The sequence below is a fragment of the Paenibacillus sp. B46(2026) genome, assembly GCF_056786355.1.
Genome location: NZ_CM165907.1, coordinates 2306860 through 3229605 on the forward strand (window position 1 = coordinate 2306860; position 922746 = coordinate 3229605).

The 922746-nt window shown below is 45.7% G+C and carries 795 protein-coding genes, 10 pseudogenes, 2 riboswitches and 1 other annotated feature (2 of these 808 cut by a window edge); of the genes and pseudogenes, 670 read left to right on the forward strand and 135 right to left on the reverse strand.

The features are described 5' to 3' along the window. The 4 genes from AC1S8V_RS10615 to AC1S8V_RS10630 all read left to right on the forward strand — a co-directional run. Window positions 1-750, forward strand: the 3' portion of a protein-coding gene (locus tag AC1S8V_RS10615; RefSeq protein WP_413775777.1) for a carbohydrate ABC transporter permease. The gene continues 126 nt to the left of window position 1, outside the view; only the last 750 of its 876 coding nucleotides appear in the window; its start codon lies off the left edge, out of view; its stop codon occupies window positions 748-750. Window positions 751-780: 30 nt separating this feature from the next. Continuing rightward, on the forward strand, window positions 781-2559 hold the full coding sequence (locus AC1S8V_RS10620) for a cache domain-containing sensor histidine kinase (RefSeq protein WP_482073569.1): 1779 nt from the start codon (window positions 781-783) through the stop codon (window positions 2557-2559). After that, on the forward strand, window positions 2556-4142 hold the full coding sequence (locus AC1S8V_RS10625) for a helix-turn-helix domain-containing protein (protein ID WP_482073570.1): 1587 nt from the start codon (window positions 2556-2558) through the stop codon (window positions 4140-4142). The genes AC1S8V_RS10620 and AC1S8V_RS10625 overlap by 4 nt, the downstream gene beginning before the upstream one ends. A gap of 90 nt (window positions 4143-4232) precedes the next feature. Beyond that, entirely contained in the window at window positions 4233-6809 is a 2577-nt protein-coding gene (locus AC1S8V_RS10630; RefSeq protein ID WP_482073571.1) for a beta-mannosidase, read from the forward strand. Between the two features lie 377 nt (window positions 6810-7186). Here the strand turns inward: AC1S8V_RS10630 and AC1S8V_RS10635 are convergent, their stop codons facing one another. Further along, the gene (locus AC1S8V_RS10635) at window positions 7187-8302 is read right to left on the reverse strand and encodes an FAD-dependent monooxygenase (protein ID WP_482073572.1); all 1116 of its coding nucleotides are present in this window, start codon (window positions 8300-8302) and stop codon (window positions 7187-7189) included. A 270-nt stretch (window positions 8303-8572) separates the two neighbouring features. On the opposite strand from AC1S8V_RS10635, the gene AC1S8V_RS10640 reads away from it, so the two are divergent. Beyond that, window positions 8573-9055 (forward strand): MarR family winged helix-turn-helix transcriptional regulator, encoded by a 483-nt coding sequence (locus AC1S8V_RS10640; RefSeq protein ID WP_482073573.1) that lies wholly within the window; start codon window positions 8573-8575, stop codon window positions 9053-9055. A gap of 97 nt (window positions 9056-9152) precedes the next feature. On the opposite strand, the gene AC1S8V_RS10645 is transcribed toward AC1S8V_RS10640, so the two are convergent. After that, the gene (locus AC1S8V_RS10645; protein ID WP_482073574.1) at window positions 9153-9452 is read right to left on the reverse strand and encodes a hypothetical protein; all 300 of its coding nucleotides are present in this window, start codon (window positions 9450-9452) and stop codon (window positions 9153-9155) included. 178 nt (window positions 9453-9630) lie between these two features. Here AC1S8V_RS10645 and AC1S8V_RS10650 point away from each other — a divergent pair, with 178 nt between their 5' ends. From AC1S8V_RS10650 to AC1S8V_RS10670, 5 genes and pseudogenes are all read left to right on the forward strand, one after another. Continuing rightward, window positions 9631-11655: a Na+/H+ antiporter gene (locus AC1S8V_RS10650; RefSeq protein ID WP_482073575.1), complete on the forward strand. Its 2025-nt coding sequence runs from the start codon at window positions 9631-9633 to the stop codon at window positions 11653-11655. Continuing rightward, window positions 11656-12365: pseudogene (locus AC1S8V_RS10655) on the forward strand (aldo/keto reductase); the annotation flags it as partial. A 66-nt stretch (window positions 12366-12431) separates the two neighbouring features. Further along, window positions 12432-13220 carry a polysaccharide deacetylase family protein gene (locus AC1S8V_RS10660; protein ID WP_482073576.1) on the forward strand — a complete coding sequence of 263 codons (789 nt, stop codon included), beginning with the start codon at window positions 12432-12434 and terminating at the stop codon, window positions 13218-13220. 214 nt (window positions 13221-13434) lie between these two features. After that, window positions 13435-13641, forward strand: coding sequence for a YwbE family protein (locus AC1S8V_RS10665; protein ID WP_482073577.1), 207 nt, complete (start codon window positions 13435-13437; stop codon window positions 13639-13641). Window positions 13642-13661: 20 nt separating this feature from the next. Further along, on the forward strand, window positions 13662-14243 hold the full coding sequence (locus tag AC1S8V_RS10670; protein WP_482073578.1) for a DUF4269 domain-containing protein: 582 nt from the start codon (window positions 13662-13664) through the stop codon (window positions 14241-14243). Window positions 14244-14264: 21 nt separating this feature from the next. Here the strand turns inward: AC1S8V_RS10670 and AC1S8V_RS10675 are convergent. Further along, window positions 14265-15492, reverse strand: a pseudogene (locus AC1S8V_RS10675) (hypothetical protein). Window positions 15493-15841: 349 nt separating this feature from the next. On the opposite strand from AC1S8V_RS10675, the gene AC1S8V_RS10680 reads away from it, so the two are divergent. From AC1S8V_RS10680 to AC1S8V_RS10775, 20 genes are all read left to right on the forward strand, one after another. Beyond that, a complete protein-coding gene (locus AC1S8V_RS10680) occupies window positions 15842-17641 on the forward strand; it encodes a sensor histidine kinase (RefSeq protein WP_482073579.1) in 1800 nt (599 codons plus the stop codon). Next, window positions 17616-19229, forward strand: a complete 1614-nt coding sequence (locus AC1S8V_RS10685; RefSeq protein ID WP_482073580.1) for a response regulator transcription factor — start codon at window positions 17616-17618, stop codon at window positions 19227-19229. The genes AC1S8V_RS10680 and AC1S8V_RS10685 overlap by 26 nt, the downstream gene beginning before the upstream one ends. Before the next feature lie 192 nt (window positions 19230-19421). Then, entirely contained in the window at window positions 19422-20408 is a 987-nt protein-coding gene (locus AC1S8V_RS10690) for an ABC transporter permease (RefSeq protein ID WP_482073581.1), read from the forward strand. 17 nt (window positions 20409-20425) lie between these two features. Beyond that, window positions 20426-21334, forward strand: a complete 909-nt coding sequence (locus AC1S8V_RS10695) for a carbohydrate ABC transporter permease (protein WP_076330510.1) — start codon at window positions 20426-20428, stop codon at window positions 21332-21334. Between the two features lie 133 nt (window positions 21335-21467). Further along, the gene (locus AC1S8V_RS10700; RefSeq protein ID WP_482073582.1) at window positions 21468-22997 is read left to right on the forward strand and encodes an ABC transporter substrate-binding protein; all 1530 of its coding nucleotides are present in this window, start codon (window positions 21468-21470) and stop codon (window positions 22995-22997) included. Window positions 22998-23179: 182 nt separating this feature from the next. Next, window positions 23180-23878, forward strand: coding sequence for a hypothetical protein (locus AC1S8V_RS10705; RefSeq protein ID WP_076208979.1), 699 nt, complete (start codon window positions 23180-23182; stop codon window positions 23876-23878). 297 nt (window positions 23879-24175) lie between these two features. Beyond that, window positions 24176-25930 (forward strand): sensor histidine kinase, encoded by a 1755-nt coding sequence (locus AC1S8V_RS10710; RefSeq protein ID WP_482073583.1) that lies wholly within the window; start codon window positions 24176-24178, stop codon window positions 25928-25930. Between the two features lie 73 nt (window positions 25931-26003). Continuing rightward, window positions 26004-27632 carry a response regulator gene (locus AC1S8V_RS10715; protein ID WP_482073584.1) on the forward strand — a complete coding sequence of 543 codons (1629 nt, stop codon included), beginning with the start codon at window positions 26004-26006 and terminating at the stop codon, window positions 27630-27632. A gap of 123 nt (window positions 27633-27755) precedes the next feature. Next, entirely contained in the window at window positions 27756-29441 is a 1686-nt protein-coding gene (locus AC1S8V_RS10720) for a type 2 periplasmic-binding domain-containing protein (protein WP_482073585.1), read from the forward strand. A gap of 190 nt (window positions 29442-29631) precedes the next feature. Beyond that, window positions 29632-30522 (forward strand): ABC transporter permease, encoded by an 891-nt coding sequence (locus AC1S8V_RS10725; protein WP_017689297.1) that lies wholly within the window; start codon window positions 29632-29634, stop codon window positions 30520-30522. 29 nt (window positions 30523-30551) lie between these two features. Further along, on the forward strand, window positions 30552-31430 hold the full coding sequence (locus tag AC1S8V_RS10730) for a carbohydrate ABC transporter permease (protein ID WP_036670224.1): 879 nt from the start codon (window positions 30552-30554) through the stop codon (window positions 31428-31430). 32 nt (window positions 31431-31462) lie between these two features. Then, on the forward strand, window positions 31463-32548 hold the full coding sequence (locus AC1S8V_RS10735; protein ID WP_482073586.1) for a glycoside hydrolase family 53 protein: 1086 nt from the start codon (window positions 31463-31465) through the stop codon (window positions 32546-32548). Between the two features lie 130 nt (window positions 32549-32678). Next, the gene (locus AC1S8V_RS10740) at window positions 32679-34751 is read left to right on the forward strand and encodes a beta-galactosidase (protein WP_482073587.1); all 2073 of its coding nucleotides are present in this window, start codon (window positions 32679-32681) and stop codon (window positions 34749-34751) included. Between the two features lie 209 nt (window positions 34752-34960). After that, window positions 34961-36400: an NAD-dependent malic enzyme gene (locus AC1S8V_RS10745; protein ID WP_482073588.1), complete on the forward strand. Its 1440-nt coding sequence runs from the start codon at window positions 34961-34963 to the stop codon at window positions 36398-36400. Between the two features lies 1 nt (window position 36401). Next, window positions 36402-37127 carry an HD domain-containing protein gene (locus tag AC1S8V_RS10750; RefSeq protein WP_482073589.1) on the forward strand — a complete coding sequence of 242 codons (726 nt, stop codon included), beginning with the start codon at window positions 36402-36404 and terminating at the stop codon, window positions 37125-37127. A 300-nt stretch (window positions 37128-37427) separates the two neighbouring features. Then, complete coding sequence (locus AC1S8V_RS10755) at window positions 37428-38495, forward strand: FUSC family protein (protein ID WP_017689291.1); 1068 nt, start codon at window positions 37428-37430, stop codon at window positions 38493-38495. A gap of 142 nt (window positions 38496-38637) precedes the next feature. Beyond that, window positions 38638-39099, forward strand: a complete 462-nt coding sequence (locus AC1S8V_RS10760; protein WP_482073590.1) for a pyridoxamine 5'-phosphate oxidase family protein — start codon at window positions 38638-38640, stop codon at window positions 39097-39099. 244 nt (window positions 39100-39343) lie between these two features. Beyond that, complete coding sequence (gene helD, locus AC1S8V_RS10765) at window positions 39344-41719, forward strand: RNA polymerase recycling motor HelD (RefSeq protein WP_482073591.1); 2376 nt, start codon at window positions 39344-39346, stop codon at window positions 41717-41719. 309 nt (window positions 41720-42028) lie between these two features. Then, window positions 42029-43888 carry an adenine deaminase gene (locus tag AC1S8V_RS10770; RefSeq protein ID WP_482073592.1) on the forward strand — a complete coding sequence of 620 codons (1860 nt, stop codon included), beginning with the start codon at window positions 42029-42031 and terminating at the stop codon, window positions 43886-43888. A 386-nt stretch (window positions 43889-44274) separates the two neighbouring features. Further along, window positions 44275-45195, forward strand: a complete 921-nt coding sequence (locus tag AC1S8V_RS10775) for a hypothetical protein (RefSeq protein WP_482073593.1) — start codon at window positions 44275-44277, stop codon at window positions 45193-45195. A 238-nt stretch (window positions 45196-45433) separates the two neighbouring features. Here AC1S8V_RS10775 and AC1S8V_RS10780 read toward each other — a convergent pair whose 3' ends face one another. Continuing rightward, complete coding sequence (locus tag AC1S8V_RS10780) at window positions 45434-46348, reverse strand: AraC family transcriptional regulator (protein ID WP_482073594.1); 915 nt, start codon at window positions 46346-46348, stop codon at window positions 45434-45436. A gap of 170 nt (window positions 46349-46518) precedes the next feature. On the opposite strand from AC1S8V_RS10780, the gene yicI reads away from it, so the two are divergent. From yicI to bcbE, 3 genes are all read left to right on the forward strand, one after another. Continuing rightward, on the forward strand, window positions 46519-48837 hold the full coding sequence (gene yicI / locus AC1S8V_RS10785) for an alpha-xylosidase (protein WP_482073595.1): 2319 nt from the start codon (window positions 46519-46521) through the stop codon (window positions 48835-48837). Window positions 48838-48911: 74 nt separating this feature from the next. Beyond that, window positions 48912-49922 carry a phosphotransferase family protein gene (locus AC1S8V_RS10790; RefSeq protein ID WP_482073596.1) on the forward strand — a complete coding sequence of 337 codons (1011 nt, stop codon included), beginning with the start codon at window positions 48912-48914 and terminating at the stop codon, window positions 49920-49922. Between the two features lie 257 nt (window positions 49923-50179). Beyond that, window positions 50180-51481 (forward strand): bacillibactin exporter BcbE, encoded by a 1302-nt coding sequence (gene bcbE, locus AC1S8V_RS10795; protein ID WP_482073597.1) that lies wholly within the window; start codon window positions 50180-50182, stop codon window positions 51479-51481. A 159-nt stretch (window positions 51482-51640) separates the two neighbouring features. Here the strand turns inward: bcbE and AC1S8V_RS10800 are convergent, their stop codons facing one another. Further along, entirely contained in the window at window positions 51641-52954 is a 1314-nt protein-coding gene (locus tag AC1S8V_RS10800) for an MFS transporter (RefSeq protein ID WP_482073598.1), read from the reverse strand. A gap of 30 nt (window positions 52955-52984) precedes the next feature. After that, the gene (locus AC1S8V_RS10805) at window positions 52985-53434 is read right to left on the reverse strand and encodes a MarR family winged helix-turn-helix transcriptional regulator (RefSeq protein WP_482073599.1); all 450 of its coding nucleotides are present in this window, start codon (window positions 53432-53434) and stop codon (window positions 52985-52987) included. A gap of 233 nt (window positions 53435-53667) precedes the next feature. Here AC1S8V_RS10805 and AC1S8V_RS10810 point away from each other — a divergent pair, with 233 nt between their 5' ends. From AC1S8V_RS10810 to AC1S8V_RS10820, 3 genes are all read left to right on the forward strand, one after another. Continuing rightward, window positions 53668-54141: an RbsD/FucU family protein gene (locus AC1S8V_RS10810; RefSeq protein WP_482073600.1), complete on the forward strand. Its 474-nt coding sequence runs from the start codon at window positions 53668-53670 to the stop codon at window positions 54139-54141. A 172-nt stretch (window positions 54142-54313) separates the two neighbouring features. Then, window positions 54314-54844, forward strand: coding sequence for a GNAT family N-acetyltransferase (locus AC1S8V_RS10815; protein WP_482074451.1), 531 nt, complete (start codon window positions 54314-54316; stop codon window positions 54842-54844). A gap of 48 nt (window positions 54845-54892) precedes the next feature. Continuing rightward, a complete protein-coding gene (locus AC1S8V_RS10820) occupies window positions 54893-55513 on the forward strand; it encodes a TraX family protein (protein WP_482073601.1) in 621 nt (206 codons plus the stop codon). A 115-nt stretch (window positions 55514-55628) separates the two neighbouring features. On the opposite strand, the gene AC1S8V_RS10825 is transcribed toward AC1S8V_RS10820, so the two are convergent. Further along, a complete protein-coding gene (locus AC1S8V_RS10825) occupies window positions 55629-59303 on the reverse strand; it encodes a non-ribosomal peptide synthetase family protein (RefSeq protein ID WP_482074452.1) in 3675 nt (1224 codons plus the stop codon). A 79-nt stretch (window positions 59304-59382) separates the two neighbouring features. Continuing rightward, a complete protein-coding gene (locus AC1S8V_RS10830) occupies window positions 59383-61125 on the reverse strand; it encodes a methyl-accepting chemotaxis protein (RefSeq protein WP_482074453.1) in 1743 nt (580 codons plus the stop codon). A 506-nt stretch (window positions 61126-61631) separates the two neighbouring features. On the opposite strand from AC1S8V_RS10830, the gene rpiA reads away from it, so the two are divergent. The 12 genes from rpiA to AC1S8V_RS10890 all read left to right on the forward strand — a co-directional run bounded on the left by rpiA (window position 61632) and on the right by AC1S8V_RS10890 (window position 73209). Next, window positions 61632-62303: a ribose-5-phosphate isomerase RpiA gene (gene rpiA, locus AC1S8V_RS10835; protein ID WP_482073602.1), complete on the forward strand. Its 672-nt coding sequence runs from the start codon at window positions 61632-61634 to the stop codon at window positions 62301-62303. 44 nt (window positions 62304-62347) lie between these two features. Further along, a complete protein-coding gene (locus tag AC1S8V_RS10840) occupies window positions 62348-62929 on the forward strand; it encodes a GNAT family N-acetyltransferase (protein WP_482073603.1) in 582 nt (193 codons plus the stop codon). 15 nt (window positions 62930-62944) lie between these two features. Further along, window positions 62945-63406 carry a MarR family winged helix-turn-helix transcriptional regulator gene (locus AC1S8V_RS10845; protein ID WP_336761151.1) on the forward strand — a complete coding sequence of 154 codons (462 nt, stop codon included), beginning with the start codon at window positions 62945-62947 and terminating at the stop codon, window positions 63404-63406. 139 nt (window positions 63407-63545) lie between these two features. Next, complete coding sequence (locus AC1S8V_RS10850) at window positions 63546-64064, forward strand: Hpt domain-containing protein (RefSeq protein ID WP_482073604.1); 519 nt, start codon at window positions 63546-63548, stop codon at window positions 64062-64064. A gap of 35 nt (window positions 64065-64099) precedes the next feature. After that, entirely contained in the window at window positions 64100-65053 is a 954-nt protein-coding gene (locus tag AC1S8V_RS10855; protein WP_482073605.1) for an alpha/beta hydrolase, read from the forward strand. Window positions 65054-65121: 68 nt separating this feature from the next. Further along, on the forward strand, window positions 65122-65835 hold the full coding sequence (locus AC1S8V_RS10860; RefSeq protein WP_482073606.1) for a class I SAM-dependent methyltransferase: 714 nt from the start codon (window positions 65122-65124) through the stop codon (window positions 65833-65835). Window positions 65836-65903: 68 nt separating this feature from the next. After that, window positions 65904-66890 (forward strand): N-acetylglucosamine kinase, encoded by a 987-nt coding sequence (locus tag AC1S8V_RS10865; RefSeq protein WP_482073607.1) that lies wholly within the window; start codon window positions 65904-65906, stop codon window positions 66888-66890. 63 nt (window positions 66891-66953) lie between these two features. Next, the gene (locus tag AC1S8V_RS10870; RefSeq protein ID WP_482073608.1) at window positions 66954-67391 is read left to right on the forward strand and encodes a GNAT family N-acetyltransferase; all 438 of its coding nucleotides are present in this window, start codon (window positions 66954-66956) and stop codon (window positions 67389-67391) included. A gap of 217 nt (window positions 67392-67608) precedes the next feature. Next, the gene (locus AC1S8V_RS10875) at window positions 67609-68067 is read left to right on the forward strand and encodes a MarR family winged helix-turn-helix transcriptional regulator (RefSeq protein WP_482073609.1); all 459 of its coding nucleotides are present in this window, start codon (window positions 67609-67611) and stop codon (window positions 68065-68067) included. Further along, window positions 68064-71231, forward strand: a complete 3168-nt coding sequence (locus AC1S8V_RS10880; RefSeq protein WP_482073610.1) for an MMPL family transporter — start codon at window positions 68064-68066, stop codon at window positions 71229-71231. The genes AC1S8V_RS10875 and AC1S8V_RS10880 overlap by 4 nt, the downstream gene beginning before the upstream one ends. Before the next feature lie 200 nt (window positions 71232-71431). Beyond that, entirely contained in the window at window positions 71432-72058 is a 627-nt protein-coding gene (locus AC1S8V_RS10885; RefSeq protein ID WP_482073611.1) for a GDSL-type esterase/lipase family protein, read from the forward strand. Between the two features lie 92 nt (window positions 72059-72150). Next, window positions 72151-73209, forward strand: a complete 1059-nt coding sequence (locus tag AC1S8V_RS10890) for a phosphotransferase (RefSeq protein ID WP_482073612.1) — start codon at window positions 72151-72153, stop codon at window positions 73207-73209. A gap of 113 nt (window positions 73210-73322) precedes the next feature. Here the strand turns inward: AC1S8V_RS10890 and AC1S8V_RS10895 are convergent, their stop codons facing one another. The 3 genes from AC1S8V_RS10895 to AC1S8V_RS10905 form a co-directional block, all read right to left on the reverse strand. Further along, window positions 73323-74000 carry a tetratricopeptide repeat protein gene (locus tag AC1S8V_RS10895; protein ID WP_482073613.1) on the reverse strand — a complete coding sequence of 226 codons (678 nt, stop codon included), beginning with the start codon at window positions 73998-74000 and terminating at the stop codon, window positions 73323-73325. Between the two features lie 14 nt (window positions 74001-74014). Further along, on the reverse strand, window positions 74015-76003 hold the full coding sequence (locus AC1S8V_RS10900; protein ID WP_482073614.1) for a GTP-binding protein: 1989 nt from the start codon (window positions 76001-76003) through the stop codon (window positions 74015-74017). Between the two features lie 202 nt (window positions 76004-76205). Then, window positions 76206-77132, reverse strand: a complete 927-nt coding sequence (locus tag AC1S8V_RS10905; RefSeq protein WP_482073615.1) for a helix-turn-helix domain-containing protein — start codon at window positions 77130-77132, stop codon at window positions 76206-76208. A 141-nt stretch (window positions 77133-77273) separates the two neighbouring features. On the opposite strand from AC1S8V_RS10905, the gene AC1S8V_RS10910 reads away from it, so the two are divergent. Both AC1S8V_RS10910 and AC1S8V_RS10915 read left to right on the forward strand, forming a co-directional pair. After that, window positions 77274-78791, forward strand: coding sequence for a tagaturonate reductase (locus AC1S8V_RS10910; RefSeq protein ID WP_482073616.1), 1518 nt, complete (start codon window positions 77274-77276; stop codon window positions 78789-78791). Further along, window positions 78788-80302, forward strand: a complete 1515-nt coding sequence (locus tag AC1S8V_RS10915) for a UxaA family hydrolase (protein ID WP_482073617.1) — start codon at window positions 78788-78790, stop codon at window positions 80300-80302. The genes AC1S8V_RS10910 and AC1S8V_RS10915 overlap by 4 nt, the downstream gene beginning before the upstream one ends. 97 nt (window positions 80303-80399) lie before the next feature. Here AC1S8V_RS10915 and AC1S8V_RS10920 read toward each other — a convergent pair whose 3' ends face one another. The 3 genes from AC1S8V_RS10920 to AC1S8V_RS10930 all read right to left on the reverse strand — a co-directional run bounded on the left by AC1S8V_RS10920 (window position 80400) and on the right by AC1S8V_RS10930 (window position 84545). After that, the gene (locus AC1S8V_RS10920; RefSeq protein ID WP_482073618.1) at window positions 80400-81086 is read right to left on the reverse strand and encodes an AlkZ-related protein; all 687 of its coding nucleotides are present in this window, start codon (window positions 81084-81086) and stop codon (window positions 80400-80402) included. A 34-nt stretch (window positions 81087-81120) separates the two neighbouring features. Further along, entirely contained in the window at window positions 81121-82077 is a 957-nt protein-coding gene (locus AC1S8V_RS10925; protein ID WP_482073619.1) for a helix-turn-helix transcriptional regulator, read from the reverse strand. 440 nt (window positions 82078-82517) lie between these two features. Further along, window positions 82518-84545: a beta-galactosidase gene (locus AC1S8V_RS10930; protein WP_482074454.1), complete on the reverse strand. Its 2028-nt coding sequence runs from the start codon at window positions 84543-84545 to the stop codon at window positions 82518-82520. Window positions 84546-84673: 128 nt separating this feature from the next. Between AC1S8V_RS10930 and AC1S8V_RS10935 the strand changes: the two genes are divergently transcribed. The 15 genes from AC1S8V_RS10935 to coaD all read left to right on the forward strand — a co-directional run bounded on the left by AC1S8V_RS10935 (window position 84674) and on the right by coaD (window position 104126). Then, on the forward strand, window positions 84674-85507 hold the full coding sequence (locus tag AC1S8V_RS10935) for an AraC family ligand binding domain-containing protein (protein WP_482073620.1): 834 nt from the start codon (window positions 84674-84676) through the stop codon (window positions 85505-85507). A gap of 143 nt (window positions 85508-85650) precedes the next feature. Further along, window positions 85651-86439 carry an alpha/beta hydrolase gene (locus AC1S8V_RS10940; protein WP_482073621.1) on the forward strand — a complete coding sequence of 263 codons (789 nt, stop codon included), beginning with the start codon at window positions 85651-85653 and terminating at the stop codon, window positions 86437-86439. Between the two features lie 84 nt (window positions 86440-86523). After that, window positions 86524-87189 carry an SGNH/GDSL hydrolase family protein gene (locus tag AC1S8V_RS10945; protein WP_482073622.1) on the forward strand — a complete coding sequence of 222 codons (666 nt, stop codon included), beginning with the start codon at window positions 86524-86526 and terminating at the stop codon, window positions 87187-87189. Window positions 87190-87201: 12 nt separating this feature from the next. Beyond that, window positions 87202-88083 (forward strand): SMP-30/gluconolactonase/LRE family protein, encoded by an 882-nt coding sequence (locus AC1S8V_RS10950; protein WP_482073623.1) that lies wholly within the window; start codon window positions 87202-87204, stop codon window positions 88081-88083. Window positions 88084-88474: 391 nt separating this feature from the next. Continuing rightward, window positions 88475-91558, forward strand: coding sequence for a cellulose binding domain-containing protein (locus AC1S8V_RS10955; protein WP_482073624.1), 3084 nt, complete (start codon window positions 88475-88477; stop codon window positions 91556-91558). 273 nt (window positions 91559-91831) lie between these two features. Further along, complete coding sequence (locus tag AC1S8V_RS10960) at window positions 91832-93379, forward strand: response regulator transcription factor (protein WP_482073625.1); 1548 nt, start codon at window positions 91832-91834, stop codon at window positions 93377-93379. Between the two features lie 18 nt (window positions 93380-93397). Then, window positions 93398-95167: a cache domain-containing sensor histidine kinase gene (locus AC1S8V_RS10965; protein WP_482073626.1), complete on the forward strand. Its 1770-nt coding sequence runs from the start codon at window positions 93398-93400 to the stop codon at window positions 95165-95167. A gap of 352 nt (window positions 95168-95519) precedes the next feature. Beyond that, the gene (locus tag AC1S8V_RS10970) at window positions 95520-96803 is read left to right on the forward strand and encodes an extracellular solute-binding protein (protein WP_482074455.1); all 1284 of its coding nucleotides are present in this window, start codon (window positions 95520-95522) and stop codon (window positions 96801-96803) included. Window positions 96804-96934: 131 nt separating this feature from the next. Next, window positions 96935-97834, forward strand: a complete 900-nt coding sequence (locus AC1S8V_RS10975; RefSeq protein WP_278295763.1) for a carbohydrate ABC transporter permease — start codon at window positions 96935-96937, stop codon at window positions 97832-97834. Beyond that, window positions 97827-98657 (forward strand): carbohydrate ABC transporter permease, encoded by an 831-nt coding sequence (locus tag AC1S8V_RS10980; RefSeq protein ID WP_482073627.1) that lies wholly within the window; start codon window positions 97827-97829, stop codon window positions 98655-98657. Before AC1S8V_RS10975 ends, AC1S8V_RS10980 begins: the two co-directional genes overlap by 8 nt. Window positions 98658-98814: 157 nt before the next feature. After that, window positions 98815-101862, forward strand: coding sequence for a beta-galactosidase, LacZ type (gene lacZ, locus AC1S8V_RS10985; RefSeq protein WP_482073628.1), 3048 nt, complete (start codon window positions 98815-98817; stop codon window positions 101860-101862). A gap of 153 nt (window positions 101863-102015) precedes the next feature. Then, the gene (locus AC1S8V_RS10990) at window positions 102016-102321 is read left to right on the forward strand and encodes a hypothetical protein (RefSeq protein ID WP_458126343.1); all 306 of its coding nucleotides are present in this window, start codon (window positions 102016-102018) and stop codon (window positions 102319-102321) included. A gap of 140 nt (window positions 102322-102461) precedes the next feature. Then, the gene (locus AC1S8V_RS10995) at window positions 102462-102710 is read left to right on the forward strand and encodes a hypothetical protein (RefSeq protein ID WP_482073629.1); all 249 of its coding nucleotides are present in this window, start codon (window positions 102462-102464) and stop codon (window positions 102708-102710) included. A gap of 299 nt (window positions 102711-103009) precedes the next feature. Then, window positions 103010-103618, forward strand: a complete 609-nt coding sequence (gene rsmD, locus AC1S8V_RS11000; protein WP_482073630.1) for a 16S rRNA (guanine(966)-N(2))-methyltransferase RsmD — start codon at window positions 103010-103012, stop codon at window positions 103616-103618. Window position 103619: 1 nt separating this feature from the next. Continuing rightward, the gene (gene coaD, locus AC1S8V_RS11005) at window positions 103620-104126 is read left to right on the forward strand and encodes a pantetheine-phosphate adenylyltransferase (protein ID WP_169479115.1); all 507 of its coding nucleotides are present in this window, start codon (window positions 103620-103622) and stop codon (window positions 104124-104126) included. Here the strand turns inward: coaD and AC1S8V_RS11010 are convergent. After that, window positions 104104-105444, reverse strand: a complete 1341-nt coding sequence (locus AC1S8V_RS11010; RefSeq protein ID WP_482073631.1) for a nucleoside recognition domain-containing protein — start codon at window positions 105442-105444, stop codon at window positions 104104-104106. The two genes, coaD and AC1S8V_RS11010, sit on opposite strands and share 23 nt — an antisense overlap. 319 nt (window positions 105445-105763) lie before the next feature. Here AC1S8V_RS11010 and AC1S8V_RS11015 point away from each other — a divergent pair, with 319 nt between their 5' ends. After that, window positions 105764-106804 carry a SepM family pheromone-processing serine protease gene (locus AC1S8V_RS11015; RefSeq protein WP_482073632.1) on the forward strand — a complete coding sequence of 347 codons (1041 nt, stop codon included), beginning with the start codon at window positions 105764-105766 and terminating at the stop codon, window positions 106802-106804. 335 nt (window positions 106805-107139) lie between these two features. On the opposite strand, the gene AC1S8V_RS11020 is transcribed toward AC1S8V_RS11015, so the two are convergent. Both AC1S8V_RS11020 and hmpA read right to left on the reverse strand, forming a co-directional pair. Beyond that, window positions 107140-108372, reverse strand: coding sequence for a nucleotidyltransferase (locus AC1S8V_RS11020; RefSeq protein ID WP_482073633.1), 1233 nt, complete (start codon window positions 108370-108372; stop codon window positions 107140-107142). Window positions 108373-108590: 218 nt separating this feature from the next. After that, window positions 108591-109826, reverse strand: a complete 1236-nt coding sequence (gene hmpA, locus AC1S8V_RS11025) for an NO-inducible flavohemoprotein (protein ID WP_482073634.1) — start codon at window positions 109824-109826, stop codon at window positions 108591-108593. A gap of 467 nt (window positions 109827-110293) precedes the next feature. Here hmpA and AC1S8V_RS11030 point away from each other — a divergent pair, with 467 nt between their 5' ends. From AC1S8V_RS11030 to AC1S8V_RS11130, 21 genes are all read left to right on the forward strand, one after another. Further along, window positions 110294-110800, forward strand: a complete 507-nt coding sequence (locus AC1S8V_RS11030; protein WP_482073635.1) for a YceD family protein — start codon at window positions 110294-110296, stop codon at window positions 110798-110800. Window positions 110801-110867: 67 nt separating this feature from the next. Then, window positions 110868-111041, forward strand: a complete 174-nt coding sequence (rpmF, locus tag AC1S8V_RS11035; RefSeq protein ID WP_017689233.1) for a 50S ribosomal protein L32 — start codon at window positions 110868-110870, stop codon at window positions 111039-111041. Window positions 111042-111412: 371 nt separating this feature from the next. Beyond that, window positions 111413-111961 (forward strand): transcription factor FapR, encoded by a 549-nt coding sequence (gene fapR / locus AC1S8V_RS11040; protein ID WP_482074456.1) that lies wholly within the window; start codon window positions 111413-111415, stop codon window positions 111959-111961. Continuing rightward, entirely contained in the window at window positions 111958-112953 is a 996-nt protein-coding gene (plsX, locus tag AC1S8V_RS11045; protein WP_482073636.1) for a phosphate acyltransferase PlsX, read from the forward strand. Before fapR ends, plsX begins: the two co-directional genes overlap by 4 nt. 8 nt (window positions 112954-112961) lie before the next feature. Further along, on the forward strand, window positions 112962-113951 hold the full coding sequence (locus AC1S8V_RS11050) for a beta-ketoacyl-ACP synthase III (protein ID WP_482073637.1): 990 nt from the start codon (window positions 112962-112964) through the stop codon (window positions 113949-113951). Window positions 113952-113976: 25 nt separating this feature from the next. Beyond that, the gene (gene fabD, locus AC1S8V_RS11055) at window positions 113977-114918 is read left to right on the forward strand and encodes an ACP S-malonyltransferase (protein ID WP_482073638.1); all 942 of its coding nucleotides are present in this window, start codon (window positions 113977-113979) and stop codon (window positions 114916-114918) included. 209 nt (window positions 114919-115127) lie between these two features. Beyond that, window positions 115128-115877, forward strand: a complete 750-nt coding sequence (gene fabG / locus AC1S8V_RS11060; protein ID WP_210107774.1) for a 3-oxoacyl-[acyl-carrier-protein] reductase — start codon at window positions 115128-115130, stop codon at window positions 115875-115877. A 152-nt stretch (window positions 115878-116029) separates the two neighbouring features. Beyond that, window positions 116030-116263, forward strand: coding sequence for an acyl carrier protein (gene acpP / locus AC1S8V_RS11065; protein WP_024630176.1), 234 nt, complete (start codon window positions 116030-116032; stop codon window positions 116261-116263). A 177-nt stretch (window positions 116264-116440) separates the two neighbouring features. Beyond that, window positions 116441-117679, forward strand: a complete 1239-nt coding sequence (gene fabF, locus AC1S8V_RS11070) for a beta-ketoacyl-ACP synthase II (protein WP_062833763.1) — start codon at window positions 116441-116443, stop codon at window positions 117677-117679. Window positions 117680-117692: 13 nt separating this feature from the next. Continuing rightward, window positions 117693-118397 carry a ribonuclease III gene (rnc, locus tag AC1S8V_RS11075; protein WP_091031948.1) on the forward strand — a complete coding sequence of 235 codons (705 nt, stop codon included), beginning with the start codon at window positions 117693-117695 and terminating at the stop codon, window positions 118395-118397. Between the two features lie 221 nt (window positions 118398-118618). Then, window positions 118619-122188 (forward strand): chromosome segregation protein SMC, encoded by a 3570-nt coding sequence (gene smc, locus AC1S8V_RS11080; protein ID WP_482073639.1) that lies wholly within the window; start codon window positions 118619-118621, stop codon window positions 122186-122188. Window positions 122189-122296: 108 nt separating this feature from the next. Beyond that, window positions 122297-123310: a signal recognition particle-docking protein FtsY gene (gene ftsY, locus AC1S8V_RS11085; protein WP_482073640.1), complete on the forward strand. Its 1014-nt coding sequence runs from the start codon at window positions 122297-122299 to the stop codon at window positions 123308-123310. Window positions 123311-123456: 146 nt separating this feature from the next. Further along, window positions 123457-124104 carry a PAQR family membrane homeostasis protein TrhA gene (gene trhA / locus AC1S8V_RS11090; RefSeq protein ID WP_017689222.1) on the forward strand — a complete coding sequence of 216 codons (648 nt, stop codon included), beginning with the start codon at window positions 123457-123459 and terminating at the stop codon, window positions 124102-124104. 261 nt (window positions 124105-124365) lie between these two features. Continuing rightward, window positions 124366-124716 carry a YlxM family DNA-binding protein gene (ylxM, locus tag AC1S8V_RS11095; RefSeq protein ID WP_482073641.1) on the forward strand — a complete coding sequence of 117 codons (351 nt, stop codon included), beginning with the start codon at window positions 124366-124368 and terminating at the stop codon, window positions 124714-124716. 69 nt (window positions 124717-124785) lie between these two features. Continuing rightward, entirely contained in the window at window positions 124786-126162 is a 1377-nt protein-coding gene (ffh, locus tag AC1S8V_RS11100) for a signal recognition particle protein (RefSeq protein ID WP_482073642.1), read from the forward strand. Between the two features lie 53 nt (window positions 126163-126215). Beyond that, the gene (rpsP, locus tag AC1S8V_RS11105; protein WP_017689219.1) at window positions 126216-126488 is read left to right on the forward strand and encodes a 30S ribosomal protein S16; all 273 of its coding nucleotides are present in this window, start codon (window positions 126216-126218) and stop codon (window positions 126486-126488) included. A 23-nt stretch (window positions 126489-126511) separates the two neighbouring features. Then, complete coding sequence (locus tag AC1S8V_RS11110; protein WP_017689218.1) at window positions 126512-126742, forward strand: KH domain-containing protein; 231 nt, start codon at window positions 126512-126514, stop codon at window positions 126740-126742. A 301-nt stretch (window positions 126743-127043) separates the two neighbouring features. Then, window positions 127044-127556 (forward strand): ribosome maturation factor RimM, encoded by a 513-nt coding sequence (rimM, locus tag AC1S8V_RS11115; RefSeq protein ID WP_482073643.1) that lies wholly within the window; start codon window positions 127044-127046, stop codon window positions 127554-127556. 1 nt (window position 127557) lies between these two features. Next, the gene (gene trmD / locus AC1S8V_RS11120) at window positions 127558-128325 is read left to right on the forward strand and encodes a tRNA (guanosine(37)-N1)-methyltransferase TrmD (protein ID WP_482073644.1); all 768 of its coding nucleotides are present in this window, start codon (window positions 127558-127560) and stop codon (window positions 128323-128325) included. Window positions 128326-128513: 188 nt separating this feature from the next. Next, window positions 128514-128888, forward strand: coding sequence for a VOC family protein (locus AC1S8V_RS11125; RefSeq protein ID WP_482073645.1), 375 nt, complete (start codon window positions 128514-128516; stop codon window positions 128886-128888). Window positions 128889-129044: 156 nt separating this feature from the next. Further along, window positions 129045-130286, forward strand: a complete 1242-nt coding sequence (locus AC1S8V_RS11130; RefSeq protein ID WP_482074457.1) for a hypothetical protein — start codon at window positions 129045-129047, stop codon at window positions 130284-130286. Between the two features lie 10 nt (window positions 130287-130296). Here AC1S8V_RS11130 and AC1S8V_RS11135 read toward each other — a convergent pair whose 3' ends face one another. After that, a complete protein-coding gene (locus AC1S8V_RS11135; protein WP_482073646.1) occupies window positions 130297-131262 on the reverse strand; it encodes a polysaccharide deacetylase family protein in 966 nt (321 codons plus the stop codon). A gap of 349 nt (window positions 131263-131611) precedes the next feature. On the opposite strand from AC1S8V_RS11135, the gene rplS reads away from it, so the two are divergent. From rplS to AC1S8V_RS11180, 9 genes are all read left to right on the forward strand, one after another. Beyond that, complete coding sequence (gene rplS / locus AC1S8V_RS11140; protein ID WP_024630190.1) at window positions 131612-131953, forward strand: 50S ribosomal protein L19; 342 nt, start codon at window positions 131612-131614, stop codon at window positions 131951-131953. A gap of 486 nt (window positions 131954-132439) precedes the next feature. Continuing rightward, the gene (gene lepB, locus AC1S8V_RS11145; RefSeq protein WP_336765000.1) at window positions 132440-133060 is read left to right on the forward strand and encodes a signal peptidase I; all 621 of its coding nucleotides are present in this window, start codon (window positions 132440-132442) and stop codon (window positions 133058-133060) included. A gap of 30 nt (window positions 133061-133090) precedes the next feature. Further along, complete coding sequence (gene ylqF / locus AC1S8V_RS11150; RefSeq protein WP_036670353.1) at window positions 133091-133954, forward strand: ribosome biogenesis GTPase YlqF; 864 nt, start codon at window positions 133091-133093, stop codon at window positions 133952-133954. 463 nt (window positions 133955-134417) lie between these two features. After that, a complete protein-coding gene (rnhB, locus tag AC1S8V_RS11155) occupies window positions 134418-135119 on the forward strand; it encodes a ribonuclease HII (RefSeq protein ID WP_482073647.1) in 702 nt (233 codons plus the stop codon). A gap of 60 nt (window positions 135120-135179) precedes the next feature. After that, window positions 135180-137177: a DNA ligase gene (locus AC1S8V_RS11160; RefSeq protein WP_482073648.1), complete on the forward strand. Its 1998-nt coding sequence runs from the start codon at window positions 135180-135182 to the stop codon at window positions 137175-137177. After that, entirely contained in the window at window positions 137174-137485 is a 312-nt protein-coding gene (locus tag AC1S8V_RS11165) for an EscU/YscU/HrcU family type III secretion system export apparatus switch protein (RefSeq protein ID WP_336764998.1), read from the forward strand. The genes AC1S8V_RS11160 and AC1S8V_RS11165 overlap by 4 nt, the downstream gene beginning before the upstream one ends. Then, window positions 137479-137877, forward strand: a complete 399-nt coding sequence (locus AC1S8V_RS11170) for a YraN family protein (protein ID WP_482073649.1) — start codon at window positions 137479-137481, stop codon at window positions 137875-137877. The genes AC1S8V_RS11165 and AC1S8V_RS11170 overlap by 7 nt, the downstream gene beginning before the upstream one ends. A 567-nt stretch (window positions 137878-138444) precedes the next feature. Next, entirely contained in the window at window positions 138445-138651 is a 207-nt protein-coding gene (locus AC1S8V_RS11175; RefSeq protein WP_482074458.1) for a carboxypeptidase-like regulatory domain-containing protein, read from the forward strand. Between the two features lie 384 nt (window positions 138652-139035). After that, window positions 139036-139587: a nitroreductase family protein gene (locus AC1S8V_RS11180; protein WP_482073650.1), complete on the forward strand. Its 552-nt coding sequence runs from the start codon at window positions 139036-139038 to the stop codon at window positions 139585-139587. 235 nt (window positions 139588-139822) lie between these two features. Here AC1S8V_RS11180 and AC1S8V_RS11185 read toward each other — a convergent pair whose 3' ends face one another. Next, window positions 139823-141436 carry a YifB family Mg chelatase-like AAA ATPase gene (locus AC1S8V_RS11185; protein ID WP_482073651.1) on the reverse strand — a complete coding sequence of 538 codons (1614 nt, stop codon included), beginning with the start codon at window positions 141434-141436 and terminating at the stop codon, window positions 139823-139825. Between the two features lie 478 nt (window positions 141437-141914). Between AC1S8V_RS11185 and AC1S8V_RS11190 the strand changes: the two genes are divergently transcribed. The 104 genes from AC1S8V_RS11190 (at window position 141915) to AC1S8V_RS11705 (ending at window position 249473) form a co-directional block, all read left to right on the forward strand. Continuing rightward, entirely contained in the window at window positions 141915-142370 is a 456-nt protein-coding gene (locus tag AC1S8V_RS11190) for a MarR family winged helix-turn-helix transcriptional regulator (RefSeq protein ID WP_482073652.1), read from the forward strand. A 243-nt stretch (window positions 142371-142613) separates the two neighbouring features. After that, window positions 142614-143774: an ADP-forming succinate--CoA ligase subunit beta gene (sucC, locus tag AC1S8V_RS11195; protein WP_036609384.1), complete on the forward strand. Its 1161-nt coding sequence runs from the start codon at window positions 142614-142616 to the stop codon at window positions 143772-143774. Window positions 143775-143837: 63 nt separating this feature from the next. After that, window positions 143838-144767 (forward strand): succinate--CoA ligase subunit alpha, encoded by a 930-nt coding sequence (sucD, locus tag AC1S8V_RS11200; protein WP_074094556.1) that lies wholly within the window; start codon window positions 143838-143840, stop codon window positions 144765-144767. A gap of 244 nt (window positions 144768-145011) precedes the next feature. Next, window positions 145012-146142 carry a DNA-processing protein DprA gene (gene dprA / locus AC1S8V_RS11205; RefSeq protein ID WP_482073653.1) on the forward strand — a complete coding sequence of 377 codons (1131 nt, stop codon included), beginning with the start codon at window positions 145012-145014 and terminating at the stop codon, window positions 146140-146142. Between the two features lie 105 nt (window positions 146143-146247). Then, window positions 146248-148347 carry a type I DNA topoisomerase gene (gene topA, locus AC1S8V_RS11210; RefSeq protein ID WP_482073654.1) on the forward strand — a complete coding sequence of 700 codons (2100 nt, stop codon included), beginning with the start codon at window positions 146248-146250 and terminating at the stop codon, window positions 148345-148347. A 51-nt stretch (window positions 148348-148398) separates the two neighbouring features. Next, on the forward strand, window positions 148399-149742 hold the full coding sequence (gene trmFO / locus AC1S8V_RS11215) for an FADH(2)-oxidizing methylenetetrahydrofolate--tRNA-(uracil(54)-C(5))-methyltransferase TrmFO (protein WP_373428235.1): 1344 nt from the start codon (window positions 148399-148401) through the stop codon (window positions 149740-149742). 26 nt (window positions 149743-149768) lie between these two features. Further along, window positions 149769-150311, forward strand: a complete 543-nt coding sequence (hslV, locus tag AC1S8V_RS11220) for an ATP-dependent protease subunit HslV (RefSeq protein WP_062833786.1) — start codon at window positions 149769-149771, stop codon at window positions 150309-150311. A gap of 116 nt (window positions 150312-150427) precedes the next feature. Continuing rightward, window positions 150428-151828 carry an ATP-dependent protease ATPase subunit HslU gene (gene hslU, locus AC1S8V_RS11225; protein WP_062833787.1) on the forward strand — a complete coding sequence of 467 codons (1401 nt, stop codon included), beginning with the start codon at window positions 150428-150430 and terminating at the stop codon, window positions 151826-151828. Window positions 151829-152816: 988 nt separating this feature from the next. Then, window positions 152817-153224 (forward strand): flagellar basal body rod protein FlgB, encoded by a 408-nt coding sequence (flgB, locus tag AC1S8V_RS11230; protein ID WP_482073655.1) that lies wholly within the window; start codon window positions 152817-152819, stop codon window positions 153222-153224. Window positions 153225-153230: 6 nt separating this feature from the next. Continuing rightward, window positions 153231-153680, forward strand: coding sequence for a flagellar basal body rod protein FlgC (gene flgC, locus AC1S8V_RS11235; RefSeq protein ID WP_482073656.1), 450 nt, complete (start codon window positions 153231-153233; stop codon window positions 153678-153680). A gap of 58 nt (window positions 153681-153738) precedes the next feature. Next, window positions 153739-154050 carry a flagellar hook-basal body complex protein FliE gene (gene fliE, locus AC1S8V_RS11240; RefSeq protein ID WP_482073657.1) on the forward strand — a complete coding sequence of 104 codons (312 nt, stop codon included), beginning with the start codon at window positions 153739-153741 and terminating at the stop codon, window positions 154048-154050. A 135-nt stretch (window positions 154051-154185) separates the two neighbouring features. Further along, the gene (gene fliF, locus AC1S8V_RS11245; RefSeq protein ID WP_482073658.1) at window positions 154186-155769 is read left to right on the forward strand and encodes a flagellar basal-body MS-ring/collar protein FliF; all 1584 of its coding nucleotides are present in this window, start codon (window positions 154186-154188) and stop codon (window positions 155767-155769) included. 11 nt (window positions 155770-155780) lie between these two features. Further along, window positions 155781-156797 carry a flagellar motor switch protein FliG gene (fliG, locus tag AC1S8V_RS11250; protein WP_482073659.1) on the forward strand — a complete coding sequence of 339 codons (1017 nt, stop codon included), beginning with the start codon at window positions 155781-155783 and terminating at the stop codon, window positions 156795-156797. Next, complete coding sequence (locus tag AC1S8V_RS11255) at window positions 156790-157653, forward strand: FliH/SctL family protein (RefSeq protein ID WP_482073660.1); 864 nt, start codon at window positions 156790-156792, stop codon at window positions 157651-157653. The genes fliG and AC1S8V_RS11255 overlap by 8 nt, the downstream gene beginning before the upstream one ends. Next, complete coding sequence (gene fliI, locus AC1S8V_RS11260) at window positions 157640-158959, forward strand: flagellar protein export ATPase FliI (protein ID WP_482073661.1); 1320 nt, start codon at window positions 157640-157642, stop codon at window positions 158957-158959. The genes AC1S8V_RS11255 and fliI overlap by 14 nt, the downstream gene beginning before the upstream one ends. 11 nt (window positions 158960-158970) lie before the next feature. Continuing rightward, window positions 158971-159423 carry a flagellar export protein FliJ gene (gene fliJ / locus AC1S8V_RS11265; protein WP_482073662.1) on the forward strand — a complete coding sequence of 151 codons (453 nt, stop codon included), beginning with the start codon at window positions 158971-158973 and terminating at the stop codon, window positions 159421-159423. A 43-nt stretch (window positions 159424-159466) separates the two neighbouring features. Further along, window positions 159467-160408, forward strand: coding sequence for a MotE family protein (locus AC1S8V_RS11270; protein ID WP_482073663.1), 942 nt, complete (start codon window positions 159467-159469; stop codon window positions 160406-160408). Between the two features lie 38 nt (window positions 160409-160446). Next, window positions 160447-161835 carry a flagellar hook-length control protein FliK gene (locus AC1S8V_RS11275; protein ID WP_482073664.1) on the forward strand — a complete coding sequence of 463 codons (1389 nt, stop codon included), beginning with the start codon at window positions 160447-160449 and terminating at the stop codon, window positions 161833-161835. Window positions 161836-161854: 19 nt separating this feature from the next. Then, the gene (locus AC1S8V_RS11280) at window positions 161855-162412 is read left to right on the forward strand and encodes a flagellar hook capping FlgD N-terminal domain-containing protein (RefSeq protein WP_482073665.1); all 558 of its coding nucleotides are present in this window, start codon (window positions 161855-161857) and stop codon (window positions 162410-162412) included. 50 nt (window positions 162413-162462) lie between these two features. Then, entirely contained in the window at window positions 162463-162792 is a 330-nt protein-coding gene (locus tag AC1S8V_RS11285) for a TIGR02530 family flagellar biosynthesis protein (RefSeq protein ID WP_440131260.1), read from the forward strand. An 81-nt stretch (window positions 162793-162873) separates the two neighbouring features. Further along, window positions 162874-163689, forward strand: coding sequence for a flagellar basal body rod protein FlgG (gene flgG / locus AC1S8V_RS11290; RefSeq protein WP_482073666.1), 816 nt, complete (start codon window positions 162874-162876; stop codon window positions 163687-163689). A 66-nt stretch (window positions 163690-163755) separates the two neighbouring features. Further along, on the forward strand, window positions 163756-163977 hold the full coding sequence (locus AC1S8V_RS11295) for a flagellar FlbD family protein (protein WP_024630220.1): 222 nt from the start codon (window positions 163756-163758) through the stop codon (window positions 163975-163977). Next, complete coding sequence (locus AC1S8V_RS11300; protein ID WP_482073667.1) at window positions 163977-164435, forward strand: flagellar basal body-associated FliL family protein; 459 nt, start codon at window positions 163977-163979, stop codon at window positions 164433-164435. Before AC1S8V_RS11295 ends, AC1S8V_RS11300 begins: the two co-directional genes overlap by 1 nt. Before the next feature lie 40 nt (window positions 164436-164475). Next, on the forward strand, window positions 164476-165474 hold the full coding sequence (gene fliM / locus AC1S8V_RS11305; RefSeq protein WP_145318898.1) for a flagellar motor switch protein FliM: 999 nt from the start codon (window positions 164476-164478) through the stop codon (window positions 165472-165474). Then, window positions 165464-166726, forward strand: coding sequence for a flagellar motor switch phosphatase FliY (gene fliY / locus AC1S8V_RS11310; RefSeq protein ID WP_482073668.1), 1263 nt, complete (start codon window positions 165464-165466; stop codon window positions 166724-166726). The genes fliM and fliY overlap by 11 nt, the downstream gene beginning before the upstream one ends. A gap of 28 nt (window positions 166727-166754) precedes the next feature. Continuing rightward, window positions 166755-167120: a response regulator gene (locus AC1S8V_RS11315; RefSeq protein ID WP_482073669.1), complete on the forward strand. Its 366-nt coding sequence runs from the start codon at window positions 166755-166757 to the stop codon at window positions 167118-167120. Between the two features lie 11 nt (window positions 167121-167131). Continuing rightward, a complete protein-coding gene (locus AC1S8V_RS11320; protein WP_482074459.1) occupies window positions 167132-167668 on the forward strand; it encodes a flagellar biosynthetic protein FliO in 537 nt (178 codons plus the stop codon). Then, window positions 167665-168420, forward strand: a complete 756-nt coding sequence (fliP, locus tag AC1S8V_RS11325; protein ID WP_482073670.1) for a flagellar type III secretion system pore protein FliP — start codon at window positions 167665-167667, stop codon at window positions 168418-168420. The genes AC1S8V_RS11320 and fliP overlap by 4 nt, the downstream gene beginning before the upstream one ends. Before the next feature lie 25 nt (window positions 168421-168445). Continuing rightward, on the forward strand, window positions 168446-168715 hold the full coding sequence (fliQ, locus tag AC1S8V_RS11330) for a flagellar biosynthesis protein FliQ (RefSeq protein ID WP_047842485.1): 270 nt from the start codon (window positions 168446-168448) through the stop codon (window positions 168713-168715). Between the two features lie 10 nt (window positions 168716-168725). After that, entirely contained in the window at window positions 168726-169514 is a 789-nt protein-coding gene (gene fliR / locus AC1S8V_RS11335; protein ID WP_017689171.1) for a flagellar biosynthetic protein FliR, read from the forward strand. 23 nt (window positions 169515-169537) lie between these two features. After that, on the forward strand, window positions 169538-170620 hold the full coding sequence (gene flhB, locus AC1S8V_RS11340) for a flagellar biosynthesis protein FlhB (protein WP_482073671.1): 1083 nt from the start codon (window positions 169538-169540) through the stop codon (window positions 170618-170620). A 25-nt stretch (window positions 170621-170645) separates the two neighbouring features. Then, window positions 170646-172679 carry a flagellar biosynthesis protein FlhA gene (flhA, locus tag AC1S8V_RS11345; protein ID WP_482073672.1) on the forward strand — a complete coding sequence of 678 codons (2034 nt, stop codon included), beginning with the start codon at window positions 170646-170648 and terminating at the stop codon, window positions 172677-172679. After that, window positions 172676-174028 (forward strand): flagellar biosynthesis GTPase FlhF, encoded by a 1353-nt coding sequence (gene flhF, locus AC1S8V_RS11350; RefSeq protein WP_482073673.1) that lies wholly within the window; start codon window positions 172676-172678, stop codon window positions 174026-174028. The genes flhA and flhF overlap by 4 nt, the downstream gene beginning before the upstream one ends. Next, window positions 174025-174912 carry a MinD/ParA family protein gene (locus tag AC1S8V_RS11355; protein ID WP_482074460.1) on the forward strand — a complete coding sequence of 296 codons (888 nt, stop codon included), beginning with the start codon at window positions 174025-174027 and terminating at the stop codon, window positions 174910-174912. The genes flhF and AC1S8V_RS11355 overlap by 4 nt, the downstream gene beginning before the upstream one ends. 32 nt (window positions 174913-174944) lie before the next feature. Beyond that, on the forward strand, window positions 174945-176387 hold the full coding sequence (locus AC1S8V_RS11360) for a chemotaxis protein CheB (protein WP_482073674.1): 1443 nt from the start codon (window positions 174945-174947) through the stop codon (window positions 176385-176387). A 32-nt stretch (window positions 176388-176419) separates the two neighbouring features. Then, a complete protein-coding gene (locus AC1S8V_RS11365; protein WP_482073675.1) occupies window positions 176420-178492 on the forward strand; it encodes a chemotaxis protein CheW in 2073 nt (690 codons plus the stop codon). 41 nt (window positions 178493-178533) lie between these two features. After that, window positions 178534-178995 (forward strand): chemotaxis protein CheW, encoded by a 462-nt coding sequence (locus tag AC1S8V_RS11370; protein ID WP_145318865.1) that lies wholly within the window; start codon window positions 178534-178536, stop codon window positions 178993-178995. A gap of 10 nt (window positions 178996-179005) precedes the next feature. Further along, window positions 179006-179626: a chemotaxis protein CheC gene (locus AC1S8V_RS11375; protein WP_482073676.1), complete on the forward strand. Its 621-nt coding sequence runs from the start codon at window positions 179006-179008 to the stop codon at window positions 179624-179626. After that, the gene (locus AC1S8V_RS11380; protein ID WP_482073677.1) at window positions 179619-180116 is read left to right on the forward strand and encodes a chemotaxis protein CheD; all 498 of its coding nucleotides are present in this window, start codon (window positions 179619-179621) and stop codon (window positions 180114-180116) included. The genes AC1S8V_RS11375 and AC1S8V_RS11380 overlap by 8 nt, the downstream gene beginning before the upstream one ends. 4 nt (window positions 180117-180120) lie before the next feature. Then, on the forward strand, window positions 180121-180564 hold the full coding sequence (locus tag AC1S8V_RS11385) for a hypothetical protein (protein ID WP_482073678.1): 444 nt from the start codon (window positions 180121-180123) through the stop codon (window positions 180562-180564). 15 nt (window positions 180565-180579) lie between these two features. Then, window positions 180580-181368 (forward strand): FliA/WhiG family RNA polymerase sigma factor, encoded by a 789-nt coding sequence (locus AC1S8V_RS11390; RefSeq protein WP_145318858.1) that lies wholly within the window; start codon window positions 180580-180582, stop codon window positions 181366-181368. Window positions 181369-181429: 61 nt separating this feature from the next. Then, window positions 181430-182839 (forward strand): DUF342 domain-containing protein, encoded by a 1410-nt coding sequence (locus AC1S8V_RS11395; RefSeq protein ID WP_482073679.1) that lies wholly within the window; start codon window positions 181430-181432, stop codon window positions 182837-182839. Window positions 182840-182891: 52 nt separating this feature from the next. Continuing rightward, complete coding sequence (locus AC1S8V_RS11400) at window positions 182892-183206, forward strand: hypothetical protein (RefSeq protein ID WP_482073680.1); 315 nt, start codon at window positions 182892-182894, stop codon at window positions 183204-183206. Between the two features lie 63 nt (window positions 183207-183269). Beyond that, window positions 183270-183854, forward strand: coding sequence for a hypothetical protein (locus AC1S8V_RS11405; RefSeq protein ID WP_482073681.1), 585 nt, complete (start codon window positions 183270-183272; stop codon window positions 183852-183854). A gap of 3 nt (window positions 183855-183857) precedes the next feature. After that, window positions 183858-184484 carry a hypothetical protein gene (locus AC1S8V_RS11410; RefSeq protein WP_482073682.1) on the forward strand — a complete coding sequence of 209 codons (627 nt, stop codon included), beginning with the start codon at window positions 183858-183860 and terminating at the stop codon, window positions 184482-184484. A gap of 297 nt (window positions 184485-184781) precedes the next feature. Further along, entirely contained in the window at window positions 184782-185480 is a 699-nt protein-coding gene (gene rpsB / locus AC1S8V_RS11415) for a 30S ribosomal protein S2 (RefSeq protein ID WP_017689155.1), read from the forward strand. A 115-nt stretch (window positions 185481-185595) separates the two neighbouring features. Then, window positions 185596-186246 (forward strand): translation elongation factor Ts, encoded by a 651-nt coding sequence (gene tsf / locus AC1S8V_RS11420; RefSeq protein WP_062833819.1) that lies wholly within the window; start codon window positions 185596-185598, stop codon window positions 186244-186246. A gap of 230 nt (window positions 186247-186476) precedes the next feature. Next, window positions 186477-187205, forward strand: a complete 729-nt coding sequence (gene pyrH / locus AC1S8V_RS11425) for a UMP kinase (protein WP_482073683.1) — start codon at window positions 186477-186479, stop codon at window positions 187203-187205. Next, window positions 187205-187759, forward strand: coding sequence for a ribosome recycling factor (gene frr, locus AC1S8V_RS11430; RefSeq protein WP_017689152.1), 555 nt, complete (start codon window positions 187205-187207; stop codon window positions 187757-187759). The genes pyrH and frr overlap by 1 nt, the downstream gene beginning before the upstream one ends. Window positions 187760-187848: 89 nt before the next feature. Next, window positions 187849-188616 carry an undecaprenyl pyrophosphate synthase gene (uppS, locus tag AC1S8V_RS11435; protein ID WP_482073684.1) on the forward strand — a complete coding sequence of 256 codons (768 nt, stop codon included), beginning with the start codon at window positions 187849-187851 and terminating at the stop codon, window positions 188614-188616. 16 nt (window positions 188617-188632) lie between these two features. Next, window positions 188633-189427: a phosphatidate cytidylyltransferase gene (locus tag AC1S8V_RS11440; RefSeq protein WP_482073685.1), complete on the forward strand. Its 795-nt coding sequence runs from the start codon at window positions 188633-188635 to the stop codon at window positions 189425-189427. A 70-nt stretch (window positions 189428-189497) separates the two neighbouring features. Continuing rightward, window positions 189498-190637 (forward strand): 1-deoxy-D-xylulose-5-phosphate reductoisomerase, encoded by a 1140-nt coding sequence (locus AC1S8V_RS11445; RefSeq protein ID WP_482073686.1) that lies wholly within the window; start codon window positions 189498-189500, stop codon window positions 190635-190637. 113 nt (window positions 190638-190750) lie between these two features. Beyond that, complete coding sequence (gene rseP / locus AC1S8V_RS11450; protein ID WP_482073687.1) at window positions 190751-192022, forward strand: RIP metalloprotease RseP; 1272 nt, start codon at window positions 190751-190753, stop codon at window positions 192020-192022. 62 nt (window positions 192023-192084) lie between these two features. After that, window positions 192085-193539, forward strand: coding sequence for a proline--tRNA ligase (proS, locus tag AC1S8V_RS11455; RefSeq protein WP_458126397.1), 1455 nt, complete (start codon window positions 192085-192087; stop codon window positions 193537-193539). A gap of 383 nt (window positions 193540-193922) precedes the next feature. Beyond that, window positions 193923-198242: a PolC-type DNA polymerase III gene (locus AC1S8V_RS11460; RefSeq protein ID WP_482073688.1), complete on the forward strand. Its 4320-nt coding sequence runs from the start codon at window positions 193923-193925 to the stop codon at window positions 198240-198242. Window positions 198243-198499: 257 nt separating this feature from the next. Continuing rightward, the gene (gene rimP / locus AC1S8V_RS11465) at window positions 198500-198961 is read left to right on the forward strand and encodes a ribosome maturation factor RimP (RefSeq protein WP_062833826.1); all 462 of its coding nucleotides are present in this window, start codon (window positions 198500-198502) and stop codon (window positions 198959-198961) included. A 123-nt stretch (window positions 198962-199084) separates the two neighbouring features. Continuing rightward, window positions 199085-200182, forward strand: coding sequence for a transcription termination factor NusA (nusA, locus tag AC1S8V_RS11470; RefSeq protein WP_062833827.1), 1098 nt, complete (start codon window positions 199085-199087; stop codon window positions 200180-200182). 25 nt (window positions 200183-200207) lie between these two features. Continuing rightward, a complete protein-coding gene (rnpM, locus tag AC1S8V_RS11475; protein ID WP_017689143.1) occupies window positions 200208-200513 on the forward strand; it encodes an RNase P modulator RnpM in 306 nt (101 codons plus the stop codon). Further along, window positions 200506-200835, forward strand: a complete 330-nt coding sequence (locus AC1S8V_RS11480) for a L7Ae/L30e/S12e/Gadd45 family ribosomal protein (protein WP_017689142.1) — start codon at window positions 200506-200508, stop codon at window positions 200833-200835. The genes rnpM and AC1S8V_RS11480 overlap by 8 nt, the downstream gene beginning before the upstream one ends. Further along, window positions 200828-203413, forward strand: a complete 2586-nt coding sequence (infB, locus tag AC1S8V_RS11485) for a translation initiation factor IF-2 (RefSeq protein ID WP_482073689.1) — start codon at window positions 200828-200830, stop codon at window positions 203411-203413. Before AC1S8V_RS11480 ends, infB begins: the two co-directional genes overlap by 8 nt. 25 nt (window positions 203414-203438) lie before the next feature. Continuing rightward, the gene (gene rbfA, locus AC1S8V_RS11490) at window positions 203439-203798 is read left to right on the forward strand and encodes a 30S ribosome-binding factor RbfA (RefSeq protein ID WP_017689140.1); all 360 of its coding nucleotides are present in this window, start codon (window positions 203439-203441) and stop codon (window positions 203796-203798) included. 19 nt (window positions 203799-203817) lie between these two features. Further along, window positions 203818-204795: a DHH family phosphoesterase gene (locus AC1S8V_RS11495; protein ID WP_482073690.1), complete on the forward strand. Its 978-nt coding sequence runs from the start codon at window positions 203818-203820 to the stop codon at window positions 204793-204795. Beyond that, window positions 204789-205712, forward strand: coding sequence for a tRNA pseudouridine(55) synthase TruB (gene truB / locus AC1S8V_RS11500; RefSeq protein WP_482073691.1), 924 nt, complete (start codon window positions 204789-204791; stop codon window positions 205710-205712). Before AC1S8V_RS11495 ends, truB begins: the two co-directional genes overlap by 7 nt. 70 nt (window positions 205713-205782) lie before the next feature. Next, complete coding sequence (locus AC1S8V_RS11505; RefSeq protein WP_482073692.1) at window positions 205783-206721, forward strand: bifunctional riboflavin kinase/FAD synthetase; 939 nt, start codon at window positions 205783-205785, stop codon at window positions 206719-206721. Window positions 206722-206879: 158 nt separating this feature from the next. Then, the gene (rpsO, locus tag AC1S8V_RS11510) at window positions 206880-207149 is read left to right on the forward strand and encodes a 30S ribosomal protein S15 (protein ID WP_056700672.1); all 270 of its coding nucleotides are present in this window, start codon (window positions 206880-206882) and stop codon (window positions 207147-207149) included. 257 nt (window positions 207150-207406) lie between these two features. Further along, window positions 207407-209509, forward strand: a complete 2103-nt coding sequence (gene pnp, locus AC1S8V_RS11515) for a polyribonucleotide nucleotidyltransferase (protein ID WP_307537653.1) — start codon at window positions 207407-207409, stop codon at window positions 209507-209509. Window positions 209510-209684: 175 nt separating this feature from the next. Continuing rightward, window positions 209685-210680 (forward strand): polysaccharide deacetylase family protein, encoded by a 996-nt coding sequence (locus AC1S8V_RS11520; protein ID WP_047842504.1) that lies wholly within the window; start codon window positions 209685-209687, stop codon window positions 210678-210680. Window positions 210681-210779: 99 nt separating this feature from the next. Next, window positions 210780-212063 carry a M16 family metallopeptidase gene (locus AC1S8V_RS11525; protein WP_482073693.1) on the forward strand — a complete coding sequence of 428 codons (1284 nt, stop codon included), beginning with the start codon at window positions 210780-210782 and terminating at the stop codon, window positions 212061-212063. Next, window positions 212023-212469, forward strand: a complete 447-nt coding sequence (gene dut / locus AC1S8V_RS11530; RefSeq protein ID WP_017689132.1) for a dUTP diphosphatase — start codon at window positions 212023-212025, stop codon at window positions 212467-212469. Before AC1S8V_RS11525 ends, dut begins: the two co-directional genes overlap by 41 nt. Window positions 212470-212625: 156 nt before the next feature. Then, window positions 212626-213525: a dipicolinate synthase subunit DpsA gene (gene dpsA / locus AC1S8V_RS11535; RefSeq protein WP_076208873.1), complete on the forward strand. Its 900-nt coding sequence runs from the start codon at window positions 212626-212628 to the stop codon at window positions 213523-213525. Continuing rightward, window positions 213522-214118 (forward strand): dipicolinate synthase subunit B, encoded by a 597-nt coding sequence (locus AC1S8V_RS11540; RefSeq protein ID WP_482073694.1) that lies wholly within the window; start codon window positions 213522-213524, stop codon window positions 214116-214118. The genes dpsA and AC1S8V_RS11540 overlap by 4 nt, the downstream gene beginning before the upstream one ends. 379 nt (window positions 214119-214497) lie before the next feature. Continuing rightward, window positions 214498-215715 (forward strand): aspartate kinase, encoded by a 1218-nt coding sequence (gene dapG, locus AC1S8V_RS11545; protein WP_482073695.1) that lies wholly within the window; start codon window positions 214498-214500, stop codon window positions 215713-215715. A gap of 47 nt (window positions 215716-215762) precedes the next feature. Beyond that, on the forward strand, window positions 215763-216641 hold the full coding sequence (gene dapA, locus AC1S8V_RS11550) for a 4-hydroxy-tetrahydrodipicolinate synthase (RefSeq protein WP_482073696.1): 879 nt from the start codon (window positions 215763-215765) through the stop codon (window positions 216639-216641). Window positions 216642-217116: 475 nt separating this feature from the next. Further along, on the forward strand, window positions 217117-218796 hold the full coding sequence (locus AC1S8V_RS11555; protein WP_076208870.1) for a ribonuclease J: 1680 nt from the start codon (window positions 217117-217119) through the stop codon (window positions 218794-218796). Between the two features lie 283 nt (window positions 218797-219079). Further along, window positions 219080-219787 carry a ClpP family protease gene (locus tag AC1S8V_RS11560; protein ID WP_482074461.1) on the forward strand — a complete coding sequence of 236 codons (708 nt, stop codon included), beginning with the start codon at window positions 219080-219082 and terminating at the stop codon, window positions 219785-219787. Continuing rightward, the gene (locus tag AC1S8V_RS11565; RefSeq protein WP_482073697.1) at window positions 219784-220014 is read left to right on the forward strand and encodes a YlzJ-like family protein; all 231 of its coding nucleotides are present in this window, start codon (window positions 219784-219786) and stop codon (window positions 220012-220014) included. Before AC1S8V_RS11560 ends, AC1S8V_RS11565 begins: the two co-directional genes overlap by 4 nt. A 90-nt stretch (window positions 220015-220104) precedes the next feature. Next, the gene (locus AC1S8V_RS11570; protein ID WP_482073698.1) at window positions 220105-222843 is read left to right on the forward strand and encodes an FtsK/SpoIIIE family DNA translocase; all 2739 of its coding nucleotides are present in this window, start codon (window positions 220105-220107) and stop codon (window positions 222841-222843) included. 191 nt (window positions 222844-223034) lie between these two features. Next, a complete protein-coding gene (gene sleB / locus AC1S8V_RS11575; RefSeq protein WP_482073699.1) occupies window positions 223035-223862 on the forward strand; it encodes a spore cortex-lytic enzyme in 828 nt (275 codons plus the stop codon). 125 nt (window positions 223863-223987) lie between these two features. Then, window positions 223988-225268 (forward strand): EF-P 5-aminopentanol modification-associated protein YfmF, encoded by a 1281-nt coding sequence (gene yfmF, locus AC1S8V_RS11580; RefSeq protein ID WP_482073700.1) that lies wholly within the window; start codon window positions 223988-223990, stop codon window positions 225266-225268. A gap of 3 nt (window positions 225269-225271) precedes the next feature. Next, window positions 225272-226552: an EF-P 5-aminopentanol modification-associated protein YfmH gene (gene yfmH, locus AC1S8V_RS11585; RefSeq protein ID WP_482073701.1), complete on the forward strand. Its 1281-nt coding sequence runs from the start codon at window positions 225272-225274 to the stop codon at window positions 226550-226552. 1 nt (window position 226553) lies between these two features. Continuing rightward, entirely contained in the window at window positions 226554-227324 is a 771-nt protein-coding gene (gene ymfI / locus AC1S8V_RS11590; protein WP_482073702.1) for an elongation factor P 5-aminopentanone reductase, read from the forward strand. 162 nt (window positions 227325-227486) lie between these two features. Further along, on the forward strand, window positions 227487-227750 hold the full coding sequence (locus tag AC1S8V_RS11595; RefSeq protein ID WP_482073703.1) for a DUF3243 domain-containing protein: 264 nt from the start codon (window positions 227487-227489) through the stop codon (window positions 227748-227750). 197 nt (window positions 227751-227947) lie between these two features. Beyond that, window positions 227948-228715: a DUF3388 domain-containing protein gene (locus AC1S8V_RS11600; protein ID WP_062833847.1), complete on the forward strand. Its 768-nt coding sequence runs from the start codon at window positions 227948-227950 to the stop codon at window positions 228713-228715. A 66-nt stretch (window positions 228716-228781) separates the two neighbouring features. Continuing rightward, window positions 228782-229846 (forward strand): RodZ domain-containing protein, encoded by a 1065-nt coding sequence (locus AC1S8V_RS11605; RefSeq protein WP_482073704.1) that lies wholly within the window; start codon window positions 228782-228784, stop codon window positions 229844-229846. A gap of 73 nt (window positions 229847-229919) precedes the next feature. After that, entirely contained in the window at window positions 229920-230084 is a 165-nt protein-coding gene (locus AC1S8V_RS11610; RefSeq protein ID WP_167350848.1) for a hypothetical protein, read from the forward strand. A gap of 154 nt (window positions 230085-230238) precedes the next feature. Continuing rightward, window positions 230239-230730, forward strand: coding sequence for a YajQ family cyclic di-GMP-binding protein (locus AC1S8V_RS11615; RefSeq protein WP_017689115.1), 492 nt, complete (start codon window positions 230239-230241; stop codon window positions 230728-230730). 320 nt (window positions 230731-231050) lie between these two features. Then, on the forward strand, window positions 231051-231638 hold the full coding sequence (pgsA, locus tag AC1S8V_RS11620; protein ID WP_482073705.1) for a CDP-diacylglycerol--glycerol-3-phosphate 3-phosphatidyltransferase: 588 nt from the start codon (window positions 231051-231053) through the stop codon (window positions 231636-231638). Window positions 231639-231746: 108 nt separating this feature from the next. Next, on the forward strand, window positions 231747-233003 hold the full coding sequence (locus tag AC1S8V_RS11625; protein WP_482073706.1) for a competence/damage-inducible protein A: 1257 nt from the start codon (window positions 231747-231749) through the stop codon (window positions 233001-233003). Between the two features lie 242 nt (window positions 233004-233245). Further along, window positions 233246-234310 (forward strand): recombinase RecA, encoded by a 1065-nt coding sequence (recA, locus tag AC1S8V_RS11630; protein WP_062833851.1) that lies wholly within the window; start codon window positions 233246-233248, stop codon window positions 234308-234310. Window positions 234311-234591: 281 nt separating this feature from the next. Then, window positions 234592-235329, forward strand: coding sequence for a regulatory protein RecX (locus tag AC1S8V_RS11635; protein WP_482073707.1), 738 nt, complete (start codon window positions 234592-234594; stop codon window positions 235327-235329). Window positions 235330-235639: 310 nt separating this feature from the next. Next, window positions 235640-237181 (forward strand): ribonuclease Y, encoded by a 1542-nt coding sequence (gene rny, locus AC1S8V_RS11640; protein WP_482073708.1) that lies wholly within the window; start codon window positions 235640-235642, stop codon window positions 237179-237181. Between the two features lie 164 nt (window positions 237182-237345). After that, entirely contained in the window at window positions 237346-238140 is a 795-nt protein-coding gene (locus tag AC1S8V_RS11645; RefSeq protein ID WP_145146946.1) for a TIGR00282 family metallophosphoesterase, read from the forward strand. Between the two features lie 117 nt (window positions 238141-238257). Continuing rightward, window positions 238258-238518 (forward strand): stage V sporulation protein S, encoded by a 261-nt coding sequence (locus AC1S8V_RS11650; RefSeq protein ID WP_007430104.1) that lies wholly within the window; start codon window positions 238258-238260, stop codon window positions 238516-238518. Between the two features lie 85 nt (window positions 238519-238603). Continuing rightward, window positions 238604-239581: a dipeptidase gene (locus tag AC1S8V_RS11655; protein ID WP_482073709.1), complete on the forward strand. Its 978-nt coding sequence runs from the start codon at window positions 238604-238606 to the stop codon at window positions 239579-239581. A gap of 212 nt (window positions 239582-239793) precedes the next feature. Further along, entirely contained in the window at window positions 239794-240366 is a 573-nt protein-coding gene (gene pduL / locus AC1S8V_RS11660) for a phosphate propanoyltransferase (protein WP_053783855.1), read from the forward strand. Window positions 240367-240678: 312 nt separating this feature from the next. Further along, complete coding sequence (gene miaB, locus AC1S8V_RS11665) at window positions 240679-242235, forward strand: tRNA (N6-isopentenyl adenosine(37)-C2)-methylthiotransferase MiaB (protein ID WP_482073710.1); 1557 nt, start codon at window positions 240679-240681, stop codon at window positions 242233-242235. Window positions 242236-242545: 310 nt separating this feature from the next. Beyond that, window positions 242546-242959 carry a YlbF/YmcA family competence regulator gene (locus tag AC1S8V_RS11670; protein ID WP_197997748.1) on the forward strand — a complete coding sequence of 138 codons (414 nt, stop codon included), beginning with the start codon at window positions 242546-242548 and terminating at the stop codon, window positions 242957-242959. 207 nt (window positions 242960-243166) lie between these two features. Next, window positions 243167-243571, forward strand: a complete 405-nt coding sequence (locus AC1S8V_RS11675; RefSeq protein ID WP_339300737.1) for a PaaI family thioesterase — start codon at window positions 243167-243169, stop codon at window positions 243569-243571. 78 nt (window positions 243572-243649) lie between these two features. After that, window positions 243650-244453 (forward strand): NUDIX hydrolase, encoded by an 804-nt coding sequence (locus tag AC1S8V_RS11680; protein WP_062833857.1) that lies wholly within the window; start codon window positions 243650-243652, stop codon window positions 244451-244453. Window positions 244454-244521: 68 nt separating this feature from the next. After that, on the forward strand, window positions 244522-245079 hold the full coding sequence (locus AC1S8V_RS11685) for a cysteine hydrolase family protein (RefSeq protein ID WP_482073711.1): 558 nt from the start codon (window positions 244522-244524) through the stop codon (window positions 245077-245079). A 197-nt stretch (window positions 245080-245276) separates the two neighbouring features. Then, on the forward strand, window positions 245277-246731 hold the full coding sequence (locus tag AC1S8V_RS11690; protein WP_482073712.1) for a nicotinate phosphoribosyltransferase: 1455 nt from the start codon (window positions 245277-245279) through the stop codon (window positions 246729-246731). Between the two features lie 331 nt (window positions 246732-247062). Next, window positions 247063-247716, forward strand: coding sequence for a hypothetical protein (locus tag AC1S8V_RS11695; protein WP_482073713.1), 654 nt, complete (start codon window positions 247063-247065; stop codon window positions 247714-247716). A gap of 108 nt (window positions 247717-247824) precedes the next feature. Continuing rightward, a complete protein-coding gene (locus AC1S8V_RS11700; RefSeq protein WP_482073714.1) occupies window positions 247825-248844 on the forward strand; it encodes an oxidoreductase in 1020 nt (339 codons plus the stop codon). A 74-nt stretch (window positions 248845-248918) separates the two neighbouring features. Beyond that, the gene (locus AC1S8V_RS11705; protein WP_482073715.1) at window positions 248919-249473 is read left to right on the forward strand and encodes a hypothetical protein; all 555 of its coding nucleotides are present in this window, start codon (window positions 248919-248921) and stop codon (window positions 249471-249473) included. Window positions 249474-249541: 68 nt separating this feature from the next. Here AC1S8V_RS11705 and AC1S8V_RS11710 read toward each other — a convergent pair whose 3' ends face one another. Continuing rightward, window positions 249542-250060 carry a MogA/MoaB family molybdenum cofactor biosynthesis protein gene (locus AC1S8V_RS11710; RefSeq protein ID WP_482073716.1) on the reverse strand — a complete coding sequence of 173 codons (519 nt, stop codon included), beginning with the start codon at window positions 250058-250060 and terminating at the stop codon, window positions 249542-249544. 171 nt (window positions 250061-250231) lie between these two features. Between AC1S8V_RS11710 and AC1S8V_RS11715 the strand changes: the two genes are divergently transcribed. From AC1S8V_RS11715 to AC1S8V_RS11750, 8 genes are all read left to right on the forward strand, one after another. Next, entirely contained in the window at window positions 250232-251350 is a 1119-nt protein-coding gene (locus AC1S8V_RS11715) for a CobW family GTP-binding protein (RefSeq protein WP_482073717.1), read from the forward strand. Between the two features lie 73 nt (window positions 251351-251423). Further along, on the forward strand, window positions 251424-251759 hold the full coding sequence (locus AC1S8V_RS11720; RefSeq protein ID WP_482073718.1) for a four-helix bundle copper-binding protein: 336 nt from the start codon (window positions 251424-251426) through the stop codon (window positions 251757-251759). A gap of 122 nt (window positions 251760-251881) precedes the next feature. After that, window positions 251882-252016, forward strand: coding sequence for a hypothetical protein (locus tag AC1S8V_RS11725; RefSeq protein ID WP_482073719.1), 135 nt, complete (start codon window positions 251882-251884; stop codon window positions 252014-252016). A 277-nt stretch (window positions 252017-252293) separates the two neighbouring features. Beyond that, entirely contained in the window at window positions 252294-254024 is a 1731-nt protein-coding gene (gene argS / locus AC1S8V_RS11730) for an arginine--tRNA ligase (RefSeq protein WP_482073720.1), read from the forward strand. 6 nt (window positions 254025-254030) lie between these two features. After that, complete coding sequence (locus tag AC1S8V_RS11735; RefSeq protein ID WP_482073721.1) at window positions 254031-255047, forward strand: ATP-binding cassette domain-containing protein; 1017 nt, start codon at window positions 254031-254033, stop codon at window positions 255045-255047. 34 nt (window positions 255048-255081) lie between these two features. Further along, entirely contained in the window at window positions 255082-255792 is a 711-nt protein-coding gene (locus AC1S8V_RS11740; RefSeq protein ID WP_482073722.1) for a hypothetical protein, read from the forward strand. A 98-nt stretch (window positions 255793-255890) separates the two neighbouring features. After that, window positions 255891-256436 (forward strand): hypothetical protein, encoded by a 546-nt coding sequence (locus AC1S8V_RS11745; RefSeq protein ID WP_482073723.1) that lies wholly within the window; start codon window positions 255891-255893, stop codon window positions 256434-256436. After that, complete coding sequence (locus AC1S8V_RS11750) at window positions 256433-257059, forward strand: YdcF family protein (RefSeq protein ID WP_482073724.1); 627 nt, start codon at window positions 256433-256435, stop codon at window positions 257057-257059. Before AC1S8V_RS11745 ends, AC1S8V_RS11750 begins: the two co-directional genes overlap by 4 nt. Before the next feature lie 172 nt (window positions 257060-257231). On the opposite strand, the gene AC1S8V_RS11755 is transcribed toward AC1S8V_RS11750, so the two are convergent. Then, window positions 257232-259322, reverse strand: a complete 2091-nt coding sequence (locus tag AC1S8V_RS11755) for an ABC transporter ATP-binding protein (protein WP_482073725.1) — start codon at window positions 259320-259322, stop codon at window positions 257232-257234. Between the two features lie 12 nt (window positions 259323-259334). Continuing rightward, on the reverse strand, window positions 259335-261080 hold the full coding sequence (locus tag AC1S8V_RS11760; protein ID WP_482073726.1) for an ABC transporter ATP-binding protein: 1746 nt from the start codon (window positions 261078-261080) through the stop codon (window positions 259335-259337). A gap of 485 nt (window positions 261081-261565) precedes the next feature. Between AC1S8V_RS11760 and AC1S8V_RS11765 the strand changes: the two genes are divergently transcribed. Both AC1S8V_RS11765 and AC1S8V_RS11770 read left to right on the forward strand, forming a co-directional pair. Continuing rightward, window positions 261566-261862, forward strand: a complete 297-nt coding sequence (locus AC1S8V_RS11765; protein ID WP_036609218.1) for a HesB/YadR/YfhF family protein — start codon at window positions 261566-261568, stop codon at window positions 261860-261862. Between the two features lie 76 nt (window positions 261863-261938). Then, window positions 261939-262388, forward strand: a complete 450-nt coding sequence (locus AC1S8V_RS11770; protein ID WP_482073727.1) for an NUDIX domain-containing protein — start codon at window positions 261939-261941, stop codon at window positions 262386-262388. A gap of 96 nt (window positions 262389-262484) precedes the next feature. On the opposite strand, the gene AC1S8V_RS11775 is transcribed toward AC1S8V_RS11770, so the two are convergent. The 4 genes from AC1S8V_RS11775 to AC1S8V_RS11790 all read right to left on the reverse strand — a co-directional run bounded on the left by AC1S8V_RS11775 (window position 262485) and on the right by AC1S8V_RS11790 (window position 266533). After that, a complete protein-coding gene (locus AC1S8V_RS11775; RefSeq protein ID WP_036609214.1) occupies window positions 262485-262997 on the reverse strand; it encodes a hypothetical protein in 513 nt (170 codons plus the stop codon). Window positions 262998-263374: 377 nt separating this feature from the next. Beyond that, the gene (locus AC1S8V_RS11780; protein ID WP_036609212.1) at window positions 263375-263818 is read right to left on the reverse strand and encodes a DUF441 domain-containing protein; all 444 of its coding nucleotides are present in this window, start codon (window positions 263816-263818) and stop codon (window positions 263375-263377) included. Between the two features lie 5 nt (window positions 263819-263823). Continuing rightward, a complete protein-coding gene (locus AC1S8V_RS11785; RefSeq protein WP_482073728.1) occupies window positions 263824-264822 on the reverse strand; it encodes a YpdA family putative bacillithiol disulfide reductase in 999 nt (332 codons plus the stop codon). Window positions 264823-265234: 412 nt separating this feature from the next. After that, entirely contained in the window at window positions 265235-266533 is a 1299-nt protein-coding gene (locus AC1S8V_RS11790) for an IS110 family RNA-guided transposase (protein WP_482069891.1), read from the reverse strand. A 280-nt stretch (window positions 266534-266813) separates the two neighbouring features. Between AC1S8V_RS11790 and AC1S8V_RS11795 the strand changes: the two genes are divergently transcribed. The 6 genes from AC1S8V_RS11795 to AC1S8V_RS11820 all read left to right on the forward strand — a co-directional run bounded on the left by AC1S8V_RS11795 (window position 266814) and on the right by AC1S8V_RS11820 (window position 270997). Further along, window positions 266814-267407 carry a DUF2087 domain-containing protein gene (locus AC1S8V_RS11795; protein WP_145321353.1) on the forward strand — a complete coding sequence of 198 codons (594 nt, stop codon included), beginning with the start codon at window positions 266814-266816 and terminating at the stop codon, window positions 267405-267407. A 450-nt stretch (window positions 267408-267857) separates the two neighbouring features. Beyond that, complete coding sequence (rsgA, locus tag AC1S8V_RS11800; RefSeq protein WP_482073729.1) at window positions 267858-268967, forward strand: ribosome small subunit-dependent GTPase A; 1110 nt, start codon at window positions 267858-267860, stop codon at window positions 268965-268967. A gap of 56 nt (window positions 268968-269023) precedes the next feature. Further along, window positions 269024-269362: a L,D-transpeptidase gene (locus AC1S8V_RS11805; RefSeq protein ID WP_482073730.1), complete on the forward strand. Its 339-nt coding sequence runs from the start codon at window positions 269024-269026 to the stop codon at window positions 269360-269362. Window positions 269363-269659: 297 nt separating this feature from the next. Beyond that, window positions 269660-270202, forward strand: a complete 543-nt coding sequence (locus AC1S8V_RS11810) for an N-acetyltransferase family protein (RefSeq protein WP_482073731.1) — start codon at window positions 269660-269662, stop codon at window positions 270200-270202. A 166-nt stretch (window positions 270203-270368) separates the two neighbouring features. After that, complete coding sequence (locus tag AC1S8V_RS11815) at window positions 270369-270530, forward strand: hypothetical protein (protein WP_482073732.1); 162 nt, start codon at window positions 270369-270371, stop codon at window positions 270528-270530. 314 nt (window positions 270531-270844) lie between these two features. Continuing rightward, window positions 270845-270997 carry a hypothetical protein gene (locus tag AC1S8V_RS11820; protein WP_482073733.1) on the forward strand — a complete coding sequence of 51 codons (153 nt, stop codon included), beginning with the start codon at window positions 270845-270847 and terminating at the stop codon, window positions 270995-270997. Window positions 270998-271110: 113 nt separating this feature from the next. Here the strand turns inward: AC1S8V_RS11820 and AC1S8V_RS11825 are convergent, their stop codons facing one another. After that, window positions 271111-271350 carry a hypothetical protein gene (locus tag AC1S8V_RS11825; RefSeq protein ID WP_074094612.1) on the reverse strand — a complete coding sequence of 80 codons (240 nt, stop codon included), beginning with the start codon at window positions 271348-271350 and terminating at the stop codon, window positions 271111-271113. A gap of 420 nt (window positions 271351-271770) precedes the next feature. Here AC1S8V_RS11825 and AC1S8V_RS11830 point away from each other — a divergent pair, with 420 nt between their 5' ends. The 11 genes from AC1S8V_RS11830 to AC1S8V_RS11880 all read left to right on the forward strand — a co-directional run bounded on the left by AC1S8V_RS11830 (window position 271771) and on the right by AC1S8V_RS11880 (window position 286258). After that, complete coding sequence (locus AC1S8V_RS11830) at window positions 271771-272091, forward strand: hypothetical protein (protein WP_482073734.1); 321 nt, start codon at window positions 271771-271773, stop codon at window positions 272089-272091. Window positions 272092-272143: 52 nt separating this feature from the next. Beyond that, entirely contained in the window at window positions 272144-276148 is a 4005-nt protein-coding gene (gene essC / locus AC1S8V_RS11835; RefSeq protein WP_482073735.1) for a type VII secretion protein EssC, read from the forward strand. 16 nt (window positions 276149-276164) lie between these two features. Then, a complete protein-coding gene (locus AC1S8V_RS11840; RefSeq protein ID WP_482073736.1) occupies window positions 276165-276995 on the forward strand; it encodes a hypothetical protein in 831 nt (276 codons plus the stop codon). A gap of 6 nt (window positions 276996-277001) precedes the next feature. After that, a complete protein-coding gene (locus AC1S8V_RS11845; RefSeq protein ID WP_482073737.1) occupies window positions 277002-277547 on the forward strand; it encodes a WXG100 family type VII secretion target in 546 nt (181 codons plus the stop codon). A gap of 184 nt (window positions 277548-277731) precedes the next feature. Further along, on the forward strand, window positions 277732-278007 hold the full coding sequence (locus AC1S8V_RS11850) for a WXG100 family type VII secretion target (RefSeq protein WP_017689071.1): 276 nt from the start codon (window positions 277732-277734) through the stop codon (window positions 278005-278007). 158 nt (window positions 278008-278165) lie between these two features. Beyond that, entirely contained in the window at window positions 278166-280244 is a 2079-nt protein-coding gene (locus AC1S8V_RS11855; protein ID WP_482073738.1) for a protein kinase family protein, read from the forward strand. Window positions 280245-280277: 33 nt separating this feature from the next. After that, window positions 280278-281030, forward strand: coding sequence for a vWA domain-containing protein (locus tag AC1S8V_RS11860; RefSeq protein ID WP_145318689.1), 753 nt, complete (start codon window positions 280278-280280; stop codon window positions 281028-281030). Between the two features lie 10 nt (window positions 281031-281040). Beyond that, window positions 281041-281883 carry a hypothetical protein gene (locus AC1S8V_RS11865; RefSeq protein WP_482073739.1) on the forward strand — a complete coding sequence of 281 codons (843 nt, stop codon included), beginning with the start codon at window positions 281041-281043 and terminating at the stop codon, window positions 281881-281883. A 188-nt stretch (window positions 281884-282071) separates the two neighbouring features. Next, window positions 282072-282878: an SDR family oxidoreductase gene (locus AC1S8V_RS11870; RefSeq protein WP_482073740.1), complete on the forward strand. Its 807-nt coding sequence runs from the start codon at window positions 282072-282074 to the stop codon at window positions 282876-282878. A 145-nt stretch (window positions 282879-283023) separates the two neighbouring features. After that, window positions 283024-285543, forward strand: a complete 2520-nt coding sequence (hrpB, locus tag AC1S8V_RS11875) for an ATP-dependent helicase HrpB (RefSeq protein ID WP_482073741.1) — start codon at window positions 283024-283026, stop codon at window positions 285541-285543. A gap of 109 nt (window positions 285544-285652) precedes the next feature. Further along, window positions 285653-286258: a general stress protein gene (locus tag AC1S8V_RS11880; RefSeq protein ID WP_145318680.1), complete on the forward strand. Its 606-nt coding sequence runs from the start codon at window positions 285653-285655 to the stop codon at window positions 286256-286258. Between the two features lie 117 nt (window positions 286259-286375). Here AC1S8V_RS11880 and AC1S8V_RS11885 read toward each other — a convergent pair whose 3' ends face one another. Beyond that, window positions 286376-286777: a YidH family protein gene (locus tag AC1S8V_RS11885; RefSeq protein WP_482073742.1), complete on the reverse strand. Its 402-nt coding sequence runs from the start codon at window positions 286775-286777 to the stop codon at window positions 286376-286378. A gap of 62 nt (window positions 286778-286839) precedes the next feature. Here AC1S8V_RS11885 and AC1S8V_RS11890 point away from each other — a divergent pair, with 62 nt between their 5' ends. From AC1S8V_RS11890 to AC1S8V_RS11920, 7 genes are all read left to right on the forward strand, one after another. After that, window positions 286840-287988, forward strand: a complete 1149-nt coding sequence (locus tag AC1S8V_RS11890; RefSeq protein ID WP_482073743.1) for an acyltransferase — start codon at window positions 286840-286842, stop codon at window positions 287986-287988. Window positions 287989-288366: 378 nt separating this feature from the next. Next, window positions 288367-288741 carry a replication termination protein gene (locus tag AC1S8V_RS11895; protein ID WP_036609188.1) on the forward strand — a complete coding sequence of 125 codons (375 nt, stop codon included), beginning with the start codon at window positions 288367-288369 and terminating at the stop codon, window positions 288739-288741. Between the two features lie 2 nt (window positions 288742-288743). Next, window positions 288744-289751 carry a Gfo/Idh/MocA family protein gene (locus AC1S8V_RS11900; protein WP_482073744.1) on the forward strand — a complete coding sequence of 336 codons (1008 nt, stop codon included), beginning with the start codon at window positions 288744-288746 and terminating at the stop codon, window positions 289749-289751. A gap of 259 nt (window positions 289752-290010) precedes the next feature. Continuing rightward, on the forward strand, window positions 290011-290451 hold the full coding sequence (locus AC1S8V_RS11905) for a ribonuclease (protein WP_482073745.1): 441 nt from the start codon (window positions 290011-290013) through the stop codon (window positions 290449-290451). Window positions 290452-290465: 14 nt separating this feature from the next. After that, the gene (locus AC1S8V_RS11910; protein ID WP_482073746.1) at window positions 290466-290741 is read left to right on the forward strand and encodes a barstar family protein; all 276 of its coding nucleotides are present in this window, start codon (window positions 290466-290468) and stop codon (window positions 290739-290741) included. Between the two features lie 248 nt (window positions 290742-290989). Next, the gene (locus AC1S8V_RS11915; protein WP_482073747.1) at window positions 290990-292279 is read left to right on the forward strand and encodes an MFS transporter; all 1290 of its coding nucleotides are present in this window, start codon (window positions 290990-290992) and stop codon (window positions 292277-292279) included. A gap of 133 nt (window positions 292280-292412) precedes the next feature. Next, a complete protein-coding gene (locus AC1S8V_RS11920; RefSeq protein ID WP_482073748.1) occupies window positions 292413-293105 on the forward strand; it encodes an ArsR/SmtB family transcription factor in 693 nt (230 codons plus the stop codon). A 191-nt stretch (window positions 293106-293296) separates the two neighbouring features. On the opposite strand, the gene AC1S8V_RS11925 is transcribed toward AC1S8V_RS11920, so the two are convergent. Next, the gene (locus tag AC1S8V_RS11925; RefSeq protein ID WP_482073749.1) at window positions 293297-293863 is read right to left on the reverse strand and encodes a TraR/DksA C4-type zinc finger protein; all 567 of its coding nucleotides are present in this window, start codon (window positions 293861-293863) and stop codon (window positions 293297-293299) included. 200 nt (window positions 293864-294063) lie between these two features. On the opposite strand from AC1S8V_RS11925, the gene AC1S8V_RS11930 reads away from it, so the two are divergent. From AC1S8V_RS11930 to AC1S8V_RS11975, 10 genes are all read left to right on the forward strand, one after another. Continuing rightward, window positions 294064-294441 (forward strand): DivIVA domain-containing protein, encoded by a 378-nt coding sequence (locus AC1S8V_RS11930; RefSeq protein ID WP_017689054.1) that lies wholly within the window; start codon window positions 294064-294066, stop codon window positions 294439-294441. A gap of 164 nt (window positions 294442-294605) precedes the next feature. Continuing rightward, window positions 294606-295040: an Rrf2 family transcriptional regulator gene (locus AC1S8V_RS11935; protein ID WP_482073750.1), complete on the forward strand. Its 435-nt coding sequence runs from the start codon at window positions 294606-294608 to the stop codon at window positions 295038-295040. A 36-nt stretch (window positions 295041-295076) separates the two neighbouring features. Next, window positions 295077-295574 (forward strand): metallophosphoesterase family protein, encoded by a 498-nt coding sequence (locus tag AC1S8V_RS11940; protein ID WP_482073751.1) that lies wholly within the window; start codon window positions 295077-295079, stop codon window positions 295572-295574. 341 nt (window positions 295575-295915) lie between these two features. After that, on the forward strand, window positions 295916-296830 hold the full coding sequence (locus AC1S8V_RS11945) for a sugar phosphate isomerase/epimerase family protein (protein ID WP_482074462.1): 915 nt from the start codon (window positions 295916-295918) through the stop codon (window positions 296828-296830). Then, window positions 296827-297999 carry a Gfo/Idh/MocA family protein gene (locus tag AC1S8V_RS11950; RefSeq protein ID WP_482073752.1) on the forward strand — a complete coding sequence of 391 codons (1173 nt, stop codon included), beginning with the start codon at window positions 296827-296829 and terminating at the stop codon, window positions 297997-297999. The genes AC1S8V_RS11945 and AC1S8V_RS11950 overlap by 4 nt, the downstream gene beginning before the upstream one ends. Window positions 298000-298062: 63 nt before the next feature. After that, a complete protein-coding gene (locus AC1S8V_RS11955) occupies window positions 298063-299160 on the forward strand; it encodes a Gfo/Idh/MocA family protein (RefSeq protein ID WP_482073753.1) in 1098 nt (365 codons plus the stop codon). A 452-nt stretch (window positions 299161-299612) separates the two neighbouring features. Beyond that, on the forward strand, window positions 299613-300707 hold the full coding sequence (locus tag AC1S8V_RS11960; RefSeq protein WP_482073754.1) for an ATP-binding protein: 1095 nt from the start codon (window positions 299613-299615) through the stop codon (window positions 300705-300707). A 50-nt stretch (window positions 300708-300757) separates the two neighbouring features. Further along, entirely contained in the window at window positions 300758-301135 is a 378-nt protein-coding gene (locus AC1S8V_RS11965) for a hypothetical protein (protein ID WP_482073755.1), read from the forward strand. A gap of 230 nt (window positions 301136-301365) precedes the next feature. After that, window positions 301366-302103: an HNH endonuclease gene (locus tag AC1S8V_RS11970; RefSeq protein WP_482073756.1), complete on the forward strand. Its 738-nt coding sequence runs from the start codon at window positions 301366-301368 to the stop codon at window positions 302101-302103. A 140-nt stretch (window positions 302104-302243) separates the two neighbouring features. Further along, window positions 302244-303479 carry a HEPN/Toprim-associated domain-containing protein gene (locus AC1S8V_RS11975; protein ID WP_482073757.1) on the forward strand — a complete coding sequence of 412 codons (1236 nt, stop codon included), beginning with the start codon at window positions 302244-302246 and terminating at the stop codon, window positions 303477-303479. Window positions 303480-303697: 218 nt separating this feature from the next. Here AC1S8V_RS11975 and AC1S8V_RS11980 read toward each other — a convergent pair whose 3' ends face one another. Further along, window positions 303698-303985, reverse strand: a complete 288-nt coding sequence (locus tag AC1S8V_RS11980) for a hypothetical protein (RefSeq protein WP_482073758.1) — start codon at window positions 303983-303985, stop codon at window positions 303698-303700. Window positions 303986-304137: 152 nt separating this feature from the next. On the opposite strand from AC1S8V_RS11980, the gene AC1S8V_RS11985 reads away from it, so the two are divergent. From AC1S8V_RS11985 to AC1S8V_RS12055, 15 genes and pseudogenes are all read left to right on the forward strand, one after another. Continuing rightward, complete coding sequence (locus AC1S8V_RS11985; protein ID WP_018883096.1) at window positions 304138-304362, forward strand: helix-turn-helix domain-containing protein; 225 nt, start codon at window positions 304138-304140, stop codon at window positions 304360-304362. 211 nt (window positions 304363-304573) lie between these two features. Next, window positions 304574-305227, forward strand: coding sequence for an HAD hydrolase-like protein (locus tag AC1S8V_RS11990; RefSeq protein ID WP_482073759.1), 654 nt, complete (start codon window positions 304574-304576; stop codon window positions 305225-305227). Between the two features lie 227 nt (window positions 305228-305454). After that, complete coding sequence (locus AC1S8V_RS11995) at window positions 305455-306081, forward strand: Type 1 glutamine amidotransferase-like domain-containing protein (protein ID WP_482073760.1); 627 nt, start codon at window positions 305455-305457, stop codon at window positions 306079-306081. A gap of 57 nt (window positions 306082-306138) precedes the next feature. Further along, window positions 306139-306897: a nucleotidyltransferase domain-containing protein gene (locus tag AC1S8V_RS12000; protein ID WP_482073761.1), complete on the forward strand. Its 759-nt coding sequence runs from the start codon at window positions 306139-306141 to the stop codon at window positions 306895-306897. A gap of 272 nt (window positions 306898-307169) precedes the next feature. Continuing rightward, window positions 307170-307493 (forward strand): hypothetical protein, encoded by a 324-nt coding sequence (locus tag AC1S8V_RS12005; RefSeq protein ID WP_482073762.1) that lies wholly within the window; start codon window positions 307170-307172, stop codon window positions 307491-307493. A 323-nt stretch (window positions 307494-307816) separates the two neighbouring features. Beyond that, window positions 307817-308188, forward strand: a complete 372-nt coding sequence (locus AC1S8V_RS12010; RefSeq protein ID WP_482073763.1) for a DUF7674 family protein — start codon at window positions 307817-307819, stop codon at window positions 308186-308188. Between the two features lie 79 nt (window positions 308189-308267). Next, window positions 308268-308669, forward strand: coding sequence for a GNAT family N-acetyltransferase (locus tag AC1S8V_RS12015; RefSeq protein WP_076330751.1), 402 nt, complete (start codon window positions 308268-308270; stop codon window positions 308667-308669). A 112-nt stretch (window positions 308670-308781) separates the two neighbouring features. Then, entirely contained in the window at window positions 308782-309183 is a 402-nt protein-coding gene (locus AC1S8V_RS12020; protein ID WP_482073764.1) for an NUDIX hydrolase, read from the forward strand. Window positions 309184-309482: 299 nt separating this feature from the next. After that, a complete protein-coding gene (locus tag AC1S8V_RS12025; protein WP_482073765.1) occupies window positions 309483-310010 on the forward strand; it encodes a YfiT family bacillithiol transferase in 528 nt (175 codons plus the stop codon). A gap of 187 nt (window positions 310011-310197) precedes the next feature. Beyond that, entirely contained in the window at window positions 310198-310752 is a 555-nt protein-coding gene (locus AC1S8V_RS12030) for a helicase (RefSeq protein ID WP_482073766.1), read from the forward strand. Between the two features lie 40 nt (window positions 310753-310792). Beyond that, entirely contained in the window at window positions 310793-311446 is a 654-nt protein-coding gene (locus tag AC1S8V_RS12035) for a DUF4367 domain-containing protein (RefSeq protein WP_482073767.1), read from the forward strand. Window positions 311447-311498: 52 nt separating this feature from the next. After that, window positions 311499-312101, forward strand: a pseudogene (locus AC1S8V_RS12040) (metallophosphoesterase); the annotation flags it as partial. A 9-nt stretch (window positions 312102-312110) separates the two neighbouring features. Continuing rightward, window positions 312111-312593 (forward strand): DinB family protein, encoded by a 483-nt coding sequence (locus AC1S8V_RS12045; RefSeq protein ID WP_482073768.1) that lies wholly within the window; start codon window positions 312111-312113, stop codon window positions 312591-312593. A 54-nt stretch (window positions 312594-312647) separates the two neighbouring features. Continuing rightward, complete coding sequence (locus tag AC1S8V_RS12050; RefSeq protein WP_482073769.1) at window positions 312648-312767, forward strand: phosphotransferase-like protein; 120 nt, start codon at window positions 312648-312650, stop codon at window positions 312765-312767. A gap of 31 nt (window positions 312768-312798) precedes the next feature. Next, window positions 312799-313344, forward strand: a complete 546-nt coding sequence (locus tag AC1S8V_RS12055) for an AAC(3) family N-acetyltransferase (RefSeq protein ID WP_482073770.1) — start codon at window positions 312799-312801, stop codon at window positions 313342-313344. Here AC1S8V_RS12055 and AC1S8V_RS12060 read toward each other — a convergent pair. From AC1S8V_RS12060 to AC1S8V_RS12070, 3 genes are all read right to left on the reverse strand, one after another. Continuing rightward, on the reverse strand, window positions 313305-314837 hold the full coding sequence (locus AC1S8V_RS12060) for a glycine betaine uptake BCCT transporter (protein ID WP_482073771.1): 1533 nt from the start codon (window positions 314835-314837) through the stop codon (window positions 313305-313307). The genes AC1S8V_RS12055 and AC1S8V_RS12060 overlap by 40 nt on opposite strands. A 471-nt stretch (window positions 314838-315308) precedes the next feature. After that, complete coding sequence (locus AC1S8V_RS12065; protein WP_482073772.1) at window positions 315309-315746, reverse strand: DUF1569 domain-containing protein; 438 nt, start codon at window positions 315744-315746, stop codon at window positions 315309-315311. 51 nt (window positions 315747-315797) lie between these two features. Then, entirely contained in the window at window positions 315798-316181 is a 384-nt protein-coding gene (locus AC1S8V_RS12070; protein ID WP_482073773.1) for a MarR family winged helix-turn-helix transcriptional regulator, read from the reverse strand. Window positions 316182-316386: 205 nt separating this feature from the next. Here AC1S8V_RS12070 and AC1S8V_RS12075 point away from each other — a divergent pair, with 205 nt between their 5' ends. Both AC1S8V_RS12075 and AC1S8V_RS12080 read left to right on the forward strand, forming a co-directional pair. Next, the gene (locus AC1S8V_RS12075) at window positions 316387-316821 is read left to right on the forward strand and encodes a GNAT family N-acetyltransferase (protein ID WP_482073774.1); all 435 of its coding nucleotides are present in this window, start codon (window positions 316387-316389) and stop codon (window positions 316819-316821) included. Between the two features lie 94 nt (window positions 316822-316915). After that, window positions 316916-317440, forward strand: a complete 525-nt coding sequence (locus AC1S8V_RS12080) for a GNAT family N-acetyltransferase (RefSeq protein ID WP_482073775.1) — start codon at window positions 316916-316918, stop codon at window positions 317438-317440. A gap of 455 nt (window positions 317441-317895) precedes the next feature. Here AC1S8V_RS12080 and AC1S8V_RS12085 read toward each other — a convergent pair whose 3' ends face one another. From AC1S8V_RS12085 to AC1S8V_RS12095, 3 genes are read right to left on the reverse strand one after another with little or no spacing between them, the layout of a single operon-like run. Continuing rightward, window positions 317896-318861: a sugar ABC transporter substrate-binding protein gene (locus AC1S8V_RS12085; RefSeq protein ID WP_482073776.1), complete on the reverse strand. Its 966-nt coding sequence runs from the start codon at window positions 318859-318861 to the stop codon at window positions 317896-317898. Beyond that, a complete protein-coding gene (locus tag AC1S8V_RS12090; protein WP_482074463.1) occupies window positions 318854-320443 on the reverse strand; it encodes a response regulator in 1590 nt (529 codons plus the stop codon). The genes AC1S8V_RS12085 and AC1S8V_RS12090 overlap by 8 nt, the downstream gene beginning before the upstream one ends. Window positions 320444-320448: 5 nt before the next feature. Next, window positions 320449-322260 (reverse strand): cache domain-containing sensor histidine kinase, encoded by a 1812-nt coding sequence (locus tag AC1S8V_RS12095; protein WP_482073777.1) that lies wholly within the window; start codon window positions 322258-322260, stop codon window positions 320449-320451. Between the two features lie 243 nt (window positions 322261-322503). On the opposite strand from AC1S8V_RS12095, the gene AC1S8V_RS12100 reads away from it, so the two are divergent. The 26 genes from AC1S8V_RS12100 (at window position 322504) to AC1S8V_RS12225 (ending at window position 343180) form a co-directional block, all read left to right on the forward strand. After that, window positions 322504-323526: an ABC transporter substrate-binding protein gene (locus AC1S8V_RS12100; RefSeq protein ID WP_076216274.1), complete on the forward strand. Its 1023-nt coding sequence runs from the start codon at window positions 322504-322506 to the stop codon at window positions 323524-323526. Between the two features lie 85 nt (window positions 323527-323611). Next, the gene (locus tag AC1S8V_RS12105; RefSeq protein ID WP_482073778.1) at window positions 323612-325123 is read left to right on the forward strand and encodes a sugar ABC transporter ATP-binding protein; all 1512 of its coding nucleotides are present in this window, start codon (window positions 323612-323614) and stop codon (window positions 325121-325123) included. Between the two features lie 4 nt (window positions 325124-325127). Continuing rightward, entirely contained in the window at window positions 325128-326171 is a 1044-nt protein-coding gene (locus AC1S8V_RS12110) for an ABC transporter permease (protein ID WP_482073779.1), read from the forward strand. Then, window positions 326161-327135 (forward strand): galactofuranose ABC transporter, permease protein YjfF, encoded by a 975-nt coding sequence (yjfF, locus tag AC1S8V_RS12115; RefSeq protein WP_482073780.1) that lies wholly within the window; start codon window positions 326161-326163, stop codon window positions 327133-327135. Before AC1S8V_RS12110 ends, yjfF begins: the two co-directional genes overlap by 11 nt. Before the next feature lie 42 nt (window positions 327136-327177). Continuing rightward, complete coding sequence (locus AC1S8V_RS12120; protein WP_482073781.1) at window positions 327178-328230, forward strand: ABC transporter substrate-binding protein; 1053 nt, start codon at window positions 327178-327180, stop codon at window positions 328228-328230. A 274-nt stretch (window positions 328231-328504) separates the two neighbouring features. After that, window positions 328505-329569 carry a polysaccharide deacetylase family protein gene (locus tag AC1S8V_RS12125; RefSeq protein ID WP_482073782.1) on the forward strand — a complete coding sequence of 355 codons (1065 nt, stop codon included), beginning with the start codon at window positions 328505-328507 and terminating at the stop codon, window positions 329567-329569. A gap of 202 nt (window positions 329570-329771) precedes the next feature. Further along, window positions 329772-330287, forward strand: a complete 516-nt coding sequence (locus AC1S8V_RS12130; protein WP_482073783.1) for an AAA family ATPase — start codon at window positions 329772-329774, stop codon at window positions 330285-330287. Window positions 330288-330312: 25 nt separating this feature from the next. Then, on the forward strand, window positions 330313-330798 hold the full coding sequence (locus AC1S8V_RS12135; RefSeq protein WP_482074464.1) for an N-acetyltransferase family protein: 486 nt from the start codon (window positions 330313-330315) through the stop codon (window positions 330796-330798). 12 nt (window positions 330799-330810) lie between these two features. Next, a complete protein-coding gene (locus AC1S8V_RS12140; protein WP_482073784.1) occupies window positions 330811-331341 on the forward strand; it encodes an AAA family ATPase in 531 nt (176 codons plus the stop codon). Between the two features lie 129 nt (window positions 331342-331470). Beyond that, a complete protein-coding gene (locus AC1S8V_RS12145; protein WP_482073785.1) occupies window positions 331471-332013 on the forward strand; it encodes a GNAT family N-acetyltransferase in 543 nt (180 codons plus the stop codon). 150 nt (window positions 332014-332163) lie between these two features. Beyond that, window positions 332164-332652: a DUF2691 family protein gene (locus AC1S8V_RS12150; protein WP_482073786.1), complete on the forward strand. Its 489-nt coding sequence runs from the start codon at window positions 332164-332166 to the stop codon at window positions 332650-332652. A gap of 470 nt (window positions 332653-333122) precedes the next feature. Continuing rightward, entirely contained in the window at window positions 333123-334001 is an 879-nt protein-coding gene (locus tag AC1S8V_RS12155) for a class I SAM-dependent methyltransferase (protein ID WP_482073787.1), read from the forward strand. Between the two features lie 37 nt (window positions 334002-334038). Next, complete coding sequence (locus AC1S8V_RS12160; RefSeq protein ID WP_482074465.1) at window positions 334039-334395, forward strand: NIPSNAP family protein; 357 nt, start codon at window positions 334039-334041, stop codon at window positions 334393-334395. Window position 334396: 1 nt separating this feature from the next. Continuing rightward, the gene (locus tag AC1S8V_RS12165) at window positions 334397-334921 is read left to right on the forward strand and encodes a GNAT family N-acetyltransferase (RefSeq protein WP_482073788.1); all 525 of its coding nucleotides are present in this window, start codon (window positions 334397-334399) and stop codon (window positions 334919-334921) included. Window positions 334922-334923: 2 nt separating this feature from the next. Continuing rightward, window positions 334924-335466 (forward strand): GNAT family N-acetyltransferase, encoded by a 543-nt coding sequence (locus AC1S8V_RS12170; RefSeq protein WP_482073789.1) that lies wholly within the window; start codon window positions 334924-334926, stop codon window positions 335464-335466. Further along, a complete protein-coding gene (locus AC1S8V_RS12175) occupies window positions 335463-335999 on the forward strand; it encodes a P-loop NTPase family protein (RefSeq protein ID WP_482073790.1) in 537 nt (178 codons plus the stop codon). Before AC1S8V_RS12170 ends, AC1S8V_RS12175 begins: the two co-directional genes overlap by 4 nt. A 27-nt stretch (window positions 336000-336026) precedes the next feature. Further along, window positions 336027-336488, forward strand: coding sequence for a GNAT family N-acetyltransferase (locus AC1S8V_RS12180; RefSeq protein WP_482073791.1), 462 nt, complete (start codon window positions 336027-336029; stop codon window positions 336486-336488). A 184-nt stretch (window positions 336489-336672) separates the two neighbouring features. Next, the gene (locus AC1S8V_RS12185; RefSeq protein WP_482073792.1) at window positions 336673-337188 is read left to right on the forward strand and encodes a GNAT family N-acetyltransferase; all 516 of its coding nucleotides are present in this window, start codon (window positions 336673-336675) and stop codon (window positions 337186-337188) included. Next, window positions 337185-337820, forward strand: a complete 636-nt coding sequence (locus AC1S8V_RS12190) for a hypothetical protein (protein ID WP_482073793.1) — start codon at window positions 337185-337187, stop codon at window positions 337818-337820. Before AC1S8V_RS12185 ends, AC1S8V_RS12190 begins: the two co-directional genes overlap by 4 nt. 50 nt (window positions 337821-337870) lie before the next feature. Continuing rightward, window positions 337871-338899, forward strand: a complete 1029-nt coding sequence (locus tag AC1S8V_RS12195) for an alpha/beta fold hydrolase (RefSeq protein ID WP_482073794.1) — start codon at window positions 337871-337873, stop codon at window positions 338897-338899. A 26-nt stretch (window positions 338900-338925) separates the two neighbouring features. Further along, window positions 338926-339342, forward strand: coding sequence for a hypothetical protein (locus tag AC1S8V_RS12200; RefSeq protein ID WP_482073795.1), 417 nt, complete (start codon window positions 338926-338928; stop codon window positions 339340-339342). A gap of 207 nt (window positions 339343-339549) precedes the next feature. Further along, the gene (locus AC1S8V_RS12205) at window positions 339550-340737 is read left to right on the forward strand and encodes a glycoside hydrolase family 5 protein (RefSeq protein WP_482073796.1); all 1188 of its coding nucleotides are present in this window, start codon (window positions 339550-339552) and stop codon (window positions 340735-340737) included. Window positions 340738-340941: 204 nt separating this feature from the next. Continuing rightward, on the forward strand, window positions 340942-341481 hold the full coding sequence (locus tag AC1S8V_RS12210; RefSeq protein ID WP_482073797.1) for a GNAT family N-acetyltransferase: 540 nt from the start codon (window positions 340942-340944) through the stop codon (window positions 341479-341481). 170 nt (window positions 341482-341651) lie between these two features. Next, window positions 341652-341927: a hypothetical protein gene (locus AC1S8V_RS12215; RefSeq protein WP_482073798.1), complete on the forward strand. Its 276-nt coding sequence runs from the start codon at window positions 341652-341654 to the stop codon at window positions 341925-341927. 17 nt (window positions 341928-341944) lie between these two features. Continuing rightward, on the forward strand, window positions 341945-342739 hold the full coding sequence (locus AC1S8V_RS12220) for a phosphotransferase (protein ID WP_482073799.1): 795 nt from the start codon (window positions 341945-341947) through the stop codon (window positions 342737-342739). Window positions 342740-342757: 18 nt separating this feature from the next. Next, on the forward strand, window positions 342758-343180 hold the full coding sequence (locus AC1S8V_RS12225; RefSeq protein ID WP_482073800.1) for a DUF1801 domain-containing protein: 423 nt from the start codon (window positions 342758-342760) through the stop codon (window positions 343178-343180). 257 nt (window positions 343181-343437) lie between these two features. Here the strand turns inward: AC1S8V_RS12225 and AC1S8V_RS12230 are convergent, their stop codons facing one another. Next, window positions 343438-345702, reverse strand: coding sequence for an FAD-dependent oxidoreductase (locus AC1S8V_RS12230; RefSeq protein ID WP_482073801.1), 2265 nt, complete (start codon window positions 345700-345702; stop codon window positions 343438-343440). A gap of 154 nt (window positions 345703-345856) precedes the next feature. Between AC1S8V_RS12230 and AC1S8V_RS12235 the strand changes: the two genes are divergently transcribed. The 12 genes from AC1S8V_RS12235 (at window position 345857) to AC1S8V_RS12290 (ending at window position 358876) form a co-directional block, all read left to right on the forward strand. Further along, window positions 345857-346624, forward strand: coding sequence for a helix-turn-helix domain-containing protein (locus AC1S8V_RS12235; protein WP_482073802.1), 768 nt, complete (start codon window positions 345857-345859; stop codon window positions 346622-346624). 177 nt (window positions 346625-346801) lie between these two features. After that, entirely contained in the window at window positions 346802-348622 is a 1821-nt protein-coding gene (locus tag AC1S8V_RS12240) for a sensor histidine kinase (protein ID WP_482073803.1), read from the forward strand. A gap of 22 nt (window positions 348623-348644) precedes the next feature. Then, on the forward strand, window positions 348645-349496 hold the full coding sequence (locus AC1S8V_RS12245; RefSeq protein WP_482073804.1) for a response regulator transcription factor: 852 nt from the start codon (window positions 348645-348647) through the stop codon (window positions 349494-349496). A gap of 172 nt (window positions 349497-349668) precedes the next feature. Beyond that, complete coding sequence (locus AC1S8V_RS12250; protein WP_482073805.1) at window positions 349669-350985, forward strand: ABC transporter substrate-binding protein; 1317 nt, start codon at window positions 349669-349671, stop codon at window positions 350983-350985. A gap of 264 nt (window positions 350986-351249) precedes the next feature. Then, complete coding sequence (locus AC1S8V_RS12255; RefSeq protein WP_482073806.1) at window positions 351250-352131, forward strand: carbohydrate ABC transporter permease; 882 nt, start codon at window positions 351250-351252, stop codon at window positions 352129-352131. A 17-nt stretch (window positions 352132-352148) separates the two neighbouring features. Then, entirely contained in the window at window positions 352149-353045 is an 897-nt protein-coding gene (locus AC1S8V_RS12260; protein WP_482073807.1) for a carbohydrate ABC transporter permease, read from the forward strand. Window positions 353046-353232: 187 nt separating this feature from the next. Beyond that, on the forward strand, window positions 353233-353781 hold the full coding sequence (locus AC1S8V_RS12265) for a glutathione peroxidase (RefSeq protein ID WP_482073808.1): 549 nt from the start codon (window positions 353233-353235) through the stop codon (window positions 353779-353781). Window positions 353782-353861: 80 nt separating this feature from the next. Further along, window positions 353862-354707: an AraC family transcriptional regulator gene (locus AC1S8V_RS12270; protein WP_482074466.1), complete on the forward strand. Its 846-nt coding sequence runs from the start codon at window positions 353862-353864 to the stop codon at window positions 354705-354707. Between the two features lie 135 nt (window positions 354708-354842). Continuing rightward, window positions 354843-355097, forward strand: coding sequence for a hypothetical protein (locus AC1S8V_RS12275; protein WP_482073809.1), 255 nt, complete (start codon window positions 354843-354845; stop codon window positions 355095-355097). 149 nt (window positions 355098-355246) lie between these two features. Next, window positions 355247-355846, forward strand: coding sequence for a nitroreductase family protein (locus AC1S8V_RS12280; RefSeq protein WP_076330783.1), 600 nt, complete (start codon window positions 355247-355249; stop codon window positions 355844-355846). Between the two features lie 94 nt (window positions 355847-355940). Then, on the forward strand, window positions 355941-357569 hold the full coding sequence (locus tag AC1S8V_RS12285) for an S-layer homology domain-containing protein (RefSeq protein ID WP_482073810.1): 1629 nt from the start codon (window positions 355941-355943) through the stop codon (window positions 357567-357569). 389 nt (window positions 357570-357958) lie between these two features. Beyond that, complete coding sequence (locus tag AC1S8V_RS12290; protein WP_482073811.1) at window positions 357959-358876, forward strand: NAD(P)/FAD-dependent oxidoreductase; 918 nt, start codon at window positions 357959-357961, stop codon at window positions 358874-358876. Window positions 358877-358997: 121 nt separating this feature from the next. On the opposite strand, the gene AC1S8V_RS12295 is transcribed toward AC1S8V_RS12290, so the two are convergent. Further along, complete coding sequence (locus AC1S8V_RS12295; RefSeq protein WP_482073812.1) at window positions 358998-359207, reverse strand: hypothetical protein; 210 nt, start codon at window positions 359205-359207, stop codon at window positions 358998-359000. A 240-nt stretch (window positions 359208-359447) separates the two neighbouring features. Here AC1S8V_RS12295 and AC1S8V_RS12300 point away from each other — a divergent pair, with 240 nt between their 5' ends. The 5 genes from AC1S8V_RS12300 to AC1S8V_RS12320 all read left to right on the forward strand — a co-directional run bounded on the left by AC1S8V_RS12300 (window position 359448) and on the right by AC1S8V_RS12320 (window position 362758). Then, the gene (locus AC1S8V_RS12300) at window positions 359448-359801 is read left to right on the forward strand and encodes a DUF3243 family protein (protein WP_482073813.1); all 354 of its coding nucleotides are present in this window, start codon (window positions 359448-359450) and stop codon (window positions 359799-359801) included. A gap of 287 nt (window positions 359802-360088) precedes the next feature. Next, window positions 360089-360655, forward strand: a complete 567-nt coding sequence (locus AC1S8V_RS12305) for a hypothetical protein (protein WP_482073814.1) — start codon at window positions 360089-360091, stop codon at window positions 360653-360655. A 157-nt stretch (window positions 360656-360812) separates the two neighbouring features. Continuing rightward, window positions 360813-361670 (forward strand): heme o synthase, encoded by an 858-nt coding sequence (gene cyoE, locus AC1S8V_RS12310; protein WP_482073815.1) that lies wholly within the window; start codon window positions 360813-360815, stop codon window positions 361668-361670. A 377-nt stretch (window positions 361671-362047) separates the two neighbouring features. After that, the gene (locus tag AC1S8V_RS12315) at window positions 362048-362530 is read left to right on the forward strand and encodes a tetratricopeptide repeat protein (protein ID WP_482073816.1); all 483 of its coding nucleotides are present in this window, start codon (window positions 362048-362050) and stop codon (window positions 362528-362530) included. Between the two features lie 30 nt (window positions 362531-362560). After that, entirely contained in the window at window positions 362561-362758 is a 198-nt protein-coding gene (locus tag AC1S8V_RS12320; RefSeq protein ID WP_482073817.1) for a hypothetical protein, read from the forward strand. 45 nt (window positions 362759-362803) lie between these two features. Here AC1S8V_RS12320 and AC1S8V_RS12325 read toward each other — a convergent pair whose 3' ends face one another. Continuing rightward, a complete protein-coding gene (locus tag AC1S8V_RS12325) occupies window positions 362804-363679 on the reverse strand; it encodes a LysR family transcriptional regulator (protein ID WP_482073818.1) in 876 nt (291 codons plus the stop codon). 165 nt (window positions 363680-363844) lie between these two features. Between AC1S8V_RS12325 and AC1S8V_RS12330 the strand changes: the two genes are divergently transcribed. The 10 genes from AC1S8V_RS12330 (at window position 363845) to AC1S8V_RS12375 (ending at window position 376048) form a co-directional block, all read left to right on the forward strand. Next, window positions 363845-364792, forward strand: a complete 948-nt coding sequence (locus tag AC1S8V_RS12330; protein ID WP_482073819.1) for a DMT family transporter — start codon at window positions 363845-363847, stop codon at window positions 364790-364792. 187 nt (window positions 364793-364979) lie between these two features. Continuing rightward, window positions 364980-366011, forward strand: coding sequence for a LacI family DNA-binding transcriptional regulator (locus AC1S8V_RS12335; protein WP_482073820.1), 1032 nt, complete (start codon window positions 364980-364982; stop codon window positions 366009-366011). Between the two features lie 247 nt (window positions 366012-366258). Then, a complete protein-coding gene (locus AC1S8V_RS12340; protein ID WP_482073821.1) occupies window positions 366259-368808 on the forward strand; it encodes a beta-mannosidase in 2550 nt (849 codons plus the stop codon). A 166-nt stretch (window positions 368809-368974) separates the two neighbouring features. After that, a complete protein-coding gene (locus AC1S8V_RS12345; RefSeq protein WP_482073822.1) occupies window positions 368975-369562 on the forward strand; it encodes a hypothetical protein in 588 nt (195 codons plus the stop codon). 76 nt (window positions 369563-369638) lie between these two features. Beyond that, window positions 369639-370343: a response regulator transcription factor gene (locus tag AC1S8V_RS12350; protein ID WP_482073823.1), complete on the forward strand. Its 705-nt coding sequence runs from the start codon at window positions 369639-369641 to the stop codon at window positions 370341-370343. Beyond that, a complete protein-coding gene (locus AC1S8V_RS12355) occupies window positions 370340-371380 on the forward strand; it encodes a sensor histidine kinase (protein ID WP_482073824.1) in 1041 nt (346 codons plus the stop codon). The genes AC1S8V_RS12350 and AC1S8V_RS12355 overlap by 4 nt, the downstream gene beginning before the upstream one ends. Before the next feature lie 34 nt (window positions 371381-371414). Next, a complete protein-coding gene (locus AC1S8V_RS12360) occupies window positions 371415-372140 on the forward strand; it encodes a cytochrome c biogenesis CcdA family protein (protein WP_482073825.1) in 726 nt (241 codons plus the stop codon). 18 nt (window positions 372141-372158) lie between these two features. Further along, on the forward strand, window positions 372159-372740 hold the full coding sequence (locus AC1S8V_RS12365) for a redoxin family protein (protein WP_482073826.1): 582 nt from the start codon (window positions 372159-372161) through the stop codon (window positions 372738-372740). Between the two features lie 16 nt (window positions 372741-372756). Next, entirely contained in the window at window positions 372757-373851 is a 1095-nt protein-coding gene (gene msrB / locus AC1S8V_RS12370; protein ID WP_482073827.1) for a peptide-methionine (R)-S-oxide reductase MsrB, read from the forward strand. Window positions 373852-374137: 286 nt separating this feature from the next. Further along, entirely contained in the window at window positions 374138-376048 is a 1911-nt protein-coding gene (locus tag AC1S8V_RS12375; protein ID WP_482073828.1) for an AraC family transcriptional regulator, read from the forward strand. A 109-nt stretch (window positions 376049-376157) separates the two neighbouring features. Here AC1S8V_RS12375 and AC1S8V_RS12380 read toward each other — a convergent pair whose 3' ends face one another. After that, a complete protein-coding gene (locus AC1S8V_RS12380; protein WP_482073829.1) occupies window positions 376158-378152 on the reverse strand; it encodes a beta-galactosidase in 1995 nt (664 codons plus the stop codon). Window positions 378153-378322: 170 nt separating this feature from the next. On the opposite strand from AC1S8V_RS12380, the gene AC1S8V_RS12385 reads away from it, so the two are divergent. Beyond that, window positions 378323-379189, forward strand: a complete 867-nt coding sequence (locus tag AC1S8V_RS12385) for a helix-turn-helix transcriptional regulator (protein ID WP_482073830.1) — start codon at window positions 378323-378325, stop codon at window positions 379187-379189. Window positions 379190-379326: 137 nt separating this feature from the next. On the opposite strand, the gene AC1S8V_RS12390 is transcribed toward AC1S8V_RS12385, so the two are convergent. Next, window positions 379327-379998 (reverse strand): hypothetical protein, encoded by a 672-nt coding sequence (locus AC1S8V_RS12390; protein ID WP_482073831.1) that lies wholly within the window; start codon window positions 379996-379998, stop codon window positions 379327-379329. Window positions 379999-380040: 42 nt separating this feature from the next. Then, on the reverse strand, window positions 380041-380562 hold the full coding sequence (locus tag AC1S8V_RS12395) for a zinc metalloprotease (RefSeq protein ID WP_482073832.1): 522 nt from the start codon (window positions 380560-380562) through the stop codon (window positions 380041-380043). Between the two features lie 228 nt (window positions 380563-380790). Between AC1S8V_RS12395 and AC1S8V_RS12400 the strand changes: the two genes are divergently transcribed. The 5 genes from AC1S8V_RS12400 to AC1S8V_RS12420 all read left to right on the forward strand — a co-directional run bounded on the left by AC1S8V_RS12400 (window position 380791) and on the right by AC1S8V_RS12420 (window position 384819). After that, complete coding sequence (locus tag AC1S8V_RS12400) at window positions 380791-381468, forward strand: SOS response-associated peptidase (protein WP_036608866.1); 678 nt, start codon at window positions 380791-380793, stop codon at window positions 381466-381468. 187 nt (window positions 381469-381655) lie between these two features. Next, window positions 381656-382786 carry an NADH-dependent flavin oxidoreductase gene (locus AC1S8V_RS12405; RefSeq protein WP_482073833.1) on the forward strand — a complete coding sequence of 377 codons (1131 nt, stop codon included), beginning with the start codon at window positions 381656-381658 and terminating at the stop codon, window positions 382784-382786. Between the two features lie 137 nt (window positions 382787-382923). Next, window positions 382924-383691 carry a DeoR/GlpR family DNA-binding transcription regulator gene (locus AC1S8V_RS12410; protein ID WP_338594103.1) on the forward strand — a complete coding sequence of 256 codons (768 nt, stop codon included), beginning with the start codon at window positions 382924-382926 and terminating at the stop codon, window positions 383689-383691. A gap of 20 nt (window positions 383692-383711) precedes the next feature. Continuing rightward, window positions 383712-384170, forward strand: coding sequence for an OsmC family protein (locus tag AC1S8V_RS12415; RefSeq protein ID WP_482073834.1), 459 nt, complete (start codon window positions 383712-383714; stop codon window positions 384168-384170). 58 nt (window positions 384171-384228) lie between these two features. After that, window positions 384229-384819: a DUF2062 domain-containing protein gene (locus AC1S8V_RS12420; RefSeq protein WP_017688937.1), complete on the forward strand. Its 591-nt coding sequence runs from the start codon at window positions 384229-384231 to the stop codon at window positions 384817-384819. On the opposite strand, the gene AC1S8V_RS12425 is transcribed toward AC1S8V_RS12420, so the two are convergent. Continuing rightward, window positions 384797-385726 carry an AEC family transporter gene (locus AC1S8V_RS12425; RefSeq protein ID WP_482073835.1) on the reverse strand — a complete coding sequence of 310 codons (930 nt, stop codon included), beginning with the start codon at window positions 385724-385726 and terminating at the stop codon, window positions 384797-384799. The genes AC1S8V_RS12420 and AC1S8V_RS12425 overlap by 23 nt on opposite strands. Window positions 385727-385940: 214 nt before the next feature. On the opposite strand from AC1S8V_RS12425, the gene AC1S8V_RS12430 reads away from it, so the two are divergent. The 13 genes from AC1S8V_RS12430 to AC1S8V_RS12490 all read left to right on the forward strand — a co-directional run bounded on the left by AC1S8V_RS12430 (window position 385941) and on the right by AC1S8V_RS12490 (window position 402082). Beyond that, a complete protein-coding gene (locus tag AC1S8V_RS12430) occupies window positions 385941-387023 on the forward strand; it encodes a lactonase family protein (RefSeq protein ID WP_338708592.1) in 1083 nt (360 codons plus the stop codon). 376 nt (window positions 387024-387399) lie between these two features. Then, window positions 387400-388032, forward strand: a complete 633-nt coding sequence (hxlA, locus tag AC1S8V_RS12435; protein ID WP_036670570.1) for a 3-hexulose-6-phosphate synthase — start codon at window positions 387400-387402, stop codon at window positions 388030-388032. 4 nt (window positions 388033-388036) lie between these two features. Then, window positions 388037-388600 (forward strand): 6-phospho-3-hexuloisomerase, encoded by a 564-nt coding sequence (gene hxlB, locus AC1S8V_RS12440; RefSeq protein WP_047842632.1) that lies wholly within the window; start codon window positions 388037-388039, stop codon window positions 388598-388600. A 267-nt stretch (window positions 388601-388867) separates the two neighbouring features. Next, a complete protein-coding gene (locus tag AC1S8V_RS12445) occupies window positions 388868-389227 on the forward strand; it encodes a winged helix-turn-helix transcriptional regulator (RefSeq protein WP_062833989.1) in 360 nt (119 codons plus the stop codon). 491 nt (window positions 389228-389718) lie between these two features. Then, window positions 389719-391521 carry an oligoendopeptidase F gene (gene pepF, locus AC1S8V_RS12450; RefSeq protein ID WP_482073836.1) on the forward strand — a complete coding sequence of 601 codons (1803 nt, stop codon included), beginning with the start codon at window positions 389719-389721 and terminating at the stop codon, window positions 391519-391521. A 137-nt stretch (window positions 391522-391658) separates the two neighbouring features. Further along, window positions 391659-392147 (forward strand): DUF2500 domain-containing protein, encoded by a 489-nt coding sequence (locus tag AC1S8V_RS12455; RefSeq protein ID WP_482073837.1) that lies wholly within the window; start codon window positions 391659-391661, stop codon window positions 392145-392147. Window positions 392148-392382: 235 nt separating this feature from the next. After that, entirely contained in the window at window positions 392383-393876 is a 1494-nt protein-coding gene (locus AC1S8V_RS12460; protein ID WP_482073838.1) for a rhamnulokinase, read from the forward strand. Window position 393877: 1 nt separating this feature from the next. After that, entirely contained in the window at window positions 393878-394639 is a 762-nt protein-coding gene (locus AC1S8V_RS12465) for a DeoR/GlpR family DNA-binding transcription regulator (protein WP_482073839.1), read from the forward strand. Window positions 394640-394871: 232 nt separating this feature from the next. Beyond that, entirely contained in the window at window positions 394872-395600 is a 729-nt protein-coding gene (locus tag AC1S8V_RS12470; protein ID WP_017688927.1) for a (Fe-S)-binding protein, read from the forward strand. Further along, window positions 395597-397114, forward strand: coding sequence for a LutB/LldF family L-lactate oxidation iron-sulfur protein (locus AC1S8V_RS12475; protein WP_482073840.1), 1518 nt, complete (start codon window positions 395597-395599; stop codon window positions 397112-397114). The genes AC1S8V_RS12470 and AC1S8V_RS12475 overlap by 4 nt, the downstream gene beginning before the upstream one ends. Then, window positions 397104-397829 (forward strand): LutC/YkgG family protein, encoded by a 726-nt coding sequence (locus AC1S8V_RS12480; protein WP_482073841.1) that lies wholly within the window; start codon window positions 397104-397106, stop codon window positions 397827-397829. The genes AC1S8V_RS12475 and AC1S8V_RS12480 overlap by 11 nt, the downstream gene beginning before the upstream one ends. 215 nt (window positions 397830-398044) lie before the next feature. After that, a complete protein-coding gene (locus AC1S8V_RS12485) occupies window positions 398045-398599 on the forward strand; it encodes a glutathione peroxidase (RefSeq protein WP_482073842.1) in 555 nt (184 codons plus the stop codon). Between the two features lie 309 nt (window positions 398600-398908). Then, window positions 398909-402082: a bifunctional cytochrome P450/NADPH--P450 reductase gene (locus tag AC1S8V_RS12490; protein WP_482073843.1), complete on the forward strand. Its 3174-nt coding sequence runs from the start codon at window positions 398909-398911 to the stop codon at window positions 402080-402082. A gap of 199 nt (window positions 402083-402281) precedes the next feature. Here AC1S8V_RS12490 and AC1S8V_RS12495 read toward each other — a convergent pair whose 3' ends face one another. Then, the gene (locus AC1S8V_RS12495; RefSeq protein ID WP_482073844.1) at window positions 402282-402701 is read right to left on the reverse strand and encodes a hypothetical protein; all 420 of its coding nucleotides are present in this window, start codon (window positions 402699-402701) and stop codon (window positions 402282-402284) included. 124 nt (window positions 402702-402825) lie between these two features. On the opposite strand from AC1S8V_RS12495, the gene AC1S8V_RS12500 reads away from it, so the two are divergent. Continuing rightward, the gene (locus AC1S8V_RS12500) at window positions 402826-403170 is read left to right on the forward strand and encodes a hypothetical protein (RefSeq protein WP_482073845.1); all 345 of its coding nucleotides are present in this window, start codon (window positions 402826-402828) and stop codon (window positions 403168-403170) included. Window positions 403171-403341: 171 nt separating this feature from the next. On the opposite strand, the gene AC1S8V_RS12505 is transcribed toward AC1S8V_RS12500, so the two are convergent. After that, window positions 403342-404631, reverse strand: coding sequence for a Gfo/Idh/MocA family oxidoreductase (locus AC1S8V_RS12505; RefSeq protein ID WP_482073846.1), 1290 nt, complete (start codon window positions 404629-404631; stop codon window positions 403342-403344). Between the two features lie 127 nt (window positions 404632-404758). Here AC1S8V_RS12505 and AC1S8V_RS12510 point away from each other — a divergent pair, with 127 nt between their 5' ends. From AC1S8V_RS12510 to infC, 19 genes are all read left to right on the forward strand, one after another. Continuing rightward, window positions 404759-405643, forward strand: a complete 885-nt coding sequence (locus AC1S8V_RS12510; RefSeq protein WP_482073847.1) for a helix-turn-helix domain-containing protein — start codon at window positions 404759-404761, stop codon at window positions 405641-405643. Window positions 405644-405657: 14 nt separating this feature from the next. Further along, the gene (locus tag AC1S8V_RS12515) at window positions 405658-406104 is read left to right on the forward strand and encodes a RidA family protein (RefSeq protein ID WP_482073848.1); all 447 of its coding nucleotides are present in this window, start codon (window positions 405658-405660) and stop codon (window positions 406102-406104) included. A gap of 8 nt (window positions 406105-406112) precedes the next feature. Then, on the forward strand, window positions 406113-406703 hold the full coding sequence (locus AC1S8V_RS12520; protein ID WP_482073849.1) for a GNAT family N-acetyltransferase: 591 nt from the start codon (window positions 406113-406115) through the stop codon (window positions 406701-406703). 179 nt (window positions 406704-406882) lie between these two features. After that, window positions 406883-406945, forward strand: coding sequence for a hypothetical protein (locus tag AC1S8V_RS12525; RefSeq protein WP_482074467.1), 63 nt, complete (start codon window positions 406883-406885; stop codon window positions 406943-406945). 148 nt (window positions 406946-407093) lie between these two features. After that, on the forward strand, window positions 407094-409289 hold the full coding sequence (locus AC1S8V_RS12530) for a class I SAM-dependent methyltransferase (RefSeq protein WP_482073850.1): 2196 nt from the start codon (window positions 407094-407096) through the stop codon (window positions 409287-409289). After that, window positions 409286-409861, forward strand: coding sequence for a histidine phosphatase family protein (locus AC1S8V_RS12535; protein ID WP_482073851.1), 576 nt, complete (start codon window positions 409286-409288; stop codon window positions 409859-409861). The genes AC1S8V_RS12530 and AC1S8V_RS12535 overlap by 4 nt, the downstream gene beginning before the upstream one ends. Window positions 409862-409993: 132 nt before the next feature. Beyond that, on the forward strand, window positions 409994-410437 hold the full coding sequence (locus AC1S8V_RS12540) for a 3'-5' exonuclease (protein WP_482073852.1): 444 nt from the start codon (window positions 409994-409996) through the stop codon (window positions 410435-410437). A 22-nt stretch (window positions 410438-410459) separates the two neighbouring features. Beyond that, window positions 410460-410759, forward strand: a complete 300-nt coding sequence (locus AC1S8V_RS12545; RefSeq protein WP_482073853.1) for a hypothetical protein — start codon at window positions 410460-410462, stop codon at window positions 410757-410759. A gap of 178 nt (window positions 410760-410937) precedes the next feature. Further along, on the forward strand, window positions 410938-411936 hold the full coding sequence (locus tag AC1S8V_RS12550; RefSeq protein WP_482073854.1) for an ABC transporter substrate-binding protein: 999 nt from the start codon (window positions 410938-410940) through the stop codon (window positions 411934-411936). A gap of 209 nt (window positions 411937-412145) precedes the next feature. Next, window positions 412146-412706 carry a hypothetical protein gene (locus AC1S8V_RS12555; protein ID WP_482073855.1) on the forward strand — a complete coding sequence of 187 codons (561 nt, stop codon included), beginning with the start codon at window positions 412146-412148 and terminating at the stop codon, window positions 412704-412706. Beyond that, window positions 412684-413658: an ABC transporter substrate-binding protein gene (locus tag AC1S8V_RS12560; RefSeq protein WP_482073856.1), complete on the forward strand. Its 975-nt coding sequence runs from the start codon at window positions 412684-412686 to the stop codon at window positions 413656-413658. Before AC1S8V_RS12555 ends, AC1S8V_RS12560 begins: the two co-directional genes overlap by 23 nt. Before the next feature lie 69 nt (window positions 413659-413727). Further along, entirely contained in the window at window positions 413728-414045 is a 318-nt protein-coding gene (locus AC1S8V_RS12565; protein WP_482073857.1) for a hypothetical protein, read from the forward strand. 642 nt (window positions 414046-414687) lie between these two features. Continuing rightward, window positions 414688-417063, forward strand: coding sequence for a putative PEP-binding protein (locus AC1S8V_RS12570; protein WP_482073858.1), 2376 nt, complete (start codon window positions 414688-414690; stop codon window positions 417061-417063). Window positions 417064-417178: 115 nt separating this feature from the next. After that, a complete protein-coding gene (locus AC1S8V_RS12575; RefSeq protein WP_482073859.1) occupies window positions 417179-419116 on the forward strand; it encodes an LTA synthase family protein in 1938 nt (645 codons plus the stop codon). Between the two features lie 340 nt (window positions 419117-419456). Next, window positions 419457-420464 carry an LLM class flavin-dependent oxidoreductase gene (locus AC1S8V_RS12580; RefSeq protein ID WP_482073860.1) on the forward strand — a complete coding sequence of 336 codons (1008 nt, stop codon included), beginning with the start codon at window positions 419457-419459 and terminating at the stop codon, window positions 420462-420464. Window positions 420465-420563: 99 nt separating this feature from the next. Continuing rightward, entirely contained in the window at window positions 420564-421310 is a 747-nt protein-coding gene (locus AC1S8V_RS12585; protein ID WP_482073861.1) for a metallophosphoesterase family protein, read from the forward strand. A 101-nt stretch (window positions 421311-421411) separates the two neighbouring features. Beyond that, the gene (locus AC1S8V_RS12590; protein WP_145318263.1) at window positions 421412-421735 is read left to right on the forward strand and encodes a (2Fe-2S) ferredoxin domain-containing protein; all 324 of its coding nucleotides are present in this window, start codon (window positions 421412-421414) and stop codon (window positions 421733-421735) included. Between the two features lie 168 nt (window positions 421736-421903). Continuing rightward, the gene (locus AC1S8V_RS12595; protein WP_482073862.1) at window positions 421904-422836 is read left to right on the forward strand and encodes a manganese-dependent inorganic pyrophosphatase; all 933 of its coding nucleotides are present in this window, start codon (window positions 421904-421906) and stop codon (window positions 422834-422836) included. A gap of 119 nt (window positions 422837-422955) precedes the next feature. Next, window positions 422956-423447: a translation initiation factor IF-3 gene (gene infC, locus AC1S8V_RS12600; RefSeq protein ID WP_482073863.1), complete on the forward strand. Its 492-nt coding sequence runs from the start codon at window positions 422956-422958 to the stop codon at window positions 423445-423447. A gap of 181 nt (window positions 423448-423628) precedes the next feature. On the opposite strand, the gene AC1S8V_RS12605 is transcribed toward infC, so the two are convergent. Then, complete coding sequence (locus tag AC1S8V_RS12605; protein WP_482073864.1) at window positions 423629-424453, reverse strand: protein-glutamine gamma-glutamyltransferase; 825 nt, start codon at window positions 424451-424453, stop codon at window positions 423629-423631. Between the two features lie 273 nt (window positions 424454-424726). Between AC1S8V_RS12605 and AC1S8V_RS12610 the strand changes: the two genes are divergently transcribed. Further along, window positions 424727-427474 (forward strand): PAS domain-containing hybrid sensor histidine kinase/response regulator, encoded by a 2748-nt coding sequence (locus AC1S8V_RS12610; RefSeq protein ID WP_482073865.1) that lies wholly within the window; start codon window positions 424727-424729, stop codon window positions 427472-427474. A gap of 82 nt (window positions 427475-427556) precedes the next feature. Here the strand turns inward: AC1S8V_RS12610 and AC1S8V_RS12615 are convergent, their stop codons facing one another. Beyond that, window positions 427557-427769 (reverse strand): cation:proton antiporter regulatory subunit, encoded by a 213-nt coding sequence (locus AC1S8V_RS12615; protein WP_336759747.1) that lies wholly within the window; start codon window positions 427767-427769, stop codon window positions 427557-427559. Between the two features lie 118 nt (window positions 427770-427887). Continuing rightward, complete coding sequence (locus AC1S8V_RS12620; protein WP_482073866.1) at window positions 427888-428643, reverse strand: hypothetical protein; 756 nt, start codon at window positions 428641-428643, stop codon at window positions 427888-427890. A gap of 603 nt (window positions 428644-429246) precedes the next feature. On the opposite strand from AC1S8V_RS12620, the gene AC1S8V_RS12625 reads away from it, so the two are divergent. The 4 genes from AC1S8V_RS12625 (at window position 429247) to AC1S8V_RS12640 (ending at window position 434554) form a co-directional block, all read left to right on the forward strand. Next, the gene (locus tag AC1S8V_RS12625; RefSeq protein WP_482073867.1) at window positions 429247-430941 is read left to right on the forward strand and encodes a M3 family oligoendopeptidase; all 1695 of its coding nucleotides are present in this window, start codon (window positions 429247-429249) and stop codon (window positions 430939-430941) included. A 246-nt stretch (window positions 430942-431187) separates the two neighbouring features. After that, window positions 431188-432339: an iron-containing alcohol dehydrogenase gene (locus AC1S8V_RS12630; RefSeq protein WP_482073868.1), complete on the forward strand. Its 1152-nt coding sequence runs from the start codon at window positions 431188-431190 to the stop codon at window positions 432337-432339. 159 nt (window positions 432340-432498) lie between these two features. Beyond that, window positions 432499-433437 (forward strand): tyrosine-type recombinase/integrase, encoded by a 939-nt coding sequence (locus AC1S8V_RS12635; protein WP_482073869.1) that lies wholly within the window; start codon window positions 432499-432501, stop codon window positions 433435-433437. 43 nt (window positions 433438-433480) lie between these two features. Further along, entirely contained in the window at window positions 433481-434554 is a 1074-nt protein-coding gene (locus AC1S8V_RS12640) for an ATP-grasp domain-containing protein (RefSeq protein ID WP_482073870.1), read from the forward strand. Here the strand turns inward: AC1S8V_RS12640 and AC1S8V_RS12645 are convergent. Continuing rightward, the gene (locus AC1S8V_RS12645; RefSeq protein ID WP_482073871.1) at window positions 434516-436906 is read right to left on the reverse strand and encodes a hypothetical protein; all 2391 of its coding nucleotides are present in this window, start codon (window positions 436904-436906) and stop codon (window positions 434516-434518) included. The two genes, AC1S8V_RS12640 and AC1S8V_RS12645, sit on opposite strands and share 39 nt — an antisense overlap. Window positions 436907-437536: 630 nt before the next feature. Between AC1S8V_RS12645 and AC1S8V_RS12650 the strand changes: the two genes are divergently transcribed. From AC1S8V_RS12650 to AC1S8V_RS12710, 13 genes are all read left to right on the forward strand, one after another. Continuing rightward, entirely contained in the window at window positions 437537-438706 is a 1170-nt protein-coding gene (locus AC1S8V_RS12650; RefSeq protein WP_482074468.1) for a glucose-1-phosphate adenylyltransferase, read from the forward strand. Between the two features lie 26 nt (window positions 438707-438732). Then, window positions 438733-439836: a glucose-1-phosphate adenylyltransferase subunit GlgD gene (glgD, locus tag AC1S8V_RS12655; protein WP_482073872.1), complete on the forward strand. Its 1104-nt coding sequence runs from the start codon at window positions 438733-438735 to the stop codon at window positions 439834-439836. Window positions 439837-440397: 561 nt separating this feature from the next. Next, complete coding sequence (locus AC1S8V_RS12660) at window positions 440398-442830, forward strand: glycogen/starch/alpha-glucan phosphorylase (protein WP_482073873.1); 2433 nt, start codon at window positions 440398-440400, stop codon at window positions 442828-442830. A gap of 260 nt (window positions 442831-443090) precedes the next feature. After that, the gene (locus tag AC1S8V_RS12665) at window positions 443091-443960 is read left to right on the forward strand and encodes a GyrI-like domain-containing protein (protein WP_482073874.1); all 870 of its coding nucleotides are present in this window, start codon (window positions 443091-443093) and stop codon (window positions 443958-443960) included. 42 nt (window positions 443961-444002) lie between these two features. After that, the gene (locus AC1S8V_RS12670; RefSeq protein ID WP_482073875.1) at window positions 444003-444461 is read left to right on the forward strand and encodes a VanZ family protein; all 459 of its coding nucleotides are present in this window, start codon (window positions 444003-444005) and stop codon (window positions 444459-444461) included. A gap of 330 nt (window positions 444462-444791) precedes the next feature. Then, window positions 444792-446483, forward strand: coding sequence for a glycoside hydrolase family 13 protein (locus tag AC1S8V_RS12675; protein ID WP_482073876.1), 1692 nt, complete (start codon window positions 444792-444794; stop codon window positions 446481-446483). A 101-nt stretch (window positions 446484-446584) separates the two neighbouring features. Further along, a complete protein-coding gene (locus tag AC1S8V_RS12680) occupies window positions 446585-447277 on the forward strand; it encodes a metal-dependent hydrolase (protein WP_482073877.1) in 693 nt (230 codons plus the stop codon). A 238-nt stretch (window positions 447278-447515) separates the two neighbouring features. Beyond that, the gene (gene dctA / locus AC1S8V_RS12685) at window positions 447516-448871 is read left to right on the forward strand and encodes a C4-dicarboxylate transporter DctA (RefSeq protein ID WP_482073878.1); all 1356 of its coding nucleotides are present in this window, start codon (window positions 447516-447518) and stop codon (window positions 448869-448871) included. A 374-nt stretch (window positions 448872-449245) separates the two neighbouring features. Continuing rightward, window positions 449246-450967: an alpha,alpha-phosphotrehalase gene (gene treC, locus AC1S8V_RS12690; protein ID WP_482073879.1), complete on the forward strand. Its 1722-nt coding sequence runs from the start codon at window positions 449246-449248 to the stop codon at window positions 450965-450967. Between the two features lie 28 nt (window positions 450968-450995). Then, a complete protein-coding gene (gene treP / locus AC1S8V_RS12695; RefSeq protein ID WP_482073880.1) occupies window positions 450996-453014 on the forward strand; it encodes a PTS system trehalose-specific EIIBC component in 2019 nt (672 codons plus the stop codon). A 278-nt stretch (window positions 453015-453292) separates the two neighbouring features. Next, window positions 453293-454141, forward strand: a complete 849-nt coding sequence (locus AC1S8V_RS12700) for a chemotaxis protein (RefSeq protein ID WP_482073881.1) — start codon at window positions 453293-453295, stop codon at window positions 454139-454141. A gap of 103 nt (window positions 454142-454244) precedes the next feature. Further along, complete coding sequence (locus AC1S8V_RS12705) at window positions 454245-454508, forward strand: YkgJ family cysteine cluster protein (RefSeq protein WP_017688873.1); 264 nt, start codon at window positions 454245-454247, stop codon at window positions 454506-454508. 81 nt (window positions 454509-454589) lie between these two features. After that, window positions 454590-454793, forward strand: a complete 204-nt coding sequence (locus tag AC1S8V_RS12710) for a hypothetical protein (protein ID WP_482073882.1) — start codon at window positions 454590-454592, stop codon at window positions 454791-454793. A 234-nt stretch (window positions 454794-455027) separates the two neighbouring features. Here AC1S8V_RS12710 and AC1S8V_RS12715 read toward each other — a convergent pair whose 3' ends face one another. Both AC1S8V_RS12715 and AC1S8V_RS12720 read right to left on the reverse strand, forming a co-directional pair. Further along, a complete protein-coding gene (locus AC1S8V_RS12715; protein WP_482073883.1) occupies window positions 455028-456347 on the reverse strand; it encodes an MFS transporter in 1320 nt (439 codons plus the stop codon). 77 nt (window positions 456348-456424) lie between these two features. Further along, window positions 456425-457129: an O-methyltransferase gene (locus AC1S8V_RS12720; RefSeq protein WP_482073884.1), complete on the reverse strand. Its 705-nt coding sequence runs from the start codon at window positions 457127-457129 to the stop codon at window positions 456425-456427. Between the two features lie 139 nt (window positions 457130-457268). Between AC1S8V_RS12720 and AC1S8V_RS12725 the strand changes: the two genes are divergently transcribed. Continuing rightward, window positions 457269-458165 carry a LysR family transcriptional regulator gene (locus tag AC1S8V_RS12725; protein ID WP_482073885.1) on the forward strand — a complete coding sequence of 299 codons (897 nt, stop codon included), beginning with the start codon at window positions 457269-457271 and terminating at the stop codon, window positions 458163-458165. A gap of 44 nt (window positions 458166-458209) precedes the next feature. Here the strand turns inward: AC1S8V_RS12725 and AC1S8V_RS12730 are convergent, their stop codons facing one another. Next, on the reverse strand, window positions 458210-458929 hold the full coding sequence (locus AC1S8V_RS12730) for a YoaK family protein (RefSeq protein WP_482073886.1): 720 nt from the start codon (window positions 458927-458929) through the stop codon (window positions 458210-458212). Window positions 458930-459011: 82 nt separating this feature from the next. Next, window positions 459012-459890, reverse strand: coding sequence for an alpha/beta hydrolase family protein (locus AC1S8V_RS12735; RefSeq protein WP_482073887.1), 879 nt, complete (start codon window positions 459888-459890; stop codon window positions 459012-459014). Between the two features lie 244 nt (window positions 459891-460134). Between AC1S8V_RS12735 and AC1S8V_RS12740 the strand changes: the two genes are divergently transcribed. After that, window positions 460135-460878 (forward strand): GTP pyrophosphokinase, encoded by a 744-nt coding sequence (locus AC1S8V_RS12740; RefSeq protein WP_482073888.1) that lies wholly within the window; start codon window positions 460135-460137, stop codon window positions 460876-460878. 6 nt (window positions 460879-460884) lie between these two features. Further along, entirely contained in the window at window positions 460885-462120 is a 1236-nt protein-coding gene (locus AC1S8V_RS12745; RefSeq protein ID WP_482073889.1) for a multidrug effflux MFS transporter, read from the forward strand. Between the two features lie 101 nt (window positions 462121-462221). Here the strand turns inward: AC1S8V_RS12745 and AC1S8V_RS12750 are convergent, their stop codons facing one another. Then, window positions 462222-462830 carry a hypothetical protein gene (locus AC1S8V_RS12750; RefSeq protein WP_482073890.1) on the reverse strand — a complete coding sequence of 203 codons (609 nt, stop codon included), beginning with the start codon at window positions 462828-462830 and terminating at the stop codon, window positions 462222-462224. Window positions 462831-463104: 274 nt separating this feature from the next. Here AC1S8V_RS12750 and AC1S8V_RS12755 point away from each other — a divergent pair, with 274 nt between their 5' ends. The 6 genes from AC1S8V_RS12755 to AC1S8V_RS12780 all read left to right on the forward strand — a co-directional run bounded on the left by AC1S8V_RS12755 (window position 463105) and on the right by AC1S8V_RS12780 (window position 471221). Further along, on the forward strand, window positions 463105-464097 hold the full coding sequence (locus AC1S8V_RS12755; protein ID WP_482073891.1) for an iron-hydroxamate ABC transporter substrate-binding protein: 993 nt from the start codon (window positions 463105-463107) through the stop codon (window positions 464095-464097). A gap of 159 nt (window positions 464098-464256) precedes the next feature. Continuing rightward, window positions 464257-464877 carry a flavin reductase family protein gene (locus AC1S8V_RS12760; protein ID WP_482073892.1) on the forward strand — a complete coding sequence of 207 codons (621 nt, stop codon included), beginning with the start codon at window positions 464257-464259 and terminating at the stop codon, window positions 464875-464877. A 229-nt stretch (window positions 464878-465106) separates the two neighbouring features. Further along, complete coding sequence (locus AC1S8V_RS12765; RefSeq protein WP_482073893.1) at window positions 465107-466261, forward strand: type III polyketide synthase; 1155 nt, start codon at window positions 465107-465109, stop codon at window positions 466259-466261. Window positions 466262-466312: 51 nt separating this feature from the next. Further along, window positions 466313-468565 carry an MMPL family transporter gene (locus AC1S8V_RS12770; protein ID WP_482073894.1) on the forward strand — a complete coding sequence of 751 codons (2253 nt, stop codon included), beginning with the start codon at window positions 466313-466315 and terminating at the stop codon, window positions 468563-468565. Window positions 468566-468759: 194 nt separating this feature from the next. Further along, on the forward strand, window positions 468760-469779 hold the full coding sequence (locus AC1S8V_RS12775) for an alpha/beta hydrolase family protein (protein ID WP_482073895.1): 1020 nt from the start codon (window positions 468760-468762) through the stop codon (window positions 469777-469779). Window positions 469780-470048: 269 nt separating this feature from the next. After that, window positions 470049-471221 carry a rhamnogalacturonan acetylesterase gene (locus tag AC1S8V_RS12780; RefSeq protein ID WP_482073896.1) on the forward strand — a complete coding sequence of 391 codons (1173 nt, stop codon included), beginning with the start codon at window positions 470049-470051 and terminating at the stop codon, window positions 471219-471221. A 131-nt stretch (window positions 471222-471352) separates the two neighbouring features. Here the strand turns inward: AC1S8V_RS12780 and mnhG are convergent, their stop codons facing one another. From mnhG to AC1S8V_RS12810, 6 genes are read right to left on the reverse strand one after another with little or no spacing between them, the layout of a single operon-like run. Next, window positions 471353-471745, reverse strand: a complete 393-nt coding sequence (gene mnhG, locus AC1S8V_RS12785) for a monovalent cation/H(+) antiporter subunit G (protein WP_169481694.1) — start codon at window positions 471743-471745, stop codon at window positions 471353-471355. Then, window positions 471729-472013: a Na(+)/H(+) antiporter subunit F1 gene (locus tag AC1S8V_RS12790; protein WP_017688855.1), complete on the reverse strand. Its 285-nt coding sequence runs from the start codon at window positions 472011-472013 to the stop codon at window positions 471729-471731. The genes mnhG and AC1S8V_RS12790 overlap by 17 nt, the downstream gene beginning before the upstream one ends. Then, complete coding sequence (locus tag AC1S8V_RS12795) at window positions 472013-472489, reverse strand: Na+/H+ antiporter subunit E (protein WP_482073897.1); 477 nt, start codon at window positions 472487-472489, stop codon at window positions 472013-472015. Before AC1S8V_RS12795 ends, AC1S8V_RS12790 begins: the two co-directional genes overlap by 1 nt. A gap of 6 nt (window positions 472490-472495) precedes the next feature. Further along, window positions 472496-473974, reverse strand: a complete 1479-nt coding sequence (locus tag AC1S8V_RS12800; protein ID WP_482073898.1) for a Na+/H+ antiporter subunit D — start codon at window positions 473972-473974, stop codon at window positions 472496-472498. After that, the gene (locus AC1S8V_RS12805; RefSeq protein ID WP_062834059.1) at window positions 473967-474305 is read right to left on the reverse strand and encodes a Na(+)/H(+) antiporter subunit C; all 339 of its coding nucleotides are present in this window, start codon (window positions 474303-474305) and stop codon (window positions 473967-473969) included. Before AC1S8V_RS12805 ends, AC1S8V_RS12800 begins: the two co-directional genes overlap by 8 nt. A 1-nt stretch (window position 474306) precedes the next feature. Then, the gene (locus AC1S8V_RS12810; protein WP_482074469.1) at window positions 474307-477261 is read right to left on the reverse strand and encodes a Na+/H+ antiporter subunit A; all 2955 of its coding nucleotides are present in this window, start codon (window positions 477259-477261) and stop codon (window positions 474307-474309) included. Window positions 477262-477560: 299 nt separating this feature from the next. On the opposite strand from AC1S8V_RS12810, the gene AC1S8V_RS12815 reads away from it, so the two are divergent. Beyond that, window positions 477561-479201 (forward strand): PDC sensor domain-containing protein, encoded by a 1641-nt coding sequence (locus AC1S8V_RS12815; protein ID WP_482073899.1) that lies wholly within the window; start codon window positions 477561-477563, stop codon window positions 479199-479201. Between the two features lie 71 nt (window positions 479202-479272). After that, window positions 479273-479794 carry a hypothetical protein gene (locus tag AC1S8V_RS12820; RefSeq protein ID WP_482073900.1) on the forward strand — a complete coding sequence of 174 codons (522 nt, stop codon included), beginning with the start codon at window positions 479273-479275 and terminating at the stop codon, window positions 479792-479794. A 102-nt stretch (window positions 479795-479896) separates the two neighbouring features. Here the strand turns inward: AC1S8V_RS12820 and AC1S8V_RS12825 are convergent, their stop codons facing one another. Continuing rightward, window positions 479897-481036 (reverse strand): GGDEF domain-containing protein, encoded by a 1140-nt coding sequence (locus tag AC1S8V_RS12825; RefSeq protein ID WP_482073901.1) that lies wholly within the window; start codon window positions 481034-481036, stop codon window positions 479897-479899. A gap of 358 nt (window positions 481037-481394) precedes the next feature. On the opposite strand from AC1S8V_RS12825, the gene AC1S8V_RS12830 reads away from it, so the two are divergent. The 5 genes from AC1S8V_RS12830 (at window position 481395) to AC1S8V_RS12850 (ending at window position 484679) form a co-directional block, all read left to right on the forward strand. Then, a complete protein-coding gene (locus AC1S8V_RS12830; protein ID WP_482073902.1) occupies window positions 481395-481652 on the forward strand; it encodes a YolD-like family protein in 258 nt (85 codons plus the stop codon). A 99-nt stretch (window positions 481653-481751) separates the two neighbouring features. Beyond that, window positions 481752-481871, forward strand: coding sequence for a hypothetical protein (locus AC1S8V_RS12835; protein ID WP_017688846.1), 120 nt, complete (start codon window positions 481752-481754; stop codon window positions 481869-481871). A gap of 156 nt (window positions 481872-482027) precedes the next feature. Further along, window positions 482028-482531, forward strand: coding sequence for a ferritin (locus AC1S8V_RS12840; protein WP_145318150.1), 504 nt, complete (start codon window positions 482028-482030; stop codon window positions 482529-482531). Between the two features lie 415 nt (window positions 482532-482946). Continuing rightward, complete coding sequence (locus tag AC1S8V_RS12845; protein WP_482073903.1) at window positions 482947-483687, forward strand: polysaccharide deacetylase family protein; 741 nt, start codon at window positions 482947-482949, stop codon at window positions 483685-483687. A gap of 80 nt (window positions 483688-483767) precedes the next feature. Next, window positions 483768-484679: a hypothetical protein gene (locus tag AC1S8V_RS12850; RefSeq protein WP_482073904.1), complete on the forward strand. Its 912-nt coding sequence runs from the start codon at window positions 483768-483770 to the stop codon at window positions 484677-484679. Window positions 484680-484855: 176 nt separating this feature from the next. On the opposite strand, the gene AC1S8V_RS12855 is transcribed toward AC1S8V_RS12850, so the two are convergent. The 3 genes from AC1S8V_RS12855 to desA form a co-directional block, all read right to left on the reverse strand. Continuing rightward, the gene (locus AC1S8V_RS12855) at window positions 484856-485455 is read right to left on the reverse strand and encodes a response regulator (RefSeq protein WP_482073905.1); all 600 of its coding nucleotides are present in this window, start codon (window positions 485453-485455) and stop codon (window positions 484856-484858) included. Then, window positions 485452-486600 carry a histidine kinase gene (locus AC1S8V_RS12860; protein ID WP_482074470.1) on the reverse strand — a complete coding sequence of 383 codons (1149 nt, stop codon included), beginning with the start codon at window positions 486598-486600 and terminating at the stop codon, window positions 485452-485454. The genes AC1S8V_RS12855 and AC1S8V_RS12860 overlap by 4 nt, the downstream gene beginning before the upstream one ends. Before the next feature lie 92 nt (window positions 486601-486692). Then, window positions 486693-487751, reverse strand: coding sequence for a Delta(5) desaturase DesA (gene desA, locus AC1S8V_RS12865; RefSeq protein ID WP_482073906.1), 1059 nt, complete (start codon window positions 487749-487751; stop codon window positions 486693-486695). A 372-nt stretch (window positions 487752-488123) separates the two neighbouring features. Between desA and AC1S8V_RS12870 the strand changes: the two genes are divergently transcribed. The 10 genes from AC1S8V_RS12870 (at window position 488124) to AC1S8V_RS12915 (ending at window position 502453) form a co-directional block, all read left to right on the forward strand. Continuing rightward, complete coding sequence (locus tag AC1S8V_RS12870) at window positions 488124-488963, forward strand: YitT family protein (RefSeq protein ID WP_339242091.1); 840 nt, start codon at window positions 488124-488126, stop codon at window positions 488961-488963. Between the two features lie 535 nt (window positions 488964-489498). After that, a complete protein-coding gene (locus tag AC1S8V_RS12875) occupies window positions 489499-490719 on the forward strand; it encodes an ROK family transcriptional regulator (RefSeq protein ID WP_482073907.1) in 1221 nt (406 codons plus the stop codon). Between the two features lie 34 nt (window positions 490720-490753). Then, on the forward strand, window positions 490754-491812 hold the full coding sequence (locus AC1S8V_RS12880) for an ROK family protein (protein WP_482073908.1): 1059 nt from the start codon (window positions 490754-490756) through the stop codon (window positions 491810-491812). A 58-nt stretch (window positions 491813-491870) separates the two neighbouring features. Next, entirely contained in the window at window positions 491871-493079 is a 1209-nt protein-coding gene (locus tag AC1S8V_RS12885; RefSeq protein WP_482073909.1) for an MFS transporter, read from the forward strand. 21 nt (window positions 493080-493100) lie between these two features. Beyond that, on the forward strand, window positions 493101-495341 hold the full coding sequence (locus tag AC1S8V_RS12890; RefSeq protein WP_482073910.1) for a helix-turn-helix domain-containing protein: 2241 nt from the start codon (window positions 493101-493103) through the stop codon (window positions 495339-495341). Between the two features lie 587 nt (window positions 495342-495928). Next, window positions 495929-497530 carry an extracellular solute-binding protein gene (locus tag AC1S8V_RS12895; protein WP_482073911.1) on the forward strand — a complete coding sequence of 534 codons (1602 nt, stop codon included), beginning with the start codon at window positions 495929-495931 and terminating at the stop codon, window positions 497528-497530. Window positions 497531-497644: 114 nt separating this feature from the next. Then, window positions 497645-498547 carry an ABC transporter permease gene (locus AC1S8V_RS12900; RefSeq protein WP_062834078.1) on the forward strand — a complete coding sequence of 301 codons (903 nt, stop codon included), beginning with the start codon at window positions 497645-497647 and terminating at the stop codon, window positions 498545-498547. Window positions 498548-498585: 38 nt separating this feature from the next. Continuing rightward, window positions 498586-499458 (forward strand): carbohydrate ABC transporter permease, encoded by an 873-nt coding sequence (locus tag AC1S8V_RS12905; protein WP_062834079.1) that lies wholly within the window; start codon window positions 498586-498588, stop codon window positions 499456-499458. A gap of 21 nt (window positions 499459-499479) precedes the next feature. Next, entirely contained in the window at window positions 499480-501198 is a 1719-nt protein-coding gene (locus AC1S8V_RS12910) for a DUF8769 domain-containing protein (protein WP_482073912.1), read from the forward strand. A 289-nt stretch (window positions 501199-501487) separates the two neighbouring features. Continuing rightward, window positions 501488-502453, forward strand: a complete 966-nt coding sequence (locus AC1S8V_RS12915) for a sugar phosphate isomerase/epimerase family protein (protein ID WP_482073913.1) — start codon at window positions 501488-501490, stop codon at window positions 502451-502453. 417 nt (window positions 502454-502870) lie between these two features. On the opposite strand, the gene AC1S8V_RS12920 is transcribed toward AC1S8V_RS12915, so the two are convergent. Continuing rightward, complete coding sequence (locus tag AC1S8V_RS12920; RefSeq protein ID WP_482073914.1) at window positions 502871-503455, reverse strand: P-loop nucleotide/nucleoside kinase family protein; 585 nt, start codon at window positions 503453-503455, stop codon at window positions 502871-502873. 278 nt (window positions 503456-503733) lie between these two features. Between AC1S8V_RS12920 and AC1S8V_RS12925 the strand changes: the two genes are divergently transcribed. Together AC1S8V_RS12925 and AC1S8V_RS12930 are read left to right on the forward strand one after the other, a co-directional pair. Further along, window positions 503734-504069, forward strand: coding sequence for a PadR family transcriptional regulator (locus AC1S8V_RS12925; protein WP_253507921.1), 336 nt, complete (start codon window positions 503734-503736; stop codon window positions 504067-504069). Beyond that, window positions 504066-505409 carry an FtsW/RodA/SpoVE family cell cycle protein gene (locus AC1S8V_RS12930; RefSeq protein ID WP_482073915.1) on the forward strand — a complete coding sequence of 448 codons (1344 nt, stop codon included), beginning with the start codon at window positions 504066-504068 and terminating at the stop codon, window positions 505407-505409. Before AC1S8V_RS12925 ends, AC1S8V_RS12930 begins: the two co-directional genes overlap by 4 nt. 63 nt (window positions 505410-505472) lie before the next feature. Here the strand turns inward: AC1S8V_RS12930 and AC1S8V_RS12935 are convergent, their stop codons facing one another. Then, window positions 505473-507266, reverse strand: coding sequence for an ABC transporter substrate-binding protein (locus tag AC1S8V_RS12935; protein ID WP_482073916.1), 1794 nt, complete (start codon window positions 507264-507266; stop codon window positions 505473-505475). A gap of 135 nt (window positions 507267-507401) precedes the next feature. Between AC1S8V_RS12935 and AC1S8V_RS12940 the strand changes: the two genes are divergently transcribed. Both AC1S8V_RS12940 and yidC read left to right on the forward strand, forming a co-directional pair. Continuing rightward, a complete protein-coding gene (locus AC1S8V_RS12940) occupies window positions 507402-509021 on the forward strand; it encodes a DUF4153 domain-containing protein (RefSeq protein WP_482073917.1) in 1620 nt (539 codons plus the stop codon). A gap of 379 nt (window positions 509022-509400) precedes the next feature. After that, window positions 509401-510288 (forward strand): membrane protein insertase YidC, encoded by an 888-nt coding sequence (gene yidC, locus AC1S8V_RS12945; RefSeq protein ID WP_482073918.1) that lies wholly within the window; start codon window positions 509401-509403, stop codon window positions 510286-510288. A 181-nt stretch (window positions 510289-510469) separates the two neighbouring features. Here yidC and AC1S8V_RS12950 read toward each other — a convergent pair whose 3' ends face one another. Beyond that, entirely contained in the window at window positions 510470-511579 is a 1110-nt protein-coding gene (locus AC1S8V_RS12950; protein ID WP_482073919.1) for a helix-turn-helix transcriptional regulator, read from the reverse strand. Between the two features lie 129 nt (window positions 511580-511708). Here AC1S8V_RS12950 and AC1S8V_RS12955 point away from each other — a divergent pair, with 129 nt between their 5' ends. From AC1S8V_RS12955 to AC1S8V_RS13005, 11 genes are all read left to right on the forward strand, one after another. Then, entirely contained in the window at window positions 511709-512416 is a 708-nt protein-coding gene (locus AC1S8V_RS12955; RefSeq protein ID WP_482073920.1) for a class I SAM-dependent methyltransferase, read from the forward strand. Next, window positions 512400-513497 carry a saccharopine dehydrogenase family protein gene (locus AC1S8V_RS12960; protein ID WP_482073921.1) on the forward strand — a complete coding sequence of 366 codons (1098 nt, stop codon included), beginning with the start codon at window positions 512400-512402 and terminating at the stop codon, window positions 513495-513497. The genes AC1S8V_RS12955 and AC1S8V_RS12960 overlap by 17 nt, the downstream gene beginning before the upstream one ends. Window positions 513498-513571: 74 nt before the next feature. Beyond that, a complete protein-coding gene (locus AC1S8V_RS12965; RefSeq protein WP_482073922.1) occupies window positions 513572-513865 on the forward strand; it encodes a hypothetical protein in 294 nt (97 codons plus the stop codon). 78 nt (window positions 513866-513943) lie between these two features. Next, complete coding sequence (locus tag AC1S8V_RS12970; RefSeq protein ID WP_482073923.1) at window positions 513944-515236, forward strand: amidohydrolase; 1293 nt, start codon at window positions 513944-513946, stop codon at window positions 515234-515236. 267 nt (window positions 515237-515503) lie between these two features. Then, a complete protein-coding gene (locus AC1S8V_RS12975; protein WP_482073924.1) occupies window positions 515504-517468 on the forward strand; it encodes an ABC transporter ATP-binding protein/permease in 1965 nt (654 codons plus the stop codon). Window positions 517469-517496: 28 nt separating this feature from the next. After that, window positions 517497-518165 carry a response regulator transcription factor gene (locus AC1S8V_RS12980; RefSeq protein ID WP_482073925.1) on the forward strand — a complete coding sequence of 223 codons (669 nt, stop codon included), beginning with the start codon at window positions 517497-517499 and terminating at the stop codon, window positions 518163-518165. Window positions 518166-518245: 80 nt separating this feature from the next. Next, a complete protein-coding gene (locus AC1S8V_RS12985) occupies window positions 518246-519499 on the forward strand; it encodes a sensor histidine kinase (RefSeq protein ID WP_482073926.1) in 1254 nt (417 codons plus the stop codon). Window positions 519500-519713: 214 nt separating this feature from the next. Continuing rightward, window positions 519714-521549: a UbiD family decarboxylase gene (locus AC1S8V_RS12990; RefSeq protein ID WP_482073927.1), complete on the forward strand. Its 1836-nt coding sequence runs from the start codon at window positions 519714-519716 to the stop codon at window positions 521547-521549. 283 nt (window positions 521550-521832) lie between these two features. Further along, the gene (locus AC1S8V_RS12995; RefSeq protein ID WP_482073928.1) at window positions 521833-522918 is read left to right on the forward strand and encodes an HD-GYP domain-containing protein; all 1086 of its coding nucleotides are present in this window, start codon (window positions 521833-521835) and stop codon (window positions 522916-522918) included. A gap of 161 nt (window positions 522919-523079) precedes the next feature. Next, a complete protein-coding gene (locus tag AC1S8V_RS13000; protein ID WP_482073929.1) occupies window positions 523080-523526 on the forward strand; it encodes an SRPBCC family protein in 447 nt (148 codons plus the stop codon). A gap of 25 nt (window positions 523527-523551) precedes the next feature. Continuing rightward, the gene (locus AC1S8V_RS13005) at window positions 523552-523710 is read left to right on the forward strand and encodes a hypothetical protein (RefSeq protein WP_482073930.1); all 159 of its coding nucleotides are present in this window, start codon (window positions 523552-523554) and stop codon (window positions 523708-523710) included. A gap of 7 nt (window positions 523711-523717) precedes the next feature. Here AC1S8V_RS13005 and AC1S8V_RS13010 read toward each other — a convergent pair whose 3' ends face one another. Further along, on the reverse strand, window positions 523718-524932 hold the full coding sequence (locus tag AC1S8V_RS13010; RefSeq protein WP_482073931.1) for an MFS transporter: 1215 nt from the start codon (window positions 524930-524932) through the stop codon (window positions 523718-523720). Between the two features lie 228 nt (window positions 524933-525160). On the opposite strand from AC1S8V_RS13010, the gene AC1S8V_RS13015 reads away from it, so the two are divergent. Both AC1S8V_RS13015 and AC1S8V_RS13020 read left to right on the forward strand, forming a co-directional pair. Further along, window positions 525161-525742 (forward strand): TetR/AcrR family transcriptional regulator, encoded by a 582-nt coding sequence (locus AC1S8V_RS13015; RefSeq protein ID WP_482073932.1) that lies wholly within the window; start codon window positions 525161-525163, stop codon window positions 525740-525742. A gap of 309 nt (window positions 525743-526051) precedes the next feature. Then, a complete protein-coding gene (locus tag AC1S8V_RS13020) occupies window positions 526052-527020 on the forward strand; it encodes a D-2-hydroxyacid dehydrogenase family protein (RefSeq protein ID WP_482073933.1) in 969 nt (322 codons plus the stop codon). Window positions 527021-527199: 179 nt separating this feature from the next. Here AC1S8V_RS13020 and AC1S8V_RS13025 read toward each other — a convergent pair whose 3' ends face one another. Next, complete coding sequence (locus tag AC1S8V_RS13025; RefSeq protein WP_482073934.1) at window positions 527200-528237, reverse strand: LacI family DNA-binding transcriptional regulator; 1038 nt, start codon at window positions 528235-528237, stop codon at window positions 527200-527202. 385 nt (window positions 528238-528622) lie between these two features. Between AC1S8V_RS13025 and AC1S8V_RS13030 the strand changes: the two genes are divergently transcribed. The 12 genes from AC1S8V_RS13030 (at window position 528623) to AC1S8V_RS13085 (ending at window position 542941) form a co-directional block, all read left to right on the forward strand. Further along, entirely contained in the window at window positions 528623-529672 is a 1050-nt protein-coding gene (locus AC1S8V_RS13030) for a 2,3-butanediol dehydrogenase (RefSeq protein WP_482073935.1), read from the forward strand. A 181-nt stretch (window positions 529673-529853) separates the two neighbouring features. Beyond that, window positions 529854-531167 (forward strand): hypothetical protein, encoded by a 1314-nt coding sequence (locus AC1S8V_RS13035; protein ID WP_482073936.1) that lies wholly within the window; start codon window positions 529854-529856, stop codon window positions 531165-531167. Window positions 531168-531498: 331 nt separating this feature from the next. After that, complete coding sequence (locus AC1S8V_RS13040) at window positions 531499-532602, forward strand: NADH:flavin oxidoreductase (protein ID WP_482073937.1); 1104 nt, start codon at window positions 531499-531501, stop codon at window positions 532600-532602. A 398-nt stretch (window positions 532603-533000) separates the two neighbouring features. Next, entirely contained in the window at window positions 533001-534317 is a 1317-nt protein-coding gene (gene nagZ, locus AC1S8V_RS13045; protein ID WP_482073938.1) for a beta-N-acetylhexosaminidase, read from the forward strand. 41 nt (window positions 534318-534358) lie between these two features. Further along, on the forward strand, window positions 534359-535063 hold the full coding sequence (locus tag AC1S8V_RS13050) for a response regulator transcription factor (RefSeq protein ID WP_091031246.1): 705 nt from the start codon (window positions 534359-534361) through the stop codon (window positions 535061-535063). Then, complete coding sequence (locus tag AC1S8V_RS13055; protein WP_482073939.1) at window positions 535060-536043, forward strand: sensor histidine kinase; 984 nt, start codon at window positions 535060-535062, stop codon at window positions 536041-536043. Before AC1S8V_RS13050 ends, AC1S8V_RS13055 begins: the two co-directional genes overlap by 4 nt. Before the next feature lie 306 nt (window positions 536044-536349). After that, complete coding sequence (locus AC1S8V_RS13060) at window positions 536350-537120, forward strand: ABC transporter ATP-binding protein (RefSeq protein WP_036608600.1); 771 nt, start codon at window positions 536350-536352, stop codon at window positions 537118-537120. Continuing rightward, entirely contained in the window at window positions 537095-539053 is a 1959-nt protein-coding gene (locus tag AC1S8V_RS13065) for an ABC transporter permease (RefSeq protein WP_482073940.1), read from the forward strand. Before AC1S8V_RS13060 ends, AC1S8V_RS13065 begins: the two co-directional genes overlap by 26 nt. Before the next feature lie 199 nt (window positions 539054-539252). Next, window positions 539253-539960, forward strand: a complete 708-nt coding sequence (locus AC1S8V_RS13070) for a response regulator transcription factor (protein WP_482073941.1) — start codon at window positions 539253-539255, stop codon at window positions 539958-539960. After that, window positions 539938-541395, forward strand: coding sequence for a sensor histidine kinase (locus AC1S8V_RS13075; protein WP_482073942.1), 1458 nt, complete (start codon window positions 539938-539940; stop codon window positions 541393-541395). Before AC1S8V_RS13070 ends, AC1S8V_RS13075 begins: the two co-directional genes overlap by 23 nt. Before the next feature lie 35 nt (window positions 541396-541430). Then, on the forward strand, window positions 541431-542510 hold the full coding sequence (locus tag AC1S8V_RS13080; RefSeq protein WP_482073943.1) for an AI-2E family transporter: 1080 nt from the start codon (window positions 541431-541433) through the stop codon (window positions 542508-542510). 32 nt (window positions 542511-542542) lie between these two features. Further along, window positions 542543-542941 carry an Asp23/Gls24 family envelope stress response protein gene (locus AC1S8V_RS13085; protein WP_482073944.1) on the forward strand — a complete coding sequence of 133 codons (399 nt, stop codon included), beginning with the start codon at window positions 542543-542545 and terminating at the stop codon, window positions 542939-542941. 60 nt (window positions 542942-543001) lie between these two features. On the opposite strand, the gene AC1S8V_RS13090 is transcribed toward AC1S8V_RS13085, so the two are convergent. Then, the gene (locus AC1S8V_RS13090; RefSeq protein ID WP_482073945.1) at window positions 543002-543847 is read right to left on the reverse strand and encodes an AraC family transcriptional regulator; all 846 of its coding nucleotides are present in this window, start codon (window positions 543845-543847) and stop codon (window positions 543002-543004) included. Window positions 543848-544048: 201 nt separating this feature from the next. Here AC1S8V_RS13090 and AC1S8V_RS13095 point away from each other — a divergent pair, with 201 nt between their 5' ends. The 5 genes from AC1S8V_RS13095 to AC1S8V_RS13115 all read left to right on the forward strand — a co-directional run bounded on the left by AC1S8V_RS13095 (window position 544049) and on the right by AC1S8V_RS13115 (window position 550066). Continuing rightward, a complete protein-coding gene (locus AC1S8V_RS13095) occupies window positions 544049-545053 on the forward strand; it encodes an aldo/keto reductase (RefSeq protein WP_482073946.1) in 1005 nt (334 codons plus the stop codon). Between the two features lie 274 nt (window positions 545054-545327). Continuing rightward, on the forward strand, window positions 545328-545825 hold the full coding sequence (locus tag AC1S8V_RS13100; RefSeq protein WP_482073947.1) for a matrixin family metalloprotease: 498 nt from the start codon (window positions 545328-545330) through the stop codon (window positions 545823-545825). Between the two features lie 24 nt (window positions 545826-545849). Beyond that, window positions 545850-546488, forward strand: coding sequence for a hypothetical protein (locus AC1S8V_RS13105; protein ID WP_482073948.1), 639 nt, complete (start codon window positions 545850-545852; stop codon window positions 546486-546488). 498 nt (window positions 546489-546986) lie between these two features. Next, entirely contained in the window at window positions 546987-548579 is a 1593-nt protein-coding gene (mbcS, locus tag AC1S8V_RS13110) for an acyl-CoA synthetase MbcS (RefSeq protein WP_482073949.1), read from the forward strand. A gap of 242 nt (window positions 548580-548821) precedes the next feature. Continuing rightward, a complete protein-coding gene (locus AC1S8V_RS13115; RefSeq protein ID WP_076214754.1) occupies window positions 548822-550066 on the forward strand; it encodes an aminopeptidase in 1245 nt (414 codons plus the stop codon). A gap of 106 nt (window positions 550067-550172) precedes the next feature. Here the strand turns inward: AC1S8V_RS13115 and AC1S8V_RS13120 are convergent, their stop codons facing one another. Beyond that, window positions 550173-550634 (reverse strand): AraC family transcriptional regulator, encoded by a 462-nt coding sequence (locus tag AC1S8V_RS13120; RefSeq protein ID WP_482073950.1) that lies wholly within the window; start codon window positions 550632-550634, stop codon window positions 550173-550175. Between the two features lie 165 nt (window positions 550635-550799). Between AC1S8V_RS13120 and AC1S8V_RS13125 the strand changes: the two genes are divergently transcribed. Continuing rightward, the gene (locus tag AC1S8V_RS13125) at window positions 550800-551957 is read left to right on the forward strand and encodes a leucine-rich repeat domain-containing protein (protein ID WP_482073951.1); all 1158 of its coding nucleotides are present in this window, start codon (window positions 550800-550802) and stop codon (window positions 551955-551957) included. Window positions 551958-552008: 51 nt separating this feature from the next. On the opposite strand, the gene AC1S8V_RS13130 is transcribed toward AC1S8V_RS13125, so the two are convergent. Next, window positions 552009-552641, reverse strand: a complete 633-nt coding sequence (locus AC1S8V_RS13130) for a nitroreductase family protein (protein WP_482073952.1) — start codon at window positions 552639-552641, stop codon at window positions 552009-552011. A gap of 130 nt (window positions 552642-552771) precedes the next feature. Between AC1S8V_RS13130 and AC1S8V_RS13135 the strand changes: the two genes are divergently transcribed. Next, window positions 552772-553011 carry a hypothetical protein gene (locus tag AC1S8V_RS13135; RefSeq protein WP_482073953.1) on the forward strand — a complete coding sequence of 80 codons (240 nt, stop codon included), beginning with the start codon at window positions 552772-552774 and terminating at the stop codon, window positions 553009-553011. A gap of 134 nt (window positions 553012-553145) precedes the next feature. Here the strand turns inward: AC1S8V_RS13135 and AC1S8V_RS13140 are convergent, their stop codons facing one another. Together AC1S8V_RS13140 and AC1S8V_RS13145 are read right to left on the reverse strand one after the other, a co-directional pair. Beyond that, entirely contained in the window at window positions 553146-553919 is a 774-nt protein-coding gene (locus tag AC1S8V_RS13140) for a M15 family metallopeptidase (RefSeq protein ID WP_482073954.1), read from the reverse strand. A 426-nt stretch (window positions 553920-554345) separates the two neighbouring features. After that, window positions 554346-554708, reverse strand: coding sequence for an iron-sulfur cluster biosynthesis family protein (locus AC1S8V_RS13145; RefSeq protein WP_482073955.1), 363 nt, complete (start codon window positions 554706-554708; stop codon window positions 554346-554348). A gap of 167 nt (window positions 554709-554875) precedes the next feature. On the opposite strand from AC1S8V_RS13145, the gene AC1S8V_RS13150 reads away from it, so the two are divergent. The 7 genes from AC1S8V_RS13150 to AC1S8V_RS13180 all read left to right on the forward strand — a co-directional run bounded on the left by AC1S8V_RS13150 (window position 554876) and on the right by AC1S8V_RS13180 (window position 561647). Continuing rightward, the gene (locus AC1S8V_RS13150; RefSeq protein ID WP_482073956.1) at window positions 554876-555460 is read left to right on the forward strand and encodes a TetR/AcrR family transcriptional regulator; all 585 of its coding nucleotides are present in this window, start codon (window positions 554876-554878) and stop codon (window positions 555458-555460) included. A gap of 132 nt (window positions 555461-555592) precedes the next feature. After that, a complete protein-coding gene (locus AC1S8V_RS13155) occupies window positions 555593-556042 on the forward strand; it encodes a nuclear transport factor 2 family protein (protein ID WP_482073957.1) in 450 nt (149 codons plus the stop codon). After that, on the forward strand, window positions 556029-556889 hold the full coding sequence (locus AC1S8V_RS13160) for an ergot alkaloid biosynthesis protein (protein ID WP_482073958.1): 861 nt from the start codon (window positions 556029-556031) through the stop codon (window positions 556887-556889). The genes AC1S8V_RS13155 and AC1S8V_RS13160 overlap by 14 nt, the downstream gene beginning before the upstream one ends. A gap of 221 nt (window positions 556890-557110) precedes the next feature. Then, window positions 557111-558085 carry an ABC transporter ATP-binding protein gene (locus AC1S8V_RS13165; RefSeq protein WP_482073959.1) on the forward strand — a complete coding sequence of 325 codons (975 nt, stop codon included), beginning with the start codon at window positions 557111-557113 and terminating at the stop codon, window positions 558083-558085. Further along, a complete protein-coding gene (opuFB, locus tag AC1S8V_RS13170; RefSeq protein WP_482073960.1) occupies window positions 558078-559592 on the forward strand; it encodes an osmoprotectant update ABC transporter permease/substrate-binding subunit OpuFB in 1515 nt (504 codons plus the stop codon). Before AC1S8V_RS13165 ends, opuFB begins: the two co-directional genes overlap by 8 nt. A gap of 50 nt (window positions 559593-559642) precedes the next feature. After that, window positions 559643-560989 (forward strand): dihydrolipoyl dehydrogenase family protein, encoded by a 1347-nt coding sequence (locus AC1S8V_RS13175; RefSeq protein ID WP_482074471.1) that lies wholly within the window; start codon window positions 559643-559645, stop codon window positions 560987-560989. Window positions 560990-561026: 37 nt separating this feature from the next. Continuing rightward, a complete protein-coding gene (locus AC1S8V_RS13180) occupies window positions 561027-561647 on the forward strand; it encodes a DUF1349 domain-containing protein (RefSeq protein WP_482073961.1) in 621 nt (206 codons plus the stop codon). A 284-nt stretch (window positions 561648-561931) separates the two neighbouring features. On the opposite strand, the gene AC1S8V_RS13185 is transcribed toward AC1S8V_RS13180, so the two are convergent. After that, the gene (locus AC1S8V_RS13185) at window positions 561932-562405 is read right to left on the reverse strand and encodes an SET domain-containing protein (protein WP_482073962.1); all 474 of its coding nucleotides are present in this window, start codon (window positions 562403-562405) and stop codon (window positions 561932-561934) included. Between the two features lie 319 nt (window positions 562406-562724). Between AC1S8V_RS13185 and AC1S8V_RS13190 the strand changes: the two genes are divergently transcribed. Both AC1S8V_RS13190 and AC1S8V_RS13195 read left to right on the forward strand, forming a co-directional pair. Next, the gene (locus AC1S8V_RS13190; RefSeq protein WP_482073963.1) at window positions 562725-564281 is read left to right on the forward strand and encodes an ABC-F family ATP-binding cassette domain-containing protein; all 1557 of its coding nucleotides are present in this window, start codon (window positions 562725-562727) and stop codon (window positions 564279-564281) included. 603 nt (window positions 564282-564884) lie between these two features. Then, window positions 564885-570098 carry an S-layer homology domain-containing protein gene (locus AC1S8V_RS13195; protein ID WP_482073964.1) on the forward strand — a complete coding sequence of 1738 codons (5214 nt, stop codon included), beginning with the start codon at window positions 564885-564887 and terminating at the stop codon, window positions 570096-570098. 169 nt (window positions 570099-570267) lie between these two features. On the opposite strand, the gene AC1S8V_RS13200 is transcribed toward AC1S8V_RS13195, so the two are convergent. Then, window positions 570268-570828, reverse strand: a complete 561-nt coding sequence (locus AC1S8V_RS13200; RefSeq protein WP_482073965.1) for an NAD(P)H oxidoreductase — start codon at window positions 570826-570828, stop codon at window positions 570268-570270. A 187-nt stretch (window positions 570829-571015) separates the two neighbouring features. On the opposite strand from AC1S8V_RS13200, the gene AC1S8V_RS13205 reads away from it, so the two are divergent. From AC1S8V_RS13205 to AC1S8V_RS13220, 4 genes are all read left to right on the forward strand, one after another. Continuing rightward, window positions 571016-571393: a winged helix-turn-helix transcriptional regulator gene (locus tag AC1S8V_RS13205; RefSeq protein ID WP_340020501.1), complete on the forward strand. Its 378-nt coding sequence runs from the start codon at window positions 571016-571018 to the stop codon at window positions 571391-571393. Between the two features lie 218 nt (window positions 571394-571611). Beyond that, complete coding sequence (locus tag AC1S8V_RS13210; RefSeq protein WP_482073966.1) at window positions 571612-573447, forward strand: assimilatory sulfite reductase (NADPH) flavoprotein subunit; 1836 nt, start codon at window positions 571612-571614, stop codon at window positions 573445-573447. 53 nt (window positions 573448-573500) lie between these two features. Further along, complete coding sequence (cysI, locus tag AC1S8V_RS13215; RefSeq protein WP_237175613.1) at window positions 573501-575222, forward strand: assimilatory sulfite reductase (NADPH) hemoprotein subunit; 1722 nt, start codon at window positions 573501-573503, stop codon at window positions 575220-575222. A gap of 279 nt (window positions 575223-575501) precedes the next feature. Then, window positions 575502-576218, forward strand: a complete 717-nt coding sequence (locus tag AC1S8V_RS13220; protein ID WP_036608916.1) for a YebC/PmpR family DNA-binding transcriptional regulator — start codon at window positions 575502-575504, stop codon at window positions 576216-576218. 86 nt (window positions 576219-576304) lie between these two features. Here the strand turns inward: AC1S8V_RS13220 and AC1S8V_RS13225 are convergent, their stop codons facing one another. From AC1S8V_RS13225 to AC1S8V_RS13240, 4 genes are all read right to left on the reverse strand, one after another. Beyond that, on the reverse strand, window positions 576305-576793 hold the full coding sequence (locus AC1S8V_RS13225; protein WP_482073967.1) for a DMT family transporter: 489 nt from the start codon (window positions 576791-576793) through the stop codon (window positions 576305-576307). A 14-nt stretch (window positions 576794-576807) separates the two neighbouring features. Further along, on the reverse strand, window positions 576808-577506 hold the full coding sequence (locus AC1S8V_RS13230) for a Crp/Fnr family transcriptional regulator (protein ID WP_482074472.1): 699 nt from the start codon (window positions 577504-577506) through the stop codon (window positions 576808-576810). Window positions 577507-577551: 45 nt separating this feature from the next. Beyond that, a complete protein-coding gene (locus AC1S8V_RS13235) occupies window positions 577552-577977 on the reverse strand; it encodes a DMT family transporter (protein ID WP_482073968.1) in 426 nt (141 codons plus the stop codon). Between the two features lie 200 nt (window positions 577978-578177). Next, complete coding sequence (locus tag AC1S8V_RS13240; protein WP_482073969.1) at window positions 578178-578975, reverse strand: Nif3-like dinuclear metal center hexameric protein; 798 nt, start codon at window positions 578973-578975, stop codon at window positions 578178-578180. Between the two features lie 237 nt (window positions 578976-579212). Between AC1S8V_RS13240 and AC1S8V_RS13245 the strand changes: the two genes are divergently transcribed. The 19 genes from AC1S8V_RS13245 (at window position 579213) to AC1S8V_RS13335 (ending at window position 614534) form a co-directional block, all read left to right on the forward strand. Next, window positions 579213-579809 carry a biliverdin-producing heme oxygenase gene (locus AC1S8V_RS13245; RefSeq protein WP_482073970.1) on the forward strand — a complete coding sequence of 199 codons (597 nt, stop codon included), beginning with the start codon at window positions 579213-579215 and terminating at the stop codon, window positions 579807-579809. 162 nt (window positions 579810-579971) lie between these two features. Then, on the forward strand, window positions 579972-581603 hold the full coding sequence (locus AC1S8V_RS13250; RefSeq protein WP_482073971.1) for a TerB N-terminal domain-containing protein: 1632 nt from the start codon (window positions 579972-579974) through the stop codon (window positions 581601-581603). Between the two features lie 6 nt (window positions 581604-581609). Beyond that, window positions 581610-582950, forward strand: coding sequence for an ATP-binding protein (locus AC1S8V_RS13255; RefSeq protein ID WP_482073972.1), 1341 nt, complete (start codon window positions 581610-581612; stop codon window positions 582948-582950). Then, window positions 582947-585166, forward strand: a complete 2220-nt coding sequence (locus tag AC1S8V_RS13260) for a DEAD/DEAH box helicase (protein ID WP_482073973.1) — start codon at window positions 582947-582949, stop codon at window positions 585164-585166. The genes AC1S8V_RS13255 and AC1S8V_RS13260 overlap by 4 nt, the downstream gene beginning before the upstream one ends. A gap of 147 nt (window positions 585167-585313) precedes the next feature. Next, window positions 585314-585424, forward strand: a riboswitch (purine riboswitch). Between the two features lie 108 nt (window positions 585425-585532). Continuing rightward, window positions 585533-586492: an EamA family transporter gene (locus AC1S8V_RS13265; RefSeq protein ID WP_336759865.1), complete on the forward strand. Its 960-nt coding sequence runs from the start codon at window positions 585533-585535 to the stop codon at window positions 586490-586492. A 432-nt stretch (window positions 586493-586924) separates the two neighbouring features. After that, a complete protein-coding gene (locus AC1S8V_RS13270) occupies window positions 586925-587350 on the forward strand; it encodes a cupredoxin domain-containing protein (protein WP_482073974.1) in 426 nt (141 codons plus the stop codon). 97 nt (window positions 587351-587447) lie between these two features. Further along, window positions 587448-588470, forward strand: a complete 1023-nt coding sequence (locus tag AC1S8V_RS13275) for an SDR family oxidoreductase (RefSeq protein WP_482073975.1) — start codon at window positions 587448-587450, stop codon at window positions 588468-588470. Window positions 588471-588625: 155 nt separating this feature from the next. After that, window positions 588626-596080: a fibronectin type III domain-containing protein gene (locus tag AC1S8V_RS13280; RefSeq protein ID WP_482073976.1), complete on the forward strand. Its 7455-nt coding sequence runs from the start codon at window positions 588626-588628 to the stop codon at window positions 596078-596080. 68 nt (window positions 596081-596148) lie between these two features. Continuing rightward, window positions 596149-596859, forward strand: a complete 711-nt coding sequence (gene treR / locus AC1S8V_RS13285; RefSeq protein ID WP_482073977.1) for a trehalose operon repressor — start codon at window positions 596149-596151, stop codon at window positions 596857-596859. 173 nt (window positions 596860-597032) lie between these two features. Then, on the forward strand, window positions 597033-600371 hold the full coding sequence (locus AC1S8V_RS13290) for a tetratricopeptide repeat protein (RefSeq protein WP_482073978.1): 3339 nt from the start codon (window positions 597033-597035) through the stop codon (window positions 600369-600371). Window positions 600372-600426: 55 nt separating this feature from the next. Then, entirely contained in the window at window positions 600427-601548 is a 1122-nt protein-coding gene (locus AC1S8V_RS13295; RefSeq protein ID WP_482073979.1) for a beta-galactosidase, read from the forward strand. 3 nt (window positions 601549-601551) lie between these two features. Continuing rightward, entirely contained in the window at window positions 601552-602748 is a 1197-nt protein-coding gene (locus AC1S8V_RS13300; RefSeq protein ID WP_482073980.1) for a hypothetical protein, read from the forward strand. Between the two features lie 371 nt (window positions 602749-603119). After that, window positions 603120-604052 carry a glycoside hydrolase family 5 protein gene (locus AC1S8V_RS13305; protein ID WP_482074473.1) on the forward strand — a complete coding sequence of 311 codons (933 nt, stop codon included), beginning with the start codon at window positions 603120-603122 and terminating at the stop codon, window positions 604050-604052. A gap of 179 nt (window positions 604053-604231) precedes the next feature. After that, window positions 604232-606301: a bifunctional aldolase/short-chain dehydrogenase gene (locus tag AC1S8V_RS13310; protein ID WP_482073981.1), complete on the forward strand. Its 2070-nt coding sequence runs from the start codon at window positions 604232-604234 to the stop codon at window positions 606299-606301. A gap of 17 nt (window positions 606302-606318) precedes the next feature. Beyond that, window positions 606319-607590, forward strand: a complete 1272-nt coding sequence (rhaA, locus tag AC1S8V_RS13315) for an L-rhamnose isomerase (protein WP_482073982.1) — start codon at window positions 606319-606321, stop codon at window positions 607588-607590. Window positions 607591-607752: 162 nt separating this feature from the next. Beyond that, on the forward strand, window positions 607753-609474 hold the full coding sequence (locus AC1S8V_RS13320) for a ribonuclease J (RefSeq protein ID WP_482073983.1): 1722 nt from the start codon (window positions 607753-607755) through the stop codon (window positions 609472-609474). 244 nt (window positions 609475-609718) lie between these two features. After that, the gene (locus tag AC1S8V_RS13325) at window positions 609719-610702 is read left to right on the forward strand and encodes a LacI family DNA-binding transcriptional regulator (RefSeq protein WP_482073984.1); all 984 of its coding nucleotides are present in this window, start codon (window positions 609719-609721) and stop codon (window positions 610700-610702) included. A 347-nt stretch (window positions 610703-611049) separates the two neighbouring features. Beyond that, complete coding sequence (locus tag AC1S8V_RS13330; protein WP_482073985.1) at window positions 611050-612525, forward strand: glycoside hydrolase family 32 protein; 1476 nt, start codon at window positions 611050-611052, stop codon at window positions 612523-612525. Between the two features lie 26 nt (window positions 612526-612551). Next, window positions 612552-614534, forward strand: coding sequence for a sucrose-specific PTS transporter subunit IIBC (locus AC1S8V_RS13335; protein ID WP_482073986.1), 1983 nt, complete (start codon window positions 612552-612554; stop codon window positions 614532-614534). 106 nt (window positions 614535-614640) lie between these two features. On the opposite strand, the pseudogene AC1S8V_RS13340 reads toward AC1S8V_RS13335, so the two are convergent. Further along, window positions 614641-615539 (reverse strand): annotated as a pseudogene (locus tag AC1S8V_RS13340) (manganese catalase family protein). Window positions 615540-615668: 129 nt separating this feature from the next. Further along, on the reverse strand, window positions 615669-617396 hold the full coding sequence (locus tag AC1S8V_RS13345; RefSeq protein ID WP_482073987.1) for a cellulase family glycosylhydrolase: 1728 nt from the start codon (window positions 617394-617396) through the stop codon (window positions 615669-615671). 322 nt (window positions 617397-617718) lie between these two features. Between AC1S8V_RS13345 and AC1S8V_RS13350 the strand changes: the two genes are divergently transcribed. From AC1S8V_RS13350 to AC1S8V_RS13370, 5 genes and pseudogenes are all read left to right on the forward strand, one after another. Further along, window positions 617719-618549: an amidohydrolase family protein gene (locus tag AC1S8V_RS13350; protein WP_482073988.1), complete on the forward strand. Its 831-nt coding sequence runs from the start codon at window positions 617719-617721 to the stop codon at window positions 618547-618549. A 431-nt stretch (window positions 618550-618980) separates the two neighbouring features. Beyond that, complete coding sequence (locus AC1S8V_RS13355; protein ID WP_482074474.1) at window positions 618981-620423, forward strand: 6-phospho-beta-glucosidase; 1443 nt, start codon at window positions 618981-618983, stop codon at window positions 620421-620423. A 385-nt stretch (window positions 620424-620808) separates the two neighbouring features. Next, window positions 620809-621639, forward strand: a complete 831-nt coding sequence (gene licT / locus AC1S8V_RS13360) for a BglG family transcription antiterminator LicT (RefSeq protein ID WP_482073989.1) — start codon at window positions 620809-620811, stop codon at window positions 621637-621639. Between the two features lie 210 nt (window positions 621640-621849). Beyond that, window positions 621850-623733, forward strand: coding sequence for a beta-glucoside-specific PTS transporter subunit IIABC (locus AC1S8V_RS13365; protein WP_482073990.1), 1884 nt, complete (start codon window positions 621850-621852; stop codon window positions 623731-623733). 492 nt (window positions 623734-624225) lie between these two features. After that, a pseudogene (locus AC1S8V_RS13370) lies at window positions 624226-625695 on the forward strand (Msr family ABC-F type ribosomal protection protein). Between the two features lie 143 nt (window positions 625696-625838). Here the strand turns inward: AC1S8V_RS13370 and AC1S8V_RS13375 are convergent. Continuing rightward, window positions 625839-626429: a biotin transporter BioY gene (locus AC1S8V_RS13375; protein ID WP_482073991.1), complete on the reverse strand. Its 591-nt coding sequence runs from the start codon at window positions 626427-626429 to the stop codon at window positions 625839-625841. A 112-nt stretch (window positions 626430-626541) separates the two neighbouring features. Between AC1S8V_RS13375 and AC1S8V_RS13380 the strand changes: the two genes are divergently transcribed. From AC1S8V_RS13380 to AC1S8V_RS13405, 6 genes are all read left to right on the forward strand, one after another. Further along, window positions 626542-627396 carry an ATP-binding cassette domain-containing protein gene (locus tag AC1S8V_RS13380; RefSeq protein WP_482073992.1) on the forward strand — a complete coding sequence of 285 codons (855 nt, stop codon included), beginning with the start codon at window positions 626542-626544 and terminating at the stop codon, window positions 627394-627396. Beyond that, window positions 627381-629120, forward strand: coding sequence for an ATP-binding cassette domain-containing protein (locus AC1S8V_RS13385; RefSeq protein ID WP_482073993.1), 1740 nt, complete (start codon window positions 627381-627383; stop codon window positions 629118-629120). Before AC1S8V_RS13380 ends, AC1S8V_RS13385 begins: the two co-directional genes overlap by 16 nt. 153 nt (window positions 629121-629273) lie before the next feature. Next, window positions 629274-629573, forward strand: a complete 300-nt coding sequence (locus tag AC1S8V_RS13390) for a hypothetical protein (protein WP_017688728.1) — start codon at window positions 629274-629276, stop codon at window positions 629571-629573. 165 nt (window positions 629574-629738) lie between these two features. After that, entirely contained in the window at window positions 629739-630314 is a 576-nt protein-coding gene (locus tag AC1S8V_RS13395) for a GNAT family N-acetyltransferase (protein ID WP_482073994.1), read from the forward strand. Window positions 630315-630438: 124 nt separating this feature from the next. After that, window positions 630439-631896 (forward strand): S8 family serine peptidase, encoded by a 1458-nt coding sequence (locus tag AC1S8V_RS13400; RefSeq protein WP_482073995.1) that lies wholly within the window; start codon window positions 630439-630441, stop codon window positions 631894-631896. Between the two features lie 33 nt (window positions 631897-631929). Next, window positions 631930-632511 carry a GNAT family N-acetyltransferase gene (locus AC1S8V_RS13405; RefSeq protein WP_482073996.1) on the forward strand — a complete coding sequence of 194 codons (582 nt, stop codon included), beginning with the start codon at window positions 631930-631932 and terminating at the stop codon, window positions 632509-632511. 116 nt (window positions 632512-632627) lie between these two features. Here the strand turns inward: AC1S8V_RS13405 and AC1S8V_RS13410 are convergent, their stop codons facing one another. Next, window positions 632628-632987: a MerR family transcriptional regulator gene (locus AC1S8V_RS13410; RefSeq protein ID WP_482073997.1), complete on the reverse strand. Its 360-nt coding sequence runs from the start codon at window positions 632985-632987 to the stop codon at window positions 632628-632630. A 102-nt stretch (window positions 632988-633089) separates the two neighbouring features. On the opposite strand from AC1S8V_RS13410, the gene AC1S8V_RS13415 reads away from it, so the two are divergent. Next, entirely contained in the window at window positions 633090-633800 is a 711-nt protein-coding gene (locus tag AC1S8V_RS13415; protein ID WP_482073998.1) for an SDR family NAD(P)-dependent oxidoreductase, read from the forward strand. 244 nt (window positions 633801-634044) lie between these two features. Here AC1S8V_RS13415 and AC1S8V_RS13420 read toward each other — a convergent pair whose 3' ends face one another. Together AC1S8V_RS13420 and AC1S8V_RS13425 are read right to left on the reverse strand one after the other, a co-directional pair. Next, the gene (locus tag AC1S8V_RS13420; RefSeq protein WP_482073999.1) at window positions 634045-635562 is read right to left on the reverse strand and encodes a sensor histidine kinase; all 1518 of its coding nucleotides are present in this window, start codon (window positions 635560-635562) and stop codon (window positions 634045-634047) included. Continuing rightward, complete coding sequence (locus AC1S8V_RS13425) at window positions 635562-636245, reverse strand: response regulator transcription factor (RefSeq protein WP_482074475.1); 684 nt, start codon at window positions 636243-636245, stop codon at window positions 635562-635564. Before AC1S8V_RS13425 ends, AC1S8V_RS13420 begins: the two co-directional genes overlap by 1 nt. A 226-nt stretch (window positions 636246-636471) precedes the next feature. On the opposite strand from AC1S8V_RS13425, the gene AC1S8V_RS13430 reads away from it, so the two are divergent. The 7 genes from AC1S8V_RS13430 (at window position 636472) to AC1S8V_RS13460 (ending at window position 644459) form a co-directional block, all read left to right on the forward strand. After that, window positions 636472-638643 (forward strand): ArnT family glycosyltransferase, encoded by a 2172-nt coding sequence (locus tag AC1S8V_RS13430; protein ID WP_482074476.1) that lies wholly within the window; start codon window positions 636472-636474, stop codon window positions 638641-638643. 279 nt (window positions 638644-638922) lie between these two features. Beyond that, window positions 638923-639909, forward strand: a complete 987-nt coding sequence (locus AC1S8V_RS13435; RefSeq protein WP_482074000.1) for a glycosyltransferase family 2 protein — start codon at window positions 638923-638925, stop codon at window positions 639907-639909. Then, complete coding sequence (locus AC1S8V_RS13440; RefSeq protein WP_482074001.1) at window positions 639902-640297, forward strand: GtrA family protein; 396 nt, start codon at window positions 639902-639904, stop codon at window positions 640295-640297. Before AC1S8V_RS13435 ends, AC1S8V_RS13440 begins: the two co-directional genes overlap by 8 nt. 17 nt (window positions 640298-640314) lie before the next feature. Next, entirely contained in the window at window positions 640315-641187 is an 873-nt protein-coding gene (gene galU, locus AC1S8V_RS13445) for a UTP--glucose-1-phosphate uridylyltransferase GalU (RefSeq protein WP_482074002.1), read from the forward strand. Between the two features lie 149 nt (window positions 641188-641336). After that, the gene (locus AC1S8V_RS13450; protein WP_482074003.1) at window positions 641337-642182 is read left to right on the forward strand and encodes a class I SAM-dependent methyltransferase; all 846 of its coding nucleotides are present in this window, start codon (window positions 641337-641339) and stop codon (window positions 642180-642182) included. Between the two features lie 191 nt (window positions 642183-642373). Next, window positions 642374-642650, forward strand: a binding site (T-box leader). Window positions 642651-642820: 170 nt separating this feature from the next. Beyond that, window positions 642821-643906 carry an aspartate-semialdehyde dehydrogenase gene (asd, locus tag AC1S8V_RS13455; protein WP_482074004.1) on the forward strand — a complete coding sequence of 362 codons (1086 nt, stop codon included), beginning with the start codon at window positions 642821-642823 and terminating at the stop codon, window positions 643904-643906. 292 nt (window positions 643907-644198) lie between these two features. Then, a complete protein-coding gene (locus AC1S8V_RS13460) occupies window positions 644199-644459 on the forward strand; it encodes a hypothetical protein (RefSeq protein ID WP_482074005.1) in 261 nt (86 codons plus the stop codon). 100 nt (window positions 644460-644559) lie between these two features. On the opposite strand, the gene AC1S8V_RS13465 is transcribed toward AC1S8V_RS13460, so the two are convergent. Continuing rightward, the gene (locus AC1S8V_RS13465; protein WP_047842786.1) at window positions 644560-645528 is read right to left on the reverse strand and encodes a bile acid:sodium symporter family protein; all 969 of its coding nucleotides are present in this window, start codon (window positions 645526-645528) and stop codon (window positions 644560-644562) included. Between the two features lie 141 nt (window positions 645529-645669). On the opposite strand from AC1S8V_RS13465, the gene AC1S8V_RS13470 reads away from it, so the two are divergent. The 5 genes from AC1S8V_RS13470 to AC1S8V_RS13490 all read left to right on the forward strand — a co-directional run bounded on the left by AC1S8V_RS13470 (window position 645670) and on the right by AC1S8V_RS13490 (window position 653943). Continuing rightward, window positions 645670-646140, forward strand: a complete 471-nt coding sequence (locus AC1S8V_RS13470) for a DUF6376 family protein (protein WP_482074006.1) — start codon at window positions 645670-645672, stop codon at window positions 646138-646140. Window positions 646141-646433: 293 nt separating this feature from the next. Then, window positions 646434-647189: an SDR family NAD(P)-dependent oxidoreductase gene (locus AC1S8V_RS13475; protein WP_482074007.1), complete on the forward strand. Its 756-nt coding sequence runs from the start codon at window positions 646434-646436 to the stop codon at window positions 647187-647189. A gap of 486 nt (window positions 647190-647675) precedes the next feature. Then, window positions 647676-648473, forward strand: coding sequence for a sulfite exporter TauE/SafE family protein (locus AC1S8V_RS13480; RefSeq protein WP_482074008.1), 798 nt, complete (start codon window positions 647676-647678; stop codon window positions 648471-648473). 189 nt (window positions 648474-648662) lie between these two features. Continuing rightward, window positions 648663-651044 carry a polyprenyl synthetase family protein gene (locus AC1S8V_RS13485; protein WP_482074009.1) on the forward strand — a complete coding sequence of 794 codons (2382 nt, stop codon included), beginning with the start codon at window positions 648663-648665 and terminating at the stop codon, window positions 651042-651044. 271 nt (window positions 651045-651315) lie between these two features. Next, the gene (locus tag AC1S8V_RS13490; RefSeq protein WP_482074010.1) at window positions 651316-653943 is read left to right on the forward strand and encodes a PAS domain S-box protein; all 2628 of its coding nucleotides are present in this window, start codon (window positions 651316-651318) and stop codon (window positions 653941-653943) included. Window positions 653944-654034: 91 nt separating this feature from the next. Here the strand turns inward: AC1S8V_RS13490 and AC1S8V_RS13495 are convergent, their stop codons facing one another. Then, the gene (locus AC1S8V_RS13495) at window positions 654035-655801 is read right to left on the reverse strand and encodes an ABC transporter substrate-binding protein (protein ID WP_482074011.1); all 1767 of its coding nucleotides are present in this window, start codon (window positions 655799-655801) and stop codon (window positions 654035-654037) included. Between the two features lie 195 nt (window positions 655802-655996). Here AC1S8V_RS13495 and AC1S8V_RS13500 point away from each other — a divergent pair, with 195 nt between their 5' ends. From AC1S8V_RS13500 to AC1S8V_RS13510, 3 genes are all read left to right on the forward strand, one after another. Further along, on the forward strand, window positions 655997-657232 hold the full coding sequence (locus AC1S8V_RS13500; protein ID WP_482074012.1) for an MDR family MFS transporter: 1236 nt from the start codon (window positions 655997-655999) through the stop codon (window positions 657230-657232). 616 nt (window positions 657233-657848) lie between these two features. Continuing rightward, complete coding sequence (locus AC1S8V_RS13505) at window positions 657849-659594, forward strand: ABC transporter ATP-binding protein (protein WP_482074013.1); 1746 nt, start codon at window positions 657849-657851, stop codon at window positions 659592-659594. Further along, on the forward strand, window positions 659591-661360 hold the full coding sequence (locus tag AC1S8V_RS13510) for an ABC transporter ATP-binding protein (protein WP_482074014.1): 1770 nt from the start codon (window positions 659591-659593) through the stop codon (window positions 661358-661360). The genes AC1S8V_RS13505 and AC1S8V_RS13510 overlap by 4 nt, the downstream gene beginning before the upstream one ends. Window positions 661361-661484: 124 nt before the next feature. Here the strand turns inward: AC1S8V_RS13510 and cyoE (AC1S8V_RS13515) are convergent, their stop codons facing one another. Next, window positions 661485-662414 carry a heme o synthase gene (gene cyoE, locus AC1S8V_RS13515; RefSeq protein WP_036608378.1) on the reverse strand — a complete coding sequence of 310 codons (930 nt, stop codon included), beginning with the start codon at window positions 662412-662414 and terminating at the stop codon, window positions 661485-661487. Window positions 662415-662799: 385 nt separating this feature from the next. Between cyoE (AC1S8V_RS13515) and AC1S8V_RS13520 the strand changes: the two genes are divergently transcribed. The 5 genes from AC1S8V_RS13520 to AC1S8V_RS13540 all read left to right on the forward strand — a co-directional run bounded on the left by AC1S8V_RS13520 (window position 662800) and on the right by AC1S8V_RS13540 (window position 670626). Next, complete coding sequence (locus tag AC1S8V_RS13520; protein WP_482074015.1) at window positions 662800-663708, forward strand: NAD(P)/FAD-dependent oxidoreductase; 909 nt, start codon at window positions 662800-662802, stop codon at window positions 663706-663708. Window positions 663709-664018: 310 nt separating this feature from the next. After that, window positions 664019-667270 (forward strand): bifunctional cytochrome P450/NADPH--P450 reductase, encoded by a 3252-nt coding sequence (locus AC1S8V_RS13525; protein WP_482074016.1) that lies wholly within the window; start codon window positions 664019-664021, stop codon window positions 667268-667270. A 266-nt stretch (window positions 667271-667536) separates the two neighbouring features. Further along, window positions 667537-668124, forward strand: coding sequence for a TetR/AcrR family transcriptional regulator (locus AC1S8V_RS13530; RefSeq protein ID WP_482074017.1), 588 nt, complete (start codon window positions 667537-667539; stop codon window positions 668122-668124). Between the two features lie 67 nt (window positions 668125-668191). Beyond that, window positions 668192-669673: a DHA2 family efflux MFS transporter permease subunit gene (locus AC1S8V_RS13535; protein ID WP_482074477.1), complete on the forward strand. Its 1482-nt coding sequence runs from the start codon at window positions 668192-668194 to the stop codon at window positions 669671-669673. A 305-nt stretch (window positions 669674-669978) separates the two neighbouring features. After that, on the forward strand, window positions 669979-670626 hold the full coding sequence (locus AC1S8V_RS13540; protein WP_482074018.1) for a hypothetical protein: 648 nt from the start codon (window positions 669979-669981) through the stop codon (window positions 670624-670626). Between the two features lie 86 nt (window positions 670627-670712). Here AC1S8V_RS13540 and AC1S8V_RS13545 read toward each other — a convergent pair whose 3' ends face one another. Further along, complete coding sequence (locus tag AC1S8V_RS13545; protein WP_482074019.1) at window positions 670713-671690, reverse strand: alpha/beta fold hydrolase; 978 nt, start codon at window positions 671688-671690, stop codon at window positions 670713-670715. 237 nt (window positions 671691-671927) lie between these two features. Between AC1S8V_RS13545 and AC1S8V_RS13550 the strand changes: the two genes are divergently transcribed. After that, on the forward strand, window positions 671928-672905 hold the full coding sequence (locus AC1S8V_RS13550; protein WP_482074020.1) for an MBL fold metallo-hydrolase: 978 nt from the start codon (window positions 671928-671930) through the stop codon (window positions 672903-672905). A gap of 51 nt (window positions 672906-672956) precedes the next feature. Here the strand turns inward: AC1S8V_RS13550 and AC1S8V_RS13555 are convergent, their stop codons facing one another. Then, entirely contained in the window at window positions 672957-673538 is a 582-nt protein-coding gene (locus AC1S8V_RS13555) for a LysE family transporter (RefSeq protein WP_482074021.1), read from the reverse strand. Window positions 673539-673667: 129 nt separating this feature from the next. Here AC1S8V_RS13555 and AC1S8V_RS13560 point away from each other — a divergent pair, with 129 nt between their 5' ends. Further along, window positions 673668-674222, forward strand: a complete 555-nt coding sequence (locus AC1S8V_RS13560) for a helix-turn-helix domain-containing protein (protein WP_482074022.1) — start codon at window positions 673668-673670, stop codon at window positions 674220-674222. 174 nt (window positions 674223-674396) lie between these two features. On the opposite strand, the gene abnB is transcribed toward AC1S8V_RS13560, so the two are convergent. Continuing rightward, window positions 674397-676814 carry an arabinan endo-1,5-alpha-L-arabinosidase AbnB gene (abnB, locus tag AC1S8V_RS13565; protein WP_482074023.1) on the reverse strand — a complete coding sequence of 806 codons (2418 nt, stop codon included), beginning with the start codon at window positions 676812-676814 and terminating at the stop codon, window positions 674397-674399. Between the two features lie 384 nt (window positions 676815-677198). Between abnB and AC1S8V_RS13570 the strand changes: the two genes are divergently transcribed. Continuing rightward, entirely contained in the window at window positions 677199-680936 is a 3738-nt protein-coding gene (locus AC1S8V_RS13570; RefSeq protein WP_482074024.1) for an alpha-L-arabinofuranosidase C-terminal domain-containing protein, read from the forward strand. A 135-nt stretch (window positions 680937-681071) separates the two neighbouring features. Here the strand turns inward: AC1S8V_RS13570 and AC1S8V_RS13575 are convergent, their stop codons facing one another. Beyond that, on the reverse strand, window positions 681072-682469 hold the full coding sequence (locus AC1S8V_RS13575; protein WP_482074025.1) for a TrkH family potassium uptake protein: 1398 nt from the start codon (window positions 682467-682469) through the stop codon (window positions 681072-681074). Next, window positions 682453-683118 carry a potassium channel family protein gene (locus AC1S8V_RS13580; protein WP_482074026.1) on the reverse strand — a complete coding sequence of 222 codons (666 nt, stop codon included), beginning with the start codon at window positions 683116-683118 and terminating at the stop codon, window positions 682453-682455. The genes AC1S8V_RS13575 and AC1S8V_RS13580 overlap by 17 nt, the downstream gene beginning before the upstream one ends. A 326-nt stretch (window positions 683119-683444) precedes the next feature. Between AC1S8V_RS13580 and AC1S8V_RS13585 the strand changes: the two genes are divergently transcribed. The 5 genes from AC1S8V_RS13585 to AC1S8V_RS13605 all read left to right on the forward strand — a co-directional run bounded on the left by AC1S8V_RS13585 (window position 683445) and on the right by AC1S8V_RS13605 (window position 690538). Further along, window positions 683445-684350 (forward strand): ABC transporter permease, encoded by a 906-nt coding sequence (locus AC1S8V_RS13585; RefSeq protein WP_405172676.1) that lies wholly within the window; start codon window positions 683445-683447, stop codon window positions 684348-684350. Window positions 684351-684365: 15 nt separating this feature from the next. Further along, window positions 684366-685256, forward strand: coding sequence for a carbohydrate ABC transporter permease (locus AC1S8V_RS13590; RefSeq protein ID WP_482074027.1), 891 nt, complete (start codon window positions 684366-684368; stop codon window positions 685254-685256). A gap of 82 nt (window positions 685257-685338) precedes the next feature. Beyond that, the gene (locus AC1S8V_RS13595; RefSeq protein WP_482074028.1) at window positions 685339-687087 is read left to right on the forward strand and encodes a sensor histidine kinase; all 1749 of its coding nucleotides are present in this window, start codon (window positions 685339-685341) and stop codon (window positions 687085-687087) included. A 4-nt stretch (window positions 687088-687091) separates the two neighbouring features. Beyond that, window positions 687092-688768, forward strand: a complete 1677-nt coding sequence (locus AC1S8V_RS13600; RefSeq protein ID WP_482074029.1) for a response regulator — start codon at window positions 687092-687094, stop codon at window positions 688766-688768. A 126-nt stretch (window positions 688769-688894) separates the two neighbouring features. After that, on the forward strand, window positions 688895-690538 hold the full coding sequence (locus AC1S8V_RS13605; RefSeq protein WP_482074030.1) for an extracellular solute-binding protein: 1644 nt from the start codon (window positions 688895-688897) through the stop codon (window positions 690536-690538). Window positions 690539-690623: 85 nt separating this feature from the next. Here the strand turns inward: AC1S8V_RS13605 and AC1S8V_RS13610 are convergent, their stop codons facing one another. Then, a complete protein-coding gene (locus AC1S8V_RS13610; protein WP_145317749.1) occupies window positions 690624-690884 on the reverse strand; it encodes a hypothetical protein in 261 nt (86 codons plus the stop codon). A gap of 152 nt (window positions 690885-691036) precedes the next feature. After that, window positions 691037-691165: a DUF4023 family protein gene (locus AC1S8V_RS13615; protein ID WP_047842809.1), complete on the reverse strand. Its 129-nt coding sequence runs from the start codon at window positions 691163-691165 to the stop codon at window positions 691037-691039. A 206-nt stretch (window positions 691166-691371) separates the two neighbouring features. Here AC1S8V_RS13615 and AC1S8V_RS13620 point away from each other — a divergent pair, with 206 nt between their 5' ends. The 3 genes and pseudogenes from AC1S8V_RS13620 to AC1S8V_RS13630 all read left to right on the forward strand — a co-directional run. After that, the gene (locus tag AC1S8V_RS13620; protein WP_482074031.1) at window positions 691372-692124 is read left to right on the forward strand and encodes a TrmB family transcriptional regulator; all 753 of its coding nucleotides are present in this window, start codon (window positions 691372-691374) and stop codon (window positions 692122-692124) included. A 126-nt stretch (window positions 692125-692250) separates the two neighbouring features. Next, a complete protein-coding gene (locus tag AC1S8V_RS13625) occupies window positions 692251-693414 on the forward strand; it encodes an MFS transporter (RefSeq protein ID WP_482074032.1) in 1164 nt (387 codons plus the stop codon). A 248-nt stretch (window positions 693415-693662) separates the two neighbouring features. Continuing rightward, window positions 693663-693932: pseudogene (locus AC1S8V_RS13630) on the forward strand (DapH/DapD/GlmU-related protein); the annotation flags it as partial. Window positions 693933-694042: 110 nt separating this feature from the next. Here the strand turns inward: AC1S8V_RS13630 and AC1S8V_RS13635 are convergent. Then, window positions 694043-695476 carry a glycoside hydrolase family 1 protein gene (locus AC1S8V_RS13635; RefSeq protein WP_482074033.1) on the reverse strand — a complete coding sequence of 478 codons (1434 nt, stop codon included), beginning with the start codon at window positions 695474-695476 and terminating at the stop codon, window positions 694043-694045. Between the two features lie 343 nt (window positions 695477-695819). On the opposite strand from AC1S8V_RS13635, the gene AC1S8V_RS13640 reads away from it, so the two are divergent. Next, complete coding sequence (locus AC1S8V_RS13640) at window positions 695820-696788, forward strand: LacI family DNA-binding transcriptional regulator (protein WP_482074034.1); 969 nt, start codon at window positions 695820-695822, stop codon at window positions 696786-696788. Between the two features lie 205 nt (window positions 696789-696993). Further along, entirely contained in the window at window positions 696994-697287 is a 294-nt protein-coding gene (locus AC1S8V_RS13645) for a DUF3817 domain-containing protein (RefSeq protein ID WP_482074035.1), read from the forward strand. A gap of 83 nt (window positions 697288-697370) precedes the next feature. Here the strand turns inward: AC1S8V_RS13645 and AC1S8V_RS13650 are convergent, their stop codons facing one another. Beyond that, window positions 697371-697508 (reverse strand): hypothetical protein, encoded by a 138-nt coding sequence (locus AC1S8V_RS13650; RefSeq protein WP_482074036.1) that lies wholly within the window; start codon window positions 697506-697508, stop codon window positions 697371-697373. A gap of 118 nt (window positions 697509-697626) precedes the next feature. Here AC1S8V_RS13650 and AC1S8V_RS13655 point away from each other — a divergent pair, with 118 nt between their 5' ends. From AC1S8V_RS13655 to AC1S8V_RS13680, 6 genes are all read left to right on the forward strand, one after another. Continuing rightward, window positions 697627-697971 carry a thioredoxin family protein gene (locus tag AC1S8V_RS13655; RefSeq protein WP_482074037.1) on the forward strand — a complete coding sequence of 115 codons (345 nt, stop codon included), beginning with the start codon at window positions 697627-697629 and terminating at the stop codon, window positions 697969-697971. 180 nt (window positions 697972-698151) lie between these two features. Next, window positions 698152-699165, forward strand: a complete 1014-nt coding sequence (locus tag AC1S8V_RS13660) for a LacI family DNA-binding transcriptional regulator (protein ID WP_482074038.1) — start codon at window positions 698152-698154, stop codon at window positions 699163-699165. A 311-nt stretch (window positions 699166-699476) separates the two neighbouring features. Then, entirely contained in the window at window positions 699477-700481 is a 1005-nt protein-coding gene (locus AC1S8V_RS13665) for an ABC transporter permease (protein WP_482074039.1), read from the forward strand. Between the two features lie 15 nt (window positions 700482-700496). Further along, window positions 700497-701384: a carbohydrate ABC transporter permease gene (locus AC1S8V_RS13670; protein ID WP_482074040.1), complete on the forward strand. Its 888-nt coding sequence runs from the start codon at window positions 700497-700499 to the stop codon at window positions 701382-701384. A 37-nt stretch (window positions 701385-701421) separates the two neighbouring features. Next, complete coding sequence (locus AC1S8V_RS13675) at window positions 701422-703065, forward strand: type 2 periplasmic-binding domain-containing protein (RefSeq protein WP_482074041.1); 1644 nt, start codon at window positions 701422-701424, stop codon at window positions 703063-703065. A gap of 22 nt (window positions 703066-703087) precedes the next feature. Further along, entirely contained in the window at window positions 703088-704440 is a 1353-nt protein-coding gene (locus AC1S8V_RS13680; protein WP_482074042.1) for a glycoside hydrolase family 30 protein, read from the forward strand. Between the two features lie 25 nt (window positions 704441-704465). Here the strand turns inward: AC1S8V_RS13680 and AC1S8V_RS13685 are convergent, their stop codons facing one another. Further along, window positions 704466-705299, reverse strand: coding sequence for an AraC family transcriptional regulator (locus AC1S8V_RS13685; RefSeq protein ID WP_482074043.1), 834 nt, complete (start codon window positions 705297-705299; stop codon window positions 704466-704468). A 122-nt stretch (window positions 705300-705421) separates the two neighbouring features. On the opposite strand from AC1S8V_RS13685, the gene AC1S8V_RS13690 reads away from it, so the two are divergent. After that, window positions 705422-706879 (forward strand): alpha-L-fucosidase, encoded by a 1458-nt coding sequence (locus tag AC1S8V_RS13690; RefSeq protein ID WP_482074044.1) that lies wholly within the window; start codon window positions 705422-705424, stop codon window positions 706877-706879. A 146-nt stretch (window positions 706880-707025) separates the two neighbouring features. Here the strand turns inward: AC1S8V_RS13690 and AC1S8V_RS13695 are convergent, their stop codons facing one another. Beyond that, window positions 707026-708015 carry a helveticin J family class III bacteriocin gene (locus AC1S8V_RS13695; protein ID WP_482074045.1) on the reverse strand — a complete coding sequence of 330 codons (990 nt, stop codon included), beginning with the start codon at window positions 708013-708015 and terminating at the stop codon, window positions 707026-707028. Window positions 708016-708762: 747 nt separating this feature from the next. On the opposite strand from AC1S8V_RS13695, the gene AC1S8V_RS13700 reads away from it, so the two are divergent. From AC1S8V_RS13700 to AC1S8V_RS13850, 31 genes are all read left to right on the forward strand, one after another. Continuing rightward, on the forward strand, window positions 708763-714009 hold the full coding sequence (locus AC1S8V_RS13700; protein WP_482074046.1) for a S8 family serine peptidase: 5247 nt from the start codon (window positions 708763-708765) through the stop codon (window positions 714007-714009). Window positions 714010-714234: 225 nt separating this feature from the next. Then, entirely contained in the window at window positions 714235-715407 is a 1173-nt protein-coding gene (locus tag AC1S8V_RS13705) for a GntR family transcriptional regulator (RefSeq protein ID WP_482074478.1), read from the forward strand. A gap of 222 nt (window positions 715408-715629) precedes the next feature. After that, the gene (locus AC1S8V_RS13710) at window positions 715630-716931 is read left to right on the forward strand and encodes a glycoside hydrolase family 125 protein (protein ID WP_482074047.1); all 1302 of its coding nucleotides are present in this window, start codon (window positions 715630-715632) and stop codon (window positions 716929-716931) included. Between the two features lie 95 nt (window positions 716932-717026). Next, the gene (locus AC1S8V_RS13715) at window positions 717027-718409 is read left to right on the forward strand and encodes an extracellular solute-binding protein (RefSeq protein ID WP_482074048.1); all 1383 of its coding nucleotides are present in this window, start codon (window positions 717027-717029) and stop codon (window positions 718407-718409) included. Window positions 718410-718476: 67 nt separating this feature from the next. Then, complete coding sequence (locus AC1S8V_RS13720) at window positions 718477-719343, forward strand: carbohydrate ABC transporter permease (RefSeq protein ID WP_215075037.1); 867 nt, start codon at window positions 718477-718479, stop codon at window positions 719341-719343. Between the two features lie 22 nt (window positions 719344-719365). Beyond that, complete coding sequence (locus tag AC1S8V_RS13725) at window positions 719366-720190, forward strand: carbohydrate ABC transporter permease (protein WP_482074049.1); 825 nt, start codon at window positions 719366-719368, stop codon at window positions 720188-720190. Window positions 720191-720208: 18 nt separating this feature from the next. Next, window positions 720209-723010, forward strand: a complete 2802-nt coding sequence (locus tag AC1S8V_RS13730; RefSeq protein ID WP_482074050.1) for an alpha-mannosidase — start codon at window positions 720209-720211, stop codon at window positions 723008-723010. Window positions 723011-723303: 293 nt separating this feature from the next. Beyond that, window positions 723304-723894, forward strand: a complete 591-nt coding sequence (locus tag AC1S8V_RS13735) for a TetR/AcrR family transcriptional regulator (RefSeq protein WP_482074051.1) — start codon at window positions 723304-723306, stop codon at window positions 723892-723894. 83 nt (window positions 723895-723977) lie between these two features. Further along, complete coding sequence (locus AC1S8V_RS13740; protein ID WP_482074052.1) at window positions 723978-725348, forward strand: MFS transporter; 1371 nt, start codon at window positions 723978-723980, stop codon at window positions 725346-725348. Between the two features lie 254 nt (window positions 725349-725602). Then, window positions 725603-726607 carry a Gfo/Idh/MocA family protein gene (locus AC1S8V_RS13745; protein ID WP_482074053.1) on the forward strand — a complete coding sequence of 335 codons (1005 nt, stop codon included), beginning with the start codon at window positions 725603-725605 and terminating at the stop codon, window positions 726605-726607. A gap of 232 nt (window positions 726608-726839) precedes the next feature. Continuing rightward, entirely contained in the window at window positions 726840-727763 is a 924-nt protein-coding gene (locus AC1S8V_RS13750) for an AraC family transcriptional regulator (protein WP_482074054.1), read from the forward strand. 12 nt (window positions 727764-727775) lie between these two features. Further along, window positions 727776-728873, forward strand: a complete 1098-nt coding sequence (locus AC1S8V_RS13755; protein ID WP_253435118.1) for a Gfo/Idh/MocA family protein — start codon at window positions 727776-727778, stop codon at window positions 728871-728873. Between the two features lie 183 nt (window positions 728874-729056). Further along, window positions 729057-730484 carry a VanZ family protein gene (locus tag AC1S8V_RS13760; protein WP_482074055.1) on the forward strand — a complete coding sequence of 476 codons (1428 nt, stop codon included), beginning with the start codon at window positions 729057-729059 and terminating at the stop codon, window positions 730482-730484. Window positions 730485-730768: 284 nt separating this feature from the next. Then, window positions 730769-731521 carry a FadR/GntR family transcriptional regulator gene (locus AC1S8V_RS13765; RefSeq protein ID WP_482074056.1) on the forward strand — a complete coding sequence of 251 codons (753 nt, stop codon included), beginning with the start codon at window positions 730769-730771 and terminating at the stop codon, window positions 731519-731521. Further along, window positions 731518-732729: a M20 metallopeptidase family protein gene (locus AC1S8V_RS13770; protein WP_482074057.1), complete on the forward strand. Its 1212-nt coding sequence runs from the start codon at window positions 731518-731520 to the stop codon at window positions 732727-732729. The genes AC1S8V_RS13765 and AC1S8V_RS13770 overlap by 4 nt, the downstream gene beginning before the upstream one ends. Then, entirely contained in the window at window positions 732726-734291 is a 1566-nt protein-coding gene (locus tag AC1S8V_RS13775; protein ID WP_482074058.1) for an ABC transporter substrate-binding protein, read from the forward strand. The genes AC1S8V_RS13770 and AC1S8V_RS13775 overlap by 4 nt, the downstream gene beginning before the upstream one ends. A 104-nt stretch (window positions 734292-734395) precedes the next feature. Then, window positions 734396-735313 carry an ABC transporter permease gene (locus AC1S8V_RS13780; RefSeq protein WP_482074059.1) on the forward strand — a complete coding sequence of 306 codons (918 nt, stop codon included), beginning with the start codon at window positions 734396-734398 and terminating at the stop codon, window positions 735311-735313. A gap of 16 nt (window positions 735314-735329) precedes the next feature. Further along, the gene (locus tag AC1S8V_RS13785; protein WP_482074060.1) at window positions 735330-736259 is read left to right on the forward strand and encodes an ABC transporter permease; all 930 of its coding nucleotides are present in this window, start codon (window positions 735330-735332) and stop codon (window positions 736257-736259) included. A 21-nt stretch (window positions 736260-736280) separates the two neighbouring features. Beyond that, entirely contained in the window at window positions 736281-738299 is a 2019-nt protein-coding gene (locus AC1S8V_RS13790; RefSeq protein ID WP_482074061.1) for a S9 family peptidase, read from the forward strand. Further along, on the forward strand, window positions 738296-738772 hold the full coding sequence (locus AC1S8V_RS13795; protein WP_482074062.1) for a hypothetical protein: 477 nt from the start codon (window positions 738296-738298) through the stop codon (window positions 738770-738772). The genes AC1S8V_RS13790 and AC1S8V_RS13795 overlap by 4 nt, the downstream gene beginning before the upstream one ends. A gap of 172 nt (window positions 738773-738944) precedes the next feature. Beyond that, entirely contained in the window at window positions 738945-739307 is a 363-nt protein-coding gene (locus AC1S8V_RS13800; protein WP_482074063.1) for an Asp23/Gls24 family envelope stress response protein, read from the forward strand. Between the two features lie 32 nt (window positions 739308-739339). After that, complete coding sequence (locus AC1S8V_RS13805) at window positions 739340-739948, forward strand: GNAT family N-acetyltransferase (RefSeq protein WP_482074064.1); 609 nt, start codon at window positions 739340-739342, stop codon at window positions 739946-739948. A gap of 252 nt (window positions 739949-740200) precedes the next feature. Next, a complete protein-coding gene (locus AC1S8V_RS13810) occupies window positions 740201-740806 on the forward strand; it encodes a pentapeptide repeat-containing protein (protein WP_482074065.1) in 606 nt (201 codons plus the stop codon). 135 nt (window positions 740807-740941) lie between these two features. Further along, the gene (locus tag AC1S8V_RS13815; RefSeq protein ID WP_482074066.1) at window positions 740942-741325 is read left to right on the forward strand and encodes a hypothetical protein; all 384 of its coding nucleotides are present in this window, start codon (window positions 740942-740944) and stop codon (window positions 741323-741325) included. Window positions 741326-741634: 309 nt separating this feature from the next. Then, window positions 741635-742201 (forward strand): TetR/AcrR family transcriptional regulator, encoded by a 567-nt coding sequence (locus tag AC1S8V_RS13820; RefSeq protein ID WP_482074067.1) that lies wholly within the window; start codon window positions 741635-741637, stop codon window positions 742199-742201. 352 nt (window positions 742202-742553) lie between these two features. Then, window positions 742554-743708, forward strand: a complete 1155-nt coding sequence (locus AC1S8V_RS13825) for a glycosyltransferase family 2 protein (protein WP_482074068.1) — start codon at window positions 742554-742556, stop codon at window positions 743706-743708. Window positions 743709-743745: 37 nt separating this feature from the next. Next, complete coding sequence (locus AC1S8V_RS13830) at window positions 743746-745053, forward strand: aminotransferase class III-fold pyridoxal phosphate-dependent enzyme (RefSeq protein ID WP_482074069.1); 1308 nt, start codon at window positions 743746-743748, stop codon at window positions 745051-745053. A gap of 42 nt (window positions 745054-745095) precedes the next feature. After that, window positions 745096-746127 carry a zinc-dependent alcohol dehydrogenase gene (locus AC1S8V_RS13835; RefSeq protein ID WP_482074070.1) on the forward strand — a complete coding sequence of 344 codons (1032 nt, stop codon included), beginning with the start codon at window positions 745096-745098 and terminating at the stop codon, window positions 746125-746127. 80 nt (window positions 746128-746207) lie between these two features. Further along, entirely contained in the window at window positions 746208-747452 is a 1245-nt protein-coding gene (locus AC1S8V_RS13840; protein WP_133384656.1) for an MFS transporter, read from the forward strand. A gap of 131 nt (window positions 747453-747583) precedes the next feature. Next, a complete protein-coding gene (locus tag AC1S8V_RS13845; protein ID WP_482074071.1) occupies window positions 747584-748177 on the forward strand; it encodes a DUF1349 domain-containing protein in 594 nt (197 codons plus the stop codon). A 39-nt stretch (window positions 748178-748216) separates the two neighbouring features. Next, a complete protein-coding gene (locus tag AC1S8V_RS13850; RefSeq protein ID WP_482074072.1) occupies window positions 748217-748858 on the forward strand; it encodes an HAD family hydrolase in 642 nt (213 codons plus the stop codon). Here the strand turns inward: AC1S8V_RS13850 and AC1S8V_RS13855 are convergent. Further along, a complete protein-coding gene (locus AC1S8V_RS13855; RefSeq protein ID WP_482074073.1) occupies window positions 748855-749670 on the reverse strand; it encodes an AraC family transcriptional regulator in 816 nt (271 codons plus the stop codon). The genes AC1S8V_RS13850 and AC1S8V_RS13855 overlap by 4 nt on opposite strands. A gap of 294 nt (window positions 749671-749964) precedes the next feature. Here AC1S8V_RS13855 and AC1S8V_RS13860 point away from each other — a divergent pair, with 294 nt between their 5' ends. The 3 genes from AC1S8V_RS13860 (at window position 749965) to AC1S8V_RS13870 (ending at window position 752846) form a co-directional block, all read left to right on the forward strand. Continuing rightward, the gene (locus AC1S8V_RS13860; protein ID WP_482074074.1) at window positions 749965-751107 is read left to right on the forward strand and encodes an NAD(P)/FAD-dependent oxidoreductase; all 1143 of its coding nucleotides are present in this window, start codon (window positions 749965-749967) and stop codon (window positions 751105-751107) included. After that, window positions 751104-751391, forward strand: coding sequence for a hypothetical protein (locus tag AC1S8V_RS13865; RefSeq protein WP_482074075.1), 288 nt, complete (start codon window positions 751104-751106; stop codon window positions 751389-751391). Before AC1S8V_RS13860 ends, AC1S8V_RS13865 begins: the two co-directional genes overlap by 4 nt. Before the next feature lie 222 nt (window positions 751392-751613). Then, window positions 751614-752846 (forward strand): cytochrome P450, encoded by a 1233-nt coding sequence (locus AC1S8V_RS13870; RefSeq protein ID WP_482074076.1) that lies wholly within the window; start codon window positions 751614-751616, stop codon window positions 752844-752846. Between the two features lie 102 nt (window positions 752847-752948). On the opposite strand, the gene AC1S8V_RS13875 is transcribed toward AC1S8V_RS13870, so the two are convergent. Continuing rightward, window positions 752949-754388 carry a DHA2 family efflux MFS transporter permease subunit gene (locus tag AC1S8V_RS13875; protein ID WP_482074479.1) on the reverse strand — a complete coding sequence of 480 codons (1440 nt, stop codon included), beginning with the start codon at window positions 754386-754388 and terminating at the stop codon, window positions 752949-752951. A 281-nt stretch (window positions 754389-754669) separates the two neighbouring features. Between AC1S8V_RS13875 and AC1S8V_RS13880 the strand changes: the two genes are divergently transcribed. The 6 genes and pseudogenes from AC1S8V_RS13880 (at window position 754670) to AC1S8V_RS13905 (ending at window position 760884) form a co-directional block, all read left to right on the forward strand. Continuing rightward, a complete protein-coding gene (locus AC1S8V_RS13880) occupies window positions 754670-755275 on the forward strand; it encodes a TetR/AcrR family transcriptional regulator (protein ID WP_062834267.1) in 606 nt (201 codons plus the stop codon). A gap of 45 nt (window positions 755276-755320) precedes the next feature. Beyond that, entirely contained in the window at window positions 755321-755854 is a 534-nt protein-coding gene (locus AC1S8V_RS13885; RefSeq protein WP_482074077.1) for a GNAT family N-acetyltransferase, read from the forward strand. Between the two features lie 73 nt (window positions 755855-755927). After that, on the forward strand, window positions 755928-756602 hold the full coding sequence (locus AC1S8V_RS13890) for a response regulator transcription factor (RefSeq protein WP_339187595.1): 675 nt from the start codon (window positions 755928-755930) through the stop codon (window positions 756600-756602). Beyond that, a complete protein-coding gene (locus tag AC1S8V_RS13895) occupies window positions 756599-757969 on the forward strand; it encodes a sensor histidine kinase (protein WP_482074078.1) in 1371 nt (456 codons plus the stop codon). Before AC1S8V_RS13890 ends, AC1S8V_RS13895 begins: the two co-directional genes overlap by 4 nt. Window positions 757970-758495: 526 nt before the next feature. Continuing rightward, window positions 758496-759433: pseudogene (locus tag AC1S8V_RS13900) on the forward strand (alpha/beta hydrolase). Next, window positions 759430-760884, forward strand: coding sequence for an alpha/beta hydrolase family protein (locus AC1S8V_RS13905; RefSeq protein ID WP_482074079.1), 1455 nt, complete (start codon window positions 759430-759432; stop codon window positions 760882-760884). The pseudogene AC1S8V_RS13900 and the gene AC1S8V_RS13905 overlap by 4 nt, the downstream one beginning before the upstream one ends. 20 nt (window positions 760885-760904) lie before the next feature. On the opposite strand, the gene AC1S8V_RS13910 is transcribed toward AC1S8V_RS13905, so the two are convergent. Beyond that, complete coding sequence (locus AC1S8V_RS13910) at window positions 760905-761093, reverse strand: hypothetical protein (RefSeq protein ID WP_482074080.1); 189 nt, start codon at window positions 761091-761093, stop codon at window positions 760905-760907. Between the two features lie 297 nt (window positions 761094-761390). Here AC1S8V_RS13910 and AC1S8V_RS13915 point away from each other — a divergent pair, with 297 nt between their 5' ends. From AC1S8V_RS13915 to AC1S8V_RS13930, 4 genes are all read left to right on the forward strand, one after another. Further along, on the forward strand, window positions 761391-761765 hold the full coding sequence (locus AC1S8V_RS13915; RefSeq protein WP_482074081.1) for a hypothetical protein: 375 nt from the start codon (window positions 761391-761393) through the stop codon (window positions 761763-761765). A 2-nt stretch (window positions 761766-761767) separates the two neighbouring features. Then, complete coding sequence (locus AC1S8V_RS13920) at window positions 761768-763486, forward strand: ABC transporter ATP-binding protein (RefSeq protein WP_482074082.1); 1719 nt, start codon at window positions 761768-761770, stop codon at window positions 763484-763486. 401 nt (window positions 763487-763887) lie between these two features. Beyond that, window positions 763888-764310 (forward strand): MarR family winged helix-turn-helix transcriptional regulator, encoded by a 423-nt coding sequence (locus tag AC1S8V_RS13925; RefSeq protein WP_482074083.1) that lies wholly within the window; start codon window positions 763888-763890, stop codon window positions 764308-764310. After that, entirely contained in the window at window positions 764307-765386 is a 1080-nt protein-coding gene (locus tag AC1S8V_RS13930; protein ID WP_482074084.1) for a threonine aldolase family protein, read from the forward strand. The genes AC1S8V_RS13925 and AC1S8V_RS13930 overlap by 4 nt, the downstream gene beginning before the upstream one ends. Window positions 765387-765478: 92 nt before the next feature. On the opposite strand, the pseudogene AC1S8V_RS13935 reads toward AC1S8V_RS13930, so the two are convergent. Both AC1S8V_RS13935 and AC1S8V_RS13940 read right to left on the reverse strand, forming a co-directional pair. Continuing rightward, window positions 765479-765775: pseudogene (locus tag AC1S8V_RS13935) on the reverse strand (helix-turn-helix domain-containing protein); the annotation flags it as partial. Then, window positions 765733-765978 (reverse strand): hypothetical protein, encoded by a 246-nt coding sequence (locus tag AC1S8V_RS13940; RefSeq protein WP_482074085.1) that lies wholly within the window; start codon window positions 765976-765978, stop codon window positions 765733-765735. The gene AC1S8V_RS13940 and the pseudogene AC1S8V_RS13935, both read right to left, overlap by 43 nt. A 281-nt stretch (window positions 765979-766259) precedes the next feature. Between AC1S8V_RS13940 and AC1S8V_RS13945 the strand changes: the two genes are divergently transcribed. The 6 genes from AC1S8V_RS13945 to AC1S8V_RS13970 all read left to right on the forward strand — a co-directional run bounded on the left by AC1S8V_RS13945 (window position 766260) and on the right by AC1S8V_RS13970 (window position 770568). Beyond that, on the forward strand, window positions 766260-767024 hold the full coding sequence (locus tag AC1S8V_RS13945; RefSeq protein ID WP_482074086.1) for a class I SAM-dependent methyltransferase: 765 nt from the start codon (window positions 766260-766262) through the stop codon (window positions 767022-767024). Between the two features lie 11 nt (window positions 767025-767035). Then, a complete protein-coding gene (locus tag AC1S8V_RS13950) occupies window positions 767036-767665 on the forward strand; it encodes a pentapeptide repeat-containing protein (RefSeq protein WP_482074087.1) in 630 nt (209 codons plus the stop codon). Window positions 767666-767734: 69 nt separating this feature from the next. Then, window positions 767735-767835: riboswitch (guanidine-I (ykkC/yxkD leader) on the forward strand. Window positions 767836-767903: 68 nt separating this feature from the next. Next, window positions 767904-768242 (forward strand): DMT family transporter, encoded by a 339-nt coding sequence (locus AC1S8V_RS13955; protein ID WP_482074088.1) that lies wholly within the window; start codon window positions 767904-767906, stop codon window positions 768240-768242. Beyond that, a complete protein-coding gene (locus AC1S8V_RS13960) occupies window positions 768242-768556 on the forward strand; it encodes a DMT family transporter (RefSeq protein WP_482074089.1) in 315 nt (104 codons plus the stop codon). The genes AC1S8V_RS13955 and AC1S8V_RS13960 overlap by 1 nt, the downstream gene beginning before the upstream one ends. Window positions 768557-768672: 116 nt before the next feature. Then, window positions 768673-770073: a DEAD/DEAH box helicase gene (locus AC1S8V_RS13965; protein WP_482074090.1), complete on the forward strand. Its 1401-nt coding sequence runs from the start codon at window positions 768673-768675 to the stop codon at window positions 770071-770073. 138 nt (window positions 770074-770211) lie between these two features. Beyond that, entirely contained in the window at window positions 770212-770568 is a 357-nt protein-coding gene (locus AC1S8V_RS13970; RefSeq protein ID WP_482074091.1) for an MmcQ/YjbR family DNA-binding protein, read from the forward strand. Window positions 770569-770807: 239 nt separating this feature from the next. Here AC1S8V_RS13970 and AC1S8V_RS13975 read toward each other — a convergent pair whose 3' ends face one another. Continuing rightward, window positions 770808-771827 carry a zinc-dependent alcohol dehydrogenase gene (locus tag AC1S8V_RS13975; protein ID WP_482074092.1) on the reverse strand — a complete coding sequence of 340 codons (1020 nt, stop codon included), beginning with the start codon at window positions 771825-771827 and terminating at the stop codon, window positions 770808-770810. 193 nt (window positions 771828-772020) lie between these two features. Between AC1S8V_RS13975 and AC1S8V_RS13980 the strand changes: the two genes are divergently transcribed. From AC1S8V_RS13980 to AC1S8V_RS14025, 10 genes are all read left to right on the forward strand, one after another. After that, window positions 772021-772692 carry a response regulator transcription factor gene (locus tag AC1S8V_RS13980; RefSeq protein WP_482074093.1) on the forward strand — a complete coding sequence of 224 codons (672 nt, stop codon included), beginning with the start codon at window positions 772021-772023 and terminating at the stop codon, window positions 772690-772692. Continuing rightward, window positions 772689-773762 (forward strand): HAMP domain-containing sensor histidine kinase, encoded by a 1074-nt coding sequence (locus tag AC1S8V_RS13985; RefSeq protein ID WP_482074094.1) that lies wholly within the window; start codon window positions 772689-772691, stop codon window positions 773760-773762. The genes AC1S8V_RS13980 and AC1S8V_RS13985 overlap by 4 nt, the downstream gene beginning before the upstream one ends. A gap of 168 nt (window positions 773763-773930) precedes the next feature. After that, on the forward strand, window positions 773931-774464 hold the full coding sequence (locus AC1S8V_RS13990; RefSeq protein ID WP_482074095.1) for a hypothetical protein: 534 nt from the start codon (window positions 773931-773933) through the stop codon (window positions 774462-774464). A 12-nt stretch (window positions 774465-774476) separates the two neighbouring features. Continuing rightward, complete coding sequence (locus AC1S8V_RS13995; protein ID WP_482074096.1) at window positions 774477-775166, forward strand: hypothetical protein; 690 nt, start codon at window positions 774477-774479, stop codon at window positions 775164-775166. Between the two features lie 114 nt (window positions 775167-775280). Then, a complete protein-coding gene (locus AC1S8V_RS14000) occupies window positions 775281-776747 on the forward strand; it encodes a methyl-accepting chemotaxis protein (protein ID WP_482074097.1) in 1467 nt (488 codons plus the stop codon). 5 nt (window positions 776748-776752) lie between these two features. Beyond that, window positions 776753-777637, forward strand: coding sequence for an alpha/beta hydrolase (locus AC1S8V_RS14005; protein WP_482074098.1), 885 nt, complete (start codon window positions 776753-776755; stop codon window positions 777635-777637). A 268-nt stretch (window positions 777638-777905) separates the two neighbouring features. Continuing rightward, complete coding sequence (locus AC1S8V_RS14010; RefSeq protein WP_482074099.1) at window positions 777906-779063, forward strand: type III polyketide synthase; 1158 nt, start codon at window positions 777906-777908, stop codon at window positions 779061-779063. After that, window positions 779050-779769, forward strand: coding sequence for a methyltransferase domain-containing protein (locus AC1S8V_RS14015; protein ID WP_482074100.1), 720 nt, complete (start codon window positions 779050-779052; stop codon window positions 779767-779769). Before AC1S8V_RS14010 ends, AC1S8V_RS14015 begins: the two co-directional genes overlap by 14 nt. 6 nt (window positions 779770-779775) lie before the next feature. Next, on the forward strand, window positions 779776-780924 hold the full coding sequence (locus AC1S8V_RS14020) for an NAD(P)/FAD-dependent oxidoreductase (RefSeq protein WP_482074101.1): 1149 nt from the start codon (window positions 779776-779778) through the stop codon (window positions 780922-780924). A gap of 180 nt (window positions 780925-781104) precedes the next feature. Beyond that, window positions 781105-782295: an aminotransferase-like domain-containing protein gene (locus tag AC1S8V_RS14025; protein ID WP_482074102.1), complete on the forward strand. Its 1191-nt coding sequence runs from the start codon at window positions 781105-781107 to the stop codon at window positions 782293-782295. A 70-nt stretch (window positions 782296-782365) separates the two neighbouring features. Here AC1S8V_RS14025 and AC1S8V_RS14030 read toward each other — a convergent pair whose 3' ends face one another. Beyond that, complete coding sequence (locus tag AC1S8V_RS14030; RefSeq protein ID WP_482074103.1) at window positions 782366-782791, reverse strand: MaoC family dehydratase; 426 nt, start codon at window positions 782789-782791, stop codon at window positions 782366-782368. A 157-nt stretch (window positions 782792-782948) separates the two neighbouring features. On the opposite strand from AC1S8V_RS14030, the gene AC1S8V_RS14035 reads away from it, so the two are divergent. From AC1S8V_RS14035 to AC1S8V_RS14125, 19 genes are all read left to right on the forward strand, one after another. Next, on the forward strand, window positions 782949-783944 hold the full coding sequence (locus AC1S8V_RS14035; RefSeq protein WP_482074104.1) for a LacI family DNA-binding transcriptional regulator: 996 nt from the start codon (window positions 782949-782951) through the stop codon (window positions 783942-783944). A 116-nt stretch (window positions 783945-784060) separates the two neighbouring features. Beyond that, window positions 784061-784942, forward strand: a complete 882-nt coding sequence (locus AC1S8V_RS14040; protein ID WP_482074105.1) for an AraC family transcriptional regulator — start codon at window positions 784061-784063, stop codon at window positions 784940-784942. A gap of 85 nt (window positions 784943-785027) precedes the next feature. After that, window positions 785028-786293, forward strand: a complete 1266-nt coding sequence (locus AC1S8V_RS14045; RefSeq protein WP_482074106.1) for an ABC transporter substrate-binding protein — start codon at window positions 785028-785030, stop codon at window positions 786291-786293. A 54-nt stretch (window positions 786294-786347) separates the two neighbouring features. Further along, on the forward strand, window positions 786348-787238 hold the full coding sequence (locus AC1S8V_RS14050; protein WP_482074107.1) for a carbohydrate ABC transporter permease: 891 nt from the start codon (window positions 786348-786350) through the stop codon (window positions 787236-787238). Between the two features lie 14 nt (window positions 787239-787252). Continuing rightward, on the forward strand, window positions 787253-788134 hold the full coding sequence (locus tag AC1S8V_RS14055) for a carbohydrate ABC transporter permease (RefSeq protein ID WP_482074108.1): 882 nt from the start codon (window positions 787253-787255) through the stop codon (window positions 788132-788134). A 71-nt stretch (window positions 788135-788205) separates the two neighbouring features. Beyond that, the gene (locus AC1S8V_RS14060) at window positions 788206-788592 is read left to right on the forward strand and encodes a spore germination protein (protein ID WP_482074109.1); all 387 of its coding nucleotides are present in this window, start codon (window positions 788206-788208) and stop codon (window positions 788590-788592) included. A 150-nt stretch (window positions 788593-788742) separates the two neighbouring features. Further along, window positions 788743-789051 carry a hypothetical protein gene (locus AC1S8V_RS14065; RefSeq protein ID WP_482074110.1) on the forward strand — a complete coding sequence of 103 codons (309 nt, stop codon included), beginning with the start codon at window positions 788743-788745 and terminating at the stop codon, window positions 789049-789051. A 149-nt stretch (window positions 789052-789200) separates the two neighbouring features. Continuing rightward, window positions 789201-789812: an esterase/lipase family protein gene (locus AC1S8V_RS14070; RefSeq protein WP_482074480.1), complete on the forward strand. Its 612-nt coding sequence runs from the start codon at window positions 789201-789203 to the stop codon at window positions 789810-789812. A 102-nt stretch (window positions 789813-789914) separates the two neighbouring features. Continuing rightward, window positions 789915-790913 (forward strand): helix-turn-helix transcriptional regulator, encoded by a 999-nt coding sequence (locus AC1S8V_RS14075; RefSeq protein WP_482074111.1) that lies wholly within the window; start codon window positions 789915-789917, stop codon window positions 790911-790913. Window positions 790914-791043: 130 nt separating this feature from the next. Then, complete coding sequence (locus AC1S8V_RS14080) at window positions 791044-791835, forward strand: SDR family NAD(P)-dependent oxidoreductase (protein ID WP_482074112.1); 792 nt, start codon at window positions 791044-791046, stop codon at window positions 791833-791835. A gap of 187 nt (window positions 791836-792022) precedes the next feature. Continuing rightward, on the forward strand, window positions 792023-794848 hold the full coding sequence (locus AC1S8V_RS14085; protein WP_482074113.1) for a DUF8487 domain-containing protein: 2826 nt from the start codon (window positions 792023-792025) through the stop codon (window positions 794846-794848). Window positions 794849-795099: 251 nt separating this feature from the next. After that, window positions 795100-795840, forward strand: a complete 741-nt coding sequence (locus AC1S8V_RS14090) for a LytR/AlgR family response regulator transcription factor (protein WP_482074114.1) — start codon at window positions 795100-795102, stop codon at window positions 795838-795840. Window position 795841: 1 nt separating this feature from the next. After that, window positions 795842-797140, forward strand: a complete 1299-nt coding sequence (locus AC1S8V_RS14095; protein WP_482074115.1) for a GHKL domain-containing protein — start codon at window positions 795842-795844, stop codon at window positions 797138-797140. 111 nt (window positions 797141-797251) lie between these two features. Further along, window positions 797252-799303 (forward strand): serine hydrolase domain-containing protein, encoded by a 2052-nt coding sequence (locus AC1S8V_RS14100; protein WP_482074116.1) that lies wholly within the window; start codon window positions 797252-797254, stop codon window positions 799301-799303. 195 nt (window positions 799304-799498) lie between these two features. After that, the gene (locus AC1S8V_RS14105) at window positions 799499-800902 is read left to right on the forward strand and encodes a PQQ-binding-like beta-propeller repeat protein (protein ID WP_482074117.1); all 1404 of its coding nucleotides are present in this window, start codon (window positions 799499-799501) and stop codon (window positions 800900-800902) included. 94 nt (window positions 800903-800996) lie between these two features. Then, window positions 800997-801638: a hypothetical protein gene (locus AC1S8V_RS14110; RefSeq protein ID WP_482074118.1), complete on the forward strand. Its 642-nt coding sequence runs from the start codon at window positions 800997-800999 to the stop codon at window positions 801636-801638. A 170-nt stretch (window positions 801639-801808) separates the two neighbouring features. After that, on the forward strand, window positions 801809-802789 hold the full coding sequence (locus AC1S8V_RS14115; RefSeq protein WP_482074119.1) for an SDR family NAD(P)-dependent oxidoreductase: 981 nt from the start codon (window positions 801809-801811) through the stop codon (window positions 802787-802789). A gap of 332 nt (window positions 802790-803121) precedes the next feature. After that, on the forward strand, window positions 803122-804012 hold the full coding sequence (gene murB, locus AC1S8V_RS14120; RefSeq protein ID WP_482074120.1) for a UDP-N-acetylmuramate dehydrogenase: 891 nt from the start codon (window positions 803122-803124) through the stop codon (window positions 804010-804012). A gap of 148 nt (window positions 804013-804160) precedes the next feature. After that, complete coding sequence (locus tag AC1S8V_RS14125; RefSeq protein WP_482074121.1) at window positions 804161-804862, forward strand: hypothetical protein; 702 nt, start codon at window positions 804161-804163, stop codon at window positions 804860-804862. A gap of 93 nt (window positions 804863-804955) precedes the next feature. Here AC1S8V_RS14125 and AC1S8V_RS14130 read toward each other — a convergent pair whose 3' ends face one another. Beyond that, entirely contained in the window at window positions 804956-805741 is a 786-nt protein-coding gene (locus AC1S8V_RS14130) for a DUF817 domain-containing protein (RefSeq protein ID WP_482074122.1), read from the reverse strand. Between the two features lie 273 nt (window positions 805742-806014). Here AC1S8V_RS14130 and AC1S8V_RS14135 point away from each other — a divergent pair, with 273 nt between their 5' ends. From AC1S8V_RS14135 to bshB2, 3 genes are all read left to right on the forward strand, one after another. Beyond that, window positions 806015-806353 carry an antibiotic biosynthesis monooxygenase gene (locus AC1S8V_RS14135; RefSeq protein WP_482074123.1) on the forward strand — a complete coding sequence of 113 codons (339 nt, stop codon included), beginning with the start codon at window positions 806015-806017 and terminating at the stop codon, window positions 806351-806353. 132 nt (window positions 806354-806485) lie between these two features. Continuing rightward, window positions 806486-806830: a YojF family protein gene (locus AC1S8V_RS14140; protein ID WP_482074124.1), complete on the forward strand. Its 345-nt coding sequence runs from the start codon at window positions 806486-806488 to the stop codon at window positions 806828-806830. 23 nt (window positions 806831-806853) lie between these two features. Next, on the forward strand, window positions 806854-807528 hold the full coding sequence (gene bshB2 / locus AC1S8V_RS14145; RefSeq protein WP_482074125.1) for a bacillithiol biosynthesis deacetylase BshB2: 675 nt from the start codon (window positions 806854-806856) through the stop codon (window positions 807526-807528). Window positions 807529-807723: 195 nt separating this feature from the next. On the opposite strand, the gene AC1S8V_RS14150 is transcribed toward bshB2, so the two are convergent. Both AC1S8V_RS14150 and AC1S8V_RS14155 read right to left on the reverse strand, forming a co-directional pair. Continuing rightward, the gene (locus AC1S8V_RS14150; RefSeq protein WP_482074126.1) at window positions 807724-808521 is read right to left on the reverse strand and encodes a hypothetical protein; all 798 of its coding nucleotides are present in this window, start codon (window positions 808519-808521) and stop codon (window positions 807724-807726) included. Window position 808522: 1 nt separating this feature from the next. Beyond that, window positions 808523-809404, reverse strand: coding sequence for an ABC transporter ATP-binding protein (locus AC1S8V_RS14155; RefSeq protein WP_482074127.1), 882 nt, complete (start codon window positions 809402-809404; stop codon window positions 808523-808525). A 140-nt stretch (window positions 809405-809544) separates the two neighbouring features. On the opposite strand from AC1S8V_RS14155, the gene AC1S8V_RS14160 reads away from it, so the two are divergent. After that, window positions 809545-810141, forward strand: coding sequence for a TetR/AcrR family transcriptional regulator (locus tag AC1S8V_RS14160; RefSeq protein WP_482074128.1), 597 nt, complete (start codon window positions 809545-809547; stop codon window positions 810139-810141). Window positions 810142-810737: 596 nt separating this feature from the next. Here AC1S8V_RS14160 and metE read toward each other — a convergent pair. Further along, window positions 810738-813032, reverse strand: a complete 2295-nt coding sequence (gene metE / locus AC1S8V_RS14165; protein ID WP_482074129.1) for a 5-methyltetrahydropteroyltriglutamate--homocysteine S-methyltransferase — start codon at window positions 813030-813032, stop codon at window positions 810738-810740. Between the two features lie 194 nt (window positions 813033-813226). On the opposite strand from metE, the gene AC1S8V_RS14170 reads away from it, so the two are divergent. Continuing rightward, the gene (locus AC1S8V_RS14170) at window positions 813227-813850 is read left to right on the forward strand and encodes a hypothetical protein (RefSeq protein ID WP_482074130.1); all 624 of its coding nucleotides are present in this window, start codon (window positions 813227-813229) and stop codon (window positions 813848-813850) included. Between the two features lie 73 nt (window positions 813851-813923). Here AC1S8V_RS14170 and AC1S8V_RS14175 read toward each other — a convergent pair whose 3' ends face one another. Then, window positions 813924-814589: an MBL fold metallo-hydrolase gene (locus AC1S8V_RS14175; protein WP_482074131.1), complete on the reverse strand. Its 666-nt coding sequence runs from the start codon at window positions 814587-814589 to the stop codon at window positions 813924-813926. Window positions 814590-814792: 203 nt separating this feature from the next. Between AC1S8V_RS14175 and AC1S8V_RS14180 the strand changes: the two genes are divergently transcribed. Further along, window positions 814793-815263 carry a GNAT family N-acetyltransferase gene (locus tag AC1S8V_RS14180; protein ID WP_482074132.1) on the forward strand — a complete coding sequence of 157 codons (471 nt, stop codon included), beginning with the start codon at window positions 814793-814795 and terminating at the stop codon, window positions 815261-815263. A 132-nt stretch (window positions 815264-815395) separates the two neighbouring features. On the opposite strand, the gene AC1S8V_RS14185 is transcribed toward AC1S8V_RS14180, so the two are convergent. Then, window positions 815396-815761, reverse strand: coding sequence for a winged helix-turn-helix transcriptional regulator (locus AC1S8V_RS14185; protein WP_482074481.1), 366 nt, complete (start codon window positions 815759-815761; stop codon window positions 815396-815398). Window positions 815762-815866: 105 nt separating this feature from the next. On the opposite strand from AC1S8V_RS14185, the gene AC1S8V_RS14190 reads away from it, so the two are divergent. Together AC1S8V_RS14190 and AC1S8V_RS14195 are read left to right on the forward strand one after the other, a co-directional pair. Next, a complete protein-coding gene (locus tag AC1S8V_RS14190; protein ID WP_482074133.1) occupies window positions 815867-816724 on the forward strand; it encodes an arginase family protein in 858 nt (285 codons plus the stop codon). A 222-nt stretch (window positions 816725-816946) separates the two neighbouring features. Continuing rightward, window positions 816947-818125: an MFS transporter gene (locus AC1S8V_RS14195; RefSeq protein ID WP_482074134.1), complete on the forward strand. Its 1179-nt coding sequence runs from the start codon at window positions 816947-816949 to the stop codon at window positions 818123-818125. Between the two features lie 87 nt (window positions 818126-818212). Here the strand turns inward: AC1S8V_RS14195 and AC1S8V_RS14200 are convergent, their stop codons facing one another. Next, window positions 818213-819025, reverse strand: coding sequence for an undecaprenyl-diphosphate phosphatase (locus tag AC1S8V_RS14200; protein ID WP_482074135.1), 813 nt, complete (start codon window positions 819023-819025; stop codon window positions 818213-818215). A gap of 209 nt (window positions 819026-819234) precedes the next feature. Between AC1S8V_RS14200 and AC1S8V_RS14205 the strand changes: the two genes are divergently transcribed. The 5 genes from AC1S8V_RS14205 (at window position 819235) to AC1S8V_RS14225 (ending at window position 823194) form a co-directional block, all read left to right on the forward strand. Then, window positions 819235-820263 carry an ABC transporter substrate-binding protein gene (locus tag AC1S8V_RS14205; RefSeq protein WP_482074136.1) on the forward strand — a complete coding sequence of 343 codons (1029 nt, stop codon included), beginning with the start codon at window positions 819235-819237 and terminating at the stop codon, window positions 820261-820263. Window positions 820264-820450: 187 nt separating this feature from the next. Further along, window positions 820451-820876 (forward strand): MarR family winged helix-turn-helix transcriptional regulator, encoded by a 426-nt coding sequence (locus AC1S8V_RS14210; RefSeq protein ID WP_482074137.1) that lies wholly within the window; start codon window positions 820451-820453, stop codon window positions 820874-820876. A 137-nt stretch (window positions 820877-821013) separates the two neighbouring features. Next, window positions 821014-821658: an SDR family oxidoreductase gene (locus AC1S8V_RS14215; protein ID WP_482074138.1), complete on the forward strand. Its 645-nt coding sequence runs from the start codon at window positions 821014-821016 to the stop codon at window positions 821656-821658. Between the two features lie 51 nt (window positions 821659-821709). After that, complete coding sequence (locus AC1S8V_RS14220; protein ID WP_482074139.1) at window positions 821710-822054, forward strand: rhodanese-like domain-containing protein; 345 nt, start codon at window positions 821710-821712, stop codon at window positions 822052-822054. A gap of 117 nt (window positions 822055-822171) precedes the next feature. Beyond that, a complete protein-coding gene (locus AC1S8V_RS14225; protein WP_482074140.1) occupies window positions 822172-823194 on the forward strand; it encodes an NADH:flavin oxidoreductase/NADH oxidase in 1023 nt (340 codons plus the stop codon). A gap of 109 nt (window positions 823195-823303) precedes the next feature. Here the strand turns inward: AC1S8V_RS14225 and AC1S8V_RS14230 are convergent, their stop codons facing one another. Continuing rightward, window positions 823304-824227: an AraC family transcriptional regulator gene (locus tag AC1S8V_RS14230; RefSeq protein ID WP_482074141.1), complete on the reverse strand. Its 924-nt coding sequence runs from the start codon at window positions 824225-824227 to the stop codon at window positions 823304-823306. A 202-nt stretch (window positions 824228-824429) separates the two neighbouring features. Between AC1S8V_RS14230 and AC1S8V_RS14235 the strand changes: the two genes are divergently transcribed. Continuing rightward, window positions 824430-825008, forward strand: coding sequence for a TetR/AcrR family transcriptional regulator (locus AC1S8V_RS14235; protein WP_482074142.1), 579 nt, complete (start codon window positions 824430-824432; stop codon window positions 825006-825008). Between the two features lie 76 nt (window positions 825009-825084). On the opposite strand, the gene AC1S8V_RS14240 is transcribed toward AC1S8V_RS14235, so the two are convergent. Next, window positions 825085-825498 (reverse strand): MerR family transcriptional regulator, encoded by a 414-nt coding sequence (locus AC1S8V_RS14240; RefSeq protein ID WP_482074143.1) that lies wholly within the window; start codon window positions 825496-825498, stop codon window positions 825085-825087. Between the two features lie 189 nt (window positions 825499-825687). Between AC1S8V_RS14240 and AC1S8V_RS14245 the strand changes: the two genes are divergently transcribed. From AC1S8V_RS14245 to AC1S8V_RS14255, 3 genes are all read left to right on the forward strand, one after another. Then, entirely contained in the window at window positions 825688-826728 is a 1041-nt protein-coding gene (locus AC1S8V_RS14245; protein WP_482074144.1) for an NAD(P)-dependent alcohol dehydrogenase, read from the forward strand. Between the two features lie 186 nt (window positions 826729-826914). Further along, on the forward strand, window positions 826915-827388 hold the full coding sequence (locus AC1S8V_RS14250) for an HIT family protein (RefSeq protein WP_482074145.1): 474 nt from the start codon (window positions 826915-826917) through the stop codon (window positions 827386-827388). Between the two features lie 129 nt (window positions 827389-827517). Then, a complete protein-coding gene (locus AC1S8V_RS14255; RefSeq protein WP_482074146.1) occupies window positions 827518-827889 on the forward strand; it encodes an iron chaperone in 372 nt (123 codons plus the stop codon). A 75-nt stretch (window positions 827890-827964) separates the two neighbouring features. Here the strand turns inward: AC1S8V_RS14255 and AC1S8V_RS14260 are convergent, their stop codons facing one another. Next, complete coding sequence (locus tag AC1S8V_RS14260) at window positions 827965-828945, reverse strand: aldo/keto reductase (RefSeq protein ID WP_482074147.1); 981 nt, start codon at window positions 828943-828945, stop codon at window positions 827965-827967. Window positions 828946-829353: 408 nt separating this feature from the next. Between AC1S8V_RS14260 and helD (AC1S8V_RS14265) the strand changes: the two genes are divergently transcribed. Further along, window positions 829354-831768 carry an RNA polymerase recycling motor HelD gene (gene helD / locus AC1S8V_RS14265; protein WP_482074148.1) on the forward strand — a complete coding sequence of 805 codons (2415 nt, stop codon included), beginning with the start codon at window positions 829354-829356 and terminating at the stop codon, window positions 831766-831768. A 223-nt stretch (window positions 831769-831991) separates the two neighbouring features. Next, the gene (locus tag AC1S8V_RS14270; protein ID WP_482074149.1) at window positions 831992-832696 is read left to right on the forward strand and encodes an SDR family oxidoreductase; all 705 of its coding nucleotides are present in this window, start codon (window positions 831992-831994) and stop codon (window positions 832694-832696) included. A gap of 118 nt (window positions 832697-832814) precedes the next feature. Here AC1S8V_RS14270 and AC1S8V_RS14275 read toward each other — a convergent pair whose 3' ends face one another. The 3 genes from AC1S8V_RS14275 to AC1S8V_RS14285 form a co-directional block, all read right to left on the reverse strand. Next, entirely contained in the window at window positions 832815-833645 is an 831-nt protein-coding gene (locus AC1S8V_RS14275; RefSeq protein ID WP_017688542.1) for a carbohydrate ABC transporter permease, read from the reverse strand. 1 nt (window position 833646) lies between these two features. After that, window positions 833647-834519 carry a carbohydrate ABC transporter permease gene (locus AC1S8V_RS14280; RefSeq protein WP_482074150.1) on the reverse strand — a complete coding sequence of 291 codons (873 nt, stop codon included), beginning with the start codon at window positions 834517-834519 and terminating at the stop codon, window positions 833647-833649. Between the two features lie 68 nt (window positions 834520-834587). Next, entirely contained in the window at window positions 834588-835901 is a 1314-nt protein-coding gene (locus tag AC1S8V_RS14285) for an ABC transporter substrate-binding protein (RefSeq protein WP_482074151.1), read from the reverse strand. Between the two features lie 206 nt (window positions 835902-836107). Between AC1S8V_RS14285 and AC1S8V_RS14290 the strand changes: the two genes are divergently transcribed. Then, the gene (locus AC1S8V_RS14290) at window positions 836108-837871 is read left to right on the forward strand and encodes a cache domain-containing sensor histidine kinase (protein ID WP_482074152.1); all 1764 of its coding nucleotides are present in this window, start codon (window positions 836108-836110) and stop codon (window positions 837869-837871) included. A gap of 178 nt (window positions 837872-838049) precedes the next feature. Further along, entirely contained in the window at window positions 838050-839561 is a 1512-nt protein-coding gene (locus tag AC1S8V_RS14295; protein WP_482074153.1) for a response regulator, read from the forward strand. A gap of 161 nt (window positions 839562-839722) precedes the next feature. Here the strand turns inward: AC1S8V_RS14295 and AC1S8V_RS14300 are convergent, their stop codons facing one another. Beyond that, the gene (locus AC1S8V_RS14300; protein WP_482074154.1) at window positions 839723-840595 is read right to left on the reverse strand and encodes a helix-turn-helix transcriptional regulator; all 873 of its coding nucleotides are present in this window, start codon (window positions 840593-840595) and stop codon (window positions 839723-839725) included. Between the two features lie 244 nt (window positions 840596-840839). Between AC1S8V_RS14300 and AC1S8V_RS14305 the strand changes: the two genes are divergently transcribed. After that, on the forward strand, window positions 840840-842039 hold the full coding sequence (locus AC1S8V_RS14305) for an MFS transporter (RefSeq protein WP_482074155.1): 1200 nt from the start codon (window positions 840840-840842) through the stop codon (window positions 842037-842039). Between the two features lie 209 nt (window positions 842040-842248). After that, window positions 842249-843004, forward strand: coding sequence for a gamma-glutamyl-gamma-aminobutyrate hydrolase family protein (locus tag AC1S8V_RS14310; protein ID WP_482074156.1), 756 nt, complete (start codon window positions 842249-842251; stop codon window positions 843002-843004). Between the two features lie 102 nt (window positions 843005-843106). On the opposite strand, the gene AC1S8V_RS14315 is transcribed toward AC1S8V_RS14310, so the two are convergent. Further along, window positions 843107-845431 (reverse strand): MMPL family transporter, encoded by a 2325-nt coding sequence (locus tag AC1S8V_RS14315; protein ID WP_482074157.1) that lies wholly within the window; start codon window positions 845429-845431, stop codon window positions 843107-843109. A gap of 19 nt (window positions 845432-845450) precedes the next feature. Then, window positions 845451-846074, reverse strand: a complete 624-nt coding sequence (locus AC1S8V_RS14320; RefSeq protein ID WP_482074158.1) for a TetR/AcrR family transcriptional regulator — start codon at window positions 846072-846074, stop codon at window positions 845451-845453. A gap of 260 nt (window positions 846075-846334) precedes the next feature. Here AC1S8V_RS14320 and AC1S8V_RS14325 point away from each other — a divergent pair, with 260 nt between their 5' ends. The 5 genes and pseudogenes from AC1S8V_RS14325 to nspC all read left to right on the forward strand — a co-directional run bounded on the left by AC1S8V_RS14325 (window position 846335) and on the right by nspC (window position 851925). Further along, a complete protein-coding gene (locus tag AC1S8V_RS14325; RefSeq protein ID WP_482074159.1) occupies window positions 846335-847228 on the forward strand; it encodes a TetR/AcrR family transcriptional regulator in 894 nt (297 codons plus the stop codon). Window positions 847229-847434: 206 nt separating this feature from the next. Beyond that, complete coding sequence (locus tag AC1S8V_RS14330; protein ID WP_482074160.1) at window positions 847435-848688, forward strand: cytochrome P450 family protein; 1254 nt, start codon at window positions 847435-847437, stop codon at window positions 848686-848688. Window positions 848689-848853: 165 nt separating this feature from the next. Then, window positions 848854-848958, forward strand: a pseudogene (locus AC1S8V_RS14335) (nucleoside deaminase); the annotation flags it as partial. Window positions 848959-849557: 599 nt separating this feature from the next. Then, complete coding sequence (locus AC1S8V_RS14340; RefSeq protein ID WP_482074161.1) at window positions 849558-850796, forward strand: saccharopine dehydrogenase family protein; 1239 nt, start codon at window positions 849558-849560, stop codon at window positions 850794-850796. Window position 850797: 1 nt separating this feature from the next. Continuing rightward, window positions 850798-851925 carry a carboxynorspermidine decarboxylase gene (gene nspC, locus AC1S8V_RS14345; RefSeq protein WP_482074162.1) on the forward strand — a complete coding sequence of 376 codons (1128 nt, stop codon included), beginning with the start codon at window positions 850798-850800 and terminating at the stop codon, window positions 851923-851925. Window positions 851926-852089: 164 nt separating this feature from the next. On the opposite strand, the gene AC1S8V_RS14350 is transcribed toward nspC, so the two are convergent. After that, window positions 852090-852863 (reverse strand): SDR family NAD(P)-dependent oxidoreductase, encoded by a 774-nt coding sequence (locus AC1S8V_RS14350; RefSeq protein ID WP_482074163.1) that lies wholly within the window; start codon window positions 852861-852863, stop codon window positions 852090-852092. 110 nt (window positions 852864-852973) lie between these two features. On the opposite strand from AC1S8V_RS14350, the gene AC1S8V_RS14355 reads away from it, so the two are divergent. Together AC1S8V_RS14355 and AC1S8V_RS14360 are read left to right on the forward strand one after the other, a co-directional pair. Then, window positions 852974-853330: a MerR family transcriptional regulator gene (locus AC1S8V_RS14355; RefSeq protein ID WP_482074164.1), complete on the forward strand. Its 357-nt coding sequence runs from the start codon at window positions 852974-852976 to the stop codon at window positions 853328-853330. A 90-nt stretch (window positions 853331-853420) separates the two neighbouring features. Further along, the gene (locus AC1S8V_RS14360) at window positions 853421-854293 is read left to right on the forward strand and encodes a YitT family protein (RefSeq protein WP_482074165.1); all 873 of its coding nucleotides are present in this window, start codon (window positions 853421-853423) and stop codon (window positions 854291-854293) included. 118 nt (window positions 854294-854411) lie between these two features. On the opposite strand, the gene AC1S8V_RS14365 is transcribed toward AC1S8V_RS14360, so the two are convergent. Then, the gene (locus AC1S8V_RS14365; RefSeq protein WP_482074166.1) at window positions 854412-855086 is read right to left on the reverse strand and encodes a cyclase family protein; all 675 of its coding nucleotides are present in this window, start codon (window positions 855084-855086) and stop codon (window positions 854412-854414) included. Window positions 855087-855340: 254 nt separating this feature from the next. Between AC1S8V_RS14365 and tlp the strand changes: the two genes are divergently transcribed. The 4 genes from tlp to AC1S8V_RS14385 all read left to right on the forward strand — a co-directional run bounded on the left by tlp (window position 855341) and on the right by AC1S8V_RS14385 (window position 858655). Beyond that, window positions 855341-855562: a small acid-soluble spore protein Tlp gene (gene tlp / locus AC1S8V_RS14370; protein ID WP_482074167.1), complete on the forward strand. Its 222-nt coding sequence runs from the start codon at window positions 855341-855343 to the stop codon at window positions 855560-855562. A 38-nt stretch (window positions 855563-855600) separates the two neighbouring features. Beyond that, complete coding sequence (locus AC1S8V_RS14375) at window positions 855601-855789, forward strand: hypothetical protein (RefSeq protein WP_482074168.1); 189 nt, start codon at window positions 855601-855603, stop codon at window positions 855787-855789. Window positions 855790-856077: 288 nt separating this feature from the next. Continuing rightward, window positions 856078-857211, forward strand: coding sequence for a serine hydrolase domain-containing protein (locus AC1S8V_RS14380; protein WP_482074169.1), 1134 nt, complete (start codon window positions 856078-856080; stop codon window positions 857209-857211). Between the two features lie 301 nt (window positions 857212-857512). Next, window positions 857513-858655: a DUF4309 domain-containing protein gene (locus tag AC1S8V_RS14385; protein ID WP_482074170.1), complete on the forward strand. Its 1143-nt coding sequence runs from the start codon at window positions 857513-857515 to the stop codon at window positions 858653-858655. A 99-nt stretch (window positions 858656-858754) separates the two neighbouring features. Here the strand turns inward: AC1S8V_RS14385 and AC1S8V_RS14390 are convergent, their stop codons facing one another. Further along, a complete protein-coding gene (locus tag AC1S8V_RS14390) occupies window positions 858755-859723 on the reverse strand; it encodes a DMT family transporter (RefSeq protein WP_482074171.1) in 969 nt (322 codons plus the stop codon). A 705-nt stretch (window positions 859724-860428) separates the two neighbouring features. On the opposite strand from AC1S8V_RS14390, the gene AC1S8V_RS14395 reads away from it, so the two are divergent. The 9 genes from AC1S8V_RS14395 to AC1S8V_RS14435 all read left to right on the forward strand — a co-directional run bounded on the left by AC1S8V_RS14395 (window position 860429) and on the right by AC1S8V_RS14435 (window position 869581). Then, window positions 860429-861418, forward strand: coding sequence for a LacI family DNA-binding transcriptional regulator (locus AC1S8V_RS14395; protein WP_482074172.1), 990 nt, complete (start codon window positions 860429-860431; stop codon window positions 861416-861418). Continuing rightward, the gene (rbsK, locus tag AC1S8V_RS14400) at window positions 861411-862289 is read left to right on the forward strand and encodes a ribokinase (RefSeq protein ID WP_482074173.1); all 879 of its coding nucleotides are present in this window, start codon (window positions 861411-861413) and stop codon (window positions 862287-862289) included. The genes AC1S8V_RS14395 and rbsK overlap by 8 nt, the downstream gene beginning before the upstream one ends. Next, window positions 862289-862690: a D-ribose pyranase gene (rbsD, locus tag AC1S8V_RS14405; protein WP_482074174.1), complete on the forward strand. Its 402-nt coding sequence runs from the start codon at window positions 862289-862291 to the stop codon at window positions 862688-862690. The genes rbsK and rbsD overlap by 1 nt, the downstream gene beginning before the upstream one ends. A 14-nt stretch (window positions 862691-862704) precedes the next feature. Then, window positions 862705-864186 carry a sugar ABC transporter ATP-binding protein gene (locus tag AC1S8V_RS14410; protein ID WP_482074175.1) on the forward strand — a complete coding sequence of 494 codons (1482 nt, stop codon included), beginning with the start codon at window positions 862705-862707 and terminating at the stop codon, window positions 864184-864186. Between the two features lie 10 nt (window positions 864187-864196). After that, window positions 864197-865159 (forward strand): ABC transporter permease subunit, encoded by a 963-nt coding sequence (locus AC1S8V_RS14415; RefSeq protein WP_370511443.1) that lies wholly within the window; start codon window positions 864197-864199, stop codon window positions 865157-865159. 14 nt (window positions 865160-865173) lie between these two features. After that, complete coding sequence (rbsB, locus tag AC1S8V_RS14420; RefSeq protein ID WP_482074176.1) at window positions 865174-866106, forward strand: ribose ABC transporter substrate-binding protein RbsB; 933 nt, start codon at window positions 865174-865176, stop codon at window positions 866104-866106. Window positions 866107-866341: 235 nt separating this feature from the next. Next, complete coding sequence (locus tag AC1S8V_RS14425; protein WP_482074177.1) at window positions 866342-867085, forward strand: YggS family pyridoxal phosphate-dependent enzyme; 744 nt, start codon at window positions 866342-866344, stop codon at window positions 867083-867085. Between the two features lie 20 nt (window positions 867086-867105). Then, entirely contained in the window at window positions 867106-868311 is a 1206-nt protein-coding gene (locus AC1S8V_RS14430) for a benzoate/H(+) symporter BenE family transporter (protein ID WP_482074178.1), read from the forward strand. A gap of 25 nt (window positions 868312-868336) precedes the next feature. Beyond that, a complete protein-coding gene (locus AC1S8V_RS14435; protein ID WP_482074179.1) occupies window positions 868337-869581 on the forward strand; it encodes a serine hydroxymethyltransferase in 1245 nt (414 codons plus the stop codon). 136 nt (window positions 869582-869717) lie between these two features. Here the strand turns inward: AC1S8V_RS14435 and AC1S8V_RS14440 are convergent, their stop codons facing one another. After that, window positions 869718-870338 carry an NAD(P)-dependent oxidoreductase gene (locus AC1S8V_RS14440; RefSeq protein ID WP_482074180.1) on the reverse strand — a complete coding sequence of 207 codons (621 nt, stop codon included), beginning with the start codon at window positions 870336-870338 and terminating at the stop codon, window positions 869718-869720. 45 nt (window positions 870339-870383) lie between these two features. Next, on the reverse strand, window positions 870384-871814 hold the full coding sequence (gene pdxR / locus AC1S8V_RS14445) for a MocR-like pyridoxine biosynthesis transcription factor PdxR (protein WP_482074181.1): 1431 nt from the start codon (window positions 871812-871814) through the stop codon (window positions 870384-870386). Window positions 871815-871950: 136 nt separating this feature from the next. On the opposite strand from pdxR, the gene AC1S8V_RS14450 reads away from it, so the two are divergent. The 7 genes from AC1S8V_RS14450 to AC1S8V_RS14480 all read left to right on the forward strand — a co-directional run bounded on the left by AC1S8V_RS14450 (window position 871951) and on the right by AC1S8V_RS14480 (window position 880273). Beyond that, window positions 871951-872349 carry a hypothetical protein gene (locus AC1S8V_RS14450; protein WP_482074182.1) on the forward strand — a complete coding sequence of 133 codons (399 nt, stop codon included), beginning with the start codon at window positions 871951-871953 and terminating at the stop codon, window positions 872347-872349. Between the two features lie 347 nt (window positions 872350-872696). Then, window positions 872697-874145 carry an amino acid ABC transporter substrate-binding protein/permease gene (locus tag AC1S8V_RS14455; RefSeq protein WP_482074183.1) on the forward strand — a complete coding sequence of 483 codons (1449 nt, stop codon included), beginning with the start codon at window positions 872697-872699 and terminating at the stop codon, window positions 874143-874145. Continuing rightward, on the forward strand, window positions 874138-874866 hold the full coding sequence (locus AC1S8V_RS14460; protein ID WP_482074184.1) for an amino acid ABC transporter ATP-binding protein: 729 nt from the start codon (window positions 874138-874140) through the stop codon (window positions 874864-874866). Before AC1S8V_RS14455 ends, AC1S8V_RS14460 begins: the two co-directional genes overlap by 8 nt. Before the next feature lie 307 nt (window positions 874867-875173). Continuing rightward, window positions 875174-876772, forward strand: a complete 1599-nt coding sequence (locus tag AC1S8V_RS14465) for a spore germination protein (RefSeq protein ID WP_482074185.1) — start codon at window positions 875174-875176, stop codon at window positions 876770-876772. Between the two features lie 19 nt (window positions 876773-876791). After that, window positions 876792-878003 (forward strand): Ger(x)C family spore germination protein, encoded by a 1212-nt coding sequence (locus AC1S8V_RS14470; protein ID WP_482074186.1) that lies wholly within the window; start codon window positions 876792-876794, stop codon window positions 878001-878003. Between the two features lie 18 nt (window positions 878004-878021). Further along, window positions 878022-879122, forward strand: a complete 1101-nt coding sequence (locus AC1S8V_RS14475; protein WP_482074187.1) for a GerAB/ArcD/ProY family transporter — start codon at window positions 878022-878024, stop codon at window positions 879120-879122. A gap of 53 nt (window positions 879123-879175) precedes the next feature. Beyond that, complete coding sequence (locus tag AC1S8V_RS14480) at window positions 879176-880273, forward strand: GerAB/ArcD/ProY family transporter (protein ID WP_482074188.1); 1098 nt, start codon at window positions 879176-879178, stop codon at window positions 880271-880273. 13 nt (window positions 880274-880286) lie between these two features. On the opposite strand, the gene AC1S8V_RS14485 is transcribed toward AC1S8V_RS14480, so the two are convergent. The 4 genes from AC1S8V_RS14485 to AC1S8V_RS14500 all read right to left on the reverse strand — a co-directional run bounded on the left by AC1S8V_RS14485 (window position 880287) and on the right by AC1S8V_RS14500 (window position 884240). Beyond that, window positions 880287-880520 (reverse strand): YczF family membrane protein, encoded by a 234-nt coding sequence (locus tag AC1S8V_RS14485; protein WP_482074189.1) that lies wholly within the window; start codon window positions 880518-880520, stop codon window positions 880287-880289. 810 nt (window positions 880521-881330) lie between these two features. Continuing rightward, entirely contained in the window at window positions 881331-882611 is a 1281-nt protein-coding gene (locus tag AC1S8V_RS14490) for a glycoside hydrolase family 27 protein (protein ID WP_482074190.1), read from the reverse strand. A gap of 108 nt (window positions 882612-882719) precedes the next feature. Continuing rightward, window positions 882720-883601, reverse strand: a complete 882-nt coding sequence (locus AC1S8V_RS14495; RefSeq protein ID WP_482074191.1) for a helix-turn-helix domain-containing protein — start codon at window positions 883599-883601, stop codon at window positions 882720-882722. Between the two features lie 27 nt (window positions 883602-883628). Beyond that, entirely contained in the window at window positions 883629-884240 is a 612-nt protein-coding gene (locus tag AC1S8V_RS14500) for a TetR/AcrR family transcriptional regulator (RefSeq protein WP_482074192.1), read from the reverse strand. Window positions 884241-884378: 138 nt separating this feature from the next. Between AC1S8V_RS14500 and AC1S8V_RS14505 the strand changes: the two genes are divergently transcribed. The 4 genes from AC1S8V_RS14505 to AC1S8V_RS14520 all read left to right on the forward strand — a co-directional run bounded on the left by AC1S8V_RS14505 (window position 884379) and on the right by AC1S8V_RS14520 (window position 888021). Then, window positions 884379-885131: an alpha/beta fold hydrolase gene (locus AC1S8V_RS14505; RefSeq protein WP_482074193.1), complete on the forward strand. Its 753-nt coding sequence runs from the start codon at window positions 884379-884381 to the stop codon at window positions 885129-885131. A gap of 197 nt (window positions 885132-885328) precedes the next feature. Further along, window positions 885329-885775 carry a ribonuclease domain-containing protein gene (locus AC1S8V_RS14510; RefSeq protein ID WP_482074194.1) on the forward strand — a complete coding sequence of 149 codons (447 nt, stop codon included), beginning with the start codon at window positions 885329-885331 and terminating at the stop codon, window positions 885773-885775. 1 nt (window position 885776) lies between these two features. Next, window positions 885777-886052, forward strand: coding sequence for a barstar family protein (locus AC1S8V_RS14515; RefSeq protein WP_482074195.1), 276 nt, complete (start codon window positions 885777-885779; stop codon window positions 886050-886052). Between the two features lie 274 nt (window positions 886053-886326). After that, a complete protein-coding gene (locus AC1S8V_RS14520; RefSeq protein ID WP_482074196.1) occupies window positions 886327-888021 on the forward strand; it encodes an ABC transporter substrate-binding protein in 1695 nt (564 codons plus the stop codon). A gap of 121 nt (window positions 888022-888142) precedes the next feature. Here the strand turns inward: AC1S8V_RS14520 and AC1S8V_RS14525 are convergent, their stop codons facing one another. After that, window positions 888143-889009 carry a helix-turn-helix domain-containing protein gene (locus AC1S8V_RS14525; RefSeq protein ID WP_482074197.1) on the reverse strand — a complete coding sequence of 289 codons (867 nt, stop codon included), beginning with the start codon at window positions 889007-889009 and terminating at the stop codon, window positions 888143-888145. 162 nt (window positions 889010-889171) lie between these two features. Between AC1S8V_RS14525 and AC1S8V_RS14530 the strand changes: the two genes are divergently transcribed. From AC1S8V_RS14530 to AC1S8V_RS14550, 5 genes are all read left to right on the forward strand, one after another. Next, window positions 889172-890701, forward strand: a complete 1530-nt coding sequence (locus AC1S8V_RS14530; protein ID WP_482074198.1) for a glycoside hydrolase family 43 protein — start codon at window positions 889172-889174, stop codon at window positions 890699-890701. Window positions 890702-890708: 7 nt separating this feature from the next. Then, window positions 890709-892268, forward strand: a complete 1560-nt coding sequence (locus AC1S8V_RS14535; RefSeq protein WP_482074199.1) for a glycoside hydrolase family 43 protein — start codon at window positions 890709-890711, stop codon at window positions 892266-892268. Between the two features lie 115 nt (window positions 892269-892383). Beyond that, window positions 892384-894063 (forward strand): extracellular solute-binding protein, encoded by a 1680-nt coding sequence (locus AC1S8V_RS14540; protein ID WP_482074200.1) that lies wholly within the window; start codon window positions 892384-892386, stop codon window positions 894061-894063. A 57-nt stretch (window positions 894064-894120) separates the two neighbouring features. Continuing rightward, the gene (locus AC1S8V_RS14545; RefSeq protein ID WP_482074482.1) at window positions 894121-895887 is read left to right on the forward strand and encodes a sensor histidine kinase; all 1767 of its coding nucleotides are present in this window, start codon (window positions 894121-894123) and stop codon (window positions 895885-895887) included. Continuing rightward, window positions 895872-897494, forward strand: coding sequence for a helix-turn-helix domain-containing protein (locus AC1S8V_RS14550; protein ID WP_482074201.1), 1623 nt, complete (start codon window positions 895872-895874; stop codon window positions 897492-897494). Before AC1S8V_RS14545 ends, AC1S8V_RS14550 begins: the two co-directional genes overlap by 16 nt. A gap of 124 nt (window positions 897495-897618) precedes the next feature. Here the strand turns inward: AC1S8V_RS14550 and AC1S8V_RS14555 are convergent, their stop codons facing one another. Beyond that, window positions 897619-898386: a helix-turn-helix domain-containing protein gene (locus AC1S8V_RS14555; protein ID WP_047842955.1), complete on the reverse strand. Its 768-nt coding sequence runs from the start codon at window positions 898384-898386 to the stop codon at window positions 897619-897621. Between the two features lie 274 nt (window positions 898387-898660). Between AC1S8V_RS14555 and AC1S8V_RS14560 the strand changes: the two genes are divergently transcribed. The 14 genes from AC1S8V_RS14560 to AC1S8V_RS14625 all read left to right on the forward strand — a co-directional run bounded on the left by AC1S8V_RS14560 (window position 898661) and on the right by AC1S8V_RS14625 (window position 919819). Then, entirely contained in the window at window positions 898661-900016 is a 1356-nt protein-coding gene (locus AC1S8V_RS14560; protein ID WP_482074202.1) for an extracellular solute-binding protein, read from the forward strand. A gap of 105 nt (window positions 900017-900121) precedes the next feature. Further along, complete coding sequence (locus AC1S8V_RS14565) at window positions 900122-903019, forward strand: extracellular solute-binding protein (RefSeq protein ID WP_482074203.1); 2898 nt, start codon at window positions 900122-900124, stop codon at window positions 903017-903019. Window positions 903020-903038: 19 nt separating this feature from the next. Then, a complete protein-coding gene (locus AC1S8V_RS14570) occupies window positions 903039-903995 on the forward strand; it encodes a carbohydrate ABC transporter permease (RefSeq protein WP_482074204.1) in 957 nt (318 codons plus the stop codon). Between the two features lie 2 nt (window positions 903996-903997). Then, complete coding sequence (locus AC1S8V_RS14575) at window positions 903998-904873, forward strand: carbohydrate ABC transporter permease (protein ID WP_026081082.1); 876 nt, start codon at window positions 903998-904000, stop codon at window positions 904871-904873. Window positions 904874-904888: 15 nt separating this feature from the next. Continuing rightward, on the forward strand, window positions 904889-906352 hold the full coding sequence (locus tag AC1S8V_RS14580) for a hypothetical protein (RefSeq protein ID WP_449004747.1): 1464 nt from the start codon (window positions 904889-904891) through the stop codon (window positions 906350-906352). Continuing rightward, the gene (locus AC1S8V_RS14585) at window positions 906336-906971 is read left to right on the forward strand and encodes a YIP1 family protein (RefSeq protein ID WP_017688482.1); all 636 of its coding nucleotides are present in this window, start codon (window positions 906336-906338) and stop codon (window positions 906969-906971) included. Before AC1S8V_RS14580 ends, AC1S8V_RS14585 begins: the two co-directional genes overlap by 17 nt. Before the next feature lie 17 nt (window positions 906972-906988). Further along, window positions 906989-909565, forward strand: coding sequence for a DUF5696 domain-containing protein (locus AC1S8V_RS14590; RefSeq protein WP_482074205.1), 2577 nt, complete (start codon window positions 906989-906991; stop codon window positions 909563-909565). Between the two features lie 53 nt (window positions 909566-909618). After that, window positions 909619-910464 carry a carbohydrate ABC transporter permease gene (locus tag AC1S8V_RS14595; protein WP_082219083.1) on the forward strand — a complete coding sequence of 282 codons (846 nt, stop codon included), beginning with the start codon at window positions 909619-909621 and terminating at the stop codon, window positions 910462-910464. A 17-nt stretch (window positions 910465-910481) separates the two neighbouring features. Further along, window positions 910482-911429, forward strand: coding sequence for a carbohydrate ABC transporter permease (locus AC1S8V_RS14600; protein WP_105598719.1), 948 nt, complete (start codon window positions 910482-910484; stop codon window positions 911427-911429). 274 nt (window positions 911430-911703) lie between these two features. Continuing rightward, window positions 911704-913407 (forward strand): RICIN domain-containing protein, encoded by a 1704-nt coding sequence (locus AC1S8V_RS14605; protein ID WP_482074206.1) that lies wholly within the window; start codon window positions 911704-911706, stop codon window positions 913405-913407. 294 nt (window positions 913408-913701) lie between these two features. Then, window positions 913702-916053: a helix-turn-helix domain-containing protein gene (locus tag AC1S8V_RS14610; RefSeq protein WP_482074207.1), complete on the forward strand. Its 2352-nt coding sequence runs from the start codon at window positions 913702-913704 to the stop codon at window positions 916051-916053. Between the two features lie 275 nt (window positions 916054-916328). Then, entirely contained in the window at window positions 916329-917183 is an 855-nt protein-coding gene (locus tag AC1S8V_RS14615) for an ABC transporter permease (protein WP_482074483.1), read from the forward strand. Between the two features lie 27 nt (window positions 917184-917210). Continuing rightward, window positions 917211-918140 (forward strand): carbohydrate ABC transporter permease, encoded by a 930-nt coding sequence (locus tag AC1S8V_RS14620; RefSeq protein ID WP_482074208.1) that lies wholly within the window; start codon window positions 917211-917213, stop codon window positions 918138-918140. A gap of 20 nt (window positions 918141-918160) precedes the next feature. Beyond that, window positions 918161-919819: an ABC transporter substrate-binding protein gene (locus AC1S8V_RS14625; RefSeq protein ID WP_482074209.1), complete on the forward strand. Its 1659-nt coding sequence runs from the start codon at window positions 918161-918163 to the stop codon at window positions 919817-919819. Between the two features lie 224 nt (window positions 919820-920043). On the opposite strand, the pseudogene AC1S8V_RS14630 reads toward AC1S8V_RS14625, so the two are convergent. Then, window positions 920044-921185 (reverse strand): annotated as a pseudogene (locus AC1S8V_RS14630) (family 8 glycosyl hydrolase). A 287-nt stretch (window positions 921186-921472) separates the two neighbouring features. Between AC1S8V_RS14630 and AC1S8V_RS14635 the strand changes: the two are divergent. Continuing rightward, on the forward strand, window positions 921473-922746 hold the 5' portion of the coding sequence (locus AC1S8V_RS14635; protein WP_482074210.1) for an SGNH/GDSL hydrolase family protein. It continues 10 nt past the right edge of the window; 1274 of the gene's 1284 nt are visible here — the first part of the coding sequence; it begins with the start codon at window positions 921473-921475; its stop codon lies off the right edge, out of view.

Consider the following 922746-nt stretch of genomic DNA (forward strand, 5'->3'; position numbering starts at 1 on the left):
TACTGGCTCGTGATTAGTGCGTTCAAAACGAATGAAGATTTCTATAGCAGGCCTTTCGGTCTGCCTGAAAACTGGAACGTAGCCAATTTCAGCAATGCATGGGAAAGCTCCAAGCTGGGGACCGCTTTTGGCAATTCACTAATTGTATCCGTCGGATCATTAATTCTGACGCTGTTTATTGCAGCGTTGGCTTCATTCATCCTTGCCCGCTTCCAGTTTCGCTGGAAAGGGTTAATCATGACCTTCTTTGTCGTAGGCATGCTCATTCCGATTCATAGTACACTTGTTCCTTTATTTATTCTGATGAAACAGATGTCATTGCTGAATACGTACTGGGCATTAATCTTACCGTATACGGCCTTTGCATTACCTACGGCTATTTTCGTGCTTACAGCTTATCTGACAAGTGTTCCACGTGACATTGAAGAGGCGGCTTTTATTGATGGAACAGGGCTGTGGGGGCTGTTTACCCGAATTATGCTGCCGATGTCTGTCCCTGCGTTGTCAACGGTTACGATCCTGAGTTTCCTGCATGCGTGGAATGACTTTTCATTTGCGCTTGTGTTCATCAACAAAACCGGATTGAAAACGTTACCGCTGGCGATTGCGAACTTTGCGGATGGATATCAGACGGATTACGGATTAACGCTTGCTGCCATGACCCTGTCGGTCATTCCAACCATTATTCTGTATCTGATATTCCAGGAACAGGTTATGAAAGGCATGACAGCAGGAGCTGTCAAAGGGTAAGCGAAAGCGCATCCAGAGGAGGAGAAACGTTTGGCACGCTGGCTCACATCTTCGTTACAAAGGAAGCTATCCGTCGTTGTGACGGCTTCAATGATTGTGCCTTTGCTGGCCTTGGGCCTGTTCGCCTTTCTGATCTCTTCCCGCATCACAGAGCAAAAAACAAAGCTGTCCGGCATGGATACGCTGAAACAGGTAGAAGCAAATCTTCGTTATATGTTGCAGGATGCCGAGAACCTGTCCATTTTCCTGATTGGAGAACGGGACATCCAGCAGTATCTTAGCCACAATGAAGACCATGAGCTAGATCGGGTGGATATCCTGGGCAGGATGACCAATCTAGCTGCTTCCAAGAAATATATCGCCAATATCGCCATATATCCAGGCCGCTTCGATGCCACATTGTCTACCGCTACCTGGTATGAATCCAATAATTCAAGCTTATCTTATCCACCTGTACCGAGCGGAGAAGCGGTGAAAAAATGGACGGGGGTATACCCGGTTCAGAATTATGCGGGGATACAAAATGTGATCACATTGGTTCGACCGATCCGCAGTATCCATGATTATCGACCCATCGGCTGGCTGGCGATCAGTCTGGATGAGAAGGCCATATCCAAAGGATGGGCTGCTCTGGGATTAGGCAGAGGGCAAGGCAGACTTGAACTCATCGGTAGTTCGGGAGAGATCTTGTCTTCCATGGACAAATCCCGGCTTGGACTTAAGCTGGAGCAGGTCGAACCAGGAGTCACAACGTTAATTCAGGGTGGCGGTAGCGGAACAACCACATATGGCAGTGGCGAGGATAAACGGACGTTGCTCTATTATCCGGAAGAACTGACGGGTTGGACGTTGGTTGGAACGGTTCCTTATGACCAGTACAAGTCTGAGAATCGGTATATCCTTATTCTAACCGGGTGTGCCGTTGCGATGTCTGCTGTGATTAGTGCTGGACTGGTCTGGTTTACGGTGCAGCGTGTGACGAGGCCGCTTCGTGTACTTACCCGGCATCTGTCTCGAATTGATCCGGAACGCCCGCTTCCTTTGTTTCGGTCCGAAAGTGATGACGAGATCGGCAGGCTTGGGGAGAGTTACAATCTGCTCGGTGCACATATTCAGTTGTTGAAGGAAGAGGTTATTCGTGGTGAAGCCCGCAAAAAAGAAGCGGATCTTCGAGTGCTTCAGGCGCAGATTAACCCGCACTTTCTGTATAACACGCTCTCTTCGATTCACTGGATTGCCTTAATGTCTGAAGAGAAGAGGATCGCGGATATGGTGGAGGGATTGAGTGATTTCCTGCGTATCAGCTTGAACAATGGTCAGGATTACTGCCCTGTGGAACAGGAGATTGCTCATATTCGTCATTATGTGCGTGTGCAGTCGATTCGTTTCCCGGATCAATTTGTCTTGCATTATATAATAGATCCGGCATTAGAGCAGCTTATGATGCTGAAGTTGCTCCTGCAACCGCTCGTCGAGAATGCCATGATTCACGGCATTCAGCCCAAATCCACTGTGGGAACCATCACCATTATGATTCGCAAGGATCCAGAGAATGAACAGATGAATGTGCTGGTGCTGGATGATGGTGTCGGCATGGAGCCGAGCAAGCTGGAGCAATTAAGGATAAGCATTGTTCAGACGGGAAAACAGACGGAAAAGCAACTAACCCAAGGCGGTTATGGGCTCTGTAATGTGAACGAGAGACTGCTGCTTCATTATGGACCGGAAGCACAGCTCGAAGTGGATAGCAGGGTCGGTGGCGGTACCCGCATTTCGTTTTCCATTCCAATCTTGGAGGGAGCGCCATGAGACTATTAATTGTAGATGATGAAGTCATTATTCGTACAGGTCTTGCCAGCGTAATCGCTTGGCATGAACTCGGAATTGAACTTCTTCAACCTGCTGCATCGGCAGAGGAGGCGTTAAGGCGCATGGCGGAGGAGCGCCCACATATCCTGATGACGGATATCCGGATGACAGGCAGATCGGGTCTGGAACTGGCAGAAGAGGGACTACGATTGCTACCTGAGCTGGAGGTTATTATTTTATCCGGATACGATGACTTTTCTTATGCCCAGCAGGCGATTCGCCAAGGTGTTACCGATTATTTGCTCAAAACAAGCAAGCCGGAAGAGATTATCAAGACCGTGTTACAAGCCAAACAGCGAATAACAGAACGTTGGGCAGAGAAGTCCAGAGAAGGACAGCTCATGCGGGAGAATCGGGAGCGGTTGTTTGCCGGATGGATTATTGATGGTGATATCTCTTCGGGTCATTTCCCTTCATTTTTGCGATCTGATGCTGGAAAAGAGGCAGGGGTTGGCGGCCTTGATGATGAACAGATTCTCAGACAAGTCATTATTCTTCGAGCAGAGGGTTGGGATCGATCCTCGGATGCGCTATTACGATTTGCGGTGCAGAATACTCTGGAGGATATGCTACCTGGTACCATTGCTCATGTAGAGAAACAGCAAATTATTTGTGTAGTTTCATGGCCGCCTGTGGAACATGAATATACGTTCAGGCTGGAGAGTGCATTACGTCGGGTGGAGCAATTATTGAAGTGCACCTTGCGTGCAGCAATAGGTCTGCCAGTTCATAGATCTGCAGATCTGCACGAGAGCTATAAAACCGCTTCAGTGGCATTTCGATATCGGAGTTTGATTGATTATAAAATATGGCATTATGAGCACATTCAGGATCGTCAAGGTGGCAAAACCGTACTTACGCAAGAAGAGGAGACCGTACTCGGCACATTGCTGCTGGATAATGATTCAGTCACGTTAACGACATGGACACGAGAACTTGTGGCCAATCTTATAGCAGAACCGGAAGTCACACCAGAATCGTTCGGTGCCTGTCTGCATTCTGCCGTTATTGCAGGTCATCGCTGGCTGACTCGTACGATGCGAGCCATAGGGCGTGAAGAATCCGCAAGGCTCGAACCCTGGTTGCCGGAACCGGATGCAGACGCTGTGGAACTCGGGGATATGCTGTTCCATCATCTGTATGGTCTGATGCATGCCTATCATAGTCGCATGGGTCAGGGACAGGCTGCACATGTGCAAAAGGCGATAGGCTATATTGAGTCTTCATTGGCTCAGGATATTAATCTGCAGCAGGTAGCCGGACATGTTCATTTGCATCCAGGACATCTCAGTGAGCTTTTTAAAAAAGAAATGGGTGTGACTTTCGGCGATTTTGTCACCGACACGCGTATACGAAGAGCAATGGACATGCTCGCGGTGTCTCCAGCGAAGGTCAGTGAAGTCGCTGCCATCAGCGGCTACGAGGACGTGAAATATTTTAGCAGGCTGTTCAAAAAACATACCGGCAAGACCCCGAGTGAATATCGCGAAGAGGCAATGTCGTTCAAGCCTTCGGGAAGGTAGAAATGAGCAGATTAGGAAACATGTCTTGCCTTTCTGCAAACGTTTTCGAAATGGTATTACTCAGGGTTATTGGAGAGTGAGGGCGTACTGATGAAGACCCATAGTTCAAGTCAGGATTTATCGGGACAATGGAAGATACAGCATTTTGAAGTTGGAGAGAAGCGGGCAATGGATGTGGCAGCTGCTGCGCTGGATGACCGTTTCTGGATCGGGGCTGAAGTGCCTGGCGATGTACACGCTGCACTGGTTGAGCGCAGTATCATTGATCCACCCTATTACGGACATAATGATGCGAAAAGTCGCTGGATTGAGCAAAAGGAATGGTGGTACCGTACAACCTTTAATCTCGTGAGAGATGCAGAGACGGAGGAGTACTTTGAATTGGTGTTCGAAGGATTGGATACGTTTGCAACGGTATATGTGAACGGCCATGAAGTCGGGAAAACGGCCAATATGCTCATGTCACATACGTTTAATGTAACGTCTCTGGTACGCAGCGGCTGGAATGCGATTGCTGTCAAGTTCGACCCGCTTCACCTGCATCACCGGGACAAAGAAACTTTCGACTGGTCCTCGTATACGAAGGAACGGCCGTGGTTGCGCAAGGCGGCGATGAACTTTGGCTGGGATTGGGGTCCACGCATGGTTACGGTAGGCATCTGGGGTGCGGTGCGGCTGGAAAAACGAACAATCGCCAAGCTGGAAAGTGTGTATGCTCGAACAGAATCAGTCAGTACAGAGCTGGCTGTCTTACGCCTCACGGCGGATGTGAAGTCCGTCTTGTCTTTCCGTAACAGACAGAAACGGGAGCAGGCTGTGGTTCCGTCATGTAATGTTCGTCTGCTGGATCGAAGCGGAAACGAGGTGGCAGGTGCCACTGAACTGCCTGTAGAAGGTGGTAAGGCAGATATCACATTGAACGTTACGTCACCTCAGTTATGGTGGACTCATGATCTGGGTGAACCTTATCTGTATACACTGGAGGTTACATTGTACGCAGATGGCGTTGAGGTGGATCGTTATAGCAAACCTTATGGGATACGAACGATTGAACTGGCTCTTCACGATGAACGGGGGGAAGATGCATTTGCTTTTATCCTGAATGGAGTCAAGATCTACGCCAAGGGAGCCAACTGGATTCCCGCTGATCATCTGATTGGCGCTATCCCGAATTCCCGATATCGTGAGCTTATCGAGCTGTCGGTGGAAGGGCATATGAATATGCTGCGCGTCTGGGCCGGTGGTATATATGAGAAGGATGTCTTCTACGATGAGTGTGATCGGCAAGGGGTGTTGGTGTGGCAGGACTTTGCTTTTGCGAATGCACTCTTCCCAGATTTCAATCGTGATTTCATGGACAACGTACGGCAAGAGGTAGAAAACAATGTACTGCGCCTACGCAATCGTGCCTCGCTTGCCCTCTGGTGTGGGAATAATGAAATAGATTGGCTCTATGATATGAAGTCTGCAAGTGGAGATATTACCAGCCCGTTCTACGGCGAACTTATCTATCATGAACTGATCCCTGAAGTGTTGGAGCGCTTGGATCTGTCCCGTCCGTACTGGCCTTCTTCGCCGTTCGGGGACAGCAACGGTCAGGATGCGAATGACCCGGATGTGGGGGATCGCCACAACTGGCAGGTATGGCACGGCTCTGTCTATCCAAGGAAACAAGGAGAGCCACCGCTGCTGGACTACAGTATTGAAGGTGTAACGTTCAAAAATTATAAAAAGGATCATGCGCTGTTCAGCAGTGAATTCGGTATGCACGCCTCAGCCAATCGTTACACGCTGGAGAAAAATATGCCCGCAGGTCAGTTTTATTGGGGCAGTCCGGAGATGGCCTACCGTAACAAGGATACCAATCATCAAAAAGGTATTCTGCTAATGGAGGGTTATACAGGCATTCCGCAAGATATAGAAGAGTATATGAACTACTCCATGCTCACTCAAGCAGAAGGGCTGCGATATGGAATTGAACATTTCCGGCGCATCAATCACCGTAACAGCGGAGCGCTTGTGTGGCAATTGAACGATAGCTGGCCCGGAACAAGCTGGTCCATGATCGACTATGAGCTGCTGCCGAAGGCATCCTTTTATTACGGGAAAATATTCTTTCATCCTGTCCTGTTGTCACTGGAGCATGAACCGGGTGAGCCGCTTGCGTTGTGGGTCGTGAACGATACGCAGGACGTCTTGAAAGGTGAGCTTCGACTCAATGTCTATGCATTGAATGGAGAGAAGATCTACTCCAGCTCACATGCTGTTGAAGCAACATCCCAATCCTCACTGTGTATTGCCGAATTAACTGAAGTAGAGGTGCTACAAGGTAGACGTGCGGAGGAAGTAATGGTTGAGTTGGTTTCTGAAGGGTTTGCGGCACCGAGCAATCGATACTTCTTGCGTGATCCGAAGGATGTGACATTGCCGGAGTCTCAATTGAGCGTGCATGTGAACGAAGAGGAGCAGTCTGTAACGGTTACGGTCAGTGGTGCGATTGCACGATTGGTGAAGCTGGAGCTTCCCCTTGGACGTGTCCGATTCAGTGACAACTATTTCGATCTGCTCCCTGGTGAGAGTCGGACAGTGAGACTTCGTCATCCAGAGCAAACGTCTCTGCCTCTGACGGAACTTCGGGTCAGTGCCATGAACGGCAGAGAAGGGTGAGGTAATAATAATAATAGACTTCGATTATTATTCGAGGTTCAAGGTGGTAATCCTGATCAGGGATGCCACCTTTTTTTGCTTTTGGAGCAGGTGAGATAATATCGTCGTTGAAGGTGATCTTTTCCTTATTCGAAAAGCGTAACTTCCAATTGGGTTCACATCTTGGGACATTAAGGTTAGAATGATAGAAAGAAATCGTTTTCAAAAGGAGGTGGATTCATGTCATTTGTCAGAAGACACATTTGCTCCGCGTAAACGAAAATGAGGAAGGATACGGATTACATAAAAAATAATCAACAAGCCAAACAGCCGATTCTTCTTCAAGAGGAAGGGATCGGCTGTTTGGATATTTCGGCAGGCATTCGTATTAACGGGTTTTAGAGAAAGGATTCATAACGCTGCTGGAAAGAAGATTCCATCTCCACTTGCCGTGCAAGTTGCTGCTGTACCTTTGCTCCGCGAATCGTCTGGAGTTCCTGAAGTTGAGTGGTGGATTGGAATTGATCTGCCGCCATCCTGATAAGAAGCTCCGAGAGTGCGTCCGCATCTTCCAGCGCCGCATTAAGTCCAAACGCACCGGTTGGGGTCATGGTATGAGCGGCATCACCGATGAGTACAACATTGTCCTTTGTCCACGATTGACAATAGCTGCTTTCGACAGATAACAGAACAAAATCACTCCAGCTCTGAATGTGGGCAGCCACAGAATCAGCCAGACAAGGAAAGGCAGTTACAAGTTTATCTACAAATGGAGCAATCGGTTGCTCACGCAACTTGGCGTATGCCCCCTCAGGGATGTTCCAGCCAATCTGAACATAACCGCCGAATTGTGAGAACAATGCGAGCTGTTGCCCATCCATGCTGGCCATCCGAACAGCCGGTTCCCATCCTGAAGGTGCCGGAATACGTGCCCATAACAGGTCATATCCGTGCTTGCGGATCTCGGGGGTCAAGCCGGAGTGTTTGCGTACAGCAGAGTATCTGCCATCTGCACCGACAATAACAGATGCTTCGATGGAAGCAGGAACTCCGTTCTGGCGAATGTTAATACCAACGGTCTGGCCGTTTTTGTCTCGTAGCAAGCCAGTCATAATGGTATTAAACAGCACTTGTTCATTAGAATTGTGCTGCCGAGCATGCGATACGATGGCTTCCAGGAGGTGATCTTGAGGTACATGAATACCAACATGAGATTCTCCATTGCCTGGCGAAACGGTGTGAATAATCTGCCCATTTTCCCAATATTGAATCTGTTCCAAGAGCAGGGCTCCCCGTTCCTGAATGAGCGAATAGAGGCCATGTTTATTCAAAATCGCTTCGCCGTCCACATTGAGCAGCTCTCCGCGAAACGACTTGTGCAGGTGGGGCTGCCGCTCGATGAGCATCGTGGAAATTCCTTTTTGATTCAGTAAATAAGAAAGCAAAGCACCGCCAGGACCTGCGCCGACGATGCAAACATCTGTTTTAGGTTGAGATTGTATATTCTGATTCATGTGCATAAGTCCCTTGCAATATAATGATGACGCTTTATTTACTTTATAACAACAAATTTATTAAAATCATTAAGTAACTAAAAGTAACTTAATGATATAGATTATTATAAACAAACCCATTGCAAGAAAGCAATAGGTGTATGCCATAATAAAACACAGGTCTTTCGGTCAAATAAAGGGTGTCCAATACAAGCGTTTTTTTCACAAACAAAATAGTGTAAATATGTTACAATAAAAGGCAGGTTATGATGAAAGGCAGGAGGAACGTTTATGAGCCCGGATACGGAGCGAAACTCTCAATTGGCAAATGTAGATCAATTGTTGGAGGCCTTCTTCAGATATAAAAATAAAGTATTGGATCAGCAGCAGAAGAGCGAAACCAACTGCAAACTGAATCCGACAAAAAGTCATATATTGGGCATGATTTTACGCGAAAAACGCTGCATGGCGGTTGATGTGGCCAGACAACTCAGTTTGTCTTCCGGTGCAACCACCATTGTACTGAATCAACTGGAAACAGAAGGGTTGATCCAGCGTGTGCGTAGTGAAGAAGATCGGAGAATTGTGTGGCTGTCCTTAACGGATGAGGGAATACAGCTTGCCAAGACACTTAATGCGAATCGCGGCCGAATGACGTGGGAATTGTTGCAAGCACTTTCCGAGGAAGAGCAACAGCAGATGTTCGGTATGCTGAAGAAAATTGAGTTGAAACTGCTGGAGAACATGAAGTCATTTGAGCAGATTCATCGGTAGTCCATATATGACTTGATCACTTAAAGACGTCAGTCCTCATGAGTTCGTCCCTAGTTGCGGGGGATGAACCTTGAAGACTGGCGTTTTTGAGTTGGTTTTACATATGAAAGCGAACCACATGATCTGTCATGTCTTCCTGGATCAAAATCTCCTTTTGCTTGCTGCCCATCAGGTCGAAGTGGGGAAATGGCTGCCGCCGATGAATGTATCGCGGGTCCAGTCCATGATCGTTACACCAGCGCTCCAGACGTTCCAGATCTGCGCAGCCGACTTTGGTGACGCTGGTGATGCCGGGAAATCGATTGTCGATCCAGAAATGAGTAAGGTAGGCAATCTCACCACGAGCCACTTGTTCCTTCCACGCAGCAAGCTCCTGTCGTTTAATTCCAAATGCCATAGATGCAAGTTCCTTTCCAAACGGGTATTGTCCTGAGCATATTGTAACATCTTATATACAGCATCCATCAGAATTCTTTCATTTAGACTGGTCTGAGGCGAGTTGAATGGGTATATGAATATGACAACATTTTTATAACAAAGGTTCACCACTTCTATAGCGGAAAGGGATTGTCATCATGGAGATATTTATTACCGTACTTGTGTTACTGGTCCTGATCGGTTTATCGAACATCCTGAACCGGTTTGTACCCTTTATTCCCGTTCCGCTTATTCAAATCGTGCTTGGTGTAGCCATAGCTTTGCTTCCCGCAGGTGTTCACCTGCCCTTGAATCCGGAATTGTTTTTTGTACTCTTCATCGCACCTTTGTTATACAACGATGGTAAGCGAACACCAAGGAATGAATTATGGAATCTGCGTGCACCGATACTTCTGCTTGCACTAGGGCTTGTATTCGTGACAGTAGTCGTGGCAGGGTATGCCATTCACTGGCTGATTCCTTCGATTCCGTTACCTGCTGCTTTTGCTCTTGCAGCCATATTGTCCCCGACAGATGCGGTGGCCGTTGGTGCCATGGCAGGCCGGGTACATCTGCCCAAAGGCATACATAGGCTTCTTGAAGGTGAAGCATTAATGAATGATGCATCTGGCCTGGTGGCCTTCAAATTCGCGATTGCAGCCACAGTTACAGGTGTATTTTCCCTGGCTCAGGCAACCTTCAGTTTTATTCTGATTGCGATTGGCGGACTTCTCATCGGGGCCTTGTTATCTTTTCTGTTAATCAGGCTTGGGGTGTGGATTCGCAGGCTGGGCATGGAAGATGTGACGATTCATATGTTGCTGCAAATCCTGACTCCATTTGTCATCTATTTGGTGAGTGAAGAGATTGGGGTGTCGGGCATTTTGGCGGTCGTGGCAGGTGGGATCATTCACGCTATTGAGCGTGACCGCGCAGAATCGGTTCAGTTGAAGATGCAGGTGGTATCTGCGAGCACATGGTCAGTCATTTTATTTATACTAAATGGTCTGGTGTTTGTTATTCTGGGTGTACAGGTTCCGGATGTGCTGAGTACCATTTTTGAAAATGTTTCGTTTAATAATCTGCAGGTGTTGGGATATGTGGGCTTGATCTCGGTGCTACTGCTGGTTCTGCGCTTTCTCTGGATCTATTTGTTCTGGCAAGGGAATGAATTGCTGCGTACCCAATCCTCTATTGGCAGGCCCAGGTTCAAGGATATTACGATCATTTCCCTCTCAGGCGTACGGGGGGCTGTGACATTGGCAGGTGCTTTCTCCATTCCTTACGTGCTTCAGGATGGGTCGGCTTTCCCTGAAAGGGATCTGATCATTTTCCTGGCGGCAGGAGTGATTCTCTTCTCCCTGATTGCCGCGAGCGTATTTCTTCCGGTTCTGGCCAAGGATGATGGTAAATCCACAGAAGAAACACCGCAGAAGTCAGAACGGAAAGCACATGACATTATGCTGAATGCGGCAATACGAGCCGTCAAATCCGAAATGAACGATGAGAACAAAGCCGCGGCACTGGCGGTCGTCTCGGATCTGTCCAAATACATCAGGCAGGCCGCAGGTCAGCTTACCGCCGGTAAACGCAAAGACATTCAAAAACAAGAAACGGCCATCAATCTGATTGCCACCCGTGCGGAGCGCAAAGAAATTGAAGCGATGCTGGACGAAAATGCAATTGCGTCCGATGCTGCATTCAAATGTGACAGCTGGCTCGATCGCAAGGAAATGATGCTGGCGAATCGCACAAACACTCAGTTCATGACCTCGATCAGCGAGATCGGACGTGTGTTGGGACATCTGTTCACCAACCGGTCCCAGAAGCCGATTCAACCCTTCATGCTTGAAAATGCAGAACTGTTCCGTCAGGTGAAGCTGCGCACCTCTGAAGCAGCAATTAAGGCCATTCGTGCTCATATGAATGATGGGAATCGAGTCGTCGCACTGTCGGTCATTGCCAAGTATGAGCGAGTTATTGCCAAGTTGCGCACCTGGAACCAAGGTGAAACGGAAGATCCGTTTAATCAGGAGAAACTTGAGTTGCAGATGGTGGCCATTCAGGAACAGCGCAATACGGTTCAGCAATTGTATGAAAACGGCGAAATCACCCGTGATGTGGCTGCCAAGCTGCGCCGGTTTATCAACGACGTGGAAGCGACTGCGTTGAAAAATACCTAAATCTATGGACCTGAGCATTCCGAACGATTGATTGGTGAAGTATTGAAGGAAACCGGTCAGCGTCAGAATACGATTATTGCGACCAAAGCAGCCCATACATTTGTAGATGGCAAGATCGTCATGGATAATTCACCTGCTTTCCTGAAAACAGCATCCACTTTCCGGATGAACATACCCCGAAGGATGAAGCGGTAGATACGTTAAAACGATTGAAAGACGCTGGCAAAATCCGTGCCATTGGCGTATCCGATTTTTCCATCGATCAGTTACGTGAAGCCAATATAGACGGTCATGTAGACGTACTGCAATCTGAATATAATCTGTTCAAAAGAGAAGCGGAGAAAGAGCTGTTGCCGTATACGGCTAAGCATGAAATTTCTTTTGTTCCTTACTTCCCTCTGGCAGCGGGACTGCTGGGCGGTAAATATAATCGCGACACAACATTCCAGGATGGACGGGCGAAGAACCCACTGTTTACAGGTGAGGCATTCATTCAAAATTTGGATAAAGTGGAGCAGCTGCGCAGCATCGCACAATCCAAAGATGTTGAGGTCGCTCATCTGGTTCTGGCCTGGTACCTCACTCAGCCTTCCATTGATGCATTGATTCCGGCCGCCAAAAAACCGGAGCAGGTTATCAATAATCTGAAAACATTGAATGTAGAGCTTACCGCTGAGGAAATTGCCGTTGTGGATCAGATCTTTCGTTAATTAGTTCGGCTGAATCGGGAAATGCTAACAGGGATTTTACGTATGAAGACAAAGTGAGGACACAACATGAACCTGAAGGCAGCCCGATTCCTCGGATTGTTCACGCTAATTATCTTGCTGGGTAGCAGTTCTGCCTATGCGAAGCCTGTACAGAAGAACCGTCAGTATTATGAGGAACGAGGAGAGATCGTATGGGAGGTTCCCACACAGGATAAACTCATCGCCCTGACCTTCGATGATGGACCTGATCCGATTCAGACCCCGCAGATTTTGGCGTTGCTTCAGCAATATCAAGCCAAAGGAACCTTTTTTGTACTTGGCAAATGGGCAGAGAAATTTCCTGAACTGATTAGGCAGGAGCAGCTCGAAGGGCATGAAATCGCCAATCATACGTATGCGCATACGTATGCAGTTCGATCAACAGCTGCGGACAAGTACATGAAAGATATGAACGCAGCGGAAAGTTCCATTATTGAAGCTGGTGCGGAGCGTCCCTTGTTGTTCAGACCACCAGGCGGCTATTACAATGACATGGTCATTCAGGCTGCCAAACAAAAAGGGTATACCATTGTCCTCTGGTCCTGGCATCAGGATACACGGGACTGGGCTTCTCCAGGCGTATCGGCCATCGTTAACAAGGTGCTGAACAACGTACGTAATGGGGATATTGTACTTTTTCACGATAAGGTGGAAGGCAAGTCCCATACGGTAGCAGCACTCAAAACGATCCTGCCGAAGTTGCAGCAGCAGGGATATCGGTTCGTAACAGTGTCCGAGCTTCTTGCTGTGAAGGCACGCGAAGCTGCGAAGAACGGAACTTCGCCTTCGTCTATTTTGAAGCATGTGCAGCCCTGAACATGGCAATCCAATTAGAAACCGTAGGTCTCAGATGAAGAGACCTGCGGTTTCTTTATCTTGATCTTCATATCAACCATGGAACCAGCCTTAGGAGGTTATTGCCGCGTCCCTTTTGTTTTGAAACCAAAACGTCTACAATAGATGGAGCTTTGTGTTTAAGGGTTATATAGTATACATGGTATGAATCACGACATAGAGGAGAGTGAACATAATGAATGGACAACAACGTGTAAATATTAAGCCAGGTCTGGAAGTGGACATTGTGCTGAAGCAGGATCAATCTACAGGTAAGCTGACACGTGGCATTGTGAAGGATCTGTTAACCAAGTCACCTACGCATCCACATGGAATCAAAGTACGACTGACGAGCGGTCAAGTGGGACGTGTGAAACAGGTCATTACAGGAGGCTCGAACTAACTGTGGCCCAAGGCGGGGAGATGAGTACTACCGCAGAAGTAATGGCACATCTGGCTACGGGAAATGAACGTCAGCAGGACGCATATCATGTGTTACAGAGCAGTGGATTGCTCGATATATTAGCTGACTATCACCCATATCCAGCAGGAACGGTACCCATTGATATTGATGTTCCGGGCAGTGATCTGGATCTGCTGTGTTATGCAGAGGATCTGGATGTTTTTGAAGCCGACATACACAATCGAATCGGAGTCGTTGCTGAGTTTCAATGTGTACGTGGTGGGGATCTTCCGGACCAACGTCCTTATGTGACTTTTAATTTGCAAGTGGGACATTGGCCAGTGGAGATTTTTGCCCAATCCGTGCCGATCAACAGGCAGAATGCATACCTGCATATGATCGTGGAGTGGAGATTATTACAACTGTGGGGAGACGCCGGACATCGTGAGATTCGCAGACTGAAACGGGCAGGGTGGAAGACGGAGCCTGCTTTCGCTTCTGTACTTGGGTTACAGGGAGATCCATATGTGGACATGCTGCAATTGGCAGAGATGAAGCGTGAAGATCTCTGGAACTGGGCACGTTCACGCACGTCTTTTTAAACGGTTTAGCATAACCTTTGGTCAGATCAGAAAGATGGCTACAATCGTCGTTACCGCGAGTCCCAGCAGTACAGGCTTCAGGTTGCGTCTTGCCAGTTCAAAAGGACTGACTCCGCAGATTGCAGCAGCAGGGATCAATGCCCATGGAATCAAGGTTCCGCCACCTACCCATATGGCTGCAACCTGACCGAGTGCTGTCAGCACAGGGGCTGAATCTGCCGACCCTGCGAACATGGACGCAATCGAGCCAACCAGGGAAATCCCTGAGAATCCCGAACCATCCATCCCCGTGACCGCTCCGGTCACCGTCATCGTAATGGCTCCCACCGTATCATTCAGTGGCACCAGTCCAGCAAGTGCAACCCCGAGATCATTCACAATCCCGTGTGAACCTTCAGGTAGAGGATTGTGGAACAACTCCGTAATCGCAGCATCCCCCAGATAAAAGAACGCGGCTATCGGAATAACCGGGCCGAATACCTTGAAACCGAACTGAAATCCCTCTATTAAATAGTTGGTCGTTTCCTCCGGTCCGGCATGACAATGTGCGGCAAGGGTAACAGCGATCAGGATGACCACAGCAGTCCCGCCAATCAGAGCTGTTGCGTCACCACCTTGCAGTTTCAATACAAACATCAGAATCACATCAACTGCAAATAACAGAGGGATAAGCAGAGCGGAGGATGAAGGTTCCGTGCCCACTGTACCTGATTTCATCTCAGAAGGCCGTAAGTTTGGGAGCCCCCTGAATGATATAATCTCCCGACAGTGCAATTCCATGTCCGAACAGGTTCATGGCAATGGCAGCTCCAATCGGAGGAAGACCTACACGCACGGCTACAGGAAGCAGTACTGCACCAACGAGTGCTACGGCCGGGGATGGCCAGAAAAATAGTGATACGACCATCATGATCAATCCGATACCCCAATACGCGACCTGAGGAGAACGGATAAACCGGGTGACAGGTGTTACCATGACCTCATTAATGCCTGTTCTGATCAGAACACGGCTCATCGCCACAATAATCGAGATGATGAAGATCGTGCTGAGCAATTCTTTTGTGGCATAGATAAAACTGTTGAAGATTCCAGCGACTGACCCGCTCAAGGTTTCCGTTGCCAGAAGTCCAATGGTCATAATACCCGCGACACAGATGATAGTGGTGTCCCTGCGCCGGATCATTACGGCGATGATCAAGATAATAAATGCCAGATAGACATAGTGTAACGCAGTGAGTTGAATATTCATCGAACAGGCCTCCCTACATCCTGGTGACTAACCCGAGGAGTGATATATCGTATGCATGTCAAGATCGGGCGTTCGTGGAGTCCGGGGCTTGCCGCAGCATTTATTTAAGGGAGAGGCTTCTGAACTATAATTGAAGGATTTTTTTTACAACTGGAGAATGTATTACAACAGAAGTATATTATCCGAATTTGGAGCGGATGGAAGTCACCAGAAGTGATGGATGCAGGTCACGAGACCGCATAGACAATGGCAAGCAGGGGTGACTACAATAAACTAAACATGCCATCATAAGGAAGAAATCAGAAAAAAGTACTCTATGTTAAATGAAAAGGGCGGGAATCCTTAATCCATGAATGTGATCCGTTCACTTCGTTTTAAATTTATTGTGGGTCTTACATTGATCATGCTGCCATTATTCATGCTGCTCTATTACAACAACGTTTACGCCATGAAAGTCGTACGTGACAAGGTATCTCTCACCAATATGAATCATCTCGCCAAGAGTGTGGAGCAGAATGAACGTGTATTGCAGGAGACGAATCGGTATCTATACAGTCTGGGGGAGCGGGACCCGGATATTATCTCTCTGTTTTTTCTGGAATACGGCAGTGGCGATTATATCATTGCAAAGCAACGGATTATGAACAAATTCATGACAGATATCGGTTTTTATAATCTAATCGATTCTTTTTTTCTATATGATGCCGTGAATGATGATCTGCTGCTCGCCACTTCAGGCAATTATGATGTCAAAAAGTCGGTTGTGCAGGAGAGTATGCCAGTCCAGATGCAGCAATTGGAAGGAGATATCCAGAAGCCGGAATGGAGCATTGTGCGGGGCGGGACGTGGAATGCGCTGGTGAAAACGGTGCGAATCAACCAGCAGTTCTATGCAGGTGCACTTGTTGATATGAATGAACTGAATCATACACAACAATTCACTGAATCCGGAGATCGGGGAGGCGCGGTCATTGTTGGGACAGACGGCGGGGCACTATCGGATTCTACATTAAATACTGCACAGATTCAGCTGGCTGCAGCGCATCTTCCCGGCCTGAAGAATCCGTATCAGGTTATCTCTGAAGTTGTGAACAAGGGAGAAGCACGTCAATATTTGATGTTGGGTATTGCCTCGGCCATGTCCGAGATGAATTATATCGTGCTGCTGCCTGAGGAAGACATGATGCGTAACCTTCCGTTTTTCCAGCAGATCATTCGTCTGCTTCCCATTGGTGCGGCAGTAATTCTGGTTACGGCACTGATCTTTCTGCGTCATCTGTTATTCCGCCCGATGAACTCATTGATCCGAGGCATGAGAAGGGTGAGCCGTGGAGATCTCGATGTGAAGCTGGAGCCACCCTCTTCCTCGGAACTTGAATTTATGACACGAAGTTTCAATCAGATGACCAGCGAGATCCGGCATCTGAAGATTGACGTGTATGAGGAACAATTGCGGACGCGAGAGGCGGAGTTCAAACAACTGCAGATGCAAATCAATCCTCACTTTTACCTGAATTCACTCAATATCATTCATAGTCTGGCTTCCTTGCAAAAGCATGAGCTGGTGCAACAGATGGCTGGCCATCTGGCAGATTATTTCAGATTCAGCCTGCGTGCAGGCAAACGTGTTATTCGTCTGGATGAAGAGCTGGAACACATTCGTCATTATTTGGAAATTCAGAAGCTAAGGTTTCCAAGCCGATTGGATTTTGAACTGGACATCGAACCGGATCTGGGACAGTATGTGATTCCGCCATTAACCATTCAGCCCTTTGTGGAGAATGCCATTATTCATGGATTTCAGCGCCGAACGAAATCATTTGTCATTCGCATCGTGGCGTGCCATGGGAAGAAGTTATCGGGTCAAGTCGATGAGAAGGTGCTTCAGCTTATGATTGTGGATAATGGTATCGGATTTGATGAGGAACTGCTGGAGCGTCTGCAGCAGGGACAATACGCTGAAGATCCGGGTGGACAGCATATCGGTATATGGAACGTAGCTCACCGGCTGTTAGTGAAATATGGTGATCAAGCCAGTTTGCAGTTCAGAAATGAGGCGGATAACGGCGCCGCAGTCATCATTGATTTACCCGCTCAGACCGAAGAGGAAGAAGGGGGAGCCCATGCGGAACCTGTTGATCGTGGATGATGAAGTATATGCATTACAAGCGATGGTGGAAGGCGTTGACTGGCGGGCAGCTGGCATTGATCAGGTATTCAGTGCTTGTGATGCTGAAGAAGCAAGAAAGGTCCTGAAGGCAAGTGCTATCGATATCATCATCTGTGATATTGAGATGCCTGGTGAAACAGGGCTTGACCTGCAGAGCTGGGTATTGAAGCATGATCCAGGCATGTTGACCATTTTCCTGACAGGCCATGCTTTGTTTGATTATGCTCAGACCGCAATTAAGTTAAACAGCTTTGATTATGTATTAAAGCCGGCTCCGGCGGATCAATTGATCAAGGTGGTAACCCAAGCGGTAGAGAAGATCAAGGATGGAGAGCAGCGTACCCGTACCAACGAAGTTTATGAGACCGTATACAAACGGTGGAAAACCCACAAACCACTACTGACAGAACGTTTCTGGAAAGATGCCATCTCTCAACGTATCACGTTAACCAAGCAACGACTGCAGGAGCTCGCAGAATTGTATGGTGCCGAGATTGATCCGCAGGCTCGTGTGCTACCTGTTGTGATTTCGGTAGAGGAATGGGTGCGAGAATTTGATTTGCGTGACGAAGAGGTATTGGAGTATGCCCTTCGTAATGCAGCGAGAGAAATGTTGCTAGGCGACAAGCCGGGTGAGGTGTTTCAGGATCATAGTGGATTGAACATTGTGCTTGCTTACGAGCAAGACGGCATCGTACCGAGTGCGAGCGAAGTGGCACAACGTTGTCAGGGGTATATTCGGGAATGTGGTACGTATTTTTACTGCCGGTTGTCCTGTTATGTCGGGGTCCCGGTTGCTGTAACGGAGCTGCAAGGCATGTTAAATGAACTCATGGATATGGAGCGGCGCAATATTAAGGAGCTTGAAGAAGTCTTTGTCTATGATGAGCAGGGAAGAGATCAGGAAGATCGCTTTTTGCCTATTCCTTGGTTTTCAGAATTATCTATACTGTTTGAGACGGGTAAAGTTGGGGATTTGCGCGAACGTGTGGATGAGATTTTCGAGTTACTCGCTGCTCAGGAGGGATTGTCTCCTGAAATGCTGCGTCTCTACTATCATGCGATGCTGCATGTGGTCTATCCGTTGCTTCATCAGAAAAATGTGTCCATACGCACTCTGTATCCAGGTGAACGGGAGCCGGAAGAAAGTGTGGTGACAAGGTCGTTGCCGCAGTTGAAGCAGTGGACGTCTGATCTCATTGATCGTGTTATCCCGGTGTTGTACCCGGACGATCACAGCCCCATGACCATTGTGGATCAGTTGTGCGTTTATATTGAAACTCATATTGGCGAAGAACTCATGCGAGAGGAGCTTGCAGCTTTTGCCGGATTCAATCCTGCCTACCTGTCCCGTTTGTTTCGGAAGGAGAAGGGGATGTCCTTGTCCGAGTTTATCCTGCAAGGCAGAGTAGCCAAAGCGAAGACTTTGCTGTCCCAGTCCACTGTCAAGGTGACGGATATCGCTGGCAAAGTGGGGTACTACAATTACTCGCATTTCACCAAAATGTTCAAAAAGTGCACAGGTATTACGCCACAGGAGTTCCGCAAACAGTCACGTACCGTATAACTTAGGGCGCAGCAATGCTGCGTCTTTTGTTTTTTTGGTACTAGGACGTGTCTTAAAGTCATAATTTGATAAGTCAACAGGTCACCACAGCAGATAGAGGTCTCACTCGCCCCGCCGTATACTTGAACCACAGGAGCCGCAACGGAGCTTCATCCTGAGGAAGAATTCAAGAGGAGTGAGGGAGAACAAGTTATGAAGACACAACCCCAGGCGGGTAAGGGAGTACGGATATCGGAAATAACGGGAGGAACAGTTCCAAAACGCAAGTCTGTGTGGCACAATTTTGGCAAATTCAAGGTGCTGTATCTCATGTTCTTGCCAGGGGTCCTGTTTCTGCTGGTGAATAACTATATGCCGATGTTCGGCGTTCTGATCGCATTCAAAAATGTAAACTATGCTGATGGTATTTGGGGTAGTCCATGGAGTGGATGGGACAATTTTAAATATTTGTTCTCCACCAGTGATGCATGGGAAATTACCCGGAATACACTTGCGTACAACACCGTGTTTATTGCACTCAATCTCTTTGTAGGTGTCGGGCTTGCTATTCTGCTTAATGAAGTGAAGAACAAGGCGATGTCCAAGCTGTATCAATCGCTCATGCTATTGCCGTATTTCCTGTCCATGATTGTGGTCAGTTACCTGGTACTGGCTTTCCTGGGCAAGGACTCAGGCTTCATGAACTCAACGATCCTGCCGATGTTCGGCGGTCAGCCGATCGACTGGTATTCCGAGCCGAAGTATTGGCCGTATATTTTGCCACTGGTAAACACATGGAAGAATATCGGTTATTATGCCGTCATCTATCTGGCAGCTGTCGTGGGTATCGATGAAGAATATTATGAAGCTGCTGTGCTCGATGGAGCAACCAAATGGCACCAGATACGCTTCATCACGGTTCCGTTTCTCGTTCCGTTGATCGTCATTATGACGTTATTGCAAATAGGCCGTATATTCTATGCAGACTTCAGTCTGTTCTACCAGGTTCCACTGGAATCGGGAGCACTGTTCCCTGTAACGAATGTACTGGATACCTATGTATATCGAACGTTCCTTATCGGTGGAGATATCGGGATGTCATCCGCAGCGGGTCTATACCAAGCGGTCGTCGGATTCGTACTGGTTCTTGTATCCAATACCATCGTTAGGCGGATGGATAAAGATAATGCATTATTTTGAGAGGAGGCAAGTCAGCTGTGAAATCACGTGATCCACTAGCCGTATCCAAGCGTTCCGCATCCGTTATTCATGCGATGTTTTTATTCTACGCCATTGCCTGTATCGTGCCGATCCTGCTTGTCTTCGCCATCTCATTCTCGGACGAGACAACAGTTATTGCGAATGGGTATAAGCTTATTCCAGAGAAGTTCAGCCTAACGGCTTATGAGTTCCTCTTCAGAGATATGGATCAGATTCTTCATTCGTACGGTATATCCTTTATCGTTACCGTGGTAGGTACCATTACAAGTGTGGCGTTGACTGCACTGTATGCGTATCCACTCTCGAGGAGAGATTTGCCTTACCGAGGCTGGTTCGCCTTTTTCATCTTCTTCACGATGTTGTTCAATGGGGGTCTGGTACCTTGGTATCTGGTCTATGTGAACGTATTGGATCTGAAGAATTCCATACTGGCACTCATCATGCCGCTACTGCTATCTCCATTCTTCGTACTGGTCATGCGTACATTCTTCGCGAATTCCATACCCGTATCCATTCTGGAATCGGCTCGGATTGATGGTGCAGGGGAATTGAGAACGTTTACACGTATCGTGCTTCCGCTCTCCCTTCCGGTAATGGCAACCGTCGCGTTGTTCAGTACACTGAATTACTGGAATGACTGGTACCTTAGCATGATTTTTATATCAGATAACCGGACGATCAGCCTTCAGTATCTTATGTACCGGACGCTGCTCGATATTCAATATTTAACAACCAACTCCAACGTCTCTTCACAGATTTCGTCGCAGGGTGGATTGCTGAATCTGCCTAACAAAACTCTGCAAATGGCGATGGCTGTGGTCGGTATTGGTCCAATTGTACTGGCATATCCGTTCTTCCAGCGTTATTTCATCAAAGGTCTTACGGTTGGCGCTGTGAAGGGATAACTCTGAACCGGTTAGCGGAGTGGGCAAGGTAAATGAAGATGGACTGAAAGGGCATATACAGAAGTAGTTATCGGTTTAATTGTGAATTGGGGAATTCGGTTGTATGGTTCAACACATGACAGGAGGGGTTCAATTGGTTAGATCATTAAAGGTATGGTCACGCATGATGGCAACGGTTATGGCGCTGAGCCTGGTGCTGGCAGCTTGCTCATCAGACAAAGGTGGAACAACAACACCTGGAGCCGAAGGCGGAGGAGCAAGTGAGGGTGGGGGCAAGCCCTATGAAGTGACGCTGTTCTACCCAGGGACACCACAGAAGGATGTCGCTCTGGTGGAAGCTGAGATCAACAAGAAGATGGAACCGAAGATTGGGGCCACACTCAAGATCAATGCCATTGACTGGGGACAGTGGGATAACAAGCTGAATCTGATGATCTCTTCGGGTGAAAAATCGGACATTATCTTCACAGCAGCTTGGCAGAACTACACGGTGAATGTAGCCAAAGGCGCTTTCTTGCCACTGAATGATCTGCTTGATGCACATGGTCAAGATATCAAGAAAAACCTGGACCCTGCCTTTCTGGAAGGTTCCCAGGTGGACGGCGTGAACTATGGTGTTCCTACGAATAAAGAACTTGCTGCCACACGTGGCGTGCTGGTACGCAAAGATCTGGCTGACAAGTATAAACTGGACCTGACAGCTGTTAAGACATGGGCTGATCTGGAGCCCCTGCTCAAAACAATCAAGGAAAACGAGCCAGGCATTACACCGTTCTATATGTCCAACACCAATGGTAACGGGTTGCTGGAGAATCTGGATTGGGATTATCTTGGTGATGCTTCCGTACCTGGAGTAATCTCCAAAACAGCAGGCGGAACAACGGTTCTGAATGAAGTGGAGACTCCTGAATTCAAGGAAGCGGCTGAACTCGCTCGCAAGTGGTATCAAGCGGGATATATCAACAGTGATGCTGCTACATCGAATGTGTTCCCGAAAGACCAGGCGAAGGCTGGAAAAGCGTTTCTCTGGACGGATGGCATGAAACCAGGCAAGGATAAAGAAGAAGAAGGGTATGTGGGTTTCCCACTGACTCAGATTGAGATGACACAGCCGACAATTACGACGGGTGATGCATCTGGAGCAATGCTCGCGATCTCCCGTTCTTCGGAGCAACCGGAAAAAGCGATGCAGGTCATTAACTTGCTGCATTCCGACAAGGAAATTAACAATCTGCTGAACTTCGGAATTGAAGGTACACATTATGTGAAAAAAGACGGACAGGATAATATCATTGCTCTCCCTGAAGGCGTTGATGCCAACAGTCGTACCTACAATCCAGGTGCACAATGGCAACTGGGTAACCAATTCCTGAACTTCCTCTGGGATAATGAAGATCCACAGAAATGGGAGAAGTTCAAAGAGTTTAACGCCAAAGGTGTGAAGTCTCCAGCACTGGGCTTTACATTCAACAGTCAATCTGTCAAAAATGAAATTGCGGCGGTCAACAACGTGAACAAACAGTTCAAGCCGGGTATGACATCGGGCGCCGTTGATCCAAATGAGATGATTCCGAAATATCTGGAGAAATTGAAAGCAGCGGGAATTGATAAAATTATTGCAGCCAAACAGGAACAACTCGATGCATTCTTGTCTAAGCAATAAATGATCGTCATCCATGACAGAGAGACCTGTGTTATTACAAGCTCTTGTCAGCGGTGAAAATGGAGGACGTTTTCGGTGAACAACCGAAGACGTTCTTTTTATTGTTGTTTTTTGGATTTGGATTGTTAATCATAAATAGGAAAAATATGATACAATAAGGTGGTTGATTAGGGGGTGTTCGTGTGTCGAGAATCAGACTTGTGTTCTCAGGGGCTTTATTGCTATTTGCTATCATCTTTACATTTAACCATCATCTTGGTTTTTCTGTTGGAGATACCATGCTGTCAGCAATAGGTATATCACCGTATACTACATCATATTTAAGTGGTGTACATATCACACTTTTCCTGGGGATGGGGATCTTCGCTTGCGGCTTTTACCTTACACGCAAAGAAATCGGGAAATCATTCCCCGGTCTTGCAAAAGGGTTATGGATCGTAGTTATCGCTATCATTCTCAGTTATTCGTACATGACGGATAAATTCATGTATATAGCCAAGTGGGGAGCTACAGGCATTAATGCGGTATCCTATGTACAGAATGCAAGCTCTTGTACCTTTAACGTGCTGAAAACGGGTGAGACCCGAGCCACCTGTGACCTGACACTCAAAAATTACGGCAGAGATTCCGTATCCGCCGTGTTAATGCCTGATCTCGCACGAAGTTATAAGTTTAAGGACGATCCACTGTTGGAAGCCTTGCAGTCTGTTCAGTTAAGGCCGGTACATGTTGAGATTGAACCCCATGGAACGTTTACAGGCAAGTTGGAGTTTTACGGGAAAGCGGAATCCCCTCTGTTCGTCAATGGAAAACTTATGGATATTGTGCTGGATGTAGGCGTGGATGGAGCGAATACGGTATTTGATTATGATATTCCATAGTTGATATTTTTATAGTAAAAAAGAATAATTACATAAACAGAAGTGGAATAAGGTTTGAGTAGAATAAAAAGATCAAAGGCATATACTGAAATTAGAGAGAGCTGGCTAATCGCTGGCTCTTTTTGTGCGTGGAAGTTGCAATTAGTGCAGAAATATTGGTTTTATCTCCTTCCCCCTTGAATTGGTAACGCTTACGCTAGATAATGAATCGGTTTGTCTCAAAAAAATAGTTTGTCTTTAGCGCTTACATCATTACAATTAATGTCACGACAAATTTAGACAAGGTGAGATGAAAAGATGTCATATCGAACAAACCTGTTTTCCAAAATGGTCATTCTTATTCTGATTATGCTGATTCCTGTAGTGCTTCTGTACTGGTACTCCAATCACAAAACAACAGCTGTTCTCAGAGACGAGTTGAATCGATCAAATAGTAACCAGCTTGAATTTTTCCAAAATCAAGTGAACACACACATCGAACTGTTATCCTCATGGCCGAATCTGCTCATACATGATCCTGATATTGGCAGCTTCCGGCGAATCTATGCGGACAGTAACTACTTTGATCTGGATGCGATCAACCTGGTCAAACGTATTCAGAATAAGCTGAGTATTCAGGAAAGTTCATCCAATTGGGCTACAAAGTTATATCTGTATTCTCCTTCGCTGGGAAGGGTGGTTTCCGAAAGGGACGCACGTTCTTACGATAAAGAAGCGCTAAGGGAAAATATCATTTCCGGCTGGGATGTACGCAAAATTCAGGATGGGGAAGATGATCGGTTCATGTTTAGCTGGATTACGGTATCTCCATACGGTATTAAAGACCCAGCTAATAATGCGGAAACGATTATTAAACTGGAGTTTGATAGTGATAACATTCGGGATATGCTGGACAAATTCAAGGACGATGGCAGGCATGACCCCTTCTATTTCCGTGAAGAATCGGGGGTTATCTATAATCGGACTTCAGATCGTTCATTAACGAATCAGTTGATGGAAGAACTGTCCGCCCACAAACTTCAGGACGTTGATAATCGTACAGTAGTGATCGGGAACGAGCCTTACATGGTCAACACTGTGAAATCCAGTACAACAGGCTGGTATTTGGTGGACTACATGCCCCTGTCAGATATTCTGAAGCCCATTCATCAATCCAATATGTTGTTCTATTCTTCCATGATTTGTTTGTTGTTAATGAGTTTTGGTGTGGCGTATTTGTTCTATGTTCAGGTGCAGGTACCAGTGAAACAACTCATTCGCGGGTTCCAGCGGTTGAAGCAGGAGGATTATTCCGTGAGGATTAAGCCGAAGGGCCGCAATGAATTCAGTTTCCTGTCCGAACGTTTCAACTTGATGGTGGAGCAGATCCAGCAGTTATTTGAACACGTTTATCTGGAACAGATTCATGTGCGTGAAGCCCGGTTGAAGCAGCTGCAATCGCAGATTAACCCGCACTTCTTCTATAATTGTTTCTCCTTCATTACGAGTATGGCGAAGCTCAAGCGTATGGACGCTGTTGTAGCGATGTCGCATAATCTCTCGCGATATTATCGGTATACGACAAGACAGGAGCGGGACGTGGTACCGTTGACAGAAGAGATTGAATTTGTCAGCTGTTATCTGGAGATCCAACGGATGCGTATGGACCGAATTCATTACAAGCTTGATCTGTCCGATGAGATGTTAAGACAGGAGGTACCGCCACTCATCGTGCAACCACTAGTGGAGAATGCGGTGATTCACGGTATCGAAGCGGACGCGGAGGCCGGAGAAATAAGAGTATCCGGGGAAAAACAGGGCGGTGTCATGGTTCTTGTGGTAGAAGATGATGGGCAAGGCATGACGCAGGAGGCACGTGAGGCGCTTCTGAGTAAGCTCAGGGGAACGATGGATCAGGAGATGGGCTGTGGCCTGTGGAATGTGAATCAGAGACTCCAGCTTCGATATGGGGAGCAGGCTGGGCTGGATATAACGGAATCGGAACTTGGTGGATTACGCGTTACGCTGTCATGGCCTGCCGAGCAGGAGTTTCTTCTGGAGAATGAAGGATAAGCACCTGGAATGTGTAGCGCATAATGAACGATGGAATCCATTGGCAGAATGAACAAAATAGGGAGTGAATCACTTGATTGATATATTACTGGTAGATGATGAGACATACGTAACAGAAAGTCTGGAACTTACGATCCCTTGGGGAGAGCTTGGAGTAACGACCGTGCTCCGTGCCGCATCCGCTAAGGAAGCGTTGGAAATTATGGAGGAAAATGCAGTAGATATCGTAGTTACCGATATTCGAATGCCTGGCATGTCGGGACTGGATCTCATTGCAGAGGTAAGCAAACGCTGGTCTCATATCCGCTGTATCTTGCTGACCGGTCACAGTGATTTTACTTATGCGAAGAAAGCTATTCAATTGCAGGCAGCGGATTATATCCTGAAACCCGTAAACGATGATGAATTTATGAGTTCCGTATCGGCAGCCATCACGTCTCTTCGCGATGAATGGGATGAATTCGATAAATATCACCGGCTTTTATACAGCCGGAAGTCTGACTATAAAATTTTACGGGAAAATCTCATGCATGATCTGCTGCTGGGACGTGAGATCACTGCGCGGGCACTTCGGGAACAACTGCAACAATATGAGATTCATATTGATCCGGAACAATCGGCTGTGATGATGCTGATTCGCCTTACAGGACGTTTCTCATCAATGGACCAGCAGTCTCTGGATCTGATGGATTTTGCGGTAGGTAATATTGCAGAGGAAGTACTCGGAGAACAATTTAACGTGTGGTTTGGTCGCGGACCCCATGAGTGTCTGGTTATGTTCTTGCAGAATCAAGATCAGATCGAAGCTCCGCAGATGGACTTGGAGACGTTGAGAATCTCAGCTGAAACTTTCCGTGAGCATGTCATTCGATATTTACAGGGAGATCTGTCCATGGTAGTTACACCGTCATTTCCCTTTAATGAGTTGACAGCAGCTTATCGAAAAAGTCTGGGTTCGCTTGTCCTTTCTGGACCGGAAGAACACAAGATTATATATATGGACATGGATCAGGCACTCAGCAAAAGACCGGAGAATGATGCGACGCAGGCGCTCGAAGAGCTGTACAAACCGCCTGTACTTCCACAATTGCTTGAGACCAAGCAATGGGAAGCGGCAGCGCGTAAGCTGAACACGGTCTTTGACGCGGCAGAACAGGTACGATTGTCCAGAGAACATGTGTATGAGATGTATCTGTCGGTAACCAATGCATTTATGTATATCGCCCATAAACAGGGGCATCTGGTGCATGAGATTGATCATGCGGGATTCGACTTGCTCCTTGCTCATCAGTTGATCCAATCCCCCGAGAAGCTGCGGCGCTGGGCAACCGAGATGCTGGCGAAGCTTCAGGAAGAGTTGTCCGATCAGGAAGGTGTGCAGAGCCGCAGACATGTGATCAAGCAGGTTCAGGAGCTGGTGACAAGAGATACAGGACAGGATCTGTCGGTGAAGATGATCGCGGACAAAGTATATTTACACCCCGTATATCTATCGAAAATTTACAAGGCAGAGACTGGGGAAGGTCTTGGGGACTACATGATTCGTATGCGCATGGAGCGTGCTCTGTATCTGCTTAAGAATAGCAACAAAAAAATATATGAGATTACGAGTGAGCTTGGTTATCAAAATCCGCAATATTTCAGCAAAATGTTCAAAAAGCATTATGGTATGACACCAAATGAATTTCGGGATCAGGCATAATTACAACAACATTCCAGAATATAGGTTGGCAAAGGTGCAGAAATCTTGATTTCGTATCATAGGCTCAAAGGCCTGGTCAGCCTATAATGAAAGGGTAACCAAAACGATTTAAGGGGGAACAACATGAGAGCGCAATCAACGAAAAAGAGATTCTTGTCGCTTCTCGCTACAACGCTGTGTCTGACTGTCGTTCTTGCAGGATGTTCAGGAGGCAGTGGAGGCGGAGATAATGCAGCTTCAAACACAACAGGAACTGAAAACGAATACAAAGAGAAATACGATCCGCCAGTTACGATTACAACAGCCTGGGGAATCGATCCTGAGCTGAAATTCAAAAATGGCGAATCCATGGAAAATAACGTGGCAACCAAGTGGGCCAAAGATCAATTCGGTATTGAAATCAAATCGTTGTGGTCAGTAACAGACACAAACGGAGCATTTGCAACCAAGCTTCGTCTTGCGATGTCATCAGGACAGGAAATGCCTGATATTGTAAACGTGGGTGATAATCTGCTTGCTCAGGATCTGATTGATTCTGGAATGTATCAAGAAGTAGGGCCATTGTTCGATAAGTATGCTTCGGATACATGGAAAAAAGCAATGGAACAAGATCCAAACGTATGGAACCAATATAGTCGTGATGGCAAAAGAATGGGTATCCCTGTTCTGGACTATGCCTACAACAATGATTATCTATTGTGGATTCGTCAGGATTGGCTGGATAAGCTAAACCTGAAAGCGCCAAAAACAATCGATGAACTAGAAGTTGTTATGGAAGCATTCAAAAACAATAACCCTGACGGCTTGGCTCCTGATAAAGTCACTCCGCTCAGCATTGGTTTCAAAACTTCCATGAATACATGGATGGGAGACCCATCTTGGATCTTCGGAGCATATGGAACATTGCCGTTCCAATGGAATCTGGGGGAAGACGGCAAGCTGGAGTATGGCTCCATCAATCCAGGTATGAAGCAAGGTTTGACCAAATTGAGCGAATGGCTCAAAAAAGGATATATCCCGCAGGAAGCAGCTCTATGGGATGAGAACAAAACAGCAGAGCCAGCAGTTGCAGGAACTGCCGGTATTATTCCAGGACCTTACTGGATGAGTGGATGGCCACTTCTAGATACAGTGAAAAATGTACCGAGTGCCGTGTGGAAACCGATTGAAATTCCGTCTGGTCCTGAAGGCAAAGCGATGCGTCACGGGACACAGTTCGTTAATGGTGTTACGTTGATCAAAAAAGATATGGCGCACCCAGAAGCATTCTTTACGTACCAGAACTACCTGTTCGACAATTATGCAGACCCGGCACCAGGTAGCCCTTATGATAACGGTCTGTTTGCAGGCTATGATTATCAATTAGATGCAAATGGAAAACAAATGCCGATTGACGAGATCGAAGGCGGATATGTGAACGTTGTACGTTATTTGCTTGTTCGTGACGGTGCTCGTATTCCAGATGCACAGATGAAAGCTCTGATGAATTTGGCCAATGGCAAAGAGCCTGAAACCAAGCTTGAAAAAGATGTTGCTGTCAACTACGGTAAAGAGACTCCAGCAGCAGCGAAAGTCTTGCTTAGCCAAGAAGAAATTTCCTTCAAAAACATGTTCACAGGTCCGACAACAAAGACGATGAAATCCAAGCTTGACTATCTGAACAAAATCGAGAATCAAGCATTTAACGAAATTATCTATGGCAAAAATCCGGTTGATGCGTTTGATACGTTTGTACAAACGTGGAAATCCGGTGGCGGTGACCAAATTACGCAAGAGGTTAACGAATGGTATGACAGTGTGAAAAAATAGTTACATGCAGCGCTCAGACGACTAACGTCTGGGCGCTTTTTTTTGTTTATTCAAGCTAAGGCAAAGTGGTTGAATTTGTGCCATTTATATTGCTTTTATGTGCTGTTTGGACCCCGTAAAAGGTTGATATAATCGCATTATAAGCCACTCAGGGAGTACTTGAGTAGGAAGAAATACAGGGGGAGCAATCATGAGAACTTTGAAACGCACTTGGCCATTCCACGTTATGCTGTTGCCAGCCATTATCTTTCTGATTATCTTCAGTTATGTGCCTATGGGCGGAATCATTATGGCGTTCCAGAACTACAAGCCATGGCTTGGGATTAGCGGATCTGAATGGGTTGGGCTGGACAACTTTAGATATTTGTTTGAACGTGAAGACAGCTTACAGGTCATCTGGAACACATTGATTATTGCTGTACTTAAACTGATTTTTAATTTATTTGTTCCATTTGTTTTTGCCATTCTTTTGAATGAGGTTCGCAAGATGGCTGTACAGCGAACGATTCAAACACTCGTATATTTACCTCACTTCTTGTCCTGGGTCATTCTGGGCGGGATTTTGATAGATCTGTTGTCAACAGGCGGCTTGGTTAACCGGGTTCTGGGGACCTTCGGACTCGGGCCATATTTCTTCCTAGGAGACAACAGTTGGTTCCGATCTACGGTCATTCTGACAGATGTGTGGAAAGAATTTGGCTATAACATGATTGTCTTTCTGGCTGCCCTTGCCGGAATTAATCCAGCATTGTACGAAGCAGCGGAGATTGACGGAGCAGGACGCTGGAAACAGACGCTGCACATTACAATCCCTTCGCTTGTGCCGATGCTGATGGTTGTAGGAACACTGGCGCTTGGTAACGTACTGAATGCCGGATTTGACCAGATATTCAACTTGTATAACCCGCTCGTATATCAAACGGGTGACATCATTGATACATTTGTATATCGTTCCGCAATGCAAAATGGTGAGATGGGCTTTGCAACCGCGATCGGATTGTTCAAATCGGTTATTAGTATGATCTTGATCCTTGTATCGTACAGCTTAGCCAAAAAATACGCTGGATATCGCATATTCTAAACGAATGAACAGAGAAAGAAGGGACCACGATGTATCATAAATCATTGCCTTATCGCGTGTTTAATATAGTCAATACCTGCTTTCTGATTTTGGTCGCCATTATGTGTATCGTACCGATGATTCATGTACTGGCAGTATCCTTTAGTACAAAGGCTGCTGCCGATGCAAATCTGGTCAATCTCTGGCCCGTAGGCTTTTCACTTGAGGCCTACAAAAAGACGATGAACAATCCAATTTTCTTGAACTCGCTCTGGATCTCACTGCTACGTACAGTGATCGGTACAGCTATTACCTTGCTGATTACGTTCCTGGCGGCGTATCCGTTGTCCAAAGAGAATAGTGAATTCAAAGGCAGAACGATCTACTCCTGGATTTTTGTATTCAGTATGATTTTCAACGGGGGACTGGTGCCGTTCTACATGGTTATCCAGAAGATCGGGTTGATGGATTCCTTCTGGGTACTGGTACTCCCAGGAGCAGTTAACACATTCCTTGTCATTCTGATGCTGAACTTCTTCCGCGGTATTCCAAAAGAGCTGGAGGAAGCGGCGCTGATGGATGGAGCTAACCATTTCAGAACATTGTTTAGGATCTTCCTTCCCATTTCGATGCCGTCCATTGCAACAATTGCATTGTTCAGTATGGTGTTCCACTGGAATTCCTGGTTTGATGGATTGCTCTACATGAATAACGCCAAGGATTATCCACTTGCTACATTTATGCAAACGGTCATTATTGGACGTGATATGAGTAGTATGAGCATGAATCCAAAAGAAATGGAAGCTCTCTCTCAAACGACGGTAAGGGCAGCTCAGATCTTCATCGGAAGTGCACCGATCTTGATTGTGTATCCTTTCCTGCAACGTTTCTTTGTCAAAGGTATGACGTTGGGCTCAGTTAAAGGCTGAGCCTGTACCCCAAATTAATGGAGGTTGATACAGTGAGCAACTTGACGGAAAAGACATTCATTCTGGGAATGGATGTGTCTTTTATGGATGAAATCGAACAGCATGGCGGGAGTTATAGTGATGTGGATGGCAAGGAACAAGACTTGCTGTCCATCCTGAAGTTCAATGACGCTAACGCGATACGACTTCGAATCTGGAATGATCCTGTTGGTGGATTCTGCAATCTGGAGCGGACGGTGGAGATAGCCAAACGGATCAAGGAACAGGGCTTGAAATTTTTGCTTGATTTCCATTATTCTGACCGCTGGGCTGACCCAGCCAATCAATGGAAGCCGAAAGCATGGGAGAATCTGTCCTATGAAGAGCTTCAACGTGCGGTATGCATGTATACGGCTGACGTTCTGAGAACGTTGCAGGAACACGATGCGCTTCCAGACATGGTGCAGGTGGGCAACGAAATTACGCCAGGCATGTTATGGAATGAGGGACGTGTCGGTGGGGAAGAGCATGATACGGATGAACAGTGGGAGCGTTTTGCAGGCCTTGTGAAGTACGGAATTGCTGCGGTCAAATCCGTTGACGCGGATATTCAGATTATGATACATATTGATCGTGGTGGAGATAACGCGGAGAGCCGCAAGTTTTACGATCGCTTTGAAGCACTGGGTGTGGAGTTCGATATCATTGGTCTCTCGTATTATCCTTGGTGGCATGGCACACTCGATGCGTTACGTGACAATCTGCATGATCTGGCTGAGCGTTATGGCAAACCTATCAACGTAGTTGAAACTGCTTATCCATGGACGCTGGAGCAGCCGGAAGGTATGGAATGGATTTTGAATCAGGAAGATTTGTTGTTGCCAGGATACCCTGCAAGTGTAGAGGGACAGACCAAATATCTGAAGGACCTGTTGCAGATTATCCGTGAAGTTCCTGGTGGTTTGGGGCACGGATTCTATTATTGGGAACCTGCCTGGATACCAAGTAAAGAAGAATGGTCCGTCGGACATCCGAATAACTGGGGCAACCTCACCATGTTTGATTTTAAAGGTCGCAAGTTGGAATCGTTTACAGCGCTCGCTACTGCAGAAGAATCAGCTACCGTGACATACGTGTAATACCATACAGGATCGCAAGTTGTATCTGATAAAAAACATGAAGTCATGCCAGATGATGCCAGGTAATATAAGCCGTGAATATCGTTGTATTAAATAAAAATTGTAATTCAAAAGCAAGGGAGTTGTCCTTATGACATACAAATATCCACCTGTAAGTTCCAAAGCCCCGCACATGTTGCATGGCGCTGACTATAACCCGGAGCAGTGGCTCCGTTATCCTGAAGTTCTGGAAGAAGATATTCGCTTGATGAAGCTTGCCAAGTGTAACGTGATGTCCATTGGTATCTTCTCTTGGGTATCTCTTGAGCCGGAAGAGGGCGTATATACGTTTGAATGGCTGGATCAGGTGTTGGATCGTTTTGCAGCTAATGGCATCTATGCATTCCTGGCTACACCAAGTGGTGCGAGACCAGCGTGGATGTCCGCCAAGTACCCGGAAGTACTCCGTGTCTCTGAGAAACGTGTCCGTAATCTCCACGGTTTCCGTCACAACCATTGTTATACTTCCCCGGTATACCGTGAGAAGGTTACTGCGATCAACACAAGACTGGCAGAACGTTATTCGGATCATCCGGCTGTAATCGGCTGGCATATCTCGAACGAGTTCGGCGGAGACTGTCATTGTGATTATTGTCAGGAAGCGTTCCGTGGTTGGGTTCAGAAGAAGTATAAAACACTCGATGAACTGAATCATTCGTGGTGGACCACATTCTGGAGCCACACGGTTACAGACTGGAGTCAAGTGGAATCCCCGGCTCCACACGGTGAGACACAGGTACACGCGATGAATCTGGATTGGCGCCGTTTCGTTACGGATCAGACAGCTGATTTTATCGTGCATGAAACGAAACCATTGAAAGCTCAGAATCCCGATCTGCCAGTCACAACCAACCTGATGGAATTCTATGGCGGTCTGAACTATTGGAAGTTCGCCGATATTCTGGATTTCCTCTCTTGGGACAGTTATCCGACTTGGCATGATGCAGATGACGACGCGAAACAGGCATCCCGGATCGCAATGATGCATGACATTGTTCGTTCGATCAAAGGTGGGCAGCCGTTTCTGCTGATGGAAAGCACTCCAAGTTCAACCAACTGGCAAGATGTTAGCAAGCTGAAAAAACCTGGCATGCATCTGCTCTCTTCTCTCCAGGCTGTGGCACACGGTTCCGATAGTGTGCAGTACTTCCAGTGGAGAAAGAGCCGGGGGTCCAGTGAGAAGCTTCATGGTGCGGTGGTAGACCATGTTGGAACGGAACACACACGAGTGTTCCAGGATGTCACCGACGTAGGAACGGCTCTTGAAGGCATGGAAGCCATTGTAGGAACAGCGGTTCCGGCAGAAGTTGCGATCATATTTGATTGGGAAAATCGCTGGGCCGTTAATGATTCACAGGGTCCACGCAATATCGGTGTGAAGTATGAACAGACGGTGGAAGAGCACTACGAAGCGTTTTGGAAAAAAGGAGTCGCTGTGGACGTTATCGATATGGATGCAGATCTGTCCAAGTACAAGCTGCTGATTGCTCCAATGCTCTATCTGGTACGTGAAGGTGTCGGGGAACGCATCGAGAAGTTTGTAGAACAAGGTGGTACGTTTGTAGCAACTTACTGGTCTGGTATTGTTAACGAAAACGATCTGTGTTTCCTGGGTGGATTCCCAGGCCCACTGCGCAAGACACTTGGCATCTGGTCCGAGGAAATTGACGGATTACATGATCGTGATCTGAATGGAATCATTCCTGAAAAGGGCAATGAGCTTCAGCTCCATACAGCGTATGACGCAATTGAACTGTGTGATCTGATCCATCTCGAAGGCGCGAAGTCCCTAGCTACGTACCGTTCTGACTTCTATGCCGGACGTCCGGCATTGACGGTTAATCAGTTGGGTTCAGGAAAAGCATATTACGTGGCGACACGTCTGAAAGTGCCATTCTATGATGATTTCTATGCTCAGCTAATCACTGACCTGAACATTGAACGTGGACTTGAAACGGAACTGCCTGCCGGAACTACGGCACATACGCGTACAGATGGTACGGCTGATTATGTGTTTGTACAGAACTACACACCAGATGAGAAGCTGGTTGAATTAGATGGACAGTCCTATACGGATCTGCTCAGTGGTGATGCTGTGGGAGCCAGTCTCAGCTTGCAACCATATGACATTCGTGTCTTGCGTAGAGCGGTTGAACGGGAATAATATCCATTCTATACGTTACGAATAAACGGAGTTAGGATTAACAAAAGATTGCCCTGAGCGCCTGTTAAAGGTGTTCGGGGTGTCTTTTTTATTTTATGTAATTGCTGTTGAACGACTTTTTCTGGACAAGATAAAGGATAAACGTGTCCGCGCAGCGAAGACAAACAGGTAACTTGTAACTCAAGACTTTCAGTCTGGGAGGAATGGAAATGAATCAGAGAAATCTGGACGGCAACAGCATTATTATTCGGCTGGAAATGACAACAAAAGATATCAAGTTTGGCGAAGTGGCTTCGGCCATCTCGGAAGCTGGTGGAGACATCATTGCCATTGACGTCATTTCGACCAATCAGGATGTCAGTGTGCGCGACTTGACCGTCGCGGTAACAGATGCACAGGATAACAGCAAAATTATAGAAGGGGTGCGCCAACTCAAAGGTGTATCCATCATTAACGTATCGGATCGCACGTTCTTGCTGCATTTGGGCGGCAAGATCGAAGTGACACCAAAGACCCCGATTCAGAATCGGGAAGATCTGTCGCGTGTGTACACTCCGGATGTGGCTCGGGTATGTTCAGCGATTGCGGAAGAACCGGGGAAAGCATTCTCGCTGACAATCAAGCGGAACACGGTAGCCGTGGTTTCCGATGGCAGTGCGGTGCTTGGACTGGGCAACATTGGTCCCCGTGCAGCGATGCCGGTCATGGAAGGTAAAGCGATGTTATTCAAACAGTTTGCAGGCGTGGATGCCTTCCCCATCTGTCTGGACACACAGGATACCGAGGAAATCATTCGTACTGTGAAAGCGATATCACCTGGTTTTGGTGGTATTAATCTGGAGGATATTTCGTCACCACGTTGTTTCGAGATTGAACGTCGTCTGAACGAGGAACTGGATATTCCGGTATTTCATGATGACCAGCATGGTACAGCGGTTGTGTTGTATGCCGGTCTGATCAATGCGCTCAAACTGGTAGGCAAGTCGATTAATGATGTGAAGATCGTGGTCTGTGGCATTGGTGCAGCAGGTGTAGCTTGCAGTAATATTTTGCTGTCTGCAGGAGCCAGTCGACTTATTGGTGTCGATCGTGAAGGTGCGATTGTACGGACACAAACCTATGAGAATGAAGTCTGGAGTGATTATGCAGCCCGTACCAACCCGGAACTGGAAACCGGTTCACTGCGTGATGTTATCCGTGGAGCCGATGTGTTCATTGGTTTGTCGCGCGGCAATCTGTTAACTCGTGAAGACGTGCAGACCATGGCAGAAGATCCAATCGTGTTTGCGATGGCCAACCCGGTACCTGAGATTATGCCTGCCTTGGTGGAAGACATTGTAGCTGTTATGGCAACAGGACGATCCGATTATCCGAATCAGATTAACAACGTGTTATGTTTTCCGGGCATCTTCAGAGCAGTTCTGGATTGCCGGGCTACTGAAATTAATGAAGAAATGAAGCTGGCGGCTGCCCAAGCCATTGCTTCGGCCATTACAGACGAAGAGCGTACGCGCTACTACATTATTCCGAGTGTGTTCAATGATAAAGTGGTCAAATCGATGCGTAATCGCGTGATTGAAGCAGCTGTTAAGACGGGTGTAGCGCGACGTATCCCACGTGAGCAGGCCCGTGAAGGTGGGGAATCGTAAGATGCAAGAGAACCCTCTTCAACCTTCTAGCGAGAGCGTTCAGGGATCAGGAAACATGCATAATGTACATGGAACAACCGTAGGAGAGACTGTTTTGCGTGCCGCCCGATCTTTTGTACAAGGGGACTCATCCAAACATACGGATGGTCATGACTGGCCGCACATTGAACGGGTAACTGCACTTGCGGTCGAACTCGCTCATCGCATGGGTGCAGACCCATTTGTCTGTGAACTGGCTGCATTATTACATGACGTTCCGGATGAGAAGCTGAATGAGAGCTTGGAAGCCGGGATGGCCAAACTGAATGACTGGCTGGATACCCAGCCTCTTGACCCGGATATACGTGCAGCGGTTGTGGGTATTATTAGCACTATCTCATATGCGGGAGGGCAGCGCCCTGCAGTCAGTTCGCTTGAAGCACAAGTTGTACAGGATGCAGATCGACTGGATGCACTGGGTGCGATTGGGATCGCGCGAACCTTTGCCTTTTCAGGAGCCAGAGGGCGCGAGATGTACGATCCATCCCTTCCCCCACGGGAGCAGATGACCCGTGAGGAATATCGCAATGGGCGCAGCACAACGATAAATCACTTTTACGAGAAGTTGTTCAAGCTCAAGGATCTGATGAATACCTCCTATGGCAGGGAGCTGGCGGAACAGCGTCATGATTATATGGTGCAGTTCGTGGACCAGTTCAAAAGGGAATGGGAGGGCACGGACCGTTAGGCAGGCATAATAAGCATGAGTATTCCACAGAGGTATAATTAGTAACAGAGGCGAATCTTTGAAGTGGCGAAAATCCATTTTGAAGATTTGCTTCTTTTTGGGTTAATAATGTGTATTAACATACATAAAGAAATCAATTTCACAATGCCTCTGACTTATGACATGGCAACGGAAGACCTTACATGGTACAATAAATCGTTCTCCTGAATGAATTCAGGCAAAAAAAGAAATATGGGGTAATAATGAACATGATTATCAAATGTAAAATTTCAGGTTCGGTAAAGAGGAGGGGTCACCACCATGTCGTTTGGTGCACGTGTACTTAAGACGGGGATCGCGGTCACGCTTGCCTTGTACCTAAGCAGCCTGTTCTTGAACCCGCAATCTCCCGTGCCTGCCGCAATCGCGGCTATATTCGCCATGCAGCCTTCCATCTATCGTTCCTGGAAATACTTTCTGGATCAATTGCAAACGACCACGCTGGGAGCTATTGTGGCCCTGGTGGGGGGCATGGTGTTGTCCAATGAGCCAATCGCTGTTGGATTAATTATTGTACTTGTCATCATGATCTGTCTTAAATTAAATATGGGTGAGACGGTTGGCCTGACACTGGTCACGGTTGTATCCATTATGGAAGCATCGGGTGACTGGCATTTTGCACTCAATCGTTTTCTGTTGACACTGGTTGGTATTGTATCGGCGTTTCTCATCAACATTACGGTATTTCCTCCGAAACCGAAGGTTCAGTTCGTGAAGCAGATCCATAGTGTATTCAGCGGTATGTCGTTGCTTCTGCGAACCTCGATCTCGGATGAGATCAAGGAAGTTGTATTCCGGGAGGAGAAAAGCAACCTGGGCGGTTCCATTAAGTCTCTGTCCGACAAGTATAACTTGTTCGAAGAGGAACAGAAAAAGATGAAACGTTCGAAATTCAGCGAAACTCGTCAGATGGTGGTCTACAAACAAATGCTGCTGAGTCTGCAAAAAGGGTACGAGGTGCTGGATTCGGTGGAACGCCACTATTTCCAGGCACCGCGGACAACGGCCATGGATCAGTTTTTTGACTCACATCTTGAACTGGTTATCAAATTCCATGAGCATGCACTGCTCAAGTTCGAGGATAAGCTGAAACCTAATGGGGAAGAGGCCGCACAGTTTGTATTGGATAATGACCGTTTCATGGAGCAGGCGATCACCCAGTTTGATATCGACAAGGAAGGGATGTTACGATTGTCCATCGTGGCTGCTGCGATTTATGATTACGGGTATCAGCTGGAACGTCTAAATCGACTTGCCGAACATGTGCATAGCGCCAGTGAAGACAAAGAATCACAGGACAAAATTTTGAATTGGCTTAAGTGGCCTTGATAACGAATTGCGCACCTGCTTCGCGATCATATACAATGGAACTACAACATAGCCCGGACAACCGTGTCCGGGTTGTTTTGTCATACATACGGCTGAATGGCCTGAAGGTTGAATGAAATTTAACGAACTGAGGGATAGAGACATGATCATAGAGCAATTGGATGCTGAATTAATGGAATGGTTGAATGGGGCAAATCTGGAGCATAAACAGCATGAAGCCATGCAACTGCTGACCGTATCCGAGGATCAGTGGCCGCATCAGGCGATGATCAGTATGGGGGAAGTGATTGCGATAAATCCGCATCAGCTTAGACTGGCATTATGGCCAGGTACACAGACCAGTATGAACATGAGCAAAACAGGCAAGGCTACCTTGATTGCGGTTCAAGGACATCGATTGCTGCATATCCGTATAGAAGTAGAACGGCTGCCTGAGATTAAGGGAGCTGTTCATCCGAGGGATCGTTTTGAAGCACAAGTGCTCCATGTACGTGTGGATCACGCGCCATATGCGGAGATCACTTCAGGAATAACCTTTCAATTAAAAGATGAACTTGGAGCAATTACACGTTGGAAAGAGACGATTGAAGAATTACGAAAATAGGCAGAAGTAGCTAAGTCAGATGAGGTCCCGGTGATTGGGTAATAATGAAGAGGAAAACAACAAAAAACGCCTCCGCTTGCATCGGGACGTTGTCACTGGTACAATAAAAAATGGTTTTCAGAAAATTAGAACTAATTAACATATAATTAAAATGTTTACTTTCTAATAATTATACCATTGCCTTTTCGGGCTTGTCAAATGGGATTTTGAGGACACAATCCGGGGAAAGAGGGGCTATTAACATATGAGTACAGAGCAGCAGTGGAGTGAAGAACAACAACGGGTCAACACGGTGACCGATCAGATTGAGCGCAAGATCACAACGCTGGAAGATGAAGTAGGTTCCTTCCGGGACGAAGTGGTTGGCATGAGAAAAGATTTCTGGGACGAAGTCACAATGAACTTTAGTGAAGCGGATGATGTCGGGGAAACTTCAACCAGTATGCGGCAGCAGTCACAGGTACTGTCCGATCGGGAGCGCAGTCATCTCAATACAGCGGCTGCGTTGGACAAAATGAAACGACTGCATCATTCACCGTATTTTGGCCGCATTGATTTTAAGGAAGACGGGTATCCAAATGCAGAACGCATTTATCTGGGCATTGCCTCGTTACTGGATGAGAAGGAAGAATCCTTTCTGGTCTACGACTGGCGTGCGCCAATCTCTAACCTGTATTATGACGGAGCGCCGGGTCCAATTACGTACCAGACTCCAAGCGGGGAGATCAGCGGTGATATAGAGATGAAGCGGCAGTTTGTCATTCGGGACGGACGTATCCGTTTTATGTTTGACACGGGGGTTACGATTGGTGATGAGTTGTTGCAGGCCGTGCTCAGTCGAACTTCGGATGCACAGATGAAGAGTATTGTAGCGACCATTCAGAAGGAGCAAAACCGGATTATCCGTAATGACCGGACACGTATGCTCATTGTGCAAGGCGCAGCCGGCAGTGGCAAAACATCCGCGGCGCTCCAGCGTGTGGCATATCTTCTCTATAAATACCGCGAGCATCTGCAAGCGGATCAGATGGTTCTTTTTTCACCAAATCCGATGTTCAACAGTTATGTCTCCACGGTACTGCCTGAGCTTGGGGAGGAAAACATGTTGCAAACGACCTTCCAGGAGTATCTGGAGCGCCGTTTGGGTCGTGAATATCAACTGGAAGATCCGTTTATTCAACTCGAATATGTACTTACGGGGACGGAAGATCCCGATTACGATGTGCGCATGTCCAGCATTCGCTTCAAGTCATCCGAAACTTTCCTCAAGGTTATTACACGTTATAAGGAAAGTATGTTGTCAGGTGGCATGAAATTCAAGCCGGTTCGCTTCCAGGGCCGAGCGATTGTCACGTCAGAGGCTATGGCTGAGAAATTCTACAGTTTTGAGTCGTCTGTTAAGCTGGTGAGTCGACTGGAGATGTTGCGGGACTGGATGCTGAAAGAACTGTCTGCCTTTGGTAAAGGTGAACTGGATGCGCCTTGGGTGGATCAGCAGCTTGATCTGATGGAGCCGGAGGATCTGCAACGTGCCTATCAGCGCTTGAAGCGCAAGCAAAAAGGAAAGACCCATACATTTAATGACTTCGAGCAGGAAAGAGAAATTCTGGCACGTATGGTGGTCAGTGATCGACTCAAACCGCTGCGGAAATGGATCAAGTCATTGCGATTCGTCGATATACGACAATTATATGCGCATCTGTTCAACGATCAGGCTCAGATGGTGCGACTGCTGGGTGATGAAGCCTTGCCTGCCCAATGGGAAGAAATATGCAAGATGACTTTACGCAGATTGAAGCTTCAGGAGTTGGCATATGAAGATATTACGCCATACTTGTATCTGCGTGAGCTTATGCTTGGATTCCATATTAACTCCAATATTCGTCATGTCATTATTGATGAGGCCCAGGACTATTCTGCGTTTCAGCTGGCGTTTATGAAGAGATTGTTCCCACGGGCGAAGATCACAGCACTCGGTGACTTTAACCAGGCAATCTATGCCCACTCTTCAGTGCTTAGTGGAACAGGACCATTAACTAACCTGTACGGACCAGACAATACGGAAGTCATTGAGTTGACCAGAAGCTATCGATCTACCCGGGAGATCGTAGAGTTTACCCGCGGCATGGTACCTGGTGGGGAAGAGATCATTCCATTTAATCGTAGTGGCGAGAAGCCAAAGGTTATCGTTTCTTCTGATTCAGAGCGTCATATGAATGTCATTACGACCGACCTCAAGCATTTGATTAAAGAGGGGTATGAATCGGTTGCAGTCATCTGCAAGACCGCCGAAGAGAGCAGAGATGTCCATGCTGCATTGAGTAAGCAACTGCCAACAGCACCGAAGTTAATCAAGAAAACGACGCTGGCTTTTGAGCAGGGTGTTCATGTCATTCCGGCTTATCTAGCCAAAGGCGTAGAATTTGACGCTGTTCTAATCTATGACGGTTCTGCGGAGCAGTATGCCCAGGAGCATGAACGCAAGTTGTTCTATACGGCTTGCACGCGAGCGATGCATTTGTTGCATGTTTACTGCGTGGGTACACCAAGTCCGTTCATTACCTCCCAGTCAGAAGAATGGTATGATCTTGGCAAGGTGTCTGCTGCGCAAGTAGACTGACCTAATACTCACTCTTTATAGGCAGTAAGAAGACTTCCCTTCATTGGAACGGAAGTCTTTCTGTGTATGATACATATAACAGGAAATAATCGGCATACCAAGGGGAAGGATAGTTGTAGGCCCATACAGGGGGAACATATTGAATAATACCTAACGTGAATTCGTAAGGATTGGGTCCCGTGAATAAATACGACTGCATAATTTGTATTAAAGCACAATGGATGTGATTTTTCTTTACACATGAGGTCCGGACTCTTATAATCGTAACAATATATTTTTTTTGGATCGTTTATTAAAGGAGGCAACAAAATGAACAAACCATCATTTGAACGGCCACTTATGGCCGATTGTGTACCGGATCTGGTCGCTACAGCCCGGGGAGATTTACCAGCGACTATGGTCATTCGGGGAGGTACGCTGGTGAATGTGATATCGGGTGAGATACTGCCTGAGATGTCCATAGCTGTACAGGGAGCTCGAATCGCTTATGTCGGCAAAGATGTAAGCCACACCATCGGAGAACATACCCGGATTATTGAAGCGAACGGTAAGTATATCGCTCCTGGTTTGCTGGATGGACACTGCCATATCGAAAGTACACAAATGAAAGTAACCGAATTTGCGAGAGCGGTGTTGCCTTCAGGCACGACCGGAGGTTTCTTTGACCCACATGAGATCTCTAACGTGCTTGGTCTCAAAGGTCTGAGACTGATGCTGGAAGAAGCAAGGACCACACCGATGGCTGCTTATATGCAGGTAGCTTCCTGCGTGCCTTCCACCCATCCTGGACTGGAGACAACAGGTGCTTATATAGGGCCTGAAGAGGTGGCTGAGGCTCTTTCCTGGGGTCCTGACATGATTGGTCTTGGGGAAGTGATGAACTTCCCTGGGGTCGTCTACGGGGACGAGACGATGATTGGTGAGATACAGGCGACCCTCCGGGCAGGTAAAGTGGCAGACGGTCACTTTACCTGGGCAGCAGATGACTGGCGTCTGCCAGCCTACGCAGCGAGTGGCGTTACAGGGGATCATGAATGTGTGACCAAGGAAGATGTGGTTGAACGTCTGCGCCTCGGGATGTACGCAAAGATGCGGCAAGGTTCGGCATGGCATGATGTAGCAGAGACGATCAAAGCTTGTACCGAGCTTGGACTGGATACACGCCGAATGATGCTGGTAACCGATGACCGAAGCTCTGAATCCCTGCTCAAAGAAGGACATATGGACTTTGTTGTTCGTCTCGCAATCTCCCAAGGTGTGAAGCCGGTCACTGCCTTCCAGATGGCTACCATTAACACGGCTGAGCGCTTCGGGGTTGCGCGCGACATTGGTGCGGTTATTCCGGGCAATATAGCCGATATTATTCTGCTAGACGGCCGGTTGGCGGATGTACGTGTGGGCATGACGATTGCTGCCGGGCAAGTTGTGGCCGAGAATGGGAAAATGACGGCGGTCTGGGACAGCTTCACGTACCCGGAGGAAGCGCTGAACACGGTGAAGTTGGAAGCTAATATTCAGCCAGCAGATCTGGAACTGGCGGCACCAATTACAGAGGGTACGATTGGTGCCAAAATCATTCATGTGACAGAGAATCATGTGGATACGAAGGAGAAACACCTGCCTGTCACGGTGCAGAACGGCAAGGTTATGGTTTCAACTTCAGGGGAAGTATGCAAAATTGCGGTATTGGAACGTCACAAACAAACCGGGAATCGGGCGGTCGCGCTTGTTGGAGGCATTGGCTTCACGTCGCCTGCAGCGATTGCGATGACGGTTGCTCATGATAGTCACAACCTGTTGATTATTGGTAATGATGATGCCCTGATGGCTGAAGCCGGTAACCGTGTCATTCGTATGCAAGGCGGGGTCGCCGTGGTCACGTCTGCTGGTGTAACTGAATTCCCGCTGCGGATTGCAGGTTTGATGTCAACCGAATCTTTCGAAGTGGTTGCAGCCCAATCGGCAGCAGTCAGTGAAGCTTTACAGTCCGCAGGCTGTACGTTGAATAATGCGTTCATGACCCTTTCGTTGCTCGCGCTGGTTGTGATTCCAGAATTACGTTTGTCCGATAAGGGGCTTGTGCGAATCTCGGCAGAAGGTATTGAACTGGTGTCCCTTTTCGATGAAGTGGTTGACAGTACACGGGTAGCTCCAGTCGGTAATGAATAAACGGAAATTTTGAGTAGAGCATTATTAACCTACGTTAATTGCAAAACCGCCTTAGGGCGGTTTTTTTGTACTTTTCTGGAGAAAACGCTTTCTAGGTCTTCTGGTTCTTGGTGTACATATGGCAATAATGACTGAAGTCGTGAAGAAAGTAGGGTTAATTTAGAAAATAGTGAATAATTGTGACTTTTGAACTATACATACAGAACTATGAATTCCCGAAATATAGTTATATGATTCTTTCGTCGTAAGTCTTAGAGATGTTATTGCATATAGAAGCAATCCAAATTCGTCGTACCTAATAAGTATCCATAAATTGAATATGAAACGACACAATTTCATCCAGATTTGCACGTCAGAGCTGATAACTTCAGAGGGAGTGTACAAATATGAAAAGCAAAAGGGGTTACCATTTTATCTTATTGATCAGTTGTTTGATCCTGTGTGCGAGTACAGCCTGTTCTTCCAAAGCTATTGCGGATGGTTCAGTCGACAGTTATGCAACGATTCATGGAAAACTTGATGTGCCGGTGAGAGCGACATGGGTGTGGGATACCACCCAGATCCGAAGTAATCCTCAAGAGGTGCTGAATTACGCTACAGCGAACAAGATCAATACGATCTATCTGCAGATGAACCGGGATATAAAGATTCCTGATTATAAAAGCTTTATCCGCCAGGCGAGAGCCAAGAACATTGCGGTGGACGTCATGGATGGAAGATCAGCCTGGGGATTGACGGAAAGTCGGGAGCAGATTGCATCTTTCCTGGACTGGATCGAGGCATATCAGGCGCAGGCGTTGTCCAATGAGAAGTTTGCTGGTATTCATCTGGATATTGAGCCACATGTGCACCCCCAGTGGAAAATCAATCAGGCCAGTGTGATTACCCAGTGGCAAGGAAATGTGGAGTACATTGTTGAACGAGCATCACGGATGAAGATACCGGTAGCGGCTGATCTGCCTTTCTGGCTCGATAACTACAAAATTCCGGGTTCAACGATGGCCGTAAGCAGCTGGATGATTCGCAAGTTTGATTCCATCACCATTATGGCTTACCGCGATACAGCTGCTGCAATCTATAGTGTAGCGAAAGATGAACTTGCAGAAGCAGCTCTTCTCGGCAAAACGATTTCTATAGCCGTGGAGACGAAGCAAAGTAAAGAAGGCGACTTCATTACTTTTTATGAAGAGGGATCTGCTTATATGGAAGCACAATTGAAGTTGGTCGAAAAAATGGCTGCAGCACATGCGTCCTTTAACGGTTTCTCCGTACATGAGTACACTTCATGGAAGACGCTGAAAAAGTGAGACACCAATAAGCTCCTTAGTGCATGGCTGATAGCAGCGAAGGTAATGAGGTTTTAACTGAGACGACAAGTCTCATTAGATAATTTCGTTTGTTCTTTCGAGGGAAGTAGATAAAGAAGGTGCTTGCAGCCTGTTAGCTGCGAGCACCTTCTTTAGTTTTGCTGTTGAGTTGTAGCGATACAGGGCGATTTCATGCTCAAGCTCTCTATCTAACCGCTCTCCCGGAGCGTGGTCTTTCCTAGACCAGGGCGGACGCTGTGGCCACGTTCTCATAGAACATTTTGCGATACTGTGAAGGTGTGGTGGCTTTATGCTTTTTAAATGTAGTGATGAAGTAGCTTAGATGCTCAAAACCCACATCCATGGCGATATCAACAATTTTGTGATCCGTGTTCTCAAGCTGAACGCAGGCCTGTTGAACACGGTAATAGTTAATGTAATCAACGGGGGTTTTCTGCACCATTTGTTTGAAGAAACGGCAGAAGTGTCCTTCACTCATATTGGCCTCATCGGCCAGTTCTTTCAGCTTTAACGGTTCGGGATAACGTTTATGGATATACCCGAGCACGGATTTCAGGCGCTCGATCTTGTCGTGACTCCCTGTAGTCACGGTGCCTTTGAGCGGAGCAGATCTCATATGTTCGAACATTCGGGCAAATATGAGATAGAGATACGCTTTTGTTGACATTTCGCACGTTTCTGTTCGGGTAGCATGGTCCGCAAATATACGTTTCAGGTGATCCAGAATTTCTTGCCCCCAATCCTCATCTGCCTTGATATGACAAGGGGGAATCAACGTTTTTCGTACCAGTGGACCGATGAATTTCTCCTGTACCGTATCGAAGGTGCGACTGCCGAGCAGCTCCGGATTAAACACAATGGAAGAGAATACGCAAGGAACTTCACCCTTCAGGTAGCCCGCATGAATTTCGCCTCGATTGATAAAGATTGCCTCGCCTGCCTTCACCTCAACAGTATTCATATCAATCTGAAAAACGGCGCAACCCTCAGTCACCATGGTGAACTCCATCTCATCATGCCAGTGGCAATCCAGAATGCTATCCCCATTTAGTTGCTGAATATCCGGGTACACACTAACGGGATACATGGCATTGCCGTGAATCCGGTCTTCCCGTAATCGTTCACGTTCCATATCAACGACTCCTTTTTTCATTATTAATGTAATCGTTTCCATAGATTGGTGTTGATGTTCAAGAATCGGATGGTTATTATCAAAATTGTGATATATTTGGTCAAAATAAGAGAAGAAATTCATTATTAATATCAATATTATTATAATATAACCAAAGGGGGAAAGAAAACATGAAATTTACTGATGGATTCTGGATGACTCGTGAAGGGTACCACATTCAAAACCCGACTGACATTCGTGATATTGTGCAAAAAGGGGATTCTTTGACCGTATATGCGGCAACTAAATATATTCGCACCAAAGGCGACACATTGAACGGAACTTTGCTTAAAGCAACGTACAGCTCACCTATGCCTAACGTTATTCGTGTAACCTTGAATCACCATAAGGGTGGAGTGAAAAAAGGGCCTGTATTTGAGCTTAACACGCAAGATGCGAACGTGGACATCTCGAAAAATGAACAAGGTGCTGTTTTGAAAAGCGGCAACCTGGAAGTTCAAATCGACAAAACGAACGGATGGGACGTCAGCTTCCTGTATGGAGGAAAACGGATTACAGGTAGCGGTCAAAGAGCGGCTGGTTACATTACAGGTCCGAGCAAGGAAGCGTACTTCCGCGAGCAGCTTGATCTCGGTATTGGTGAATACGTTTACGGACTCGGTGAGCGCTTCACACCATTTGTTAAGAATGGCCAAATCGTAGATACCTGGAATGAGGATGGCGGTACAAGCAGTGAGCAGTCCTATAAAAACATTCCGTTCTATTTGTCCAATAAAGGATATGGCGTATTTGTAAATCATCCTGAACGTGTATCGTATGAGATTGCATCCGAGAACGTATCTAAAGTGCAGTTCAGCGTAGAAGGAGAGACGTTGGAATACTTCATTATCGGCGGTGACAATCCAAAGGATGTACTTGATAATTATACGAAATTAACAGGTAAACCAGCGCTTCCACCGGCATGGACATTTGGTCTGTGGCTGACAACATCATTCACAACGGATTATGATGAAGCAACGGTTAACCATTTCGTAGATGGTATGGCTGAACGTGATCTTCCGCTTTCTGTATTCCATTTTGACTGCTTCTGGATGAAGGAATACCAATGGTCTGATTTCGTATGGGATGAAGCGATGTTCCCGGATCCGGAAGGCATGCTTGCACGTCTGAAAGAAAAGGGTCTTAAAATCTGTGCTTGGATCAATCCATATATTGCAGAAAAATCCTACTTGTTCGATGAAGGTATGGAGAACGGTTATCTGGTGAAAACAGCGGATGGCAGTGTATGGCAATGGGATATGTGGCAAGCAGGTATGGCTCTGGTTGATTTCACGAATCCGGATGCTGTGAATTGGTATAAGAGTAAACTGGAAGTCCTGCTTGATCAAGGTGTGGATTCCTTCAAGACCGACTTCGGTGAAAGAATTCCGACAGATGTCGTGTACTTCGATGGCTCTGATCCGGTTAAAATGCACAACTACTATACACAGCTCTATAACAAAGCTGTATTTGAATTGCTCGAAGAGAAGATTGGCAAAAACGAAGCTGCCCTGTTTGCACGCTCTGCAACAGCAGGGGGTCAACAGTTCCCGGTTCACTGGGGCGGAGACTGCTCTTCGACGTATGAATCCATGGCTGAATCACTTCGCGGCGGCCTCTCACTTGGACTTTCCGGTTTCGGATTCTGGAGCCATGATATCAGTGGTTTTGAAAGCACAGCGAGCCCTGACGTATACAAACGCTGGGTACAATTCGGACTTTTATCTTCCCACAGCCGCCTGCACGGAAGCACTTCGTATCGTGTGCCTTGGTTGTTTGACGAGGAATCCGTGGACGTTGTTCGTGACTTTACCAAACTCAAAATCAGCCTGATGCCATATCTGTACAATTCTGCGGTGGAGTCGACGGTAAGAGGTATTCCGATGATGCGCGCTATGCTGCTGGATTTCCCAGAGGACCCAACAACGTATAGCCTGGATACTCAATATATGTTTGGTGATTCAATCCTGGTGGCTCCAATCTTCAACAAGGAGGGAGATGTTCGTTACTACCTGCCTGAAGGAACTTGGACGAACTATCTGACTGGAGCTAAAGTACAAGGTGGACGCTGGATCAGTGAAAACCATGACTTCAAAACACTGCCAATGATGGTTAAGCCAAACAGCCTGATCGCTGTCGGTGCTGTGGATAGCAAACCGGATTATGACTTTGCGAATGATGTGTCCCTGCACTTGTTTGAACTGGCTGATGGCGAAACGGCTCAAGCTGTCGTTGTGAACCAAGGTGCTGAGAAGGAACTGACAGTTAACGTTACACGTAAGGGATCGGTGCTGGACGTTCGCGCTGAAGGCGCAGGCAAACCATGGAACATCGTGCTTCGCGGCATTGAGAGTGTATCTAGCGTTGAAGGTGGTTCCCAGGTGTCTGGTGCCAATGGTGTTGTCATTACGGCAGCAACAGGCGCAACTGCACTTACAATTCAACTGTAACATGATATAGTAGACGAGAGGACGGTACCGAAAGGTGCCGTCTGTTTGTCTACGATGATAGGAGATCGAATGAAATGAGTACAACGAATTCGGGTTTACACCGCACGATATCATCAGAGATGCTGCATCATCTGGTGGAGAAAAGTTTTGGAACCGCTACCAAAGTGAAGGGGTTTGGTCTCCTGCAAGGGGGTCTGTTTAATACAACCTATCGGCTTCAACTCGAGCATGCATCATTTACGGATGTAATTTTACGTTTGGCCCCGGAGCGGGCTGAGCATTCGGATACTTCTGTCCGTGATCCCCTTTTTTCGTTCGAACGTACCATGATGGCTGCTGAACCGGTCGTGTATGAATATTATCGTAAGGCAGGCATTGCTGCCCCAAACATTATTGCCTGTGATGACAGTGGATCTATTATTCCGAGAACGTACATGTTTATGGAATTTATCCCTAGCAAGCAGCTGGATCATTCATCGATTTCGGAAACAGATAAAGAACGATTGTACCAACAGCTTGGCGCTTATACCGCCATCATGCATCAGATCGAAGGTACATCGTTTGGCTGGCCGCAGGGGGATGGGACGATTAAAGGCTCGGATCATTGGTCCGAGGTACTATACTCTTTTGCAGAAGAAACGGCACTTAAAGCGGCACAAGCCGAGTATATGCCAGGTGTGGGGGAAGAGATCACAGCTATATTCATGAAAAATAAAGACATATTCGATCAGGTGACCCGTCCGGTACTCGTTCATAATGACCTGTGGGAAGCGAATGTACTTGTGCATGAGAAACAAGGTGAGCTAAACATTGCGGCAATCATTGACGGGGACCGATCCATGTTTGCTGACAGAGAGTTTGAAGCCATATTGTCGACAGAGTCGGTGGCTTTCCATGAAGGATATGATCTTCCTCTGGACTCATCCGCTGAAGGAGAGGCACGCAGGCTTGCCTACCGAATACTTTCTACCTATTTTAATGCGTATGTCCATGAACATCAGGTCAATCAACCCGAAGATGGTCAAAAGTATCGCCAGCGTACCCTGGATTTACTGGAGCAATGGAAGCAGCTTGCACCCAATTAATTCGCAGGAGGAATGAAGGATGAAGGAGTATCATCAGTACGCGGTGTGGGATGCGGCATGTTCACTTGAAGAACGATTGGATGACTGAGGGTAAACTCCTGGCTTTGTGTGAAGTTCTGGGACCAGGTGGGATTGTGAATGGGAAGGATATCCGGTGGACTACTATCCAGTGATACATTCCATATGTCTGAATAATCACGCTCAAAAACAACCACAATAATGCTGTTGTGTGTAGAATCTGTAAAGGTGGTTGTGGTATGAATGATAAAAAGTGGGACCTCGTCGCACTTGCTTCCATCCCTTTAATTATGACCTTGGGTAACTCCATGCTTATACCGATCCTGCCACAGATTGAACGTGAATTGAAGGTATCTGCATTCAAGGTCAGCATGCTCATTACAGTCTACGCTGTAGTTGCCATCCTGCTTATTCCACTCGCAGGATATTTGTCTGATCGTTTTGGCAGAAAAGCAATTATTATTCCCAGCCTCATCATTGCAGCCGTCGGAGGTGCTGTAGCTGGTGTGGCTGCATGGTTGCTGAACGGAAATATAGCCTACTGGACCATTTTAGGTGGCAGGTTATTACAGGGGGTTGGAGCAGCCGGCGCATTCCCTATTGTCATTCCTTTGGTTGGGGACATGTTCAATGATGAAGATCAGGTAAGCAAAAGTCTGGGAATCATTGAAACCTCGAATACGTTTGGTAAAGTGTTAAGTCCGATTCTGGGTGCAGCACTGGCTGTTTGGTTATGGTATTTACCCTTTATGGCTATTCCTATATTATGTGTTCTTTCGCTGATTCTGGTTATTTTTCTGGTGAAAACACCCAAGAAAAAAGAAAAGCCGCCCACCTTTACGGAATTTGTAGCTTCCATTCGGGACGTACTAAAAGAAAAAGGACGATGGTTGTACGCCTTGTTTGCAATCGGTGGAATTTGCATGTTTATTCTTTTTGGTGTGCTTTATTATCTATCCGAGACGTTAGAGAGCGAGTTCGCCATGAAAGGGATCGTAAAAGGTCTTGTGCTTGCGATTCCATTAGCAGCCCTGTGTCTTTTTTCCTTTTTCGCAGGAAAATGGATTGGAAAGAGTAAGCCTCGCATGAAATGGCTCGGATTCGCAGGACTTGTTCTTGTAACCGTTTCGCTGGGTGTTATTGGGATTTTTGATAATATCTACGTTGTGGTGGGACTGTTCACATTAGGAAGTGCTGGAATAGGAGCAACCTTGCCGTGTCTGGATGCCCTTATTACTGAAGGTGTAGATAAGAAACAGCGTGGTACGATTACGGGTTTGTTCAGCAGCATGCGATTCATAGGTGTGTCGCTCGGTCCTCCTATTGTGTCTCTGCTGATTGGCACACAACATTTTTGGCTTTTTGGAGTGCTCGCCGCATCTGGAGCCGTGGGGGGATTGCTCACATTATTTGCGGTCAAACCGGATAAGGGAGACCAACCTGCTTCAGGAAGCGGACAGAAACAGGATGAACGGCACAACGATCGGATGGAGACGAGTAGAGGTTATGCTCCTGTACGGCGCAAGAAAAATCCACTCTAGATGGATGGTGCCAGCCGACAAACTCATTCTCATTTTAATTGAACACCATGAACACATAAAAAACGCGTTTACGCCTGAGAAAGCATGTGCTTCCTCGGTGTAAACGCGTTTTCTTGAACATAGGAATGAAACACGTAATCGCCATTCAAATTGACGGGTTTATTCCTTATTTCTGGTATCTTGCGTATTATGTTCCGAATCCTTGAGCTGATCTGTATTTGTTGCAGTTATATGCGTATGAACAAGCAGAGGATGAGCTTCTATGGAGAAGCTTCCACTTCGTTTTCCCTGAATCAGATAGATAAGCAGGAAAAGAATCATGAACATGACGGAATAACGATACATATCGGTATAACTGGTTATCGATGCAATCGCACCAAGTAGCAGTGCACCTGTCGCAATACCCAGATCCAACGAGTTCAGAAACATGCCGTTCGCCATTCCACGTTGAGAAGGAGATACCACCTGAATCATCCAGGTCTGCAGAGATGATTGCATGGACCCATACCCAATCCCGTAGATAAAGGCTGCAATGAACAGCATGGACATTGAAGTTGCGCAGGAGAGGAGAATGAGTCCTCCAGCAATGAATATGGCTCCTGGGATGAGCAATGCTTTTGGACCTTTGCTGTCATAGATCCGCCCCGCAAATGGTCTGACCAACAACACAGCAAGTGCGTTGAACAAAAAGAAAAGTGCTGGATTAGCCAGATTGGCTTCCTTGCCATACAAAACGATGAATCCGACAAGCCCGCCATACGTGATGGATAACAGGCAATTCAGCACACTAGGCAGGATCAGCTTGCGGTTGAAAGGCGTTTTCTGTTTCGTGCTCGATACCGAAGCGGTTGTTGTTGCCTGGGCATTGAGGCCATTAATGTTATCGGTTCTTACTGCTTTTTTGCGTGTCAGCGTATAACTCAGTGGATAGATGACTGCGATAACACCCGCAGTACATAACATGAGGGTTACAAATCCTGCGCCCTGGAGTAATGTAACACCGATGATAGGTCCCATGGACATAGCCAAGCTCGTAGATAGCCCAAAGTAACCCATTCCTTCACCCATTCGTTTGACGGGTACAATGTCCGAAGCCATTGTAGGAAAAGCAGTGCTACTCATACCAAACCCGATACCAAACAACATTCTCAGCAATAACAGCACAGCTATACCTGCAGCAAAATAATAACCAAGCGTTGCGAGCAGGGCTATCGACAGTCCAATGTAGATCATGGCATTACGAAGACCCTTCTCCAGTGCTTTCGCAGAATAGAGTCGGGCTGCAATGGCGCTGAGCGCAAACAGACAGGTAAACAAGCTCACTTCAAACGCATTGGCGTGAAATCGTTCCTGGACATAGGACGGAAGCGGAGAGACGATCATGTGCAATTGCAAGAATAACAAAAAGTTGCATAGCATTAGCAAAATAAAATCGGTAGTCCATAGCCTAACTTGTGTAGATTGTTCTTTCATGATGACGTATTCCCCCTGAGTTGTAATACATTACAGATTGCGATTTATGAGGGAAAGAGTATGTTTAAATGCTTCCATCTGGTCTTCGGGTATACCTTCAGCAAGTTCTTTATTCATTTCTCTTTCAATTGGAACAAGAATATCGATTAATGCTTTGCCTTCCTTGGTGAGATATAACAGGTAGGCTCTGCGATCTTGTTCGCTGGTCCGGCGTTCTACCCAGCCCTTTTTCTCCACCAGATCAATAATCCGGGCAGTGGTTGGTTGGTCTTTGAAGACACGCGCGGCCAATTCTTTCTGATTGACACCTTCACCTCGGTCAACATTAAATAAGACAGAGAATTGCTCTGTTGTAATATCATAAGGTTTGAACCGCGTTGCAAGTAAGGCTACTGCTCTGCGATGCGTGAAACCAAGCATGAATCCGACAGATTGCTCCAGTGTATAGTCCATGTATTGTGCAACCTCGCTTTCCATCATTAAAAGTTCCAAATCAATTAGTTGTTATAACAACTATATGGCAAACAAGTAATTTTGTCAAAATTGAATATTCACATACAAGCCAAAGCCCATGCATGCTATGCAAACATCAAATAATCCTGATAGAATGAAAATGAAACCGCTTCTATGTAAATGAATGTCCAGAGTATTTCAAGATTGGTGAATTTCAATTCACTCTAACCGATGTTGGAGATGACCAAGGAGAGCTGTATATGCTGAAGAACATTCCCGCCATAATCCCTCCGGAGTTACTCAAAATCATGTCTGAAATGGGGCATGGAGATGAGCTGGTTCTGGCAGATGGAAATTTCCCGGCAGCCAGTCACGCCAAGCGCCTGGTACGTTGTGATGCACTGGGAGTCGTCGAACTGCTGGAAGCCATCCTGCAATTATATCCACTGGATACCTATGCCGAACGTCCAGCTGCTGTCATGCAGGTTGTAAAAGGGGATCCGGTGATCCCGATCGTATGGGAAGAGTACCGCCGATTAATTGAAGAATACGAAGGCATCACGGATGCTTTCGATCATGAAGAACGATTTGAATTTTATGAACGTGCTTCGCGTGCCTATGTCATTGTTGCAACTGGTGAGCGTGCGCAATATGCCAATCTGATTCTGAAGAAAGGCGTCATTTTCCCTGATGCTGATCCTGGTCAGCAACAGCAGAATGCTGAATCGAACTGAAGAATTATGGCGACGGAGCAGCGAATGCTTTAGTCGTCTTTTTATTTTTGCCAATACGAAGTCAACGAATAGTCAGCTCAATGCCCAAGATACTACAAACTTTGGTGCAGATGATGAATGGGGAAAAGGAAAGGACTGTTTTACAATTGAAAGATATACAACCGATGAGACCATGGTCTCCATCCCAGAGGAGTTGAGTGAAGTGCAGCACCGAATCAGACAAGCGGTTCTTCCTGATTGTAATGAAGTGGGACGATTGTTCAATGAGTACAGGATGTTCTACAACCAAAATGCTGACATTGAGGCAGCACGTCAGTATATTAAAGAACGAATGGAACGCCATGAATCGATGATTTTGGTAGCAGAAACAGATGTGGAAAGTGATCATGGGACAGATGAAAGTAACGGTAAGCCAATCTCGAATGGCCTGAATTGTACAGGATTCGTTCAGCTGTATCCCAGTTTCAGCTCGGTATCGATGGGGCCGATCTGGGTGCTTAATGATCTATTTGTACATCCTGATTATCGTCAGCAAGGCATTGCAAGGAAGCTGCTGCAAGCAGCCAAGCGATTGGCATCTGAACGTGGAGTTCTTCGTATATCACTCTCTACTGAGTCAGGTAACACGCAAGCGCAAGCTTTATATGAATCTGAAGGATATGCACAGGATACCAAATTCATGTATTATGAACTTAATGTATAAAAATGAATGGCAGACCCGTAGTAGGGAACGAGGGAGGGGAGTCGCAACATGATGCAGTGGATTGCCATGATCACGATGTTAATTGATCATATAGGGGCTGTCTTTTTTCCACATATTATAGAACTGAGGATCATAGGTCGTATCGCTTTTCCAATCTATGCTTTTGCAGTGTATATCGGTTATAAACATACACGAGACGTACAAAAATACATATGGCGGCTGTTCTGGATCGCGATAATATCACAGGTGCCGTTCATGGCTGCGTTTAATCATTACTCATTGAATGTGGTATGGACGTTGTGGTCAGCTCTTTTGGTACTATTCGTTATCGATAAACTGCCATCCCGCCTACTGGGTATTCTGATTGTAATTGGAGCAGGTTGGTTTATGGAAATTAGCCAGATGGATTACGGAATGTATGGATTGTTATTGGTCCTCTTATTCCGTTATTTCCAGGGTCCTGTACTTGTAGTGGCCCATGTCGTGTTAAATGCACTGTATCTTCTGCTGCATAACAGCTCTGTGCAAATGTATAGTGTAATGGCAACTGCCGGTATTGCCATTGCTCAATATTATCAAGCAGGTTTCCGCATGAAGGGGCCACGTTGGGTTTGGCGCTATTTCTATCCAGCTCATCTCGCCATCATTGCAATTATCCGATGGGTGTAAACGAATGATCCAGTAATGCGAAGTGAAGCAAAGAAGCCACATTCTCTTCAGTGAATGTGGCTTCTTTGTGTTCCAATATTATTTTAAATGTTGATGATAGATTGAACTTACTCATCTACTCCATTGCTGTAGAAGTGCCATTATGGCGCCGAATTGCGGCGGGGAAATACCCAATCTGAACAGCGTAGTCTAACATGGCGGAGATGAATCGATCATCTGTTTTCGCACATGAGATTCCGGCAGGTTCCACATAAGCTGTTGTGACAGGGCAGGCATAGACATAAGCTGAATCCTTTGCACCGTCGCCTTCAAGCTGAGCAATGGCCAACTGTAGAGCTTCAGGCTCCTTGCTGATGCTGGCATCGAACAACCAACGTGTGTAATCCGCAAAAGGTAGCGTGTCGACTTCATAACCAGCCCGATTTACAGAACGGATCAGCTCATCATAGCTGATGGGCTCCGGATTACAGATATGGAATACTCGACCGGCTGTATCCTGACGTAAGGCGAGATGAGCAATGGCTTCACTTGCATAGTTGATGGGTGTAAAATCTACCATCCAGTCAGCTGCAGGAGCCTTGCCGAGCAATAACATCGCTTTGATCATACGATAGAAGGCGTTGCTATCAATATTGGACTGGAAGCGTCCAGTTTCGGAGTGGCAAGTGAGATTACCTGCACGATAGATACTGACAGGTACACCCTCCTCGGCGGCAATCATGAGCACTTTCTCGGCTTCAAGCTTGCTGTCCGAATACAGGTTGTCCACATGCAGATCAGCCGGGAACCGATCATATTGCAGGGAGGACTCCCATTGTCCGCTGAGTGCGAGATCTTCCGGAATACCCATCGTGGATACATGGTGGAAGGAGGCTCCAGGCTTGCTGCGAATCAAGTCTAGCAATGCGACCGTTCCTTCCACGTTCGTTTTGGCGAACTGATCTGCATCTCCAAAATGACGTACGTCTGCAGCGCAGTGGATAACACGGTCAATTCGATCCTGAACATAAGCTGTTTGTTCAGCTGACAGACCGAGATTAGGTTGTTCGAGATCTCCTTCAATAATCTCCACGCGAGATGTGAGTTGATCAGTCAGTTGTTTGCCGAAATATCCTTCCAGCACTTTAGTCAAACGATCCATTGCAGTTATACCACTGGTCGGGCGACGAACTAGCGTGTAGATTCGTGTACTTGAATTCAGAATTAACTGTTGCAGCACATGAGAGCCCAGATATCCAGTTGCTCCGGTCAGTAACACATGCTCAGGTTCACGAATGACCGGATATCCCAACTGGGATGCCAGTTCTACAGGATGTTCGGATAATTGTGTGATCATGCCATCGGTCACCACTGAATCCGTAACTTCTGCTGCACTGAGAGACAGTACTTCCACACGACGAGCAAGAGCGCGGATGGTTTTCTCGGCAAAGAAATCGGCAATTTTCAGCTGCGGATAATGCGGCTTCAGAATGACCAGCACATGGATAACCCGGAGTGAATCACCGCCGATATTGAAGAAGCTGTCTTCGACACCAAAGTCATCGTGCTGAAGGATTTCTTTCCATGCATCCAGGATAATGGATTCCGTCTCCGTCTCAGGCATGACCCGGTCAGGGCGATCTTCATGTCGTTCCACATGAGGTAGGGATACCATCGCTTTGCGATTGATTTTCCCAGTCGGTGCAATCGGCATTTCATCCAGCTGACAGATCCACTTCGGTACAAAATAAGAAGGGAGTTTCTCTGTCAGTTCTGCCTTGATTTCCGAAACAGAGAGGGTACTGCCATCTTTCGATGTAAAATACCCAACCAGCATATTTTGTCCATCCGATTCTTTCTTCGGAATGACCGCAACGTTCTGGATCTGATTAAGCCGTGCAAAGTGATCTTCAATCTCCCCGATCTCAATGCGGTGACCACGAATTTTTAGCTGTGAGTCACTGCGACCGACATATTCCAGCAATCCGGTATCCAGCAATTTGGCAATATCGCCAGACTTGTAGATTTTCTCACCTATCGCAAACGGGTTCTCAATGAATGCTTGCTCTGTACGTTCTGGCTGATTCAGATATCCTTTGGCCAGTGCAGGGGTAGCAATATATACCTCACCAGGCACGCCTACCGGACAGAGCTGTTGTTCTTCATTCACAATGTATACTTTGTAGTTATGAATCGGTTTACCGATAGGGATGTTCACCACATGTTCGGGAACCTGCTCACTGATGCGGTGAGTGGCTGTGGCTACTGTACATTCGGTAGGTCCATACACATTAACAATATCAATCTGGTTTCCAAATTTGCGCTGGAAGGCACGAACCTGTTCACCATAGAGCGCTTCTCCGGCTACGGTAATGATTCTGACTTTGGCCAGCTTGTGGAAACCTTCTTCGGATAAATAGGATGCAAGCTGATTGAAGAAGATCGTAGGCAGTATCGTTATAATGGTTGTTCCTGTACGTTCAATTGCACTTGCAAATTCTTCAACAGATACACGTTCTTCCGCAGACAACAGATATAATTCTGCTCCATAGAACAAGGCACCAATCGTATCCCACACGGATGCATCGAAGCTGTATGTAGCAAACTGGGTTAATACATCACCTGGTTGAATGTCACAATCACGCTGCACCACACTACCAAGATTAGTGACTCCCCGATGAGCAATCAGTGCGCCTTTGGGCTTACCGGTCGACCCTGAAGTGTAGATAATATACGCAAGATCATCTGGCTGAATATCCAGATTGGGGTTGCTTGCTGCAAATCCGGCTAGACGACCATCCACAGCGAGAATCTGACGGACGGTAGCTATACTGGAGAACAAGCTGGAAGCTTGGGCAAACGAGGCTTCCGTTGTCAGCACAAATGAGGACGCTGTATCTTCTACAATATAACTGTTACGTTCCTGTGGATGCTCAGGGTCGATCGGGACATATGCACCACCTGCCTTTAGAATACCGAGCAGGGAGATGATGGTCTCCAGACTTCGATCCATAAAGATACTGACGAAGTCACCTTTCTGCAATCCATTGGATAACAGAACACGTGCAACCTGATTAGCACGTTCGTTCAATTCTCTATACGTATAACGTGCAGATGGTGATGTAATCGCTGGTGAATCCGGATATGCTGCTGCCGTTGCTTCGAACCAGCCGTGAACCGTCTGATTCGCTGGTTCGAGAACGGAATTATCATTCATTTCACGGTACAGCAATCGATCAGAGGCGGAAAGAATATCCACCGCACCGATTGCTTTGTCACCGTCACGCACGAGGGCAAGTAGAAGAGTCTGATAGTATTCTGCATATCTCAGCACGGTAGACTCTTTCAACAGTGAAGTGTCATAGAACAGATCGAGAATGAGCATGTTCTGATCATCTCGAACGTTCCAATTCAATATTTGAGGAGCTTGAGGCAACTGTACGCTATTCAGCATAAACAACGTTTCAGGGTATCCACCGGTTTGCAGGGTGTAGTCAATCTTGAGCTGCTCTGAAACCTGATGACATAGTTGGCTGAATGTCAATTTTCCCTCAATCTGTAATGAAAGATAGGAAGCTGCCTGATCGGGAGCAAGTATACCTATGGCAAGTTCCTGTTCAGCTGACAATCGGAATAACAAGGCTGCATAAGCTGAGAGGAGCACCGGGTACACCATCTGTTCTCCAAACTTCTGTTTAAGTTCACGACTCAGAGAAGCATGTAATGTAATTTGAGCAGACTGATAAGAGAATGATTGTTGACGTCGCCCAAAATCCAGTGGAATCTGCAGAACCGGCAGGCCAGATTCCATGGAATGGGAAGATGATGATTGGTTTTCAATCACTTCAGTTATTCCTCCTTGGTTCAAACCGAATGTTTGTGGATTTGAATTATTGTTTGCTTACATTGAAATGAGAGATCAGTTCTTGTAGTTCCTCAGACATGCTGTTAAGGCGTGTGGAGGAGTCTACCAGTGTAATCAAAGATGCTTTTTGCTCATCAACAGATGAGGAAATTTGTTCACTGCTGTTTGCTGCCTTACTTACGCTTGAAGACAAGTCATCTGCTGTAGCGGTCATTTCCTCCGTACTCGCAGAGATTTCTTCCGTCGCGCTTGATACTTCCTGAATCTGATTAGACACTTTTTTCGCTGCTTCTAAAATATCTTCAAACAATTGTCCTGTTTGATCCGCTACGCTGAGTCCTGTGTCTACTTCTGACGTACCTTGTTCCATGGCACGAACAGCTTGTTTAATTCCAGCCTGAATCTCCTGGATCAATACGCCAACCTGGCTGGTCGCTTGTTCAGACTGCTCGGCAAGTTTGCGAACTTCACCTGCAACAACTGCAAATCCTCTTCCTTCTTCACCGACACGTGCTGCTTCAATGGATGCATTGAGGGCAAGCAAGTTCGTTTGGCTGGAGATTCCCGAGATAATATTGAGAATATCGCCGATTTCCTGTGAACGACTCTCCAGAACCTCAATGGCGGAAGCGGTATTCTTAACCGATTCGGTAATCAGATTCATCTGTTCGGACACTTGACGGACAACGCTGTTCCCTTGTTGTGAGCGACGTTCCATTTCATACGCTTCATCCGCTACACTTGCGGAGCTGCTGGCAATCGTCTGAATCACGGTAGCCATCTCGGACATGGCACGTGCACTATCCCGGGTTGCCTGCTCCTGTGAACGAATGTTGGAAGTGATTTGTGTAACATTGTTATTAATGGAATCCGCATTCTCGCTGTTTCTTTCGGAAACTTCATATAGTTCTTTGGCGGACTGATTCACTTCTTGTGACGTGATTTGCACTTTAACGATCGTATCGTTGATTTTGCGAACCATGGTGTTGAACTTCTCATTAACGAGTCCCAGATCGTCTTTGCCTGTCGGAATATTGACATTCAAATTACCCCGACTTACGTCATCAATTCCTTTGATCAAGTGACGGATAGGGGAAAGTGTATTTTTAACGACAAGGTATTGGATAATCAGGAATAACAGCAAGAAGGCAACCAGGATAATAATTCCGTTCTTAAGCAATGAGTTCAGTCCTGCGGGTACGGCGGATGCATCTGCATCAACGGCAAAATAAGAGAAAATTTTTCCGTTGCTGTCTTTGATTGGATAAGCAATCGTAGTCCATGTGCCGAAATCATCGGAATAGAACGTGGTGAACGTTGGTCGATCCGTATTGAGCATTTCTTTCAGTGCATTGGCTACGACAACCGGCTGCTCATACATGTCACCAATATTTACTTTTTCACTTTGAAAAGCCTCTCTTAGGTTGGTCGGCATCGCTACAAGGGAAGTTAACCTCTTGTTATCGCCACCGAGCTCCACACCGAAGATGTAGGCTTGTGCAATGTTAGGATAATATTCTTGCATTTCATCGAAATAGGCTCGTAATTTCGTTTGTGTTGTTCCGTCATAACTGCCTTCCGCAATAGCAGCTTGTACATCGGCGGGGTTGATATCTTCAGCCCACTTCTTGGTGATTTGTGCAACCTGTCCATGCAATTGATCGACTAGAACCGTTTTCTGAAAATAGTAACTACTCGCGATCAGTGCTACCCCGATAATGATGATATTGGTAAATGAGAGCAACAAATTTTTGGAGAAAAACGACATGCTTTTCCAACTTAATGATTTCACTAAATTCCACTCCTGATCTTCTTTAAATTAAGGAACTTTAGGGTTGCTTTGTACAGTGAACTAGGTCATTCTGAATCCCCTCCAAAGGAAATTTATGCGACAATGGTCTTGGTTTGTCAGTCGATTTCTAGAGACTTATGTACCGTGTGAACCATAGGTGTCTAATTATTAAAACACATCTATAATTAATATGTCGTATAAAATGTCGTTAAATTGAATAGTTTCGTTAAAATTTTTTTAATATTTTACGTATTTATGGACATATCAGATGAAATATAGGTATTTAGAACTGTTTATTTTAAAATTTCCCATTTTTTAGTTTCATTCTGTATTCTATAACATGGTGGGTAAAAATACATCCATAAACATGGAAAAAAGATTGGTAAAGATGCAACAGAAGGCACGGATATACATCGGAAGCGGTTTTATCTATAATAACTACATATGCATTTCTCAAATTATGAGCAGGCGGGGGTTTATAGATGAATCTTAAACAGATAGCAGCAGAGCGTGCGGCAGAATATGTTGAAGATGGGATGAAGGTTGGATTAGGGACAGGTTCAACAGCTTATTATGCCATCTGCCGAATCGGTGAGCGGGTACGTGACGGATTGAATATTCAAGCTGTGGCCACTTCGGAAGCTTCGGACAAGCTCGCCCGGGAATGGGGTATCCCCATCGTTCCATTTGACCAGATTGGACGTCTGGATCTGACCATTGATGGCGCAGATGAAGTAGATCCCGAATTTAACCTGATCAAAGGTGGCGGAGGGGCTCTTTTGCGTGAGAAAATCGTGGCTGCCAATAGTGACAAATTGATTATTGTAGCAGATGGTAGCAAAGCCGTGCAAAAGTTGGGGAAATTCCCGCTACCGGTTGAGGTGGTTCCATTTGCTTCAGAGTGGACCTTCCAGGCTCTCGAAAAACTGGGGTGTCACCCACAATGGCGGATGGATGGACAGGAGCGTTATCTGACAGACAACGGAAATCTGATCGCGGATTGCCACATGGAAGTGATCGATCATGCTGCGGACCTTAATGTTCAATTGAATATGTTACCAGGTGTTGTTGATAACGGACTATTCGTGGATATGGCGAGTACAGTCATTCTTGCCCATGCGGACGGCAGTATTGAAGAGCTTCATCGTTCTTAATTTGAAAGAGGGTGCTTCATATAGGTATAAAAGAACTACCCCTAGTGGATGGTGAACTTGTTCTCCGGTGTGTGGAGAAGAAGGATCTAAGTGAACTTTATGAATTGATCTATAGTGATGACGTCCCGGAATGGAAGCAGTGGGATGCACCCTATTATCCTCTCGAACACGAAAGCTATGAAAGCTTTGAACAAGGTATGCTCAAACGTATGAACGTTGATCATAGCCATTCCAAACCTGTGTCGATCCGTATCATAGAATTTGACAGACAAATTGTGGGTACGATCAGCTATTATATAGAAGATGAGTTATCCATGTGGCTGGAAATGGGAATTGTGATATACAGATCTGCCCGATGGGGAAGCGGAATTGGTACGCGGTCACTTGTGATGTGGTCACGTCATTTGTTTGAACATCGACCTCTGGTTCGGGTTGGATTGACCACATGGTCCGGGAATGAACGAATGATGCGTGCGGCTGCAAAAGCCGGGTTGCAGGTGGAGGGGCGGATGCGGAAGTGTCGTATCGTTCGCGGGGAATTCTATGATTCAATTCGTATGGGAATGCTTCGCGAGGAGTGGGAGCAGAAGGTTTCGTCTAATGCGAGCGGAAATGTAAACAACTGATGGAGGATTATTGAAATGCTGAACACGGAGGACAACCGGGAACTATCTTTACAATTATTTGTGGTTCTTGTTCGGGCCTACAATTCTGTGACCTCACGTTCCAATCGGGACATCCAGAGTCACGGACTGAATACGACAGAATTTGGCGTGCTTGACTTGTTATATCATAAGGGACCACAGGCATTGCAAAAGATCGGTGAAAAGGTACTGATGTCCAGTGGTAATATTACGTATGTTGTAGATAAATTACAAAATAAAAATCTGTTGTTTCGTCGGCCATCCAAGGAAGATCGGCGTGTCATTTACGCTGAATTAACCGAGGAAGGAAGACAATTGTTCACAGAGATATTTCCTCAACATCACCAGGTTATCATTGATGCTTTGGAAGGACTGGACCCTTCAGAGAAAGTGGATGCGATACGGATGTTGAAGAAGCTGGGATTGGCTGCAGAAGGGAAAACTGACTTGCGTTCATAACGCAGGTCAGTTTTTTTGTGGAGCTCGGAAAGTACAGGCATATACTGACTGACTTGCAAGGCCCTCCATAATATAGGAAGATTGTTCTATACATTCATGATCAAGTAGAAGAACCTATCCCGATTGGAAGTTAGCTAACATGGATGAAATGCGTCATGCGACCCCAATCATTGCGATGACAGGCAATGTTATGCAAGGGGAGAAAGACAAGTGTAGGGAAGCCGGGATGAATGACTTCATCGGCAAACCGTTCACGTTGGAGATCCTGAGTACGATGATCCAGAAGTGGCAGCAATCTTCTGAATCGACAGAGGTACTGAATATGAGCATCGTACATGAGATTGCGGAATTAAATACCGATGGCGATCGCACACTTCTGGGTATGTTATTGGACATGTATCGTACCGAAACACCTGGCAAGATCGACGTGCTGCGCAGACATATTGTTTCGGGAGACCATGCAGCTGCAACAGGGGTAGCCCATGATCTGAAATCAGGGAGTCTGAGTCTGGGGATTCGTTATTTATCAACTTTGTTTGCCCGGATAGAGCAGTTCGCGAAGGAAGGCCAATCACGTAAAGCAGAACCTTTGCTGGATGCTTTGTTACCCGCCTATCAAGCAGCGTGTGGATCACTGCAACGAGTAAGTAAAGATTGAACATATCTAATAAGGAAAGAGGGTAGGACTCGTTCATGTTATTCTACGTACTTGCAGCACTGGTACTGATCGTTCTTGCTCTTCTGTGGGCAGGAGGGCTTTATTTTTTCAAAACCGCCATTCGACGTACGCCCAAAACGTTTTTGGTGGATAATCCGAATCTGATGCCTGAACCCGACAATGAGATCATCAGCAGCGCTTCCGATCTGAAGTGGCTTGATGCTCAGCCTACAGAAGAGATATCTATTCAATCGCATGATGGATTAAAACTGCACGGTACATGGCTGGGTTCCAATAGCGGGTCTGATCAGACGGTTATTCTGGCACATGGTTATTCGGGGAGAGGCAGAGAGATGGCTGGTTTTGCCCGGTTTTATGCGGAAAAGCACGGTTATAACGTACTCATGCCGGATGATCGAGGTCATGGACAGAGTGAAGGTGATATCATCGGTTTTGGCTGGTTAGATCGGAAGGATTATGTCCAGTGGACCAACTGGGTTCTGGAAAAGGGGGGTACACAAGGGGAAATCATATTGCACGGCATATCCATGGGAGGAGCAACCGTACTGATGACTGGTGGTGAAGCTCTGCCAAGCCAAGTTAAAGCGATTGTCTCTGATTGTGCGTACACATCCGTAGAAGAAGAACTGACGTTCCAGTTGAAGCAATTATACAAACTTCCTTCATTTCCGTTCATACCTGTCACAAGTCTGATCTCCCGGTGGAAAGCAGGGTATTCCTTTAGAGAGGCTTCGGCGCTTAAGCAGCTTGCCAAAGTTAACGTTCCCGTGCTGTTCATCCACGGTGAGGCTGATACATTTGTACCAACGGAAATGGTGTACAGGTTGTATGAAGCTTGCCCAACCAAAAAGGAATTGCTGACCGTCCCCCGTGCGGGTCATGGCACAGCGTTTCAAGTCGATCGCACCGGATATGAGGCGGCACTGGAATCCTTTATGAAAAAGAATCTGTCGCCTGCTTTTAATTGATTTTTTTGTGGCAATCTGGGTATTAAGTAGAAGATGCAAATCATTTTCTAATTGATGGGGGTATCTTGATGGGAAACGAACAATTTGAGGCTGCGCGAAAAGCAGAGGCAGGTTATCATTCCAATTTCTATCAGAATAATGAATTATTCGCCTCTGGTACCTGGATGTCGAGGCCCATGCCTATGGTTATGGATATGCTGGAACGTCTACTTGCACACAAGGAGGAACTGCGTGTTCTTGATCTTGGATGCGGAGTCGGGAGACATACGATACCGATTGCACAGCGTCTTGCCCAGACCAACAGTGAAGTCATCGGTGTGGATTTACTGGATGAGGCAGTAGATGGACTACGCAAGTATGCGAAAGAATATCAGGTTGATCATCTCGTGCAGGCAGTGAAAGCAGATGTTGAACATTTTAAGATTGAGAAGGATTATTTTGACTATGTGGCTGCTTGTTCTTGTCTGGAACATGTCTCAAATAAGCAAGCCTTCATGGAAGCGATAGACCGATTACAAGCGGGAACTCGTACAGGGGGCATTCATTGTATTACGATAAGCACCAATGTGGAGGAAAAAGAAATGAATACAGGCCGGGAGATTGAACCATTAATTGAACTGAACTTGTCGACAGTTGAAGCGATCGCTTTGCTGGAGGATGCCTACAAAGGCTGGAATATTCTGCTTCAGGAACATGTCACACAGACGATTGAAGAGGAAAAGTATGATGAACCAACACAGTTTCGCTGTGAACTGCTTCGTTTCGCTGTACAAAAGCAATAAACTCTCTGCCGGGACCTGACAATGGAACCGGCACTCTTAATGTGTAGTCTGAAGGGAGATAGTCAAGGATGAATACATATGTAATAGGGATGGATGGAGGAGGCAGCCATACGCGTGTGGCTGTCGCAGATCAGAACGGGGAGCTTTTATCCTATGTGCAAAAGAGTGGTTGCAACCGTTATCACGATACCAATGCTGAGCAAAATGTGCTGGAGGGTATCGCTGAAGCCATAACTCAGGCTGGGCTCAAGCCGAGTCAGATCGCCTCCATTCAGGCAGGGATGGCAGGCTTGAATCAGCCTGAAGATACGGTTTGGGCTGAGGGATTACTCGCTCGTACGGGGATTACAGGCAGGATCAGTGCAGTAAACGATACGCACATCGCACATACAGCGGCCTTCAACGGTGAGCCAGGTATTGTCGCTATTGGAGGGACGGGATCTTTAATCCTTGGCAGAACGGAACAGGGAGCTTGGCTCCGCAATGATCAGTTCGGTCATTATGCGCCGACAGCAGCACGTTTTTTGGCTTACGACACGGTGCATTCCATTCTGGCAGGACGTTATGAGTCGCAGGACCAAGCTTGGATGGAGCAGGTGTTGCAATATTGGAATGTTACCTCAATTCGAGAGCTCGCTGCGCTGGGGGTAGCCGGTTTTGCCGAAAATAAACAGGCGACCAACCGGAAATTTGGTCAGATGGCGTCTATGGTGACTGAAGCTGCTTCCCGAAATATTCCCCTCGCAGTTAGGGTATGTGACTCGGCTGCTGACACGGCCGTTGTGGGCATTTTGATGCTTGCATCCTGTTTTGATTATCCAACAGTGTCCTTGAATCTTACCGGAAGTTGTCTGAGTTCACCATATATGGTGGAGGCTGTTCAGAAAGGGCTGGATGCTGCCTATCAACCCAATGGAAAAACAATTCAATACATGACTAGCCATCTGCCAGCAGTTGGAGGTGCATTGTTGGATGCATATCATATGGCGGTGATCAAGGTACCAGACGACATCTCAACTGTGCTTCAATGCGAGCTGAATCGGCACACGACTTGAACTTTTAGAGGCTAACGACTACAATACGATAACGGAAACAAGCAAGGTATAGGAGGAATCAAGGTGTTAATTAATCTGAAATCACGCATACAGGAGCCGGAAGTGCAGGAACTGTTGTCTTACTCGGTCTTTCCTGATCCGGATCACTTGAATCGTGCGTTGCAACAATATGTAGAGAAAGACGAACTGCAAATGGCCGGTTACGAAGATGAGGGACAATTGGTCGGTCTGATTGGATATGAGAAGACAGGAACAAGTGAGGTTACCATTCATCATATCTCGGTTTTGCCTGAAAACCGCTTTAAAAATTATGGACGTGGTATGATCTCACAACTGTTGGCAACATACAATCCCGATAGACTGATCGCTGAGACCGATCTGGAAGCCGTCGAGTTTTATCGGAATACGGGGTTCGTCGTATATAGTCTGGGTGAATTGTACCCAGGGGTGGAGCGGTTCCGTTGTGTGCTTGAAAAAGAGGAAGATACAGACGCAGAGTAACGCAGCGTCATTTTACTACTTTATGAAATATATGGAGCATAAACATTACAGGATGTTGGATTTGGCAATGAGCTGAGTCGGACGTCCTGTTTTTTTCGTTTTCATCATAAAAGCAGGAAAAAAGTATTGCTTTGTAAAGTTGTTTCATTATAGAATAGTTTCACAGAAGAATAGTTCGTTAAGTGAACTATATGGATTCGGGAAAGGAGAATGAAGAATGAACACACCCGATGCAAAAAGTTTGGTAAACCGCTATTTGGATGCTTCGTTTCTGGTAAACAAGCGGTTCGATACGCGGATACGCGAACAAGTGGGGCAGACCATAACAACCGATCAGTTCTGCGCACTTCGTCTGATTGAAGAGAAACCTTCCTGCACACCCTCTGATCTGGCAGAGCTTCTGTGCATAGGTAAGAGCAGCATTACCGCTTTGGTCAATAAGCTGGTAGATCGCGATTTGGTCCATCGGGCAGGGGATGAACGCGACCGCCGCGTTGTATATCTGACACTGACGGATACCGGACGACAGGTATACAGGGAAACAGAACAGGAAATACAGCAGATTCTGGAGCCGTATCTGGTTCATTTTAAACCGGAAGAGGTTCGTAATTTCATTGAATCTTTTGAGAAGCTTGCAGCTTTGCTAACGCATGAAGGAGGACAGGAGAACGAATGAGAGCAATATTGAAAGCACGATGGTGGTTAATGGGGCTCTGGGTTGCTGTAGCTGCCGTATTGATGTTTACTGCCCCTAACATGAGTGAACTGATTCGGGAGAAGGGGCAGTTTTCGGTTCCGGAAGGGTACTCTTCCACCCAGGCAGCAGCGATTTTGAATGAAGCTGCAGCACAAAAAGGAGAGCAACAAGGTAGCCAGATCGCTCTTGTGTTTTATAACCCGGATGGTCTGGGTACCACGGGTACACAAGAGGCAGAGCAGGCCATTAAGAACTTGGAGGCCGATAAGGAGAAGCTGGGCATTCTGTCCATTCTGGAACCCTTCTCTCAGCCTGAATTGTCCGAGAAGATGATCTCAGCTGACGGCAAAACCATTCTAACGTCGCTATCCATTGATCAGGGAGATCGTACGGTCAAGGAAATGCGGGAAGACCTGAATAAAGCATTGAAGTCCGTCAATGTGGAGCACTACATAACCGGTAAAGGTCTGATTGACGAGGATACCATTGAAAGTTCCCAAGAGGGGCTCAAGAAATCGGAATATATTACAGTTGTCTTTATTTTACTCATTCTGTTCCTGGTCTTCCGTTCGTTTGTAGCTCCGTTTGTACCGCTGCTGACGGTGGGGATCAGTTACATTGTATCGCAACAGATTGTTGCATTCCTCGTGGATGGAGTCGACTTCCCGATATCCACGTTTACACAGATCTTTATGGTCGCAGTCATGTTCGGGATTGGTACGGATTACTGTATCCTGTTAATCAGTCGGTTCAAGGAAGAACTGGCTCATCATGAGAATACGTGGGATGCCATCATTGCCACCTATCGTACTGCGGGTAAAACGGTACTCTTCTCGGCTCTTGCCGTGCTGGTTGGATTCATTGCCATCGGCTTTGCCCAGTTTATGTTGTACCGTTCTGCGGTTGCCGTAGCTGTAGGTATTGCTGTGATGATGCTCGCCTTGGTGACCATCGTACCATTCTTCATGGCGGTGCTGGGCAAGAAGCTGTTCTGGCCGTCGAAGGGTTCACTTGAACATGCCGAGAGCAAGATCTATGGTGCAGCTGGTCGCTTTTCACTAAAACGTCCATGGGCTGCGCTGCTCATCGTTGCAGCAGTCTGTGTGCCTCTTCTGGCAACCTACGATGGTAAATTGTCGTTCAACAGTCTCGATGAGATTGGTGAGAAATATGATTCCGTAAAAGCATTCAACATTATCTCTGACAGCTTCGGTCCGGGTGAATCGCTGCCGGGTCAGATCGTTATTCAGAATGATGAAGCGATGGATAATGCGAAGTATATGGCCGTTGCCGAGAAAATTAGCCGGGAAGTAGAGAAAGTAGCCGGAGTCTCTGGTGTCCGCAGTATGACACGACCTACGGGTGATGAGATTAAAGATTTTGAAGTTACACAGCAAGTGGGAACATTATCGGATGGACTGGGTGAAGGCAAGACGGGCCTGGACAAAATCCGTGATGGCCTGAGTGAAGCCAGCAGTCAGCTAAGTAAAAATGAACCACAATTAAAAGAAGCTGCTGATGGAGCAGGTGAACTTACCAAAGGGACCACCCAGTTGCAATCGGGTATCACGCAGCTAAGTCAGGGACTTGGGCAGATTGAAAAGGGCATTCGAGATGGTTCTGCAGGTGCAGGGGATCTGAAAGCAGGGCTCCAGCAAGCCAAAACAAGTGCAGATCAACTTGCGAAGGCGAACAATCAGTTGCTTGAAGCCTATCGTCAGGCGGGAGCAGGGGTCGCTGCACTAGGGGATGGAACCCGCGAACTGGAACAACAGCTGAACGGGGTTTCAACGGCTTTGACCAGTCTCTCCGAATCCTTCACAGCACTTGAAGAGCGTTATCCTGAATTGCAGCAAGATGCTGATTACCAGCGTATCAAAGGTACGATTGGTGAAACAGGTTCTGGTACAGCGCAGCTAGCTCAAGGTTTGGGTCAAATTAAGACCAAACTCGGGGAAGCCGCTGCTGGAATTAATCAGGCCAATGAAGGATTTGCCTCCGCAGCAGCCGGACAAAAGGCGCTTGCCGATGGCCTGGGTCAAATTGTAACGGGAATTGTTCAGTTGCAATTCGGTCTCAAACAGGCTGCGGATGGTCAGGGTAAAGTGATTAGCGAAATTCCTTCCATCCAGGATGGACTTGGTCAGCTTCAGGGTGGACAGGAGAAAATTCAGCAAGGCTTCTCGGATCTGAGTGGTCAACTGACACAACTGACAGATGGACTGAACCAGAGTGTCGATGGCATCAAGCAAGTTTCGGGAGGATTGGATTCGGCACAGGATTATCTGACACAACTGCAGAATTCACCTGATTCGGATCTGGCAGGCTGGTACGTTCCTGAAGAAGCACTGAACAACAAAGACTTCACACAGGTATTTGATACGTATCTGTCCGAAGATCGGAAAACGATGACGATTGATGTTATTTTCGCCGAAAATCCATACGGAACAGAAGCCATTGATCGTGTTCCTGACATTGAGGCGGCAGTACATCGCGCGGTACAAGGCAGTACGCTTGAAAAAGCAGACATCGCCATAGGCGGAGTTACCAGTACGTTTGCAGATCTGCAGGAGATCTCGAATAACGACTATACACGTACTGTAATGCTGATGCTAGCGGGCACATTTATTATTCTGGTCGTGCTGCTTCGCTCGGTCATTATGCCATTATATCTGATCGTTTCCTTATTACTGGCTTATTTCACATCGATGGCGTTAACCGAAGTGATCTTTGTTAATATCCTCGGATTCGCGGGCATCAGCTGGGTTACTCCGTTCTTCGGATTTGTCATGCTGATTGCACTCGGTGTGGATTATAGCATCTTCCTGATGGACCGTTTCAATGAGAACAAAGGCATGAAAGTACAGGATGCTATGTTGTACGCAATGAAGAACATGGGGACCGTTATCCTCTCTGCAGCGGTCATCCTGAGCGGTACATTTGCTGCCATGTATCCATCCGGTGTTCTCTCGATGATGCAGATTGCCACAGTAGTCCTTAGCGGACTGATCTTGTACTCTCTGCTGTTCCTGCCATTCTTCGTACCAGTGATGGTGAAGATCTTTGGCCGTGCTAACTGGTGGCCGTTCCCTAACAAGGAACAGACAGATTCCGCTGATTCGGATCGGACCATAGGCATGTGATGCATTGCAATGGATTAGGCTCTGCCGCGTTATGCGGCAGGGCTTTTCTTTTTTTTACCTCAACAGAAGAACCACGGTCTTGTGCAAAAGAAAGGTGCATGCCTAAGGACACCATCCCGCGCCTTGTCTTCCCGCTCATCATAAGATATAGAGCAGTTCATAATTGTTCAGAGAAATCACAGCAGAGAGGAGCGGGCGGGATGGTATATCGATATGTGGCTATAGGCGATTCATTAACGGTAGGTACAGGAGCGTTGCTGGGCACCGGCTTTGTTCCTTTATATCGGCGAATGGCAGAAATGAATGTTCGTACGTTTGTATCCATGGAAAACATGGGCGTCAATGGACTGACGTCGGGGGAAATGTTACAGATGATCTCTTCGCATCCCCGAGTGCGGAAATCGCTCCGTGAAGCGGATATCATTACCATATCCATTGGCGGGAATGATCTGATTCGGACGTTTAAAGCAAGTAATGGCATTCCAAATGCCAGCAAAATGACACAGGTGCTCGGAGAAACCCGCAGTAATGTATCCCAGATCATGCGGCACATTCGGCAGTTAAAGGGTAACAGTGAGTATATGGTCCGATCCATCGGATTGTACAACCCATATCCACAAGCGACGGAAGCTGCGTACTGGGTGCACCAATATAATTCGTTTTTGAATGGAGCCGGATCGGGCAACTATGCATGTGCTCAGGTCTATGACAGGTTTGAAGGTCGTGAGCGTGAACTGTTGTTCTGGGACAGAGTACATCCCAATGCAAGAGGATATCGTGTCATTGCAGAGCAGCTTAATCGAACCGGATACTACCCATTCTCTTGATCACTTTGGAACAGAACTAGACCATGCGATGGAGTTCCTTTAAGATAAATAGATGACAGTTCCATTTTGTGAGATAAAGGGGTTAATATTTGGTGCAAAACATCGATTCCGGTTCCCTCCATTATTCAGAGCAGCAACGTATATCCGAAGTGTTGGCCTTATATGGTTTCACATCGGACTGGAAAGGTGAGCGTGGAAAGGGTGGGATGAATAATTCTACCTACATGCTCCATGTAGACGGGACTAGTTACGTACTGAGACAATATGAAACACATAATGATCCGATGAAAATCGCCTTTGAACATGAGGTGCTGGCAGCCCTCCAACGTTCGAACTTTAAGCTTGATACGCCTTCACCTGTAAGACGGTTATCTGGTGAGGGAGGTACATTCCTTGCTGTAAAAGATACCCTCACAGGTCATACCAAAATTGCGACTCTGTTTCATTATCGGGAAGGTGTCAATCCGATCTGGCATACGCCAGATCAATTGTTTGGGCTAGGCAAAGCGGCAGGGGCCCTGTCTTCTGTTATGGCTACGCTGGATATACCATTTGAACCTGTGTATCCACCGTACTATCGAATTCAGGATGCGTATCCGCTCTGTTCACCAGAACGATTATTACAGCTATGCACATCGCCGCCGGAGCAATTGGCCGCATGTGCGAATGAGCTGAAGCAACTGAGAGATGCGCTGCCAGATCTGTTTGAAGCCCTGCGGGGAATGGAACATCTGCCGCATCAATTGGTTCATGGGGACGTGAATGCCTCGAATGTATTGGCAGATCAGCAGGGTGAAATCTGTGCCATATTGGATTTTGAATTTGCCACAAGGGATCTGCGGGTAATGGAATTGGCTGTTCCGATGTCTGATCTTCTGACTATGGACAAGAGTGAAGATTGGATGTGGCAGGCACAAGAGGGCTTGATTGAGGGATTTCGGGAACACGTCAGCCTGGAACCAGAAGAGCTGTTAGCGATACCGCGATTGATTCTGCTACGTAGTCTGGATGTGGTCATGCATTTCATCAGTCGGATGTTCGAGGGGACAGATGAGCCGGAAGTGGCTGTGGAGCAGATTGTGAAGCTCAAACAGCAGATCGACTGGATGCGTCTTCATGAAGAACGACTGCGTGAGATATTAGTGTATTAATATCGTTGTTAAGAATAAAGTGCACTGGTTCTGCTCATACGAGGGCAGAGATCAGTGCACTTTTATTGGTTATAAGAGTGATATATGAAGATTACAGCGTATAGCGGATGATATTATAATCCACGCTTGCGGAACCAACTGCGGACAGCCCAGCGGCGCTCCTGACGTTTTTTGTATTTGGGCAACGAACGATAAACGTTCAACGATTGCTCGTAAGCCTGTTTCGCATCAGCATTGCGCCCAAGGGAACGGTGAACCGAGCCGAGCAGATAATAAGCTTCACTGGAAGAGGAATGAATCTCCTGAAACTGATGCACATAATCCAGCGCTTTGTCCTCATGAGTATCTTTGAAGGCTCCAGCAAGGGTTAGGTACGGGCGTCCGTACTTGACTCTGGGGTTGATCTCGAGGGCTTGCAAAATATGACGTTCGCCTTTTTCGATGTTGCCCAAATGAAGCTCAGTCGTCCCTAATGCCTCCCAGTACTCAGCCGATTGTTCGTATGGGCGCTCCAGTTCAAGCAATAAGGCATGTGCCTCATTGTAACGCTTGCGCTCAATTAACAGGCGAGCGAGTTCCAGCTTGGATGAAACTTCATTGGGACTCATGACAAGCTGTTGCCGAAGCCGGGAGATGTTACGCATACGCTTGAGAGGTTTCGTGAAGCTTGGGAACACCCCAACGTAACGACGATCTAAGAAATACAATATAACGAGTAAAATGAGGATGGCAATGAACGGATTACCTACAATCCGCCATAAAAGGCCAAAGATAAGAAATTTAATAAGCACAAGGTCAACTCCATTTATGATGTAATCGCGTTTCGTACACTTAAAATATACTTCGATTGATCCAGCGGATTAACCCCTCTCCGTTTGCGAGTATGAGTCACATTCGCAGGACAATCCTGGTATCCGGCAAACGAAGTCGTGAGTACCCCGCGGCCGCCAGTCTCTGAACGCAGCTTCACCGGATAATCCATTGAGGTTGCCAGGGGCATGAGCCCTTCAATAATACAACGTCCACCACCGATGACGGGAGCTTCGAAGGTTGCCCGCATATGTACCAGATCGCTGAGGGCCTTGCCACCGTATTCCTCCGGGACCGTCAGCCTGAACTGAAGAAGGGGTTCCAGCAACATGGTACCAGTTCTTGCCAATCCATCCATGATTCCCATCGGTGTGGCTACGACAAAATCAAGCGGGTGGGTATGCCAGACATGATGTTCCCCTTCCACCAGCGTGATACGCAGATCGGTGACTTCCCAACCGAGCATGCCTTGAGACAAGGCTTCGGGAATTCGTCGTTCAACTTCATTCTGATAACGTACCAGCAGGTGATCGGCCCTTACGGTCGAGGTATAGATCAGACCGCTTCCACGTGGCAAAGGTTCGATCCTGAAACGGAGGATGGCCCAGCAGGGCTTTGGCATCGTATAGGCAATGTAACCTTCTCCTGCTGCACGTGGGGTCTCCTTGTAGATGACGGATGGCGAATCGAAAACGACATCCAGTCCGAAACGACTCAGTAACAAGCTGGATAAAATCTCAAGCTGGATGGCTCCCATGACCTTGAGATGCAATTCGCGTTCCTCTGGCAACCATTGCAGGTCGAGCAAGGGATCTTCATCCGTCAACTCCTGCAATGCTGCCACAAGATCAGGGTAACGTGCCGGGTCTTTGCCATGTACTTGCACCGTCAACAATGGCACAGCCATCTGTGGCAGAGGAGGGACACCCTCGGGACTACCAATAATGTCACCCACATGCGTGTCGCTCAGTCCGTAGAGTGCAGCAATCTGCCCTGCGTAAACGGAACCGGTATCCGACCATTTCCGTCCGTCCATGCGGCGGATCTGAGTGACTTTTTCTTCAAGCTCCCGCGTCGAATTATGAATGGTATCCCGATTGTGCAGGCTACCACCGTACATGCGGACATAGGCTGTGCGTCCCATCGTGCGGTCGCGTTCAATTTTGAACACAACACCGGATACGGGAGAGTCCACAGGCTGTGCAGGGGGAGGCAGAAAGGCAAGGACCGCATCCAGCAATGCCGTGACGCCGATTCCTTTGCCGGAAGCACCATAACACACAGGGAACATCTCACCCTGATGCACATGTCGCAGAAATGCTTCATATAGATCCATTTGGGATAACGGAGTCTCCTGAATGTAGGCTTCCATGACCTCTTCGTCCAGCTCGGCTAGTATCTCGACCAGACCCGGAATGGATGGTGTGCCATCTGACAGAGAATCTGGATTCGGATTCCATAGGGAGTCGATGCCAAGAAATGAATCTTCATGGATATGGCATGTTTGGATTTCGCATGCGAAAGGGGACAGGCTGGAACGAATCTGCTCCATGACCACTGAGGCAGATGCGCCAATCCGATCCATTTTATTAATATAGATAACGGTAGGGATGCGAAGTGATCGAAGGGCATGCCAGATGGCTTCGCTCTGCGACTGAATTCCCTCCACTGCTGACAGAATCAGGATAGCGCCATCCATCACGCGCAGCGTTCGCTCTACTTCGGAGCTGAAGTCAATATGCCCAGGCGTATCAATGAGGTCAATGATGGTATTCTTCCAGATCAGAGAGGTCATAGCTGCTTGAACGGATATGCCACGTTCTTTCTCAATGTCCAGCGAGTCTGTGGCTGTTGTTCCGTCATCCACGCGTCCGGGACTGCGGACGACACCACTTTCGTATAACATATGCTCGGTAGTGGTTGTTTTCCCCGCATCTACATGGGCGAAGATGCCGATATTCCTGCGATTTAATTCGTTTAACATGAAATGTTAAGCTCCTCTGACAACGGAATGCAATGTTTCCGACAAGTAATAATCCAGATTATCATACCACATCTGCCATATGGAAGAATATGTGGATATATATGATTAGGGCGTGCCTCAAAACTCGCTGAAGTGCATCTTTTACCGCCTTTTCGCCCCCTGCTGCGTCACTTTCCCTTGACGTGCCCAGACGGTTTCTATTTTAACGAGAACTGTTCATGGTTCTGCGGTAGGCTGCAGGTGTAGTGCCGGTTAATTTTTTGAATTGACGATAAAAATGGGGCAGACTGTCAAACCCGCAAGCATCAGCTACGGCGGCCATCGTCTCATCCCCTTGCACCAGATGCTCTTTTGCCATAATGACCCTTCGCGCTAATGCGTAATCTGTCAGAGTCATGCCCGTGTATCGTTTGAAGGCACGACTGAAATGGGCAGGGGATACCGCGGCATACTGAGCCAGTTCATGCAGGGAAAGGCCATTCCGAAGGTTATCTTCAATATGAGAGATCGTAGAAGAGAGCCATGAGGGACCCGGAGCGGTTTTACCCGGATTCGCAGGTCCCGCAGCTTCCAGACGTTCCAGAAAAATGAGCAACAGTTGCAGCCTTAACAGGGCCGCATGTGCGCTTAGGTGATGACCGAGCTGAAATTCGGCCTGAATGTCATCAATAAGGGCGGCCACCTGAGATTGCTCCTCTGTGTTCAGATGTCTCTTATACACGCGTTGTCTACGACAACGTTCAAACAGACTCAGCAAGGAAGAAGCAGCGCCTCCGGCGGTGGATGCCAGCAATCCCGGGCTGAAGAACAATGCGGAAGATGTGACAGGATTGCCTGCATCCGGCAAGGCTCGGTGAACCGTGCTGCCCGGAATGATAAACAGATCTCCTTCCTGCATATTCTCAAGACCCGTATCAATAAAAATGCTTCCCTGACCTCGATATACATAGATAATTTCATGCCAGTCGTGAAGGTGATCCGGCAATTCGTTCTGGGGGGATTTTGTGTCACTATACACCAAGCGAAAGGGGATACCTGATTCTGCTTGAATGGTCGTACGAACAGGTGAACGTTCCATAAAGACTCCTTTCCATACGATCGTCTTCAACGAGATGGTATACCTGGTCATGAGAGAGTATATTTACCGCAAAATAAGCAATTTAATTTCCTTTTATTGATGATACAATGAATTTAAAGCGTTTACAATAAAAGGGTGCAGAGCCTCTGCGCTGCATTCCGACAGTACAAATAATCGATGAGGTGAGTGTCCATGTCGGCAAGCACGAAACGGCCAAGGTTAAAGCTGAATTTACTGGGGAGCGATGGTCAGCGCAAGTGCAAGGAGATTATGGAGCGTCCCGTGAAGGTTTTGCAGATCGGAGAAGGTAATTTCTTACGGGGATTTGCAGACTGGATGCTTCATGAGAGTGCCAGACAAGGCAAATTTCATGGAAGTGTAGCTGTTACCCAACCACGGCCAGGAGGCAAGGCCAAGCTGGAGCAGATTCGCGATCAGGATGGCTTATATACGATGATTACACGTGGACTGTCTCAAGGGAAGCCGGTTGAGCGGACAGAGTTGATCTCCATCTTCTCACAGTGTATCAATCCATATGAAGAATGGGAGGCTTTTCTGAATTTGGCGGAACTGCCTTCACTTGAGTTTGTCATCTCCAATACAACCGAATCAGGATTGAAATATACGTATGCAGACTATATCGAGGGTGAACCCGTTCAATCATTTCCGGGGAAATTAACGGTTTTCCTGCATCAGCGGTACTTGAAATTTGATGGTGACCCATCCAGAGGTTTGATTCATCTGCCATGCGAGCTGCTTGAAGGCAATGGTGATGTGCTGCGCAGTTGTGTCCTCCGGCACAGTGAGGATTATGGGTATTCAGACGGCTTCCGCTCATGGATCGAGAACCATAATGACTTCTTGAACAATCTGGTAGATCGAATTGTCACAGGTGCGCCGACCCAGGACGAAGCCGACTCCCTGACGAATCGCTGGGGTTATGAGGACCAGTTGATTAATACGGCAGAGCCGTATCATTTCTGGGCCATTCAGGGTGATGAATCATTGGACAAAAAACTTCCTCTCAAGCAGGCAGGTCTCAATGTACATTGGGTGAAAGATCTGAAGCCTTTTCAGGTACGCAAAGTTCGTATTTTGAATGGGGCACATACCTTGATGTCATCCCTCGGCATTCTGCAAGGCAAGCAGCATGTGAGAGAAACGATGGAAGATCCACATTTTGGCACATGGATCAGGGAAGCTGTGCATCAGGAGATCGTCCCTGCTCTGGATATGCCCGATCATCAACTGGACCAGTATGCGGAAGAAGTATTCGAACGTTTTCTTAACCCGTATATTGATCACAAATTGCAGGATATTGCATTAAATACGATCGGAAAATTCAAAGTTCGTGTGCTGCCTACACTTCTGGCCTACGAGCAAAATCAGGGAAGCTGGCCAGAACGTTTAATCCAGGGATTTGCCGGATTATTGTGTCTCTATCGTCCTGTAAACACACCTGAAGGCTACAAGGGACAACGACTGAATAGGGAATCCGTACTGCTGCGGGATGACCCGGATGTTCTGGCTGCTTTGGCTACTCTTTGGGACGGTTATGACACGCTTAACAGGGATCAGAAGCAACTGGATAACCGGGTAGCGGCTGTGTTGTCGGATACCCTGATCTGGGGCGAAAATCTGGATGCAAGAGAAGGGCTGCGTGCAGCAGTTGTTCGTGAAATCGGTTTGTTGGAAGGTGAAGGGAAATGAACACAACAAGTACAATCAATGACTGGATTGCCATTCAACCACAGGATGATGTCATTATAGCTCTGCGGGATTTTACCAAAGGAGAACGTATTACACTGCCGGACGGTGTTTCCTTTACACTGCTGGATGACGTGCCAAAGGGGCATAAGATTGCTGCGCATACCCTGGCACAGGGTGATGATGTGTTGAAGTATGGTTTCTCCATCGGGATTGCCAAGGAGCAGATTGAGCAGGGAAGCTGGATTCATAGTCACAACCTGAAGACGGGTCTGCACGGATTGCTTGAATATGAATATCAACCGGGAGCCCAGATACAGACGGACATGCCGCCGGAACATCTGCGTTCATTTGATGGATATTTGCGTCCCAATGGTGAAGCAGGTATCCGTAATGAGATCTGGATTGTGAATACGGTTGGATGTATCAATAAAGTGTGTGAAGCTTTGGCACGTATGGGTCAATCCCAGTTTGGAAGCCGGGTAGATGGTGTGTTTCACTTTCCACATCCATTCGGGTGTTCACAGCTTGGCGATGATCTGAAGTATACACAACAGCTGCTAGCCTCCTTGGTGGAACATCCGAATGCAGGGGGCGTTCTCGTTATCGGTCTGGGCTGTGAGAACAATCAGGTAGACGAGTTCCGTGAATGTATTGCTCCGGAATATCGAGGCAAAGTACGGTTTCTCAAAGCACAGGAAACGGATGACGAGCTTGAGGAAGGGCTTCGACTGATGGAAGAACTTGTGGAGATCGCTGAACATGAACAACGTCAGCCGCTTCCGCTTAGCAAACTCAAAATTGGTTTGAAATGTGGCGGCTCCGATGGGTTATCCGGCATTACAGCCAATCCGCTGGTTGGTTCGGTTGCGGATATGCTGGTTGCTGCCGGGGGAACGGCCATTCTGACCGAAGTCCCTGAGATGTTTGGTGCAGAGACGATCTTAATGAATCGGGCTGCCAATGAGCAGGTATTTCAAGATTTGGTGGACTTGGTGAATGGCTTCAAACAATATTTTGTGAACCATGGCCAGAACATTTATGAGAATCCTTCACCTGGTAACAAGGCTGGAGGCATCACAACGCTGGAGGAAAAGTCACTTGGATGTACGCAAAAGGGAGGACGTTCTTCGGTAGTCGACGTTCTGCGTTATGGCAAACGGGTGACTCAAACCGGTCTCAACATTGTGGAAGCACCCGGTAATGATCTGGTGTCTGTTACAGCCTTATCTGCGGCTGGTGCACATATAGTACTCTTCACAACAGGACGTGGAACTCCATTTGGAGGCCCGGTGCCTACCGTTAAGATCGCGACCCAATCCGATCTTGCGAATCGCAAAAAACACTGGATTGACTTCAATGCTGGCCAGTTGTTGGAGGGGCGGACGATGGATGAGGTAAAAGTACAGATGTTCAGCCAGCTGATTGATATTGCTTCAGGACGGTCACATACACTCAGTGAGCAGCATGGATTCCGGGAGATTGCCATATTCAAGGATGGTGTGATTCTCTAAAGCCAGTATGGGTGGATGTCGTTATCGTCATGGATACATCATATCGTGGAACACAGCCAATCCCGGTTGCATCTGTGGCAACCGGGATTGGCTTTTTTTAGATTCCAGGGATGCCAAGTGCTTTCGCGATGCTTGATAATGCGACTGGCGAAGCATGTTGCTGCAGCTGGGCAACCAGCAGTTCACGCGCTTCTGCGACGCTGCCTTCAAATGGCTCAATGCCATGACGTTTCATCCATTGACCAGCAGTCTCATATGCAGAGCTGTTCCAAGCGACTTTACCTTCTGCGAGACCTTCTTTTTCTTTGGTTCCACTAATCACAATGGCTGCGCAGCCCTGAAGGTCCAGAAGACCGCGGTCAAATGTCTTCTTGTCCTCTTTTGCTCCATAACCGGCCTGTGATCGCAAGGCGCGTCCATCGATGCCTTCCTGTTCTTCAATCAAAGAATATAGTTTGGATGCTTCTCGTGATAGTAGACCCGCTTCATACTGTTCCTCAATGGTTCTGGAGTCGGCAAGTAGTCGGTGTACCCAAGGGAAGTATTCGCGCGAGACGAGAAGCGCTTTCTTTTTGACGAACTTTCCATATGCAGCAATGCCCTCTTCAGCCAGGCGTGAACGCCATAACCAGGGATCCAATTCATCATCCTTGTGCCAATGTTCTTTGGGTGTTAATGATGACAGTGAAGGATATTCGGCAAATAGAGGGGCCAGTGGGAGCAGTCCAATAGACTGGATTCGCTGTACTGCTTCTTCGTACGTTACAACAGGTTCATATGTCATGATATCAGCAGGCTCCTTTTCGTGTGTAGTCAGGCTACGACTTGGTTGAAGCAAGGTATTTCCGGCTCACTTCCTCGGCATGCAGACGAATCTCGTTGCGAAGTTTGAGGGGTTCGATCACTTCGGCTTCACGTCCCAATCGGTAAAAGAATCGTACGGCCCAGTCCCATTCCCCTGGTGGACAAAGGAATGATAATTCCCAGAGATCCGGGGCAATTTCAGTCATCTTTTCACCAATATGCTCGTCCTGTTCAGCTTCAATCATTCCCCGATAACTTAGTTGCACCTTAACCAGGGTGGACGGCTGTTCTGGAGGTTGCGGCTTGCTCCGTTGTTGCTGTGCCTGTTCGTTCAGTTCCTGTGCTTCCTGTGGCTCGATCGCCTTGACATCGATAATTCGGTCGACCCGGAACAGACGTGGTTCACCGTGTTCCACAGAATACGCTTCACAGTACCAGAAGCCGGAGGAAGCATAGACCCGTGTAGGACAGATATGTAGCCATCTCTCACGAGATGCGGAGCGATACAGCACACTAAGCCATCCTTGTTCAGGTATGCAGGCTAGCAGCGGGTCGAGATGATGCAGGATGTAATTGCGGTCTGGGATGTGATGATTCAGTTGTTTGAGCATGGGATCCATTCGGGCCATGATATCATCTGGAATGATAGCCTTAACTTTGTTCATTAGTGTCCAGCGTTTCTCGTGAAAGGGCGTATCCGCGTAACGGCCCAAGCCTTCAAGAGCAAATATGAGCGTCGCTGCCTCTACCGGGTCCAACTGTAATGGGGGCAATACGTACCCCTCCATAAGTCTGAAGCCGCCCCCCGGCCCGGAAATGGCAATAATGGGTACATTCATCTCGGAGAGGGACTGGATATCCCGGAGAATGGTGCGACGGGAAACTTCAAATTTCTCGCCCAATGAGTGTGCCGTTTCGTGACCATGTTGTAATGCCATAACGATGGCGGCAAGCCGATTTGTTCTGTTCATGTCAGCCACTCCGTTTCGATCTTTGCGCCGCCGGAAAGTGATGTCGTAGTTATATTTCTATTGTAACAGCCTATAAGTGACATCATGAGTGTCACCAATATTTCAGCTGTATCCTTATTCTGCAATTGATCAGCTGCATGGTTCACACAAGCAAGTTCCGGCGGGCTTCGTTAAAATGTGTTTCTCGTCCAATTCGCTTTGCATACTGATATTTCCTTCTATCAAAAACACTACAGATAATGCCAAAAACCCGTATCCGATGTAGACAGATACGGGAAGTAGCAGCTTTTGGCAGAAAGAAGACGATAAAGGTCTGAAATCTATACCAATGTCCTCAATGCAGACAATAACAAGTATATAAGAAAAGAATATGTGACACTTTGTATCACGGTATTTTCATTGCAGGAGTGCTTCCAATGATTCCAACATACCAAATTAGCTTATTTCATTTCGAGCAATTGCACTCCGCGGGCTTCAATCTCAATACTTCCCGAGAGCTCGCGATTAGTGAGCAGATCATGTGCCTTAGCTGTACCCAGATCATAGGATTGAGTGGAAGCGTTATGGTTCATGACGAACAGGTAGGGTTTGCCGTCTTTGGTTCGTGCGCTTACTTCAACACCTTCTGGTGTCTCCAGCAGGGACTCTACATTCTTGGTTGCTGCAAGCTGTCCTAGCAAACCATCCAGGAAACGTTCATCCGGGTCGGATGCAACGTACCAGGCTTCACCTTGACCAAAGGTGTTACGTGTCACAACAGGCATGCCTTTATAAAAGTCGTCTCCATATTCGGCGATGACTTCGGCTCCTTCACTGTGCAGCAGGTCACACAGCATGCCACAGCCATATTCTCCCTGAAGATCACCGTAGGCTTCTTTGAGGACAATACTGTTCTTTTGCTCAGGCAGCAGGGCATCAATCTCTTCCACCCAGATTCCGAGCAACTTACGGAGTTCTCCCGGATAACCACCAGTTGTCACGAGATCGTTCTCATTGACAATACCGCTGAAGAAGGTCGTCAGGAATGTTCCACCTGCTGCAACATACTTCTCCAGTTTGGCGGCAAATCCTGGTTTGACCATGTAGAGGACAGGGGCAAGAACGATGTCGTATTTGCTAATATCCGTATCCACACTGACGATATCCACCTGGATGTTACGGCGGAAGAACGCTGCATAGTATTTATGGATCTGATCCACATAGTTGAGGGCAACCGTAGGTCCGCTAGATTTTTCGATGGCCCACCAGTTATCCCAATCGAACACAATCGCTACTTTGGATTCAACAGTAGCATCCAGCGTAGTGTCGCCAAGGATCTGTAACTCCTTGCCCAGCTCAGCAACTTCGCGGAATACACGTGTATTCTCGTGACCGGCATGCTCAATAACTGCACCATGATACTTCTCACAGGCACCGATGGAGCGGCGGAGTTGGAAGAACATGATGGTGTCGGCTCCATGTGCAACAGACTGATAACTCCATAGACGCATGACGCCAGGACGTTTCAATGAATTATACGGCTGCCAGTTCTGCTGACTTGGTGTCTGTTCCATAAGCATGAAGGGTTGACCATCCTTCAGTCCCCGCATGAGATCATGGGCCATTGCTGTGAAACTGACGGGTGTTGCGAGACCGGGATAGCTGTCCCAGGAGACAATATCCATGTATTTTGCCCATTTGAAATAGTCCAGTTGCTTGAAGAATCCCATCAAATTGGTTGTAACGACGGAGTCCGGAATGTGTTTTTTGATCGCATCATATTCCAAGCGATAACAATCCAACATGCTGTCGGAGTTGAATCGGGAGTAGTCCAGCGAGATTCCCTGGAATGTTGAATTATTGTTACCCCAGTGTTCGCTCAAGTTGCTTGGTAATACAATCTCGTCCCAATCGTAGAAGGTATGTCCCCAGAAATTAGTGTTCCATGCTTTGTTGACCTGTTCCAGAGTCTGATAGCGTTCTTTCAAATACACACGGAACGCTTTCTCACAGTTGTCACAGTAACAGTCACCGCCATATTCATTGGAGATGTGCCATACGAGAACTGCAGGGTGATCCTTGTATCGTTCGGCCAGTTTATCCGCAATCTTCTCGGAGTATTTACGATAGGTCGGGCTGTTGGGACAGGAATTATGCCGTCCACCGAATTTGCGTTTGCGTCCATCGGCATCCACACGAAGCACATCCGGATATTTCTTCGCCATCCAAGCCGGGTGAGCAGCGGTGCTCGTTGCAAGGCATATATAGACGCCACTCTCATAAAGACGATTAATCAGCTGGTCGAGTTCTTCAAATTGATAAGTAACCTCATCAGGCTGAATCAGTGCCCATGAAAATACGTTAATTGTCGCGATATCAATGCCTGCCAATTGGAACATGCGCAGGTCTTCAAGGTGGGTTTCGTGATCCCACTGTTCCGGGTTATAATCGCCCCCGTAGAACATTTTGGGTAGTTTGCTGCTAATCAATGTGTTCACCTCTTGTATAAGAATAATCCTATATTATATGATACATATGACTTTTAAAATATAATAAAAGTAATGGCCTATATAAGAATATGGAAGTATATTATGACTTGTATTCAAGGAGGTATCTCATGTTTATCTCACCCCGACATCAACGATATTTCATGACATCACGTGATCAGCCGCTGCCCCTTTATATTGAGAGCCTTGGTTATAACGGCAATCAGGAGAAGGTGTCCAGACCTGTAGGGTATCCGTGTTACCACTGGCTTCAGACTGTGAAAGGAGCCGGAGAATTCAGGTTTGCAGGTTCCACGGTAGTACTGGGGGAAGCATCCGGTATTTTGCTGCCACCTAATGAGCCACATGAATATGTGCGGTCGCAGGGGGAGTGGGAGACATTTTACATTACATTTGGGGGTTCGCAGTGTCCGGCAATCATGGAGTCACTTGGATTGGGTGAAGCGGCGTTCCATCAGTGGGAGCCGGGCAGCACGTTCAACAATTACGGTCAGGAAGTGCTGGATTCGATCAGCAGTGATCAGGATTTGTCGGGACTCGAAGCATCAGCGGATATATACCGATTTCTGATTTTACTCAAAAAACATGGCATGACGGGCAATCGTTCTTCGATCTCACATGCCGTGGAGAGGCTCGCTCCGCTCATTGCATTCATGGAACAGCATTATGCGAATCCCGAGATTGGTCTCCAACATATGGCTGACCTCACGGGGATCTCATCCAGACATTTGAACACCTTGTTTAAACAATCCTTTGGTATGACCGCTTATAGTTATTTCATTCTGCTACGTATTCGCAAAGCCAAGGAAATCATGACCGCAGACCACAGACCCACGATCAGGGAAACAGCAGTAAGGGTAGGGTTTCGAGATGCTAGCCATTTTGTAGCAACCTTTCGCAGGATAGAGGGAGTCACTCCTGAACAATTTCGGAATTTATACTAACCTGTACGCAATTGAATAAAAAGTGATGCCAGGAAGGTATTGATGCGTTAGGGTCATTGCCGTTATGATGGTATCGATTCCTGAGATTCGAAAACGATTAAACGGATCTGTGTATCCGTTATACTTAGAGAGGATGATTGAAGATGACAACAACTATACCCTTATGGGATCATGCTGCACCTTATGCAGCCCAGGGACATGAAGACGAGATGCCACATTTGATTCCATTTATTCAGCCCGGTTCCGAGAGCGCTGTCATTGTATGTCCAGGTGGTGGCTATGGATTTTTGGCGGATCATGAAGGTGCTCCAATAGCCGAACTGTTGAATCGCGCGGGAATAAGCGCATTTGTCCTGAAATATCGCGTAGCACCTCATCAGCATCCTGCACCAATAACAGATGGTCAGCGTGCCATACGTTATGTTCGTGCTCATGCCGAGCAGTATGGCATCAATCCTTCCAAGATTGCGGTACTTGGTTTCTCCGCAGGCGGACATCTTACAGCAACACTGGGAACACTGTACGACGAGGGGCAGCCGGATCATGAGGATTGGATTGAACGCCAAAGTTCACGCCCGGACCGGGTTATTCTATGTTATCCGGTCATTACGATGGAGTCTTATGGACATGCCGGTTCCCGTGAAAATTTGCTTGGGTCGAATGCGTCTGCCGAGCAGATCAAGGCATTCAGTGCGGAACAACAGGTGAGAGCAGATGCTCCAGAAGCATTCATCTGGCATACCAGCGATGACCAGGCAGTGCCTGTGGAGAATAGCTTGCGTTATGCACTTGCATTGGGCGAGCATGAGATTCCCTATGACTTGCACGTTTTTGAGAAAGGTTCACATGGTCTTGGATTGGCTGAGGATAACCACACGATTCGGGTATGGTCGGATCTGTGTCTCACATGGCTCAAGAATCAAGGCTGGTAATTTTTTTGGCTAGTATCAAGTGAACAGTCCTGACTAATCGAGTATTCCGTATATTAGCGCTTTGAAGCGAAGGAGAAAATAACGATGAAATTGCAAAAAAACGACAAGCTTTTGTTTATCGGAGATTCGATTACGGATTGTGGTCGGGAACATCCTGTAGGGGAAGGCAGTTCAGGTCTGGGTCATGGTTATGTTTCACAAGTCTATGCACTATTGAGGTCTATCTATCCTGAATTGATGTTGCGTGTCCAAAATGTGGGTAATGGTGGAAATACGATCCGTGATCTGAAACAGCGCTGGGATCGTGATGTGCTGGACCTTAAACCGGACTGGCTGACGATCATGATCGGCATTAATGATGTATGGCGTCAGTTCGACAACCCATTGTCAACAGAATCACATGTGTTTCTTGAAGAATACGAATCCACATTGCGTGAACTGGTGGCTTCGGTTCGTCCCAACCTGAAAGGTCTGGTACTGATGACGCCTTATTATCTTGAGGCCAATCCGGAAGACCCCATGCGGGCAACGATGGATATCTACGGAGAAGCGGTACGCAGGGTAGCGAGTGAGTATGATGCGGTGTATGTGGATACACAGGCTGCATTTGCTCCATTTTGGGATCATTTCTATACGTCTGTGCTGACTTATGACCGGGTACATCCGGATGCAACAGGTCATATGGTACTGTCCAAAGCATTCTTGGATGCCATCGGATTCGAATGGTCAGGCGGCGTCAAATCTGAATAAGGACGTGATGGCATGAGCAACGTAACTGTAGCAGTACAAACCCCGGCATTACTGGGGGAAGGTCCAAGCTGGGATGAGGAGAACAATCGATTATTGTGGGTAGATATTGAAAGCTTCAAGGTGCATGTGTATGATCCGGCTACAAGGCAGGATCAGGCTTATGATGTCGGTGAACATGTCGGGGCTGTTGTTCCGTATCGTGGTGACGAAGTTGTGGTTGCTTTGCGCAGTGGATTCCATACGTATCACTTGCTTACGGGTGAGCTGAAGGCCATTGAGGACCCTGAACAAAATAAGGATACCAATCGTTTTAATGATGGCAAATGTGATGCGCAAGGTCGCTTCTGGGCAGGCACGATGAGCATGAATAATGAAAGCAAAGCCGGATCTCTGTATTGTTTGGAGCAAGGGCAACCCGTTCGCACAGTGGTGCAAGGCGTATCCACATCCAATGGCCTGGGCTGGAGTCCAGATCGGCAGACCATGTATTACATTGACACCCCGACACGTTCTATTGACCGGTTTGATTTTGATCTCGTAGCAGGTACGATACAGAATCGGACAAGCGTCATTAACGTACCGGAGGAATTTGGTTTTCCGGACGGGATGACAGTTGATCGCGAGGGTATGCTGTGGGTTGCCCACTGGGGCGGAGGAAGAGTCACACGCTGGAACCCGGATACGTCTGAGCTGTTGCAACAGATCGAGGTGCCTGCAGATCAGGTAACATCCTGCTGTTTTGGTGGACCGGATCTCGAAGAGTTATACATTACAACGGCACGTACAGGGATTAAGGAAGAACGTCTGAAAGAGACACCGGATGCGGGCTCCCTTTTTGTCATCAGACCGGGAGTTAAAGGGCAGGAGACTCACGCTTATGGTAGCCAGCAATAAACAGGTGCCAGCCATGTAGTGAACCTCTGCCTGGTTTGCCAGGTAAGAAACGATTCCGTTTTTTTATCTTATATAAAATGTCGAAAGGTGCTGTTCTAACAGCATCTTTTTTTTGTATAAACGAGTTTAAACACTGAAAATATTTTACAAAAATCGGAATTTCGACAGAGGGGTTTGGGGATTGCTAGCGAATGTTATTTATTGAAAGTATTATCCAGATAACTGCGAATCAAGAACAAATATGTAAGCGCTTAACAATATAACTGGAAGGGGGTGAGGCTTCTTGTATAAAGGGATGCATTGATTCGTCTGGCACGCCATCATCAGCATGATGAGACAGCGGGGATAGACCAAAATGCAGTAACGAAGTTGAAGAGGAGGATAAGTTGATATGAGAACATTTATGGGGAAATTGCGAATAATGAGCCTGACGGTTGCCGTGGTAACGGCTTCGCTGGGAGGACTTGCTGGGACTACAGCAGCGGCACCGAGTGAAGCCTATGAGTGGAAAAATGTGGTGACTGGTGCAGGAGGCGGGTTTGTACCGGGTATTATTTTCAACGAGTCGGAAAAGGATCTGATCTATGCCCGTACGGATATCGGGGGAGCCTATCGCTGGAATGCGGCTGACGAGAGGTGGATACCCTTAACGGATTTTGTCGGCTGGGATGACTGGAACAAGAATGGTGTGGACGCACTGGCTACGGACCCGGTTGATCCCGATCGGGTGTATATGGCGGTCGGGACGTATACGAATTCGTGGGACAAAAATAATGGCTCCATCTTGCGCTCTACGGACCGGGGAGATACATGGCAGACCACAACGCTTCCGTTCAAAGTGGGCGGCAACATGCCGGGACGTTCAATGGGAGAACGTCTGACCGTGGACCCGAATGATAACAGCATCCTGTATTTTGGCGCACGAAGCGGCCATGGACTATGGAGAAGTACCGATTATGGTGTGACCTGGAACGAAGTCACAAGCTTCCCGAATCCGGGGAACTACGTGCAAGACCCTTCGAATGAATACACAAGTGACATCGTAGGTCTGGCCTGGATTACGTTTGACAAAACAACGGGTTCTGCAGGGCAGGCAACCCAGACGATCTATGTGGGAGTTGCTGATAAAGCGCAAAGCGTATATCGCAGCACGAATGGTGGCCTGACTTGGTCAGCTGTCGCTGGTCAACCTACAGGATACATTCCACATCATGGTGTGCTGGATGCTGATGGCAGTCTTTATATTACGTACAGCGATGGTGTTGGACCCTATGACGGGGAAAAAGGTGACGTTTGGAAACTGAACACGTCAACAGGTGTCTGGACCAACATCAGCCCTGTTCCAAGCAGCAGCACGGATAATTATTTTGGATATGGCGGATTGGCTGTTGATGCACAGAATCCCGGTACATTGATGGTTGCGACATTGAATTCCTGGTGGCCGGATGCCACCTTGTTCCGCAGTACAGATGGCGGAGCGACGTGGACACGCATATGGGAATTTGAAGGGTATCCGAACCGGAAGTTACGTTATACACAGGATATTTCGGCAGCGCCATGGCTCACATTTGGCACCAATCCTGCCCCACCCGAAACAACCCCAAAACTGGGCTGGATGATCGGTGATCTGGAGATTGATCCGTTTGATTCGGATCGCATGATGTATGGAACGGGTGCTACGATATATGGAACGAAGAACCTGACAGACTGGGATGATGACGAAAAAATCAATATTTCAGTGATGGCGAAGGGTGTGGAGGAGATTGCCGTACTGGATCTGATCAGCCCGCCAAGTGGTGCACATTTGATAAGCGGAGTGGGTGATGTCTCCGGATTCCGTCATAACAATCTGGACCAGGCTCCAGCTACCATATTTACGAGCCCGAACTATTCTTCTACAGAAAGCCTGGATTTTGCTGAGTTAAGTCCAAATACGATGGTTCGTGTAGGTAAAGCAGATTATACTGCTGATCCAAATGCGAAATCCATGGGTTTATCCAGTGATGGAGGCACAACGTGGTACAAAGCCAATGCAGAGCCTGCCGGCACAGCCGGAGGCGGCACTGTAGCCATCTCTGCGAATGGTAACCGACTGGTGTGGAGCACATCAGACAAAGGTGTACATTATTCAACGGGTGGCAATTTCTGGACGGCAAGTACGGGGATACCTGCACAGGCGCAAGTGATTTCTGATCGTGTTAACTCAAACAAATTCTATGGATTTGCAGCGGGTAAAATCTATGTGAGTGTGAATGGTGGTGCTACCTTCACGGCATCGCCGGCGACTGGACTTCCGGTTGAAGGAAATGCCGATCTGGATGCCGTTCCAGGTGTTGAAGGCGAACTCTGGTTTGCAGGTGGCAGTGAGGAAGAAGGCCCTTACGGATTATGGCATTCCATGGATTCAGGAGCGACATTCACGAAGCTTGCCAATGTAGAGGAAGCAGACAGTATTGGATTTGGTAAGGCTGCCCCTGGACAGAGCGTTGTTGCGTTATACACGGTTGCACAGATCGATGGAACACGTGGATTTTTCCGGTCCGATGATGGTGGGGCCAATTGGGTTCGGATCAACGATGATCAGCATCAGTATGCTCGTGTAACAACAATTACGGGTGATCCGCGTCTGTATGGAAGAGTATATCTTGGAACGAATGGTCGCGGAATTCTGTATGCTGACCGTGTGGGAGGTAACAATGGCGGAGGAGATGGCGGGGGTACAACCCCAGTGACCAACTCGGTAATTACACCGGTAACAGCCGAATTTGATCGCAAAGTTGGTAATCAGGCTGATATTCCGGTCACGTTAACATTGAACGGGAATACACTTGTATCCATTCGCAACGGGAATGCAACACTGGTTTCAGGCACAGACTACACGTTAACAGGTAATGAGGTCGTATTGAGTAAAAACTACCTGGCTTCACTGCCGAATGGCGCAGCGACACTCACCTTTCAATTTAGCGCAGGCAATCCTGCGACCTTGAATCTGTTCATTAAAGACACGACAGCTGCACCTGCTGGAACGATACGCATTGAGATGTTTAATGGCAGCACTTCAGCGACGGGTAGTTCCATTAATCCCAAATTCAAACTGACAAATACGGGAACTACAGCACTAAATCTGTCCGATGTGAAAATGAGATACTATTACACCATTAATGGCGATCAGCCTCAGAACTTCTTCTCTGACTGGGCGACTGTCGGAAGTGATAATGTAACAGGCACATTCAGTACACTCAGTCCGGTACGGACGGGTGCTGACCACGTGCTTGAGATCGGATTCAAATCTTCCGCTGGAACATTGAGTGCAGGGCAAAGTACAGAGATCCAGACTCGGTTCTCCAAGAACAACTGGACCAACTATACGCAAACGGATGATTACTCTTTTGCAGGTAGCCAGACTTCCTATGCCGAATGGTCCAAAGTGACTGGGTATATAGCCGGAAGTCTTCAATGGGGAATCGAACCTTAGGCCTCTGATCAAACATAATAAATGTATGAAAAAGGGAGTTCTGAGTCGCCAAATCATCAAAAAGGCGATTCAGGGCTTCTTATTTTGTCGAAATATAGTGTAAACTATAGATAGTTACCATTGCTTAAAGGATCGTTTTAGGATATAAAAAGATGTACAATCAATTTAAAATTAATGTAACCGCTAACACTGGAAAGTGTTTATAACCGATATATAATAGTTGGTATAGCCTGTACAGATATAGAGGAAAGATTAGACAAGGGGGTCGCGATCATGAACCGGTTGTGCAAGGTGCTGATTGTTGACGATGAATTTCTGGTAAGGCAGGGCATAAAGCACCATATGAACTGGGAAGCCGAAGGGTTTATCATTGTGGGTGAAGCTTCCAACGGTGAAGAAGGATTACAGCAGGTAGACCTGTTGAAACCGGATATTGTGATTACCGACATTGTCATGCCTGTCATGGATGGCGAAACGTTTGTCCGTACACTAAAAGCCAGTAATCCGCAGATTGAAGTGATTGTACTTAGCAGTTTCAGTGAATTTGAGTATGTACGTTCGACGCTTCAGCACGGGGCAGCAGATTACATTCTGAAACCCAAGCTGGATACGAATGAATTATTGCAGGTCCTTCAACGCACAGCAGGTAAAATTCCGGAGTTACAGTTTGAGCCGTCGCACGATGGCTGGAGACTCGGTCAACTGATGGAGAAGATGCTGTCCGGATTTACACTGGACGAAGATAGCGAAATGCCGATGATTCGAGATACTTTTCCGCATGAATCCTTTCGCTTGCTTGTGTACAAACCCATGAATGCTGAGGGAAATCCACTGAAGCTGGATCAGGAACAGCTCGAAAACAGGCTCTGCAGTGATTTGCCTGAAGTGGAATATTCAATGGTTCCGGCAGAGGGCACACTTCCCATCATGCTTCTTAATGTCGACCCTGCGAGAGATGAATGGATGGTTGAACGCATTAGACAACTGGCTAATGAAAATGCAGCGGGACACGGCAACCCTGGTTGGGTGCTTAGTGACAGTTTTACTTCATTTGAAAAGATGGGTATCGTATACCGTGAACGCTTGATCAAGCTAATGGAATATCGCTTCTATTATAAGGATCGACCAATTCTGGTGTATGGTGAACTTCCGCCGATGCATCCGGCAGGTTACCAGTTTAATGTGAATATGTTTTTGCAGCATGTAAAGCGTAATCGGGTCGAAGCGGCAAGAGAGTATTTACAGGATCATGCGAAAACACTTGGACGGGATTATATTGCCGATGTGTTTGAGATCAAATCATTTCTCGGTAACTTGATCTTTAACGTGACCATTACCCTCGCGGATATGGATGTTCAGTCTGCCGGGCTGGAAGAGAGCAAATATACGTATTTTAAAAATGTGGACGGGGCTTCAAGTCTGGACGAAGTTATGACTGTGCTCGACCATTTCATGACGGAAGTTCAGGAGTGCACCGCTGGTGCGGGTGGAAAACGCAGTGATCCCAATATGAAGATGCTGCTGGATTACATGCATGAGCACTTTGATCAGCCGCTCGGGCTTGCTGAAGTAGCCAAGCACTTTCATTTTAATCCATCGTATTTATCCAGTTATTTCTCATCTCACAAAAAAGAAGGATTTAATGAATATTTGAATAAAATTCGGATTGAAAAAGCCGAGGAACTGCTCCGATCCGATGATGTAACAATTTCTGAGATTAGCAGTATGGTTGGCTATTCCGATCATAGTTACTTTTGCAAAGTGTTCAAAAAATTCACCGGACTATCACCAAGCCGATACCGGCGCAAATTCTGGGCATAAAGTCAGAAGGATAAAATCATGAAGAAATGGATGAACAGATTATCTCGTCTCGGATTATTTCCCAAGTTGTTTCTGGTTATGGTCATCAGTATTGTTCTCGTCTCTGTACTCATCTTATGGACGACCATTCACATGTCAACCAATCTCTTTACCGAGACGTTTAGCATCACCAACTCTAAGGTACTAAATCAGATTAAGACAAATTTTGAATCCTTTAATGAATCGATCGCTGCGGTTACCAATAATGTAGCTCAAAGTGGTTCCATTCGGGGATTTCTGTCTGAGGGGGATGCAGACTCAGTCTCAACGGCCAAATCTTTCTATAATATGCGTGAAACCATGAATCGGGTTCAAACCATTATTGAGTCTTATGAAGTAGGTATTACCATTGTGGGAGTAAACGGACGAAGTTTTTCCACCAATCCGGCTTACATTAAGAAGACAGGGGATGAATTGAAGCAGGAGCCTATTACTAAAGCAGCAGCCCAATCGCCGAGCAGGCTGATTTTTGACTATTACCGCAGTGATACCAGCGAAGGCGAACTGCAGATGATTTCTGCAACAAAGGCATTGACGGATCGAACAAGAAGTCACATATACGGGACACTCTACGTTACTATGAGAGAAGTGGAGTTCCAACAGTTCTATTCCAGTTTCACGAGTCGAGGTAATGATGTTGTCATTATGAACGAAAAGGGCGAAATCATATCTTCAAACCGTCTGGACTGGATCGGTACAATTCAGCCGGAGCTGCTCACATATGCTAAGGATTTGAGTGTGGACGTTTCGAAAAGTATTAATGCCCGTGTCATGGGGCAGGAGAGCATTATTCTATCCGAGTATTTGCCCTTTTATCGGTTTTACCTGATTAATGTAGTGGATAAAGATATGGCGATGGGACAGCTCATTGACATGAAGACGGTTGCGCTGATCTGTACAGCGATCGTTATTGGTGCGCTTGTTCTGGTGTTTCTGATTACCAGCCAAATCACCAAATCACTGCGAAGACTGGTGAAGCAGATGTCTAATATCACGAAAAGTGATCTGGATAACTATATACCGGTGAGTGGCAGTTACGAGAGTCGTCAACTGGGCCATGCGTACAACTATATGCTTGATGAACTGCATGATTATGTGGATCAATTAGTACAGACGCAGCATGAACAACGTAACGCAGAGCTTGCGGCATTACAGAGTCAGATTAATCCTCATTTCTTGTACAATACTCTTGCATCTGTCAAAGTTCTGGTGCAACAAGGCAACAAGGACAGGGCTGCGGAGACCATTAATGCGCTGATTGGATTGCTGCAAAATACGATCAGTGATGTGAGTCAGACGGTTACAGTGGAGCAAGAAGTCGAGAATTTGAAAAATTATGTCTTCATTAATCACGTCAGATATGGTGGCCGGATTAAAGCAGCTTTTTACGTCGCTCCGGATTGTACACACTATCATGTACCCAAACTGGTGATCCAGCCGTTTATCGAAAATGCATTTTTCCATGGATTTATCAAGAAAGAGACGGGCACGATTCATGTCATGGTTTCCAGAGCGGGAGAATCACTCATCTGTGAGATTATGGACAACGGGGATGGAATTGAAGGGCTTGTCATGGGAGAAACGTTACCTAATCCGAAGAATAATCGTCAACTATTCAGCGGCATCGGTATTCGCAACGTGCATGACCGTATCGAGTTATTATATGGTTCACCCTATGGTGTCACCATTATGAGTACCGTGGGGGAAGGAACAAGAGTCACCGTTACACTGCCTTTAATCACGAGTTGAATGGTAGCCTATTTCAATTGAATACAATCAAAATTTGAGATCCCTCGTAGCTGTATTTCTACAGAAACGGGGGATTTTTATGTGTCAGAGTTGAAGTAAACACACATATTTGTACGATTTCAAGATCAAAATAATACAAAATCAAAAGAAATTACAAAAAACCAAATTTAATGCAAGCGGTTTCTGTAAAGGTTTTCATTGTGGCAATAAGATGACAAATCCGTACAAAATTATTACTAACGAATGGAGATATGGGAATGATAAGATGAATACATCGAAAGCAACCGCTTTCAGAAAACGCAAACAAATTACACACAAAGAGGTCGAAGGGGAGTTGAATGTTTTGAAAAAAATGTGGGTATTGATACTCGTTACAGTACTGCTGTTGTCCGCATGTTCATCCGGTGGTGGAGGTAAGTCTGCCAGTGGTGGGGATGAAAAAACAAACGAAATTACGATTTGGGCTTGGGACAAAGCATTTAACGTCGCTGCTCTTGAACAAGCAAAAGAAATTTATCAAAAAGAAAATCCTGATTTGAAGATCAACATCATTGAGAATGCTCAAGATGCGATTATCCAGAAGCTGAACACAGGATTGAACTCTGGAACAAGCAGCGGTCTTCCAAACGTTGTTTTGATTGAAGACTATCGTGCACAAAGCTTCCTGAGTGCGTATCCGGATGCGTTCAAAGATTTGTCTTCTACGATTAAAGCTTCCGATTTTGCAGATTACAAAATTGGACCAACATCCTATGAGGGCAAACAATATGGAGTTCCATTTGACTCCGGCGTAGCAGGTTTGTACTACAGAACGGATTTGCTGGAACAAGCGGGCTACAAGGCTGCTGACTTGCAAGACATCACTTGGGATGATTACATCCAAATCGGTAAAGACGTAAAAGCAAAAACAGGTAAAGAGCTGCTGTCTCTTGACCCGAATGATCTTGGAATCATTCGCATGATGATCCAGACTGCAGGCAAATGGTACACTGCAGAAGATGGCAAGACACCTGACATTAGCAGTAACCCTGCATTGAAAGAAGCTTTCGAAACGTACAAAAAAATGATGGATGCCAACATTGTTAAATTGCACTCTGACTGGAGTCAATTCGTTGCCAACGCCAATAACGGTAGCGTAGCAACAATTCCTACAGGTAACTGGTTCTCACCATCTGTACGTCAAGAAGCTTCCCAATCCGGTAAATGGGCTGTAGCTCCAATGCCGAAAATGGCTGGTCAATCTAACTCTGTACATGCATCCAACTTGGGTGGCAGCTCCTGGTATGTTATGAACAATGTTCCTGGTGCAGATCAAGCAACTGACTTCATGGCAAAAACATTTGGTTCTGACAAACAATTGTACCAAGACTTGTTGACAAATATTGGTGCAATCGGTACGTACAAACCGGCTACAGATGGTGATGCGTACAACAAGGCAGATGAATTCTTCAGCGGTCAAAAAATCTTCAGTGATTTCGCAAATTGGACCAAAGAAATTCCAAACGTAAACTATGGTAGCAACACATATGCAATTGAAGACATTCTGGTTGTTGAAATGCAAGCGTACCTGAATGGTAAATCAATTGACGAAGTTTTGGCCGAAGCACAAAAACAAGCTGAAGCACAATTAAACTAGGACACCCAAGGTAACTTATAGAACTCTAGGTAACTCGGAGCCGTCTCCCTTGTCTGGCGCAAGTCAAACCGGATAAGGCGAGAGGCTCTGTGGGTTCTATCCATGTTCCGTGGAGAGAGAGGAGCCATACTGTGAAAGCCATAAATACAGGAGACAGTCTCCAAAAGAAAAATAATTTGACTGGATGGGCTTTTGTTTTGCTGGCTGTTATCGGAATTGTAGCATTTTACTTCTATCCGATGATTCAAGCGCTGCTCTTATCATTCAAGTCTGGCAAAGGTGCCAATCTTGAATTTTCAGGCCTTGCGAACTACAAAAGATTGTTAGTTGATACAACGTTCCGCACAGCATTATCAAACACATTCATCTACTTGATCATTCAAGTGCCTGTAATGATTATTCTCGGCTTGTTTATTTCCGTATTGCTGAATGACAGCACACTGCGCTTCCGGAGCTTCTTCCGCACAGCCATTTTCTTGCCTTGTGTAACTTCATTGGTAGCCTATTCTGTTGTATTCAAATATTTGTTTGCACCGGATGGAATGGTAAATCAATTCTTGATGGGCTTGCACATTATTGGCGATCCAATTCAATGGATCACAGACCCGTTCTGGGCTAAAATTACGATCATAATCGCCGTTACTTGGCGTTGGACCGGATATAACATGATTTTCTATCTGTCATCTCTGCAAAACATCGATCAATCGATCTATGAAGCAGCAAGAATTGACGGAGCGAATGCTTTTACACAATTCTTCAAAATCACAGTACCTTTGCTTAAACCGATTATCCTCTTCACGTCCATCACATCAACGATTGGTACATTGCAAATCTTCGATGAGATCATGAATATTACCAAAGGTGGTCCAGGTAATGCGACCATGTCGATTTCACAATACATCTACAACCTTTCGTTCAAATATTCACCGGACTTCGGTTATGCAGCAACAGTGTCATATTCCATCGTAATCTTGATTATTGTATTGTCCATCATCCAGTTTAAAGTGGCAGGTGATAATAAAAATGGCTAAATTTAAAGCAAAACGAATTTTCACTTATGTATTCCTGTCCATCGTCGCTTTTGTATCCATTTTTCCATTCTTCTGGATGTTGGTCAGTTCAACAAATGCATCAGTCGATGTAACCAAGGGTAGACTGATGCCGGGTTCAGCTTTCATTGATAACTTTAACAAACTGCTTGATTCGACAAATCTCGTGCAGGCACTCGGGAACTCGGCTATTATCTCGGTGGTCTCGACTGCTCTGGCGCTGTTGATTGGTTCCATGGCAGGTTATGGCTTCGAGGTATTCCGTACGAAGTCTCGTGATATCGTGTTTAATATCCTGTTGTTATCCATGATGATCCCGTTTGCAGCAATCATGGTACCACTGTATCGCATGTTTGCAACAATCTCGGGAGTTACACCGGTTATCGGAATCAACACGATGGCAGCAGTTATCTTGCCAACCATTGCAACAGCGTTCCTGATCTTTTTCTTCCGTCAGAACACCAAAATGTTCCCGAAAGACTTGCTGGAAGCTGGACGTATTGATGGTTTGAGTGAACTCGGCATCTTCCTGAAGATCTATATGCCAACCATGAAAACAACATATGCAGCGGCAGCAATCATTACATTCATGAGTAGCTGGAACAACTATCTGTGGCCACTCATTGTATTGCAAACGCCTGACCAACAAACGATTCCGCTATTGATCTCAAATCTTGGTGCTGGTTATGCTCCGGATTATGGAGTGATCATGACAGCAATCGTTATTGCAACACTGCCTACAGCAATCGTATTCTTCATCATGCAGAAACATTTTGTTGCAGGTATGGTAGGTTCCGTGAAGTAATGAAAACAGCATAATCCGTGTAAATGACGGGTGCAGGAAAGAAGAGAGGGCGCTGTTATGGCGTACCTCTGTCTTTTTTGTTTATGTAAAGCAAAAAGGAAATCCAGAGTAAACCTTGAATAAGTCAACTATAATGTTCTAAAGGGAGAGAGAGCCGATGAGAGCAACAAAGGCAGATATCAACTGGTTGGGAGACGTAAGTGTATTTGAGGTGAACCGTCTTCATGCCTATTCCGATCACCGTTATTACCAAACAATGGACGAGGCTATTGGTTCCGGCGCGATGTCCATGCGTTATGATCTGAATGGTACGTGGAAATTCAACTATGCAATTCGTCCAGACAGCCGTTCTGAGTTTTTCTATACATCCGATTTCTCCAGTGAAGGCTGGGATGACATTGAAGTTCCGGGGCATATCCAACTTCAAGGATACGGACAGATTCAATATGTAAATACACAATATCCTTGGGATGGCCTGAACGAAATTCGTCCGCCGGCATTGCCGCAGGATAAAAACCCTGTTGGAAGTTACATTCGCACATTCCATCTGCCGACAGGTTGGGAGTCGAATCCGGTATATATTTCTTTCCAAGGTGTAGAGTCTGCATTCTATGTATGGCTTAACGGACAATTTGTAGGATACGGGGAAGACAGCTTCACGCCATCTGACTTTGACCTGACGCCATTCCTTCAGGATGGAGAGAACAAGCTTGCAGTTGAGGTGTATCAACGCAGCACAGGCAGCTGGCTGGAAGATCAGGATTTCTGGCGTTTCTCCGGTATTTTCAGAGATGTGTATCTGTATACGGTCCCTGCTGCACACGTACGTGATGTTCATGTTCGCACAGATCTGGACAAGTCCTATACGAACGGTACATTGCAACTAGATTTGAAACTGGAAGGAAATGCGGTTGCTGGAGCACGTGTAGAGGCTGAACTTCGTGATCGTGAAGGCAATACCGTTAAAACGTTTGAATCCAAGGTTAACGATGGACAAGTAAGTCTTCGTGAAGATATCGGTACAGTGAACCTGTGGAGCGCAGAAATTCCATATTTGTACCGTCTCTATATTCGTGTATATGATGCTGCGGGTACACTGGTTGAGGTTGTTCCTCAAGCCGTTGGTTTCCGTACATTCGAAATGATCGACAAAGTGATGCACATCAACGGTAAACGTATCGTATTCAAAGGTGTGAATCGTCATGAGTTCAACCCGCGTCGTGGACGCGCGGTTACGAAGGAAGATATGCTGTGGGATGTTCGTACCATCAAACAGAATAATATGAATGCGGTACGTACGTCACACTATCCAAACCAAAGTCTCTGGTATGAGCTGTGTGATGAATATGGATTGTATGTTATTGATGAGATGAACCTGGAGACACACGGATCTTGGCAGAAACTTGGTGCCGTTGAGCCTTCATGGGTTATTCCAGGTGACAAACCGGAATGGCATGATATCGTTATGGACCGCGCTGTATCCATGGTGGAGCGTGACAAAAACCATCCATCCATTCTGATCTGGTCTTGTGGTAATGAATCACACGGTGGTGAAGTCATCTACAAAGTATCCCAATACTTCAAATCAGCTGATCCAACACGTCTGGTGCATTACGAAGGTGTATTCCATGATCGTCGTTTTGATGAGACAAGTGATATGGAGACCCGCATGTATGCCAAACCGGCAGACATTGAAGAATTCCTGAATGCAAACCCGACCAAACCTTATATTAGCTGTGAGTACATGCACGCCATGGGTAACTCTATTGGTGGGATGCACAAATATACGGAGTTGGAAGACAAATACCCGATGTATCAAGGTGGATTCATCTGGGATTACATCGACCAATCCATTTACAAAAAAGATCGTTACGGCAAAGAATTCCTCGCTTATGGCGGAGATTTTGGTGATCGTCCATCAGACTATTCGTTCTGTGGTAACGGGATCGTTCATGCTGATCGTAAAGTAACTGCGAAAATGCAGGAGGTCAAATTCCTGTACCAGAACATTAAGCTGTTCCCGGATCGTGAAGGCGTTAAAATCGTGAACGGTAATCTGTTCGCAGATACATCTGCGCTGGAACTGGTTTACAGCCTGGATCGTGAGGGACATGAAGTGCTGCGTGGAACATTGGAAGTGAACGTGGATGCGCAAAGCGAGATGGTAGTGAAACTTCCGCTGGGTGCAGAAGCTCTGGCGGGCGGCGAGTACGCTGTGAACACTGCATTTGTGTTAAAAGAAGCTACACTGTGGGCTGACAAAGGCGAAGAAGTGGCATTTGGACAGTTTATTTTCACACAAGATCAGGTGAATGAAACGGCCCAAACAGACCTGAACCTTGTAAGTGATGTACAGGTGGTTGAAGGTGACGTTAATATCGGTGTTCGTGCCGGCAAGACACATGCGCTGTTCTCCAAACAGTTTGGGACACTGGTTTCCCTGAAATTGTCCGGTCGTGAGACTATTGCTGTACCACCTGCACCGCTCTTCTGGCGTGCAATGACGGATAATGACAAAGGTATGGCGATGGGCTTCGAACTTGGCGCCTGGTATGCAGCGAGCCTGACGCCACGTTGTATAGAGTGGAAAGCAGAACAAAAACCGGATCAATACCGGATCGAGTTCACCTACAAGCTCAACATTTCGGCAGATGTGCAAGTGAAAGTTGTATATACCGTTCATGCAGATGGAAGTGTTCATGTGCATAATACGTACAAAGGAACAGCTGGATTGCCGAACTTGCCAATTCATGCACTTTCCTTCAGAACGTCACCGGACTTCGAGAACGTGGAATGGCTGGCGATGGGACCTGAAGAAAACTATGCGGACCGTGCATTTGGCGCTCGTCTGGGTATCCATGGCAGCAAAGTAGCTGATACGATGGCACCATATCTGGTACCACAGGAGTCTGGCAACCGCACGGGCGTACGTTGGGCGAAATTGACGGACAATGCAGGACGTGGCTTCAAAATTGAAGCTTCTGGAGCTCCGGTTGAGCTGAATGTATCACCATATACGGCATTTGAGCTGGAGAACGCACAGCATGCGTACGAATTGCTTCCAGTGCACTATACGGTCGTTACTGTAGCGGGTAAACAAATGGGTGTCGGCGGTGATGACAGCTGGGGTGCTCCAGTTCATCCGGAATACCTGATCCCTTCGGACGGCGAACTGACATTTGAATTTGTCATTCGTGAACTATAATTAAAAGAATATTTGGATTAAGAACAGAGGTCTTCGCTTGTCGGAGGCCTCTTTTTCTTTACGTCAATGAACAGCTTGGGATGCACTGTATGAAACCGTTCTCGTTCTGCTCTCGTAATGTACGAGATAGGAATCATAAGAGGGGGGTTCAAGATGAGTAGAAAAGCAAAGACAGGTATATGGGTGACGGTGTTGGTCTTTCTGGGCATCATTGTTGGATGTTTCATATGGTATTTCAATACGGCTTCGGGTGAACGTGCACTGAAAACGATGAGATCCAATAACTCGGGCGGCCTGGAGCGGGTCGTTAAAGTGTACAGTGATTCCGGTGAATTAATTCAGACCTACGATGGTAAAATTGACGTTGAAGATACGGAATACGGGAATAAAGTATTATTCGATCTCAATGGAAAACGTGTTGTGATCTATAATGCCACGATTGTTGTTGAAGAGAAATAAAGCATAAATGCCAGTTCTGAAGAATCGTTAGTTCGGAATTTGAAATGACACCCTATTTCTTATATGGTAAAATTAAGGAAATGACATAAGGGTCGGGTGAGATTTTTATGGTGGATATGTACCTAATAATCACTGTTGCAATGTTGGGAATGATTCTGTTCTATAGCTTGATCGCCTATTTCTTAATTCGTTTCATTTCGAGAAAAGCATTCAAGCTTTCGTTAACCAAATATGAAATGACTGAGATTATAACCTGGCTCGCCGTGCTGTTTATTACCTTCATGATGATGAAGACACGTTCAATGAATCTTCTCTTGCCGGTTGTTTTACTTATCATTCCATTGATCAATTTGCGTCTGTCCAATCGGAAACATAGAGAGATGAACTAGTCAGGAATAAATAGGAGACAACAAAAAGAAGCCCTCTTTCGAGAGCTTCTTTTTCATGGGAGAGGAGAAACCGGACGAAGAGCTTATGGGGAAACGTAAGTCTTCTCCGCGGTTGTCTACGACACTTGTGATGTCGATAATTATAGAATCGCCCGATGGGTTACTTTTTATACATATGCGTCAACAATTACTTCAACAATTTTCTAGGCCAAATGAAGGCGGATCATTTTTCAAACTGAACCCGAGTGTGGTACGATAGCTGTATTATTAAACTTACATAGAGAAAAGGTGACTCGTCAGTGAGAGTGGTATCTGGGAGTGCGAAAGGCAGGCCGCTGAAGGCTGTTCCTGGCACAGGTACGCGGCCGACCACCGACAAGGTGAAGGAAGCGTTATTTAGCATGGTTGGTCCCTATTTTGAGGGCGGCACAGCATTGGATCTGTTTGCAGGCAGTGGGGGTCTCGGTATTGAGGCGCTGAGCCGCGGCATGGACAAGGCTGTTTTTGTTGATTTGGAAGCGAAAAGTATTGAAGTCATCCGCATGAATCTGAAGGCGACCAAGCTGGAAGACCAGGCGGCTGTATACCGCAATGATGCAGGTCGTGCATTGAAGGCACTCGCCAAGCGAGGCACAACGTTTGATCTGGTATTTCTCGACCCGCCATATCGCATGAAGAATGGGCACGAGTTGATGCTGACCATGCACGAACTGGAACTTCTGGAACCCGAAGCAACCATCGTGCTTGAATATGAATCCAAACATGATTACCCTGAGCAATTCGGCCCGTTTGAACAAACGCGCAAGGCTTTGTATGGGGAGACGGCAGTATCCATCTATTATTATGCGCCTGGAGCAGTTGAAGATGGAGAATCCATTACACCGGAAGAGGAGGCTCCTCATGACTGAAATGATACATCGACAGGAACGGATCGCCGTATATCCTGGAAGTTTTGATCCCGTAACGATGGGGCATCTGGATATTATTGCTAGAGCGTCGAAGCAATTCGATCGCGTCATTGTGGCTGTGTTAAACAATATGAGCAAAAATCCGCTGTTTACGGTAGAGGAACGCAAGGAATTAATCACAGAAGTAACCCGCCATCTGCCGAATGTGGAGGTGGACAGTTTCCGCGACCTGACGGCCAATTATGTCCGGCAAAAGGAAGCTCAGGTCATCGTCCGTGGTATACGCTCGGTAACTGATTTTGAATATGAGCTGCAGTTGGCATCGACCAACAGCAAGTTGAACCCGGATGCGGAAACGATATTTATGATGACAAATCCGAAATATTCGTATCTAAGTTCCAGCATCGTGAAAGAAATCGCTCATTATCATGGAGATGTAACAGATCTTGTCTCCCCTGAAGTGGAAGTTGCGCTTCGTCAGAAAATCAGCGAGAAAACCGGCGGTTAAACCAGAAGGTAAAACCCGATAGACCAATCATGACTGCAAGAAGCAGCGCAAGACCTATGCATGCAGCAGGTAAGGTGCTCCATATGGTGTTGAACGTGAATGTGGTGCCCGGACTATGTGTGAATAACCAGCTGAATGGTGTCGACAGGTCCTGCTCTGCATTCGTCTGTAATGTGGTCCAGACTTCTGTGCTATATCGACTAAACGGCATCCATAGGAACAGACTCATGAAAAAGGCGATGATCCCATGAGTCAGACGTACTCCGGCAAAGTACAACATGGATTTGCTGTCCGGACCAGTTGTTTTCAGGACAGCGGAGACTTGCAGATGGGAGGATAAACCACCCCATCCCAGAACAGCTGCAAGTAGAGATATGAGCAGGGCAGGTGTGAGTGAAGTCTGGCTCAGATGGTAGGTGCCCAGGTGAAGCTCAAAGAAAGCTGACCACAGCGCAGCAGAGGACCCGGGGGTCAGATAGAGGGAGACCAACCGGATAAACACGGCAAAACCGATCATGTATCCTCCAGTCATCATCAAGGTCTGCACAGCTTGGGATACAGTATCACCGAGCAGTTTGCCAAACCCCCTTCCATCACGACCATGGGCTTCCCTGGCTGCAATCATCATATCAGACCATATATTGCGTCGTTTGTACGTAGAGTGGTGGGAGACAGTGGAGCGTCTTGTAGAACTTGCAGGGCTTGCAGGCTGAGAACCAAGAGAGTTGCTATCCGCTTGGACGGCTGCTGAGTGGGCTCTATCTTTCTGGTTATTCGGTCCTGGCAGAAGATGCACGGCAAAAATGGCAGCAATCCAGCCGCTGATCCAGTGAACCACAAGGAGAAAATATCCGGCCGCTGGCTGGTGGAGAAAAGCAGCACCGACGACCAGGATGATCATCATTGGATTGGCAAAATGAGCTGCCGCCGCAAGGACAACCGCCTGCTTGGCGGTAATTTGTCTATCCTGAAATAAGCGGGATGCTGCATCCGCCCCTGCGGGGAATCCTCCACACATGCCAACAGCAATAGCCAGACCTGCGTTGCCTGGAAGTTTGAACCAGCGTTGCATCAGTGGTCCAAGCAAGGCGCCGATCGCGTGGGTGAAGCCAAACGCAGTGAGCATCTGGGATAACATGAGGAACGGGAGCATTGCAGGGAAGATGATTTTCCACCAGATATCGAGACCTTGAATAGAGGCATCAAACGCTTCTTTGGGGGAAGCAACTACTGCTATGACCAGTGCTAAAGCGCCAGTACTGAGTAGTATCGTTCGTAACGGGCCAGAATCTCTAACTTCGCTCTGTATTGTCATCATTTCACCTCATATCAAATAACGCCGATTCGGCATCTGAATCGTTATGGACGGCCGAATGACGCCCGAAGGACGGTTCGGCCTTGACCGGACAGGCTTGGTGTACAGCGGCCTATCCGGCCTGTACCATTGTATGCACAGGGACCAGAGTGTTAGACTTGGAAATAAACTATTAAATCAGATGAGCTGAGTATTTGCATTATCAAAGAGGTGAAACTTAACCGGAGAATGGAAGTATTCAAAAGGTGGTATTGCGATCGCTGAATTAATGTAGAATTCAGGTTCATCTTGTATAGAGATACAAAGAACGGAGGCTCATGCGATGAATGGGATTCGGAAATCTGGGGGCTTCAGAGCTTCGATCTTTGTGATCGTGGTGGCTCTGGTCGTCTATGTTGCCGTGTACATGCCAACGCCGTATATCATATATATGCCTGGCAGTGCAGATGAAGTAAAACCAATGGTAACCGTTAAGGGTGGAGACCAGGAAGAACGCGGTGTGTTCATGATGACGACCGTATCGGCAACCTATGCCAATGTGTTTTTGCTAGGAACCTCTCTGTTCAATCGGAATGCTCAAGTGGATAAAAAGGAAGACCGGCTGCGCGGAAAAAGCGAAGCGGAATACTCTGCCGAACAAGTGTGGTTCATGAGTGACTCGCAATCCTCCGCAATGGAGGCTGCATATGAACAGGCTGGCGTAGCGTATTCTATTGTACCTGAACATATCTTTGTGTTTGGACTGTCGGAAGACCCCAAACCGGAGGGAGACATTGCTCCAGGAGATATTATTCTGGGAGTGAACGGAACAGCTACGCCGGATAATACGGTGTTGTCCGCCCAGTTAAAAAATAAAAAGGTCGGGGATGCAGTTGAAATGCAATTGGAGCGCGGCGGTGAGACGATTAGCCGGGATGTGAAGTTAATTCAAGTGAAAGACAGTAAAACGGGTGAAACCCGCCCGGGACTTGGTGTGATGATTGGTTCGGTTCAGAAGGTGAAAGCGGAAGATCCGGACAAACAGATCTCTTTCACAGACACCAAGGTTGGTGGGCCGTCTGCAGGTTTGATGTTTACTTTGGAGATCTATAACCAGTTAACGCCCGGAGACCTGACCAAAGGTCATCGAATTGCGGGTACAGGTACCATTACCAAGGACGGTGTGGTGGGTGCCATTGGTGGTGTCGTGCACAAGATTGTAGCCGCTGATCGAAAAGAAGCGGAGATCTTCTTTGTACCGAAGGATAACTATAAGGAAGCAGCAGCCAAGGCTGAACAGATCGGCACCAAAATGAAACTTGTGCCTGTGAGCACGGTGGATGATGCACTCGCTTATCTGAAAACATTGTCCGTGAAATCATAGGTTATAATCGAGCGGGAAGAGATAGAGTTGAGTTGAAACGGATCGTTGAGAAGAACGGTTGAAATCGAAAGAATTGATTGCAAATGAAATGTGATCAAGTGATTTGAGGAGATCAACAGACTCAAAAGACTAAAAGGGTATAAGATAACCAAAAGAATTAAGAGAATGAGAGAAGTTAATAAGGAAATCCCCTTGTTGTGATGTGCCTGAGCGGGGCGCAGCAAGGGGATTTTTTTACTTGTATAGTTGAGTGTCGAATATTTTTGATATCAATGATGCGTTTGATGATGGAACAAAAGCTTCATAGGAGATGAAGCCTTATGGTCAAAAGCGGATTACAGTCTCACAGGCGACTCATAGTAGTCACTGAACATCCTGCGTGTGTCCCTATGCTCGCAAGCGAGTCCATACGCAACCTGAGCTTGTATATCCAGTTCAAGTTGATTGTGTGTGAACGTCGAAGGTTTCAGCACAACAGGCAGTGACGCGGTTTTCTTCATTTGTTTAAGCAGGCTCTGCCCTTGAGTATTAAATCCGAGGACTCGGAGATATCCGGGTCCGGCAGCCAATTGCTCTGGTGAACACTCAGCTTTGGTGTGATTCAGGAGCAGGTGGGCGAGCATACGCTGGAGCTTTGTGCGTGTGTAACGTTTGGTCTTCAGTGCATTCAGGAGTGCTTCGACTGAAGGCTCCGGGAGCTGAGCGAGTGTACGGCTCAGCCGGTGTTCCAGGCCTTCCGTGACTTCGGCGATGCGTTCCAGCTCGGAGGCACGGCGGGTGGCCGCAAGGTGCAACAGCGGCTGTGCAAAGCGCTCCCAGTGTATGGGAGCGCGCCCTTCCTGCCATTCGCGATGCAGAATGGCAAGGGTTGCCGCCGGCACGTATGGCGCGGCGGCGTTGGGCCCGTCCGCCATCAGCAGGCGGCGGACGGCTGTTGCACTGGCGATCGGCCCCGGCCCGGGCGTCGCCTCATGATACGCGGCACCGGTACGCGCCGCCGTAAAGGGCTGGATCGCGCTGCCAAGTCGTTGCAGCGCGATCAGGTAGTGCAGCCCAAGCGAATTGTTGGGCTGCTCCAGCAGTGCAGCGGCGTCGTGAGCATCGACGCCGCCGGGCGCCAGCGCCGCCGCCGCGCCTGCGTACGCGGCGGGATAGCTGGCGCCTTCCCGCAGGCGGCGCGCGATGTCCTCGCGCATCCCTGCGGGCTCCACAGCCAGCACGCGCGCAATGCGCTGCAGGCTGTCCAGGTCGCCGGACTCGCTGCCAAAGCAGAGCGAGTCCACAATGCCGGTGCGGTGCAGCAGCGATACCGCACCGAAGGCAAACCACTCGGCCGGTTGTACCGCGTATGCAACCGGCAGTTCAAGCACGAGATCCGCGCCTGCGTGCAGCGCCATCTCGGTGCGTGCCCTTTTACCCACGATGGCGGGTTCGCCACGCTGGAGAAAAGGGCCGCTCATAACCGCAACAACGGCATCTGCGCCGCTTAGCCGCCGAGCTTCTTGCAAATGATAGACATGCCCATTGTGCAAGGGGTTATATTCAACAATGACGCCTACGGCTTTCATGATTGGACGTACTCCTTTCGATTGAATAACCGAGTATGTATAACATCCATTCCATCATAGGGGATGTCATGTATTAGATCAAATCATGCACCAATTCAGACAAGAAAAAGGCACAAATCCGACATCAACGGATGTCAAACAGTGCCTGCAAATCTATTGTATATTACACATTTTCGATAATCGGAGAACGACCTCTTCAACTTAATAAATCAGCACGCTTAGACACTTTCCGGCGCGAGAGATAAACTTGCTTTGGGCCCAAAAAATTCATAATGAATGTTGTCCGCTGCAACACCTAGCGCCTGAAGTTCCGTATACACTGCCCGCATGAACGAAACCGGTCCGCAAAGATAATAAGTGGAATCCAGTTCATCGATCACTTGACGAAGCCAGACCGCATCCATATAACCTGCCTTATGAAAATACTCATTTTCACGATCAGCATCCTCAGGTTGAGTATAACAATAATAAGCTTTAACGCCCTGATTACGTTTGGCCACACTGTTCACATGATCACGGAACGCGTGCGATTGACCATTGGGACTTGCATGCAAAAATGTAATTGAACGCTTTTCTTTCAATTGAACCAGCGTATTCAACATACTGATCATTGGAGTTAATCCAACACCGCCACTAAGCAGCACAACAGGACGTTTATCCTCTGCATTCAGTGTGAAGTCGCCAGCAGGAGCGGATAGTTCCACCTGACTGCCTTCCTCAATGTGATCGTGTAGATACGTTGAGATAACTCCGTCAGGGCGCTCTAACACACCTCGCTCACGCTTGACGGAAATGCGATAGTATGGTTTACCCGGGGCCTCTGAAAGGCTATACTGACGAATCTGGGTATATGACTGTGCCTCTGGCTGAATTTTGATGCTGATGTATTGTCCTGGTTCATAGCTGGCAATAGGCTTACCATCGTCTGGAACGAGATAAAAGGACGTGATGACTTCGCTTTCCTGCACTTTCTTGGCAACGTTGAAGGTCCGAAATCCTTCCCAGCCACCTGTCTGGTTTTCCGCTTCTGTATACATGTCCTGTTCGATCCCGATAAAGGCGTTTGCAATGACATTGTAGGCTTCGCCCCACGCCGTGATGATCTCATCGGTAGCTGCGTCTCCAAGTACATCTTTGATAGCTTGTAACAGATAGGTGCCGACAATCGCATATTGCTCGGGAACGATACCCAGGCTGCGATGTTTATGTGCAACTTGCCGGACAGCAGGGAGGATGGAGGACAGATTATCGATATGAAGGGCAGCGGTGTACACCATATTGGCGAGGGTGGCTTGCTGCCGTCCCTGTTTCTGGTTTGCATGATTGAAAATATTTAGCAGTTCCGGATGAGCTGTGAACATCGTTTCGTAGAAGTGGCGTGTGATCGCTTCGCCGTGGACTTCAAGTACGGGGACTGTAGATTTAATGACGGTAATTGTGTGTTCGCTTAACATGCATAATTCCCTCCCAATATGATAATGAAATAGTTGAATAATAAATCGGTCATGGAGCTGATCGTGCCTCGGTTTATAGCAAGTATAGATAGGGGGCAAGCGGGTCTGTGTGATATAGATCACACTAAACGTTAACGAAATGTGACCGGTGTTTGCAAGAAACTGCAACAAAATGAGAACTTGTAGTTTGTCTTGAAGTGAGTCTATAATAGACCAGATGGAGTAAACGGTCTTGGGCCATTGGTTTTAAAAAAGGGTGTAAAGTTAAAAGTGTTGACAAACGTCTTGAAAAATCGGTATAATGATTTTTGTTTGTTAAGTCAATTTCATAATACTTTTAACGATGAAACGTCAGAATACATACAGTCAGGATAATATTGCTTTACAAAAGCAGGCTTGATCTGTATAACTGTCGTAATGCGTTGGACATGGATTTATGAAATTGGTTTCGTTTGGAGTGATGGGAAATGTTAATGCCATTTCGCAAAGTGGCTACCAGTGATGGTCCCCTTAAGTTTAACGAACAGTGGGATATCAAGGAACTGGTTTCTAACCGACAAGATATCACAGCCGTTACCCCGCTGACTGCGGACTTATCTGCAGAATTCAGAGAAGGTGACGTTGTGGATGTTCATGGCAAGCTGACGGTAGGAGTGGACATGTTGTGCTCCCGTTGTCTTAAGCCGATCAATGAACATTTTCATATTGATTTTCATGAGCAATTCAAGCAGGGAAAACAGCCAGAGGAATTACACGAAGACGATGATACGCTCTATGTGGATGGAGATAGCGTTGATCTGAAGGGTTATGCCGAGGAAGCTTTTCTGCTGGATCTTCCGTTTATACCGCTATGCAGCGATACATGCAAAGGGTTATGCCCCAAGTGTGGCCATGAGCTGAACGAAGGTGACTGCGGTTGTGGTAACCAGGTTATCGATCCGCGGCTTGCAGGGCTCAAGGATTTTTTTAAATGAGCATGATTGAAAATCGAACATTTTAAGACTACCTGCAAAGGTTGATTTTGATAAGGAGGTGGGAATAATGGCAGTACCTCAACGGAGAACGTCCAAGACGCGTCGCGACAAACGTCGCACTCACTTTAAATTGGCTGTACCGGGCATGGTGAAATGTGAACAATGTGGCGAACTTAAACTTAGTCACCACGTGTGCAAAGTGTGCGGAACGTACAAAGCAAGAGAGATCATCTCTCAATAATAGTTGGACATTAAGTAGCACTTCATTTCGATGAGGTGCTACTTTTTTGGATTATAGAGCCTCAGAAGAGTGTTGGCACAGCTTGAAATCCAGGCTACACAACGGTCAACTGTTTTTGTTCGGCCAGCCTTTCTTTTTGACACGGGATGGGATATACTATAGTTTAGTACCAGGTTCTAAGATTTGACGTTACATATAGATGAACCATAATCCGTTTGAGAACGACCCTGGTGACCAGGGATGCGACTATAGAAGTAACAGGGAATGAATGGTTGAACTGGCCGGATGGGACGGTTCCGTAAACGATACAGCGGGGGGTGTCAGGCATCGAACGTGTACCGAAGAGACAGAGGCAACAGCAGTTAACCAAAATGATTGAAGAGAACCCGTTTGTGACGGATCAGGAGCTTACGCGCCAACTGAAGGTGAGTATTCAGACGATTCGTCTTGACAGGCTGGAACTTGGAATTCCCGAACTTCGGGAGCGGATGAAACTGATGGCAGAGCGTTCGTATGATCAGGTACGCTCGCTGCCCCTGCATGAGATTATCGGTGATATTGTGGACTTGCAGCTGGACAAGAGTGGGATTTCCTTGTTTGAGATTAAGGAAGAACACGTGTTTTCAAGAACAGGTATTGCACGTGGACACTATGTCTTTGCACAGGCCAACTCCTTGGCTGTGGCGATTATTAATGACGAGATCGCGTTGACTGCTTCAGCAGACATTCGTTTTGTACGTTCAGTCCATTTGGGAGAGAAATGTATTGCAAAGGCCTATGTGAGATCGATTCCGGGTCAAAAGGGCAAAGCTAAAGTGGAAGTGTTCACTTATGTTGGTGAAGAAATGGTGTTTCAAGGCAATTTTGTAATCTACCATTCAGGTGGAGAAGACAGCGGAGAAGGAGGGCATTTGGGATGAAAATCGTCATTGATGCCATGGGAGGCGACAATGCACCTGCGTCAACCGTAGAGGGTGCGATTGCAGCAGCCACGGAATGGGCGGATACACAGATCGTCCTGATCGGCGACGAAGCCAAGCTGGAACCTCTTTTGAGTCAGTCAGGTGTGAGACCTTCCAATCTGACGGTCCGGCATGCTTCCGAAGTTATTGGTTCGGATGACGAACCGGTAAGAGCAGTGCGTCGCAAGAAGGATGCCTCCATGGTGGTAGCAGGCCGCATGCTGAAAGAGGGCGAAGCGGACGCGATGATCTCGGCAGGCAATACCGGAGCGCTGATGACAGCGGGTTTGCTTGTTGTAGGTCGCATGGAAGGAATTGAACGTCCGGCGCTTGCGCCCATGATTCCTACGATTGATGATGTGGGTGTACTTGCATTAGATCTCGGAGCGAACATGGACGCCAAGCCAGAGCACCTTGCACAATATGGCCTGATGGGAAGTTTGTATCGGCAGAAAGTACAAGGTATAGAGTCCCCTAGAGTAGGATTGCTTAATGTGGGAACAGAGCCAGGCAAGGGAAATGAGTTGACCAAACATGCGTATCCTTTACTGGATCAACTCCCAATTCGGTTTGTCGGTAATGTAGAGGCTCGTGATGTGCTGACGGGTGCTTGTGATGTGCTTGTATGTGACGGTTTTGCAGGGAATATACTGCTGAAGTCGCTGGAAGGCACAGCAGGTGCCATTTTCGCCTTGCTTAAGGAACAATTCTCATCTTCTCTCAAAAGTAAACTGGCTGCGGCTGTACTGATGCCTGAGCTACGTGGGTTGAAACGGAAGCTGGATTATACGGAGCATGGCGGAGCGCCGCTCCTCGGTTTGAGCAGACTGGTTGTGAAAAGTCATGGATCTGCTGATGGCAATGCCATCAAAAATGCTGTGCGCCAAGCTCGGATTGCAGTGCAGAATCAGCTGGTAGAGAGCATATCTAAGGAAATTAGCGGGAAGTGAGTGACGACATGAATAATTTGCGCCCAGTAGGGATTATTGGTACAGGGAAATATGTGCCTGAGAAAATTTTGACGAATAGTGACCTGGAGAAAATGGTCGATACCAATGACGAGTGGATCGTCAGTCGTACAGGAATCAAAGAGCGTCATATCGCTGCGCCCGATCAGGCAACTTCTGATCTGGCATATGAAGCGGCTATTAAAGCCCTTGAATCTGCAGGCATGACAGGCAGTGACCTTGATCTGATTATTGTTGCAACCATTACCCCGGATTCTTCATTCCCATCGACAGCCTGCATCTTGCAGGACAAATTGGGTGCAAAAGGTGCGGCGGCATTTGATCTGTCGGCTGCTTGTTCCGGATTTGTATACGGTTTGGCAAGTGCTACGAGCTTCATCCAAAGCGGCATGTACAACAATGCACTTGTTATTGGTGCGGACTGCTTGTCTCGTATTACGGATTATACAGATCGTAACACATGTGTCCTCTTTGGTGATGGAGCAGGCGCGGTAGTCGTTGGTGAAGTTCCGGAAGGTCGTGGCTTCAAAGCATTCGATCTCGGTGCCGAAGGTTCTGGCGGTAGTCTTCTTCAGATGGAAGGCGGCGGTTCCCGTCTGCCTGCTTCCGCAGAGACCGTTGAAAATAAAAAGCATTACATCTACATGAACGGTCGTGAAGTGTTCAAGTTTGCGGTACGTGTTATGGGGACGGCTACCATTGAGGTATTACGCAAGGCTGGTATGGAGCGTACGGATGTGGATCTGTTTGTTCCTCACCAAGCGAATATTCGGATTATCCAATCTGCGATGCAACGACTTGAACTTCCTGAAGAAAAGGTTGTAGTCAACGTGGATAAGTATGCAAACACATCTGCTGCTTCCATTCCGCTTGCTCTGGTAGAAGCTGCAGAGGAAGGTCGCATGAAAGCCGGAGATACCGTCCTGATGGTTGGATTCGGTGGCGGTTTGACATGGGGTGCATCGGTACTCGTTTGGTAAAATAGACATCTGGGAGATGAATGAGATGGGTAAAATAGCATTTGTATTTCCCGGACAGGGATCACAGGCTGTAGGCATGGCCAAGGACGCGTATGAGTCCGTGCCTGCGGCAACCGAGATTTTTCGAACAGCAGATGAAACATTGGGTTTCTCGCTGAGCAACCTTGTATTTGAAGGACCGGAGACCGAGTTGAAACAGACATCAAATACACAACCGGCTCTGTTGACAGCAAGTATTGCCTTGCTTGAAGCTTTCAAAGAAAAAGGAATTCAGCCTGACTATACGGCTGGACACAGTCTGGGAGAATACAGTGCACTGGTGGCAGCGGGCGTTCTTTCGTTTGCTGACGCAGTGAGCACTGTGCGGGCACGTGGTCAGTATATGGAACAGGCAGTACCGGGTGGACAAGGAGCGATGGCTGCTGTGTTGGGTGCGGATCGGGAAGCGCTGGGGGTGCTTTGCCGTGACGTATCTGAAAGTGGTCATGCGGTTGAACTTGCCAACATTAATTGTCCGGGACAAATCGTCATCTCTGGTGTGAAAGAAGGAGTAGCTGCTGTCGCAGAACGAGTGAAAGAAGCGGGCGGCAAACGCGCCATTCTACTTGAAGTAAGTGGTCCGTTCCATTCTTCATTGATGAAGGGTGCAGCTGAGAAGCTGGAAGAGAAACTGAAAACCGTTACGTTCTCACCGGCAGCGGTTCCTGTAGTCGCTAATGTGACTGCAAGACCTGCAGAGGATGGACAGGTTCAGGATTTGTTGACAGCTCAGGTCTATTCTCCTGTATTATGGGAAGACAGTGTGACATGGCTTATTGAGCAAGGCGTGGATACGTTCATCGAGATTGGATCTGGCAGTGTATTGACCGGTTTGATTAAAAAAACAGATAAAACCGTAAAATTGTACAATGTGAACAGTCTTGAAACGCTCGAAGCAACGGCAAGTGAATTAGAAGGAGTTATATGAGTTAAACTAAACTTTTTACACGAGAACGGAGAGGACAGAAAAAACCTGAAGAAGCGGAGCGTTCGCCTTTATCACCGGATTTTCCCTTTAGTAAAGGAATCAAAAAATCTGGGGATAACAGCGATCGGAAGGTTATTCTGTCATCGGAGTGGCGAGTGTAAACATTCTTTGGTTGAACTGATATAGATTTGGGGAAAGGAGGAATGATTATGTCTAAACCATTAGAAGGTAAAAATGCACTCGTTACCGGGGCATCCCGGGGCATTGGGCGCAGTATTGCACTGGCACTTGCAGAAGCTGGAGCGAACGTAGCCGTGAATTATGCGGGTAGTCAAGCAGCAGCAGAGGAAGTGGCGGAAGCGATTCGTGCCAAAGGAGTCAAGGCAATTACACTTCAAGCCAATGTTGGCCTGATGGATGAAGCTGAACAAATGGTCAAAGCTACACTCGAAGCATGGGGCAACATTGATATTCTGGTGAACAATGCCGGTATTACCCGTGATAATCTGATCATGCGTATGAAAGAGGAAGAATTCGATCAGGTTATTGAAACCAATCTCAAAGGTGTGTTTAACTGCCTTAAGGCGGTTACACGTCCAATGATGAAACAACGGTCGGGAAGAATTATCAATATCTCCTCGGTTGTAGGTGTGCTTGGTAATGCTGGACAAGCGAACTATGTTGCTGCCAAGGCAGGAGTCATTGGTCTGACAAAGGCATCTGCTCGTGAATTGGCTTCTCGTGGAATCACAGTTAACTGTGTTGCACCAGGTTTCATTGAGACAGATATGACAAAAGAGTTGTCCCAGGAGCTGGTGGACGGTATGCTAAGTGGTATTCCGTTGTCCCGTTTGGGTCAGCCGGATGAAATCGCCGGTGTAGTCACTTTCCTGGCTTCACAGGCTTCATCTTATATGACAGGGCAGACGCTGCATGTCGATGGTGGCATGTACATGTAATTCTTCCCGGACTTGAACAATAGTCGGGGAACAGGCGCTGGACGATCCGAAATGCCGGAAAAAGGCCGGGTTCCCCGGCCGGGAGCCGCATATGTCTTCTATGGCATTTTGCCTGCGATTCTCGTATAATACCAAAGAAGGAGGTGAACCGGATGTCCGATGTATTGGAGCGTGTAAAACGCATCGTCGTCGACCGCTTGGGCGCAGACGAAGCTGAAGTTACACTTGAAGCATCTTTCAAAGAAGATTTGGGTGCTGATTCTTTGGATGTAGTGGAATTGGTCATGGAATTGGAAGATGAATTTGATTTGGAAATCTCTGATGAAGATGCAGAAAAAATCACGACCGTAGGTGAAGTTGTAAACTACATACAATCTCATACCTAAAGTCATTTTTAGTCCCGCACATGTTTTCGAACAGGCGGGACTTCTCATCATTCATTGGTTTTTCTCATTCCGCAAGCAGCTCTACTCAAACAGGCCTATCTTGGTTGAATAGATGTCTGTTTGCGGATATTCCCACAAAATACTTGCGTAATGCAGTCGATATAGAGGTGACTCGGTTTGAAACAAAGAGTAGTAATTACCGGAATGGGCGTAATGACATCGCTCGGAAAAGATTTGGAAACGTTCTGGGGCAGTTTAATGGCAGGAAAGTCCGGAATTTCTCAGATTGAGGCGTTTGATGTTAGTGAATACACGACACAGATTGCAGCCGAGATCAAGGATTTCAACCCGGAAGAATATATGGATCGCAAGGATGCTCGCAAAATGGACCGTTTTGTACAGTTCGCTGTGGCAGCCGGCTTCAAAGCCGTTGAAGACAGTGGTCTGAAAATTAACGAAAATATTGATGCAGAGCGTTTCGGTGTATCCATCGGATCAGGTATTGGTGGATTGGGTACGTGGGAGGACCAACATAATGCATTGCTGCAAAAAGGTCCAAAACGGGTAAGCCCGTTCTTCATTCCCATGATGATCTCCAACATGGCTTCAGGCCAAATGTCCATTTCTCTTGGTGCCAAAGGTCCTAACATTAACGTTGTTACCGCTTGTGCAACAGGTACACACTCCATCGGGGATTCCTTCAAACTGATTGCTAATGGTGATGCCGATGCCATGATTTGTGGTGGTGCGGAAGCAACAATCAGACCAACGGGTCTTGCAGGGTTCTGTGCCATGCGCGCAATGTCTACACGTAATGATGATCCTGCCAAGTCAAGCCGTCCTTTTGATACGGAACGTGATGGTTTTGTTATGGGCGAAGGTGCTGGTGTTCTGATTCTGGAATCCCTGGAGCATGCTCAAAAACGTGGTGCACGCATTTATGGTGAAGTGATCGGTTACGGTCTGACTGGCGATGCACATCACATGACAGAACCAGATCCGGACGGAGCGGCACGTTGCATGAAGATGGCACTTCGTAATGCGGGTATTGAGCCTGAAGAAGTGGACTACATTAATGCACACGGCACTTCGACGCCTGTAGGCGACAGATCCGAAACGCTTGCGATCAAAAAGGCGTTTGGTGATCATGCGTACAAGCTCGCAGTGAGTTCCACTAAATCCATGACGGGCCACATGCTTGGCGCTGCTGGTGGTGTAGAAGCGGTCATCTGCGGATTGTCACTGACACATCAGACACTGGCTCCAACGATCAACCTGGAAAATCAGGATCCGGAATGTGATCTGGATTATGTGCCAAATGTTCCACGTCAAACCAAAGTCAATATTGCCATGTCCAATTCATTTGGATTCGGCGGTCACAATGCCACCATTATTCTCAAAAAATTTGAAGCATAAGGGGCTAGTTCGTTTGAGTGAAGATCTGAAGCAGTTACAACACAAACTTCAAATCAAATTTGACAACAGGCAGCTTTTAAAACAAGCGTTTACCCATGCTTCTTATGTAAACGAACACCGGTTCAGTCAGCATCAGGACAATGAGCGTCTGGAGTTTCTGGGCGATGCCGTGCTGGAACTGACTGTATCGGAATACTTGTATCATTTGTATCCTAACCGTCCGGAAGGTGAATTAACTAAGCTGCGGGCATCCATTGTCTGTGAGCCTTCCCTCGTCAAATTTGCTGAAGCGTTGGGTTTTGGGCAGTATGTACTTCTTGGTAAAGGTGAGGAACTAACTGGAGGACGGACACGGCCGGCTCTGCTGGCGGATGTGTTTGAATCTTTCATTGGTGCATTGTATCTGGATCAGGGGCTTGCGCCTGTCCGGGCATTTCTCGACCAGCATGTCTTCCCATTAATCGTATTGGGCAGCAAGCTGCAAATGAGTGATTACAAAACGGAACTGCAGGAACTTACTCAGCATCACAATATGGGAGCTTTGGAATACCGTATCGTTGAGGAACGGGGACCTGCCCATGAACGTGAGTTTGTCTCGGAGGTCCATATGGGTCAAGAACGGCTTGGCAGAGGTACAGGGCGTTCCAAAAAAGAAGCCGAACAACAGGCTGCATCTGCAGCACTTGATCGACTGAAGCTTCCGGAAGCCGGAGCTTAACCGATAGCGCATAGACAAACGAAGAGCAAAGAGCAGCCCGCGGGTCCGCCCCGGCGGAAGTAATCGGCCGGACTGCTTTTTGCTCTTTTTTTTGTAAAGAGGTTCAGGGGGGAGTCTGCCTGATCGTTAACTAAAATAAGTTGAATCTTATTTTAGTTCAATTTATTTAGGCGCTTGAATGTAATACTTGAAATTTGCAAGAGGAGGTGACGAGAAACCCTATGTTTTTAAAACGGATTGAATTGGGTGGATTCAAGTCATTCGCCGACAAAACGGAGATGGAGTTCGTTCGTGGCATTACGGCTGTTGTAGGTCCGAACGGAAGTGGAAAGAGTAATATATCGGACGGAATTCGCTGGGTTCTGGGGGAACAAAGTGCCAAGTCGCTGCGTGGTGGCAAGATGGAAGATATCATCTTTGCAGGCAGTGACGCACGGAAGGCCGTCAATTTCGGTGAAGTTTCGTTAACGCTTGATAACGAAGATCATGCACTTGCATTGGATTTTGGTGAAGTGACGGTGACTCGTCGGGTACATCGCAGCGGAGATAGTGAATATTTTATCAACAAACAATCTTGTCGTTTGAAGGATATAACGGAGTTGTTTATGGATACCGGCATCGGTAAAGAAGCCTACTCAATTATTGGACAGGGGCGAATCGAAGAGATTCTGAGTACCCGTTCAGAGGATCGCAGGGGTATCTTTGAAGAAGCTTCAGGTATCGTTAAATATAAATCCCGCAAGCGGGACGCTACGCGCAAACTGGATGAGACAGAGCAGAATTTGCTGCGTATTCATGATCTGGTGACCGAACTGGAAGATCAGATTGGACCGCTAAAGGAACAATCGGAGAAAGCGATCCACTATAAGGAACTTCGTTCTCAGCTCAAATCGCAGGAAATTTCCATGTATGTGTACCAGATCGAACAGATTCATGCGTCTTGGAGTAAAGCCAATGAAAGGTTGCAATCGCTAAAACAGGAAGAGGTTGGACTGGCGGCGATTGTATCTACGCATGATGCCAAGCTGGAAAATGATCGGAATGCGCTGCGTATCCTGGAAACAGAGACAGAGCAACTGCAATCCGCCTTATTGCAATTCAGTGAAGCGACGGAGAAAAGTGAAGGGCTTGGAGAACTGCTCAAAGAGCGCTCGCACCATCTGCAAACGAATCAGGAGCAGCTCAAAGTAACGTTTGCGGCCAGTGAAGAGAGACATCGCGAACGGGAAACCGAGCTGCTTGCACTGCGTGAGAAGTTTGGCAAGCTTGAGCATGAACTGAGTGAAGTTAGAAATCAGTTGTCCCAGGAAGAAGCCAAACTCATTGGTGTCACAGGTGGCATTAGTCAACAGCAAGAGGAAAGCCTCAAAGGAAACTTGCTGGAACTGATGAATCAGATGGCTCAGACACGCAATGAAATTCGTTATGTGGATCAGCAGAAGGAAACGCTGGAGCGCAGAATGAATCGCGCGGCAGAGGAATCGGGCAAATGGGAAGATCAAAAAGAGACACTGGAAAGTCGCAAAGCGGACATTGAGAAAAAAGTTGTTCGTTTGGGCAAAGAAATCAGTGATCTGCGTGGTGGTTACATTACGGAAAGTGAACGACTCCAGTCGCTGCAGAAGCTGTTGGAAGAAAGTCGGGGCACAGTCCGTAAATGGGAACAGAAGCGTGAAGCTCAGGTCTCACGCCGCGATACGATGAAAGAGATGCAGGATGATTTTGACGGATTCATGCTGGGTGTCAAGGAGGTCCTTAAGGCTTCACGTAAAGGCACGCTTAACGGTGTTCATGGAGCTGTGGCTGAACTCGTTAAAGTTCCCGAGAAGATCGAACTTGCGGTAGAAACAGCGATGGGAGCATCCTTGCAGCATGTGGTCATGGAAAATGAATCGGTTTCCAGACAGGCAATCGCTTTCCTGAAGCAACGCCAGTTGGGGCGTGCAACGTTCCTGCCTCTGGATGTCATTCGTCCTCGTGCCATTGGAGCGGCTGAACGTTCCATGATCGAAGGTATGGAAGGCTTTGTGGGGATTGGTGCTGATCTCGTACAATTCGAATCCAAGTATGCTGCGATCATTGGCAGTCTGTTAGGTAATGTTATTATTGCCGAAACGCTGGAGGTTGCCAATAAAATTGCGGCTCGTTGCCAGTATCGTTTCCGGGTCGTGACGCTTGAAGGTGACGTGGTCAATGCGGGTGGTTCCATGACGGGTGGTAGCCAGCACAAGAAAAATGTGAGTCTGCTCAGCCGGAAACGGCAGCTGGACCAGCTCGACCAGGATATTTTGGATACGGAAAATCAGATCGTGAAACTGCATCGCAGTGTGGATGATGTAAAAGTTCAACTGGAGCAGTGTCAGGACAAACTGGATGAACTCCGTCAGTCCGGTGATGATACCCGAAATGCAGAACAGCAGGCTTCGATGGAAATGAAGCAGGTAGAGCATGAGCTTCGCCACGTGCTTGAACAGGTGGCCGTTGCCGGGCAGGAGAAGAGCGGGTTCACCGAAGAGATCAAAGAGCTGGATACGGCTCGCATCGTCGCTGTGAAGAAGCTGGAGCAGCTTGAAGAGGAAGAAAAAGCGACTCATCGTGCCATTCATGCAGCTGAGTTTGCTCGGAAAGCCAATGAATCCGCGAAGGAAGAATTGCAGAGCCAACTCACCGAATTGAAAGTGCGCGAAGGTAAGCTCGATCAGGAGCGATTCTCCAATGGAGAACAATTGCGACGTCTGGAGCGGGAAGTGGAGTCGCTGGTGAAAGATCTTCGTCAGAATCGCACGTTGCTGGCTTCGATGGAAGCAGATCTCAAGAAAACACAGACCGAGAGTGTCAAGCAGATTGAAGATCTGAACCAGTACAAGCTGAAAAAAGCGGAAGCTTCCCAGGAGCTGGACTTCAAACGCGCTGCCCGAACTGAGTTATCGAAGAAGCTTGAACTGGCCGAGAGCGAAACGAAGGAACAACGCACGCAATTAAAAGCTGTGGAAGAGCAGATGCGGCAAACAGAAATTTCCGTAAATCGCCTGGATGTTGAGCTGGAAAATATACTGCGAAAGCTGACGGATGAATACGAACTGGGCTATGAACTGGCCAAAGAGCGTTATCCTGTGCCGGAAGATGTAGAGCATACACAATCAGAGGTACAGAAGCTGAAGCGCAGCATATCGGCTCTGGGTGATGTTAACCTGGGAGCGATTGAGGAGTTCCAGCGGGTCAATGAGCGATATGAATTCCTGAGTGAACAGAAGAATGACCTGGTAGAAGCTAAAACAACGTTGTATCAGGTTATTCGGGAAATGGAAGACGAGATGGCGAAGCGATTCAAGATCACGTTTGATGCAATCCGCCGTGAGTTCGGTACCGTGTTTACCAAGCTGTTTGGCGGGGGGCGTGCTGACCTTGTTCTGATGGACCCGGAGCGCTTGCTTGAAACGGGAATAGATATTGTGGCTCAGCCACCAGGCAAGAAACTGCAAAACCTGCAACTGTTATCCGGTGGGGAGCGGGCTTTGACGGCGATGGCTTTGTTATTTGCTATTCTGCATGTCAAACCTGTACCATTCTGCGTGCTGGATGAAGTTGAGGCAGCGCTGGACGAAGCTAACGTGGTACGTTTTGCCCAGTACTTGCGTGAATTCTCCGAACAGACACAGTTCATCGTCGTTACCCATCGTAAAGGTACGATGGAGGAGGCGGATGTGCTGTACGGTGTTACGATGGAAGAGGGCGGAGTATCCAAGCTCGTTTCGGTTAAACTGGAAGATGAGGAAGCAGTAATTGCCTGATCTGATCCAAACTTGCGAGACACTTGAACTCATTGTAATCATTCAATATCATTCAGGTTGAGCATTTTTGCAAAAGCGATTAGATTATGTACACGATGGAGGGGCTTTATGAGTTTTTTTAAAAAGCTGAGAGACAGCATTGCAAGCAAAACGGAGTCGGTCACCAAACAGTTCAAGGATGGATTGGAAAAGACACGTAAAGGGCTAGTGGAAAAAGTGTCGGATCTCGTTATCCGCCGCAAAAAAATCGATGAAGAGTTCTATGAAGAACTGGAAGAGATTTTGATTGGAGCAGACGTTGGCGTGAATACGGTCATGAATCTGATCGAAGACCTGCGCGTTGAGGTGAAAAAACGTAAAATTGAGGACGCAGCTGAGCTGCAGCCTGTATTGTCTGAGAAATTGACGGATCTTCTTCGTGGTGAACAGAACAATGAATTGAAAATGAATCCGGATGGAATTACCGTTATTTTGTTCGTTGGCGTTAACGGTGTTGGTAAAACAACAACGATTGGCAAGCTGGCGCATCGGTTCAAACAGGAAGGTAAAAAGGTTATTATGGCAGCAGGAGACACGTTCCGTGCCGGAGCCATCGAACAGCTGGAGGTATGGGGACAACGTGCGGGTGTTGATGTTATCAAACAGCAATCCGGTTCTGATCCAGCAGCTGTTATGTATGATGCGGTGCAGGCAGCGAAACAACGAGGCGCAGATGTTCTGATCTGTGATACAGCAGGTCGTCTGCAAAATAAATCCAACCTGATGGACGAGCTTAACAAGATCTATCGTGTCATTCAGCGTGAGATTCCGGAAGCTCCGCATGAAGTACTGATGGTACTGGATGCAACAACAGGTCAAAATGCCTTAAATCAGGCTAAACTTTTCGGTGAGAAAAGTGGCGTAACTGGTCTCGTACTGACGAAACTGGATGGAACAGCCAAAGGGGGGATCGTGGTTGCGATCCGTCAGGAGCTGGACTTGCCAGTGAAACTCGTGGGACTAGGTGAGAAAATTGATGATCTGCAGCCGTTCGATTCGGAGCAATTCGTGCATGCTTTGTTCGCCGGATTGATCCAGGAACAGCCAGCTGAAAGTGCTGAAGAAGAGGAAGCTAATTCCTAGAACCATTAATAAATAGGATGAATGAATAGCGTTGACCGGAATTGCCAGTGATAGACGTGATAAGTGTCACGTGTAATGTCACTGGCAATACGTGTATAATGGGAATAAAGCAGGCAATGCTAAAGGGTTAGAAAGGACGGTTGAAAATGGCCAATACGTATACCTATTCTCGCCGTGAAGAAGTCGCCAATGCGGTGACACATGGCATCGGCGCTGCACTCAGTGTAGCTGCACTGGTGATATTGATTGTATTTTCAAGTATGAAAGGCACGGCCTGGCATGTGGTCAGTTTCACGATCTACGGAATCACCATGCTGCTGCTCTACACGAGCTCTACACTCGTGCATGCATGGAAAGATGGAAAAGTGAAAGATTTATTTGAGATTTTTGACCATTCTTCCATTTATTTGTTTATTGCGGGATCGTACACTCCGCTTTTGTTTATTGCTGTTCGCGGTACACTTGGATGGACCCTGTTCGGTATAATCTGGGGAATCGCATTATTCGGCGTGATCTTTAAGGCATTTTTTACGAAAAAGTTTCTATTCATGTCCACGATTTTCTATATTGCGATGGGCTGGCTCATCGTTATTGCCTGGCAACCGCTTATGGCTGCCATTCCTACAGGCGGCATTGTGCTGCTGGTTGCTGGAGGCCTGATGTATACACTGGGTACGCTGTTTTATGTATGGCGTGGATTTCCGTACCACCATGCGATTTGGCATCTCTTTGTGCTAGCAGGCAGTATTCTTCATTTCTTTATGGTACTGCTGTACCTGACACCACTTCGCTAGAACACCATAAACGGATGCATCTCCACGGACTGAGACGCATTCGTTTTTCTTCTACATAGAGGTGGATCGCAGAGATACAGATAAGATTTGCATGTTGTGAAAAAGGGCATAAACCACCTGTTAAGCATCGAAATAACATATGAGCAGAGCTGTTTTTATTGTGACAAGTATTTTTGCTTGACAACCTGATTTGTTTTAGGTATTATTAGGAACGTTGCAAGAGTGTAAAGTGTTTTTCCTTGACGAAGGGAGTGCCCCGATGTGAGTCAAGAAAATCGGCTTGAGAAGACAAACCGGATTAACTTGCTGTTTGCTTTTTATGAATTGTTACTTACCGAGAAACAGCAGACTTTTCTAAAGTATTACTTTCATGACGATTTTTCACTTGGTGAAATTGCAGCCGAGTTTGAGATCAGCCGCCAGGCGGTATACGAGCATATCAAGCGTGCCGAACAAGTGCTGGAAAATTACGAAAGCAAGCTGGGCTTGCTGGAAAAGCATGAACGGCGTAATCGCAATCTTGAAGATTTGCAAAATGAATTGGAACGCGCAGGCGTCTCCATTGATAACAACAAACAAATACACGATATCGTTGCTCAGCTCAGCGAATGAGAAGATCATAACGGCTGGGCGGAACGTATCGGTCTTGAAAACAGTATTAAAGCTTAAGGAGGTGGGATCATGGCATTTGAAGGATTAACGACCCGATTACAGAATGTGTTCAGCAAGCTGCGCGGCAAAGGCAAGGTGTCTGATGAAGATGTAGCCGAGGCTATGCGCGAGGTACGTCTGGCATTGCTCGAAGCGGATGTAAACTTCAAAGTGGTCAAGGAATTCATCGCCAAGGTGAAAGAGAAGGCTGTTGGCAAAGAAGTGATGGAGAGCTTCACGCCAGGAATGGTCATCATCGACATCGTTAACAAGGAACTAACGGATTTGATGGGTGGAAGCCAGGCGAAACTGGCTAAAGCGAACAAACCGCCTACGGTGCTGATGATGGTTGGTTTGCAGGGTGCTGGTAAAACAACTACATCGGGTAAACTGGCTAAAATGCTGCAAAAGCAAAACAGCAGACCATTGCTTGTTGCAGGCGATATTTATCGTCCGGCAGCGATCAAACAGTTGCAAGTACTTGGCGAGCAGATTAAAGCGCCGGTATTCACACTGGGAGATCAGACAAGCCCTGTGGAGATCGCACGTCAAGGTCTTCAACATGCCAAAGATAACGGTCATGACTATGTCATTATCGATACGGCTGGACGTCTGCATGTCGATGAAGAGCTGATGGAAGAGCTTCGCCAGATTCACAGCGTAGTGAATCCGGATGAAGTACTGCTTGTCGTAGACAGCATGACAGGTCAGGATGCGGTTAACGTAGCAGAACACTTTAACCAGCAGCTTAATCTGACCGGTGTTGTCCTGACTAAGCTGGATGGCGACACACGTGGTGGTGCTGCACTTTCCGTTAAAGCAGTTACGGGTTGTCCAATCAAGTTTGCTTCTCTTGGAGAGAAACTTGACGCTTTGGAGCCATTCCATCCGGAACGTATGGCTTCACGGATTCTCGGTATGGGTGATATGTTATCTCTGATTGAGAAAGCTCAATTAAACATTGATACCGATAAAGCCAAGGAAATGGAACGGAAGATGCGTAATGCAGAATTCACGTTTGAAGATTTCCTGGAGCAGATGGATCAAGTCAAAAAGCTGGGACCAATCGACCAGATCATGGATATGATCCCCGGCATGGGCAAGATGAAACAAGCTAAGGACCTGAAGGTTGATGATAAACAGATGGGCCGGATCGAAGCGATCGTCTACTCTATGACGACGGAAGAGAAACGTAACCCTGACATGATCAACCATAGTCGCCGGAAGCGTATTGCTACCGGAAGTGGAACATCTCTGGCTGAAGTGAATCGTCTGATCAAGCAATTTGATGAGATGCGCCGCATGATGAAACAGTTCTCGGATATGATGGGACCTAAAGGCGGCAAAAATAAAGCGATGAAGCAGCTTAAAGGTATGGGCAAAGGAATGAAGTTTCCTTTCCGTTGATTTAAGCGAAGCTGGATCATATACAGATTTCATTGAAGGAGGTGAATTTTCAAATGGCAGTTCGTATTCGTCTGAAACGTATGGGTGCTCACAAAGCTCCTTTCTACCGCGTAGTGGTATCGGATTCCCGTTCCCCACGTGACGGTCGTTTTATCGAGGAGATCGGTTACTACAACCCGGTTGAACAACCGGCTGTTGTTAAGATCGATGAAGATAAAGCATTGGCATGGCTTCAAAACGGTGCACAAGCATCTGACACTGTCCGCAACTTGCTTAGCAAAGCGGGCGTGATGAAGAAGTTCCACGAGTCTAAATTATCTAAATAAAGTGCTGATTCGGAGGGTCATCTATGGAAGAATTAGTAAGCATAATTGCTAAGGCTTTAGTCGATCATCCGGAAGATGTGACGGTTCGGACGGTTGAGAAAGACCGGCTTGTCGTTTATGAGTTAACTGTTCATCCTGACGATGTCGGGAAGGTAATTGGTAAACAGGGACGAATCGCAAAATCTCTTCGCACGGTCGTCACATCAGCAGCAGTTAAGATGGATAAACGGGTTACCGTTGATATCATATCTTAAAGATATACGAAAGGGGGTTAGGATGCATGTCCTAGCCCCTTTTCGTGCATGCTGAACTTAATAGGTTGGATTAGATATTGAATTAAAATATTTTTGGGTATGAGTGACTTCGGAGCAGTGTAGGGGACGGGATCGATTCTGGAGAAGCGTTAGCGTTCGCCTTTATCACCTCATTTTCACCTTTTAAATTAAGTTCGAAAAATGAGGGGGTAACAGCGATCGAAAGAACGAACCGTCGCCGGAACGACCGTACGAGAGTCGAGTAGCTGTTTAGTTTGATTTAATTTCGTAGGAGGAACGTATGGCAGAGTTTATGAATGTAGGTAAAATCGTTAATACGCATGGAATTCGCGGCGAGGTGAGAATCATGCCTTTGACCGATTTCCCGGAAGTGCGTTTTGCGAAAAATGCAGAGTTGTTTTTCTTTACACCCGATAATCATCCAGTCATGGTTAACGTAGAATCTGCACGTTTGCATAAGAATATGTATATTCTTCGTCTCAAAGAGTATGGCAATATTAATGAAGTAGAGAAGTTTAAAGGCGGCATGGCCAAAGTGTTAAAAGAGAACCTGGCTGAGCTGGAGGAAGGTGAATACTACTTCCATCAAATCGTTGGGTGTTCGGTCATCACCGAAGAGGGTGAAACGCTCGGAACCATCTCTGAAATTTTGACTCCTGGTGCCAATGATGTGTGGGTTGTTAAAACGCCAGCAGGCAAAGAAGTACTGATTCCCGTTATTGATGATGTAGTTCTTGATGTGGACATTGAACAGCAGCAAGTGAAGATTTACCTGATGGAAGGGCTGCTGTAACATGAAAGTGGATGTATTAACGTTATTCCCGGAGATGTTTGATGGTGTGTTTGGAGCAAGCATTCTGGGCAAAGCCCAAACAAAGGGTCTGGTATCCCTCGGTGCAACCAACTTCCGTAATTATGCGACCAATAAACACAACACGGTCGATGATGCCCCTTACGGTGGGGGTGGAGGCATGGTGTTAAAACCAGATCCGATCTTTGCTGCTGTTGAAGATGTGCTGGAGCAACGCGGAGAAGCCGCGGCAACCATGAAAGCTCCACGTATCATTTTAATGTGTCCGCAAGGTGAGACGTTTACACAGAAAAAAGCAGAAGAACTTGTACAGGAAGATCATCTGATTTTTATATGCGGACATTATGAAGGTTACGATGAGCGAATTCGAGAATTTCTCGTGACGGATGAACTATCTATTGGTGATTACGTACTCACTGGTGGGGAGTTGCCTGCTATGGTTGCGATCGACAGCATCGTGCGTCTTATCCCCGGAGTGCTCGGCAATGAGACAAGTGCCGTGACGGATTCCTTCAGCACTGGACTTCTCGAATATCCACACTATACACGTCCACCCGAGTTTAGGGGGATGAAAGTACCGGACATGCTGTTGTCAGGACATCACCTGAACATTGAGGCGTGGCGCAGAGAGCAGTCTTTGCTTCGTACGTTAGAGCGCAGACCAGAGATGTTGGAAACGGCAGACTTGACGGACAAAGAGCGTATTTGGTTGAAAAAGATACGCTCAAACCGTGAAAATAGCACAGAGTAAATATATGCATCGTATAAACACGTAAATATATCTTTTTAGAGAGTTCGAAAAAGCCAAACCTTTTTACTAAAGGGTTGGCTTTTTTGTGTATATTGTAAAGAAAGCTGGATATCCATTGGTTTATTCTATAAAATGGAATTATATTTTAAAACTAAGTTTCATTTAGTGAAACTAAAGGCGGTGTTTGAATGACTTACAATATTTTAGGTCTTGATCATATTCAGCTCGCAGCACCAGAAGGTTGTGAAGCGGAAGCGCGTCATTTTTTCAATAACGTGTTGGGCTGGACGGAGATTCCTAAACCAGAAGCCCTAAGAAAGCGGGGTGGTGTATGGTTTGAGTGTGGCAGACACCAAGTTCATATTGGAGTGCAAAAAGATTTTATTCCCGCTACAAAAGCTCATCCGGCATTTCATGTACAACACTTGGATCATTTGCGTGATCATCTAAAACATAACCATATTCATATTGTTGAGGACGAAGCAAGGATAGATGAAGGTGTAAGGCGCTTTTATATAAATGACCCGTTTGGCAATCGCCTTGAATTTATGGAGTGGCTATAAGTCATAGATTAAAATTGTATTTTTTTGACATGGACACTTTTTTGCAGCTTTGAACATTTTTGCATGAATTCTGAATAGGGTTGTAAAAAGCAGGGGTTTTCTTTATGGTGAACTCAGCTGTAATGGAATGTTAACGATACGCTGAGGAGGAAGATGATGAGCAATCAGCCTTATGAAATCGCCAGAGTCGACATTAAAGAAGCCGGAGAACGGTGTAAAATGCTTTTGGGAGATCTGAATGGGGACGGCAGACTTGAGATGTTGCTGGTGCAAGCAGATGGGGGCATAGACGATCGGTATGTCCCGCATCAGGTATGCTGTTTGACTGCGTTTGATCTGGAAGGGACATTACTATGGCAGGTGGGAACTCCTGATCCGAACGCAGGAGGTCCAGGCTCAGACTATCCCGCTCAGATCGCAGATTGGGATGGTGACGGCCATAATGAAGTATTGTGTGTCATGGACAAACAATTTCTCGTGTTGGATGGCGGGACCGGTGAGATTAAAGAAACACGTGATCTGCCAGGTGATGAAGCACATGACTGCATTATACTCGCCAACCTGACTGGTAATCACGAGAAAATGGACATTATACTGAAAGACCGCTATAAGACGTTATGGGCATTGGACCATGATTTCAATTTATTATGGAAGCATGAAGGGAATCCGGGACATTTCCCATGGGTATATGATATCGATGGAGATGGGAAGGATGAAGTGATGGCTGGATATGACATGCTGGATCATGATGGGACGCTGTTATGGTCTTGTCAGAATCTTGATGATCATGCCGACTGTATATGGTTTGGCGACGTTGACGGTGATGGGGAAGTCGAGGTTGTGATCGGTGGCAGTGTCACGGTCATGATGGACCGCTACGGTAATGAGAAATGGCGGTATGAAGATTCGATTGAATCACAGCATATTGCGCTGGGCTATTTTTGTACTGGGATGGAAGGTTTACAGATTGCAGGGTTGGACCGAATTATTCGAGGTGACGAGAATGGTAAGGATGGAATGTTCATGCTGAATAGCGCAGGGCAAGAAATATGGAAAGAAAATCGCACGACTCGTGGATGGTTAACGATTATAGAGCCTGTAAGTAACTGGGATGAGAGTGAGCTCGATTATATTTTGGCCTATCGCCGAGGTGGAGATGTATTACCTTCTTTGGTAGATGGAGATATGAAAACGGTTACTGAATTCCCGAAAGAGGGATATGCAGTGCATGCAGACCTGGTTCAGACTGGGCAAGAACAGATCATCATCTATGACGGACAGGAAGCAGTGATTTATTCCAGTTCTCCGATGACATTATCACTAACCGATGCAAAAAGAGCCAAGCCACAGCTCAAAAGGCTGTATAGCTCGACTCTCTATCCGGGCGGGGAAGTTTAAAGTCCAGTATTCACTGGTTATTCTCCGATGCAGGCGGCCCGTTCTGCGGACTGGATTCGGACTGAAGCAAGGCCGCCAGCTCAGTACCTGTTGTAACCGTCAAGCGAGGTAGCTTCATGGGATGATCTCCTGGATGCACAAATCCGGACTTTACGGTAAAGGCCATGCGATATCCGTGTTGCTGTAACTTGTAGATCATCTGTGTACTGGTATAACCAAAAGGATAGGCCAGATAAGGTGTGTCTATTCCGCTTTCCTTCATTTGCTGGATATCATTATCCAGAAGACTGGTGTCCAGACCGACAGGCACACTGTTACCACAACGCATAAATCCCTTGTGATGCAGATTATAGGTATGGCTGTTGAATTCAAATACGTCGGTAGCCGCCTGCATCTCTGGCTTAGAGATGAAACTGTTAATGGGTGTGTCAAATACCGAAGGCTGATCCTGAATTTTACTGCCTATAACAAACAGCGATGCGTGAAAATTATATTTCTGAAGCACGGGGTAAGCTAATGTGTAATTGTTCTGGTATCCGTCATCAAAGGTAATTACAATAGACTTCTGTGGTAGGGATATCTTCCCGTTAACATATTGTTCAAGCTGATCCAGTGTAATCGTCGTGTAACCTGCATCATGCAGGTATTTCATATTTTGCTCGAAATCCTCCAGATTAATGATGGATTTATTACCTGTTTCGTGATTGTTAAGCTTGGGCTCTATGTAATGATACATCAGTACAGGAACTTCTGTAGCAGTACCTTGTTCAATCTTGAAGGTAGAACGATCCAGCGCAGATTGGCTGGAGAAATCAGGATGTGAGAGCTGGAACGCTTTGCGTTTGACTATTTCCCAGGATGTACAGGCTTTGTGTGACATGGCATTCGTTGGATGAGTTACTGCATATGCATATAGTGTAATGGAGCATGTGAGCATGACGAGTACGGCAAGTGTGATCTTTTTCCAATATTTCATGAGTCTTATGGTTCTCCTTTAAAGTGGTCAATAAGTTATATCATAGACGATATTTCTTAACGGGAGGTTACAGTATTTTTTCCTGTATCAGGTTGACTTGCAGATGAGAGCGTTGGTTAACGGTCCATATGGGAGAATGTATTTTAAAATGAAGTCAACATGGGATGGATGAGTTTCGGAGCTGTTGATTGAACAATAGGCATTTTATATAATTTCTCTTGTGTTTTGATATGCTGCGTGATACAATAATTCTGTTATGTGGAATACGGCGGTCCTCTATGGATAATGAAGGAGACAAGGTGATCTCTGGAAGAAGTATGAACGCCTGTACGGAAGGAGGGAGTCATAGATGAATATCGTTCAAGCGATTACACAAGAACAACTTCGTAAGGATATTCCGAGTTTTCGTCCTGGTGACACTTTGAAAGTGCACGTTAAGGTAATCGAGGGAACTCGTGAGCGTATCCAATTGTTCGAAGGTGTTGTGATTAAACGCCGTGGTGGTGGAATCAGTGAGACTTTTACAGTTCGTAAAATTTCTTACGGTGTAGGTGTGGAAAGAGCTTTCCCGCTTCATTCCCCAAAAATCGATAGAATCGAAGTGGCTCGCCGTGGTAAAGTGCGTCGTGCGAAGCTTTATTATCTTCGTGAACTACGCGGTAAAGCAGCGAGAATTAAAGAAATTCGTTAATATAACGGATACCGGGAAGGGCTTGGAGACAAGCCCTTTTCGTTTTTGTCCGGGAAAAGTTGAACCGGAGGTACACTTCCGAGTAAAATGGTATGGCAACACATGCGGCGAATAGTCCGGGAGGCTTGTGAAATCAGTTATTGAAGTGCGTGTTCAAAAAGACCGGTTTTCAGTACCGAGGAGATGGGATGAAGCTAGAAATGGAGTAGCGGAGCGTAGGGAACTACGTGAGCAACGGACATTTCGGCTGAATTCCATATACGATGCTGATGATGCCACTAGGCATCCTTCGTAATCAAAAGCGGACTTTTTGAACAACCTCTTGAAGGCATTTGAATTGTGGATTAAATGTACTGTAATGCTTGGTGTAAGATTACATAACTGATGTGAATATTTTGTATCTATCCAATGAGTATGTGGAACGATGCAGAATGCTGGATGTGTGTACTGCTATAAACATGTACTGTGAAGAGAGGAAGATCTTGAATGGAACAAGAAGTTCAACAGGACCGGGGCAATCCTGCCGAAGAGAAAGACAGTCGATCCAAAAAAGCTAAAAATGAGATTGTTGAATGGCTTAAAGCCATCGTTATCGCATTAGTTCTCGTCATTCTGATTCGGTGGTTGCTCTTCAAACCATTTGTTGTGGACGGACCGTCCATGCAGCCGAACTTTGAAACGGGTGAACGTGTGATCGTCAACGAAATCCTATATGATATCAGAGAACCGAAGCGCGGTGAAGTTATCGTCTTCCACGTACCATCCGAAGGTCGGGATTTCATCAAACGTGTTATCGCTGTAGAAGGTGATACGGTTGAGGTGCAGGATGATACGGTGATGGTTAACGGCAAGAAAGTCGATGAAACGTATATCCAAGGAGCCATTGATGCAGCGGAAGCGAATGGTGGAACATATAACGTGAAGGATTTCCCGAATGAGCAGTTCCCTGATGGCAAAGTGCCGGCAGGTCATGTGTTTGTCATGGGAGACAATCGTCCAAATAGTACAGACAGCCGTATGATCGGTTATGTTTCGTTAAAAGATATTATTGGTCGTGCAGATGTTATTTTCTGGCCGATCGGTGAGATTAAGTGGATCAACCACTGAAATTGAAGTAAATAATGAGGTGAAGACAAGGTGACGATACAATGGTTTCCAGGTCATATGACTCGAGCCAGACGCCAGATTCAGGATAAGTTAAAGCTCATCGACGTGGTCATCGAACTATTGGATGCCCGTCTGCCTGTCTCCAGCCGTAATCCGATGATTGACGAAATATTGCTGGATAAACCCCGGATGATTTTGTTGAACAAATCGGATTTGGCAGATGCTAAAGTGACGCAAGAATGGATTGAATATTTCAAAAAAGAAGGAATTACCGCTTTTCCTGTAGATGCTTCGACGGGAACCAATGTTAAAGATATTCCCGTGCAGGCCAAGCTTCTTCTTAAAGAAAAAATTGACCGTCAAATTGCTAAAGGGATTAATCCTCGTGCGGTTCGCGGGTTGATCGTAGGGATTCCCAATGTAGGTAAATCAACACTGATTAACCGACTGGCTGGACGGAGTATTGCGTTAACAGGAGATCGTCCTGGTGTGACGAAGGGGCAACAGTGGATTAAGGTAGGCAAAGAAATGGAGCTATTGGATACTCCGGGTATCCTTTGGCCCAAGTTCGAAGATCAAAATGTAGGTTATCGTCTTGCCGTAACTGGTGCAATCAAAGAGGAAATTCTGAATGCAGAGGATATCGCCTTTTTTGGAATCAGTTACCTGATGCGTTATTACTGGGACGCTCTGGAAGAGAGGTACGGACTTCAGGAGTTCTCCAAGGATGCAGATGATTCAGACAGTGTTATTGCGATTATGGAACAAGTCGGCCGTATCCGTGGTTGTGTGGTAAGCGGTGGACGCATTGATCTGGAAAAGGCATCACGAGCATTTTTGCGTGAACTGCGAGCGGGTAAAATGGGACGTTTTTCTATGGAAGCTCCCTATTAAAAAAATGGACTCTACACGATGAAGATCATTATCTTTATCTGTTCATTTCATATATACAAGTGCCGAAAGAAGCGGCCGTTACCGGATTACCGGGAGCGGTCGTTTTTTTGTGTATACAAACGCGGAAGTAGAGCTGGAATATGCGTCGAAAACGATAAAATGGAAGAGGATTGAAGAACAGTACGCTTTATGGAATTGGCTGACCTATATATCAGGTGCATCTAAATCGTGCTATGATAAATGGTGGTGCAATTTAAATTAGACGAGGTCTGATATATTCAATTTAAACCATCAAATACCGATAAATGAAGACATCACTATCTTTATATTGTAAACCTCAAGGAAAAGTTTTGCTGAGAGAGACAGGTTGTACAGAACAAAAGACAGAGGATCTACGTCTATATTATAAAAAGTTGTAAGTGATACGCATGCTGAAAAAGCGTGGGTAGAGGAGATGAGTGTTATGGTTGAAAATAATGAAGAGATCGGGTTTAATCTACTGGATACCCCGATTGGAACAAAGAAGAAAAAAGAAGCCAGTGAACCTCGAGATCTGTTGCTCTATGAGCGGGAGTATTGGGAAAGTGGATTTGAACGTATTGCTGGTATTGATGAGGTAGGACGGGGCTGTTTGTTTGGGGATGTTGTCGCAGCGGCGGTTATTTTACCGAAGGATCTCATCCTGGAAGGTGTGAATGACTCCAAGAAATTAACGGAGAAAAAACGTGATGCACTATATGACGTCATTATGGAAAAAGCTCTGGCGGTAGGTATCGGGTACGCGGATGCAGAGACAATTGATCGGCTTAACATCAAGCAGGCTGCGAGACTCGCGATGAAACGAGCTGTTGAAGCATTGGGAGAAACTCCTGATTATATGCTGGTGGATGCTGAGAAGGTGGATGTGAATGTACCTCAACTGTCCATCATTAAAGGTGACGCTAATAGTCAATCAATCGCAGCGGCATCTATTATTGCCAAGGTAACGCGAGATCGACTCTGTAAGGAAGAATGGGATACGTTATATCCGGAATATGGTCTGTCGATACATAAAGGATATGCAACAAAAGTTCATCGGGAGCAAATTATGGCATTGGGGGCAACCCCGATGCATCGACGCAGTTTTCTGGGCAACCTGCTTGGAGAGCAGCAATCTTTGTTTTAACACAGGTTTGAAGGAAGGAGGGGGAGAGATTTGAATATCGGTTCCATGATAAAGGGGTTAATGGGAGATAGTAAGCCCGGCAATGCCAAACCGCTTGAATTAAAGGAAGGTCAGGTGGTTCGTGGCTCCGTCGTTAGTGTATCCGATGATGGGGGAGAAGCAGTTCTGCAGATTCAAGGTGTGCAGGTGCGCGCCAAGTTGGAGACTCCACTCCGTCCAGGTGAGACCACGTTGCTTCAAGTGCAACCTCCAGGTGAAAATGGCATAACGGTAATGAAACCTATGTCGGGAACACTTGCTGAGCTGCCACAAGCTTCGCTGAACAACCTGCTTAAGGATGTAGGACTGCCGGATACAAAAGGGAACCGGGAACTGTTACTTGCCATGCAGCGTAGCGGTTTGCCGCTCACGAAGGATAATGTGGCTATGGTCCAGAATATGATGACTGCCAAACCTGCACAGGTCCCTGTGGAAGAATGGGTGCAGGCGACAGGGATTGCTTTTCAGCGTGGTCTTCCGGTTACGGCGGAAACAGTAAAAGGATTACACCAGACGGTGTTTGGCCCCCCTCTGCACCAGTTGTTAAGCGGGTTGGCTGATCAGTTGGAAACGATGCTTACTCAAACAACAGGTAAACCGGTATTGTCTGGAGAACAATCTGCTACGTTGAAACCAGCAGTCATGGCTGGTGCACCTGTAGTACCGAATGCATCACAGACGGAAGAAGGATTGGCTGCATCAGGTAATGGTCGTCAGGTGACTGGAACCGGAACACCTGCTTTGTCAACGCAACAAGGACAAGCGGCATTGGCAGGATCTATATCCATGACGGATGGCGGGGCAGAGCATGCAGGTACTACTGTGAAAGGAAACCTGCAGACCGACGGAGGCACAGTAAATGCTGAAGCCGGGACCAAGGCAGTTGCCAGCAACGTTGAAACGGCTGGCAAAGGGGGCGCGGGTATTCCGTCCGGAACGGGAATACCTGGAGAGAGCCCACGCGGAACTGACGCGGGGCAAGCCGGGAGCCGCCCGGGTACATCAGGGGCGGCTGCAGAATCTGTGGCTGGCCGTGTAAATGCAGGCCAGCCTGAAGCAGGCGCGGCCGGGCGGACTGATGGCCGCGCTGAAACGCCTGCTGCTGCGGGGACTCCGTCCGCAGCAGGCCAGGCGGCGCCAGCAGCGCCTACGGCAGCGCAGCTGGCGCCCAAGCTGCTGGCGCTGCTGGACGCCCTGCGCAGCGCGTCCACTGCCGCACCGGCACAGCCTGGTGCGGCAGCACAGACCGCCCCTGCCGGAGGCGTGCCGCAGCCGTTGCCAGCCGGCGCTGATGCGCCGCCGGCTGGTGGTAGTGCCGCAGCACCTGCGGGAGCTGCGGCAGTGCCCGCGCCTGTCACCCACGAGGGAGACCCGTGGGTGGGGCGCGTGCTGAAGCTGCTCGGTGCGGAGCACGAGCAGCAGGCCGTTCACGGCGCGGCTGCGCAGCCGCGCGTGGGAGATGTGGCGAGTCCGGCGAATGCGGACACGCTGAAGGGTTTGCTGCTGCAACTTGCCAGCAGCGAAGGTGCACCGGCGGCACTGAAGGATGCCGCCGGACAAGCGGTGCAATATCTGACAGGTCAGCAGTTATTGTTAACGACCGATCGCAGTGCTACGTTTGCACAGATGCACTGGTTTATTCCAATCACCGGACCGGACGGGGAAGAAACAGCTTCCGTTCAGATTCAGTCACGCCGGGGTCAACGCGGGGAGCTGGATGCATCCAATTGCCGTCTGTGGTTTGATCTCGACATGAAAAGTCTCGGACCTACGCTGGTTGATGTACATGTGGTTAACAACATTGTCAGTCTGCGTGTCTTGAATGATCGCGAAGGGATGGGGCCGCTCCTGGAGAGCGGACGAGAGGTCATCCATCAGGCATTGGACAAGCTGGGTTATCAACTGCTGACCTTCAAGGCGGAACCGTGGCCTGTGGGGCAGGAAGCGGGCGCGGAACGAAAAACGAGGGCCTCGGACTATAGTCCTGAACGATACAAAGGGGTGGACTTGAAGGTATGAAAGACGAGTCGTCACAACCGGACCTGCTTTCCAAAAAGGCGGTTGCCCTAAAATATGTCCCTGGAGAGAGCGAAGCACCCGTTGTTGTAGCCAAAGGCCGTGGCAAAGTGGCAGAAGCCATTCTGGATAAAGCCAAGGAGAACGGAGTAGCTGTTCAGGAGGATGCAGCTCTTGTGGAAGTGCTCTCCAAGTTGGATCTGGATGAACAGATTCCGGCAGAACTGTATCAACTGGTAGCAGAGGTTCTAACGTATGTCTACCGTGCAGATCGACTGGCTTCGGGACGTGGGGAAGATGAGTCATGGTAGAACGTAGAGTTGGCCAGGAACCTGGAATGAAGCTCACACGACAGCAGAAAGGTCGATTAGGTGAAGAGGCTGCCTGTCGTTGGCTACGAGAGAATGATTATCGGATCATTAGACAGAACTGGCGTTGCCGTAGCGGTGAGATTGACATCATTGCTTCCCGTGAGGGCCTGATTGTCTTTGTAGAAGTAAGAAGCCGAAGTGGAGCCGCTCAGTACGGTACACCTCAGGAATCGGTCGATATGCGTAAAATGCAGCAGGTACGTTCAACCTCATCCGTGTATTTGCAAATGACGGGAGAGACGGATCTTCAGATCCGTTTTGATGTAATCGCCGTGATGCTTAATCAAACAGGTGATGTTGTCTCAGTGAATCACATTGTCAATGCTTTTTAAGATTTGCACTAAAATTTATTGCGCTAATAAAAGTTACGAAATGTATCTTTTATAAGTTCCTGATATATTCTATAGTTTTTCTCAAAGTACAAGTTTATTATGTCTTATCATAGACCCATTTTTGTTTGGTAAACAGTCAATATCTAAAGCCATAGTTCCTCTCTAGACAGGAACTGTGGCTTTTTTTCACTTTAAAGAAATGACCAAACTATGGAAAGAGCGACATAATAAAATCGTTTTATTTCAGAAATTATAAGGTGTAAATTGTATCATCAGTAATAAAATAAGAACGTTGAAAATTAAAATATATTCCGGAATTTCTTATGCAGCCGATCTGTCTACCCCGGCGGTTTCCTGTCCAGGATGCAACAATCAAGTATTCCCTTAGATATCCAGGGGAAGAGACTGAAAAAAGTGTGAAGACAGATGGCTATATGACACATAGGTACCGTAATACCTACTATTTGTCAGGGGAACAGATACTTGTTAATTTCAATCTATATGAACCTTCTGCAATTGTAGGGAGAGACCTTAAAAGTGGATGTTGTTTTGACAGAAGCGGCACACGTGCGGGAGAAAGTTGTAGATGAGGCGGGCAATCCAGTAAGTGGAGCTAAAGTTACTGTCGGAGATTCGACAACAACAGATGCTCAGGGCAATTATTTTATCAAGCGTGTATCTACGAAGAACAGAACTCTCAGCGCTGAATCAACGGGGGAGAATGGAAGAACTATGAAGGGCCCGTCAAGTTTTATGCCCCTGATGTCAAGTTAGTTGAATACTTTAGTACAGATGTTGCAGGTAACCAGGAGAAGTACAATAAAATGGACTTTGTTAAAGGTACATCTGAAGGAGCAGGTTCATATTGATTCATTATTGATGTGATATCCTGTATTTTATAAGATAATAATTTAATTAGACGGCTCCGACTGGATGATCGCCCTTGGTGAATCAGGATTAGGAGTCGTTTTTTCCTATATGCATACGACTGAAGTGGTATCAGCAATTACCCTGTCTTTGAATCTTCTGAACAGAAGAGTGTATAATCAAGAATGTAATCTTATCGTTGTGTCTTTTGATTTATTACCAACACATTGTACTAGGCCGCGAATCACTGTTGCGGTTGCAAATGATTTTATAACCAGGGAGGTACGGCCGATGAGTAAAGCTACGAAAACAACGAATGAAGTCAGAAATGCGATTCAAAATCGTCGCACGGTGAAAAAATTCAAAAAAGAAGCTGTTCCTACACAGCAGATTATAGAGTTGCTGGATACGGCAGTCTGGGCTCCTAACCATAAATTGCGCCAACCTTGGAGATTTTTGTTGTTTACCGGGAATGGGCGGAAGAAACTGACTGAGGCTATTGATGCAGAAATGGGAGAAGACAACAAATTCTCAGCCAATATTTTGCAAGTTCCATCCGTTATGCTTGTTGTTCTGGAGGAAGATCCAAGACAGAATATATGGGACGAAGACTTCGCTGCGGTAAGTGCGTTGGTTCAGAACTTTATGCTTGCAGCCTGGAGTGAAGACATTGGTACGTTCTGGGTGACCAAGCCATTCTTGTACGCTCCCAAATTCCGCAAACCTCTTGGAATAGAGGCGGGTGAGAAGATTGTAGGCATGATTTATATGGGATACCCTGATGTTATTCCTTCAGCCAAAGAACGTACACCAGCGAAGGACAAACTCACTCTTTTCGAATAATATAATATGGTAAAACGCAGCTACACACGAGCTCTATATATTTCAGGAAAATCTACGTACAAGTACCTTTCTTCACAGAAGAGAGGGGCTTGTACGTTTTTTTGCCATGTGGGCTCTGTATTGTAGAATCTGCATGAGATATCCTTACATCCTTCTCGATTTTCCTCTGATGTCTACAGGTTCGAGAGTATTTCACTGCCTTTCGGCAAGCTGGGCTGTTCTTCCTCTACAAGCTTCAAAATAAATTAAGATCCAGTTGACGATACTGAATGGCTTCAGCCACATGAGCTGTCACAATTTCACCATCATGATCCAGATCGGCAATCGTCTGTGCCATCTTGATAATGCGATCATGTGCACGCATGCTCAGGTTTAACGTTTGCAGTGTTTGCTGTAACAGCTGCTCTGCCTCTTGAGGGAGTTGGATTGTACGTCGCAAAAGCGTGCCCGAAAGCTGGCTATTCCAACGGACCGGACTTTGAGCATAACGTGCAGCCTGAATTTGATGAGCGTGGATGACTTTTGTTTGCATTTCCGCAGAGGAAGGGGAAGCAGCTGACTTGCGCCACTCCCCTGGCGGAGGAACCTCAACCTGAAGGTCGATACGGTCCAGCAATGGTCCTGAAATTTTGGCTCGATACGCTGCAACACGAGCGGGACTGCATATGCAGCGCTGCTCCTCTGAATGAGCAGAAAGATACCCGCAGGGACAGGGATTCATGGAACATGCCAGCATGAACTGGGCGGGGAAGGTGAATGCGGCCCGCGCCCGGCTAATCGTCACTGTGCGATCCTCTAATGGCTGTCTTAATACCTCCAGCACTTGGCGCTGGAACTCAGGTAATTCATCCAGAAAGAGTATGCCTCGGTGAGCAAGACTCACTTCACCCGGTTTCGGGATACCGCCGCCTCCAATCAGACCAGAGGTGGATATCGTGTGGTGAGGGGAGCGAAAAGGTCTGTCTGCAATCAGGCCTTGAGGCGCTTCTTTTAACTTGCCTGCAGCACTTAATACTTTGGTTACTTCCAGTGCTTCATCTTCTGACAAAGGCGGAAGGATGGTAGGCAGACGTTTGATTAACATCGTTTTGCCCGTGCCTGGCGGTCCAACGAGCAATATATTATGCATGCCTGCTGCAGCAATCATAAGCGCGCGTTTTACATGGTGCTGCCCGAGAACATCACTATAGTCATCCGTAAATAATGGAGTCTGTCTCGCCCTTTTATCCTGCATACTCTGTGTCTTATCTATTGTAGGAGCAGCGAGGTGAGCATAATTTTTTAATACAACCGGCCCGGCATTGGCTGTATTTTTTGGTATTCCAACCGAACTTGTAGATTGATCTGAATTTTCCGGCGCGAGATCCTGTAAATGACGAACACCAAATACCTGAATACCTCGAATCAGAGACGCTTCCTCCACGTTAACCAAAGGAAGGAGCACGGACGTAAAGCCTTGTTTCTTGGCCAGATCCACCATGGATAAAATACCTGGCACTGACCTGATCGAACCGTCCAATGCCAGCTCGCCAACCACTAATGTCCGTTCGTGGGGAGGAAGTACAAGTTGGCCGCTTGTCATAAGTAATCCAATAGCAATGGCGAGATCAAAGGAAGAGCCTTCCTTGCGCAGATCAGCGGGGGCCAGGTTGATTGTAATCCGCTGTAAAGGATACTGATATCCACAGTTTTTAATAGCAGCACGAACACGTTCTACAGCCTCACGAATGGCTGAATCCGGTAACCCGATGATAGACGTCTGTGGCAGGCCATTGGATAGATCAGTTTCCACCTCGATTAGAACGCCATCAATTCCATACAAACACGCACTGTGCAATTTCCCGTACATAACAAAGAAACACCTCACTCGATTCTTGACTCCGCATAATACGGGCCAGTCTACGAATTAAGGTGCTTCCTCAGCTTCTACTAAGCATTTTATATAAAAGGAATCATGCAGTCAACCTGTCATTATCGCTGTAGTAATTATGTATGATCCCTGAATTTTTATTTTAAAAAGAAATCAGTTAAGTAACTTTTGTGAGAATGGCATCGTATAAACTTGCATTATGGTTAAGAGATTTTGACATGTGAAACCGTAAATCTATTCGATGGATCTTTTGATTATTGCTATTGCATCCTAAGTAAGTGGTAATGTCCATCCGCACCAAAATGAATTGTATACAATCTAATTTAACACAATTAGATGGAAAGGTAAAATCATTTGTGCTCAATTATTCTGTTTTTTTTCTATTTTGTGATAATATAGATCTATAGTTCCTGTGTTATAAGGAATAGAATGCACAATAGGCAGGTGAGAAAGACATATGCAGACTGACAGTTTGAAGCTGGATAACCAATTATGCTTTGCCATATATGCTTGTTCACGTGAGATTACGAAGATGTACCAGCCCTATCTGGAGGTGCTCGGCGTAACGTATTCACAGTATCTGGTTCTTATGGTGTTGTGGGAACGTGAAGAATGCACGGTTAAGGAGATCGGGGAGGCACTATACCTCGATTCGGGAACATTGACACCACTTCTCAAACGTTTGCAGTCAGCAGGACATATTAATCGCGAACGCTCGGCTCAGGATGAACGAAAAGTATTAATTACACTAACCGATTCCGGTCGTGAGCTGCGAAATAAGGCATTGTCCATACCTGCATCCATCCAGGGAGACGCGTGTTTGAATAGCACCGAGTTTGAAGCTTTGCTGGGTCAGTTCAAGGGATTACTGAAAAAAGTCCACGAAACTAACACTAACGCAGCCAAAAAATAATAATGTAGTTTTGCATCGTGGAAACCTTGGCTTTTAGCTGAGGTTTTTCCATATATACCCAAACATTCACAATATGGGATCATACTCATATCAAAATACTGTCTATTAACCATTAATTTTTTAAGGAAAGCGTTTTAAAAACGTGTTACAATGAATTGGGTTTAAGTGAAAATAGTCAACATTTGTCTTTTGTTAGTCTACCAACCCGCCTTGTTGCAGTCATGTTGATAGGAGGATTCGAGAATGAATATCCATGAATATCAAGGAAAAGAAGTACTGAAACAGTATGGAGTTACCGTTCCCAATGGAAAGGTTGCTTATACAGTCGATGAAGCGGTTGCGGCCGCAGAGGCACTGGGCAGTCCGGTGACTGTAGTTAAAGCGCAAATTCACGCAGGTGGCCGGGGTAAAGCCGGCGGCGTAAAAGTGGCGAAGAGCACAGATGAAGTTCGTGCCTATGCTTCCGAAATTCTCGGTAAAGTATTGGTGACACACCAGACTGGACCAGAAGGTAAAGAAGTGAAACGTCTTCTGATTGAAGAAGGATGCGATATCCGCAAAGAGTATTATGTGGGTGTTGTTGTGGACCGTGCCACAGGTCGTGTCGTTATGATGGCTTCCGAAGAAGGTGGTACTGAGATTGAAGAAGTAGCTGAAGCTACACCTGAGAAAATTTTCAAAGAAATCATTGACCCTGCTATTGGGTTGCAAGTGTTCCAGGCGCGTAAACTGGCTTACAGCATTAAGATTCCTAATGAACTTGTGAACAAAGCTGTTAAGTTCATGCTCGCGTTGTACACAGCTTTTGTCGAAAAAGATTGCTCCATTGCCGAGATCAATCCTCTCGTTGTTACCGGAGATGGAAACGTTATCGCATTGGACGCGAAGTTGAACTTTGACTCCAACGCCCTGTTCCGTCACAAAGACATTTTGGAACTGCGTGACCTGGATGAAGAGGATGAAAAAGAAATCGAAGCTTCCAAATACGACCTCAGCTACATAGCACTTGATGGCAACATCGGCTGTATGGTCAATGGTGCGGGACTTGCGATGGCAACGATGGACATTATCAAATACTACGGTGGAGACCCCGCCAACTTCCTTGACGTTGGGGGCGGTGCAACAACAGAGAAGGTGACTGAAGCATTTAAGATCATTTTGTCTGATGCTAAAGTAGCCGGGATCTTTGTTAACATTTTCGGTGGCATTATGCGCTGTGATGTTATCGCCAACGGTGTTGTTGAAGCAGCGAAGCAGCTTGGTCTGACCAAACCACTGGTTGTTCGTCTTGAAGGAACTAACGTGGAACTTGGTAAACGTATTTTGGGTGAATCTGGCCTGAATATCGTTCCTGCCGATTCCATGGCCGATGGTGCACAGAAAATTGTTGCCCTCGTAAAATAAGTTCATTCCTTGGTACCGGAGCTGTCCGGGAACTGAAAAATAACCGTAAGGATGTGAAGCAACGTGAGTATTTTGATTGATAAAAATACAAAAGTCATTACGCAAGGCATTACGGGTTCAACGGGAATGTTCCACACGAAGGGCGCATTGGACTACGGAACCCAGATGGTAGGCGGAGTTACACCGGGTAAAGGCGGAACCAATGTGGATATTACGCTGGAAGACGGTACAGTAGCCAGTCTGCCAGTGTTCAACACTGTGCAGGAAGCGAAGGAAGCTACAGGCGCAACAGCGAGCGTCATTTACGTTCCTCCGGCATTTGCAGCAGATTCCATTATGGAAGCTGTTGACGCAGAGCTGGACCTCGTAATCTGTATTACAGAAGGTATTCCGGTTCTTGACATGATCAAGGTTGACCGCTTCATGGAAGGTAAAGATACCGTCCTGATCGGACCGAACTGTCCAGGTGTCATTACACCAGGCGAATGTAAAATCGGTATTATGCCTGGTTATATCCATATGGCAGGGCATGTGGGCGTTGTTTCCCGTAGTGGAACACTTACCTATGAAGCCGTTCATCAACTGACGACGCGTGGCATTGGACAATCTTCTGCAGTTGGAATCGGGGGAGACCCTGTAAAAGGCTCCGAATTCATTGATATCCTGAAACGGTTCAATGAAGACCCACAGACTCATGCGGTCATTATGATTGGTGAGATCGGTGGTACTGCTGAAGAGGATGCTGCAGATTGGGTACGTGAGAACATGACCAAACCGGTTGTTGGCTTTATCGGTGGCGTTACAGCACCTCCAGGCAAACGGATGGGCCATGCTGGCGCTATTATCTCTGGCGGTAAAGGTACAGCCAAAGAGAAAATTGCGAAGCTGGAATCATGTGGGATCAAAGTAGCACCAACGCCTGCTGAGATGGGCTCGACTTTGGTGAGTGTACTTGAAGAGCGTGGTATTTTGAATTTGTGCACGACACATTAATTCTTTTTCGTTATAATAGAAGAAACGGCTCGGAAATGATTTATTTCTGGTAGACCGACTATTATGGTTACGGAAAAGGTAAGCAACCTTTTGTCCTTGAACAGGGCGAAGGGTTGCTTTTTTGCGTTTTTTTAACGTGAAAAGGGAGAGAAATTGCTTCTCATCTGCGCAAACGCTTGCATTCCGTGATCACATAACACACAATATGAGGGAAGATCTCTTCCCGCTCTGGGAGGCATATGGTATGGAAGAAAGATGGATCTTGTTTGGGTTGCATGAGATGGAGGGCATTGGCAAGAAAACAATCTCGAAACTGATTCTGGGACAACATGAATTACCCGATCTCTTGAATTATGGGGAAAGCGACTGGGTCGCAGCAGGCTTGCGCAAAGATCAAGCTGCACGTTTGACTAGTCAATTTACTATCGACTGGATAGAGAGTAAAAGAGAACACGTTTACAATCAGGGGATAGAGGTTATTACTTATCTGGATCAGAATTATCCCATATTAATGAAGGAAACCGTTCAGCCTCCCTGGGTAATGTATGCTCGCGGGGATGTTAGTTTGTTACACAACTCGTCTATTGCAATGGTGGGAACTCGTATGCCGACCGTGTATGGGCGCAAAGTTGGAGAGAAGCTGGCAGAGCAATTATGCAGTGCAGGACTGACGATCGTAAGTGGGCTTGCCCGAGGTATTGATAGCGTATGTCATGAGGCAGTATTACGTGCCAAAGGAAAAACCATTGCTGTATTCGGAACAGGGATCGATAATATATATCCACCCGAAAATACTAGCCTTGCCGAGCGAATCGCTGAGACGGGTTTGCTTTTATCGGAATATCCACCCGGTACGCGTGCCCGTCAAGGACTATTTCCGGAACGGAATCGAATTATTGCCGGCCTAACGTTGGGAACATTGGTCGTAGAAGCTGACATTCGCAGTGGTTCACTCATTACAGCAGATGCTGCGCTTGAAGCAGGAAGGGATGTATTTGCAGTCCCTGGACCTATTACATCGCCGAAGAGTCGGGGAGCACACAACCTTATCCGTCAAGGTGCCAAATTGGTGACTTGTGTAGCAGACATTTTGGAAGAGTATCGTTTGGGCTTGCCAAATGCAGAACAACTTCCTTACAATAGAGGACGTTCGACAGAAACACCTGAACCTTCCGGGCGAGGGATATTCGCTGAGGTGAAGCTCTCTCCAGATGAACAACACGTGATTTATCTGTTGGAACAGGGAGAGCAGTCATTGGATCAACTGGTTGAGCTGCTTGGTTGGGATTTTGGACATTTGCATTCAGTTCTGTTATCTTTAATCATAAAAAAGCAGATTAGCCAATTACCAGGCACTAAATACGCGAGGGTATGACGATGCTGCAACCTACGCAGTGTGTGGAAATATATAATTAGCAGAAGTTATTAACTATGCATAAGCTTACAGAAACAGTTTCATGACTGAGAGGAGGATGAACCTATGGCGGATGCACTCGTAATCGTGGAGTCGCCCTCAAAGGCGAAGACGATAGGCAAATATTTAGGCAGCAAGTTCATCGTGAAAGCTTCGATGGGACATGTTCGCGATTTGCCAAAGAGTCAGATCGGCGTTGAGGTGGAGAATGATTTTAATCCGAAATATATTACGATCCGCGGCAAAGGTTCAATTTTGAAAGAACTGAAGGATGCACGAAAGAAAGTGAAAAAAGTGTATCTCGCAGCTGACCCGGATCGCGAAGGCGAGGCTATCGCATGGCATTTGGCCCATGCCCTTGAATTGGACGAGACGGCAGATTGCCGGGTGGTATTTAATGAAATTACAAAACAGGCGGTCAAAGATGCGTTCAAAACGCCGCGGAAAATCAATATGGATTTGGTCAACGCGCAGCAGGCAAGACGTATTCTGGATCGGCTCGTTGGATATAAGATTAGTCCATTATTATGGAAAAAAGTTAAAAAAGGCTTGTCCGCTGGTCGTGTTCAGTCCGTGGCTGTCAAAATCATTTTAGATCGTGAAAATGAAATTGATGATTTTGAGCCGGAAGAATACTGGAGCATTACCGCCAAACTGACAGCAGACGGCAATCCGTTTGAAGCCAAGTTTCATAAATTGAACGGTGCCAAAACAGAGCTGGGCAGTGAAGCGGAAGTGCAAGCGATCCTGAAACAGATCGAAGGTGCAGACTTTACGATCAAGGAAGTCAAAGAGAAGGAACGGAGTCGGAACCCTTCCGCCCCGTTTACGACGAGTTCTTTGCAACAGGAAGCAGCACGTAAATTGAATTTTAGAGCTTCCAAGACGATGTCGGTCGCACAACAGCTGTATGAAGGCGTAGACCTTGGAAAAGAAGGCACAGTAGGTCTCATCACGTATATGCGTACAGACTCCACACGAATTGCGGCATCTGCACAAGAAGAAGCCAAAGAATATATTGTAGGCAAGTACGGGGAAACATTTGCACCTGAGACACCGCGAAACTATTCCAAAAAAGCAGCTAATGCTCAGGATGCGCATGAAGCAATTCGTCCAACATCAATCCTGCGTGATCCTGATTCAATCAAATCATTCATGAGTCGCGATCAGTTCCGGTTGTATAAACTGGTTTGGGAACGTTTTATAGCGAGCCAGATGTCTTCGGCTATCCTCGATACGCTCTCTGTAGATATTGCTGCGGGGGACACGATTTTCCGTGCAGCAGGTTCGAAGGTGCGGTTTCAAGGTTTCATGAAGGTGTACGTTGAAGGAAACGACGATGGTACAACCGAAGAAGATCGTCTGCTGCCTCCGCTGAAAAGTGGAGATGTGCTTGAGAAGCAGGAGATTGAGCCGAAACAACATTTTACCCAACCGCCACCACGATATACGGAGGCTAGGCTGGTTAAGACACTTGAGGAACTGGGTATAGGGCGTCCGAGTACATATGCGCCAACGCTGGAGACTATTCAGAAGCGCGGATATGTTGCAATTGAGGAAAAGAAATTCATGCCGACCGAGCTGGGTGAACTGGTCATCGAACAGATGGAAGAGTTTTTCCCGGAAATCCTGAATGTGGAGTTTACCGCGAACATGGAAGGTGATCTTGACCATGTGGAGGAAGGTTCCGAGGATTGGGTAAAAGTACTCGCAGAATTCTACGAATCTTTTGAGAAACGGCTTGAGTTTGCGGAAGAAGAAATGAAAGAAATCGAGATTGAAGACGAAGTATCAGATGAGATCTGTGAGAAGTGCGGCAAACCGCTTGTTTATAAACTCGGACGTTTTGGCAAGTTTCTTGCGTGCTCTGGCTTCCCTGATTGCCGGAATACCAAACCGATTATCAAGGATATCGGCGTAACTTGTCCGAAGTGTAAGGAAGGTCATGTTGTTGAACGTCGCAGCAAAAAAGGACGTGTTTTCTACGGGTGTGACAAATATCCTGAATGTGATTTTGTCTCATGGGACAGACCTTCAGCCAAACCATGTCCAAGTTGCGGATCTTTAATGATTGAAAAACGGAACAAAAAGGGAACACGATTGCAGTGTACATCGTGTGATCATCAGGAGCCGGTGGATGAACCGGATGACGAATCAGCGGATTAGTATATATGTGAATCAATTTTAGTGAGTTATGAAATTGTTTTATGGAGGTAAATGATTTTGACGAATGAACAACAAGTAACCGTTATTGGTGCCGGGCTCGCTGGAACAGAAGCTGCTTGGCAGATCGCAAGTCGCGGCGTACGCGTGAAATTATACGAGATGAGACCTGTAGTGAAAACGCCAGCTCATCATACAGATAAATTTGCAGAACTGGTATGTAGCAACTCATTGCGTGCGAATGGGTTGACGAATGCAGTAGGTGTGTTAAAAGAAGAAATGAGAATGCTCAATTCTCTCGTACTATCTGCAGCAGACAAGCATGCAGTTCCAGCAGGTGGAGCACTTGCTGTGGACCGGGATGGCTTCTCGGGTGAGATTACGTCTACGTTGCACCAGCATCCACTCATCGAAGTGGTGAATGAAGAACTCACTTCCCTGCCGGAAGATGGCATCGTTGTTGTTGCAACGGGGCCTTTGACTTCACCGGCATTGTCTGAGCAAATCAAGGCATTAATGGGTGAAGAATATTTCTACTTCTATGATGCAGCAGCACCTATTATTGAAAAAGATTCAATTGATATGAATAAGGTGTATCTGGCATCTCGCTATGATAAGGGCGAAGCAGCATATCTGAACTGTCCGATGACAGAAGAAGAGTTTGATGTTTTTTATGAAGCTCTCATTACTGCTGAAGTCGCTCAATTGAAAGAGTTTGAGAAAGAAATTTACTTTGAAGGCTGTATGCCAATTGAAGTGATGATGAAACGCGGAAAACAGACGGCTCTGTTTGGTCCTATGAAACCGGTAGGTCTGGTTAATCCGCATACAGGAGAGTTGCCACATGCCGTTGTTCAGCTTAGACAGGACAATGCAGCGGGAACCTTGTATAACCTGGTTGGCTTCCAGACGCATCTGAAGTGGGGAGAACAAAAACGTGTCTTTTCCCTTATTCCTGGACTTGAAAATGCGGAATTCGTCCGTTATGGCGTAATGCACCGTAATACTTTTATTAATTCTCCTAAACTGCTTCGTCCGACGTATCAGTTTAAAGAGCGTCCAAACCTGTTTTTTGCAGGTCAGATGACGGGTGTAGAAGGTTATGTTGAATCTGCTGCATCGGGGCTTATTGCTGGGATGAATGCAGCCAAAGCAGCTCTTGGACAGGAACTGGTGGTATTGCCGGTTGAAACAACACTGGGCAGTATGGCTCAGTATATTACAACGGCTGACTTCAAGCACTTCCAGCCAATGAACGCAAACTTTGGTTTGTTGCCAAAGCTGGAAACGAAAATCCGTAACAAAAAGGAAAAAAATGAAGCTCTTGCACAGCGTGCCCTGGATGGTATCACCAGTTTTGCTGCGGCAGAAGGTCTAACTGTTCCGGAACGCGTATAAATTATTCATGGGAGGAGGCTGATATCATGGATATGTCATTTCATGCTACAACGATCTGTGCTGTTCGTCATAATGGTAAGGCAGCAATCGCCGGTGATGGTCAGGTGACCATGGGCCAAAGTGTTGTGATGAAAAATACAGCCAAGAAGGTAAGACGTTTGTACCGCGGACAGGTTGTGGCCGGCTTTGCTGGTTCTGTGGCTGATGCGATCACCTTGTTTGAGAAATTCGAAGGCAAGCTGGAGGAGCACCATGGTAACCTGCAGCGTGCTGCTGTAGAGCTTGCCAAGGATTGGCGTCAAGATCGAATTTTGCGCAAGCTTGAGGCGCTGTTGATTGTGATGGACAAAACAGGCATGCTGCTCATCTCAGGTGGCGGCGAAATTATTGAGCCTGATGATGACGTTATCGCTATCGGATCAGGTGGGAACTTTGCCTTATCTGCTGCACGTGCATTGAAACGTCATGCTGTGAACCTGGAAGCGAAGGACATTGCGCGCGAATCGCTTCAGATTGCCTCGGAGCTTTGTGTGTATACCAACAGCAATATTATTGTAGAAGAGTTATAGGCCGAGGAAATCTCCCGTAGTGGAGCATGATTTTGTAATCTGCTCCAGGACGTCTAGGGGATTCTTTGTCCTTGTAAGGTAAAATAACTTCAGCATACTGGTAGGAGGGAAGCAATATGAATACTCAAGCGTTAACACCGAGACAGATTGTTGCAGAGCTTGACAAGTATATTGTAGGTCAAAAGAAAGCCAAAAAATCGGTAGCGGTAGCCCTTCGTAATCGTTATCGACGTAGTCTTTTGCCTGAGCATACGCAGGACGACATTGTACCTAAAAATATCCTGATGATTGGACCTACCGGTGTGGGTAAAACGGAAATTGCCCGTCGCCTTGCTAAACTGGTAGGAGCGCCATTTGTAAAAGTGGAGGCAACCAAATTCACTGAAGTAGGCTATGTTGGCCGTGACGTTGAATCGATGGTGCGTGATCTGATTGAAACATCACTGCGGATGGTAAAGCTGGAGCGGACTGAAAAAGTGAAGGACAAAGCTGAAGAAGCTGCCAATGAACGAATTGTACATATTCTGGCTCCCTCACAGTCCAAGTCCAAGAATCAGCGGAATCCCTTTGAGATGATCTTTGGTAATAATGGCAACAACGTTCAGGAACAGGATGAGCCAGAACCGGATACTGGGGTTGCCGAGCGCCGTCGTAAGATCAAGTTTGATCTGTTGTCCGGCAAGTTGGAGGATGACATCATTGAAATTGATGTGGAGGACACTGCGCCTAACATGATGGACATGTTTGCTGGTCAAGGTAATGATCAGATGGGCATGAACATGCAGGAGATGTTTGGCAGCCTCTTACCTCGTCGTACGAAAAAGCGTAAGCTTGCCATCAAAGAAGCGCGCAAAGTGTTGATCCAGGAAGAAGCAGGAAAATTGATCGATATGGATGATGTTACACAAGAGTCCATTCGTCGAGCAGAGCAGACAGGTATCATTTTCATAGATGAAATTGACAAAGTTGCCAGTCAAGGGCGCGGTAGTGGCCCTGATGTATCCCGTGAGGGTGTGCAACGTGACATTCTGCCTATTGTAGAAGGCTCTACAGTAATGACGAAGTATGGTCCTGTCAAAACGGATTATATTCTGTTTATGGCAGCTGGCGCATTCCACGTCGCCAAACCCTCTGATCTAATTCCTGAGCTTCAGGGGCGCTTCCCAATTCGTGTGGAACTAAGCAGTCTTACACTGGAAGAGTTTGTATCCATTCTGACTGAACCACAAAATGCACTGACCAAGCAGTATGTCGATCTGCTGCGTACCGAAAATATTGAAATCGAGTTCTCGGATGATGCCATTCGTGAAATTGCCAAATTGGCTGAATCCGTCAATCAGAATACAGAAAATATAGGCGCACGTCGATTGCATACGATTCTTGAAAAGCTTTTGGAGGATTTATCTTTTGAGGCACCTGAGCTTACATTGGAACGTATGGTGATTACTCCAGAGTATGTCCGTGAGAAATTGAATGATATTGCACTTGATCGTGATTTGAGTCAGTATATCCTGTAAGATAGGGCTTGCAATGTAATTGCTAAAAGGTCGTATGAATGAACGATATGCACTGGACTGTAGAGAACACTTACGAGATCGACGAAGGATAGTCATTCCTTAAACGAATCGTAAAAGGTTCTCTCCGACGACCGGTAACATATCGTTTATTTTTGTTTCAATCTAAAGGATTTAGATGAGATCACCGATAAAAGATGTGTGGTTGTTATCTGGATCGACAAAACCTAGGACTTGTGCCGCATGTAAAGTGTGTTAAAACCTATCGGAGTGGTAGTTATTTCTAATTTTTATATCCAGCCATTCCCATTAAAAGGATGTTTCTTATTCCAAGTCTGGGCATCGGTTTAGTTGACAGATTGGTAAATTTTGCGTAAATGCGCAAAAACAGAATTTGTAAAAAAGTGTGAAGTTACCAATTGTTTTCTGGGGATTGGAATACGTAAAGCCTATTCAATTGTTAAGAAAGTGTTGTGTAGAAATAGTGAGAAATCTTAATTCGTGAAAGATAACTTGTCAATTGAATAATACACAGCTTTGTATGTATACCTATCATATAGCCACTAAACCCTTAGTATAACGGCAAAAAATTCTAACATTATCAACGTTGGATATTTCGGAAATATACATAATTACGGGCATTATACAGTCCTGTCGAGACGAGAAAGTTATTTTTTATTTTAAGAATGTTTAAGAACAATCAGGGAGAGTATTAACATACTTTTGTTTTGGGCCTGAACATTTACGAAAAAATTCATAATTTGCAGAAAATACACAAAAAGCCCTGTCTTTCAGAAAAGATAGGGCTTTTTTCTTATTGTAATATATCCCAAACTCGAAGAAACTTATGTTATACGACAACATCAGAGTTAATTCTACTTAAGTCCTAGAAAACCGTGTAAAGACGAATGTTTTTGTCGAAAAAACATAAGAATTTTCAAGGGAAAAGATTCAATCTTTTTCCATAACTTCTAAAGAGAGGAGGGGGATTGTGAATCTTTTAAACGATATTAGCTTTAAAAGATTGCAAGGTGCACTCGATGCGTCCAACATCAGACAACGAACGATTGCAGACAACATCGCAAATGCCGATACCCCGTATTTCAAGCGCTCCAACGTTTCTTTTGAAGAGATGTTGCAGGGGCAAATGAATGGAGATATGCCTGTTCTTAAAGGTAAAGTAACTGATGCAAGGCATTTTGTCATAGGTCCTTCCTCTTCCATACCAACGCCAGTAGTTAATATGGACCAGTCAACGTCCATGAATAACAACCAGAATAATGTCGATATCGACAGAGAAATGAGTCTTCTGGCGGAGAATCAGTTGCGTTACAACGCTTATATCCAGCAAGTGAACGAACAAATTAAAATCATGCGTGTTGGCGTGGAAGGGAGATAACCTAAATTGAACATTAGTAATAGCTTTAGTATCAGTGCGTCAGCGCTGACGGCTCAACGTTTGCGGATGGACGTTATATCTTCCAACATAGCGAATGCAGAGACGACGCGCGCGAGCGTATCCAATGGTGAGGCGGTTCCTTACAAACGCAAAATGGTGGTGCTTGAACCGAATAAAACGTCTTTTGGTACCATGCTACAAAATCAGATGCGAGGCAGCGGTTCGGGAGATGGCGTCAGAGTAACTGAGATTCGCGAGGATCAGTCACCATTGAAGCCTGTCTACGATCCTTCTCATCCGGATGCCAACGCAGAAGGATATGTATTTATGCCTAACGTGGACATTGCGAAAGAAATGGTCGACATGATCTCTGCTTCGCGTTCCTATGAGGCAAACGTAACAGCATTGAATTCAACCAAAGCAATGATCTCCAAAGCTTTGGAGATTGGAAGATAATTTGCTTTGAAATAAGAACAAGAAATACACACATGAGAGAAGAAGGGGAGGGACATTAATGATTCAGAACAACATGTTTAGCACACAGGGGATACAACCGCTACAGATGAAGAGCGCAACCGAAAGCAAGCCTTCTACACCAGCCGAAACCATTCAGAGCTTCGGTACATATTTACAAAATGCATTAGGGTCCGTAGCGGCACAGGAGACTCAAGCGCATGAAATGTCAAATCAATTTTTGGTAGGCAAAGCGAATGTGGATCAGGTGTTGATCGCTTCAGAACAAGCCTTGTTAAGCCTACAGCTCACAACTCAAGTCCGAAACAAAGTGGTCGAAGCATACCAGGAAGTTATGCGAACGCAGTTATAAAGTAAACTAATTGCGCTCAGGTAGTAGCGCTGATCATTACAACAAGCAGCTGCGATGCTGCTCCTGACGTTGACCTATGGAACGGTTAGGGTTGCGTAAGGACAGACTAAGCAAAGTTTCGGATGGGGTGACAGAGTGAATGAGAGAATTGCCCAGTACAGGGATAAGGGATCCCAGTATTGGAATAGTTTCAGCAAAAAGCAAAAAGTATTATTTAGTTCCACCTTCCTGTTTCTGATTTTGGCTGCAGTTGTACTCACGATGCAATTGTCCAAGACTGAATATGAGGTTGCGTTCACAGATTTGAATGCAAGTGATTCAGCAGGCGTAATCAGTTATCTCGATTCATCTAGTATTCCATACAAATTAAGCTCAGATGGCAAGACGATATCCGTACCAAGCACGAGTGTTGCCATTGCAAAAGTGAATGTTGGATCACAAGGGATTATTCAGAATGGCTCACTGGGATATAAGTCATTCGAGGAATCATCATCCCCGATCGGGATGACGGATAAAGAGTTTGATGTAAAGTACAACAATGCTTTAAACGGAGAAGTTGAACAGTTGCTTCAGCGGATGCAAGGGATACAGGACGCTAAAGTGCTGGTCAATATGCCGAAGGATAATATCTTTGCTGGCTTAGAAGAACAGGATAAAGCATCTGCCTCAGTAGCACTCCAGTTTAAACCGGGTTATCACCCAAATCAGGCAGCTGTAGATGGATACTTTAATTTGGTTAAGACTGCAATTCCTAATCTGCCTGTTGAGAACATCACAATAACAAACACTGATGAAGCAGAACTGATACCGACTGCCCGAGGTGGTAGTGGTGGGTTGTCTTCAGAAGTTCAAGAGAACATGGCATTACAGAAAAAGTTTGAAAACGATGTCCGCAATAACGTGAAGCAATTTCTTTCTCAGATTGTAGGCGAAGACAAAGTCAATGTTTTGGTGGCCTCCAAGCTTAATTTCGACAAAGAAACACGTAAAGAAAATCTGGTTACACCCGTTGATGTAGAGAACATGAAAGGTATCGAGATTAGCGTGCAGGAGATTCAGAAGAGTTACACCGGCGCAAGCAACCCAACAGGTGGTGTTGCAGGTACGGGGCAAGAGGAAGTTCCAGGTTATCCATCAGCTGATGGAGCAGGGAATTCCACTTCGGAAGAATCATCAAGTACGGTGAACTACGATGTTAATCGAATCGCCAAGGATATCATTTCCAGTCCGTATACTGTAAAAGATTTAACCATTAACGTGGCAGTTGAACCACCGAATGGAGAAACAGAATTACAGGGACCGGTTCAGGACGCAATTGAGAACATTTTGGTTAACATTGTTCGTGCTTCACTGGCAGACTCAGGCACTATAGTAAGTGACGCCGATCTGACAAAGAAAGTTTCAGTCATGTCACAAGGATTCCAGACTGCCTCTGCAGACAATACGGGTTTCCAGCTTTCCTCAACGATGATGTGGGGCGGAGGAGCACTCATAGCAGCATTGATCGCAGCGGTTGTTATTTTGTTAGTACGCCGTCGCCGCAAACAAAACGAAGTAGAAGAAGAAGAGATTCCTCTTCCAATAGCAACAGAGTTCCCGTCCATTACGCTGGACAGTGTAACGAACGAAAGTCAGGTGCGCAAACAATTGGAGAGTTTGGCCAAGAAAAAGCCAGACGAATTCGTCAATCTGCTGCGTACATGGCTGGCTGACGAATAGAGGTGAGCGCATTGGCAAAGGCAAGCAGTCAAGGTTTGACTGGCAGACAAAAAGCAGCAATATTGTTGATTACATTAGGTCCGGAAGTATCGGCTCAGATTTTCAAACATCTGCGTGACGAGGAGATTGAGCAACTTACGTTGGAGATTGCCAACGTTCGCAAAGTTGATTCTTCTGAAAAGGACATGATCATGGCCGAGTTTCACCAGATCTGTCTGGCGCAGGAATATATCTCTCAGGGCGGTATCAATTATGCCAGAGAAATTCTGGAGAAAGCTCTGGGTTCATCAAAAGCACTTGAAGTCATTAATCGTTTGACAGCTACGCTGCAAGTTAGACCATTTGACTTTGCGCGCAAAGCGGATCCGAATCAAATTTTGAACTTTATTCAGAATGAAAGCCCGCAAACGATTGCCCTGGTTCTGTCTTACCTGCAATTCGAACAGGCAGCAGCGATTCTATCATCCTTGCCACAGGACAAACAGGCGGATGTCGCTCGAAGAGTGGCTGTTATGGACAGTACTTCGCCGGAGGTCATCTCTCAAGTAGAGCGGGTACTGGAACAGAAGCTATCTTCTACGGTGACGCAGGATTACACGAATGCGGGTGGTATTGAATCGATCGTGCAGATTCTGAACGGGGTCGATCGTGGTACAGAACGTACCATTTTGGACTCTCTCGAAATTCAGGATCCGGAACTTGCAGAGGAAATCAAAAAACGCATGTTTGTATTCGAAGATATCGTCAATGTGGATGATCGTTCAATTCAGCGTATTATACGGGATATCGATAACGCAGACCTTCAGCTCGCACTCAAAGTGGCAAGCGAAGAAGTGCGGGATGCCGTGTTCCGGAACATGTCGAAACGGATGTCCGAGACATTCAAAGAAGAGATGGAGTTCATGGGACCTGTGCGGTTGCGTGATGTTGAGGAAGCTCAGACACGCATTGTAGGAACGATCCGCAGATTGGAAGAAGCCGGTGAGATCATTATCGCACGCGGTGGAGGAGATGATATCATTGTCTAATTTGATTAAATCTTTCCAGTATGTACCTGTTGATGACCGTAAAAGACTCGAAAATCATCATCATTATGGTGGGACTGAGGAGTCTGAAACGGAATTCAATGGTGAACGTGCTGAAGGTTCTGAAGCAGAAGTGCTTCAAGCCCGTGTAGACGAAGAAACACAACGTCTTACCGCAGAGATGCTGGAAGATGCCAAGGAGTTTGCAGAAAAGCAAGTACGTGAAGCTTCAGAAGAAGCAGAGCGCATGCTTCAAGAAGCCCGTGAACAGATCGATAGCTGGTGGCAGGAACAACGACAACAGGATGAACATCTGACCGAAGCACTTCGTTCACAAGGTTTCCAACAGGGTTTTGAAGAAGGCAAAGTACAAGCTGAGCTGGATCTCCAGGGGCAGATCGAAGAGATGATGAAGGAAGCCCAAGAAGTGCTTCAGGAGGCTTACGTAGCAAAGGATCAGATTATTCAGGAAGCCGAACCGTTCCTTGTTGATCTTGCTTGCGGAATCGCTGAGAAAGTCATTGATAAACAACTTACCATTGAACCTGAACAGACCTTGGAACTGATTCGACAGAGTTTATCACGTAAACGGGAGCAAGGCTTGATCACACTCTGTGTGGCTCCTGATCAGTTTACATTTGTGCAGGCAGCTCGCGAGGAACTCTCCCTATCTATTGACTCTCAGGCAGAATTGCAGATTTTGCCTGATTCTACGGTCAAAGATAAAGGATGTGTTATTCGTTCGTCGTTCGGAAGCGTAGATGCGAGAATTGATACACAGCTTGCAGAGATTAAAAAAGAACTGGTCCGCATAGCACTTGAGGATGAGGAGCGGAGAAATCAACATGAAGGTTCTTAGTTCACAGCGATATATGGAACATTTGCGGCAATTTGATCCCGTTCGCATTAACGGCAAAGTTACTCAGGTCATTGGTCTTATGGTTGAGTCAGAAGGGCCGGATGCAAGTATCGGTGACGTATGTTACATCTACCCTGGTAAATCGGCCAAGCCTCTACAGGCCGAAGTCGTTGGGTTTCGAGATAACAAAGTGCTGCTTATGCCACTGGGTGAACTTCAATCCATCGGTCCTGGTTGCGATGTAGTAGGTACAGGTAAACCACTCGGGGTCCAGGTAGGCTCCGAATTGCTCGGTAAAGTGCTGGACGGACTTGGACAACCGCTCGATGGTTCTCTCCTGCCTTCCAGAATGCCGACGTACTCCACATCCAATACACCCGTCAATCCAATGGATCGTCCGCGTGTACTTGAAACCATGAGTGTTGGTGTAAGAGCTATCGACGGATTGTTGACTGTAGGTAAGGGGCAGCGTGTAGGTATATTTGCCGGTTCAGGTGTTGGTAAGAGTACATTGATGGGCATGATTGCCCGGAATACAGCGGCGGATGTTAATGTAATCGCGCTTGTAGGTGAGCGTGGACGTGAGGTTCGCGACTTTATTGAACGGGATCTTGGTCCGGAAGGACTGGAACGGTCGGTAGTCATTGTTGCGACATCAGATCAGCCTGCCCTGATTCGGATTAAGGGAGCGGTTATTGCAACGACCATTGCAGAGTATTTCCGTGACCGTGGAATGAACGTGATGCTGATGATGGACTCAGTTACTCGATATGCGATGGCTCAGAGGGAAGTTGGTCTGGCTGTTGGTGAACCTCCAGCAATGAGAGGATATACGCCTTCGGTATTTGCAAGTTTGCCCAAACTGCTTGAACGGGCGGGGACAGGGCCAACGGGCTCGATTACTGCCTTTTACACCGTTTTGGTTGATGGGGATGACATGAACGAACCGATCGCGGATGCGGTGAGGGGAATACTGGATGGCCACATTGTGTTAAACCGATCCATTGCCAATAAAGGTCACTTTCCGGCGATCGATGTGCTAGCCAGTATAAGTCGTGTCATGAAGGATATTGCTCCGGAAGAGCAACTGGAAGCTGTTAATAACATGAAACGTTTGATGTCTGTCTACAAAGAGTCGGAAGATTTGATCAACATTGGAGCTTATCAGCGAGGCTCAAATGCAGCGATTGATGAATCAATAGACCAGATTGATAGTATATGGAACTTTACAAAGCAGAAAGTCGACGAGAAAGTCACCTTAAGTGAAGTGCAGGAACGTTTGATTCTTGAATTTGCAAGGAGATGAATGGTTAAGCGATGAAATTTCGATATCATTTCGAGAAAGTTGTTGACCTGAAGAGTAATGAAAAAACACAGGCAGAGTGGATGTTATCCACAGCGATCGGAAAGCTTCAGACGGAGGAAGATCACCTGATACAACTTCTGAACGATAGAAATAATCTGGTCGGGATTATCCAATCTGCTACGGAAAATACAGCGTCTGTAAACAGTCTGCAGGAGATGCAGCGTTATGTACATCACCTTGACGAGTGCATTTCACGTAAAAACAATGATGTTAAACATGCTCAGGTCAATGTGCAACGGAATCAGACGTTTCTAAACGGTAAGATGATTGATGAAAAAGTATGGCTTGGAGCGAGAGACAAGGCCAAGATCAAATTTCAGCATGAGATGCTCCTCCGGGAACAGAACGATCTGGACGAGATGGCTACTATACGCTTCGCTGCCAAAGCCGGACGCGCGAATTGATGTGAGCCGGACGCGAAGTTGTCTCGTGAAGGAGGAATGAACGATGGCTGTTAAAGACGATAGCGACATGGAAAAAGAATCGGGAGGCGGCTGGGAAAAATTTCTCATGATTTCCATCCCGATTGTATTCACCGTAGTATTGCTGGGCGTATTGCTTACGCTTTTTAATGTAGATATTCGTAATAATTTGTTTGAATTTGCTAACAAGATTCCAGTAGTTAAGGAATGGGTACCTGATCCTGTGCTGGATCCTGAGAAAGAGAAGCTGGAGAAGAGTGAGCAGCAGGTTGAAAGTGCTGAAGCGACAATCGAAAAGCTGAAGTCCCAAGTTACGGCAAAAGAAACAGAACTTAAGGCAGCACAGGAAGCGACAACAACCGAAGCGAAGAAAGCCACGGACCTTCAGAAGAAGTTGGATGATGCGGAAAAAGCGGCTGAAACGGCTACAGCGGCAACGCCGGAAACGGCATCCGATTATCAAAAGCAAATAAAAGATTTGGCTAAAATGTATGCTGACATGAGCCCGAGCAAAGCTGCGCCGATTTTGCAAAATATGACGAATGAGGAAATGGTATTGTTGTTGAATGCCATGCAATCATCTGCTCGGACCAAGGTACTTGAAAAGATGGACCCGAAAACAGCAGCCGATGTCACCATGATGATGAAGGATGCCAAACCGTCCGGAGATCTGGCGCTGGATGCACTGCAATCCAGATTGAAGAAAGAAACCGAAGCAACATCAACTGCAGCAACAACCACGAGCAAAAACCTGGATAAAAACCAGCTTAGCCAAACGTTTGCTTCGATGTCTGCTTCGAGTGGTGCCAAGCTATTATTGGAAACATACAAGTTGAGTCCTGACAAAACTTTGACCATCCTGAATTCGGTAGATGATGCGACACGCTCTCAATTGCTTGAAAATATGTCTTCAGAGAATTCGGTTGAAACTGCAAAAATTTTGAACAAATTAATGGGCAACAAGTAGATCTGATTCATGTGATATCTGAGAGGAGGTGAAAATAAATGTCGATCGTATATCAAATGACATCCACAGCATCTGCAAAGACCACAGGGACAGGACAGACAACTGGAGCGCAATCGAAAGGTTTAGCTACAGGAGCTAGTGGTGAATTTCTGCAAACTCTTGCACAATCGTTATCTGGAGGGAACGCAGAAGGTGATGGTTCAAGCGCTACTGGAGGTTTGACTGCTAATCCGCTGGTGTTTTCCTTTGCTCCTAGTGAAGACGGGGAAGCGACCTCCATCACGGACATTCTGAATTCATTGTTTTCGGACATGGATTCGCTTGACGAGGCATTGGAAAATGATCCATCTTTACTCGCAAGTCTGCAGACCCTGATTCAACAGATGTATGCACAATTAAATGATACTTCAGGTACTAATGCAGAAGGTTCTGACGAGTCTTCGGATGGAGCGGTAAGCGCAAGTGTAGTACCTGCGATTGAATTGTCGCAGCATCCAGCAGCAGTACGTTTTGTTTTGCAGGATATGCTTACACAGTTAGTAGCTGCGATGAATGAACCAGAGAGTACTGTTGCGAAGAACGCTCCCGAATTCAAGCATTTGCTGCAATCTCTACAGAGTCAGCTTCAAGAGGCTGGAATGGATACCACGAGTAACAAGGGATGGACTGAACTGAAATCCATATTGGATACATTGACTGCTGTTAAGGATCAGGCTGTACAAGTCGCTCCAACTACTTCACTTCAATCTTCCAAACAGGATTTGGTCGCACCTCAAGTTCTTGTTGCATCAGCTACAAATTCTGGAATTCAGGTAAAAGGCGACACAGATACCACATCTGCTTCAAACGCAGGTGGAGAACTGGATCACTCAACCATCATTACGGCGGGGGAACTGTCTTTGCGTACATCAGGTACGACAGCAGGAAAACCGGCTGAACCTGTAATGCAAACATCACAATTTGCCAAAGAAATGACACAGTTTGTTGTTAGCAAGCTGGATATTGTACAACAAAAAGGTTTTTCCGAGGCAACCATCTCACTTCGTCCGGAGCATTTAGGTAAATTGGATGTACAAATCACCTTGCAGAACGGGCAATTGGTTGCACGGTTTATGACAGAGCATACGATGGCCAAAGACATGCTTGAACAACAAATGATGCAGCTGCGTTCTTCACTTCAAGCTCAGGGGATTCAAGTGGAACGACTTGAGGTTACGCAGAACAGTTCAATCGGATCACAGATGTATCAAGATGGAGGCCGTCAATCGGGAAGTAACTCTCAGCAACAGCGTCGTTCACGTGAACGTGAGGAACAATCGGATGATGCTATAGCTACCGCAGGCATTCAAGAAGAATTGCGTAATTGGCATAGCGAGCAAGTAGAAGGAAACGAATTACAGAGAGATACATTTAGTGCAGAGGCTTAAACAGAAATGAGGTGAGCAAATGGCTACTGAAATTGTTTCAACGAATAATACTTGGCCGAACTATTCCGCAGCTAATAAAGCTACAACAAATGCTGCAACAAAAGAATTAGGCAAAGATCAGTTTCTAAAAATCCTGATTACCCAGTTGCAGAACCAAGATCCGATGCAGCCGATGGAGGACAAAGAATTTATCGCCCAGATGGCACAGTTCAGCTCAGTGGAACAACTGGTCAATATTTCTACACAACTTAAAACGTTGAATCAGTCACTTGGTGCTGTATCTGGCATGATTGGCATGGAGGTAAGCTGGCTTTCTTCTAATAAAGAGGACAACGGAACTCTTCGTCAGGGTATTGTGGATTCCATCATTGTAAGAGATAGCGTTCAATACGCGAAAGTGGGCAATGACGAGATTAAGCTGGATGAGATTATTCAGGTGAATTATCCAAAACAGGCAGAAGAGAATCAAACTCCGGTACAGAACGTTCAGGATGTAACCTCTGAATCGAACGAAAGCCAGGAAGCTGAATCAGCTGCTGAAACGGGTGATACGGAAGATAGCGGGAAAACGATATGAGTGATCGCATAACGGTTGGACAATTATATGCAGGCTCGATTACACCGAATATGCTTCAAAGACCCAAAACGGGAGAAGCCTCAGCTGCACCCGAAAAACCTTTTGCAAAGGTGCTGGAAGATAATCTTCTGAAATTGAGCAATCATGCTGCCAAACGTTTGGAACAGCGTGGTATTGAACTCAAAACTGAGCAAATGGAACAGATTGGTTCTGCTTTAGACAAAGCTGCTGCCAAAGGAGCCAAAGAGTCTCTGATTTTGATGCAGGATATGGCTTTTATCGTCAATGTCAAAAATCGTACAGTGGTTACAGCTATGGATAGTGAAAGCATGAAGGATAATGTGTTCACTCAGATTGATAGTGCCGTAATCATTTCTTGACCGGTTGGCCCTTCTCGGGAGCCGGAATGCCGCTGACCGACTGATGCGGTAACCAAATGAAGACTGGGAGGATTTTTAAAAATGTTGAAATCAATGTACTCAGGCGTTTCCGGGATGCGGGGTTTTCAAACCAAACTCGACGTAATTGGTAACAATATTGCGAATGTAAACACGGTTGGCTTCAAAGGCAGTCGGGTTATGTTCAAAGATATTATGAGCCAAACTACCGCAGGTGTTACTGCCCCTGGAGATGAAAACGGTGGTGTGAATGCGAAGCAGATCGGACTCGGTGTTTCTGTAGGTTCGATCGATACATTGCATTTAGCAGGTAGTCCAATGACGACTAACAATCCGACCGACCTGCGTCTTAATGGTGATGGATTTTTCCTCGTAACACTTGGTGGTGAGCAGGAAGTACCCTTTTTGACTCGTGCAGGAGATTTTCATGTGGATGCTAACCGTAACCTGGTTACTTCGGATGGTTTGTTCGTGGTTGATGGTGGTGGGGAACCTATCACACTTGATGAAGCTGTCGTGTCATTTACAATCGGTCAAGATGGCATCATCAATCAGACGATGGATGACGGAACAACTGAAGCTGGTGCTCAATTGGGCATAGGTAAGGTAACTAACCCTGAAGGGCTCGAAAAAATCGGCGGTAACTTGTATCGCATTACAGCCAATGCTAACGCAGAGGGCGCATTCGATATTGTAACTGCTAATAGTACGGAGTTTGGAACAGGTGCCGTCATTGCTGGACAGCTCGAGATGTCAAACGTGGATCTGACTAGTGAATTTACAGAGATGATCGTAGCTCAACGTGGATTCCAGGCAAACTCCCGGATCATTACAACGTCGGATGAAGTACTTCAGGAAGTTGTTAACCTGAAACGTTAATAGCTGATTAGTGAATTAAAAACGTGGGGGAGCTTGCTCCTCCCACTCTGATCGAGGGGGCTTAGCATGATTTCGGTTACGCGGTTAAATGGTTCTCCCATGTGGTTAAATGCGCTGATGGTTGAAATTGTGGAAGAAACGCCGGACACGTATATTACGCTGGTAACTGGAAAGAGACTGATTGTGCTTGAGAAAGCTGATGAAGTTATTTCCAAAATTAAAGATTACAACCGTGAAATCGGGGTTCAGGCAGCCACTATTAAAGTGCAGCAAACGGAGGAATCCTGATGAAAAAGATGATGCCCTGGCTTGCAACGATGTTGCTTGCAATAACACTCATTGTGGTGGTTGTGTTTGTATTTATGCAAGGACAGAACGGGAATAAGGACGACACACATACGGCTTCAGCTTCAGAAGCCAAGATGACTGCGGATGAGATTGTAGAAGTATCGTCAGAGCTTGCACAGATTAAAACGAATCTGGCCGATCCGGATCGTATTATTATGGTTAGTTTCTCTTTCAGGTTATCTGACAAAACAGCCAAAGAAGATTTTGAGAAAATTAAAAGCATTACGGTGAAGCCCATTATTATTCAGGCACTTGCTGACACCAAGGCTGAGGAACTGAGTTCGGCCAAAGGTATGAAACTATTCAATGAGAAACTGAAAGGTCTAATTAATGAGGCATTGCCTGAGCCGAATTTGAAAAGCACTAGCTTTTCAGACATTGTTATAGCACCAATGTAAATGAACAGAACACGCTGTAGACCTGTAAGGGGGTGAGAACATGGTGGATGTATTATCACAAAATGAGATTGACGCCCTATTAGCAGCCCTTTCTTCTGGTGAAATGGACGCAGAAGAATTGAAAAAGGAAGAAACTCAGAAGAAAATTAGATCGTACGATTTTAAGCGGGCAGTGCGTTTTTCCAAAGACCATATTCGAAGCTTGACTCGTATTCACGAAAACTTTGCACGCTTTCTCACCACTTATTTTTCAGCCCAACTGCGGACGTTCGTTCAAATCAATGTCGTTCAGGTTGAACAGTTGCCTTATGATGAGTTTATCCGTTCTATTCCTAAGATGACGATATTGAACATTTTTGAAGCGGAGCCACTACAGGGGCGAATGGTGATGGAAGTCCATCCGAATGTGGGATATGCGATGTTGGATCGCCTGCTTGGTGGAACGGGAAGTGCTCCGACCAAGATTGCATCGATGACGGAGATTGAGACGACCATCATGGAGCGGATATTCAGCCGTGCATTTGAAAGTTTACAGGAAGCATGGAAGACCGTGCTGGATATTTCCCCAAGGATGGAAGCACTGGAGACGAATCCGCAATTTATGCAGATTGTATCTCCCAATGAGACCATTGCTCTGATCTCGCTCAGTACCAAAATTGGTGACACGACAGGCATGATCAATCTATGTATACCGCATGTCGTTCTTGAACCTATTATGTCACGGTTGTCAACTCATCAGTGGTTTGTTTCGGAGAAGAAAACGAGAGCTCCGGAAGAATATGAAGCTCTACGAGAGCGTGTGAACAAAGCCAAATTACCCGTTGTAGCGGAATTGGGAGAATCCAGAATTTCAATTGCAGAATTTTTGGGTCTGTCCGTTGGTGATGTCATCACATTGAACAAACCAGTTGATGAGGGGCTTTCCATTAAAGTGGGTGACAAACTGAAATACATGGGCAGTCCGGGAACAATCAAGGACCGTGTGGCTGTGCAAATAGACGAGATTGTCACCGAAGGAGTTGAAGAATTTGACGAGTAAGGATTATTTATCCCAGGAAGAAATCGATGCTTTGCTGAGGCAATCGGAATCGATGAACAGTTCAGAGCCAGCAGAGAAAACGGTTGATGATTATTTGACTGAGCTGGAACAGGATGCCTTGGGGGAGATTGGTAACATTACATTTGGTAGCGCGGCAACAGCTTTATCCACGCTATTGGGCCTAAAAGTAGATATTACAACACCTAAGGTTTCCATCATTAGTCGAACGCAGTTTGAAGAAGCGTTTCCCAAGCCGCATGTTGCCGTTCATGTGAATTACGTGGATGGATTCGAAGGCATTAACTCGCTGGTCATCAAGAAGAGAGATGCTCAAGTCATCGCTGATCTGATGTTGGGTGGGGAAGGAAATCCGGTTGATGAAGAACTGAATGAAATCCATATTAGTGCCGTACAGGAAGCGATGAACCAGATGATGGGTTCCTCCGCTACTTCCATGTCCACGATCTTCAATCGTTTTGTGAATATCTCCCCTCCGGGAATCGATATTCTTAATTTGGAGAGTGGAGAGGGTGTAAGTAATCTTCCAGAGGATGAGACCCTGATTCAAGTTTCATTCCGTTTGTTAATCGGAGACCTGATCGATTCCAATCTGATGCAGTTGCTTCCCGTACATTTTGCCAAAAACATGGTTGATATGCTGATTGGAGGCGCTCAGGAGTCAACTGCCAGCGCACCAGTGGCATCAACACCTGAACCCGCACCAGCTGTAGCACCAGCAACGGCACCACCGGTTGCGGAGCAACCACCCGTTCAGCAACAGGCTCCACAACAGCCTGCTCAGGACTACAACGGATATGGACAGGCTCCAATGGGTATGCCGCAAGGAATGCCGCCACAGCAGCCGTATGGCATGCCGCCGCAGCAACCTTATGGTACACCTCAACATTACGGTGGAATGCCAAATAGGAATGTTAACGTACAGCCCGTTCAATTCGCTAATTTGCAAAATGGAGCGTATGGTCAGGTAGACGAAAACAATTTGAATTTATTGATGGACATTCCCCTTAAAGTCACCGTAGAATTAGGAAGGACCCAGAAGCAAATTAAAGATATATTGGAACTGTCACAGGGATCAATTGTCGAACTGGATAAGTTGGCCGGTGAACCTGTAGATATTTTGGTGAATAACAAACTGATTGCCAAGGGAGAAGTTGTCGTTATTGACGAAAACTTTGGTGTTCGTGTTATAGATATCGTTAGCCAATGGGACCGAATTCAGAAATTACAATAAGCACAATTTAGGGAGGACTTGAATCAAGATGGCAAACCGAATTTTAGTCGTAGACGACGCTGCATTTATGAGAATGATGATCCGGGACATTTTGTCCAAAAATGGATATGAGGTTGTTGGTGAGGCACAGGATGGCTCACAAGCAATTGAAAAATTTAAAGAGCTTCGTCCGGATCTGATCACAATGGATATTACTATGCCTGAGATGGATGGCATTGCAGCTTTGAAAGAGATCAAGAAGATTGATGCTAACGCAAAAGTTATTATGTGCTCTGCAATGGGTCAACAAGCGATGGTAATCGACGCCATTCAAGCGGGTGCCAAAGACTTCATCGTTAAACCTTTCCAATCTGACCGGGTTATCGAAGCAATTAGCAAGGCACTGGGCGTTTAAGAGACATGATGATGGCTCAGGGTGATATTCCAGGAGGAGCTGGCGTAGGAGCCAATTATTATTTACAGCTTATATGGGTGATTGTTGTCCTGGCCGTCATCCTGGCCCTTATTGTCTATCTGATTCGGTTTTTAAACAAACGGAATCAGCAGTGGTCCCGTCACGGCACGATTCGTACCCTGGGCGGGATCGGACTGGGACAAAACAAGTCGCTGCAAATTATCGAAATTGGTGGGAGTGTATATCTTCTTGGTGTAGGTGAAGACATCCAGTTGGTGGATAAGGTTTCCGATCTGGAAGAGGCGCAAAGAATCATTGAATCATTCGAACGAGATGCTGCTGCTCAACAAGGGAATCTCTCACCTCTCATTACCAAGCTCGCAAAACGTTTCCGTAAAGATGAACCGCCGCGGGAAATGGAACTGGAGGACACAACTTCTTTTCACGAAATGTTTGAATCCAAACTTCGGCAGATGCCTAACCGTAAAGAGAAGATGGAGAAGCTCCTGAATAAAGACAATACTACAGATCGGTCGAGGGATTCATGAAGAAAAAGATTTGGTTAGCGTGTTGTTTGATGGGACTTATCAGTCTGGCATCTGTCACGGTTGCCTTTGCCGAACCCATTCCGAATATTGATATTCAAATCGGAAATGGTGATGGTGGGACACCAAGCACGAGTTCACTGTCCATTATTCTGTTGATTACGGTGCTTAGTATTGCACCAGCAATGCTAGTGCTGATGACCAGTTTTACTCGGATTGTGATTGTTCTAGGTTTTGTACGTACCTCTTTGGGTACTCAGCAAATGCCACCCAATCAGGTGCTAGTCGGTTTGGCGCTATTTCTGACACTTTTCATTATGTCGCCTACGTTGTCTTCCATAAATCAGGTAGCACTTCAGCCCTATCTTCAGGGAGAACTTACGCAAACGGAGGCGCTAGAAAAAGCAGCGGATCCCATAAAGAAATTTATGTTTACTCACACCAGAGAAAAAGATCTATTGCTGTTTATGAAATATAATCAGACTGAACAGCCCGAAACCTATCAGGATATTCCAATTTCGGTTATGGTACCGGCATATGTAATCAGTGAGTTGAAGACAGCATTCCAGATGGGGTTTATGATTTTCATTCCGTTTCTGGTTATAGATATTGTTGTCGCGAGTACACTCATGGCAATGGGGATGATGATGCTTCCGCCGGTCATGATCTCATTACCTTTCAAAATACTACTTTTTGTCCTTGTGGACGGGTGGTATCTGGTAGTCAAGTCACTGTTGCTGAGTTTTAACACTTGAGCCGGAAAGTTAAAGGAGGACGGTCATGACTTCGGAATTTATTATCGGTCTGGCCGGGAAAGCGGTATACACTTCATTGCTGGCCAGTGCACCTATGCTTATACTAGCTCTGGTTGTAGGACTTGCAATCAGTATTTTTCAAGCGACAACTCAAATTCAGGAACAAACATTAGCTTTTGTACCCAAGATTGTTGCCGTACTTCTGGCGGTACTTTTGTTTGGACCTTGGATCTTGAATATATTGGTCGATTTTACGTTCAACATTCTCGATAATCTATACAGATACATAGGGTAGGCTTTAGCAGATGGAGACATTGTTGCAAAGTTTCCCTGTCGCTCTGCTTATGTTTTGTCGAATCACATCATTTTTTGTAACAGCGCCGGTTTTTTCGGCTCGAAATGTGCCAACTTCAGTTAAAATTGGTATCTCTGCATTTGTCACATTGTCTGTCTATCTGATTTACGGAATAGACCAGACAGTACCCACAGATCTGAGCTATGTTTTATTGATCATCAGAGAGATTCTAATTGGCCTGCTTTTAGGTTTTGTGGCTTATCTGTTGATGACGGCTGTTCAGACTGCAGGGACCTTTATCGATCTACAGATCGGTTTTGGTATGGCCAATGTATACGATCCAATGACAGGTGCTTCAGCGCCACTTACGGGAAACTTGAAGTATGCATTTGCTATGCTTCTGTTTCTGACGATGAATGGACACCATTATTTGCTGGATGCGATAGTTTACAGTTACCGGTGGGTACCATTATCGAATGTATTTTTCCTGCGGTTGGCAGATGGAAGTATTGCTGAATTTTTGATTCAGACCTTAGGTCAATCATTTATGCTGGCTTTTCAGATGTCGGCTCCGATTGTAGTTGCGTTGTTTTTGACGGATGTTGGATTGGGTTTTTTGGCCAAAACTGCTCCTCAATTTAATGTATTTGCAGTCGGGTTGCCGCTTAAGTTACTCGTTGGTCTTGCTATTTTGCTTTTGCTGGTTCCCAGTTTCTCCTTTGTATTTAGTCAATTGTTCGAAGCGATATTCAGATCGATGGAAAAATTGCTTGGAACCATTGGACAAAGGCCCGGCTGAGTGAAACGGAGGAAAAGACACGGATGAAACTTCAACTCGACCTCCAGTTGTTTTCAGGGGAGAAGACGGAGAAAGCTACCCCGAAAAAAAGACAGGATACACGAAAAAAAGGACAGGTTGTCAAAAGCGCTGAACTATCTGGCGCATCCATTCTCCTATTCGCGTTTTTGATCATGATGGTATTCAGCAATTTCTATAAAGAACGTGTAGTTCGTCTGTTTACAGATATCTTCATCAATCGATTGAGTATGGAAATCACCGGAGAGAATGTGATGGCGCTTATGATGCGCTATGGCATTGAAGTTTTGTTATTGATCGCTCCCGTTTTGCTGGGTGCGGTACTGGTTGCTTTGATCGTTAACTACATGCAAGTTGGTTTTCTTCTTGTAGGGGAAGGTTTGAAGCCAAAACTTGAGAAACTGGACCCGATTAAAGGCTTCAAAAATATTTTCTCTCTCCGCTCATTAGTGGAATTTGCTAAATCCATTTTGAAAATGTCGATTATCGGTTATCTCGTTTACAGTACAATTACGGGCTACCAGTCAGATATTGCATCACTTTCTCATTTTTCATTGGATGCTATTTTACATTTCGCTGCGTCGATCACTTTAAGTCTTGGTGTCAAGATTGCAGTGGCATTGATGATACTTGCGATATTTGATTACATGTATCAGAAGTATGATCATGAGAAGAAAATCCGCATGTCCAAGCAAGACATCAAGGACGAGTACAAGAAAATGGAAGGTGATCCGCTGATCAAAGGTAAAATCCGGGAACGTCAGCGTCGTATGGCTATGCAGCGTATGATGCAGGAAGTGCCGAATGCGGATGTAATCATCACGAACCCGACCCACTTTGCGGTTGCGCTAAAGTATGAAGGTTCCGAGATGGAGGCACCGCAGATTATTGCCAAAGGTCAGGACTATGTTGCCTTACGTATTAAGGAAATTGCCAAAGAAAACGGTGTTATTACGATGGAAAACAAGCCGTTAGCACGGGCATTGTTCCAGAGAGCCGAGATTGGTGACGCCATACCGGCCGATTTGTTTCAAGCGGTAGCCGAAGTGCTGGCTTATGTATATAAACTAAAGGGCAGAATGAAATAAAAGGGGATCGGAGGCCGTACATTCATTGAAAACGAAAGATTTAGCTGTCCTTGCGGGTATTATCGGCATTGTGTTGATGATGATTCTTCCGATCCCAGCCTGGTTGTTGGACTTGTTACTCGTCGTCAATATATCACTTGCACTCATGATTTTACTCGTGGCAATGAACAGCAAGGAAGCACTGCAATTTTCCATATTTCCTGCGTTGCTGTTGATTACAACATTATTCCGATTAGCACTCAACATATCAACCACGAAATTAATTCTCGGGGATGGTAGTGCTGGAGCCGTAGTTGCTACCTTTGGTAGTTGGATTGCCGGAGGGCAAATTGCAATTGGATTTGTTGTGTTTTTGATCCTGGTTGTTGTTCAGTTTATCGTAATCACGAAGGGGTCGGAACGTGTAGCTGAAGTTGCTGCACGATTCACCCTCGATGCGATGCCAGGTAAACAAATGAGTATTGATGCGGATCTGAATGCAGGTCTAATTAACGAACAACAAGCTCGTGAACGTCGTTCCAAGATTGAACGCGAAGCCGATTTCTATGGAGCTATGGACGGTGCAAGTAAATTTGTCAAAGGTGATGCGATTGCGAGCATTATCATTCTGTTAATCAATCTAATTGGTGGATTTATTATTGGTATGACTGTTCATGGTATGTCTTTTCAAGATGCCATGTCAACATACTCGGTATTGACCATTGGAGATGGCTTGGTCAGTCAGATCCCTGCTCTCTTAATTTCGACAGCAGCAGGACTGATCGTCACGAGAGCATCGTCAGATGGGAACTTGGCAGATGATATTACGGGGCAGTTATTTACATACCCGATTCTCATTTACATTGTAGCTTTCGTTATTGCCATGCTAGGTTTCTTTACACCAATTCATGTTATTACTACGCTTCCGTTGGCAGGTGTATTGGCATTTGCCGCTTGGCGCATGCAGAATAATCTGAACTTGAAACAGGAAGCGGAAGAACAGTTGGAAGAAGAACAGCAGATTGAAGAGGTCAGAAGCCCTGAAAGTGTAATTAACCTGCTTCAGGTTGACCCTATTGAGTTTGAATTTGGTTATGGTCTAATTCCACTGGCTGATAACCAGCAGGGTGGGGACTTACTGGATCGGATCATTATGATCCGGAGACAGTGTGCTCTTGAACTGGGGTTGGTGGTTCCGGTCATACGGATTCGGGATAACATCCAGCTCAGACCCAATGAGTATGTTATCAAAATCAAGGGCAATGTGGTAGGCGGCGGAGAACTGTTGTTGAATCATTACCTTGCCATGAGTCCTGGTTATGAAGAGGAGTCTGTGACGGGGATTGAAACAACAGAGCCAGCTTTTGGACTTCCAGCACTATGGATTGATGAAGTAACCAAAGACAGAGCGGAACTTGCAGGGTATACAGTCGTAGATCCGCCTTCCGTTGTGGCTACCCATCTGACGGAACTGATTAAGAAGCATGCGCATGAGTTACTTGGAAGACAAGAGACGAAAGCACTTGTTGATAATCTCAGAGAAAACTATTCTGCGCTGGTGGATGAACTGATTCCTTCTCTACTCTCCATTGGTGATGTGCAGAAAGTGCTCGCGAAATTATTGCGTGAGAAAATATCCATCCGTGACATGGTAACCATCTTCGAGACACTTGCTGACTATGGAACGTATACAAAGGACCCTGATGTGTTGACTGAATATGTCAGACAATCCCTCTCACGTCAGATTACTCAGCAGTTCTCACAAAAAGGTGAGACACTTCGCGTGATCACGGTTGGACCTGGTCTTGAGAAGAAAATTGCTGAAAGTGTGCAACAATCGGATCAAGGCAGCTATCTTGCACTAGACCCTGTATCTACACAAAGTGTGTATCAGAAGCTAAGTGAACAAGTCAACCGTTTGATTCAATCGGGGCAACAGCCTGTTGTATTAACTTCTCCAACCATTCGAATGTATCTGCGTCAGGTTATTGAACGTACTATGCAGGACATTCCTGTCCTTTCCTACAGCGAGTTGGAGCCGAATGTTGAAATTCAAAGTATCGGGGTGGTGAACTTATGAGAGTAAAACAATACGTTGTTGAGACCATGCCCGAAGCTATGCTTCAAATTCGCAAAGACCTGGGAAGTGATGCCGTCATTCTGTCCACCAAAGAGATTAAGGTGGGCGGTGTGATGGGAATGTTCCGCAAAAAAAGGATCGAAGTTGTAGCTGCAGTGGATAAAGAAGAAAACAAACAAACGACGAACCCAGTACAAAATCAATTTACACCTGTACCTCGTGCATTTGTACCTGAGGCCTATCGGCAAACAGCTCGTTCGTTTGTTGCGGCTTCTGATGAGTCGGCTACAACGAATACAGCTGATCAGAATGCTCAGGAAAAATCTGCGGCTGCGCTGTCTATGTTTGAATCGAGTAATATCGGTTCAAACATAGACAGCGGCTCAGGTTCTTCGAGCACTGATCATAAACCGCGACCGCAAGGGGCGGATTTTTCGGGTTCAACAACTGCCACTAAGCAAACGGGCTCAGATCTGCAGCAGGATAAGTTAATGACTGAATTGCAGGATCTTAAACAGATGGTGACCAGGCTTTCCAAGCAAGGTACTTCTGCGGACCCTGTGCCAGAAGCATTGCACGCAATCAGAGAACGTTTGACAGAACAAGATGTTTGGCCTGAGGTATGGGAATCCTGGTTCAATTCCATCCAAGCAAAATTGTCTGAGAATGGATTAAATGAACAGGAAGCAGAACAAGCGGTAAAGCTTGAGGTCATGCACTTTTTGGAACAACGTATCGAAGAAGGCATTCTTCCTACCACTCGAATCGTCTACGTGGCTGGACCAACCGGTGTAGGAAAAACCACGACAATTGCGAAATTGGCTGCTGAACAGATGTTCAAAAAACAGCGTAAAGTTGGATTTATTACATCAGATACGTATCGGATCTCGGCAGTAGAACAGCTTAGAACGTATGCATCCATTCTGAATGTACCACTTGAGGTGGTACAATCGCCCGGTGATACACAGCGTGCAATTTCTCGATTAGAGAATTGTGACTTAATCTTTATGGATACTGCAGGTAGAAACTACAGAAATGAATTACTTGTCTCAGAACTGCAAAGTTTGCTTGCTCCTGTGGAGAATAGTGAAACTTTTCTGGTCATGAGTATGACTTCCAAAAGTGCTGATATGGTTCAGATCACAGAACATTTCAGTAAATATGGCCTGGACAAGGTGATTTTCACCAAAATGGATGAGACCGGAAGCTGCGGTCCGCTATTTAACCTGTTGCATCGTTTTCCACTCAAGCTTGCATATGTGGCAAATGGACAAAATGTTCCAGACGATTTGTTGAAACCGGAAGCAGATTCATTGTCTAAACAGTTGCTGGGAGAATGGACACAATGAAGGATCAGGCAGCCACACTTCGAAGTATGGTCTCCGCGCCATTGGAAATGGAAGGCATTGAGCGAGATATTCGATCCTCCAAAATCATCACTGTAGCCAGTGGTAAGGGAGGTGTTGGGAAATCCAATTTTACACTGAACTTTGCCTTGGCATTGCAGGCTTTGGGGCAGAAGGTACTTGTATTTGATGCCGATATTGGAATGGCTAATATTGATGTTCTTATGGGTACGTCTTCTTCCTATAATCTTTACCACCTGTTGTACCGACAAAAATCCATAAGGGAAATCATACAACTGGGTGCCAGTGGCTTACCTTACATTGCTGGAGGATCGGGCATGAAAGAGTTGTTCTCATTGTCTGATCGTGACCTGGAGTTTTTCGCCAGTCAAGTCGAGGATATTGCCCAGGAAATGGATTATGTCATCTTTGACACTGGGGCAGGGCTCTCCAGAGAGAATATGAAGTTCATCGGTGCTGCCGATGAATGCCTGATTATAACCACACCTGAACCGACTTCAATAACCGATGCTTATGCTTTAGTCAAAGTTATGCACGGCCAGGAAAATGCTACGCCCTTTCGGATGATCGTTAATCGGGTGGAAGACGAACGAGAAGCGGAACGGGTGGCAGATAAAATAGCTGGAGTGGCAAGGCGGTTTTTGCAGACGGATATTCCGCTGCTTGGGTATATTTCTGAAGACGCCCAGGTAGTCAAGGCGGTTAAAAGGCAAATGCCCTATAGCCTGGCTTATCCCAATGCCAAAGCCTCCAAAGATATAGAGAAACTTGCTCTTCGTTATCTGGCTGTACCTGCAACTCCGGGATCCGGAACCTTGACAGGAATCAGGGGATTTATGAATAAGTGGCTTAAACGGACAACATGATTTCTGAATAAAGGAAACAGGGGTGACACAACATGGCGGTGTATCAAGTATTGGTTGTCGATGATTCCGCTTTTATGCGTAAGATTGTTACGGATTTGATCCAATCGGATCCGGAATTCAAGGTCACGGCAACGGCATCAAACGGTAGAGAAGCGATTCAAAAATCACTAGAATTGAAACCCGATATTATTACAATGGACGTTGAGATGCCCGAAATGAATGGGTTGGATGCGTTAAAATCAATTATGAAGGAATCCTTCGTTCCTGTGATTATGCTCTCTGGTATCAATGAACAAGGCATGAAAGAAACGATTATGGCACTTGAAGCCGGGGCATTTGACTTCATTCGCAAACCATCTATTTCACATGACCAGGATATTGCTCAAGTCGGTAAAGCCTTAGTTGAGCGCATGCGTGCTGCGATGAATGAGATCAAAAGAAAAGCTGATCGTGAGTTATCCATGAAAAATAGAGACATGTTGCGAGGAGCAGTTGCTCCCCCAACTCAGCCAGTGCAGAAAGAAATGCCGGCCAGGGATCGAGCGGAGCCTGTGAAAAAAACGATCGAACCTGCACAGACGAGTCAACGCTCTCTTCGGGAGCAGACTGAAGTCTTTCAGGCCAAATCTAAGAAACCAATTGAACCATTATCACCTCCGAAACCAGGCCGAGTAGAGAATAAACCGGAGCCTTTGCCGAAGGCAGAGCGTAATTCGGGGACGAATGCAGATAAAGCAGTGAGGTCAGTTAACCCAGTACAGACTCCGAAGGAAGTTCGACTACCTAATGCAGCTAGAGTGGCAGCTGATCAAATAGCAGCAACCTCTGCCTCTGCAAAAGCCAAGGATGTAATCAAGCCTAATCCTGTCCCCAAAGGTGCAGGGGGGATGGAAGGACCATTCAACAAGCTTGTGGCAATAGGTTGTTCTACGGGTGGACCGAGGGCTCTCAAGACATTGCTTGAGCAGTTGCCTGCTGATTTGCCGGCACCGGTCATTATTGTGCAGCATATGCCGCCCAATTTCACACGTTCTCTGGCTCAACGATTGAATACGTTCAGTCCACTGCATGTGGTTGAAGCTGAAGAGGGCATGGTTCTGAAAAAAGGAACCGCCTATATAGCACCCGGCGGATTCCATGTGAAAGTTAACAAAACAGCAGACGGGAAGTTTATCGTGAAGCTGACTGAAGACCAGCCAGTGAATGGGCATAGACCTTCAGTGGATACGATGTTTGAGTCACTTCTGCCGTTTACATCTTTACAAAGGCATCTTGTTTTGCTAACGGGAATGGGAAGTGATGGAGCACGTATGATGAAGAGATTATACGAAGCTGGAGTTACATCAACCTTTGCCGAGAATGAAGAAACATGTGTTGTATATGGTATGCCGCGTTCTGCTGTAGAGCTGCAATGCGTTCGTCATCTTCTGCCACTGCAGGAGATTGCTTCTAAACTTGTTCAAGCAGTGAAATAACTGAGTGTAACTCACGAAGGAGGTGCCTCACAATGGACATGAACCAATATCTATCCATGTTTATTGATGAGTCTAATGATCATCTGCAATCCCTTAACGAAAACATGCTTCAACTTGAAGGCAATCCGGAAGATCTGGGAATAGTTCAGGTTATATTCCGCTCAGCTCATACCCTGAAGGGTATGGCGGCAACAATGGGCTTCGAAGATTTGGCATCACTGACACACAAAATGGAAAATGTGCTGGACCTTGTGCGGAATGAGAAGTTGAAGATGCAAGATTACATTTTTGATACTCTGTTCAAGAGTCTGGACGCCTTGGAAACTATGGTTCAGGATATTACCGAGGGTGGGCAAGGTAAAGCGGATGTGTCCTCTATCGTAGCTTCACTTCAGGCAATTGAAAATGGTGAAATTACAAACGGAGATGCTCCTGCAACTGATAAAAACAAGCCGGCTAACGCTTCAATTTCTTCGGCTGTCGAGCTGGATGAATTCCAATATTCTGTGCTGGATCAGTCGATCGCCGAAGGTCATCGTGTGTTCTACGTGGATGTGCTTGTTAGCGAGCATAGCCAGTTAAAAGGTGTACGGGCTTATATGGTCTTTGATATGCTGGAACGTTCAGGTGAAGTTGTTAAGGCTTACCCATCCGTTCAGGATATTGAGCAGGAGAAGTTTGAGCGCAGTTTCTCGTTGTATTACATAACAACTAAAGAGGCGCACGAACTGGAAGAAGGCATCATGAGTATCTCTGAAATTGAAAGTGCAAAGCTCATTCAACTGGATCAGGAGACTCTTCAGCAGATGGCCAATCAGGTAGCAGCTACAGTTGAAGCGCCACCCGCACCAACAACTGTAGCTGAGGTTCTTTCGCCGGATAAGAATTCTGTATCCAAAGAAGAAGCCACGACGGCGCCAGCGAAAACAGCTGCACCGAAGCAAGCTGCTGCACCTTCACGTACCATTCGTGTGGATATTGAACGTCTCGACGTATTGATGAACCTGTTCAGTGAATTGTTGATTGACCGTTCACGTCTGGAGCAACTGGCCAGTGAGACAGGCAACAATGATTTATCCGATACAGTAGCTCATTTAAGTCGAGTTAGCACAGATTTGCAAAATATTGTACTGAAACTGCGGATGGTTCCGGTAGATACCGTATTTAATCGATTCCCGCGTATGATCCGTGATCTGGCTAAGACACTTGATAAAAAAATCGATCTAGTGATTACAGGTGCTGAGACGGAACTGGACCGTACGGTAATTGATGAGATTGGTGATCCGCTTGTGCATTTACTGCGTAACGCGGTTGACCATGGTGTGGAATCCATTGCAGAGCGTGTAGCTGCAGGTAAACCAGAGATGGGTACAGTAAACCTGCGTGCCTTCCACAGTGGAAATCACGTATTTATCGAGATTGAAGATGATGGTAAAGGTATCTATCGCGACAAGCTTTTGAAAACCGCGATCAAACGTGGTGTTGTAACCGAAGAACAAGGTGCCAAGATGAGTGACGATGAAGTGAATCAACTGTTGTTCGCACCTGGTTTTAGTACTGCTGATATTATCTCGGATATCTCCGGCCGGGGTGTTGGCTTGGATGTAGTAAAATCGAAGATCACTTCGCTTGGCGGTAATGTAACGATTCATTCAACTCCAGGCAAAGGCACAAACTTCTCTGTTCAGCTTCCGTTGACACTATCCATTATTGCTGCAATGCTTGTACGACTTGGTTCAGAGAAATACGCTGTTCCGTTATCCTCCATTGTAGAGACGGCCATTGTACAACGTGAGCAAGTTCGTAATATTCACGGCAATAAAATGATCACGTTCCGTGAGTCACTGATTCCGTACTTGTCCTTGAGCGAAGTTTTCTCTGTACCGGATTTCAATGATGCTGATGAGCAGGAAACCGAAATTGTCGTGATTCGCAAAGGTGACCGTCTTGCAGCCGTAGCTGTTGAGGAATTTATTGGACAGAGTGAGATTGTTCTCAAATCAATGGGAACCTATCTCCCTGCTATTGAAGGAATCTCTGGAGCAACCATTCTCGGAGATGGACAAGTAGCCCTGATTCTTGATCCTAATGCATTTATTAAATAAGCATATAGCTAAGTCTTACATTTAATAGGGAGGTTTTTTACATGGAAGAAGAGTTGAAAGTCATCGTCTTTAAATTGGGTTCCGAAGAGTATGGTATTGAGGTAGACAAGGTTCAGACGATCGAGCGCATGATGCCAATTACCCGTGTTCCCAAAACACTTTCCTTTGTAAAAGGAGTCATTAATCTACGCGGTGTTGTAATTCCGGTCATTGATCTACGCGGTCGTTTCTCCCTTCCGGAATCGGAGTATACGGATCAGACTCGTATTGTTATCGTAGGTGTAGATGACATGCAAGTTGGCTTTATCGTAGATTCTGCCAATGATGTTATTGATATCAAGAGCAGTGCCATCGATAGCCCACCAGAAGTGGTTGGCGGCGTCAAAGCTAGATACCTGCGTGGCGTGGCCAAATTGGAGGATTCACGCTTGCTGATCATGCTCAACTTGAACGAAGTATTAAATAAAAGCGAGATTGTACAGCTGGAAAGTGTTGAGGGCTAGTACCGTGAAGATGTTCAACCGATTTGAGGTATTCCAGATGGATGTGCTCAAAGAGGTCGGTAACATTGGAGCAGGCAACGCCGCAACGGCGTTGTCTCAACTCCTCAACAGACCGATTGACATGGGGGTACCTACAGTACAAATGCTCCCTTTTGAAGAAGTCGCTGAAAAAGTGGGCGGAGATGAACGCATCGTTGTTACCGTATTTCTTCGTGTAGAAGGGGAAGCACCGGGAAATCTTTTCTTTATGATGACACCCGATGCTGCTAAAATGTTGTTGAATAGACTTGCCGGGTTTGATCTGAAAGAAGGACTCGCTTTCACGGATATGGAGCAATCCGCGCTTTCCGAAATTGGAAATATCTTGGCTGGATCATATCTTTCTTCTCTGGCAGATTTCACGAAGTTGTCCATGTACCCAACCGTTCCTGGACTTGCCATTGACATGGCAGGTGCCATTCTGAGCTATGGCTTGCTGCAATTCGGCGAGATGGGTGACGCTGCATTGTTGATTGACACCTCTTTCTTTGAAGGTGAAGATCAGGTTGAGGGTCAATTTTTCCTGATTCCGGATCCGCCATCATTTGCAAAGATATTTGAATCGCTAGGGGTGCCACTGAGCCATGATTGAAGACAAAAGCGTCGTTAAAGTCGGTATGGCGGATTTAAATATCGCTCATCTTCCTGGCGTAATCCGTACGACTGGCCTCGGCTCGTGTGTGGGATTAACAATGTATGACCCACAGTTGAAGCTGGCTGGAATGGCGCATGTCATGCTTCCTACTTCAGAGATCGCACGTGAAGGGAAACTGAACACAGCTAAATATGCGGATACGGCGTTGCCTGAGCTTTTGGAAAAAATGATAAAACTAGGCGCTTCTCACTCACGTATTGTGTCTAAAATGGCCGGAGGCTCTCAGATGTTTGCCTTTGCTGGTGCTGGGGATACGATGCGTATTGGACCACGGAATGCAGATTCTTGTCGAGAGTGGTTACAAAAGCTCAAGATCCCTCTTCTTGCAGAAGATACGGGTGGAAATTATGGACGAACGATCGAAATGGATTGTGAAACTGGACTTTTGACTATTCGAAGCGTACAAATGGGTGTAAAGGAATTATAAGACTATGATAGGAAACTACCGCATTAATCTTGGAGCAGGCATCGTTGGATTCATTCTTACTTTTTTTGTAGCGTACAGCAATAATGTGATGATGACCAGTTTAATTCGCGGATTGATCGGATTCGTAGCCTGGTTTGTCCTTGCATATGGCTTACGCTGGGGATTGGGATTGCTGTTGAACCCTCAGGCCGAGGGAAATGGGTATGGTTATGATTCACCAAGTGCTCAAGATCAAAGAGGTTCACAGGTGGACATCAAACTCGAAGATGATGGACAAGAGCTGAATGACTTGCTCAAGAGTGGACAGAACGCCTCCTCTGGGGATAATATTCCGCCATCTGAGACGAAAGCTCCAACGGGATTCGCCCCTTTGGATCCGCCTAAACTTGTCCGGACCAAGGATCCGGAGGAATTGGCGCAGGCCGTTCGTCACCTGACAGACAAATAAGGAGGGTGAAAGCAATTGAACGAGCGTAAAGCTTCACATTTGAACCATTCTGATCTATGGGAAAAGTGGAAAGAACATGGAGATCTTGAAGCCAAGAAAAATTTGATTGAAAAGTATCTTCACATTGTAAATTATGTTTCGGGTCGCCTGGCTGTCGGCTTGCCTAAAAATGTTCCCAAAGATGACTTGGAGAGTAATGGCGTTATGGGGTTGATTGATGCTTTGGAGAAGTTCGACTATGAACGAGGTCTCCAATTTGAAACCTATGCATCATGGAGGGTCCGCGGAGCCATACTTGACGGTCTGCGTCAAGGGGATTGGGTTCCGCGTTCTGTTAGGGAGAAGGCCAAGCGGATTGAGGACGCCTACCAACAGCTGGAACAAAGTTATCTCAGATCCGTTAGTGATGAGGAAATGAGTCAGTATCTGGATGTGTCGACCAAAGATTTTCAACATATGCTTCAGGAAGTGGCAGTCATGTCACTATGCTCGCTGGAAGACCCGATTCGTGAAGAAGAGTCTGAGACACGTCTGTCTTTGATGGTGGATGAAAAAGCCAAAAATCCGGATTATAAAGTGAATGAGTTTTATTTGAAGGAAGCATTGGTGCAAGGGCTTGACAAGTTGACGGTAAAAGAGCGAACGGTCGTTTCACTCTTGTATTACGAAGATCTTTCTCTTAGTGAAATTGCGGAGGTCATGTCTCTTTCTCCGTCTCGTATATCCCAGTTACATTCCAAGGCAATATTACGACTACGCGGCACGTTGGACAAACAGAAAGATTTGTTGATGCGTAAGGATTAATAGAGAAAAGTAATACATTGGAGTTTGGGGAGTGGAAAGTCTAAAAGGAGGAAGAATTGCGGTGACACAACGGACTGCTTTGGAACAATGTTTAAACATTGTTTTATCGGACGACAAATGCACAGCCTACCTTGAATTTTCCAAAGAGGAAGAAGGCTTTGCCTGCACGATTGATGAACTTGAACAATTTGTGGCGAACAAGGGCATCAAACAAGGTGTTTTGCGAGAGGCATTATTACTTTTGGTGAGTAACCCTGAAATCTATTTGAAAGATAAATATAAGATTGCTGAAGGTGTCGCTCCCATTCAAGGAACAGATGGCTTCATCAAGGTCCTGGTAGGGATGGACGATACAAATGAACGACGACCTCTCGAATCGGAAGATGGAACTGTCGATTATAAAGAAGTGACCCGGTTAAACAATGTTCGTAGTGGTCAGATCATTGCAGAGCGAATTGCTCCTGTCGATGGCATACCAGGCAGGGCAGTAACAGGTGAGGAAATTCCTTATCGTCCTGGTAAAGAAGCTCGGTTTAAAGTTGGGAAAAACGTAGTGATTAACCCGGATGGATCTGCTATGTATGCAGCGCTGGACGGGCTGGTTACCAAAACAGATGGTAACAAACTGAATGTATTTCCGGTCTATGAAGTTAATGGAGACGTTGACTATAATAATGGCAATATTGACTTTGTGGGCACGGTTGTCATACGAGGTAACGTACTTACCGGATTTAAAGTAAAAGCAGCAGGTGATATTCGTGTCGTCGGAGGTGTCGAAGGAGCCGAACTGGAAGCAGGTGGCTCAATCGAAATTACCGGTGGCATTATTGGTTATAACAAAGGACTGGTACAAGCAGGCCATAATGTTAAATGTACGTTTATTCAAGAAGGCAACGTGGATGCCGGTGAAGATGTTCTGGTTTCCCAAAGTATTATGCATTCCAATATTCGTGCTGGCCATGGTGTCATCTGTGCAGGAACCAAAGGTCTTATCGTTGGTGGCTCGATTCAGGCAGGTCAGAACGTATCAGCGCGTGTTGTAGGTAACAGTATGTCCACTGTCACTGTTATTGAAGTTGGTGTGTTGCCGAAGCTGCGTAACGAACTGAATGATTTGCGCAAGGAAGTCAGAGAGCAGATGGATTCCTTGGACAAAACAAAGAAAGCTTTGACATTGCTGGATCAGTTAGCTGCCGCAGGACAATTAACTCCGGATAAGATGTCGATGCGAATCAAGCTAAGTGCTACGCAGAAATCTGCTCTTCGTATAAGTGAAGAAACGAAAATGCGCATCTTTGAAATTGAAAAGGCACTTGAAGATACAAGTAATGCTCGTGTTGATATTTTGAAGACGATTTATGAAGGGTCTAAAATAGTTATCGGCAGATACACGAAATTTATTAAAGATCCAGTCAGTCGAATTTCATTTTATTATCACGATGGCGATATTACGATGGTTCCATACGTTTAAGTACAGCATTCAGGCACATGAAGAAATCCATTCGAAACCGTGAGGTGAGCGTATGAGTTTCAAAGCAGTGGAGTTGCAGATTGCGGTACCACGAACAAGCGAGGCGGGACGCTATCAAAGTGAAGCCCAGCAAAGACCGATTACGGATCAGAATCTATTGGCAGAGCAAACGTCGAAAGAAGCAAATGAAGCAAGGCAACGTAGTGAAGCAATGGATGAAACTTCACAAACTTCGGTGCGTGATGGTCATACTAATGATGGAAATCAGCAGAGTGGCTCCAATGGACAGCAGACGGCTGAAGTTCAGGAAACCGTCAAACCTGCCGAGCACCCTTATAAAGGAAAACACATTGATCTGTCTCTGTAATAGATGATTTGATGGACTGCAGTTTTACGCACCGATGGTTGAATCAGAAGGAGAGAACCGAATTTGTCACCATGGATCATTATTGTCATATTAGGGGCCTGCGCCATTGCCTACGCATATATCATGCCCCGGAAAAACAAGGCGCAGGAGCCGGGGCATCAACTGGTGCAAGAGATGGAATCTACGCTTGAACATTACATGACCGAGATTGAAAATGATAATGACGCTCTCATTCAGCGTGTAGCTGAAATGAAAGGAGAAGCGACAGCAGCCGATCAGCGTATGCAATTACAACTCCAGGAGTTACAGCAGCGGTTGGATCAGTTGGAACAGAGCAAAATGAACGAACCCGTTGCATCACCAGTTCAACATCCAGGTAATGTGCCGGTACAAGCTTCCGGAGGTTTGCAAGCACAAGCGCTTGTGAAAAGTGTACAAGCAGAAGCGGCCCAGCAGGCGCAAGAAGCAGACCTTCAGAGGAGCAAGACAGATTCCATTCCTCAACGTGAATCGATTAAAGAGCGATATGCAGAACTTTTTAATTTACATGCAGAGGGTAAGTCAATGGATGCCATCTCCAAGCAAACAGGCATTCAACGTGGAGAAGTACAATTAATACTGCAACTTGCCGAACGGGAGGAGAGCTGAGTCATGGACAAGCGATCCTTATGGATTGGATTGGGGAGTGGTATGATCGTTGGTGCAGTTTTGCTTCAACTGGCAACAGTGGGACAGAATGCATTATCGGATAGTAACCTTGACCCCGAGAAGACCGCCAATATGACCAAAGAACAACTTGAAACGGCCGCGAGAAGTTTGGACATGAAGTTGATAGATTCTGAGGAGGAACTTTACACAGAAGCAGAGTGGGTGGAGAAGAAAAAACAGGAGAGCAGCGAATTGCAGGGAGGTACAGCAACACCGCCTGAGACAGCAACCACTACAGAAACACCTACCGAACCTGAGAAGCCACAAGAGCCTGCTACAAGTGAAGGTGAAGAGCAGAAAGAAATAACGGAGCCGAAGACCACTGAACCTTCAACGCCGAGTAATCCGAAAGGCGCAACGGTTTCATTCAAAGTACGTTCAGGCAATAGTCTGGCGATCGTTGCAGAAAACCTGAAAACAGCTGGAATCGTTGATGATGCTCAAGCGTTCATCAAGGCTGGCAAAGCTGAGCGAATCAACACTAAAATCCAAGTCGGTACTTATGCGCTCGAAAAAGGCGAAAGTTTCAAATCCATTATCGCAAAAATTACGAAAGAACCGTCAAGCTGAGCGTGCTCGGACAGGACGGTTTTTTGTGTATTTAATCGTGCGTTTTGAAAACTTGATAATATATAGTGCTGAGTACCAGATCACGTTTGAATTGCTTCGAATAGTAGCAAAAAGTATAAAGGAGATTTTTGTTTCAAAGACTGTTGCATCAGGCAGTCAGTTATGCTATATTAGATAACGGTGTTAAAACACACGCATGTGCTAATTTTGTTGAGGGTGCTTTCCTTTTGGAGAGTCTTGGCGAAAAATGATGCCGGCGGAGGACACAATAAAAACCATATTAGGAGGTGTGTGAAGATGGCAGTAATCTCCATGAAGCAGCTTCTCGAAGCTGGGGTACACTTCGGTCACCAAACTCGTCGTTGGAACCCAAAAATGGATCGTTATATCTTCACTGAAAGAAACGGAATTTACATCATCGACTTGCAAAAGACGGTGAAAAAAGTCGAAGAGGCTTACAACTTCGTTAAAGGAATCGCAGGAGAGAATGGTAAAATTCTTTTCGTGGGTACTAAGAAACAAGCTCAAGATTCCGTTAAAGAAGAAGCTGAACGTGCTGGTCAATTCTACATTAACCAACGCTGGCTCGGCGGTACCCTGACTAACTTCCAAACCATTCAAAAACGTATTGATCGTTTGAAACAATTGGAAGCTTGGGAAGAAGACGGTACATTCGCTGTATTGCCTAAAAAAGAAGTAATCTTGCTCCGCAAAGAAAAAGATCGTCTTGAGAAATTCTTGGGCGGTATTAAAAATATGAAAGGCCTGCCAAGCGCCCTGTTCATCATCGATCCACGCAAAGAGCGTATCGCTGTTGCGGAAGCTCGCAAATTGGGTATCCCAATTGTAGGTATCGTTGATACTAACTGCGATCCGGACGAGATCGATTATGTTATCCCGGGTAATGACGACGCGATCCGCGCTGTTAAATTGCTGACAGGTAAAATGGCTGATGCTGTAATCGAAGCTAACCAAGGCGAAGAAACTTCCGCTTAATAGATTCGAACATATGCAACAAACTAAATGAAAAGGGTGGTTGGCAGGTGGATAACCTCTCACTGCCCTTTTTTTAGAGTGTACGTACAATACTTAATTTTGGAGGGAATTTATAATGGCAGTTAATGCGAGTGCAGTAAAAGAACTTCGCGAAAGAACAGGCGCTGGTATGCTTGATTGCAAAAAAGCACTGGAAGAAGCAAACGGTGATGTAACGAAAGCAGCTGAATTGTTGCGTGAGAAAGGTCTTTCTGCAGCAGCAAGCAAAGCAGGCCGTGCAGCAACTGAAGGCGTTGTAGAATCTTACATCCACGCTGGTGGACGTATTGGCGTTCTGGTTGAAGTTAACTGTGAAACAGACTTCGTTGGTAAAACGGATCAATTTAAGGATTTCGTTAAAGATGTAGCTATGCAAATCGCTGCAGCTAATCCTAAATTCGTTACACGCGAAGAAGTTCCTACAGAAGAGCTGGAAAAAGAAAAAGAAATTTTGAAAGCTCAAGCTCTTAACGAAGGCAAACCAGAGAAAATCATTGAAAAAATGGTTGAAGGCCGTATCGGTAAATACTACGAAGAATATTGCCTGATGGAACAAACCTTCGTTAAAGATCCAGACAAAACGATTTCCCAATTGCTGAATGAAAAAATCAGCCAAATCGGTGAAAACATCTCCATCCGTCGTTTCGTTCGTTACGAACTGGGTGAAGGTCTTGAGAAAAAAGTAGACAACTTCGTAGAAGAAGTTATGTCCCAAGTAAACAAATAAGACGTTTTTCTAAACCGGCAAGCAAGATTGATTTCGAAGATATAAGAATGATAAAACTTCGAAGCGTAAACTCCCTTATATCTCAGGAAAACATTGCCTTACCGGTTAAACGTTTTTCCTAAAAGAGCGGAACACAACTGTGTTCCTTTCTTTTTAAGCAGGAGGCCATGCGCGAGAAGTTTTGTTGATTGAACACCGAGCGTGTTCAATTCAAAGTGGAGGGTGAATAATTGGAACAGCCAGTATTTAAACGTGTTGTCTTAAAGGTCAGCGGAGAGTCACTTTCCGGTCAAAACGGCTACGGTATTGATGCAGAGACGATCTCGTCGATTGCCCAACAGGTAAAAGAGGTTGTTGCACTTGGTGTACAGGTTGCTATTGTGTGTGGCGGCGGAAACATCTGGCGTGGAATTGCTGGTAGCGAGAAAGGCATCGATCGGGCAACAGCCGATTATATGGGTATGCTGGCGACGGTAATGAACTCGCTCGCACTGCAGGATGCATTGGAACAGATTGAAGTGCCTACACGTGTACAGACATCTATTGCAATGCAGCAAATTGCAGAGCCTTATATTCGTCGTAGAGCTATTCGTCATCTGGAGAAAGGCCGGGTCGTTATTTTTGCAGCAGGTACAGGTAACCCGTTCTTTTCCACGGATACAACAGCAGCACTGCGCGCAGCGGAGATTGAAGCAGAAGTTATCTTGATGGCCAAAAATAAAGTCGATGGTGTATACTCAGCAGATCCGTTTAAGGACAGCACAGCTGTGAAGTTTGATCAGTTGACTTATATGGATATTCTTAACAAAGACCTTGGTGTAATGGATTCGACGGCATCCTCGCTTTGTAAGGACAACAACATCCCGTTGATCGTATTTGCCATTACGGAACAAGGTAACATCAAACGTGTTGTTCTGGGCGAACGTATCGGAACAATCGTTAAAGGGAGTGTAGATTAATGCCACAAGCGGTTAAACAACATGCCGAAGAGCGTATGGAAAAAGCAATTCAAGCATTGCGTCGTGACCTGGCTACTTTGCGTGCAGGCCGTGCAACTCCGGCTCTTCTGGACCGAATTCAGGTAGAGTATTATGGAGCAATGACGCCATTGAATCAACTCGCTAATATCAGTACTCCGGATTCCCGTACACTGATGATTCAGCCGTGGGACAAATCTTCCATGGGTGATATCGAGCGTGCCATCATGAAATCGGATCTGGGTCTTACTCCAGCGAATGATGGTAGCATGATCCGTCTGTCTATTCCGGCATTAACGGAAGAGCGCAGAGCGGAACTTGTGAAGCTGACGAAGAAGTTCGGTGAAGAAGGTAAAGTAGCGATTCGTAACATTCGCCGTGACGCGAATGATGACATCAAGAAAATGGAGAAGTCAGACATTTCCGAGGATGAATCACGGAGACATCAGGACGACATCCAAAAATCGACCGACAAGTTTATTGCTGAAGTCGATAAGGTACTTGCTGCCAAAGAAAAAGAAATCATGGAAGTGTAAGACAAGCGCAGCCCCTCCAATACGGTGGGGTTTTGTCTCTTTTTCCAAGCTTCAGATGAAGAAACTTCAGGGATTTTGGAGGAACAGGAATGATCAAACGGGTTCGGTCGTGGTGGAATGGGGCTGACAAGCAGGAAACGCTGACTATATCCGAGGACAATATCCCGCAGCACGTCGCCATCATCATGGACGGCAATGGACGATGGGCCAAACGTTTGGGACTCCCGCGTATAGCCGGGCACCAAAATGGCATGAAGGCGGTCAAACGTGCGACCATCGCGGCGGATGAACTGGGCATCAAATATCTGACGATGTACGCTTTTTCGACAGAAAACTGGACGCGTCCAAAAGAAGAAGTGGATTTTCTGATGGGACTTCCGCAAGAATTTCTGGCTATTGAGCTGGATGAACTTATAGAAAAAAATGTGCGCATTCGCATGATGGGCCAAGAGGAACATTTACCTTCTCATACCATCAATGCCTTGCGGGAAGCCATTCGTCTTACGGAACATAATACAGGTCTTGTTTTGAACTTTGCAATGAACTATGGAAGTCGTCGGGAAATGACGGACTGTGTTAAACAGATTGCTCTGCAGGTGAAATCGGGGGAACTATCGGCAGAGGACATAACACCTGAACTCATTGATAGACATATGCTGACGGTTGATATGCCCGATCCGGATTTGCTGATCCGGACGAGCGGAGAGTTGAGATTAAGCAACTTTATGCTTTGGCAACTTGCATATAGTGAATTATGGTTTACGGATATATACTGGCCCGAATTTGGCAAAAAGCATTTGCTTGAAGCAGTAGCCGAATATCAGCGCAGAACAAGGCGTTACGGCGGTTTGAAATAGATGGAGGATGAAGCCGTTGAAACAGCGATTAACGACAGGAATCATAGCAGGTGTGTTGTTTTTAGGTTTTTGCATGCTGGGCGGACCCTGGTACCATGGTTTGGTATTGCTTATGGCTCTCATCGGTTATTATGAATTTGTTAAAATGACCGGGGTGATGCCTTTTTCGGGTGTGGCCCTGATTGGATATGCTGGTGTTTTTGCCATTGTGTTTCCTTGGGAAATGCTTTGGGAGGCAAGACCGCTATCCTTATTTCAGGTCATCTGGATTGTAATGCTTGTACTGATGACAGCTTCGGTTGTCACTAAGAATAAGATTCCCGTGAATACAGTGGCCATGCTTTTCCTCGGCGTGCTGTATATAGGGATCGGTTTCTATTACATTGCAGAATCCAGACATCTGCATCATGGGTTGTTCTGGACGTTCCTGTTGCTGGGCTCCATATGGGCCAGTGATGCAGGGGCTTATTTTGTAGGGAAACTAATGGGTAGAAACAAACTGTGGCCTTCCATCAGTCCAAACAAAACGGTGGAGGGTGCACTGGGTGGCATCGCGATTGCAATTGTTACTTCTGTTGTTTTTGCATTAGTATCAGATGGTTTACTTTCCTGGCAGAGAGCGATTGTGATCGGAATTGCCTGTGCAGTCGTAGGTCAGATGGGTGACTTGATCCAGTCTGCATACAAACGTGTATATAATATCAAGGATTCAGGCAGTCTTCTCCCAGGGCATGGGGGCATTCTTGATCGGTGCGACAGCTGGATTGTTGTTTTTCCATTCGTACATATACTAATGCTACTGCCCTACTAAAGAAGAACATGAGTCTGAGATAACAGCATTGTTCGCCGTAGGCATTGGATAATTAAAGATGAGGTGCAGCATGAAAAAAATTGCAATTCTCGGGTCGACCGGTTCCATTGGAACCCAGACACTGAATGTAGTTGACATGCATCCAGAACTCTTTCAAGTGGAGGGACTGGCTGCCGGAGGCAATATAGACCTGCTGATCGAACAAACCAAACGTTACCAACCGAAGAAAGTATCGGTAGGCTCCAAAGAATTGGCGGAGAAGGTAGCTCCACATTTGCCTGCAGGAACGCAACTGTTTTATGGCACAGAAGGACTCGTAGAAGTTGCGGCAGGAACCGATGCGCATACGGTTGTTACAGCGGTAGTAGGGAGTGTAGGGCTTGAGTCAACGCTTGCTGCTATTGACGCTGGTAAACATATCGGACTTGCCAATAAGGAAACACTGGTTACGGCCGGGCATATTGTTACTACAAGAGCTGCTGCAAAGGGCGTTTCTTTACTGCCTATTGATAGTGAGCACTCTGCTATATACCAGTGCTTAAATGGTGAAAACAGAGAACGTATGACAGGGATCACGCTGACCGCTTCAGGAGGATCATTTCGCGATCTTACCCGTGAACAGTTGAAAAACGTGACGATAGAGGATGCGCTTAAACATCCAAATTGGTCAATGGGCTCCAAAATCACGATAGACTCCGCAACGATGGTAAACAAGGGACTTGAGGTTATTGAAGCACATTGGTTATTTGGTCTTCGTTATGATCAAATTGATGTATTGCTTCACCCGGAGAGTGTAATTCATTCCTATGTGGAATTTGATGACACGAGCATCATCGCTCAACTGGGTAATCCGGATATGCGAGTTCCCATTCAATATGCGCTGACTTACCCTGACCGTTTGCCATCACCAGCCCAGCGTCTGTCTCTTGCTCAGGCTGGGAAATTACATTTCCGCGAGATGGATATGGAACGCTTCCCATGTTTAAGAATGGCGTATGAGTGTGGTAAAATGGGAGGAACCGCAACAACGGCGTTTAATGCAGCCAACGAGGTTGCTGTAGCCCGTTTCTTGCGTAAAGAGATTTCATTCCTTAAAATAGAAGATATTATTGCTTCTGTGCTGGAAGCACACCACAATGTGGACGAGCCTGATCTGCAGGAGATTGCCCGATGTGATCAGGAGAGTCGTAGGTTTGCGTCCAGTCTGTAATCTCTTTTTTCATAAGAAAATGGAAGAAGTGATTCTCTTGTGCGGCATCAGAGAATAATGATAATCTAGAGGGACAGACTGCGGTATGTGCCGTGAAGGAGGATGGATAGGGATTGGAAACCATACAAGTGGTATTTCTAACGGTGCTCATGTTCTTTGTCATCGTGACGGTTCATGAATGGGGGCATTATTACTTTGCCAAACGCGCCGGTATTCTTGTACGGGAATTTGCGATCGGTTTTGGTCCCAAATTGTTCTCATATAAAAGAAACGAGACCCAGTTTACATTGCGTTTGTTGCCTTTTGGTGGATATGCACGGATGGCAGGGGAAGATCCGGAACTGGTAGAAATCCAGGAAGGACAGACTATTGCGGTAAGATCAGCGGATGACCAGGTGAAGATGATTTATCTGGACCAGCTGGATAACCGTAAAAATGTAATACGTGGTGAAGTCATCTCCATTGATATGGAGAAGGCCCTGAAACTGCAACTGGATGTAGATGGTGAAATTCAGGAGTATCGCATACATCCCCAAGCAATGTTGGTGAGTCGTGGCAAACAAACACAGATTGCACCGAAAGATCGCCAATTCGGCAGCAAAACCGTTGGGCAGCGTGCATTGGCTATTTTTGCGGGACCCCTGATGAACTTTATTTTGGCCTTTGTGCTGTTTGCTGTATATGCGCAGATGGCAGGAGTTCCAGTGGAAAACCCGAAAAATCTTGAAATTGGTGAAGTGCTTGAAGGTGGGGCAGCCGATCAGGCGAACCTGCAAAAGGGCGATATTATTGAAACCATCAATGGTACTGCTATGGGTACGGATTCACAAAAAATGGTGACAATGATTGCTGATTCCAAAGACAAGCCGATGGAGTGGACGCTGCGTCGGGGGAGTGAAACGTTTAATATAACGATTACTCCACGTGCCGTAGAAGGACAAGAGGGCGGAAAAGTGGGAATCGTACCTACGTTACCTACCCGATCTGTTGGATTTGTAGAGACATTTACAGTATCGGGCGTAGCAATGGTTGATACAACTAAAGTGATATTTGAAGGTTTCAAACATCTAATCAATCAATTTAACATGGATGATATTGGTGGTCCGGTTCGTACATTTGAAGTGACAGGACAGATTGCAAAACAAGGAATTGAGCAGTTAACGAGATGGGCAGCCATTTTGAGTTTGTATCTTGGAATTTTCAACCTTTTACCAATTCCTGCACTGGACGGCAGCCGTCTTGTATTTTTGGGGATTGAAGCGCTGCGGGGCAGACCTGTTGATCCAAATCGCGAAGGCATGGTGCATTTCATCGGATTTGCGATGTTGTTTGTGTTGATGCTGGCAGTAACTTACAATGATATATTACGTTTAATTAACGGATAATTACGTTTGGACTACGCTCTGAGCATTCAGAGATAGTCGTTATGGGAGGACGCTGGAGTCTTATGTCAAAGGAAAATGATAAACAATTCGTGACTGAAATCACACCACAGGGTGAGGATTTCTCACGCTGGTATATTGATGTTATCAAAAAAGCTGATCTCATGGACTATGCACCCGTACGCGGTTGTATTGTGTTCAAACCAGACGGGTTTGAAATCTGGGAACATATTAAGGATGAGTTGGATCGTCGTTTCCGGGAAACGGGTCATCGCAATGCGTATTTCCCGATGTTCATTCCTGAGAGCTTCTTTCAAAAGGAAAAAGAGCACGTGGAAGGTTTTAACCCTGAATTACCATGGGTTACGGAAGCTGGGGGAGAGAAGCTGGAAGAACGTCTGGCAATCCGTCCTACATCCGAAACGATTATTGGTCACATGTATTCCAAGTGGATTCAGTCTTATCGGGATCTTCCGGTACTGATCAACCAGTGGGCTAACGTAGTTCGTTGGGAAAAAAGAACGTTGCCTTTCCTTCGCACAAGTGAGTTCCTGTGGCAGGAAGGTCATACTGCGCATGAGACGGAAGAAGAAGCACGTGAAGAAACGATGAAAATGCTTGAGATTTATCGTGAAGTAGTTGAGGAGTACTTGGCTATTCCTGTAATTGTAGGTCAGAAAACCAAATCCGAGAAGTTTGCGGGTGCAGTGGATACGTACTCGATCGAAGCCATGATGAAGGATGGACGTGCTGTACAAGCAGGTACATCTCACTACATGGGGACGAACTTTGCAAAAGCATTTGAAATCCAGTATCTTAGCCGGAACAATGTGCTGGAGCTGGCTTACACTACTTCATGGGGAGTAAGCACACGTTTGATCGGTGCGTTAATTATGGTTCACGGAGATGACCGAGGTCTCGTACTTCCGCCTAAAGTAGCACCGACACAAGTGGTCATGATTCCAATTGGACCTCCGAAAACGCGTGATGCTGTTGTTGGGCGCGCAGATGAGTTGTTCACTGAGTTGAAAAAAGCTGGAGTCCGTGTGAAAATGGATGATCGCAGCGATGTTCGCCCAGGTTGGAAATTCAATGAATACGAGATGCGCGGTGTTCCAATTCGTCTGGAGATTGGTCCACGTGATATGGAAAATGGCGTTTGTGTGCTCGTATCACGCATTACAGGTGAGAAGAAAGTGGTAGAACAAGCGAACCTGGTAGAAGAAATCCAGTCTATGTTGACACAAATTCAGGTAGATATGCTGGAACGTGCTCGCACATTTATGTCGGATAACTTCTACTCCGTGGATACACTTGATGAGATGAAAGAACTAATGGAAAATAAACGCGGGTTTACACTGGCTGGATGGTGCGGTTCAGAAGCTTGCGAAGATAAAGTAAGAGAAGTCACAGGTGCAACAAGCCGGAACATTCCGTTCCAGCCTGCGGAAGAAAAGCATACGTGCCTGGCTTGTGGTGAACAAGCAAAACACACGGTTGTGTTTGCAAGAGCATATTAAGTCAAAATAACCTGACTATATACATTGAACTAAACATTTACATGAGAACGTAGAGAACAGAAATAACCTGAAGAAGCGGAGCTAAAAGCTTTCTGAAAGAAAGCTACATCGGAAGCATACGCTGCGCCTTTATCCCCGGATTTTCCCCTTTGTAAAAGGGAATCAAAAAATCTGGGGATAACAGCGATCGGAAGGTTGTTCTGTTATCGGAGTGGTAAGTGTAAATATCTTTTTGTTCAATTTATATAATGGCACGTACGGACTGTAAGAGTAATGAATGGAGAGCTTCTGTCGGATAAAATGAGTCGGTGCGAGTTCGGATCGGTGACATTTTTGAATGCAGGGGCTTTTCATGCTTTAAAGGGGGTACAAGGAGGAACACGATGAGCGGATTCGAGGAGAAGAGAAAACGGTTTGAGTTGTTGATGAAACAGGCGGAGCTTCCAGCTGGTCTGTTAGAGCCCTATTTTTTGGATGGATGGATTGAACAAGTAGAGACTAACCGGAGTAATCGGGAATGGAATATTCTCATTGCGAAGGATACGTTGGTACCCGCTCCAATCTATCGCACTTTTTGCCTGCATATTCAGGAGAAGATGAATCATATCGCCAAAATTTCATTTGGCTTCAAATATACGGACAAAGTACAAAATGGCGATATCGTCAGTGAATATTGGAATCTGTTTCTGGAGTGGGTTACACGTGAGATTCCATCTGTAAATGGTTGGATGAACCGGACAACCTTTGAATGTGAAGAGGATCTCCTGCAACTGACGATGAGTGATGCAACATCGATGGAATTGGCTCGTAAGAAACAGATTGATCAGGCGATTACGAAATTCTATGACAAGTACTTTCATCTACCTCTTCATATCAAGATGCAAGTGGGCGAAGTGGCCAACAATAAAGAGGCGATGGAACAGTTCCAGGCCCAAAAACGTGTAGAGGAACTTGAGGTCATCGAGAAGATGATGAGTGAAGTGGACACAGAAATCCCGGTGGATGAGGAGCAGGGCGATCTGCGTTTGCAGATGGGTTACGATATCAAGGAGCCAGCAGTGCCCATGCAGGAAATCCAGGATGAAGAGAAAAAGGTCACGCTTCAAGGTTCGGTGTTTGGTCTGGATCGCAAAGAGCTGCGAAACGGAAATACGTTGTTCACCTTCTACCTGACCGACTTCACGGACTCCATGCAAATGAAGATGTTTGCCAAAACAAAAGAGGATGTTAAAATTCTCAGTTTGTTGGCTAACGGTAAATGGGTGAAAGTGCGTGGCCGTGTAGAGTATGACCGGTTTATGCAGATTCCTGAACTCGCTATGATCCCTTCAGATCTGATAGAAGTCAAAGCACCGCCGTCTCGCAAGGATAATGCACCAGAGAAACGGGTAGAGTTCCATTTGCACTCTACGATGAGTACGATGGATGCTGTAACCTCGATCGACAAATATGTGAAAATGGCAGCGGAGTGGGGACATAAGGCGATTGCTGTCAGTGATCATGGTGGGGTGCAGGTATATCCCGAAGCTTCCAAGGCTGCTAAGAAAAACGGGATTAAAATGATCTACGGCCTTGAGGCCAATGTAGTGAATGACTCCGTTGCAGTCGTTATGGCACCTCAGCCATTGGATCTCCAAACAGTCACATACATCGTATTTGATATCGAGACCACGGGGCTTTCGGTAACACAGAACAAAATCATTGAGATTGCCGCAGTGAAGATGCAAGATGGTAAAGAAGTCGACCGGTTTGCGACGTTTGTGAATCCGCATGAACGCATTCCCTATAACATTCAGCAATTGACTAATATTAATGATGACATGGTAAAAGACGCACCTGAACTGAAGCCTGTTATCCGTGATTTTGTGCAGTTCGCTGGTGATGGTGTGCTTGTTGCCCATAATGCACGTTTTGATATGGGCTTTATCCAGGCTTCCCTGAAGCAAATAGGAATGCCGGAGCTTCCTAACCCTGTCCTTGACACGTTGGAACTGGCGCGATTGTTATTTCCAAAAAATAAGAACCACCGTCTGAATACGATGGCGGATAAATATAAGGTGGGACTCGAAAGCCATCACCGGGCCATTGATGATACGGTTGCACTCGCAGGTATACTGATCGGATTATTAAATGATGCTGCCCAGATGAAAGGCTTGACGAGACTTGATCGCCTGAACGATTTTGTGGGTGTCGATCTATCCAATACAAGACCGTTCCATTGCGGAATCTATGCATTGAATGATATAGGTAAGAAAAATCTATATAAGCTGGTGTCTCTCTCTCACACGGAACATTTCAAGCGGGTACCGTGCATTCCCAAATCAAAACTGATTAATTTGCGTGAAGGCCTTGTTATTATATCAGGCTGTGAAAAAGGTGAGTTTTTCGAAGCGGTGCTTAACAAATCGCTCGAAGAAGCGGAAGAAATCGCCGAGTTCTATGACATACTGGAGATCCAACCCCTTACAATGTATATGCATTTGGTGGATAAAGGGTTGGTGGCTACACCCGAAGAGATCAAAACAGCGATCCGTAAAGTCATCGATATAGGTGCAAAACTTAACAAACCGGTCATTGCCACAGGTAACGTGCACTATTTGGAACCGCGTGACAAGTTATATCGGGATATCACCATTCACGGAATTACAGGATTTAGTCCACTGAAAGATCAACGTAAACCGGATGCACATTTTAGAACGACGGAGGAAATGCTGGAAGAGTTCCAGTTCCTGGGCCAAGACAAAGCTTACGAAGTCGTTGTTACGAATACGGTGGAGTTATCTGACCGATTTGAGGAAATTAAGTTATTCCCGGACAAACTGTTTACTCCGATTCTGGAAGGTGCCGACGATGAAATTCGTAATACCTGCTATGACACTGCCAAGTCCATCTATGGCGAGGAATTGCCTGAAGTAATCGTGGCACGACTAGAGAAAGAACTCATTCCAATTATTAAATACGGTTTTTCTGCCAACTATCTGATCTCGGAACGATTGGTTAAAAAATCGAATCAGGATGGTTACCTCGTAGGTTCACGGGGATCGGTAGGCTCCTCTGTCGTTGCTACATTCCTGGGTATATCCGAGGTTAATCCACTACCTGCTCATTATATTTGTGTGAATTCAGAATGCAAACACAGCGAGTGGTTCCTGGACGGCAGTGTTCGGAGTGGATTTGACCTTCCGGAGAAAGAATGTCCGGATTGTGGTGGCACACTTAAAGGAGAAGGCCAGGATATACCGTTTGAGACCTTCCTTGGATTTAAAGGAGATAAAGTTCCTGATATTGACTTGAACTTCTCTGGTGATTATCAGCCTCATGCTCATAACTATACGAAAGTACTATTTAGTGAGAAGAGTGTTTTTCGTGCGGGGACCATTGGTACAGTGGCTGAGAAAACAGCATTTGGCTTTGCCAAGAAGTATGAGGAAGAACATCACAAGAAATGGCGCGGAGCTGAATTGAATCGTTTGGCTTCGGGGTGTACAGGGGTAAAACGGAGCACTGGACAGCACCCAGGCGGTATTGTCGTGGTACCTGATTATATCGAGGTTGAAGATGTTACACCCGTTCAGTTCCCGGCTGACGACGTTAATGCGGAGTGGAAAACGACACACTTTGATTATCATGCTTTTGAAGAAAACTTGCTGAAACTTGATATTCTGGGGCACGATGATCCGACTATGATGCGGATGTTGCAGGATTTGACAGGTGTTGATCCAACGAGCATTCCGATGAATGATCCCAAAGTCATGAGCATGTTTAACTCAACCGAAGCTCTGGGTGTTACACCGGAACAGATTAGGTCGCCAGTTGCGACGTTTGGCGTGCCGGAGATGGGAACGAAGTTTGTACGTCAGATGCTTGTCGAATCTCAGCCGACGTCTTTTGCCGATTTACTGCAGATTTCCGGATTGTCCCATGGTACAGGGGTATGGCTTGGAAACGCTCAGGATCTGATTAAGAACGGAACATGTAACATCAAGACGGTAATTGGTTGTCGGGATGACATCATGTTGTTCCTTATTTATAAGGCAGGTATGGACGCGAGTCTGGCCTTTAAAATTACGGAGAGTGTTCGTAAAGGGCGGGGTCTGCCTCAGGAATGGATCGATGAGATGAAGAATTGTAAAGTGCCTCAATGGTACATCGATTCATGTCTCAAAATCCAGTACATGTTCCCGAAGGCCCACGCGGCTGCTTATGTTATTTCGGCAGTACGTACGGCGTTCTTCAAGCTGTATCATCCCATTGAATATTACGCAACTTACTTTACCGTTCGGGCGGATGAGATTGATATCGAACTCATGTGTCAGGGATATGAGGCGATCTATCGCAAAATTGTAGAGATCGAGCAATTAGGTTTCCAGGCACCACCGAAAGAGAAAAACATGCTACCTGTCCTTGAAATGGGTTTGGAAATGGCAGCGCGCGGATTCTCACTTAAACCGATTGACTTATATCGTTCGGAAGCTACGAAGTTTATCGTTGATGGGAAAACATTAATCCCTCCGTTTTCCGCGTTGGCGGGAATCGGAGACAATGCTGCACGTAATATTGCTGCGGCAAGAGAACATGGTGAATTCCTGTCGGTGGAAGATTTTCAGCAGAAGTCGAAAGCGAGTAAGACGATTGTTGAACTCCTGTCGAATATGGGGTGTTTCCGCGGTTTACCAGAGAGCAACCAGCTTTCCCTGTTCTAGTATTAAATTTGAATCATGGACAAGTGATTGGTGGGCGATGCGTAATTTTCCCTTCATTAGTAAGTTAACTGGCTGAATTATCGCTTACTTGTCACTATTACCAGACTATGTTATAATTTTTGAAGTGAACGAGATAGTACGAATTTCTAAAGAGTGGGGAAACCCACTCTTTAGTCTTTGGTATACAAGAATCTTGGGTATTGAATAATCTGCCAGTGCTTTTTTGCTGGTGTAACCTAAGTTGGAGGTTATTGGTTTTGAGCACAACGAACATTAAATCTACCGTGGAAGAAATGATCCAACCCTACTTGAACGAACAAGGCTTCGAGCTGGTTGACATCGAATACGTCAAAGAAGGCAGCAACTGGTTTTTGCGGGTGTATGTCGACAAAGAGGGTGGCATCGACATCGACGATTGCGTCTTGATCAGCGAAAAGCTGAGCGCCAAGCTGGATGAGAACGATCCGATTCCAACCATCTATTTCCTTGAAGTGTCTTCTCCCGGTGCGGAGCGTCCACTGAAAAAACCTGAGGACGTTACCAAAGCTGTAGGCAAAAATGTTTTTGTTACAACCTACGAGCCGGTGAACGGATTGAAGGAATTTGAAGGCAAGCTGCTTTCTTTTGATGACGGGGAACTCGTGATCGAGGCAGGCAAGAAACAGCATGCCATTTCTTATGATAAGGTTGCCAGTGCGCGCCTAGCTATTTTGTTTTAAGTGCCTTGTTCACTTTATTAATGAAAAAGACACATCTCACGATAACGGCAAGGTGCTCATGAGTTCAGAGCCTTTCGCCGTTTTACGTATGAGATGCCATGTTTGAAAGGGGGATCAACATTCATGAGTATGGATTTTATTGAAGCAATGAATGAATTGGAACGGGAAAAAGGGATCAGCAAGGATGTGCTGTTTGAAGCGATCGAGGCTGCACTAATTTCCAGCTACAAGCGGAATTTCAACACGGCCCAGAATGTGCGTGTTGATATGAACCGTAATACGGGAGTTATCCGGGTGTATGCCCGTAAATTGATCGTGGAAGAAGTCCTGGATTCACGTACCGAAATTTCATTGCCTGCTGCACGAGAAATCAACCCACACTTCCAGCTGGAAGATATTGCGGAGATTGAAGTTACGCCGCGTGATTTCGGACGTATCGCCGCACAAACTGCCAAACAGGTGGTGACCCAGCGGATTCGTGAAGCCGAACGCGGCCTGATCTACAACGCTTTCGTAGACAAGGAAGAGGATATCGTTACGGGGGTGGTGCAGCGTCAGGATTTGCGCAATATCTACATCGATCTGGGCAAAATCGAAGCGGCTTTACCGCTGACCGAATTGATGCCGAACGAGAAGTTTGTTCATGGTGACCGTATTAAGGCGTATATCACCAAGGTCGAGAATACGACGAAAGGGCCGCAAATCATTTTGTCCCGTACCCATCCGGGCCTCTTGAAACGTCTCTTTGAACTGGAAGTGCCTGAGATCTTCGACGGTGTAGTTGAGATTCGCTCCGTCGCTCGCGAAGCAGGGTTCCGCTCCAAGATTGCCGTTCATTCTCGCAACGAGGAAGTTGATCCAGTTGGATCTTGTGTAGGTCCTAAGGGAATGCGCGTGCAGACCATTGTGGGTGAGCTGCGCGGTGAAAAAATCGACATCGTTCGTTTCTCCGATCAGGTAGACGAATATGTAGCTAATGCACTGAGTCCTTCCAAAGTATTGGAAGTTCATGTATTTGAGGAAGAAAAGATGGCTCGGGTTATCGTTCCGGACTATCAACTGTCGCTCGCAATTGGTATCAAAGGCCAAAATGCCAGATTGGCAGCCAAATTAACCGGCTGGAAAATCGACATTAAGAGCGAGAGCCAGGCGGAACAGGAATTCGGCAGAGAAAAAGATTCTTCTTCTGAAATGCATCAGGATTCCGTCTCCGTCGACTAAAGTAAAGTACGGGGGGCGCTGACGTATGAAACCAAAAAAAGTGCCGCTGCGCAAATGTGTGGCATGCCAGGAAATGATGCCCAAAAAGCAGCTGATTCGCATTGTAAAAACGCCAGAGGATGAAGTGCTGATCGATTTGACTGGCAAAAAATCCGGACGTGGTGCCTATTTATGCGGCAAAGAGTCTTGTTTTAAGCTCGCACTCAAAAACCGGGCTTTGGATCGGGCGTTAAAAGGCAAAGTCTCACCTGAAATTTACGAGCAATTAGCAGCTGACTTCATCGCGGTTGAGGATGAATTCAAAGCAGCACAGGAGCGTGAACATGACTAATATTAAAACGCTGTCTTATTTGGGACTCTCTATGCGTGCAGGTAAACTTGTAACAGGTGAAGAAATTGTACTTAAAGCGATCCGTTCTTCCGAAGCTAAAATGGTTATTGTTGCGGGTGACGCCTCAGCCAATACACAAAAGAAATTTCGCGATAAATGCGGAACTTATAAGGTTCCTCTGTTGATCGGATTTGACCGGGATAGTCTGGGTTCAAGTATCGGTAAAGACACGCGTGTTGTTCTTGCAGTAACGGATCGAGGGTTTGCAAAAATGATCTCCAAGCAAGTCGGTATAATGTCGGAGGTGGAGTATATTGAGTAAACAGGAAAACAAGGATAAATTGCGAGTTTATGAATATGCGAAGTCCCTTAATATGAGTAGTAAAGAAATTATAACCATTCTTAAAAAGCTGGAAATTCCCGTAAACAATCATATGAGTGTCATGGAGAATGGTTCAGTCGGTAAGGTGGAACAATTTTTTAAAGATATAAAATCCACTGCTGCTTCGAAACAAGGCAACGATGCAAAACCAGTTGCTACTTCGGCAGTGCGCAGTGACAAACCAGTGGACAGCAACAAGCCGGCCGGCGGAGTGAACACGCCGAAGAGCAGTAACCCATCCGGTAGTCCCGTACAAACAAAAATACAACAGGAAAAGCAGGTAGGTATGAACAATAGACCAAATTCCAACAATAACAATGGCACCCAAAGACCCAGCGGCCAAGACAGCCGCAACAGAACGAACTCTTCCCAAGGCTCAAGCCAAGGAGGACAATCAACTAACCGTCCAAGACCAGCTCAAGGTGGACAAAGCAGTACTGCATCCCGTCCGCAAGGATCGGGTCAACGTCCGAATAACAGCGGTGGCGGTCAAGTAAGAACTTCAGGACCTAACAGCGGTGGTAATACAGGTACTGCTGGCAACCGTAGCGGTGGCCAAGGTCAGAGCCAAGGACAAGGCCAACGTAGAAGCAGCCCAGGTGGTACTACTGGCAACAACAACAATAGTGGTAACCGTTCGAACAGCGGTGGCGGTGGACGTCGTTATGATGACAATCGTGGCGGTAACTTCCGTGGTAACCGTGGTGGTAAGAACAACCGCAACAGAAATCAACAACAGTACCAGCAACGTGAGAAAATTGATAACACACCTAAGAAAATCATCGTTCGTGGTGATATGACTGTAGGCGAAACGGCGAAGTTGCTCCATAAGGATGCTTCCGAAGTTATCAAAAAGCTTATCGCTATGGGTGTTATGGCAACAATCAACCAAGAGCTTGATATCGAAACGATCCTTCTGCTTTCAGGTGAATTCGGTGTTGAGGTTGAAGTGAAGATTGTGCTTGAAGATGACCGTTTCGAGACGCTGGAAGAGAATGATGATGCTGCCGACTTGCAGGATCGTCCACCAGTAGTTACGATCATGGGTCACGTTGACCATGGTAAAACAACTTTGCTGGATGCCATTCGTTCCACGAATGTAACAGGCGGCGAAGCAGGCGGTATCACGCAACATATCGGTGCATACCAAGTCGAAATCAATAGCAAAAAGATCACGTTCCTGGATACTCCGGGTCACGAAGCGTTTACAGCGATGCGTGCACGTGGTGCACAGGTTACGGATATGACGATTATTGTCGTAGCAGCAGATGACGGTGTTATGCCACAAACCATTGAGGCGATTAACCATGCCAAAGCTGCTGGACTTCCAATTATCGTTGCTGTCAATAAAATTGACAAACCGGGTGCTGATCCGGATAAAGTGAAACAAGAATTGACCAACTATGAACTCGTTCCGGAAGAATGGGGCGGAGATACCATCTTTGTTAACGTGTCAGCGAAACAAAGAATGGGTCTGGAAGGTCTGCTTGAAATGATTCTGCTCGTTGCAGAAGTGAACGAATACAAAGCGAACCCGGACAAACGTGCCCGTGGTACAGTGATTGAAGCTGAGCTGGATAAAGGACGTGGCCCAGTTGCCCGTATCCTCGTACAGCACGGTACATTGAAAGTCGGCGATGCTTTCGTAGCAGGTAACTGCTTCGGTCGTGTCCGTGCGATGGTCAATGACAAAGGTCGTCGTCTGAAAGAGGCTGGACCTTCAACACCTGTAGAAATCACAGGTCTGACTGAAGTTCCAGGTGCGGGAGATCCATTCATGGTGTTCGAAGATGAGCGCAAAGCGCGTTCCATCGCTGACAAACGTGCAATCACACAACGTGAATCCGATCTGGGTACACATACTCGTGTAACATTGGATGATCTGTTCCAGCACATCAAAGATGGCGAGATCAAAGATCTGAACGTTATCATCAAAGGTGACGTACAAGGTTCGGTTGAAGCATTGAAAGGTTCCCTTGCGAAGATCGAAGTTGAAGGTGTACGCGTGAAAATCATTCATAGCGGCGCTGGTGCAATCACCGAGTCCGACATCATTTTGGCGGCAGCATCCAATGCCATCGTGATTGGTTTCAACGTTCGTCCTGATAACCAGGCGAAAGCAACTGCAGATCAAGAGCAAGTAGACATTCGTCTGCATCGCGTAATCTACAGTGTTATCGAAGAAATTGAACAAGCGATGAAAGGTATGCTTGATCCGATCTACAAAGAAAAAGTTATCGGTCATGCTGAAGTTCGGAGCACGTTCTCCATCAGTAAAGTGGGCACCATCGCTGGTTGTATGGTTACCTCGGGTAAAATTACGCGTTCTGCGGAAGCACGCCTGATTCGTGATGGCATCGTCCTTTACGAAGGTAAGCTGGATTCCCTGAAACGTTATAAAGATGATGCCAAAGAAGTAGCCCAAGGTTACGAGTGCGGTATCACACTGGATAAATACAATGATCTCAAAGAGGGCGACGTTATCGAAGCCTTCATTATGGAGACAGTACAACGATAAGCAAGGAAGCATGAGGTGAACAACGATGGCTAAGATTCGTACAGGTAGAGTGGGCGAGCAGATCAAGAAAGAAATCAGTCTGCTCATCCAGTCTGAACTGAAAGATCCACGTATCGGCTTTATTACGGTAACGGGAGTCGAAGTGACAGGAGACTTGTCGCAAGCCAAAGTTTATCTGAGTGTCTTCGGTGAACAGGAACAAAAAGATAACACGCTCAAAGCTCTGGCAAAAGCAAATGGATTTTTGCGTTCGGAGCTGGGCAAACGTATCCGGTTCCGGCATGTTCCCGAGTTGATATTTAAGATTGACGAATCCATCGCTTATGGCAGCCGAATTGAGAAGCTGCTTGGCGATATTGGTTCCGACAAGAACGAATCCCAGTAACAGAATAGAGGAGACGGCAATGCACACTTATGAACAGGCGCTCCAGGCCGGAAAGCAATTTCTGCTGGAGCATGATGATTACCTGGTCGTGTCGCATGTACAGCCGGACGGTGACGCAGTCAGCTCGACGGTAACGGTGGGCTGGCTGCTGTCATGTCTGGGTAAGACATTCACGATGATTAATGAAGGTGAAATCCCCGGGCGCATGCAATTTTTGTGGGAAGCAGGCAACATCGTGAACATGACCGAACAACCACCGCAGCGAAAATATAAAGCTGTTATCTGTTTGGATTGTGCAGACTTTGCCAGAGTAGGTTTGACACGTCATTATTTCGAAGAAGATGCTGTTATTTTGAATATTGATCATCACCCTACAAATGACGCTTATGGTACAGTCAACATCATTAAGTCAGATGCTGCTGCAACGGCTGAAATTTTGTTCGATTTTCTTAACCTGTTTCAAGTGGCATGGGATAAAGATGTTGCGACGGCAGTTTATACAGGATTGCTTACGGATACAGGTGGATTCCGCTATGCCAACACCAGTCCAAATGTAATGACAACGGCCTCCAGACTGCTTGAACATGGCGTGGATGGACCCTATCTCGCCCAGACCTTGTTGGAGCAGGTGACTCTTCCACAAGTTCGGATTTTGAATCAGGCACTATCAAGCCTGCAGATGACAGATGATGGAAAGATAGCCTGGGTTGTTATTACACCAGATGATATGGTAGCTTGTGGAGCAGCTAACGAAGATCTTGAAGGGGTAGTGAACTATCCGCGCAACATTCAGGGCGTGGAAGTTGGTATCTTTTTCAAAGTCATCAACGAGAATGCAGTCAAGGTTTCTTTGCGTTCAGCTGGTAAGATTGATGTTGCTGCACTAGCACAGACCTTTGGCGGAGGCGGGCATGTGCTCGCGGCCGGATGTCGTCTGGAAGGCAGAATTGATGATATTGTTGCAAAAGTACTGAAGCAGGTGTATTCACAATGGTAAAGCCATTTGAAGGTGTACTTCCGGTATATAAACCGGCGGGATTTACTTCTCATGATGTTGTAGCCAAAATGCGTCGCATTCTCAAGATGAAGCGCATTGGGCATACGGGCACATTGGACCCACAAGTTACAGGCGTTCTGCCTCTCTGTCTCGGAAGGGCAACACGAGTGGTGGAGTACATGCAGGAGCTTCCGAAGGAATATCTGGCTACGCTCAGATTGGGACTGTCTACTGACACAGAGGATATGACAGGGGAAGTCATTGAGCGGGCTGAAATGACTGTGGAAGTAACACAGGAACAGGTTCAACAGGTGCTTGAGCAGTTTCTGGGCACGATCTCTCAGGTACCACCCATGTATTCTGCGGTAAAGGTAGACGGCAAACGTCTTTATGAGCTTGCTCGTGAAGGTAAGACGGTAGAGCGTAAGAGCCGTGAGGTCACAATCTATGAGCTCGAACTTACAGGGATTGAGACTCAGGGCGATACCATCGATATATCCTTCCGGGCCTTATGTTCAAAAGGTACCTATATTCGGACGTTGTGTGTAGACATCGGCCGACAACTCGGATATCCATCGACCATGGTTCGACTGGAGCGTACGATATCAGCGGGTATCTCTGCAGATCGTTGTCTTCGGATTGAAGAAGTGGAACAACTTATGGCCGACGGAACTTTGGCAGATGCGCTGATTCCAGTTGACGAGGCAATTGCTTCTATTCCAGCCCACAAGGTTGGAGAAGAACAGACCAAAGGAGCACTCCAAGGTCAGAAACTGGCTGCACGTCTTCTGGAACCGCCTGTAGAGCAACCTGGTTTACTGCGGTTGTACGCTCAGGATGGTACGTTTCTGGGGATATTTGAACGGGATGAACTAAAACCAACGGTGAGGGCAGTTAAAGTCTTTTTGCCGGAATAAAGAGGTCTCGGACTTGAAGTCATGGTGATGATCAAGTTTGGCCTATCAAGTGAAATGCAGGTGAATGATTGTGAAAACCGTAATGCTAACCTATCCGCAGACGTTACATTCGACTGAGCTGAGCACACTTCCCCAAGTGCTCGCGATCGGTCAATTCGACGGACTGCATCTCGGACATGCAAGTGTCATTTTGTCAGCTGTCCGCATTGCGCGCGAAACGGGCATGCAGGCAGCGGTCATGACCTTTCATCCACATCCAAAGGAAGTTATGCGCAAAGGGGATTACGAGGGTAGTTTAACTCCCTTGAGAGATAAAAAAGACATCTTGGCAGGAATGGGCGTTGATGTGCTCTATGTGGTGGAATTCAATGAAGAATTCTCACAGCTGACACCGCAACAATTCGTACATGATCTGTTGATCCCTCTTCAGACACGAACAGCGGTGGTGGGTTTTGACTTCCGTTTCGGTCACAAGGGTGCAGGAGATGAACAGCTTCTTCGTACATTGGGAGAAGGACAAATGACGGTGGAAACCGTTCCTCCATTCCTTTTAAATGGTGAAAAAGTGAGCAGTTCTCTCATTCGTGGCCTGTTGAAGCGTGGGGAGATGGATGAGGCCAGTCAGTGGCTTGGCCGACCTTACAGCATAAGAGGAACCGTCATTCACGGAGAGAAGCGTGGACGAACGATTGGATTTCCGACAGCCAACCTTGAACTCACGGATCATTACGTTACACCGTCGAAGGGTGTTTATGCTGTTCGTGTGCAGCATGGCGAACAGGAACTGCATGGCGTAATGAATCTCGGTGTGAAACCTACGTTTCACGAAAACGGGATGAAACCTACGTTTGAAGTGCACCTGCTTGATTTTGATGGACACTTGTATGATCAGGAATTAAAGGTTGAGCTTGTTCACTATATCCGCGCAGAACGAAAGTTTGACTCCATTGATGCATTGATTAGTCAGATTCGGGAAGATGCATTAACTGCTAGTCGCCTGTTATCTTAAGGTTTAGGAATTAATGCATGTTTACATTTACTTTGACTGGGCAATTATGATATACTGTACTACGTTGTCGTTTAGGACAACAATAACCTTGGCTTGGTTACTTGCTCTCACCGGCGGTGACGAGGCTAATGGCGATTATATTGAAGGAGGTGAACAGGATGGCATTGACTCAAGAACGTAAACAACAACTGATCGACGAGCACAAAACTCACGAGTCCGATACAGGATCTCCAGAGGTGCAAGTTGCTATCCTTACGGAAAACATCAGAAGTTTGACAGACCACTTGCGTACGCATAAGAAAGACCACCACTCACGTCGTGGACTTTTGAAAATGGTAGGTCAACGTCGTAAGCTTTTGGCTTACGTGAAAAACAAAGATGTTAAACGTTACAGCGCACTGATCGAAAAACTCGGATTGCGTCGTTAATTATCGTACATGTTTTCAAAACCAACCTGGCTGTTATCCGTCATTCTTTTGTCTAAAAGGACAAGCGGAACTTACAGCCGGGTTGTTTTGTAGATGAACATGTTGCCATATATTTGTAGATGGGGCTCCGCGAGGAGCTTTTGTTGTGCAGATTAGCATGTTGCAAGATCTTACATAGCTAATGAATGCAGGACAAGCAGGAAATACTGTAAATATGCAGAATCCATTGAGTTAGGACGAATAAAAGGAGGAATTTCATGGAACAGCGTGTTGAAATGCAGCTTGGTGGAAGAAAGCTTACGTTTGAAACCGGGCGTTTGGCCAAGCAGGCTAATGCTGCCGTTAAGGTAACATACGGGGATACCGTGGTATTGTGTACCGTGACAGCATCAAGTGAGCCAAAAGATCTGGATTTTTTCCCATTAACGGTGAACTATGAAGAAAGATTGTATGCCGTAGGTAAAATTCCGGGTGGATTTATTAAACGTGAAGGCAGACCGAGTGAGAAAGCCATTCTTTCAAGCCGTCTGACAGACCGTCCAATTCGTCCATTGTTCCCGGAAGGCTTCCGGAATGATGTACAAGTTCTGAATATCGTTATGAGTGTGGACCAAGACTGTGAACCGCAAATCGCTGCAATGATTGGTACATCAGCTGCACTGAGCATCTCGGATGTTCCATTCAGTGGACCTATTGGTGGCGTGAAAGTTGGACGTATTAATGGCGAGTTCATTATTAATCCAACGATTGCACAGCTTGAAGTCAGTGAGCTTGAGCTGGTGGTTGCAGGAACCAAGGATGCCATCATGATGGTTGAGGCTGAAGCAAACGAATTACCGGAAGAAGTAATGCTTGAAGCAATCATGTTCGGACATGACGAGATCAAGAACATTGTTGCTGTAATCGAACAACTCGTGCAAGTTGCCGGTAAAGAAAAAATGGCTGTTAAGTTGCATGCCGTTAATGCTGAAGTCAACAGCAGTGTACGTGATTTTGCTAGTGCTCGTCTGGTTGAAGCGGTTAAAATTGCTGAGAAACATGCTCGTCAAGATGCAATCGATCTAGTGAATGACGAAACCGTTGCTCACTTTGAAGAGAAATATATTGAAAGTCCTGAATTGCTCAAAGACGTGAAGGAAGTCCTGCACGATATCGTTAAAGAAGAAGTGCGTCGTCTGATCACGCATGATAAAGTTCGTCCAGATGGACGTGGACTTGCTGAGATTCGTCCAATCGAATGTGATACTTCCTTGTTGCCACGTACGCATGGTTCAGGTTTGTTCACACGTGGTCAAACGCAGGCACTTAGCATCTGTACACTTGGTGCACTGGGTGATGTTCAGATTTTGGACGGAATCAGCCTTGAAGAAACGAAACGTTTCATGCATCACTATAACTTCCCACCATTCAGCGTAGGTGAAGCTCGTCCATTACGTGCTCCAGGCCGTCGCGAAATCGGACATGGTGCTCTGGGTGAGCGTGCGCTTTCCAAAGTCATCCCTTCCGAAACAGACTTCCCATACACGATTCGTCTCGTATCTGAAGTTCTGGAATCCAACGGTTCAACTTCCCAGGCAAGTATCTGTGCCAGCACATTGGCTATGATGGATGCAGGTGTACCAATCAAAGCTCCGGTTGCGGGTGTAGCTATGGGTCTGATCAAAGATGGAGATCATGTTTCGATCCTGAGTGATATTCAAGGTATGGAAGATCACCTCGGTGACATGGACTTCAAAGTAGCTGGAACACCTGAAGGTGTAACCGCGATTCAAATGGACATCAAAATTGATGGGATTGATCGTCAAATTTTGTCTGAAGCATTGGCTCAAGCCAAAGAAGGTCGTTTGCACATCTTGAGCAAAATGACTGAAGTGATGAATACTCCACGTGAGCAGTTATCACAATATGCACCTAAAATTACAACTATGCATATCAATCCGGACAAAATCCGTGATGTGATCGGTGCAGGTGGTAAAATTATCAATAAAATCATCGAAGAAACCGGTGTTAAAATTGATATTGAACAGGATGGACGTGTCTTTATCGCTTCTTCTAACCAGGAGATGAATGATAAAGCCAAAGCGATTATCGAAGGTATTGTGCGCGAAGTACTGGTCGGCGAGATTTATGTCGGTAAAGTAAAACGTGTTGAGAAATTCGGTGCATTCGTTGAAGTACTTCCGAACAAAGAAGGTCTGGTACACATCTCACAACTGTCAACAGAACGTGTTGCCAAAGTGGAAGATGTTGTAGCCATTGGTGATTCTATTACGGTAAAAGTAACGGAAATTGACCCACAAGGTCGAATCAACTTGTCCCGTAAAGCAGTTTTGACTGCTGAAGCTCCGGCTCAATCCTAGGATACCGAAGCGACAGGTTACAAATGGATAGATTGAATGAAGAGACAGAATGTGAATTTCTGGCTCTTTTTTTAACGTTTAAATACGTAAAGCAAGGATGAAACCATGGCTTAGCATTCATATTCTTGCCCTTGTCCTCATATGATGGGGACAAAGACGGCGGGAGGATGGAGCTGTGGGAAACCAATCCAAAAAGCTGGCGGCTGTTCTGGCGGGTGTGACTGCGGTCATATTGATCGGACAAGTTGGCAGTGTACGTACATACATTACGGAGATCCGTGATGGGCCAGGTACGCAAAATGCTTTTGACATGTTTAAGGAGGCAACTGGAGAAGATGCGCTGTTGTCTGCGATTCGGGATAAAGCGGCTGAAACGAAAATTGCTCCGGTAAATGCCAGAGTGGATCGGGTATGGAAAGCGATTCCTGGTTATAATGGCATGGAGATTGATGTGGAAGCGACATACCGTAAGGCGCTGAGTGGAACATTGAATACCAAAATAGCGTATGTCTACCGTCAGATTGAGCCGGAGATCCAGCTTAAAGATTTGGGTGCACATCCGATCTATCGGGGGAACGCAAACAAACCGATGGTTTCTTTTATGATTAATGTGGCCTGGGGGAACGAATACATTAAACCGATGCTGGATACGCTCGATGCCGAGAAAGTGAAGGCTACTTTTTTTCTGGATGGAAGTTGGTTAAGCAAAAATGTTGAACTGGCCAAAGAAATTCAGAAGCGTGGGCATGAGATGTCCAACCATGCATATTCTCACCCTAATATGAGTCGATTGAGCGCAGAACGGGCCAAGCTGGAAATTAGCAAAACCCAGGATCTGCTCCATAAAACACTGGGCGTAGAGAATCGTTGGTTTGCTCCGCCATCCGGTGACTTTAATCAGAAGACCGTTGACATTGCTTCATCCATGGGACTGCAAACCGTGTTATGGACAGTAGATACTGTGGATTGGCGTAAGCCAAGCCCGGATGCCGTTGTTGCCAAAATTGCTAAAAATACCGAGGCAGGCACGTTAATTCTAATGCACCCTACAGCTGCTTCTTCGGGAGCTTTAAAGGGCATGATTCAATCCATACGGGCCAAAGGTCTGGTGCTCGGAACAGTAAGTGAAACGTTGTCTTCTGAACGTGTAAATACCTCTGCGGTTGAGTGAACGTTGTTTTTTTGTTAATATCAAAAAGTTGGAACCAAATGTCGATTTCAATTTCAAGGTTGAGATCAAGGCAATTATAGAGATGTAGGAGGGCCAACCATGAAAAAAATTCAGCTGGGCAATGGCCTCAGAGTTGTCATGGAACAGATACCGACCTGCCGTTCTGTGTCTTTCGGAATATGGGTCAAGACAGGTTCGCGCAATGAGCAACCTGCAAGTAACGGAGTATCACATTTTATTGAACACATGTTATTCAAGGGAACAGATCGTTATGATGCCAAGGCGATTGCGGAGCAGTTCGATGCGATTGGCGGTAACGTGAATGCATTCACTTCCAAAGAATACACGTGTTATTATGCTAAAGTGTTGGATGAACATTTGCCGATTGCGGTTGATGTATTGTCTGATATGTTTTTCCGCTCCAAAATGGATGATGGTGAATTGATCAAGGAGAAAAACGTCATTCTTGAAGAAATCTCGATGTATGAAGATACGCCTGATGATATGGTTCATGATCTGATGGCCTTGGCCGCCTATGGTGAGCATCCACTTGCATACCCAATCCTGGGTACGGAAGAACGTCTCAAAGCGATGGATTCCAGTCATCTGCGTGCATATATGAGGGAGCACTACACAATTGAGAACACGGTCATTAGTATCGCAGGTAATATTGATGACAGTGTAATCGAACTGATGGAGAAACATTTTGGTGCTTTTGATGTAAATGGAGTAACGGAAGCAGTCACGATGCCAGCCTTCCAAAGCGGACAGCTCTTTCACAAAAAGAAAACGGAACAGAATCATATCTGTATCTCGTTCCCGGGCTGTAAAATCGGAGATCCGCTGCAATTCGCTATGGTTGTTCTGAATAACGCCATTGGTGGAGGCATGAGCTCCAGACTGTTCCAGGAAATTCGTGAGAAACGGGGTCTTGCGTACTCCGTGTATTCCTATCATAGCTCTCATGCGGACAGCGGACTTTTCACCATATACGCGGGTACAGCACCGAAACAGACCAAAGAAGTGCTCGACCTGACCAAAGAGGTTCTACGCGACCTGGCTGTTAACGGCTTGTCCGAAGATGAACTTCGTAAAGGAAAAGAACAGCTGAAGGGCAGCCTGATTCTTAGCTTGGAAAGCACAGGCAGTCGTATGAATCGTCTGGGTAAAAACGAGCTGATGCTGGGCAGACACCATACGCTGGATGAGATGATCACCAAAATTGAGCAAGTTACCATGGACGATATTAACGCGGTACTTGATCTGATGTTTGCTGAGCCTTTTGCACTTGCTATGGTTGGTGCTTCAGATAAGACGATCGCTGGATTGAGAAGGGATGATTTTGTTGCATTACGTTCAAATACAGAAACTGCCGGGCAATGAAGATATTAAACTGCCACAAAAAATGTCGGAGCTGGCATCAGGCTTTGATGTAGTAGCCGCACTTCAGGAAGACGTTGTATTGCAGCCGGGTCAGCGTACGCTGATTCCAACCGGACTTGCGATGGCAATGCCCGCTGGATTGGAAGCACAGATCCGTCCTCGGAGCGGACTGGCTTTCAAACATGGAATTACCTGCCTCAACACACCGGGTACCATTGATGCGGACTATCGCGGAGAAGTTAAAGTGCTGTTGATTAATCTGGGTCAGGAACCGTTCACGATTGTACGGGGAGAGCGCATCGCACAGATCGTCTTCCAGACCGTGCCTGCTGTTGAATTGACGGAAGTGAATGAACTTTCGGAAACGGTACGTGGCGAAGGCGGATTCGGTCATACCGGGAAATAATCAGGTTAATATACCCATTCTTTAGAGTCGTCCCTGACAGGGGCGGCTCTTTTTTACATTCGAGAAACGGACAGTTAATTGCAATTATTGTTTTCACCCCCCTGTGGGCCCCTGCATACGATAAGGCATACATGTGGTGAAAGGAGTGACGTCCCGATGCTGACCGGAGTCCGGATTGTAGTCCTGGGCGGAGATGCGCGGCAGCTTGAAGTCATTCAAAAGTGCGCTGAGCTGGATGCAACGGTAAGTGTGGTGGGTTTCGATAAAATAGAGCGCTCCATTCCAGGGATCGAGCACCAGGAACTGGAGGACGAAGTGTTTGCTTCCGCAGATGTACTGGTACTGCCTGTCGTCGGTTGCGATGATCAGGGAAAAGTAAGCACTTCATTCAGTGACACGCCGATCTATTTGAAAAAGGAACATATTGCAGCATTACCGGAGCATTGTATTGTGTTCACAGGTATGGCAAAACCGTTCTTGCGCGAACTTTGTCTTGAAAATGGGCTGCGACTTGTTGAAGTACTTGATCGTGATGATATTGCACTTTACAACTCTATTCCAACAGCTGAGGGAGCCATCGCCATAGCTATTCGGGAGACGGACTTCACAATCCATGGTTCGGAATGCATTGTGCTTGGCATTGGTCGAACAGGATTCACAATGGCCAAAACACTGCAGGGACTTGGAGCAAATGTACGGGTGGGAATCAGGCGGGAAGAGGATGCTGCCCGCGCTACAATAATGGGCTGGAAGCCTTTCATGACAACGGATTTGGCCGCTCAAACCGGGGAAGTTGACTTGCTTTTTAATACGATACCGACTATGATAATCACAGCACAAATCCTGTCCAGAATGCCGCAAAAGGCTGTCATTATCGACCTCGCATCCGCTCCTGGCGGCTGTGATTTCAGGTATGCTGACAAACGCGGTATCAAAGCGCTACTTGCGCCTGGCCTCCCCGGCATTGTTGCTCCCAAAACGGCTGGCGGCATTATTGCCGACGCGTTGATCCGTTTGCTTTTGGAAGAACAGAACGCACGGGAGGTTAAATCATGAACTGGCAGGGAAAAACGGTAGGTTATGCAATTACGGGTTCTCATTGTACGTTTGAAGAGGTTATGCCGGTAATTAGCCGCTTCGTGGCTGAAGGTGCGAACGTTATTCCGATTATTTCGAATTCGGTTCTGACGACGGATACACGCTTCGGTACGGCGCAAAATTGGCAAAAACAGTTGAAAGATATAACAGGTAATGATATCATTTCTACAATTGTTGAAGCGGAGCCATTAGGGCCTTCCAAGCTGCTTGATGTGCTGGTTATTGCTCCATGCACAGGGAATACAACAAGCAAGCTGGCTAATGCGATGACCGACAGTCCAGTGCTAATGGCAGCCAAAGCGCAGATGCGTAATCAGCGTCCGCTCGTGCTTGCCATTTCCACCAATGACGGTCTGGGCTTGAATGCTGCGAATATCGCCAAATTGCTCGTGGCTAAATACTTGTATTTTGTGCCATTTGGGCAGGACGATCCAGTGAAAAAACCAAACTCGTTAGTCGCCAAAATGGAATTGATTCCAGAGTCTTGCTGGAGTGCCCTTGAGGGCAAACAGTTGCAGCCGATGATTGTGGAGCGTTCTTCACAGGCTTGATGGAACAATGATTGGGTGACAACGTTTATGCGCTTGGAGAAATGAAGAAGGGTTCGAGAGACAAAGAAAATCATGGGGGACGAAATGCTGGCTTTGAACAGCTATTTGTGTCCACGTTCCTGTCTATAAGGCATTCCTGCTTGCGGCAGTAAAGGTTAAGCAAGCGGGAGAGGTCTAGTGTGAATGTATGCGTCATGATCTCGATAACAACCGCGACCGTTGATTTGCGATTGTCCCAGACAATTACAAAGAAACAAGGAGCGGCATGGAATGCCGTATAAATTGCTGAAATTATCGCATCAGAACGCTCCCTAGAGTGATCCATTTGTTGATTTGACCCGTGTCTAGTCTTCTTGCGTACACAAATGGAGGAATAAAGATGCGTATCATGGTACAGAAATTTGGAGGCACGTCTCTCTCCACTGTTCAGGCGAGAGAGCATGTGCTCCGTCATGTTAAACGTGAACTTGAGGCAGGATTAAGTCTGGTCATCGTGGTGTCCGCGATGGGGCGCCGCGGCGAGCCATATGCGACCGATACGTTGCTAGACTGGGCTGCACAGAACGGAAACGCAATATCCGCACGCGAAAAGGATTTACTGCTGTGCTGTGGTGAAATCATATCTGCAACGACTTTGAGCAGTTTGCTCGAACATGAAGGCATTCCAACTACAGTGCTGACCGGTGCACAAGCAGGTTTTGTGACGGACGACAATTTCGGGAATGCCCGGATATTGGATGTCCGTCCTGTTCGTGTGTTGGAGCAGCTTCAGCTGGGACGGGTCGTTATTGTAACCGGATTCCAAGGTCAGACGGAGAATGGAGATTTCACGACACTGGGTCGTGGGGGAAGTGATACGTCTGCAACAGCTCTCGGTGCGGCATTGCGTGCCGAAATGGTGGATATCTACACGGATGTGAACGGGATACTCACGGCTGATCCTCGGATTGTTGAGGATGCGCGTCCACTGACTGTCGTGAGTTATGCAGAGATCTGTAACATGGCCCACCATGGTGCCAAGGTAATTCATCCACGTGCGGTTGAGATCGCCATGCAATCCCAGATTCCAGTGCGAGTAAGATCTACTTTTGCTGACACGGAAGGAACGCTGGTTACGCATCCGGAAGGATTCCAGGATGTGCAGACAGGCATTGTTGACCGTTATGTAACAGGTATCGCCTATGTTAGCAATGTAACGCAAATTACGGTGGATGTACCTGGTGGTGCAGATCGATTGCAACTAAAAGTATTCAAAACCATGGCTGAGAATTCGATCAGCGTTGATTTTATTAATGTTACCCCTTCGGGAGTTGTCTATACGGTTTTTGACAGTGATTCCGAGAAAGCCATACAGGTATTGCAGGAGATCGGTCTCAAGCCACAAACCCTGTCCGGTTGTGCCAAAGTTTCCGTCATTGGCGGAGGCATTAATGGTGTACCTGGAATTATGGCTCGTATCGTGGAGTCCTTAACACTGGCAGATATTCAGATCCTGCAATCCGCAGATTCGAATACAACGATCTGGGTACTTGTAAAAAAAGAAGATATGGTTCAGGCCCTGAGGGCACTTCACGCCTCATTCGAACTTCATTTGTAAGTAACTGAAGTTAGAGGAGCCAAACCTGTTTTGAAGGAGGAATCGAATTGGACTTTGGAAGATTGATTACAGCAATGGTCACTCCGTTCAATGAACAGGGAGAGATTCATTGGGAGGAAACGGCACGTCTAATCGACTATCTAATTGTAGATCAAAAGTCAGAGACGCTTGTGGTTTCCGGAACAACAGGTGAGTCACCAACACTTAGTGATACTGAGAAAGTTCAATTATTCGAATTTGCAGTGAAACATGCAGCCGGACGGTGCAAAATTATAGCCGGAACGGGAAGCAACAACACGGCGCATTCCATCCATTTGACACAGGAAGCTGAACGTGCCGGAGTGGATGGCATATTACTGGTTGTTCCTTATTACAACAAACCGAGCCAAGAAGGGTTGTTCAGACATTTTGAAGCGATTGCGGGCTCGACCAAGCTGCCAATTATGCTCTACAACGTGCCTAGTCGTACAGTAACCAGCCTGTCAGCGGCAACAACGCTTCGTCTCGCGCAGATTCCTAACATCGTGGCAACCAAGGAATGTGCGTCCATGGAGCAGGTTACGCTGATTGCTGCAAGTGCTCCGGAGCACTTCAGAGTCTATTCCGGTGATGATGCTTCTGGCTTGCCAGCGATTGCTGTTGGAGCTCATGGGATCGTCAGTGTGGCCAGTCATGTCGTAGGGTCTGAGATGAAGAAAATGATCGATGCCTTCTATGGCGGAGCACCTCTTCAAGCTGCTCAGATTCATCAGCAGCTGTTCCCGGTGTTCAAAGGTCTGTTTGAGTGTCCACAACCTTTACCGAACCCCGTAGCGGTGAAATATGCGCTGACATTGCGTGGTTTGAACGTTGGGTCTGTACGTTTGCCTCTTATTCCTCCAACAGAAGAGGAGCAGGTCTATATCAAAGGTCTGCTTAATTTGTAATCAGTAGTTGCATATGGAACTATTTTATTAATTATGAGACATCCATCAGATTATCAAAAGAACCGCTCCTCTTATTTCGAGGTTGCAGTTCTTTTTTTTGATGCGTAAAGTGAGGTTTCTTTTCCACTGCTAAGGGGAAACCTACAGGTTAACGAGAGAGTGACTTGTTTTTTTTGTTTTTAATCATGTATAATGATGTCAAGTGACTGGGTGCGGTATTTTTTTGAAATTGAAAGCGACATCGTTTCGTGGTGTGGCTTTGCGGTGAAAAAGGAAGGAACGGCTAAGAGGGCATTTCAATCCAACTTGTTGGTAAAAGGGAATAACTTCGAAGAACTTCTTCCAGATATCGTGAATAAAGGTGTTCTTTTGCATTCATCCCGATAGGTGGGCATGTAATGTATGGACTACTTTTCTTAACTTACAATAAATAATAAGGTACGACGTCCAACTACCATAGGAGGTTTAGATTCATTTGTCTAAGAAAAATAATAACGATAAACTGATGATTTTTGCATTGGGCGGCGTAGGCGAGATTGGTAAAAATATGTACGTCATCCAATACGCTAACGACATTGTAGTCGTAGATGCTGGTCTTAAATTCCCGGAAGAAGATATGCTTGGTATTGATATTGTCATTCCTGACATTTCTTACCTGACTGAGAACCGTGACAAAGTAAGAGGAATCATTCTTACTCACGGACATGAGGATCACATTGGTGGTCTGCCATATGTTCTCAAACATCTGAATGTTCCTGTATACGGAACAAGACTTACGCTTGGACTTGTAGAAAATAAGTTGAAAGAAGCGAACTTGCTGGGTGAAACAAAACGTATTCTGATTGATGCGGATTCCGAGATCCAACTTGGATCTGTTCTGAAAGCATCGTTCTTCGCTACTAACCATAGTATTCCGGATTCCGTTGGTGTATGTGTCGAAACACCGGAAGGTGCAGTAGTTCATACAGGTGACTTCAAATTTGACCACACTCCAGTCAATGGTCAATATGCAGATCTTCAGCGTATGGCGCAGATCGGAACCAATGGCGTGCTTGCGCTTTTGTCCGATAGTACGAACGCTGAGAAACCTGGATTCACACCATCGGAGAAAAATGTAGGTATCGTTCTGGAAGATATCTTCCGTAAAGCAAGCCAACGCGTTGTTGTAGCGACCTTTGCTTCCAACGTACACCGTATCCAACAGGTGATCAACGCAGCAGAAGTAACTGGACGTAAAGTTGCAGTTATCGGACGCAGCATGGTTAATGTGGTCGGTATTGCTTCCGAACTGGGTTACCTTGAGATTCCGGATGGCATGATCATTGAACCCGAGGAAGTAGGCAAGATGGCTGCTGATCGTGTCGTGATTCTTTGCACAGGAAGCCAAGGCGAGCCAATGTCAGCATTGACACGTATGGCTCGTTCCACGCACCGTAAAGTGGACATCCTGCCAGGCGATACCGTCATTATCGCAGCAACACCGGTTCCGGGTAATGAAAAATATGTAGGCCGTACGATTGATGAACTGTTCCGTCTGGGTGCTAACGTGCATTACAGCGGTGCTAACAGTGGCGTTCACGTATCGGGTCACGGTAGCCAGGAAGAGCTGAAACTGATGCTCAACCTGATGAAACCGAAATTCTTCTTGCCAATTCACGGTGAATTCCGTATGCAGCGCCGTCACGCAGTTCTTGCTGAATCTGTAGGTGTTGAGCCGGAGAACATTTTCATCACGGATATTGGTGAAGTGATTGAAATTCAAGGTGGTGCAGCACGTAGAGCAGGTAAAGTTACTGCAGGTAACGTGTTGATCGACGGCTTGGGTGTAGGTGACGTGGGTAACATTGTACTCCGTGACCGCAAATTGTTGTCACAGGATGGTATCCTTGTTGTCGTAGTAACATTGAGCAAACAGGATGGGAAAATTGTTTCCGGTCCTGACATCATCTCCCGTGGATTTGTGTATGTACGCGAATCGGAAGGCCTACTGGATGAGGCTAACCGGATCGTAAGCAGCACATTGCAGAAGTTGATGAGTGAGAACGTTAACGAGTGGGCTTCACTCAAAACGAATGTCAAAGATGCACTGGGACGTTTCCTGTATGAGCAAACTCGTCGCAGACCGATGATTTTGCCAATCATTATGGAAGTTTAAAATAGGCTAAACAAAAAACATATATTCAGGCACACAGTCGCCCCTTCTCTACGAGTAATATTGGACGGTTCCTCGTAGAGAAGGGGCTTTTTTTTTTGCGTTTTTCAGGGAGATCGCCACAATGTGAAGCAATTTGATGTAGCGGGTATAAGGGGCTTGGAAAATTCCCCATACTAAGGAAATACATTAAATGTTTCTGGAGAAGGGGATTAATGAAATGAATGAACGTATGAATGACAAGCAGACGTCAAGATCCAATCAGCCGGAGGTTGAAGCACCGGAAATGCCGATCCGGGAGGAGAAGGACATCTCTCCCGTGACGGAGACTATTCAGCAATTTGGGCAGACACAGTCGCCAGCAGGCGAATCGAACATCTTCTGTATGACCATTATCGGACAGGTGGAAGGGCATTTAATTTTGCCACCACAAAATAAAACAACAAAGTACGAGCATATTATTCCACAGCTTGTCGCTGCAGAACAGAATCAGCGTATTGAAGGTATTCTGATCATTCTGAACACGGTAGGTGGAGATGTGGAGGCGGGTCTGGCTATTGCAGAGATGATTGCTTCTCTGAGCAAACCTACGGTTACTGTGGTCATTGGAGGCGGGCATAGCATTGGAGTTCCGATCGCTGTAGCTTCGACGTATTCTCTCATTGCTGGAAGTGCAACGATGACGATCCATCCAATTCGTATGAACGGCCTTGTCATTGGTGTACCTCAGACATTTGAGTACATGGAGAAAATGCAGGAACGGGTTGTTCGATTCGTCACTTCACATTCAAATATATCTGAAGAGATGTTCAAGGAACTGATGTTTAAGACCGGTGAGTTGAACCGGGATATTGGTACAGCTGTAGGAAGCGCAGATGCAGTGAAATATGGACTAATGGATGCAGTTGGCGGCATTGGTCAGGCCATTGCGCATTTAAATCAGCTCATAGGAGACAACAGACAGACCCTGCAAGCGGGAGGTTATACCCAATGACACTATACACCGTGATGCCCCCTGAACAACTATGGTCAGGCATGTGGAAAGAGAGTGAAGATACGAGAGAGATCAAGATGAATGGATTATTAATGCAGGTGAGGCCAGTGAATGATAATGAAGCCGTTATTGTACGATTGCTGGATTGTCCACTTGAAGCCTATCTCAATCCTGCCAATATGCCGGGTTCAACCATCCCGCTTTCCGGTAACTTGGGGTCAGCATAACACGACGAATTCAGACAAATTGAGCAGAAAAAGAACATATGTACGGATTATATTTGTATGGTATAATATTCTTCTGGGGGTGACCTGATTTTGGCCAGAAGAAAAAAGAGGAAAAAAAAGGGCGCTGGTTTTAGTGGCGTTTTAAAATATGAAATTTACGGGATTGTGCTTATTACCCTTGCTGTCATTGCATTATCGGGTGAAGCCACCGTTGGACGTTCGCTTTCCAAGATGTTCGGACTGATGCTTGGTAAGTTTTATTTTGCGATTCCACTTGTTGGTATTTATTATGGTCTCATGGTGATGATTCACCGGAAATGGCCGAGTGGCTGGACCACACGCAAGACAGGACTAGTATTGCTGGTCTTTGCTTTAACCCTGATGAGTACCGTCTCTGCAATGCACCAGAAGCTCATTCCGGTGGGTGCGCTTGAGCCTGGTGCTGTGATTACACAGGTACATAATGATATGCAAACCGAGTTGCTAACCCCTGCTGCGCCAGGGGAGAGAGACTCCATGCTTAACAAGGACATCAGCGGTGGTTATCTCGGAGCTGGGCAATTTGCTCTGTTCTTGTGGCTATTCGGCAGCCTTGGGGCAAGGCTCATCATGATCGTCATGTTTGTGATCAGCTTTATGCTGATTACGAGTCTTTCTTATGTGGATCTAATTCGAATATTCAGAACCAAGATCTGGGATGCGGGGAGTACGATGTACAAGAAGCTGGAGTCGAGGCCCTCTGCACGTTCTGCTTCAGCTCCTGATGGCAGGAAGAAAGGGAACGCTCGTAAAGTGGTACCTGTCCCTGTTGATGATGATGAAGACGAATATGAGGATGAATTAGAGGAACAGCATCTGCCAAAACGAAAAGCGCCAATATTCTTCCAACTGTTTGGAAAATGGGGAGCTGATCGCGAACGTGCGAAGTCAGAACGTGAATTGAATCAGGTGGATTCAGCGGAAGCGGAACAGATCGTATACCGGGCCGTTCAGAATCACGATTCGGAAGCATGGCAGGAAGAGACCGGAGACGTAGTGGACAACATTGCCTCACCACCTGTTGCTGTACAAGCTAAACCTAACTCTGCACCGATCATTCGAGACTTCTTCGAGCATGTCAGAGCGGAAGATGCAAGCATCGAAGATGATCTGGACGATGCATATCCTTTCCCGGATGATCTCACGGATTCCAACTCAGCTCAAGAGGGCGAACGTGCTATTAAAATAACGGATGAACTGGTAGAGACAGAGTGGTCTGCATCCGATGCAGGAACGGACATATTAAATACTGTCGATGACATTGAAAGTGGAGAAGAACTGCCGAATGGGGTAGCGCCGGGAACAGATAGTCTAACTCCCGAGGGGCAGGACGCACAATTAATCAAACCACCGCCTCCACCTCCGAAGCCGTACAAGCTGCCATCATTCCGTCTACTTGCCAAGCCGAACAATGGGGGCAAAGCGGGTGACCAAAAGGATTACATGCAGACAGCACGCAAGCTGGAAGCCACACTGGAAAGCTTTGGTGTTCGCGCCAAAGTACTTGAAGTGGTACGAGGCCCTGCTGTTACAAGGTATGAAATTCAACCCGATATTGGTGTCAAGGTCAGCAGGATTGTCAGTCTGACAGATGATATCGCGTTGGCTCTGGCGGCTAAGGATATCCGGATGGAAGCGCCGATTCCAGGGAAGTCCGCTATAGGTATCGAGGTACCTAATGGCGAGGTGTCAGTGGTAACGATGCGTGAAGTGATGGAGACGGCAACGTTCCAGGATGCAGAATCCAAAGTGACCATTGCATTTGGCCGAGATATCTCCGGACAGACAATCATTGGTAACTTGGCTCGTATGCCCCATTTGCTGGTCGCGGGTGCTACAGGTTCCGGTAAGTCGGTATGTATTAACGGAATTATTACCAGCATATTGTACAAAGCGAAGCCGGATGAAGTGAAGTTTCTGATGGTCGATCCCAAGATGGTTGAGTTAAACGTATATAACGGAATTCCCCATCTGATGGCACCGGTAGTAACAGATCCTAAACGAGCGTCACTTGCTCTCAAAAAGATCGTGGTCGAGATGGAGAAACGATATGAACTGTTCTCCAAATCAGGTACGCGGAACGTTGAAGGCTATAACAATCTGATGAAAGATAATCCTGCGGCTGTTCTTCCTTATATCGTGGTCATCGTGGACGAGCTGGCAGATCTCATGATGGTTGCGGCTGGAGATGTGGAAGATGCGATTGCTCGACTTGCCCAGATGGCTCGTGCAGCCGGGATCCATCTGATTATTGCCACACAACGTCCTTCCGTTGACGTTATTACCGGGGTAATCAAGGCCAACATTCCATCGCGAATTGCCTTTGGGGTATCCTCACAAGTGGATTCCCGAACGATTCTGGATATGGGTGGCGCTGAGAAGCTCCTCGGTCGTGGAGACATGCTGTTCATGCCAATGGGAGCATCGAAACCGGTTCGTGTACAAGGTGCCTTTATGAGCGATGAAGAAGTCGAGAATATTGTTAATTATGTACGTGGTCAAGGTGAAGCGCAGTATGATGAGTCCATTGTACCTGAGGTGGATGACTCCGTTCAGGCGGCAGACGAAGTACAGGATGAGTTATATGAGCAGGCCGTACAGATTATATTGGAGGCAAAACAAGCTTCAGTATCCCTGCTACAACGTCGTATGCGGGTGGGTTATACCCGTGCAGCACGTTTAATTGACTCCATGGAAGCCCGGGGTGTAATTGGTCCTTACGAGGGTAGTAAACCACGGGAAGTGCTGGTCTCACTTGAACAGTATCAACAAAATAAAATAAGCTCGTAGTGCAGCTTAGATACAATGGATTGTTTAAGCCCTCAACCTTATTGGTTGGGGGCTTTTTGCTTGCCTATTGAATTGAAGTTTTGCCATCTACTCCAAAGATCGGATGTTTTGGTGCATAGGAAGCAAGCAGGCTTGTCATAATAACCTTAGCGATTCTGTTAATCCCACAAGAGAAAGGTAGAGCACAGTCGATGCGAAAAATGAACCTATGGCTTTTCACTGCTATTTTGCTGATATCCGTATTGGGAATTCGTTATTTGCTTCCTGGGAATACAGCAACTGAAAGTTCAACCAAGCGTACACCGCCGGTAGAAGAAAAGGCCTTGCCTACGTTTAGCAGCAATACCGTGAAATATGGAAGTTACGGTCAGGATGTATATGAGCTTCAGGGTCGTCTGAAGTACCTGGGATTTTACAATGGTAAAATCGACAGTAATTTTGGCAGCAGTACACTGAAATCCGTCAAATGGTTTCAATCCGAGTTTGGCATGAAGGCAGATGGTGTGGTTGGTGCCAAAACCAAGCTAAAGCTGTATAATGCTTCAACCAAATGGTCGCCAACAGAACCACCATTACACAAGGATTCCGCAGGTGAAAGTGAGGGCAGTAACAAAAAAGCGGATAAAGAGCAAGACAATATGGGATCAGCCAATGCGTTGGGTTTATCCGAGAATGAACTTAAAATTATGGCTAACGCCGTATATGGTGAGGCCCGGGGTGAGCCATTTGAAGGTCAGGTGGCGGTAGCAGCAGTCATTCTGAATCGGGTTAGAGCACCAAGTTTCCCGAATACCCCTTCCGGAGTAATTTTCCAGCCGCGTGCATTTACTGCTGTTGCCGATGGTCAGATCTATCTGGAACCGAATGAACAGGCCAAAAAGGCAGTGGAACAGGCTTTGAATGGTTGGGATCCATCCGGTGGATGCCTCTATTATTTTAATCCGAGGACAGCAACATCCAAATGGATCTGGACCCGCCCGCAAGTGAAAACAATCGGACAGCATATTTTTTGTATGTGATGATGTTGGAAGCAACCAGAAGGCGTGACTTCGGTTGCTTCTTGCCTTTTGATTGGGTTAAAATGGTTGTTACGTTTAAGCTTCAATATTGCACGATAAATGACGCCGTAAAGGGGTTTTGACATTTGAATACATCAGGATTCGAACGAGGCAGCAAGAGAGAGTTTCGTATACATGTGCTTCCCACCAAACGTTTCAAAACGTTCGCTATATCGTTATATGCAGGAGTCCCCTTACGGGAGGATACGGTAACGAAAGTAGCCCTCACACCTTTTGTTCTGCGGCGCGGCACGGAGTCCTATCCGGAAACAACGCAATTTCGTGAGCAACTGGAGCATCTGTATGGAGCGGGTTTTGGTTTTGACGTCTATAAACGCGGGGATTACCAGATTGTACAGTTCCGAATGGATACCATTAATGATTCCTTTGTTGGAGGGGATGAGCAGCTCCTGGATCGTTCATTTGCCTTCCTTGGAGAGGTTCTTACCCGACCTGCACAGGAGAATGGACATTTCAGGATCTCTTATGTACAGGCGGAGCGAGAGACCGTTCGTAAAAAGCTGGAATCCATCGTGAATGATAAAATGCGCTATGCCGCTGAACGCAGTATTGAGGAAATGTGCAAGAACGAGCCGTACCGTCTTCACCCACTGGGTGAGCGAAAGGATCTGCCTGGGATTGAGCCTGACACACTGACTGCGTCTTATCAGGAGTGGCTGCAACAGGCGGGTATGGATCTGTACGTGGTAGGGGATACGACACTGGAGGAGGTTGAGAACCTTGTTCAGCGTCATTTCAATGTAGATCGAACGTCCTCTTCCGATTATCAGACACAGGCAGCAGTTCGAGGAGATAAGGAAGTAAAGACCGTTGTTGAGCGACTGAATGTGAGCCAGGGAAAACTCAATATGGGACTCCGTACATCTATCACTTATGGAGATCCTCAGTATGCAGCAGCACTAATGTACAACGGGATTCTCGGTGGTTATCCTCATTCCAAACTGTTTGTAAATGTTCGTGAAAAAGAAAGTCTGGCGTATTACGCGTCTTCGCGGTATGACGGACATAAGGGCATTGCCACGATTCAATCCGGGGTTGAAATCCCTAATTATGAGAAGGCCGTCACCATCATCAAGCAGCAGCTGGAAGAAATGAAAAGCGGTACAATCAGTGATCTGGAAATGTCCCAGACCAAAGCAATGATCCGTAACCTGCTAAAGGAAATGCAGGATTCTGCCTTTGAGATGATCGCTTATGACTTCAATCGGCAGTTGTCTGGCAAAGAGAGAACGGCTGAAGAACTGTTGGCTCAGATAGAACATATCAGCAAGGAAGATGTTCGTGAGGCGGCAGAACAATTCCGTCTGGATACGATTTATTTCTTGCGGGACGAGAAGGAGGAATAATCGGTGGAGAGCATTCGGTATGAGCATTTGCAGGAAACACTATATTATGAAGTGATGGATAACGGACTGCAGGTCTATATTTTGCCTAAACCGGGATTCCAGAAAACGTATGCTACGTTTGCAACCAAGTATGGGTCAGTGGATAATCATTTTCAGGTTGAAGGGCAGCAAGAAGTGAAGGTCCCGGATGGGATTGCCCATTTCCTGGAGCATAAAATGTTTGAAGAACCAACGGGTGATATTTTTGCCACGTTTGCATCTCATGGTGCTTCAGCTAACGCGTTTACGAGTTTTGATCAGACGGTTTATTTGTTTTCAGCGACTGAACATGTGAACGAAAATATACAAACATTAGTCGACTTTGTGCAAAATCCTTACTTCACGGATCAAAATGTGGAAAAGGAAAAAGGCATCATCGGACAGGAAATTGACATGTATGCTGATAATCCGGATTGGCGTGTTTATTTTGGATTAATCGAAGCCATGTATCAGAAACATCCGGTGCATATCGATATTGCAGGAACGGTGGAGTCCATTCGTACGATTACGAAAGAGATGTTATATGAGTGCTATAACTCCTTCTATCACCCGAGTAATATGCTCTTGTTCGTGGCGGGTGGTGTAGATCCACAGGAAGTCATTGATATGGTTCGTTCGAACCAGGAACAGAAGGATTATAAGCCACAGGGGAGTATTCAACGCTTCTTCGAACAGGAGCCTGAGCAGGTAGGCGAAGCCAGACGGGAAGCGAAACTGGCTGTTTCACTGCCCAAATGTCTGTTTGGATTCAAAGAGACGGACGTTGGACTCACCGGAGAACAATTGTTGCGACGAGATACGACAACGCAGTTAATGATGGATCTTCTGTTCGGCTCAAGCACGCGGTTATTTCAGAAGCTTTATGATGAGGATCTGATCTCGGACAGCTTTGGACATGAGTATAACAGTTCGCGGCAATATGCGTTTTCGGCCATCGGTGGTGATACGAAAGACCCGGATCAACTACTCGCGCGTATACGTGAAGAAGTGGATGCTATTGTTGGAAAAGGGTTTGAATCCATGGACTTTGAACGTGCACGCAAAAAGAAAATAGGCGGATATTTGCGGATGCTCAATTCTCCGGAGAACATTGCACATGAATTCACACGTCAGCAATTCCGTGGCGGTGATTTCTTCAATATGCTCCCGCTTTATGAATCGATTACACTGGAAGATGTGAATCTCAGACTGAGAGAGCATATTCGCTGGGATCAACTGGCTGTATCGCTAGTCGTGAGTCCTTGATATGGAGAGGGGAACAGGACAATTGAAGGCAATTGGGGATATGACTGTACTGGTTACTGGAGCAAGCGGTGGCATCGGAGCGGCTATCGCAGAACGTTTCGCCAGAGTGGGAATGAATGTTGTTATACACTATATGAAATCGCATGAAGCAGCGAATGAAGCGGCCAGACGATGCATGGAACAGGGCAGTGGCAAGATCATGACCGTGTCTGCGGATCTTCGCAGTCGTGAACAGATTGAGCGTATGCGGGAGAAGCTGGAGTCACATAATCTCATGCCAGATATCCTTGTGAACAACGCAGGGATCTCGCACTATGGAATGTTGTCTGATGTTACAGAGGAGATCTGGGATGAAGTGATGGCGATTAACCTGAAAGGTACATTTATGTGTACACAGGAAATGATGCCTCACATGATCTCCCAAAGGTATGGCCGAATTATTAATGTGTCGTCGATTTGGGGATTGTCAGGCGCCTCTTGTGAGGTGCTGTATTCCACAACCAAGGGCGGGGTGAATGCATTCACCAAAGCGCTCGCGAAAGAACTCGCGCCATCCGGAGTAACCGTAAATGCTGTGGCTCCTGGCGCAGTTCAGACATCCATGCTGAACCATCTGGATCAGAGTGAACTGAAAATGCTGGAAGAGGAGATTCCGGCAGGCAGACTTGCTCAACCTGATGAAATCTCATCACTGGTTTATTTTCTGGCGCTCCCTGAATCGGGTTATATCAATGGGCAGATTATTAGTCCAAATGGTGGATGGTTAACGTAAAACAACAAGAAAACTTGACTGGCTGTGAACAGAATAGATGAAGGTTGCTGGAAAGCAGCCGTCTCTGGATTATTTTCATAATGCTCGTATATAAAATGTCTCGAAAGCACATATTACAACTGTTGATTTTAAATCTCATGCGACAGCTAAGGAGGATTTATCATGTCAACAGAAAAAACAGTGCTCACCAGTTTTGACACATGGAAGAAGTTCCTGGGTGACCGCGTACTGCAAGCAGAGAAGATGGGTATGAGTGAAGATACCATCAACAAACTTGCCTACGAGATTGGTGACTTCCTGGATGAGAAAGTCGATCCGGCGAACCATTCCAATCGGGCATTGAAAGAACTATGGGATGTCGGCGATGCTGATGAGCGTCGTACGATTGCGCGCCTGATGGTCAAATTGGCCAAACAAAACGCATAAGATTACAGATGAAGAGCTCCCGCAAGGGGGCTTTTCTCTAATGATTACAAACGGATTACAGAGCTGTTCTTGTAATTCATTTTCATTTTATATATCATTAACGTGACCCATTTTTAGAAGATGTCTCAGATTGTTGTCCAGCGGACACGTTCTGTTGCTGTCGAATAATGTGGAATAATGCATTACGGGGTGTTGAAATGGAATCTAAACAATGGTATATGGAATATAAAATACATAAGAACAGACCCGGTTTGTTAGGCGATATAGCCTCTATGCTGGGGATGCTTGAAGTGAATATTTTGACCATTAACGGTGTGGAAGGCAAAACCCGAGGAATGCTGCTTGAATCGGATGATGATGAGAAAATTCGTTTGCTTGGTGAAATGCTTGCCAAAGTAAACAGCATCACCGTATCGGCTTTGCGTCAACCTAAATTGGTGGATATTCTGGCCGTACGTCATGGCAGATATATTGACCGTGACTCGGATGATCGCAAGACATTTCGTTTTACACGAGATGAACTTGGGTTACTTGTGGACTTTTTGGGTGAAGTATTTAAGAGGGAAGGCAATCAGGTCATCGGTTTGCGCGGAATGCCTCGTGTTGGCAAAACGGAGTCTATTATTGCGGGTAGCGTATGTGCGATGAAACGATGGACGTTTGTTTCCTCCACACTTCTTCGTCAGACCATAAGGAGCCAACTCTCCGAGGATGAATTGAACCCAAACAATGTGTTCATTATCGATGGTATTGTTAGCACGATTCGCTCCAGTGAGCGGCATTACAATCTGTTGCAGGATATTATGACCATGCCCAGCACCAAAGTTATTGAACATCCGGATATTTTTGTACAGGAATCCGAATATGATTTTAATGATTTTGATATTATCATTGAACTTCGCAACAATCCGAATGAAGAAATTATTTATGATACGTTTACGGCTAGTTACACCGACGAATTGTAAGAGACCGTACGGAATCATGGAATAGATTAGCAACAACTCAAGAGATAAACATAAGGAGGAGATGGCATGTCTGAACTGGGTCAGCAGTTAAGAGAGGCCCGGCTGCAAAAAGGGATGAGTCTTGACGATGTACAGGAAATGACAAAAATTCGCAAGAGGTATCTGGAGGCCATAGAAGCAGGAGACTACAAAGTGCTGCCGGGTAGCTTCTATGTGCGTGCTTTCATTAAAACCTATGCGGAGACCGTGGGACTGAACCCTGATGAGCTGCTGGAGGGACACAAAAAAGACGTACCGGCAGAAGAGACGGAAGCAACAATGGAGCCGGTTATTCAGAAGCGCTCCAGCCGTCCGGTTGAGCGTAGTAATCGATGGATGTCTGTCGCACTGATGTGGACATTCCCGATTCTGATTGTTGTTTTATTGTATGCGTACGTTGTGTTGAATAAGGATGATCCTGAGGATAACCAGGGGCTGGACTCGGTCAAAATTACAGACAGTCAGCAGCAGCCTCAGGATAAGCCGGATCAACCTGCTGACAACGGGCAGGCATCTAATCCGCCTGCAACGGATTCAGGTGCTGAGGGTACTGGTGAAGGAGAAGCTGGCGGTAACGGCGGCGGTACGGACACGGAAGGACAGACGGACGGTCAAGCGGATGGCCAAACAGATGGACAGACGGATGAAACGCAGGAAGAACCGACAGACAATTCACCGTCTACTGTAACGGTTGCAGAAGATGGGAAATCAGGAAATATTACGAACTTTAAAGTTAAAGGCAGTGCAGGTAAGCCTGTTACGGTTACGATTAAAGCAACAGGTCACAGCTGGCTGGAAGTGTACAAGGGAGAAAACTCCAGCGGAGAGAAGCTGGAGTTTGGCAATACCGCAGATGGGGACAGTTACACTTTTGAGCTCGACAGCACAGGGATGTATATTAAATCCGGTTATGCAGCTGCGACGACGATTGAAGTTGGAGGTCAGGTTGTAACAGATGGCAAGGCAACCAACCGAATTCGTCTCAAGTTGGATGACTCTGCTGCGAGCACGTCTACTTCGACCGGAAATGAAGGCGGAGCAACGAATAGTACAAACGGTTCAAGCGAAGGCGGTACCTCAAGTGACGAATAACCGGGTCAACTGCAGGAGACAATAACGGTGTCTGAACTTGCAGTTAACTTTTGGTGAAGTGAGGTGGATGGCTATGACAGTCAGCTGGATCGTAACGGGTTTAGGGATCATTGTCAGCCTCCTGGGTTATTACCTGACTCCAAGTGCTTGGGGTTACGGAATATTGGGTTTTGGACTTGCACATGTGCTTTTGGGTGTGCTCGATATGTTCAGACAGCCCAACCGCAGCCGCTATTAGTTGGAAGCTGGACCAGCAAGCATTTTTGGCAACCACCTCAAGTGGAAGCCAAAAATGCTTTTTTCTTTCTACAAAATGGCTTGAAATTAGACTTTTGCTTAAGGTATCCTCTATAATGTTACAGAACATACGATTAACTGAAAGGGTGACTGGTTTGAGTTCAGAAAATTCATTTGATATCGTGTCCAAAATGGACTTGCAAGAACTGACAAATGCCGTTACACAAACCGAGAAGGAAATTGGCACTCGTTATGACTTCAAGGGCAGCAAGAGCAGTCTGAAACTGGATAAGGATGCGTTAACGATCGTATCTGATGATGAGACCAAACTCAAGGCTGTCATTGATGTGCTGCAATCCAAAATGGCGAAGCGTGGTCTACCATTGAAGAACATTGATTACGCCAAAGTAGAGCCGGCTTCTTCTGGAACAGTCCGCCAGCGTTTGAATTTCAAACAGGGCATTGACCAGGATATCGCCAAAAAAATCAATATCCTGATTCGGGACTCCAAGATGAAGGTGAAGAGTCAGATTCAGGGAGATCAGCTCCGGGTAACTGGTAAGAGTAAAAATGATTTGCAAGCAGTAATGCAGTTGCTAAACGGTGCTAACCTGCCTCTGGATTTGCAATATACAAATTTCAAGTAATATGGCCTTTTTGTAGCAGAAGTGTTTTTTGACACAGTATTGGCCGTATATTATACTAAATGTGCATTGCTGGCAGTCATGCATCAAGTCCAGTCCTCATCGTTTGCTGACTTTGTGAAAAGCAGTACATCTTCTGGAAGTCACCGGAACGTTTAAAGCGGTTTTGCTTTTGAGCGGTTGACTTTATTTTTTGCGTTTCTACATAGTAGGATCATGTTAATATGGATTGACATTGAAACTGTACATTTCATGTTCCGGATGATGATAACGGGATTATGATGAATGTTTGGAGTAATGGAGGATATGAGGGAGGGCGTCTTGTGAATTTACCCAACCGGATTACGCTTGCACGAATTTGCTTAATCCCTTTTTTGATGGTGTTCCTGCTCGTGGATTTTCCATTTTATCCAGAGCCATTACAGCTTGGAAGCTTTTCGCTTCCGTATAATCAACTGATTGCTGCTGTTATTTTTATCATCGCCGCAAGCACAGATGGAATTGACGGATACCTTGCGCGGAAAAATAACATGGTTACCAATCTGGGGAAACTACTCGATCCACTCGCAGACAAGCTGTTGGTTACTGCAGTTTTAATCTCGCTTGTGGAGATGGGCAAGCTGGATTCATGGATTGCAGTCGTTATTATTAGTCGTGAATTTGCAGTTACCGGCTTGCGTCAAATTGCGTTGCTGGATGGTTCAGTTGTCGCCGCCAGTAATTGGGGCAAGCTGAAGACTGTAGTGCAGATTGTGGCGATTGTGTTGTTGCTGTTGAACAACTTCCCGTTTTCATACACAGGTATTCACGTCGATATTATCGCTGTATGGGCAGCAGCGCTTATTACCATCTGGTCGGGTATCGATTACTTTATCAAAAACAAAAATTTGCTTCATTTAACGAAAGCATAACTGTTGGCTGTTAAACTGGGGAATCATGAAGGAAGCATTGGGTCAGGGGCAATAGGAAAATATCCTATTGCCCTTTGATCACTCAACACGTGTACAGGAGGATACTTAATGAAGGCAGAAATCATAGCAGTTGGCACAGAGTTGCTGCTTGGACAAATCGTCAATACCAATGCCAGATACCTATCCCGTGAATTGGCTGCGATCGGGATCGATGTATATTTCCAAACGGTAGTTGGTGATAACCTGAATCGACTCAGTGAAGCCATTCGCATTGCGCAGGGCCGCGCAGACGTTATTTTATTTTCCGGCGGTATAGGGCCTACGCAAGATGATCTGACCAAGGATGCACTGGCAGGAGTTCTTAACCGGAAACTGCATATAGATCGAATGGCCATGGACAAGATTGAGAGCTTTTTCAGAGATCGTAATGTGGACATGACAGAGAATAACCGACGTCAAGCGATCGTTATTGATGGTGGGACACCTCTCGCCAATGAAACCGGTCTAGCCGCAGGAAATGCGATTTCTGACAATGATAAATATTATGTTGTGATGCCTGGACCACCTAAAGAGTTGATTCCAATGTTTGAACAGGAAGTTAAGCCTTGGCTGTTCCAGCATGTACTTACAGAAGAAATGCCGATCTATTCCCGAATGCTTAAATTCGCAGGTATTGGTGAATCTGCTTTGGAAGATCGACTTCTGGATCTGATTGACGCACAGACAGACCCTACGATTGCTCCTTATGCGAGTGAGGGAGAAGTTACAGTGCGTGTCTCCACAAAGGCTGCAAGTGAGGGAGAGGCGATGCTGAAGCTGGATGCGATGGAAGTCCAGATTCGTGAGCGGTTGACAGAACATCTCTACGCGAACGAGGATGTGCCTATAGAGTACACAATTGTAACCATGATGTCTGATATGGGTCTGACGCTTAGCGCTGCTGAGAGCTGCACAGGAGGGCTTGTCATGCAAAGTCTGACATCTGTACCTGGAAGTGCATCGATGCTTAAGGGTGGAATTGTGTGTTACTCCAATGAAATTAAAGAAAAGCTGCTGAATGTACCCCATGATTATCTGGAAGGTGAAGATGCACCAGGGGCGGTAAGTCCGGAAGTTGCAAAAGTGCTTGCTGAGCAGATCCGAATGATTGGCGATGCTGATTTTGGTCTGGCCGTTACCGGTGTAGCGGGACCGGGATATTCGGAACGCAAGCCACCTGGACTTGTCTTTATTGCTCTTGCTGAACGTGGAAAAGAAACCGAGATTCATGAACTGCGCATCAATGGTAATCGCGAGACTGTTCGCATTCGCTCAGCCAAAGCAATTCTCTATCGCTTATGGCAAAAACTTGTGGCGATGGATTGATTAGTTAACAGCTTGGATTGCATTTAGAGTTCCAAGCAAGTATAATTAAGGAAGACGGAAGAACCGTAGAATTAGGCTTAACAGCCTTGTTTACGGTTCTTTTTTCTGTTTAATGGAAAGTTTCTTAGAGGAAGAGGCGCCTCGGCCTTCACAAAAAAACGAATGTATGTTCGAAAAAAAGCTTGGCAAACGTGTTAAAACAAGGTATCATTATCTTATAAACAGTAAAGGGTGTGAGCTTATTGTCAGACCGTCGTGCCGCGCTTGATATGGCGCTCCGTCAAATAGAGAAGCAATTTGGTAAAGGATCCATCATGAAACTGGGTGAGTCCACTCATATGAACGTGGAAATTATTCCCAGCGGTTCCTTGGCTTTGGATATTGCATTAGGAACAGGCGGCTTGCCTAAAGGCCGTATTGTTGAAATATATGGACCTGAGTCTTCAGGTAAAACAACTGTCGCATTGCATGCGATCGCTGAAGTACAACGTGTTGGTGGACAAGCAGCATTTATCGATGCTGAGCATGCTCTTGATCCTCAATATGCAAGCAAATTGGGTGTTAACATTGACGAATTGCTTTTATCTCAGCCAGATACGGGTGAGCAAGGGCTGGAAATTGCAGAAGCTCTTGTACGCAGTGGTGCAGTAGATATCGTCGTTATTGACTCTGTAGCCGCATTGGTTCCAAAAGCAGAGATTGAAGGCGAAATGGGTGATTCACATGTCGGTTTGCAAGCGCGTTTGATGTCTCAGGCGTTGCGTAAATTGTCTGGTGCAATCAGCAAATCCAAAACAATCGCAATTTTCATTAACCAGCTTCGTGAGAAAGTTGGCGTTATGTTTGGTAACCCGGAAACAACACCTGGTGGTCGTGCCCTGAAGTTTTATTCCACGGTACGTCTGGATGTGCGTCGTATTGAGAGTATCAAATCAGGCAATGACATGATTGGTAACCGTACTCGTATTAAAGTTGTGAAAAACAAAGTGGCACCTCCGTTTAAACAAGCGGAAGTGGATATCATGTATGGCGAGGGTATCTCGAGAGAAGGCAGTATCATTGACATTGGTACAGAGCTGGACATCGTTAATAAAAGTGGTGCATGGTACTCCTACGAAGGCGAGCGTTTAGGACAAGGTCGTGAGAACGCGAAGCAGTTCATGAAAGAGCATAAAGACATTGCTGAAATTATTGAACAAAAAATTCGTGTAGCTAGTAACTTGACTACTGCAGTTCCTGCGCCAACGAGTGAAGAGCAACAAAAAGAAGCAGAAGAAGAACAAGAATTATTCGAAATCAACGAGTAATCTTCCTAAATCCTTCCTTGTAGGGAGGATCCAGAGGGCGCTGCCCTTTGAATTTCGCAAACCTGTCTGATTGAGCTTGGCTCGATTTGGATAAGGAATTATGGTGGGAGTGTTCTCGGTGTGCCAATAGCCCCTGTCCCAATGGACAGGGGCTATTGGCACAATGACTGTGAGAGAAAAGGCCGGGCTGAGTTCCCGGCTTTTTGTATTAGCGTTCACTATCTTCTGTGAATGTTAGCGTAAAGCTCAGATGGAAAAGAGTTATGAAAGGGGCGAACTGAATGGATCAACATGACGAGGATTTATATGAAGAAGCAGAAGGGGATGGCCTCTCCCAATTTCCGGACAACGAAGAACTTACCATTACACGGGTAGAGCGAACGAAGAGCAGACAGGCTCGTTATCGCATCACTTTTGGCATACACTCCATTACGGTCCTTGAAGACGTGATGATTAAATACAGGATGACGCAGGGCAACACGTTCATGAAGAAGGATCTGGAAGAAATCATTGCAGCTGACGAGCGACAGCGGACGTATGCACAGTCTCTGCGCTTTTTGGAGCATAAGCCGCGTACACGCCATGAATTAAGTCAGAAACTTCGTCAGAAGGAATTTGCTGCACCTTTAATTGAAGAGGCGCTGGATCGACTTGAGCGGGAGAAGCTGGTGGATGACGATCTATTTGCGAAGGAATGGACAAGGCAGCGTATGGAGGGCAAGCGGAAGGGAAAACTGTGGATAAGGCAAGAGCTGCGTCAAAAGGGCATTGCCAATGATCTCATTGCTGAAGCACTGGAAGGTATCAGTACAGATGCGGAATTTGAGACTGCTCTGAGCGCCGGACGCAAAAAATGGAATCAGGTCAAAGGGGACGTCAAAGAGAAGAAACATAAAACGCTTCCCTTCCTGATGAGACGTGGTTTTTCAATGGATATGGTGCGCCGGGTCGTGAATTGTTTAATTGAAGAAGATGAGGCGGGGGACCCTGAAGATGACGAAGCGTTGTTATGGGATTAGCAGACTAGAGTCTCTATACTGCATTCTCTTGACAATTTCTTTCGTCAAATACTAAAATGGACATGAGTCTGTAAGAAATGGACAACCCTTTTTCCTTCCAAAAAAGCGGTTTCGGTTTCTTAAGATTTATACCATTCTTAATTATGGGTTCGCTGGAAACAGTGGATAGTACGTGGAAACATGTACATGTGAAATGAAAATCGGCGGGGGATCGCCGTGAGTATTCGTTATTCCCAAAAATATGTAAGGTTTGAAAACTGCAAATTAACCCAAGGAATGCCTTGGAGGAACCAACGAGGAGGTGAACAGTATGGAACCTGCAATCACGATCGTTCTCGTTGTGGCCGCGCTAATCATTGGGTTCGGAGTAGGATATTTTATTCGCAAATCTCTTGCAGAGGCTAAAATCTCTAGTGCGGAACAAGCTGCCGTACAAATCGTGGAGAACGCGAAGAAAGAGGCAGAAGCACTGAAGAAAGAAACGGTGCTGGAGGCGAAGGATGAAATCCATCGCATTCGTGCCGAAGCTGAAAAAGACACTCGTGAACGTCGGAACGAAATTCAACGACAAGAAAGACGATTGTTGCAAAAAGAAGAGTCGCTGGATAAAAAATTGGAATCACTCGAACGTAAAGAAGAGCAAGTGGCTAACAAAGAGAAACGAATTGATGAGACACAGCAGCAGATCGAAATGATCTACAAAAACCAGGTGACGGAACTGGAGCGTATATCCAACCTCACTATGGAAGACGCACGCAGTATCATACTGTCCAACGTAGAACAGGAAGTTCGTCATGAGACGGCTCAAATGATCAAGGACATTGAACAACAAGCGAAGGAAGAAGCGGACAAAAAGTCCCGCGAGATTATTACACTCGCTATCCAACGTTGTGCGGCTGACCACGTAGCAGAAACAACGGTATCTGTTGTTACCCTGCCAAATGAAGAAATGAAAGGCCGGATTATCGGTCGTGAAGGACGTAACATCCGTGCGCTTGAAACCCTTACAGGGATTGACCTCATTATCGATGATACGCCAGAAGCTGTTATTCTGTCGGGGTTTGACCCGATTCGCCGTGAAATCGCCCGTACTGCCCTGGAGAAACTGGTGGCTGATGGACGTATTCACCCGGCACGGATTGAAGAGATGGTTGAGAAATCCCGCAAAGAAGTGGATGAGCGCATCCGTGAATACGGTGAGCAAGCTACCTTTGAAGTTGGCGTGCATGGTCTGCATCCGGATCTGATCAAAATCCTGGGCCGCCTGAAGTTCCGTACAAGTTACGGTCAAAACGTCTTGAAACATTCCATGGAAGTCGCTTATCTGGCTGGACTGATGGCTGGCGAACTCGGAGAAGACGTAACTCTGGCAAGACGTGCAGGTCTATTGCATGACATCGGTAAAGCGCTGGATCACGAAGTGGAAGGATCACACGTCGAAATTGGCGTGGAACTGGCGAAGAAATACAAAGAACATCCGGTTGTAATCAACAGTATCGCGTCCCATCACGGAGATTGCGAAGCGACTTCGGTCATTGCCATGTTGGTTGGCGCAGCAGATGCGCTCTCCGCAGCAAGACCTGGCGCACGCCGCGAAACGCTGGAAACGTATATCAAACGACTGGAGAAGCTGGAAGAGATTTCAGAATCCTTCGAAGGTGTCGAGAAATCGTACGCCATTCAGGCCGGACGCGAAGTTCGCGTTATGGTACAGCCTGAGAAGATCGATGATGCTGAAGCCTTCCGCCTAGCCCGTGACATCACGAAGATGATTGAGAATGAACTCGACTATCCGGGTCACATCAAAGTCACCGTCATCCGGGAAACCCGTGCGGTTGAATACGCAAAATAGAGCATTACGGAAAAGTGGCCGCAGTAGTGGGCCACTTTTCCTGTTGATAGCCTGTTATAAGGTTATTTAGTCAAACTACACATCATGAAGCATGAGATAAAGTCCTGCAAGGTTCAACATTTGAAGTAACAGGGACTTTGCAGGGATTGAGGAGGCAGTAATCAATGAAAGTTTTGTTTATTGGTGACATCGTGGGCAATGTGGGACGTAAGGCATTAAAGGAAAATTTACCTTACCTGAAATCGAAGTATAAGCCACATGTGGTGATTGTGAATGGTGAAAATGCGGCAGCAGGTCGCGGAATTACCGGTGCGATCGCGAATGAGTTTTTCAACTGGGGTGTACACGGTATTACACTTGGTAATCATACTTGGGACAATAAGGATATTTTTGATTTTATAGATGATGAACCACGCATGATTCGACCAGCGAACTTTCCACCAGGCACACCAGGACGAGGATATACGGTTGTCAAAGGCGAAGGCAAGGAGCTGGCCATTGTCAATCTGCAAGGAAGAACGTTCCTGCCTGCCCTGGATTGTCCATTCCGTGTGGCTGATGAGATTGTAGATGAGCTGCGCCAGGACTATAAATGTATTCTGGTCGATATGCATGCTGAAGCGACGTCAGAGAAGATTGCCATGGGATGGCATCTGGATGGACGTGCTTCGCTCGTTGTAGGCACCCATACGCATGTACAGAGTAACGATGATCGGATTTTGCCTGGAGGAACAGCTTACTTAACAGATGCGGGCATGGTAGGGCCGCGTGACGGCATATTGGGTATGGAGCGTGAGGCCGTGTTGCGCAAGTTTTACACCCAGCTACCCGTACGATTCGTTGTTGATGATGGCAAATGGCATTTCCATGGTGTCTTTGTAGAGATTGATGAAGCCACAGGCGCGGCAACACGCATCGAAAAAATTCGTCTGATGGAGGACGAGTGGCGCATGGAATAGGGGTATTGTCCCATTTTGCAGGGAACCCCGTCTAAAAAGAAGGAATTTTTTTGCCTCCCGCGAATAACATCTAGTAAGTGGAAACAAACTTTCAACATTCCCAGGGAGGTACTTACCATGGATGTATTAAAAGTTTCAGCAAAGTCCAATCCTAATTCTGTAGCCGGCGCTCTTGCAGGGGTTCTTCGTGAACGTGGAAATGCTGAACTGCAGGCAATTGGAGCGGGAGCACTGAACCAAGCCATTAAAGCGGTAGCGATAGCCCGGGGATTTGTAGCACCAAGCGGAGTTGACCTGATTTGTATTCCAGCTTTTACAGACATTGTGATCGACGGCGAGGACCGAACGGCCATTAAGCTGATTGTGGAGCCCAGATAATACATGCAGTATGCACTGAACCTGTTTACGATGTAGACAGGTTTTTTTGCGTTTTTTTGCAATAAAATATGGAGGAGGGTTAAAGATGTCTCTGACTGATTGGTATGTAGCTGATTTTCACTGTGATGCCCTGAGCAAAATTTTGATGCAGCCTGCTCTTTCATTCGAAGATGCTCCAGAACTGGATGTGAATTTGCAACGTTTGAAAGAGGGGAATGTAGGGTTGCAGGCGTTTGCCATCTATTTACCCGAAGTGCTTGGCAGAGGCAAGTTTGAACATGTGATGGGGCAGTTGGAGATTTATCGTAGACGTGTAGAGAGAAGTCAGGAGCGACCTGGCGGTACACAGACGTTGTTGTGGCGTGAACAGGTGGCTCAGGTGGGGCATACAGAGGGTCCGTGGGGATTAATCACACTGGAGGGTGTAGATGGTCTGGAGGGCAACCTGTTCTATCTGGAGTTATGTTATCAGATGGGTGTTCGAATCGTTGGGCTTACCTGGAACTACGCCAATTGGGCGGCTGACGGAATCATGGAAAAGCGTGGAGCGGGTCTGACCGAGAAAGGCAAAGAACTGGTGCGCCTGTGTAATGAAGTCGGAATGCTGTTAGATGTGTCTCATTTGACGGAGAAAGGTTTCTGGGAACTGGCTGACTTGAGCAAGCGTCCTTTTATCGCATCTCATTCTAACAGTTATAGCGTATGTTCCCATGTACGCAATCTGAAAGATGATCAGATTCAGGCGATCATTGCCCGAGAAGGACGGATCGGACTGACGTTTGTCCCTTGGTTTGTTAAACAGGAGGGGGAAGTCCGTATAGAGGACCTGCTACCTCATATTGAGCAGATCTGTTCTCTGGGCGGGCAACATCATCTGATAATGGGGTCCGATTTTGATGGAATTTCAACGTACATTCAGAGACTTGAACATTCAGGACATTATCCGAGACTGACGGAAATCCTGCTCAAGCATTATGATGAACATCTGGTACGTGGCTGGTTGTGGGGGAATGCAATGAGTTATCTGGGGGAACACTTGCCAGAGAGCAATCCGAAGATGTAGGGGACTTCCGTGAAATAGTGAAGTGCTGTGTAGGATTGAATGTGTTGAATTGAAACTTGTTTTCCAAATAAGGAGAGGAATGATGGCGAAATAAGTGTATTTCATGAATTTTCACCAGTTCGTTTTCATTTCACTCCAAAAAGGAGTATAATACCATTGGATTGTTAAGAGCCTGAGTCCGGGCCATAGATAAACAAGGAGTGAAATTTACGATGAGTAAAACAGTACCTGTGGGCGTATCTGCCCGTCACATTCATGTATCCCAAGAGCACGTTGAAATTTTGTTTGGTAAAGGTTATGAACTGACTGAATTTAAACCTCTGTCTCAGCCTGGTCAATACGCTGCTAACGAAACCGTAGCGGTTATTGGTTCGAAAGGACAGTTTGATAAAGTGCGTATCCTTGGACCTGTTCGTCCTGAAACGCAACTGGAGATCTCCATGACAGATTCATTTGCTATTGGTGTTAAAGCCCCTGTACGTGAGTCCGGAAGCATTGAAGGTACACCAGGAATCACGATTAAAGGTCCTGCTGGCGAAGTTACGATTGATAAAGGTGTTATCGTTGCTGCTCGTCACATCCACTTCCATACTTCTGATGCTGCGAAATGGGGTATCGAGGACAAACAATTGCTGAAAGTTCGCCTCGGCGGAGATCGTGGTTTGGTACTGGAAAATGTACTGGCTCGTGTATCCGATTCTTTCGCACTGGACATGCATATTGATACAGATGAAGCTAACGCTGCTGGCGCTCGTAATGGCGACACTGCTGAAATCATCGATTAATTACATGCAATAGCTTCAGCCGCTAATCAGGGTGGTCTGAATAACGTATAAACCTGAGCACAGCCAACAGGGGCCGGTTAATTCCAGTCCTGATGGCAAGGCTCAGGTTTTTGTATTTTCTGAGTGTTCTTCTGAGCATGGCATGTTTCGGATTAGGCGAAGGGGGAAGCCGTTTGGATGTGGAACTTCAGCCCAATTCATGCTATAATTTGCTGTAATGCTCTTTTGCTGTTCCAAGCGAGGAATTCACGTGGAACAGGGATGAATGAACGATTTTTTATTAATAGAGGCTGTAAGGAGTGACCGAAGGAAATGGCTAAAGGCTCAAAAAAGGATTACTCCCAATATTTTGATTTCTCCGATGCCAAAGTAATTTCGCAAGATGAATTCAGCAAAAAGATAAGAATCCGGGGCCGCGAGATTAACATCAAATCGGAACCCAATCATCGTCAGGAGAAACAGCGGGGCAAGGAAGACGTCCAGGTGCTTTACGAGAATGCCGTTCCCGATGAACTGAAAAGCATAGGGGCAGGCAAACACTATATTGTATATACGTATGGATGTCAGATGAACGAGCATGACTCGGAGACCATCAAAGGACTCCTTGAGTCTATGGGGTATCAGGCTACAGAGGATCGCAAAGAAGCTGATATTATTCTGCTCAATACGTGTGCCATACGGGAAAATGCAGAAGATAAGGTATTTGGTGAGCTTGGCCACCTGAAAACGCTAAAACTCGAACGTCCGGGATTGTTACTTGGCGTATGCGGGTGTATGTCCCAAGAAGAAGGCGTCGTCAATCGGATCATGCAAAAGCATGGCTTTGTGGATATGATCTTCGGTACACATAATGTGCATCGACTGCCACATCTAATCCAGGAAGCGCTGTTCAGCAAAGAAATGGTTGTTGAGGTATGGTCCAAAGAAGGCGACATCATTGAGAACCTGCCGAAGAAACGTGAGGGTATGCGCGGCTGGGTAAACATTATGTATGGCTGCGACAAGTTCTGTACATATTGCATCGTTCCGTTCACACGGGGCAAAGAACGCAGCCGTCGTCCGGAAGATGTCATTGCCGAGGTGCGGGATTTGGCACGACAGGGCTTCAAGGAGATCACCCTGCTTGGTCAAAATGTGAATGCGTACGGCAAGGACTTCACCGATCTGAACTACAGCTTTGGTGATTTGATGGATGCGATTCGCCAGATCGATATTCCGCGAGTGCGGTTTACAACCAGTCACCCACGTGACTTCGATGATCGCTTGATTGAAGTGCTGGCCAAGGGCGGAAATCTGGTGGAGCATATCCATCTTCCGGTGCAGTCTGGCAGTTCGGAAGTACTCAAACGTATGAGCCGCAAGTATAGCCGGGAACACTATCTGAAACTGGCTGACAAAATTAAAAAGGCCATCCCGGATGTCGTGTTGACAACGGATATTATTGTTGGTTTCCCTGGGGAAACCGAAGAGCAATTTGAAGATACACTTTCCCTTGTTCGTGAAGTAGGGTATGATTTTGCCTATACCTTTATCTATTCCCCGCGTGAAGGTACGCCTGCTGCGGTGATGGAGGATAACGTACCGATGGAAGTGAAGAAGGAACGTTTGAAACGCTTGAATGAAACCATCAACGAATACAGCCACCGAAGCAATGAAGAGCAACGTGGCAAAGTCGTTGAGGTGCTCGTTGAAGGCGAGAGCAAGCGGAATTCCGAAGTTCTGGCAGGACGTACACGCAGCAACAAGCTGGTGCATTTTGAAGGACCCAAAGAATTGATCGGTACTTTCGTACAAGTGGAAATCACCGATCCGATGACTTTTTATATTCGGGGCAACCTGCTCTCTGAGCCGGTAGCTGCCAATCAGTAATAGTAATACACACACCAATAAGATGAGTATTTTTGGGGTCAAATTCAGGTTCGGACATTCGCGCAAGTAGCGGAGGGGACGGAATCGGTCTGTAGAAGCGAAGCGTTCGCCTTTGTCTCCGGATGTTAACCTTGAACAATTGTAATCAGAAAAATCCGGAGACAACAGCGATCAAAAGAACGATCCGTACCCGCAGCGGTCATGGAGCAGACGTTTGAACTCATTTGAGCCCAGGTTCTCATCTTATATCATCTCATAGAATGGAGCGATTTCAGTGGCGCAGGAAGAAGTGCAGTACAACCATTATGGAATGCCTACCTACGATACGCGCAATCTGGTCATACGCGACGACATTATGGGAAAAGCCAAAGAATTGGCTGATATGCTCGGAACGAGTGAGGAAGTTAGACAGTTTCAACAGGCTGAAACCAAAATTCGGGATCATGAGCGCATCCAGCAGTTGATTGCAACGATCAAGAAGAAACAAAAAGAGATCGTTGCTTTTGAGAGCTTCAAAAATGTGGAGATGGTCAGCAAGATTGAACAGGAAATTGAAGATCTGCAAAGCGAACTGGACAGTATTCCATTGGTTACGGAATTCCAGCAGAGCCAGAGCGATATCAACTACTTGCTTCAACTAGTGATCTCTGTAATCCGGGATACGGTTTCCGAAAAAGTGAACGTGGAGGCTGGAACGGATTCACCTCCGACCAGTTGCGGTTAAATGACGGAAGGGTGCGGACGCTGTCCGCGCCTTTTTTGACATTACATAACCGTTAACGTGGAGTGGCTATCGCCAAGTACTCGGAATATAATTCCAAGCAAAGCTCCACGCTGTGGGGTTATTTTGTGTGGCGCGCTGATTTTTAATGATAAAGGCACATGACATCAAGAGCTTGATACGTACAGTGCAATAAAGGAGAAATGAATAATGAGTATTTTGGACAAAATGGTGGAAGACGGAGACGGACGATTCTGGGGATTTCTCGGCTGTCGTTATATTAAAGGAGACGGAAAAGAAGTACAGATCGCGTTGACGGCAGGTGAACATCATACGAACTCCATGGGGATTATTCATGGGGGTGTATTGACCTCACTGATGGACCAGGCGATGGGGATGGTCGCTACAGCAGCAATGGAAGTAGATGGCTGTGTGACAACGAACCTGAACGTACATTTTCTCGCACCTATGAAACAAGGGGAATTAATGGTGACAGCTACGGTACTTCATCAGGCTGGACGCAGTGTTACGACTCAATCGGAGGTTCGTGATGCATCGGGCACGTTGGGATGCATGGCCACGGCGACATTCCGCATAGCACGTCCGAGAACGTAGCGCACGAATCCCGGAGTTGACAAAAGATATTATTATGTCATAATGAAATTATCAAAATGAAAATAGTCGGTGGTGCCCATGAGCGAAAACTACGAACACTTCAATGCAGAGAGCGACGAACAAGCAGCACGTGCCTATAGTTCCAAGAAATATCGTACACCCGATGGTGTTCCTGCGGATATCGTTATGTTCACCTTGACCAAGCGGGAGCGCAAGACGGTGACCAAGACACTTCCCATTCGGGAATTGAAAGTGATGCTGATTAAGCGTAAGGGCTGGCCATTTGCAGGCAGATGGGCATTACCCGGTGGATTTTGTCAGGAGAATGAATCCATCTACGGTGCAGCAAAGCGTGAGCTGATGGAAGAGACAGGTGTGGACGGTGGACATCTGGAGTACTTGAATGTATACAGTCAGCCGGGTCGTGACCCGAGGGGCTGGATCATCTCTCATGCATTTTTCGCGCTTGTGGAAGAATGGATGCTGGATCAACGCCAAGCAGCAGATGATGCTGAGGATGTTGGATTGTTCACCATTCAGGAGGCGCTGCAAGAACTGGAACTGGCCTTTGATCACAGAACAATCATTGAAGATGCATATCGACGTATTCAACAGCAGATGCTGGAAACGACGATTGCTAGGCAATTCCTGCCACGGGACTTTACGTTAAGTGAATTATATCAGGTTATTCAAAGTGTTGTACCGGATTTTGAAGAACCAAACTTCATTCGCAAGATTACGTCTACCCGCAGCCGTAAAGGCATTGTGGAAGAAGTGCGGGATGAAGAGGGGAACCTGGTGAGTTCCAACCAGTACTCGCAGCGTCCGGCGCAGCTATATCGTTTTACAGAACTCGTACCACGCCTTTCCATCTATACGTAATAAGGTGTAGGTGTGTCAATCTGAATTGAATCAGGATCAACCATTTCTGAGCTAAGGGAGTGTTGACGATGAAAGCACTGATTGTCATTGATTTTACACAAGATTTTGTGACAGGTTCTTTGCCTGTAGGTCAGCCGGCAGTAGAGATCGAAGAGACGATTGCAGCTGTAACCGAGGCCTATTGTAAGAACAAACATGAGGTAATCATGGCTGTGGATCTGCACGAAGAGAATGACCCGTATCACCCGGAGACTACACTTTTCCCACCTCATAACATCCGAAATACGGAGGGAAGACAGTTATATGGTCGTCTTGCCCAAGTGATGGAGGAACGGAAAACGGATATTCGTTGGATGGATAAGACGAGATATAGCGCTTTCTGTGGGACAGATCTGGAACTCAGATTGCGTGCACGTGGCATTACGGATATTGCACTGATTGGGGTATGCACGGATATTTGCATATTGCATACCGCAGTGGACGCTTACAATAAAGGTTTTCATATTACGGTATATGAAGATGCCGTTGCCAGCTTCAATCCGGCAGGACATGAGTGGGCGCTTGGACATTTTCGTTCCAGCCTGGGTGCTTCGGTGGTTAAGGCGAGCGAGACAGTCCTGGCTTAATTAACTCGACAATCATGTCTGTCTGACCTAATGTTAGGAACCGGATGAGTGTGGTGAATGGTGTATAGAGTTTTTTTACGTGAGACTTGTTTGTTAATACGGATGAACAGAATCATGAAGAATAAGTCTCCATATGTTAACCCGTGTCCACAGATGAAATCTGGGGGCACGAGCGGAAGTCAGAGAGGATGAGACAAATGCAGACAACTAGCCTGGCTTTACATACGGATAAATATCAGATCAATATGATGTACGCCCATTGGGTGAATGGTACCCACAAGCGGAAGGCGGTATTTGAAGCCTATTTCCGTAAGCTTCCTTTTGGCAACGGATATGCGGTATTTGCCGGATTGGAACGGATTGTGAACTATATCAGCCAGCTTCGGTTTACGATGGACGACATCAAATTTTTATCCAAACAAGAGGAAAATTACGATCCGGTCTTTCTGGAAGAGTTGCTCCAGTTTTCATTTCAGGGGACGATTCATTCCATGAAGGAGGGTGCAATTGTTTTCCCTGACGAACCGCTCATTCGGGTAGAAGGTTCCATTATGGAGACACAATTGGTGGAGACGGCGATACTTAACTTCATGAATTATCAGACGTTGATTGCAACCAAGGCTTCGCGAATCAAACAGGTAGCACAGCAGGATACTTTGCTCGAATTTGGTACACGGCGTGCACAGGAAGCGGATGCTGCCATCTGGGGCGCACGTGCCTCGTATGTGGCAGGATTCCATGCAACGTCCAATATGCTGGCTGGAGAGCGCTTCGGGATTCCAACAGCAGGTACACATGCCCATTCCTGGGTGCAGAGCTTTATGAGCGAGCAGGAGGCGTTTGACGTGTATGCCAAAGTGTTGCCGGATCAGGTTACACTGCTGGTCGATACCTTTGACACGTTGAACAGTGGGGTACCTCACGCCATCAACACAGCCAAGAAGCTGGAGAGCCAAGGCAAAAAGATGAATGCGATTCGTCTGGATAGTGGTGATCTTGCGTACTTATCCATTCAGGCACGTCAGATGTTGGATGAGGCTGGCTTGGATTATGTGAAAATTGTAGCATCCAATGATTTGGATGAAAATACGATTTTCAACCTGAAGGCTCAGGGAGCTCGGATTGATACATGGGGTGTCGGCACACAGTTGATTACCGCTTCTGACCAGCCATCTTTGGGTGGAGTATACAAATTGGTGGAGCGTGAAGTGGACGGTGCCATGCTGCCTACGATCAAAATATCTGCCAATCCTGAAAAGGTGTCTACGCCAGGTAAAAAGGAAGTGTTCCGGATCATTGATCCGAAACATGGCAAAGCGATTGCAGATTATATCTGCTATCCAGATGAAGAGCAGCCGCTACAGGGCGGACCGCTCAAGCTGTTCAACCCGCTACACCCTTACCTGAAAAAGACCGTTACCCGCTACGAAGCGGTAAATATGCTGGAGCCGATCTTTGTGAACGGACGCAAAGTGTATGAACTGCCTAATTTGGATGAGATTCGGGCGTATCATCGGGAGCAGATGGACCTCTTCTGGCCTGAATACCAACGGAAGCTCAACCCGGAAATCTACCGTGTGAATATTAGCCCTGCGGCTTGGAATATGAAGCAGAAGCTCATTGCGGAACATGTGAAATCCACAGAAGAGTAATTCACACATAACCATAACAGAGAGGCATAACCAGTGAAGAATACTGGCTTATGCCTTTTTAATATGATCTGATGAGATAAACCAGGGATGTAAGAAATCTCATGGACAGACTGCCTAGGTAGCAGGCTATACTGGAATTTAGCTTGCTCAGTTTAAAGGGGAAATGCAGTAATTATTTCTCGGGTAAGCGCAGGAGATGCCAAATTCTGCATCTTTCGCAAATTTAAATTTGCTTCACCATATTAGGGCAGTTCCTTCAGTGCCGATGGAGTGTCCTAGTATTGTTTCAATACCATTATTGCAGGGGATGAAAGTAAGAGGAGGTGCAGACATGAGATGGATATTAGGACTGGTCTGGGTCGCTTCTATAGCCTATGCATTGTTGTTGGACATGGGGCAGTCACCTGGAAGTGACCCTATATTCAAAGAACTGATCACACTGCAAAGCAAAGAACCTTGGTTACTTACTGTATTTTCGTGGTTAGGTGTTTTCCCGGCAGTTTATGCCTGTATGCTGTTAAGAACATCTGCCAAAGAACGAAGTGGCCGTGTACCCGCTTGGCCTTTTGTTATACTTTCTTTCGGACTGGGTGCTTTTGCCCTGCTTCCCTATTATGCATGGTCATCATCCGCGTATAGATCTTCGGGCTACGCAAGCTTGCATTTTGGTCGTCAGCGGGAGTCGGGTATTGGACGGGTAGCAGCCCACAAGCTGACGCATGTAGTCCTTTTACTGTTGACACTGGGGACAGCATTCTATGCAGTGACGCAAGGTCATCCGGCTGTATATATGGAAGCGTTCAAGCAATCTTCCTTTGTACATATCATGACAATTGATTTTGTTCTGCTGACCTTACTTTCCATGATTGCGTTATACAGGGATGCTGTAGCAAGTCGACGTTCACCAGCTTGGGCAGCGGCAGGCATTATCCCCATTGTGGGCCCGCTAATCTATCTGTTGACGCTTAGGAGACACAGAGCTTGAGCATGAGTAATTAAGAAAGAATCAATAGGTAGCCGTTAAGCCTGAATGCGAACAATTCATGTGCTTAATGGAAAAAATATATAACGTTCGAAGAAGGAGTGGCTATCGATGAAAAACCATTTTAACGCATACGTTATCCGCAAAGGAGAGCAGGGCGGAGTGAAAGCTGCTATAGAGCAACTGAAGCAGGAAGATCTTCCAAATGGAGATGTAACGGTACAGGTGCAATATTCCAGTGTCAATTATAAAGACGGACTCGCGACCCTTGATAAGGGTGGTGTCGTTCGTGAATACCCGATGGTACCGGGAATTGATCTGGCCGGAACGGTAGAGGAGTCGGTAAGCGGACGTTTTGCACCAGGAGATCGGGTGATCAGTACAGGGTTTGAACCTGGCGTATCCCATTATGGAGGGTACAGCGAGTATGCTCGTCTGCGCAGTGAATGGCTGGTACCTCTGCCACCGGGTCTCAGTGAGAAAGAAGCCATGGCGATTGGAACCGCAGGATTTACGGCGGCACTTTCGGTAGATGCGCTGTTACAGGCTGGAGTGACACCGGAGATGGGCAAGATTCTGGTTACGGGTGCAACGGGTGGTGTTGGCAGTATGGCAGTTGCGATTCTGGCGAAGCTTGGCTTTGAAGTAACAGCCAGCACAGGCAAGAAGGAGCAGGAGGAGTCATTGCTTCGAAATTTGGGGGCCACAGAAGTTATTACTCGTGAAGAAGCTGATGCTCCAGCTAAAGGAGCCATGGGGAAACAGCTATGGGCGGGAGTTGTTGATCCAACAGGAGGCCCGGCACTCGCGGAGCGATTGAAACAGATTCAATACGGAGGTGCGGTAGCGGTATCCGGGTTAACCGGAGGCACGGCTTTTGAATCGACGGTACTTCCGTTTATTTTGCGTGGCATCCAGCTTATTGGTATAGACTCTGTATATTGTCCGATGGAACGTCGGGAACGATTGTGGAAACTGCTCGGCGGAGAATGGAAACCGGAGCGTGCGCTGGAACTGGGAATCCGGGAAATTTACTTGGATCAGTTGCCTCATACGCTGGAGACGATACTCCAAGGTGGTGCAGTAGGTCGTACGGTGGTCAAAACAATATCAGATCTGCCATCCGCATAAGATTCTAATTCCTTAGACATGCTAATTCTACCTGATTGGGTCACAGTACACGTGGCTGGAAAGGAAGGATTGGCATGTGGTTTGGTAGAAAAGGGCGAAGTCTGGTTGGAAGAACAATGAAGTCGGTACTTGTAAGTGGAGTGTTGATCACGAGTGTCTGGTCCCTGGTAGCTTGTTCGGCATCATCCATTGAGCAGGAGCGGAAGGTCTACACCCGCGAAGCGACAGATGAAGGAAATGTGCGGGCACAGAGTCAAGGACACGGATTAAACGGTGCATTGGCGAGTGAGATCAGTAAGAGTTTTGAAGCAAAAGGTATTCAGCTGATGAATAATATGTCTGCCGATGACGGCCATGGTGGGATCTCTTATATGTACTTGTTGAATGGAAGTGGCAGACACATCGTGAAAGTCCATATTTTCAGTGATGCGGCAGCACGCGTTGCTGGCATGAAACAAATGTACAGTGAGAATGGTGATGAGGCTGTCTTGGAGAATGCGCTTGGCCGGACAACGATTCGCAGCAAAGGATACGTCTCACTCGTTTATACAGCTTCCGGTGGGGAAAAGGACGAGTATGAACAGGACGTTATGCAGGTATTCCAACATGTATTGGAGCAACTGAGGTAAGTAGAGCGAGAGACCTTTTGTGCTTTACCGTACAGCTGAAAATAAACCCGAAAAACCCGTCTGATTCTTCAGACGGGTTTATATATTTCACGCATGACATGCCGCAGCTCAGGCAAAATGAGTTTTTCCATGGCCAATTTGACAGCTCCTTTGGAGCCCGGCATGGAGAACACGGCTGTACGCCCAATCGTTCCGGCGACGGCTCTGCTCAGGATGGCAGCGGAACCGATATCTTCGGTGTAACTGAGAAAACGGAAGATCTCACCAAAGCCCGGAAGTTCTTTGTCGAGCAGTGAAGACACCGCTTCGTAGGTTGTATCTCGGGATGCAATTCCTGTTCCACCGCTAAGCAACACGGCTTCGACATCATCACGAACGGCTGCATCTTGCAGGATGCTTCGAATGTTCTCTGTTTCATCTGGGGTAATGATGTATTCAACAATCTGATAACCAGCTTCATTCAGAAGCTGGTGCATGAGCTGGCCACTGGTGTCAGTGTCTTTGGTGCGTGTGTCCGACACCGTAACAATCATGCACGATACCGTGTCAGGGGCTTCCTGACGATGTTGTTCCACTGAATTAGTCATGAAACTTCCTCCTTCAATCAACATGTCCTCATAGCATAGACCATCCGTAAGAATCAGGCAATGTACTGGGGTAGAGTTGAACGTTATTGCACAACGAATGCGGGATGGTGTACACTCGCTAGATATAGATAGATCAGGTTACAAGAAGGACAATCAGAGAGGTGTATACGCATGAACGAAATCATTTTAAAAGAACAATCCATAGCTGTATATATACTGTCAGGCTTTTTGGGAAGTGGCAAAACAACACTGCTTGTTCAGTTGATCGAACATTGGCAACAGCAGGGTTTGCGTCCTGCAGTGGTGATGAATGAGTTAGGCGAAGTCAATCTGGATGGTCAGATTGTGGATTCCACCGTTCCGATGACGGAGATGTTAGGGGGTTGCATCTGTTGTACCGTACGTGGCGACTTGGGGTTGCAACTTGCTGAGCTCGTTCAGGAGGAATCACCGGATGTGATCATCATTGAAGCAACTGGTGCGGCGAACCCAATGGAGATTCTGGATGCAGTCACAGAGACTTCACTCTACATGCGATTGGAACTGAAAAGTCTCATTACCGTTGTGGATGCAGCACATCTATCGGGTCTGTATCAGGAGCAGAAGGGGCAGACCTTCAAACTGATGCAGGAGCAGATTCGCTGTGCGTCTGTGCTTCTCTTGAACAAAACGGATCGGGTGAATGCACCGGAACTGAAGGATCTGGAGCAGCTTTTGGCAAAATGGAATGGCTTCGCACCTGTAATTCCTACGGTTAAATGTGAGGTGGAGATGGATCTGTTGCTTCGCAGTGGGGCAGACGTGCACGTCCGTGATGCAGCTTCTGAAGCAGGAAAGCCATCTCACCAAGATCATCATGTTCATACGGAAGCCTGTGGCGCACATGGATGCAGTCATGGACATGAACATACACTTCATGCAGTCCAAGGCGATGCTACGAATACTGAGGCATCCCATAGCCATGTCCATGCCCACGCTCACGAGCATTCCGCTCCTCATGCATCACACGAACATGTCATGGTGTATACGCATTATTTCAGTCATCCGGTAAACAGCGAAGCATTTGAACAATTTGTATCTGCTTTGCCACGAGACGTATATCGAGCAAAAGGCATTTTATCGTTTAGTGACACGGCGAGCCGTTTCTGGTTCCAGTATGCCTACCGTGAATCGGACTACATGAAGATCACACCTCAGGGAGATGTCCCTAATGTTGCTGTGTTTATAGGTGAACATTTTGACCAAACTGTCATTCGTGACCAATTACTGGAATTGGAAGCGATAAAGTAGGCGAGATGATTCAATGTTCCTCCGTGCCGGGTATTAAAAAGCATAGCAAACTTTGCCTGGGAGGTAACTTTAAATGACACAACAACAGTATCAACAATGTATCGATGCTTGCCTGGAGTGCATGAATGCTTGCAACGTATGTTACATATCGAGTCTGAAAGAATATGATCTGGCGATGCTGCGTGATTGCATTCGTTTGAATCGGGAATGTGCGGAGATCTGCAGTTTTGCTGCACAAGCGATGACACGTGGAAGTGATTTCATTGCTGAAATATGCGAATTGTGTGTGAAAGCTTGTGAAGCTTGCGCCGTAGAGTGTGGCAAACACCACCATGATCACTGCCAAGCATGTGCACAGGCTTGCCGCAGATGTGCAGAAGCTTGCCGGTTGATGGCAGCAGTAGCGTAAATATTATTTCACTGGAATATATAATTAAAACCGATAATGACCGTTGTCCCCTAAGGGAAGGCAGTGAACACAGGCATCTGAGACGATGTGTCTATGTGTTGCCTTTCAGTAGGGGATTTTTAATGCAGGTTGCCAAGTCTGATCGTGGTATGTATAATGATGGCAATGAAGTGAAACGAAGAATATCAATGATCGGGAGAGTAGCCAGATCCATTCATGACAGCGAGCCGGGAGAGGTGGAAGCCGGTATGACATGACCTGAGTGAACCGCACCCGTAAGATGGTTATCCGAAAAGATGTACGTATCCCGATTGGGGATAGGCCATATCTGTCTGAGGGTAACCCGGCTTGCGACCGTTATACGCAACGAGCGGAACAGGTTCTACTGGTATGCATGTTGATGCATATTAAGAGTAGCTGTTCACCTAGAGTGGTACCGCGGGAACTGTTAAGTCAGCTCTCGTCTCTTATTTAGAGACGAGAGCTTTTTTGTGTTTATTTTCAGCCAATTATGAATTATAAGGAGTGTTCGACATGTTGATGAAGCAGGCTGCGGCCTATATTACCCGTTTAACGGGATTGAATGAAGAAGAGGTTCTAAGATTACTGGAAGTCCCACCACAGGCGGAGATGGGCGATGCAGCCTTCCCTTGTTTTGCATTGGCGAAGTCATTGAAGAAAGCACCGGCAGTCATTGCTACCGAGCTCGCAACGGGATTGCAGGCATCTGGAATTGAAGCAACTCCCGCCGGGCCGTATGTAAATATCCGTTTCAACCGGGAGGAGCTAGCACCGACTCTGCTTGGTGTACTGGGGGATACAGCTTTTGGTAAGCTTCAGCTCGGTCAAGGTTCGCGTGTTGTAATTGATATGTCTTCCCCTAACATCGCAAAACCCTTCGGAATTGGACATTTGCGTTCTACTGTAATTGGTGCAGCACTGTATCGGTTGTATAACGAAGCGGGTTATACCTCCGTAAGTGTGAATCATCTGGGAGACTGGGGAACCCAGTTTGGCAAGCAGATCGCAGCGTATAAACGGTGGGGCAATGATGAAGCGTTGCAGGCAGACCCGATCCGTACGTCACTGGAACTGTATGTGCGTTTCCACGATGAGGCGGAGAACGATCCTTCACTGGAGATTGAGGCACGCGAGTGGTTCCGCAAACTGGAGCAGGGAGATGATGAAGCACAGCGGTTATGGGCGTTCTTTGTGGAAGTGAGCATGAAGGAATTCAACCGGATGTATGAACGTCTGAACGTACAGTTCGACCATACGCTGGGGGAGAGTTTTTACAATGACAAGATGGGTGCGGTGGTTGAAGAACTCAAGGCAAAAGGTTTGCTTGAAGAGAGTGATGGAGCACTCGTGGTACGGCTGGAGGATGAGAACATGCCCCCGTGTCTGATTATCAAAAAAGACGGAACAACGATCTACCCTACACGGGATCTAGCCACAGCAGTTTATCGTCATGAGGTGATGAAGGCAGATCGGTTGTTATACGTGGTCGGAGGCGAGCAGAAGCTACATTTCCGGCAGGTATTTGCGGTCCTATCCCGGATGGGGCAGGAATGGTCTGCAAAGTGTGAACATATCCCGTTTGGATTAATGCGTTTTGAGGGACGGAAAATGTCTACACGCCGCGGTAAAGTCGTCTTCTTGCAGGAAGTGTTGGATGAGGCAGTCGCTCGTGCTTTGCAGATTATTCAGGAGAAAAACCCGAATCTGGAAAACCCTCAGAAGGTGGCCGAGGCTGTTGGTGTAGGTGCCATTATCTTCGGTGATCTGCGTAATAATCGGTTAAACGATGTAGACTTCTCCCTGGAGGATGCGGTGAGTTTTGAAGGGGAGACCGGACCCTATGTGCAATATACTCATGCCCGGATTCAAAGTGTGCTTGCCAAGGCAGAAGAGGCGATCCGTGTGGAAAATGAAACCCAACTGACTAACCCCAGCCTTGCGGATGGTGAGAATGACACAGTAACCACTTCATCCATTATCGGAGATACCGCTTGGTCGTTACTGAAACTGCTCGGTGAATATCCCGAGTTTCTGGAAAAAGCAATTCATCGGAATGAGCCTTCGGTCATTGCCAAATATACAATAGATGTTGCCCAAGCATTCAACCGCTTCTATCACGCCGAGCGGATTGCGGATGCACCCTCTGATGTAAGATCCTTCAGAGTTGCATTGGCTGAACGTACTGCTGAACGACTCGCGCACAGTCTGTATTTACTTGGTGTGCAGGCTCCAGAGCGGATGTGATCCCAGGTGATATGGAGTACACGTGGAATTTTCAAGAAATCTGAACAAGCTGCACCAGACTCTTCAGGTCGAGGTATGTTGCTTCAACAAGTGAGCAAACGATTAGGGAGTACTCAGGTGCTGAATCAAATTAATCTGGAAGTGAAACAGGGCGAATGTGCTGTGCTTATTGGCAGAAACGGCTCTGGCAAAAGCACGTTGCTACGTATGTTGGCGGGTATTTTGTTACCTGATACAGGATCGATTCAGTGCACAATGCGGGATTCTGAGAGGTATGCAGTAGATGGCCTGCCACGTTTACCTTTCACCTCAAGAGAGTACTTGTGGGACATGGGACGGATTCGGGGCATTCGCCCCGAAATACTGCGTGGGCGGATTAGAGAACTTAGTGAACTTTTATATCTGGATACCGCGATTGATCAGAAGTTGCCCTTATTATCCAAGGGCACCCTTCAAAAAGTGAACTTGATTCAAGCTCTATTACCTGGACCAGGTGGTCTTTTACTGCTGGATGAACCGCTGTCAGGCTTGGATATTCCAGCTCAAGAGGCGATAGTATCCTTATTGGGGCAATGGAAGGTTGAAGGGACATCCATCGTTACAGCTTGCCATGAGCCATTGCTAATTGAACGTTTGGCAGACCAGGTGATTGTGCTAAAAAAAGGTAGCGTGCTTCGATACTGGAGTCGTGAGGATTTATTACAAGTTGGCGAACCCGTTGTACATATTCAAAGTTTGGCGGAAGCTGGGGAGGATCTCGCTAACGATCCATCCATTTTACAACAACCGGGGGTACTGTCTTTAGTTCGTAATACGAACTCGGGGAACTCAAAATCTTGGTTATGGGATTGGAAAGTAGTTCAACAATCAGCAGATGATGTCCTTAGAATGATTCTAGCATCAGGCGGTTCAGTTGTGTCTGTACAACAGGAGGAAAGTCAATTACATATGGAAAATTTGCTGGAAGGACAACATCCAGCTGCACATTCGAGTCATGGAGACGTCACAGAATCTGTGACTTAGGCTTTTCTATGGACGCTAAGGGGAGAAAGGTTCAATGATGCATCTAACCCGATATTTGTTAAGGCATCACATTCGATCACAGAAATATTTTGCACCGGTTATCTTTTATATCATCACTATGCTGCTGATCTATTCCTACAAACCCAACCCTATTGCGGACAGTTACAGTGTCACGGCTATGCTGTTATTTCTGGCAGCTGCCTGGCTCGGAGTAATGGTGATGAATACCGAACCTGCAAAGCAGGTTCAATTACTCGTCCTTCATGCAGGAAGCAGGCGTAAGGTTGTAACAAGCCAATTCATCTGTGCCTGGATAATGCAATTCATGCTCACCGCAATCACTGTGCTGTATCCCGTGTTCGCGGGAATGTTTGAAAGACTGCCCACAGGTGAGGAGTGGATGATGACTTGGTTAGGACATCTGGGGTTATCGCTGCTGGGATTGGGCATCAGTGTATTCTTTCAAAAATCGTACATTCCTTTGCTTAGTCGCAGTATGCCGGCCCTCATTATTGTATTATTACTATCGTTTATTCAAGGTTCCTTAAGTGAACGTTTGCCTGAATCATTAGAAGGGCTTGGCCGCATTCTGCCACCTGCCTTTTATGTGGTTCGTGAGATGATGTTATTTGATGAATCAAAGATGGGCTCTTTCGTTTCGGTTACGCTGTGGACTGTGCTCTATGCAACGGGGTTACTAATTATCCATGTGTGGCTGTCCGGAAGAAGAGATCTGCGGAGTTAGAAGCAGCGCTTCCCGATAACTTGAATGTTGCTCTTGGTTTGGTTAGGATAGAGGGACATGAATGGATAACATTGTACGGTTGAAGGGGGCGCTCGCATATGCAAAATACAGACATCCAGAATGGTGACATGCTGGACAGCGAACACTCCAGGGAATTGTTTGCCTATTACGGATTGGCAGTGTACTACGGGCAGGCGCTTGAACAGCAGCTGGTCAATCTGATTTTATTAATGAAATTGTCTCAGGGTAAGGCTGTGTCTGAAGAGGATCTGGAAGATCTGTACGAACGAAAAATGAGCAGTTCACTAGGGCAACTCATTCACGAAGTGCGCCATCATTTTACATTCTCTGAGGAAGAGACTCGCCAATTGAATGAATTATGGCAGCAACGTAACCGTATCGTACATCATTATTTCAAAGAACGAATTCATGAGACATTTAGTCTGGAAGGACGCTCACGCATGATTAGGGAATTGGAGGATTTCAAAGACCGTGCACAGGAGCTGGAGATCCGTCTTCAGCAATATACGGGTGCCTGGATTGCAGAGCTTGGTCTGGATGCCGAATCCGCAGCAGCTCTGCAAACGCTGGAGCGTATGCATACCGAGAGTATGCAAGCAAGGGCTTTGGAAGAGGATGAATGACAAGCAAACGGATAACGAAACGCTGGATATTAATTATGGTTCTGGCTGTAGTATTGGTTGGAATCCTATGGACTGTGGTTACGGCAATACGTATATCGGCATATACGGATGAGGATTCATCCAGGATATCAGACGCAGCAATCATTCTGGGTGCAGCCGTGGAGGGGGATAACCCTTCACCTGTATTTCGTGAACGTATCGAACACGGGATTGAATTATACCGTCAAGGTACAGTTCGTAATTTGCTTTTCACAGGTGGATCAAGTGGTGATGGAGAACATACGGAAGCTGAAGTTGGTCAGAAGTATGCCATCGCACATGGAGTAGATCCTGCGGACATTCGCATAGAGACCAAATCCAGAATTACCGAGGAGAATCTGGTCAATTCAATTCCAATTGGTGAACAGGCCGGTTATCAAACCTATACGATTGTGAGTGATCCGTTACATATGAAACGGGCCATGAAGCTGGCTGCCGGACTGGGTATGGATGCCGTATCATCTCCGACACCAACAACGGCTTATCGAACCTGGCGCAGCAAGTTTCCTTTTCTCGCAAGGGAGACCGTGATGTACATGGGATATACGATCAAAGGATGGATAGACAATCCGCAGCAGCCATGAGGTTGCACGCGGATTGTTTTTTTGTCTGGACGAAATAAACAGTAACGGAACATGCCTCCAGATGAAAATACAAAAAAACGATCTACACCGCAAACCCTGAGGTAGCTGTGTAGATCGTTTTTTGTGTTGCCGTCGAGTATTGGTTACTTAAAGAGCTTTCTGTTTTACTCTGTTATGCATTGCCTCCGGCAAAGGAGGTTGAGGTTGGAACGGAATTACCTGACGGATTCTCGAGAGTTGCGACCGCTGCTGCTTGCGCACCTTGCTGAAGCTGATACATCTTATAATAGCGCCCTTTAAGCTCCATCAGTTCATCATACGCACCTTGCTCTACGATACGACCGCGATGCAGAACCAGAATCTGATCTGCCGAACGAATGGTGGACAGACGGTGAGCGATGATGAAGGTAGTACGTCCTTTTTTGAGGACTTCGAGTGCGTTCTGAATCAGAGCTTCCGTTTCCGTATCAATATTGGCAGTCGCTTCATCCAGAATAAGGATGGCTGGATCAAACGCCAGTGCACGAGCAAAGGAGATCAACTGACGCTGTCCAGCAGACAATGTGCTTCCTTTTTCGATGACAGGTTCGTCAAAGCCTTGAGGCAAATGAGCCAGTATGCGCTGGGCGCCTACATCACGCAGCGCCTGTTCAATTCGTTCACGGGAGATCTTCTCATCGCCAAGACTGACGTTGGAAGCAATGGTGCCTGTGAACAGATACGGGTCCTGCAATACAATCCCCATATGCTCGCGAATCCACTGTTTAGGCAGATCCTTGACGTTCTGACCGTCGATCGTGATCTTGCCTTTTTGCGGATCATAGAACCGGAACAGCAGGTTGATGATTGAGCTTTTACCCGAACCGGTGTGACCGACCAGCGCCACCGTCTGACCTTGGGATGCTTTAAACGAGATATTGTTAAGCACGTAATCCTTTTTATAAGCAAAAGATACATCGTCAAATACGACATTCCCCTTGTACCTTGGCATGGAGCCATCGGTTACAGGTTCTCCCTTTTCATCCATCAGCTCAAAGACGCGTCCAGCGGATACGAGGGAGGAGTCCAGGTTGGCGAGCTGATTCACCATGCCGGTGATCGGCTGGAACAAGCGGCCCAGAACATCGACGAAGGCATATAAAACACCAAGTGAAATAATACTTGTGCCATCCAGCACGCTTGAACCGAAGTACCACAGGACAACGGCAAAAGCGATATTCCGTAATACGTTAACCAGGTTGTGTGAGGTGAAGGCATTCAGATTCAGCATTTTGTTCTGGTGCTTCATATAGTCATCATTCAGATCTTCGAATTCCTGTTTGGTTTGTTTCTGATGGCGGAATACGCGGATAATGGACATCCCCTGAATGGACTCGTTAATGATTGCATTGATCTCACTCAGTCGTGATCGAATGATCGTGTTGTAACGAGTGGCGAATTTGCGATAGAGCACAATCCATGTAATGAGCATCGGCACAACGAATAACGAGATCAGTCCAAGGCGAACATCAAGCAGGAAGAGTGCGACATACACACCTGTAATCGTGATGATTCCTGAGAAAAAGTTCGAAAGAACGGCAACGAACAGATCCTTGACGGCTTCTGTATCGTTTGTGACCCGAGATACAACTTTACCTGCGGGCAGGTTATCAAAAAAGTGCACCGGCAGTCGCTGAATATGGGCATACACATCGTTACGCAGTCTTTGAATGACCTTGTTGGCCGAGGACTGCAGCCAGAATGTTTTACCAAACTCCATAATGACCGAGATCACGAGGAAGATCATGTAATACACAATTAATTGATAGATGCTGGGCATCTCCGGTTTGTAAAAAGCAAACAGTTCACCTGCGGACAGGGGGGTTGCCGCATATTGGCCTGTCACTTCACCTGCACGTGTAACCGTGAGGGTTCCATCCGCATATGTGCGGTCCCCGTCAGGTGCGCTTACCGGTTCGTTTACAAAATAAAAACTTCTGCCGGCTTGTAATACCCGCACTTCGGAACCTTTGTTTTCACCCGGTTCGAACAAACCTTCGCGTTTGTAGTTCTTACCGTTGTAGACTGCGGCTTCATCTGAAGCTGTCGTCTCATAGAAAGGCTGCTCAATCGCGAGCAAGTGATTGTCGATCATGGATTTGGCGATGAATGGCCCGGCAAGCTCGGCCGCAACACCAATGGTAAGCATAATTAATGCAGCGATAAATGTTCCTTTGGCTTTCAAGGCGTAATCAAGCAGCCTTTTGCCTGTATTAGACTTCAATGAATTGACCTCCTACGTGGACAGATTGGACTCGACCTGTTGCCGTTCATACTGTTCACGGTACCAGCCGTTCATGGCTAACAGTTCCTGGTGAGTGCCTTCTTCCGTAATTTTCCCGTGCTCCAGTACGATGATTCGGTCAGCATGTTCGATAGCGGACAAGCGATGTGTTGAGATCAGCGTGGTTTTTCCCGAGCGTTTGTTGCGTATATTTTCAATAATTTTGGCTTCAGTACGTGCATCGACAGCAGATAAGGCATCATCGAGGATCAGAATATCAGGACTCGCGATAAAGGCACGCGCCAGCGATACCCGTTGTTTCTGTCCACCGGACAGAGAGATTCCTTTTTCACCAACGAGTGTATCGAGTCCATCGGACAAGGTTCCCAGATCCCCGTCAAACGCGGCGGTACGAATGGCTTCCATGATGACTTCATCACTGGCACCAGGTTTACCAAATTGAATGTTCTGACGAACTGATTTGGAGAACAGAACTTGTTCCTGTGGTACGTACCCGATCCAGCTGTGCAAGTCATCTTTGGCGATATCCTGAATCGGATGCCCCGAGATGCTTAATGTGCCTGAACCGACAGGGTATTCATGAAGCAGTTGTTTGAGCAAAGTAGACTTACCGCTACCCGTACGACCCACAACACCCAATGTTTGACCCCGTCGCAGCGAAAAGCTGATATGACTGAGATTGTCGACAGTGGAGCTGGGATAACGGAATGTAACATTCTGCATCGCAATTTCTTCCGGATTCGTAACGTGAGCAGGTTGCTCCACATCTTGTACAGCAGGTTCTACCGATAAAGTCTCGTTGACCCGATCTAGTGAGGCGCTACCACGCTGCATCAGGTTAATCAATTCGCCGATGGCAAACATTGGCCAGATCATCATCCCCAGGTACATATTGAACGATACGAGATCTCCCAGGGTAATTTCATTATGAAATACAAGATAAATACCGTAGGCAAGTGCAATTACATAACTGAGTCCAACGAAGAGGCGGATGGTGGGTTCGAATAGGGCATCCATTCTGGCAACAGCCAGGTTTTTACGATACACATCTTCGGTCACGTCGGCGAACCGTTTCTCGTCCAGACGTTCCTGCACATAGGCACGTACGACACGGATACCGGCGATGGATTCCAGCACCTGGTCATTCATATCTCCGAATGCATCCTGTGCCAGGGTGTAACGTTGATGTACAGCTTTACCATAGATCATCATGGCAATGGCGATAAAAGGTAATGGCAGGATTGCCGCCAGGGTCAGTTTCCAGCTGACGAGAAAACCCATGGCGAATAATACGGTGGCCAGAAAGGCCGTAGAGTCTGTTAAGGTCAGCATGCCGAAGCCTGCGGTTGTAGCAATGGAACGAAGATCATTGGTGGCCCGAGCCATCAGATCTCCTGTTCTGTTTTTCTCAAAAAAGGGAGGAGTCATCCGTAACAAGTGGTCCATAAAACGTGAACGAAGCAGCCGTTCCACCAGGTTGGCACCACCGAACAGTTTGTGCATCCAAACGTATGTAACCAGATAGATAATGATGACCGTTCCCAGAATAAGCAAGATATAACGGGTAAGTGAGGTGCCTGTAATGGAACCGCGCACAATCTCGTCGATGGCATTGCCAAGAAGACGGGGAGGCAGCAGTTCGGCAATGCCCACCAGAATAAGCAAGATGACACCGGTCAGGTATCGTTTGCGTTCCAGCCGGAAGAACCAGGCCAGGTTTTTAAGTACAGAGAACAAGTGTTATCCCTTCCTTTCGATGTCCGTGAAATGCAGATTCCGTTCATGTATGCCGAAATGTACCCACAAAAAAAGACATACCGCACGCAGGCGGTATGTCTTCATATAATCATACGGCAGCATGGCTCCGAGAACAGAGCCGCCACCATATATAAGTTCGATTGTGAGTAAACATCACAGAGGTTTTAATGAAAGATCGCCTGTAATGCCGACTTATGAACGGAATACTGATTTCGGGTGTGCTCCGGTATTTAGTTGTGTGCTGAATTGACCTATCATATGTTTGTTAAACACCGTAATCACCCTTTCTTTTTTTGGAAATAAAACCAATGTAGACCTCGTATGTTTGCATCTTAACACCAGCTTTTACAATCTGTCAAACATTTTTCACAACTTAATTTGTCTTCATATGCTCTCTCGGGTTTGTATTCAAGTCCCTGTCGAGATATGATGGAACATATATATACAGAAGGAGCTGACACCAAATGAGTACCATACATGTATCCGATCAAGCTGCTCGCTGGTACAAGGAAGAACTGAATTTGAACGAGGGAGACAGCATCCGATTTTTTGCCCGTTATAGCTCTGGCGGAGGTCTTCATCCTGGATTTTCGCTCGGCATTGCAGTGGAAAAACCAAGACATCCTGCGGATCAAACCGAAGTGTCAGGTATCCAATTCTTTATGGAAGATCACGATTATTGGTATCTGAAAGGGCACCAACTGCATGTGGATATCGTTGATGAAGGTCAGGATATCGAGTATCGTTATACCGAAGTTTAATCTTTGAAGTATTCTGTTAAGCAATAGATGAATCACAGGTCGCCACCGGCTTCCGAGTAGGAGGAGGGGATAAGCAGTGAATCTGCCAGCCCGAGATTTGGCCCAGTATATCGCAAAACGCTCTCATATTGTTGTAAAAGCGGCGGTGCGGGCTGAGAACGAACAAGGTGAATTGCTGCTGATTCAGCACGCTGAACATGGTCATTGGCGGTTGCCAGCCGGTGAGATGCGGCCGGGTGAGGCGATTGAAGATGCCGCACATCGGGAGTTATGGGAAGAGACAGGTTGGACTGCTGATACCATGACACTGGAGGGTCTGTATTCGGGGCCTGATCTTCGGTATTTGCATTCAAGCGGAGATGAAGAGTATTATGTCATCGCCTTGTTTCGGACAGTGATCATTCAGGATGATTTTGTGGAGTCGCGTGTAAATAGTGATGCGGGTCTGAAGTTTTTTGCGCTGAAGTCGTTACCACCTCTGAATGAGATTAGCCGAATTCTGTTAGCGCAGGATATTGCGGAATAAAATAAGTGTTGACGCAAAAAATGACCTTGGAATCCACGATAAAGTGGGTGACAAGGTCATTTTTTTATAATCCGATTCACGTGCTCAGAGCATGAATTACACCTGATCCAGTGGTTCATCATCCATCGCAAAATCAAAATCATCAATATCAAATACCTGTACAGGTGATTCGGACTCAATTATGCGTGCGATCAGTTCAACCTGATCGGTGAGAATCGGTATACTCAGGCGCTGAGATGTCAGCAGCAGTTCTGTTTCAATGGGATCGAAATACTCCCCGTACTGTGCCGTATCTATTGCATTGATAATGGCAATGGATACTTGGTCACCAAATAAAATGGAAGGGCTTTTGGCCCACGGAACAAGTAACGCACGCTCTATTTTTTTCTTATTCAGCGGTTCCTCGAAATAAGAAATCATTTCATTGATTTTGGACTTCACATGCTGGTCATCTGCCGGGTTATCCATCATGGGATCAGGACTGGTCTGGAATTCATATAGCTCAAGGATGGTGGTATAAGGAACAATATATTCAACAGGCGCGGGCGGCGCGAGCAATTGACCGTAAATGGCCACCATCACGGCTTCTGTAATAAACTGACGTGACATGGTTCCTTAATCCTCCTGCGCCATTAATAGTTGCAAAGTGAATCTATAATTTCATGCAACAGCATAACCATAATAGTACGTGTTCAAATAGGACGGTTTTCAGTACCGAGAAGATGGGATGAAGCTAGAAATGGAGTAGCGGAGCGTAGGGAAAACTACGTGAGCAACGGACATTTCGGCTGAATACCATATTCGATGCTGATGATGCCTCTAGGCATCCTTCGTAATCAAAAGCGGATTTTTTGAACAACCTCTAATATGGATTATTCTGCTGTAGACTCGTGTACATAATTTGCATGAATAGAAGTATATCACACAACGGTGGGAAATACAGCCAATCTGCATAGCATGTCAGGTCACGACCTTCACAACTTGAATCAGGATTTGCCCAGTAGCAATGATAAAATTCCCGCCGCAATCAATGGCCCGACAGGTACACCCTTGAACAAGGCAACGCCAAGTACCGTTCCGATTAACAGCCCTGCAACGACAGTTGGCTGTGTACCCATCAGCGTAGCGCCACGTCCTCCGAGATATGCCACCAGTAATCCTACGCCAATGGCGAGCAGTGATTTCCAGTGCAGGAAAGACTCGCCGATCGTCTGCAGACTCATCTTGCCACTGGCAAGAGGTGCCATTACGCCAATGGTCAGAATGATAATGCCCAGTGTAAGTCCGTATTTTTCAAGCCATGGAAATGCCTGATTCAGGTTCAGGACGCGTAGCAACAACAGAAATACCATCGCTACGGTAACAGGTGTGTTGCTGCTAATAATCCCAAGGGCCGCAAACACGAGCAACAGCAGGGAAGTCATGTCCATGGTTTTCATTTCCCTTCAGTCTGACCGCGTTGTTTGCTAACGATATGTTCCGCAATGTACCGTCCATGCCAGCGTCCGGATTCAATAAAGACTTCATTGGCATTACGCCCCGAAGCAATGACTCCACCTACATATACACCAGGTACGCTGCTTTCCATCGTTTGTGCGTCATATAGAGGTTTATCCATATCATCAGACATCTCCACACCTACCGACGTGAGTAGTTGACGATCTGGACGGAAACCGGTCATTGCCAGTACAAAGTCATTATCCAGTTCACGAGTGGAGCCATCCGTGTGTATCAGACGAATCGAATCATCCAATATTTCATTCACGCGTGATTCCAGGTGCAGTGTGATACGGCCTTTCGTCACCATGCTCTCGAATAGCGGACGTACCCACGGTTTAATATGTTCGGACAGACCACTGCCGCGATAAACCATATCGATATGTGCTCCGACACGAACCAGTTCCATAGCCGCGTCCACGGCTGAGTTGCTTCCGCCAATAATGGCGACACGTGTGCGCGTATAAGGGTGGGCTTCCCGGAAGTAGTGGGTTACTTTATCTTTGTCTTCTCCAGGGATGCCCAGATAGTTAGGATGATCAAAATAACCGGTAGCTACAACTACATTGCGTCCAACATGTACGATGGCCTCCCCGCGTCGATTGAGCGTATGTACCTCAAACGTGCCATCATCCTTGCGTTTAATTTCACGGGCTTCCTCATAGTTATGAACACGCAGGCCAAAATGTTCGGCTACCCTGCGATAATAGGCGAGTGCTTCATAACGAAACGGTTTATCATTTGGTGTGCTGAACGGAACGTTTCCGATCTCAAGCAGCTCGGCTGTGCTGAAAAACTGCATATGGGTTGGATACAGATAAATAGATTGGACGATATTGTATTTCTCAACAATCACAGCGGACAGTCCCAGCCGCTCGCATTCAATGGCAGCAGACAGACCACATGGGCCTCCGCCGATAATAATGACATCTTCCATGTTCTTAATCCTCCCACTATAAAGTAATGTTTTCGCCTGTTTTCTCGTCCATTCGTAGATTTACAACTTCGACATCTTGGCTTGATGGAGGAATATTGGTTCAGAACCAGATTTTGCTGTAATGACCGGTGACGGGAACAGAGCTTGGACTCCATTTTTTATCCAAACTGTGGTCATGCTTATGATCGCACAGTGGATCTCCACATCTCCCTCGGGGTTCACCCTCCCATGTCACGCGGGGTCATTGCCCTTACATTCCTTCGTTCTACCTGCCAAGGGGTGGAGGCCGATTCTTGCTCCTAAACGGGGTCGTTGCCCTTATGGAATGGTATTCTTCGGCTTCTCCGGTGCTTCAATTGTCTCGTTATACATCTGTGAACGAGTCGAGATTTCAGGCTATTGATTCTTTGAACTAAGCTGCAATCTGTTGTAACTGCGCTTGTCGTACAGGACCAAGAACTTCGTTTGCGTTGTACTCTATTTCCTTCGTCCCCAGCGTGTGCAGGACGCGTATCAGTTTGCCGCAGAGCGCGATTAGCGACTGTTTTTTCTTCAGCGGATTTTGACTTCGTGTTGTGAAATACTTGTGAAGGGCCTTGAACTCCTCATTCTTAGCTACCATTGGCATGACGCAACGGAACAATAGGGCTCTTAGTCGAGATCGTCCACGCTTGGTAATGCCAGTTTTACCCTTACGCTTACCAGAACTATTTTCTTTTAGATTCAAGCCCGCCAACCGGATGATTTGTTGCCCGTGGTCGTAATGACTCAGATCGCCAACCTCAGCCAGAAATCCTGCAACGGTAACCGCGCCAACGCCTGGGATACTTAACATCTGCGTCGTTCCCGGTATCTCACTCAAGATGTCCATGACCTGTTTCATGGTCGTTTCCACCTGTTTAGAGAAAAGCTCATACTGGTCGAGCAAGCTCAGAAGCTCCAGTCTCGCAGCTCGTAACCCTTCGGTAAGCCCGATGGATATCCCGGCTGTCGCAAAGAGCTTTTCCGCTCTCTTAATACCGACTCCACGCTTCACTTCCGTTTTCCAGTGTGCGAGAACGCCTCTGGCGCCTGTAGAGACGATCTCTTCCGGTGTCGGAAACTGGCGTATTGTCATCAAGGAAGTTTTGCCTTCCCAATCTTTAAACACGCTCAAATACTCTGGAAAATAGCGGTCGAACCAGTTATGCACACGCGCCTTGACTTGGTTTAAACTCACCATAACCTTCTCACGGAAATTCATGAGGATGCGTAGTTCGGCATATTCCATCGCCGGCAATTTGGGCTCCGAGTACTTCCCGTTTCGAATGAGATCTGCAATGACTTTGGCATCCTTATAGTCACTCTTCGTCGGCGAGTTATCCTCAAGTTCCTTGCTCTTGTTTACGTGATGCGGGTTCACAATGACGATCTTGATATCTCGAGCTTCCAGAAAAGCGGCTAGCGGAAACCAGTAGTGCCCGGTAGGCTCGATTCCGAAAACAATGTCCGTTTTCAGATGAACCTCCTGAAGTTCTTTCATCCATGTTACTAGCCTAGTTAACCCTTCCTGATCGTTGTAGAACACGCAGTCTTTTCCTAATTCAATGCCACGGAAATCTACCGCTCTAGCTACGTGAATCTTTTTGGCAATGTCTGCTCCAATGACTAGCGTATCTTCTGTAATTCGCGTAATACGTTGATTCTGTTTCTGTTTCATCTTATACTTCATTTGTGCGCCTCTTTTCGTATGTGGGTATTGTTCTTTGGTCGGAACAACGATTCCCAGTATACTAAAGGCGCATTTTTCATTCAAAGCTCAAATTACTTCATTACAGGAATGGCTCCTTATTTCAAGCAATATAATCCTACCGTAAATAACGGGCCAATGCCAGTTCAAGCGTGAGTTTAACTCAGACGGGCTTACTTGAACCCAAAGGAGTTGACGTGCAGAGAAGAAAAGACTAATATCAAATTAGATATTTATCTAAATGAAAGCGAGATGAACAATGATGCAGCTGGAGAAAATTGTGGCTTATCATAAAGCGTTGGCTGACCCGACCCGGCTCCGCATGCTGCTGTTGTTGGCCCAGGGTGAGCTGCATGGGCAGGCACTTGCCGAGCGGCTAAATCTGTCACAACCAACCGTTACACATCATGCATCCAAGCTTAGAGAGGCAGCGTTGATCAAGGAAAGACGGGAGAAAAATACAGTGTATTTCACACTCAATCCTTCGTTTATCCACGAAAATGCACAGGCTTCGGTTGATTTTATCTTCAAGCGAGAGGAGGTAACGGATATGAGTGATGTGAACGAAACGTTGAAAGCATCGGTTATGAGAAATTTTTTCTCCAAAGATGGACGATTGCGTCAGATTCCAGCTCAATACAAGAAGAAGCTGATTGTACTTGGGCATCTGGTGGAGCAGCTTGAATTCGGTCGGAAGTACACGGAGAAAGAAATCAACACATTTATACAGCAGTATCATGAGGATTTTGCGACCATTCGGCGGGAATTTATCATGCATCAGTTCATGTATCGGGAAGAGGAGATCTATGAACTGAATCCGAAGGAAATGTGGACACGTTGGGATCAGGTCAAATAGAATAGACGGGTAAAAATAGTTTCGGGCTTGACAACTGCAAAGCGTAGTGTGTAACATAATGGATAATTCTACAAGGGAGGCGATTGTTTATGACAAACTTAAATGCAGTATACGTTAATTTGAATATGAACAGCGTCTCCGGAACGGATCAAAGCATGTAATTTTGCGTTAGCTGGATAGCAGTATCCATTGTAACGTGAAGTATCGTAACATGCTCAGATGAAGCCACGGGTGACGCACCCGTGGCTTTTTTGTTTGCCGAAAAAGGGTGTTCCTGAATTGCTTATAGCGGGTTGTTAAGTATTCTATCCGGTATATCTACGAAAAGGGACGATCCTTGGTTCGGCTAACTATTTATTGCCGCGGGTGTATTTCTGCTCGTGGTTTTTTTGTTTTGATCTGAACCGGAGATGATTGTTCACTCGGCTTGAACGAAGTAAACAACTTATTTTGGGAGGAATTTTTATTTTAAATAATCATATTGAGAAGTACGGCTGGTCTGCAAAGTGGCAGGAACTGTGGCAAGAGGCAGGAATGGAAGATCAGGAGAGAAAGCCAGCCAGAATTATCGCAGACCATGGACATCTGCAACGTTTGATTACAGAAGAGGGCGAATGCTGGGGAAGAATTTCGGGCCGAATGCGTCATGATAGTCTGGAGACCAGCTTGGTACCAGCGGTTGGAGATTGGGTGGCGATTACAGGTCAGGTAGGTGAAGAAGCAATTATTCACAATCTGGTGCCACGTCGGAGCAGGGTATCGAGACAGGCGGCAGGCTCGGTGACGAAGGAACAATTAATTGCCGCCAACGTAGATACACTGCTGATCGTAGCTGCGCTTAATCATGACTTCAACCTTAGACGGCTCGAAAGGTACGTGATGATGGCTTGGAATGGTGGTGTAAGGCCAGTCATTGTTCTGAGCAAAAGTGATCTGTGCGCCAATGTGGAGGAACAGATCCGAAGTGTAGAGGGGGTTGCTCCAGGCGTCGAAGTGCTGGCGATATCCGCTGTGGAGGGCCAAGGTAAATCTCTACTTGAAAGATATCTACAGCCAGGGTTGACTGTTGCGCTGACAGGTTCTTCAGGCAGTGGCAAGTCCACGCTGGTGAACTGGATGATGGGGGAGGATGTACAACTTACCCAATCCGTCCGTGAGGGAGACAGTCGTGGAAGACATACGACAACACATCGAGAGATGTTTGTTCTTCCGCAGGGAGCGGTATTGATCGATACTCCGGGAATGCGTGAGCTTAATCTCTGGGATGAAGGCAATGACGGACTTTCGCATGCGTTTGGAGAAATTGAAGAGCTCGCTGCCACGTGCAGATTTTTGGATTGCAGTCATACACGGGAAGCGGGATGTGCAGTGAAAGAGGCCACCCAGAATGGCTCATTGGATGAAAAACGGCTGAGCAATTATCTGAAAATGCAGAAGGAATTGCAATATCAACAACGTAAAGAAGAGGTGGCAACGAGAAGGCGCACAGCCTCCAGCAAACCGGCCAGTAGTCGTAAACCCAAGCACTCCCGTAGTGTGAAAGAGTGGGAAGAAGTCTGAAATCAGGCGGGCATCATCCAGTATCTTGCATAAGATAGGTCAGGAGGGATGTCATTATGCCAGATTACAGGATCATTGTGGATCTGTCTGACCACATGTTATATCTTCTGGATGGCAATCAGGTGATTAAGGGCTATCCTGTGGCAACCGGTAAGATGCTCACACAGACTCCGAGCGGGGAGTTCACTATTATTAACAAACAATCGAATCCAGGAGGGCCATTTGGAGTCTTGTGGATGGGACTGTCTGCACCCCATTATGGCATACATGGAACCAATGAGCCTTGGTCCATTGGCAAATCCGTCTCCCGTGGTTGTATACGCATGTACAACTCGGATGTGCTGGATCTGTCTTCCAAGGTTTCTGTAGGGACTAGAGTAACGATCCGGCCTTAGGGCCGGATTTTACTTTATAAGTGCGTGTTCAAAAAGACTGGTTTTCAGTACCGAGAAGATGGGATGAAGCTAGAAATGGAGTAGCAGAGCGTAGGGAAAACTACGTGAGCAACGGACATTTCGGCTGAATTCCATATTCGATGCTGATGATGCCGTTAGGCATCCTTCGTAATCAAAAGCGGGCTTTTTGAACAACCTCTATAAGAGGGACTGAAGTGGATGAATTTGGAATTAAAGAAAGAAGAACATATAATATGGTAAAGCAACGGCAGTTACGAGAGAAAGCGAGTGATAGCCATGCAGATCAGGCAGGCGCGTGAAGGGGATGCGCAGGGAATAGCCCATGTACATACGGAGAGTTGGAAAACAACGTATCGCGGAATTGTGCCCGACGATTTTTTGGATCATTTGACTACAGAGTCAAGATTGTCCCAATGGGAAAAGACGATTCGCTCTGGCGAAAAGGATCAGATCCTGGTAGTAGCTGAACAGCGTGATGGGAACATTGTCGGATTTGCTTGTGGGGGTAAGGAACGTGAAGGCAAATGTTTGTATGATGGAGAGTTGTACGCCATATATTTGCTGAAGGAAGTGCAACAAACGGGAATAGGTCAGCAACTGGCCACACATGTCGTTAATCATCTGCGAACCCATAATAGTATGAAAAGTTTGATCATATGGGCTTTGGAGCGTAATTCAGCTTGCCGCTTCTATGAAAAGATGGGAGGCACTCCAGTTCATACACAGTCCATCCGCATCGGCGGTCAAGATCTGATCGAAGTTGGCTATGGTTGGAAAGATATGAGCCTCTTTGGAGAGAAGAATCTGCCTGACAGATGAGTGATGTGTATGGGACGGCAGAATACTGTGGATTGCATTGTTTTTTAAGTTTAAGGAATGGAAGGTTAATTCAGGTCTACACGTTTGCGTAATTCTGAACAAGGTTAATGAAGTATTACACCATTTTGCAGGTGTGACATTCAATCTTGATCAGGAGGCGTATTCAATGACTTTAATGGACACCGAACATACAACATGGACGAAACAATATATTAATGGGCAATGGATAGAGGGCTCCGGCGAGAAAACAATGGAGAATATCAACCCTTATACGGGAGAAGTTATTGCAACGTGGGGCTCTTCCCATAAGAAAGACATAGATAAGTGATCATGAAGGCTCATGGTGAGCAGGAAGCTGTACGTTTGGCATATTGGGGATATCCGGAAGTGAAATAAGTCGAAAAAGGGTGAACTAGCAGGGCATTTATGAATGATTAGAATGGGCCTGCAAAAAGTTCGACAAATCATGCAGAAGTCCGTCTCCAGCTTGAAGGGAAGGGCTTTTTGCACGATTTTACACCTCAGAAAAATACCGCTTAACATAAGAGCGGAAAAGCTGTTTGGGGCTGTCGCTATCTGGTTATTTATGGATACACGGAAGAATTGATCCGTAAATCCAATGACAAAGGGGCCCCGGAATTCATGTCCATTGACCGCTTTATTCTGAGGAAACTGAATACCTGTCAGGAAGAACATACACGTGCCAATTTGGTTCGGCTGTTTGTCATTCGTATTCGTAAAGCCGAGAGTGCGAAAGAACATGATGCCGCCTATGTCCTAAGCAAACTGCATTAAATGATGACCGATAGTGATCTTAATCTGTTGTTAACGTGTATACACCTCAAAAAAGGAAGCTTGTCTTTAGCGACAGCTTCCTTTTTCATGTCTTGTGGCTTGGATGACTCCTTTTAATATAACGATAAAGCAAGGGAGTCATTTTCACTTCGACTGTGGAGAATAGCTTCTCCGTTAACAATCTCAATACTAATCAAAGAATGCAGACATTTTTGAATGGCGCGTTTACCGTTGCTAATTTTATGCTCCAGAGCACTGCTAAGCAATCTTAATGTCTTCTGCATAGGCTGTTTGTTTTCTTGATTAAAATATACAGGGATTGATTTGTTTTGAAAGGTTATTAGGGTTCTCACTTGAAATCACCTCACGGGAGTTATTTCATACAGGTAATATTAAATTCCAATGCTTAAAATTACCTTAAAATCAGCTTATGAAAACATAAAGGTGGGTAGTGTTTGAAAAGTGTTCACAATTGGATTGTGGGCGAAGCAATAATAGTCCTGAAAAACTGAACTGATTCCCATTTAAATGGAACAAAAACAAAAAGTTTCGCATCCTCGCAATATTTAAATGCATACCTGCCACAAAAGTTCTGAGTCAAATGTACGATATTTTAATATATACGTGGGCCATATGTAACAAAATTACAGGAGGTACATTGCAAACAGGGTGTTTATGTAAGAAAATAGGGTTGATATAACGATTCATTCTCTTTTTTTTGATTTAATCTGACATTAGGACAATTTACATATGAGACCATGGGAGGGATTCGGATGATTCTTACCGTGTATTCCGGCCGCGAGGAAGGCGAATGGTTCGACATCGATGTTCCGGACGAATGTACCATTGAACATTTGAAGACATTACTCGGCGTTCGGATTTTTGGACAGGCACCGGGAGACGGCATTCAGTACATCCTTGAAGCCAAGTTTCCGGAAGGTCTGTGGTTCTCTCCGCAGAACGCACAGCAGTTAATGGAAACAGGACTGAGGCAAGGCAGTTGCGTACGTGTCCAACGGGCTTTTTCAACGACTTCGGAAGAAGCGCCTGTATATGGAAGACGTTTATTGTTTCAGCAGGACAGCAACGAATAGGGCTTTTGAACGTATACATTCTATTGAACGAACTAAAGGAGGTCTTCTCTTCGTGAATGTGTTATATCAGCGTTCTCCAAGAATGACACCGGTTCTCAAGGAAGAAGGACTCGAAATACTCAGGCCTCCAACAGAACCGAGCAAACCCACGTTTTCCATGATATCCATTATTGTGCCGATCATGATGACCATGGTCAGCATTGGTTTCTACGTATATATCAATATGACCGGCAAAATGAACAACAGCAATTATATGATGTTTCAGATGATGACGGTCATGATGATGCTTACTTCTTACACCATTCCATTCTTCGTGTATCTGAGCAACAAGAAATCATATCGCAAAAAATTGGAAGAACGCAAAATCATGTACCTTGCTCAACTGGACAAACACCGGGAAGAACTGAAGGAAGCTCAGGCGGAGCAAGTAAAGAGCCTGTACGAAATTCATGGTGATCCGGGTGTGTGTCTTCAAGTGGTGAAGAACCGGAACAGTTCCTTGTGGGAACGTTCACCAGAGGACGATGACTTCCTTCAGGTGCGCATCGGTACCGGAGAGATTCCATTCCGAATCAAACTGCAGGTTCCGCGTATTGATGGCTACGAAAAGGATGAGCTCATCGAGGCGGCCCATGAACTTGCGGCCGAATTCCAGACGGTACCGGATGCTTCGATTACATTACCTCTGTTCCAATCGAAGGTTATGGGACTGGTCGGTGATCGGGAGGAAGTGCTTGCTTCCCTGCGAGTCATCATCTCGCAGCTGACAGTAAGGCATTCGCCTGATGAACTCAAGCTCGCTGCATTCTATGAAGAGAAGGACAGCAAGGAATGGGATTGGCTTCGCTGGATGCCCCATATCTGGGATGAAGACCAGGGACAACGCTATATGGCCGACAGGCACAGCGGTGCGCATCAATTGGCGGACAGCTTGTTTTCCGTGTTGAACCGGCGCCGTAACAATAAGGAAGACCGTTACAAGAAAAGTGTACAAACGCCGTGTTACGTTGTGATTCTCTCCGATACGCAATTAATTGAAGAAGAACCGTTGCTTCCGCTACTGCTGGAGTCAGCTCAGGAGATTGATGTATGCACCATCATACTGGCTAATCGCAAGGAGTCTCTACCGATGCATTGTCAGTTGATTATGGATGCCTCCAAAGGTAAAGGGGTGTATATCAAAAAAACGGAAGATGCGGATGTTATTCAACAAACGTACAAGCCTGATGTGATCTCGAAGGAGATGGCAGAGGCGCTTTCCCGTTATATGTCACCGATCCGGTTAAAGCGTTCATCTGCTTCGGATATCCCGCAAGTACTTCCGTTATTCGATATGCTGAGCACATCACGTGTGGAAGATCTGGATGTGGTGTCCAGGTGGGGACAGACGAGATATCCTGACACCCTGCCCGTACCAATGGGTGTAAGAGCTGGCGGCAAGAAAATTGCCATTAACTTGCATGACAAAATTGAACGTCAGGGTCATGGTCCCCATGGCCTGATTGCAGGTACAACCGGTTCAGGTAAGAGTGAAGTCATCCAGTCCATCGTAGCCTCACTGGCTGCCGAATTCCATCCACATGATCTGGCCTTCATGCTGATTGACTATAAAGGTGGCGGGATGTCCAATACATTTGTCGATCTGCCTCATGTGGTGGGGACGATCACCAATCTGGATGGAAATCTGATCGAGCGGGCGAATATCTCACTTCGTGCCGAACTGGTCAGAAGGCAAAAAATATTAAATGATGCGGGAAACCTCCAGCACATTGATGAATATTACAAGATTTTGCGTTCCAGACATGAACAGCCGCTCCCGCATCTGGTCATTATCATTGATGAGTTTGCTCAATTGAAGCGGGATCAGCCGGAGTTCATGGATGAATTGATCAGTATCGCGGCCATTGGCCGGACACTGGGGGTTCACCTTATCTTGGCAACCCAAAAGCCAGCCGGCGTTGTGGACGATAAAATATGGAGTAATTCCCGTTTCCGGATCTGCCTTCGCGTACAGAGTGAGGGAGATAGCAGGGACATGATCAAGATCCCAAATGCTGCCTGGATTACGAAGCCGGGGCGTGGATATTTTCAGGTCGGTAGTGATGAAGTATTTGAAGAGATGCAATTCGCCTGGAGTGGTGCGCCGTATAACCAGCAGGAGGACGCAACGACCGTATTACCTGTCATGGAAGTGCGCCTGAACGGTAAGCGGGAACCTCTGTTAACCGGAGAGCGCAGAGCCGTTCTCAAAGGGGAAGATGTTCCGAAACAGCTCCAGGTCTTTATTGACTATGTAGCGCAGGCTGCAGCAGATGCAGGTATTCGCCGTTTGCCAGGACCATGGTTGCCGCCTTTACCAGAGACGCTGGAATGGGAATCTCTTCAAGACTGGCAGGAAGAAGAGAATCGCGATTTGCTGCTTGATGGCGGCGCCAGTGGTCTGAAACCACTGGTTGGATTGCTGGATGACCTCCCTAATCAACGCCAGCAGCCGCTTGAACTGCCTGTGGATCAAGGCCATCTGGTCGTGTACGGCATGCCGGGGCTCGGAAAAACAACATTTGTTCAAACCTTGCTGATGTCCCTGGCACGTTCCCACAGAACTGAACCTTGGCATGGGTACATTATCGATATGGGACGCATGATGAAGGATTTTGCAGCACTTCCTCAGATCGGTGGCGTGATGATGGCTGAGGAGGAAGACCGGATCAAACGGTTATTCCGCTATATTCTCAAGCTGTTAGCACAACGCAAAGATATCATCTCGGAGGCGGGAGTTAAAACGATTTCGGCCTACCGTCGGACAGCTCATGCGGCCGTCCCGCAGATTGTGGTGGTTATCGACGGTTATCTTTCATTCCGTAATGCCTACCCGGAAGAAAATGAACTTCTGGAGACGATCCTGCGTGAAGGCGGCAGTCTAGGCATCACATTTGTGCTTACTGCCAATCGGGTAACGGATGTATTTGAGAAATTCAGAAGTAACATTCCCAATGCGGTTTCATTTGAATTATCCGATCCAAGTGATTATTATTATGCCGTGGGAAGACCTTCCAAGGCACCAAACCAACTTCCGCCAGGTAGAGGTCTGGTTAAAGGACAGGTGCCACCGTTGATGTTCCAGGCGGCATTACCTTCTTCTGGGGTGGATGAGGGCAAGCGTTCCTCGGCACTGCGCCGGACGATCGCTGAGATTCGGCAAGGCTGGACAGGGGAAGAAGCACCACAGATTGCTCCCCTTCCGGAAGAGATCAAACTTAAGGATCTACTCATACGGACAGGGTCATATGGTCAGGCTTGGGATACTTCCTCTGTAACCGTACCTGTAGGACTGCTTACGGACGATCTGGAACCGTTCCAGCTTAATCTGCGTGAAGGTCCGCATTTCATGGTGACGAGTCCAATGGAAGGCGGCAAAACGACATTTTTGTTGACCTGGATGTTATCACTGGCTTATCATGCTTCTCCGGAAGATGTGCAAATATACACGATAGATATGCGTTATGGTGCAGGTGGGCTGGGAGAAATCAGCAGTTTGCCCCATGTCCGTGGACATGTACCTCGAGAAGAACAGCTTGCACCTGTGATTCAACAGTTGTACGATGAAGTTCTGAAAAGAGGCGAGATTTCCGGTGGACCGGAACTTGTGCTCGTCATCGACGATGCGGACACCTTGTCCAAGCAGCTAAACGATTTTAATGTAAAAGATCAATTGGGAGCGATTGTTCGTCAAGGAAGGGACCGTGGTGTTCACGTGATTCTGTCCGGGGTTCCGGCAGACTTCCCGACCTTCGGTTCTGACTGGGTAACGGATGTGAAGGCTTCCCAGAGCGGAATGCTGTTCGGGACTTTAGACCCTAACGATCTCTCGTTCTTCCGTATACCTTATTCGGAATCTGGAGGTAGTTCAGGTGGGCTGAAGGTACTGCCTCCGGGTCAAGGTTATTATGTAAAACGTAAATATTCCAGGGTTAAAGGTGCAGTACCATGTGATGACAGCTGGAAAATGACCGATTGGATTTCTGAAATTCGTGACCGATGGCATGTTGTAGTTTGAGGGGAGGTGGCTCATAATGTTGACGGTTCATGATTCTAAGCAAAAGGTAGTCACGTTGCAAACCAAAGAACTTTTTTTCCTGGCCGGTATTCTCGGTTCAGACCGACTGCTTGGTGTGGAAGATCCGTTTCGGGGCTATATGGCGGAGGATATCGCGATGGAGTGGGAGCGTGTCAAGACCTCCCTGCTTGACAAAGGATATCTGATTCAGGATCAGGAGACGGATGAGCTGATCATGACACCGACCATTTTCTCCAGAGTAGCCATTGCCGGACTGTCCGACAGAGCTTGCTGGATTCGCTACACGATCAACGGCAAGTCATACGAGAGTTATATACATTGCACGGATGAGCGGGTCGTTGAAGTTTCCCGTGTTGCCGATGTACCGGACTCGTTCCGGCTTAGCGATCTGGGGAGTGTTCGTGAGGCCATTGATGTCCTGATTGAGCGGATGAAATGGAGCGGCCATTCTCCTGCGGAGAAACCGGCATTAATGTGCTCCAAGAAAAAGTTTTATGATGTTATGAATGAACTGGAAAACAGCAAGGTACAGACCGTAGCAGATGAACTCGCACAGGAAACAAGTGATCCTGAGGGGTCACTTGCGCTGGCACGCTGTCTGGTGGGTAAGGAGTCAGATGGGGAGCTTCGGTTGCTTGTATGGAATGAAGACGGGTGGAAGTCGCAGTCGGCAGCATTTGCTGCAAGTGCGGTCTCCAACTGGTTGTTCCGGATGAGCACCGCCGCTTCAGATGATTGGCTTGTTGCAGCACTGACGACTAGAGAACAGTTTCACGAGATGCTGCTGGACTGGCTTAAACAGCCTGCAGGGGAAGAGGAAAGGTGATGGTAAATGCGCATTCGTGTGGAACCGGATGTGCTTCGGGCACTGAGCAGGCAGATTCAGTATGCAGCGGAGCAAATACAGCAAAAGATGACAGTGTTGGATCAGGCAATTCATTCGCTGGAGTGGGAGGTTGAATCCCGCGCAGCGGTGATGAGTGAATGGAATCACAGTAAACGACTGGGCGAGGATGCGCTTCGTCGTTTGATGGAGTTGAGCGTACAGCTGGGACGCAAAGCGTTGTTATTCCAGCAGGCAGACATGGAGTATCGTTCCGTGCTGAGTCATGTGAACACAGCCTATGGTAATGCGGTCAATATGCTGAATGTTCTTCAGAACAATCGTACAGGAGAAATCATGCCTGCACATTCTGCAACTGTAGCTGTATCCGATCCCCTTTCCGCAATGGCGGCCGTATATCGTGTACAGGATGCCGCGCCGCCTGATGGCTCCCCGGCTACACTGGTGCAGGCCATGCAGCCTGAGCCTGTAGCATGGAGATTCACAGATCCTTCCTTTCGGGGAAGAAGAGGAACCGAGCCTGTGGTCTCCTGATCAGGGAGAATAAATGGACAGCAGAAAGTGAATTTTTTTTGTAAATAGGCTGTTAGGAGAAGTTTCAAGTGCTGAAAATGGGGTAAATAGGAGTAGGTCCTTCGGCTTTTGTCGGATCGATCCTGGTATAGTACAATTTGAACAAGTAAAAAATTAATTGCACAAACCAAGGAGGAATTTACCAATGGCAGGACGTATTTTAGTTACCCCAGAGCAGCTTGATCAAGTTTCCAACCAATTTAAACAAAGCGGTGAGCAAAGTCAGCAAATCGTATCTACATTGACTCAATCCATCACAAGCATGGAAGGACAATGGGAAGGTATGACAAAACAACGCTTCTTCCAGGAGTTCCAAGAAGCTAGCAAACAAATGCAATCATTCGTTCAAACGCTGAACAGCATCAGCGCTGAACTTACAGCTATTGCTAACAAATTCCGTACAGCTGACCAAGCTCGTTAATCTGCTTTACATAGATCAGGCCGAGTTGAAGTCTGAATTCGCCCTGGATTATAGGTGGGTAGCAAGCTGAAGATGTACAACTACAGCAAAAACCGGGCGTTGTCACAACACCCGGTTTTTGTTGCAACTATGACACTAGGACAGAGAGAGGGATAAGCATGTCTTTTCAACCAAATCCCGGGGATGAAGTGGTGATTAACGACATTGCCTATACGATTGGGCAACATCCGGCTGCGCCGGGTCTGGCTTATGCCCAAGCCGGAAGGCAGGGGATTGTTTATCAATTGATACCCCGTAATGGTTCCATTCATGGGGCCAAAGCACTAAAAGTATTTTTTCCTAAATTCCGTATTCCGGCTATGGTATATCAGTCTGAGCATATGGAGTCCTATAGTGAACTGCCAGGTTTGCAGGTATGCAAGCGTGATGTGCTCACTCCGGAAAGAAACGGAGCGCTCATTGGAAAACATCCCGATCTGTTATATGCGGTATTGATGCCATGGGTGCAAGGTCAGACCTGGTTCGACGTGATCAGTGATCAAAGACAGTTGACGGCAGAAGAGAGCCTGAAGCTGGCCAGAGCGCTTGCCGGAACGGGGTCGGCGATGGAGCAACGTGGATTGGCTCATTGCGATATGTCCGCACCCAATGTAATGATTCCGTTTTTTTCCGAAGTGGAGAACCTGGGGAAGACGTCTGCGGTAGAACTCGTGGATGTCGAGCAGATGTACGGTTCCAAGATGGATCGTCCGGATGCCCTGCTTGCCGGGTCACCCGGTTATGCGGCCCACCGAACAGTGCACAGCGGTTTGTGGAGTTCGTATGCTGACCGATTTGCCGGAGCCGTTATTATTGCTGAGATGTTAAGCTGGTCAGACCCGGCTATTGTAGAGAAAGCTTGGGGAGAAAGCTATTTTGACCAACATGAAATGCAAACGGTGAGTGAACGCTATTATGCAATGCGGGAGTCACTGGAGAAGCGTTGGGGTTCGAAACTTTCCGATCTGTTTATTCGCGCCTGGGAAAGTCACGATCTGAGCAGTTGTCCAACTTTTGGTGAGTGGTATGTCGCACTGGCGGCGGTAGACGTCCATCAGGCGCATGCGGCGGCAGCTGCGATATCAGAAGAAAAGAGTGCTGATCAGCCAGAAGCTGTTCATGGTAATCTGAAAAAAAACTCAGAACCAGCAAGTGAAACGGCGAATGCTCAAGAGGGGAACAACGCTCAAACACAACATTCTCCTGATCAGGAAGCGGTTGTGAACCGTTTATTCCTGCAAGCAAGAGCCCTTGAGGATGAAGACAAGCCGGCTGCTGCACTGGAAGTGTATCGTTCGCTGTATCATTTCATTCCGCATAACAGTGCAATGCAGATGGAAGTAGAGGCTGCAATCAAGGAACTGGATGCCAAGCTCCATCCAAAAGAGGATACAAGTAAGCCTGTACCGGTCCCTTTCTACAGATCCAAAAAGTTCATGATCTCTTCCGCTGTGCTTATTGTATTGCTGGCAGGAACCGTGCCAACGGTCAAAATACTCGCGGATCAGGCAGAGGTGAAGCAGAAAGAACAACTGGAAGCTACACGACTGGCCGAGGTCAAGGCTGCAGAAGAGGCTGAAGCTGCGAAGGCGGCAGCGCTCAAACAGCAGGAAGAGCAAGAAAAGCAAAAGGCTGCCGATGCTGCAAAACTGGACGCAGAGGAAAAGAAAAAGCTCGCTGAAGCCAAGCAAAAGGAAGCTGAAGCGAAGAAAAAAGAAGAAGAACTCAAGGCATTACAGGCCAAGTATGACAAGCAGGCGAAATATGAGGCCTATCTAGTGAAGCAGGAACAGCAGAAGAAAGAAGCCGCCAAGAAAGCACAACAGGAGAAGTACGATAAACAGGCAAAATATGAAGCTTATCTGGTCTGGAAAAAAGAGAATGATGCCAAGCTTGCCAAACAAGAAGCAGAGCGTAAAGCGGCAGCTGAAGTTAAACGTCAGCAGGAGATCGCTCAGAAAGCTGCGCTCAAGAAGAAACGTGCCGAGAATGTGGTCACGCTGATTGCTCATTACAATAAGACGTATAATGCCCAAATAGGCAGAAAAATTGAAAATGCGGAATCGTATGCCCGTGATTTCAAAAATCTATATAATACCGATGCTGCTTATTTCAAAGGAGTCGGCAAAGTGGCGGCTCGAATGAGTGCCATTAACAAATTCCTGAGCAACAACAGCTACACGTTGCCCAACTTATAAATTAATGTGAACGATGGAGGTGACTCACCCTAGATGAACTACACGATTCAAGCATCACAGCGTACACCCGCACTTATTATTTATTTAATTGATATTAGCGCCTCCATGAATATGGTTCTGGAAAATCGTCGGCGGATTGACGTTGTCTATGATGCACTATCACTTGCAATCCGCCAAATGGTGTTTCGGTCCACGAAGGGAAATCGTCTGACACCTCGCTATCGCATAGCGATATTAGCATATAGTGATGATGTATATGACTTGTTGAACGGAATTAAAGGTATTGATGAGATCGCTGCAGTCGGTTCTTTGCCTGACCTGACACCGAGACGGTTTTCGGATTCTGCGAAGGCGTTCCTGCAGGCGGAAAAGATTCTACAGGCCGAAATTCCGAATATGCAGGATTGTCCTGCACCACTTGTGTGCCATATGACCGATGGGGTAGCCACCGGTGAAGATCCCGAGCCCATTGCCAAAAGAATCATGGGCATGAGTGTGCCTGACGGGAATGTGCTGGTCGAGAATATTTTTATATCCGATCATCTGCTGGAAGGGCCGATTGCTGAACCTCGGAGATGGAAGGGAATCTCTCCGGAAACGAATCTGCAGGATGAACATGGAGAGAAGCTGCGTAACATGTCATCCGTCCTGCCCGAAAGTTATCGGGAAATGCTTGTTGAAGCTGATTATTTACTTGCACCTGGTGCACTCATGATGTTGCCAGGTACCTGTGCGGAATTGGTATCGATCGGCTTCCAGATGTCCGCTGCTACGCCTGTGAGATAGGAGGGGAATCATGAGAGCAATGCGATTGGCAACATTGTCCGCTGGAGATAAGGGAGGCCATGCCGAGCAACGGCATGGCAACTTTCGCTATGTTAGTTTGCAGACCGGAGAACAGCCACTAACCCGCTATCAAGGCACATTCAAGTGCAGGTATGGTTATGGCCGAGCGGCTGAGACGGTAAATCAGGGAGATACCGGACAGGACTTTGCTGCGGTACGTATGAAAGGAAATGTCTGCAATTTTGTATTGTGTGATGGGGTAGGCATGAGTTACCTGGGAGATTTTGCAGCACGTTTTCTGGGGAATGCTTTGCTGGATTGGCTGGAAACGACGCAACAGCCGACGAAAGAGGGCGTTGAGCGTCTTCTTCATGATCTGACCCTTCCTGCATCTAAGCAACTGGAGAAATTACAGCCACTGGAAAGTTCCCCTCTGTTGCTACGTGAAGTGTTGATGGAAAAGCGAAGTCGGGGCAGTCAGGCCATGTATGTGTGTGGACGGATTGAGCTTACGGGAGGCGGTCGCAAAAGTCGTGTGTGGCTTGCGTGGCAAGGAGATTCACGTATTCGCCTGTGGCGTAATGGCCAGGAACAGTCTGAATTGTTTCAGGTTCACTGCAAAACGAATGAGCGTTGGTCTACACTTGAAGGACCTGTCGGTGGTAAGCCGCACATCTACGAGACGAAAGGGTCCGCTAACGATTCACTGCGCCTTCAGTTATATACGGATGGATTGAACGATCTGGATGCTATCCAGGCCTACGTCCCCGATGAGCACATTCAGGTTCTGCTGGATGCTACACATACTGGCGGTCTTGAAGATGATGCCGCTTTCATTGAGTTGGAATGGTGAATACCGGATATAAGTTGTGGAGCGATCCTGATGATGCTGTGATATTGGTTTAGATCAATTGTGAAAAAACTTGCTGGTGTTGATTTAAAAGACACTCTTTTTGGGTAATCTTGTGAAGAATTGACTTTAACGATGAGCTTGAACGTACATTCTTACATAATTGCTAAATCGAAGGAGTGGAATGGATAATGACACAACATAACGGCAAGTCACGGTTCCAAGGCAAGGTAGCGATTATTACCGGAGCAGGCTCCGGTATTGGGAAGGCCACTGCGGTCAAACTGGCCAAGGAAGGTGCACAAGTTGCACTGTTTGATCTGGTGAATGAGCGGATCTCGGAAACGGAAGCAGAGATTAATGCGGTGCACCCAGGTGCGGCAAGAGCATTCGATGTAGACATTTCCGACCCGGCACGTGTGGAAAAAGCAGTGCTTGAAACCGTGGAGTTATTCGGCGGTTTGGATATTGTTTTTGCCAATGCGGGCATTAACGGAGTATCGGCACCCATTGAAGAGATTCAGGTTGAAGATTGGCAGCAGATTATTACAACCAACCTGAATGGCACATTTTTCACCATTAAATATGCATTGCCTCACTTGAAAAAACGGGGTGGCGGCAGTATTATCATTACGAGTTCGATTAACGGCAATCAACGCTTCTCAAGCTTCGGTATGTCGGCATACAGCACGTCCAAGGCGGGGCAGGTTGCTTTTGCCAAGATGGCTGCGCTTGAGCTGGCGAAGTTCAAGATACGTGTAAATGTGATCTGTCCGGGAGCAATTGCAACGAATATCGATCAAAGTACGGTCAAAACGGATGATCTGCAACAGATCATTATTCCAATGGAGTTCCCGGAAGGCCAGCAGCCACTTGCAGATGGACCGGGTCAGCCGGAACATGTTGCGGATCTGGTAAGCTTCCTCGCTTCGTCTGAATCCAGACATATTACCGGAGCAGAGATTGTCATTGATGGTGCTGAATCACTGCTCAGCTAATTAGGTATGTTGCGTAAATTTCTTGATGCTAAAAATTAGTGCGTCTTGGATAGTCGTTCCTCTGGAACGGCTTTTTTTGTTATAATGCTAACATTCGAATAGAGTTACTGAAGAGCAGTAGGGTACATTCATTGGGAGCGATCATATGCATATAGAGTTACCGATACAAGAGATTATTCCGGAGCTAAGACAGTTATTTCGGGATCAAGATACAGGTGTGTTAGTTGCAGAGCCGGGGGCGGGAAAAACGACTGTTGTACCGCTGGCTTTGCTGGAGGAGCCGTGGGTTGCGGGACGGAAAATCATTATGCTGGAACCCCGAAGGCTGGCCGCGCGTTCGGCTGCATCGAGACTGGCGGCTTCGCTTGGGGAAAAAGCGGGGCAGACCGTAGGATATCGAGTACGCATGGATACACGGGTGAGTCAGGCGACACGTATTGAAGTTGTGACGGAAGGGGTATTGACCCGGATGTTGCAGCAGGACCAGGGTCTTGAGGATACAGCGATGATTATATTTGATGAATTCCATGAGCGGCATCTACACGGGGACTTGGGCTTGGCCCTTGCATTGGAATCCCGAGCGATGTTACGTCCAGATCTGAAACTGCTGGTGATGTCGGCGACCCTTGATCCTGTTCCCGTCTGTGCATTGCTTGGCGAAGGTACAAAATCAATTCATTGTCCGGGACGCACGTTTCCAGTGGAAACACGATATGTACCGAGACCAACAGCCATGCCACTGGAACAATTCACGGCTCAGACGGTGACCAGGGCATTAGCCGAACAGGAGGGGGACGTGCTTGTTTTCCTTCCTGGCGCAAGAGAGATACACCGTACAGAGCGGGAGTTATTGAAGGGTTCTCTTCCTGAACATGTGAAAGTTCATTCCCTGTATGGCAGTATGCCGGTGGAACAACAGGATGAGGCCATACGACCAGCCACTGAGGGCTCGCGCAAAATTGTGCTCTCCACCTCCATTGCGGAATCCAGTCTTACACTCGCTGGAGTTAAGATTGTGGTGGATGCAGGGTTGAGTCGTGCATCGGCATTCTCGCCGCGCACGGGCATGAGTCGGCTTGTCACCCTGCCGGTGTCCAAGGCGTCAGCCGATCAACGGCGGGGTCGTGCAGGGCGAATCGCCCCGGGGGTGTGTTACCGGCTATGGAGCGAAGAGGTTCACGGGGGGCTGCCTGAGGCAGCTCGCCCGGAGATCACTTCTGCGGATCTTGCGCCGCTGGCGCTGGAGCTTGCCGTCTGGGGTGTCCAGTCCCCAGCAGAGCTGCAATGGCTGGACACCCCGCCTGATGCCGCCTACGGCCAGGCACAGGCACTGCTGCGCCAGCTGGGCGGCCTGGACGACGCAGGCCGCATCACGCCCTTCGGGCGGCGGATGAACACGCTTGGCGTGCATCCGCGACTGGCCAGCATGCTGCTCCGCGCGGCGGAGCTTGGGCTGGCCAGCTACGCCAGCATGCTGGCGGCACTGCTGCAGGAGCCTGCCGGCCTCCGCAGCAGTGGCAGTGCAGGCGCGGGCACAGACCTCCGCCCGCGCGTAGAAGCGCTGCTGACCGCCGACAGCAGCGGCATGCCGCAAGCGGCAGCGGCTGTCGCAGACGGCGCGGCCGTGCGGCGCATGCTCCAGGAGAGCCGCCAGCTGCGCTCGGCGCTCGGCCCGGCGACCGATCCGGTGCGGCCGGATGAGGACAGCTGCGGATTGCTGCTGTCCTTCGCCTATCCGGACCGGATCGGGCAGCGCCGGGAGGACGGCCGCTATCTGCTAAGCAGCGGCCGCGGCGTACGGCTCGCAGCGACAGAATCGCTGAGCCGTTCAGCGTATCTGGTCGCAGCCGAGGCAGACGACCAGGGTGCAGATGCGCGCATCCTGCTGGCTGCGCCGTTGCAGGAGCAGACATTATTGCAGGCAGGTCAGCACCTGCTGCACAATGAAGTGCAAGTCGCCTGGGATTCCAATACCCGCAGCGTGCGGGCACATAAGAGACTTCGTATTGGAGCCCTTGTGATTAAAGAGAGCAGTATTGCACAGCCGCCTGAAGATCAGGTGCTGGAAGCACTATTAACCGGAATACGAATGGAAGGGCTGGATTGTCTGCCCTGGACAAAAACATCCAGACAACTTGCGGACAGGCTGCGATTCCTGCATCTCCATCTTCCCGAGTGGCCTGACCTGATCGAAGATGATCTGACCGAAGAGTTGGCAGAACATCTGACACCTTATCTGACAGGCATGCGTTCGGCAGCCGACCTCAAGAGATTGTCGATGCAAGATGTATTACTTGGTGGCCTGAGCTGGACGCAACGACAACAACTGGACGATGAAGCTCCGACGCATATACAGGTGCCCAGTGGTTCCCGTATTCCCGTCGACTACAGCCGTCCGGAAGACCCAACCCTGGCAGTAAGACTACAGGAGATGTTTGGACAACAGGAGACGCCACGTATAGCTGGAGGGCGAGTTCCGTTGACCATCCACCTGTTGTCACCAGCCCAGCGACCTGTACAGGTTACACGTGATTTGGCTAATTTCTGGCGAGAGACATACTTTGAGGTCAAAAAAGATCTGAAAGGCCGTTATCCGAAGCACTACTGGCCGGATAATCCACTTGAAGCAGTCGCGACTAATCGAGCCAAACCACGGGGGAAATGATGAATTATTTCGTCTTGTCAAATTAGTATATTGACTTGCAAGCGTTTGAAAGAAAACAGGGCGGGTAATAACATAGCGAACCACTCAATAAGATGAGGAGGAATTCACTATGCAGAAGAAAATCGTAGGTGTGTTTAATACAGAACGTGAAGCATCGCAGGCTATCGAGGGTCTGAAAGCACAAGGATTCACTTCAGACGAAATATCCGTGGTTACGCAAGACCGCGATGAACTGAAGGCGATTCGGGAAGAGACAGGTACAAAAGCCCCTGAAGGCGTGGCTGCGGGTGCAGCAACAGGTGGTGTACTTGGTGGCGTAGCCGGTCTGCTGGCAGGGATCGGTGCACTGGCCATACCCGGCATAGGACCCATTTTGGCTGCAGGCCCTATCGCAGCAGCATTTACCGGTGCAGCTGTGGGTGCGGGAGCTGGTGGACTGGTGGGTGGACTGGTAGGTCTTGGTATTCCGGAAGAGGATGCCAGACAGTATGAGGAGTATGTACAGAATGGCAAAATCCTGCTACTCGTAGATTCTACGGACCGGGACTCCGATGTGTACGATGTGTTCAGCGGCAACAGCCAGATTAACCGGGACAGAGCCGAAGCAGCTCATCGAGGAGATGTGCCTGCTGAACGTCCGGATCTGGACATGGAAGAACGCAGATTGGAAGCCCAAAGCAAGGCAGCTCGATTGGGTAATAATACTTTCCTGTAAATAAAATGACATATATGATCGACAAGATGGTCATTAGCCGGTTTCCTCAAGGGAAGCCGGCTTTTGCCCCTGTGTTATAGTTGTGCATAATAAAATGATGGTGGTTTTTTTACCCAGTCAAGCAGGGAATAACAATACATACAGCAGAATAGCCAAAGCGAGTCCAATCACCAGTAGCATCATGGTAAGAAACCGGATTAATCCGGTCGACGCCTGAAACGTTTGTTCATTGATTTGTGTACGCTTCCGATGATAGGCCGCTGCCGAATATAAAATGATGGATATACCGCCAATCAGAGAAGTGATACCTGTGATAATCACGGCAATGTGCGCAAGACGGTCATAAGCCGAGGAATTGAAGCCAAATCCGGCAGCAAGAAAACCGATGCCTGCCATGGCAATACCGGTGCGTACCCATGCCAGAAAAGTTCGCTCGTTAGCCAGATGTTGTTGGACATACTTGGAGTCGATAGTGGTTAAGTCCTTGTCAGTTAAAGAAATATGAATCACTCCGTTCATCAGATCTACGGCTTCATTGTACTTTGTTTTTATCGCAAAACCAAGAAAGGACGGCTGAATGTATGTCTCGCAGAGAACGTATTACAGAAATTGAGAGCTTGAGGGGAATAGCCTTTGCAGCAGTGGTTCTCCAGCACTCCATCGCACATTACTCCCTTGTACCGGAAACGAGACTGGAGGATGGCGTGTTATTGGCTATACTGCTGATGCTCTCCAAATTTGCAGTCCCTTTGTTCATATTCATAACAGGTATGGTGTTGTTTTATAACACGGGAGACAAGCTGCATTATGGCCAGTTCATGAGAAAAAGAGTAACCGACGTCATCGTTCCTTATCTCATCTGGTCACTCATATACTTTACACTTGCACCGCGAGGCTGGACCGGATTTGGATGGAATGACATTCCAGACCTTGGCCTGAAGCTGATTACTGGCAAAACGACATCACACTTTTGGTACATCATTATGCTAATCCAGTTTTATCTGTTATTTCCGCTCTTCTTGCGTGCCATTCGTTATGTATATAACCGATATGAGGCCAAGGGGCGCATGATCGCATTATTGATTTCTGGTGTGGTGTATCTGGTGCTTGCAGATCAATTAAGAAACATCGCCAAGTTCATGGAATGGCTGAATATCCCGTTACTGACAGATGCTTTTACAACGTATGCAGACCGAAATTTCCTCTATTTCTTTATTTATTTTGTGCTTGGTGCAGCCGCGGGGTTATCCGTCCAGCACTGGAATGAATGGGTTCATCGGTTACGCTGGGTATACTGGACGGTGTTTATCGTTTTGGATCTTCGGTTTACATATTTATTAATGCTGGAGTTTCAGAAGCCGGAGGGAATCAAAATTACATTTTACACGGTCAGCCTGATCCGCCCTGATATGGCACTTTTTCTGATTGCTTCGATCATGGTCATGTACCAGTTGGCTGGCAAACTCCATAACCTCAGGGTTACACGATTGCTGGGATGGATTGGTGGTGTATCGTATGGCGGATATCTGATGCATATGTTGATGCTCCGGTATAGCTATATTCCGGATGAACTGTTTTATGTCGCTATGGGTTGGAACCCTGTCGTTCGCATGATCATCACCTGGTTGTTGGCTCTCACATTATCCTGTGTACTGACATGGCTCATCTCTCGCTTAAGCTGGGGCAAATGGATTGTGGGAACCGTACCAAAGTCTGTCCGCAATAAATGAATACATCAACATATGAAAAATTCATAACAGAATCACAGCTCTACAGGAGTGTACAGGTGTACGAGAGTATAGGAACACAGGATTCAGGAGCACAGATATTACAGCCTTTGCACAGTCTTATTATTAAAAATTCGATCACACGAATCGCTGAGCTCCTGAAACAACAAACTTTTGACAAATAATTAAAATTTCATTACATGAAAAATTCATAATAAAAACCTTGTTCCGTGCTTCCCTCAGATTAACGCGTATTTACACGACTTCTTTCTTGCCTTCTTTAAGATGTATCAAAGTGAGTCAAAGCGGAGAAAGATGGCAGAACCCGAACATAAGTTTTATAATACGAGATATATAGGTTCTGACAGGAGGGGAATGAACGTGGCTTTTATGATTGCACAGCGGGCGTTTATCAAGCTGTATCTGATTACGATGGTTGAACAGCACAGGGGATATGGTTACGAGATGCTGGAGGCAATGAAGCAGGAATTCAAAGACTACGGTTATGTACCACCCCAGAGCGAGGTATATCGGGCATTACATGAATTGGTACAGCAGGGTGTATTTTATCGCACGAAGAAGCTGAAGGGCAATGATCCAAAGGTCGATTTTCAGGAAATTGTTCTATATCATTTCACGGATGATGGTGCGGAGAAAGCAGAGTTATACAAGAAACAGGTCAAAACGGATCTGGATCGTTGTCTCGGTATGTTACACAAGGCAGAAGAGGACAATTACGGTACGAAAGGAAGATGAGCATGAATAGACAGTTACAGTGGGGAGTACTCGGTACGTCAACCATTGCCAAAAATGCAGTCATTCCGGCGATCCAGCAGTCCGAACGTGGTGAGGTGTTGGCGATTGCCAGCCGCAGCAAGGAAAAAGCGGAAACCCTTGCCGAAGAACTCGGCATTGCCAGATCGTATGGCAGTTACGAAGAGCTCATCGCTGATCCGGATATCGAAGCCGTCTATATTCCTTTGCCTAACCATATGCACAAAGAATGGACCATTAAAGCTGCACAGGCTGGCAAACACGTGTTGTGCGAGAAACCAGCTGCTCTGAATGCAGCTGAATCGGTAGAAATGATTGACGCATGTCATCAGCATGGGGTTCTTTTTGCAGAAGCGATTATGTATCGATATCATCCCAAGCACAGACGTGTGCAAGAGATTATAGCTAGTGGGGAGATTGGCATCGTCAGAGCCATCCATGGTAACTTTACCTGTAATACCGCTGATGACAAGGAAAATGTAAGGTTCAAAAGAGAGATGGGCGGCGGATCATTATTTGATCTTGGCGTGTATCCGATCTCGGCAGCCCGGATGTATCTGGGACAGGAACCGGAAGCGGTGACAGTACACGCTTTATTCTCGGACGAGCATGATGGAGTGGATATGATGGCGTCGGGACTGTTAGAATTTCCGAATTCGGTAGCCTTAACCTTTGACTGTGGCATGTGGGCTTCAGGGCGAGCGGAGATGGAGATTCTCGGAACGGAAGGGCGGATTGAACTGCCAAAAGTGTTTGGCTGGGAGAACAGTGATATTCCACCACAGATTATTGTACACACGGATTCGGTCAGCCGTGAGGAACGTGTATCGGTGTCGAATTCCTATGTGCTTCAGGTGGAGACGTTTGCAACGGCTGTGCTTGAAGGAGAAGCCTTACCTTTCAGTCCGGAAAATACCATTCAAAACATGCGCGTTATTGATGCGTGCCTGGAATCGGCTCGAACTCGTCAACGTGTACAGCTGATCGATTAGGTCAGATTAAATATACTAGAACATGTAGACTCTATCTTCAGGGATGAGAGTCTTTTTTCTGTCTTAAAATGTTATAATTATAATATTTTACAATGTAAACGTCCTAATTTGATATTTCTACCAAAATGATGTGATATAAATAGTCATGAGATGACTTGTTTACTATAATCTAGCAGAACGCACAACTAGACAGTTACAGCTTGCAAAGTGCATATCGTGACAACGTTCATCTACTTTGAAGGATCGGGAGGCCGGATTAATGAAAAGATTACTATCAACCGCTTTACTGGCTTTGTTGTTAACGTTCGTTTTCTTCACAGGTTCACAGCTCACTCCAGCTCCACAGCAGAAGGCATCTGCTGCAACATGTACCATCATCAATACGTTTACGGGTGTAGCCAACTATTTGAGTGCAAACGGAACGTTGCCATGTAACTTTATTACCAAATCACAGGCAACAGGACTCGGCTGGGTAGCGTCAAAAGGAAACTTGGCTGTCGTCGCTCCTGGGAAAAGCATCGGCGGAGATACATTTGGCAATCGGGAGGGGCTTCTGCCTTCAGCGAGCGGACGTACATGGCGCGAAGCGGATATCAACTATACTTCCGGTTTCCGTAATTCGGATCGGATTGTGTACTCCAATGATGGACTCATCTACAAAACGACAGATCACTATGCATCATTTACACGCATGAAATAGAGGAAGGAGCAGCTATGAACACCGTGATTCTGGATGGAGAAGACTTTGCTAGTAGCGCTGAACTTCATCAGCAATTAAAGAATAAGCTGAAACTGCCGGATTTTTATGGCGGTAATCTTGACGCATTGTGGGATTGCCTGACGGGTACGATTGAACTTCCACTAGAGCTAAAATGGACCAACTACCGAATCAGCGAAGAACGACTGGGGAATGAAGCAGGCCGGGTACGCGATTTGATGTTGGAGGCACAGGCTGAACAGTCTGGATTTCAATTGAGTGTTGAGAAGTAGGCAGACATTGAAGGCAGCTCAAATACGGCGAGTTCAGCCCAACAGACCACATATGGTCTGTTTTTTTTGTGTTATAGGAAGTGGATCCAAAAGTCCGCTGTTGATTACGAAGCATCTGAAAGAAGAGCGAGATTTTACTTTTCTTAATTGTCGTTAAAATTATTTTCACGGAGGTATTGATTTCTGCATAACTTAAGTTAAAATAAAATTAACATGAAAAATATTTTAACGTTAGGGAGTGGAAAGTCATGAACGATAGCACAGCAGTTGGCAAGCAAGGTATGGGTGAGTTAATACGAATCAGACCGTACATGCAATTTATGCTTAGTAAAGTTGTATCCCGATTTGGGGATTCCATTGATTCGATTGCATACAGCTGGATGGTATACATTCTGACCGGTTCGAAAGTGCTGATGGGTACGCTGCTGGCGGTGAATTTCTTGCCCAATATCCTCATGGGTCTGTTCGCTGGGGCTTTGGTTGATCGCATGTCTCCCAAAAAAGTGATTGTGATAACGAATACCGGTCGCGGGTTATTCGTGGGTATCACAGCCCTTTTGTTCGGACTGGGGCAACTCGAAGTCTGGCATCTGTTTGTCATCACGATTCTGAATTCTTTGCTGGAATGCTTCACTGTTCCTGCCGAAGTGTCCAGTGTACCCCGATTGCTTCCTCAATCGATGCTGCTTTCAGGTAATGCCATGTCCTCTTCCGCAACCAGAGTGGCAGAACTCGCAGGACTTGCAGTGGCGGGTGCACTCATTGCTACACTAGGCATTGCCTGGACAATCTTGATTGATGCGGGGTTGTTTGCGCTAAGTGCTTTAATGATGAGCCGAGTCGGTTATCCTCAAGTATCAACATCCGCTAACAATAAAGATAAAACATCATCTGAAATAGATGCTCATCCATCCGAAAAAAGGAGTATATTCTCCGAAATGGCGGAAGCTTTTCATTTTCTCCGTACACATGCCTTATTGTTAATTGTCTCCATCCTGTTTGCCTTCGTTAATTTCTGCCTGATGCCGTTTAATGTTCTCCGTACACCCTATGTAATTGAAACGCTGTATGCAGGTGCGTGGGGATTAAGTCTGCTCAGTGGGCTGATGGTAGGAGGCATGTTGCTCAGTGGCGTATGGTTGACCCAAAGGGGAGCGAATTATCGTAAAAGTGTGCTGGTCATCAGCGGTATTGTCATGTTGGGTCTCAGTTATGCCATGACGGCACTACCCGCTTATATGACTTCCTTCCAACTGCCGGTTGCAGCGGCCTTTTGTCTACTGATGGGTATGGGGATTCCGCTGGCTACAACACCGCTGGCAACCTATCTTATGGAAGTTACCCCTTCGGAGATGCTGGGTAGAGTGTATGCCCTTCAGAGTATGCTCGTCTTGAGTGTTGCACCCCTTGGTAGTCTGGCTTCGGGAGCACTTGCAGATTGGATGACCATGCCTGTTCTGTTTATCATTTTTGGTATTATGCTTGCCATGTCAGCAGGTATGTTGTTATTTAGCAAAAGTTTTCGAAGTGCTCTGTGAAGATATTCAGATGTGATCATTAGCTGATTTTCCGTATCAAGTCATTTCCGGCTCGTTTTGACCGAAGTCCTGACGCAGCGGTATAATAGAGACATCGATGGACAACAGGTACCCCGGAAATGAGGATACAGGGATGGAGCACAAGGTTCTTTCAACAATTGAAGAAATTAAAATATACTCCGATCCGTATCGGATACAGATTATGAATATGTTTAACAAGCAGGGTAGACCATCCACTGTCAAAGAGATCGCCGACCAGATGGGTGAGGTGCCAGCCAAAGTTCACTATCATGTAAAAAAGCTGGAGAAAATTGGTCTGCTGACGATCGTTTCCACACGTGAGATTAATGGGATTATCGCAAAATACTACGAACCATTCACCGGAGAGATCCATCTCCGTCACGAAGATGAAGACAACGAAAACTCACCATTGAAACAGGTGTTTCGCTCGGAAACGCTCAAATTATTAAATGAAATGTTCGAACAGAGTCGTCAGCGATTCATGCATCAGGCGGAAAACGAAGATCGGATGTTTCTCTCGGACATCACGCTGTATGCAACCCGTGAGGAAGTAGAGCAGTTGTATAAGAACATCATCAAACTCTGTGAACCCTATACAACAAAAGAGAATCAACAAGGGGAACATGAGGTCTTTCAGTTATTCTCTGCTCTCTCTAAACCTTTAGAGAAAATACCTGTGTCTAAGACAGATGCCAAAGAGAAAAAGAAAACTACGTCCGGTAAGGGCAAATCAACTCCGAAAACGTCTCGTTCGGTTGCGAAGCGGCAGGAATCCGCATTATCTGGTAGTGAGTCGGAAGAATAAACGGACGGAATACATGGGTTCAGCGTTATCGCTGGAAGCAAGTAACGGCAAACGTGAGAGACTGTTTTGGAGAAAACTAGAAAAAGCCGCCCAATGGCGGCTTTTTAATGCGTGATAAGGAAGGCTAATGGTGGAGCAGCCTATGGAATCAAATTCAATTTTGACGCTTACCGTTTCAGTTCATAATTATGTTACATGTTCTCATCATAGTCTTTCACATCACGTTTGGCTGCGGTTGCGGGGGAGTTGGATGTACCATATTCTTCGACTGCTTCCCAAGCATCCGCGTTGTCGAACTTGCCGGCGCTCTGCTGTCTTCCTTCTCCAGCACCACTTGGTGGCATGGTCATTACCTCTTCTTCAACGGGCCGATCGTTGCTGATCTCCCGGTTAGGCGTGTCGTCAATACAGTATGCTGTATATGGGATAGCCTCAAGTCGTTCAAAGGGAATATCTTCTCCGCACGTTACACAGGTTCCGTATGCACCTTGTTCCATACGTTCCAATGCGTCGTTCACCTGATTGAATTCGTCTGTTAATGTATCGTCGATCGCCAGATCACGGCTGCGTTCAAATGTTTCTGTACCGGCATCGGCCGGATGATTATCATAGGAGGACAGCTCACCGGTTGAATCTTTCAGCGACTCGACTGGAGCACCGTCTTCCATGCTGGATTCAAAATGACGCTGCAAGTTTTCACGTTGCTCCAAAAGGGCGTTTTTCAGTTCTTGACGTTGATCTTTAGTTAAGGTACTCATAAGGACATGCTCCTTTCCCGTTGTGGGGTGTAGTGTGTCCTTACCCGAATTGGATGAAAAGCAATCATTTTCGTGAGGAAAAGGGTCGTATCGTTTTATATCTGACGGATTATGTGTTATAAAAAATAGAGAGAGAAAATGCCGTATGTTCTTCACAGGAAAAGGGAGCTGCGGTTTGGCTTATAATGGAGGTTGTCAATATGGATGAACATATGAAACGAAGATTGGATAAACAAAGACAATTGTTCAAACAATTGGGTGTACAGCTAGATGCGTTATCGATTCATGAAAAACAATTCAATTATAAACTTCGTGGTTATGATCCGGATGAGGTGGACGCCTATCTTGACTTGGTCATCAAAGATTACGAACGTTTCTATGCCAATATTGCAGATCTGATGGACAAATGGCAAGAACAGCAGTTAACGATCCGCGATCTCAAGTCGTCCGCGAAACCGGTGGAAGATCCGACCAAGATTGATCGTAAACAGCTGGATGATATTGTGAAACAACTGGAATACAGTGTGCGACAGCTCAAGATCAGAGCACGTCCCGAAAAGGATCTGTTCTCTGAATAACGTCAGCATGACTAGGATCATATTAAATAGCACCTTGCATAATTCGATTATTATCGCTCGCGGGTACAAGATATAGACGAATAGAATCATTTCGATCTATATTTTGCTGATTGTAAGGCGCTCTTTGGGGTTTATGCAAAATGCTCAAATAAAGGTGGTTAATCATGAGTACTCATTTTTCGGTCAGTGTGCATTGTTTGTTGTTATTGTCACTCAGCGCGCCTGAACGAATCACGTCTGCACATATTGCAGGTAGCGTGAATACCAACCCTGTGGTCGTCAGACGTATTCTGGGCGGGCTGAAAAAGGCAGGATTGGTGAACTCCTCTCCTGGTACAAGAGGCTTCTACTTAGCGAAGCCATCAAGTGAAATCACATTAGCCATGATCTATCAGGCTGCCAAGGACGAAGGTCCATTGTTCCCGATTCACGGCAATTGTAACCCGGAATGTGAAGTGGGCTTGCATATTGACAGCCTGCTGAATAATCTGTATCAGGTTGCCGAGGCTAAGGTAGAACAGTTTTTTGCGTCGATCACGCTCGAAGATATGGAACGTTCCAGTTCCCAGATGCAAGCTGTTCCATTGCAGACAGAGTAGATTGCAACAAGACGTAAGGGAAAGGTGGGGTGTTATATGAAAATTATCGTCATCTCTGACACGCATTTATCACGAAAATCACGCAAGTTACCTGCGCGGCTCCTTGATGTACTGCCCAGTGCCGATCTCATTCTTCATGCTGGTGACTGGTCGGATTGGAGTGTACACCCATTGCTTAGTGAGTATGCACCGGTTGAAGGGGTAGCAGGTAATACGGACCCTTCGGAAATTGCTGAAAAACTTGGGTATTCCCGCATAGTTGAGGTGGAAGGACTTCGTCTGGGTCTTGTGCACGGTCATCTGGGATCAAAGGGTACGGAGCAGAATGCAATTCATACCTTTGCAGGCCAGCATGTGGATGCTGTGATCTACGGACACTCACACATCCCGGTGATGCATACCGTCGACAACACGCTGGTATTTAATCCGGGGTCGCCTACGGATCGGCGTTTTCAGAAGCAATATTCATTTGGCATCATGACAATAGATCAGGGTAAAATACAGGCTGAACATGTGTTCTTTGATCGGGATTAGAGAGATATGCGCTGGTTGCAAGTTGGACGAGTGCAAGAACCAGAACCAGCTACTGAAGTGGCGACTGGATAACTGAAAGGGAACCTTTTCCTTAAATTTCATCTTATATATATGATTATTGTACAAGGCATCTTTGAGCAGAATTCAAATCTGTTCCAGGGATGTCTTTTTTGATTTTTGATCACATCATTCTCTTGGAAGTTATCTCTGAATGGGGAATGTGCTCTGTTCGTTATCTGTCATTCATCTGTTGGCGTTTTCCCCTATGGTGACGTTCAGTGGAGTGATACAATGCCTTTACGACATAAAATGAATACGTTTACATAAGGAGATGGATCATGATGAAACTGTCTGTATTCACCGTGGCTACCCCTGATCTGAATGCAGAAGAATTGGCATCGGCTGCGGCTGCAGCGGGGATTGATGGAATTGAGTGGAGATTCCGTGAAATACCTGAAGATGCTATATCTGAAGAGCCTTCTTACTGGAGAAATAATCGATGCTCCGTAGATCCGAGTCGCTGGGAGGAACAGGTTCCTGGTTTTCGTGAAGCAGCGTTAGGGCAAGGTAGAAAATCCATCGCACTTGTACCGTATCTGAACTGTGGAGATCTGTCTGCCACCAAGCAAGCGTTTCAGGCTGCGGCTGGTTTAGGAGCATCTATGATGCGTGTAGGTGTTCCTGGATATGATCGCAAGACCAGTTATCCTGAGTTGTATCGTAAAGCCGTTGATTACCTGAGTGAAGTACAGGATTTGGCCAAACAGTACAACATCAAGGCGATTGTAGAGACGCATCATCAGACGATTGCACCGACGGCATCGCTGGCCTATCGGCTTGTGCAATCGCTCGACCCGCAGCATGTGGGTGTATTGTACGATCCAGGCAATATGGTGCATGAAGGATATGAGAATCATCGGATGGGACTTGAGTTATTGGGCCCTTATCTGGCTCATGTGCATGTGAAGAATGCCGGGTGGTTTGAAGCAGGAGCGAATGATACGCAAAAGGCTAATGTGACTGAACAGAGCAATGGAATGATTCTGAATACACCTTGGAAATGTCAATGGACACCGTTGACTGAAGGCATGGTGGATTGGGTACAGATGTTCCGGGATCTGAGAGCCGTCGGATATGACGGATACTACGGAATTGAGGACTTTAGTGGTGCCTTGGACTCCAAGGCGATGTTACAGCATTTTGCAGACGTTTTCGCCGAAATTGAGCGTCGTGTGGACGAGGAGGAGAAGTCATGAGTATCGTACGAGTAGCGGTTATTGGTATAGGAAACATGGGAGCAGCACATGCCAGAACGTTGGTAGCTGGAGAAGTACCCGGTGCAGAGCTGGTCGCTGTATGTGATGTAAGAAGAGAGATGGAGAGCTGGGTATCCAGTCATCTTCCGGCAACGGTAACCTATTGGCAGGATGCTGAGCAGATGATGGCTTCGGGTACGATTGATGCAGTCATTATTGCAACGCCGCATTATGATCATCCGGAACAGGCCATTCAGGCGTTCCAGCATGGCTTGCATGTCATGATCGAGAAGCCGGCCGGTGTATATACGAAACAGGTACGCAAGATGAATGAAGCGGCCGCAGCCAGCGGTAAAGTCTTTTCCATGATGTACAACCAGCGGACCAACCCACTCTACATTAAACTGAGAGACTTGATCGCTTCGGGAGAACTGGGTGAGGTACGGCGTACCAATTGGATTATTACGAACTGGTATCGATCCCAAAGTTACTATGATTCCGGCGGCTGGCGGGCAACTTGGGCAGGAGAAGGTGGCGGTGTACTGATTAACCAGGACCCGCATCAACTGGATCTGTGGCAGTGGACCATCGGCATGATGCCGGTGCGAATGCGTGCTTTCTGTTCGTTTGGCAAGTATCGGAACATTGAAGTGGAAGATGATGTAACAGCTTATGTGGAGTATGAAAATGGAGCAACGGGTGTCTTCGTAACGACTACTGGAGAAGCACCGGGTACCAATCGATTCGAGGTCAACGGAGACCGGGGTAAAATCGTGATCGAAGATGGAAAACTTACGTTCTGGCGACTTCGGGAATCTGAGCCTGAATTCAATCAGCGGTTTACCGGAGGTTTTGGACAGCCAGAATGCTGGAAATGTGAGATTCCGATTACAGGTGTGGAAACGGGTCACCCGGGCCTGATTCGTAACTGGGTTGACTCGATTCGTACAGGCGCACCACTCATTGCTCCCGGTGAGGATGGGATACACGGATTAACATTGTCGAACGCTATGTTGCTGTCCACCTGGACGGATAACTGGGTGGATCTGCCGATCGATGAGGATCTGTTCTACGAGCATCTGCAGGAATGCATTGCTGGTTCAACGACGAAGAAAGACAAGGCATTCAGTGGCAGTCAACCTGCTGATTTGAGTCAGACATTTAAATGAAGACGATTTGTTATATAAGACGAGTTCATTGTAATCAACATTTTATAAAAAGGATGGGATGACATGGCTAAAGACGGGATGTTCTATGCACCAAAAAGTGTTACAAAAGAGGTCGTATGTGGTCCGGGTGAGTTCACTATTGCTGCTGTTGCGCTGGATCATGGACACATCTACGGCATGGTTGGGGGATTGTTGGATGCTGGAGCTACCCTCAAGTGGGTATATGATCCGGACCCGGCGAAGGTAGCGGCATTTCAGAAGCAGTTCCCACAGGCTCAAGTCGCTGGATCTGAAGCGGAGGTGCTTGCAGACGATGAGGTGTTATTGGTGGCAAGTGCAGCGATCACTTCAGATCGTGCACCGCTTGGTATGAGAGTTCTGGCCGCAGGCAAGGATTATTTTACAGACAAAGCCCCATTTACCACGCTGGAGCAATTAAAGCTTGCACGAGAAGAAGTGAAGCGAACGGGCAAAAAGTATATGGTTTATTACAGTGAACGACTGCATGTAGAAAGTGCGATCTATGCGGGACAGCTCATTGAACAAGGGGCAATCGGCAAAGTAGTGCAAGTTATGGGCACAGGCCCGCATCGCTTAAATGCCGCAGGAAGACCCGATTGGTTCTTCAAGCATAAGCAGTATGGCGGTATTCTCTGTGATATCGGGAGTCACCAGATCGAACAATTTCTGACGTTTGCATCATGTACGGACGCTGAGGTAGGGTTCAGTCGTGTGCATAACTTCAATCACCCACAGTTCCCGGAATTGGAAGACTTCGGCGAAGCTTCTCTGATCGGGGACAACGGAGCGTCCGGTTACTTCCGAGTGGACTGGTTCACACCGGATGGTCTTGGCACATGGGGGGATGGGCGTACAGTTATTCTTGGAACGGACGGTTATATCGAACTGCGGAAGTACATCGATGTAGCGAGAGAACCGGAAGGAGATCAGGTCTATCTGGTAAACCATGAAGGCGAGTTTCGCTACAGCGTGAAGGGCAAGGTCGGTTATCCGTTCTTTGGTCAACTGATTCGCGATTGTCTGGATCGCACCGAGACAGCCATGACACAGGAACATGCATTCAAAGCGGCAGAACTCTGTCTGATTGCACAGCACAAAGCCATGAGCGAGCGCGTGGTGTGGAGTAGCGGAGCGAAGTAAATGTTTTAGGTGAAGGGAAGAAGGCCAGGGATGATCACTGAAGGTTATCCGTAAAGTTGAGCAAAGAAAGAGCAGCCCAAATGTTAAACTGCATCCGACAGGTTAGTCTTTTCTAACGAATGGAGCAGTTCGCACTGGGGCTGCTTTTTTTGAGTATGTTCGTGACTTCGAAGATGGATTAATATGGGTTATATTATATGTAGTTCGGATATGGATTGATAAGAGAGGTGTTTACGAAGTTCGTAGATATGATGTTATACGACAGAATCAATAATAATAGAAAAAAGGATGATAAGTCTTTTCAAATGTTAGGATTTTGCAGTTCAATAAGGAGTTATAAATACCTTTAAAACGTTTAATCTCCATTGCTTTTGGAGCATTAGCAGATATATTTAGGTAAACCGATAAATAAAAATTAATGTGAAAGCTTGAATTCATTAGTAGGAGGATTTATGAAATTAATAAGTTTATATATAGAAAATTATAAAAAATTCAAGAGAAAAGAAATTGTTTTTTGGGAGTCACAAAGTGAGATTGAAAAGCTGCTATATAGAAATGCTACTATTACTGCTTTCATAGGCCTAAATGGCACTGGAAAAACGACGATATTAAGTCTTATTGCTAATATTTTTAGAAACTTAGAGCGGTCTCAGTCTAAAATACCTACAGATTTTAAGCTTAACTATGAAATTAATGATCATCAAGTGAGTATTCAAAGGTATGAGGAAGTTGTATATATGAGGATAGATGGTAAAGGAACATTTGTATTACCCGAGAGAGGAAGAAGGAACGGGCAAGATTATTATAATAAGGAAAAAGTCCCTTCTGATTATACTGAAAAAACTAAGAAGTTTCATGAAATAGTAGATTTTATACCTAGACGAGTGATAGTTTCTGGTTTTGATAGTGAATACGAACTGGAATACCCGATCAATCTATTAGCTACTAGACTGCTAAAAATAAATAGCAAACTTTACTATAAAAATACTTACGGAATGGACTTTTCAGAAGGGATTTTTAAATTTATTAATATGTATTTTCAGAATCAAGAATTGAACTACATATTAAAAAGAATGAACATTAGCTTTGTGAATAAGATCTTTGCTAGGTACTCACATCCGATTTTCCACAAATTCGAATCAGTAGAAAATATACAAGATGGATTTTATGAGGAATTAGGATATTGTTACGTAGAAGATTACGGGAAGTTTCTCATAAAGAAATCAGATATTCCGTATTTCGAAGATCTAATAAAAATAAAGCAGAAATATCCCAAAGCATTTCGTGACTTTTACAATGAAGATTTTATCACAGGAGAATTTTTTGAAGTTTTCGGAAACGAAATGGACGTAGATGGATTCAATGTCATTTTTAATTTTGAACACTTTCATAAAGATTATATCATGGAGTTAATTTATATTCTTTTGAAACATAAGCATTTGTATTTTAATGATGTAATTATCAAACGAAATGAGGGAGAAGAATATAAGATAAAAAATATGAGTACAGGAGAAAAGCTTTTGTTTGGTCGGCTCTTTTTTTATTAACACATATAGAGAACGATTGCATTTTAATCATTGAAGAGCCAGAATTACATTTGAACTATTCGTGGAATAAGCATTTACTACCTATCCTATCAATTTTATTAAAGGAATACGATTGTCATTTACTTATAAGTAGTCACAATTATAGCTTTATTAATAGCCTATTTTCAGAACAAATAAGAATTTTGGAAGATGATGAAATAAAGACACCTGAGTTTAATACTTTTCTTGCAGATGAGAGAGTAATATTAGATAAGCTTATAGACAATGAGCAAATGGAAAATAGATTTGAAGAAGTGGTTATTCAAGCATTAAAAGAAGAGGATACGGCGTCTTTGAAAGCATTTTTTGGAGCAATGGGCGAATCTTTTTTAAAGGTAATAGTTTTTAAAAAATTGATTGAACTAGGTGAGATTAATGTGGAAAGTTAGTAATTTCAAAAATGAAGCAAAATTGAATTTGTTTCAAGATAATATCTGTTACCCATTTTTATCTACTCTAGTTGAATACGCCACGAAAAAACAATTATTTCAGTCTTTTGAAAATTTTCTTGATCAAAAACACAGCAAAAAAAACTACTATGTTGTTTTGAAATATGTAATCAATTTAAAATTAAATATATATAAAATGTTATTTAGAGGAACTGGTTAATACAAAAAAAGTGAAATACTTAAGAAAACAATTCGAAATTTTTAAAAAGCAAAATACTCAGCTTGATAATTTTGATTTCAATTTAATGAAAGAAAGTATAGACCCGGTATTAAAAGATATTTTCATTGAGGTATTCTATCAAAAGCTATTTGATAACGCCAAAGTTTGGGGAATGATCGACTCCCATTCAAGCATCTTTTCAAGGCAGATATTTCATGAGAATTTCAAAGGTGAAAACAATATCTATATATGTCCATATTGCGATACGGATACAATTATTTCTGATGGGAACATAGTTATTGAACATTTTATACCAAAATCAGATTACCCGTTTGTTAGTATGCACCCTAACAATTTAATGAGTTCCTGCTATGGTTGTAACGGTATATATGGAAAGCATACTAAATATTATGCACCTATTTATTCACCTTACAATGTTCAAATTGGGGAACTTATTAAATTTGGTATTGATTTCTCAGAAAAAAAAGTAACATTAGATGGAGCAGGAGAGTTGAAAGTCAATAATTATATCAAAACATTAAGACTGGAGCCTAAGTATTCTAAAAGAGATGTGTTTGATTTAGTTTATTCCAATTCTAATTTTGTTTTTGGATTAATTACAAAAGATAAAAAACAAGAAATTGATACGGACTTATTAAAGAAATATTTACAAGTAAAGAAGAACCCCTTAACTTTTCTTACTCTAAGTGTTTTTAATGATGTTTGTAAGTATGAGTCAAATAAGTAGTTAAGATCTTAGAAACAAGAGTTAATTCGAGAAGCAATTCCGTCGTATAACATAATATTCAGGCTGCGGGCCACTACGCTGAGTTGTGAATACAGGAACGTTATAAGACAGAACGAAGACTAATTAAAGGGGGATTATTTGTGGGTAGTTACGCATCTATTGGTATTAATGGCTTTGACTTCTCTTTAAGCAAAAATCATATAAATTCCATTTGGCTTACGCTGTATCGTGAAGAGGATAAAAAGTTAGAAAAAATAATAGATGAAGATAATGAGGAGAGGTTGTCTTGTAAATACAGATCTACTGTTAAAAAAATTAAATTGCGCTTAGATATTTTGGGTTTTACGTTAGATAAAGCGCAAAAAGAATTTATCACTCATAATGAATCTGTGCAAAACTGTAGTTATTTATGCGGAGATGAATTCGTAGAAATAGAAATCAAAGAATATACATTCAACAATTGGTTGAAATCAATGAAAGGTATAATTACTTCTCCCTACAGTCACTACTTATATTATAAAGATGAAATAGTGATACCAAACTATCCAATGGAGTATTTCATGATGAACGAGGATTATCAAGGGGAATCTATTTTTGGTTTTATTAGTTCCGACATTAGATATGTTTTTCGGGCTTTATTAGAACTATATAGTGATGATGATAACTGCGAAATTGATTTTTCTTCTCTTGTTGATGGTGGTTGGTGTGAAGCGAATGATAGAATTTGTGAAGAAACACTAAATGAACTAGCAGAATCATATATAAGAAATGAACGAATTATTATTTTAACAGAAGGATCATCAGATATTTCGATTCTCAAGCGTAGTATGCGGATTTTAAACCCCGAGGTTGTTGATTTCTACTCGTTTATGGATTTTAACACTACAAACGCACAAGGAAGTGCTTCTTCACTAGTTAGTTACGTTAAGGCATTTATTGGTTCAGGTTTACGAAACAAAGTTATTGCTGTCTTTGACAACGACACTGCTGCTTTTGAGGCACGTACTGTACTCAATAAAATTGATATTCCTGACAACATAAAAATCGTTTCGTATCCTGATCTAGAATTTACAAAAAGCTACCCAACACTCGGACCTTATGGAATTATTTCAACCGATATTAATGGCTTAGCATGTAGCATTGAATTGTATCTTGGAATCGATATGTTAAAAGATAGAAATGGAAACTTAATTCCAGTCCAATGGAAAGGATATAATCAGTTATTAAAAAAATATCAAGGAGAGATTTTGAATAAAGAACAAATACTACAAGGATATTTCAAATTACTTGATAATTTTGAAAAGGGGGAAAGCATTCCGCATGATTGGGGTGGTATAAATACTATCCTTAATATGATTTATAGGGCGTTTGATTGATGATTTTGATTGTAACTCAAATTTCAGTCGTATAACAAACGCATTCACGATTCGGGGCTTACGCCCCTTGGTCGTCCGATGTACAATCATGGAAGAAGTTCAGACGAAACACGAGCCGGCCTATGATAGTAGCAATCTAAGTCCGGCTCGCGTCATTAATACAGTGAACGTTGTACGACAGAATCGAAAATAATAGAAAAAGAGCGTCATATAACCCTCTAAATGCTAGAGTTTTGCAATTCACTAAAGAGTTGTAGAGCGTCTTTAAAACCTTGTATGTAGATACTTCTTTCTAAAATGGATTGAAGAGAAATTTGAGCGTCTTCGTAAAGAAAAACCGTATGTTGAAGTTGATCGGGCAAAGCATCACGAAGTGTTTTAAAGTATTGATCTGTCTCAGAAGAAAGCTGAGTGTATTCCGCATGACAATCCAAAAGCTCAGTATAGAGTAATTCTAGACGTATTCTTATCAGTGGTTCTGTTAGCGATTCTAATGTATTAACCATATCCTATTCCTCCTTTGATTAACTCTATAGAGTTATTATATAACCTCATAAAGTTAATTACAAGGTGAATATTTGACTTTGTAGAGTTAAAACTTCGCTTTTTATTGATGATTACTAATGAGGAAGATAAGATGGACTATGGAGGGGAAAAGATGAACGTAATCAAGTGCAATATACGAGAACTCATGGCAGAACATCGAATAGATGATATAACAGAATTGATGGTGAGATCAGGCTTAAGTCGTAACTCAATCAACAAATTATATAGGGAGACGAATATAGAAACAACCAAATTAGAAACACTTTTCAAGTTGTGTGATACGTTTAATTGTAAGTTGTCTGATTTGATCGAATATGTACCAGAAGAAAACAAGTAGTGAGAGCCGTGTCGAGAAGCGATTCCGTCGTATAACATCATATTCAAGCAGCGGCTCCGATGGAGCCTTGGTCTGCGGATGGATTTCGGAGAGGGATTTCAGCAGACAACCCCTTTGGGGTTCGTGAATACAGGAACGTTATATGAACTCAGAACTCAGCGTAAAAACAGTATAATAATTCATTATTTTATTTTTGAATAGGAGAGAAACCATGCTGGACGCAGTCATTTTCGATATGGATGGAACACTATTTCAAACAAACAAAATCTTAGAGTTATCGTTAGAAGAAACGTTTTCTATCTTGAGGTCTCTAAATGAATGGTCGAGTGAAGCTCCAACCCAAAAATATCGTGAAATAATGGGAGTTCCTCTACCAGTAGTTTGGGAAACGTTATTGCCGAACCATTCAAATGAAATCAGACGAATTGTGGACGAGATCTTCCTAGAGAAGTTAATTGCAAATATTAATAATGGCAATGGCGCCTTATATCCTCATGTCAAAGAAATTTTTGATTACTTGAAACATGAAGGTTATTTCATTTTTATTGCAAGTAATGGACTAAACGAATACCTCAATGCCATCGTTAACTGCTACAAATTAGATAAGTGGGTGGCAGAAACTTATAGCATCCAACAAATAGGAACTCAAAATAAGGGTGACTTAGTCGGTCATATTCTTAAAAAACATCACATCAGCAGTGCAACTGTAGTTGGGGACAGGATTTCTGATTTCAATGCCGCAAAAAACAATGGGTTGAAGGCTATTGGTTGTCGATTTGATTTTGCCCAAGAATGGGAGCTTGCACAAGCGGATTTTATTATTGACGACTTACTTGAATTAAAAAATATATTTAGACATCAGTGAAAATAGAATGCTCTTGTAATTATATTGAAGAAGACGCTGACATCCTATAACAACATATTCAAGCTGCGGCTACCACTTGGTCACAATGATGCTTCTGGCAGGGTAGTTGATTCATGTGACAACTTGCTGCGCAAGTTCGTGAATACAAAAACGTTAGCAGAAATCAGGGAAATGCTTAATCCAATTATAAAGATTAGATAAACTATTATTTAAGGACGGGGATTTTAATGAGTAGCTTGTTACTAACCTCTTGTGGTTTCTATACTGAAGATATTAAAAATCAATTTCTGGATTTTATTGATGGAGATATTTCTCAATTAAAAGTTTCAATTATTACAACAGCATCCCCTAGAAAAGAAGCTAATAGATATGCACAAAGAGCAATGCAAGAGTTTAAGGACATGGGATTTCAGTATATCAATTTTGTAGATATAGAATTTGATGACCCGCAAATTCTCTTACATAGAGATGTTATATATCTCAATGGTGGAAATCCATTTACATTATTGTATTACGCGAAGAAAAGTGGTGCTGATGAAATTATTAAAACACTGGCCGCACAGAATGTAATTATAGTTGGAGTAAGTGCTGGAACGTTATTACTGGGGCCGAATATTAACATTGTCGATTTCTTTACTCCACAGATGAATACAATGGATTTAACGGATTTTAAGGCATTAGGTGTAACCGACAAGCTTATTTTTCCTCACTATGATAGAGAGGACATATTTAAAGATCGCACTAATAAAACAATTGAAGAGAGCATAGTAGAATTTGAATCCAATGAGAACTGTAAGGTGACAAGGCTTAAAGATGAAGAATATATCTCAATCTTAATAAACGAAGCACATTGAAAGTCGTAAATTCATTATAAGGAGCTCGAAGAAGCTCATAGTTTAGGAGGAGTCTATATGATATTAGAAAAAGTTATCAATAGGATTGCAATACAAAGTGAATATAAGGATTTGGTTGATAAGTATATAGATCATATACTTAACGAATTTAAAGGTAAGATTCATAGTATTTATATGTGTGGCTCGATTCCAAAAGGAACAGCTCAACCTTTTAAGTCAGATGCAGACTTTACTATTGTATGTGCAAATCCCGAAGATATTGATTACGAAAGATTGTCAATGATTAAAGACAGGCTTTTGGAAGAATATCCATTCGTCACTAAGATGGATACGATCATTTGCTCGATTGATAATGTATTAAGTAGACCAAATGATTGGGGTTTTTGGGTTAAGATCATTTGTGTTTGCATACATGGGGAGGACATTGGTGAAAAAGTACCCCCGATCATAATTTCTCCAGAATTCATTTTAGACTTAAATACAGACACCAAGGAGGAAGTAGATCGTGTACATCGTTCACTTTCTAATGTTAGTGATCACTCAATGAAAACTAGATATATTAAAGGTTACTCTAAGAGATTAATTCGTGCATTATACTCTTTGGTTTTAGAAGATACAGGGGTATGGGAAGATGAAATCATTAAGATGAAGAATGCCATATTAAACTATTGTGAGATTGACTCCGCTTTAGTTGAGTATCTGTATGCTTGTTACTTGGATAGCGATGTATCTGTTGAAGAGTTTCTAGAAATTGCAGATGAAGTATATCACTATTTTGAGACCGCCTTAAATACAATGGCTGCTTCCAGAAATTAATTTGGATAACAATATATTGAAGAGCTTTAAAACGTAACTCGATGATGTCGACAACAGCAGGAAACATTGTTTTCACCTATCGGACCTATACGTTCCTTGGGTCCGCCAGAAGGTAAGGAAACAGGAAGCGGTGTCAGGCGATCAACCCTACTGGCTAAGTGGCGGAGCCACTCGGCCTACCTACCTTAAGCCATTGAGGCGTCGTGAATGCACGAACGTTATGCGAAAGGCCAGAAGAACGTATAAACCATGAAAATCAAAGGATGAAAGAAATGAGTAAGAGGACATATCTTGTGAATATAGCTTATCTAATTGACTTAACTGACGAAGAATATAAAGAAATCGATGGGGACTTGACTCCTGTACTAGAAAATGAAATTACAATAAGGAGAGATTTGAAATTACATTGGGAGAGCAGTTCCTCTGTATATCTCGATCCAGAAGCAATGAATTGCGGAAGGTGCGCAAAATGTAATTCATGGGCAACTGATAGAGAAAAACCAAATCATATTGATGAACTCAATAACGGAGCTGTGGTTGAAGGGCAATTACTTTGTGATGAGTGTTTGCCAGAGGAGCATAGATGGGCCTTCTAAAAATGGATAATGGTTAGTAATTCGCAGAAGTCTGATCCATCTCACTCTTCGAGTCATTCGGAGCTCGGTCCGGCCAAAGTAAGATGAGGATTCGGAGAAGTATTTGGTAGCTGCAGGGAAGCGGAATCAGCCGTACACATCCGCACCGACTAAGCGCATCACGCCCAGCGACTTCGTCTCTGTAAGTCGGTGGGACGTCGTGAATACAAGAACATTAGCAAAAACCTCTGTTAAGAACTGTGTTAAAGGCAGAATCAAATACAAAAATTTCAGACTTGCGTCATCGTAATTCAAAGACAGTTTATACAGAGGAGTGGGGATTCATGATCAAAAAATCGGAGGAATTTTTAAAGAGGATGTTAAATTTCTTTCCTTCCACTAGTACTGATTATAAAAAATCAATTGAGAATCACGGTATGGTATTAGAAACTGTCATAATTGAGGGAATATTCATGCCGGAGATTATTAAGTTATTAAGCGAGAATAGAAATAACAAGCTTCTAGAAAGTATTTTTGATTATTTTGAAGAAGTATCTAATTGCAAAGATGATTACTTAATTAATAGCATTTTTTCAGTTACAGTATTGGAAATATTGGGTAACGACGAAAAGATTCTTCGGGCTGCACAAGAGTATATGGGACCTAAAACCATGCAACTTCAATTAGAGGCTGATATAGGATTAGATAGAAGCTGATCAACGTGGTGGGACATCGTGGATATAAGAACGGTTGTCCAATACTCTTAAACAAAACAACAAGCATAGGAGCAATATAATGACAATCATGTTCAAAGAAATAAAAGACATTGATACACAGGCAATTCAAGAACTGTTTCATTCCGTGGACTGGAAATCAGGAGATTTCCCAGAAGATCTGAGACAAGCAATAAACAACTCGCATACGGTTATAACAGCATGGGATGATACCAAATTAGTTGGCTTAATAAATGCATTGTCTGACGGCGTGATGACAGTATATTTTCATTACATGTTAGTACACAAAGAATATCAATCATTAGGAATTGGAAAGAGAATGATGGAACAAATGCTTAGTCGATATTCTAATATCAAAACAAAAGTGCTTATATCTTATGATAGTGCAGAAAAATTCTATGGATTATTTGGATTTAAGCCAGAAGAAGGAACTAAAGCCATGTTTATTTCAGATATGGTATAGCATTTTGTGAGTTTATCCACGAAGCTGGGATCATCAGATAATAACACGTTTCAGTTCTAGGCATTTAGCTATAGCTCTTCAGTGGTATTAAACCATCATAGGAGGAATTAAAATGAAATTTATCGTTTCTGCAAGTGTAATCGTTCTCAATGAACATAATGAGATTTTACTCATGAAAGGTCGAAGAGGCTGGGAAATGCCTCAAGGTTGTGTTGAAGAAGGAGAGACTATTAGGCAGGCAGCAGTTCGAGAAGTGAAAGAGGAAACAGGGATTGACATTGAATTAATTAAATTTTGTGGTTTGTATCAGAACATAACGCGCGGCGTATGCAACAATATATTTACTGGAAAACCGATTGGTGGAGCTTTAACTACCAGTGATGAAAGTGAAGAGGTGGGCTACTTTACTTTAGAAGAAGCTCAACAAATGATAACATGGGGGAATTTCTATGAAAGAATTCATAATGCATTAGATGAGCAAAGCCATCCATTTCTGATTGAATTTTCAGAATAAGGTCACTCATTATGATAGACTCCACCTTAAAGTCGCTCCTCTTTTGGTTGGTGATGTTCTAGACAGACACCATTCGACCCAAGATAGGGGCGTTTTTTATTTGCTTGTACCTTCGTAACTCAGGTTTAATTGCGCTAGTTTTCTAATCCAAATACAGATATGAGAGTAGTGTAATATAAGGAGCAGCCCGAGAATACAGGTTGCTTCTTTTTTTGCTTTTACACTTCGCAAATGGAACATTGTGGGTTATATTGGATATGATTTGGTTCTATAGTAGAGAAATGGAGAGGTGGCCAACCTTGGATGAAAAAATACGCTTTCCGATAGGACACTTTGAGCCAAGTCTTAAATTCTCTAATGAGGACCGAATCCACATCATAAGTCAAATTCCCGGAATTACGAAGACCATAAGAGAGATTACAGAACATCTCAATGATGCTCAACTTTGTACTCCTTATCGTGATGGCGGTTGGACAATCACACAGATTGTGCACCACCTTGCGGACAATGACATGAACGCTTATATCAGATTTAAGAGAGCCTTGACTGAAGATGAACCGATGGCAAGCTCATATCGAGAGGATTTATGGGCATCATTACTTGATTACAGGAATACGCCCATCGAAGATTCAATTTTGTTGATGGAGATACTACACAAGCGATTTCTCACGCTGCTGCATGGCTTACATCCCGATCAGTTTAGAAGAACACTTCAAACAGAAGTGTTAGGTACAATTTCATTGGATATCGCTCTACAAAGATTTGTATGGCACGGTCAGCATCATATTGCTCAAATTAAATCTTGTATAACATCGCAGAGGTGGTAGGGTCTTATATACATCTCAGGTGTGGAGGTAACATAATGGGAAATTGTGAATTGAATTTCTAATGAGGAGCCTTGGTTTGCTGCTATCACTTACTGAGCATTTGTATGTAAACGGATTCAGAACTAGATGAGTGACAGCGTTTTAAATATAAAGTCAAATAGAAGTAATCTTGATTAGGGGGATACAAATGTTGATTGAAGATGAAAAAGTATACCCTGACTGTTCAGTTGAAATAAGAACTGTAGACGTTGGCGGTTTAACAAAACCACAGCTTATTCAGAAACTGGACCAACACTCTATTTTATTGAATAAATATGGAGAACAGTTGTTAAATGATGAAAGATTCATAGTTTCCAGTACAAAGCAAAGCTTGCAAACGGTTGAGTTGACCGTCAGACAACTTGGATTTTCGGATGGTACTACGACTTTTCAGCTCTTTCGAAGAGCAAATGATCTTGGGTTGGAATGTTGTCCGGTTGAGTTAGGACCTTATCTAAGAATGCAATATTTGGATCAGCCCGAGATATGTTCTACCAATATTTCAGAGGGTAACAAAGCTCCGTCCGGCTCCATTACCATAGCATCTGCAGCACTTACGGAGGATAATGATTTTCCAAAAGGTTTTTATCTCAGACGAATAAACGACAAGTTATGGTTACGAGGATATCTTGCCGACCATTTGCATATTTGGAGTCCTCATGATCGCTTTATCTTCTGTAGGGCTCAGCTTTTTATTGTATGAAGATCAGGAAGATGTTTTGAAAGGAAAGGAGTGAAGATCAATGGATATCAAAAACAAAAGCGGAGATGTGCTTGGAAAAATTCAAATTGAATCCTTACGCAATGATAATGCGATTGACCGGATCGTCATTGATATAAAGCCTGGTGACGGGAAGGCGATTTACACCGCAGATGTTATAGAGAATCAATTCACGCAACAGACCAATTATACAGCCATTCCATGGGAAGACGGTTTGGAACAGTTGCAACGACATTATTCTCCATGGCAGCCGAAATTTCCGATTGATTCTGATATAGATGCCATTCATGTATTTTATGGATTTGATAATTTAACTCCGCAAGAAATCGACGAAATGATTGAAGAAAGTAACAGGTCAGGCAGAAATGTAGTGATACGAGACCTAAAGCCCAATAAGAGGGTTGTGGGCGTTAGCATCACGTATCAAGAATACGGTGGTTATAAACTTAATATTTTCGGGACAACAAAGAGCCGAATCAGATTGCCTGATTATGATGGTACTACGGTTAAGCAAGCAGCCATACGTGGCGTGCAAGCATTTTATATTTTCAATAACGAAACAGGGCAATTGATTTGGATCGAAGAGGATGTGCATGGAAAGGCACTACAATATGAGATCATTGGAAGAAACATGGCAGAAGATATTGTGATGAAGATTGCCGATTCAATGAACTGATTAATTTATATTAAAACTGTTATAGAGGAGTTTCTATGAATCGGACGATAATGATCAACTAATTTTGCTTGGTGACTGTGTGGATCGAGGTCTGAACAGTAAAGAAGTGGTTGAGAAGGTTATCAAACTAGTTAGAGAACATAATGCGATCGCACTAAGAGGCAATCATGACCAACGTTTAGTTGATTTTATTAAAGAGGGGAGTTCCTTAATTAAAGCAAAATTTATTGAACACGGTGGTATTCAAACCCTTCAGAGCTATTGTAATCTTGACGGCGAAATTTCTGATGAAATGTTGGACCAGGCAGCAATAAAAATGGATTACGGCTACTATATTGATTTTTTGAGTGAATTACCTGTATACCATGAGGATGAGACGCATATTTACGTTCATGCCGGATTAAATCCTAACTACATAGAGTGGAAGAATCAACCAGAACACGATTTTATGTATATTAGAGATGAGTTTATCCGATATACGTTTACCAATTTACACAAAAAGATTGTTTTTGGACATACAAGAACGATAGATATCCACGGGACAGCAAATATCTGGTTTGGTGAAGACAAGATAGGAATTGATGGTGGATGCGCCTATGGAATGCAATTGAATTGTTTAATATACCAAAATGATTCAAAGTTTAATACAAAGTGAGGTAAAGGGATGAGTTATAAAGCTATTCTCAAAGACCAGTTAAACGCCTGCTACCACGATAAAAGCTGGTTCATTCCGCTCCATGATATTTTGATAGACCTCAATGCTGCGGAGGCCGCTTATGTAAAGAATGAGGGGGAACAATCCATTTGGGCTATCGTAAATCATCTTATTTTTTGGAATGAGAAGTGGCTCGAGAGATATAATGACGAACAGATTGACGGGCAGGATTCCACTAATAATGATGATACATTTCACGTAGATCCGTCTAAAATTAATGATTTGGAATGGAAAAAGACATTACAAAGACTGGAAAGCGTCTTTAGTGATTGGAACAGGGCGCTCGAGGATAGCGAAGAACACAAATTGGTCCAAGAAATCCCAACCTATTTCAATGCGCCGTGGTGGGGAGTTGTATCGAATCTATGTATTCATAATGCTTATCATATTGGGCAGATCATGCTGCTTAAAAAAATAATGAAACATCCGTAGCGCCCGCAGTGATACTTTATTAAACATAACCTCTGTAAAAGGAAGATGATAACGATGGAAAAAGGAAAAATTATATTTTTGAACGGTGTAACCAGCTCTGGTAAAACTTCAATCGTAGAAGCGATGCAAACATACTCTGATCCATTTTTCTACGTTGCTCGCGCCACATTATGAACAAGTCAAAAACATTTTTGAAGGGTATCCATTGAATATCATTGAGTTGTATTGCCCTTTGGACATTTGTCGTCAGCGGAATATCAAACGTGGGGATCGAAGAGAAGATCAATCCGATGAGCAAAATAAAATCATGGCATCCAACATTCACTATAGCTACTCGGTTGATACGAATGTGAATACACCATTAGGCAAGGTCTACGAGCTAGGCGGGCATATTCTATTACTTGGTGCGCCGACGAATAGTAATACATCCTTACATTTGGCTGAGTATAGACAGCAAAACTCAGTGATTCCAAGCAAGAAGAATCGCCGAGAGATTCGACCTTATGATCGAGTTGTATACAGAGAACGTCATTACTATCATAGCGTTGATTTTTTTGAGATGATTCCTCCGAAAGAACCAATTCTATTTTCAGCCCTATCAGAAATAAAAAAGATCGCTTTTGAATCCCTAGGGTTGACCCCCATATTCAAAGTAGCGACCTTTTTTGCTAAACTCGATATTCAGCCTATCCGCATTCATACCAAAAAGCTTCAGAAATCTTCCGCCTCGATAAGTTGTTTGAGCTTCTGACGCTGACGCTTCTCCTTCTTCCGGCGCTCCTTGTCTTCCCACTGCAAGGCTTTGAGCAACGAGAAGCACATCCCCATTATGACAACTGCGAATGGCAAAGCCGCCACAATCGAGGCTGTCTGAAGCCCGTCTAATCCACCGCTAAGCAACAATATGACCGCAATGATTGATTGCATGATCCCCCAAGTAATTTTCACTTGGTTGCTTGGAATCAATGCACCGTCTGAAGTTAGCATGCCAAGTACGAATGTCGCAGAGTCCGCCGATGTAATGAAGAACGTCATAATCAACATCGTGGCGATAAACGCAATTAACGTTCCCAGTGGGAGACTCTCCAACATGATGAATAAGGCAGTCGTTGTATCTACCTTAACGGATTCAGCCAAATTGGTCATTCCGAACAATTCCATATGAAGTCCCGCTCCACCGAAGACAGAGAACCAGAGGAACCCGAAGGCGGTCGGAATGAGCAACACATAAATAATAAACTCTTTAATTGTCCGACCTTTGGATACCCGAGCAATAAACGTACCTACGAATGGCGCCCACGCAATCCACCATGCCCAGTAGAAAAGCGTCCATATACCTGTCCAGGTTCCTTGTGAGAAAGGAGTCAGATGTAAACTCATGTTAATAACATTTTGCATGTAGTTCCCCAAGCTTGTCGTAAAGATCTCAAAAATAAAGGAGGTCGGCCCCATAACTAAAACAAACAGGAGGAGCAAGACAGCAATAACCAAGTTGGTGTTACTTAGAATTTGGATTCCTTTATTTAAGCCTGTGCTCGCAGAGATCAAGAACATAACGGTCGCAATTCCGATGATAACAACCTGCGCCACCGCGTTGTTGGGTACTCCGAACAGGTGACTCAATCCGCCATTAATTTGAAGTGCACCGAGACCAAGCGAAGTCGCAACACCAAAGACCGTGGCAATGACGGTCAGGATGTCGATCGTTTTGCCAATCCATCCGTTTACTACGCGCTCCCCCAGAAGCGGAATAAACGTCGAGCTGATCAAACCTTTGTATCCTTTGCGGAACTGAAAGTAAGCAAGCACAAGCGCGACTACTGCATAAATCGCCCATGGATGCAGTCCCCAGTGAAAAAAGGAATACTGCATAGCCAGTCTCGCCGATTGCGTCGTTCCTCCTGTAGCATTCTCAGGTGGTGTTAGATAGTGAGAAAGCGGCTCCGCTACTCCCCAGAATACAAGTCCAATCCCCATCCCTGCGCTGAACAGCATGGATAACCAGGAAAGAGTGGAATATTCCGGCTCGTCGTCATCGTCACCCAACCGGATGCTTCCGAAACGGCTGAACGCCAGATAGAAAGCAAACACCAATAGAAACAACGTAACCAATAAATAGAACCAACCAAAATTTCGAATTGAAAAGTCATAGGCCAGGTTGGCAACATTAGCTAGCTGATCAGGAGCAACAGCTCCCCATAAAGCAAATAATGCAACAATAATAATTGAAATTATAAATACCATAGATGCCCCTCCATTTTTCCCCGCTATCGTTCTCTCAGTATGTACATAAGCCGGACACGCTTATTCAATTTCTATAGGGAAATTTGGAAAAATCTCATGTTGTCAATGTCTTTCCATAAACCTTCCACTAAACAGCCAACTTCATTTTGTTTTCAGCTATCTTTTCAGCTTATTATTTTTTGTCTAGCGTGACAACCCTAACATGCCATCTCCTTTCAACAATAAATTCACTATATTATATATACCATTCCTAGGCACAAAAAAAACGAAGCTTTGAAGATCCTTCAAAACTACCCTCCTACATCATAAGCATCTTTCCCAGATTTGAAACGGTTTTTCAGCCCAATGTACATGAGTAAGATGATATTTAAGACCTTAACTTTTTCCATACTATTCACGATAGAAATCAACCAACCATGGTAAACATGTATTAGATGCATGCTATTATCTTACCTGTGGTTCGTAAACGAACTACACTCCAAACTGTTTAAGATGATGATCCAGATGTTTATAGATGCCGATACCCCATTGCTCAGGTGTTAATCTTCCGAAAAAAGGATGGGGGTGAGGAGAGCATTTTTCTGGACCACCATGTTGAAAAGTTGCAATCTTTTGTTTCAGATTCTCTTTCTCTACCATAAATTCTCTGTTGTCTTGTATGATGATTGTTGGGATGGTCGACATATTATGAGGTAATGGCTTTTCATTATAAAACATCGATTTGGCAAACCTCCCTAACAATCCTCTAGGTGGAAAAGCATTCCCCATGGGAATGTCTTGAAATGCCGAGCAGTGAGCCAGCATTTGAGGGACCTGCATGTTTCCCCATTCAGGCTTGGAATTTGCACGGAGTCGATCAATACGCTCCACGATTTCTACAGCATGCGTTTTGTTGAAGATACTTTTCATAAGAACACCCCGATCATCATTTTGGAAAACATTGAATAGAGGAAAAATCGCCTATTTTTCAAGATTATCGTTCAACCGTGTCATTTCCTTTTCTAAAATTTGTCCAACATGGCCGAGAGCATTCGTTATGTCTAATAATTGCTTCGGATCAAGGTGAGCCATAATATACTGGTTCCATTCATCGTACTGTGCATAAATCGCTTCCAGCACCTCTTCTCCTTTCGCCGTTAATTCAAGTAACTTGGTTCGTCGGTCAGTGGGATGGTCTTTGTAGACTGCGAGTCCTTCATCGGTTAATACATCTGCAATGCGCTGTACACTTTGGCGGGTTAACCCCATATCACGGGCGATTTTGGCTACTGTCGGTGTGCTATGTCCAATGCGGCCCAGAACCTGCCATCTGGCACTGCTTTGATCCAGTGAACGTGTGATCATGTCCCCTGAACGCATTAGTAACCCATTGATGTGGAAGATTTGAAGGGAAAACGTACTCATAACATCTTCTATATTTTGGTTATATTTCATATGGTTATCTTAATTTATTGACAGTATACTGTCAATTTATTTTTGCTTTCATCTCTTTTCAGTGAATGGAAGGTTTTTAGAGTTAAGAACAAGAATAAAAGGAGATGACATGTGTATGACAAAATTTTATGTCCGTGAAGCCGTTCAAACAGATGCGCGAGCTTTAGTAGATTTGAATTACCTATTCAATGGAGTTCGGCGAAATGTAGATGAGGTACAACAAGAACTACTACATACAAGAGAAACAATCGTAGTTGCGGTAATGGAAGAGCAGGTGGTTGGATTTGCCTGTGGGCAAGTGTTTAAGTCGTTTTGTTACATGGAATCTATGGCTGAAATAACCGAAATGTACATTTTAGAATCTGCACGCAGGAATGGATTGGCTGTTCGGATGATCGCATTGTTGGAGAACATATTCAAGAACGCTGGTGTAAAAAGTGTCAAGATTCTTACTGGACAGGAGAATATGCAAGCGATCAACACATATGAAAAGGCAGGGTATTACAGGGAAGACCATTTAGTAATGGATAAGAAATTGGAAAAGTTATAAACACATCTGACTTACGAGGTTTTGAAAATGGAGGATAAGGAATCGTTTATCAAAGTAGGATATGATATAACATAAAAAGGAAGGGCAGATCGATATGATTACATTCCAATACTTTGAACCGGAAGATTTTGAACTACTGATCGAATGGAGTGGGGATGAAGCATTTCTGCTCCAGTGGGCCGGCCCTCAGTTCCATTATCCACTTTCCAGAGAACAGCTATCTGATTATTTGGATGGTGCCAATGATAAGAACACTTCAAATAAGTTCATTTATAAAGTGATGGATGAATCGACTCAGGAGATTGTGGGTCATATTGCTCTTGGCGGTATCGATCGATATAATCGTTCAGGGCGTATCGGTAAGGTGCTTGTTGGCAAGCCATATCAGGGTAAAGGCTATGGGAAGCAAATGATCGATGAGGCACTTCGAATTGGATTTGAAGAGGAGAAGTTACACCGGATCAGTCTGGGCGTATTTGATTTTAATGTCTCAGCCATCCGATGTTATGAAAAAGCGGGCTTTGTACAAGAAGGACTTATTCGTGATGCGAGAAGATACGAAGATACATTCTGGAATCTTATCGAGATGAGCATATTAGAAAATGAATGGAAAAAATAGCTTCTCAAAAAGGATCATCATACTTGAGAGGAGGTTTACCCACTCGTCATGCTGAACATTCTGAAAAAGCTGACTTTTTGGTTTGTTATTTTCTCGCTAACCGTATGTTTCATTAATCTATCAGGGAACGATGATAAGAATATTCTGATTTATCTAACGAATCCTATAAATCCGTTGCTGAATGACTGGTTGACCAAGATAAATACAAATCCAGAGACGACTTCATTGTTCAGGCCGTTGATATACTTGTTCCATTTGATTTTTTGGGGCGGAGTGGGGTTTATCCTAGATAGGCTCATCATGAAGCTTAACCGTAAAGGGTAGATCTGAACAACTATCGGAAAAAGGTCATCTTTCATGAGAAACCCTTCGTTGAACGGATGAAATAACTACGTGTACGAAAATTTAAATGGGGATGTCCGCCTGTCATCTGAATGACAGGCGCGGACATCCCCTTAATTAATTGCTTTCTGGTTTATTTCAATGATCCCCGTATCAATAAATTCCTTCACAGACACGCCGTCGCTAGCGAGTAACAGGGTCTCCATCATTTTGGCACCCCAGACTCCTTCATTCTGCGAAATAACGGCAGACAATTGACCGTTGAGCAACCCGTTTTCACTGGTCGGGCTATCACCGAACGCGATTAAATGCCGGTTAAGGCCTTTTGCTTTCCAGATCAGGGTAGAGGCAGAGACAGAAACAAAATCGAGCCCGATAATCGCATTGAAGTGAGGGTGAGCTTGAATCATATTCTCCATATCGGACATGGCTTGATCTTCATTCCCTTGATGATAACGAACTTCCAAGATTTCGATGTCTGTTTCACTGCGGATATAGTCAATGAATCCATTAAGCCGCTGCTGCAAACCTTGCATCTCCTCCAAGCCATTCTCGACAAGAATCATGCCTTGATTATGCAGGAGTCGTGTAGTCGTCATCGCGAACTGCTGGCCAGTGCGATAGTTATCGGCGCCCACATAAGCGATTCGATGACTGGATGGGACATCTGACTCAAATGTAATGACAGGAATACCCGCAGCTTGGGCTGCATCAATAACGGGTGTAAGTGCAGCAGCATCGACAGGAGATATAGCTATCCCGTCCACATGCTGTTTGATCATATTCTCCATGATACGGATCTGTTGTTCGGTATTGGCTTCATCAGGTGCGTTTACAATTAACGTGATATTGTGTTTCCCTGCATACTCCGTTGCATCCTTCGTGATCATCTCATAGGTTGGATACGTCATTGGATAAATAATACCGAAAGTTTTGCTAGCTGCAGATTTCTCTACGGGTGAAGTTGCAGGAAGTGTTGCAGCCATCTGCTGTGGACGAATGTGTGCCGAACCGGATGAAATGATCATCGGGAACAGAAGTATTAGTGTAAGTAAAAGTGCAAATCTGGCTTTATTCATACATTGGCTCTTTTCTCATATCTGATGGTCTGGCCTGCGATTCCTCGGTTCCTTGAGTTCGGTATTCTCTTGGTGTAAAACCCGTTGTTTTCTTGAATATATTGGAAAAATAGTGAGAATCGTTGTAACCGACTTTGTAAGCAATCTCAAAGGTTTTGTTGTTGGTTGTTTTCAGCAGCTCCTTGGCTTTGCCGATTCGAATCTGGGTTAAATACTCCGTTATCGTTTGACCGGTTTCCTGACTGAAAATCTTGCTTAGATGACTTGGACTGATTCTGACGTGTGCAGAAATCAACTTCAACGAGACCTGTTCGTTATTGTATTCACGGGATACATAGGCTTTCACCTGATCAATAACATCACTGTATTTTCCGGAGCACGCTGCTCTTCTCTGCCATAACAGGTTAAGCAGGGAACACAGATATTGGGTGCAATCCTCCCAGCACGTGATCTTCCGGATCGTCTGCTGCAGGGAAGTAATGTTCTCATCCGAATGGTCGCTCATGCGGAATAGCTGATTTGCGAGCCGAAACGACTCCAGCGTAAGATCATTCAACAGATAGAAGCCATACGATGAGGACTTCCAGTCGAAGGACTGTAATGGAGCGGCAAACTCCTGCACAAAATGGTCTCGCAGATTGGGGCTGCCGATTTTGAGAAATTCAAGGAACGAATTCCTGTCGAGAAAAAGAGTCGTTTGCTCATCCAGGTTAATTTCACGTAGAGAAGCTCTGTTCTGAAGGGTGAGCCGGGTAATATATTTATCCTCCTCCGCTTCCAGATACGAGACATGAATTCCTTGCAGACGCTCCTGTTGACTGCCAATGCCCAGAATAATATGACAGTTGAACATATGCTCAAGTTCCATACGAACCTGCCCGCGAAGCTGCTCCAGATATACGGATATGCTGTCATCGGTGTGATGCTTGAGCAGAAGCACCAACTCGGTCCTGCTTCGAATATAAGAAAGAAGTTCTACGTGGGAATCACGAGTTTCTTCCAGTACGGGAATCAGCTTCTTCATCATGGATTCCGAGTCCCTAGAATCATCTGTTAATCGTACGTCGATAATGACAATTGTATAATACCTGGCTGAGAGAGGAAGTGAGAGTTGTTTGGCTGATTCAATCGCATCGGTTGTACCGATGAGTCCTCCACACAGATCGGCCAGCAGTTTTTCCTTGGTGATCGTTCGGCTTGTCATGCGTTGGTGTTCTTCATCCATTTGTTTGCTGACCTTATGAAGCATTTGGATTAGCTCTGCTGCGCTTATTGGCTTTAGACAGTACTCGGTCACACCGAGTCGGATTGCCTCCTGGGCATAGCTGAATTCATCATGACCGCTCATGATAATGATTTTGATATCAGGTTGTTGAGTGCGAACGATGGAGGTCAGTTCCAATCCGTTCATAAATGGCATTTTGATATCCGTAATCAGAATATCCGGAGCCCATTCATGAATCAAAGGTAACGCAAGCTCGCCATCGGATGCATCCCCGCAATAGTGAAAACCTTCCTTTTCCCAATCAATGCAGCTGCGTATATTCTCCCGAATTCCAATTTCGTCATCCACGATCATCACTTTTTTCAACGGTGAACCTCCTTGCTTTTGGGGATACGAATCATAAATGTGCTTCCTTCCATATACGTACTTTCCATTTCAACGCCATAAGCTGGTCCGAAATAAAGCCGAATCCGGTGATGTACATTGAGCAGACCGAAACCGCCTTCCTGCTCGTCATCTTGGGGGGAACGGGAACCTGCCGGCTTCTCCAGCTCTTCGCGTAATTGTGCCAATCGATCCGCAGACATGCCGATTCCGTTGTCTTGTACGGTGAGAATGATGCTGTTGTCCTGTACATATCCGTGTATGGATATCAGCCCTTGACCACGTTTGTTCTTGATCCCATGATAGAGCGCGTTTTCAATTAGGGGTTGCAGCGTCATTTTTAAAATGGGATAGTCCTGAAGCTCACGGTCAACGCTGATCTCGTAGGTGAGAATATCATGGTACCTCATCTGTTGAATGACCAAGTAACTCCGCGCATGTTCAAGCTCGGTTTGAATAGACACCCAGTCGAATCCTTTGTTCAGACTCAAACGAAAGAACTTCGAGAGTGCCTGCACAAGCTTGATTACATTTTCTTTTTTCTCTGCTTCAGCCATCCATAGAATAGATTCCAATGTGTTATAGAGGAAGTGAGGGTTGATCTGAGCTTGCAGCGTACGTAGTTCAGCTATTTTTACCTGTTCATTCTCTCGAATGCTCTTTTCGATTAGTGTTTTGAGCTTATCCAGCATCACATTGAAGCTTTTGCCCAGATCAGCAATTTCGTCCGAGCCGTGTGGTGTGACTTTGGCTTCCAAGTAACCGTTTGCAGCTTTACGCATCTTGTTCATCAGAATCTGGATGGGAAGAATCAGTCGATTATTCAGGAAAAAATATAACGATATCGCAAAGAAAGCACTTAACAAAACCGTAATGATGATCAATTGGCGAATGCTATTGGCCTCTGCAATGATTTCCTGATAAGGAGCTACGCCGATCATTTTCCATCCGGTCTGTTCTGAGGTGCTGTATACAACAAACTGGGGCTTGGATCCTGCAGACAGGATAAAGCTGTCGTGCTGTAAATGCAAAGGGATGGATCGGATCTGATCCATCATGGTTATGGATGCCGGGGTGGTAACCGACCTGAAAAGAGTATTGCCGTGCTGATCACTAATGTAGAAAAAACCGGAATCCTTAATGGGAGTACTCGTCAAAAAATCATCAATGAACGAATCATTCAAATCAATCACGATGAACCCAATGACCTCATGCGTAATTCGCTCTTTGACCGTGGTTATAATTGAAAGCGCATTCTGTTTAGGGTAAGCAAACCCATCCAGCCTGTTATATTCGGCATAGGCTGCAGAATGAGGGATGCGCAGAATGGCATCCGGATACTGTATCAGATACTTGAAGTACGGGTTACGCAGCGGATTTCGTTCCAGTTTGAACACGCCTTTTCGTTCACTTATGCCTTTTCCATAGAAATTCACGAACGAGATATTAAGTACCTTGTCATACTTGTAGGTTTCCCGATAAAGATTGTATGTCTGAAGGATGGCTTTGGCTTCCGGGTACGATTCCGATTGAGAATACAGGTATTGAAGCACTTGCGGGTTCTTGCCCAGTTCGAGCAGCCGTTCCGTATCCTCAAACAAGATGTCAATGTTCCTGGCAAGCTGGTCGGCAACCAGTTGTGTCGAGGCCTTGTTATGATTGGATACTACCGTATAGGATTTGTGGTAAGAAATCAATCCAACGACGATCAGTGGTACTGAACTGAGGATGATAAACATGCTGAGTAATTTAAGCCTGAGGCTTGAAGCAATCCATTGAATGAGTTTCAACGTATTCCACTCCATCTGAAGGGATCAAAAATGTATCATTAGTATAACATGATTTTCTAATATGTAAGAGAATCGCTAAATACTACACAATTAAACAAAGAAATTACACTTTTTAAAATACATTTTTTGAAATTACTAAATTATTACATAAATAAAGTATGAGACTCCATATAAGCTCGGAATGAAAGCGTTCTATAATGTGGTCACACCACAAGGTGAAACGAAAAAAGGGAGGATCACAACATGCGAACCAAAAAAAAGTGGGGACTTGCCATAACATTGGCTATGGTGATGCTGGTCAGCACGGCATGTAGCAGTACCAATGGAGGAGCAGGCTCCGATAATGAAACTTCAACGAGTGGGAATGGCAGTACACCTGCCAGCGCCAAAACAATTACGCTTGGTTTTTCGCAGGTTGGTGCGGAGAGTGGCTGGCGTTCGGCAAATACCAAGTCGATTCAGGATTCAGCCAAAGAAGCGGGTTATGATTTGAAATTCTCCGATGCGCAGCAGAAGCAGGAAAATCAAATTAAAGCTTTGCGATCCTTCATACAACAGAAGGTGACGGTGATAGCTTTTTCCCCTGTTGTAGAATCCGGTTGGGATACCGTATTGAAGGAAGCGAAGGATGCAGGCATTCCCGTGATTTTGACGGACCGTGCTGTGGATTCGCCGGATAAAACCCTCTACAAAACCTTTATTGGCTCCGACTTTGTAGAAGAAGGACGCAAAGCAGGTCAGTGGCTTAGTGACCAATACAAGGACACACAAGACGAGATCAATATCGTTGAGTTGCAGGGTACAACAGGCTCCGCACCAGCGAATGACCGTCAAGAGGGCTTTATGGAATTGATTGCTTCCAATTCGAAGCTTAAAGTGATTGCTTCACAATCAGGTGACTTTACACGTGCCAAAGGCAAAGAAGTCATGCAAGCTTTCCTCAAAGCACATAAAAAAATAGATGTTCTCTATGCACATAATGACGATATGGCACTTGGTGCAATTCAGGCCATTGAAGCGGCAGGATTGAAACCAGGCGTAGATATTACCATTATCTCTGTGGATGCCGTGAAGGATGGGATGCAGGCTGCTGCTGATGGCAAAATCAACTTTATCGTTGAATGTAATCCGTTGTTAGGACCTCAATTAATGGAAGCGGTTCAAGCGGTGGTGGACGGGAAAGACATCGAACCCCGAATCGTAACGGATGAGACAACTTTCACATCGGAGCAAGCCAAAGAAGCATTGCCAACACGCGAATATTAAAAGCAGATTCGTATAACACCGAAAAGTCATTTTTCGACCAGGCTGTCGCTAAATGACTTTTTTCCATAACAAAGGAGAGGGTTATATGGCCGAGCAAGCCCCCATTTTGCAAATGACAGGCATCACCAAACAATTTCCCGGGGTTAAAGCGCTGTCCAGCGTCAGTTTTCGCTTGTTTCCGGGCGAGATTCATGCCTTGATGGGTGAGAACGGAGCGGGAAAGTCCACGCTTATTAAAGTTCTGACCGGCGTTTATTCCATTGACGAAGGAACGGTAACCATGGACAACCGTGATCTTTCGATCTCCGGTCCGCTTGAAGCGCAAAAGGCGGGAATTAGTACCGTTTACCAAGAGGTCAATCTCTGTCCGAACTTAACGGTCGCTGAGAATATTTTCATCGGGCGGGAGCCGATGCGATTTGGCAAAATCAATTGGAAGCAAATGAACAAAGATGCGGAGGACCTTCTGCGAGACAGATTACATCTGACCATCGACGTTAAGGCTTCTTTACAGACCTACTCCGTCGCGATTCAACAACTGATTGCGATTGCAAGAGCACTCAGCATCTCGGCAAAAGTGCTCATACTGGATGAACCCACATCCAGTCTGGACAAAAACGAGGTTCAGCAACTGTTTCGTATTATGCACAAATTAAAGAGTGAAGGTCTCGCGATTCTTTTTGTTACTCACTTTCTTGATCAGGTATACGAAATGTCGGATCGTCTAACGGTGCTCCGTAACGGGGAATTGGAAGGAGAGTACATAGCGGCAGAACTTCCACGCATGGAACTGGTGCTCAAGATGATTGGCAAGGAGTTTGAGATGCTTGAGGAGCTTCCGAAGGAAACGGATGCTGCCCAGGCGGAGTCGGGAGAACTGTTAATTACCGCTAAGGCACTTGGACGCAAAGGAGCGATTGAGCCTTTTGATCTGGACATTCGCAAGGGAGAAGTCGTGGGCTTGGCTGGGTTATTGGGGTCTGGTCGTACCGAGATCGCTCGTCTTTTCTTTGGTGCAGATCGTTCGGACGAAGGCAAGCTGCTCGTTGTGGATACAGGAAGTACGGTCAAGTCGCCTCGTCATGCGATTGATCAGAATATTGCTTTTTGCTCCGAAAACCGTAAAACCGAAGGTATAATCGATGATTTGACCATTCGGGAGAACATTATTCTGGCTTTACAAGCGACACGAGGCTGGTCCAAACCAATCTCACGCAAGAAGCAGGATGAGATCGCCGAAAAGTACATCAAGTTGTTAAATATCCATCCGAAAAACCCGGAGCATTTAATTAAAAATCTGAGCGGCGGTAATCAGCAAAAGGTGTTGCTTGCCCGGTGGCTGCTGATGAACCCCGATCTGTTGATTCTAGATGAACCTACACGTGGAATTGATATCGGTGCAAAGACTGAAATACAGAAGCTGGTGCTCTCTCTGTCAAAGCAGGGCATGGCCGTGCTGTTCATTTCGTCCGAGCTGGAAGAAGTGATTCGTGTCAGCCACCGGATTGCCGTACTCCGGGACCGCAAAAAAGTGAAAGAACTTAGCGGGGATCAGATCCATCAACAGCAAATCATGAAAGCAATGGCAGGAGGTTGAAGGGATGGCGGGCAAGATGCGTAAACATCATTTGTTTTGGCCGTTATGTATGCTTGGTTTACTTTTAATCTTTAATTTGCTGTACTCTCCGGATTTCTTCTCTCTCGTCATGCGTGAAGGGAATCTGTATGGCAGCTTGATTGATATTCTCAATTTTGGAGCGCCTTTAATTCTGGTATCGATCGGCATGACACTGGTGATTGCGACCGGAGGTATCGATTTGTCCGTGGGCTCCATTGTAGCGATCTCCGGTGCCGTGGCTTGTATGAGCATCAGTAGAGGAGTAGATGAGAGTTCCTTCGGGCTTATGTTGGGTGCACTTGGATTATCTATAGGTCTCTCACTGATCTTGGGCATATGGAACGGGGCGCTGGTTTCGGTTGCCCGAATCCAGCCCATTATTGCAACGCTTATTCTGATGGTAGCCGGACGTGGGATTGCGCAATTGATTACGAGTGGACAGATTATTACTGTATCCAATGCGAACTACGCCTATATCGGGGCAGGTTCGCTTGCAGCATTGCCTTTTTCCATCTTCATCGTATTAACTGTGCTGCTTGTTGCCTCACTGTTGACGAGAAAAACGGCACTGGGACTGTTTATCGAATCGGTTGGAAGTAACGCAAACGCGAGCCAACTGGCAGGTATTCGTTCAAAAACGGTTATTCTCACGGTATATGTCTTCTGTGGTCTGTGTGCCGGCATTGCCGGGCTTATTCTCAGCTCGAATGTATCCAGTGCGGATGGAAATAACGCAGGTCTGTGGTATGAACTCGATGCCATTCTTGCTGTCGTCATCGGGGGTACTTCGCTCAATGGCGGTCGTTTCTATCTAATGGGTACCGTCGTTGGAGCACTCATTATCCAAACCTTAACAACGACGATCTATATGATTGGAGTCCCGCCAGAAGTTACACTGGTTGTCAAAGCCTTTGTTGTACTGGCCGTTTGTTTAATTCAATCCGATTCATTCCGCAATTCCATGGTGATCCGTTGGAAAAAACGGAAGTTTCCAGCCGAACAGGGGGTTAACCGCCATGTTTCTTAATCGTAAGTATCTCCCGGTCTTTGTCACCTTCGGTTTGCTGGCCGTGATGTTTGCCATAGGCTCTTTCCGGTATACGGGGTTTTTCTCCACACAGGTACTGCTTAATCTTCTCATTGATAACGCATTTCTGATTATCACGGCGATTGGCATGACTTTTGTAATTGTATCGGGAGGAATCGACCTGTCGGTAGGTTCTGTCATTGCGCTGACGACCATCATTAGCGCAAGTCTTGTCGAGAAGCAAGGGTGGTCGCCTGTGATTGTTATACCTATGGTGCTTGTCATGGGTGCGTTGTTTGGCACAGTCATGGGGGCTATCATCCACTATTTTAAAATCCAGCCTTTCATCGTGACACTGGCAGGCATGTTTTTGGCGCGGGGGCTGTGTTATGTCATCAGTCTTGACACCATTACCATTACGAATCCATTTTACACACAGGTTGCGCAGGCGAAAATTTCGCTGCCAGGGGGCAGCTTTGTCTCCATTAATGTGATTATTGCTCTGGTTATTGTACTGCTCGCGATCTACCTGGCACATTACACCCGGTTCGGGCGCAACGTTTACGCCATCGGCGGAAGCGAGCAATCTGCGCTGCTCATGGGGCTGCCGGTTGCACGTACCAAAATCCTGGTATACACGTTCAGCGGTTTGTGCTCCGCGCTTGCCGGTGTTGTCTTTACCTTCTATATGTTATCCGGTTATGGATTACACGCCATGGGTCTTGAACTCGATACCATCGCGGCTGTTGTGATCGGAGGCACCTTGCTAACAGGTGGTGTGGGGTATGTGGCGGGAACCTTTATTGGTGTATTGATCCAGGGGGCGATCCAAACTATAATTAGCTTCGAAGGTACGCTCAGCTCATGGTGGACCAAGATTGTAATTGGCCTGATGCTGTTTGTTTTTATTTTGTTCCAACGACTTCTTAGCGGGCGGCGAGTATCCTCGAAATCACTGCATTAAGTTGATCGAATTAAATGAAATATGGAGATGGGGGATGCGTGAGTGAGAAGACATGTGAACGGGTTGTGCTTGTTCATTCTGCTGCTACTTGTCGGTTGCACAACGCCTGAGTCTGAATCTGTTCCTCCTCCCGTCTCATCTAACAACATGGAAACTCTCCCGTCGGTTGAGGAATGGATGGAATCAGCGGTAGCAAGGGATACCTCTACGAAACCGATTGTCTTGGGTTTTTCACAACTGGGCAGAGAGAGTGCCTGGCGTCTGGCAAACTCCACGTCTATTCGAAATGCTGCGGCAGAATCGGGAATCTCCCTTGTAATAAAAAATGCAGAACAGTCTCAGACGAAACAGTTCGAGGCTGTTCGGTCGTTCATCAGGCAAAAGGTGGATGTCATTGCCATTGCACCGGTCGTGGAATCGGGCTGGGATGGTATTCTTCAGGAGGCCAGGGATGCAGGCATACCCGTGATCATCGTAGACCGGTCAGTCGATGTCAAAGACACTTCACTTTTTGTGACAACGATTGGATCGGACTTTTATGAGGAAGGTGTGAAGGCCGGGAAGTACATTCAGGATCGGATGCGAAATCATCCGGGTTTGATACGGATTGCCGAACTGCAAGGCACGAGTGGTTCTACGCCTTCCATCCAGCGTGGCGAGGGATTTAGAAGCATTTTCGACACCAGAGCAGATATCATCTTCTCACAAAGTGCTCCTGCCGATTTTACGGAGGACAACGGGAAACAAGTGATGAAAGAATTCCTTCAGGTTCCGGAAGACGAACGGCCGCAGGTTCTTTTTGCCCATAATGATGAAATGGCTTTTGGCGCCATACAAGCGATAGAAGAAGTTGGGCTGAAGCCGGGAGAGGACATTATCATTGTCTCGGTGGACGGCTCCCGCAAAGCACTTGAAATTCTGGCGAGTGGGAAAATCAACGCTGTGGTGGAATGTAACCCGCTGATTGGTCCTCAGCTTATGCAGGCTACAAAAGAAATTATTGCAGGGCGTACACTCCCGAAGCGCATGGTGCCCCCGGAGGACATTTTTACACAGGAGAGTGCTAGACGGGAGATGTACAACAGGCGATTCTAGAGCATCAAATACGAGTTACTTTCTTTCATTGAATGATGAACAAGCTACTCCGTAGCTCGTAAAAAAATAGAACATTTTGGATAAAATTCAATTTACTTTAAATAAACGTATCGTTTATACTGAACTCACCTTGAACTAAAAGCTCTTCTCTATGAGAAAGGAGGCAACGGATTGCGGGTTTTTGAAAGCGCTTTTTTTTCGAGGGTGAAAGTCCGATAAAGAGAGGGAGTGTAGAAGGTATTATGCTGTGAATATAATATGAGGAGGTAATTTTATGTTCAAAGTAAAGCTAGCAAAGGCGGTAATATCTCTCGCACTTTTCAGTACCTTGTTTTCCATTCCAGCAGTGCCTGATGCTCGTGCCGCAGACGCAGCCTGTCCAAATGGTTATGTAGGCTTGACGTTTGACGATGGCCCATCTGGAAATACAACAAACATGCTTAACGCGTTGAAGCAGGCGGGTTTACGGGCAACGATGTTCAATGTTGGACAAAATGCGCAAAATAATCAATCTCTGGTTTCTGCACAAGTAGCAGCTGGTATGTGGATTGGCAATCATTCCTATACACATCCGAATATGACTACATTAAACAGCTCTCAGATGTCGTCAGAGATTACTCGGACACAGCAGACGATCCAGTCTATTACCGGAAGTTCACCTAAACTGTTCAGACCTCCTTACGGTGCGACAAATGCGACCTTGAAATCCGTTGTGAGCCAAAACGGCCTTAAGGAAGTACTGTGGAACGTAGATTCTCAAGACTGGAATGGTGCCAGCGCAGCCCAGATTGTAGCGGCTGTGAACACGATGAAAAGTGGTGACGTCATTCTAATGCATGATCAGTACCAGACGACACTTCAGGCGATTCCGCAAATTGCACAAAATCTGAAGAATCGTGGCCTTTGCTCCGGCATGATCTCACCAACGACAGGTCGGGCAGTCGCGCCTGATGGCGGTACCAACAATCCCCCAGGTACTTCAACAAAAGTAGAAGCCGAGAATATGACCAAAGGTGGACAATACACCGGCAGTATCAGTTCTCCTTTCAACGGTGTGGTCCTTTATGCCAACAATGATTTGGTTAAATACACTCAGAATTTTGCAATGAGCACTCACAATTTTTCACTTCGTGGAGCTTCAAGCAATGCCAACATGGCTAGAGTTGATTTGAAGATTGGCGGACAGACGAAGGGAACCTTTTACTTTGGCGGAAGCGCTCCAGCCGTTTATACCCTGAATAATATCAGCCATGGGACGGGAAATCAGGTCATTGAGTTGGTTGTAACAGCCGATGACGGGACATGGGATATATATATCGATTACTTGGAAATACATTAACAAGCTCAAGGTTGATTGAAAAATAATGCACTATGATGAAATCCCGTTGGGTTAATCCAATGGGATTTCATCATGTTTTTGGACATTTTGTTACACAAAAGTGGAAGAAAAACATTTATAATGGATGAAATTGAGGATAGGAAGAATTTGGTTTCTATTGAAAAATTTCATTGAATGGGAGTGAAATGATCAAATGATCATTATGATTAACGGAGCGTTTGGTTCGGGAAAAACTTCTGCAGCAGAAGCGCTTCAGCCTTTAGTTGCCAACAGTATGATCTACGATCCTGAAGAAATAGGTTATATGCTCAGAAAACTTCTCCCGGAGAATTGTAGAGAGGAAAGGGAACGTACGGATGATTTTCAAGATATCGATCTATGGAAAATTCTAACCGTAAAGACGGCAAAAGAAGTAAAGCAGAAATACAACAAACACTTAATTGTCCCCATGACCATCTATAAAGAGGAAAACTTTAATTACATCTATAACGGGTTGAAAGAGATCGATCAGGACATTTATCATTTTTGCTTAACGGCTACAGAAGAGACAATTTATCATCGTTTGGCTAAACGTGGAGATGAATATGGAGGCTGGCAGTATCAACAAGCACCAAAGTGTGTTCAAGCTTTCAAGGATGATAAATTTCAAACCCACATTGTTACCGATCATCTGGAGACCAGTGAAATCATCGAAATTATTTTGAAGAAAATGAACTGAAGAGGATGGATCGTAATTGACGACTGTGACTTTTGAAGAGGTAACGGAACAGCACCTCCCTGAAATTAGAGCTATTTATAACTACTATGTTTTGAATACAACCATTTCGTTTCATACGGAGGAATTAGATCTTGATCAGATTAAATTCTCTGTGATGAACAGGGATACGCGGTATAAAACTTACGTAATTCTTGAAAACGATCAAATGATGGGCTATGTTCTGATAACCCAGTATAAGAGTAAACAGGCATATGACATTTGCGGTGAAGTCACCGTATATTTAAAGCCCGATATTTTGGGAAAAGGCTTGGGGAAACAAGCACTACGTTTTATTGAGAAGATTGCAAAAGAACAAGGATTCCATACCTTAATTGCGACGATTTGCATGGAGAATACAAGAAGTAAATCATTATTTGAGAGAAATGGTTATGAACAATGTGCTCTGTTTAAAGAGATCGGATATAAATTTGATAGAAAACTGGATATTGGAAGTTTCCAAAAGATATTGTAAGGAGAATACAGAATGAGTAATAACCTATATATTATATCTGGCCCCCCTGGAGTAGGGAAATCTACAACTTCCAAGCTGCTGGTTCAGACTTTAGAGAAAAGTGCGTATATTTCTGGAGATGCGGTTAGTCACTTTCCAGTCAAAGGGCGAGGTAAACCCTGGCTTGATAAGGATACACACAACTTAACTTGGAAAAATATATCTAGTCTAGTGAAAAACTTATTGGATTATAAATACGATGTGGTGCTGGACTATGTGGCCTTTCCGGAAGACATTGATGGATTAATAGCAGAATTGGCAGACTATCATGTTCGCATAATCTATGTTGTATTAATGGTTGATCATCAAACCATTATTCGCAGAGACCGTCTAAGAGCAGAAGAATATCAAATGAAAGAAAGAAGTGTAATTCTGCTGGATGAGTTTGAAAATAATCTGGATTTGAGAGTAGATAACAAGCTGTATACTAATCATTTTACAGAAGAACAATTACCTGAAATAGTAAGGGAAATTATAAATAATGAGAAATATCGAGTGAAGTAACTGCTCTGTTATTATGTTTCGAATTGTGAAAATGCACGAGCGTTGAATAACTAATAAAAGGTAGAAACAAGCATTACATTTTATTAATAAGGTTGCAAAAGAAAAAAGATCGTTGGGGGGGGATTAACGATGTCTCGTATTTATGGAGAAAGAATTGTGTTAAGAGAATACCAGGATGCTGATTTGGATTACATCAAACAATGGGTGAACGACCCGGAAATCACAGGGACATTATCAGATAATTTTTTGTATCCTCATTCGAGTTATGAGACGGAAGTCTTTTTCAGGACAATGGTTGAAGGCAAGTCTTCAAATAAAAGTTTTATTATCGGATTAAATGATTCGTTAGATTATATAGGTCAGATTGATCTGTACAAAATTGATTGGAAAAACCGCTTTGCATCTTTAGCAATTGTAATAGGGAGAAAAGAATTTTTAGGTAAAGGTTATGGCAGTGAAGCAATCCGTGTACTACAGAAGTTTGTCTTCGAAGAGCTGAATTTAAACAGATTAGAACTTGAAGTGTACGAGTATAATGAGATTGCTTACAAATGTTATTTAAAATGTGGCTTTAAAGAAGAAGGAAGATACAGAAAGAAGATATATAAAAAGGGGAAATACTGGGATAGTGTTTGCATGAGTATCTTAAAAACTGAATATGAGCAGTCATAGTCTCAAGAGGTATCCATGATTTAAAAGATCAATTATAAAGGAAAACAGAAAATTGGAATTTCAATCTCAATAGCTTTGTTCAGTTGTATTCTTTATTAATTTCGATTACGTTTGTGATCCAAAAATCAAAAGATTAATGTACTAATATATATGCATAAAAAGGGTGAGTTGATGAACAGAGGAATACGTTTTGAAATACCAAATGCCTATGGTCGCTTTCTTGGGGAGATTTTAAAACCAATGGAGGTATCTAATTTCGATTGGTTTATTGGTGGAGAAGAATCCTATTTCATTGAGGGTGATACGTTAGGGGGTGATCTTTTTCCGGATATGATTATTGGTATGAATGGAGAGGAATTACAGAAGATTATTGATAACAACGATTATTATTTAATATTTGCGAATTTAAAAGCATTTCCAAAAGGCACACAAATAACAGATGTAATCACCTATCAAGATTATGTGGTGAGTGAGTGTCAGATGGTTCTTCTTGTGATCGATAGTATCTACGTCACGGTTTATTGTAAAGATCTAGAAAAAGTCGAGGAATTATATAATCATATAAATAGACAGGGATTTGAATCTCTCGAATATTTAACGGATGAGAATGATACGAGGACAATACTATCGGTCTGGTGATAAAGGAGCTTGGGATTAACTGCTAAGGTTTGATAGACCATCTCATGCTTTCGCAGTACACTTATGTAAGTAATTGGAACATTTGGTTTTGAAGCAACTGTATAAAGGAGAGGAGAATATCATCATTACATAGGTGATATGCATTAACATAGCGTTGAGTTTAGTGTTAGGTGTTACGCTAACGAACCTGACACGTCTTATTCGGGAATTTGAAACGCCCTCCGAAATCTAAGGAATCTGAGACACGCTATACCAGAAAAAATAGCCTTTTGTAGCGTTTTTGTCAGATGATTTTGGGAAATAAGATGTCTCATGTTCCTTACAATTTTAAAAGAGGACCTGAAGGCCGAATAAGATGTCCTGTGTTCCTTAGAAAATCGGCAGAGTTTGAAGCCATACTCTAGTCCGTTTCCCCATGGTATTTGAATATTGATGAATGCGATTACATCTTATGTAGGAGGGATTTCACCTTGTCTGAGTATTATTGGGATGACCAAATTGAATATCTGAGAAATACGCGGTGGCTTTATTATAACGATGATTATCTTGAATTTTTGGTTCAACGTGTATGGAAGATTGAAAAGTCAGTAGATATTATCGACTATGGATGTGGATATGGCTATCTCGGATTGAAGCTGCTTCCTTTATTACCCGAAGGATCAACCTATACCGGATTAGACAAAGGTAAGGAATTGATTAAGCAGGCCAAAGAGATTTTCTCAAAGACCTCTTATCAAACGACTTTTATAGTAGATGACATTGAAACAGTGCAAGTGAAACGTCAATACGATATTGCGATAAGTCATGCCTTCTTATTACATATGACAGAGCCTATCAGCATTCTTCAGAAGATGGTCGAAAGTGTAGTAGATGAGGGTAGAATGATATGCTTTGAACCCCATTGGATCGCTAATATGTCAAACTATGAATTACATGGACTTGAACAATCCAAGATTATTCAGCTAGGTATTCTCCAAAGATTGTTCGAGGAGGATAGCAACCGGAGTGGTAAAGACGGAAATATCGGTATGAAGATTCCAATCCTGCTCAGCCAACTTGGCTTGAGAAATGTACAATGCCGGGTGAGTGACAAGGTTAACTTCTTAGATCAACACATGGCAGATTCGGATAAGGAAAAGCTTTTTCATGCATTAAAAGAAGAAGGGCTGGGACAAGAACCGAATGCCAGACATGAAGTTGTTACTCAATTGCTTGAAAGAGGATTGAATTCAGAAGAAGCGAATAGACAATATGAAGCAGAGAGTGTATTTGCTAAGGAGTTTAATGAGAACTCATGGTTAACCTATGCTCCGAACATGAAAATTACATCGGGAATTGTGACGAGATAGGTGTACTGTTTCTATTACACATAAGGAGGTACAGATGATGATATATAGGAGAAAAACTTATATTATTGCGACTTCTTTTGTAGATGAGTTTAATGCTCTATTTAATGATATTTTGCTGCCATCCCAATTGAAATACGGATCAAGACTGATTGGGAGATGGCACACACCAATCGATGATGAAACTAGCGAAATTTTTGCGATGTGGGAATACGATACCTTTGAACAATACGAAGAGATCGAGAAAAAGATAAAATCAGATACAGAACACGTAAAGCGAGTTCAAGCCCGTTTTGATCAGATTGGAAGACATCGGTACAAAGAAGTATTTCGAGAAGACATTAGGCAAGCATTTTTCACATCGACAGTTGATCGTGAACAAACGATTTTGAAGTGAAATGTATGAAAAAGGAGTTGAGAGAAAGATGGAGACAGAACGACTTATATTTCGGAAATATACCAAAAATGATTTTGATTTACTTTTCGAGATGACACGTGAGCCCAATATGATGAAATTTATAAGACATGGAGGACCCTGGACGAAGGAAGAAACCATACAAAGCCTGGAAAAGTTCATCAACTGGAATAAAAACGATAAGGGGCTGTTCCTCGCATTTAATAAAGAGGATAACAAGTTAGTTGGAACCTCTGGCCTGATTCCTCAACTCATTGAAGGCATTGATAAGCTTGAAGTTGGTTACTGGGTTGTAGAGCAACACTGGGGAATGGGTTACGGTTACGAACAAGCAAAAGCATGGAAAGAATATGGCATGGATCACTTGAAACAGAGACGATTAATATCTTTAATTCAACATGGCAATGTGGGTTCTATGAAAGTCGCACAAAAGAACGGCATGAAATACGAGAAGGATGTAGACATCATAGGGAAAAATGTAGCAGTTTACTCGATTGAGGTGAAGTGAATTTGACACCATTTCCTGAACTAGAAACTAACAGACTGCTGCTAAGAGAGATTAGACAGAGTGATTCCCAAGACATATTTGATATTTTTTCTTCAGATGAAGTAACAAGATTCTACGATGTAGAAAGTTTTACGAATACGAAACAAGCAGAAGATCTCATACAAAGATGGAATGAACGATTCGAAAATGGTCAGGTCATCCGCTGGGGAATTGCTTTGAAGTCGGATGGTAGAATTATTGGAACATGCGGATTTCATGGTTGGATGAAACAACATCATAAAGCTGCGATGGGATATGAGTTAGCACCGGAGTTTTGGCGGCAGGGTTACATGACCGAGGTCACTCAGAAAATCGTTGAATACGGATTTGAGAATCTTGAATTAAACAGGATTGAAGCCTTTGTAAAGCCGGAGAACGCGGGATCAAGAACGTTGCTTGAGAAAATTGGCTTCAGTGAAGAAGGCATATTGAAAGAAAACTATTATTGGAAAAATCGATTTGTTGATAATGTCATCTATGCATTTTTGAAGAAAGAATATGTATGAGAATACGAATTATTGGATCTTGCGGCAGTGGGAAATCAACATTAGCTAAACAATTGTCGGATAAATATGGCATTCCTTCCTATGAATTAGACAATCTCATATGGGACAGAAGCGCAGAAAATCTGAGATATCCTGAAAGTGTTAGGGATGAATCCGTTCAATCTATTGTCAGTTCTGAGGCTTGGATTGTAGAAGGAGTGCAGTGCAAAGATTGGACCATTAAGTCCATCCAGGAGGCGGATTTGATTTTTGTATTAGCTCCAAATGTTTTCATTAGAGATTATCGGATTATAAAAAGGTTTGTATTGTCCAGAGTTGGTTTGCGACCGTGGAATTACAAGCAGTCATTCAAGAACTTATGCCAGATGATTGTGAAGTGGAACCATCAATATAATATAGTTGCAGCCATAGATGTGATTAACGAAAACAGCAAGACAGCAACAATCACGAAGAATAAAAAACAAGTGATACAGTTGATTGAACATCATTTGGAAGTGGTTGTGAATGAGAGTGAAAAAGAACGTTACGGGTAATCAAGGAGTACCGAAAGAGGAGATATAGTGGGAGATATAAAAATTCAACCAGTCACACGAGAGAATTGGGAAGAGGCGCTGAAGATCTCTTTATATGAACACCAAGTCACATTAGTTCCGTCCGTTATTGAGGAAATAGCTTACGCCTATATAAAACCGTGGGATGTAGCATTCGATCCTTACGTACTTGAGATCGATGGAGAGGTAATTGGATTCTTTTATCTGAGTTACACTCCAGATAGTACCGATAATTACTGGATTGGTGGTTTTCAAATCGATAAATCCTATCAAGGTAGAGGGATGGGAAAGAGCGCTTTAAGAGCCATTCTAGATTACATCACGGAGCATCATCCTTTATGCAAAGTTATTTCATTAACAGTTGAACGTGATAATGATGTTGCACAGAATTTGTATAAAAGCATGTTGTTCATTAGTGAGAATAGAACCAATTCAGATGATGAAGTGATCTACAGGTTGGAAATAAAATGAAAGACACAACATTTCAGAGGGCAATATATCTTTGTTAACCAAGAGCTAGCCTTGGTTGCGGTATTCACAACGATTATATCTGATGATAGCTTGTTACCACTTCAGTGGTTTAACAATTATATATTGAAAGAATAGTTGTTTAGAGTAAGGAGAGATGGCAACGATCATGATAACGTATAGAACGTTGACCCTTGATGATGTGAACCAGCTGCAGGAAATAGATCGCTCGGAACATATTGATCTCATCTATGAAATGAGAGAGAACCGATTGGTTGAGCTTGAACAAAATCATGAGTGCTCAAACTGGGATGAAAAGCTTTTGAAGGAGATTCAAAATCGATATGTGTACGAATTAGAACAAGGTGGCATGGCATATGGCGCGTTTGCTGACGATCAATTAATCGGATTTGGAGTGTTGGCACATCAATATAGAGGAAAAGAACGAAATCAATTACAAGTTGACTTGATGTATGTCTCACGCGGGTACAGAAGACAAGGCGTTGGAAAACGTATTCTAAACGAGTTAGGTGAAGAGGCTAAGAAACGTGGTGCACAGTATCTGTATATCTCCTCTACAGAGACGAGATCAGCAGTATCCTTTTATAGAAGTCAGGGCAGTCAGATTGCAAGCGAGTTTGATCAAGAACTTTATGACAAAGAGCCGAAAGATATACACTTGATAAAGGAGCTGGGCACATGACAACGGTTGGGATACTTGGCACAATTCATAATCCAGAACTCAGGGAGCGATATCATTGTTCCCTTTCCCTTTACGAGGATGTGATTACTGAGTTTAAACCAGATCTCATTTGTGGTGAAGTTCATCCACAGAGTTGGTTGAGGTATCTGAAGGACAGACATGATAGAGGATACTGGGGAGAACCAGCCAGTGAGTATTGGGAATTGGTCTTCCCTTTATGCGAGGAGCATAACATCCCATTTGTCCCTATTGATTGGTTTGAATTGGATGTGTGGAATACTTTTGATCCATTCAACGGTTATTCGGGCGTGGAACGCAAAGAACTTGAACAACGGGATGATCATTGGTTTGCAGAGCAAATGGAGACGTATCAGTTTGGCGAGATTCCTTTTAATTCAAAGGAGTTCGATCGTGTAACCAGACAAAAATATGAATGGTTGCATCAGGTAAACGCGAAGGCACAGAACTTTCGCTGGGTGGTCCGTAATCAGATTATGGTTCAAAGAGTCAAAAATACAATTGAAGCTCATCCAGAAAAACGAATCCTCTGTATCGTAGGAGCCGATCACAATTACATCTTCCAAGAAGAGCTGATGATAGAACCCGTTGAATTGTTGTATCCGTTACGATAAAGGAACCGTTGGTAGAATTACAAATGAAACTTATATTTAAGGAGCATTACATGCGCAAAAAAATACGTAAAAAACTCAAGTACAGCATATTCAGTATTATTTTAATAGTTATAGTAGCACTGATATTTCCCACATGGACACCGAAAATTAAAGGTGAAAACAGCATCAGCATGTTAGAGCAGGTCGAAATTAACGGTACAGGACATGAAGTCATGATCAGGGGTGTTGATCGGACTAACCCTATCCTGATTTTTGTGCATGGTGGGCCGGGATGCTCGGAGATTCCATACGTAAGGAAGTATCAGAAAGAGCTTGAGCAACACTTCACGGTGGTGCATTACGATCAACGTGGGAGTGGGAAGTCCTATCACTTTTTTGAGGATTACTCGAATCTGACAACAGATGTATTAGTAGATGATTTGTTAGCGTTAAGGGATTACGTATCTAAGGAGTTAGGTCAAGAGAAGGTTATATTAATCGGTCATTCATTTGGTACATACATCGGGATGAAAGCTGCGGCTAAAGCACCCACTCAGTTTCACGCTTATATAGGCATTGGACAGATGGCTAATACACTTCAGAGCGAACTGGAAAGTTTGGAGTACACGTACGAGCAAGCGAAACAAGCCGGTAATGCAGAGGACGTTAAAAAACTGGAGCTAATTCGCAGCTCGATCGAGCAAGGAAAGGAACTTACGCCTAGAATTTTGTTGCAAAAGTACGGTGGTGCAGCCAGGCTCATCCATGAGAATAGAGATTATTTTTCAGGATTCCTTTTTAATCCCGAATACAATGGGCTGGATATGATTCGCTTTTATTCAGGGATGTTCAGTTCACAAGACATCTTACTGAGGGAAGCATTTGATCAAAATTTACCTGATATTGTTGATCATCTGGAGATTCCTACCTATTTTGTAACAGGTAAATATGATTATATGACCACTGCGAATGCAGCACGTGATTATTTTGACGTATTGGATGCACCGATCAAAGACTTCATTGTATTCAACGAGTCGGCGCATTACCCACAGTTTGAGGAGAAAGAAAAATTCGCTGATTGGTTACAAGAGTTATTCTAAGATGCCTTGAGAGGAGCAAGATCATATTGTTAAGTCCATTCATTGAGCTTGAAGAAGAGAGTGATGAGCGTTACCGGTGCTACATTCTGCAAAATGCAGTTCAAATATTTAAACATTACGTACAGAATGAAGATTTAAACGATGTCCGATTTTATGTGTCCACAGATATCCAACTAGATTCGATTGCTAATGATATAGAATCCTACGTTATATGGTTTTCAACTTGTGAGACTGTATTTCGAGAATATTATGAGAATGAACTTCATGAAAAGGTACATCAGAATTGGTTTAATGAGATTGAAGTCTATCGTGTGGATATAACATTTAATAGTATAGCGGATTACGGAGCAACAATTGCTTGCGGAGACAATATCCTGCAAGATCACATTATGATTGTTGATTTTGATAGAGAACAAATCCAAGCAATCCACTTAAACGGATAGATGGATTATTTTGTAGTAAATGGTCAGAAAAAACACAAAAGATATCGCTTTATTTTCCATAAATGTGTTATTATGTTGGTGGCAGACGAAAATTTCATTTGTTTGATCGATAGGAAGGGAGGCATGGATTCTCGAATCATTCAATCTGTATCGATAGATTAACTGCACTGCTTGTTAAAAAATAACAGGATAAGCGGAGGTATGGTTATGTTCAAAAAATGGAAGAAATTTGCCGTCAGCAGCTTGGCATTTGTATTACTGGCTGCGGTGGCTTTTACCGGATGGAGCGCTAAAGCGTCTGCAGCAGACGCTTCACAAATTGTGGCTGAGATGGGTGCAGGATGGAATCTGGGCAATCAGCTGGAAGCAGCGGTGAACGGCACACCGAATGAAACTGCATGGGGCAATCCTACGGTGACTCCAGAGTTGATCAAAAAGGTGAAAGCAGCAGGCTTCAAGTCCATTCGTATTCCCGTTTCCTATTTGAATAACATTGGAAGCGCTCCCAATTATACAATCAATACAGCATGGCTGAATCGAATTCAGCAAGTGGTGGATTATGCGTACAATGAAGGCCTGTATGTCATTATCAATATTCATGGCGATGGTTACAATTCAGTCCAAGGTGGATGGCTGCTCGTGAATGGTGGCAATCAGACTGCCATTAAGGAAAAGTATAAAAAGGTGTGGCAGCAGATTGCCACCAAGTTTAGCAACTATAATGACCGTCTTATTTTCGAATCCATGAACGAAGTATTCGATGGCAACTATGGCAATCCGAACTCGGCTTATTACGCCAACCTGAATGCCTACAATCAAATTTTCGTGGATACGGTTCGTCAGACTGGGGGCAACAATAATGCCAGATGGTTGCTGGTTCCAGGCTGGAATACCAATATTGACTTCACCGTTGGTAATTATGGCTTCGTGCTCCCGACGGATAATTTCCGATCCTCGGCAATTCCTAGTTCGCAGAAGAGAATCATGATCTCGGCACACTATTACTCTCCGTGGGATTTTGCAGGTGAGGAAAACGGTAATATCACGCAGTGGGGTGCAACAGCAACGAATCCTGCCAAAAAGTCTACTTGGGGACAAGAGGATTACCTGGAATCACAGTTCAAGTCCATGTACGATAAATTTGTGACTCAAGGCTATCCTGTGGTAATTGGTGAATTTGGTTCGATCGATAAAACGTCGTACGACTCAACCAACAATGTATATCGCGCGGCTTACGCCAAAGCAGTTACAGCAAAAGCGAAGAAATACAAAATGGTTCCTGTTTATTGGGATAACGGACATAACGGTCAACATGGATTCGCATTATTTAACCGTTCGAACAATACCGTGACGCAGCAAAACATCATTAATGCAATCATGCAAGGTATGCAATAATTGACTGTCTATCTCGATTCGTGCAAACGGCGTGTTCCCGCAAAAGGGACACGTCGTTTTTTTGTGCTATCTGGAGATGAGATGAACAACATTTGCCAATGCATTTTACATAAGCCATATACAGAATTCATTAAATACCACAATACCTTTTATATACTTAATTTGCTTGATATAGCGGACTAAAAGGACTAGGTGGTAGACAGAATGTTAAAAAAACGTGATTTGCAGGAATGCCACTCACTGTACAGCTTAATGATAGACCCCGCAGTTTTTCCCTACGTTCGTTATGCATGCCAATCGTATGAGGAATATCTATTCCTGACCAAACAATTGATGGCTGAAGAAGAACAAAAAACGGTGATTTCCCGAACGATTTTGAATGAAACAGGCCAGCCGATTGGTACGATTGATCTATATCACATCGAGTATCAAAGAGGATTCTTAGCCACATGGATTGGATCACCGTTTTTTGGGAATGGGTATAGCCAAAAAGCGAAATCAGCCTTTTTTGTTGAATTGTTTCTGGAACATGCGATTGAGACGGTATTTATGAAGATACGCAAGCAAAATATTCGATCCAGAAAAGCGGTAGAAAAACTGTCTTATGTGAAATTAGCTAATGATGTCTATCCCGATGTATACCAGTTGATCAATGCCAAGGAGCAGATCTATGATCTGTATCATGTAGAACGGTCAGCCTTTTTCGAAAATAGTATGGATCTGCACCATGAAGTGGCTACGTAACATATTGTGAGAGCAGACAACAGCGCCGTCAGTGATGACGACGCTATTTGTTATGATGATACTAGAACAGGCCCGTTGATTTAAAATGCAGGAATATGGAATAGAGAATCGAAAGACTTTAAGTAGACAACTTTATAAAATAAGTGGACGGAGAATGAAGGAGGCATGAAATGAATAATATCAACAAGATCTTGGGTGTAGTCCTCATGCTTGGTAGTGTGTTTATTTCGACGATGGAGAGAATTGCTATAAGAGTATCTACCGCTATAGTAGAAGCAGGATATGCTTCAGGTGGGACCAACGTACCCCCGTTTGCTCAGACGAATGATATTCCTACAGGGTTACTTGTATACTTCATGTTCTTGGTTGGGTTTATACTATTGGTCGCAGGATTTCCAGGGAGTTATAAGAAAAATCGTAATCACGCTCATACCAAAGAAGTTTAGCTTTAGGAGGGATCAGAGTGTCCGAACAGGAGGAAGCGTTGACAGGAGGTAATGTGAATCAGGTTGTCAGGATAGGCGAGACGGTTCGCCGGTATGCCAAACCCAATCCATATGTGCATGAACTGCTTTTACATCTCGAAAAAGTTAGTTATAGCCACGCTCCTCGATTTCTCGGAATAGATGAACAGGGGAGAGAAGTACTTTCTTATCTTGAAGGAATCGTTCCGGGCAATGACTATCCTGAGATAGAAGAGTATATGTGGTCAGACGAATCTTTAAGGGGTGTTGCTAAACTGTTGAGAAGTTACCATGATGCGACCGTAGGATTTATAACCACATCAGAAGCGACGAATAGATATCCAGGCGTAACTGAAGATGAAGTTGTATGTCATAACGATTTTGCGCCGTATAATGTGGTATACAGGGACGGCCGTCCTCAAGGAATTATTGATTTTGATATGGCGGGTCCGGGTCCGCGAATGTGGGATATCGCCTATTCCTTGTATACATCCGTTCCACTCGCAGATTTCTCACCAAAGGTGGACGGAAAGGGTGTAATGCCATACGCTAGCCAGGCGCATGGATCTGTTCGAAAAGAACGGATTGCCTTATTCATGGCTACGTACGGGCTGAGTGTTCCAACAGATTTGAAGGAAAGGGTCATATCCCGTATCCGTTTTATGTGTAAAACACTGACTGATCGTGCGGCTGATGGAGATGTCGCTTTTATGAAGATGGTCGAAGAGGGTCATCTGGCCCACTATGAGAAAGAGCTTATATTTCTTGAAAACCATTTCGATGACTGGACTTAAATAGGGAGTGATACTTCAGTGTACAAACCAAAAACAACCATAACAGACCAAAGTGTCATTGAATTTATTGAACAGGTTGAGCTTCCAAAGAAACGTGAAGACGCTTATCAATTATTGGATATCTTCACGGAGACGTCAGGTTATGAAGCGAAGATGTGGGGACCGAGTATTATCGGATTCGGTGCATATCATTACAAATATGAATCGGGTCACGAAGGGGATGCACCACTAGTGGGGTTCTCACCACGAAAGGCGAAGATCAGTTTGTATTTTGCCACAGGGGATAGTGAGCGAGAGGATCTATTAAAGGACTTTGGAAAACATACGGCAGGCAAAGCATGTGTATACATCAACAAGGTAGCAGACATTCAGGTGGATGTGTTGAAAGCGTTAATTGTGCAGTCTATTCGGTTTTTAAAAGAAACCTATCCGGATCAATAGAATAACTCGACAAGCTATCTGCACACACCGAATAACTTGAGAAAAGAGACCGCGTCTCTCTCCGCCATCACATATGTGATTATTGTTCAAACAGGCTGTCTTACAGGTTAAGACAACCTGTTTTTGAATTTTCAGATCTCATCCATGAGCAGAGACTTATTTGCATATAACCTGTGTGATCCGTACTGAAAACATCTATTGTATATGTTGACCAGTGCCAGGATCAGCTATCAAAAAAGGATACGCTAAGATTCCTCTTACCGTGTACCTTCCCCATAAGCCCGAATCTCGATCAACTCCGCGTACCTGCTGCCATTAGTGGCATCAATGCTCACCCTAAGCGCCTGCGCGTACACAGGTGTATCCAGAGAATGAATGACTTTTCTTCTACGGTTTTCCGTTACACATACAATCTCGATCCATTCCCCAGACCGACTCAATACCTCCACCCGATAATCACGCACAAGTTCAGGCATGACGCGGAATGTTGTGTGATGGTGATGCAAATTAACCAGATCCTCGTTCACATCATCATTGAACGTCAAGTGCAGTTCAGCCAAGGTTTGTGGCTCTTCCCATGTCAGTTGCACCCATTCCGGCTTGCCAGACTGCATCGGCTGGGACATCCACTGCTGCGGCCCACCGAAAGGGCGATGATAACCGTTGATCGTGTTGTCCGCTGAATAGGCTGTGGTCTCAGAGAGGGTACGACAGCAGAATGGCTGACGTGCCAACCCTTGCATGGACCATAAGACGACAGGCTGATCTGTGGCGTGGTCCTCCAGATTTTTGGACACGTGGTTTTCTTCTGTTTTGAAGAAGATCAGCACCCCGCTGTGTGCTTCCTTGGAATGGTAGAGCGACACGGCTTTATTGGCGCGGATGATAATAAAAGCATTCTGTGGTTCTTCCGGTCGCCATTCGAGCGGAAGCTTCACCCACTGCGCAGTTCCTGTTGTAACGTTAACAGTCGCCGTAACTTGTAACGAATGCGGGACGTAGTTCTCCTTACGCCCCGTATCCCACAGCTCTACCGTCAGCGCGGTATCGCTGGATGCATCCAGCAGCAGCTCCAGGCCGCTGAGCACTGGATGCACAGGCAGCAGCAGGGCAACATCCGTATCCAGGGGGTACGTCTCGCCAAGCTGCTCAAGAGCGATGCCCGTCAGCGTGCTGGAGGCTGTAGCCTTGGCACACCGGGCCAGATCCAGCTCATCGTGGCTGCGCACCCCGATGATGGAAGCGTCCTGCCGCAGCAACGTCTGCTGCAGCACCGCCAGATGCCTCGCGTGCAGCTCGCGCGGCGACACCCCCATGGCCGCGCAGAGCGCCGCGCCCGTACCCGCGGCTTCGCCGATGACCGCGCATGTTGCCATGACGCGCGTTGTGCCGAAGGCGACATGTGATGCGCTGATGTCGCGTCCGGCCATGAGCATATTCCGCACATTCGCGGAATACAACGAGCGGAACGGCACGTGATATACGCCATCGGCATGCATATGCTTCGAGCCGCTCGCTTCGGCGTACATGCCCTGCGGGGGATGCAGGTCAATGGACCAGCCGCCAAAAGCAACGGCATCCGTGAACTCCCGCTGGCTAATAATATCGTTCTGGGTGAGCACATAGTCACCCGTGAAGCGGCGGTACTCCCTTTTGCCAGGCAGAGAACCAATCCACTCCAGCGTCATATGGTCTGCATCAAACTTGCCGGAGTTCTTGATATAGTCCCAGATCCCGTAGATCACGGACCACAGTTCATCACGGATCAGCTCATTGTCATGAACGGTGTCATGTTCACCGCCCCATTCAATCCACCAATAATGACAACCGGAATCCCCGCTGCGAATGACCCGGCGAATCGGAATGCTGGTCTGTGTAATATCCTTGGCAAAAGAAGGCGGAATATAACGGACGGGTGCACCAGTATCCTTGGTATAAAAGAGGAGTGTACTGCCGAGCGTAATCTGATCGGCCACCTCCGGCGCCCATTCTTCACCATATTCGCTGCGGGCTTCCCGACCGAGCACAAACTTGGCACCAGCCAGAAAGCCAACCAGTCCATCGCCCGTACAGTCCAGATAGATCTTGCTTTCGAATCGGATTTTGCGCTCAGATCCCATCATCCACCCGGTAACAGAGGTGATCATGCGTTCCTCTCCATCCCCAGTGGCCTCGACTTCATGGACATCGGTATTCAGATACAGACGGATGTTGGGTTCGGCTCGAACGGCTTCGAGAATGATTAAGTCCCAGATATAGGGATTACCCTCTGGATTACGATATTGATTCTCTACAAACAGTTCTCCCATGATGCCAGTCTCGCGGGCATAGCGGTTAATCCCGTGGGCGGTAGCACCACAGACCCATACGCGTACTTCACTGCTGGAATTGCCGCCGAGTACGGGGCGATTCTGCACCAGCGCGACCTGTTGGCCCAGTCGTGCCGCAGATATAGCCGCGCATACACCGGCTAGCCCGCCCCCGATGACGGTGATATTTGGTTTAACGAGTTCGTGCTTCATATGAACACCTCTCTCATTGAATATGGATGAGCCTAAGCTCATATTTTTCGTATTTCATATCTATAATTTCATATTAGTTCTATATATTTACTTTTCAAATACACTATATTATCATCGAGCATATACTTTATTTCACAACAAAGGCAGGTGTGTCATGGACCTTCTTAACCACATCTACTGGAAGAAGAAAGCTGCATTTGCTCTGACAGAAGATATCTACGACGCTTGGGTGGTTTTTGCCGTTGAAGAAGGGATATTTCGGTATGAAATTGGAGGGCAGACTGGAGAGGCGGGTTTCGCTGATCTGGTGTTGTGTCCACCCCACGTTCCTTTTCGCAGAGAGACGGTAACCCCGCTGACATTTCATTATATGCAGTTCAGTTGTAACTCCGCAGAGGAGGAGGACCTTCTGCCGCCAATCGGAAAATCCCTGATTAATGATACGAAGCGGCTAACTTCAACGTATGCTTATCTGCGACAGATGAGCGAGGACAATGATGAGGCTTCGGCAGGGTGGAAAACCCATTTGATGATGGACTTGTGGCAACTGTATCAATGGGAGCGCAGACAGAGCAGGCTAATGGAAACGAAGTTCACGGAGGATGCTCTTATGGCTGAAGCGGCAGTGTTGTTGGAGGAGTGGGCTAGAGAGGCAGTTAGTCTCCGAACGTTGGCTGAACATCTGGCGTTGAGTCCAGTCCAGTTCACCCGAAGGTTCCGGGAGGCCTTTCAAGAAACACCATCCGATTATCTGAAAGCGATTCGTCTCAAAAAGGCAAAAGCTTTGCTGGCGGATAGCCGTTTAACCCTAACGCAGATTGCGGAGAGATGTGGGTATGAGAACGGATTTTATCTGAGCCGCGTATTCTCGTCCACGGTGGGGATCAGCCCCTCGGAATACCGGAGACGACATCAAGTATGAGAAAAGGGTCCCATCCATCCATCCATTTCTTCTTTCACCAATAGAACATATCTGTGCATTTCACATGGATGCAGGCAACGGATATCACAAATCCATGCAAATCATTCGCCCCCGGCTGTAAATGGCAGGCAGGTGTTATAATGGGGTCATTAATTGTAGGGGAGCGAGCACAAAGGAATGAAAAGGACACACTGGAAGAGTTGGTTGCCACAGCGGCTCAGGTACCGTCTGTTCGGAGCGTTTGTGGTGTTGATTCTCTTGCCGTTCAGTGCATTGAATGTCTACAATTATCAGCAGATTGAATCGCTGGTCGAGCAGAAAATCAGTGAGCAGAGTCATGAGCAGCTGGTACAGATGTACCGCTCTCTGGAGGACCAGATGAGCATCGCCTTCAAAACACTCATTTTTCTGGAACAGGATTCTGCGGTAAGAAGTGTGCTAACCTCCCCGGACAATCGTACGCCGCTTGAGAACAAGTCGCTGGTGGAAGAAAAGTTCAAGATGATCAACAACAGCTTCTTCCTATATAATCCCTCCGTGTACTTTACCTTGCTGGATTTTCATGATAGCGTTTACACTTCGTATTTGCCAAAGAAAGCACTGGCGTACGGCCCCTATCTGGAGCAATTCCGCGAGCGTCTTGGGGAAATCACTATTTCAAAAGGTGGTGCGGATTCACACCCGTCTCAGCCGGAAGAACTTTTTTATCGCTGGGATGCCCGAGATACTAACCATGTGCTGCGGGAGCTATCCTCCAGCCCGTACCTCTTGTCGCTGTATGCTTACATGAAAGATAGCGGCGGCAAACGATACGGGCTGGCGCGAATTAGCATTGATTACTCCTACTGGTTCCAGACCATGCTGAAGGACTCGCAGAGTAACCAGGAGTATTATCTTATTACGGGTAGTGGAGAGACCATTGCCCGTTCATCCAAAACTGCCGCCCTCTCCCCTGAGGTTACGGCTGAAATAGCTCTCCATCCGGCAGAGGCTTATCTAACCGATCCAGCTTCGGATACGCTGATTAACTACGTGTACATTGAATCACTGGACTGGTATATGGTGAATCGGATTCCGCTCTCGATTCTCTTTACAGAGATATCTGAACTGAAACAGCGTTATTTTCTGACCTTTTTTGGGTTCACAGGAGCATTTGTACTGATGGCTTTTATGATCTCCGCAACGTTCACGCGCCCTTTGTCGCATCTACAGAAACAGATGAAGGAGGTCGTCCGCAAAAACCTCAAGATTCGTATTCCTGAGGGCCACAGCCGTGGCGAAGTGCTGGAACTGACCCGTACATTTAATACGATGCTGGATGATGCCAATCAGATGATTGCCAGACTCAAGACGGAGGAACGACAGAAGGAAGCGGTACATTTTCATATGCTCCTGGCTCAGATGAATCCGCACTTTCTCCTGAATACGTTGAATACAATGAAATGGAGTGCGATACGCAGCGGGAATGAGGAGATCTCCGAGATGTGTGTTTCCTTGGGCAAATTACTGGAGGTCAGCCTGAATTCACAGGTCGAATTGGTATACCTGAAGGATGAGATCGAGTTGGTTCAAGCCTACCTTCATATCCAGCGGATTCGTTACCGCGATAGCTTCGAGGTGACTTGTGAATTTGACGATAAGCTGGAATATGCGTTGGTGCCTAAGCTGAGCTTGCAGCCACTGGTGGAGAATGCCATTCACCATGGTGTCGGGCCACTGGAGCAGCTTGGTCAGATCCGCATCGGAATTTACAGGCAAGACACAGGAAAGCTGATGCTGGAGGTGGCAGACAACGGAATTGGAATGGAGGAATCCCGGCGTCAGCAGATGACCCGCACGCGTCCTGGGATTGGTCTGTCCAACCTCAGGGAACGATTGCGGTTATTGTTCAAAGGCCAAAGTGAACTTGAAGTCATTGATACCAAGCCGGGGACATTAGTGAGGTTCAGCATTCCTTTTTTATTGTCGACGCCTTACGTACAGAAGCGGTCTGACTAGACGATGGAGAGGGGAATCTGGAATGTGGAAGGTATTGCTTGTTGAGGATGAGGTATTTGTACGTGAGTCGGTGCGAGAGATTATTTCCTGGGAGGAGCTGGGCTTCACGGTCATCGGAGAATCCGGTAATGGGACCGAAGCGCTGGCGATGATTATACAGGATACACCGGATCTGGTGCTGACTGATATTGTCATGCCGGGTATGGATGGTCTCGAATTACTCAAACAGACACGCGAAGCCGGGTTGAAAACCAAGTTTGTCATGCTCACCTGTATGGGGGAGTTCGAATATGTACGTCGTGCGATGGAATACGGGGCTTCGAATTATATTCTGAAGCTGTCGATGAGTGTGAATTCACTGCGTGATACACTTCGTAAAGTAAGTGCGGAACTTGGTGCTTCGGCGGAAGTCCGAACGGAGGCAGACCATCATGAAGTGCCATCTCCACCTCCGCTAATCACATCAACGCCTGCTTCGCCTACATCTCTTACGCTCTCTTCTGCGCCGCCGTCTGAGACTGATCTTCCGTTCACACCTGTTCGTGATCCGGTTGTGAAGCACCCGGAGATTAGCAAAATTATCGAGTACATCGGGCAGCATTACGATCAGGACATTACCGTCAAATCCATGTCACGATATGTGATGATGGGCGAGAATTATGTGAGTGCTTTGTTTAAAAAGAAAACCGGGCATACCCTGATTCACTACTTGCATGGGGTACGTATGGAGAAAGCGGCTGAATACTTGCGTGAGACGGATCTTCCTGTACAGGAGATTGGTTACCGGGTAGGGTTCGGAAGCGATAATTATTTCATCAAAATATTCAAGCGTTGGACCGGTTGCACGCCCAGCCAGTATCGCCACCGCTCGTGACTCACAGGTTAAGTAGAAGGAATATGTGTACCGAGTGAACAGGCAAGCACAAGTAAATCCGTATTTTTGTTCAATCCGAATCATGGATATGTATCTTATGAACCCAGGAAGGTCCCTGCTACGATGTAACGGAAGGTACATTCACTTCAATTCAGGGAGGTCATGTGACCAGATGAGAGCCAAAAGAGGATTAACGGGATTGATCGTAGGCGTGCTAATGCTGGGATTGCTTGCCGGCTGTGTAGGTAAAAATGAGACGAACGATGGAGATAACGGAGGTGGAGCGGCAGGGGGGAAAGTGAAGCTCACCATGTGGGGCGCGGTGCCGCCCGAGAATGGTCCACAGGAAGTGGTGGATACCTGGAATGCGGAGCATCCTGATATTCAGGTGGAATATGTAAGGTTTGTGAATGACGATGATGGCAACCTGAAGCTGGATACGGCGCTGTCCACCGGGCAAAACGTTGACCTGTATGTCAATTATACCCTCACGAATCTCGATAAACGCATCAAGGGCGGGACAGCACTGGATCTGGGCGAGTTCACCGACTACAACATTGATGAGAAAATGGGTGAAGATGCGGCTTCCTGGAAAGTAGACGGCAAATATTACGGAATGCCGACCAAGAAAAACGCTGCCTTCTTCGCCTTAAATATGAAAGCGCTTGATCAAGCGGCACTGAGCGTACCGACAGCCTGGACTTGGGACGAAGCCCGTGAGTATGCACTCAAACTGAAGACGGCTGGCTTCAAGTACGGTCTGGTGCAGCATACCGCTTCCTATGTAGACCCGCTCGATTCCGTTCTGGTGAAGAACGGCTATGTTAAGGCAGACGGTACTTCCAATCTCGATGATCCGCTCGTTACCAAATGGCTGGAGACGTTGAACGGAATGATGAAGGAGGATGCAACTACTCCGCCACTTGGCGAGCAGCTGACTTCCAAAATGCCGGTGGAGAACATGTTTCTTGGCGGTGAGTCTGCCATGATCAACATTGGCGAATGGCTGATCCGCACATCGAACAACATGACCGAGTTCCCGCGGGATTGGAGAATCGCCTTTGCCCCTGTACCGAGACTGGCTGCACAGGAAGCGGATATGGTGAAGAGCGGAGGACTGGGTGACTTTATTGCTATCAATTCCAAGTCGAAAAATAAAGAAGCAGCATGGGAGTTCCTGAAATGGTACGCCGATGGAGGAATGATGCCGATGGCTGCGGGTGGACGTTTGCCTTCCTCGAATGCGGTCGATCAGCAGACAGCCATTGATCATCTGCTGGGTGATTATGCCGATTCCTATGACAAGGAGTCTCTGGAATTTGTGTTGTACGGTGACGAGACACCTACGTTTGTCCGCAGCATTGCACAGGAAGTGGTCGATCTGCGTGCACAGGAGTATGAAAAGTTCTTCCTTGGTAACCAGACTGCCGAAGTTACGGTACAGAACATGGTCAAACGTCATAATGACTGGCTGAAGCAGAATCAATAGAAAGCAAAAGCAATGAGTCCAAAGGCCGTCCCGATGGGGCGGTTTTTTCTATATATGTAATAGAACAATAGAGTATTAGATGTATGGCATTAGCTAGGGCTTTCCGGGTTAAAGGAAATAGAACAATTCCATGTTGTTTCCCTCCCGAAAGGCACTGCCGAAATACATATATCTGTGATATCAGGTACAGGGTTATGTTCCTTAAATGTTAGAGGACATCTTGTTATGCTAATTCCAGAACAGATGTTAAGGAGTGGGGAGCATATGCATAAATCCTGGATGAAACGGCAGAGCAGGCTCGGGTATCTGTTTATTGGGCCCAATATGATTGGCGTGCTGTTGTTTTTTATTATACCGGCTGTCTATTCGTTCTATCTCATGTTCACCGATTACAAATTCATGAGCCCGGAGACGAATTTCGTCGGGCTGGACAATATCCGCCGAATGTTGAATGATGATCTGTTTGGCGTGGCGCTGCGAAATACATTTGTATTTCTATTAGCGGTTCCGGTATCGATGGGGTTGGCTTTTATCGTCGCGGTGGCGCTGAACAAGTCGGTGTACTGGCAAAAAACGCTGCGTGCCCTTTATTTCATGCCCTATATCACCAGCGGCGTCGCCATCGCCTTTGTCTGGATGCTGCTATTCCAGCCAACGTCGGGGCCGATTAACGCTTTCTTGCGCGGAATCGGTATAACGAATCCACCGGGCTGGTTATCGACAACTGAATGGTCCATGTATGCGATTGATATCATCTGGATTTGGTTCATGCTGGGTTACAACATGATTATTTATCTGGCTGCTTTGCAGGAAATCCCGGAGGAATTGATTGAGGCTGCACGGATTGATGGAGCCCGCCCCTGGCAGACGATACGCCAAGTGATCTGGCCGCTTGTGAGCCCAACTACCTTTTTGCTGCTGATCACAGGGCTGATTATGACCATCAAGAACTTTGGTATCATTCAGGCAATTACTCAGGGTGGGCCGGGAAACAGTACAACCGTGCTGTCGCTTTTTATCTACCAGAATGCCTTCCGATATTACGAGATGGGATACGCTGCTGCCATTAGCTGGGCGCTCTTTGCCATCATCATGATCTTCACTGTTCTGCAGTGGCTCGGTCAGAAACGTTGGGTTCACTATTAAGGAGGGGAGGGATCGATATGGAGAAACCAATTGCCGCGAACGCGAAGTCCACAGCTCCGCAATCACCTAAAGTTAAAGTCCGCATGGAGTCCTTGACCCAGATTCGGAGAATCATACTGACACTTCTGATGTCCGGTTTTGCCCTGCTGATGATTATGCCGTTCATCTGGATGATCAGCACGTCGTTCAAATCTCCTGCGGACGTATTCACCTATCCCATCCAGTGGATACCCTCCAGCCTGAACTGGGAGCATCATATCAAGGTCTGGAGCGGGGCAGACACCTTTGCGACGTATTATCTGAACTCGTTGAAAATATCGCTAATTAGCACGATCGGAGCTGTATTTCTCTCTGCTTTTGCAGCCTACGGCTTCGCACGGATTCAATTCAAAGGTCGGGAGACACTGTTCCTCATCTATCTCTCGATGATGATGGTGCCGCCGCAGGTACTCTTTGTACCGAAGTTTCTGATGTTTGAATGGGTTGGCATATATAATACGCATTGGGCTTTGATCCTGCCTGGAATGTTCACAATCTTTGGCGTGTTTATGCTGCGACAATTCTTCCTGTCGGTGCCTTCAGAGATTTCGGAAGCGGCGTTCATCGACGGTGCGGGTCACCTGCGTATATTCTTCAGGCTGATTCTGCCCTTGGCGAAGCCAGCGCTGGCTACATTGGCAATCATCGATTTCTCCTGGCATTGGAATGATTATGAGAATGCGCTCGTGTTCCTGATCGACAAAGACCTGTACACCGTGCCGCTCGGACTGCAGAACTTTATTCTGGAGAACAATGTAGACTACAATGGCATGATGGCCGCTGCCACGGCAGGCATTATTCCGATGATTATCGTCTTCCTGGTGGGACAGCACTATATTATCCAGGGAGTGGCCGGAAGTGCCGTGAAGGGGTGAAGTTGTTATAATTGCGATCCCATACGATAACCCTTTTGCTGAACGAGGAGATTTTCGCGGCAGAAGGGTTTTCTGTTAAAAGGGAGAGTAACTTATCTTCCGCAATACAATAGGGCTAACTTCGTATATAATATAAAATCATATGATTCTGTATGACTACATAACTATCGCGAGGTGCACTAGACTTATGCCAACCATCTATGACTTTACCGTAACCAGAACCAGTGGAGAGCGTTTCCCGCTCTATCAATATGAAGGAAAGCCTGTGCTCATCGTAAACACTGCAAGTAAATGTAAATATACGCACCAGTTCGATGACATGCAGAAGCTATATGATCAGTACAAGGATCAAGGGCTGCAGATTATTGGTTTCCCGTGTAACCAGTTTGCGGAGCAAGAGCCTGGAAGCAGTTCGGAAGCGGAATCCTTCTGTCAGATTAATTATGGTGTGAAATTTCCGATGTTCTCCAAGCTGGATGTGAATGGAGAAATGGCGCATCCGCTCTACGACTTTTTGAAAAGATCAGGGCCTTTTGCTGGCTTTGATGAGACAGATGTACAGGCCAAACTATTAAAATTAATGGTGGCCGATAAAGCACCAGAATGGTTACATGGCGATGCGATCAAATGGAATTTCACGAAATTTCTGATTGATGGAGAGGGTCATGTGGTCAGACGTTTCGAACCTGTAGACTCCATCGATGAGATTCAAGAGAGTATTAAGCAGCTTATATAATTTCACTTTCATATATCCTACAGGAATATCATACGAATCGTTTCTCTCTCCCGAAAAGGAGGTGCATGAATGTGCCAAGCATGATGCAATTTAGTTCTCCACTGGAGTATAGCTACCGTTCGACCAGCACGTATAATCCCGGAAAGTCAGATGGATTTCATTCACACCCACACTATGAGATATATTATTTTCATAATGGAGAGTGTAGCTATATCATTGGAGATCGGGTTTACAACCTAGAGCCGGGTGATCTGGTTCTGATGCATGGCTTGACTCTTCACCGGGCGCATCCGAAACCTGGCACGGCTTATGAGCGGACCACGCTGCATTTTGATCCGTCTGCGATTCGCAGCAGTCTCCATCCGGACCGGATGGATGAGGTACTTAAGCCGTTTGATGAACTGAGGAATTGCCGGATCAATCTGACGGGAGATACCCGGTCTGAATTCGAAGCGCTCTTGTATGATCTTCATCAGCTGTCTCAACGTCAGAGCAGTTTCAGGCAGGAGCGCCTGAATATTCGGATGTGTGATCTGTTGTATTTCGTAGCAGAGGTCTGCCAGGGTCATGTCCAAGAACATCGTCCTTCTTCAGACAAGGAACGGCATGTACAGCATATCATCCGTTATGTAGACATTCACTATATGAACGACATTGGACTAGATGATTTGGCGATGGAGTTACATCTGTCCAAGCCATATCTAGCAGGCATGTTCAAGGAAATGACAGGTTTGACGATATTCAAATATCTCTATGACCGTCGTATCAATCAGGCGAAGCTGTTGTTTCAGTTTCAGCCAGAGATCACCGTGACAGAAGCAAGTCAATTGTCCGGTTTCAAACGCCTTTCGCATTTTAGTCGGATGTTCAAACAAAGTGTGGGATGTTCGCCTGATCTGTATCGTACCCAATTGCATCGTCAGTGATAGAAGTCTTCTTGGAGCCGACCAGCTTGTCTGGTTGGCTTTTTTGTTTTTCTTTCATGAATGCACATCACCGTGTTTAGAAGATAGGCAGAACAGGTAAAGAAAGGGTAATGAAATCAGAGGAGGCGATCATGAATGAAAGAGCGCACACCGGATCAGAATAACAACGATAACCATACGAAACGTTTCCGTGACAATCCCGAGCAGTATCAAACGGAGAAGAAAAGTTTGCTTGACATGCATGAAGAAGAACAGACTGTAGATCCAATTCCGATGGAAGACCTGAACATGGAAGCACAGGAAGAGAAGAATAAGGATCAGACGAAGAGTAACTCTTCTACGGAAGAAAAATACCGGGCGGATTATCGCAAAAAGGCGAGCGAAGGATAATTCCAATTGCTTTTTTGAGCAAATTTGTTTGAAGTGTTTTCAGTGAATGTATATTTAGTGAAAATAAATTAGTTTGTTGACTAATGTATGTTACTATATTATAGTTACTGTGTTGGCAAATGAAAAAAAATTTTGGGAGGCGAATAAGAATGACTACTTTTTTTGATGCGTTGAAAAACAGAAGATCTTATTACGGAATTAGCAAGGAATCTACAATTTCGGATGCTAAAATCCAGGAAATCGTAGAAGAAGCGGTGAAATACACACCAACTTCCTTTAACTCACAAACATCCCGTGCTGTTGTATTGCTCGGTGAGCAACATGATAAATTGTGGAATCACACAGAAGAAATTTTGCGTGAAGTGGTAGGCAATGAAGAAGCCTTCAAATCCACAGCAGAGAAAATGACTGGATTCCGCAGCGGATATGGTACAGTTCTCTTCTTCGAAGACAACAATGTGATTGCACAGCTTCAACAGAATTTTGCAGCATATGCAGATAACTTCCCGATCTGGGCTAACCAATCCAACGGCATGTTGCAACTGGTAATCTGGACTGCTCTGGAACAAGAAGGTCTGGGTGCATCTTTGCAGCACTACAATCCGTTGATTGACGAGAAGGTTAAGCAAGAATGGAACATTCCTGAGAACTGGAGACTGATCGCTCAGATGCCATTTGGTAAACCAACAGCAGCACCGGGTGAGAAAGAATTCCAACCGATTGAAGAGCGCGTAAAAGTACACAAGTAAGCTTCGCATTTCCCAACATTTAACCACATACGGCCTCGCTTCAATTTGATACGATGATAGTTGATCGTAATCCAATGAAGCGAGGCTTTTTAATGTGAATAATAGATTAAAAGACAAAACGAACCAACGCATATGGAAAATGGCTTTATGCGGGATATCACTTGGATCGGTGGCTGGATATAGCAATACCGTTCAAGCTGCAACCGTACAGCAAGGGTTTCAGGATACTCGTACGAGTTATGCGAAGGATGCCATTACACATCTGGTGGACAAAGGTATTGCTGCCGGTACGTCAGAGACTACGTTTGAACCAAAGAAAGCCGTTACTCGTGCAGAATTTTCGACGTTTGCGGTGAGATTGCTAGGTTTGAAGCCCGTTAAAAATAATATTAATCCCTATCAGGATATAAGCATGAATGCTTGGTATTACGGCAACGTTGCCGCCATGACAAATCTTTTTATTCTGGAGGGTAAGGGTCAGGGAACGTTCCAGCCTAATGCTTCCATTACGCGCGAAGAAGCGGCTGCCCTTCTTGTTCGAATGTTAAAACAACAACCCGTTGAGACATCACTCTTATCTTCAACGTATTTCGACGCAGCGGATATCTCGGACTGGGCACGCCCTTATGTGCAGACGGTATATCAACTTGGACTGATGCGGGGAAGCGGAGGCGTGTTCCGACCGCATGACCAGGTAACGCGAGAAGAAGCAGCCGTCATGCTCGATGCCATTTTACAAAAGAAGACATGGTCTGAGCAGTTACAACGTGGGGATGAACTTGGCGTTCAGCTGGGCTGGCAATATAACTCCACGACAGCTGAATTCAAGAAGCAAGTGGAACAGTCTGAAGTGAATACGCTCGTCCCACGCTGGTTTTTCCTGAACAGCAGTATGAAAGTAACAGATCACACGGACCCGGCATTGATTTCCTGGGCATCCGCCACAGACAGGCAGCTATGGCCATTACTCGGTAATCGCTCCGACTCGGCCGTGACCCATCAGATGTTATCAAGTTCAGTTAATCGAGCAGCAGTGATCTCACAGGTAGCCGCCTATGTCAAAACCTATAAACTGGACGGCATTAACGTCGACTTCGAGAATGTCGATCCTGCGGATCGTGAAGGGTTAACGGCGTTTGTCACCTCCTTGACGGCTACGTTGCACGCACTGGGTGCAGTTGTGTCTGTGGATGTATCACCAGACCTCGGTACAGATTGGACGGATGCATTTGATTATGCCAAACTGGGTGCTGTATCGGATTATATGGTGCTGATGGGATACGAAGAACACTGGAATGGTGATCCAAAAGCGGGATCAGTGGCATCTCTTCCATGGGTGGAAAAGGCTTTGGACACCATGCTCTCTGAAGTAGTACCTGCCAAAACAATTTTGGCCCTTCCGTTGTATACACGAGACTGGTCTTCAGTGAATCCGGCAACTGGTTCTTGGGACATTACACTGGCAGAACAGGGAACGCGTGCGGGTGCCACGGGCTCTGTAAGACGCTGGGATGCGAGTCTGGTTCAATATATTATTGGATACAACAGTAACGGTACACCAAGATATATATGGGCAGAGGATAGTCGTTCTTTATCGGCCAAAGTGTTAATGAGTGAGCAACGGCAAATTGCTGGATTGGCTTATTGGTATATGGGCGGTGAAACAGTTGATGTGTGGAACGCCATTTCAAATGCATCGCGATTTGAATCTTATAACTTCTAAGCAATCATGAATCTTATAGGCCCAAACTCACCGTGATTCAGGCGGATGGTTTGGGTCTTTTCATTTTGGTACAAGATAAGGAGGACGAGGACGCGTTTAAGCTTGACTGAACGGTTTAATGTATAGAAGGACAAAATATATATATATTGAGCTAAACATTTACACGAAACGGAGAGGACAGAAAGAGCCTGAAGGAGCGAAGCGTTCGCCTAAAAGCTTTCTGAAAGAAAGCTGCATCGAAAGCATACGCTTATCCCCGGATTTACCCTTTGTAAAAGGTATTTAAAAAAAATCTGGGGATAACAGCGATCGGAAGGCTATTCTGTCATCGGAGTGACCAGTGTAAATATTCTTTAGTTCAATGTATGTAGTTCAGGAGGAGAAGGAGCATGCGAGAGGTTGATTGCATAATCGTAGGTGGAGGGCTCGCAGGGCTTCAGGCAGCCATTCAGCTTGGACGTTATTCGGCCCATCAGGTCTTGGTGATTGATGCGGGAGAGGGCAGATCGACATTGTGTCGGACGTATCATAATATTCTCGGTTTCCCCGATGGGGTGTCCGGCGAAGAACTCCGTGCTCGAGGTAGGATGCAGGCAGAGCGGACAGGTGTAGCTTTTGAGAAAGACCGTATCGTTAAAGCGGAACGTCAGGGTGAGAAGATTCAATTATTCGGCACTTCCGGATCTGAATATAGGAGCAAAACGGTGCTTCTGGCAACGGGTCTTACGGATCGAGTGCCGGATATTCCGGGATTAACCCCGACGTTGGGTCGTACAGTCTATGTATGTCCTGATTGCGATGGCTATGAAATTCAAGATCAGCGGACAGTTCTGTTGGGATCTGGTGAAGCAGGGGCCGATATGGCGATGATTTTAATTCAGCGTACCAAGGACTTGTTGTACATCAATCATGAGCAGACCGCCATATCTGCAAAGCTTCATCGCAGCATGAAAGAGGCGGGCGTTCGCTATCTGGAAGCGGCAGTCCAGGAAGTGCAGCAGATGGAGGACGGCCATATCACCGGTGTTCTGACCGAAGATGGACAGATCTTTGAGTCGGAGCGTGGGTTTATCGCTTTTGGAGGCAATCGGGTGCACTATGAATTGGCAGAGCAGCTGGGAGCTGTAATCGCCGATAATAAACATGTAGAAGCCAATCCGCGCAGCTTGCAGGCAGCGACGAATGTGTGGATTGCCGGGGATCTGGGTCTGCATGCAGAGCAAGCAACCGTTGCGATGGGTGAAGGTTCCATTGCCGCGATCTGGATTCATAAGGCGCTACAGCAGATGACAAAGGATTCAATTTGAAAATCACCTCCAGATATGAGGTTGATTATTCAATTGTTCATTACCAAAAAGTCCTCCCAAGCCATTCGTATGGCAGGAGGACTTTCTGAGCTATCTTTTGTTATGGAGAAAAGGATCGCGCTTATTTACTCGAAGAATCCGTTAACTTGGAAGAAGACGTCTCGTCCTTCGAGTCATGTGAGAAATCTTTGCGAATATTTTCCACGATATCACCAACCACACCTTCAATCATATCGGTTGGTCCGGGATTTTGCTTGTCTGGATGGATCACTGTGTTCACGCCTGATTCAAGTTCATCGTTTGTTTTCTCATGTTTGGCTTTGTCGCTCATGGGAAATCCCTCCTTGTTTCGTAATGTACAGGTGTTTCTTAACATGTCCAAACACCATTACGTATATGTAAACGATTAACCGCTGAAGTTCATTAGAAACGTGATGCTCAAAGATCAATACGCATACAGGATAGAAATGGACTGATTAATCTTGGACGAGCAGTTTATATTATAGATAACCGGTTAATGTTAAGCATGTTGTATTTCCAATGAACAACTATTCTCAAGGAGGTTATTCGGATGAATGAACAAAATCACGTGATCCATAAAGATGGCCAAGTTTCTACTGACAAGGTGGACAATGCAATTGAGAAGATTGCGCCGGAAGAAAGAGAACAGATTTTACAGAACTTTGATGCATTCAAAGAATACCTGGGTAAGCGAATTGCGATGGGAGAATCAATCGGATTAAGTCAAGAACAGATGGCTAAAATCGCTGAGAAAGTAGCGGATTATCTGGCAGCCCGGGAGGAACCTCGCAATCGTGAAGAGAAGTTGCTTCAGGAGCTGTGGAATGTAGGTAAGGAAGATGAACGTCATATGCTTGCCCATATGCTCGTTCGTTTGGCGCAAGGCTCTACAACCAATCATTAAGATGAGCATCTATGCATAAGATACATTTACAAGCATAAGAGTAATATACAAGTAAAGAACCCCTGAATGGCTAGGTCTTCAGGGGTTCTTACCGTTTACGAAGACTATAGACCGGAGTGATGACGCACATTGTAACTATTTTTAATCTGGCTGATACTTTTATACTCGCTGTTCCAAGTATGATAGGAAAAGAAAGAGCGTTGGAATGGATAGTTCAGATGAGCGTTTGAGAAGGAAGACTTCCGGTTAAGGAATAATAACGTTCATATTAAGGAGAGATGTTACCTATGAAGAACGCGACAAAACAATGGAAACTACGAATGATCGGTGCAGTTGTTGCTTTACTTGGTATGATTGTGCTGACTACATATTTACTTACCCCTGCGAATGCTCAAGGTAGTACGGACACTCAACAACCTATTGCGAAAAAAGCTCAGGTTGCCAACTCTGAGATGTTTACAGCTTATGTGGAAGGTATGCACCAAGAGAATGGCAAGTTGGTTATGACAGTGGACAAGATTGGCTGGTACCAAGGTGAAGAAGCCGATGCGATTTTTGCACAGCGTAACCCGGAAGCAGGTATAGACGGTGCTCCAGATGGCTACTATATTGTCAATGACAGCAAAGAACAGGAACAGGTTGAAGTTAGTGCCAATGCTGAAGTATTGATGCAGTTGTATGATCGGGATGGCACGATGCTGGGCGCAGACATTCAGTGGAATGAACCTGTGACATTATCCAAGTTCGAATCGTTGTATGAGAATACCCGTATTCTGGATTTGTCCGTTTTCCCTTATCATCTGACGGTGCAGGACGGAAAAGTCACCAAAATTGTGCAGCAATACATCCCATAAAATAAGATGAAATTCATCAGTCAAGCATTCCTCCCGTTCAATAGAACGGTGAGGGATGCTTTTTGGTTATGACAAATTCATGAAAGCGATTGTAATTAATGGGAGGTACATGTATCATTATTGGAATGGCGTTTTTACATAGTTCAGGAGGAGCCTCATGCTTAAAGACATGATTGCATTAACCAAACCCGGACTTCTAAGGCTGAATGTGTTTGCGGTGGCGGTAGGATTCTGGGTAGCTTCAAAATGGGATATCAATTGGATATCTCTGCTCATGGTCGTGATTGGATCAACTTTGGTTATTGCTTCAGCTTGTGTAATCAACAATTATTGGGATCGTGAATTGGACCAAAAGATGGAGCGTACCAAAAAAAGGATGGAGTACATTAACCATCTGAAGCCAGGGTTTGTTCTTGGCTATGGCATTATCCTGGGCGTTGTGGGACTAGCTGTATTGTATCTCCTGGTGAATCCATTATCGGGCTGGATGGCTCTGCTCGGATGGTTTGCGTACATCGTGATCTACACGATGTGGTTGAAACGCAGTTCGACCTGGAGCACGTCGCTGGGTGGAATTGCAGGAGCGATGCCGCCTGTCATCGGTTATACGGCTGTAACCAACGAAATTGATGCAGGAGCCTGGTTGCTGTTTGCACTATTATTCTTGTGGCAACCACCACATTTCTGGTCATTGGGTATTCGCCGGGTGGAGGAGTATCGTGCTGCCGGATTCCCATTGTTGCCTGTCGTAAAAGGGGTGAAACGCACCAAGTTTCAGATGATTCCTTACGTTTTCCTACTGCTTCCAGCCGTATTCCTGTTGTATTACTACGACTACGTTGGTCTGGTATTCCTGATTGTATCTCTGCTTGGCGGACTGATCTGGTTCGTGCATACACTTAGCGGACTGAAGACACAGGATGACGAGAAGTGGGCAAAAGTGAACTTTCTGATCTCGGTGAACTATCTCATGCTCGTATTTATTGTTATGGTCGCGAACACGACATGGTCTTAATCAGGTGATGAACAGAACATTCTGAGAAAGATTTCAGCTTAAGCTGTATAAATTGAACTAAACATTTACACAAAACGGAGAGGACAGAAAGAACCTGAAGAAGCGAAAGCGTTCGCCTAAAAGCTTTCTGAAAGAAAGCTGCATCGAAAGCATACGCTTATCCCCGGATTGTCACCTTTGTGAAAATGATTCGGAAAATTCGGGGATAACAGCGATCGGAAGTTATAACAGGCTGCATCGAATGAAAAAGCACACTATGGAATAGCGTTTGGACAACCTCTGGTTGTTACAACATATTCTCCAGTGTGCTTTTTTGGTATAATAAAACAATTGAATCATATATGTGGGAATTATAATGCAAGATGGGAAGTGACAGCATGAGTAATTTGGAACAGGCCGTGCGATGGAGAGAAGAAGGCAAGGTGCAGGAAGCGATTGAACTTCTGCAAGAGATTACAGTCCAGGAACCCGAGAATGCGAATGTCTGGTATCAGCTGGCTTGGGCACATGATTCGCTTGGATTGGAGCGGGAGGCTGTCCCGCATTATGAGAAGGCACTGAGTCTTGGACTTTCTGGCGAGGACAGGGCAGGCGCAATACTTGGACTCGGCAGTACATATCGAACGCTTGGACAGTACGAGCAGGCAAAGGTTTGGTTTGAAACGGGGATGAAAGAATTCCCGGCGTACCGGGAATTTGAAGTTTTCTATGCCATGGTGCTCTATAATCTGGGTGAACATGCAGAAGCGATGCAACGATTGCTTGTGCAACTTGCGGATACATCAAGTGACAAGAGAATAAACGACTATAACCGAGCAATCCGTTACTACGCAGATCAGCTGGATCGGGTGTGGGAATAGATCGAATACGCAGAAAAGGGAGATGGATGAATGAACTCCAATCAAGATCTGAAACAAGTAAATGAAAGATTGGATCAGATTGAGCAGAAGCTGGATAACCTGGGAGGCAACCAGCAGAATAAACGCTCGCCTGGCGTGCGCTTCCTGATTGGTTTAGGTATCACGATTGCAGTTATATTTGTACTGATGCTGACTCTTGGTGTTATCCAATTTGTGAGTAACGGATAGGAGAAAGGATCATAACGATAAAGGTAGTGAGTTCTCCAAATTTACTTACATAGCCGGGCCGAGCCACTGTTGCACCTCTTCAATGAAACGCCGCGTAGCGGGCGATAGATTGCCCAGAGATGGGCAGGCCATGCCAATCGTACGATAAGGATCTCCAGAGAGTGGCACGAGCGCGAGTGCATCGGTATGATTTTGAAGAACCATTTCCGGCAGCAGGCTGATGCCAAGGCCATTCCGGACCATCGCCATGATGGCTTGATCTTCTGCGACTTCATAGATGACATTGAGCTTGGTTGCATGCTGCCGAATCAGTCGTTCAATCTCGTTATCTCCGCCCCACTTGGGCAGAATAAAGGGTTGCTCCAGCAGAATATCAAACGAAACAGACTCCTCTGAGGCGAGAGGATGATCCAGAGGCAGGATACACATCATCCTGTCTTTTTGCAATGGAATCGTCTCAAAAGGTGATGAATCGCCGAGGGACAGAAATCCGAGATCGATGGCACCTCCAGCCAGCCAGCCCTCAATCTCAGCATAATCGCCCTCCCACAGCTTGATCTCAATTCCGGGATGACGCAGTCGAAATTGTTTCAGGATGCCGGGCAGCCACTGTGTGGAGACACTGGCGAATGTACCAATACGAACGGTACCAATCTCGGCGCCGCGAATCAGTGAAATCTCCTGGTTCATTAGTTCCGTCCAGCGCAGAATCTCACGTGTGTATCCCAGAATACGTTCGCCTTCAGCGGTAACCCGCACACCGGAGCGGCTTCGATGGAGCAGGGAAAAACCGTATTCTGTCTCCAGACTTGCGATGGCATGGCTGACTGCGGATTGGGTGATGTTTAATGCTTCAGCTGCTTTGGTGAGACTGCCATATTCCACAACGGTATTCAATATTTCGTATTTGATCAGTGACATGAATGGCTCCGTTCCTTCCCATTTTAAATACATGAGTTTATTTCATATAATACATTATAAATATTCATTTTTATAATGCAAAGAGATCGTTTATACTTGCCAAGGCGAGTTAGTTTGATGCACGATCACACAGATCAGAATACATAGAATGAAGGTTGAAGCAAGATGAATGGTGTACAGGTTAATCAAGGTCAGGCAACAAGAAGAGCGGACATACAGATGCTGCTCGCAACGGTCATATGGGGATCATCCTATCTGTTTATGAAATCGGGCCTAGAGTCAATGCAAGAATTGAATCTGGTCGCATTTCGTTTTGGAATTGCCTTTCTTGCAGCAGGGATTCTTTTTCATCGGCGACTGATTAAAATGGATCGAAGAACACTTGTGGCAGGAGCCATTATGGGGACAGCTTTATTCGCTGCATTTGTATTTATCACCTATGGTGTGCAACGAACAACGACATCCCAAGCGGGATTCCTGATAAGTTTGGCCGTTATTTTTGTACCCATCCTGACGACCATCCAGCATCGTCGTATGCCGGATAAACGATTGACGTTAAGTATACTGGTGGCAGTAACCGGGCTGGGTTTGTTAACGCTTCAACATGAACTGAGTCTGCACACGGGAGATATTCTGTGCATTCTTGCAGCTCTAGTGTATGCCATCTACATTATGATAGCTGGCAAGTACACGCCGAAGCATGATCCGCTAACACTGGGAACGGTACAATTAGGTGTTGCGGCGATGTGGGGAATTGCAGCTACATTTATGCTGGAAACCCCACGTATGCCCGATACGGCTGAATCCTGGGTAGCCATTCTCGGGTTAGGTGTATTGTGCAGTGGCTTGGGGTATATTCTGCAGACACTCGCACAACGCCATGCTTCTCCCACAAGAACGAGTCTGATCTTCTCACTCGAACCTCTGTTTGCAGCGGCCTTTGCTTTTACCTTTCAAGGGGAGTCATTAACGTTGCAAGGATATGCAGGAGCAGCGCTGATGTTGATGGGTGTGTTGATCACAGAGATCAAGCTTGCACAGCCTATCTTCTGGCGCAGAAAACGTCCGGCTTTACAGTCGGAATTCGGCGATCAGGGAGCACCGGGCGTATAAGTAAGGGACAAAGGTCCTTTCGTTATCTTCTATGGAAGGTGAGGAGAGGTCCTTTTTTGGTTATGTCGAATACCTTGTGTAACAGATAAACGGATACCTAACAAAAATAGAATAACATAACTTGTTTTGTTGATTTTTGTTTTTTATGCTACACTGAATGGAAAATTAGGAAAAACGGGTGAGTAGGATGGCCAAAAGAGTAACGATGCAGCAAATTGCGGATGCTGCGGGGGTGTCCAAATTCGCAGTCTCCCGTGCGCTGACGGGGAAGCCTGGTGTGAGTGAGCATACACGCGAGATGATTGTCAGAACAGCGGGGCAGCTCGGGTATTTCAGAACTGAGCCTAAGCGTTATCCGGGCGAGACACAGATATCAGCGGAGATGAAGCCAGAAGCGGAGCGCCAAGGCACCATATTGATTTTGTTTCCCAACATTCGTTCTCAGAATCGGTCCTCCTTGTACTGGGGTCCTGTGTTTGACGGCATTTCTGAACGGCTGAATGAGAGGGGAATGGATATTTTAACGTTAACAGAACCCTCTTCAGATCGGATGTTCTCGGTCCTTAATCCCGAAGCAATCAGCGGAGTCATTACCGTGGGCACCATCTCGACATCGGTATTGCTGGAGATATACAGGCTGCGCATTCCGCTTGTCATGGTGGATCATGAAGACCCCGCCATATACGCAGACTCGGTTTTTACGGACAATATAAAGTGTATGAAAGAACTGGTTCTCATGCTCGTTGGAAAAGGGTACAGAAGGTTCCAGTTTGCCGGGCAACTGCCCGATGCGGCAAGTTTTAGAGAACGCTGGCTTGGATATCGTACGGTGCTGGAAGAGAAGCAGTTGGAGGCAGAACAGCAAGAAGACTTGCTGGGACCAGAGTATGATCAGATCCGGAGATCCATTGCGGAAATGGAGCTGGAGGATATCCCTGAAGTCATTGTATGTGCGAATGATCATACAGCTGTCATCGTCCTTCAAGCACTCCGCAGCCGAGGCGTTCAGGTACCTGAACGCTGTGCCGTAACCGGGTTTGACAATACGCAGACGGATGAACCCATTCTTGCTTCGGTACATATTAACAAAGAGAACCTGGGCACGAGAGCGGTAGATCAGCTGTTGTGGCGTATCAAACACCTGGATGAACCATATGAACGCAAGCTGATCTATTCGGAATTAATTATTCGTGATGAATATAACACCAGTATAGAGTAATGTGATACAAACTTATTGAACCATTCTAACAATGAACATACGGGTAAATGAAATCAGGTGAAAGACATGGAGAGGTTAGAGCTTCATGTCTTTTTGTTATGCAGAAACCATTTAACAAATTAAATTACAAAACAGATTGACTGCGAGAAGCATATCGTGTTAATTTTGTTTTGTAAGTTATTTATTTTTGTAATAACAAAACCTAACAAAATATTGGTTAACAACTCTAACAACAATGGAGGCTGTCATGAGCACAATACAATCACATGTTTTTCAGAATTGGACGTTCAAGGCTTGCGAAGATCAAGAGTGGATGCCGGCTCAGGTGCCCGGCTGTGTGCATACAGACTTGCTGAAACTGGGCAAGATTCCAGATCCTTTTTATGGAACAAACGAGAAGGAAGTACAATGGATTGATAAGATAGATTGGGAATATCAGACTGAATTTGACGTTGCCGAAGCGTTGTTCTCGCAGGAACATCTGGAACTGGTGTTTGATGGTCTGGATACATATGCGGATGTGTATGTGAATGATGTGCATGTGTTATCAGCAGATAATATGTTCCGAGTATGGAAGGCAGATGTAAAGGCTGTATTGAAGGGGAACGGCAACATTCTCCGAATACGTTTTCGGTCACCAATTCAGGAAGATCTGCCTAAGCTGGAGAAGCTGGGATATGCATTACCTGCATCGAATGATCAGTCCGATGTTGGCGGACTTGGCGACAAGAGAGTAAGTATTTTTGCACGTAAAGCCCCGTATCACTATGGTTGGGACTGGGGTCCGCGTTTTGTAACCAGTGGGATCTGGCGTGAAGCACGTCTTGAGGGTTGGACACAGGTACGAATGAATGATGTGTATATCCAGCAAAATGAAGTAAGCGCTACTTCTGCTTCATTAACTGCTGTTGTGGAAGTCGAGACATCACAAGCGGTAGATACGGTCATTCGTATTGGCGCAGACGGTCAGAGATGGGAAAGAGCGGTATCGCTGCAGCCCGGAACTCAGTCTGTGGAGATTCCAATCTCCATTGATGAACCGAAACTGTGGTGGAGCCGTGGGCTTGGTGATCCGCATATGTACACCTTCCTTACCGAAGTGCTTCAAGGTGAGCGAGCTGTGGCTGAATCTACAGTGAAGACTGGGCTTCGTTCCATTCGGCTGGTACGTGACAAAGATGAAGCAGGAGCATCCTTTTACTTTGAACTAAATGGTGTTGCGGTCTTTGCCAAAGGGGCCAACCACATTCCGAATGATAGCTTCATCACTGAAATTACTCATGAACGTTATCGTCATGAGATCGTATCCGCAGCCGAGTCCAATATGAATATGCTTCGCGTGTGGGGTGGCGGAATCTATGAGCAGGATGTGTTCTACGAACTGTGTGATGAATACGGAATCCTGGTATGGCAAGACTTCATGTTTGCTTGCAGCATGTATCCGGGAGATGAAGCATTCCTGAACAGTGTGAGACATGAGGCGATTGATAATGTGAAACGTCTTCGTAATCATCCAAGTATTGCACTCTGGTGTGGTAACAATGAGATTGATTCGGCTTGGGCTCAATATGTTGAGAATGGTGGCTGGGGTTGGAAGAAAGATTTTACTGCCGAGCAGCGTGAACGCATCTGGGCCGATTACGAAGCCATCTTCCATGATCTGCTGCCAGAAGTGGTTGAAGCGTATGCTCCAGGTGTGGATTACTGGCCTTCTTCACCTCTTGTATCACTTACAGGGGATGAGAAGCAGCATGCGCACCCGTCTACATCTGAGGGCGATATTCACTACTGGGGCGTGTGGCATAATGTAGAACCGTTCGAAAACTACAACGTGCATGTGGGTCGTTTCATGAGCGAATATGGATTCCAGTCTTTCCCGGAATACAAGTCAGTAAGGACTTACGCGGAAGAAGAGGATCTGGCTTTGGAGTCGGAAGTGATGCTTGCACATCAGAAGAATGGAGCAGGCAATCGTCTGATCAAACAGTATATGGATATGTACATGCATGAATCGAAGGATTTCCCATCGTTCCTGTATATGAGCCAAGTACTTCAGGCGGAAGCCATGAAGACGGCCATTGAAGCACACCGTCGCCGTAAACCATTCTGTATGGGCACACTTTACTGGCAAATGAATGACTGCTGGCCAGTGGCTTCATGGGCAGGTATGGACTACCTTGGTCGTTGGAAAGCATTGCAATATTATGCGAAACGCAGCTTCAGCGATGTGTTGGTATCGGTAGATGGAACAAAAGAAGATACAACAGATATATATATCATCTCGGATCAATTACAACCTGTAAAAGGACAGTTACAGATTCGTTTGCTCGGGTTCGATGGAACGGTGCATCGTGATGAAAAACATGACGTGACCTTGGCACCTAATACAGGTGATCGAGTGCTTTCATTACGTAACGCGGAGTGGCTTGAAGGTCATGATCCAGCTAACACGCTGCTGCGCCTGGATCTGAAACAGGAAGGTGCGGCGAATATCGTACAGGAACACTATTTTGTACCGTCCAAAGACCTTGCTCTGCAGCCTGCAAACATCAATGTAAGTGGGGGAGCGGATGAGAACGGCGTTCATCTGGTATTGGAAAGCGACGTGCTTGCTAAACAGGTATGGCTATCTTCGGAGGTGGAGGGTGTCTTCTCGGATAACTTCTTCGACTTGATTCCTGGCATTCCGGTGAAGGTGCAGTTCAGTTCCAGAGAGGGATTGCAGTCTAATGATGTGATATCAAATCCGGGACCGATCGAGGTTCGATCCATGATTGATTTTATTCGTTTGACCTAGAAGAAACGGTTGGAGTCTCTCGTAAGAGAGATTTCAACCGTTTTTTTATTGAAACCTGATCTCATTTATATATCGTAATGGTTTCGTAATACTTCGCTTAGAGAATCGTAAGCTGTCTTGCTTATTGTATTCCATGTACGAAATAAACGAATGGAGAGTGAAAAGAATGATGAAAACGAATAAGAGCAAAAAAGTGATGGTAGCAGCGGTATTGATGATGTCTATGGCCTTTTCTGGATTGGCAAGTGCTGCAGATATGAAAACGATTAAAAAGGATGGCATGGAGCTTGTTCAATTGAGACAGGCAGCCAAAATGTATGATTACAGCATTATGTGGGACAGCAAGGACAGATCGGTAACTTTGATGTATATGGGCAAAATGGACGATATGATGATGAAAGACGATATGATGATGAAAGACGATAAGATGATGGAAGACGACAAGATGATGAAAGACGATATGATGATGAAAGACGATATGATGATGAAAGACGATAAGATGATGGAAGACGACAAGATGATGAAAGACGATATGATGATGAAAGACGATAAGATGATGAAAGATGACATGATGAAAGATGACACGATGATGCCTGCGGGAAAAACAATTAAATTGTGGATTGGATCGAAAAAAATCATGGTAGACGGTATGCAAGTCAATTTGAAATCGATGCCTGTCATCCATGATGGGAATACGTATGCGGCTGAGTCTGTAATTAAACAATACATGATGCCAGCCATGGGAATGAAGTAATTTAAAGCGAAGCATCGCCATCACCATATGATATGATTGGCTCAAATGTATTTTCTGGAATATGGGGTGGGTTCGTTTGAATGAATGTGTACTGGTTGCTGATGATGATACGAATATTACCGACGTTTGTCGCAGGTATCTGGAACGGGAAGGTTATCTTGTCGTGACTGCCAAGGACGGTCTGGAGGCTATAGAGCTGTGGCACAGCCAAACGCCAAACTTGATTGTGCTCGACCTGATGATGCCACATAAGAATGGCTGGGAAGTCTGCAACGAGATTCGGCAAACTGAGGATGTGCCCATTGTAATGCTGACGGCCCGGGGTGAGGAACAGGATCGTCTAATGGGACTGACGATGGGGGCGGATGATTATCTGACCAAACCTTTCAGTCCGAGAGAACTTGTTTTGCGTGTGAAGGCAATCCTGCGGAGAATGCGAACTGCGCAGGCATCACCTGTTACAACATCTGAATATACGATCAGTTATGAAGGGCTTACCATTGATTTTACAAAGCGTGAAGTGCACGTTAGCGGGCAGGCAATTGAATTGACAGTTACGGAGTTTGAGATGTTGTATTTGCTGGCAAGTCACCCGGGTCAGGTGTTCTCCCGTAACCAGATGTTAAGCAAGATTTGGGATTTTAGCTATGAGGGAGATACAACAACGGTGACTGTACATGTTCGGAGATTACGAGAGAAGATCGAACAGAATCCTTCTGATCCGAAATATATTAAAACAGTTTGGGGTATAGGCTACAAGTTTGCGGGTGGCAGTTCATGAAACTTCGCACGTACTTGGTGTTGTCCAGTCTCACAGGCATTGGCGTATTATTAATTTGTTTGTTCATCAGTTATTCCAAAATGCTGCTTACGATCGAACAATTGTATTGGTTATCGGCTATAACGGCAGGGGTAGGCTTACTTTCGTTTATTCTTCAATATTTGCTGACTAAGCCATTAGAGAAATCGATTGCGCGAATTACACAGCAGACGATACGAATTGCCGAAGGGGATTTCCATACGGAAGTCCCTCTCATCGGTACGCAGGAATTTAAGCTCCTGGCACAGCAATTTAATGAAATGAGTTCCAAGCTGAAGGAAAGCTTTGATCATCTGCATCACTCAGAAACCGCCAGACGAGAGTTGATCGCCAATGTTTCCCATGATTTACGGACTCCCTTGGCATCCATTCAGTCATTCGTCGAAGCGTTGGAGGATGATGTTATTAAGGATAAAGAAACCTTTCAACGTTACCTGAACACGATACGACTTGAAACGAAGCGTTTGGGAGGGCTTATTCAAGACTTGTTCGAATTATCCAGCCTGGAAGCGCAAGGGGAGGTATTTGAGCCTCAGCCTTGTCACGTCGATGAGTTGCTGCTCAGTACGTTGGAGAGTTTCTCGTTTCATCTCGCCGAGAAAACGCTGAACGTCGAAATCGATTTGCCCGATAAATTACCAGCCGCGGTCATGATGCCTGCACAAATGAAGCGGGTCCTTTCCAATTTACTGCAAAATGCCATTCAATACTCTCCTATTGAAGGAAAAATCATTCTGGCTGCCGAAAAAAAGGGGCCGTTTATACGAATTTCAGTTACGGATGAAGGGGAAGGAATTGAAGCGGAGGAAACTTCCCGAATATTTGAACGTTTTTATCGCATTGACAAATCACGTAGCAAGAGCAATGGGGGGGCCGGGCTTGGCCTTGCCATCGCTCAATCGATTGTGGAACTCCATGGTGGCGAGATCGGGGTTCAGAGTACAAAAGGAGAAGGAAGCTGCTTCTGGTTCACGCTTCCGATCTACGTCAGTCGTTAACCTTGGTTTATCATGCGTAGTATTTATTCAGGTGGTGAATGACTTGACCAGTGATTTAGTATTCCTTTTCGGCGTTTTTGGTGCAGGATTGTTATCGTTTTTTGCGCCATGTATTCTGCCACTGATCCCGGTATACGTATCTTATCTGTCGGGAAGCATGGTCAACGGTACGAATCAGCAGCAGCCTGCCATCAATTCGGTTCGGTTGCGGTCCACACTTGTTTTGCGGACTTTTTTATTTGTTCTTGGGCTGTCCCTGGTATTTGTATTACTTGGTTTTGGTTCCGGCATCGTTGGTAATATGATCTCAAGTCCCGTGTTTATTGCCTTCTGCGGAGCCATCGTGGTGCTTTTCGGGATTTATCAAACCGGATTGATCCGACTATCCTGGCTGGAACGGGAGAGAAAGCTGTCAAGCGATCAAGCCAAACGGGGTGGGTATGTCGGAGCGTTCCTGCTGGGTCTGACGTTTAGTTTTGGCTGGACACCTTGTATCGGGCCTGTGCTGGCGGCCATTCTTGGTATCGCCGCAGGTGAAGGCTCTCCACTGTATGGCGGGTTTCTTATGTTCCTGTATACCCTTGGGTTAGCGATTCCTTTCCTGATTCTGTCCGTTTTTTCGGAATATGTTATGAAGCGGATACGTCGTTTATACAGGTACATGGGTGTCATCAAAATAACTTCCGGCTGTATTCTTATTGTAATGGGACTATTGTTAATGACAGACCGACTAAACAGCTTGGTGACCTGGTTTCAATAATCATTGGAGGAATTTGGTATGAAGATGGCACGGAAATGGATGGTATCTGTAATCGTATTCGCTGGAGTCCTGTTGATCTTGAGCGCATGTGGATCACAGCAAACTGAATCAAAACAAACGGGGTCATCATCAACCCCAGCATCAACATCCGATATGAGTTCGTCAACCATGATGAACAAGGGTGAGACGGCTCCGGAATTTTCATTGCGTGATCTGAAAGGAAACACGGTTGGACTTTCTGATGTTCAAGGCAAGAAAGTGTATGTGAAATACTGGGCTTCCTGGTGTTCCATCTGCCTTGCGGGTTTGGAAGACCTGAACAATCTGGCTGGTCAAGACAATGATTTTCAAGTCATTACGATTGTTACGCCAGACTACAAAGGAGAGAAATCCTCCCAAGCGTTTACCGAATGGTTTGACCAACAACCATATGATAACATAACGGTTCTTTTGGATGAGAAAGGTGTATGGGCCAAGGAATTTGGTGTAAGAGCGTATCCTAGTTCCTTTTATATTGGCTCTGATGGGATTTTAGCGAAATCACAGCCAGGGCATGCATCCAATGAACAGATCATGGAATCATTAGAAGAAATTTTGTGAGAAAGGAGGAAGTGTCATGAAGAGGATGCTGCTCGGCTTGTGCCTCCTTGTTATAGCGATAGTCGTGTCTGCTTGTGGAAACAGGGGTGAGAACCATTCAGCTTCATCTTCATCTTCGATATCCACTCAACCAGTCAAGGGATCGAGTGTCTCTGAGGAAAACCTGAGTAACTTGTACTTGGCAGGAGGCTGCTTCTGGGGTGTGGAGGCATATATGGCTCGTATTCCGGGGGTTCAGGATGTGACTTCCGGTTATGCCAATGGTGAAGGAGAGAATCCAACCTATGAGGATGTTATTCGCGGGGACCGGGGGTTTGCGGAGACCGTTCATGTAAAATATGATCCGCAGCAAGTATCTTTGCAGAAATTGCTGGAATCTTATTTTCGAGTTATTGATCCTACCAGCTTGAATAAGCAGGGCAATGATCGTGGCATTCAGTATCGGACTGGAATATATTATACGTTGCCTGAAGATGCCAAAATCATTGAGCAGGCTGTAGAGGCAGAGCAAGAAAAATATGACCAACCCATCGTAACGGAGGTATTGCCTCTGCAGAGTTATTATTTGGCGGAGGAGTACCATCAGGATTATTTGGAAAAAAATCCGAACGGATATTGTCACATTGATATGACTGTCCTGGATGACCTGGAGATTGGGATTGATCCCGCTCAGTATCCACGTCCAACAGATGAACAATTAAAGGAACGATTAACAGACGAACAGTATGCGGTTACGGTAAACAATGATACGGAGCATGCGTTCAGTAACGAATACTGGGATAATGAGGAGCCCGGTCTGTACGTTGATATTGCAACGGGAGAGCCGTTATTCACCAGTCGGGATAAGTATGATTCCGGTTGCGGGTGGCCGAGTTTTACAAAACCGATTGTACCTGAGGTTGTTACCTATACAACGGATCCGAGCTTTGGTATGGATCGCACGGAGGTACGAAGCCGGGCAGGTGACATCCACCTCGGTCATGTGTTCGATGATGGCCCCGAAGATCGCGGCGGCAAACGTTACTGTATTAACAGTGCATCGATCCGGTTTATTCCGATAGACAAGATGGAGGAAGAACGATACGGGTACTTATTGTCATTTGTCGAGTAGAGAAATAGAGTATCTGCCGATGTGGTTTCCAATACAGGACTCATTCAGGTTCGTTCCATGGCTGACTTTATCAAACTATAATAAGGCTTACGTCAGGACGGTTGAGATCTCTCTAGGAGGGGTTTCGACCGTTTTTATTTTGAGGCGACCAACAAAAAACGGAGGTAGGCTTCCAAAGATGGCTCCATCATTGCTATAATTGATAATCATTATCAATTATAGGTGTGTTTTTAGTCACAAAGCCAGGGCATTGTGCATGTTTGATAACTTAGGAGAGGGAGTTTATATGGGAATTCAGAATGACATCAAGCTGTGGGATCAGGTACAGGTTCGCGTGCTTGATGTGCGACTTATATCCCTCGCACCACACGAGTTCATACGCAATTATGTGTTACCGACCAGTGCATTTGTGTATGTTCAAGGCAGGGGGCAGGTCGGGCTGGATGAAGAGGTATGGACTACAAACCAGTTCTTGCTGCTGCATGGGGGAAAAGGAAGACGTTTGACGCTTGAAGCGACAGGGGTTATGGAGGTATATCTGATTTTGTACAAATCAACGTTGCCCTCCAACGTGCTTGTGGAGTACCGAATGATGTTGAACCAGCGTAATCCGTTTGAAGAGTCCTGGGCGACAGTGCCGGATCATACACTTGAGTTACGTGAGCTTGTGCGGAATATACATGAATGCTGGTCAGGGCAGGAGCGAGTGGGCAAAATTCAGGTCAAAGTGTATTTCTTTCAATTGGTACAGCTTGTCTTGTTACAGCGGAGTCGCATGTTTAACGAAGTTCAACAGCCTTCGCTTACCGATCAGGTTTTGCGATATGTCAAAGCTCATTACCGGGAATCGATCTCACTTGATTCGCTTGCCCAGTCCTTGAGTTACAGTCCGCAATATTTATCACGCAAATTCAAGGAGCAGACGGGATGTACACCGACAGAATATGTAATTCGTTTACGAATGGGTGAGGCAAGGAGTTTGCTTGCGTCTACAGAAGCTTCATTACAGGAGATTGCTGCGTATGTGGGTTATATGGACCCGTTTTATTTCAATCGTATATTCAAAAAAGAGACCGGTATCACACCAGGGCAATATCGGTTGAAGCAGCAGGCAAACTCGAAATCAGTTTCAAAAAGTACATTAAATGCAACAAATCAATCCATTGTAACAGGAGGGGATGAACGTTATCCTTTAATTGATGATGATAATCATTATCAATATAAGGGAGATGAGGAAATCAACATGTTTAACCATTTTAAATCAGCGATCATGTCGCTTGCGCTTGTACTCACATTGAGTGCTTGTGGAACAGCCCAGCAGGGGGCAGAAACATCCGATGTTGCGGCTGAACCCGAACAACCGGCAGTAGTGGAAACCCAAATGGTAAATACGACCTTTGGTGAGGTAGAAATTCCTGCACATCCGGAGCGAGTTGCTGCCATTGATTATCTGGGAACGGTGCTTGCTCTTGGTGTCAAACCGATTGGTGGAGGACAATTTCTGATGAACAGCCCTTATCTGGAAGGCCACTTGGATGATCTTGAAACCATAGGGGATTCCGTTGAACAATTGATGGAGCTGGAACCTGATCTCATTATTACATTGAATCCGGACAAGGCCGCTTATGAGAAATACAGCAAGATTGCGCCAACCGTTTCGATCGCATCCATCACATTCCCGACACTGAAGGATGAAGTGAACTATTTTGGTAAAGTCCTTGGCAAAGAAACGGAAGCTGAGAACTGGCTGACTGATTTCGATGAGGAGATTGCCAAAATCAAGCAGGAGGTGCAGAGCGTTGTCCCAGCTGACGCTACATTCTCCGTTATGCAGGAATATGATCGCCAAGTCTTCATTTTTGGCAATCAGTCGGGCCGAGGAGGACGTAACATCTACGAATTGCTTGGTTTGCAAGCTCCGAAGAACATTCCATCCGAGTTGATGCAGGGCGCCTATCATGAATTCTCCATAGAACTGCTCTCCAAATACGCTGGAGATTACATTGTGTTGACCAGCAATGCTCAGCTGAAAGACCTTCAGGCAGATCCGGTCTGGGGTTCATTGCCTGCTGTCAAAAATGGAAAAGTGTACATATGGACGGAAGAACAATCCTGGTTCCGTGACCCCATCGCCTTGTTGAAACAGACACAGGATCTGGCCGAATGGATTATTGGACTTAATACACCGTCTAAATAAGGAACGGCGGTTCCTGCGCATAGTTAAAGGCCCGAATGCATTTCAAATGCACAGCGGGCCTTTTTCCTTTTTTTTTGAATCCATGTGTCTTGATTGTGATACTTCTCGTCTATTGGATTTCCAAGATCTCAACCGCATAACCGTCCAGTTTCAGCTGAGGGCCTTTAGGTTTCCCATCCAGTGCACTGGTATATGAAGCATGGAGTTCAATGGAGGCAGGTTCGGGGCTCAGATTGAGAATAAAACGGAACGTTCCATTCGGACCCGAGCGGGTGGTCACCTGTACACCATCTGGCAAAGACTGAATTCCGGAAAGGTCACAGCTTTCTGCGATGCTTCGCAATAACTGGCTCAAATACGCTTCTTCCGGCTGGGTTGCCACATAATAGACCTCACCTTCACCCCAGTTATTCTTGGTCACAGCGGCACTTTCAGCATAGAATTGATCCGCATACACAGCGACCGGTTGTGCCGTGTCCAGTTCCAATACATCCACCCACTGGGAAGCGGTATAGAGACGGCCTTGTTCATCACGAATCTGAACGGTATCACCGCCAACAGGATCATACTCGGTAACCCGAACACCACTACAGGCAGACAACAGACCTGGGAGCGGAGCCATGACACAGACATTATTGTTGTTCTTGACACCAGTACGATGGGTTAAGACCAAGATGCCTCCGGCCGCTGCAAAAGCTTGCAGACGTTCTGCTGTAGTCTCATCCAGTAGGTACAGGTGCGGAGCCATGATGATTTTATAGCCATCCAGTGGCTCTGAAGTGTGTATAACATCCGTACTGATACCCAATTTGGTTAAGGCACGATGCCAGACCTTCATATTTTCGTAGTATTCCAGTCCTTCGGCTTGCGGCTGAATTCGAAGAGCGTTCAATTGGTCATGTGAATGTAGAATCGCAACTTCATTATGCAATGTTGAACCCTGGAGGCGCTCACTGAGCCTGTTCACTTCGGTACATAGCTGTTGAAACTCCTTGAAGCGTCGCCCCGGAACGTTGCTGTGATCAATCAGGCCATGCCAGAACTGTTCTGCTCCTGCAGTTGCGCTCCGCCAGCGGAAATGCACAACCGCATCAGCTCCACGAGCAATTGTCTGCCAAGCGTAAGCACGCAGGAAGCCGGGCTGCGGTGTACGCCACATCGGGAACCAGCATCCCGGAGGGCCGCTCAGCTGCTCCATGATCCAGAAGTTGCGGCGTTTAATGCCGCGTGTCAGATCCAAAGAGAGTGCGCCGCTGTATGGCGCGGTATCTGTTTTGTTCGGTGAAGGGTTCGGATAATAATCAAAGGAAGCGAAGTCCAGCTCCTGACCGATTTTATACTGATCCGCCTTTTGCGGATAACTGTGAAAATTATGTGTGACAAAATGCTTAGGACAATTGCGGCGAATAATCTCGACCTGAATATGTTGAAAATCCACAATGGAATCAGACTGAAAACGGGAGTAGTCCAGCAGGAATGAAGGATTCTGGAACGAGGAGCCTCCATACGGCGGCGTAACCTGTTCCCAATCGCTGTATTCCCCGCTCCAGACCACAGTCCCCCAGGCTTGGTTCATCTGCTCCAGTGTGTTGTAGCGGGCATGAACCCATTCGCGAAAAGCATCCGCACAGGCGGCACACTGACAATCGGTGAAGCTGAATTCATTGTCTGTCTGCCAACCGATCACGGCCGGATGCCCGGCATAACGCTCGGTCAGCTTTTGTACAATTCGTGCACTGTACGTTCGCATACTGAGACTGTTATAACAGCGATGACCCCGAATGCCTTCGTGATACGGTTGACCAGTTGGAAGCACAGGCAGGACATCAGGACACTTTTCAGTGAGCCAGCGTGGTGGTGTCATGGTTGGCGTACCGATCACAACCTGAAGTCCATGGTTATGAAGTGTGTCCATCGCCTGATCAAGCCATGCCCACTCGAATTGTCCATCCGTAGGCTCCATGCGGCTCCAGGCGAATTCCCCCACACGGACAATATGTACCCCGCTATCGGCCATTAAACGGGCATCCTGTTCCCACATGGTGGGGTCCCAATGTTCAGGATAATAATCAACGCCCATTTGCACGGGACGGTTTGTATTCATATCGGTTGTTCTCCTTTAGTATCAGCATCATGATCTTGTGAATCCTGTACAAGTCTATTTCATTGTATACTGGATAATAACAAGGGAATATAACAACATGTTGCGACAGCATATCATGATCTTGCTATTCAACATCTCCATATTTTATACGTAAACAGGAGGTTGAACATATGCGAACACATTGGTTTATGCCTGAGCCGGGATTCGCCGGGTACACCTGTTATCCAGTGGCCTATGGAAGATATATCGATCCAGAGCATGGGGAGCATCGTCCAGACGGGATACGGGAATACAATTTACATCTGATTTTCAGTGGACAGGGATATGTCCGAACAGAACAGGGAAACGTCCGTTTGCTGGCTGGACAAGGTTTTTTATATGCACCAGGGCAGACCCAGCATTACTATGCTGATCCTTCCGACCCTTGGGATGTCAGATGGATTCATCTGCAAGCCTACGATCTGGAGCGATTGCTGGACCTCCGTAGTCCGGACAAAGTTTGGCTGTTTTCATTTTCGGGATTCGAACGCTTCGTGGCGTTGCATGAACAATTATGCCAGCTTGGTGGAACTTATGAGAGTGTACATGAACCCAGATTGTCTGCTGTACTATACGAGTTACTGGCAGAACTTACGAGGAATTCGGAGTCGCTGGCGGGGACGTCTTTACTGAATCATCAGGAGACAATCCGTTCAACGGCCGATTATATCCGTCGCCATTTTACGCAGCCGCTAAGTCTTGCCGACATGGCAAATACAGCAGGATACAGTATGTATTATTTTAATCGCATGTTCAAAAGCATCATGGGGGTTCCCCCAGGCCGATATCTGCTGGATTGCCGTATGCTGGCGGCGAAGAAAAGTCTGGCAGATTCAGATCTGACGGTGAAACAAATTGCTTCTCAATGTGGCTTCACACACAGCAGTTATTTTATTCGTATGTTTCGAACTTACATCGGAATGACGCCGCAGCAATTCAGGCTGCTCTATAGTTCAGGCAGTGCAGAAAAGGGAGATGCCATAACAACGGAGGATTGAATCCACATGAAACTCCAAAAAAACCGTGCTGCCCAGTTTGCTGAACAGCACGGTTTTCATATTCTTATGTAATGACTGAACAGTAGAAGGGGATTACCTGCATGTACGGAGATAATGGTGTGATTACCGTATTAGAGTTATTGGTTCTTTTGTTCGTTCTGGATTTCTTGCAGATCCTCTAGTTGGAGTGTGAGGTCATTCTCGGGATTAGCGCTCAGAATGACTTCTGACTGCGATTGTTGCTGACCTGGCTGGTTCGACTTGGCGGCAGGTTTGATCACGTAGAGACTCTGAACGGAGTTGAGCAGGCTGGCAGGGGTGTCTTCATACGTTTCCAGGAAAAGCACATAGTCTTTGGTAGGGATCAGCTTGAGGTTGTCATCATTAATAATCTCGGTGTTGCCCAATTGTCCGCCAAGTTGCTTCACTTCAATGTGTTCCCCGGCCGTGTAACCGCCCTTATAGGATTCAGCAATCTGAATCGTGTGAATCGTATAGATTTTGTCAAAAGAAGACGGCTCGCCGCCCGGATCGGACGCTGGGTTTAACTCGTTTTCATTCGCAGCATTGGTAACTTGTACGATATCGTTTAAAGCTTCCACACGAGTCTCAATAACACTACCTTTCACAATGGTATTTGCTCTCTCGGACAGGTCGCCAATACTGGCATAACTCGGGTAATCTTCAGAAGCAATAATGGTCATGGGTGCATTGGACGGGGACGCGGTAGGTGTAACAGAAGAGCATCCAACAGCAGATAGAATGAAAATGGAAGAGAGAAGCAGCGTTAATACTCGATTTTTGTTCATGGACAGGAATCCTCCTTGGATTTTGGAATAGTTTGTAGCGGATTAGTACTTGGATCTTACGTTATTGATATCAAAAGTTTGGGGTTTGGTCATGGAGTTGCGGTTGCGGGAGTAAGACATAATGGAAGGACTGCTTGTTGTTGGGTTGTCACCGAGCCAGATGGAGTGTCCGAGTTCGTGGACAAATACGCTTTGAATGAAGTTGGATAAGTTGGTCGCGTCAGGGGTGATTGTGGATGCATTGAGTTCGATGCGGAAGCTTACGACTTGACTGCCGGATACGGAGGCGTAGTTGACACCATATGCTGTATTATTGAAGTTTCCTGCGGTGATGGTGTTTGGGGAGTTACTTGTTTTGGTGAATTTAACTTTGGCACCTGCATTGTTCCAGTTGGTAAGGGAAGCGTCCATGGGAGTCTGCCATGCGGAGGTGTAATTATACGTACGAATGGGGATGGTGGTGCTGGGATAACCGTAGGTTAGAAAGGTTGCCGCATAGATGGTACTGCCAAACATCGCAATCGCTGAGAACAACATGAGGCTCATCAAAAACTTCCTTTTCATACTTAAAACCTCCAATAAATGTATTTTATTCTCTATTATAGTAACAAGTAATATTGGAGTTGAAATGAGTCCGAGGTCGTTGTTTTTGTCGTGAAAAACATGAAATATACCTTGATCCGACCCTAATGGTGTCAAAATAAGTCATTTTCTGTTCAGTGTTCATGAATAATTTCCCTGAAATTACAAACAATACGTTCAACTTCTCATAGGGAAAGGTAGTGCTTGAACATGTGCAACCGTTTTTCATTGGCAGCCGATTTGGACGATGTCAGAGATCATTTCAAGATTCAGCGAGTGATGTATTATTACAAAAACCGATACAATATCAGCCCAACCCAGCATACGCCAATTATTTTGCATCAGGATGGTGAGCGTGTATTGGATGAGTTCCGGTGGGGGTTCATTCCATTCTGGGGGCGTGATGCCGTTAACGCAAATCTCATGACGGTGCATGAGAATCCTTCCTATTACAAACTGGTAGAGACCAAGCGCTGCGTCATTCCCTGCAATGGATTATATTATTGGCGGCAAGAGGGCAAAAAAAGTTATGCGGTTCGTGTTGTCATGCCCGATCGCGGTCTGTTCGGCATTGCTGGGTTATACGAGGTGTGGAGAGATACACGGAAAGAGCCGCTTCGTACCTGCACGATGCTTATGACAGGCGCAAACATGGTTACACGCGAGTTTGGCAGTAAAATGCCAGCGATCCTTTCCGAAGAAGAGATCAACACCTGGCTTGATCCTGCCAATACACGAGTGACTCAGTTGTTACCGCTATTGAAATCGTATAACAGTACAGAGATGAATCTGTATCCGGTAACACCAATGGTCGCCAACGATGAACACGACTGTTACGAATGCGTGGAAGAAATGGATCAGAAGCTGGCTTACGTTCGGAGTTTCTGAGTATTTTTTGGATGATGTGAAGAAAATGAAGAGGGCTGAGAGTCTGGAGACACTCTGCTCTTTTTTTCCTTTCTGAAAATGAAAAGTTGCAATTGCAGTGAAACGTAACTATAATCATTACAGTAAGTGAACGCATATATTCATATATCTATTAAAAGAGATATTTATAATCAGGAGGGAACCACGAATGAATCCAAAGTTTAACCAGATGTTTGAACAAGCTTCACTGCCGACTGGTATTACACTGAAAAACCGTATCGTGCTCGCTCCCATGACTCATATGTCCTCGAATGCTGATGGTACGATATCCGACGCTGAACTTGCTTATTATGCACGTCGCACCGGTGGTGCTGGCATGTCAATTACGGCTGTAGGGCATGTAACAGAGCATGGCATTGGTTTTCCGGCTCAGTTTGGCGTCTATGATGACCGCTTCATTCCTGGTCTGAAGAAACTGGCTGACACCATGAAACAACAAGGCTCCGTTGCCGTATTGCAAATTTTCCATGCGGGCCGTCTGACGCCTGAACAAGCTGTACCTGCGGGTCAAGTGGTTGCTCCTAGTGCGGTTGCAAGTGAGCGTCCGGGATCGCCTGAACCAAGAGAGTTGACGGATGCCGAGATTACTTCCATTATCAAAGACTTTGGTGAAGCGACACGTCGTGCCATTGAAGCCGGATTTGATGGTGTTGAGATTCACGGTGCTAATGGTTATCTGATCCAGCAATTCTTCTCCCCTCATTCCAACCGACGTGAAGACCGTTGGGGCGGAAGTGTCGAGAAACGTCTTACTTTCCCGCTTGCTGTAGTGGATGAGATTCAGAAAGTGGTTGCCGAACATACCAAACTGCCGTTCATCATTGGTTACCGTTTCTCCCCGGAAGAACCGGAAACACCGGGACTCACGATGGAAGATACGTATGCACTGGTGGATGCACTGAAAGATAAAAACCTGGATTACCTGCACGTTTCCCTGAACGAATTCTGGTCCAAGCCAAGACGTGGCGAAGCAGATACACGTTCAAGAATGGAATTCATCCTGGATCGTGTGAACGGCAAATTGCCTGTGATCGGTGTAGGTTCGATTCATACGGCAGATCAAGCCGCTGAGGCGCTTCAAACGGGAGTACCGTTGCTAGCGATTGGACGTGAACTGATTATCGAGCCGGATTGGGTCGAGAAAATCGAGAGCGGACGTGAAGAAGATATTGAAACGATTCTGACCAAATCGGATCAGGAACGTCTGGTTATCCCTGACGGGCTGTGGAATGCAATCATCCACACACCGGGCTGGTTCCCTATGGCAGAAGATAAATAAGATACACTTCAGGACTGGAATGGAGGGGGCGAAAGCTCCCTCTTTTTGCACATGGTCCAAATTCTCCTTGTCATCGCTCTGTGTTATGATGGATGTACAGGATGAACTGGATAATCAACGGTTTGGAGTGAAGGAATATGCTCGTAGCTGAACGGTATGAGAAAATAGTGGAATGGGTGGATACGCAAGGCAGCATGCGTGTGACCGAACTTAGTGAGCGCTGCGGGGTGACGGAAGAGACGATTCGTCGTGATCTGGACAAGCTCGAACAGGCAGGCAGGCTCAGGCGCTCCCATGGCGGGGCGGTCAGCGTAAAATACAAGGAAGAGTTACAGTCGGAGATTCCGTATCCGGAACGGGCTGTAGCCCATGCAGAAGAGAAGCGCAGAATTGCAAGCGAAGCGGTGAAAATGGTGGAATCCGGCGACCGGATCGCCCTGGATGCAAGTACAACGGCGTGGTATATGGCGGCAGGATTGCCGAACATTCCACTCACGGTATTAACCAACTCGATAAAGGTCGCCGCAGAGCTGAGTAACAAGGAGCAGATTCGTGTGATTGCCACAGGTGGGCAACTGGCTTCGAAGTCACTGTCTTTTGTAGGACCGCTGGCGGAACGTTCGCTTGATGCCTATCATGTGGATAAAGTATTTCTGTCTTGTAAAGGGGTGCATCTGACCAAAGGCATCAGTGAATCCAATGAATTACAGGCCTTGGTGAAGCAGAAAATGATCCATATTGCGGATGAGGTCATTTTACTTGCAGATTCCAGCAAATTTAACATACAGGCGTTTACCAGAGTTGCTGAGATGAGCAGTGTGGGCAAAGTGATTACAGATCAGGGTGTAGATGAAGAGCACGTTAGCGCATTGATCGAGCAGAATATTACGTGTATACGTGTGTAAATAAGAAAGGAATGAATGTCATGAAACATCCTTTTCATCTGAAAGCGGTATGGAGTGGTGGGCGTAACAGTGAGGGAACAATCGATGCAGGTGGATTAAAAACGGTCATATCGATTCCACAGGAGATGGGCGGACCCGGTACGGGAACTAACCCGGACGAGATGCTGCTGGGTGCAGCCTCCACCTGTTACCTGATCACGCTGGCAGCGATGCTGGAACGTTCGGACATTACGCCAGATGAATTGACGCTTGAATCGGAAGCAACGGTAGATGTTACGAATAACGTATTTACGTACGAACGGATTGTACATAGACCCCGGATTGTACTCAGCCAAGATGCTTCAGAGGCGGATCTGACCAAGGCTGAGCGCTTGGCGCACAAGGCTGAATCATCCTGCATGATCTCCCGAGCGGTGGCAGGTAATGTCGAGATGGAGACACAGCCGGTCATAGTTACTACAGGAGCTAACGCGGTGTGATATACCGAAGAATAGACGATTCAAGTTGTCATTTGTGTAAAATAAGGAGTAATTCGGTATGAACACACAGAAGCGCAAGACTAACCGCTGGGTACGTTTAACACGTGCTATGAAGCTGAATTTTCTCAAATTGTTACGTGCTCCCGGAGGTGCCCATAAAGTATCTACCGGATTTGCCATAGGGTTCGGACTGGAACTGATCGTGATCTCGACCGCTTCCCTGATATATCTCGTATTTTATCCGATTGTGCGACTGTCTGGGGGTTCGATGCCAGCAGCGATTGTTGGCAATGTGATCGGGAAACTTACGTTTTTACCTATTATCCTGATGCCGCTCGCCAAACAAATTGGCTCATGGATATTGCCTGCTCACAGCATGGGACAGGGACTGGTACACGAGAGTGCATTCATGGAGCTGTTTCGCGGAAACTGGTCGGCCGTGAGTGAATTGTTGCTTGGTGGATTGGATATTCTGGCAGGCATGTCCGTGTTTGGTGTCATTCTGGGTGTGATTTCGTACTTTGTCGTAAAATTTTTCTACGTCAGAGCACTCAACCGGCGTTATGAACGCCGGCTGGAGAAACGCCGACAAGCCGATATCGCTTCGGTATCACCTCCGGTATTAATCAGGAAGCCATCACAATCATAATGGGCAGTATGAACATGGATGCTGCGGTGGTCCACAGAATACAGCGGGATACAAACTGCGGAGAAGCATTGAACTGTTCAGCCAAAATAACAGCGTTCACTGCGGTCGGCATCGATGCGAGGATCAGCAGCACACTGAACAACGTACCTTCTACCTGAAGAGCGGTCAGAATCAGCCAGGACAGGATCGGCGCAGCTGCGAGACGGACCACAAGCCCGGTCCAGAAAGCTCGGCGTACATTGGGTAGCCAAGGCACCGTTGCACCTTTTGGTCTGAGCATCTGTGCTCCCAGAATGGCGAGAACGACAGGAGAGTAGCCCGCAGCCAGCATGGAGATGCCTCCATCCAGCGCTTCAGGCAGGCTCAGATTAGACGCACGCAGCGCAATGGCGATGCCTGCAGCATAGATGGATGGCATGCGGAAAACGGACAGAATCGCCTCTTTCACCGTGAATTCGGATCTCGCGGCAAAAAAGATACCTACCGTATTGACAATAATCATCTGTCCTATGACGTAGACGGAAGCCTTGTCGAGTCCAAGCTGACCAAAGGCAAGCAGTACAAGCGGGAGCCCGTAATTTACGCAGTTTGTAAACGTGGAGACGAGGGTGAGACCCGCTTTTTCGCTTGCAGCCAGACGGAACATTCGGCTTAACAGCTCGGCGAGGGCCCACAGAGCAATCAGATTAATAATAGAGAACCAGAACGTGCTGGTGACGTCCGTCCAGGTAATCTCTGCATGCAGCAATGTATTGAAGATGAGCGCAGGGCTCAAAATATAAAGGGAAAAGGTCGAGAGCGACCGGGTATCCCAATTCTTGAAGCGTTTTAACAGAATACCTCCAATCACGGGAAGTGATATCGGCAGGAACACATGGTATAACGTGAGTAAAAATGAGTGAAGCAATGCAATTCAGTCCCTTCTGGATGAAAAACCTATCTTATCATAGCAGAAGATGCATCTCATATGAATGGATTTCAGTATGATGATGTGTAGTAATCGCCTTGCTTAACTAAGGATTTCCCTGATGGGCAGCGACAGCGGATTGCTATTTTGATATGGCAGATTTATTATAGAAGAGGTGCAACAAGATTACATACACATAGAGGAGGAAACTGTAATGAGTGAATCAAAACGCTTGCTCGTACTTGCCGGCTCTTATGCCGAAGCGGAAAATGAGGGCATTTATGCATATGAATTGAATGAGGATACAGGCAGCTTGTCCAAGCTTGACGGCATCGCGGGTGTGAAAAACCCAACGTTTGTCAACGTGGATGCTGAAGGAAACAAACTGTATGCGATTGGTGAAACAGCGTCAGCTGAAGGCAACAAAATGTCTGAAGCGGTAGCTCTGAGCATTGATCCTTCTACAGGAAAATTAACGTTGCTGAACCGGAATAACTCCATTTCAGCTCCACCATGTCATATCCAGCGTGATCCTTCCGGTAAATACTTGATTCTCTCCAGCTACCACGGTGGTCTGGTAGGACTGCAAGCCTTGACGGATAACGGTGAAGTTGGAGCGCTTCTGGACGAGAAGAAACATGAAGGCCAAGGTGCGCATCCTGAGCGTCAGGACAAGCCACATGTTCACTCCGCATTCTTCAGCCCGGATGGTAAATACATGATGGTACAGGATCTGGGCGCAGATAACATCGCGATCTATTCTATTGATGCAGACAAAAATGAACTTGTGCTGCACAGTGAAACCAAAACGCATCCGGGAGCTGGCCCACGTCACTTGGCGTTCCACCCGAATGGTCAATTCGCTTATGTCATCAATGAGGTGGATTCTTCCATTACTTCGTTCAAATATGATGCAGCAGCGGGCACGTTGACTGAATTGTCTACAGTATCTACACTGCCTGATGGATATGATGGCAAGGAGAATACAACAGCAGAAATCACAGTTTCCAATGATGGACGTTATGTATATGGTTCTAACCGTGGACATGACAGCATCGTTGTATTTGCAGTAGATGCAGACAAAGGTCACCTGACACTGGTTGAGCATGTATCTGCTGAAGGTGAGCACCCGCGTCATTTTGCTCTGACACCTAACGGCAAATTGCTGATCGCAGCTAACCGTGATACGAACAACCTCGTGACATTCACGGTAGATCAGGAGAGCGGACGTCTGAAATACACAGGTCACAGCACAGGTGTATCCAAGCCGGTATGCGTGAAACCTGTATATCTGTAATATTATAAATTTCTAAAACCAGCCCTGGCTGGATTGGAAATGATAACGACCCTGCCATGTGGCGGGGTCTTTTATATTGAATATCTAATCGGATGATTAGGCTGCTTGCTGTTCTGCTGTAAGCGGGCGGATTGGAATAGAGGATGAATCCCATCATGAGATACACCTAACAACGAATAATTATCAATAGTATCGTGGAAGTAACTACCCCACTTCAAAGTGCGTACTTCCTGAATGGATAGTCAGGGTCTACAATGAGTGAGTAGCCAAAACAAACACTGCATGCATCTGAACAGACAAATTGGTGCAGGCTAAATATCTGATTATTATTTTTACAGGAACGAATCATACTTGAACAACAAAGGAGAAATAAATGATGAAATTGCAATTGGCGCTCGACTTGGTAAATATCCCTGAAGGTATCGCACTGGTTAAAGAGGTTGAACAATATATTGATATCGTTGAGATTGGTACACCAATCGTTATTAATGAAGGTTTGCACGCGGTTAAAGCGATGAAAGAAGCATTCCCTAATCTGCAAGTTCTTGCAGACCTTAAAATTATGGACGCTGGTGGTTATGAAATCATGAAAGCAGCTGAAGCTGGTGCGGATCTAATCACTGTGCTTGGGGCAACCAATGACAGTACGATCAAAGGTGCAGTAGCAGAAGCGAAGAAACAAAACAAACAAGTTCTTGTGGACATGATCAACGTGCCTAACCTTGAACAACGTGCTCGTGAAATTGATGCGCTTGGCGTAGATTACATCTGTGTACACACAGGTTATGACCTGCAAGCTGAAGGACAAAGCCCGTTCGAAGATCTGCAAACGATCAAAGCTGCTGTGAAAAACGCTAAAACGGCTGTCGCTGGTGGAATCAAGCTGGAAACATTGCCAGAAGTAATCAAAGCACAACCGGATCTGGTTATTGTAGGCGGCGGTATCACAGGACAAGCAGACAAAGCGGCAGTTGCAGCTGAAATGCAACGTCTCGTTAAACAAGGGTAAGCAGATGAGCAAAACACAGTACGCAGCTGACATCTTGAAGGAGCTGGAACGTACGTTAAGCCAGATCGACGATGCAGAGATGCAAGCAATGGCTGAGCACATTCTGGCTGCGGAACAGATTTTTGTAGCAGGAGCAGGCCGGTCAGGACTTATGGGGAAGGCTTTTGCCATGAGACTGATGCAGATGGGGCTTCGTGTATATGTGGTGGGCGAGACCGTAACACCTGGGATCAGCTCGAAGGATTTCCTCTTGCTGTGCTCTGGCTCAGGAGAGACAGGCAGTCTGGTAGCCATGGCTCAAAAGGCTAGTCAAGCTGGTGCACCTGTTGGTCTCATTACGATTAAGCCAGAGTCCACGATCGGGAAATTGGCAACTACGGTAGTACGTCTCCCGGCTTCAGCCAAAGAGGACACAGCAACTTCCGGAGCGGCAGTAACCATTCAGCCGATGGGCTCGTTGTTCGAACAAGGACTATTAATTGGCATGGATGCTCTCATCCTTACGATGATGGAAATGAAGGGGATGACCGGAGCGGATATGTTTGGCCGCCACGCGAACCTGGAATAGTGAATAGATGAAAGACCGGAATCCTTTGATTATGAAGGGTTCTGGTCTTTTCTGCGATACATAGTCATTCATCTGTATAGGTTTTATCCGTAATTTTCAGTTAAACTTTGCATCCCGACCAGGCTGTAGTAGAATTAATAGATAGCTGTATCGAATGAATGTACTTATTACATCATGCATGGAGCGGAAAGCTTACCTCGTGTGAAGTGTCCCCGTGATATGTGTAATATACGCGATATAAGATTGAAGATGAGGGGGCTCGGAGCCATGGCAGCCGAAGTCAAGGAACGGATTAATCTGAAAGAAATCAACTGTGAGAAGGAATTGACCCTTGCGGTGATCGGTGGCAAATGGAAACTGATTATTTTATGGCATTTGGGTCTGGAAGGCACCAAACGTTTCAGTGAGCTGAAACGCCTGATCCCTCATATTACCCAGAAGATGCTGACCAACCAGCTACGTGAGCTGGAGGAAGACAAACTGATTGAGCGTAAGGTGTATGCAGAAGTACCTCCTCGGGTGGAATATACGTTGACAGATCACGGTCAGAGCCTGATGCCTGTCCTGCACGCGATGTATAACTGGGGTAAAAACTATGGTGAAAATGTAATCTGGAAAGAAAGCTAAATAAGTAATATTCACAGCGAACCGCCGGGTAAATGGATTCTTCCATTACCCGGCGGTTTTTTAGTTACTTTTAAATTTTGGTCACATGAGCAAAAGTTTATACTAAACGTAGAGGACAGAAATAGCTTGAAGAGGCGGAGCTAAAAGCTTTCTGAAAGAAAGCTACATCGCAATCATATACTGCCCTTTATCCTAAATACCCCTTTTATATAGATGGAACTAAACATTCACACGAGAACGTAGAGGACAGAAAGAACCTGAAGAAGCGGAGCGTTCGCCTTTATCACCGGATTTTCACCTTTGAAAAAGGGAATAAAAAAATCTGGGGATAACAGCGATCGGAAGGTTGTTCTGTCATCGAAGTGGTAAGTGTGAATAATCTTTAGTCCAATCTATACTCCCCTGAACCATTTTAGGAGATGTCATGTATAGATGAGCGGAATATGATACGATGAGAGATATTGGAAATGCAAGGAGGATGACAACTAAAGATGGAAAAAATACGTACACGTGCTGAGGTAAACCCAGAAACCACTTGGGATCTGAGAGACTTGTTTGCAACCGATGCAGAGTGGGAGCAGGAGCTTCGATCACTTCCCGAGGCTGCGGCCCAGATCGAAACGTTCAAAGGACGTCTGGGCGAAGGCGCTGATCAATTGCTGGCTTGTCTGGATGCTCGTGAAGCTTTGCAAGAGCGTATCGGCAAGACGGCTTCTTACGCCCGCCTGAAGCAGTCAGAGGATAGCACCAATCCAGTGAACATAGAGAACTCTGCCAAAGCAGGAGATATCCTATCAAATCTGTCGTCGTCCTTGTCTTTTATAAATTCAGAGATCGTCGAACTTCCGGATGGAACTGTAGAGCGTTATATTCAAGAACTTCCGGATCTGGAACCTTATGCACGCAGTTTGGAGCGTTTGATTCGAGAAAAAGCACATCGGCTCACGCCAGAGACCGAGAAGGTACTTGCCTCACTCGGAGAGGTGCTGGATTCACCATACCGTATCTATCTGCGCGGTAAACTGGCAGACATGACGTTTGACGATGCCCTCGATGGAGAGGACAATAATCGTCCACTGTCCTGGTCATTCTATGAAAATAATTATGAGATGTCGTCTGATACCAAGCTGCGCCGTTCTGCTTATGCTGCATTCAGCTCGACATTAAATGATTACAAAAATACGTTCGCAGAAGGTTATGCAACCGAAGTGAAGAAACAGGTTGTCCTATCCAGACTGCGTGGTTACGACGATGTTACAGATATGCTTCTCAGCCCACAGCAAGTGAGCAAAGAGATGTACAATAATATTCTGGATATTATCCAGCAGGAACTCGCACCTCATATGCGCAGACTGGCCGCTCTCAAGAAACGTGAGCTGGGTCTGGACAAACTGCTGTTTTGTGATCTGAAGGCTCCGCTTGATCCTGAATTTAGCCCTGCCATTACATATGATGAGGCGTGCACACTCATTCGAGAAGCACTTGATGTGCTTGGGCCGGAGTACGGCGAGATCGTAGAGCGCGCATTCATTGATCGCTGGGTGGATTACGCAGATAATGCAGGCAAATCCACAGGGGCATTTTGCTCCTCTATATATGGTTCACACTCCTATATCTTAATTTCATGGGCAAACAATATGCGCGGAGCATTTACACTTGCCCATGAGGTGGGGCATGCAGGCCACTTCATGCTTGCGGGACGTTACCAACGGCTCACGAATACACGGCCATCTCTTTATTTCATTGAGGCACCATCGACCATGAATGAAATGCTGCTGGCCGATCATCTATTGAAGCGTTCCGATAATCCGAGAATGCGTCGCTGGGTCATTTTGCAACTGTTGAATACGTATTACCATAACTTCGTTACACATCTGCTGGAAGGTGAATTGCAGCGCAGGGTCTATGCACGCGCAACCAATGATGAGCCCATTACGGCAAAGACGTTAAGTCAGCTCAAAGGAGACATCCTTTCCGAATTCTGGGGACCCGACCTGGTAATTGATGAAGGGGCCAAGCTCACGTGGATGAGACAACCTCATTATTATATGGGACTATATCCATATACCTATGCGGCAGGCTTGACGGCTTCTACAGCGGCAGCACAGCAGATTCGGGAAGAAGGACAGCCTGCGGTAGATCGCTGGCTTGATGCACTCAAAGCTGGTGGAAGTCTCACGCCACAGGAGTTAATGAAGCTTGCGGGTGTGGATATGTCCGGACCTGAGCCGATTCGCTCTGCGGTTGCTTATGTCGGCAGTCTGGTCGACGAACTTGAACGTCTGTATTCCTGATCTGGTTCATATAGTATACGGACAAGGCAGAACGGGGTGTCTGCATGCACCGCCTTCCTTGCGTGGGGGCGGTGCATCTTATTTTTGCAAGGGGAAAGGAACGATGATGAATGGCGTTAACGAGCGTGTCCTCATCGATGGGCCGATTAAGCGTAGACGGCTTTGGTGTGTTTGATGACATGAATGGAGTACCAGGTTTTGAAGGCAATCAGGGTGGTTTTTTTTCGGGATTTAATGAGTTTGCTACAATGAATGCATTTGCTTCGATTTTCATTGGTGCCATATTTCTCATCATTGCGGGAGTTATTGTTTTTGTTATTATTTCAGGCATACGTTCAGGGTTGTCAAATAACGCGGCAGCCTTGTTAACCCTGCACTCAACGGTGGTAGCCAAACGAACGGAAGTCTCAGGTGGAAGCGGCGATAGCAGTGCGACTACCCGGTATTATGTTACATTTGAATTCGACAATGGGGAGCGCACTGAACTGATTGTTGGCGGAAAGCATTATGGCATGATGGTGGAAAATGATCGAGGGATGCTGACGTATCAGGGGACACGCTTCAAGCATTTTGAGAGAGATGTACAACCCCAGTCAGGGATAAGCAAAGGCCAGTTTTATACGTAAAAAAAGAAATGCGGCTCCTCCCAAGTGGGAGAGAGTCGTTTTTGGTATACCCAAAAGAAAGAAAAACCGAAGGGTATTCAAACGCTTACAATGGTGATATACTCGTAAAATAAAGTAAAACAGTATTAAACAAAAACAAACAAACAATAAATACAGATTAAAGTGCAGGGTTACGGACTGAATCAAGAGATACCGTTTGGAAAATAGGATTGGTTCGAAAGGTTGGTGAAGCGCGGTGAGTGTGCTGGCTTATGATTTGGGCGCTGGGAGCGGGAGAACGCTACTGGGACATCTGAATGATCGAGGGATCGAAACGAGCGAAATTCATCGGTTCAAGAATGAACCAGTGAAGGTTGGCGAGCGGATGCACTGGGATATTCTGCGATTACATCATGAATTGTTGCAAGGGCTTACCCTTGTGAAACAGCAGGGAGAAAAGCCAGAGAGCCTGGGGATCGATTCCTGGGGCGTTGATTTTGGTCTGCTTGGCAGTAATGGTGAGTTGCTTGGTAACCCGTATCATTACCGTGATACACAGTTTAACGGCATGATGGATCAGGTACGCCAAGAGCTGAGCTCTCAGCGAATCTTCGAACGTACAGGGATTCAGTTTCTTAGCTTTAATACCCTGTACCAATTGGCGACGCTTCAACGCAGCGGTTCCCCGTTACTTCATGAAGCAGAGCGTTTTCTCATGATTCCGGATTTGCTACGTTATTTCCTGACAGGGGAAGCGGTGAATGAGTTCACCAATGCAACGACAACACAATTATACAATCCATTGGCGGGTCAGTGGGACAGTGAGTTGCTGGCGCATATTCGCATTTCGGAAAAACTGTTTGGTGAAGCCGTGCTGCCCGGCACTCGTGTTGGACAGTTGCGCAGCAGTATCTGCAATGATCTGGGTCTTTCCTCGATACCCGTGATCGCGGTTGCGGAGCATGATACGGGTTCAGCTGTTGTGGCTGTTCCTGCAACGGAACGTTCATTTGCTTATCTGAGTTGTGGAACCTGGTCTCTGATGGGAACGGAGATAGATCATCCGGCAATTAGTGCCGAGAGTCTGGCCTTGAACTTCACGAATGAAGGCGGGGCGGGCGGAACATTCCGTCTGCTGAAGAACATTATGGGCTTATGGATTTTGCAGGAAAGTATGCGTGAGTGGGAGCGCCAAGGGCAGGGAATTAGCTATGATGCGTTATTGGCGAAGGCGGAACAGGCACCTTCATTTGCCAGTTTGTTTGACCCGGATGATGAACTGTTCATGCCAGCAGGGGATATGACCACGCGTATACGTCAGTATTGCCGTGATACAGGGCAAGTGGTACCAGAGGATCAGGGAGCTATTGCCCGGGCAATTCTGGAGAGTCTGACATTGAAGTATAGGAGAGTCCTGGAATGGACGGAACAATTATCGGGACAGACGTTCAACGGATTGCATATGGTCGGTGGAGGCATCCAGAACCGCCTGTTATGTCAGTGGACTGCAAATTCCATTGGCAAGCCGGTATGGGCAGGTCCGGCAGAGGGAAGTGCCATCGGGAATATGGCTGTGCAATGGATGGCGAGCGGAGCTTTTAAAGATATCTGGGAAGCCCGTAAGGCCATTCATGATTCATTTCCGGTAACTGCGTATGAGCCACAGGACAGGTCAATCTGGGAAGATGCTTACGGCAGATTTCTGCGTGTGACGGCTTCATCTAATTCACAAGCGGGGAGTGAGGTGTAACATGCTGGCAGCCGAGCGGTATGACCGGATTGTGGAGATGGTGAATGTAAAGGGCAGTATGCGTGTATCCGAGCTTAGTGAGCGCTGCCGAGTGACGGAGGAAACCATCCGGCGCGATCTTGATCGGCTGGAACAGGCAGGTCGACTGCGCCGATCTCACGGTGGTGCAGTGAGTGTGAAGGAAGATCAACCGGAGATTCCTTACCGGATTAGGGAGACAACCCATGCGGAAGAGAAAAAGCGGATTGCACAAGCGGCTCTGGCGATGATTAATCCGGGTGATCGCATTCTGTTGGATGCCAGCACAACGGCAGGTTATATGGCAGCGAACATGCCTGATTTTCCGCTGACGGTCTTAACCAACTCGATTCAAATTGCCACTGAACTCAGCAGCCGTGACAAGGTTGAGGTCATCTCAACAGGGGGCCAGCTGGCATCTCGCTCGTTGTCTTTTGTTGGGCCGCTGGCGGAGCGTTCTCTGGAAACGTATCACGTGGATAAAATGTTCATGTCGTGCAAAGGTGTACATCTCGAAGGTGGCGGAATCAGTGAATCCAATGAACTCCAGGCAAGGCTGAAGCAGAAGATGGTTGGCATATCCGATCAAGTCATCTTACTTGCAGATGCCAGTAAGTTTGGTGTCCGTGCTTTTGCCCGGGTATCCGGGTTAAATGCAGTCCATACGATCGTTACCGATCAGCCATTGGAGGCTGAACAGACAGAACGTTTGAGCGGATACGATATTAGTATCATCACGGTTTAATCTTTTAGATTTTATCTATATAAATTGAACTAAACATTTACACGAAACGGAGAGGACAGAAATAACTTGAAGAAGCGAAGCGTGCGCCTTTATCCCGGGATTTTACCCTTTAAAAAGTAAATTAAAAAATATGGGGATAACAGCGATCGGAAGGTTATTCTGTCATCGGAGTGTTTAGTGTAAATATTCTTAGTTAATTCATCTACTAATCAGTTAATAGGAGCGTGTAATTATGAAGGTCTCCTTATTCATTACCTGCCTCAGCGATGCCATCTATCCCCGAGTGGGGGAGGCCATGGTCAGATTGCTCGCCGCTCATGGCGTTCGGCTGGATTTTCCGCCGGTTCAGACCTGCTGCGGTCAGCCTTCCTACAATAGCGGGTACTGGGATGAGACTCGGGTAGCGGCCAAGACGATTCTGGAAGCGTTCGACGACAGTGATTTTGTGGTATGTCCTTCAGGATCGTGTACGTATATGATTCATCATTATCCCGAACTGTTCGCAGATGAACCGGTATGGCTGGAGAAGGCAAAACGATTGGAAGCCAAAGCTTATGAGTTTACTCAATTCCTCGTTCAGGTACTTGGGATCACCGATCTGGGCGCACATTTTCCACACAAAGTAACCTATCATCCATCCTGCCATGGCAGCCGTCTGCTTGGTGTGAAGGATGAACCGATGGCGCTGCTCTCTCAAGTAAAGGGACTGGAATTGGTTCCACTTCCGTTCGCTGAGGATTGCTGCGGGTTCGGGGGTACGTTTGCCATCAAAATGTCCGATATTTCAGGAGCGATGGTGACGGAGAAGGTCGATCATGTCAAAGAGACACAAGCCGAAGTACTGGTTGGGCTGGACATGGCCTGTCTGATGAATATCGCAGGTAATCTGCGTTATCGGAATGAACCGGTGCGTGTGATGCATCTGGCGGAACTACTGTATGAGGGGGTGCGAACAGGATGAGCCAACCGGGAGTTATGGATACTACGGTCAAAGAACGTGCCGGACTGGCCTTGAATGATGATTTTCTGCGTAAAGCGGTCAAATTCACGACAGAACGGTTGCGCAACGGGAAGAAGTCTGCCTCAGAAGAACATGGAAACTGGGATGAATGGCGGGAGCGTGGCCGTCAGATTCGTCTGCATACCATTGCATATCTGGATTATTATCTGAATGAATTTGTGAATAACGCCCGTGCGAATGGGGTTCATATTCATTTTGCAGATACATCGGTTGAAGCAGCGGCGATTGCGCTGGATATTGCGGCGCACAAGCAAGCTTCTACGGTGGTAAAGTCCAAATCGATGGTATCGGAGGAAGTACATCTGAATCATGTGCTGGAGTCGGCAGGCATTGAAGCCATCGAGACCGATCTGGGTGAATACATCATTCAGTTGGCAGGCGAAGCCCCGTCTCATATTGTCATTCCAGCGATCCATAAGAATCGCTATCAGATCGCAGAGTTGTTATCCAAAGAAGCGGGCGAAATTCTGGAACCAGATACAACGGTACTTGCCGGATTTGTTCGCAAAAAGCTGCGCGAGAAGTTCCTCGAAGCGGATATTGGCATGACGGGTTGCAATTTTGCGATTGCAGAGACAGGTTCCATGGTTTTGTTCGAAAATGAAGGCAATGCCCGGATGGTATCCACTGTTCCGAAAACGCAGATTACTCTCATGGGCATGGAGCGAATCATCCCGTCGTGGACGGATCTGGAGGTTATGGCAACCTTATTGCCGCGCTCCGCAACAGGTCAGAAATTAACGATGTATATGTCAGGTATCACAGGTCCTCGCCGCACAGCGGATGGAGATGGGCCGGAGGAAATGCACATTATTATCGTGGACAACGGTCGATCCTTACAGCTTGGTGATCCCGAATTTCAGGAATTGCTGAATTGCATTCGCTGCGGCGCCTGTCTGAATGCTTGCCCGGTATATCGCCATATTGGAGGTCATGCCTACGGTGGGACATACAGTGGTCCGATTGGCGCGGTACTGACACCTGCACTCAATGGCAACATTGATGAATGGAATGATATTGCGGGTGCTTCGAGTCTTTGCGGAGCCTGTTATGAAGCGTGTCCTGTTAAAATTCCACTGCATGATATGCTCGTTTATCTACGTAGGCGTAAAGTGGAAGACGGTCATGGAAACAAAATGGAGAGCATAGGCATGAAGGGATTTGCCGCCGTTGTTTCCAATTCCAAACGCTTCAGTGCAGCCATACGTCTTGGACAGATCGGGCAGAAGGCAGTTGTACGCAACAACGGCATTTCACTCAAGCTGGGTCCACTTAAAGGCTGGAACAATTATCGGGTTGCGCCAAGTCTCGCCAAGAAATCATTCCGGCAACAATGGAACAAGCTGGATCAGGAACTGAACCAGGAGCAACCGGCCATGAAATCTTCCGTTCGCAGCCGCATGGAGCAGATTATTCGTGAACGAGAGGAAGGGGAGGATAAGCATGGTCACTGAACATCAGCAATGGCTTGCGCAATTGGAGAAGAAGTCCATGGAGAAACAGGAGCAGTTCATGGATGACATTGCTTCGAAATTGAGAAGACCAAGGCAACGACATGCGCCGACCCAACCCTTTCGGGGAGCACCCGACTTTTGGACTGAACTGGAATGGGATGAAGAGAAGCGTATTCAAGCATTTACCGATAATTTTGTGAGTGTAGGCGCCCACATTGCCCGGGTTCAGAACATGGAAGAAGTGTCTCAATTTATTGCCAACAAATCTCATGAGCTGAGTGCCCAATATATCATTCGCCAAAATGAACAGGCACTAAAGGATCTCAGATTGGAAGAGCAGTTACCTGATGTAAAAATCTCAGTCTGGAATAGTCAAGCGGATGAGAATTGGAAGGCCCGGGCAGCTGAGGCGGATATTGGTGTGGTCATGGCGGATTATGCGACAGCATACACAGGCTCGGTCACTGTACTTTCTTCACCGGAAAAGGGGCGTTCAGTCAGTCTGCTACCTACGGTACTCATCATCATTATTCCAGTGGATCGACTGTACACCAGACTGGGGGAGACGTTGAATCGATTTGACGAAGCGGGAAGAGAGAATCTTCCGGCAGGCATCCACTTTATTTCAGGGCCCAGCCGATCTTCCGATATTGAAAATGATTTAACTATTGGGGTACACGGACCGGGTATTGTATATGGTCTGATTATGGGTTAACGGTGTGTTGAGCGTGATGGCGCATCATGATTTTGATAACTGTCCTATATGCAGAATTCGTCTGCTGAGGGCAGTTTTTTGTTTTGTCTACTATAGTTAAAAACTATTAAAATTATATTAATTATATATTTAACCTATTAATAGTGAGGGTGTATAATCCATCTCAAGAGAGAATTCATGTGAGATACAAAAGAGAAAGAGGAGGATGATTACAGATGAGTATATTTTCTTACCAAGTTCCGTTTATGGAGGGACACGAGGGTGATTTTTCTGCTTTACAAGGGAAAGTACTGCTAATTGTGAATACAGCAAGCCGGTGTAGCTACTCCCGCCAATTCAATGAACTTCAGCAGATGTATGAGAAATATAGTGATCAGGGGCTCGAAGTTCTGGCGTTTCCTTGCAACCAGTTTAACGAGAAAGAACCTGGCAGTAGCGTTGAGATTGCCGAGTATTGCAGGAATCAGTTTCAGATATCCTTTCCGATCTTGGAGAAGGTTGAGGTCGTTGGGCAGTCGATGCATCCATTGTTTCGTTATCTGATTGAAGAAGCGCCATTTCAAGGTTATGATCCGGACACGAAGGAAGGACAGTGGATGGACACTTTTGTGAAGGAGAAGCATCCAGAATTGTATCAAGGAGACGGGATCAAATGGAATTTCACCAAATTCCTGATTGACCGTAGTGGAGACGTCCATGGCCGTTATGAAACGACAGTTGCCCCATTAGAGATGGAGTCAGCTATTCAGAATCTGTTGAAGAATTCCTAAGTATGCTGCAATTACTGTCCTGAAGTCCTATGACTTTGGGACTGTTGAAGATTGGAACTGGAAATGTTAGGGTAAAAGAAGATAACGAAGTCATCCATTTTTTTTAATCAAAAATGACCAATATACCAATTTGGTCAGTTAGTTCTTCGGTGGTTTTATCGTTATCTGGATGAAATATGAAAATGTGAAAAAAATAACTTAAATCTGTCGGTCTGAAAGCTAAGTGTAATTACGTCTGTAACCACGTCTGTAATCAAGTCATTATTTTTAGTTGTAGAACTCTTAACTTGGAAAGAAGGAGTGAGCGTCATGCCACCAATTTCAGTGCCTCAACCGAAAACCTTTGGCCCACTGGGTAATTTGCCGCAATTGAACTTTGAAGAGCCGGTACAATCCCTGGTGAAACTTGCTGAAGAATATGGACCGATCTTTCGTATGGAGTACCCCGGGCGAAGTGAATTGTATATTTCAGGTCACGAACTTGTCGCTGAGGTAACGGACGAATCCAAATTCGACAAACGTGTGTGGGCACCTCTTGCGAAGGTCCGTGCATTCGCAGGAGATGGACTATTTACGAGTTGGACCGATGAGCCGAATTGGAAAAAAGCCCATAACGTACTGCTGCCAAGTTTCAGTCAACGTGCGATGCAAGGATACCACAACAAAATGATTGATCTGGCTGTGCAGCTGGTCCAGAAATGGTCGCGACTGAACCCGGATGAGACAGTTAACGTTCCGGATGATATGACACGTCTTACGCTCGACACGATTGGACTCTGTGGGTTCAACTATCGGTTTAACAGCTTCTATCGGGAAGAACCACATCCATTCATTACGAGCATGGTTCGTGCGTTGGATGAATCCATGAGTTCATTGCAGCGACTGCGTCTGCAAGACAAGCTGATGATCACCAAAAAGAAACAGTTTGAACAGGATATCCGTTCCATGTTCTCCTTGGTGGATCACATTATTGCCGAGCGCAAAGAGAAACCGCAGGAAGGGGCAGACGATCTGTTGTCCCACATGCTCAGCGGCAAGGACCCGGAGACAGGAGAAACACTGGATGATGAGAACATCCGCTATCAGATTATTACCTTCCTGATTGCAGGACATGAGACCACAAGTGGTCTGTTATCCTTCGCCATCTATTATCTGATGAAGAATCCCGATACACTGGCTAAAGCCCAGGCTGAAGTGGATCAGGTTCTGAAAGATCCAGTTCCAACGTACAATCAGGTTCGCAATCTGAAGTACGTTCGCATGGTTTTAAACGAAGCACTGCGGTTATGGCCTACAGCTCCGGCCTTTTCCCTGTATGCCAAGGAAGATACGGTGCTTGCGGGTCAATATCCTTTGCAAAAAGGCGACAGCGTCAGTGTACTTATTCCCAAGCTTCATCGGGACCGTGCAGCGTGGGGAGATGATGTGGAAGCATTCCGACCGGAACGGTTCGAAGACCCGAGCAAAGTGCCGCATGATGCCTACAAGCCTTTCGGTAACGGTCAACGGGCATGTATTGGTCAGCAATTTGCACTTCAGGAAGCAACGCTGGTGCTGGGCATGGTGCTCAAGCATTTTGACTTCATAGATCATGCTGATTATCAGTTAAAGGTCAAAGAAACCCTGACGCTCAAACCGGATAACTTCACGATTCGCGTACGTGCTCGTGGGGGTCAACCGGTCATGGCCGTTCCGGGTGTAACGGTCGAAGAACCGACTCCAGTTGCCAAAAGAACAGAGCCGGATGCGGCAAATGCCCATCACACACCGATGCTGGTTCTGTACGGTTCCAATCTGGGGACTGCGGAAGGCATTGCGCGTGAAATTGCCGATACCGCCAGATATCAGGGTTTCCGCAGTGAGGTTGCTGCGCTGGATGATCGCGTTGGCAAACTGCCGAAGGATGGTGCCGTTATTATTGTCAGTGCATCTTATAATGGTCAGCCGCCAAGTAATGCCAAGATGTTCGTCGAGTGGATTGAACATGCGGACGCCAATGAATTCAAAGGTGTGCGTTTCGCAGTTCTGGGATGCGGTGACCATAACTGGGCGAGCACCTATCAGCGTATTCCGCGTTTAATAGATGAACAATTGTCTTCCAGAGGAGCAGAGCGGTTATCGCCACTGGGTGAGTCAGATGCAAGCGGTGATTTTGAGAAACAGGTGGGGGATTGGACGGAGCAATTATGGCCGGATCTCGCACGAACGATGGGGCTGAAACTGAACACAAGCTCCAATAGCGAACGCAGCTCATTATCTGTACAATTTGTCAGTGGACTCGCTGTGACCCCACTTGCAGATACGTATGATGCACATGTGGCGAAAGTGCTTGAGAACAGGGAGCTTCACGACGCGGGCAGTGAACGAAGCACACGTCACCTGGAGATCCAACTGCCTGAAGGCATAACCTACAAGGAAGGCGATCATCTGGGCATTCTGCCACAGAATCCACCGGAACTTGTGGAACGTGTACTTCGTCGATACGGGTTTACCGGAACGGAGCATCTGGTTCTGGATGCATCCGGTCGGAGTGCCGCACATCTGCCATTACATCAACCGGTTAACCTGTATGACCTGCTCAGTCATAGCGTTGAACTTCAAGAAGCAGCAACTCGTGCGCAGCTTAGAGAAATGGCAGCATACACGGTATGTCCACCGCATAAGAAGGAACTTGAAGCGCTGCTTGATGAATCCATGTATATGGATGAAGTTCGGAACAAACGAATCTCCATGCTGGATTATCTGGTGAAATATGAGGCATGTGAACTGCCGTTCGAGCGCTTTCTTGAATTATTGCCTTCATTGAAAGCCAGATATTATTCGATCTCCAGTTCACCGCGTGTTCAGCCCGATCAAGCGAGTATTACGGTCAGTGTTGTGCGTGCCCCGGCATGGAGTGGACAGGGAGAATACAAAGGTATTGCGTCCAACTATCTGGCCAACCTGAAGTCGGGTGATGAGATTGTCATGTTCACCCGGACACCAGAGTCCGGGTTCCAATTGCCGGAGGATGCACAGGTTCCCGTCATCATGGTAGGTCCGGGTACAGGTGTGGCTCCATTCCGAGGTTTCTTGCAGGCGAGACATGTATTGAAGCAGCAGGGTCAAGAGCTTGGTGAAGCCCATCTGTACTTTGGGTGCCGGAATCCTGAACATGATTATCTGTACAAAAATGAACTGGAAGCAGCCCAGCAAGAAGGGCTTGTGAAGCTTCATACGGCCTTCTCCCGTGTAGACGGGGAGGAGAAATGTTATGTACAGCATCTGATGAGAGATGATGCCCGTCATCTGATTCCTTTGCTTGAAGAGGGTGCGCATCTGTATATCTGCGGTGATGGCAGCAAGATGGCACCTGATGTGGAAGCCACACTCCAGCATGCATACACTGATATTCATGGCAAGTCTGCCAAGGAAGCAGAAGATTGGCTTGAGCAGCTCCAACAGGAAGGTCGTTATGCCAAGGATGTATGGACAGGCATCTGATGTACACATGTGAAGGGTCAGCTTGATCCGTAACTGGCTGAGCGGTGAGATACAGAAGCAGTTCTGTTCTCACCGCTTTTTGACATAAAATGATTCTTCAGCAGATGAGTGGTTGCATGGGTTATAATTATATATTGGAAGGGAGCACCCGTATGCAGACATTCGGGAACCATTGTATGGCTTGCGAAAAGAACCAGCTTTACTTCCGGGTACACGGCCGTTTCAGTTTTTTTCTTCCGGCGGTTGGCCGATAGATCGACTCAACGCTGGAGAGAGGAAATAAAATACGGGAAGGGACTCTGCCTTTTCCCTGGAGTTCAAGATAATCCAGTCCCACGCCCACAAGTCTGATATTGTTAAATGCATTCCTGGAAGGGAAAGTCGTGCGGATTCCCACTCTGACGCCTCGCCGTGTTCGAGGAATATCGAATACCCGAATGGAATTCAGACTGAGTGGAATGAATAGCTGCCGGTTTACTTTGATAAACTGCTTTGGATAGACACGAATACGTCCCGGTTCCAACCCGGAGAGTGGAGTATTCAGTTCTGCAAGGTGCCCCTGGAGTTCTGCCAGGCGCAGCTGAAGTGTTTTTCCAGTATGGAGATGCTGCCAGCTCATAAGTATTCCTCCGTTCGCCATTTGTACCTAGTATATGAAGGAACGGGGTAGGAAGGTGTACGTTTGATAGCCCATGTTCGTTACGGCTAACGGGGTTTCATTTTATAATAGAGGAGTGATTCAAATGATCGTAGAGATGTATAAAGACCTCATTCAGGATGAGCGTGGCAATTATTATCTGGCAGTACAGATGGATGGCAATGAGCTTACGCTCGTTAATGCATTCGTCGAAGCGGCATTCACACCTGACCTGATCTACAATGAAGAGTTTCGTACCAAGCACAAGGAGATGGAAGGCGGGTTTGTAGGCAAAATTGCGATGGACCTGCTAAGGCACGATGTGGTCATGGGGATGAAGCAAATCGACCGCAAACTGTTGAACTTGTCGGATGTGGAGCAGCAGTTCACGGTAAATTATATTGATACGATTGAATTTTATCGTCACCCGGCGTGGAACCGGAAGGTGTAAGGCGAAACTCATCTCCTCTGTAACCAGAGAGAGGGTTCTTCTCCAATCCAATTGGCCATGATCTTACTTATACCAGCAACAGAATATATTGAGATGTAAAAGCGCAAGTGCAGGGCAGTAAGCCTTCGCAACTTGCGCTTTTTGGCATATATGGTTAACGACGTGTGAGACTTAGAAACGAACCAGATTATTGACGTTTACAGGCAAGCCCGTCGCGATGGCTCGATTGGCAGCAATACCCGTCAGAATGGATCTGGCACCGTCCACGTGGTTAGCAGCACGATGGAACGGATCTTCTACAGGCTCTCCAAACAGATCATTCAGCAGAACCGGGTCACCTCCGCCATGTCCACCTGCTTTCTCTTCCACTTCAACCTCATATGGCGCATCGAACATCGGGAGAACGCGCAATGTTTTACCGATCAATGCACCTTCCTTACTTTTGTCACCCAATGAATTGACATAGGATTGCTCCACGATATTCATCTCAATCCGGCCTTTGGTGCCATTAATGGCAATGCGGTAACCTTCCCATGGCTGGTAGGCAACGAGGGAGTACGTCAGAATGGCCTTATTCCGATACTTCACAAGAACCCCCATCGTGTCCTCAATATTGATGCCATCCCCAAATACGCTCTGATCCCGCTGATAACCATCTTCGGATTCAGCATCCAGATACATGGACTTCAGATGAGCATCCGAATCCAAATGCAGTGCAAAAGGGTCATCCTTCGCGATCGGGTTGCCGGTTGCCCGGTTGTAGAACTGCGTTACACCGCGTTCTTCTGCATTTTCTCTGCCGTAATACATCAGATCACCAAATGCAAATACGGTATCCGGTTGCGAACCAATCCAGAAATTCACCAAGTCGAAGTGATGCGTGGATTTGTGAACGAGCAGTCCGCCGCTATTGCGCTTATCCCGGTGCCAGCGACGGAAATAATCTGCGCCGTGGCGGGTATTCAGCAGCCACTCGAAGTGAACGGAAGTGACCTTTCCAATGGTATCATTCAGAATAAGCTCGCGTATTTTGGTATGGTGCGGCGCATAACGGTAGTTAAAGGTAACTCTTACGTTCTGTCCGGTCCGCTTCACGGCATCCAGGATGTCCTGACATTTCTCCTCATCGATGGTCATCGGTTTCTCGGTGACAACATCACATCCAAGTTCCATCGCACGAATGATGTACTTGTGATGGGTACGGTCAACACTCGTTACGATGACATAATCTGGCTTCTCGTTCTCAATCATCTGATCAAATTGATCTGCAGGATAAGTAGGTACCTCTGGATAGTTGTACTTTTCCTTCAGTAACTGATTCGCGTAATTCATACGGACTTGATTGATATCGCAAAAGCCGACAAGCTCGGATGTATCCCTAAAATCCCGTGTCAAAGCACCGTAAAAAAATTCAGCACGGCCACCGGTTCCGACTAATACATAACGTTTCTTGTTACTCATGTCTATCGCCTCCTTGAATATAGCTTTAGACTATAACAAGGGAGTACTTCTTTCGCCGCATTTTATGCGTAACCGCTTTCAAATGCCGCATATTTTGCTATAATTTATGGAAAGGAGAGAGGGAGACATGACTGAACCTTTTCGTGCGGATTTTCATGATCCCACGGATCTACTGCACATTGAATATGATCGTCGCATCGGGTATTTCTCGATGACGGATGACCACCTGCATGATCATTATGAGTTATATTACCTGTTGTCTGGTGAGCGTATTTATTTCATCAAGGACCGAACCTATCGGGTAAAGGCTGGCGATCTGGTGTTTGTAGACCGGAATACGGTTCACAAGACATTGGAGAGTGGCATGCCCGACCATGAGCGTATGGTACTCTATATGAAGCCTGAGCTTTTTGCAGCCATGGCTATTTCAACGGAGTTAGTTGAAGGCTTGAAGGAACCTTTCAGCTGGGAGATTCCAATTGTAAGGTTTCCTTCTCAAGTCACTGAGGTTCTGGAACGGATGGTTAGCGAAATGGTTGATGAAATGCTTCATCCCCAACCTGGAAGCAATCTGTTACTGCGTCACCGGGCTATTGAATTGTTGCTGCATGCCTATCGTAATCAACATCTGGGACGGTTATGCTCCGATGATCGTGAGCCGGTCCTTCATCCCAAGACACAGGCCGTCGTGCGTTACCTGAATGAAAACTATCAGAAGCCACTGACATTACCCGAGGTGGCGGACACGTTTCGCATTAGTCCGCATTATCTGAGTCGCTTATTCAAGCAAACGACGGGGTTTACCTTCAGTGACTATCTGAATCTGTTACGGGTAAAGGAAGCACAGCGTTTGCTGCGGGAAAGTAATGAGTCCATTACGAATATCGCCTGGCTTGCCGGATTCAGTAACTTCTCTCATTTTGGCAAGATGTTCAAGCGCACTGTTCAGGCATCACCGAGAGCCTACAGGCAGGAGTACAGGGAAGCTGGTTCAATGAGAACGATAAAATAGGAGGAGAATAAACGATGATTGAAGCGAGATTGAATGAACTGGGGATCATTTTGCCGGAGGCGAGCGCCCCCGCAGCGAAATATGCCAATGCTGTAATTGTCAATGGGATTATGTATGTATCCGGGAAAGGACCTGATACCTCCGAACGCGGCAAACTTGGAGCAGATTTTACAACAGAGCAAGGATATGATTTTGCCCGGAATGCCGGACTGGAGGTACTCGCTGTCGTTCGAGACGTGCTGGGTTCACTGGATCGGGTGAAGAGAGTAGTTAAAGTGCAGGGCTTCATCAATGCGTCCGCTTCGTATCAGGAGCATCATAAAGTGCTGAATGGATTCTCGGATCTGATGATGGAGGTATTCGGGGATCAGGGGGTACACGCCCGTTCGGTATTCGGTGCCGTATCTGTGAGGGATAATTTGCCGCTGATCATTGATTCCATATTTCAGGTGGAGGAGTAGGTGCAACCATGACAGACTCATCTTCATTTAATCCCATTATGTTGACGATTCCCGAGAGCTTCCACACGGAACGCCTCACGATTCGAGCGCCGCAATGGGGGGATGGCGCAGCCGTTAATGAAGCCGTCCGTGAGAGTGCGGAGCAGCTGCGGTTGTGGTTACCTTTTGCCGAGAAAATCCCTTCATTGGAAGAGTCTGAAGTGAATGTTCGCAAAGCAAGGCTACAATACCTGGAGCGTACCGACATGATGCTTCATTTGCGTGACAGACATACGGATGAATTGGTGGGCAGCAGCGGGTTACATCGTATCGACTGGAATGCGCGCTCTTTCGAGATCGGCTACTGGATTCGCACATCGCGAGCTGGCGAGGGATTGGTCACGGAGGCGGTGAAAGGCATAGAGCAATTCGCCATTACTCATCTGGAGGCCAATCGGCTGGAGATCCGCTGTGATGCCCGAAACGTGAGGAGTGCGAACGTAGCTGAACGAGCGGGATATACGCTGGAAGGTATACTGCGCAAGATGCGGCGTGACAGCACAGGTACGCTGGTCGATTGTATGGTTTTCTCTAAAGTCAGGGGAAGAGAGTTTGAGTAAATGGAGTGTAGGTATGGAACGAATCGGTCAAGGAAGAACTGCGGAAATCTATGGGTATTCGAACGAGCACATTATGAAGTTATATTGAATGGATTTTCCACTCGAAGCTGTCCAGAATGAATACAACATTGCCTGAATAACAGCAGATCTGTCATGGCGATTTTCACCCTGATAATGTTATGCTCAGTGAGGCTGGCGATCCATACTGGGTCATCGATTGGATGACTGGCATGTCGGGGTGATCCTGCGGGTGATGTGGCTCGAAGCTGGGTAATACTAATGAGCGGCACTTTGCCGCAAGATACAGAGCCAGCTATACAATAGTTTAACTTCTATAAATGAATCTAATCATTTTATATAAAAGGGTAGAGAAAGAGAGGGGACAAATGCATGCTGCATTCATTAAAGGCCATACAATCATACAAATCAGGCAATACGCCGGAAGCCCAGCAGCATTGGCTGCAACTGCTGGCAGCAGCGGAGAAGCCCCATATTAACCTCGAACGCATTCATTCCATCGCCGAACTTGAGGGCACGAATCCGGTGCTGGATTACACTGAGCGTACACTTCAAGTGCTGGATAAGCTTCAGGTTTCTTTTTGGGTACGAGAAATTCTGGAGGAAGTATTAATGTGGTCAGAGACGGCGAAGGCCGGATCACGAGAGCAGCGGCGGGCATGGCAAAAGCAGGGCGTTAACCTGTTTGTGCACAATGTGGGGTCTGCTCAGTTGTATGATCTATACGCAGGAGCAGAGCACCTGGATAATGACATCGGTAAGACCAAGGAGACGAGAATTAGTCAACCCGGTTCTATAAGCGAACACACTACACCAATTTCATCAACACCGAGACATGAGGTTATTCATACTCTAATTGCTACGCATGGACTAATTGGACAGTACATACGCGGAGAGATTCCATTTGCCGAGAATACTCCTCTTCACTCCATAATCGTTAAAGGATGGCTGTCTACAGAAGAATTGCACTTCTTACTGATGGCATTAAATGAGTGCATTATTGCAGGCGTGGATCCAGCACTATGGAAACAAGTTCAGGCTGAGGTGGAGCGAATTGTAGGCTGGATTATCGCCGGACCGGATCATGAAGACTGGAGCGTGAAAGAACGGTTATCCCGTTTGAGAAGTTCATCTATTCGGCAAGGAGAAGCCATGGACGAGGCTTATTCCAAACTTCAAACGGAACTGGATGTGGAACCAATTCTGGCTCCACTGGCTCATCGTACGCTGTGGTATGTGGAGTCGGCCATGCAGGATTTTTCGTTGCAGGAGATGGTGAAAGTGTTCCTTTTGACGCTTCGCAGCGAAAGTATGAATTCCACATCCATGGAGAGTCGATCTGAAATCGTTCGTCATATCAGCTTCGAACCATTGATGAATACAATGTATTACGACTACAAGGGCGTCAAGAAGCTGAATATTTACAAGAAACGAATGATTGAAAAATATTTGGAACAGTATGCGTGGGAACAGATTGTGTCAGGGGAGCAGATCGGCTATCCCCATCTAACACATCGCATTGAACGTCATGCGGATCTGCCGGATACACTGTTTGTGACCTTTGAATTTTCTCCAGCGGCTGAGAAGCTGATTGCATTCTGTATTGAAGCAGAAAAGTCACCGTTATACGAGAAGGCTGTACTGCTGTTATTTGACCTGTTCGGATTGCGCCGGGATGCCTATGACCGTTTCCACAACGAAGAGACGTATTTGTCCGATATGAACAGCTCCGGTGATTATAAAAAAGTACTGCTCGACTATATCGTTGGTAAACGGGTACTGGATATCGGTCCAGGTGGAGGGATTCTACTGGATCTGATTGAGCAGGAAAAACCGGAAGTGGAGCCGATTGGTATCGATATCTCAGCCAATGTCATCGAAGCGCTGGAACGCAAAAAACAGCGTGAGGGACATCGTTGGCAAGTCATGAAGGGCGATGCCCTGCAACTGGAGCAATATGTGCAACCAGGCACAGTGGATACGGTTATTTTTTCATCCATTTTGCATGAATTGTATTCCTATATTGAACTGGACGGTCGAAGATTTAATTCCGATACGGTTGTAGCAGCGCTGAGAAGTTCATTCCGTGTGCTGTCACCTGGAGGAAGAATTCTGATTCGGGATGGCATCATGAGTGAACCGGAAGCACAGAAACGCCGGATTCGTTTCCTGGAACCGGAGGGGATGCGCTGGCTGGAGCGGTACACAGAGGATTTTCAGGGGCGTGCGATTGAATACGAGCGTATCTCAGACAACGAAGTCGTGATGCCGATCAACGATGCGATGGAATTTCTCTACACCTATACGTGGGGCGAAGAGGTATATGTGCATGAGATTCAGGAACAGTTCGGTATATTTACACCGACGGCCTATGAGAGTTGCATTCGAGAAGCGCTGGGCGAACAAGCCGAAATCATTACGTTCCGACATTTCCTTCAGGAGGGGTACACGGAAGCACTCGGAGAACGAATGATCTTCATGAATGAAGATGGCGAGCCTGCGCCTTTGCCAGACAGCACCTGCCTGATTGTCATTGAGAAGAAGAAAGGGGTGGCGGACGGATCATGAGCGAAGCCAGCACGGTTTTGTATTTTGTTAGACATGCGGAGTCACGGTATGTTGAAGGACAGGAACGCGAGCGTGGGCTGACAGAGCAAGGACATCAAGATGCGGGAACGGTTGCCAGTCTGCTCCATGGGGAGCAGATTCAACTGTTCTATTCTAGCCCTTACAGGCGAGCGGTAGATACGATTCAGATTCTGGCAGATCGGTCAGGTGGAATTGTGGTGACAGAGGAAGATCTGCGGGAACGCCAGTTGTCTAGTTCGGATGTGAGGCATGATCATTTTCGTGAAGCCAAGCAGCGGTTGTACCGAGATCCCACGTATGCGTACCCTGGAGGAGAGTCTGGTGAACAGGCTCGCTTAAGGGCAGTAGCGGTGATCGAGCAGATTCTGAGTAAACATGCGGGTCAGAAGGTAGTCATCGGAACACATGGAGATGTAATGACGCTTATTTTTCAACACTATGACTCTTCCTACGGTTATGATTTCTGGGAGAAGACTACGATGCCGGATATCTATAAGTTGGAGTTTGATGGAACGCGCAAGTTGGTCCAGGTCACCCGATTATGGGAGTGACAGAGTTATATATGAGAAATGTATTAACCAGAATGATAGTGGAGAGGAGTGAGTTGGACGGATGAAAATTACGCTGTTGCCTGATACATACTTTATTGAAAATCTAAGCGTATCTTCATTACAGGATAGGCTGTGGCGAAATTAACAGGCATTTCAAATGAGGACATGTTACAGGCTCCATCGTTCGTTGAAGCATTTCAGGCTTTTCAGGAATTCATTGGGGACAACGTTCTTGTGACACAAGCAGGATATGAGTATGACCTGCCCATCTTGAAGCGGCATTGTGGTCAGTATGGTCTTCCGATGTTGACCAACCCGGTGTTGGATACAAAAGCGATGTTCACTTATATTCATCCTGAGATTACCGAGGTCGTCTCTACGGATTTTCTGATTCGGTATTACGATCTGAATACAGATGGAATCCACAGGCACAATGCTTTGGCAGATTGTGGTGTGATCGCTCGTATCTTTGAATGTATCCTTAGCGAATATGAGGAACTTCAATTGAATCATTTTACAGCCGATCCCAAGCGGATGATGAAGCGTTTTGTTATACCTGAGATGTATTTGACATGATGAGGAACCGGAGGAGAGATCAATGGGCAAAATGGATGTGGAGAAGCTACTGACGGATCTGAACGAGGGACGAATGCTGATCCAGCAGACATTCGAAGGAGTGGATGTGGAAGTATATTTGGATGAAGAAGAGGTGCTGCGCGCATGCAGGGAACAGGCGTTCAAACAAACCTTAGCATGTACAAGCGAACCTGAGTTGGCAGGGTATGTGAGCGATGATATTGGTTTAATTGGCGCTGCATTGTTACAGGGTGCGGTGCAAGATTTATTTGTGAATGAACTGTTGGAAAGTTATCGACAAGGTAGGTTGCCCCTGCGTTAAGCGGGGGGAGGGACCAACATGGTTGTTTTCGTTTGTATAAAAAAATAGCATTAAATGTACATTGTGGGTCGGCTGAGCTTAAGGTACAATTCACCTATGCAACGATGAGAATGATAATCATTATATGTAGAACGTTCTCACGCTTACATCAACAGATCACATAGGGGTGAACGGTATCATGGTAGGTTTAGTTAAAGGTTTCAAAGGGTGGGCGATTACATTACTGCTCATGGGTCTGGTTATATCGGGATGTAGTACGAATCCTACAACGAAAGCGGAACAGACTCCTGCAACTGAAAGTGCAGCTTCTGGAAAAAATACTTCTGGAACCGAGACAGAGCCTGCGACACGGGTTGTGCAGGATGAATTTGGAGAAATGACGATTCCGGTTCAACCACAGCGAATTGCTGGAATATATGTGGAAGATTATCTGAAGGCGCTCGATATTACACCTGTCGTGCAGTGGTATCATCCATTGTGGGGCGTGCAGGATTATCTGAATCTGGATGTTTCAAGATTCGATATGACGGGCAGCATTGAGTCATTGTTGCAATATGACCCGGATCTGATCATTGTGGATGGTGCGGTGGATGCGGCAAAATATGAGATGTATTCCAAAGTGGCGCCAACGTATCGCTTGCCTGAGAGCATTCTGCAGGATTCCGTTCAGATTTTGAACACCATCGCGGATGTAGTGGGTAAACCGGAGAAAGCTTCCGAATACGTTAGCGAATTCAAGCAGAAAATTACGGACGCGAAATCTGAGCTGCAAGATGCAGTCGGTGATGAGACGGTTGCTGTCGTTAGACTGAATATCGATGGAAAAACGCTGGCGCTGTTTGGCGCAAAGAATCGATACACAGGTTTTATCTATTCCGAGCTCGGATTAACCCCTCACCCACTGGTCGGCAATATGGAGGAATATCATCAGTTGCTGTCAGAGGAGGCCATCCCGGATCTGGATGCAGATCACATTATCGTGTTTCCTTCCAATGGGACATGGTCCTCCGAGGAAAATCAGGAGGCGATCCAAGTGTTGGACGGCAAGTTGTGGCAGTCCCTTCCGGCCGTGAAGAACAAACACGTCTACATGATGGAAAGGTCGCACTGGCAGTCCGGAGCCGTTATTGCAAATTCGATGAAAATCGATGATCTCTTGGAAAAAATGACTCCATAAGCAGAATCACATAAGAAAGCTCTTCAGCCAGAGTTGAAGAGCTTTCTTTTTTCGTTTACACTGTTCTAAATGATAATAATTCTCAGTTAAGGAAGATGAATATGTATCCTGCAATAGTACAATGGATTCCCAAGCCCTGGCTATGCTCGCTTCAAGGTATAACATACGTAGATCACAACAAGGACTCTTCCAATCTTTTGTCAGATAGGATGTCAACATCTCATTCCCTGATCATTGTGACGTGTGGAAAAGGGACACTGGACTGGTCGAACCGTGCAACCCATCTGGAAAAAGGCAAGATTATATTTGTTCCCGCTGCAGCATCTATTGTAGTTGCAAGTTCTATCGAGACCAAGGATAAACTGCAACTTTATAAACTTGATCTAGCTGTTGCTAAGGGAGAAGAAAGCTCTGTGAATACAAAAGAAACTGAATCTTTGGAATCATTCTCCTTGATCGAACTGAATTACACCCCATGGAGTTCTTGCTTGGAAATCGTGGATCAGTTATTGCGTCAACAGAAAACTCGTACTTGGCTTGAGGAATGGGACGTCCAGCTGCGATTTCAAGACTGGTTTCGTATCTTACTTCAGCAAAATGATCCCGGGGTTGAAGATAGAGATGACCGTGCCCGGATTCAACGTTCCATTCGATATATTCGCGAGCACTACGATCAGGCGATAACCGTTGATGATTTGGCGGCCGATATCGGTCTTACAAGAGCTAATTACCCGCCAATTCAAAGGAATGACAGGCCAGCTTCCGCTTGATTATGTGAATGCTGTTCGCCTGGAGCGCTCGAAGCAATTATTGCAGCTGACAGATGACCGCATGCACGATATTGCACAGAATGTGGGGTTCAGCAACGAGTATTATTTTGGACGCCGCTTCAAGCAATATGCTGGCATCTCGCCGGGAGTGTATCGCCGCCACCATCGTCAGGATGTGCGTGTGTTTGCTCCGTTTCTGGAAGACTTTGTGTTGGCACTTGGGGTCAAGCCTGTATTGCAATGCTCCCATCGTTCCTGGGGTAGACAGCATTATTTGGGCTTGGATGATGTAGCCGAATTTGATGTGAGCGAGCACGATGCCGAGTTTAATGTGGCGAATGTACCTGAATTTATCATGCTGGATAAGGGATATGACAAATGGAATCTGGAGCGCTTCGAGCAGGTAGCACCAACATTTTACATGGATCATCTGGGAGAGGATTGGCGCTCCATTTTGAAGTCCACAGCGGATGTTTTGGGGAAGGTGAGTCGGGTTCAGGATGTAATAGAAGCTTACGAGGAGAAGGTAAGGGGAGCCAAGGGACGATTGACACGTCATATGCGTGGACAGACTGTAGCTTTTTTGCGTATTTCCGCGTCGGACATTGTACTCTATGGGGATCAGTATGGTTACGTTGGACCTGTAATTTATCAGGATCTTGGATTGACTCCGCATTTCCATGTGCAGCAATGGACAAGACAACAGCGGAGGATCAGCATTGGATTGGAGCAGTTAAGTCAGCTTGAAGCGGATCACTTGTTGATTACATTTGACATGTGGGATTCTGCGAAACATGGAGATGAGCGCGAACTCCTAAACAGGGACGAATGGAGACGCCTGCCTGCGGTGAGAAGCGGTAATGTGTATGAAGTGGATTTTATGACCTGGATGAATTACGGTGTGATTTCTCATGGGAAAAAGATCGAGGATATTCTGCGGTTTATGGCTTGATGCAAAATATTATAACAATCTATTTTAATGTATAATAATAGGAAAAATGAATTGGAGAATAGATATCCTATGCGGAAAAAATTCTGGGTCTCACTTTTAGTAGTAGCTGTTATTGGGGTGATTCCTGCTACAGAAATATCGACGTCTACGGTTGCCGAATCTCATGAAATTTCGGGGGAAGATCTTCCTGAAAGCTTACGATATGATTCTCTCCATCCAGATGTAATTTATGTGAAGGATTATGGAGTTTTTGAGAAAGTGGATTCTAATTTAATAGATTACGGTGAAGCAGAAGTTGTAGTCGATGACTTACAAAAGATAACGAATAAAACGAATGCAATTGTTGCTAATGATGAAACTTACATCAAAAAAGGTGAATGGAAATAGCAAATTCATTAGATTTACAATATGGGAGCGCAAGGAGAGCTTTATTCTTCTTGGGCTTTTTCAATATCCAATAAAAAAATAAAAATCCAAGAATTTAGCTGAATTTTATAGATCAGCAAGTTTATGTTCATACCCTTTAGAAGGAACTTTTTATAAGTGGCGTCCTCTTTGCTTTTGCATTAGGCATTCTTAATGTTGCTAATGCGATTCGGATGTGGGAGAAATACCGAAACTCAGTAATTATATTTTTGATAATAGGTGTTCTTTGTGCAGTTTTATTTATCAAGTATCTATTTCAATAATCATCTTGAAGCCTGACCGTCATTAATATGGCGGTTTTTTTCGTCTCCAAAAATTAAAACCATGGAGGATCACATGAGCGACAAACTACAAATATCATTGCGGCTTCGTGTGTTGAACGATCCTGATCACTACGATGAATGAGTCACTGATACTGCTCGAGAGGCTTGATTCATCTTATTTTAGTTTAGCGTTTACAAAAAAACAGGATAACGAGCACAAATTGCGGAAGCGGATGTCCTTGACTGAACGATTGCGACATACCATTAGAAAGAAGGCTGATCTGTAACGCAGGGATGGAGGTCTTCAAGCATAGCCATGATGGCGGATGGGAGAGCTGTAATGACAAAACGGGTAATTCTGTTGGAAGAAGGTACGGCAGAGATGAAGGGGCTGATTGGCAGTACAGGGGCTGATCTTGCAGAGTTAATCGATGCAGGGTGGTCTGTCCCGGCCGGATTTGTGGTCACAACGGAATGCTGTCGCGAGTTCTGTACCCGTCTTGGACATCTTTCCAGTGTAGGAGAGGAAGAGATGGTTAACGCGATCCGACATCTGGAACAGCAAACCGGGAGGTTCTTTGGACATTCGGAGAATCCACTACTGCTCGCGGTACGTACGGACCAGGATCGATCATTAGGCACTTCAACACAACTACTGCTAAATGTTGGTCTGAATGATGTTACTGTGGAAGGATTCGCACGTCAAACCGGTGATCGGTTGTATGCACTCCAATGTTACCTAGATTACTTACAGGAATATGGACAGTTGGTATATGGAATTCCGTCTGAATTTTTCACAGAAATATCGAGTCACGCCAAGGGTCTGGATGAATCGGAACTTGAATTAACCATTACGGAATTTAAATATTTAATAGAAGCGAAGGGGCATAATCCTTTCCCTCAAGACGTTCAACTTCAATTCAAAGAAGCATTACGTGCGGTATATCATTCACGGCGTGTTAAAGCATCCAGAGCTCAGGATGAGATCATGCGTGGACCATATTACATTTCATCGGAGCAAGGTGCTCCTGTTCTTATACAAACGATGATGCATGGAACATGTGAAATACCAAGCGGTGCTGGAACAATATATACGCGCAACCCGGTTACAGGTGAAAGAGAGATTACTGGACATTATGTCCCATCCGGAAACGCCCGCCAAATAGATCATGGTCTGGAGCGTTTACGGAATGATGAACCTGAGCTGTATGCACATTTACTGGAGATAGGTAGCCAGTTGGAGACACGTAAGGGAGAAGTGCAGGAAATCACCTTTGTAATTAATTCTGGTGAGTTGTATGTTGTGCAGACCCAGTCCGCCCGTTTATCCTCAACCGCTACACTGAAGAGTACTGTGGATTTTGTGCATGAAGGACTAATCACCAAGGAGGATGCACTCCTTCGCATCCAACCTGTGCATATTACGCAAGTGTTGAAGCATTACACAGATCCTAGTTCTAGCAGAGAAACTAGCAATGGAAATCTTCCCACTCAGATACAACAAGTAAATAATGATGAGTGTCCAGCCTCTAAGAATTACTCAGGTTCATTTTCATCAGCAGATCTGCAACTACTACTCGGATGGGCTGATGAAGTGAAAGAGCTGACGGTACTTGCCAATGCTGATCGACCACAGGATGCCATGACAGCACGGCTACTGGGGGCTGAGGGAATAGGTCTGTGCAGGACGGAACATATGCTGATGTCTACTTCAAGGCTTCCTTTTGTACAAAAAATGATTCTGGCTGACAGTGAATCTGAACGCAGGCGGGGGTTGGAGCGTCTGTTACCGATGCAGCAGTCTGACTTTGAACAGATATTCGAAGCGATGGATGGATACCCGGTAACTATACGTTTGCTTGACTCGCCGCTACATGCACTGCTACCGGATCTGGGAGTGTTGGAGAAACGGCGCGAGTGGTTACAAGCAGAGGAGCGGCAGGAAGAAGACCATCAGAATGAACTGGAGGAACTGGAGCGTGTAATTCGTAGAGTCAGTGAATTGCACGAACACAATCCGACACTGGGGCAACAGACTTGTCGTCTGAGTACGGTGTTCCCGGAAGTCGTTGATATGCAGCTTGAAGCAATATTCCGCGCAGCGGTGAAAGGCATCCGGCAAGGCTGGTGGGTACGTCCCGAGATTATGATCCCGCAGATCGGTCATGTGCATGAACTTCAGGTGATGAGAGATCTGGTGGATCATGTGGCTGACCAAGTGCTTGGTGAGGAGAAGCGGCATTGTCTGTATAGAGTGGGGGCGATGATCGAAGCTCCAAGAGCGGCGCTGATGGCGACTCACATTGCTCGCCAGGCTGACTTTTTCTCGTTTGGCACGGATGAGCTGACAGAGATGACATTTGGATATAGTCGCCATGAAGCTGAGAAGCGGATCATTCTCCTTGAACGTGATACGGACTCTCGTACGGTAACGAATAACCCATTTCATGTGCTGGACATTGAAGGAGTCGGACAACTGATTGAGATGGCGGTAGTCCAAGGTCGAATTCGAAAACCTCATCTGAAGACAGGGATCTGTGGAGAGAATGTGGTTGATCTGGAGTCGATTACGTTCTGCCACCGCATTGGTCTGGATTATATAAGTTGTTTGCCTGAACAGATCCCTTATGCACGAATTGCAGCTGCACAAGCAGCCATCATGGGACAGAGAGAGGTTGCAAATATGAGGAACGAGGATATATCAACGACAGCTTGACGTTCTGCCTGCCCTTTACGAAACCTCCATGGAATACCAACCCGAAAACTGTTATACTGAAATATGCGTTTTGTAAAATGAACGTAAAATTTCAGGGTAAGGGTTGAAAGCGACCATGTATAATTCCAAAAATGAACGGACTTCATCACGGACCTTATTCGCCGTGTTATTCATTCTGATGTTGTTGAAGTTGTCACTTCTACGGTATTTCTTTTTCCAGGGGCTATCAGGTATCGGTCTGTTAACTGACGCATTGGGCGCACTAACGGTGGTATGCCTGCTGGACCTGATTGTACCCAAAGCCTGGAAGCGAGCAGTCTACGGAGGATTCAATGTTTTGTTTTCTCTGGTCCTGTTCGCGGCTACGCTATATAACGTTCATTTCAGTTCGGTACCCACCTATACTGTGCTTAGTGAACTGGGGCAAGTTGCTCAAGTGCGGGGCAGTATAGGACCTCTTGTACGATCGACGCACTTTCTGTTTTTCTTAGACATCATATTGGCGTTGCCGATATGGCTAATTATGCGCAGTCGTTCCGCCGGGCGTAACCGCAGCAGTTATCGCGATAGCGGGTTGACGTTTGGCAGAATCCGGAGACGTTACTGGGGCAAACTCGGCGTCGCGCTTACCGCCGCATTTTGCATCGTGCTGTCTGGCAGTTTTATTGTCAAAGGTGAAACGATTGATAACGAACTGGTTCGAGCTGAGAACCTCGGCTTTCTGAACTATCAGGTATCATCTGCCATCCTGAAAAGTAAAGAGAATGAAGCTATTGCGAATGGCAACATTAACGAAACGATTGCCAAGATTAATGAGCTGGTTAGTCAGTATCCGTATCAGGATAAACCAAGTAACGGCACAGCCGTGAAAGCCAAATATTTTGGTCAGGCCAAAGGTAGTAACCTTATTGTGCTGCAACTGGAGTCTTTTCAGAATTTCCCGATCAATGCTTCATTGGACGGTCAGGAGTTAACGCCTGTACTGAATGATTTGGCCAAAGAAAGTTATTATTTCACTCATTTTTTCCAACAGATCGGACAGGGAAACACATCGGATGCCGAGTTCATGTCCAATACATCCATCTATCCCACCGGGGTTGTTCCCATGTCTGCCGGCTATAGCGATCGTGAACTGCCAAGTCTACCCAAGGTACTTGGAAAAGAGGGATATCAGTCCGAGACATATCATGGTAATGACGTAACCTTCTGGAATAGGAACAAAATGTATCCGGCGCTAGGCTTCACTCGTTACTTTGACAAACCGAGCTTTAAGAATGACAGGTTTAATGATTTTGGAGCATCGGACGAAGAGTTATATCGTGTAGGTGTGGAGAAAATGATTGCACATCAGGCGGCCAACCAGCCGTTCTATGCCCAATTCATTACTTCATCAAGCCATTCGCCGTTCACGGTTCCCGCAGATCGTGCTCGAATTACGATCCCCGGTACCATCACGAACAAATTGCTTCACGATTATCTGCAAGCGGTCAACTATACGGACTACGCGGTCGGCCAACTCATTAATGAGCTGAAGGCAAACGGATTATGGGATAACACAACTCTTGTACTCTACGGAGACCACTTTGGTCTGCCTGCTGACGAAGAGATCACACAGCAAATTCAAACCAATCTGGGTGTCCCCTATGATGGTAAGGTAAGTCGTTTCAACATCCCGCTAATGATTCACACGCCAAAACAGACCCAAGGACAAGTGATCGAACAGCCTGGCGGTCAGTTGGATATGCTGCCAACGATCATGAATCTGATGGGCATATCACTCCAGGATGAGAAGTTCACTGCCTTCGGACATGATCTGCTCAATATGGATCACAATGCATTCGGGATTCGTTATTATTTGCCAACAGGTTCATTTGTCAACAATGACATCATGTTTATTCCGGGTGCTGGCTTTGATGATGGTACAGCCTATTCCCTCAAAACCTATGAACCGGTAACGGATTTGGAACCCTATCGTTCCGATTATGAACATGTGCTCAGCTTGATGAAGCTGTCTGACGAGTATGTGAAGTTATTACCCAAACGTGCCCCATAACTTAAATTTATTCAATAAGGAAGAGCAAGAACGTCACCAGTCTTAAAGCTGGTGGCGTTTTTTGGCATGATCGAAGCATGTATGTGGTAATACAGAGGATATAAAAGTTTGAAACTGTAATTATTAATGTTACAATGGGATGAGCAAGAATGCAGTAAGTATTCGTGTAACTGTATAAGTTGAACTAATCATTTACACGATAACGGAGAGGACAGAAAAAACCTGGGGATAACAGCGATTGGAAGGTTATTCTGTCATCGTAGTGTCAGTGTAAATAATCTTTAGTTCAACTTATATAGAAGAGGAACATGAACCTAACAGACGAGAGGATTGAATATATATGAAACTGAGTGTACTTGAACATGGACATATCAACGAAGGCCGGAGTGTGCAGGATACGTTGCAGGAAACGGTGAAACTCGCGCAACATGCCGATCAATTGGGGTATTCTCGTTTCTGGATGTCGGAGCATCACGGTAGCGGTGCACTGTCTTTCTCCAGTCCGGAGGTTATGATTGCACATGTGGCTTCACATACGGATCGGATTCGGGTAGGTTCAGGTGGTGTCATGTTGCCTCATTATAGTGCTTATAAGGTTGCAGAGAACTTCCGTCTGCTGGAAGCTCTGCATCCGGGACGGATTGACCTCGGCATTGGCAGAGCGCCAGGGGGCATGCCAGTTGCCAGCAGAGCGCTGAACGAAGGCAAATCATCAAATGTACATTTCTTCCCGCAGCAGATTGCGGATCTGGGCGGATACTTTCATGAGCAATTGCCCGAGGATCATCGGTTCGCAACCCTTGTAGCCGGACCATCGGTTCCAACCGTTCCGGAAGTATGGCTACTGGGTTCCAGCTCCGAAGGTGCGAGAATTGCTGCCGCGCAAGGGACCTCGTATGCGTTTGCCCAATTCTTCGGAACACCAGGCGGCGAAGAAGCGATGAAGCATTACCGCAGACATTTCAAGCCGTCTATCCTGAATGATAAACCACATTCGATGATTGCTGTCTCGGCATTCTGCGCGGAGACAGAGGAAGAAGCCGCTGAACTTGCACGCAGTAATGAACTTTTCTTCCTGCGCCTGGGACGAGGTCTTGAACAGAGCTCATTCCCATCCCTGGAGACGGTGAACAACTATCCATTCACAGCGATGGAGATGGAACAGATCCGTCAGCGCCGTTCTTTTTCCATTGTGGGTACACCGGATCAAGTGAAAGACAAAATTACTGCAATGGCTGAACGTCATGAAGCAGACGAAGTGATTATCGCGTCAGCGGTTCATTCGTTTGAAGCACGTCTGCGCTCATTCGGCCTGATTGCAGAAGCCTTTGGACTCAAGCAGGACTAATGGTGAGTAAGCGGGAATAACTACTCTGAACAGACCGGAATCTTGCTCTTGCAAGGTTCCGGTTATACTCTTGCGTGATCAGGGAGAGGAGAGATTCACATGCGCAGATGTGTGATTAGTGATATTCATGGCTGTTACGATGAATTTAATGCGCTGCTTAAGCTTGTAGACTATAATCCGATGCAGGATGAATTGATTTTACTGGGGGATTATGTGGATCGAGGTCCAAGCAGCAAACAGGTCATTGAGCAGATTATGCAGCTTCAGCAAGAGCATCATATTATTGTGATCAAAGGTAATCACGATGCCATGATGGTCAAGGCATTGACTCATGATGTTGAGGAATATGACCAACACTGGATTCGTAATGGCGGGTTACAGACGATAACAAGTTATCTGGATCTTACTTATGATGAGCAGCAGATGGACTGGAATGCTTATACTGAAGCCAAACAGTGGATACGTACACACTATGAACACCATCTTCGTTTTCTGGAACAGCTTCCGCTGGTGTACGAAATTCCGGGTTATATTTTTGTGCATGCCGGGATTAACCCGGATATCGAGGATTGGAGAAACCAGTCCGAGCGGGACTTTATCTGGATTCGTGAATCATTCTATTCCAGACCAACGACGATTAAAGAGACGGTCGTATTTGGGCATACACCCGTGAAGCATTTGCATGATCAGACAGACATTTGGTTCGACCCGACCGGAGACAAAATTGGCATTGACGGTGGTTGTGCCTACGGATCGCAGCTGAACCTGCTGGAGATTAGTGAGGATGGCAGTTTACAGACCTTTTTTGTACAGCGAGAGCAGAGCACGGAACTGCCTGAGATTTAATATTTTCGTTGCGTATCAGGGTTTCATATGCTAATTTATAAGGTTGTACGATGGAATAATTAGGATACATATCATATCGACTTGAGGGGAATGAACCAAGTTTGGCTATCTATAATCTGGATCAACTGCAACATCACATTTTACTCTGCAACGGTGGAACATGTATGCGTAATGGGGGAGAAGAAGTAACTCAGGCGGTGCGGGACGAGATTCTTAAGCAGCAGGCTGGGGGATTCATCCATACGACGCGCACCAAATGTAATGGTCGGTGTGACGATGCGTGCGTAACCATTGTGTATCCACAGGGTGACTGGTATGGCCAAATGACTCCGGATTCAGGCAGAGCGCTGGTACAGGCATTGTGTGAAGGGGAGAAATTGGAGAAACACCTCATTGCTAATGTGGCCAAAACCTCTGTGAATTAGAATTACAGGGCGTATATTATTTTTTCAAAATGACTTACTTGAGAATGATATGCAATTAATTCGCTGTAAAGGGATTGGAATTTAGCCTTATAAGCGCTATAATCAGTAGGGTATGATTAAAATAGGACATGTATTATTCTAAATCAGAATTGACGGAGGGCTATGAATATGGAAAAAGCGTTAATCTTCGGTCACAAAAATCCCGACACGGATACGATCTGTTCGGCAATCGCCTATGCGGATCTGAAAACAAAATTGGGTCAGGACGTAGAAGCTGTGCGTCTCGGCGAAGTCAATGGTGAAACCCAGTTCGCACTGGATCAATTCAAAATCGCAGCACCGCGTCTGATTAAAACAGCTGCCAATGAAGTAAACAAGGTTATTCTGGTTGACCACAACGAGCGTCAGCAAAGTGTAAGCGATATTGAGGAAGTGACTGTCGTTGAAGTTATCGACCATCACCGTATTGCTAACTTTGAGACAAGCGGACCTCTGTATTTCCGTGCAGAGCCTGTAGGTTGTACAGCAACCATTTTGAATAAAATGTACAAAGAAAATGGTATCGAAGTGAGTGCACCGATTGCTGGTCTGATGTTGTCTGCCATTATCTCCGATTCCCTGTTGTTCAAATCCCCGACTTGCACAGAGCAGGATGTAGCCGCTGCGCGTGAACTGGCTGCTATTGCTGGTGTAGATGCAGACAGCTATGGTCTGGACATGCTGAAAGCCGGCGCGGATCTGAGCCAAAAAACGATTGCTGAGCTGATCTCCCTGGATGCCAAAGAATTCGTGATGGGTCAGTCCAAAGTGGAAATTGCACAGGTTAATGCTGTTGACGTGAATGATGTTCTCGTGAAGCAACCTGAGCTTGAAGCAGCTATTGAAGCCATTATTTCGAGTAAAGGTCTCGACCTGTTCGTATTTGTCGTAACAGACATTTTGAATAACGATTCCGTTGCCCTCGCATATGGTACATCCACTAAAGCCGTGGAGAAAGCCTACAATGTGACGCTGACTGATAGCAGAGCACTCTTGAAAGGTGTAGTATCACGCAAATCACAAATTGTACCGGTTCTGACGGAAGCATTCAACACGCTGTAAATCAAGCCGATTGGCGTATTCGTACGCTGATATGTATTGCAAATAGTAGCAACACCATCCTAGCCTGCTCTGATCCGTAAATGGTCAGGACAGGCTTTTGATGTAGAGGAGGAAGAATCATGATCAAAAATGACAAGATCAAAGCAGCCGAAGTGCAGCTTACGGGTCTGAATGGTGAAGATTTGGGTGTCATGTCTACGCAGGAAGCACTTCTACTTGCGAAGCAGCATAAAGTAGATCTGGTGTGCTTGTCCTTGATGACAAGTCCGCCACCATGCAAGCTGATTGGAGCTGGAGCAGCCAAAGCTGAAGCGCAGCAGGCGAAGAAAAAAGCGAGTAAATCCCCCGATAAACGTAAAGTAAAGGAAATTCGGTTGAACCTCGCGATGGAAGACCATGACCGGGATACGAAGCAGTCTCAGGCGGAGCGTATTCTGAAGAAGGGTGATTCGGTAAAACTCGTCATTCAGGTGCATGGAGCCAAAGAGGGAGTTGCTGGCAAGGAGTGGGCAGAGCAACTGAGCAAATCACTTGCTGAATTCGGCAGCAAAACGACAGGGGTTCAGGTAAGTGGTAAACAGGTTGTGGTACAACTCGACCCAATTGCGTAAACTGCCAGAAGCGATCATTGATGCAGCACAAAGGTAAGGCAAATGTCGATAGCGGAGTTATCACTTGGATGTGAGGAAAGCCCAATAAGGCAGCAGGGTAACTGCTGCCATCATTGGGCTTGTTTGTCGTTATTAAGATTGAATTCGACTTCATTGCGCATGCCGTTTCCATTCCAGTCGTTCAGCTACGTAAATAACGACTGCCACCAAGACGTACATATAGTTGTCCGGGTAATACAGGCGTAGAGCCAGTGGCCATATTATCCTGGCTGTTCTTGGCGAATCGGGATAAATAGTAAAAATCAGGATAGATAACCATATCCATTAAGTAGGCGGAGACTTGGCTGCCTGGAAAGCGAAACTGATTCAGGGTACGAATAATATCTTCGCCGCGTGCAATGCCGATGCCATGTCCGTAATACCAGTTTTCACGCAGCATAATCGTATTTTCCCCCTGCCATTCGGGGGTTTCCGGAGAGACATCGGGATTTTTGAAATACAGCACATCCCCTGGAAGCGCGGTTTCACTGCCGTTTTTTTCGGTTAATCGCAGGTCGCTGTCATAATGCCAGTCAAACAGTAACAGATTTCGAAACAGGGAATTAAAGGCGTCTTCGCGAATGCTTCCCAGCACGCCACCATACAGCACAATAACGGTAGCGGTTGCACATTCAAAGGCATATAAGTGTCCATTCCTCCAGATATCCCGAATGCCATCGGCAGGGGTTACATTCGATTTTAGCTCGAATCCCCCCTGTGCATTTCGATTCCAGTAGGCAGGATTACATCTGGATTTTTCAAAGGATGCAAAGCTCACCCCGCTTCGATCCAGTCCTTCCGCTGCATCCACGAGAGAGCCCCGTAAATCCCACTCAAAACGAAGGTGATCCATGGACTGATAAACGTACCTCGTTGGACGATTCTGGAGTTGCTGCAACCAATACCATTCAAAAGCAGACCATTCCGAGCGGTTCAGCAGGGCGGGTTGATTGGCGACAATGATCATGATCCATAACCTCCGTTATGATTCAAATTTTCAACATTGTATAATCGGTAGAGCACAGGTATTGTGTAGTATATGACGTCATGTGTTCGAATTGGCATGTTTACAATGGAAGTCGTCAGTATTGATGATTAAAAATGTCGATTCATGCAGGGATTTTGTTTGATCCTCGTTTATAAATCATGGCATTTGGGGTAGTACTCTATAGATGAAGTTATGTTCAGATCGATCTGTTCATACGAAATACATTCAGATTCTCATAAAGGAGGACATGTGGTGTCGAAATCCATTACAAAGAGCCGATCTCTGTTCGAACAATTGTATACGCACGCACCAATCGGCATTGCTGTCGCATCGCATGTAAATGGACGGTGGTTGCAGCTTAATCCTGCATTTTGCGAGATGCTTGCATACAGTGAAGATGAACTGATCGATACGTCGGTCATACATATGATCTACGAAGAAGATCTGCACATGGAGGAATTTCGCAGCAAGTTCTGGGAAATGACCCATGAAACAAGTCCGATGTACGAGACAGAGGTTCGTCTGAAACGAAAGGACGGTTCGTTATTATGGGCAACCATTCGAGCTTGCATTGTTAGGGATGAAACGAATGATGAGCCCTTGTATTTGCTGGTACAAGCTGCTGATATTACGAAACAAAAGGATGCAGAGGAACGGCTTATTGTGAAACGTAAACAACTGGAGGAGAGCAGCCGCATTTCTCGTCTCCTGGCGGAATCTTCTCTTGATCTAATTGCTATACATCATGCTGATCCTCAGCGTACATTCCAATATGTATCGGATGCATGTAGAAGCATGCTAGGCTATGAACCGGAAGAAGTTATTGGTGAGCCGGGAACATTCGTTATCTATCCCGAGGATGTGCCTTTGGTTGAAGCCTACGTGGAAGAGCAGAGGCAGGGGCTGGCTCCTAAACGAATCAGTTATCGTCTTCAACATAAGGATGGATCTACGGTGTGGGCAGATACCATTACCCATTATGTATATGATGATGCAGGTAACCTGATGGAGATGGTTGCCGTAACCCGTGATATCACAGCCAGTCAGCAACAACAGTTAAGCCTGCAGGAGTACAGATCATTGTTTGACTGTAACCCTCTGGGCGTGGCCTCTCTTGATCTGGAAGGCAATCTGCTGAAGGCCAATGTGGGTCAGGAACAACTGACAGGACACACCAAAGAGGAACTGCTGAGTCGGCCCTTTGACCATCTCATTGATCCTGTGGATCTGGAGAAGACTCGATATCATTTTGAGGAGACAGTGAAGGGCACTGCACAGAGCTACGAGATAGGTTTAATTCACAAAAATGGGCAGCGAATTGAGACAAATGTGATTAATGTTCCTATTATACTTGAGGACAAAGTCGTTGGGGTCTATGGGATCACCAGTGACATTACAGAGTCCAAACGTTACGTCGAGGAAATCGAGAATCTTAGTTATGAACGGGCATTGATTTTGAATGGCATGTCTGAGGGTGTTATTGGACTGGACCTGGATGGGAATCTGAACTTTGCCAATCCGGCCGCTGCGGAGATCATGAACTTCTGTCCAAGTGAAATGAATGGCAACCCCCTTGAACAGATGATGATCCAAATGCAGAGCGAAGGCATCCCTTACCCATCCAAGGATACACCAATTCTACAGGCTGTTCGTGAGGGACGAGGTCTGCCGCGTACCGAATCCGTATTCTGGAGACAGGATGGATCCAGTTTCCTGGCGGAGTTTCAATTGAAACCAATTATGGATCAGGGTAGAACCCGCGGGGCAGTTTTGGTTTTCCGTGATATGACGTCTGTGAAGGACATTATTCGTGCCAAGGAAGCGGCAGAACATGCAGACCGAGCGAAGTCCGAGTTTCTCGCCATCATGAGTCATGAGCTTCGTACGCCATTGAACGGCATCATGGGCATGGCTCATCTGTTAATGGGAACCGAGCTGGATGATGAACAAAAGGGTTTTGCGGAAATCATGATTGACAGCGGTGAATCCCTTTTGTACATTTTGAATGAAATTCTGGATTTCAGCAAAATTGAAGCAGGCAAAATGGATCTGGAGCGTGCGCCTGTAGATATTAAGGCAATGTTGGGTGGCGTGATCGAGCTCTTTGCACTTAAGGCGTCAGAAAAAAATATTGAACTCTACTGTGAAATGTCGGATCAGATTCCCGAACGTGTTCGAGGGGATGAGACACGAATACGGCAGATTTTAATTAACCTGGTGGGGAACGCCGTTAAATTCACAGAGAAAGGCCGTATTACGGTGAAGGTAGGCGCTGATTTCTCAGTGGAGCATGGTCAAGATCACCTGATGTTGACCTTTAAGGTCCAAGATACAGGGATTGGTATTCCAATGGAGAAGCAGCATCAACTGTTCCAATCCTTCTCACAGCTTGATCCGGCCATCAATCGCAAGTTTGGCGGGACAGGTCTGGGGCTTGCGATCAGCAAGAAACTCGTGGAATTAATGGGCGGAGCGATTGGCGTACAGAGCGAGATTGGTGAGGGTGCAGTATTTCAGTTCACTCTGGTGCTTGAGCGGTGGCTCGATGAAAGTAGTGATTCGATCGAAGTAGCTACGAATAATGTATTGCAATTGGATCGAGCCAGTCTTGGTCATGACATCAAAATTTTGATTGCTGAAGATCAAGCGGTCAATAGTCATCTGCTGGAGGAAATGCTGCGTAAATTCGGCGGGGTATGTGATATTGTTGAAAATGGTGCTCAGGCCGTCGAGTCATTGAACAAGATGCAATATGACCTGGTGTTTATGGATATTCAAATGCCGATTATGGATGGAATTGAAGCGACCTGCAAAATCAGGCAGACTCATCCGGAAATCCCGGTTATTGCGGCGATTACAGCTTTTGCAGGCGCAAGTGACCGTGAAGAGTGCCTGAAATGCGGAATGCAGGACTTTATCAGCAAACCTTTTCATTCCACGGAGATTAGCCGCGTACTGAACACATGGGTTCCATATATTCGCTCTCAAAGAGTAATATAACAGAAAAATAACCTGCGCCTCTAATTCAAGGTGCAGGTTATTCTGTCATTTAATCAAATAAATAGGTTCCTGAAAACTATAATCAGGACCATCCTCCGATTAACCCGGAGAGGGTTACGCATTCATCATCTTCCAATTCTGCAATCAGAGTAAGTTCTTCGTTGTCTTGTGGATCAACAGAGAATAATTCACGGCGTCCGTCTTCGTGCACAATAATGACTAACTGATTGCCGCTCTTTGTATCAAACTGGTACTTAACTCCGATACCAGGTAGTGGGCATTCCCGGATATTCATGAAACCTGTCACCTCTTTAATTTTGCTTAATTAAAATCCAACCGTCCATCCAGTACGGATGTATTCTACTATCCATAACACCGTTTGGCAAGTCACAAATAAAATTGTTGTGAAAGAATTAACTTTTTCTGTGATGGGATGTTGCGCTTTGGCGCTGTCTTGCGTGTCTTCGGCGAACGTAAATCCAAATGAGCAGTACAACGATTAACAATAAACCAAGGACTGCAATAATGATGATGTTCCGGATATTGGGAACCTGTACAGTCAGATCTAGCTTATTCATCTGGAGTGGTGAAACGTGCCAAATGAGCGTTTTTCCGCTATCCTCCACTTGGTCCGCATTGGAATCGGCTGCTTTGATGGGCAGAGACAACTTAAAGTCAAAATTTACATCTTTCAACAAGAGGTTCTTTAGAAATCCGGGCACCTTGTTGATCTGATTTTTGATCTCACCATCCGGCATGGATTCCATCAGATCGGCTTCTGCTGTGATGTGCATTTTGGAAGTGAAGAAGCCGGGTGTAGTTGATTGTTCGACCTTGATGCCTTGTGGTAACTTGGACGTATCAAAGCTGGTCGTATTGCTTTTTTCATAATGGGTTGTTGCGGTGAGTTGCTTGTGATCCCCCTGTTCCGATACCTCTGCCTGGAAGTTATTTCGATTCAATGCATCTGCGATCAGAGGCATGAGATTGTCTTGTCCGATCTTTCCAAGTGCAGAGTTGGTTACCTTGAGATCTAGATCCAGATCCGTTGAACCATCGATATTCACCGTTAGATGGGCTTCTCCATCAGCACAGGCGGATAAAATCGATAACATAAGCGTGAGGATAACCGTAAGCAATAGCTGACGTAAGGGGATACGAGTCGACATGTCCTTCAACCTTTCTACGTAAAAATCCAATTCCAATTCATAGAAGTATAGTATACACCGTAAGGTTGGCGGATGAAACTTTGAACCGTGCAGTGAGGTAAGTATGATTTAGTGTGATCGGGGAAATAATCCATTTATTAAAATTAAAGATTTCGTATTTTTGTCAATGTTCGGTCAATTCAAACGACGCTTCACCGTGTACACTAGTAGTAGTGTGATGAATATACGGAAGCAGGGGAGGTTACATTCATGACATATATCATTATTATGGCCGTTATTATGGTCGTGGGCATGGTCGGAATGGGCTGGTTCTATCAGATTATGGATAAAGACCAAAGCTAGTATTTTTCAAATGTGAAAAGAAGAGACAACCTATAAGCTGGCTTCGCTAACGCGAGGCGGGCTTATTTGTGTGGGAAAATTTTTGAGTCGCTTACCTTACATTAGCACGTAATATATGTAACCATTCATGTTGTACAATTTGACCGATGGACAAATATTTTTCGTAAAGATGGGATTTTTTAGCTGCTCTTTTGTATAATAGGGGATAGTTTAACTCGGGATATTCCCGAAATTCTGCCAAACAGGAAAGGGTGTACATAAATGAAATTTGGTGAGTATACGTATACACGTCCCGATCTGGAACATATCAAAACATCATTCCGTGAGCTGCTGAGCGGTTTCGAAGCTGCGGTAACGGTTGAAGAGCAGAGCGGATACATGGATCAGATTAACGCGCTGCGCAGTGATTTTGAGACGCAAGCTCAATTGGTCTATATCCGTCATTCCATTGATACGAATGATGAGTTTTACAAGGCGGAGAACGAATTCCTGGATGAGAACGCACCAATTGTGCAGGAATACATTACGGATTTTTACCGCGCACTGGTTAATTCCAAATTCCGCAACGAATTGGAACAAAAATGGGGTTCCCAGCTGTTCCAGCTGGCGGATCTTTCATTGAAAACATTCAGCCCGGAAATTATTGAAGAACTCCAAAAGGAGAACAAGCTTTCCACAGAATACAATCAATTGATCGCATCGGCCAAAATTCCGTTCGAAGGTGAAGAGCGTACGTTGCCACAGCTTCATCCATTTGAACTGTCCACGGATCGCTCCATGCGGGAGCGTGCTTCGGAAGCCAGATACACTTTCATGGCTGAGAATGAGGCTGAATTCGATCGTATTTACGACGAACTGGTTAAAGTACGTACACAGATCGCGAAGAAACTGGGATATCCAAGCTATGTGGAACTCGGCTATGATCGCATGAACCGCACGGATTACAACGCAGAGATGGTTGCTAACTTCCGGGCACAAGTTCGTGATTATATCGTACCTGTGGCGACCAAGCTCAGAGAGCGCCAGCGTAATCGGATTGATGTGAATACGCTGTATTATTACGATCAGGGCTTCAGCTTCAAGACGGGTAACCCGACACCTAAGGGTGACGCGGACTGGATTATTGAACATGGTAAAAAAATGTACGCTGAATTATCACCAGAGACAGATGCATTTTTCCAGATGATGACCGAAAACGAACTTATGGATCTGGTAAGCAAAAAAGGTAAACAGGGCGGCGGATATTGTACGTTTCTGAACGATTACAAAGTGCCGTTTATCTTCTCCAACTTCAACGGTACATCCGGTGATATTGATGTATTGACGCATGAAGCAGGTCATGCTTTCCAGGTGTATGAGAGCCGTGATTTTGCAGTGCCTGAATACAACTGGCCGACATATGAATCGGCTGAGATTCATTCCATGAGTATGGAGTTCTTCACATGGCCGTGGATGCAGTTGTTCTTCAAGGAAGATACGGACAAGTACAAGTTTGATCACCTGTCTTCCGGTCTGTTGTTTATTCCGTATGGTGTAGCTGTGGATGAATTCCAGCATTTTGTGTATGCGAACCCGGATGCAACTCCAACGGAGCGCAAGCAGGCTTGGCGCAACATTGAGAAGACCTATCTGCCACACATCAATTACAAAGATAATGCGTATTTGGAGCAAGGTGGTTTCTGGCATAAACAGGGTCATATTTTCTCATCGCCATTCTATTACATTGACTATACGTTGGCACAAATCTGTGCATTCCAGTTCTGGAAACGCAGCAATGAGGACATGAAGTCCGCATGGGCCGACTATCTGACATTGTGTAAAGCGGGAGGAAGCCTGTCCTTCACCGGATTGGTTGAACTGGCTGGATTGAACTCACCATTTGAGGATGGCTGTGTATCCTCCGTAATTGGCGATATTGAGGCATGGCTTGACGGCGTGAACGATAAGGCGCTGTAAGGCTTCGTGAGGATGGCTTTTAATGAAAGTACCTTCGGTAAGGTATAAGTAGTGGATAAAGCTTTAAGATAAATAGGTAAGACGGCTTGGAGACCTTCGGGTGTCTGGGTCGTCTTTTTCATTACAGGTAAAAATCAACCTCAGTGTAACATTTATCGGACTCATTGTGATTTATTTCACTATATTTGAAAACGGATTCAGTTACAATGTAGATAGTAAATCAGGGGTTACAGGAGGCTGGTTCAAATGGCAACACATGCATATTATGTTCCGCCCGTGAACTTGATGGGTAGAGGATGTTTACAGGAAGCAGGCCAGATGATTGAACAGATGGGTATCCGCAAAGCACTTGTGGTAAGTGATCGTCAATTGATTACTTCAGGCGTTGCTGAACAGGTACTGTCTACATTACGAAAATCAGGGTTAGACTATGTAGTATATGATGAGGTTCAGCCTAATCCAACATGTCAGAATGTACATGATGGACTTCAAGTATTCCAGGATCATGGCTGTGACGCCATTATATCGATAGGTGGAGGTTCACCGCAGGATGCTGCCAAAGGCATTGGCATTGTAGCTACGAACGGTGGACATATCCGTGAATATGAAGGATTGCATCAATCGAAACATAAGTCCGTGCCACTTGTGGCTTTTAACACAACGGCTGGCACATCGAGCGAGGTGACAATTAACTACGTGATTACAGATGAGGAACGTAAAGTGAAGATGGTGATGGTGGACCGCAACAGTCTGGTCTCTCTGTCGGTTAATGATCCGGAGCTGATGCTCAGCAAACCTGCAAGTCTTACGGCGGCCACAGGAATGGATGCGTTGACCCATGCCGTGGAAGCGATGGTTACACCGGGTGGATTTACAGTGACAAGTGCGACAGCTGCAGCAGCTGTTGAACTGATCTTTGAATACTTGCCAAGAGCTGTGAGAGACGGCAGCGATCTGGAAGCGCGGGAACATATGACGTATGCGTGTTTCCTTGGTGGAATTGCTTTTAATAATGCGGGCCTGGGTTATGTGCATGCGATGGCGCATCAGCTGGGTGGCGTATATGATCTGCCGCATGGTGTATGCAATGCCATGTTGCTCCCCTATGTGGAGGAGCTGAATGCCAAGCATGTACCCGGCAAATTCCGTCATATTGCCAAAGCAATTGGTATGGATGTGAAAGGTAGAAGCGATAAGGAGTGTTCGGATTACGTCATTGAGGCTATTCGACAGCTATCGAAGGAAGTAGGTATCCCCGAGAAACTGTCCGAACTGGGCGTGAAAGATCCGGATGTGGAACTGCTTGCCGATAACGCGATGAAAGATGCCTGTGCACCAGGCAATCCCTATCAACCATCGAAGGATGAAGTGATGGAGTTATTCCGCAAAATTATATAAGTGCGAGCGTATCGAGTCGGAGGGAATCCGGCTCTTTTTTGTGTTTTCTAATTTCGGATATTGCATATATGCCTTTGGGCATCTTCACAAATGGAGTTCAATGCGTAATAATGTAGGTCGGGCCATTGGCAACATATGACATCGACATCAGGAGGCATCATGAGACTTAGTACAAGTAACCTAAACAGCTATATTAAGCAATATGAGACTTATTTAAGCGTAGAGCGAAATCTATCCCTTAAATCCATTAAAGCCTATCTGTCTGATCTCAACAGACTTGTAGAATGGCTTGATACTAAACATATCCATGATGTAACCAGAGAAAATTTACGCATGTATCTTGAACAATTAAACAGTGAACACACACTTAAAGACTCGACCATTAAAAGAAAGTACATATGCTTCAAAGCATTTTTTAATTATTTGGTTCAAAGCGGTGATATAATCGAGTCCCCAATTATTGGTTTCGGAAAAAAATTCAAAACGGCAAGACGTATTCCAAAGACACTCTCTGTCAATGAGGTTGAAAAGTTATTAAATGCACCACAAGAGCATATGAAACAATTACACACGAGTTTTAGAAGAAGAATTAACCTTCGCAACGATGCTATTATTGAACTGCTCTATGTTATTGGAATTCGTATTGGAGAATTGGTGAATATTGATATGGAGCACATCGATCTCGAAGAGAAAACCGTGTTGATTTTTGGAAAAGGTCGTAAGGAGCGTTTGCTCTACATCTCAAGTAGCGAGGTCATCCATAAAATTAAAACATGGTTGCTTGCCCGCGAACATTTCGCCCCCCAATCGGATGCCTTGTTCCTCAATAAATATGGTGATCGGCTCTCTATTTACTCCATTGAGGATATTTACTCTAAATACAGGGACTTATCTAAGGTTAGCAAAAAATCAACACCGCACTATCTCAGACATAGCTTTGCTACACATCTTCTGAACAATGGTGCAGATTTACGTTCAGTCCAGGAAATTCTCGGGCATACCAATGTAAGCACCACGCAAATATACACAGAAGTGTCTGTTGAACGTAAGAAAGATGTGCTTTCACGGTTTAATCCGAGAAATAACTTAAAAGTGTAGAGCAAGACCTCCAAATAACTATAAATTATTTGGAGGTCTTGTGATGAATGAAGTTGAGGATTTAATTATATTTTATAACGAGATGGATAGTATGAAAAAATTTCCTGATGTTATGTGTGTTGTATTCGTTTTCAACAGTATAGATACTTATCAAAATGATGTACATAGATCTGAGTGTATCACTAGTTATGAGCAATTTGAGATCGTTAATGCCTTTCGTTCTGTGTTGAATTATGTAATTTCATTCAATAGTGAACAAATTTTTATGACAGATATTCATAAGCTCAGACAAAGTTTCGAGTATGTACTAGTTTATTCAATGGCCCAAAATACTAATGGTATAGGAAGAAGATGTCTTGTTCCATTAATTTGCGAGCATTATGAGATTTACAATATTGGCGCAGATTTTTATTCTTCTGTTTTGGGTGGTAACAAATCACTTATGTATGAAACGATAAAAGATCAACTTGGAGTATATCTTCCTGTTACATATGTAATCAAAAATGAAGATGATTCTTGCAATATTCAGTTTTTTTATCAAAATAAGAAGGATTTTTTGGTGAAACCTAATTCAGAGTCAGCTAGCATTGGGGTGGTTAAGGTTTATGTGCAAGAAACTACATATCAGGAAGCAATTAAACTGATACATGCTCATTATGAGATGTATGGGACTTTGTTAATACAACAATACATTGAGGGCACGGAGGTAGAGGTCCCCGTTATTCATCATAATAATACATACTTTGCTCCAGAAGTTGTAGAAATCGTTTTTCTAAACAATGAAAAATATCTTGATTATCAAACGATTGCTAATGAAAATTATGATTTTGATATATATAAGGGACCTCATGCCAAGCTGATTGCATCAGTTGCGTGTCGATGTGCAGAAATACTAGAATTTTCAGCTATAAGTCGAATTGACTTTAGAGTGAGTGAAACAGATATTTATATTATTGATATCACACCAAATCCAACAATTTCTTCTAAAAGCTCTGTTCATCTTTTGTTTAAACATATTTTTCATGATGAAGAGGCCTCATACAAAATGCTCTTTTTCGAAACAATTAGGAAACATGGATTATTCGAACCATCGCTCTATGCCTCCAAACAACAATAATTGCTTATAATGTGTGTATGTTTTTTCAGGATAAATTGAATTCAATTCATTATTTAATAGCTCTGCCATTTCCTTGAATTGAATGTCCTGTACAAGCAATGATTGCATAAAATTGAATTTGCTATTAAAGAAATTGATATACGGTTTTAATAATTTAGGGAAATTTTTCTGCCAGTCACTATTATAAAATGAATTAAATAACATTATATTTCTTTCTTTAAAATAGAAATATAGGATATTATGAAAAGCATAGAAACTATGATAATGATCTGAGTCATTTAGTATAGAGTTTAAAGATTGCAACGCAGTATCTCGGTGAATATCCAGTTGTGCAGCTGCCAAATTATTTTTTATAATTGTTGCATCACTTGAAGCTTTACTGCTTGTTTGATTTAATAGATTTTCAAATTTCTTGATAGCCTTTTTATTCGTTATCTTACCTGATAACAATTGAGCGATAGTATAATTGTTATGATAAGAAAGGTACGTATCTTTATTTATGATGTTTAAGTCAAAGGAACTTTTTTCTCCTAGTACCTTAACTGCGGTATTGTAACATCCCAAGTAAATCAGAGAGAAGCTGTAATTGATCTTGGCAAGTTCATATTCATAAGGATAGTTTTTGGATTCCCAGTAAGCTTTCTCTGTTAACTTGATTCCTTCCTCAGTATTTTCGATATAGATTGTGTTCCCTACACGCAAAAATTTGAGATAATTGGAGTCTTTATGACCGCTATTTTGTTTATAAGTTCTTAGTAAGTGTTCTATTTGATTTTGTGAATTTCGTATGGATTTGCCTCTCAATGGGGAAGGCGGGTCATCAAATGATGCTGCCAAAAGGATTTGATTGATGTAGAATTCATTCTGCCAGTAATCAACACTATTACAATTTTCATCATTTAACTTTTGAAGCTCTAAAGATATTTCAGAATATAGCTTATATAGATTATTTAGAATTTTTTCATTTTCAAATAAGTAGCTTGCTAAAACGGAGTAGCAACAAAGTTTGGCAAGAGTACTTAAATTACTTTCTTTTGTTTCGTACAAAAGTTCGGTTATTTCTGGATCAAGATATGTTGAGCCTTGAAAATAATTACTTCTCACAAGTTCCATTTTGTTGACAAAATAGTCACCAATATTATTTTTTTGCATCACAGAAACTATTTGATTTAGTTGTGTCTCCATCCCTTCTTTCTTGGAAAAATAATATGCAACAATATAAGCAGAAGTAACATCATCTTTATTTCTGCTGAATTGTTGTTGCAGCTCCGCTAAATAAAAATATTCGTGAGGATAAAGTTTGTTTAAATAAGAATAAATTCTTTCAATTACAGGGCTCTGAAGCGTGTTTTTGGCTTCATTATAAAAATAGTTTCGTATAGCAACTTCCAAAAAGCTATACTTATTTTCTTCAGTTTTTCCAATAAGTTTTGCTCTCATGGCAGGTGCAATAAATTCAAGCATGGAAGGATCTATACCATCTTCTATATCAAATTTTGTGAATTGAATCATAAAAAGACTACACTGATACAAAAAGAGATTCAATTGTTTTCTGTAATCGGGGTTGTCACTCGATGTAGATAGCGTTTCATCTATTATTTTTTTAATAATTTTCTCTACGTTTTCGAGCTCAATTTGATTCGATTGAATAATAATTTCTCTGTACTCTTGAAAGAAGTCTATTCCTAATAATTTTGTGAGACTAACAACATGTTCTCCATAATTTGTGTGTTTCTCAAATACAGATTGTAAGTCAGCTTCAGTTATATCAAAATGTTTAGAAGTAATATTCGGAATTTGTGATTCATTTGATTTTGAATCAATAAAATGAATCACAACAATCGTATCGTTTATTTTTTTAGATTGCACATAGCTAACAATTAACTTTAGAAGTGATTGTTCCTGACTTGTTAGAGCCGAATAATCCTCAACTACAATGATCCTTTTCGTTTTTCTATATTTCTTGTAAGATTTTTTTCGAGGTTTTAGAGAGTTAATTACCGGATTAAACTCTTTTTCCCAGTTAACAGCTATTTCTGGTGTAACTCCGGTAAGCTCTTTTAAATCTAGAATGAACGGAGAGACACCACCATTTACAAAAGAAAATATTGATTGGAATATTTTGAGAAAATCAAGTTTAATACCTCCTGAAATTTTCACCTTGGCAGTGGCAGGAGTCATACCTAACATCTCTTTGAACCCAATTTGATTATAACCATCCAGTTGACTCGAATAACTTCCTTTGATATCAAAACGACTGTTCGTAATGATACCTATAATGTTGCTCGTTCTATTACTGGATAGTGCTTCATTTACAAATCGCTTAATTTCTTTTTGAACTGGTAACTCCACTGGTCTATTCAACCTCCAAATAATTTATAGTTATTAGTATGTAACTTCTCAACAATCTGCTCGCTTAAGCAAACAATCACTATTATTATAGTTATACGTATTATTCGACAAGATTCTATTTTTTTCCTTTAGAAACTACAATTAAATTTCCATTTTCTGATTCGTAATACCCTTATTTCAATTTTTATGGGTACACAGATCTATAACCATTACAGTTTTACCATGAAATTTCCAAAAGGAGTTTGATTCCCCTTTATCGAATACAATTATGAATAACAGCGGCACGAGAAAGGGTAATCTCACCCGTAACTTGATGCCGATGTATTCCAGTAAGATTCCCCAGTCCGTTTCGTGTTTAATGTTAAGTAGGAGTAGTCTATTACATTGTTCACGAGCTACACCTTAAGTAATGCATCCAACATTCACCTCAGTAAGACAGTTCAGGCAATTCTGCACCGCATCATCTCTATTTCAGGCTTTACAATCAAAGCAGTTCAACTGCAAGATGACTCATCCAGTTACACATCTGTACAGCATGCTCCTAATCATGACAACAGTGTTCCACAACAGAATATCGATTATGGGCTCTGAAATGAATCAGAACGAATGCACGTGGAGGAGGCTGTAATGATGGCGAAAAAAGAAGTTGTAGCGATGCTACTTGCCGGAGGGCAAGGTAAGAGGTTAAAAGGATTAACCAAATCACTGGCTAAGCCAGCTGTATATTTTGGCGGCACATACCGAATCATTGATTTTCCGCTGAGTAACTGCTCTAATTCAGGAATTGATACAGTCGGCGTGTTGACTCAGTATGAACCACTTGTCCTGCACTCCTATATTGGCATTGGCAGTGACTGGGATCTGGATCGGAAAAACGGCGGAGTATATGTACTTCCTCCTCATGAACGTGAAGACGGAAGCAACTGGTACCGGGGGACAGCAGATGCCATCTTCCGTAACCTGAACTTTATTGAACAATTCGATCCTGAGCATGTGCTCATTCTGTCAGGGGATCATATCTATAAGATGGATTACGAGAAAATGCTCCAGTATCACAAAGAAAAAGACGCGGATTGCACCATATCCGTCATTGATGTCTCATTGGAAGAAGCCAGCCGATTCGGGGTGCTGAACACCAACGATGACTATAGCATTTATGAATTCGAAGAAAAACCTCCTGAGCCCAAGAGCACACTCGCTTCCATGGGTATCTATCTCTTCAAGTGGGATGTACTGAAACGTTTCCTGATCCAGGATGAACAACAGGCATCCACCTCTTATGATTTTGGTAAAGATATCATTCCGTTGTTGCTTGAAAATGAAAAATCCTTATACGCATATCCGTTCGAAGGGTATTGGAAAGACGTAGGTACCATTCGCAGTCTATGGGAATCCAATATGGATCTGTTGGACGAAGACACACCGTTTAATCTGAATGATCCGGACTGGCGTATCTTTACACGTAATCCGAACCAACCTGCACAATACATATCGCCTTCGGCCAAGGTGCGGAATTGTATTATTAGTGAGGGCAGTGTGGTGCATGGAGAGGTCAATCATTCCGTTCTGTTCTATGGAGTTGAGGTCGGCGAGAACAGTGCCGTAATCGATTCTGTCATCATGCCAAGGGTGAAGATCGGGCAAAATGTGCGTATTCACCGAGCAATCATTGCAGAAGGATTGGTTATTCCGGATGGAACACAGATTTCGCCTGCACCGGGAGATGAGAGTGATATATTACTCGTGGATCAGGAAGAACTGGAGCGTCAGCTTCGCCAAGGAATAACCAGCAAGGCCTAATTGAAGCCAAAAGGACGGTGCATGCGATGAAATCATTGATCGGAGTTATTAACCTTGACCATGAACTTGAGGAATTGAAGGAATTGACATACTTTCGCTGCGGAGCCGCGGTTCCTTATGCCGGGCGTTACCGTCTGATCGATTTTGTTCTATCTAATATGATGAATGCCGGAATTGAGAGTATAGGGGTGTTTGTCCGTCGTAAGTATCGCTCGCTGATGGATCATCTCGGTGACGGCAAGCCGTGGGATTTGGATCGCAAGCATGGAGGTATGTTTATTTTGCCACCAGACTGGAACGATCCAACAGATACATCACAGGGGGACTTGCAGCATTTCCATAACAATTTGGACTTTTTCCACAGAGGTGCAGGGCAATATGTTGTGCATGCGGGCAGTCGTCATGTGACCAAAGCAGACCTCCAGGATGTCTACAGGTATCACATTAGCAAAGGAGCGGACGTCACACTGGTCTGCAAAAAAGTAGATCAGCTGCTGCCTGAGCACGACGCCTGTGTCAAAGTTGACCATGATGGGGACGGTAACGTGGTGGACATTCACCAAAGCGCTAACCACCCGAATATATATACAGAAATTTTTATCATGGAAAAGGAATTGTTCCTGCGCCAGGTGCAGCGATGCATCGATCACGGCGAGAGCCATTTCTTCCGAGATGTTATCCAAAAAAATCCAGATGGATTGAATATCGCTGCGTATGCATATGATGGCTATCACGCGGTCATCAATTCCATTGACAGTTATTATCGCAACAGTATGGATCTGTTGAACACAGGACAGTATGAACAACTGTTCAAGGAAGATCCCGTTCAGACCAAAATTAAATATGAAGCCCCTGCCAAATACCTGGATACCGCCGATGTTAAACATTCACTGCTTGCGAACGGCTGCATTGTAGGTGGAGAGGTGGAAGGCAGCATTCTGTTCCGCGGCGTACAGGTAGCGAAGGGTGCCAAAATTAAAGGTTCCATCATCATGCAAAAATGCTACATTGGTGAAGGAACTGTACTTGAGAACGTCATTCTCGATAAAGACGTGAAGCTGACCGGAGGGCAGACACTGATCGGTGACTCCTCGAATCCATACATTTTGGCGAAAAGCACTATTATCTAATGCCCGCACGTAACCGATATCTTCTATAAATATATATAAAATAAAAATCCTGCAGGATGGATTTAAGGTTCATACACCTTCTAAGCATCGGGTGCTACTGCTAAAGCTTCTTCATACGTGCAAACGTAGTGAGGGGACGAAATCAATTCTGAAGCGTAGCGTTCGCCTTTGTCTTCAAATTTTAACCTTGTACTATATAAATTCAACTTGAATAATTACACAAAACGGAGAGGACAGAAATGACCTGAAGAAGCGGAGCTGAAAGCTTTTTGAAAAAAAGCTGCATCGGAAGCATATGCTTCGCCTTTATCCCCGGATTTTCCCATTTTAAAAAGGAATCAAAAAAATCTGGGGATAACAGCGATCGGAAGGTTATTCTGTCATCGGAGTGACCAGTGTAAATATTTTTCAGTTCAATGTGTATAGGTTAATCGAGAAAATTTGGAGACAACAGCGATCATAAGAACGATTCGTAACCGTAACGGCCACTTTGCAGCAACGTAGCACTGAAGTGTATGAACCGCCATCATCCTGCAGGATTTCCCCGGGAGGAACCTACTTTTGTTTGACAATAAGGAAACGTTCAAGAGTATCTTTACACGGAATCTGGTCAGCAAATTGGGCAAACCGATTGAAGAAGCAACACAGGAAGACGTGTACCACGTATTGGGAAGCATGATTCGTGAATATGCAGGCCAGGATTGGGCAGCGTCGAATCAGGGGTTTAAGCAGCGTCAGGATAAACAGGTCTATTACTTCTCGCTGGAATTCCTGATTGGACGTCTGCTCGGCAACAATCTGCTGAATGTGAATGAATTGGAATTGGTCCGTGACAGCCTGGCTGAGCTGGGCTTCTCTTTGGAAGAGGTAGAAGAACAGGAGGCGGATGCAGGACTCGGTAACGGAGGTCTGGGACGACTCGCTGCCTGTTTCCTGGATTCACTTGCTTCACTTGGATATGCAGGACATGGCTGCGGTATACGGTACAAATATGGGCTGTTTGAACAAAAAATCATCAATGGCAATCAGGTGGAGTTACCCGACAATTGGCTGGATAAAGGCAACGAATGGGAAGTCCGCCGTCCAGACAAAAAGGTGGAAGTACAGTTCTGGGGCCGTGTAGAAGCTCACGAACAGGACGGACACTATCAGTTTGTTACAAAAGATGCCGAATCGGTGGTAGCCATTCCCTATGACGTGCCAGTCATCGGTTATGGTCAAAACCATGTGAATACATTGCGGTTATGGAGCGCCGAGCCGAAGCGGGAGACTTCACTCGATACCCCTTCGAACTACTACGGCTATCTGGATTATAGCCGTTCGGTGGAATCCATCTCGGAATTCCTGTATCCGGATGATTCCCAGTATGAAGGAAAGCTGCTGCGATTGAAGCAGCAATACTTCATGTGTTCAGCAGGTGTGCAAAGTGCGTTGCGAACGTTTAACAAGCTGGAGCTTTCGTATGATCGATTGCCGGATAAAGTGGCTTTCCACATTAACGACACGCATCCAACCTTGGTTATTCCGGAACTGATGCGTATCCTGATTGACGTGAAAGGATATGGTTGGGATGAAGCATGGGATATCACAACTCGAACCGTCTCGTATACCAATCATACAACGCTTAGCGAGGCGCTTGAAAAATGGCCTGTAGCGATGATTAGCAAGCTGCTGCCACGGATCTATATGATTATTGAAGAGATCAACAAACGTTTCTGTGGCATGCTGCTGGATCTGTATCCGGGAGATCAGGCTCGTATAGAGCATCTGGCGATTATTGCGAACGAGCAGGTGCGGATGGCGCATCTGGCGATTGTAGGCAGTCATAGCGTGAATGGTGTCGCTGCATTGCATACCGAGATTTTGAAGGAGCGCGAGATGGCTCCGTTCTATGCCCTGTATCCAGAGCGTTTCAATAATAAAACGAACGGCATTACCCATCGCCGCTGGCTGATGCATGCCAATCCGAAACTGTCGGATCTGATTACGGATACAATCGGTAATGAATGGATAACAGAGCCGGGCAAGCTGGACCAGCTGGCAGGTTTTGCGGATAATACATCCTTCCAGGAGCAGTTCCGTTTGATTAAACGGGACAACAAAGAGCGGCTTGCTGCATATATTCTGGATCATACCGGGACAGCAGTGAATCCGGATTCCATCTTTGATGTGCAGGTGAAGAGACTGCATGGGTACAAACGGCAGTTGTTGAACATTCTGCATGTTATGTATCTGTATAACCGGCTTAAAAATGATGCTTCATTTGATATGGTGCCACGAACGTTCATCTTTGGCGCGAAGGCTGCGCCGAGTTATTATTTTGCCAAGAAAATTATTAAGCTGATCAACACCGTGGCTGACACGGTAAATCGGGATGCGGCCGTGAATGACCGCTTGAAGGTATTTTTCCTGGAGAACTACTCCGTCTCTCTCGCAGAGAAGATTATTCCGGCTGCGGATGTTAGTGAACAGATCTCAACCGCAGGCAAGGAAGCTTCGGGTACGGGCAACATGAAGTTTATGATGAACGGCGCCTTAACGATTGGCACGATGGATGGAGCCAACGTGGAGATGGCAGAGCAGGTGGGAGAAGAGAATATGTTCATCTATGGTCTGCGTGCGGATGAAGTGCTTGAATATTATCGTTCCGGCAGCTATCGCCCGAATGAGATTGTGCAGCACGATGAACGGATTCGCGAGGTCGTGGAGCAATTAGTGCATCCAGGTGCATTCTGTTATCGTGACGGGGAGTTCTGGGATATCTATGACTCGTTGCTGGCTCATGGTGACGAATACTTTGTATTGCGTGATTTTGCTGCTTATGCAGACGCGCATGCTGCCATTGACCAAGCGTATCGGGATATTCCAGGCTGGACTCGAAAAGCGATATTAAACACGGCTCATTCCGGTATATTCTCCAGTGATCGTACGATTAGTGAGTATGCTACGGATATCTGGGGGATTCATCCGGTGTCCGGGAACTGGAAAGGTTAAGAATAGATTGTTAGACAAACAAGTCCCCTTGTTCACAAGAGCCGTCTCTGCTGGTTAAACAACCAGCGTAGAGTATCTCCTTGTAGAACAAGGGGATTTTGGCATACAGTGAATTATAGTGAAACTCAGAATAAATAGAAGCGGATTTCATATATCCCTCATGACAAGTTCGCACACAAAATCAAAAAAAGGTTCAGGTTCTCAGTCATACTACATAAGAAATCGTTTGATATTTCGAATTAGACAGGGGAGTCGTCACTATGGATCATTACACACGAATTCAGCTTGCTATTGAGTATTTAGAGCAGCATTTACAAGATGATTTTAATATCAGAGAGACGTCTGCTGCTGCGAGCTTTTCGGCGTTTCATTTTCAACGTTTATTCCAGGCAATCACCGGATTCACAGTACTGGAATATGTGCGCAGACGTAGATTAACGGAAGCAGCAAGGTTGCTGAGGGACACATCGCAAGGCATATTGGACATTGCAATGAGCTTTGGCTATCAATCCCAAGAGGCCTTCACCCGTGCATTTTCAGCCTGCTTTGGGATGACACCTGCGAAGCTGCGCAAGCTGGAAGCGGATCAGTTGTCACTTTTGAAGATGCAAGAGAGCATTGATTTTAATGATTATCGAACTTCGCTTGGTGGAACATTCCACATGAATACACCCCGTCTGGTCACACGGGAACCGAACTGGATTATCGGCTATGAATATAAGACAAACCTGAATGACAATCAGCATTATGCTGAAATACCCGGATTTTATCACGATTTTGGTGTGGAACAGAGATTCATGGTTATCCCGGAGAGGACACGCCCTGATATGGCTTACGGTGTGGCCTGTCATTTTGAAGAGGATGGAGCATTTTCTTTTATTGTGGGTGAAGAAAGCAGTGGAACATCTCAGGTACTTGAACCCGGTTTTACCTCGATTGAGATTCCGGGCGGCTTGTATGCAGAGTTCACCGTGGAAGGCTCCGGGCAGGATATCCGTAAAATGATCTATGGCAGCTGGCTGCCTCAGTCCAACTATGAGCGGAGGGAAGGGCCGGACTTTGAAGTGACGGATGTCTGGAAATCGACCCCTGAACAACTGGACATGAAGATCTATATCCCGTTAAAATAGACCTTACCGCTTCGCGGAATTCAAGGTCGGAGGACGGAATGAATGAGCGAAAAGTCATGGCTCCACTCCAAATGGATGCTCACAATTGTTGCCTGCACGGCATTGCTGTACATACTGATTATGGGCATTTTACTGTTTGTCAGTGGACGAACGCCAGGCATGTATTATCAATATAATCTCGTCCCCTTTGAGACGATTCGGCCACTTCTTTTGGAGAGGGAGAGGTACAATACAGATACCTGGGTCAAGAATCTGTTTGGCAATATCGTATTGTTCATTCCGCTGGGTATCTGGATTCCATGGTTGTTTCGGAGGTGCCGTACATTCCTGAACTTTACAGCAACAGTTGTTTTGCTTCTGCTGGGTGTTGAATTCATACAATTGATTACACGTGTGGGTTCGTTTGATGTGGATGACATTATTCTGAACACGATCGGTGCCTGGATAGGTTACGCCGGATTGAAGTTACTCTTTTTTTCACAAATAAGGACTCGGAATTGAACCGCAGATCGCGGTCCATGACCGGGTCTTTTTGCATAAGATAGTTTTCAAATGTTTACAAGAGAATCATTTCGGATAAAACATATTAACGGCTTGATATAGTGAGCAGAGATTATATATATAAATTGAACTAAACATTTACACGAAACGGAGAGGACAGAAATAACCTGAAGAAGCGAAAGCGTTCGCCTTTATCCCCGGATTTTCCCCTTATAAGGGGAATTCATAAAATCTGGAGATAACAGCGATCGGAAGGTTGTTCTGTCATCGGAGTGTCCAGTGTAAATATTCTTTAGTTCAATTTATATAATAGACAAAGATGAGAGCGAGGTGGACGATATCGTTTGGTGGAAAGAGAGTGTCGTATACCAGATCTACCCGAGCAGCTTCAAGGATTCGGACGGGGATGGACAGGGCGATTTGCAGGGGATCTATGAGAAACTCGATTATTTGGAGAATTTGGGGGTAGATGTGATCTGGCTCTGTCCCATCTACGATTCACCCGGACATGATAACGGATACGATATCCGGGATTACTACGCCATTTTACGCAAGTATGGCACGATGGAGGATTTTGATCGGTTATTGGCAGAGGCACACAAGCGTGGCCTCAAGATCATGATGGATCTGGTGTTGAATCATACGTCGGATGAACATGCATGGTTTGCCGAATCGCGTTCATCAAAGATGAATCCGAAGCGTGATTATTATATTTGGCGTTCAGGCAAAAATGGCCAGGTGCCGAATAATTGGGAGTCCTATTTTGGAGGTTCGGTGTGGAAACATGATCCCGAGACAAATGAATATTATTTGCATCTGTATTCGGAACAGCAACCGGATCTCAACTGGAACAATGCACAAATGGCAGAAGAGATGTACGAGATGGTGCATTGGTGGCTGGAAAAAGGGGTAGACGGATTCCGTTTCGATGCAGTAGCGCATATCGCCAAGGCAGAAGGTCTGCCAAGTGCCCATAATCCGCATAATCTGCCAGTGGTTCCAGCGTACCAGCTCTTTTCCAACCTGGAACAGGTACACTCCATCCTGAAAAAATTGAATAACATGATCCTGAAACCTTATGGACCCATGACAGTTGGCGAGACTTCCGGACTTGGACCTGAGCAGGCGCTGGCTTATGTCGGGACGGATCGTGACGAGCTTAATATGGTATTACAGTTTGAGCATATGTTCATTGATGCCAAATCTTCAGGAATTGGTAAATGGAACTATAAGGAATGGAAACTGACCGAACTCAAAGAAATCATGAGCCGCTGGCAAACGGTTCTGCATGGTAGAGGCTGGAACGCCAATTACATGGGCAATCACGATCAGCCACGCCCGGTTTCCCGTTTTGGAGATGACGGTAAATATCGGGTGCGTTCTGCTCAGATGCTGGCGACCTGGATGCTTACACTTGAAGGAACACCTTATATCTATCAAGGGGAAGAGATCGGTATGACCAATGTCGCATTCCCGGATATCGAGCAATACCGGGATATTGAGACGAAAAATTATTATAATCATTACATTGGTCAAGGTAAGTCGAAGCATGAAGTCATGCAAGCGATCTGGCTGAAGAGTCGTGATAACGCCCGCACGCCGATGCAATGGGATGATACGGAACACGCTGGGTTTACTCAAGGTCAGCCTTGGATTCAGGTGAATGATAATTATCCCGAGATTAATGTAGCTGATGCCGAAAGTGATCCGCAATCCATTTTGCATTATTACCGTAAGCTAATTGCCCTTCGCAAACAGCATAACGTGCTTATCTATGGCGCGTATGAACTGCTACTGCCGGATGATCCGGATATCTACGCCTATACACGAACGCTGGAAGATGAACAGATGCTGGTCATTCTGAATTTCCGTGGGCATGAGCCGGAGATGCGCTGGCCAGAAGGCTGGACTTCCGAGCATGCCAAGCTGATGATTAGCAATGTAAGCAGACGTTATTCTACGGATGAAGGTGCCATTCAGCTTCAGCCTTACGAAGCAAGGGTGTATCGTAAGCAGCGGTGAGACGGAGGATAGCGTAACTTTGCGTTGGTGAAGAGCTATGATTTATAATAAATAGGATGATTGAATCAATTTCATAATACCTTTGTCAGGAGGAACCCAAGTTGTTGAATATTACGTACCACGGTCACTCCAGTGTACAGCTGGGCACAGAAGAAAAGTCTCTGATCATTGATCCTTTCCTGCGTGGCAACGAACTTGCTGTCACGAAGCCTGAAGATATCACGACCGATGTTGTGTTGCTGACACATGCACATATGGATCACATTCTCGATGCTGAACCGATTGCCAAAGCGAATAACGCCAAAGTTGTGGCTATTGTGGAGCTCGCTACATATATGTCTTGGAAAGGTCTGGACACGCTCGGTATGAATATGGGCGGCACGGTAGATCTTGACTTTGCTCAAGCCAAAATGATTCAGGCATTCCATACTTCCGGGATCGTGCTGGAAGAAGAACAACGGATCATGTATGCAGGGGTGCCTGCAGGATATATCATTAATATTGGTGGAAAAACCATATTGCACGCCGGAGATACAAGTCTCTTCGGGGATATGAAAATGATCGGTGATCGTCATGATATCGATGTGGCTTTCCTTCCGATTGGTGGACATTTCACCATGGGACCTGAAGATGCACTGCAAGCGGCCCAATGGTTTAATGCCAAGCTGACCATTCCGGTGCATTATGATACATTCCCGGTGATTCGTCAGGATGCAGAACACTTCGTGCAGCAGCTGAATGCAAAAGGTTTGGAAGGCCGCGTGCTGGCCCCGGGAGAATCAATTAGCCTGTGATGTACATTTAACCCCTGTTCAATAATAAATGGATTTATGGATAAAGACGAATAACACGTCAAGATAACTGACGCGATATTCGTCTTTTTTCGGTTTTAGGTTCAATTTTCACAGGTCGTGTTGGTATAAATGACAAAAACATTAAAATTCCATTGTTGAACTCCCTTTTAGAATGATATAAAAAGTTACACGGAAACCAAACGGAAATCCGAATTGACTGCAAACAGGGGGAGCGTTCATGTCATTTGTAAAATCATTATTTTTTCAAATTATTGTAGCGGTAATCATCGGGATTGGCGTAGGCACCCTGTGGCCGGATCTTGGCAGTATGCTGCAACCACTGGGTACAGGCTTCATCAAATTAATCAAGATGATCATCGCACCACTGATTTTCATGGTGATAGTGACAGGCATTGCCAAGATCGGTGATCTGAAGTCCGTAGGTCGCATTGGACTGAAAGCTATCGTGTGGTTCGAGATTGCAACTACAGTAGCGCTGGTACTTGGATTAGGAACAGCCAATCTGCTTCGTCCTGGTGCGGGAATGAACGTGGACCCTTCGACCATAGACGCAAGTGGCATTGAAGCGAAAACCAATGGCTCCGAGTTACCGCATACGGTAGATTTTATCATGAATATTATTCCGACAAGTGTTGTGGATGCCTTTGCACAAAATGCACTTCTGCAAGTACTGCTCGTGGCCTGTCTGTTCGGGGTTGCACTGGCAGCAACAGAGAGTAAAGCGAAAGAAAATGTACTGACGCTAATTGAGAACCTGCTCGGAATTGTGTTCCGCATTATCGGCTATATCATGAAACTCGCGCCCATTGGTGCATTTGGAGCCATGGCCTATACGGTAGGTGCTTATGGGGCTTCCACATTGTCGTCCTTCGGTCTGCTGATTCTAGCCTGCTACGGCGCAGCGCTGCTGTTTTTGGTCATGTTGGCGCTGGCTGCCTGGTGGATCACCGGGCTGAATTTCCTGCAATTTGTGAAGTATACCCGTTCTGAAGTGATGCTGGCGATTGGAACCGGATCATCGGAAGTGGTGATGCCACGAATGATGGACAAGCTAACGAAGGCGGGTTGTGATCGTGCCGTTGTGGGTCTTGTGGTGCCGACGGGGTACTCGTTCAATCTGGATGGTGCCTCAATCTATTTATCGTTGGCAACAGTTTTTGTGGCTCAGGCCGTAGGTATTGAACTGACATTGATGCAGCAGATTACCATTCTGCTGGTGTTGATGTTGAGTTCCAAAGGCATGGCAGGTGTACCTGGCTCCGCATTTCTGGCCCTGTCCGCCACGGCAGTAGCCGTCAATGCTTTCCCGGTAGCAGCGGTTGCTCTGCTGCTTGGTGCAGATCGCTTCATGGATACAATGCGTGTCTTCACAAACCTGATGGGTAATTGTGTGGCAGCATTCGTGGTTGCAAAATGGGAAGGTCTGCTGGATCAAAAGCGAATGCGTGCCGTACTCTCTGGTGAGATCAGTGCTGCTGAACTGGAAAGGGAAGAACAAGCTGCGCTAGCCCTATTAAAGCTAAATATGCAGGAAAAACAGGGTAAAGCAGTAGTTTCACCGGAGATGTCGTAAGGAGCAGGTCTCGTGTCTCGTGCAGTGACTTAATCAAGTGACAGTAACTGTATCATTTAAAATCAATGGAATCATTGACTGACAATAGTAAATACAGTTAACAAGTTCAACCAAATTGGACCGTCTGTTGCCCACATCAATCGTGGGAAGAACAGACGGTTTCTTGTTATACCAATACAGATATCATGGAGTTCACGAACGCAGGGGCCAAAATAAATGTTACAGAGGAAAGATTTATGGGGAATGTGTAGAAAAGGCGAAGAATATACATAGTATAGTTTTAACTTGTATATACATGTTTACTTATGTAATATAGATATGAAGTTAACCGAGAACATCACATGAGAGCATTACAATGTATTGGAGGCGTTAACATGAGTTCTAATAACACAACTCCGTCATCTTGGTGGAAGACATCAACGGTGTATCAGGTATATCCGAAGAGTTTTAATGATACAACCGGATCGGGCACTGGCGATATTCGTGGATTAACCGAGAAGCTTGATTATTTGCAGCATCTGGGTATCGATATTGTGTGGTTGCAGCCGGTATATGTATCCCCTCAACACGATAATGGATATGACGTAGCGGACTATTACCGGATTAATCCGGATTATGGGACGATGGAGGATTTTGACGAACTGTTGAAAGGTCTGAAGGCTCGTGATATGAAACTTATGATTGATATCGTGGTGAATCACTCCTCGACAGATCATGAGTGGTTCCAGCAATCCCGTTCTTCCAAGGATAATCCGTACCGGGATTATTATATTTGGAAAGATCCTGCCCCGGATGGCGGTGTGCCGAACAACTGGCAATCCAAGTTCGGTGGACCTGCATGGCAGTATGATGAACAGACGGGACAATATTTCCTGACTTTATTTGATAAAACGCAGGCAGATCTCAATTGGGAGAATGAAGAAGTACGTAAAGCTGTATGCGATATGATCAAGTTCTGGGCGGAAAAGGGTGTAGATGGTTTCCGGATGGACGTGATCAACCTGATCTCCAAAGATCAGCGTTTCCCTGATGATGATGGCAGCGTGTCACCGGGTGATGGACGCAAATACTACACGGATGGACCGCGTGTGCATGAGTACATCACCGAGATGTATGATGAAGTATTCGGGCCTTACAACATGGTGACTGTAGGGGAAATGTCCTCCACAACACTGGAACATTGTATCCAATATTCGAACACGGCTTCCCGGGAGTTTTCAATGACGTTTAACTTCCATCACCTGAAGGTGGATTACCCGAATGGTCAGAAATGGGAACTGATGCCGTATGATTTTGAAGCCATGAAGCAGCTCTTCAGTGAGTGGCAAACTGGCATGCAGGCTGGTGGAGGCTGGAACGCGCTGTTCCTTAATAACCATGATCAGCCGCGGGCACTGTCCAGATTCGCCGATGATGGTAATTATCGTGCCGAGAGTGCGAAGATGCTTGCAACAACGATACACGGAATGCAAGGTACGCCTTATGTCTACCAGGGTGAAGAGATCGGCATGCCGAATCCGGTCTGGAATGACGTTAGCGAATTCCGCGATATCGAATCCACGAACATGTACCGATTGCTTCAGGAAGAACGAGGCAAATCCGCTGAAGAAGCTTTCAACATTGTAAAAGAGCGTTCCCGGGACAACTCCCGAACACCGATGCAGTGGAATGGAAGTCAGAATGCTGGCTTCACTACGGGAACTCCTTGGCTGAAGGTGGATGAGCGGTATCCGTCCATTCACGTGGAACAGCAGCTGGCTGACCCGGATTCGATTTACTACCATTACCGCAAATTGATTGCCCTTCGTAAACAGGTAAACGTGCTGATCGACGGTCTGTATGAACGCCTGGACGATGCACACCCGGATGTATTCGCGTACGCACGGACCAATGGAAGTGAAACCCTGATTGTTTTATCAAACTTCAGTAAACGAGACGTCACGTTCTCGCTTCCGGAAGCGGTCTGGAATGATCACATTGCAGGCAAATCAGCAGAGTTACTCATAGGAAATACGGAGGCAGCCCCTGCTCTGACGCAGGAAATCTCTCTCAGTCCGTATGCATCCTATATGTGGCTTGTGCCACAACAGGACTAATCACATTTTATAAATAGGAAGTGACACTATGGCAATCGATAAAAAACAGGTTGAGGAGATCGTCCGGGCAGTCGGCGGCAAAGAGAATATTGAGGCTGCAACACACTGTGTTACAAGACTCCGGTTTGCCTTGTACGATGAGAGTAAAGTGGATACCGAAAGTCTGGATCAGAATGATCTGGTCAAAGGACAGTTCTCCTCCCAAGGACAATTCCAGGTCGTTATCGGGCCTGGTCTGGTAGACAAGGTCTATGATGAGATGATTCAGATTACCGGGGGAGATCGTTCTTCCAAGGATGATGTGAAGGCCGTTGCTGGTAAAAAGCAAAATCCAATTCAGCGAGCGATTAAAACACTCTCGGATATTTTCATTCCCATCTTGCCAGCGATCATCACGGCAGGTCTGTTGCTGGGTATTAACAATATTCTGACAGGTCCAGGCATTTTCTTTGATGGAAAATCACTGGTGGATGTGTATCCAGCCTGGAAGGATCTTGCTTCCATTATTAATACGATCGCAAGTACAGCCTTTACGTTCCTGCCGGCTCTGATTGGTTGGGCAGCTGTAAAAAGGTTCGGCGGCAGTCCGTTGCTGGGGATCGTGCTGGGTCTCATTCTGGTACATCCCGATCTGCTGAGTGCATATGGTTACGCTGATGCCGTGAATAATGGCACGGTGCCAACATGGAATCTGTTCGGTTGGGAGATTGAGAAGATCGGTTATCAAGGGCAGGTTCTGCCGGTACTGGTATCAGCCTATCTGCTTGCGAAGATGGAGATTTTCCTCAATAAAAGGGTACATGATTCGATTAAACTGCTGGTCGTTGCACCAGTTACGTTGCTGATTACCGGCTTCCTGGCATTTACGATCATTGGACCGGTTACATTCGCCATTGCGAATGCAATCACATCCGGCTTGATCTATGTTTACGATTCATATGCGGCGCTGGGTGGTCTGATCTACGGTGGTCTATACGCTTTGCTCGTTATCACCGGTATGCATCACACCTTCCTCGCGGTAGACGTGCAGCTCATCGGTAGTCAGGGCGGTACATTCCTGTGGCCGATGCTGGCATTGTCCAATATCGCACAGGGTTCGGCGGCACTTGCGATGATGCTTGTTCTGCGTGAGAAGAAAATGAGAGGACTTGCGGCAACATCCTCGGTATCGGCCTTCCTTGGGGTAACCGAGCCGGCGATCTTCGGAGTGAATATCCGTTACCGTTATCCGTTTATCTTTGGTATGGTCGGTTCCGCGATTGGTGGTGTGTTGCTGACGATGAATAATGTTCAGGCAACCTCCATCGGTGTAGGTGGCGTACCGGGATTCCTGTCGATTTTCCCTAACAAATGGGGTTTTTTCTTCATCGGCATGGCGATTGTCCTTGTTGTACCATTTGTTCTGACCGTCCTTTTTGGCAGAGCCAAACTGAGAAAAGAAGATCGGAGTGCAAGCAATGGTACGGGTACGGAGTCCAAAGCGGTTACATCGCAATCTGCTTCAGGAGTAAGTTCTTCGACTACAGATACAGACTCGAACCAGCGCACACGTAGTGCAGCTCAAGTAGGGGACGAAGCCGTGAATACACTGGAAATCATGGCGCCATTAACAGGCCAGGCCGTTTCACTGGAGCAAGTACCTGATCCTGCTTTTGCCGAGAAACAGATGGGTGAGGGTGTAGCGATTGAGCCTTCCGGCAACCTGGTTGTTGCCCCGTTTGATGCTCAGGTAGCTCATGTGATCAAAAGCAAACATGCGGTAATTCTAGAACATGCGAGTGGTTTACAGGTACTGATCCATGTCGGTATTAATACGGTATCCCTCAAGGGTGAAGGCTTCAACATGCATGTCGAAGTTGGCGAGCATGTAAAGGCTGGACAAAAGCTGTTGGAATTCGATCGTAAAGTAATTGAAGATGCGGGATATCCGTTGATTACACCGATTATTATTCCAGATGGCCAAGATATGGTTGAACGGGTGGAAGTCACAACAGGTGATGTTACATCCAATCAGAATGGTGTGTTGAAGGTTCATCTGAAAGGTTAATTGAATATAACAACATGATGGGGGCTGCTTGATGCGCAGCTCCTTTTTTGTTGTAAGATCGTTATTTTCATGACTATCATGGTAAACTGTATATAAAATGGAAGAATCACATTTTTAAAATAATGGTTGATAGTAGGTATCGTCTGACAAAGCATGCTACAGGCATGTTCGAGTCGTGGCGTTCATATGGTGGAGAAAGAGTTCCTAGGACATGTCAGAAAACTCTGAAGGAATCAGGTTTTGAGACACTCCCTAGTCAATCGATGAGGAGGAGAGCCATGACACGTGTTGCGGTGATGGTCATTCATGGGCTGGGTATGCGCAAGGACGGTTATGCGGACAAGCTGATTACTTGTTTGCATAAGGAATTGGATCAGGTGATGGTCTTGCCTGGAGCCGCCAAAACGATGCTGGATATCGAACCTGTATATTGGGCAGATGTATTTGAGAAGCGGGAAGAGAAGCTCTTTCAACAGCTCGTCAGCTCTCCGGGATTGAACTATCAGACATTGCGCCGATTTGTCATCCATTATCTTGCTGACGCGGTTGCTTATCAACCGGTGGAGAATCAAGGCCATAACTATGATGCCGTACATCGAACGTTGAATCAGGCGATGCATACCCTTGCACAGCGTAACGGACCGGAAGCTCCGCTCTGTGTGGTGGCTCATAGTTTGGGTGCCGTAATCGCAAGTAACTTCTTCTACGATCTTCAATATCCGTCCAGTCGCGTTCCTGAGATTGTGGATGTGAACTCGGCACTGGAGCGGGGGGACACCCTGACAAATTTTTACTCGTTTGGTACAACCCTGCCCTTATGGAGTTTGCGTTACCATGACTTTAGTTGCCCAATTCAGGTGCCCTCTTCCCATGTGAATCAGTATTATGCCGGTCTGGAAGGGGAGTGGGTGAACTTCTACGATCGGGATGATATTCTGGGTTATCCGTTACGCCCCATTGATCCCGCTTATGAGAAAGCGGTCAAAGAAGACATTGAAGTGAACTCTGGCGGCGTGGCAATGAGTTGGAATCCGCTAAGTCATGGGGGGTATTTTTCGAATCGAAGCATGAATCGCAGAATCGCTCAGGGGCTTGCTCGAACGTGGACCTGGATAAATCGTTCATAATATAAGAGGTTCTAACTTCATCCCATCTTCTTGGTACTGAAAACCGGTCTTTTTGAACACGTATTGTAAGTACTATAAGTATTAAAATTAGGAGGGAATACGTATGGAATGCAGGACAGGCTGTGCCGCATGTTGTATCGCGATTTCCATATCATCACCGATACCGGGCATGGCTCATGGCAAGCCGGCAGGTGTACGCTGCGTGCAGCTTACGGATGATAATCGTTGCGGAATTTTTGGCCAAAAGGATCGTCCTGCGGTATGCAGTGGATTGCAAGCTGAGGAGGAGATGTGTGGTAGCACTGATCAGGAAGCATTTGATATTTTAACCTGGTTGGAGCAAGAAACTGCACCAAAGGTAATATGAGTAGGTTGTTTTAATTAATTGGGATAATTATACTTAATATGGAAGAAGGTCGATCAGAGAGAGAGAGGAGACGCGAATACAATGGGGCTTGTTAAACGTTTTGTATTGGTTGTTGTGAATATGATCGGAGAGTTATGGATGGGGTTTTACCGACGTAACTCGGATTATTATGACCATCAGACTTCGGAGTCCAAAAGTAAGATTAGCTATTATGCATTTATTATTGGGGCAACACTGGTTACGGTGGGCATTGTGGGCTGGATGTACAACCGAATTTATTTATAATTAGTCATTATGCTTAAAATTGAATGAGGCCAAATGCCGAAGATGAGTCTGTACAAGTGAAAGAGAGTACCCGCAGGATGTGATTCAAGTGGATACTCTCTTTGTCATGGAATGGGCGAAATAAGATCATAACCGAAAGGTCAGCATTGACTTCATGTGCCATGATACTTATCTGATCCATCCCGCCAGAAGCCATACTGAGTAGTGAGGTAGCCGCCGAAAGGGAGAACATCATTATTCTCCTGCCAGAGCAGCGGTGGAAGGCTTGGGTTCTTTGAACATTACATAGTACATCAACGATGCAATAACGTATAGACAGCCTGTGATGCTGAATGTGATCGCGTAACCCCAGTACGTTCCGTACGTGGTGACCAGATAGGATTGAACAGGTCCCATGGTAGCCCAACCAATCATGAACGAGGTCTGCATCAGTGAATTGGCAATCCCGCGGCGTTTGTCGGAGATTCGATCCACCAGTATGGCGGAGTGAATGGGATTGGCTGCATTCATCAGAGCTTGTCTGAATAAGAAACTCAGCGAAGCGATAAACAACAGATTGGTGAAGCCTGTTAATAGAAGGAAGGGCAGCGACATGACCTGGAAAATGACAACGGCTCGTACGCTCCCGACTTTTGCCGCGAGGGTAGGACCAATCAGCATGGATACAATCGTCATAATCTGGCCGAGTGCAATCAGCAAGCTCATGCCGCTTAGAGAAACCGAAAATCGATTGGTGAAATACAGATTCAGATACGGTACAACCAGTCCTGAACCTAATCCGATTAATAACTGGGTTACTACAAACTGACCAATCAGTCGGGAATCCTTTTTCTTAGTGATTAAATCATTCTGGTTTGAGGTATTTGAGGTACCTATTGCACGATCTTTGAGATCTGTGTCTGATTGTAGAGCAGGTTGTGCAGGTGTTGTCGTCTGCGGAGTGGCCTTATCTTCAGTTACAAATAACAGTGGAATAAACGCAGCAAGCGTTGCTGCACCACCGACAAATAAAACTGTCTGTAATCCGGTCACTTTGGCGAGTCCTGCCGTATGTAGCAAATCTGCGAATACGCCGCCACCCAGGCTACCAAGAACCTGGGAAGCCAGCACAAGGGATGAATAATAACTGAACATCTTCAGCCGCTGGCTTTTCTTGACGTTTTCCGCCAGATAAGGAATGGCCAGTACTTGGAATACACCAGCGAAAAGGCCGGAGAACACCGCGAACCAGATCAGTCCAGTAGCTGAATAATCAAAGGAGCGCCCGATCAAAAAGATTCCGCTGAATAACGCCCCGGTAATGAGCAGCCGCTTGCGGCTAAACAGATCGCCGCATAGACCGATAGGAACAAACATAATGGCTGTTGCGAGTGATTGAATACTTACAATCTGGCCGTTCATTGTATCATTATAGCCCAGACCCTGAATGTACAGATTGTACAAGACAGAGAACATGCCATTTCCGATCTGATACAGAATGCTTGCCAGGAAAAAAAGTTGAATATTGCGGGACCAGCCGCGAATTTCAGCATGAATCTGTCGTAAAACTCTCAAGTGGTTCCCCCCAGTCTGACTGTGCAGTGATTCCAGTTTAACAGGAAAGGGGAATTTGCGGAAGAATTGACCACTGTTTATTTTGGTTCAGGGGCATCCATTACACGAGCGATGACGAATCCATCGTAACCTTTGCTACCGACCGTTTGCAGGGCTGTAGCTTCAAGCCGGGGGTGATCACCGATCAATTGAAGGAATGATCGAACGCCTTGAACTCTCGGGTCTGTGCTGTCTGCGCGAATCACTTCACCGTCCCTGACGATATTATCACCAATAATTAGACTCCCCGGACGAGTCAGTCGAAGGGCCCATCTCAGATAATCGGGATTACTGGGTTTGTCAGCATCAATAAAGATCATATCAAACGGCTCCCTGTATTCTTCCTGAACATCGGGAAGGGTGGTCAGGGCAGGACCAACTCTCAGGTCAACCTTATGCAGAAGTCCTGCACGTGCAAGATTGGCTCGTGCCAAGTCCGCATGGCGTGGTTCGGATTCCAGTGAGACGATGTGTCCATGTTCAGGCAGGGCTCTTGCCATCCAGATGGTACTGTATCCACCCAATGTGCCGATTTCAAGCACTCGGGTTGCTCCTTGGATTTGAAGCAGAAGTTGAAGTAGCTTCCCTTGATTTGGTGTTACGTCATGAGCGGGTAATCCAGCTTCGGCATTGGTTTGCAGTGTAAGTTCCAGCAGGGCATCCGAGGGAATCAGTAGATCATTCATGTAGTCGTCGACTTGAGTCCAGGTATGCTGTAGGTCGGTCGTATTTATATTTTTCATCTTCACATGTTCCTTTCCATGTATCTTGTATTTGATTTCATAATTCAACTATAGATGGAATAGAAGTATAAATAAAATATATATTATGTATGTTAATATAACTTTAGATTATATATTAGACGTGGAAGAGGTGTAGCACATGAATCTGCATGGATTACGATTATTTCATGCCATCGTGAGATATGGTGGGGTCACTCGTGCCGCAGAAGAACTTAATATTAGTCAACCGGCGGTATCTTCCCAGGTGAAGAAGTTTGAGCGTGAACTGGGAATCCAGCTTTTTGCTTCAGAGGGAAGAAGGTTGGTGCTCACGGATGCCGGGATGCAGTTAACAGGTTATGCCGAGCGTCTGTTCATGCTGGAGCAGGATGTCGAGAATTTTGTGCAGGATTTTCGGGAGGGCAAGAAAGGGCTCATACGTCTTACGGCAACCTACTTACCTTCGAATTTTCTGCTGCCAGCCTGGATTGCGCGATTCAAGCAGATGCACGAGGATGTGGAACTGGTTGTGAGCACAACGAATACCCAGATGGCTTTTGACCAATTGCTTCGCTACGAGGCAGAGATTGCGGTGTATGGTGGAAGTGGAATCACACATGCGGGTGTCCAATGGGACGAATTGTTTGAGGATGAGATGTGGTTTGTTGTTCATCCCGACCATCCTTATGCAGGCAAAGAAATCGAGCTGCATGAGATGGTGGCAGAACCCTTCATCATGCGTGAAGAAGGCAGTGCCACGCGTGAGCGACTGGTTTCCCTTTGCACAACAAATAACCTGGCCGCTCCCCGCATTGCGCTTCAGTTCAACGGGCTGAACGAAACGATCAGTGCAGTGAAGGCAGGTTATGGAGCCAACTTTATATCTTCTTTGGTTGTGAAGGAAGATGTGCAGCAAGGCAGGCTGGCCCGTGTGTACGTTCGAGGTGTACAGCTGAGAAATACGGTTGCCGTATGTACACGAGCGGGGGAAGTATTGTCGCCTGCTGCACAGCATCTCGTCAAGCTAATCCGCCAAGAGGCGTCGTTGATGAAATAAAAAGTGCGATTGTACTTAAAGTACATAGGTTGCTTTTTCGGCTATTAGCCTTCGCTTTGATGTGAACTTCCCCATGCATGTAATCGGGCATACAGGGTTACACCGCCAATGGTCAGCACAGGAATCCAGACTGCGATCATCGGCACACGGTGGAACAGCAATGCGGCAACAATGACGCCGACCAGATAGATTACAACAGCACCTGCACGAAGATAGGAATCTGTAGACAGGGCTTTGACCAGCGATCGGATATTGACATGTCGCAGTCTTCTAAGAATGCTTACGGTATCTTCTACCACGGCGGCCAGATTATTGGTGAGCACGGTTGTTGAGATACCAGCAATTCCAATGCGGCGCGCCGCAGTCGTTTGCATACCCATTGCAATGGCTAGTATGACAATCAACAGATAGGATAGTTGTTCTGAGTATGGACTAATCATGGCGATTGCGAACAGAAGGAGCAATATGCTCTCAACAGTGAATACGGAAGTGACCCGAGAAGACCAGCCATTTTTGGTATGCACATGCCCGATCATGTGTGCGGCAATGGCATTGCCAGCAATAAAGCCGATGAGAGCTAGGAGCGAACGCAGCACGACAAATTCCTGAGCACGGGCAATGGCAATACCCAATAGTACAATATTCCCCGTCATATTGGCTGTGAGCACGTGTCCCAGTCCTAGATATCCAATCAGATCAACCATCCCCGCACACATACATAGAAGGAGCATCGCGTACTTTTGGAGGGTGTTTTGATTCATCATATCCGTCCTTTCAAAAAAACGTAACCCCTCCAGTATACAGCCATATCGCGTGATTCTTCAAAATGAAATTCATGGCTCAGGACTATGGCGCCGCAAGCCAGTCAAACATATTATTCACTGCTGACTCGTGTATTCTCTGGTGAAAATGGTGGTCCTGTCCGCCGTAGGCGTGAAATGTAACGTTAGCGCCCCGACGCTTCAGCCAGTGGTACATCCGGGTGCCATGACTGTAATTCACCTGCGTATCCGATGTGCCGTGCATGATCAGCACGGGGCAGGATAGTTTGTTTGCATTCGACAAAGGGGAACGGGCAAGATATGCTTCCGGAACCGTACGGGGGGAACCACCGAGCACCCTTTTCAATGTACGTCTCAGGTCGGTTCGTTCATGATACGTGCGTTCCACATCGGCGACACCGCTCCATAGGACTAACTTATGTACTTTGTCTGGCCCATCATTATAGGCAGTTGCTGTATGTACCGCATTAATGGCTCCACGGGAGAATCCCATCAGCGATATCCGAGTCGGGTCGGCAAAAGGCAAACGTTGCACCAACCGGTAAGCGGCATGCACATCTTCTGCATCTCTTCCGCCATACTCGTCACACCCCTCACCGCCTTCGTTGCCACGATAGGATGGAGCGAACACGATATAACCTTTCTGTACAAATTGCTCAAGCCAAACGGTATTTACCCCGCCATAGCTGCCAAGTCCGCCGCGACAATAGATCAGCACAGGCCACTGTTCCTGTGTGGGAGTGATATCATGCATTCTTACAGCAGGGTAGTGGCTGGCGAGTGGTTGCAGATGTAGAGACTTTTCAATGGAAACGAAGTCCGGTAAGCTAGAGTAGCCAGAGAAGGGATGAGAAATTTCGTATGCTGTGAGAGCAGATAACGAACAGCCGTGTGGCAAAAATAAATAGGCTTTAACCCGAAGCATATCGGACGAGTACGTCACTTGATAGAGCAGGGAAATCAACTTCTTTCATCGGTAATGGAGAGCCAAATGATAGGGATGTTTCTATATGATGCGCGTAAAATAAGTTCCCATACCTTCCAGGCTAAATCACCAGCCCGAATGTGAGAAATTCGTTTATTGGCTCCATATGATTTATAATGGTTCAGAAGACATGTGGATTGCCCGCTGTCCTCCTATTTATAAAACTAACTTTAGTGTGCAGAAAGAAAGGAAGAAAACCATAATGAACGCCCCACATCCAATCGATCAATTCAAGAAATTCAAATATGAAATTACGAGATTTATGATGATTTATAAATTTGCTCTGGATCAAATGGAGACCAAGATTGAAGTACTGAAGGAAGAATTCCAGTCGCTGCATGATTACAGTCCAATTGAGCATACGAAGTCCAGACTGAAGTCACCTGAGAGCATTATGAACAAGATGTTTCGCAAAAATCATGAGTTAACGTTTGAGAGTATCAAGCAAAATATCAAGGATATCGCCGGAGTACGAATTACATGTTCCTTTATCTCGGATATCTATCGCATTAAGGATATGCTGTGTAACCAGAGTGACCTGCGTGTAATGGAGGTCAAAGACTACATCGAGAATCCGAAGCCAAACGGCTACCAAAGTCTTCACCTTCTGGTGGAAGTGCCTGTGTACATGTCCAATGGTGAGGAACGAGCTTGTGTGGAGATCCAGATCCGTACAATCGCGATGGATTTCTGGGCGAGTCTGGAACATAAGATTTTTTATAAATACAATAAGGATGTTCCCGAGCATTTGACCAGGGAACTCAAAAGTGCGGCAGATTCTGCGAATGCACTGGATCAACAGATGGAGCGACTTCACCGGGAAATTCAGGAGATCAAGGATGCTGAGAACGAGCGGGATGAAGAAGAGCTGCGCCGTATTATTATTAACAATCAACAGTTCACACTGCCATCCAACTTGCTCAAGTTGCTAGGTAGCGGGGAGTAGTACTCGATGAAAAGCACAATAGCTTCATTGAACACGAACTCTACGTCTCGTGTGCGGATGGCTTTAATTCTGGGGACGTTGTCGGCCTTCGGGCCGTTGTCCCTGGATATGTATTTGCCCTCATTGCCTACGCTGGCCGATGAGTTCGGGTCATCTACTTCGTATGCTCAGCTCAGTCTGACGGCGTGTATGATTGGACTTGCGGTGGGACAGTTGCTTGCCGGACCTCTAAGTGATGTACGTGGTCGGCGAACACCGCTCATTGCAGGTCTTGTGCTCTATACCATCGCTTCCATACTCTGCCTGGTCAGCCCCACGATGGGCTCTTTTGTTGTGCTACGATTCATTCAGGGGGTGGCCGGAGCGGCCGGGATTGTAATCTCGCGTGCGATTGTCAGAGACGTATACTCGGGTCCGGAACTGACACGATTCTTCTCCCTGTTAATGCTGATTAACGGCGTAGCCCCGATTGCTGCACCGATCATTGGCGGACAATTGTTGACGTATACCTCGTGGCGCGGTGTATTTATTTTGCTCAGCCTCATAGGTATATTGACGCTGTTTGCTGTCATTTTCGGTCTTGGAGAGACATTGCCATCCAGCCGCAGATCAAGGGGGGGACTGAAGCAGACCTTGATCACGTTTCGCCAAATCGCCGGGGATCGCCAGTTTATGGGTTATGCGTTAACCCAGGGGTTTGTAGCCGCTGGCATGTTTGCCTACATCTCAGGTTCGCCGTTTGTGCTTCAGAAGATATACGGGGTATCCCCGCAAATGTTCAGTGTCTGCTTCGCCATTAATGGGCTAGGCATTATTCTGGCCAGTCAGATTGCCGGCAGACTTGCAGGAAAGGTATCGGAGACTCGCCTGTTAATCGCAGGGCTGCTAACCGCAGCGGTGGGAGGAACCTCACTGCTCATTGCCATTCTGGCTGGAGGAAATCTGATCTCTGTGCTGATTCCGTTATTTCTGGTGGTATCCAGTGTCGGGCTGGTGAATACCGCTTCCTTCGCCCTGGCTATGGCCAATCAGGAGAAGTCGGCAGGCAGTGCGTCTGCGCTTATTGGAGTGATGACGTTCCTGTTCGGAGGTATTGTCGCTCCGCTTGTAGGCCTCGGAGGAGAAGGTACAGCTGTGCCGATGGGAATTGTTATCGCGTGTGCTGATCTCGGTGCCTTGGTGATTTACTTCCTAATGGTCAGTAGAGGCAGGAAGCGTCAGCACGATCAGGCATTGAGTTGAATGTACTGATTCTGAACGTCAGGTTAAAAGAACGAAAAAAGAGCCCCGCTTGGCAGGAATCATGCTTCCAAGTGGGGCTCTTGCTGTAAGTAAGGACAGGATTAGCAGAGCGCGAACAAAATTTGTGTATTCAACAAAATACCTGGCGTAAGGAATGGATAGAAATACCCGACCACAAAACCAAACAGATTAATAGCAGGCCACATCAGGTAGACATCATTGTAAGTGAACACAAGAGACCATCGGTTGTAGCAAAAGTTGGGCAGTGCACGTTCTTCGTTATCCCGAGGCGCCGCTGCACCAGTCTGTGCAAATTGTACAGCTTGAGTCAGACTTTGCGGCTGTTGCTGGAGGAAGAGCGGGAGCAGACCTGGGCTGCTTTTGATCAGGTTATACAGAAAAAGCATCTCTGCCGGAGGCTGACCTACCGGACGAGGATATGCACTAAGCAGGGTGGGCAGATTGCCTTGTGTCAGTTGTGCAGGTACGCCCGGTGCTGTCCCCGGGATTGTACCCGGTATGCCTCCAGGGAAATATGGACCTGTTCCGCCGCCTGGAATGAATGGAGGATAGGAACCTTGACCGCCAGGTATACCAGGAAACGTCGGACCACCCGGTGTGCCGCCACCTCCACCACCTGGGAACAGTGGGGGCAGTTGAAATGAACGGTCTTCCCCATAACTTAGATAAGGGTTATATACGTAACTCATGTACAGAACATCCTTCCTGTCATCGTATTCTGCATTCAGCATATGGCGGCATCCGCCCATTGGTGAATCCGACCAAGAGGATTTTATATGATCCGCTCAGGACATAATCGAATTGACAACTGGAATGATAACAATTATCATTGTCAATGGAATTGGCAAATGTACATACGGATATTATATGTATCAATTATAGTATCAATATTTTTGAACGTTGATATCTGTCACAATAACGCCGAATAAGGTTTTCATAACGAAATGAAAGGGGTTAACTCACGTGTTTAAGAGAAATAGCAAGATGATCATGCTTCTAATTACGGTGATGGTCATGTCCATCTGGTTGGCAGCGTGTGGAACGAAGCCAGCAGAGAATGGAGCAGCAGGAGAGAGCGACACAGCAACGGAGACAGAGACGCAAACAGAAGCCGCCACAGAGCGCACATTAACAGATGCAATGGGACACGAAGTAATTATCCCGGCTAATCCGGAGCGTATCATCGCTTCTTATCTGGAAGACAATCTGGTAACACTCGGTGTTAAGCCAGTTGCCCAATGGTCTGTAGCCAACGGAATTCAGGAATATCTACAAAAAGATCTGAATGGTATTCCCACGATTGCCTTCGATCTGCCTTTCGAAGCGGTAACCAGCTTTAACCCAGATCTGATTATTATCGGTTCCGAAAGTGTGGTTGAAGGTGAGAAATACGAACAGTACAGTAAGATTGCACCTACTTACGTACTCGGCGATGAGATTAATAGCGACTGGCGCAAAACGCAGCTGAAAATCGGTGAGATTTTGAATAAGAGTGCCGAAGCACAAAAAGCGCTGGATGATTACGAAGTTAAAGCTACAGAAATCAAGGAAAAAATCAACAACGTTACAGGTGGAACGAAATCGGCAGCGGCCATTTGGTTGGTTAGCGGCAAGTTTTTCATCGTAAGTGACAATGTATCGAGTGGAGAAGTGATGTACAAAGAACTTGGACTTGTAGAGCCTGAAGTTGTAAAAGAAATCTCTGCCAATGCGACAGGTAACTGGTCTTCCATCTCAATGGAGAAATTGGCGGAAATGGATGTAGACTACTTGTTCTTTGTGAATAGTGATGAAGGTACAGGGTCAGAAGCACTGAAAGATCCGGTATGGCAAAGCATTCCGGCTGTGAAAAATGGTAATTTGTTCGAATTTACCCGTTCCAGCAGCTGGTTGTATAGTGGAGTTCAAGCGAATCTTCAAATTATGGAAGACATTCAGAACAGCATCGTTAAATAAGAAATAGCATGTTCAAACTCCTTGGTGCAATGGGTACCAGGGAGTTTTTTTTTTTTTGTCAATTTAGCATTTTACGATATATAATAAGAAGTAGAATCTTGACGTGTCATGAAGTAGAATTGTCATTTTCTTCACGAGCAGGGAAGGGGATATTTACATATGTATACATTGGATCCACGTGAAATAACGGGAAGAGACAACTATAAACTGATGAGTGGTTCGGTGGTGCCACGTCCAATTGCTTTTGTGACGACACTTTCAGATGAGAATGGTGTAATTAATGCAGCGCCTTTCAGTTTCTTCAATGTAGTTAGTTCGGACCCGCCGCTGTTATCCATATCCATTGCACGCAAGGACGGCGTTATGAAAGATACTGCACGCAATGTGCTTGCTCATAAGGAACTGGTCGTGCATATATGTGATGAAGCAATTATACCCGAAGTGAATGAAACAGCAGCCATACTTGAACCCCATGAAAGTGAGCTTGAGCGGACAAAACTGACTACCGTGCCAAGTACAAAAGTCTCGGTTCCGGGAATACAGCAAGCACTTATTCGAATGGAATGCGAACTGTATCAGCATATTCCCATCACGAACGATGATGGCAAACCCGCGAGCGACTTACTGCTGGTACGCATTGTGCAGTACCATTTCAGCGAACAAGTCTATAACCCTGATAAGGGCTATATCCTGATGGATCATTTGAAACCGGTCAGTCGACTGGCGGGTAATGATTATGCCAAGCTTGGCGAACGTTTCACCGTAATTCGGCCTGAATAGTTCTAACAGATCGTATATCTGACACATGAATGGCTTTAACCCTATAGATAAGGCGGACAGCACGTGCGTAACTCGCATATGTGGTCCGCCTTTGCTTGTTAATATGAACATAAACAGGACAGGGAGTGAATAGACTTGTACTATATCCTGCACATTTCATATGAACCTATTATATATAGGTTGTTTAAAAACCTACTTTTGAACACGTGCGATATAGGGGGTTAAGCCGATGAACCAGTTTGAGGGAACTACAGGGGCAAGTATTATGGGAATCGGAACGGCGTGGCCAGCCCACCGTATTGAGCAAAAGGATGTATCTGCCCGTCTCGCGCAAGCGCTGGAACATGAGCCAGATGCGAGAAGGTGGGCCAAACGAATCTTTAATCAGTGCGGTGTAGAGACTCGTTATACAAGTGAACCGAATCTGCTTGAACCTGTGGATGCTTGCCGATATTTACCCTTTACCACTGCGGAGGAGGTTCCGACTACATCCGAGCGTATGGGTAAATACAAAGCGGCTGCTGTTCCACTTGGTCTGGAGGCGGCTGGACAGGCCCTTCAGGATGCAGACGTATCCTCCTCGGAAATTACACATCTCATTACGGTTAGCTGCACGGGGCAATTCCTGCCCGGACTTGATGTTCGGCTGATCCAGCAGCTTGAACTGTCACCGCAGATCAACCGGATTCCACTGGTGTTTCAAGGATGTGCAGCCGGTCTGAAGGCGATACAACTGGCCAATTCCATTGTAACGACAGATCAGGAGGCGACAGTTCTCATCGTGTGTGTGGAGCTGTGCACGCTTCACTTCCAGCCATCTGCCAAACGGGACGACCTGTATGCTGCATCTTTCTTCGGAGACGGCGCCTCTGCGTGCGTAATTGGCGCGTCCGGAACAGACCGTAATGTATGTTTTCGACTGGGCCGTGGATACTCGACGCTGCTCCCGGACTGTGCAGAAGAGATGATCTGGGAAGTGGGCAATACAGGCTTTGATCTCTATCTGTCACCACAGATTCCAAAGCTGCTCGGCTTGCATCTCGGGCCAGAGGTAGAACGGTTACTGGAGGGAAGTGCTTTACCGGAAATATGGGCGATCCATCCGGGAGGCAGAGGCATTGTGGATGCCGTTCAGAAGTTGTATCAGTTGACGGATGAGCAGGTCTCCTACAGTCGAAACATCCTGCGGGATTATGGCAACTTGTCGTCCGTGACGATTCTGTTTGTTCTTCAAGCCATCCGTGAGGATTACAGACAGAAAGAAGATTCTTCCAGCGGGATAGCGCTGGCCTTTGGCCCGGGACTGACAGCAGAATTACTTCCTTTTACATACATCCCTGCCCCCATAGCGAACAGAACACCTGTGGATCATGGCATCCAATAAGTCGCGAATCAAGTAACTGAATGGCCAATCTGATCGCAGAGGAGCTTAGGTATGTGTTATCGCAGACTTGCTGTCCTCATTAGCCGATATCCGCGGTTCATTATTCTCTGCTGGATATTTATCATCGGGATGTCAGCGGTCTGGGCGTGGAAGTTGCCTGACATTGTTCAGGATCACGGATTGAAACGGGTTTACGGGGATGCGCAAGCAGTTGAGCTTGTTCTGGAGGACGAATTCGGTTCTCCTGCTGATCCGGTTATTCTGGTTTTTGAGAAAAAGGAAAATACCTCGCCATTAGAGTTCCGGCAGTGGATCAGGGATCGTCTGACACAGGTTCAAGTGTTGCCCGCGGTAACCTCTATTACATCCTCTCTTGATGCTAGGAAAGGGATGATGCTGCAAGACAATAAGGCTTATGCCCTTGTGAAGATGGATGTGCCCGCGCATCAGATGGGTCCTCTGCTGGAGCAGTTGCGCGCCGAGCTGGCAACAGACGGTCCAGGTACGGTCCAATTGACGGGAAAGGCGGTCGTGCAGCAGGATGTGAACCATCTGAGCTTTCGTGACCTGGAACGGGCAGAGATGGTGGGACTGCCGATTGCCCTGATCATTTTGTGCTTCGCATTCTGGGGACTATATGCCGCATGGATTGCTGTCATGATGGGGATTAGTGCTGTGATTACGGCTATGGGAGTCACTTCTCTCCTTGGTTATCATCTGGAACTGTCCAACTTTATCATTAACGTAATTCCTATGGTGGGCATGGCACTTAGTTTAGACTTTGCTCTGATCATCCTGAGCAGGTACAGGGAAGAACTTCAGCGGGCCTATGAAGATGAAGGAGAAGCTAACGTTATGGGCAGCAGTCTGGATATGCAGAGCGAGGTTCTGCGAAGCGAGATCCTTCAGCGAACACTGTGTACAGCAGGCAGAGCGGCGTTGTTCTCGGCAGCTTGCGTGCTCCTTGGACTGCTGGGTCTGCTTTGGATCAGACTACCGATGTTTCTGAGCGTATCCTTGGGGGCCATTATCGTGCTGCTTCTATCGCTACTGTTAAACGTAACGTTGCTGCCAGCCCTGCTGTCTCTCTCTGCGGTTCGGGTCTTCAGTCGAAAGTCAGTCCATTCGTTATCCAGACGCTCGGTCTGGTATACATGGTCTGCAATGGTCATGAAACGACCAGTCCGAATGGCGATCGGAGGCACGGTTATGCTGCTCCTGTGTGTCTATCCAGTGACCCGACTGGAGCTGTCCATCCCGGATGCCTCTTCGCTGCCAGAGAGAATGGAGTCCCGTCAGGCAGCAGAACAGTTGCAGCATGATTTTGGTCAAAAGAATACCTCCACCATCGAGATGGTGATTGGCGGACAGCAGCAGGCTTTGACTGCCTCTCACTGGCAGATGGCCCATAACAAAGTACGCCAACTTCTACAGGACTCCAATGTCGTGAGCATTAATTCACCATGGGGACTGTTACAGCCGGATCAAAATAACGTGCAAAGCCAAACCCTTTTTCGAATTCCACTGTCGTCGCTCACTTCTTCCATAGAAGGCAAGGAGTCAACAAGGACGGCATGGCTGCGTTCAACTGTCTCTGATCATTCGATTCGATTAATAGCCACCGTACGAGGAGAGCCTGGTTCGGAACAAGTTGCAGACTGGCTGGAACGAATGAGCAACAACGATTACGCGCTGGGTTCCAAAGACGTAAAACTTCGTTATGGCGGTGAAGCAGTCAAGCAACATGAAATTATGCAGGAAGTCACGCAGCAACTGCCCAAAGTGCTGGTATTTGTAGTGGTATCCAATTATGTTGTGCTGTTGGCAGCATTTCGATCTCTGCTCATTCCAATCAAGGCCATTCTGATGAATCTGCTCAGCTTAGCCGCTTCATTTGGCATATTGGTGTGGGTATTTAATGAGGGACATCTCGGGATGGAGCCGTCAGCCATTGCCATTATGATTCCGGTATTCATTGCGGGACTCGTGTTCGGCATATCCATGGATTATGGTGTGTTTATGCTGAGCCGTATTCAGGAAGTCTATAGACGAACCGGAGACAGTGATGTGGCTGTCCAACAGGGATTGGCTTCTACGGGTCGTCTGGTTACCTCTGCAGCGGCCATTCTGCTTGCGGTGACCGTACCGTTTGCTTTTGCTGAAGTTGCAGGAGTGAGACAGTTGGGGATCGGGATAACCGCCGCAGTATTAATTGACGTTACACTGGTCCGTCTAATACTGGTACCTTCCCTGATGAAGTTAATGGGCAGATGGAACTGGTGGTTGCCGGGTCAGATCAAATGAAGGATATTTCCGAAACCTGTCATCAGGTTGGAGATATCCTTTTTTTGGCTAGCAATCGTGTGATTCCATTCAAAACAGGCAAACATGTTCAATTCATAAGTGACATAGATGTTCTATAATAGACTGGATTAATCGAATATTTCGGTCGGTCGATCATCTAAGTTATCCTAGGAAAAACAGGAGGACACAGGCCTATGTCGGATATTGAAGCCTACCTGCAACAACAAACCAATCTTCGTGGTCGTTCCGCTTATCATGCAGATCAACCCCTTGAGTTATGGCGCAGTCAGTTGCGTACACGTGTAAAAGAACGGCTGGGCGATTTTCCAACGATGCCAGCAGCACTCAATCCTGTATTACTGGAGCGCACTACATGTGACGGCTATATCCGTGAGCGGGTGGAGATCACGACCTATGCAGGACTTCGCATGCCTGTATATGTGTTGATTCCAAGTAATATAAGCGTTACCGATGCGAAGAGACCTGCTATCGTAGCATGTCACGGGCACGGGTATGGCAGCCGGGAGATCTCTGGTATGGAACCGGATGGTTCACCACGGACAGGAGAGCCTGGATTACACAAGGATTTTGCAGTTGCCCTTGTGAAGCGGGGATATGTGGTCGCTGCTCCAGAGCTGCTCGGATTTGGTGATCGAAGACTGGAAGAAGATCGCGAAGCACCTTCAGGTGCAAGTTCCTGTACGAAAATTGCTGCGCATCTGCTCATGGTGGGGCAGACCCTTGCCGGGCATCGGGTGTATGAAACAACACGTGTACTGGATTATGTATTGACCCGGCCTGAAGTGGATTCACAGCGAATCGGAAGTATGGGCATTTCGGGCGGTGGACTGGTTACCGCATTTACAGCTGCGCTGGATGAACGTTTCCGTGCAGTTGTAGTGAGTGGTTATGCAAGTACATTCCATGGCAGCATACTGGATCGGAACCATTGTCTGGACAACTATGTGCCAGGAATTCTGCGTGAAGCGGATTTGCCGGACATCATCGGTCTGATTGTCCCTAGGCCACTTTTTATTGAAGCCGGAAGTGATGACCAGGTATTTCCGCTCCATGCAGCAAGAGAGGCCTATAAGCGATTGACACATATCTATGAACAGGCGGGAGCAAAGGAATCACTGGATGCGGATTTCTTTACAGGTGGACATGAGATTAGCGGAGCGAAGGCCTATAACTGGCTTGATCAAGTTCTGTGAAGCTGAGGCTTATTACCATCTATATAAGTTGAACTAATCATTTACACGATAACGGAGAAGATAGAAAAAACCTGAAAAAGCGAAGCTACAAGCTTTCTGCAAGAAAGCTACTTCGAAAGCATACGCTATCACCGGATTTTCCCTTGAGAAAAGGGAATCAAAAAATCTGGGGATAACAGCGATTGGAAGGTTATTCTGTCTTCGTAGTGTCTGTGTAAATAATTTTTAGTTCAACTAATATAATTCTGATTCGAGAGGGGAATTCAGTAATGAAATGGTCAACATCCGTAAAATATCTACTTTGTCTTATGCTGTTTGCAAGTACGATCGGGGGAGGTCTGGGAAGCAGCGGGGGGCAGGTCGCTGAGGCTGCAACGGACAACTACAGATTTGATTTTGGCTTGGGTCCAGTTGAGAGCGGTTACACAGGTGTGTCCGCAGGAGATGCCTATACGCCTACGAAAGGCTATGGTTTCAACACACCTGCCAATATGCGAAATGTGTCTGCCTCCGGAAGCGGAGTGATGAGTGACGCTGTACAGTTCCTGACGTTTGGTACGAAGAGCACCAATACTTTCAATGTGAATCTGTCCAATGGGCTCTATGAGGTCAAAGTGGTTCTGGGCAATACAGCCAGAGCGAGTGTGGCGGCAGAAGGTGTATACCAGATCATCAATATGACGGGCAACGGAGCGACGGATCAGTTCCAGATTCCGGTGACTGACGGGCAATTAAACCTGCTGGTTACGGAAGGGAAGACAGGTACCGCGTTCACACTTAGTGCTCTCGAAATCCGAAAAATATCCAATCAGGCCATGACCAACCGCACGATTTATATTGGTGGCGATTCAACAGTCTGCAATTACTATCCGCTTGGCAGCAGTGTACAAGGAGGTTGGGGACAGCTGTTTCCGTCCTATGTGAACAATGCTACGTTTCAGGTTCGCAATATGGCGGCAAGTGGTCAGTTTGCCAGAGGTTTCCGTGATGATGGTCAGATGGAGGCAATTCTGAAGTATATCAAGCCGGGTGATTATTTTATTTTGCAATTCGGAATTAACGATACCAATGCCAAGAACAATACAACGGAGGCTCAGTTCAAAGAGATTATGCGAGATATGGTTCGCCAGGCGAAGAATAAAGGAGCAACGGTCATCCTCTCCACGCCTCAGGGCCGGGCAACGGACTTTAATTCAGCCAATGTACATCAAGCGGAGAACCGCTGGTACAATCAATCAACCCGTGCACTGGCTCAGGAAGAGGGGGTTACGCTGGTTGAACTGAACAAGTTGAGTTCTGCCTATTTCACATCTATTGGTCCGGCGGCAACACTCGCTCTGTATATGACAGGGGATAGTCTGCATCCGAATCGTCAAGGGGCTGCGGAGCTTGCACGTATTGTGGCTGCGGATCTGAGAAGACAGGGACTGAATGGATTCTGACTATGCTACTTAATTTGTCTGCATAATCAGTGTTTGAAATGATCCCCGTGTATGAAAAATAACAAATACCCCCGGGACATACCGCGAAACGAGCGGTTGATCCTCGGGGGTATTTATGCATAGGCCTAGGATTACTCCATCATGTCCTTGGCTTCATGGTTCACCTTTTTACCCTTTAACAAGGGTTCCAGTTCATCTTGAACGCTCTGCTCCCACAGCGGTACATCTGTGCGATAGGCAGCCCGACCATTCAGATGTCCGGCGACTGGAGCCGTAATGAATACAAACAGGATACCTAACAACAAGCGGGCACTGATATAGTTGTCGAAGTACCAAAAGAAGAAAAATGTAGCGCTTAGTACACAGAACACACCAAGCGTCATACTTTTGGTTGCGGCATGGGCACGAAGATATACATCAGGCAGACGAATAAGTCCGAATGCACTGAGTGCACTGAGTAGTGCACCGAGCAGTACAAGTAGACCTATAGCTGTTTCAGCAGCTACATTAACGATCTCCATCATTTTTGAATACCGCCCCCCGTTCAATATAACGTGCAAATGCCACCGTACTTAGAAAAGCCAGAATGCCAATTAGCAAGATGATATCCAGATAGGCTTGGGTCTGCAGCATCATCGACAGAACGGCAACGATGGCAATTACATTGATGCCGATGGTATCCAGTGCCGTGATCCGGTCAGCCATAGATGGTCCCCGGAGCACTCTGTACAAGCAACCCAGAATGGCTAAGGAGAGAATAAGCAACGAGATAAACAACAGTGAGGATAACATTAACGTGTCACCTCCATAATTGCTTTTTCGAATGTGTTTTGGATATCATCTCTCATTTTTTGTTCATCCTTGATATCCAGGGCGTGAATAAAAAGTTTGCGTTGGTTACCTGAAATCTCAAGTGGCAGAGTACCTGGTGTCAATGAGATGAGCAGACAGAGCAGGGTGACCTCCCAATCCGATGACAATTGAGTCTTATACGTGAAAATACCTGGCCTTATATCAAGCTCGGGCTTGATGATCTGGCGAATAACATCAACGCTGGCCCGCATCAGTTCCTTGAATAGCAGTATCATCAGTTTGAAGATGGCCCAGACTCGCACAATGTAGAAGCGCTGGGGGAAGAATCTGCGCATCCCCCCGATGAGAAGCAGACCGAGCAGGTAACCTGTGAGAAAACCAACACCATTCCAGGCATTGTTCAGAAACATCCATACAAAGGCAATGATAAGATTCAGTACAATCTGAAAGGCCATAGACATCTACTCCTTCAATACGGCATCAATATAAATATGGGGATGCAGTAGAATATCGCCTGCGCGGGAGGTCAATTGGAACATGCCTTCGGCCCCCACACCCATTACGATGATGAATACAAACAGAATTCCGGCAGGGATCAGCAAGCCGTTCACCGCGTAAGGACGGCTAGCAACCCCTGCAGGTGGTTCGCCCCAGAAAGCCTGTATGAAGATTCGCAGTACCGAATATAACATCAGCAAGCTGGACAGTACGGCAATGCCGGTAAGGCCATACAAGCCTGCCTGCAAGCCGCCTTCGAAGAGAAGCAACTTGCCTGGAAAACCACTGAATGGCGGCAAGCCTGCCAAGGCAAGTGCGCTAATGAAGAACATCCAGCCGAGCAGCGGATAGCGGTGGATCAGTCCACCCATATTATCGAGTTTGGATGTCCCGGCAACAGCAATCAAGGCGCCGCCGAGCAGGAAGAGCAAGGTTTTAATCAACATATCATGCAGCATATAGAAGAGCAGACCTTCCAGGGCAGGACGACTGGCCGAGGCCATACCAAAAGCGACAAAGCCTACACCTGCGACCACGTTGTAGATGAGAATCTTGTTCACGTCGCGGTATGAGATCGCACCGATGACACCAAGGACCATCGTTGCACCAGCCATCCATCCGATCAGTGCATGGAAGAAATCCGGATCATGATAGAAGATTAGTGTGAATGTTCGCACAATGGCGTACAGGCCAACCTTGGTCAACAACCCTGCGAACAGCGCAGTGACGACAGCGGGTGGTGCAGCATAAGAGCCGGATAACCAGAAGAACAGGAACAGTCCGGCCTTGATGCTAAATACGATCAGGAAGAGTACGGCAATCAGGGTAATGACCCCGCTCTGTCCCACTTCAGCAATTTTTACAGACAAATCTGCCATGTTCAGTGTGCCAGTAATGGAGTAGAGGAAACCGATGGAAGCGACAAATAGTGCTGAAGAAACGATGTTAATCAAGACATATTTGATCGTTTCTCGAAGCTGTCTTTCCGTACCTCCCAATACGATCAGTGCATAGGAAGAGATGAGCATCAGTTCAAAGCTGACGAACAAATTGAACAAATCTCCGGTTAGGAATGAACCGTTAACTCCGGCGATCAGGAAATGAAAGAACGGATAGAAGTGATGCTCTTCCCGTTCCTTGTTCACACTGCGGAACGCATACAGCAGACAGGCCAGCGCAATGATAGAAGCGGCAACAACGAGCAACGCCGAGACCATGTCCGCAACAAGCACAATACCATATGGAGGTGCCCATCCTCCCATATTCAGCGTTAGAACTCCGCTTTGAGCTACTCGCGTTATAAGTATCGTTGAGACCGCTGCGGTGAACAAAAGTCCGATGACACTAATGATCCGCTGGATGTTCGTTTTCCGGAAAAACAGAAGGGCCAGAACACCTGTAATCAATGGCAAGAGAATCGGCAGAACCACGAGATTATTCATATGGGCGCCCCCTTACTTCTTCCATATCGTCTGTTCTCAGCTTCAGATAGGAACGATAGGAGAGAACGAAGAAGAATGCAGTGAGCCCGAAATTAATAACAATCGATGTTAATATCAATGCCTGAGGAAGAGGGTCGACATAGCGTTCAGCCATCTCCCCAAGCAGCGGTGGTGACCCGGTTTTGAGACGTGACATGGTGATCAACAACAGATGCACGCCATGGGTCAGTATGGACATGCCAAGAACGATGCGGAGCAGGCTCCGCGACAAGATTAAAAAGACGGCAACCGCAAACAGAATGCCAACGGCCACACACATCAATATTTCCATATCAACGATCCTCCCCGATCTGTAGAATGATGGTCATGGTGACACCCAGGACGGCGAGATACACGCCAAGATCGAACAGCATGGCCGTGGCGAGTTCGGTCTCTCCCAGCAAAGGAAGTTCGAAATAGCCGAAGGTTTGGCTGAGGAACGGGACTCCGAGTATAAATGAACCCGCGCCCGTCAGTAGGGCTATACCCAAGCCGATTCCTGTTAGAATACGGAAGTCAACGGGTAACGCTTTACGTATCGTATCAGTGCTGAATGCCAGGGCAATCAATACGAGCGCTGCCGCTGTTACCAAGCCGCCGATGAAGCCTCCGCCCGGATTGTGGTGTCCTGCGAAGAACAGATGCATGGCGAACGTTAGAATAATGAACACAACGACCTTGGTGGTCGTTTGCAGCAATACATCATTACTTTGCAAAGGGACGGTGTCCCACGAGGATGAGCTGCGTTCGCGGTTACCATACTTTTTCGTATTGTCCGTTTCATCATCCAGATCAGGCTCGGAATCCTGAGTTTTGTCCTTCTTGGGGAACTTTAATCGGGCTCCGAGATCCTTCGCTTCGAGGTTCAGATTAATCATGGAATAGATGGACAATGAAGCAACGCCCAGCACCATAATCTCCAATAACGTATCGAAGCCACGGAAATCTACTAATAACACGTTCACGACATTTTTACCACCGGCCGAATTATAGGCTTCCTGAAGGAAGAAAGTAGATATGCTGTCGAGTGATGCTGTTCCGCTTGCAGCCAGTGCAACAAAAGTCATCACGACACCTACTGCGATCGCTACGATCATATTTACCGTGAGATAACTGCGGCTCGATTTGCCTCGTTGCAGTTCTGGCAAATGGTAGAAGCAGAGCAGGAACAGCGCAACGGATACCGTCTCAACAATCATCTGCGTCAACGCCAGATCCGGCGCCCGGAAGAGTACGAACAGCAGAGTTACAAGGTAACCAACTGCTCCTGTCATAATGACTGCCGATAGTCTGTTCTTGGCAAAAGGAATCGAAACTGCGGCACCAATGAGTGTGACTAACAGTACAACCTCATAGAATGAGTAGGGCGCATTGCCCTGCAGATTCCATGTAATATTTTCGCCTGAACGGAAGAAGGCATAGACTAGCAACGCGACCGTGAATGAGAAAATATACACAAGATAACTACGAACGGAGCCATTCATATAGGCTTCCGTCCATTTGCGTGCATAATGCTGAAGATTATCCAGCACGACATGGTACATATTGTTAATGGTTAATCCTTGTGGATAATGCTCATAAATATTCCTCCATCGTGGCAACAGCTTGTAGAGAGTGATTCCCAGAATCACGACTCCGATCGTCATAATCAGTTCCGGAGTCCATCCATGCCACAGGGAGAAATGTACATCGAAGCGTTCGTTCCCATTCAGTAGGGAAGGAAGCACAGCGGCCATTGCCGGTTCAATCAGTGATCCGGCCAACAGGTTCGGAAAGAGTCCAAAGACGATGACAAGAACACCGAGAACAACGGGCGGAATGAGCATACCGGCGGGCGCTTCGTGCAACTTCTTGGCAGGGATCTCGCTTTGGCTACGACCGAGGAATGTTTTGAACACGATAATAAGTGCATAGATCAGGGTAAACACACTTGCAAGCCAAGCGAATACCGGCAGTAGAACACTCCAGGATCCAAGTCCAAAGATTCGCAGATGCGCGACCTCGACCATGGCTTGGAAGAATAGCTCCTTGCTTAGGAATCCGTTGAACGGTGGAATACCAGCCATGGCAAGTGAGCCAATCAGTGCTACGGTGAACGTTACGGGCATGAATGAAGCAAGTCCACCGAGCTGTCGAATGTCACGCGTACCGTTCTGATGATCGACAATACCTACGACCATGAATAGGGCGGCCTTGAAAGTCGCATGATTAAACAGATGTAGCAGTGCAGCGGTCGTCGCCACGGTGTACATGGCAGAGGACTCGCCATATCCGAAGTAGAGAGCAGCAGATCCAACCCCGAACAGGGACATAATCAGACCAAGCTGAGAGATGGTGGAATAGGCAAGAATCGCTTTGAGATCGATTTTTTTCACCGCCAGAAATGATCCATAACACAAGGTGAGAAGGCCAACACCGGTAACGAGCCAGAACCAGAGTCCCTGTCCACCAAAGATCGGTGTGAATCGAGCAACAACATACAGTCCGGCTTTAACCATGGTGGCCGAGTGCAGATAAGCACTTACAGGTGTTGGAGCTTCCATGGCATCCGGCAACCAGATATGGAATGGGAATTGAGCTGACTTGGTGAAAGCTCCAATCAAAATCAAGACAAGTGCGGGCAGGAAGAGCATGCTCTCCTGGAACTGTCCCAATCCCGCAATGGTTCCGCGAATGCTGAATGTTCCCGTAATGAGATACATCATCATGAATCCGGTGAGCATGGCGAATCCGCCAAATACCGTGATCATTAAAGATTTCTGTGCCCCTGAAGTTGAGGCTTCGCGTTTGTAGTTATATGCAATCAACAGGAATGACGTAATACTGGTCAATTCCCAGAATCCATATAGCACGATCATGTTATCAGACAGTACCACACCTAGCATGGCTCCCATAAACATCAATAGATACAGGTAGAAGCGGTTCAGAGCTTCTTTCATATCCATGTAAAAGATGGAGTAGAGAACAACCAGGACACCGATTCCGGTGATTAGCAGTGTCAGCATCAGGCTTAGACCGTCCAGATATAAGTTAAATCCAATGTCCAGTGATGGAATCCATGGGATATTTCCGGATACGGTATTGCGCTGTGACACAGCGGGTATGAGACTCGCAAAGTATGCAAATAATAGTGCCGGGACAAGGAGAACCGGCCATCCCAGATGGTTTTTACGGAAGAAACGATGCAGCATGGCAAGAAGAATGCCAGCGGCAAAAGGCAGAATAACAGCAACATGAAGCAGGCTCAACATTACACCCCCAATGTTTAGTATTTCGACTTCTCTCTGTGGGACTACAGGCGCATGATCCTTGAAGGATATGCTTGCTCTCTATATTCATAACCCAAGTATGTATATACAGAATCGTGTCTATTCTTTGGATGGAAGAAACTCGGTGAAGATTTCAGTATCATATTGTATGGGTATGTATAATAAAAAAACATATAAATTCCGATAAAGATGAAAACGATTAGGTGACATTCCGTGTATCCTTTGCAGCATAGTTATGTTGAGAAGCAAGATGGTTTCACCGTGTAATGGAGGAAATAATGTCATTCAAAATCAGAACTGTGCTTACTGTCATCTTCGCTGTTTTATCCTTGCTGGTTACCCTGACGATTGGGTCTATTTTCAGCCAAAAGTCATTCGTTGCTGTAGAGACAGAGATTGGTCACTCGCTTACAGGCACGGCCTCACAGGCATCGAACAAGCTGGATCGGTTCATGTCCGCTCGCGCCGGCGAGCTGGACCTGCTGGGCCGAATGGCAGCGCTGGAAGATGGATTCAGACCTGCGGAGATTCAGATGTTGCTGGATCAGTTACAAGATAGCTTTCCCTCTTTCTCTTGGGTTGGATTCATGGACCCGAAGGGAAAAGTTTTAGCGGCGACGGATGGGATCTTGATTGGTGAAAATTTATCGGAGAGACCTGTGTATCAGGAGGGAATTAAGGGTGAATTTATTGGAGATGTGCATAATGCAGTACTTCTTGCCAAGCTGCTTCCGAATCCAACGGGGGAGCCGCTGCAATTCGTCGATATCAGTTTTCCGTTGAAGGATAGCAAAGGTCATATTCAAGGTGTGCTCGCTGCACATTTAAGCTGGGCCTGGGCAAAGGAAGTCGAGGAATCAGTGCTTGCTCCGCTCAAGCGGGAGGAAAAGGACATTGAGTTCTTTATCGTGAGCAAAAATGAACATACGGTACTGCTGGGGCCCAGGGAATGGATCGGTAAACCGCTGATGTTACCCGGTATCGCAGAGGCTCAGCGTAACAAAAGCAGTTGGTCCATTGAAAAATGGCCCGATGGGAATGACTATGTCACAGGGTATGCCTACAGCCAAGGTCACCTGGATTATCCCGGATTAGGATGGACCGTAGTCATTCGTCAAGTCAAGTCTACTGCATTAGCTTCCGTATTTGATCTGATGTGGTTTAATGTGTGGGCAGGGCTTGCTGTTACCATGTTATTTGCACTTATTGGCTGGTTTGTTTCTCGTCTGATCTCTGCCCCAATTGTGCGTCTCACCAGAGTAGCCAATCGACTGCGAGTAGGAGACGCTCTTGAGATTCCCGAGAATAAAGGGATTAAGGAGATCGAAGTGTTGTCCCGATCCCTTCGGGATATGGTGACCTCTCTTATGAATAAAGACTCGGAGCTGGTCGTGATGCAGAATCTGGCACATTTCGATCAGTTGACTGGGTTGCCGAATCGTACTGCACTTGAAGCGTATCTGGAAGATTCTTTGGAGACCGAAAGTGAAAATCATATCTTGACGTTTCTCTATCTGGATCTGGATGGATTCAAACGTGTCAATGATACGCTTGGACATCAGGTTGGAGATGTACTGTTACAGAAAGTCGCCCAGCGCCTGTCCTCTCTTGGTCAGGAGAAGGGCATAACTGTTCGCTTGGGTGGTGATGAGTTCCTGATTGTACTTCGCTCTGTTGGAAGTCATCCGAGGGAGGAAGCCAGCGCTTATGCAGAAGCGATTATTCAAAGCTTGAACAAGCCGTTTATTATTGAATACGAGCGAATTCAGATTGGATGTAGCATCGGAGGGGCTGAATATCCGACCAACAGCGGCAACCCAAGTGAGATTATCCGGATGGCGGACGAAGCTTTGTACGAATCGAAACGTGCTGGCAAAAATAGAATGACATTTTATTCCGAGTTGAAGCAGGGGAGTTAGCGTATAATAGCATTAGCTTAGTTATTCCTAACACCTTTGTACGAATCTGCGTATAGACAAGGAGGGGTGAAATGTCTGGAAAATATGCATCCGTACCTTACGGGTTTGAGCCACCTGCGGCCAGCCGTAAAGGGACGTTGACGTTTTATGACTCGTTTGAACATGTGACCGATGAACAACTTGAACGAGCCGCTGCAACGGTAGATACTCGTTCATTCGTACAACTCGTGCTGTATCCATTACACGAGAGCACATATAAGCGGATGAGCCGGAATCCGGTTCAGGCATATTACAAAAGAGAAGACCGCTTGCATGATTGGCGGCGGGAACATCCAACCTTACGCATACGTGTGGAGGGACTGGAGGGCAAAAGAAAGAAATATACGCCTGTGGATAGCGCGCTGCGCCATATCACTGCGGAATACCCGGCTCCTCATTTTCTGTATATGACAACCGAGATGGCAAATCTGTTCGCTTCATTCGATTCCTTTAAGGATTGGATCAAAGAGCTGCGTCTCATCATTGACGGACCATCAGGCGATCTTCATCCTAGGCTGGAGCAAAATCGTCATCGCTGGGAATGGGCGGAATGAAAATATAGAACTAGGAAGAAGATTGGCCCGCTGATCATATGCAAACCAAAAAAAGTTGAGTTGTACAAACCGGAATTCCGGTGTACAGCACAACTTTTTTATTTATGTTTTCTCTACGAAGGACGAAGTCAGATCAAGTGATGTTACGGTTTTATTTTTACCTGTTCGTTTGGCGGCATACAGACAGGCATCCACTTCCTCGAACAATTTGTCTTTGGTTAGATTAGGACTGTAGCTTTTGAGACCGATACTCACCGTGATGGAAGCTCCTTCAAGTTCCAGATGGCCCATCAGGGCAATCTTCTGACGAATCTGTTCCACCAAGACATAGGCCTGCTTGAAAGATTGCTCAAACATCAATAAGGCGAACTCTTCGCCCCCGTACCGTGCTGCAATATCACTTGAGGTAATGGTTTCCTGAATGATCAGGGACACTTTCTCCAGAATGATGTCTCCAACCCGATGACCATACGTATCATTAATGGATTTGAAGTCATCAATATCGATCAGAGCCAGATGCAGACTCATGCCACTGTTGGCGTACTCAAATGCTTTTTCGTAATAATCCTTGAATGAGGTTTGATTATAAAGGTTGGTTAAACCGTCTGTTTTGGACTGCTTGGTCATAATGGCATTTCGCACAATCAGATCCTGCTTGGCAAGCATGCTTGCCTGAAGATCGTCCAGTATTTCAACTCCGCTGGTTACAATAATTTGTGCTACATAAGTACTGATGATAAGAAAAGCCGGAATGGATACCGTGTCAAACGTAGACAGGTACAATCGGTAGACCGGATCGAACAAAACGAGAAGGTAAGCGGTCATCTGCATCAGGAAGACCATCCAGACCCTCTTTTTACTGAAGAACAGCACCGAAGCGAAGATGGGTAACAGGCATATTGCTAATATAATCCGAATGTCATAATTGACATGAATAATTGTCCAGGCGATAACTGTACTGGCTACAGACATGGCATAGAAGGAAAATGAACTAAAACGACGATCAACCCAACTCGCCATCAAAATACAAACACTGCTGATCGCAGTAGGCCAAAACAGGACATTTATCATGAAGTCTGCAGGCGTGCGATCATACTCCAGAAACAGGAAACAGCCAATCTGAATGGCTAAATGTGCAATAATGACAATCCAGTAGGCATCAAGCATTTTTTTGATCCATTTGGAATGTTTGAATTCGTATTCTGTTGGAATGTGGCTATTGTGTGCATGGAAACTCTTCATAGATCACCGCTGACTGCATCATAATGTTACGACAGAATGACTCTCGTATATGATGATTATAATTCACAATGAACAAAACGCAAATCATTATATTCGTAGCATGAGAACTAAGCTTACATTATATTACAGAGGAGCATCTCTTTTGTAACAGGAGAGTCCCGATCGAATGAGTACAGCATCACTGTGGAATATGGTGAAGAATAGGGTGTAGCACGATTGGAGATATCAGATCTGAGGAATTTGCTCAATCTTTGATGCCATGACATTACACGAACGTAAATGAATGGTATACTAATTGAATACGAACTCGGCAATCAACCCGTGGAATCGGGACGTCGGAGTAGAGGAGGCAGCCGCATTGGCAAAAGCAAAAGTAGCAAAAAGACCTACACGGGATGAGTTTGAACTTGAAGAGTTGGGAAATCAGCTGGTTGAAGCCTTTCGTGAACGTTCGGAAGTACTGTTGACGGTATGGGGCAAAGAAGATCAGGTGCAAGGAGTCATTGTCAAAATGGACTCTCGTACACGACTTGTGCATGTAGAGTATACAGAAGAAGAGTTCACGGCAAAGGTACCTTTTCTGGATATCATGCGAATACAATCTCCACGGTACTGAACGAAATAAACAGCATTTGATTAATTAGGGCATCCGCCCTGTCAAAGTCGTTCTTCCTGCATAAGATAACCCATACCTGTTGCAGAGGAGGTACGGTCAATGAGCGAAGTATTAGGTGGAGAAACAAGAGGCTACGGATACGGAGGTTTCACTTCTGTAGGTGCCATTCTGGTTCTGTTCATCCTGTTGGTTATCATCTCCAAAGCGTTCTTGGTATAATTGTATATCTCTAAAGAATGAAAGAAGCTCTGCCATCGCGGCAGAGCTTTTTTGTTTGTTCAGTCATTGGCGAATATTGTAGAAAATCGGTGTAAGTCCTGCTGACGTTATGTTAGAATATAACCATCCCTAGAGAAAGAAAGAGGTGTTTTGATTATGAGTAAAGAGTTAACAGAATCTTTAAATGAACAGATGAACTTCGAGTTTTATTCAGCTCATGTATATCTGGCTATGGCAGCATATTGTTCCAGCAAAAGTCTGGATGGATTCGCGAACTTCTTCATCGTACAGGCGGAAGAGGAACGATTCCATGGCATGAAAATATACAAATTCCTGAATGATCGTGGACAACGTGCCACACTTGCGGCTCTGCCAGAACCGAAGAATGAATATGCTTCGATGCTGGATGTATTTGAGCATGGTTATGCTCATGAGCAGCAGAACACGAAAAAATTCTATAATCTGGCTGACATCGCTTTGAATGAACGTGAGCATGCGACGATGTATTTCCTGAAATGGTTCATTGATGAGCAGGTTGAAGAGGAAGCGTTGTTCGACAACATTATTCAGAAGCTGCGCCGCATCGAAAAAGACAGCAATGCTTTCTACATGCTGGATGCCGAGTTCGGCAAACGTTCTTTCGTTGCTCCTGCAGAATAACTAACGCTGGAGAGTCTAGAAGATTCCAGCGATAGAAGACCATTTACATACAGCATGATGCCATATGCTGATTGAAGACGAAGAAGCCTGCACTTGTGCAGGTTTTTTTGCATGCATAGATATTTAATTATTGTATTGAATAGCTTGAATTGGAGCAAAAGTCTATCATAATCCTGAATGTGGGTAATAGAGGATATGTCACAATTGATCTATCCTGGCGGGATCTTTTTTTGCGCAAATCTATCAAATCCGTATTAAATTATAGGTTTATCTGACAAAAGTGTAACTCTAACGTAGCCTTTGAAGCGAGAACAAGTTCCTCTTTCTTTGATAGTATTAGGATTATCGCCAAGGGACGAAGGTAGAAAAACATGGACACCCGGGGAAATATAACACACAAGGGAGACTTCTAATTATGTTACACATTCGCAAATCGATCATGACCGCACTTGCTATTTTACTTATCATTCCACTATTACTGCCGCAGTCCGTATCTGCAAAATCACCTACATCGAAGGATACCGCAAGCAAAGCGAGTTCCAAAATCATATACCTGACTTTTGACGATGGGCCAACCGCTCACACGGGTCAGTTACTCGATATTCTGGATCAATATCATGCGAAGGCAACGTTCTTCATGCTGGGTCCTCAAATGGAGCATTTTCAGAAGGCTACCAAACGAATCGTAGCTGACGGGCATGGATTGGGTTTGCATGGTGTGACTCATGTTCCAGGCAAATTCTATAAATCTGCATATAGCGGACTGAAAGAAATGCAACAAGCCAATGTAAGTCTGAACAAGGTTGCCGGAGTTAAAACAAGTCTCGTTCGGACGCCATACGGCAGTAAACCATACCTCAAGCCGGCGTTCCGTAATGTACTGCTCGGTCAGGGTGGATTCCATCTGTGGGATTGGAATGTGGATTCGGAAGACTGGAAATACAAGAAGGATCACCAGAAAGTCTATAACAGTGTAATGAAGCAGATCCACAATGTGCAAAAGAGCGGAACAACGCCTGTTGTGCTTATGCACGACCAGGAAGCGACGTTGAAGGTCCTGCCACAAGTATTGAAAACATTGAAGGCAGAAGGGTATCGTTTTGAAGTATTAAGCAAGAAAGTGCAACCGGTCAACTTCTGGAACGACAAGCGTTAATCTCTTCAATCTGTGGATCAGATAATAGATGGATCCGAATTACACATTTGATACAACTCACAACGAAGGAGGTACACATCATGAAGAAACAACCTTTATGGATCACCATTCCGGTAACGACAGCCGTTATACTCGCTCTTGCAGGGTGTGGTGGACCGGATTCGAGTACTGAATCATCAGAGAATGGTTCTTCTCCAGCGACGACAGTGGGCGAACAGACCCAGACCGGAAGCGGTGGTGCTGATTTCTCTAATGAAAATAAAGCGGGAACCCAAGAGAACACGACCACAACGGATGGTCAAGAAACATCAGGATCGAAGGCGAATGACAACCAGGCTGCCACTGGTCAGTCAGGTGTGAATGAGGTAATTCAGCAAATTCGTAATCAGTTGACAATGAAGAATGCATCTTTACCCACATCCTTTACGTTAGAGAAGGGCACATATTTGGGTGCGGCACTACCTTCCAATACTGCTGATGCGTTTAAAGTAAACTTCTACGCTACGGCTAAGTCTGTTGCCATTAATGATGCATCGTTAACTGGATCTGGCAGCAAGGTACCTGTACTGGCTTCCTATGAAGTGAAGACCTATAAGGACCCCGATCAGTCAGAAATATTCCCAGAGACGAACCTGAAAGATATTCCAAACAATATGGCTGTGGATCTGGGACATGGTATTAAAGGTATGAGTGAAGGTGCGGCTGGTAGTCAATATCTGACTTGGCAAGAAGGAAGATGGACGTTACAGATTCGTTCGATTTCCGAAGATGAAATGAATAATCCGGGTATTGCGAAAAAAATGGTGGAATATCTGGAATCACATACATTGCCTGTACCGAAAGATAAAGGGTATATCAAGATGGAATATCCAAGTGGCGGAAAGTCTGTTCATGTAACGATCTCTTGGCAAGACGGTAATAAAATTCACCAGCTTAAGACCAATCAAGTACCATTGGAAGCCCTTGGTACGGCAGTATCTATAAAATCTTGAGCGCTTCACTAATATTCTGTAATGTACAAGATGAATGCTGGATTGTTGTAATACACAAAAAAAGCTTGGACCAGGAGTGTTTTACTTGGGCCAAGCTTTTTATTATAAGCATGTTATACGACTTGTGCAGCCGGGGAACATGTTTATTTATATTTCAATGGGTTAAAGCGGTACTTTCATTTGAACCACCCTTTTTCCTTGGAGCGAGTGATGGCCTCAATGCGGTTACTGGCATTTAACTTGTTGAGAATAATGGAGATGTAGTTACGCACTGTGCCCGTTGTGATGAACAGATGCCCGGCGATTTCCTTGGTGTTCTTCCCATCTGCCATGAGGCCTAGTACGGCATTCTCCCGTTCTGTCAGGGGATTTTCTTCTACATAAGCTTCATCTACCAGGTCGGGAGCAAAGATGCGTCTTCCATTCATGACTTGGCGGATGGTTTCAGCCAGTTCTTCAATCGGACTATCCTTGAGCAGATATCCGCGAACACCGCCTTTGAGCGCACGTTCGAAATAGCCGGTTCGGGCAAAAGTGGTCAGAATAATGACTTTACAGTTCAAACCTTTCATCTCTTCTGCCGCTTCCAGCCCACTTTTGACGGGCATTTCGATATCCATGAGACAGATATCCGGGGTCAGTTCTCTGACAAGTGACAGAGCTTCCTCTCCATTGCTTGCCTGTCCTACCACCTGCATGTCTTCTTCCAGATTGAGCAGGGAAGACAAGGCGCCCAGCATCATGCGTTGGTCTTCGGCGATTACAATGCTGATCATGTTGCATCCTCCTTCATTGGTTTGCGCGTCAGCTTGGGCACCTGAATGACGATTTGTGTGCCTGTTTTGTCTGCTCCGGAGCGAAGATCCAGACAACCGTTCACAAATTCGAGCCGTTCCTTCATACCCAAAATGCCGGTACCGCGCCGATCCTTGTTACGAGTACGTTCTATGCCTACACCGTTATCCTGAACCGTTAAAATGTTATCAGACTGTGTCTCTTTAATGGTGATGGTGCATACCGCGGCCTGACTGTGCTTGACGATATTGGTCACGGCTTCCTTCAGACACATGCCGAGAACATTCTCATTGAGCTGCGACGTGTCCTGCAACTTCGGATTGCCTTTCAGTACAAATTCAATCGAAGCAGCTTTCAGAATCTGTTCCGCGCGGAACATTTCATCGACTAGTTGTGTACCACGCATGGTGGTTACCATTTCCCGGACTTCCTTCAGAGCTGTACTTGCCGTTTGTCTTAGGTCGTTCAATTCGATCTCGGCCTGATCGGGGTTGTTGCGGAGCAGACGCTTCGCCAGATCGGTTTTCAGACCGATCAGAGAGAGCTTCTGTCCAAGTGTATCGTGCAGATCACGTGCAATGCGCTGACGTTCTTCCATTTTCACGAGATCATCCAGTCGTTTGTTGGCATTCTCAAGTTGACCTTCCAATTGTTCAGTCTTGTTTTTGTTATACGTACTGATGGGAAGCAGAATGGAGGCCATCAAGCTGATGAATACAAACGGGAGTTGGCTCACCAACAGAGAACTCTGATTAATGAAACCATAATTAATGGTTAAGAAACTGGCTCCCAAATTCACCGAATAAAGGGTGAAGAAACCGGCTTTATTTTTAATATTCCCAATAAAGAAAGCAAGAAACAATGAGAAATAGGCATAATCATAGGCGATAGTCATCGTAATGGATATGGCAATAAGCAGTCCAATCCACATGTACACCTGCCAGCCCTTGGTGATGAAGGCGAGCAGATAACAGACGAAGAAAACGAGGATGATGATGATGCCGGTTACCATCGTCCACAATTTGGAATATTGTGAAATGAAATAGAAGGGCAGGATGAAAAAGGCGAGCCATACATAAAGATTCAATCCTGTCTTTTTATAAAAAATTTGCATCCACTTTTGAATGGAATTCTCCTCCTCAAACTTGCAATGTACTCAAACTTAGCCTGACTGTAGCACGACTTTAGCCTGAATACAAGAAAACGAATCCGACAGAGTTAAGGCTTCTCTGTCAGACCCGCTGGATTGGTTACTCGGATAGGCGGTTGAACATACGGCTTGCGGGATAAGTTTTTGAGCTGTTTGAAACTAATAAATTGTTTGGAATCTTCGTCCCATAAGCGGAAGCGCAGAGCAACCAGGCTGGAACGTAGTGTGATGGTCGTTGCTTTTTGCAAAGGCGGTGTTGCATTATGTGCCTCTTCCAGGAAATAGTTCGGTACACGCGGGCTCAAGTGATGCACATGGTGAAATCCGATATTACCACTGATCCATTGCAACAATTTCGGCAATTTGTAATAAGAACTGCCTTCAACCGCTGCTTTTACATAACTCCATTCATCTTCATGTTCAAAATACGTCTCTTCAAACTGATGTTGAACGTAGAACAGCCAGATACCAAAGAAGCCGGAGAAGAAGAATACGGGTGCTTGCACCATAACAAAAGCCTGCCAACCGATTAACCAGCACATGAATGCATAGAGCCCAACGATCAAGGCCGTAGTCAAGTGAGTATTAATGCGTTCTTTACGTCTTGCACCTTTGCGGTTAAAGCGATAGGCGAGTATGAATACATAGATCGGTCCGATGCAGAACAATACAAACGGATTACGGTAAATCCGGTAGAAAAGACGACCCCAAGGTGAAGCTGCTTTGTATTCGTCAACGGTCATGACCCAGATATCACCTACACCACGTTTGTCGAGATTGCTGCTAGTTGCGTGATGGATGGAATGCTCGGCTTTCCATTGTTGATAGGGTGTCAGTGTTAATACACCTGTAATGGTACCGAGAATATCGTTAGCGCGTTTGCTCTTGAAGAATGAACCATGACAGCAGTCATGGAAGATGATGAACGTCCGCAGTACAAATCCGGATGCCACCAGGGCAATCGGGAAAGTCAGCCAATAGGAAACCGATAAGCTAAAGTAAGCTGCAGCCCATAGCAAGAAGAGCGGGAGCAATGTATTGATTAACTGACGGATACTTAATCTGAGATCATTTTTTTCGTAAGGGGTGACTTCTTTTTTTAAGGCCATCTCTTTTGTTCTATTCATAAAATTTGTCCTCCTTCAATCGTTATAACTGTAATCAGCTACAACTTGGCGTTTCCCGCTAGACTTTCCTGTAGGAAGCGTTTTTATCATTGTAAAACAATCCGATCATGACAGTAAGTCATAAACGTCAGCCTTCTATAATGATGAATATCAATGATGGACCATGACATTTGTCATGGGTGTATGATGCTGAATGGCTCTTCAGAAGACGGAAGAGAAGGTTTTAGAAATTCCTTTGCACAAATTACGCAACAATTTGTATTATGTATACAAATTTTGTTGTGAGCATGGTAAAATCTATCTTTGAGTGATTATGACAACTTATGAGATTGTCGATTAGGTTGATTTCTGATGGATTGGATGGAATGCATGATGAAGAAACGAATTACGGATATTTTATTTATTATGGCAGGTGCCTTTCTGTTTGCACTGGCGGTGAACCTGTTCGTGATCCCCAACGATTTGGCTGAAGGCGGCGTCACGGGCATTACGATTATTTTGTATTACCTGTTTGAATGGTCACCTGGACTGATGAACTTAATCCTGAATGGTATTTTGTTAATAGTGGGGTACCGGTTTCTTGATAAAACGACTACGGTGTATACGATTATTGCGGTCGTATTCAACTCGCTGTTCCTGCATCTGACGGAGAGCTGGACAATTGACTCGCATGAGCTGTGGATTAATACGATATTTGGTGGATTGTTTGCCGGTCTTGGTATCGGTTTGATTGTTAGAGTGGGGGGAACGACAGCCGGAACAGTTATTCTGGCACGGCTTGCCAACAAATATTTGGATTGGAACATCAGTTATGGATTATTATTCTTTGATTTGATTGTGGCGTTCTCATCTTTCTTCATTATAGGACCGCAAGGTCTGATGTGTACAATTGTCTTGCTGTTCGTGGGTACCAAAACGATGGAGTTCATTATTGAAGGACTCAATCCGAAAAAGGCAGTTATGATTATCTCATCCAAACAGGATGAGATCGCAAAGCAAGTAATTGAGAAGATGGACCGCGGAGTAACCGTCCTGTCCGGTCATGGCTATTACACGAAAAATAAGAAAGAAATTCTATACATTGTGATTAGCAAGCAGGAAGTTTCCATGCTGAAGAAGATTGTACGAGCGGAAGACGAGATTGCTTTTATCACCATTCATGATGTGCGTGATGTATTCGGTGAGGGATTCATTGAACTCTCCAAGACTTGATGAATATGTATATAAGGAAGAAGGGAGTTGCGGTGGATTATCACCGCAACTTTTTTGATAGGTTAATTGTATCCGGTATTAATCTAGTTCAAAAAGAAAGAACTCTTCTCTTTAGGGAAGGGCAAAAGAATATTAATAATGTCTTCTTTTTTTGACTCCACAATAGTCAACAGTTACATGACAGTGTTTTTTACACTTTGTAGGGACATATTTAATTTTGGTAACACAAGTTTTCGTGATTTTTTTGTAAAAACACTTTGGTCTTGGATGATGACATTTATGCTTTCTATACATATTGAAACCTCCCTGATCGTGATAAGGTATTGTATGAACAGGTCCTTGTTATGGTAATGTATAAACGTCTACTATTGTATAATAATTCCTTTATTAGGCTTTTGTGTTACAAGTGGAGGTGTGGTTCTTTCCTAGCAAAAGAGTGCAATGACAAAAAGCTGTACACCTACCAGGCACGATGATATATTGAATTTAATTAATTTGTTAATAAACTTAACTAACTATAAAAGGAGGCAATAACATGGCTGGCACACCGCAATATATTCGCAATCTGAATGAAAATCTGATTATGGATGCTCTGATCACTCAGGGAACCATGTCTAGAGCGGATATCAGCCGTCAGACTGGACTTAGCAAACCCACAGTGTCGTCGGCGGTCGAACATCTGATTGACCGGAATCTGGTGAAGGAAACGGGGAGAGCTGACAATGCTCAAGGTCGCAAAGCAACCCTCATCCGCTTTAATGAAACGGCTTATTATGTCTGTGGTGTAGATCTCGGAGCAACACGTATTCGGATCGCATTATCCGATCTGAATGGAGAGATCATCTCCTATCGAACGTATCCCATGGTAGTCCAAGAAGCCAATGACCGAGCAGAAACGACGATGCTGGAGCTGCTTCGAAGCCATATGAACGCATTGCTTGAGGAGAATCATCTGAAGTGGAACCAGATTCAGTGCATTGGGTTCGGCATACCGGGTGTAGTGCAGCCTGAATCGGGGCGTATCAATCGTATTGTGGACCCGTTAGCAGGTTTGGAACAGTCCTTCTCCCTGGAGTCGTTGTCTGGCGCATTTCCCTGTGAAGTAATCTTGGAGAATGATGTGAATCTTGCGGCGCTGGGGGAGTACAGGAGTGGTGCAGCAGCAGGCGATCCCTTGTTTATTTTTTTCTCCATCGGCACAGGAACGGGAGCTGGAATCATGGTGCATGGCCAACTGCTTCGAGGTCTTGGTGGATTAACCGGAGAGATTGCGGAGATGTTGGTGGAGGATGGTCGTCGTTTGGAGGAAGTACTGTCAGCTGATGGTCTGTTGCAACTGGCAAAACGTCATCTTTATCCGCATGATGAACTATTGGAGGGTACTGATTCGGGTGCGCATGTGAATGTAGATGCAGATGATCTTCGCAGACACCTGACGCCCGAGAAGTTATTTGAAGCTGCACGTAATGGAGAAGCAGAGGCGATAGAGATTGTTAAACAATACAGCCAGATGATTGCTTCAGCTCTGCGTCAGATTAGCGTTGTGCTTGCTCCCAATCTCATTGTGCTTGGCGGAGGTGTTGGGGGGAACGGGGATGTGTTGTTGCCATTACTGAGACAGATCGTATCTGATCAATTTCCAGTACAACCACAGTTAATCTGTTCCAAGCTTGGTGAGCAGGCTGTCGTCACTGGCGCGGTGCAGGTGGCCGCACAACAAACGATGCTGAATATTCAGCAGGAAGCCATGGAATAAGAGATTGGATATACACATGTGAGGAGGAAACGGGATGACAGAATCTGTGAAAAACGTAAGTAAGGATTTTCAACCTGATCAGGATGGTACGGTAAGGGGTATTGCGTCCGGTTGGATTGCAGGTGTTGATATTGGAGGCACCAAAACATTAATCCTGTTGTCATCACAGGCAGCTGGAAGTAAGGTTTATGAACGCCAGTTACCTACTCTTGTTAGTGATCAGCCGGATGAGTTCTTCCGATGGTTATTCGCAGAAGTGGAAACGTTCTGTCGTGAGATGAGGGGCAGTCTGGATCAACTTTCAGGTGCGGGCTTGGGATTCCCTGGTGTGATTCTGCAGGAGGAGGGAATACTGCGAAATGCTCCGGCTTTTCAGTGGCCTGAGCAAGATATTCGTCCTATCATTGCGAAGTATTACACCGGGAACATCATGTTGGATAACGATGTAAATATGGCCGCAATGGGAGAATATGATCAAGGGGCAGCACAGGGACATCGCCATTGCGTGATGGTCACGGTTGGAACAGGCATTGGAGCTGCTCTTATCCTGAATGGACAGCTGTACAGCGGCCAGAATGGAGCAGCCGGCGAGGTTGGGCATTTCATTGCAGGAGACGAAGGACTTCATTCAGGCTACGTTGCGGATGCCGATTCATTTGGTGTATTCGAGCAAGCGACTTCAGGCACGGGGATTACCGAACAGGCGAGACGTTATTTTGCTGATGGAAAGGGAAGTGCCTTATCTCTAATCATGAGCCTTGCAGGAGGGGAAGTGGAACAGATCGAAGCCAGGCATGTATTCAAGGCAGCCGAATCAGGTGATGTTGCTGCACTGGAGATCCTGGAACTACCCATGCGTTATATGGTGAGAGGTCTGGCGAATATTACGGCTTTACTTAATCCTTCCATTATAGTGATCGGTGGTGGCGTGGCAGCATCCAACCCATCCTATTATCTAAATGAAGTGCGCACACGACTCCAACGTTACACCGTTCTGCCTACACCTTTAGCTATAGCTGAACTCGGGAACAAAGCTGGAGCAATCGGGGCATTGGCTGCAATCAAGTCGAGTCTGACACGCACATATCAATAGAGAATAGGCGAAGCAACTATAGAATTAAAGGATGGAGATCCGGATGAGAAGCAGACATATGAAGGCTTACACAGAGAAAACAAAAGCCGATTCCAATGATGCAAGACGTGTTTTACTTCAATTGCAGGGCCTATATCTCTTTATGGGGCTTGCCGGGGGGATGTTTAACCCGTACATTAATCCCATATTGGTTGCACAAGGTTTTTCCAGTAAAGAAACTGGATTTATTATGGCGTTTGGCACACTTGTATCCATTATTCTTCAACCTATATGGGGAATTCTGGTAGATAAGTTTAAAAAGACGCGGTTCGTACTGGTGATAAGCCTGCTTGTTCCTGCATCGTTAGCATACTTCTACAATATTCAAGTGTACTTTATATTAATATTGATTTATACTTTATGCACTATATTCCAAGTGACTCAAATACCCGTCGCTGACTCCTATGCGGTTACAGCCGCGAGAGCAGCGAACACCTCATATGGCATGGTCCGACTCTTCGGGAGCATAGGAACGGGAGTTGGTGGATTTGCAGCAGGCATGTATCTCTCCCAGTTTTCCATTCACATGTTATGGCTGCCTTTTCTGATGTTTAACGTTCTGAGTGCCATACTGGCAAGTACACTTCCCCGGCAGACGAGCATATCCTCGTCCTCGGTAACCTTCTCCGTAGGTTTGGCAAGATTGCTCCGAAACCGGACATTCCTTCTATTTTTAACAGGTTGTTTCCTGGTTAACCAAACGCTCACTGCATTTAACTCCTTTTTCGTTATTTCATTTCAGATGGCTGGCGGTTCTGTGACCATGACAGGTACGGCGCTGCTACTTGCGTCGATTACCAATGTTCCATCCATGTTGGCAGCGGCATTTATTCTCCGAAAATGGGGACATGAACGGACGATGCTGCTTGCAGCCGGGGCGTATATGTTACGTTGGGGCATACAATGGTTATGGCCGACGCCTGAGGTCATGATTGGCGTTCAGGTGCTGCATGGATTATCCTTTGGATTCTTCTATATCGCAGCAGTGGAATATGTGGCTTCCGTTACGGGACGGGAAATGCAGGCCACCGGACAAAGTTTATTTAATATGGTGTTTGCGGGCCTGGGTGGAATTGTTGGTAATATGCTTAACGGATACTTGCTCGATTCCGGCGGTCCATCACTGATGTATCTGGCTTGCACAATCAGTGCGGCACTAGGATCAGTGATTCTGTATATCGTCAGTAGGCAAGCCAAAGAGCAGAGAAGAGCATACACATTAGAATAGAAATGGAAGGAGCTGGAGCCTATGAAAGTAAATCTGAAGCGGAATTGGCACACCAAGTTGATGTATTCCTACTTCCCTATTTTTCTGCTTACGATTTCCATTCTGATCTTTCTCTCCTTCCTGATTGTTAACGAACTCTCACGTAACGAAACGAAAAAAGCCGACATGATCTCCACCCGCTACATCGTGGACACGCTGGAACGCTCGCTAAGTGACATTGAACTTCGGTTGTTGGAAGATATCGGCATGAACAAGACATACAGTCGCTTTCTGGAAGCTGGACAGGGACAATTATCGAGTCAGTTCATCTATGATGCGGCGAGCGGGATGGGGCGCATGCTGGATCAGCAGGATATGATTCAATCCATTTATCTCTATCGCATGTCCGATTCCCAGATTCTTACGCCCAGAGGCATGATGCGCATGGAAGATTTCGAAGATCGTGCCTATATTGAACAAGCCTTGAAGAATCGAGATAACCTCGGTTGGAACTTGCCGCGTGAATACAAGGAACGTTCCTTAGACTTACCTTCACAGGTGATTAGCATGAATAAGTGGCTTCCATTACCGTGGGGTGGGGAAGGTCTACTCGTTATTACCATCAACATGTATGCAGTCGAACGTCAGATTGATCATATGACCAATGAAAAGTTGTCTATACTTCAGGTTCGGGACAAGAGTGGTAATCTGATCTATACAGCGCATCAAATGGACCCTTCAGCAGGTGAAATACTTAATCGTGTGTCTGCGGACAAGCTGGGTCTGGTCTTCGAGAGTGGTATTCAATCCGGACAACTGTATTCATGGGTATCCCTTGTCTCTTATGTGTGGATCGGTATTGGATTATTAACGATCGTTGGTGCGGTGGCGGGACTGATCTACATTACTCGCAGAAATACGCGACCCATCCAGCTGATCATGAATCGAATTCAGGCGCTACAGCCACGTGCGGAGGAGGATGAAGCAGCTCCATCCGTCAAGGATGAACTGGCACTCATCGACCGTGCGCTGGAACATCTGATTGCTCAGACGGTTGACTATGAGAAACAGCATCATGAAAACCTGCTAATTCACCGCAGACAATTGCTTGTTGATCTGATGGAAGGGGAGCGAATGGATTCGTTCCGTCAGCGACTGCGCCATCTGCAACCACTAGAGGAACGATTCATGGAACCGAAGAGCGTTGCTGTTCTCGTTGCGGAGATGAATGGTGACGATCTCTCGACCAATCAGAATATTCTGAAGATTGCGCTCATGAACGTAGTGGAAGAACTTGTGCAGAACGAGACCCGATTCGGTGGTTGGGCTGAATGGTTTGGGAACCGCAGGCTTATTGTGGTGATTGCATCGGATGAGCAGGAAGGACTGGATCGTGAATTGCTTATGGACCTGGCGAAGCAGATGCATATGTGGATCGCGGAACACTTCCGACTGCGGTTTACCTTTGGAATCGGACGAACCGTATCGGGCTGGGAGGAGATCACTCAATCCTATGCAAGTGCAGATGCAGGTCTACAGCATAGACTAACCCTCGGTAAAGATGCCATTGTTCTCAGTGAACAACTTCCGGATCGTATTGAGCTGCAATCATACAAGTATTTGCAGATGCTCGCGGATTTTGTCCGTGAATTCAGGCTTACGGGTGATGGGTGGCGGGCACAGCTAGACCAGATGTTTGTAGCGTTTGGTGAAGATCAGATTACAGATCACGATATTCGCATGCTGCTGCAGGCGTTAATTCAGATGTTGTCTCGTGAATTCGGAGAGCTGTCTGAGCGGTTGCAAAGTCAATTTTCCGAGGAAATCCTGACTCGTCTTCGCAGTGATATCCAGCAGGTGGAGACATTGGAGAGAATTCAGGAGATTTTGCAGGAATGGCTTAAAGAGGTCTATCGCAATTATGTTTCTGTGAATGAAACGAAAAGTCATCGTGCGATGATCAACGAGCTGCGGATCTATATTGAAGAGCATTTTGATGATCCGGATCTGTCGCTGAAACATCTGAGTGATCGGTTCCAGATCTCGGGCAAATATGCGAGTTATTTGTTCAAGGAAGAGTTTGAGATGAAGTTTGTTGATTTTCTGGTGAAACTGAGGGTCGAAAAGGCCTGCCGTCTGTTGTCTGCATCTGATATGGCTGTGCAGGATATTGCTCTGCAAGTGGGCTATGCCAATGCCATCTCTTTCGGCAGAGTATTTAAACGGATTATGGGCGTGACACCAGGGGAGTATCGCAAGCAGAGTGGGAAACAAGGGGATTAAATAACGATATTGGTCGTGTTAGGACATCCAAGTATCGGGTGAAATCCAATAATCACAGAGATATCTATGAAATCTCCTGTATGAGGGAATAAGGTCTGTGCCTTATCGTCCTTGCAGGAGATTTTTTGTGCTGGAAATGCCATCATTACATTATTTGGTCAAGTGAAGTTTAATCTTCCGCCGAGCAATTAGTACGTCGAATCGTTCTATACATGTTGCCAAACAAGATGGCCTCCTTCAGATGTGGTCTTTTTTTTACTTTTAGAAGAGGATTCAATGGAAAAAGGATTATTGCGATTTGGGCGATGCCAAATTGTATATGAGAAACCAAAAGGAATAAAACATTTTATGTTACTATAGTTAACATAATTGTCGTGAAAATTGTATATTGTCAGGAAATATGTTTATATATCGCGGTATTTAACTTAAAAAACGTGAATTTTACATTTTGAAAATAGTTTATTGTCTAAATATCAGGTCTTATGTAATGATTGGTGACATTCACAGGTGCGACGAAATGGGATGTACAAAGTGGAGTGGCAATCATGTGAATTCATTAAGAGTGTGTGCGAAAGGGGAAAGGTCAAATGAGATTATTTCAAAGACGTAAGGCAGGCAAGGCAAGTTCAATCCTCGCAGTGGTAACAGCATTCACTCTATTATTATCTGCATGTTCGTCAGGAAGCGAATCTGCATCTTCATCAGGAGAGTCGGGTTCGGGGGAAAAAACGACTTTGAAAGTGGAAATCTTCGACCGGGGAAACACACCGGCGGGCTACACCATTTCGGACAGTTATCTGACTCGCTTCATTCAAGAGAAGTTTGGTGATCCCAACAACATCGATGTTCAATTTGTTCCAGTACCACGCTCGGAGGAAGTGCAGAAGCTTAACGTTCTGATGGCGAGTGGCTCTGAAGTACCTGATATCGTATTTACCTACGACTCAGGAACATTCAACCGTTACGCACAACAAGGTGGTTTGACTGAACTTACGGATCTGATCAATCAAACGGGTCCTAACCTGAAAAAGTTGCTGGGAGATGAAACGCTGGCCTACGGTCAATACGATGGTCAACAGTTTGCGGTGCCAGGTAAACGTCTTGTCCTTGGGAAGTACGCATCCTATGTTCGTCAGGACTGGCTGGACGCACTCGGATTGCCTTCACCTGAGACAGCTGAGGAGCTGCATACAACTCTAAAGGCCTTTAAGGAAAAAGATCCGGGTAAGGTTGGCACAGGACTTATCCCAATGGGGATGTCGATTGCCTCAGCTCAATATGAACCCCTGATCTGGTCATTCATTGAACCACTGACGGAAGAACAAAAATATACATTAACGCAACAACTGGGTTCCAATGATTATCCAACATTATTGCCTGGATTCAAGGACGCTCTGAAATATATGAACACACTTTATAATGAAGGATTAATGAGCAAGGACTTTGGACTCGACAAAGACAAGAAAAAGCTGTGGGAAGATGTATCTAACGGCAAAGTTGGATTCTACACCGAGGATGCGGGGGAGATTTACATCTCCGGTACGTACAAAAACCTGCAAACCAATCAACCTGGTGCAGTGATGACACCGATTGATGCATTCAAAAACTCCGAAGGCAAATTCGCCAAACCGGCATATGCGCCCAATGCGATGTATGTCATGATTCCGAAATCGAGCAAAAATGCGGAAGCAGCAATGAAGTATCTGGATTGGATGGCTTCAGGCAACAACCTGTTCGACCTGCAATTCGGCGTTGAAAATGAGAACTATGAGCTTGTGGATGGTGTACCACTGATCAAGGATGATGCTTCTCCTGAAATCGCAGGTCGTATCTATAATTCCGGTGACATTGCCATTATCGTCAATGGTAAATACGTTGGGGATGACAAGAAAAATGAAGAGGCTTATGTCGTACAGGTAGAGTCGAAGTATCGGGATGATATGCGCAAGTCGGTAGCAATTTCCAACACAGACACGATTCAACCTGTACGCTTCTCCAAACCGATTGAGGCGGAAGCGCGTTACGGTAACGGTTTGAAAGACAAGTTTATGGAGTTCTTCGTGAAAACAACGATTTCCAAACCAGCTGATTTTGAAGCCACGTATGACAGCATGATGAAGGATTACATGGCAAGCGGTGGTCAAGCAATCCTGGATGAACGTACAGAAGCTTACAATGCGATGAAATAAGTAGAGTAGAGATCACATCTAATGCGTATATGGCCACAAAGAACAGGGATTTCATCAAGGCGATGACAACATCGTCTTGATGGAGACATCCTGTATGACATGGGGGGAAGGTTTATGAAAACAAGCATCTATTTCCGCAGAAACTGGCAACTATATGCGTTGCTCCTACTGCCCATGATCTACTTCATTATTTTCAAGTATGGGCCAATGTATGGCGTGCAGATTGCGTTCAAGGATTTTAACTTCTTTCAAGGGATCTCCGGTAGTGAGTGGATTGGCTTGGATGCATTCAGGGAAGTGTTTCAAAATCAGGGGTTCTACACTGCATTACGCAACACGTTAGTGCTTAACATGCTGGATCTATTGGTTTCCTTTCCGGCACCACTTATACTGGCTATCTTATTGTTCGAGCTGAAGAAAGCCTGGTTCAAAAAGCTGGCACAGACTTTACTGTACATTCCTCACTTTATTTCGTGGGTGATTATTGGAGGGATCGTACTTCAGGTATTCGGTACACAATCGGGTTTCATTAACAATATCTTGATGAGCATGGGCTTTGATCCATTACCTTTCCTCTCAGACAAAAACTATTGGCTCTTCACGTATCTTGCGGTAGGCGTGTGGCAGAGTGCGGGCTGGGGTACGATTCTGTATCTGGCATCCCTGACAGGGATTAACCGGGAGCTGTACGAAGCGGCAGAAGTGGATGGAGCAAGTCGGCTACGCAGAATCTGGCACATCTCCTTGCCAGGCATCAAAACGACGATTGTTACCTTATTGATCATCAATGTCGGCAACATGATCTCCATCGGCTTCGACCGACCGTTTATTATCGGAAACGTGGCTGTGCGTGAATACTCGGATGTGCTCAGCACGTTTGTCTATCGTGTCGGTTTACAGTCTGGTCAGGTTACGCTCGCAACAGCCGTGGGTTTGTTCCAGGCTTTAGTTGGACTTGTCTTCATACTCGGAGCGAACTATACGTCCAAGAAATTGACCGATGAGAGCATTATGTAGTGGATTGAATCACATATGATCTGTAAGGAGTGAGTGGGATGTCTGAAAACACGGCGAATCGAATATTCAACACGGTAAACGTCATTCTTATTATCATTACGATGGTGCTGTGTCTTGCACCATTCATTCATATTATTGCGATCTCGCTCAGTTCGAACCGGGCAATCGGTTCAGGAGAAGTTTCCTTTTTCCCAAAAGAGTTATCCTTTGAGGCTTATACAAAAGTATTTGCAGATGGATCGATGATTCGTTCCCTGATCTATACGATTTGGCTGACCGTCCTGAGTACGGTGCTAAGCATGGCGATGACCATTGCAGCAGCTTACCCACTGGCGAAGAGTAATCTGAAAGGGCGCAAGTGGTTCATGCTTGTCATTGTGGTAACGATGTTCTTCAGTGGGGGTATTATTCCCGAGTACATTCTGATCAAAAATCTGCATCTACTCGACAGCACATGGGGACTTATTCTGCCTGGATTGATTAGTCCGTTTTATATGATCATCCTCATCACCTTCTTCCGAGGTATTCCTGAAAGTCTTGAAGAAGCGGCGGGTATTGATGGAAGCAGCCACTTCGGAACACTTATGCGCATTATTTTGCCGTTATCCCTTCCGGTTATGGCAACACTGAGCCTATTCTACGCGGTAGGACGTTGGAATGGTTTCCAAGATGCACTGATGTATATTACCAAGCCTGAGCTATACCCTTTACAATTAAAATTGTATCAGATGATTCAGCAGAACCAGATTACAGAACTGATGCAGAACGAAGGCATTGGTGCTGTTCAAGTACTGCCTGAGAGTCTGAAAGCAGCCAGCGTTATATTCTCCACGTTACCGATCTTGCTTGTGTATCCGTGGTTGCAGCGGTACTTTATCAGTGGCGTAATGGTAGGTGCTGTAAAAGGTTAACAGTCTCGGGAGGTCCATGACATGACACAACGAATGGTAGAGAAGATGTCGAAAGAGCAACAGTATCTTGTAAATCAGTCCATGTCAATGATGGATAGCTTCTATGATAAGGAAATGGATCTGCTTCGTAGTTTCGAAGAAGAGGATTCAACGCAGCACAGCACACGAGCCAGTGCACATTATGCGCTTGGGTTGTTGATTCGAAATGAGCCTGGTGATGTGGAACGCGCAATACGGGTGTTCCACAAGGTGCTCGATGTTCAATATGACGCTCCGGATGAGATCTATCACGGAACCTTCGCGACCCGACCCAATGATGTGCATCCACCAGCGGGTCACTATGCTTGGAAATCTTTTGCGCCAGGCACGGCCTATTTCCTGGAACGCACCTTTGAGAAGGTGTCTGCGCAGTTTATCCATAAACTACAGGAAGATGGCTCTCTGCTCACAGAGGCGGCAGATTCCAAACAACTGAAACGCCTTTTTCATGCGGCAGTGAATCAGGTCCTGCCACCTGTATGGATCAGTTATGATCCCAACTGGCGCGAGTTTATCGCTTGTGTCTGTGTGGTCGTAACTGCCGAATTCGCTGAACTTATACCGGAGACACTCATGAAACGGATGGACCATGCCATGGCATTGGCTGTTCAAGGGTCAATAGAACGCAGGTTATCTGACGTAATCCCCATGAACACCAATATTGAGTTAATGCATATTTTCATCACTCATTACTACGGCCATCGCTTGAACAGAACGGAATGGATTCAGCATTCGGATGAACAGGCGGAGGGATTGATGAAGGAGTTTGAACAGTACGACGGGACATTCGCTGAATTCAATACAACAACGTATTACGGGGTGGATCTGTCCGTGCTTGGCATGTATCGAAAGTACGGAGTCACCAAACGTTTAGTTGAAATTGGACACCGGATTGAACACGGGTTGTGGAATAACATTGCACTATATTACAATGCCAACCTCGAGAATCTCTCCGGCCCATTCTCTCGGGCGTACGACATGGAGATGCGAGAGCATAGTTCAATCGGTGTATTTATCTATCTTTTGCTTGGTGAAGGGTATGAATATCTGGCAGGAATCAACTGTGAGTCAGGCCATGATCCGCTGATTGCGCTCCTTGGGGTGGATGTACCCGCTGAAGCTGTGCCGTATTTCAAAGCTCATCAAGAAGATCGGCTTGTGCAGAAACAGTTCATGGAACTGTGTGAGCGCAATGATCCAACGTCCAATCGGAATTTGTGTACAGCCAAAGCTTGGATCGGTGAGGACCGGATGATCGGGGCCATGTCGGGAAGTGTGAATACCAATGGCCAGATGCATCCAGCCACGATCCACTGGCAGACAGAGACGGGGGAGCGTTATTATCTTCGCTTGATCCGCCGTGAGGTGGGCGAGGGGTGGAATAGTCATCTGCGCGGAGTAACGTTCGATGCCGATCTCACACCAGATTCGTTAACCATTGATGTGGAGCTGGATACGGCGGAAGAGATCGACATTTATTTTGAAATCAGAGGGCCATCCCTTCGCCAGGAGGATATTACATCAGCGTTATGGCAGTTCCCAGGACTTACGTTTGCCGTAAAGACTGAGGCGCCTGAACCATCCGTGTTAATGTACGTGAATCATATAGAGATCATCTATCGTTATGTGCCTGGAAAGACTGCAAAGAAGATGAGATTTGAATTGACCCTCCGTGAAGACAACGGTTTAAGGAATGAATAGGTATATAAGATGAACTGAACATTTACACGAGAACGAAGAGTGCAGAACCGATCTGAAGAAGCGGAGCGTTCGCCTGAAAGCTTTCTGCAAGAAAGCTGCATCGGAAGCATAAGCTATCACCGGATTTTTCCCTTTGGAGAAGGGGATCAAAAAAATCTGGGGATAACAGCGATCGGAAGATGGTACTGCAATTGGAGTGATCTAGTGTAAAGTTTATTGGTTCAACTTATATAGATAGAGATAAATGGAATATGAATGGGCGATAGAATGAGAGACAGGAGGACCAATAATGTATACGGACAAAAAGGAATATTCGTTCTCAACATGTTGGAATATCAAACGTCATACGACCGGACAAGGCATGATTGAAGAGATCAAGTCTCTTGGATTCAGACAAGTTGAACTGAATTACAACGTAACGGAAGAGATGCTGCAGACGATCGAACCGATGATTGAACGGGGAGAGATCGGTGTATCCAGTGTTCATAATACATTTCCGCATGTGGCTGATCCGGATTACGGGACAGATTCTGTCCTACTCGGGTTTGATGATGAGCCGCGCCGCAAACGGGCGATTGAACTGTTACTTCGCTCAGCCGAGTACGCACATCGTTATGGGGCTAAGGCTGTCGTTGTACATCCGGGTGAGGTTCCGTTCGAATACAATATAGATGAAGCGTTGAAAAAGATATACCACGATCAAGGACCGGATTCACCGGTATATCAATCTTTATGGCAAGAGATGCTGGAGAAGCGGGAAGATGGCAGCGCACATTACCTGAGCCGGATTCAAGAGAGTCTGGAAGAGGTATGCGACTTGTCGGAGCAGCGAGGATACGGAGTGAATTTCGGTATTGAGACCCGTTCACGTTGTTATCAGATGCCGACTTTGCACGAAGCGGGAACAATTATTGGACGAATGAAGGACGCGCCGCTTGGTCTCTGGTACGATATTGGTCACGGCATGATGATGGATCGAATGGGTCTATACGATAATGTACGTGAGGCTAACGCGTTGATTGATCACGTGGTTGGCGTGCATATTCATGAAACCGTAGGGTTGGCAGATCATTGGTGTCCGTACATCCATAGTAAAGACATGACCTTCTTTGATTCCTTTTTGGATATCATTGACCGTTCTCCGGTAAAAGTATATGAGCTGAAAGCCGCTTGTACACCTGAAGAGATCGATGAGAGTCATGGATTAATTACGGCTCGCATTGCTGAACGTCAGGCGGCACGTCAGAACGGATAGGGAGATTGGTATATTTTATGCTAAGCGCTTAGATGGGGAAATGATAGGGCAATGGACGAATGTGAAGCATTCTTCTCAGCTGATGTCTGACGTCCAATTAGGGTAGAAGATTTCGTCTATTCCTTGTGCTATGCGGGGATATTTAATGGGAAAAGGGATCGGTTTCATCGGCCTGCGAGGCTTGGTGAGACGGATCCTTTTTTTTTGATTTTATTGGATATGTATATGTGACCAGTGTACAGCTTTCATCCAGATCACATCCAGAAAGCGTCTTGGCGCACACTTCGCTTCATCAATGGGCTCTCTTTTAGCGATGCTGAGATTCGTTAGAGTTCAAGAAGTGAGTCACAACTTGGCGAGAGTAGCGTTTAAACTACCTATCATCAAAGATTAGGTGAATGAGCGAGTGATTTCTTTTTACTCGTACATCCGTCGTTCAAGTTCAGCATAGGCAATCGCAGGATCATCACTGGAGTTATCAATATAAGCGACGGATGAAGCAGGGAGCGGCCAGGCTACTTCTTTACGCACGAGAGAAGCTGTGAAGGCATCCCAGTGTGCAAGTTTCCATTCGTCCAGTGGAGATTGTCTTGCTGAGATCCGCTCGTGATACAAGGCTTCATTTTCCAGATAAATATAGGCCACACGAACATCCGTATCTTCCAGAGAACGTCCAATTCGTGCAAGTTCCTGAGCAATCCAATCCGGGGTTCCAATTTCTTTGGTAAATGGCCCCACAACGATTGTATCGATACCCAACTGCACGTTATCCAGAGCAGCGTCCATGGTAATACGATATCCGAGATCACGGCACAGACGTTTGTATTCAGGCGAATCCCGGTCGGATGGATCGAGTCCCTGAAGGGTCATGATCGCCTCAGCCGCGGGACGAAGCAGAATATCCATATCGAAGAAAGCCGCTTTATGTTTACGGGAAAGGGCTTTGGCAAGTGTAGTCTTGCCACTTCCTGCCCCGCCGAGAAAGAAAATTAGTTTGCTCATGAATGTAATGCCTCCTTATAGATTCAAAAAATAGGATATGTAATTGAATTATACGAATAGATAGATTCATCATTATAGTTCGTGAATGAAAGGACTTGTTTATTTTAACATAAATAAAGAAGCTTGTTGGCTAGACAGAAAAGGAAGGATAAGGTAATATCATACCTAGTTGTTCTATGCATAGATTTCCGATGTATATGAAAAGAAGAGATTTAAAAGTGTATTTTTCTAAATCCAAAATCTTTGCAAAATGAATTGAAAAGGAAGGAGTGAGCGCGTTGCAGGTTAACAAACAAATGATTAAAGGCAGTACCGAAACATTGATTCTGAACTTGCTTCAGGAACGACCGTTGTACGGTTATGAATTAATTAAGGAACTACACCGTCAATCCGAGGGTGTGTTTAATCTGAAAGAGGGTACGTTATATCCTATTTTGCATGCCATGGAGATTGAAGGATGGGTAGAGTCGTACTGGATGGAGGTTGAAGGCCGTAAACGTAAATATTATTCGATTCGTGATAAGGGCATGGAGGCTTTACAAAGTAAAAAAGCAGAGTGGAATTTGTTCCGTAGAGCTGTGGATCGGGTGCTTGGGGAAGGAGGCCTGACATGACGAATCGACATGAGCGAATTCAGCATTATCTTGATCACATGTGTGTTCAGGTTAAAGCTCGCGAAGTACATAACGACCTGCGTGATGAATTAGGAAACCATTTGGAAGAGATGATTTTGGACAAAGAACAAGAAGGTTATACAGAGGAAGAAGCAATTGCATATGCCATTGAACAGATGGGTGATCCTGCTGTCGTAGGCAAGAGTATGCACCGATTGCATCGCCATCGAATGCATTGGGGGCTGTTAACGGGAATTATTGCCTTGGCTACAATCAGTCTGTTACTGATGTGGATTTTTACGACTAATACGGCACAGTCAAGATATCAATATTTATACAGCTATCATATGAAAAACACCGTTGTGGGATTGATGACGATGTCTTTCTTTATTTTCTTTGATTACCGCAAATGGAAAAAAGCTGCCTGGTGGATTTATATTCTGTTCAATGCCCTGCTGTGGATCAATCCGATGCTATCATCAGCATACAATGGTATATTCAGGTACTTGGCGTTACCATTCGGCATTGTACTTGATGTAACCACGGTTTCGATGTGGATATTGCCTCTCGCCATAGGTGCAATTATGCTGGACAAACTCCGAACAAGTTGTAGTATACAGTCAATACTAAGTTACATTGCAATGGTGGCATTACCGGCAGTGCTCTTGTTTCAAATATCGGATTGGGTTCGCATGTTATTGTTTGGTATCGTATCGGTAATTTTATTTGGTTGGATCACACGTAAATGGCTTTATATGATCATCGCTGCAATAACTACTGGAACTATGTCTTTAATATTGTTGTTTTTCATGGATGAATACAGACGTTTGGATAGATTCTCTGTCGTGTTCAATCTTCAGGATGACCCCAATGGGAATGGTTTTATTTATAATTCGATTATGGATATCGTACGAACAGCCGGATGGTGGGGCAACGGACTGGATACACGGTTTGACCTGTTCAAAAGTAATTATTTTGATTTTCCCGGTGTGATGCTTATTGATGTGTTTGGCTGGTCGGCAGGCATACTCTTATTGGTAGGTATTTTCTGGTTTGTCAGTAGTATGGTGAAAATACTCCCTCGTATTCGGGATGATTATGGTCGCATGATCATCTTGAGTGTCACTACGATATTGGCTCTGCAGATGATCTATTCTCTTGCAGTAATTACTGGTAAGGTTCCGATCATCAGCATTGCTTTTCCTTTCATTGGATACGGCACTCATCTGATCTTTGAATATGCCATGATTGGATTACTTCTTGGGGTATACCGCCGTAAGGATACCTTCGCGTGGAAAAGCGAGAAGGTGCAAATGAAGGCGACACCGATTAAGCAGTAGACAATTCACTGTGTAAACAAGTGGTTATTAGCATAATAAGCGGGGCTACACATTTCAGTGTAACTACACCTGTGAAGGAAACCAGATATGACGCAGGTTCACCCAGCCCTGACTGTTGAAAGATAGACCACGCACCGAAGGCAGATAAGCGGTTTCTACTGGTTTTTCGGATAAATGGAACAGTAAATTCTGATCAACCAAAAATTGCTCAATTCGATCTAATTCAGAAGTTCGATCTGCTGCGATGGGAGAGGCGACGATGGTTTGCAAGATCTCATGGATCGTTATACGGGCAGAATCTTCAAGATGCTCAGACAACGTGGAGTAGAGATCATACCTTCGCAGTTCTTCGTCTCTGTCCCGAATGAGAGAGAAGAGAATCAGATCAGACTCCAGCCGCAGATTTCCTTTGAACTGCTCCATCGTAGCAGTACGGACGGTACAGGAGAAACCGCACTGCTCCAGTATGAACGCCAGATGTTGAGCATCCCTGCGATATTGTGGAATGGTTGCAATGTGCAGGGAGATGGGACTAGCCGAAGTGAGTCGTTTAGTAATATCTTTAAATCCCTCATGCTCAACCATCCCGGTATTCATGGCATCAGAATCAGGCTCCACGACCTCAGAGTCATCGGCATGTCTGTCATCTCTATACATTCCAGCAAGACATGACTGGATGTGAGCTCTTACTTCCGGATCGTTTAACGGTCCGGTTTTTTGCGTATTACAGGTGAGTAATTTATGAACCATCACACCTGCACTAATCTGTGTCCAGTCTGCACCCGCAGACGAAGACGGATTATGAACAAGATGAAAGAACGGAGTTTCAAACTCTTGGCTATCGTCCATTTTTGCCGAGGCACTCCACGGAATTTGCAGGATATCTACCCGGTCCATATGTGCTCTACCCTGAAAATACGATGAAAAGGCTTCAAGTCTGCACAAGTGATCATCCCAGGCAGTGACCTTGAACGGTCCCGTCCCAACAGGTTTTTGCATCCCATGCACATCACTCGAATGCTTCATCTTATGTTCGTTTGTTCCTGGTGAGGGTACAATCGCCGCACGACTCGTTGTCAGGAAGGACAAAAACAATTCATGAGGATCTTTAAGCTGGAAACACACGGTTAAGGAATCGACCGCTTCAATAGATAGAATCTGTTTACTTACATCACGGTACAGTGTCCGGCGATCTGTAGATTGCAGCCGTTCAAACGTATGCACAATATCATGGGCCGTCAGTATCTGACCATCGTGAAAAGTAATACCTTTTCGCAAATAAAAGATCCAGGTCTTTCGGTCTGCACTGACATCCCAGGTATGAGCTAGACATGGGAGAATCTCTCCCTGTTCACCCCGCTGAACCAACCCGTCAAAGACATGGCTGGTAACAAAGGATTCAGCTAATAGATTAATATACAGCGGATCAAGCGCATGAAGCTGTTGGCGCAGGGGCAACCGAAGCGTATCAATCTGCTCATTATTGGTGCCGGCTTCCGTATGATGACCCGAATAACCAAGCAACCACTGGTTTAGATGATCCTGCATGATTGTTGAACTGGAGAATGCGCTCACCTGCTCGGCAGCTTCCTGCAATTCTCGGCGATTCATGGCTTGCATCATGTATTCTGCGGCGATTTGATCAGCCGGAACAAGCAAGGTCAGTGAAGAACGCCGACCACGACCACGCTGGGAAACCCAGCTAATCCAGTCCTGGGCAACCATCTTTTTGACAATCGTTAACGTATTGCGGTGCGTACAATTCAGCAACTCAGCGAGATCGGCGAGTGTAAGTTCATGTTCTGTATGGTGACCGTAATGACGATGCAACAGCAGATATTGCTGATGTAATTTCAAAGTGTTGATTCCCTCCTGGAGGTGATCTCTGACGTATTCCTCTAAAATAAGAAGTTTTACCGATTTTAATTTCTATTTATATTCCTATTTTATCATCTAAAATATAGCATAGAAAGGTTAATGGAGGTTTTTCCCATGATTGATAAAATAATGGCTTCACCGCACCGCGCTCTGATCACGTTACTGTCTGCATGGATGCTGGCGATCATTCACCAGTATTTATTCTATGGTAATGAGATTGGCGTATCGTATCCTATCTTTGTAATTCTCTTTTATGTGTTCATGTATCTGTTTGCACGGGACCGCATGAGGTCTTTCAAGTTCATTGATGCTTTTGTGGCGGCTGTAGTGCTGTTGTTGTCGCTAACGTTCCTGTTATATGATAATGAACCGCTGCGTGTTCTTAATTTTCTGGTTGTACCTGGCGTAGTTATCTTACATATGACGTATCTGATGGGCAGAAAACAGAAGCAGTGGTGGGAGATCGGTTTGATTGGTACGGCTATTGACCACTTGCTGCCTCAAGCCATACGTCATTGGGGGACTGTTGCTGCCATTGCTGTGAGAGCAGGCGGGCGTGGCATGGGCAAATCCCAGAAAACAGTTGTTTTCAAAGTGCTCATTGGTCTTGTGGCGTCCTTGCCTATCCTCATTGTAGTCGTCGCATTACTGTCCTCCGCTGACGGGGTCTTCGATCAGTACTTAGCCGGTTTTCCGGAGTGGCTGAATCAGCTGGCTTTTACTCCAGGCATACCGAGAATCATCTGGATTGTCATCGCAGGTGTATTGCTGTTCGGTTATGCATGGGGATTTGTACAGCCAATGCAATATGAGGCAGAGAAGAGAGCGAACGCACATTGGAAAAATGGAGCAGCATCCACGTCTATTACGCGTGATCATATGCAGGAAGTCTCTCCTGTGAACCCGGCTACTGAAGGTCAGTTTACGAATAAGATTACACCCGAGCCCGAACGCCCTCCGGTTCATCGGGAACCATTCAGATTGGACCCCATCATTGTGGGTACGATGCTGATTGTCATCAATTGTGTGTACGTTCTGTTTGTGCTTGTACAGTTTTCGTATCTGTTTGGTGCAGGAGAGGGGCATCTTCCGGTAGATCTGTCCTACGCAGAGTATGCGAGAAGTGGATTCGCAGAGTTGATTCTCGTCACAGGTATTAACTTCTTTATTCTTATTGTTGCTTTGCAGTATACCCGTCCGAGTGGCAGAGCGGGTTCCATCGTGCATCAGGTACTCCTCCTGATTCTGGTCAGTTGTTCAGCAATTATGTTGTATTCCGCTTTCATGCGCCTTAATCTTTATGAACAGGCTTATGGATATACGTACATCCGCTTCCTGGTGCACGTGTTCATGATCTTCCTGGCACTTCTGTTGCTGATTGCCGGCCTTCGTATTCGCTACACGTCAATACCGCTGATCCGCTGGTACATTGTTCTAGCGCTGACAGCTTATGTTGCAGTCAATTATGTGGGTATGGATAATCGGATTGCCGAGCTGAATATTGAACGTTATCATCAGACTGGCAATATTGATGTATCCTACCTGGCGAGTCTGTCAGCAGATGCAGTTCCGTTACTTCGAGAGTTTGCTCTGGAGGAGTATCCGGATCTCAAGAGAGAAATGCTGGAACGTCAAGCTTACCTGGACATGGAAACATCAGATCGTTCCTGGCCTTCATATAACGTTGCAAGACACAGAGCTGAGCTAGAGTTGTCCAAATTGAGAACGGAATAGCTCAAGATTAGTAGTTTTCACGTACTGATTTATGCAAAAACGATATGTAAGTGTTATAATATAAAAATGAACCTATAAAGGGGGTGAATCCCTTGTTTGAACTTCAGGAATTATTACCGTATTTATTCTCGCTTGGACTCATTTTCACCGTCAGTTATGCCTGTATCGCCCATCTTCACTGTGGCATGACAGAGTACTGGATGGAAGGTGGCGCCGGTGGTGGACTTGAACCAGTACTTCCCGCTTTGTGTTTGGAAAGACAACACAGACAGGAAGTCTGGAGCCGCATGATCAGACGAAGAGAAGCGCCCGATGAAGATGAACCAGATTGTCATTCCTCGTTGAACGATTGGTCAACAAATCAACGAGGAGGATATATATGGAACATAAGACTAACAAGGGGTTCACTTTTACTTCAGGCAAGGGACGGATCTATGGCCTGATTGCTATTTTGTTTGCAGTCATGCTGCTTGCCGGATGCAGCAACAACGTGTCGGAGATTACTTCATCGACACCGGGATTTTTTAATCACTATATTGTATTTCCACTGTCGTATCTGATTCAGCATATTGCCACCATATTTAATGGAAGCTACGGGGTCGCAATTATCGTGATCACGCTAATCATTCGTCTAGCGCTGTTGCCCTTGATGATGCGTCAAGCCAAGTCCCAGCAGGGAACTCGATTAATCATGAATGCCATGAAACCCGAGATGGATGCGCTCAAGAAAAAATATGAAGGCAAAAATGACCCTGCTGATAAGCAAAAGCTGTCTCAGGAAACGATGGAGCTATACAAGAAACATAAGTTCAATCCGCTGAATATTGGTTGCTTGCCGATGCTCATTCAGTTGCCTATACTTTCAGGTATCTACACGGCTATCCGACTTACACCGGAACTGTCTTCCCATTCGTTCCTTTGGTTCAAATTGGGAGCACCGGACTATGTACTCGCTGTGGTGGTTGCGGTCATTTATCTGATTCAAGCTAAGGTATCACAAGCCAACATGGCGCCTGAGCAGCGAAAACAGTTCGCCATTATGGGGTATCTCTCCCCATTGATGATGGCATTCTTTTCTCTTTCAGCCCCGGCAGCCATGCCGCTCTACTGGACGGTTGGAGGTTCGTTCCTGGTACTACAGACATTATTGTTCCGCAAAATGTACCCGGTGGAACACCCGCAGGAGCCAGTGATTGTGGAAGTGAGTAAGAAAAAGAATAAAAAATCTACCTCATCTAAACCTTCTCGGAAACCTGCAAAGTCGTAGGATATGATATGGACGTGATCACGGTATCGTGAATATACTTAGCAAAACGAACGTGTTATACGTAGCCAAAGCCTAAGAAAGAAGCCGATCCATTGAGGATTGGCTTCTTTTTTGCTGTATTTAAGAAACGATGTAGATTTTTATTACTCGGAGTGTGTTGAGACGTTGTTCATCTGTCATGTCATATTGCCGGCTCATCTGACAGCTGGAAACGGGAAACGAAATACCAGATGAGTTCGCGACGCGAGGATACCTTGGTTTTGGCGAAAATGGATTTCAAGTGATCCTGAACGGTGTAGACAGAAATATGCATCACAGCAGCAATTTCCTTGGATGAATAGCTACGAAGCACATATCCGAGCAGTTCCCGCTCTCGACTGGATAATCCATGGCTTTCGGCGAGCAAGGGCAGCAAATCCTGCGGCATCGCCTGCTCCAAACGGATAGCAATCTGATCCGGTCCCGTAAGCTGTTGCATGAGACTGGCATGAAGTATGAGGTAACGCCCATCCGGAAGTTGGATGCAGACTTTGGAGGGGGAGTCGGGAGCGATCTGATTATCGTCAGCCCGTTCTGCCTGATTCTTGCGCTGCAAGTGGGAACTCACTGCACGTACCGGACGGGGCAGGACGTCTGGCCCTACATGTTCCAGCATACGTAACTGGGACAGCCAATATTGAGCCGGGGCGTTCAGGGATAAGAGCTGGAACGTGTCTGAGGTGATCAAAATGCCTGGTTCCTCAGGACTTCCACTCGTGATCTCATCGATAAGAGTCAGACTTGTGGACCGCAGCATCGATGCAATAGAAGCAGTCCAGGTCTGAATCAGCAACCGTTCCTCTTCTGTAAAAAAAGAACTCTCGGTCTTACGATACAGGGTCAGGTATCCCCAACAAACGTCTCCACTGACCAATACAGCGCGCAGTTCATCACCGAACCCCGCTGGCTGAAGAATGTTGATATAACGTGGGCTTTGTTCAGGCTGTACGTTCATGGATGTGTGGAGTGTAGCTGTATGTTCACCGCTGCGAATTAATTCAGCGTATTTATGAATATCTTCTTCCATGTATTCATTGATGAATAACCGATCATGAATGGCTTCAATGCCGTCTTCTGTCACGGCTCCTGTGGAGAGAAGAGTCAGAGGATCAACGGTGGTGAAACAGTATGCGTCGTAAGGTATAACCGAATGGATCTGCTTGAGAACAGCTTCCCGGTAGGTACGTGAGGTCCAGGTTCCTTTTTCAAGAGAAGTGATAAGTCTGTGGTTCCGATCAATACGTGATGTCAACAAGATATCTCCTCTCTCTGTGCGCATATCCCAATGTTCTGGGATTGTAGGTTCGGCGTATCCTTCTATAATGAAATTAGACGAACAACGAGTCAAGTCTAACTTCAATTCAAGAGGAGTGCGGTGTCCATGAATCACAATCCATCACCGATGAGCTGGGAAACGGCAGATGTTCATCGTTACGAACAATCGATAGCCCTGAAAATTCCGGGTTATTCTCATATGCATGATCTAATGGAACGGCTGCTTGCAGCATCGTTTGCGAATAACAACGATATTCATATACTTGTAGCCGGAGCAGGAGGGGGAAAAGAGATAGCTCTGCTTGGATCACGCCATGCTGAGTGGACATTAACTGGAGTAGATCCTTCACAGCCCATGCTGCAACTTGCTGAGAAACGAGTCGCGGAAGCAGGCATCGGTTCCAGAGTGAAGCTGCAACCTGTCACGGTTGAAGAATTGCCAGAGGATATTGTATATGATGGGGCGACGAGCATGCTCATGTTGCATTTCCTTCAGGGGATGGATGCCAAGAGAACGTTTCTGACCAGCCTTGCAGCGAGACTTAAACCGGGTGCACCACTAATCATTGCGGCTGTCAATGCCGATCTTCGTTCACCTGCACATCCAATCATGATGCAAGCATGGAAGGATCACATGTTGAGTGCAGGTGTCCTTCCGGAAGAGTGGGAGCGCTTTGCTGCTTCCTTGGGCCGTGAATCCGATCCCATATGCTCTGAAGAGATGACTCAGCTACTGACCGAATGCGGTTTCTCACATATTACACGTTACTTCGGGGCGTTCTGGGTGGAGGGATATTATGCAATTCGAAACTAACGTGAAGTCTGTGAAAGATCAGATCTGGGTGGTTGGCGGTTATGGTCAAGTAGGACAGATGATATGTACTCAGCTGGGGAAATTGTTCCCGGGTAAAGTATGGGCAGCGGGTACGCGCTTGAACCGTGCGGAAGAATTCAGCAGATCTACAGGTGGTGCTGTGCTACCGCTTCAACTGGATGTAACAAAACCTGTGGAGCCGTCCATGTTACGGTCTGTGAAGCTGGTCATCATGTGTGTCGATCAGAGCGATACCCGGTTCGTAGAATCCTGTGCACAAGCCGGAACCGATTATATTGATATTTCTGCAAAATATGATTTTCTCGCCCAGGTTGAACAGCTGCATACCACAATGCAACGTTCCAAATCGACCGCGATACTCAGCGTTGGGTTATCACCGGGAGTGACTAATCTGCTTGTACGCGAAGCGACCATGCATATGGATCAGGTAGAGGAAGCAGATATTACCGTGATGCTGGGACTTGGCGAGAAGCACGGAAAAGCTGCCGTGGAGTGGACCGTTGATCAGATGAATGCCACCTACCAAGTGATGCAAAAAGGCAAACCTGCTGAGGTACAAAGTTTCGGAGATGGCAAAAGGATTGATTTTGGAGCAGAACTGGGGCACCGGAAGGCGTACCGATTTAACTTTTCGGATCAGCATGTGGTTGCCCGAACGTTGCGTATTCCAACCGTATCTACCAGACTATGTCTGGACTCACGTTGGATTACAAGTTCCATGGCGTTCTCCAAAAGTGTAGGGTTGTTTTCTTTGCTCCGCATCCCGTCTATTCGGAATGGAACAGTCAAGGCATTTGGCCTTATTCCCGGAGGAGAGCCAATGTATGCGGTCAAGGTTGATGCCGTAGGTTGGGAAAATGGTGAACAAGTCCGCGTTGAACAACTACTGGTTGGCGCAAAGGAAGCAGATGCAACAGCAGCGGTAGCTGCAGCCGTGGCAGAACGTGTGTATAAAACAGAGTTGCCTCATGGTGTGTTTCATATTGAACAATGTCTCTCTTTGCAGGACATTCAGGATGCACTTCATACGCCACTAAAGGTGTCGACCAAGATCACCTAGTTTCATGTTCTTTTGCTGGTACCCTCCAATCTGCTATGATGGAACAATAATCATGGCATGAATGGAGGGAGATCATGAACTGTGTTGCTGTATTGCCTTATTACAAAGTACAGAGAGAAGTGACGGGTCTCGCCCAAGAGATTGAGATAAATGCCCGCTCCATGATTCTGTATTCAGATAAAATCGTGACCAAATACCGTGAGTTCAACATCACGGAAGTGTTTGACATGTCATTTCGGCGAATGGGCGATGAAGGTGGATTTTTCTATCTGCACACGAGCACAGGAGTATATCCATATATGGTCGAAATCGACCCCAAACCTTTTATCCAAACATTCAGAAAAATGACGATCCAAAAATTAAAATGACTTGACCTTGCCGTTACGTAAAGGCTTACCCTCGGATATGGAAGGAACGATAACCAATCCAGAGGAGCCGTGAATAACATGAGCATATTGATTCAACAAGCGACCATCCTGACGATGAAAGATGCCAATGCCCCCTTTACGGGGGATATTCGTGTTGAAGGAGATCGTATTACGCAGATTGCTGACCACATTCTGCCTCAACCGCAAGATGAGATTATTGATGGCTGCAATAAGATCGCCATGCCGGGGCTGATTAATGCCCACCAGCATACACCGATGAGCCTTCTCCGGGGATTCTCGGATGATCTGAAGTTGATGGACTGGCTTGAACGCAAAATGCTGCCTGCCGAAGCACGGATGAACCCGGAAGACATCTATTGGGGTGCCAAGCTATCCATCGCTGAGATGATCCGTTCGGGTACCACTGCCTTTGCAGATATGTACATTCATATGAACGAGATTGCGGAAGCTGTTAAGCATACGGGTATCCGGGCATCGCTTACACGCGGGATGGTATTTATGGAGGATGATGGGGGACGCAGGTTGCAGGAGGCGATTGATCTTGTGCAACGCTGGTCTGGAGCGGCCGATGGGCGAATTACAACCATGTATGGACCCCACTCACCCTACACATGTCCTGTAGAGCCGCTACGTGAAGTCATTGCTCTGGCTGTCGCGGAGGATATCCCGCTGCATATTCATCTGGCTGAGACGAAGGAAGAAGTCGTGAAGATTCGCGAGCGCTATGGCATGACACCGACAGAGTATTTGGAAGAGGCGGGTATGTTCGAACAGGCACATGTCTTGCTTGCGCATGGCGTACACCTTAATCAAAGGGACATCGGCAGATTAAAGGGTATGCGCGGCGGTGTAGCACACAATCCGGTCAGCAATCTGAAGCTGGGGTGTGGAATTGCTCCTATTACGGAGATGATCGCACAGGGGATCAATGTTGGAATCGGAACGGATGGAGCGGGAAGTGCTACAACCGTGGATATGTTCGAGGAGATCAAAGCCGCAACCTGGCTGCAAAAGCTGGACTACGCCGACCCCACCCGCCTGCCAGCCAAGGACGTTCTGCGCATGGCAACACGCGGAAGTGCGAGTTTGCTTGCACTCCAGCATGAAGTGGGGGTGCTGGAAGCGGGGCGCAAAGCCGATCTAATCCTGATCGATCTGGCGAAACCACATCTTCAACCTGTACATGAGGTAGAGTCGTTACTGGCATACAGTGTAAATGGGGCGGATGTGGACACCACGATAGTGAATGGTCAGATCCTCATGAGAGGCAGAAAGCTGCTCACGATCGATGAGGATGAACTTTACCGTGAGGTGAAGGTTAGAGCCAAGCGGATTGTTGAGGGAATTTAATTTTAAGAGGTAGCGACAGCGCTAGAGTTGCAGGAATGGGCGGCAGAGTCGATTGTGAAAAGACTGCTTGCAAAAGCCGGATTAATCTAATAAAACTTCTGGAGACCTACACTTACTTGGAATGATTCATTCATTTCAAATAAGTGTAGGTGTTTTTTTACATATAGGATGATAGTTCAGTTCATTATCAGTTCACAATGATTTGTTACGATATGAAACATCAAATAGATAGATATCGTGCATGATTCAGGAGAGGAAGAGACCCCCATGAAAATACTAGAAGTTAAAAATGTGAAGAAATCATACACCTTATATGGAAAAGAAAGAGTTCCGGTACTCCACGGTTTGAACCTGAGCTTTGAGACGGGGGAATTTGTCTCCATCCTTGGCGAATCTGGTTGCGGTAAGTCAACACTGATGAATATCATTGGTGGAATGGACTCCGATTATGAAGGGGATGTAATTGTTCGTGGCAAGAACTTAAGTGCCATGACCGAGAAGGAAATGGATGATTATCGGAAGAATAATATCGGCTTTGTCTTTCAAAATTTCAATCTGATCCCGCATCTGTCCGTCCTCGAAAATGTTACGATTGCAATGCAAATGACGGATACAAATGAGAAGGATCGCAATAAACGTGCTGTTGATATTTTGACAGAAGTGGGACTGAAAGATCATCTGAACAAACGTCCCAACCAGTTATCCGGGGGGCAGAAGCAACGGGTTTCCATCGCACGCGCTTTATCCAACAATCCCGATATTATTTTGGCTGATGAGCCAACGGGTGCTCTGGATAAGGAGAACGGAGATCAAATTTTGGCTTTGCTCGACAGTATAGCCAAAAAGGGAATGCTGGTGATTGCCGTAACTCACTCGCAGAAAGTCGCTGACTCGGGTACACGTATTGTGAAGGTTGAAGAGGGGCGCATTAGTGACGATATTCACCTGAAAGATCCTTCTACGGCTGTTTACGAGAGTGGTCAGGATTCTTCCCGGAGTCTAGGCCTGCTTGCTTCATTCAAGATGGCACTTAAAAATATGAAACTCAACGCTAAGCGTAATGTATTGGTAGCATTGGGTGGATCTATAGGTATATTAAGTGTACTCCTGATGCTCTCCTTGGGTAATGGGATAACGACGTATATGAATGACGAAATCAATTCAAGTATGGACCCTTTGCTTGTGGATATAACAAAGCCGAGTGAAGAAGCCAAGGACATGCAAGGCCCCGAGGCCTTGATGGCACCAGGTGAACCGTTCACCGAAGCTGATATTGAGACGATTCGTAATTTCCCTAATGTGGATCATGTAGAGACGATCACGACCATTACAGGCAAATCAACTATGGTGAATGAAGAACAAAGTGTGGGACTCACGCAGTTAACAACGTTAACGGATGCTTTTGATCCAGCATTGATGACAACGGGTGTTCTGCCGGTAGCAAATGAGATGTTGTTACCCCTCGATACGGCGAAACAATTAAGTGGAAATGACCAAGCTGAATCCATGATCGGCAAGTCCGTGTTTCTATATATCAACGAGATGGATGGCAATAATAAACCAGTAACTTTGGAGAAAGAAGTAACGATTTCAGGGATCTATGAAGTGGCAGATCAACGATCTCCAATGCAACAATCTCCGGGATACATCTCATCAGAGACGCTGGAGCAAATGTATACGGACAAAGGAATAACGATTGGACCGATTCAGGTTAACGCCTATGCAACCGATATGAAATATGTAAATGATATCAATGAAGCTGCTGTTGACGCTGGCTTCGCAGGCTCCCAAATGGCCAAGGTCATGGAGAATATCACAACATATGTAAGTATGGCTTCAATTGTACTCGCTGGTATTGCGGGCATTTCGTTGATCGTATCCGGTATCATGATATTGGTTGTACTCTATATTAGTGTCGTGGAACGGACGAAGGAGATCGGAATTCTTCGTGCGATTGGAGCAAGAAAAAAGGATATCAAGCGAATATTCTTCTCCGAATCTGCCTTATTAGGCGTATTTAGTGGTATTATTGCGGTAATCTTTGCAGTGATCATTAGTTATGGATTAAATATTCTATTGGACAATGCGTTTGGAGCAAAACTCATTAATCTCTCGGGATATTATATCTTGTTCGGGATCGTGGTAAGTACAGCGATTAGTATCGTTGCAGGTTTGATGCCTTCATCAAAAGCCGCGAAGCTGGACCCGATGGAATCCTTGCGATACGAATAAAACCAATTGCGGAAAGGATAATGGCTACATGAACACAATTCTCGTGGTGGACGATGATTCCCATATCCGCAAATTAATCCGAATCTATCTTGAAAAGAATCAATTTTCCGTGTTGGAAGCACCAGACGGTCAAGAGGCGTTAGATATCCTCTCTCATACGAAAATCGATCTGGCGATTGTGGATGTGATGATGCCGCGAATAGACGGCATTGAACTGACGGAAGACATCCGGTCTTATCTGGATATCCCGATTCTCATGGTAACTGCCAAAGGAGAATCCAAGGACAAAGTCAGAGGATTTAATGCAGGCTCAGACGATTACCTGGTTAAACCGTTTGATCCGGTAGAGTTAATCTTGCGTGTAAAATCGTTATTGAAACGATATAACAAAAGTTCATCGAACATGATTCAGATCAGCGGTGTAACGATTGATTTGGGCAATCTGATGGTTGTTGCGGACGGACAAACTATCGAATTGAAAAAGAAGGAATGTGAATTGTTATTTTCTCTGGCGAGTTCGCCAGGGAAAATATTCACACGTACACAGCTTATCGATGATATATGGGGCATCGATTACGAGGGAGATGAGCGTACGGTTGATGTACATATCAAACGGTTAAGGGAACGTCTTGAACATGTTCCTCAGCTAGTGATCTCAACGGTAAGAGGACTTGGATATCGCCTGGAGCGGGCATGAAAATATTGAGGAAAAGCCTGCGACTTCGAATCGTAGCTACTTTTATCGGGATTGTTCTGGTGAGTTTGATTCTCTCCTTTATGTTAAATAACGGATCCCAGGAAAAGACACCGAATCGTTTTATGGTTACCTTTACTGAAGACCTCGTTACACTGATTAACCTGATCGATGATCCGGAAAAAGTGAAATCAAGCTTGGATATCTTTGCGCGCTACGGCTTGAATATCATTCCCGTGAATGAACAAAGTGAAGTATTATCTTCCTTGCCAGAGGACAAAGTTCATTCGTTATTTGAGGCGGGTACAACCGATGCAATGTTTATGTCCAGTAAAGATGGAATGGCGACCATAGGTGTCCCTGGAACAAACGAGGGGATAGGCGCATTTCTGATTCAAAGCGATTTCTCCTCTCTTTTTCATACACTGCGAAACACGCTCTTAACCTCACTGTTAACGGTTCTGGTCATTGGTAGCTTATTAATCCTGTTCATGTCCGGGTACATTGTGAAACCAATTAAGAGGTTAACCGTTGCAGCGAAGGAGATGTCCTCAGGGGACCTGTCGGTCCGCTTGAAACATAATAATCAGGATGAGTTTGGGGAACTGATGGAGAGCTTTAATCATATGGCCAGTGAGTTGCAAAAAATCGATTCTGTTCGTGATGACTTTGTCAGCAACGTCTCTCATGAGATGCAGTCTCCGCTCACTTCGATAAGGGGATTTACCAGAGCACTACAAGATGGTGTTATTCCATTAGAAGAGCAGAAAGAGCATTTGGATATTATCTATGAGGAAACGCTGCGCTTATCGAGGCTCAGTGATAATCTGCTTCGGCTAGCCTCACTGGATTCGGAGCATCATCCGGTTCATTTCACCACATTCCAGGTAGATGAACAATTAAGAAGGGCGATCTTACTGGCGGAGCCGCAGTGGGCGCAGAAGGACATACAGATCGAATTGGATTTGTTGCCCTGCGAGATCACAGTGGACAAAGATTTGTTTGATCAGGTCTGGCAGAATTTAATAAACAATGCGATCAAATACACCGGTTTTAAGGGTACCATTCATGTGGAGATTGAGACGTCATCTTCATTCGTGAAGGTATTGATTAGAGATTCTGGACAAGGAATTCCTGAGGAAGCTCTTCCGTATATCTTTAATCGATTCTATATGGTGGACAAAGCGCGAAGCAGTTCGCTTCGAGGTAATGGCTTAGGGTTGTCCATTGTGATTAAAATTTTGAAATTGCATCAATGTACAATTGATGTAGAGAGCGAAGTAGGAAAAGGTACGCAGTTTATTGTCACGATCCCCAGATCGGTCATTACACCTTAAGGCAAACCAGAATAGAGAGTAGCAATATGGAAACAATCGGTCCCTGTACGTTCAGGATTCAGATTGCTTCCATATTGCTTTTTTTGATATCTGTATTCGCGACAAAATTTCACATATAGTTTTGTTTAGCAGTGGATCATTTGATAAAATAGAAGAGACGTTATGTGAATCTATGAACTTAATCAATTTATCATACACAGAATGGAGCCATCCAATGAAATATCGCAATATGGAAGATTGTATTAACGATCTGGAGCAGCACGGTCATTTGATTCGGGTCAAAGAAGAGGTTGATCCACATCTGGAGATGGCAGCGATCCACATGAAAGTGCACGAGGCTAAAGGCCCGGCGTTGTTATTCGAAAATGTAAAAGGCTCAAAGTTCCAGGCTGTATCGAATCTGTTCGGCACGGTGGAACGAAGCAAATTCATGTTCCGCGGTACGCTGGAAGGCGTACAACGGGTCATGGCTGTTCGTGACGACCCCATGAAGGCGCTTAAGACGCCATTTCAGCATGTCCGCACAGGTCTAGCTGCGTGGCAGGCGCTGCCAAAGCAGAAGTCTATAAGCCTCCCCGTGTCGGCCCAAGAGATTCAACTCTCGGACCTGCCACTCATCAAGCACTGGCCGATGGATGGTGGAGCATTTGTAACGCTACCACAGGTTTATTCGGAAGACCCGGATAAACCAGGAATTATGAATTCAAACTTGGGGATGTACCGGGTTCAACTGGACGGCAATGATTTTGAAATGAACAAGGAAATTGGATTGCACTATCAGATTCATCGCGGAATTGGTATACATCAAGCCAAAGCGGTCAAAAAGGGAGAACCACTGAAAGTCAGTATTTTCATCGGGGGTCCACCGGCACATACACTCTCAGCGGTTATGCCTTTGCCTGAAGGGCTCAGTGAGATGACATTTGCCGGCCTGCTCGCAGGACGTCGCTTCCGGTACAGTTACAAGGATGGATATTGCATCAGCAATGATGCCGATTTTGTCATTACGGGTGATATCTACCCAGGCGAGACGAAGCCTGAAGGCCCGTTTGGTGATCACTTGGGATACTACAGCCTGACGCATGAATTCCCGCTAATGCGAGTGCATAAAGTCTATGCCAAACCTAATGCCATCTGGCCGTTTACGGTTGTGGGTCGTCCACCGCAAGAGGATACGGCGTTTGGTGATTTGATACATGAGATTACAGGGGACGCGATCAAACAGGAGATTCCGGGCGTCAAAGAAGTGCATGCGGTCGATGCAGCCGGAGTGCATCCGTTGCTGTTCGCTATTGGTAGTGAACGTTACACGCCTTATCAGGCCGTGAAGCAGCCGACAGAGTTGCTTACGATTGCCAATCGCATTTTGGGTACGGGTCAGCTCAGTCTGGCGAAGTACATGTTCATTACTGCTGAGGATCAGCAGCCTTTGGATACTCATAAGGAAGTTGAATTCCTGACCTATATCTTGGAGCGTATGAATATGCAGCGGGATATTCATTTCCATACCCATACAACGATTGATACACTGGATTACTCGGGTACAGGGCTGAACAGCGGCAGCAAGGTCGTTTTTGCAGCGTATGGCGACAAGGTTCGGGACCTGTGCACGGATGTGCCAGAGTCTTTGAAAAACATTCGTGGTTATGAGAATCCGCAGCTTATAATGCCGGGCATTGTTTCGATCCAGACATCGGCCTTCACAAGTTATGCGGATACAGCACAGGAGATGCAGGCATTCACATCTCTATTGAAAGAGCAGGGAGGTCTGGACTCTTGTCCGATGATCATTCTCTGTGATGACAGTTCGTTCCTGAGTGCTAACCTCAGCAACTTCTTGTGGGTAACGTTTACCCGCAGCAACCCTTCACATGACATGTATGGAGTTAATAGCGGATATGACCACAAACACTGGGGCTGTGATCAGGTTATTATTGATGCTCGTACCAAACCTCACCAGGCACCGCCGCTGATTCCCGATCCTTCGGTGGAGAAGAGCATTGAACGTTTATTTGTAAAAGGGGCAAGTCTGGGTTCGATCAAAATCTAATTCAGGATGTTGTAAGAAGTTCAAACGGAAGAGTTTGAACTTCTTTTGCTTACTCTGACCCGCCGTTAGACACCAAAAAGTGTCTACATGTTCAAAACCGGGACTATTTGGATGCAAGAGTGAGGACAAAGTCTTATATGTTCGTATTTACCTTTGCGATTAAGGTCGTTTGAACTATGTATGAAATGAAGAATTATAACGATATAAAGAAGTATAGGTATTTTTGTGGACCCGATCCATTGGGTGCTGTTACTATAATGAATTGTTCAGGGGGAATACCGATTTGAGAATCCATATTATGAACCTGCAAGACGGAGACCGTCTGACTGCGGATACATTCAGCGATGCAGGGTTACACGTTCTCGGGAAGGGAACTGTGATCAAAGGTGAGGATATCTCCTTGCTTATGCAGCACCGTGTAGATTATGTAGATATTGAATCACGCGAAGAGGAAATCACTGAAGCAGAATTTTTTGCTGCAGCCGCAAAGCATGCTTCCGGGATAAGTACGAAGGAAGAACCGCCTGAAGAAGAGCTGAAGTCCCAATTTATTCAGACAGTACATAATTATCAAAATGCTTTTCTCGAAGCTCTGACCGTTGGCAAGTTCAACGCCACCATGGTGGATGACGCACTGCAGCCGATGGTTGAGGGACTGGATGAGCAGAAAGATGTGGTTCATCTCCTGATGATGCTGGAGCGGGATGACGTCAATAACTATACACATTCAATCCAGGTAGGATTGTTGTCCTTCTATCTCGCGAACTGGCTTGGATATTCTCAGAAGGAAAGTTATCAGATTAGTCGTGGTGGCTATCTGCATGACATTGGAAAGTGCAAAGTATCCCACCGGATTCGGAACAAAACAGAACCGTTGACAGCAGACGAGCAGCTTGAAATGCAGCGTCACACCATATATGGTCATGAAATTATCAAAAATTCGATGACAGATGAAGCGACAGCACTGGTTGCTCTACAGCATCACGAGCGGGAAGATGGGTCTGGTTATCCGATGCAGCTTGAGAAAGGTGAGATTCATCCGTACACCCAGATTGTATCTGTGGCCGATATCTACATCGGCATGAGATCCGGCAACCACGGAGGAAGCAATCCAAACCTGATCAACAACCTTAGAGATATCTATGCCATGGGATTTGGTAAATTGAATGAAAAGCCGGTTCAGGCATTGATGCAACATTTACTTCCTAATTTCATCGGCAAACAGGTGCTGCTGAGCAATGGAGAAAAAGGTGTTATTGTCATGAACAATACATCTGATATTTTCAAACCGCTCATCAAAGTGGAGTCTGAAGAATATCGTGATCTCTCCAAAGAGCGTACGCTTGCCATTGATGAATTACTTATTTAAGATCGATAGTCATTGCTATTCTACCAATACAAGTAAGACGGGTTTCCTGTACTAAGACAGGGGACCCGTTTTTTGTTATATCATCCTTGATGTGTTGTTCGACCAAGGAAGCAAGCGTATACTTTGCAAAGACTTTATTTTGACTTTATAGGAGCGATCGCATGATTGAAGTGAAAACCGAGATTACGATACATGCCTCGATTGAACGGTGCTTTGACGCTGCCCGGGATATTGATGTACATACTCAGACCGTCTGGAAACATACGAGAGAGCGAGCAGTCGCAGGAGTAACCACAGGAAGAATTGGAGCAGGGGATACAGTTACATTTCAGGCTACTCATTTTGGTGTCAGACAGAAGCTGAAGTCCCGAATCGTGCAGTTTGAACGACCTTTCCTCTTTGTGGATCAGATGGAGAAAGGGACTTTCAAGAGCATGCGGCATGAACATCATTTTAGCGTATGCGGAGAACAGCTGACTTGCATGAGAGATACGCTGCGGTTTGAGGCGCCACTTGGATTGCTGGGTTGGGCAACGGAGCGACTCTGGCATTTCTGGAGAGTCGCAATCGTAAACTCAAAGAGATACTTGAGCAGCAGCCGGAATTAAACGGATAAAGGAGAGAAAACGTTTGATGGATAATGAATTTTATGTAGGTTGGGGCACCCTTGCCTTGATTAATGCCGGACTGGCACAGGGAAAAAACAGAAGTGGTCTGAACTGGTTTCTGATTTCCCTGTTATTTGGTCCGTTAGCAACCCTCTTTATTGTGGTGTGGAATAAACTGGACTAACTCAAAGTTACAGATTCCGATGCATATAACGATCGATCATCCAGAACAGAAGTGCGGTTGCACTAACACCCGCACCTAACCAGCATACAGCTGTCCAGCCCGCCCATGCATACACTTGGGTAGAAACGATGGAGCCGGTTGCACTGCCGATGGAATAAAAGATCATATAAGCTGCCGTCAGGCGGCTCTGTGCTTCGGGGCGAACTTCGTAGATCAGGCTCTGGTTGGTAACATGTACGGCCTGCACGGCGAGATCGAGTAGGATAACACCCAGGATCAGGAACCACAAAGAGTGATGGACATAACCGATGGGCAGCCAGGACAAGAGCAGAATGACAAGAGAGACGCCGGTTGTTTTTTGCCCAAGGCCCCTATCGGCGAGTTTACCTGCACGGGCAGCAGCCAGTGCTCCAGCCGCTCCTGCGAGACCAAATGCACCTATGACCGTATGAGACAGGGACAGTGGAGGGCTACTTAGTGGCAGTACCATGGAAGTCCACAAGATGCTGAAGGCTGTAAAAATCAGCATGGCCAGCACACCTCGTACTCGTAACACACGCAACTCACGGTACAGTTGCAAGACGGAGCCGAGTAATTGGATATAGCTTTGTTTTACTTGTGGGGATTGTTGCCTTGGGAGAACAAAAAATAAGGCGACAATTCCGAGTAATGTAAGGCTGGCAGAGAAGAGATATACCGATCTCCAGCCGAGCCAATCGTTCAGCGTACCTGCAACCGTTCGTGCAAGTAAAATGCCGATGACGATTCCGCTGGTTACCTGTCCGACAATGCGGCCACGTTCTGAAGGGGCTGCCAAGTATGCAGCAAAGGCAACCAATGTTTGCGTAATGACGGCTAATAAACCAACGACCGCCATCCCCATGAATAAAAGGGAACTGGACTGTGCAGTTCCTACGAGAATCAGTGCAAGCACGGATAAGAGCATTTGAATGATGATCAGCTTACGGCGATTTAAGAGGTCACCAAGTGGAACGAGAAGGAACAGCCCCAGGGCATAACATATTTGAGTTACTGTGATGACAATGCCTATGGATGATGTAGAGATACCGAACTCCTGGGCAATGGAGTCCAGCAAAGGCTGAGCATAATAGATATTGGCTACCGCGAGTCCGCTGCACACGGCAAAGAGTAGAGCAACTAACCGTGACATAGCGGGACGATCTTGGTTGGATAACTGTGCATCTGAAGAAGAAGTTTGCATAAATGGATTTCACCTTTCTGTTATGTACTGATTGGTATGATATGTTTCCGCATAACCATACTTTATTTGCTTGAATTCTGTCAACTGAGATTTAGTGAGTTTTAAAATTCATTGAATCACGCTGTGTATCTGGAAAAATTTACTTCTGTATTAATTAGCTTTGACTTCTTACTTGGGATGAGATTACAATATAATAAATACTGATCGATACATAAAGAGGTGGACTGTGTGGTTAGACAACGGGAATTTGATACGGATAAAGCACTCGATGCAGCGATGCACACGTTTTGGGATAAGGGGTTCGAGGCGGCATCTTTGAGTGATTTGACGACTGCAATGGGCATTCAACGTCCCAGTCTGTATGCAGCCTTTGGGGATAAAAAGGAATTATTCGAAACAACGCTTCGACGGTATACCACTCAGCATGCGGCTCAAGTCAGAGCCAGACTTCAACAGGGCTCCTCCGTGCGGGAAGCCTTTCGTGGATTGTTTGAACATATAGGAGCAGAGGGAAGTATAAACGAGCCCAGTCACGGCTGTTTTTGCATTAATACGATGGTTGAGCTGGCTCCACATGATCCCAAATTCGCTGTCCTTACACGGGAGCATCAGATGTATCTGGGTGTTCTTTTCAAAGAAACGATAGAACGAGGGCAACAGAGCGGGGAGTTGTCTACTGACATGAACGCGAGTGCGGTCGCACAGTCTCTGGTTGTATCCATGATTGGATTAACTGTATTGATGAAATCAGGACCGGACCGCTTGTTTGTAGAGCAGAGCATCCAGGTTACACTATCTTTGTTACAGTAATCGGAATGATACTTTTGAAAGTGATGCGGAGTTGCTACAATATATATAAATTGAACTTAACATTTACACAAAACGGAGAGGACAGAAATAAGCTGAGGAAGCGGAGCGTTCGCCTAAAAGCTTTCTGGAAGAAAGCTACATCGGAAGCATAAGCTTATCCCCGGATTTTTCCTTTATAAAAAGGAATCGAAGAAAATCTGGGGATAACAGCGATCAGAAGGTTGTTCTGTCATTGGAGTGACCAGTGTAAATATTCTTTAGTTTAATTTATATAGACAAGAATTGAGCAGATAAAGGAGGAGATCAGGAATGAATGCGAAGTTGCGCTGTGCCGTTTTGGATGACTATCAGAACGTTGCGCTGACGTCAGCGGACTGGAGTCCGTTGATGGATCGGGTGGAGATTCAGACATTCAATAACTATATGGGCTCAGAAGAGAAAGTCTTTCAGGAATTGCAGGATTTCGATATGGTGGTCCTTATGCGGGAACGTACACCGTTTCCGGAGAAGGTCATTTCTCAGCTCCCCCGGCTAAAACTTCTGATTTCAAGCGGTATGCGCAATGCGTCCATAGACCTCAGGGCTGCAGAGCAGCACGGAGTCATTGTGTGTGGAACGGAGGGAAGCTCCAATCCACCAACAGAACTTACCTGGGCTCTTATTCTGGGACTGTCCAGACAGCTGGTTACAGAAAATAATGCACTTCGCTCCAATCGAAACTGGCAGAGCACATTAGGATTGGATCTGCATGGAAGAACACTTGGATTACTCGGTTTGGGCAAAATAGGTACTCGTATGGCTGAGATCGCACAAGCATTCGGCATGAATGTGATCGCCTGGAGCGAGAATCTGACACCAGAAAAAGCCGAAAAACATGGAGTGATCTGGTCCGAGACCAAGGAGCAACTCCTTGCACAGAGCGACATCGTATCCATTCATCTGGTATTAAGTGATCGTACGCGTAATCTGATCGGACAAGCTGAATTTCAACAAATGAAATCTAGTGCGCTATTCATCAATACGTCGCGAGCGGGCATTGTCGATCAGGAAGCTATGGTGGAGGCGTTGCAGAGTGGTGTGATTGCTGGTGCAGGTCTGGATGTATATGAGCAGGAACCGTTACCGGTTAACCATGTGATGCGAACATTGCCCAACGTCCTGGCAACACCGCATCTGGGTTATGTGACTCGTGGCAATTATGAGATCTATTATAATCACACCGTGGAGAACGTAGAGATGTTTCTGAAGGGAACACCGATCAGGCAACTGCTTCCTTAGAATAAATGTGTGCTGAATAACGGCACATCAGTTATAAATATATGAACTCAACGACAATTAAGGTGTTGCCAGGATCGGATTATCCCTGAGCAACACCTTTTTAATGTATCCGTATAGAAGAAGAACTGAAGAGATTGCCACAGCCGTAGCCGTAAAGTATTCCATCCCACTCACCAAGTTTACGTGTGCGGTCCTGGCGAAGAAGAACGGATCGTGGTAACACTTGATTCACGAACAATTAAGCGCGGTTCAAATTGAATGTGCTCGTAATCGGTCGTGTTCATCTCCCGAATTCGTTTTAACAATAACTCGGTAGCGAGCCTGGCAACTTCTTCCCCCATGATGGACACAGAACTAATCTGTGGAGACGAGACAGTGGTCCATTGATTATTATCCACGCCTACCACAGCCACATCCTCGGGTACACGAATCCCTAACTCCTTGAAGCGATTAACCAATCCGATGGCGACCATGTCATTAATGGCATAGACTGCATCTGGCATATGCGTAAGACCATAGAAATAATCTGCAGCATTGGCGCCGGTGTTCAGTGAAAAGTCCTCACCAAAATATACAAGAGAGATATCCACATGGCCTACGGCTTGCTCATAAGCGCGGAAGCGTTCTTCAATAATGTCCTTCGGAGCTCCGGCATATGCGATTCGAGTCCGGCCGATTTTGAACAGATGTTCCATCACCAATTTGCCTTCTGGTTGAGACAAAGAGACGATATCTGCCTTCATGCCCGGTTCCAGTTTCTTCCCGTAATTAATCATGGAGATGGGGAGAGGGGCTTTATCAATGAGTCCGGGCAACGTTTTGGGATAAGCCAGGGGCATGAAGATCAGTCCATCCACATGCAGTTTTTTTACATTGCGAATGGTTTCCAGTTCGGTTCGAGCATTGCCCGCTGTATTGATCTGCACAACATGGTATCCATGCTGCTTCGCCGTTTGCTCCACTGACCAGGAAATTTCCGGAATGATGGCGTTACGTATGTCGGGTACAACGAGTGCAATCTGGTGGGTTTGCCGGATTTTCAGACTCTGTGCGGAGGTGTTGGGTACAAATCCTAGTTCTTCAATAGCTTGCATCACCTTATCCCGTGTTTTACTACTGATGCCTTCTGAATTGTTGATGGCCCGGGATACAGTAGCGATGCCCACGCCAGCACGTTCTGCCACATCCTTGATCGTAAGTTTCTGTTCTTTACTCAATGTATGGTTACCTCACTTTATCGGAAACGATTCCGAATTATCGGGATATGTATGCATTTCACGATGGTTTTATATCTTGATTATAACATTTGAGTTATGAAGTATCTTCTGCAAGGATCAGATTTATGCCGAGGCCTGATTAAATTTCAATCGGTCTGCAATAATATTTGCCGTGAATATATGTTAAGAAGATGGATTGCATCGTTTGCAATACCGTTAAGATAACTTTAATTAAAGTTAAGCATTCTAAAGTGAACTCGATATGATCACGAAATAGACATATTAATGGGGAAATATGTTTGACAGCGTATCTCAAATGTGACATATTTAATTTACGGAAACGTTTCCGATTGTATCAAAACTTATGATCTGGGAGATGAAACAAATGAAAGCATTACGCTGGCATGGAGTCAAAGATTTACGTCTCGAAAATATTAATGAACCTCATCCTGAAGAAGGTAAGGTCAAAATAAAAGTGGAATGGTGCGGAATCTGCGGCAGTGATTTGCACGAGTATACAGCAGGTCCGATCTTCATTCCGGCTCAAGCTCCGCATCCGCTAACAGGGGAGCAAGCACCTATAGTTATGGGGCATGAATTCTCAGGACAGGTGGTTGAAGTAGGGGAAGGCGTTACACGTTTCAAGGCAGGCGATCGTGTTGTGGTAGAACCAATCTATGCCTGTGGACACTGCGAAGCTTGTAAACAGGGCAGATACAATCTGTGCGATCAGATGGGTTTCCTTGGACTCGCTGGAGGCGGCGGAGGTTTCTCCGAGTATGTAACTGCTAAAGAAAACATGGTACATGCCATACCGGATTCAATCTCGTATGAGCAAGGTGCGTTGGTTGAACCTTCAGCTGTAGCACTTCACGCCGTGCGCCAAAGCAAACTGAAAGTGGGCGATACGGCAGCAGTGTTTGGCGCAGGTCCAATCGGACTACTGGTCATTGAAGCGCTGAAAGCTTCGGGAGCGTCGGATATTTATGTTGTGGAGTTGTCGGATGAGCGGAAAGCAAAAGCCGAAGAACTCGGTGCCATTGTGATTGATCCAATGCAGTTTAATGTAGTGGAAGAGATCCATCAACGTACTCAAGGCGGCGTGAACGTAGCCTATGAAGTAACGGGTGTTCCCCGTGTATTGCAACAAGCCATTGATTCAACGCGCATTGGCGGTGAACTGATGATCGTTAGCATTTTCGAACAGGAAGCGCCGATTCACCCGAACTCGATTGTCATGAAAGAACGTACGGTCAATGGCATTATTGGTTATCGTGATGTTTTCCCGGCGGTTATCAGTCTGATGGATAAAGGTTTCTTCCCGGCAGACAAGCTGGTGACCAAACGAATTTTGTTGGATGAAGTGGTAGAGCATGGATTTGAAGCACTGTTGAAAGAGAAAAATCAGGTTAAGATTCTGGTGAAAGCAGAATAGCATTCACAGGCAGTAAGAACGAGTAGACAACACATCAACAGATGTGATTGTCTACTTTTTTTGTATAAATAGGGCGGAATTTATTGCATGTACGGGTGGTTTTACATAGTATGAAAAGATACAATTTGTATCATCTTGGTGTGAAGGTAATGATCATGAAAAGATGAAGGAGGAAGCGGACATGCAGAGACATACAAAATGGACAGTCGTAATTTTGACCATTGTCGCAGGAATGAGCTGGATGCTTATGGGGAACTCCAAACCGAAAAACACCACGTCAACGAGTCAACCCCCTGCGACGGAACGTGGGCTTGCCAAGGTGTCGAATGCACCGATCAGTTCACCGGATGTAACATCGAAGATCGAACTGCTAGGCAGACCTTTTACCAAAACACCATATGCTAATAACGTCTGGGACATGCAACTGTACAACGGCAAAATATATTTGGGCCACGGAAATAGCAGCAATCTGGGCGTAGCGCCGAATTCAGGCCCTATTCCAGTCATTTATTTTGATACAGCGAATGCGAAATTCAAGACCCAATCGGTGACTAACAGCAATTCGGGCATTATGCCATCGCCGAAGATGTATGTGGATGAGGAACAGATTGACATTTACAGAGTGCTGAACGACAAGTTATATATCCCTGGCAATGATTCGGATAGTGAGAAGTGGGAACTGGGCAACTTCTATCGTTTGGATGGAGAGGTGTGGACCAAATATCGTAATCTTCCACTCGGTGTGCACGTATATGATTTGGCCTCTTATCAGGGCAAGATGTTTGCCGCGCTGGGTACGGACTCCAAACCAACCATATTAATCTCTCATAATGAAGGTGAAACTTGGCAGAAATATGCGACGATCAATACCTTTGGCTTCCGGGCCTATACCATGTTCCATCTTAATGGCAAGTTATATGCCTCTGGCATGATGTATCCAGCCAATAAAATATGGAATGACAAAACCAATATCCTGGAGATTAACGAAAAGCTTGAGAAACGGGATGTTGTCATCTACGGTAGCAAAATGCTGCCAGGACTCACTTATCAATCGGGTACAATTCCTTATAATAAAATAGGTAAAAATGTTAACTTAAATAACAAGTTGCTCTATATAGCGGGAGGCGTGTTCAATGATGGGCAGCTGCTGCCCAAATCCTTGAATGTCATGACCGACATTAATCAGGCAAGACGAGTTAATCTTCCAGATGCCAAGGCGCTTCCGACGGATGTACTGTTACGGGACGGCAAGGTGTATGTACTCACGTACACACGTCAAAGTGCCAATCTGTATATCAACCGGGTTTACCAATCAACGGATCTGACTACATGGAATGAGATTTTGCGCTTTAACCAGGATACGTATGCCAAGTCATTCGAAGAGAATGAAGGTGACTTCTACTTCGGTCTCGGTACGGACCCCGATGTGCTGTCTACTTCTTCAGGAAAATTACTTCGAGTGAACCGCAGTGATATCCCGGTGAATGCTAATTAAATTGGAAGGAAGATTATGGATTATATACTATGCCACATCCACATTATTGGTGACCGGGAAAACACCTGAAGATGTAGTAGAGTGCAGGAAAGACTGCTTCGGTAGTGTGCTCAAACAGGGGCTGCCATATGGTAGCTCTCTTTTTTGTCTATAAGATTAGTATGAACGCCCAACTTCAAAAATTTGAAAATAAAATTAAGAAGCTATAAAATAGATAGAGAATTAACGTTAACCAGACAGCTGGATTACATCTGTTACTTTATACAAAAGCATGTCGCATTTCGTGTAAATGCGGAGTTTCATACTTCCAATTGCAAAGGAGCAATATACCATGAACGTACCTTCAGCATTATTTAAACCCTTCACCTCGGACAAGCTAACACTGTCTAACCGAATCGTTATGGCACCCATGACACGTGGATTCTCACCAGAGGGCGTACCTGGACCAGAAGTTGTGGAATATTACCGCCGCAGAGCAGCAGGTGGAGTGGGGCTTATCATTACGGAAGGTACAGGCATTAATCATCCGTCCTCCGTTAGTGGGGCGAGTATTCCATTGTTCCATGGTGAAGATTCTCTGCAAGGATGGGCTAACGTCGTGAAAGCAGTACATGAAGCGGGTGGCAAAATCATGCCACAACTGTGGCATGTGGGTACAGCTCGTCGTTCCGGCGACTTGCCTAATGCAGAAGCTGAGCCGGTAAGTCCTTCAGGGGTTAGCATGGCAGGTGAACCATCACGTGAACCATTAACGGAAGATGAGATTCAAGGTCTTGTTCAGGCATTTGCCCAAGCGGCAGCGGATGCAAAGCGAATCGGATTTGATGGAATTGAGCTGCACGGAGCCCATGGATACCTGATTGACCAATTCTTCTGGGAGCAGACGAATCGACGGACGGACAAGTATGGTGGTGATTTGGTACGGCGAACCCAATTTGCGGTTGAAGTGATTGAAGCTTGCCGTGCGGAGGTTGGTCCTGATTTCCCAATTGTGCTCCGGTTCTCCCAATGGAAGATGGGGAATTATGAGGCACGTCTGGTGGAGACGCCAGAACAATTGGAGCAATTCCTGGCACCACTCAGTGCTGCTGGCGTGGATATATTCCATTGCTCTACACGCCGGTTCTGGTTACCGGAATTCGAAGGTTCCGAGCTGAACCTTGCGGGTTGGACGAAAAAATTAACGGGTAAACCAGCTATTTCGGTTGGATCGGTAGGTCTTGAAGCTGAATTTGTGGATAGAGCAATCGAGAACCAGGGAACAGGGGATGCCCATCTGGATCTATTGAATGAGAAGCTGGAGAATAATGAATTTGACTTGATCGCCTTGGGTCGCGTTCTGCTTAGTGATCCCGAATGGCCTGCCAAAGTTCGTGAAGGTCGCATATCCGAAATCATTCCATTTACAACGGAAGTGTTGCAAACACTCCATTAATAGAAGGGTAAGAACGTTTGGCGAAAGATGACCCAACCCTGAACGACAACGATTTACAATGAAAAATGAAACAAAAACGAACAAATGAGCCGCCTTTGGGCGGCTTTTTGATCTACCTATAAGGATAATTTCAACATATGAAAAATTCACAATAGAAAAGCATTTTCTGCACCGTTACTCCTTTCCATCGTCCGCATACATCACACACGCGCCTGGTCACAACACCATTAAGTTCCACATCTCAGGTCCCAGAGCAACCACTTTTTTTGCCGCTTAAGTGTCTGAACAACGATTTGATCTTCAGAAGCGCTCATTTTGAAAATCATTCACCTTGTGATAAGGTTAGGCCTGAACCTTTAGATTACCAAGACGACACTACATAAGGAGGATGAATATCCTTGTACAACTATAGGTACAACTCGAACAATAAATGGAGAAAACCACTGCATATGATATGTCTTCTGCTGGGGATCGTTCTGCTTTTATCGGCATGTGGCCAAGCACAGAAACCTTCCTCCGCAACGGACTCGAACACTGGCACGAACGCAGGGCAGCCATCCTCATCGCCGGAGCAGAATACCGTTCCACTGCAGGAAGAAGTGCAGGAGGAAGCCGATCCGGTACAGGAACAGCTCCGTTCATTAACGTTGGAAGAGAAGATTGGACAGATGATACTCGCTGGTGTTCAGGGGACAACGCTGGATGATCAAGCCAAACAGATGATTACGGATCAGAAGGTAGGGGGCATTATTTTCTATGCCAACAATGTAACAACACTTGAGGGGACAGCCAAGTTTGTGCAATCCATTAAGGAAACGAATCAGTCCAACCCGGTACCGATCTTCATGAGTGTGGATCAGGAGGGCGGCAAAGTCAGTCGTATGCCGGAGACGGTGGAATCCATTCCTTCCAGTGGAAAAGTAGGCGAGACGAATGATAGCGCGCTTGCTGAAACGATGGGGGAATTGCTGGCCAGACAAGTTCAGCTTGCGGGTTTTAATGTGGATTTTGCTCCTGTGCTGGATGTAAACAGTAACCCGAAGAACCCGGTGATCGGAGATCGTTCATTCGGCAGCTCGGCAGAACTGGTGTCACGTATGGGGATTGCTGAGATGAAAGGTCTGCGGAGTGAAGGCATTATCCCGGTAGTGAAACATTTTCCGGGTCATGGTGATACGTCCGTGGACTCCCATCTCGATCTGCCTGTCGTGAATAAAACGGAAAAACAACTGGCTGAGCTTGAATGGATTCCGTTCCAGGCCGCAGTGAAGGAGCAGGTAGAGGCGGTCATGGTTGCACACATTTTGTTCCCGAAGCTTGATCCGGATCATCCGGCTTCCTTATCCAATGTCATTATTGGTGAACATTTGCGTGGAAAATTCAAGTATGACGGTGTCGTCATCACAGATGACCTGAGTATGGGAGCAATCGCGAAGAACTTCAAGTTGGAAGACGCTGCCCTGGCAACCGTAAAAGCAGGAAGTGACATTCTATTGGTAGCTCACAGTTATGAAAGTGCCAAGACGATTTTTGATACACTGATGAGTGCAGTGGAGTCAGGTGAGATCTCTGAGTCTCGAATCGATGAAAGTGTACGTCGCATCCTGACATTGAAGCAACAATACAAGTTATCGGATGATCAGAAAGCTTCCGGAGACCTGAAGCAATTGAATGCAGATATTGTGGATTGGCGTAAGCAAATCGATGCTAGATAATAAATCCTGTGTTATGATTTTGCCAGAGGTGAGATCCAATAATGTATACCATTATGATAATAGAGGATGATCCCAAGATTGCGGGATTATTGAAATCACATATTGAACGCTACGGGGACCGGGCCGTTCTGGTCGAGGATTTTGAGATGATTGTGCAACAGTTTGAGCAGGTGCAGCCACATGTGGTACTTCTGGATATCAACTTGCCCAGTTACGATGGTTTCTATTGGTGCCGCCAGATTCGTACGCTGTCCACATGCCCCATTTTGTTTATCTCCGCGCGGAGTGGGAAGATGGATCAGGTCATGGCACTGGAGAATGGGGCGGATGATTATATCACGAAGCCATTTGAGCATGAGATTGTTATAGCCAAAATTCGTAGTCAGCTGCGCCGGGTATATGGGGATTATGCTGCACGTGACGAAGAACGCAAGGTGGAACTGGACGGCTTGGTCGTGTACTTGGAAAGACTGGAGATTCAGCTTGGTGATCGCAAAGTGCAGCTGACGAAGAAGGAAACGATTCTGCTGGAAACGTTACTGCGCCGCAGTCCCAAGCTGGTGAGCAGAGAGACAATCTTGGAGAAGCTGTGGGATGACTCTTTTGTGGATGACAATACACTCAGCGTTAACGTTACTCGGGTGCGTAAGCGATTAGCCGAGCTTGGTATTACGGATGCACTGGAAACGGTCAGAGGTTCGGGTTACCGATTGAACAATAACTGGAAAGCTTCTTCTCCATCATGAGATTGTTTATACGAGAACATCTCGCTTTAACGTGCTGGGTTGTTGCCATCTTGTTCACCGTTGTTGCAGTGTTCTGGTATGACGGTTACAACGATTGGGTCACGGCTGCTTATGCCGTAACGCTGGGATTATTTTTATACATCGGATATTTGGTGTATCGTTATTATTCACATCGCTCCTTTTATACCCGGATGTCACGATCGATGGATTCGCTGAAGGAATTTGTACCATTGAACGAAACAAGTCCTTTATCACTGGCACTGGAGAAGCTGCTGGATTCACAATACGGGCAGTATCATGCTCATCTGCATCGGCTGGAACAGCGGCAGCAAGAATATCTGACGTTCATGAATCAGTGGGTACATCAGATGAAGACACCGCTATCCGTCATTGAGTTGACCGTGGAAGATCAGGAGGATGACGATCCTCGGCTCATCAGCATTCGGGAGGAAGCGGACCAGATGAGACGAGGTTTGGAGACTGTGCTGTATGTGGCCCGCTTGGATACCTTCGAACAGGATTTTAGTGTTGAACCTGTGATACTGAAGACCGCTGGGGAAGAGGCGATCCATGAGCTCAAGCGATTCTTCATCCGCAATCACGTCTATCCAGAGATGCATATAGATTCTGCGCTGGTTGTACAATCCGATGCCAAGTGGATTCGTTTTGTCTTGGTACAGTTACTGTCGAACGCAATCAAGTACTCTGCGGGCAGCGGGCAAAAAATTCATCTGCGTGCGTATGAAGCGGAACGCTCTATCATGCTGGAAGTGCAGGATCAAGGCATTGGTATTCCGAAGTCTGATCTGAATCGGGTATTCCAGCCTTTCTTCACCGGGGAGAACGGGCGGCATTTCAAAGAGTCCACAGGCATGGGGCTGTATATTGCTAAAGAAGTACTGATGCGAATGAATCATCGGATTGATCTTGAATCCGTGTACGGCGAAGGAACGACTGTCCGAATTACATTCAACTCCTGAAGTGACAGATTGAAGGTAAGATTGGGACATGAGGTGTGTATTTTGTTGAAGAAGTATGAGTGTGAGTATAAGTTAAAATATAAGTATAGACGTCTATTGCCTGATCGGGGCGAAGGCGTCTTTTTGCTTTCCATGATGCAACCTTACAACATTGTCATGTTGATGAAAGGTTAAACCATAGGAGAATGGCCGAAACTTCGATAGACTGTAGTCAGAAGATCACAGGAAAGGCCACGCACAATACGCATGCACACAGCATGAATGTAACTTAATTTTGAATTCATACATCACTAAGGAGTTGTAACCATGGAGATTTGTTCTGTGAAACAGATCAGTAAAATCTACAAAGGCATCGTATCTTATGAAGCGTTATCAGGTATTGACCTCAGTATTCAGGAAGGTGAGTTTGTTGGCATCATGGGACCATCGGGTAGTGGCAAAACAACGCTGCTGAACATGATCTCAACCATTGATCATCCAACATCAGGAGAACTGCGGATTGCAGGGAAGAATCCGTTTGAATTGAATCAGGACGAACTTGCGCTGTTCCGGCGCAAAGAGCTTGGTTTCGTGTTTCAATCGTTCAATCTGTTAAATACCCTGACAGTCAAGGAAAACATTGTGCTGCCACTGACTCTTGACGGTGTTTCGCTAGCAGAGATGAACACACGTGTGGAACAACTGGCAAGCAAGCTGGGGATCGAGGGTATTCTGAACAAACGGACATATGAGATATCAGGAGGACAGGCACAGCGTACGGCCATTGCCAGAGCGCTTATCCATTCCCCGAAGCTGATTCTGGCTGATGAGCCAACAGGCAACTTGGATTCGAAGGCGGCAAGAGATGTCATGGAGATTCTCGAAACGCGCAATCAGGAGGATCAGGCTACGATGTTGCTGGTCACTCATGATGCAGTAGCTGCAAGTTATTGCAGTCGGGTTGTCTTTATCAAGGATGGCAAACTGTATAATGAAATTCACTACGGCGATAATCGTGCAGCTTTTTACCAGAAGATTATTAATGTATTATCCCTAATGGGAGGGTCAGGACATGAATTTTCGCCAGTTCGCCATTAATAACGTTGTTCGCAACAAACGAATTTATCTGGCTCATTTTCTGAGCAGTACATTTTCCGTTATGATCTTTTTTACCTACGCATTGCTCCTGTTCCATCCTGATCTGAAAGCGGGGTTAAAGGGATCAAGTGGTACGGTTACGTTGCTTGCAAATCAGGGGTTTATGATTGCAGAGATCATTATATTCATCTTTTCATTCCTGTTCCTGCTCTACTCGGTAGGTTCATTTCTGAAGACGCGTAAGAAGGAATTTGGTATTTTCCTGATCATTGGCATGACACGCAAACAGATGAACCGGCTTCTGTTTATGGAGAACATGTGTATCGGATTAGCTTCGATCATTACCGGCATCGGGCTCGGAATTATTTTCGGCAAATTAATCCTGCTGATCTGTGGCTCCATGCTGGCTGTTGAGAACAGCCTTCGATTCTATTTTCCGCTAAAAGGCATTGCTCTGACGGCTGGTGCATTTCTGCTGCTGTTTGTTATTATCGCGATGTCATCATCCTTGCTCATACGCAAAGGAACTCTCATTGACCTTGTGAAATCAGAGGAAAAACCGAAACCGGAACCGAAAGCATCACGTCTGCTCGCCTTGTTATCCGTATTGTTGATTGGCGGAGGCTATGCAGGAGTATTCACTTTTGTATGGGTAAGCTTCTCGTTTCCGTTATTACTCGCAAGTGTCGTGATCGTTATTGCAGGTACGTACTTCCTGTTCACACAGCTCAGTGTATACATCATTCGGGCACTCAAAAGAAATCCAAGATTGTTTTTCCGTAAAACCAATCTGCTCTTCCTATCTGAACTTACCTATCGGATGAAAGATAACGCGATCATGTTTTTCATGGTAAGTATCATCTCGGCTTCTTCATTTACGGGAATTGGCACCATGCTCGCGATTGCTGACCCGGGGTTGTCGTCCATGTCGAATCCGTATGCATTCAGCTATATGAATTCATGGGATACTCCCGACTCCGAGCGACATATTCGGCAGATTGAAGAAACGTTGATTGATCATGAAGTTCCCTATGTCAAAGGTAGCTATGCGCCGCTCTATGAAAATAATAATGGAAATATTATCAAGCTAAGTGATTATAATCGTCTGGCGAAGGCACTCGGGTATGAGGAACGCACGTTGAAACAGATCGATGAGTCATTTATGACACCAAGCAATTTGGCGGTTCGTAAGAAGTACCGTGATCAGGCCGAACAAGGATTCTCAGGGATAGAGATTAATCTGGAGATTGATAATCGGCGCGTACCTGTTCAGCTATCGACCCCGGGTATCGATATTGTGATTCCTTTTCAAAATGAAATTAATCTCTACGTCGTAACCGACGAATTGTTTGAGAAGATGAGACCAGCGTACAACGAGGAAGTGGGGATGCCTGAAGATTTCTATTCCATGCGAACGACCCAATTTGTCGTAAAAGATTGGATGAGTACACGCAGCTTCGCTCCTGAGTTAATCGAATCCATTCAAAATGATCAATCCGATCGAGGTTACTACGAGATCAGCGCGCTTGTGGTGGACTGGCTTAATTCCAAACAAACAAACGGGATCATTCTGATCTTGAGCGGTCTGATTGGCATTGTTTTCTTCACCTTTGCAGCAAGTTTCACGTATTTCAGACTCTACGCAGATCTGGAACGGGATGAAGCGCAGTATCGTATGATTGGCAAAATGGGACTGAGTCGTCCCGAACTCCGCAAGATCGTAACAAGGCAGCTATTGCTTATGTTCTTCCTGCCACTCTTGGTGGCGGTCATCCACAGTTCGGTTGCCTTTGTAGCGTTGCAGCAGTTGGTCGATTTCTCGGTTATCGGATACAGTCTGCGTATTTTCATGGTGTTTGCTTCCATGCAGATTCTGTATTTTACACTTGTTCGCTGGCGGTATTTGCGTCATATGTATTCCAAGCTAGTCTAAAAAAAGAACTATTTTCTCAGACACAAAATGATCATAAAGTTGTTTCTCAAGCTTACTTTCTAAAAGCCTTGGCCTAAGCCGGGGCTCTATTTCTATTTATTTAGATTATCTTTAGAAATGATTTAGGTTGAATTAAGAGACGTAGTATATAGTAATAATGTAGAGATAGGCATAGAGTATAGGAAATGAGAGGAATAACATGAGATACACCGTATTAATTGCAGATGACGAACCCGAGATTGTGGAACTGCTTCAGCTCTATCTGGAGAAGGACTATACCATTAAGACTGCGGTGAATGGAGCCGAGGCGCTGCAAATCATCCGTTCAACACAGATTGATCTGGTCATACTGGACATCATGATGCCTGTAATGGATGGATTGCAGTTAATCAAACAGATCAGGGCCACGCATCACATGCCTGTTCTGTTCCTATCCGCTAAGAGTCAGGATCACGATAAAATCCTTGGACTGGGACTTGGGGCAGATGATTATATAGCGAAGCCGTTCAACCCGCTTGAGATTGTCGCGAGAGTAGAGGCGTTGCTCAGAAGAGTCAATCAATTTGATGCAACAGAGATCCCCGCAGCGAAAGAACAGAATCTGGTATTAGGCGATCTGACGCTTGATCGATCCCAATGTATCCTTTTTCGTTCAGGAACACCTGTAACATTGACCTCTACAGAGTATAAAATTATGGAATTGTTGCTCGATCAACCTGGCCGAGTCTTCACCCGTAAAAAAATATACGAAGCGGTCTGGGGCGACTATTATGCGCACGAGGACAGCACAATCATGGTACATATCAGCAACATTCGGGAGAAGATCGAGCGTGACTCCAGACAACCGGAATATCTCAAAACGATAAGGGGACTGGGATACAAAATTGAAGCGCCCATGGAAAGCTAGAGAAAAGCGACTGTTGCAGACATCCCTGACACTGGATTTCTTGCTGTTCAACTTCTTTTTGCTGTTACTGGTACTGATCGTGTACCTTATGGTATCTCTGGATGTCGTGGATTTCCGCATCTCGGATCAAGTGGTTGATCCGGAGCTGAATGTCGAAGCCCATGTGTATGTGGCAGAGCTGGAGAACGAATTTTATTCCGGTGGAGGTTCGGTGTCGAAAGGCAAAGATAAAGAGATTCAACGTCTCATGGACAGCGGCGGCTGGATTGAGATTCTGGATGCAAATCGTAACGTTATTCATCATGTGGGAGACAAGCAAGATGCGTTCACCCAATACAGTGAAGGCGATCTGTATGCTGGACTGGAGAACCGAAGCGACCAGGAATACTATTATTCGATCACTCCTCTCTCGACAGAAGGAGCGGCAGCGTATGTATTGCTCAAAATCCCGCGTGATCTGGTCAGCGTGCGGATTAATGATAATCAGTTGATTACCAATCTGAAACATCCATTATCCTTTTACATTATGATTGGCATCGGTTTGGTTTTATTATTGATCTTTGTCTACAGCTACTGGGTTGCACGGAGAATCAAAAAACCACTCAGCATCCTCTCCTCAGGTCTTACGCAGATGATACAGGGGAATTATAGTACACGGATGTCGATCTCGGCAGAGAGGGAATTTGTCCAGATTGGTGAGACCTTTAACTACATGGCGGACGTCATTGAGAACACATCTGCGGAGAAACGTTATGCCGAAGAGAGCAAACAGCGACTGATTGTAGATCTGTCCCATGATCTGAAGACACCGATAACATCCATACAGGGATATGCGCAGGCATTGGTGGAAGGACGTGGGGAGGACAAGGACAGGCAGCAAAGATACCTGGGATACATCTATAACAAGTCCGTTCAAGTTGCACGCATGATACAGAATATGCTGGAGCTGCTCAAGGTGGATTCGCCCGATTTCCGCATGCATATTCAGAGAAGAGAAATTGGAGAATTCGTGCGCGAGATTATGGCAGATACCTATGGGGAGATTGAACAGAAACAGTTTGTCCTTCATGTACTTGTTCCTGATGAGGAGATCTACGCGAGGTATGATCCGGAGCTGCTATCCAGAGTCATTCAGAATCTGATCACCAATGCTCTGTCTTATAATCCGCTCGGAACAGAACTGCGCGTGGAACTCATTCCGTTGGATACCCATGTGGTGATTGAAGTGGCAGATACCGGAGTGGGCATACCTCAAGAACTGTGGTCAACGATCTTTGACCCGTTTGTACGAGGGGATGAGGCGCGAACAGCGACCGGAGGTACGGGACTGGGTTTGTCCATCGCACAGCGTAATACAGAGAAAATGGGCGGAAGGCTGATCCATTCCCGGCGTGGGCGAGAGACCACCGTGTTTACCATTCAGATTCCAAATTAAATATGAGAAGAAATGTCCATGTGGAGGGAAATATTTTGTTCAAAGTAAATACGTTTGTCCGGTTCAGTATTGCACTGGCGTTGTTATTGGTTAATATCTATTTATTATCACGTGTGAGTTTCATCTTTCAGCCGCTCGTCACCATGATCACGGTCATTACCGTGCCGATGATGTTATCGGTGTTCTTTTATTATCTGCTCCGACCGCTTGTGAATTATATGGAGAAAAAGAAATTAAATCGCACGCTAAGTATTTTGCTAATCTATCTGGTTATTGCTATTCTGGGAGTGTTCTTCATTATTGGCTTATGGCCATCGTTACGTGAGCAACTGATTAATCTGGTCGATAACGCGCCGAATCTAATCAATTCATTAAGTGAACAGCTGAGAGAGCTGGAGCAGAATGGTGCCATTCAAGCCTTGTTCCCTGAGGGCTCAACACCTTTCTCTCAAATCACGGAGTATATCAACAAAGGATTTAACTTTGTGACCAACTACGTGAGTGGCTTTCTCTCACTGGTTTCCAGTTTTGCGATCATCTTGTTTACATTACCGATCATTCTGTTCTACATGCTGAAACAAGGTGAGAAGTTCGGTCGCAAATTGGCACATATCGCTCCAAAACGTTTCCAAAATGACAGCCGTGAAGCCGTACTTGAGATTGATCAGGCGCTGAGTGGTTTTATTGTGGGAAGAGTCTTGGTAAATCTGGCGCTGGGTGTATTGATGTATATCGGTTTCCTCATCATTGGACTGCCGTACGCATTACTGCTCACGGTAATCGCGGTCATCATGAACTTTGTTCCGTTTATCGGCGCGATTGTGTCGTCCGTCCCTATTGTGATCATGGGTCTCGTGGTATCACCATCGGTTGCCATCTGGTCTCTGATTATTATTCTTGTCGCTCAGCAGATTCAGGACAACCTGGTTGCACCGTACGTATTCGGCAAAAAGCTCGATATTCACCCGCTCACGACCATCATTCTGGTGTTGGGTGCTGGGGACTTGGGTGGCATTATTGCCATCCTGATTATTATCCCGGTTTATATGATCGTTAAAATTCTTTTGGTTCGAATCTATAACATGTTCTTCAAGGACAAATGGCAGAATGCATAGAATTTTTTTAATTATTTGAAGGAGTGGAGTACATGTCTGAAATTATCGAAAAACCATACAACGAACCTGAATATATCGCACCTCAATCTGTTCAATTAGGTACGATTCACATCTCGAATGATGTGTTGTCCAAGATCGTGGGGATGGCCGCTCAGAACACGAATGGTGTATCATCCATGTCTGTTGGGCTGACTGAAGGGATTGCCAAGAGTATTAGCGGCAAGAGTCTGCAAAAAGGAATTGACGTACACGTCAAAGACGATCAGGCAACCATCCAGCTGCGCATCAACATTCAATATGGTAACAATATGCACGAGGTCTGCCGTGAACTTCAACATAATGTTCAACAGGCTGTAGAGCAATTAGCAGGCGTTATGGTGAATGAAATTAAAGTGCAAGTCGTCGGCGTATCTATGAAGGAGACGGTATAAACGAGAGTAAGGGATAACGATTGTAAGGATAAATGATTGGCAAAAACAGCACCTTCCCAATTAGCAACTTAACTGGGAGGGTGCTATTTTATGTTTACGGTAATAGGTGGGAGCTTCGCCCATCACTTTTTTAAACATTTTGGAGAAAAGCAATTGATCCTTATAGCCCACCGAGCGGGCAATATCACCAATGGTCAGACCGGGATCAAGGGTCAATTCGGCTGCCCTGCGCATCCGGTAATGAACCAGATACGACTGAATACTGCTTCCCATCTGGTCCTTGAAGAGAGAGCACAGGTAACTGCGCTGCAAACCGACATGGGACGCAACCGATTGAACGGTAATGGCATTGGCATAGTTCATTTCAATGAAGTCCATTACCTGCGTTACGTACGTTTCCTTCGAATAATCCGGCATGGGTTGAAGATGCTCTGAATTAGCCTGATCAATTAAAATGGAGAAGAATTGATACAGCAAACCCGTCATGCTAATCTCCCAGCCTTTGTGCGTATTGCGGGAATTGACCATTCGGTGCAGGCAGGATCGCATCTCGTCATCCTCATTGCCCAGCTCAAAGATCGGGTGATGCTCTGACAGACAGGCATGCTGTAAAAAGGATGAACTATTGCTGCCTTGAAAAGCAACCCAACTGTATTCCCATGGATCATCCTGATCTGCTTCGTAATGCACGACAGAGTGCGGAACAATTAGAAAACCTTGTCCTTTGTGCAGGTTGTACGTTTTGCCTCCAACTTCGAAGGTGCCTTTGCCATTCAAAATATAATGGATTTTGTAATAGTCTCTCATGGCGGGACCAAAGTGGTGACCTGGTGTACAGGCTTCCGTACCATAATGAAGGAGCTGAAGCTCCTGAAAATGATTGTTCTTGAACATATACGTAATCAAGGGTATTCACTCCTGTACGATTTCGTCTCATCTTGCATTTTAACATACTACATATCTGAAAAGATTAAGAATTTAACGATAGTATATATAGATAACAATCATTATTACATATGTTCAGCGTGAAATGCCATATCGTTTTGACAGACAATTGTCTAAGATGAAAAGGAATTCAACAAACCTTACAGGAAAGTGAGAATAACGATGCCCTATACTGCGAGTGAACAACGATATGATGAGATGAAATATGTACGTTCCGGCAAATCCGGAATCAGACTGCCACAAATTGCGCTGGGTTTATGGCAGAACTTTGGTGGCAACCGTACATTGGATATTCAGGAAGAGATGATTTTGCGTGCCTTCGATCTCGGAATTAACCATTTCGATCTGGCGAATAACTATGGCCCACCTCCAGGATCAGCCGAAGAGAACTTTGGTGTGATTTACAAAAAACATCTGCGTCCTTACCGGGATGAACTGCTTATCTCGTCGAAGGCAGGCTATCATATGTGGAGTGGACCTTACGGCGAGTGGGGCTCCCGCAAAAACCTGATTGCCAGTCTGGATCAAAGTCTCAGCCGTATGGGACTGGATTATGTGGACATTTTCTATCATCACCGTCCAGATCCGGATACACCATTGGAAGAAACGATGACGGCACTGGATCATATCGTGCGGCAAGGTAAAGCACTGTATGTGGGCTTATCCAATTATAATGCAGAACAGACGCAAGAGGCGGTAACCATTCTCCGTCGTCTGGGTACACCATGTCTGGTTCATCAGCCAAACTACTCGATGCTGAATCGCTGGATTGAAGACGGTCTGCAGGACGTATTGGATGAGCAAGGCGTAGGTTCAATTGCATTCTGTCCGCTCGGCCGCGGTCAGTTGACGAATAAATATGTCGACAAGATCAAGGCAGAACGAGCCAATCCAACAGGTAATTTGAAAAAAGAAGCATACACGGACGAACGGATTGCCAAGTTCGATGCGCTTCAGGCGGTTGCAGAGCGAAGAGGTCAGACGATCTCCCAACTGGCACTGAACTGGATCTTGCGCGGTAACCGTGTAACTTCTGCATTGATTGGTGCAAGCCGTGTGTCCCAGATTGAAGAAAACGTGGCTGCGCTCCAGGCACCGGATCTGACAATAGAAGAGCTCAATGAGATTGAGAGCATTCTGGACGGCATGGGTAATTATCCTTGGTAAATTGACAGTCTGGACTGTTATACATTTTTTATTGAATTTGAAGTATTGAGTTTTTAAAAGTATGTGAATTTTAGGGAATAAGCTGAATGAGCATTATCTTTAAATGAGATGGGACTTTATCCCTATTCCAAATATTACAATAAAAGTTTATTTTGAGAAAAAAAGAAAGAGGTGGTTGACTTGAACAAAAAGAATTTTATTTTTAGTTACTATAACAGGGATTTTATTGTTTACATCTTCATTTTTAATAACCCAGAATGTTTTGGCTAGATCTTTGGGATATACGTGGTATGTTGCTTCAACTCCGATTCGTTATGATACAATTTTAAACCCCACTTGGAAAACAATTATTCAGAAGGGAATGAATACGTGGAATGATGTAAGCACTAAAAAGCAATTTCAGTTTAATAGCAGCAGTACTAATGCTACAGGGGATATCAGTGCATCCAATAGACCAGATGATTCCTGGATTGGTAAAATGTTTCCCACTACAGGTAGTTTTTCAGGTAAAACCTATATGACTAGAGCAGATATAATATTTAATACTAAGTATGAATTCGCTGATGGTGCTGTTGCGGGTGCATATGATATACAAAGTGTTGCTACTCATGAATTGGGGCATGCTCTGGGTATAGCACACTGCCATGATGCTGACTCTCAACATAGCTCTGGGGATCAAGACTATACTATGTATAATTACTCTTTCACAAATGAAACAAAAGCAAGGAGTTTAACCCAATATGATAAAGATGCTAAAAACTCGTTGTATTAAAAAATAAAGAAAGAGGTGATTGTATTGAAAAGAAACAAAAAAGTGACTTATACTTTGTTCACCATTTCATTTCTAGGTATTAGTATTTTGTCAGGATTTCTAGTAGCGAGTTCAACATTTAAACCTACTATTGAATATAGTGCTACATATCCCAATTACACTTTAGATGAGTTATCCAAGGTAGCGGATAACATTGTTTATGGAAAAGTGGAGGCCAGAGGGGAGACGGTTTCAGAAAAAATATATTTACCAAAAACCAATAATGAACTAATTTCTAATTCTAGTGAGCAGTCTTCTTACAATTTGGATTTCACAAAGCAAGAGGAAGTAACCTACGTTGAAGATTTATATACAGATATATCAGTAAAAATTATTACTCCAATTAAAATGGATGGGGAGATCGCTGATGCAGGATATCGAATGACGATGGAAGAACAAACGATATTGTATAAAGAAGAAGGCGGAGAAACTGAGAATTTGAGAATTGTTCCTGATGGAGGAGAATTAAATGAAGGTGATGAGGTTATATTATTTACAAATCATGTGGGTAAATCATGGGGCCCTCAAAGTGTATTGAAAGTTATTGACGGAGCGGTTTATGACAAAAATGGAACGAAATATAATGTTGATGAATTAATTAGTAGATTGAATGATGATATATAAATTAACGAAAATATGTATTATTATATTCCCGTTGTTAATTCTCATTTCATCCTGTGCGAATGAATCCGACCAGAGTTACCCTGCGGCATTTATGTGGGATGAACAATTATATCTAATTGAAGGACCCAATTATGATTCCTCGAAAGTCGGTGATCAGGTGGGAGAAATATCTAAACAAGTCTCGCCTTTTCCTCAGAATCATGGAGAATCTAATGTAGCAGGTCAAGGAAGTGACATCTTCTATGTAAAGGATAGCAGAGTCAAAGACGTGCTCGTTATATTTTTTGATAATAATTATCATGCTGCATATAAGACTGATTCTTTCAAGTAAGAAGGATTAAAAGTAAGTTTCAGTTTAATGAAACGAAGGTTTTTTGAAATAGTCGCCAATAATGGCGGCTATTTTTGCTATTCATTTTATATCATAGCACCTGGTCCTAGGATTTAGGGTATAATATATAGAAGCTTTACATTTGAACTACGAAGGAGAGGCTCCATTTGAACTTTGAACAGTGGATTTCGGCTGAAAGCTATAACCTGACATCCGAGATGGAAAATCATCCATCAGACCGGATTGCACTTAGATGGCTCAGCGATCAACGAGAATTGGAAGAGATCACTTATGGTGATTTATTCAAGCAGGCGAATCGTCTTGCTGGAGGTTTGCGTGAACTTGGACTAGAGAAAGGTGATCGGGTGTTGGTCATGGTACCACGCCGTATTATTGCCTATGTCATTTATATTGCTTGTCTGAAATTGGGGATTGCCGTTATTCCTTCCTCCGAGATGTTACGGGCAAAAGATCTTGAATATCGTCTGCGTCACTCTGAGGCGCGGGCTGTTATTGTATGGTCCGAGACGACCTCGGAAGTAGAAAAGATGGACGCGGATCTGCCGTCACTGGCACATCGCATCGTGGCATCACCGAATGAAGAAGTTAGCGTACCTGCTGAAGGTTGGGTCAATGTGCATCAGTTAATGCAAAATCAACCTGACGAGATGGCTGCGGTGCAAACTCACCGTGATGATACGGCTATCCTTGCTTATACTTCGGGCACAACAGGTAATCCCAAAGGAGTTGTACATAGCCACGGTTGGGGATATGCCCACCTGCGGATTGCTTCTTCATTATGGCTGGATATTCAACCTTCAGATACCGTATGGGCAACGGCTGCACCTGGCTGGCAAAAATGGATCTGGAGCCCGTTCCTGTCGGTACTCGGAAGAGGCGCGACTGGACTGGTCTACAATGGATCATTCCAGCCCAAGCGTTATCTGGAACTGATGCAGGAACATCAAATTAATGTCCTTTGCTGTACACCAACGGAATATCGGTTGATGGCCAAAGCCGATGATCTTGGACATTATGACCTGTCTCATCTGCGCAGTGCTGTTTCAGCGGGTGAACCGCTCAATCAGGAAGTCATTGAAATCTTCCAGCGTCACTTCGACCTGACTATTCGAGACGGATATGGACAGACCGAGAGCACGTTGTTAATCGGCAGTCTCAAAGATGCGCCTGTACGTATTGGCTCGATGGGTCAGTCGATTACACCTGGATTGATTGAAATTATTGACGATGAGGGACAACCTGTTCCTTCGGGTGAAGTAGGAGATATCGCGGTACACAAAGAGATGCCAGCTTTGTTCCGGTCCTATTATCAGGATGAGGGACGGAAGGAAGCGAGTCAGCGTGGCGATTATTTTGTAACAGGGGACCGTGCACGCAAAGACGAAGAAGGTTACTTCTGGTTTGAAGGCCGCAGTGACGACATCATCATCAGTTCGGGTTACACGATTGGACCATTCGAAGTGGAAGAAGCACTCATGAAACACCCCAGCGTGAAGGAGTGTGCGGTGGTTGCGAGTCCGGATGAGATCCGTGGTAATGTAGTGAAGGCTTTTGTCGTACTGAGAGATGATTCGCTGGCTTCACCGGAATTAATGCGTGAATTGCAGCATCACGTCAAGGAAATCACAGCACCTTATAAATATCCACGCAAGATCGAATTTGTTACGGATCTGCCGAAGACTAACTCCGGTAAAATCCGCCGGATCGAACTGCGCGAACAAGAAAAACGAAATAGTTAAATGAGATTAGGTAACGATTGATTGAAAAATAATAGCATACGTAGTGAAAGAGAAGGAATCGATTCTGAAGAAGCGATAGCGCTCGTATTTGTCTCCCAATTTTAACCTTTGAAAAATACGATGAAGAAAATTTGGAGACAACGACGATCTAAAGAACGATCCTTCGCTGTAACGGCCACTCAACAGAGTCCAAGTCATTTGCAAACCATGTCATAATATATGAAACAGGAGTGAACACAACTATGAGTCAATTTGAACAAACCTTTGAAAAATCATTGGAACAATACGCAGAACTGGTTGTTAAAGTTGGCGTGAATATTCAAAAAGGACAGGATCTGCTCGTTACTGCTCCCATCGAAACGCTTGAATTCACACGTCTGATTGTGCAAAAAGCCTATGCGGCTGGTGCAAACTATGTACAAGTGGACTTCGATGACGATAACATTACCCGCAGTCGTTTTGAGCATGGCTCCAATGACAGCTTTGACTACTATCCAGCCTGGAAAGCGGATATGATGGAAAAGTTTGCAGAAGCAGGCGGCGCTACCCTGACGATCAAAGTTCCAGATCCTGAACTGTATAACGGAATTGACTCCGACAGCGTTTCCCGTGCTACTAAGGCAGCTGCACACGCACGTCGCGGATATGCCAAATACACACGCAACCATGAAATTAGCTGGTGTCTGATCAAGGCCCCGACCAAGGCTTGGGCGAACAAAGTATTTGCCGACATCCCGGAAGAAGACCGAATCAACGTGATGTGGGAAACCATCTTCAAAATGAACCGTGTAGATGGCGGAGACGCCGTGCAAAATTGGAGAAAGCATCTGGATACCTTAACTGCAATGGGAGACTTGTTGAATAAAAAGAACTATAAGAGCCTGCATTACCGTGCGCCAGGTACAGACTTGAAAATTGAATTGGTCCACAACCACATCTGGGGTGGCGGTGGTAGCGAAAATAAACAAGGTGTATACACCGTTGCCAATATGCCGACTGAAGAAGTATTCACCATGCCTAAGCGTAGCGGAGTGAATGGGTATGTTAGCAGCACCATGCCTTTGAATCTGAACGGGCAACTGGTAGACCAGATGAGAATCACATTTAAGGATGGACAGGTTGTAGCGTTTACGGCAGCATCCGGTGAAGAGCATTTGAAGAACCTGTTTGCCACCGATGAAGGAGCACGTTATCTGGGTGAGGTCGCACTCGTACCACATGACTCTCCGATCTCCAATCTGAATCGCATATTCTACAATACGGGTATTGACGAGAATGCATCCTGCCATTTGGCTGTGGGAAGTGCGTATCCATTCAACATGAAAGATGGCACAACCATGTCTAACGAAGAGTTGCTGAAGCATGAGTGCAATGTGAGCTTGACTCACGTTGATTTCATGATCGGTTCCGCTGAGCTGGATATCGATGGTGAGTTACAAGACGGTACAATCGAGCCGGTATTCCGTAAAGGCAACTGGGCATTTTAATTTCTAATCTGGCGATATTAGTTCAACTTATATATTAGTAGTAATCGTATTTAACGAGAAAGTGACTTCAGCCTGAAGTCACTTTTTCGTTTCTTCATAACATGGATTACGCAGGTCTTACAGGCACACATATCTCGCACCAATGCTGATGGAGCAGTTCCCAACGATATCGTTCTATAACCGGCTTATGGTTATCCATCCGATAACCACTTGTTTGTAAATGAGGAATGATCACACTCCATGCCTGCTGAATATCTTCTGCTGTATGTCTCACCTTATAGATGAGATAGTCCCCGCCTGAAAGCTCGCCAATCTCAATTAGGTCATCTTCCAGACGTTCAGATGCTGTGATAACAATACAGGCATCATATCTACATTTCTCGGGCGGTGTGGTAGTAGGGTCATCTTGGGGTATGCCCAGTAATGTTGCTGATTCATGAAGCAATTGGTTTTTGTCTGCCCATTGTTTCAGCATATTCATCGCCTGGGCGTTGGCTGGACCGTAAGGACCGACTTGTCGAACATAGGCGATACGATATGACGGGACGTTTTCGATATACATTTCCATGAAAATCTTCCTCTCTGTATGATTTCTCTTACAAGTTGGATGCTAACATGGTATAAAAGAATTTGCTTAGGTAATTGTTGAATCCCGGCGACGAAACTCATAGAATAGGGATAATATGTTGGAAGACTGTTCCATAGAGCAAAACGAGAGGGGGAGGCGTTAGACATGGATATTACTTATGCCTTCACGGATGAACGTTTCAGGCAAGTTGTGTTGGATCGTTTTTGTGATCAGCGGGAGTTCATTCAGGAAAGTGACGTTCATGAGGTTGAGACATTGCAACTTTCCAATCACAATATTAGCAATCTTGATGGAATCGAATATTTCAGGGATCTTCAAGAGCTGGATTGTGCCTATAATCAATTGACCGGTCTGGATCTTACTCAGAATCACAAGCTGAGGGCGTTACGTTGCAGAGAGAATCAGCTTCTTACACTGGACCTCCGTTCCAATTCGGAATTGCAAGTGCTGGATTGCAGTTTTAATCGACTTCGAAAATTAGATCTTTCTTATAATTCCAAACTTATAACGGTGGAGGGTCATTGGAATATGTTGTCGGAGCTGGCTTCGGAGCACCTTGAGCAGTTGGAGGAACTTAGTTGCAGTTATAACGCTCTTTTCTCACTTGAACTTGAACAGAATAAGCAACTGCGGCGACTTGATTGCGCCAACAATTACATGCTGGAACTTGATGTAACAGGTTGTCCAAACTTGATTGAACTTCGCTGTAACCACAATCATATCAAACAGTTGGATTTTCGTTCAAATATGGTTTTAGAAAGTGTCCGTTGTTTTAACAACCATATAAGGGAGCTGGATATTCGCAATAACGTACAACTAAGAGAGTTGTACTGTTCCGAGAACAAATTAACCAAGTTGGATTATAGCGCTAATCCCAAGCTGGAGAGACTGCAATATGCAGACAATCTGATTTTTGAATCCAATCATGAAGTTCAGGGGATGGGTGTGTTTCAGTATGACGCATCGATGTCCAACTATCAGATGTGCTTACATATTCAGGACTATGAGCTTGTAGTCACTGCACAGGTTTCAACCAAGATAGAGATGATAACATTGTCCCCATATATGGAAGAGACGTGGAAACGGTGGGACATGCTTGGTGAGCAGGCACTTAAAACTATTGCCGAGGCTCATCCGGACGAAGATATCAATGAATTGATTTTGGCTGACGTAGAATTTCAGGGAGATCAATACCTCCGATTGGGTTATGATGCGGGGGATACACCAGCTGGTCGACTGTACATATATGCCGAGTTTGACGATGAATTTCACATGTTGGATACGTTGATCTATGAAACATAATAAAGCCACGAGATCGTGGCTTTTTTGCTGTGTCATTTAACTACTTTTATGTTATTCAGCGTGCATTTTGTTGAAGCTAACATATTCGTTGATTGGTTTACGGTAACCGCGTGGGCGCTGTTTGGCTTCCGACTTTTTGCCGATGGTGATCAGCATAACCGGTACGTAATGGTTAGGGATTTCCAAACTCCGTTGCAGTTCTTCCGAGTCAAAACCAATCATTGGACAAGTATCCCAACCGCGATCCTGAGCGATCAACATCAATTGCATGGCAGACAGGCTGGCATTGCGAATCGCATCCTCACGTTGGAAGAATCTGCCCCGAGATTCGTAAAATTCAGTGACACTTTGGGATTCCTGCTCGTATTGGAACGGAGTAAGAGCGCCCAGGTTCAGCAAGCCTTCGTTAATGGTGCGGATATGATGGTGTGCGTTAACATCGCCCAAAACCACGATGACCGCAGAAGCTGTTTTTACTTTATATTGCTGGGAAGCTTCATAGACTTTTTCTTTCTGTTCCTCGTCTTTAATCACAAGATAGTGCGTGTGTTGCAGGTTAAAGGCAGATGGCGCAAATTTGTTCAGGGCAAACATTTCTTGCAGTTCCGAATCCAAAATTTCAATTCCTTCTTCAAAAATAACGGCCGATCTACGGTTTTTGACTAGATTCTCCAACTCACTCATGGTAGTTTCCCTCGCTTATGTATGATTTATAAACTGACTATAACACACTTAGTTACTTTATGTAAGTATTATTTTAGAATAAGACAAAGATTGTCTGCCATACGCTAAAATAAAACACTAGAGGTGATTCATGAAAGCATTGATCGCAAGGTATATGGGAGGACATGACCCTCATGAATTTCGGGTATATGTGATCCAATCTTCGACGTTAAAACGTTTTGTAGTAGTGGAGATTATTCTAGGCCCTATCGTGTACAATGTCGCACTTTATTTGTGCCATAATGCATTACTTGCTGGAGTAGGCTCTTGGGCTGGAACAGAAGGTCTGAAGAGACTGCCACTGGTCTTTAGAAAAATCGTTGGGACATGATGAAGTGAGTAAACGAAAGAATGAAGCAGAAGAGGGCCAGTTTCGGCCCCATCTTCTACTTCAGCCATGTTATCTATAGTCACGCTTCTTTTATCTGATCAAATAACTGTCTAAGCTTTGGGTTCAAACCTGCCTTATTTGGCACGTTCCAAATACTGCTCCAGCGTAAGTTTCTGGTTGGTAATCTCACCAGCAATATATACCCCTATATAACGTACATGCCATGGCTCATAGGAGTAACCAGTCAATTTCTCCTGATCTTTGCCATAACGGATGATGAATCCGTACTTGTGGGCATTGGCTTTCAGCCATTTGCCTTCTTTGGTGTTGCCAAAGCTTTGCTGAAGATCATAACCGGCCGAAGCGCTTGATATATCCATGGCTAGACCCGTTTGATGTTCGCTTTGTCCTGGCCGAGCACTTGTTTTATTGGCAACAGCTTCACCTTTGATGCTGGCATTACGGTCAAAGATCGATTTCTGGGTCGTATAAGAGCGATAGCCAGACACCGCTTTGATATCAATGCCGTCTTTTTTGGCAGCAGCAAATAATTTTTCAATCGCGGTTGCAGCCACTTTACGCATTTGTTTCTTCGGACTGGCACCTGAGAAGCTAAAAGGAATATTAGGTACAACCAAATCTTGTGGTGCATAAGTTGAAGGCAGATTTCTCTTTTTATTGACAAGTACAACTGTGCTGGACACATTGGTCACGGTTGCCACATTTTTAATCGTTTTGATCGTACGACCAGGTGCATTATCATGCAGAAATTGAGTGAAGCTGGAGCTTGCCGCAGACGCGACGGGATTCAGGCTTGAAGTGATGGGAAACGTAGTAAATGCAGAACCTGCTACAACAGAGCCTACGAGAATTGTAGATATGATGGATTTACGAGTAAAAGATTTCATGATGTGTGTTCCTCCTCGGAATATATGAATCTATATACCGAGTATACTAGAGGATTATATCCATAGGTTCTCCAATTGTTTCCGAGTTGTAAACAAAGTTTGCTATATAAGTTGAACTAAAGAATATTTACCTTGGAAACTACGATGACAGAACAACCTTCCGATCGCTGTTATCCCCTGATTTTTTTGATTCAATTTTATAATGGTGAAAATCTTGTGATAAAGGCGAACGCTTCGCTTCTTCAGGTTCTTTCTGTCCTCTCCGTTTCGTGTAAATGTTTAGTTCATCTTTTATAGAGTCTTTTTTGCAACTCTGATAGAGGCTTATAAAGTAAAGAACACCAAAAAAGACTTTGCAATAAATGCAAAGCCTTTTTGAGTGAAGAGATAATACTAGATTACTTCCAGTATGCTGGAGATTGTGTATTACAACATGCAGGCGTCTGATGCACCGGAGCTTCCGGCAGCTACAGCACGGGTGTCACGAACACGAACGTTGGCGCTGAGCACACCAGAATCACTGCTTAATTTGAAAGAAGGATAATTCTCTTCTGTATCTAGCTTCATGTGTTGTTCTAGGTTCAGCTGCTGCTTCGGATCAACATAGAACGGAACCAGATTGGTTTCAATCTGAGCGTCGAGAGCCGCAAGTTCATCAACAATGATAATCGCGATAACTCCGTTACATCCGCAACCTTCCAAGTCATAGATCACTTTGAAATATCCAGGTTGGTCATTCAGGCTTTCCGTCAATCGTTTTGCAGCCAAATCTGTAATTTGAATATACATATAGGTACACCCCTTTATATGTGGTCATGGTTGTAAGTGGTAAAAGAATTCATTGAGCTTCTATTCACATTATACCACTTTGTCAAAAATCAAAGCATTTATTTTCTTGACTGATCAGTCTGGAAAAGGTATTCTTTATTTAATCAATAGGGAGGTGAGGTCTGAAATTGGGAAGAGCCAAGGAGTTTGACACGGAGACCGTTCTAAGAAAAGCAACGTCTGTATTTGGAGCGTACGGTTATGAAGGTACATCTTTGAGCTTACTGTTGAGTGAACTTGGCATTGCGCGGCAAAGCCTGTATGACACTTACGGAACTAAACATGATTTATTTGTCTCTGCTCTTAAATTCTATATTCAGCAGAAGACAGAGGCGGGGATCAGACTATTAAACGAATGCACAAGTGTGAGGCAAGGCGTGACAGAGTTGTTCAACGAAGCGGTTAACGTGTTGACAGACAACGAACGTCGTAATGAATGTTTCATCATTAATAGCGCGGTTGAACAGGCACCACAAAATCACGAAATCGCAGCTTTTATTCAAACCACTAACCAACAAATGGAAAATGTTTTTCATACTGCGCTGTTACGAGGACAGAGGAGTGGCGAATTGAAGCACTCTGAGGAAGAATTGCCCGGGCTTGCCCGTTTTCTGAATTATTCCCGACTCTCATTGACCTTTACTGCGAAAAGTGGTGCAAGCGCAGAAGCCCTGCGAGATTTTGTACAGATGACCCTAAGGACTATGGATTAACGTTTTACATGATTTGAGTAAGGATTCTTTATCTTTTTTTGAAAATGAACGCTTAGGGCGTTTATTTTTTGACTATTATAGACCGATTGGTCTGGAAAAAGAACGCCAAACAAACTGAAGGAGGAAATAAGGATGACACAATCTCAGCAGTTGGAAGCGGGCAATAGTATACCGCATCGGATCATGCATGGTTTTACTCAATTGCTACTGGAAGGAAAACTAGAACAGTGGTTGGAGCTATATACATCTGAAGCTATCTTCGAATTCCCATATGCACCAGCAGGATATCCTCAGAAACTGGAAGGCAAAGCGGCAATTACGAATCATCTTCATAATCTACTGGGGATGATTGAAATCCAGCAGTTTTCTGAACCGGTGATCTTGGCTGATTCCACGAAACAACAGTTTGTGGCTGAATTTACTTGTAAAGGGCGTTCATTAGTTACAGGCAAGCCATACAACCAAACTTACATCTCTGTAGTGAGCCACTCTAATGGGAAAATTACACATTATAAAGACTATTGGAATCCAATGGTCGTACTCGAATCGGACTTAGGAGGTAACAAGCATGATCAAAGATAAACCGTTGACACTTATTACAGGGGCTAATGGGAAGACAGGAAGCCGTGTTGCGGCCATACTTCAAAAGCATCATTATCCGGTGCGTTTGGCAGGAAGAACTAAACCATCTCTTTCTGGCTCTGATGATAACTATGTCTATTTTGATTGGTATGATTCCGAGACATATGCGCTAGCGCTGAAAAATGTGAATCAGGTGTACCTTGTCGTGCCAGTCATGGACATGACCCCAGAAGACGTCATGATTCCGTTCATCAAGGAAGCGTTATGGGGAGGCGTTAAGCGATTCGTTTTACTTGGCAGTGCTTCGATCGATGAGAATGGTCCTATATTTGGAAAAGTACATCAGTATTTAAAAGCCCATGCTCCTGAGTGGTCTGTATTACAGCCTTCCTATTTTATGGAGAACTTTACGGAGGGACCGCATCGGGAGACAATGAAGCAACTCGGGAAAATATACAGTGCTACGGGTGAGGGGAAAATTGGATTTGTTAGTGCGCATGATATCGCAGCGGTTGCCTTCCATGCTCTGACAGATGTTGTTCCTCATAATACAGAGCATATCATTACAGGGCCGGAGACGTTGTCCTATGGACAGGTTGCAGACGTCTTGAGCCGTGTACTGGGTCAGTCCATCCAGCATGAATCTTTGTCCAATGATGAATTGAGGAACAGCATGATTCGCGCAGGAATGTCAGAAGAATACGCCGCTGCCCTCGCAGGACTGGATGTGCCTATCCGGGAGGAGGGGAGAGAAGATCAAACGACGGATACGGTGACAAAAATAACGGGGAATAGCCCGATTTCATTCGAGCAATTTATTCTAAATCATATGGAAGTATGGAAATAATGGAAGAAATATTTTTATATTATGAGAAGGCGGTGCCTAGTGCCCGTCTTTTTGCATGTCTACCAACATGTTGACATCGTTGATTCAAATATGGATCTCTCCCTAACCAGGGACACCACGGAAAAGCAGTGATTATACGAACACACTTTTGGGGAAATAGATGAGGATGAATGTTAGGGCGTGTCTGAGACACGCCCTAGATAAAGGGGCGAAGAGAGCGAATGATTCAGTTCGAAAATGTATCGAAACAATATCCTGATGGAACAACGGCTTTGCGTCAGGTTAACCTCAACATTAACAAGGGAGAACTGTTCGTCATGATTGGTCCGAGTGGATGTGGCAAAACCACCATGCTCAAAATGATCAATCGCCTGATTGAGCGAACAGATGGAACAGTGCGCATTAATGAACGCCCAATCGATGAATACAACATTCACGAATTGCGCTGGAATATCGGGTATGTACTGCAACAGATTGCACTATTCCCGCATATGACAATTGCCGAAAATATTGCGGTTGTTCCTGAACTGCGAAAATGGAGGTCAGATCAAATCAAGGAGCGTGTACATACGTTACTGGACATGGTGGGTTTGCACGGAGATACGTACAGTGAGCGTAAACCGTCCGAGTTATCTGGAGGACAACAGCAGAGAATTGGTGTGTTGCGTGCACTCGCTGCCGATCCCGAGATTGTATTGATGGATGAACCGTTCAGTGCACTCGATCCGATGAGCCGCGAGAAATTGCAAGACGATATTCTGGATATCCAGCGTCAGATGAAGAAAACGATTGTGTTTGTCACTCATGATATTCAGGAAGCGATGAAGCTGGGGGATCGCATATGTATTATGAAGGATGGAGAATTATTGCAGGTAGGCACCCCGGAAGAGCTGATCCAACAGCCAGCCAATGATTTCGTACGTGAGTTTGTCGGAAGTCCTAAGGCCGATACGAGTTCCCAATCTGTATTCGATCTCGAGTCCATCATGTCGCCACTCTCACCTGGTCACGTGCCAAAATCAGCTAAAACCGCCGTTCCCGCATCCATTACGTTGACGGAGTTAGTTGATATCATGGCTTCCCATGACCATCTGCTGGTTGAAAGTAACCGCCAGATTATTGGCGAGATCAGTCGGGCTGATCTGATGAAATATTGGTCCGGTCAGTTACAGGAGCGAGGTGATGGACATGAGTAGATTCACGGAGGTGTTCAGTGAGCGTAAAGGTCAGTTGTTGTCGGCTCTGCTTGAACATATTCAGATCTCATTTATCGCGTTGTTCTTTGCTGTCCTCATTGCCATTCCGCTGGGCATATACCTTACACGCAAGCCAAGAGTCGCTGAACCGATTATTGGAGTTACGGCTGTGTTGCAGACGATACCGTCCTTGGCGCTTCTCGGATTACTCATCCCATTGTTTGGCATAGGCACACTTCCTGCAATCATTGCACTGGTGGTATATGCGCTGCTTCCGGTACTTCGCAATACGTACACTGGCATCTCCGAAGTCGATTCTTCCATGGTCGAAGCAGCGAATGCGATGGGCATGAACAGCCGACAACGTCTGATCAAAGTGGAACTGCCACTGGCGATGCCTGTCATTATGGCCGGAATTCGGACCGCGATGGTCCTCATCGTAGGAACGGCGACACTTGCCGCCTTGATCGGCGCAGGAGGTTTGGGTGCATTAATCTTGCTTGGTATTGATCGGAATGATACGGCACTGATCATCCTGGGAGCCATTCCGGCCGCATTGCTGGCTATTTTGTTTGATGTACTACTGCGTCAGTTCCAGCGGTTATCCTTCAAGAAAACACTGGTTACCCTTGGATCGCTGGCTCTGATCGCGATACTTGTGATTACTATTCCCTTCTTGGCACGTGGAGGGCAGAAGGATATCGTGATTGCCGGCAAACTGGGAGCTGAACCGGAGATTCTGATTAACATGTACAAATTGCTGATCGAAAAAGATACAGACTTGACCGTTGAACTAAAACCCGGATTAGGAAAAACGCCATTCCTTTTCAACGCGCTCAACTCAGGTGATATTGACATCTATCCCGAATTTACCGGGACAGCGATCTCCGAATTCATGAAGGAAACGGCTGTGAGTACGGATCGAACAGAGGTCTACGAACAAGCCAGAGACGGAATGTTAAGCCAGTTCAATATGGTGCTGCTGAACCCTATGGATTACAACAATACGTATACGTTGGCCGTTCCAAAGAGTATCGCAGATCAATACAATCTCAAGACCATTTCGGATCTCAAACCGGTGGAACAGCAGATAAAGGCAGGATTCACGCTGGAATTCTCGGATCGGGAAGACGGTTACCTTGGCATTCAGAAGAAGTATGAGATTAAATTCCCGAATGTAGCAACAATGGAGCCGAAGCTTCGCTATGGTGCTGTTCAACGTGGCGATATCAACCTCGTAGATGCCTACTCCACCGATAGTGAGTTGAGACAATATGAACTCGTTGTGCTGGAGGATGATCAGGAGTTATTCCCACCGTATCAAGGTGCGCCGATGCTTCGTCAAGAAACGGCAGATCAATATCCACAACTGGTTGAGGTGCTGAATCAGCTTGCTGGCAAAATTACGGATGATGAGATGCGTCAGATGAACTATGACGTGAACGTAGAGGGAGAGAATCCTGAACAGGTTGCAGCAGAGTACCTTAAACAGGCTGGATTGCTGTAACTTCAGGCATCCCTGCAATAGATGTACCAAAAGGATGAGGAGGAACCATGATGACACAAGAAACGTATGACTTGATTGCGATTGGCACAGGAAGCGCGGCAAGCTCTGTAATCACCCGTTGCGCTGAAGCTGGCTGGAAAATCGCTGTAATTGATGAACGTGAGTTCGGCGGAACGTGTGCACTGCGTGGCTGTGATCCCAAGAAAGTGCTGGCCGGAGCCGCGGAGCTGATTGACTGGAATGAACGGATGCAAGGGAAAGGAATTCAGGGACAGGCGACCATCAACTGGTCTGAACTTATGGCCTTTAAACGCACCTTTACCGAGAGTATACCTAGAGCAAGTGAAGATCAATTCAAACAGGCCGGAATGGATACGTTCCATGGTAAAGCTTCATTTGTCGATGAAAATCATATTCAAGTGGGAGAAGAAGTGCTCCATGGCAAACACATCCTGATTGCTACCGGTGCAAAGCCTGCGCCACTTGAAATTGATGGCTCAGAGCATCTTATATATAGTGATGACTTTCTGGATCTGGAACCGCTGCCGGATCGTTTATTTCTGGTAGGCGGTGGATACATTGCATTTGAGTTTGCGCATATTGCGGCCAGAGCCGGGACGGAAGTCCATATCCTGTATCGGAGTGAGCAGCCTCTGAAGTCGTTTGATGCGGAGCTGGTTGAATCTTTATTGCAAAAATCGAAAGAGATCGGCATTCCTGTTCACTTGAACGCGGAGGTGAAGTCCATACGACAAGAGGGGAACGCCTATGTTGTTCATGGCACACGCAATGGTGCAGATCACCAGTGGCAGTGCGGGCTTGTCGTACATGGAGCCGGGCGTGTTCCTAATGTGGATGGGCTGGAATTGGAGAAAGCCAACGTCAGCTACAGCAAAAAGGGTATTAGGGTGAATGAGTACTTGCAAAGTGAAAGTAATCCGAGAGTGTATGCTGCTGGCGATGTAACCGACACGAAAGGGTTGCCTTTGACCCCGTTAGCAGGTCAGGAATCCCGGGCTGTGTCGTTCAATTTGTTGGAGGGAAATCAACACAAACCTAATTATAAAGTGATGCCTTCCATTGTGTTTACTGTCCCTGCACTTGGAGCTGTAGGTATGGGCACGGAACAAGCCAAAAAAGAGGGCTATGAGGTGCAGGTAAATGATATGTCGAAATGGTATACTTACAAGCGAACTCATGAAAAATTTGCCATGGCCAAAGTGGTGATCGACAAATCAACCGGGCGTATTCTGGGTGCGCATGTGCTCGGGAGCAAAACAGAAGAATTGATCAACCTTTTTGCAATGGCGATTCAGTTCAATCTGACGATCGATCAGTTAAACACCATGAATTTTGCATATCCTACTGCTGCATCGGACCTGGGTTCTTTAATTTAGAAGTGATGATGAACTCCCCTTTGGGACGGAAGGAAGGATGAAAACAACGATGTCATCGGATTTTATTGGGCTTCATGAAGGCAAGTGGACTAAGGAACCCGTTGCAATACGGATGGATGGGGATCATTTCGTTGTGGAAGCTCGGGAAGGCAGTGATTTCTGGGAGAACACATTCTACGGGTTCTGTCATCGGGATGGACACGCCATGCTTGCTCCATGGGACGGAACGGAAGCGATTGAGGTATCCTTCGATTTAAGCTCATTCACTGAATTATATGATCAGGCGGGATTAATGTTATGGTACGGAGAAGACCAATGGATCAAGGCCGGAGTTGAGGTCAATGATGGCGTGGCACATGTTGGAGCCGTCGTGACGGATACGTATTCCGATTGGTCACTCTCTCCTGTGCCAGAGTGGGGTGGACGAATCGTAACCATCAGAGCCTCCTACAGTAATGAGGCCGTTGTCATTCGTGCGCGCACAGATGAGCATCCTTGGCGTACGATTCGGGTTGCACGGTTTGCCTATCCGACGAACAAACACGCTGGTCCATTTCTGTGTTCACCGAAGCGTGCAGGGTTCGAGGTAGCCTTTACCAAGTGGAGATCCACGAAACCCGATCAAGACTTGCATACAGATCCGCCGATTACGGATTAAAACAAGTTAAGATGTGTAGGTGCAAAAGCCGGACCGGATTGAAATCACCAACGAATAACACACCAACACGATAAACAATGAAATACGAACAAGTGTATCTACCTCAGAAAGTAATATAGCACAAAAAGGCAAGTCTTCCATCTGCGGAGGACTTGCCTTTTTGTGTGTCTGATTATTGAATTATGAAGAGTACTCCAGGCACTCATTTTATAATTCACCGGGATCAGCAAATTCTTTTCGCATTTACAGCGAAGGTTCCTTGCGAACTTTGTTGAGTTTAACGTTTATTTACTCGTGTCCGTATCAGGGGACTGGGTTTCGTTCTCTTTTTCATCCTCATCATCATTGGACTTATTAAACTCACGCATACGCTCCTCGTAATCGTCCAGGAACCATAACGGGTCCATACTGTCTTCCTCACCGTTGTAATTGATCACGATTTCTTCGCCAGCTTTGATGTCTGTATACGCGTAGAAGTCAAAGGTGTGGTTATCAAAATTGATATCATAGGTAGCGTTAGGTTCATAGGAGTGGTTGATCAGACTGCCGTAGCCGAGCAGAATGGCGGTATGATTCGCCCCATATTCGAACACGTAATCTTCCAAAATCGTTTTTTCGACATGCTCATGATCTTCATTTGGGTAAGGCACAACGGGTGCCTGATGGATAAGCGTTCCCTTGGCAATATCAACGGTAGCAAATACCCCGCGGTTAAACTCACCACCATCACCCAACTTGGATTGTTTTACTTCAATCATATTTTTCACCTGATGCTCTTCGAAGAGCTCCGTTCTATATAGTAGTAATTCGTTAAGGCAAAATTTTAACCCATACTTTCATATAAGGCAAATTTCAGCCAAAAAGGTGGAATAATTTTTAATATGGCGTTGAGTTGTGCAGGATATAACGCTTATAATATACAAAGGAGCATTTAGCATAAATCCCCTGAGCGTCTTCCAATCAGCAAGATATAGATCGAAATGATTTTGTTCGTCTATATCTTGTACCCATGAGCGGTAGGATTCGAATTATGCAAAATGCTGAAAGAATTAAGTCTATATAGAAAAGGTGTCATGAATGAGCATATTAAATGTAGAAAAATTAAGTCACGGTTTTGGTGACCGTGCTATCTTTAACGACGTTTCATTCCGCCTGTTGAAGGGCGAGCATATTGGTCTGATCGGGGCCAATGGTGAAGGTAAATCCACCTTCATGAACATTATTACAGGCAAACTTCAGCCGGATGAAGGCAAGGTGGAGTGGTCCAAACGGATGCGTGTTGGTTATCTGGACCAGCATGCTGTATTGAACAAAGGCCAATCGATCCGTGACGTACTTCGCGGCGCGTTCCAGTATTTGTTTGACATGGAACAGGAAATGAATGATATGTATGGCAAAATGGGCGATGTAACTCCAGAGGAACTTGAACAACTGCTTGAAGACGTGGGTACGATTCAGGATACGCTGACAAACCAGGATTTCTACATGATCGATGCCAAAGTGGATGAAACCGCACGTGGTCTGGGTCTGACGGACATCGGTCTCGATAAAGACGTCAATGATCTGAGTGGTGGACAGCGTACCAAAGTACTGCTTGCCAAGCTGCTGCTCGAAAAACCCGATATTTTGCTGCTCGATGAGCCTACGAACTATTTGGATGAATTGCATATCGAATGGCTGAAACGTTATTTGCAGGAATATGAGAATGCATTTATCCTCATTTCTCACGATATTCCGTTCCTGAACAGTGTCATCAACTTGATCTACCATATGGAGAATCAGGATCTGACCCGCTATGTGGGCGATTATGATCACTTCCAGGAAGTGCATGAGATGAGAAAACAGCAACTGGAGTCGGCGTACAAGCGCCAACAACAAGAGATCGCTGACCTCAAGGACTTTGTTGCCCGGAACAAAGCAAGTGTAGCTACACGCAATATGGCGATGTCCAGACAGAAGAAACTCGACAAGATGGATGTCATCGAGATCGCCAAGGAGAAACCGAAACCGCAGTTCAACTTCCGTGATGCAAGAACGTCCGGCAAGCTTATTTTCGAAACCAAAGGTCTTGTGATTGGTTATAACGAACCGTTGTCTAGACCACTGGATCTGCGGATGGAGCGTGGACAGAAGATCGCCCTCGTTGGTGCGAACGGAATCGGTAAAACAACCCTGATGCGCAGTATTCTGGGTGAAATTCAGGCTCTGGAAGGAACCGTTCAACGCGGTGAACATCTGGAGATTGGTTACTTCCAGCAAGAGATGAAGGAGGCTAACTACAATACCTGTATTGAAGAGATCTGGCAGGAATTCCCTTCATATACTCAATTCGAGGTACGTGCTGCACTTGCGAAATGTGGATTGACTACAAAACACATTGAGAGCAAGGTAGCTGTGCTCAGTGGTGGCGAGAAAGCCAAAGTGCGTCTCTGTAAGCTGATCAATAACGAAACCAACCTGCTTGTACTCGATGAGCCGACGAACCATTTGGATGTAGATGCCAAGGAAGAGTTGAAACGTGCGCTCAAGGCTTACAAAGGCAGTATTCTTCTGATTTCCCACGAACCGGAATTCTACCGTGATGTAGTTACGGAGACGTGGAACTGTGAGTCGTGGACAACAAAAGTATTCTAAATAGAGGTTGTTCAAAAAGTCCGCTTTTGATTACGAATCATGCCTAGCGGCAACATCAGCATCGAATATGGGATTCAGCCGAAATGTCCGTTGCTCACGTAGCTCTATCTACGCTCCGCTACTCCATTTCTAGCTTCATCCCATCTTCTCGGTACTGAAAACCAGACTTTTTGAACACGCACTAATAATACGTGCGAGCTTGCGAACAAGCTGGAAGGGTGAGAAAAGGCGCGAATTTTGCTTGCAAAACAGGCAGAACTCGGGTCTTTTTTGTATGGTTCTAACGAAAAATGTCCAAGCTGAATTCGTGGTTGACAGCGTTAATAAGCCAATAATATAATTCAGGAAAGCGATTACATTTATATATTAGAAACCTGTTTCACTGCATAGGGGCAAGGAAGACGCGGTATTCCGTATGGGTATCATTGCACTTAGAAGGGAAGACGGGTCTTTTTTTTGCGTTACGATGAAACCGGTTTCATTTAATTAAGGAGGTGGACTACGCTCGTTACTGACCGCTGGCTGCTGAGGACAGGCCGGACAACAACACCGCGCCTTCAAGAACGATGCTTTCATCTTCCAAGCCAAAGGAGAGAATGAACATTGGATAAACTCAGGAAACCCATGATTTTCATGTTATCTGCGACACTTGCGCTGTCTTCCGGACCGTTGATGGTGCCGAGTAAGGCGTATGCCGATCTGAGCAGTATACCCGCCACGTTGCTGCAGGACGATTTTTCGGATGGGGATTTCACGGAATCACCCGCGTGGAACGTTAGTTCAGGCAATTGGGAAGTGATCGCTGACCCGACAGATGCGTCCAACTCCACGCTTTTCCAGAGCGATACCAATGAAGGCATCATCTCCACTGGAGACTCCATGTCGGACATGACCGTGTCCATGCGCTTTTACACGGGAGCCGGTCAGGGATATCCGGGCATATTGCCGCGGTTCCAAGATAAGAGCAACTTTTACTATTTTCAAATGCAGGTGCCCAACAATAAACTCGTTTTCTCCAAACGTGTGAACGGAACAGATACCAATTTGAATACGGTGGACTATGCGTTTGCCAAAAATACATGGTACACACTCAAAGTGGTGTTATCGGGTACCTCTATTCGCGGGTATATCGCCGAAAACGGCTCCGATCGGTTGGTATTCGATCTGGTCGATACTACATACGGGTCAGGTACCGTGGGCATTCGGAATAAGTGGCAGTCGGTACATGTAGATGACGTGACCATTGCGGAGCAACCGCCTGGGAACGATATTCAGCTCTCTATTGCTGAACAGACGGCGTCTTTGGTTTCCCTGCAATGGTCTGAAATCGCGGGTGCATCAGCCTATCGCCTGTATCGTTCCTCTACGCCTGAAGGTGGCTATTCCCTGGTAACTAACACAGGAACTTTGGGCCACACGGATGAAGGATTAAGCGGGGATACGGTGTATTATTACAAGTTGGCTTATGAATACGGGGGTCTGACTGAGTCCTTGTGGTCTGCGCCGATTGAAGTCCGAACGACAGCCGCAGCACCGCAGGCTCCGGCTGAATTGAAGGCCGAAGCACTCAATGCCACAAGCGTGAAGCTATCTTGGCCCGCCGTGGACAAGTCAACTGGCTATCGCGTGGTTCGTGCCGAAACTGGCAGTGAGCAATACGAGCAGATCTATGAAGGGAAGGGGCTTACTTTTACAGATCAGGAGCTTGAGCCCGGCACCAGCTACAGCTATCGTGTGACGGCCTTTAATGCAGCTGGTGAGTCAGCATTCATCGTTGCAGAAGCCACGACATACGCCATTGACTCTCCAGCAGAGTTCGCTGCCACAGCTGTGACGGACACATCAATCTCTCTGGGGTGGAATGTCCTGCTTGGATCTGATGTAACGTATACGCTCTCAAGGTCTACCAGTGCTACGGGTACGTATCAGCAGGTCTATAGTGGTAATGAAAGCACGTTTAACGATAGTGGCCTGACGATGGGCACAGGATATTTTTACATCATCCAGGCGACCGTGGACGGCGTAACTTCTCCAGCATCCGCACCGCTGGGTGTTGCCACAGTTCGCACAAGCATTACACCAGGGCAATTGTGGCCAGATCTGGAAGGTAAACCGATCGATGCGCATGGGGCTGGCTTTTTCTATGATGAACAGACGGAGACCTATTACTGGTATGGCGAATATCATAAGGGCGGCTGGCCAGCTGTTGGTGTGCGTGTGTATTCATCCAAGGACCTGATGAACTGGACGGACCGAGGCATGGCTCTAACGACACTTCAATCCATGGATGATTTTGACAATGACCCGTTGATCTCCGAATTGTATGCGGGGCGTGAGGACCGCGTGGATATCTGGGCAGATATCCGCAAAGGACGGATTATTGAACGACCAAAGGTCATCTACAACGACAAAACGAAGAAATACGTGATGTGGGCCCACATGGACGGCGACAAGGACCCCTATAACGATAATGCGAATTATGGTAAGGCGCGGGCCGGTTATGCGATCAGCGACTCTCCAACAGGGCCTTTTGTTTATCAGAAGAGTTACCGGATGGACAGAGCGCCCGAAGGGGAGAAAGACTTCTTCCCAAGCGACCGGGGGATGGCACGGGATATGACGTTGTTCAAGGACGACGATGGTACCGGATATCTGATCTACTCCAGTGAGGAAAACCTGACGCTGTATATCTCCAAACTGACAGAAGACTACAGTGACGTAACAGGATGGCATAAGGAAGGACGAACGGATGGCAAAGGAAATCCGGTACGTGATTCCACCTATCAGGCGCAATACGGTGTAGATTACGTGCGTGTGTTCCCGGGAGGGCAACGCGAAGCACCGGCAATGTTCAAGTATCAGGGGAAATATTATATTTTGACTTCCGGAGCTTCTGGCTGGGCCCCTAACGAAAACAAAGTGACGGTTGCGGACAACATCTTTGGCCCATGGTCAACGCAGACCAATCCGTTTGTACGTACGTTGCCGACCGATCCCGATCCAGGCAAGGCATTTGGCACACAGACCACTTCCGTCATTCCGGTCGATCCGGAAAAAGGCAAATTCATTTACGTGGGGGATACGTGGAATGGTGGCAACTTCTCGAATGATGCTGCAAAATACGTGTTCTTGCCAATTGAGTTTGGAATAGGCTCCGACATCGCGATCAAGTGGTATAACAGCTGGACACCTGATCTGCTGAATTCGATGGGCAAGGTTGATATCGCTGATCCCTTGCCAGAAACCGTGGCGCTTGGCAAAGTACCATCCTTGCCAACAACATTGAATGTGCGCGAGGGTGGAGCATTGGTATCAACGCCAGCAGTATGGACGATTGATAACCGGGCCATGACGGCAGAAGATTTTGCTAAGCCAGGACCGCTCACATTACAGGTAACGACACCGGAATATAACAACAAAAAGCAGGCAGTTCGCGTAAACGTCATTCCGGAGAATACACTATATTTTGTGAACAGCGGGGGTTACGAAACGGCTGATTACAGTCTCATGGGTGCTTATATGAAGGGAACGCTTGCGAACCCGGGAACGGCCGATCAGATGTACGCTCCGGCTGAGGGACGCAATTGGGGTTATGTCAGCGCAGATGCACTGGCATCCGGTTCGAATGGCGGGGATATATTCTCGACCGTACGTTACCTGAACGGTGGAAATGTCAGCAATTCCCCTAAAGGCACGGACTTAACCTATACATTTGATGTGCCAAACGGGACATACGATGTGTACGCCGGATTCAACGATCCGTGGACCAATACATCGCGCAAAGCGAATTTAATCATCAATGGCGCCAATACCGGTGCAGTTACTTTTACGCCTGCCAGTGTTAGAGCCCATAAAGGCATCAGTGTGTCGGACAACAAGCTGGAGTTGACCGTGCGCAATACGGCATCGCAGGACCCGATGATTAGCTGGATTATGATCGTTAAACCTGACGCCGCGCCACCTGCAAATGATAGTGCTGGCCTTAATGCTGATGCGGTGGATTCAACGAGCGTGACGCTTCACTGGGATGCTCGTCTTGGTGTAGCAAGCTATAAGCTCTACCGCTCAGTTCGTGAGCAAGGTGAGTATAAGGTGGTCTATAGCGGCAATGGTCGGGAGTACACCGATAGTGAACTGAACCCCGGCACAGATTACTATTACAAAGTGGAAGCTTTTGATGCGTCGGGGCAATCCGTGAGCGGTTTATCTTCCGCTTATCAGGTGCATACGGTTCAGCAGACCGCTACCGATGTAGCTACAGGCATTACAGCACTGGAACAGCCTTCCGCAGGTGCGAAGAAACTGAAGTTACCAGGAGTACCGCAAGGTTTCACGGTGAAGATTGCTTCCAGTTCGGTACCGTCTGTCATTCAAACCGATGGAACGATTGTCCCGCCATCCAAGGAAACAACGGTAACACTGGAGTTGGAAATTACTCGAACTTCTGACGACAGTAAAGCCCTGACTGTGCCGTTGACGGTGAAGGTGCCGGCATCTGTCCCTTCTCCCGGAGGCTCGGAGCCTGGTTCAGGCGGCAATTCCGGTGGTAATCAAGGAAATGGTTCTGGTTCAGCCAGCAATGGCGGACAATCAGGAAGTGGTAACCCAAGTGCAGAGAATGCTGTACCACAACCTAAACCTGAGAAAGACCGTTCTGTTCTGGAGTTGCAGGGACAATCTGACTTGAAGGGTGCAGTGCAGTCCAAAGTGGATGCTTCCACCATCAAAGAGGCTTTCAAAGTTGCACCTTCAACAGAAGCGGGCCAGCGCTTGGTCGAACTTCGGCTGAAGCCAGTTTCGGGAGCAAGCGCATATGAAGTGTCTCTACCTGTCTCTGCATTGATGGATCTAGGTGAGTCGCATCTATTCAACATCGTTACTGAGCTGGGGACATTGGTGCTTCCTGCGACGCTGTTAACGAAGGATGTGGTTGGTGACGGGAGTGCATCAATCCGATTGGTTAGAACGGAGTTACCAAAAACGGTCGCAGATCAGCTTGGTACCCAGTATGGAGTCCAGCTGGAACTCCAACTGGATGGTCATCCATGGCCATGGGGAAGCGAGTTGATGCTACGTCTGCCTTACCAATCATCAGATGATACGCAACAGGATCGAATTGTAGCCTTTTCCATTGACGCGAACGGTGTGGCAACCCCATTGCCGCAAAGTCACTACGATCCAAACAGCAGGGAGATTGTATTTTCCGTAACGTCACTTACAGGAAATTATGCTGTTATGTCAGTGGAGCAGACATACGCAGATCTTGCAGAAGTGCAGTGGGCCAAGAAAGCGATGGAGGCATTGGCTGTCCGAGGCGTGATTGATTTCGAGGCAAGCGGAGATTCCATTCAGTTGCATCCAAAAGAAGAGATGACCCGCGGCCAATACGTACAGTGGCTGATGACTGCGCTGGACTTGAATGCTGCATCTGGTAGTGCGTTCTCTGATGTAAGCGAACAGTCTTCATACTACGAAGCGGTTACAGCTGCTCGTTCACTAGGCATTACTGGCGGTACCGGTGACGGGCGCTTTTTGCCAGAGTCCACGATCACCCGTCAAGAAATGATGACGTTAACCGTGAGAGCTCTTGCAGCGGCCGGACTGGTTGACTCCGAGTCGGCTGCATCGGATAGTCTTACTCGTTTCCGCGACGCTTCTGCAATTCGTTCCTACGCCCGGGATAGCGTGGCACTGCTTGTAGATCTGGGCATTGCTCGCGGGTATAACGGTGAGGTGAAACCACTTGCCGAAGCGACCCGAGCCGAATCGGCTACGTTGCTATATGTGATGATGAGCAAACTGGTATGGAATAAATGATGATACACCAGAATCGTAGCGTGTGAAAAAGAAGGCTTACTTTGACCTGGAACACAGGTTCGAGTAAGCCTTCTTGATTGTGCGCCCGCCATGGGCGAAAAGTAGGCTACTCAACGAACGAGTAACTTCCTATCGTTTTGCAGTTGTTATCTGTAATGTCTGTGAATTTTTAATTGTAATGTTTGCCGATTTGATATGCTTGCTCCAGCAAGCTTTCGATATGTTCTTTGGATTCTGAGATGGTTTCATAGAGGAATTCGACTCGGGATTCCTGCATTCTTGCATAACCTGCGATCCCATTATTCAGATAATTCGAAATCATGTTGTAATAGTCGTATTTATGGAATGAAGCCTCCGTTCCTCCAGCTAGTGCAATCCAGAGTGCCTTTTTGGAGTTTGCCTTGTTCAGCAGCCCCATGTTCCATACCTTGTCCAGATAAGCTTTGAGCATGGAGGGAACGTTGTACCACCAGATCGGGAAAACAAATACAATGGCATCAGCCGCAAGCACACGATCCAGCTCTTTGCGAATCACAGGAGCATGCCGTTTATCGGGATTTTGCCAGTCTCGCTCATCTTCTACACGATATAGGGGATCGAATCCGTCATGATATAGATCGAGGATATCAATTTCATGGGAATTCTCCTGCATACCTTCTATAAAACGATTCATCACGGCAAATGTTAGGGAATCCTGTCTTGGGTGAGTAACGACCAGTTTAACTTTCATGTAGGAGTAACCTTCCTTTTTTCTTTTTTTTGGTTAAACATTCTGACCAATGTTATTATAAGTTTCATGACATCTTCTTGAGAAGTACGCACCTGAGAGTGCTGTAGATACCTTGGGGTTCTTCGGTTACTTTTAATAACGGGTATACATATATGTGAATTATGGGGGAGTACATGTGGAACAAGAAATGAAAAAATATGAGAGTGGTGTGCAGGCGATGCTGGAACTGGTCGGTGGAAAATGGAGGATTCTTATTCTGCATCAGCTGATATCAGGTAAAAAACGAACAAGCGAACTTCGCAGAGCCATTCCTGGCATTACCCAGAAGGTCTTAACCCAGCAGCTGCGTGAACTGGAAAAGAATGAAATCATCCATCGGATCATTCATCCCCAGATTCCGCCCAAGGTAGAGTATGAGCTGACAGAGTACGGCTTGACACTACAGGACATCATTGACCGCATATGTCTGTGGGGAGAGAATCACTTGGACAAAGTATACGGAGATAAAAGCAGAGTGCTGGGAAATCATTTTAGTGACTATATTCCACTTTCAACTTCAACTTGAGCTGGCCGCCAAATTAAAAATAAAACAAAACCGTCCTTGATTTAAAAAGGAGGGTTTTTGTTGTTTTTTGTCCTTTATCAGCGAAACTGATAAATGCTATAAAATCATTGAAATTGACCCTCAACACCCGGTGTGTTAGGTTTTAGAGAGAAGAAATTAAATTAATGTGATGATTTTAGTCGGAATTAAAATCGAAGCAATGCGCGAGGTGGCAAACAGTGGAACTTCAAGTGACAAACAGCCCTTTTAATCAAGAACAAGTTGAACTGCTTAATCGTCTTATTCCTACATTGACCGATGGACAACGTACTTGGTTGAGCGGATATATTGCAGCAATTCAGGCAAGCGCGACAATAGCGGCTCCAGCTAACCTGGTACAGGCTGCACCAGCTACAGGTATTGCACCTGTAAGTGCTCCGCCAGTATCCCGGGAAGTTACCGTGCTTTTTGGTTCACAAACCGGAAATTCCAGCGGCCTTTCGAAGAAGCTGGCCAAGAAACTTGAAGAGCAAGGTCTTCAGGTAACGTTGTCATCGATGGGAGATTTCAAACCGAACGGACTCAAGAAAATTGAAAATCTCCTCATCATCGTCAGTACGCATGGCGAAGGCGAACCACCGGATAATGCGATTCCGCTGCATGAATTCCTGAACAGCAAACGGGCTCCAAAGCTTGAAGGACTTCGTTACTCGGTGTTGGCTCTGGGAGATACCTCCTATGAGTTCTTTTGTCAGACAGGTAAGGACTTCGATAAACGATTGCAGGAATTGGGTGGTACAGCCCTTGTACCACGCGTGGACTGTGATGTTGATTTTGATGAAGCAGCTGCGGAGTGGATGAATGAAGTACTCGCATCCTTAAGCAGTACATCTGCTGCTGCGAGTACGGTAACCACTGAGGCTGTTACAGCTGCGGTGAGCGGCGGGGAATCCGAATATGATCGCACGAATCCATTCAAGGCTGAAGTGTTGGAGAATCTCAATCTGAATGGCAGAGGATCGGACCGTGAAACACGCCACATTGAGTTGTCTTTGGAAGGCTCCAGCCTGGACTACGAGCCAGGTGACAGCCTTGGGGTATTCCCTGAGAATCATCCGCGCCTTGTGCAGGAATTGATTGCAGCCATGGGATGGAATGCCGATGAACGTGTGACCGTGAATAAAAACGGCGATCAGGCATCTGTGCACGAAGCGTTCCTGCGTTATTTTGAAATTACAGCTGTAACGAAACCGGTCGTGGAACAGCTTGCGAAACTGAATCCTGGGAGTGGCCTGACGGCGTTACTCGCAGATGATTCCGAATTCCGTACAGTCATGAATAGCTGTGATCTGCTTGATCTGGTTCAGGATTATAATCTGAAAGGGATTCCTGCCGGAGAATTTGTAGCTGCTCTTCGCAAAATTCCGGCACGTCTGTACTCCATAGCGAGTAGTTCGAAGTCTTTCCCGGATGAAGTTCATCTAACCGTTCGCTCGGTACGTTATGAAGCGCGTGGCAGAGAACGTTACGGTGTATGCTCGGTACATCTGGCTGAACGAATCGAAGCTGGCGACACCCTGCCTGTATATATACAGCATAACCCGAATTTCAAGCTGCCTGAGAACCCGGATACACCAATCATCATGGTTGGCCCAGGTACAGGTGTAGCGCCGTTCAGATCTTTCCTTGGTGAGCGTGAAGAAACAGGAGCAGAGGGCAAGACATGGCTGTTCTATGGAGATCAGCATTTCGCCACGGACTTCTTGTACCAGACGGAGTGGCAGCGTTGGCTCAAAGATGGCGTGCTCACGAAGATGGATGTAGCCTTCTCACGTGATACGGAACAGAAGGTGTATGTACAACATCGCATGCTGGAACACAGCAAAGAACTGTACCAGTGGCTTCAGGAAGGTGCAAGCGTATATATCTGTGGTGACGAGAAAAAAATGGCACATGATGTGCATGCTGCGCTCACCACGATTCTTGAACAAGAAGGCGGTTTATCGCCTGAGCAGGCATCGGAATATCTGACACGGTTACAGCAGGAGAAACGTTATCAGCGGGACGTCTATTAATTACCGGCCAAGCCGGACTGCACCATCCCGCAGAGACGAGAGGAGAAAGCAGCATGGTTTATAATAACTTACTTAACCCACAGCGCACGAATAGCGATGTGGAGGATATAAAGATCAAAAGTGATTACTTGCGCGGAAGTCTGACCGAAACGTTGGCCGATCGCATCACGGGTGCAATTCCAGAGGACGACAACCGTCTGATGAAACACCACGGCAGTTATATGCAGGATGACCGTGACCTGCGTAACGAGCGTCACAAATCCAAGCTGGAGCCTGCATATCAATTCATGTTGCGTGTGCGTGCTTCCGGTGGGGTTGTAACCCCGGAGCAGTGGTTGATGATGGACAGAGTGGCACATAAATATGCGAATGAGACGATTCGTCTGACCACACGTCAGTCTTTCCAACTGCATGGTGTACTGAAGTGGGATCTTAAGAACACCATTCGCGAAGTGAACGATTCGTTGTTAAGCACACTGGCTGCATGCGGTGACGTAAACCGTAACGTGATGTGTAACCCGAATCCGAATCAATCCGATGTGCATGCTGAAGTGTACGAGTGGGCATGTCAGGTGAGCAATCATCTGGACCCTCGCACCCGGGCTTATCATGAGCTGTGGCTGGACGGAGAGAAAGTGATTGATTCCCAGGACTCCGACGAAGAAGTTGAACCAATCTATGGCAAAGTGTATTTGCCACGGAAGTTCAAGATCGGTATTGCTGTACCACCATCCAATGATGTGGATGTCTATTCACAGGATCTTGGCTTTATTGCTATTGTGGAGAACGGCAAGCTGCAAGGCTTCAACGTTTCCGTTGGTGGCGGCATGGGGATGTCTCATGGTGACGCCAAAACCTATCCTCAGGTGTCCAAAGTCATTGGTTTCTGTACGCCAGAGCAAATGATTGATGTTGCAGAGAAAACAGTTATGATTCAGCGTGATTATGGAGATCGTGCCGTTCGTAAACATGCTCGTTTCAAATATACGCTGGATGACCGTGGTGTGGAGTGGTTCATTGAAGAGTTGACTACCCGTTTGGGTTGGAAACTGGATGCAGCACGTCCTTATCATTTTGAGACTAACGGAGATCGATATGGTTGGGTAAAAGGTAATAATGGCAGATGGCACTACACGCTGTTCATTCAGAATGGTCGTGTAAAAGATGTAGATGGCTATCCGCTCATGACGGGTCTACGTGAAATTGCCAAAGTGCATACGGGTGATTTCCGTCTGACTGCGAATCAAAATCTGATCATCGGTAATATCAGCAGCCAGAAAAAGAAAAAGATAGAAGCGCTGATTCAGCAGTACAATCTGACCGATGGTGCACATTACTCTGCGCTGCGCAGAAGTTCGATGGCTTGTGTTGCGCTTCCGACCTGCGGCCTTGCGATGGCTGAGTCCGAACGTTACTTGCCGTCCCTGATCGACAAACTGGAGCCTGTATTGGACGAAGCTGGGCTGAGAGACGAAGAGATTGTCATTCGGATGACCGGCTGCCCGAACGGATGCGCAAGACCGATGCTGGCGGAGATTTCATTTATCGGTAAAGCACCAGGGAAATACAATATGTATCTTGGTGGCAGCTTCACTGGACATCGCTTGAACAAGCTGTACAAAGAAAACATCGGCGAAACCGAGATTCTGGACACGTTAACTCCAATGGTGAATCAGTATGCCAAAGAGCGCAATGAAGGTGAACATTTCGGAGACTTTGTCATTCGTGCCGGTTATGTTCCTGAAGTGTTGGATGGTCGACAATTTCACGCTTAATTGACCGGGTAAGATGAACTGAACTTAGGACTGATTTAGGGCGGAAGCATTCCTTTAAGGGGTGCTTCTTGTCTGCTATATATGGAGATAATAGAGGTAACGTTAGTTGCTGCTGAGAGATTTATGAGAGAAAAAACTGTGGCTAAATTTCAAGCGGAGATGGATTATCACCGCAGTTATTCCCATTATTTCGTGTGTATTAACTTGTTGAAGTACGCTCAACAAGATATAATGGCATAGTAGAAAGCAGATTACATGTTGAAAGTGAGCGGAAACGATATGGGTCGTAAGTGGAATAATATCAAGGAAAAGAAAGCTTCAAAAGATGCAAACACGAGCCGGGTCTACGCCAAATTCGGTGTTGAGATCTATGTAGCTGCCAAGAAGGGCGAACCGGACCCGGAAGCGAACCGTGCACTGAAAGTCGTGCTGGAACGTGCCAAAACGTATAATGTACCCAAAGCCATCATTGATCGTGCGATGGAAAAAGCAAAAGGCAGCGGGGATGAGAACTATGAAGAGTTGCGTTATGAAGGCTTCGGACCGAATGGTGCGATGGTCATCGTTGATGCACTCACTAACAATGTAAATCGTACAGCGCCGGAAGTGCGCTCTGCGTTTAACAAAAACGCTGGCAACATGGGTGTCAGTGGTTCTGTTGCTTACATGTTTGATCCAACAGCGGTTATCGGTATAGAAGGCAAAAACTCCGAGGAAGTACTGGAACTTTTGCTCGAAGCAGATGTGGATGTACGTGATATCGTGGACGAAGACGATGCTGTAATTGTATATGCAGAACCGGATCAATTCCACGCTGTACAAGAAGCATTCAAAGCTGCTGGTATTACTGAGTTCACAGTAGCCGAGCTGACGATGCTTGCGCAAAACCATATTGAACTTCCAGAGGATGCACAAGCTCAGTTCGAGAAACTGATCGATGCGCTTGAAGACCTTGAAGATGTTCAGCAGGTCTACCATAACGTAGAGTTCGTGTAAGATAACGAGACGATACGTGGTGTGATTGCAAAAAAAGAGTGTCTGACCAATCTGCCGGATTGGACGGACACTCTTTTTTTGTTCGTTTATGAGTCAGACTGCAACGTTCCAGGGGACTGCCCTGATTTTTCTGATTTACGCCCACCGAACTTGAACAATACAATTCCGCCTACAATGACAAGTACACCAAGCAGCTGATTCCACGAAAAAGGAATTTGCTCCAGACCGAGCCATCCCATGGAATCAAATAAGAGTGCAAAGCTCAGTTGGGATGTTAGCACGATCGAGATGGCATACGTGGGACCAAGCAGCTTCATCCCTTGCACCAGACAGAAGACTACACCAACACCTATAGCTCCACTGAGCCAGTACCAAGGTTGCATATGCTGGAAGCTGAATGTATTTTTGCCCTCCACCAGCAGAGAGATGAGGAATGAAGCTATGAATCCGGTGAAAAGCACCATCGTTGTTGTGGACCATGAACCGGTGCGTTCATTGACTTTGCTATTAAAAATCGTTTGCAGACTGACAAGTGCACCTGCCAGTAGTGCAAGCGAAATACCTGTGATTAACATGGTTGTCGAACTCCTTATTCATAAATGTTGTGACCTGCTATTTCACGTAGACCCGCTCGATCCTTGATCATAATCAATCCTTGATGTCGTTCGATTAACCCGTCTGTACAGAGCTTCTGGATGACCCTGTTCAAGTGTCGGTAACTGGTGCCGATCAGATTCGCGATGTCGGTCAGATTGAACGCGTCCAGCTCTTCGTGAACGATGCTGCCCGCTTCTTCTGTCGAGATGGAGAGCAGGTAGCTGGCTAGACGAACCTCAACGGGATACATCAGGTTGAAATTGGAAAAGTTCGAGTCAATGTAGAATTTGTGAGAGATGATTTTGAGCAAAAATTTAAGTAAAGGTGCATAATCGCTGGCAAGCTCAGCGAGCCATTGATAATGAATGCGAAGCATCACCACAGGTGACACGGCCTGAACCGTATTAACAATATCGCTTTCGCGGACATACTCTATGTCACCGACAACTTCAAGCGGTGTCTTGAAGCAAAGTACCAGCGTTTTATCCTGAGCGGAGGTGGTGAAAATCTTGATTTTACCCTCGACTAGTACGTACAAATATTCGGAAGTTTCCCCTTCACGACAGATCAGTTCACACTTCTCGAAGTGGCATAACGTCATATGTGTACGCAGGGGCTCGTGAAATACAGTTTCGAGTTGATATTGCTTCAGATACTGCATTAATTGTTGCTCGTTATGGATCTCTTGCACGATGTTGTTCACCCCCGACGATATGTTTCAATCCTTCTCCAAAAACTATAGTTTCATAATGATAACGCCCGTGATCATCAAGGCAATGCCCAGAAATTGAGGCAGTTTCATCTTTTGTTTCACCACGCCGAACCATCCGTTACTATCCACCAGAAAAGTCAGGAACAGCTGAGCAATCAACAGGGCCGAGATCGTGAATGTAACCCCAATTTGCTGAATTGCCGTTACTTCGCTGAAAATAATGACGGCGCCAAAAGCACCTCCAGCCAGGTACATGGGTTTTACTTGTTTGAGTCCTTGAAGGTTGGTGTCTCTAACAAATATTAGGATCAGCGCCGCTAATATGAATCCTGTCAGTTGTGTAATCGTAGCGGCCTGCCATGTGCCCATGTCGGTGCTAATCCGAGTATTGGCAACCCCTTGGAGCGTGATACACGCGCCGCCCAGTAATGCAAAAATAATTCCTCTCATATGTACGCTCCTTATTCAATCACTTCGACTTCTATTTAATGATAAACTGACCCCAAACGCCAAGGACAAATGTCCTCAGCTTTGAAGTCACAGCATTTAGAGTACAATAAAGGACATCGAAAATCCAGATAGCGCGCTACATTAATCTATTTCATGCTCAAACATCTGAATCGATCCGATTCCAGTTAGGACACATCAGATCATATCACAGTGTACACAGGTTGCTCCCCTACAAAGTGAATAGGCAGTTCAGGAAAGTTCTTCACCAGTCTCTGTGCGAGTAACTTCATTCCGGAAGCCTCACTTTCAGCATGTCCCATCATAATGAGAGCCTTTTGCTTACCTTGTTGCACAGCATCACGTATGTATTCCGGCGTCTCCCATTCGAATCCTTCACCTGCGATGATCAGATCCAGTTGCTCGCTTTGAAGCAGAGGAATCGTCAGATTGCCGTTGCCACGAAAACCCACAAGCACAGCTACACGTTTACATAACATCCTCGGATCACCAGCTACTCGTACATAGTCGATACCAAGTGTGCGTTTCAAATGCTCGCCAATTTGCTGCACAGTCATATCTACGGGGAAGGAAAGGATATCGGCTTCCGGTCTTTTTTCCTCCACATAGGAGGACCATTCTAATGCCTGGATCAACCCTTCTGTAATGCCATCCGGTTGAAAACGGTGGATCACATCGTGACAGCGATATATGGAGATGCCTGCTTCGTTGATCAAGCTTTTTTTAGTTTCATAAACTGGATCATTGGCTAACCAATCGGTATGACTGTGATGGTTGTAGAAGGGGGATTCATGGGCGATAATCAGATTGGCCCCACGCTGTATAGCATGTTCAATGACATGTTGAGTGGGCATAAAAGTAACAAACACACCTGTGACCGTTTGGTCGGACGAGCCAGTAATCAGCCGATCCACCGTGTTCTCCGGTAACTCTACATGGGCTGTGAGATACTGTGTAATGTCTTGAATGGTTATATTCATGCGCATAAGTCCTCCAATGACAGGTTTTATAGCTAGTGTATCATTTTGATAAATTGAAATCCTATGAATTGTAGCTAAGTTATCATAACAATGCGGGAAATAATCCAACGAGTAACGATGAAGGATTCATATCGTTTTCTAGTACAAGAAAAAGTATACTTACATAGAGCCTTTATCTAGGTTGAATGGAAGCATCTATTTTGATTGAAAAAACAGATTGCGAAAGGTGATGATTACATGACAGCAACGAATATTATGGAACGTCTGAAAAGCGAGACCGCTCATTATCATAGACAAGTGGAGCAGAACGCTTATGCCAAGGCTATTATGAATCAAACCGTGAGTACAGAAGAGTATAAAAAATATCTGGAGAAATTTTATGGATTTCTGAAACCGCTGGAAGATCAGGCTGTAAAGCAGCCTTTCTGGGGAAGTACGGGGCTGGATATGGAGATCAGAGGTAAGGCAGGACTACTGGAAAAGGATCTGCGAAATCTGGGTGCCAGTGAAGAGGAAATCAGCCAACTTCCGCTCTGTGAAGAACTGCCGGATATCTCAACATCTGCACGTTTGTTCGGATATTTATATGTGATTGAGGGGTCCACTAATGGGGGACAGATCATGACTAAGCGATTATCGCAGTTTCTGCCCATTGAAGCTGATCGTGGATTGGAATATTTTAATGCGTATGGCACAGAAACAAGAACGAGATGGAGCGAGTTCGCGGAATTGCTGCAGCAATCCGTGTCCTCAACAGAAGATCATGATGTGATGGTGCATACAGCTTCAGAGACATTCCGACTGCTTGATCAATGGATTAATACAGACAAGTGATGAGGGCATCCGGTTCAAATGGATAGAACCAGAATAATAAAGATGAAATATGTTGTATATAAAAGAGGGCAGAGATGCCTTCTTTTTTGTACAAGTGTTATAATGATCCCTATGGATACACTTGTTCGCATTCCGTCTTGGAGGAGGGTGAGATAACGTTCTATGAAAGACGATTCAAGACAATTGGAATTTATGGAGATAGATTTGAGTGAAGAACCTGAGACAGCAGCTGTTTCGATTCCTGATCGTTCAACCATTGTGCAGAGTGCTTATGATGGGATGCAGCATCGTGGAGGCATATTATCCTCAGAGAAACGTTTTGTAGAGGAAGCAAGGCATTGGGCAGAGGTGGAGGGAGATATATCCCCGTGGGTACCTTTCATGAGTTACTGGCCAACGTATGGTGTGATGAACGAAGCCCAGCGCAAATGGTATATATATTGGAGGACGGAAGTTCGTCAGGGAAGATACCCGGATACCGATTTGTCCTATCTATTTGTTCATATCTACGAGTTAATTAACGGCATTGGCTGGCAGAATCCTCTGGATGGTTATAATCAATTAAAGCAGCTATGGGTGAACTACCGTGAACGGCTTCCCCAATTAAATATATATATGCAAGAGTGGATGGTCGATTATGTGCTGGTCCATCAGATGGAGACGTCATTATCTGAAGTCATGGGTCTTTCGGGCGGATATCTGCCAGCAGAACTGCTGGATATGGAGCTGCAACGTATTTTACAGGATAAGGTATCGGATATCTCGCTGAATATGCTGCAAAGATACTATGATTACGATATTACACTCAGTAAGTTCTATAGAGATGGTGGCAAAGAAGTGATGGAACAGTACATCCCACGGGTCATGGCGTTAGTTCATTCGTATCTGGAACGTACGCGACAAGTTGGACTGTTGCCTGAGTTTGATCCCAACGATGAACGCACGGTGGAGCGCATCCTGTTTCGCAAAGCGGTCTATGATGATTCCATCTATGGAAGATCGGTATCGTTCAGATATATGCCCATAGGTGAACAGGTTGATTTTGTGCAGATGGTTACGCGGATCTATCGATGTACTGAAAATAAACTTCGTGAACGGCTCGGATTCAGAGGCCGATTGCGTGGACAGACCCTTGAGCCTGAACTTGCGAATCTGATTGAACGTTACCTGGACAAAGCATATGCGACCGAGCAGGCGGAGTCTGTGGAACAACCGGTGATTCGTATTGATTCAGAGAAAATGGCGTCGTTACAGCAGGAAAGTGAGTACGTGCGAATGGCCCTTACAATTGAGGATGATCACTCTTCTGAAGATAAGGACGTAAACAGCACAACGATTGAAATAAATCTGATCAACACAACGGAAACAGCTGTTAAGGCTCAGCGTCATATCATTGAAGAAGGTGTCATGGAGACGCAGTATAAAGCGAGTTCACCAGAGGATTCTAAAGAGCGAGTTCCATTCGTTGAGGATACAGCACCATCTGAAGCAACAGGGGTGTCAGCAGAACCGATTAGGTTGCAATGGGACGCGTGTGTAGAGGGTGATTTGGATGAAGAATGGCTGCTTTTTGCCAAGGAACTATCCCCTCAGCAGGTGCAAGCGATTCATGCTCTTCTTGGTGCAAGTCCTGATTCTGAGCTGATGCGTCTGGCTGAACAATATGGAACGATGCCTACGCTTCTACTGGATGAGATTAATGATGTGGCTATGGAAACGATTGGTGATCTTCTGATCGATGGTGATCGGATTGTTCCTGATTATATAGATGTGTTCGAACATGTGAAGAGGTGATATGTAGTGACAGAACTTAAAATACCAAAGCGGCTGACCACCGCACTTGTAAATTCGTTGACGGCAGGTGTTGTCCCGCGAATTGGACTGGAGCAGATTGCTGTTGGCCGGAAACCGGAAGTGGAAGCCATCTTGCGGGATATGGACAATATTGCCGAGGGCGGCGCAGCGTTCAAACTCATTACGGGCCGTTACGGCAGTGGTAAAAGCTTTCTTTTGCAGATGATTCGTAACTATGCCATGGATCGCGATTTCGTTGTGGCGGATGCGGATCTGTCACCTGAGCGACGTTTGGTGGGTACCAAAGGTCAGGGACTTGCCACATATCGTGAGCTGATGACTCGTCTGTCTACACGCACGCGACCTGATGGGGGAGCGTTGGAGCCGATTTTGCAAAAATGGATCGCAGGGCTGCAACAATCCACGATGCAGAGTCAGAACCTGCGCCCGGATGACCCCGCTCTACCGCTGGAAGTAGAGAAGCAGATCTATTCGGTGACGGGTGAGATGCAGAATCTGGTTCACGGCTTTGATTTTGCCAAGGTACTGGCTTCCTACTGGAACGGGTACAAGTTGGCTGATGATGATCGCAAACAGGCGGCGCTTCGCTGGCTTCGAGGAGAATTTGCAACCAAAACGGAAGCAAAAAAAGAACTGGCTGTCGGCGTCATTATTGACGATGACAACTGGTATGACTACTTCAAATTGTGGTCTGAATTTACAGCGCGCATTGGTTACAAGGGATTGCTGTTGTTCATTGATGAAGCGGTGAATCTGTACAAAATTACAAACAGCGTCTCCCGTCAAAGCAACTATGAGAAATTGCTGACCATGTTCAATGATACGATGCAGGGCAAGGCGGAGCACCTGGGCATATTTGTAGGCGGTACGCCGCAATTTGTGGAGGATGAACGGCGCGGATTATACAGCTATGAAGCGCTTCGCTCCAGGCTTATTGATGGTCGTTATGCAGCCAAAGCGTATGCGAACTATACAGGTCCGATCCTGAAGCTGGCGATGTTATCACATGAAGAGATTCTGATTCTGCTCCAGAAGTTGCGGCAGATTCATGCCCTGCATTTTGGATACAGCGCAAGTCTGACGGATGAACAATTGGTTGATTTTATGCAAACGGCGGTGAACCGACTGGGTGCGGATGAATTGCTGACCACGCGTGAAGTGGTACGGGACTTTATGGATGTACTGCATACGTTACACCAGAATCCCGAAGTGACTTATACTCAATTACTTGGTGAGCGGGCTGCCAATCCTCAGGAGGCGGGAAAAGGGGATGCATCCGCGAATACGGATGATCTGGACGATTTCCTGGCGGAGTTTGAATTATGAACGATAATCCATTCTATCGGCTGGCGCCGTTTGTTCAGGAGTTTATTTATAAAAAAAGATGGGAATCGCTTCGGCCTGCCCAGATTGAAGCCTGCAATATCTGCTTTCATACCCCGCATCATATGCTGATTGCGGCTGGCACAGCCTCCGGCAAGACAGAGGCGGCTTTTTTTCCTGCATTGACCGAGCTGCATGAACGGCCTTCCAAATCGGTTGGTATCCTGTATATTGGACCTCTGAAGGCGCTGATAAACGACCAATTCGAACGTCTTAAGGATCTGCTAACCGAAGGGAATATTCCGGTTTGGCATTGGCACGGGGACGTACCTCAGGCGGAGAAAACAAAACTGATGAAGAACCCGTCCGGTGTGCTTCAGATAACGCCAGAATCGCTGGAAGGTCTGCTCATGAATCGCCCGAATGCGATTCCGGCACTGTTTCATGACCTGCGGTATGTCATCATCGATGAGGTACATGCCTTCATGGGAGCAGATCGGGGCATTCAGGTGCTCAGCGAACTTGCCAGAATCGAGCGTATGGCTGGCTGTACACCGCGAAGAGTTGGATTATCGGCTACACTTAGTGACTATAATGCGGCTACATCTTGGCTTGCTGCCGGAACGCAGCAGGGGGTAGATGTGGTCTCTTCCCCGGGGGGGCGCAAGCTGCGACTGCGAGTGGAACATTTCTCTTTTCCGGATGCGCAGGACGAGGAGCAGGCGGAGCAGCTTCATAACGCACGCAAAGCATACTATGACTTCATCTATGAGAGCACACATCGTAAAAAAGCGCTGATCTTCACCAACAGTCGCACGGATGCCGAAGTCACCATTCTTGAGATGAGACGCGTTGCGGCTCGCAGACAGGAACGTGATGTGTTCCATGTGCATCATGGAAGTATCTCCGCCATGCTGAGGGAGGAAACGGAAGCCGCCCTGCGCACCGGATCGGGGCCCGCGGTTGCTGCGGCAACGGTCACGCTTGAACTGGGTATCGATCTGGGCGAGCTGGAGCGTGTGGTTCAGCTCGGTGCACCGTATAGTGCTTCCAGCTTTGTACAGCGTCTGGGACGTTCAGGGAGACGAGAGGACATGGCATCGGAGATGCTTTTTGTATGTCCGGAGGAACAGGATGAGGAAGCTCAATTGCCAGCACGTATGCCGTGGACGTTGATGCGTGCGATTGCTGTTATTGAATTATATGTAAAAACAAAATGGGTCGAGCCGCTTGAAGCCCGCAAAATGCCCATAGGTGTACTCTACCATCAGACGATGAGCATGCTGAAAAGTATGGGGGAGGCGGAGCCGAGAGACCTTGCGGAAGCGATCCTTTCGCTGGCCCCATTTGCGTTGATTAGACCTGATCAATATCAGGCTTTCCTGAATTACCTCATTGAGACGGATCATCTGCAATGGACAGAGGAGCGAACGTTGATTATCGGTCTGACAGGTGAGAAAATCGTGAATAATTATCGCTTCTACGCGGTGTTTAAGGACGATGAGGAACACAAAGTACTGAACGGCTCGGAAGAGATTGGTTCGATTACAACCGTGCCCCCACCCGGCTATTGCTTCTCGCTCGCAGGCAAACTGTGGAAAGTGGAAGAGGTCGATCACAAGCACAAGGCTGTGTATGTGAAGTCTGCCAAAGGAAAAGTGGATACGTTATGGCTTGGGGCGGGAGGAGATATTCATACGTCGGTGGTACAGAAAATGCGTGAAGTGTTGTCCGACTCAGTGATCTATCCCTACCTGTCACCGCAAGCCGTCAATCGACTGGAACGGGCACGCCGCCTAGCTCGTGAAAGCGGACTGTTGAAGCAGGTCGTTATTCCGGCAGGGGGAGATTCGATGTATGTTCTTCCTTGGGTGGGAAGTAAATCATTCCGTACATTGGAGCGCCTGATGAAGCATAATCTGTCCAGCAAATTGGCCTTGCGTTCGGTTGTGCCCATGGAGCCATATTACTTTGTAGTGTCCGGCAAGGTCGATGAACGAACATTGTTAGCCGAGATTATGAGTGAGTGTCGGACGGCTGAAGACGCATCTGCGTTACTGGCTGAAGATGAAGCACCTTATCTGGGCAAGTACGATGAATTCGTCGCGCCGCTTTTGATCCGTGAGGCTTTTGCCGTGGATGGGCTGGATCTGGATGGATTGAAGGCAGGTCTACAGCAAACATTGGAGTGGGATTCCTCGGATTCCAATCGTGTATGACGTTGTTGCGTAATAAGAGTAACTCAAAAGAGGGTACTGCATCGAAGTGACTTCGTGTAATATTTGTATTTCAACTTTTACACTGAATAGGGTTGACACCACCTCACCTCCCATGTAATATATGAAAAGTCGTCACACACGAATTACATCAAATTGCATATATCATTTCGTATAACCTCGCAGGCCGAAAGTGTACACAGGGCGAGGGTCTCTACGGGAAGCCTATACTTCCTAACTACGATGCCAAGGAATCGATGTATTCCTTGCTCGTAGTTAGGATTTTTTGCATTTTCGATGGTGTCTGTGACCTTGGCATGAACCAAACATGCGGACGTATTTTTCAATCATCAGGAGGTTTATTCACAAATGAAATATTATCTGTCCGTTCTCGCGGGAGCGATGAGCTATGGCATATTATCCACGATTGTGGTTCTGGCTTACGGTGAAGGGTATAAACTTGGAGAGGTTGTAGGGGCACAACTGATTACGGGTTTTCTCCTATCCTGGATGCTGGCGCTATACACACGGTTTAGAACAAAACGCAAGTCACAAACAGCTGGAAAAGCATCAGGAGCCGTGGCACAGGTTTTCAAACGGTTGACGTGGAAACAACGTCTGTTATTGATGGCTGCCGGAACACCAACGGTAATTACAGGTCTCGTCTATTATCAGTCTTTACGTTATATCCCGGCTTCACTTGCCATAATCCTGTTGTTCCAGTTCACATGGATTAGCGTATTGATTCAGGCGATAAGCAAACGTCAACGTCCAGACAAAGTCACGTTCCTGACGTTGATCATTCTATTCGGAGGAACCTTGCTGGCAGCCGGTTTCCTGGAACAGGGACTGGGTGAGTTCAACGGTCTGGGTATTGCTCTTGGACTAATGGCAGCCGTAAGTTATTCCCTGTTTGTATTGTTCAGCGGCAAAGCAGTTCCTTCTGCACACCCGGCCTTCCGCAGTGCGTGGATGGTTACAGGCGGATTGATCCTGCTGTGCATTTTGTTCCCGCCGACATTCCTCTTTAACGGATTGATCTGGAGCCAGTTGCTTGTATTTGGACTTCTGCTCGGATTCTTCGGGGCTTTCATTCCACCAGTACTGTTCGCCATTGGCGTTCCGCATATTGGTGGTGACATGGCCGGAATTCTGGGGGCAGTGGAGCTTCCAATTGCAGTCTTGTTATCCTCTATCGTGCTCCATGAGCATGTCAGCGGATTGCAATGGTTCGGGGTTATCATTGTGCTCATTGGCGTAGCCCTGCCAGAGTTGTATAAATTACGCATGAGACGAAGTCGAAGTCGAAGTAAACCGATCTATTCCTGATTCACACGAAAAGGGATATTGAGGAGCATGAGCGGGAATACCCGTAATAAGCCTGAGAAATCAGGCTTTTTTGATTGAAATTTTCTATATAAATTGAACTAAACATTTACACGAAACGGAGAGGACAGAAATAACCTGAAGAAGCGAAGCGTGCGCCTAAAAGCTTTCTGAAAGAAAGCTGCTTCGGAAGCATACGCTATTCCCGGATTTTACCCTTTGAAAAAGGAAATCAAAAAATCTGGGGATAACAGCGATCGAAAGGTTGTTCTGTCATCGGAGTGTCCAGTGTAAATATTCTTTAGTTCCACTTATATAGCTCAATCGCAATAGCCCAGAGGGGTCATTTTCATTGTCATGCGAATCAGGTATGCTTAAAGAATACATCTGTCTGTGGATTGAATATGGATGGGACATCGAATGAGGAGTGTTTAGATGAGAAGCTGGTTTGGAAAAACATGGCCTTGGTTAACATTGGGCCTGACCGTTGTTGTATTGCTTGGATCATTTTTGGTTTATTTTATGGGCAAAGACCTGTCCCCGGGATCGGGAAGTGCGGTAACTGCGCAAGCAGAGACACCGGAGGATTTGAAGGGATATGAAGTCATTGATGTGGACGTGAGCAACGATGGTTTTGGACCAGACGTTATCGAGGTGAAAGCTGGCGTACCGACCAAAATCAACTTTATTCTGACCCGGTCGGTGACACATGTCAAATCAGTGGGATCACAAAAGCTTGGCATGGATCTATACATGCAAAAGGGAGACAATTATTATACGGTCGACAAAGATCTGCCCAAGGGAGAATACGAGATTCACTGTGGCATGTACATGATATACGGAACGATTAAGGTCGTATAAGCAGAAGGAGCATGGTTTCGGGTGACCGAGCTTTGCTCCTTTTTTTGGTGCGTGATATCATGAGGAAGTGGGTAAAATCGATCAGGAGGTGGCGAAAATGAAAGCGCTATTTATTGGAGGGACAGGCACCATCAGTACGGCCATTACGGAGATGCTTGCACAGCAAGGCTGTGAGCTTTATTTGATTAATCGCGGCAATCATAACGATGACTTACCTAGTGAGGTCAACGTACTTCAAGCGGACATTAATGACGAAACAAGTGTAGCGGAACTGATAGCTGATCTGGAATTTGATGTTGTGGCAGACTTTATCGCTTTTGTACCGTCTCAATTGGAGCGAGATTACCGTTTGTTCAAGGATAAAACAAAGCAGTTTATTTTTATAAGTTCAGCATCGGCGTATCAGACACCTTTGGCTGATTACCGGATCACGGAAGGTACGCCCTTATCGAATCCATACTGGGAGTATTCTCGCAATAAGATCGCCTGTGAAGACTATCTGATGAAACAATACCGCGAGCACGGATTCCCGGTGACCATCGTGCGTCCGAGCCATACGTATGGCGACAAATCGGTACCTCTCGGTGTTCATGGCGCTCAAGGCAGCTGGCAGGTTCTCAAGCGTATACGTGAAGGCAAACCCGTTATCATCCATGGAGATGGCACCTCACTGTGGACCATTACACACAATACTGATTTTGCCAAAGGGTTTATCGGGCTTATGGGTAATATCCATGCCATTGGTGAATCGGTACATATCACCTCGGACGAATCCGTCACCTGGAATCAGATTCATGAGATTATTGCCGGTGTGTTGGGAGTGAAGCTTCATGCGGTACATGTACCCTCCGAGTTCTTGGCAGCATGCAGTGACCAGGATCTGCGCGGCGGTTTGCTGGGGGACAAAGCCAATACCGTTGTGTTCGATAACAGTAAGCTGAAACGGCTTGTTCCGGAATTTGTAGCAACAACAAGAGCCGACCAGGGCATTCGACGTACGATTGAGCACATTCTGGCGCATCCTGAATTACAGACCGAAGATCCGGAATTTGATGTATGGTGTGACAAGGTCGTTGGCGCATTGGACGAAGCGTTATTGAAGATCAGAGATGAGAAATGAGTAGTCAGGCGTTCATGATCAAGTGTTTACATTCATGCGCTTAATCGTTATAATCAAGAAAAAATGACACTTGTTAGGGGAGGCACCCCAACTTAGGACATCGTTCCTTTGTTGGGGTGCCTCCCTTTTTTGTGTGCCAAAAAGGAGAGCAGACGTTGAAGAAATCAGGAAAACGTGTGAAGAAACAAGCAGAACACTTAACCAAAGTGGTGCTGGCATTTGCGTTATTGTCGCCTCAAGCCTTGTTGCTTGAATGGGGTGCAGTCACGGTAATGGCTGAAATGGTTGAAACAATCGGGATTGTATCCGATACGTCCAGCATGAAGGCTGTGCAGTCCTCCAAGGTGAAAGTGGAGATGAACAGTGACGGTAAATACAGAATTGTATTACTACCAAACACGAATGTATTTTACGGTGGTGATACAGGGAATGTATCCACCATTATCGACCACAACGGATCTCCCGTGAACTTCAAAACATTGCCGCTTAATTATTACCGAATTAACAATAATGTGATTGAAATGTCCCGGCAAAAGGACAATGTCGAATATATTTTGCGTGTATCTATCGTCAATGCTACTTCGCAGGGTGGGTACATGAAGGTTGAACTGGAAGCCATCAATCGCAGTGGATCGGCACTCAATTTGGGTGGAACATTTTATTGGGATACGATGGTGAATGGCAATGATGCTTCTCCGTTTGAAGTCATCGAGAATGGATGGCGCAATTACAGCGGCGGTGTTCAGGTCACGGCTTTTTATGCCAATACGTACAATGTTGTGAATGCGGATCGCATATATATGGGACAGTACAGCAGCCCAGACAGCGCCCAACTCACTGGGGGGTCTTCACCTTCAGCGTTCACTCCAGGCCAGACCGTTACGGCGAGTGATACAGCTGCACAATTTTGGTGGGACGCCAAGTCAACAGCGAATCAGGCTTCACGCAAATTTTCGACCATTGTGGGAATCGGTCCCAAAAATGTTCCGCCTTCATTTACACTAACAGCACCCTCTTCGGGTCAAACGTATTACAAAGGCGAGCAACTTCAGATCTCCGGTACAACGCGAGATACGGATGTAGGAGACCTGTTGACCGTCAAATGGTCAATCGATGGTGGGTCTGAGAACATTTTGACCCAGATGACCGCGACGGGTTCGAATCAATCTTTCAACACTAACTACACCTTGCCTGACACCCTGCCAGATGGTACACACACGTTGCAGGTATGGGTCATGGATGACAAAGGTGGGGTGTCCTCAGCAGGAACCGTTAACTTTACGGTAAGAAGTTTTGTTGTACCGGGAACGCCGACATATACATTGGTTAATTCTAATAACTTGACGGTGAATTGGGATAAGAAGGCGAATGATGCATCCGTTACGTATGAACTGAAGAATATGACGACGAATCAGATTGTGGATACAGGTATATTAAACAGTCGGCAGGTGACTGGACTCACTCCGAATACCAGTTATTCTTTTGCCGTACGGGCCAAAAATTCAAGTGGTTCCTATACGGGTTACTCCAGTCCAACCTCCAAGTATACACTGGCTAATCCACCCTCTGCGGCGGCTGTGACACAATCAGGCAACTCCGTTACAGCGAGCTGGAATAATAATAGTAACCCTGCGGGTACCCATTACAAAACAGAAATACGCAGTCCAGGTGGGCAGGTCCTTGCATCAGGAACAACAACTTCCACACGTACATCGTTTGCCCTGACCGGACTCGCGGACGGAAAATATGAAGTATTTGTGGCGTCACTGAATGGAGAAGGCATACAGACTTCGTTTATATCCGCTGGTGAAATGATCAAAGATACGACGGGACCGACTGCTCCTTCCGTGTCAGTCACTCCTTCCGCATGGACAAAGGAAGATGTTCTCGTAACGGTTGAAGAAGGAAAGGATGCCTTAAGCGGAACTCAGAAGACTGAAGTGAAAGTTGGTCCGGCAGGAGAATGGCGTGAGTACAGCGCTCCGTTTACCGTAAGCAGTGAAGGCAACACAACGGTTATGGCACGCAGTATTGATGCGTTTGGTAATACAGGACAGGAAACGGCTGTGACAGCCAGAGTAGATCGGACGGCACCAACGCCACCTGTCATCTCGCTGAATCCGCCCGAATGGACAAAAGTGGCGGTAATCGTGACATTAACGGAGGGGATGGACGAAGCAAGTGGCATTGGTCTGACACAGTATAGGCTGGGTAGCGAGGGAGAGTGGATCGACTACAGGACCCCTTTTACACTCAGTGAAGAAGGGATAACCGAGATTTATGCACGAAGTGTTGATCGAGCCGCCAATGTCAGTGCTTCCACTTCGGCAACTGCCAGAATCGACAAGACTGGACCTGAGCAACCAACGATTACGTTAAGTGAAGAGGATTGGACGAATCAGGATGTAACTTTTGCAATAAACAGTGGTGAAGATGCAGGCAGTGGGCTTGCCAAGAGCCAATATCGACTTAACAAAGATGGTCCCTGGATCGATTACACGGGCGAAGTGACGGTTGCCGATGAGGGAGAAACGATCGTATATGCACGCTCACTTGACCGTGTAGGCAATATAAGCACGTCCGCTCAGGCTACGGTTCGAATCGACACGACAGCTCCAACCGAGCCGGTGATTAGTTTAAGTTCTTCTGGATGGAGTAAAGAACATGTGCAATTCACTATCGCTGGAAGTGTGGATGAACGAGCGATATCCTATGAATACAGCATGAATGATGCCCCGTATATTACAGGAAATAGCGGTACAGTAAGTAGAAATGGGGCTACCACCATTCGGGCCCGAGCAAGGGATACCGTTGGCAATGTGAGCAAGGAAATCAGTCGAATCGCCTATGTGGATCAGATTGCTCCAACGATTACATTTACAACGAACGGACAAGGCTGGACGGACGCGGACATACCTACCACTATTCAGTATACCGATGCTCATTCAGGCATTCAGGAGTTGGAACGGTTCTATCAAGTTACGAACAGTGCAGAATCACCGGATCATTGGCTTGAAGCTCGCTCTGACGAGCATAAAATATCCATCGAATCGGAAGGCATATGGTACATCCATGCGAAAACCATGGACAGAGCAGGTAATACATATGAGACAACATCATCACCTTACCATCTTCAACGCAAGCCTGAGCAACCGAGTCATGTGAGAATGACACAGATCGGTGAGACATCAGCTGAACTTACAGTGGAGTTGCCGACGGGGGAAAGGTATACCGATGGATATCAGTATAAGATAACGAATAAAACAACAGGACAGTCATGGAGACTGGATTATCCTAACCACAGTATAATCGATCACTCCCTAAGTGGTGGTCAGGTCTATGAATATGAAGTTAGAGTGAGAAACCATACCGGAGTAAGTGATGCAGTAAGCGCTCAAGTATTAACTACCCCGGCAGCTCCCGGAACGTTGCACGTTCGAAAAGTAGATTCACAGCCCAATTTGGCCGAAATTCAATTTGATTCAGTACGGGGAGCAGATGCTTACCGCATCATCGCGACTACTTCGGACGGTGCCACCGTATTTGATCAGACGGTATCTGATCCTGGTAGCCTTCCCTATGTCAGCAACCTCGTTCCAGGAACCATTCATAACATCTCGGTAACGGCTATGAATGAAAGCGGAGCAGGTGGTAGCAGTAGAACTGGATTTCTCACACTGCCGGCAGTACCCGGTGAGTTTGTAGCCGCTCAGATTCGGGAGCATGATATTTCATTAACATGGGAGACGGTGACTTCTGCAACGTATTATGGTCTTTCACGCGATGGAACAGCCATATATGAAGGAGAGCAGACGGAGTATCTGGATTCGGGTCTGGATAGTGGTACGGAGTACAGCTACGAATTAATTGCCGGAAACGAGACTGGACCAGGGCCGTTGGCAGGATTACCTTTGCTGAAGACATTACCTGGGCAGGTATCAAGTATGCATGTATCAGATGCTTCCACGACGAGTCTTCGTCTGGGTTGGGACGCAGTACGAGGAGCCGATCGCTACGAGTTATGGTTGAATGGAGAGAAGTCGGGAACAGTTTCTGCCGGAACTCTGGAATGGGTCTTTACTGGACTGGATTCGGGAACATCCTATCAACTGGATGTTCAAGCGGTGAATGGAAGTGGACAAGGCATTCGCAGTGCAGCATCAGGAACAACGTTACCGGAGAGCCCGTCGGGACTTCACGTTATTCAAGTAACTGAACAGGGAGCGATCTTGAGCTGGCAACCCGTAGCCGGGGCAACGAAATATCGGGTGGTCATCGATGGACAGAGCCATGAGATATCAGATACACAACTCGCAGTCCACCATCTGTCAAGCAGTCGTGAGTATACCTATGAAGTACAGGCAGGCAATGCTGCCGGGTATGGTACATCCACCAGTAGTACAATTCTTACGCTACCTGGCAGGCCGGAAGGACTGAATGTCACATGGACTGGTGAGACAAGTATGGGACTTGCATGGCAAGCTGTAGATACGGCGAATCTCTATATTGTGAAAATCAATGGAACAGAAGTGGGCAGAACATCAGAACTTGCCTACACGGTTGAGGGATTGTTGCCAGGTACAGAGTACGCTTTGGAAGTTCAGGCTGCGAATGCTTCTGGTTCAGGTGAGACAGCACAGCTCATCCGATTGTCCAAACCAGTGTCGCCTGCCGAAGTACTTGTTGATCCAGGAGTACATCGTGCAAAGGTGTCCTGGTCTGTCGTGGAAGGTGCCGCTGAGTATGTGATTGAGCAGGATGGCAAGGAAATCTACAGGGGAATGGAGAATGAAGCAACGATTACGGGGCTCAAGGATGGGACTTGGCATCACTATCAACTTTGGGCGGTCAACAGACAAGAGACTCGTTCGGAAGCAACGGATGTATCCTTGTTAACTTTGCCTGAAAAACCCGTTGAAGTTCGAGTATATGATGTAGCAGAAAACAGCCTTGGCCTGGATTTTAGCAACACAGGCGTCCAAGGGGCAGATCATTACGTCATTGAACGGGATGGAAGAGAGATTGCTCAGATGGATTCGAGTGAAAGCGGGTTCGTAGACAAGGATCTGTCGCCAGGAACGAAATACACTTACGTGATTCGGGCAGTCAATGCGAGTGGAACGAGTGCGCCGCTTACTTTCGGTATAATGACTCAAACGTTGCCATTGGTTGCAGAAGGTATCACAGTTGAAGCCGGAACACATGCGGTGGATCTGGCTTGGGATGTTGTTAAGGGAGCCGCTGCATATGAAATTCGTAATCGGGTAACGGGAGATGTACAGAGCGTGTCTGAACCGTCTGTACATCTCAACAGTATGCTGGATGGCACAGCGTATGAATTCGAACTTGTTGCGATTAATGAAGATGGTCATCGGTCAGAGTCTATTCAGATTCAGGTTTTAACGAAACCTATATCACCTCAGACGGCAGGCGTAACACACATCACAGATCAGACCGCGACACTCGACCTGAATGGCAGCTCCACACGGGGAGCAGAGCAATTCATCATTATGCGGGATGGGGTTGAAGTCGCAAGGGTTCCGGCAGATCAAGTTTCATTTGAAGATCATGGACTGACACCAGGAGAGCGTTACACGTATACCATCAAAACATCGAATGCAACGGGTGAGAGTGATTTCGGTTTTGAAGTTCACTTGCGCACGTTGCCTGCGACCATTAACGAACCTTTACTTGCAATGAATATTGGGGAAAAGGAAGGATTGATCTCTTGGCCAAAGGTACAAGGTGCGGAGGGATATACCATACGTATCGGAGATCAGATGTTCACCACTATTGAAGAAGGGGATATCACAGAGGTGAGATTAACACATCTGGAGAGTGCAACCCGATATGATCAGGTACAGATTATTCCTTATAATACGGCTGGTTCAGGAAGCCCAATGACCGTGACTCCTTTTTACACCTTGCCTCATGTTGATTCACTGGAAATGAAAATATACCCCGAGACTGATCATGCCAAACTGGAATGGAACTTCCCTTATGTGAACGAAACATTCGTTGTATTACTGGATGGTACAGAAGTATACCGAGGCACACAAAAAGAGTTTATCGTAGATCAACTGGATGCAGGCAAGCAGTACCCGATTGAAATCTACACAGAGAATGATCAGGGAGATGCATCGGAGAAGCTGGCGTATTCTGTCCTGACCAAGCCAGCAGCTCCTGTCAAAGTGGAGTATCATTCGGCGAAGGACCACATTCGTCTTCTATTGGAACAGAGCCGGGTCGAAGGTGCCGAGCAGTTCATCATTGAGCGTGATGGTGTAGAGGTTGCTCGTGTTCCTGCAGACGAACTGTTCTATGACGACAAGGAACTCGAACCGGGCGTAAACTATATCTACACAGTTAAGACCATGAATGTCTCGGGCAGTAGTGATGGTGGTTATTACCTTCATGCCATGACTTTGCCCGGTAGTGCTGCTTCACCTCCTGTAGTAGAGGGACGTTCGATGTATGGTGCAGACATTGTATGGGAACTGATTCCTGGTGCTGCAGGTTATCGAGTCTATCGAAATGAAGAGCTTGTGGGAACGACCACGGAGACATCCATACATGTGTCTGAATTAAACAGTGCAGAGCGTTATAATGACATCATCATCATTCCATTCAATGAGGCAGGGGAGGGTGAGGCGCTTAAAGTACCAGAGTTCGAAACGTTACCTTCTGAGGATCTGACAGTGGCAGCAATTACGCAAGGGACGAATACAATGAAGCTAACTTGGGAACTGGAATCAATGAATGAGGTGATTGTGATCACCTATAAAGATCGTGAGATCTATCGTGGCACACAGCGCAGTTATGTATGGACAGGACTGAATGCCGAGCAGTATTATGAGGTGGTCGTCTGGACGGAGAATTCAGCGGGTGAAAAAAGTGAAAGCAAACGGGCCGCAGCCATGACTTTTCCATATCCACCATCCGCCTGGAGCGGTGGCGGTGCAACCCCGAGTCCAAACGGTACATCGGAACAAGCCGATGAGGTGAGTTCACAACCTGAACCCTCTAAGCAACTTGATTTACCTGTGAAAAAAAATATCAATTTTATTGATATCAGCCAAACATTCAATAAAGACCAGATCACTTGGCTGGCAGAACAGAATATCATTCAAGGTGTAAGCGAAACTCGCTTTGAGCCACGCCGTCCGATCACGCGTGCAGAATTTACCGCATTAATCGTGCGTCTGATGGGTGTGGACACAACGGTCAATGAACAGCATGGATTTCAGGATGTGAACGATGAGGATTGGTTCGCTCCTGAGATTAAGGCAGCCGTTCATCATGAGATGGTTCAAGGTATGGGGAATGGCAAGTTCGCTCCGTATGCGCTGGTAACACGTGAACAGGCATCCAAGATCATAGCAAATGTTGTCCGTAAAATCAGGCCGGAACCGCTGACTTCCCCAAGAGTGTTTACCGACCAGACTGATGTATCTGATTGGGCAAAAGAAGAAGTGCAGGAGCTTGCAGGTTTGTACATGATTACCGGATATGAAGACGGCAGCTTCCGTCCCATGCAGCACTTGAGCAGATCCGAAGCCGCAGCACTGATCTTCCGCTTAAATAAGCTGATTCAAGTCATTACCGCTTGATTGGTTTTTAGTGCTATAATAGGTTGCCAATATGATAAAAAAAGGGTAATGAACAATGGTGATGAATAATGAATAATAAATTTATCCGAATATATGAAGATATTGCAGATCGTATTCGGACTGGAGAGATTGAGGCAGGTACGCTGCTTCAATCGGAACTGGATCTATCGGAAAGTTATCAAACATCCCGAGAGACCATTCGCAAAGCGCTGAAAATGTTGTACGAAGAAGGTTATATTCAGAAGATTCAAGGCAAGGGTTCGATTGTACTCGACATACGCAAGATCGATTTTCCCATCTCAGGTCTGGTTAGCTTCAAGGAGTTAGCCAAAAAAATGGGGCATCGCGCTCAAACGTATGTGAAGGTTTTCGAGGAGCAACAGGTGGATCAGGCGTTGCACAAGAATATTAACTTTGGTCTGAATGAACAGGTCTGGGAGATCAGACGTGTGCGCAAAGTGGATGGAGAACACGTCATACTGGACAAAGATTACATCAGCCAACGACTTGTTCCGGGTCTCAGCAAAGAGATCTGTAATGATTCCATCTATGAGTACATTGAGCAAGAGCTGGGGCTTTCCATTTCGTTTGCCAAAAAAGAGATTTTGGTGGAAGAACCCACCACTGAGGACAGGGAACTGCTTGACCTTGAAGGGTTCCATAATGTGGTTGTGGTGAGGAGCCAGGTGTACCTGGAGGATGCCAGTCAATTTCAGTATACGGAGTCGAGGCATCGACCGGACAAGTTCAGATTTGTGGATTTTGCACGTCGCAGATAAGTTAATCAAGACCGATCAGAGAGTACCTTTCACTGCATTACAGGGTGGACAGGTACTCTCTTTGGTTATGGGGGAATCCGAAGATCGTCCATCAAGAACCGCTTAATGTCAATGTTCTTCCTGCATGTCGGAGCGTATGATCACAATATATACGAGGCCAAGGAGTGAGCGAATTGAATCACGTGACAGCGACATCAAATGTTCGCATATGGGAAGAAACCAGAGATATTCCAACCTATGGTACAGGTAAACCGGACAAAAATCCGATGTTTCTTGAAAAGCGAATCTACCAGGGGAGTTCGGGTAAGGTGTACCCGCATCCTGTGATCGACAGCATTGAAGATGATGCGAAAATGAAGTCGTATCGATTAATTATTCTTGAAAATGAATATGTACGTATCGAGATGATGCCCGAACTGGGTGGACGGATCTATCGTGCACTGGATCGGACCAACAACTACGATTTTGTATATTATAACCGAGTGATTAAACCTGCACTTGTGGGTCTGGCAGGGCCATGGATTTCCGGAGGAATTGAATTCAACTGGCCACAGCATCATCGGCCGAACACGTTTGGTCCAGTCGACTATACATTTGGCAGTAATGAAGATGGAAGCGCTACCGTGTGGGTGGGTGAGATTGACCGCATGTATGGTACCAAAATGACCGCGGGCTTCACATTGCATCCCGGCAAAGCCTATCTTGAAATCCATGCCGAGGTATATAATCGGACCACCGCACCTCAAACTTTTCTATGGTGGGCCAACCCGGCTGTAGCTGTCAACGATCATACGCAATCCGTGTTTCCGCCTGATGTAACGTCTGTGCTGGACCACGGAAAACGGGACGTATCCCGCTTTCCCATCGCAACCGGCACCTATTACAAGATGGACTATTCCGAAGGTGTGGATATCTCGCGATACAAAAACATACCGGTTCCAACATCCTATATGGCTTATAAGTCGGATTATAATTTTGTAGGGGGATATGACCATGGGATTCAGGCAGGTTTGTTGCATGTAGCCAATCATCATATTTCTCCGGGCAAGAAGCAATGGACCTGGGGGAACGGGGAATTTGGGCAAGCCTGGGATCGCCAGTTAACGGACGAGGATGGCCCATATATTGAATTAATGACAGGGATCTATACCGATAATCAGCCTGATTTTACATGGTTACAGCCGTATGAAGCCAAAACCTTTTCGCAGTATTTTATGCCGTATAAAGGAATTGGTATGGTCAAAAATGCATCGATTGATGCAGCGGTTAATATGGAAATGGACGAAACGACCGGAATGGTAACCGTGATGGTATATGCGACGTCGGTTTTTGAACAAGTGACCGTTGAAGTGATAGGACCAACCACAGTTTATCTTCATGAGAGATGTAATATCTCACCTACGGAATTATATAAGTTTTCATTCCCGTGGAGCGAACAAGATGAATGGTATCAATTAAAGTTAAGTGTTCGAACTGCGGAAGGAAAAGTACTTGTGGCCTATCAGCCTGAACGTACGGAGATTCAGGAAGTTCCAGACCCGGCGAAACCACTCTCGCTACCATCCGAGATTCGTACGAATGAACAACTATATCTGGCTGGTCTTCATTTGGAGCAATATCGGCATGCCACGTATGAACCAGAACCTTATTATCTGGAAGGTTTGAAGCGTGATGCAACGGATATTCGTCTAAACATTGCATATGGCACATTGCTGCTGCGTAGAGGGTTGTTTCAAGATGCAGAGAAGCATTTCAGACAGGCCGTTCAATCGCTGACGTGGAAAAATACGAATCCGTATGATAGTGAGGCTTTTTACCAACTCGGTCTGAGTTTGAAACTACAGGGGAAACAGGAAGAATCCTATGCAGCTCTCTATAAAGCCGTATGGTCTGCCCAGTATCAGGATACGGGCTATTACATGATTGCCCAGATCGATACGGCGCAACACCGGGATATCGAAGCGCTGGATCACATCGAACGTTCGCTGATTCGTAATACCAGAAACTATAAGGCTCGGCATCTGAAGGTGGCTCTGCTGCGCAGACTGGGTCAAGATAAACAGGCCATCCAATTTGCGCGTGAGACATTGGTACTGGACCCGGTTGAATTTGGAGCAGCACATGAATTAGTCCTGATCTACAACGGAGCGACTGCCCCTTCAGAGAGAGAACAAGCCGAGCAAGCACGTGAGCATTTCCATCGTCTGATGCGAGGAGACGTTCATAATTATCTGAATCTAGCCGCGGATTACGCAGAGAGCGGGTTGTGGGGAGAAGCACTATTGGTTCTTTCCTATGTTAAATCCGAAAATTCACAGCCATATCCTATGGTTGGTTATGCTCAAGCCTACTTGTATCGTCAGCTGGGGGATGTGGAGCAGGCCCGGGAATGTCAAAAGCAGGGGAAAGCTGCTCCGACCGATTATTGTTTTCCTAACACATTATTTGAATTCATGGTGCTTCAGGATGTATTGGCAGTGGATTCGAATGATGCCCGTGCTCACTATTACCTGGGAAATTGGCTATATGATCATAAACGCTACAAGGAAGCGATCAGCCATTGGGAAACATCGCGCGAGGCGGATGCTGCATATTCGACTGTACACCGGAATCTGGGCCTGGCTTATTATAACAAGCTGAATCGGCCCGATCTTGCACTGGCATCATTAGAGGAAGCTTTCCGGTTGGATTCACAGGATGCCCGAGTACTCTACGAGTTGGATCAATTGCGCAAGAAGATGGGGGATTCCTGCGAGCGTCGAATCAAATTGCTGGAACAACATATGGAGTTGGTTCACCACCGTGATGATCTGTATATTGAGTGGGTAACTTTATTGAATATGCAAGGTAGTCATCAGGAAGCATGGAGTGCTCTTCGGACCAGGAGGTTTCATCCTTGGGAAGGTGGAGAAGGCAAGGTCACAGGACAATACGTTACGGCGTTGACGGAGCTGGCGAAGCAAAATCTGGAGAAACAACAACCTGAACTAGCATTGGATCTGTTGCAGAAAGCTTTGGTGTACCCGGAGAACCTGGGCGAAGGTAAACTGGAGGGAGCCGGAGACAATCCATTGTACTATTATCTTGGCTGTGCGTATCAGCAGATGAACAATATACAGGACGCCGAGGAGAATTTCCACAGAGCATCCATCGGTCTGAACGAACCAGCAAGCGCGATGTTCTATAATGATCAGCCGCCGGAATGGATCTATTATCAGGGTCTGGCTTGGCAGAAGCTTGGCAATACGAAGGAAGCCAACAGGCGGTTCAACAAATTAATTGACTATGCCGAAAGACATATTCACGATCACATCCGAATGGATTATTTTGCGGTATCTCTGCCCGATTTTCTGGTTTTTGACGACGATCTCGATCAGCGTAATGAAGAACATTGCCGATACATGCGGGCATTGGGTCTTCTGGGACTGGGTCGGACGAGTGAAGCCGAACTTGAGTTGGAGCGGGTACTGGAGAAGAACCCCAATCATCAAGGGGCGATCGTCCATCGATAATTGATAATCTATTCATCAACCATATCCCATTTATATCGAAGGAGTTATATAATCCATGAACGATAGTATAGCAGGCAGCCATATTCGCTTTATATTGGATGCGGAAGATAAGGACATTCGTGCGGGTCGCATGACTGGCAGTGGCGGCAAGAATCCACGAGGGGAGTCCTATGACTTTACCAACTATTATATGGTCCATAACAATAAACCACATATTCCCGTGGTTGGTGAATTTCATTTCTCCAGATTCGCTTATTTGCAGTGGGAGGAAGAAATATTGAAGATGAAGGCAGGCGGGGTGAATATCGTCGCGTCCTATGTCTTCTGGAATTTTCATGAGGAGCAAGAGGGGGAATTTGATTGGTCAGGAAACCTGAATTTGCGGCACTTTGCGGATCTGTGTGGCAAACATCAGCTGCCTCTGATCGTGCGAATAGGTCCATTCTGTCACGGGGAAGTTCGTAATGGCGGGATGCCTGATTGGTTGTTCAGCTATCCATTCGAGGTCAGGTCGAACGATGAAGGGTATCTGCATTATGCCAAGCGATTATATCGTGAGATTGCCCGTCAGCTCAACGGCTGTTTTTATCAGGATGGTGGCCCCGTGATAGCCGTACAGTTGGAAAATGAGTACATGCACGCTGGGGCACCCATGGATGCCTGGGGGTATTCACGTGATAAGTACATTTCCTCCGGACGGGACGGGCGGGAACATCTGAAGGTGCTTCGCCGTATTGCCGAAGAAGTCGGTATGAAGCCGATGTTCTATACTGCGACGGCCTGGGGTAATGCTGCTGTTCCTGAAGAAGGAACGTTGCCCATGCTAGCGGGGTATGCGTACACACCATGGATTTCCAATCAGCCTCCAAGCCGGGAGTATTTGTTCCGGGATCTGCATATGAATCCTGTGGAAGAAGTGGATTATGACAGTCTGGAGTACCCTGCAGCGTATTGCGAGCTTGCTGGCGGCATGCAGGTCAGTTATCACGCTCGTCCGGTTGTCGATGCAGATAGTGTCGAGGCCATGACTATTGTGAAGCTGGCGAACGGCAGCAATCTGGTTGGGTACTATATGTACCACGGGGGGACCAATCCGGTAGGCAAAAATTCATATATGAACGAGCAGGCATTGCCGAAAATGACGTATGATTACCAAGCCCCACTCGGGGAATTTTGACGTATGGGTGAATCGTATGACCGCATTCGTACCTTGTCCATGTTCCTGGAAGCATACGGTGAGTTGCTTGCGCCAATGGGCTGTGTTGTACCGGAAGGTCAGCAATCGATAACCCCGGAGAACATGTTGGATCTGCGCTGGTCAGTTCGGCAACAAGCAGGCTCAGGTTTTTTGTTCATGAATAATTATCAGGATCATGTGGCGTTGCCTGATCGTGATATTCAATTGGAATTGCATACAAGCAAAGGGGTTGCTTCTTATCCAAGAGAAGGGACGATGCAGCTGAAATCCGGCTCGGCGGCCATATTACCTTTCCATATGAATCTGAGTGGAATGAAGATCATTAGTGCTACCGTTCAACCACTGACCCGATTTATGGTGAATCAAGAGCTTACGGCTGTGTTTTATGCCCATGAAGGAATGACTGCTGAGTATGTTATTGATACATCATCTGTTACGAATGTGGAAATGCACGAAGGTACAGTGTCTGAGCAGGGAAATGAATATGTTATTCATCCTGTTGCCGGCAAGGACCATCATCTGCGAATTACAACATCGGATGGTGTGGGAATACGAATCATTACGTTGAGCCGTGAAGAGGCCTTGCATGCCTACCGTTTCCGTGTGGGTGGACAAGAGAGACTTATAATCAGCAACAGTCATCTGTATATACAGAATGAGATGCTCGTATGCACATCTGTGGAGCAAACGGAGATAGAGGTATCCTTTTATCCGACTCCAGAACAGATTACCGCTTCTGAATATGCCGTCTCATCCCAGTTTAAGCAAGGAATATTCAATACGTACACTTTCCAAGTTTCACCTTATAAACCTGTTGCAGAGGTAGACTATCCGAAAGAACATGCAGCAACACTTAAATTGGACACAGAATGGCCGGAACAGGTAGAAGACGTGTGGGTTGAGATTGATTATGATGGAGATGTTGCTGCAGCTCACATCCATAATCAGCTGTTAACAGATCATATCCATTATGGTCATAGCTGGGAGATTGGTCTGAAGCAATCCCGCCACTTGCTGGCCGATCACGCGCTGCGACTGTCCATTACACCAATCCGGAGAGGAACGACAGAGAGTTATGTGAATCAGGCTTATGTTGAGCGATTTAATGGTGTAGAGATTGGAACATTTAACGAGATCCGGGTAGTACCACATTATCGGGTCAGGTTGGTGTTGGCATGAACAAGAAGACAAAGGTTAGCATGAAGAGTTATCCAGAGGGTTCTTTCTCCGAACGGCAATGAGGGGAGAGAGCCTTCTTTTTTGCGAGGAAAAACACTTCCTAATCATGGTAAAAACAACTTGACTAGTAAGCGTTTTCATTTTAATATAATTCCATAACCTTATCGATAAAGTTTTTTAAACTAAAATAATTAAATTAATTAAGGTTTTTTACTTAAGTTTAATTAGGGGTGGGTTACTTTGATAACCAACGATTTTAGTTAACTTATTGCCTGGAGCAGGGTTAATTGAAATAATAAAAAAATACAGGAGGTTCCAAACGAATGGTCAATCTGAAAAAGTGTACAATTTTCACGGTAATTGCTGCTCTCATGTTCATGGTATTAGGGAGTACAGCCCCCAAAGCGTCTGCTGCTACAGGTTTCTATGTAAGCGGTAACAAGTTATACGACTCCACAGGTAAGGCTTTTGTCATGAGAGGTGTTAATCACGGACATTCCTGGTTCAAAAATGATTTGAATACAGCTATTCCTGCAATCGCCAAAACAGGTGCCAACACGGTACGCATTGTTCTTTCGAACGGTAGCCTGTACACCAAAGATGATCTGAACGCTGTTAAAAATATTATTAACGTGGTCAACCAGAATAAAATGATAGCTGTACTCGAGGTACATGACGCCACAGGGAAAGATGACTATAATTCGTTAGATGCGGCGGTGAACTACTGGATTAGCATTAAGGAAGCCTTGATTGGCAAAGAAGATCGGGTCATCGTCAACATCGCCAATGAATGGTATGGAACGTGGAACGGAAGTGCCTGGGCTGATGGATACAAGAAAGCCATTCCGAAACTTAGAAATGCAGGAATTAAAAATACGCTGATTGTGGATGCAGCAGGATGGGGACAGTTCCCACAATCCATCGTGGATTATGGACAAAGTGTATTCGCAGCCGATTCTCAGAAAAATACTGTCTTCTCCATTCACATGTATGAGTATGCCGGTAAAGATGCAGCAACGGTCAAAGCCAATATGGAGAATGTGCTGAACAAAGGCTTGGCTCTGATCATTGGTGAATTCGGGGGATATCACACGAATGGTGATGTGGACGAGTATGCCATCATGAGATATGGTCAGGAAAAAGGGGTAGGCTGGCTTGCCTGGTCCTGGTACGGAAACAGTTCCGGTCTGAACTATCTGGACATGGCTACAGGTCCGAACGGAAGCTTGACCAGCTTTGGTAACACTGTGGTGAATGACACTTATGGTATCAAAAACACTTCCCAAAAAGCGGGGATTTTCTAATCCGCCGATGAAACAGGAACACTCTGACGGTTACGTCAGGGTGTATTTTTATTAAAAGTGCTTAATCCATGATGATTTTTGATTTTTTCCGTTTATATTTAAAATCTTTTGTTTTCAAAACAAAACAAAGATGATAAACTCGGATTAGGAATAAAACAAACATTATCGGAGGGAAACGAATGGTACAGAGTTTATGGAATGCATCGCAGGCATCTGAGAAAACAACAGGACTGGAGCAATTGGTCTACCGATCCAATCTGATTGGATCCGATCGCAGTGTATGTAACATCTACGGTGGCAATACGTCTACCAAAACGACAGTAAAGGATTTTCGTGGTCGTGATGTAGAAGTAATGTATGTGAAGGGAAGCGGCTCTGACCTTGGTTCCATGGAAGCGAAGCATTTTACGGGACTTGGACTTGAAGACATTCGACCATTAATTGAACGTGAATCCATGTCGGATGAAGAGATGGTTGAATATTTGGGTCATTGCATGATTGATGCCAAGCACCCGCGTGCCTCCATCGAGACTCTTCTTCATGCGTTCCTTCCATATAAGCATGTAGATCATACTCACCCGGATGCGATTATCAGCTTGTGCTGTGCGCATAACGGCAAGGAATTGGCGAGAGAGATCTATGGTGATCGTTTTGTATGGGTGCCTTACGTACGTCCAGGGTTTACGTTATCTAAAATGATTGCTGAAAGCGTATTCTCGAATCCAAATGCTGAACTCGTATTGATGGAAAAACACGGACTTGTCACTTGGGGAGAAACATCCGAGGAATGTTACGCTCAAACGATCAAGATTATCAATGAAGCGGAAGCATTCATCGAAGCTCGGGTGAACGAAGGTAGCTTGTTCGGTGGTGTGAAACACCCGGCACTCGCCGCTGATGTTCGTCGTATGATCGTATCACGCGTGATGCCAACGATTCGTGGAGCGGTATCGGATAGCAAAAAAATGATTTTGTCCTTTGATGATCAGGAGGACGTACTTGCTTTTGTGGGCGGAGCAGATTCCCCGGAATTGTCTCAGGTGGGTGCAGCTTGCCCGGATCATCTGGTACATACCAAAGTGGTACCTCTGTTCATCGATTGGACACCGGATGCGGAAGATATTGAAGGCTTAAAAGCCAAGCTGGTAGAAGGTGTGGCTGCCTACAAAGAGCAATATCAGCAGTATTTTGAGAGCAACAAAAACGAAGGTGATGTCATGTTCGAAGCTGCGCCTCGCGTTATCCTCATTCCAGGTGTGGGCATGATCAACACAGGCAAGAGCTGGGCACTTTCCCAAGTAAGTGGTGCATTGTATCACCGAGCCATTGCCGTTATGCGTGGAGCCACTAGCCTGGGTCAATTCGTATCGCTAAGTGCAAACGAATCTTACAATGTGGAGTACTGGCCGCTGGAACTGTACAAATTGTCTCTGGCTCCGGCAGAAACCGAATTCTCCCGCAAAGTGGCGTTTATTACAGGCGGAGCAGGCGGGATCGGAAGTGAAACAGCACGTAGATTGGTATCTGAAGGCGCTCATGTGGTGCTCGCTGATCTCAATCTGGAGGGCGCACAGAAGGTAGCACAGGAAATTAATGATCAGTACGGTGCGAATCGTGCTTATGCGCTGAAAATGGATGTGACCGATGAGGAAGCCGTTCAATCCGCGTATGCTGATGTTGCGGTGCAATATGGCGGAGTGGACATCATCGTGAACAATGCAGGATTAGCCACATCCAGCCCATTTGACGAAACGTCCCTGAAAGAATGGAACCTGAATATGAATGTGCTGGGTACGGGATATTTCCTCGTGGCCCGTGAAGCATTCAAGCTGATGAAACAACAGGGCATTGGGGGAAGCATGGTATTTATAGGGTCGAAAAACTCGGTGTATGCAGGTAAAAGTGCCTCGGCTTACAGCTCAGCGAAAGCGCTGGAAGCACATCTGGCACGTTGCATTGCAGCAGAAGGCGGAGAGTATGGCATTCGTGTCAACACGATTCTTCCAGATGCCATTCTACAGGGTTCAGCGATCTGGAACGGTTCCTGGAGAAACGAACGAGCAGCGGCATACGGTATCGAGCCGGATCAATTGGAAGAGTATTACCGCAAACGGACGACATTGCTCGTGAATATCTATCCAAGAGATATTGCGGAAGGAATCGCATTCTTTGCTTCTTCGAAATCCGAAAAAACAACCGGTTGCATGATGACCATTGATGGCGGTGTACCAGCAGCATTTACACGTTAAAAGGAGGATTCTTGCGGATGGATAACCAAGTCAAGCAAGCATATGAAGCAGCCAAGGCATTGTATGCCCAGCACGGAATCGATACGGACCAGGTACTGAACAAACTCGCAGAGATCAAAGTATCCGTACACTGCTGGCAAGGCGATGATGTCAAAGGCTTTCTGAATAAGGATGGGGAGCTAACAGGCGGGATTTCCGTTACAGGTCAGTATCCGGGGGCTGCGACCACACCTGCGGAGCTTCGTAACGACCTGGAGCAAGCTTTTGCTCTGATTCCCGGCAAACATAAGGTCAATCTGCACGCGATCTATACGGATACAGACGAGCAGGTTGAACTGGATCAGATTGAACCGAAGCATTATGAGAACTGGGTGAAGTGGGCCAAAGAACAAGGACTCGGTCTGGACTTTAACCCAACATGCTTTTCCCATGAAAAATCAAGTGACGGGTTCACGCTCAGTCATCCAGACCCTGAGATTCGCAAGTTCTGGATTGATCACTGCAAGGCGTCCCGCCGGATTGGTGCTTACTTCGGGGAACAGCTTGGTCAGACTTGTGTAACCAACGTATGGGTACCGGACGGATTCAAGGATAATCCGGTCGACCGCATGACACCGCGCAAACGTCTCAAGGAATCACTGGATGAAGTATTCGAAGAACCGCTTAATCCAGAGCACAACCTGGACGCGGTAGAGAGCAAGCTGTTTGGTCTCGGTTCAGAAGCATATGTGGTGGGTTCACATGAATTTTATATGGGTTACGGTTTGCAAAACGATACGTTAATCTGTCTTGATGCAGGCCATTTCCATCCAACAGAGGTCATTTCCAACAAATTGTCTTCCCTTGCACTGTTTACAAGCGGTATCCTGCTTCACGTAAGCCGACCGATGCGTTGGGATAGTGATCACGTTGTGATTATGGATGATGAGTTGCTCGAAATTGCCCGTGAATTGGTTCGACATGATCTGCTGGCGACAACACATATTGGACTGGATTTCTTTGATGCAAGTATCAATCGTGTTGCTGCATGGGTTGTAGGAACACGTAATACGATCAAAGCCCTTCTACGTGCGATGCTGGAACCGGTGGATGCCTTGAAACAAGCCGAATTGGAAGGGGATTATACGCTGCGCCTTGCCTTGACGGAAGAATTCAAATCCTATCCATTTGGTGCGATCTGGGACTATTATTGTGCCCAACAAGGGGTGCCCGTCCGCGAACAATGGATCACCGATATTAAAACCTATGAACAAGACGTATTGCTACAGCGTGATAAATCATTCGTCTAACCGAATTTTCTATATATAACTGTTATGTGGCAAGCGTTACCTCATCCATAATTTAAGAAGTTACACCTGATAAACCACTGCGGGATGGATATTCCCGCGGTGGTTTTTTGGCATAATCACTCTGGAATGCATAAGTGAGGCGATAACTTCCATACTAGGAATATGGATTCGTATTGCACAAGTTTGCTACGCAGAGGAGGATTAATAGCGTTGAATCTAGCCCACAACAAACTGTACATTGCTGCACTTGGCGGTGTGAATGAAATAGGGAAGAACATGTATTTCATCCAATACAATCAGGACATTATCGTGATTGACTGTGGTTCGAAGTTTCCGGATGAGACCTTGCCAGGGATTGATCTGATTATTCCGGATGTAACCTATCTGCTGGAGAACCTGGATAAAGTAAGAGCTCTTGTGGTTACCCACGGACACGAAGATCATATTGGCGGCATTCCCTATTTGCTAAAACAAATGAATATCCCTGTATATGCTTCCAGACTTACACGCGGATTGATTGAACTTAAACTGAAAGAACATGGGCTGCTACGCAAGGCAGACCTGCACACAATTGATGCCAAGTCCAGCATTACGTTGGGTGAGATCGAGGTTTCCTTTTTCGCGACCAGTCATAGTATTCCGGATTGTCTTGGTGTTTTCTTCCAAACTCCTGTCGGCAATGTTGTGCATACCGGAGATTTTAAATTTGATATGTCCCCGGTTAACGGGCCATTCCCTGATCTGCACCGCATGGCCGAGATTGGCAAACAGGGAGTTCATGTGTTGCTCTCCGAAAGTACCAATGCGGAAAGACCCGGGTTCACACCGTCCGAACGCATTGTGGGAGATCACATTCTGGATGCCTTTATCCGTGCAAAGCAAAAAGTGTTTATCTCCACCTTTGCGTCAAATGTCAGCAGGGTACAGCAGATTGTTAATGCAGCATTCGAGACAGGGCGCAAACTGGCACTGTTGGGCAGAAGTATGGTAAATGTGGTATCAGTGGCCAGTGAATTAGGCTACTTGCAGGTTCCTGACGGATTGTTGATTGAAGCCATCGACTCGGATCAGTTTCCACCAGAACAAGTCGTTGTATTATGTACTGGGAGCCAGGGAGAAGCGATGGCAGCATTGTCACGTTTGGCATCCGGCAAACATCCTCACGTAAAAATTAACGGCGGGGATACGGTTATTATTGCTGCGGGAGCTATTCCGGGTAATGAACGGAATCTTGCACATGTGATTGATAACCTGTATGTTCTCGGAGCACGTGTGATATATGGTTCTAGTGGTGCGGCAGGAATGCATGTCTCTGGACACGGCAGTCAGGAAGAACTCAAATTGATGTTGACCCTTATGAAGCCGGATTATCTGATTCCGATCCACGGTGAGTTCCGCATGTTGTATCAGCACAGACTGCTTGCCGAGTCCGTAGGTATAGAGCGTGATCATGTCTTTATTGTGAATAACGGAGATATGGTTCAGTACAAAGACGGCTTGGCTTCTCCTGGTCCCAAAATTGCTTCAGGAAACAGTCTCGTGGACGGTCTGATCATGGGTGATGTCGGAAATATTGTATTGCGTGATCGCAGGCAACTGTCATCCGATGGCATGCTGGTGATCGTAACCACATTGAGCAAAACGGAGAAACAAATGGTTGCCTCACCCGAAATCATCTCCAGAGGGTTTGTGTTCGTGAAGGATTCAGAAGAATTTATGAAGGAAATCCATGGATTGGTTCTAAGCAGGATGGATGAGTTAACCGGTGCGGGTGTGAATCAGTGGAATGTGATGAAAAGAAAGCTGAAGGATGATATCGGCCACTATATCTATGCTCAAACAAAGCGAAGACCCATGATCTTGCCGATTATAATTGAAGTATAAGTCAGCAGGGATAGAATTATCCTTGCCCTGATCGCTTGGACAAATGTGTATGTGGAAGCTTAACAGCCTGATGAATGTGGGATCATACACCTGTATGATTACTACATTACCATCGGGCTTTTGCTGTTCAATAGGGATTGGTAAACGTGCTGTACGTTAAACTAAATTGAATCTAACTCGCCATGTGTTTGCGATTCGAAGTATAATAAAAGGTAAACCAGTAATGAAATCAAGAGGAGTCTTTATGAATAAAACGATTTCTGATATCGCTCAGATGGCAGGTGTAGCGAAGAGCACGGTTTCTCGCTTCCTGAATGGAGGATCGGTTAGTGAAGATACACGCCGGAAGATTGAGCGAATTATCAAACAATACAATTACGTTCCCAACACATTTGCACAGAGTCTCAAGGCAAAGAAGACCAGTATTATCGGTACGGTAGTTCCGCGACTGGATTCTTTTGCGACATCCCAGACATTGATCGGAATCGATGAAGAACTGAGGAGTAATCAGTATCAGATGCTGATTGCAAATACAAGCCAGGACATGCAACGCGAGATTGATGCCATATATGATTTTGCAAGACAGAAGGTATCGGGGATTATTCTCTTGGCTGCTGAAGTGACAGAAGCACATCTGAAAGCAGTGGAGGATATACGTATCCCGGTGTTGTTGGTCGGGCAGCAGCATGAGCAATTACACAGTTTGGTTCACAACGATGATCAAGCCGGTTATGAGATGGGCAGATATGTCGTGGAACAGGGTCACAGCAAGATCGTGTATATGGGGGTTAGCGAGAAAGATCGGGCGGTAGGGATCTATCGTAAACAAGGGTTCCAGCGAGCAATCGCCGAGTGTGGTGGATGTGAAGTGAAGTATTATGAGACGAGTTTCAAGATGTCTGAAGCCATCGTTACCGCTGAAGCCATCCTGAAAGAGATCACACCAACAATCATCGTAGGGGCTACGGATAATATTGCACTGGGTGTAATGAAGATTGCGTTCTCCAATAAAATTCGAATACCGCAAGATTTATCCATTACCGGATTTGGCGGATATGATATTACGGAGATGATTCACCCCACGCTGACGACTGTGAAATATCATTATTTGCAGGCAGGCAAAGTAGCGGCGAATCACATTATTCGTCTGGTCAAAGGCGAGTCGGTTGAAGAACGAACAACACTTGATGTTGAACTTATTCCTCGAGAAAGCGTTGACAAATTATAAAAACATCCTTTATGATAATTCCATCGAACCGGTTCCATTGTGAATATCCAATTCGGATATGGGAACACGGGCAGGCACGAATGCCATATGGAATTATTTTTTTTGCTTATAACGGAACCGGTTCCTATAATTTGATTTTCGTATAAGTTATATAAGAAAAAAACATTTACGGAGAGGGCAGAAAAAATCTGAAGAAACGTAGTGTTCGCCTTTAGCACCGGATTTCACCCTTTAGAAAAGGGATCAGGAAATCTGGGGATAACAGCGATCGGAGGATTGTTCTGCCATCGTAGTCCCAGTGTGAAATTTCTTGGTCTAACTTATATAAGCAAGAATGGAGAACAGCTATGAAAATGACTAGAGAGCAGCGCTACAGACGAATTGAGCAAGCTGAGCCTGGAGAGATTGCGAAGCTTGAAGTACGGATATCCGAGTGTCCATGGAGACAGAGTTACCACATTCAGCCCATAACGGGTCTGCTTAATGATCCTAACGGCTTTGCATATTATCAAGGCTATTATCATCTGTTCTATCAATGGTTTCCGCTTGGAACAGAACATGGCATGAAATACTGGTACCATACCCGCTCGAAGAATTTGGTGAACTGGGAAAATGTCGGAATTGGAATCGAACCGGGTGACAGGTATGACTCGCACGGAGCGTATTCCGGTAGCGCGATTGAAAAAGACGGCAAGCTGCACTTGCTGTATACAGGCAATACCAGGGATGAGGCTTGGGTCAGACATGCGTATCAATGCTTGGCGGTACTGGATGAAAGCGGTTCAGTAAGTAAATTGAATCATCCCTTAATCTCTTCGGTGCCACCGGGATATACGGAACATTTTAGAGATCCGAAAGTGTGGCAGCAGGGGGAGATGTATTATTGCGTAATCGGTGCCCAGCGAACAGACGAGACGGGATGTACGGTGTTATATCGTTCAACAGATCTGAAGAACTGGGAGTTTCTTGGTGAGATCCGCACCGGATTAACCAACTTCGGCTATATGTGGGAGTGCCCGGATTATATGGAGCTGGACGGGAAAGGTGTGCTTGTATTTTCCCCACAAGGCCTAGATGCTGCGGGAGATCATTACCAGAACATTTTTCAGTCCGGTTATCTGATCGGTGACCCGCTCAATCTACAGACGAGAGAGTTCAATCATGGTGAATTTCAGGAACTGGATCGTGGATTTGACTTCTACGCTCCGCAGACGATGCAGGCTCCGGACGGAAGACGTATTCTGGTTAGTTGGATGGGACTTCCTGATCTGGAGTATCCCACAGATGAGAGTGGTTGGGCTCATTGCCTGACCATTCCTCGGCAATTGTCACGGAGAGACGGCAAGTTAATCCAACAACCAGTGGCTGAAATCATCCAATTGCGTCAGCAGGAGGAAGGAACTCATATTCGCGCAACGATTGATAATGAAAGTCGATCCTTCGCTGGTTTCGAGGGGATTGCCTATGAGCTGATATGTGAGATAAGTCATGTAGATGCAGAGACTGTCGGCATCGAATTCCGGGCAAATGGAGCTGAGAAAACGGTTCTCCTGTATGATCGAATGGAACAGAAAGTTGTCTTGGATCGGACCATGGCTGGTGCCAAGCTGGCAGAACAAAATGGTACGATCCGTCGATGCACGCTTACTACAGACAAGATTAAGTTCCATCTGTTCGTGGATTCCTCTTCGGTTGAGATTTTCGTGAACGATGGGGAAGAGGTCTTTACCAGTCGTATTTTCCCGAGACGGAACAGTGTGGACATTCGTTTCTTTGCACACGGAGGCAAAGCTGATTTTGAAGCAACCCAATGGAATTATTAAGTATTACGTGAGAGGAATGAGATAACATGTCGGAGAATCAACGCATTGCCCAAGAAGTCATTCATGCCATCGGGGGCAAAGAGAATATCGCATCATTTGCACATTGTGCAACACGTCTTCGCATCATGGTGAAAGATAAAGAGAAGATTGATCAGAAAACGGTCGAGAACATCGAGAAGGTCAAAGGGGCTTTTTTCAACTCGGGTCAATATCAGATTATCTTCGGTACGGGAACGGTGAATCGAATCTTTGAAGAGGTCGAGAAGCTGGGAATCGAAGGATCGTCCAAGGATGATGTGAAGAGTCAGGGAAAAAAAGAAGGGAACGCTTTTCAGCGGGCTATTCGCACGTTTGGTGACGTATTCGTACCCATCATTCCCGTACTGGTAGCTACAGGCTTGTTCATGGGATTGCGCGGATTACTTACCCAGAATGAAATTCTGGCGTTGTTCGGTGCCACACCTGATGATATCTCGGCCAATTTCCTGTTGTTCACTCAGATCCTGACGGATACGGCATTTGCATTCCTGCCTGCGCTTGTAGCGTGGTCCGCATTCCGCGTATTCGGCGGAAGTCCGGTGCTTGGTATCGTACTGGGACTAATGTTGGTCAATCCGGCATTGCCGAATGCTTACGCGGTGGCAGATGGATCAGCAGAGCCGCTGCATATGTTCGGCTTCATACCTGTCGTGGGTTATCAGGGTTCAGTTCTGCCTGCGTTCTTCGTAGGTTTGATCGGAGCCAAGTTCGAGAAGATTCTAAGAAGACGGGTGCCGGAGGCGCTGGACTTGATCCTGACTCCTTTTATTACGTTAACAGTCATGATTACGCTCGGACTCTTCGCCATTGGCCCAGTGTTCCATTCTCTTGAAGAGTTGGTTCTGCATGGAACAACTGCCGTATTGGATCTTCCGTTCGGAATTGCAGGTATCATCATTGGTTTCTTCCATCAGATTATTGTCGTTACCGGTGTGCATCATATCTTCAATTTCCTGGAGATTCAACTACTGGAAAAGACGGGATTTAATCCGTTCAACGCCATCATTACCTGTGCCATGGCAGCACAAGGAGCGGCTTGTCTCGCAGTAGGTCTGAAGACCAAAAATACGAAGCTCAAAGCACTTGCATTACCGTCTTCGTTGTCTGCATTTCTGGGAATTACCGAACCAGCCATCTTCGGAGTTAACTTGCGGTATATGAAACCATTCATTATGGGACTGGTTGGTGGTGGTGTGGGTGGTTTCATCGCCTCCCTGTTCCATCTGCAAGGTACAGGCATGGCTGTAACGGTTATTCCCGGTACATTACTCTATTTGAACAGCCAACTGCCTTTGTACATCTTGTCCAATGTGGTTGCCATGGCCATTGCATTTGCACTTACCTGGTTCTTCGGATATAAAGATCAACCCGTTGCAGAGGAATCGGTAAGTCACGCCAATAGTGGCATGTCTTCAAATGAAGTTAACACTATGGATTCTGATTCACAAGTCGATTCAATTAAAAAAGTCATTACAAGCAATCGTCCTAAGGTAGAGCTGCTCGAAATAGCTTCGCCGATGAACGGAACCATCGTTGCTCTGGAGCAGGTTCCTGACCCGGCGTTCTCGGAAAAACACATGGGTGAGGGCATCGCCATTGAGCCATCAGAAGGCAAAGTGTATGCACCGTTTGGTGGAGTCATTGCGCATGTGATGAACAAGAGTAAACATGCGGTGATCCTGGAGCATGAAACAGGTGTACAGATGCTGGTTCATATCGGAATTAATACGGTTGGACTGAAAGGTAACGGTTTTACCGCGCATGTGAATAGCGGAGATCGTGTAACTGCAGGACAATTGTTGATTGAATTTGACATGGATGTCATTCAGGCAGCTGGTTTGCCTTTGATTACACCCGTGTTGATCCCAAGTGGAAATGAAGCGATAGCAACGGTTACAGCAACGTCATCAGGCCATGTTCAAGCCAATGGGGAAGCAGTACTAATCGTTAAATTTACTGAGCCGCAATAGTGGCAAGTATAAGGGAAATGGTAGAGATGTATCTCTCCTGTTTCCCTTTTTTGTGTGCAGCCGGTTGAAATCGAAGAAACAGATCATCTGTACTGTCAATCTGACTCTACAGGCCAGCGTGTCGTTTCAGTCGCTCTGCAATCTGCATCAGATCTTCTGCGGATATCCCTGGTGCAAATTCTTCCGGCAGATCAGGCAGCTCAGGTACTGGCCCTCCATAACCCGGCAAGCAGGCAAATGCCTCCAGTTTACCGCCATCGGTTGGGTGTGTTCCTTTCCAGATCTGGGCAATGCCCTGATAATCCTTGTCACTAAACGTGTACAGCCTGCGATGTTCTCCCATCGCTTCCCACTTACGTGTCGTTTCAAAAGCTTTGTTATCCAGTCGTGGAATAGGGAACATCTTCGTTACATCCACACCCGTTGCAATTTCCAGTGCCTTGGCGTAGGCAAGAACATGCACACCGCCACGTACAAGCAGATAACCTGTCATTTCACGGGCCGTCTTATTATCCGTCATCTCGTAGACTCTCATTTTGTGCGTCCTGGCTCCGCATTCAAGAAAGAAATTATGCAACAGATCGAAGATCAGATTGCCACTGCTCACGACATATGAACCATTCCAGGGTCTTCCCATGGAGTCATAAGGGAGCGCTGTCTGAGCAGATTCGATAAAATGTGAAGTCATCCGTGCATCCTTACCAACACGCAGTGGCGTGGAGTCTGGAGCACCGGGCGATGTTGAACCTTCAAGCATGAGATTAATCGTATTGGCGACAAGTTCGACATGGCCGAATTCTTCAGCGGTAATACTTGCAACAATGTCATAAAAAGACGCAGCTTGGATCTGCCTCTGAAATTGAATGACTGAAACATATAGTTATTCAATGTTGACATTTCCCCGAACTTTCCACCGAGCAACTCTTGAACTGCACTTGCTCCATTTGGATCCGGATTATTCGATATGGGTAGTTCGATGGCAAGACGGTCTACACGTTTAAACATGACATTTCCCCCTCAGTCCTAGTTAGTGTAAAGGTATGAAGGGGCACTTGTACGTTATTCTTCGATAATGTATGAAACAAAAACGTTCTGCCAGAACTTTGGGCTCTGAGCAGAACGTTAGATGAGTTCTTATTTGGAAGCTACACCAACAACGCTGGTTCCATTTTTCGTGATTTTGTACGTTAGCACATCTCCGTTCCAGAAATGGAACTTAAGCGTGACTTCGCCATCATTGGTTTCATTGAAGAAGTTAGGTTTCAGCTCAATCACATTACGTTCGTAATCTGGGCTGAATGTGTAGGAGAATTCTTTGAACGAAGTCCAGTTCTGTGGACCGGCGTTCTCTCCGTTTGCATATGTCGCTTCCATCGTGGCCAGCTGGTTGCCGTTAAACGTAGTCGGAATGGCAAATGCACTGGTCGTACCAGTTGCATCATTTAACGTAGGCGTATCATATTTAATGATATTGAAATTCCAGTCAGCACCTTGGTTGAATCCAGCTGTGAGTGTAGCATTTACGCCCAAATCACCAGAGGCTGTCAATTTGGTTAACAGATTGGATTTTAACGTAAGTTCATCTTTTCTGATCGTATAGTCTTTACCTCTTACAAGAGGGGTAGTGCCATTCTTCAAAGATTTGAATTTGTTCCCATTCAGATTGAGCTTTACCTTCTTATCTTGAATGGCTTCATTTTGCTTAAGATATACGAGGTCCGTTTCGGCTGTGGATGAGCGACCTGTCCAGCTGGCTTTCATGGTATCAAATAGTTCCTGATCAGACCAAGTAAAGCTTGTGCGACCGAAGTGCTGCCCGTTGTCCCATAACATCGTTGTCATCTGTTTTTGACGCAGATATTGTCCAACAAATTCGAAGAATTTCAGTTTTTCGCCTTGTTCAATGACACCTGTGTGCTGGTCAAAACCAAGCAAGCCATACTCACCGACGATAACCGGAATACCTTTGGCTGTGAAGGCATTGTACACCCGATCGAATGTATCGGTAACGTCCTTCTGTACTTCATCGTTATACTTGGTGTAACCTGCAATGTTCACACTGAATGGCCAGAACCCGTAGTAGTGAACGGTTGCAATAATATGGGTGTCATTCAATTTTTGAATGGTCTTATTCAGTTCATCCAGATCAGGTTGAGCGGAAGAGGTATGCATCGTCGGAAGCACAAGTGGACGTGTCTCGTTGTTTCCACCCGAAGTTCTTACAATCTTGTGAAAAGAAGTATTCAACTCGTCCAGCATACGATATCCAATAGCCGCATCCGTTGTGCCGCCTTCGGAGAAGCGTGGTTCGTTAACACTTTCGAACATGAGTTTATCGGATGCATTTTTGAACTTGTCCGCGATCTGAGTCCAAGCGGAGTTGTAACGTGCAAGCACGTTGTCATGGTCTTTCTCCATGTAACTGATCCAACGCCAAGAATCATGGTGAAGATTAATCATGACATAGAGATCGGCATCAAGGGCCCAGTCCACAACTTCCTGAACCCGATTCATGTAAGCGGAATCAATTGTGTAGTCGGGTGCGTCACCGATGTGGGCTTCCCAGGTCACAGGAATACGGATACTGTTGTAGCCTTCATCTGCGATCGATTGAATCAGTTCCTTTGTAATGCGCGGGTTGCCCCAGGCTGTCTCATCCTCACCAACGGCATCGAGAGAGTTACCCAGATTCCAGCCAGGCTCCATGGCGTTCACGTAGGCCTGCATTTTGCTTGGAGCGGCTGAGGTACTGGCCTGTTCGCTGTTGTCAGTTGCAGCGGAAGCCATAGCGGAGGAGAATAGAGATAGAATCATGGCAGTCACAAGCGTAAGAGAAAGGACTGATTTGCGGTTTTTTTTCATTAATATAGTCTCCTTCGAATAGAGAATGGTTGAACGTGAATAGCGGTTAAGCAGGGTGAAAATAGAGCTCAACGCAAACAAAAATTCACTTGTTTAATACTGGAATCACCACCGATTTATGAACTGAAAGCGTTTTCGTAATTTACTATATCATGATTTAATATTGGACAATACCTGCACAATTGGAATAAAAATCATGTGAAAATCAGTGATTTTGTCATGTTAATAGATTGTGTAGTGAGCGTTTATTTCATTGGAAATGAAAATCATATGGTTGCTTTTTAATGATAATTAGATTTAAATACCCTGGGAGGGATCTAATATGAAGCTGGATGCACATCAACATTTCTGGGAATACAATGTCGCCGAGTACGGATGGATTGGCGAAGAGATGAAAGCCATTCGTCAATCTTTTCTTCCGAAAGATCTTGAACCTTTATTGGTCCAATCAGGACTGGATGGATGTATTGCGGTACAAGCCAGACAATCACTGACAGAAACGCAATGGCTTCTGCAGCTGGCAGATCAGTATGAATGTATCAAAGGTGTTGTCGGGTGGGTGGATCTTTGTTCGGATGAAGTTCGGAATCAGCTTGAAATGTTCGCGTCCAATCCGTATATGAAGGGCGTACGTCATGTCATACAGGATGAAACTGATCTGAAGTATGTATTGAGAGAAGACTTTCAGCGGGGGATTTCCTTACTTAAGGAGTATGATTTGGCATACGACCTGTTGGTATCCAAGGAGCAACTGCCTTATGCCGTTGAACTGGTTAAGGCGTTCCCTGAACAGCGATTTGTACTTGATCATCTAGCCAAACCCGACATAAAATCAGGTATAATCTCACCCTGGAAAGAAGCACTTGAGTCATTGGCCTCACAACCAAATGCGTACTGTAAACTTTCAGGGATGGTGACGGAAGCAGAATGGGCAAATTGGACTCCAAAGGATTTTACAGCCTATCTGAATATCGCCATAGAAGCCTTTGGTGCAGAACGGTTAATGTTCGGATCCGACTGGCCCGTGAGCAACGTTTCGGCTTCGTATAATGATGTATACGGTCTCATAACAACTCACATTCATTCCTTATCTCTGTCAGATCAACAGATGATTCTTGGAGGTACATGTGCTGCGTTCTATCAAATAACGTAGTGGGCAATCCGAAGCTAAACCGGTTTCAAGAAGTTGACAACTGTTCTGATTCTTGCTAAAGTTTTATCCAATCCGCATAATCATGATCTGGGAATGTTACCGATATGGGCATAACCTGAGCTGGCTTGTTTACACAATTTCGTGTATCCAGGCTGGTTCGGGTTTTTTCTATTTAAGTTGAACAAACGATTTTACACGGGACGACTGCGCGGCCAGAACAATCTTCCGATCGCTGTTATCCCCAGATTTTTTGAATCCCTTTCTAAAAGGGGAAATCCGGTGATAAATGCGAACTCTTCGCTTCTCCAGATTTTTTCTGTCCTCTCCGTTTATGTGTAATTGTCTGTAGTTCAACTTAAATATTTTGTCTTTTTAATATTTCTAACGATTTGAGCGGATAGCTGAACTACATATTTGGAAGGAGAATGATGATGACGAATTTTAAATTTCCTACAGATTTTCTATGGGGTGGAGCCATTGCTGCCAATCAGGCGGAGGGCGCGTATCTGGAAGATGGCAAAGGGCTGAGTATCGTTGACTTGCTGCCAACAGGAGAGAGCCGCAGAAGTATTATGAAAGGTCATGTTCCAGCCTTTACGCCGCTTGCTACCGAGTTCTATCCTTCACATGAAGCGATTGATTTCTATCACCGTTACCCTGAAGATATTGCTCTGTTTGCCGAAATGGGATTCAAAGCACTGCGTGTCTCCATTGCCTGGGCACGGATTTTCCCGACAGGAGAAGACGCACAGCCGAATGAAGCAGGATTACAATTTTACGATAACCTGTTTGATGAATTGTTGAAAAACGGCATTGCACCTGTAGTTACATTGGCTCACTTTGATGTGCCTGTGCATCTGATTGAGAAGTACGGCAGCTGGAGAAGTCGTGAACTGGTAACACTATTTGAGACGTACGCTACAACGGTATTCACTCGGTACAAAGACAAGGTGAAATACTGGATGACATTCAATGAAATTAACATGCTGCTTCATCTTCCGTTCCTTGGGGCGGGACTTGCGTTCAATGAAGGGGATAACATTAAGGAAATTCAATATCAGGCTGCTCACCACCAACTGGTTGCAAGTGCATTGGCAGTCAAAGCGTGTCATGAGATTATCCCTGGTGCCATGATTGGTTGTATGCTTGCGGCAGGAAGCTTCTATCCGTATACCTGTAATCCGGAAGATGTGTTCCAGGGCATGGAAAAAGATAGAGAGTCCTATTTCTTCATTGATGTGCAGTCACGTGGGGAATATCCGGGTTATGCCAAACGTTTCTTCAAAGATCACGGGTTGAACATTGTTATGCAGCCGGGTGATGCGGAAATTTTGAAGAATCATACCGTAGATTATATCGGGTTCAGCTACTATTCAAGTCGTACAACCAGTACCGATCCGGAAGTCATCAAAAATATGACCAGTGGCAATGTATTTGGCTCGGTAGCGAATCCCTATCTGGCGAAGTCCGAATGGGGTTGGACGATTGATCCCAAAGGATTCCGTATTACTGCCAACCAACTACATGATCGTTATCAGAAGCCGCTGTTTGTTGTTGAGAATGGATTTGGTGCCAATGACGTGGTTACACCGGAAGGTGAAGTGGATGATGCGTACCGGATTGACTACTTGAAACGACATGTAGCTGAAATGGGCGAGGCTATTCAGGATGGGGTGAACATCATCGGTTACACCAGCTGGGGACCTATTGATATTGTAAGTGCATCCTCAGGTGAGATGAGAAAACGTTATGGCTACATTTACGTGGATCGTAACAATGAAGGTCATGGTGAGCTGACACGACTGAAAAAGAAAAGTTTTGAGTGGTACAAAAATGTGATCGAATCTAACGGAACCAATCTGGGCGACGCGTAGTTTATATTTTTCTGAATTAAAATGGTCTTGTACGGCAATAAAACATCGGAAGTTTCATCTATATAAATTGAACTAAACATTTACACAAAACGGAGAGGACAGAAAAAAAGCTGGAGAAGTGTAAATATTCTCTAGTTCAATTTATATAACCATGGGACTTCCGTTTGTCCCCGCATTGAAAGCGTTGACATGTAGTCAGGTTCGCGCTATACTTGACGCAATTATATCGTTTCTGGGATTGTTACTACACGACGTAGGCAAAACCTAAGCACCAAAAAAAACAGACCACCATGTCTTGTTTATTTTGTGATGCTTCAGGTTTTTTTGTATGCCCAAAAGACGATGTATAACTGCCAAGAGAGTGGAACGTGACGGGGGGATTGAAGTGAAAATAGCAAAGGTTATCAACAATAACGTCATTAGCATCTATCAAGCGGATGGAGCAGAGCTTGTGGTGATGGGACGTGGGATTGCCTTTAAGAAAAAGCCGGGGGATAAAGTAGACGAGACCCGCATCCAGAAAGTATTTGCACTGAAAAACAAACAAACATCCGATAATTTCAAAATGCTGCTGCGCGAAGTTCCGATGGAACTGATTGAAATTGTGGAAGAGATCATCACGTATGCGCGTGAGAATCTGGGCCGAAAGTTGAATGAGAACATCTATGTATCTCTGACAGATCATATTAACTTCGCCATCGAACGTTATCGGGAAGGCGTGGAGATCAAGAACGCATTAATGTGGGAGATCAAACAGTTGTACAAGCCCGAATTCGCCCTGGGCCTGAAGACGCTGGAACAGATCAACACCCGCATGAATATTGAGCTTCCAGCAGATGAAGCCGCTTATATTGCCCTTCATATTGTCAATGCAGAGATGAACGAAGAAGTCATTACAACGATGAACATTACGAAGTTTATCCAGCAAATTATTAATATAGCGAAATATCATTTTAAAATGGAATTTGACGAGGAATCACTCAGTTATTTTCGCTTCATCACACATCTGAAGTTCTTCTCCCAGCGAGTGCTCAGTGGAACTCACTATGACAATAACTATGATCATTTCTATGACATGATTAAGGAGAAACATCCGGATGCCGCAGCGTGTACGGAGAAAATAGAGTTGTTTGTCAAAAAGGAATACAATCACGAGCTGACTAATGAAGAAAAGTTGTATCTAACCGTTCATATCGAACGAGTAGTCAATCGATAATATTTAAGTGTTGACAAAAATGGTTTAATTATAATAATATGTGATTAACAGGAATTGAATACGATTTAACTGGGATTGTTACTGGTTATGCAGGCAAAACCTAAGTCATGAGAAGGCAGGACCGTTGTGTCCCCTCACTCAAGGCTTAGGTTTTTTGCGTGCAAAAAAATCGGTAAAGGGCCTGTTTGAGAAAAAGTGGGGGTGCAGATCATGAGTCAAGAAAAACTGGCCAAAGAGATTGTAGAACTGGTCGGCGGTGAGAAAAATGTGGAATCGCTTGTTCATTGTGCAACACGGTTACGGTTTGTATTGAAGGACGATGCCAAGGCAGATAAAGCCAAATTGGAGAAAACAGAAGGTGTTATCGCAGTCAAAGAAAATGGGGGACAGTTCCAGGTTGTTGTTGGTAACAAGGTGCCTGAGGTCTATAGTGCCATTGGGCAAATCAGTAACATTCTGGACGATTCATCAGAGAAAGAAAAACCTCGCAAAGCAGCCAAAGGATTTGGGGGCATTATTGATATCATATCCAGCATATTTGCACCGCTTCTGGGTGTAATGGCGGGAGCCGGTATTCTAAAAGGGTTATTGTTGATTGCAAGCAATATCGGATGGCTGGAAACGACAGAAACAACATATACAATCCTGTATGCAGCAGCAGATAGTCTCTTCTATTTCCTGCCTCTGTTGTTAGCGGTTACAACAGCACGTAAATTCCAGGGAAATATGTTTGTAGCGATGACGATTGCAGGAGCACTGATCTATCCGTCCATCGTCACGTTGAAATCAGAGGGAACACCAACGGATTTCTTCGGTATCCCTGTCATCTTGATGAACTATTCATCTACAGTTATTCCCATCATTTTAGCTGTCATTGTCATGAGCAAGTTGGAAAAGTTCTTTAATAAAACACTTCACGATAGTGTGAAAAACTTTGTTACACCATTGTTTTTACTAGTGATTATGGTACCACTGACACTGTTGGTATTCGGACCATTTGGTGTCTACGTTGGTAATGGAATTGCAGCAGGACTCGTTGCCGCATTTGGATTCAGCCCATTGCTCGCTGGAGCCGTTATGGGTGCAAGCTGGCAGCTGCTCGTTATCTTCGGAATACACTGGGGTCTGATTCCAGTATTTATCAACAACGTTGCAGTGTATGGACAGGATGGGGTTAAACCAGCTGCGACAGCTTCAATCTTTGCTCAAACGGGTGCAGCTTTTGGGGTTATGCTGAAAACCAAGAACAAAAAACTGAAAACGCTGGCTGGATCATCCACGTTGACTGCATTATTCGGTATTACTGAACCGGCCATCTATGGGGTAACATTACCACTAAAACGTCCATTCATTGCAGGGGTAATCGGTGGTGCTGTTGGTGGAGCTATCATTGGTCAAGCGGGTACATTAGCATTTGCATCCGGTGCACCGGGATTGCTGACTCTGCCAATCTTCTACGGACCAGGTGGGCAAGGCTTCCCAGGATTGATTCTGGGTATCGTAGTATCCTTTGTTGTTTCGGCTGTACTGACGTACATCATGGGCTTCAAAGATCCGGTCGAAGAAGAAACAAAAACCGAATCTACTGCCTCTGCCGAGCAACCTGTTCGTGCAACGAATGCTACGGACGAAATTGTATTTAGCCCAATCGAAGGAACAATTGTGGAATTGTCGGAAGTTCCAGATCCGGCCTTTGCATCTGGAGCAATGGGTAAAGGGATTGCGATTGAGCCGGCTGTGGGCAGAGTTGTAGCGCCTTTTGACGGTACAGTTACCGTTGCATTCAAGAAAAAACATGCCTTGGCTGTGGTGTCAGACACCGGTGCTGAAATATTGGTTCACGTCGGAGTTGATACCGTTAAATTGGATGGGCAGCATTTTATCTCCCATATCAAGGAAGGGGACAGAGTCCAAGCGGGAGATCTGTTGCTTGAGTTCGATATTGCACAGATTAAAGCTGCGGGGTATCACACGGTAACGCCAATTATCGTAACGAATTCTGCCAACTACGAGGAAGTAATTCCACAGGCTACAGGTCAGGTTCATAGCCAGGAGCTTCTATTGAAGTTGAATAGCGTAAAGGGACAGGAATAAAATAGAATAGATACAAATTCGATGTTTTAGAGTTTTCACGGTTCCGTTGACATGATGGAATTGGAAAATTATAATTAGAATTGTACATCTATTACATGATAATGAAAGGTGGATTATTGAACATGACACATGCGATGAGACTGCGTTTCCTTCCTTTGAATCGGTAATTGAATACGTTCAAAGGCTCTGACCGTTTGTTCAGAGTAAACGGGATCAGTCTGTCATTTTCAGTTATCCTGACCTTAAAATAATTGTAGCACTCGTTTTCCTGTTTACGTTGAATCACAGGCCGTGGCCTGTGATTCTTTGTTTTTCTTCTGATTATCTTAATCAGGTAAATAATTAGGTAAAGGCGCTCAATACAGACTACTGGAGGTAACCGCTATGATGACGTTACTGTTCTATTGATACGAGCTGGCACGATCAGCTCGTATCGATAGAAGCGTGCTTCGCTATCGATACGAAATAAATCTTATTTCGGAGGTAGCGAATATGGAAAAGATATGTTTTGAATTAGAACAGGTTGAGATGACCTATATGGATAAAATGGTACTGAACATTGAGCGACTGGCTGTGCATCAACTGGACCGCATCGGTGTAGTAGGTGGGAATGGTCAGGGTAAAAGTACATTATTGAAACTCATTGCGGGACAGATTCAGCCCACAGTTGGAAAGGTAAAACGTTACGCAGAGTTCGGGTATTTGGAACAAGTTGAAGCACCTTAGCCTAATGGGAATCTCGAAGTTGACGGGGCTTTACTCAGTAAATTAGCCATACCTCAACACGACCAACCATGGAGTGGCGGAGAACAAACCCGTTTGAAACTGGCTCAAATGTTCACTCATTATCATGAAGTACTGTTACTGGATGAACCAACAACACACCTGGATCAAGAGGGCATTACATTTTTGCTGGATGAATTGCGTTATTACTATGGGGCAATCGTACTGATCAGTCATGATCGTGCAGTTCTGGATGAACTGGTGACCACGATCTGGGAAATCCATCAAGGTGAGGTTCACGTATATTCCGGCAACTATAGTGATTATCAGGCACAGAAGAGGCTGGAGCGCGAACAACAAAACCAGGCCCATGAACAGTTCTCGAAGGAGAAAAGACGCTTGGAGCTGGCCGCCCGGGAAAAGATGAAGAAAGCCGAGAAAATAACACAGGCCGGAAGCATGTCCAAAAAAGAATCCAAGGCAAAAACAAACCGCATGGTTGAAACAAAATCCAAAGGCACCAGTCAAAAAGCGGTCCACCGCGCAGCCAAAGCGATTGAACAGCGGATGCAACAACTTCATGAGGTAAAAGCAGTGCAAGAGGAACGGGCTATGATCTTCCGTCAGCCAAAGACACTGGAGCTGCACAACCGATTTCCAATTATGGCAGATCGCCTTACACTTGAGGTAGAAGGCCGCGTATTGTTGGAGGATGTAAGTTTTCAGGTTCCATTAAAACAAAAAATAGCGATAACCGGAGCCAATGGCAGTGGGAAAAGCACATTGCTTAATCATGTTTTCCATGTCGGAGATCAGATCACTATGTCTCCAAAAGCAAAGCTCGGTTATTTTCAGCAAATGAGCTATCGTTTCACGACAAAAGAGACCGTATTACAATTCCTGAAAAATCGTTCGGAATATGAGGAATCAGAACTTAGAAGTGCGTTGCACGCAATGCAGTTCACAGGGAATGACTTACTGAAGAATGTTGGGGCATTAAGTGGAGGGGAAGCGATTCGTCTTCAATTATGTCACTTGTTTCTTGGACAATATAACATTCTATTGTTGGATGAGCCGACGAATTTTCTTGATATGCATGCATTGGAAGCGTTGGAGCGTTTTATCAAGGCGTATGAAGGAACGATTCTGTATGTATCTCATGATCAGAGGTTTATTGAAAATACAGCGGATCAACAATTTCAGATTTCAGATCGTCGATTGCTTCAGGTGACTATATAAGTTGAACTAAAGAATATTTACACTAAACACTCCGATGACAGAACAACCTTAGAGGAAGAGAAGTAACGAAACCCGCCAAAGTGATTTTGGCGGGTTTCGTCGTTTTCAAAGATAGGCAGATCAGTTACCTTATGTAGCTTCTATTAAGAATCCGCTTTTACAACTGTTGAATGCATGTTACCTGTGAGACGTTGAGGCGGAAAAACCATGCGCACTGGCGCAATGATGATTGCAGCAAATACAGCCTTGATCAGATCACCTATAATGTAAGGATAGAACCCTTGAATCATAGCCTCAGGTAAGTCCATTTTGTATGCATAGGCAAGCCAAGGGACTCCAGATACATACACGAGCAGTGAACCAAACAGTTCAAATACAACAAAAGCGAGAATGAATCCTGTGACACCTTTGACATTGATTCGTGCAAGCAGCAGTCCAATTAATAATGCGGAGAACGGCCACATCATCACATATCCTCCGGTAGGTCCGAGTAGTACCGCAAGTCCTCCGGTCCCGTGCAGCAAGGGGAATCCAAGAGCGGTGAGCAGAACAACCATCGTGACACTTAGAAAACCATAGAGTGGACCAAGTAATCCTCCGGCCAGCATGACAGCCAAAGTTTGTAATGTTATCGGTACAGGGGAGAAGCCAATGGGAATGCTTATGTAACCAAAAAGTACTAATATTGCGGCCATAAGTGCGCTGAATACAATGCCTCGCAAAGATAATTTCATGTTTGAACAATCCTCTCGATTTTGATAATATGATTGTTAACCTATTGAATGAATGTGGTTAACGATTAGGATCGTACCACATAACCATAGAAAGGGAAAGGACTAATTTACGATGCAAGGCAACCTGCCAATAATTATATTAGAAGATGCTAGAGTTCACTATGCTTCCGAAGCTGATCAAGTGAGAAAAGCACTGGATGGAGTCTCACTCACGTTACACCAAGGAGAGTGGGTAAGTATTGTAGGCGCGAACGGGAGTGGAAAAAGTACGCTTGCCGGACTGCTAATCGGATTCACGCCGCTATCGGGAGGGGTACGGAATATCTCGAATGAACTTATCGTTCGGGGTGTATTGCAGCAACCGGATGCTCAGGTACTGGGCGATACGATTGAAGAGGAGTTTCATTTTGCGCTGTCACCATTGATGAATACTGTAGAAGAGCAATCCGAGCACAGACAGGACGCATTACATACCGTAGGACTTCATTATCCCCCAGACATGGCCATCTCACACTTATCCGGTGGACAGAAACAGCTGCTTAACATTGCTGTAGCGCTCGCAGCCAAACCGGATGTATTGATTCTGGATGAGCCGACAGCCATGCTTGATCCAGGAGCAAGAGACCGTATCGAGGCTATCGTTCAGAAGATTACCCAGCGGGGGACGACGGTGATCTGGATTACCCATCATCTGGAAGAAGCAACGCTGTGTGATCGAATTGTTGCTATTGAAAGGGGACGTTGTGTGTACGACGGGTTGCCTGAGTCTTTTTTCTATCCAACAGAGTTGAATGAGAAGGCTAATCGGGATAATGAGCAGCTATCCCTCTGTGAACGGTTAGGGTTGGACCCTCCTTTCACGGTAAAAACTGCGTTATTGCTCAAGCAAAAAGGTATGATGCCAGAAGCCATGCCACTGCGACCCGAGCAACTGGCTAAGGAGGTCGCACGTTGGAGATCGAGCTAACCAATATACGTATAGAAGCATCGGAATTGAGCAAACGTGCACTGCTTGAAGATGTGAGTGTACAGTTGAACAGTGGGGAAATCACTTTGTTGCTTGGTTGTACGGGTTCAGGAAAAACGACTTTATTACAGACGTTGGCTGGTCTGAGACCTCCCGATGCAGGAAGTATCACATTGGATGGCACACCTTTATGGAAAGAAGGAAAAGTGCCGCAGTCGATTTTATTGCAAATGGGACTATTGTTTCAATTTCCGGAACAACAACTGTTTGCCCGAAGTATTCAGCGTGAATTCACTTATTCTCTGCGTCCATATCGACTTTCAGAGAAACAGCAACAAGAGCAGATCACAAAAGCACTGAACCAATGGGACCCGCCAGTATCCTCGGAGTTGGACCGACGTTTTCATCTGGACAGGTCGCCATTTGCTCTAAGTGGGGGAGAGAAGCGCAGGCTAGGTCTTGCTCTCGGAAGTGTGACCAATCCACACTGGCTTCTGCTGGATGAGCCAAGCGCCGGGTTGGAAGCGCAAAGTGTCGGGCTTTTGCTGGATGTATTGGAACAACATCGTCTGGCAGGTGGTGGGGGCGTGGTAGCAACCCATGATCTGGATACATTCTTGCCTTGTGCGGATCGAGTGTTGTTGTTGCAGGAAGGCCGTCTAATCGCAGATCTTACGCCGAGACAACTTCACGAAAGGCCTGAACTGCTGGAGCAGACAGGGATCGGATTGCCACCTTCCATGCGACTGGCACAGCAGTTCAGAACTGCAGGTATTGACCTGCCTTTTACCGCGATGACACCAGAGGAGATGGCAGAAAGTATTGTTCAGTCCAAGTCAGTTGAAGTACAGATTCAAAACGAATCGAAAGAAGCATTGGGGATGGTAACTAGGGTAGTCAAGAGCGATGCAATAGAGATGATAGAACGGAACGATCCGAAGCTTCTTCCGAACACATTAACTCATTCAGGCGGATTATATGGCGTGATGGACCCGCGTCTGAAGTGGATTTTGTATGTTTTACTGGTCACTGCTGCGATGCTTCAACAGCGCTGGCTGGGATTGACGTTAACACTGGTGCCGGTAGTGGCCGCACTTGCCGTTCTCCCGCGTCAGACTTTAGCTGGATGCATGAAGTTAATGAAGCCACTGTTAATCTTTTTCCTCATATCGACGGCGTTATCTGGAACAACCCTTTCAACAGAGGGAGGCGGTCTGCACTTTGGCTTTTCTCTGGTACAAGCGGAGGGCACTTTGCTGAATGTGTATCGTTTGTTTATCGTCACCTTGGCAAGTCTGTGGTTTTCACTGACGACGCCTTATGGGCGAATGGTAGAAGGGCTGAATTGGGTACTCGGTATCGGTAAAAAAATCAAGCTGCCCGTAGCTTCGTTTGCACTTGCTGTATCGTTAATCTTTCGATTTATCCCGATGATCTGGAGTGAGTGGCAGCGATTCTCACTGATCGTACGGGCACGTGGAAAGGCAGCTTTAAGACCAAATACCGTGCGGATTCGTGACCTGGGTCCGATGGTGATTCCCTTGTTAATGGCACTGTTCCAACGTGCAGAGGATATGACCATTGCGATGGAAATGCGTAAAGTTAGAGAGCATTCTACGCTCGGAGGACGTTCATCGTTATTGGTATGGTCCAAACGCGATACCTGGATTAGCATGGCTGGCCTCATTGTTTTTGTACTATTAGTATGGATTCGCCAATTGTGATGGCGATGATGATCATGATGGATCCGGTATTAGATCAGATGATGGATAACAATCATAAACGCAGTGTTTTCCAAAGATCATGCATAAATGCGTTTGTCCTCGCTCACAATAAGTGTACGTGGATCATCTGAAGTGGATCAGGAGGGATAAACGATGAAAGATAAGTTTTTGCGTGAAGAACGGCAAGAATATACCGATGTGTCTACGGTGGAGTCGCAGCGAAACGATATCACACTCGAAGAATTCCCGGAGGGTCCTTACGGTTCATCTCTGTTATCCGAGTCTCTCGGGAAAAGTTCTCCATGGCGAGTGGATCAGAGGTCTGCACATCGTTTTGATTATGAAAATCATGAGCTTCACGAGGGAGAAGTACGTGATTATCCAGGTCAGGATGTTTTTGACGAAACGGTTCCGGATAACGTGTCCAAGCCTCAATATACGGAAGAATCTTAATGAGATATGGATATAAAATAGAGCGTAGCCTCCGACAGGTTTTGTCCTGTTCGGGGGTTATTTTCGTTGTGTTTAATGAAAACAAATCTCCTCTAATTCCACATTATGGGTTATTATATGTGTAGCTCGGAGTACAAATTTGATTGAGTATACGGGGGATTCGGAATGAGAGAGATCGATTATAGTCAATATTTCTGGCAGGATGATAAGATCAGATTACGTGCTTTGCGTGAAGAAGATTGGGAGGATCATTATTATAACCGCTTTGATACACCTGCCCGTCGCTTATTGGAGTGTGCAGTAGAGTTGCCGCCAACCCATGTTGAAGCGAAGAGTTTCACGGAAAACTTCTCTGATTTTTCTTTAGCCAAAGGACGGATCATGTTTACAATTGTAAATATGGATGGTGAAAATGTCGGAGGTGTGAATCTGAACAGCATTGATGAGAGAAACGGTACCTTTAGCATTGGCATTCAAATTGACAGGGATTATCGAGGAAAAGGATACGGGACCAGAGCCGTTCGAATCTTGCTGAACTATGCCTTCTTCGAGCGCAGGCTCAACAAATTTAATGATTATGTACTCCAAGGAAATGAACCTTCCGCAGCGATGATGAGAAAACTTGGATGTGTTCAGGAAGGCGTGCGCCGCCAGGTGATCTATACCGATGGAAAATACCAAGACTTGATCCTTTTTGGATTAACCAAAGACGAGTTTATGGAAAAAGAGGGTCTTGTTTGAGTCCAGCATAAATAAGATCGCTAGGGTGCTTGAGGTCTGCAAATGTTAGTTGGATAAATGGTAATCTACATTAGGCGGAAGGCGAGAGTATATTCTAATGATATCAAAAATCTGAGGTGATCGTGTGGATAGAGCAATACCCGATCCGACATGGAAAAGGTTAGGTTTTGTTGAACAGCCTGATTTTCATACTTCTGGTCTGGGTGTGGGAATTGTAATTATCGATTCAATTAAACCACATCATCTCGTAAATCACTTAAATAGACGAATCAAATGTGTTGCCGTACATGAAAATATGACTGTCACTATGCGAGACATTTCATCTATGAACAGGGAGGAGGATAATCGGAAAGGTGAGCATGGCCTTATGAGTGTACTGGCTTTGGCCCATGAACCTATTCTATTAGGGGAACAGATTCATGTCGGGATTGCACCAGCGGCAACATTTATCGTTCTAGATCATGGGGCATTTACAACTGGAGAAGGAGAACGTCTGAAAAAAGGAATGGAATGGATTCTTGAACATGGGGTCGAATGGAATATAAAAATTATTTTAAGCACTGGTTGGCAGGCATTAGATAATGAAGTTCATCTTAAAAATACGAGTGAAAACTCAACGGTTAAAGCATTGGCGACAGCTGTGCAACAGGGCATTTTGGTTATTTGTTCGAATGGAAATACACGTTTAAATAACATCATGCCTCCAATACAGTATCTAGCAGTAGGAGGCTACGCTGATCGTGGAAAGGCCGATCGTTCATTACACGTTCCCTTCCCTGATGAACCTTATGGCAGAAATGGAGATGGTCACTTTAGGCCAGATATATTAGCTCCCAGACTACATCTTACAATCCCTTACTATGAAACTGAAAGTTCCGGTCATAGCGTATCTTATTATGGGGGAACATCTGGAGCTGCTGCGCTTGTAGCTGGTGTTGCGGCCCATTTGTTCTCCAAATTTCCGAGTCTAAGTTCCGAGATGCTGAGACACCTATTAGTAGAGCATGGAGAACCGCTTGAGGGTGATGATAATCTGGCTCCCCGAATTAACGTTGAGAATACAATTTGTTATTTGAATATGGCAGATAAGCCAAGATACATACCAAAAACTTTGCCGATGATAAGTATTCAAAATCAAAATCCCTATAGCGCAATTCATTCAATGGATGATATCGAAAGAGCGCTCTCTTTAACAGTTTTAGTTGAGAGGGGCGAATTATCACGTGAAGAGTTATGGAACTTCACGAAGGATTCATCCGCTATTGTTCGTAAAATTGCAGTATCTACCCTTGGTGAACCGATGAACGAACAAGAGCGGCAGCTGTACTGGGTATGCTTAACGCATGAAACAGAAGGCGGTGTGCGTGGATGGTATATGCATGGATTACTGCAAAATGCTCCAAAGGAGGAAATACACCATTGGATGAATTGGACAACAGATATTAACTGGTCGGTTCGATGGTGTGTTAGCGAATATCTGGCTCGATATCCAGAGTGTTTTCCCCAACTCGAAAAAACCCAAGATCCTGACGCTATACATATCAAGGCATTACCGTTAAAGCAATGGTACACAGTTCTATGATGTAACGAAAATCAGTATTATGGAGGCAATCTTATGAAACAAAGAAATTCAAACGATGAATTAATCATCGATTGCAAGGATATTTATATGCGCGAGTATCGACTTGAGGATTTGGAGAAACTGCAAGAAATTACGTGGCAACCTGAGGTGTATGAATTCCTACCGGGATGGAATGCTACGATTGAAGAGAGGGCCCTGTGGCTCGCCGAATATGAAATCCCTGAGAATCAGAAGTTTAAACAAGCTGTTTTGGCGGGAGAGGATATCGGAGAGTTATATTTACGTATGGCTATCGTACTCAAAGAAAATGACGAGTTTATCGGATGGTGTTGCTCGGGGATCAAGGAGGAGCTGCCAGCGCCCAATCGGGAGATTATGTATGGTATTTCCAAGCATTTCAGAAATCGTGGTTACACAACGCAGGCACTCAAAGGAATGACGGATTATTTATTTAAACATACGAACATTGAGCTGCTGAATGCCATCGCTTTGATTACCAATCAAGCATCCAATAAGGTCATACAGAAATGTGATTTTGAACTTTTAAATAGGATAGAAATTGAGAATGAACACTATAACCATTACCAATTGTATAAGCACCAAGGTTGTTCTTAATATAAGAAAGCCCCATATAAAATCGCATATAAAATCCATTTTTCGGATCAGGTTAGACAGTTATTGCTGGCTGCCTGATCTTTTTCTGTCATTTAATTTATAGGACAAGGCTTCTGTTAATAATTTTCTCCGCGATAATAGCGCTCCAGTTTGTTATCCAAATGAACAAGCTGCGCTTTTTTCTCCTCGATATCATTCAGCAACTTTTGCTTTTGATCCTCAATCAGCGTGGTTCTTTCCTTCAGAGTGGAGGTTCCTTCATTTACCTGATCATAATACTTTTTGATGTCTTCCACACTCATCCCGGTTTCGCGAAGACATTTGATAAAAACCAGCCAGTTCAGATCATCCTCGGAATAAAGACGGTTATTCTGCTCATTTCGTGCAGCAGGTTTCAGCAGTCCCTTTCTTTCATAAAAGCGGATCGCTCCAATCGAGATCTCAACTTTTTTCGCTACTTCTCCAATTGTTAACATGTTAATCCCTCTTTTTATAAAAATAATTTGACCTACACTAAGTGTAGCATAGTAACTTATACAGTGTTAAATATAAATCAAATTACGGAAAGAAGGATTCGCATGAAAAAGACTGTTTTTGTAACCGGAGCAAATAAAGGAATTGGATATGAAATCGTAAAACAGTTGGGTGAAGCAGGTTGGAAAGTTATCCTTGGCGCTCGTAGTATCGAACGGGGTGAAGCAGCTGTTTCGGAATTAACTTCCAGAGGATTAGACGTAGAGTTTTTACAAATCGACATGAGTGACTTGAAAAGCATCGAGCAGGCAGCCGACACGATTAACAAGACTTATCCAACACTAAACCTACTGATCAATAACGCGGGTATGCCGGGTGCTTTCTCTCATTCATTTACGGATACCCAAGAGGAAGATCTGCGGAACGCCTTTGAAGTTAACTTTTTCGGCACCTTCCGTTTGAATCAGCGATTGTTCCCGTTAATCAAAGATAATGAAGGCACAACCATTAATGTTTCAACTGACATGGCTTCTCTGAACCATATGCAAAATGCGGAATTTACTTTAAACGCCTTCGACTATAACTCATCCAAAACGGCCAACAGTGCCATGACACTTTCGATGGCTTATGAAGTGAAAAACAGCAGGGCTCAAGTCTTTGCGGTGACGCCTGGATTCACATCAACAGATCTTAACGGCAATGCTGAAGGCGGTAAATCAAAAGAATCCGGCGCTGCAATTATCGTAGGTTATGCGACAGATGGTAAGCGTCATAACGGGGAGTTCCTGGATGAGAATGGCGTGTACGCTTGGTGATCCACCGTTGCCAAAAGCAACCGATAGATCGAGATGAATTTAGAGCATGATGCTTCAATTAACGTCAAAGATTCGTTAGCCTGAAACCCATTGGGCTAGCCGCCCACCAATCGGATGCTGCTAAATGGAATCCCCCTTTCATTTCTAAACCGAAAATGAAAGGGGGATTCTTCATGCAATGATAAGCGGATTAAGATAAAAGCAACCTTTGGAGCGCTCACGTAGAGCGAACGATCCGCTCAACTTAGACATCAGCCTTATACAGCGGCATCAAAATCATAAATTCAGTTCCCAAGCCTGCCTGACTTCGCACCGTAATCTCTCCACCATACGACTCCACAATCGAGCGGGTAATGGCTAGACCAAGACCTGCGCCCCCTTGTTTACGCGAACGAGAACTGCTTGTGCGGTAAAATCGCTCAAAGATATGGGGCAGATGTTCAGGTTCAATCCCTGTCCCGTTATCTTTCACGGACAATTCAGCCTTATGGTGCGTGGCATACAACGTTATGGAGATGGCTCCATGCTCTGGATCGGTGTGCTGAACCGCATTATGGAACAGATTCAGCACAACCTGCTTCAGCTTGTAAGGGTCAGCCAGTAGATGTATCTCAGCCGTCAGGTCAAGATGAATGGATCTTCGCTGAGCCATCATGGCAAGCTGTGATTGCATTTCAAGTAGTAGGCTATCCAGCTGGATAGCTTCTCGTTCCTGCTTTGGAGCTTGATCCAGTTTGGTCAGGAGCAGTAAATCTTCAACGAGCTTGTTAATTCGGACGGATTCGCCGTGCATGCTGTCCAGCGCTTTATATAGTTGATCTTGATTGGTCGCTGCACCCCGCTGTAGAACTTCGATAAAGCCATGAATCGAGGTGAGAGGGGTTCGCAGCTCATGGGAAGCATCGGACAAGAACCGTTGCATCTGTTCTTTCGATTCCCGCTCCGCTTCAAACGAGTTCTCCAGCCTTTCGAGCATGCCATTAAATGAAAGTGCGAGCTGATCCACTTCCTCTTGTCCCTGAACGACGGGAAGGCGTTCTGCGAGACTGCCTGCATCAATCTGCTGTACTTTATTCACCATGTTGGACAGGGGAACCAGCGTCCGGCGTAATACTTTTGTGTATAAAATTAGGCCAGCTACCATGGCGAGAAGCGATAACATGAGGAAGATCAGAAGCTGTTTAATAATCAGATCTCTCAGTGGTTTCGTAGCCGTACCCATCTGGACCATCGGTAAGCCGCGATTGCGTGGACCGGGTGAGGCGAATACAATCAATTGCTCATTACCTTGGCTATCCGTTACGATTCGGTAAGGGATATGCTTTTGTTCTTTTAACTGTGCTGTAATGTCCTGATATTCAACGCTTGAGAGATGAGGAGCGTTCAGACCATCTTCTCCAAAAACATCCTCGAACGTACCTTGGTTATCAAACAGAGCCAGTGAACGGTCAGGAATAAACAACACCCGATTGCCAGACCCGTTTCCTGCCTGTCCACCGAAAGGATTGTTGGAAGAGCCACTACGTGACTGGATTCCGAGCCAAACCGGAGGCATGGACATGAGCTGTTCTTCCATGGTTTTTGCCTGGTTACGGTAGAGAAAGCTTTCCATGATCCAGAATTGCAGAATACCGATTAACAATAACAGCCCGGCAAGCACGAACAGGGAACGTGAGAGCAATTGAGAACGCAGTGAACGAGGCCAGATCCATTGGTGCAGATGCTCTAAACGAAGTTTATTTTTCTTGGACAGCGAGTTCATCAGAGATCCACCCTGTACCCGACACCCCGAAGCGTGCGAATGAGTCTATGCTCTTTATCCCCGAGTTTGTCGCGCAAGGAGCGAACGTATACCTCCACAATATTTTCTTCCCCGCCAAAATCATACCCCCACACGCGGCTTAGAATGGTCGCTTTGCTCAGTACGATCCCATGATTAAGCACAATGAATTTTAGCAATTCGTATTCGGTAGGAGATAGCTCCAAGACCTGATTTTGATAGGTGATTTCTTTGCGCTGATCATCAATTCGAAAGGGACCGTGGGTGACGGCTCCTATTAATAAAGGAAATTGATTGCGCAGTCTGGCCTGAATCCGGGCGAGCAGCTCGTCGAAGGCAAAGGGTTTGATCATGTAATCGTCAGCCCCGAGCCACAGACCTTTAACCCGATTCTCAACTTCGTCCTTCGCTGTCAGCATAATTACGCCAACCTGCGCTCCGGTCTTACGCAGACGCTCGACCACTTCGAATCCATCCATCTCTGGCATCATGACATCCAAAATAGCCATATGTGGCCTGAATTCAAGCGCCAACTCAAGCGCAGACGCTCCATCCGGTGCGGTGCGCACATCGAAGCCCTCATTGCTTAATCCAAGCTCTAGAAATTGTAAAATATGCGGTTCATCATCAGCCAATAGTATTTTAATTCCGCTGCTAAGCTTCATAATGTACGGCTCCTCCTTGCTTGATTCCATCTATAGTTCTCCCTCAATTGAGAGGGACTGTATGTTGTATTATCGCTTGCCAAACTGAAATTTAGCTGAAAGGATTGCGAATTATCCTCAGACAACATTCAGCGGGCACTCATCCCAGCTTTATTTTGGCATGTCACAATACTAGACATGAAGAACTAATAAGGAGTGATTAACTTTGAATAACACCAAAAGAAGGATGGATCTTGTCCTTCTGCCGATTGTATTACTGGCGGCATTTCTGAATGGGTACGGCATCTGGAACGATCCATATGCGAATTCCTATTATACGACTGCCGTTGGGAGTATGCTCAGCAACTTCCATAACTTTTTCTATGCTTCACTAGACTCGGCAGGCTCGGTCACTGTTGACAAACCACCGGTTGTCTTCTGGATCCAGACGGCTTTTGCCTATGTATTCGGATTGCACGGATGGAGCGTTATTTTGCCGCAGGTATTGGCAGGAATCGGTTCGGTGCTCCTGATTTATTTCATGGTGAAACCTACATATGGTCTTGCAGCAGCACGAATTTCGGCACTTGCGATGGCGACTGTGCCTGTCGTGGCGGCAGTCAGTCGGACCAACAATATTGACAGCATGCTGGTGTTTACGCTGCTGCTGGGTTCATGGTTTTTGTTCAAAGGCAGCAAACAAGGCAGTGCTTGGCGCATTCTGGTTGCCTTTGGGTTAATAGGCTTAGCTTTCAATATGAAAATGCTTCAAGCCTACATGATTCTCCCGGCTTTTTACTTGTTCTATCTGCTCGCATTTCAGGCGAAATGGAGAAAGAAGATCATCCTGCTGATCGGCAGCACAGCGGTTCTGGCGGTGGTTTCCTTATCCTGGGCGGTCACTGTGGATTCTATACCCGAAGACGAGCGGCCTTATATCGGAAGTAGTGAAACAAACTCGGTAATGGAACTGGCATTTGGATACAATGGTCTGTCTCGTCTAACGGGTCAGCAGAATACTGCAGGTAACGCAGGTATGCCAAGTGGTATTGGACAGGGCAATAATCGTGGCAATCGAGGGGATTCGACTTCTGGTCCAAATCGGACGGGTAGTGGTGCCCCTGGCACGGGGCAAGATGCCAATGCACCGGATAACGAAAGTATGAATGCTTCAAACGGCATGAACGCCATGGGCGGCATGACTGGGCCGAATGGAATTTTCCCGAACGGGCAGATGCCGAATGATATGGAAATGCCAAACGGAAGAAATTTCGGCGGTAATGGTGGCGGAGGCATGGGAGGAATGTTTGGTACGGGGGAGAAAGGTCCTCTGCGTCTCTTCCAAACTGAACTGTCAGGTCAAGCCAGCTGGCTTCTGCCAGTTGTGCTGCTTGGATGCATTGCCATATTTGCAGGATTAAGACGGAGAAATATAACGAACAAGCACAAGGAGGCTTTATTCTGGCTGGCCTGGCTGCTTCCCGTTGCTGCTTTTTTCAGTGTGGCAGGTTTCTTCCATCAATATTATTTGATTATGCTTGCACCACCAATTGCGGCGCTGACTGGTGCAGGATATGTAGCGATGTGGAAGTTATATCGTGAACGAATTGGCTGGCAGGCCTGGTTGCTTCCGGTGTCCGTGCTGCTGACGACCTTGTTCGGCTGGTATATCATGCTGGTGTATAACGATACGATTGGTGCAGGCTGGTCCATTAGTGAATTGATCGCAGGCATTCTGGTCACGGTCATCCTGGTCGTTATGCTTCGTCGTACACATCGATGGAAACAGGGCATCATTATCGCAGGATTCGTAGTCATGCTGATCGGTCCGATCTACTGGGCATTCACCCCAATTACTTACGGTGGTAATAGTATGATTCCGGCAGCAGGGCCTTCAGGTTCCAATGGCATGTTTAGTGGAGCCGGCATGGGCATGCCGATGGGTAACGGCGCAGGAGTTACAGAAATGCCTACAACAGGTGGCCGTGGTGGAATGGGTAACCGTAACGAAGAAGTGGATACGACCACACTGAATTATCTGAAAGAGCATAATACAGGCGAAACGTATCTCTTCGCCACAACCGACTATAATCAGGCAGCACCTTATATTATCGACGAGAAAGCATCGGTAATTACACTGGGAGGTTTCTCCGGGTCAGACCCGGTGTACACAACAGAGGAACTTGAGCAACTCGTCAAGAGCGGGCAAGTGAAGTACTTCATGGTTGGTGGCATGGGTGGCCGCGGAGGGAACTCGGATATTAGCGATTGGATCAAAGAGCACGGAACCGAGATTCCAACGTCAGAGTGGAAGACAGGCACGGACAGCGGATCTATGGATAACGGAGATACGGAGAACGAAGCTGGATTTGGATTCGGATTTGGCGGCCAGACCATCTTGTACGAAGTGAAATTGTAGCTATATAAATTGAACTTATCATTTACACGATAACGGAGAGGACAGAAAAAACCTGAAAAAGCGAAGCGTTCGCCAACAAGCTTTCTGCAAGAAAGCTACATCGGAAGCATACCCTATCCCCGGATGTTCCCCTTTAGAAAAGGAATCAAAAAAATCTGGGGATAACAGCGATCGGAAGGTTGGTCTGTCATCGAAGTGTGCAGTGTAAATATTCTTTAGTTCAATTTGTATAGAATGAAAATCTCGAACGAAGTCCATTGGAAAAGGGAGGGGACGAATATGGCTCACGCGTACCGATACAGCATTATTATTCCCATGTATAACGAGGAAGCGGTGATTGAGGAGACTTATCGGCGTCTGAAGAAGGTCATGGGCAGCACAGGAGAGAGCTATGAACTGTTGTTTGTCAATGATGGCAGCGTGGATCGAAGTGCACAGATGATCCGTGATTACGCTCGTTGGGACGAGAGTGTAAAACTGATTGATTTTGCCCGTAACTTCGGACATCAGATTGCGATAACAGCGGGTATGGATTACGCGGTGGGGGATGCGGTCGTTATTATTGATGCGGATCTTCAGGACCCTCCCGAACTGATACTGGATATGATCGCCAAATGGAAAGAGGGCTATGAAGTCGTATATGCCCGTCGCACCAGACGAAGTGGGGAAACCCGCTTCAAGAAGTGGTCGGCCAGTCTGTTCTATCGTGTACTTCGTGCTTCAACGGATACGGATATTCCGGTGGATACCGGTGATTTTCGCCTGATTGACCGCAAAGTATGTGATGAGATGAAACGTCTTCCGGAGAAAAATCGGTTTGTGCGCGGGCTGGTGAGTTGGGTTGGATTTCGCCAGACTGCCATTGAATATGAACGTGATGAACGTCTGGCAGGAGAAACAAAATATCCGCTGAAACGCATGCTGAAGCTAAGCCTGGATGGCATTACTTCATTTTCGTATAAACCACTCAAGCTCGCAGGTTATGTTGGTGCAATCCTGTCGCTAGGCGGATTCGTCTATATGTTAACGGTTATTGGATCGGCCATCTTTACGGATTCAACGATTAAAGGGTGGCCCTCCATTGTAAGTATCATGCTGATGTTTAACGGATTCATTCTGATCATGCTGGGCATTCTGGGCGAGTATGTTGGCCGAATCTATGATGAGACCAAGGCGCGTCCGCTATATATTGTGAGAGACGTGGTTCAGGTAGAGGGTCAGCAAGCACAATCCCGATTGACAGCCCGAGTTGCTCACCATGACTAATCGTCTGGTCACACTTTTTAAGTTCGGAATTGTGGGTGTCGCGAATACGGCAGTAGATGCGGTGGTGTTTGCTTTGCTCGCAGTGGTCGGTGTACCGGTTATGATTGCTCAGGTAATCTCGTACAGCTGCGGTGTTGCCAACAGTTATTGGCTGAACGGCAGGTGGACTTTTCGAGATACGGCACGAGGGGGTAGCGATAGAGCGAAACTTATTCGTTTTCTAATCACCAATCTCGTTGTTCTCGCGTTATCTGCCCTGATCCTGATGACCTTGCATGACATGCTGGGTTGGAGTCTCGTGATGAGCAAGATCCTGGCAACCTTGATGGGAATGGTTCTGAACTATATAGCCAGCAGATATTGGGTGTTTCGTGCAACTACCATATGAAAGGAGTGTATGATGAAATGCGAATTAAAAAAGCGGTTATTCCGGCAGCGGGTCTCGGAACCCGTTTCCTGCCAGCGACCAAAGCACAGCCCAAAGAGATGTTACCCATCGTGGACAAACCGGCTATCCAATACATCGTCGAAGAAGCGGTGCAGTCAGGCATTGAGAATATCCTCATTGTGACTGGACGCAACAAAAAATCCATCGAGGATCATTTTGATAAATCGGTTGAACTTGAACATTCTTTATATGCCAAGGGCAAACAGTCTTTACTGGAAGAGGTGCAGGCCATCAGCGAGATGGCAAATATTCATTTTATTCGTCAAAAAGAACCACTTGGACTGGGGCATGCGATAGGGTGTGCACGGCAATTTGTAGGAGATGATGCCTTTGCTGTACTGCTCGGAGATGACATTATGGTGTCTGATCCGCCTGCACTTGCACAGATGGTCCATCTCTATGAAAAGACAGGCAACCAGATCATCGGTGTCCGTCAGGTAGATGCGGCAAATGTAAGCAAGTATGGCATTATTGATTCGAATGGTGTAGAGGACCGGGTTCACCGGGTCACCAATCTGGTCGAAAAACCTTCCCTTGCAGAAGCCCCATCCCGAACAGCTGTAATGGGACGATATATTTTGAAACCTTCCATCTTTCCAATCCTTGATCAGATCGAGAGAGGGGCTGGAGGGGAATATCAGTTAACCGATGCCTTGAAAGAAGTGAGTCAAGTGGAGGAATTGTTGGCCCTTGAACTGGAGGGACGTAGGTACGATATTGGCGATCAGTTTGGATATATTCAGGCGATCTTGGAGATCGGACTGATGCGCAAGGAATTACAGCCCATGCTGACACCATATCTTCAGAAGCTTGTAACCCAGTGGGCATAGGGATTGATATGTAGCAGAGGTTTATATCTGCTGTAGGACGGGATCTCCTTCGTGCCATGGTTCTGTCATAGACTCCAGCATTGTACAATGATTCTTGTAACGCTACAATGAGCAAGAAGTTCAAGTTGCTCTTTGAGGAGTGAGGAATCATGAATGAGTCTATCATCAGGGACCTTATTAAGTATATGGACGTGGAGGACAACGCCGCCATTCAATACATTCAGACCGAGCATCGGATGAAACTGGGACTCTTTTGGGGGATACAGGAAGGCAGTCGCGTTCTGGAAATCGGATGTGGTCAGGGAGATACAACGGCCGTTCTTGCACATCTGGTGGGGGAGCATGGGTACGTTCATGGTGTAGATATTGCACCAGAGGATTATGGTGCACCGCTGACCGTAGGCGAAGCAGCAGCCAAACTGCGGAGATCTCCGCTGGGTGATCGAATTCGAATGGATTATGATTTCGACATTCTAAGTGATCAAGCCCAATTCGCCGAGAATGAGTTTGATGTGATTGTGCTATCCCATTGTTCCTGGTACTTGAAATCGTTTGACGAACTCGCCCAGATTCTTAGCAAGGTGAGGACGTGGGGACATCAGTTATGTTTTGCCGAATGGGATGCACGAGTTACAGATGTGAGCCAGCTCTCGCACTGGTTATCCGTTCTGATTCAGTCCCAGGTCGAATGCTATAAGGAGAACAGCTTCTCCAATGTGCGTACGCTCTTTACACCGGAGGATATCCAAGAGCTTGTCTCTGCGGCAGGCTGGACGATGAAGGAAGAGATTTCGATCCATTCTCCCGAGCTGCAGGACGGTCGCTGGGAAACTGAAATGACACTGTCAGAAGCGCCTGTGGAACTGCAGATGCTTCCGATCCCGGACAAGGTAAGAACACTTCTTCTTTCCGAACTGAAATTACTTAGGACATATCATGCCTCGGGGCCTGGGAGTCCACTGGGAACGTATGCGATTGTTGCCAAAAAACAGTAAGGAAATAGCTATTTGCAGCAAATTATAAGAAAAACGTCTATCGACGTACTTTCACAGAAGACAGACCGCGTTTAGCTGAAGATTTTCTTGCGAAAATTGGATTGTTCAGCTCCGCCGAAAACGTGTAAATTCCATGATCTAAAAAAATATGTTTACTTCATAACGGTAATTTTGATATTATAATCGCAATATCAAATGCGACGAAGAGACGAGTAGATAAAAATCATTCTTTCAAAGAGAGCTCCGGCAGCTGAAAAGGAGTAAAGAATCTTTTATTGAATAAAGACTCAGAGCAGCACATCGGAACTTAACATTAAGGGATGGTGTGACAGGAGCTCCTGTTACAGAGCTAGAGTATGAACGGTCTACAGCAAGCAACATGGTTGTATTCCTATACTTGAAGAGGCGGATATGGTGACATATTGGCGAATCTGGGTGGTACCACGAGAGTTCAATCTCGTCCCTGAGACTGTTGTCTTGGGGATGGGATTTTTTGGTATTTTCCGGACTGTGACCACACGCTTTGGAATTGCCTGAATAGTGTTAATGAAGGAGTCAATTTCATAATACGTTTTTAGTGAGTTATGAGATTGATTCAAAGAGAAGCATCACTCAAACCGAAAGGAAATGATGATTGAATGTCAGCAAAATTGAAAGTTGGTATCGTCGGAGGAACGGGAATGGTAGGTCAGCGTTTTGTGGACCTGCTCGATCAACATCCATGGTTTGAAGTTACAGCTATTTCTGCAAGCGCCAATTCGGCAGGTAAAACATATGAAGAATCCGTACAAGGCAGATGGAAACTCGCAGTTCCTATTCCGGAAGCTGTGAAGAAAATCGTTGTTCAGGATGCTTCCCAGGTAGAGGCTTTTGCGAGCCAGGTTGATTTTATTTTCTGCGCGGTTGATATGAAAAAGAATGAAATTCAAGCGCTCGAAGAAGCTTACGCCAGAACAGGAACACCTGTCGTGTCCAACAACTCGGCTCACCGCTGGACGGCTGATGTACCAATGGTGATCCCTGAGATTAACCCGGGACATCTGGACGTGATTGAAGCTCAGCGCAAACGTCTGGGCACGAAAACCGGATTCATTGCTGTAAAACCAAACTGCTCGATTCAGAGCTATGTGCCAGCACTGCACGCCTTGCGTGAGTTCAACCCGACGCAGGTCGTCGCTTCCACGTATCAAGCCATCTCTGGAGCAGGTAAAAACTTTACCGACTGGCCTGATATGCTCGATAATGTCATTCCATACATCGGTGGCGAAGAAGAAAAGAGTGAGCAGGAACCACTGCGGATCTGGGGCAGCATCGAGAACAATCAGATCGTCAAAGCATCGGCTCCACTAATTACAACCCAATGTATCCGTGTGCCGGTAACAGATGGGCATCTGGCTACCGTGTTTGTGGACTTCGAGAAAAAACCAAGCAAAGACGAAATTCTGGAGCATTGGTTGCAGTTCAAAGGTCGCCCACAGGAGCTGGCTCTGCCAAGCGCACCGAAACAATTCATTACGTATTTTGAAGAAGAGAACAGACCACAGACGAAACTGGATCGTGACATCGAACGCGGAATGGGTGTCTCCACAGGCCGACTGCGCGAAGATTCACTTTATGATTACAAATTCGTGGGATTGTCCCACAACACGCTCCGCGGCGCGGCAGGCGGTGCGGTTCTGATCGCAGAACTGCTTAAAGCTGAAGGATATATTCAGCCGAAATAAGCATGAAAGCATCATGAGCAGCAACAGATTTCTGAAAAGAATGATTAGATGAAAACCATCACTCGTTGATGGTTTTTTTTCTATTGTGGACAAGCATTGGTAAGCGAAGCAGGTTCACTTATGCGGCAATTCAGGGGTTTATTATATTAATTTTTATATGGAAAATATTACATTGTAAATTCATGAGATTTCAGTTATTTTTATTAACGGCAAACGTTTCTTCTCTAATTTAGAAGGACATTGTCTTAGCAGGTAGCTATTATATAGATGAAGAAAGGAGGACTTTATTATTATGCAAGCAGCTCCTAATCAAGCCGTACATAAACCAGGACCACAGCCAGTTAGTTTTGGTAGTTGGATGCTCACGTTATTGCTTTTGGCTATTCCACTTGTTAACCTTATCATGTTGTTTGTGTGGGCGTTCGGAAATTCGAATCCTTCCAAAGCCAATTATGCAAAAGCATCATTGTTGTGGATCGCCATTGGAATTGTGGTCTACATTCTTATTGTAGCTTTAGGTTTAACAGCAGTACTTTCAGGAACTGATTACTAGGTTTACGAAACGAAGCAGTATCGTAGCAATAATAGTAATAGCAACACATATGAAAACGCCGACAATCATGTCGGCGTTTTTTAAACATTCCAGTATGTTGTTAGGCAGCGGATGTCTTATCCGACTTATGCAGAAGCTGAGAGCGACGACCGAGCAGATAACCTGTCAGGGAAGCGAGCATCTGTTGGAATACCATGCCAAGCACGACCGGGACAGCAACAGGTGGCGGAAAATAGGAAACAGCGAGTACTGCACCTGCGCTGATATTACGCATGCCTCCATTGAACACCAGAGCGACCTGATCGGCCTCATTCCAGCCCAACAATCGGGCAATGAAGTAACTTAGCGCGTAACCAAATGATGCCAGGAAAATAATGATGACCGCAAGTCCAGCGAGCTTCCAGTTGAAATCGGCCAAGTAAGGTGCAACGACAGATCCGTTAATCGCAACGACAGATGCCATAAACAATTTGGACAACGGGTTCAACCTTGGTCCCCAGACCGGGACAATGGCACCTTTGGTCCACTCATTCAGCAGCATACCGAGCAGGGATGGCACCACAATCATCCAGAACAGACTGCTCATCATAGCTGCCGTATCCAGTGTGACACTGGTGCCAATCAACAGGGATAACACTCCGGGCACTACAAAAGGAGCAAGCATGGTATCAATCAGGATGATCGAAAGCGTAAGTGCGATATTGCCCCGATAGATACTGACCCAGATGAAGCTGCTGATTCCTGTCGGAATCACGGCTGCCAGAACAAGGCCCGTTATGGTGTACGCATCTGTAGGGAATACCAGATGACCCATACCGAGAGCAATTAGAGGCATCGCCAAATGCAAAATAAACAGACATACAAACAGGGGGAACGGCTTCTTCAGCACGTTCACAAAATCCCGTATCCCCAAACTGATGCTTCCAGCAAACGTCATGAACGCAAAGAGCCAAGGGGATAAAAAGGTATAAGAAGAAAGAAAACTCCCGCATAACACGCCAATAATAATGCTGATTGGGGTAATCAGTGGCATGATGCGGTTCAAGCGTTGGTTTAAGGCTTGAAGCATAATCATGACATCCCTTTACCGTGTGATCATACTATTATACATGTTAATAACGCTGGCTGCAGACCCATTTGCAATGAAGCAGTCTAAACAGGTATCATGGACTTGGAACAAGGATTACGATGAGGAGAAGGGGAGATGATCATGTTCAAGCGAAAAAGAAAACACACATTGATGATGACAGGCCTTATTGCATCAAGTATTCTGTTGATTTCGGCCTGCTCTGTCGTGGAGCAAGCCAATCAAAGTCTAAATTATGTGAGTGGGGCTACTGATTATATAGAACAGGTATCGAACGCCGGGGCTGATTTGCAAGAGCTCGCATCGAGTGCGGTGAACAATCCGGAGATAACCACTCAGATTCAAGAGAAAATCGATCTGATCCAAGCAGAAGCAAGCGAATTTTCCCAATTGACGGCACCCGCAATAGGAGAAAGCATTCATGAGAATCTGGTCAGCTATAATACGCAATTAACTGAAGTCGTAGGTAATTTCGAGAATACGATTGCGGAGCAAGGCTTTACGGCAGAAAATTGGGAGAAGACAGGGATTCCTGAACTGATCAACAATATCAATAACCTGAGAGATCCGCTAAGCGGGCTTCAGGGTGAATAGGTTTGAAATTGTATATTTTAAGAGGGCGGGATATCGGAATGATTAAATTACCGATATGTTCGCTTTTTTTATTTTCCGAAAACGGATGCATATTTAATATCACAGAAGCTAGACTATATCATGTAAATATGAGATTCATACGACATTTAATTTATATTCAAGTGAAGAGGATCGATGGTTTGACAAGGTTGGGACAGAGGCGTATGATGAATATATATAGGTGAATAAAATATAGTTACTTACTATAAGTTAAAAATGCATCTAAAACTATTTTGCCAAAGGAGAACTGAGCCATGACTCAACACAATGGAAAAGTAATCATTATTACAGGTGGAGCGAGTGGTATTGGTAAAGAGACAGCACTTCAACTTTCGGATCAAGGTGCGACTATTGTTGTCGCTGATTATAATGAAGACGGAGCGAAGAAGCTTGCGGCAGAGATTGAAGCAGCAGGTGGAACAGCGGGCGCATACAAAGTGGATGTATCCAAAGGGGACGAGATTAAAGCCCTGATCGACTGGACAGTAGAGCAATATGGTACGTTAAGCGGTATTTTCAATAACGCAGGGATTGGACTTGTGAAGCCATTTCTGGAGATGGACCCGGAATCCTATCACAGAGTCATTGATGTAGACCAGCATAGTGTATACTACGGCATGTATTATGGTGCGAAAAAGATGGTTGAATTGAATGTACAAGGTACCATTGTTAATACCGCTTCGATCTATGGAAGTGTTGCAGCAGTGGGCAGCTTCAACTACAATGCGGCCAAGGCTGCTGTTGTCATGATGTCCAAATCCGGTGCACTGGAACTGGCTGAGCATGGAATTCGCGTGGTTGGTGTAGAACCTGGTTTTATCGAAACACCGATTCTCGGTGATGACCAAGCTATGAAGGATGCGCTTGCTACTCAACATATGCGTGGAGAGCTCATTCAACCGGAAAAAGTAGCCAGTGTGGTTACATTCCTGTTCAGTGATGCAGCAAGCGCAGTGAACGGGACAACCGTAGCCGTAGATGATGGGTTCCTCAGCTTCAAAACCAAATAAGAAGCGCTTCTAATCTAAGGAAATTCATTGCAAAAAAAACAAAAAAACGGTGCAGAACGATTTATTCGTTTTGCACCGTTTTTTTGTTTTTACTATAGAGTAAACCTGGCATATGTTATAAATTAGTTTGTCGAATTATCCCGAAAATTCAGAGATCGTGATACAATTAGCAAGGTTGAATCTTTTTATCATTTTGTGGTGTGTCATACACAATTCGAACACCCAGGGAGCCATAGCTCTCTTCTTTATAATGACATTGAGAACACATTTTTGTCGAGCATAACGCATCGTTGTGAACTTGTAATTTTTCGCTGCAGAGTGGACATTTATTTTCAAAAAGAGTCTTCAACACGTTAAACATGCTTAATCACTCATTTCGGATTAATTTACTTGGTTTTTATTATAACGGATAATATTCGCTGTGTATACCACTTTTAAGCTGAATCGAAATGAGATCTATATAGCAAGAAAGGAAGCGCATAACCGATGAATCTTCTGCTTTTTGTCATCATGTTTATACTGGGTCTGGTCGGTTCATTCTTCTCCGGTTTGTTGGGTATTGGTGGGGCCATTATCAATTATCCGCTATTGTTATATGTTCCGTCCTTGATGGGACTGGAGCCGTTCTCAGCACATGAGGTATCATCGATCAGTATGTTTCAAGTATTCTTCGCTTCACTAGCTGGTGTGATTGCATTCCGCAGAAAAGTACGAACGGGTAAAAGCGGTGGGGCGATCGTTCACCGCGGATTGGTGCTGTACATGGGCTCGAGCATTCTTGCTGGCAGTCTGATCGGGGGCTTCATATCCGGTTATCTGGACGGAAGGGTTATTAATCTGATCTATGGCATTCTGGCGATCATCGCGATTGTTCTCATGCTGATTCCCGGTAAGGGAAAGCTTGATACCTCAGCTCCACTGGTGTTTAACCGATGGATTGCAGCAGGAACTGCTTTTGCAGTAGGCATTGTATCAGGAATTGTTGGTGCGGGTGGTGCTTTTATCCTTATCCCCATCATGCTGACGATTCTCAACATCCCCGTGCGAACGACGATTGCTTCTTCACTGGCGATTGTATTTATCTCCGCCATTGGTGGTGTTATAGGGAAGATTACGGGTGGAGACATTCCGCTGGAACCCATCATTTATACGGTAATCGGAAGTCTGTTGGGGGCATCCCTTGGTTCACGGGTTAGTTCGATGATCAATGTGAGTGTACTTCGGTATGCATTAATCGTACTTATCGCCATCACAGCGGTCAAAGTCTGGTCCTCCATTTTGTAAAATCACGTACGTTGGCATGAACAATGACGATTTCGTAACCAAACGGTTCGATCGCCGTATAAAGGTTATGAACATGAGCTGACGCGATGGATACGCCACCCGAATGAGTTCAGTTTTCGTCCATGGAGCACCTCACACTCCTTTCATGGATACATGTTTAACATTAATAAAAGTTGAGGTATCCACCCTATGAATAACGTACTTATAGATCAGGCTGATGCAGGATATCGGCTAGCTGAGCAGAAAGCATCGCAGTATTTTACTTCTCTTAGGCAGCAACTTATGAATAATTCGTATACAACTGCACTCACCCAAGATATTCATGTATGGCAAAAAAAACATATTCATCATTTTGCCTGGCTTTCTCTTTTATCACCAAGCAAAAGAAAACCGGATCCCCGGGATGTTCATAGATATATCCATTGGCTGAATGCGACAGGAAAGCTGGATGATTACCTGGATCGGAGTATCTCCTATATTTATATGCGAGATCTGGGGCAAGCCCTTGATTCTGCAGATACGCAGGCCCGAATTCAACACGTTGTCCAGCATACCAAAAAATACTTTATGCGCTCTGCTACCGAACGCAAAGGACAGCCTGATTATATCAGTCTGGCTGCGTTGTACCGGTGGGGACAGAAGGAACACATTGAAGCGGCTGTCATCTGGGTGATGAACAAATTAAAGAACGTAGCATCCAACATCCCGAAAGAGCTGGATGCAGAGCAGGCGCAGCGGAAGCTCATCAAGATCATTCTTGGCGTGGTCCTTCATGTGGACGATGAGATGAACGAGCAGACACCAGCTGAAGAACGTGCCCGGAGATTTGATGCGGCGATCCGACTCGGTTATTCCTACGGTTTGACGTATCCATTTGTGGATGACCTGCTGGATTCTCAGGCTTTGACTGTTCAGGAAAAAGAACAATATTCCCTGATGATACGTGATGCACTTCTTACCGGAGTCGTACCCGATCTGGGAGAGTGGAAAGGCAGTAATCTGGAAGTGATTAGATATGTTCATTCCGAGCTTCGGGAAGCATTTGAGTATATTAAGAACTATCAGCGTCCGGAGACTCAGCGCACGTTCCTCGAGCAATCCTATGTGTTCTTTCAGTCTCAGGAGATCGATCGCAACAAGAAATTATCCAATGCGAATTATACGAATGAAGAATTGTACATTCCGATTATTATCAAGTCATCTTCCTCCCGCTTAATCGTTCGATCTGTTCTCAGTGCTCAGGAGGATGAAGGATTCGATCTGCGGACGTTCTATTACGGAATATACAATCAGCTTGCAGATGATTTTGCCGATATGTTTGACGATATGGAAGAAGGCGCAGTAACCCCGTATACGTACTATTTGAAGTATCGCGACCTGCGCCCCGACTTGATTAATCCCTATGAATTGTACTGGGCAGTCATCTCGCATCTGATCCATGATGTATATAACTCGGACGCCAAGACCCGCGAGGTCATACTGGATCGTGCCATTAACGGTCTGAAGCGTTGTAAAGAGCGCCTGGGTCAGCAGAAATATGATGAAGTGATGATGATTTTTGCTTCCGGACAGCCCGAATTCAATCGATTGGTACAACAGATGGTACGCAAAGCAGATGATGTCGATTTCCTCGATAAATTGTTACGGGATCAGGTCGTACTTCAATTGAAGAATGACAAGCAGGAGAAAGAGGAGTTCCGGCAGACCATTCGAACAGTTCGCGAACAGATTAATGTGGAGTTACAGATAACCAAGCCCGGTGGACTTCCCGAGATGAAAGAAACGCTGATCGATGCAGCCAATTACAGCTTGCAGGGAGATGGAAAAAGGCTACGCCCCATATTGACTTGGGTTATGGGTGTGCGCGAGTATGGTTTACCTGAATCCTCCATCGTTCCGCTGCTTAGGTCGCTGGAATACATGCATACCGCTTCACTGATCTTTGATGATCTGCCCACCCAGGATAATGCTTCGACAAGGCGTGGTCGCTCCACGCTGCATCAGGTACACAATAGCGCTACAGCAGAGCTTACGGGTCTGTTTCTCATTCAGAAGGCGATTGGTGAGCAGTCATCATTAGATCACTTCGATGCGGCGACTGTGCTCACACTGATTCAATATTCAGCTGAAAAAGCAGAGGATATGTGCATGGGGCAGGCGATGGATCTGAACTCCAAAGGCAAGGCTTTGACGCTGGAGCAGTTAAACATGATCTGTTTTTACAAAACAGGCATTGCCTTTGAGGCTGCCCTTGTCATGCCAGCCATACTTGCCCAAGTGAAGGAACCGGAGATTGCTAGGCTGAAGAAGTTTGCGTATCATGCGGGAATCGCCTTTCAGATCAAGGACGATTTGCTGGATTACGAGGGTGATCACCTTATCCTTGGGAAACCGGCAGGTCAGGATGAGCGGAACAATAATTCAACCTTTGTGTCCATTCTTGGTGATGAAGGTGCAAAAAAAGAGATGTGGGAGCATTATTGTCTTGCAACAGATGCATTGAACGAAATGCCGAAACCTATTCCGTTTTTGAGACATCTCTTGGATTATCTTGTTGGTCGCGAGCGCTAACCCATTTTTCTCACATTCCGTGTTGCATATGACTTATAATGATATATAATAAACAAAGGTCGGGATTCCATATGAATGGATTCCAGGCCTTGTTTGGTTTCATAGACACAAATCTTATGAAAAGATATGCTTCAACGGCTGAAGTTTTGGGTATTAAGCAGATATTATGGTTTTAAAACGGACCCATCCTTTGTGGAACAACTTACATCCAACAAAATTTAACTTTCGACAATCTATAACTTGAGTTTATATGCCAAAAGGAGAGTTTACAATGCAGGTTCAAAAGGTCGACCATCATGAATTGTTCGAGCAGATCTATAACCAAGCACCTATTGGAATTGCACTCGTTGCTCCGACAGGACAATGGATGAAAGTGAACCCTGCTTTTTGCTGTATGCTGGGTTTTACTAGTGAAGAATTAATAGATCTCAGCTTTCAGGATATTACGCATCCGGATGATTCACCACAGGATCTCATCTATGTGTGCGAGCTGTTTGAAGGTAAGACCAAAGAGTACAAATACGAAAAGCGCTATATCAAAAAAAATGGTGATGTAATGTGGAGTTCATTGCATGTTTCTTTGGCTCGAAGCGAAGTTACGGATGAACCTCTTTACTTCATATGCCATATTGTGGATATTACTGACCGCAAAATGTCCGAACAAAAGCTTCTGCATAGTGAAGAGATGTTCAAACTTATTACAGATCATGCTCAGGAGATCATCTATATTGCTGATCAGGAGGGCGTTTGTCGATTCTGCTCACCCTCAGTCCAACGTTTACTGGGTTATTCGCCAGAAAAAGTGATTGGCCAAAAAAATGACGAATATTTTCACCCACAAGACCTGGAACGCATCTCACAGATGGACTTGACTAAAGGCAATCTGTTGAATATTAGGGCCCGCCATAAAGATGGGCATTATCTGTGGTTTGAGACCACATACAAGGTCTTTGGTGATGCTGAGCATGGACAGCAGATTCTTTCGATTGGACGAGATGTATCCGAACGAAAAAAACATAAGGACATCAGTGCAGAGGCTGAACGCATCGCCTTAATTGGCAGTTGGGAGTGGGATATGGTCAAAGATCAGATCGCACTTTCAGATCAGATTTTTGAGATTTTTGAACTTGAACGCACCCGCAAATCATATTGTGCAAATGATGTTTTTAAAGTTATGAATGCTGCGGACATAGCCTCTTTACAAGAACAAATGGAACGGGTAAAACAAGGAAAACCGCTTGATTTTGAATACAAGCACAGTAGCTCTGATGGAAGTGAGAAGTATCTTCACTTACGCGGGCTGATCACGCTCGATGAATATCAGCAGCCAGTTCAGCTGAACGGAACACTACAGGACATCACTGAACGCAAACGCATTGAATTCAAATTGCAGGAATCTGTGGAGCGATACACCTCACTTAAAAAATATAATCATGACGCCATTATCTCGTTTAACATGGATGGTGATATTATGAATGCCAATCCAGTAGCGGTGAAAATGACGGGCTGTCCCGTGGTTGAAATGATGGGTACAAGCATAAGCAGATTCATCGGGGCCAGTAATCTGGGTCTGATCCTGCGGAGTAATTATGAGATGGCTGAAAAGAAGATCAATGCAGTTCGTCATACAGATGGAACCGAAACAGAAGTCTTGGCTACGCTTGCTCCGATCATTATTAATAACTCCAATGTCGGGTTCTACTTGATTGCGAAGGATATTACGGAGCAGAAAAAACTGCTTGTCGCCAAAGAGACTGCCGAGAGAATGAACAAAGCCAAAAGTGAGTTTCTTGCGATGATGAGCCATGAAATTCGTACACCGATGAACGGTGTAATTGGGATGACAGATTTGCTTCTGGATACCCCTGGTCTTAGCGGGGAACAGAAGGAATATATCGAAATCATCCAGAAGAGCGGAGATTCCTTACTGGCCATCATTAATGATATTCTTGATTTTTCCAAAATTGAGTCAGGCAAAACCGATCTGGTAGACAATCCTTTTGATCTCGCAGAAATCGTGACAGAGACCGTGCAAATCGTAAAACCACTGGCTCGCGAAAAGAAGTTGGATGTTCGTATGTGCGTAGATGACGCCATTCCCACTCCGGTGTATGGTGATGCTTACCGTCTTAAACAGGTACTTACCAATATCATTGGCAACGCGGTTAAATTCACTTCAGAGGGCGGCGTTGGAATTGACGTTGGGATTAAGGAGCAGTGTGGCAATACCGTACAACTTTATTTTAAGGTGAAGGATTCGGGTATTGGGATTCCGGTTGAGAGGAAACAACAATTATTTGAACCATTCTACCAACTGGAGAATTTCATGACCCGCAAACCTCAGGGCACGGGTCTAGGCCTTGCCATTAGCAAAAAATTGGTGGAGCTCATGCAGGGAGATATCTGGATCGAGGAATCGGATGAACCGGGTACAATATTTGTATTTACTGCTCGCTTTAAATTAACCAACGGTGAAGAGGGCAACAGGTTAGATCAACAACAGAAAAAGAACAGAACATCCGCCTTGCGGATTTTAATTGCGGAAGACAATGAAGTGAATCAGCTCGTCCTTAGCAGGATAATCGAGAAAAAAGGACATGTTGTGGATCATGTCGTGGACGGTGCTGATGCGGTCGAGGCGGTCAAACACAATTCATACGATATTGTCTTCATGGATGTGCATATGCCAAGACTGGATGGATTCGAAGCGACAAAAATGATTAAAGAATTGAAGTCCTCTGAGGATTGTCCATATATTATTGCGGTGACTGCAAATGCCTTAAGAGGAGACATGGATAAATGCTTGAAGGCAGGCATGGATGCGTATGTAAGCAAACCGATTAAGATCGAATCCATTATGCAAGCATTGGAGACCTATTACATGAAGTGTAATCTCTGAATGGATAACACTTGATCGGCAAGAGAGCCGCTAGCTTATCATTGATAAGTTAGCGGCTCTTTGTTTCTGACTTCACTCATGAAAAGGATGCCTATGGATTTTTGATCCACAGTTTGGAGATGTCCATATATCCGAATTCTGCTGTCTGCATGCCGAAGATGCTCTGATCCAGCTCAGCTTGCTTGTTCATGTGACAACCATGCAAGATCCAGCAGTGTTCCCGTAATAAGGCTTCGGCTTCATCAAGAAGCGCTGTACGGTCAGCCCGATGGAGCTGGGCGAAATGATCCAGTTTGTCATCCAACAGGGATTGGAAAGCAGGAGACATGCACATATGAAAATGATTGGACAGGTTTTTGAAAAAATGAATCATGCCGTACTGCCAGTCTTCTTCCAGTATCTCTTCAGCCAAGATCAATTGCGCGTTCGTAGTTTCCTCTGAGTTGAAATAGTCCACAACGGCCTGCATGCTGATGTTCAGACCAATGGACTGGGCACGACACTGGAACCACTCTGCAACGTCTGCATCCTTATTATGCGTATACGATAATGTTATCGTTTCACCTTGGTACCCACAGCGATAGAGTAATTCACGAGCATGCTCAAGAGGGGCAGCTGTCCAGTCTTGGGCTGCACTTCTCCAGGGCAGGAAGCTGCTGGCTGGTGTGATCCGATTCCCACCGAGATCCTGGACAAGCGCAACCGAATCATAGACGATACGCAGGGCTTGTCGAAATAGAGGATGATGATGGATGCCTTCCTTGTGAAAATTGAACAGCATATACTGACAACCCAGCGCAGGATAATTGATGCTATTGGTGTGATCACAACCGGTTGCCAGACTCAATCGATCTGTGCCCGGTAGCTCATAGTAGCGATCATTCGGACTCAGGTCAGGTACAAACCAGAAATGGACTTGATCCAGATGCGGCCGGATGCCGTAGTATGCATCAAAAGCGGCAAGCTCCAGCACATCTTCATTCTGCTCTGTAATCTGAAAAGGACCAGTCCCGATCAAGGTATTGGCTACATTGTGATCGTAGGGCAGGATCGTCATCCGAATACAACTGAACAGATGCAAGAAAAATCGATTAGGACAACGAAGAACAAACTTGATGCAGTAATCACCAGCTACTTCCGCACGTTCGATATCCCGATACAACCAGATAGAGGGACTATTCACCTCAATCAATCGCTGCAAAGTCGCCTGTACATCCCGGGAGGTCATAACACGGCCATTGTGGAAACGTACACCTTTCCGGAGATAGAAGGTCCATAAGCGATGGTCCTCGCTGCACTCCCACATGTGAGCCAGAGCTGGCAGGAATGATTCCGTCTGGGCATCATAAGTGATCAATGTATTACAGACCTGGCTCAGCAAATAGGTTTCAAATGCAGTATAGACAAAGGCGGGGTCCAGATCGCCCAACTGGCGTGACCTCATGATGCGCAGGATATCCTGACCTGAAGCAGTTTCATTGTGGCCGTGAAATCCCATCTGTTGATGGAGGGAGACCATGAGCTGTTCTCGCAGTGCATCATCCATCTGCACGTTTCCGATGAGTTCAATCGCGTCTTTCATTTTGCCTTTACCCAGAAATTCCGTAAAACTCGTTTCCAGCGCCTCATTCATGCTACGTAGCATCGTTAGCTCCGAATGATGTCCACGACCACGTCCCGGTTGCCAATGGATGAAGCCTTGTTCCTCCAATTTTCTGAGAATGAATTTCACATTACGAGGGGTGCAGCACAAGGTGGCGGACAGGCTGTCAATCGTCACCGCTACAGGTTCATGAAGTTTGAAAGAAAGTTGTTCGGCCCCGGCGAGCCTTACAAAGTGTGTATGTATGGTATCCATGGTCACGACTCCTCTATTAAAGGTGAAAAGTGTGATCATATGTTTACACTTTTACTTCCCCCTTTTATCCTTACAATTATACATTAGTAGAAGTTGTTCAAAAAGTACTGAAAACCGGACTTTTTGAACACGCATTAGAAGAGGTTGTTAAATCACCCCGCATTGGAGCACTTAGAAAGAATAGGAGAAGTTCGCATGAAGCAATATTTAAGGCAAATTCATCCCTTGGCATGGACGATCATTGTCGGTACCATGTTTGGACGTCTTGTGACGTCAATGAGTATCCCGTTTCTATCCATCTATCTGACACGTGTACTGGAGGCGACCCCAACCCAGACCGGTATTACTGTTGCGGTCAGCTCGCTGGCAGGTGTGATGGTCAGCTTTTATGGAGGTTATATCTCGGACCGGATCGGTCGCAAAATCGTGATGTTAGTCTCGGTATTTAGCTGGGCAGGTGTGTTTTTCATCTTTTCAGCAGCAGAGCATCTATGGGTGTTCTTTGTGGCCAATACGTTAAACGGATTATGCCGCGCAGTATTTGAGCCCACCTCGAGAGCGCTGTTATCGGATATTACTTCTCCGCAGAACAAATTGCTGGTATTCAACCTCAGATATGCTGCGATTAATCTTGGTGTAGTATTTGGGCCAATTATCGGCTTTCAGTTGGGATCATCAGAATCGACATTTCCGTTTGTGATTTCCGGTATGGTATACATAGCCTATGGACTTGTATTATTTCTGCAATTCAAGCTACAGCATGCCAATCTGCCCGAGCGTCACCAGGCTACCGCACCACGTTTGCGTGAAGCGCTCATGACCACCGGTCGCGACCGGGTATTCCTGCCGGTGTTGATTGGTACCACATTTTGTGTGTTGGGTTACGGACATTTCAGTTCTACGTTGGCACAGTACTTGGCGAGGAGTCCGATTTTTGAGAATGGGAGTCAGATGTTCTCCTACATGCTCTCCCTGAACGCCGTGACGGTACTGATTATTCAGTATCCACTGGTGCGAACTTTCCGAAACTTTCCACCTCTGGTGCCCCTGATTGTGGGTAACCTGCTGGTCGCAACCAGCCTGATGATGGTCGGAATTGCTGAAGGTGTACTCATGATGATGATGAGTGTCATACTATTTACCATTGGGGAAGTGCTGTTGTTCACGATGATGGATATGCTCATTGACCGAATTGCGAAGCCGGAATGGAAGGGGACGTATTTCGGGACGATCGGTTTCAATAATATCGGTAGTGTCATTGCTCCTGTCATGGGCGGGTTGCTGTTAAGTCAATTTGGAGCGGAGAATGGACTCGCCGTATTTGTACCGATTGCGCTGACGACTGCACTCGGAGTACCTTTTCTTCTGATAGCACATAGACGTCTTGTCTCCAGAGAGAAGCATACAGAACCTCCATCATTGAGTATGTAGGGAAACGTAGAAGTTTAATGACATGAATTAAATAACAATTAAGTTAAAATTATCTTGACGGATGTTAATTCAGCGAATACAATAAACAACAAATATGTGAAGCGGGTGGGATGATGACTATGTTTATGCCGAACCAGATTTCGAATCGATAACTGAATACGCATAAGCATAGTGACATTAATCCAATTTTTTGCAATGATCGCGTTGGGACAGTCATGTTTGTGCACTCCTGTCGTGGACGCTCATCATTATTGCGATGCAGAGGAGAATTGGGGAAATGCGGTGCATTTCATTCGATCTCTTTTGGCTACAAGCTGTAGATGAACATTAGTTCATCTATGGCTTTTTTGCATGCATTCCACCAATCCGTTCACATGGAAAGGAGCGTTTGGAGCGTTATTTTATAAAAAACCAACTTGTTAAAAAGGAGAATGTACAATGGTCAACTTACGTTCTACATATCAATTATGGGCGGGAAATACCGATTTTAATGTCATTATGTATGACTCATCCTAGTGGGGATAACAGCGATCGGAAGGTTATTCTGTCATCGTAGTCACAGTGCAATGTTCTTTATTTCATTTTATATAAATAAACCGATGAAGAGGTGGGACCTGTGCCCAAAACAGAAAAACGCTCCATGTCATGGCTGCTGCGCTATCTGAAACCAGTCAAAGGCCGATTGGCCTTGCTTGTGATGATGTTGTTAACCTCAACAGGGTTACAGCTTCTGAATCCACAGATTATCAAACGATTTATCGATACAGCGGCGAGTGGCGGAGTCCTCACCAATCTCATTCAGCTTGCAGGAATATTTCTGGTTGTCGCCGTGTTTAATCAACTCATCACGGTAGCGGTCAGTTATCTGGGGAATGATGTGGCCTGGAGGGCTACGAATCAACTGCGCGGAGATTTACTGAAACACTGTCTGCGTCTCGATATGCGTTTTCATAATGTGAAAACACCCGGCGAGATGATTGAACGTGTGGATGGTGACGTAACGAGTATCTCCAATTTTTTCGCGATGTTCATTGTGCAAGTGATCGGGAGTTTTGTACTGCTGGCCGGAATTCTCGGATTCATGTTCAGCGTCAACGTGCCTATTGCTTTGGTCATGACCGTGTTCACATTGTTATCGATCCTGTTCATGGTCTTCATCCGAAATCTGGGCGTGGATTCTTCCAAAAACGAGCGGGCGGCCAGTGCTACCCTGTTCGGATTAATTGAAGAACGCATTGCCGGGATTGAGGATGTGCAAGCGAATGGTCATGTGCCTTATGTGATGAACCGTTTTTACCGCACGATGCGCACCGTATTCCGTAAGGGGAGAAAAGCCTGGCTGCTTCGAGTTATTCCCTGGAATACCACAGTAGTTTTGTTCGCTCTGGCAGTAACTGCAGTACTTTTGCTGGGTGTACATTACTATATGGAAGGTCTAATTAGCATCGGAACATTATTTCTGATCTACCAATATACACAGATGCTGAATGATCCAATTGAAATGCTTGGAGATCAGGTGCAAGAGTTCCAAAAAGCAAAATCAGGCATGCTCCGCTCCAGAGAGCTGTTGTCCATGCAGAGTGTAATTGAAGAGGGCACAGAGGAGCAAATGCCTGAAGGACCACTTGGTCTGGAGTTCAGTCAGGTTCACTTCAGTTATAACCAGGATAAACCTGTATTACAGGACATTAATTTTGCAATTAAGCCTGGTGAACGTCTGGGTATTATTGGTCGCACAGGTAGCGGCAAATCGAGTCTAAGTCGTGTTCTTCTCCGCCTGTATAATCTGGATCGCGGTACGATACGTGTGGGTGGAAAAGATATCACGAAGCTTTCTTTACCAGCGCTCTATCGCCGGGTGGGTATGGTGACACAGGATGTGCAGCTGTTTGATGGCACGCTGCGTGACAATCTGACCCTGTTCAATGGGGATGTATCGGATCATATGATCAAGGAGACGACGGATCGCCTTGGACTTAGCCAATGGATTGATTCACAACCCGAAGGACTTGATACGTATCTTGCAGCAGGTGGAGCTTCATTGTCGGCAGGGGAAGCACAGTTATTTGCCTTAACCCGCGTATTCCTGACCGAACCGAGTCTGGTTATTCTGGATGAGCCTTCGTCGCGTCTGGATGCTGCGACCGAAGGTATGCTGCAATCTGCAATTGACCAGTTAATGAAACAATCCACCGGAGTCATCATTGCACACCGACTGGCTACGCTGGAGAAAGTTGACCGGATTATGGTGCTTGGAGATGGCAAGGTGCTGGAATTTGGAGCAAGAGAAGAACTTGCCAGTAACCCGGCATCCCATTATGCCAGACTGCTCATTACAGGCCGAGAGGAGGAATTGGCATGACTGTAACAGGGTTTATCGGCCGTTTGTTTCAATTCAGGCCTTTGTTATTTGTGATCAACGGATTGTTATGGTGTATATTTCATTCCTTGCCGTTAGCCATCGGGATCGGGATGCAGTGGTTTTTTGATCGGACGACAGCGGGTTCCAATGACTACATGTGGCTTGCTGTGCCGCTGATCTTTATTGCTTTGGTCCGAATGGCACGGGTGGGCACATTTTTTGTAGCGTTCTATGCGTGGGTTACCTATTTGTATCATATTCAAGCCATTTTACGTACAAATATGCTCGCAGCTATCATGCGCTGGCCGGGGCGTAATCTTCCGGCTTCACCAGGGGAGGCGATGAGTCGCTTTCGGGATGATGTGGATGAAGTCGTCGAGTATGTGGAATCATGGGTAGATTTCTGGGGGCGGCTCGTATTTGCTATCGTGTCCATTATCATCATGGCGAACATTAATTGGCAGATTACGTTGGTTGCCGTACTGCCACTGGTGGTCGTAACCTTACTCAACAATCTGTCCGGGAATCGGGCTCGAAAGTATGCACAGGTTAATCGCGAAGCGACCGGGCGAATTACCAGTTTTATTGCGGAAACGTTTGGAGCCGTTCAAGCCCTGAAACTGGGTCAGGCCGAAGAGAATGTCTCTACGCGATTTAACCAGCTAAATGAAAGTCGTCGCCAAGCTGCACTTCGGGATAATCTGTTCAAGCAGTGGATGAGATCATTGAATCAGCATGTTCTGAGTATCTGTACTGGATTGATTCTACTGATGTGTGCCGCTGAGATGAAAGCAGGAAACTTTACTGTCGGTGATTTTGCCTTGTTCACTAGTTATCTTGCCAATATCGGATTTAGCATTTCACTGTTTGGCTATATGGTGTTTCAGCACAAAAGGCTCAAGGTGTCCTATGATCGTATGCGTAAGCTATTCCGCCCAGGGGAAGAAGACCAGATCATGGATTCGAGAGAGATCTATCTGTATGAAGATCCGCCGGAGCTTGTACGTGAGCAGAGAGACCCCCGGGAGAAATTGCAAACTCTTGAGGTGAATAAGCTGACTTATCAATATCCGAATTCTGCAAATGGCATAGAAGAGATCAGTTTCCGTCTGAAACGCGGACAATTTCTGGTCATCACGGGTCGGATCGGATCAGGTAAATCAACGCTCGTACGAACACTTCTTGGACTGTTACCCAAGCAAAAAGGGGACATTCACTGGAATGGAGCGGCTGTTGATCCAGCCACATTCCTGATGCCGCCTAGAGCAGCGTATACCCCGCAAGTGCCAAGACTGTTTAGTGATACGTTGAAAGAAAATATCGTCCAGGGTAAACAGGGTAACACCGAGCAAGCCCTAGAAAAAGCCATTCGTCTGGCTGTGATGGAGAAGGATATCAAACATCTGGATCAGGGGCTTGAGACCCCGGTTGGTCCAAGAGGGGTGATGCTGTCAGGCGGGCAGATTCAGCGCGCGGCCACAGGACGCATGTTAATGACGGAGGCGGACCTGTTTATCTTTGATGACCTGTCCAGTGCACTGGATGTGGAGACAGAACAACAAGTATGGGAAGGTCTGTTCCAAGAGCCGGATGTCACCTGCATCGCAGTTTCTCACCGCAGGGCAGCACTTTCCAAAGCAGATCACATTATCGTGATGAAAGATGGACGCATTGAAGCCGAGGGAAGTTTGGCCGAATTGCTTGCCACCAATGAAGAGATGCAGCTGCTGTGGCAAGGGGAACAAACCCCCGCCAAAGTTGGATAGCTTTAAAAATTTAGCAAAGATAATAAAAAAGCAAAAAAGCAAAAAAGCCTTACAGACGACTCCTTGAAAGAGTACAGTCTGTAAGGCTTTTTATCGTTATAACGAGTGGAACGATGGAATATTTTTATCTCATCATTTGAGCAATCAAGGAATACGCAATGATGACCAGGAAAATAATAGTGATATGGTTAATGGAGAAGATAAACATCCGTTTGGACCACTTTTCCGTTTCTTTCTTATCAAAGGTAGCCACACTAAGAATGAGCCAGGCCAAGCTAACCAAAAATGCCACAATAGCGACAAATGGACTCATCGGCCAGAATAAAAAGCTGGAGATCAATAACAGTACCAGATACACATTCGTCTGAATGTATGTCCGTCTAATGCCTTTAACGACAGGCAGCATGGGAACGCCAGCAGCCTTGTATTCGTCAAAACGACGAATCGCAATCCCGTAGAAGTGAGGCATTTGCCATAAGAGCATCGTAACGACCAATGCCCAGATCTCAAAATGACCCAGTTCCGGTGAAATGGCTGCCCAACCGATTAGCGGAGGCACAGCACCCGAAAGACTTCCAACTTCCGTGTTGTAGATCGTTGTACGTTTGGTCCACATCGTGTAAGGGAACACGTAAAGCAACAGACCCAAAATACCAAATACGGCAGCGGATGGAGAAGCGATGTACAGCATGATGCCCCCGATGATGGTGATTGCAATACCGAGAATCAGACCCGACTTGGTATCTACGCGTCCCGTAACTGTAGGACGCTTCTTCGTACGTTCCATGATCGCATCGATATCACGATCATATAGATTGTTAAACACCCCTGCAGCTCCAATAATGAGAGAAGACCCAATAAAGGAAAGGATGATTGGTACAATATTAGCTAAGATTGAAGCATCAAATACATATAAAGCCAAACTTAAACCCGCAAACATGGCGATCAGGTTGGACTTGATGATTCCGATTTTGATCGTATCGAAGAAAACTTTCGGAATCGAGCTATACTCCAGGCTGATATTGGTCTGTGAACCATTATTCAATGTTTTCAAGAACTCACTTCCTATATCTATACTTATATATTATGTTGCTATTATACCATTCAATACACTATGTGATTTAATTAACGTTTTAGTATTTAAAATAATGTCATCTGATTGTGAACAATTTAAAAACAAGGTTTTTTTTAATTGTTAAATAATTATTTCTGTGTTACAGGAGAAGATTTGCATGTCATCTCGATGTGCTGTAAAGGAAAGAAGAATAAATCTCTTGCAATATGCTTATGATTTATATATTGTAGATATAAGATATCTTTAATAGTCTTATTTAGAGAGCTTACTAATCTCTGATTTCAATTTTCTCTAAGAGAAGAGGAAGTTATTTTTTAAAGCTCAATTGGAGATATTAAATATCTGGAAAGGGTGTATAATTAATATGAATAAACTCTTGGATGTACTTATTATTGGTGGAGGACCAGCGGGGCTGAATGCAGCACTTGTACTCGGCAGGGCCCGCAAGAACGTGGTGGTCATTGACGATGAGACACCTCGAAACTGGGTTACAAGGGAGACTCATGGGTTTGTGACAAGAGATGGGGCCAGTCCACGTGAATTCCGCAAAGCAGCCAAAGAACAGATTGCAGCGTATCCTTCAGTTCAATTTGCATCCGATACGGCAACAGCGATAACAGGTAGCGATGGTGATTTTGTAGTCAAGACTGCACAGGGTGCAAGCTATCGCACGAAAAAGATTTTGTTTGCGGTAGGTAAGAAAGATCTGCCCTTGGATATTAACGGATTAACAGAGGTTTACGGCAAAAGTGCTTTTGTGTGTCCGTATTGTGATGGATGGGAGTTAAGAGACCAATCGCTGGTCATCATCGTAAGTGGAGATAAGGCATTACATATGGCAAAAGTCATATCCGGCTGGACAGAACGTTATACGATCTGTACGAATGGATCAGGTTCATTAACCGATGAACAGCATGAAGAACTGAAGCAGCATAATGTTACTGTGTTCGATGCACCAGTTCAATCCATTGACTCAGAAGAGGGGATGGTAAAGCAAGTTGTCCTGAATGACGGTACAGCGATTCCGTGTACGGGTATCTTCTTCCAACCCAAACTGTTTACCGGATCAGAGCTGCCGAAGGCCATCGGTTGTGAAATAACGGATTCAGGGACGGTTATCGTTGATGAATCTGGCAAAACATCCGTAGCGGGTGTATTCAGTGCTGGTGATGCGGCATCCGAGATGTATCAGGCAATCACGGCTGCTTCTCTGGGGGCGTTGTCTGCGGTAAGCATGAATAATGAATTGAATTTCGAGAAGTGGGAGAGCTAAGTCACCATTAAATCAAATTAAAAAGCGTCATAGTACCATAGCGTCAAAGGTTCATAAATTAGGGGATTGCATATGCAATCCTCTATTTGTAGTTGTTCAACCTAAACGTTGAACAGTTCCAATGCAAGTAATTCAGGCAGAAGAAAATTTGATTTTAAATTAATTTTGGTTTATTGTATTATCAAATGATATTATTATCTATCAATTATATAACTATTAAAGGAGAGATCACCTATGATTGAAAGCAAAACAGCCGCTAAACGGCTAACGGATACCTTAATCCATGGCGCACAGACAAGGGGTGATCATCATGAGTGATGCAACTTACATTCCACAGCCTAAAATGTATGGACCCCTTGGCAATCTGCCTTTGATTGATAAAGATAAACCAACGCTATCGCTAGGTGTTCTGGCTGAACAGCATGGACCAATATATCGACTTACCGTTCCCGGTTATTCCGGTTTAATCGTATCTGGACCAGATCTAGTCGCTGAGTTATGCGATGTGTCCCGTTTTGACAAGTTTGTATACAATGAACTCGAAAACGTACGTGCCTTTGGAGGCGATGGTTTATTCACAAGCAGAACATCGGAGCCCAACTGGAAAAAGGCCCATAACATTCTACTTCCTACCTTCAGCAAACAGGTCATGAAAGGTTATCATCCCATGATGGTTGATATTGCCGAACAGTTGATCAACAAGTGGGCACGCCTCAATTCCAATGATACGATTGATGTTGCGGATGATATGACACGCCTTACGTTGGATACCATTGGACTATGTGGATTCAATTATCGGTTTAACAGTTTTTACAGGCAGGACCACAGTCCTTTTATTGAAAGCATGGTTCGGGCATTAAATGAAGCTATGCAGAAGAGTTCACGTTTGAAAATTCAGAATCTGCTTATGGTGAAAACCAAACGACAGTTTCAGGAGGATATTCAGACGATGTTCTCTCTGGTAGATCAGATTATAGAGGAACGTAAAGCGAGTTCAGCACCTGGAGAGGTCGACTTACTCGCACGTATGCTGAATGGCAAAGATCCGGAGACTGGTGAAATGCTGGATGATGAGAACATACGTTATCAGATTATTACGTTTCTCATTGCCGGACATGAAACCACGAGTGGTCTATTATCTTTTGCTCTTTACTTTCTACTGAAAAATCCGGAATCGCTCCAAAAGGCGTATGACGAGGTGGATCAGATATTGGTCAGTGACTCACCACAGTACGAGGAAATTCTTCAGCTTCCATATATTCGCATGATTCTTAGTGAATCGTTACGTCTCTGGCCAACCGCTCCGGGATTTGACGTATATGCCAAAGAAGACACCGTCATAGGTGGCAAATATCCCTTAAAGAAAGGGGAAAGTTGCAGTATTCTTCTGCCCCAGCTTCACCGTGACAGAGAGGCCTGGGGAGAGGATGCGGAGCTTTTCCGTCCGGAGCGATTTGAAGATACGACGAAAGTGCCTCATCATGCGTATAAACCTTTTGGTAATGGGGAGAGAGCATGTATCGGTATGCAGTTTGCTTTATATGAAGCAACACTTGTGCTTGGTATGGTCCTCAAACATTTTGAGCTGATCGATTATAGCAACTATGAGTTGGATGTTAAACAGACGCTGACGTTGAAGCCGGGAGACTTCCGAATCCAGGTGAAAGCGCGCGCGGCTTCGCAAACGATGAATAAGGCTACTGTATATGCAGAACAGAAACCTGCTCCTGTTGTTCATAAAAATGTAGCAAGTGACAGCCAGACGGGAGAAAATGTGGTCGTTGAAGCAAATGGTAACCCATCGCTGCTGGTGTTATATGGTTCCAATCTGGGAACGGCAGAAGGCATTGCCAGAGAGCTTGCGGAGAAAGGGCGTTCGTATGGAATCCCAAGCGAAGCAGCTTCTCTGAATGAGTGGGTTGGCCGCTTACCCCGCCAAGGTGTCGTTCTTATCGTCACTGCTTCGTATAACGGAAAACCACCGCAAAATGCTACGGCATTTGTAGACTGGTTGAAGGAAGCAGAGTCAGAGGAAGCACGGGATGTGAACTATGCCGTTCTGGGCTGTGGAGATCGGAGCTGGTCCGGGACGTATCAGAGCATTCCGCGATTGATGGATGAGAAGCTTGAAGAATTGGGAGGTAAAAGACTGTTATCCCGCGGTGAAGCCGATGCCGGAGGTGATATGGAGAAGCAAGTTGAAGCGTGGCAGCACATGTTGTGGCCTCAGGTGTTGAGTGCTTTGGGGATTAATGCGGAAGTCGTGAAGCCATCCATGCCAAGCACAAGCAGACTTCAAATGGAGTTTGTCCGCGAGAAAGCGGAGATGCCGCTTGCAAGAACTTATGACGCCAGCTATGCCACGGTTGTGGTGAATCAAGAGCTTCAGGAGTTGGGAAGTGGGAGAAGCACACGTCACATTGAGGTGGTACTGCCTGAAGGCATGAGTTATAGAGAAGGCGACCATCTCGGTGTGTTACCTGGCAACCAGAAGGAGACCGTGGATCGGATACTCAGTCGATTCGGACTAAGTGGGGATGTTCAAATCCAATTAACTTCGGACGTCAGCCACCTTACACACCTTCCACTGAATCGTCCCGTCAAGGTGCATGAGTTGCTGCGTCACTGTGTGGAATTGCAGACGCCTGTTACCCGAACACAGTTGCAGGAGTTAGCTAAGCATACGGTATGCCCGCCTCATATGCGTGAACTGGAAGGCATGTTGGACGAAAACAGCTACAGGAATTATATTCTTGCCAATAGAATCACCATGCTGGAACTGCTAGAAAAGTATGAGGCGTGTGAGCTGCCATTTGAAACGTTCCTTGAACTGTTACCTCCCCTCAAGCCCAGATATTATTCAATATCCAGCTCGCCAAGCCTGAATTCCGAGCAAGCGAGCATAACGGTATCGGTAGTAAGAGAGCCTGCATGGAGCGGCAAAGGTGAATACCAGGGAGTTGCTTCATCGTACCTCGCCGGTTGTCAATCCGGAGAACGTATTTTGATGTTTGTACGCACGCCTGAATCCGGTTTTCATCTGTCGGAAGAGGCTGATGTTCCGATGATCATGGTGGGACCGGGGACAGGGGTTGCACCGTTCAGAGGTTTCCTCCAGGCAAGAGCTGTCATGAAACAGAGAGGTTTGCCACTGAGTGAGGCGCATTTGTTCTTTGGGTGCAGGAATGATTCAGATTTCATATATCGTCAGGAGCTTGAACAATACGAACGAGAAGGGATTGTTAAGCTTCACACTGCTTTTTCTCGTGCTGAGGGCAAGCCCAAAACGTATGTACAGCATTTAATGAAAGAGGATTCCGAGCAGTTGCTTCACATGTTGACGAACAAAGGAAAACTCTACGTATGCGGGGATGGAAGCCAGATGGCTCCTGCGGTGGAAGAGACTTTGCGGCAAGCGTATCAGGAAGTGCAGGGAGCAACATTGCAGGAAGCGAAAGACTGGCTCATTCAGCTTCAGGCCGAAGGACGCTATGTGCAAGACGTGTGGGCAGGTAAAAGAAGAACTGAATCTCCTCAAGCTGTGCATCAGGAGATCCATTAAGATGAAGAAGACTTCAATATTTATTGTACACAGTCCTTAAAATACTCATGCCGTGCTGATAATCAGCCGCTTAATTTGGAGCCCTGCATCCAAATTAGCGGCTGATCTAATGATTAGACCAAGTGCAGCCGTTTGGTTTATTTTCTTGCTTCTGAACTGTTAACGTTTACATTAAAATTTGAAATAAAAATGATTGACAGTACTGATCTGAACAAGTTTAATTATATAGACCGATTGTTATAATTATTTGAAGGAAGTGGCTTTCGTTGAGTGAAAAGTCTAATGCTAGAGAGTCCATTGTCAGCACAGCAGCGAGACTGTTTTTTTCACAAGGATATCATGCGACCGGTCTGAATCAGATCATCAAGGAGAGTAGTACGCCTAAAGGGTCGTTGTATCATTATTTCCCGCAAGGCAAGGAAGAGCTCGCGCACGAGTGTATTCAAAAAGCCAATGAACATATCCTGCAAAAGTTTGAAGAAACCTTCGCAGCCCATGACAATACGGCAGATGGTATTCAGCGATTCATACACGATATGGCTCATGAAACGGAAGCAGCTGGTTTTACCGGATTCCTTCCATTCAGCTTCTGGGCAGCCGTGGAGACATCCTGTATCAGCCATCAGCTACGCATTGCCTGTCAGGGTGTATTTGCAGGTTGGCAGGATGTCATTACGAAACATCTGATCTTGGATGGTATTGGTGAAGAGAAGGCGCGGGAGACATCACTTCTGGTCATTTCTTTGATGGAGGGAGCACTGATTATCAGCCTGACGAATCAGGATAAACAGCCTCTGCTGACGGCTGCTGATTATTTGTCGGTTGTGGCGAAAAATGCCAGACAGATTCAATAAGTTATACCAAGAGACAGAGAAAAAGAAGTTCGATACGTTTGAGGAGGATGGGATCGTGGAGGTTTCCATGAAGGCTGATTCTGCACAGAATCAAGAAGAAACAAAGCAATACAAGGTATTTCCGATTTTGTTCGCCATGCTGCTGAGCGGCTTTATTGGCCTGTTTGGAGAAACGGCATTAAATGTGGCATTGACGCCACTTATGACTCTACTGGAAGTAGGTCCTACAACGATTCAATGGTTAACCACAGGTTACTTGCTTGTGTTGGGAATCCTGGTGCCGGTATCGGGTATGCTGTTGCAATGGTTTACCACAAGACAGCTGTTTACAACATCCTTGATTTTCTCGATTGCAGGAACGTTTGTTGCTGCACTAGCACCTAGTTTCGAAATTCTGTTGGTGGCACGGGTACTGCAGGCGATAGGTACAGCGCTATTGTTGCCACTGATGTTTAACACCATATTGGTTATTTTCCCGATTGAAAAACGTGGCGCGGCCATGGGCTTGATCGGTTTGGTTATCATGTTTGCACCAGCAAGCGGTCCGAGTATCTCCGGTCTGATTCTGGCTAATCTGAGCTGGCACTGGATCTTCTGGATTTCCTTGCCGTTCTTCCTGATCTCACTGGTATGCGGGTTGCTGTTCTTGCCGAATATTTCGAAATTGACCAAGCCCAAAATTGATGTATTCTCCATCATTCTATCTACAGTGGGCTTTGGCGGTATCGTATATGGCTTCAGTAGCGCAGGAGGACATGGAGAAACTGGCGGCGGCTGGACAAGTCCGGTTGTTATCTCCACTATCGTCATTGGTGCACTCTCCTTGTTGTTATTCAGCATCCGTCAACTAAGAATGAAACAGCCAATGATGGATCTGCGAGCGTTTAAATATCCGATGTTTACAATTGGCTTGATCCTCATTTTCATCTGTATGATGATGATGCTGTCATCCATGCTGATCCTGCCAATGTATCTGCAACAAGGTATGGCCGTTACAGCGTTAACTGCCGGACTGGTTCTATTGCCGGGCAGTTTGCTGAACGGTTTATTGTCTCCGGTGATGGGTCGACTGTTTGACAAGTTTGGTCCGAAGTGGCTTGTAATTATTGGTCTGGCTGTCGTGACGGTTGTACTCTTCATGTACACTGGAATTACACCAACAACGACCCTGGCCAAAATTATTACGCTGCATGTGTTCATGATGGTCGGCATTTCGATGATTATGATGCCTGCACAGACCAATGGTTTGAACCAGTTGCCTCGTGAGTATTATCCCCACGGTACTGCCATCATGAATACGTTGCAACAGGTATCCGGAGCGATTGGTACGGCTGTTGCGGTAAGTATACTGAGCGCAGGACAATCCCGCTTTTTGAGCGGAGTGGCGAATCCGGAAAGTCCTGAGAATCAACTGGCAGGTTTCACGTCAGGTGTACAGAATGCGTTTGTATTTGCATTGGTACTGTCGATTATCGGTCTGATTACTTCACTCTTCGTGAAACGGGTCAAAGTAGGATCAACGCCAGGACAGCAAGGTCCTATGCATTAATACACCGTAACAACCTGGTATTAGATAAGAGCGATGGGTTCCCTACTATGGGGGACTCATCGCTTTTTTACTTTTAGGAGTGGTCTTGTTTTTTTGTGTTGACGTGAAACGGGTTTCAGCAATTAAAGTGAAATTATGACCGAATTGCCTGGTTCTAAGAATGAATTTCAGAGCAAATACTTCATGTTCCGGGAATATTGTATATGTTCATACTAATATAAACAGGTAATATAGAATGTATTACTACGATTTTGAACTATTTCGAAAACGATTTATATTTTATCACTACTCAAGGAGACATCGTTATGATAATCATCAATTCCATTGAAGATACCATTGCAAAGATGCTGCTGCATTATGAAAAGAATGGTCATCTGACCTTACAAGCTTCTCTGATCAGTAATCGTTCGGTTGTATATAGATTGCAAGATTACTGTATCAAGGTATATGCTTCACGTGCAAGATTGGATGGAGAAATGGAAAGTGAAGCTCTCCGGTCATTGCAAGGCAATACGTATGCACCCAAATTGTATGCGTATTCGCCAGGGGAGTACACGCTGACTGAATGGATTGAAGCATTCAGCCTGAAACAGTATCGTGCGAAGTATGGATACGTTCCTCACAACTTAATATACGATATGTTCACGACAGAACTTCAGCAGATTCATGCTGGATACTGGGACTGGGATGTCATCCGATACGAGAATTTGCTCTGGACGGAGACAGGAGATGTGAAAAGAACAGACTTTTGGTTGTGTGAACCTGTAAGGTCCAGGCGTGAGAGTCTGTATAAGGAAGTAATTCAGAGAATTGAGAACATCTACAATGGGGATCGAGACGAAATGGAGGCGATGGAGCATTACTTTTATCGTCACCAGTTGACTTCATCAGAGATCGAACAAGCTTTCAGCGATTTCAGGTCCCAACGGCCAAGACTGGCGATAGCACAATAATGTTCATAGCCAAAACCCCAAAGAGTTCGAGAATCTTTGGGGTTTCTTTCGTGATATAGCGTTGCCTTACTTTAGTAGAGTGTAAGTTATTTCTTCACCAGGGCCAATATTTCATCGGCAACGAGGTCAGGGTGATATTGATGGATGTAATGATCGGTATCTTTAATGGTTACCTGTTTTGAATCATCTGACCAAGATTTGAATTCAACTTGTGTTTTATCCCATTCGGGCTCACTTGCACCGAAGTAATCAGCCGTCAGTATGGTGAGTGGAAAGGGTAAGGTTTGCTTGTGATCTACGACTACTTTGCCATTGGCAGCTATTTCACGTAATTCATCTAATGTGTTAGCATTACCATAGTTGTGCAATAACGCAGTTGTATCCAATTTTTTTAGATCGTCGGGTACAAGTTTCAGTTCATTTCGATTGGCATTGGAAGTCTCGACAACCAAATCAGATTGCATGGAAAGGCGGAATAGTCCAGATTGAATACGTAACTTGTTTGCAAACCCACCAATTGTATCTGCCAAAGAGTCATCGTCATTCGAGTAATATTCGGGGCTTCCACCATCAATCATGACGATGCCTTTCACGAGATCCGGGTACTTCTGTGCGAAACGGATGGTTTCCAGCGAGCCGAGTGAATGTCCAACCAATACATAAGGGGGCTTCTGTCCAGATACCTGTAACAACTCGTGTAACTCCTCTGCTACGGTATCGACATCACGTTTCTTCTCGGTCTGATCACTGTATCCATATCCAAATCGATCATATACAGCGAATTTTGTGTTGGGAGCAAGCTTTTCATATAATGGATAATAATCTACATAGGGATTAGCGGTCCCCCAGCCGGAGGCGAGCACTACCGTTACATCGCCTTCTCCACCGGTATATAGATGCATATTGTCACCATGTACGTTGTACAGTTTTCCAGGGGGTACGAGTATTTTGGCATCCTGCCTTAAACCCACTTGTTGGTAGATCACGCCAGTACCCAGAAGCAACAGAACTATCGCCAGGTCGAATATCAAAAACTTAACTAATCTTTTGCGCCATTTCTTCATGTTCTATCACATACTCTCCATGTATTTTCTCTATCATATATGCCCAATCTTATACGAGAGAAAACAGAGTCTTAATTCTATCTTAATTTAATCTAGTTTCGATCATGCGGGGACAGTTGAATTCTACCGAAAATTGAATATCAACAGCCAATGAATTAATATAAAGTTACGATATGAATATATCTTATCCGAATGTTTGAGCTACAGAATGATTATATAGAACAGAAGGTAGATACAATGACAAAATACGAAAATCAGATCCCGACATCGGCCGGTATGAACTTCAAGTCCCTGATCAGTATATTGAGAGATTCCATGCGTAGCAATGTAGAGCGGAGGCCATTGGGCAACATGCCCATGGAGATATACGAACCTGCTGAGTCAATCGATGCGTCCGATAATCCACAGGTTACATGGTTTGGTCATTCGGCCTTTTTGCTTGAAATTGAAGGTCATAGATTGCTCTTTGATCCGATGTTGGGCAATCGTCCATCCCCCGTATCCTGGGTGGGTACCAAACGTTACAGCACCAATCTACCGATTCAACCGGAGGATTTCCCAACGCTGGATGCAATCATTATATCGCATGACCATTATGATCATCTGGACTACGACTCCATCCGCAGATTGAAGGATAAAACAAAGCGATTTATCGTGCCGCTTGGCGTCCGTCGTCGACTGATTCAACTGGGTGTGCCTTCAGAACAGATTACTGAGCATAACTGGTGGGATGAGTTATCGTTCAAAGGTTTAACATTCGCTTGCACGCCAGCGCGACATTTCTCGGGCAGAGGATTATTCGACCGTAATTCTACCTTATGGTGTTCGTGGGTTATCGCTGGACAACATACGAAGGTGTTCTTTAGTGGCGATAGCGGATATGGTCCTCATTTCAAGGAGATTGGCAGTAAATACGGTCCATTTGACCTGACTTTGATGGAATGTGGGCAATATGACGAGCGTTGGTCCAACATTCACATGATGCCGGAAGAAACGGTACAAGCACACTTGGATGTAGGTGGTAAGTTGCTCATCCCGATTCATTGGGCTGCATTTACGCTCGCCTATCATGCCTGGGATGAACCGGTTGAACGAATCACGAAGGCTGCACATGCCTTGAAAGTCAAGATTGCAACACCCAAAATCGGCGAGAAGGTTGTTCTTCATACGGAGGATTATCCTATAGTTCCATGGTGGAGACCGGAATTAGGATAAAAATAAAAGCGTTCAGCTCATCAAATGAGTGAACGCTTTTTCTATTGCATTTTACATCAGGATCGATAGTGCACTGTAAATTAACAACATACCCATCACGATATTAACAGGACGCTCGTATCTCAATAGAAAGCTCTGGAATAACAGACCACCGAACGCCCAAGTCATATTGGCACTAATGCCGATAAAGGTGAGCAGCAAGGAAAATGCGATTAGTTGAACATGGGATTGCCCAAGAGGCAGAACAAAAACGGATATGGCAGTAAGCCCATACAGAATGACTTTGGGATTAATGAATTGCAGCGTGAACCCGAATAGAAATGAATAATGATTGACCTTGTTCTCTTCCGCATCTGCAGGTTTACTTCGCATAATTTTGATTGCCAGATAGAGCATGTACATACATCCCAACAGGTTCAAAACGGGTGTGATCTTGGGGATATATTGATGAAGAATAAGGTTGGAATAACTGGACAGAAACATAATAAGCAGGCAGCCGGCTGCAACTCCGCCAATAAACGGAAGGGTCTTACGGAAACCCTTATTCCTTGCATGGGTCATGGATATGATGTTGTTGGGTCCCGGTGTAAATGAAGCGATGATTGCGTATGTCACTAAAGGTATAATGTTCATGGTTCCTCCACGTCTTCTTAGTTGCATGATATAATGACCTGAAATGTACGTTATAACGCACGGTCTTTATTATTGTACAATACGTGCGTTATATAGCACAACATAATTATAAAATGAGGATGATTAATTTTGAAAAACATTAATAGTATTCTTGCTCAGAACCTGAAACAGCTTAGGGAACAAAGAAAACTTAGTCTGGACAAGGTCGCCGAAATGTCTGGCATTAGCAAGACCATGCTTGGTCAGATTGAACGTGGCGAATCCAATCCATCAATTGCAACCGTATGGAAGATTGCCAACGGCTTGAAAACCTCCTTTACTGCTCTGATCCACGAGCCGAAGTCAGATACTACCGTTGTAACGGGCGATGATATTCAAGTATTGGTAGAGGATGAGGGAAGGGTTCGGATTTATCCGTATTTTCCTTTTGAAGAGGGTCGGCGTTTTGAGATGTACATGATGGAGATGGACCACAAGTCTGCGTTGAATGCTGAACCGCATATCGAAGGTACCGAAGAATTTATTACTGTTTTTGAAGGACAACTTACGATTCGGGTTGGGATGGAAGAATATACGATGAATCAAGGGGAGTCGATCCGTTTTCGAGCAGATAAGCCCCATGCCTATATTAATTCTGGAGCTTCGGCTATCAAGTTAAGCATGGTTATTCATTATTCGAAGTGATATCAAGGTTCAGCCTGTGGATGTAACAAATGAATGGAATGACAATAAAGCAGCCTAATCAATGAACTGCACCTCCATTGTTAGTCGTGTCTGACAAATGGGGTACAGTTCAATACATTGGCTGCTTTATTAGTTTGTTCGCTATGGAGTCCAGCGCCTATGATATCGCTCGGGTTAAGGCTTTTCTTTGGCCTGACGCTGGATTTCCTTGGCTGTTAATGCTTTATCATACAATCTTACGTTATCCAGGCTGCCCTTGTAGAACGGATCAGCCGCATAACGACTCTTGCCCACATAAGCCTCCGTCACATGCAGATCTTTCGGATTAAAGGTGATCTCGGAGCTGCTTGCAACAGATGTGCCATTCACATATAAAGTACCCACATCACCCTGAAGGGTTACAGCCACATGAACCCACTCTTTAGAAGGCAAGGGATTTGCAGCAATCAGGCTCTGATCCCGTCCTTCATTATGAATGGTGAATTGCAAAGCCCCATTATGCTGGGAGGGAGTGAGGAACATATGCCTCGTCAAGCCATTTCCAAAGTCAAAAATACGTTGCCAAGACCCGCCGCCATCCCAATTGACCCAGGCGCTAAACGTGAAGTCTGTTGTATCCGTAACGAGGCCAGGTAACTGGATGAAACTGTCTGTCCCATTGAATGTGGCAGCCTGATTTTTGCCACCAGCAGTAGAGCTGACCACGTTAAAAGCTTGTCCATGATATTCGTTTTTGCTGTAATCCTGTGCGACTTTGGCAAGTTTCTTGTGATCAAAAGTATACTCCCCGAGCAATGGGCTTACCGCTTGCTGTGGAATGATAACATTGAACGTTTTGGAGCTTACCGCAGTTCCTTTACGAATCGTTGCGGTTAATTTCACTTTGGCATCGCCCTTACCAGCGCGTGGTCGCTGCACTACACCTGTAGCGGATAGAGCCGACGTGTTGGAGCTTTTCCACGTGATGTCTGCATCACTTGTTCCCTTTGTAGGCAGAGACAGATTGAAGAAAACATGATCCGTATTACCAATACTCAGATCCTTTTTTATCGCATCAACGATATCTTGATCACTTCGTTCAACACCTTGACTTCCCCAGATGGCTATCCCGGAGGAGGAGAGAGCGCTAAAGGTCAGAACCGTACTTTGAGATTCTGAATTCCATTCATGTGTGAATATACCTTTGTACACAACGTTATTTGATGTGATCTGAACCTCGTTATTCGCTCCAAGACGCCATGTTCCTGTCACGGCACCACGAATCTGCCCATCTGCTGTGAACTGAACGGTCTGGGAGGACTTGATCTCCGCCGTGATGTCCTTACCATGATTGACCCATTGGTATTGCCCAGCGACATCCTGTGTTGTCAGTTGAACTGTATCCGCTTCCAAATCCGCATAACGATACGGAGAAACAACAGGCCACCCATCGGCATTCATATGCATCTCATGCACACGAACTTCATGCTCTTCGCCACGACCCGGAAAGCGGGTATGGAAGATGAGAAATTGTTTTCCGGTCTCCGCATCATAGTAGGCAGAGTTATGTCCTGGCGATACATAGCCGGTTCCCACACCTGTGCCCGGATCTCCGAGCTGTCTCTCGAACAGGAAGTTCCCCATTAATTTGACACCAAAAGGCTCGATCGAACGATCGTCAAACAAGGGTTTATCCTTGTCCGCTTTAACGTTGATCATATCGTTTCCTTCGGCATCGAGGAAAGGCCCATCCGGTGTTTTGGAGCGAGCTACACGTATGTTATATCCTCCGTCAGCACCCAGTCCGCCGTAAGACAGGTACAGATAATAATCATCGGTTTCGGGACTGTATAGCATGTAAGGGGCTTCAATACGACTATGGTTGCCTCCGGTCAGCTTCTTGCCATAACCTTGATTCGGCAGCGGTTTACCTGTCGTTGCATCCATCTCCAGAATGAAAATCCCTCCGGAATACGAGCCATACACCATCCATAACTTGCCGTTTTTATCATAAAAGACATCAGGATCGACCACATTGGGATGAATCGTTGCATCGTAAATGGTCCCATCTTCACTGATCTGATCCCACATGCCAGACTTCAACAGAATGCCTTGATCCTTATAAGGCCCTTCGATACTGTCTGCGACAGCAATGCCGAGCGCTGATCGAGGAGAGTCTCCTTTACAAGCATTGTAGTACATATAAAATTTGCCGTCCGCCAATTGAATGACATCTGCTGCCCATAACGTATCCGTCTGTGCCCATTCCAACGCTTCAGCGAATTCCTTGGTTACATTCGGGACAACAGGATTATTATCCGTAACACCGGATGTGACCAAATCCCAGTTCAGAAAGTCTTTGGACTTGGCCACTTGCAGGTGTGATCCAAAAATATAAAACGTATCATCCACCTTAATGACAGAAGGGTCATGAACGGAAACATTTTTGAATGATGGAGCAGGATTTGCAATAGGTGTGGTGGAAGTCTGCGAGTTACCCACGGATGCCCCTGGACCATTTGCGAACACCGAAACCGGTGCCAAAGTTGTTGCAGTAAGTAATGCGGTGCTTAGTACAGAAATGTTAAGTACGCTTACCCAATAACGTTTCATACGTTTCCCCTTTCCTATTCCCTGAATGAAAAATTAACCGATACTTGGCAACACACGATATAAGGTTCGGCAGACCTCCTTTGAGTATTTCATTATATCAAGCGCTTTCATTTGTTATATTATCAATTGGTTTATATGTTTGTAAACCATAAATGTAATGCTTATAAGACTAAAATGAATAAATAAAGAGAGAGGTGAAGAGCTGATAAGGCTCATTACATTCAAATATAACAGATGTCTTTCTCAAATTTAGGATTGAAATTGGGATCTATGATGCGATATTATTACGTTTAAGCAAGGTGTTTAATTATTTATCAATCATTTTATATTAATGCGAATTAAAAGCGTGAACTGACAATTCCCAACTACATAGGAGGCAAGAACATGAGCACATATCAAAATCAATTAATCGCACAATACACGTTCGAAGATAACGTTCAGATTGGGAAGGACAACTCCGGTAAGGGTCATGATGGTATAGCCAAAGGTGAGATTCTACCTGTGATATCCGAGGTGAAAGGTAGAACTGCGGTGACTTTCAACGGGGGAGCGAATGGGACTTCTTATCTGCAATTACCTTCGGATCTGCTTTGGGATGTAAGCGATAACACAGGAGTTACGATTGCAACCTGGGTGTTTCTGGGCAAGGGGGCGAATGTATGGGAACGCATTTTTGACTTTGGTAAAGGGGAGAAGGGACCGTATTTATTTCTGACACGTCAGCTTTTGGGTACGTTATATGCTGGTGATAATCTGGTTGTCCACCCAAGTCGGGGAGTTGCAAGTGGAGAATGGATGCATATTGCACTCTCCGTGACAGGCAGCCACGGTGGGACGTTGAGCAGTGCAGGTCCCATTGTATATGTGAACGGGGAGAAGGCGGCAGATGGTTCGATTAGTCAGACGTCCAGTGGCAATTATGCCAAACTGCGCGAATGGTTTGATTCTTTCACCGATCCTGAGAATTATAGTCAGAATTATATTGGGCGTTCCCAGTATGCAGCTGATGCGGATTTTGCAGGTTCGTTATCCGACTTTCGGATCTATCAAGCAGCGCTTACCATGGATGAAGTCATTGAAGTGATGTGTGAGTCGTTGACAGATGAAGCGATTGTGAAGCTTGCGGCGGACAAGTATCTGTTCTTCCCCAACCGAATCATCACCAAGGATGTGTCACTGCCGGCAGACTTGCTGGGTGGTAAAGTGACGGTGGATTGGAGTTCCAGTGAGCCGGAAGTTTTGTCCGAGAACGGAGAGGTTCAGGTAATCACATCGGCACAAGAGGTTACGCTTCGTGCGCTTTTGACGAAAGGTGAAAGTAAGCTGAACCAAAGCTTTGACGTGTCTGTTGTACCCGCGCATCTCCCCCCTTATACGGTCACCATCCATGGAGATCAGAAAGTGGCTGACATCAGCGAAGTCATGTATGGGCTGTTCTACGAGGATATTAACAATGCGGCAGATGGCGGAATCTATGCGGAGCTTGTCCAGAATCGATCATTTGAATCTTTTGCATTCGATACGTACTCGCATGACTCTGGGGAATGTGGTTGTTCGACAGGTCGAAATCGTGAACCTTTGTTTGCCTGGTCAGGCGATACGGGGAAAATGCTCGTGCAGCATACGGATGGACTGAACGTTCACTTTAACGTGGAAGATCCTGAAGTAAATGCTTATTATGTAACGGTTCAGGATGGGGCAACGATTCGAAATCGCGGATTCTCCGACTCCAACCAGCATTGTGCCATGTCCATCAAGCAGGGTGAGGCCTATGATTTTACCGTATGGGCAAAAGCAGAATCGGCAGGAACGATCACGGTTCAATTGCAGGATGGAAGTGACATTTCGATCAGTGATTCGGTAACGTTACATGTTGAGGGCGGGAACACATGGAAGAAATACGGCTTGTCTCTGACCGGAACGGAGACTGTACTTGGTCAACTGGCACTTACGTTTGCAGGTGAGATCTCCATCGATATGGTGTCCTTAGTCCCTCAGAATGTATGGGGATCTGATCCGACAGAAGAAGGAATATCGGCTACAGCACACGCCAACTACGCAGGTAATCCGAACTATCGATTGAGAAAAGATCTAATCCAGGCACTCGCAGAACTGCATCCGAAGTTCTTGCGTTTTCCCGGAGGATGTATCTCGGAGGGGTCTTTTATCTGGGATAACGTATATGACTGGAAGGATTCTGTGGGTCCGGTTGAGCTCCGCAAAGAGAATTATAATGTGTGGGGTTACATGATGACGATGGGGCTTGGATATATGGAGTACTTCCAACTGGCGGAAGATCTGAATGCTGCTCCGGTTCCAGTCATGGCTTGTGGTGTGTTATGTCAGGCACGCTCGGATTATGCTCACCCTGCGGGTGGCGCTTTAAGGGATTATTATATCCGCAACTTTACAGATCTGATCGACTTTGCGCTCAGTACAGACTTTGAACACAACGAATGGGCGGCTGTACGGAGCCAGATGGGCCATCCTGAACCGTTTGATCTTCGTTATCTGGGCGTAGGCAATGAGAACTGGGGCACTGAATTTTTTGCCAACTTCGAAGTATTCAAACGTTCGATAGATGATTACATGAAACGGAACTATCCGGAGCATGAGCTGCACATTATCTCGACGGTTGGTGCTCAGGCGGATGATGATGCTTACCAGGAAGGATGGAAGTTCCTCAGCGGGAATCTGACCGGATCAGCTCAAGTTGCTTTTGCAGATGGCACAGAGGTGATTGAGGAGACCGTAACCTGGTATGAGAATCAGGACAATTACATGGACACCATCGCAGATGAGCACTACTACCGATCCAATGAATATTTGCTGAATAACGTAGATCGATACAACTACTATGAACGGGCTTATCATGAAGATGGAAGTATCGATTGGAAAGAAACATCCAAAGTATTTGTTGGAGAATATGCGTCCACGGACAAAAACACGCTGGCAGGAGCGGTCGCAGAAGCTGCGATCATGACCGGATTTGAGAACAATGCGGACGTTGTTCGTTTGGCAGCCTATGCGCCATTGTTCAACAAAGTACTAACGGATGGTACCTACCGCTGGACGCCAGACTGCATCTGGTTTGATGATGAAACCGTGTGGTATACACCGAATTATTATGTACAGCAGCTTTTTGCAAAATATGTAGGAGGTCAGGTGCTTGAGACTTCTTTCTCCACCTATAGCAAAGGCAAACCGCTGAATCTCATTCCGCGTGGCGGCATCGAAATTGCAACAGGTCATGCAGACATCGTGGTGAAACGAGTCACGGTCACGTCCAATGTGGATGGGAGTTTGATGTTTGATGAAGATTTCAGGGAACGTACAGAGCCTAGTGAGGCATGGAGACAGATTCCCGGATCGGAAGGATACACGTTAACCGCTGGGAAAGGGCTCATCTTGAGCGCACAATCAAGTGGATTGAATGGATTATACCTGCTGAATGACGAATGGACTAACTACAAGGTGCTGGTTGAAGCTGAAAGAATTTCAGGTGAGGATGGTTTTTACATCGGCGTGGGACTGACGGATATCTCACCCGAGAACAAGGATGTCATTGAGTACGCAATCAGTTACGGGGGAAATGCCACAGGAGTGAAGGTGTATAAACAAGGGATTGAGGGGTATACATTAGGAGACTATTCATCCAGTTCGGCAGCAGGTAACCTGAGAGCGGCCAACTATGAACCACTCGAGAATGGGACCAATTATGCGATCACGGTTAACTTTGGTGGGGACACAGGTAAGAACCTGATATGTTCCTATACGGACGGGCACAACACCAGCAAGGTTCTGGATTACAAGCTGGAAGCTTACAACCGGGAAGTATTCCACTCCGTTACGAAGGACGCACATCATGTGTATGTGAAACTGGTCAATGCAGATGGTGTGGATAAATCAACTCAAATTTGCCTTCAGGATCTGAAGGTGGATGCTTCAGCCAGACTGATCACGCTTACTGGAGAAGATCATTTGGTGCATGTTCCAAATGTGAATCAGAAGAATGATGAGAAGGTGGTTCCCCAAGAACAGGAGATAAAGCTGAATGGTGAATCAGCGATCGTTGGTTTGCCCGCTCATTCGGTAAATGTTCTCATTATGAATCTTCTATAAGAAAAATATATAAATAAGGCCCCCTTAAGCAGACATCTGTCGTTTGCGATAAGGGGGCGTTTTGCTATGGAACTTGTTTTGAAATAAAAGCAATCACTGTTCCGCAATAGGATTAACATGTCCTTAGTCCGTATGTTAACCAATGAGGACATGATCCTCTGCATAACCGATTTTGGATGTACGTTTCTTCTGCGCCAATGCAAAAGCCAGTGTTAGTGGTCCCAGTCGTCCTGCAAACATCGTAATGGTGACTATAATTTTACCGGCAACACTCAACTCACTTGTCAGACCCATCGATAGTCCTGTGGTGCTAAAAGCCGAAGTGGCTTCAAACAGAACATCCAGAAAATGATTTTCAAGAATGCCTTCGGATATGGATAACAAAATGGAGATTCCCAGTACAAAGGCAAGAGCACTTAAGACAACAGCGAGTGCGCGCATCACTGTTTCTTCTGCAATTTTACGCTCAAAAGCATGAATTTGCCCACCGCCCCGAAATGTTTGAATGGTCGCAAGAACAAGGACAACAAAAGTATTGATTTTAATTCCTCCACCTGTTCCGCCGGAAGAAGCCCCAATGAACATCAGGATAATAATGAAAAATTGGGATGTTGCCAACATACTTCCAATGTCAATGGTATTGAATCCAGAGCTTCGAGGGGCAGTGCCCTGAAATAGAGCAGCCCATATACGTTCACCGTAAGATAAATCAGCGAACGTAGCAGGATTCCAACTCTCGATTAAGAAGATGGTGATAAATCCAAACAAGTATAGAGAAAAACTACCGATTAATACAATCTTTGAATGCAGGGAGAGCTTTCTCCATGAACGCTTGCGGAATACATCCACAACCACAATGTAACCCAAGCCGCCGATGACAAAGAGCGTAATGACCGTAAGATTAACAACCGGATCGCCAACAAATGGAGTAAGGCTGTCAGTCCAAAGAGAGAAACCCGCATTATTGAAGGCAGAGATGGAATGGAATATGGCATAATAGAAAGCTTGTCCCCATCCCAAATCGCTCTGCCAGCGCAATGTAAGAACCACTGTAGCCAGAGCTTCAAAAGCAAAGGCTATAAGCACAATATACATCGATAGCTTAACCAGACCTTGAGCAGAGGATGTATTGGTGGCTTGTTGAATAATAAGCCTCTGTTTTAAGCCAATCCGTTTCCCCAGAATAATGGCTACCATTACACCTAGTGTCATGAACCCCAACCCGCCAACCTGAATCAAAATCATGATGATGATCTGTCCAAATGTAGAAAAGACAGTCCCTGTATCCAGGACAATCAGCCCGTTTACACATATAGCAGAGGTTGCTGTGAACAAGGCATCAAGTAAACCAATGGATGTCCCGGTACTAGAAGATACCGGAAGTGCAAGCAGTAAGGCCCCGACCCAGATGAGTGCGAAGAAGATGATCATGATAAGTTGTGGAGGGCTCATATTATTTTTCAGTTTGTTCACAATGGATTCCATGTTCGTTAGGGCCGAAGTTCTCATTACACGTTTATTTCTTTGGTTCATAATCACTCTCCAGATTCCGAATGTCATCGTTACTGCCTATTAACAGGAGCATATCTCCCGCACGGACTATGTCTTCTGCCATGGGTGAGATATTCAGGTTATTCCCCGTTTTGATGGCGATAACGGTACATCCATATTCAGCCCGAATGTTGAGTTCTAGCAATGTCTTCTGATTCATACTTACGGGAGCTTTGATCTCGACCAGATTATAATCTGGAGACAATTCAATGGAATCAATGATGTTGTCTGAACTAAGCTGATTCCCCAGTCTCGTGGCCATGTCACGTTCAGGGTAAACAATCTGATCCGCACCAATCTTGCTCAGCACACTGCCATGGTTATCATTTTTGGCCTTGGCAGTTACTTTGGGAACATTAAGTTCTTTCAATAACAGAGTGGTTAGTATACTTGCTTGCAGATCTTCGCCGATCGCGACAATGGCGTGAGAAAAATTGCTTGCTCCAAGCTCGATAAGGACTGATTTGTCAGTACAGTCTGCCTGTACCGCATGGGTTGCCACCGTTGAAATCTCCTGAACAAGAGTTTCGCTTTTGTCTACAGCGAGTACTTCATGTCCATTTTTAATGAGTGTGTGTGTCAAGCTTGAACCGAATCGTCCAAGGCCAAGTACCATAAACTGTTTTTTCATAATATCCCTCATTGTAATCAAAATAAATAATGGTTTCCTCTACATCTTAATAGGTAAATATTACATTACGTACACAGGATTGTAAGGTTTCATATCGTAGTTAGCAAACCTTGGTGGAATATAACCCAAAATCGCTATGTCTATGCATATCTCCAAAAGAGTTTATTCTAATGGCTTAAGAATAGAATTGCAACTGAATTGTTTCTTTTTTTGGATATGCTATTAAATTTGGAAAGCAGTCAACAAAAGATACCCAAAGTAAATAGCCCACACTATTGCGTTGATCTGGCTGCTCCTATAATAAACGTTGAAGGAGGAGTCAGCTTATGCGTTCCAACTACAAACAATTTATCCGAAACGTTCCGCTTCATCTCATGATTCTGCCTGGACTGCTCATTATTATTGTATTCGGTTACATTCCGATGGCGGGGCTGTCTATTGCCTTTCAGAATTTCTCTCCCATTGCCGGATTCAAAAATATGAATTGGGTGGGTTTGGACAATTTCAGGTATCTGTTCGATCTGCCGGGGTTCTCGCAGGTTGTATGGAATACGGTATTTATATCGACGATGAAAATTGTGTCCGGCTTGGTTATTCCGGTACTTGTAGCCTTATTGCTCAACGAGGTTCGCAAGACAGGATTTAAACGAACGATTCAGACGGTGATCTATATGCCTCACTTTTTCTCATGGGTTATTCTGGCGGGAATCATCGTGGATGTGTTATCTCCAAGCACTGGGATCGTTAATATGTTGCTAAAAGCCGTGGGGGTTGACCCGATTCAATTCCTGGCCAGTAATGAGTGGTTCCCTTACATACTTGTCATCACAGACCAATGGAAAGAATTCGGATTTGGGACAATTATCTATCTGGCTGCTCTTACTAATATTGATAAGTCTCTGTATGAGGCCTCTGTTATGGATGGTGCGGGAAGATGGAAGCAGACATGGCATATTACACTGCCAGGTATTCGTCCGATCGTGATTTTGATGGTAACGCTTAGTCTTGGGAATGTGCTCAACGGTGGCTTTGACCAAGTATTCAACCTCTATAATCCATTGGTATATGAATCAGGAGATATTCTGGATACGATGATCTATCGGATCGGATTGCAGGATGCACAATATTCCGTATCAACAGCACTGGGTCTGATCAAATCCGTTGTTTCCTTCATTTTTATCGGGCTTGGTTATTTCTTGGCCTATCGGTTCGCGAATTATCGGATCTTCTAGAAAGGAGGCAGAATCATGCACCACGCTTCAAGAGCATATCGATGGTTCCTAGGGTTTAACTACGTCATCCTGACGATTCTTGCCTTGTTATGCCTGTTCCCGATTGTGAATATATTAGCGATTTCATTTAGTTCGAGTGATGCAGTAAAAGCGGGAAGCGTCACATTCTGGCCTGTCGATTTCACGTTGTCCTCCTATCAATACATTCTTGAAAATCAGCAATTTCTGAATTCATTCGGCACAAGCCTTCTTCGTGTAGCATTGGGGGTTGCGACTAATCTGATCTTCACCATTCTGGTAGCTTATCCACTCTCCAAAGAAGCCGCCAAATTCCGTTCAAGAACGTTTTATGCCTGGATCTTCGTATTCACCATGTTATTCAGTGGAGGGTTGATCCCGGGTTATCTGGTGGTTAAGGAAGCGGGGCTGTTGGATTCCATCTGGGCTCTGATTCTGCCGGGCGCTGTTCCGATCTTTAATGTACTTCTAATGCTTAATTTCTTCCGGGGATTACCAAAGGAGCTTGAAGAAGCCTCCTGGATGGATGGGGCAGGACATTTCCGCACCCTATGCAGCATCTATCTTCCTATTTCACTTCCCAGTATCGCCACTATTACGCTGTTCGCCATGGTGGGTCACTGGAACGCCTGGTTCGATGGCATGATCTACATGAAGAGCCCGGAAGGCTATCCGCTGGCTACATATCTTCAGTCCATGTTACAGCAGGTCACGATGATTCAGAGCGAGATGATGACACTGGAGGATGCGACGCTCTTAAGTCAGGTATCGGATAGAACAACCCAAGCTTCCCAGATCTTTTTGTCCGTTATTCCGATTCTGCTCGTGTATCCTTTCCTGCAGCGGTATTTCGTCCATGGGCTTGTCGTTGGAAGTGTAAAGGGATAAGATCGATAGGAGGAGAACCGATCGATGGAAGGAGCCGATTTCTGGCTCCTTTTTTGCTATTGAGGAGAGGGGAGATGGAATATTGAGATTCATTCGGGGGAGATGGAGAGAGTCATCCATTGTCGTCAAACTGATGATTGCTTTTGTACTGGTCATTCTGCCCTTGTACGGGATAAGCATTATGATTACGCAACTCGGCTCCAAACAAATGCAGACGGAAGTGGAGAAGGCACATGAGTCCAAATTGTACTTCTACCATAATCATCTGCAATTCGAATTGGAGCGAATGAGTGCGCTGGTGACCGAATTTTCATTTGATGAACCCATGTCTACACTAAGTACACGAGCAGCGATTATGAGCAGGTATGAAGTCACGTCCAGCCTGAACAACATTCACAATAAGCTGGGTCAGATCATGGTGACAAGTCCCTACATTAGTGATGTTGTGTATTATGTTCCCGCTCTGCATAAACGAGTCAGTGCGGCGGACGGGATTCGGGACGTAGAGGATACCGAGTGGAAGAATCTGCTCGCAACGATGGGGAATCTGAATGGCGAATTATCGCATTCCAATAACGAACTCTATTTCCTGAAAAGTAATCCGTATAACATGAACCATGAGGAGGCACCCAATTTCATATTAGGGATACGCTTGTCTGCTGAAGAACTGAAACATCGGTTGCAGCAGCTGTCGGAAACGGGTGAAAGTGAGATTACACTGAGTTTTGGTGAACAGCAACATGTAGTGATCTCTTCTTCAGAGCAACCAGCGCCTGTAAAACCGATTCGAACGGTTTCGCCTGAACCGTCCGACTCCATGCAAGTTACGAAGTTCCAATCTGATCGATATCTCTATTATTCGTTACATGATAAGGATCACTCATTCACGCTGACAGTCACTATTCCGCAAGATGTGCTGAGCGCACCGCTGGAACAATACAACGTATGGTTATGGATGGTGACCTTCATGTCGCTTGTGATCATTATTGTCTTCTCGTTTTCGATCTACAGATCGATTCACCAACCCTTAGCGATACTCATTCGAGGTTTCAGAATGGCAGAGCAGGGCCAGACAAGTGTACATATTCCATCATCCAGAAGGGATGAATTCGGCTATTTGTACTCCCGATTCAACCATATGATAGAGCGCTTACATATTTTGATCGATGAGAATTATGTTGCACGGATTCGAACAAGTGAGGCAGAACTCAAACACCTGCAATCCCAGATTCAACCTCACTTTCTATACAACAGTCTGTTCAGCATCAAGCAAATGGCTGAAGTGGAGAATGTGGAGCTCATTCAGGAATTCACCGACTACCTGGGTCAATATTTCAGGTATATGTCCCGGGATTCTCATACGGAGGTGTCGTTGGGAGCTGAGATTGACCATGCGCTGGTCTATACATCCATTCAAAAAATTCGATTTGGTTCGAGGATTCAATTGGAATTGGAGGATCTGGATGCAAGGTATAGAGTCATTTCCGTTCCCAGAGTCATGATTCAGCCGATTGTAGAGAATGTGTTTGAGCATGCACTAGCCAAACGTAGCCAGGGAGGTATTCTACAGATTTTGTACCAACAGGACCAGGATAATCTGTCCATTCGCATTGAGGATGATGGGGATCAGTTAACCGACGAAACATTGAATTACCTGCAATCTGCCTTTGAGGAAACAGAGCGGAAACATGGAAACGAAGAGATAACCGGGCTCATGAATGTGAATCAGCGATTAAGAATCAAATTCGGGGCTACCTATGGTCTTACAGCGCAGCGAAGTGAGCTCGGTGGGTTGTGCATTATAGTGAAGATTCCATGGAAAGGGGAGTAGTGTTATGCAGCGGATGCTTATTGTAGATGATGAACCCGTTATTCTGGACGGACTGTATGCGTTTTTTCAAAAAGCAAATCTTCAGGACATGGAGATTATCAAGGCTTACTCTGCCTATGAAGCTATCGATTGGCTGAACTCGGTAAAGATTGATATTGTACTCAGCGATATCTGTATGCCTGGCATGGATGGCATGCAGTTGATTGAGCAGATTATGGATCGGTGGCCACGATGCAAAGTTCTCTTGCTGACAGGTCATAACGAATTCGATTATGCACACCAAGCCATTCGAAATTCTTGCGTTGTGGATTACCTGTTAAAGACAGAGGGCATGAATCACATTCGGGCTGCGGTAGAGCGGGCGTTAACACAGATCTCGGAAGAGAATGATTTTCGCTACCAAGCTGCCTGGTTTCGCAGTAAATTGCCACGAGCGCTGCCCCAGTTACAGCGTCAATTGCTGCTGGATGTGCTTAAGCGAACGGATAGACATGATATCATTTCACTTCAAGAAGAACTGGATGCTGTGCAGCTACCTTTCGAATCCGATCAACTCGTTATTCCAGTGATCATCCGGGTAGAAGAATGGAACAACTATCAATCCCAGGCGGATCGCAGTCTCATCCGGTATGCCGTTGCCAATGTTGCGGAGGAGCTGCTGCAGGACAAGGCCAAGGTGAAGGCGATTGATCTGGACACTCAGGTCATCGCGTGCTTTATTCAATCGCAAGAGGCGCATCCGTCACACGTATCTAATATGCAAGGGGAACGAGGGATTCAGCTGGACTGGGTAGAGACCCTTCGTTTTGTCTATGGCACATTGGAGTCTGTGCAGCAATCTTGTGCGGACTGCCTGAACCTGTCTGTATCCATCATGGTCAGCGAGCAGGCCCTAGAGTGGAGCAGGGTTAATCAGGCGATCGCGCAGTTGCGTCTGTCGATTCATGAGAGTCCCGGGCTTGGGATGGAGAAGCTCCTGCGTGTAAATATCCAGGATGAATTGCCTTACACCCCTAGCATTATGAATCAACAGGGTGTTGTAGCGCTGCATCTGGATCAGATCAAACAGCGAATAACCGCCGGGGATCGGGAATGGATAGAGTCCTTCCATAAATGGACCGAGGCGGCGAAGGAGGGACTTCAAGATCCGTTCTTTCGTATGAAAACGTATACAGGTGCAGCAAGTGTGCTCATTGAAGTCCTGCACGAACTGGGCTTATATGAATCGGCAATGGAAGAAATATCGCTGTCCCGAATGCTGCATTTTGACATCCATACCACATGGTCCGATCTGGTCATCTTTTATCAATCGGCATACGAATGGATGATCTCCAAAAGAAGCGATGCCCGTCTGAACGACCAATCGCAGATTCTGATCACGATCCATCATTACATTAAGCATCATCTGGAGGATGACCTCTCACTCACACGGATCGCACAGGAAGTCTCTCTTAACCCTTCTTATCTGTCGCGTTGGTACAAGCGGATTACAGGCAAGGGCATATCCGACTACATCCATGACCGTAGAGTGGAGCGAAGCAAAGAGTTGCTTCTGGGTTCGACCTGTAAGATGCATGAAATATCTGCGAAGGTTGGATTTAGTGATCAGCATTATTTTTATCGTTTCTTCAAAAAAGCGACAGGCTGCACCCCTCAAGAGTATCGGGATCAGAAAAGTTAGATGATGTCTGATGTCTCAAATGGTAAATCAAAGATACCAGATGTCAACGGGATACACTCGAATTGATAGCGCTTTCTTTATAAAATGGAATTATACCTCACGGGAGGAGAAAAAAGGGGGATTCGCATGAATATATCATTCAAGAAGTTCTCATTGTTAACATTAACCATGGTGCTGGCCACCACGCTTGCAGCTTGTTCGTCTGGTGCGGGGAGTGCCGAGAATGAAACGGAACCGAACACACAGCAGGATGCGGGAGGACCACTTACAAAATATGACCCACCCATTAAATTGACATCTACCATGAATGAAACGGGGAAAGAATCACTCGCCCAAGGAGATACACACGCCAACAACATATGGACCAGAGGGTATAAGGATGAACTCGGTATTGATGTAACGTACGAATGGATTGTTCCGGATGCCAATTATAACGATAAGATGAATGTCACGCTGGCGAGTGGTGATCTGCCGGATGTACTGAAAGTGAGTGCTGTTCAATTCGAACAACTGCATGAAGCGGGAATGTTGGAGGATCTGACCGAAGTATATGACAAGTATGCATCCGAACTGGTTAAGGAGTTCATGTCCGCTGAAGATGGAGCGGGCTTGAAGCCGGTAACGAAGGATGGGAAAATATACGCCATGGTGAGTTTCCCAGGCTCGCTGGATTCCTCGGATATGATCTGGATACGCCAGGATTGGCTGAAAAAGGTTGGTCTTGAAGCGCCCGAGTCCATGCAAGATGTTATCCAGATTGCAGAAGCCTTTACCTTCGAAGATCCAGACGGAAATGGCCAAGATGACACGTATGGGATTGCCTTGAACAAAGATTTACCTATAAATGCGTTCTTGCTCGGCTATCATGGTTACCTCGAAACCTGGATCAAGGATGCTTCAGGTCAAGTCGTGAATGGAACGATCCAACCGGAAGTGAAGGAAGGATTGCGTGAGCTTCAGACTCTGTATCAGAAGGGTGTGCTTGATCCCGAATTTGGCGTGAAGGATTTTGCTAAAATGATGGAGGATGTGAATGCAGGTAAGTCAGGCATGTTCTTCCTGCCACAATGGGCGCCTTTTCAGGTTAGCAGTATGATTAAAAAAGACAAGAACATCGACTGGATGCCTTACCCGGTTCAATCCATAGATGATCAGCCAGCAAAAACACAGAATCATCTTAGTCTGGGCGGTATATTTGCCGTTCGCAAAGGCTATGAGCATCCGGAAGCGTTAATCAAGCTGCTCAATTTCCAGGCTGAAAAAATGTTCGGTGAGTCTGCCAAAGAAGAACGGGCTGCTTATCTGAATGGACTGACAGGTCTTGGTTTTCATAATGCGACAGTCTCCAACCTGCCAGCCAACAAAAATGTGAAAGCACAGGATGAAGTGGAGCAGGCGCTCAAAACAGGAGATACCTCTGGATTGGAACTCGAAGCGAAGCTGTTCTATGACGATATTATGGATTATCGGAATGGGGATCTCGATAAGTGGCATATGGAGCGTATCTTTGGCCCAGAGAGTTCCCAAGGTGTGATTAAATATTATCGGGATCATGACCTGATTGTCATGAATGAATTCATCTATGCACCAACGAGAACGATGAATACCAAACAGGCAACACTCGATAAACTGAGAGCCGAGACGTTTCTGAAAATCATCTATGGTAACTTGTCGATTGACGAGTTCGATAACTTTGTAGCCAATTGGAAGAAACTTGGCGGGGATCAGATCACACAAGAAGTGAACGATACCATCACAGCTAATCAATAAAATGGTTGAATTTCATAGGATCAAAGAATAAAAAAATAAAAAATGGTGCGCTCCCCTAAGGAGAAGCACCATTTTTTGATTCTGATTATCTGCGTTTCAATAACAGAACCCCACTGATTTCAGACGTTTTGTAGCGGTATACCACTTTGAATCCAATATCATTGTCCAGCAAGCAGTTCAGTGCATTAATCAGTCGTGCACCGGGAACCAGTGTGAATGTACATGGAGACGTATTACCAATCACACGCACACTTTGGATTCTGCGCGCAGAACCTGGAATGAGCGGATTTCTAGACCAATAGATTAATACCAGATCCGGTTGTGGAACAGCATTGACACGAGCCATCCTAATCATCTCTTTTCTATTAAAGGTTCTTAATAGTAGATGAAAAGTAGAGGGAAGTGTGCTAGACGGAAGACATGCTGTTCAATAAACAGACGGATATAACGATTAAATCAATGATGAGATACTGTTTTCCCAGTTCGTCGATGTTTTGCTTACTTATTCGTCGAGTGCTGCTTCGATGGCAACTTGTCCCCTGGAGTGCCTTTACCATTGTTTTTGTTATGGCGTGCTTTTTCGGCATTTTCGTTAACTTTTTTCACAAAATCTTGAGTGCTTTCCATTCAAACTCACAGCTCCTTCCACAAGCTAAATGTGTATTCCCGATGTTAATATAACCACTGGGAAGTGATTTTATTTGAGGTATATCCATAATGCTTATTGCGATACGACTTTCACCAAGATCAATTGGGACATACTGGACATGGGCAGTATAGCCGTCTAAACTAGAAAGACCAGACACAATAAGAAGGGATGCGCCGATCCAGACATGTTGCAGAAATTCGGTTTTACACAATATGAAAGTCAGGTCTATGAGGCTATATTTGCACAGGATGAACCGCTTGATGCCACATCCATTGTTAATCACTCCAACGTCCCCAAAGCCAAGATCTATGAAGTGCTCAACCGGCTGATCGACAAGGGAACGGTGCTAACAACGATGGATGGGAAGAAAAAATTATATATGGCCGTTGATCTTCAGTCCATTATTCATAAAATTAAGGCAGATTTTGAGAAAGATATTGAGGAACTGAAGCGTTACAAAATCAAACGTACATTCACGGACGAGCATATCTGGACGTTAAAAGATGAATCATCCATCGCATCGAATATTGAACAGCTTATCGAGGAAGCAGACTCATCGATTCTTTTTCTGGCATGGAATGAGCGAATGGAGAAATATTGTGAACTGCTGGAACAGAAGGAAAAGCAGGGCGTGTACGTTGAAGTGCTTGCTGTTGGGGGAATGGAGACATCCTTAACCCGGAAATACTCGTTGATTCCATTGCTTGACGCGCCTGAACCTTCACAGCTGCTCATTGTGGATCATGCCTATCTGCTATTTGCCGGTGTGGAGCACGATTCATGGCGAGCCATCAAGACGTTGTCCAAACCGATTGTCAAAGCGATGACTGATTATTTCTATCATGATGTTGCGCTCACTCAAATTACCAAAAAATACGGTGATCAACTGTTACAGGATGCTGAAATCGAGCGACTGCTCACCAGGTTGATCTATTAAAACTATTCTCTCGGAGAATAGTTTTTTTGTTATATCTTCTTATGAAAATGATCATGAAAATAAGTGTTGAAACTTTCATGTTTATAGGTTACTATCGTAGTTGTAACTTTTCGAGGAGGATTCAACATGAATAAGAAAGTATATGTGCTTGCTATCGCAGCATTTGTGGTCGGAACCGTTGAACTGATCCTGGGCGGCATTCTGGACCTGATTGCTACGGATCTTCATCTTTCCCTGGCGAAGGCCGGGTATTTAATTTCTATTTTCTCACTTGTCTATGCGTTGTCTGCGCCGATTTTATTAAATATGACGGCCAGATTTGAACGTAAAAAAGTATATATGTGTACGCTGTTTGTATTTCTGATCAGTAATCTGATCTCTGCGTTCAGTACCAGCTTCTACATGCTGATGGCGGGTAGAGCGCTCGGAGCCGCGACGGGCTCACTTATTTTTGTACTCTCCCTAACTCTTGCAACGCGTATTGTGGAACCACAATATAAAGGACGCGCGGTGGGGATCATTACCATGGGAGGCAGTGCATCGCTTATCCTGGGTGTACCTCTGGGTATCTTTGTAGGCAACTTGGCAGGCTGGCGTGAGGTGTTTATGTTGATTGCTATTCTGACCGCAGTGGTTATGGTAGCGATCTGGATTGCGATGGACCGTGTGCAGCCTATTCCTGCTGTATCCCTGAAGAAACAACTTACGGCTCTGTGGAATCCAAAAATGTTGGCGATCCATGCTACGACTTTGCTTGTGCTTGCAGGTCACTTGACTTTATATGCGTATTTCACACCCTTTCTGCAAGAAACGCTGGGTGCCAGCGCGACGATGGTTACCTTTATCTATATGATGTTTGGGATCGCCGCTGTCGCAGGGGGAGGCATCGGGGGCATGTTATCCGATCGTCTGCACCCTGCTAAAGCGATTGTCATTGTGCTGATTCCCTTTATCGTGAGTATGGCTGTCATTCCGTTCAGCGTAGGATTGCCTTTGATCGCCTTTTTGCTATTGTTAAGTATCTGGAGTGCATTGAGCTGGACGGTTACACCCGTTCAGAATAGTCTCATTATCAGAACTTCGCCGGAAACAGCCGAAACGCTAATCAGTACCAATTCAGGTATTGCACATGCAGGTATTGCACTGGGTACCTATATCGGCGGCATGGTGATTGATCATTCATCGATTCTGAACACCGGATGGGTTGGTTCTGTTCTGATTCTGCTTGGTTTGGTCTCTGCTATCTACGCCATTAGCATCAAGGAAAAAACTGTTCAGGCGGTTGCCTAGAATAAAGAAATTGGACAAAAGCTTAAGCCTCTGCATTCCCATAGACAATTGGGTGTAGAGGTTTTTTGCTGTATCTCGAGAGTGCGCGAGAGGAGATTAAGCTAGTTTCATATATACGAAGACTTGCTTTATTCATGGTAATCTTTATAATTAAAAGAATTTTAAAAAGTGTTATCTAATATTGAAATACATGTTGTGTACCAAGGGAGCGATGACCAGGGGAACACTTGAGCATGGAACCTAATATTGACCATTGCTTAATGGGGCCTGATGTACATATCTATACGGCTGCTCATCCGCTCCATCGGCATGAACGCAATACGGGTGCAGAATATGGCAAGCCAGTCATGATTGGCAATAATGTATGGATTGGTGGTAGAGTCGTTATTAATCCGGGGGTTACCATTGGAGACAACGTGGTCATTGCTTCTGGGTCGGTGGTTACGAAGGATGTTCCGGATAATATGATCGTGGGTGGCAATCCTGCTAGAATCATTAAAGAGATAGAGTATTTTTAAATAAAATCCCCCAGACAGAAAACATGCCAAGGTATCGTACAATCGACACTTATTCATGTGATTTGTCTGGGGGATTGACGGATGTATCTGTTACATTTGCTTAAAAAACCTTAACGCTGCAAACTTTTCCCGTTACTGCTGATCACTTCTTTGTAACAATGGAAGGATTTCTTGCGGTAACGTTCGAGTGTTCCTGATCCATCGTCATGACGATCAACATAGATATAGCCATAACGTTTTTTCAACTGGGCAGAAGACGCACTGACAACATCAATACAACCCCATGATGTATAACCCATAATTTCAACGCCATCTTCAATAGCTTCACCAACTTGAACCAGATGATCATTCAGATACTGGATTCGGTAGTCATCTTCGACTGTTTTCTCGCCGTCAGCACCCGTGATCAGCTCATCGACAGCGCCAAGACCATTCTCTACAATAAACAGTGGTTTTTGATAACGGTCATAGAACATGTTAAGCACATAACGCAAGCCTTGCGGGTCAATCTGCCATCCCCATTCACTTGCTGGCAGATAAGGGTTAGGTACACCCCCAAGCAGGTTACCTTCACCTGCGACTTGTTTCTCCGGGTCTGCTGTCTGACAGATACTCATGTAATAACTGAAAGAGATAAAGTCTACCGTATTCAGCAGCATTTCTTCGTCGCCAGCTTCCATCTGAATCTCGATCCCATTTTCACGGAAATAACGTTTCATATAACCAGGGTAGCGACCTCTTACGTGTACATCACCGAAGAAATAGTTGCTATGTTCGAATTCCATGACTTTGATCATATCGTCTGGATTCGGTGTTAGCGGGTAGGTAGGCATGCTGAGCATCATACAACCAATCTGTGCTGTAGGTATGATCTCATGACAGAGCTTCACAGCGGAAGCACTGGCTACAAACTCATGATGGATCGCCTGATACAGATCTTGCTTGCTTAGCTGTTCCTTCGGCGTATAGATGCCACCGCTCATGAATGGTGCTTCAAGAATCGAATTGATTTCATTAAAGGTAAGCCAGTATTTTACTTTGTTTTTGTAACGATTGAAGACAGTTGTTACATAACGCTCATAAAATCCAACCATTTTCCGGTTAACCCAGCCGTCATATTCTTTGGACAGGTGCAGCGGTGTTTCATAGTGGGATAACGTAACGAGTGGTTCGATCCCGTATTTGTGACACTCGTCAAACAGATCATCGTAGAACTGCAATCCTTCTTCATTCGGCTCCAGCTCGTCCCCTTTCGGGAAAATCCGGGACCAGGCGATGGAAGTGCGGAATACTTTGAAGCCCATCTCCGCGAATAATTTCACATCTTCCTTGTAACGATGATACAGATCGATACCGATCAGTTTCATGTTATCTTCAGTGGGTTCTTCCGTGATTGGACCCATGATGCCTTTGGGAGCTACATCCTGTGTAGATAATCCTTTGCCGCCTTGATTGTATGCACCTTCAGCCTGATTGGCTGCAATTGCGCCACCCCACAGGAAATTTTGCGGAAATTGATAGGTTTGATTTTGCGAGTTGCTCATGTGTATCGCTCCATTCATCAAATTGATATTAAGATGATTCATGTATAACATAAAAAAAGCTTAAACGTTGTAACGGGTTACACGTCAAGTTTTACTTTTGACCCCAAATTAAGGCATACTATTATTCTAAATAAGTTCAACTAAAATTTACACGAAAACGGAGAGGACAGAAATAACCAGAAGAAGCGAAGCGGTCGCCTTTATCCCCGGATTTTCCCGTTAAGATAAGGGAATCAAAAAATCTGGGGATAACAGCGATCGGAAGGTTGTTCTGTCATCGAAGTGCCAGTGTAAATAATCTTAGTTGAACTTATATAGTTCGTTAGCAAGAAAGGAGTCTCCGATGTCCAAGTTCGATGAAATTATGAAGCGGTCCGGTTACTCAAAAGCGACAGTGTCACGCGTGATTAATCATTCTCCGCATGTTAGTGATGAAGCAAGACAGATCATAACGGATATTATGAAACAGTTGAATTATATTCCCAACCGGAATGCGGTATCGTTATCTACAGGGCAAACAAAGCAGATTGGAATTGTGACCTCTACCACAGGTGAGATCATTCTTACATTCATGAATCAATTCATTGATACAGCCATGGATTTTGGGTTTCAGACGATTATCTATACATCCCGTGGAGATCCGGAGATTGAATTGCAGGCGTTCGAAGATCTGCGCAGTAAACGAGTCGATGGGCTAGTTATTATTGCTTGTGTCAATGACCCTCGCAAACTGAAGGCATATTGCGATTATGGCCCCATTGTCTCCTGGCAGCGAATGGGGAATGACGAGATTCCGTCTGTCGCTATGGATCAGGCAGAAGGGTATAAGTTAGCTCTGGAGCATCTGGTATCAAGAGGATACACCCGAATTGCCAATGCATTTGGCAGGGCTGAAAGTCTGAATACCCAGAGCCGCCGTGAAGCCTATGAATCTTTCATGAAGAGCAGAGGTATGCAAGTGTGGACTGAAGCGTATCAATATTCCGTATTTAGCTCCTCAGATGGCGAAGAAGCAATGCGAAGAATGGCAGAGGGACCAGAACTTCCACAGGCCGTATTATGTTCGAATGATTATGCAGCCATCGGCATTCTGAGTGAAGCACGCAGACGAAATATTAAGGTGCCGGAACAACTCGCCATTGTGGGGTTTGATGATATCGAGCTTTCCCGTGTTCTCGGAATCACGACCATACACAATCCGATTGCGGAGCAAGCCACCCAGGCTTTTCATCAATTGTGGGCCGTATTGGGTAAAACGGAGTTGAAGACAGAGCAGCTGACATATCAGCTGATTGAGCGTGAGACGACTTGAATCCGTAAGACCTGATGTGGGAATCTGGTTTTATGGATTCAATAATTATTCAAATTTGAAGCATCTTCGAATCGAAGTCATACGTTATACTGAAGATGAGCTTCAGAATGACATATCTGTATAGAGATGTGGCGTGAAGTTTTTGTATCATGTTACAAGTTACATATTTCACAAACGATCTGCGGGAAAGGTGAGAATGGACTTTATGAAGACAGTGACAGGCCGATTCAGAATTGCGGGCATATGGGAGGGCGTATCATTACTTCTATTGATTTTTATTGCTATGCCTCTGAAATATTTTGCAGATATCTCTTCCGCTGTGGCCGTAATGGGCATGATTCATGGCATTTTATTTCCTTTGTACCTTATTGCGCTTGTGCATTTGGCTGTGGTTAAAAAGTGGAAAATCACGCGCTGGCTGATGGGTGGACTGGCCGGTCTATTGCCTTTTGGAACTTTCGTATTCGAATCCTATTTTCGGAAAAGAGATTGGAAGTAAACATCCAATAGAAGAAAAATCAAAGCAGGCGACCAACTACGGATCATATCCGAACAGGTCGCCTGCTGAGTTCTATGCGAGTTTTATTTCACTGTACCTTGCTGACGATCAGACAGCAGACTTACGCCAATATCGCCAGAGGCATCCGACACAGGTGTAAACGCCGAGAAGGAAGTAACAACAACCAGGGCAGTGAACAGAACCAAGAATGATTTCTTCATACCATAACCTCTTTCATATGGGGATATATTCCATTTAATTCTAACGCAGATAAGCTATACTTGAAAAGAAAAGGTTTAGGTGAGCAAGTCATCGAATGACGGAAAGGGCTGAGCTTCTATGAAAGATATTCATGAGTTAACATCCATAGAAATGGTTGAAGAGGCGATTCAACAACATGAATTGTTTTTTTTGTATGTATCTCGGCCAGAGTGCAGTGTATGTCACGCTTTACTCCCCAAGATCAGGGCGTTACTTGAACCTTATCCATCGATATACCTGGCTCACATTGATGCTAACGAAGTGGAAGAGGTTGCATCCAAGTTTCTTATTTTTACCGTTCCAACAATGATCATGATTGTAGAGCAGAAGGAGTATATTCGAGCGGATCGTTTTGTTCGCTTGGAACGTCTGGAAGAGCAGCTGCAACAGATTCACTCCATGTATATTCAGGATGAGGAATAGAAAGCTAAAGCTTCATGAACGGCGGCTCATACGTGAGCCGTTTTTTTGCGCCCGTAGTGACATATAACTATCGATAAAGGACATGATGCCTGAACTCGCAAATTAAAATGTTGCCATAAAAACGGTTTCATGTTAGTTTAAACATTATAAAAACGTTTTTATAGCAAAGGAACAAAACTTATGGCAAAGATAACGATAAAAGATGTAGCAAGGGAAGCTGGCGTATCCATATCAACGGTCTCTAACGCCTTGAATGGTGTGGATGTCTTGAACCCGGAGACCAAATCGCATGTTCTCAAGGTGGCAGAGCGATTGAATTATGTGCCCAACCTGAACGGTAAGCTGTTGAAGTCAGGTCAAACCAAAATGTTGGGCTTTTTCACGACAAGTGTATCGGGTCCGTATTTCTATAAGCTTGTCGAGTCGATGTCTCGCGAATGTGATCGTCTGGGGTACGGGCTGAATGTATTTGTGACCAAGGATAAACACGTTATTATGAGTAATATTCTGGGTCGGCGGGTGGATGGCGTCATTATCTACGAAGAGCTTCGGATCGATGAGCAAGATATTATCGCCATGGAGAAAGACAAGATCAAGGCTGTTTTTCTGGATAGGGTCTATCAGAGTGATACCATGGGAAGTGTCATTTTTGACTCGTACGTGGCGGCTTACGAAGCAACCAAGTATTTAATTGGGCTGGGGCACAAGAACATTGCTTATATTTCTGGCGTGGACACGATGTTTGACAGTGTGCAGCGTAGAGATGGCTATCTGGCTGCCTTGCGTGAATACCAGCTTCCAATCGATGAAGATTACATTATACAAGGGTATTTTGAGGAGGAGAGCACGTATAGTGCGATAAAATCTTTTCTTCATTTACATCCCGGCAAGCGGCCTGATGCATTTCTTGCAGGGAATGACTTGAGTGCAATTGGCTGTATGCATGCGTTGAAATCTGAGGGTTTTGAAGTGCCTCAAGATGTTAGTGTCGTGGGTTTTGACGATATTGATATCGCACAGTATTTTTCTCCACCGCTTACAACGGTAAGAAATCAAATTGCAAGACAGGGTATCCTGGCCATCAATCAACTGGTGGGTATGATCAAGGAGAAAGAACAAGGGGCTGCACAGAAATTGGCGGGTGAGCTGGTGGTGAGAGGTTCAAGCCATGTGAAGATCGACCGGAAAGATTAACGTACAAATATGTTCAACTGAATGATTTACACTGGCACTCCGATGACAGAACAACCTTCCGATTGCTGTTATCCCCAGATTTTTATTGAATTCCTTATACTAAGGGGAAAATCCAGGGATGGCGTATGCTTCCGATGTAGCTTTCTTTCAGAAAGCTTTCAGGCGAACGCTTCGCTTCTTCTGGTTGTTTCTGTCCTCTTCGTTCTTGTGTAAAAGTATAGTTAAAAATATATAGATGTGAGCCAAGGGGGTTTTTATGTTAAAAAATAAAAACGTTTTTATAACAAATAGATGGAGGGGAGCAAAAGAACGTGGATAAATTAGCCGTAGAGACATCATCCGTAGAGACATCAACCGGTAAAAATGCGATCAATCCCAATGGAAAGAAACCCATCGGACAACGGATCAAAGAATTCGTAGTAGATTATCGAAGACAATGGGAGATTCAATCGATGATTATCCCTGGTATTATTTTTATGATTATTTTCTGTTATATCCCGATCTACGGTTTGACGATTGCTTTCAAAAATTACACGGTCATTGATACGCTGGCTACCGCTCCATGGGTAGGACTGGATAATTTCAGAATCATTTTGTCTGACAAATACTTCTGGGATGCAGTCGTGAATACACTGGGGATTAGTTTTTTGAAACTAGGTATAGGCTTCGTCATTCCCATCATTCTCGCGATTATGATCTACGAGTTAAACAGCGGACGCTTCAAGAAGTTTGTGCAAACGGTTTCATATTTACCCCACTTTTTGTCCTGGATCGTACTGGGGGGAATGCTGATTACCTGGTTTTCAACAACGGGCTTATTTAATCAATTACTACTTAGTCTGGGAGTGATCTCGCAACCGCAGAACATCTTGCTGGATGCAGGCAAGTACTGGTGGATTGCTACGTTATCGGATATCTGGAAAGAGGCAGGTTGGGGAACCATTCTGTATCTGGCGATCATGGCGAAGATTGATCCTACGTATTATGAAGCTGCCAAAATCGATGGTGCAAGCCGTCTCAGACAGATCTGGAATATCACATTGCCTAATATGAGATCAATTATCAGCTTAAATCTGATTTTAACTGTAAGCGGTTTATTGGGGTCTAATCTGGACCAGACCCTGGTTCTCATGAACTCCCAGAACCGCGACAAAGCGGAAGTCATTAACTCGTACGTGTATCGTATGGGTATGTCTCAGGGTGACTTTTCATATGCAACGGCCGTTGGCTTGGCTGTCTCGATCATCTCTGTGATTTTACTCGTCACGGCGAACAAAATCACAAGCAAATTAAACGATAATCAATCTGTGTTGTAGAAGGAGGCATCCCGCGTGAATGGAAAGGTGGCAAAAGAAGATCTCGATAGTCGGATCTTTGATACCTTAAACATGATTTTGTTAATCATCTGTACGGTCGTTATTCTGGTTCCGCTCTGGAATGTTATCATCTCTTCCTTTAGTTCAGGCAAGGCGCTGGCGGAAGGTGGATTCATCTTCTGGTCACCGGAATTCTCGCTGGAGAATTACAGAGCTGTATTCAACGATCAGGGCATCTGGCAGGCCTTCTTCATATCGGTTTCCAAGACAACGATTGGCGTTGTTACACATGTGTTCTTCTGTGCCATGGTTGGTTACGGTCTGAGCAAAAAGTACATAAAAGGCCGTAAATTATACGTTGCCATGGGTGTTATTACAATGTTCTTCTCCGGCGGTATGATCCCGACGTATCTGTTAATCAAATCACTTGGTTTGCTTAATAGCTTCTGGGTGTACATTATCCCGGCGTTATTCAGCTTCTATGATGTCGTCATCCTGATGAATTTTTTCCGAAATGTCCCGGATTCGCTGGAAGAATCGGCCAAGATTGACGGTGCAGGGGATTGGCATATTTTCCTGAAAATATTCATTCCGCTCTCCATGCCTGCCATGTCTACGATTGCGCTATTCAATGGCGTTGGGCAATGGAACGACTTCATGACGACCAAGTTATATATTACCGATCAGTCACTGTATCCACTTCAGATGATGCTGTATGAGATTATCGTTCAGTCCCAGACCCAATCCATGCAAAATGTTGGAGGTTCGGCTGTGATTGAAACAACGACCAAAGGCGTGCAGTTGGCCACCATTGTCATTACTACGCTACCAATCGTGCTGATCTATCCCATCGTTCAGAGATATTTTATCTCGGGAATGATGCTCGGAGCGGTCAAGGAATAGGAGAACTAAATACCCCATTTTGAGGAGGAACAAAAACATGTTGAAGTTGAACAAGGCATCAGGCAAAAAAGGGATTAAATTGCTCGCAACACTGCTCACAGCCGTAGTTATGATTACAGGTTGCAGCGGTGGATCTGGGGGCTCCAGTGAAGGAAACTGGGTATCCATTGAAGATCGTTATACGGTCGACCCGGAAAAGCCAGCTTGGCAGTTGGATAAAAAGGAAGAGGCTACCGACCTGACATGGTACGTCAATGCGGACTGGTGGAACACTGATTTTGGCAAGGACATAGTTACCAAGAAAATCAAAGAGGATCTGAACATCAATATTAAATTCATCACGGGTGATGATACCAAGTTAAACACCTTTTTCGCAGGTGGAGATATGCCTGACTTGCTGACGGTGTTTGACACCAATTCTCCTGTGGTCCAAAAAGCTGCAACCTGGGCGATGCCGCTGAACGATCTGGCGGAAAAATATGATCCTTACTTCAATAAAGTTGCGGCTGCCGATACATTGAACTGGTTCCAATTGGCGGATGGTAAAACCTATGGTTACCCGAACTATTCCAATACACAAAAGGATTATGATAGCGGTAACATTCCTGCCAAAACGGCATTTATCATTCGTAAAGATGTGTACGAAGCTTTGGGTAGTCCGGTCATTGGAACGCCAGAAGAATTCCAGAGTGTGATGAAACGAATGAAACAAGAGTTCCCTGCGCTGATTCCGTTTGGATTCAACTCCATTGGTGAAGGAACAGGTTCACTCGGGGATACGTTACAGGATTTCATCGGTGTTCCGTTGGAGACCGAATCAGGAGAATTTTATGATCGCAATCTGGATGAAGATTACCTCACGTGGTTGAAAACATTAAACACCGTGTATAGAGACGGCAATATCAGTGATGACAGTTTTGCCGATGATGGTACCGCTTTTGAAGAAAAAGTGAAGTCAGGTAAATATGCGACGATGCTGCTTGACGGTACACCTCAACAAGGAGGAAACTTGCAAATCTACATGAGTGCGAATCCAGGCAAAGAATATGTTGCTATCGATGGACCGCAGAGCACCAAAGGCAATGCACCAACATTGAATCAATCCGGGATAACGGGGTGGATGATCAATTTCATTTCCAAGGATTGTAAAGATCCGGCCAAGGCCATTCAGATATTCACATACTTGCTGAGTGAAGAAGGACAGACGCTTATGAATTACGGGATCGAAGGGGAGACCTTCGAAACTAAAGCCGACGGTAGTGTAGAATTACTGCCAGCAGTGAAAGACATGCAACTGAATAACGCAGATCAATTCAAAAAGGATTATCGGATGGGTGAATTTATGTTCTTTGGTCATGACCGCCACAAAGCACTCAGTGCAGATGCTTTTCCGGAAGCGATTAAACAGATGCAGGAGTGGGGTAAAGGCAAGCTGAAACCACACTTCATTCTGGAGAATATTAGCCCGGATCAAGGTACACCTGAAGCTCGTGCGTTGTCAGCGATCAATACGAAATGGAATACAACGCTGGTCAGTATGGTGCGTTCCAAGGATGATGCCTCGTATGACAATGCACTGGCTGCTTACAAGTCATTTCTAGGTGAAAATCGGTGGGAAGAGATTGTGAAGGTACGCAGTGAAAAGATGAAATTGAACAAAGAGAAACTAGGCATTCAATAATAGAAATACAAAGGAGAATCCTATGACTACATTCAAAATGTACAAATCTACAGGTGAAGATGAACTATTTGTACCCGTGTCGACGGATCAATTGAAACCTCTTGCCCCTGATCTGGAGACAACGACTATCTATCTGGATGATCAGCTAACGTATCAGGAGATGGACGGATTTGGTGCTTCTTTTACCGATTCTTCCGCCTATCTGATCAATCAAATACTGAGTGAAGAACAGCAGAATGAGGTTATGACCCGGCTGTTCCATCGTGAGAAAGGGATCGGACTGTCAGTCATCCGTAATCCGATGGGCGCTTCGGATTATGCTAGAACGGTATACAGTTATAACGATATGCCAGAACAGCAGACAGATCCAGAATTAACCCAATTCAGCATTTCACATGATGAAGAGGACGTTATTCCTTTAACGCAAAAGGCTCTGGCATTGAATCCTGAACTGAAGTTATTTGCTTCACCATGGAGTGCACCCGGATGGATGAAAACGAGCGGATCGATGATTACGGGACAGTTGAAGGCTGAATGGTATTCCGTTTATGCCGAATATTTTGTGAAATATATTCAAGCGTATACAGAGCATGGATTACCGATCCATGCTATCACACCACAGAATGAGGCGCTCTATGAACCCGGGCACTATCCGGGTATGTTGATGCCAGCCGAAGCGCAAGCAGACTTTATTAAGAACCATCTCAAACCAGCCTTTGTACAAAATGAGATTCAAACCAAGATTCTCTGTTACGATCACAACTGGGATCAACCGGAATATCCACTGACCGTACTGGAACAAGCGGGTGAGGAAGTAGACGGAGTAGCCTGGCATTGGTACGGGGGCGATGCTTCTGCTCAAACGAAGGTTTATGAAGCTTTTGCAGGTAAAGAAGTGCATTTCACTGAAGGTTCAGGCGGGGAGTGGATTCCGCCATTCGAGCAGGCCTTCTCCAATGTGATGCGAACGGGAATTCAGATTCTTCGTAATTACAGCAAGTCCTTTGTACTGTGGAATATGGCACTGGATGAGAAGAATGGGCCTGCGGTTCCTGGTTTTGGTCGCAGTACGTGCCGTGGGATCGTGCAAGTGAATCAGCAGACGAAGGAGCTTACGTATACACTTGATTATTATGCCTTGGCACACTTTAGTGCCTTCATCCGTCCAAAGGCAGTTCGCATTGATTCGGCGTCCAGTAATCATTCCATCTGTTCAGTGGCGTTCAAAAATATTGACGGTTCTGTCGCATTAGTCCTCTTCAACGATAGTGAAAAGGTGGGCAATGTGAAGGTTAAACTGCGAAATGAAGAGCTGTTATGTTTCCAATTGGAGAGTAAAGGTGCCATGTCCATATTAATTCATTCGAATACGTAAAAAACAAAGCATCAGAGCTTACGCCCTACGAGGTCCAAACCGTAGTTTGTCTGCGGAACTCCGTAGGCGTGAGCCCTGTATGCTTTTTGAACTGTCTGGAGAAATAATACAAATCACTGAATCCGAGATTCTCGGCAATGGCTGTAATGGTGTTCGGAGTGCAGGTTAGCAGTTCCTTGGCTTTGTCGATTTTTTTGCCTGTGATGTATAGGATTGGCGGAATGCCGATCTGCTGCTTGAAAAATCGAATAAAATAATTTGGATGCATGTAGGCGATCTGGGCCAGATCCTGAACCGAAATATTCTCTTCGATGTTGGAATCAATGTAAGCCAGAATGGCAGACAGCTTCTCCATGACAGGCACGTTAATAAAAGAGATCTGATCCAGATCCAGACTCATGATGTAATGAGACAGTAACTCGGTCAGTTTACTTTTGGCCATCATATGGGCATAGACTTCATCGGACTTCGCATATGTAAGGATGCTGCTGAAAATCCCCTGAATCAACTCAGGTTGATCTATCGTACAGCGATGTGGGAATTTCAGAATTTGGAACAAATTGATCCCCCCAACCTTTGCACTAAAGTGACACCAATATTTGAGAAAAGGACGGTCGTTAATGGCAGAGTAAGATTGTTTGATTCCCTCTGGCATTAAAATAAGCTGATTAGGCGTAGGGTAATACTCCTCATTCCCAATCTTGAGCCAACCTTCGCCTTCGCATATGAAATAAAACTTGCTGTAATCAGGCGTGTAATCCAGATCCCGCCAATCGGTGTCGCACCGATTGTAGTTGACCATGAATAATTCAACTTGCAGATTGGACAGGTAGTTCGTAAGCAAAGTTTGGTGATTCATGATCCTCATCTCCATACAAGGTTAGTATTGTCCATCTAAAAGTTAGTGTTCTGCATGTTTATCATTCGGCCGTAGAACTACAATACAAATGCAGACGATAACGGAAGGAATGAGAACATAGCATGGATAAAAACGAATATTTGCAACAGATCGAAGCAACGATTGCGAGCGGTAAATTCAAGGACAGTTGGAGTTCACTTAGCGCATTTCAAGTTCCTGAATGGTACCAGAAGGCGAAATTCGGCATCTTCATCCACTGGGGGCTGTACTCCGTTCCGGCCTATGATAGCGAATGGTATTCGCGAAATATGTATATTCAAGGTTCCAAAGCTTATGAACATCACCTTGCGGTGTATGGACCCCATAAGGAGTTTGGATATAAAGACTTCATTCCGATGTTTCGTGCAGAGAAGTTCGATGCAGACGAATGGGCCACGTTATTCAAACAAGCCGGAGCCAGATATGTTATGCCTGTAGCCGAGCACCATGATGGTTTTCAGATGTACAAGAGCTCTATCTCACACTATAACACATATGAAATGGGCCCCAAACGGGATCTTCTGGGTGAGATGAAGGCTGCGTACGAGAAGCAGGGGCTGACCTTATGTGTGTCGTCTCACCGCGCCGAGCACTGGTTCTTCATGTCTCACGGGAAGGAGTTTGATTCCGATATTAAGGAACCCCTGAAGCGTGGGGATTTCTATTGGCCTGCCATGCCCGAGCCGAATCATCATGATCTGTATGGTTCGCCTCCAACCGAGGAGTATCTGGAAGACTGGTTAATTCGATGCTGTGAACTGGTGGATCAATATCAGCCGAAGGTCTTTTATTTCGATTGGTGGATTCAAACGGTTGCATTCAAACCCTATCTCAAGAAATTCGCTGCCTATTATTATAACAAAGGTGAAGAATGGGGCATCCCTGTAGCCATCAATTATAAACATGAGGCCTATATGTTTGGCTCTGCTGTTCCGGATGTAGAGCGGGGACAATTCGCGGAGCTCAAGCCCTATTTTTGGCAAACCGATACGGCTGTCGCTAAAAACTCATGGTGTTACACGGAAAATAATAACTATAAAACGGCTGAGGAGATCATTCGGGATCTCGTCGATATTGTAAGCAAAAACGGGAATTTACTGCTGAACATTGGACCCAAAGCAGACGGCAGCATACCGGAAGAAGATCGCGACATTTTGCTGAGCATTGGCAAGTGGCTGGAAGTGAATGGGGAAGCGATCTATGACACGTCATTCTGGCGTACGTTTGGCGAGGGTCCGACAGAGGTGAAGGAAGGGCAATTCACGGACGGGGATACGAAGGTATTTACGAGTGAAGATATACGGTTTACGGTAAAAGAAAGCTACCTCTATGCCACGGTACTTGTTTATCCAGAGGATGGTATTGTGCATGTAAAGTCCCTGAGGGCGATGTCTCATCATTTTCAAGGTATCATTAAGAACATCGAAGTTTTGGGTTTCGAGGATAAACCCGAATGGATAAGAACAGAAGGTGCTCTGACCATTACAACAACGAAAGTGCAAAGCAAATCACCTGTCGTTTTTAGGATAGAATTGGACTAAGAGGTGGACCGTGTTCCTTTCATAGAAGAGGAATCGGACGGATAAACCAGGTTAATTCGTACTACAGTTGATATGAAAAGGGCGCATCCAGGAGTATTATTACTCACCGGATAGCGCTCTTTGGGTTGCTTCAAGTTCTGAGAGTGTTAGAAAGTGCTGTCGGGAACGTAGTATATTTTTTGCCCGTTCGCTTTGTTTCCCGGATCGGTAACGATGGTGAAGTATACGTTGCCGTTCTTCGTCTGAACGCCCTCGATTTCATGCTTGCCGACATTCGTTATTTTTACAAGGGATTGGTATGCTCCTGAGCTTGAAATTTTGGCAATCTGAGGCGTTTCCCCTTCGCCCCCGCCCGATGTAAATATTTGCGTTTTGCCCAGCAGGTCTACCCCCTGGAAAGATCCGTTGGGTCTGATAATGGCATTGCCCGACTGTGTGAAGCTGGTAACAGCAGCCTTCACCGCAGCTGCGCTGTCCATTCGAACCTGCTTGTTATGATCCGGAAGCTTGTTCAATGCGACCGTATCATAAATGGACCAGGTGACGGTTTTCTCCTTCGTTTGTATACGAAAAACGGTGTAGTTGCTGTTGCCACCGCCATCCACACGGTAGGTTTCACCCAGTTTCGAACCGGTTTTGTTGGCATAATTCATATAGGTGAACCGATGGAGATCGGTATAATCCACAGTTTTGCCTGCCACGTATTGCAGTCGGGCTACCTGGAGTGACCAATTCTCTGGTTTGGAAGGATCGGCTTTTGAGCTAAAATAAAAATAATTGGACCCATTGTACGTATACATATCCAGTGTTTGGCAATGACCGCTGTTTGTGATGGTCATTTTATCTACGTATACAGCATCGCTGCCCTTTATGAGTAATCTGGAGAGATGACATGTCCCGCCCACACGCTGAGTAACATACACGTATTTATCTGCGATGTAAGCCTTTTGCACCACACGGTCATGCTTGAGTCCTTTGAGGTTGTAGGCCAGTTTTGCCGATGCGTTTACGGTTTTTCCGGGAGATGCGCCCATTGCAGGCAGGACAGACATGCCAAATAACAGCATTGCAAGAACAACGGATGTGAGTGTTTTCCATTTCCTTTTCGTAAAATGCAGGGATTGATTGTTAAACATAGGAATACCTCCTTCAAAAAGAATATATCATTTGATTTTCAAATGCCTCTGAAAACTGCATATAATATAATACCATATTTTCCATATTAAAGTAACCTGAACTGAATTTTCTGAGATAGCAACCACAAAGTGAAAGAGGGGTCATAGTTATAAAGAACTGCTTTAACCTTTTGAAATTACTAATTGTTCGCAATTGTGAAAAGAAAGAGAAACATGTAGAGACATTAGATATATAAAAGCCTTTAAAATGCTTATTTTCTATATTTTTCAATAAAAGTGCTTGTATATCTCGAAAAATGACTTTATACTATACCAATAAAATCCAATTAAATTCCTAATTAGTATTATATGTAATTTAAATGGTTTTCCACTCACTCGATTTACGATCAAAATTCATATTCACTACTCCTTGGCAAGCGTTCTGCTAACGCTCCTGATTACCCTTCCACATGAATGCTTATAGACATTCACTCTCATTGCATTACTCAAATACCCAAACCGTTTACTCTCATGATTTATCCGATACACTCAATCTCCTAAACCTCCAAGTGAAAATTCATAGACTGATCTGTTATCTCTTCTGATCCATATTGTTCCCTAACCCAACCTGTAAAGGAGGTGAGGCTTTATGTGAAATCCAGAGCATCTATTTCGTCCGCAATAAAGGTTGTTTTACCGTTTTATTCTGCAGAGAAGGGCATATGTACCAGACTAAATTAAAAAACCGGGTTAAAGGAGTGGAAAAGTTTGATAAAGATTAATCGGTTACGCAAGCCCATCTCCATGGGGCTCTCGCTTCTCCTTGCATTTTCGATCATTCATCCGGTTTCAGCTGAAAACTCCACATCATCCAAATTGGACATGAAATCTGGACTCGCCAAAGTCTCAGAATCCAAAGTAAACGCCAAGTTGACCAAAGAATTTGAGGGTAGTGAATATGTTACCTATCTGGTGAAAATGAAAGAACAGGTGGATACAGCAGCAGTCTCCAAACAGGCCCTTGAAAAGGCAACCATCGCCAAACAAACGGCTTCAGCCACAAAGCTGTCCGTTCGGAATTCGGTCGTCAGCTCTCTGCGAGAAACAGCCTCACGTACACAGTATCCATTGGAAACTTATCTGGAAAAGGAAGTTGACCTGGGCAAGGTCAAAGAATATAAAAGCTATTTTATCGTCAATTCACTGGCAGTAACGAGTACCGAAGAAGTCATGGAACAGATTGCGCTGCTGCCTGAGGTGGAGAAGATTCTACCGAATGAGACGAGATACTTACAGAAAGCTGAAGTGAGTAAAGAACCGGCGAATGCGGCACCAGGCAAAGATGCTGTCCAAACGCCAGCTAAAGACTCTTCAGTCGGAGTCAAAGACAAAGAGCCTGCTGCAAAGGAGAAGCTTGCGACAGAGAACGTGGAATGGAACTTGGATTACATCAATGCGCCAGCCGTGTGGGATCGGGGCATCGATGGAACAGGGATTGTCGTTGCCAATCTGGACAGCGGTGTGGACTATACCCACCCTGCGCTTCGCAGCAAATGGCGGGGATTGGATTCTTCGGGCAATATCGTTGATCCCGAACTGAGCTGGTATGATCCGCACAGTAATGCTTCACTTCCTGCGGACGGAGATGGGCATGGTACACACACGATGGGTACGATGGTTGGCTCTGAAGCAGATGGCACCAATCAGATCGGGGTTGCTCCCGGTGCGAAATGGATTGGTGTGCGGATATTCAATCCGGAAACAACGGATGCCATTATTCTGGATGGCGGACAATGGTTGATTGCTCCGGTGGATGCGGAAGGCAATCTGCATCCTGAACTTGCACCGGATGTCGTCAACAACTCATGGGGCGGAGGCGCAGGACTGGATGAATGGTTCCGACCAATGGTGCAAGCCTGGCGTGATGCTCAGATTTTCCCGGAATTCTCCGCCGGAAATGTGAGACTGGGTAACCCGGGCGGACCTGGATCTGTTGCGAACCCGGCCAACTACCCCGAAAGTTTCGCCACTGGAGCCACAGATATCAATGGTAACTTGGCATCCTTCTCGTTGCTGGGTCCATCTCCATATGACGAGATCAAACCGGAAGTATCTGCCCCTGGTGTGAATATTCGTTCAGCAGTTCCGGGTGGTGTATATGAGGGAGGCTGGAACGGAACGTCGATGGCGGGTCCGCATACAACGGCGCTTGCTGCACTCCTGCTTCAAGCCAATCATTCCCTTACGGTGGATCAGCTGGAGCAGATCATTACAGATACAGCGACGCCGAGAACAGATAGTCAGTATCCGACATCTCCTAATAACGGCTACGGTCACGGCATTATTAACGCTCTTGATGCCGTGGGTTCTGTACTCGAAGGGATCGGCACAGTTTCTGGCAGAGTCGTTACAGCCGGAGATGATCTGGAAGAGCCGGTACTGGCGCACACCCCTGTCAATTCAGCCTTTACAGGTATCGATATTCCACTAACGGCTCATGTGACAGATAATGTCGCGGTAGTCTCGGTTGAGGCTTTTGCCAAAACGACAGGTACCAACCAGTATGTGTATCTGCCGATGAATCGGATTGCCGGGGATAACAAAGATGGTACGTACACAGCAACCATTCCGGCATTTCTCATTGAGCCACAAGGTGTAGAATATTATATCCGCGTGAATGACTATGGCAACAACGGATTCGATAGTCAGGTATACAAGGTGGCTGTCTCCAATGGTGTTCAGCCAGGATATCTTCAGGATTTTGAAGAAGATCAGCTGGGCTTCACCACTGGCGGTACCGGAAGTACATGGGTATGGGGAGCACCAAGCAGTGGTCCTGGAAGTGCACACTCCGGTGACAAGGTGATTGCAACCAACTTGCAAGGCACTTATCTGGGGAATAGCAATGCATATCTGCTTGCGCCACCAATTGATCTTACTGAGAGTCCGGAAGGTGCGTTATTATCTTTCAAACACTGGTATGATCTGGAGAATAACATCGACTTTGGCAAGGTATATATCGCTTCCGAGGATAGCGATTATGTGTTCGAAGAGTTGTTAAGCTTCACGGGTACGGGGGGGAACTGGAAGAAACAATATGTGGACCTTCGCGCATACGCGGGACAGCAGGTATTTATCAAATTCAATCTGACCAGTGATAACTCGGTGCAAAAGGCTGGTTGGTATATTGATGATTTTGCAGTTGAAGAATTGGATGATCTTGCACCGGGAGCTCCTGCAGGATTGACTGCCACCGCTGATATTCTGGGCAATGTAGCCTTGAGCTGGACTGGTCCGAGCGATGAGGATCTCGAATCCTATGTGGTATATCGCTCCACAACCGCCGGTGCAGGTTATGAATCCATTGGAACTGCAACAGGAACAACGTTTACGGATACAGCTACGGTTACGGATTCGACCTATTACTATACCGTTGCGGCACTAGATTATAGTGGCAATGAAAGTGACAAGTCGAATGAGGTCTCCATTACAGTAGAGGTGCCTCAAGATATCTATATCGATCATTTCGATGGCAGTGATGATCATGGCTGGACTCATTCAGGAACCAAAGATGAGTGGGAACGCGGCATTCCGGTAACGGGACCTGCCAGCGCGGTTTCTCCACCGAATGTCTGGGCGACTGATCTCGACAATACCTACGAGAATGGCTCCAACTATTCGCTCGTATCTCCGGTCATTGATTTGACGGATGTATCCGAAGGAACACTTACGTTTAATCATTGGTACGAGATTGAGAGCGGATATGATTACGGATATGTGGAAGTCACCAAAGATGGTGGAACGACATGGTCAGAACTGGGCAAATTCTCACATAGTACAAACGGTAAACAATGGGCACCGGTATTTTATGATCTGGATGCACTTACCGGTCATGCAGTTCAATTCCGGTTCCGTCTGACCTCAGACAACAGTGTTGTGAAGACAGGCTGGTTCATTGATGATTTCCGTGTACTGGGTGTTGCTGCTGAGACAGTAACTGAGGACAGTGCGGTTGTGCTTAACAGCGACAAACCGAAACCGTCTTATGATAACCCATGGTACAAAATTTCGCGGACAGACAAAGCGGAGTTCAACAAAACGAAACAGCAACAACCGGAAGTTGAAAAGCCAGGAACAGGTTCGGTTAATCCACAAAGCCTGCCTGCAAGTGCAACGGTTACCGTACTGGAAACCGGACGTTCGGTGAAGACGGATTCAGCTACAGGCAAGTATAGCTTCACACACGTAGCAGGTGATTACACGTTAAAAGCTGAGGCATATGGATATTATCCTCGAACTCAGCAGGTAACGATCACCGATGGCAGTGGAGCCAAAGCCAACTTTAATCTGGAAGCAATCCCGCATGGACAGATTGAAGGTGTAGTAACGGATGAGCGGACAGGACAACCACTGGCTGATGCTTCTGTTCTCGTGGTGGAAGATGCCAATGTAGGTGAAGTTCGTACAGGTTCAGATGGCAGCTTCGTTATTCAGGTATTGGAAGGAAGCTATACTTTATCCATCCGGGCGGCTGATTATTACAGTAAAACCGTCACTGTGACTGTACCTGGTAATGGTACGGTAGAGGCGAATGTTGCTTTGAAACCATTCATCGGTTTTCCAGGGGAAATTGCTTATGATGATGGAACAGCAGAAAACGCACGGGCTTTTAACGCTGCGGATAACGCTTGGGCAGTTCGAATGACACCAGAGCTGGAGACCGCTCAACTGACGGGTGCATCATTCCGTTTCTGGAACACCGAATGGCCTGTACCTGGAGGTACAGCGTTCCAATATGCCGTCTATGATGCATCGGGTGCTGGCGGAGCTCCGGGACGACAACTGGCCGGACCATTTGACGGTACTGCACTTCGTAACGATCAATGGACAACCGTTGAATTCCCGGAACCGGTCATTGTAACGGGTGACTTCTATATCGTGTATGTACAGACTTTAGCTGGAACCAGCGCTCCGGGACTCGCTACCGATGAGGATGGTCCAAATGCAGGTCGAAGCTGGCAGCGAGTAGGTGGAGCTTGGAGCACTTCACCTGCCGAAGAAGGTAACTACATGATTCGTGCAGTTGTGAGATATCCGGTAAATGCACCTGTGCTCACAGCACCAGCGAACACGTATACGAATCAATCAACCTTCACTGTGTCGGGAACATCTCCGGCATCCGGCGCTCAGATCAAGATCTACAACGGCAAAGATCTGGCTGGTACGACAACTGTGGCAAATGGGAAGTTCTCATACGGTGTGAAACTCCGTTCTGGCATCAATGCGATTACTGCCGAGGCCGTGGTGGACGGAAAAACAACCGACCGTTCACTGCCCGTTGTCATCATTTTGGATCAGACTAAACCACAGTTGACGATTCTTACGCCAGCTCAAGGGGATCGCATCAATGCAGAAGTTGTTCACGTAACGGGGAATGTCGTGGAACAATTCCTCGATAAGGTAACCGTCAACGGACAAACCGTACAAGTGGGTAAAGACAGAAGTTTCAGTCACCGCGTATTGGTTAATGAAGGCGAGAACATGATTACCATTACAGCAACCGATATTGCTGGTAACAAAATGACCGTAACCCGTACCGTCTATGTGGAAACGGCGTTACCAGAACTTACGAATATTACGCCAGCTGAAGATGTTCGAATCACATCAGGGGAGAGTGTCAGCGTTTCATTTGACAGTAAACCTGGTCTGCAAGCATCTTTTCGAATTCAGTTACCGCTGAATTTGAATGCCCAAGGGGCAGGAGAGATTCCAATGGTGGAAACTGAACCAGGTCGTTACACGGGTACGTACACAACACCTTCATCCCTTGTTCTTGAGGATGGAGTCATTGTAATTCGTGCTCAGGATGCAGCGGGCAACAAAGTAGAGGCTGAAGCAGCTGGACGATTGTCCGTCAGCGCAGCACAAGAACAATCCGTTCCAGAACCAGATTCGAGCCCTGAAGAGACTGGAACGGAAGTGAGTCCACCTTCCGCTGAGGGCCTGCAACCTTAATTATGCAAAGAATGATATGGATGATTAATACGTTTTGACCATCTAAGCAAGAAGCCGATAAGCCGAGGTATCAGGGCTTGTCGGCTTTTTGTTGTATCACGATCACTCTGACATCTAAGATTACTCGGCTATGGTTATTTACGCCAAATAAATTTAATAATGAACTTAATAATATAACATGATATATTAGGATGTAGAACATGAGAAGTATGGGTATTTATGGAGGTGTTTGTATTGGGGAAAGACTCGGCATCCAAGCCGATGTATGAACAGATCTTTGAATCCTTGCGTGAACGGATACAGCTTCATCAATATCAAGTGGGTGAGCGTGTCCCTTCGGAGAAGGAATTATGTGATGAATTCGGAGTGAGCCGGATTACAACGAAAAAGGCGCTTGAGATGCTGGCGAGTGAACAATTAATTGTTCGTCAACCGGGACGGGGTTCTTTTGTAGCCGACACAGCAGATGTGTTACAAGAAAGATCTAACAGACCTGCTCCGCGTGCTGCGGTTAAAGATTCAGAGAAGAAACTGCTCATTGGTCTGGTTATTACTAACTTCAGTGATATGTATGGTACAGAACTGTTATATGGTATGGAAGAAGCTTCGCGAGAGCATGATTGTTTTCTCGTACTTAGAAGATCCTTCGGGATTCCGGAGCAGGAGGAACAGAGCATTCAGGAACTGCTGGAACTGGGTGTGGACGGATTGATTATTTTCCCGGCACAGGGTGAGTATTTCAGCGATGAGATTCTTAAACTGGTCGTTAACAAATTCCCGTTTGTCCTGATTGACCGGTACTTGAAAGGCATCCCGGCTTCATCTGTCAGTACGGATAATGTAGGCGCGGCGCGAGAAGGGATGAATTATTTGTTCGATCTCGGGCACCGACATATCGCTTTTCTGACACAGCCTCCGGCGAACACTACACCGATTGAAGAACGAATTGAAGGCATCATTGAGGCACATCATGATCAAGGTGTACTGGTGAACAGGGAATTGTGGTTAGAATCTTTTCTTTCAACATTGCCAAGTGTGTTCGATCCTCAAGTCGAGGTCCGCGATGTGGAAACACTGGTGGAACATTTACAGAAATACCCGCAGATTACAGCACTTTTTGCTGCGGAGTACCATATTGCTTTACTTGCAGAACAAGCGGCTGATCAGCTTGGTCTGAGGATTCCGGAAGATTTGTCCATCATTTGTTTTGACAGTCCAAACGCTGCCGAAGGAAGCCGTGTAACACATATGCGACAAAGCCAGTTTGATATGGGAAAACAAGCATTCGAGATGGTGCTTCAAAATATGCAGAACAACGAAATGGCAGTGAACAGAGTCATTCTGCCTGCCCACTTGGTGAAGGGAAAATCGACGAGTACGGTGAAACAAAAGGATTGATTTTAGCTGCCAGTATTTAATTGTGTTCAAGAAGGGACTTCGTGTGAACGAGGTCTCTTTTTTGTGCGGATAAAAAGGGGATAATCATTTTAAATGGTATACTATTCCGAGGTTTAAATAAAAACAACATGCTAATATACAAATAAATATATTGACATAACATTATATTCGTTTTAGGATGATGAAAGCGGTTAACAAACTAGATTACATAAGGAGGACAACATGCTAACACCCAGAGAAGATCAAGACATTTCCCCCTCGATATACGACATGATTGATCGAGTTAACAAACGTATGCCGGATTATCCGGAACTTAACCAAATGTTTAAAAACTGTTTTACCAATACGATGGCGACTACCATTCAGCGCAAAGAAGATGGAACAACTTTTGTGATTACGGGAGATATCCCTGCCATGTGGTTACGTGATTCTGCTGCACAGGTCAGACCGTATCTGGTTCTCGCTGCAGAGGATGAAGATATCGCCGACATGATCGCTGGACTGGTTGAACGGCAACTGAATTATATTCTCCTGGACCCTTATGCAAACGCTTTTAATGAGACGGAGAGTGGAAAAGGACATCAGCAAGACCTGACGCAGATGAATGATTGGATCTGGGAACGCAAGTATGAGATCGACTCTCTGGCTTATCCGATTCAGCTCAGTTACCTCTTGTGGAAGAATACGGGCAGAACAACTCAATTCAACGATACGTTCCGCAAAGCAGCCAAGATTATCATGCAATTATGGCAAGTGGAGCAGCATCATGAGACAAAATCACCCTATACGTTCCAGCGTCTGGATGCTCCCGAAACCGATACGCTCAGCCGAGAGGGACGAGGTACTGAAACCGCCTACACAGGCATGACCTGGTCGGGATTCCGTCCCAGCGACGATCGCTGTGAATATGGTTATCTGATTCCATCCAATATGTTCGCCGTTGTGGCGCTTCGATATCTACAGGAAATTGCTGAAGCTGTGTTCGAGGATGAAACGCTGGCAGCGACTGCTAAGGAGCTGGAGGAACAGATCAACAAAGGTATTCAGGATTATGGCACCGTTGAACATCCGGAATATGGAACCATATATGCGTACGAAACGGATGGTAAGGGCAACTACAATCTGATGGATGATGCTAACGTGCCAAGCCTGCTGTCTTTACCTTATCTCGGATATGTGGAGGAGAACGACGAGGTGTATCAGAATACACGCCGTTTCATTCTATCCTCGCACAACCCGTACTTTTATGAGGGAACTGCAGCTGCTGGAATCGGTAGTCCGCATACACCGGAAGGGTACATCTGGCATATCGCTTTATCAATGCAGGGGCTGACTACAGAGGATCGCAACGAAAAACTACGTTTGCTCCAGCTCATCCATAAGACGGATGCGGATACCGGACTGACCCATGAAGGCTTTTCGGCCAACAATCCACATGAATATACCCGTCCATGGTTTTCATGGTCCAACATGCTCTTTAGTGAACTGATTATGGATTATTGCGGATTCCGCGTAGAGAAATAGGATTGCGTTAGAAATAAGATAGGCGAGCAAGAGGAAACCTGCGAGTACATTATAACGATCGGAATTCAGACCATTCCGACAAAGGAGACCGAACCATGAAAAAGCTCTCATTTAAAATGCCAGTCGTTGTAGCCATGACGTCCTTGCTCCTGTTCACCACCGCTTGTTCAAGCGGCAGTTCATCCAGCACAGGCACAACCAGCGACGGGAAGAAGGAAGTCACCGTATCGTTCCGTTCTTCCGGATCAGAAGATACTCTGACGAAATTTTTTAAGTCGGGTCTGGTGGATGAATTCGAGAAGCAGAACCCGGATATCCAAATTAACATTGCGCCTGTACTGGCAAGTGAGGGTGATTATACCTCCAAGATGGTTTTGCAGATGAAATCCCCGGATACGGCGCCTGATGTCATTGCCGAAGATACATCCATCATCAAATCCGATGCTGCTGCGGGATATCTGGAGCCGCTGGATACACAGGTTCAGGGATGGTCCGATTGGGAGGAACACATCATCGACAACCTGAAGGCAGGGGTTACTGGCGAAGATGGCAAGGTGTACGGCGTTCCAGCTACCTCGGATACACGCGGAATCTGGTACAACAAGGAACTGTTTCAACAGGCGGGTCTAGAAGTTCCATTCAAACCTGCAAGCTGGACAGAGGTACTCGAAGCAGCACGTACGATCAAGCAAAAGTTGCCGGGTGTTACTCCACTTAATATGATCGTGGGCAAAGCAAACGGTGAAGGTGTTACCATGCAAACGCTGGAAATGCTGCTCTATGGTACGGCAGATACGCTGTATAACGACACGAGCAAAAAATGGGTCGTTAACAGCCCGGGGCTGCTGGATTCCTTCAAATTCATAGATCAAGTGTTTAACACGGATAAAACAGGTCCGACCATGCAGGTTGCCTTGAATGGACAAGCTGGCAGTATTGCATTCCAGCAACAGTTCCCGCAAGACAAACTGGCGATGGCTGTAGATGGTAGCTGGGCAGGTTCAACATGGGCCGAGAACGGTGCTGCTCCAATCGCCAACGTCGAAGAGAAAATAGGTTTTGCACCCTTCCCGACACAAAATGGGGAAGAACCTGGGGCGACTACGATGTCTGGAGGATGGGCTTGGTCTGTTCCTGCACAGGCGAAAAACAAGGAAGCAGCTTGGAAATTTATCGAGTTCCTGATGAACAAGGAAAATGCGACTGCTCGTGTAGTAGCGGAAGGCAGCCTCAGTCCACGTAATGATTCCACAGAAGTTGAAGGTTATACGGATCGTCCATATACAAAAGAAGCACAGGAACTCTTGAATGTGGCTCACTTCCGTCCAGCGAACGATCAATATGCAGCGGTATCCGCACAATTGCAAAGCATTGTTGAGAGCATTGCCTCTGGCAAGCTGACGCCGGAAGAGGGAATTACACAATTGAAGGACAATGTATCCCGTTCCCTTGGCGCGGACAGCATCGAAGAGAAATAAGGATATCGATATATTCGGAGGGGGAGGCATAATCTCCCCTTTTTCCGGTTCGAATGGAGAGTGACTTATGAAAAGGAAAGCACCCGGCTCATTTCTGTTTCTAATGCCTTCCGTACTGTTATTACTTGTTTTTTTCATTGTTCCCATCATTCTGACGATCTGTTTTGCCTTTACGAATATGGCTCTGACCGGGGCGGCAGCCAAGAGTTTGGAGTTTGTTGGATTCCAAAATTTCATTAATATGTTCCATGATCCGGACTTTCGGATTAGTGTCTGGCGCACGCTGGTCTTTCTCATCTTCTCCGCAGTGATTGGTCAGGTATTGCTTGGGTTCATACTGGCTCTTCTAATGAAGGAGAAAAATGTGACGTTCCGCCGGGTCATTGGCATCATCGTTATTGCGGGTTGGGTGACACCCGAGATTGTTGTGGCATTCTGTATGGTGGCCTTTTTCAGTGACAATGGTTCATTGAATCAGATCCTCGGCTGGTTTGGGGCAAGTCCAATCTCCTGGTTATTCAGTTTCCCTATGGTGAGTGTCATTATCGCAAATATCTGGCACGGAACGGCCTTTTCAATGATGGTCTATCAGTCGGCACTGGATGATATCCCGAAGGAAGTTGAAGAAGCTGCGATTATTGACAGTGCCACCGGGTTCCAGATTGTCAGACACATTACGATTCCAATGGTAAAAGGGTCCATCGTCACCAACATGATGTTGGTCACCCTACAGACACTGGGTGTGTTCACGCTGATCTATACGATGACCGGTGGTGGCCCGGGTACTTCGACACAAACCTTGCCGATCTTCATGTACAACCAGGCCTTTGTGAACTATCAGTTTGGATACGGCACAGCCATATCGCTGGTTCTGCTGTTCATTGGTATTATCGCCAGCCTGTTCTACATGCGATCCATGAAAGTGAAAGTGTAACCATGAAGGAGGTTCGATTCCTATGGTCAAACATGGGCTTCAACGCAAAATCCAGTACGGGATTCTAGTCTTTCTAGGGCTCTGTTTTTTATTGCCGCTGCTCTGGATCATTCTGGCTTCATTTGACCCGAACGCACAACAGGGCATCAAAATGCCCAGTACCTGGACCATTCAAAATTTCAAGGATGTACTCGGGGATTCGAGCAATCTTCGTTCATTCGGTGTGGGTCTGATTCTGTCGGGAGGACAAGCAATATTGGTTGTTCTGGTATCTGTTCTTGCTGCTTATCCCTTATCCCGTTACGAAATGAGGTTCAAAAAAAGCTTCCTGTTATCCATTCTGTTCATGACAGCTCTTCCGATTACTGCCGTGATGGTTCCGGTATTTCAAATGTTTCTGTTCTTCAAAATGCAAAACTCCATCATCGCCACAATGCTGTTCCTGACCGCATCTTCACTTCCTTATGGCATCTGGATGATGAAAAACTTCATGGATTCGGTTCCGATTGATCTGGAAGAATCCGCATGGATTGACGGTGCGTCCATCTGGAATGGTTTGAGACGAATCGTAGCACCATTGATGTTGCCTGGTATTGCAACGATAGCGATATTTACCTTTTCGGGAAGTTGGGGCAACTTCTTCGTGCCATACATCCTGCTTCAGACACCGGAGAAACTTCCGGCATCCGTCACGATATATCAATTCTTCGGCAGCCACGGCATGGTTGAATACGGCAGATTGGCTGCATTTTCACTACTTTACACGATGCCTTCGGTTGTGTTGTACATCTTCTCCCAGCGTTACATGTCCAAGGGCTTCAGCATGGGCGGGGCAACCAAAGGTTAATGACAGGAGGTACGCAACATGACAACCAAAAAGACGGCACACCTCATCTCGCATACCCATTGGGACCGCGAATGGTATATGCCTTATGAACACCATCATGTACTGCTCATTGAGCTGATGGATAAACTGCTGGACACGCTTGATCAGGACCCGGAATATCGCTATTTCCATCTGGATGGGCAGACGATTATTCGTGAAGATTATTTGCAGGTTCGGCCCGAACAGCAGGAGAGGCTCGACCGTTATATTCGTGAAGGACGCATCCATTTTGGTCCATGGTATGTGTTACAGGATGAGTTTCTGACCAGCAGCGAGGCCAACTTGCGTAATCTGCTCATCGGTCATCGTGATGCTCGACCTTTGGGTGTGATATCCAAGACGGGATACTTCCCAGACTCGTTCGGAAATATGGGACAGGCACCGCAGATCCTACAACAGGCCGACATTCATAACGCGGTCTTTGGACGTGGGGTGAAGCCTACCGGATTCAATAATGCGGTGGTTGATGCAGACAGTTACGAATCTCCCTATTCCGAGATGATCTGGCGTTCGCCGGATGGTTCGGAAGTGCTCGGCATTTTGTTCGCGAACTGGTACTGTAATGGCATGGAAGTTCCGGTTGATCCGGAGAAAGCCCGAGTATATTGGGATAAAAATCTGGAAGATGCCGAGAAGTTCGCCTCGACTTCACATCTGTTGTTCATGAATGGTTGTGATCATCAGCCGATCCAGACGGATCTGCCAGAGGCTTTACGCACAGCAGCAGCCTTGTACCCTGACGTGGAATTTATCCACTCCAATTTTGACGATTACATTGAGGCGGTTACGAAGGATGTCCCTGAGCATCTGGCGGCTATTGAGGGCGAGCTTCGCAGTCAGCACACGGATGGTTGGGGAACACTGGTGAATACGGCATCCGCAAGGGTTTATCTGAAACAGATGAATCAGCAGGGGCAGACGTTGCTTGAAAAAGTAGCCGAACCACTGGCCGCCATGGCCCATATAGCCGGGGTAAAAGATTATCCGCATCATCTATTGACGCATACATGGAAGATGTTAATGCAGAACCACCCACATGATAGCATCTGCGGGTGCAGTGTCGATGAGGTTCACCGTGAGATGGTGACACGCTTTGCGAAGAGCAGACAGCTTGCAGAGAAACTGGTGTCCCAAAGCGCACAAGCAATTGCTGAGTCCATTCGTGTGCAACCTGCTGAGGCTTGGGGAGAGGAAGCAGTGCTGTTCACTGTGTTCAACACGAGTGGGTGGAATCGAAATGGAATCATTGAGATGGATCTGATTGTGGACAAAGCATTTTTCCCGGAGGGTCCTCATCCGCAGGCACTTGCGCAGAAGGTGGAAAAAGATGCACTGCCAGTGTATCAGCTGGTCGATTCGGATGGACGCACGTATTTGGCGGAAATCAAGGATCTGGGTGCACATTTCGGCTATGAACTTCCGAAGGATCGTTTCCGACAGCCTTACATGGCTCGTAAAGTAAGAGTGACTTTCCAGGCGGTGGATGTACCTTCTCTGGGTTATAAGACGTATGCTCTCATTCCAGTAGAGAAGCAAGCAGAGATTGCTGAGATTGTTGAGATGCCCGATATGAGCCACGTCATCGAGGTGCAGGGAATAATGATGGAGAACGGTCAATTGCGGGTAACGGTTGAAGAGAATGGTACGGCAACGATTGAAGATAAGGTCTCCGGTGCTGTATACAGGGGATTGAATTCATATGAGAATACCGGTGATATCGGCAATGAATATGTCTACCGTCAGCCTGATGGAGAGACAACGCTGACCACGGAGCATCTGAAGGCAGACCTGCGGATCGTGGAGCAGACTCCGTATCGGGTGGTCATGGAGAGTGTATTACGCTGGGATATTCCTGCCGGAGCAGATCAACTGTTCGAGCTGGAGAAGCGCCAAATGGTTCCTTTTACAGAACGGAAGGCACAGCGAGTCGAGCACACTGTTCCGCTTGTGATTACGACAACGTATACGTTGGAAGCGGGCAGTAATATGGTCAAGGTAAAATCTGACTTTAACAATCAGGCCAAGGATCATCGACTGCGCGCACTCTTTCCATCGGGACTGGTAACAGAAGATCATTATGCAGATTCCATCTTTGAAGTTGCCAGACGTTCCAATACACCGGCAAAAGAATGGGTGAATCCAAGTAATGCACAGCATCAGCAAGCGTTTGTACATGTGACCAATGGTGATCATGGCTTGATGATTGCGAACAAAGGGCTGAATGAATACGAGATTTTACAGCATGAAGAGGGCAGCACGATTGCGGTTACGCTGCTGCGTGCCTCTTCGGAACTGGGAGATTGGGGTGTGTTTGAAACACCGGAAGCCCAATGTCTGGGACCTCAGAGCGTGGAATATGCGATTATTCCATTTGCAGGTGATGCTGCGCAGTCAGGTGCATGTGCATCCGCATATGTCTATCCAATTCCGTGGACGACTGTACAGCTAGGGGCATTAGCGTATACATTTGAGCAAGAAAGTCATGCCGGAGCTGATGGGCACAAGGTGGAATTACCTCTGTCGAAGCAATGGCTGGCGTGGAATGCACAAGGTTCGACACTGGCGTTCTCCACACTGAAGATCGCAGAGGAAACCGGAGATTTGATTGCTCGCTGGTATAATCTGAACTCCCAACCCGTTGAATTGGACGTGCAACCTGGATTTGAATGTGCCTCCGTTTATGAGAGCGATGTGCTGGAACGGGTTAAGGGCACGTTGCAGGGGTACAGCCAGACGGTATCCGGGTTCAAAATTGTTACACAAGGATACGCGTTACGTTGATTTTTGAATATCATAACTTTGGGAACCTCCTGTTCACGGTAGCGTCGACAGGAGGTTTTTTTCTCATGGGGATATCAAATAAAATAAAAAAATAGTTACTCAAACCCCTTTGATGACTTTTCTAAGTTGCAGAATTAGGGAAATATGATAATTGGATGAATAAACGAATGATAAAATGATACATTTATGACTAATCATAAAATGGTCTATTTTTGTTTGACAATTTTTGTATCTTTAGATACTATAGCATCAACGACAGTGATAACTGACATTCTTTGAAAAGAGGAATTGAGATGTCTAACAATACAAAATTAAGCAGCAAGGAGAAATTAATGACGGCTGCCATCGATTTAATTTCGAAAAAAGGCTATAGCTCTGTAACAACTCAAGAAATTGCCACTACTGCTGGTTTAAGTGAGAAAACATTATTTCGACAATTTGGGACGAAACAAAACTTATTAGAAACAGCTTTTGACCATTATCACTACTCAGAAGAAATGGCAAAGATATTTAATGAAAGGTTAGTGTGGGATCTACAAACGGACTTATTATTGATCTGTAGAACATATCATGAAATTATGAATCGTAATCGAAAAATGATTATGATTAGCTTAAAAGAAGAAGATAATTTACCTGGTTTTAGAGAACGAACAATAAAACATCCTCGTCAACTAATGGAGGTATTAACTAATTATTTTAAGGCCATGTATGACAAAGGAAAGTTGATAGAAACGAATCCTGAATTACAAGCTTTTTCTTTCATGGCACTGAATTATGGTACATTTATAAATCATCTAGATGCACGATCTAATTTTCCAACCCTCTCGTTGGAAGATATAATTAAAGAGAGTGTGTGGATATTTTCTAGGGCGTTAACTCCCTAGTTTTTTTTCGACACAATGATAGTAAGTACTGACTGTCATTTGATTATTTAATGCAATGCATACCAAGAATCGAGGAAAATTATATGAACACCAAAGCTGCTACAACAAATGAAACAGGCCCACTTTTACTACGTGTGCTAGTCTTTACACTTATCATTTCAGTCATGAACGGAACCATGTTTAATGTGGTATTGCCAGTAATCAGCAAAGAATTCCAACTCACTGCATCACAAGTAACTTGGATTGTTTCAGGCTATTTGATTGTGTATGCCATAGGTACAGTAACCTATGGGAAACTGACAGATAAATTCAGTATTAAAAGTTTAATTACGTTTGGTCTATTAATTCTGGCAGCTGGATCGCTTGTGGGAGTGGTTGCTACACAATATTGGATGATCATCGTTGCACGTATCTTGCAAGCCGCTGGTGCAGCTGTCATACCTGCGTTGGCTATGATAATTCCTGTTCGTTTTTTTTCACCTGAGAAGCGTGGGCGCGCTTTGGGAACCTCTGCAATCGGTACTGCTCTTGGAGCAGCACTTGGTCCAATTATCGCCGGATTTGTCTCAAGTGCTTTAAATTGGAAGTTTCTATTTGTAATACCTCTGCTTTCTCTTATCACATTACCTTTGTATAGAAAGTATTTGGATGATGAGCCAGTGACAAACGAAAAGATTGATTACATCGGCGGAATTCTATTGGCAGGAACGGTTGCCACATTCTTACTCGCACTTACACAGTCAAATATTTGGTTGTTAGTAACTGGATTAGTTATCCTAGTTTTGTTTATCATTCGAATTCGCTATGCTTCTGTCCCCTTCGTGAATCCAGCGATCTTTAGAAATAAACAATATTCTAGAGGGATGGCCATTGCATTTGTATTAGTCGCTGTTGGCTTCGGCATTCCATTCCTGACACCGCTCATGTTGTCGGATGTTAATGGTCTGTCACCTGCATCAATCGGGCTCATCATGTTACCTTCAGCTCTTATTACCGCCATTCTTGGTCGTAAGGGCGGAAAATTAGCGGATGAGAAAGGGAATCCATTTCTACTGTATATCGCATCAACACTTCTTGCTGGAGGTTTCATTATTCTATCGTCAGTGGTAGGGATGTCACCTACGTATACTCAAATATTCCTTACCTTAGGTGTACTGGGTCAATCTTATATGCAAATTGCTATGTCAAACACCATCTCACTAACTTTGCCTAAAGATGAGATCGGAATTGGTATGGGGTTGTTATCGATGTTTAACTTTATTGCAGCAGCAGTATCCACGGCTGCCATTGGTAAGCTACTTGATGGTGGAATAACTGCTGTTCACTTGAATCCGTTTGTTCATGATAGGGTTGCTTTTGTGTACAGTAACATTTTGCTGGTACTGGCTTTAATAGTCGTTGTAATGGCAGTTCTTTATTCTCTTCAATTTGGACGTAAATCCAACAATAAATAAACGTCTTATTGGAATTGAAAGAATATCTTCTGCGGACTAGATCCTCTTGATCACTCCAGTATGCCATTCTGTGTAATAACGAGATTTGTCATCCGATCTGGTTATGTGCACGATACCGATGTATAAATGTACATTAAAATTCATGTCGCAATTTTATACATTAATTGTCGTGAGTTTCTATTAAAAATAGATTAAGTCTGTGATACCTTATAGATGAATGTCAGAATATTATATAGTATGGAGGTAAGACAACCGTGACCATTCGAATTGGCAAAATTAGCATGTGGCATGTTCATGCATGGGATTACATCAAGCAAGCACAGGAACATGAGGATACAGTCATCGCAGCCGTGTGGGATGAAGATGCCAAGCGGGGGCAGGAAGCGGCTGAACGTTTAAACGTACCATTCTATGCTTCACTCGAAGATATGCTGGCCAAGGATGAGATCGATGCCGTTATTGTAGATGCGCCAACCCGCATCCATGAAGAGGTGATTACTGCTGCTGCGAAAGCAGGTAAACACATCTTCACGGAAAAGGTAATTGCATCGACACAGGCGGAATCCAACAGAATCCTTGATGAGGTAAAGGCCAACAAGGTCAAAATGACGGTCTCCTTACCGCGCCTGAATGCAGGTTATACGTTAACCATTCAGGATGTGCTTAACCAGGGATTACTTGGTAAAGTGACTTATGTAAGAGCGCGTTTATCGCATGATGGAGCAATTTCAAACTGGTTGCCTGAACACTTCTATGATCTGAAGGATTGTCAGGGTGGTGCGTTGATTGATCTGGGTTGCCATCCAATGTATCTCGCCAAATTGTTTCTGGGTCAAGAAGTAACAGCGGTTAACGCGAACTTCGGATATATTACAGGCAAAGAAGTGGAAGATAATGCAGTTGCAACCTTGTTTACGGAATCTGGAGCAGTAGGCGTTGTTGAAGCTGGTTTTGTGAACAGCCATTCTCCATTTACGATTGAGGTGCATGGTACGGAGGGTACACTTCTATACGGTACACCCGAAGAAAAGCTATTGATTCGCACGAAAGCAGCACAGGGACAATACGATGACTGGACTGAACTTCCTTTGGCAGACCAAAGAGAAAGCGCATTCAATCAATGGGTTGCACATATACAAAATGATACGGATGCAACCGAAAACGTGCAGATCGCTATGGAGCTGACCCGGTTGATGGAAGCTGCGAATCTCTCTGCCAAGCAAGGGTGCAGAATTACACTAAGTGAGTTAAAGGGATAGGTTCAATGTTGAAGGACTATATAAATTGAACTAAATATTACACATGAACGGAGAGGACAGAAAAAACCTGAAAAAGCGGAGTGGTCGCCTTTATCCCCGGATTTCCCCCTTTAAAAAAGGGAATCAAAAATCTGGGGATAACAGCGATTGGAAGGTTATTCTGTCATCGTAGTGGCAAGTGTAAATATTCTGTAGTTCAGTTTATATAGGTTAAACAAGGAGGTGTGCAATCTTGAGCCTGTATCCTTATGAGAAAATGCTCGAAAGGCAGGATCTCCTGGAGAGACTGGATATTTCAATGGTTTGGGGACATTATGAGATTCGCGTGATGCGATTTCATCTGACTTCTTTTCCAGCGGGCCGAGTTGTGGATTTCCATAATCATGCGGAGTTTGAGTTTCATTTTATCCCGAGAGGAAAAGGGAAAGTTATTCTCGATGATCAGACACATGCACTCTCGGAAGGTATGCTGTATTTGACTGGTCCGGGTGTCGTTCATTATCAGGAGGCGGACGCCCAAGAGGACATGGATGAACTATGTCTTCATGTGGATATCGTTCACAAGCCAAGGGAACATGTCGATCCCTGGGAAGCCGCTGAATCCGAGGAAACGATGGAAAAGCTGAGAATGCTTCCGCTTACTCCGGTGAATGATTATCATCGGGCGATGCATTGTTTTTTGGAAGCCTATGAGGCATGTGATCAGAAATTGTTAGGTTATTATACGTCGATCAAGCAACTGGTCATCAGCATATTACTCAAAACCGTGCGAGCATACGACACCGGGGGGAGTCGACCGGAAGCCCCTGTTCGGGATATGTCGGTGTATCGTTATGAGTATGCAGTGCAGTATATGGAGGCGAATCATCCTACAGTGGTCACGCTGGAGCATGTAGCTGAGAAACTTCATATCAGCAGCAGACAATTGCAGCGAATCTTCTATCAAGTACAGCCGGAGATGCCGTTCAGCCGCGTACTGGAGGATATTCGTCTGCGCGCCGTGTGCCGTAATCTGGAGGAAAGTAACGTATCCATTGAACAGATCGCTCTTGCTTCAGGCTTCAATAATGCCAACTATTTGCATGCTGTATTTCGCAAACGTCTGGGGATGACCCCGTCGGCTTTTCGCAAAATGAAACAACCAATACTTAAGTGAGGGTGAATATATATGAGTAAAGTATATCGTATCGGAATTATTGGCTGTGGTGGAATCGCGAATGGTAAACATCTGCCGAGTCTGAGTAAACTGGATAATGTAGAACTGGTGGCTTTCTGTGATATCGTTCAGGAGCGTGCAGATGAAGCCAAACAGAAATATGGCTCTACTGATGCCGAAGTTTATACCGATTATCAGGAATTGCTCAAGGATGAGTCTTTGGACATTGTGCATGTACTTACGCCGAATATTTCTCATGCCGAGATTTCCATTGCTGCCCTGGAAGCAGGCAAACATGTCATGTGTGAGAAGCCAATGGCGAAGACATCTGCTGAAGCACAGCTCATGCTGGAAGCAGCGGAGCGTACCGGCAAGAAACTGACGATTGGGTACAACAACCGTTTCAGAGAAGACAGTCAGTATTTGAAGAAGGTGTGCGAAGCTGGTGACCTGGGCAATATTTATTTTGCCAAAGCACATGCGATCAGACGTAGAGCAGTACCAACCTGGGGTGTTTTCCTGGATGAGGAGAAACAAGGTGGCGGTCCACTGATTGATATTGGTACGCACGCACTCGATCTGACGCTCTGGATGATGGATAACTATCAACCAAAGGTTGTTCTGGGCACGACCTATCATGAGCTTTCGCAACGTGAAAATGCGGCCAATGCCTGGGGCCCGTGGGACCCGAAACAATTCTCGGTAGAGGACTCGGCCTTCGGCATGATTGTGATGGAGAATGGGGCAACGATCATGCTCGAATCCAGTTGGGCACTTAACTCACTGGACGTGGATGAGGCCAAATGTAGCTTGAGCGGCAGCGAAGCAGGTGCGGATATGAAGAACGGACTGCGCATCAATGGCGAGAAATTTAGTCGTCTATATACCAACGAGATTGAACTGAGTGCAGGCGGGGTAGCTTTCTACGATGGCAAGAGCGAGAGTGCGCCGGATGTAGAGATGAGAAAGTGGATTGAAGCAATTGAGAACGATCAGGAGCCAGTGGTCACACCGAAACAAGCGCTGGTTGTATCTCAAATCCTGGAAGCACTCTATGAATCTGCTCGCACAGGCAAGGCTGTATACCTGAATAACGCTAGCGAAGCATAGAAAAGAACAGATACAGAACCCTTTGTCCCGTTAGTTGGGGACAGAGGTTTTTTTTGTTCATGCCACCTTACATTTTTGAAAGATTCGTGAAAGATAGATAAATAGGAGTTAAAACCAACAGTGATTATACTTTAAACAAACAAGATGCTGACAATGAACATAAAATTAATGGAGGGGTTACAAATGGATTTAATACAAGTTATAGGCAGATTATTACCTATCTTAGCTATTGCATTGGCCGCGGGAGTTGTTGTAATCGGTATTACTTATTTAGCATACATTGCATACAGGAAAAGAGGGGGTAAAAGAAGCATAACGAGTAGGCAATTTATAGCATCATTTTTGATCTTGGGTTGGTTTGTCATGGTCATGACGTTAACCACATTTAGCAGAGGAGCTAATTATGAGGGTTGGATCAATTTAGAGCTATTCAGTGGCTATATAAACGCATGGAATAATTGGTCGGTAAGCGAATTCCAGCTCATCATTTTTAACATGTTGATGTTCGCACCACTCGGTTTCATACTTCCGCATATCGGAATGAAAACGCGTCACGTTAAGCCCGTGTTACTCATATCGCTGTTGGTAACGCTGGGTATCGAAATTTTTCAGATGATCACCGGCAGGGGAATATTTGAACTTGATGATATTCTACACAATACACTCGGCAGTATTGCAGGATATTTGTTGATGAGAGCGATCCTCGACAGTGTTGAGCAAAGAAAGATCACCGTAAGGTCACTATCGAAGGCACTCTGCATACCACTGGTTTTTACGCTGCTTTTTTCTAGTGCTTTTATCATTTATTACAACAAAGAACTTGGTAATCTCTCCATCCGTCCAGCTATTTCTCAAAATATGAATCAAGTCGAAGTAACGCTTAACACAAAGTTACCGGATGAGGCCGAGAAAGTGTCTCTTTATCGCAGCAGTGAAATTCACAACCTGGAATATGCCAAACGAGTTTCCTCTATAATGAAAGATTATTTTGAATTACATCAGAAAGGTAGCATATCTATTGATGGATACAACCGAGTTTGGAGTTTTCTTGATAATGCGGGGAAAGAATATACATTTAATTATGACGTAAATAGCGGTACATGGTCGCTGTCATCTAATATCGAAGCAAGCACTCCTGTAGAGCCGGAAGATTTAATCAAACAAGGACAAGAGTATGGCAGTTGGTTGATTCAGAATGGCTTATTGTCTCAGAAAGCGATATTCAGCACACAAAATGGAGACACGGTTCGATGGGATATCGGAAAAACAGTTACAGATATCGCAAAGGGTGACCGCGATTATGATACCGGACTGATTATGATTGTCCCATCAGCAGAACCTATGATTCCGCAGAATTTATTTTATTCTATGAATAAAAATATTTATGTACGAGTGGTTGATATTATCAGTCCGGCTGAGGCATACGAAGAAATTCTCAAGGGGAACTTTTCGATCTATAACAACTTAAAAAAAGGGGACGTACTAAATGTGAACAAGTATGAACTGACTTACACCTATGATTCGAAAGGCTATTATCAGCCAGTTTATCAATTCGAAGGAGAGGTCAATGGAGCGAATTGGAATGCTTTGATCCCAGCAGTAATGAATTGATTTCAGCTTCTACGTACCTTGATGAAGCATAGACAGCAGCTCCGGCTTCAATGTAGATATGGAACTGATAAGGGTTGTTCTGTCATCGTAATGACCCATGTAAATAACAAAGGAGAAGATGCTTCTGCCAAATGCAGATGCGTCTTTTTTTGTGCCAAAATGCTTCAATTTGGAGGTGGTGAGAAAAAAATATGAATTTACTTGAAAAAAGTATTGCATATAAGTTTAGTCGGAATTATATTAATGGTATAAGGTCTAGACCATATACAGATCGGAGTGTTTAGATGTCCAGTACGTTTTCATTTCGTTTTGAGAAAGTATCCACCAAAAAGGTTAGTGAATTCATTAGAGAACAACTGGAAGAAGCCATTATTTTGAAAGAATTGATGAGTGAAGAACAGCTTCCAGCCGAGCGGGATCTGGCAGAGATTTTTAATGTAAGCCGAATTACCGTTCGTGAGGCACTCTCTTCACTGGAAGACAAAGGATTGATTGAGAAACGGGTGGGTGCCAAAGGCGGTACGTTTGTATTGCCTCTGACAGCCAATTCGCATAAGCGCACGAGAGAGGAAATTAAACGGGATTGGTCACAGATGCTGAAGGTGTTTGAATATCGAACCATCATCGAGCCAGAGGGAGCTTTTCTGGCTGCTGAGCGGATCACCGCAGGCGAACTGGAACTGCTTGAGGGCTATATGGAACAAAGTATAGAGCCAGACTGTACAAGGGAATGGTTCAGGGCGCTGGATGTGAAATTTCATCTGACCATCGCCAAAGCGTCGGGGAATCCATATTGCGAGAGAGCCGTCAGACAGATCCGGACCAAAATTAATCCGGCGCTGGACTTGATGCCTTATGATGACCGGATACGTTCCGTCAATCACGGTGTACATATGGAGATTCTTGAAGCACTGAAAGCACATGACAGGTTCAAGTCCCGGGAGACGATGAAAAGACATATCGAATTCTCGGCTGACGCGATCTATGCCCGTTTGGTTTCTGAATCGGATGAAAATGAAGGGAATGACAGCGAATGAATCGTTCAGAACTAATACAGCTGGCTCAGCCACTGCAAGCCCAGTTAAGCGCTTGGCGCAGAGATTTACATCGGCATCCGGAAATCGGTTATGAGGAGCATCGAACATCCTCCATCGTAGCCGAGCATCTGGAAAGCTTGGGACTCGAAGTTACACGGAATGTCGGAAAGACCGGGGTTACAGGCCTGCTTCGCGGAGAGACAGATGGACCAACCTTTGCCTTGCGCGCAGACATGGATGCCTTGCCAATTCAGGATCAGAAAGCGGTGGAATACCGCTCGCAAGTAGAAGGCAAAGCCCATTTATGTGGACATGATGCTCACACCTCCATCCTGATGGGAGCAGCCCAACTGCTTACGGGCCTTGGAAGACCGAAATCAGGCAATATCAAATTTATTTTCCAGCCAGCAGAAGAGGGACTTGCAGGGGCAAGAGCCATGATCCAGGACGGTGTTCTGGAGAATCCGAAGGTTGATGCCATCGCAGGATTACACATGACACCAGGACAGGACACGGGAACATTGGGCGTAAGTCAGGGCGTTGCGTTTGCATCGGCTGATCCCTTGATTATCAAGGTGCTTGGCAAGGGTGGCCACGCAGCTCGTCCGCATGAGGGCATTGACGCGATTGCGGTATCCGCTCAGGTCATCACCGCATTGCAAAATATCGTCAGTCGGATGGTCGATCCGCTTGAACCCGCTGTGGTCACGATTGGCAAAATCACCGGAGGTTATATGGGAACAGCCATTGCTCCGGAAGTGGAGATGATCGGTACGGTTCGTACACTCTCACCTGCCATTCGTGAAAGGATGCCAGCTTTGATCGAGCAGGTGGTTAAAGGGGTCTGTGATTCTTTCGGAGCAGGATACGAAGTCGTCTACGGCGATGGATACCCTGTTGTCGTGAATGATCTCGGCATGGTTGACCTGTTAACAGAGACCTGTGATCAGGTTAATGCGGAGAAGGGATGGAGCTATATCAAACCCTCCACAGGGGGCGAGGATTTCGCTTTTTATTGTGAACAGATTCCGGGGGTGTTTTTCAGACTAGGATCAGGGAATGATGAGGAGCGTACTCGCTATCCACTCCACCATCCCATGTTTGATCTCGATGAGACAGCGATGCCTTATGGTGTAGGCATGTTGTCTGCAGTAGCACTTGAATTTTTGGCAAGGAATACAACTTCTGAGGGGGAGAAATCACAATGAAAAAAAGACAATGGACAGGTATGTGGATCACGTTACTGGCAATCGTAATGGTTCTCAGCGCATGCGGAGGAACAACTACCAGCAAGAGTGATAATTCGGCATCCGAAGGAACGGGTAGTGGAAGTGCGAGTACAACACTGACCGTTGCTGCAGCTACAGATATCGAGAGTTTCGATCCGCACAACAACAACAATACCTCCAGTGAGGCTGTTCTGGTCAACGTTTTCGATTATCTGATCAAAAATGACAGTGAACAGAAGAAAGTTGCGGGACTTGCGACTTCATGGGATCAGGTTGATGATACAACATGGAGATTCAAGCTGCGTGAAGGCGTGACCTTCCACAATGGCGATCCATTCACTTCAGCAGATGTAAAATACACGCTGGAGCGTGTAGCCAAAGACGAGACACTCAAACAATATAGCTATTTCAAAAACATCGTAGAAGTTAAAACGGTGGATGACTATACCGTAGACATCATCACGGATGGTCCGGATCCGTTACTTCTGAATCGTTTGTCCAAAATGGGAGCAGGCATTCTGCCAGCAAAATATATTGCAGACAACGGGTTTGATGCTTTCCTGAAACAACCGGTAGGAACTGGCCCTTACAAGTTCAGTAAATGGACCAAAGATGATCGTGTGGAACTGGTGAAAAACGAGAACTACTTCGACGGTGAACCAAAATGGAATGAAGTGGTATTCCGTGTTATTCCTGAAGCATCTACACGCGTATCTGAATTGCTTGCTGGCGGTGTAGATGTTGCGTCTTCCATTCCGTCGACTGACATTGCCCGGATCGAAGGCGAAGCAGACAAGAAGATTGTCAAAGCGCCAATCCAGCGTGTGCTTCAGTTGATCTTCCGCCAGACAGAAGGCAGTATCACGGCTGATCCGAAAGTTCGTGAAGCCATTGACCTGGCTATCGACAAACAAGGAATTGTGGACAGCATTGCCGGCGGAGCAGGTATCGTAACCCGCACGTCTGTAACTCCGGGCAACTTCGGTGCTGATCCTTCATTGTACAAAACGTCACTCTATGACCAGGAAAAAGCGAAACAGCTCCTGCAAGAAGCTGGCTATGCAGAAGGGGAAGCCGAGATGACTATCTCCGTTTCTGCACAGTACAAAGAACAGGCTGAAGTTGTTGCAGCCATGCTGGAACAAGCCGGATTCAAAATCAACCTGGATGTCCTTGAAGCAAGTGCATTCAGTGAACGTTACAGCTCCAAATCATTCAAAGAAATTTTCATGATCGGTATCGGTAACTCCTTGTTCGATGCTTCGAATAACTACAATCGTTATATGTTGGAAGAAGCAAAAGGCGAGTCGGATTACAACAATCCTGAAGTAGAGAAACTGCTTCAATCTGCATTGGTAAACATGGACCCTGCGTCTCGTGAGAAAGAGTATCAGCAAGTACAGCAGATTTTCTCTGAAGAGCGTCCAGCCGTTTATCTGTACCAAATGGAAGGTGTATACGGAACGAATGCTAAAGTGAACTTCGCGCCGCGCAGTGACGAGATGTTCTATGCTGACGAGATTACACCTGTTGCGCAGTAACATCGGGTATAACACCGGTCATTGAAAAGATAGGCCGTGAACGGCAGGGACTGGATAACCATGTTCCTGCCGTTCTTTTTCTTAACAAGGGAGGTGAACAAGGAATGGGCAAATACGTACTTAAGTCATTACTGCAGATCATTCCGGTGCTGTTCATTGTTTCATTAATTGTGTTCATTTTGGTTCGAGTCACCGGTGATCCGGTTGCGCTAATGTTGCCTGAAACGGCTACCGCTGAAGATCGTGCTGTTTTGACGCAGGCACTTGGTTTGGACCAGCCTTTATATACGCAATACGTGAAGTTTCTGGGCAGTGCGATACAGGGAGACTTTGGTCAATCTTTTCGCTACAATCAGCCTGCACTAGAGCTTGTACTGGAGAGATTGCCTGCCAGCTTTGAACTGGCGGTAGCCGCCATGTTCTTTGCCGTACTTATGGCTGTACCACTTGGCGTGATATCAGCTGTCAAACGTAATACATTTACCGATCTCATTATTTCAGGAATATCCGTTATTGGTAAGGCGATGCCAAACTTCTGGATGGGGATTATGCTTATCCTTTTGTTCTCCGTCATGTTGGGTGTATTGCCGGTATCTGGTCGCGGAGGATTGTCACATCTGATCTTGCCGGCATTCACACTTGGCGTTGGGCTGGCCGCGCAGATGACCCGGCTGATTCGCTCCAGCATGCTGGAGATTCTGAACCAGGACTATATTCGAACAGCCCGCAGTAAGGGGCTTGGCCGGATGGTTGTCATTGTAAAACATGCGTTTCGCAACGGACTGATTCCGGTCGTGACGATTATGAGTTTGCAGTTTACAAGTCTGATCGGGGGCACCTTGATTACGGAAACGGTATTCTCCTGGCCCGGTCTGGGTCAATTGCTGGTCGTTGCAGTCAACACACATGATATGGCGATTGTACAGGCAGCGGTGTTTGTCATTGCCGTTATCGTTGTGGTAACCAATATCTTGACGGATGTAGCCTACAGGCTGCTTGATCCGCGCATCAAATACGAATAGAAGGAGGTGCAATCATATGACAGGCAGCAATGAAATGCCAATTCCGGGTACAGAACAGGAACAAGATAATGGACGTGCACCAACGGGATTTCGCTATATCTGGCAACAACTGATCATCAGCAAGACCGGAATGTTTGGTGCTGTGCTTGTATTGTTGGTTGTGTTAATTGCCATAGGTGCACCTCTATTGACGAGTCATGATCCGGCAGCGATTAATCCGCTCAACCGTCTCAAACCGCCTGCATGGCTTGAGGGCGGAACGGCCGAATACTGGCTGGGAACAGATAATCTGGGCAGAGACATGTGGAGCCGAATTGTATATGGTGCCCGGGTTTCCTTAATTGTGGGTATGGGTGCGGTGATTGTGTCAGGAATAATTGGCGCCATTCTGGGGCTGGTATCCGGGTTCTACGGGAAGTGGCTGGATGCTGTCATCATGCGTGTAGGTGATGCGTTCATGGCAATTCCAACTATTCTGTTCATGCTCGTTGTAATGGCGATTGTTGGCCCAGGTATTACGACGCTGATCTTTGTGATCGGTGTGACGAACTGGGTTCCATTCACCCGTGTGGTGAGAAGTGAGGTTCTGAGTATCAAAGAGCGTGATTTTGTTCATGCGGCCAGATCGATTGGTGCCAAGAATGGAAGATTGATCCTGAAACATATTCTGCCGAATATCCTTTCATCCTTTATCGTAATCTGCGGTATGAATGTCGGCACAACGATTATTATGGAAGCTTCACTCAGCTTCCTGGGTCTGGGTATCAAACCACCCGATGTATCCTGGGGAGGTATGCTCAGTGATGGCAGACAATACGTTGCAACAAGCTGGTGGGTCGCTACATTCCCGGGACTAGCCATTACATTTACCGTACTCGGTGTTATTTTCCTTGGAGATTGGCTACGTGATGTGCTTGATCCACGTACGGAGACAACCCATAAATAAACGGAGAAGGGAGCCATGAATATGAATCAAAGACCAATTATGCCGGAGGATCTGCGTCACTATCGTTGGATCAGTCAGCCAGTGATCAGTCCGAACGGACAAGTGGCTTATGTGGAACAGACCATAGATCAGGATAAAAACGAATATAACACACAGATTCGGGGAATCTCCCTCGATGGTGATGAAGATATTGCACTTTCCGATGGAACGAAGGATTCCTCCCCTGCGTGGTCGCCGGATGGAACACAGCTCACATTCATTCGTTCAGTGGATGGGGGTAAAGGACTATGGACGCTCGGATCAGATAAAAAAGAGCCGGTCATGCTGATATCTCCCGCACGTAAAATTTTGAGTTATATCTGGTCTCCGAATGGGAAGTACATTGCATTCACCAGTAAAGTTCAACCCGAGGAGCAACAGAAGAAGGCTGAAGTGCATCAAGAGTCCGCACCCCTGCTGCGAGGTAAGGTCTTCGAACGAACAACGCCGAAGGCGGAAGGTTCCGGATGGTGGGACGGTCAGTACAGCCATTTGTTTGTATATGAGATCAAAAGCGGGAAGATCACGCAGGTGACTTCCGGGCTATGGAATATCAGTGCTCCGGCATGGTCGCCAGATAGCCAGAACCTTTCCTTCATATCCAAGCAAGTGGAGGATGAGGAACTCGATGCGGATCTGTTGTACTTTACCGATGTATACAGCATTCGATTGGGAGAAAGTGATCTCTTCAAAGTGACGGATTCCAGCCTGGTCGTAAACCAGTTCTCCTATTCACTCGATGGACAACAGTTGATTCTGATCGCCAGTGATCGCAAGTATGGAAGCGGGAGCCACAACAAATTATATTCTGTCCCCCTTCATCGAGGTGCACCCAGGCCAATCACAGCGCAAGTAGATATGCAGCTTGGTAACGCCGCGCTGGGAGATATGAAGTCAGCAAGTCCATCTCCTTCTCCGATCTCGGATTTCCGTCATCCGGAACGTGGTGTATATGTGCTCGGGACGCATAACGGAAATGTGGATGTGTACCGCATTCAAGATAATGGAGAGTGTCAATCTGTTACGGGCAATGGGGAGAAGGATGTGTATCAGTATACCTTAACACCAGATGGTACGTCGCTGGTTATCGCTGCGTTGACTGCTGAACATCCTGGAGAGTTATATCGCGTGGATATCGACAGTGGCGAGATGTTCAGACTCACCCGCCGAAATGACGAATTCATGGCCGAATTAGCCATAAATGTGCCTGTTCGTGTTGAGTTTACGTCTTCCGATGGATGGCCGATTCAAGGTTGGTTAGCCACACCGGCAGTAAGCGCATCTAATGGGAAGCTCCCATTGATTTTGCAGATTCATGGCGGACCTCACGCGATGTATACGGGAACATACAGTCATGAGATGCAGACACTCGTTGCGCAAGGGTACGCTGTGCTGTGGATCAATCCTCGCGGAAGTATGGGATACGGTCAGGAGTTTGCCAGAGCATGCCGTGGCGACTTTGCCGGAGGCGATTATCGGGATCTGATGGAAGCTGTTGATTATGCCCTGGCTACCTATGATTTCCTTGATGCATCACGTCTGGGTGTCGCAGGTGGCAGTTATGGCGGAGTAATGACCAACTGGATCGTAGCGCATACCCACCGTTTCAAGGCGGCTGTAACCCAGCGTTGTATCTCCAACTGGTTGTCCATGTATGGAACGAGCGATATCGGAATTTCCTATGTTGAGGGCGTCATTGGGGGCAATCCGGCAGAAAACGCTGAATTTCTGTGGTCTCGCTCACCTCTTGCCCATGCACATCACATTGAGACGCCACTTCTGATCATGCACGGAGAGCAGGACTATCGGACACCGATTGCGCAAGCGGAGGAATTATATACTACGCTAAAACGATACGGCAAAAAGACCAAACTGATTCGTTATCCGGGCTCCAACCACAGTTTGCTCAAAAGCGGTAAACCTTCACTTCGGATCGATAGCTTTGAACAGGTGAATGCCTGGTTTAATCAGTATCTCGGGAGTGAGGAGGGCGAGCAATGAGTCGAACTCAACTGTCCATTCCTGTAGGCCTTCTTGTAGAGAATGTTCTGACAAGTGGGGAACCGGGTGAAGTGATTATTGAATGTTTACAACGTCGAGACTATTCCCGGTTGTTGCCTCTGGTTAAGGAATCCGCGATGGATTTTGATGAAAGACTACAGACAGCAGCTGATATCGGAGACGATTGGGAAAAGGCGATACGTCATGGTTATGAGTTCAAGTTTTTGCATATTAACGGGTTGAAGCGATTGCTCGATTTCCGGTTTGACCGTAAGGTGGATCGGGATTATGTTCAAGATGAACTGTCACTGAAGCATATTCATCTGACCGCACAAGAGATTGAATTACTGCAATCGTTAATTGGCAGACAATGGGTCGTGCAAGCAGAAGAAACAGAGGCAGCAGAAGAAGGCAGAACAGAGAGCGAGTTATCCTCTCACATTCCTATCCGTATTCAATTGAAATTCCCCTAATATCATAGTATGACCAGAAGAAGCCGCGGTGATCGCGGCTTTTTTGGTATGTACAGGTAGAAATGTGGACGATTGAATTCAAAAGTTGAAATCGGCCTCCGAGTGATTTATATTTATATTAAATGATATTATTATCTATCAAAAAACACAGGTGTAAAGAGGAGGATATGGGATGTCCATTCAAAATGTTCTGGGAAAAATTCAAATATCGGATGATGTGATCTCCAAAATTGTCGGCAAGATCGCGAATACCACCAGTGAGATTTCCTCCATGTCGACAGGACTTGTAGAAGGCATCACCAAAAAGTGGAGCGGGAAAAGTCTGCAAAATGGCATTGCTATCCGCATGGTAGAATCCAGACTGGAGATTACCTTAAAGGTTGTCGTTTGTTATGGAACGAAAGTGCATGAAATTTGCAGGGAATTGCAAAACAATGTGAGAGTGCACGTGGAACAACTAACCGGATTAACCATTGATACAGTGAATGTGATCGTTGAGGGTATTTCACTGAATCAACCTGATGCGAGGTTTTAGTCCAAATTTAGCTACCTATAGGAGTGACAGCGATGAATAAGATTTCCATTATAAAAGCCAGTCCACAATCATTAGTCGGCGGGCAACTAAATCAGATGGCACTTGAATATATGGCATATTCGCTTGCAGGTACCAAGGATAAAGGCATTATAGAAAAAACATTCAACAAATTATGGCGCTCGAATCAGAACCGATTCAGTCACCAATACGCTTATGAAGCTAAAATGGGTAGCCAAACGCTGGGCATGATCATGTGTTATCCGACCACTTTAATGAACAAACTCGCTTTACCAACGTTCTCCAAACTGTTTGAACTTCGTAAATGGAGCCTGATTAAGTATAATCTTCAACATTGGAAAGAGTTCTACTCCATGGTGACATTGAAAGAAGGAGAGAACGACGAGTACCATATCGGAACATTAGCTACCTTGCCTGAAAGCAGAGGACTTGGCGTGGGGACGCAGCTCATTCAATTTGCAGAGGAGCAAGCTGTAATACAAGGTTTGTCCAAATCTTCGCTCACGGTTAAACAGGAAAATCTACTAGCTATTAAGCTATACGAACGTTTGGGATACCAAAGAGTAGGGGAAATCAATAAACCTGCGCTGTCCATTTACAGGATGTCCAAAAAACTGGTGTAATGTTTTCTGATACGAATAGAAAATGCAGCAAGCTGGAGAGTTTCAAATACATAAGCCCACATCGGAACAGTTAAAGGTGTAGGCTGGAGGGACGCTTTATGCGTCTTTTTTTTAGATTTCAGATTTTTCTCATAAAAAAAGTAACTTGACTTTTGTGGGTGTTTAAGCAGGTACTTGACAGGAGTGTGGTATAGTATAAAAAGTTCTTTTAATGAAGAAAAACGGAGAAATATACAATGTGGGGTGTAACCAGTGTATCAATATAAGGATCAGGAATATGAAGCAGTACATTTTGAGGGCCGTGATCTGCGATACGGAGAACTCATAAGCTGTGTTTTCAAACAATGTACATTCATGAACGCTTCTATGGAGGAAATCGAGACAAGTAACTGTCGTTTCATCGAGTGTGACTTCAAAGGGGCTTCCATGAATGGTTCGATTCATACCGAATCGGCTTTTGAAAACTGCTCCTTTGGTGGTGCGAATCTATTTGCTTCCAAATTCAGCTCCTGCAAGATGACAGGCTCAGACTTCTCGGGTGCGCAAATGGATGGCATTACCCTGAGTCAGGGCGATTGGTCTTACACGAATCTGAGACATACACGTTTGGGGAAACAGGATCTGCGAGGAATTCGTTTCTTTGAAGCTGACTTTACGGACACGGATTTCACCAAAGCGGATTTGAGAGACTGTGATCTTACCAGAGTTGTATTAAGCAGAGCCAAGCTGCAAGGGGCCGATCTTAGAGGGGCTAACTTGGAGGGAATCGATCTGAAATCATTGGATATCAAAGGTGTACGTTTGGATCGCGAACAAGCCGTTCTGTTTGTACGCTCGTATGGTGCGAAAGTAGACTAAGTTGAACATACACAGCAAGAAGCCGCCTTTAAGGCGGTTTTTTTGATATGGAGACTTTACGATTAACAAAACTTGCAGGAATAAGAGATCTAAACAAGAAGTAGTTAACATAAGTTTCACTAAAAGGAGGTCATCATGACGACCGCATTAATTATTATTGTTGCTGTTATTGTCTTTGGGCTTATAACAGGCACGATCACTATGATTATGGTATTTAAACTGCTACGTAACACTAAAGAGAAACAGCACCTTCGCAAGAGCATTCTGATGGACGGAATTCCAGCAGAAGCAATAGTCCATGATATTATACAGACATCATCCAGTATGGATGGAAGGCCAGGTGTGCGACTGGACTTGACTGTAACCCAAGTTGACGGCCGCACCTTTCCAACAATTGTAGAGACTTATATCCCGATCACACATATTCCCCATTTCCAGAAAGGAAATATGATTAACGTAAGATACATTACGATGGGGAATGAACGAAAAGTTGAGGTAGAGGATGCCTATGTTCCGTAAGGTGTCTCATGGCGGCAAGCTTCGCTTATCAGGCATATCAAACACGCAGGGGATTGATGAGAGCCTGTTTAAATCGATACTTCGAAAGTTGGATTTTTCCAGACTGCAATTGGACTGAGATAAAAGATAACGATGTCAAGAGCCGCCGAATGGCGGCTTTTAAGCTTTACAGCACGAATATAAAAGGTGGTTTGTTACGTTCAGAATGCGATATCGTGAGAATGTATGCTATAATTTTATAATCTCATCCAATCATATGATGGATGATCAGATCAATTGTAGACTAATTCGCCAAGAGGTGTAATACCTATGAGAAAAGAAATGACAACAATCAAACAAACCAGGCTACATTCCATTCTGGACGAGGCCACCAAATTGCTGATTGAAAAACCGAATGCTTCCATGAATGAAATTGCAGAATCTGCAAAAATCGGGATCGCTACGTTACATCGATATGTGGAAAGCCGCGAACAGCTCATGATTCATCTGGGATTACGCGCAATCGAAGTGGTCAGTGAGACCATGAAAGAAATCCAACTGGATGAGGAGCACTGTGAAAAGTACATACCCGAGCTGATTGAAGCGCTTATTCCATTAGGCGACAAAATTTATTTTCTGGCTCATGACACCACCATTAACTATAATCCCGAGATTGAGGGAGCAGATCTGAAACTGAGAGAACCTGTACTGCATGCGGTCGGTCTGTTACAACAGAAAGGTTATTTTCGCTCCGATCTGGATAAAACCTGGATTGTAGATGTTTTGTATTCCATCATGTTCCTGACGTGGCAGCAGGTTGTAAGTGGTCATATCGCGAGAAAAGCAGCCCCTGCGCTTGTGGTAGACACGTTTTATCATGGGTTTAAGCAGCGTTAGGTCAAGGCCCATCCAACGAAAGATAATAGATTTTTACTACGAAAGCACCCCCAAAAAAGTCGACTGTATCGTTAGATACACAGACTCTTTGAGGGTGTTTTTTTGCGTTTACAACAGCATTTCTCCGTGCGCAAGCTGCAAAGACTTGATTTTCTCACATATTCAAATATTAACAGCGTTCAGAATTTAAGATTTCAAGTTTACAAAAAATGATATAAATTTCTAGTAGATTCAAATCATTACCAAATAAAGACAAAATATTCAAACGAGGGGGCCGGACAGAACGACCAGCAATTGTGCAGTTCGAATCAGCTTATGTACTCATTCCATCAACCCAATCAGGAGGGATTCCATGCTTTACACCATTATTGTGCCAGTCAACCAGGACTATAACATTTTGAACCTGTTCACAGATTCGTTGCTCCGGACGGTAAGCCCATCCACTCAGATTATTTTCATCAACGATGGTTCCGGCTCAGCAGTCTTTCAACATCTGGATAAACTGAAGCAAGAAGTAAGAGAAGGTGTGACCATCGAGATTCTTCAGCATGATTTTCCACTCGGTTGCGCCGTGTCGATTAATAGCGCACTCAGTCTTGCCAAGGGAGAGTACATTTTCTTCCTGGATTCCGACACCATTCTTCAACCGAACTGGCAACCGATGATGAAAGAGACACTGGACAGCGACATTACGATTGGCATGATTGGAGGCGTTCTGTTGTATCCGCAAACAGGAGGCGTGCAGCACTGCGGCATTGCTTTTGCGGACACCATCGGCCGACACCTGTTCCTGAACGCATCCCCTGATGATATCCCGAAAGAAACCTTCTCTGTTCAACTGGTGGTGTTCGCCATGTTTGGCATGAAGCGGGAGGTTTACGAGACCATCGGCAACCTCGATGAGAAGTTCTTTAACGGATACGAGGACTTTGATTATCAGATGCGGGCACGAGCTGCCGGATACGATACAGTCATTAATCCGAATATTCAAGCCTATCACTGGGAACGCAGCAGCGGCATTCACCGCAACTTCAACCGGAAGAACAATCTGGCACGCTTCTGGAAAAAGTGGGGCGGTCAAATCGAAGCTGATGTGTGGCCATTCGTTTTCAGTCATCTGAAAGCACAGCTAGAAAGCCAAGAGGAATACCAGCATCTGCCGATTGTCGGGATTGACCTTGCCGAGGTTCGAAGTGATGCCGATACATTCTGGACCAAGCTGGAGGAAGCCGAATTTGCAAATGTAGTCGAAGTACGGGACTATTCAAACCGCTTTAATTCCAATGGAGCCATCTGGCTGCCACAGGTACTGGGCAAGGAACTGATTCATAGTGAGAACCGGTTACTGTTTTTGGTGGACAATTTCGCCCGTTTGCTGGAGAACCGCTACTGGATTGAGATGAGACATGCTCATCGAGCCAAGGATCTGATCATTGACCTGTATGGCAATGTGATCACGATGGATCGCATATACGATGGATGCTGGCCTGGAACCAAAGTTCGGTAATTCACTCACAACGAAAATAAACAGGGAGGTACTTAAGGTGAACGAAAAAGAGAGCACGCTCGATCGTGCCGTACGATTTACCCGTAATCTGGAGTGGTTGGAACAAGTCGAAAAGGTAATTCCGAGCGGATGCAGCACTTTAGCCAAAGCACCTGAACGTTTATTTCCGGGGCATACCCCCGTGTGTTGTGCAGAGGCTTACAAGTCCCGATTTACAGATATCGACGGCAATGAATGGCTGGATTGCGAAATGGCCATGGGTACGGCACCGTGGGGCCATGCCAGGCATGAAGTCCAACTCACCGTCATTCACCAGTTGAAAAAAGGGACAAGCTTTTCGATTCCGGCCGACATCGAACTTGAATGTGCAGAGTTGATTCTGGAGCGGTTCGAGGGGCGCTATCCGTCACTGCGCTTCACCAAAAGTGGTGCCGATGCAGTGAGTGGGGCTGTACGTCTAGCCCGCGCTGTAAGTGGGAAAAGCAAGGTTATTGCAACAGCTTATCACGGGTGGCACGATTGGTCTGCCTATGGTTATTATGGTGGCCAGACGAAAGAACGTGGCATCCCGGTAGATATCGAGCGTTCAACGATCTGGGTGAACAAGCCCACAGCAGAGCGAATTGAGGCCCAGATTACCTCATCTCCCGAGGATATCGCATGTATAGTTCTATGTCCCAATGAGTGGAAAAAGGAAGCGCTGGGGGAAGTGGTAACCCTGTGCCGGTCCCTGGACATCATTATCATATTCGATGAGGTAACGTCCGGTATTCGGATGGGCAAGCAGGCTACAGCAGGAGAATATGACATCTGGCCTGATCTGCTCTGTATCTCTAAAGGTATGGCCAACGGTTTACCGCTCGCAGCGGTTATGGGGCCGGAGCACTTGATGTCTTTGTCAGGACAGGTCAGATTCAGTAATGCCCATTCCAGCGAAACGACAGCGCTCGCGGCAGCCATTGCCTGTGAACGATTAATGAAAAATGCGAAAGTATGGCCGACTTGGCGTGATCCGGCAACCCGGATCATGGATCGTCTGGAATCTGAACTTGTGTTACTCGGATTGACGGATCAATTGGAAGTGAAGGGGACGTATGCAAGCTTCTGCATTCAATCCTTGGCTGAAGACAACTTCCAAACAGATCCTTTCCGCGAGTTCATGGTGAAGAGAATGGCTCACTTCGGCATTTTCACCAAGGGTTACTTTATTTTCTCCGATGCCCATACACGGGAAGAATTACTGTGGGTGGAGGAAGCTTTGTTGCAGATCCTGTCAGACTGGAAAGAGATTCAGAAGCAGGAACATCTTCATTCGATGCAACTTTCGAAAACGTTTGAAGCTTAATCCATAGATCATAATCGACATTCGACTAGGAGGAATTATTCAATGAAAGCACTCGTATATCAGGATCTCAAACAGGTGACTTACCAGGAGATTGAGGAGCCAACCATTCAAAAGCCAAACCAGGTAAAAATTAAAATCTATGGTTCAGGTATCTGCGGTACAGATCTGAATATTGTCAAAGGCAAAGTGCCTGCAAATAAAGGGACGATCATTGGTCATGAAGGTGTGGGCACCGTCGTTGAGGTGGGCGATGAAGTTCGTGGTTTCAAGATCGGCGATCGGGTATTGGTTGATCCCACGCAATCTTGCGGTACCTGCTCTTATTGCCGCGAAGGTCTGTTCATCTACTGCGAGAATTTTGATGACTATCAAGTAGGAATGACGACGCACGGAACCTTTGCCGAATATTTTGTTGGGGACGAAAAGTATATCTATGCCATCCCGGATTCCATGAGTTGGGAAACGGCCATGATGATCGAACCACTGGGATGTGTACTTCAGACGTTCATGAAAGCAGGGACTAAGCCAAGTGACTCTGTACTCGTCCTCGGTTCTGGTGCAATTGGTTCCCTGTGTCAGCTTGTGAGCAAACGATTGGCAAGGCTTACTGTAGGTACGGAAGTTGATCCATACCGCAAAGAGTTCGCTTCAGAGATCGCGGATCATGTGTTTTATCCTCAGGATCTGACACTGGATAAAGTATATGAGATCAACAATAACAAAAAGTTTGATATTGTGGTGGACGCGGTAGGTAACCAGCTTCATGTGGGATTTGAGATGATTGCCAAAGGCGGTAAAATTATTCCTATGGGATATGACGACAGCTATGAGGTGACGTTCAAATCAACAGCCGTGATTAATGATGGCATTAGTATCATCGGTGCAGTTGCTAATCACTCGATGATCAGTACGGCACTGAAATTTGCCCAAAGTATTCCGGAACTGGAACAGATGGTGACAGCCAAGGAACTGCTGAGTGATTATGAACAGGCCTTTAATGGAACGATTGGTTATGATCTGCGTACTGGAGAGAAATTGCCGATGAATTCGGTCAAAACAGCTCTTATCCTATAAGCATGTAGACATTAGCGGGTTTGCCGCTGCGAGAAGTTGGAATTCGCAGCGGTAAAAACCGCAGAAGGAAGGGATATCGATTGAAATTGCTTCAAGATTTGCCGAAGAATCCACGCTACTCCATTTTACTCGAACCGGTATGGGCCATTCCGGGCACGATCGTTCTCTTCTACGCTCCTTTATATATGAAGGAAGCCGGACTTTCGGACATTGAAATCGGTTTAATCAATTCGGTGAATCTTTATTTTGCCTTTATCTTTCAATTGTTTGCGGGTTCCATTACGAATAAGCTGGGACGGAAACGAACAACGCTGATCTTTGATCTGCTTGCCTGGAGTGTTCCCATGTTCATCTGGGCCTTCTCCCAGAACTTCTGGCTGTTTCTAATCGCCTACTTGCTGAACGCAACATCGAAGTTTGTAACGGTCGCCTTTAACTGTCTGATCATAGAGGATGTGGAGGAACACAAACGATCCAAGGTGTTTGCCATTCTCAACATGATCATTACAGGAGCCGGGGTACTCACGCCGATTGCCGGGGTGGTCATTGCTGATTTTGGTATTGTGCCAACACTGGCGAGCATTTACTTTGTCGGGGGCATCCTCATGACTGCTATGTTCTTCATTCGTAACCGATACACGGATGAGACTGAAGTTGGCAAGGAACTTATGGGATTGCATAGTAAAACCCGGGTGCTTCAGAGTTTGGGTTCCAGTCTGCGCCTATTCGGCAAGTCGTTCTACAAACGGAGACTTTTTCCGATCATTTTGATTACGGTATTGTCCAATCTGATCTTGCAGCTGAATTTCTTTCAGGTCATTTTCTTCAAGGAACAGTTGAAGTTTGATGACCGCGTCATTTCGTTTATTCCGGTTGTGACCGCAGTAACCGTCATGCTGCTCTATTTGGTCATCATTCCACGTCTGAAACGGCGTTCGGAAGAAAAGTATGTTGGTTTTTCCATCGTGCTTAGTACGGCTGGGGCCATCCTGTTTCTATTGATTCCTGTAGGGAATATAGGAATGTTGTTTCTCACGCTAATCGTGCTCGCTGCGGGTAACTTCATTTTGCAGACGTACCGGGATTCTCTGCTGATGAACCGATTGGGTACGCATGAAAAAGCCGACATGTTCTCCGCCGTGCAGACAGTCATGACGCTAACAGCGATTCCATCGGGTTATCTGACGGGTTTGCTCTACCATTACAACCCAACGCTGTTGTTCAGTGTCATTCTTGGTCTATACGTCGTACTGATGGTCATCATGTTTTTCCTGCCTGATCCGCAAAAGCACTCCCAAGTGCTAGAACCTTACAAAAATATGTAGAAGAAGGGGTTTTATGTATATGAATCGAATATGTAGTACAGAAAAAAACTAAAAGTGCGAGTTCAAAAAGAACGGTAGCGGACTTTTTGAACAACCTCTAGAAAATAACTTACTTGGGAGGCTGCTAACAAATGACTAACGTAATGACAACAGAAGCACGGAAGCAATGGAGCTGGATGAACGAGCCAGAGACCTGGTCCTATACGGATCAGGGAGGTGTAATTGTGGAAGCACAGGCGGATACGGACTTTTTCCAAGATCCAGCAGGGAAGCACATTCGTGCAACAGCACCATTCCTGTCCATGCCTGTGCCTGGCGACTTCGAGATCACAACCCAGTTAACTGTGGATATGAAAAATCAATATGATTCCGGTTGTCTGATGGTGATGGCAGATGATCGTAACTGGTGCAAAATTTGTTTTGAATATGATGGAAAAGCGCCTACCATCGTGTCGGTGGTGACACGTGATGGTTCATCGGATGATTGCAATTCGGTTGAAGTCTCCGTACCTAATCCCTATCTGCGTATACGCAAAGTGGAGGACTGCATATCATTCTTTTATTCACCCGATGGGGAAGAGTGGAGACTAATTCGATATTTCGGCATGCCAATAAAAGGGGAACTTCGAGCTGGATTAGTTGTTCAATCGCCGACTGGAACGGGCTGTACGTGTCACTTTTTATCTGTGAACGTTACTCATCCGGACTTGACCGCACGCTTCTAATCCGCTCCCCCGGCCAACCATTGGAGGGAGAATAGATTCATGGTAAAAGCATTTATATTTGATTTTGATGGACTCATTGTGGATACGGAGACGCCTTGGTACTATGCGTTTCGCGATATATATGAAGAGCATGGACTCGAACTGGGTCTGGAGCTGTGGTCGAAAAATGTGGGGACATCCTTTGAGGAGTTTCATCCGTTTCTATATCTGGAGCAGGCGCTCCAAAAAAAGATAGATCATGATCATATCAAACTGCTCTCTGAACAGAAATACGAAGCTTATTTGGGACAAGCTACCATTCTTCCAGGGGTATATGAACTGCTTCAATCTGCCAGGGAAAAGGGGATTCAGCTTGCGGTTGCTTCCAGTTCCACCCGAGACTGGGTACATGGTTACTTGCAGAAGTTAGGCATTTTCGACTATTTCACAGTCGTTCATACTTCTGAGGATGTGAAGCGAGTCAAACCTGATCCTGAACTGTACCTTCTTGCTCTCCAAAGTCTTGGAATCGAGGCTTCCGAGGCGATTGTGTTCGAAGACTCGCCTAACGGACTGAAGGCAGCCAATGCGGCAGGTATTCGTTGTATCATCGTGCCGAACGAGGTAACGCGAGGTCTGGAATTTGCCATGCATGAACTGCGGTTATCCTCGCTGGCCGAGATCAATGTGGAGGTTCTTTAATCCAGATATTGCTTGCGTAGCTCGATAGGGGAGATCCCTTCGTATTTTTTGAACACCGATCCAAAGTAACTAGCACTGTTGAAACCAACTGCTTTGGCTATTTCATGAGCCGTGGTGGCATCATTTTCAATGAGCATTTCCTTGGCTTTCAATAACCGATATCGCGTCAGATACTCCAATGGAGTCATTTGAAATTCTTTTTTGAATATCCGATTGAGGTGCTGCTCGGTAACGTCCATCTGCTCGGCCAACATGGGGAGAGAGATATCCTGATGATAATTTTGTTTGATAAAAGTAATGAGTTCATCCAATCTTAATCGGGCATCAGAACGTTCGTAAGCACTATAGCGTTCACCTTCAATGGTTAATCTCACCAAAAGCATGTACAGTAACGCAGATACGTGCCAGATCTGATCCTTGTGCCGGGACTGCAGCGCCAACGTAATTTCATGCAACAGGATATGAAGCATTCCATCCGGCTTGAAGGCGCGCAGCTCCCCGATCTGCAAGGAATGCAAGAAACGCGGCAATAAATAGCCATTGAAAGACAGACAATCAAATCGTAATGAATCACTCAGATTGTGGTAACGGTACGTTACCTCCGGGAACAAAATGAGAGCGGTTCCTTTTTTGATCGAAAACTCATGATTCTTTGCTGCGATTCGCCCTGTTCCTCCGATGCACTGTACAATGCTGTAATCCCGTGAATGGTCGCTCCAATTCATCAATTCATCAACGGTCAACTGGTTTTGCCCTGTAATCATGAGCGGCATATCGGTATCCGGCGGATTCCCCATGCTAGGTTTCGGCATTGTCGTGTTATTCCTCTTTTCGTTAAAGGATCATGTACGTAAGTGGCGTGGTTACAGCGTTAAAAGAAACCTAGAAAGAATTATATTACATAAATGGAATTATTTTAATTGATTGACAAGCAATAATAAAACGTTTTCAATTAATGCTCCAACAATTCTTTATTGGAAGGATGAGTATGAATCGTGGCCCGATCATTCTCTGTTAATGAATCTAAAGGTGCGCCTGCCTTGCCAACTTCATGCGAAACGGTATACGCTATAACGAATGAGTGATTAAGGAAAGGAATGCAAAACATGAAGAAAGTCATCGTAGTCGGATCAGGTATTCTGGGGGCATCAACAGCCTATCAATTAGCCAAACGGGGCGCAGAGCTAATCATCATAGATCGAAAAGATATAGGGCAGGCGACGGATGCAGCTGCCGGGATCATCTGTCCATGGCTGTCACAGCGACGCAATCAGGATTGGTATCAGCTTGCCAAGGCAGGTGCGCGGTTCTATCCTGGAATCATAGCGGAGCTTGAAGGTGAAGGAGAAACGGAAACCGGTTATGCTCAAGTAGGTGCGCTCAGTATTCATACGGATATGGACAAAATCAACAAGATGGAAGAGCGGGCCCACCTTCGCAAAGTAGATGCACCGGAGATCGGCGACATTACACCTCTGGATGAAAAAGAAACCCGTGACCGATTTCCTCTACTTGATGAACGCTATCAATCGGTACATATCAGCGGTGCTGCACGTATAGATGGAAGGGCATTGCGCGATGCCTTGATCCGGTCTGCACAGCGAAATGGAGCGGAAGTGATCCATGGAGACGCCACGCTTCAATTCGAAGCGGATCGGGTCATAGGTGTGAGTGTTAATGATCAGAGTTTCCTGGCAGATGAAGTCGTTGTCTGTGCAGGTGCATGGGCCAACGAACTGCTGAAGCCACTCGGCATACACTTTAAAGTGCATTATCAAAAGGCACAAATTATGCATCTACATGTCACGGATGGGGAGGATACAGGTCGCTGGCCTGTGATCATGCCACCTTCTGACCAATATCTGCTGGCTTTTGATCAACAGAAGATTGTGATTGGTGCCACTCATGAAAATGATGTGGAAGGTTATGATACAAGAGTAACTGCAGGGGGCATGCAGGAAGTTTTGAATAAAGGTCTGGAACTGGCACCAGGGCTAGCGAATAGCACATTCCAGGAAGTAAGAGTTGGATTCCGTCCGTTCACACCTGGCTTTCTGCCAGTCATGGGGGCTGTCCCAGGCTGGCAAGGTCTGATTACCGCGAATGGACTTGGAGCCTCTGGATTGACCATGGGTCCTTTTATCGGGAGTCAACTGGCCAAATTGGCTCTTGGCATGGAGCTGGATATCGATATTGAGCCCTATACTGTTGGCAAAGCAATGGATGAAATTGAAAGAGGTGAGCCATGACATATTCACAACGTTTATCCGATGGAGCGAACTCGTCCGATATCATATATCTGGAGCATCAGATCGGTACGACGAAAGAAAAACTGCGCATAGCTTTGGAGAAACAAGAAACATACAAACGCGAATTGGCGGAATTGAAGTCATCACCAATTGGGAATACATCCAAAGACGGTTCGGACGAACAAGTCTTAATGGAGAAGGCAAGCCAAACGCAGAACCTGATTGAAATCCTGTCTGCACAGTTGGATCAGCTACAGGAAGCATTGGCGAAACTAGGCGATTGATCGGTTCATATCGCTATCTCTCTGAAATGCCAGCAAAAATAATATACGATACGTATAAAGCGAAAACCTCTTATATTTAAGGGGTTTTTCTGATTTAGTTCAAATAGATTATATCAATAAATGAACGGGTGGTATAAAATGGAATCAGGTGCTGAACTGTCAATTCAGGTACCCATGTAAACACGAACCAATCATGAAATTATTCTGAGAGGTGGATTCCAAATGTATAAAGAAGTGATACGCGTTGAGGACATCACGGGGTTTCAGTCCAGATCTGAAGAGTTTTTCCCACTTCACTGGTTTCGAAAAATGCTGTCCGAGCATCCTGTGTACTATCACGAAGATACAGACACCTGGAATGTGTTCAGATACGATGATGTGAAGCAGGTCCTGAGCAATCATGAATATTTTTCAGCCGAAGGAACCCGGACGACCATTGCCGTTGGAGCGAAGAACAATGAAGGCACACCTCCGGACAAATTAAACCTATCAAGTATCGATCCTCCCCGTCATCAAAAAAGTCGTTCGTTGTTATCGGCTGCTTTTACACCACGTAGTCTGAAAAACTGGGAGCCACGAATTCGCAACATTGCGCAGCAGCTGGTAGCAGATATTGAGCCGAATACGACCATTGATATTGTACAAGCATTAGCTGCTCCGCTACCTTCAATGGTTATGGCAGACCTGCTCGGCATCCCTCTCACAGACAGCCATCGCTTCAAGAACTGGGTAGATATTCTGTTTCAACCAACCAATCCGAAGACTGCTGAGGAGAGTGAACTGAAAAAGCAGACTGCAGCTCAAGAGTATTATCAATTCCTGTACCCCATTGTGGTACATAAACGGACCCATCCTGGTGAGGACATCATTACGGATCTGTTGACCGTCGATGTGGAGGGTGAGAAGTTCACGGATGATGAAGTTGTTCGAACGACGATGCTTTTGCTCGGAGCCGGAATTGAGACAACCAGCCATATGGTTTCAAATACGTTCTATTCTTTTCTGTACGATGACCCAAGCTTGTATGATCAACTAAGACAGAATCCCGAATGGGTTCCGCTTGCAGTGGAAGAAATGCTTCGTTATCGGTTCCATAATGCCAAGCGGCATCGGACAGTGAAGAAGGATAACCAATTGCTCGGAGTGGATTTGAAAAAAGGTGATGTTGTCATCTCCTGGATGAGTGCAGCCAATATGGACGAACAGATGTTTGAAGCCCCGTTTGAGCTAAACATTCATCGTCGTAATAACAAAAAACACCTTACCTTTGGCATTGGCCCACACTTTTGTCTGGGTGCCCCGTTGGCAAGAATGGAACTCAGCATTGCTTTGACGGCATTTGTGGAGAGAATTGCGCGGATTGAACCAGTGGATTCATTTGATCTGGAGAATAATCTGGCCACTTCAGCTCCGGGGCAGTCGTTGACCCATCTGCCAGTGAAGATCGTTGGGTAGAGGGAAAGGTTCATAGTATAACAATCCAAAAAAAGCGGCAGATCAGACGTGAACGTCTTGATCTGCCGCTTTGGTATGCAAGTATGAGGCTGAACGATTTAATTAATTCGAATTCATGGAAACTTTTTGTCTTACAACCTGTTTGAATTCTTCCTCTTTCGCTTGTTTGGTACGTTTGATAAAGAAGGAAAGAACCAATCCCACAACCGCGATACCGATGATCACGACATAAGCATCATTGATACCCTGGATCATGGATTCTGTAGCGAGCTGTTGTTGACTGAGTCCATTGGCTGCACCCGTAGCTACCATATCCTGTACATGTGCCGTTGTACGGGAGGTCATGACACTCACGAGCAATGAAGTACCTACAGCGCCAGCCACTTGTCTGACGGTGTTGGAGATGGCTGTACCGTGTGCACCGAGTCTTGGTGGCAATTGGTTAAGACCCGCAGTTTGAATCGGCATCATGAGCAAAGCCATACCAATTCGGCGTCCGGTTGACATTAATACCAGGTAACCATAACTGGTTGAATCCGTTAAGTCGATGAAACCAATTGTTGTCACGATGGTGATCACCATTCCGATAACAGCGAGCCATTTTGCTCCAAATCGGTCAAACAATTTTCCGGCTACAGGCATCAGGAAGCCCATGACAAGGGCACCCGGCAGTAGTAATAATCCGGACTCCAGTGCAGTGTAACCACGTGCGTTCTGGAGATACAGGGGAAGCAGCATCATGTCAGCATACATGATCATTGTGATCGCGATACTAATGACCGTGGTCAGGGAGAACATGTTGTACTTGAAAGCCCGCAGATCAAGCAGGGGAGTCTCCGAAACGAGCTGACGCCATGTAAACAGGGCAAGGGAAACAATTCCTGCAGTGATACAGATAAGAACTTCTGCACTTGACCATCCCAGACTTCCTGCTCTGCTGAAACCATACAGTAATGCGCCAAATCCGATAGTGGACAGCACCACACTGATCGTATCGAACTTTGTGTTGACCCGTTCGGATACATTCTTCAGGTATACAAACGCAAAGGCAATGACAATAAGGGTTAATGGAATCATGCCGTAGAACATCGTTTGCCAAGAGTAGTTCTCCAGAATATAACCGGCAAGGGTAGGCCCGATTGCAGGGGCGAAAATGATGGCAAAACCAACCATACCCATGGCAGATCCTCGTTTTTCAGGAGCAAACAAGGTCAAAATAACGTGCATCAAGAGCGGCATGATAATACCGGCTCCCGCAGCTTGAATCATGCGTCCTGTCAGCAATGTACCAAAGTTGGTTGCAAGAGCGGATACGATGGTACCAATCAGGAAAATAAACATTGAAGCTTGGAATAATTGCTTGGTTGAAAAGCGTTGCATGAAGTAGGCCGTAATGGGGATCAGCACCCCGTTCACCAGCATGTAACCTGTTGTTAACCATTGTGCTGTGGCTGCGGAGATGTTAAAATCACCCATCAGCTCCGGTGTAGCGACACTCATGATCGTTTGATTCAACGTTGCAAGGAAGGCTCCCAAAATCATGATAAACAGGATGGGGCCTTTCTTTACGGATAATTCATCTTGTACTCTAGCTTGACTCAATCCTTTTCATCCTTTCAATCCACACGTGACTAAATTTACAACGTGTTGTATAGTTTACATTGTATTTATTGAATTATATACATATTCGGACAGATTACAATTTACGTTATGGCGTGTTTTCGTCGTTTATTTTACAAAAGAAATGAATTTGTTGTGTAAGTCAAAAATAAACGACTTATCGTTTAAAATTGTAATGTTTAAAATTTGAAGGAGGGATACACGTGAAAGACGAGAAGAAATCAGCCGTGGACCCAAGAATATTGCGAACGCGTCAGTTAATTCGAGGTGCATTTGTTGAATTGCTGCAGGAAATGGATATTGAGAAGTTGTCAGTGAACAAAATTGCCGAACGAGCGACGATCAATCGGGTAACCTTCTACCTGCACTATCGTGATATTACGGATATGATGGAGAAGATGGCCGATGAGATGATCGAGCATATTGAACGGATCGTGGATGAATATGCCCCTCATTTTGAGAAACAAAGAACGGAAGAGGCTTGGCCTGTTCTGGTCAAGTTACTGGAGCATTTTGCAGAGAACGCCTCGTTCTATCAGGTGGTACTTGCTACAAAGCGCACACCGATTTTTACCGAACGACTGCTTAAATTGTTGAGTACGCTGGTCAAAGCCAAAATTGATCGGGTAGAGATGGAAGATGAACTCGAAGAATCCGGCATTCACAAGGAGATTGCAATCTGGTATGGTTCTTCGGCCCTGATTGGAACCATTGTTGCCTGGTTGCGTAATGATATGCCATATTCACCTCATTTCCTGGCGAAACAATTCTCGTTGATTCGCTCGTACTCTTATAATGACCTGATATAATCATGCTACAGTAGCACCTAACGTTAATAGAGGAGGGATAATGTGATGAAATATAGTGCAGAACGTATCTATGTGAGATTTTGGAATGTGGATGATGCCTCATTGCTTCTGGATCTACAGGTTCGCAATCGTGCGGAAATCGAGAACATATCAGCAAGTGATCGGGAGGAGTCTTTCTACAGCGTGGAAGGGCAAAGGTCACTCATTGAGAGCTGGAACAAGAAGAAAGAAGAAGGAAATCGCTATTCTTTTGGTATTTTTCTACATACAACGGATGAACTCGTTGGTGAAATTTCTTTGTTCGAGATCATACTGGGTTCTACCCAAAAATGGATCGTTGGTTATGTAACGGATACTCTGCATCAAGGAAAAGGATATATGAGTGAAGCCCTGCAATGTGTACTGGAATTTGCCAAACACGAAACTGAAATTACTCGAATCGAAGCTGGCGCTGTGCCCGATAATACAGGTTCCATCCGTGTCCTTCAAAAAGCAGGTTTCAAGGAGAATGGGTCACAGCCTGTGCCAATCCAGGGAACGTTGAAAGAACATACGATGTTTGCTGTGGATATACTATAAGCAAGATGTTTTACTATTTACTATACAAGTTGAACTATATATTTAAACGTAACGGAGAGGACAGAAAAAACATATGGCTACTATACTCGTTGCAGACGACGATGCGAACATTCGTGAACTCGTCTGTCTATTTCTCAAAAACGATGGATTCACAACAGTGGAAGCTGCGGACGGTAAGGAAGCTCTCACCATATATGGCGAAACTCCAGTGGATCTGGTCGTCCTTGATATTATGATGCCTGTCATGGACGGCTGGGCACTGTGCAAAGAACTCCGAAGAGCCAATCCCGACCTCCCGTTACTCATGCTGACGGCGAGAGGAGAGACTTGGGAGAAGGTGAAAGGATTCGAACTGGGTACGGATGATTATTTGACCAAACCGTTTGATCCATTAGAGCTGACCGCTCGTGTCCGAGCATTACTGAAACGATACAAGATCGGCTCCACACACACAATCCAGTTTGGCAACGTCATTCTGGACCGTCAGACGTATAAGGTGATGAGAGGTACAGAGTCGCTTACGTTACCACTTAAGGAGTTCGAATTGCTGTATAAGCTTGCTGGAACACCAGGACAAGTCTATACACGTGAGCAATTAATTGATCAGATATGGGGAATTGACTACGCCGGAGATGATCGAACAATAGACGTACATATTAAGCGCCTACGCGAACGATTCGCGACTACACCTGATTTTCGGATTGAAACGGTGCGTGGGCTAGGATACAGACTTGAGGTCCATGAATGATCCGATCCATATATATTCGTGTGGTCCTGACCTTTCTGGGGTCTGTCATCGCTGGTACGGTCATTTCATTTTTTGTGTCTACCTGGATATTTGAGGACAAATTGAACCAAAACGCTCAAATTAACTTGCGTAATTTTGGCCAAGACGTTGTGCAGATTTATAAGACCCTGCCAGTACGTGAAGCGGACTTGTACGTTAGTGGAATGAAACAGCTCAGCTCCTATCATATTCGAATTTATGAAGCTTCGGGTCAGTTCAAGACTTACGGGAAACTTAACGGACATAAGTCTGCTGCTGTGACGAGCGAGCAACTAAAGAAAGTATTAGATGGGGGCGTCGTTCAACAAACAACGAGTGGAATTGCTACAGGGTTCTTAGGGTTACCGTTGAAAACGGAGATGGGAACCAAAGCGATGTTTTTGGAAACACTCGCACCGCCCTCAACCTCTTTTGTGATCAAGTGGGGCTTAATCTTTGCAAGCTGTTCGTTGATTGCAGGAAGCTTGTTGATTGTGGTTGCTTCTGTATATCTGGTGAGACCAATCAAGAAATTAACCAAAGCGACCAAAAGGATTGCAGCTGGAGATTTCAACGTCAAGCTGAACATCAAGCAAACGACTGAAATAGGTACGTTGGCTCGTAGCTTTGAAGAAATGATGCATGATCTGAAGCAACTGGAGCAGATGCGCAGGGAATTCGTTACAAATGTTTCGCATGAGGTTCAGTCTCCGCTCACCTCGATATCCGGTTACGCTTCGGCACTTAAGCAAGTAAACCTCACAGAACAAGAGCGAAACCGTTACCTGGATATTATCATCTCTGAAGCAAAACGAATGTCCAAAATGAGCGATAGCCTGCTCAAGCTGAGTTTGCTTGAATCGCAGTCACAGCAACTAAGGCTTAACACCTTAAGCCTTGATGAACAGATCCGGCGAGTCATCGTGGCGCTACAGCCGCAATGGTCTGCGCGCAACATTCATTTCGAGCTTGATTTGGAGAACGTGAAGGTAACGGCTGATCACGATCAGTTAAATCAGGTATGGACAAACATCATCGGAAATAGCATCAAGTTTTCCAAGGATGGCGGTATGATTAAAGTCAGTATCGAAGAGGATAGCAACAATGTGAGTGTCCGAATATCCGACACGGGCATTGGTATTCCCCTTGAAGACCAGAAGCGGGTATTCGAGCGCTTTTTCAAGGCAGATCGTTCCCACAGTCGTAAATATGACGGGAGTGGTATGGGACTTGCTATCGTTAAACAGATCGTGTCCCTTCATCAGGGTGACATCCGAGTGGAAAGCGATCCTGGTCAAGGCACGACCTTTATTATCACGTTGCCCATCCATCCACCAACGGATAGTTAGGCTCACAGGATAGGCCAATGAATAGAATATCCATCGGAGTATCTAAACCCAATTTTCATACCATGTGTAACATGCAAGTTTCCTTGTATGTTACACATGGTATTTTTTTGCTTGTTCATATTCCGTTCATATTAAGGTCATGGGGAGTACATCTTTGTTGATTAGGATTGCATGAGCGGCCTGCTAGGCCAATATACAGATGAGGATAGGAGCAGATGAATGTGACCCAACAAGCAGACAAAGAGGTACAGAGTAAAAGCAAATCATTATTTGCACCGTTCCCATGCCAAAGAAATTGCTGAAAAATTCAGGGGATTTATGACGCAGCAGTAAATATTAAAGAATCGGCTTGTTCATATTCAGTTCATATTGACGTCACGGGGAGTACATTTTCATTGGTTAAGATTTCATTAGCAGCAAAGAAGATAACCGAACTACCAGTTCAAGACAGGAGAAGATAACACTGACGACGCAGCCAGCGGAAAAGAAAACAAAGAATAGATCAAAGGCCAAAAAAGTGAGAAACATGATACTTAAAATAGTAGGAGCCATCGTAATCGCCATTATTCTATTTCTGGGTATTGTTTATATCACCAATGTGATCAGTAGTAATTCAGAAGCGAAGAAGATAGAGTCCTATGGTCAGCACGTATCTGTAGACGGTAAAAATATGAATGTGCTCATTCAAGGTGAAGGCAAGGAAACCATTGTGCTTCTTCCGGGATATGGAACAGCTGCACCGGCGCTTGATTTTAAGCTACTTATCGACGAATTATCTCCATATTACAAAGTTGTTGCAGTTGAACCTTTCGGTTATGGATTGAGTGATGAGACTGAAAAAGAACGAACCACAGAGAACATCGTAAGTGAAGTTCATGAAGCTCTACAGCAACTTGATATTAACAAATACATGCTGATGGGCCACTCCATTGCAGGCATTTATGGCATTGATTATGTGAACAAATATCCGGATGAGGTGACGGCATTTGTCGGAATTGATAGCAGTGTTTCAAGACAACCGGGTATGGATGCCAAATTACCTACTAAAATGTTCGGATTTCTCAAAAAATCAGGTCTCCAAAGATTAGTGGTCAAATTTGGTGATGATCCTTATACGGGACTCCCATTTGATGAACATACCGTGGAGCAGATGAAAATGCTGTCGAGTAAAAACTCAAATAGTTCCACGATGTTAAATGAAATGGACCATATTGCTTCCAATTTTAAAGGTGCTCAAGGTTTAACCTTCCCTAAAGACACCTGCCACTTCTTCTCTTTGTACAAGCCAATAATGAAGGTGTAGAAGGATGGATACCGCTGCATGAAGGGCAGATCAAAGATTCGGTACATGGAAAAGTAATCACAATGGATGGCGAACATTACTTGCACCATACGTTGTTTAAAGAAATAGCTGAAGATGTTAGAGCATTCATGATCCGTGATGAGAGAGAGGAATTCATATGAGATTATTTGAAATACTTTTAGTTCTATCCTGTTTCGCTTTACTCGTAGATCTATTGTTTATCAAAAGAAGTGCAAAGAAAACGGGATTGGGTTTGGGGATAGGAAGTAGCGTTTTACTCGTAGTTCAATTGTTAGTTGAGGGATACAGATGGCAGTTGCTTTTGGTATATATCATGACTGCTCTATTCATAATTATTGTTTTACTCAGACATTCCGAAAAGACGATAAATCTAAAAATAGGGAAACTGTTGAAATATAGTCTATCTTCCCTAATCGTCATCCTACTTGTTGGTTCTACCGGCTTGTCTGTATACTTACCTGTTTTTAATTTACCGAAGCTTAATGGTCCAGAGAAAGTAGGTACTCAAACATTTCATTTAACGGACCAGAACAGAGACGAAGTCTTCACTGAAGATCAAAGCGATAAGAGGGAGCTAATGGTTCAAGTCTGGTACCCTACTGAAAACATTAATAACAACAAGCGTGAAACTCTTTTTCCAAATGATAAAGAAATGTTCAAAAAGTATATTCAGAGCTTCTCTACTTCTTTAAAACTGCCTGAATTTGTGCTCGACTACTGGAAGTATAGTCAAACCAACTCTTATGAAAATGTAGAAATATTACCTTCTGCAAGTTCTTATCCCGTGGTACTGCTATCTCATGGTATGGGAACCAGTAGAGTTCTACATGCATCACAGGCCGAGAATCTGGCCAGTCATGGGTATATCGTGGTCACAATCGACCATACGTATAGGACCTTTGCTACCCTTTTTCCGGATGGCCGTGTAACAGATTATACAGCAAAGACGACTACACTAGATGATCGTACAAAGATCGGGAATGTATGGACACAAGACGTGGAGTTTGTAATCAATCAAATCGAAAAGCTGAATTCAGGTGCAATTGAAAGTCAGTTTAAAGGAAAAATCGATTTAGATAACATCGGCGTGATGGGCCATTCTTTTGGGGGTGCAACCGCGTTTAATGCAACTTATTTAGATCATAGAATCAAGGCCGGGGTTAATATGGATGGGTCACTATATGAAGTGGAAAATAGAGATGATATAAACAAGCCGTTTATGTTCATCCGATCGGGAAGTTTTGAAGACTGGTTAGCCAATTTTGAAATGGATAGAAATTCGGATGACGAAGTAACTAAATCTCTTTCAGATGAGCTACACATTATTAAAAATGTGATCAATCAGGGGGGAAATGCGATTTATGTAGAAGGAACCGAACACTTCAATTTCACGGACCTTCAATTCTACTCGGAGTTGATTAAACTGACGGGGATAACAGGAGACATCAATGGTAAAAGAGGATCAAACATCGTAAATCAATATGTACTCGATTTCTTTAACAAGCAGCTGAAAGAAACGGGTGGAAATCTGATTCAGGGGCCGAGCGACAAGTACCCAGAGGTGAAATTTGTAGACCCAGAAGATTTCTAATCAACCAAAACATTTAAAATTCAGAAGATGATGTGAATGGGACGATTGCCTGTCTGACCGGACACCACAATCTCTCCACCATCGATAAGGGTATATTGCACACTTGTTATTCCATACGTCTCAGTGAGTAACTTAGCTTTCTCCGCTAATATTTTCTTTGTTGGTTCATACGTCAAATCGCTGCTGCTACTCATAGCTGGTGCGGCCATGACTTACCAGAAAACGGCCGCATTGTATTTGCAGGTGAGGTTGGCTCCAAATTTGATATTTCATTGAAATAGTATAATTAATTTGGTGCATGTAAAGATGATGATTGTCGAATGAATAAGAATAGTTACGAACAAAAAGCCGCGAAATCGCGGCTTTTTTTTGTTGAAGAGATGATGAACATACAAGCGCAGTTACTTTATTGGAAAATTCAGGTTGACACTTCTTTTTATCGCGTATACAATCGTATACATGAATTCGTTGTATACAAATGTATACGCGTAATGGAGGTGGCAAAGATGAGGAAACGTGATATGAATGAAACGGATGGAAGTGTACGTCAAGGTGAGCGTCCGAAAAGTGACATGAGTGACAATGAGCAACGTGGTGAGCGTTCAAGACGTGGCAGAGGACATGGTGAACATCAGGGAAAACGGGGCCATGGTGCGCAAACATTCCGTCGCGGCCGGATTCTTGTATTTCTGGAGCAGATGCAGAATCGAAGAACAACGCTTGCCAGACAGCTTGGACAGGAGGAGTATGAACATATTCGCCCGATGATCAGTGGGGAGTTGAAAGCCATTGATCAGGTCATCGACGAGTATATCCATCTTTTCGAACTGCAAAATGAAGATGTAAGTTCCAATAAGGATCAGGAGAGTGAGAGTGAATAAGTATGATTCGTCGTTTTTTTTCGTATTATCGTCCTTATAAAAAACTGTTTTTGATTGATTTTGGATGTGCTGTACTCGCTGGTCTTCTGGAGCTGGCTTTCCCCCTTGCCGTCAGCAAATTCATTAATGAATTGTTGCCAGGTCAGGATTGGCCTCTTATTCTGCTTGCCTGTGTTGTGCTGTTATCCATCTATGCACTTAATACTGTATTGAACTATGTAGTTACATACTGGGGGCATATGCTGGGCATTAACATTGAGACTAACATGCGTGAGAAGATGTTCGCTCACTTGCAAAAGCTGTCCTTCCGGTTCTTTGATAATCGCAAAACGGGCCACTTAATTGGTCATCTTACGAATGATCTGAACGACATCGGCGAGGTTGCTCACCATGGACCTGAAGATGTATTTATAGCAGTAATGACATTAATTGGTTCGTTCTGGCTGATGGCTAACATTAATCTCGAGCTTGCACTGCTTACCTTTATTATTATTCCAATCATGGCTTGGGTTATTATCGTATTTGGTGGGAGGATGACAAAGACCTATCGGCGACTTTTCGGAGACGTCGGCAATTTCAATGCACGCATTGAAGATAACGTCGGAGGCATGCGTGTTGTGCAATCGTTCGCCAACGAGGAACATGAGAAAGAACTTTTTGCGGTGGACAATCAGAATTTCCGTAAAACCAAACTGCTTGCCTACAAAACGATGGCGAAAAGTATCTCGGTCAGTTATATGATGATGCGACTGGTTACGGTGTTTGTCATGATCAGTGGGGCCTGGTTTTATATCGATGGCAGAATCAATATGGGTGACTTTATGGCCTTCCTGCTGCTGTCCAATATCTTCTTCCGTCCAATTGAGAAAATTAACGCTGTCATTGAAAGTTATCCGAAGGGCATCGCTGGTTTCAAGCGTTATCTGGAGATCATTGATACGGAGCCTGAAATTGCTGATAGCAAAAACGCCGTTGAATTCGAAAGTGTGAAGGGTGATATTCGCTTCGAGAACGTCTCGTTCGGTTATGAATCCAGTCGGCGTATTCTGAATGATATCAGTCTGTCCGTTCGACCGGGCGAAACGGTTGCTTTTGTTGGACCTTCGGGTGCAGGCAAGACGACGATCTGCAGTCTGCTGCCACGATTCTATGAGGTAGAAGAGGGACGCATTACTGTAGATGGTGTGGACATTCGGGAGGTTAAGCTTCAATCGTTGCGGAAACATATCGGAATTGTCCAACAGGATGTATTTTTGTTCTCGGGTACCATTAAGGAGAATATTGCTTATGGTGACCTGCGTGCAACGGACGAACAAATCTGGGATGCCGCCCGACGTGCCTCATTGGAAGAATTAATTCTTACTTTGCCGGACGGCATGGATACGGTCATTGGCGAGCGTGGAGTCAAGCTATCCGGAGGACAGAAGCAACGGCTATCCATTGCTCGTATGTTCTTGAAAAACCCACCCATTCTTATTCTGGATGAGGCAACCTCTGCTCTGGATACGGAAACGGAAGCACTGATCCAGCAATCACTTGCTGAATTGTCGGTAGGTAGAACAACACTTGTCATTGCTCACCGATTGACGACCATTAAGAATGCGGATCGAATCATCGTGGTGAACACAGATGGCATCGCTGAACAGGGCAACCATGAGGAATTGGTCGCCGCTGGAGGAATATATAGCCGTCTTCATCAGGTGCAATATAGTCACTCTTAATCCATATAAATTGAATTTACACTGGCCACTCCGATGACAGAACAACCTTCCGATCGCTGTTATCCCCAGATTTTTTTATTCCTTCTATCTAAAGGGGAAATCCGTGGATAAAGGCGAACGCTTCGCTTCTTCAGGTTATTTCTGTCCTCTCCGTTTCGTGTAAATGTTTAGTTCAATTTATATAGCAACTTAAGTAGCCGACTAAGTATCTGGATCAAGTAAACCTTGCCGCGCATATGCGCGGCTTTTTAGTTTGGATTACAAATGAGGTTATACAATGTTAAGGGAAAGATAATGTTGACAACGTCCACTAACCTGATTATTATAATGTTGACAATGTCCACTAAAAAGGAGGGTTTGACATCGACTCTCAGTACATAAATTCAGATATTCTGGCTGACATGCGACGTTTTAACCGTTTTTATACCAACATACTTGGTGTACTCGACAAGCATATTCTCGGAACAGGGTATTCGTTTGCGGAAGTACGGGTCATTATTGAGATTGGAATTCGGGGAGAGAGCATTGCGAACAATCTGGTGGATACTCTGACCATTGATCGCAGTTACATGAGCCGAATCGTGAACAAGCTGTCCAAGGAAGGGCTGCTGGTGAAAGTGGATTCTGCTGCCGATAGCCGGGTCAGTCTGATTCGTCTGACAGCCAAGGGTGAGGAACTGTTTGCCCAATTGAATGATCGATCCGATCAACAGATCCTGAAATTAATGCAAGAGCTGGATGAAGAAGAGATTCAAGAGGTATACACCTCCATGATGAACATACAAGAGAAGTTGAACAAGAAGGCAGGAGAGACAACACGATGATACGATTTGAATGTGACTATAACGAAGGTGCGCATGAACGCATTTTACAAAGACTGATGCAAACCAACATGGAACAGACGAGTGGGTATGGCACGGATGAACACTGCGAACGTGCGAGAATGCTTATTCGTCAGGCCTGTGACAATAAGCAGGCTGATGTTCATTTCCTGGTTGGCGGTACACAGACGAATACAACGGTGATTGCGTCTATTTTGCGTCCATATCAAGGTGTAATTGCCGCGACCTCCGGACACATTGCGGTTCATGAGACTGGGGCTATTGAAGCTACGGGACATAAGGTTCTCACGGTTCCAAGCGAGGATGGAAAGATCACGCCTGAGCAGGTTAGGGCAGTCTATGATGCGCATATGAACGAATCATCACCGGAACATTGTGTACAGCCAGGCATGGTCTACATATCTCAGCCAACGGAGAACGGAACGATGTACAGCAAGGCAGAGCTGCAAACATTGCACGAAGTTAGCAGAGCGTGTGATCTTCCATTTTTCGTCGATGGGGCACGCCTTGGATATGCACTTGCTTCCCGAGATTGCGATATGACACTTGCTGATCTTGCGCGGTTATGCGATGTATTTTACATCGGTGGAACCAAGATTGGGGCATTGATGGGAGAGGCAGTCGTTATCCTGAATGATGCACTCAAACCGGATTTTCGTTATATGATCAAACAAAAAGGTGGCCTGCTTGCCAAAGGCAGATTGCTGGGTATCCAATTCGAAACCTTGTTCGAAGACGGTCTGTATCTCGATATTTCCCGTCATGCCGTAGATATGGCCTTGAGAATTCATGATTCACTCGAACAGCAGGGAGTACGCTTCCTGTACGATTCACCAACGAACCAGCAGTTTCCGATTCTGCCTGATCGTTTGCTTGAGAAATTACGGAGCGGTTATACCTTCTCCTTCTGGGAAAAGGTTGACGATACACACAGTGCGGTACGCTTTTGTACCAGCTGGGCAACCCGACAGGAGAATGTGGATGCACTGACTCGTGACATTGCTCAATTATTGCATGAAGAGATCCAGGTTCCGGTGCGCGTCGAAGCATTGGTTTAACTTTGCAAATATAGATACTGAAAAAAGGGCAACCCCGTCGTGGTTGTCCTTTTTGGTATGCCAATTGTGAAGATAAAAGAATACTTACTCGTTTACTCACTCAAGACGATATCATATTTCTCTTTCAGTCGTCGGATATCGGCTCTTGGAGGTGCACCGAACATGCGTGCATATTCCCTGCTAAATTGGGAGGCACTCTCGTAGCCAACCCGGAAAGCAACATCTGCCGCGTCAGCAGATTCGGCCATCAGGAGTCGCCGGGCTTCCTGTAATCTTAATTGTTTCTGGAATTGTAACGGGCTCATAGCCGTGATCTCTTTGAAGTGACGATGGAACGAAGAGACGCTCATGCTGGAAGTTTCAGCCAGATCTTCGATTCGAAATGGCCGTTCCCAATGGTGAACGATGTATTCAACCGCTGAACGATCACGCAAAATGAAGGTTTATATACTCTGTATACCGGGTCGCTAATCTTTGTATGGTGATAGACATACAGGGAAGGAATCGCCGTTTCCATCGCACCGTTAAGAAGGGAATGGCGTTCAATCAACTCGTTCAGTTCCTGTTTTTGTTGAAATACGACTTCAGTCATGTGTATCCTCCTCACGGGATTAACCTATCTACATTATAAAGCTTAACGTACAGAATCAAAAGGGGTAATGAGAGGATCAGGCAATCAATTAAGATGATTGATATACCGCTTGCAGCCCATTGAGCTCGTTTCCGAAGAAGTGGAGACGACATCCTTTTACAGAACAAATTCAAGGAGAGTGTGAACTGTTTTGAATGATGCAATACGTGAATTGACAGTTATATTATATTAAAGTTATTATAGATACATTAGATCCTTAATTGAGAAGGAGATTATAATCTATGAATAACGGACATTCATCCAGTCAAACGAACGAATCGTGGAGTGGTCATTCAACTCCATTTACAGCGTTACAGCAAACACCTGTCGTATCCTTGCTCCAGCCATCCCCAGGTGAACGTATTCTTGATGTAGGTTGCGGCAATGGAGATCTGACAGCCAAAATTGCAGCTGCGGGAGCACTGCCAACAGGTATAGATTTTTCAGAGGAGACAATTAGGCAAGCGAGACAAAAATACCCGGATATGAATATTCAAATAGCAAATGCTTGTCATTATCGGACAAAAGAACCGTTTGATGCTGTATTCTCTCATGCGGCTCTGCATTGGATACCTGATGCTTCAGCTGTAGTTCAATCAATACAGTTAGCGCTCAAGACGGGTGGACGATTCGTGGCTGAGTTTGCTGCAAGTGGCAACACCGCTATATTAATAACAGCGGTACGGGAAGAACTGGATGCCCTTGGATACAAATGGGAAGGACGGAATCCGTGGTATCACCCGACCATTGGTGAATATGCGAGTCTGCTGGAGCAGAGCGGATTCCGCACTAGTCTGGCTCAACACGTTGACCAATTTACCCCGTTCAAGCCAGGTGTCAGAAAGTGGTTGAATAGCTTCGCTGAGTATTTATTTACAGGTATCTCGCTTGCAGAACAGGAAGTTATTATGGATACTGTTGAGAAGAAGGTACAGCCACAACTAATGCGGGATGGACAATGGTATCTGGACAGAAGCCGACTGCGAGTCGTAGCTATTAAGGAATAGGGGAATACGGGATGAAAATGGACAAACCCAAGATTCAGGAGCAGTTACTCGAACAAGAAACCATTGCATTTCTCGAATCCAAAGTCGAGTACAAACACAAATTGATTGAGAACATTACACTGGATCACCAGGAAGCGAGCAAGGTTTCCTTTGAAAATGTTGTTTTTAGACATGTGACGATGTCGGAGTCTACTCTGGAGCAATTTGAATTCACAGATGTTCGGTTTGAACACTGCGACTTCTCCAATGTCAATCTCTCAAGTGCATTCATGCACCGGATCGAATGGCATAACTGCAAGTTTGTCGGAACTGATTTGTCCAATAGCCGATTGCAAAATGTCAGCTTCCTTCATGGCGTAGGAGACTACAGCAATTTCCGTTTTGCCCATCTCAAACAGGTCTCTTTCTCCGAATGTACCTTGATTGGTGCGGACTTTGCCTATCTGGCACTGCAAAAAATGGAGTTCAGTCAATGTAACATCGACCAAGCTTCCATGACGGGGACCAAAATGAAGGATTTGGATCTTAGCGATTGCCAATTTGACTCTTTGGTGCTGACCATGGAAGACCTCAATGGTTGTGTGATCTCACCACATCAAGCCGCAACATTTGTAGGATTAATGGGCGTCATTATCAAATAAATGGCATGAACATATTATCAAGGTTGCCAAGATGGTAGAAGTGTGTATAATTGGAGACACATTAGAATAAAACAGGTTTTCTAGGGTTCCGCGACGGATGTGTCGGTCTGGTCCGAGAGAAAACCCGCAACCTGTTGGTTGTGCCACGGAGGGATAAAAGCCTGGGAGATGAACTGCGACATGCAGTTTGTTTCCCGGGCTTTTTTTATTTTTGAATTAGAGAAAGGGTGTTACAGGAATGAATAAAACGTGGATGTCGGTTGTGATTGCTGCGTTGTTTGAAGTGGGTTGGGTCATTGGATTGAAACATGCGAGTGGTCTGCTGGAATGGGGGCTTACACTGGTTGCGATTATGATCAGTTTCAGCTTAATGATTGCAGCTTCGCGTACCCTGCCGGTGGGAACCGTGTACGCAGTATTCGTTGGCCTTGGTACCGCTGGCACGGTACTTGCAGAGATTGTTTTGTTTAATGCACCTGTCCAAACCGGAAAAATGATACTCATTGGTGTCCTTTTACTCGGCGTAATTGGTCTTAAAATGTTAAGTAAAGAGAAGAATAAGGAGGTGCAGCTATAATGAACTGGGTATTTCTTATCTTGGCAGGTATATTTGAGATGATCGGAGTGCTTATGATAAACAAGTTGCACAAAGACCGTAATCTCTTTTCACTGGTTCTATTGGTAGCCGGGTTTGGATTGAGCTTTATGTTCCTGTCCCTTGCGATGGAAACTCTTCCGATGGGGACAGCATATGCCGTGTGGACGGGAATCGGAGCCTCCGGCGGTGCTATTCTGGGTATGGTGTTTTACGGAGAACCTCGAAATGCCCTGAGAATTCTATTTATCGCCATGGTGCTCGGATCGGCAGTCGGTCTCAAATTGGTGAGTTAAACAAGTGAAATTAAAAAGATAATGTACAGATTACGTTTTTAATGTTATCCTTATACGTTACGTGTGAAATAAAAGATGCGTCTTATTGATAGATGTGCGTAAATGAAGGAGACAACATGACATTTAAGGAATTGAATATTATCCCCTCTATTATGGAAGGGTTAAGCAAAGCAAACTATACTAATCCTACGCCTATACAGGAACAGGCCATTCCAGCTGTATTAGCTGGCAGAGATCTGCTGGGATGTGCACAGACAGGAACAGGCAAGACGGCAGCATTCTCGGTGCCGATCATTCAATTATTAAGCGAAAGATCCAAAGGACCCAAGTCCGCACGACATATTCGCTCATTAATTCTGACACCAACACGAGAACTGGCTATCCAGATCGCGGATAACATCAAGATATATAGCCGGTATACGGACATTCGTTGTACAGCTATTGTTGGCGGTGTTTCGCAAAAAGTGCAAGAGCGGGCGCTGAATCAAGGTGCTGATATTATTATTGCAACACCTGGCAGATTGAACGATCTGATCAACCAGAAACGTATAGATCTGAAGATGGTTGAGATTCTCGTTCTGGATGAAGCAGACCGGATGTTGGACATGGGCTTCATTCATGATGTGAAAAGAATCATTGCCAAGATGCCGAACAAAAAGCAGACACTGTTCTTCTCAGCTACCATGCCTCCTGAAATCACCAAAATGGTTAAAACCTTGCTGGTTGATCCAGTCAAAGTAGAAATCACACCGGTATCTTCAACAGTAGACCGCATTGAGCAGTCTATATATTTGCTGGAGAATGGCAAGAAGCAACATATGTTGAACCAGATTTTAGAGGATAAATCCATCGTCACGGCATTGGTGTTCACACGCACGAAGCGCGGCGCTGACCGGGTTACACGTGATTTGGCCAAAGTGAATGTTACAGCACAGGCCATTCATGGCAACAAGTCTCAGAACGAGCGACAACGTGCATTGAACAACTTCAAGAGTGGGGCAACACGTGTATTGGTTGCGACGGATATTGCAGCACGAGGAATTGATGTGGAGGAACTGACCCATGTTATTAACTTCAACTTGCCTAATATCCCGGAAACCTACGTTCACCGTATTGGTCGTACAGGTCGAGCAGGGAAAAGCGGGATGGCCATCTCATTCTGTGAGAAGGATGAACTTCCATTCCTGAAGGATATCGAGAAAGTGATCAAGAAGACTATTCCTGAAGTGAAGGGTCATCCATATCCGATGACAGGTGTACCTGTGTTTGATAAAACCAGCAAAGCATCAGGCAGTAAACCTTCGTTCAACAAATCGGCTGCAGGCAAACCGGCGAAGTCCAAAGCGAACCCGGCACGCAAGCCCAAATCCGAATGGTTTGCCAAGAGTGGTAAATCAAACAGTAGTCGTTCAAACGACGGTAGACCCAATAGCAGTAGATCAAACAGCAGTAGCAGTAAATCAAATCATGGCTCATTCAGCCGCAGCAGCAAAACAAGGAACGATAGAGCCAATTAAGTTCTTGAAAATGCAAGATAAAACCTTCTCCATTGATATTTGATATGGAGGAGGTTTTATTATGTGCAGAGAGTTTATTTACATACGAACTTACATTCGGTATCATTATATCGTCACTGGTGAAAGGGAGGTACTGACTTGAAGGATACGATGATTGAATACAGTTTGAAGAAGAAAGGTGCGACCAAGGATTATCCATTTGGGCCTGATCCAGTCGCGATTAAGGTTGCGGGTAAGATGTTCGCTCTTATTTTTGAAAACAAAGAAAAGAACTGTCGCTTGAACTTAAAATGTGATCCCATTATTGCAGAGAACCTGAGAGAGCAGCATGAAGCCGTTCAACCGGGATATCATATGAACAAAAAACACTGGAATACCATTACGCTGGATGGTTCCTTGTCAGATGAAGATGTCTACGTCATGATCGATCACTCTTATGATATGGTTGTTAAATCCCTTCCAAAAAGGGTTCGGGAATCTCTGGCCGAATCGTGAGGCATTTCTTGTAACTGACGTTATTCGTCACCTCATCAGATCACTAGACGATTACGGCGATGGGGATTCTGGAACAAGGTATAGCAGCGTGCAAATAAAAAAAGTATTGAGCTTACGATTATGGATCAGTTTCGAAGAAAAGGTAAGTAAAGATGAATGACAAAAAGCCACCTTCCAGTGGCTTTTATCATTCAATTTCAATCTGAGATCAGATAAAATGCTTCTGGATTCGTGAGGTATTAAGTTAAATCCACAACCACTTTAACCGTTCCTTTGGCCTGAATCGCTGTATTAAAGGCTTCCTGGATATCATCCAGTTTATATACCTGTGTGACAAGAGTAGACAATTCATGATGGAAGTGGGTCAGATGTTCCACAACCTTACTGAAATCCTCGTGCGTGTATCCACTGGAACCTTTCACTTGCACTTCTTTGGACATCACCTGTTGCAGGCTAATAGGCACCTCGGTTTTGTACACGGCAATAATGGATATTCTGGCCTGGGGTTTCACAATCTTCATGATCTTCTCGAACAACACCGGAGCACCAGCCGCATCGATAAATACATCGACATTGGGCACCTCAACGCCGTATACATTAACGGTACCGTAGTGTGCAGCCAGTCCCTCTTCGAGTGTAGTAGCCGAGGTATTCACGGTCAGAGCACCGAGCCCTGCAGCTTTGGCGAGACGCCATTCATCGATATCGACAACACATACCTGTTTCATGCCCTCAGCAATCAGACTTGCAGCAGCCAACAGGCCAATCGGACCTGCGCCCATGACGACAATCCGATCCTCAGGCTTCGGATCTGCACTGAAAGCTCCGTGTCTTCCTACACTCATAGGTTCAATCAATGAGGCTACTTCTGCCGGAACACTTGGATCTATTTTATATAAGTTATAATCAAGCTTGGCTTCTTCCACCAGCACGTACTGGGAGAATCCAGAGCATTCCAGCGATTTGCGCCGTCCAACTTTTTTGGCGGTAATGGGATTAATGCCTACACGCATCCCGATGTGAATCTCTGAAGAAACGTCAGAGCCGATCTCAACAACCTCACCAACCATCTCATGTCCAAATTCAGAGCCCAGGCTGATGCCCATATCCCCTTGACCCGCTTTAACAATATTAATATCGGTTCCACAGATTCCACCGCGCAGGTTCCGTACCAGAACATCGGTTGGACCAACAACTGGCATTGGTTTTTCCTCCACACGAATATCATTTTTCCCATAATAAATAGCTGCTTTCATCATGATTCACTCCTTATGACTGATTATCATTCACTGCTTGAGCGACTGAGTACGTTTATCATGATGCAGCGATGTTTGCGTGTTGTTTGAATATTGTTTATGAGATATTAATTTAGCAAATGAAGATAGACGTTTTAAACATTTTTTTAACATCTGGACATTATAATGAGGACATGTTGCTCGAAAGGATGATGATATGATCAAAATACTTGTGGTAGAGGACGATATTAAACTTAATCGTATTATCTGTACATATCTAACCAATAACGGATATCATGCTATCGGATGCTTTAATCCGCGAGAGGCGTATGATTTGATGTATAACGACATGTACGATCTTCTGATTTCCGACGTTATGATGCCAGAGATCGACGGATTTGAGTTTGCCGAGACGGTGAGACAGATTAATAAAACCATTCCCATTCTTTTTGTCACGGCACGTGACGATATTTCCTCGAAACAAAAGGGGTATCAGGCAGGGATCGATGATTATATGGTCAAACCCGTGGATCTGGATGAGTTGGTCCTGCGTGTAGGTGCACTGTTGCGACGGGCCAATATTGCCCATGAGAAGAAACTGAGTGTAGGAAGTCTGTTGATGGATGCAAATGATATGACAACAACGGTGAACGGTGCGGAAATTTCCGTAACGGTGCGGGAATTCAATATCCTCTACAAATTGCTTTCCTATCCAAAGCACACCTTCTCCCGCGCACAGCTGATGGACGAGTTCTGGGGTATAGACAGTCAGACCAGCCTGCGTGCAGTGGACGTATACATTGTGAAACTTCGGGACAAGTTCTCCGTGTGTGAGGATTTTAAAATCGTGACGGTTCATGGACTTGGCTATAAGGCCGTATTGCAATGACCAAGACACAGATCCCGGACGTAAGAATTAAAAAGCCACTCCTATCATGGAAAGAGTTTCTCGGTACGTATCTCTTGTTGTCAACGTTAACCGCAGGACAAGCGCTCATCTATAACGCCTATCTGCCCGTGGGTTATGTCCCATGGCCCTACATTTTCGGTATCTCTGGATACTGGGTCATCGTCAGTCTTATTTTCTGTCTGGTAACGGCAAGGCAGAAGTATAATGCCTTCGATAAGCCGATGCGCAAACTGAGTGAGGCTGCGAAGCAGGTAGCGGAAGGTGATTTCTCCGTGTATCTGGAACCGATTCACCGAGCGGATAAGCAGAACTACGTGGATGTGATGTTCGAGGATTTTAATAAAATGGTAGAGGAGCTCAACAGTATTGAAACGTTGAAAAATGATTTCATCTCCAATGTATCCCACGAGATTAAAACACCGTTATCGGTCATCCACGGGTATGCCATGGCGTTGCAGCAGGATGATATACGTCCAGAACTCCGAAAAGAGTACACTGACACCATCATTTCTTCCACGAACAAATTGGCAACCCTGGTCGTTAATATCCTGAAGCTGAACAAATTGGAGAATCAGGAGATTATCCCTGTTGCGGAACATTATGACCTGTGCAGGCAGCTTGCTGAATGTGCTTTATATTTTGAACAGACATGGGAAGAAAAAGAGATTGAATTCATGGTGGATATCGAAGATCGTGCCGTCATTCATGCGGAAGAGAGCATGATGGAGATCGTATGGCATAACCTCTTCTCCAATGCGCTCAAATTCACATCTCCCGGAGGAAAGATCACCCTCAAGCAGACGTCGGATGAAGACTCCATTACAGTCAGGGTATCGGACACAGGCTGTGGTATGAATGAAGAAACGATGAAACATATCTTCGATAAATTCTTTCAAGGAGACCCATCCCATCATGGAGAGGGGAATGGCCTTGGCCTCGCTCTTTCCTTGCGTGTCATCGAGTTGGTAGGGGGTGCTATTTCGGTGGAGAGTGAACCCCAGAAGGGCACAACCTTTACCGTTAAGCTAAAAGTGGGGAATAACATATAGCCTAGTTACGTGAGCTTGAATAGCTAAGCCTGGATTCGAAACCATCGAATTCAGGCTTTTATTCATATTTCGTAAACATTTCATAAGCAACTTACAAACATTTGGTCGGTACGATAGGAACATCCAATGAGGGATATAAGGAAAACAATTGAGGGAGTGATGCCAAACATGAGTGAGATGATCAGAACTGAACGTAGCTTCGTCGGCTATGAGTATAAAGACGTTATAGTTAAGCAAGATGCTGTATTATTGTATACGGACGGATATGCTCACTTCGGCTGGATTCTGGAAGCCACTTCAACGACATTTCAGAATGTGGGTTCCGTCACGATGAAGTTCAAGCGGGATCGCAAGATTCGCAACAAAGCAGAGTTGACCCGCCTGCAACGACAATTCGAATCCTGTGTTACAGAGATTCAGGCTCTGGAGTGTTCCAAAATGATAGTGGCTTCTGCCGTTGCTTATATCATCGGTATTCTCGGTACAGCATGCATGGCAGGTTCGGTGTTTGCGTATCAGGCTAACATGCTACCTCTTACCATCACTCTGGCGATCCCTGGTTTCGCAGGCTGGATTATCCCGTATTTCAGCTATTGTTGGCTTCGCAACAAAAAATCCGATAAGGTAACACCATACATGGATAAGAAATATGACGAAATCTATGAGGTATGTGAAAAGGCTAATGGTCTGCTCGCCAAGTAGAATGAATATCCTATGAAAATGAAGACATACTTGAAGCCCATGTGGGACCGTTACCTTGGAAATAAGCAAGATCGAACGGCCATGATCAACGTTGCATCCCTTGTTATCAATGCTTTGATCGGAATAGGTAAGTTAATCCTGGGGATATATCTGCTTTCCGGATGGTTCATTACGAATGCTGTATATTATCTGATTCTGTGTGTAGCCAAAGGACAGGTGCTTCAACAATATAAAGTTGCCAAAGGAATGGAGTCTCCACAAGAAAGATATACATTGGAGCTTACGGTCTATAAGCGCGGAGGTCTATTCCTTTGTTTCCTGGGTGTGTCCTATTCAATAGTCTGTCTGCGAATGTATCTGATCGGCGATGCCTTTATCTATAGTGGCATTATTGTGTATATCGTAGCTACAGTTGCTTTTACCAAACTGGCTTTTGCCGTGTATGGAACTTGGGCTAACCGTCAACTCCATAACCCGATCATATCTACATTGAAAATGATTAACTTTACGGATGCCATGGTGTCCATCGTCGTGACCCAAGCGACACTGCTTACCATGCAGGGCTCACCTCTTGCATTAAAAACCAGTAGCTTGTTTGGCATGGGGTGCAGCGTTTTATTTTGTCTGATGGGAGTCTGGATGATGTTCCACAAGAAGAGAGGTTCGAGCGTTGAGCAGGCGGGTGCAACAAAGGAACAGTGAGATGAATGAGGAGGGATTACCATGGAATGGTGTTATGTACTCCTGCTCAATATCATTTTGATCATGACCAAAATCATCGCAGAACAGTTCACAAGTCGTTGAGGGGGAAATACCATGCAAATCATGGACAACAGCTTTTTTAGAAACAACACGGCCCAAGTAAACAAAATCATTGCCGCGATTCTATGGCTGACACTGGTCGCATTTTGCTTCTTCATCGGAAGTAAACAGGTTGAACTCGCAGTCGTATTCTCGCTGTTCGTTGAGCTTTCCATTGCAACATTTTTGATGTATCGTAAGAAAAAAACGATCATAACCATGGTTGTGCTGATGATCGCGATCCTGACTACAACCACTCAATATATTCAATCTCCAGGAGCAGGTATGCTCATCGTGGTTGTGCTCTGCGTTATCTCACTTTATCTGAACCGGGTTCTCTTGTATGGATTCGGTGCCATGTATAACATTGCTTATATCGTGATTTATTACGCGGACCATCAGCAATACGATACGACCTTTTTTATGACCATCGGGTTCATTGAACTGACCATTGTAGCTCTGTATTTTGTATGTAAACGGGGACGAGACTTGATTCAGGTCGCCCTCGACAAAGAAGCAGAAGCCAGAGATCTTGTAAAGGCACTCGATAATATGGTGAAGGTGATTCGAGAGAACACATCTACGTTAAATACCGATATTGCGAGTTGTAATGATGATATCCGTAATCTGAAGCAGATGAGCGACGCTGTAACATCGAACATTCAGGAAGTGACCGAGGGCATTCGTGATCAATCGGGCAGCATTACACATATCAGTGAAATGATGAACACGGCAGATGCACAGATGGTGGAGATCAATCAGATGTCACATCGCCTTGCCCAAATCTCGTCAGATAACGGACACGTTGTTCGTCAAAGCTCGGATCGAATTGTGCAAATGGGCAAGCAGATGAACATGATTAACGGAGCGGTAACAGATTCGATGATGACAGTCCAGGAATTGAACCAAAGCATGGATGATGTGAATGCCTTCCTGTCGGCTATTAACCAGATCTCGGATCAGACCCATCTTCTGGCATTGAATGCCAACATTGAAGCATCGAGAGCAGGGGAAGCCGGAGCTGGCTTTGCCGTCGTAGCCCACGAAGTCAAGAAGCTTGCACAGGAAAGCTCCGATACGGTCAAACAAATTAATGAGATCATTCATAATATCAAAGGAAAGACTCAGCTCGTGGTGGAGAAGGCCACCATCGGTAATGCTGCTGTAAAAGAAGGAGAAGCGATCACTGGACAGGTACTTGAGAGCTTCGACCACATCAGGTCCACGTTCGAGCATGTTGATCAATACATAGCTAAGGAATTGGACATGACGGATCAGATGAGCCTTATCTTTACTCAAGTGCGAACGCAAGTGGATCATATTTCCGATATTTCGCAAGAACATGCAGTCGCAACGGAAGGTGTACTGGCAACGACACAAGAGCAGGAAAATAACATCGATGTTATCTACGAATTCATTAGCAGAATTAATCATTCAAGTCTGAGGTTGCAGGAACTCATTGGTAATCATAATAAGGAGTGATATCTATGGATCAACAACAACAACTGGCAATGGTACAACGTATGCGTCAAAATGTCGTCGGTACAGGTGCAGCGCTTCAACCCAGTTCCACGTATGCTGTCACAGTAAAAGAAGTCATGATTCCTACGATTAAAGGTGATACGCGTGTACTCGTGTATACACCGGATAGGGATCATTCCGCGCCTCTGCCGGTCTTCTTCAATATGCATGGGGGTGGGTTCATCTTCGGACAAGCAGAGATGGATGACCCATGGTGTCGCCTGATCGCTGATCGTGCTGATTGTGTGGTCATGAATATCGATTACAGTCTTGCACCAGAGCATAAATTCCCAACCGCTGTGCATGAATGCTACGACGTTGTACAGTGGGTCCACGCCAATCCGGTACCCTTCTCGGTTAATACGTCTCTCTTCGCCATTGGAGGACATAGTGCAGGTGGTAATCTTGCTGCAGCAGTGTGCTTGTTGAATCAGCAAAGTGGAAGCGAGCTGCCGATTGTTCTGCAAGTTATGGATTATGCCGTATTGGATGTGGCTACAGATCCGGCCGAGAAACCGAGTTTTGAAGAAGCTATTCCAGCCGATATCGCCAGAACGTTCAACGCCATGTACCTTGAAACGCCAGAAGATGCACATGACCCGTTAGCTTCACCTGTGCTCGCAAAATCATTACAGGAACTCCCGGAAGCTTTGATCATTACCGCGGAAAAAGATTCACTTGCTCAAGAAGCAAGAACTTATGCAGCAAGGCTTGAAGCGAACGGTGTGAAGGTGACACTTAAGGAGTATGAGGGAGCTGCTCATGGATTTACGCATTTTGGAGATATCAAGATGGCAGAGGATGCCTGGTATCGGATGAGTGACAAGATTAGAGAAGTATTTTTCAAATAACCTGGATCAGAATGACGTAAGAAGTTATCTAACAGCACTTATAGGAAGTTATTTAAGAAGTTACCTAAGATATTATCATGAAGTCGCCTAATGGCGGCTTTTTTTGGCTTATCTGGTAAGTTGGTTCAATCCGTTGATGAAACCAAGCTTCTGAGCTTGCGGATGTGTTAATAAACTAGATTAGGAGCCTTCTTGAGATTATAACGATATCGTTAAGGGTAAGAGTTGTTAATTAGAGGGAATAATGACCAATACCAGGAGGTATATTATGAATCAATATAACAGTCCATCCGATATCGCGATTCTTGGCATGGGAACGGCTCTACCTGCTCACTCCGTAGCGCAGTCAGATATTGCAGAGCTGATCGCTTCTTCTCTTCAGGATCGGCCAGATTTGGCCCGTTTTTCCAGGCGCATATTCAAGTCCTGTGGGGTTGAAACTCGATATACCGTCGAACCGAGCTATCTGGGTTCACTGGAAGAATGCCGTTATCTGCCCTCTGGTGAGCAATCAGACGTCCCGACAACTGAAGAACGAATGAATACATACAAGCGAGAGGCGCTTCCGCTTGGGATTGAGGCGGCAGAGCAAGCCCTGAAGGATTCAGGCGTATCTCCAAAGAGCATCACGCATATCATCACGGTCAGCTGCACCGGTCAATATCTGCCGGGTCTTGATGTTATGCTCATCCGTCATTTGGGTTTGTCTGCCCGTGTTAATCGACTGCCGCTGATCTTTCAGGGGTGTGATGCAGGGTTGAAAGCCATTCAGATGGCACGAGATGTTGTGCAGGGTGCTCCGGGATCACAGGTCCTTGTTGTCTGTGTAGAGTTGTGCACAATTCATTTTCAGCCGGTGCAAGATCGGGAAGCGCTGTTTGCGGCTTCATTCTTCGGAGACGCCGCTTCTTCTTGTATAGTAGGCACACCAGAACCTCAGCACAAGAATGTTTTGAGTCTAGGAACGGGTTATTCTGTGCTTCTTCCGGATTCGACTGAAGATATGACCTGGGAGGTGGGGAATCTGGGGTATGACCTGTATCTATCACCGCGTATTCCAAAGCTGCTGGGTGTTCATCTTCAAGAGGAGCTGCGTCTCTTATTGCAAAGTGAACAGCTTCCAGAACTGTGGGCCATTCATCCGGGAGGACGCGGGATTGTGGACTCTGTGCAGAATCTAATGAAGCTGAGAGACGAACAAACGAAGTACAGTAGGGATATCCTCAGAATGTTTGGCAACGTATCTTCCAACACGATCCTGTTTGTACTGAATGCGATGCGTGAGGACATGAAGGCACAGGTTCAATCCTCCACAGATGGTGTAGCCATGGCATTTGGACCGGGACTCACCGCGGAGCTGATGAAATTCACTTATGTACCCTCATTATCTTCAGTAATGGAGGAGCAAGATCATGTCCTTCTTTAGAACATTGTCCATTCGTGCCAAGGAAGATGAACTGATGGATGACTTCTCTCTGGGAGGAGAGGAGCTGCGTGAAGCACTTAGACATCTCAGACGTCTTAACAAAATATTCGCAGCACCTGGCCCAACTTTGGCTGGTGTAGAGAAGCTATGGAACTCTGTCGGGAGGCCAGATAAGCTGACTCTTCTGGATGTGGGGGCAGGTTCAGGGGATGTGAACCAGAAACTACTGCAATGGGCGGATCGTCAGGGCGTTCATCTTGAGATTACATTGGTTGATCTGACGGAAGAGGCGTGTGAGGAAGCGAGACAACTATTCCGTGACGAACCCCGAGTCCGGGTACAGCGTGCCGATCTTACCCAACTGCCGGATGCTTCAGCAGATATCGTGACAGGCTCCCAGTTTGTGCATCATTTTGACGGAGATCAGCTGGTTGATATGGTTTCTCATATGCTGCGAGCATCCAGGCACGGTGTCGTCATTAATGATATTCACCGCCATCCCGTATCCTATAAGGCGGTCTGGATTACTACACGAATGATCTCGCGCAATCGGTACATTCGTCATGATGGGCCGCTCTCCGTTGCCAAAGGCTTTACAGGCAGGGATTGGCGGGAACTTAAACAACGGCTAAATCATGATACGATGACCTATGAATGGAAGCCTTTATTCCGTTACTCTGTTGTTATTCCTACGAAAGGCAGGTGATCTTACGTGTCGAGATCGATAGATGTGATTGTTATCGGAGCCGGAATTGCCGGTAGTACGTGTGCAATGCAACTCGCAGGAAAAGGTCATCGGACCCTTTTGCTGGATCGCCAGGAGTTCCCTCGGCACAAAACCTGCGGTGAGTTCATGTCACCCGAAACCAAGGAGATGCTGGAATATCTGGACATTCACCTTCTGGACCAGACGAAGAAACCTAGCACCATGGATCATGCCAAAATCGTTATGCCACAAGGCGGAGTGATCGAAGCACCGCTACCGGGATTCGCATATGGCATAAGTCGATATGAGCTGGACCAGATTTTGCATCAGAAGGCTCTGGCGGCCGGAGCCCAGATTATTACCAAAGCGACCATAACGAGCATCGAGCAGCTTGAGGATGCCAGTTATGAGGTTCAGGTGAAACAGGGAGATGAGCGGATCAGTTACAGAGCCAAAGCCGTCATCGGAGCACATGGTACCAAAAAGCCGCGCGGGATGGCTTCCGACCCAGATCTGCGGGACCAAACCGTATATGTTGGCGTTAAGTCCCACTTCAGCGGAATTGAGATTCCCGCACGGGTAGAGTTATATTTTTGTGAGGGTGGCTATGTGGGGATTTCCCCGATTGAGGATGGCAATGTGAATGTCGCCGCATTGTTGACACTGGATACCGTACAGGGAAGTGGCAAGTCCGTTATCGATTTTTTGCAGGCTGCATCTCAGACGAATGTAAGCTTGGCAGCCCGTTTAGCCGAAGGAAAGCCTGTAGACGGAACGCAAGTGTCGATTGCTCCGCTGCATCTGTCCAATATACCTGAGCCATGGTCTGAGTATCCGCACATTGGTGATGCGATGCTGATGATACCGCCCTTATGTGGAGACGGAATGTCCATTGCTCTTCGCTCCTCACTCCTGTGTGCAAGGTGGACTGACAAGTACCTGCAAGGCGACATTGAACATGCCGATTGGCAGAGTAATTACACGCTGGAAGCAAGCCGCGAATTCACCCAATTGCTCAGGCGGGCAAGAAGAATTCAGAAGCTGGCTTTTGCCAAAACCAATAAATTCTATCCTGGTCTGGCCCGGATGATCCCAGGTCTGGCCGCTTATGTCGTGAAGGCTACACGGTTATCCGAGATGAATGCAGTGCACTAAAAGACTGATATTTTGGCCAATACTTATGCGAAAGAGGTTGCTGACGGCGGCCTCTTTTTTGGGTATATAATCATTAATTTTGAGGAGACAGTTTGGAAATTCGGTAAATGCTCGTATAATAGAATCTAATGTAATGATAGAGAGTTAATTCAGATGAAATGTCGGGAGGCACTATTTAAGATGAACTATTCATTTTCCAATCGTATCGCAGCACTGCAACCATCCATTATTCGTGAGATCCTGAAGGCTTCTTCGGGTCAAAATGTCATTCCGTTCTCTGCGGGAAATCCCGCTCCAGAGACGTTCCCTATTGAGGCGATTCGTACGTTTACCCAATCCATTCTGGAACAGGACCCGATCACGGCTCTGCAATACGGAATTACGGAAGGTTATGTTCCTTTGCGGGAAGCATTGACTGAACATCTGAAGACAGGATTTGATACAGGGAAGGCATCCGATCAATTGTTCATCGTATCTGGAGCGCAGCAGGGGATTGAACTTGCCTGTAAAGTGTTCTGTAATGAAGGGGATACAATCATCTGTGAGAGTCCGAGCTTTATCGGTTCCCTGAACTCCTTCCGGGCATCCGGTGCGAAGCTTGCAGGTGTTCCGATGGAGATGGATGGTATGGATATCGAGAAGCTGGAACAGGCGCTGCAAACGGAGCCTAATGTGAAGCTGATCTACGTGATCCCGAGTTTTCAGAACCCTACCGGTGTAACGACGAGTCTTGCGAAACGTAAGGCCATATACGAGTTGGCTAAGAAGTATGGCGTTATGATTTTGGAAGATAACCCGTACGGAGAACTTCGATTCAATGGAGACGATGTGCCAACCATCAAGTCTATGGATGATGAGGGTCTGGTCATATATGTTGGATCATTCTCCAAAATTTTGTCGGCGGGACTGCGCGTCGGTTTTGTACAAGCTCCACATGAAGTCGTGGAGAAGATGGTTGTTGCCAAACAGGGAGAAGACGTACATACAGCCATGCTTCCACAGATTCTGGCATACAAGTTCATGACAGAGTATGACTACGCGGGGCACATTAACAGCATTCGTGAGGTATATCGGAGAAAAGCAACATTGATGATGGACAAGCTGCAAGAGCATATGGGTGAGTCCATTACCTATACTCAACCGGATGGTGGACTGTTCCTCTGGTGTGATCTGCCAGCACATGTGCCAATGCTTGATTATGCCAAAACAGCGGCAGCTCAAGGGGTTGCGGTTGTACCGGGAAATGCATTCCTGGTGAACGAGGAAGACCCTTGTAATGCCATCAGACTTAATTTCTCAACGCCGTCAGACGAACAGATTGTTAAGGGTGTAGAGATTTTGGGGCAGGTATTGAAAGGTTATAACGCTTAATATTATAAAAAAGCACTATCATTCATGAGAAGTCGCCAATTGGCGGCTTCTTTTTGACCTTCCGCAGCCCTTAATTATCGATCAAAGCACTTAATTCTGCCTGAAATACCTTTTGATTCTTCTGATTAAATGTACTCAGCAGCACGGTAACAATCCCATTTCCTTTTCGTCTGGGAGTCAGTCCAATAACTTCTGCAATGACATGAAGTTCATCCTCAGGAAAGACAGGCTTCAGGAATTGAATGTTGTTCATGCCGGTTCCCGCGACAACATGCTCTCCATAGATCCCGACCTCAATCCATAGCTTGAAGGAGATATTCATCGTCTGCATGCCAGAAGCAATCAAACTGCCGAAACGGCCCTGGGTGGCCTTTTCTTCATCCAAATGCATGTACTGTGGATCATAGATTTTGGCAAAATCAATAATATCGCTCTTGGATAATGCCAAGGATTTTGTTTCGTAGCGCTGACCTATTACATATTCACTGAATCTCATGAAGGCACCTCGGGTTCGTTTAATGTGTTTTTTCGCAGTCGACGCCCTGAAAAGAGACATGACTGGACTGACGTGATAAAATGCTAGTGAACGATCTCGTGTGTATTATTGTCATATTGAAATAAACGGATGAAACTGTCTTTGAGGAGTATATACCATGATAACAATTAAAGATGTCGCCAAGATGGCTGGTGTAGCCAGTTCAACCGTATCTTGCGTGCTCAACGATAAAGGTAGTGTAAGTGAGCCAACAAGGCAGAGAGTGCTCGCAGCAGCAAGCCAACTCAATTACGTGAAGAACGGCCCTGCATCAGAAATGAAGCGGCAGAGTACACAAACAATTGGTGTGATTGTCCATGACATGTCCAGTCCGTATTTCTCGGATTTGGTGAATGGAATACAGTCCATCGCGATGAGCCATGGATACGATATGATCGTGTGTAGCTCGCTGGGTGGAGAGAAGTCGACAGCCCATCGTTACATCCGAGAAAGAAGAATAGACGGAGCTATTGTCATCGCTCAAAATATTGAAGATCAGTTGCTCATGGAGGCATCTGAAGCAGGATTTCCGATTGTCGTCATGGATCGGGATCTGGATGCTCAACATATTGTAAAGGTTTTGATGAGTGATACGCAAGGTGGGTACCTGGCCACCCGTTATCTGATCGAGAAAGGACATCGGACGATTGCCTATATTAGCGGCCCGGCTCATTCGGAATGTAACCTGCAGCGATATCAAGGTTATCTCAATGCCATGGCAGAGGCAGGCATCGAAGAGAACCCGAAATGGAAAATTGGCGGACAATACATGAAGCAAGATGGCTACCATGCAGCCAAGAAACTGCTCGAAGGAGAATTGCCATCCTCCGTATTTTTTGCAAATGATGAAATGGCTTTTGGCGGTTTGGAAGCCTTCAGAGAACATGGGATTGCAGTACCTGAACAGTTATCCGTAATTGGTTTTGACAACATCCCGGCATCGCAGTATGTGCACCCCCCTCTGACCACATTTCGGCAACCGAAGACGGATGCTGGTCAGCTTGCGGGTCATGTTCTCTTTCAACTGTTAAACGGAGAGTCTGTTCAGACGTTATATACACTGGACATCCAATGCGTGGAACGTGATTCCGTTCGGCTCCTCAACCTGAGTTGAGGATTTTTTTTCGTTCAATAGAATTTTAAATACTAAAAAAGAAAGGAGTGTGGCCATTTATGCATAATAATAAAGACGAGAGATTCTTGCATAGGAAATAAATGGAGGGTGATTAGATGGGCGTACCCACGTTTCTGGAGACAGGCCATATGGAAGAAGGTTTTCCCATTCGGGTGATTCATACAGGTGATCAGTTTAATTATGCCGCACACTGGCATGATGAGGTTGAATTGGTTGTTGTTAATGGAAAGAGCGCACGAATTGGCGTGAATGACCATGTCCGTGAGTTGGCGCAAGGTGATGTGCTGCTGATCAAACCCGGAGATGTACACTGCTTTTTGCCGGGGACCGAACACTTAACGATTATCTTGTTCCGCCTCGAATTGTTAACAGGAAGCTTCACGACTGAAGCCGAAATACAGGATCTTGGCGAACTTTTCAACAAAACAACTGTTATTCCGTCGAATGCGGGGAGTCGCAACAACGTGGTTCAGTATATAGATGCCATCATTGCCGAGAAAAAAAATCGAAAGCCCGGATATCGATGGTTAATGGTTTCCCGGTTGTATGATCTCATGGTTCTTTTGTTACGTACAAAGCCCCCGGTGACGGATCAACTAGCGGCATCAGGATGGCCCTGTACCTCGTCGAAAAAATTTGAATTCCTTGAATCGGTATGTGAATATCTGGAGGATCATTATGCTGAACCGATCAAGCTGGAACAGGTGGCGGAACATATTAAATTCAGCAAGTTCCATGTCTGCAAGTTATTCAAAGAGATCAAGGGAGTGACACTGATGGAATATTTGAATCATTTTCGAATTATTAAATCCGAGTGGGCGTTATTGTTCCGTCAGGATTCCATTTTGGATATAGCCATCGGCCATGGGTTCAATAATGTGAACTCCTATAATCGCCTTTTCAAAAAATATAATGACTGCACACCCTCCGAATTTCGCAAGAAGCACCGTTCGAATATCACAAAATATGAAGAGTAATGCACAATATTTGTGGAGAAAGCCCTCTCCGAAATCAATATACTCTAATAAAATGTAAGCGTTTCCTTTTAGAAGGAGGGGGCCTATGAAGAAGTGGTTTAAGCCAACTATTGTGTTCGTATGTGTAGCCATGTTGTTATCGGGTTGTCAGCTCAGTCCGTCCAATGAAACCAAGCAGCAGGAAATTACCGTGTGGAGTTTTACGGATGAAGCAGAGTATGCCATCGAGAAATTCGAGCAGAAATATCCGGACATCAAAGTGAACTTTGTCAACATCCCCGGCAACTTCTATATCACCAAGCTTAAATCTGCGCTCCAGACGACCTCTAAAGCTCCAGATGTATTTATGATTGAAAATGCCAATATTCGAGAACTGATTGACGTTCCATATCTGGAGAATTTATCGGCTTCGCCGTATAACGCCAATGAACTTATTCAACAACAATATGCTTTTGTGCAGGCCAATGAAAAGGACAGTGAAGGGAATGTCAGAGCTATAGGTTATCAGGGAACACCTGGGGGCATCTATTATCGTCGGGATTTGGCAAAGAAATATCTGGGTACCGATGATCCTAAGAAGGTGGGTTCACAGATCGATACATGGGAGAAGATCTTCGAGATTGGTGAACAGGTTCAGCAAAGTAGCGGGGACAAAGTACATGCATTGGCGAACTGGAATGCCATATCGAACTCATATGACGGTATACCCTGGGTGAAGGACGGCAAGCTCGTCATCGATCCAACCTATATGGAGGTGCTGGATCTTGTGCGTGAAGCACGTGAGCGACATGTACTTGCCGAGCATGAAGATGGAAGTGCCGGTTACGCAGCATCCATGCAAAAAGGAGAGGTCATGTTCTATCCCGGGGCAACCTGGGGCTTGCAATATACGTTCAAGGCGAACGCTCCGGATACCGAAGGCATGTGGGGCTTGGCCCAGGGACCGTCAGCCTTTAGTGCTGGTGGAACCTATATCGCGATGTACAGTAAAAGTGAGAAAAAGGATTTGGCCTGGAAGTTTATTGAATTCTATAATTTTGACCACGAATTTCTGTCCGTGTTAGCAAAGGAGCAGGATTATTTTACTAGCAATAGGGTTGTGAATGATGAACTTGCGCAGTCTCTCTCATCGCCTTATTTGGGAGGGCAGAAGCATTTTGAGTTTTTCTCAGAGGCCGCAAAGCGGGTTCCCGTATATGAGCGCACCAAATATGATGCAACGATTAACAATGATATCTACAAAAATGTACTTCAGTTGTATCTCAATCAGGACATTCAGACCAAAGATGAAGTAGTGAAGCGGATAAAGCGGGATGTCGCCTTGAGATTTCCGGAGCTGGAAGTGGAGTAGCTTAGAAGTAAGCGAACGGTTGGACACATCCGATGATAACTGGGGGGACAGAATATGTTTGCCAAAACGATTCGAAAGGACCATTACGGCTACTATTTCATTGCTCCGTTCTTTATTATTTTTACCATTTTTGGACTTTATCCCATTTTGTATTCGCTCTATATCAGTTTCACTAACTTTGATGGAATCACCCCACCTGACTTTGTAGGGATTGGTAACTATGTGGCCGTACTACAAGATCCGTTGTTCTACAAAACCTTGTTTAATACGTTATTCATCTGGGGAGTCTCCGTGGTTCCGCAGCTGACGATCTCACTTGTATTAGCTTTTATCCTGAACGATAAGCTGCTCAAAGGGCGGGACTTTTTCAGAGCCGTATACTTTTTCCCGAATATCGTTACGGCTGCATCACTCGGGTTGCTGGTCAGCCTGATCTTTGACTGGCAGTCCGGGGGACTGAATCATTTTTTGATGCAGATGGGGATTATTCAAGATCCAATTAATTGGAAAAACGACCCGTGGTTTATGCGGCTGATTGTGTCATCCATCTTGTTTTTCCAATACTTCGGTTATTCCATGGTCATCTACCTTGCAGGTCTTCAGGGCATTGATCCGTCGTTGCTGGAAGCTGCCCAGATGGATGGCGCGAAGAAGAAACATATTTTCATCCATATTATCGTGCCGATGCTCCGTCCAATTATTCTGTTCCAGATGATTACATCCATTATTGGTGGCATTCAGATTTTCGATCAGCCATTTACACTAACTAATGGCAATGGCGGCCCTGATCGAGCAGCCATGACCAGTATTATGTATCTCTATAATGTAGCATTCCAGAGCACACGTTTTGGTTACGGCGCTGCCATAGCATTTTGTCTGTTTATTATCATCATATTGTTGTCCGTTGCATCCTTCATCATGACCAAGCGGAAGAGCCGTTCATAGGGAGGGGAGTTCTTATGCAAACTGCAAAAACAGTTGAACAACCAAATGCGGCGATTCAGCAATATGCCAATACAAGGGGGATGACGGCAGGCAAGATCATCATCTATCTGTTGCTGATTGGTCTTGCCGTACTCTGCATTATTCCATTTTATCTGATGCTCATCTATTCAACACATAACAATGCAACGATTGCTTCAACGTTCACCTTTCTTCCCGGATCATTTTTAGTCGATAATTATATGAACATGGTATCGAAAATCAACATTTGGCGTGGGTTTGCAAATAGTATTTTCATAGCTGGAACATCGACTGTGTTATCTCTGTATGTTGGTGCTTTGACGGCATATGGTTTTGCCAAATTTAAATTCAAAGGGCGGAACTGGTTGTTTCTGTTTCTGTTAGCAACCATGATGGTGCCAGGCCAACTGGCCCTGATTGGCGTATATCGACTATTCAGTATGTTGGGGCTTCTGGACAGTTATGCCGCGATTATTTTGCCTGCTGCAGCTAACGCTTTTAATGTATTCTTTATCAAGCAGTTCATGGAGAGCAGTATCCCGGATGAGATTATTGAATCTGCGCGGGTGGACAGTGCTGGCGAGTTCCGGACGTTTAATCAGATTGTACTGCCTATTCTGGGGCCGGCGATCTCAGCCCTTGGCATATTCACGTTTATCGGATCATGGAATAATTTCCTGACACCGCTTGTGCTATTTTTCTCGCTGGATAAATATCCGCTTCCGGTATTGGTTGCGCTAGTGCAAGGTTACTATGGGATGGATTATGGACTCTTGTATTTGGGTGTTGCGATCTCAATCTTGCCGATTATTATTGTATTCTCTGTGTTTTCCAAACAGATTATCGGAAGTGTTGCCCTGGGAGCAGTGAAAGGGTAGTTTACAAATAGAACATAAAGAATGGTAGGGAGTAAAATCTCGGGATTCACAGGGACTGAATAGAAGTCCCTTTGGCTTCCATTAAAAAACTTGATACAACCGCTATGGCGGTACAGGCCATATTAGAGGGAGAGGCTCTGTTACTGCTGGAGGGTTCTTCAGTCGGAACAGTATACCCGCTATACCAAGCAGCAAATCGTTCAACGGAGGAACCGTTGGCTGAGTCAACAGTGCGCGGTGCACGGGATGGATTTACAGAATCGTTGACTATGAATATGTCCTTACTCCGTAAACGTATCAAAACACCTGCATTAAAACTTCATACGCGTAGCATGGGAGATCGCACGAACACCAGTATTTCACTTGTCTATATGGAAGGCATTATTGATCCTAAACTGGTGGAGGAAGTGGAGATACGACTTAAGGATTTCTATTATAGAAAAATCCCATACCTCTAATCTGTATGGTAAAGATTCGTTATGTACTTGTATGTACCAGTTTATATGAATTCGAAGAATAGGCCATACATGGTTTTGACAGTGGATAAAGGACATGAGAAAATATGATGCTGTAGAACATGTATAAATTAAAAGTGTAGGAGGCATACAATGAATCAGCGTTTTCGAATTACCCGATCCATGCAAGATAGCAATCCCGAACAATCCATCTCTTTGGAAGAGTGCAAACTCTACTTTGCATCCAAACCCGATTTTACGTATTCAACAGTTCTTAACATTGTCGGAGCTGAGAGCACCATGTCCATCGATGGGGACTTTTTTATGTGGGACCTTGAAGGAACACAGATCGCTTTTCGTTTGTACATGGGAGATGTATATGTAGCTATTTCTAACGAAGCCATTGTACCCAAAATGATTGAAATTGCAACAGATCTGCGCGCAGATATCGTTGAAGGATAAAAGAAGCTGAGAACTAGAGTTTGATAAAATGTAATCATGTTAGTCAGAGTTCCCCTTGGATAATCCTGTGAAAATGAGACTAAAGGTTCATTTATATTCCATATGTTAGCTTGTAATATGTGGAATATAAATCATTTTACAGGAGAGTGATTCAAGTGAAGAAGACTAAATTAATACTCGTTGTATTCATGAGTATGATCCTTGCCTTATCGGTACCTGGCTTAGGCTCGAGTTCAAAGGCTTCTGCAGCAACAGCGCGTACACCCATTGTATTGGTTCATGGATTGACCGGTTCAGATAGCAATTTTACAGCGATTGAGAGTTATTTGCGCAGCCAAGGGTGGACGAGAGACGAACTATTCGCGATTGATCTCCCTAGCAAACAAGGAAACCAGCTGTTGAATTCCGCAGCAATCAGTCGATTCGTAGATGATGTTCTGCGCGAAACGGGTCACACAAAAGTTAACATTGTAGCTCATAGCATGGGTGGAGCCAATAGTCTGTATTACATACTTAACCGGGGTGGCGCTTCCAAAGTGGACAAATTGATAACCCTTGGTGGGGCTAATCGATTGACAACAACTACAGCTCCGAGTGGAATAAAGGTAACTTCGATCTATTCGACCAGCGATACAATTGTGTCCCCGACACTTTCCCGGTTGAACGGGGCGAACAACATTTCGGTATCCCTCGTATCTCATATTGGCCTCTTGTTTAATTCACGGGTAAACGCCTTGATCAAAACCGCGTTGAACGAGTAGAATGATTAATTGAACACGACTGACCACTATGGTCAGTCGTGTTTTCTGTTCTATAATTAGAAAACAGAATGAAAATGGAACAAGCTAAAGGAGTCTGTATACATGAAATCTCAACCGAATGATCGAATTAAAGTTCATCCAGGCTTCTGGGCTGGATTGCATCAATTAGGGATTAGTACGGATGACGTAGCTCGCACTGCACAACTGCCTCTTGAGACAATCAGTGAACCTGTAGTAACCCAATCCCAGTATTTCGCGATCTGGCATGCCTATTCTGAACTTATTGGGGACCCGGCCGAGGGTATCATCAAACTTGCAACGGGATATGAAATATCGAAGTACCCTCCGCCTGTTCTGGCGATGTACCATGCACGTGATTATCGCGATGCGTTAAATCGAATGGTCCGTTACAAGCAAATGTGTCCTCCCGAGAGCTTGCAGATTAACGAAGCAGGGGAGGAATGTATCATTGAACTGGAATGGTTACATAAAGAGCAACCAGGTCCTCCACTTCTAGTAGGCATTACCCTGGCTTTTCTGCTCGAACTCGGACGTCGGGGAACGGGTCAGCCCTTGAATGCAAAGCTGGTTGAATTCTCACATCCGATGGGTAACGTAGACATGCTTGAAGCCTATTTCGGCTGTCGAGTGGAGACGGGTAAACCATATAATCGGCTGACGCTAGAGCGAAAAGATGTGAGTCTTCCTTTTCTCTCATATAATGAAGAGTTAATTGAGATTCTGACGCCAGTGCTGGATCGGTCATTGGATGAGCGGCAGGGCAGTCGTTCCGTTACTGATCTGGTGAAATGGATTATGAAACGCAGCCTTACAGGCAATCGCCCTGATATCCAAACTGTTGCCAAAGAGCTTCGCATGAGTGATCGTACCTTGCAGCGACGACTGACTGAGGAGAACACAAACTTCAAAAAGTTATTGACTGAAGCCAGACATGAGCAGGCCCGGGCGTATCTGGCTGATCCTTCGCTCGATATCAAAGAAGTGGCATTCCTCGTGGGATATGAAGATCAAAATTCGTTCTATCGTGCGTTCCGGACCTGGGAAGGGGATACACCTTCGAATTGGCGTGTCAGGCAATAATTCTGGCGCTATGTGCTAGTTACTAGGCCGCTCTGACTGCGTAATATTATACCTATCCGGTGCATGAAGCTATTGGCAATGTCCAAGAAGCACCTGCCGGATAGTTGTAATTAAGAAGGAGAAATGCAGGATGGATATGGGACTAAAAGAGAAAACAGCCTTAGTTACAGGATCAACAAAAGGGATCGGCAAAGCGATTGCCATTGAACTCGCCCGAGAAGGTGTTCACGTTCTGATTAATGGACGAAATGATGAAGAGGTAGAACGAACAGTTCGTGAAATCAAGTCCATTTTCCCTGAGACCTCTCCGCAAAAGGCCACGGCTGATCTTGTGGATCTGGCGCAAAGACAAGCTTTATTCGAGAAATTCCCCGAAGTTGATATTTTAATTAATAGCATGGGCATATATGAGATCATGAGTTATGAAGATGTGAATGATGAAGTGTGGGAGAGATATTTTCGTACCAATGTTCTGGCAGCCAATAGCTTGTCTCAATTTTACTTACCTAAAATGGTGGAGAACAATGACGGGCGTATTATTTTCATCGCAAGTGAAGAAGCGCTTATGCCCTCAGGCCAGATGCCACAATATTGCATGACCAAATCAATGTTGCTGTCATTATCCAAAAGTCTGTCCAAACTGACAGCTGGGAAAGAAGTTACGATTAATACGATTCTGCCAGGGCCGACATTGTCTGAAAATGTACGTGAGATTATTGAGGGCATATATCCGGATGCACTGACTTTTGAGGAGAAAGAGAATGATTTTATGAAGAGCAATCTGCCGCAGTCTGAATTACAGCGATTCATCAAGCCAAGTGAAATAGGCAGACTCGCGACTTTTGTATGCAGCCCGTATGCATCAGCTTTTCGAGGCTCTCCGATCCGTATGGACGGGGGGATGGTTCCCACTATATTTTAAAATTGTTCAGGATACAGCATATGTATCCATAAGATGTCGCCAGTATTGGCGACTTTTTTATTGTAAATGATCTATGCGAGGGGCATCAATCGAGTTTATAATACAGGTATGATTTTCGAAAACGGTTTCTGTTTCTTGGAAGCGATTACTTGTATCGATTAGATGAATCAAAAAGGAGACAAATATCATGATAGCTGCATTAAATCTGGAAGGTATCTGGAAGTTTCAACTCGATGAATATAAGGTGGAACGTGGTCTGAATTACTCAGACCTCATTACATTGCCAAATACCACATCTCATGCGGCCAAGGGTAAGAGAAACGAACATGTGTTAATCGGTGCGCTGACGGATGAGTATTTATTTGAAGGTTACGCCTGGTTTTCACGAGAGATTGAAATTCCCGAACACTTGGCTGGCAAACGTTGTTTCTTGCATCTGGAGCGAACACGAGTTACAACGCTTTGGATTGATGGGATGGAATGGGGCACGCAAAACAGTCTGAATACACCTCACCGTTACGAGATGGAGGCAGGGCTAACCGCTGGGATACATACGATTACGATTCGAGTGGACAATACCGATTATCCAACCAAAGGTGGTCACCTTACATCTGAGGATACACAGACGAATTGGAACGGGATCACAGGGAAGATGGAACTTCAGTTTTTCGAGCGTGTTTTCCTGGATAATGTTCAGGTCTATCCCGATCTTGCGACTCGATCTTTCGACATTAAGGCAGCACTTGTTGGTGATATGCAAGGAGTGCGAATCATGGTATCCGCTGTTGCTGTCAATGCAGATCCAGTGTATACGACGGAGGAACAGATTTTCACCTCGGATTCGCAGGAGATTCAGCTGACGTACAAGATTGGCGAAGATGCCATGTTATGGAGTGATGATGAACCTAATGTGTACCAACTTCACATTCATCTGCAAGATCAGAACGGTGAAATGCTAGACTCCATCGAAGTATGGACGGGCCTACGTGAATTCCGGGCAGCAGGAGATAAATTCACCATTAATGGTCGCAAAACATTTCTTCGAGGCAAACATGACGGGCTGATCTTTCCACTAACGGGATACGCGCCAACAGATGTGGACGAATGGATTCGTATTCTCGCCATTTCCAAGTCCTACGGCATTAATCACTATCGTTTTCATACCTGTTGTCCTCCGGAGGCGGCTTTCATTGCAGCGGATCTGCTCGGCATCTACATGGAGCCTGAGCTTCCGTTCTGGGGAACCATTACAGACGAATCCTCGGATGGACACAATCAAGCAGAGCAGGATTACTTGATTAGCGAGGGGTTTGCGATGCTGAAAGCTTTTGGTAATCATCCTTCATTTGTCATGATGTCCATGGGGAATGAACTATGGGGCAGCAAGGACAGACTGAATTCAATCCTGAAAGCATACAAAGCATATGATCATCGTCATTTGTACACCGAAGGCTCCAATAACTTTCAGTTTGTGCCGGACATTCTGGAGGAAAGTGAATTCTTCTGCGGGGTTCGATTCTCCAAAGAGCGGTTGTTCAGAGGTTCATATGCCATGTGTGATGCTCCGCTTGGTCACGTACAGACCGACTTACCGAACACATTGAAGGATTATGATGCGAACATTGTACCAGAGCAAGGAAGTGACGCTGACTCTTTTGGCCAGGCGGAGGGTCAAGAGATTCAGATCCAGTATGGCACTGGTTCCAAAACGGTACAGGCCGAAGCCGGAAGTAATCAACTCGTCTCACATGTACCGATCATCTCGCATGAAATTGGACAGTATGCCACGTTTCCTAATTTCGAGGAGATCAACAAGTATACGGGTTCTCTCAAAGCCAAGAACTTCGAAGTGTTTAGAGAACGTCTGGAAGCGAAGGGACTGGGACATCTGGCAGAAGCCTACTTCAGAGCCTCTGGCAAACTTGCTGTCGAATGTTACAAGGAAGAACTGGAAGCTGCTTTTCGTTCGAAGCATCTAGCCGGTTTCCAGCTGCTTGATCTCCAGGATTTCAGTGGTCAGGGAACAGCGCTCGTAGGCATACTGGACGCATTCATGGATTCCAAGGGCATGATTACGCCGGAGGAATGGAGAACGTTCTGTTCCGATGCTGTGCTGTTGGCGAGATTTCCCAAATATAATTATCAGGCTGGTGAATTGTTCGAAGCGCGCATTGAACTAAGTTACTTCCGGAGACAAGCGTTGGATGGACTTCAATTGAAGTGGGAACTGAAAAACGAGCAGATCGAAGGCCGCATCCTTGTGGAAGGGAAAGCAGACCTGCCAGCGTTCCATGGAGAACATTATGTGAGTATCACGGATCTCAGCATTCATATCCCTGAAGTCTCCAACATGACCAAAGTGGAGCTGAGATTGTCCATTCCGGGTACGGATATTCGTAAGTCTTACGACCTGTGGATCTACCCGATTCAACAGGAAGTGGACCTGAGCGGTTTGAATCTTTTTACCGAACTCTCGGAACATGCACTGGAGCTGCTTGAACAAGGCGAGGATATTATACTTTTCCCGACACCAGAGAATGTTCCACACGCAATTAAAGGTTTCTATAGCACTGATTTCTGGTCTTATCCCATGTTCCGTTCCATATCAGAGAATATGAAAAGAGAAGTTCCAGTCGGCACGATGGGTTTGTTGATCCAACAGGACCATCCGGTCTTTGAAGATTTTGTCACGGAAGAACATTCGACCTATCCGTGGTGGAGCATCGTGTCCGAGTCGTCATCGATCATTCTGGATAGGCTGAGTAAAGATCTGCAACCGATCGTGCAGACCATTGATAATTTTGAACGGAACCATAAGCTCGGATTGTTGATGGAGTGCCGGGTGGGGAATGGTAGAGTCCTGATGGGTACTCTGAATCTGGAGAGACTAATGACTACGCTGGAGGGAAGACAGTTGTTATACAGCTTCCAGCGTTATGTACAGAGTCCGGCGTACCAGCCAGTTACTCACTTGGAAGAAGAGGAGCTTCGCCAGTTGTTTATTCAGGTCTAGGTAGCTTAGGTAAGTGGGAGCAGATCATGAACAGCCATTAACAGATATGCAATTTAACGTCTTAAACAAGCCCTTTCCGTTCACGGAAGGGGCTTTGTGTATCAGGTTAATTAGTATAAGCTGTTCTGTTTGTTGCATTTCACGGTTGAAATTATGCATTTCATCCCGATTCGACTCCGAAACCTATGATAAAATAGTATATTCGAGAGTGAAATTCAGAGTCGATGTCGATGAAAGGCGGATGTCCCCCCATGTTCAATATTGCAATCTGTGATGATGAGGAGCAGCAGCGAGAACGTGTGAAAACGATGCTGATTTCCTTATCCCTAAAAACCAATTTTGATTTTCAAATTAGCTTATTCACATCTGGTGAACAACTACTCGCGCATTATAGAGACGTCGGAGATACATTTCATATTCTCATTATGGATGTGGAGATGGGTGGTATGAACGGGATCCAGACCGCCAAAGAGATCAGGGACATGAAGTTTCTGGATGTACAGATTATGTTCTTGACCAGTTACCCCGAATATATGGTGGAGAGCTTCGATGTCATCACCTTTCAATATCTGATCAAGCCCATCCAGCCGCAAGTTTTCGAGGAAAAGATGATTAAGCTGTGCCAATATTTTCAGGCGATGGACAAAAAGTACGTACTAATCAAGTCAGACTATGATGAACTGCTGCTAAAGTATGATGATATTCTCTGGATTGAGGTCGTCAAAAGTTTGACCATCAAGAACAAATTGAAGTTTGTGACCCAGGAACATGTGCATGATACCAAAGGGATTCTATCCAGTTATGCGACTGCGTTGAAAGACCATGGTTTCCTGCAAATTCATCGCTCGGTTATGATTAACCTGATGCATGTCCAGAAGTTTGCAGGCACACAAGTCGTCATGTTAAATGGAACGGAACTGCCCATAGGTCGCTCCAAGGTCAAGGAAGTCAAGGATGCCTATACCAAATACATGATTATGAGGATTCAATGATATGGATGCCTATATGATCTTTTCCATCATCTTCGTGACCTTGCTTATGGCATTTCAGGCGAATTTTTATTTTGATTCTGTGCTGGGCAAGTCCAGGCGGAAGCCGCGTAGAGCGATCTATTTCTTGGTATTTGTCTTGTTGGGTTATTTTTATTGGGTCTCTTCCTTCTCTGACATCGTTTCCACTGCAGTTGCTCTGCTATTAATCTTCAGTCTGGCGCAATCCTATGAAGTAGAGTTCAAAATCAAACTTGTGTTCACCATCCTGTATGGGGTTCTAATTACCATGGCAAATGCCATCGCTGTATATATTCTTGGTGTTCTGGAATCCGCGGATTACAGTTCAATGGATCAGTTCAACGGAGAAGACCACTGGGTTCTCTCCAAGGTGATGCTACTTGGTTGCAGCATCATGTTCGTTGTCATTCAAGTTGTCCGTCTAGTCGCCAAACGTAGAAGTTTTGCCGTTCACTATCGGTATTATTTGCTGTTTCTCATCGTACCGATCATTACGATCTATCAGATCAATGTGGCCTCCATATATAGTGAAAAGAACATATTTTACGTCTTTTCAGTACTGGGATCTCTTTTTCTCAATGTGTTCATTGTTTATGTATTCGATAATATGGTGGAAAAGGTACAGCTCGCGCATGCAAATGCTCAGTTACAGCGACAGATGGATCATCAGGATGCCAACTATGAGAAGACCGTTCACAGTTTCAAAAATATTAAAAGCATCATCCATGATATTAACCAGCAGTTTCTGTATATTGATGAATGTATCAAACGTAACGAACTGGTGGCGGCAGGTGACCATATCAAGTCTACACTGAATACGATTGAAGGTGCGTACCAGCGGGTGAACTCCGGCAATCTGGTCATTGATGCTCTCGTTACGAACACCCTTGCTATGGGGCAGGCAAACGGGATCAAAATCGACACCAAAATCCAGCTTCACTCGCAACATATCCAGATTGATCGATATGATCTGTGTGTGGTGCTTGGTAACATGCTCGATAATGCAATCGAGGCTTCCAAAAAGATTAGACAAGCGGAGGACCGATATATTCTGATTGCAATCCACTCCACGGCATCTGCACTCGTCATTCAGATTATGAACGAGGTAGAGCAGCCTATAGTTGACTTGAAAAGTGAGAAGCCTAATCCGGAATTCCATGGAATCGGTCTGACCAATATATCGAGAATGTGTGAGAAATATGGTGGACATATGAGTATTGAGCATCAGCATCGGAAGTTTAACAACATGGTTGTGCTTCCGTTTCACACCAACAATCCCTGAACATACCGTTCGGGGATTGTTTTTTTCCATTCAGGGTCCGTTCGCGCTTTAACTGCCTTTTCCCGGATATGATGAATTCAATCATAAGAACATTTGAGGGAGGACATGAGGATGAAGAAATTAATCAGTCTTTTATGTACAGCGGTGCTTGTAATTACGCCGCTGACATCTGTCAGCGCAGAGGCGAATAACAGTGCGACGATCGAGGTGCGGGCGGAGCAGATTGCCAAGGAAATGGTACAAAACTACGGTGTCACCAGTGTGCAATATGCGATCATGGATGAAGGGGAATACATTTTATCAGATAGCGTCGGACTGCACGACAAGGGATCACAGAAGCCAGTAGACAAGGATAGCATGTATGGCATAGGTTCAGTTAGCAAAATGGTTGTTACGGCAGCTGCCATGAGGCTGGTCGATTCCGGTAAAGTAGATCTGGATGAGCCGCTTACTTCGTATATCAAGGACTTTAAGATGGCAGATGCGCGCTATACTCAAATCACACCGCGCATGTTGATGAATCATTCATCCGGTCTTTACGGTTCACATTATGGGAACAGCATGTTGTTTGACGATAATGATACCCGCAATCATGATGAACTATTGCTCAAACTTCAGTCCGAAAAACTGAAATCCAAGCCAGGAGCCTATTCTGTCTACAGCAATGATGGTTTCCAGTTGCTGGAGCTTCTGGTGGAACGGGTAAGTGGGTTAAGCTACAGCGAATACATCGCCAAGTTCTTCAGCGAGCCGTTGAAGTTGGAATCAACGAAGACGCCACAGGATTCCTTTGACAGAGAGCAGTTATCCGAAACGTATTGGCCTACACTTGAAATAAAGATGCCTACCGAGAATGCAAACATTATCGGTACAGGTGGAGTGTATTCCACCGCAGAGGAGTTGAGTCAATTTGGAGAGGTTTTAATGGGGAACAGACCGGATATTCTGTCCGAATCTGCAGTGAAGGCCATGCAATCTCATGAGTATCGTAAGGGCATATGGGTATCTGATGAACAAAATACAATCAATTATGGCTTGGGTTGGGACGCGGTTGACCTTGCACCTTTCAGCGATTATGGGATTACCGCACTTGCCAAGGGTGGAGACACCATGCTATATCATGCCGTGTTAATCACCATACCGGAACATGATATTTCAATGGCGGTCCTATCATCTGGCGGATCTTCGGTCTACAATCAGATGTTTGCTAGCAAAGTGCTGCTGGACGTTCTGGAGGATCAGGGCATCATCGACGATGTTCAGCCTGATCAGACATTCTCAGCACCTGTCAAAGTGAAGATGCCGACGGAGTTGAATGCATATTCAGGTCTATATGGTACAGTTGGTTCAACACTGGATATAACAATCAAGGATGGTGAGATCAAACTGCCTGCTTTGCTGGGAGGAATTATTCCGGAGCAGAACTATGTGTACACAGGCGATGAACATTTTACAAGTGCGGATGGTAGTGTGAAGGTCAGTTTTGTGAAGGAACGTAATGACAAGGTATATGTTAAAGTTCAGGGCATGATTACGTTACCCGGTTTAGGTCAAACGGTGATGAACACGTATGATTATCAAAAGTTGGAACATAACGCGTTGGACGCAGCAACAAAAGAGAAATGGGCAGCTCGTAACGAAGCGAAATATTACGCACTGGATGAAAAAATAACGTCGATCTTCTATCTGCTCCCATCGATGCTGATCAAGAACCTTTCCGTTGATGTCGAAAATGGTTACGCCAATGGCACGCAAATTATGGATGCGAACAACGCAGAGAATGTTGCCCAGATTCCAGTCATGAACGGAAGAGACGCATTTGATCTGCAATTCTCCACGAAGAATGGCGCCGAGATTTTGATGCAGGATGGACAGGAATTCATTGCAGAGAATGCGATTACTCCAATCTTTGGTGGAAAAAAAGGAATGACGACCATCCCGGCTAACGGTCAAGCCCGATGGTATGCGATTGACGCCGGTTCGGCGAACAAATCGATCACGGTAGATTCTCCGGAGAACGGAGGTTATGCGGTGTATGATGAGAAAGGTGAGATGGTTCATTTCTCTGTAGCAACCAATCAGCCATCAACGCAGCTCCCGAAAAATGGTTTTATCGTTTTTGGTGGTGACGCCGGTGACGTCTTTCAGATCCAATTAAAGTAAAGTAGGGACGTTCGTACAAAGTCACATTCGCAGATTGTCACAGAAAAAATACAGTTATCAAGAAGTCGCCTTATGGCGGCTTTTTTGATATCTCCTCAGAATAAATTTAGGAATTTGGTAACTATTTGGCATTACCGCGCGTTATGTTTATGTAGTTATATATCAGGATAGTTTTCACAGGAGGACTCACTATCTATGATCAAAAGACATAAACGTCAAACGACTAAGCATTGGAAAAGAAGAGCAGGAAGACCCATCATTGCAGGCCTTACTGCCGGAGTGTTGATGGTTCACGGAGTCATCGGTGTGTTGCCATCTCAGGCACATGCTGAAGCATCGGATGTATCCATCCGTAACTGGTATTCGTATCAGCGAATCACTGTACCTGAACTGAAACCTTCTTGGACAGCGAAAGTAGATAACTATTTGAATATGAACGAGACGTACATCGGAGCTAATGCTATTGCAGAAGAAGGCAAAGTATTCACGTTTGCTGGATCGAAGTTGATTGCACTTGATGCGACAACAGGTAAACGGCTGTGGACTTACGGCAAAGACCTGGCCCCGTATATTACCTATCAGGACGGCGTACTCTACGGCCTGACTATTGATCACAAGCCATATGCCTTGAATGCGAAGACAGGCAAAGCAAAATGGCAGTCAGGAACATCCACCTGGATTGATACGGTTCAACGTACGGAAGCTCTGATTCCAACGATGGACACTCTCTACGTGATTAAGGGAAGTACAACGTTTGCACTGGATATCAAGTCAGGCAAACTGCGCTGGAAGGCAGATGAACCATTAGGCGAAGGTCACGGTACTGAATATCTTGAAGAGTCTAATGGTGTGGTGCTGAGAACCTTTTTTGTCCAAGGGGCACTTACATCCATTCAGCTTAATGCGTATGACAAGAAAACGGGCAAGAAGCTATGGAATCATTTTGGTCAGGGGCAGGCTCTTCAGATCAAAGATGGTCTTGTATATTCGGTGGACACCTATTCTCCAATGCTGGAGGAATACGATTCGTCACCTGAACGCAAATGGAAGATCAATACGTATAACCTAAAGACCGGTGTGTTGAAAGGAAGCCAAGAGTATACGTGGACAATGCCCGGAGACCCGCCGTATACGAATGGTCGAGGAGATATACTTGTTCATAAAGACAAACTTTATATTGAACAGGGAGACAAGATAGCGGAGTATCCGTTGAATCCGACTAAGTCGGAAACAGCGCCCCTTCGAACTTTTCAGCGACCTTACGGGGACAAGATGGCGTTGCTCGGTATTGTACAGGAAAGGCTGATATACAAAAACCTCGACACCGGTGAACTCACAGGCATCAAGTTGGCTAATGGTCAGGAGGTTAAGTGGCATGGTGATGCTCCCGTTTCTCAGATGGATGTTTACAGCAAAGGAATGTATCGAGCGCAACGTAACGGCACACTGCTTGCTATCAATATGATGTCGGGTCAGCCCGTCTTTCGAGTCTCCACTGGGGGAGATCTGCACAACACAACGTTGAAGACAAACGGAATGATCATTATCCAAGCCGAAGGCAAGCTTCTCGGAGTTAAGTTGCCTGCAGCACTGAAATAGGCGTTCCTTCTGCATCTGCCATGGGTAATAACATGCAAGGATAAAATAATGATAGGAAGGAATGATCCGGGTGAAACAACCACGTTCTTTTATAATGAGTATTACGCTGATCACCATGGTTCTTGCACTTGCAGCTTGCTCAGGTGGTAATGAACCTTCCGCTAGCCCTGAACCATCAACGCCAGTAGGTGAATCTACTCCAGCACCTTCAACAGAAAGTGAGCAAGCATCTGAAACGAATGAAACAGAAGAAGAAGCAAATGTAACGGAGCGTCCACAGACCGAAAGTTTTGAAATGATGACCGCAGATGGCAATCAATCACTAGAGGCGACCTTGCAACAAGGAGAAGGGTTTTCCTTGTACGTATTCGAGAAATTCACATTTGATGCTGCTCAAGGCCGTCTGTCACTGACCCGTAACGCTGATTATTATGTGGATATTGAACCGCTGCCTGCGGATTATAATCTGGCAGAACTGGAGACTGCGGGCAAGGAAGAATTAGAAAAAGCCGGTAAGGTATCTGATTATAGTGGAGAGCTGGTGGAGCATCCGCTTGGTTCCGCCGAGCTCTATCTTCAGGCCTCTGGTGAAGAAGGGGTCCGTGATTATATGGTCTGGAAATCAGAAAAAGGGGACGCTTTTCTATTCCGTCTTCATAACCCCAAAGGGGAAGAAGCCTCTGATTTCGCCAGCCCGGTCCTTGTTTCGTTATCAACCGTTCAGGGTGATTCGTAATCTGGATAACGAGAATCTTTTCAACGAAAGCCGCCAACTGGCGGCTTTTTTACTTTTACAGATTGCACGGAGAAGTTGCGAGGCGATTTCTTCACTTCCATTTGACTTAGAGCACACTCTAAGGTATAGACTGCAAAAGACTGAACAAGGATATCAAAGGAGATGACGTGATGACACAGGAAGAGAATTTCAAAACCTTACAACATAAAATAGGCTCAGGATTTGACCATAACAGTACAGCGGAGGATGTATTGAGAGATCTGGACTTGTCAGGACAGATTGCTATTGTAACGGGTGGATATTCCGGCCTCGGGTTGGAGACAACACGTGCGCTTGTCAATGCGGGAGCCCGTGTAGTGGTGACTGCACGTCGTCCAGCGGTTGCGAAAGAAGCACTTGCTGGTCTGGAAGGCGTTGAAATAGATGCATTGGACCTCGCTGATTTATCCAGCGTTCGTGCTTTTGCCGAGCGGTTTCTGGCAAGTGATCGGAACATCGACATGCTGATTCTTAATGCTGGCATCATGGCCTGTCCAGAGACGCGGGTTGGTCCTGGCTGGGAAGCTCAATTTGCAACAAATCATTTGGGTCACTTCGCGCTCACGAATCTGTTATGGCTTGCACTCGCTAGTCAGGGAGGCGCGCGCGTAGTTTCGTTGGCATCAGCGGGACATCATTTCTCACCGATTCGTTGGGATGACATCCAATTTGAGCATGGCTATGAGAAATTCCCCGCCTATGGACAGTCCAAGACAGCAACCATTTTATTCAGCGTTGAACTGGACAGACGGGGTGCTGAGCAGGGCATACGTGCATTCTCGGTGCATCCGGGTGGAATTATGACACCTCTTCAGCGTCATATGCCAAAAGAGGAGATGATCGCGCTGGGTTGGATTGACGAGACTGGCGAGGTCGCCAATCCTGCGTTTAAGACACCTGAACAGGGGGCAGCAACGCAAGTCTGGGCAGCAACCTCGCCTCAGCTTAAGGGAAAAGGCGGTGTATACTGCGAGGATTGTGACATCAGTGAAATGGCTCCCGAAGATGGAGGTTTCTATGGGGTCAAGCAGTATGCCATCGACCCTGAGCAAGCGACTCGTTTATGGAAACTGTCAGTCGAATTAACAGATACGGATATACCCATCTCTTAAGCAAATGATTATTATGTAGTATCAAAGCTGGGCATATATCAAACGCTACTGTGCTTGTCAGTAGCGTTTTTTATTTTTCCATAGAAAACAAAAATCCCTGAAGGTTACCACAACCATATACTACATGGAAGGAAGGATCGTCCATTGTAACCATAATAACAACTAGTCACATCCCTAATGGATAGATGAATATCATATATCAAACTACAGGAAAGTAAGGCTGCAAACTACTGGTCTGGACAGTAAAAAGATGTGATGGATTGTAATGAGGGTACATTTCCATTTACAATAGAAGAATCATGTTCTTTTTGAGAACGCAGGGAGAGAAAATCATGAATATTTTTGAGCATCAGATACCTATGGAAAAAGTGAAATTTAATGAACCGCTAAAAGAACACACGTATATTAAAATTGGTGGCAACGCAGATATTCTCATTCATCCAACGACGATAGACGAAATTAAAAAAATCGTAGAGATTGCCAACATACATCAATTGCCTCTGACGGTTATTGGCAAAGGGTCAAACGTCATTATCAAAGACGGTGGAATCAGAGGAGTCACTGTTTCGCTAAGTCATTTTGATCAGGTTAATGTTAGTGAGGACAATATTATTGCGCAAAGTGGCGCCGATATCATTGATGTCTCCAGACTTGCTTTGGACCACAGCTTGACCGGTTTGGAATTTGCATGTGGCATTCCTGGCAGTACAGGAGGCGCCTTGTATATGAATGCGGGTGCGTATGGCGGTCAGATCGCCGATGTGGTCAAACGTGCGACTGTAATCAACAAAGACGGCGCAGTAGTGGAGATTGCCCGAGAAGAGATGAAGTTTGGTTATCGAAATAGTCTCTTCAAGATGGATCACTATATCATATTGGAGGCCGAATTCGAACTCGAAAAAGGAAACAAGGATGTTATTTCAAGTAAAATGAAGGAATTAACGTTCCTGAGAGAATCCAAGCAGCCGCTTGAGTTCCCTTCTTGCGGAAGTGTGTTCAAACGACCCGAAGGACATTTTGCCGGGAAACTGATTCAAGATTGCAACTTGCAGGGCACTCGCATTGGAGGCGCTGAAATCTCCATGAAACATGCAGGTTTCATCGTGAATGTGGATCACGCTACTGCCCAGGATTACATGGACCTGATCCAATTTATTCAGCAGAAAGTATATGATACGTTCCATGTTGAATTGGAAACCGAAGTAATCTTTTTGGGAGAATAACTTCATTGAAATCATTAGGAGGTCGCCTATGGCGGCCTTTTTGGTTTGTGTGAATGGTACTGAAACAAGTATCTGCATGCTAATTATGGTAATATTAGAATGATTTTAGTTGATATTTCATCGTTATCATAAGGGAGTGTACATTGAGATGATCAAGCGTAAGCGAAGAATTCTACTAATCACTGCAATGGTGATTTTACTGTCGCCCCTGTTAGTTGGTACTTATATGTATATGAATGAACGAGCTGGAGGACTGTCTGATCGACGGATATCCAAAGCTTGGGGATTGAGTGAACCTATACATATTCCTATAGCGAACAGTCCTGAAGGGGCCGTTCAAGAATTTAGAGGCGAATTTTATACCTCGCAATTTATTCATAAGGAGGTTGTGGACGATGGCGTGATTTTGTTCGCACAAAAAAGAGATCAGGATAATAACAGTAACAGTAATCTTCAGATGGAGTATGCCCGGAAGAACATTTTCGGATGGAAATGGGTATGGGGCGGAGGTTATTCCATCAGTGAATCTCAAGAAGCCAAGTTTGCTTTGGATTATATGAGCATACCGAAACTGGAGCAAGTCTCCACTCCGTTTCCCATGTTATTTGGTGATATAATAGACTCAACTATCAAACGTGTAACTGTTGAAATCAAAGAAAATGGAAAGCCCGACACATTCGATGCAAAGCTGGTTGAGGCAGGTGAGAACCAACAAATCTGGTACGCATTCCTGCCTTCATCAGCGACTCCCCCTTATACGATCAAAGCATATGATGAAAAGGGGAACCTCTTAATCAACAAAGACCTTGAAGAGGCAGATGGCTATGGCTCATTACTTATTGGAGAATAATCTCAGATAGAACCACGCAAAAAAACAGCGGCATTCGAAGACTTTATGTACGAGTCTAAGATTGCTGCTGTTTTATGGTTAGAGAATGAATAGTTAACTGGACTTTGAATCACCTGCGGTTCGATTGGCCTTCACATATTTGAGCTGAGCAACGATGATGACGCTGATGATCACCAGCAGGAACCACGAACTGATCTTACTAAAGCTAACTAGCTGCCAGGCATCATGCTGATCTGGATATTTCCAGGCATTGAAGAATGTAGCGATATTCTCGGCAGTCCAAATGAAGAAACCGACAATGATAAAAGCGAGCGATAACGGCATTCGATAGGTCGTTGCTCGTACCCGGTAGATAATCCAGGTTTTCCAGAAGACAATAAATACAAGCGCCGTCAGCCACCAGCGAAAATCAGGAATAAAATGATGGGTGAAAAAGTTGATATAGATGGCTGCTCCGAGCAGAACGGAAGGTGCGAAACCAGGCCATCCGGTCATGTCCATTCGCAGTCTTCGCCACACCTGACACATAAAACTGGCTACACTTGCATACATGAATCCACTATAGAGAGGGACACCCAGGATTTTGGTGTAAGCTGGCTCAGGGTATGACCAAGATCCCATCCATACTTTATAGATTTCCAGCACCAGGCCAATAATGTGAAATACACAGATGACTTTGATTTCATCCCGGGTCTCCAAGCCGCTTCGATACATCAGGTACTGGACACCAAGCAGTACAAGCAGAATGGCATCATATCGATGAAGGAAAGGAATCGGAATTACGCTGGACAAGGCAAGTGTTCCAAAGATCGCTACGGGAAATATGCAGCTCATCGCCTGATGATAGCCGAAATGAAGTAGTTGTATTAGAGATTTCAAGTCGAGTTTAACTCCTTTCCAAACACGTTTGAGCACAATTTAATGATATGAATTAAGGGTGTTCATCATGGGCGTTTTTTTTGCCTACACTCCATCATATAGAGATCATCGATGAATAAAAAGAGAAAAAAATACGTTGATCTGTTCTTGTTTTCAAATGTAAAATGAACCTTCTTCATTGATAATGATTTTCAATTAGATTAAAATAAGAGAATAAAACATGTCATCACGTATTGCATAACCTGAGGCATGCGATTACGAGGAGGAGTTAATATGTTGATTCAAACTCGAAGCATCATTGTCAAAAAAGGAAATAGCGATAAGATTGTGGAGCGTTTCAGTGGCCCAACTCCTGTTGTGGACATGCCCGGTCTGATTGATTTCAGTGTCATGGTCAACAAGAAAAATGCAGAGAACGAAGAAGTGATGGTCATCATTCGCTGGGAATCGGAAGAAGCATGGAAGAATTGGGAGAAAAGTGATGTACATCTCAAAGGCCACCGTGAGAAGAGAACACAGGAGAAACCTGATTATCTGATAAGCACAACTGTAAATATGTATCAGGTACAGACGGTGAAGACAGGCAGCGGCAGTTCAGAACAAGGACTATAGGTAGTTTTTCCCAAAATTTGCCCGATGCTTATAGAAGGCTCTATGATCAGGTGGCATGGTCCTTCCATGTATATTCTCTCGTGGTTATGTTAAAATGAAATTCGTACAATTACATTAGACAAGGAGGCCGCCATGCAACCGATAAAACCTCAAGACATTCAGCTCCGGATCAATCAACTTGCTGATCAGGACTTATACGTACATCTCGAACTCACGTCAGGTGCTTACGCACAACATATGGACAGTACAAGACATCCCGCATCGGCATTCATTACCAATGCGGCCATACGATATACGCAGGGCTCCATCTCAGGTACAGGTCCTTACCGGGTTGGTCTGAAAACAACTCAAGGTTGGATCTATGCCGAAGGCCTTACACACATTGATGAGCAGGAAGAAGAAAGACTGATTCTGGCTGGTCACGACAGTCAAGGCAAGCTGGTTGTGGCGTTGCAACTGAGTCGGGAGAAGTTCTGATGAAAGCGGAGGATGGAATAACCATGAATACTACACATAACGAGTATGAGCGCATCTTGGTAGTGTATCCACATCCAGATGATGAAGCTTTCTCTGTATCGGGAACGTTAGCCAAATACATAGATGGCGGTGCCCATGTAACCTATGCCTGTCTAACACTTGGCGAGATGGGGCGCAACATGGGGATTCCTCCATTTGCTAACAGAGTGACGTTGCCTGCCATCCGTAAACAGGAACTCATCGCAGCTTCTGAAGCGATTGGTATTCAGGACCTCAGAATGCTGGGTTTCCACGATAAAATGCTGGAGTTCGAAGATCCACAGTTACTGGAAGACACCATCATGTCGCTACTTAAAGAGTTAAACCCCACGCTGGTCATTACGTTCTATCCAGGGTACAGTGTTCATCCCGATCATGATGCAACAGGAGCCGCTGTTATACGTACCATTGCTCAACTTCCTGTGGCTGAGCGACCAGTGGTTCACTGCGTTGCGTTCGCTAATAATCAGGAACAGTACATTGGCAAACCGGATGTATTCGTTGACGTATCCGAATTTTTGGATCGAAAAATGGCGTCCATTCGTGCCCATCGTTCACAATTCCAGGCAGCAGAGCTTGTAGGGAATCGTGAGCTGAATGATGAAGAAATCAAGAAACGTTTTGGTAGAGAAACATTTTGGACCTATCCATTTGAATAATATGATTCATCGGAAGTCGCCGATGTGGTTTTAAGTAGACACTAAAAAAAGTGGCTGTCTCAAAAGTCCTTAAAATACATATCGGTTGTTTAATACACGTTCAAACGGGACGAAGCAGAGTTTATCCTGCTTCGTCCCGTTTGCGTTTATCCATCATTGCGGCCCTTTGCGGGAGTAGATCAAACTATACCCGGATTAAATAGGCAAATCTTTTCTATCAAAAATAACGATTCCTGCAGCATACAGAAGTGCTGCAAGTCCTGCGAACACAGCCATTCCCATATACGCAAAGCTGTCACCCTCGAACAATCGCACCGGATCGAGCAAGGAATATAATGAAATATTGCCAATCCAGCTCAACGTTTCTCCTGAATCGCCCAGCATTTGCAGTAGTACAAACGCTACAGGAACACCGGCCCCGAGTCCAAGGCTGTACTTGCTTTCATTTGCCAAACAAGATGCGAAAAAACAGATGCCATTGATGGCGTAATACATCAGAAGGGCGTAAAGATTAAGCCAAATGAAATTGTTAATATCCATAAGCCCCGGAAACATGACAGATGATACAACAAGAGTTAGTACCGTAATCCAGCAAAAGATCGCTGTTATTGAAATCAGACTGTAAACCGCTTGGGTAACAGCAATGCGTTTTCTTGAGTTGGACGTTGAAAGCAGATAGGACATACTTCCTTTATCCACATGAGCGGCCATTATTCGGTGGTTCGTAATGATGGAAACAATCATGGGGAACAAATAGAGAAGAAGACTGTAAAGTGTTCCGGAAAGAAAGGTAAGCAAAGTGGTTCCAACGTTCATTCCCATAGCATTGATGAGCTCAGGAGGAAGCATGTTCAACATTTCTTTTAATGCATCGACGCTATCCGGATCGAACATACCTATCAGCATAATGGAGTAAAAAGAATAAATGGCTACAATAAGTAACCAAATGAACCGATTGGCCCGCATGTTTGCTTTAAATAGTGCCCAAGACATATTAAATTTGCTCCTTCCCATAAAAGTCCATGAAAATTTGTTCAAGCGTTTGGGGAGGGCACTCCATATCAATAACCTTGCACTGGGAGAGTACCCTGAGCACTTGGTCATATCCATCCGTAATCTTAATGTCCACACGTAAGGGAACCAATTCAGTATAAAGGAGTCCGTTATTTTGAAGGACTTTCATATCCTCCGCATGCGCCAGAGCGACTACAATACTCTTCTGCAGTGTCCGTTTTAGCGAGTTTATGTTCTCCACGGTTATGATTGATCCTTCCCGTATGATGCCTACCCGTTCACAAGTGTGATCGACTTCATCAAAGAGATGGGAAGACATCAGTATCGTTTTGCCCCGGTTTCTTTCCTCAATAATTAGTTCCACAAATCTTCTTTGCATCAACGGATCCAACCCGCTTGTAGGTTCATCAAGAATAAGCACTGCAGGGTCGTGCATAAAAGCGGCGGTCAATCCTACCTTTTGTTTCATCCCCTTGGACATTTTCCGGATTTTTCGATCTGATTCCAACTCGAATCGGTTGATTAATTGGTTTCGGCGCAATTTGTCGTTACGTCCTCTTAAATCATCAATAAAGTCCAGAAACTGCATGCCTGTCATGTTATCGTAAAATGCCATCTCACCAGGCACATAACCCAGATGCTTTTGAATTTGTGCTGCTTCCCTTCTGCAGTCTAATCCGTTAATAGTTGCCTTCCCGCTGGAGGGGTTCACGAATCCCATCAGATGGCGTAGGGTAGTTGTTTTTCCGGCTCCATTGGGCCCGAGAAATCCAAAGACCTCTCCTTCTTTAACGTCAAAACTCACATCCCGAATTCCCTTACCATTCGAATAGATCTTCGTTAATGAGTGAACCTTGATCATCGATCTCAACCTCCACAGTAAGTTATGTAACATATTCAATATCAGTTACATAATATTACTGACTTGATCAGAAGTCAATAAAAATATAACATAGAGGTATATTGTTACATAATTCGCGGAGGATAGGACGGTAGGTTCCCATGAATGGCTTCGAAAAACGCAGAGAACAGAAAAAAAAACAAATCCTGCAATCGCTAATCGATATGGTGATGACTCGCAATTTTAAAGAAATCGGCGTAAGAGAGATCGCGCAACATGCTGGTGTGTCTCCTGCATCCATATATAATTTTTTTGGAAGCAAAGAAGAATTGGCCAAGGAGATTTTTTACCATCAAATAGATGTGTCGGGGAAAGAATTCAGTCTTTTAATGAACTCCGATATTCCTTTTGAAGATAAGATGAGTAAAATGTATGAGGTATCCGTAAACAATCAAGAGACGTTGAATAGTGAGGGCATCAAGAATTTTATGTTCGAAGATCCAGCATTCAAAGAGCATGTTGAGGATTATGCCAGAAACGTTGTTATCCCTGAGCTTATGAAGCTGATCGAACAAGGCAAAGCCGAGGGGAAAATAAAAGGAGGTGTATCGGCAGAAGCCATCATGATTTTTATGAATGGAATTATGGCCATGTTGAGCGAACCATCTTTCGCAGAAAAACTTAACGTAAATGTGCGAAAAGACTTGGGCAAGCTGTTTCTTTACGGAATTCTTGGTGAGAGGGAAGAGGGAAATTAATGATTAAAATACACTCTCACTTAGGAAGTCGCCATTATGGCGGCTTTTTTTGGTTACATCACAATATCGACACAAAAATGTAGCGTCTATTTTCGCTTAGTTTTAATGGATTAGGGTCATGAATAGTTGATTTTAAGTTGAATTGAGGGATGGTGTGTACAATTAACGTATATTCGGGATTAACGTAAGACCCGTTAAATACATTGCCACAACAATAAGCACCTGTAACAAGAAGCCAGAATTGCGCGGTTTGAATCATGAGTAATCCTTGGCAACATATCAGGCATGTATCGTATTACGGGTTTTCCCGCAACGATGGTAATTGATAAGGACGGGGAGTTCCGTCACATACTGCTCGGTGAACTGACTGAAGATATACCATTGCAGCAATGACTGGAAGAGAGTATCTAGTTGTAAGCGTTGGATGGTGAGAAAAGGGGCGGGAACGCCAGAGATCGCCATGTTACAAGTGAAATGAATGTACGTTAGAAGTAACCACAAAAGTAACCACAAAAGTAACCACATAAAAAGCAGGACACCCATTTAACGAAGGGGTGTCCTGCTTTACTTTTGAAGATATGCTGCTTCGCAGCCGACTACAATACAGCAGCAGAAGCGTGATTTGTACGAGCGATTCTGGTTGCGTCAACCATGTTGCGCAAGGAGGCAACCGTTTCTTCCTGTCCACGGGTTTTCAATCCGCAGTCCGGGTTAATCCAGAACAGCTTCGGATCAAGAACTCGCAGGGCGCGTTCAATCATGCTGCTCATTTCATCCACACTCGGAACCCGTGGACTATGGATATCATATACGCCAAGACCGATACCGAGCTCATACGTATTTTCTTCAAAACTATGAATCAACTCACCGTGACTACGGGATGTCTCAATGGAGATAACATCGGCATCCATGGCTTCAATGGAATCAATCATGTCATGGAATTCGCAATAACACATATGTGTATGGATTTGAGTCGTTTCATGCACCGTGCACGTGGAGATGCGGAACGCTTTGACTGCCCAGGCCAGGTAATCGGCTTGTTCATTTTCCTTTAGCGGAAGCCCTTCACGAACAGCTGGCTCATCAACCTGGATCATGCCGATACCTGCCTGTTCAAGTGCTTCAACTTCCTGTCTCAGTGCATACGCCAATTGATAGGCGATCTGCTCACGAGCAATGTCTTCGCGTACGAATGACCAGTTCATGATTGTAATCGGGCCAGTCAGCATGCCTTTGACAGGGCGCTCTGTTTGCGATTGGGCATATTTCGTTTCTTCAACTGTCATTTCACCGGTAAATGCAACATCGCCGAAGATAATAGGTGGCTTCACGCAACGTGAACCATACGATTGTACCCAGCCAAACTGTGTAAAGGCAAAACCGGCAAGTTTCTCGCCAAAGAATTCAACCATGTCTGTACGCTCAAACTCACCATGCACCAACACGTCAATTCCGATCTCTTCCTGAATCTTAATCCAGATATCAATCTGCTCCCGGATGAAGGCAGCATACTGTTCGTTGTTCAACTCACCCTTGCGCCACAACTGACGTGCTTTTCTGACTTCAGCAGATTGCGGGAAACTGCCAATCGTTGTCGTCGGGAACAGTGGCAATTGCCATTTGACCTGTTGAGCTTCATGACGCTCGGCAAAAGGACGGGAGCGCTCCGGCTGTTGAACACTAACGGAAGCAACGGCTTTCTGTACAACGGTACGGTTCCGATCTTCGGATTGCTGAAGCGCCTGAAGGGTAAGCTCTGCTTCATCTATTTTAGCGGTAATCTCTGCACTTGGTGAAGATAAGGCTGTAGTCAAAAGAACAATCTCATCCAGCTTTTCATCTGCAAATGCCAGAGCATTCTTCAGTTCGGATGTAAGTTTTGCCTCCCGTTCTGTCGTTACTGGCACATGCAGCAGGCTGCAGGACGATTGCACGATAATGCGTTCAGGCGTCACGACTTCAGCCAGTTCATTCAGCAACTTCAGTTTTCCTTGAAGGGAGGCTTTCCAGATTCCACGCCCATCAATAATACCTGCACCGAGCACTTTGTCTGCCGGGAAACCGGATGTCCGAATAGATTGTGTGTTACCAGAGAGTCCGTGTACAAAATCAAGTCCTACACCTTGAACTGGGAGTGCAACAATATCGCTGTAGTTTTCGACAGATTCAAAGTACGTTTGCAGCATGATATTCAGGCCTGGAACGGCTGCGGCAAATGTTTTATATATTTTATTCAGACGCTGTACGTCTTCATCGCTTAATTTGGTTACCAGGATAGGTTCGTCGATCTGCACCCACTGAACACCTTCGCTTGCAAGTTCTTGAAGCAATTGAGTGTAAAGTGGCAGCAAGCGGTCCAGCCAAGCGTCCGTCTCGGATTTATCATAGCCTTTGGAGAGCTTCAGGAAGGTTAACGGTCCAACAATAACCGGTTTGCCTTCAATGCCGAGTTTTTCTTTTGCTTCACGATAAGCGAGAAGTGGTTTGTTCTCTGTCAGAGTTGGGAAAGCCTCGTCCAGTTCAGGTACAATGTAGTGATAGTTAGTGTTAAACCATTTTGTCATTTCGCTCGCTGCGGCATCTTTCGTTCCCCGGGCAATGCCATAGTATACGGACAACGGAACGGAACCACCATCATAAGCAAAACGTTTAGGAACAATGCCAAACATCACAGCCGTATCCAGGATATGATCATAATAGCTGAAATCATTAACCGGAATAATGTCGATGCCTTTCGCTTGCTGCTTGCGCAAATGATCGATACGGATCTCCTGCAAACGTGCGTGAAATTCGTTTTCCTCCAGCTTGCCAGCCCAGAACGCTTCCAACGCTTTCTTCCATTCCCGATCAGCACCAATACGCGGATATCCCAATACACTACTTTTTGTCATCGCTTAAAACCCCTCTGCTTTTATGTTACACAAAATTTATCACAGATCCAGAGTTATAACATAATTCCATTAAATTATACCTAGTTATAGCCTGAGGCTATATCAAAAAGAGATTATTACATTTGAAATAGACACCGTTAATGTTACAATGGTTAACTATGTTCATACGAATGATGGAAAGGAAGGCGGTACTCGTGAATCTCTATCATATACAGTCCACCGTACACGGAATCAACAGAGTAGCATCATTTCTGGAAAATAACTTTATTGGTATTGCTTGGTCAGGTACAGGAGATCTGGAGCAAACGCCCCCGGAGCTATGGAAGGAACAGCTGGTTCAGCAGTATAGCTTGGATGAGTGGGAATTGGCAAATACACTTGCGACATTACATATGTTTGTTAACCTTATGCAGGATGGCGATTATGTCTTAATTAGTGATGATGAATGGACGTACGTTGGAGATATCGGGGATTATTATTACGACGATTCCGCTGGCTCTGAAGAGGACTTGATCTGCCATCGTCGCGGAGTTACATGGTTGGGACGCATTCCTCTCGCTGAGCTGAATGACAAAGTGCAGACACTGCAAAATGACTCATCCATCCTTGCGAAGTTTGAGTATCCCATATCACAAGCACAGCTGGATCGCGGGCTTGCAGTCACCGCAGCATCGGGTGCAGTTATTCCTTCCCCAGTCGAGGTAGATGAAGCCACGATTCAAACCGCTCTCCATGTGCTCAGAGAAGCGTTACACAGTGAAGAAGAAGAGCTGCGAATTCGTGCGGCTACAGCCATTTTGCAGTATGCCAAACCATAGAACTACTATGCTAACCACTAAGAATGGTTACTGGTATAGACGGTAACCATTCGTGGAACAGCAATATTAATGTTTATAACTCTTGAGTAAGTCCTGAGATCTGTTCATTTACATTCCTATGACTTAGTCCTCCGTGATAACAAACCACAGATGTAATGTCGAGTTCGGTATATTTTTTCAATGAGAACCGGGCAGACTCTATATCCAGTGTAGTTGGTTCATGAATGCCTCCAAGCATGCCGTCCACACTGTACATTGAATCTCCGGCAATGAGTGTCTTGCTTTGCTTCAGATAAAGACTGATATGACCTGGCGTATGACCAGGTGTATGAATAACGCGAATTCCACCGCATAACGGAAGTTCCTGACCATCAGTCACCGTTTCATCTACTTTTCCCTTTGGAGGATGCTCAAGGTGACCGTCTTTGAGAAGAGGGAGCTGTCCCTCAATATACGGTTTATCCAGTTCATGAGCGAATACCCTGATATGATCACCACACTCTTTCAAAATCTCGGGAAGACACCCGATATGGTCCACATCTTGATGCGTCAAAATCACTGCTTTAAGTCGGCTGATCGGCACACCAATCTTTTCGAGTGCGATTCGCAAATCGTCATATTGCCCTGGGAAACCAGCGTCTATTAACACAGCTGTTTCTTCATCCCATATCAGAATAGGGTGAATCACATTCCCTTCAAAATTGAGTTGAAGCATCTCTATTCCTTTTGAAATTTCCATAATGCCGACCTCCAAAAAATGAATGTGATATAGAAAATGGGTCTTTATATTTCTTAGGTAAACGAATAAAGACTGCAAAAAGATACGTTCGGGTACGTATAGAAATATTCAATGGATGGGGGAATTGACGCTTGGTGTTGGGAATGATAATTTATATATATCATAAAAACCAACAAGTCCAATAAGATAAAGGGGTATGTGAGATGACACATATTGTGCTTGCGGCAGCTGAAGATATTCGAAGCGAGGATTCGCTGCAATTGATCAAGGAACTGAGCGAAGAACTCGGTTTGCTCTATGGTGGTGATGGGACGGCGGGTTTTCAACTTTCAGACGTTGAAGTACCACGTGCTACCTTTATCGTTGCCAGAATCGATGGGCATCCGGTTGGTTGCGGAGCACTTCGGCCCCTTGATGAAACATCTGTAGAGGTTAAACGCATGTATACACGAAGGGGCTATCGTCGGAAGGGGATTGCTCAGGCGATTTTGGCTGAGGCGGAGCGTCTTGCGCACGACCTGGGTTACACTAATCTGAAACTGCAAACGGGCCCCTTGCAGCCGGAAGCGGCAGCACTCTATGAGCGGGTAGGATATTATCGAATTCCTATTTTCAGTGGTAATTGGGACAGAGTGTTAGCCTACCAGAAAGATTTGGTGCACGAAAAAGTATAACGCTACGAACGAATCACAGCTTCCATTCAATGAACGGACAAAGGAGCATAAGATACAAGAAAAAGTCGCCTATGGGCGACTTTTTTTACGCTTTAACTTATCCGATTTTTCTAAAGGTATAGACCAAAGGTTTTATTCTTTTGCGGAATGAGTGATCGAAGGGTCTTGATGTTGAACACCCCATTCGCATAGTCCTTCCAAAACGGGCAATAACGTGTCAGCTTTCGCTGTCAGACGGTACTCGACTTTAGGAGGGACTTGGGGATACTCTTTCCGTGTAATCATACCATCTGCTTCCAATTCTTTGAGCTGTGAACTCAGCGTTTTATATGTGATGGCGCCGATCTGTCTTTTTAGTTCATTGAAGCGGACAGGCGGGTTTTCCGCCAGAAGATACATAATTACCATTTTCCATTTACCACCAATAACAGACAACGTATATCCAAAAGGGGTATCTTGAATGTTTTTAACTTTGCCGTGGTATTCAGCCATACTCATCATTTACACTATCCTTCCGGGTAGTACCTATCATAAAAGACCGTACTATTTATTTGTTTGGGCTCAGTTTATACTAACCTTACTTTGAAGTAAAGGAGATTTACGATGACTCAAAAAACAATACGTTTACTTATGCCACAATGGCAAGGTGGGGATAATCCAAACTACTCTTTTGGGGCGGAGCTGCTTGCTTGGCTCGCACCTGTCAATAATCAACCTCTCATTCATGTTCCTGTTGAAGCTTATGATGGAACACCTCTGGTAAGCGAGAACGGGATAAAAGGCAGAACACAGCTACTTCAGCAATTGCAGGCTGCCCATCATATTATTCAAGCTCACCAGCCTGATCGCATAGTCATGTTTGGCGGTGACTGTTTGGTTGAACAAGCCCCGTTTGCCTATTTAAATGAACGATATGGCGGAGAACTTGGTTTGATATGGATTGATGCACACGGTGATTTGGTTAGATACGAGGGCTATGACAACGGTCATACTTTACCGCTTGGGAACCTTCTTGGGGAAGGCGACCCGGAGTTTGCCAACCATGTGAGAGTCCCTTTGAAGCCTGAACATGTCTTCATGGCCGGGTTGACGACCCCCACGGAACAGGAAACCGAAGTGATTCAAAGATTGGGTATCCGAACGGCTGGAACTGAAGAATTAACCCATGGCATGGATTCGATTAAGAAGTGGATTAAAGAAAATGGTATCAAACACCTGGCGATTCACCTTGATCTGGATGTGCTTGATCCCAACATGTTCCGTTCATTGTTATTCGCCAAACCAGGTGAACCTTATGTGTTTTCACCAGCGGGAACCATGCAAATACCTCACTTGCTTCATCTGATCAAAGAACTGTCTGAAGAAACAGATGTAGTTGGATTAGGGATAACCGAGCATATGCCTTGGGATGCCATTAACTTGAAGAATTTGCTTGGAGAAATCCCTATTTTGAACAAGTGATATGGTTATAAAAAGGGGGGGGAGTCGCCATATCGGCGACTTTTCTTTTGCATCTATTCATCCCTGACGGATGGAAAGTTGATTAATTAGTAGCATGAATATATCAGAATACTGATATATCAAGTCAAAATATAGGAAGATCACGGATAAAAATATCAATATTATTATATGGGTGGTTCGATGAGAATCAAATATTAAACAAACTGAGGAGAGTACACCCAAATGGTCACGTTATTGTTAATTATTATCTACCTCGCATTTATAGGACTGGGATTGCCAGATGCTTTACTTGGCAGTGCCTGGTCCATCATGAAAAACGATATACATGCGACAACTGAAATGGCAGGTTACATTTCGTTAATTATTTCATTTTGTACAGTCGTGTCCAGTCTCTCGGCCAGTCGATTGTTACACCGATTTGGAACAGGTAAAGTCACATTATTCAGCATCCTCTCTACGACCTTGGCTCTGTTGGGATTCTCCATCTCTGAGAATTTTGTGTTTTTCCTGATTCTGGCGATCCCTCTGGGTTTAGGTGCAGGTTCGGTGGATGCGGCACTAAGTAATTATGTAGCATTGCATTTCAAGGCAAAGCATATGAATTGGCTGCATTGTTTCTGGGGAATTGGCGCCGTGACAGGCCCACTGGTTATGGCATATTGGCTGAATCAAGCAAACAACTGGCGTGCAGGATACGTTACTGTAGGATTGATTCTTCTAGGGATCGCGGTGATCTTATTGACAACGTTGTCTCTATGGAAGATCTTCGAGAAGGGAAGAGTAGAGGAGTCAGCTGGTGAAAAGAAACGGTTGAGCAACCGTGAGGCCATACGTATCCCCGGTGTGAAGATGTCGATGCTAGCGATGCTTTGTTACAACGGTTCTGAGACAGCTGCTGGTCTATGGATGGCTTCTTTCTTCATAGGTGGTAAAGGCGTATCTCCGGGCACTGCTGCAGCGTTATCTTCCTTGTTCTTTATCGGAATCATCGTAGGACGTGTAATCTCAGGCTTTCTATCGACCCATGTATCGAGCAAAAATCTCATCAGGTATGGTGGAATCGTTGGGTGTTTGGGATTAGTCATCCTGGTTATGCCGATTCCGTATTGGATTGCAGCAGGTGCGTTGTTTGTGGTGGGATTGGGTGGAGCACCGATCTATCCGAGTATTGTTCACGCGACACCAGAACGGTTCGGAGAGAAGGCCTCCCCAAGTGTAATTGGACTTGAAATGGCAAGTGCCTATACAGGTTCAACATTAATTCCGTTAGGTATGGGGCTCATTGCAAGCCAATGGGGAATGTCGATGGTACCCCTGATTCTTCTTATGCTCTTCAGTGTCATGTTCGCGGCTACAGAGCTGGTTAACAGAAGCAGCAAGGATGCCCGCCTGACACTCTAGCCCTTGCGGTCACGGTAGGTGGTTCCCTCATTACAAAACAAAGGAACAACCATTCGCTGGTTGTTCCTTTTGTTATACCTAATTATTTTACAAGAAGATCAGTAACAATGTACCTGCGGCAAAACAATAATATGAAAAGTATTTCAGGTTGCCTCTGGCCATAATGCCCATAAACCATCTCATGGAGAAATAGGTGACAAAGAGCGTTGTGATAAATGCAATCAGATAAGGGATTGCCAACTGTGACCGGTTCGGATCATTGGCGATGTCGGATACACCCATAATGAGTCCGCCAATACTAATTGGAATATACAGCATAAAGGAGAACTTCAAAGCCGTTTCCTGTTTCATGCCGACAGCGATCGAGGCGATTACAGTTGCTCCTGAGCGGCTTATTCCTGGAATAAGAGCGACTGCCTGAGCAAGACCTACTAATAATGCATCTTTCGTAGACAGATCTCCATCTTGCTTGCGACCACGAAGATTACGAATAAGCCATAATGCAACCCCGGTAACTAATAGCGCGATGGAAACAGTATATACGGACGAGAAAATTTCTTCAATTCGATCCTTGAAGAGGACCGCAATGAGAGAAGCGGGAATCGTACCAATAATTATGTATAAGCAAAACATGAAGTCCGCTCGATATTCTTCTTTACGAGTACGCAGGTAACCTAGTGCACCATTAATCAACTTTTTGATATCTTCCCGGTATATAAAAATAATAGCGATAAGCGATGCGGTATTCGTTAAAATCTCAAATGACAATCCGTTCTGCTTGATGCCGATGAGTCTCTGGGCGATGATCAGATGACCGCTTGAGGAGACAGGGATCGGTTCTGTCGCCCCTTGAACAATACCTAAAAACAAATACTTTAACCACAATATAATCTCTTCCATGTTGCCCTCCTTGGATACGTTTCATTGGCTTTCCAATGTGTCTCTCTTTTTTGAAGTTTATTATTTACTCTATTGATGATAGCTGTTTAACTTGGTGACTTGCAAGTTAGAATTCATAGAGAGAGTGAAATAAACTTGTCTTGTCAAAACGTTCAGAGCATGATATCGTTGATAACGATTATCAATATCAATGAAGAGGTGGGTTTATTTTGCGGAAACAGAGAACACCAATATGGATCATGATGGCACTCATCTTGCTACTAGTACTGAGTGCATGTGGACAGTCTGCCACGACCAATAGTACAACCGCGGACAGCACCAATGCAGCTGCGGATACAGAAACCAAGACGGACTCGAATGCAGCTTCTTCCGCTGAAACCAGTGCCACTGCTGAAGAGGAGCTCGTTACATATCAATCGGATGCCGGCGAAGTACAGGTGCCCAAGAATCCACAACGTATCGTTGATCTGACGTCATTCTCGACAGGGTACTTTGTTGCTCTGGATGCACCGGTAGTCGGTGCATTATCCGGAGCGATAAACAACAAGTATATCAAGGATCAACTGGCAGCAGCGGGCACCAGTGACTTGGGTGAAGTACCTACTCCAGAGATGCTAATCAGTCTAAAACCAGACCTATTTATCGTATACACGGGCACAGAGGGCATCGATAAGCTGGAGCAGATTGCACCTGTCGTACAGATTACATTTGGCAAGCGTGATTTCAAGGATCTAATGCTTGAAATGGGTAAGCTCACGAATAGAGAAGACGCCGCTATAGCCTGGAATGCTAAATGGGAAGAGCGCATCAATGAACTGAAGCCTAAGGTTCAGGAGGTTGTCGGTGATCGCACTGTTTCCATTCTGAATCCGTATGCAAAAGGGTTATTTGTATTCGGTCATAACTACGGTCGAGGCGGTGAAATTATTTACGGGGAGTTTGGCCTCAAGGCACCAGCCAAGGCTCAAGCTGAAGCAATTGACAGCGGGACTGGATGGGCTTCAATCTCCATGGAACTACTGCCGGAGTATGCAGGTGATATCATCTTCACCAGCCCGTGGGCGGGAGATACGACTGATCCCAAGATCGTATATGATAATACATTATGGAAGAACTTGCCTGCGGTGAAGGCAAATCATGTGTTCCAGCTTGACCCTACATCAGACTCGTACAATGATCCGCTAACGCTGGAAGGTCAGTTGCAGTTTATAACGGACAGCCTGCTTTCGGCGAAGTAAGATTGAACCATATACATGGTAATACTGGAGCATTTCCGAAACGTCGCTACAAGACGGGGAAATGCTCTTCTTATGAGCTTAGAATGTTATATACGTCAATCTTGGATGGATTTTGACCAATGTAATTAAGCTTGATACAATAGGATAACAGCTGATGAACATTAAATATCAAGTGGGGTGATCTAGATTGCAGCAAAAAAGTGAACGTTTGAATGTTTGGTTGGCTTTCTCTAACCTTCATACCCATCTGAACGAGAAGCTGGAACAAGCTCTGCTTCAACAATATGACTTATCTTTGAAGGAATTTTATGTGTTAAACTTCATATATAATGCGGAGGGTAAGGAATTACGCCTACAGCAACTTCAAGAACTGGTGGGGTTGAGCCAAAGTGCTACTTCCAGGCTCGTCGTTAGGATGGAAGCCAAAGACTGTGGGGCTCTGGAGAGACATGCATGTGAAGATGACCGACGTGGCATTTACACTCGTATTACGGAGCTTGGAGAGAATAAATACAAGAAAGCACTTCAAACGTTTAATCAGGTCTTGCAAACTGAATTGGAACAGGATGGATTTGAGACTCGATTAGAGAAACTCACTAAAGAATTGTTCTAAGGCTAGGGTGAATATAGGGTAATGTAGTCATTTACCCTATAAGAAGACTTGACACTCATTAATATATCCGTTAAATTAAATGCATGCGCATGCTTTTATTGTGGATGCGGTGATTCATGTATAAGGAGGTATTGAACATGAAGGTATTCGTCGTAGGATCAAATGGACAAATTGGTCAACAGCTTATTCAGCTTTTGAAGAATAGTGAAGAGCACACCGTTCTTGCCATGGTACGAAAACAAGAACAGGTAGATACATTTGCGGCACAGGGTGTGGAAACAGTGGTTGCCGACTTGGAAGGTACGGTTGACTCACTTGTAGCTGCTGCAACGGGTTGTGATGCAATCGTATTTGCAGCTGGCTCTGGCGGTACAACGGGATATGATAAAACACTCCTGATTGATCTGGATGGTGCCGGGAAAACCATTGAAGCGGCTCAAAAAGCGGGTATTGATCGATTTATCATGGTAAGTGCGATCCAAGCCAATAATCGTGAGAACTGGCATGATAACATCCTTCCATATTATGCAGCGAAACACTATGCTGATAAATTGTTAGAGAGCAGTGGGTTAACATATACCATCATACGTCCAGGGATTCTAACGAATGAACCAGGGACAGGTAAAGTTTCTGCTTCTGAGAATATTACATCCGGTAACATCGCTCGTGAAGATGTAGCTCATGTGATTTTGGCAAGTTTGAGTGAAAAGAATACCTACAAGCGTTCATTTGATCTAATCACTGGCGAGGATGTAATATCTGAGGCATTGAGTAGACTTTGATCCAAAACAAAATTTTCGCCGATATCAGATGAGTTAAGAGAGGGCTATACAATGATTATGTTGATGCTTTTGACCTTCATATTAGGTATCTTCATCGTTGTACGTCAATTTTGGCCATTGCGGAATCTTGAATATATTGATTATCAAGTATTTCTCAGACATGAGCGTGACTTTCGGCAGTATAAAGTGATCGATATTCGAGATGCGACGGATTATATGGCTAATCCTACTCCGGATACGATTAACATCTCACTGGGACGTCTTGCTTTCACCTGGCAAAAATACCTTCTTCGTGAAGATAACGTAATTATAATGTCTCCTGGTATGCTTCAATCCAAAAAGGCTATACGTATTTTGCGAAAGCATGGGTTTGAATGTCTTTATGTGATGAAGTAAATGAAGTAAAAGCATGTGAGTTCTTAATCATACGGAATTATTAAGCGTAGGCACTTTTTCAATGCTTGCGCATGCATTTTATTATACGTGATTCATGAAAAGGGGAGTTTTATTTTGATGACAGATTTGTTTAGTCCATATTCTTTTAAAAGCCTAGAGCTTAAAAACCGTGTCGTAATGGCTCCAATGTGCCAATATTCAGTTGAGCAAAAAGACGGTATTGCAACAGATTGGCATTATATGCACTACGTTAGTCGTGCCGTGGGGGGAACAGGTTTCATTATCATTGAAATGACAGATGTGGAACCAGATGGTCGAATTTCAGATTATGATCTTGGGTTATGGTCAGATGAACAGATCCCAGCTCTGAAGCGGATCGTAGATGCGTGTCACAGTTATGGTGCCAAGGTTGGTATTCAGATTGCTCATGCGGGCCGCAAAGCAGAAGATGCCGAGGTTCCAGTAGCTCCGTCCGCGATCGCCTTTGATGAGAATTCCAAGCAACCTCGAGCGCTTACAACGGACGAAGTAAAAGGAATGGTTGAAAAGTTCCGTAGTGCAGTAGCGCGTGCAGTGAAAGCTGGATTTGATGCGATTGAGCTTCATGGCGCACATGGCTATCTGATTCATCAGTTCCATTCTCCACTAACGAACAAGCGCGAAGACGAATATGGACAAGATTTAACTTTATTCGGCCGGGAGATCATACAGGCTGCAAAGGCAGAGATGCCAAAAGAGATGCCCCTGATGATGCGTATTTCAGCAAAAGAATACGTCGAAGGTGGTTATGGAATTGAAGAAAGTTCCGAGTTTGCCAAGGCATATCAAGAGGCAGGCGTGGACCTGTTCGATATCTCATCTGGTGGCGAGGGACCTATTGGTGCATCGGGCAGACCAGGAACTCACGCAGCTTATCAAGTACCTCTCGCTAAAGCAATCAAAGAAGCTCTTGATGTGCCCGTGATTGCTGTTGGAAGACTGGACGACCCGAAATTGGCGAATGCAGTTATCGGAAATGAAGAAGCTGATCTCGTTGCAGTCGGAAGAGGGCTGTTAAGAAATCCTTACTGGGCATTGGAAGCTGCGTCTGCTTTGCGCAAGACAACGGACGTTCCAAAACAATATACGACTGGTTTTTAATGATCTGCATTAAAATATGGATAAGAAAGGACTCCGACTGCCAACACAGAAGGAGTCCTTTTTTGGGTTAAACTAAACGATGTGAAGGAATGATATTAGCGAGTAACAGTCAGGAGATCGTTGTCGATTCATCGGTTTTACCTCTCAGACGTTTGATATCTTCCCGGGGCGGAAAACCGAACATGCGGGAGTATTCACGACTGAATTGGGAAGGGCTCTCGTAACCTACCTGAAATGCTACATCTGCTGCATCGGTGGACTTAGATAATAACAAGCGTCGAGCTTCCTGAAGCCTGAGTTGTTTTTGAAACTGAATTGGACTCATGGCAGTCACTTCTTTAAAGTGTCTATACAGCGAGGCAGTGCTCATATTCGCCAAGTCGGCCAATTCCTCAACCCTGAAATTCTGATCAGAGTGATTCATAATATATTGAATGACGTCTTTGACTCGATACGTGTGGCTGCCCTCCATTGTAGCTTGTTCTAGGGCAACCCCATGGGGACCTTTCAATACTCTATAGAGAATTTCCTTCTTGAACAAAGGTGCGAGTAGTGGGATATCTTCCGAATGTTCTTCCAGTAGTCGGGCCAACCTGACGACCGCGTCCAGCAGAGACGATTCAGTTTGGCTGACAAACATGGCCCTTCTCGCATTTTTCAGCGGTTTTGTAGGGAAGTCGGAATGGTTTAATACCTCCAGAATTTCACTGGATGTAAACTCAAGTTTTAGCGCCAGGTAAGGAGCTTCAGGCGAGGCCTGGATGACTTGTCCACTAACTGGCAAATCAACGGTTGCGACGATATAACTTCCTGGACCATAACGGAAACGATCCTGTCCCAGGAGTACCTCTTTTTCGCCCTGAACGATAATGCAGAAGGACGGTTCATTAACTCTGAATAGGGGTTCCGTAACGACAGATTCGCGGATTAAAAATAAGGAGGGAATGGCAGTAGAATGCACCCCGTCCTTGTCAGAAAAACGGTCAATGAGTGTGGCTAATTCGTTCTGTTGTTCGTGTATTTGATCAGACATGAAAGTTCTCCTTTTTTTCTCACAACATAATAACCACATTCTATCGTAGATTGACCCAAGGCGGTAGAAAACGGATAGGAATAGGCAAACATTTGAGGTGAATGGATAAGATATGTTATTTGCCGGCTGAATATTCACAAGTCCCTATTTTATTTACTGATCGTTCCCGATGTGTTAGATTGATTTTGGGAGGGAAGTCAAAATGGCTAGGAGTAAAGAGTTTGAAGTAAACGAAGTATTGGATAAAGCAATGAAGATCTTCTGGGAACAAGGTTACGAGAAGACGTCGATGAGTGACCTGGTTGAGCATATGGGGATTCATCGCAGAAGTATATATGATACGTTTGACGACAAACATTCGTTGTTTTTGCAGGCAATGGATCGTTACAATGGTAAGGTCAGCAATACATTGCTCGCAGAGATCAAAGCGTCCAAGACAGCAGTGGAAGCACTGCATAAAATTTTCGAAGTTATGATCAGCGAAGCAGAGGATACGCCATCGGGTTGCCTGATCGTGAATTCGGCGGTGGAGCTGGGCCCACGTGATACGGAGGTGGACTCCCGATCTCTTGAATCATTTAATGTAGCAGAGCGGATGTTCGAGCAGATTATTGAATGGGGACAGCGGGATGGAGAGTTCTCCTCAACTCAGGATGCGAAGGAAATGGCAGAGTACCTTCACAATACTTCCGTGGGCATACGAGCCATGGCAAGAACTTCGATGGATAAAGAAAAATTAAATCGCATTATCCATGTATCGATGAAACTTTTGGAAAAATGATAAAGTAGCTTGAAATCCGTTAGCGGACTTCAAGCTACTTTTTTTTGCGTCAATTTTAGAAAAAAAGCGTAAACCATCAATTGGTGATGGCATTTTCTATCGGTTTAATTTTGTGAATCTCTTCGGTTCCAGCCTTCAAAGCATTCTCGTAGTATGCGCATTTGTGCTCAATGACTTCCATAGTCTTTCTCAGTTCTTCCATCTGTGCTTCTACACTAGCTTTTCGCTCGGTAAACATGTCATATCTCTGCTTCAAAGTGGAGTCCCCTTCAGAACACCATTCAATGAAGTCTTTGATGTCCTTAATAGGCATCCCGGTCAGCTTCAAACATTGAATGATCTTTAGAAAGTCAATGTCGGAGTCTTTGAACAAACGTGTTCCGCTCGTTGTACGTTCCACAAAAGGCATGAGTCCTTCCTTGTCATAGTAACGCAATGTATATACGGTAAGGTCCAATTTTTTGGCAACTTCACTGATTGAATAAGTCATTGGCGGTGATTTCCTTTCCACTGGGGGTAGACTTCGAGTTAACTCTAGCTTGTTCCGATGAGAATTCTATCATGGTGCATTACAAACTGTCAAAGTGGGGCGGAGATAAAAAAGGATAAATATTTGACCTAGAGTTAACTAGAGGGGTTAAGATTATTTTGAACTTTAAATTACGAGGAGGTTATACCATTGATTATAGCTAAAGCCAGAGCCGTTGACGGACCAGACCAACAATTCAGAAGTGCTGAAATTAAACGACGTGATCTGGATACCAATGATGTATTAATCGAAATTAAATATGCAGGTATCTGCCATTCTGACATCCATACTGCCCACGGTGAATGGGGTCCTGTGAATTATCCGCTCGTTCCTGGACACGAGATTGCCGGGATTGTAACGGATGTAGGAACCGGAGTGTCCAAATACAAGGTCGGTGACCGAGTAGGGGTCGGATGTATGGTGGACTCTTGTGGCGAATGTGATAACTGCCGCAAAGGTGAAGAGCAATACTGTCTCAAAGGAAATATTCCTACTTATGCTGGGGTGGACAAATACGGTGAGCCTACGCAAGGTGGATATTCGACTCACATTGTTGTCGTAGAGGATTTCATCGTTCGCATCCCTGATAACATTGCACTTGATGCTGCTGCACCTTTGCTGTGTGCCGGTATTACGACGTATTCACCACTGCATCACTGGGGAGCTGGCCCAGGTAAGAAGATTGCCGTTGTAGGTATGGGTGGTCTTGGTCATATGGCTGTCAAAATTGCACATGCGATGGGTGCCGAAGTAACCGTTCTCTCCCAGTCCTTGAGCAAAAAAGAAGATGGACTGCAATTTGGTGCAGATCACTACTTTGCCACAAGCGAACCGGAAACATTCGAGAAACTTGCAGGCACTTTTGATCTGATGATTAACACGGTAAGTGCGAATATTGATATTAACGCTTATTTCTCCCTGCTCACGCTGGATGGTACACTCGTGAACGTGGGTGCTCCTCCAGAGCCTTTAGCTGTTAACGTATTCTCTCTCATCGGTCATCGTCGTTCATTCGCAGGTTCCATGATTGGTGGCATTCGTGAGACGCAGGAAATGCTCGATTTTTGTGCAGAACATGATATTGCACCTAACATTGAGGTCATCTCCGCAGACCAGATTGACGAAGCATACAAGCGTGTACTGGCTTCCGACGTGAAATATCGCTTTGTTATTGATATCAGCACCATGTAAGTGTGAAGTGTGAAGTGTGAAAGTGATAGTTGAAGATAGTAGAAAGCAGCTGCCGATAAGGTCAGCTGCTTTTCTGTTTTGTTAATTGCTGATTCGTTCTATAACCCGCCATCTTATCGCAACGAACAGAAGGTAACTGCGTCTAATAACTAGTTAGAAAAATATGAAAGGAGTGGTATGAGAAAGATGACAGCATCATTTTCACATCAGCCTGAAGGGTACGAATGTCCATTTTGTCGAATTTGGGGTATCGAGCGACCTGATCAGGGAACAAAACAAAGGGATATCATCTATCAGAATGAAAAGGTAACGGCATTTATAGCGGGCAAATGGTGGCCAAACAATAAAGGACATGTTCTTATTGTTCCGAATCAACATTTCGAGAACATCTTTGAACTCCCCGAGGACTATGCTGTTGAAATACACCGCGCGGCTCAGCTTACAGCATTTGCAATGAAAAGTACATATGGATGTGATGGGATTTCTACACGACAACATAATGAACCTGCTGGCAATCAAGACGTGTGGCATTATCATCTGCATGTTTACCCTAGATATGTGAATGATCAACTTTATCTGACAAATGGTTCTCCGTCCGATCCAGATGAACGTGCTCTCTATGCTGATCAGTTGCGTTCTTGGATAAAGGAAAACATTTAAAGTCTAGCAGACTACCCATTTTTTGTTGAGTTATCGGGCAGATAAGGGGTTTTGAATTTGATATTCATGATAGAATGAGATTGAATGGGGCAAATTAAATAGTATATTTCTTGTTATAGGGGGAAACGAATGGAGACCTTTGCAGAATTCATAGCACGCATCGATAACCCGGAACACCAGGCACGAACGGAAGAAGTCTTGAACTGGATTACTGAAAAATTCCCGAATTTAAAGCAAAAAATAGCTTGGAACCAACCGATGTTTACCGACCATGATACCTTTATCATTGGTTTTAGTGTATCAAAGCAACATTTGGCTGTTGCTCCCGAGAAGGCCGGAATCAATCGTTTTTCGGAAGAGATCACTCAGGCGGGGTATGATCACACCAAAGAGTTGGTGCGGATGAAGTGGAAACAGGAGATTGATTTTTCGTTACTTGAGAAAATGATTGAGTTTAATATAAAGGATAAGGCAGAATGTTCAACATTCTGGCGCAAATAAATCGCGATATAAAAAGTAGACCCCCAACTTCCGGATACGGAAAGAGGAGGTCTTCTATATTTTAAGCACAAGCGATTATTGAGCACCTACTACAGGGTGAGGTACATAGGGCTCTTCAAGGAATGAGACGTCTTCTAAGGTCAACTCAACAGAAAGAGCACCTACCGCATCTTCCAGATGCGATATTTTGGTGGCACCGATAATTGGAGCCGCTACAGTGTCTTTTTGTAGTAACCACGCAAGTGCAATATGTGTGCGAGGGACACCGTATTTTTCTGCAATGGATGCAACTCGCTCAACAACAAGTCGATCCGCATCGCTAGTCGCATTGTACTTGGATTTCTGAATTTGGTCTGTCTCGGATCGGAGTGTCGATACGGACCAGTCACGGGTTAACCTGCCTGAAGCAAGAGGACTGTAGGGAGTTACACCAATCTTCTCTTCCTTGCATAAAGGCAACATTTCTCGTTCCTCTTCACGGTAGATGAGGTTCAAGTGGTTTTGCATGGAGACAAACTTGGTCCAACCATTTTTCTCTGCTACGTGTAAGGCTTTTTGGAACTGCCATGCGAACATGGCTGAGGCGCCAATATATCTCACTTTACCGGACTTCACCACATCATGTAAGGCTTCCATGGTTTCTTCAATAGGCGTATTGTAGTCCCAACGATGAATGATATACAGATCTACATAATCCGTTTCCAGTCGTTTCAGGCTTTTATCGATCTCACTCAGGATGGCTTTTCTGGAAAGGCCAGAACCGTTTGGTCCTTGGTGCATTTGTCCGTGTACCTTGGTTGCAATGACAACTTCATCCCGATTTGCGTAATCTTTTAACGCTCGACCAAGATACTCCTCGCTCGTACCCAGAGAATATATATTGGCTGTATCGAAGAAATTAATGCCTAGATCCAGTGCTTTTTTGATCACAGGGCGAGAATTTTCTTCATTCAGTACCCATTCATGAACCCATTTACTGGCGTCCCCAAATCCCATACATCCCAGGCAAAATCGAGATACGTCCAAGCCTGTGTTACCAAGTTTCGTATATTCCATGTTATGTTCAAATCCTTTCTAATGTTTATTATTGCCACCTGTATGGTGACCTATTTACACATTATTATGTCATAACGAATGGAACAACCTGTACCACATTTCTATCAAAATTTTGCCTAATCCTATCATATTCACCCAATCGGTTGGATAAAGGACAAAAAAAAATGCCCCTCAGTGTAACTCAAGGGACATCTTATTTAATATAAATTATTGTTTAACTCAAACAGAATAGAAAAAAAGCATTGAACGTAAAAAAAAGCCATGATATAATCTATAGCGCAATTGACATTTCTATTCAATGTAAAGGGTGAATCATTATTTCTCCTAATTTAATTTTACATCCGACATTCCGATTTGTCAATGCTCTTTTTTTGGTCCTAATAAATGGAAAAGGGAGTGGACTCATTCATGGATAAAACAAACGATTGGAAGTTGGAAGAGGAAAGATTAGTACAGGTGAGGAACAAACTTCAGGCACGACTCGACGAGTTAGAACCGAAGGTTGCCGGACTGCATGAACAGGCTGCCGAAATTCGTAAACGGTTTTGGGAAGAAGTGACGATCAATACGGGTTCGTACACGGATTTTGAAGATGCATTCTATACCATTAATCAGCAGTCGAGGGTATTGGCCGAGAGGGAGCGCGGGCACAAGCTTTTAACACAACAATGGAAGAACACAAAGAGACTGCTTCCAACGCCGTATTTTGGCCGTTTCGACTATAAGGAAAAAGGCATGACATTGACTGAACAGATCTACATTGGCGTATCATCTTTCATGGATGAGGATGGATTGAACTTTCTAATCTATGACTGGAGAACGCCAATTGCGAGTCTGTACTATGATCACTCTCCCGGGCCAGCAAGTTATGACACACCTTCAGGACGAATCGACGGAAAGATGGAGCTCAAGCGTCAATTCCAGATTCAAAATGGGCAGCTTCATAGCATGTTTGATTCAACTGAGACGATTGGTGACGAATTGTTGCAGCAAGTGCTTGCCAAGGGTGCAGACTCACAAATGAAGAGCATTGTAGCAACTATCCAGAAGGAACAAAACGCCATTATCCGTGATGACCGAAGCCGAATGCTTATCGTTCAAGGGGCAGCTGGCAGTGGCAAGACGTCCGCTGCGTTACAGCGAGTGGCCTACTTACTATACAAACACCGCCAGACCGTCAAAGCAGATCAGATTGTACTTTTCTCGCCGAATCCGATGTTTACCAGTTATATCTCGACCGTACTCCCGGAACTTGGTGAAGAGAACATGCAGCAGACAACTTTTCAGGAATATCTGAATTATTGGTTGGATTCCTCCATACGACCAGAGGATGCCTTTGATCAGATTGAATATGTGCTGACAGCTCAGAATGATCCGGGATATGAAGCTCGTTTGGAGGCGATTAAGTACAAAGCTTCCGAGACATTCCTGCAAGTGCTCCAAAACTACGGTAAGTGGTTAGGAAGAGAGGGGATGCGGTTTAACGGGATTCAATTTCGGGGACGTGAATTCATCACTGCGGACCGAATGAAGACTCAATTTTACAGTTTGGATCAAAATCTTACCTTGTCCAACCGTATACTTCTTTTGCAGGAATGGTTGCTGAGAGAACTCGTTTCGCTGGAACGTCTGGAGCGGGAAGCAGACTGGGTTCAGGAGGAGTTGAATTATCTGGACACAGAAGAGTACGTGGAAGCTTTCCGCATGTTGCACAAAGAAAAGCCTGTGTTCGATGTGGCGGAAAAATACGCAGCACGGGAGAATGGGAATAAAAGCGCAGAGCAAGATGAGGGTGCCTTTAACTTTGCAGTGCGGGAAGAGGAGCTGCTTCGTCAGAAACTGGTGAAAGACATGTTTAAACCGTTAAGAAAGAGTGTGCGGAAATTCCAGTTCGTGGATGTGAAAGGTATATATGAACAAGTTTTTGTAGATGAAGTCGCTTATCGGGAGCAAACGAATGGGGCAATCCCCCCGCAGCATTGGCCCGAGATTTGTAAACAGACCAAGGAAATGATCATCCAGAACAAGCTGTTCCATGAGGATGCTACTCCTTATTTATATGTAAAAGAGTTGATCGAGGGTGTCCGGACAAATACAGATATTCGGTATGTCTTCGTGGATGAAGGTCAGGATTATTCGGCGTTTCAGTATGAATATCTGAAGAAACTGTTTCCTCGTGCCCGCATGACCGTGTTAGGGGATTTCGGGCAAGCCATCTTTATGCAGGCCACGGATTTGGCAGCATCCGACTCGCCGCTGGTTCACCTTTACGGAGAAAGCGAAACTACATTGATACGCCTGGTACGCAGTTATCGTTCAACCAGAGAGATCGTAGAATTTACGAGATGTATGCTACCAGGGGGAGAAGGGATTAGACCGTTTGAGAGGGGAGATCAGAAGCCTCTTTTAACGAGATTGAAGGAGGAGAAGCTGCGTGCTGCGCAGATTCTCGCAGACATCGCCACGCTTAAGGCGGAGGGGTTCGATTCCATCGCTCTGATTACGAAGACCGCGGCTGAAAGCCGGGACGCCCATGAATGGTTACGAAGTCAGGGAGGCGAAGGGCTGCGGCTCATAACGAAGGACACACAAATTTTTGAAAAAGGAATCATGGTTATTCCTGTGTACCTCGCCAAAGGCGTTGAGTTCGATTCAGTCCTGATCTATGATGCTTCACCAGAAGCTTACAGCCAGGAATATGACCGCAAGCTCCTGTATACGGCCTGCACACGGGCCATGCACCGACTTCATCTATATACAACGAGTGACTGGTCACCGTTTGTGCAGGTGTTACCTGCGAATCTGTATGACATAAAATCATAATCCATATGTAAATCCGTTCTAAATGAAGGATCAAAGAAAGATGCTCGGAGCCTTTTTTCAAAGGTTATCGGGCATCTTTCTTTTTATGAAGACATGGATCATAAAAGTTATTCTTTACTGATCGTTCCCGATGTGATAGATTGTTATTGGGAGTTATGAGAACGATCATTCTCATAACAGCTCGAAAATGAATGAATTCTCAAATGAGAGGGAGTAATAAAAAATGAACATTTCCAAACAAGTTGCTATTGTAAGTGGGGCTAATCGAGGGTTGGGCAAGGAACTTGCTCTTGAACTGTTGGCGAGGGGAACCAAAGTGTATGCTGGAGCGCGAAACCCAGAATCCATTGACCTGCCGGGGGCTATTCCACTGCAACTCGATATTACTGATCCTCAATCTGTCATGGCTGCAGCTGAGGTAGCTAGTGATGTAACCCTTCTAATCAATAATGCTGGTTCCGCTACGGGTGCTTCTCTGTTCACAGGTGAGCTAAACGATATTCACTTGGAATTCAACACACATGTTTTCGGTACGCTTTCAATGATTCGTGCGTTTGCACCGGTGATTGAGAAGAATGGAGGCGGTTCGATACTGAATATCCTGTCCGTTCTATCTTGGCTCAGCCTCGGTAACTCGGGTGCATATTCAGCTGCAAAATCCGCTCAGTGGGGGATTACGAATGCATTACGTCTGGAATTAGCCCCTAAGAACGTTAGCGTTGCCGGATTGCACGTAGCGTTCATGGATACTGATATGACGGCAGGTATCGATGCACCGAAAACGAGCCCAATGGATATTGCCAAAATTGCAATAGATTCAATTGAAGCGGATCTCTACGAGATTATTGCTGATGATACTAGTCGGAATGTACAACAGGGTCTTGCTGGTGGTGTTGCTGCCCTTTACCCGCAATTGTTTCAAAAATAGAGAAGTGTAGATGCATTTTCTCGCTATAAATAAAACAACCCCCGCCAGATATGGTGGGGGTTAAGTCCGTCATGAATCCTCCAATTCCATTCCCTCAAGAACGGTGACAATATAAGGTTTAACCTTTAACTGCACCGGCAGTGAGGCCGCTGACAATATATTTTTGCCCAAATAGATAGAGGATGAATACAGGCAGCGATGTAAGCACGAGATTGGCGAATATCAGGTTCCAGTCCCGGCTGTATTTGCCGTAGAAATTGTAGATCGATAGTGGCATCGTCCATGTGGAGCTATCTGTCAGGAAGTACACCGGAATTGTGATGTCATTCCAGACGGACATGAACACCATGATCGCTACCGTTGCGTTAACGGGCAGGATAAGCGGTGTGACGATGCGGAAGAACACGCCGAATACACTTGCTCCTTCCAGAAATGCTACTTCGTCCAGCGCTCGTGGAATGGTTTTGATGAACCCACTATACAGGAATACACTGAAGGCCGTGTTCAATGCGGCATAGATCAGGATGACACTAGTGATGCTGCCGTAGAATCCCAATCCCTGTACGACCCGTATGGTCGTAATAATCGACATTGGTGCAATCAGTCCCATGAAAAAATACATGTAGATGGTGCCGGATAGTTTGGTTTCCCGACGTGCCAGAATGAATGCCGCTGCCGAAGAAGCAACGATATTAATGATGGAAGATACGCCAGTAATCAAAATGCTGTTGAAGAACGCTCGCGACAGACCGCCTTCCTGGAAGACACGAACATAGTTCGAGAACTGCCATGTTTCCGGGAAACTCAGGGAGAAGCTGAGCACTTCGGCGCTGGTTTTGAATGAACCAAAGATCAGAATGACAAGCGGCAACAGAACGATAAGAGAGGCCAGAATCAGGAACCCTTCCACGATATAGTTGCGGATGGCGAGTTTGCGTGTATAGCCCATGTTATTCCGTAACCTCCTTACGCCGCATGAAGATCAATAGCGGTATAGCAATAATGGTAACGACCACGAACAGCAGTGTGTTGACGGCGGTACCAAGTCCCCAGTTACCTTCGCCGAAAGATCGCAGAATGATCGTACCCACGACCTGTGAAGCGTTACCCGGGCCACCACCGGTCATGACGTACACTTCGGAGAATACTTTGAGTCCACCGATCAATGTCAACATCAGGTTAATGTTAATGGCGGGCAATAAGAGTGGCAGTGTGATCTTGAAAAAACTTCTCCACGAACTTGCGCCATCAATCTTGGCTGCTTCGTAATACTCTTGAGAAATGGACTGCAGGCCCGCCAGATAGATGGCCATCTGGAACCCGGCGCTCTGCCAGATCGAGACGATGGCAATCGTCCAGATAACAATCGATGGGTTGGTCAGCCAAGCTTGGCTTAACGAATGTAGCCCAACAGATTCCAATAAGTTGTTAATTGTACCTTCGGTACGCAACATGGGAGTGAACAGAATGCTGATCACAAGAATGCTGAGTATGGAAGGGGAGTAGAAGATGGCGCGCAGCAGGTTCTTGGTTCTTAATCGCATGTTAAGTCCTACGGCCAGCAATAGGCCGATGATATTCTTGCCAACGACGGTGACGATTGCAAATATCGCCGTGTTTTTCAGCGCCAGAATAAGCGTTTTGTCCGAGAAAATTTTCTTGAAATTATCCCACCCGATGAACTTCAGCTCCAGCCGATCCAGCCGCCAATCCGTGAATGAATAATAGAAAGCGGCGAGAGCAGGCACAACGAAAAAGATGGAGTAGATAATCAGTGCGGGAAATATCATGTAATACGAGTACAGATTTTTAGTCCTTTTCATGTCTCACACTCCGTTATAGCCAGGCAGCATAACGGTCGATCCTGTTATGCTGCCTTATATTTCACTCTTTAGAAACCTTCTACACCTTTATCCTGCATCAGCTGACTGAACTTCTCATCCCAGGATTTCAGTACTTCTTCCGGTGACAATCCACCCGCAAATTGATCCTGCAATAATCGGTACAGTTCGCTGCGATCAACCAGCATGTATGCATCCGTTGTCAGCACGGTTTTCTTCGGCGTAATATAATTGTCTACAATATCCTGTTTGTAAGCTGGCAGTTCCGGTGTAGTAACGTCACTGAAATTGGATACGTATCCTTTGGAATCGACGATCTGTTGTGCGACATCCTTGGAAGCGATATAGTCCAGGAACTGTTTGGCTTCATCCAGATGTTTGGATTTCTTCGGAATGAACAGTTGTCCGCCCAGTGGACTTGCACCCAGACTGGCATTATCCGACGATGGAATCGGGAATACGCCCAGTTCCATATTTGGATCTTGCTCGGCCACGCCTTCGATTAACCAATCGCCCATAAACATCATGGCAACTTCCTTGTTCAGGAATTTACCTACGGCCATGTCATAGCTGTCGCTAAGCACATCCGTGTTGGTGTACCCTTTGGTGTAAATTTCATATTGTTGTTCCAGGAATGTTTTGAATTCCGGGATATCAGACCATTTTTTCTTATTGCTGTTCAACTCATCAAAAAAAGTCGGGTCATTTTTGGCTACAAAATCGGCAAAAGCTGCAGCAGGCCAGATGTTGGCAGCCCAGGCATCTTTGTAAGGCATGAATACGGGCGTAATGCCACTTGCTTTGATTTTTTCACAGATCGCCAGGAATTCTTCGTAGTTGGTTGGAATCGACAACCCGAGTTCTTCAAAGATTTGTTTGTTGTAAACGACCCCTTGCATCCCCGTATCTTGGCTGACATGGAAACTGTAGAGGTGTCCACCAGAAGAGAGGACGTCCTTGTTCACAATTCTGCTTGCCCAAGGCTCGTTATCCAGAATCTCGAAGTTACGATCAAGGTTCAGGTCCGTGACTGCGCTCGCCAGATTGTACTGAATAATGTCAGGCGTTTCATCTACAGCCAGTTTGGTTTGCAGTACAGTCGTCGTTTGTTCCGCTGGAATCAGCTGCAAATTGACACGAATGTTCGTTTGTTTTTCAAATGCATCAAGAATGTCCTGCTGGATAAAGGCAGAGTCCTGAGAACTTTTAGAGATTGCCAGCTCCAATGTGACTTTGCCACTCTTGCTGTCCCCGCCAGCAGCTGTACCGGAATCCGTACCTCCTGATCCACAAGCGGTTAACGAGATCGATAATAAACTGGCCAGAATAATGGAAATCGTCTTTTTTCTTTTTATTGTTTTCAATGCAAATCCCCCTCTAAAACGTTTGGTGAATCCGTTTACAAGTCTGATTATAGATTCTTTTATCGCCCCGGTACATGTCTGTGCTTGAACGTTGATGTGTAAAATCCTGAACTTGAAATCGCTATCATTTCATGAAATACCGTGATAGAGTAGACATGAATATAAGGGATTTCACATCAAGTCAGAACAGGAGGGCATCTCTGAGAATGGCAAAGCTCATACATAAAGCAACTCAATTCAGTTTGCAGACAAAGGTCTTTTTGACATTTCTGGCTCTGCTTTTGTTCGTGCTGGGCTGTTTTATCGTTTATGTAAATGTGATTGTTATTCGTCCGCTCAAACTAAAAACGGAGCAAGATACGCTCGTGACTGCTACGAAGGTGAGAGAGCAGGTTGATCTATACGTAGAACAACAGAACCAAATGTCACAGCGGATATTGTCCAGCAAGAATATTTTTGCAGCCATGGACAAGAGCTCCTCAGCTCATAGTAACTATGAAAGGCTGAAGCAAATTCGGATCATCAAAGACATCATGTTTCAGGCGATTGGGCCAAGCATGAATATCAAGGATATGTCCATCTATGACAGGCAAGGTGTTCTTCTTACGTCATATCTGGGTTCAGGCAATCCTCCGGCGATTTTGAACACGATGATGGAGAGTAGTCAGAGCGGGCGGGATTGGACGGAAAGCGGTTTTGTCTTGCTGCGCCAAGACGATACCATCTCTTTTGTGCGCACGATCAATGATCAGAACGGCAAGGTGTACGGTTATCTTAGCATTCAGATGGAACAGGCCTATATACAGAATCTTACGGAAGGCGTTACCGCTGGAGATGTTTATATTTTGAATGAACAAGGGGAGCAGATGACAGGTTCGGAAGCGGGGGTGACAGTTGCCAATTGGAAGAAACCAGCATCAGACGAGGGACTGGTGGTCGACAAAGACGACAATTATATTACGCATTCTACATCACCCAGTACAGGTTGGATCACGTATATCATAACACCCAAAAAATCCGTTCTGGGTTCGATCCATTCGGTTCAGACCATGTCCATCCTGCTGATTACGGCGCTGATGCTGGTTTCCTTTGTGTATATCTTCCTTTCAACGCGTAACCTGCTGCTTCCAATTCGCAAGCTTCGCAGTCAAATCTGGCGTATGAACTACAGCAATATGAATCTGAAAGTGGATGAAACGCCGAAGAACAACGATCTGTTATTGCTTAACGAAGCCTTTCAGGATCTCATGGAGCGGCTACAGCAATCCATTGACCGTGAAAAATCGGCACTTCATGAAGAAGTAAAGGCGCGTAATTCTGCGCTGCAAGCCCAGATCGCTCCACATTTTATTCATAACGTTTTATATCTGATCAGTATTGCTGCACAAGAGGGGAAGACCAAAGTTGTATCGGATATGTGCAAGCATCTCTCGGACAGTCTGCGTTATATCGTCTCTTCGCCCTACGCCCATGTGACCTTGGCTGATGAGCTTCAACATACGAGACATTATTTGTCCCTTGTACAACAAAAGTACGAAGAGGATCTGGAGTGGGACATCCGTGCGGACGAGCTGGCGAGCGAAATCAAGTTGCCACGGTTGGTCATTCAGCCGTTTGTGGAAAACTGCATCGAACATGCCTTTGCCAACACCGCACCTCCTTGGCGTATCCGGATTACCGTGAAGCAATATAACGGATTATGGGCTTTGGAGATTAAGGATAACGGAGAAGGCTTTTCACCGGATAAGATCCAGGAGATTTTAGCCAATATTCAGGCATCGGGTTCCGGAATGAACCAGACTGCCGATCGTGCAACAGCCCTGGGTAACATGGGGATGGTCAACAGTGTCAATCGACTCAAACTAATGTATAACAATCGGCTTTTTATTAATATATTTAACAATCATGCGGAAGAGGAACATGGAGCAACAATTCAGATCATCGGCTCACTGACGAAGGATTTTTACTAGGGCGTGTCTGAAAACTCCGAAGGAAGCAGATTTTGCCGAATTTTCGTTCCAAGCCAGGAAGTTTTCCGCAGGCGTGCCGGGGCACGTCAAGGGAAAGTGACGCAGCAGGGGGCGAAAAGGCGGTAAAAGATGCACTTCAGCGAGTTTTGAGACACGACCTAACTAGGAGGGACAGACGATGTATAACGTTATGATCGTTGAGGATAGCAAACCGATATTACGCAATATTAAAATGCTCTTGGAAACGCTCAACTTCCCGGTTCGCGTAGCCGCTACGGCAACGAATGGAGAGGAAGCCTTGGCAGTGATCGAGCAGGAATCGATTGATCTGCTGTTGACCGATATTCGGATGCCGAAAATGGATGGCCTATCACTGATCGAGCAAGCCAAGCTTGCTAACCCAGAGCTGAAGGTCATTCTGATTAGTGGTTATAGCGATTTTGAATATACAAGAAAAGCATTGAACCTGAAAGTGTTTGACTATTTATTGAAACCCGTGGAGCGAGAAGCACTGGAAGAGGTCATGGGTCGGGTAATTGAGCAACTCGATCAACAGATGTCCAGGGACCTGCTGGATTTGCAGAAATTCATTCTTCCCCAAAGTGAGACTACACTGAAACAAGGGGGTGATTTTCCTCCTTTATTCAGCCAGATGATGATCATTATGAACAAACAACCCTTTACCGCAGGACATGAACGATGGATGCAGGTAGAGCTTGAGACTATCATGCAGGATTTTTTTACATCCCATGCATGTCGTGTGTACACAAGTCAAACCCCTTATCAGTATGTCATTTTCGTCAACAAGAGTGCGCTTGACTTGTACTCTTCCGTACATGAATGTCTTGAATCATTACGTCGGCATCTGCTTGCACATGACTATGATGCGATAATCGGAGGACAATTGCTGTACGCTGAGTCTGGTAATCTGCCAGAACTCTATCACCGCATGTCGTCCATTGTGTCTGAGCAGCAACGGTTGAAACAAGGCTTAGCGCTCGATACCGGGAATCCGGTGTCGATGGCGAGATCCGAGACAGGCTGTCTGGATTCGGCGCTTGAAGCTACTTTTGTACAGATGATACAGGATCGGCGGAAAGAGCGATTTGCTCTCAAGCTGTCTGAGCTGCTGGACCGATGGGCGGAGGACAATGTACTTATGACCGAGGTGGAGCGGTTTATCGCATTGGTCGTAGACACGTTTGCTCATCTGTACGAGGAACAGGGGTCGGGCATGAGATTGGGGCTGGAGCTTCGGGCAAGACAATTCGCTCAGGCACAGTCCTATGCCGATTTTTGCCGGGAACTGACGGAATGGACGGGGCAGTGCTTCGATATGCTGCAATCCCACGTTCGAAAAAGCAAGGCGATCCTGTTCGAGCAGATTGACGATTACGTAAAACTGAATAAATACTCTCAATTATCGATTAATGACATTGCATTAAAGTTTCACGTCAGCCCGTCGTATGTCAGCAGAGTGATCAAGAATGCCACACAAATAACGTTTGTTCAGTATTACACCCGGCTTCGCATTCAGGAAGCATGCAGACTGATGGAACACCAGCCGGACATGAAATTCAAGGAATTATCCGATTTGCTGTCCTTCAGTGATCAACACTATTTCTCGAAGGTGTTCAAGGAATATACGGGACTCAGTCCTACGGAATATAAACAACAGAGGCCTATATAATACAAAACAAATACGACTTGTTACTGAATCGTTCAGGCGATACCTATGTATATACATGCTCAAAGTTTCTTTGAGTGCGTATATACGTGGGTTTTTTACGTTTATTTGCTGAATGATTCACCAAAATGAATGCAGGGAGTGCTTTTATGCTCTTAGAGAGATTAGTAGGAATGTGACGTTTCATCGCCGAACATATCTTTTTGATTCTTCTTTCGGAAACTTCGTGGTGATTCACCGACGGTTTTGGTAAATAGAATCGTAAAGTAATTGGGGTTATCGTAACCGACCAGTTTGGCAATCTCCCATATTTTTTTGTTGGTTGAGACTAATAGTCGGGTGGCTTCACCCATTCTTCGTTGAATCAGGTAGTGATAAGGCGAAGTACCATAGTGATTTTTGTACATATGAATTAAGTAATAAAAATCGATATGAAATTGATCTGCCAATTCCTTAAGTTTAATGTTCTGCCGATAGTGGGTATCCAGATAGTCCTTAATGCTCTCAGCAAGGGTATTGCTCCCAACGCTCTCCCCATTAGGAAGCTGTTGACGGGACTGGCGATCGATGATCAGAAGTATAGCTTTCAGCACATGCCCAGAGATAGACTCGTATCCATGTTCTCGGATTGAAAATTCATTGAAGAGAGTCTGCATTAACGAATGGAGCTCATCGGTATATCGGTTGGCTCGAATGATCGGTTTGTTATAGGGAGGGATGACCCAATCCTCAAGGGAGTGGATACCTTCTGTAAAACGAAAGCCACAATAAAAAGTGGATAACGGGAATTCAGGGTTGGACTTCTCCTCGTGAAGAGTACCTTTGTTATAAATGAGCAAATCACCTTTTTCAGCCCAGTGTTTGGTACCGTCAATGGTGAACAGTCCTTTACCTTCAGTTACGTAAATAATCTCATGCAGATCGTCATGTTTATGCGTCGGAAAACTCCAATGGGGATTGTCGGCCAGTTTTCCTACATAAATAATGGTGCAATCTCGATTTGGATATAGTTGGCCGGATTCGTGGTGTGTATTCATCTATGTCTTCCCTTCAGAATCTGTAATGATAGTCTGTGCTGAAATGACAACATACATCATGTTTTGCAATAAAAGCACAACAACCTTGATTGTCGCCATGGCATATCTGACAGTACAATTTCACTATCCAAAATGTACTATATATCGAAAGTGAAGGGATGGGAAAGCAGAAAATACATGTTTACTGATCGTAGACAGAATTGAAGCGCTTGCAACAATAGAAAGGATTAGTGAGTATTGATTTATGACTAGAAATAGAGAGAACCTACTTATTTTAACGCTTACGCTAGTTAGCTTTGTACTGGGAACAACCGAGTATGTCATCGTGGGTGTGTTGAAGGAAATTGAAAGTTACATGAAAGTATCGCTTGCTGCCGCGGGCATGCTCGTATCCGGTTTTGCTATTGCATACGCAGTGGGTACACCATTTGCCGTAGCCTTCTTGGCCAAAATATCCAGAAGAAGTTCCATATTGATTGGATTTGCAATCGTGTTAGCATTAAATCTATTGACCGTGTTCTCAACAACGTTCTCTTCTCTGATGGCCATTCGCATCGTTTCGGCCGTTGCTTGTGGACTTACGATATCGCTTTCGATCTCGATCATAAGTGATGCAGTGAACCGGGAGCGAAGGGGTGAAGCCATCGCTTGGATTTTGGGCGGATTTTCTATCGCGAATGTACTGGGTGTTCCGCTCGGTACATTTATCGGACAACACCTGAGCTGGTCCATGACTTTTGTCGTTACGGCATGCATCGGTGTTGTGCCGTTGGTATTCATGTTCCGTATTCTGCCACGCCAAACAACAACGATTGCCGGTTCGTTCAGTGATCAGATGTCTCTCTTTTTGAAGCCACGGATATTGCTGGCCTGTCTGATCCCGGTACTGGGAAACAGCTGTATTTTCGTCGTTTTTACGTACATTACGCCACTTCTAAGTGAGACAATGGGTGTGCCTGTACATTGGATTAGTGCCATACTCCTGATCTATGGCGCCTGCAGCATCCTGAGTAACTGGATTGGTGCCAAAATAGCCAAGGGTGACTTCCTGCCCAAGCTCAAGCGGCTTTTCGTAATCCAAGCATTCCTCTTCCTGGGCATGAGTTTTGCCGTTTCCAATCTGTGGATCGGCTTGGCATTCCTGTTTCTGATTGGATGTCTGTCATCCTCCATGAGCGCGGCATCCCAGTTATATTTGTTTGATGTGTCTGGAGCGATCGCGCCGGGATCCAAAGCATTCGCATCTACACTGTTACCTGTGGCGGCCAATGTGGGGATAGCGCTAGGCTCTGGTGTCGGGGGGATTGCCGTCAATATAGGTGGTGTACAGTGGGTGCCTCCAGTTGCTGTAATGCTTGCCTTGCTGGCTTATGTCATTACCCGGATATGCCAACGTTCCATTCAATTGAATTCGGACGAAGTGACCACTGTGAACGCAGCCTAGATCAGATGTTTTTTAATTAAATGGATGAATCCATATAGATGGTAATAGAATTACAAGCAAAGTCGCTTTTCCAGCGGCTTTGTTTTTTTTTGTTTTCCAGTGCTCCAGATGAAATGGATTCACAGATTACAGAGGTAGGAAAATGCAACAATTTAGTGAGTTTATATATAAAGAGATCTGATAAAATGAATCCATTAGGAGGGAAAGCCATGAAAAAGCCCATGATCGGTGTACTGCCTTTATATGATACTGACAAAAAAAGTTACTGGATGCTTCCGGATTATATGAACGCAATCGAGGGTGCGGGTGGGATTCCAATCATGCTACCTCTGACAACGGATGTCGAGATACTTGCTACGTTGGCTCATGAGTTCGATGGGTTCCTGTTTACAGGGGGACATGACCTCAATCCTGATCTATATCATGAGCAGACAGAGGATACCTGTGGGGAGTTATGTATTGAACGCGATATGATGGAGTCGATATTATTACAAAAGGTAATTGAGCTTGATAAACCTGCCTTTGGCATATGCCGTGGACTACAACTATTTAACGTTATTTTGGGTGGTACGTTGTATCAAGATATTCCGACTAGCCTTCAACTTGATGTGAACGAGATCGTTAATCATAAGCAAAACCCGCCGTATACGAATCTTGTACATGATGTACATATTGAGAAAAATAATCTGCTATACGATATCTTGCAAGCAAACACGATAAAAGTGAATAGTTATCATCATCAAGGGATTAAGATATTATCGGATAAGTTAACTGCCGTGGCAGTCGCCGAAGATGGACTCGTTGAGTCGGTGGTTATGCCGAACCAGACATTTGTTTTGGCGGTACAATGGCACCCGGAGTACAGCTACACTGTGGATCACTATAGTCAAAAGTTATTTGCGGCCTTTGTTCATGCTGCTAGATCCCCACGCTATACTATCCATATTGAAGACATAACCGCATAAGATTTGCAGCAGAAAAAAAGACCTCCTGTTTACAGAAACAGAGGAGGTCTTGGTATTGTAGTCGTGATAGTAATTGGTGGTATCACCATTCTATGGGCAGGATTATTTTAATCCAGACTTGGTGTTGGGATGCTCTTTAGCATTCAGGGAAGCAATCAGTTTCTCGCCCTCAACATCCAGGTTCGGCAGAATACGATCCAGCCATTTTGGAAGCGCCCAAGCTTTGTCACCGAAAATAGCCATGATGGCAGGAACCAATCCCATCCGGATAATGAACGCATCAATCAGAATGCCTACTGCCAAGGTAAAGCCAATCTGCTTGATCATGACATCATCGGTGAAGATAAATCCTGCAAATACAGAGACCATGATCACTGCTGCGGCAACAACCACGCGACTTACCTGATTGTACCCATGAACAACGGATTCGGTTCCGCGATGACCATGAACATAGGATTCGCGCATGGAGCTGACCAGGAAGACCTGATAGTCCATCGCAAGGCCATACAGGATACCTGTCACGATGATCGGCATGAAGCTCAGCAGCGGACCGCCAGTGTCGAATCCGAAGAGAGAATGCAGCCAGCCCCATTGGAATACAGCAGTAGTAATCCCGAATGTAGCGAGGATACTAAGAAGGAAACCGATGGTGGCTTTGATGGGAACGATAATCGAACGGAATACGAGTAACAGGATGATCAGCGAGAGCAGGATTATGATGCCTACATAAATAGGGAACACCTGCGCCAGTTTGGCTGACATATCGATATTAACAGCTGTAAGTCCCGTAACTCCGAGTTTCACATCATAGGTCTGTGCGATGCTGGAATCAGCCGCGCGCAGATCAGTGACCAGGGTTTTAGTGAGCGTATCGTTAGGACCCGTTTTTGGAATGAGACTAAAGATAGCCAAATCTTCTGTCATACCAAGCGGTGTAACCTGTGCAACGTTGTTTTGACCTTGCAGCTCCATCATCAGACCACCTAAGAGTTCCGGCGTAACTTTTGCGGAAGACTGATTAGGCTCTGCGACCAGAATAAGTGGTCCGTTGAATCCTTCTCCGAAGCCTTCCGAGATAGCATCATAGCTCTGTCTTGCGTCTGTATCGAGATTCGCTGAGGAAGCCCCAGGGATACCCATTTCCATTTTTGTGATCGGTGTCGCGGCAAAACCAAGAATGACGATGATGGCGATAATGGTAGCCCAACGATTTTTGATAACGAATTTCACCCATCTGTCCGCGACTCCGCGGCTAGTGGCTTTAGAATGTTTCGTGCTTTTTTCACGAGCTTTGGCGGAACAGATGCGTTCGCCTACCAATCCCAGTAAAGCCGGCAACAGGGTTAAAGCAACGAATACGTTGATGAGTACGGTGGCAGCTGCGACCAAAGCCATCGTAGACAAGAATGTGAGACCGATGACAAGCATACCGCACAGTGCAATAATGACGGTTAATCCGGCAAAAAATACCGCGCTGCCCGATGTACCAATGGCTCTTGCGGTTGCTTCTTTTGCGCTCAAGCCTTGATCAATAATCATTCGACGCTGGCGATTAACAATGAAGAGAGCATAATCGATTCCAACAGCCAATCCAACCATGAGAGCCAGGACGGAAGTGACACTAGGCATTTCGATAAATTTGGAGATGGAGAATGCTCCACCTACTCCGATCGCAACACCAAGGAGTGCAGTGAGGAGGGGAAGACCTGCGGCAACAACGGAGCCAAGAGTGATCAGCAATACAATGACAGCAATGACCAGTCCAACAATCTCTGCGGAGCCGACACCAATCGATACCCTTTTGAGCGTTTCGCCCGGCAACACCGTAATGTTGGTTCCTTGCTCAACCGTCATAACAGATTGAATAACGGAATCAAATACATCCTGCGTGATGGCAGACTGCTCCATTGTGAATTGGAACTGGAACATTGCAATGCGGCCGTCCGAAGAGATTAGCATACCAGGTACAGGAACACCATCCACCATCAAAGGACCATAGGGAGGAGGCGTGGTTGTTGCGGATTGAGCCGCACCCGCAGACTGAGCATTCTGAGTCATCTCAGCAGAAGCCCCTGAATTACTCGCTTCAGCTGCATAATCGGCAGGGTTAATGACCTTGTCTAATCCGTAAACTTCATTAACCCCCTTCATCATGGCAGCCAAACGTTCAGGTGTATCTAAACGTTCGTGGTCCGGTGCCTTGAACACAACACTTCCTTGACCGCCGGAGGCAGCTGGCAGTTCTTTTGCCAATTGATCCAGAACCTTCTGTGACTCTGTGCCTTCAATCTTCATTTCAGAACTGATGTGAATACCATTGATGCTGATCATGGAGATGACAATTCCCAGAATTAAAACCCAACCAATGATGAAATATGCAGGTTTGCTAAAAGCGGTTTTCCCCAATCTGTACAATAATGTAGACATTTTTTGTTTTACACTCCCTTTAAGATGAATGAGGATGGTTAGCTTGTTCGAATCCTGTCCGCAAATGACTAAACGTGGTTTCCAAAAATTGATCAAATGTTATAGCACCGGGCTTAGTGTCTTCAGTAACGGCTTGTCCGGGCAGCAATACATTAAGTCTTCCATCAATTAATGGCAATATCATTCCGTATAATGCGTTAATTAAAAGATAAGTATAAATCTCGTCATACCTCCCGTTGGATAAGTACAATAAGGTTTCTTGTGCCTGCGTTTGCCTTTGGTGCATGACGCCAAGGTAATGCGGTTCCAGTACGGGATAGGTTTGAGATAGCGATTGTAGCTGATGAAGCCTTCCTATAAGTTCTGTTGTAAGTTGCATCTTGATCAGGTTATACAGTACATCAAGCAAGGAGGCGTTGTCGGGCAATTCGGTAAGTAAATCTTCGAGTTCCGTTGTATTTTGAAAGGATGTTGCGCCTTTTGCCACGGCTTCTTCTTTACATGTGAAATAGTTAGCAAATGTTCTACGTGAACAACCCACCTGATGTACGATATCCTCGACCGTAAAACCATCAAGCCCATGTTCAAGGGTGAGTTCATATGCAGCACCAGCAAGCGCTTTTTCAGTCGCTTCTTTTTTCAAATGTCGCAAGTTTCGTTTGCTCATTATTCTCCGCTTTTGCGTTCACCTCCAATATCAATGACTATGGTTTAATTCTTTTTAAGAAGAGCACTCTTACTGAATATGCACTTTGTGAGGTTTATCATAACAACAAGTTGCTCATTGTGCAAATTTACTCATTGTGCAATTATTTTATATGACGGCTATACTGCGAATCAATGCTTCAACTCCTGAGGAATGAATGTTAAAATCAATAGAAAAACTTGGGGCGATGACGGGACATGAGTAGTCGTAAGCAAAGTTTATTGGAGACAGCACTTGCTCTATTTTTAGAGCATAGCTATGCAAATACAACAATCCAGATGATTCTGGATCAATCAGGTGTATCCAAGGGCACATTCTACAAATTCTTCAGCTCGAAAGAAGACTGTTTATATTCAATTATTGATCAGCGTATGCAAGAGGATGTTTTCATTCGCAAAGAGCTTGAACAAAATCACTATACATCGGATTATGACCTGCTCGTTGATCAGATTGCCATTCCCATGTCTGGACCTGACAAAGAGCGAGTATGGGAATTGTATTGGACTGGTTTTTACGCCGGAGAGATCAACTCAGCGAAACTGGCTAAAGTGCATCTAAACTGGCTGTCTACACGCTTGATTCAGGTGTACGGAAAAGACATCAGCTTATATGCCAACGAAGGCGCCATATTGTGCTATGGCATATTGCATCAGATTGCCAACACCTCGAGAAGTCTAAATACGAAAAAACCGGTTTGGAGCGAAGTTGTTCCAAAAGTATTAACGTACATCGAAGTGATATTAAGAACGATGCACCAAAGAAATGAACATATTTTTGACGTTCAGTCTCTCTATTTTCTGAATGCCGATGAGCGTAACCATGATATGGGTCTGGATATCGACAAGCTGTTGGAGGAATTGGATGAGTTCAACAAGCTTGTTCAAAAATCCAAGGAATCCACACCATTAAAGCAACTTTCCAAGGGGCTTTTGGCGCTGTTACAGGATAAAGAGGATTTAAATATTCCTGTGATTGAAGTCGTGCTTCAGGCATTTCATAAAGAGTATAAGTCCAGTGCTTTTCACTCGGAAGCGAATAGGCTGACTGAAACCTGTTGGTGGTATTTGGAACTTGTGAAGCACCGTAATTAATTTGGAGGTTGGCCCAAAAGCCGACCTCTTTTTCATTTTTGAAATGACTGTAATTATACTAATCGTATATACATAAAAAGTTGTAATAATAGTGATTTTTTCGAATTAACTCTTTGATTTGAATTTAAATATACGACTAGTATATAATGAAAATGCACATATATTTCCATAGATTTCAATAACTTCACTACGAAAGGAAGATTTCAATGAATAATAACCAAACATCGGAAAAATCAGAATTCAATTTGTTTAGTGAAGAAAATGTTAAAGATCAATTTGCCATGTTTGAACAGATGCGATCCAGAGGCTCCGTTGTTCCTGTTCCCAATCCAATGGGTGGAGCAGAGCAAGCCTGGATTATAACTCGGATGGACGTAGCCATGGAAGTGTTAAAAGATCACTCCCGATTTACGGTAGATATGAACTCTATTGATCGTGGCAATGATATTCGAAAGAATCTCTCAGGCGAGCTGGATTCATCGGAACCCCAGACCTTTTTTACCGGAAAGTCGATGCTCTTTGTCGATGAACCGGATCACCGGAGACTGCGTAGCCTGGTTTCCAAAGCGTTCACCCCAAGATATATGGAAAGCCTGCGTCCACGCGTCCAGGAAATCGCCGATGAATTGATTAACCAGTTTGAAGGGAAGGGAGAGATGGATCTTGTAAAAGACTATGCCTACCCTTTCCCAATTAACGTCATATCCGAAATGCTCGGTGTACCTCAGGAAGACCGACCTCAGATCCATGTATGGTCTGAAGCCATTGCCAAAGGTCTCGGTTTCGGTAAACAAGACCCTGAAGTAGCGCAGCACTTGCGATCATTCGCAGAATACACGGCTCAGCTTGTGGCGAACAAACGAGTGGAACCTTCAGATGACCTCATCAGTCAATTAATTGCGATTGAGGAGGAGGGTGATCGACTGAATGAAGATGAATTAATATCCATGATCACGTTATTAATATTTGCTGGACATGAGACAACGTCCAATCTGATTGCAACCGGCGCTTATCTTCTTCTGACACATCCCGAACAACTGGAACAACTTAAACAAAATTTGAATCTGGTTCCTTCTGCGGTTGAGGAGTTGTTACGATTCAACGGGCCCGCGACTTCTTCAGGCCCTCGTTATGCAACGCAGGACACAGAACTAGATGGTCAACCGATCCAAAAAGGAGATGTTGTGATTCCTCTTTTGAAATCAGCCAATCGGGACGAGTTACAGTTTGACCAACCTGAAGAACTGGATCTTGAGCGCAAAATAAAACGACATCTGGCCTTTGGATATGGGATCCATATGTGTCTTGGAGCCCCACTGGCCCGGGTTGAGGGAGACGTAGCGTTTACTACGCTATTAAGTCGACTTCCTGGTCTTCAGCTTAGTGTTCCTCCGGAAGAGATTCATTGGCACTACTCACTATTATCTGAGGGATTGGCATCATTGCCAGTAAAATTTTAATAGATGAACGTAGTATGACTCACTGGAGTATGGCGAATTTTCGTCATACTCTTTATTTATAATGATGATAGAATGGAATGAACAGAGGTTAGCTGTGTCATTGATCAATGCTTAAAAGCAAAGATATATTTGAGTACATAATTTTTGTTGTGGGAGGTAAACCTAATGAATAAAGATGAACTTTTCATGCATAAAGCCATTGAAATTGCTCTGCAAGCTCGCAAAGAAGGAAACGAACCATTCGGAGCCATTCTGGTGAAAAATGATGAGGGGAATTGCTTAATGCAGAAGGCTTAAAAGTATTCGAAGGATATCAATTTCACTCCTAGTCCTCATTCGGACAAAAAATTAATTTTTAATTATTGCTTGATTTTTTTTTCAACGTCTGATAGTGTAAGACCTGTGATTTTGGGAAGTTGATTTATCAATATGAATTAGAGCTTTCCAGCAGATAATTTTGACCACTTCACCAGGAAGTTAAGGCCATACGGACAGCCGGGTCAAACGCCGATTGGCAACTTACGTTGCTTTATTGATTGAGTTCAAAGCTCAAATTTTATAAGTTGGTTACTTTACAACCAGTGCAATTGCACATCAACTTGTGAAACGGTCAATAAGAGTGGTAAAGGCGAATTATTTGCTATATAGACTCTGATCCAATATTGATATACATGAAGGAGCTTTCCGCCAAAGGAATTCTTATGAATTTTATTTGGTCATGGAGACTTCACGTCTTTTTTATGATGTATATCAACAAGCAAGTGTGATGATGCGCGATTGCGGCATTGTTCACCTTGCTTTTTTTGTTGTCTTGTTGTCACCGTATTAATCCAATAAAAAAAATACATATTGGGATAGGAGAATGTAAAATGGGAAAAGCACTAATCATCGGCGCCGGCGGCGTTGCTTCCGTGGCAGTACACAAATGCGTTCAAAATAGCGAAGTTTTTGAGGAAATCTGCATCGCGAGTCGTACAAAATCCAAATGTGATGAACTCAAAGCCAAGCTGGACGGCGGAAAAACAAAAATTACGACAGCACAAGTAGATGCTGACAATGTTGACGAGCTGATCGCCCTGATCAACGAAGTTAAACCGGATATCGTAATGAACCTGGCTTTGCCGTATCAAGATCTGACAATCATGGATGCATGCCTTGCAACCAAAACGAATTACATGGATACTGCGAACTATGAGCCACATGATACAGCGAAATTCGAATACAGCTGGCAGTGGGATTACAAAGAGCGCTTTGAAAAAGCAGGCATTACTGCATTGCTCGGAAGTGGATTTGACCCAGGCGTGACAGGCGTATTCTCCGCCTATGCCCTGAAGCATTACTTTGACGAAATTGAGTACATCGACATTCTGGACTGCAATGGCGGCGACCATGGCTATCCGTTCGCAACCAACTTCAACCCTGAGATCAACATTCGCGAAGTTTCTGCGAACGGAAGATATTGGGAGAATGGGGAATGGGTCGAAACAAAACCGATGGAAATCAAACGTGTCTATGACTTCAAAGAAGTTGGCGAGAAAGACATGTACCTGTTGTACCATGAGGAACTGGAATCTTTGGCGAAAAACATGCCAGGTCTGAAACGTATCCGTTTCTTCATGACATTTGGTCAAAGCTACCTGACTCACTTGAAAGCACTTGAAAATGTAGGCATGACTTCAATCGAGCCTATTGAATATGAAGGTAAACAAATTATTCCACTGCAATTCCTGAAAGCAGTACTGCCTGATCCAGCATCCCTTGGACCACGTACTGTAGGTAAAACGAACATCGGTTGTATTTTCAAAGGTAAAAAAGATGGTCAAGACAAAACATATTATGTTTACAATATCTGTGATCACCAAGAATGCTACAAAGAAGTGGGTTCCCAAGCGATCTCTTACACAACAGGCGTTCCAGCTATGATCGGTGCGGCAATGGTCATGACAGGCAAATGGAACAAACCAGGCGTATACAATGTAGAAGAGTTCAACCCGGATCCATTCATGGAAGAGTTGAACAAATGGGGCCTCCCATGGGTAGAAGACTTCAACCCGGTACTCGTTGATGAGCTGCCAGAAGAAGTTAAAGAATCGGAGCTTGTTCGTTAAAATGCGGTTCGAGCAATTACCGACACCATGTTTTGTTGTTGACGAGGCGCTTATCGAGAAAAACCTGAAAATCCTGAACGGTGTTATGCAGCGTACAGGTGCCAAAATCGTGCTTGCTCAAAAAGCATTCTCCATGACTGCGATGTATCCGCTGATTGGCGAATACCTGAGCGGGGCAACGGCGAGCGGTTTGTATGAAGCACGCCTGGGCCACGAGGAAATGGGCAAAGAGAATCATGTCTTTGCTCCGGCATACCGCGCAGAAGAGATCGACGAGATTCTCTCCATCTGCGACCATATTATTTTTAATTCATTTTCACAGCTTGCCAAATTCAAGGATAAGGCGCTTCAGGCTGGCCGCAAGGTTGGCTTGCGCGTCAACCCTGAATGTTCTACCCAAGAGGGGCACGAGATATATGATCCGTGTTCTCCGGGTTCCCGTTTTGGCGCCAAGCAAGAAGATTTCCAAGCAGATTTGCTGGAAGGCGTCTCCGGGCTGCACTTCCACACACTGTGTCAGCAAAATTCCGATGATCTGGAGACTACATTAAACGCGGTTGTCGAGAAGTTCGGACAATGGCTGCCGCAAATGGAATGGATCAACTTCGGCGGAGGTCACCATATCACGCGTGAAGATTATGATATTCCAAGACTGGAAGCATGCATCAAGCGTATGCAGAACGACTATGGCCTGGAAGTATATCTGGAGCCGGGAGAAGCTGTCGCGCTGAACGCGGGTTATCTGGTGACATCTGTACTGGATTTCCATAAAAACGGCATGGACATCGCCATTCTGGATACTTCTGCAACGTGTCATATGCCGGATGTGCTGGAAATGCCATATCGCCCGCCGCTGATCGGTTCGGGAGAAGTGGGCGAGAAAGCCTATCTGTATCGTCTTGGTGGACAAACATGTCTGTCTGGTGACGTGATTGGGGATTATTCATTCGATCAGCCTTTGCAAGAAGGCGACCGTCTGGTATTCGAGGACATGGCGATTTACTCCATGGTGAAAACCAACACGTTCAACGGCATGCCGCTTCCAGCGATTGCAGTCAAAAGAAAAGACGGCGATTGCGAAGTTGTTCGCGAATTCGGATATCAGGATTTCAAAATGAGGTTGGCATAATACTTCATTATATAGTAAGCATTGAAACTAAATACAAAGAAGGGAACCTGGAGACAGGTTCCCTTTTTAACGTTAACTGATGTTTAACGATTAGGTTTAATGATGTTTATCAGTGAGGTTAGATGATGTTTGCGGTATTCAGGCAACTCGGTTTCGATTACGGGTTAATTTTGCGGTTTGGATGCTGCCCTTGCAGCGTAAGGAAAGAGGGGTTCACGTAGTTCAAAATCATATGTTAATCCATCTACAATGCCCACTACACTCTCACTGTCATACAACTCAAGCAAAAATCCAGCCATTTGTTCCGCCGTATGGAATTTGGGAACTCTGCCCTCATATTCAAACTCGTCTACATTAAAGGAATGTTTCGCAAATTCCGTCTCCGTTGCAGCCGGAGCGAGAACTTTGACTTGCATTGCTGCGTTCTTGCCTTTTAATTCTTGTGCAAGCCCTTCCGTAAAGGCACTTACATAGAACTTAGTTGCGCAGTAGGTTACTGCATCGGCTACAATCGTATATCCACCACCAGAGGAAATATTAATAATCTGTGTACCATCGACATCTGCATAGTCACGTACATACAGGGAAGAAAGAATCGTTAGTGCTTCTATATTTAGATGAAGCATCTGCTCAATCTTGGGCAGATGTTGTTCGCCAACGGATGCGAAATTCCCGAATCCGGCGTTGTTAATCCACGTTTCAATGGAATAAGCCTGAAGACTTTCATAGAATTCATGCACATTAGCGGCAATGGACAGATCTACTGTACGAGTGACAACATCCAGATCAGGATTGATTTCAGCTACTTTTGATTTTAACTTGTCCAATTCATCGGTTCTGCGAGCCGCCAGGATCATATTTTTGCCACGAGCTGCAAAAGCTAAAGCCGCTTCATATCCAATGCCTGAACTTGCACCGGTAATCACTGTGTATTTCATGGGAATTCCTCCTGGATCTGATTTCATTATTTATTGTGATGTGACCACGAGTTGATTATACTGATTAGAGCTTACTCTAAGTCAAGCGCGAAAATAGAGGGGGATTGACCATGCATACCATTGGTGAAGTGGCAGATTTACTACATATCAGTGCACATACGTTGCGTTATTATGAGAAGGAACAGATTGTTACTCCTCTCCGAGATGCCAATGGAGACAGGCGATACAACGAGTCACACCTGAAATGGCTACAATTTGTGATCAAATTAAAAGAGACTCAAATGCCCATTGCTGTTATTAAGAAGTATGCATCCTTATTTCAGGAAGGGGAGCATACGGCGGCAGATCGTTTGAAGCTGCTGGAGGAGCATAAAGAGTCAATCCAAAAACAGATGCACATCCTTAACACCGCCGATGAGATGCTTGAGCATAAAATTTCGTCGTATCGAACGTTCATCGGGCAATGATGTAACACATATAAATGACGATCTATTGCCAAAATAGTGATATTTATTATAGACTGTTTTTTATCGGTTGTTCATCTAGGGGGAAATGGAATGAGTCAAAACAGAAGACAGAAATCAAACAAGCTGAAGATCCTCTCCAAAGTATTATTGATTATCATTGGGGGATTTATCACGGGATATGGTCTGGAAGCCATATTAATTCCGAATAATGTCTCCGACGGTGGTGTGACAGGTCTGAGTATCGTGGGTTCACAGCTGTTCGGGTTACCACTCGGGATGCTTATTGGGATTATTAACATTCCATTCGTTTGGCTAGGGTATAAGCAGATTGGTAAAAGCTTTGCATTATATTCGATTATCGGTATTGCTTCACTGGCGGTCAGCACCAGTCTGATGCACCATGTACCAACTATAATAGAAGGAGATACCTTGCTCGTTACCGTTGTCGGCGGGATTATCATCGGTTTTGGTATGGGACTTGCATTGCGTAACGGCGGGGCATTGGATGGTATAGACATGTTGGCTGTACTACTTTCACGAAAAGTACCTTTCGGAACCAGTGATCTCATCCTGTTCCTTAACATGTTTGTATTTATTGTCGTTTCTACCGTGTTCGGTCTGCAAGGCGCGATCTTGTCAGGACTTGCGTATTTTATTGCTTCCAAAGTAATACATATTGTTGAAGAGGGCTTGAGCGGCTCCAAAACGTTTAAAATTATTACGAATCAACCAGAAATCATGGTTGAAACCATTCGGGACAGACTAGGTCGTGGAGCAACGTATACCGATGCATACGGTGGCTACTCTAATGAGCAATTCAAGGAAATCACTTGTGTCATCAACCGAATGGAAGAGAGTAAAATTAAAGATATCATTCATGAAATTGACCCGACTGCTTTTGTAGTCGTTTACGATGTAGCTGAAGTGAGAGGCGGCAATTTCAAAAAGAAAGATATTCATTGAGTAACTCATTACTCACTACAAAAAACGCGCTAAAGAGAGTAACTCTCTGGCGCGTTTTTTTGTAAATGTTATGTTTATGTAAGAAAGGAAAGGTAATGGCGATTCCAGAGTGCTATAGTTAACATTTTTCAGTGAAAATGGTAGTGAAACTGCTGTCAACACCTTCAATAAACAAAGGCACAGCATAGACAACACCGATGTCTGATAAATCCTGATTTAAGTTCATATCCTCAATAACGAGAATGAACTTGCCATCTACCCGGTCTTTCCCGAGGATCTTCTGATGGAAAGCGATGGCTTCATCCTCATAAAGTGAAGAGCCAGCAGAGATCATATCCATGCCAACGGCTCGTAATGAATCAAAAACCATCAGGTAACTGGCAGCAGATGCTGCAAACCCCGGGTTATGGTCACTATAACGAACAGGGTCTGAGAAACGAAGTTTTCCAAAACCGGTGCGTATGAGCAGCAAATCGGAGCCGGCAATCTGGTGCTCATATGGCTCCAGATCAGCTTTGGTGATCAGTTCATCATCACTTTTGGGAATATCGATGATTGTTGGATGAGTGAAAATAAAGTCGTCTATTGGAATATCACTTAGCTTTTTACCTTGTGGATCGAAGTGCCATGGTCCGTCAATATGGGTACCATTATGATTAAGAGATGAGATTACAAATTGATTGTACATATCTCCCTTTTCTATACTGGACTGCTGCTGTATCTCAACTGGTGGATTATATTTGTACACAGGAGTATTTGCGCTAAGAGGATAGGACAAGAGCACTCGCTTCATTTTCCTTACTCTCCTTTGGGTTACAAGCTAGACTCATACCAATACCACTTTTAAAGTCAAGCACTTCTCATTCATGAAGCAAGCAGCGAGAGACCTTGTGCTTATTTTATGTTTGAACCTCATATTTATGTTCATTTGCATGTTCCTTAATGGAAAAAGGCTGATTTTGATCGAAGTGCATAAGCCAAGCTTACTTATGGAAAACTTCTGTAGTGCAGATATATTGCATGATTCCATTTCGGGAGGTGACTATTATGAGCAATCCGGATAACCGTAAGGATAACGTGGAGCATTTGCAGAATGCAGTGGAGAACACAATCGAGAACTACCGGGAAGCAGAAGATTATCTTGAGGAATTTGGAAATGAAATCCCGGAACACGAAAAGACTCAAATCGAGGAAAAAAATGAACGACGCAAACATAGTATTTCCGGCTTTCGTGAAGAAATTAAAGATGAAGCAAAACATCAGCAATAAACTCGGAAGTTATTTTTGATTTCAGAGGAGGTTAATGGATGTCACATCAGGACCCGCAAGAGCTTCTGCAGCAAAAACATGAGCAGGATGAGCATAAAAGTCAATTCACTAATTTCTCACGAGCAGTTTCCGGCAATGGCCAGATTGAAGCTGGTCAGGAATTCAGTCATGATCGAGAGCCTGATAACCAAAACCGGATGAAGTCTGTTGAGAACAAGCGTGCTTGATCGTAAAAACGTTGTATGATCCCCTTTCAGTAGACAAGTACTTCCATCGGTTCAGATGGATTTAATCTTGTTGAGAAAAGGGGATTTTTTATGTTTGATAATAAACAATGCGAGATGTAATACATGCACCGAGTTCTGGGCCTTGAATTCGGGACAGATGATTATATCATCAAGCCTGGTGGTAGTCAGCGCAAGCAAATGGTCGTATATTAATAGTATGTGGATTATGGGACATACCATAGATCACATTCGAAATATAATGATTATACATAGAAAGAAGGAAAAAACATGGACTTTAAACCGCTTGCTTCATTTATTGACCAGATTACATCCTGGCGTATACCGTGGGCAGAGGTGCTGGTGATGCATCGAAATGATACCGTTTTCCATTATCGTAATGGATACGCCAATCTGGAAGAGAAAACACCGATTGGTGATGGAGCGATCTTCAATCTATACTCCATGACAAAAATCATGACTTGCGTGGCAGGGTTGCAACTGGTTGAGAAAGGGGAGATGCTATTAAGCGATCCGCTGTCCGATTATCTCCCAGAGTATGCTGATATGACGGTAAAGAAAACGATGGCCAACGGGGAGATCCGACTGGAAAAGGCAACAAGAGCCATTACAGTACGTGATTTGTTCACTATGACTGCAGGGTTCTCCTATGACGTTGGTTGTCCAAGCATTCAGGAAGCCGTAAAAAACACCGACGGAACAATGTCGACCCGTGATTTTGCGAAAGCGCTTGCCAAGGAACCCCTTCTGTTTGAGCCAGGTACGCATTGGAACTACAGTATGTGCCACGATGTGCTGGGGGCTTTGGTGGAAGTTGTAAGTGGTAAACGCTTTGGTACATATCTGCGTGACGAAATCACCGGACCACTCGGCATGAAGGATACAACGTTCAATCTAAACGATGAGCAGCAAACACGCCTGATTCCGCAGTATGCTTATAATGATGAGCTTGAGAAGGCTGTACGTCTGGACGGAAACGGATTCCGGGTAGGCACCGAGTTGGAAAGTGGCGGTGCAGGCTTGTTGTCAACCGTTAGTGACTATGCACTTTTCTTGAACGCACTTACTGGGCGTGGTACGAGTCCCGAAGGCGTGCGCATTCTGTCACAAGCTTCAGTGGAACTGATGCGGACGGATCACTTGAACGAGATGACTCGTGCTGATTATTCCTGGGATCATATGTATGGATACGGCTATGGATTGGGTGTTCGCACACATATCTCCAAAGCAGGAAGCGGCTCGCTGAGCCCAATTGGTGAATTTGGATGGAGTGGCGCTGCTGGTTGTATGGCTATTATTGATCCGGATTCTGAGCTTACGGTTATGTATGCACAGCACCTGCTGAATAGTCAGGAGCCGTACGTTCAACGACGTTTACGTAATGTGGTATACTCCTGCCTGTAAATCATATTTTGTTCGTATTTACTTGTAGAGCCGCTACTATAGCGGCTTTTTTATGTTATATGGATCGAAAACGATTAATTAGATTGTTATATATTTCTTTATTAGAAAGGGTATGTTATCATTCTTAGGAAAATAGTACTAGTGGGAGGATATGCTTATTGAACATGAACCTATATTAATTACATAGTTTGATCAAGGTTAAACTCTAGCAAGTACCTGTTTGAATGTTGAGATTGTACACGATTTAAAATTAGAAAAGAGTTATTAGATTTTATTTTTTTTACTCAAAGGAGAGTCAACGATGATACACCCTAAGCACAACGCAAAATGGGCTTCTCTGGCCTTACTTACCTTAATTGGCTATGTTCTGAGCGCATTGCTCCTACTACCGCCAAATGCCGCTGCCAAAGGAGAGCAAATCTCCGCCAAACAGCTCGAAAGTATGAGCCGGCTTTCATTTACGCTTCGTGATGCCAAGCAAACGGCTTACACCGTTTATATTTTTGCTTATGATGAACAGAAGAGAACGCTGACCGAAGAAAATGGTTGGACGAACAATAAAAAAGGCGACAAGAGTTATTCAGGTACGTATCGTGCGGCCTTGCTGAAAAAAGGTGCGGCATACGGAACTGTTCAGGCAGCAAAACTGGATCTGAATACGATTATTTTGCCTCAAACCTGGAACTTCGTTGTGAAGAGCAAAGAGGTTAGTACACCAGACATGCTGATGATCACCGATTGGGGAACTTCTAATTTCAATGAGGTGAAAACGTATATTGTTCGTTCCGGGGAATTGCGCCGTGTAACATATGTCGATAATAAAGGGAAAAAAACCAACGATTCCTACTCTGCGATCAGAGATGGTGGAATCCGTACTCTTTCAGGTGCCCGAGTGCAGTTCAAAAATTACAACAACCTTCAATTCGTCTATGGAGTTAATACGTTTAAGCTGAATGTGAACAAATTGGAATTGCGGTTGGAAGATACACGTAACCTCCGTTCAGAAGCTTGGCCGAACTCGGGTGTTGGCGATCGCGCTTACCTGAAAAGCTTGAAGGATGCCGCTTTAAAAGGTGTATTGCCAAGTCGGACGGACATCAAGATTGGTATGACGCTTCAATCTATGCAAAAAAAGCTGGGGAAACCCAATTCTCGTTCAAACGAGGAATGGGGAGCGTACTATTATTATTCTAAATTCGGCATCGGCTTCGATTCTTACATGCACGAGCTTACCAACAAATCACGTATTGCCGTTTTTGATTTGTACAATGAGAAGCAGAATCTATCACCATGGAATGTGAGAATATGGATGGGAAAACCTTCCTCAGAATATTACAATGAAGTCGTGGGTGGTTATGAGATGGTATACCATGTAGGTAATCACGCGATTGTATTCAACTATGAGGAAGAAGAGGACTTGATTGACTTTACGAGTATATATTAAGGTATAGCATTGCAAGAAACGAAAGTAGATCGTATTGGTATTTACAAAAAAAGCCGCTAATTAGCGGCTTTTTTTGTTATCCATGAGATGGACTGTTGTCTATTTTATTGAAGTCTTATTGAAGCTTTGCACAGAACGTACGCGATTGACCAAGTAAATACCAACCGACACGAACAGCAATGCGGCCAGGTTTTTCAGCTCCAAAATCGTTTCGCCCAGGAATAACGCCGATAACAAGGCGCCAAACACAGGGATAAGGAAGTTGTATACAGACACTCTTCCGACCTTGTTGTACTTGAGAAGCAGATTCCACAGACAAAATGCGACGGATGACAGCAAAGCCAGGTAGATCAAGTTACTGGTGGACTCCAAGGTGAAATGGGTGACCCGGCCGCCGAGCGATAAACCTAACAGGGTAAGTACCAAGCCTCCGACGAACAGGCTGACTCCCGTTATAATTAGAACATCGATGGTAGTGGTGAGACGTTTTGCGTAAAGGGCTGTGACGGAGAAAACAAGTGCTGCTATAATCACAAAGCCTTCGCCTGTGAATGAAAAGGAAAAAGAAAGCAGATCCGTATGGAAGTTTACGATGATTACACCAATGAATCCGAGCAAGCAGCCAACGATTTTATTCCTGCTTAATTTATCGTTCTTATAGATGAAATGGGCCAGAACAACACTGAAAAAGGTCGTTGTTGCATTCATAATTGAGCCTTTGACACCCGTTGTATTGGCTACGCCCACGTAGAAAAACATATATTGCAAGCCGGTTTGTAACACACCTAGCATGATGAGACTTCCCCACTGTGGCTTGGACAATTGCAGCTTTTGTTTTCTGACGACACGAGACAGAAGCAAGAGCAGCAAGCCCGCCAACGTAAATCGGTATCCGGCAAATACGTACTTGGAAGCAATGTCTTCTGGCAAAATGTTAAATGCGATATATCCAAGTTTAATGGATGGGTACGCACTTCCCCATAACAAACAACAAAGGCTTGCTATGAGCATGACAAAAATGGGATCACTGAATTTACTCGGTTTCTCAAGGGTATTTCTCTCTATCACTTTCGATCTTCTCCTCGCATTTCTTGCACATATATATGTACGAATCTAATATCCTCATGACAATATCACATATCGACACTCGTTGTATCACAAAAATGAATGAACCGTTCTCCGGAAGGTAAGCTTAGATGAAGAAACGGTTCTTGAGATGTCTTGCATCGTAATGGTATCAAAAGGTATCTCGTTCATGAGTTTGATAAAGGCGGATTGGATCGCTTCCTGAGACTTAAGAACTCTTCGATCTATGGTAGGCTTTATACGAATCACCATTCTTTCCAGGGAGTAATCGCACAGATATCATCACCTTGTGCAATAAGGCACAGATCAGATTCTTCTGATCCTTGCAGAGGCAGTGCAATTATTTTATATTATACACGAATGTGCGATATCGCACTTATTTGTGTTTTAAGATTAAAAAAGTGGTGAATACAATACGTAAAATTCATTGGAGGTACTCGAAATGGCAAAACATGAAGTAGTTAAACAAGAAATGACGAGGACGTTATCTGACGATCTCGTCATTTTCTATGACTATAAGTATGTTGTTTTGGGGCGTCGAACAGGCAGTATAGCTTGGATTTGCGTATGTTTCAGCGCATTCCCCAATAGACTTGGAGAAATTTCCAGAATGAAAACGCTTGTCAAAATGAAAAGAATATGATAACTTAATGTCTGTAACCGGTTACACATAGAGGAGAGCATCTTATGACAACAATTAAAGACGTAGCTCAACGGGCTGGCGTATCCGTAGCCACCGTATCAAGGGTCATTAACGATAGAGGTTATGTTCATGCGGACACACGCAAGAAAGTGGAAGATGCTGTGAAGGCGCTTAACTTTTCGCCGAATGAAGTGGCCCGCTCATTATATAAGCGCAAGTCCAAACTGATTGGCCTGTTGCTCCCGGATATTGCAAACCCTTACTTCCCGCAGTTGGCCCGCGGCGTAGAGGACCGGATGCAGGAACAGGATTACAGACTGATATTTGGAAATAGTGATGAGGATGAACGGAAGGAGCAGGATTACATCCAGACGTTTATCCAGAACAATGTGGTCGGTGTGATCTCTTCAACGAACTATCCTCATTCTTCAATATATGAAAACCTGAAGATTCCCGTCGTGTTTCTGGATAGAACATCACTGGATCGTCCATCCGTGTATGCGGACGGCAGAGAAGGTGGAAGACTAGCTGCAAGGGAGATTATCAACCGCGGCAGTCGCCGGATCACAGTTATGCAGGGACCGACACAGATCAGACCCGCTCAAGATCGCTTTGAAGGAGCGATTGAAATCATCCGTGATGCTGGGCTAGACTACCGGGTAATTCAGACGACCTCATTTTCAATTAACGAGGCAGGTGTATGGGCTGAAGAATTATTCAGGAAATATGCTGATACGGACGGAGTCATTGCCAGCAATGACATCGCAGCCATGGCGGTACTGCATGAGGCAGCACGAATCGGAAGAAAAGTTCCCGATGATGTACAAGTGATCGGCTTCGATGATATTCCAATGAGCAGCCTGTTATCGCCGGCATTGTCCACCATCCATCAGCCAGCATACGAGATGGGAAGAGAAGCAGCGGGATTACTTATCCAGCTTGTGGAACAAGCTGCAATAGAGAACAAAAACATACAGCTGCCCGTAAGTTTCATCGAACGGGGCACAACGAGAAAGGTGAGATCAAATGGCTAAAATATGTGTAATAGGAAGCAGTTCCATGGATCTGGTTGTTACTTCGTCAAGACGGCCGGGGGCGGGTGAAACCGTTCTTGGCGACAGCTTCAAAACGGTCCCTGGCGGTAAGGGAGCCAATCAGGCTGTTGCTGCTGCACGACTGGGTGCCGAGGTTGCGATGATCGGCCGGGTAGGCGACGATGCCTTTGGCAAAGATATTTTAGAGAACTTTAGAGCAAATGCTGTAAATACGCAAAATGTGAAACCGGTTACACATTTAGAAAGTGGAACGGCTCATATCATTTTGGCAGAAGGTGATAATAGTATCGTAGTGGTTGAAGCGGCGAATCGGGAAGTCACTCCTGCATATGTAGATGAGGCGGCTGAGGTAATTCGAAATGCAGATATCGTGCTGATTCAGCAGGAAATTCCGGAGGAAACGGTTGTTCATGTGAGTGCATTGTGTGCAGAATTCGGAACACCGCTGCTGCTGAATCCCGCTCCAGCGAGAATATTGCCGCAAGAAGTGATCAACAACGCTGCATATATCACACCGAACGAGCATGAAGCCGAGATTTTGTTTCAGGGCATGAGTCCGGCACAGGCATTGCGTCAATATCCGAACAAGTTATTCATTACGGAGGGCAGTAAAGGTGTACGTTACTTTGATGGTACAGAAGAAATTCTAGTCCCAACTTATAAAGTGGCGGCTGTCGATACTACTGGGGCAGGGGATACGTTCAACGCCGCATTTGCAGTCGCTTTGGCTGAAGGCAAACCGTTGCAAGAGAGTATACGCTTCGCCAATCGGGCTGCATCATTGTCGGTGACCAAGTTCGGAGCACAGGGCGGCATGCCAATGCGTGATGAAGTAGAGGAGAGCTTGTAATGAAAAGAAATGGCATGTTGAATAGTCACATTTCCAAGATTTTGTCTGATCTGGGCCATACGGACATGATTGCGATTGCGGATGCAGGTCTGCCGGTACCGGACGGGGTAGTCAAAATCGATCTGGCTCTCAAACTGGGAACACCAAGTTTTCGCGAAGTGGTGGAAGCGATCACTGAAGATATGATCATTGAGAAAGTCATTGTGGCTGAAGAGATTCGCAAAGGCAATCCTGTAGCCATGCAATTCATCACAGAGAAATTTGGGGTAGAAGCAATCGATGCTTCGGTCAGCCACGAGCAATTCAAAGCATTAACACGGCAGGTGAAAGCGGTCATCCGCACAGGTGAAGCCACACCCTATGCCAATTGCATTTTACAATCGGGAGTCCATTTCGGTTAAAAGGAGGTTGCGTAATGCACATTCAGATGCAAGACATTCATAAAGCGTTTGGAACTAATCAGGTGCTGAGCGGAGTGGATTTTGAACTAAAGGATGGTGAAGTTCATGCCCTGATGGGGGAGAATGGAGCCGGGAAATCCACACTGATGAATATTCTGATTGGTCTCCATCAGAGAGACCAAGGGACCATCATGATCAACGGAGTAGAAAACTATTTTGTAAGTCCGAAGGAAGCAGAGAAGCTGGGTATCACATTTATCCATCAGGAGCTGAATGTATGGCCTGAAATGACGGTGCTGGATAATCTATTCATCGGTAAGGAACTGACGTCATCCTTCGGATTGCTCAACACCAGACAAATGAAAGCACTCGCCAAAGAACAGTTTGCGAAGCTTTCCGTAGACATTTCGCTCGAAAGTCCTGCTGGAGAGTGCTCCGTCGGGCAGCAACAGATGATCGAGATCGCAAAAGCACTCATGACGGATGCCAAGGTCATCATAATGGACGAACCAACGGCAGCTCTCACGGAGCGTGAGATACAGAAGCTGTTTGGTGTAATTACCTCGCTAAAGAAAAACGGAGTATCCATTGTGTATATTTCTCACCGCATGGAGGAGATATTCACGATCTGTGACCGGATTACCATTATGCGTGATGGCAGAACGGTAGACACCCAGCCTATTCCACAGACAAGCTTTGATGAAGTGGTGCGAAAAATGGTAGGTCGTGAACTTACGGAGCGTTATCCCGTTCGGAAACCTACTTACGGTGATGTCGTTCTGGAAGTAAGGAATGCAAGCAGCAAAGGGTTATTCGAAAATATCAATTTCACGGTTAGAGCGGGGGAAATACTTGGTTTCTCAGGACTTATGGGTTCTGGACGGACAGAGATTATGAGAACAATCTTCGGTTTGGATACATTGGATAGCGGTGAAATCTTTATCCGTGGCAAAAAGGCCAACATCCGTAAACCAGCAGATGCAGTGAAACATGGTATTGGATTTATTACTGAAGACCGCAAGGATGAGGGCCTGGTATTAGACTTCTCGATTCGCGAAAATATGGCGTTGACGAATTTGTTCAGTTTCTCAAGTAAAGGTTTCATCTCAGCTTCGAAAGAACAAGACTTTGTAGATACACTGATCAAACGTCTACAGATCAAAACGCAATCCTCTGAGACGGCGGCAAGGAATCTATCCGGGGGTAACCAGCAGAAGGTGGTTATCGCGAAATGGGTTGGGATCGGACCAAGCGTGCTTATCCTGGATGAACCCACACGTGGAGTGGATGTCGGGGCGAAGCGCGAAATCTATGAATTGATGAATGAACTGACAGACCGCGGCGTTGCAATCATCATGGTATCGTCGGAGCTGCCTGAAGTGCTCGGCATGAGCGACCGGATCGCGGTTGTGCATGAGGGACACATCAGTGGCGAAGTTGCAAGAGAAGTAGCAACGCAAGAACACATTATGACATTGGCCACAGGGGGACAGTGATATGACAACAATGCAGGAAAACAAAACGGCTAAAAGCGGCTTCCGTTTCTCAAACGTGATACAAAAATTGGGACCGCTGCTTGGCTTAATCATTCTTATTCTCATCGTATCGGTGTTGAACCCAAGTTTCTTGGAACCGCTTAATATCTTGAATTTACTACGGCAAGTCTCGATTAATGCGCTGATTGCCTTCGGTATGACGTTTGTTATCCTGACAGGTGGAATTGATCTGTCCGTCGGCTCAATTTTGGCTTTATCCAGTGCTTTTGTAGCAAACATGATGTTGTCCGGTCTAGATCCGATCTTGTCCATCATTATTGGTGTAGCACTCGGTGGTGTCATGGGTATGGTGAACGGACTGATGATTACCAAAGGAAAAATGGCTCCGTTTATCGCTACACTCGCTACCATGACCATATTCAGGGGACTAACATTGGTGTACACGAATGGTAATCCAATTACAGGCCTCGGGGATAACCTATTGTTCCAACTGTTTGGCCGCGGTTACCTGCTGGGTATTCCGGTACCTGCGATCACCATGCTGATTACCTTTATGATTCTATGGATTGTTTTGCATAAAACGGCTTTTGGCCGCAAAACGTATGCCATCGGCGGTAATGAGAAAGCTTCGATTATCTCGGGTATCAAAGTTAATCGCGTGAAAATTATGATCTACTCCCTGACAGGTATGCTCGCTGCTCTGGCAGGTGCAATTCTGACATCGCGTTTAAATTCAGCACAACCAACAGCAGGTACATCCTACGAGCTGGATGCGATCGCAGCCGTTGTATTGGGTGGTACAAGTCTTGCTGGAGGACGTGGACGAATCGTCGGTACACTGATCGGTGTTTTGATTATCGGCGTACTGAATAATGGATTGAACTTGCTTGAAGTAAACTCATTTTATCAAATGGTTGTAAAAGGTATCGTCATTGCCATTGCTGTCCTGCTGGACCGCAAGAAAACAGCATAAGGAGAGAAGCGAATATGAAAAAGTGGACTATAACACTCGTAAGTATGCTGATGATCATCGTTCTGGCCGGGTGCTCTCTGGAGCCACCGGAATGGGCCAAACCAGACCCTAACAAAAGTAACGGACAGAAGAAAATAGGTTTGTCGATATCTACACTAAACAATCCATTCTTTGTATCACTCAAGGATGGGGTCATGGCTGAAGCAAAAAAACAGGGAATACAGGTCATCGTGGTGGATGCGCAGAACGATTCGGCCAAACAAACCAATGATGTGGATGATCTCATTCAGCAAGGCGTTAGTGCACTTCTGATTAACCCTGCGGACTCTGCAGCGATCTCTACAGCGGTTCAATCCGCCAACAGTGTGGGCATTCCCGTGATCACGCTGGATCGCTCCGCAGATAAAGGCGAAGTGGCGGCACTAGTGGCATCGGATAACGTTAAAGGCGGACGCATGGCAGCTGAATACTTTGTGGAACATCTCGGAGAAGGAGCCAAAGTCATTGAACTTGAGGGTGTGCCGGGCGCCTCCGCAACAAGAGAACGGGGGAAAGGCTTCCACGAAGTGGCTGACCAGAAACTCGATGTGGTTTCCAAACAGTCTGCTGATTTCGATCGGTCCAAAGGATTGAATGTCATGGAGAACCTGCTTCAGGGTAATCCTGACGTACAGGCTGTATTTGCTCATAATGACGAGATGGCACTTGGTGCGATTGAAGCGATTCAAAGCTCGGGTAAAGACATTCCGGTCATCGGATTTGACGGAAATGACGATGCAATCAAATCCATTCAGGATGGAAAGTTGACGGCTACGGTCGCTCAGCAGCCAGTACTGATTGGCCAACTGGCATTGCAAGCTGCTCTGGATGTGCTCAGTGGCAAGCAGGTGGAGCCATCGATTCCCGCTGAATTGAAGCTGGTAACCAAGGAAAATGTGAACGAGTAACTCATCATAAACATGTATCTTCCTTTTGGACATGAACATAGGACTAAACCAAGCCGCTAATTTAGCGGCTTTTTTACATTTTTTTTGGATTGCTCAATTATAGAGATTTTGGATATGTATAACCAATCCATCTGTTGATACACTAGCATGACGTTCTACACAGTCTTCACAATACATAAGGAGGAGCTAATCTCAATTATCCATTCCTGTGCGGAATAGAAAGAAGGCAGATGACATGAAGCATCTAGTTGAAGAAAATCTCCAATCGGTAAGACAGCAAATGGCACTGGCCTGCCAGGCTTCAGGTCGCAACATCGAGGACATTCAGTTGTTGCTCGCGACCAAAACGGTACCGCTTGAGAAACTAGAGATAGCTATTCAAGCAGGTGAGGTTCTATTCGGAGAGAACAAAGCTCAAGAACTCCGAGATAAATTTCCGCTCATGGAACAAAGCAAACAGGTGGAATGGCATTTTATCGGACATCTGCAAACGAATAAAGTAAAGGACGTTGTTAAATATGTTACACTCATCCATTCCGTAGATCGTCTGAAGCTGGGTCAGGCTTTACATAACCAGCTTCTCAAAGAGAATAAGACTTTAGACATTCTTGTGCAAATTAATACGTCCTACGAAGAAAGTAAATTTGGTACCTCTCCAGAAACAGCTGTTGAGCTTGTAGAACAGTTGACTCAATTCGAAACGTTGAACGTGAAAGGCTTAATGACCATTGGAAAACTGAATGCGACGAACGAAGAAACACGGCATTGCTTTCGTTTATTAAACCGTATTCGCACTCAAATCAAAGAGAAAAACATCCCGCGTGTAGAAATGGATATTCTATCGATGGGCATGTCCGGTGACTTCCAGGTCGCTATTGAAGAAGGAGCTACAATGATACGTGTAGGAACAAGTGTATTTGGCCCACGCTATTTACCGGACGAATATTACTGGAATGAAAACACACGCATCGATGATTAAGTGAGAGGTAGTGTTAAAAAATGAAGTCAGCATCCCCTTCGATACGTGGTCGTGATCTGATATCACCGGTGATCGCCGCTTTAATATCCGTAATTGTTAATTACGGGGGTACATTTATTCTTGTGTTTCAAGCTGCAAAAGTGGCTGGTTTAAGCCCGGAAATGACCGCTTCCTGGATTTGGTCCATCTCGATTGGGGTAGGAGTAACAGGAATTTGGCTCAGTTATCGATATAAGGAACCGATTATTACAGCCTGGTCTACACCGGGTGTGGCGTTTCTCGTTTCAGCATTAGCGGTAACCCCTTATCCAGAAGCTATTGGCGCTTACATGATTTCGGCAGTCGGATTTATTATTTTAGGTTTGTCAGGCATGTTTGAACGTTTCGTTCGACTTATTCCCCCAGGCATCGCTTCCGGATTGTTAGCGGGTATTTTACTACAGTTTGGAATATCGGCCTTTGGAGGGGCAAAGCTTGATCCTTTGCTTGTTACTGTGCTGTTTGCAGCCTATATCGTGCTAAGAAGGTTTACTTCCCGTTACGCCATTGTTGGCATATTGGCAATTGGTTTGATTTATTTGATATGCATGGGAAAAACAGACTTCAGTACGATCCAATTGGCGGTGGCTTCGCCTGTATTTGTTGTTCCAACGTTTTCGTTAAACGCTTTACTTGGCGTTGCGCTACCGCTGTTCATTATTACCTTGACAGGGCAGTATATGCCCGGAATGCTTGTTCTGCGTAATGATGGATTCAAGACAAGTGCCAATCCCATTTTGGCCGTAACAGGTTTGGGTTCGCTTCTTGCAGCCCCATTCGGATCACATGCTTTTAATGTGGCAGCTATTACAGCAGCGATTTGTACAGGGAAAGATGCACATGAGGATTCAACAAAGCGGTATATTGCAGGTATTGCTTGTGGAATCTTTTATATTTTTGTCGGCATTTTTGGCGTAACATTGGCTGCTCTGTTTTTGATTCTTCCTGCTACCTTTATTGCAACATTAGCAGGATTGGCCTTACTTGGGACCATTGGAGGCAGTCTTGCCAATGCATTAATGGACCCTAAAGGACGTGAAACTGCATTGATTACGTTTTTGGCGACAGCAGCGAATGTGACTTTGCTTGGTGTCGGTGGTGCATTTTGGGGACTGTTTGCAGGAATGATGGCACATCTACTGATGAATAGTAAATTTCCCAAAAAACAATTTGGATCGAATAGATAACCGTAAGGTTAGGAGGAAGATGTTCATGAAACATTTGGAGAAGCAAGATAAAGTAATAGGAAAGGCTGTCCAGCAAGAGCTTGGAAGGCAGCGGGATACGATAGAACTGATTGCATCAGAGAATTTTGTAAGTCAAGCTGTGATGGAAGCAACAGGTTCGGTATTGACCAATAAATATGCGGAGGGGTATCCGGGCAGAAGATATTATGGCGGGTGTGAGCATGTCGATACAGTCGAAGAGATAGCAAATCGCCGCCTTAAAGCACTTTTTGGCGCTGAACATGCGAATGTGCAGCCTCACTCCGGTTCTCAGGCCAACATGGCAGTATATTTTGCCTCGGTTGAGATTGGTGACACAATACTTGGCATGAATCTATCCCAAGGTGGTCATCTAACCCACGGAAGTACTGTTAATTTTTCAGGTAGGTTTTACAATTTTGTTCCATATGGTGTCGATGCACAAACGGGCCGTATTGACTTTGACGAAGTACGTAAACTGGCTTATAAGTATCGTCCACGCATGATCGTTGCAGGTGGAAGTGCATACCCACGGACCATTGAGTTTGAATTATTTGCCCAAATTGCCGCCGAAGTGGGAGCCCTTTTCTTTGTAGATATGGCGCATATAGCAGGAATTGTCGCAGCAGGTTTGCATCCTAATCCGGTACCGCATGCACATTTTGTTTCAACCACCACGCACAAGACTTTGCGAGGACCACGAGGGGGAGCCATTTTGTGTCGGGAGTCGTGGGCACAGGCGATCGACAAAGCTGTATTTCCGGGAACTCAGGGTGGGCCATTCATGCACGTCATAGCAGGAAAAGCGGTGGCATTAGGTGAGGCATTGCAATCCGATTTCACAACATATATTGAAAGTGTTCTGAATAACGCCAAAGTATTGGCAGAAACTTTAATGAATGAAGGACTCACCCTTGTATCCGGAGGGACAGATAATCATATCGTGTTGGTTGACTTACGAACCATCGGCCTTACAGGCAAAGAAGCCGAAGCCATACTTGATGAAGCAGGAATCACGGCGAATAAAAATGCAATCCCTCACGATACGGCAAGCCCGTTGGTCACGAGCGGTATTCGTTTTGGAACTCCGGCTATGACGTCAAGAGGACTTGGAGCCAGGGAAATGAAAGAAATTGCTCAGCTTATAGGGCTTGCTTTTAAAAATCCAAAGAGCTCAGATGTAAAAAAACAGATATTAGGAAGTGTCCACGAAATCACTTCGCAATTCCCGCTTTATGAAGGGCTTGAATAGTTTAGCAGCAGACACATATGGAGCCTGCAATTGTTCCTGATAGGTAACAATTGCAGGCTCTTATTTTGCTTGCTTATATTGAAACTTACTTTTTTGAACAGAAGAGATATACTGTAAGTGAGATTTAAGACATGCCCTAGTAGGCTATACCTACACGAGACTGCACATATTCCCCAGACGTTATTTGCTGATATGCAAACTCCGCAGTATCGATTACAGATATAGAAGTTCCGCCGTCAGGCAAGTAGTCGCGCTCAACCCGGTACTTACTAAGAGATTCTCCATCATATAAGTAGGTAGGGCACACGATGGTCCATTCTAACTCTGAAGTCTTGAGAATGTTGTACATCTCCAGATGCTCTTCAGCTGCCCGCATGGACTTACGTTTGGACTCAGGGGATTGAAAACGAAGCAAGCCAGGATCCGTTCGACTTTCCAATATGCCAGCTGTACCAATGGTAATGATTCTTTTGATACGCTCCTGAGCCATAGCCTCAACAATATGTCCCATGGATTGCGTTAATGTAGTCGTTCCATCGGTACTTAAGGAACTAACAACGAGATCCACACCCTGTATGGCGTGATGAATATCCTCTTTGACTAGAGCGTTTCCTTGATGAAGAACGAAATTGTCATCGCTGATTTGTACCTTTTCCGGGTTTCTAACCAGTGCAGTTACATGATGATTGGAACGTAGGGCATTAGAGACGAAATGACTTCCAACCCGTCCGGTGGCTCCTAACACTAAAATTTTCATTACAAAAAACATCCTTTCGAATCCGATTGGAGAGCATGTTCTCCATCATAATACAATCTTTGCAAGCCGATGTATGCCTTCCTCAATCTGCTCCTCATCCACTTTCGCAAAACCTAATATCCATCCTTTTCGATGACTTTCCAGGCAATATCTACTAAGCGGGTACACGCGCACGCCTCGATCAAGGGCCGCATTTGTCATCGCTTCTTCGTCAAACGACGTTTCAGATTCAAGAAGCATATGCAATCCCGTTTCCACACCACTTAAAGTAAATTGTGAGCTTAGCCCAGAAGCAACAATGGCTTTTGTCATGACTTCGTGTCTGCGTCGATATATGTTCCGAACTCTTCTCATATGGCGCATAAAATGACCACGCTCAATAAAATGAGTTAGCGTTAATTGTTCCATAATCGGCAGATGACGATAGGTTAATTCATGAACTTGGGTAAGACGATCGATGGCTTTTTTGGGGCCGATGATAGCGGATAGTCGAATGCCAGGTGCAACCATTTTGGAAAAACTCATCATATAAAGCGTATTCTCAGGTAGCTGACTGAATATGGTCGGAAGTGGATCTCCGCGGTACCTAAATTCACTATCGTAGTCATCCTCAACAATCCAATATCGCTGATGAGCCGCCATGTGCATTAATTGTTGCCTGCGTGGCTCCGACATAATAACGCCAACTGCGCATTGATGAGAAGGTGTGACAAATACGAGTTTAGTCTGTGGGTGAATACGATCTACACATAATCCATGCTCATCGACCGGAACGGAGTCGACTTGCATCCGTCGATATTTCATCGCCATCCAAGCGGCAGGGAAGCCGGGATCTTCTACTGAAACTCTCTCTCCCTCACTTAAGAGTGCCTGAGCAATTAAATCAATGCTATGTTGTGCACCTGAGGTTAACAAGATTTGATCAACATCGATATGAATGCCTCGTTCAAGTGACAAATAACGCTGAATCTGTTCTCTTAACGCCAGTAACCCTCTGGCATCACCATAAGCCCAAAGATCCAGATTAGGTTCAGTGGAAGCTTGTAAAAAGGATTGCCTCCAGGCTTTTGTGAAACTTTCATCCAGATAAGGCTCGTGGGGATTAAAATCAATTTCTATTTTGCGATTGTCTCTATTGCCGAACCAACTATGCAGATGACCAATCGATTCGTTTAGTGTAGGCAGTTCGGGCGAAATAGGCCCTTGCATCGTGATTCCTTCTGATGAACGAGGTGCATATGTCCAATCACTAACCCTTGTCCCGGCCCGACGGGAAGTTACCGTATACCCTCGGCTGAATAATTCCTCGTACACAATCTGTATGGTTGACCGTGAAACACCAATCAATTGAGCGAGTTCGCGTGACGGAAGCAGCAATTCGCCTGGTTGCCATTTCCCGGTTGTAATATGTTGAATCGCTTGATCCAGAAGTTGCTGCCAGATCGGGCGATGGTCATTACGGTTAACTTGTAGCATTGATTCAACTCCTGTGGTGATGCTGAGATTATGGATTGCATGTTCTTATGTAGTTATGGATGCTTTTGGCACTCCATTGATTGATATACTATCATGGCAAAAGTTGAATTGGCAACAATTTGGAGCTAACCAAGCTGTGAACCAATTGCAAATTCCTGGATTGGCGGGCCGTGACACGATGGAGTTCAATTTCTATGAGGAAAATGGCGTGGAATACGTTACAGCTGGAGGCAACGTTTATGCTGCTCAAGACATCATAAAACCGATCTATACGGGAAGACAATCGAAGACAACGATTCAAGCGAATGGTCATGCCACATGGTTTTCAATTCCGGCATCCGTTGCAGGTAAAGAAATGACGGTCAAGATGTCTTCAAACAGCGCATTTGCTGTATACGACCAAGCGGGCGTAGGCATGAATCATACAGTGGTCAGTGGACAAAACGAAATTGTATTGCCTGAGAACGGAACCATTGTGTTTGTGGGTGAAGCTGGTTCGGAGTTTGAGGTTGTATTGACAAGCAAAGCGAATTAATAGAAAATGAAAAAACTGTACATCAAAAAGTCGCGGAAAACGCGGCTTTTTTTGATTTCTTAAATTTTAGAAGAAAGGTTTTAAAGTAAATGTACCTTTTTTCTGATTTGCGATGAAATATTGGGTTTCGTAAAGCTCACTTTAAGGGTAAGTATAAGAGGGCATTTACTGGTTGGGAAAAATTTTGTGGAGGAAAATGTTGCAAGTGGAAAGGCAGAGCATTGATTGTTAATATACAGTAAATAATAACAATCAAATGTGCAAAAGATCGACTAAAAGCATGGCAGTAATACCGTTACCAAAGAAAATAATGATGATTCGGACAACACCGAGACAGGGGAGGACACATGAAAACAACGAAGCTCTCATTTTTTATACTTTCACTGATGCTGCTCCTGGTGAGCGGTCTATCAGGATGGACGGGAGATGCCTCAGCAACATCCAATTCCGGTAAAACGTATGTTATCGGAACGGATATCACATTCGCTCCATTTGAATATCAAGATGAGAATGGTGATTATGTAGGTATTGATATGGATCTACTGGATGCCATCGCCAAAGACCAAAATTTCAAGTATCAAATCAAAGCTCTGGGATTTAACGCAGCTGTGCAGGCACTTGAGGCCAATCAGGTCGATGGTGTGATCGCAGGAATGAGTATTACGGATGAAAGAAAAGCAAAATTTGATTTTTCCGATACTTATTTTGAATCAGGTGTCGTGATGGGGGTCAGTGCCAACAATGACACAATCAAGAGTTATGAGGACCTTCGTGGACAAAAGGTAGCCGTGAAAACCGGAACAGAAGGGTATAGTTTTGCAGAGTCTGTCGCTTCAGAGTATGGATTTACAATCGTTCCGTTTGATGATTCTTCTCAAATGTATGACGATGTAAAAACCGGGAATTCCGTAGCCTGTTTTGAAGATTATCCTGTACTGGCTTATGGGGTTAATCAGAATAACGGTTTGAAAATTGTCACTGACAAAGAAGATGGTTCTCCTTATGGATTTGCGGTAAGTAAGGGAAAGAATCAGGAACTTCTGGAGATGTTCAATGCTGGCCTTGCGAATATCAAAGCTAACGGTGAGTATAAGCGCATTACCGAGACATATCTAGGTGAGAACGCTCCGACTGTTGCTAATCAGGGTCGATGGGAGTTAATCCAGAAATCTCTTCCTGCCCTGTTTAAAGGGTTGGGAAATACGCTTTTATACACGATAGTGTCCCTGTTCTTCGCGTTTATCATCGGTCTGATTTTCGGATTTATGAAGGTAGGACAGAACAAATTCCTTCGTGGTGTTGCCACCGTATTTGTGGATATCTTCCGCGGCATTCCGTTGATTGTCCTGGCATTCTTTATTTATTTCGGGATACCACAGGCGATGGGCTTCACGATGCCATTGTTCCTGGCAGCAATACTCACACTTAGTTTGAACGCAGGAGCATATGTCACTGAGATTATTCGTGGTGGGATTCAATCGATTGATCGTGGTCAGATGGAAGCTGCCCGTTCATTGGGACTTCCTTATCGCAAAGCGATGATAAAGATTGTCATTCCGCAGGCAGTGCGGGTTATGATTCCTTCCTTTATTAACCAGATGGTTATCACGTTGAAGGATACGTCAATCTTATCCGTCATTGGTCTCGTAGAGTTGACACAATCGGGTAAAATTGTTATTGCAAGAACGTTCTCCTCTTTTGACATTTGGTTAACGGTTGCTGTTATGTACCTGATTGTCATCATCACATTGACCAAAATTGCTGATTATCTGGAGGTGAAGGTTCGTCGTGGCTAAAATAAAAGTTGAAGGTTTGAAGAAAAGTTTCGGCCCGAATCAGGTCCTTAAGGGAATTGATGTGGCGGTCAACGAAGGAGAAGTCGTTTGTGTCATCGGACCTTCCGGTTCAGGGAAAAGTACTTTCTTGCGCTGCATCAACCAATTAGATGCCATTACGGCAGGCCGGGTTATCGTGGATGATCAGGATCTGAATGACCCTAAAACCAACCTGAACAAAGCTCGCGAAAATATTGGAATGGTATTTCAACATTTTAACTTGTTCCCTCATTTTAGTGTACTTAAAAACATCATGTTTGCGCCCAGAGAACTCGGTATATTAAATGCACAGCAGGCGCGTGATACAGCACTTCAATTACTTGAGCGTGTGGGCTTGTCTGATAAAGCAGATAGCTTCCCAACACAACTGTCAGGTGGACAAAAGCAACGTGTAGCTATCGCTCGTGCGCTTGCCATGAACCCGGATGTGATGTTATTTGATGAACCGACCTCGGCGCTTGACCCTGAGATGGTAGGAGAAGTCCTTGGGGTTATGAAAGATCTTGCGAGCGAGGGCATGACGATGATTATTGTTACTCATGAGATGGGTTTTGCACGTGAAGTGGCTGATCGTGTGATCTTCATGGACGGTGGTTATATTGTCGAGCAGGGGACTCCCGCAGAGATATTTGGCAATCCGAAGAATGAACGGACGATCAGTTTCTTGGAAAAGGTACTCTAGAACAGAATCAAAGAATCTTTTGTTTTCATTCATAGAACAGGGTTAACTACGTATACAGGTATAACATTGAAAGTCGCTATCCTAAGCGGCTTTTTTTTGATTTATGGTAATACGTGATTTGTGGAATAAGGCAGGCATGGTCTCAGGCGTGCACGGCAAGATGCTGGATGTAAAGTGCAATTTCCACTGGAATCCGATCTCTCTCTATCCGGATTATCTTCCATGAGTCGACATTTCTTTTTGTATAATATTCTAAAAATATCGAATAATGATAAATAATACAACTTTAATTAAAAGGAGTATCTTCATGTCATCAAAATGGTTCTTTCAGTCTAAAAAGGAACATAAGAAAAAAGAAATCGTCCATGAGATGGGGTTTCAGGAGGGGAACCATCAGCTTCAGCAAGACTTGGATCAAATGTTACAACAGATCAAAAAAGAACTTGGAAATAGTCCAGATTTAATTGTCCGTACGTTTCAAATAACAAGTAGTTTACAAAACAAGGTTGCGGCCGTCTACATGGAAGGGTTGTCCGACAAGGAGAAAATCAATGATTTTGTAGCACGTTCTTTATTGATCGATTCCGTTGATGACACATTGCTGCATTCGAATAATTCACAGAATCTCTTTGACTTAATCATGACTCGGGCATTGACCGTTGGCGATGTGAAAGTCCAAAGTGACTGGAATAGCATGATGTATGCCATTTTATCGGGAGACATCATCATTTTATTTCATGGTCTCAACAGTTGCATCATCGGAAATCTTCGTGGCGGCGAGCAAAGAAGCATATTGCCACCCGAAACTGAAATAAATATTCGGGGTCCAAAAGATAGCTTTACTGAATCGATTGGAACCAATATTTCTCTAATCCGTCGGAGAATGAAGAGCCCAAATCTTTGGTTAGAATCAATGCATATCGGTAATATTTCACAGACCGAAGTTGCCATCATGTACCTTAACGGGATTGCAGAAGATCAGCTTGTGGAAGAAATCAGACGACGCTTAAAAGACATCAGAATCGATGCCATCCTGGAATCGGGATACATCGAAGAGTTGGTTCAGGATCAAACGTACACACCCTTTCCGACTGTTTTTAATTCGGAGCGGCCAGATGTGGTGGCCGGGAGTTTACTTGAGGGGCGGATTGCGGTGTTGGTTGACGGGACTCCAAACGCCTTGATTTTACCAACTACCTTTTCGCAATTTTTTAAATCAGCGGAGGATTACTACCAAAGGTTCGATTTGGCTATATTTATGAGAATGATTCGCTATTTAAGTTTTTTTATTGTGATATTGGTGCCATCCATATATATTGCGGTGACTGCATATCATCACGAAATGATTCCGACTCCTCTGGTGATTAACTTATTGGCCCAGCGCGAAGGCGTTCCGTTTCCTGTATTGATCGAAGCATTACTGATGGAGCTTGCATTTGAAATTATGCGGGAGGCTGGCATTCGCATGCCTCGGGCCGTAGGACAAGCGGTTTCCATCGTAGGGGCCGTAGTATTGGGACAAGCAGCGGTCCAAGCAGGTGTAGTGACTGCAATGATGGTGATCATCGTTTCCTTAACAGGTATTGCCAGTTTTGTCATGCCGGGTTATACCCTCACTACCGCAGCCAGATTGATTCGGTTTCCTATGATACTTGCAGCGTCCATCTTGGGTTTTTACGGGATTATCATAGCCATGATTATGCTCGTGGCTCACATGGCCAGTTTACGATCTTTTGGAATTCCGTATCTTTCACCATTTGCACCGTTTGGTCTAAGTCGCCAAAAGGATACGATTTGGCGCTCGCCTTTTAAATCGGCGATTACGCGTCCTCGTTTAATGGACTCTAAACAGTCTTCTTTATTAAAGGATGAGATCCTTTTATCTGATCAAAACGATAAAACATGAGAGGATGGGATGAAACGTCATGATAACTAGAACGTGGGTCCTTTCTCTAATGATTCTTTGCATGTTTTTTCTGGCAGGTTGCTGGAATTACCGGGAGCTAAACGACTTGGCGTTACCCTTGGCTATGGGAGTCGATAAAGTACCGGATAAAAACGAATACCGCTTCTCGTTTCAGATTGTAAACGCCAGAGAAATCGCGGGACAACAAGCTGGTGGAAATGTACCGGTTGTTGTATACTCCGGCACAGGAAAGAACTTACTGGAAGCAATCAGAAGAGCATCAAAAAAAGTGCCTCGAAGGATCAATGTTCAACATGTGAGGGATTTGATCATAGGTGAAGAATTGGCAAGAGAAGGAATGAATGAAGTATTTGATCTGATGGAACGGGATCCTGAACCACGCTTAACGACGAGAGTTTTTATCGCAAGAGACTCAGACGCTGAAACGATCTTGAAAACGCTCACTCCACTTGAAAATATTCCAGCCAATGCGATCCTTGGGAAACTAAAAACAACAGGAAAAGTATTGGCAGAGAATTACGAAGTAGAGATCAATGATGTCATTCGCGGGCTACTAACCAAAGGAGGAGGGCCGGTAATCAGTGGAATAAAACTCAACGGAGAGACTCAACTCGGACATGACAAATCGATGTTGGAGCGGTCCGATGTTCCTGTTGAATTGGTTGTCAGCGGCATGGCCCTTTTTAAAGAGGGCAAACTTGTGGGGTGGCTAAAAAACGGTGAAGCCCGAGGGGTCTCGTGGATTAACAATAAAGTGAAGAATACGATTGTTAACCTCGACTGCAAAGAGAAAAAAGAGGCCATTGCGATTGAAATCACTAGCTCCAAAACCAAAATCAAAGCAGTAGTTAAGGGGGAACAACCACTAATATACGTAAATATTCGTGAAACAGGTGCTGTGGGGGAAGTTATGTGTGCGATTGATCCATCAAAATCAGAAGAGCTCAGGAAACTGGAACAGCAGTGGAATGAAAAGGTGAAGGATGAAGTGGTAAGGGCAATCAGGAAGGCACAAGATCTGAAGACAGATGTTCTGGGTTTTGGGGAAGCGGTTGAAAGGGCGAACCCGAAGGCGTGGAAGAAGATGGAGAAGGAATGGAGCAAAATTTTCACGACATGCGAAGTAGAGGTGAAAGTCGAATCGCAGATACGGCGTTCAGGGGAGATAACCAAGCCTTATTTATTCGACCTAAAGAAGGATGAGAAGTAAAGTGGTGGTGGATAGAGCATGGAAAAAGCGAGAATCAGTCCAGGACAATTGTTTACGTTGATCCTATTGTTTGACATGGGAACCGCGATCATACGCGTTCTGGCCACAAAAGCGGAAAATGATGCCTGGCTTGCCATTCTGCTTGGTTCGTTAGGGGGGATGGTTATATTTTTTGTATACACCTCACTTTATCGTTTATATCCCAGGCTTCCACTCACCGGTTACATTCGAGTGATTTTGGGAAAATGGCTCGGCTGGCCCGTGGGTTTATTATACATTCTTTTTTTTATCCATGGAGCAGCAAGAGATCTGCGTGAAGGGGGAGACTTGCTTATAAGTTCAGTGTTGGACCAAACTCCGGTTTTAGTAGTCAATGTTGTGATGATCATGTCGATTGGGTACGTCCTGAACAAAGGAATTGAAGTGTTAGCAAGAACAGCCCAAATATTTTTGGTCATTTTGGCGATATTGGCGCTGGTAAGTAACTTCCTCATGTTTTTTTCCGGAATAATTGAGATTGACCGACTGCTTCCGGTTTTGGGGAATGGGTGGGGTCCCGTTTTAAAAATGACTTCTAAACAAACGATTGAGTTCCCGTATGAGGAATTGATTTGTTTCACCATGCTTCTGCCTTACCTGAATCAATCAAATATGGGGATTCGGGCAGGGTTCGGGGCGGTGTTGATTAGCGGACTTATTCTCAGCTACTCTAGTGCAACGAATATCGCTGTACTCGGGACTGATATTGCCGGACGAACCACCTTCCCTCTGTTACATACGGTCAGCTTGATCAATATCGGTGAGTTTATTCAGAGAATGGATGTATTTGTTGTTCTGACGTTAATTATCGGGGATTTTTTTAAAGTCGCTATCTTTTTTTATGCTGGAGTGATGGCGGCTTCAGATATGTTTCAAATTCGGGACTATCGAAAGCTCGTTCACCCGATCGGGATCATTATTTTATTGATATCCATGATGCTTTCCGGCAACTTTGCGGAGCAAATCGAAGAAGGAGACATTTTATTAGTTACCGTATTTTTGATGTTTGGAGTGGGCATACCGATTATCTTATTGGTGGCAGCAAAGGTGCGTAGAAAATTCGAATCTGATCGTAAATAATTAATACGTTTTAAAAGGGAAGTAATACAAAGTGGAAACGGAGGTGGATCAGATTGGGAAAACTGCGAATTAGTCCAGGACAATTGTTCTCGTTAATTATATTGTTTGACATGGGGACTGCGCTGGTGGTCAGTTTGGGAATAAATTCGGAAAAAGACGCTTGGTTGTCCATACTGTTGGGGACTGGCGGAGGAGTACTCCTTTTTTTGGTATACACCGCCCTTTTTCGTCTTTATCCAAAGCTTCCACTTACCGGTTACATGAGAGCGATTTTGGGCAAATGGATCGGCTTGACATTAGGGCTGCTTTATATTCTCTTCTTTCTCTATGGAGCGTCAAGGGATGTACGGGATGGCGCAGATTTGCTAGTCAGTTCAGTGTTAGATCAAACTCCGATCATTGTGATCAGTGCTGTTATGATCATGTCAGTCGCATATGTCTTGAATAAAGGGATTGAAGTGTTGGCAAGAACGGCCCAAATATTTTTGGTTATTTTGGGGATAGTCGGACTACTGAGCAACGTACTCTTGCTTTTTTCCGATGCAATTGAGATGAATCGACTTTTTCCAGTATTGGGCGATGGCTGGGGCCCCGTGATTAAAACGATATTGAAACAAACAATAGAATTCCCTCACAGTGAAGTGATTTGTTTCACTATGATATTGCCTTATTTGAATCAATCGAGAAAGGGGGTTCGAGCAGGCTTCACCGCTGTATTGATTAGTGGATTCATTCTCGCCTATTCCAGTGCGCTGAATATCGCCGTGCTCGGGACTGATCTCGTCGGACGTGCCACTTTCCCTATGTTGAATATGATAAGTTTGATCAATATCGGTGAGTTCATTCAGAGACTGGACGTTTTTGTAGTTTTGACATTGATTATCGGAGTTTTTTTTAAAGTTGCTATCTTTTTTTATGCTGGAGTGATGGCAGCTGCAGATGTGTTTCAGATCCGAGACCATCGAAAGCTCATTCTGCCCATGGGTCTTCTCATTTTACTTATTTCAATGATGATCACCAGCAGTTTTGCCGAACATATTGAGGAGGGGAATGTAGCCTTGCAGACGGTTTTTGTTTTGTTTGGAGTGATTATCCCATTCGTTTTATTGATGGTTGGTGGATTACGGAGACGTTTCAAATCTGGTCGGTGATGCACTGTTTGAGTTACCTTTTCTCCATGAAATGAAGAACGATCGGTTTTGTTATTACATAAAGCAAAACGAGGGAAATGATGGTCAACTCCTGGGGCGTCATGAATGTGAAAGGAGAAATGATATTTGTAAGGGAAACAGGGAAAGGCAATCCAATTAGCAGATCCATAATTAGAACAAAGCAAACACTAAGTACAAAGAGCACAAGAGAAAGAATGAATTCTCGCAAGATGATCCAAGCCTCCAATTACCGATTCAATTTGCTTTTCAGGGTACATTGATTATTATGATAACTATGCCCAGATTTCATTCATTGCTGAGTATCACTAACATAAGATTACGGAGGTACTTTAAAGCAAAAAGTTATCTTGAGGGATTTTATGGAAACTCTAGGTGCTTCCGGCCAGGATGAGTTAGAAGCAGGTCAATAATTCAGTAATGCCGACTTCTGACAATCAAAACTGTATGAAGTTTGTTAAGAACAAACGTGCTTGATCGTAAGAAAGCATAATAGGGACTGTCCCATAAGTCATAAAAATGGCTAGGGATAGCCCCGTTCTCCATATTGTAAAACAAAAAGAAACTGATATGCTCTTCATACAGCAACAGATTTTTATTATTTCATCTGTCTACTATATGGGGAGCATATCATTGTAGGCATAATGCAATTTTCTATAAACGCTTGTTTCCTTCATCAATCTATCTATAGTCCGCTTAATTATTCAAAATAGGTATATCCCTGAGAAAATTCTTCAAGTTAATCGAATCCCACGGCAAATACTCGGTTATACCAGCTACTACAGTCGGCATATCTATTGAAACCACTGAATATACCTGTGGCCCAAGGATCATGAAGTGTTAATTGAGGTCCATGCCACTTCGGTAAACTCCTGGGATTGGGATCTCCTTCGCGGGAAACCATTCGTTACCCGCATCGGCGCGGTCCTGCAGCCTCGTTATCGAATTCTTGGGGCTGAGGTGACTGGCGTTGACAGTGCTGAGAAGCTGGATATGTTACTAGCTGTGGGAGCTGACCATGTGTTGGATTATTGTAAGCTTAGGAAAACCGATAGAGGCGTACACCGTGCGTCGGCACAGTAGTATGTAAAGAGTTCTCTGTGAACTCGGCTGCTTCTCCGCTCCATAATTCGGCACCTTCGGTAATACCCGAGAGGTTGATTTCCTCTATATTGAGATCCACGGGCAGAGGTTTCTCGCCTGTATTGAATACAGCGACGTAGGACGAGCCATCACCATGTTGAGCTGTCCATACGATAAGTTCTTCATGACGCAAGGCTTCTCTGGCTCCATAACTCTCGCGATGCATTCGAAGAACCTCACGGTTGGTTAACAGGGACAGTGTCCAATCATCGTTATCTCGAAGTTCACCACCGAAGATAAGCGGGGAACGGAAGATGCTCCACAGCGACATCATCGTCAACTGCTCGTCAGGTGTGAACCGAGTCCAGCGATCTGCACCACCACCGTCTACAGAACGGATACCGATATGACCCAAAGGCAACATATCACAGTCTGGCCAGCAGCCTGCTTGGGGAACGCCCTGCCACGCCCGGCAGCGGTCGAACATATCCAATAACAGCGGCCAAAGGTCCCAGAAATCGTCCGTGACACGCCACATGTTGGCATGATCAGCCAAGAATTCTGAGTATTCCACCGGGGCAGGGCCAGGAGAGAGACTCAGTACCATGGGCCGACCGGAGCGCTCAATTGCTTTGGATATCATTTCGATCTCGGGCTGATGGGTATCATAGAGTCTGGAGGCGGCAATATCGTCCACCTTCACCAAGTCAACGCCCCATTGTGCATACAGTTCAAAAAGCGAATCGTAATAGGCCTGTGCTCCTTCTTTCGAGCTATCGACACCGTACATATCTGTGTTCCACGGACAGATGGAGTTCGGATGAGCAATATCGCGCGCAGTGGCGGTTGTGCCCAGGATCGGAGTCCCGGCATGTGCAGCTTGACGTGGAATACCGCGCATGATGTGAATGCCAAATTGCAGCCCAAGACTATGAACGTAGTCGGCTAATGGCTTAAATCCCTGTCCATTCGCAGCGGAGGGGAAGCGGTTCTCCGCAGGCATAAGCCGTGAATATTCATCCATAATTAGCGGAACGAACGGACGGTATTGAGAAGAATTGGCATAAGGCTCATACCATTGAATATCGACCGTAATGTAGCTCCAGCCAAAGTCTTTAAGATGTTCTGCCATGTACTCGGCGTTACCACGAATTTCATCTTCTGTAACAGCCGCGCCATAGCAATCCCAGCTATTCCAGCCAAGCGGTGGAGTTGATGCTGCAAGCGTATGATTCATGGGAATACTCCTCTACTGATTAATTATTGCTCTCGCTAAATTCATCATAATAAAGGATTTTATTAATATCTACAGTAATCTTACATGTGGAATAGCATAATATTGCGGTTAGTCGAAGAACAATTTACGATACACAAGGCTTTCGCCACCACTACGGAATTCACCTGGTGTAAAGCCAGTTATGCTACGAAAGGCTTTGATAAAATAACTTCCACTGGAATAGCCGACTTGTTCGGCAATGACTTCAATACTAAGAGCAGTTCCGCGCAGCAATTCCATCGCTTTCTCAGTGCGCACGCGGGTCAGATAAGCGCCCGGGGTCAGACCTGTACTGGAAGAGAAGCGACGTATGAAATGATATTTGGAAAGGCACACATGTTCTGCAAGATGATCCATACTGATCATCTTAGAGTAGTTGTTTTCTATGTATTCAACGGCCCGTTGTATGTTACCCGACCAGTTTTCTCTGTTGCTCAGCGTTGTTTTCTGTAATCTAACCAGTTCTGTCATGAACTGATATACGCTTGATGATGCAATTAGAGGATCCGTGATTCTGCCTGTCGCCGCATCGGTCACGATCATTCGCAACAACCGGATTGGTGTACAGTCAGCGGGGAGATAGGGTGTTTCTCCGACTTCACGAAGGAATTTTCGCCAATGGGGCAGAACAAGCGTGGGCCGGAACAACAGGAAGAGAAAGTCCCAAGGTTCTTTCGATTCTGAATGGTAGTAATAGCGATGTGGACCTGGGATCTCGGCCAAAAAAGCTTGTCCTGCAGTGACATGGTGGATGCAATTATTTGACTCAAATACACCTTTACCCGAGATTGTATACTGGAATAACAGGAGAGGCCCATCCGTACGTTCGAGTCCATCCCAGAGATAAGAAGGGTCCGTTATAGAATCAGATCCGGCCGCAAATAGTGAACATAGTTGGAGCTCCTTGTCTTCAGCGAACCGAAAACCATAGGTTCCTCTGGGAATATTCATATCCATTCTCCTTGTTGCCCTGAATTTTTACTGCGCTCCACGAAGGAAGAGATCCACTAGTTTTTTTCCTAATGAAAGATTGGAACCATATTTGTGCAGGTTATCTTCCCGATTTCCCATGAGCATCATGGTGGAGAAGGTCTCTGCCAAGAAAAACGGATTATCCGTCTGCAGTCTATTTTGATCCATTGCCCGCTGGAAATGGGTGGCTAACACTTCGTGAATACCATGCTCCGCTGCACGTATGTCCTGAATCTGAGTGTGGTCAAGAAAAGGCTCAGCCTCTCTGAGCATAGTTTCAATCTCTGCATGTGGATTGCCCAGTCTGGCCTCTGCCAAACGCACAAGCCCCGACTCCAGATTCTCGGCTTGATCAAGCATATGCGAGGTTAACCGGCTCACATTCTGTAGCATCGTTGTAAAGGCAACCTTAAAAAGCTCTGGTTTGCTGGTAAAATGATAATAGATGGTCGGTTTTGATACGCTACAACTTTTTCCAATTTGCTGAAGTGTGACCGTTTCGTAGCCGTACTCCATGAATAGCTTTGAAGCCGTTTGAATAATGGTTTGCTGAATAGAGATATCGTCGTCAGCATGTTTCGGTCTCCCAGGTAAACGTTTCGTTGATTTTTCTGTCATTGGACTTCCCTCCATGAGTATTTTATGACAAATAACGATCGTAAGCAAAATCATCTTGTAATTATACTTACCGGTAAGTATAATTTGTTGAGAGTTGAAAACACATAACATTATCTTCATGACAAGGTGGTTTTAGAGTTGAAAACAGCACAACGTACAAACCAATGGAAAAAGATTATCATGTGGACCATTTTGTCCATCATTATCATCGTGGCCGGAGTTTTCGTATATCTTCAATCGGTCACGTATAGTCCGTCTGAGCGAGCGGAAGCAGCATTTACAAGTGATGGTCAGGTTAATGTCACCGAGATTAAGGACGGTTACCGTTTTGAACCCGTGGGTACAGAGGTAACAAAGCCGAATATTATTTTCTATCCCGGCGGCCTAGTCGAACCTGAAAGCTATTCTCCACTTGCCAGAGAACTGGCAGAACAGGGTCACCGCGTATACATCGCGGATATGCCGTTAAACTTGGCCATTTTCGGTCAAAACAAGGCTGATTCCTTTATCGAGGAACATCCTAACGAAGCGTTTGTTATTGGAGGCCATTCACTAGGAGGATCATTTGCATCACGATATGCTGCTGAGCACACGGAGAAGTTGAAAGGCGTCTTTTTCTTGGCATCCTATGCCGATGAAGGCGGTAGCTTGAAGAATACGAATTTGTCTACCTTACAGATTACAGGCTCGGATGACGGAGTGCTTAACAGGGAAGACTGGGAGAACGCCAAAGCAAATCTTCCGGAAGACACGACATATGTGAGTATTGAGGGTGGGAATCACGGTCAATTTGGCTCATACGGCATGCAAAAAGGAGATAATCAGCCTGAAGTTACGGAAGAAAAACAGTTGGAAGAAGTTGTCGTAGCACTGAAGAATTGGATGGATTAATTAAATTAATATATTGAATGGATATTATCATGGTACGATTAAAGTCGCTAGTTTAGCGGCTTTTTTATGTTGAAGGATAAGAACTTGTCAACAGAATTGATTTAATGATCACAAGTCGTTAACATTAGAGTCATTGTTCATGGTTAGAGGTGTCAACAATACGAATAGCAGCAAGAACATCAAAAGGAGAAAAGATTATGTTTTTCAGAAAAAAGGCTTACACGTTATTGATCATCATTGCCGCATTAATGTTCTCGGGTTGTACTTCACAGTCTTTGTTTGATACCGGCTCTCCTCAAGTTTCGGAGGAAATGGGATTTGATGAGGTTGCCAATTATATCTCGGAGCACAATGAACTCCCGCCAAATTACATGACCAAGAAAGAGGCCAGAGAATTGGGCTGGGAACCAAGTGAAGGGAATCTGCATGAAGTGGCTCCTGGCAAAAGCATCGGTGGCGATGTATTCAGAAACCGGGAAGGGTTATTACCTAACAAAAAAGGTCGGATCTGGTACGAAGCTGATATACATTATTCAGGAGGACGGCGCGGAAGCGACCGAATTCTATATTCAAATGACGGTCTAATCTACCAGACGACAGATCATTACAAGTCATTTGAACAGATCAAACAAACGGAGGAATGATATGAGCATCATTCAGATTGACGGAAACCACACTCACAGCAAGGAAGAGTTACATCAAGTGCTTCAGAAACAGCTTGAGTTAGACGAGAGCTATGGAGCCAATTTGGACGCATTATGGGATGTCTTGACTGGGGCTGTAAGCATGCCGCTTACTGTTCAATGGCTTGGATTCGAGAAAAGCAAAGAAATTCTTGGAGATTACGCTGACCAAGTCATCGAATTGATGCGGGATGTAGAAGGTGAGATCCAAGGATTTACGTTGGAATTATATTATTGAAATGTAATATTGGCGTTATGAGGCGATGGGCAACCATCGCTTTTTTGGTCTCCACAGTTGACTGGGGATCATGTCTAGATCATGCTATTTTCATGGCTTAATAATCAAGGTTCGGGTTAATAGACTTCCTTATACTTTAACCATGGAATAGGGTAGGCAGGATTTTAATCGTTTATTAACACTTGATTATGTAAGCGTATACTATTCCGAAACGAGTTATCGTAATGTCTGGATTGTTTATCACGACTAACACCATCTAGGGGGCAGAGAAATAATGAGAGCCGTTTCAAAAGTGCTAGGAGCATGCCTGGTAACAAGTGTTGTGCTGGTTTCCGCCGGTTGCGGAAATGCTGCAGAGAATGCCGAGTCGAATAGCAGTGATCCGAACAGTCCAATTACATTTAGCTTCTTTGGAGCAGATGCAAGTCCCAACTGGAACAAAATGCAGGATGCTGTAGGGAAGAAAATTACGGAAGAAACCGGTGTGAGGATTGATGCAGAGTTCGATATTTCGAGCGGAGGCGGAAACGACCGCATTTCGCTAATGGCTGCCAGCGGCGATTATCCGGATCTGATTTTCCCCAAAGGCAATCTGACCCGACTCGTAGATGCCGGTGCGATGGTAGATTTGACGGATCTGATCGAAGAACACGCGCCCAATTTGAAAAAGATTTACGGAGAGCATTTTAATCGGTTGAAATACAGCAATGATGATCCTTCAATATATTGGATTCCGACGAACGGTGCGATCGATCAGGTCAGCTTTGACGCCACGAACGGTGCAGCCATTCAACATCGTGTAGTCAAGGAACTCGGGTATCCTGAGATCAAAACCTTAAACGATTTCGAAAATGTGCTACGTGACTTTTACGAGAAACATCCGACAACAGACGATGGGCAGCCAACGATTCCACTAACGCTTAGTGCGGATGGCTGGAGACGCATGATTACGGTGACTGACCCCGCTGCCATGTCAACGGGTGGCCCGGGAGATGGCGAGTATTTCATCGATCCTGACACATATGAAGCCGTTCTGCATTACAAACGCCCAGAGGAAAAGGAATATTTCCGCTGGTTGAACAAGATGTACAATGAAGGCTTGCTGGACAAAGACAGTTTTGTTCAAAAAGATGATCAGTATAAGTCCAAAATCGCCAGCGGACGCGTGCTTTCGTTGCTTGATCCGAACTGGGGATTCAGTGATGCGGAAAATGCTCTGAAAAGTGCAGGGAAAGATGACATGACCTACGGATTCTATCCGGTAACACTAGACGATAGTTTCCAGCGCAAAGACTTTCAGAATATCGGCTTTGACGGTTATGGCATTGGGATAACGGTCGATTGTGAAGATCCTGTTCGAGCCATTAAATTTTTGGACTGGATGTCTTCTGAAGAAGGACAAGTATTGAGAAACTGGGGCGTTGAAGGGGAACACTACAACGTGGAAGACGGTGTTCGCACCATTCCGGCAGATGTGCAGGAACGTAAAAACAAAGACAATAACACGTTTACCAAAGAAACTGGTGTAGGCTTGTACTACATTTTTGGTGCCCACTACGGAGATGGTGTTAAAGATTCAACGGACAACTATTACACGACGAATTATCCTGAACAGATTCAGCAAAGTTATTCCGATGAGGAAAAAGAAGCGCTGAAAGGGTATGGCATCACAACCTGGAAGGATTTGTTCCCTTCTGAAGAAGAGTTCCCGGTGAAAGAGTGGGGCGCGGCTTACAACATGCCGATTCCATCCGATAGCGGGGATTATAATGTGGTGTATCAGAAAACGCAGGATATTATTCAGAAACGGATCGCCGAAGCGATTACATCCTCTCCAAGTGCCTTTGAAGGTATATATGACAATATGATTGCAGAATTGGACGATGCGGGTGCGGTAGCTATGGAACAACAGTATACGGAATGGATTAAGGATCGGGTTCGATTGTGGACGGGTAAAGAGATCAATTAACTAGCGGTTAGGATCGCAATAACGGATTGTTTACAGCTCCGAAGCATAGGAAGAAAAAACATCGAGCCATCCTGCATGGCTTGATGTTTTTTGGCTTTTTCAATACATTAGCCTGTTATTATCATGGTAACGGTTCAATGGCGTCACGTCGTTGTTTGCTATATTTGCCTGGAGAGATGCCGACCATTTTGGTAAAACTCCGAATAAAGTTAGCATAGTCACTAAAGCCCGACTGAAAGCAAGCATCCGTAATACTCATTCCTTCAGACAGGTGGAATTTGGCCCGTTCAATCCGACGACCCAATATGTAGGACCTGATCGTCAATCCGGTATGCTTTTTAAACTGGCGACTGATATAAGTACTGTTCATATAGAATGCTTCAGCAAGTTTGCGAAGCGTAATATCTTCATTCAGATGTGTCTCAATATAATCCATAGTCTCACGTACCAGATCAGGCATAATGTCATGAGGAACAAAGGAATTGTTGTGAAAACAGACGTTAATCATGACCAGCAATTGGGCTATCACTGCATTCATTTTGATATCCGCGCCATAAGCATCGGAAGCAAGTAATCCTTCCAGTTCGTTCGTACATTGCAACATCTGCTTTAGACTACCATCGTCGAGGTGAACGATGTTGCCTGTTCCTTTTGAACGATGATCAAAACAAGACGACAGGTTGGTTGATGTTGTAGACAACTGATGGAGGTACGTTTTTTTAAGATTAATTGTAATTCGCTCATATTCAGATTCATCCAAAATAAAGGCTCGGTGCATCTCCGCAGGTGATATCACAAGTAAATCCCCCGGCTGCACATGGTAACATCGATTTTCTACATAAAAGTGAACATTGCCACGAAGAAACAGATAGATCTCGTATGCATTATGGCGATGATAGATCGTTTCCAGCTTATACGTCGTTATTCGATGCAGGTACAAAAGTTCTGGCTGGATGGGATCATAAAAATACTCAGAGGACCCACTCATGAAGCACCTCCCGTCATTTCACGCAATAAATAGAGCGGATTACGCAATGAAATTGTACTCAGCTTACCTTAAAATGTAATCATCCTATCATGGTATCCTTTGTATTGCAAACGCTTTCGTGTAAAAAGAAAACTAATAACGATTATAGGGGGAATTCTTTCGATGAATCATCATTCTACATCACATGCTGGTGAGCAAAATTCAGTCCAGTCTGCCAAACTGGAGAATCTTACAGAAGAGATTGGGAAGCTTCGTCCCAACGGAAATCCTCTGATAGCACACAAGTTTGGAGCCGATCCCTGTGCTTTGGTATTTAACAATCGAGTCTACATATATATGACTAGTGATAAGCTCGAATATGATAAGGACGGTATTCCTCAGAAAAACAGCTATAGTTCAATCAACCGGATCACAGTGATCTCTTCAGATGACTTGATTAATTGGACCGATCATGGTGAGATCAGAGTTGCTGGACCTCAGGGGGCAGCGAAATGGGCTTCGCAATCCTGGGCTCCGGCAGCTGCTCATCGAATAATAGAAGGCGAAGATTGCTTCTTTCTATATTTCGCTAACAATGCCAGTGGAATCGGTGTATTATCAGCACCAACGCCTGTAGGTCCATGGATAGATCCAATAGGAAAAGCACTTGTTACAAGAGAGACTCCTGGAGTAGAAGAAGTCACTTGGCTATTCGATCCTGCTGTGTTCGTAGATGACGATCATCAAGGCTATCTCTATTTTGGAGGCGGTATACCCGAAGGGAAAGCCGAGAGACCGGATACGGCAAGGGTTATGCGATTGGGAGACGATATGATCAGCGTCGTTGGCAAAGCGAAGGTCATCCCGGCGCCGTATATGTTTGAGGATTCCGGAATACATAAATATAATAACATGTACTACTATACGTATTGCTCCAATTTTGACGAGGGTGATCGGCCAGAGGGCGATCCACCACCCGGAGAAATTGCATATATGACCAGCGTTCAGCCAATGGGTCCATGGGCATATCAGGGAACGTTGCTTCAGAATCCTGGACACTTTTTTAATATTGGAGGTAATAACCATCATGCTATATTCCAACTGGCCGATCAGTGTTACATTGCCTATCATGCTCAGACGTTATGCCAGGCCATGAATATTCCTGAAGGTTACCGCTCAACGCATCTGAATCGAATCGAACATGATGAGGCAACTGGTAAGATCAAGAAGGTACAAGCAGATTATCAAGGCGTAGATCAAATCAAGTACTTCGATCCCTATCAACGGGTAAGCGGTTCGACGATTGGATGGAGTAGTGGCGTCTCAACAGAACAATTTCACGACGCTGTTGAGATGTCTGCTGAGGTATCTGCATCAGATGCGAATGTGATTTCCGCTAAACTGCAGAACGACAGTTGGATTGCAATATCGAACGTCGATTTTGATAGTGAAGGACCTGCAATCTTCAAAGCTATCCTTTCGAATCAAGGCACAGAAGGTACGTTGGAACTTCGGCTTGATCGTGCAGACGGACCGTTAATTGGAGAAATGATTGTTTCTTCCACAACAGGATCATTTCACTGGATGGAACGAACAACCGAAATTACGGGTGCGCAAGGTGTTCATAACTTGTATATTATGCTTAAAGGCTCAACAGACAGCTCAACCATCCTTTTAAGAGAATGGCAGTTTAACAGAAAAGATGAGGTGTAAATGAAGCATGCATCCAAATCCAATTATTTGGGCCGACTACCCGGATCTTGACGTTATTCGTGTAGAGGACACGTATTATATGGTCAGCACAACCATGCATATGATGCCAGGATGTGTCATTTTGCGTTCATATGACCTGATCCAGTGGGAAGTAGCTACCTATGTGTACGACACATTGGACGATACTCCAGCCCAACGGCTAGTGGATGGTCAGCACATATATAGCAAGGGCATGTGGGCCGCCTCTCTTCGTTATCACCAAGGGGTGTTCTATGTAATCTTTGTCGCGAATGATACCCATAAAACATACTTGTACACGTCCACATCCATCTCAGGAGTGTGGAAGAAGCAGCTAGTGGAAGGGTTTTACCATGATTGCTCCTTATTTTTCGACGATGATGAACGGGTATATCTCGTGCACGGTAATGCCGAGATCTATCTGACCGAATTAAGCTCTGACCTGTCCGGTCCCAAACCTGGTGGAGTACATCGTTTGATTGTAAAAGACCAGCAGCCTTACCACCTTGGTTATGAAGGAGCACATTTCTACAAGATCAACGGGAAATATATCGTTTTCCTGATTCACATCACGAAAGCTTCCGGACGCAGAACACAGGCGTATTATATGGCTGACTCTCTGGAAGGTATCTTCGCTGGTGGAGAAGTATTCAATGACGATATGGGTTATTTCAATTCAGGCGTTGCTCAGGGCGGCATTGTGGATACGCCAGATGGTGACTGGTACGCGATGCTGTTTCAGGATCATGGGGCCGTTGGCCGTATTCCTGTACTGGTTCCGCTGCATTTTGATCAAGATATCCCGGTGTTTGCAAACAAAGCTCCGAAACAGATTAACATCCCGAGTACTAGACCAGAGTACCGTTATAATCCATTGGTAGGGAGCGACCGTTTCGATTATGAAGTCGAAGAAGATGGACGAATACGCCTCCGTGATTTCTGGCAATGGAATCATACACCTCATAATGAACTCTGGTCCGTTACAGAAAAACCGGGGGTTTATCGTGTTCGAACTGGACAGATCAGTCCAAATCTGACGTTTGCCGTAAACACACTAACCCAGCGTTCAATGGGGCCTGCTTGTGAAGCGACGGTCACACTCGATGGCAGTTTCCTAAAAGATGGAGATTATGCAGGATTGTGCTTTCTAATCGGTTCGTATGGCATGATCGCTCTTACGAGAGAGGAAGGCACTTTTTTCCTGGTCATGCATGCCAGAGATAGTGAGGATCCAACGATATTGGGCAACCTGATCGATCAGCAACCAGCGACTGAACATGCACGTATTCCAGTATCCGATCCAGTCGTTAGGCTGAAAGCATTCGGAAATTTTGAAAACAATATAGATGAGTGCTCTTTTGCCTATTTCGATGGGATGAAGTGGAGAGATATAGGGATTCACCATAAAATGATATACAAACTGGATCATTTTATGGGTTGCCGGGTTGGTTTATTTGTATATTCGACCCAAATGGTTGGAGGAACAGCTGACTTTTCCAGTTTTGACTATCACGTAATCAATCCTGATGAGATCAAGGAAAATCCATAAAGGCCGCCCAACGGCGGCTTTTCGTATTCAATGGGTACAAGTTGTTGTACAATGATATGGATTCAAGCTGACAGAGAGAAGAGAGTTGTTCACACCGAATTGGGGGCATGTCATCATGTATAAGAGATGGTTGGACATATCAAGATGGACGTTCATTCTGTTCCTTGCCGTGTGCATACCAGCAGGCCACACCGAAGGGAATTCTGAACAACATCGTTCGCAACTGGATGGGCAGCAGATTCAACCTCCCTCTACGTTTGGGAGATACTCTCCGCCCATAGAGGTCTCTTTTGTCAGGGAAACCGGAGATGACCTTGAGCGAATGATTGGTCAGTTGCCAGGTGAGACAATACTGGATAATCGCTGGACTCGTTTGTACGAGACCGAGCTGGGTATTCATATTCACTATGACTGGATTGCGAACGGAGATGTGTACAGTCAGAAGCTGGGTGTATCCCTTGCTGCAGGACGTTTCCCGGACGTGGTCAAAGTGAATCCATACCAACTTAGACAACTGAGCAATGCTGGAATGATTGAAGATTTAACGGATGTATACCAAGAGCATGCTTCTCCACTTACGAAGAGAATATTGGAGGCGGAGGGAAGAGGCGCATTCGACGCAGCGACCATTGACGGCAAACTTATGGCGATTCCCGAATCATCTTCCTCCATTGAGACAGCGCAGTACCTGTGGATTAGAACCGATTGGCTGGAGCATCTGGGGCTGCAATCACCCAAAACGCTGGAAGACGTTCTGCAAATATCGAAAGCGTTTACAGAAAGGGATCCTGATGGGAACGGAGAACAGGATACATACGGACTGGCGCTTACAAACCATCTATGGGATCCCGTCATGGGAGCTGCAGGCTTGATGTCCGGATACGGTGCATTCCCCAATATATGGGTCAAAGATGCAGAAGGCAATCTTACTTATGGAGGGATACAACCTGAAGTTCGCGAGGCTCTGCAAGTACTGCAAACCATGTATCTTGACGGGCAATTGGATCCGGATTTTGGTTACAAAAGTGGGAGTAAGGCGTTTCGTCTGGTTAAGGATGGAAAAATAGGAATGCTCTACGGCGAGCAGTGGACATCCTTTATGCTTCCGACCACCCGGGATATAGATACAGATATAGAATGGCAGGCATATCCTATTGTTGCGAAGTCAGGCAGGGATCTATTTGTACCTCTCCGTTCTAACACAGGGCAATACTTTGCTGTAAAAAAAGGGTTCTCTAATCCGGAGGTTGTCGTGAAGCTCATGAATCTGCATCTGGAAACCAACTGGGGGGATCAGGCACAGTACGAGACATATTACAATGATGATTCCAGAGCGGTGTGGATGCTTTCACCCGTTACCCCTTTTCCCGGCAACAAAAATATAGATGCCTACAAACAAATTCGTGATGCCAGGAGTTCAGGAGATTACTCGGCTCTGCAGAATGAAGCCCTTGCGATTCACAAACGAATTGTCGCCTATGAAACGGAAGGTGTAAAGAGTGGCTGGGGTTGGAAACAAACCTACGGACCTTCGGGTGCTTTTAGCATTGCAGATTCATACGAGAAGAACGGTCAACTTCTCTATGACCAGTTCACGGGCGGAATTACGGACACCATGGTGGACCGGCAGATTATTCTTCGGGATCTCCAGCTTGAAGCCTATATGAACATTATTCTGGGTAGGCCAATAGATGAGTTTGATCGATTTGTGGAGAACTGGCGCAAGCTGGGCGGAGATCAGATCACATCGGAAGTTAACGCGTGGTTCCGAACCAACAAGCCAAAGGAGCGATAATGTTCACACTCACTACTGTACTCATACAAGGAACTAATCCAGCCTTTGGCATTGGAGGTGGAAGCATTGATCAAGATTCCCGCTAAATCATGGTTTAACAGTATATTTGTGCGATTGATATTCACCTATCTGGTCTTCGTGCTTCCCCTTATTCTTCTTGGCGTGTATCTCTATCATTGGAGTTATGACAATGCAAGCCAGGAAATATCCTTGTCAACGGAGAGACGTTTGAACCAATATGTAGTGGAACTGAATAGGGAAATGGAATGGATGGAGCTACAGCAGTTTGATATCGTCGAGGATCGTAAACTGAATCGTTTGGCGATTCTATGGAACATGATGGATCAGGTCGAGCGACGTGATACGTTGAATTATCTGACTGAACGGCTCGCGTCATTTAAGAACAGCACGGCTTACATCAAAAACGTCCATGTACATATCCCTACCGTCGGCAAAAGTATTTCCGCGACCCAAGGTATCGATGATTTCGATGAGAGTTCATATGCATACTTTAGTTCAGGCATGCAAGGAAAAGGTACACATTTTACTGTGAAAGAGAACACCATGAACATGAGTGCCGTCCGGCTGACAGGTACGAGAGGGGAAGCGCCACTATTTGTCATTCAAGTGGAGCTGGATACAGAGCATTTTCAAAATGAACTCACTCGGCTTAATCTGTACCCGGAGAGTTCCACTTTTCTGATTGAGGACCAAACGGGTTATGCCATCACAGATAAGCAACAAAGCAGTATTATTCTCGCGAATTACCGTGAGCACCGTGCACAAGGTACACTTGATGGTTTTCGGATGAAGGTGGGGGGCACGTTGTATCACGTTAGTCAATTACATATGGACTCGCTGGGATTGTCCGTAGCTACATATTTGCCCGAGGAAATTGTAACCAGACCACTTAGCAAGTTCTATCACTGGGCTTGGCTGTTTGCAATTACTTCATTTGTCGCCATCACGGCCTATCTTTATTCAAGCTACAAGCTGATTCACATTCCATTACTATTGTTAGTGAAAAGATTCAAAAAAATGGAGGGCGGCGTGCTTGATGTTCCCATCGCGCACAATCGAAAGGATGAGTTTGGCTTCCTGTACACCCGTTTCAATCAAATGATTGAAAATCTTCAATCCCTGATTGACCGAGATTTCAAAAAAACAATGATGATGCAGCGAGCCGAATTGAAACAGCTCCAATCTCAAATCAACCCTCATTTTCTGTACAATAGCTTCTTTATTCTGAATTCGCTCGCAAGAACAGGGGAGACAGAACGTATTGAACAATTCACTAATATGCTTGGTGAATATTTCAGGTTCATTACCCGAAATGAAACAGATCACGTCAAGTTAAAAGAGGAAGTTGAGCATTCACGAATCTATACGGAGATCCAACAGTTGCGATTCTCCAGACGAATCAAAGTCGATTTCGGGCCACTTCCAGTTCAAATGGAACATATGGAGGTGCCCAGACTCATCATTCAACCGATTATTGAGAATGCCTATGAGCACAGTCTTGAAAAGAATACGTCTTCTGGCCTTCTAATTATCAGGTTTCATATGGAAGCTCCATATGCAGAGATTACAGTCGAGGACAATGGAAATGATTTGGAAGAAAGCCACATCCATGTTCTTCAGCAACGTTTACACATGGACGGAGGCACGGATGAAATGACTGGATTGATGAACATTCACCGACGTCTGGTTCTGACATATGGAGAAGGAAGCGGGCTTTTCCTATCCAGAAGTGAACTGCAAGGATTGAAAGTCACAATTCGAATCCAGTGGAAGGAAGGGGAAAGCGAATGTATCGACTTTTAATTGTGGATGACGAGGAGATCATTACGGACAGTCTCTATGAAACGTTCGCCAGGCATATGCCTGACCGGCTTGACGTATGCAAGGCTTATTCCGCGACAGAAGCTTTGTCCTGGATGCAACGATCAAGAATAGACATCGTTCTAACGGATATTCGTATGCCGGGTATGAGTGGTCTGGAGCTGACAGAGCGGATTCAGAGCAGTTGGCCGAATTGTCGCACCATTTTTTTGACAGGACATAGTGATTTTGATTATGCCTACCGGGCTTTTCAAATGCGCAATGTGCGTTACCTGCTCAAAACGGAAGGTTATGACAAGGTGATGGCAGTTGTCGAAGATGTGATGGAAGAGATCCGGCAGAGTCACAGCATGCTTGAATTATTGGAACGATCGCGTGAATTCAACTCTCAACTTGCAGTGATTCAGCAAGAATCGTATTTGCGGAAATTACTTCAGGATTGTACAGCAATCATATCTGGTCCCGTCGAAATGCAAGATATATTGTGCAAACGAGAGATAGACTTGCGGTTCGACACACCCGTTTATCTCGTATTGGGTCGGTTCAATAATTCGTCAGGAGCAGGTTCGGAGCCCACACAAGCCCAGGAATCTGTACGTATTATCGGCTCATCTTTGATGCATGAGCGAATGGTGTACGCTAGTGTAACAGATCATTACGGTGATGTGGTCTGGCTGCTTCAGCCGAAGCAGGAGGAGATGGGGAACGACAAGGTCGTACGATTTCTTGAGGGTACGTTGGAACTTGTGCAGGAAGCTTGTATGGTTTCACTTGACGTATCTATCGCGTTTACATTAAGTGGGCTAAGCTGTCATTGGTCCGAGATAACAAAACAATATGAACGGTTGAGATTGCTCCAATGGATGAAAGTCGGAGATGGGGTATCCATGGTACTCACGGATCATAAGGATGATCTTTCGGCGGGAGTGCCCAAAGAATCCATGCGAATCTCAAGTCGGATCGAGATCATGTCAGGTTACCTGGAGACAGGCCGAATTCAGCCATTCTACGACATATTCGAGGAGCTTGCAGGTGAACTATTGCAACAGGATATAACGATGGAACGCGCAATGGAGACATACTACAACCTTGCATTGTTACTGCATTCGACCATTAATCGTTGGAGCCTTCAACAGAAAATCCCGGAACATCGAAGCTTGCTTCATTTGGGGGAGTATACCTGTATGAAGGATGCCGTACAATTTCTATACCGTGCTGCTGATGAGTTAGTCCGATTCAAGCGATCAAATGAACAAGAACGCGCTAACGTTGTCATTCACTCTTTATGCAATTACGTCAAGGATAACCTTGAGAAAGATCTATCATTGGTGAGATTGGCTGAACTTCATCATTTTAATCCGTCTTATCTTTCGCGATTCTTCAAACAGGAAATGGGCATAAACTTGTCTGAGTTCATTGACGACTGCCGGATCAGGAGAGCCAAAGAATTGCTTCAGAATACAGATCTCATGGTGCGCGAGATTGCACTTCAAGTGGGGTATGAGGCAGCGCATTCGTTTACCCGACTTTTTAAGAAAATAACGGGAATGACTCCCCAAGAATACCGGGAATCCCTTTTGGTACGTTAATGGTGAATCCTCTGGAATTGACCAAACCCAAATAGCCACAAAAAAACGCAGGAAGAAGAATACATCCTGCGTTTTTTTGTGGCTATTATCTAATTGATAAACAAACCGATTCGGCAATCCACCTCTAGGCCGTGTGGATTTTTTGTCTTCTATAAGCATTGGGACTCGATCCGGCATACGCTTTGAACTTTTTATAGAACCAATCAATATCCTTATAGCCTACCTCAATAGCAATCTCATATATTCGCAGATTCGTGGAAGACAACAACTGCTGGGCCTTTTCCATACGTTGCTGGAGCATATAATCATTGAAAGACATCTTCTCTTCCAGCTTGAACTTCTGTCCAAGGTACGCACAGTTAAAATGAAGCATGTCAGAGATCTTCTTCAGCGTGATTTCATCACTCAGATGATCCCGTACATAGGCCTTGACGATACGAATAACATGACTGGAGTGCATGGGCTTACCATTCATTTGAACGGGTGTTTTGAAGAACGACGACGTTTTGTGTGCCGGGTCGGTTTCAAGGTGGGATCTAAGTCCATGCAGACTGTTAAGTAAAGAAGAGGGACTAACAGGATACGGGAGATAATCATTTACCTGATACGTCAGGGCTTTGCGTACGAACCTGAAGTGATCTCTTCCACCCATAAGGAGGATGGGTATCTGACTTTTTTTTCGAATGTCGTTGCATAACCAGAGCCCCGCGGTATCAAACCTCTCTGTATGTACCATAACAAGGGAAAAGTCTCGTTCTGACAATGCGGTCAAAGCCTCGGCCGATGAGAACACACAATTTGCGATAGTATATTGAGCTTTGCTCCGTAGCAACATCTGCTGCAACTCTCCGCACAAACGACGGCTGAAATCCACAAGTAAAATATCATACATGAAGCAATACCTCACCTTCTGCTGAATTGTAATACGCTAGATTAACTGAAATTTGACTTAATTTCATTATGGTAATAAAAGAAAGCGCATACAATGTGCATATTTTTGTAGACAGTGCATTTCTTTACCAATTAAAACCTATAATGCACTTTGCTCGCACAAAATTACGCGAATCTATATTCAGCCCGGGTAAACATCTGTATTCTGGCAGGTTGTTTGCGCTTTCATTGTGACGATACACTGTGATAGCAAACGACAATCAGGGGGGAAGACGATGAGAAAAAACAAGTTCATGCTACTGAACCTGGTATTTGCGGTCTTGTTGGTGATTGCTGCATGCAGTTCTGCACCTACCGCTCAACCCGAGCCGGAAAAGACAACACCACAGGAGGAACAAAAACCCGCGGAAACCGAGCCCAAGAATGAAAACTCCACGCCAGAAATGGACTTTGACATGGGCGGCAGAACCATCAAGGTTGTTGCTTGGTGGGACATGGAAATACAGGGGAACAACCCGGACAACATTCAACGCCTTGAGAATCTCGAAGCGCTGAAGAAAAAACACAATTTTAATATTGAATACGTTTCCATCGATTTCGGTGAATATCAGGAAAAAGTAGTTGCTTCCCTGATGGCCGGTGAACCGCTTGGCGATCTTGTGAGACTGGGCAAAAACTATGCCATTCCGGCATTGACCAAACAGGATCTGTTATGGCCGATGGATGATTATATTAAAAACGACAAGGTATTCAACCAGAAAACAACCAAAGAATACATGCAGTATGAAGGCAAAGGTTACGGCTTTACCGAGGACCAGTCCTCGTTTATCAACGGAATTTTCTATAATCGCACGCTCATGCAAGAGCTCGGCTTGAAGCCACTTCAGGAGTATGTGGATGCCGATGAATGGAACTGGGATACATTCATCAGCGTTGCCAAGCAAGCGAACAAGGATCGAAACAATGATGGCAAGCTGGACACTTGGGGACTCGCTCAAACAGGCTTGCTGGAACCGATTCTGTATTCCAACGAGGCTTCTCTGACCAAAGAGGATAAGCAGAACCTGGAAGATCCAAAAACAAAAGAGGCACTGAATTTCCTCTCCAAACTGGCTACCGAGAAGGTCGGCAGGGCTTCTGAGGGCGGCGATTGGACAGAGCCATCCACGTTCTTCCGTCAAGGCAACACCTTGATGTATTCAGGTGCCATGTACGAAGTCGAAGGCATTATGACGGATATGCAGGACTACGATATTGGTTTTGTACCGTTTCCAAAAGGTCCAAGTGCAACAGCGTATCACTCCGGTGAGTCACGTTACCAAGCTATAACGATTCCTAAAGCGGTAGAGAATCCGGAACAACTGATGTACATCTGGGAGAAAATTAACGAGATCGATTCGATCTATGAGTATCCGGGACAATCCACACTGGAGACACATCTGACAGATGAAGCAGATATCAACAACGCCAGAGAGGTTGCGGAAGGTATGTTGGTTCTCGACCATAACACATTCCCGTCCTTGCCGTTCTGGGACTTTGATGGGGAGCTCAAAGAAGGGGTATCCGTATCTACGCTGATCGAGAAATACAAGGCTCCTTTCCAGGCTGCGATTGATGAGGTATACAAATAAGTATCACGTTACACGGGCAGAACGCACCAGTGAAGGTGCGGTCTGTCCGGGTTAGTCAATCGTCCAGTTCTCTCAACGCTTACAGGAAAGGGGATACATTCAAACATGCGGTCACGTAAGAAAAAGGGACTAATCCTGGTGCTTGTCCTGGCCTTGGTGCTCTCCATATGGACACTATATCCATCGCGGGATCGTAATCCGGGAACGGTACATGCGCTTGAGGACTTTGAGGCGGTATCGGGAACCGAGGATTCATTCAGTTATGAGCATTATCTGACTGCTCATAACAATACGGCCAAACCGGATGAAATTGTACGCATCGAAGGCGAATCTTATGTTCAGGCAGAGGATGGGGAATTTGAGGTTGTGCAAGGGTACGCCGGATTAGACGGAAGTGCCGTAATTACGCCGGAAACTGGAATCATTCGCTGGGATGTTCCCGTTCAAGTGAGCGGTTTGTACAACATTCGCATTCACTATTATCCCGTAGAAGGCAAAAGCTCCGGGATCGAACGCAGGCTTGAGCTTAATGGTAAGGTCCCGTTCAGAGGGGCCGATATTCTTCTGTTTGACAGGGTATGGGGAAATCGAGAGGACAACGTCCGGCAGGACGATCGTGGCAACGAGCTTAGACCAAGACAAGTGGAACAGCCCGAATGGCAGCTGACTTCCTTCAAGGACAGCGCAGGGTACTTCGAGGAACCGTTTCAGTTTTATTTTGAAAAAGGCAGTCAGAAGTTATCGTTCACTTCATTAAGAGAAAGTATGGCGATCGATTATATCGAGCTATATCAAGAAAGCGAAGTTCCTTCCTATGCAGAGCTGGAGCAGACCTATGCCTCACTCGGCTTGAAACAAGCGGCTCCTGTCATGTTGAAAGTACAGGGGGAGGAAGCTGTCAGCAAATCATCCCCTACACTGGCACCAATCTCGGACCGATCAAGCCCTTCACTGGAGCCTTATAATGTATCGAAAATTCGGATGAACGCCATCGGGGGCATTAACTGGAAACTGCCGGGCGAATGGATTGAATGGGAAATTGACGTGCCTGAAGACGGACTGTATCAACTGGCACTTAAGGTGAAGCAGGATCAATTGCGTGGCATTTATGCCACCCGCAGTCTGACGATAAACGGTGAGGTTCCGTTTAAGGAAATGAAACGCATTCGATTTAACTACAGCCCGGCCTGGCAAACTCAGGTGTTGGGATTGGGAGAGGATCAGCCATATCAGTTTCATCTTGAAAAAGGGAAACACCGAATCCGAATGACGGTTACACTTGGCGACATCGCTCCGCTGCTGCGGACCGTGGAATCCAGCGTGCTGGAACTGAATGAGATGTATCGTAAAATATTAATGATCACCTCCAACAGTCCGGACCCACTGCGGGATTACCAGCTGGAACGGCGTATTCCGGAGATGACGGAGGTGTTTGAACGACAAGCTGACACCTTGCGCTCCGTTGCAGATTACCTGGAAAAAGCCACGGGTGAGCAAAGTGACAAAGTGGCCGTACTGCACGCCATGGTATTGCAGCTTGAAGATATGGCGGCCAGACCAGAGACGGTTCCCAAACGGCTGGATACGTTCAAAATTAACGTAGGCGGTCTCGGCACATGGATTCTATCGGTACGTGAACAGCCGATTACGTTGGATTACCTTGTCGTATCTCCGCCGGGTGAATCGCTGCCAAAAGCGGAAGCGAGCACCGTCCAGCAGGTGAAGCACGAACTGGGCGCATATGTTGCCTCGTATACCGAAGATTACGACAGCATTGGCAACGTGGAACAAAAGAAGGATGCCATCACCGTATGGATCACGACCGGACGGGATCAGGCCCAAGTACTGAAAGGTATGATCGACGATTCGTTTACCCCGGATACGGATGTGTCCGTGCAGTTACGTCTCGTTCCGCCTAATATTTTGCTGCCCGCAACACTCTCGGGGGAAGGACCGGATGTAGCCATGCAGATGGGCGAAGACATTCCGGTGAACTATGCGATGAGGAACGCAACAGCGGATCTGAGCCAGTTCCCCGATTTCGAGGAAATTTCGGGCAGGTTCCGCGAAAGCGGATTGACGCCTTACCGCTACAACGACGGGGTATATGCCCTTCCGGAGCAGCAGCATTTTCCAATGCTCTTTTACCGCAAAGATATTCTGAATGAACTGGGCCTCGAACCGCCGAAAACGTGGCAAGACGTATATAACGCCATCGCCGTGCTGCAGAAGCATAACATGGAGTTTTATCTGCCGATAGAGGATACGCTGAACAATGCCAACCTGGTTCCGAATTCAACCTTTGCGATGTTGTTATACCAGAATGATGGAACGTTCTATACCGAAGACCAGAAGAAAAGTGCGCTGGATTCGGAGACTTCAATGGACGCGTTCAAACGCTGGACGCAATTTTATACCAATTACAAGTTTCCTCTCAAAGCCGACTTTCCGAACCGCTTCCGTACCGGGGAAATGCCGATCGGGATTGCTGATTACACCACGTATAACATGCTGACAGTTATGGCTCCGGAAATCCGCAATCTCTGGGACTTTACGATTGTTCCGGGTACACAGCTTCCGGATGGGTCCATACGGCATGAAGTGGCCAGCGCTACGAGCGCGGTGATGATGCTCGAAAATGCCGACAACAAGGAAGCGGCGTGGAAGTTCATGAAGTGGTGGACTGATGAGCAGACCCAGATTGAATACGGGAGAGAAATGGAAGGTCTTATGGGAGCGGCTGCCCGTTACCCGACGGCCAATATCGAAGCCTTGAAGCAATTGCCTTGGCCTGTGAAGGATTATCAAAATCTCGAGAAACAATGGGAATGGGTACAAGGGATTCCACAGCTTCCGGGAGGTTATTTCACGGGACGACATCTGGACAACGCCTTCCGTAAGGTGGTCAATGCAAATGAAAATCCGCGTGAAGCCTTATCAGACTATGTCTTGTACATTGATGATGAAATTGAGTTGAAACGCAAGGAATTTAATCTGAAATAGAGGAAAGGGAGGGTAACGGTTGCAAGCTAAAACTACCAAGACAGCCGCCGCTCCTGCCGTCCATACCCGCCAGGTCGGCTGGTGGTCCCTATTGAAGCGGGATCTGTATCTCAGCAGGCATTATTATGTATTGATGGCACCGTTTATGCTGATTTTTTTCATGTTTACTGTCATTCCGGTCGGCATTTCACTCGGGCTCAGCTTTTTTCACTTCAATATGCTGGAGTTGCCGCGATTTGTCGGCTGGCAGAACTATTCCCGGCTTTTTCTGAACGATGACGTATTTCTGATCGCGCTCAAAAACACGCTCCTTTTTGCCGTAATTACAGGCCCTCTCAGTTATATAGCCTGCTTTTTGTTTGCGTGGATCATCAATGAGCTGTCTCCTAAAATTCGGGCGGTCATGACGCTGATTTTCTATGCTCCATCCATATCGGGCAACGTCTTTTTCATCTGGCTGATCATCTTCTCGGGTGACAGCTACGGGTATATGAACGGCTTCCTGATGCGCCTTGGCGTCGTACTGGAACCGATCCAATGGCTCGCAGACGAGAAGTATGTACTGGCAATCGTCATTATTGTACAGCTGTGGCTGAGCCTGGGAACCAGCTTCCTGGCCTTTATTGCAGGACTGCAAACCATTGATCGTTCTCTGGTTGAAGCAGGAACCGTAGATGGGATCAAAAACCGCTGGCAGGAGCTCTGGTACATCACCTTGCCTTCGATGAGACCGCAGCTGATGTTTGGTGCGGTAATGCAGATTACCGCTTCCTTCGCCGTAGCTGAGATCTCCATCGCACTGGCAGGTTTCCCGAGCGTAAACTATGCGGCACACACAGTTGTCACGCATCTGATGGACTTCGGAACCATTCGTTTCGAGATGGGGTATGCCTCGGCCATCGCAACGGTCCTGTTTGCCCTGATGCTGGGTACAAACGTTTTCACGCAAAAAATGCTTAGAAAGATAGGTGAATGACGATGACCAGCAAAGTACGTGCCGTGTTTGGCATGCCAAAAAGGCTTAATCGGTCATTTACCGTCAGCCTGATGTTATTTGCATTGCTGGGCGTGTTCGGCTCCTTTATGGTGCTTCCGCTCATTTATGCTGTCAACAATGCATTCAAGCCGCTGGATGAGCTGTTTATTTTCCCGCCGCGCTTCTGGGTGAACAATCCGACAACGGAGAATTTTGCCGATCTGATCAACCTCATGGGCAATTCGTGGGTGCCGTTATCTCGCTATATTGCCAACACATTGCTCATTACGATACTTGGCACAGCGGGGCATATCCTTCTTGCATCTGCAGCGGCTTATCCGCTGGCTAAGTATCGTTTTCCGGGTTCCAAAGTGTTGTTCACCATTGTCATTCTGTCCCTGATGTTCTCGCCGCATGTTACGGCAATTCCGAACTACATGGTCATGTCCTGGCTTGGCTGGATTAACACTCATGCGTCCATTATTGTGCCATCACTTGCGTTCTCGCTGGGACTTTTCCTGATGAAACAGTTCATGGAGCAGATTCCCGATGCTTTGCTGGAGGCAGCCAAAATCGACGGAGCCAATGAATACCGGATATTCTGGAGCATCGTGATGCCCAATGTGAAGCCGGCATGGCTCACGCTCATGATCCTTCAGTTTCCAGCGTTATGGGGAACGGATGGCGGGAGCTTCATTTACAGTGAAAATCTCAAAACGCTGCATTATGCGCTCAGTCAGATTGTGCAGGGAGGGATTGCAAGAGCCGGTGTAGGTGCGGCTGTTGCCTTGCTGCTGATGATTGTACCGATCACTCTGTTTATCATCTCTCAGAGCAGTGTTATGCAGACGATGGCCACTTCGGGCATGAAAGAATAGAAAGGAGGCAGCGAGGTGCGGAGAAGCACATGGAAAAAACGTAAATCGATCATCATGGGCATGATCTGCCTCCTGTTGTTCGTTCAAGAGGCGCCCTACGTGAGTGCAGACGGTAAAACGGATGCGTATCATTATTCCTTCTGGGGTGACGCAGTTCCTTCACCGGCGGCATATGAGGCAACAACCATTATCACCGGCAAGAAGTTGAACACAACTCCTATGAAAGAGCCAAGTGACATGCATGTTACCGCCAATCAGCACGTCTTTGTGCTCGATTCGGGCAATGGCCGCATCATTGAGATGGATCCCAACTTTAAGCTGGTACGGACGATTGATTCATTTGAGCAGGAAGGCAAGGAAGATCATTTTAAGAATCCACAGGGATTGTACGTCACGGAAAAAGGTCATCTGCTGGTTGCTGATTCGGATAATCACCGGGTGGTGCATCTGGATGAACAGGGGAAGCTGGTCAAGATCGTGTCTGAACCAAAATCGGATCTGTTAAAAGCAGACTTCCAGTTTAAACCGATGCGGATTGTTATGGACAAAGGGGAGCGTATCTACGTCATGGCTGAAGGCGTATTTGATGGATTCATGGAGTTCAGCGCCGACGGTACATTCTCTTCCTTCATTGGAGCGAACAGAGTTCAGGTGGACCCGGTGGAGTATCTGTGGAAACGGTTTGCAACACGGGAGCAGCGCAGCCAGATGGTGATGTTCACTCCAACGGAATTTACCAATCTGGATATGGATGAAGAGGGCTTTATCTACGCCACTAGCGGGGATCGCGGCAAAGATCCGGTCAAGAAGCTGAATGCCCAGGGTACAGACATTTTGCGCAGAGAAGGCTATCAGACTCCGCAGGGTGATTTGCTGTATACCCAGGAAGCAGGGCCATCCCGCCTGATTGATGTGGATGTGGGTGACAGTGACATGTATTCCGTACTGGATTCCAGCAAGGGCCGAATCTTCACCTACAATGGAGACGGATACCTGCTCCATATTTATGGCGGCATCGGGAACCGGCTGGGCCAATTTAATACACCTGTTGCCCTGGAACGTGCGGGAGACCGGATGTTAGTTCTGGATAAAGCGCTGGGTGAAATCACCGTCTTTCAAACAACTGAATACGGACGTACACTCCACGAAGCGGTGCGCAGCTACTATAACGGTGATGAAGATCAATCTTCGGTGCTGTTTGCCCAAGCTGCCGAGATGAACGCTAACTTGGAATATGCGTATGCGGGAATTGGCAAAGCATTGCTTCGTCAGAAGGAATACGCCGAGTCTGCGAAATATTTCAAGCGTAGCATGGAGCCCAAAGGGTATTCCAAAGCTTTTCTTTTGTACCGCAAAGAGCTGATGCGTGAGCATTTTTCATGGATGATGTCCGGTATATTCCTGGCTGTCGCTGCGATTGTCACCGTCATCATCGTTCGCAGGCAGAAAAGGAGGACTACGAATGCAGGCATCAAGTAAGCAACTATACCAGTACCCGCTGCATCTGATTTTTCATCCGTTTGACGGATACTGGGAATTGAAGTATGAACGGAACCAGAGAAACTCACTGCTGATTGCTTTCATGATCCTGGTGCTTCTGGTCATCACCAAAATTTTGCATGCCCAGTACAGCGGTTTTCTCATTAATCTCAGTAATCCGAAGTACCTGAACAGTCTGCTTGAAATGGTGTATGTCATTATTCCGGTACTGTTTTGGTGTGTGGCCAACTGGTCGTTAACCACATTGATGGACGGGGAAGGCAAGTTCTCCGAAATTTTCATGTCAACGTGTTTTGCACTGGTACCGTTGTTCCTCATTCATTTTCCATGGATCTGGCTGAGTCTTGTGATCTCTGCGCAGGAAACTGCCTTTTATTATTTCTCCAATGCACTCGCCGTTGCGTGGACGGTATATCTGTTATTTGTGGGGAATATGACGGTTCATCAGTACACACCAGCCAAAACGGTGCTCACGATGCTGCTGACACTTGTAGCGATGGCGTTTATGGCATTTCTGTGCCTGTTATTCTTTAGTCTTGTACAGCAGATTGTATCGTTTGTCGTAACCATCTATCAGGAATTAGTGCTTCGGGGCTAAGGGAGGAGGAAATTGTTATGAACTATACCGTAGCCAAAAAAATAACAGGAATGCTGCTCGCGGGAAGTCTGCTTCTTGGCGGTTGTCAATTCTCGCCAACACCGCTCGCTCACGAGACAGTGACTGCCGCTGTTCCGACGGACTTTCCCTCCCTGCCTCCCGGAGAGAAACTGAAATCATCTTTCAGCGATGTCCGCCTTCCCGGCATGGTAGGCATTGCGCAGAATGCTGCGCTGCAGTTGTTCATTCACGAAGAGTCTGCCGAGATTGCAGTGATTCACACGCAGAGCGGCCAGATCTGGCGCAGCAATCCTGCAGATCGTGAGCAGGATGGGGTTGCAGCCGGGATAAACAAAGACCTTTTGTCATCACAAACGAAGCTCAGCTTCTTCAACAGCCTCGGACAGAGCAGCACCGTGAATTCCTTCACGGATAGTGTTGCACACAAGCAGATAAGCTACGAGGTGCTGCCAAGCGGCGTGCGGGTCCACTACCAGTTTGGAAGCACTGAGCGATCCATCGAAGACTTGCCGATGAAGATCAGCAAGGAGCGATTTGAACAAAAGCTGCTTGCACAGCTAGACAAGGCCGGGCAGCGGGCTTTGAAGGTCGGCTATGCGGAAGACAAGGATGAAGGCGCTTACGTCCGGATTGATAAGGCGATGCAAGGATTGCAATTGTCCCGGGCCTTGAAGGCTTTTGACACAGCCGGTTACACATCGGAGGATCTGGCTCAGGATCACGCCGAGTTTGGCATTGAAGAGGAACGAAGTGGACCACGGCTGTTTATGCTTACGATGGAATATGAGCTGGATGGAGAGGATCTGCTTGTACGTGTTCCGTCCTCAGGCATTCATTTTCCGGAGGAATATCCGATTAACAGCATATCTGTAATGGATTATTTCGGAGCCGGGGGTTCAGACGAAGAGGGCTCCATGCTGGTACCGGACGGTTCGGGAGCACTGATCCATTTTAACAATGGCAAGCTGCAGTATCCTGCCTATCAACAAGACATATACGGACCGGATATGACCATGAAACTGCGGGAAGCAAGTTCGAATGAAGCCAGAGCCAGGCTGCCGGTGTTTGGACTGATTCGGAAAGAAGGGGCTTTCCTCGGCATTATTGAACAAGGGGATGCCGTTGCAGTTGTGAATGCCGATATCAGCGGCAAGCTGAACAGTTACAACAACGTATATCCAAGCTTCTATGTGATGAACAAGAGCGATGTGACGCTTCAGGCAAGTGATATGGTTCGTACACTTCCGAAATTCCAGAAGAAACCGACCGTGTCTGACTTCGTCGTTCGATATGCTTTTGTGGGGGCAGATAAGGCCTCGTACTCGGGGCTTGCATCTATCTATCGGGATTATCTGATGCAAAACGGCGGACTTCCCGAGTTGAACGCCAGCAAGGAGCAGAGTAACGTTCCCTTTTACCTGCAACTGTTCGGCGGCATGACAACAAGGCAGCATATGCTGGGCATACCGTATGATTCAACGGAGGCTTTGACCACGTTTGATGAAGCCAAAAACATTCTTTCCGCCTTGACGGAGAAGAAGGTATCCAATATTCAGGTGCGCTATTCGGGATGGCTTAACGGCGGACTTCATCATCGACAGCCGGATTCCATCCAAGTAGACGGCGCCGTAGGCGGAAAAAAGGGATTGCGGGAATTCAGCGCATATACACAAGAAGCGGGCATCGGCTTCTATCCCGATATCGCTCTGCTGAATGTACAATCCAAAAAAGGGTTTAAACCGTCCAAAGAAGCTTCACGCACATTAACTCAGGAACCGGCGGTCATGTATCCGATGAACCAGGCCATCCAGCGGCGGGACCGGGATCGTTCACCTTCCTATGTGCTTTCGCCCAACTTGCTGGAGGACGTGACGGCAGACATGTTAGATGAGCTCAGGTCCCTTCAAAAGGACGGACTGTCGCTGAGCCTGAATGATCTGGCAGCGCAGTTAAACAGCGATATGAATCCGAAAAAGCTGGTGGACCGAACACAAGCGCTCGGATCCGTGAAGAAGGCACTTGAACAGATCCGGCAGCAGGCTGGCTCGCTTGTTGCTGAAGGAGGGAACGTTTATGCCCTGCCGTATGTAACTGGTCTGACAGATGCGCCGATGACCAGCAGCCGTTTCAAACTGGAGGATGAAGAGATTCCGTTCTATCAGCTCGTTGTACACGGCAGCATCGGCTATACGGGGACGCCATACAATCTCTCCACATATACCAATGCAAGGCAATATGTGCTGAAGCTGATTGAATATGGAGCCAGTCCTTACTTTGCATGGTTCAATGCGCCAAACCATGTTGTGAAAGAAACGGATTATGATGACCTCTACGCGGCGAATTATGAACAATGGATCGATCTGGCTGGCGAGATCTATAACGAGGTGAACCAGGTGAACCAGCCATTTGCCGGACGTTCCATGATATCCCATGAATCCCTGGAGGAGGGCGTCTTCCGGACAACATATGAAGGTGGCGGGTTCGTAATCGTCAATTATAACGACTTCCCTGTAGAAGTTAACAACGATACAGTGGAAGCCCAAAGCTATGTGACTGGTGGTGAGCAGCTCTGAAGACGCTCCTGAAATGGAAATGGGGAAGTCGTACGTATGCTCAGCAGAAAGCCATGTGGGGCGTAATCTACGTGCTTCCCTGGCTCATTGGTTTTGTGTTGTTTTTCTTCATTCCGCTGTTAGCCTCTCTGCGATACAGCATGAGTACAATTCAAGCTAACGCTGAAGGCATAGCGATTCAGTTCAACGGTGTTGCCAATTACATTCAGGCGCTGACCGTCAATACAAGCTTTAACCGTGCGTTAATTGAGGCGATTACAGACGTACTCATCAACGTACCGCTTATCGTTATATTCAGTCTGTTCCTTGCCGTCATCCTGAATCAGAAGTTCAGGGGCCGGGCTGTAGCGCGGTCGATCTTTTTCCTGCCTGTTATTCTGGCATCGGGAGTGATTATGACACTGGAGAGCACCAGCCTGATTGAAGCGGTTAATCAGAGCAGCACAGGTGGAAGCTCACTCGGGACATTTGAACTCGAAAATCTGATGGTTAACGCCGGAGTGAGCGATTGGATCGTCACGTATCTGAGCAGCGCCGTAGATCGGATCTATCAGATCGTCAGTCAATCCGGTGTACAGATTTTGATCTTTTTGGCAGGGATCCAGACGATTTCCCCTCAACTGTATGAGGCTTCGAAGATGGAAGGGGCAACGGGTTATGAAGCCTTTTGGAAAATTACGTTCCCAATGGTCAGCCCGCTTATTTTTGTCAATGCGATCTATACAATCATTGATTCGTTTGCCAATAACGCCATGACGGAACTGATCCGGGATACCGGCTTCGTCAAATTTGACTTTGGATTAAGTTCTGCCATGGCATGGGTCTACTTTCTGGCCATTGCCATCATTCTGGTTATCGTAAACATCATTTTCTCGAAGCGAGTCTTCTATCAAGATTAGAAAGGAGGGTGTCCCACGTGACAACATCACGATTATTATCGCTGGAGCATTGGAAAGGCTGGCTGTGGGCCATGATCCGATTCGTTCTGATTACCGGGCTTTCCTTCGTTATCCTGTTTCCCATATTTCAGAAGGTTTCCACATCCATCAAAGCTAAAGGTGATCTGTATTCGGCAGTGGTGGTGTGGATTCCACAGAACTTCTCCATCGACAATTTCAAAGAGGCGATACGCGTAATGGATTACTGGGCAACGCTGTTTAATACGTTTGCCCTGTCTGCAACGACTACACTGCTGACTACAGCATCCTGTGCACTTGCAGGATACGGATTCGCCAGACTGAAATTCAGAGGAAGCAACTGGCTGTTTGCTGGTGTAATTCTAACGATTCTTGTACCGCCAACGACCATTCTCATTCCGGTATACCTGAATCTGAAAAGCTTTGACCTGATGGGGCTTATGACGCTTATAGCCGGCAAACCTGTTAATTTGCTTAATACCTATTGGCCGTTTATTCTGACGGCAATTACGGCCAATTCACTTAAAGCCGGTTTGTACATCTTTATCTTCCGGCAATTCTTCAGAGGTATTCCGAAGGAAGTGGAGGAGGCGGCCTATGTGGACGGCGCGGGCATCGGACGAACATTTTCAAGAATCATGCTGCCCAATGCCATTCCGTCCATGGTAACAGTCATGCTGTTTTCCTTCGTATGGCAGTGGAACGACAGCTTCTATACGACGACTTATCTGACTTCAAGTAAAGTCATGTCGACTCAGTTATCGTCCCTTCCGTATAATCTGGCCCAGCAGGTTACTGACGGTGCAGCTTCCCAGGCCGATCCGTTCTATCTGAGCATGATCCAGGATACAGGAATTCTTCTTGCCATTCTGCCTTTGATCGTCATCTATTTGTTTGTGCAACGATATTTCGTAGAGAGTGTAGAGCGTACGGGAATCGTCGGTTAAGTTAAGTTCTTCTGTACGTTTGGAGTGTGATCAGACTGGAAGAGGGAGGAGGAACTTCATGCAACATTCCATCTGTGAAAAGGGGGCATGTAACGATCTCATGAACGTCTGCTCACAGCAGAACCGCGATCCTTCCCTGCGCAGGATCCCCCTACTGGTGTGGAACGGGCTGCGGGAGCGGGCGCCGACCTGAGCGATCTGTTTGATCAGAGATACTCTGACGGAGCATACTCGCATTATTGCAAGGCAATATATCAGATCAGGAGGAATTAAAGTGAAGAAGTTCATGACATCTTGTAAACTTGTACTCATTCTGGCTTTATTGATCACAATTGCTCCATGGGGAGGCAGCCGTGCCGAAGCATGGGTGGGCATGCCGATGGGCAAGCTGCACGTAAACGGCAAAAACCTGGTGAACAGCAACAACCAGCCTGTGCTACTGAACGGTTGGCATCAACCCTCAGGTGCCTACTGGACATATCAGGACAGCAATTATTATCTCAATCTGCACGGCAATAACCGTCATGCAGCTACACTGGCATATCTGAAAGACATTACCGATACTTTTGCTGACACCAGCGCGAAGTACGGAAGCAATCATGGCTGGAATATGAATCAGGTACGTCTGTTCATCGATCGTCAGGACATGGGAGATGTGGCTGCTGGTACATATAACTTTGCCGGTGTGCAGACCGTTACTCAAAATGTAATTATTCCGTACATTCAATATGCCAAAACAAAAGGTGTATATGTTGTCCTGGGACTGGACTTCACATTGAAGGATGATCAGGCAACAACACCTGCCAACCTGCAGAAATTCAACGAAATCTGGGGTTATCTCGCTTCACGCCCGGAGATCAAAAGTGCAGACAACGTTCACTTCGAACTGATCAACGAACCGGTGAAATCCTATGCCAATGGACATTGGGGTGGATACAACGGGGAAAATGACTTTGTGGATCACTGGAATGACTTGCGTAATTTCCAAAATTCCATGATTTCAACAATTCGCAGCAAAGGTGCGGACAACGTCATCTGGGCGGCAGGTCTGGGATACAACCAATTTTACAGCTTGACGGCAAGCCATCCATTGACTGATCCGCTCAATAACTATGGATATGCGGTTCACTGGTACCCTGGTTATGGCGCATATGACAACTTCTCTATCCTGCAAGACCAGTGGAATACCAACGTGAAGGCAGCTGCTGACAAGTATCCGATTAATATTACCGAGGTAACCTGGTTCAAAAACAAACCTGGCGATTCGGCCTATTGGAACTTGTTTAATGGTAGCAATGAAGGTTTTGGCACCAATACCAAAACGATTTTCAACGCAGCAGGCAATGTCAGCATTGCAGCTCATATGAACGGATTCATTCTGGAGCCAGGCCAACGCAGTTCTTTTGCTGACCCAACGGCAGGCCTGAAGTGGGACGGGGATGCTTCACGGAGTGCCATGGGACGATTCCTGTTCAACTGGTACCATGAACGTGCTCAGACTTACCCGGGCAGTGGACCAGGTGGACCAACAACGGGTTTGGTATCCGGTGCAACCTATAAAATTGTAGCCCGGCATTCCAACAAGGTTATTGATGTCCCAGGTGGTCAAAATGAAAATAATCTTCAGCTCCAGCAGTGGAGTGATCTGGGCGGCAACCCTCAGAAGTGGGTTCTGACCTCGATCGGCAACGGTAACTATACTTTGACAAGTGTGAACTCACCGGACAAAGTCATCGACATTCGCAACGGTACCAACACCAATGGGGAAGCGGTTCAACTCATGAGCAATCTGAACACAACCGCTCAGCATTTTAAGGTCAACGATCTTGGTAACGGGTACTGGAGTATCATTAACGTGAACAGCAATAAAGCGATTGAAGTGGCCAACGCTTCCACTTCGGATGGAGCCAAGCTGCAGCAGAACACCTACACAGGTGCTACAAACCAACAATGGAAATTTGTTGCCGTTAGCAATTAAAAAGCATAATGTTAAACAAGAACCTCCCCAAGTCATTACTTGTCTTGGGGAGGTTCTTTGCGTTTATTTTTGATACTTTGGGATGGATGTCATGCGAAGGTAAAATACAACTATATTTGTGCGCTAACCCGCAGACTGACAATTATTTTCATGCAAGCATTGTACGCTACAGTATGTAAATGTACCATAAGGAAGAAGTTGTACCTTCACCAGGAAGAAATGCCCGGTGTATCATTGAACAGCTACCTTATCACAGAGAAATGTAAGCGCTTGATAAAAAAAGGGAGGGTACATATGCAGCTCCTATGGTCCAAATTTTCACCCGTGTTCCGCCGATTTCTCATTTCGTATCTTGTCATTCTGATGATTCCTCAAATTGCGGGATATGCCTCTTACCGAGCTTCCATTGAAGCGGCTCGTTCCAGCTCCATTGAGAACAGTTTGAAGTCACTGAGTCTTGGCAAAGAGATCATTGAGCGAAATCTTCTTCAAGTCGAAGCCTTTACCAGACAGCTTGCCGCCAATCCCGATTTGCAAAATTTAATTGCTGGCCCAAAGCCGCATGATCTCTACAATGTCTACGGTATGAACCGTATGCAGCGGAGCCTCTCCATGTACAGCAGTACCAATGATTACTTGTCCCATTTCTTCATTCACATTCCAAACTACAATGCCATCATCACACCAAGAACCGTGTATTATCGTCCAGAGCATTATTATGCTGCCAATCAGCTGGACGGTATGTCGTTTGATCAATGGTATGACCGAATTCTCAAACAACCACACTTTAATGAAATCATACCGCTTCGAAACTATAAACGTGAAATACTCGGCACTGTGCTTGCAGACGTTCCCGCCATTACGTTTCTGCAATCTCTGCCTTTGAACAGCTTCAACAAACCGCAAGCGACGATTGGTGTCATGATTGATCAGGATCAGATGGCCAGCCTTACTCAACATATTGTGGATCAATATGGCGGCTGGACTCTCGTCACCGATGCGGAAGGGCAGATCATTTTCTCCCTTGGCATTGAACAGGCCGAGGCTGAGCAAATGGCACAGAATCATCGGAAAGAAGGTAACACTGCGGAAACGGAGCTGAACGTGCAGAATGTACAGCCTGGAAGTGATGGTCGGCTGCTGATATCGATACAGTCCAGTCAAAATGGATGGAATTACATGGCAGGGATTCCGGAGAAAGCACTCATGACAAAAGCGGACCAAATCAAACAAGTCACGCTGGTCTTTACTTTGGCAACCATTGCCTTGGGACTGTTATTCGGGCTGGTTCTGGCCTATCGGAATAGTGCACCCGTTTACAGATTGTTGGCCTCTTTTCGGGAACAAATCACCGATTCCCCAGGCAGACGGGGCAATGAATATGATTTTTTGGCAAGCCATATTAACAATCTGATTGCTAATAATGACTCACTTAAAAACGCCATGAATGAGCAGATTCCGTTATTGAGAGACGGTTTTATCAAACGTTTGTTAACGGGAGAAGTCTATACCTCACTTGAGTTGGAGGTTATCTCATCCCAGGCGCACATTTCTCTTCATAGCAGCAAGGGCTTGGCAGGCTTAGTGAAGGTAAACGGATATGCCAATCCGGACAGTGAAGAAACTATCCATGAACTGGGTGTTGCAAGGCTGCTCATCAAACAAGTACTTACAGAATGGAATGCGCAGCTGCTGATCACGGATTGGGGAACAGACCAGATCGCTTTTGCCTGTCCATTGGATGAGAACTCACTGAATGAAGCTGTAGGGAGATGTGAAAAAGAGCTGAACACCTTGATGGAAGTGATCTACCGGGAGCATCGGATATCCACAACAATTGGCACAGGTGCAGCTTACGAGGTCTGGAATGATGCGGGTCGCTCCTTTGACGAAGCCAAACAAGCTCTGGATTATGCCATTCATATGGGAACAGATCATCTGGTGAGATTTGAAGATACGATGAAGGAAAATGAAATGTTCTATTATCCGATTGAGTCTGAACAGCGCCTGCTGAACACGATCAAAGTCGGTGAGCCTGAAGAGGCGATACGCATTCTGGAGCAATTATTTCTTCGTAATTTAGAGGAGCGGGAACTTTCCTACGAGATGACACAACAGTTCATCATGGAGCTGAAGGGGACTTTTCTGAAGCTGGACGAACCAAAATTCAAGCTGGATGCTTCCCTGCTGGAGGAATATAAATCTCGGGTGACATCCATTCAGATGACAGAAAAGATTACTTCGCTGCGTGCAAAATTCAAACAGTTAACAGAAGACATCTGCGGTGATTTCCAGAGAAGAAGAGCAGGAGCACATGCGGATACTGTGAGCGAATTGATTTGTTTTATCCAACATAATTATGGGGATGCAAACTTGACGATCTATCGGATTGCCGAGCACATGAGCAAGTCCGAGAAGTTTATATCCCAACTGTTCAGAGAACATACGGGAGAGAATCTTTCCGATTATGTAGAACGAGTACGCATTGATGCTGCCTCGAACTTGTTGCACTCCACTGGTCAGACCATTGACGAGATAGCGGAGGCCACCGGGTATAACAGTGCACATTCATTCCGCCGAGCTTTTAAGCGGGTACGTGGCATTTCTCCGAGTGTATTTCGGAAAATGGACGTTCATAGCGGTTAATGTAGGCTGTTTCTCGGGAACTATATTCGCTTTTTGTACTTTCTCAGCGTAACTGTACCTTTACGCATCCCCAGCGCAATCTTATGATTACTCAAAAAGTAAACGCTACCAAATTGAGCTGAAGTTCAGCGCGATTGGGAGCCAAGAATGGGGGGATGATCCTGAGAACCACAATGACCAGTGAATCAAAGTCCGTGAAGAAACCAAGTAAAGCGTTTGCCTTGAAGCAAGCATTATCCAGAAGCTGGAGGCGACATTGGCAGCTATATCTGCTGATCCTGCCACCGATTGCTTACTTTATTATTTTCAAGTATGTACCCATGATGAATGCGGTCCTGGCATTTAAAGATTACAACGTCATCAAGGGGATCTGGGGCAGTCCGTGGGCCGGAACCAAGTATTTCGAATTACTTTTTAAAAATCCGGCGTTTGTTATGCTGATCAAGAACACGCTCTACATTTCGTTTTACAGCCTGATCGTTGGTTTCCCGATTCCTATATTACTGGCGCTGGCGCTGAACGAAATCAAAAACATACGATTCAAAAAAACAGTACAAATGGTGACGTATGCTCCATATTTCATCTCTACCGTTGTTATGGTCTCCATCATTATGCTCTTTCTGTCTCCTAGGCTGGGTATTGTCAACACGATTGCAGGTGCCCTTGGTTTCGAAGCGGTGAATTTTCTCGGTGAGCCTGGACTGTTTCGATCCATCTACGTATTCTCCGATGTGTGGCAGGGAATGGGGTACTCCGCTGTGATATATCTGGCTGCTCTGGCAGGTGTTGATCCATCCCTATATGAAGCCGCCAAAGTGGACGGAGCCAACCGAATACAGAAAATCATCAATGTTGATCTGCCTGGACTACTTCCGGCAGCCGTCATCATTCTGATCCTGAGTGTAGGGAATATCATGGCTGTTGGGTTCGAAAAAATATATTTGCTGCAAAATCCGCTCAACCTGTCTGCTTCGGAGATCATCTCCACGTATGTCTATAAAATAGGATTGCTGAATGCCAATTACAGCTTCGCTACTGCGGTTGGCCTGTTCAACTCGGTGATTAACCTGATTCTGCTATTACTCGTAAACGCGGTCGCCAAGCGACTGTCCAATACAAGCTTATGGTAACGGGAGTGAAAGGAGGAGTACCAACCCATGCCTAACACACAGACAAATGCAGGTCGTCCGCGGATCAAAAGCAGCAGTACGATCCGTGAATCCTGGGGAGACCGCGTATTTATAACGGTTGTTTACTTCATGCTGACTGTGGTGCTGATTGCCGTGCTGTATCCCTTGATATATATTGTGAGTTCTTCGCTCAGCAGCCCTGCTGCCGTCTCCTCGGGAAAAGTCTGGTTGTGGCCCATTGACCTGACGTTTGACGGTTACAAGTCTGTATTGCGGAATGATCAGGTTCTTACCGGGTATGCCAATTCCCTTTTCTATACAGCCTGCGGCACCTTCATCAGCGTGGCACTGACTATTATGATTGCTTATCCATTATCCAAAAAAACGTTTGTTGGTCGCAGCTCGTTAATGATGTTTATTACCTTCACCATGCTGTTCTCAGGCGGTTTGATCCCTACCTATCTGGTGGTCAAAACCATGGGACTGATTGATACCCGCTGGGCGTTGCTGATTCCCAATGCCGTTTGGGTATGGCAAGTCATCATTGCCCGTACCTTTTTTCAGAATTCGATACCGGAAGAATTGTCCGAAGCAGCAGACATCGATGGCTGCAGTGACATCCGGTTTATCTTCAGTATTATCCTGCCACTCGCCAAACCGATTATCGCCGTGTTGTCACTTATGTACGCTGTCGGTCAGTGGAATGCATACTTTGACGCCCTCATCTATCTGAAATCACAGTCGCTCTATCCGCTACAGCTGATATTACGCAGCATTCTTATTCTGAACAGCAGTACGGGGAGCATGGATGCATCGGAAATGATCAAACAGCAGCAAATGGCTGAACTCATGAAGTACTCGTTAATTGTGATGGCCAGCTTGCCCGTGCTAATCATCTATCCTTTTGTTCAACGGTATTTCGTGCAAGGTATGCTGATTGGCTCAGTCAAAGGATAAGTTCATTTTTTCTATTATTCATGAAGGAGAGGATTATATTGAAAAAAGCGGGATTCATCATTCTTGCCTGTATGCTGTTTACCTCGTTGGTACTTGCCGGATGTTCAAGCTCTGAAAAGGGGAACGGGGAAGGCAGCGATCCGTCAGGCAAGACGGCCATTAATGTGTTTGCTCACCAGGGTTCGGATACCAACCTGTCCACTAACAAATTCACGAAGAAAATGGAAGAGAAGTTTGATATTCAGTTCAACTGGACCACGGTTCCATTCGACGGTGCAGCGGAGAAAAGACAGATTTCACTGGCTTCCGGTGATTACCCGGACTTGTATCTGCTCATCCCTTGGGTAGATCGTTTCTCCCAGACAGACTTGTTGAAGTTTGGTCAGCAGGGGGTTATTTTGCCGCTGAATGATCTGATTGAGGAGCATGCTCCTAATATTAAAAAAGTACTTGAGAGCAATGACTATTATCGGGCCATGAACACTGCTCCTGACGGAAATATCTATGGTCTGACGGGTCTGAATGAATGTTTTCACTGTTCATACCCAAACAAGATGTGGGTCAACACCAAATGGATGGAACAACTGGGCCTGACCGAACCCACGACGACAGAAGAATTTAAGGAAATGCTTCGGGCATTTAAAACGAAAGACCCGAACGGGAACGGTAAAGCCGACGAAGTACCGCTAAGCGGTTCGACTGAAAATTTCGGCGTGCACATTATTCCGTACTTGATGAACGGTTTTATCTATGACGACGATCGGAATTATCTCATTGTCAATCAGGGGGAAGTGGAGACCGTAGTGAACAAACCGGAGTGGAAAGAAGGGCTTGCCTATATTAAATCACTGTACGATGAAGGGTTGATTGATCCAGGGGCATTTACCCAAAACGTCGGGGCCTTCAAAAAAATTGGAGATAACGCTGATGCACAGCTTCTCGGTGCGGGAGCAGCGATGCATCCATCATTATTCGTAACCACTGCCGAAGGTTCTCCTTACGGGAATGATTACAATCCCATCCCTCCATTGAAGGGACCCCATGCTGCTTATGCTACGTACAACTATCCGATTGATCCCGGAGCGTCTTTTGTACTGACAAACAAAGCCAGTGAGGAAACGCAGATCGCGGCCATAAAGCTGCTGGATTATCTCTATACCCAGGAAGGAACCATGGCATCATATCTGGGAGAAGAGGGCGTAAGCTGGCGCAAACCACAAGAAGGAGAAGTGGCGCTCAATGATCAGATTGAGCCGTTATATAAAGCCATTCCGCTTCCTTCTGGAGAAGAACCTCGTAATGACAGTTGGGCTGCATTGAGTCAGTACAATCATTATCAGGCATATCGGGACTCCGAAGTACAGGGGACAGACATCTATGCCAATGATGGTGGTGAGCGACGTCTCTATGAGGCGACATTGTTAATGGAGGGCAAGGAACCGAAAGAGATTTTCCCTCATTGGGCATTGTGGGTAGATCCGTCCCAAGCTGATGAAGCCAGCATGATGCAGACCAATCTCAAGGATTACATCGATCAGAACGCCCTGCAATTTATTACAGGTGCCAAAAGTCTGGATAAGGATTGGGATGAATATGTGAAAGGCCTGGAGGGACTGAACATTAATCGATATCTGGAGATTATGCAGTCTTCCTATGATACTTCTTCTGTTTCCAAATAATTAAACTCTCTGAATTATATACAGAGTGGGAAAAGTTACTGCCTGTATTTGTACAACCAAACGTTCTCGATTCGCAGTCAACATATGCGAGCCGGGAACGTTTTTTATTGATATAGATTAAATCGTAATATCGTTGCATCCTTCTTAAAGTTCTGTGATTGCACCTGTCCTGCAAGCCAAAGGTTCACAGGACAGATTCAACGGCTCGTGCAAATTCCCTTAGTTTAGTACATGCGATATCTTCCGCTTAGAGCCAGCATGCTGAAAAAATACAGGCAATTGTCGTAATAACGTCGCTCTCCTTGACGCAGAGGTGTGTTCCAGAACTTGTGAACGAATGTGTCAGCAGGTGGGCCGTCCGCAGCCAGTGAAGCCATGGCATTGGTAGCCAGCAAACCTACAGGATGCAGTGAAGGTTCGTCGAAAGGTTCACCTTCTATTGTATAACGACGATAATCGGACATTTTAATATCACTGAAGAAGGATTGAATCCGATTGGATTGTTCGATCTGCCAGTGATCCTTGCGGAACCATTCCCAGTCGAGCGCTATATTTGCAGCAACACGGTAGGCATCACTGTAAAAATGTCTGAAATCACCGTGCGGCTGTATTGGAGCCGGAGAGCCGTCATAGTTCGCATATTCAGGTGATAATCCGGTTACGGGATGGCAGGCTGTATGAAGGTAAGCACGACTAGCGGTCGCCGCTTCTTTCCAGAAGCTCTGATCTTCTTCATCCGCATATTTCGCGAATAGTTCATAAAAATGAGGCAGATGGTAGGATGGGTCGCTAAACGGTGTTTCTGGTATGAATTTGATCAGTTTTGTTTCCGGGTCCCACATGGGATCGCCTTCGCCGTCTTCGCCTTGATGTATACATGCACGAAGGATTTTGCGGGCTTGTGCCTTGTAATCATAAGGTTCAGCGCCATCGCCCCAGCGGTTGGAGGCAAAAAAAAGTGCCATGGCAAAAAACTCCTCACCATCAGGAGCAGGACCTTGTGAGAGTCTGGTTCCGTCAGGCTTGCAATGCCAGGCAAAATAATCTTTATAACGTCCCGCTTTATGTTGCATAACGTGTGTGAGAAATTCCAGAGTCGATCAAATTCTTCCTTTTTGTCCATCTGAACAGCCATCATCATGCCATAGGACATGCCCTCGGAGCGAACATCGAGATTACCAGTGTCCAGAAAATACCCCTTGTCCTCACCCATGGGGTAATATATTCGAGTATTTTCATCGCCATAAAACAGCTCGTTCCATGTTTCTTCCAATCTATTCGTGATCTCATTCTCATCGTAACCTAGCTTCAAAAACAGATTTGTATATGTACCCGTATCCCACGCGCCTTGACCCGTGATATTCATGAGTATCCTCCTTCATTAATGCGGTTTTTCAAAATTATAACATGGAAATAGTATACAAATTAAAGCGTTTACATGAAAAATTATAGGTGTTCTGATCTGCATGTCATTATACTCAAATTAAAATGATATATTGGTTAAAATCCTATACTTTGTCAGGTTGTTGTAAAATTATGTAAGGGATACACTTTGGGAGAAGGATCACATCTGATCTAATAATACAAGCTGTGATTCTTTAAAAGTTGTTTGAGGATGGTCAGAATCTAACCGGAAGGATGTGATGATGATTTATGCTCCAGGATTCAGGAGATGCAGGTGAAAACACGGAATTCACTGCACCGCGCGATCCAGTTGGAGTGACAGCGTCGGCAGTCAAGCCCGCAATTGATTTTGAGTCACATGGATATCGCGACATGATTGGCCGATCTCTTCTGAACAAAGGGAATAATGTCAGATTAAAACGAGCCATTGAGAAGGCAAAAAACGGCGAACCTGTCGTTATCGCTTATATTGGAGGCTCCATTACCCATGGTGCTGGTGCAGTACCTATTCATCTCCATAGTTACGCTTATCGGTCGTATGAGTCGTTCAAGTTTATGTTTGCGCTTTCAAAAAATAGTCCCATTCATCTGATTAAAGCAGGTGTGGGTGGAACTCCTTCAGAACTGGGGATTGTACGTTATGATCGTGATGTGCTGAGGGGAGGTGCCGTTCAGCCGGATATTGTCATAATCGAATTCGCAGTCAATGACGCAGATGATGAAACCCAAGGTAAATGTTACGAGAGTCTGGTACTCAAAGCACTTACTGCCGATAACAAGCCAGCGGTCATCTTGTTATTCAGTGTATTCGAAAATGACTGGAATCTACAGGATCGTCTCGCTCCGGTAGGCTGGCATTATGATCTGCCAATGGTAAGTGTGAAAGATGCTGTCGTAGATCAGTTCAACAAGACAAAAGGTGAAGGCAACGTTATTTCCAAAAAGCAATTTTTCCATGATATATATCATCCAACTAACATAGGGCATCGAATTATGGCCGATTGTTTGGAATATTTGTTCGACGTGACGAATCGTTCTGAGTGGGATGAGAAAGATCATGATATTGAAAAAGCTCCGCTAATTGGAAATGAATTTGTTAATGTGAAGCTGTTGGATCGGAAAAACGGCAATAATATTGCCCGAATCGATGCTGGATCTTTTTGTAAAACGGACACGGATCTACAGATGGCTGAGATGGATGCTCATGACTATGGTACACCTCAGTTCCCCAACAACTGGATGCGTACAGGAGAGGGAAAAGAGGCGCAAAGCAGCTTTAGGATAAGTTTGCAGTGCAAACGCCTCATTCTGGTCTTCAAGGATTCTGGTAACGACGAATTCGGAACCGCACATATCAAGGTAGATGGGGTATTCGTCCAAAAAGTTGATCCGCGTCAAGTGAACTGGACCCATTGCCATGCCACACTTCTGCTTAACGAAGAGCATGTGGGGGAGCACTCCATCGAGATCGAAATGGCGGAAGGTCATGAACATAAATGCTTCACCATTCTGGGTTTTGGCTA

Bases quoted from the DNA above. Each gene is read 5' to 3' on its own strand.
- AC1S8V_RS10625 (WP_482073570.1), top strand. From the start codon at position 2,556: ATGAGACTATTAATTGTAGATGATGAAGTCATTATTCGTACAGGTCTT.
- AC1S8V_RS10630 (WP_482073571.1), top strand. From the start codon at position 4,233: ATGAAGACCCATAGTTCAAGTCAGGATTTATCGGGACAATGGAAGATA.
- AC1S8V_RS10635 (WP_482073572.1), bottom strand. From the start codon at position 8,302: ATGAATCAGAATATACAATCTCAACCTAAAACAGATGTTTGCATCGTC.
- AC1S8V_RS10640 (WP_482073573.1), top strand. From the start codon at position 8,573: ATGAGCCCGGATACGGAGCGAAACTCTCAATTGGCAAATGTAGATCAA.
- AC1S8V_RS10645 (WP_482073574.1), bottom strand. From the start codon at position 9,452: ATGGCATTTGGAATTAAACGACAGGAGCTTGCTGCGTGGAAGGAACAA.
- AC1S8V_RS10650 (WP_482073575.1), top strand. From the start codon at position 9,631: ATGGAGATATTTATTACCGTACTTGTGTTACTGGTCCTGATCGGTTTA.
- AC1S8V_RS10660 (WP_482073576.1), top strand. From the start codon at position 12,432: ATGAACCTGAAGGCAGCCCGATTCCTCGGATTGTTCACGCTAATTATC.
- AC1S8V_RS10665 (WP_482073577.1), top strand. From the start codon at position 13,435: ATGAATGGACAACAACGTGTAAATATTAAGCCAGGTCTGGAAGTGGAC.
- AC1S8V_RS10670 (WP_482073578.1), top strand. From the start codon at position 13,662: ATGAGTACTACCGCAGAAGTAATGGCACATCTGGCTACGGGAAATGAA.
- AC1S8V_RS10680 (WP_482073579.1), top strand. From the start codon at position 15,842: ATGAATGTGATCCGTTCACTTCGTTTTAAATTTATTGTGGGTCTTACA.
- AC1S8V_RS10685 (WP_482073580.1), top strand. From the start codon at position 17,616: ATGCGGAACCTGTTGATCGTGGATGATGAAGTATATGCATTACAAGCG.
- AC1S8V_RS10690 (WP_482073581.1), top strand. From the start codon at position 19,422: ATGAAGACACAACCCCAGGCGGGTAAGGGAGTACGGATATCGGAAATA.
- AC1S8V_RS10710 (WP_482073583.1), top strand. From the start codon at position 24,176: ATGTCATATCGAACAAACCTGTTTTCCAAAATGGTCATTCTTATTCTG.
- AC1S8V_RS10720 (WP_482073585.1), top strand. From the start codon at position 27,756: ATGAGAGCGCAATCAACGAAAAAGAGATTCTTGTCGCTTCTCGCTACA.
- AC1S8V_RS10725 (WP_017689297.1), top strand. From the start codon at position 29,632: ATGAGAACTTTGAAACGCACTTGGCCATTCCACGTTATGCTGTTGCCA.
- AC1S8V_RS10730 (WP_036670224.1), top strand. From the start codon at position 30,552: ATGTATCATAAATCATTGCCTTATCGCGTGTTTAATATAGTCAATACC.
- AC1S8V_RS10740 (WP_482073587.1), top strand. From the start codon at position 32,679: ATGACATACAAATATCCACCTGTAAGTTCCAAAGCCCCGCACATGTTG.
- AC1S8V_RS10745 (WP_482073588.1), top strand. From the start codon at position 34,961: ATGAATCAGAGAAATCTGGACGGCAACAGCATTATTATTCGGCTGGAA.
- AC1S8V_RS10750 (WP_482073589.1), top strand. From the start codon at position 36,402: ATGCAAGAGAACCCTCTTCAACCTTCTAGCGAGAGCGTTCAGGGATCA.
- AC1S8V_RS10755 (WP_017689291.1), top strand. From the start codon at position 37,428: ATGTCGTTTGGTGCACGTGTACTTAAGACGGGGATCGCGGTCACGCTT.
- AC1S8V_RS10760 (WP_482073590.1), top strand. From the start codon at position 38,638: ATGATCATAGAGCAATTGGATGCTGAATTAATGGAATGGTTGAATGGG.
- helD (WP_482073591.1), top strand. From the start codon at position 39,344: ATGAGTACAGAGCAGCAGTGGAGTGAAGAACAACAACGGGTCAACACG.
- AC1S8V_RS10770 (WP_482073592.1), top strand. From the start codon at position 42,029: ATGAACAAACCATCATTTGAACGGCCACTTATGGCCGATTGTGTACCG.
- AC1S8V_RS10775 (WP_482073593.1), top strand. From the start codon at position 44,275: ATGAAAAGCAAAAGGGGTTACCATTTTATCTTATTGATCAGTTGTTTG.
- AC1S8V_RS10780 (WP_482073594.1), bottom strand. From the start codon at position 46,348: ATGGAACGTGAACGATTACGGGAAGACCGGATTCACGGCAATGCCATG.
- yicI (WP_482073595.1), top strand. From the start codon at position 46,519: ATGAAATTTACTGATGGATTCTGGATGACTCGTGAAGGGTACCACATT.
- AC1S8V_RS10790 (WP_482073596.1), top strand. From the start codon at position 48,912: ATGAGTACAACGAATTCGGGTTTACACCGCACGATATCATCAGAGATG.
- bcbE (WP_482073597.1), top strand. From the start codon at position 50,180: ATGAATGATAAAAAGTGGGACCTCGTCGCACTTGCTTCCATCCCTTTA.
- AC1S8V_RS10800 (WP_482073598.1), bottom strand. From the start codon at position 52,954: ATGAAAGAACAATCTACACAAGTTAGGCTATGGACTACCGATTTTATT.
- AC1S8V_RS10805 (WP_482073599.1), bottom strand. From the start codon at position 53,434: ATGATGGAAAGCGAGGTTGCACAATACATGGACTATACACTGGAGCAA.
- AC1S8V_RS10810 (WP_482073600.1), top strand. From the start codon at position 53,668: ATGCTGAAGAACATTCCCGCCATAATCCCTCCGGAGTTACTCAAAATC.
- AC1S8V_RS10815 (WP_482074451.1), top strand. From the start codon at position 54,314: ATGGTCTCCATCCCAGAGGAGTTGAGTGAAGTGCAGCACCGAATCAGA.
- AC1S8V_RS10820 (WP_482073601.1), top strand. From the start codon at position 54,893: ATGATGCAGTGGATTGCCATGATCACGATGTTAATTGATCATATAGGG.
- AC1S8V_RS10825 (WP_482074452.1), bottom strand. From the start codon at position 59,303: ATGGAATCTGGCCTGCCGGTTCTGCAGATTCCACTGGATTTTGGGCGA.
- AC1S8V_RS10830 (WP_482074453.1), bottom strand. From the start codon at position 61,125: ATGTCGTTTTTCTCCAAAAATTTGTTGCTCTCATTTACCAATATCATC.
- rpiA (WP_482073602.1), top strand. From the start codon at position 61,632: ATGAATCTTAAACAGATAGCAGCAGAGCGTGCGGCAGAATATGTTGAA.
- AC1S8V_RS10845 (WP_336761151.1), top strand. From the start codon at position 62,945: ATGCTGAACACGGAGGACAACCGGGAACTATCTTTACAATTATTTGTG.
- AC1S8V_RS10850 (WP_482073604.1), top strand. From the start codon at position 63,546: ATGGATGAAATGCGTCATGCGACCCCAATCATTGCGATGACAGGCAAT.
- AC1S8V_RS10855 (WP_482073605.1), top strand. From the start codon at position 64,100: ATGTTATTCTACGTACTTGCAGCACTGGTACTGATCGTTCTTGCTCTT.
- AC1S8V_RS10860 (WP_482073606.1), top strand. From the start codon at position 65,122: ATGGGAAACGAACAATTTGAGGCTGCGCGAAAAGCAGAGGCAGGTTAT.
- AC1S8V_RS10865 (WP_482073607.1), top strand. From the start codon at position 65,904: ATGAATACATATGTAATAGGGATGGATGGAGGAGGCAGCCATACGCGT.
- AC1S8V_RS10875 (WP_482073609.1), top strand. From the start codon at position 67,609: ATGAACACACCCGATGCAAAAAGTTTGGTAAACCGCTATTTGGATGCT.
- AC1S8V_RS10880 (WP_482073610.1), top strand. From the start codon at position 68,064: ATGAGAGCAATATTGAAAGCACGATGGTGGTTAATGGGGCTCTGGGTT.
- AC1S8V_RS10885 (WP_482073611.1), top strand. From the start codon at position 71,432: ATGGTATATCGATATGTGGCTATAGGCGATTCATTAACGGTAGGTACA.
- AC1S8V_RS10900 (WP_482073614.1), bottom strand. From the start codon at position 76,003: ATGTTAAACGAATTAAATCGCAGGAATATCGGCATCTTCGCCCATGTA.
- AC1S8V_RS10905 (WP_482073615.1), bottom strand. From the start codon at position 77,132: ATGACCAGGTATACCATCTCGTTGAAGACGATCGTATGGAAAGGAGTC.
- AC1S8V_RS10910 (WP_482073616.1), top strand. From the start codon at position 77,274: ATGTCGGCAAGCACGAAACGGCCAAGGTTAAAGCTGAATTTACTGGGG.
- AC1S8V_RS10915 (WP_482073617.1), top strand. From the start codon at position 78,788: ATGAACACAACAAGTACAATCAATGACTGGATTGCCATTCAACCACAG.
- AC1S8V_RS10920 (WP_482073618.1), bottom strand. From the start codon at position 81,086: ATGACATATGAACCTGTTGTAACGTACGAAGAAGCAGTACAGCGAATC.
- AC1S8V_RS10925 (WP_482073619.1), bottom strand. From the start codon at position 82,077: ATGAACAGAACAAATCGGCTTGCCGCCATCGTTATGGCATTACAACAT.
- AC1S8V_RS10935 (WP_482073620.1), top strand. From the start codon at position 84,674: ATGTTTATCTCACCCCGACATCAACGATATTTCATGACATCACGTGAT.
- AC1S8V_RS10940 (WP_482073621.1), top strand. From the start codon at position 85,651: ATGACAACAACTATACCCTTATGGGATCATGCTGCACCTTATGCAGCC.
- AC1S8V_RS10945 (WP_482073622.1), top strand. From the start codon at position 86,524: ATGAAATTGCAAAAAAACGACAAGCTTTTGTTTATCGGAGATTCGATT.
- AC1S8V_RS10950 (WP_482073623.1), top strand. From the start codon at position 87,202: ATGAGCAACGTAACTGTAGCAGTACAAACCCCGGCATTACTGGGGGAA.
- AC1S8V_RS10955 (WP_482073624.1), top strand. From the start codon at position 88,475: ATGAGAACATTTATGGGGAAATTGCGAATAATGAGCCTGACGGTTGCC.
- AC1S8V_RS10960 (WP_482073625.1), top strand. From the start codon at position 91,832: ATGAACCGGTTGTGCAAGGTGCTGATTGTTGACGATGAATTTCTGGTA.
- AC1S8V_RS10965 (WP_482073626.1), top strand. From the start codon at position 93,398: ATGAAGAAATGGATGAACAGATTATCTCGTCTCGGATTATTTCCCAAG.
- AC1S8V_RS10970 (WP_482074455.1), top strand. From the start codon at position 95,520: ATGTGGGTATTGATACTCGTTACAGTACTGCTGTTGTCCGCATGTTCA.
- AC1S8V_RS10980 (WP_482073627.1), top strand. From the start codon at position 97,827: ATGGCTAAATTTAAAGCAAAACGAATTTTCACTTATGTATTCCTGTCC.
- lacZ (WP_482073628.1), top strand. From the start codon at position 98,815: ATGAGAGCAACAAAGGCAGATATCAACTGGTTGGGAGACGTAAGTGTA.
- AC1S8V_RS10990 (WP_458126343.1), top strand. From the start codon at position 102,016: ATGAGTAGAAAAGCAAAGACAGGTATATGGGTGACGGTGTTGGTCTTT.
- AC1S8V_RS10995 (WP_482073629.1), top strand. From the start codon at position 102,462: ATGTTGGGAATGATTCTGTTCTATAGCTTGATCGCCTATTTCTTAATT.
- coaD (WP_169479115.1), top strand. From the start codon at position 103,620: ATGATACATCGACAGGAACGGATCGCCGTATATCCTGGAAGTTTTGAT.
- AC1S8V_RS11010 (WP_482073631.1), bottom strand. From the start codon at position 105,444: ATGATGACAATACAGAGCGAAGTTAGAGATTCTGGCCCGTTACGAACG.
- AC1S8V_RS11015 (WP_482073632.1), top strand. From the start codon at position 105,764: ATGAATGGGATTCGGAAATCTGGGGGCTTCAGAGCTTCGATCTTTGTG.
- AC1S8V_RS11020 (WP_482073633.1), bottom strand. From the start codon at position 108,372: ATGAAAGCCGTAGGCGTCATTGTTGAATATAACCCCTTGCACAATGGG.
- hmpA (WP_482073634.1), bottom strand. From the start codon at position 109,826: ATGTTAAGCGAACACACAATTACCGTCATTAAATCTACAGTCCCCGTA.
- AC1S8V_RS11030 (WP_482073635.1), top strand. From the start codon at position 110,294: ATGTTAATGCCATTTCGCAAAGTGGCTACCAGTGATGGTCCCCTTAAG.
- rpmF (WP_017689233.1), top strand. From the start codon at position 110,868: ATGGCAGTACCTCAACGGAGAACGTCCAAGACGCGTCGCGACAAACGT.
- fapR (WP_482074456.1), top strand. From the start codon at position 111,413: ATGATTGAAGAGAACCCGTTTGTGACGGATCAGGAGCTTACGCGCCAA.
- plsX (WP_482073636.1), top strand. From the start codon at position 111,958: ATGAAAATCGTCATTGATGCCATGGGAGGCGACAATGCACCTGCGTCA.
- AC1S8V_RS11050 (WP_482073637.1), top strand. From the start codon at position 112,962: ATGAATAATTTGCGCCCAGTAGGGATTATTGGTACAGGGAAATATGTG.
- fabD (WP_482073638.1), top strand. From the start codon at position 113,977: ATGGGTAAAATAGCATTTGTATTTCCCGGACAGGGATCACAGGCTGTA.
- fabG (WP_210107774.1), top strand. From the start codon at position 115,128: ATGTCTAAACCATTAGAAGGTAAAAATGCACTCGTTACCGGGGCATCC.
- acpP (WP_024630176.1), top strand. From the start codon at position 116,030: ATGTCCGATGTATTGGAGCGTGTAAAACGCATCGTCGTCGACCGCTTG.
- smc (WP_482073639.1), top strand. From the start codon at position 118,619: ATGTTTTTAAAACGGATTGAATTGGGTGGATTCAAGTCATTCGCCGAC.
- ftsY (WP_482073640.1), top strand. From the start codon at position 122,297: ATGAGTTTTTTTAAAAAGCTGAGAGACAGCATTGCAAGCAAAACGGAG.
- trhA (WP_017689222.1), top strand. From the start codon at position 123,457: ATGGCCAATACGTATACCTATTCTCGCCGTGAAGAAGTCGCCAATGCG.
- ffh (WP_482073642.1), top strand. From the start codon at position 124,786: ATGGCATTTGAAGGATTAACGACCCGATTACAGAATGTGTTCAGCAAG.
- rpsP (WP_017689219.1), top strand. From the start codon at position 126,216: ATGGCAGTTCGTATTCGTCTGAAACGTATGGGTGCTCACAAAGCTCCT.
- AC1S8V_RS11110 (WP_017689218.1), top strand. From the start codon at position 126,512: ATGGAAGAATTAGTAAGCATAATTGCTAAGGCTTTAGTCGATCATCCG.
- rimM (WP_482073643.1), top strand. From the start codon at position 127,044: ATGGCAGAGTTTATGAATGTAGGTAAAATCGTTAATACGCATGGAATT.
- trmD (WP_482073644.1), top strand. From the start codon at position 127,558: ATGAAAGTGGATGTATTAACGTTATTCCCGGAGATGTTTGATGGTGTG.
- AC1S8V_RS11125 (WP_482073645.1), top strand. From the start codon at position 128,514: ATGACTTACAATATTTTAGGTCTTGATCATATTCAGCTCGCAGCACCA.
- AC1S8V_RS11130 (WP_482074457.1), top strand. From the start codon at position 129,045: ATGAGCAATCAGCCTTATGAAATCGCCAGAGTCGACATTAAAGAAGCC.
- AC1S8V_RS11135 (WP_482073646.1), bottom strand. From the start codon at position 131,262: ATGAAATATTGGAAAAAGATCACACTTGCCGTACTCGTCATGCTCACA.
- rplS (WP_024630190.1), top strand. From the start codon at position 131,612: ATGAATATCGTTCAAGCGATTACACAAGAACAACTTCGTAAGGATATT.
- lepB (WP_336765000.1), top strand. From the start codon at position 132,440: ATGGAACAAGAAGTTCAACAGGACCGGGGCAATCCTGCCGAAGAGAAA.
- rnhB (WP_482073647.1), top strand. From the start codon at position 134,418: ATGGTTGAAAATAATGAAGAGATCGGGTTTAATCTACTGGATACCCCG.
- AC1S8V_RS11160 (WP_482073648.1), top strand. From the start codon at position 135,180: ATGGGAGATAGTAAGCCCGGCAATGCCAAACCGCTTGAATTAAAGGAA.
- AC1S8V_RS11165 (WP_336764998.1), top strand. From the start codon at position 137,174: ATGAAAGACGAGTCGTCACAACCGGACCTGCTTTCCAAAAAGGCGGTT.
- AC1S8V_RS11170 (WP_482073649.1), top strand. From the start codon at position 137,479: ATGGTAGAACGTAGAGTTGGCCAGGAACCTGGAATGAAGCTCACACGA.
- AC1S8V_RS11180 (WP_482073650.1), top strand. From the start codon at position 139,036: ATGAGTAAAGCTACGAAAACAACGAATGAAGTCAGAAATGCGATTCAA.
- AC1S8V_RS11185 (WP_482073651.1), bottom strand. From the start codon at position 141,436: ATGTACGGGAAATTGCACAGTGCGTGTTTGTATGGAATTGATGGCGTT.
- AC1S8V_RS11190 (WP_482073652.1), top strand. From the start codon at position 141,915: ATGCAGACTGACAGTTTGAAGCTGGATAACCAATTATGCTTTGCCATA.
- sucC (WP_036609384.1), top strand. From the start codon at position 142,614: ATGAATATCCATGAATATCAAGGAAAAGAAGTACTGAAACAGTATGGA.
- dprA (WP_482073653.1), top strand. From the start codon at position 145,012: ATGGAAGAAAGATGGATCTTGTTTGGGTTGCATGAGATGGAGGGCATT.
- topA (WP_482073654.1), top strand. From the start codon at position 146,248: ATGGCGGATGCACTCGTAATCGTGGAGTCGCCCTCAAAGGCGAAGACG.
- trmFO (WP_373428235.1), top strand. From the start codon at position 148,399: ATGATTTTGACGAATGAACAACAAGTAACCGTTATTGGTGCCGGGCTC.
- hslV (WP_062833786.1), top strand. From the start codon at position 149,769: ATGGATATGTCATTTCATGCTACAACGATCTGTGCTGTTCGTCATAAT.
- hslU (WP_062833787.1), top strand. From the start codon at position 150,428: ATGAATACTCAAGCGTTAACACCGAGACAGATTGTTGCAGAGCTTGAC.
- fliE (WP_482073657.1), top strand. From the start codon at position 153,739: ATGATTCAGAACAACATGTTTAGCACACAGGGGATACAACCGCTACAG.
- fliI (WP_482073661.1), top strand. From the start codon at position 157,640: ATGAAGGTTCTTAGTTCACAGCGATATATGGAACATTTGCGGCAATTT.
- fliJ (WP_482073662.1), top strand. From the start codon at position 158,971: ATGAAATTTCGATATCATTTCGAGAAAGTTGTTGACCTGAAGAGTAAT.
- AC1S8V_RS11270 (WP_482073663.1), top strand. From the start codon at position 159,467: ATGGCTGTTAAAGACGATAGCGACATGGAAAAAGAATCGGGAGGCGGC.
- AC1S8V_RS11275 (WP_482073664.1), top strand. From the start codon at position 160,447: ATGTCGATCGTATATCAAATGACATCCACAGCATCTGCAAAGACCACA.
- AC1S8V_RS11280 (WP_482073665.1), top strand. From the start codon at position 161,855: ATGGCTACTGAAATTGTTTCAACGAATAATACTTGGCCGAACTATTCC.
- AC1S8V_RS11285 (WP_440131260.1), top strand. From the start codon at position 162,463: ATGCTTCAAAGACCCAAAACGGGAGAAGCCTCAGCTGCACCCGAAAAA.
- flgG (WP_482073666.1), top strand. From the start codon at position 162,874: ATGTTGAAATCAATGTACTCAGGCGTTTCCGGGATGCGGGGTTTTCAA.
- AC1S8V_RS11295 (WP_024630220.1), top strand. From the start codon at position 163,756: ATGATTTCGGTTACGCGGTTAAATGGTTCTCCCATGTGGTTAAATGCG.
- AC1S8V_RS11300 (WP_482073667.1), top strand. From the start codon at position 163,977: ATGAAAAAGATGATGCCCTGGCTTGCAACGATGTTGCTTGCAATAACA.
- fliM (WP_145318898.1), top strand. From the start codon at position 164,476: ATGGTGGATGTATTATCACAAAATGAGATTGACGCCCTATTAGCAGCC.
- AC1S8V_RS11315 (WP_482073669.1), top strand. From the start codon at position 166,755: ATGGCAAACCGAATTTTAGTCGTAGACGACGCTGCATTTATGAGAATG.
- AC1S8V_RS11320 (WP_482074459.1), top strand. From the start codon at position 167,132: ATGGCTCAGGGTGATATTCCAGGAGGAGCTGGCGTAGGAGCCAATTAT.
- fliP (WP_482073670.1), top strand. From the start codon at position 167,665: ATGAAGAAAAAGATTTGGTTAGCGTGTTGTTTGATGGGACTTATCAGT.
- fliQ (WP_047842485.1), top strand. From the start codon at position 168,446: ATGACTTCGGAATTTATTATCGGTCTGGCCGGGAAAGCGGTATACACT.
- fliR (WP_017689171.1), top strand. From the start codon at position 168,726: ATGGAGACATTGTTGCAAAGTTTCCCTGTCGCTCTGCTTATGTTTTGT.
- flhB (WP_482073671.1), top strand. From the start codon at position 169,538: ATGAAACTTCAACTCGACCTCCAGTTGTTTTCAGGGGAGAAGACGGAG.
- flhF (WP_482073673.1), top strand. From the start codon at position 172,676: ATGAGAGTAAAACAATACGTTGTTGAGACCATGCCCGAAGCTATGCTT.
- AC1S8V_RS11355 (WP_482074460.1), top strand. From the start codon at position 174,025: ATGAAGGATCAGGCAGCCACACTTCGAAGTATGGTCTCCGCGCCATTG.
- AC1S8V_RS11360 (WP_482073674.1), top strand. From the start codon at position 174,945: ATGGCGGTGTATCAAGTATTGGTTGTCGATGATTCCGCTTTTATGCGT.
- AC1S8V_RS11365 (WP_482073675.1), top strand. From the start codon at position 176,420: ATGGACATGAACCAATATCTATCCATGTTTATTGATGAGTCTAATGAT.
- AC1S8V_RS11370 (WP_145318865.1), top strand. From the start codon at position 178,534: ATGGAAGAAGAGTTGAAAGTCATCGTCTTTAAATTGGGTTCCGAAGAG.
- AC1S8V_RS11375 (WP_482073676.1), top strand. From the start codon at position 179,006: ATGTTCAACCGATTTGAGGTATTCCAGATGGATGTGCTCAAAGAGGTC.
- AC1S8V_RS11380 (WP_482073677.1), top strand. From the start codon at position 179,619: ATGATTGAAGACAAAAGCGTCGTTAAAGTCGGTATGGCGGATTTAAAT.
- AC1S8V_RS11385 (WP_482073678.1), top strand. From the start codon at position 180,121: ATGATAGGAAACTACCGCATTAATCTTGGAGCAGGCATCGTTGGATTC.
- AC1S8V_RS11400 (WP_482073680.1), top strand. From the start codon at position 182,892: ATGAGTTTCAAAGCAGTGGAGTTGCAGATTGCGGTACCACGAACAAGC.
- AC1S8V_RS11410 (WP_482073682.1), top strand. From the start codon at position 183,858: ATGGACAAGCGATCCTTATGGATTGGATTGGGGAGTGGTATGATCGTT.
- rpsB (WP_017689155.1), top strand. From the start codon at position 184,782: ATGGCAGTAATCTCCATGAAGCAGCTTCTCGAAGCTGGGGTACACTTC.
- tsf (WP_062833819.1), top strand. From the start codon at position 185,596: ATGGCAGTTAATGCGAGTGCAGTAAAAGAACTTCGCGAAAGAACAGGC.
- frr (WP_017689152.1), top strand. From the start codon at position 187,205: ATGCCACAAGCGGTTAAACAACATGCCGAAGAGCGTATGGAAAAAGCA.
- uppS (WP_482073684.1), top strand. From the start codon at position 187,849: ATGATCAAACGGGTTCGGTCGTGGTGGAATGGGGCTGACAAGCAGGAA.
- AC1S8V_RS11445 (WP_482073686.1), top strand. From the start codon at position 189,498: ATGAAAAAAATTGCAATTCTCGGGTCGACCGGTTCCATTGGAACCCAG.
- proS (WP_458126397.1), top strand. From the start codon at position 192,085: ATGTCAAAGGAAAATGATAAACAATTCGTGACTGAAATCACACCACAG.
- AC1S8V_RS11460 (WP_482073688.1), top strand. From the start codon at position 193,923: ATGAGCGGATTCGAGGAGAAGAGAAAACGGTTTGAGTTGTTGATGAAA.
- nusA (WP_062833827.1), top strand. From the start codon at position 199,085: ATGAGTATGGATTTTATTGAAGCAATGAATGAATTGGAACGGGAAAAA.
- rnpM (WP_017689143.1), top strand. From the start codon at position 200,208: ATGAAACCAAAAAAAGTGCCGCTGCGCAAATGTGTGGCATGCCAGGAA.
- AC1S8V_RS11480 (WP_017689142.1), top strand. From the start codon at position 200,506: ATGACTAATATTAAAACGCTGTCTTATTTGGGACTCTCTATGCGTGCA.
- rbfA (WP_017689140.1), top strand. From the start codon at position 203,439: ATGGCTAAGATTCGTACAGGTAGAGTGGGCGAGCAGATCAAGAAAGAA.
- AC1S8V_RS11495 (WP_482073690.1), top strand. From the start codon at position 203,818: ATGCACACTTATGAACAGGCGCTCCAGGCCGGAAAGCAATTTCTGCTG.
- truB (WP_482073691.1), top strand. From the start codon at position 204,789: ATGGTAAAGCCATTTGAAGGTGTACTTCCGGTATATAAACCGGCGGGA.
- rpsO (WP_056700672.1), top strand. From the start codon at position 206,880: ATGGCATTGACTCAAGAACGTAAACAACAACTGATCGACGAGCACAAA.
- pnp (WP_307537653.1), top strand. From the start codon at position 207,407: ATGGAACAGCGTGTTGAAATGCAGCTTGGTGGAAGAAAGCTTACGTTT.
- AC1S8V_RS11525 (WP_482073693.1), top strand. From the start codon at position 210,780: ATGAAAAAAATTCAGCTGGGCAATGGCCTCAGAGTTGTCATGGAACAG.
- dpsA (WP_076208873.1), top strand. From the start codon at position 212,626: ATGCTGACCGGAGTCCGGATTGTAGTCCTGGGCGGAGATGCGCGGCAG.
- AC1S8V_RS11540 (WP_482073694.1), top strand. From the start codon at position 213,522: ATGAACTGGCAGGGAAAAACGGTAGGTTATGCAATTACGGGTTCTCAT.
- dapG (WP_482073695.1), top strand. From the start codon at position 214,498: ATGCGTATCATGGTACAGAAATTTGGAGGCACGTCTCTCTCCACTGTT.
- AC1S8V_RS11560 (WP_482074461.1), top strand. From the start codon at position 219,080: ATGCCGATCCGGGAGGAGAAGGACATCTCTCCCGTGACGGAGACTATT.
- AC1S8V_RS11565 (WP_482073697.1), top strand. From the start codon at position 219,784: ATGACACTATACACCGTGATGCCCCCTGAACAACTATGGTCAGGCATG.
- sleB (WP_482073699.1), top strand. From the start codon at position 223,035: ATGCGAAAAATGAACCTATGGCTTTTCACTGCTATTTTGCTGATATCC.
- ymfI (WP_482073702.1), top strand. From the start codon at position 226,554: ATGGAGAGGGGAACAGGACAATTGAAGGCAATTGGGGATATGACTGTA.
- AC1S8V_RS11595 (WP_482073703.1), top strand. From the start codon at position 227,487: ATGTCAACAGAAAAAACAGTGCTCACCAGTTTTGACACATGGAAGAAG.
- AC1S8V_RS11600 (WP_062833847.1), top strand. From the start codon at position 227,948: ATGGAATCTAAACAATGGTATATGGAATATAAAATACATAAGAACAGA.
- AC1S8V_RS11605 (WP_482073704.1), top strand. From the start codon at position 228,782: ATGTCTGAACTGGGTCAGCAGTTAAGAGAGGCCCGGCTGCAAAAAGGG.
- AC1S8V_RS11610 (WP_167350848.1), top strand. From the start codon at position 229,920: ATGACAGTCAGCTGGATCGTAACGGGTTTAGGGATCATTGTCAGCCTC.
- AC1S8V_RS11625 (WP_482073706.1), top strand. From the start codon at position 231,747: ATGAAGGCAGAAATCATAGCAGTTGGCACAGAGTTGCTGCTTGGACAA.
- AC1S8V_RS11635 (WP_482073707.1), top strand. From the start codon at position 234,592: ATGGATCAACATGACGAGGATTTATATGAAGAAGCAGAAGGGGATGGC.
- rny (WP_482073708.1), top strand. From the start codon at position 235,640: ATGGAACCTGCAATCACGATCGTTCTCGTTGTGGCCGCGCTAATCATT.
- AC1S8V_RS11645 (WP_145146946.1), top strand. From the start codon at position 237,346: ATGAAAGTTTTGTTTATTGGTGACATCGTGGGCAATGTGGGACGTAAG.
- AC1S8V_RS11650 (WP_007430104.1), top strand. From the start codon at position 238,258: ATGGATGTATTAAAAGTTTCAGCAAAGTCCAATCCTAATTCTGTAGCC.
- AC1S8V_RS11655 (WP_482073709.1), top strand. From the start codon at position 238,604: ATGTCTCTGACTGATTGGTATGTAGCTGATTTTCACTGTGATGCCCTG.
- pduL (WP_053783855.1), top strand. From the start codon at position 239,794: ATGAGTAAAACAGTACCTGTGGGCGTATCTGCCCGTCACATTCATGTA.
- miaB (WP_482073710.1), top strand. From the start codon at position 240,679: ATGGCTAAAGGCTCAAAAAAGGATTACTCCCAATATTTTGATTTCTCC.
- AC1S8V_RS11670 (WP_197997748.1), top strand. From the start codon at position 242,546: ATGCCTACCTACGATACGCGCAATCTGGTCATACGCGACGACATTATG.
- AC1S8V_RS11675 (WP_339300737.1), top strand. From the start codon at position 243,167: ATGAGTATTTTGGACAAAATGGTGGAAGACGGAGACGGACGATTCTGG.
- AC1S8V_RS11680 (WP_062833857.1), top strand. From the start codon at position 243,650: ATGAGCGAAAACTACGAACACTTCAATGCAGAGAGCGACGAACAAGCA.
- AC1S8V_RS11685 (WP_482073711.1), top strand. From the start codon at position 244,522: ATGAAAGCACTGATTGTCATTGATTTTACACAAGATTTTGTGACAGGT.
- AC1S8V_RS11690 (WP_482073712.1), top strand. From the start codon at position 245,277: ATGCAGACAACTAGCCTGGCTTTACATACGGATAAATATCAGATCAAT.
- AC1S8V_RS11695 (WP_482073713.1), top strand. From the start codon at position 247,063: ATGAGATGGATATTAGGACTGGTCTGGGTCGCTTCTATAGCCTATGCA.
- AC1S8V_RS11700 (WP_482073714.1), top strand. From the start codon at position 247,825: ATGAAAAACCATTTTAACGCATACGTTATCCGCAAAGGAGAGCAGGGC.
- AC1S8V_RS11705 (WP_482073715.1), top strand. From the start codon at position 248,919: ATGTGGTTTGGTAGAAAAGGGCGAAGTCTGGTTGGAAGAACAATGAAG.
- AC1S8V_RS11710 (WP_482073716.1), bottom strand. From the start codon at position 250,060: ATGACTAATTCAGTGGAACAACATCGTCAGGAAGCCCCTGACACGGTA.
- AC1S8V_RS11715 (WP_482073717.1), top strand. From the start codon at position 250,232: ATGAACGAAATCATTTTAAAAGAACAATCCATAGCTGTATATATACTG.
- AC1S8V_RS11720 (WP_482073718.1), top strand. From the start codon at position 251,424: ATGACACAACAACAGTATCAACAATGTATCGATGCTTGCCTGGAGTGC.
- AC1S8V_RS11725 (WP_482073719.1), top strand. From the start codon at position 251,882: ATGCAGGTTGCCAAGTCTGATCGTGGTATGTATAATGATGGCAATGAA.
- argS (WP_482073720.1), top strand. From the start codon at position 252,294: ATGTTGATGAAGCAGGCTGCGGCCTATATTACCCGTTTAACGGGATTG.
- AC1S8V_RS11740 (WP_482073722.1), top strand. From the start codon at position 255,082: ATGATGCATCTAACCCGATATTTGTTAAGGCATCACATTCGATCACAG.
- AC1S8V_RS11745 (WP_482073723.1), top strand. From the start codon at position 255,891: ATGCAAAATACAGACATCCAGAATGGTGACATGCTGGACAGCGAACAC.
- AC1S8V_RS11750 (WP_482073724.1), top strand. From the start codon at position 256,433: ATGACAAGCAAACGGATAACGAAACGCTGGATATTAATTATGGTTCTG.
- AC1S8V_RS11765 (WP_036609218.1), top strand. From the start codon at position 261,566: ATGAGTACCATACATGTATCCGATCAAGCTGCTCGCTGGTACAAGGAA.
- AC1S8V_RS11775 (WP_036609214.1), bottom strand. From the start codon at position 262,997: ATGTCACGTCAGTTTATTACAGAAGCCGTGATGGTGGCCATTTACGGT.
- AC1S8V_RS11780 (WP_036609212.1), bottom strand. From the start codon at position 263,818: ATGGACATGACTTCCCTGCTGTTGCTCGTGTTTGCGGCCCTTGGGATT.
- AC1S8V_RS11785 (WP_482073728.1), bottom strand. From the start codon at position 264,822: ATGGAAGATGTCATTATTATCGGCGGAGGCCCATGTGGTCTGTCTGCT.
- AC1S8V_RS11790 (WP_482069891.1), bottom strand. From the start codon at position 266,533: ATGAAGTATAAGATGAAACAGAAACAGAATCAACGTATTACGCGAATT.
- AC1S8V_RS11795 (WP_145321353.1), top strand. From the start codon at position 266,814: ATGCAGCTGGAGAAAATTGTGGCTTATCATAAAGCGTTGGCTGACCCG.
- AC1S8V_RS11805 (WP_482073730.1), top strand. From the start codon at position 269,024: ATGCCAGATTACAGGATCATTGTGGATCTGTCTGACCACATGTTATAT.
- AC1S8V_RS11810 (WP_482073731.1), top strand. From the start codon at position 269,660: ATGCAGATCAGGCAGGCGCGTGAAGGGGATGCGCAGGGAATAGCCCAT.
- AC1S8V_RS11815 (WP_482073732.1), top strand. From the start codon at position 270,369: ATGACTTTAATGGACACCGAACATACAACATGGACGAAACAATATATT.
- AC1S8V_RS11820 (WP_482073733.1), top strand. From the start codon at position 270,845: ATGTCCATTGACCGCTTTATTCTGAGGAAACTGAATACCTGTCAGGAA.
- AC1S8V_RS11830 (WP_482073734.1), top strand. From the start codon at position 271,771: ATGATTCTTACCGTGTATTCCGGCCGCGAGGAAGGCGAATGGTTCGAC.
- AC1S8V_RS11840 (WP_482073736.1), top strand. From the start codon at position 276,165: ATGTTGACGGTTCATGATTCTAAGCAAAAGGTAGTCACGTTGCAAACC.
- AC1S8V_RS11845 (WP_482073737.1), top strand. From the start codon at position 277,002: ATGCGCATTCGTGTGGAACCGGATGTGCTTCGGGCACTGAGCAGGCAG.
- AC1S8V_RS11850 (WP_017689071.1), top strand. From the start codon at position 277,732: ATGGCAGGACGTATTTTAGTTACCCCAGAGCAGCTTGATCAAGTTTCC.
- AC1S8V_RS11855 (WP_482073738.1), top strand. From the start codon at position 278,166: ATGTCTTTTCAACCAAATCCCGGGGATGAAGTGGTGATTAACGACATT.
- AC1S8V_RS11860 (WP_145318689.1), top strand. From the start codon at position 280,278: ATGAACTACACGATTCAAGCATCACAGCGTACACCCGCACTTATTATT.
- AC1S8V_RS11865 (WP_482073739.1), top strand. From the start codon at position 281,041: ATGAGAGCAATGCGATTGGCAACATTGTCCGCTGGAGATAAGGGAGGC.
- AC1S8V_RS11870 (WP_482073740.1), top strand. From the start codon at position 282,072: ATGACACAACATAACGGCAAGTCACGGTTCCAAGGCAAGGTAGCGATT.
- hrpB (WP_482073741.1), top strand. From the start codon at position 283,024: ATGCATATAGAGTTACCGATACAAGAGATTATTCCGGAGCTAAGACAG.
- AC1S8V_RS11880 (WP_145318680.1), top strand. From the start codon at position 285,653: ATGCAGAAGAAAATCGTAGGTGTGTTTAATACAGAACGTGAAGCATCG.
- AC1S8V_RS11885 (WP_482073742.1), bottom strand. From the start codon at position 286,777: ATGAACGGAGTGATTCATATTTCTTTAACTGACAAGGACTTAACCACT.
- AC1S8V_RS11890 (WP_482073743.1), top strand. From the start codon at position 286,840: ATGTCTCGCAGAGAACGTATTACAGAAATTGAGAGCTTGAGGGGAATA.
- AC1S8V_RS11900 (WP_482073744.1), top strand. From the start codon at position 288,744: ATGAATAGACAGTTACAGTGGGGAGTACTCGGTACGTCAACCATTGCC.
- AC1S8V_RS11905 (WP_482073745.1), top strand. From the start codon at position 290,011: ATGAAAAGATTACTATCAACCGCTTTACTGGCTTTGTTGTTAACGTTC.
- AC1S8V_RS11910 (WP_482073746.1), top strand. From the start codon at position 290,466: ATGAACACCGTGATTCTGGATGGAGAAGACTTTGCTAGTAGCGCTGAA.
- AC1S8V_RS11915 (WP_482073747.1), top strand. From the start codon at position 290,990: ATGAACGATAGCACAGCAGTTGGCAAGCAAGGTATGGGTGAGTTAATA.
- AC1S8V_RS11920 (WP_482073748.1), top strand. From the start codon at position 292,413: ATGGAGCACAAGGTTCTTTCAACAATTGAAGAAATTAAAATATACTCC.
- AC1S8V_RS11925 (WP_482073749.1), bottom strand. From the start codon at position 293,863: ATGAGTACCTTAACTAAAGATCAACGTCAAGAACTGAAAAACGCCCTT.
- AC1S8V_RS11930 (WP_017689054.1), top strand. From the start codon at position 294,064: ATGGATGAACATATGAAACGAAGATTGGATAAACAAAGACAATTGTTC.
- AC1S8V_RS11935 (WP_482073750.1), top strand. From the start codon at position 294,606: ATGAGTACTCATTTTTCGGTCAGTGTGCATTGTTTGTTGTTATTGTCA.
- AC1S8V_RS11940 (WP_482073751.1), top strand. From the start codon at position 295,077: ATGAAAATTATCGTCATCTCTGACACGCATTTATCACGAAAATCACGC.
- AC1S8V_RS11945 (WP_482074462.1), top strand. From the start codon at position 295,916: ATGAAACTGTCTGTATTCACCGTGGCTACCCCTGATCTGAATGCAGAA.
- AC1S8V_RS11950 (WP_482073752.1), top strand. From the start codon at position 296,827: ATGAGTATCGTACGAGTAGCGGTTATTGGTATAGGAAACATGGGAGCA.
- AC1S8V_RS11955 (WP_482073753.1), top strand. From the start codon at position 298,063: ATGGCTAAAGACGGGATGTTCTATGCACCAAAAAGTGTTACAAAAGAG.
- AC1S8V_RS11960 (WP_482073754.1), top strand. From the start codon at position 299,613: ATGAAATTAATAAGTTTATATATAGAAAATTATAAAAAATTCAAGAGA.
- AC1S8V_RS11980 (WP_482073758.1), bottom strand. From the start codon at position 303,985: ATGGTTAATACATTAGAATCGCTAACAGAACCACTGATAAGAATACGT.
- AC1S8V_RS11985 (WP_018883096.1), top strand. From the start codon at position 304,138: ATGAACGTAATCAAGTGCAATATACGAGAACTCATGGCAGAACATCGA.
- AC1S8V_RS11990 (WP_482073759.1), top strand. From the start codon at position 304,574: ATGCTGGACGCAGTCATTTTCGATATGGATGGAACACTATTTCAAACA.
- AC1S8V_RS11995 (WP_482073760.1), top strand. From the start codon at position 305,455: ATGAGTAGCTTGTTACTAACCTCTTGTGGTTTCTATACTGAAGATATT.
- AC1S8V_RS12000 (WP_482073761.1), top strand. From the start codon at position 306,139: ATGATATTAGAAAAAGTTATCAATAGGATTGCAATACAAAGTGAATAT.
- AC1S8V_RS12005 (WP_482073762.1), top strand. From the start codon at position 307,170: ATGAGTAAGAGGACATATCTTGTGAATATAGCTTATCTAATTGACTTA.
- AC1S8V_RS12010 (WP_482073763.1), top strand. From the start codon at position 307,817: ATGATCAAAAAATCGGAGGAATTTTTAAAGAGGATGTTAAATTTCTTT.
- AC1S8V_RS12015 (WP_076330751.1), top strand. From the start codon at position 308,268: ATGACAATCATGTTCAAAGAAATAAAAGACATTGATACACAGGCAATT.
- AC1S8V_RS12020 (WP_482073764.1), top strand. From the start codon at position 308,782: ATGAAATTTATCGTTTCTGCAAGTGTAATCGTTCTCAATGAACATAAT.
- AC1S8V_RS12030 (WP_482073766.1), top strand. From the start codon at position 310,198: ATGTTGATTGAAGATGAAAAAGTATACCCTGACTGTTCAGTTGAAATA.
- AC1S8V_RS12035 (WP_482073767.1), top strand. From the start codon at position 310,793: ATGGATATCAAAAACAAAAGCGGAGATGTGCTTGGAAAAATTCAAATT.
- AC1S8V_RS12045 (WP_482073768.1), top strand. From the start codon at position 312,111: ATGAGTTATAAAGCTATTCTCAAAGACCAGTTAAACGCCTGCTACCAC.
- AC1S8V_RS12050 (WP_482073769.1), top strand. From the start codon at position 312,648: ATGGAAAAAGGAAAAATTATATTTTTGAACGGTGTAACCAGCTCTGGT.
- AC1S8V_RS12060 (WP_482073771.1), bottom strand. From the start codon at position 314,837: ATGGTATTTATAATTTCAATTATTATTGTTGCATTATTTGCTTTATGG.
- AC1S8V_RS12065 (WP_482073772.1), bottom strand. From the start codon at position 315,746: ATGAAAAGTATCTTCAACAAAACGCATGCTGTAGAAATCGTGGAGCGT.
- AC1S8V_RS12070 (WP_482073773.1), bottom strand. From the start codon at position 316,181: ATGATCACACGTTCACTGGATCAAAGCAGTGCCAGATGGCAGGTTCTG.
- AC1S8V_RS12075 (WP_482073774.1), top strand. From the start codon at position 316,387: ATGACAAAATTTTATGTCCGTGAAGCCGTTCAAACAGATGCGCGAGCT.
- AC1S8V_RS12080 (WP_482073775.1), top strand. From the start codon at position 316,916: ATGATTACATTCCAATACTTTGAACCGGAAGATTTTGAACTACTGATC.
- AC1S8V_RS12085 (WP_482073776.1), bottom strand. From the start codon at position 318,861: ATGAATAAAGCCAGATTTGCACTTTTACTTACACTAATACTTCTGTTC.
- AC1S8V_RS12100 (WP_076216274.1), top strand. From the start codon at position 322,504: ATGCGAACCAAAAAAAAGTGGGGACTTGCCATAACATTGGCTATGGTG.
- AC1S8V_RS12105 (WP_482073778.1), top strand. From the start codon at position 323,612: ATGGCCGAGCAAGCCCCCATTTTGCAAATGACAGGCATCACCAAACAA.
- AC1S8V_RS12110 (WP_482073779.1), top strand. From the start codon at position 325,128: ATGGCGGGCAAGATGCGTAAACATCATTTGTTTTGGCCGTTATGTATG.
- yjfF (WP_482073780.1), top strand. From the start codon at position 326,161: ATGTTTCTTAATCGTAAGTATCTCCCGGTCTTTGTCACCTTCGGTTTG.
- AC1S8V_RS12125 (WP_482073782.1), top strand. From the start codon at position 328,505: ATGTTCAAAGTAAAGCTAGCAAAGGCGGTAATATCTCTCGCACTTTTC.
- AC1S8V_RS12130 (WP_482073783.1), top strand. From the start codon at position 329,772: ATGATTAACGGAGCGTTTGGTTCGGGAAAAACTTCTGCAGCAGAAGCG.
- AC1S8V_RS12140 (WP_482073784.1), top strand. From the start codon at position 330,811: ATGAGTAATAACCTATATATTATATCTGGCCCCCCTGGAGTAGGGAAA.
- AC1S8V_RS12145 (WP_482073785.1), top strand. From the start codon at position 331,471: ATGTCTCGTATTTATGGAGAAAGAATTGTGTTAAGAGAATACCAGGAT.
- AC1S8V_RS12150 (WP_482073786.1), top strand. From the start codon at position 332,164: ATGCATAAAAAGGGTGAGTTGATGAACAGAGGAATACGTTTTGAAATA.
- AC1S8V_RS12160 (WP_482074465.1), top strand. From the start codon at position 334,039: ATGATATATAGGAGAAAAACTTATATTATTGCGACTTCTTTTGTAGAT.
- AC1S8V_RS12165 (WP_482073788.1), top strand. From the start codon at position 334,397: ATGTATGAAAAAGGAGTTGAGAGAAAGATGGAGACAGAACGACTTATA.
- AC1S8V_RS12175 (WP_482073790.1), top strand. From the start codon at position 335,463: ATGAGAATACGAATTATTGGATCTTGCGGCAGTGGGAAATCAACATTA.
- AC1S8V_RS12190 (WP_482073793.1), top strand. From the start codon at position 337,185: ATGACAACGGTTGGGATACTTGGCACAATTCATAATCCAGAACTCAGG.
- AC1S8V_RS12195 (WP_482073794.1), top strand. From the start codon at position 337,871: ATGCGCAAAAAAATACGTAAAAAACTCAAGTACAGCATATTCAGTATT.
- AC1S8V_RS12205 (WP_482073796.1), top strand. From the start codon at position 339,550: ATGTTCAAAAAATGGAAGAAATTTGCCGTCAGCAGCTTGGCATTTGTA.
- AC1S8V_RS12210 (WP_482073797.1), top strand. From the start codon at position 340,942: ATGTTAAAAAAACGTGATTTGCAGGAATGCCACTCACTGTACAGCTTA.
- AC1S8V_RS12215 (WP_482073798.1), top strand. From the start codon at position 341,652: ATGAATAATATCAACAAGATCTTGGGTGTAGTCCTCATGCTTGGTAGT.
- AC1S8V_RS12230 (WP_482073801.1), bottom strand. From the start codon at position 345,702: ATGAAGCACGAACTCGTTAAACCAAATATCACCGTCATCGGGGGCGGG.
- AC1S8V_RS12235 (WP_482073802.1), top strand. From the start codon at position 345,857: ATGGACCTTCTTAACCACATCTACTGGAAGAAGAAAGCTGCATTTGCT.
- AC1S8V_RS12240 (WP_482073803.1), top strand. From the start codon at position 346,802: ATGAAAAGGACACACTGGAAGAGTTGGTTGCCACAGCGGCTCAGGTAC.
- AC1S8V_RS12245 (WP_482073804.1), top strand. From the start codon at position 348,645: ATGTGGAAGGTATTGCTTGTTGAGGATGAGGTATTTGTACGTGAGTCG.
- AC1S8V_RS12250 (WP_482073805.1), top strand. From the start codon at position 349,669: ATGAGAGCCAAAAGAGGATTAACGGGATTGATCGTAGGCGTGCTAATG.
- AC1S8V_RS12255 (WP_482073806.1), top strand. From the start codon at position 351,250: ATGCATAAATCCTGGATGAAACGGCAGAGCAGGCTCGGGTATCTGTTT.
- AC1S8V_RS12260 (WP_482073807.1), top strand. From the start codon at position 352,149: ATGGAGAAACCAATTGCCGCGAACGCGAAGTCCACAGCTCCGCAATCA.
- AC1S8V_RS12265 (WP_482073808.1), top strand. From the start codon at position 353,233: ATGCCAACCATCTATGACTTTACCGTAACCAGAACCAGTGGAGAGCGT.
- AC1S8V_RS12270 (WP_482074466.1), top strand. From the start codon at position 353,862: ATGATGCAATTTAGTTCTCCACTGGAGTATAGCTACCGTTCGACCAGC.
- AC1S8V_RS12275 (WP_482073809.1), top strand. From the start codon at position 354,843: ATGAAAGAGCGCACACCGGATCAGAATAACAACGATAACCATACGAAA.
- AC1S8V_RS12280 (WP_076330783.1), top strand. From the start codon at position 355,247: ATGACTACTTTTTTTGATGCGTTGAAAAACAGAAGATCTTATTACGGA.
- AC1S8V_RS12290 (WP_482073811.1), top strand. From the start codon at position 357,959: ATGCGAGAGGTTGATTGCATAATCGTAGGTGGAGGGCTCGCAGGGCTT.
- AC1S8V_RS12295 (WP_482073812.1), bottom strand. From the start codon at position 359,207: ATGAGCGACAAAGCCAAACATGAGAAAACAAACGATGAACTTGAATCA.
- AC1S8V_RS12300 (WP_482073813.1), top strand. From the start codon at position 359,448: ATGAATGAACAAAATCACGTGATCCATAAAGATGGCCAAGTTTCTACT.
- AC1S8V_RS12305 (WP_482073814.1), top strand. From the start codon at position 360,089: ATGAAGAACGCGACAAAACAATGGAAACTACGAATGATCGGTGCAGTT.
- cyoE (WP_482073815.1), top strand. From the start codon at position 360,813: ATGCTTAAAGACATGATTGCATTAACCAAACCCGGACTTCTAAGGCTG.
- AC1S8V_RS12315 (WP_482073816.1), top strand. From the start codon at position 362,048: ATGAGTAATTTGGAACAGGCCGTGCGATGGAGAGAAGAAGGCAAGGTG.
- AC1S8V_RS12320 (WP_482073817.1), top strand. From the start codon at position 362,561: ATGAACTCCAATCAAGATCTGAAACAAGTAAATGAAAGATTGGATCAG.
- AC1S8V_RS12325 (WP_482073818.1), bottom strand. From the start codon at position 363,679: ATGTCACTGATCAAATACGAAATATTGAATACCGTTGTGGAATATGGC.
- AC1S8V_RS12330 (WP_482073819.1), top strand. From the start codon at position 363,845: ATGAATGGTGTACAGGTTAATCAAGGTCAGGCAACAAGAAGAGCGGAC.
- AC1S8V_RS12335 (WP_482073820.1), top strand. From the start codon at position 364,980: ATGGCCAAAAGAGTAACGATGCAGCAAATTGCGGATGCTGCGGGGGTG.
- AC1S8V_RS12340 (WP_482073821.1), top strand. From the start codon at position 366,259: ATGAGCACAATACAATCACATGTTTTTCAGAATTGGACGTTCAAGGCT.
- AC1S8V_RS12345 (WP_482073822.1), top strand. From the start codon at position 368,975: ATGATGAAAACGAATAAGAGCAAAAAAGTGATGGTAGCAGCGGTATTG.
- AC1S8V_RS12355 (WP_482073824.1), top strand. From the start codon at position 370,340: ATGAAACTTCGCACGTACTTGGTGTTGTCCAGTCTCACAGGCATTGGC.
- AC1S8V_RS12365 (WP_482073826.1), top strand. From the start codon at position 372,159: ATGAAGATGGCACGGAAATGGATGGTATCTGTAATCGTATTCGCTGGA.
- msrB (WP_482073827.1), top strand. From the start codon at position 372,757: ATGAAGAGGATGCTGCTCGGCTTGTGCCTCCTTGTTATAGCGATAGTC.
- AC1S8V_RS12375 (WP_482073828.1), top strand. From the start codon at position 374,138: ATGGGAATTCAGAATGACATCAAGCTGTGGGATCAGGTACAGGTTCGC.
- AC1S8V_RS12380 (WP_482073829.1), bottom strand. From the start codon at position 378,152: ATGAATACAAACCGTCCCGTGCAAATGGGCGTTGATTATTATCCTGAA.
- AC1S8V_RS12385 (WP_482073830.1), top strand. From the start codon at position 378,323: ATGCGAACACATTGGTTTATGCCTGAGCCGGGATTCGCCGGGTACACC.
- AC1S8V_RS12390 (WP_482073831.1), bottom strand. From the start codon at position 379,998: ATGAACAAAAATCGAGTATTAACGCTGCTTCTCTCTTCCATTTTCATT.
- AC1S8V_RS12395 (WP_482073832.1), bottom strand. From the start codon at position 380,562: ATGAAAAGGAAGTTTTTGATGAGCCTCATGTTGTTCTCAGCGATTGCG.
- AC1S8V_RS12400 (WP_036608866.1), top strand. From the start codon at position 380,791: ATGTGCAACCGTTTTTCATTGGCAGCCGATTTGGACGATGTCAGAGAT.
- AC1S8V_RS12405 (WP_482073833.1), top strand. From the start codon at position 381,656: ATGAATCCAAAGTTTAACCAGATGTTTGAACAAGCTTCACTGCCGACT.
- AC1S8V_RS12410 (WP_338594103.1), top strand. From the start codon at position 382,924: ATGCTCGTAGCTGAACGGTATGAGAAAATAGTGGAATGGGTGGATACG.
- AC1S8V_RS12415 (WP_482073834.1), top strand. From the start codon at position 383,712: ATGAAACATCCTTTTCATCTGAAAGCGGTATGGAGTGGTGGGCGTAAC.
- AC1S8V_RS12420 (WP_017688937.1), top strand. From the start codon at position 384,229: ATGAACACACAGAAGCGCAAGACTAACCGCTGGGTACGTTTAACACGT.
- AC1S8V_RS12430 (WP_338708592.1), top strand. From the start codon at position 385,941: ATGAGTGAATCAAAACGCTTGCTCGTACTTGCCGGCTCTTATGCCGAA.
- hxlA (WP_036670570.1), top strand. From the start codon at position 387,400: ATGAAATTGCAATTGGCGCTCGACTTGGTAAATATCCCTGAAGGTATC.
- hxlB (WP_047842632.1), top strand. From the start codon at position 388,037: ATGAGCAAAACACAGTACGCAGCTGACATCTTGAAGGAGCTGGAACGT.
- AC1S8V_RS12445 (WP_062833989.1), top strand. From the start codon at position 388,868: ATGGCAGCCGAAGTCAAGGAACGGATTAATCTGAAAGAAATCAACTGT.
- pepF (WP_482073836.1), top strand. From the start codon at position 389,719: ATGGAAAAAATACGTACACGTGCTGAGGTAAACCCAGAAACCACTTGG.
- AC1S8V_RS12455 (WP_482073837.1), top strand. From the start codon at position 391,659: ATGGGCCGATTAAGCGTAGACGGCTTTGGTGTGTTTGATGACATGAAT.
- AC1S8V_RS12465 (WP_482073839.1), top strand. From the start codon at position 393,878: ATGCTGGCAGCCGAGCGGTATGACCGGATTGTGGAGATGGTGAATGTA.
- AC1S8V_RS12470 (WP_017688927.1), top strand. From the start codon at position 394,872: ATGAAGGTCTCCTTATTCATTACCTGCCTCAGCGATGCCATCTATCCC.
- AC1S8V_RS12475 (WP_482073840.1), top strand. From the start codon at position 395,597: ATGAGCCAACCGGGAGTTATGGATACTACGGTCAAAGAACGTGCCGGA.
- AC1S8V_RS12480 (WP_482073841.1), top strand. From the start codon at position 397,104: ATGGTCACTGAACATCAGCAATGGCTTGCGCAATTGGAGAAGAAGTCC.
- AC1S8V_RS12485 (WP_482073842.1), top strand. From the start codon at position 398,045: ATGAGTATATTTTCTTACCAAGTTCCGTTTATGGAGGGACACGAGGGT.
- AC1S8V_RS12490 (WP_482073843.1), top strand. From the start codon at position 398,909: ATGCCACCAATTTCAGTGCCTCAACCGAAAACCTTTGGCCCACTGGGT.
- AC1S8V_RS12495 (WP_482073844.1), bottom strand. From the start codon at position 402,701: ATGAGCTGGCAGCATCTCCATACTGGAAAAACACTTCAGCTGCGCCTG.
- AC1S8V_RS12500 (WP_482073845.1), top strand. From the start codon at position 402,826: ATGATCGTAGAGATGTATAAAGACCTCATTCAGGATGAGCGTGGCAAT.
- AC1S8V_RS12505 (WP_482073846.1), bottom strand. From the start codon at position 404,631: ATGAGTAACAAGAAACGTTATGTATTAGTCGGAACCGGTGGCCGTGCT.
- AC1S8V_RS12510 (WP_482073847.1), top strand. From the start codon at position 404,759: ATGACTGAACCTTTTCGTGCGGATTTTCATGATCCCACGGATCTACTG.
- AC1S8V_RS12515 (WP_482073848.1), top strand. From the start codon at position 405,658: ATGATTGAAGCGAGATTGAATGAACTGGGGATCATTTTGCCGGAGGCG.
- AC1S8V_RS12520 (WP_482073849.1), top strand. From the start codon at position 406,113: ATGACAGACTCATCTTCATTTAATCCCATTATGTTGACGATTCCCGAG.
- AC1S8V_RS12530 (WP_482073850.1), top strand. From the start codon at position 407,094: ATGCTGCATTCATTAAAGGCCATACAATCATACAAATCAGGCAATACG.
- AC1S8V_RS12535 (WP_482073851.1), top strand. From the start codon at position 409,286: ATGAGCGAAGCCAGCACGGTTTTGTATTTTGTTAGACATGCGGAGTCA.
- AC1S8V_RS12545 (WP_482073853.1), top strand. From the start codon at position 410,460: ATGGGCAAAATGGATGTGGAGAAGCTACTGACGGATCTGAACGAGGGA.
- AC1S8V_RS12550 (WP_482073854.1), top strand. From the start codon at position 410,938: ATGGTAGGTTTAGTTAAAGGTTTCAAAGGGTGGGCGATTACATTACTG.
- AC1S8V_RS12555 (WP_482073855.1), top strand. From the start codon at position 412,146: ATGTCAACATCTCATTCCCTGATCATTGTGACGTGTGGAAAAGGGACA.
- AC1S8V_RS12560 (WP_482073856.1), top strand. From the start codon at position 412,684: ATGACAGGCCAGCTTCCGCTTGATTATGTGAATGCTGTTCGCCTGGAG.
- AC1S8V_RS12565 (WP_482073857.1), top strand. From the start codon at position 413,728: ATGCGGAAAAAATTCTGGGTCTCACTTTTAGTAGTAGCTGTTATTGGG.
- AC1S8V_RS12570 (WP_482073858.1), top strand. From the start codon at position 414,688: ATGACAAAACGGGTAATTCTGTTGGAAGAAGGTACGGCAGAGATGAAG.
- AC1S8V_RS12575 (WP_482073859.1), top strand. From the start codon at position 417,179: ATGTATAATTCCAAAAATGAACGGACTTCATCACGGACCTTATTCGCC.
- AC1S8V_RS12580 (WP_482073860.1), top strand. From the start codon at position 419,457: ATGAAACTGAGTGTACTTGAACATGGACATATCAACGAAGGCCGGAGT.
- AC1S8V_RS12585 (WP_482073861.1), top strand. From the start codon at position 420,564: ATGCGCAGATGTGTGATTAGTGATATTCATGGCTGTTACGATGAATTT.
- AC1S8V_RS12595 (WP_482073862.1), top strand. From the start codon at position 421,904: ATGGAAAAAGCGTTAATCTTCGGTCACAAAAATCCCGACACGGATACG.
- infC (WP_482073863.1), top strand. From the start codon at position 422,956: ATGATCAAAAATGACAAGATCAAAGCAGCCGAAGTGCAGCTTACGGGT.
- AC1S8V_RS12605 (WP_482073864.1), bottom strand. From the start codon at position 424,453: ATGATCATTGTCGCCAATCAACCCGCCCTGCTGAACCGCTCGGAATGG.
- AC1S8V_RS12615 (WP_336759747.1), bottom strand. From the start codon at position 427,769: ATGAATATCCGGGAATGCCCACTACCTGGTATCGGAGTTAAGTACCAG.
- AC1S8V_RS12620 (WP_482073866.1), bottom strand. From the start codon at position 428,643: ATGTCGACTCGTATCCCCTTACGTCAGCTATTGCTTACGGTTATCCTC.
- AC1S8V_RS12625 (WP_482073867.1), top strand. From the start codon at position 429,247: ATGAAATTTGGTGAGTATACGTATACACGTCCCGATCTGGAACATATC.
- AC1S8V_RS12630 (WP_482073868.1), top strand. From the start codon at position 431,188: ATGGCAACACATGCATATTATGTTCCGCCCGTGAACTTGATGGGTAGA.
- AC1S8V_RS12635 (WP_482073869.1), top strand. From the start codon at position 432,499: ATGAGACTTAGTACAAGTAACCTAAACAGCTATATTAAGCAATATGAG.
- AC1S8V_RS12640 (WP_482073870.1), top strand. From the start codon at position 433,481: ATGAATGAAGTTGAGGATTTAATTATATTTTATAACGAGATGGATAGT.
- AC1S8V_RS12650 (WP_482074468.1), top strand. From the start codon at position 437,537: ATGGCGAAAAAAGAAGTTGTAGCGATGCTACTTGCCGGAGGGCAAGGT.
- glgD (WP_482073872.1), top strand. From the start codon at position 438,733: ATGAAATCATTGATCGGAGTTATTAACCTTGACCATGAACTTGAGGAA.
- AC1S8V_RS12665 (WP_482073874.1), top strand. From the start codon at position 443,091: ATGGATCATTACACACGAATTCAGCTTGCTATTGAGTATTTAGAGCAG.
- AC1S8V_RS12670 (WP_482073875.1), top strand. From the start codon at position 444,003: ATGAGCGAAAAGTCATGGCTCCACTCCAAATGGATGCTCACAATTGTT.
- dctA (WP_482073878.1), top strand. From the start codon at position 447,516: ATGTCATTTGTAAAATCATTATTTTTTCAAATTATTGTAGCGGTAATC.
- treC (WP_482073879.1), top strand. From the start codon at position 449,246: ATGAGTTCTAATAACACAACTCCGTCATCTTGGTGGAAGACATCAACG.
- treP (WP_482073880.1), top strand. From the start codon at position 450,996: ATGGCAATCGATAAAAAACAGGTTGAGGAGATCGTCCGGGCAGTCGGC.
- AC1S8V_RS12700 (WP_482073881.1), top strand. From the start codon at position 453,293: ATGACACGTGTTGCGGTGATGGTCATTCATGGGCTGGGTATGCGCAAG.
- AC1S8V_RS12705 (WP_017688873.1), top strand. From the start codon at position 454,245: ATGGAATGCAGGACAGGCTGTGCCGCATGTTGTATCGCGATTTCCATA.
- AC1S8V_RS12710 (WP_482073882.1), top strand. From the start codon at position 454,590: ATGGGGCTTGTTAAACGTTTTGTATTGGTTGTTGTGAATATGATCGGA.
- AC1S8V_RS12720 (WP_482073884.1), bottom strand. From the start codon at position 457,129: ATGAAAAATATAAATACGACCGACCTACAGCATACCTGGACTCAAGTC.
- AC1S8V_RS12725 (WP_482073885.1), top strand. From the start codon at position 457,269: ATGAATCTGCATGGATTACGATTATTTCATGCCATCGTGAGATATGGT.
- AC1S8V_RS12730 (WP_482073886.1), bottom strand. From the start codon at position 458,929: ATGATGAATCAAAACACCCTCCAAAAGTACGCGATGCTCCTTCTATGT.
- AC1S8V_RS12740 (WP_482073888.1), top strand. From the start codon at position 460,135: ATGAACGCCCCACATCCAATCGATCAATTCAAGAAATTCAAATATGAA.
- AC1S8V_RS12745 (WP_482073889.1), top strand. From the start codon at position 460,885: ATGAAAAGCACAATAGCTTCATTGAACACGAACTCTACGTCTCGTGTG.
- AC1S8V_RS12750 (WP_482073890.1), bottom strand. From the start codon at position 462,830: ATGAGTTACGTATATAACCCTTATCTAAGTTATGGGGAAGACCGTTCA.
- AC1S8V_RS12760 (WP_482073892.1), top strand. From the start codon at position 464,257: ATGTATACATTGGATCCACGTGAAATAACGGGAAGAGACAACTATAAA.
- AC1S8V_RS12765 (WP_482073893.1), top strand. From the start codon at position 465,107: ATGAACCAGTTTGAGGGAACTACAGGGGCAAGTATTATGGGAATCGGA.
- AC1S8V_RS12770 (WP_482073894.1), top strand. From the start codon at position 466,313: ATGTGTTATCGCAGACTTGCTGTCCTCATTAGCCGATATCCGCGGTTC.
- AC1S8V_RS12775 (WP_482073895.1), top strand. From the start codon at position 468,760: ATGTCGGATATTGAAGCCTACCTGCAACAACAAACCAATCTTCGTGGT.
- AC1S8V_RS12780 (WP_482073896.1), top strand. From the start codon at position 470,049: ATGAAATGGTCAACATCCGTAAAATATCTACTTTGTCTTATGCTGTTT.
- mnhG (WP_169481694.1), bottom strand. From the start codon at position 471,745: ATGATGGAGATCGTTAATGTAGCTGCTGAAACAGCTATAGGTCTACTT.
- AC1S8V_RS12790 (WP_017688855.1), bottom strand. From the start codon at position 472,013: ATGTTATCCTCACTGTTGTTTATCTCGTTGCTTATTCTCTCCTTAGCC.
- AC1S8V_RS12795 (WP_482073897.1), bottom strand. From the start codon at position 472,489: ATGGCCTTTCAGATTGTACTGAATCTTATCATTGCCTTTGTATGGATG.
- AC1S8V_RS12800 (WP_482073898.1), bottom strand. From the start codon at position 473,974: ATGAATAATCTCGTGGTTCTGCCGATTCTCTTGCCATTGATTACAGGT.
- AC1S8V_RS12805 (WP_062834059.1), bottom strand. From the start codon at position 474,305: ATGGAAATATTGATGTGTGTGGCCGTTGGCATTCTGTTTGCGGTTGCC.
- AC1S8V_RS12815 (WP_482073899.1), top strand. From the start codon at position 477,561: ATGTCATTCAAAATCAGAACTGTGCTTACTGTCATCTTCGCTGTTTTA.
- AC1S8V_RS12820 (WP_482073900.1), top strand. From the start codon at position 479,273: ATGTCTGGAAAATATGCATCCGTACCTTACGGGTTTGAGCCACCTGCG.
- AC1S8V_RS12825 (WP_482073901.1), bottom strand. From the start codon at position 481,036: ATGAAGAGTTTCCATGCACACAATAGCCACATTCCAACAGAATACGAA.
- AC1S8V_RS12835 (WP_017688846.1), top strand. From the start codon at position 481,752: ATGAGCGAAGTATTAGGTGGAGAAACAAGAGGCTACGGATACGGAGGT.
- AC1S8V_RS12840 (WP_145318150.1), top strand. From the start codon at position 482,028: ATGAGTAAAGAGTTAACAGAATCTTTAAATGAACAGATGAACTTCGAG.
- AC1S8V_RS12845 (WP_482073903.1), top strand. From the start codon at position 482,947: ATGTTACACATTCGCAAATCGATCATGACCGCACTTGCTATTTTACTT.
- AC1S8V_RS12850 (WP_482073904.1), top strand. From the start codon at position 483,768: ATGAAGAAACAACCTTTATGGATCACCATTCCGGTAACGACAGCCGTT.
- AC1S8V_RS12855 (WP_482073905.1), bottom strand. From the start codon at position 485,455: ATGATCAGCATTGTAATCGCCGAAGACCAACGCATGATGCTGGGCGCC.
- desA (WP_482073906.1), bottom strand. From the start codon at position 487,751: ATGAATAGAACAAAAGAGATGGCCTTAAAAAAAGAAGTCACCCCTTAC.
- AC1S8V_RS12870 (WP_339242091.1), top strand. From the start codon at position 488,124: ATGAAGAAACGAATTACGGATATTTTATTTATTATGGCAGGTGCCTTT.
- AC1S8V_RS12875 (WP_482073907.1), top strand. From the start codon at position 489,499: ATGGCTGGCACACCGCAATATATTCGCAATCTGAATGAAAATCTGATT.
- AC1S8V_RS12880 (WP_482073908.1), top strand. From the start codon at position 490,754: ATGACAGAATCTGTGAAAAACGTAAGTAAGGATTTTCAACCTGATCAG.
- AC1S8V_RS12885 (WP_482073909.1), top strand. From the start codon at position 491,871: ATGAAGGCTTACACAGAGAAAACAAAAGCCGATTCCAATGATGCAAGA.
- AC1S8V_RS12890 (WP_482073910.1), top strand. From the start codon at position 493,101: ATGAAAGTAAATCTGAAGCGGAATTGGCACACCAAGTTGATGTATTCC.
- AC1S8V_RS12895 (WP_482073911.1), top strand. From the start codon at position 495,929: ATGAGATTATTTCAAAGACGTAAGGCAGGCAAGGCAAGTTCAATCCTC.
- AC1S8V_RS12900 (WP_062834078.1), top strand. From the start codon at position 497,645: ATGAAAACAAGCATCTATTTCCGCAGAAACTGGCAACTATATGCGTTG.
- AC1S8V_RS12905 (WP_062834079.1), top strand. From the start codon at position 498,586: ATGTCTGAAAACACGGCGAATCGAATATTCAACACGGTAAACGTCATT.
- AC1S8V_RS12910 (WP_482073912.1), top strand. From the start codon at position 499,480: ATGACACAACGAATGGTAGAGAAGATGTCGAAAGAGCAACAGTATCTT.
- AC1S8V_RS12915 (WP_482073913.1), top strand. From the start codon at position 501,488: ATGTATACGGACAAAAAGGAATATTCGTTCTCAACATGTTGGAATATC.
- AC1S8V_RS12920 (WP_482073914.1), bottom strand. From the start codon at position 503,455: ATGAGCAAACTAATTTTCTTTCTCGGCGGGGCAGGAAGTGGCAAGACT.
- AC1S8V_RS12930 (WP_482073915.1), top strand. From the start codon at position 504,066: ATGACGAATCGACATGAGCGAATTCAGCATTATCTTGATCACATGTGT.
- AC1S8V_RS12940 (WP_482073917.1), top strand. From the start codon at position 507,402: ATGATTGATAAAATAATGGCTTCACCGCACCGCGCTCTGATCACGTTA.
- yidC (WP_482073918.1), top strand. From the start codon at position 509,401: ATGGAACATAAGACTAACAAGGGGTTCACTTTTACTTCAGGCAAGGGA.
- AC1S8V_RS12955 (WP_482073920.1), top strand. From the start codon at position 511,709: ATGAATCACAATCCATCACCGATGAGCTGGGAAACGGCAGATGTTCAT.
- AC1S8V_RS12960 (WP_482073921.1), top strand. From the start codon at position 512,400: ATGCAATTCGAAACTAACGTGAAGTCTGTGAAAGATCAGATCTGGGTG.
- AC1S8V_RS12965 (WP_482073922.1), top strand. From the start codon at position 513,572: ATGAACTGTGTTGCTGTATTGCCTTATTACAAAGTACAGAGAGAAGTG.
- AC1S8V_RS12970 (WP_482073923.1), top strand. From the start codon at position 513,944: ATGAGCATATTGATTCAACAAGCGACCATCCTGACGATGAAAGATGCC.
- AC1S8V_RS12975 (WP_482073924.1), top strand. From the start codon at position 515,504: ATGAAAATACTAGAAGTTAAAAATGTGAAGAAATCATACACCTTATAT.
- AC1S8V_RS12980 (WP_482073925.1), top strand. From the start codon at position 517,497: ATGAACACAATTCTCGTGGTGGACGATGATTCCCATATCCGCAAATTA.
- AC1S8V_RS12985 (WP_482073926.1), top strand. From the start codon at position 518,246: ATGTTAAATAACGGATCCCAGGAAAAGACACCGAATCGTTTTATGGTT.
- AC1S8V_RS12990 (WP_482073927.1), top strand. From the start codon at position 519,714: ATGAAATATCGCAATATGGAAGATTGTATTAACGATCTGGAGCAGCAC.
- AC1S8V_RS13000 (WP_482073929.1), top strand. From the start codon at position 523,080: ATGATTGAAGTGAAAACCGAGATTACGATACATGCCTCGATTGAACGG.
- AC1S8V_RS13005 (WP_482073930.1), top strand. From the start codon at position 523,552: ATGGATAATGAATTTTATGTAGGTTGGGGCACCCTTGCCTTGATTAAT.
- AC1S8V_RS13010 (WP_482073931.1), bottom strand. From the start codon at position 524,932: ATGCAAACTTCTTCTTCAGATGCACAGTTATCCAACCAAGATCGTCCC.
- AC1S8V_RS13020 (WP_482073933.1), top strand. From the start codon at position 526,052: ATGAATGCGAAGTTGCGCTGTGCCGTTTTGGATGACTATCAGAACGTT.
- AC1S8V_RS13030 (WP_482073935.1), top strand. From the start codon at position 528,623: ATGAAAGCATTACGCTGGCATGGAGTCAAAGATTTACGTCTCGAAAAT.
- AC1S8V_RS13035 (WP_482073936.1), top strand. From the start codon at position 529,854: ATGCAGAGACATACAAAATGGACAGTCGTAATTTTGACCATTGTCGCA.
- AC1S8V_RS13040 (WP_482073937.1), top strand. From the start codon at position 531,499: ATGAACGTACCTTCAGCATTATTTAAACCCTTCACCTCGGACAAGCTA.
- AC1S8V_RS13050 (WP_091031246.1), top strand. From the start codon at position 534,359: ATGTATACCATTATGATAATAGAGGATGATCCCAAGATTGCGGGATTA.
- AC1S8V_RS13055 (WP_482073939.1), top strand. From the start codon at position 535,060: ATGAGATTGTTTATACGAGAACATCTCGCTTTAACGTGCTGGGTTGTT.
- AC1S8V_RS13060 (WP_036608600.1), top strand. From the start codon at position 536,350: ATGGAGATTTGTTCTGTGAAACAGATCAGTAAAATCTACAAAGGCATC.
- AC1S8V_RS13065 (WP_482073940.1), top strand. From the start codon at position 537,095: ATGAATTTTCGCCAGTTCGCCATTAATAACGTTGTTCGCAACAAACGA.
- AC1S8V_RS13070 (WP_482073941.1), top strand. From the start codon at position 539,253: ATGAGATACACCGTATTAATTGCAGATGACGAACCCGAGATTGTGGAA.
- AC1S8V_RS13085 (WP_482073944.1), top strand. From the start codon at position 542,543: ATGTCTGAAATTATCGAAAAACCATACAACGAACCTGAATATATCGCA.
- AC1S8V_RS13095 (WP_482073946.1), top strand. From the start codon at position 544,049: ATGCCCTATACTGCGAGTGAACAACGATATGATGAGATGAAATATGTA.
- AC1S8V_RS13115 (WP_076214754.1), top strand. From the start codon at position 548,822: ATGAGTCAATTTGAACAAACCTTTGAAAAATCATTGGAACAATACGCA.
- AC1S8V_RS13120 (WP_482073950.1), bottom strand. From the start codon at position 550,634: ATGGAAATGTATATCGAAAACGTCCCGTCATATCGTATCGCCTATGTT.
- AC1S8V_RS13125 (WP_482073951.1), top strand. From the start codon at position 550,800: ATGGATATTACTTATGCCTTCACGGATGAACGTTTCAGGCAAGTTGTG.
- AC1S8V_RS13130 (WP_482073952.1), bottom strand. From the start codon at position 552,641: ATGAGTGAGTTGGAGAATCTAGTCAAAAACCGTAGATCGGCCGTTATT.
- AC1S8V_RS13135 (WP_482073953.1), top strand. From the start codon at position 552,772: ATGAAAGCATTGATCGCAAGGTATATGGGAGGACATGACCCTCATGAA.
- AC1S8V_RS13140 (WP_482073954.1), bottom strand. From the start codon at position 553,919: ATGAAATCTTTTACTCGTAAATCCATCATATCTACAATTCTCGTAGGC.
- AC1S8V_RS13145 (WP_482073955.1), bottom strand. From the start codon at position 554,708: ATGTATATTCAAATTACAGATTTGGCTGCAAAACGATTGACGGAAAGC.
- AC1S8V_RS13155 (WP_482073957.1), top strand. From the start codon at position 555,593: ATGACACAATCTCAGCAGTTGGAAGCGGGCAATAGTATACCGCATCGG.
- AC1S8V_RS13160 (WP_482073958.1), top strand. From the start codon at position 556,029: ATGATCAAAGATAAACCGTTGACACTTATTACAGGGGCTAATGGGAAG.
- AC1S8V_RS13165 (WP_482073959.1), top strand. From the start codon at position 557,111: ATGATTCAGTTCGAAAATGTATCGAAACAATATCCTGATGGAACAACG.
- opuFB (WP_482073960.1), top strand. From the start codon at position 558,078: ATGAGTAGATTCACGGAGGTGTTCAGTGAGCGTAAAGGTCAGTTGTTG.
- AC1S8V_RS13175 (WP_482074471.1), top strand. From the start codon at position 559,643: ATGACACAAGAAACGTATGACTTGATTGCGATTGGCACAGGAAGCGCG.
- AC1S8V_RS13180 (WP_482073961.1), top strand. From the start codon at position 561,027: ATGAAAACAACGATGTCATCGGATTTTATTGGGCTTCATGAAGGCAAG.
- AC1S8V_RS13185 (WP_482073962.1), bottom strand. From the start codon at position 562,405: ATGATTGAAGTAAAACAATCCAAGTTGGGTGATGGTGGTGAGTTTAAC.
- AC1S8V_RS13190 (WP_482073963.1), top strand. From the start codon at position 562,725: ATGAGCATATTAAATGTAGAAAAATTAAGTCACGGTTTTGGTGACCGT.
- AC1S8V_RS13200 (WP_482073965.1), bottom strand. From the start codon at position 570,828: ATGAAAGTTAAACTGGTCGTTACTCACCCAAGACAGGATTCCCTAACA.
- AC1S8V_RS13205 (WP_340020501.1), top strand. From the start codon at position 571,016: ATGAAAAAATATGAGAGTGGTGTGCAGGCGATGCTGGAACTGGTCGGT.
- cysI (WP_237175613.1), top strand. From the start codon at position 573,501: ATGGTTTATAATAACTTACTTAACCCACAGCGCACGAATAGCGATGTG.
- AC1S8V_RS13220 (WP_036608916.1), top strand. From the start codon at position 575,502: ATGGGTCGTAAGTGGAATAATATCAAGGAAAAGAAAGCTTCAAAAGAT.
- AC1S8V_RS13225 (WP_482073967.1), bottom strand. From the start codon at position 576,793: ATGTTAATCACAGGTATTTCGCTTGCACTACTGGCAGGTGCACTTGTC.
- AC1S8V_RS13235 (WP_482073968.1), bottom strand. From the start codon at position 577,977: ATGAGAGGAATTATTTTTGCATTACTGGGCGGCGCGTGTATCACGCTC.
- AC1S8V_RS13240 (WP_482073969.1), bottom strand. From the start codon at position 578,975: ATGAATATAACCATTCAAGACATTACACAGTATCTCACAGCCCATGTA.
- AC1S8V_RS13245 (WP_482073970.1), top strand. From the start codon at position 579,213: ATGACAGCAACGAATATTATGGAACGTCTGAAAAGCGAGACCGCTCAT.
- AC1S8V_RS13250 (WP_482073971.1), top strand. From the start codon at position 579,972: ATGAAAGACGATTCAAGACAATTGGAATTTATGGAGATAGATTTGAGT.
- AC1S8V_RS13260 (WP_482073973.1), top strand. From the start codon at position 582,947: ATGAACGATAATCCATTCTATCGGCTGGCGCCGTTTGTTCAGGAGTTT.
- AC1S8V_RS13265 (WP_336759865.1), top strand. From the start codon at position 585,533: ATGAAATATTATCTGTCCGTTCTCGCGGGAGCGATGAGCTATGGCATA.
- AC1S8V_RS13270 (WP_482073974.1), top strand. From the start codon at position 586,925: ATGAGAAGCTGGTTTGGAAAAACATGGCCTTGGTTAACATTGGGCCTG.
- AC1S8V_RS13275 (WP_482073975.1), top strand. From the start codon at position 587,448: ATGAAAGCGCTATTTATTGGAGGGACAGGCACCATCAGTACGGCCATT.
- treR (WP_482073977.1), top strand. From the start codon at position 596,149: ATGAATAATAAATTTATCCGAATATATGAAGATATTGCAGATCGTATT.
- AC1S8V_RS13295 (WP_482073979.1), top strand. From the start codon at position 600,427: ATGAACGATAGTATAGCAGGCAGCCATATTCGCTTTATATTGGATGCG.
- AC1S8V_RS13300 (WP_482073980.1), top strand. From the start codon at position 601,552: ATGGGTGAATCGTATGACCGCATTCGTACCTTGTCCATGTTCCTGGAA.
- AC1S8V_RS13305 (WP_482074473.1), top strand. From the start codon at position 603,120: ATGTTCATGGTATTAGGGAGTACAGCCCCCAAAGCGTCTGCTGCTACA.
- AC1S8V_RS13310 (WP_482073981.1), top strand. From the start codon at position 604,232: ATGGTACAGAGTTTATGGAATGCATCGCAGGCATCTGAGAAAACAACA.
- rhaA (WP_482073982.1), top strand. From the start codon at position 606,319: ATGGATAACCAAGTCAAGCAAGCATATGAAGCAGCCAAGGCATTGTAT.
- AC1S8V_RS13320 (WP_482073983.1), top strand. From the start codon at position 607,753: ATGGATTCGTATTGCACAAGTTTGCTACGCAGAGGAGGATTAATAGCG.
- AC1S8V_RS13325 (WP_482073984.1), top strand. From the start codon at position 609,719: ATGAATAAAACGATTTCTGATATCGCTCAGATGGCAGGTGTAGCGAAG.
- AC1S8V_RS13330 (WP_482073985.1), top strand. From the start codon at position 611,050: ATGAAAATGACTAGAGAGCAGCGCTACAGACGAATTGAGCAAGCTGAG.
- AC1S8V_RS13335 (WP_482073986.1), top strand. From the start codon at position 612,552: ATGTCGGAGAATCAACGCATTGCCCAAGAAGTCATTCATGCCATCGGG.
- AC1S8V_RS13345 (WP_482073987.1), bottom strand. From the start codon at position 617,396: ATGAAAAAAAACCGCAAATCAGTCCTTTCTCTTACGCTTGTGACTGCC.
- AC1S8V_RS13350 (WP_482073988.1), top strand. From the start codon at position 617,719: ATGAAGCTGGATGCACATCAACATTTCTGGGAATACAATGTCGCCGAG.
- AC1S8V_RS13355 (WP_482074474.1), top strand. From the start codon at position 618,981: ATGACGAATTTTAAATTTCCTACAGATTTTCTATGGGGTGGAGCCATT.
- AC1S8V_RS13365 (WP_482073990.1), top strand. From the start codon at position 621,850: ATGAGTCAAGAAAAACTGGCCAAAGAGATTGTAGAACTGGTCGGCGGT.
- AC1S8V_RS13375 (WP_482073991.1), bottom strand. From the start codon at position 626,429: ATGAAATTATCTTTGCGAGGCATTGTATTCAGCGCACTTATGGCCGCA.
- AC1S8V_RS13380 (WP_482073992.1), top strand. From the start codon at position 626,542: ATGCAAGGCAACCTGCCAATAATTATATTAGAAGATGCTAGAGTTCAC.
- AC1S8V_RS13390 (WP_017688728.1), top strand. From the start codon at position 629,274: ATGAAAGATAAGTTTTTGCGTGAAGAACGGCAAGAATATACCGATGTG.
- AC1S8V_RS13395 (WP_482073994.1), top strand. From the start codon at position 629,739: ATGAGAGAGATCGATTATAGTCAATATTTCTGGCAGGATGATAAGATC.
- AC1S8V_RS13405 (WP_482073996.1), top strand. From the start codon at position 631,930: ATGAAACAAAGAAATTCAAACGATGAATTAATCATCGATTGCAAGGAT.
- AC1S8V_RS13410 (WP_482073997.1), bottom strand. From the start codon at position 632,987: ATGTTAACAATTGGAGAAGTAGCGAAAAAAGTTGAGATCTCGATTGGA.
- AC1S8V_RS13415 (WP_482073998.1), top strand. From the start codon at position 633,090: ATGAAAAAGACTGTTTTTGTAACCGGAGCAAATAAAGGAATTGGATAT.
- AC1S8V_RS13420 (WP_482073999.1), bottom strand. From the start codon at position 635,562: ATGAACTCGCTGTCCAAGAAAAATAAACTTCGTTTAGAGCATCTGCAC.
- AC1S8V_RS13425 (WP_482074475.1), bottom strand. From the start codon at position 636,245: ATGAAGCTTAGCAGCGGAATTAAAATACTATTGGCTGATGATGAACCG.
- AC1S8V_RS13430 (WP_482074476.1), top strand. From the start codon at position 636,472: ATGGATCTTGTCCTTCTGCCGATTGTATTACTGGCGGCATTTCTGAAT.
- AC1S8V_RS13435 (WP_482074000.1), top strand. From the start codon at position 638,923: ATGGCTCACGCGTACCGATACAGCATTATTATTCCCATGTATAACGAG.
- AC1S8V_RS13440 (WP_482074001.1), top strand. From the start codon at position 639,902: ATGACTAATCGTCTGGTCACACTTTTTAAGTTCGGAATTGTGGGTGTC.
- galU (WP_482074002.1), top strand. From the start codon at position 640,315: ATGCGAATTAAAAAAGCGGTTATTCCGGCAGCGGGTCTCGGAACCCGT.
- AC1S8V_RS13450 (WP_482074003.1), top strand. From the start codon at position 641,337: ATGAATGAGTCTATCATCAGGGACCTTATTAAGTATATGGACGTGGAG.
- asd (WP_482074004.1), top strand. From the start codon at position 642,821: ATGTCAGCAAAATTGAAAGTTGGTATCGTCGGAGGAACGGGAATGGTA.
- AC1S8V_RS13460 (WP_482074005.1), top strand. From the start codon at position 644,199: ATGCAAGCAGCTCCTAATCAAGCCGTACATAAACCAGGACCACAGCCA.
- AC1S8V_RS13465 (WP_047842786.1), bottom strand. From the start codon at position 645,528: ATGCTTCAAGCCTTAAACCAACGCTTGAACCGCATCATGCCACTGATT.
- AC1S8V_RS13470 (WP_482074006.1), top strand. From the start codon at position 645,670: ATGTTCAAGCGAAAAAGAAAACACACATTGATGATGACAGGCCTTATT.
- AC1S8V_RS13475 (WP_482074007.1), top strand. From the start codon at position 646,434: ATGACTCAACACAATGGAAAAGTAATCATTATTACAGGTGGAGCGAGT.
- AC1S8V_RS13480 (WP_482074008.1), top strand. From the start codon at position 647,676: ATGAATCTTCTGCTTTTTGTCATCATGTTTATACTGGGTCTGGTCGGT.
- AC1S8V_RS13485 (WP_482074009.1), top strand. From the start codon at position 648,663: ATGAATAACGTACTTATAGATCAGGCTGATGCAGGATATCGGCTAGCT.
- AC1S8V_RS13490 (WP_482074010.1), top strand. From the start codon at position 651,316: ATGCAGGTTCAAAAGGTCGACCATCATGAATTGTTCGAGCAGATCTAT.
- AC1S8V_RS13495 (WP_482074011.1), bottom strand. From the start codon at position 655,801: ATGGATACCATACATACACACTTTGTAAGGCTCGCCGGGGCCGAACAA.
- AC1S8V_RS13500 (WP_482074012.1), top strand. From the start codon at position 655,997: ATGAAGCAATATTTAAGGCAAATTCATCCCTTGGCATGGACGATCATT.
- AC1S8V_RS13510 (WP_482074014.1), top strand. From the start codon at position 659,591: ATGACTGTAACAGGGTTTATCGGCCGTTTGTTTCAATTCAGGCCTTTG.
- AC1S8V_RS13520 (WP_482074015.1), top strand. From the start codon at position 662,800: ATGAATAAACTCTTGGATGTACTTATTATTGGTGGAGGACCAGCGGGG.
- AC1S8V_RS13525 (WP_482074016.1), top strand. From the start codon at position 664,019: ATGAGTGATGCAACTTACATTCCACAGCCTAAAATGTATGGACCCCTT.
- AC1S8V_RS13535 (WP_482074477.1), top strand. From the start codon at position 668,192: ATGAAGGCTGATTCTGCACAGAATCAAGAAGAAACAAAGCAATACAAG.
- AC1S8V_RS13540 (WP_482074018.1), top strand. From the start codon at position 669,979: ATGATAATCATCAATTCCATTGAAGATACCATTGCAAAGATGCTGCTG.
- AC1S8V_RS13545 (WP_482074019.1), bottom strand. From the start codon at position 671,690: ATGAAGAAATGGCGCAAAAGATTAGTTAAGTTTTTGATATTCGACCTG.
- AC1S8V_RS13550 (WP_482074020.1), top strand. From the start codon at position 671,928: ATGACAAAATACGAAAATCAGATCCCGACATCGGCCGGTATGAACTTC.
- AC1S8V_RS13555 (WP_482074021.1), bottom strand. From the start codon at position 673,538: ATGAACATTATACCTTTAGTGACATACGCAATCATCGCTTCATTTACA.
- abnB (WP_482074023.1), bottom strand. From the start codon at position 676,814: ATGAAACGTTATTGGGTAAGCGTACTTAACATTTCTGTACTAAGCACC.
- AC1S8V_RS13570 (WP_482074024.1), top strand. From the start codon at position 677,199: ATGAGCACATATCAAAATCAATTAATCGCACAATACACGTTCGAAGAT.
- AC1S8V_RS13575 (WP_482074025.1), bottom strand. From the start codon at position 682,469: ATGAACCAAAGAAATAAACGTGTAATGAGAACTTCGGCCCTAACGAAC.
- AC1S8V_RS13580 (WP_482074026.1), bottom strand. From the start codon at position 683,118: ATGAAAAAACAGTTTATGGTACTTGGCCTTGGACGATTCGGTTCAAGC.
- AC1S8V_RS13585 (WP_405172676.1), top strand. From the start codon at position 683,445: ATGCGTTCCAACTACAAACAATTTATCCGAAACGTTCCGCTTCATCTC.
- AC1S8V_RS13590 (WP_482074027.1), top strand. From the start codon at position 684,366: ATGCACCACGCTTCAAGAGCATATCGATGGTTCCTAGGGTTTAACTAC.
- AC1S8V_RS13600 (WP_482074029.1), top strand. From the start codon at position 687,092: ATGCAGCGGATGCTTATTGTAGATGATGAACCCGTTATTCTGGACGGA.
- AC1S8V_RS13605 (WP_482074030.1), top strand. From the start codon at position 688,895: ATGAATATATCATTCAAGAAGTTCTCATTGTTAACATTAACCATGGTG.
- AC1S8V_RS13610 (WP_145317749.1), bottom strand. From the start codon at position 690,884: ATGGCTCGTGTCAATGCTGTTCCACAACCGGATCTGGTATTAATCTAT.
- AC1S8V_RS13615 (WP_047842809.1), bottom strand. From the start codon at position 691,165: ATGGAAAGCACTCAAGATTTTGTGAAAAAAGTTAACGAAAATGCCGAA.
- AC1S8V_RS13620 (WP_482074031.1), top strand. From the start codon at position 691,372: ATGTTGCAGAAATTCGGTTTTACACAATATGAAAGTCAGGTCTATGAG.
- AC1S8V_RS13625 (WP_482074032.1), top strand. From the start codon at position 692,251: ATGAATAAGAAAGTATATGTGCTTGCTATCGCAGCATTTGTGGTCGGA.
- AC1S8V_RS13635 (WP_482074033.1), bottom strand. From the start codon at position 695,476: ATGAGCAACTCGCAAAATCAAACCTATCAATTTCCGCAAAATTTCCTG.
- AC1S8V_RS13640 (WP_482074034.1), top strand. From the start codon at position 695,820: ATGTCCAAGTTCGATGAAATTATGAAGCGGTCCGGTTACTCAAAAGCG.
- AC1S8V_RS13645 (WP_482074035.1), top strand. From the start codon at position 696,994: ATGAAGACAGTGACAGGCCGATTCAGAATTGCGGGCATATGGGAGGGC.
- AC1S8V_RS13650 (WP_482074036.1), bottom strand. From the start codon at position 697,508: ATGAAGAAATCATTCTTGGTTCTGTTCACTGCCCTGGTTGTTGTTACT.
- AC1S8V_RS13655 (WP_482074037.1), top strand. From the start codon at position 697,627: ATGAAAGATATTCATGAGTTAACATCCATAGAAATGGTTGAAGAGGCG.
- AC1S8V_RS13660 (WP_482074038.1), top strand. From the start codon at position 698,152: ATGGCAAAGATAACGATAAAAGATGTAGCAAGGGAAGCTGGCGTATCC.
- AC1S8V_RS13675 (WP_482074041.1), top strand. From the start codon at position 701,422: ATGTTGAAGTTGAACAAGGCATCAGGCAAAAAAGGGATTAAATTGCTC.
- AC1S8V_RS13680 (WP_482074042.1), top strand. From the start codon at position 703,088: ATGACTACATTCAAAATGTACAAATCTACAGGTGAAGATGAACTATTT.
- AC1S8V_RS13685 (WP_482074043.1), bottom strand. From the start codon at position 705,299: ATGAATCACCAAACTTTGCTTACGAACTACCTGTCCAATCTGCAAGTT.
- AC1S8V_RS13690 (WP_482074044.1), top strand. From the start codon at position 705,422: ATGGATAAAAACGAATATTTGCAACAGATCGAAGCAACGATTGCGAGC.
- AC1S8V_RS13695 (WP_482074045.1), bottom strand. From the start codon at position 708,015: ATGTTTAACAATCAATCCCTGCATTTTACGAAAAGGAAATGGAAAACA.
- AC1S8V_RS13710 (WP_482074047.1), top strand. From the start codon at position 715,630: ATGCTAACACCCAGAGAAGATCAAGACATTTCCCCCTCGATATACGAC.
- AC1S8V_RS13715 (WP_482074048.1), top strand. From the start codon at position 717,027: ATGAAAAAGCTCTCATTTAAAATGCCAGTCGTTGTAGCCATGACGTCC.
- AC1S8V_RS13720 (WP_215075037.1), top strand. From the start codon at position 718,477: ATGAAAAGGAAAGCACCCGGCTCATTTCTGTTTCTAATGCCTTCCGTA.
- AC1S8V_RS13725 (WP_482074049.1), top strand. From the start codon at position 719,366: ATGGTCAAACATGGGCTTCAACGCAAAATCCAGTACGGGATTCTAGTC.
- AC1S8V_RS13730 (WP_482074050.1), top strand. From the start codon at position 720,209: ATGACAACCAAAAAGACGGCACACCTCATCTCGCATACCCATTGGGAC.
- AC1S8V_RS13735 (WP_482074051.1), top strand. From the start codon at position 723,304: ATGTCTAACAATACAAAATTAAGCAGCAAGGAGAAATTAATGACGGCT.
- AC1S8V_RS13740 (WP_482074052.1), top strand. From the start codon at position 723,978: ATGAACACCAAAGCTGCTACAACAAATGAAACAGGCCCACTTTTACTA.
- AC1S8V_RS13755 (WP_253435118.1), top strand. From the start codon at position 727,776: ATGAGTAAAGTATATCGTATCGGAATTATTGGCTGTGGTGGAATCGCG.
- AC1S8V_RS13760 (WP_482074055.1), top strand. From the start codon at position 729,057: ATGGATTTAATACAAGTTATAGGCAGATTATTACCTATCTTAGCTATT.
- AC1S8V_RS13765 (WP_482074056.1), top strand. From the start codon at position 730,769: ATGTCCAGTACGTTTTCATTTCGTTTTGAGAAAGTATCCACCAAAAAG.
- AC1S8V_RS13770 (WP_482074057.1), top strand. From the start codon at position 731,518: ATGAATCGTTCAGAACTAATACAGCTGGCTCAGCCACTGCAAGCCCAG.
- AC1S8V_RS13775 (WP_482074058.1), top strand. From the start codon at position 732,726: ATGAAAAAAAGACAATGGACAGGTATGTGGATCACGTTACTGGCAATC.
- AC1S8V_RS13780 (WP_482074059.1), top strand. From the start codon at position 734,396: ATGGGCAAATACGTACTTAAGTCATTACTGCAGATCATTCCGGTGCTG.
- AC1S8V_RS13785 (WP_482074060.1), top strand. From the start codon at position 735,330: ATGACAGGCAGCAATGAAATGCCAATTCCGGGTACAGAACAGGAACAA.
- AC1S8V_RS13790 (WP_482074061.1), top strand. From the start codon at position 736,281: ATGAATCAAAGACCAATTATGCCGGAGGATCTGCGTCACTATCGTTGG.
- AC1S8V_RS13795 (WP_482074062.1), top strand. From the start codon at position 738,296: ATGAGTCGAACTCAACTGTCCATTCCTGTAGGCCTTCTTGTAGAGAAT.
- AC1S8V_RS13800 (WP_482074063.1), top strand. From the start codon at position 738,945: ATGTCCATTCAAAATGTTCTGGGAAAAATTCAAATATCGGATGATGTG.
- AC1S8V_RS13805 (WP_482074064.1), top strand. From the start codon at position 739,340: ATGAATAAGATTTCCATTATAAAAGCCAGTCCACAATCATTAGTCGGC.
- AC1S8V_RS13815 (WP_482074066.1), top strand. From the start codon at position 740,942: ATGACGACCGCATTAATTATTATTGTTGCTGTTATTGTCTTTGGGCTT.
- AC1S8V_RS13820 (WP_482074067.1), top strand. From the start codon at position 741,635: ATGAGAAAAGAAATGACAACAATCAAACAAACCAGGCTACATTCCATT.
- AC1S8V_RS13825 (WP_482074068.1), top strand. From the start codon at position 742,554: ATGCTTTACACCATTATTGTGCCAGTCAACCAGGACTATAACATTTTG.
- AC1S8V_RS13835 (WP_482074070.1), top strand. From the start codon at position 745,096: ATGAAAGCACTCGTATATCAGGATCTCAAACAGGTGACTTACCAGGAG.
- AC1S8V_RS13845 (WP_482074071.1), top strand. From the start codon at position 747,584: ATGACTAACGTAATGACAACAGAAGCACGGAAGCAATGGAGCTGGATG.
- AC1S8V_RS13850 (WP_482074072.1), top strand. From the start codon at position 748,217: ATGGTAAAAGCATTTATATTTGATTTTGATGGACTCATTGTGGATACG.
- AC1S8V_RS13855 (WP_482074073.1), bottom strand. From the start codon at position 749,670: ATGCCGAAACCTAGCATGGGGAATCCGCCGGATACCGATATGCCGCTC.
- AC1S8V_RS13860 (WP_482074074.1), top strand. From the start codon at position 749,965: ATGAAGAAAGTCATCGTAGTCGGATCAGGTATTCTGGGGGCATCAACA.
- AC1S8V_RS13865 (WP_482074075.1), top strand. From the start codon at position 751,104: ATGACATATTCACAACGTTTATCCGATGGAGCGAACTCGTCCGATATC.
- AC1S8V_RS13870 (WP_482074076.1), top strand. From the start codon at position 751,614: ATGTATAAAGAAGTGATACGCGTTGAGGACATCACGGGGTTTCAGTCC.
- AC1S8V_RS13875 (WP_482074479.1), bottom strand. From the start codon at position 754,388: ATGATTTTGGGAGCCTTCCTTGCAACGTTGAATCAAACGATCATGAGT.
- AC1S8V_RS13885 (WP_482074077.1), top strand. From the start codon at position 755,321: ATGAAATATAGTGCAGAACGTATCTATGTGAGATTTTGGAATGTGGAT.
- AC1S8V_RS13890 (WP_339187595.1), top strand. From the start codon at position 755,928: ATGGCTACTATACTCGTTGCAGACGACGATGCGAACATTCGTGAACTC.
- AC1S8V_RS13895 (WP_482074078.1), top strand. From the start codon at position 756,599: ATGATCCGATCCATATATATTCGTGTGGTCCTGACCTTTCTGGGGTCT.
- AC1S8V_RS13905 (WP_482074079.1), top strand. From the start codon at position 759,430: ATGAGATTATTTGAAATACTTTTAGTTCTATCCTGTTTCGCTTTACTC.
- AC1S8V_RS13910 (WP_482074080.1), bottom strand. From the start codon at position 761,093: ATGGCCGCACCAGCTATGAGTAGCAGCAGCGATTTGACGTATGAACCA.
- AC1S8V_RS13915 (WP_482074081.1), top strand. From the start codon at position 761,391: ATGAGGAAACGTGATATGAATGAAACGGATGGAAGTGTACGTCAAGGT.
- AC1S8V_RS13920 (WP_482074082.1), top strand. From the start codon at position 761,768: ATGATTCGTCGTTTTTTTTCGTATTATCGTCCTTATAAAAAACTGTTT.
- AC1S8V_RS13925 (WP_482074083.1), top strand. From the start codon at position 763,888: ATGCGACGTTTTAACCGTTTTTATACCAACATACTTGGTGTACTCGAC.
- AC1S8V_RS13930 (WP_482074084.1), top strand. From the start codon at position 764,307: ATGATACGATTTGAATGTGACTATAACGAAGGTGCGCATGAACGCATT.
- AC1S8V_RS13940 (WP_482074085.1), bottom strand. From the start codon at position 765,978: ATGACTGAAGTCGTATTTCAACAAAAACAGGAACTGAACGAGTTGATT.
- AC1S8V_RS13945 (WP_482074086.1), top strand. From the start codon at position 766,260: ATGAATAACGGACATTCATCCAGTCAAACGAACGAATCGTGGAGTGGT.
- AC1S8V_RS13950 (WP_482074087.1), top strand. From the start codon at position 767,036: ATGAAAATGGACAAACCCAAGATTCAGGAGCAGTTACTCGAACAAGAA.
- AC1S8V_RS13955 (WP_482074088.1), top strand. From the start codon at position 767,904: ATGAATAAAACGTGGATGTCGGTTGTGATTGCTGCGTTGTTTGAAGTG.
- AC1S8V_RS13960 (WP_482074089.1), top strand. From the start codon at position 768,242: ATGAACTGGGTATTTCTTATCTTGGCAGGTATATTTGAGATGATCGGA.
- AC1S8V_RS13965 (WP_482074090.1), top strand. From the start codon at position 768,673: ATGACATTTAAGGAATTGAATATTATCCCCTCTATTATGGAAGGGTTA.
- AC1S8V_RS13975 (WP_482074092.1), bottom strand. From the start codon at position 771,827: ATGATGAAAGCAGCTATTTATTATGGGAAAAATGATATTCGTGTGGAG.
- AC1S8V_RS13980 (WP_482074093.1), top strand. From the start codon at position 772,021: ATGATCAAAATACTTGTGGTAGAGGACGATATTAAACTTAATCGTATT.
- AC1S8V_RS13985 (WP_482074094.1), top strand. From the start codon at position 772,689: ATGACCAAGACACAGATCCCGGACGTAAGAATTAAAAAGCCACTCCTA.
- AC1S8V_RS13990 (WP_482074095.1), top strand. From the start codon at position 773,931: ATGAGTGAGATGATCAGAACTGAACGTAGCTTCGTCGGCTATGAGTAT.
- AC1S8V_RS13995 (WP_482074096.1), top strand. From the start codon at position 774,477: ATGAAAATGAAGACATACTTGAAGCCCATGTGGGACCGTTACCTTGGA.
- AC1S8V_RS14000 (WP_482074097.1), top strand. From the start codon at position 775,281: ATGCAAATCATGGACAACAGCTTTTTTAGAAACAACACGGCCCAAGTA.
- AC1S8V_RS14005 (WP_482074098.1), top strand. From the start codon at position 776,753: ATGGATCAACAACAACAACTGGCAATGGTACAACGTATGCGTCAAAAT.
- AC1S8V_RS14010 (WP_482074099.1), top strand. From the start codon at position 777,906: ATGAATCAATATAACAGTCCATCCGATATCGCGATTCTTGGCATGGGA.
- AC1S8V_RS14015 (WP_482074100.1), top strand. From the start codon at position 779,050: ATGTCCTTCTTTAGAACATTGTCCATTCGTGCCAAGGAAGATGAACTG.
- AC1S8V_RS14025 (WP_482074102.1), top strand. From the start codon at position 781,105: ATGAACTATTCATTTTCCAATCGTATCGCAGCACTGCAACCATCCATT.
- AC1S8V_RS14030 (WP_482074103.1), bottom strand. From the start codon at position 782,791: ATGAGATTCAGTGAATATGTAATAGGTCAGCGCTACGAAACAAAATCC.
- AC1S8V_RS14035 (WP_482074104.1), top strand. From the start codon at position 782,949: ATGATAACAATTAAAGATGTCGCCAAGATGGCTGGTGTAGCCAGTTCA.
- AC1S8V_RS14040 (WP_482074105.1), top strand. From the start codon at position 784,061: ATGGGCGTACCCACGTTTCTGGAGACAGGCCATATGGAAGAAGGTTTT.
- AC1S8V_RS14045 (WP_482074106.1), top strand. From the start codon at position 785,028: ATGAAGAAGTGGTTTAAGCCAACTATTGTGTTCGTATGTGTAGCCATG.
- AC1S8V_RS14050 (WP_482074107.1), top strand. From the start codon at position 786,348: ATGTTTGCCAAAACGATTCGAAAGGACCATTACGGCTACTATTTCATT.
- AC1S8V_RS14055 (WP_482074108.1), top strand. From the start codon at position 787,253: ATGCAAACTGCAAAAACAGTTGAACAACCAAATGCGGCGATTCAGCAA.
- AC1S8V_RS14065 (WP_482074110.1), top strand. From the start codon at position 788,743: ATGAATCAGCGTTTTCGAATTACCCGATCCATGCAAGATAGCAATCCC.
- AC1S8V_RS14075 (WP_482074111.1), top strand. From the start codon at position 789,915: ATGAAATCTCAACCGAATGATCGAATTAAAGTTCATCCAGGCTTCTGG.
- AC1S8V_RS14080 (WP_482074112.1), top strand. From the start codon at position 791,044: ATGGATATGGGACTAAAAGAGAAAACAGCCTTAGTTACAGGATCAACA.
- AC1S8V_RS14085 (WP_482074113.1), top strand. From the start codon at position 792,023: ATGATAGCTGCATTAAATCTGGAAGGTATCTGGAAGTTTCAACTCGAT.
- AC1S8V_RS14090 (WP_482074114.1), top strand. From the start codon at position 795,100: ATGTTCAATATTGCAATCTGTGATGATGAGGAGCAGCAGCGAGAACGT.
- AC1S8V_RS14095 (WP_482074115.1), top strand. From the start codon at position 795,842: ATGGATGCCTATATGATCTTTTCCATCATCTTCGTGACCTTGCTTATG.
- AC1S8V_RS14100 (WP_482074116.1), top strand. From the start codon at position 797,252: ATGAAGAAATTAATCAGTCTTTTATGTACAGCGGTGCTTGTAATTACG.
- AC1S8V_RS14105 (WP_482074117.1), top strand. From the start codon at position 799,499: ATGATCAAAAGACATAAACGTCAAACGACTAAGCATTGGAAAAGAAGA.
- AC1S8V_RS14110 (WP_482074118.1), top strand. From the start codon at position 800,997: ATGAGTATTACGCTGATCACCATGGTTCTTGCACTTGCAGCTTGCTCA.
- AC1S8V_RS14115 (WP_482074119.1), top strand. From the start codon at position 801,809: ATGACACAGGAAGAGAATTTCAAAACCTTACAACATAAAATAGGCTCA.
- murB (WP_482074120.1), top strand. From the start codon at position 803,122: ATGAATATTTTTGAGCATCAGATACCTATGGAAAAAGTGAAATTTAAT.
- AC1S8V_RS14125 (WP_482074121.1), top strand. From the start codon at position 804,161: ATGATCAAGCGTAAGCGAAGAATTCTACTAATCACTGCAATGGTGATT.
- AC1S8V_RS14135 (WP_482074123.1), top strand. From the start codon at position 806,015: ATGTTGATTCAAACTCGAAGCATCATTGTCAAAAAAGGAAATAGCGAT.
- AC1S8V_RS14140 (WP_482074124.1), top strand. From the start codon at position 806,486: ATGCAACCGATAAAACCTCAAGACATTCAGCTCCGGATCAATCAACTT.
- bshB2 (WP_482074125.1), top strand. From the start codon at position 806,854: ATGAATACTACACATAACGAGTATGAGCGCATCTTGGTAGTGTATCCA.
- AC1S8V_RS14150 (WP_482074126.1), bottom strand. From the start codon at position 808,521: ATGTCTTGGGCACTATTTAAAGCAAACATGCGGGCCAATCGGTTCATT.
- AC1S8V_RS14155 (WP_482074127.1), bottom strand. From the start codon at position 809,404: ATGATCAAGGTTCACTCATTAACGAAGATCTATTCGAATGGTAAGGGA.
- AC1S8V_RS14160 (WP_482074128.1), top strand. From the start codon at position 809,545: ATGAATGGCTTCGAAAAACGCAGAGAACAGAAAAAAAAACAAATCCTG.
- metE (WP_482074129.1), bottom strand. From the start codon at position 813,032: ATGACAAAAAGTAGTGTATTGGGATATCCGCGTATTGGTGCTGATCGG.
- AC1S8V_RS14175 (WP_482074131.1), bottom strand. From the start codon at position 814,589: ATGGAAATTTCAAAAGGAATAGAGATGCTTCAACTCAATTTTGAAGGG.
- AC1S8V_RS14180 (WP_482074132.1), top strand. From the start codon at position 814,793: ATGACACATATTGTGCTTGCGGCAGCTGAAGATATTCGAAGCGAGGAT.
- AC1S8V_RS14185 (WP_482074481.1), bottom strand. From the start codon at position 815,761: ATGAGTATGGCTGAATACCACGGCAAAGTTAAAAACATTCAAGATACC.
- AC1S8V_RS14190 (WP_482074133.1), top strand. From the start codon at position 815,867: ATGACTCAAAAAACAATACGTTTACTTATGCCACAATGGCAAGGTGGG.
- AC1S8V_RS14195 (WP_482074134.1), top strand. From the start codon at position 816,947: ATGGTCACGTTATTGTTAATTATTATCTACCTCGCATTTATAGGACTG.
- AC1S8V_RS14200 (WP_482074135.1), bottom strand. From the start codon at position 819,025: ATGGAAGAGATTATATTGTGGTTAAAGTATTTGTTTTTAGGTATTGTT.
- AC1S8V_RS14215 (WP_482074138.1), top strand. From the start codon at position 821,014: ATGAAGGTATTCGTCGTAGGATCAAATGGACAAATTGGTCAACAGCTT.
- AC1S8V_RS14220 (WP_482074139.1), top strand. From the start codon at position 821,710: ATGATTATGTTGATGCTTTTGACCTTCATATTAGGTATCTTCATCGTT.
- AC1S8V_RS14225 (WP_482074140.1), top strand. From the start codon at position 822,172: ATGACAGATTTGTTTAGTCCATATTCTTTTAAAAGCCTAGAGCTTAAA.
- AC1S8V_RS14230 (WP_482074141.1), bottom strand. From the start codon at position 824,227: ATGTCTGATCAAATACACGAACAACAGAACGAATTAGCCACACTCATT.
- AC1S8V_RS14235 (WP_482074142.1), top strand. From the start codon at position 824,430: ATGGCTAGGAGTAAAGAGTTTGAAGTAAACGAAGTATTGGATAAAGCA.
- AC1S8V_RS14240 (WP_482074143.1), bottom strand. From the start codon at position 825,498: ATGACTTATTCAATCAGTGAAGTTGCCAAAAAATTGGACCTTACCGTA.
- AC1S8V_RS14250 (WP_482074145.1), top strand. From the start codon at position 826,915: ATGACAGCATCATTTTCACATCAGCCTGAAGGGTACGAATGTCCATTT.
- AC1S8V_RS14255 (WP_482074146.1), top strand. From the start codon at position 827,518: ATGGAGACCTTTGCAGAATTCATAGCACGCATCGATAACCCGGAACAC.
- AC1S8V_RS14260 (WP_482074147.1), bottom strand. From the start codon at position 828,945: ATGGAATATACGAAACTTGGTAACACAGGCTTGGACGTATCTCGATTT.
- helD (WP_482074148.1), top strand. From the start codon at position 829,354: ATGGATAAAACAAACGATTGGAAGTTGGAAGAGGAAAGATTAGTACAG.
- AC1S8V_RS14270 (WP_482074149.1), top strand. From the start codon at position 831,992: ATGAACATTTCCAAACAAGTTGCTATTGTAAGTGGGGCTAATCGAGGG.
- AC1S8V_RS14275 (WP_017688542.1), bottom strand. From the start codon at position 833,645: ATGGGCTATACACGCAAACTCGCCATCCGCAACTATATCGTGGAAGGG.
- AC1S8V_RS14280 (WP_482074150.1), bottom strand. From the start codon at position 834,519: ATGAAAAGGACTAAAAATCTGTACTCGTATTACATGATATTTCCCGCA.
- AC1S8V_RS14290 (WP_482074152.1), top strand. From the start codon at position 836,108: ATGGCAAAGCTCATACATAAAGCAACTCAATTCAGTTTGCAGACAAAG.
- AC1S8V_RS14295 (WP_482074153.1), top strand. From the start codon at position 838,050: ATGTATAACGTTATGATCGTTGAGGATAGCAAACCGATATTACGCAAT.
- AC1S8V_RS14300 (WP_482074154.1), bottom strand. From the start codon at position 840,595: ATGAATACACACCACGAATCCGGCCAACTATATCCAAATCGAGATTGC.
- AC1S8V_RS14305 (WP_482074155.1), top strand. From the start codon at position 840,840: ATGACTAGAAATAGAGAGAACCTACTTATTTTAACGCTTACGCTAGTT.
- AC1S8V_RS14310 (WP_482074156.1), top strand. From the start codon at position 842,249: ATGAAAAAGCCCATGATCGGTGTACTGCCTTTATATGATACTGACAAA.
- AC1S8V_RS14315 (WP_482074157.1), bottom strand. From the start codon at position 845,431: ATGTCTACATTATTGTACAGATTGGGGAAAACCGCTTTTAGCAAACCT.
- AC1S8V_RS14325 (WP_482074159.1), top strand. From the start codon at position 846,335: ATGAGTAGTCGTAAGCAAAGTTTATTGGAGACAGCACTTGCTCTATTT.
- AC1S8V_RS14330 (WP_482074160.1), top strand. From the start codon at position 847,435: ATGAATAATAACCAAACATCGGAAAAATCAGAATTCAATTTGTTTAGT.
- AC1S8V_RS14340 (WP_482074161.1), top strand. From the start codon at position 849,558: ATGGGAAAAGCACTAATCATCGGCGCCGGCGGCGTTGCTTCCGTGGCA.
- nspC (WP_482074162.1), top strand. From the start codon at position 850,798: ATGCGGTTCGAGCAATTACCGACACCATGTTTTGTTGTTGACGAGGCG.
- AC1S8V_RS14350 (WP_482074163.1), bottom strand. From the start codon at position 852,863: ATGAAATACACAGTGATTACCGGTGCAAGTTCAGGCATTGGATATGAA.
- AC1S8V_RS14355 (WP_482074164.1), top strand. From the start codon at position 852,974: ATGCATACCATTGGTGAAGTGGCAGATTTACTACATATCAGTGCACAT.
- AC1S8V_RS14360 (WP_482074165.1), top strand. From the start codon at position 853,421: ATGAGTCAAAACAGAAGACAGAAATCAAACAAGCTGAAGATCCTCTCC.
- AC1S8V_RS14365 (WP_482074166.1), bottom strand. From the start codon at position 855,086: ATGAAGCGAGTGCTCTTGTCCTATCCTCTTAGCGCAAATACTCCTGTG.
- tlp (WP_482074167.1), top strand. From the start codon at position 855,341: ATGAGCAATCCGGATAACCGTAAGGATAACGTGGAGCATTTGCAGAAT.
- AC1S8V_RS14375 (WP_482074168.1), top strand. From the start codon at position 855,601: ATGTCACATCAGGACCCGCAAGAGCTTCTGCAGCAAAAACATGAGCAG.
- AC1S8V_RS14380 (WP_482074169.1), top strand. From the start codon at position 856,078: ATGGACTTTAAACCGCTTGCTTCATTTATTGACCAGATTACATCCTGG.
- AC1S8V_RS14385 (WP_482074170.1), top strand. From the start codon at position 857,513: ATGATACACCCTAAGCACAACGCAAAATGGGCTTCTCTGGCCTTACTT.
- AC1S8V_RS14395 (WP_482074172.1), top strand. From the start codon at position 860,429: ATGACAACAATTAAAGACGTAGCTCAACGGGCTGGCGTATCCGTAGCC.
- rbsK (WP_482074173.1), top strand. From the start codon at position 861,411: ATGGCTAAAATATGTGTAATAGGAAGCAGTTCCATGGATCTGGTTGTT.
- rbsD (WP_482074174.1), top strand. From the start codon at position 862,289: ATGAAAAGAAATGGCATGTTGAATAGTCACATTTCCAAGATTTTGTCT.
- AC1S8V_RS14410 (WP_482074175.1), top strand. From the start codon at position 862,705: ATGCACATTCAGATGCAAGACATTCATAAAGCGTTTGGAACTAATCAG.
- AC1S8V_RS14415 (WP_370511443.1), top strand. From the start codon at position 864,197: ATGCAGGAAAACAAAACGGCTAAAAGCGGCTTCCGTTTCTCAAACGTG.
- rbsB (WP_482074176.1), top strand. From the start codon at position 865,174: ATGAAAAAGTGGACTATAACACTCGTAAGTATGCTGATGATCATCGTT.
- AC1S8V_RS14425 (WP_482074177.1), top strand. From the start codon at position 866,342: ATGAAGCATCTAGTTGAAGAAAATCTCCAATCGGTAAGACAGCAAATG.
- AC1S8V_RS14430 (WP_482074178.1), top strand. From the start codon at position 867,106: ATGAAGTCAGCATCCCCTTCGATACGTGGTCGTGATCTGATATCACCG.
- AC1S8V_RS14435 (WP_482074179.1), top strand. From the start codon at position 868,337: ATGAAACATTTGGAGAAGCAAGATAAAGTAATAGGAAAGGCTGTCCAG.
- AC1S8V_RS14440 (WP_482074180.1), bottom strand. From the start codon at position 870,338: ATGAAAATTTTAGTGTTAGGAGCCACCGGACGGGTTGGAAGTCATTTC.
- pdxR (WP_482074181.1), bottom strand. From the start codon at position 871,814: ATGCTACAAGTTAACCGTAATGACCATCGCCCGATCTGGCAGCAACTT.
- AC1S8V_RS14455 (WP_482074183.1), top strand. From the start codon at position 872,697: ATGAAAACAACGAAGCTCTCATTTTTTATACTTTCACTGATGCTGCTC.
- AC1S8V_RS14465 (WP_482074185.1), top strand. From the start codon at position 875,174: ATGTCATCAAAATGGTTCTTTCAGTCTAAAAAGGAACATAAGAAAAAA.
- AC1S8V_RS14470 (WP_482074186.1), top strand. From the start codon at position 876,792: ATGATAACTAGAACGTGGGTCCTTTCTCTAATGATTCTTTGCATGTTT.
- AC1S8V_RS14475 (WP_482074187.1), top strand. From the start codon at position 878,022: ATGGAAAAAGCGAGAATCAGTCCAGGACAATTGTTTACGTTGATCCTA.
- AC1S8V_RS14490 (WP_482074190.1), bottom strand. From the start codon at position 882,611: ATGAATCATACGCTTGCAGCATCAACTCCACCGCTTGGCTGGAATAGC.
- AC1S8V_RS14495 (WP_482074191.1), bottom strand. From the start codon at position 883,601: ATGAATATTCCCAGAGGAACCTATGGTTTTCGGTTCGCTGAAGACAAG.
- AC1S8V_RS14500 (WP_482074192.1), bottom strand. From the start codon at position 884,240: ATGACAGAAAAATCAACGAAACGTTTACCTGGGAGACCGAAACATGCT.
- AC1S8V_RS14510 (WP_482074194.1), top strand. From the start codon at position 885,329: ATGTTTTTCAGAAAAAAGGCTTACACGTTATTGATCATCATTGCCGCA.
- AC1S8V_RS14515 (WP_482074195.1), top strand. From the start codon at position 885,777: ATGAGCATCATTCAGATTGACGGAAACCACACTCACAGCAAGGAAGAG.
- AC1S8V_RS14520 (WP_482074196.1), top strand. From the start codon at position 886,327: ATGAGAGCCGTTTCAAAAGTGCTAGGAGCATGCCTGGTAACAAGTGTT.
- AC1S8V_RS14525 (WP_482074197.1), bottom strand. From the start codon at position 889,009: ATGAGTGGGTCCTCTGAGTATTTTTATGATCCCATCCAGCCAGAACTT.
- AC1S8V_RS14530 (WP_482074198.1), top strand. From the start codon at position 889,172: ATGAATCATCATTCTACATCACATGCTGGTGAGCAAAATTCAGTCCAG.
- AC1S8V_RS14535 (WP_482074199.1), top strand. From the start codon at position 890,709: ATGCATCCAAATCCAATTATTTGGGCCGACTACCCGGATCTTGACGTT.
- AC1S8V_RS14540 (WP_482074200.1), top strand. From the start codon at position 892,384: ATGTATAAGAGATGGTTGGACATATCAAGATGGACGTTCATTCTGTTC.
- AC1S8V_RS14550 (WP_482074201.1), top strand. From the start codon at position 895,872: ATGTATCGACTTTTAATTGTGGATGACGAGGAGATCATTACGGACAGT.
- AC1S8V_RS14555 (WP_047842955.1), bottom strand. From the start codon at position 898,386: ATGTATGATATTTTACTTGTGGATTTCAGCCGTCGTTTGTGCGGAGAG.
- AC1S8V_RS14560 (WP_482074202.1), top strand. From the start codon at position 898,661: ATGAGAAAAAACAAGTTCATGCTACTGAACCTGGTATTTGCGGTCTTG.
- AC1S8V_RS14565 (WP_482074203.1), top strand. From the start codon at position 900,122: ATGCGGTCACGTAAGAAAAAGGGACTAATCCTGGTGCTTGTCCTGGCC.
- AC1S8V_RS14575 (WP_026081082.1), top strand. From the start codon at position 903,998: ATGACCAGCAAAGTACGTGCCGTGTTTGGCATGCCAAAAAGGCTTAAT.
- AC1S8V_RS14585 (WP_017688482.1), top strand. From the start codon at position 906,336: ATGCAGGCATCAAGTAAGCAACTATACCAGTACCCGCTGCATCTGATT.
- AC1S8V_RS14590 (WP_482074205.1), top strand. From the start codon at position 906,989: ATGAACTATACCGTAGCCAAAAAAATAACAGGAATGCTGCTCGCGGGA.
- AC1S8V_RS14595 (WP_082219083.1), top strand. From the start codon at position 909,619: ATGTGGGGCGTAATCTACGTGCTTCCCTGGCTCATTGGTTTTGTGTTG.
- AC1S8V_RS14610 (WP_482074207.1), top strand. From the start codon at position 913,702: ATGCAGCTCCTATGGTCCAAATTTTCACCCGTGTTCCGCCGATTTCTC.
- AC1S8V_RS14620 (WP_482074208.1), top strand. From the start codon at position 917,211: ATGCCTAACACACAGACAAATGCAGGTCGTCCGCGGATCAAAAGCAGC.
- AC1S8V_RS14625 (WP_482074209.1), top strand. From the start codon at position 918,161: ATGAAGGAGAGGATTATATTGAAAAAAGCGGGATTCATCATTCTTGCC.